The sequence below is a fragment of the Geothrix sp. PMB-07 genome, from assembly GCF_030758935.1.
In the GTDB taxonomy this organism is placed as follows: domain Bacteria; phylum Acidobacteriota; class Holophagae; order Holophagales; family Holophagaceae; genus Geothrix.
Window position 1 is genome coordinate 2788740 of sequence record NZ_CP132333.1, and the last position, 922746, is coordinate 3711485.

Annotated in this window: 765 protein-coding genes, 8 tRNA genes, 5 pseudogenes and 4 riboswitches (2 of these 782 running past the window's edge); of the genes and pseudogenes, 385 read left to right on the forward strand and 393 right to left on the reverse strand. The window is 64.0% G+C overall.

Translation table 11 applies throughout. The annotated features are described in order from the left end of the window. A protein-coding gene (locus Q9293_RS12305; RefSeq protein ID WP_306246887.1) for a hybrid sensor histidine kinase/response regulator crosses the window boundary here: on the reverse strand, positions 1–550 show its 5' portion. 3341 nt of this gene lie to the left of the window's left edge; 550 of the gene's 3891 nt are visible here — the first part of the coding sequence; the start codon lies at positions 548–550; its stop codon lies beyond the left edge, outside the window. Positions 551–930: 380 nt separating this feature from the next. Between Q9293_RS12305 and Q9293_RS12310 the strand changes: the two genes are divergently transcribed. Beyond that, positions 931–2970, forward strand: a complete 2040-nt coding sequence (locus tag Q9293_RS12310) for a TonB-dependent siderophore receptor (protein WP_306246889.1) — start codon at positions 931–933, stop codon at positions 2968–2970. A 32-nt stretch (positions 2971–3002) separates the two neighbouring features. Here Q9293_RS12310 and Q9293_RS12315 read toward each other — a convergent pair whose 3' ends face one another. From Q9293_RS12315 to Q9293_RS12325, 3 genes are all read right to left on the reverse strand, one after another. Continuing rightward, on the reverse strand, positions 3003–3683 hold the full coding sequence (locus tag Q9293_RS12315; RefSeq protein WP_306246891.1) for a flagellar motor protein MotB: 681 nt from the start codon (positions 3681–3683) through the stop codon (positions 3003–3005). Next, on the reverse strand, positions 3676–4440 hold the full coding sequence (locus tag Q9293_RS12320) for a motility protein A (RefSeq protein WP_306246893.1): 765 nt from the start codon (positions 4438–4440) through the stop codon (positions 3676–3678). Before Q9293_RS12320 ends, Q9293_RS12315 begins: the two co-directional genes overlap by 8 nt. Before the next feature lie 68 nt (positions 4441–4508). Continuing rightward, on the reverse strand, positions 4509–5369 hold the full coding sequence (locus Q9293_RS12325) for a methyltransferase (protein WP_306246895.1): 861 nt from the start codon (positions 5367–5369) through the stop codon (positions 4509–4511). Between the two features lie 234 nt (positions 5370–5603). Here Q9293_RS12325 and Q9293_RS12330 point away from each other — a divergent pair, with 234 nt between their 5' ends. The 3 genes from Q9293_RS12330 (at position 5604) to Q9293_RS12340 (ending at position 9806) form a co-directional block, all read left to right on the forward strand. Further along, positions 5604–7829 carry a bifunctional (p)ppGpp synthetase/guanosine-3',5'-bis(diphosphate) 3'-pyrophosphohydrolase gene (locus tag Q9293_RS12330; RefSeq protein ID WP_306246897.1) on the forward strand — a complete coding sequence of 742 codons (2226 nt, stop codon included), beginning with the start codon at positions 5604–5606 and terminating at the stop codon, positions 7827–7829. A gap of 112 nt (positions 7830–7941) precedes the next feature. Beyond that, positions 7942–8577: a CoA pyrophosphatase gene (locus Q9293_RS12335; RefSeq protein ID WP_306246899.1), complete on the forward strand. Its 636-nt coding sequence runs from the start codon at positions 7942–7944 to the stop codon at positions 8575–8577. Between the two features lie 83 nt (positions 8578–8660). Further along, positions 8661–9806 (forward strand): hypothetical protein, encoded by a 1146-nt coding sequence (locus Q9293_RS12340; protein ID WP_306246901.1) that lies wholly within the window; start codon positions 8661–8663, stop codon positions 9804–9806. A 67-nt stretch (positions 9807–9873) separates the two neighbouring features. On the opposite strand, the gene Q9293_RS12345 is transcribed toward Q9293_RS12340, so the two are convergent. The 6 genes from Q9293_RS12345 to Q9293_RS12370 all read right to left on the reverse strand — a co-directional run bounded on the left by Q9293_RS12345 (position 9874) and on the right by Q9293_RS12370 (position 17003). Continuing rightward, positions 9874–10113 carry a hypothetical protein gene (locus Q9293_RS12345; protein ID WP_306246903.1) on the reverse strand — a complete coding sequence of 80 codons (240 nt, stop codon included), beginning with the start codon at positions 10111–10113 and terminating at the stop codon, positions 9874–9876. Between the two features lie 77 nt (positions 10114–10190). After that, entirely contained in the window at positions 10191–10424 is a 234-nt protein-coding gene (locus Q9293_RS12350; RefSeq protein WP_306246905.1) for a hypothetical protein, read from the reverse strand. Positions 10425–10453: 29 nt separating this feature from the next. After that, a complete protein-coding gene (locus tag Q9293_RS12355; RefSeq protein WP_372342210.1) occupies positions 10454–13720 on the reverse strand; it encodes an efflux RND transporter permease subunit in 3267 nt (1088 codons plus the stop codon). Positions 13721–13769: 49 nt separating this feature from the next. Then, positions 13770–15125 carry an efflux RND transporter periplasmic adaptor subunit gene (locus Q9293_RS12360; RefSeq protein WP_306246910.1) on the reverse strand — a complete coding sequence of 452 codons (1356 nt, stop codon included), beginning with the start codon at positions 15123–15125 and terminating at the stop codon, positions 13770–13772. 8 nt (positions 15126–15133) lie between these two features. Next, positions 15134–16522 (reverse strand): TolC family protein, encoded by a 1389-nt coding sequence (locus Q9293_RS12365; protein ID WP_306246912.1) that lies wholly within the window; start codon positions 16520–16522, stop codon positions 15134–15136. An 85-nt stretch (positions 16523–16607) separates the two neighbouring features. After that, a complete protein-coding gene (locus tag Q9293_RS12370; RefSeq protein WP_306246914.1) occupies positions 16608–17003 on the reverse strand; it encodes a hypothetical protein in 396 nt (131 codons plus the stop codon). A 136-nt stretch (positions 17004–17139) separates the two neighbouring features. Here Q9293_RS12370 and Q9293_RS12375 point away from each other — a divergent pair, with 136 nt between their 5' ends. Beyond that, entirely contained in the window at positions 17140–18207 is a 1068-nt protein-coding gene (locus tag Q9293_RS12375) for an FAD-binding oxidoreductase (RefSeq protein ID WP_306246916.1), read from the forward strand. A 253-nt stretch (positions 18208–18460) separates the two neighbouring features. Here Q9293_RS12375 and dctA read toward each other — a convergent pair whose 3' ends face one another. The 3 genes from dctA to dcuS form a co-directional block, all read right to left on the reverse strand. Beyond that, positions 18461–19768 (reverse strand): C4-dicarboxylate transporter DctA, encoded by a 1308-nt coding sequence (gene dctA, locus Q9293_RS12380; RefSeq protein ID WP_306246918.1) that lies wholly within the window; start codon positions 19766–19768, stop codon positions 18461–18463. Between the two features lie 202 nt (positions 19769–19970). Beyond that, on the reverse strand, positions 19971–20687 hold the full coding sequence (locus Q9293_RS12385; protein WP_306246921.1) for a response regulator: 717 nt from the start codon (positions 20685–20687) through the stop codon (positions 19971–19973). Then, a complete protein-coding gene (dcuS, locus tag Q9293_RS12390) occupies positions 20684–22294 on the reverse strand; it encodes a DcuS/MalK family sensor histidine kinase (RefSeq protein ID WP_306246923.1) in 1611 nt (536 codons plus the stop codon). Before dcuS ends, Q9293_RS12385 begins: the two co-directional genes overlap by 4 nt. Before the next feature lie 209 nt (positions 22295–22503). On the opposite strand from dcuS, the gene Q9293_RS12395 reads away from it, so the two are divergent. Next, positions 22504–23334 carry a nitrilase-related carbon-nitrogen hydrolase gene (locus Q9293_RS12395; RefSeq protein WP_306246925.1) on the forward strand — a complete coding sequence of 277 codons (831 nt, stop codon included), beginning with the start codon at positions 22504–22506 and terminating at the stop codon, positions 23332–23334. Here Q9293_RS12395 and Q9293_RS12400 read toward each other — a convergent pair. The 5 genes from Q9293_RS12400 to Q9293_RS12420 form a co-directional block, all read right to left on the reverse strand. Further along, positions 23331–23822 carry a hypothetical protein gene (locus Q9293_RS12400; RefSeq protein WP_306246927.1) on the reverse strand — a complete coding sequence of 164 codons (492 nt, stop codon included), beginning with the start codon at positions 23820–23822 and terminating at the stop codon, positions 23331–23333. The two genes, Q9293_RS12395 and Q9293_RS12400, sit on opposite strands and share 4 nt — an antisense overlap. A 61-nt stretch (positions 23823–23883) precedes the next feature. Further along, positions 23884–25491 carry a M1 family metallopeptidase gene (locus Q9293_RS12405; protein WP_306246929.1) on the reverse strand — a complete coding sequence of 536 codons (1608 nt, stop codon included), beginning with the start codon at positions 25489–25491 and terminating at the stop codon, positions 23884–23886. A gap of 42 nt (positions 25492–25533) precedes the next feature. Continuing rightward, positions 25534–25866, reverse strand: a complete 333-nt coding sequence (locus Q9293_RS12410) for a hypothetical protein (RefSeq protein ID WP_306246931.1) — start codon at positions 25864–25866, stop codon at positions 25534–25536. Continuing rightward, complete coding sequence (locus Q9293_RS12415) at positions 25848–26402, reverse strand: hypothetical protein (protein ID WP_306246934.1); 555 nt, start codon at positions 26400–26402, stop codon at positions 25848–25850. Before Q9293_RS12415 ends, Q9293_RS12410 begins: the two co-directional genes overlap by 19 nt. After that, complete coding sequence (locus tag Q9293_RS12420) at positions 26362–26874, reverse strand: aldo/keto reductase (protein WP_306246936.1); 513 nt, start codon at positions 26872–26874, stop codon at positions 26362–26364. The genes Q9293_RS12415 and Q9293_RS12420 overlap by 41 nt, the downstream gene beginning before the upstream one ends. 99 nt (positions 26875–26973) lie before the next feature. Between Q9293_RS12420 and Q9293_RS12425 the strand changes: the two genes are divergently transcribed. Together Q9293_RS12425 and Q9293_RS12430 are read left to right on the forward strand one after the other, a co-directional pair. Further along, complete coding sequence (locus tag Q9293_RS12425; protein WP_306246938.1) at positions 26974–27615, forward strand: MarC family protein; 642 nt, start codon at positions 26974–26976, stop codon at positions 27613–27615. Between the two features lie 118 nt (positions 27616–27733). After that, a protein-coding gene (locus Q9293_RS12430; protein WP_372342157.1) for an IS5 family transposase occupies positions 27734–28488 on the forward strand; the annotation gives its coding sequence in 2 pieces (ribosomal slippage) (positions 27734–28070 and positions 28070–28488; 756 coding nt in all). Between the two features lie 176 nt (positions 28489–28664). Here Q9293_RS12430 and Q9293_RS12435 read toward each other — a convergent pair. From Q9293_RS12435 to Q9293_RS12450, 4 genes are all read right to left on the reverse strand, one after another. Then, entirely contained in the window at positions 28665–29096 is a 432-nt protein-coding gene (locus tag Q9293_RS12435; protein ID WP_306246940.1) for a nucleoside 2-deoxyribosyltransferase, read from the reverse strand. A gap of 1 nt (position 29097) precedes the next feature. Then, complete coding sequence (locus Q9293_RS12440) at positions 29098–31167, reverse strand: S46 family peptidase (RefSeq protein WP_306246942.1); 2070 nt, start codon at positions 31165–31167, stop codon at positions 29098–29100. 104 nt (positions 31168–31271) lie between these two features. Continuing rightward, positions 31272–33329, reverse strand: a complete 2058-nt coding sequence (locus Q9293_RS12445; RefSeq protein WP_306246944.1) for a S46 family peptidase — start codon at positions 33327–33329, stop codon at positions 31272–31274. 111 nt (positions 33330–33440) lie between these two features. After that, a complete protein-coding gene (locus Q9293_RS12450; protein ID WP_306246946.1) occupies positions 33441–35522 on the reverse strand; it encodes a S46 family peptidase in 2082 nt (693 codons plus the stop codon). 201 nt (positions 35523–35723) lie between these two features. Here Q9293_RS12450 and Q9293_RS12455 point away from each other — a divergent pair, with 201 nt between their 5' ends. The 4 genes from Q9293_RS12455 to Q9293_RS12470 all read left to right on the forward strand — a co-directional run bounded on the left by Q9293_RS12455 (position 35724) and on the right by Q9293_RS12470 (position 42462). Continuing rightward, a complete protein-coding gene (locus tag Q9293_RS12455; RefSeq protein WP_306246947.1) occupies positions 35724–36593 on the forward strand; it encodes a transporter in 870 nt (289 codons plus the stop codon). Positions 36594–36934: 341 nt separating this feature from the next. Further along, positions 36935–38029, forward strand: coding sequence for an efflux RND transporter periplasmic adaptor subunit (locus tag Q9293_RS12460; RefSeq protein WP_306246950.1), 1095 nt, complete (start codon positions 36935–36937; stop codon positions 38027–38029). 4 nt (positions 38030–38033) lie between these two features. After that, entirely contained in the window at positions 38034–41348 is a 3315-nt protein-coding gene (locus Q9293_RS12465; RefSeq protein ID WP_306246952.1) for an efflux RND transporter permease subunit, read from the forward strand. Positions 41349–41352: 4 nt separating this feature from the next. After that, positions 41353–42462, forward strand: a complete 1110-nt coding sequence (locus Q9293_RS12470) for a TolC family protein (RefSeq protein WP_306246954.1) — start codon at positions 41353–41355, stop codon at positions 42460–42462. Here the strand turns inward: Q9293_RS12470 and Q9293_RS12475 are convergent. Both Q9293_RS12475 and Q9293_RS12480 read right to left on the reverse strand, forming a co-directional pair. After that, complete coding sequence (locus Q9293_RS12475; protein WP_306246956.1) at positions 42459–43571, reverse strand: VIT1/CCC1 family protein; 1113 nt, start codon at positions 43569–43571, stop codon at positions 42459–42461. The two genes, Q9293_RS12470 and Q9293_RS12475, sit on opposite strands and share 4 nt — an antisense overlap. A gap of 268 nt (positions 43572–43839) precedes the next feature. Further along, positions 43840–46218, reverse strand: coding sequence for a TonB-dependent receptor (locus Q9293_RS12480; protein WP_306246958.1), 2379 nt, complete (start codon positions 46216–46218; stop codon positions 43840–43842). Between the two features lie 161 nt (positions 46219–46379). Here Q9293_RS12480 and Q9293_RS12485 point away from each other — a divergent pair, with 161 nt between their 5' ends. The 5 genes from Q9293_RS12485 (at position 46380) to Q9293_RS12505 (ending at position 52488) form a co-directional block, all read left to right on the forward strand. Continuing rightward, the gene (locus Q9293_RS12485; protein ID WP_306246960.1) at positions 46380–47600 is read left to right on the forward strand and encodes an efflux RND transporter periplasmic adaptor subunit; all 1221 of its coding nucleotides are present in this window, start codon (positions 46380–46382) and stop codon (positions 47598–47600) included. 4 nt (positions 47601–47604) lie between these two features. Continuing rightward, complete coding sequence (locus tag Q9293_RS12490; protein WP_306246962.1) at positions 47605–48834, forward strand: ABC transporter permease; 1230 nt, start codon at positions 47605–47607, stop codon at positions 48832–48834. Between the two features lie 8 nt (positions 48835–48842). Beyond that, complete coding sequence (locus Q9293_RS12495) at positions 48843–50141, forward strand: ABC transporter permease (RefSeq protein WP_306246964.1); 1299 nt, start codon at positions 48843–48845, stop codon at positions 50139–50141. A 98-nt stretch (positions 50142–50239) separates the two neighbouring features. Next, complete coding sequence (locus Q9293_RS12500) at positions 50240–51058, forward strand: carbonic anhydrase (protein ID WP_306246966.1); 819 nt, start codon at positions 50240–50242, stop codon at positions 51056–51058. 17 nt (positions 51059–51075) lie between these two features. After that, positions 51076–52488, forward strand: coding sequence for a pyridoxal-dependent decarboxylase (locus Q9293_RS12505; protein WP_306246969.1), 1413 nt, complete (start codon positions 51076–51078; stop codon positions 52486–52488). Positions 52489–52492: 4 nt separating this feature from the next. On the opposite strand, the gene Q9293_RS12510 is transcribed toward Q9293_RS12505, so the two are convergent. Then, a complete protein-coding gene (locus tag Q9293_RS12510) occupies positions 52493–54073 on the reverse strand; it encodes a glycosyltransferase family 39 protein (RefSeq protein ID WP_306246970.1) in 1581 nt (526 codons plus the stop codon). A 319-nt stretch (positions 54074–54392) separates the two neighbouring features. Here Q9293_RS12510 and proB point away from each other — a divergent pair, with 319 nt between their 5' ends. The 4 genes from proB to Q9293_RS12530 all read left to right on the forward strand — a co-directional run bounded on the left by proB (position 54393) and on the right by Q9293_RS12530 (position 61108). Further along, positions 54393–55280 carry a glutamate 5-kinase gene (gene proB / locus Q9293_RS12515; RefSeq protein WP_306246973.1) on the forward strand — a complete coding sequence of 296 codons (888 nt, stop codon included), beginning with the start codon at positions 54393–54395 and terminating at the stop codon, positions 55278–55280. Continuing rightward, a complete protein-coding gene (locus tag Q9293_RS12520; protein ID WP_306246975.1) occupies positions 55277–56602 on the forward strand; it encodes a glutamate-5-semialdehyde dehydrogenase in 1326 nt (441 codons plus the stop codon). Before proB ends, Q9293_RS12520 begins: the two co-directional genes overlap by 4 nt. Before the next feature lie 248 nt (positions 56603–56850). After that, the gene (locus Q9293_RS12525) at positions 56851–58161 is read left to right on the forward strand and encodes a pyridoxal phosphate-dependent aminotransferase (RefSeq protein ID WP_306246977.1); all 1311 of its coding nucleotides are present in this window, start codon (positions 56851–56853) and stop codon (positions 58159–58161) included. A 130-nt stretch (positions 58162–58291) separates the two neighbouring features. Beyond that, a complete protein-coding gene (locus Q9293_RS12530) occupies positions 58292–61108 on the forward strand; it encodes a M20 family metallopeptidase (RefSeq protein ID WP_306246979.1) in 2817 nt (938 codons plus the stop codon). 372 nt (positions 61109–61480) lie between these two features. Here the strand turns inward: Q9293_RS12530 and Q9293_RS12535 are convergent, their stop codons facing one another. From Q9293_RS12535 to Q9293_RS12545, 3 genes are all read right to left on the reverse strand, one after another. After that, on the reverse strand, positions 61481–63355 hold the full coding sequence (locus Q9293_RS12535) for a hypothetical protein (protein ID WP_306246981.1): 1875 nt from the start codon (positions 63353–63355) through the stop codon (positions 61481–61483). Between the two features lie 43 nt (positions 63356–63398). Continuing rightward, positions 63399–64550 (reverse strand): glycerate kinase, encoded by a 1152-nt coding sequence (locus Q9293_RS12540; RefSeq protein WP_306246983.1) that lies wholly within the window; start codon positions 64548–64550, stop codon positions 63399–63401. A gap of 300 nt (positions 64551–64850) precedes the next feature. Then, positions 64851–66437 carry a methyl-accepting chemotaxis protein gene (locus Q9293_RS12545; RefSeq protein ID WP_306246984.1) on the reverse strand — a complete coding sequence of 529 codons (1587 nt, stop codon included), beginning with the start codon at positions 66435–66437 and terminating at the stop codon, positions 64851–64853. Between the two features lie 130 nt (positions 66438–66567). On the opposite strand from Q9293_RS12545, the gene Q9293_RS12550 reads away from it, so the two are divergent. The 3 genes from Q9293_RS12550 (at position 66568) to Q9293_RS12560 (ending at position 71533) form a co-directional block, all read left to right on the forward strand. Continuing rightward, positions 66568–67353: a hypothetical protein gene (locus Q9293_RS12550; RefSeq protein WP_306246985.1), complete on the forward strand. Its 786-nt coding sequence runs from the start codon at positions 66568–66570 to the stop codon at positions 67351–67353. After that, entirely contained in the window at positions 67350–68669 is a 1320-nt protein-coding gene (gene xseA / locus Q9293_RS12555; RefSeq protein ID WP_306246986.1) for an exodeoxyribonuclease VII large subunit, read from the forward strand. The genes Q9293_RS12550 and xseA overlap by 4 nt, the downstream gene beginning before the upstream one ends. Positions 68670–68737: 68 nt before the next feature. Further along, positions 68738–71533 (forward strand): protein kinase, encoded by a 2796-nt coding sequence (locus Q9293_RS12560; RefSeq protein ID WP_306246989.1) that lies wholly within the window; start codon positions 68738–68740, stop codon positions 71531–71533. Here the strand turns inward: Q9293_RS12560 and Q9293_RS12565 are convergent. Continuing rightward, positions 71525–73474, reverse strand: coding sequence for a PP2C family protein-serine/threonine phosphatase (locus Q9293_RS12565; protein WP_306246992.1), 1950 nt, complete (start codon positions 73472–73474; stop codon positions 71525–71527). The genes Q9293_RS12560 and Q9293_RS12565 overlap by 9 nt on opposite strands. Next, positions 73474–74220, reverse strand: coding sequence for a 3-oxoacyl-[acyl-carrier-protein] reductase (gene fabG, locus Q9293_RS12570; RefSeq protein ID WP_306246994.1), 747 nt, complete (start codon positions 74218–74220; stop codon positions 73474–73476). Before fabG ends, Q9293_RS12565 begins: the two co-directional genes overlap by 1 nt. Before the next feature lie 243 nt (positions 74221–74463). Here fabG and Q9293_RS12575 point away from each other — a divergent pair, with 243 nt between their 5' ends. Then, positions 74464–74892: a hypothetical protein gene (locus Q9293_RS12575; RefSeq protein ID WP_306246996.1), complete on the forward strand. Its 429-nt coding sequence runs from the start codon at positions 74464–74466 to the stop codon at positions 74890–74892. A gap of 144 nt (positions 74893–75036) precedes the next feature. Here Q9293_RS12575 and Q9293_RS12580 read toward each other — a convergent pair whose 3' ends face one another. From Q9293_RS12580 to Q9293_RS12590, 3 genes are read right to left on the reverse strand one after another with little or no spacing between them, the layout of a single operon-like run. Then, entirely contained in the window at positions 75037–76404 is a 1368-nt protein-coding gene (locus tag Q9293_RS12580; protein ID WP_306246998.1) for an alpha/beta hydrolase, read from the reverse strand. After that, positions 76401–77138: an SdpI family protein gene (locus tag Q9293_RS12585; RefSeq protein ID WP_306247000.1), complete on the reverse strand. Its 738-nt coding sequence runs from the start codon at positions 77136–77138 to the stop codon at positions 76401–76403. The genes Q9293_RS12580 and Q9293_RS12585 overlap by 4 nt, the downstream gene beginning before the upstream one ends. Beyond that, positions 77114–77371 carry an autorepressor SdpR family transcription factor gene (locus tag Q9293_RS12590; RefSeq protein WP_372342211.1) on the reverse strand — a complete coding sequence of 86 codons (258 nt, stop codon included), beginning with the start codon at positions 77369–77371 and terminating at the stop codon, positions 77114–77116. The genes Q9293_RS12585 and Q9293_RS12590 overlap by 25 nt, the downstream gene beginning before the upstream one ends. Positions 77372–77556: 185 nt before the next feature. On the opposite strand from Q9293_RS12590, the gene Q9293_RS12595 reads away from it, so the two are divergent. The 5 genes from Q9293_RS12595 (at position 77557) to Q9293_RS12615 (ending at position 82940) form a co-directional block, all read left to right on the forward strand. Continuing rightward, positions 77557–78060 (forward strand): MarR family winged helix-turn-helix transcriptional regulator, encoded by a 504-nt coding sequence (locus Q9293_RS12595; protein ID WP_306247004.1) that lies wholly within the window; start codon positions 77557–77559, stop codon positions 78058–78060. A gap of 80 nt (positions 78061–78140) precedes the next feature. Then, positions 78141–79517, forward strand: coding sequence for a TolC family protein (locus tag Q9293_RS12600; RefSeq protein ID WP_306247006.1), 1377 nt, complete (start codon positions 78141–78143; stop codon positions 79515–79517). A gap of 71 nt (positions 79518–79588) precedes the next feature. Further along, the gene (locus tag Q9293_RS12605) at positions 79589–80716 is read left to right on the forward strand and encodes an HlyD family secretion protein (RefSeq protein WP_306247008.1); all 1128 of its coding nucleotides are present in this window, start codon (positions 79589–79591) and stop codon (positions 80714–80716) included. A gap of 130 nt (positions 80717–80846) precedes the next feature. After that, the gene (locus Q9293_RS12610; protein WP_306247010.1) at positions 80847–82406 is read left to right on the forward strand and encodes a DHA2 family efflux MFS transporter permease subunit; all 1560 of its coding nucleotides are present in this window, start codon (positions 80847–80849) and stop codon (positions 82404–82406) included. Positions 82407–82568: 162 nt separating this feature from the next. Next, complete coding sequence (locus tag Q9293_RS12615) at positions 82569–82940, forward strand: hypothetical protein (protein ID WP_306247012.1); 372 nt, start codon at positions 82569–82571, stop codon at positions 82938–82940. 68 nt (positions 82941–83008) lie between these two features. Here Q9293_RS12615 and Q9293_RS12620 read toward each other — a convergent pair whose 3' ends face one another. The 9 genes from Q9293_RS12620 to Q9293_RS12660 form a co-directional block, all read right to left on the reverse strand. Continuing rightward, complete coding sequence (locus Q9293_RS12620) at positions 83009–83533, reverse strand: ferritin family protein (protein ID WP_306247014.1); 525 nt, start codon at positions 83531–83533, stop codon at positions 83009–83011. An 8-nt stretch (positions 83534–83541) separates the two neighbouring features. Continuing rightward, positions 83542–84420: a 2-oxoacid:ferredoxin oxidoreductase subunit beta gene (locus tag Q9293_RS12625; protein ID WP_306247016.1), complete on the reverse strand. Its 879-nt coding sequence runs from the start codon at positions 84418–84420 to the stop codon at positions 83542–83544. A gap of 8 nt (positions 84421–84428) precedes the next feature. After that, positions 84429–86219 carry a 2-oxoacid:acceptor oxidoreductase subunit alpha gene (locus Q9293_RS12630; protein WP_306247018.1) on the reverse strand — a complete coding sequence of 597 codons (1791 nt, stop codon included), beginning with the start codon at positions 86217–86219 and terminating at the stop codon, positions 84429–84431. Between the two features lie 250 nt (positions 86220–86469). Then, positions 86470–87408 (reverse strand): ACP S-malonyltransferase, encoded by a 939-nt coding sequence (gene fabD / locus Q9293_RS12635; protein WP_306247020.1) that lies wholly within the window; start codon positions 87406–87408, stop codon positions 86470–86472. Between the two features lie 91 nt (positions 87409–87499). Next, positions 87500–88528, reverse strand: coding sequence for a phosphate acyltransferase PlsX (plsX, locus tag Q9293_RS12640; protein ID WP_306247022.1), 1029 nt, complete (start codon positions 88526–88528; stop codon positions 87500–87502). 11 nt (positions 88529–88539) lie between these two features. After that, the gene (gene rpmF, locus Q9293_RS12645; RefSeq protein ID WP_306247025.1) at positions 88540–88725 is read right to left on the reverse strand and encodes a 50S ribosomal protein L32; all 186 of its coding nucleotides are present in this window, start codon (positions 88723–88725) and stop codon (positions 88540–88542) included. Positions 88726–88778: 53 nt separating this feature from the next. Then, positions 88779–89312, reverse strand: a complete 534-nt coding sequence (locus Q9293_RS12650) for a DUF177 domain-containing protein (RefSeq protein WP_306247027.1) — start codon at positions 89310–89312, stop codon at positions 88779–88781. Further along, entirely contained in the window at positions 89309–89779 is a 471-nt protein-coding gene (locus Q9293_RS12655; RefSeq protein ID WP_306247028.1) for a type II secretion system protein, read from the reverse strand. Before Q9293_RS12655 ends, Q9293_RS12650 begins: the two co-directional genes overlap by 4 nt. An 89-nt stretch (positions 89780–89868) precedes the next feature. Further along, a complete protein-coding gene (locus tag Q9293_RS12660; protein ID WP_306247030.1) occupies positions 89869–91323 on the reverse strand; it encodes a sigma-54 dependent transcriptional regulator in 1455 nt (484 codons plus the stop codon). Positions 91324–91402: 79 nt separating this feature from the next. Between Q9293_RS12660 and Q9293_RS12665 the strand changes: the two genes are divergently transcribed. From Q9293_RS12665 to rfaD, 5 genes are all read left to right on the forward strand, one after another. Then, positions 91403–92386 carry a glycosyltransferase family 9 protein gene (locus Q9293_RS12665; RefSeq protein WP_306247032.1) on the forward strand — a complete coding sequence of 328 codons (984 nt, stop codon included), beginning with the start codon at positions 91403–91405 and terminating at the stop codon, positions 92384–92386. Then, complete coding sequence (locus Q9293_RS12670) at positions 92383–93351, forward strand: glycosyltransferase family 9 protein (protein ID WP_306247034.1); 969 nt, start codon at positions 92383–92385, stop codon at positions 93349–93351. The genes Q9293_RS12665 and Q9293_RS12670 overlap by 4 nt, the downstream gene beginning before the upstream one ends. 25 nt (positions 93352–93376) lie before the next feature. Further along, positions 93377–94339 carry a DUF1573 domain-containing protein gene (locus tag Q9293_RS12675; protein ID WP_306247036.1) on the forward strand — a complete coding sequence of 321 codons (963 nt, stop codon included), beginning with the start codon at positions 93377–93379 and terminating at the stop codon, positions 94337–94339. A 65-nt stretch (positions 94340–94404) separates the two neighbouring features. Then, a complete protein-coding gene (locus Q9293_RS12680; protein ID WP_306247037.1) occupies positions 94405–95355 on the forward strand; it encodes a DMT family transporter in 951 nt (316 codons plus the stop codon). A gap of 30 nt (positions 95356–95385) precedes the next feature. Next, the gene (gene rfaD, locus Q9293_RS12685; RefSeq protein ID WP_306247039.1) at positions 95386–96324 is read left to right on the forward strand and encodes an ADP-glyceromanno-heptose 6-epimerase; all 939 of its coding nucleotides are present in this window, start codon (positions 95386–95388) and stop codon (positions 96322–96324) included. A 140-nt stretch (positions 96325–96464) separates the two neighbouring features. Here the strand turns inward: rfaD and Q9293_RS12690 are convergent, their stop codons facing one another. The 18 genes from Q9293_RS12690 to Q9293_RS12775 all read right to left on the reverse strand — a co-directional run bounded on the left by Q9293_RS12690 (position 96465) and on the right by Q9293_RS12775 (position 112238). After that, positions 96465–97631: a PP2C family protein-serine/threonine phosphatase gene (locus Q9293_RS12690; protein ID WP_306247041.1), complete on the reverse strand. Its 1167-nt coding sequence runs from the start codon at positions 97629–97631 to the stop codon at positions 96465–96467. A 15-nt stretch (positions 97632–97646) separates the two neighbouring features. Then, on the reverse strand, positions 97647–97985 hold the full coding sequence (locus tag Q9293_RS12695; protein ID WP_306247044.1) for an anti-sigma factor antagonist: 339 nt from the start codon (positions 97983–97985) through the stop codon (positions 97647–97649). Beyond that, positions 97979–99163: a TIGR04552 family protein gene (locus tag Q9293_RS12700; protein ID WP_306247046.1), complete on the reverse strand. Its 1185-nt coding sequence runs from the start codon at positions 99161–99163 to the stop codon at positions 97979–97981. Before Q9293_RS12700 ends, Q9293_RS12695 begins: the two co-directional genes overlap by 7 nt. Before the next feature lie 77 nt (positions 99164–99240). Then, positions 99241–99537, reverse strand: a complete 297-nt coding sequence (locus Q9293_RS12705; RefSeq protein WP_306247048.1) for an ATP synthase F0 subunit C — start codon at positions 99535–99537, stop codon at positions 99241–99243. 108 nt (positions 99538–99645) lie between these two features. Next, the gene (gene atpB / locus Q9293_RS12710; RefSeq protein WP_306247050.1) at positions 99646–100377 is read right to left on the reverse strand and encodes a F0F1 ATP synthase subunit A; all 732 of its coding nucleotides are present in this window, start codon (positions 100375–100377) and stop codon (positions 99646–99648) included. A 12-nt stretch (positions 100378–100389) separates the two neighbouring features. After that, positions 100390–100827 carry a hypothetical protein gene (locus tag Q9293_RS12715; protein ID WP_306247052.1) on the reverse strand — a complete coding sequence of 146 codons (438 nt, stop codon included), beginning with the start codon at positions 100825–100827 and terminating at the stop codon, positions 100390–100392. After that, positions 100814–101101 (reverse strand): AtpZ/AtpI family protein, encoded by a 288-nt coding sequence (locus Q9293_RS12720; RefSeq protein WP_306247054.1) that lies wholly within the window; start codon positions 101099–101101, stop codon positions 100814–100816. The genes Q9293_RS12715 and Q9293_RS12720 overlap by 14 nt, the downstream gene beginning before the upstream one ends. Before the next feature lie 185 nt (positions 101102–101286). Then, positions 101287–102750, reverse strand: coding sequence for an NADH-quinone oxidoreductase subunit N (locus tag Q9293_RS12725; protein WP_306247056.1), 1464 nt, complete (start codon positions 102748–102750; stop codon positions 101287–101289). Further along, positions 102750–104453: a NuoM family protein gene (locus Q9293_RS12730; RefSeq protein ID WP_306247058.1), complete on the reverse strand. Its 1704-nt coding sequence runs from the start codon at positions 104451–104453 to the stop codon at positions 102750–102752. Before Q9293_RS12730 ends, Q9293_RS12725 begins: the two co-directional genes overlap by 1 nt. Positions 104454–104475: 22 nt before the next feature. Next, the gene (gene nuoL, locus Q9293_RS12735) at positions 104476–106779 is read right to left on the reverse strand and encodes an NADH-quinone oxidoreductase subunit L (RefSeq protein ID WP_306247061.1); all 2304 of its coding nucleotides are present in this window, start codon (positions 106777–106779) and stop codon (positions 104476–104478) included. Positions 106780–106799: 20 nt separating this feature from the next. Beyond that, complete coding sequence (gene nuoK / locus Q9293_RS12740; protein WP_306247063.1) at positions 106800–107102, reverse strand: NADH-quinone oxidoreductase subunit NuoK; 303 nt, start codon at positions 107100–107102, stop codon at positions 106800–106802. Further along, positions 107102–107653 (reverse strand): NADH-quinone oxidoreductase subunit J, encoded by a 552-nt coding sequence (locus tag Q9293_RS12745; protein WP_306247065.1) that lies wholly within the window; start codon positions 107651–107653, stop codon positions 107102–107104. The genes nuoK and Q9293_RS12745 overlap by 1 nt, the downstream gene beginning before the upstream one ends. A gap of 32 nt (positions 107654–107685) precedes the next feature. After that, on the reverse strand, positions 107686–108189 hold the full coding sequence (locus Q9293_RS12750; RefSeq protein ID WP_306247067.1) for an NADH-quinone oxidoreductase subunit I: 504 nt from the start codon (positions 108187–108189) through the stop codon (positions 107686–107688). Positions 108190–108198: 9 nt separating this feature from the next. After that, positions 108199–109365, reverse strand: a complete 1167-nt coding sequence (locus Q9293_RS12755) for an NADH-quinone oxidoreductase subunit H (protein ID WP_306247069.1) — start codon at positions 109363–109365, stop codon at positions 108199–108201. Between the two features lie 19 nt (positions 109366–109384). Next, entirely contained in the window at positions 109385–110485 is a 1101-nt protein-coding gene (locus Q9293_RS12760; protein WP_306247071.1) for an NADH-quinone oxidoreductase subunit D, read from the reverse strand. 9 nt (positions 110486–110494) lie between these two features. Then, on the reverse strand, positions 110495–111385 hold the full coding sequence (locus Q9293_RS12765) for an NADH-quinone oxidoreductase subunit C (protein WP_306247074.1): 891 nt from the start codon (positions 111383–111385) through the stop codon (positions 110495–110497). Continuing rightward, positions 111385–111894: an NADH-quinone oxidoreductase subunit B gene (locus Q9293_RS12770; protein ID WP_306247075.1), complete on the reverse strand. Its 510-nt coding sequence runs from the start codon at positions 111892–111894 to the stop codon at positions 111385–111387. The genes Q9293_RS12765 and Q9293_RS12770 overlap by 1 nt, the downstream gene beginning before the upstream one ends. Beyond that, positions 111885–112238: an NADH-quinone oxidoreductase subunit A gene (locus Q9293_RS12775; RefSeq protein WP_306247076.1), complete on the reverse strand. Its 354-nt coding sequence runs from the start codon at positions 112236–112238 to the stop codon at positions 111885–111887. Before Q9293_RS12775 ends, Q9293_RS12770 begins: the two co-directional genes overlap by 10 nt. Positions 112239–112372: 134 nt before the next feature. On the opposite strand from Q9293_RS12775, the gene Q9293_RS12780 reads away from it, so the two are divergent. Further along, entirely contained in the window at positions 112373–114004 is a 1632-nt protein-coding gene (locus tag Q9293_RS12780) for a GspE/PulE family protein (RefSeq protein WP_306247077.1), read from the forward strand. A 1-nt stretch (position 114005) separates the two neighbouring features. Here Q9293_RS12780 and Q9293_RS12785 read toward each other — a convergent pair whose 3' ends face one another. Then, positions 114006–115712: an ABC transporter ATP-binding protein gene (locus Q9293_RS12785; protein WP_306247079.1), complete on the reverse strand. Its 1707-nt coding sequence runs from the start codon at positions 115710–115712 to the stop codon at positions 114006–114008. A gap of 157 nt (positions 115713–115869) precedes the next feature. Here Q9293_RS12785 and Q9293_RS12790 point away from each other — a divergent pair, with 157 nt between their 5' ends. From Q9293_RS12790 to Q9293_RS12800, 3 genes are read left to right on the forward strand one after another with little or no spacing between them, the layout of a single operon-like run. Continuing rightward, the gene (locus Q9293_RS12790; RefSeq protein ID WP_306247081.1) at positions 115870–117237 is read left to right on the forward strand and encodes an ABC transporter substrate-binding protein; all 1368 of its coding nucleotides are present in this window, start codon (positions 115870–115872) and stop codon (positions 117235–117237) included. Next, a complete protein-coding gene (locus Q9293_RS12795; protein WP_306247083.1) occupies positions 117219–117899 on the forward strand; it encodes a hypothetical protein in 681 nt (226 codons plus the stop codon). Before Q9293_RS12790 ends, Q9293_RS12795 begins: the two co-directional genes overlap by 19 nt. Then, the gene (locus Q9293_RS12800; RefSeq protein ID WP_306252460.1) at positions 117896–118600 is read left to right on the forward strand and encodes a hypothetical protein; all 705 of its coding nucleotides are present in this window, start codon (positions 117896–117898) and stop codon (positions 118598–118600) included. The genes Q9293_RS12795 and Q9293_RS12800 overlap by 4 nt, the downstream gene beginning before the upstream one ends. On the opposite strand, the gene Q9293_RS12805 is transcribed toward Q9293_RS12800, so the two are convergent. Then, on the reverse strand, positions 118601–119905 hold the full coding sequence (locus tag Q9293_RS12805; RefSeq protein WP_306247085.1) for an L-serine ammonia-lyase, iron-sulfur-dependent, subunit alpha: 1305 nt from the start codon (positions 119903–119905) through the stop codon (positions 118601–118603). It abuts the gene before it with no gap. A 71-nt stretch (positions 119906–119976) separates the two neighbouring features. Between Q9293_RS12805 and Q9293_RS12810 the strand changes: the two genes are divergently transcribed. After that, positions 119977–120450, forward strand: a complete 474-nt coding sequence (locus Q9293_RS12810) for a peroxiredoxin (protein WP_306247087.1) — start codon at positions 119977–119979, stop codon at positions 120448–120450. A 113-nt stretch (positions 120451–120563) separates the two neighbouring features. On the opposite strand, the gene Q9293_RS12815 is transcribed toward Q9293_RS12810, so the two are convergent. Continuing rightward, complete coding sequence (locus Q9293_RS12815) at positions 120564–121343, reverse strand: enoyl-ACP reductase (protein WP_306247090.1); 780 nt, start codon at positions 121341–121343, stop codon at positions 120564–120566. Positions 121344–121546: 203 nt separating this feature from the next. Between Q9293_RS12815 and Q9293_RS12820 the strand changes: the two genes are divergently transcribed. The 3 genes from Q9293_RS12820 to Q9293_RS12830 all read left to right on the forward strand — a co-directional run bounded on the left by Q9293_RS12820 (position 121547) and on the right by Q9293_RS12830 (position 123997). Further along, the gene (locus Q9293_RS12820; protein ID WP_306247092.1) at positions 121547–122629 is read left to right on the forward strand and encodes a lipopolysaccharide assembly protein LapB; all 1083 of its coding nucleotides are present in this window, start codon (positions 121547–121549) and stop codon (positions 122627–122629) included. Positions 122630–122796: 167 nt separating this feature from the next. Continuing rightward, on the forward strand, positions 122797–123321 hold the full coding sequence (locus tag Q9293_RS12825; RefSeq protein ID WP_306247094.1) for a type II secretion system protein: 525 nt from the start codon (positions 122797–122799) through the stop codon (positions 123319–123321). Between the two features lie 151 nt (positions 123322–123472). Further along, entirely contained in the window at positions 123473–123997 is a 525-nt protein-coding gene (locus Q9293_RS12830) for a type II secretion system protein (RefSeq protein ID WP_306247096.1), read from the forward strand. A 243-nt stretch (positions 123998–124240) separates the two neighbouring features. Here the strand turns inward: Q9293_RS12830 and Q9293_RS12835 are convergent. The 8 genes and pseudogenes from Q9293_RS12835 to Q9293_RS12870 all read right to left on the reverse strand — a co-directional run. After that, a pseudogene (locus tag Q9293_RS12835) lies at positions 124241–125297 on the reverse strand (IS3 family transposase); the annotation flags it as partial. A 305-nt stretch (positions 125298–125602) separates the two neighbouring features. Next, positions 125603–127384, reverse strand: a complete 1782-nt coding sequence (locus Q9293_RS12840) for a hypothetical protein (protein ID WP_306247098.1) — start codon at positions 127382–127384, stop codon at positions 125603–125605. Between the two features lie 290 nt (positions 127385–127674). Then, entirely contained in the window at positions 127675–129702 is a 2028-nt protein-coding gene (locus Q9293_RS12845) for a glycosyltransferase family 39 protein (protein ID WP_306247100.1), read from the reverse strand. Continuing rightward, a complete protein-coding gene (locus Q9293_RS12850) occupies positions 129699–130472 on the reverse strand; it encodes a glycosyltransferase family 2 protein (RefSeq protein ID WP_306247102.1) in 774 nt (257 codons plus the stop codon). Before Q9293_RS12850 ends, Q9293_RS12845 begins: the two co-directional genes overlap by 4 nt. Positions 130473–130657: 185 nt before the next feature. Beyond that, positions 130658–131089 carry a type IV pilin protein gene (locus Q9293_RS12855; protein ID WP_306247104.1) on the reverse strand — a complete coding sequence of 144 codons (432 nt, stop codon included), beginning with the start codon at positions 131087–131089 and terminating at the stop codon, positions 130658–130660. A 44-nt stretch (positions 131090–131133) separates the two neighbouring features. After that, complete coding sequence (locus tag Q9293_RS12860) at positions 131134–132336, reverse strand: type II secretion system F family protein (protein WP_306247106.1); 1203 nt, start codon at positions 132334–132336, stop codon at positions 131134–131136. A 70-nt stretch (positions 132337–132406) separates the two neighbouring features. Next, complete coding sequence (locus tag Q9293_RS12865) at positions 132407–133534, reverse strand: type IV pilus twitching motility protein PilT (RefSeq protein WP_372342212.1); 1128 nt, start codon at positions 133532–133534, stop codon at positions 132407–132409. A 65-nt stretch (positions 133535–133599) separates the two neighbouring features. Beyond that, positions 133600–135453, reverse strand: coding sequence for a GspE/PulE family protein (locus Q9293_RS12870; protein ID WP_306247109.1), 1854 nt, complete (start codon positions 135451–135453; stop codon positions 133600–133602). Positions 135454–135533: 80 nt separating this feature from the next. On the opposite strand from Q9293_RS12870, the gene Q9293_RS12875 reads away from it, so the two are divergent. Together Q9293_RS12875 and Q9293_RS12880 are read left to right on the forward strand one after the other, a co-directional pair. After that, positions 135534–137492, forward strand: a complete 1959-nt coding sequence (locus Q9293_RS12875; protein WP_306247111.1) for a hypothetical protein — start codon at positions 135534–135536, stop codon at positions 137490–137492. A gap of 45 nt (positions 137493–137537) precedes the next feature. Beyond that, a complete protein-coding gene (locus tag Q9293_RS12880; RefSeq protein WP_306247113.1) occupies positions 137538–138695 on the forward strand; it encodes a GGDEF domain-containing protein in 1158 nt (385 codons plus the stop codon). Between the two features lie 6 nt (positions 138696–138701). On the opposite strand, the gene dnaJ is transcribed toward Q9293_RS12880, so the two are convergent. The 4 genes from dnaJ to hrcA form a co-directional block, all read right to left on the reverse strand. Continuing rightward, complete coding sequence (gene dnaJ, locus Q9293_RS12885; protein WP_306247115.1) at positions 138702–139868, reverse strand: molecular chaperone DnaJ; 1167 nt, start codon at positions 139866–139868, stop codon at positions 138702–138704. Positions 139869–139905: 37 nt separating this feature from the next. After that, on the reverse strand, positions 139906–141771 hold the full coding sequence (gene dnaK / locus Q9293_RS12890; protein WP_306247117.1) for a molecular chaperone DnaK: 1866 nt from the start codon (positions 141769–141771) through the stop codon (positions 139906–139908). 86 nt (positions 141772–141857) lie between these two features. After that, the gene (locus Q9293_RS12895; protein WP_306247119.1) at positions 141858–142487 is read right to left on the reverse strand and encodes a nucleotide exchange factor GrpE; all 630 of its coding nucleotides are present in this window, start codon (positions 142485–142487) and stop codon (positions 141858–141860) included. A 153-nt stretch (positions 142488–142640) separates the two neighbouring features. Beyond that, on the reverse strand, positions 142641–143702 hold the full coding sequence (gene hrcA / locus Q9293_RS12900) for a heat-inducible transcriptional repressor HrcA (protein WP_306247121.1): 1062 nt from the start codon (positions 143700–143702) through the stop codon (positions 142641–142643). Between the two features lie 61 nt (positions 143703–143763). Between hrcA and Q9293_RS12905 the strand changes: the two genes are divergently transcribed. Beyond that, positions 143764–144606 carry a hypothetical protein gene (locus tag Q9293_RS12905; RefSeq protein WP_306247123.1) on the forward strand — a complete coding sequence of 281 codons (843 nt, stop codon included), beginning with the start codon at positions 143764–143766 and terminating at the stop codon, positions 144604–144606. A 90-nt stretch (positions 144607–144696) separates the two neighbouring features. Here the strand turns inward: Q9293_RS12905 and prfA are convergent, their stop codons facing one another. The 18 genes from prfA to Q9293_RS12995 all read right to left on the reverse strand — a co-directional run bounded on the left by prfA (position 144697) and on the right by Q9293_RS12995 (position 161067). After that, on the reverse strand, positions 144697–145770 hold the full coding sequence (gene prfA / locus Q9293_RS12910; protein WP_306247124.1) for a peptide chain release factor 1: 1074 nt from the start codon (positions 145768–145770) through the stop codon (positions 144697–144699). 168 nt (positions 145771–145938) lie between these two features. Continuing rightward, positions 145939–146190 (reverse strand): 50S ribosomal protein L31, encoded by a 252-nt coding sequence (gene rpmE, locus Q9293_RS12915; RefSeq protein WP_306247126.1) that lies wholly within the window; start codon positions 146188–146190, stop codon positions 145939–145941. Between the two features lie 112 nt (positions 146191–146302). Next, entirely contained in the window at positions 146303–147070 is a 768-nt protein-coding gene (locus Q9293_RS12920) for a hypothetical protein (protein WP_306247128.1), read from the reverse strand. Between the two features lie 12 nt (positions 147071–147082). After that, a complete protein-coding gene (locus Q9293_RS12925) occupies positions 147083–147409 on the reverse strand; it encodes a PadR family transcriptional regulator (protein WP_306247130.1) in 327 nt (108 codons plus the stop codon). Positions 147410–147519: 110 nt separating this feature from the next. Next, positions 147520–148746 carry an ABC transporter permease gene (locus tag Q9293_RS12930; protein WP_306247132.1) on the reverse strand — a complete coding sequence of 409 codons (1227 nt, stop codon included), beginning with the start codon at positions 148744–148746 and terminating at the stop codon, positions 147520–147522. After that, the gene (locus tag Q9293_RS12935; protein WP_306252442.1) at positions 148746–149912 is read right to left on the reverse strand and encodes an ABC transporter permease; all 1167 of its coding nucleotides are present in this window, start codon (positions 149910–149912) and stop codon (positions 148746–148748) included. Before Q9293_RS12935 ends, Q9293_RS12930 begins: the two co-directional genes overlap by 1 nt. A 231-nt stretch (positions 149913–150143) precedes the next feature. Further along, a complete protein-coding gene (locus Q9293_RS12940) occupies positions 150144–150866 on the reverse strand; it encodes an ABC transporter ATP-binding protein (protein WP_306247134.1) in 723 nt (240 codons plus the stop codon). Beyond that, the gene (locus tag Q9293_RS12945) at positions 150866–151966 is read right to left on the reverse strand and encodes an efflux RND transporter periplasmic adaptor subunit (RefSeq protein WP_306247136.1); all 1101 of its coding nucleotides are present in this window, start codon (positions 151964–151966) and stop codon (positions 150866–150868) included. Before Q9293_RS12945 ends, Q9293_RS12940 begins: the two co-directional genes overlap by 1 nt. Before the next feature lie 44 nt (positions 151967–152010). Next, positions 152011–153033, reverse strand: a complete 1023-nt coding sequence (locus Q9293_RS12950) for a cyclopropane-fatty-acyl-phospholipid synthase family protein (protein ID WP_306247138.1) — start codon at positions 153031–153033, stop codon at positions 152011–152013. Further along, positions 153030–153809 (reverse strand): DUF1295 domain-containing protein, encoded by a 780-nt coding sequence (locus Q9293_RS12955; RefSeq protein ID WP_372342213.1) that lies wholly within the window; start codon positions 153807–153809, stop codon positions 153030–153032. The genes Q9293_RS12950 and Q9293_RS12955 overlap by 4 nt, the downstream gene beginning before the upstream one ends. Continuing rightward, positions 153809–154282 (reverse strand): DUF2062 domain-containing protein, encoded by a 474-nt coding sequence (locus tag Q9293_RS12960; protein WP_306247142.1) that lies wholly within the window; start codon positions 154280–154282, stop codon positions 153809–153811. Before Q9293_RS12960 ends, Q9293_RS12955 begins: the two co-directional genes overlap by 1 nt. Then, complete coding sequence (locus Q9293_RS12965) at positions 154279–154611, reverse strand: DUF1475 family protein (RefSeq protein WP_306252444.1); 333 nt, start codon at positions 154609–154611, stop codon at positions 154279–154281. The genes Q9293_RS12960 and Q9293_RS12965 overlap by 4 nt, the downstream gene beginning before the upstream one ends. Continuing rightward, positions 154611–155879 (reverse strand): cyclopropane-fatty-acyl-phospholipid synthase family protein, encoded by a 1269-nt coding sequence (locus Q9293_RS12970; protein WP_306247144.1) that lies wholly within the window; start codon positions 155877–155879, stop codon positions 154611–154613. Before Q9293_RS12970 ends, Q9293_RS12965 begins: the two co-directional genes overlap by 1 nt. Continuing rightward, on the reverse strand, positions 155792–156595 hold the full coding sequence (locus Q9293_RS12975) for a DUF1365 domain-containing protein (protein ID WP_306247146.1): 804 nt from the start codon (positions 156593–156595) through the stop codon (positions 155792–155794). The genes Q9293_RS12970 and Q9293_RS12975 overlap by 88 nt, the downstream gene beginning before the upstream one ends. A gap of 207 nt (positions 156596–156802) precedes the next feature. Beyond that, the gene (locus tag Q9293_RS12980) at positions 156803–158056 is read right to left on the reverse strand and encodes an NAD(P)/FAD-dependent oxidoreductase (protein WP_306247149.1); all 1254 of its coding nucleotides are present in this window, start codon (positions 158054–158056) and stop codon (positions 156803–156805) included. Then, on the reverse strand, positions 158053–158886 hold the full coding sequence (locus Q9293_RS12985) for a fatty acid desaturase (protein WP_306247151.1): 834 nt from the start codon (positions 158884–158886) through the stop codon (positions 158053–158055). Before Q9293_RS12985 ends, Q9293_RS12980 begins: the two co-directional genes overlap by 4 nt. A 136-nt stretch (positions 158887–159022) precedes the next feature. Continuing rightward, a complete protein-coding gene (locus Q9293_RS12990) occupies positions 159023–160411 on the reverse strand; it encodes an ATP-binding protein (protein WP_306247153.1) in 1389 nt (462 codons plus the stop codon). Beyond that, positions 160408–161067 carry a winged helix-turn-helix domain-containing protein gene (locus Q9293_RS12995; protein ID WP_372342214.1) on the reverse strand — a complete coding sequence of 220 codons (660 nt, stop codon included), beginning with the start codon at positions 161065–161067 and terminating at the stop codon, positions 160408–160410. The genes Q9293_RS12990 and Q9293_RS12995 overlap by 4 nt, the downstream gene beginning before the upstream one ends. A gap of 323 nt (positions 161068–161390) precedes the next feature. On the opposite strand from Q9293_RS12995, the gene Q9293_RS13000 reads away from it, so the two are divergent. Further along, positions 161391–163877: a hypothetical protein gene (locus Q9293_RS13000; RefSeq protein WP_306247157.1), complete on the forward strand. Its 2487-nt coding sequence runs from the start codon at positions 161391–161393 to the stop codon at positions 163875–163877. Positions 163878–164189: 312 nt separating this feature from the next. On the opposite strand, the gene Q9293_RS13005 is transcribed toward Q9293_RS13000, so the two are convergent. From Q9293_RS13005 to Q9293_RS13015, 3 genes are all read right to left on the reverse strand, one after another. After that, on the reverse strand, positions 164190–164912 hold the full coding sequence (locus Q9293_RS13005) for a hypothetical protein (RefSeq protein WP_306247159.1): 723 nt from the start codon (positions 164910–164912) through the stop codon (positions 164190–164192). A 203-nt stretch (positions 164913–165115) separates the two neighbouring features. After that, complete coding sequence (locus Q9293_RS13010; RefSeq protein WP_306247161.1) at positions 165116–165409, reverse strand: hypothetical protein; 294 nt, start codon at positions 165407–165409, stop codon at positions 165116–165118. Beyond that, complete coding sequence (locus Q9293_RS13015; RefSeq protein ID WP_306247163.1) at positions 165406–166065, reverse strand: ParA family protein; 660 nt, start codon at positions 166063–166065, stop codon at positions 165406–165408. The genes Q9293_RS13010 and Q9293_RS13015 overlap by 4 nt, the downstream gene beginning before the upstream one ends. Positions 166066–166335: 270 nt before the next feature. Between Q9293_RS13015 and Q9293_RS13020 the strand changes: the two genes are divergently transcribed. The 3 genes from Q9293_RS13020 (at position 166336) to Q9293_RS13030 (ending at position 168597) form a co-directional block, all read left to right on the forward strand. Further along, on the forward strand, positions 166336–166812 hold the full coding sequence (locus Q9293_RS13020; protein ID WP_306247166.1) for a hypothetical protein: 477 nt from the start codon (positions 166336–166338) through the stop codon (positions 166810–166812). Between the two features lie 171 nt (positions 166813–166983). Beyond that, entirely contained in the window at positions 166984–168069 is a 1086-nt protein-coding gene (locus tag Q9293_RS13025; protein ID WP_306247168.1) for a hypothetical protein, read from the forward strand. 174 nt (positions 168070–168243) lie between these two features. After that, positions 168244–168597, forward strand: a complete 354-nt coding sequence (locus Q9293_RS13030) for a hypothetical protein (protein WP_306247170.1) — start codon at positions 168244–168246, stop codon at positions 168595–168597. A 68-nt stretch (positions 168598–168665) separates the two neighbouring features. On the opposite strand, the gene Q9293_RS13035 is transcribed toward Q9293_RS13030, so the two are convergent. Then, on the reverse strand, positions 168666–168914 hold the full coding sequence (locus tag Q9293_RS13035) for a hypothetical protein (protein WP_306247173.1): 249 nt from the start codon (positions 168912–168914) through the stop codon (positions 168666–168668). A gap of 49 nt (positions 168915–168963) precedes the next feature. Then, entirely contained in the window at positions 168964–169230 is a 267-nt protein-coding gene (locus tag Q9293_RS13040) for a hypothetical protein (RefSeq protein ID WP_306247174.1), read from the reverse strand. Between the two features lie 1191 nt (positions 169231–170421). Here Q9293_RS13040 and Q9293_RS13045 point away from each other — a divergent pair. From Q9293_RS13045 to Q9293_RS13055, 3 genes are all read left to right on the forward strand, one after another. Next, positions 170422–171018: a hypothetical protein gene (locus Q9293_RS13045; RefSeq protein ID WP_306247175.1), complete on the forward strand. Its 597-nt coding sequence runs from the start codon at positions 170422–170424 to the stop codon at positions 171016–171018. A 309-nt stretch (positions 171019–171327) separates the two neighbouring features. Beyond that, the gene (locus tag Q9293_RS13050) at positions 171328–172605 is read left to right on the forward strand and encodes an AAA family ATPase (protein ID WP_306247177.1); all 1278 of its coding nucleotides are present in this window, start codon (positions 171328–171330) and stop codon (positions 172603–172605) included. Then, entirely contained in the window at positions 172602–173285 is a 684-nt protein-coding gene (locus tag Q9293_RS13055; RefSeq protein WP_306247179.1) for a DUF4276 family protein, read from the forward strand. Before Q9293_RS13050 ends, Q9293_RS13055 begins: the two co-directional genes overlap by 4 nt. A 332-nt stretch (positions 173286–173617) precedes the next feature. Here the strand turns inward: Q9293_RS13055 and Q9293_RS13060 are convergent, their stop codons facing one another. Both Q9293_RS13060 and Q9293_RS13065 read right to left on the reverse strand, forming a co-directional pair. After that, positions 173618–173848 (reverse strand): ArdC family protein, encoded by a 231-nt coding sequence (locus Q9293_RS13060; protein WP_306247182.1) that lies wholly within the window; start codon positions 173846–173848, stop codon positions 173618–173620. 66 nt (positions 173849–173914) lie between these two features. After that, a complete protein-coding gene (locus tag Q9293_RS13065) occupies positions 173915–174175 on the reverse strand; it encodes a single-stranded DNA-binding protein (RefSeq protein WP_306247183.1) in 261 nt (86 codons plus the stop codon). A gap of 15 nt (positions 174176–174190) precedes the next feature. On the opposite strand from Q9293_RS13065, the gene Q9293_RS13070 reads away from it, so the two are divergent. Further along, positions 174191–174397 (forward strand): BsuBI/PstI family type II restriction endonuclease, encoded by a 207-nt coding sequence (locus tag Q9293_RS13070; protein WP_306247185.1) that lies wholly within the window; start codon positions 174191–174193, stop codon positions 174395–174397. A gap of 25 nt (positions 174398–174422) precedes the next feature. Continuing rightward, positions 174423–174686 (forward strand): hypothetical protein, encoded by a 264-nt coding sequence (locus tag Q9293_RS13075; protein ID WP_306247187.1) that lies wholly within the window; start codon positions 174423–174425, stop codon positions 174684–174686. 132 nt (positions 174687–174818) lie between these two features. Here the strand turns inward: Q9293_RS13075 and Q9293_RS13080 are convergent, their stop codons facing one another. Then, complete coding sequence (locus Q9293_RS13080; protein ID WP_306247189.1) at positions 174819–175469, reverse strand: RadC family protein; 651 nt, start codon at positions 175467–175469, stop codon at positions 174819–174821. Positions 175470–176428: 959 nt separating this feature from the next. Here Q9293_RS13080 and Q9293_RS13085 point away from each other — a divergent pair. From Q9293_RS13085 to Q9293_RS13110, 6 genes are all read left to right on the forward strand, one after another. Then, positions 176429–178087 carry a hypothetical protein gene (locus Q9293_RS13085; RefSeq protein WP_306247191.1) on the forward strand — a complete coding sequence of 553 codons (1659 nt, stop codon included), beginning with the start codon at positions 176429–176431 and terminating at the stop codon, positions 178085–178087. Continuing rightward, a complete protein-coding gene (locus Q9293_RS13090) occupies positions 178087–179406 on the forward strand; it encodes a hypothetical protein (RefSeq protein WP_306247193.1) in 1320 nt (439 codons plus the stop codon). The genes Q9293_RS13085 and Q9293_RS13090 overlap by 1 nt, the downstream gene beginning before the upstream one ends. A 201-nt stretch (positions 179407–179607) precedes the next feature. Next, entirely contained in the window at positions 179608–180279 is a 672-nt protein-coding gene (locus tag Q9293_RS13095; protein ID WP_306247194.1) for a hypothetical protein, read from the forward strand. A gap of 157 nt (positions 180280–180436) precedes the next feature. Further along, entirely contained in the window at positions 180437–181450 is a 1014-nt protein-coding gene (locus tag Q9293_RS13100) for a hypothetical protein (RefSeq protein WP_306247196.1), read from the forward strand. Positions 181451–181514: 64 nt separating this feature from the next. Next, complete coding sequence (locus tag Q9293_RS13105; protein ID WP_306247198.1) at positions 181515–181922, forward strand: hypothetical protein; 408 nt, start codon at positions 181515–181517, stop codon at positions 181920–181922. Between the two features lie 5 nt (positions 181923–181927). After that, a complete protein-coding gene (locus tag Q9293_RS13110) occupies positions 181928–183013 on the forward strand; it encodes a hypothetical protein (RefSeq protein WP_306247200.1) in 1086 nt (361 codons plus the stop codon). 259 nt (positions 183014–183272) lie between these two features. Here the strand turns inward: Q9293_RS13110 and Q9293_RS13115 are convergent, their stop codons facing one another. The 3 genes from Q9293_RS13115 to Q9293_RS13125 are packed head-to-tail and all read right to left on the reverse strand — an operon-like array spanning position 183273 to position 186912. After that, positions 183273–185162, reverse strand: a complete 1890-nt coding sequence (locus Q9293_RS13115) for a type IV secretory system conjugative DNA transfer family protein (RefSeq protein WP_306247202.1) — start codon at positions 185160–185162, stop codon at positions 183273–183275. A gap of 15 nt (positions 185163–185177) precedes the next feature. Then, the gene (locus Q9293_RS13120) at positions 185178–186476 is read right to left on the reverse strand and encodes a hypothetical protein (RefSeq protein WP_306247204.1); all 1299 of its coding nucleotides are present in this window, start codon (positions 186474–186476) and stop codon (positions 185178–185180) included. After that, positions 186454–186912 (reverse strand): hypothetical protein, encoded by a 459-nt coding sequence (locus Q9293_RS13125; RefSeq protein WP_306247207.1) that lies wholly within the window; start codon positions 186910–186912, stop codon positions 186454–186456. The genes Q9293_RS13120 and Q9293_RS13125 overlap by 23 nt, the downstream gene beginning before the upstream one ends. A 328-nt stretch (positions 186913–187240) precedes the next feature. On the opposite strand from Q9293_RS13125, the gene Q9293_RS13130 reads away from it, so the two are divergent. The 4 genes from Q9293_RS13130 (at position 187241) to Q9293_RS13145 (ending at position 189655) form a co-directional block, all read left to right on the forward strand. Next, positions 187241–187603 carry a hypothetical protein gene (locus Q9293_RS13130; RefSeq protein ID WP_306247208.1) on the forward strand — a complete coding sequence of 121 codons (363 nt, stop codon included), beginning with the start codon at positions 187241–187243 and terminating at the stop codon, positions 187601–187603. A 119-nt stretch (positions 187604–187722) separates the two neighbouring features. Further along, a complete protein-coding gene (locus Q9293_RS13135; protein WP_306247210.1) occupies positions 187723–188262 on the forward strand; it encodes a hypothetical protein in 540 nt (179 codons plus the stop codon). Then, positions 188259–188828 carry a hypothetical protein gene (locus Q9293_RS13140; RefSeq protein WP_306247212.1) on the forward strand — a complete coding sequence of 190 codons (570 nt, stop codon included), beginning with the start codon at positions 188259–188261 and terminating at the stop codon, positions 188826–188828. The genes Q9293_RS13135 and Q9293_RS13140 overlap by 4 nt, the downstream gene beginning before the upstream one ends. Positions 188829–189268: 440 nt before the next feature. Then, the gene (locus Q9293_RS13145) at positions 189269–189655 is read left to right on the forward strand and encodes a hypothetical protein (protein ID WP_306247215.1); all 387 of its coding nucleotides are present in this window, start codon (positions 189269–189271) and stop codon (positions 189653–189655) included. Positions 189656–190671: 1016 nt separating this feature from the next. Here the strand turns inward: Q9293_RS13145 and tnpA (Q9293_RS13150) are convergent. After that, positions 190672–191103, reverse strand: a complete 432-nt coding sequence (gene tnpA / locus Q9293_RS13150) for an IS200/IS605 family transposase (protein ID WP_306246724.1) — start codon at positions 191101–191103, stop codon at positions 190672–190674. 209 nt (positions 191104–191312) lie between these two features. Between tnpA (Q9293_RS13150) and Q9293_RS13155 the strand changes: the two genes are divergently transcribed. After that, positions 191313–196769, forward strand: a complete 5457-nt coding sequence (locus Q9293_RS13155; protein WP_306247217.1) for an RHS repeat-associated core domain-containing protein — start codon at positions 191313–191315, stop codon at positions 196767–196769. Positions 196770–196841: 72 nt separating this feature from the next. After that, on the forward strand, positions 196842–197327 hold the full coding sequence (locus Q9293_RS13160) for a hypothetical protein (RefSeq protein ID WP_306247219.1): 486 nt from the start codon (positions 196842–196844) through the stop codon (positions 197325–197327). Positions 197328–197990: 663 nt separating this feature from the next. Here the strand turns inward: Q9293_RS13160 and Q9293_RS13165 are convergent. The 3 genes from Q9293_RS13165 to Q9293_RS13175 form a co-directional block, all read right to left on the reverse strand. Next, positions 197991–198191 (reverse strand): hypothetical protein, encoded by a 201-nt coding sequence (locus Q9293_RS13165; RefSeq protein WP_306247221.1) that lies wholly within the window; start codon positions 198189–198191, stop codon positions 197991–197993. Between the two features lie 106 nt (positions 198192–198297). Continuing rightward, positions 198298–198597: a hypothetical protein gene (locus Q9293_RS13170; protein WP_306247223.1), complete on the reverse strand. Its 300-nt coding sequence runs from the start codon at positions 198595–198597 to the stop codon at positions 198298–198300. Positions 198598–198611: 14 nt separating this feature from the next. After that, a complete protein-coding gene (locus tag Q9293_RS13175; protein ID WP_306247225.1) occupies positions 198612–199883 on the reverse strand; it encodes a DnaA N-terminal domain-containing protein in 1272 nt (423 codons plus the stop codon). Positions 199884–200404: 521 nt separating this feature from the next. Between Q9293_RS13175 and Q9293_RS18690 the strand changes: the two genes are divergently transcribed. The 3 genes from Q9293_RS18690 to Q9293_RS13185 all read left to right on the forward strand — a co-directional run bounded on the left by Q9293_RS18690 (position 200405) and on the right by Q9293_RS13185 (position 202323). After that, positions 200405–201103: a helix-turn-helix domain-containing protein gene (locus Q9293_RS18690; protein ID WP_372342159.1), complete on the forward strand. Its 699-nt coding sequence runs from the start codon at positions 200405–200407 to the stop codon at positions 201101–201103. Further along, positions 201100–202230, forward strand: coding sequence for a tyrosine-type recombinase/integrase (locus Q9293_RS13180; RefSeq protein WP_306247228.1), 1131 nt, complete (start codon positions 201100–201102; stop codon positions 202228–202230). The genes Q9293_RS18690 and Q9293_RS13180 overlap by 4 nt, the downstream gene beginning before the upstream one ends. Positions 202231–202246: 16 nt before the next feature. Further along, positions 202247–202323: transfer RNA gene (locus tag Q9293_RS13185), tRNA-Arg, on the forward strand. A gap of 490 nt (positions 202324–202813) precedes the next feature. Here Q9293_RS13185 and Q9293_RS13190 read toward each other — a convergent pair. The 7 genes from Q9293_RS13190 to Q9293_RS13220 all read right to left on the reverse strand — a co-directional run bounded on the left by Q9293_RS13190 (position 202814) and on the right by Q9293_RS13220 (position 212456). Next, positions 202814–203200 carry a response regulator gene (locus tag Q9293_RS13190; protein ID WP_306247230.1) on the reverse strand — a complete coding sequence of 129 codons (387 nt, stop codon included), beginning with the start codon at positions 203198–203200 and terminating at the stop codon, positions 202814–202816. Between the two features lie 93 nt (positions 203201–203293). Continuing rightward, a complete protein-coding gene (locus Q9293_RS13195; RefSeq protein WP_306247232.1) occupies positions 203294–205120 on the reverse strand; it encodes a beta-galactosidase family protein in 1827 nt (608 codons plus the stop codon). Between the two features lie 34 nt (positions 205121–205154). Continuing rightward, on the reverse strand, positions 205155–206867 hold the full coding sequence (locus Q9293_RS13200) for a beta-N-acetylhexosaminidase (RefSeq protein ID WP_306247234.1): 1713 nt from the start codon (positions 206865–206867) through the stop codon (positions 205155–205157). A gap of 37 nt (positions 206868–206904) precedes the next feature. Further along, positions 206905–209427, reverse strand: a complete 2523-nt coding sequence (locus Q9293_RS13205) for a bifunctional YncE family protein/alkaline phosphatase family protein (protein WP_306247236.1) — start codon at positions 209425–209427, stop codon at positions 206905–206907. 62 nt (positions 209428–209489) lie between these two features. Beyond that, the gene (locus tag Q9293_RS13210) at positions 209490–210599 is read right to left on the reverse strand and encodes a phosphotransferase enzyme family protein (protein WP_306247238.1); all 1110 of its coding nucleotides are present in this window, start codon (positions 210597–210599) and stop codon (positions 209490–209492) included. Continuing rightward, positions 210589–211530: an NTP transferase domain-containing protein gene (locus Q9293_RS13215; RefSeq protein ID WP_306247240.1), complete on the reverse strand. Its 942-nt coding sequence runs from the start codon at positions 211528–211530 to the stop codon at positions 210589–210591. The genes Q9293_RS13210 and Q9293_RS13215 overlap by 11 nt, the downstream gene beginning before the upstream one ends. Continuing rightward, positions 211527–212456 carry an NAD-dependent epimerase/dehydratase family protein gene (locus Q9293_RS13220; protein ID WP_306247242.1) on the reverse strand — a complete coding sequence of 310 codons (930 nt, stop codon included), beginning with the start codon at positions 212454–212456 and terminating at the stop codon, positions 211527–211529. The genes Q9293_RS13215 and Q9293_RS13220 overlap by 4 nt, the downstream gene beginning before the upstream one ends. A 306-nt stretch (positions 212457–212762) precedes the next feature. Between Q9293_RS13220 and Q9293_RS13225 the strand changes: the two genes are divergently transcribed. The 6 genes from Q9293_RS13225 (at position 212763) to Q9293_RS13250 (ending at position 221182) form a co-directional block, all read left to right on the forward strand. Beyond that, a complete protein-coding gene (locus Q9293_RS13225) occupies positions 212763–213539 on the forward strand; it encodes a hypothetical protein (RefSeq protein ID WP_306247244.1) in 777 nt (258 codons plus the stop codon). Positions 213540–213584: 45 nt separating this feature from the next. Then, the gene (locus tag Q9293_RS13230) at positions 213585–216761 is read left to right on the forward strand and encodes a TonB-dependent receptor (protein ID WP_306247246.1); all 3177 of its coding nucleotides are present in this window, start codon (positions 213585–213587) and stop codon (positions 216759–216761) included. Positions 216762–216778: 17 nt separating this feature from the next. Further along, positions 216779–217363, forward strand: a complete 585-nt coding sequence (locus tag Q9293_RS13235; protein ID WP_306247248.1) for an outer membrane beta-barrel protein — start codon at positions 216779–216781, stop codon at positions 217361–217363. A gap of 103 nt (positions 217364–217466) precedes the next feature. Continuing rightward, on the forward strand, positions 217467–218834 hold the full coding sequence (locus Q9293_RS13240) for a Gfo/Idh/MocA family oxidoreductase (RefSeq protein WP_306247250.1): 1368 nt from the start codon (positions 217467–217469) through the stop codon (positions 218832–218834). Further along, the gene (locus Q9293_RS13245; protein ID WP_306247252.1) at positions 218831–219706 is read left to right on the forward strand and encodes a DUF3472 domain-containing protein; all 876 of its coding nucleotides are present in this window, start codon (positions 218831–218833) and stop codon (positions 219704–219706) included. The genes Q9293_RS13240 and Q9293_RS13245 overlap by 4 nt, the downstream gene beginning before the upstream one ends. Before the next feature lie 213 nt (positions 219707–219919). After that, positions 219920–221182, forward strand: coding sequence for an ROK family transcriptional regulator (locus tag Q9293_RS13250; protein ID WP_306247254.1), 1263 nt, complete (start codon positions 219920–219922; stop codon positions 221180–221182). 87 nt (positions 221183–221269) lie between these two features. Here the strand turns inward: Q9293_RS13250 and Q9293_RS13255 are convergent, their stop codons facing one another. Then, positions 221270–222073: an N-acetylmuramoyl-L-alanine amidase gene (locus tag Q9293_RS13255; RefSeq protein WP_306247257.1), complete on the reverse strand. Its 804-nt coding sequence runs from the start codon at positions 222071–222073 to the stop codon at positions 221270–221272. Here Q9293_RS13255 and hisS point away from each other — a divergent pair. From hisS to Q9293_RS13310, 11 genes are all read left to right on the forward strand, one after another. Beyond that, positions 222072–223331, forward strand: a complete 1260-nt coding sequence (gene hisS, locus Q9293_RS13260; protein WP_306247259.1) for a histidine--tRNA ligase — start codon at positions 222072–222074, stop codon at positions 223329–223331. The genes Q9293_RS13255 and hisS overlap by 2 nt on opposite strands. Positions 223332–223632: 301 nt before the next feature. Beyond that, positions 223633–224931 (forward strand): DEAD/DEAH box helicase, encoded by a 1299-nt coding sequence (locus tag Q9293_RS13265; protein WP_306247261.1) that lies wholly within the window; start codon positions 223633–223635, stop codon positions 224929–224931. 65 nt (positions 224932–224996) lie between these two features. Beyond that, on the forward strand, positions 224997–225476 hold the full coding sequence (locus Q9293_RS13270) for a MarR family winged helix-turn-helix transcriptional regulator (RefSeq protein WP_306247263.1): 480 nt from the start codon (positions 224997–224999) through the stop codon (positions 225474–225476). 37 nt (positions 225477–225513) lie between these two features. Then, a complete protein-coding gene (locus tag Q9293_RS13275; protein ID WP_306247266.1) occupies positions 225514–226443 on the forward strand; it encodes an MBL fold metallo-hydrolase in 930 nt (309 codons plus the stop codon). A 61-nt stretch (positions 226444–226504) separates the two neighbouring features. After that, positions 226505–227692 (forward strand): MdtA/MuxA family multidrug efflux RND transporter periplasmic adaptor subunit, encoded by a 1188-nt coding sequence (locus tag Q9293_RS13280; RefSeq protein WP_306247268.1) that lies wholly within the window; start codon positions 226505–226507, stop codon positions 227690–227692. Between the two features lie 78 nt (positions 227693–227770). Then, entirely contained in the window at positions 227771–230860 is a 3090-nt protein-coding gene (locus Q9293_RS13285) for an MdtB/MuxB family multidrug efflux RND transporter permease subunit (RefSeq protein ID WP_306247270.1), read from the forward strand. After that, complete coding sequence (locus tag Q9293_RS13290) at positions 230857–233919, forward strand: multidrug efflux RND transporter permease subunit (RefSeq protein ID WP_306247272.1); 3063 nt, start codon at positions 230857–230859, stop codon at positions 233917–233919. The genes Q9293_RS13285 and Q9293_RS13290 overlap by 4 nt, the downstream gene beginning before the upstream one ends. 155 nt (positions 233920–234074) lie before the next feature. Continuing rightward, positions 234075–235451, forward strand: coding sequence for an APC family permease (locus tag Q9293_RS13295; protein ID WP_306247275.1), 1377 nt, complete (start codon positions 234075–234077; stop codon positions 235449–235451). 154 nt (positions 235452–235605) lie between these two features. Further along, positions 235606–237576, forward strand: a complete 1971-nt coding sequence (aspS, locus tag Q9293_RS13300; RefSeq protein ID WP_306247277.1) for an aspartate--tRNA ligase — start codon at positions 235606–235608, stop codon at positions 237574–237576. Between the two features lie 134 nt (positions 237577–237710). After that, entirely contained in the window at positions 237711–239093 is a 1383-nt protein-coding gene (locus Q9293_RS13305; protein ID WP_306247278.1) for an immunoglobulin domain-containing protein, read from the forward strand. Positions 239094–239184: 91 nt separating this feature from the next. Beyond that, positions 239185–239751 (forward strand): hypothetical protein, encoded by a 567-nt coding sequence (locus Q9293_RS13310; RefSeq protein WP_306247280.1) that lies wholly within the window; start codon positions 239185–239187, stop codon positions 239749–239751. A gap of 72 nt (positions 239752–239823) precedes the next feature. On the opposite strand, the gene Q9293_RS13315 is transcribed toward Q9293_RS13310, so the two are convergent. The 3 genes from Q9293_RS13315 to Q9293_RS13325 are packed head-to-tail and all read right to left on the reverse strand — an operon-like array spanning position 239824 to position 242389. Then, entirely contained in the window at positions 239824–240165 is a 342-nt protein-coding gene (locus Q9293_RS13315) for a hypothetical protein (RefSeq protein ID WP_306247282.1), read from the reverse strand. A 22-nt stretch (positions 240166–240187) separates the two neighbouring features. Continuing rightward, the gene (locus Q9293_RS13320) at positions 240188–241687 is read right to left on the reverse strand and encodes an alpha/beta hydrolase (RefSeq protein ID WP_306247284.1); all 1500 of its coding nucleotides are present in this window, start codon (positions 241685–241687) and stop codon (positions 240188–240190) included. A gap of 3 nt (positions 241688–241690) precedes the next feature. Next, complete coding sequence (locus Q9293_RS13325) at positions 241691–242389, reverse strand: hypothetical protein (protein WP_306247286.1); 699 nt, start codon at positions 242387–242389, stop codon at positions 241691–241693. A 308-nt stretch (positions 242390–242697) separates the two neighbouring features. On the opposite strand from Q9293_RS13325, the gene Q9293_RS13330 reads away from it, so the two are divergent. Continuing rightward, positions 242698–243093: a hypothetical protein gene (locus tag Q9293_RS13330; RefSeq protein ID WP_306247288.1), complete on the forward strand. Its 396-nt coding sequence runs from the start codon at positions 242698–242700 to the stop codon at positions 243091–243093. A gap of 29 nt (positions 243094–243122) precedes the next feature. Here the strand turns inward: Q9293_RS13330 and Q9293_RS13335 are convergent, their stop codons facing one another. Next, on the reverse strand, positions 243123–243722 hold the full coding sequence (locus Q9293_RS13335; protein ID WP_306247290.1) for a Crp/Fnr family transcriptional regulator: 600 nt from the start codon (positions 243720–243722) through the stop codon (positions 243123–243125). Positions 243723–243807: 85 nt separating this feature from the next. Here Q9293_RS13335 and Q9293_RS13340 point away from each other — a divergent pair, with 85 nt between their 5' ends. Beyond that, positions 243808–244137 (forward strand): darcynin family protein, encoded by a 330-nt coding sequence (locus tag Q9293_RS13340; protein ID WP_306247292.1) that lies wholly within the window; start codon positions 243808–243810, stop codon positions 244135–244137. 62 nt (positions 244138–244199) lie between these two features. Further along, positions 244200–245696 carry an HAD-IG family 5'-nucleotidase gene (locus tag Q9293_RS13345; protein ID WP_306247294.1) on the forward strand — a complete coding sequence of 499 codons (1497 nt, stop codon included), beginning with the start codon at positions 244200–244202 and terminating at the stop codon, positions 245694–245696. On the opposite strand, the gene Q9293_RS13350 is transcribed toward Q9293_RS13345, so the two are convergent. The 3 genes from Q9293_RS13350 to Q9293_RS13360 all read right to left on the reverse strand — a co-directional run bounded on the left by Q9293_RS13350 (position 245674) and on the right by Q9293_RS13360 (position 250346). Then, positions 245674–247458 (reverse strand): response regulator, encoded by a 1785-nt coding sequence (locus Q9293_RS13350; protein WP_306247296.1) that lies wholly within the window; start codon positions 247456–247458, stop codon positions 245674–245676. The two genes, Q9293_RS13345 and Q9293_RS13350, sit on opposite strands and share 23 nt — an antisense overlap. A gap of 126 nt (positions 247459–247584) precedes the next feature. Continuing rightward, positions 247585–248793: a DegT/DnrJ/EryC1/StrS aminotransferase family protein gene (locus Q9293_RS13355; protein ID WP_306247298.1), complete on the reverse strand. Its 1209-nt coding sequence runs from the start codon at positions 248791–248793 to the stop codon at positions 247585–247587. A gap of 77 nt (positions 248794–248870) precedes the next feature. Then, complete coding sequence (locus tag Q9293_RS13360; RefSeq protein WP_306247300.1) at positions 248871–250346, reverse strand: cell wall metabolism sensor histidine kinase WalK; 1476 nt, start codon at positions 250344–250346, stop codon at positions 248871–248873. A gap of 97 nt (positions 250347–250443) precedes the next feature. Here Q9293_RS13360 and Q9293_RS13365 point away from each other — a divergent pair, with 97 nt between their 5' ends. From Q9293_RS13365 to Q9293_RS13420, 12 genes are all read left to right on the forward strand, one after another. Next, positions 250444–251703, forward strand: coding sequence for a cell wall metabolism sensor histidine kinase WalK (locus tag Q9293_RS13365; RefSeq protein ID WP_306247302.1), 1260 nt, complete (start codon positions 250444–250446; stop codon positions 251701–251703). Next, positions 251696–252316 (forward strand): RNA polymerase sigma factor, encoded by a 621-nt coding sequence (locus Q9293_RS13370; protein WP_306247304.1) that lies wholly within the window; start codon positions 251696–251698, stop codon positions 252314–252316. The genes Q9293_RS13365 and Q9293_RS13370 overlap by 8 nt, the downstream gene beginning before the upstream one ends. After that, positions 252313–253101 (forward strand): cupin domain-containing protein, encoded by a 789-nt coding sequence (locus tag Q9293_RS13375; RefSeq protein ID WP_306247306.1) that lies wholly within the window; start codon positions 252313–252315, stop codon positions 253099–253101. The genes Q9293_RS13370 and Q9293_RS13375 overlap by 4 nt, the downstream gene beginning before the upstream one ends. A gap of 47 nt (positions 253102–253148) precedes the next feature. Then, entirely contained in the window at positions 253149–254030 is an 882-nt protein-coding gene (locus Q9293_RS13380) for a DMT family transporter (RefSeq protein WP_306247308.1), read from the forward strand. Positions 254031–254112: 82 nt separating this feature from the next. Further along, complete coding sequence (hydG, locus tag Q9293_RS13385) at positions 254113–255507, forward strand: [FeFe] hydrogenase H-cluster radical SAM maturase HydG (RefSeq protein ID WP_306247310.1); 1395 nt, start codon at positions 254113–254115, stop codon at positions 255505–255507. A 1-nt stretch (position 255508) separates the two neighbouring features. Continuing rightward, positions 255509–256726, forward strand: coding sequence for a [FeFe] hydrogenase H-cluster maturation GTPase HydF (gene hydF / locus Q9293_RS13390; RefSeq protein ID WP_372342215.1), 1218 nt, complete (start codon positions 255509–255511; stop codon positions 256724–256726). Continuing rightward, a complete protein-coding gene (gene hydE, locus Q9293_RS13395; RefSeq protein WP_306247314.1) occupies positions 256710–257822 on the forward strand; it encodes a [FeFe] hydrogenase H-cluster radical SAM maturase HydE in 1113 nt (370 codons plus the stop codon). The genes hydF and hydE overlap by 17 nt, the downstream gene beginning before the upstream one ends. Positions 257823–257963: 141 nt before the next feature. Beyond that, positions 257964–260144, forward strand: a complete 2181-nt coding sequence (locus tag Q9293_RS13400) for an NADH-ubiquinone oxidoreductase-F iron-sulfur binding region domain-containing protein (RefSeq protein ID WP_306247316.1) — start codon at positions 257964–257966, stop codon at positions 260142–260144. Between the two features lie 9 nt (positions 260145–260153). Beyond that, a complete protein-coding gene (locus tag Q9293_RS13405; RefSeq protein WP_306247318.1) occupies positions 260154–261917 on the forward strand; it encodes an NADH-dependent [FeFe] hydrogenase, group A6 in 1764 nt (587 codons plus the stop codon). Next, positions 261914–262480, forward strand: coding sequence for an NADH-quinone oxidoreductase subunit NuoE (gene nuoE, locus Q9293_RS13410; protein ID WP_306247323.1), 567 nt, complete (start codon positions 261914–261916; stop codon positions 262478–262480). Before Q9293_RS13405 ends, nuoE begins: the two co-directional genes overlap by 4 nt. A 9-nt stretch (positions 262481–262489) precedes the next feature. After that, complete coding sequence (locus Q9293_RS13415) at positions 262490–262915, forward strand: nuclear transport factor 2 family protein (protein WP_306247325.1); 426 nt, start codon at positions 262490–262492, stop codon at positions 262913–262915. Between the two features lie 169 nt (positions 262916–263084). Next, positions 263085–265580: a hypothetical protein gene (locus tag Q9293_RS13420; RefSeq protein WP_306247328.1), complete on the forward strand. Its 2496-nt coding sequence runs from the start codon at positions 263085–263087 to the stop codon at positions 265578–265580. Positions 265581–265592: 12 nt separating this feature from the next. Here the strand turns inward: Q9293_RS13420 and rsmI are convergent, their stop codons facing one another. The 3 genes from rsmI to Q9293_RS13435 all read right to left on the reverse strand — a co-directional run bounded on the left by rsmI (position 265593) and on the right by Q9293_RS13435 (position 268042). Continuing rightward, on the reverse strand, positions 265593–266444 hold the full coding sequence (rsmI, locus tag Q9293_RS13425; protein WP_306247330.1) for a 16S rRNA (cytidine(1402)-2'-O)-methyltransferase: 852 nt from the start codon (positions 266442–266444) through the stop codon (positions 265593–265595). 53 nt (positions 266445–266497) lie between these two features. Next, entirely contained in the window at positions 266498–267601 is a 1104-nt protein-coding gene (locus Q9293_RS13430; protein ID WP_306247332.1) for a hypothetical protein, read from the reverse strand. Positions 267602–267685: 84 nt separating this feature from the next. Next, entirely contained in the window at positions 267686–268042 is a 357-nt protein-coding gene (locus tag Q9293_RS13435; RefSeq protein WP_306247334.1) for a helix-turn-helix domain-containing protein, read from the reverse strand. An 81-nt stretch (positions 268043–268123) separates the two neighbouring features. Between Q9293_RS13435 and Q9293_RS13440 the strand changes: the two genes are divergently transcribed. Continuing rightward, entirely contained in the window at positions 268124–268483 is a 360-nt protein-coding gene (locus tag Q9293_RS13440) for a YciI family protein (RefSeq protein WP_306247336.1), read from the forward strand. Here the strand turns inward: Q9293_RS13440 and Q9293_RS13445 are convergent. Beyond that, complete coding sequence (locus Q9293_RS13445; RefSeq protein WP_306247338.1) at positions 268480–269175, reverse strand: YdcF family protein; 696 nt, start codon at positions 269173–269175, stop codon at positions 268480–268482. The two genes, Q9293_RS13440 and Q9293_RS13445, sit on opposite strands and share 4 nt — an antisense overlap. 109 nt (positions 269176–269284) lie before the next feature. Further along, positions 269285–271111 (reverse strand): translational GTPase TypA, encoded by a 1827-nt coding sequence (gene typA / locus Q9293_RS13450; protein WP_306247340.1) that lies wholly within the window; start codon positions 271109–271111, stop codon positions 269285–269287. Between the two features lie 144 nt (positions 271112–271255). Here typA and Q9293_RS13455 point away from each other — a divergent pair, with 144 nt between their 5' ends. From Q9293_RS13455 to Q9293_RS13465, 3 genes are read left to right on the forward strand one after another with little or no spacing between them, the layout of a single operon-like run. Further along, positions 271256–272494, forward strand: a complete 1239-nt coding sequence (locus tag Q9293_RS13455; protein WP_306247342.1) for a type IV pilus twitching motility protein PilT — start codon at positions 271256–271258, stop codon at positions 272492–272494. A gap of 49 nt (positions 272495–272543) precedes the next feature. Continuing rightward, positions 272544–272819 (forward strand): HU family DNA-binding protein, encoded by a 276-nt coding sequence (locus tag Q9293_RS13460; RefSeq protein ID WP_306247344.1) that lies wholly within the window; start codon positions 272544–272546, stop codon positions 272817–272819. 56 nt (positions 272820–272875) lie between these two features. Further along, complete coding sequence (locus Q9293_RS13465; RefSeq protein WP_306247346.1) at positions 272876–273145, forward strand: DUF493 family protein; 270 nt, start codon at positions 272876–272878, stop codon at positions 273143–273145. 111 nt (positions 273146–273256) lie between these two features. On the opposite strand, the gene asnS is transcribed toward Q9293_RS13465, so the two are convergent. The 7 genes from asnS to Q9293_RS13500 form a co-directional block, all read right to left on the reverse strand. After that, positions 273257–274558, reverse strand: coding sequence for an asparagine--tRNA ligase (gene asnS / locus Q9293_RS13470; protein ID WP_306247348.1), 1302 nt, complete (start codon positions 274556–274558; stop codon positions 273257–273259). A 61-nt stretch (positions 274559–274619) separates the two neighbouring features. Beyond that, positions 274620–275552, reverse strand: coding sequence for a chemotaxis protein CheW (locus Q9293_RS13475; protein WP_306247350.1), 933 nt, complete (start codon positions 275550–275552; stop codon positions 274620–274622). Then, on the reverse strand, positions 275549–277666 hold the full coding sequence (locus tag Q9293_RS13480; protein WP_306247352.1) for a chemotaxis protein CheA: 2118 nt from the start codon (positions 277664–277666) through the stop codon (positions 275549–275551). Before Q9293_RS13480 ends, Q9293_RS13475 begins: the two co-directional genes overlap by 4 nt. Next, positions 277663–279186: a chemotaxis protein CheW gene (locus Q9293_RS13485; protein ID WP_306247354.1), complete on the reverse strand. Its 1524-nt coding sequence runs from the start codon at positions 279184–279186 to the stop codon at positions 277663–277665. Before Q9293_RS13485 ends, Q9293_RS13480 begins: the two co-directional genes overlap by 4 nt. Positions 279187–279189: 3 nt before the next feature. Continuing rightward, positions 279190–279798 carry a hypothetical protein gene (locus Q9293_RS13490; RefSeq protein ID WP_306247356.1) on the reverse strand — a complete coding sequence of 203 codons (609 nt, stop codon included), beginning with the start codon at positions 279796–279798 and terminating at the stop codon, positions 279190–279192. A 10-nt stretch (positions 279799–279808) separates the two neighbouring features. Next, positions 279809–280165, reverse strand: coding sequence for a response regulator (locus Q9293_RS13495; protein ID WP_306247357.1), 357 nt, complete (start codon positions 280163–280165; stop codon positions 279809–279811). 32 nt (positions 280166–280197) lie between these two features. Continuing rightward, the gene (locus Q9293_RS13500; protein WP_306247359.1) at positions 280198–280593 is read right to left on the reverse strand and encodes a PilZ domain-containing protein; all 396 of its coding nucleotides are present in this window, start codon (positions 280591–280593) and stop codon (positions 280198–280200) included. A 168-nt stretch (positions 280594–280761) separates the two neighbouring features. On the opposite strand from Q9293_RS13500, the gene pyrR reads away from it, so the two are divergent. From pyrR to Q9293_RS13550, 10 genes are all read left to right on the forward strand, one after another. Then, entirely contained in the window at positions 280762–281304 is a 543-nt protein-coding gene (pyrR, locus tag Q9293_RS13505; protein ID WP_306247361.1) for a bifunctional pyr operon transcriptional regulator/uracil phosphoribosyltransferase PyrR, read from the forward strand. Beyond that, a complete protein-coding gene (locus Q9293_RS13510; protein WP_306247363.1) occupies positions 281304–282263 on the forward strand; it encodes an aspartate carbamoyltransferase catalytic subunit in 960 nt (319 codons plus the stop codon). The genes pyrR and Q9293_RS13510 overlap by 1 nt, the downstream gene beginning before the upstream one ends. Next, complete coding sequence (locus tag Q9293_RS13515; protein WP_306247365.1) at positions 282260–282751, forward strand: hypothetical protein; 492 nt, start codon at positions 282260–282262, stop codon at positions 282749–282751. Before Q9293_RS13510 ends, Q9293_RS13515 begins: the two co-directional genes overlap by 4 nt. Before the next feature lie 7 nt (positions 282752–282758). Beyond that, positions 282759–284288, forward strand: a complete 1530-nt coding sequence (gene gpmI / locus Q9293_RS13520) for a 2,3-bisphosphoglycerate-independent phosphoglycerate mutase (RefSeq protein WP_306247367.1) — start codon at positions 282759–282761, stop codon at positions 284286–284288. A gap of 76 nt (positions 284289–284364) precedes the next feature. Continuing rightward, complete coding sequence (locus Q9293_RS13525; RefSeq protein ID WP_306247369.1) at positions 284365–285603, forward strand: hypothetical protein; 1239 nt, start codon at positions 284365–284367, stop codon at positions 285601–285603. A 163-nt stretch (positions 285604–285766) separates the two neighbouring features. Next, positions 285767–285979 (forward strand): hypothetical protein, encoded by a 213-nt coding sequence (locus tag Q9293_RS13530; RefSeq protein WP_306247371.1) that lies wholly within the window; start codon positions 285767–285769, stop codon positions 285977–285979. Positions 285980–286105: 126 nt separating this feature from the next. Then, complete coding sequence (locus Q9293_RS13535; protein ID WP_306247373.1) at positions 286106–286654, forward strand: ATP-binding protein; 549 nt, start codon at positions 286106–286108, stop codon at positions 286652–286654. Between the two features lie 102 nt (positions 286655–286756). Then, complete coding sequence (locus Q9293_RS13540; protein WP_306247375.1) at positions 286757–288511, forward strand: acyl-CoA dehydrogenase family protein; 1755 nt, start codon at positions 286757–286759, stop codon at positions 288509–288511. Between the two features lie 64 nt (positions 288512–288575). Continuing rightward, positions 288576–289097 carry a PAS domain-containing protein gene (locus Q9293_RS13545; RefSeq protein WP_306247377.1) on the forward strand — a complete coding sequence of 174 codons (522 nt, stop codon included), beginning with the start codon at positions 288576–288578 and terminating at the stop codon, positions 289095–289097. Further along, positions 289072–290529, forward strand: a complete 1458-nt coding sequence (locus tag Q9293_RS13550) for a methyl-accepting chemotaxis protein (protein WP_306247378.1) — start codon at positions 289072–289074, stop codon at positions 290527–290529. Before Q9293_RS13545 ends, Q9293_RS13550 begins: the two co-directional genes overlap by 26 nt. A gap of 102 nt (positions 290530–290631) precedes the next feature. Here Q9293_RS13550 and Q9293_RS13555 read toward each other — a convergent pair whose 3' ends face one another. Continuing rightward, on the reverse strand, positions 290632–291327 hold the full coding sequence (locus Q9293_RS13555; protein WP_306247380.1) for a class I SAM-dependent methyltransferase: 696 nt from the start codon (positions 291325–291327) through the stop codon (positions 290632–290634). A gap of 137 nt (positions 291328–291464) precedes the next feature. On the opposite strand from Q9293_RS13555, the gene Q9293_RS13560 reads away from it, so the two are divergent. Continuing rightward, positions 291465–293249 carry an acyl-CoA dehydrogenase family protein gene (locus tag Q9293_RS13560; RefSeq protein ID WP_306247382.1) on the forward strand — a complete coding sequence of 595 codons (1785 nt, stop codon included), beginning with the start codon at positions 291465–291467 and terminating at the stop codon, positions 293247–293249. Positions 293250–293326: 77 nt separating this feature from the next. Here Q9293_RS13560 and Q9293_RS13565 read toward each other — a convergent pair whose 3' ends face one another. The 3 genes from Q9293_RS13565 to Q9293_RS13575 form a co-directional block, all read right to left on the reverse strand. After that, complete coding sequence (locus tag Q9293_RS13565; RefSeq protein WP_306247384.1) at positions 293327–295297, reverse strand: DUF6600 domain-containing protein; 1971 nt, start codon at positions 295295–295297, stop codon at positions 293327–293329. A 91-nt stretch (positions 295298–295388) separates the two neighbouring features. Beyond that, complete coding sequence (locus Q9293_RS13570) at positions 295389–296054, reverse strand: hypothetical protein (RefSeq protein ID WP_306247386.1); 666 nt, start codon at positions 296052–296054, stop codon at positions 295389–295391. After that, entirely contained in the window at positions 296030–296809 is a 780-nt protein-coding gene (locus Q9293_RS13575; RefSeq protein WP_306247388.1) for a TatD family hydrolase, read from the reverse strand. The genes Q9293_RS13570 and Q9293_RS13575 overlap by 25 nt, the downstream gene beginning before the upstream one ends. A gap of 144 nt (positions 296810–296953) precedes the next feature. On the opposite strand from Q9293_RS13575, the gene Q9293_RS13580 reads away from it, so the two are divergent. Beyond that, positions 296954–298006, forward strand: coding sequence for a GTP 3',8-cyclase MoaA (locus tag Q9293_RS13580; RefSeq protein WP_306247390.1), 1053 nt, complete (start codon positions 296954–296956; stop codon positions 298004–298006). 17 nt (positions 298007–298023) lie between these two features. On the opposite strand, the gene Q9293_RS13585 is transcribed toward Q9293_RS13580, so the two are convergent. Then, on the reverse strand, positions 298024–298401 hold the full coding sequence (locus Q9293_RS13585) for a ferredoxin (protein WP_306247392.1): 378 nt from the start codon (positions 298399–298401) through the stop codon (positions 298024–298026). Positions 298402–298623: 222 nt separating this feature from the next. On the opposite strand from Q9293_RS13585, the gene Q9293_RS13590 reads away from it, so the two are divergent. From Q9293_RS13590 to Q9293_RS13605, 4 genes are all read left to right on the forward strand, one after another. Then, on the forward strand, positions 298624–299808 hold the full coding sequence (locus Q9293_RS13590) for a PLP-dependent aspartate aminotransferase family protein (protein ID WP_306247394.1): 1185 nt from the start codon (positions 298624–298626) through the stop codon (positions 299806–299808). A gap of 86 nt (positions 299809–299894) precedes the next feature. Further along, a complete protein-coding gene (locus tag Q9293_RS13595; protein WP_306247395.1) occupies positions 299895–301274 on the forward strand; it encodes a sigma-54 dependent transcriptional regulator in 1380 nt (459 codons plus the stop codon). An 11-nt stretch (positions 301275–301285) separates the two neighbouring features. After that, positions 301286–301687, forward strand: a complete 402-nt coding sequence (locus Q9293_RS13600) for a MerR family transcriptional regulator (RefSeq protein ID WP_306247397.1) — start codon at positions 301286–301288, stop codon at positions 301685–301687. Positions 301688–301722: 35 nt separating this feature from the next. Next, positions 301723–301799: transfer RNA gene (locus Q9293_RS13605), tRNA-Pro, on the forward strand. Between the two features lie 311 nt (positions 301800–302110). Here the strand turns inward: Q9293_RS13605 and Q9293_RS18695 are convergent. Continuing rightward, positions 302111–302842: a helix-turn-helix transcriptional regulator gene (locus Q9293_RS18695; RefSeq protein WP_372342160.1), complete on the reverse strand. Its 732-nt coding sequence runs from the start codon at positions 302840–302842 to the stop codon at positions 302111–302113. Between the two features lie 101 nt (positions 302843–302943). On the opposite strand from Q9293_RS18695, the gene Q9293_RS13610 reads away from it, so the two are divergent. The 18 genes from Q9293_RS13610 (at position 302944) to Q9293_RS13695 (ending at position 320249) form a co-directional block, all read left to right on the forward strand. After that, the gene (locus Q9293_RS13610) at positions 302944–303276 is read left to right on the forward strand and encodes a helix-turn-helix domain-containing protein (protein ID WP_306247399.1); all 333 of its coding nucleotides are present in this window, start codon (positions 302944–302946) and stop codon (positions 303274–303276) included. A gap of 10 nt (positions 303277–303286) precedes the next feature. After that, complete coding sequence (locus Q9293_RS13615) at positions 303287–303634, forward strand: helix-turn-helix transcriptional regulator (protein ID WP_306247401.1); 348 nt, start codon at positions 303287–303289, stop codon at positions 303632–303634. Then, positions 303631–305859 carry a transposase family protein gene (locus tag Q9293_RS13620; RefSeq protein ID WP_306247403.1) on the forward strand — a complete coding sequence of 743 codons (2229 nt, stop codon included), beginning with the start codon at positions 303631–303633 and terminating at the stop codon, positions 305857–305859. The genes Q9293_RS13615 and Q9293_RS13620 overlap by 4 nt, the downstream gene beginning before the upstream one ends. 29 nt (positions 305860–305888) lie before the next feature. Then, positions 305889–306632 carry an AAA family ATPase gene (locus tag Q9293_RS13625; RefSeq protein ID WP_306247406.1) on the forward strand — a complete coding sequence of 248 codons (744 nt, stop codon included), beginning with the start codon at positions 305889–305891 and terminating at the stop codon, positions 306630–306632. Next, positions 306629–307195, forward strand: a complete 567-nt coding sequence (locus Q9293_RS13630; RefSeq protein ID WP_306247408.1) for a hypothetical protein — start codon at positions 306629–306631, stop codon at positions 307193–307195. The genes Q9293_RS13625 and Q9293_RS13630 overlap by 4 nt, the downstream gene beginning before the upstream one ends. Next, a complete protein-coding gene (locus Q9293_RS13635; protein ID WP_306247410.1) occupies positions 307185–307505 on the forward strand; it encodes a hypothetical protein in 321 nt (106 codons plus the stop codon). The genes Q9293_RS13630 and Q9293_RS13635 overlap by 11 nt, the downstream gene beginning before the upstream one ends. Beyond that, the gene (locus Q9293_RS13640; RefSeq protein WP_306247412.1) at positions 307498–307938 is read left to right on the forward strand and encodes a hypothetical protein; all 441 of its coding nucleotides are present in this window, start codon (positions 307498–307500) and stop codon (positions 307936–307938) included. Before Q9293_RS13635 ends, Q9293_RS13640 begins: the two co-directional genes overlap by 8 nt. Positions 307939–308395: 457 nt before the next feature. Further along, entirely contained in the window at positions 308396–308542 is a 147-nt protein-coding gene (locus tag Q9293_RS13645) for a hypothetical protein (RefSeq protein ID WP_306247413.1), read from the forward strand. Positions 308543–308664: 122 nt separating this feature from the next. Next, a complete protein-coding gene (locus Q9293_RS13650; protein ID WP_306247415.1) occupies positions 308665–309282 on the forward strand; it encodes a DUF3164 family protein in 618 nt (205 codons plus the stop codon). 2 nt (positions 309283–309284) lie between these two features. Next, on the forward strand, positions 309285–309677 hold the full coding sequence (locus Q9293_RS13655; protein ID WP_306247417.1) for a DUF4406 domain-containing protein: 393 nt from the start codon (positions 309285–309287) through the stop codon (positions 309675–309677). Further along, the gene (locus Q9293_RS13660) at positions 309677–310615 is read left to right on the forward strand and encodes a sigma factor (protein WP_306247419.1); all 939 of its coding nucleotides are present in this window, start codon (positions 309677–309679) and stop codon (positions 310613–310615) included. Before Q9293_RS13655 ends, Q9293_RS13660 begins: the two co-directional genes overlap by 1 nt. Beyond that, on the forward strand, positions 310612–311436 hold the full coding sequence (locus Q9293_RS13665; RefSeq protein ID WP_306247421.1) for a phage BR0599 family protein: 825 nt from the start codon (positions 310612–310614) through the stop codon (positions 311434–311436). Before Q9293_RS13660 ends, Q9293_RS13665 begins: the two co-directional genes overlap by 4 nt. Positions 311437–311489: 53 nt before the next feature. Beyond that, complete coding sequence (locus tag Q9293_RS13670; RefSeq protein ID WP_306247423.1) at positions 311490–313568, forward strand: phage tail protein; 2079 nt, start codon at positions 311490–311492, stop codon at positions 313566–313568. After that, positions 313513–314663 (forward strand): IS3 family transposase gene (locus Q9293_RS13675; RefSeq protein WP_306247425.1). Its coding sequence is split into 2 segments (ribosomal slippage): positions 313513–313765 and positions 313765–314663, totalling 1152 coding nucleotides; the frame shifts between segments, so codons are not numbered across the junction. The genes Q9293_RS13670 and Q9293_RS13675 overlap by 56 nt, the downstream gene beginning before the upstream one ends. A gap of 233 nt (positions 314664–314896) precedes the next feature. Continuing rightward, a complete protein-coding gene (locus Q9293_RS13680) occupies positions 314897–315238 on the forward strand; it encodes a hypothetical protein (RefSeq protein ID WP_306247427.1) in 342 nt (113 codons plus the stop codon). Then, complete coding sequence (locus Q9293_RS13685; RefSeq protein WP_306247429.1) at positions 315239–316336, forward strand: hypothetical protein; 1098 nt, start codon at positions 315239–315241, stop codon at positions 316334–316336. Positions 316337–316588: 252 nt separating this feature from the next. Then, complete coding sequence (locus Q9293_RS13690) at positions 316589–318031, forward strand: hypothetical protein (protein WP_306247431.1); 1443 nt, start codon at positions 316589–316591, stop codon at positions 318029–318031. A 496-nt stretch (positions 318032–318527) separates the two neighbouring features. Beyond that, complete coding sequence (locus Q9293_RS13695; RefSeq protein ID WP_306247432.1) at positions 318528–320249, forward strand: sensor histidine kinase; 1722 nt, start codon at positions 318528–318530, stop codon at positions 320247–320249. Between the two features lie 20 nt (positions 320250–320269). Here Q9293_RS13695 and Q9293_RS13700 read toward each other — a convergent pair whose 3' ends face one another. Both Q9293_RS13700 and Q9293_RS13705 read right to left on the reverse strand, forming a co-directional pair. Further along, a complete protein-coding gene (locus Q9293_RS13700) occupies positions 320270–320962 on the reverse strand; it encodes a protein-L-isoaspartate(D-aspartate) O-methyltransferase (protein ID WP_306247434.1) in 693 nt (230 codons plus the stop codon). A gap of 118 nt (positions 320963–321080) precedes the next feature. Continuing rightward, positions 321081–323480 carry a VIT and VWA domain-containing protein gene (locus Q9293_RS13705; protein ID WP_306247436.1) on the reverse strand — a complete coding sequence of 800 codons (2400 nt, stop codon included), beginning with the start codon at positions 323478–323480 and terminating at the stop codon, positions 321081–321083. A gap of 173 nt (positions 323481–323653) precedes the next feature. Between Q9293_RS13705 and Q9293_RS13710 the strand changes: the two genes are divergently transcribed. After that, on the forward strand, positions 323654–324877 hold the full coding sequence (locus Q9293_RS13710) for a putative glycoside hydrolase (RefSeq protein WP_306247439.1): 1224 nt from the start codon (positions 323654–323656) through the stop codon (positions 324875–324877). Positions 324878–324888: 11 nt separating this feature from the next. Here Q9293_RS13710 and Q9293_RS13715 read toward each other — a convergent pair whose 3' ends face one another. Together Q9293_RS13715 and Q9293_RS13720 are read right to left on the reverse strand one after the other, a co-directional pair. Beyond that, positions 324889–326055, reverse strand: coding sequence for a hypothetical protein (locus Q9293_RS13715; RefSeq protein ID WP_306247442.1), 1167 nt, complete (start codon positions 326053–326055; stop codon positions 324889–324891). Next, positions 326052–326633: an RNA polymerase sigma factor gene (locus Q9293_RS13720; protein WP_306247444.1), complete on the reverse strand. Its 582-nt coding sequence runs from the start codon at positions 326631–326633 to the stop codon at positions 326052–326054. Before Q9293_RS13720 ends, Q9293_RS13715 begins: the two co-directional genes overlap by 4 nt. A 66-nt stretch (positions 326634–326699) precedes the next feature. Here Q9293_RS13720 and surE point away from each other — a divergent pair, with 66 nt between their 5' ends. Together surE and Q9293_RS13730 are read left to right on the forward strand one after the other, a co-directional pair. After that, a complete protein-coding gene (surE, locus tag Q9293_RS13725; protein ID WP_306247446.1) occupies positions 326700–327449 on the forward strand; it encodes a 5'/3'-nucleotidase SurE in 750 nt (249 codons plus the stop codon). Positions 327450–327548: 99 nt separating this feature from the next. Then, entirely contained in the window at positions 327549–328073 is a 525-nt protein-coding gene (locus Q9293_RS13730; RefSeq protein ID WP_306247449.1) for an adenine phosphoribosyltransferase, read from the forward strand. A gap of 130 nt (positions 328074–328203) precedes the next feature. Here the strand turns inward: Q9293_RS13730 and Q9293_RS13735 are convergent, their stop codons facing one another. Next, complete coding sequence (locus Q9293_RS13735) at positions 328204–329112, reverse strand: NAD-dependent epimerase/dehydratase family protein (RefSeq protein ID WP_306247451.1); 909 nt, start codon at positions 329110–329112, stop codon at positions 328204–328206. Positions 329113–329428: 316 nt separating this feature from the next. Here Q9293_RS13735 and Q9293_RS13740 point away from each other — a divergent pair, with 316 nt between their 5' ends. Further along, the gene (locus Q9293_RS13740) at positions 329429–331324 is read left to right on the forward strand and encodes a PKD domain-containing protein (protein WP_306247453.1); all 1896 of its coding nucleotides are present in this window, start codon (positions 329429–329431) and stop codon (positions 331322–331324) included. Between the two features lie 22 nt (positions 331325–331346). On the opposite strand, the gene Q9293_RS13745 is transcribed toward Q9293_RS13740, so the two are convergent. After that, entirely contained in the window at positions 331347–333422 is a 2076-nt protein-coding gene (locus Q9293_RS13745; protein ID WP_306247455.1) for an ATP-binding protein, read from the reverse strand. Positions 333423–333667: 245 nt separating this feature from the next. On the opposite strand from Q9293_RS13745, the gene Q9293_RS13750 reads away from it, so the two are divergent. Then, complete coding sequence (locus Q9293_RS13750) at positions 333668–334918, forward strand: DNA methyltransferase (RefSeq protein ID WP_306247457.1); 1251 nt, start codon at positions 333668–333670, stop codon at positions 334916–334918. Here Q9293_RS13750 and Q9293_RS13755 read toward each other — a convergent pair. After that, positions 334911–335594, reverse strand: coding sequence for a hypothetical protein (locus Q9293_RS13755; RefSeq protein WP_306247459.1), 684 nt, complete (start codon positions 335592–335594; stop codon positions 334911–334913). The two genes, Q9293_RS13750 and Q9293_RS13755, sit on opposite strands and share 8 nt — an antisense overlap. Positions 335595–335927: 333 nt before the next feature. Between Q9293_RS13755 and Q9293_RS13760 the strand changes: the two genes are divergently transcribed. Further along, entirely contained in the window at positions 335928–336329 is a 402-nt protein-coding gene (locus Q9293_RS13760) for a hypothetical protein (protein ID WP_306247461.1), read from the forward strand. Between the two features lie 287 nt (positions 336330–336616). Here the strand turns inward: Q9293_RS13760 and Q9293_RS13765 are convergent, their stop codons facing one another. The 7 genes from Q9293_RS13765 to rpmB form a co-directional block, all read right to left on the reverse strand. Beyond that, complete coding sequence (locus Q9293_RS13765; RefSeq protein ID WP_306247463.1) at positions 336617–337228, reverse strand: OmpW family protein; 612 nt, start codon at positions 337226–337228, stop codon at positions 336617–336619. A gap of 178 nt (positions 337229–337406) precedes the next feature. Then, positions 337407–337889, reverse strand: a complete 483-nt coding sequence (locus Q9293_RS13770; protein WP_306247465.1) for an Rrf2 family transcriptional regulator — start codon at positions 337887–337889, stop codon at positions 337407–337409. Between the two features lie 113 nt (positions 337890–338002). Continuing rightward, complete coding sequence (locus tag Q9293_RS13775; RefSeq protein ID WP_306247467.1) at positions 338003–338500, reverse strand: Rrf2 family transcriptional regulator; 498 nt, start codon at positions 338498–338500, stop codon at positions 338003–338005. Positions 338501–338591: 91 nt separating this feature from the next. Continuing rightward, entirely contained in the window at positions 338592–339020 is a 429-nt protein-coding gene (locus Q9293_RS13780; protein ID WP_306247469.1) for an N-acetyltransferase, read from the reverse strand. Beyond that, positions 339017–339748, reverse strand: coding sequence for a tRNA (adenosine(37)-N6)-threonylcarbamoyltransferase complex dimerization subunit type 1 TsaB (gene tsaB, locus Q9293_RS13785; RefSeq protein WP_306247471.1), 732 nt, complete (start codon positions 339746–339748; stop codon positions 339017–339019). The genes Q9293_RS13780 and tsaB overlap by 4 nt, the downstream gene beginning before the upstream one ends. 26 nt (positions 339749–339774) lie before the next feature. Next, a complete protein-coding gene (locus tag Q9293_RS13790) occupies positions 339775–340176 on the reverse strand; it encodes a bacteriohemerythrin (RefSeq protein ID WP_306247473.1) in 402 nt (133 codons plus the stop codon). Between the two features lie 137 nt (positions 340177–340313). Then, complete coding sequence (rpmB, locus tag Q9293_RS13795; RefSeq protein ID WP_286353895.1) at positions 340314–340505, reverse strand: 50S ribosomal protein L28; 192 nt, start codon at positions 340503–340505, stop codon at positions 340314–340316. A gap of 134 nt (positions 340506–340639) precedes the next feature. Here rpmB and Q9293_RS13800 point away from each other — a divergent pair, with 134 nt between their 5' ends. From Q9293_RS13800 to Q9293_RS13815, 4 genes are all read left to right on the forward strand, one after another. Further along, positions 340640–341506, forward strand: coding sequence for a DNA-processing protein DprA (locus tag Q9293_RS13800; protein ID WP_306247478.1), 867 nt, complete (start codon positions 340640–340642; stop codon positions 341504–341506). Positions 341507–341537: 31 nt separating this feature from the next. Beyond that, positions 341538–344012 (forward strand): type I DNA topoisomerase, encoded by a 2475-nt coding sequence (gene topA / locus Q9293_RS13805; RefSeq protein WP_306247479.1) that lies wholly within the window; start codon positions 341538–341540, stop codon positions 344010–344012. A 106-nt stretch (positions 344013–344118) separates the two neighbouring features. Beyond that, positions 344119–346476 (forward strand): P-loop ATPase, Sll1717 family, encoded by a 2358-nt coding sequence (locus Q9293_RS13810; RefSeq protein WP_306247480.1) that lies wholly within the window; start codon positions 344119–344121, stop codon positions 346474–346476. A gap of 103 nt (positions 346477–346579) precedes the next feature. Further along, the gene (locus tag Q9293_RS13815; protein WP_306247481.1) at positions 346580–347158 is read left to right on the forward strand and encodes a DinB family protein; all 579 of its coding nucleotides are present in this window, start codon (positions 346580–346582) and stop codon (positions 347156–347158) included. Positions 347159–347340: 182 nt separating this feature from the next. On the opposite strand, the gene Q9293_RS13820 is transcribed toward Q9293_RS13815, so the two are convergent. The 3 genes from Q9293_RS13820 to Q9293_RS13830 form a co-directional block, all read right to left on the reverse strand. After that, the gene (locus tag Q9293_RS13820) at positions 347341–347793 is read right to left on the reverse strand and encodes a cache domain-containing protein (RefSeq protein ID WP_306247482.1); all 453 of its coding nucleotides are present in this window, start codon (positions 347791–347793) and stop codon (positions 347341–347343) included. A 243-nt stretch (positions 347794–348036) separates the two neighbouring features. Next, a complete protein-coding gene (locus tag Q9293_RS13825) occupies positions 348037–349536 on the reverse strand; it encodes an acetyl-CoA hydrolase/transferase family protein (RefSeq protein ID WP_306247483.1) in 1500 nt (499 codons plus the stop codon). Between the two features lie 215 nt (positions 349537–349751). After that, complete coding sequence (locus tag Q9293_RS13830; protein WP_306247484.1) at positions 349752–350189, reverse strand: Lrp/AsnC family transcriptional regulator; 438 nt, start codon at positions 350187–350189, stop codon at positions 349752–349754. 94 nt (positions 350190–350283) lie between these two features. Between Q9293_RS13830 and Q9293_RS13835 the strand changes: the two genes are divergently transcribed. The 3 genes from Q9293_RS13835 to Q9293_RS13845 all read left to right on the forward strand — a co-directional run bounded on the left by Q9293_RS13835 (position 350284) and on the right by Q9293_RS13845 (position 354651). Continuing rightward, positions 350284–351363, forward strand: coding sequence for a S41 family peptidase (locus Q9293_RS13835; protein WP_306247485.1), 1080 nt, complete (start codon positions 350284–350286; stop codon positions 351361–351363). A 517-nt stretch (positions 351364–351880) separates the two neighbouring features. After that, positions 351881–352459 carry a flavodoxin family protein gene (locus Q9293_RS18700; protein ID WP_372342216.1) on the forward strand — a complete coding sequence of 193 codons (579 nt, stop codon included), beginning with the start codon at positions 351881–351883 and terminating at the stop codon, positions 352457–352459. Between the two features lie 1262 nt (positions 352460–353721). After that, positions 353722–354651 (forward strand): hypothetical protein, encoded by a 930-nt coding sequence (locus Q9293_RS13845; RefSeq protein ID WP_306247488.1) that lies wholly within the window; start codon positions 353722–353724, stop codon positions 354649–354651. 257 nt (positions 354652–354908) lie between these two features. On the opposite strand, the gene Q9293_RS13850 is transcribed toward Q9293_RS13845, so the two are convergent. Both Q9293_RS13850 and Q9293_RS13855 read right to left on the reverse strand, forming a co-directional pair. Continuing rightward, the gene (locus Q9293_RS13850) at positions 354909–358214 is read right to left on the reverse strand and encodes a S41 family peptidase (protein ID WP_306247490.1); all 3306 of its coding nucleotides are present in this window, start codon (positions 358212–358214) and stop codon (positions 354909–354911) included. A gap of 187 nt (positions 358215–358401) precedes the next feature. Then, positions 358402–359793, reverse strand: a complete 1392-nt coding sequence (locus tag Q9293_RS13855) for a tyrosine phenol-lyase (RefSeq protein WP_306247492.1) — start codon at positions 359791–359793, stop codon at positions 358402–358404. Between the two features lie 133 nt (positions 359794–359926). Here Q9293_RS13855 and Q9293_RS13860 point away from each other — a divergent pair, with 133 nt between their 5' ends. After that, positions 359927–360430, forward strand: a complete 504-nt coding sequence (locus tag Q9293_RS13860) for an Lrp/AsnC family transcriptional regulator (protein ID WP_306247494.1) — start codon at positions 359927–359929, stop codon at positions 360428–360430. A gap of 95 nt (positions 360431–360525) precedes the next feature. Next, a complete protein-coding gene (locus tag Q9293_RS13865; protein WP_306247496.1) occupies positions 360526–360864 on the forward strand; it encodes a hypothetical protein in 339 nt (112 codons plus the stop codon). A gap of 7 nt (positions 360865–360871) precedes the next feature. Here Q9293_RS13865 and Q9293_RS13870 read toward each other — a convergent pair whose 3' ends face one another. Continuing rightward, a complete protein-coding gene (locus Q9293_RS13870) occupies positions 360872–362098 on the reverse strand; it encodes an MFS transporter (protein ID WP_306247498.1) in 1227 nt (408 codons plus the stop codon). A gap of 25 nt (positions 362099–362123) precedes the next feature. After that, positions 362124–364769: a PAS domain-containing sensor histidine kinase gene (locus Q9293_RS13875; RefSeq protein WP_306247500.1), complete on the reverse strand. Its 2646-nt coding sequence runs from the start codon at positions 364767–364769 to the stop codon at positions 362124–362126. A 132-nt stretch (positions 364770–364901) separates the two neighbouring features. On the opposite strand from Q9293_RS13875, the gene Q9293_RS13880 reads away from it, so the two are divergent. Continuing rightward, a complete protein-coding gene (locus Q9293_RS13880) occupies positions 364902–365477 on the forward strand; it encodes a hypothetical protein (RefSeq protein WP_306247502.1) in 576 nt (191 codons plus the stop codon). A 27-nt stretch (positions 365478–365504) separates the two neighbouring features. Here Q9293_RS13880 and Q9293_RS13885 read toward each other — a convergent pair whose 3' ends face one another. Continuing rightward, entirely contained in the window at positions 365505–366044 is a 540-nt protein-coding gene (locus Q9293_RS13885) for a hypothetical protein (protein WP_306247504.1), read from the reverse strand. Between the two features lie 126 nt (positions 366045–366170). On the opposite strand from Q9293_RS13885, the gene Q9293_RS13890 reads away from it, so the two are divergent. The 4 genes from Q9293_RS13890 to Q9293_RS13905 all read left to right on the forward strand — a co-directional run bounded on the left by Q9293_RS13890 (position 366171) and on the right by Q9293_RS13905 (position 368926). Then, positions 366171–366458 carry a DUF2164 domain-containing protein gene (locus tag Q9293_RS13890; RefSeq protein ID WP_306247506.1) on the forward strand — a complete coding sequence of 96 codons (288 nt, stop codon included), beginning with the start codon at positions 366171–366173 and terminating at the stop codon, positions 366456–366458. Between the two features lie 201 nt (positions 366459–366659). Further along, positions 366660–366866, forward strand: a complete 207-nt coding sequence (locus tag Q9293_RS13895; protein WP_306247508.1) for a hypothetical protein — start codon at positions 366660–366662, stop codon at positions 366864–366866. Positions 366867–366899: 33 nt separating this feature from the next. Further along, positions 366900–368432 (forward strand): M14 family metallopeptidase, encoded by a 1533-nt coding sequence (locus tag Q9293_RS13900; RefSeq protein WP_306247510.1) that lies wholly within the window; start codon positions 366900–366902, stop codon positions 368430–368432. A gap of 227 nt (positions 368433–368659) precedes the next feature. Then, on the forward strand, positions 368660–368926 hold the full coding sequence (locus Q9293_RS13905) for a DUF4342 domain-containing protein (protein ID WP_306247512.1): 267 nt from the start codon (positions 368660–368662) through the stop codon (positions 368924–368926). Here the strand turns inward: Q9293_RS13905 and Q9293_RS13910 are convergent. After that, positions 368917–369861, reverse strand: a complete 945-nt coding sequence (locus Q9293_RS13910; protein WP_306247514.1) for a GlxA family transcriptional regulator — start codon at positions 369859–369861, stop codon at positions 368917–368919. The two genes, Q9293_RS13905 and Q9293_RS13910, sit on opposite strands and share 10 nt — an antisense overlap. 114 nt (positions 369862–369975) lie before the next feature. Between Q9293_RS13910 and Q9293_RS13915 the strand changes: the two genes are divergently transcribed. The 3 genes from Q9293_RS13915 (at position 369976) to Q9293_RS13925 (ending at position 372970) form a co-directional block, all read left to right on the forward strand. Further along, positions 369976–370497: a cysteine hydrolase family protein gene (locus tag Q9293_RS13915; protein WP_306247517.1), complete on the forward strand. Its 522-nt coding sequence runs from the start codon at positions 369976–369978 to the stop codon at positions 370495–370497. A 76-nt stretch (positions 370498–370573) separates the two neighbouring features. Then, on the forward strand, positions 370574–371332 hold the full coding sequence (locus Q9293_RS13920; protein ID WP_306247519.1) for a sulfite exporter TauE/SafE family protein: 759 nt from the start codon (positions 370574–370576) through the stop codon (positions 371330–371332). A gap of 201 nt (positions 371333–371533) precedes the next feature. Next, positions 371534–372970 carry a glutamine synthetase family protein gene (locus Q9293_RS13925; protein WP_306247521.1) on the forward strand — a complete coding sequence of 479 codons (1437 nt, stop codon included), beginning with the start codon at positions 371534–371536 and terminating at the stop codon, positions 372968–372970. Between the two features lie 48 nt (positions 372971–373018). On the opposite strand, the gene Q9293_RS13930 is transcribed toward Q9293_RS13925, so the two are convergent. From Q9293_RS13930 to Q9293_RS13995, 14 genes are all read right to left on the reverse strand, one after another. After that, a complete protein-coding gene (locus Q9293_RS13930) occupies positions 373019–373489 on the reverse strand; it encodes a hypothetical protein (protein ID WP_306247523.1) in 471 nt (156 codons plus the stop codon). A 92-nt stretch (positions 373490–373581) separates the two neighbouring features. Next, positions 373582–373935: a YbjQ family protein gene (locus Q9293_RS13935; protein WP_306247525.1), complete on the reverse strand. Its 354-nt coding sequence runs from the start codon at positions 373933–373935 to the stop codon at positions 373582–373584. Between the two features lie 63 nt (positions 373936–373998). Next, positions 373999–376119, reverse strand: a complete 2121-nt coding sequence (locus Q9293_RS13940; protein WP_372342217.1) for a heavy metal translocating P-type ATPase — start codon at positions 376117–376119, stop codon at positions 373999–374001. 284 nt (positions 376120–376403) lie between these two features. Next, on the reverse strand, positions 376404–376565 hold the full coding sequence (locus tag Q9293_RS13945) for a hypothetical protein (protein WP_306247529.1): 162 nt from the start codon (positions 376563–376565) through the stop codon (positions 376404–376406). A 3-nt stretch (positions 376566–376568) separates the two neighbouring features. After that, positions 376569–377906 carry a 4Fe-4S binding protein gene (locus Q9293_RS13950; protein WP_306247531.1) on the reverse strand — a complete coding sequence of 446 codons (1338 nt, stop codon included), beginning with the start codon at positions 377904–377906 and terminating at the stop codon, positions 376569–376571. Further along, positions 377907–379841, reverse strand: a complete 1935-nt coding sequence (locus Q9293_RS13955) for an FAD-dependent oxidoreductase (RefSeq protein ID WP_306247533.1) — start codon at positions 379839–379841, stop codon at positions 377907–377909. It lies immediately after the preceding gene. Between the two features lie 4 nt (positions 379842–379845). Continuing rightward, positions 379846–380154, reverse strand: a complete 309-nt coding sequence (locus Q9293_RS13960; RefSeq protein ID WP_306247535.1) for a hypothetical protein — start codon at positions 380152–380154, stop codon at positions 379846–379848. Continuing rightward, a complete protein-coding gene (locus Q9293_RS13965; RefSeq protein WP_306247536.1) occupies positions 380151–380333 on the reverse strand; it encodes a hypothetical protein in 183 nt (60 codons plus the stop codon). Before Q9293_RS13965 ends, Q9293_RS13960 begins: the two co-directional genes overlap by 4 nt. 4 nt (positions 380334–380337) lie before the next feature. Next, positions 380338–380907, reverse strand: a complete 570-nt coding sequence (locus Q9293_RS13970) for a cbb3-type cytochrome c oxidase subunit II (protein WP_306247538.1) — start codon at positions 380905–380907, stop codon at positions 380338–380340. Positions 380908–380928: 21 nt separating this feature from the next. Then, a complete protein-coding gene (locus Q9293_RS13975) occupies positions 380929–382323 on the reverse strand; it encodes a cbb3-type cytochrome c oxidase subunit I (protein WP_306247541.1) in 1395 nt (464 codons plus the stop codon). Next, on the reverse strand, positions 382304–384118 hold the full coding sequence (locus Q9293_RS13980; RefSeq protein ID WP_306247544.1) for a c-type cytochrome: 1815 nt from the start codon (positions 384116–384118) through the stop codon (positions 382304–382306). Before Q9293_RS13980 ends, Q9293_RS13975 begins: the two co-directional genes overlap by 20 nt. A gap of 10 nt (positions 384119–384128) precedes the next feature. Beyond that, positions 384129–385421 carry a cytochrome b N-terminal domain-containing protein gene (locus tag Q9293_RS13985; protein ID WP_306247546.1) on the reverse strand — a complete coding sequence of 431 codons (1293 nt, stop codon included), beginning with the start codon at positions 385419–385421 and terminating at the stop codon, positions 384129–384131. Next, complete coding sequence (locus Q9293_RS13990; RefSeq protein ID WP_306247548.1) at positions 385418–385843, reverse strand: ubiquinol-cytochrome c reductase iron-sulfur subunit; 426 nt, start codon at positions 385841–385843, stop codon at positions 385418–385420. Before Q9293_RS13990 ends, Q9293_RS13985 begins: the two co-directional genes overlap by 4 nt. 40 nt (positions 385844–385883) lie before the next feature. Continuing rightward, on the reverse strand, positions 385884–386099 hold the full coding sequence (locus Q9293_RS13995) for a hypothetical protein (protein ID WP_306247550.1): 216 nt from the start codon (positions 386097–386099) through the stop codon (positions 385884–385886). A gap of 515 nt (positions 386100–386614) precedes the next feature. Between Q9293_RS13995 and Q9293_RS14000 the strand changes: the two genes are divergently transcribed. Next, on the forward strand, positions 386615–388585 hold the full coding sequence (locus Q9293_RS14000; RefSeq protein ID WP_372342218.1) for an FAD-dependent oxidoreductase: 1971 nt from the start codon (positions 386615–386617) through the stop codon (positions 388583–388585). A 9-nt stretch (positions 388586–388594) separates the two neighbouring features. Here the strand turns inward: Q9293_RS14000 and Q9293_RS14005 are convergent, their stop codons facing one another. Next, positions 388595–390283, reverse strand: coding sequence for a serine hydrolase (locus Q9293_RS14005; protein WP_306247552.1), 1689 nt, complete (start codon positions 390281–390283; stop codon positions 388595–388597). Between the two features lie 76 nt (positions 390284–390359). On the opposite strand from Q9293_RS14005, the gene Q9293_RS14010 reads away from it, so the two are divergent. The 8 genes from Q9293_RS14010 (at position 390360) to Q9293_RS14045 (ending at position 402063) form a co-directional block, all read left to right on the forward strand. Beyond that, positions 390360–391553, forward strand: coding sequence for a winged helix-turn-helix domain-containing protein (locus Q9293_RS14010; RefSeq protein WP_306247554.1), 1194 nt, complete (start codon positions 390360–390362; stop codon positions 391551–391553). A 19-nt stretch (positions 391554–391572) separates the two neighbouring features. Further along, complete coding sequence (locus Q9293_RS14015; protein ID WP_306247556.1) at positions 391573–392415, forward strand: MurR/RpiR family transcriptional regulator; 843 nt, start codon at positions 391573–391575, stop codon at positions 392413–392415. 139 nt (positions 392416–392554) lie between these two features. Continuing rightward, entirely contained in the window at positions 392555–395326 is a 2772-nt protein-coding gene (locus tag Q9293_RS14020; protein ID WP_306247558.1) for a TonB-dependent receptor, read from the forward strand. 83 nt (positions 395327–395409) lie between these two features. After that, positions 395410–396246 (forward strand): cyanophycinase, encoded by an 837-nt coding sequence (locus Q9293_RS14025; protein ID WP_306247560.1) that lies wholly within the window; start codon positions 395410–395412, stop codon positions 396244–396246. A gap of 179 nt (positions 396247–396425) precedes the next feature. Then, a complete protein-coding gene (locus tag Q9293_RS14030; RefSeq protein ID WP_306247562.1) occupies positions 396426–397826 on the forward strand; it encodes a M14 family zinc carboxypeptidase in 1401 nt (466 codons plus the stop codon). A gap of 36 nt (positions 397827–397862) precedes the next feature. Continuing rightward, complete coding sequence (iadA, locus tag Q9293_RS14035) at positions 397863–399029, forward strand: beta-aspartyl-peptidase (protein WP_306247565.1); 1167 nt, start codon at positions 397863–397865, stop codon at positions 399027–399029. Beyond that, positions 399026–400507 (forward strand): YfcC family protein, encoded by a 1482-nt coding sequence (locus Q9293_RS14040; RefSeq protein ID WP_306247567.1) that lies wholly within the window; start codon positions 399026–399028, stop codon positions 400505–400507. The genes iadA and Q9293_RS14040 overlap by 4 nt, the downstream gene beginning before the upstream one ends. A gap of 44 nt (positions 400508–400551) precedes the next feature. Then, entirely contained in the window at positions 400552–402063 is a 1512-nt protein-coding gene (locus Q9293_RS14045; protein ID WP_306247570.1) for a M20/M25/M40 family metallo-hydrolase, read from the forward strand. Positions 402064–402164: 101 nt separating this feature from the next. On the opposite strand, the gene Q9293_RS14050 is transcribed toward Q9293_RS14045, so the two are convergent. Beyond that, positions 402165–403505 (reverse strand): CapA family protein, encoded by a 1341-nt coding sequence (locus Q9293_RS14050; RefSeq protein WP_306247572.1) that lies wholly within the window; start codon positions 403503–403505, stop codon positions 402165–402167. 114 nt (positions 403506–403619) lie between these two features. Between Q9293_RS14050 and Q9293_RS14055 the strand changes: the two genes are divergently transcribed. After that, a complete protein-coding gene (locus tag Q9293_RS14055) occupies positions 403620–404210 on the forward strand; it encodes a methyltransferase domain-containing protein (RefSeq protein ID WP_306247574.1) in 591 nt (196 codons plus the stop codon). A gap of 11 nt (positions 404211–404221) precedes the next feature. On the opposite strand, the gene Q9293_RS14060 is transcribed toward Q9293_RS14055, so the two are convergent. Beyond that, positions 404222–404830 carry a lysophospholipid acyltransferase family protein gene (locus Q9293_RS14060; protein ID WP_306247576.1) on the reverse strand — a complete coding sequence of 203 codons (609 nt, stop codon included), beginning with the start codon at positions 404828–404830 and terminating at the stop codon, positions 404222–404224. A 138-nt stretch (positions 404831–404968) separates the two neighbouring features. On the opposite strand from Q9293_RS14060, the gene Q9293_RS14065 reads away from it, so the two are divergent. Genes Q9293_RS14065 through Q9293_RS14075 form a run of 3 tightly spaced genes read left to right on the forward strand, consistent with a single transcriptional unit; the run spans position 404969 to position 407537 of the window. Continuing rightward, positions 404969–405931, forward strand: coding sequence for an ABC transporter substrate-binding protein (locus tag Q9293_RS14065; RefSeq protein WP_306247577.1), 963 nt, complete (start codon positions 404969–404971; stop codon positions 405929–405931). Next, entirely contained in the window at positions 405931–406749 is an 819-nt protein-coding gene (locus tag Q9293_RS14070; protein ID WP_306247579.1) for an ABC transporter permease, read from the forward strand. Before Q9293_RS14065 ends, Q9293_RS14070 begins: the two co-directional genes overlap by 1 nt. Then, entirely contained in the window at positions 406746–407537 is a 792-nt protein-coding gene (locus Q9293_RS14075) for an ABC transporter ATP-binding protein (protein ID WP_306247581.1), read from the forward strand. The genes Q9293_RS14070 and Q9293_RS14075 overlap by 4 nt, the downstream gene beginning before the upstream one ends. Positions 407538–407554: 17 nt before the next feature. On the opposite strand, the gene Q9293_RS14080 is transcribed toward Q9293_RS14075, so the two are convergent. From Q9293_RS14080 to Q9293_RS14100, 5 genes are all read right to left on the reverse strand, one after another. Then, positions 407555–407947 (reverse strand): VOC family protein, encoded by a 393-nt coding sequence (locus Q9293_RS14080; protein WP_306247582.1) that lies wholly within the window; start codon positions 407945–407947, stop codon positions 407555–407557. Continuing rightward, positions 407944–408267, reverse strand: coding sequence for a hypothetical protein (locus tag Q9293_RS14085; protein ID WP_306247584.1), 324 nt, complete (start codon positions 408265–408267; stop codon positions 407944–407946). The genes Q9293_RS14080 and Q9293_RS14085 overlap by 4 nt, the downstream gene beginning before the upstream one ends. Positions 408268–408342: 75 nt before the next feature. Then, positions 408343–410865, reverse strand: coding sequence for a DNA mismatch repair protein MutS (mutS, locus tag Q9293_RS14090; RefSeq protein ID WP_306247586.1), 2523 nt, complete (start codon positions 410863–410865; stop codon positions 408343–408345). 27 nt (positions 410866–410892) lie between these two features. Continuing rightward, on the reverse strand, positions 410893–411525 hold the full coding sequence (locus Q9293_RS14095; RefSeq protein WP_306247588.1) for a GxxExxY protein: 633 nt from the start codon (positions 411523–411525) through the stop codon (positions 410893–410895). After that, positions 411407–411814 carry a VOC family protein gene (locus Q9293_RS14100; RefSeq protein ID WP_306247590.1) on the reverse strand — a complete coding sequence of 136 codons (408 nt, stop codon included), beginning with the start codon at positions 411812–411814 and terminating at the stop codon, positions 411407–411409. The genes Q9293_RS14095 and Q9293_RS14100 overlap by 119 nt, the downstream gene beginning before the upstream one ends. On the opposite strand from Q9293_RS14100, the gene Q9293_RS14105 reads away from it, so the two are divergent. Next, positions 411813–412922 (forward strand): NAD(P)/FAD-dependent oxidoreductase, encoded by a 1110-nt coding sequence (locus Q9293_RS14105; RefSeq protein ID WP_306247593.1) that lies wholly within the window; start codon positions 411813–411815, stop codon positions 412920–412922. The two genes, Q9293_RS14100 and Q9293_RS14105, sit on opposite strands and share 2 nt — an antisense overlap. Positions 412923–412932: 10 nt before the next feature. Here Q9293_RS14105 and Q9293_RS14110 read toward each other — a convergent pair whose 3' ends face one another. Next, positions 412933–414270: a DmsC/YnfH family molybdoenzyme membrane anchor subunit gene (locus Q9293_RS14110; RefSeq protein ID WP_306247595.1), complete on the reverse strand. Its 1338-nt coding sequence runs from the start codon at positions 414268–414270 to the stop codon at positions 412933–412935. Continuing rightward, complete coding sequence (locus Q9293_RS14115) at positions 414270–416306, reverse strand: molybdopterin-dependent oxidoreductase (RefSeq protein WP_306247597.1); 2037 nt, start codon at positions 416304–416306, stop codon at positions 414270–414272. The genes Q9293_RS14110 and Q9293_RS14115 overlap by 1 nt, the downstream gene beginning before the upstream one ends. Positions 416307–416412: 106 nt before the next feature. Between Q9293_RS14115 and Q9293_RS14120 the strand changes: the two genes are divergently transcribed. The 9 genes from Q9293_RS14120 (at position 416413) to Q9293_RS14160 (ending at position 429962) form a co-directional block, all read left to right on the forward strand. Further along, positions 416413–417672: a threonine/serine exporter ThrE family protein gene (locus tag Q9293_RS14120; protein ID WP_306247599.1), complete on the forward strand. Its 1260-nt coding sequence runs from the start codon at positions 416413–416415 to the stop codon at positions 417670–417672. Between the two features lie 73 nt (positions 417673–417745). After that, the gene (locus Q9293_RS14125) at positions 417746–418906 is read left to right on the forward strand and encodes a TlpA disulfide reductase family protein (RefSeq protein ID WP_306247601.1); all 1161 of its coding nucleotides are present in this window, start codon (positions 417746–417748) and stop codon (positions 418904–418906) included. Positions 418907–419201: 295 nt separating this feature from the next. Next, the gene (locus tag Q9293_RS14130) at positions 419202–421628 is read left to right on the forward strand and encodes a hypothetical protein (protein WP_306247604.1); all 2427 of its coding nucleotides are present in this window, start codon (positions 419202–419204) and stop codon (positions 421626–421628) included. Positions 421629–421781: 153 nt separating this feature from the next. Then, positions 421782–422972: an acyltransferase family protein gene (locus Q9293_RS14135; protein ID WP_306247606.1), complete on the forward strand. Its 1191-nt coding sequence runs from the start codon at positions 421782–421784 to the stop codon at positions 422970–422972. A 77-nt stretch (positions 422973–423049) separates the two neighbouring features. Further along, positions 423050–425623: an ATP-dependent Clp protease ATP-binding subunit gene (locus tag Q9293_RS14140; RefSeq protein ID WP_306247607.1), complete on the forward strand. Its 2574-nt coding sequence runs from the start codon at positions 423050–423052 to the stop codon at positions 425621–425623. A gap of 143 nt (positions 425624–425766) precedes the next feature. Next, positions 425767–427197, forward strand: coding sequence for an HD domain-containing phosphohydrolase (locus Q9293_RS14145; RefSeq protein WP_306247608.1), 1431 nt, complete (start codon positions 425767–425769; stop codon positions 427195–427197). Next, positions 427194–428024 (forward strand): response regulator, encoded by an 831-nt coding sequence (locus Q9293_RS14150; RefSeq protein WP_306247610.1) that lies wholly within the window; start codon positions 427194–427196, stop codon positions 428022–428024. The genes Q9293_RS14145 and Q9293_RS14150 overlap by 4 nt, the downstream gene beginning before the upstream one ends. Positions 428025–428028: 4 nt before the next feature. Further along, complete coding sequence (locus Q9293_RS14155) at positions 428029–429039, forward strand: glycoside hydrolase family 3 N-terminal domain-containing protein (RefSeq protein ID WP_306247611.1); 1011 nt, start codon at positions 428029–428031, stop codon at positions 429037–429039. After that, on the forward strand, positions 429039–429962 hold the full coding sequence (locus Q9293_RS14160; RefSeq protein ID WP_306247613.1) for a diguanylate cyclase: 924 nt from the start codon (positions 429039–429041) through the stop codon (positions 429960–429962). The genes Q9293_RS14155 and Q9293_RS14160 overlap by 1 nt, the downstream gene beginning before the upstream one ends. A 59-nt stretch (positions 429963–430021) precedes the next feature. Here Q9293_RS14160 and metK read toward each other — a convergent pair whose 3' ends face one another. Further along, positions 430022–431164 carry a methionine adenosyltransferase gene (gene metK, locus Q9293_RS14165; protein ID WP_306247615.1) on the reverse strand — a complete coding sequence of 381 codons (1143 nt, stop codon included), beginning with the start codon at positions 431162–431164 and terminating at the stop codon, positions 430022–430024. Between the two features lie 168 nt (positions 431165–431332). On the opposite strand from metK, the gene Q9293_RS14170 reads away from it, so the two are divergent. Then, positions 431333–432466 (forward strand): hypothetical protein, encoded by a 1134-nt coding sequence (locus Q9293_RS14170; protein ID WP_306247617.1) that lies wholly within the window; start codon positions 431333–431335, stop codon positions 432464–432466. 164 nt (positions 432467–432630) lie between these two features. Beyond that, positions 432631–435213 (forward strand): hypothetical protein, encoded by a 2583-nt coding sequence (locus Q9293_RS14175; protein WP_306247619.1) that lies wholly within the window; start codon positions 432631–432633, stop codon positions 435211–435213. A gap of 48 nt (positions 435214–435261) precedes the next feature. Here Q9293_RS14175 and Q9293_RS14180 read toward each other — a convergent pair whose 3' ends face one another. From Q9293_RS14180 to Q9293_RS14200, 5 genes are read right to left on the reverse strand one after another with little or no spacing between them, the layout of a single operon-like run. After that, positions 435262–436518 carry a 1-acyl-sn-glycerol-3-phosphate acyltransferase gene (locus Q9293_RS14180; protein WP_306247621.1) on the reverse strand — a complete coding sequence of 419 codons (1257 nt, stop codon included), beginning with the start codon at positions 436516–436518 and terminating at the stop codon, positions 435262–435264. Continuing rightward, on the reverse strand, positions 436518–437768 hold the full coding sequence (locus tag Q9293_RS14185) for an MFS transporter (protein ID WP_306247624.1): 1251 nt from the start codon (positions 437766–437768) through the stop codon (positions 436518–436520). The genes Q9293_RS14180 and Q9293_RS14185 overlap by 1 nt, the downstream gene beginning before the upstream one ends. Before the next feature lie 25 nt (positions 437769–437793). After that, positions 437794–438384, reverse strand: a complete 591-nt coding sequence (locus tag Q9293_RS14190) for an OmpH family outer membrane protein (RefSeq protein ID WP_306247626.1) — start codon at positions 438382–438384, stop codon at positions 437794–437796. Between the two features lie 38 nt (positions 438385–438422). Next, complete coding sequence (bamA, locus tag Q9293_RS14195; RefSeq protein ID WP_306247628.1) at positions 438423–441002, reverse strand: outer membrane protein assembly factor BamA; 2580 nt, start codon at positions 441000–441002, stop codon at positions 438423–438425. Further along, positions 440999–443473 (reverse strand): ATP-dependent Clp protease ATP-binding subunit, encoded by a 2475-nt coding sequence (locus tag Q9293_RS14200; protein WP_306247630.1) that lies wholly within the window; start codon positions 443471–443473, stop codon positions 440999–441001. The genes bamA and Q9293_RS14200 overlap by 4 nt, the downstream gene beginning before the upstream one ends. 144 nt (positions 443474–443617) lie before the next feature. On the opposite strand from Q9293_RS14200, the gene Q9293_RS14205 reads away from it, so the two are divergent. The 3 genes from Q9293_RS14205 to Q9293_RS14215 all read left to right on the forward strand — a co-directional run bounded on the left by Q9293_RS14205 (position 443618) and on the right by Q9293_RS14215 (position 445201). Next, entirely contained in the window at positions 443618–444934 is a 1317-nt protein-coding gene (locus Q9293_RS14205) for an adenylosuccinate synthase (protein WP_306247633.1), read from the forward strand. A gap of 104 nt (positions 444935–445038) precedes the next feature. Beyond that, a tRNA-Lys gene (locus Q9293_RS14210) sits at positions 445039–445113 on the forward strand. 13 nt (positions 445114–445126) lie between these two features. Beyond that, positions 445127–445201, forward strand: a tRNA-Glu gene (locus Q9293_RS14215). Positions 445202–445327: 126 nt separating this feature from the next. Here the strand turns inward: Q9293_RS14215 and Q9293_RS14220 are convergent. From Q9293_RS14220 to Q9293_RS14285, 14 genes are all read right to left on the reverse strand, one after another. Continuing rightward, positions 445328–447811, reverse strand: coding sequence for a hypothetical protein (locus Q9293_RS14220; RefSeq protein WP_306247635.1), 2484 nt, complete (start codon positions 447809–447811; stop codon positions 445328–445330). Positions 447812–447897: 86 nt separating this feature from the next. Next, positions 447898–448266 (reverse strand): helix-turn-helix domain-containing protein, encoded by a 369-nt coding sequence (locus Q9293_RS14225; protein WP_306247637.1) that lies wholly within the window; start codon positions 448264–448266, stop codon positions 447898–447900. 488 nt (positions 448267–448754) lie between these two features. After that, a complete protein-coding gene (locus tag Q9293_RS14230) occupies positions 448755–449618 on the reverse strand; it encodes a hypothetical protein (protein ID WP_306247640.1) in 864 nt (287 codons plus the stop codon). 144 nt (positions 449619–449762) lie between these two features. Next, the gene (locus tag Q9293_RS14235) at positions 449763–450479 is read right to left on the reverse strand and encodes a M48 family metallopeptidase (protein WP_306247642.1); all 717 of its coding nucleotides are present in this window, start codon (positions 450477–450479) and stop codon (positions 449763–449765) included. Then, positions 450479–453577 (reverse strand): type I restriction endonuclease subunit R, encoded by a 3099-nt coding sequence (locus tag Q9293_RS14240; protein WP_306247644.1) that lies wholly within the window; start codon positions 453575–453577, stop codon positions 450479–450481. The genes Q9293_RS14235 and Q9293_RS14240 overlap by 1 nt, the downstream gene beginning before the upstream one ends. After that, on the reverse strand, positions 453577–454458 hold the full coding sequence (locus tag Q9293_RS14245; protein WP_306247646.1) for a hypothetical protein: 882 nt from the start codon (positions 454456–454458) through the stop codon (positions 453577–453579). The genes Q9293_RS14240 and Q9293_RS14245 overlap by 1 nt, the downstream gene beginning before the upstream one ends. Beyond that, a complete protein-coding gene (locus Q9293_RS14250; RefSeq protein WP_306247648.1) occupies positions 454451–454987 on the reverse strand; it encodes a hypothetical protein in 537 nt (178 codons plus the stop codon). The genes Q9293_RS14245 and Q9293_RS14250 overlap by 8 nt, the downstream gene beginning before the upstream one ends. 4 nt (positions 454988–454991) lie before the next feature. Continuing rightward, the gene (locus Q9293_RS14255; RefSeq protein ID WP_306247650.1) at positions 454992–456881 is read right to left on the reverse strand and encodes a restriction endonuclease subunit S; all 1890 of its coding nucleotides are present in this window, start codon (positions 456879–456881) and stop codon (positions 454992–454994) included. Further along, entirely contained in the window at positions 456872–459373 is a 2502-nt protein-coding gene (locus tag Q9293_RS14260) for an N-6 DNA methylase (RefSeq protein WP_306247652.1), read from the reverse strand. Before Q9293_RS14260 ends, Q9293_RS14255 begins: the two co-directional genes overlap by 10 nt. Before the next feature lie 98 nt (positions 459374–459471). Then, a complete protein-coding gene (locus Q9293_RS14265) occupies positions 459472–460170 on the reverse strand; it encodes a RadC family protein (protein WP_306247654.1) in 699 nt (232 codons plus the stop codon). Between the two features lie 260 nt (positions 460171–460430). Then, a complete protein-coding gene (locus tag Q9293_RS14270; protein ID WP_306247656.1) occupies positions 460431–460898 on the reverse strand; it encodes a hypothetical protein in 468 nt (155 codons plus the stop codon). Then, on the reverse strand, positions 460895–462751 hold the full coding sequence (locus Q9293_RS14275; protein ID WP_306247659.1) for a type IV secretory system conjugative DNA transfer family protein: 1857 nt from the start codon (positions 462749–462751) through the stop codon (positions 460895–460897). Before Q9293_RS14275 ends, Q9293_RS14270 begins: the two co-directional genes overlap by 4 nt. Further along, positions 462748–464301 (reverse strand): hypothetical protein, encoded by a 1554-nt coding sequence (locus tag Q9293_RS14280; protein ID WP_306247661.1) that lies wholly within the window; start codon positions 464299–464301, stop codon positions 462748–462750. The genes Q9293_RS14275 and Q9293_RS14280 overlap by 4 nt, the downstream gene beginning before the upstream one ends. Position 464302: 1 nt before the next feature. After that, positions 464303–464767, reverse strand: a complete 465-nt coding sequence (locus tag Q9293_RS14285) for a hypothetical protein (protein WP_306247663.1) — start codon at positions 464765–464767, stop codon at positions 464303–464305. Between Q9293_RS14285 and Q9293_RS14290 the strand changes: the two genes are divergently transcribed. Then, the gene (locus Q9293_RS14290) at positions 464766–465143 is read left to right on the forward strand and encodes a hypothetical protein (protein ID WP_306247665.1); all 378 of its coding nucleotides are present in this window, start codon (positions 464766–464768) and stop codon (positions 465141–465143) included. The two genes, Q9293_RS14285 and Q9293_RS14290, sit on opposite strands and share 2 nt — an antisense overlap. Here the strand turns inward: Q9293_RS14290 and Q9293_RS18705 are convergent. Beyond that, positions 465054–465362: a helix-turn-helix domain-containing protein gene (locus Q9293_RS18705; protein ID WP_372342161.1), complete on the reverse strand. Its 309-nt coding sequence runs from the start codon at positions 465360–465362 to the stop codon at positions 465054–465056. The two genes, Q9293_RS14290 and Q9293_RS18705, sit on opposite strands and share 90 nt — an antisense overlap. 332 nt (positions 465363–465694) lie before the next feature. Between Q9293_RS18705 and Q9293_RS14295 the strand changes: the two genes are divergently transcribed. After that, positions 465695–466885, forward strand: a complete 1191-nt coding sequence (locus tag Q9293_RS14295; protein WP_306247667.1) for a restriction endonuclease — start codon at positions 465695–465697, stop codon at positions 466883–466885. 176 nt (positions 466886–467061) lie between these two features. On the opposite strand, the gene Q9293_RS14300 is transcribed toward Q9293_RS14295, so the two are convergent. Beyond that, positions 467062–468537 carry a DUF559 domain-containing protein gene (locus Q9293_RS14300; RefSeq protein ID WP_306247669.1) on the reverse strand — a complete coding sequence of 492 codons (1476 nt, stop codon included), beginning with the start codon at positions 468535–468537 and terminating at the stop codon, positions 467062–467064. 335 nt (positions 468538–468872) lie between these two features. Here Q9293_RS14300 and Q9293_RS14305 point away from each other — a divergent pair, with 335 nt between their 5' ends. The 3 genes from Q9293_RS14305 to Q9293_RS14315 are packed head-to-tail and all read left to right on the forward strand — an operon-like array spanning position 468873 to position 471214. Continuing rightward, positions 468873–469883 (forward strand): type IV toxin-antitoxin system AbiEi family antitoxin, encoded by a 1011-nt coding sequence (locus tag Q9293_RS14305; RefSeq protein ID WP_306247671.1) that lies wholly within the window; start codon positions 468873–468875, stop codon positions 469881–469883. Next, a complete protein-coding gene (locus Q9293_RS14310) occupies positions 469864–470736 on the forward strand; it encodes a nucleotidyl transferase AbiEii/AbiGii toxin family protein (protein WP_306247673.1) in 873 nt (290 codons plus the stop codon). The genes Q9293_RS14305 and Q9293_RS14310 overlap by 20 nt, the downstream gene beginning before the upstream one ends. Positions 470737–470794: 58 nt before the next feature. Next, positions 470795–471214, forward strand: coding sequence for a hypothetical protein (locus Q9293_RS14315; protein ID WP_306247675.1), 420 nt, complete (start codon positions 470795–470797; stop codon positions 471212–471214). Positions 471215–471267: 53 nt separating this feature from the next. Here the strand turns inward: Q9293_RS14315 and Q9293_RS14320 are convergent, their stop codons facing one another. Beyond that, positions 471268–472554, reverse strand: a complete 1287-nt coding sequence (locus tag Q9293_RS14320) for a site-specific integrase (RefSeq protein WP_306247677.1) — start codon at positions 472552–472554, stop codon at positions 471268–471270. A gap of 875 nt (positions 472555–473429) precedes the next feature. Further along, positions 473430–473816: a LysR family transcriptional regulator gene (locus Q9293_RS14325; protein ID WP_306247679.1), complete on the reverse strand. Its 387-nt coding sequence runs from the start codon at positions 473814–473816 to the stop codon at positions 473430–473432. Between the two features lie 87 nt (positions 473817–473903). Here Q9293_RS14325 and map point away from each other — a divergent pair, with 87 nt between their 5' ends. Then, the gene (gene map / locus Q9293_RS14330) at positions 473904–474680 is read left to right on the forward strand and encodes a type I methionyl aminopeptidase (RefSeq protein WP_306247681.1); all 777 of its coding nucleotides are present in this window, start codon (positions 473904–473906) and stop codon (positions 474678–474680) included. A gap of 106 nt (positions 474681–474786) precedes the next feature. On the opposite strand, the gene Q9293_RS14335 is transcribed toward map, so the two are convergent. From Q9293_RS14335 to Q9293_RS14345, 3 genes are all read right to left on the reverse strand, one after another. Further along, positions 474787–475599: a DNA adenine methylase gene (locus Q9293_RS14335; RefSeq protein ID WP_306247684.1), complete on the reverse strand. Its 813-nt coding sequence runs from the start codon at positions 475597–475599 to the stop codon at positions 474787–474789. 134 nt (positions 475600–475733) lie between these two features. Further along, the gene (locus Q9293_RS14340) at positions 475734–477107 is read right to left on the reverse strand and encodes a ParB/Srx family N-terminal domain-containing protein (protein WP_306247686.1); all 1374 of its coding nucleotides are present in this window, start codon (positions 477105–477107) and stop codon (positions 475734–475736) included. Positions 477108–477632: 525 nt separating this feature from the next. Continuing rightward, positions 477633–478094, reverse strand: a complete 462-nt coding sequence (locus Q9293_RS14345; RefSeq protein WP_306247688.1) for a helix-turn-helix transcriptional regulator — start codon at positions 478092–478094, stop codon at positions 477633–477635. 225 nt (positions 478095–478319) lie between these two features. Here Q9293_RS14345 and Q9293_RS14350 point away from each other — a divergent pair, with 225 nt between their 5' ends. After that, positions 478320–479339, forward strand: coding sequence for a restriction endonuclease (locus tag Q9293_RS14350; RefSeq protein WP_306247691.1), 1020 nt, complete (start codon positions 478320–478322; stop codon positions 479337–479339). Positions 479340–479875: 536 nt separating this feature from the next. On the opposite strand, the gene Q9293_RS14355 is transcribed toward Q9293_RS14350, so the two are convergent. Together Q9293_RS14355 and Q9293_RS14360 are read right to left on the reverse strand one after the other, a co-directional pair. Next, complete coding sequence (locus Q9293_RS14355; RefSeq protein ID WP_306247693.1) at positions 479876–480766, reverse strand: IS481 family transposase; 891 nt, start codon at positions 480764–480766, stop codon at positions 479876–479878. Positions 480767–481466: 700 nt separating this feature from the next. Further along, entirely contained in the window at positions 481467–482066 is a 600-nt protein-coding gene (locus Q9293_RS14360) for a hypothetical protein (RefSeq protein WP_306247695.1), read from the reverse strand. A gap of 283 nt (positions 482067–482349) precedes the next feature. On the opposite strand from Q9293_RS14360, the gene Q9293_RS14365 reads away from it, so the two are divergent. Next, on the forward strand, positions 482350–482790 hold the full coding sequence (locus Q9293_RS14365) for a DNA-binding transcriptional regulator (protein WP_306247697.1): 441 nt from the start codon (positions 482350–482352) through the stop codon (positions 482788–482790). Between the two features lie 123 nt (positions 482791–482913). Here Q9293_RS14365 and Q9293_RS14370 read toward each other — a convergent pair whose 3' ends face one another. From Q9293_RS14370 to Q9293_RS14380, 3 genes are read right to left on the reverse strand one after another with little or no spacing between them, the layout of a single operon-like run. Beyond that, positions 482914–483339 (reverse strand): hypothetical protein, encoded by a 426-nt coding sequence (locus Q9293_RS14370; RefSeq protein WP_306247699.1) that lies wholly within the window; start codon positions 483337–483339, stop codon positions 482914–482916. Then, positions 483336–484646, reverse strand: coding sequence for a recombinase family protein (locus tag Q9293_RS14375; protein WP_306247701.1), 1311 nt, complete (start codon positions 484644–484646; stop codon positions 483336–483338). Before Q9293_RS14375 ends, Q9293_RS14370 begins: the two co-directional genes overlap by 4 nt. Beyond that, the gene (locus Q9293_RS14380) at positions 484630–485184 is read right to left on the reverse strand and encodes a DUF2924 domain-containing protein (RefSeq protein WP_306247702.1); all 555 of its coding nucleotides are present in this window, start codon (positions 485182–485184) and stop codon (positions 484630–484632) included. Before Q9293_RS14380 ends, Q9293_RS14375 begins: the two co-directional genes overlap by 17 nt. An 872-nt stretch (positions 485185–486056) precedes the next feature. Here Q9293_RS14380 and Q9293_RS18710 point away from each other — a divergent pair. Both Q9293_RS18710 and Q9293_RS14390 read left to right on the forward strand, forming a co-directional pair. Further along, a protein-coding gene (locus tag Q9293_RS18710) for an IS5 family transposase (protein ID WP_372342162.1) occupies positions 486057–486811 on the forward strand; the annotation gives its coding sequence in 2 pieces (ribosomal slippage) (positions 486057–486393 and positions 486393–486811; 756 coding nt in all). A gap of 395 nt (positions 486812–487206) precedes the next feature. After that, positions 487207–487416: a hypothetical protein gene (locus tag Q9293_RS14390; protein WP_306247706.1), complete on the forward strand. Its 210-nt coding sequence runs from the start codon at positions 487207–487209 to the stop codon at positions 487414–487416. Positions 487417–487456: 40 nt separating this feature from the next. Here Q9293_RS14390 and Q9293_RS14395 read toward each other — a convergent pair whose 3' ends face one another. The 3 genes from Q9293_RS14395 to Q9293_RS14405 all read right to left on the reverse strand — a co-directional run bounded on the left by Q9293_RS14395 (position 487457) and on the right by Q9293_RS14405 (position 495129). Then, complete coding sequence (locus Q9293_RS14395; RefSeq protein ID WP_306247708.1) at positions 487457–488860, reverse strand: glycoside hydrolase family 30 beta sandwich domain-containing protein; 1404 nt, start codon at positions 488858–488860, stop codon at positions 487457–487459. Further along, positions 488857–492237, reverse strand: a complete 3381-nt coding sequence (locus Q9293_RS14400; protein WP_306247710.1) for a discoidin domain-containing protein — start codon at positions 492235–492237, stop codon at positions 488857–488859. Before Q9293_RS14400 ends, Q9293_RS14395 begins: the two co-directional genes overlap by 4 nt. A gap of 168 nt (positions 492238–492405) precedes the next feature. Continuing rightward, complete coding sequence (locus Q9293_RS14405) at positions 492406–495129, reverse strand: sugar-binding domain-containing protein (protein WP_306247712.1); 2724 nt, start codon at positions 495127–495129, stop codon at positions 492406–492408. A gap of 100 nt (positions 495130–495229) precedes the next feature. Here Q9293_RS14405 and Q9293_RS14410 point away from each other — a divergent pair, with 100 nt between their 5' ends. The 4 genes and pseudogenes from Q9293_RS14410 to Q9293_RS14425 all read left to right on the forward strand — a co-directional run. After that, positions 495230–496354 (forward strand): sugar MFS transporter, encoded by a 1125-nt coding sequence (locus tag Q9293_RS14410; RefSeq protein WP_306247714.1) that lies wholly within the window; start codon positions 495230–495232, stop codon positions 496352–496354. Between the two features lie 6 nt (positions 496355–496360). Continuing rightward, positions 496361–497491 carry an ROK family protein gene (locus Q9293_RS14415; protein ID WP_306247716.1) on the forward strand — a complete coding sequence of 377 codons (1131 nt, stop codon included), beginning with the start codon at positions 496361–496363 and terminating at the stop codon, positions 497489–497491. 315 nt (positions 497492–497806) lie between these two features. Beyond that, positions 497807–498697: an IS481 family transposase gene (locus tag Q9293_RS14420; RefSeq protein WP_306247717.1), complete on the forward strand. Its 891-nt coding sequence runs from the start codon at positions 497807–497809 to the stop codon at positions 498695–498697. A gap of 141 nt (positions 498698–498838) precedes the next feature. Continuing rightward, positions 498839–499401: pseudogene (locus Q9293_RS14425) on the forward strand (transposase); the annotation flags it as partial. A 152-nt stretch (positions 499402–499553) separates the two neighbouring features. Here the strand turns inward: Q9293_RS14425 and Q9293_RS14430 are convergent. Further along, a protein-coding gene (locus Q9293_RS14430) for an IS3 family transposase (RefSeq protein WP_306247719.1) occupies positions 499554–500713 on the reverse strand; the annotation gives its coding sequence in 2 pieces (ribosomal slippage) (positions 499554–500449 and positions 500449–500713; 1161 coding nt in all). 96 nt (positions 500714–500809) lie between these two features. On the opposite strand from Q9293_RS14430, the pseudogene tnpA (Q9293_RS14435) reads away from it, so the two are divergent. Beyond that, positions 500810–501112, forward strand: a pseudogene (tnpA, locus tag Q9293_RS14435) (IS200/IS605 family transposase); the annotation flags it as partial. 788 nt (positions 501113–501900) lie between these two features. Here tnpA (Q9293_RS14435) and Q9293_RS14440 read toward each other — a convergent pair. From Q9293_RS14440 to Q9293_RS14450, 3 genes are read right to left on the reverse strand one after another with little or no spacing between them, the layout of a single operon-like run. Next, positions 501901–502578 (reverse strand): hypothetical protein, encoded by a 678-nt coding sequence (locus Q9293_RS14440; protein WP_306247722.1) that lies wholly within the window; start codon positions 502576–502578, stop codon positions 501901–501903. 19 nt (positions 502579–502597) lie between these two features. Then, on the reverse strand, positions 502598–505738 hold the full coding sequence (locus tag Q9293_RS14445; RefSeq protein ID WP_306247725.1) for a TonB-dependent receptor: 3141 nt from the start codon (positions 505736–505738) through the stop codon (positions 502598–502600). 30 nt (positions 505739–505768) lie between these two features. Then, on the reverse strand, positions 505769–506494 hold the full coding sequence (locus Q9293_RS14450) for a hypothetical protein (RefSeq protein ID WP_306247727.1): 726 nt from the start codon (positions 506492–506494) through the stop codon (positions 505769–505771). Positions 506495–506907: 413 nt separating this feature from the next. On the opposite strand from Q9293_RS14450, the gene Q9293_RS14455 reads away from it, so the two are divergent. Then, positions 506908–507630, forward strand: a complete 723-nt coding sequence (locus Q9293_RS14455; RefSeq protein ID WP_306247729.1) for a GntR family transcriptional regulator — start codon at positions 506908–506910, stop codon at positions 507628–507630. Positions 507631–507928: 298 nt separating this feature from the next. Beyond that, the gene (locus Q9293_RS14460) at positions 507929–508654 is read left to right on the forward strand and encodes an IS5 family transposase (RefSeq protein ID WP_306247731.1); all 726 of its coding nucleotides are present in this window, start codon (positions 507929–507931) and stop codon (positions 508652–508654) included. Positions 508655–509163: 509 nt separating this feature from the next. Here Q9293_RS14460 and Q9293_RS14465 read toward each other — a convergent pair. The 4 genes from Q9293_RS14465 to Q9293_RS14480 all read right to left on the reverse strand — a co-directional run bounded on the left by Q9293_RS14465 (position 509164) and on the right by Q9293_RS14480 (position 516079). Beyond that, a complete protein-coding gene (locus Q9293_RS14465) occupies positions 509164–509457 on the reverse strand; it encodes a HAMP domain-containing sensor histidine kinase (RefSeq protein ID WP_306247733.1) in 294 nt (97 codons plus the stop codon). A 36-nt stretch (positions 509458–509493) separates the two neighbouring features. Next, positions 509494–510248, reverse strand: a protein-coding gene (locus Q9293_RS14470) for an IS5 family transposase (protein ID WP_372342157.1) whose coding sequence is annotated in 2 segments (ribosomal slippage) — positions 509494–509912 and positions 509912–510248 — 756 coding nt in all. Because the reading frame shifts where the segments join, the coding sequence is not laid out codon by codon here. Positions 510249–510305: 57 nt separating this feature from the next. Continuing rightward, the gene (locus Q9293_RS14475; RefSeq protein ID WP_306247734.1) at positions 510306–511490 is read right to left on the reverse strand and encodes a HAMP domain-containing sensor histidine kinase; all 1185 of its coding nucleotides are present in this window, start codon (positions 511488–511490) and stop codon (positions 510306–510308) included. Positions 511491–511981: 491 nt separating this feature from the next. Next, entirely contained in the window at positions 511982–516079 is a 4098-nt protein-coding gene (locus Q9293_RS14480; protein WP_306247736.1) for a hypothetical protein, read from the reverse strand. 487 nt (positions 516080–516566) lie between these two features. On the opposite strand from Q9293_RS14480, the gene Q9293_RS14485 reads away from it, so the two are divergent. The 6 genes from Q9293_RS14485 to Q9293_RS14505 all read left to right on the forward strand — a co-directional run bounded on the left by Q9293_RS14485 (position 516567) and on the right by Q9293_RS14505 (position 522229). Next, positions 516567–517616, forward strand: a complete 1050-nt coding sequence (locus tag Q9293_RS14485) for a hypothetical protein (protein WP_306247738.1) — start codon at positions 516567–516569, stop codon at positions 517614–517616. Continuing rightward, positions 517613–518686 (forward strand): sensor histidine kinase, encoded by a 1074-nt coding sequence (locus Q9293_RS14490; protein ID WP_306247740.1) that lies wholly within the window; start codon positions 517613–517615, stop codon positions 518684–518686. The genes Q9293_RS14485 and Q9293_RS14490 overlap by 4 nt, the downstream gene beginning before the upstream one ends. Further along, the gene (locus tag Q9293_RS14495; protein ID WP_306247742.1) at positions 518687–519424 is read left to right on the forward strand and encodes a LytTR family DNA-binding domain-containing protein; all 738 of its coding nucleotides are present in this window, start codon (positions 518687–518689) and stop codon (positions 519422–519424) included. A 402-nt stretch (positions 519425–519826) separates the two neighbouring features. Then, entirely contained in the window at positions 519827–520186 is a 360-nt protein-coding gene (locus tag Q9293_RS18715) for an IS5 family transposase (RefSeq protein WP_372342219.1), read from the forward strand. Beyond that, positions 520186–520566 (forward strand): transposase, encoded by a 381-nt coding sequence (locus Q9293_RS14500; protein WP_372342220.1) that lies wholly within the window; start codon positions 520186–520188, stop codon positions 520564–520566. Before Q9293_RS18715 ends, Q9293_RS14500 begins: the two co-directional genes overlap by 1 nt. A gap of 82 nt (positions 520567–520648) precedes the next feature. Further along, positions 520649–522229: a methyl-accepting chemotaxis protein gene (locus Q9293_RS14505; protein ID WP_306247747.1), complete on the forward strand. Its 1581-nt coding sequence runs from the start codon at positions 520649–520651 to the stop codon at positions 522227–522229. Between the two features lie 444 nt (positions 522230–522673). On the opposite strand, the gene Q9293_RS18720 is transcribed toward Q9293_RS14505, so the two are convergent. Beyond that, complete coding sequence (locus Q9293_RS18720) at positions 522674–522973, reverse strand: multiprotein-bridging factor 1 family protein (protein WP_372342163.1); 300 nt, start codon at positions 522971–522973, stop codon at positions 522674–522676. 98 nt (positions 522974–523071) lie between these two features. Here Q9293_RS18720 and Q9293_RS14510 point away from each other — a divergent pair, with 98 nt between their 5' ends. From Q9293_RS14510 to Q9293_RS14530, 6 genes and pseudogenes are all read left to right on the forward strand, one after another. Further along, entirely contained in the window at positions 523072–523812 is a 741-nt protein-coding gene (locus Q9293_RS14510) for a hypothetical protein (RefSeq protein WP_306247749.1), read from the forward strand. A 94-nt stretch (positions 523813–523906) separates the two neighbouring features. After that, positions 523907–524251 (forward strand): hypothetical protein, encoded by a 345-nt coding sequence (locus Q9293_RS14515; RefSeq protein ID WP_306247751.1) that lies wholly within the window; start codon positions 523907–523909, stop codon positions 524249–524251. A 188-nt stretch (positions 524252–524439) separates the two neighbouring features. Beyond that, positions 524440–525450 carry a PfkB family carbohydrate kinase gene (locus Q9293_RS14520; RefSeq protein ID WP_306247753.1) on the forward strand — a complete coding sequence of 337 codons (1011 nt, stop codon included), beginning with the start codon at positions 524440–524442 and terminating at the stop codon, positions 525448–525450. A 1-nt stretch (position 525451) separates the two neighbouring features. Continuing rightward, a pseudogene (locus Q9293_RS18725) lies at positions 525452–525823 on the forward strand (7-cyano-7-deazaguanine synthase); the annotation flags it as partial. Positions 525824–525950: 127 nt separating this feature from the next. Continuing rightward, positions 525951–526217, forward strand: a complete 267-nt coding sequence (locus tag Q9293_RS14525) for a transposase (protein ID WP_306246057.1) — start codon at positions 525951–525953, stop codon at positions 526215–526217. After that, a complete protein-coding gene (locus Q9293_RS14530) occupies positions 526214–527176 on the forward strand; it encodes an IS3 family transposase (protein WP_306247755.1) in 963 nt (320 codons plus the stop codon). Before Q9293_RS14525 ends, Q9293_RS14530 begins: the two co-directional genes overlap by 4 nt. Positions 527177–527182: 6 nt before the next feature. Here the strand turns inward: Q9293_RS14530 and Q9293_RS14535 are convergent. From Q9293_RS14535 to Q9293_RS14560, 7 genes are all read right to left on the reverse strand, one after another. After that, positions 527183–528333 (reverse strand): IS3 family transposase gene (locus tag Q9293_RS14535; protein WP_306247757.1). Its coding sequence is split into 2 segments (ribosomal slippage): positions 527183–528081 and positions 528081–528333, totalling 1152 coding nucleotides; the frame shifts between segments, so codons are not numbered across the junction. After that, a complete protein-coding gene (locus tag Q9293_RS18730; protein WP_372342164.1) occupies positions 528278–529360 on the reverse strand; it encodes a transposase in 1083 nt (360 codons plus the stop codon). The genes Q9293_RS14535 and Q9293_RS18730 overlap by 56 nt, the downstream gene beginning before the upstream one ends. Positions 529361–529807: 447 nt before the next feature. After that, entirely contained in the window at positions 529808–530404 is a 597-nt protein-coding gene (locus tag Q9293_RS14540; RefSeq protein WP_306247758.1) for a DUF6036 family nucleotidyltransferase, read from the reverse strand. Continuing rightward, the gene (locus Q9293_RS14545; RefSeq protein ID WP_306247760.1) at positions 530391–531176 is read right to left on the reverse strand and encodes a helix-turn-helix domain-containing protein; all 786 of its coding nucleotides are present in this window, start codon (positions 531174–531176) and stop codon (positions 530391–530393) included. The genes Q9293_RS14540 and Q9293_RS14545 overlap by 14 nt, the downstream gene beginning before the upstream one ends. A 370-nt stretch (positions 531177–531546) precedes the next feature. Then, a complete protein-coding gene (locus tag Q9293_RS14550; RefSeq protein WP_306247762.1) occupies positions 531547–533178 on the reverse strand; it encodes a M61 family metallopeptidase in 1632 nt (543 codons plus the stop codon). Positions 533179–533271: 93 nt separating this feature from the next. Further along, the gene (tkt, locus tag Q9293_RS14555) at positions 533272–535251 is read right to left on the reverse strand and encodes a transketolase (RefSeq protein ID WP_306247764.1); all 1980 of its coding nucleotides are present in this window, start codon (positions 535249–535251) and stop codon (positions 533272–533274) included. Between the two features lie 420 nt (positions 535252–535671). Beyond that, a complete protein-coding gene (locus Q9293_RS14560; protein WP_306247766.1) occupies positions 535672–536421 on the reverse strand; it encodes an AraC family transcriptional regulator in 750 nt (249 codons plus the stop codon). Positions 536422–536530: 109 nt separating this feature from the next. Here Q9293_RS14560 and Q9293_RS14565 point away from each other — a divergent pair, with 109 nt between their 5' ends. From Q9293_RS14565 to Q9293_RS14700, 28 genes are all read left to right on the forward strand, one after another. Further along, the gene (locus Q9293_RS14565) at positions 536531–537484 is read left to right on the forward strand and encodes a proline racemase family protein (RefSeq protein ID WP_306247768.1); all 954 of its coding nucleotides are present in this window, start codon (positions 536531–536533) and stop codon (positions 537482–537484) included. After that, positions 537474–538592: an FAD-binding oxidoreductase gene (locus Q9293_RS14570; protein ID WP_306247771.1), complete on the forward strand. Its 1119-nt coding sequence runs from the start codon at positions 537474–537476 to the stop codon at positions 538590–538592. The genes Q9293_RS14565 and Q9293_RS14570 overlap by 11 nt, the downstream gene beginning before the upstream one ends. Continuing rightward, positions 538585–538812: a 2Fe-2S iron-sulfur cluster-binding protein gene (locus Q9293_RS14575; RefSeq protein WP_306247774.1), complete on the forward strand. Its 228-nt coding sequence runs from the start codon at positions 538585–538587 to the stop codon at positions 538810–538812. Before Q9293_RS14570 ends, Q9293_RS14575 begins: the two co-directional genes overlap by 8 nt. Next, positions 538805–540055: an FAD/NAD(P)-binding oxidoreductase gene (locus Q9293_RS14580; protein ID WP_306247777.1), complete on the forward strand. Its 1251-nt coding sequence runs from the start codon at positions 538805–538807 to the stop codon at positions 540053–540055. The genes Q9293_RS14575 and Q9293_RS14580 overlap by 8 nt, the downstream gene beginning before the upstream one ends. Then, positions 540052–540939, forward strand: coding sequence for a dihydrodipicolinate synthase family protein (locus tag Q9293_RS14585; protein WP_306247779.1), 888 nt, complete (start codon positions 540052–540054; stop codon positions 540937–540939). Before Q9293_RS14580 ends, Q9293_RS14585 begins: the two co-directional genes overlap by 4 nt. A gap of 66 nt (positions 540940–541005) precedes the next feature. Then, a complete protein-coding gene (locus tag Q9293_RS14590) occupies positions 541006–542577 on the forward strand; it encodes an aldehyde dehydrogenase (NADP(+)) (RefSeq protein WP_306247782.1) in 1572 nt (523 codons plus the stop codon). A gap of 82 nt (positions 542578–542659) precedes the next feature. Then, positions 542660–542917, forward strand: a complete 258-nt coding sequence (locus Q9293_RS14595; RefSeq protein ID WP_306247783.1) for a SemiSWEET transporter — start codon at positions 542660–542662, stop codon at positions 542915–542917. A 253-nt stretch (positions 542918–543170) separates the two neighbouring features. Next, positions 543171–543866: an L-ribulose-5-phosphate 4-epimerase AraD gene (araD, locus tag Q9293_RS14600; protein ID WP_306247784.1), complete on the forward strand. Its 696-nt coding sequence runs from the start codon at positions 543171–543173 to the stop codon at positions 543864–543866. A gap of 7 nt (positions 543867–543873) precedes the next feature. Continuing rightward, entirely contained in the window at positions 543874–545571 is a 1698-nt protein-coding gene (locus Q9293_RS14605) for a ribulokinase (RefSeq protein ID WP_306247785.1), read from the forward strand. Continuing rightward, positions 545568–547061, forward strand: a complete 1494-nt coding sequence (gene araA / locus Q9293_RS14610) for an L-arabinose isomerase (RefSeq protein WP_306247786.1) — start codon at positions 545568–545570, stop codon at positions 547059–547061. Before Q9293_RS14605 ends, araA begins: the two co-directional genes overlap by 4 nt. A gap of 48 nt (positions 547062–547109) precedes the next feature. After that, entirely contained in the window at positions 547110–548942 is a 1833-nt protein-coding gene (locus Q9293_RS14615; protein WP_306247787.1) for a sodium:solute symporter, read from the forward strand. 26 nt (positions 548943–548968) lie between these two features. Further along, a complete protein-coding gene (locus tag Q9293_RS14620) occupies positions 548969–549655 on the forward strand; it encodes an HAD family hydrolase (RefSeq protein WP_306247788.1) in 687 nt (228 codons plus the stop codon). 25 nt (positions 549656–549680) lie between these two features. Further along, on the forward strand, positions 549681–550328 hold the full coding sequence (gene fsa / locus Q9293_RS14625; RefSeq protein ID WP_306247789.1) for a fructose-6-phosphate aldolase: 648 nt from the start codon (positions 549681–549683) through the stop codon (positions 550326–550328). A 385-nt stretch (positions 550329–550713) separates the two neighbouring features. Continuing rightward, on the forward strand, positions 550714–551538 hold the full coding sequence (locus Q9293_RS14630) for a hypothetical protein (protein ID WP_306247790.1): 825 nt from the start codon (positions 550714–550716) through the stop codon (positions 551536–551538). 38 nt (positions 551539–551576) lie between these two features. Next, positions 551577–555002: a TonB-dependent receptor gene (locus tag Q9293_RS14635; RefSeq protein WP_306247792.1), complete on the forward strand. Its 3426-nt coding sequence runs from the start codon at positions 551577–551579 to the stop codon at positions 555000–555002. A 17-nt stretch (positions 555003–555019) separates the two neighbouring features. Next, positions 555020–555712, forward strand: coding sequence for a hypothetical protein (locus tag Q9293_RS14640; RefSeq protein WP_306247794.1), 693 nt, complete (start codon positions 555020–555022; stop codon positions 555710–555712). Positions 555713–555800: 88 nt separating this feature from the next. Then, entirely contained in the window at positions 555801–557810 is a 2010-nt protein-coding gene (locus Q9293_RS14645; RefSeq protein ID WP_306247796.1) for an alpha-L-arabinofuranosidase C-terminal domain-containing protein, read from the forward strand. Further along, the gene (locus Q9293_RS14650) at positions 557807–560155 is read left to right on the forward strand and encodes a glycoside hydrolase family 127 protein (protein WP_306247798.1); all 2349 of its coding nucleotides are present in this window, start codon (positions 557807–557809) and stop codon (positions 560153–560155) included. The genes Q9293_RS14645 and Q9293_RS14650 overlap by 4 nt, the downstream gene beginning before the upstream one ends. Positions 560156–560188: 33 nt before the next feature. Then, on the forward strand, positions 560189–562660 hold the full coding sequence (locus Q9293_RS14655) for a glycoside hydrolase family 127 protein (RefSeq protein WP_306247801.1): 2472 nt from the start codon (positions 560189–560191) through the stop codon (positions 562658–562660). Positions 562661–562694: 34 nt separating this feature from the next. Beyond that, the gene (locus tag Q9293_RS14660; RefSeq protein ID WP_306247803.1) at positions 562695–564272 is read left to right on the forward strand and encodes a hypothetical protein; all 1578 of its coding nucleotides are present in this window, start codon (positions 562695–562697) and stop codon (positions 564270–564272) included. 3 nt (positions 564273–564275) lie between these two features. Next, a complete protein-coding gene (locus Q9293_RS14665; protein ID WP_306247805.1) occupies positions 564276–566789 on the forward strand; it encodes an NPCBM/NEW2 domain-containing protein in 2514 nt (837 codons plus the stop codon). Positions 566790–566822: 33 nt separating this feature from the next. After that, positions 566823–566972, forward strand: coding sequence for a hypothetical protein (locus Q9293_RS14670; protein ID WP_306247807.1), 150 nt, complete (start codon positions 566823–566825; stop codon positions 566970–566972). 53 nt (positions 566973–567025) lie between these two features. Beyond that, positions 567026–569689, forward strand: a complete 2664-nt coding sequence (locus Q9293_RS14675) for a DUF5695 domain-containing protein (protein WP_306247809.1) — start codon at positions 567026–567028, stop codon at positions 569687–569689. A gap of 193 nt (positions 569690–569882) precedes the next feature. Next, positions 569883–570974, forward strand: a complete 1092-nt coding sequence (locus Q9293_RS14680; RefSeq protein ID WP_372342221.1) for an aldose epimerase family protein — start codon at positions 569883–569885, stop codon at positions 570972–570974. A 92-nt stretch (positions 570975–571066) separates the two neighbouring features. Continuing rightward, a complete protein-coding gene (locus tag Q9293_RS14685) occupies positions 571067–572092 on the forward strand; it encodes a LacI family DNA-binding transcriptional regulator (RefSeq protein WP_306247812.1) in 1026 nt (341 codons plus the stop codon). Positions 572093–572181: 89 nt separating this feature from the next. After that, positions 572182–573456 (forward strand): peptide MFS transporter, encoded by a 1275-nt coding sequence (locus Q9293_RS14690; protein ID WP_306247814.1) that lies wholly within the window; start codon positions 572182–572184, stop codon positions 573454–573456. Positions 573457–573468: 12 nt separating this feature from the next. Then, positions 573469–574659, forward strand: a complete 1191-nt coding sequence (locus Q9293_RS14695; RefSeq protein ID WP_306247817.1) for a Xaa-Pro peptidase family protein — start codon at positions 573469–573471, stop codon at positions 574657–574659. Between the two features lie 48 nt (positions 574660–574707). Then, a complete protein-coding gene (locus tag Q9293_RS14700) occupies positions 574708–576948 on the forward strand; it encodes a S9 family peptidase (protein WP_306247818.1) in 2241 nt (746 codons plus the stop codon). Positions 576949–577189: 241 nt separating this feature from the next. On the opposite strand, the gene Q9293_RS14705 is transcribed toward Q9293_RS14700, so the two are convergent. The 12 genes from Q9293_RS14705 to Q9293_RS14760 form a co-directional block, all read right to left on the reverse strand. Next, positions 577190–577795 carry a MarC family protein gene (locus Q9293_RS14705; RefSeq protein ID WP_306247820.1) on the reverse strand — a complete coding sequence of 202 codons (606 nt, stop codon included), beginning with the start codon at positions 577793–577795 and terminating at the stop codon, positions 577190–577192. Positions 577796–577812: 17 nt separating this feature from the next. Then, the gene (locus tag Q9293_RS14710) at positions 577813–578772 is read right to left on the reverse strand and encodes a ribonucleotide-diphosphate reductase subunit beta (protein WP_372342222.1); all 960 of its coding nucleotides are present in this window, start codon (positions 578770–578772) and stop codon (positions 577813–577815) included. 74 nt (positions 578773–578846) lie between these two features. Continuing rightward, complete coding sequence (locus tag Q9293_RS14715) at positions 578847–579536, reverse strand: anaerobic ribonucleoside-triphosphate reductase activating protein (RefSeq protein ID WP_306247824.1); 690 nt, start codon at positions 579534–579536, stop codon at positions 578847–578849. Beyond that, the gene (gene nrdD, locus Q9293_RS14720) at positions 579529–579699 is read right to left on the reverse strand and encodes an anaerobic ribonucleoside-triphosphate reductase (RefSeq protein WP_306247826.1); all 171 of its coding nucleotides are present in this window, start codon (positions 579697–579699) and stop codon (positions 579529–579531) included. The genes Q9293_RS14715 and nrdD overlap by 8 nt, the downstream gene beginning before the upstream one ends. 26 nt (positions 579700–579725) lie before the next feature. Beyond that, a complete protein-coding gene (locus tag Q9293_RS14725) occupies positions 579726–581774 on the reverse strand; it encodes a ribonucleoside triphosphate reductase (protein ID WP_306247828.1) in 2049 nt (682 codons plus the stop codon). Then, positions 581771–584137 (reverse strand): ribonucleoside-diphosphate reductase subunit alpha, encoded by a 2367-nt coding sequence (locus Q9293_RS14730; RefSeq protein WP_306247830.1) that lies wholly within the window; start codon positions 584135–584137, stop codon positions 581771–581773. Before Q9293_RS14730 ends, Q9293_RS14725 begins: the two co-directional genes overlap by 4 nt. 132 nt (positions 584138–584269) lie before the next feature. Further along, a riboswitch (cobalamin riboswitch) is annotated at positions 584270–584474 on the reverse strand. Between the two features lie 84 nt (positions 584475–584558). After that, positions 584559–584990: a hypothetical protein gene (locus Q9293_RS14735; RefSeq protein WP_306247832.1), complete on the reverse strand. Its 432-nt coding sequence runs from the start codon at positions 584988–584990 to the stop codon at positions 584559–584561. After that, the gene (locus Q9293_RS14740) at positions 584987–585697 is read right to left on the reverse strand and encodes an FAD:protein FMN transferase (RefSeq protein WP_306247833.1); all 711 of its coding nucleotides are present in this window, start codon (positions 585695–585697) and stop codon (positions 584987–584989) included. The genes Q9293_RS14735 and Q9293_RS14740 overlap by 4 nt, the downstream gene beginning before the upstream one ends. Further along, positions 585694–586224, reverse strand: coding sequence for an FMN-binding protein (locus Q9293_RS14745; RefSeq protein ID WP_306247836.1), 531 nt, complete (start codon positions 586222–586224; stop codon positions 585694–585696). The genes Q9293_RS14740 and Q9293_RS14745 overlap by 4 nt, the downstream gene beginning before the upstream one ends. After that, positions 586224–587456: a hypothetical protein gene (locus Q9293_RS14750; protein WP_306247837.1), complete on the reverse strand. Its 1233-nt coding sequence runs from the start codon at positions 587454–587456 to the stop codon at positions 586224–586226. Before Q9293_RS14750 ends, Q9293_RS14745 begins: the two co-directional genes overlap by 1 nt. A gap of 20 nt (positions 587457–587476) precedes the next feature. After that, positions 587477–588661, reverse strand: coding sequence for a cytochrome-c peroxidase (locus Q9293_RS14755; RefSeq protein WP_306247840.1), 1185 nt, complete (start codon positions 588659–588661; stop codon positions 587477–587479). A gap of 308 nt (positions 588662–588969) precedes the next feature. After that, on the reverse strand, positions 588970–590901 hold the full coding sequence (locus Q9293_RS14760; protein WP_306247843.1) for a transglycosylase domain-containing protein: 1932 nt from the start codon (positions 590899–590901) through the stop codon (positions 588970–588972). A gap of 319 nt (positions 590902–591220) precedes the next feature. On the opposite strand from Q9293_RS14760, the gene mobB reads away from it, so the two are divergent. After that, positions 591221–591733, forward strand: coding sequence for a molybdopterin-guanine dinucleotide biosynthesis protein B (mobB, locus tag Q9293_RS14765; protein ID WP_306247846.1), 513 nt, complete (start codon positions 591221–591223; stop codon positions 591731–591733). Further along, positions 591730–592299 (forward strand): molybdenum cofactor guanylyltransferase, encoded by a 570-nt coding sequence (locus tag Q9293_RS14770; protein WP_306247849.1) that lies wholly within the window; start codon positions 591730–591732, stop codon positions 592297–592299. The genes mobB and Q9293_RS14770 overlap by 4 nt, the downstream gene beginning before the upstream one ends. A gap of 126 nt (positions 592300–592425) precedes the next feature. On the opposite strand, the gene Q9293_RS14775 is transcribed toward Q9293_RS14770, so the two are convergent. Together Q9293_RS14775 and Q9293_RS14780 are read right to left on the reverse strand one after the other, a co-directional pair. Continuing rightward, a complete protein-coding gene (locus Q9293_RS14775) occupies positions 592426–593202 on the reverse strand; it encodes a hypothetical protein (protein WP_306247851.1) in 777 nt (258 codons plus the stop codon). Positions 593203–593316: 114 nt separating this feature from the next. Then, positions 593317–594543, reverse strand: a complete 1227-nt coding sequence (locus tag Q9293_RS14780; RefSeq protein ID WP_306247853.1) for a hypothetical protein — start codon at positions 594541–594543, stop codon at positions 593317–593319. A 62-nt stretch (positions 594544–594605) separates the two neighbouring features. Between Q9293_RS14780 and Q9293_RS14785 the strand changes: the two genes are divergently transcribed. The 10 genes from Q9293_RS14785 (at position 594606) to Q9293_RS14830 (ending at position 612603) form a co-directional block, all read left to right on the forward strand. Continuing rightward, positions 594606–595346 (forward strand): hypothetical protein, encoded by a 741-nt coding sequence (locus Q9293_RS14785; RefSeq protein ID WP_306247854.1) that lies wholly within the window; start codon positions 594606–594608, stop codon positions 595344–595346. A 186-nt stretch (positions 595347–595532) separates the two neighbouring features. Next, the gene (locus Q9293_RS14790; RefSeq protein WP_306247856.1) at positions 595533–596174 is read left to right on the forward strand and encodes a TetR/AcrR family transcriptional regulator; all 642 of its coding nucleotides are present in this window, start codon (positions 595533–595535) and stop codon (positions 596172–596174) included. Positions 596175–596243: 69 nt separating this feature from the next. Continuing rightward, positions 596244–597371 (forward strand): ABC transporter permease, encoded by a 1128-nt coding sequence (locus tag Q9293_RS14795; protein ID WP_306247858.1) that lies wholly within the window; start codon positions 596244–596246, stop codon positions 597369–597371. A gap of 2 nt (positions 597372–597373) precedes the next feature. Next, the gene (locus Q9293_RS14800; RefSeq protein WP_306247860.1) at positions 597374–598045 is read left to right on the forward strand and encodes an ABC transporter ATP-binding protein; all 672 of its coding nucleotides are present in this window, start codon (positions 597374–597376) and stop codon (positions 598043–598045) included. A gap of 38 nt (positions 598046–598083) precedes the next feature. Next, complete coding sequence (locus tag Q9293_RS14805) at positions 598084–598950, forward strand: efflux RND transporter periplasmic adaptor subunit (protein WP_306247862.1); 867 nt, start codon at positions 598084–598086, stop codon at positions 598948–598950. A 53-nt stretch (positions 598951–599003) separates the two neighbouring features. Continuing rightward, complete coding sequence (locus tag Q9293_RS14810) at positions 599004–600287, forward strand: TolC family protein (RefSeq protein WP_306247864.1); 1284 nt, start codon at positions 599004–599006, stop codon at positions 600285–600287. A 58-nt stretch (positions 600288–600345) separates the two neighbouring features. Further along, positions 600346–603792: an exodeoxyribonuclease V subunit gamma gene (locus tag Q9293_RS14815; RefSeq protein ID WP_306247866.1), complete on the forward strand. Its 3447-nt coding sequence runs from the start codon at positions 600346–600348 to the stop codon at positions 603790–603792. Next, positions 603789–607184, forward strand: a complete 3396-nt coding sequence (locus Q9293_RS14820) for an exodeoxyribonuclease V subunit beta (RefSeq protein ID WP_306247868.1) — start codon at positions 603789–603791, stop codon at positions 607182–607184. The genes Q9293_RS14815 and Q9293_RS14820 overlap by 4 nt, the downstream gene beginning before the upstream one ends. Further along, positions 607177–609093: an ATP-dependent RecD-like DNA helicase gene (locus Q9293_RS14825; RefSeq protein WP_306247870.1), complete on the forward strand. Its 1917-nt coding sequence runs from the start codon at positions 607177–607179 to the stop codon at positions 609091–609093. The genes Q9293_RS14820 and Q9293_RS14825 overlap by 8 nt, the downstream gene beginning before the upstream one ends. A gap of 483 nt (positions 609094–609576) precedes the next feature. Then, complete coding sequence (locus tag Q9293_RS14830; RefSeq protein WP_306247871.1) at positions 609577–612603, forward strand: ATP-binding protein; 3027 nt, start codon at positions 609577–609579, stop codon at positions 612601–612603. An 11-nt stretch (positions 612604–612614) separates the two neighbouring features. Here Q9293_RS14830 and Q9293_RS14835 read toward each other — a convergent pair whose 3' ends face one another. The 4 genes from Q9293_RS14835 to Q9293_RS14850 all read right to left on the reverse strand — a co-directional run bounded on the left by Q9293_RS14835 (position 612615) and on the right by Q9293_RS14850 (position 621320). Then, positions 612615–613031, reverse strand: a complete 417-nt coding sequence (locus Q9293_RS14835; RefSeq protein ID WP_306247873.1) for an ester cyclase — start codon at positions 613029–613031, stop codon at positions 612615–612617. Between the two features lie 52 nt (positions 613032–613083). After that, positions 613084–613938, reverse strand: coding sequence for an alpha/beta fold hydrolase (locus tag Q9293_RS14840; protein ID WP_306247875.1), 855 nt, complete (start codon positions 613936–613938; stop codon positions 613084–613086). A 432-nt stretch (positions 613939–614370) separates the two neighbouring features. Continuing rightward, positions 614371–617220 carry a fibronectin type III domain-containing protein gene (locus Q9293_RS14845; protein WP_306247877.1) on the reverse strand — a complete coding sequence of 950 codons (2850 nt, stop codon included), beginning with the start codon at positions 617218–617220 and terminating at the stop codon, positions 614371–614373. Between the two features lie 278 nt (positions 617221–617498). After that, positions 617499–621320, reverse strand: coding sequence for a glycosyl hydrolase family 18 protein (locus Q9293_RS14850; RefSeq protein WP_306247879.1), 3822 nt, complete (start codon positions 621318–621320; stop codon positions 617499–617501). On the opposite strand from Q9293_RS14850, the gene Q9293_RS14855 reads away from it, so the two are divergent. Then, positions 621313–621681, forward strand: coding sequence for a hypothetical protein (locus Q9293_RS14855; protein ID WP_306247881.1), 369 nt, complete (start codon positions 621313–621315; stop codon positions 621679–621681). The genes Q9293_RS14850 and Q9293_RS14855 overlap by 8 nt on opposite strands. Before the next feature lie 241 nt (positions 621682–621922). Here the strand turns inward: Q9293_RS14855 and Q9293_RS14860 are convergent, their stop codons facing one another. The 3 genes from Q9293_RS14860 to Q9293_RS14870 form a co-directional block, all read right to left on the reverse strand. Beyond that, positions 621923–622438 (reverse strand): hypothetical protein, encoded by a 516-nt coding sequence (locus Q9293_RS14860; protein ID WP_306247882.1) that lies wholly within the window; start codon positions 622436–622438, stop codon positions 621923–621925. A 37-nt stretch (positions 622439–622475) separates the two neighbouring features. Next, complete coding sequence (locus tag Q9293_RS14865) at positions 622476–624122, reverse strand: hypothetical protein (protein ID WP_306247883.1); 1647 nt, start codon at positions 624120–624122, stop codon at positions 622476–622478. A gap of 216 nt (positions 624123–624338) precedes the next feature. Then, on the reverse strand, positions 624339–625760 hold the full coding sequence (locus Q9293_RS14870; protein ID WP_306247886.1) for a tail fiber domain-containing protein: 1422 nt from the start codon (positions 625758–625760) through the stop codon (positions 624339–624341). Between the two features lie 610 nt (positions 625761–626370). On the opposite strand from Q9293_RS14870, the gene Q9293_RS14875 reads away from it, so the two are divergent. The 3 genes from Q9293_RS14875 to Q9293_RS14885 all read left to right on the forward strand — a co-directional run bounded on the left by Q9293_RS14875 (position 626371) and on the right by Q9293_RS14885 (position 633326). Continuing rightward, entirely contained in the window at positions 626371–627762 is a 1392-nt protein-coding gene (locus tag Q9293_RS14875) for a PLP-dependent aminotransferase family protein (protein ID WP_306247887.1), read from the forward strand. 10 nt (positions 627763–627772) lie between these two features. Beyond that, a complete protein-coding gene (locus tag Q9293_RS14880) occupies positions 627773–630796 on the forward strand; it encodes a serine/threonine-protein kinase (RefSeq protein ID WP_306247889.1) in 3024 nt (1007 codons plus the stop codon). 178 nt (positions 630797–630974) lie between these two features. Further along, a complete protein-coding gene (locus tag Q9293_RS14885; RefSeq protein WP_306247891.1) occupies positions 630975–633326 on the forward strand; it encodes a hypothetical protein in 2352 nt (783 codons plus the stop codon). Positions 633327–633398: 72 nt separating this feature from the next. Here the strand turns inward: Q9293_RS14885 and Q9293_RS14890 are convergent, their stop codons facing one another. Continuing rightward, positions 633399–634001, reverse strand: coding sequence for a hypothetical protein (locus Q9293_RS14890; protein WP_306247893.1), 603 nt, complete (start codon positions 633999–634001; stop codon positions 633399–633401). 253 nt (positions 634002–634254) lie between these two features. Here Q9293_RS14890 and Q9293_RS14895 point away from each other — a divergent pair, with 253 nt between their 5' ends. Together Q9293_RS14895 and Q9293_RS14900 are read left to right on the forward strand one after the other, a co-directional pair. Then, a complete protein-coding gene (locus Q9293_RS14895; protein ID WP_306247895.1) occupies positions 634255–635616 on the forward strand; it encodes a pitrilysin family protein in 1362 nt (453 codons plus the stop codon). A 10-nt stretch (positions 635617–635626) separates the two neighbouring features. Then, on the forward strand, positions 635627–637042 hold the full coding sequence (locus tag Q9293_RS14900; RefSeq protein WP_306247898.1) for a pitrilysin family protein: 1416 nt from the start codon (positions 635627–635629) through the stop codon (positions 637040–637042). A gap of 57 nt (positions 637043–637099) precedes the next feature. Here Q9293_RS14900 and Q9293_RS14905 read toward each other — a convergent pair whose 3' ends face one another. The 3 genes from Q9293_RS14905 to Q9293_RS14915 form a co-directional block, all read right to left on the reverse strand. Beyond that, complete coding sequence (locus Q9293_RS14905) at positions 637100–638887, reverse strand: serine hydrolase (RefSeq protein WP_306247899.1); 1788 nt, start codon at positions 638885–638887, stop codon at positions 637100–637102. Between the two features lie 188 nt (positions 638888–639075). Beyond that, positions 639076–639459 carry a VOC family protein gene (locus Q9293_RS14910; protein WP_306247901.1) on the reverse strand — a complete coding sequence of 128 codons (384 nt, stop codon included), beginning with the start codon at positions 639457–639459 and terminating at the stop codon, positions 639076–639078. Between the two features lie 324 nt (positions 639460–639783). Then, a complete protein-coding gene (locus tag Q9293_RS14915; protein WP_306247903.1) occupies positions 639784–641859 on the reverse strand; it encodes a M13 family metallopeptidase in 2076 nt (691 codons plus the stop codon). Positions 641860–642190: 331 nt separating this feature from the next. Between Q9293_RS14915 and Q9293_RS14920 the strand changes: the two genes are divergently transcribed. Further along, positions 642191–643057, forward strand: coding sequence for a PIG-L deacetylase family protein (locus tag Q9293_RS14920; RefSeq protein WP_306247905.1), 867 nt, complete (start codon positions 642191–642193; stop codon positions 643055–643057). A gap of 100 nt (positions 643058–643157) precedes the next feature. On the opposite strand, the gene nagB is transcribed toward Q9293_RS14920, so the two are convergent. The 7 genes from nagB to Q9293_RS14955 are packed head-to-tail and all read right to left on the reverse strand — an operon-like array spanning position 643158 to position 653721. Beyond that, complete coding sequence (nagB, locus tag Q9293_RS14925) at positions 643158–643955, reverse strand: glucosamine-6-phosphate deaminase (RefSeq protein WP_306247907.1); 798 nt, start codon at positions 643953–643955, stop codon at positions 643158–643160. Positions 643956–643994: 39 nt separating this feature from the next. Beyond that, positions 643995–645779, reverse strand: a complete 1785-nt coding sequence (locus Q9293_RS14930; protein WP_306247909.1) for an MFS transporter — start codon at positions 645777–645779, stop codon at positions 643995–643997. A 22-nt stretch (positions 645780–645801) separates the two neighbouring features. Then, a complete protein-coding gene (locus Q9293_RS14935) occupies positions 645802–646683 on the reverse strand; it encodes an ROK family protein (RefSeq protein WP_306247911.1) in 882 nt (293 codons plus the stop codon). Positions 646684–646690: 7 nt separating this feature from the next. Next, positions 646691–647956, reverse strand: coding sequence for an MFS transporter (locus Q9293_RS14940; RefSeq protein WP_306247913.1), 1266 nt, complete (start codon positions 647954–647956; stop codon positions 646691–646693). Between the two features lie 10 nt (positions 647957–647966). Further along, positions 647967–650567 (reverse strand): glycoside hydrolase family 2 TIM barrel-domain containing protein, encoded by a 2601-nt coding sequence (locus tag Q9293_RS14945; protein WP_306247914.1) that lies wholly within the window; start codon positions 650565–650567, stop codon positions 647967–647969. A 36-nt stretch (positions 650568–650603) separates the two neighbouring features. Then, positions 650604–652019 carry a hypothetical protein gene (locus Q9293_RS14950; RefSeq protein ID WP_306247916.1) on the reverse strand — a complete coding sequence of 472 codons (1416 nt, stop codon included), beginning with the start codon at positions 652017–652019 and terminating at the stop codon, positions 650604–650606. A gap of 7 nt (positions 652020–652026) precedes the next feature. After that, on the reverse strand, positions 652027–653721 hold the full coding sequence (locus Q9293_RS14955; RefSeq protein WP_372342165.1) for a beta-N-acetylhexosaminidase: 1695 nt from the start codon (positions 653719–653721) through the stop codon (positions 652027–652029). A 208-nt stretch (positions 653722–653929) separates the two neighbouring features. Between Q9293_RS14955 and Q9293_RS14960 the strand changes: the two genes are divergently transcribed. The 6 genes from Q9293_RS14960 to Q9293_RS14985 all read left to right on the forward strand — a co-directional run bounded on the left by Q9293_RS14960 (position 653930) and on the right by Q9293_RS14985 (position 662298). Beyond that, positions 653930–655114, forward strand: a complete 1185-nt coding sequence (locus Q9293_RS14960) for an ROK family transcriptional regulator (protein WP_306247920.1) — start codon at positions 653930–653932, stop codon at positions 655112–655114. 244 nt (positions 655115–655358) lie between these two features. Beyond that, a complete protein-coding gene (locus Q9293_RS14965) occupies positions 655359–656072 on the forward strand; it encodes a hypothetical protein (protein WP_306247922.1) in 714 nt (237 codons plus the stop codon). A 24-nt stretch (positions 656073–656096) separates the two neighbouring features. Then, on the forward strand, positions 656097–659366 hold the full coding sequence (locus Q9293_RS14970) for a TonB-dependent receptor (protein WP_306247924.1): 3270 nt from the start codon (positions 656097–656099) through the stop codon (positions 659364–659366). A gap of 17 nt (positions 659367–659383) precedes the next feature. Further along, on the forward strand, positions 659384–659935 hold the full coding sequence (locus Q9293_RS14975) for a hypothetical protein (protein WP_306247925.1): 552 nt from the start codon (positions 659384–659386) through the stop codon (positions 659933–659935). 112 nt (positions 659936–660047) lie between these two features. Then, positions 660048–660920 carry an aldo/keto reductase family oxidoreductase gene (locus Q9293_RS14980; protein WP_306247927.1) on the forward strand — a complete coding sequence of 291 codons (873 nt, stop codon included), beginning with the start codon at positions 660048–660050 and terminating at the stop codon, positions 660918–660920. A gap of 193 nt (positions 660921–661113) precedes the next feature. Next, positions 661114–662298, forward strand: coding sequence for an ROK family transcriptional regulator (locus Q9293_RS14985; RefSeq protein ID WP_306247929.1), 1185 nt, complete (start codon positions 661114–661116; stop codon positions 662296–662298). 9 nt (positions 662299–662307) lie between these two features. Here Q9293_RS14985 and Q9293_RS14990 read toward each other — a convergent pair whose 3' ends face one another. Together Q9293_RS14990 and Q9293_RS14995 are read right to left on the reverse strand one after the other, a co-directional pair. Further along, entirely contained in the window at positions 662308–663435 is a 1128-nt protein-coding gene (locus tag Q9293_RS14990) for a hypothetical protein (protein WP_306247930.1), read from the reverse strand. Next, positions 663432–664211 carry a bifunctional 2-polyprenyl-6-hydroxyphenol methylase/3-demethylubiquinol 3-O-methyltransferase UbiG gene (locus Q9293_RS14995; protein ID WP_306247932.1) on the reverse strand — a complete coding sequence of 260 codons (780 nt, stop codon included), beginning with the start codon at positions 664209–664211 and terminating at the stop codon, positions 663432–663434. The genes Q9293_RS14990 and Q9293_RS14995 overlap by 4 nt, the downstream gene beginning before the upstream one ends. Positions 664212–664264: 53 nt before the next feature. Here Q9293_RS14995 and Q9293_RS15000 point away from each other — a divergent pair, with 53 nt between their 5' ends. After that, positions 664265–665071, forward strand: a complete 807-nt coding sequence (locus tag Q9293_RS15000; RefSeq protein WP_306247934.1) for an alpha/beta hydrolase — start codon at positions 664265–664267, stop codon at positions 665069–665071. Positions 665072–665074: 3 nt separating this feature from the next. Here the strand turns inward: Q9293_RS15000 and Q9293_RS15005 are convergent, their stop codons facing one another. The 3 genes from Q9293_RS15005 to Q9293_RS15015 form a co-directional block, all read right to left on the reverse strand. Then, a complete protein-coding gene (locus Q9293_RS15005; protein WP_306247935.1) occupies positions 665075–665641 on the reverse strand; it encodes a hypothetical protein in 567 nt (188 codons plus the stop codon). Between the two features lie 69 nt (positions 665642–665710). After that, positions 665711–666244 (reverse strand): tRNA (N6-threonylcarbamoyladenosine(37)-N6)-methyltransferase TrmO, encoded by a 534-nt coding sequence (tsaA, locus tag Q9293_RS15010; protein WP_306247937.1) that lies wholly within the window; start codon positions 666242–666244, stop codon positions 665711–665713. A gap of 42 nt (positions 666245–666286) precedes the next feature. Beyond that, positions 666287–667708, reverse strand: a complete 1422-nt coding sequence (locus Q9293_RS15015; RefSeq protein ID WP_306247940.1) for a serine/threonine-protein kinase — start codon at positions 667706–667708, stop codon at positions 666287–666289. 162 nt (positions 667709–667870) lie between these two features. On the opposite strand from Q9293_RS15015, the gene Q9293_RS15020 reads away from it, so the two are divergent. The 4 genes from Q9293_RS15020 (at position 667871) to Q9293_RS15035 (ending at position 673765) form a co-directional block, all read left to right on the forward strand. After that, positions 667871–668647, forward strand: coding sequence for a FecR domain-containing protein (locus tag Q9293_RS15020; RefSeq protein ID WP_306247942.1), 777 nt, complete (start codon positions 667871–667873; stop codon positions 668645–668647). Continuing rightward, the gene (locus tag Q9293_RS15025) at positions 668644–669516 is read left to right on the forward strand and encodes a DUF3365 domain-containing protein (RefSeq protein ID WP_306247944.1); all 873 of its coding nucleotides are present in this window, start codon (positions 668644–668646) and stop codon (positions 669514–669516) included. Before Q9293_RS15020 ends, Q9293_RS15025 begins: the two co-directional genes overlap by 4 nt. Positions 669517–669717: 201 nt before the next feature. After that, entirely contained in the window at positions 669718–671571 is a 1854-nt protein-coding gene (locus tag Q9293_RS15030) for a protease pro-enzyme activation domain-containing protein (protein ID WP_306247947.1), read from the forward strand. Between the two features lie 238 nt (positions 671572–671809). Further along, complete coding sequence (locus tag Q9293_RS15035; protein ID WP_306247949.1) at positions 671810–673765, forward strand: TonB-dependent siderophore receptor; 1956 nt, start codon at positions 671810–671812, stop codon at positions 673763–673765. Positions 673766–673775: 10 nt separating this feature from the next. Here the strand turns inward: Q9293_RS15035 and Q9293_RS15040 are convergent, their stop codons facing one another. Both Q9293_RS15040 and Q9293_RS15045 read right to left on the reverse strand, forming a co-directional pair. Further along, the gene (locus tag Q9293_RS15040; RefSeq protein ID WP_306247951.1) at positions 673776–674975 is read right to left on the reverse strand and encodes a PP2C family protein-serine/threonine phosphatase; all 1200 of its coding nucleotides are present in this window, start codon (positions 674973–674975) and stop codon (positions 673776–673778) included. Continuing rightward, entirely contained in the window at positions 674965–676749 is a 1785-nt protein-coding gene (locus tag Q9293_RS15045) for a [Fe-Fe] hydrogenase large subunit C-terminal domain-containing protein (protein ID WP_306247953.1), read from the reverse strand. The genes Q9293_RS15040 and Q9293_RS15045 overlap by 11 nt, the downstream gene beginning before the upstream one ends. Before the next feature lie 363 nt (positions 676750–677112). On the opposite strand from Q9293_RS15045, the gene rsmH reads away from it, so the two are divergent. Next, positions 677113–678147: a 16S rRNA (cytosine(1402)-N(4))-methyltransferase RsmH gene (rsmH, locus tag Q9293_RS15050; RefSeq protein WP_306247956.1), complete on the forward strand. Its 1035-nt coding sequence runs from the start codon at positions 677113–677115 to the stop codon at positions 678145–678147. Between the two features lie 36 nt (positions 678148–678183). Continuing rightward, a complete protein-coding gene (locus Q9293_RS15055) occupies positions 678184–679068 on the forward strand; it encodes a hypothetical protein (protein WP_306247958.1) in 885 nt (294 codons plus the stop codon). Between the two features lie 176 nt (positions 679069–679244). On the opposite strand, the gene Q9293_RS15060 is transcribed toward Q9293_RS15055, so the two are convergent. From Q9293_RS15060 to Q9293_RS15100, 9 genes are all read right to left on the reverse strand, one after another. Then, positions 679245–683609: a putative Ig domain-containing protein gene (locus tag Q9293_RS15060; RefSeq protein WP_306252446.1), complete on the reverse strand. Its 4365-nt coding sequence runs from the start codon at positions 683607–683609 to the stop codon at positions 679245–679247. A gap of 129 nt (positions 683610–683738) precedes the next feature. Then, positions 683739–685283, reverse strand: a complete 1545-nt coding sequence (locus Q9293_RS15065) for a M28 family peptidase (RefSeq protein WP_306247960.1) — start codon at positions 685281–685283, stop codon at positions 683739–683741. 50 nt (positions 685284–685333) lie between these two features. Beyond that, positions 685334–686113: a twin-arginine translocase subunit TatC gene (tatC, locus tag Q9293_RS15070; RefSeq protein ID WP_306247962.1), complete on the reverse strand. Its 780-nt coding sequence runs from the start codon at positions 686111–686113 to the stop codon at positions 685334–685336. Between the two features lie 51 nt (positions 686114–686164). Then, entirely contained in the window at positions 686165–686323 is a 159-nt protein-coding gene (gene tatA, locus Q9293_RS15075) for a twin-arginine translocase TatA/TatE family subunit (RefSeq protein ID WP_306247965.1), read from the reverse strand. A gap of 46 nt (positions 686324–686369) precedes the next feature. Beyond that, complete coding sequence (locus tag Q9293_RS15080) at positions 686370–686753, reverse strand: cytochrome c3 family protein (RefSeq protein ID WP_306247967.1); 384 nt, start codon at positions 686751–686753, stop codon at positions 686370–686372. 48 nt (positions 686754–686801) lie between these two features. Beyond that, on the reverse strand, positions 686802–688496 hold the full coding sequence (locus tag Q9293_RS15085) for an FAD-dependent oxidoreductase (RefSeq protein WP_306247969.1): 1695 nt from the start codon (positions 688494–688496) through the stop codon (positions 686802–686804). An 80-nt stretch (positions 688497–688576) separates the two neighbouring features. Then, complete coding sequence (locus tag Q9293_RS15090) at positions 688577–688762, reverse strand: twin-arginine translocase TatA/TatE family subunit (RefSeq protein WP_306247971.1); 186 nt, start codon at positions 688760–688762, stop codon at positions 688577–688579. A gap of 84 nt (positions 688763–688846) precedes the next feature. Beyond that, a complete protein-coding gene (locus Q9293_RS15095; protein ID WP_306247973.1) occupies positions 688847–690106 on the reverse strand; it encodes a porin in 1260 nt (419 codons plus the stop codon). Between the two features lie 185 nt (positions 690107–690291). Beyond that, complete coding sequence (locus tag Q9293_RS15100; protein WP_306247975.1) at positions 690292–691134, reverse strand: AraC family transcriptional regulator; 843 nt, start codon at positions 691132–691134, stop codon at positions 690292–690294. Positions 691135–691273: 139 nt separating this feature from the next. Between Q9293_RS15100 and Q9293_RS15105 the strand changes: the two genes are divergently transcribed. Next, on the forward strand, positions 691274–694555 hold the full coding sequence (locus Q9293_RS15105; RefSeq protein WP_306247976.1) for a S41 family peptidase: 3282 nt from the start codon (positions 691274–691276) through the stop codon (positions 694553–694555). 269 nt (positions 694556–694824) lie between these two features. Here the strand turns inward: Q9293_RS15105 and Q9293_RS15110 are convergent, their stop codons facing one another. Further along, positions 694825–695583, reverse strand: a complete 759-nt coding sequence (locus Q9293_RS15110; RefSeq protein WP_306247978.1) for a dienelactone hydrolase family protein — start codon at positions 695581–695583, stop codon at positions 694825–694827. Between the two features lie 61 nt (positions 695584–695644). Continuing rightward, the gene (dut, locus tag Q9293_RS15115; protein WP_306247980.1) at positions 695645–696100 is read right to left on the reverse strand and encodes a dUTP diphosphatase; all 456 of its coding nucleotides are present in this window, start codon (positions 696098–696100) and stop codon (positions 695645–695647) included. A 172-nt stretch (positions 696101–696272) separates the two neighbouring features. On the opposite strand from dut, the gene Q9293_RS15120 reads away from it, so the two are divergent. The 3 genes from Q9293_RS15120 to Q9293_RS15130 all read left to right on the forward strand — a co-directional run bounded on the left by Q9293_RS15120 (position 696273) and on the right by Q9293_RS15130 (position 699925). Continuing rightward, positions 696273–698009: a methyl-accepting chemotaxis protein gene (locus tag Q9293_RS15120; RefSeq protein WP_306247981.1), complete on the forward strand. Its 1737-nt coding sequence runs from the start codon at positions 696273–696275 to the stop codon at positions 698007–698009. 92 nt (positions 698010–698101) lie between these two features. Then, on the forward strand, positions 698102–699250 hold the full coding sequence (locus tag Q9293_RS15125; protein ID WP_306247983.1) for a hypothetical protein: 1149 nt from the start codon (positions 698102–698104) through the stop codon (positions 699248–699250). 24 nt (positions 699251–699274) lie between these two features. After that, positions 699275–699925 (forward strand): metal-dependent hydrolase, encoded by a 651-nt coding sequence (locus tag Q9293_RS15130; RefSeq protein ID WP_306247985.1) that lies wholly within the window; start codon positions 699275–699277, stop codon positions 699923–699925. 9 nt (positions 699926–699934) lie between these two features. Here the strand turns inward: Q9293_RS15130 and rlmN are convergent, their stop codons facing one another. The 4 genes from rlmN to Q9293_RS15150 are packed head-to-tail and all read right to left on the reverse strand — an operon-like array spanning position 699935 to position 702926. Beyond that, positions 699935–701029 carry a 23S rRNA (adenine(2503)-C(2))-methyltransferase RlmN gene (gene rlmN, locus Q9293_RS15135; RefSeq protein ID WP_306247987.1) on the reverse strand — a complete coding sequence of 365 codons (1095 nt, stop codon included), beginning with the start codon at positions 701027–701029 and terminating at the stop codon, positions 699935–699937. Positions 701030–701051: 22 nt separating this feature from the next. After that, a complete protein-coding gene (locus tag Q9293_RS15140) occupies positions 701052–701960 on the reverse strand; it encodes a DMT family transporter (protein WP_306247990.1) in 909 nt (302 codons plus the stop codon). Positions 701961–702018: 58 nt separating this feature from the next. Beyond that, positions 702019–702480 carry a GNAT family N-acetyltransferase gene (locus Q9293_RS15145; RefSeq protein ID WP_306247992.1) on the reverse strand — a complete coding sequence of 154 codons (462 nt, stop codon included), beginning with the start codon at positions 702478–702480 and terminating at the stop codon, positions 702019–702021. Continuing rightward, positions 702477–702926 carry a carboxymuconolactone decarboxylase family protein gene (locus tag Q9293_RS15150; RefSeq protein ID WP_306247994.1) on the reverse strand — a complete coding sequence of 150 codons (450 nt, stop codon included), beginning with the start codon at positions 702924–702926 and terminating at the stop codon, positions 702477–702479. The genes Q9293_RS15145 and Q9293_RS15150 overlap by 4 nt, the downstream gene beginning before the upstream one ends. Positions 702927–703011: 85 nt before the next feature. On the opposite strand from Q9293_RS15150, the gene Q9293_RS15155 reads away from it, so the two are divergent. Then, complete coding sequence (locus tag Q9293_RS15155) at positions 703012–704466, forward strand: PLP-dependent aminotransferase family protein (protein WP_306247996.1); 1455 nt, start codon at positions 703012–703014, stop codon at positions 704464–704466. A 4-nt stretch (positions 704467–704470) separates the two neighbouring features. Here the strand turns inward: Q9293_RS15155 and Q9293_RS15160 are convergent, their stop codons facing one another. From Q9293_RS15160 to Q9293_RS15185, 6 genes are all read right to left on the reverse strand, one after another. Next, positions 704471–705742: a pitrilysin family protein gene (locus tag Q9293_RS15160; protein ID WP_306247998.1), complete on the reverse strand. Its 1272-nt coding sequence runs from the start codon at positions 705740–705742 to the stop codon at positions 704471–704473. A 44-nt stretch (positions 705743–705786) separates the two neighbouring features. Next, positions 705787–707067: an immunoglobulin domain-containing protein gene (locus Q9293_RS15165; protein ID WP_306248000.1), complete on the reverse strand. Its 1281-nt coding sequence runs from the start codon at positions 707065–707067 to the stop codon at positions 705787–705789. A 132-nt stretch (positions 707068–707199) separates the two neighbouring features. Next, positions 707200–708000 (reverse strand): hypothetical protein, encoded by an 801-nt coding sequence (locus Q9293_RS15170; protein WP_306248002.1) that lies wholly within the window; start codon positions 707998–708000, stop codon positions 707200–707202. Positions 708001–708199: 199 nt separating this feature from the next. After that, positions 708200–709120 (reverse strand): ABC transporter ATP-binding protein, encoded by a 921-nt coding sequence (locus Q9293_RS15175; protein WP_306248004.1) that lies wholly within the window; start codon positions 709118–709120, stop codon positions 708200–708202. Continuing rightward, positions 709120–709980, reverse strand: coding sequence for a hypothetical protein (locus Q9293_RS15180; protein WP_306248005.1), 861 nt, complete (start codon positions 709978–709980; stop codon positions 709120–709122). The genes Q9293_RS15175 and Q9293_RS15180 overlap by 1 nt, the downstream gene beginning before the upstream one ends. A gap of 4 nt (positions 709981–709984) precedes the next feature. After that, positions 709985–710929, reverse strand: a complete 945-nt coding sequence (locus Q9293_RS15185; protein WP_306248007.1) for an ABC transporter ATP-binding protein — start codon at positions 710927–710929, stop codon at positions 709985–709987. A gap of 112 nt (positions 710930–711041) precedes the next feature. Here Q9293_RS15185 and Q9293_RS15190 point away from each other — a divergent pair, with 112 nt between their 5' ends. From Q9293_RS15190 to Q9293_RS15205, 4 genes are all read left to right on the forward strand, one after another. Further along, the gene (locus Q9293_RS15190) at positions 711042–712256 is read left to right on the forward strand and encodes a 7TM diverse intracellular signaling domain-containing protein (RefSeq protein WP_306248010.1); all 1215 of its coding nucleotides are present in this window, start codon (positions 711042–711044) and stop codon (positions 712254–712256) included. A 71-nt stretch (positions 712257–712327) separates the two neighbouring features. Then, positions 712328–715954 (forward strand): DNA polymerase III subunit alpha, encoded by a 3627-nt coding sequence (dnaE, locus tag Q9293_RS15195; protein WP_306248012.1) that lies wholly within the window; start codon positions 712328–712330, stop codon positions 715952–715954. Positions 715955–715980: 26 nt separating this feature from the next. After that, positions 715981–716877, forward strand: a complete 897-nt coding sequence (locus Q9293_RS15200; RefSeq protein WP_306248014.1) for a serine O-acetyltransferase — start codon at positions 715981–715983, stop codon at positions 716875–716877. Further along, positions 716874–717275, forward strand: coding sequence for a phage holin family protein (locus tag Q9293_RS15205; RefSeq protein WP_306248017.1), 402 nt, complete (start codon positions 716874–716876; stop codon positions 717273–717275). The genes Q9293_RS15200 and Q9293_RS15205 overlap by 4 nt, the downstream gene beginning before the upstream one ends. On the opposite strand, the gene Q9293_RS15210 is transcribed toward Q9293_RS15205, so the two are convergent. Together Q9293_RS15210 and Q9293_RS15215 are read right to left on the reverse strand one after the other, a co-directional pair. Then, positions 717259–717993, reverse strand: coding sequence for a 1-acyl-sn-glycerol-3-phosphate acyltransferase (locus Q9293_RS15210; RefSeq protein WP_306248019.1), 735 nt, complete (start codon positions 717991–717993; stop codon positions 717259–717261). The two genes, Q9293_RS15205 and Q9293_RS15210, sit on opposite strands and share 17 nt — an antisense overlap. A gap of 5 nt (positions 717994–717998) precedes the next feature. Then, on the reverse strand, positions 717999–718634 hold the full coding sequence (locus tag Q9293_RS15215) for a peptidylprolyl isomerase (protein ID WP_306248021.1): 636 nt from the start codon (positions 718632–718634) through the stop codon (positions 717999–718001). A gap of 97 nt (positions 718635–718731) precedes the next feature. Here Q9293_RS15215 and Q9293_RS15220 point away from each other — a divergent pair, with 97 nt between their 5' ends. Next, positions 718732–719646: an A24 family peptidase gene (locus Q9293_RS15220; protein WP_306248023.1), complete on the forward strand. Its 915-nt coding sequence runs from the start codon at positions 718732–718734 to the stop codon at positions 719644–719646. 9 nt (positions 719647–719655) lie between these two features. Here Q9293_RS15220 and Q9293_RS15225 read toward each other — a convergent pair whose 3' ends face one another. The 6 genes from Q9293_RS15225 to tmk all read right to left on the reverse strand — a co-directional run bounded on the left by Q9293_RS15225 (position 719656) and on the right by tmk (position 723591). Continuing rightward, entirely contained in the window at positions 719656–720462 is an 807-nt protein-coding gene (locus tag Q9293_RS15225) for a dienelactone hydrolase family protein (RefSeq protein ID WP_306248024.1), read from the reverse strand. Positions 720463–720568: 106 nt separating this feature from the next. Further along, the gene (locus Q9293_RS15230) at positions 720569–721075 is read right to left on the reverse strand and encodes a GreA/GreB family elongation factor (RefSeq protein ID WP_306248026.1); all 507 of its coding nucleotides are present in this window, start codon (positions 721073–721075) and stop codon (positions 720569–720571) included. Between the two features lie 24 nt (positions 721076–721099). Next, the gene (gene mce, locus Q9293_RS15235) at positions 721100–721525 is read right to left on the reverse strand and encodes a methylmalonyl-CoA epimerase (protein WP_306248028.1); all 426 of its coding nucleotides are present in this window, start codon (positions 721523–721525) and stop codon (positions 721100–721102) included. 71 nt (positions 721526–721596) lie between these two features. Beyond that, a complete protein-coding gene (locus Q9293_RS15240; protein ID WP_306248030.1) occupies positions 721597–721839 on the reverse strand; it encodes a DUF2492 family protein in 243 nt (80 codons plus the stop codon). Positions 721840–721915: 76 nt separating this feature from the next. Continuing rightward, a complete protein-coding gene (locus tag Q9293_RS15245; protein ID WP_306248032.1) occupies positions 721916–722926 on the reverse strand; it encodes a hypothetical protein in 1011 nt (336 codons plus the stop codon). Next, positions 722926–723591 (reverse strand): dTMP kinase, encoded by a 666-nt coding sequence (gene tmk / locus Q9293_RS15250; RefSeq protein ID WP_306248034.1) that lies wholly within the window; start codon positions 723589–723591, stop codon positions 722926–722928. The genes Q9293_RS15245 and tmk overlap by 1 nt, the downstream gene beginning before the upstream one ends. Before the next feature lie 86 nt (positions 723592–723677). Here tmk and Q9293_RS15255 point away from each other — a divergent pair, with 86 nt between their 5' ends. Both Q9293_RS15255 and Q9293_RS15260 read left to right on the forward strand, forming a co-directional pair. Continuing rightward, positions 723678–724811, forward strand: a complete 1134-nt coding sequence (locus Q9293_RS15255) for a zinc-ribbon domain-containing protein (RefSeq protein WP_306248036.1) — start codon at positions 723678–723680, stop codon at positions 724809–724811. Position 724812: 1 nt separating this feature from the next. Next, positions 724813–725385, forward strand: coding sequence for a hypothetical protein (locus Q9293_RS15260; protein ID WP_306248037.1), 573 nt, complete (start codon positions 724813–724815; stop codon positions 725383–725385). A gap of 6 nt (positions 725386–725391) precedes the next feature. On the opposite strand, the gene rfaE1 is transcribed toward Q9293_RS15260, so the two are convergent. The 3 genes from rfaE1 to Q9293_RS15275 all read right to left on the reverse strand — a co-directional run bounded on the left by rfaE1 (position 725392) and on the right by Q9293_RS15275 (position 728974). Next, positions 725392–726396, reverse strand: coding sequence for a D-glycero-beta-D-manno-heptose-7-phosphate kinase (rfaE1, locus tag Q9293_RS15265; protein ID WP_306248038.1), 1005 nt, complete (start codon positions 726394–726396; stop codon positions 725392–725394). Beyond that, entirely contained in the window at positions 726393–726560 is a 168-nt protein-coding gene (locus tag Q9293_RS15270) for a Trm112 family protein (protein WP_306248039.1), read from the reverse strand. The genes rfaE1 and Q9293_RS15270 overlap by 4 nt, the downstream gene beginning before the upstream one ends. A 71-nt stretch (positions 726561–726631) precedes the next feature. After that, positions 726632–728974: a GH92 family glycosyl hydrolase gene (locus tag Q9293_RS15275; protein ID WP_306248041.1), complete on the reverse strand. Its 2343-nt coding sequence runs from the start codon at positions 728972–728974 to the stop codon at positions 726632–726634. 118 nt (positions 728975–729092) lie between these two features. Here Q9293_RS15275 and Q9293_RS15280 point away from each other — a divergent pair, with 118 nt between their 5' ends. Both Q9293_RS15280 and Q9293_RS15285 read left to right on the forward strand, forming a co-directional pair. After that, positions 729093–731183, forward strand: a complete 2091-nt coding sequence (locus Q9293_RS15280) for a hypothetical protein (RefSeq protein WP_306248042.1) — start codon at positions 729093–729095, stop codon at positions 731181–731183. Between the two features lie 24 nt (positions 731184–731207). Then, positions 731208–732617, forward strand: a complete 1410-nt coding sequence (locus Q9293_RS15285) for a glycoside hydrolase family 125 protein (protein WP_306248044.1) — start codon at positions 731208–731210, stop codon at positions 732615–732617. Positions 732618–732630: 13 nt separating this feature from the next. On the opposite strand, the gene Q9293_RS15290 is transcribed toward Q9293_RS15285, so the two are convergent. From Q9293_RS15290 to Q9293_RS15330, 9 genes are all read right to left on the reverse strand, one after another. Continuing rightward, the gene (locus Q9293_RS15290) at positions 732631–733539 is read right to left on the reverse strand and encodes a TorF family putative porin (RefSeq protein WP_306248045.1); all 909 of its coding nucleotides are present in this window, start codon (positions 733537–733539) and stop codon (positions 732631–732633) included. Between the two features lie 145 nt (positions 733540–733684). Then, the gene (locus Q9293_RS15295) at positions 733685–734038 is read right to left on the reverse strand and encodes a P-II family nitrogen regulator (RefSeq protein WP_306248047.1); all 354 of its coding nucleotides are present in this window, start codon (positions 734036–734038) and stop codon (positions 733685–733687) included. A gap of 36 nt (positions 734039–734074) precedes the next feature. After that, a complete protein-coding gene (locus Q9293_RS15300; RefSeq protein WP_306248049.1) occupies positions 734075–735751 on the reverse strand; it encodes an ammonium transporter in 1677 nt (558 codons plus the stop codon). A gap of 398 nt (positions 735752–736149) precedes the next feature. Then, positions 736150–737688, reverse strand: a complete 1539-nt coding sequence (locus tag Q9293_RS15305; RefSeq protein ID WP_306248051.1) for a sigma-54-dependent Fis family transcriptional regulator — start codon at positions 737686–737688, stop codon at positions 736150–736152. Positions 737689–737771: 83 nt separating this feature from the next. Continuing rightward, complete coding sequence (locus Q9293_RS15310; protein ID WP_306248053.1) at positions 737772–738989, reverse strand: amidohydrolase family protein; 1218 nt, start codon at positions 738987–738989, stop codon at positions 737772–737774. Continuing rightward, positions 738986–740314 carry an amidohydrolase family protein gene (locus tag Q9293_RS15315; RefSeq protein WP_306248054.1) on the reverse strand — a complete coding sequence of 443 codons (1329 nt, stop codon included), beginning with the start codon at positions 740312–740314 and terminating at the stop codon, positions 738986–738988. The genes Q9293_RS15310 and Q9293_RS15315 overlap by 4 nt, the downstream gene beginning before the upstream one ends. A 46-nt stretch (positions 740315–740360) precedes the next feature. Then, the gene (locus Q9293_RS15320; protein ID WP_306248055.1) at positions 740361–741473 is read right to left on the reverse strand and encodes a hypothetical protein; all 1113 of its coding nucleotides are present in this window, start codon (positions 741471–741473) and stop codon (positions 740361–740363) included. A gap of 69 nt (positions 741474–741542) precedes the next feature. Then, the gene (locus Q9293_RS15325; protein ID WP_306248056.1) at positions 741543–742277 is read right to left on the reverse strand and encodes a tetratricopeptide repeat protein; all 735 of its coding nucleotides are present in this window, start codon (positions 742275–742277) and stop codon (positions 741543–741545) included. Between the two features lie 259 nt (positions 742278–742536). Continuing rightward, positions 742537–744573, reverse strand: coding sequence for a (Fe-S)-binding protein (locus tag Q9293_RS15330; protein ID WP_306248057.1), 2037 nt, complete (start codon positions 744571–744573; stop codon positions 742537–742539). 151 nt (positions 744574–744724) lie between these two features. Between Q9293_RS15330 and Q9293_RS15335 the strand changes: the two genes are divergently transcribed. From Q9293_RS15335 to Q9293_RS15355, 5 genes are all read left to right on the forward strand, one after another. Beyond that, the gene (locus Q9293_RS15335; protein WP_306248058.1) at positions 744725–745078 is read left to right on the forward strand and encodes a 6-carboxytetrahydropterin synthase; all 354 of its coding nucleotides are present in this window, start codon (positions 744725–744727) and stop codon (positions 745076–745078) included. Positions 745079–745082: 4 nt separating this feature from the next. Then, positions 745083–745529, forward strand: a complete 447-nt coding sequence (gene lepB, locus Q9293_RS15340; protein ID WP_306248059.1) for a signal peptidase I — start codon at positions 745083–745085, stop codon at positions 745527–745529. Positions 745530–745602: 73 nt separating this feature from the next. Next, complete coding sequence (locus Q9293_RS15345; RefSeq protein ID WP_306248060.1) at positions 745603–746739, forward strand: PilZ domain-containing protein; 1137 nt, start codon at positions 745603–745605, stop codon at positions 746737–746739. Positions 746740–746965: 226 nt separating this feature from the next. Next, positions 746966–749329: a TonB-dependent siderophore receptor gene (locus Q9293_RS15350; RefSeq protein ID WP_306248062.1), complete on the forward strand. Its 2364-nt coding sequence runs from the start codon at positions 746966–746968 to the stop codon at positions 749327–749329. 26 nt (positions 749330–749355) lie between these two features. Beyond that, positions 749356–750561 carry a PepSY domain-containing protein gene (locus tag Q9293_RS15355; RefSeq protein ID WP_306248063.1) on the forward strand — a complete coding sequence of 402 codons (1206 nt, stop codon included), beginning with the start codon at positions 749356–749358 and terminating at the stop codon, positions 750559–750561. Positions 750562–750620: 59 nt separating this feature from the next. On the opposite strand, the gene Q9293_RS15360 is transcribed toward Q9293_RS15355, so the two are convergent. Together Q9293_RS15360 and Q9293_RS15365 are read right to left on the reverse strand one after the other, a co-directional pair. Next, complete coding sequence (locus Q9293_RS15360; RefSeq protein WP_306248065.1) at positions 750621–752684, reverse strand: alkaline phosphatase; 2064 nt, start codon at positions 752682–752684, stop codon at positions 750621–750623. Next, a complete protein-coding gene (locus tag Q9293_RS15365) occupies positions 752681–753241 on the reverse strand; it encodes a hypothetical protein (RefSeq protein WP_306248066.1) in 561 nt (186 codons plus the stop codon). The genes Q9293_RS15360 and Q9293_RS15365 overlap by 4 nt, the downstream gene beginning before the upstream one ends. A 369-nt stretch (positions 753242–753610) precedes the next feature. Here Q9293_RS15365 and murA point away from each other — a divergent pair, with 369 nt between their 5' ends. The 5 genes from murA (at position 753611) to Q9293_RS15390 (ending at position 758521) form a co-directional block, all read left to right on the forward strand. Continuing rightward, complete coding sequence (gene murA / locus Q9293_RS15370; protein ID WP_306248067.1) at positions 753611–754912, forward strand: UDP-N-acetylglucosamine 1-carboxyvinyltransferase; 1302 nt, start codon at positions 753611–753613, stop codon at positions 754910–754912. An 18-nt stretch (positions 754913–754930) separates the two neighbouring features. Beyond that, a complete protein-coding gene (locus tag Q9293_RS15375) occupies positions 754931–755617 on the forward strand; it encodes a YafY family protein (protein WP_306248068.1) in 687 nt (228 codons plus the stop codon). A gap of 148 nt (positions 755618–755765) precedes the next feature. Then, positions 755766–756269, forward strand: coding sequence for a DinB family protein (locus tag Q9293_RS15380; protein WP_306248069.1), 504 nt, complete (start codon positions 755766–755768; stop codon positions 756267–756269). Positions 756270–756413: 144 nt separating this feature from the next. Beyond that, a complete protein-coding gene (locus Q9293_RS15385) occupies positions 756414–757361 on the forward strand; it encodes a ribose-phosphate pyrophosphokinase (RefSeq protein WP_306248070.1) in 948 nt (315 codons plus the stop codon). Beyond that, positions 757361–758521, forward strand: coding sequence for a class I SAM-dependent methyltransferase (locus tag Q9293_RS15390; protein WP_306248072.1), 1161 nt, complete (start codon positions 757361–757363; stop codon positions 758519–758521). Before Q9293_RS15385 ends, Q9293_RS15390 begins: the two co-directional genes overlap by 1 nt. 64 nt (positions 758522–758585) lie before the next feature. Here Q9293_RS15390 and Q9293_RS15395 read toward each other — a convergent pair whose 3' ends face one another. After that, on the reverse strand, positions 758586–760244 hold the full coding sequence (locus Q9293_RS15395) for a DUF4382 domain-containing protein (RefSeq protein ID WP_306248073.1): 1659 nt from the start codon (positions 760242–760244) through the stop codon (positions 758586–758588). A gap of 143 nt (positions 760245–760387) precedes the next feature. Between Q9293_RS15395 and Q9293_RS15400 the strand changes: the two genes are divergently transcribed. The 7 genes from Q9293_RS15400 to Q9293_RS15430 all read left to right on the forward strand — a co-directional run bounded on the left by Q9293_RS15400 (position 760388) and on the right by Q9293_RS15430 (position 768059). Continuing rightward, a complete protein-coding gene (locus tag Q9293_RS15400; RefSeq protein WP_306248075.1) occupies positions 760388–761008 on the forward strand; it encodes a hypothetical protein in 621 nt (206 codons plus the stop codon). Continuing rightward, positions 761001–762149 carry a chromate efflux transporter gene (gene chrA / locus Q9293_RS15405; RefSeq protein WP_306248077.1) on the forward strand — a complete coding sequence of 383 codons (1149 nt, stop codon included), beginning with the start codon at positions 761001–761003 and terminating at the stop codon, positions 762147–762149. The genes Q9293_RS15400 and chrA overlap by 8 nt, the downstream gene beginning before the upstream one ends. Positions 762150–762175: 26 nt before the next feature. Then, positions 762176–762853, forward strand: a complete 678-nt coding sequence (locus Q9293_RS15410) for a hypothetical protein (protein WP_306248079.1) — start codon at positions 762176–762178, stop codon at positions 762851–762853. Between the two features lie 64 nt (positions 762854–762917). Then, entirely contained in the window at positions 762918–763976 is a 1059-nt protein-coding gene (locus Q9293_RS15415) for a YafY family protein (protein WP_306248081.1), read from the forward strand. Between the two features lie 134 nt (positions 763977–764110). Beyond that, complete coding sequence (locus Q9293_RS15420; protein ID WP_306248083.1) at positions 764111–764779, forward strand: hypothetical protein; 669 nt, start codon at positions 764111–764113, stop codon at positions 764777–764779. Next, positions 764776–765555, forward strand: a complete 780-nt coding sequence (locus Q9293_RS15425) for a 1-acyl-sn-glycerol-3-phosphate acyltransferase (RefSeq protein WP_306248085.1) — start codon at positions 764776–764778, stop codon at positions 765553–765555. The genes Q9293_RS15420 and Q9293_RS15425 overlap by 4 nt, the downstream gene beginning before the upstream one ends. Next, complete coding sequence (locus tag Q9293_RS15430; protein ID WP_306248086.1) at positions 765549–768059, forward strand: MMPL family transporter; 2511 nt, start codon at positions 765549–765551, stop codon at positions 768057–768059. Before Q9293_RS15425 ends, Q9293_RS15430 begins: the two co-directional genes overlap by 7 nt. On the opposite strand, the gene Q9293_RS15435 is transcribed toward Q9293_RS15430, so the two are convergent. From Q9293_RS15435 to Q9293_RS15455, 5 genes are all read right to left on the reverse strand, one after another. Then, positions 768005–768457 carry a nitrate reductase cytochrome c-type subunit gene (locus Q9293_RS15435; RefSeq protein WP_306248089.1) on the reverse strand — a complete coding sequence of 151 codons (453 nt, stop codon included), beginning with the start codon at positions 768455–768457 and terminating at the stop codon, positions 768005–768007. The two genes, Q9293_RS15430 and Q9293_RS15435, sit on opposite strands and share 55 nt — an antisense overlap. A gap of 9 nt (positions 768458–768466) precedes the next feature. Continuing rightward, a complete protein-coding gene (gene napA / locus Q9293_RS15440) occupies positions 768467–771208 on the reverse strand; it encodes a nitrate reductase catalytic subunit NapA (protein ID WP_306248091.1) in 2742 nt (913 codons plus the stop codon). A 54-nt stretch (positions 771209–771262) separates the two neighbouring features. Then, the gene (locus Q9293_RS15445; RefSeq protein ID WP_306248093.1) at positions 771263–772753 is read right to left on the reverse strand and encodes an ammonia-forming cytochrome c nitrite reductase subunit c552; all 1491 of its coding nucleotides are present in this window, start codon (positions 772751–772753) and stop codon (positions 771263–771265) included. A gap of 77 nt (positions 772754–772830) precedes the next feature. Then, a complete protein-coding gene (nrfH, locus tag Q9293_RS15450; RefSeq protein WP_306248095.1) occupies positions 772831–773328 on the reverse strand; it encodes a cytochrome c nitrite reductase small subunit in 498 nt (165 codons plus the stop codon). A gap of 155 nt (positions 773329–773483) precedes the next feature. Further along, on the reverse strand, positions 773484–774296 hold the full coding sequence (locus tag Q9293_RS15455) for a DUF4097 family beta strand repeat-containing protein (RefSeq protein ID WP_306248097.1): 813 nt from the start codon (positions 774294–774296) through the stop codon (positions 773484–773486). A 102-nt stretch (positions 774297–774398) separates the two neighbouring features. Here Q9293_RS15455 and Q9293_RS15460 point away from each other — a divergent pair, with 102 nt between their 5' ends. Both Q9293_RS15460 and Q9293_RS15465 read left to right on the forward strand, forming a co-directional pair. Beyond that, on the forward strand, positions 774399–774659 hold the full coding sequence (locus Q9293_RS15460; protein ID WP_306248099.1) for a hypothetical protein: 261 nt from the start codon (positions 774399–774401) through the stop codon (positions 774657–774659). A gap of 13 nt (positions 774660–774672) precedes the next feature. After that, positions 774673–775197, forward strand: a complete 525-nt coding sequence (locus Q9293_RS15465; RefSeq protein WP_306248101.1) for a hypothetical protein — start codon at positions 774673–774675, stop codon at positions 775195–775197. Positions 775198–775204: 7 nt separating this feature from the next. On the opposite strand, the gene Q9293_RS15470 is transcribed toward Q9293_RS15465, so the two are convergent. The 6 genes from Q9293_RS15470 to Q9293_RS15495 are packed head-to-tail and all read right to left on the reverse strand — an operon-like array spanning position 775205 to position 780417. Beyond that, a complete protein-coding gene (locus Q9293_RS15470) occupies positions 775205–775672 on the reverse strand; it encodes a DMT family transporter (protein WP_306248103.1) in 468 nt (155 codons plus the stop codon). Positions 775673–775710: 38 nt separating this feature from the next. Then, on the reverse strand, positions 775711–777129 hold the full coding sequence (locus Q9293_RS15475) for a serine/threonine-protein kinase (RefSeq protein ID WP_306248105.1): 1419 nt from the start codon (positions 777127–777129) through the stop codon (positions 775711–775713). Then, positions 777126–778058: a GGDEF domain-containing protein gene (locus Q9293_RS15480; protein ID WP_306248107.1), complete on the reverse strand. Its 933-nt coding sequence runs from the start codon at positions 778056–778058 to the stop codon at positions 777126–777128. Before Q9293_RS15480 ends, Q9293_RS15475 begins: the two co-directional genes overlap by 4 nt. Positions 778059–778088: 30 nt before the next feature. After that, positions 778089–779087 carry a GGDEF domain-containing protein gene (locus Q9293_RS15485; protein WP_306248110.1) on the reverse strand — a complete coding sequence of 333 codons (999 nt, stop codon included), beginning with the start codon at positions 779085–779087 and terminating at the stop codon, positions 778089–778091. Further along, positions 779084–779869: a hypothetical protein gene (locus tag Q9293_RS15490; RefSeq protein WP_306248112.1), complete on the reverse strand. Its 786-nt coding sequence runs from the start codon at positions 779867–779869 to the stop codon at positions 779084–779086. The genes Q9293_RS15485 and Q9293_RS15490 overlap by 4 nt, the downstream gene beginning before the upstream one ends. Continuing rightward, positions 779869–780417 (reverse strand): hypothetical protein, encoded by a 549-nt coding sequence (locus tag Q9293_RS15495; RefSeq protein ID WP_306248114.1) that lies wholly within the window; start codon positions 780415–780417, stop codon positions 779869–779871. Before Q9293_RS15495 ends, Q9293_RS15490 begins: the two co-directional genes overlap by 1 nt. Positions 780418–780511: 94 nt before the next feature. Between Q9293_RS15495 and Q9293_RS15500 the strand changes: the two genes are divergently transcribed. Both Q9293_RS15500 and Q9293_RS15505 read left to right on the forward strand, forming a co-directional pair. Beyond that, a tRNA-Gln gene (locus tag Q9293_RS15500) sits at positions 780512–780586 on the forward strand. A gap of 17 nt (positions 780587–780603) precedes the next feature. Beyond that, positions 780604–780678, forward strand: a tRNA-Glu gene (locus tag Q9293_RS15505). 136 nt (positions 780679–780814) lie between these two features. On the opposite strand, the gene Q9293_RS18735 is transcribed toward Q9293_RS15505, so the two are convergent. From Q9293_RS18735 to Q9293_RS15545, 9 genes are all read right to left on the reverse strand, one after another. Next, the gene (locus Q9293_RS18735; RefSeq protein ID WP_372342166.1) at positions 780815–781141 is read right to left on the reverse strand and encodes a helix-turn-helix domain-containing protein; all 327 of its coding nucleotides are present in this window, start codon (positions 781139–781141) and stop codon (positions 780815–780817) included. A 2-nt stretch (positions 781142–781143) separates the two neighbouring features. Then, positions 781144–781353, reverse strand: a complete 210-nt coding sequence (locus Q9293_RS15510; RefSeq protein ID WP_306248116.1) for a hypothetical protein — start codon at positions 781351–781353, stop codon at positions 781144–781146. Further along, positions 781334–781957 (reverse strand): hypothetical protein, encoded by a 624-nt coding sequence (locus Q9293_RS15515; protein WP_306248118.1) that lies wholly within the window; start codon positions 781955–781957, stop codon positions 781334–781336. The genes Q9293_RS15510 and Q9293_RS15515 overlap by 20 nt, the downstream gene beginning before the upstream one ends. After that, positions 781954–782274: a hypothetical protein gene (locus tag Q9293_RS15520; protein WP_306248119.1), complete on the reverse strand. Its 321-nt coding sequence runs from the start codon at positions 782272–782274 to the stop codon at positions 781954–781956. The genes Q9293_RS15515 and Q9293_RS15520 overlap by 4 nt, the downstream gene beginning before the upstream one ends. A 153-nt stretch (positions 782275–782427) precedes the next feature. After that, positions 782428–784356: a DUF927 domain-containing protein gene (locus Q9293_RS15525; protein WP_306248121.1), complete on the reverse strand. Its 1929-nt coding sequence runs from the start codon at positions 784354–784356 to the stop codon at positions 782428–782430. After that, complete coding sequence (locus Q9293_RS15530; RefSeq protein WP_306248123.1) at positions 784353–785420, reverse strand: hypothetical protein; 1068 nt, start codon at positions 785418–785420, stop codon at positions 784353–784355. The genes Q9293_RS15525 and Q9293_RS15530 overlap by 4 nt, the downstream gene beginning before the upstream one ends. Next, entirely contained in the window at positions 785417–785689 is a 273-nt protein-coding gene (locus tag Q9293_RS15535) for a hypothetical protein (protein ID WP_306248125.1), read from the reverse strand. Before Q9293_RS15535 ends, Q9293_RS15530 begins: the two co-directional genes overlap by 4 nt. After that, positions 785686–785901, reverse strand: a complete 216-nt coding sequence (locus Q9293_RS15540; protein ID WP_306248128.1) for a helix-turn-helix domain-containing protein — start codon at positions 785899–785901, stop codon at positions 785686–785688. The genes Q9293_RS15535 and Q9293_RS15540 overlap by 4 nt, the downstream gene beginning before the upstream one ends. Positions 785902–785956: 55 nt before the next feature. Then, on the reverse strand, positions 785957–787009 hold the full coding sequence (locus tag Q9293_RS15545; protein ID WP_306248130.1) for a hypothetical protein: 1053 nt from the start codon (positions 787007–787009) through the stop codon (positions 785957–785959). 237 nt (positions 787010–787246) lie between these two features. On the opposite strand from Q9293_RS15545, the gene Q9293_RS15550 reads away from it, so the two are divergent. From Q9293_RS15550 to Q9293_RS15565, 4 genes are all read left to right on the forward strand, one after another. Then, the gene (locus Q9293_RS15550) at positions 787247–787432 is read left to right on the forward strand and encodes a hypothetical protein (RefSeq protein WP_306248132.1); all 186 of its coding nucleotides are present in this window, start codon (positions 787247–787249) and stop codon (positions 787430–787432) included. Between the two features lie 82 nt (positions 787433–787514). After that, positions 787515–787781 (forward strand): transposase, encoded by a 267-nt coding sequence (locus Q9293_RS15555; protein ID WP_306246057.1) that lies wholly within the window; start codon positions 787515–787517, stop codon positions 787779–787781. After that, complete coding sequence (locus Q9293_RS15560; protein ID WP_306246055.1) at positions 787778–788827, forward strand: IS3 family transposase; 1050 nt, start codon at positions 787778–787780, stop codon at positions 788825–788827. The genes Q9293_RS15555 and Q9293_RS15560 overlap by 4 nt, the downstream gene beginning before the upstream one ends. Before the next feature lie 176 nt (positions 788828–789003). Continuing rightward, a complete protein-coding gene (locus Q9293_RS15565) occupies positions 789004–789258 on the forward strand; it encodes a hypothetical protein (protein ID WP_306248134.1) in 255 nt (84 codons plus the stop codon). Positions 789259–789643: 385 nt separating this feature from the next. On the opposite strand, the gene Q9293_RS15570 is transcribed toward Q9293_RS15565, so the two are convergent. Both Q9293_RS15570 and Q9293_RS15575 read right to left on the reverse strand, forming a co-directional pair. Beyond that, a complete protein-coding gene (locus tag Q9293_RS15570) occupies positions 789644–790312 on the reverse strand; it encodes an SOS response-associated peptidase (RefSeq protein ID WP_306248136.1) in 669 nt (222 codons plus the stop codon). 162 nt (positions 790313–790474) lie between these two features. Continuing rightward, complete coding sequence (locus tag Q9293_RS15575; protein WP_306248138.1) at positions 790475–791734, reverse strand: site-specific integrase; 1260 nt, start codon at positions 791732–791734, stop codon at positions 790475–790477. A 718-nt stretch (positions 791735–792452) separates the two neighbouring features. Between Q9293_RS15575 and Q9293_RS15580 the strand changes: the two genes are divergently transcribed. From Q9293_RS15580 to Q9293_RS15590, 3 genes are all read left to right on the forward strand, one after another. Continuing rightward, positions 792453–794252, forward strand: a complete 1800-nt coding sequence (locus Q9293_RS15580) for an ATP-binding protein (RefSeq protein ID WP_306248140.1) — start codon at positions 792453–792455, stop codon at positions 794250–794252. Between the two features lie 497 nt (positions 794253–794749). After that, the gene (locus Q9293_RS15585; protein WP_306248142.1) at positions 794750–794923 is read left to right on the forward strand and encodes a hypothetical protein; all 174 of its coding nucleotides are present in this window, start codon (positions 794750–794752) and stop codon (positions 794921–794923) included. 141 nt (positions 794924–795064) lie between these two features. After that, positions 795065–795334 (forward strand): hypothetical protein, encoded by a 270-nt coding sequence (locus tag Q9293_RS15590; protein WP_306248143.1) that lies wholly within the window; start codon positions 795065–795067, stop codon positions 795332–795334. 54 nt (positions 795335–795388) lie between these two features. Here Q9293_RS15590 and Q9293_RS15595 read toward each other — a convergent pair whose 3' ends face one another. The 9 genes from Q9293_RS15595 to Q9293_RS15635 all read right to left on the reverse strand — a co-directional run bounded on the left by Q9293_RS15595 (position 795389) and on the right by Q9293_RS15635 (position 805087). Next, positions 795389–796051 carry a 3-oxoacid CoA-transferase subunit B gene (locus Q9293_RS15595; RefSeq protein ID WP_306248144.1) on the reverse strand — a complete coding sequence of 221 codons (663 nt, stop codon included), beginning with the start codon at positions 796049–796051 and terminating at the stop codon, positions 795389–795391. A gap of 8 nt (positions 796052–796059) precedes the next feature. Further along, complete coding sequence (locus tag Q9293_RS15600) at positions 796060–796746, reverse strand: CoA transferase subunit A (protein ID WP_306248145.1); 687 nt, start codon at positions 796744–796746, stop codon at positions 796060–796062. A 106-nt stretch (positions 796747–796852) separates the two neighbouring features. Then, positions 796853–797590 (reverse strand): OAM dimerization domain-containing protein, encoded by a 738-nt coding sequence (locus Q9293_RS15605; RefSeq protein ID WP_306248147.1) that lies wholly within the window; start codon positions 797588–797590, stop codon positions 796853–796855. A gap of 113 nt (positions 797591–797703) precedes the next feature. Then, positions 797704–799263: a lysine 5,6-aminomutase subunit alpha gene (locus tag Q9293_RS15610; protein ID WP_306248149.1), complete on the reverse strand. Its 1560-nt coding sequence runs from the start codon at positions 799261–799263 to the stop codon at positions 797704–797706. Between the two features lie 2 nt (positions 799264–799265). Next, positions 799266–800879: a hypothetical protein gene (locus Q9293_RS15615; protein ID WP_306248151.1), complete on the reverse strand. Its 1614-nt coding sequence runs from the start codon at positions 800877–800879 to the stop codon at positions 799266–799268. Beyond that, positions 800879–801733 carry a hypothetical protein gene (locus Q9293_RS15620; protein WP_306248153.1) on the reverse strand — a complete coding sequence of 285 codons (855 nt, stop codon included), beginning with the start codon at positions 801731–801733 and terminating at the stop codon, positions 800879–800881. Before Q9293_RS15620 ends, Q9293_RS15615 begins: the two co-directional genes overlap by 1 nt. A 175-nt stretch (positions 801734–801908) precedes the next feature. Beyond that, on the reverse strand, positions 801909–803177 hold the full coding sequence (gene ablA, locus Q9293_RS15625; protein WP_306248155.1) for a lysine 2,3-aminomutase: 1269 nt from the start codon (positions 803175–803177) through the stop codon (positions 801909–801911). Positions 803178–803209: 32 nt separating this feature from the next. After that, positions 803210–804034, reverse strand: a complete 825-nt coding sequence (locus tag Q9293_RS15630; RefSeq protein ID WP_306248156.1) for a 3-keto-5-aminohexanoate cleavage protein — start codon at positions 804032–804034, stop codon at positions 803210–803212. 15 nt (positions 804035–804049) lie between these two features. Then, positions 804050–805087, reverse strand: a complete 1038-nt coding sequence (locus Q9293_RS15635; RefSeq protein ID WP_306248157.1) for an L-erythro-3,5-diaminohexanoate dehydrogenase — start codon at positions 805085–805087, stop codon at positions 804050–804052. Between the two features lie 583 nt (positions 805088–805670). On the opposite strand from Q9293_RS15635, the gene Q9293_RS15640 reads away from it, so the two are divergent. Beyond that, a complete protein-coding gene (locus tag Q9293_RS15640; protein WP_306248158.1) occupies positions 805671–806084 on the forward strand; it encodes a hotdog domain-containing protein in 414 nt (137 codons plus the stop codon). 3 nt (positions 806085–806087) lie between these two features. After that, the gene (gene rarD, locus Q9293_RS15645) at positions 806088–806996 is read left to right on the forward strand and encodes an EamA family transporter RarD (RefSeq protein WP_306248159.1); all 909 of its coding nucleotides are present in this window, start codon (positions 806088–806090) and stop codon (positions 806994–806996) included. 4 nt (positions 806997–807000) lie between these two features. On the opposite strand, the gene Q9293_RS15650 is transcribed toward rarD, so the two are convergent. Continuing rightward, complete coding sequence (locus Q9293_RS15650; RefSeq protein ID WP_306248160.1) at positions 807001–807750, reverse strand: YdcF family protein; 750 nt, start codon at positions 807748–807750, stop codon at positions 807001–807003. Positions 807751–807822: 72 nt separating this feature from the next. Here Q9293_RS15650 and Q9293_RS15655 point away from each other — a divergent pair, with 72 nt between their 5' ends. Beyond that, positions 807823–808893 (forward strand): VanZ family protein, encoded by a 1071-nt coding sequence (locus Q9293_RS15655; RefSeq protein WP_306248161.1) that lies wholly within the window; start codon positions 807823–807825, stop codon positions 808891–808893. On the opposite strand, the gene yihA is transcribed toward Q9293_RS15655, so the two are convergent. Continuing rightward, positions 808890–809477, reverse strand: coding sequence for a ribosome biogenesis GTP-binding protein YihA/YsxC (yihA, locus tag Q9293_RS15660; RefSeq protein ID WP_306248162.1), 588 nt, complete (start codon positions 809475–809477; stop codon positions 808890–808892). The two genes, Q9293_RS15655 and yihA, sit on opposite strands and share 4 nt — an antisense overlap. Positions 809478–809511: 34 nt before the next feature. Beyond that, positions 809512–810198, reverse strand: a complete 687-nt coding sequence (ftsE, locus tag Q9293_RS15665; RefSeq protein ID WP_306248163.1) for a cell division ATP-binding protein FtsE — start codon at positions 810196–810198, stop codon at positions 809512–809514. A gap of 126 nt (positions 810199–810324) precedes the next feature. On the opposite strand from ftsE, the gene purU reads away from it, so the two are divergent. After that, positions 810325–811179, forward strand: coding sequence for a formyltetrahydrofolate deformylase (purU, locus tag Q9293_RS15670; protein ID WP_306248165.1), 855 nt, complete (start codon positions 810325–810327; stop codon positions 811177–811179). Between the two features lie 4 nt (positions 811180–811183). Here the strand turns inward: purU and Q9293_RS15675 are convergent, their stop codons facing one another. Continuing rightward, positions 811184–812356 (reverse strand): acetyl-CoA C-acetyltransferase, encoded by a 1173-nt coding sequence (locus tag Q9293_RS15675; protein ID WP_306248167.1) that lies wholly within the window; start codon positions 812354–812356, stop codon positions 811184–811186. Between the two features lie 109 nt (positions 812357–812465). Here Q9293_RS15675 and Q9293_RS15680 point away from each other — a divergent pair, with 109 nt between their 5' ends. Genes Q9293_RS15680 through Q9293_RS15690 form a run of 3 tightly spaced genes read left to right on the forward strand, consistent with a single transcriptional unit; the run spans position 812466 to position 816307 of the window. Then, positions 812466–813389: a DUF4097 family beta strand repeat-containing protein gene (locus Q9293_RS15680; protein ID WP_306248168.1), complete on the forward strand. Its 924-nt coding sequence runs from the start codon at positions 812466–812468 to the stop codon at positions 813387–813389. Positions 813390–813407: 18 nt separating this feature from the next. Beyond that, positions 813408–815069 carry a pitrilysin family protein gene (locus Q9293_RS15685; protein WP_306248169.1) on the forward strand — a complete coding sequence of 554 codons (1662 nt, stop codon included), beginning with the start codon at positions 813408–813410 and terminating at the stop codon, positions 815067–815069. Next, positions 815066–816307 carry a pitrilysin family protein gene (locus Q9293_RS15690; RefSeq protein WP_306248171.1) on the forward strand — a complete coding sequence of 414 codons (1242 nt, stop codon included), beginning with the start codon at positions 815066–815068 and terminating at the stop codon, positions 816305–816307. Before Q9293_RS15685 ends, Q9293_RS15690 begins: the two co-directional genes overlap by 4 nt. A 1-nt stretch (position 816308) precedes the next feature. Here the strand turns inward: Q9293_RS15690 and Q9293_RS15695 are convergent, their stop codons facing one another. Both Q9293_RS15695 and Q9293_RS15700 read right to left on the reverse strand, forming a co-directional pair. Beyond that, positions 816309–817187: a phosphoribosylaminoimidazolesuccinocarboxamide synthase gene (locus tag Q9293_RS15695; RefSeq protein WP_306248172.1), complete on the reverse strand. Its 879-nt coding sequence runs from the start codon at positions 817185–817187 to the stop codon at positions 816309–816311. Between the two features lie 65 nt (positions 817188–817252). Then, positions 817253–818296 carry a tetratricopeptide repeat protein gene (locus tag Q9293_RS15700; RefSeq protein ID WP_306248173.1) on the reverse strand — a complete coding sequence of 348 codons (1044 nt, stop codon included), beginning with the start codon at positions 818294–818296 and terminating at the stop codon, positions 817253–817255. Between the two features lie 95 nt (positions 818297–818391). Here Q9293_RS15700 and Q9293_RS15705 point away from each other — a divergent pair, with 95 nt between their 5' ends. Both Q9293_RS15705 and Q9293_RS15710 read left to right on the forward strand, forming a co-directional pair. Next, positions 818392–818970, forward strand: coding sequence for a hypothetical protein (locus Q9293_RS15705; protein WP_306248174.1), 579 nt, complete (start codon positions 818392–818394; stop codon positions 818968–818970). A 76-nt stretch (positions 818971–819046) separates the two neighbouring features. After that, the gene (locus Q9293_RS15710) at positions 819047–819808 is read left to right on the forward strand and encodes an MBL fold metallo-hydrolase (protein WP_306248176.1); all 762 of its coding nucleotides are present in this window, start codon (positions 819047–819049) and stop codon (positions 819806–819808) included. Positions 819809–819847: 39 nt separating this feature from the next. Here Q9293_RS15710 and Q9293_RS15715 read toward each other — a convergent pair whose 3' ends face one another. The 8 genes from Q9293_RS15715 to Q9293_RS15750 all read right to left on the reverse strand — a co-directional run bounded on the left by Q9293_RS15715 (position 819848) and on the right by Q9293_RS15750 (position 826669). Then, complete coding sequence (locus Q9293_RS15715) at positions 819848–820225, reverse strand: Hpt domain-containing protein (RefSeq protein ID WP_306248177.1); 378 nt, start codon at positions 820223–820225, stop codon at positions 819848–819850. 64 nt (positions 820226–820289) lie between these two features. Then, positions 820290–820712: a F0F1 ATP synthase subunit epsilon gene (locus tag Q9293_RS15720; RefSeq protein ID WP_306248178.1), complete on the reverse strand. Its 423-nt coding sequence runs from the start codon at positions 820710–820712 to the stop codon at positions 820290–820292. Between the two features lie 62 nt (positions 820713–820774). Continuing rightward, positions 820775–822196 carry a F0F1 ATP synthase subunit beta gene (gene atpD / locus Q9293_RS15725; protein ID WP_306248180.1) on the reverse strand — a complete coding sequence of 474 codons (1422 nt, stop codon included), beginning with the start codon at positions 822194–822196 and terminating at the stop codon, positions 820775–820777. Between the two features lie 34 nt (positions 822197–822230). Further along, positions 822231–823112, reverse strand: coding sequence for an ATP synthase F1 subunit gamma (atpG, locus tag Q9293_RS15730; protein ID WP_306248181.1), 882 nt, complete (start codon positions 823110–823112; stop codon positions 822231–822233). 123 nt (positions 823113–823235) lie between these two features. Then, positions 823236–824804, reverse strand: coding sequence for a F0F1 ATP synthase subunit alpha (gene atpA / locus Q9293_RS15735; RefSeq protein ID WP_306248182.1), 1569 nt, complete (start codon positions 824802–824804; stop codon positions 823236–823238). Positions 824805–824847: 43 nt separating this feature from the next. Next, entirely contained in the window at positions 824848–825390 is a 543-nt protein-coding gene (gene atpH / locus Q9293_RS15740) for an ATP synthase F1 subunit delta (protein ID WP_306248183.1), read from the reverse strand. Continuing rightward, positions 825387–826154, reverse strand: coding sequence for an ATP synthase F0 subunit B (locus Q9293_RS15745; protein ID WP_306248184.1), 768 nt, complete (start codon positions 826152–826154; stop codon positions 825387–825389). Before Q9293_RS15745 ends, atpH begins: the two co-directional genes overlap by 4 nt. Positions 826155–826156: 2 nt before the next feature. Then, positions 826157–826669, reverse strand: coding sequence for a hypothetical protein (locus Q9293_RS15750; RefSeq protein ID WP_306248185.1), 513 nt, complete (start codon positions 826667–826669; stop codon positions 826157–826159). 193 nt (positions 826670–826862) lie between these two features. Here Q9293_RS15750 and Q9293_RS15755 point away from each other — a divergent pair. The 5 genes from Q9293_RS15755 (at position 826863) to Q9293_RS15775 (ending at position 828677) form a co-directional block, all read left to right on the forward strand. Beyond that, positions 826863–826938: transfer RNA gene (locus Q9293_RS15755), tRNA-Val, on the forward strand. Between the two features lie 28 nt (positions 826939–826966). Continuing rightward, positions 826967–827043: transfer RNA gene (locus Q9293_RS15760), tRNA-Asp, on the forward strand. A gap of 298 nt (positions 827044–827341) precedes the next feature. Continuing rightward, positions 827342–827788, forward strand: coding sequence for an SRPBCC family protein (locus Q9293_RS15765; RefSeq protein WP_372342223.1), 447 nt, complete (start codon positions 827342–827344; stop codon positions 827786–827788). Then, positions 827775–828119, forward strand: coding sequence for a helix-turn-helix transcriptional regulator (locus Q9293_RS15770; protein WP_306248187.1), 345 nt, complete (start codon positions 827775–827777; stop codon positions 828117–828119). Before Q9293_RS15765 ends, Q9293_RS15770 begins: the two co-directional genes overlap by 14 nt. A 27-nt stretch (positions 828120–828146) precedes the next feature. Further along, entirely contained in the window at positions 828147–828677 is a 531-nt protein-coding gene (locus Q9293_RS15775) for an SRPBCC domain-containing protein (RefSeq protein WP_306248188.1), read from the forward strand. Between the two features lie 2 nt (positions 828678–828679). Here the strand turns inward: Q9293_RS15775 and Q9293_RS15780 are convergent, their stop codons facing one another. Next, a complete protein-coding gene (locus Q9293_RS15780; protein ID WP_306248189.1) occupies positions 828680–829084 on the reverse strand; it encodes a nuclear transport factor 2 family protein in 405 nt (134 codons plus the stop codon). Between the two features lie 100 nt (positions 829085–829184). Here Q9293_RS15780 and der point away from each other — a divergent pair, with 100 nt between their 5' ends. Together der and Q9293_RS15790 are read left to right on the forward strand one after the other, a co-directional pair. Continuing rightward, positions 829185–830765, forward strand: coding sequence for a ribosome biogenesis GTPase Der (der, locus tag Q9293_RS15785; protein ID WP_306248190.1), 1581 nt, complete (start codon positions 829185–829187; stop codon positions 830763–830765). Positions 830766–831192: 427 nt separating this feature from the next. Then, positions 831193–833535, forward strand: a complete 2343-nt coding sequence (locus Q9293_RS15790; protein WP_306248191.1) for a M4 family metallopeptidase — start codon at positions 831193–831195, stop codon at positions 833533–833535. Between the two features lie 49 nt (positions 833536–833584). On the opposite strand, the gene Q9293_RS15795 is transcribed toward Q9293_RS15790, so the two are convergent. Both Q9293_RS15795 and Q9293_RS15800 read right to left on the reverse strand, forming a co-directional pair. Further along, complete coding sequence (locus Q9293_RS15795; RefSeq protein ID WP_306248192.1) at positions 833585–835276, reverse strand: DNA repair protein RecN; 1692 nt, start codon at positions 835274–835276, stop codon at positions 833585–833587. Positions 835277–835324: 48 nt separating this feature from the next. Then, positions 835325–836296 carry a right-handed parallel beta-helix repeat-containing protein gene (locus tag Q9293_RS15800; protein WP_306248193.1) on the reverse strand — a complete coding sequence of 324 codons (972 nt, stop codon included), beginning with the start codon at positions 836294–836296 and terminating at the stop codon, positions 835325–835327. Between the two features lie 64 nt (positions 836297–836360). On the opposite strand from Q9293_RS15800, the gene Q9293_RS15805 reads away from it, so the two are divergent. Continuing rightward, a protein-coding gene (locus Q9293_RS15805) for an IS3 family transposase (protein ID WP_306247757.1) occupies positions 836361–837511 on the forward strand; the annotation gives its coding sequence in 2 pieces (ribosomal slippage) (positions 836361–836613 and positions 836613–837511; 1152 coding nt in all). Positions 837512–837534: 23 nt separating this feature from the next. Here Q9293_RS15805 and Q9293_RS15810 read toward each other — a convergent pair. After that, a complete protein-coding gene (locus Q9293_RS15810) occupies positions 837535–838848 on the reverse strand; it encodes a glycosyl hydrolase family 28-related protein (RefSeq protein WP_306248194.1) in 1314 nt (437 codons plus the stop codon). A 162-nt stretch (positions 838849–839010) separates the two neighbouring features. Between Q9293_RS15810 and Q9293_RS15815 the strand changes: the two genes are divergently transcribed. The 5 genes from Q9293_RS15815 to metH all read left to right on the forward strand — a co-directional run bounded on the left by Q9293_RS15815 (position 839011) and on the right by metH (position 847098). Next, a complete protein-coding gene (locus Q9293_RS15815; protein WP_306248195.1) occupies positions 839011–840009 on the forward strand; it encodes a PLP-dependent cysteine synthase family protein in 999 nt (332 codons plus the stop codon). A 130-nt stretch (positions 840010–840139) separates the two neighbouring features. Then, positions 840140–841102 (forward strand): alpha-ketoacid dehydrogenase subunit beta, encoded by a 963-nt coding sequence (locus Q9293_RS15820; protein ID WP_306248196.1) that lies wholly within the window; start codon positions 840140–840142, stop codon positions 841100–841102. A 123-nt stretch (positions 841103–841225) separates the two neighbouring features. Then, positions 841226–841329: riboswitch (SAM riboswitch) on the forward strand. Positions 841330–841394: 65 nt separating this feature from the next. Continuing rightward, positions 841395–843263 (forward strand): bifunctional homocysteine S-methyltransferase/methylenetetrahydrofolate reductase, encoded by a 1869-nt coding sequence (locus Q9293_RS15825; RefSeq protein ID WP_306248197.1) that lies wholly within the window; start codon positions 841395–841397, stop codon positions 843261–843263. Next, positions 843257–843541 carry a 2Fe-2S iron-sulfur cluster-binding protein gene (locus tag Q9293_RS15830; protein WP_306248198.1) on the forward strand — a complete coding sequence of 95 codons (285 nt, stop codon included), beginning with the start codon at positions 843257–843259 and terminating at the stop codon, positions 843539–843541. The genes Q9293_RS15825 and Q9293_RS15830 overlap by 7 nt, the downstream gene beginning before the upstream one ends. A 134-nt stretch (positions 843542–843675) precedes the next feature. Beyond that, the gene (metH, locus tag Q9293_RS15835; protein WP_306248199.1) at positions 843676–847098 is read left to right on the forward strand and encodes a methionine synthase; all 3423 of its coding nucleotides are present in this window, start codon (positions 843676–843678) and stop codon (positions 847096–847098) included. Positions 847099–847108: 10 nt separating this feature from the next. Here metH and Q9293_RS15840 read toward each other — a convergent pair whose 3' ends face one another. The 3 genes from Q9293_RS15840 to Q9293_RS15850 are packed head-to-tail and all read right to left on the reverse strand — an operon-like array spanning position 847109 to position 849597. Continuing rightward, positions 847109–848374: an RNA polymerase sigma factor gene (locus tag Q9293_RS15840; protein WP_306248200.1), complete on the reverse strand. Its 1266-nt coding sequence runs from the start codon at positions 848372–848374 to the stop codon at positions 847109–847111. 6 nt (positions 848375–848380) lie between these two features. After that, positions 848381–849235: an SDR family oxidoreductase gene (locus Q9293_RS15845; protein WP_306248201.1), complete on the reverse strand. Its 855-nt coding sequence runs from the start codon at positions 849233–849235 to the stop codon at positions 848381–848383. 8 nt (positions 849236–849243) lie between these two features. Continuing rightward, a complete protein-coding gene (locus Q9293_RS15850) occupies positions 849244–849597 on the reverse strand; it encodes a YciI family protein (RefSeq protein WP_306248203.1) in 354 nt (117 codons plus the stop codon). A 408-nt stretch (positions 849598–850005) separates the two neighbouring features. Here Q9293_RS15850 and Q9293_RS15855 point away from each other — a divergent pair, with 408 nt between their 5' ends. The 13 genes and pseudogenes from Q9293_RS15855 (at position 850006) to Q9293_RS18745 (ending at position 863277) form a co-directional block, all read left to right on the forward strand. Next, a complete protein-coding gene (locus Q9293_RS15855; protein ID WP_306248204.1) occupies positions 850006–851979 on the forward strand; it encodes a right-handed parallel beta-helix repeat-containing protein in 1974 nt (657 codons plus the stop codon). Between the two features lie 199 nt (positions 851980–852178). Next, positions 852179–852859: a DUF2911 domain-containing protein gene (locus Q9293_RS15860; RefSeq protein WP_306248205.1), complete on the forward strand. Its 681-nt coding sequence runs from the start codon at positions 852179–852181 to the stop codon at positions 852857–852859. Positions 852860–853147: 288 nt separating this feature from the next. Then, positions 853148–853252: riboswitch (SAM riboswitch) on the forward strand. A 118-nt stretch (positions 853253–853370) separates the two neighbouring features. After that, on the forward strand, positions 853371–854228 hold the full coding sequence (gene cobA / locus Q9293_RS15865; RefSeq protein ID WP_306248206.1) for a uroporphyrinogen-III C-methyltransferase: 858 nt from the start codon (positions 853371–853373) through the stop codon (positions 854226–854228). Further along, positions 854149–854745 carry a bifunctional precorrin-2 dehydrogenase/sirohydrochlorin ferrochelatase gene (locus Q9293_RS15870; protein WP_306248207.1) on the forward strand — a complete coding sequence of 199 codons (597 nt, stop codon included), beginning with the start codon at positions 854149–854151 and terminating at the stop codon, positions 854743–854745. The genes cobA and Q9293_RS15870 overlap by 80 nt, the downstream gene beginning before the upstream one ends. Continuing rightward, a complete protein-coding gene (locus tag Q9293_RS15875) occupies positions 854742–856403 on the forward strand; it encodes an NADPH-dependent assimilatory sulfite reductase hemoprotein subunit (protein WP_306248208.1) in 1662 nt (553 codons plus the stop codon). Before Q9293_RS15870 ends, Q9293_RS15875 begins: the two co-directional genes overlap by 4 nt. A gap of 44 nt (positions 856404–856447) precedes the next feature. After that, positions 856448–857170 (forward strand): phosphoadenylyl-sulfate reductase, encoded by a 723-nt coding sequence (locus tag Q9293_RS15880; RefSeq protein WP_372342224.1) that lies wholly within the window; start codon positions 856448–856450, stop codon positions 857168–857170. Beyond that, positions 857167–858093, forward strand: coding sequence for a sulfate adenylyltransferase subunit CysD (cysD, locus tag Q9293_RS15885; RefSeq protein WP_306248210.1), 927 nt, complete (start codon positions 857167–857169; stop codon positions 858091–858093). The genes Q9293_RS15880 and cysD overlap by 4 nt, the downstream gene beginning before the upstream one ends. Beyond that, positions 858093–859385 carry a sulfate adenylyltransferase subunit 1 gene (locus Q9293_RS15890; RefSeq protein WP_306248211.1) on the forward strand — a complete coding sequence of 431 codons (1293 nt, stop codon included), beginning with the start codon at positions 858093–858095 and terminating at the stop codon, positions 859383–859385. The genes cysD and Q9293_RS15890 overlap by 1 nt, the downstream gene beginning before the upstream one ends. Positions 859386–859505: 120 nt before the next feature. After that, positions 859506–860504: a sulfate ABC transporter substrate-binding protein gene (locus Q9293_RS15895; RefSeq protein WP_306248213.1), complete on the forward strand. Its 999-nt coding sequence runs from the start codon at positions 859506–859508 to the stop codon at positions 860502–860504. Positions 860505–860511: 7 nt separating this feature from the next. Beyond that, positions 860512–861345 (forward strand): sulfate ABC transporter permease subunit CysT, encoded by an 834-nt coding sequence (gene cysT / locus Q9293_RS15900; RefSeq protein ID WP_306248214.1) that lies wholly within the window; start codon positions 860512–860514, stop codon positions 861343–861345. Further along, a complete protein-coding gene (gene cysW, locus Q9293_RS15905) occupies positions 861338–862195 on the forward strand; it encodes a sulfate ABC transporter permease subunit CysW (RefSeq protein ID WP_306248216.1) in 858 nt (285 codons plus the stop codon). Before cysT ends, cysW begins: the two co-directional genes overlap by 8 nt. Then, positions 862192–862854, forward strand: a pseudogene (locus Q9293_RS18740) (sulfate/molybdate ABC transporter ATP-binding protein); the annotation flags it as partial. The gene cysW and the pseudogene Q9293_RS18740, both read left to right, overlap by 4 nt. Before the next feature lie 114 nt (positions 862855–862968). Then, a complete protein-coding gene (locus Q9293_RS18745) occupies positions 862969–863277 on the forward strand; it encodes a TOBE-like domain-containing protein (RefSeq protein WP_372342225.1) in 309 nt (102 codons plus the stop codon). A 361-nt stretch (positions 863278–863638) separates the two neighbouring features. On the opposite strand, the gene Q9293_RS15915 is transcribed toward Q9293_RS18745, so the two are convergent. Continuing rightward, the gene (locus tag Q9293_RS15915; protein WP_306248220.1) at positions 863639–865645 is read right to left on the reverse strand and encodes a molybdopterin oxidoreductase family protein; all 2007 of its coding nucleotides are present in this window, start codon (positions 865643–865645) and stop codon (positions 863639–863641) included. A gap of 92 nt (positions 865646–865737) precedes the next feature. After that, a riboswitch (SAM riboswitch) is annotated at positions 865738–865842 on the forward strand. Positions 865843–865969: 127 nt separating this feature from the next. Between Q9293_RS15915 and Q9293_RS15920 the strand changes: the two genes are divergently transcribed. From Q9293_RS15920 to Q9293_RS15935, 4 genes are read left to right on the forward strand one after another with little or no spacing between them, the layout of a single operon-like run. Beyond that, a complete protein-coding gene (locus Q9293_RS15920) occupies positions 865970–867256 on the forward strand; it encodes an O-acetylhomoserine aminocarboxypropyltransferase/cysteine synthase family protein (RefSeq protein ID WP_306248221.1) in 1287 nt (428 codons plus the stop codon). Between the two features lie 7 nt (positions 867257–867263). Continuing rightward, a complete protein-coding gene (gene metA, locus Q9293_RS15925) occupies positions 867264–868199 on the forward strand; it encodes a homoserine O-succinyltransferase (RefSeq protein WP_306248222.1) in 936 nt (311 codons plus the stop codon). Then, on the forward strand, positions 868196–869668 hold the full coding sequence (locus tag Q9293_RS15930) for an aspartate kinase (RefSeq protein ID WP_306248223.1): 1473 nt from the start codon (positions 868196–868198) through the stop codon (positions 869666–869668). Before metA ends, Q9293_RS15930 begins: the two co-directional genes overlap by 4 nt. Then, positions 869665–870429 (forward strand): SDR family NAD(P)-dependent oxidoreductase, encoded by a 765-nt coding sequence (locus tag Q9293_RS15935; RefSeq protein WP_306248225.1) that lies wholly within the window; start codon positions 869665–869667, stop codon positions 870427–870429. The genes Q9293_RS15930 and Q9293_RS15935 overlap by 4 nt, the downstream gene beginning before the upstream one ends. 28 nt (positions 870430–870457) lie before the next feature. On the opposite strand, the gene Q9293_RS15940 is transcribed toward Q9293_RS15935, so the two are convergent. After that, positions 870458–870688, reverse strand: a complete 231-nt coding sequence (locus Q9293_RS15940; protein WP_306248227.1) for a hypothetical protein — start codon at positions 870686–870688, stop codon at positions 870458–870460. A 110-nt stretch (positions 870689–870798) separates the two neighbouring features. On the opposite strand from Q9293_RS15940, the gene Q9293_RS15945 reads away from it, so the two are divergent. The 4 genes from Q9293_RS15945 to Q9293_RS15960 are packed head-to-tail and all read left to right on the forward strand — an operon-like array spanning position 870799 to position 875217. Further along, positions 870799–871551 (forward strand): SDR family NAD(P)-dependent oxidoreductase, encoded by a 753-nt coding sequence (locus Q9293_RS15945; protein ID WP_306248229.1) that lies wholly within the window; start codon positions 870799–870801, stop codon positions 871549–871551. Positions 871552–871553: 2 nt separating this feature from the next. Continuing rightward, positions 871554–872507, forward strand: a complete 954-nt coding sequence (locus Q9293_RS15950; RefSeq protein ID WP_306248231.1) for a DUF4126 domain-containing protein — start codon at positions 871554–871556, stop codon at positions 872505–872507. Between the two features lie 56 nt (positions 872508–872563). After that, positions 872564–874621, forward strand: a complete 2058-nt coding sequence (locus tag Q9293_RS15955; RefSeq protein ID WP_306248233.1) for a M13 family metallopeptidase — start codon at positions 872564–872566, stop codon at positions 874619–874621. Positions 874622–874629: 8 nt separating this feature from the next. Continuing rightward, the gene (locus Q9293_RS15960; RefSeq protein WP_306248234.1) at positions 874630–875217 is read left to right on the forward strand and encodes an isochorismatase family protein; all 588 of its coding nucleotides are present in this window, start codon (positions 874630–874632) and stop codon (positions 875215–875217) included. Between the two features lie 7 nt (positions 875218–875224). Here Q9293_RS15960 and Q9293_RS15965 read toward each other — a convergent pair whose 3' ends face one another. Then, complete coding sequence (locus tag Q9293_RS15965) at positions 875225–877342, reverse strand: ATP-binding protein (protein ID WP_306248236.1); 2118 nt, start codon at positions 877340–877342, stop codon at positions 875225–875227. Positions 877343–877470: 128 nt separating this feature from the next. Here Q9293_RS15965 and Q9293_RS15970 point away from each other — a divergent pair, with 128 nt between their 5' ends. From Q9293_RS15970 to Q9293_RS15990, 5 genes are all read left to right on the forward strand, one after another. Then, positions 877471–878124, forward strand: a complete 654-nt coding sequence (locus tag Q9293_RS15970; RefSeq protein ID WP_306248238.1) for a uracil-DNA glycosylase family protein — start codon at positions 877471–877473, stop codon at positions 878122–878124. 210 nt (positions 878125–878334) lie between these two features. After that, complete coding sequence (locus Q9293_RS15975) at positions 878335–881178, forward strand: pitrilysin family protein (protein WP_306248239.1); 2844 nt, start codon at positions 878335–878337, stop codon at positions 881176–881178. 133 nt (positions 881179–881311) lie between these two features. Continuing rightward, positions 881312–883288, forward strand: coding sequence for an RluA family pseudouridine synthase (locus Q9293_RS15980; RefSeq protein ID WP_306248241.1), 1977 nt, complete (start codon positions 881312–881314; stop codon positions 883286–883288). A gap of 107 nt (positions 883289–883395) precedes the next feature. Next, complete coding sequence (locus tag Q9293_RS15985; protein WP_306248242.1) at positions 883396–883848, forward strand: hypothetical protein; 453 nt, start codon at positions 883396–883398, stop codon at positions 883846–883848. A gap of 43 nt (positions 883849–883891) precedes the next feature. Beyond that, complete coding sequence (locus Q9293_RS15990) at positions 883892–884374, forward strand: hypothetical protein (protein ID WP_306248243.1); 483 nt, start codon at positions 883892–883894, stop codon at positions 884372–884374. Here the strand turns inward: Q9293_RS15990 and Q9293_RS15995 are convergent. Then, positions 884365–884673 (reverse strand): 4a-hydroxytetrahydrobiopterin dehydratase, encoded by a 309-nt coding sequence (locus Q9293_RS15995; RefSeq protein ID WP_306248245.1) that lies wholly within the window; start codon positions 884671–884673, stop codon positions 884365–884367. The genes Q9293_RS15990 and Q9293_RS15995 overlap by 10 nt on opposite strands. Before the next feature lie 46 nt (positions 884674–884719). Between Q9293_RS15995 and Q9293_RS16000 the strand changes: the two genes are divergently transcribed. After that, complete coding sequence (locus Q9293_RS16000) at positions 884720–885478, forward strand: SDR family NAD(P)-dependent oxidoreductase (RefSeq protein ID WP_306248246.1); 759 nt, start codon at positions 884720–884722, stop codon at positions 885476–885478. Positions 885479–885483: 5 nt separating this feature from the next. Here Q9293_RS16000 and Q9293_RS16005 read toward each other — a convergent pair whose 3' ends face one another. The 4 genes from Q9293_RS16005 to Q9293_RS16020 are packed head-to-tail and all read right to left on the reverse strand — an operon-like array spanning position 885484 to position 889953. After that, positions 885484–886680 (reverse strand): hybrid sensor histidine kinase/response regulator, encoded by a 1197-nt coding sequence (locus Q9293_RS16005; RefSeq protein WP_306248247.1) that lies wholly within the window; start codon positions 886678–886680, stop codon positions 885484–885486. Beyond that, positions 886677–887054 (reverse strand): response regulator, encoded by a 378-nt coding sequence (locus tag Q9293_RS16010; RefSeq protein WP_306248249.1) that lies wholly within the window; start codon positions 887052–887054, stop codon positions 886677–886679. Before Q9293_RS16010 ends, Q9293_RS16005 begins: the two co-directional genes overlap by 4 nt. Next, positions 887051–889417: a response regulator gene (locus Q9293_RS16015; protein ID WP_306248250.1), complete on the reverse strand. Its 2367-nt coding sequence runs from the start codon at positions 889415–889417 to the stop codon at positions 887051–887053. Before Q9293_RS16015 ends, Q9293_RS16010 begins: the two co-directional genes overlap by 4 nt. Beyond that, complete coding sequence (locus Q9293_RS16020) at positions 889414–889953, reverse strand: YfiR family protein (protein ID WP_306248252.1); 540 nt, start codon at positions 889951–889953, stop codon at positions 889414–889416. The genes Q9293_RS16015 and Q9293_RS16020 overlap by 4 nt, the downstream gene beginning before the upstream one ends. Before the next feature lie 431 nt (positions 889954–890384). On the opposite strand from Q9293_RS16020, the gene Q9293_RS16025 reads away from it, so the two are divergent. After that, a complete protein-coding gene (locus Q9293_RS16025; protein WP_306248254.1) occupies positions 890385–891275 on the forward strand; it encodes an IS481 family transposase in 891 nt (296 codons plus the stop codon). Here Q9293_RS16025 and folD read toward each other — a convergent pair. Beyond that, the gene (gene folD / locus Q9293_RS16030) at positions 891272–892186 is read right to left on the reverse strand and encodes a bifunctional methylenetetrahydrofolate dehydrogenase/methenyltetrahydrofolate cyclohydrolase FolD (protein WP_306248255.1); all 915 of its coding nucleotides are present in this window, start codon (positions 892184–892186) and stop codon (positions 891272–891274) included. The two genes, Q9293_RS16025 and folD, sit on opposite strands and share 4 nt — an antisense overlap. 314 nt (positions 892187–892500) lie before the next feature. On the opposite strand from folD, the gene rimP reads away from it, so the two are divergent. From rimP to hppD, 4 genes are all read left to right on the forward strand, one after another. Continuing rightward, positions 892501–893070: a ribosome maturation factor RimP gene (gene rimP / locus Q9293_RS16035; RefSeq protein ID WP_306248257.1), complete on the forward strand. Its 570-nt coding sequence runs from the start codon at positions 892501–892503 to the stop codon at positions 893068–893070. A gap of 1 nt (position 893071) precedes the next feature. Continuing rightward, the gene (gene nusA, locus Q9293_RS16040) at positions 893072–894400 is read left to right on the forward strand and encodes a transcription termination factor NusA (RefSeq protein ID WP_306248258.1); all 1329 of its coding nucleotides are present in this window, start codon (positions 893072–893074) and stop codon (positions 894398–894400) included. Positions 894401–894458: 58 nt separating this feature from the next. Further along, positions 894459–897569 (forward strand): translation initiation factor IF-2, encoded by a 3111-nt coding sequence (gene infB / locus Q9293_RS16045; RefSeq protein WP_306248259.1) that lies wholly within the window; start codon positions 894459–894461, stop codon positions 897567–897569. A 179-nt stretch (positions 897570–897748) separates the two neighbouring features. Then, entirely contained in the window at positions 897749–898858 is a 1110-nt protein-coding gene (gene hppD, locus Q9293_RS16050; protein WP_306248260.1) for a 4-hydroxyphenylpyruvate dioxygenase, read from the forward strand. A 262-nt stretch (positions 898859–899120) separates the two neighbouring features. On the opposite strand, the gene Q9293_RS16055 is transcribed toward hppD, so the two are convergent. After that, on the reverse strand, positions 899121–899843 hold the full coding sequence (locus Q9293_RS16055) for a helix-turn-helix transcriptional regulator (RefSeq protein ID WP_306248262.1): 723 nt from the start codon (positions 899841–899843) through the stop codon (positions 899121–899123). 135 nt (positions 899844–899978) lie between these two features. Between Q9293_RS16055 and Q9293_RS16060 the strand changes: the two genes are divergently transcribed. The 3 genes from Q9293_RS16060 to Q9293_RS16070 all read left to right on the forward strand — a co-directional run bounded on the left by Q9293_RS16060 (position 899979) and on the right by Q9293_RS16070 (position 901559). Further along, complete coding sequence (locus Q9293_RS16060; RefSeq protein ID WP_306248264.1) at positions 899979–900530, forward strand: hypothetical protein; 552 nt, start codon at positions 899979–899981, stop codon at positions 900528–900530. A 73-nt stretch (positions 900531–900603) separates the two neighbouring features. Beyond that, on the forward strand, positions 900604–901005 hold the full coding sequence (locus tag Q9293_RS16065) for a type II secretion system protein (protein WP_306248266.1): 402 nt from the start codon (positions 900604–900606) through the stop codon (positions 901003–901005). 26 nt (positions 901006–901031) lie between these two features. Beyond that, positions 901032–901559, forward strand: coding sequence for a DUF4149 domain-containing protein (locus Q9293_RS16070; RefSeq protein WP_306248268.1), 528 nt, complete (start codon positions 901032–901034; stop codon positions 901557–901559). On the opposite strand, the gene Q9293_RS16075 is transcribed toward Q9293_RS16070, so the two are convergent. The 4 genes from Q9293_RS16075 to hflX form a co-directional block, all read right to left on the reverse strand. Then, positions 901541–902644 (reverse strand): efflux RND transporter periplasmic adaptor subunit, encoded by a 1104-nt coding sequence (locus Q9293_RS16075; RefSeq protein WP_306248270.1) that lies wholly within the window; start codon positions 902642–902644, stop codon positions 901541–901543. The two genes, Q9293_RS16070 and Q9293_RS16075, sit on opposite strands and share 19 nt — an antisense overlap. Beyond that, complete coding sequence (locus tag Q9293_RS16080; RefSeq protein ID WP_306248272.1) at positions 902641–905865, reverse strand: efflux RND transporter permease subunit; 3225 nt, start codon at positions 905863–905865, stop codon at positions 902641–902643. Before Q9293_RS16080 ends, Q9293_RS16075 begins: the two co-directional genes overlap by 4 nt. Positions 905866–905877: 12 nt before the next feature. Then, the gene (locus tag Q9293_RS16085; protein ID WP_306248274.1) at positions 905878–906354 is read right to left on the reverse strand and encodes a MarR family winged helix-turn-helix transcriptional regulator; all 477 of its coding nucleotides are present in this window, start codon (positions 906352–906354) and stop codon (positions 905878–905880) included. 64 nt (positions 906355–906418) lie between these two features. Further along, positions 906419–907609 (reverse strand): GTPase HflX, encoded by a 1191-nt coding sequence (gene hflX, locus Q9293_RS16090; protein ID WP_306248277.1) that lies wholly within the window; start codon positions 907607–907609, stop codon positions 906419–906421. Between the two features lie 81 nt (positions 907610–907690). On the opposite strand from hflX, the gene Q9293_RS16095 reads away from it, so the two are divergent. The 6 genes from Q9293_RS16095 (at position 907691) to Q9293_RS16120 (ending at position 913618) form a co-directional block, all read left to right on the forward strand. Further along, positions 907691–909022 carry a PilZ domain-containing protein gene (locus tag Q9293_RS16095; RefSeq protein WP_306248279.1) on the forward strand — a complete coding sequence of 444 codons (1332 nt, stop codon included), beginning with the start codon at positions 907691–907693 and terminating at the stop codon, positions 909020–909022. Positions 909023–909045: 23 nt separating this feature from the next. Beyond that, the gene (locus tag Q9293_RS16100) at positions 909046–910272 is read left to right on the forward strand and encodes an ABC transporter permease (protein WP_306248281.1); all 1227 of its coding nucleotides are present in this window, start codon (positions 909046–909048) and stop codon (positions 910270–910272) included. Next, positions 910269–910919, forward strand: a complete 651-nt coding sequence (locus Q9293_RS16105) for an ABC transporter ATP-binding protein (RefSeq protein ID WP_306248284.1) — start codon at positions 910269–910271, stop codon at positions 910917–910919. The genes Q9293_RS16100 and Q9293_RS16105 overlap by 4 nt, the downstream gene beginning before the upstream one ends. Before the next feature lie 64 nt (positions 910920–910983). Beyond that, on the forward strand, positions 910984–911535 hold the full coding sequence (locus Q9293_RS16110; RefSeq protein ID WP_306248286.1) for an RNA polymerase sigma factor: 552 nt from the start codon (positions 910984–910986) through the stop codon (positions 911533–911535). An 8-nt stretch (positions 911536–911543) separates the two neighbouring features. After that, positions 911544–912488: a hypothetical protein gene (locus Q9293_RS16115; protein ID WP_306248288.1), complete on the forward strand. Its 945-nt coding sequence runs from the start codon at positions 911544–911546 to the stop codon at positions 912486–912488. Further along, positions 912485–913618, forward strand: a complete 1134-nt coding sequence (locus Q9293_RS16120) for a hypothetical protein (protein ID WP_306248290.1) — start codon at positions 912485–912487, stop codon at positions 913616–913618. Before Q9293_RS16115 ends, Q9293_RS16120 begins: the two co-directional genes overlap by 4 nt. Before the next feature lie 114 nt (positions 913619–913732). Here Q9293_RS16120 and Q9293_RS16125 read toward each other — a convergent pair whose 3' ends face one another. The 5 genes from Q9293_RS16125 to Q9293_RS16145 all read right to left on the reverse strand — a co-directional run. Next, entirely contained in the window at positions 913733–916567 is a 2835-nt protein-coding gene (locus Q9293_RS16125; RefSeq protein ID WP_306248293.1) for a glycosyl hydrolase family 18 protein, read from the reverse strand. Positions 916568–916580: 13 nt separating this feature from the next. Further along, positions 916581–917807 carry a DUF5009 domain-containing protein gene (locus tag Q9293_RS16130; protein WP_306248295.1) on the reverse strand — a complete coding sequence of 409 codons (1227 nt, stop codon included), beginning with the start codon at positions 917805–917807 and terminating at the stop codon, positions 916581–916583. A gap of 275 nt (positions 917808–918082) precedes the next feature. Further along, positions 918083–920725, reverse strand: coding sequence for a PAS domain S-box protein (locus Q9293_RS16135; protein WP_306248297.1), 2643 nt, complete (start codon positions 920723–920725; stop codon positions 918083–918085). After that, positions 920722–921171 carry a response regulator gene (locus tag Q9293_RS16140; RefSeq protein ID WP_306248299.1) on the reverse strand — a complete coding sequence of 150 codons (450 nt, stop codon included), beginning with the start codon at positions 921169–921171 and terminating at the stop codon, positions 920722–920724. The genes Q9293_RS16135 and Q9293_RS16140 overlap by 4 nt, the downstream gene beginning before the upstream one ends. Continuing rightward, positions 921168–922746 carry the 3' portion of a PAS domain S-box protein gene (locus Q9293_RS16145; RefSeq protein WP_306248301.1) on the reverse strand. 608 nt of this gene lie beyond the right edge of the window, so the window shows 1579 of its 2187 coding nt (coding positions 609–2187); the start codon falls outside the window, past its right edge — the gene reads right to left on this strand; the stop codon is at positions 921168–921170. The genes Q9293_RS16140 and Q9293_RS16145 overlap by 4 nt, the downstream gene beginning before the upstream one ends.

A 922746-nucleotide genomic window follows, 5' to 3' on the forward strand; every position in this document is an offset into this window, starting at 1 on the left:
CGGGTGGAAGGCTTTGCGCGTGCCAGCGCCCCTCCTCGAGGTAGACGAGGGCACCTTCCATCCCGACCCACAAACGGGGCCGGCCTTGCCAACGCCCATGAAGCAGGGCCCAGACAATGCCGCCCCCCGCGCCTTCAGGCGTGGCCACCGGAGAGAACTGTCCTTCCTGGTAGCGCCAGAGCCCCCTCCCATGGGTGCCGATCCAGACGCCCTCCTCGCCGGCGCTGGCAAGGACCTGGTTCACCCGCTCCACCGGCAGCCGTCCTGCCCCCAGGAACGACTCCCAGCGCTGGTTCTGGAAGCGGAACAACCCATCGCCGTTGGTGCCAGCCCACAGCGCGCCACTGCCATCGAAGGCCAGGGTCCGCACGTAGTTCGCCACCTGCCGGTTGGGCAGAGAGATCGGGTGCCACTGCTGGCCATTGAAGTGGGCCAGGCCATCCTGCGTGGCCACCCACAGGCGCCCCGTGGCTGGCTCCACCGCCGAGGCGTGGATGGTGTTCTGGGGCAGCCCGTCCTTGATGGAATACACCTGATGGGCGGGACGCATGAGGTTCTCAAGCCCGCCGGAAAGACAGGATGGAACCAGGGCCAAGACAAGGCACCCCGTGCGGAAGAGCAGGCCCATTCGGATCACATCGCGTCCCTACGGGATCCTCTACGACATCCAGTGCCAGCTCTTAAGCCTGGCACCGCGACGGATCACATCGATTCCTCTCTGAGCCGGGGGGCAGCTGGTCTCAGCGAGACCATCCGCATCCCGGGAATCAGGTGTCATTCACCGATTTAGAGATTCAAACTCATTTATTACAGTTTTCGATTCAAGGTGTTTTTTGCAGGGCTTAATTAGCCTTGCATATGAAATTTATCGAACAATCAGCGTCCCCGAAAAGGGCTTTAACAACCCAACCACCACTAAGGGGATCGAATATGAGAAAAAGAACCCTCCCGTACCTCACCGTTCTGTTGGCCCTTCCAACGATAGGGTGGGCCCAGGAAAAGCCGCTTTCCATCGAAGATGAATTGCTGGCCTTGCTCAACGCCAAGGTGGTCGTCGCCTCCAAGAGCGCCGAATCTGTGTCTGATGCACCAGGGCTCATCACCGCCTACCAGGCCAAGCAGCTGGACATGCTGGGCGCGTGGACCCTTGCCGACCTCGCCAACCTCACGCCGGGCTACAGCAGCTACAGGATCTACGGCGAGCAGGTGCTGGAAACCCGTGGACAGAAGGCGGGAAGCTTCAACAACAACAAGCATTTCATGATGATCGACGGCATCCCCGTGGAGCATGCGCGGGCCTACAAGGTGCCCATCGATGACCAGCTGCCCTTGTTCTTCGCCGACCGAGTCGAGTTCCTGCGGGGCCCCGCCTCGGCCCTCTACGGAGTCGGCGCCTTCTACGGCGTGATCAACATCCAGCCCAAGGCCAGCCGGGAAGGCGGCACCCGCGCGGAATCCATGTTCGCTCTGGGCGACGATGGGGCCAGCCGCCAGTTCAACTCCACCTTCACGGCCTCCCGGCCGCAAAGCGACAGCCACCTGAGCGTGAGCGCGAGCCACAAGCAGGACAGCCTCGACTACGTGGGCACGGTGAACTCGCCCAACAACCTGTTCCGCGACGGCCACACCAGCCTCTTCATGTACGCCTCGCACAAACTGACCGCAGGCCCCCTGGAGGGGCTGGGATTGGGTGTGATCTACCAGTACAAACGCGGAGGTCTCGGCGAGTACTGGAATGAAGCGGCCTTCACCTCTCCCCTGAACGACCTCACGTGGAGCACGCTGATCCCCTACGTGAAATACGACACGGCGATCAATGACCGCCTGCACTTCTCCAGCTACCTCAAATTCAACGAAAGCCAGGAGAAGGGCGTTGATTCGCCGTTCGGCAGCACGGACTACACCACCTACAACGGCACTGGAAGGCCCCTCAACATCTACGATGTCCGCATCGCGGATGTGGCCGCCCTGGCCGAACTGCGCTGGAAGGCCTCAGACCGGGTCGACGTGATCGGCGGCGTCAACCGCGACACCCGCTGGCAGCGGGGCCTGCACTATTCGTCCAGTTACGATGTCAGCGCGGACCCCGGCCTGCCTTACCCCGGCGGGGATCTGCCCAAGACCGGCGACTATACGACCACCTCGGCCTACCTCCAGGGGCGCATCGGCTTCGACGTGCTCGCCGGCCTGAACATGGTGCTGGGCGTGCGGAGCGACAACGGATCCGCCCCGGGCAACACCTACCACCAGCTGTCGCCGCGGCTGGGCCTGGTCCAGAAGCTCGACGAGAACTGGGTGGTCAAGGTGCTCCACGGCTCCGCCCTGCGGGCCCCGGGCATCAAGGAAGTGGAACTCAACAAGGAATCCTCTGCGGCGCACTCAGGCCTGAACCTGCCCAGCCTGAGCGCCGAACAGTTCGCCACCGATGAAGTGGCCGTGGCCTACCACCGCAGCGGGTGGGGAGGCACCCTGGCCTATTTCTCCAACAAGACCACCGATGCCCTGGACGGGGCCAGTGTGAGCGGTGTGAACGTGTTCCAGAACAGCAACGGCACCACCAAGGCGAAGGGCGTGGAGTTGGAACTTCAGGCCACCGCGGGTTCATGGGCCTCCTGGTTCAACTACAGCGTGGCCAAAGCGGAAACGCCCACCGGCGGCGAGGTAGAAGACGTGCCCACCCAGAAGGCCAATTTCATCCTCAACCGCCAGTTCGAGTGGGGCGTCCCCCTGCAGGCCACGCTCATGGCGCATTGGGTCAAGGACTGGACCCAGGCCGATCCCGCCAAGCCGCGGGTGGAGGGCTTCACCACGCTGGACGCCCGGTTCGGAATGCCCCACACCCAGGGCCTCAGTCTCACGCTGCAGGTTCGCAACCTCACCGACAAGCGATACAAACTCCCCAAACACGGGGTGCCCGATGTCCCCATGCCCGGTCGCACGCTGGTCGTGGATCTCGGGATGCGTTTCTAGCCGACACAGACACCAACTTCCGGTTCCAGAGGTCAGCGTTCAGCCACCCTCTGGAACCGGAAGGTCACGCGCCGCTCCAGGGCCCGGCCCTCGGGGCTGGCGCCGTCCCCTTCGGGCTGGCTGTCACCACGGGCTTCAGAAGTGAGGCGCGCCGGGCTCAGGCCGATGCCAATCAGGTAGCGCTGGGCCGCCATGGCCCGTTGGGAGCTGAGTTCCAGGGCGTCCATGCCCCGGCCCTTCTCCCCTTGGGCGGCATGGCCTTCGCACACGAGGGTGAAACCCTGGTAGCGCAGGGCCAGTTCCGACAGGCGGGTGAGCAGGACATCACTCCCCGTGGTCAGCGTGGCACTGCCTTCCTCAAAGATGAGCGAGCCCCGGAAGGAAACGATGCGCAGGCGGGAGCCCACATCGGGTCCCTCGCTCACCAGCGCCGTGCTGAGCTGCTTCTCAAGATCCTCGGCCTTGGCAGGATCGAGGCCCTGGGAGCCCGGGAGGATGCCGTCGCCCACGACCGCCATCTGACCCTTCACGCCCAGCGCCTTCTGAATGGAGGTCAGGGCCTGCTGGAGTTTGGTCTGGTCCGAGACGGAAAACGAGTAGAGCAGCGCGAAGAAGGCCATGAGCTGCACCATCAGGTCCGCGAAGGTGACCAGCCACAGCGATTCAAGATCCGCTTTGCGCCGGGCGAAACGAACAGGCGTGATGTTAACCACGGCGGCGGTCCTGGCCCCGCTCCTTGGGCGCGAGGAAGGCGTTCAGCTGGGCCTCCAGGGCCATCGGGTGCATTTCCGCCTGAATGCCCAGGATGCCCTCCATCATGATGTGCTTGAGCTGCAGTTCCTCCTTGCTGCGCAGCTCCAGTTTCCCGGCAATGGGGATGGCCAGCAGGTAGGCGATGACCGCGCCATAGAGCGTGGACAGCAGGCACAGGGCCATGGCGCCGCCCACGCTGGACGGATCCTTGAGGCTGGCGAAGAGCTGCACCATGCCGATGAGGGTTCCCACCATGCCGAACGAGGGCGCGCTGAGCGCGATGAACCGGAAGATCTCCTGGCCCTGCAGGTGCCGCTCCTGGGTGGCCCGCAGCTCCGCCGCCAGCACGCCGTGGATGTGCTCGCGGCTTGCCTGGTCCACCACCATGCGCAGCCCCTTGGACAGGAAACCCTCCACATCCATGGCCTTCTCCATGTTCAGAAGGCCTTCACGGCGCGCCCGTTGGGACAGGCCCACGATCTGGGATACGAGGGCCTGGGTGCCCGGCGCCCGGGTGAAGAAGGCGCGGCTGGCGATGGTGAAGGCGTAACTCACGTGCTCGAGCGTGAAACGGATCATGGTCGCGGCGATGACGCCGCCCACCACCACCACGGTGCTGGCCGGATGAAAGAAGATGCGCGGATTGGGTCCCAGCCCGATGGCCACCGCCAGCAGCGCGAAGCCCAGCAAGACACCCAGGAAACTGCCTCGATCCATGGAACCACCCTCCCCCAACCTTCCCCGCCGCTATCGGCAGAACCGGCCAGGCACCCCAGCATTGACCATTAAAGGCCAGGCGGGAAGCCCAGGGCAAGGCGCACACGGGCGATGCCCGGGTCCACACTCCCATCCGCGCGGCGAATGAGGATGGGCGTTTCGGCCTCGGGGCATTCGGCGCGCGTTTCAAAATCTTCCGGATAGTCCTGCCGACGACCGGCGGCGAAGACATCCAAACCGTAGGGCTCGCCATCCTTGAAGATGATCTCCCGGCGGTGGAGGCAGAGCAGGCCCGCCTCCCGCAGGGCCGCCAGGGCCCGCTCCCGCTGGTCGTTGGGAAACACACAGGCGAAGAGGCCGCCGGGTGCCAGCAGGCGGGCCGCCGCCCGGGCGTAATCCGCGATGCTGCCGCGCACCTCCAGCCGCGCCGGCACCGACTGCGCATGGGCCGCGGGCAGACGGTCGCCCTCGGGCCAGTAGGGTGGTGTGCCCGTCACCAGGTCGAACGGGGCCTCCCCGGCGAAGAGGGCCTCGTCCCTGAGATCGCCGAGACGGGGGAACATCCGGTGGTCCTGGCCGTTGTAGCGGATGCTCTTCTGAGCCAGGCGCAGGCTCTGCTCCTGGGCCTCCACGGTATGCACCACGGCTCCCGGGCAGCGCCAGGCGGACAGCAGGGCCACGCTGCCGATGCCCGAGCCCAGGTCGGCGATGCGGCCTGCCCGGGGGCACCAGGTGGTGCCGTACCAAGCCGTCACCAGATCATCCACACTGAAGCGGTTGCCCTTCGCCAGCTGGAAGATGCGCCAGTGGCCGCAGAGACCGTCCAGGGTTTCGCCCTCCTCCAGGTCCACCCCACCGGGCGGCACCGGGCCAGGGCGGGTCCACCCCTTGAAGCTGGGGCCATCCATGGGGGCAGAGCGGCGCGACATCCACCGAGTGTCCGATGAATCCGACCTGAAAAGCAAAATCGGAAACACCGATGAATCCCGAGAACTGAATGATGAACACCGGAAAAACACAGCTGGGCGTTATCGGTGTTTTTCAGCTTTTATCGGTGTTCATCGGTGTTCAAGCTCGATCACCCTGCATTTCCATCCCCAGCATCTTCTGTGGCTCCCGTATTTCCGTCTGGCATCCGGGGTTGGCCTGCGCGACACTCACACATGGCCGTGTCTGGGAAAGCCCCGGAACCGATCCTCCGCGAGGGGGAAGGGTCTGCCTGCGATGGCGACGGTTGCCTGACCCTCGAGGGCGCCTTCGAGCGGGTGAAAGCGGCCTTCCTCCAGCACCACCCGAATGGGGATATCGCGCTGCTGCACCGGGCCTTCACCGTGGGCCGGGACATGCACGCCACCCAGATCCGCAAGAGCGGTGAGCCCTACTTCTTCCATCCCCTTTCGGTGGCCCAGAGCCTGGCCGACTGGCGCCTGGATGCCGTGAGCGTGGCCTGCGCCATGCTGCACGACGTGGTGGAAGACACCCTGATGACCCTGCCCCAGGTGAAGGCCCAGTTCGGCGAGGAGATCGCCGAGATCGTGGATGGCCTCACCAAGATGAGCAAGCTGGCCTTCACGGACAAGCACCTGCTGAATGCCGAGAACGTCCGCAAGCTGCTGGTGGCCATGGGCAAGGATGTGCGGGTGCTGCTGGTGAAACTGGCGGACCGGCTGCACAACATGAAGACCCTGGGCGTCATGGAAGAGGAGAAGCGCCGCCGCATCTCCCGCGAAACGCTGGAGCTCTACGCGCCCCTGGCCAACCGCCTGGGTATGGGCGTGGTGCGCCTCGAGCTGGAGGACCTGGCCTTCCGTCAGCTCGAGCCCAATCAGTACGAAAGCCTGCGCAATGCCGTGGAGGCGAAGCGGGCGAAGCTCTCAGGCACCATCCAGGAGATCCACGGCTCCATGCAGGCCATCCTGCGCCAGCAGGGCATCGCCGCCCACGTCTACGGCCGCATCAAGCATCTCTATGGTATCTGGAAGAAGATGGGCACTCAGGCCAAGGGCTTCGAGGACATCCACGACTGGCTGGCCTACCGCATCATCTGCCCCGATCGCGCCAGCTGTTACACGGCCCTGGGCTTGGTGCACGGCCTGTTCAAGCCCGTGCCCGGCAAGTTCAAGGACTACATCAGCCTGCCCAAGGAGAACGGCTACCAGAGCATTCACACCACCGTGCTCATGGGCTCGGGCGACCTCTTCGAGGTGCAGATCCGCACCGAAGAGATGCACGTGCACGCCGAGGCCGGCATCGCCAGCCACTGGACCTACAAAGATGGCCGCATCGCCAACCGCTCCGAGATCAACCAGGTCTCCTTCCTCCGCCGCATGGTGGAGCTGCACCAGGACGCCCAGGACAGCCGCGACCTCGTGGCCAACCTCCGCGGTGAGCTGACCTTCAACCGCATCCAGGTGTTCACGCCCAAAGGGGATTTGCGCAGCCTGGTGGAGAACAGCACGCCGGTGGATTTCGCCTACGCCATCCACACCCAGGTGGGCCACCGCTGCGTGGGTGCCAAGGTGAATGGCCGCATCGTGCCCCTCAAGCACACGCTGCAGAACGGCGACCGCGTGGAGATCCTCACGCGGCCCGACCACAAGCCCAGCCGCGACTGGCTGGGCTTCGTCAAGTCCGCGGGCGCCAAGAGCCGCATCCAGGCCTTCATCCGCGAAGAAGAGCGGGCCCACGCCATCGTCCAGGGCAAGGAGCGCCTCGAGCGCGAGGCCCGCAGCATGGGCGTGCGGCTGGATGAACCCGAGGCCCAGGCCAAACTGGAGGCACGGATCGCCGAACTGAAGCTGGCCAACTGGGAAGCAGCCTATGCCGCTCTGGGCTTTGGCCGCCTCACGGTGCACAAGCTCATCGAGCCCCTGGTGCCCGAACCCGAGCGGGCCAAACCGAAAGCCAACACCTCGAATCTGCTGGATTCCGTGGTGGTGGGCGACACCACGGGCATCCTCTACGCGCTGGCGGCCTGCTGCAAACCCATCTGGGGCGACGAAGTGGTGGGCTACATCACCCGCACCCGGGGCACGGCCATCCACCGCGCGGACTGCCCCCAGCTCAACACCGCCACCCTGCACCCGGAACGCCGCGTGAACGTGGCCTGGGGCAAGCACGGCACCGAACTCTACGACACCGAGATCGCCCTCACCACCGAAGATCGCCCGGGCATGGTCGCCGCCATCTCCGAAGGCATCCAGCGCGTGGGCATCAATGTGCAGCGCTTTCACGGCTCGGCCACGGAGGAAGGCGCGGGCCTCTTCCACATCGCCCTGCGGGTGCGGGACCGCGCCCACCTGGTGGAACTCATGGCCAGCCTCCGCCGCATCCGCGGCGTTTACACCGTGGAGCGGGTGAAGGGATCGGTCTTCGGGAAGGTGAAGTAACGATGCACCACGGAGGCACGGAGACCACGGAGAAGAGCACGCGGAGGACCGCCTGCTTGGACTTCGACAGGTCTTGGTTCGCGCTGCACTTGGCCTTGGGACAGGCCTTTCCATGAGTGTCTGGCGCCCCCCGGAGGAAACCCCGGTGGTGCCCTGGGCGCGCATCGCCGAAAGCCTGCGCCGGGCCCAGCTGGGCCCCAGTCCCCACAAGATCAGCGCCCGCATACCCGACGATCCCCGCCGGGCCGCCGTGGGCGTCCTCCTTTGGGGCGATGCCGAAGGTGCAAAAAAGATCGTGCTGGTGCAGCGGGGTTTCGGCGCCCCCCACCATCCCGGCGAGCTGGCCCTGCCCGGCGGCATGGTGGAGCCCCGGGACCGGGATCTGCCCGCCACGGCCCGCCGGGAGGTGGCCGAGGAAATCGGCGTGTCCGACGGCCTCTGGGAGCTGGGCTGCTTCCCGGATGGCGTGGCCAAGGCCCGCGTCCGGTTCACCCCGGTTTTCTTCCGCTGGGAGGCCCCCGAACCCCGCTTCCGGCTGGACCGGGAACTGGAACAGGTGCTCCTGCTGCCCCTGGCGCCCCTGATGGACGCCCCCTGGACCACGGAATTCCTGGAGCGCCGGGGCCTCGCCCTGGAGGTGCCCCGGCTGGAACTGCCGCAGGCCCCCCTGTGGGGCGCCACGGCCTTTGTCCTCAAGGCCTGGCTGGATCTGTTAAAGCGCACCGGCGCCAATCAAACGCACGACTAGACTGGGCACCCGGCTAGACTGTTACCGCTTCCCCACGCCTTCATCCCTGGGCCGCAAGGCCCGCGCCTTACCAGGAGCTGTCCATGAGATTCCTGCGTCCCCTCACCCTTGGCGCCACGCTGGCCCTGTTGCCCCTGGGCCTCTCATTGGCCCTAACCCTGGGCTGTGATCACAAATCCAGCGCCGAAGCCGAATCCAAGGACCTCACCAAGAAAGTGGCCGAGGCCGAAAGCGCCACCGGCAAGGCTCAGGAAGCCACCAAGGCCCAGAGCCAGGCCCTGGCCAAGGCCGGTTTGCAGCCCAATCCCGACAACGTGCAGCTGACCGAGGCCCAACGCGCCCTGCTGGAGAAGCGCGTCAAGGATGAGAAGAACAACGGCGTGGCCTCCCTGCTGCAGGAGATTCTCGACCGGGACAAGCAGATCGCCGATCTCACCGCCAAGGCCGCCAAGCTGCGGGCCGACCTGCCAAAGCCCCAGATCGCCGGCGACAAGGACAATCACTTCGCCATGGCCGTGCGCTTCCTCAAGAGCAAGGGCCTTTCCGAAGAGAAGGCCAAAACCCTGGCGGCCCGCGCCAACCTCATGGAAGAGCTGCAGCCCGGCTGGCAGGTCTACCAGCAGTACGTGGACGGCGTGTACCTCACCACCGTCACCCAGGGCAAGGCCACCATCGGCCCCTCGGAGTATGTGCGCAGCCAGCGCGCCGCCCTCCAGCGGGACTACGACGACACCATGCTCATCGCCCACGGTCTGGCCGACGAGGTGCAGAGCCTGGTGGCCCAGCGCCAGAAGGTGCAGGAGGAAGTGGACACCCTGCAATCTGAAAAGACGTCGCTGCTCTCCCAGGTCAACGAACTGTCCACCCTCAGCCAGTCCCAGAAGGCGAAGCTCAACGCCATGCACTACCTGGTGGGGCGGCGGAAGCAGCTGGAAGAGGATGGCGTCATCGTGGTGCCCGTCTTCGCCAAGGACCGCATGGGACCCAAGGCCCTGGCCGCCAAATTCGACAAGGATCTGGCCCTGGATGGCCCCAGCCCCGAGCTCACCATCAAGGCCGCGGACCTGGGCCTGAAGACCCTCAGCAAGGTGAGCGTCATTCCGGGCTCTCTGGAAAAGGACCGCCACTACACAGTGACCCTCTCGGAAGATCGCACCAGCGCCAAGGTGCGCATCCTGGATCCCGAGCGCCTGCGCAACGACCGCGTGGTCTTCGCGGTGGCGGACTGAAACAGCTGAACCCGGCAAGGAAAAGCGCCCGTCACTGGGCGCTTTTCCTTTGGGCCGACTGAAGGACCTACTTCTTCTTTTCAGCCTTCACGCTGCCATCCTTCTCCAGGAACTTGTCCGGATCCTTCTGCAGAGCCTCGCCGCAGTGCTTGTTGCACACGCGATAGGACTGGCCCCGCACCACCACAGTGGCGGATTTGGCAGTCACATCCATCTTGCAGACGGGATCCTTCACATTGGTGGCGGGCTTCGCCTGATCCGCGGGCGCGGCCAGGACGGCGAGGGTGAACAGGGCGGCGTGCAGCATGGATCCTCCGGGTGGGCTGGAACCAGTGTAGCGGACCGCCCTGCGACAACTTGACGCAGGGCGGCTGGGTCCGTTGCCTACTTCTTGGCGTTCTTGGGTGTGCCATCCTTCTCCAGGAATTTGTCCGGGTCCTTCAGCAGCTTGGCGTCACAGCCCGCGCAGCAGATGCGGTACTCGTGGCCGCGCACCGTGACCGTCTTAGATTTTTCGGTCACCTTGCCGCCGAGCACGGGACAGGCCGTGTTGGTGGCTGGAGCGGGTTTGGCGCCGGGTGCAGCCAGAAGGGAGAGGGCGAGGAGGGGTGCGAGCATGGGAGCTCCTTTCAGTGGGGCGGTTGAGCTCAGGCTTCGACAGGAACCGGAGCGGGGTTAAGGGAACGTTTTTTCCAGAGGTAGTAGATGGCCGGGTAGACGAGCAGCTCCAGAAGGAAGCTGGTGGCCAAGCCGCCCACCATGGGGGCGGCGATGCGCTTCATCACGTCGGCGCCGGTGCCCGTGCTCCACATGATGGGCAGCAGGCCCATGAAGGCCGCGAACACGGTCATGGCCTTGGGCCGCACGCGCTTTACAGCACCGTGGATGATGGCTTCCACCAGGTCATCGGACGTCTTCAGGCGCCCCTCCCGCTGGGCCTCTTCGTAGCTGAGATCCAGGAAAAGCAGCATGAACACGCCGGTCTCGGCATCCAGACCCATGAGGGCGATGAGGCCCACCCACACGGCGATGCTCATGTTGTAACCCAGCGTCCAGAGGAACCAGAAGGCGCCGATGGCGCTGAAGGGCACCGCCAGCATGACGATGGAGGCTTTGAAGGCGCTCTTGGTATTGGCATAGAGCAGGCCGAAGATCAGCACCAGGGTGATGGGCAGGATGAGCTTGAGGCGCTCCTTCACCCGGATCATGTTTTCGTACTGCCCCGACCAGGTGAGGCTGTAGCCTGCGGGCAGCTTCAGTTCCCGTTCCACCGCGGCCTTGGCGTGATGCACGTAGGAGCCCACGTCGATCTTCGAGGTGTCGAAGTCCACCAGTACGTAGCCATTCATCTGGCCGTTCTCGTCGCGGATCATGGCCGGGCCGTTGGCCCACTTCAGGTCGGCGATCTCTTCCATGGGGATCATGGCCCCGCCCGGCGCGGGGATCAGCACCCGCTTCAGGGCTTCGGGATCCTCCCGGTAGTCCCGGGCATAGCGCACGTTGATGGGATACCGCTCCCGCCCCGCGTAGACCGTGCTCTGGTTGTCGCCGCCGATGGCGGTCATCACCAGCATGTTGGCCTGCTCCACACTGAGGCCGTAGCGGGCTAGCTGATCGCGCTTCAGGACGAAATCCAGGAAGTAGCCCTGGGCGGTGCGCTCCGCGAAGGCACTGCGGGTGCCCGGCACGCCCTGGAGGATGCGCTCAGCCTCGATGGACACCTGCTGGATGACCTCCAGGTCGGCGCCATTGATCTTGAGGCCCACGGGCGTGCGAATGCCCGTGCTGAGCATGTCCAGCCGCGCCTTGATGGGCATGGTCCAGGCATTGGGAATGGCCGGGAGTTTCACCACGCGGTCCAGCTCGGCGACGATCTCCTCCTGGGTGATGCGATCGCGCCAGATGGGCCGGAGCACCGCCTTGAGGAAGTCCGGCGCCCAGGAGCTGTACCAGCGGGGCTTCTCCCGCCACTGGTCCTCGGGCTTCAGGTTGATCACCGTCTCCATCATGGAGAAGGGCGCCGGGTCCGTGGAGGTGTCGGCCCGGCCTGCCTTGCCGAACACGCGGTCCACTTCGGGCACGGTGCGGATGAGCCGATCCTGCACCTGGAGGATGCGCTGGGCCTCGGTCTGGCTGAGGCCCGGCAATGTCGAGGGCATGTAGAGCAGCGTGCCTTCATTGAGAGGAGGCATGAACTCGCTGCCCAGACTCAGGAAGGCCGGGATGGTGGCAGCCACCAGCAGCACCGCCACGGCGATGGTCGCCTTGGCGTGCTTTACCACGAAGCGGCAGGGGCCTTCGTAGATGCGGTGAAGGAAGACGCTGATGGGGTGCTTTTCTTCGGCGTAGTACTTGCCGACGACCATCTGGGTCGCCGTCCAGGCCAGCCAGCGGGGCTTGAAGCTGAAGGGCTCCACCCGGGCGAAGAGCATGCGCATGGCCGGGTCGAGGGTGAGCGCCAGCAGGGCCGCGATGGCCATGGCGAAGTTCTTGGAGAAGGCCAGCGGCTTGAAAAGGCGCCCTTCCTGATCCATCAGCGTGAAGATGGGCAGGAAGCTCACCGCCACCACCAGCAGCGAGAAGAAGACCGAGGGTCCCACTTCCATGAGGGCCTCCAGGCGCACCTGATAGAAGCTCCCGGGCTTGCCGGCCTCAATCCACTTCTCGATTTTCTTGTAGGCGTTCTCCACTTCGACGATGGCTCCGTCCACCAGCACGCCGATGGAGATGGCGATGCCCGCCAGGCTCATCAGGTTGGCGTTCTGCCCCACGCCGAACATCGGCAGGAACGCCAGCGCCACACTGACGGGGATGGTAACGATGGGCACGATGGCCGATGGGATGTGCCAAAGGAAGATGAGGATGATGATGGAGACGACGATCATCTCCTCGATGAGCTTGTGCTTCACCGTCTTGATGGCGTTGTGGATCAGCTCGGAGCGGTCGTAGACCGTCACCACCTCCACCCCTTCGGGCAGGCCCTGCTTCAGCTCCTTGATCCTGGTTTTGACGGCGTCGATGACGTTCAGGGCGTTCTCGCCCTGGCGCATGATGACGATGCCGCCCACGGCATCGCCCTGGCCATCCAGGTCCGCGAGACCCCGGCGCATCTCCGGCCCCAGGGTGACGGTGGCCACCTCGCCGATGCGCACCGGGGTGCCATTCTCCGCGCGCAGGACCGCTTGTTCGAGATCCTTGGTGGTTTTCACGTAGCCACGGCCGCGAACCATGTATTCTCGGCCCCCGTATTCGACCAGGCGCCCGCCCACCTCTGAGTTGGCGGACTTTACGGCGCCGATCACCGATTCGATGGGAATCCGATAGGCGGCCAGCTTGTGCGGATCCACCTGCACCTGGAACTGCCGGGCCTGCCCCCCAACCGTGGCCACTTCGGACACGCCGGGCGTGCTCTGGAGGCCGAAGCGGAGGAACCAGTCCTGGAGGGATCGCAACTCATCGGTGCTGCGCTTGCCGCTGCGATCCGCCAGGGCGTACTGGTACACCCAACCCACGGAGGTGGCATCGGGGCCCAGCGAAGGCTGCACGCCCGGAGGCAGGCTGGTGGTGATCTTGCTGAGGTACTCGAGGGTGCGGGACCGCGCCCAGTAGATGTCGGTGCCGTCCTCGTAGATCACGTACACGTACGAGAAACCGAAATCCGAAAGGGCGCGGACGGCCTTCACCTTCGGCGCGCCCAGCAGGGCGGTGACGATGGGGTAGGTCACCTGGTCTTCCACGATGTCCGGGCTGCGGTCCCACTTGGTGTAGACGATCACCTGGGTGTCGCTGAGATCCGGTAGGGCGTCCATGGGGATGTGGCGCATGGTCCAGAAGGACAGGGCGATGAGCACCGCCGAGGCGGCCATCACCAACCAGCGGTTCTCCGCCGAGAAGCGGATGATGCGCTGGAGAATCGTCGGGTGTTCGGGGTCGTAGCTGGCGTGTCCGCTCATGGTCGCCCCCTCAATGCCGATGCTCGCCCGCAGGGGCAGGAGTGGGTGTGGAAGGCCCGGCCTGCCGGCTCAGATGGGCCAGGGCCGCCTTCAGGCGGGATTCAGAATCCACCAGGAAGTTGGCACGCACGACCACTTCCTCACCAGCCCGGAGGCCGGAGCGGATCTCGACCTTCTCGCCCAGCCCGGTGCCGGTGCTGACGGCGCGGGGCTCGAACCGGCCCTCTCCCAGCGACACGAACACCACCTTGGTGGTGCCCGCATCCAGCACCGCATCCAGGGGCACGATGAGCCCCTTGCGACCCTGGGCCATGAGGCGGACGTCGCCGAACATCTCAGGTTTCAGCTCGCCGTGCGGATTGGCGAACTCCAGCCGGGCCCTGGCCGTGCGGGTCTTGGGATCCATGCTGGGATCGATGAAGGCCACGCGGCCCTTGAAGGTCTTCCCTGCCGACGAGGCCACCGTGAGCTCTGCGGGCATGCCTACCTTCACGCGCCCCAGCTCGGCCTCGTAGATGTCCGCCTGCACCCAGACATGGCCCAGGTCGGTGATTTCCAGGGGGATGTCAGCGGAGGTGATGCGGGCCCCTTCCACCACGTTCTTGGCCGTCACCACGCCCGAGATGGGGCTGCGCAGCGTGAGCGCACGCTGCACCTCGCCGGTCTTTTCGAGGCGATCCAAAGCCTCCTGGGGGACGTCCCAGAGCTGCAACCTTCGGCGGGCGGCCTCCAGCAACTCGCCTCCGCTGCCCTGCAGGCTTCCGCCCGCCAGGGCCTTCTGGGTTTTCTGGGCCAGCAGGAATTCGCGCTGGGCGCTGACAAAGTCGGGGCTGTAGAGGCTGAACAGGGGCTGGCCTTTGGCCACGGGCTTGCCCACGAAATCCACGAAGAGCTTCTCCACGAAGCCCTCGACCTTCACGTTCACCTTGCGGACGCGGGTCTCATCCACCACCACACGGCCCACTGTGCGCAGTTCGCCCCCGACCTCGCCCTCGACCGCCTTTTCGGTGCGCAGGCCGATGAGCTGCTGGCGCTCATGGTCGATGACCACCGCCGCGTGGGTGTCCGTTCCGGTTCCCTCTTTCCCGTGCTCGCCCGGATGGGCCAGAGCGCCCCCTTCCATGGGCACCAGGTCCATGCCGCAGATGGGGCAGGTGCCCGCATGATCCTGGATGATCTGCGGGTGCATGGGGCATTGGTACATCTGCTTCTTGGCTGCGACCTGACTGACGGCTGACGCCGCCGGGTTGCGGAAGAGCAACATGCCGCCGGCACCCACCACGAGACCAAGGGCCGTAAAAGCGATGGCGCGGATGGAGAAGGTTTTGCGGGCAGAGGGATCGAAGGAAGGCTTCTCGAGGCTCATGGAATCTCCTACATCTTGGTCATGGCGGGGCCGGCGTCCTGAGCGCCGCCTGCGGCGGCACCCGGGGTCCTGGCGGATGTCGTCGGCGCGGCGGAAGCCCCAGAACCCATGGCGGCGGAACCCAGGGAGCCGCCCGCTACAGAGGCCGTGGCGCCCAAGGCCGCCTCGCGCAGAGCGATGTGCTGGGCCTGCAGTTGGGCGAGGGTCTGCAGGAAGGCGCCCTGATCACTCACCCAGCCGTTGAGGGCGTCCAGCGTGCTCAGGAAGGGAGCCCGGCCCGCCTCGTACTGGGCCAGAGCCGACTTGAAGCTGGCCTCGCTCTGCACCAGCAGGCCCTGGCGGTAGAGCTCGCGCGTGCGGCGCAGGGCCTGGATCTGGAGGCTGCGCTCCTCGGTGCGCTGCCGCAGCAGCGAGCGCACGGAATCGACTTCGGCGCCCTGCCCCTGGCGGTGGTGCTCGTGCTCGGCCACGGCCCGCTGCTGCTTGTGGCGGCCGTAGATGGGCAGCGACATGCTGACGCCCACCTGCCACATGGGATCGAGGCTGCCCCGAGGCATCAGCCCCGCGGTCACGGCGAAATCCGGCCGACGGTCCAGCTTCGCCAGATCCAGCTGGCGCTCGGTCTGCCGCACGGTGGCCCGGGCACCGGCCAGTTCGGGACTGATGGCCTCCACCGCCTCGGGCCCCAGCAAGTCGGGCTCCGGCAGATCCGCCAGACTGGCAGAGGTGTCGATGGAATCCGCTGGCTCGTGCTGACGCAGGCGGTTGAGCCCGGCCACCGCGGACTTCTCCTCAGCCTCCAGCGCCCAGGTGGCCACCTGCAGGCGGGTGCGCTCCAGCTGCGCCCTCAGCAGATCGCCCTGGCTGCCCTGCCCCACCTCGTAGCGGGTGCGGGCCAGCTGTTCGGCCTGCTCGAGGAAGGTCCGCTGCTCCGCCTGCAGGGCCTTCTGGCCGCGGATCAGCAGCAGGTTCGTGTAGCCCCGGCGCACGTCGGCCTCCAGGCCCAGGCGCACCCGCGACCGCGCGGCCTCGGACACTTCCACGCCGATCGCGGCAACCTCCTTGCGCAGGCCGCGCTTGCCGGGCCAGGGGAAGGGCTGGGTGAAGGCGACGCTGTAGAAGCTGGTCTCCATGCGGCCCACCTCCAGCCGCTTGAAGCCGTCGTTCTGGAGGCCCAGCGACAGGGAGGGATCGGGCAGCACACCCGCCTGGGGCACGCGCTCCTGATCCATGCGGACGGCGGCGGCCGCCTTCTGCAGATCCGGATGCGAGTCCAGCGCCTCGCGCAGCAGGGCCGACAACACGGGATCGGCAGATGGAGATTCGGTGGGAGGGACCTGGGCCAGGCCCGGCGCGAGAAGCACCAGGGCCGGCCACAGGCGCGAGGGCCTGGACATGGAAACTCCGGGAAAGATCAACAGGACAAGGGGCCCGAGCCGCATCGATTCGCGGCGTTCAGGCAGAGCTCCGCTCAGTCCCTGATCAAATCCGGAAGGTGCTCAACCCAGCCAAGTGGCGGCCCAGGTCGGGCGCGCGCCCCCGGAGGCTGCTCCCCACAACAGGGGTTTCACCCTCAGCATTGAAGGTCGCCCAAGTGGCGGGCTCGGGCCTGGCCTCCACACGCCGCTGCGCCTGGGTCCGGCGGGTGGCCGGCGCGGCCACGACAGCCGTGCGTTCGCTGCAGGCGTTCTGGGAAGGGCCACGGTTCCCTTCGGGCTTGGGGCAGGGGCAGGCATCCTCCATGCCCGTGGGTTCGCCACAGCAGCAGGACTCATGCGTCAATGCCGCCGCGGAACCAAGCGGCTCAGCGGTCCAATCCCCCAGCCCGCCGCCCAGGAGCAGCGCGAGCATCAGGATGGCGCGCAGAACCGTCCGCACGGGAAAACCTCCGAAGATCTCATGATAGGACCTCCACCCATGTGGCAACACGGAATCCTTGACGGGGGTCACAGGCCGGGAGGTCAGAACGGCCCCGGAACCGGGCTGGCACCGGCTTAGGCGCTAGGATGATTCCATGGGCAAGGTTGAGACGGCAGAGGTGGCGATCATCGGCGGGGGCATCGCGGGATTAAGCCTCGCCTACCACCTCGCTCGGGCAGGCCAGGGCGGCATCGTCCTGCTGGAGCGGGAGGATCAGCCCGGCACCTACGCCAGCGGCCACAACGCCGCCGTGGCCCGTTCCCTCACGGGCCGCGACGAGCACACAGCGCTCACGGTGGAAGGGCGGCGGCGCCTCGCCGAGGCCGACCTCCTGAGCCCGGGCGGCGGCCTGCTGGCCAGCGCCGAACCCGGCCCCCTGGATGCCTTCGAGGCCGAGGCGGCCCGCCACGGCGTGGAGGTGCAGCGCGGGCCCGGCATCCCCCTGCCCGGCCTCCGGGCCGTCGAGCACCTGGCCATTCCGGGCGATGGTGTCATCGACATCGCGGGCCTGCTGCGCGCCTGCGCCGAGGGCGCACGGGCAGGAGGCGCCGACCTGCGCTTCGGCTGCGCCCTCCAAGGCCTGAAGGCCGATGCGACAGGTTTCGACCTGGATACCGATCAGGGGCCCCTGCGGGCGGCCACCCTGGCCATCGCCGCCGGTGCATGGGCCGGAGAGCTGGGGCGGTTGGCTGGTTCCAACATTCTCTTCACGCCGCTGCGGCGTTCTCTCGTGTGGAGCGGCGCGGCGCATCCCCAGAACGAACCCTGGGCCTGGTGGGTGGATCGCCCCTTCTACCTGCGCCCCGAGAGTGGCGGCCTGCTCATGTGCCCCTGCGAAGAAGCCGCCGTGGCCCTACCTCCGCGCGGCCGTCAGCCGGAGACTGATGCCGCCGTGCTCGAGGGCCTCTACGGCAGCCTGCGGGAACTGGCGCCGCACCTGGCGGAGCGGCCGGTCACCCGTTACTGGACGGGCATCCGCACCTTCGCCCCGGACCGGCGCTTCGTCCTCGGCTGGGATCCCTGGAACCCGCGCTTGTTCTGGTCCGCGGGTCTGGGTGGCCACGGCATGACCAGCGGCTTGGCCGTGGGAGCCCACGCGGCGGATCAATTCCTCCGGCGTCAGCCCCAGGGCCCCCTCGACCCGGCCCGATTCCGCGCCTGATACCGGGTTGCCGCAGCTTCCTTTGGAAAAGCTTTTTTGTAAGCGGAGGAGAACGGAGGGGCTGAGGAAAGCGGAGAAAGAAAAGGCATTTGGCTTTACTTTCTCCGCTTTCCTCGGCCCTTCCGCAAACCTCCGCTTCCAATATTTCTTTCTTGGGCCACCGATACCCACGGGTGACCACGGATGAAGGTCTGATCGATCTCCATCCGTGGTCAAAACCTTATTTCCATCCGCTCGCTCTAGGTTGGAAGCGTCACTCCACGCCGGCGGCCAGAACGGGTGCTTTCACCGCGGGTTCTGACGCCTGCTTCCGCCCAAGGGTGGCGTGGAAGGTGTCCCAGTCCAATTCCTTCTCCCAGCTGGCCATGACCACGGCGGCGATGCAGTTGCCGATGTGGTTGGTGATGGCGCGGGCTTCGGACATGAACTTGTCGATGCCGAGGATGAGCGCCATGCCGGCCACGGGAATGCCCGGCACCACCGCCAGGGTGGCCGCCAGGGTGATGAAGCCCGAGCCGGTGACGCCAGCCGCGCCCTTGCTGGTGATCATCGCCACTACCAGGATCGCCATCTGCTGCCCCAGGGTGAGCTGGATGCCCAGGGCCTGGGCGATGAAGATCGAGGCCAGGGTCATGTAGATGTTGGTGCCATCCAGATTGAAGGAATAGCCCGTTGGAATGACCAGGCCCACCACGGATTTCGAGAGGCCCAGCTTTTCCATTTTCTCCATGAGCGGGATCAGGGCCGACTCGGAGGAGCTGGTGGCCAGCACCAGCAGCAGCTCGCTCTTGATGTAGCCCACCACCTTGAAGATGTTGAAGCCCGCCAGCCGCGCGATGAAGCCCAGCACGAGGAAGACGAAGATGGCGCAGGTGGCGTAGAAGAGCAGGATGAGCTGCGCCATGGGCACCAGCGACTTCAGCCCGAACTTGCCGATGGTGAAGGCGATGGCCGCTCCAGCGCCGAGGGGAGCCAGGTAGAGGATCTGGTTCATGACGCCGAAGAACATCTTGCTGAGGTTCTCCAGGAAGCCGATGAGCGACGCCTTGTATTTGTCATTCATGGCGGCCACGGAGAAGCCGAAGAGCACCGAAATGAGCAGCACCTGCAGCACGTCCCCTTCCGTGAACGCGCTGAACACCGTCTTGGGAATCATCTTCAGCAGGTGGTCCGTCACCGTCAGGTGCTGGGCCTGGGCCACGTAACCCGCCACCAGTTTCGGATCCAACTTGGAGGGATCCGCGTGGAAGCTGCGCCCGGGGCCGAACACGTTGGCCATGACCAGGCCGATCACCAGGGCCAAGGTGCTCACCACCTCGAAGTAGAGGATGGCCTTCCCGCCCACACGGCCAGCCTTCTTGATGCTGCCGGACCCGGCGATGCCCAGCACCACGCTGCAGAGAATCACCGGCGGAATGAGCATCTTGATGAGGCCGATGAAACCATCGGCGAGGGGCTGCATCTTCACGGCGATGATGGGATAGAAGTGGCCCAGCAGCGCGCCGAGGATGATGGCCACTGCGACCCAGTTGTACAGCTTCGAGGCGAATTTCTTCATCATGTCGGTCTCCCTTTCAGGCTTTGGATGGGAATGGAGTGGCGTGAACCGGCGCGTGCGGCACAGGTTCAGGGGCCAGCCGGAAAGGCAGCCAAAGGAACTGCGGCAGCAGTGGGAAAATTCACATGACCTCCGGGTGGTTAACCCATGCTGCGCCACCGGCAGGTCTTCTGCGGATTTCGGAAGTTGATTCGGGCTTTTGGAACTAAAGGAAGCGGCGCAACGCTTCCATCCGGGCCTTCAGCAGGCGGTACCGATGCACCGGGCGTCCCATGCCGCCGTAACCGGGCTCCATCTTCAGGACCTTCAGACCGCAGAGGTACTCCAGGTATTTCCGCACGGAGACACGGCTGATGCCGACAAGCCCCGCCTGCTCCTCAGAGGTGAACCAGGGCGAATCCCCGGGCAGGTCGAGGATGGATTGGCAGACCCGCGTGAGCGTGGCCCGATCCAGCCCCTTGGGCAGATCCACCTCGCCTGCGGTGTCCCGGGGGCGCCGGCTGAGGGCCGCGTCCAGCTCGCTCTGGCTGAGGGCCTGCTCCGTTCGCACCAGGCGCAGGGTCTCGCGGTAGCCCTCCAGGGCCTGCTGCAACCGCTCGAACTCGAAGGGCTTGATCAGGTAGTCCACCGCGCCGAGCTTGAGGGCCTTGCCGATGGTCCGAGCATCCCGGGCGGCGGTCACGAAGATCACGTCCACATCCAGGCCCAGGCTGCGGATGTCGGCCATCAGGTCCAGCCCCGTCTGCCCGGCCATGAAGATGTCCAGCAGCAGCAGCTCCACGGGCTGCTCCCGGAGAAGCGCCAGTCCCTCTGCCGCGGTGCGAACCGAAGCCACCACCTGGAAGCCGCCCACGCGGTCCACATAAATGCGGTTCAGCTCCGCCACCATGGGATCGTCTTCCACCAGCAGCACACGGATCACGGAAACGCCTCCCCGGGGAACAAACGGATCGAGGCCTCGAAGACCGCGCCTCCGCCTTCGCGGGCATGCGCCACCAGGCGACCTCCTCGGGCCTCCACGGTGCGGGCCGCATGCCACAAGCCGAAACCACGGTTATCGCCCTTGGTGGAGAAACCCCGCTCGAACAGCCGCTCGGCACTCCCTTCAGGCAGGCCCGGCCCGCTGTCCTCCACCCGCAGGCGGAGCCAGTCCTCTTCCTGCCACAGGCCCAGCACGATCTCCCGCCGGGGCGCCCCCTGCAGGGCCTCCACGGCGTTCTCCAGCAGGTTCCCCACGATGGTCACGATGTCGTGGGCTTCCGATTCGCCCGGGCAACGGGGCACGGAGGTGGCGTCATCCAGGGTCAGCAGAATGGCCTGCTCCCGGGCTGCCGCGAAACGCGCCAGGAGGAACCCTGCCACCACCGGATCCTTGACCCGCTGCAGCACGTAGCCCACCTCATCATCCAGGCGGCCGGCAATGCCCGCCACGTAGGCTTTCAGCCGCTCCTGTTCGCCGAGCTTCACCAGGCCCAGGATCACGTGCAGCTTGTTCATGAACTCGTGGGTCTGGGCCCTCAGGGCATCTGCGAAATGGCGCACTCCCGTGAGCTGCTCGGCCAGGCGGCTCACTTCGGTCTTGTCGCGGAAGGTGGCCACGGCCCCGGCGATGCGCCCATCCACCAGCACCGGCACCCGGTTGCTGAGGATCTTCAGTCCATTGATGTCGCCTTCCTGGTCGTACTGAGGCTCGCCGGTTTCCACCACCGTGCGCATGCCCTTCACCGGGATCGCCTCCTCGTGCCGGCGGCCGACCAGATCCCCGTGAATGCCCGCCAGCGCGAAAAGCCGCGTCGCCTCCTCGTTGACCAGGGTGATGGTCATGTCACGGTCCACCGCCACCACGCCTTCCCGCACGGACTGGAGCAGGGCGCTGCGCTGCTGCAGCAAAGTGGCGATCTCCGCGGGCTCCATGCCCAGCAGGATCTGTTTGATGCGACCGGCCACGATCATCGCCCCCGCGATGCCCGCGCAGAAGCCGATGAAGACGCCCAGGGCCACCCGCTTCCGCAGGCTGAGAACGGTGCGGTCCAGTTCCGTCACCAGAAGCCCCACGGCCACCGCGCCGATCTGGCGACCGTTTTCGGGATCCACTACCGGCGTGAAGGCCCTCAGCGAAAGCCCCAGGGTTCCCCGTGCGGCGGACACGTAGGAGCGCCCCTTGAACACCTCCGCCTCGTCGCCTCCCGCAAAGCGGGCGCCGACCTGGGCCGGGGTGGGATGGGTGAGCCGGATCCCGTTCATGTCCATGACGGTGATGTAGTCCACCTTTGCATCCAGACGCAGGCGTTTGGCGTAGGCCTGCAATTTGGCCGCAGGCCACTGGCCGCTGAGCCCCTTGATCACCGCATCGGATTCCGCCGCGGCCCGGGACAGCAGCACCAACCTTTCAGTGAGGGATTCCCGGGTTTGCCGCTCGATCTTCCAGTTCACCATGAAGCCCGTGGTCACCAGCACCAGGGCCAGCACCGTGGCCACCAGGAGGGTGATCCTGGCCCGGAGCCGCAAGATGGGCCGCTTCCTCGACATGATGGAACGCCTTCCGGAAGTGAATGGGAAATGCCTGCGCAAAGCCTCGGGAAGGCTGGATCCGCCCATGGAATCCGCGCCATCCCGGTAGGCCTCTCTGCTGGGAACTGTGTGGGGAAAAGAACTGCTGACATTCAACCACACAACCAACGGCTGCGATTGATCCGGCTGGGCTCCCCCCCGGCGCCTCCGGGCGGTAGGATCAACCCATGGCCGCATCCTCCCTTCGCATCGCCCTGATCCAACAAGACACCGTCTGGCAGGACCCGGAGGCGAACCTGGCGCGGGCCCGCGTCTTCGTGCAGGCAGCCGCCAAGGCTGGGGCCCGGGTGGCGGTGTTCCCAGAACTCTTCACGCTGGGCTTCACCATGGCGCCGGAACCCTTCGCAGAAAGCCTTCCGGGGCAGACCAGCGACGCCCTGTCGGCGCTGTCGCGGGAATTCAACCTCTACCTCATCGGCACCGCCGTGGAGGCCAACGCGCCCCATCCGCGCAATGCAGCCTTCGTCACCGGCCCCGATGGTACGCTGATCGCGACCTACCGCAAGATCCACCCCTTCTCCTACGGCGAGGAGAACCGCCACTACAGCGGCGGCACCGAGTGCCCGCTTTTCAAGATCGACGGCATCCCCTGCGGTCTGCAGATCTGCTATGACCTGCGCTTCCCCGAGCCCTTCCGCAGTCTGGCGGGCCGGGGCGCGGAAGTCGTCTTCATCCCCGCCAATTGGCCCCAGCGGCGCATCTCGGCGTGGTCCACCCTGCTGGCGGCCCGGGCCATCGAGAACCAGATGGCCGTGTGCGGCGTGAACCGCGTGGGCCGCGATCCCCATCTGGAATACCCCGGCTGTTCTGCCATCCACGATGGGTTTGGCGAGATCATCGCGGCTGGCGATGCCAGCGAAGGCCTGGTGGTCGGCGACCTCGACCTCCTGAAACTGCGGGCCTGGCGCGAACGGTTTCCCGCCCTGCGTGACCGTCGGCCCGAGGTCTACGCGGACCTGGCGCTTCCCGATGGACCAACGAAAACCGGCGGATTTTAGCTCTTGGCCTTCCACACCCGCAGCAGCGGGTAGTGGCGGGTGCCATCAGGATCATAGGTCTCGCCGCGCAGCTCGCAGCGGGGGGTGTTGTTGTGGGCGGGCACAGCCAAGCCCATGTGGACGCAGCCGCGCTCGATGATCAGCTGATCCACCGTGGCCATGAAAGTGGGATGGTCGGCCAGCTTGTTGAAAGCCTCCTCCACGCTCATGCCGTGAGGCAGCATGTCCACGCCCAAGGCCAGCACGTGGGCGGACGTGTCGCTGGATTTCAGCGCGCGGTTGACCTCCAGGGGGCGCCAGCAGCAGGAATTGCTGAGGCCCACGTTGAGGATGGCCCGGGCCTCCTCCTCCTTGGCGTTCACCTTGCGGATGTTCTCGAGGATGTCCGCCGGTGGATTGGAGAGATCCACGCCCAGCTTGGCGGCGCTATCCGAATGGAGGTAATCGAACCACACGAAGTGTTCGCTGATGGGATCAGACAGATTCATGGGAGATCCTGGGGTTTTGACCCAAGATGCGCCGAGGCCTCCCCTTGGTCAAGCGCTGGTTCTAGGGTGCGCTCCGCTCCAACCGGCTGGGCGCATCCACCAGCGCCACGGTGCGGGGGTCCAGCTCGATGAAGGAGGGCGCAGCCTCGGCGGGGAACGTGAACCGGTGCTGTTTCTGGGACAGCTCCACGGTTTCCTTCTGTCCCCCCAGATCCAGCCCCAGCGGGAACTGGAAGGCCTCTGACGCCTGCGTCTGCTGCAGGTCCAGGATCACCTGTTTGGCCACCGAGTCGTAGGTCCAGCGGCCTGCCAACTTCGGCACGCCAGGGCGGGTCAGCCACTGCCGGAAGAAGGCCTCCAGGTTCCGGCCGCTGGCCTCCTCCATGGCATGGCGGAAATCCTGGGTGGTGGCGTTGCCGTGCCGGTGGCGCAGGAAGTAGATCCGCAGGCCCTTCCAGAAGGCATCGTCCCCCACCTGGCTGCGCAGCATGTGCAGCACCCATCCTGCCTTCTCGTAGACGAAGGGGTTCAGCACCTTCTCCATGTCGGCCAGGTTGCGGTGGATGATGGGCGTATCCGGCATCCTCACTTCCGCCGCGATGACATCCTTCCGTTCCCGTTTCAGCGAGGCGACAAAGGCTTCCCGCCCCTGCGCGTGCTCCTGGAAGCAATTGGCGAGGTAGGTGGCGAAGCCTTCGCTCAGCCAGACATCATCCCAGTCGGCCTCGGTGACGGCGTCGCCGAACCACTGATGGGCCACCTCATGGGCCACCAGGAAGGTGAGAGGCATGCCGCGAAAGGAGGACTCACCATAGGAAATGGCCGTGGCGGATTCCATGCCGCCGTGGATGCCCGCGGCCTCCACATTGGCCAGCTTGTCGTAGGGAAAGGGGGCAATGCGGGCGCTGTAGAAGCCCACCACCTGCCGCGCCGGTTCCTCCAGGGCCTGCCAGGCGCTGTCGCGCTCCTGGGGGAACACCCAGCTTTCGAGGGCCAGCGATCCGATGGGCGCCGCGTGGTGGACCGCGAAGGATCCAAGGCCCAGGGTGTACAGCCAGACCGGCAGGGGCTGGTCCTGCTTCCAGTGGGTGCGCCGCTTGGCGCCAGGCAGATCCGTGGTCTCCACCAGCAGGCCGTTGGACACCACCTGGTGCTGGGCGGGGGCAGTGACGATCATCTCGGCGGTGGCCTTGTCCGACGGATGATCCACCACGGGCAGCCACTGGTGGGCCTGGTTCGGCCAGCTCTCGCTGAAGACGCAGCGCTCCCCGTGCTTGTTGGTGAGGAACTTCAGCCCCGCCGCAGGACGGCCGCTGTAGCGGACCTCCACGGAGAGCACCTCCCCGGCCTTCCGATCTGGGCCCAGGGGGACATGGAGGCGGTCGCTCTCATGGCGGAAGGTCACGGGCTTGCCCTCCACGGTCACGGCCGAGACGGTCATGCCCTTACCGTCCTTGGCAGAGGCCAGGTCGAGGATCAGCTCCGACACCCCATCCTGGCGCAGCCCCGCCACGGCGGTGGTCTGCCCCAGGATGCTGTCGGCATCAGCACTCAGCTCGAGGCGGAACACGTAGTGCTGGAGGTCGATGCCGGGCTGGCGGGGATAGGTATCGGCCCCGAGGGGCGACAGGGTCAGAAGGCTCGCGAGAACCAGGAATGCCACACGCATGGATGCCTCGGGGTTGGCCTCCAGTCTAGCGGCCTTCAGCCCTCACTTCGGCGGATTGGCCGGAGCATCCCGCTTGTACCAGGAGGCCTGCCCATAGACGGGCTTCACCTTCTGCTCCAAAGCTTCCAACTGCGCGGGGCTGGCCGGCAGGAAGGAACGGGCGATGGCCACGTTCTCCTCCAGTTGGGCGACGGTGTCCACGCCGATGATGACCGTGCTCACGGGATGGCTGAGGGTGTAGCGCATGGCCTCCCGCATGGTGAGGGTGCCGGGGCGATCATGCTTGGCGGTGCCGCGCTGCTGCTCCGGCGGCGGGGGCTGGACGCCCTCGAGGATGCGGCCCCGGGCGGGGATCTTCATGCCGATGATGCCCATCTCCTTCTCGACGGCCAGGGGCAGCAGCGTCTTCTTGAAGGGCAGGTGCCAGGTGTCGGCGGCGTGAGGGCTGCTGACAAAACCCCACGGAGCCGCGCGAGGGTCGCCGGGCGAGCGAGGCGAGGAACGCGAGTCGAAGCGTAGCAGGTACTACGCGCGACGAGCGTGACGCGGCATCGCGACGCCCGCCGCCCCTCGCCCGAAGGGATGAAGCCAGGCAGGCGCTCCGCGGCGTCAGGCCCCTTGAACAACGAGTCACGTTGCCCTGCGGGCCCTTCCTTGCGGTGCATCCTGCCTGGCTTCATCGCGGCGTCGTCGGGTTTTGTCAGCAGCCCTTCGGCCATGAGCACCGTATCGAAGGGGAAGCGGCGGATGGCCTCGGCCAGAATGTCGGGATCCGTGTGGCCGCTGAGGCCCAGGAAGCGGACCAGCTTTTGATCCCGGGCCTTCTGGAAGGCTTCCAGGGCGCCGCCCTTGGCGCAGACGCACTCGACGTCATCCATGGTGCTCATGGCATGGAGCTGCCAGAGGTCCACGTGATCCGTCTGCAGCAGCTTCAGGGAAGTCTCCAGCAGCCGCAGGGAACCGTCCGCCGTGCGGTCGTGGGTCTTGGTGGCGAAAGGCCTCCTTGCGCCGGCGCTTCATCACCTGGCCGAAGTAATGCTCACTCCAGCGGGCCTCGCCGCCGTAGCGGGCGGAGGTGTCCAGGTAGTTCACGCCCAGATCCAGGGCCCGTTCGATGAGAGGAATGGCCACCTTTTCGTTGTCGGACTTTTCGATGGCCGCCTGCCCGCCGAGGCTGAAGAGGCCCACCAGGTGCCCGGTGCGGCCCAGGTTGCGGGTGGGCATGGCGGCGGCGGTGGCGGGGTTGAAGGGGCCCTCGGGCAGACGCTTGGCCGCTGGTGGATCCTCCGCGGAGGTGGCGCCCAGCCTCGTGGCAATCAGGCCCGCGGCTGTGGCGGCGCCCAACTTGAACAAGTCGCGGCGAGTGGTTCCGGTATCCGGCACGGCCCCCTCCTGGATCGGAAAGGCCTAGTATCGCGCCATATGGTCCTCATAGGTCAGGAATGGGTAGGATCATCTCAGCGTGTGAGCTCGGAGTCTGACTTGACCTTTTTCCTGAACACCATGTTGTTTGCGTTCCTGGCGCTGTTTCCCATCCTGAACCCGCCGGCCATGGCGCCGGTCTTCCTGCAGCTCACGGGCGGTGTAAAGGAATCCCAGCGCAATCACCTGGCAGCCCTCATCGGCTTCTACACCTGGGTATTCCTCACCACCCTCCTGGTGGTGGGTGGCTGGATGCTCAAGCTCTTGGGCATCTCCATTCCCGTCATCGCCATCGCCGGGGGACTGCTGCTCTTCCACAGCGCCTGGCACATGCTGAACCGCGATCCCAAACTGAGCGAATCCGACAAGGCCGAGTTGCAGACCTACCTGCTGGACCAGGCCTTCTTCCCCCTCACCATGCCCGTGACGGCGGGCCCCGGCGCCATGGCCGTCACCCTCAGCCTGGTGCCCCGCGGTCCCATCTGGCATCCCCAGACGCTCATGAGTTTCCTGGGCACCACCTGCGGCATCGGCCTGGCCGCGCTCACCGTGTTCCTCTTCTACCGCTACGGCACCAAGGTGATCCGCAAACTCGGAGCCACCGGCGAAGCCACCATCACCCAGATCTCGGCGTTCGTGCTGCTGGCCATCGGCGTGCAGATCGTCTGGGGAGGCTTGCGGGAACTGATCCGCGGAATTTAATACCAGCTCGCCGTCAGCGCTAGGGCCTGTTTTCAAAGTCAAGAAAGGCAAATGGACGTAAGGGGTTGTACAAATTGCCTAACTGCGGTACCTCATGGGTATGACGTTGAGGTAGAGCGTGGCGAGAACTTTTCTGACTGAACGAATGTGGGCCAGGCTAGAGCCTCTGCTGCCGAGCGAGCAGGGTGGAATGGGGCGCCCTCGCCTGGACAATCGCCCCATCGTTGAAGCGATCCTCTGGAAGCACAGAACGGGAGCGCCCTGGAGAGATTTGCCTGAATCCTTCGGACCTTGGAACACGGTCTTCACGCGCTTCAATCGGTGGAATCGGAGCGGAGTCTGGCAGCGGGTCCTCGAAGCCCTTCGAGGTGAAGCGGATTGCGAATGGGTCATGGTCGACGGAACCGTTATCCGCGCCCATCAGCATGCGGCTGGTGCAAAAGGGGGACCTACATCCAAGGGCTTGGCCGCTCGCGCGGCGGTTTCTCGACCAAAGTCCACCTGATCGGGGATGCCCACGGCAACCCCGTCGATTTCGTGCTGACACCAGGCCAGTCGCACGAGAGCAAGCAACTCGGAAGCCTATTAATGGGCCGGGAGGCCGGGGCTGTTCTCGGTGATCGTGCCTACGACGGAAAGTCCTGCCGGGATCAGATCGCGTCTATTGGAGCAGAGGCAGTTGTTCCACCTCATCCATGCAGGAAGGATCCAGCCGCCTTCGATAAGCATTTCTACAAGGCCCGCCACGCCGTCGAGAACCTGTTCGCGAAGCTCAAACAATACCGAAGCCTCGCTACCCGTTACGACAAAACCATGCGCAACTACAGCGCCATGGTCGCCATTGCCTGTGTCCTTACCTGGCTCCGACTTTGAAAACACATCCTAGAGATCCACCACGGAGCCACAGAGCCCACAGAGACGGCACGGAGGCCTCTTTGTTCCTCCCCATAGGCAGGCCAAAGGCCACTTCCGGCCAGGCCGGAAGCCTTCGCAGGCGCAGTGCCTCCGCGATGGATCCTTGACGGTTGCTGGCGGAACAGTACGAGGCGCTACCAGGTCATGCGCCCGGCCTCGGTGAGGAAGGCCTCCATCTGCCCGCAGGCTTCCTCCATGGTCCCGTAGGTTCGGAACACGAATCCGGGATGCTGAATGCCCGTAAGCATCTTGCTGACCCGGACACCCGCCCGGGCCAGACAGAGGATGGGTCGCCCCCGGCCCAGGGCTGAGGCAATCTCGAAGCCCACGCCGTGGGAGGGCGTGGACACTTCGGCGATGAGGGCCTCGCAGGTCCACAGCCAGGCCATGTCGCGTTCGTAGATCTCCTTGGGCGAAACCTTCCCCTCCTGGCCCTCGATGGCCGGAGACGCGAGATGCTCCGTCAACACCCGGTGGCCGAGCGCCTTGAGGTGGGCCACCAGAGCCGCGTAGGCCGGCTGATCCTGGCGGCCCCCGGTGAGGGAGCAGGAGAAATAGAGATCCACGTTATTTCCCTGCGATTTCATCCGCAAGATGGTCCGCGTCCATGATCTTGCGCAGGGCTTCGAGGATCGCGCGCGCATCGGTGGCCACGGCCCGCTTGGTGTCGGCGTCGTAGACGTAGTAGCCGCCCTGCCCTTCGTAGACGCTGTCGAAGTTGATGCCCACGAATTCACCCTTCACGTTCACCACGGGGCTGCCGCTGTTGCCCCCCACGGTGTCGCAGGCGTAGATGAAATTGAAGGGCGTTGTGAGGTCGAGCTTGGCCTGCCGGTCCAGCCAGCGCTGAGGCAGCGTCCAGGCGCCTTCCTCCGCAGCCGCGGCATTGCCGCCCCAGCCCAGGTGCCGGTCGTACATGCCCATGTAGGTCGTGAAGGGCTGGGCCAGGGTGCCGGTGCCGTTGTGGTAGGTGGCGACGGGACCATAGCCCAGGCGCAGGGTGAAGGTGGCGTCGGGGTAGAGCGCCTTCCCGAAGGCCTTGAAGCGCGCTTCCGCGATGCGGCCCCCATGCTCGGTGAACACGCTGGTGACCTCGTCCTCCACCTGCTTGCGGATGGCGCGGTTGAAGGGATCCAGTTTCTTCGCCAGCTGGATCATGGGATCGGTGCTGGCTTCCAGGGCGGCCTTGCCGCCCTCGGCCAGTTGCTTGCGCACGGTCGCATCCTCGAGGCGGCTGCCGTCCACCGCGGCCTTGGCCACGGCCTCGGGGCTCTGGCCGCCCAGCATGGCCACGACGAAAGGATGGTTCGCGCCCAGCTCATCCTTGGCTTCCTGCAGGCTGGCCGCCAGCAGCGCGGTATCCACGGCTTTCTGGACCGGGCGGGGGGACACCAACCGGGCCTTGGTGGCCTTGAGGTTGCCCTCGCTGAATTCCGTGAGCCGCTGGGCGGTGGGCTTGGCCTCCTCTTCTGCGAGACGCACCAGGGTGAGCGCGTGGCCCAGCAGGGTGACGCGGCCGGTGCCCGTGAAGGCAGATTCCTTCAGGAGAGCCTTCTGCCGCTCCACCGCCAGGGAGACACGATCCCAGCTGCCGCCGATGCGGGCCATGAGGGCGGGATCCTTGGCCACGGCGGCCTTGAGGGAGGCCTCGGCCTCGGCCACCTTCTTGAGGTTCTCGGGCTTGGCCAGGCCCAGCAGCTGGCCGCTGAGGCGCTTGTAGCCGTTCTCGATGCCGTAGATCACCTCGGCGGCCACGCGGCGGGCTTCGGGAGACGTGGCCGAAAGGGCCTGGAGCGCGGCCTTCTGCCGGTTCAGGGATTTCAGCTGGAAGGGAATCCCGATGTCGCGGGCGTAGACCATCTGGGCGTGGGTCTGCTGGCGAAACGTGGTGCCGGGATGGCCGGAAATGAAGGTCAGCTCGCCCATGGCCACGCCCTTGGGCGCGAAGGGCAGGATGGCCTCGGGCCGGTAGGGCTGGTTGTTCTCGTAGACGCGGAAGAGCGAGAAATCCAGGTTGTGGCGCGGGTAGGTGTAGTTGTCGGGATCACCGCCGAAGGCGGCCACCTGCAGCTCGGGCGCCGCGGCGAGGCGAACGTCCGTGAACTTCTTGTAGCGGTAGAGCCAGTACTCGCCGCCTTGGTACAGCGTGACCGGCTCGCAGGTGAGGCCGGTGCGTGCCTCCTCCTGCTTGCGGAGGTCGGCCAGGGCGTTGCGCCGGGCCGTGAGGGCATCCTTCTCGGCGGTGCCCGACTTCACGGCCCCGTTCACTTGCGCCGTCACGTTCTCCATGGAGACGAGCATCATCAGTTCCAGGCCCGGCACCTTGATCTCGTCGGCGCGGGTGGCGGCGGTGAAGCCATCGCGCACGAAATCCGCCTTGGCGCTGGACACCTGGGCGATGGCGCCCCGGCCCACATGGTGATTCGTCACCACCAACCCATCCTTGCTCACGAACGCGCCCGTGCCGCCAGGGAAACGCACCGTGGCCAGCTGCAGGTTCTTCAGCCAGGCTGCCTCAAGGCTCACGCCGTAATTCGCCTTGATCTTCTGCACGGGGATGTTGTCGAAGGTCCACATGCCCTCATCGGCGCGGAGCGCGGGCAGAGCGAGCAGAAGGGCGAGGGCAGTGAGGCGCATGAAGGCTCCCAAGAAAAATCGGTCCACAGATTCCACGGATTTCACAGATTTCAAAGAGGCATGAATCTGTGTGAATCTGCGAAATCTGTGGATAAAGGTCTTTGCTACTTGCCGGTCAGCTCGGCCACCAGGTGCTTGGCGTCGTAGACCTTGGCGAGGGCCTCGACGATGGCGCGGGCATCGACGGAGAGGCAGCGGTTCACGCGGGAATCGAAGTAATAGCGGCCCGCATTGCTTTCGATGTTGCCGTCGAAGGCCAGGCCCACCAGCTCACCGCGCTTATCCACCACGGGGCTGCCGGAGTTGCCGCCGATGATGTCGTTGGACGAAATGAAGTTGTAGGGCGTGAACAGATTCAGCTTGTCGCGGCGCTCAATCCAGCGCGGGGGCAGTTCCCAGGATCCCTCCTCAGCCTTGGGCCCCCAGGCCGCCGCGCGGTCGTACAGGCCCGCGAAGGTGGTGAAGGGCTGGGCCAGGGTGCCGGCACTGGGATAGGTGGCAACCGCGCCGTAGGACAGGCGCAGGGTGAAGGTGGCGTCGGGATAGGTGGTGGTGCCATAGACGGCGAAGCGGGCCTTGGCGATCTTCGTGAGGTGCTCGGAGATCACCGCTTGCAGGGCCTGCTGCTTCTTCTGCGTCGCCTCCAACCGGGGCGCCAGCTGCCGGGCCAGGGTCAAGGCGGGATCGGCGCTCTCCAGGATGGCCTTGGGATCGCCGTCGATGAGGGCGGCCCGCGTGGCCGGATCCAACAGCTTGGTGCCAGCCACCAGGGCCTTGGCCGCGGCCTCGGGCGTCTTGCCACCCAGGAGGACCTGCACCACGGGGTGATCCGCGGGCAGTTCCTGCTGCGCGGAGGCCAGGGTGCCCTGCAGGGCCAGCTGTTCCTGCTCCGCCTGTGGGGGCTCATCCCCCTTCAGGCGCTGCTTCATGGCCGCAATGCCCTTCTCATCTCGATACTGGGGCAGACGCTGGTCGGCGGGTTTCTGCATCTCGGTGGCGTACCGGGTGAGGGCGATGGCGGTGCCCATCACCTCGTCGCGGAAGGCGCCTGCCAGGAAGGTCTCCCGGGCCAGGGCTTTCTGCTGGGCCACGGCCTCTTCGATCCTCGTCCAGCTGTCGCCTGCCAGGGCCTTCAGCTTGGGATCCGCGGCCACCTTGGCGCGCAGTTCGGCCTCGGCGGCGGCAACCTTGGCCATGGCTTCCTTGTCCTTCAGGCCATCGGTCTCGCCCACGACGACCTTGTAGCCATTCTCAATGCCCATGATCTGGGCCGAGACTTGGCGCGCCTGTTCCTCGCCCTTGGCCGCATAAGCGTGAAGCGCCGCACGGCCCCGATCCAGCGAGCGGATGGTCATGGGATTGGTCACATCCCGCTTGGCCTCCATCTGGGCCAGGGTCTCCAACCGAGAGGTGCGGCCGGGATGCCCCACGGTGAACGTGAGATCCCCAAACGCGATGCCCTTGGCAGTCCAGGTGAGGTGGTGCGCAGGGGCGTAGGGCTTGCCGTTCTCGTAGACACGGAAGAGGCTGAAATCCAGATCGTGGCGGGGCCAGCTGAAGTTGTCCCAATCCTTGCCGAAGGCGGCCACGCCGTACTCGGGGGACATGACCAGCCGCACATCGGTGTGCTTCTTGTAGCGGTAGATCCAGACCTGGCCACCCTGATAGAGGGAGACCGGCTGGCAGTCCAGGCCCGTCTTGGCGCTCTGCTCTTTCACCAGGGCCGCCAGGGCCGCGGCCTTGGCCTTGGCCGCCGCCTGCTCGTCGGCGCCAGCGGGCACGGCCTTTTCAACCTGCTCGGTGACGTTCTCCATCTCCAGCAGGGTGAAGAGGGCCAGGCCCGGCACCTTGATCTCCTGCTCGCGGTTCATGGCCACGAACCCATTCTTCACGTAGTCGTGCTTGGCGTCGGAGACGGACTGCGTCCAGCCATGGCCCACATGATGGTTGGTGAGTACCAGCCCATCCTTGCTGACGAAGGAGCCGGAGCCGCCGGGGAAGCGCACCGCCGACAGCCGCACGTGATCCAGCCAGGCCTGATCGGGCGCCCAGCCGTACTGGGCCTGGATCTTCTTGGTGGGCAGGTTGTCAAAGGTCCACATGCCCTCGTCGGCGCGAAGCGCAGGCAGGGCGAGCAGAAGGGCCAGGGCGGTGAGGCGCATGGGAACTCCAGGAGGAAAAGATTGATCCACAGATTCCACCGATGACACAGATTGAATAAGGGCATTGAATCTGTGTGAATCTGCGGAATCTGTGGATGAAAATGCTTTGAACTACTTGCCCGTCAGCTCGGCGGCCAGGGCGGTGGCGCCATAGACCTTGTCGAGGGCGTGCACAATGGCGCGGGCATCCACGGAGACGCCGCGGTTCACGGCCTCGTCGTAGAAGTAGTTGCCGGGCAGGCTCTCGATGTTGCCATCGAAGATGAGGCCCACCAGTTCGCCCTTCTTGTCGACCACGGGCGAGCCGGAGTTGCCGCCGATGATGTCGACCTTGTGGACGAAGTTGAAGGGCAGGGAGGGATTCAGGTCGGCGCGCTTGTCCAGCCAGCGCTGGGGCAGGGTCCAGGCGCCGCCGTGGACCTTGGCCTCATTGCCGCCCCAGGCGTCGTAGCGGTCGAAGAGGCCGCCGAACGTGGTGAAGGGCTGGATGAGGGTGCCGTTGCCCTTGTACTCGGCCACGGGGCCGTAGGAGAGGCGCAGGGTGAAGGTGGCATCCGGATAGGTGTTCTTGCCGTAGACGGCGAAACGGGCCTTGGCGATGCGGGTGCCGTGCTCGGTGATGACGCTGGCCACCAGGTCTTCCTGCTTCTTGCGCAGTTCGCGGCTGATGGGATCCAGCTTCTTGGCGAGGAGAATCATGGGATCCGTGCTCTCGGCGATGGCCTTCTTGCCGCCAGCCAGCAGGGCCTTGCGGGCTTCGGGATCAGCCAGCTTGGAACCTTCCACGGCGGCCTTGGCCACCTCGGCGGGCGTCTTGCCACCCAGCATCGCCTTCACGAAACGGTGCTGCGGGCCCAGTTCCTTGGCGGCTTCTTCAAGCCCGCGGGTGAACAGGAAGACTTCCTGCTCCTGGTAGTAGGGGCTGGGGATGCCGATGCGGGCCTTGGCGGACTTCAGGTTGGCATCGCTGAACTCGGGCAGGCGCTTCTCGCTGGGCTTGGTTTCCTCATCGGCGATGCGCACCAGGGCCAGACCGTAGCCCAGCAGGGTGGAGCCAGCGGTGCCGACATTGAGGCTCTCCTTGGCCATGCCCTTCGCCACCGCAGTGGCCTGTTCGATCTTGGTCCAGCTCTGCCCCGCAGAGGCGGTCAGCTTGGGATCCTTGGCCACCTTGGCGCGGAGATCCTTCTCGGCCTCCGCGATGCGGGCCATGGCCTCCTTGTCCTTCAGGCCCGACCAGTAGCCAGTGGTGGCCTTGATGCTGTTCTCGATGCCGAAGATCTGCGTGTTGACCTGGCGAGCGCCCTCGGGCGAGGTCTTCGCATAGGCCACGAGGGCATCTTTGCGGCGCTCCATGGCCTTCAGGCGCATGGGGATGGCGAAGTCACGGGAGTAGATCATCTGGGCCAGGGTGTCCTGGCGGCTGGTGCGACCGGGGTGGCCGGTCACGAAGGTCAGATCACCGGCCTTCACGCCCGTCTGGGTCCAGTGCAGGAAATCCTTGGGCTGGTAGGGCTGGCCGTTCTCGTAGACGCGGAAGATGGAGAAATCCAGGTTGTGGCGGGGGAAGGTGAAGTTGTCGGGGTCGCCGCCGAAGAAGGCGATCTGCTGCTCGGGCGCGAAGACCAAACGCACATCGGTGTGCTTCTTGTAGCTGTAGATCCAGTTCTCGCCACCCTGGTAGAGGGTCACGTGTTCGCAGGTGAGGCCGCTCTTCTCCTGCATCTCCTTTTTGATCTTCTCGATCTCCGCCTCACGGGCCTTCAGGGCTTCCTTCTCAGGCAGGTTGGCCTTGACGGCCTTGGCCAGGCGCTCCGTGATGTTGTCCATGGCCATGAGGGTCATCACCTCGAGGCCCGGCACCTTGATCTCCTGCTCGCGGGTGGCGGCGGAGAAGCCGTTCTTCACGTAGTCGGCCTCCTTGCTGCTGACGCGCTGGATCCAGCCGCGGCCCACATGGTGGTTGGTGAGCACCAGGCCATCCTTGCTCACGAAGGAGCCGGAGCCGCCGGGGAAGCGCAGGGCGGACAGGCGGACGTGGTCCAGCCAGGCCTGATCAGGCGCCCAGCCATATTTTTCGGAGATCTTCTTCGTCGGCAGATTGTCGAAGGTCCACATCCCTTCCTCAGCTCGAAGGGAAGCGCCGACCAGGGACAAGGCCAGAAGGGAAAGGACGAGAGAACGCGACTTCATGGTGTCTCCTTACTAGGGGGTATGACGGAACATCGTATCACTAAGTATCGACTCCCCCTTTTCACGCACGGGGTCGCCTTTGTCAGAATCAAGCGGAAATCTCCAGGCACGATAAGCGATTGTGCGGGTCTTCGTCGCCAGCATTTCATGACCCAGTGATCAAGATCACTTGTTTACCCTGACATCTTGAATGGAGATCAAATGAGACTCAATATCATATTCATGACGAACCCACCCCCCTCTCCCCTCGCCCGCCTGCTGCCCGCCTTCCTCCTGGCCATGACCCTCGCCGCCCAGGAAAAGACCGCGGAAAAGAAGGAGGGCCCCATCCAGGACAACTCCTTCCTCGTGGAGGAGGCCTACAACCAGGAAGCAGGTGTGGTGCAGCACATCAGCACCTTCACGCGCTACCAGGAAACCAAGGACTGGCTCTACACCTTCACCCAGGAATGGCCCATCGGCGGCATCACCCATCAGCTGAGCTACACCCTGCCCTGGCAGCGCCTAGGCGCCTCCCTGGATGGCAAGCAGGCCTTCGGTGATGTGGCCCTCAACTACCGTTACCAGCTGCTGGGTGACGGCGATGCGAAGGTGGCTGTCGCGCCGCGTCTCTCGGTGCTGCTGCCCACCGGCGACGAAAAGAAGGGGTACGGGCGGGGTGCCACGGGCGTTCAGGTCATGCTTCCCGTGAGCTGGGTGCTGACGGACTCCCTGGTTTCCCACTGGAACATCGGTGCCACCCGCACGCCCAACGCCAAGAATACGGATGGAGAGAAGGCCACCACCCAGGATCTCGCCTTCGGCCAGAGCTTCATCTGGCTGGCGAACCCACGCTTCAACGTGATGCTGGAGTATGTCCACACGCGCAACCAGGCGGTGGTGGGCCCGGGTCGCACGGAACTGCAGACGGCCACCTACCTCAGCCCCGGCATCCGCTGGGCCTACAACTTCCCCAGCGGCCTCCAGATCGTGCCAGGCATCGCCGTTCCCATCGGCGTGGGGGCCAGCCGCGGCGAGAAGGCCATCTTCCTCTACCTGAGTTTCGAGCATCCCTTCCTCAAGGGGAAATAACCCTCAGACGCTGTCATCCGACCTTTCGAGAACCCGCGAGCCCCGCCCTTGGCGTGGGCTCGCGGTGTTTTCATAGAATCCTTTCCTGCGCCACCCCGGTGTGGCCTCAGGCAACCCGGAACCAAGGCCGAGGAGCGTTCCTACAAATTCTCACGGCACGGTTTAACTTTTGAACCAGCCGGGTCGAAGTGGCTATAAAGATCCATCCCATGTCCAAGGTTTTGTTCTTTCTTTGTGGACCGGCGATGACGGTCAGGGCCTGACAATCCTCAATCAGACGCATCCCGCATCCGCCACGCCCGAACCATGCGTAAGCGCAGCGCACCTGCGAAGGAGTGCCCATGAAAGCCATCGGCGTTTTGCTCCCCATCACCCTGATATTCCTGTCCGGGTGCGGAAAAACCGACTCCACCGCACCGGCGCCAGTCCCCGTCCAGGTGCGGCAACCGGCGGTGACGAACCAACCCGACAGTGTGAATGTGAGCGGTTCCCTGCTGCCCGAGAACGGCCTGGTGATGGTTTCCTTCCTGGTGCCCGGCCGGGTGCTCAGTGTGGCCCACCGGGAAGGCGATTTCGTGCGCAAGGGCGCGGTCCTGGCCGTGCTGGATTCCATCTCGCTCAAGGCCGCGGCCGATGCCGCGGCGGCCCAGGCGGCGGCGGCCCAGGTGGCCGCGGACCGGGCCGACGATGAGTGGCACCGCATGCAGCAGCTCTACGAATCCAGCAGCCTGGCGCCCAACGACTACCAGAAGTTCAAGGCGGGCCGCGAGGCCACGCAGGAGCAGCTGCGCCAGGCCCAGGCCGCGCAGGCCGCCGCCCGCAAGAACCTGACCGAGACCACCCTGGTGGCGCCTGTGGACGGCTACATCTCCCGCCGGCTCATCGAACCCGGAGCCATGGCCGGCGCGGGCCAGCCCGTCTTCGAGCTGGGCGCCCTGGATCGCCTCGAGGTCTCCGTGGGGGTGCCGGAGGCCGACATCCCCCAGGTGCGCGTGGGACAAAAGGCGCTCGTCCGCATTCCCACCCTGCCCGGCCGCTCCTTTGAAGGCGTGACGAAGGTGGTGGGCGTCTCCGCCGATCCCGGCACCCGCACCTACCTGGTGCGCGTGGGCGTGCCGAACCCCGAGCACGTGCTGCGCCTGGGCATGGTGGCTGAGGTGAGCATCCTGGGGGACAAGGCCCGCGAAGTGGTCACCATTCCCGTGGAGGCCGTGGTCCGCGACACCCGCGGCGTCACCCAGGTCTACCAGTACTTCCCCGACAAGAAGCGTGTCTTCGCCCGGCGCGTGGAGCTGGGGGCCACCTCCGGCACCGAGGTGACCGTCAAGTCCGGTCTGGCCAAGAGTGACTGGCTGGTGACCGCGGGCCAGGAGCGCCTGTGGGAGGGCGCCGCCGTGGAACCAGCCACCACGCCTGCTGCTGCCGGCCGGAGGTAGGCCCATGACCACGCCCATCAAGGCGGCCCTGCGCCATCCGGCCGTCACGATCATCCTCATCGCCATGGCCGTGGCGCTGGGCATCCACGCCTTCCGCAACATGCCGCGCATGGAGGATCCCAGCATCACCATCCGCACGGGCCTGGTCTTCGCCGCCTACCCGGGCGCCACGTCGGAGCAGGTGGAGCAGCAGGTCACCAAGACGCTGGAGGCCCACCTCTTCCGCTATCCGGAGATCCGCAAGGACAAGACCTTCTCCACCAGCCGCCCCGGCCTCTGCATCATCAACATGGAGCTGGAGGACAGCGTCAAGCAGGCCGATGTCTTCTGGGCCAAGCTGCGCCAGAACCTGGATCTGGCCAAGGCCACCGAGCTGCCCCGCGAAGTGATGGGGCCCATCATCAACTCCGACTTCGGCGACACCGTGGCCCTGCTCATCGCCATCCGGGGCCAGCGCTACGGCTACCGGGAACTCACCGATTACGTGGACCGCATCAAGGACGAGGTGCGGCAGGTGCGCGAGGTGGGCAAGCTGGCCACGTACGGCGGGCAGAACGAACAGATCCGCATCTCCGCCAGCCTGGACCGCCTCTCCCAGTACTTCGCCAACCCCATGGACACCATCCAGGCCCTGCAGCAGCGCAACATCATCCTGCGCTCCGGCAACCTGGAAGTGGGCGCCTCCAAGGTGCCCATGCGCACCACCGGCGCCTTCACCGCTGAGGAGGAGGTCCGCAAGGTGATGGTGGGCCTCTCCCGCACGGGCCAGCCGGTCTACATCCAGGACTTCGCCCAGGTGGAACGCTTGTACTCGGATCCCACCTTCCTGGTGCGCTACGACGGCGACCCATGCGTGCTGCTGGCCGTGGAGATGCAGAAGGGCAAGAACATCGTCCAGATGGGCGAGAAGCTCTCCGCCGTCTTCCAGCGCATGGAGCGCACCCTGCCGCCGGACCTCAAGATGGACTTCATCGCCAACCAGCCCCAGGTGGTGGAGGAGCGCATCTCCGGGCTCACCCACGAGTTCCTGCTGGCCATCGGCTCAGTGATCCTGGTGACCATCCTGCTGCTGCCCATCCGCGTGGCGCTCATCGCGGCCCTGGCCATCCCCATCACCATGCTGGCCACCCTGGGCGCCATGAATGGCCTGGGCGTGGAGCTGCACCAGGTCTCCATCGCGGCGCTCATCGTGGTGCTGGGCATCGTGGTGGACGATGCCATCGTCATCGCCGACAACTACATTGAGCTGCTCGACCACCAGGTGCCCCGGGCCGAGGCCGCCTGGCGCTGCGCCACGGAGGTGGTGGTGCCCGTCACCACCGCCACACTGACCATCATCTCGTCCTTTCTGCCCCTGCTGATCCTGGCGGGCAGCTCCGGCGAGTTCATCTTCGCCCTGCCCATCACCGTGGCCGTGGCGCTGGTGGTCTCCTTCTGCGTGGCCATCTTCCTCACGCCCCTGCTCTCCCACACCTTCATCAAGCAGGGCCTCCATGCGGAAGAAGGCCAGAAGGCCGGCGGCTTCGACATGCTGGGCCGCCTTCAGGCCGTCTACAACCGCGCCATCGCCCACTTCATGGCCCACCACAAGCAGGCCATCCTGCTCGGCGTCGCCGCCTTCCTGCTGGGCCTGGGCCTCATGAAGGTCATCCCGCAGCAGTTCTTCCCCGCGGCGGAGCGCGACCAGTTCGTGATTGACGTGTGGATGCCCGCGGGCACCCGCATCGCCAGCACAGACCAGGTCATGCGGCGCATCGAGGGCCACCTGGCCAAGGAGGGCCGCGTGGCCCACATGGCCAGCTTCGTGGGCCAGAGCGCCCCGCGCTTCTACTACAACGTGAACCCCCAGCAGCCCGATGAATCCTACGGCCAGTTCATCATCCAGTCCAAGTCCGCCAAGGCCACGCCTGGCCTCGTGGCGGATCTGCAGAAGGGCCTGGGCCAGCTGGTGCCCGAGGCCATGGTGCTGGTGAAGGAGCTGCAGCAGGGCTCCCAGCAGGAGGCGCCGGTGGAGGTGCGCATCTCGGGACCTGAGCTCGGTGAGCTGCGCCGCCTGGGCGACCAGGTGCAGGGCTTCATGCGCGAGGCCTCCTTCTCCCGCTTCATCCACACGGACGGCCGCAACGACTCCATGCTGCTGGACGTGGACGTGAACCAGGAGCTGGTGAACCGCCTGGGGCTCAGCAATGCGCTGGTGTCGGGCACCCTGGCAGGCGCCTTCGACGGCGCGCCCGTGAGCACCTTCTGGGAGGGCGACCGGGCCGTGGCCATCACCCTGCGCCTGGCCCCCGAGAACCGCAACAGCTTCGGCGATGTGAAGGACGCCTACATCACCTCGCCCCTGACGCGCACCAGCGCCCCGGTGCGCGCGGTGGCGACCCTGAAGCCCGAGTGGCAGAACAGCCGCATCGTCCACCGCAACGGCGTGCGCACCCTCACGGTGCGGGCCTTCACCGAGCGCGGCCACTACGGCTCGGAGCTGCTGCGCGCCATTGATCCCAAGGTCAAGGGTCTGCAGCTGCCCACGGGCTACCGCATCGCCTACGGCGGCGAGATCGCCAACCAGAACGAGACCTTCCCCCAGATGGTGCTGGCCCTCTGCATCAGCCTGGTGGGCATCTTCCTCATCCTGCTCATCCAGTTCCGCACCATCTCCGATCCGCTGGTGGTGATGTCCTCCATCCCCCTGGCCCTCTTCGGCGCCATGGCCGGGCTGCTGCTCACGGGCAACCCCTTCGGACTCACGGCCTTCATCGGCCTCATCAGCCTCTGCGGCATCGTGGTGCGCAACGGCATCATCCTCGTGGACTACATCAAGGAGAAGGTGGCCGAAGGGCACAGCCTGGAGCAGGCGGCCATGGAGGCCGGCGAGCGGCGCCTTCGCCCCATTTTCCTTACCACCATGGCCGCGGCCGTGGGCGTCACGCCCATGATCCTGTCGCGCTCGGCCATGTGGAGCCCCCTGGCCAGCGTCATCGCCGTGGGCCTCATCTTCTCCATGTTCTTCACGCTGCTGGTGGTGCCGGTGCTCTACGTGATGGTGGAATCCAAGGTGGAGCAGCGCCATCACGGCGGCGCCAATGCCACTTCCCAGGCCACCGGTCTGGCGCTGCTGCTGGCCTGCCTCGCCCTGCCCCTGCAGGCGCAGGAAACCCAGCCGCCCGCCCCCCGAAAGGTCACAGTGAATGAGGCCATCCAGCTGGCCCTGACCCAGAGTTCCGCCGTGAAGATCGCGCGGGCCGCTGTGCAGGAGAACCGCGCCAAGGTCACCGCCGCCACCGGCGACTACTTCCCGCAGTTGTCGCTGGACGCCACCTAACCTGGTGCTGGACAAACCGCAGGGCGTGACCTTCCCGGCGGGGAGCTTCGGCACCATCCCCGGCCTCGGCCCCTTCCCCACCCAGCCCATGACGATCAACCAGGGCTCGAACCACCTCACCCTGGCCAACGCCACCCTGGCCCAGCCCCTGACCCAGCTCTTCAAGGTGCGGCAGGGGGATCACGTGGCCACCTCCGATCACCAGGTCGCGGACGCGGAGCTGAAGAAGACCGAGGCCACCGTGGCCTTCGGCGTGCGGCAGCTCTGCTACGGCATCCTTGTGGCAAGCCGACAGTGCGAGGCGGGCAAGGCGGGCGTCGAGGCCTCAGAGCTGGCCCTGCGCGACAGCGAGAAGGCCCAACAGGCCGGGAACGTGCTCAGCGTGGTGGTCACCGGCGCCAAGGCCGCCTGGCTTCAGAGTCGGCAGAGCCTGCTGGCCGCCGAGAACCAGCTGGCGGACCTCCAAGGCGACCTGGTGGACCTCCTGGGCCTGCCCACGGGCACGCCGCTGGAGCTGGTCGACACCGAGACTTCCAGCCCCGAGCCGGAGCGGTCGGCTCTCCTTCAGGCCGCCCAGGCCCGCAACCCCGAGCTGCTGGCCGCCCGCCAGACCCTGGCCAAGGCCCAGGCAGGGCACCGTGCCGCCCAGCTGGACTACATCCCCAACATCGGCGCCTTCGCCCGCTACACCCAGCAGAGCGGTGTCCCCTTCATCGCCGACCACGGCTTCACCTACGGGCTGCAGGCCAGCTGGACCCTCTTCGACTGGGGCAAGCGCCGGGGGCTGGTGGGCCAGCGCTCCGCCCAGGTGCTCCAGGCCGAAGAGAACCTGCGCCGCCTGGAGAACAAGGTGGCCCTCGACGTCGAGAAGGGCCTCCGCAAACTGGGCCAGGCCAAACTGACGGAGGAGATGGCCCAGGAAGCCCTGGCGCTCCGCACCGAGTCGGATCGCCTGGCGGCCAACCAGCTCAAGGCGGGGGTCATCGCCCCCGCCAAGCGCGCCGAGGCCGTCGCCGCCGCCCGCAAGGCCGAGGCCGACCACCTGCAGGCCCGCCTGGGCGTGCGGCTGGCCCTGGCGGAGCTGGACCGGCTCTCAGGCAAGGCCCTGCCCTAGCTCAGCTGGGCCCCGAACAATCGGCCCAACCCGAAGGTCGCCGCGGCGCAGGCCCCGGCCGTCAACAGCTGCCGCAGGGCCGAGAAGGAGGCCGACCGCCCGTTGAACAGCGAGGTCACCATGCCCACCAGCAGCAGGGCCAGGGCGCTCAGCAGCACGCTGCCGACCATGGCGACGCGCCCCTGCAAGAACAGGAAGGGCAGCAGGGGCATGAGGGCGCCCAGGGCGAAGAGCACGAAGGAGGTCGCCGCCGCCCGCCAGGGATTGCCGCCCAGCTCCTTCGGATCGAGGCCCAGCTCCTCCCGGGCCAGGGCATCCAGGGCGGTGGCCGGGTCCGCCATGAGGTGGCCCGCCACGCGCTCGGCATCCTCCTGGGACATGCCCTTGGCGCGGTAGATGAGCACCAGCTCCTGCTGCTCGGCTTCGGGCGTCTCCTCCAGCTCCTGGGCCTCCCGGGCCAGCTGCGAGCCAGCCAACTCACGGGCGTTGGTCACTGACAGCCACTCGCCCAGGGCCATCGACATGGCCCCCGCCAGCAGGCCCGCCACACCCGTGAGCAGCACCGTCCGGGGCTCGGCGCCCGCGCCGGCCACGCCCAGGATGAGGCAGAGGTTGGACACCAGCCCATCGTTGGCCCCTAGGACGGCCGCGCGCAGATCATTGCCGCTGGCCACGCCCTGGTGCCAGGGCTCGGCCTCGGCGATGGTGGGGCCGCCCACAGGACCCCGGGCGATGGCCTGCACGATGGCGGCGTGCCCGCGTTCCTCGCCTGACAGGGCCGCAGCATCCGCCTGTCCGGCGTACTTGTTGCGATCCGCGAACTCGGCGGCGGCCACGGTGGTGATGACGAAGCCCGGTCCGAACCAGCGGATGAGGCGGCGCATGAGGCGGGTCTTCAGCTCCGGCCGAAAGCGCGGCGCGGGCACGCCTGCAGCCTCGAGCTTGGCCAGCCAGACCTTCGCGTGGCGGCGCTCGGACTCCGCCAGCTGGCGGAAGATGTCCTTGCGGGTGGGCTCGGGCTCCGCCTGGGACAGGGCGTCATAGATGGCCGCGCCGTTCATCTCGTCCCGCCAGTTGTCCAGGTGGCGCTGGGTCTTGGCGTGGGTCATGGCGGCTCCGGGTGCGAGGGGGACGGTTCTGTCCATACTGCCCGGTCTCTGGCGGGCTCACCCGCTGCATGTCTGCGAAAACCATCCGGAAAAGCCGGGCCCCGCCAACCCTGGCCGAGATCTCCCTCAAACGCCAGCTGACCTTTTCACCGGCCATCACTGTTGGATGCTTGCTTCTGATGAGATGTCCCGCACCGCCTCAGATCTCGCCCGCATCGCCGAGCAGCTCTCTTCGCTCATGAGGCAGTTCAAGATCTGAACGCCCGCTTCAGAAAGTCCATTTCACCCGGGCGGCCAGGGTGCGCGGAGGAATCACGTGCGTCCCGCCGAAGGTGCTGAGGAAGTTGTAGAGCCCCTTTTCGTCGGTGGCATTGAGGAGATCGACCCCCACCGTGAGTCGCTTGCCGGTGGCCAGCTTCCAAGCCTGGCTCAGGCTCAGATCCCAGGTGGTCCTGGGCTTGATGCGCCAAGTGCCTTCGGAATCCTGATGCACGTAGGCGGCGCCGAAGGCGTAGTCGGGGTTGCCCCTGACCTCGCCCGGATCGCTGGCAACCAGGCCCGAATCGTAGCGACCGATCACCTGGGCCGTGAAGCCTTCGTGCTCGTAGGCGATGCCCACCTGGACGCTGAGCTTTTGATCGTGATCGATGAGGAAACGCTCCCCCGGCGCGGCCTCAGGCGCCTCCAGCTGCAGGCCGCCGACGAGCGGCGCCTGGAAGATGGCGCGGGTCTTCCCCAGGCTTGCGTAGCCCGACCATCCGTTCACGGGCACCAGGTCCACCCGCAGGTTCATGCCCCGGAAGAGGCCGCGGTCCGCGCCCACTGGGAACAGCACACCGGTGTTGAGGAATTGGGCATTGTCACCGGCATTCCGGCTGTGTTTCTCCCAGTACTCCACCATCACCCGCCCGGCCCTGCCGAGCTGCTGCTCCACGCCGTAGCTGAAGGAATCCTGGTGTTCCGGGCGCAGGGGCTGGCGGGGCGTGCCCGCCTGGGGGCCCAGGTCCCAGGCCTGCTGCGAAAGCGAGAGCGCGAGGTTCTCGTGCTCCCGGAGGATCATGAGCCGGTCGTAGCTGGCGCGCAGGACGGTTCCCGTGGCATCCACCCGGTAGCTGAGCCCGATCCGGGGCTGCAGCTGGTTGTCCGAGATCTCGGCCACGGTGTAGGCGTCGTGGCGCAGCCCCAGGGCGAGGAAGAAGGCACCCAGGTGGATGTCATTCTGCACGAAGGCCGACGTGAGGGTGGGACGCAGACCCGCATCGAAGTGGAAGATGTGGCCCCCGCCCGAAGGGGTGTAAGGATGCATGCGATCCGTCGGATCGGGGAAGACCGTGTCATCGGTGATCGCAAAATCAAAGCGCTCCTGCAGCGGGAAGGCGATGTGCTGGACACCGACCTTCAACAGGTTTTCCTTGCCCCAGCGTTGGGTAAAGGAGGCCATCAGCCCCAGGTTGTCCAGGCTGCGATCCTGCCGGGCCCAGTAGGGGAAATCGGGATGTCCGGAATCGGTGAACCCTTCTGCCAGGGCCGTCGTGGGCTTCAGCTCCGCCCGCGAGGTCCGGTAGAACAGTGAAGCATCCAGGCTCTGAGCCGCACTGAAGAGGTGCGTCCAGGCGAGGCTGGCATTCGCATCCGAGGTGCTGGCCCGCTGATCCTGTCCCTGGGCCTGCTGAGAGGTCAGGTTCGCCACCTGCCGGTCGGTACGACCACCGGACACCGAGAAGCGAAGCGTGTCCGCGCTTCCAAGGATCCAGTCGAAGCGGGAGAAGGCCCGGCCCGTCTTCCCGTGGTTGTGCAGGTTCTCGAAGTTGACAGGATCCAGGAAGCGGTCGCTCTCGCTGGCCGCGCCGCTCACGAACCAGCCGAACGAGGCAGACCCGCCACGGGCATTGAACCCAGCCTCGAAGGTCTGGAACCGGGCGGCCCCGAAGGAGGCCTCCCCTTCAAAACCGTTGGCCGCGCCAAGACCGGACTTCGTGGTGAGGTTCACCACCACCACCGGCTTGCCGCCGTACTCGGCGGAGATGCCGCCGGTGATGACCTCCATGCTCTCCACCTGGGAGGGGTCCATGCTGTTGCTGAAGGTGGCGTGCATCTGGTCCGACACCGGAATGCCATCCACCACGTAGGTCATCTGGCCATGGCTGCCCCGGAAATGGAAACGGCCATTCTCATCGGCGATGAAACCGGGCGTGGCCAGGAGAATGCTTTCCATCGCCCGGCTCTGGACCGCCGCAGGGGTGCGCTCGATGGCGCTCTTGTCGATGTCCAGGTGGGTGGAGGGGTGATCCTCCACCAACCGGAGATTCTCCTCCACGGCCACCACGGCGCCCTCGGGTTTGAGCGCAACGGCCACCACCAGGGGCAGCTGGCTGTGGACGTCCACGTCGAGGTGACCCGGCAACAGGCCCGCGGCCCTGGTGTCCAGGTGATAGGTGTTGAAGGGCACATTCTGAAAGGTGAAGCCCCCTTTGGCATCGCTCCGGACCCGCTGCCGGTAGCCAGACACGGGATTCGACAGGATGAGGGTGGCGCCGCCCACCGGCCGCCCCTGATCATCGGCCACCTGGCCTGAAACCACCCCGCTGCTCGCGGAGGCCGCCATGGCGGAACCCGCAGCCAGCGTGCAAACCAGGGATGTGCGCATCAAGGATCGAAGCATCGGAATCACCACCAGATGAAATCATTTTCTATTAGCGCGTGAACGTCAATGAAAATTATTTCCATTTACGATCTCGACGTTCACTAAACCACTTGCTCTGCCGGGCGAAGCATATGCATCTTTAGCCCCTTGGGGAGGCCTTTGACATGAAGCGCAAGCAACTATGGATTCTGGGCGGTGGTCTGGCCGTGGTCCTCATTGGCGGACTGAGTGTCGCCGGCATGCAGGACAAGGGCCAGGCGGTGCAGATCGCCACTGTCGGGCGGGAGAGCCTCCAATCGAAGGTGAGCGCCAACGGCAAGGTGCAGGCGGTCACCAAAGCCGACATCTCCGCCAACGTCATGGGCCAGGTCACGCGGCTGGCGGTCAAGGAGGGCGACCGGGTCAGCAAGGGCCAGTTCCTGATGGAAATCGATCCCCGCAGCGCGCGGGCCAACGCCGATGCCATGCAGGCGAGCCTCCAGGCCGCGCAGTCCGATCTCACCTCCGCCACGGCGAACCTGGCCCAGGCCAAGGCGGATTTCGAGCGCGCCAAGGCCAACCGTGCGGCGGGCATCATCGCCGCGGCGGATTTCGAGCGCGCCAAGACCGCCTATGACACGGCGCAGGCCGCGCAGGAGACCTCCCGCCGCCGGGCCGACCAGGCCAAGGCCACCTTGGCCCAGTCCCATGTGGGCCTGGGATACGCCACCATTTCCGCGCCCATGGATGGCGTCGTCACCGCCCGCCGCATCGAGCTGGGCGAGACGGCGGTTCCCGGCATCCAGAACCAGGCGGGCACGGTGCTTGTCACCATCTCCGACATGAGCAAAGTGGAAGCCGAGATGGAAGTGGACGAAGCCTCCATCCCCACCGTGAAGCTGGCCCAAAAGGCCCAGGTGCGCATCGACGCCTATCCCAATCAGACCTTCGATGGCGAAGTCACCGAGGTGGGCGGCAGCCCCATCCTGAAGGCCAATGCGAATGAGGCCATCAAATTCAAGGTGAAGGTCTGGATCAAGAACCCGCCGCTCACCATCAAGCCCGGCCTCTCGGCCCAGGCGGACATTTTCACCGGCAGCCGCGATCAGGTGCTCGCCATTCCCATCCAGTCCCTGGTCACCCGCGAGATCAAGGCCAAGCCCGGCGAGACCCTCAAGCCCGGCGCGCCCCGGGATGAGGAAGGCGTGTGGCTCTTCGACAACGGGAAAGCCAAGTTTGTGCCCGTGAAGACTGGCCTGCTGGGCGATCTGAATGTGGAAGTGCTGGATGGCCTGAAGGGCGGTGAAACCGTGATCACGGGCCCCTTCCGCATCCTGCGCGACCTCAAGGGCGGCGAGCTGGTGCGGGAAGACAAGAGCAAGAAGAAGGACGAGAAGAAGGGCTAGCCCCATGAACTATCAAGAGCTGTTCCGGGTGGCCCTGCGGGCCATCCGGGCCCACAAGCTGCGCAGCTTCCTCACGCTGCTGGGCATCATCATCGGGGTGACGACCATCGTGGGCGTGGTGGGCATCATCACGGGTCTGAACCGCTACGTCCAGGAGAAGGTCATCGTCCTCGCGCCGGACATGTACGTGGTCACGCGCTTCGGCATCATCCGCAGCCGCGAGGAATTCCTGCAAGCCGTGAAGCGCCCTCAGCTCACCTGGGAGGAGTACCAGCGCATCAGCAGCGGCGTGCTCAGCCACGCCCAGCTGACGGCCACCCGCTCCTTCAAGACCCTGCCCGTCAGTTACGGCACCCACCGCTTGGCGGATACCTTCGTCGTGGGCAGCACCGCCAACTTCCCGCGCATCCTGAACCTGGATACCGGCGGCAACGGCCGCTTCTTCACCGAGGGCGAGGACGAGTCGGCTCAGAACGTGGCCGTCATCGGCGCTGACATCAAGGAAGAGCTCTTCCCCAGCCAGGATCCCATCGGCCGCACCATTCTCGTCCGCGGCCAGCCCTTCCGGGTCATCGGCCACATGCTCAAGGAGGGCAAGGGTCTCGGCATCAACCGTGACCAGCTCGTGGTCATCCCCTTCCAGGTCTACCGCAAGAACTTCTTCGCCCCCAACGACCCCCTCGACTACTTCATCAAGGCCCGGGGCGGCGTGGAGGGCCTGAGCGACTCCATCGACGAGACCCGCGCCTTCCTCCGCGCCCTGCGCCACACCTCCTGGCGCGATCCCGACCCGGTGGGCTTCCTGACTCAGGACCAGTTGCAAGAACTCTGGCGCCAGATCAGCACGGCCACCTTTGTGCTGCTCACCCTCATCGCTTCGGTGTCCCTGGGCGTGGGCGGCATCGTCATCATGAACATCATGCTGGTGAGCGTGGCCGAGCGCACCCAAGAGATCGGCCTGCGCATGGCCATGGGCGCCTTCAAGCGCGACATTCGGCGGCAGTTCCTCCTCGAAGCGGCCCTGCTCTCCATGGCCGGCGGCATCATCGGGGTTCTGCTCGGCGGCAGCATCGCCCTGCTGGTGAAGGCCGCCACAGGCTTTCCGGCCCAGATCACCGTGGGCATCGTCTTCATGGGTGTGGGCCTCTCCACCGCGGTGGGGCTTCTGGCCGGATTCCTGCCTGCCAGGCGGGCGGCCAACCTGCCTGTCATTGATGCCCTCCGGGCGGAATAGGAGCTGACATGGCCTCGGCCCAAACCCGCTCCGCCCTGCGCAACATCGGCATCGAGAATGTCCGGTTCGCCTTCCGGTCCATCAAGGTGCAGCGGTTGCGCAGTTTCCTGACCCTGCTGGGCATCGTGTCCGGTGTGGCCACGGTCATCGCCATGGTGAGCTTCGTGGCCGGCTTCAACGATGCCATCACCGGCGCCTTCTCCAGCTTCGGCACCACCCTGGTGCAGTACCAGAAATACGAGCCCCGCTTCGGCGGCGGCCCCACGGGACCGCCCGAAGAGCAGCGCAAGCGCCGTGATCTCACCTGGGAGGATGCCCAGGCCCTCAAGCGGTTCAACACCCTGGCCATGGCCGTGAGCCCCGAGCGGTACCTGAACCTGCCCGCCCTCGCGGCCTCCGCCACCTTCAAGAACATCAAGGGGAAGGAGGCCAACGGTCCCACCCTGGCTGGCGTGGTGCCTGACTACGCACCCGCCAACAATGCGGCGATCGCCGACGGGCGCTTCTTCGTGGATGCTGACATCTCCCACGCCGCGCGGACCACCGTCATCGGCCCGGATGTGGCCGAGGCCCTTTGGTTCCACCGCGATCCCATCAACCAGGAGCTGCTCATCAACGGCGTGGCTTTCAGAGTGGTGGGCCTCCTGGAGAAGCGCGGCTCCTTCCTCGGCGGCAGCGCCGACAACATCGTGCTCATCCCCTTCAGCACCTTCGACGAGATGTTCCCGGATGTGAAGAACAGCAATGGCGACACCATCCACATCGCCACCGTGCCCCGTAACCCCAACGAGATGCAGGCCATGACCGACCAGGGCGTCACCATCCTGCGCGGACGCCGCGGCCTGAAGGCGAAGGATCCCAATGATTTCGCCATCTTCACCAGCGAGGGCCAGATGGAGACGTTCCGTGCCATCACCGGCGGCATCGCCGGGGCCATGATCCTCATCGCCAGCATCGCGCTGCTGGTGGGCGGCGTGGGCGTCATGAACATCATGCTGGTGAGCGTCACCGAACGCACCCGCGAGATCGGCGTGCGCAAGGCCCTGGGCGCCACCCGCAAGGACATCGCCATGCAGTTCCTGGTGGAGGCCGTCACCCTCACGGGCGTGGGCGGCGCCATCGGCATCGCCACGGGCCTGGGCATCGCCATGCTGGTGCGCCTGGCCTTCGATTTCCCCGCCGCGGCGCCGCTCTGGAGCATCGTCCTCGGCTTCGGCGTCAGCACGGCCGTGGGGCTGATCTTCGGGCTGTGGCCCGCCATGAAGGCCGCAAAGCAGGATCCCATCGAGGCCCTTCGCTACGAATAACCATCATCCAGGATCCAGGGCCGACATGCGGGAGGTGACCAGATTCAGCTCCCGCGCCGGGGCACCCGATCTGTTGGACAGTCCATGCCGGAGCGTCCATGCGCGTACTGCCCCTTCTTGCCCTGACCGCAGCCCTGTCCCTCCAAGGTCAGGAACACGAGCCCGCCGCAGCCACCAAGGCGAAGCCCAAGGCCAAGCCGGAGGCCCACGCCGCAGCACCCGCCGGCCAGGTTGCCACCCCGGCGGCCCATGGCCCCGCACCCTCAGCCGACACCCCGGATAGCCCCAGCGCGGCGCTTACGGAGCTGGCCACGGGCAATGCCCGTTTCGTGGCAGGCAAGCGTGTCCGCACCCTCGATACGGGGCACGATGTGGCCATGCGCGCGGCCCTGGTGGGTGGCCAGTCGCCCTTCGCCATCGTCATCACCTGCTCAGACAGCCGCGTACCGGACGCGCTGGTGTTCGATCAGGAGGCCGGGCGCCTCTTCACCATCCGCGAAGCGGGCAACGCGCCGGATCTTCAGGGCATCGCCTCCGCCGAGTACGCCGCCGACCACCTGGGCTCGAAGCTCATCGTCGTCATGGGCCACACCAGCTGCGGCGCCGTGAAAGCCATCCGTGAAGCCAACGGCAAACCCTTGCCGGGCAACCTCTGGGCCCTCCAGGCGGGCATGTCGGGCCTGCTGGAAAGCACACCTCACGATCCCAACGAGGAAGCCAAGGCCCACCTGAGCCGCCTGGAAGAGGCCAACGCCAAGCGGCAGGCCCAGGCCATCCTGGACCGCTCCTCCCTGCTGCATGAGAAGGTCGCCGCTGAGCAGCTTTGGGTGGTACCCGCCCTCTATCATCTGGACACCGGCAAGGTGCAGTTCTTCAAGCCGCTTTCCCTGGCTCCGGCTGCGTCGGCCCACCACTGATCTGCCACACTGGGGGCATGGACGCCCAAGAATTCCGCCGCCTCGGTTACCAGCTCGTGGATTGGATCGCGGACTACCGCGAGGGGTTGGAGCGCCTGCCCGTCATGAGCCGGGTGCAGCCCGGAGACATCCGGGCGGCCTTCCCGGACCATCCGCCGCTCAAGGGCGGCCGCATGGATGCCGCCCTGGCGGCCCTGGAACGGGACGTGATGCCGGGCATCACCCACTGGAACCATCCCTCCTTCTTCGCCTACTTCCCCAGCAACACCAGCTACGCCTCGATCCTCGGGGATCTGGCGGCCTCAGGCATCGGCGCCCAGGGCATGAGCTGGCAGACCAGCCCCGCCGCCACCGAAGTCGAAGAAGTGGTCATGGATTGGCTGCGGCAGATGGTGGGCCTCAGCCCCGCGTTCACGGGCGTCATCCACGACACCGCCAGCACCGCCACCTTCACGGCCCTGCTCTGCGCCCGGGAGAAAGCCTCCGGCTACGCCCAGAACGAGGAGGGGCTCCAGAGCGGCGAGGCGCCCCTGGTGGTCTACGCCTCGGACCAGGGGCATAGCTCCATCGAGAAGGCCGCGCTGCTGGCGGGCTTCGGCCGCAGCTTCCTGCGCCTCATTCCCACCGATGAGAACCACGCCATCCGCCTGGACCTGCTGAAGGCGGCTATCGAGAAGGATCTCGAGATCGGCCTGCGTCCTTGCGCGCTGGTGGCTGCGGTGGGCACCACCGGCACCACGGCCGTGGATCCCGTCGCGGCCATGGCCGACCTTGCCGAACAGCACGGTCTCTGGCTCCACGTCGATGCGGCCCTGGCGGGCACGGCCATGGTACTGCCCGAGTGCCGCTGGATGTGGGAGGGCGTGGAGCGGGCCGACAGCCTGATCTTCAACCCCCATAAATGGATGGGCGTAGGCTTCGATTTCAGCGCCTACTACGTGCGCGATCCCCAACACCTCATCCGCGTCATGAGCACCAACCCCAGCTACCTGCGCACGGCGCAGGATGGTCAGGTGAGCAACTTCCGCGACTGGCACATCCAGCTGGGCCGCCGCTTTCGGGCCCTCAAGCTGTGGTTCTACCTCATGGACGTGGGCGTGGAGGGCCTGCAGGCGCGCCTGCGCCGCGACCTGGAGAACGCCCAGTGGCTGAAGGCCCAGGTGGACGGAGCTTCGGATTGGGAACGGCTGGCGCCCGTGCCCCTGCAGACCGTGTGCATCCGGCACCTGAAGCCCGGCCTGGATGAAGCGGCCCTCGCCGCCCACAACCTGGAGCTGGCCCGCCGTTTGAACGACAGCGGCAAGGCCTACCTGACGCCTTCGATGCTCAAGGGCAAGCAGATGCTGCGCGTGAGCATCGGCGCTGAAACCACCGAACGGTCGCATGTGCAGGCCCTGTGGGAAGCTCTGAACGCAGCAGCCCAGGCCTGATAGCTCAGTCCCAGTGCTTCAGTTCAGGCCACATGGCCCGGATGTTCCGCTTGGGGCCGCGGCACAGGTAGATGGGCCGGTTCTCCTCCGCCATGCCCCAGGGATGGTGGTGGACAGCCGCGACCTGGACCGATTCGAACACCCGTGAAAGCCCCTCGTCACACCCCAAGCAGATGAAGGTCGTGTAGTCGCGGTCGGGGGCTGGCCAGAATGAGTGGGCCTGGTGGGCACAGAGGGCTGATGGCAGGCCCCGCGCTGGTCCCAGATGGTTGATGGCACCGGCCTCGCCATAGCTGGCGGCGTAGATGGCCGTATGTGCCTGCTCCTCAGGTGTCAGCGAGTGGTAGATCCGCGCCACCTCATCGGTCATCTCGGGCCACCCGAACTGATCGCCCAGGCGCTGATCCAACGGACCGTCATGACGCACCTCCAGCTTGGCGGGCCGGATTCCCAGCGCGCGCTGGTAGGCCAGCAGCCGGGGAGGAGAGAGGAAGGGCAGCAGCGCAGGAATGAGCAGGGCCGTGACAGCACCGATGCCCGAGAGCAGAACCACCTTGGGCCAAAGGCGGCCGCGGCTCCAGTCCCGCCCGGCCAGCCAGGCCTCAGTGGCCACGGCGCCCGCGGCGAAGAGCATCGGGTAGATGGCGGCCAGGTAGTAGTCCTTGGCCTGGAGGGCGATCATCAGTGCGAGCATGCCCAGGTAGAGGAGTCCCAGCACCCGCAGCCGGGAGAGGCGCCCGAACAGCAGCGAGCAGAGCCCCGAAAACCAGATGGGAAACAGCAGGGGGTTCAGGAATCCGATCTGCTGCTTCACGAAGGTCCAGGGCCCCAGCACCACGTTCTTTCCCATGCGCCGGATGTTGGCCATGTCCTCCAGCAGGGGATACCCGTGGCGGATCTGCCACAGCAGGGTGGGCAGGAAGATCAGCAGCGCCAGCAGCCCAGCCGCCCAGATCCAGGGCCTGCGCAGATCGCGCCGGAGCGGCGACAGCAGGATGGCCACCAGTGCCGCCAGGCCGAAGACCAGCATGGCGTACTTGGTTTCCAGCCCCAGTCCCGCCAGCAGGCCGAACCAAAGCCACAGCCGGTCGTTGCCCGTGCGCACGAGTTCGATGAGCATGGCCGCGCAGCCCATCCAGAGCAGCGGCTCGAAGGCGCCCACACACAGAATGCTGTCCGTGCCGAGGAAGACGGGCACCCCGAGCAGGCAGAGCCCCGTCAATCCCTGCGCGAATCGTCCCCCACCCATTTGCCGCGCCAGCCCCATGCCCAGGGCCACCTTGGCGGCCCCGGCCAGGGCGGGCAGCAGCCGCACCGCTGGCAGGGAACCCCCCAGGCCCAGGGACACCTTGGCGAGGAGGGCGATCATCGGCGCATCGTCCACGTAGCCCCAACCCAGGTGGCGCGCACAGTCCAGGAAGTACAGCTCGTCGCGGAAGAAGCCATAGGCCTGGCTGGACAGGAGGTGGACCAGCAGTTTGAGCCCCGCCAGCAGAGCCACCAGGCGCCAGTCCATGGGACCGATGCTCCATTCCACGATGGAATGGGCGCCGCTTTCTCCGCCTGGTTTCCAAGTGCTCTTCAACCCTGACTCCTTGCCCTGACGGTTTGTGCGACAGCCCGGAGGTTTCGTTCCAGCCTGCTCATGAGGTTAGTGGACCTTCGATGCTTGCGGCGGATTTGCAGCCAGAACAGAGAAGAAAGCCCCTCTGTCTGAACAGCCACTTGTGCCGAGAACCGACACCCCCCACACTGACAGCATCGTGACCGGCCACCTGACCCCCAACCCTCGCCCTAGCCACAGCCAGTCGGTGGCCGGAGGGAGCGTCTGATCTAGCAGCAGCCAACCCTGTTTCCCGCCCCCGACCCACACCCGGATCGGGGGTTTTTCTTTGGAGGCATCCGTGACGTCGCCCTCATCTGCCCTCGGCGCCATCGCCATGAATCCGCGCGCCAGCGTCCCTGCCGCCCGACGCATCATCGTGAAACTGGGCACCCAGGTGGTGGTGGACACCGACGGCCGCCCTGCCCTCAGCCGCCTCTACGGCCTCATGGAAAGCGTGGCCGCCCTGCGACAGCGCGGCGCCCAGCCCTTGCTCGTTTCTTCGGGAGCCGTGGGGCTGGGGGCCCGTCAGCTGGGCCTCCAACCCCGAGACCGGCCCCTGGCGCTGGCTCAGAAGCAGGCCTGCGCCGCCGTGGGTCAGGGCCAACTCATGGCCCTCTACCAGGAGGGATTCGCGCGGCTGGGGCTTTGCGCCGCCCAGGTGCTGCTCACCGAGGATGACTTCTCCGACCCCCTGCGCCACCTCAATCTGCGACACACGCTGGAAACGCTGCTGGAGCTGGGGGCCATTCCCGTGCTCAACGAGAACGACACCGTTTCCACCCTGGAGCTGGAGCGCCCGGACCCGGGACCCGATCCCGGCCCACGCCCCATCTTCAGCGACAACGACCACCTCTCCGCCCTGGTGGCCGCGCACCTGGAGGCCGACCTGCTCATTCTGCTTTCGGATGTGAGCGCCCTCCACACGGAGGATCCGGGTCAGAATCCCAGCGCCGCACCCTTGGCCTGGGTGCCCTTCGGCGCCGATCTGCCGGTGAACCTGGCGGGCACCTCTCCAGGAGGACGCGGGGGCATGGCCAGCAAGGTGGCGGCGGCTCGGCAAGCTGCCCAGGCCGGAGTGCCCGTGGCGCTGGCCTCGGGGCTGGTCCCCCGCATCCTCGATCAGATCCTTGCGGGAGAGGCCGTGGGCACCTTCTTCCAATGCGCCGAGAAAGGAGTTCTTTCATGACCGCCACCACGAATTCCGCCGCCAAGGCCGAAATCCAAGTCTGGGCCGAAGCCTCCCGGCAGGCCTCCCGCCGCCTGGCCACCACCTCTTCCACACAGCGAAACGCCGCGCTGCACCACCTGGCCGACCTCCTGCAAGGGCAGACGGCATCGCTGCTCGCAGCCAATGCCGAAGATGTCCGTGCGGCCAGCGCCTCGCTGGAGGCCGCCACTCTGCAGAGGCTCCGCCTGGATCCCGCCAAGGTGGTGGCCATGGTGGAAGGCGTCCGCGCCGTGGCCGCCCTGCCCGATCCCCTGCAGCAGGTGCAGCTGCGCCGGGAGCTGGATGAAGGCCTCGAACTCACACGCGTCAGCTGCCCCCTGGGGGTGCTCTGCGTGATCTTCGAGGCCCGACCCGATGCCCTCATCCAGATCAGCGCCCTGGCCCTCAAGAGCGGCAATGCGGTGCTGCTCAAGGGGGGCAGCGAGGCACAGCGCTCCCATGCGGTTCTCACGGCCTTGATTCAGGAAGCCCTGCGCCAAGCGGATCTGCCTGAAGCCGCTGTCCAGAGCCTGCCGGATCGCGAGGCCATTCACGCCCTGCTGCAGCGGCCCGATCTGGTGGATCTCGTCATCCCCCGAGGCTCCAAGGCGCTGGTGCAGGCCATCCAGTCCGCCACCCGCATTCCCGTGCTGGGCCATGCCGACGGCGTGTGCCACATGGTCCTTGATGAGGCCGCCGACACGGCCATGGCGCTGGCGTTGGTGCGGGATGCGAAGCTGCAGTACCCCGCCGCCTGCAACGCGGTGGAGACGGTGCTCATCCACCAGGGGGCCGCGGTCCGCCTGCTGCCGCCCTTGGTGGCAAACCTGCGCCAACACGGCGCGGAGCTGCGCGGCTGCGCGTCCTGCCGCACGCTCGTCCCCGATCTTCTCCCCGCCACTGAGGCCGATTGGGATGCCGAGTACGGCGCACCGATCCTGGCGCTGAAAATCGTGGCGGATCTCGATGAAGCTCTGGCGCATATCCGCGCTCACGGCAGCGGGCACACGGAAGCCATCGTCACCGAGGATGCATCTGCCGCGACGCGCTTTCTGGCGGACGTCGATGCAGCGGGCGTCTTCCACAATGCGTCCACCCGCTTCGCCGACGGCTACCGCTACGGCTTCGGCGCCGAGGTGGGCATCAGCACCGGCCGCATCCATGCGCGGGGTCCCGTGGGCCTGGAAGGCCTGCTCAGCCACCGCTACCTGCTGCGCGGAAACGGCCACCAAGTGGCCGATTACACCGGCCAGGGTGCCCGACTTTTCCGACACAAAGACAAGGAGATCGGCCAGGCATAAGGATCATTTATAAACAGATAAAAAGGGCTTTTATCGTGCCACAGCGGATCTGAACCGCACATGATCGGTTCATCGCCAATTGAACGATTTGTCAGGTTTTTATCCTTTGGAATTGCCTTCATCAAATTCTCAGTCTTGGCCCAGGCCCATCCACTGCTATTCTTGGACTGAGTTTGTCGTCCTTGCGGTTCCGCAGGGGCGACCTTTTCATATCGGCCCACCTGCGTCCCCCCGCACCTGGAGGATCCGTGTCCCACCTGCTCTCTCCCGAGACCCCAGCCTTCGCCGTACCTCAGGCGAACCTCGTCCCCGTGAGCGATCACCTGGGTCATATGGCGCCCATTCCGGCGTCCCGGATGTTCCTCATCAACAAATCGCTGAAAGTGTTCCAGGAGAAGCAGCCGGGTGTGCCGGTCTTCGACGCCAGCCAGGGCGATGGCGGTGCCTCGCTGCCCGGCGTGCCCGAAGCCCTATTGGATCGCGCCTTCGACCTGCAGAAGCAGCACGGCACCGCCTACGACATGCCCTTCGGCACCGAGGCCTACCGCAAGATCGTGGCCGAGTCCTACTGGAAGCTGGCGCCGGACACTGGCTGGGGCACAGCGAACGTCATCGGCACCCAGGGTGGCCGCGACGGTCTGCAGAAGGCCTACCAGGCCATGCTGGCCCTGGGCCACGGCCGCCAGGGCGATGTGATCGTGGTCAGCCGCGTGCCCTGGATCAGCTACAACTGGGGGCCGTATGGCATCGGCGCCAACGTGATGTGGGCTCCGGGTCGCGCCGAAGAAGGCTGGGCTTATTCCGAAGACGGCATCCGCGCCTGCGTCACGGAGGCCGCCAAGACGGGCCGCAAGGTGGCGGGCCTCGTCATCACCAGCCCTGACAATCCCACGGGCCAGACGCTCACCCTGCAGCGCCAGATCGAGCTCGCCCGGGCGGCGCTGGAGGCGGGCATCGCCTTCGTGCTCTTCGACTGGATGTACCACGCCGTGGGCGACGATGAGCCCTACGATGTGAACGTGCTGCTGCGCGCCTTCGAGCCGGAGCTGCGCAAGCGCCTCATGGTGCTCGACGGCATCACCAAGAGCCTGGGCGGCTCCAACATCCGCAATTGCCACCTGCTGGCCGATGCGGAGGTCACCAAGACCATCGTGGCCCAGGCTTCGCACACGGTGATCCCCTCCTTCTTCAGCCTGGCCGTGGCCATGGCGGCCTACGAGAAGGGTCTGCAGGTCGCCGCCGCGCCCATCGTCGGGCCCTGCCGCACCAGCCGCGCCTGGATCCGCGAGTTCCTGAAGACCCAGGGCCGCACCCACATCATCGGCCAGGGCTACTACGCCTTCATCAAGGTGGCCGATGCGCTGCAGGCCAAGGGCTGGGCCGACTCCGAGCCCCTGGGTCAGCACCTGGCCGAGAACCATGGCGTGGCGGTGGTGCCCGGCGCCTTCTTCAGCCCCTATGGCGCGGAGTGGATCCGCTTCTCCTATGCGACGCCCGTGGAACGCACCCAGGGCGCGGCGACTCGGCTGATCGATGCGTTGAAGGCCCTTCAGCAATAAATGACAAAAGGATTCACCACCAAGACACGAAGACACCAAGAACTGATGAAAACAGTCTTTTGGTTTTTCTTGGTGCCTTGGTGTCTTGGTGGTGATCAGTTGCAGTTCCCATGATGAGCACGGAGTTTCGATGTTCGATCTGAATGCCTTCGTCGAGAAGTTCCAGCTGGCCCGCCAGACCGCGCTGGAGACCCGCCCCTCCGGCGGTCTCTGCGGCCTGGAGCTGGAGTGGAACCTCATGGATCCCCAGTTCCGCCCCCTGCTCACGGTGGGCACGGGGCCAGACCGCATGTCCTTCGTGGACCACCTGCGTGCCAAGGTGCTCGCGCCCTGGACCGAGGAATACCACCAGCTCGAAGTCTTCCACTGGATGATCGAGTTCGTCACCAAGCCCTACCACACGCCCAGGGGCGCCGTGTACGAGGGCCGCCTGCTGGAAGGCGCGCTCATCAACGCCCTGGCCAAGGCGGGCCGCGCCTTCGGCGAGCCGCTCCACTACTGGCACGGCAACCTGCTCGTGCTGCCCAAGATCGGGCCCGACTGTGTGCCCGAGTCCTGGCACCTGGCCAAGCGCCGCTACCTGCAGCGCTGCGTGGACATGTACGGGACGGAGCTGGCCACGGCCGGCACCCACTCCAACCTGAGTCTGCCGGAGCCCATGCTGGCCTGGGACTTCATGCACCTGAGCGCCGCCGAGCGGGGCGACATCCACCTGGACGACTACAAGAACCAGGTCTACATCACGGGCACGCGGCTCATGCGCGCCTTTGCGGCCGTGTTCATCGCCGCCAGCGCCAGCACGCCCCTGCAGGCCTCCGAAGAGGACGGCAAGCCTGTCGTGCGCCTCACGCCCTTTGAATCCGTGCGCAACCTCACCTTCCCCAACCCGCCCGCGCTGGATGTGCCGGACCTCAACCGCAGCCACCCGGATTACCTGCGCCTGTCCTACGAGCTGGTGCGCAGCGGCGTGCGCTTCGGCAACAACAACTGGATCCCGGTTCGCGCCCGCTCCCAGGCCGAGCCCGTGGAGCGCCTCATCCAGGTCACCAGCGACCAGCTGCATGACATCTACGCCCGCGGCCTCTTCGCCGCCGGCGAGACGCGCAACGTGGAGGACATGGCCGCCCAGATCGAGCGGCAGAACCTCTTCGCCCGCATCGACCTGCCCATGGCCCGCGTGGAAGTGCGCACGGACGACCCCTGCCACGACCTGGCCCTCGATGTGGCCAACCTCACGCTGAAGCACCTGCTCCTGCTCCGCTTCTACGCCGATCCCGACTTCGCCCGTGGCTTCCGCTACGACGCCGAGGACATCAAGCGGGCCCGCCGCAACGAGAACCTGGCGGCCAAGGAAGGTCTGCGCGCGATCATCGAGGATCCCCTCACCGCCAAGCCCATCGCCTTGTCGGCGTTCCTCGACTGGACGCTGCAGCAGATGCGGCCGATGGCCGAGGCACTGGGCCTCTGGGACGACCTGCAGCCCCTGCGCGACCTCGCCGCGGGCGCGCCCAGCACCGCCGAGAAAATCCGCCAACGCCTGAAGGCCAAGCTCGGCAGCTCGGACATCGTGCCGGCCGACCTGCTGGTGGACCTGGCCGAGGCCCGCAAGGAGCAGGTGCGCAGCGATGTGGAAACCATCACCGCCCACCTGTCAGACCTGGGCGGAGAACAAGGCAAGCTGCGCGACTTCGTGGAGCATGCGCGGGATGAGGTGCACCTCGATCCCCAGGCGCCGGTGCGCTTCCAGCCCCGGCCCGAGGCCCTGGTGGAAACGGAATACGCCGACAAAACGGCCGAAGTGCTGGATCTCTCCCAGCGTCTGGTGCGCATCCCCAGCGTCACCGCCTGCCCCCAGGAGCGGCTGCCCGAGGTGCACCGCGCCGCCACCTTCGTCTACGACTACCTCCGCAACCACGGCGTGCCCGTGCGCACCTTTGACGCGGGCCCCTTCCCGGCCGTGTTCGCCCATTTCCCCGGCGGCGAGCACGCCCCCGCCATGCTCTGCGGCCACTTCGATGTGGTGGAACCCGAGCCCGATGACAGCCAGTTCGAACCCAAGATCGAGGGCGACTACCTCTGGGGCCGCGGTGCCGCGGACATGAAGACGGTGGTGTCCACCTATCTGGTGTGGATGAAGGACACGCTGAAGAAGGGCGCCCCCTACCCGCCCGTGAACCTGCTGCTGCTCGGCAACGAGGAGAACGGCGAGCAGGAGCCCATGGGCACGCCCCACGTACTGAAGGTGCTCAAGGAAGAAGGCCACGGCTACGAGCCCTCCTTCCTCATCGCGGGCGAACGCACCGGCGAAAAGGGCACCGAGCTCTGGGGCGAGGTCTGCACCCAGAACCGCGGCGTGCTGCGCTTCGAGCTGGTGGCCCACGGCACCCGGGGCCACAGCGGCCTGGTGGGCGGCGCCGATCTCACGGAGCGGCTGCTGAGCGCCCGCGAGGCCCTGCGTGAGCTCTTCGCCAAGCACCTCACCCTGAAATCGGCGGACGGCTGGCAGTCCCTGGCCCGTTTCGCATACATCCAGGTGGGCACGCCCGGCGTGTTCAACATCACGGCGGATCGCGGTGCCCTGGGCGTGGAAATCCGTCCCATCCCGCAAGATGACGTGTCGAAGCTGCGGGCCGAGATCGAAGCCCTCGTGGCCGAGCGCCAGCTGGAGTTCATCCCTTCCGCCTGGGAACCCGGCGTGGCCTGTGATCCCGAGAACCCCTACCTGAAAGCCTTGCTGGCAGGCATCACCGCCGCCGGTGGGGATGTGCGCATCGGCCGCAAGGGCGCCGGCACCTCCGCGCGTTTCGCGCCGGGTGGGCAGGCCGTGGTCTGGGGCCAGACCGGCATCGGCCCTCACGCCGCCGGCGAGCGCCACTACATCCCCAGCGTCGATCCCTACTACCGGGCCTTGAACGCCTTCGCGGCGCAGCTTCTCAGCACAAAATAGGCCCTTCTCACCCCTTGGATGGGCTCGCCTTGCCTGCGTCCCGCCTTGCCAATGTCCCACGAATGTTGCACCATTTTGCCTGTGGAATCGTGGACGCCATGCCTCGAACCCCAGGCAGTATTCCTGGGTTCGGAGACGGAGCCTGGGCTGGCTGCGCGCCCCCGGCCTGAAAGAACAAACCCGCGCCTGTCGCGCATCAGCATGGCCTCAGTCTGCAGTTGGTGCCATCGCACTCGTGACCGCCGAGGCGTCTGGGCTCCGGCCCACCGGCTTCTCTTCGATCACCCAGAACTCGCACAGACCCATGGCGTCTGTCCGGAGTGCATCAAGACCCACTTCCCCAACCGGATCTCCGTGGCCTGAGGCCTGTCTTCAGAAATCCAGGTTCTCGGTCAGCCGGGTGCCATCCTTCTTGAAGGCCGCCAGGAAGCGGGTGATGCGCCGCTCGGCTTCGCCGAGGCTTTCCACGCCCAGGTTGAGGTTCAGCAGGTCCACATACCAGGGGGCCTTGAGGTCGCTCTGCACGTAGGTCTGCACGATGGCGCGGGCGATGGGCAGGGTGGTGTCCTTGGAATCGTCATGCACGTCGCGATTGCTGGCCTTGCGGAGCTTGGCGTATTCCTCTTCCAACAGCCGAGCAAACAGGGCCGGAGTGAAGGCGTCCCCGGCGGCACAGCCGGTCTCGGCATCGGCCTCGGTCAGCACCGCGCCCTTGTGGATCCATTCCCACAGGATGGAGAGGCGGATCTCGCCGGTGGCCATGTCCTCCATGAGGTAGAGCACATCGTCGTTACCGAAGAAGTCCGCGGGCTTGAGGGCTGCCGCCTGAAAGCCGCGCAGGAAGGCGTTGCCGTACTGCAGGGCCACGGAAAGCAGGTCGCGGGCGCCCGCGATGGTGCGCGGCGCGGGCTCCAGCTGCATGAGGCCCGCCGCGTCCTCCGCGGTGTAGGTGAGGGCCGGGAAAGCCCGCCCGGCCTGGTTGTCCTGGCCCACCTGCTCCCACACGGGACGGACGATGTGGACCATTTTCCAGTGGGCCACCCACTTGCCCGAAGCCCCCTCGCGCTGCTCGCGCTCGGCGCCCGCCACCGCCTTCTTCATGCTGGCGGAAACCCCGGCTTCGGAACCCACGGGAATGTTGGGCTCCATGCCACCCTGCCAGAGGGCGAAGCGGCCATTGCGGTCGGGCGTGTTCATGGCCCGGCGCACGCGGTCCTCATAGACCCGCATGTAGCCGTAGGTCATGGTGATCGAGGTGATGTTGGGATTCACGAAGGCCTGGTCCCAGGCCAGAGCATCCGAGACGCTGTTGATGTAGTCCCAGCGGCCGGTGTTGAAACCCACGAAGTGCGGCGACAGCGCGGCACGGATCTCCATGAGCTGGAAGCACTGCTCGATCTGCTCCACCAGCACGTAGCACTTGATGGCGCCCACAGGCAGGCCCAGGTGGTTTTCCAAAGCCAGGATGAAGCTGTTGAAGCAGGCGGCATCCTCGGCGGTTTGCGTCTTGGGCAGGTAGAGGACGATGCTGCGGCCCGCGGCGCGCAGGCGCTCCTGGTTGTTCACCACGTAGAGCACCATGTCGGCGATGGAGGCGGAGAAGCCGTGGCCATCCAGGCGGATGTGGCGGTCCTCCAGATGCAGGCCCCGCACCCGGTAGATGATCGTGGTGAAGTCCAATTGCTGCCGCCAGTCGGCGATGATGGGATGACCGAAGAAGCCCTGGGCCCATTGGTTCATCTCGCGGGAGACGTCTTCCGCCACCTCCAGGAAGAGCGGGCTGCGCGCGATGGCGAGCTTGAGGTTGCGGTGGTTGTCCAGGGACATGGTATCCACCTGGCCCAGGGCATCCTCGCCGTCGAACATCCAGCCGTCGGCGCCGGAGAGCAGCGCGTAGGCCGCGTTGCGGATGCCGGAGCGTACGTCAGAACGCGGCTTGGTGGCCGGGCCTGTGCCCTGGATCCACTGCCGCTGAAGGTCGGCCGGGATTATGGCCCCGTCGAAGTTGCCGGCGCGGGCGTCGGCGACGGTGATCTGGGTACCGGGAATGAGCGAGGCAGGGTCCAGGAAGGCGATGCGCTCGCCGTTGTCCGCGCGGCGTTTCCGCCGGGCCGTGCGCTGGGCCATCAGCTCGCGCCGCCGCGCATCCAGGGGCGCCAGGGCCTCCAGAGCGCGGAGCACCTCGGGCGTGTAGACGTCGGCGTAATCCTCCAGAATCCCCGAACGGAATTCGAGGTCGATGCTCATGACAGCCTCCCTATGGAGCCAATGGAATGGGTGTTCCCATTGTTCACTGAAATGACTGTAGGAACATGCCTACCTTCAGTAGACGGCAGACCCGCGACGCGGCGGCCTCCACCAGGGCACTGCCCTGGGCCATGCAGGCCTCCAGCGCCATGGGCCGGGGCACCACGCTGGCGAGGGCATCGATGCCCTGCGCCAACACCTCATCCGCACCATCCCCCAGGCCGCCCGACAGGCAGATCACCGGCACGCCATAGTGCTTGGCCACCTCGGCCACGCCCACGGGGGCCTTCCCCATGGCTGTCTGCGCATCCGTGCGCCCTTCGCCGGTCATGACCAGATCCGCGGCCTGGAGGAGGGCGTCGAATCCGGTGGTTTCCAGAACGATGGACACACCCGGTCGCAGCTTCGCAGCCGTGAAAAAGAGCAACCCTGCACCCAGGCCTCCGGCCGCTCCGGCACCGGGCCGCAGGGCCACCTCGCGGTAGGTGGCGGCGGCGGCCACGCGGGCGAAGACCGCCAGGGCTGCATCCAATTCGGCCACCATCTCGGGCGTGGCGCCCTTCTGCGGGCCGTACACGGCGGAGGCGCCCCGCGGGCCACAGAGCGGATTGTCCACGTCGCAGGCCACCAGGATGGAGGCTTCCTGCAGGCGGGGATCCAGGCCGCTGACATCGATCCGGGCAAGGCGTGCGAGGGCCGCGCCACCCTCGGGCAGATCCCGGCCCTCGGCATCCAGGAAGCGGGCGCCCAGAGCCCGCGCCATGCCCGTGCCGCCATCGTTGGTGGCGCTGCCGCCGATGCCCACCACCAGCCGGGCCAGCCCCGCATCCATGGCCGCCTTCATGAGCTGGCCTGTGCCGTAGGTGCTGGTGATCCTGGGATCGCGAGATTCCTTCGGCACCAGGGGAAGGCCCGAGGCCGAGGCCATTTCAATGAAGGCCGTGGTGCCATCGCCGGAGATGCCCCAGTGGGCGCGCACCGGCTCACCGAGGGGCCCGCGCACCTCCGTGTGCATGAGCCGCCCTCCCGTGGCGGCCACCAGGGCTTCGACGGTACCCTCGCCCCCATCGGCGATGGGCACCTTGACGACTTCGGCATCGGCGAACACCGCGAGGATGCCCCGCTCCATGGCCTCGGCCACGCCCAGGGCCGACACACTGCCTTTGAACGAATCCGGAGCCACGATGATGCGCATGGGTTCAGGTCTCCATTGCCTTAAAAGATTTCACCACCCTATTTCATCTTGTCTCGCGTATCGGCATGGCCGATACCGAGAAGGCACCAGGGCACCAAGAATCACCCAAAAATCCGTTCGCTTTTCTTGGTGGCTTGGTGCCTTGGTGGTTTGCATTTCATGACCAGACGAAGATCAGGGTACCAATCCCGGGAACAGGAACGCGAAGCCCCAGGCCATGAAGGCCAGCAGGATCACTTGGGGGATCGTGGACTTGATGGTCTGCCACAGGATGAGGCCTTCCTTTCCGGCCGCCGTGACCTACAGGTGGAAGCCCCTGACCACGCCCATAAGACCCTCGGCCACATGGGCCAGCTCCTCGGAGGTCCTGGTGACCTCGCGGACGGTAGCTGCGAGTTGCTGGGTGGCCGCGGCATTCTGGGTCAACTGCCCAGCGGTGCGGTCCATGAGCGCTTCCACGGTGGCCCCGGTCTGGGCCTCCTGGTGGTCCAGCTTGTCCACTTCCTGAATGTTGGCCGCGATGGCGCCGATCTGGCTCCGGATGGATTCCAGGTTGCGCAGCGTCTCGGCCACACGATCAGTCCCCTGCGAAACCGTTCCCTGCGCCTGCTGGATGAGTTGTTCGATATCCTTGGCCGCCTCGGCGCAGCGCTCTGCCAATTTGCGGACTTCCTCCGCGACCACGGAGAAGCCCTTGCCCTGTTCGCCCGCCTTGGCAGCTTCGATGGCGGCATTCAGGCTCAGGAGGTTGGTCTGATTGGCGATTTCCTGGATGACCTGGACGGCCTGGAAGATGTCTCCGGTTACCCGCTGGATGTTGCCCATCCCCTCCGAGGCGGCCTGCCCAGACAGCGTGCCCCTCTCGGTTTCCGCCACGGCCAGGCTGCTGCGCTCACCCACCTGCTGAGTCTGCGTGCTCACCTCAGCCAGATTCCGGCTCAGCCCCTTCATGGCCTGCACCACCTGATCGCCTGAAGACTGCAGCGTCTCGCCGACCCGGGCGATTTCCTCCACCGAGCGCGCCATCTGTTCTGACGAGGCGGACAGTTCGGTGCTGCCAGAAGCCACCCGCTCCGCCAGCTGCTTCACCTCCAGCACCGTAGTGCGCAAGCCCGCATTGTAGGCGTTGAAGGCACGGGCCGCGGCCCCCACCTCATCCTCGGATTCGATGGCCAGTTCCCGGGACAGATCGCTGTTCAGCAGCCCATCCACCAGCCGCCCAAGGGGCCGGGTGATCTTCTTGGCGAACTGAAGCGAAAGGATGAACACCGCTCCGGACAGCAGCAGGGTGGCCCCCAGCATCCAGAAAAAGGTGACCGTCACATCCCTTCGCACGTCATCCGTATACACCCCGGTGCCCAGGGTCCAGCCCCAGTCCTTGTACCGCTTCACGTAGGAGACCTTCGGAACCAATCCCGACTCGCCGGGGCGGGGCCATTCATACTCCAGGAATCCGCCCTCGGCGGCATCGGCCAGCCGATCGAAGTCCCGGAACAGCTTCGCCTGGCGCGGCTCCAGCGAATCCGTGGCCTTGCCCACCAAGGTGGCCATGGGGTGCTGGATGATGCGCGGGCCTTCGCCCTGGATCCACAGGTAGTTCTTGCCATCGAAATGGAGGTTGGAGATGAGCTCCTTGGCCCGGGTCTCCGCGTACTGGCGCGTGCGGCGCCCTGCCCGGACCTCCACCTCCTGGTTCTCCAGGATGCCCATGGCCAATTCCACGAGGTTCCGGAGCCCCGCCTTTTTCGTGGCCATGGCCGATCGCTCGAGCCGGGGCAGGAACACGGCAAAGAGCAGCACCAGGAAGAGCCCCAGCGGAAGGAGGCTGTGCAGGACGATCCGGCCCGAAAGCCCGCGGGACCAATTCCGGATATCCATCAAGGACATGGTTCCCCTCCTGGCCTTCGAGGTGTCGACCTTCCTGTCATCGGCTCCCATGGACGCCATCATGAAAAAACTGCGATCCAAGATAAGACGCAAGCCCCCACTGCCCGAAGGATCCGCTAGCCTGGAGCCCATGAAGATTCCTGTGGCTCTCTTTCTGGTTTTTTCCTTCGCCCTCCGGGCCGAGGATCCCGACATCGAGGTGAACCCCAACCGGCCCACCTTCGCCAATCCGGCCCTCACCACCCAGGCCGGCGTGGCCGAACTGGAGTGGGGACTCCAGCGGAGCGCCTTCCGCGAGGACGGCCCCAGCTTCGGAACCCCCACCCTCCTCAAGCTGGGCCTGAGCAAAGATCTGGAACTCCGGATCGCCTCCCCCGGCTACCTGCGCTTGGCACCTGCAGGCGAGGCAACGGTCTCAGGCTTGGGCGATCTCAACCTCGCCGTTCAATGGTGCTATCTCCACGATGGCCTGTTCGGCATGGATCAAGCGATCCAGGTGGCCCATACCTTCCCCACGGCGCCTTCCGCGCAGGGCCTGGGCAATGGCGCTCCCATCGATGCGCTCACCCTGTTGTTCAGCCGCGACGCGGGCCCCTACCACGTGGATGTGAACCTCCTGGAGTCCTGGATCGGGCAGGGCGCCGATGCCGGAGGTGGCCGGGTGCGCCAAGCCGCCGGAACGGTTTCCATCACCCGGAACCTCAGCGACGTCTGGTCGCTCACCGGGGAGCTCTATGCCATCCAGGGCACTGCCGTGAATGAGCGCATCGTGTCCAACCTTTGGTGCGTGGCCTACAAGGTGTCCAAGCGGCTGGTGCTGGATGGGGGCATCGATGTGGGACTCACCCAGGGAGCGCCACGGTACACGCTATTCGCAGGGCTCACGGTGGGCCTCGGACGGTTCCACAAGCGATGACCGAAACCGCGCCCCTTTCCGTCAAGCGCCTGCTGGAGCAGATCAAGACGCGCCTGGAACCAGCCTTCGCCGCCGTGTGCGTGGTGGGCGAGGTCTCCAACTTCCGCGGGTCGGGCAAGCACTGGTACTTCACCCTGAAAGAAGAAGGCGCCGCCCTGTCCTGCGCGGTGTGGGCCAGCCAGCAGCGCTTCATCCAGCACCGGCCCGCCGATGGGCAGCGCGTGGTGCTGAAGGGCAGCCTGAACCTCTACGTGGCGGGCGGCACCCTCACCCTGGCCGTGACCCACTGCGAGCCCGCGGGCGTGGGCGATCTGCAGGCGCGCCTCCGTCAGTTGGAAGCGGAACTGCGGGCCCGCGGCCTCTTCGACCGTCCCAAGCGTCCCCTGCCCCGCTTCCCCAAGCGGCTCGGCATCGTGGCCGCCCTCGGCGGCGCCGCATTGAGGGATGTCCTGGAGGTGACCTCACACCGAGCCCCGGGCATCGATCTGCTCATCGCCCCCGCCGCCGCCCAGGGCGACCGCTGCGTACCCGAAACCCTGCTGGCCATTCAGGAAGTCCAGGACGCGCACTGGGGCTGCGAGGCCCTGCTGCTCGTGCGGGGCGGCGGCAGCCTGGAGGACTTGTGGGCCTTCAACGATCCCGAACTGGTGCGGGCCGTGGCGGAATGCCGGATCCCCGTCATCACTGGTGTGGGTCATGAGATCGACACCACCCTGGTGGACCTCGCCGCGGATCGCCGCGCCGCCACCCCCAGCCAGGCCGCGGAATTGGCGACGCCGGACCGCGCCGCCCTCACCTCAGAACTGCACCGCCGCGTGGAGGCGCTCACGGCCAAAACCCTCTGGCGCCTTCGGGGTCTGGAGACCCACCTGAACCTGCTCACCGACCGCGGCCTCCTGCGTGCCGAGCCTGTGGCGCCCCTCGCCGCTCGCTTCACTGCGCTGGCGCAACGGCTGGCCTTGGCTCACCCCAGCCGCGGGCTGGACGGCGCCGCAGGCCGCCTGGCCCTCCTGCGCCAGCGGCTCCGCCATGCCGGCCCCTTGGCCGCCGGTGAGCTGGATCTGCCAAGGGTTCGGGAAGCCCAGCGGAGGTTGACGCCCGCCCTGCAGCGCCTGCTGCAGCGGCGTGAGCAGCGGCTGGCCGTGCTGGCGGAACGCTTGCAGGGCCTGGATCCCACAGGCCCGCTGCAGCGGGGCTTCGTGCTGGCGCTCGGGCCTGAGGGCCGACCCGTCACGGAATCCGCCCAGCTCCCTGCGGGGGCCAGGCTGCGCCTCCGCTGGAAGGATGGCGAACGAAAGGCCACGCTGGACGACTGATTCACCCAGAGAGAAGAGAGAACCTGGCCTGCAGCGATGTGTTACGTTTAACGCGACCCCGGTGCGCCATGTCCAACGACCCACAGCCTGCGTCTGCCCTTCCATCCGAGAGGCGGCTCCTGGAGCCCGGCGACCAGGTGGGCCGGTTCCAGGTGGAATGGATGCTGGGCTCGGGTGGCATGGGCGAGGTGTATCGCGCCTGGGATCCCACCCTGGAACGCAGCGTGGCCCTGAAGGCCCTGCGCACCAGTGAAGAGCGCGAACACGGCGCCCCGGAACGCTTTCGCCGCGAGGCCCTGGCTTTGGCGCAGCTCAACCATCCCAATGTCTGCCAGGTACACGACTGGGTGAACGGCCCCGGTGGCACCTTCATCGCCATGGAGCTGCTGGAGGGGCAGACGCTGGACTTGGTCGCTCCCGAGCTCAAGCTCCAGGACAAGCTCCAGGTGATCCGCAGCGTGGCTCTGGCCCTGGAAGCCGCGCATGCCAAGGGGTTGGTCCACCGGGACCTGAAACCCAGCAACATCATGGTGGCCCTCGGCAAAGGGGAGCATCAGACGCCCCTGGTGAAGGTGCTGGATTTCGGCCTGGCTCGGCTCATGGATCCCCACGCTCCCGGTGAAACCCAGATCACGCCCAGCCCCGTGCCCAACCTCGCCCTGCTCCAAGCCCTGGAAGAGGCGGAGCGAAAGCAGGAAGCAGAGCAGGGAGAAGCCACGCTGCGCCGTGCAGAGGGAGACCGACGCACGCCGTCCGGGCCCCACAGTTGGGAACAGCTCACGCTGGCTGGCACCTTCATGGGCAGCCCCAGCTATGCCTCTCCGGAACAGATCCAGGGCCAGGCTGCGGGCCCTTCCAGCGATGTGTTCTCCCTGGGCATCGTGGCCTGGGAACTGCTGGCAGGCGAGCATCCCTTCCCCGGTGAAGGCAAGGCGAGAATGCGCGCGATCATCGAGGGTTCGCGCCGCGAACTGAAGGTGCGCGGCCTTCCTTCGGGCGCAGCCGACCTGCTGCGCGCCATGCTGGATGCCCACCCCTTCAAGCGGCCCACGGCCGCGCGGGTGGCGCAGGCGCTTGGTCACCTGCTGCGGCCCCGCAGCGTCTTGCGTTGGACCGCCATCGCCGTGGCCACCGCGGCCCTACTGGCCGTCGGCGCGAACTGGTTCATGGGCCGCGGCATCATCGCGGATCTGGTACGCCAGCGTCCCGCCCGTCTGGCGGTGCTTCCCTTCCAGAACCTGACTGGGGATCCGACGCTGGACCCGATTCTGCGCCACCTCCTGCCGGAGATGCTGGAAGCGGGTTTGCGGGAACACCCCAAACTGGCGCCCCTCGACCTGGAAAGCGTGGTACGGGCCCAGAACACCCTGCACCTGTCGGAAGGTTCCCTCAGCACCATTGACCTGAAACGCCTCGCCTCCGCGCTCGGCGCTCCACTCTTGCTGCGGGGGGGCTTGAGGACGGATGCCGATGGGACCTACCTTCTGGACTACGAGCTCTTGGATGCCAGCGGCGCCATCCGCCAATCCGGCCGAGCCCAGCTCGGAGGGAAATTGACTGCGGGCCCCGCCTCCATCCCCCTGGCACGCAAAGTGGTCGGGGACCTTTTCAAGGCTGTGGATCCCTTCGCCGCCTCCCATGCCCGCAACCCGGTTCCAGAGTTGCCCGCCAAGGCCCTGGAAGCTTATATCCGCGGGGCTGCCCTGATCGACAAGGGTGATTTCAAAGAAGCTGTTCCGGCCTTCAAGGAAGCCACGCGACTGGCGCCTGACTACCCAGCGGCCGTGCTGTGGTATGCCCGTGGGCTCAGCCGGGTGAGCGACACGCCGCCCGAGCCGGTGTTCCAGTGGGCCCGCTGGGCTGCGCGCGCGCAGGGCAACCGGGTGATGGAAATGAAGGCACTGCACGAACTCGCAGTCCGATACAGCGACACCGGGCAATGGGAGGCCTCGGATCAAACGTGCCAGGAGGTGCTGGCCCTCGCCCGCTCCATGGGTCAGCTGGATTACGAAGCCGGGGCCCACACCACCCTGGGCGTGACCCTGCAGCGCCAGCACAAGGCCGCGGAGGCGGAGAGCGCCTACCAGCAGTCCCTGGCCCTGTACCAGGCCGTGGGGGACAAACTGAGCGCCACGCGGGTGCTCAACAATTTGGGTGTTATCGAGAAGGAGCGCGGCAACCTCAAAGGCGCCGAAGCCCGGTACACCGGTGCCCTGGAAACCGTGAAAAGCTACGGTGACCGCTGGGGGGAAGCGATCCTCACCAACAACCTCGGCGACCTTGCCCTGGCCCAGGAGGGCGGGCTGGATCGCGCGGAATCCTTCTTCCGAAGGGCGCAATCCCTGCGGGAAGCCCTCGGTGACCAGAACGGCCTGGTCTACTCGCTGATGGGACTGGCCAGTGTGTCCCAGGCTCGGGGCGATCTGGACCGCGCCGAGGGTCTGGTGCGGCAGTTTCTGGAGCTGGCCCGCAAGACCGACCTGCGCCCCATGGAGGCCCTGGCGGTCTACAACCTGGGCGAGCTCAACCGCACAGCCGGCCGCTACGAAGCCGCCCGCGGGTTCTACCGCGAATCCCTGGCGCTCCACGAAGTGCTCAAGGATGCGGTCATGGAGGCGCACTGCCTGGCCGGCGAGGCAGAATGCCTGGCCCGCGATGGGCATCGCGGGATGGCCAAGGCCCTGCTCGAGCGCAGCCGCATTCTCTCCACCGAGGAAACGCCCTACATCCTGCGCTCTCTGGCCTGCCTGGCCCGGGCCGAGGGCCGCGCGGACGAAGCCAAGGTGCTCTTTGCCAAAGCCCTCACCGGCGCGCGCAGCCAGGCACCGGAAATCGTGCGGGAACTGAAAGACCTCTCACGCTGAGCCGCGGCTCAGGATGAGCAGGGTCAGGTCATCGGCCAGGGGTCGGCCCTGGGCGAAAGTGGCCACATCGGCAAGGATGGCGTTCTGCAGATCCTCCGTGGGACGGGCCAGCAGAGCCTCCAGCCGATCTTCTCCGTAGAAGCTGTCGTCCGGAGCCTGGGCCTCGGACAGACCATCCGTGTAGAAGATGAGGCTGCCGCCGGGTTCCAGGATGCCTTCGTGCAGCTCCAACGCCTCGCGGAAACGGTTGGCGCTGAGGCCCACACCGAGGCCCCGAGGGTGCAGGCGAGACACGCGGCCATCGCCGTGGCGCAGGAAAGCCGAAGGGTGACCCGCCCGCACGAACTGGTAGCGGCCCGAATGCGGATGGAAGGTGCCGTAGGCCAGCGTGAGGAAGAGGCGGCGGTCGTGGCCCTGGCACCAGATGGCGTTCAGGCGGTCGGCCACATCCACGGGGCCGAGGGCCTGCTTGTCCAGGGCCGACAGCACGCCCTTGGTTTCTGCGGCGTAGAAAGCCGCGCTGGTGCCCTTGCCACTGACATCGAGAATCAGGAAGGCCAGGCTGCCATCCAACAGGGGGAACAGGTCGTAGTAGTCGCCGGCCACTTCGCGCGCAGGCAGAATGGTGGCGCGCACTGAGGGCATGCGCAGGGCTTCCAGGTCCGGCAGCAGGCGCATCTGCACTTCCCGGGCCACGCGCAGCTCCTCTTCCATGCGGAGCCGTTCCTCCCGCTCGGAGGCGGCGGTCTGGAGCCGCGCGGCCATGTCGTTGAAGGCCGCGGAAAGCTGGGCCACCTGATCGCGACCGCGCAGCCGGATGCGGGTGGAGAAATCGCCCAGGCTGAGGCGGTTCACGCCGCCATGAAGGTCATTCACCGCGCGGCCCAGGGACCAGGCCAGCACCAGGCCCAGCACGGCCGCCAAGGCCTGCGCAGAAGCCAGGGCCACCAGCACCAGGCTGACCACCACGATGGCCTTCACGGTATCCGCGGAAAGCGACTGTTTTTCGCCCGAGCGAAAACCGGCAAAGAGCGCGTAGAGGTTCGTCTCCGGCGTGGCCGTGAGCACCAGGGCTTCGCCGCTGGACCAGTCCGTGATGGTGAAGGCCAGAGGCGGCAGGTGGAAGGGTGCGAAGAGGCCGCTGCCATGGAGGGCCTGCCCCTTGGTCCAACTGGCCACGTTTCCGCCCTCGCCCACCAGGATCGGTGCTGGTTTGCTGGCCTCCCTGCCACCAGCCTTGAAGGTGATGGTGTCCTCCCCGTCGCGGCGGAGTTTGCGCGAGACCAGCGTGAAAGACACCTCGCCGCCGGCCATGGCCTGCGCCCGGTCACCGAGCACACCGAGGTTGAGGGAAAGGATGCGATATCCACCGGGTTCCTTGCGCACCGCCCGGAGGTAGGTGTCCTTCCGGGTGCCCTGTGGATCGGCATCGGAGCCCGCGTCGCGGCTGTCGGCCCACACCATGCCGACGAAGGTTTCCGGAACGCCCTCCGGCAGGGCGCGGGTCCGCTCGATCCAGGCGCCGCCGTAGGTGCGCAGCGCCTGCAGGGCTGCGGCATCCGAGGGCTCGCGGTTGGCCGTCTTCAGCGCCTCCTCCCAGGCCACCAGGGTCTGCTGGGTCGATCGGCTCACCTGGGCGCCGAGCCCCAGCCACCCGAGGGCCATGAGCATGACCACCATGGCCAGCATGGGCAGCACGGACATCAGGGCCAGAATCACCCAAAGCCGTCGGGACACGCGGAACAGCAGCTTGACCCAGATCCAGCGCAGCCCGCGAAAGAACAGCACCAGACCGCCCAGCCAACCTAGGGCCTGCGCGCAGCCGTTTTCCGTCGGTGGCAGGCCCAGCAGCAGGCCCACCGCCAGCAGGAGCCATGGCCAATGGCGCCGGAAGCGGAAGGCGGCCCAGCCGCGGCGAATCGGATCGAGCAGGTCGCGCATCAGACCATCAGCATGCCGCCATTGACGCTCAGCACCTGGCCCGTGATGTAGCTTGCCTCATCGCTGGCGAGGAAGACCACGGCCGAGGCGATGTCGGTGGCGGTGCCCATGCGGCCCAAGGGGATCTGCTTGGTGAATTCGGCTTTCACATCCTCAGGCAGGTTCGAAGTCATGGCGGTCTCGATGTAGCCGGGGGTGACCGCGTTGGCGGTGACGTTGCGGCTGGCCAGCTCGCGCGCCACGGACTTGGTGAGGCCGATGAGGCCCGCCTTGGCCGCCACATAGTTGGCCTGGCCCGCATTGCCCATCTGGCCCACCACCGAGGCGATGTTGATGATGCGGCCCCAGCGCTGCTTCATCATGGGCTTGGTGGCCGCCTGGATGGCCGTCCAGGCACCCTTCAGATTGGTGTCCACCACCGCATCCCAATCCTCCTCCTTCATCTGGATGAGGAGCTTGTCGCGGGTGATGCCCGCGTTGTTCACCAGGATGTGCAGGGCGCCATGACGCTCGATCGTGGTGGCGATGGCTGAACGCACAGACGCGCCGTCGCTGAGATCGGCCTCGATCACGTCGGACGTTCCGCCCGCGGCACGAATGGCGTCGGCCACGGCCTGCAGTTTGGTCAACGTCCGGGCGGCGCACACCACCGTGGCGCCCTGGGCGGCCAGCTGCTTGGCGATGGCTTCGCCGATGCCCTGGCTGGCGCCGGTGACGAGGGCGATCTTGCCGTCGAGACGGAACATGGAACCTCCGAAAGGATGAAGATCCAGTCTAGCCGCCCAGGGCGCACCGCGCCGCGCAGCCGCTCCAGCACCGGGCCCGGGCCCGGAACGGCGACCACCACGGCGACTGCGTGCGCAAGGATCACACGGAAGGTTCCGGGACCCTTTTTGGTGAACCTTGATCTGGCCACCTTCCCTTCGTGCGCCGCGCTTGCCATTCTCCTTATGCGGGCCTACTTTGAAGGTCTTTTCCAAGGAGCAATCATGATATTGCTTGCCTGCCTGTTATGCCTCCAAGCTCCCACACCCCAGGCGCCCGCCTGGTCCGCCACCACCCTGGAGGCCGCGGCCACCGAGGCGAACAAAAAGGTGCTCGCCGATGCCAAGCCCCTCACCCTCACGGGTGAGGTGGTGGATGTCTCCTGCTACACCCAGCTCGGCAAGCGCGGCGAAGCCCACAAGGCCTGCGGCGCCAGCTGCGTCGCCTCCGGTTCGCCCGCGGGCCTGCTCACGGCGGACGGCACGCTCTACATCCTCATGCCCGAACCGCACCATCCCCGGCGCGATGGCAAAGCCAGCCTGGCCGCCTACCTCAGCGAACGGATGGCCCAGACGCTCACACTCACTGGCATGGCCTCCCACCACGGCGGCATCCACACCTTGTTCATCGCACCGCCCACCAAGGAGAAGTAATCCCTTCATGGAAAACAGGAACGCAGAGGACGCAGAGCGCCACCGAGGACACAGAGAACGAAAAGCCTCATGGCCTGCTTTGGCCTCTGTGTCTTCTTTGGGATTTCTGTGCCCTCCGTGCTCCTCTTTTCAGCCTTGAACTCCCTATCGCAGCTCCTTCAGCCACTGAGCCAAGGGCGTGAGGTCCGCCAGGGGTGTGCTGTCGCCGTAGGTACTCATGGCTTCGGCCCCTGAAAGGCCCGCTTTCGCGCGGGTTTCCCGCTTGAAGAGGTGGTTCGCGCCTGGGATCTCAATCACGGCGCCTTTGAAATCCGCAGGCAGGATGTCGGGTTTCCAGGTCTGCACATCCCGGTCGCCCCAGGCCACGGCACAGGGGATGGGCAGGCGCTGGGCGGCGCCCCAGGGATCCAGGTCAAGCAGGTCGCGCACGAAGCCGCGGCTTTCGGGGCGGGCCAGCCCCTTGGCCAGGCTCACCACGCCGGGGGCGATGCCCGTGGCGTCGCGGTCCAACTCCTGGTTCTTGCGGATGGCGTCCAGCGCCGCCTCCAGATAGGCCAGGTTCGAGGCGGTGACATCAGTGGGCGCCTGCGCTGCCGCCAACTGTCCTTTCACTTGGGCCACGATGAGCCTGCCCATGCTGAGGCCCGGCAAGGCCAGCAGCAGGGCCGCATCGGCCTCGCTGGCCGCCAGCAGCGACAACAGCGCGCCCTCGCTGTGGCCCAGCAGCAGCAGCTTCTTGCCCTTGGCCTCGGGGAGGGTTCGGGCCGCCTTCAAGGCCGCGCGAATGTCCCCCACCTGGGCGTCGAGCGAGATGTCGAGCTTGGGATCCTTGGCGCCGATGAAACGCTTGTCGTAACGGAGGCTGCCCAGGCCCTGGGCCTGCAGCCAAACGGCCAGGTCGCGGCCACCATGGCTGGGCATGGGAATCAGGGGATTGGACCAGTCGCGGTCCGTGGGGCCTGATCCCGCCACCATCACCGCGAAGTAGCCGTGGGCGCCTCCGGCGAGGACGGTGCCGTTCAAGGGAAAGCCGTTGAAGCCGGGGAAGTGCAGCACCCGTTCGCCGCTGCGCAGTGCCGCGGGCCCCCTGGCTCCGGCGGATGCGCGGGCTTCTGCAGGCGAGTCGCCGGTGCGTCGCAGGCTCAGAGGCAGCTGGGCGCCCCCTTGGGCGAAGGTTCCACTCGCCGTGGCCCCATCCGGGCCCAGCACCCCATCGAAGCAAGGTTCGCCGGGGATGCCGGCAAGGGTGAAGCTCAGCCGACCTCCCTCCACGCCAACCTTGGCGAGCGCGTGCAGCTTCAGTCCCTGAGCCGGCACGGAGATGACGCCTTGCCAGGCATCGCCAACGTTCCAGAGATCTACGATCAGATTGAGGTTCCCACCGGGCAGTTGGAGCGCGCCTTCCCAGCGGCCCGCCTGAACGGCCACAGCTGGGGCTTGGACTGGCTTCTGGGCTTGGGCGGTCAGGGCAGGCAGGGAAAGCAACGTGAGCAGGCAGGCGGCTCGGTTCATCGGGGCTCCTGAGGGGGCGTGGCGTCCTGATCAACAAGCTGATCCAAACGGTGACGCAGCCAGTAGGCATAGATCATCGCCACCAGCACTGGAAGAAGCATGAGGAGAAGGCTCAAAAGGTTCGCGTAGGGTTCGGGCAGGAAGCTGATGGGTATGCCCAAGAGCCCGGCGGCCATGAACCAGTGACCGCCCAACCGGTGAGTGCGCTTCCAGACTTCCCGGTTCTCCAGGGTGGGCGGAATGCGGATGCCCGCCCAGGCATTGGGTTCCAGCCGAGGCATGAGGTTGCCGAAGAAGATGAAGAACAGAAAGATCACCAGCAGGATCCAGCCCGAGCGCAGCATGCCTCCGCTTAGTGATGCGCGGAGGATGAGACCCTGGAGGCCGGCCATGAGCAGCAGCACGAGGAGGCGGATCTGGCGGGTGGTGGCCGCCGACATGGCTCGCGCCGCCTTGAAGTCCATGCGCCCCCAGTCATAGGCCAGGATGATCAGGTAGGTCAGGGTCGCGATGAGTGGCAGCATCAGCGCAGCCATCAGAGGAGAGCCCCAACCGTCGATTTCGCCATGGAGGTTCCAGTGGATGGGTGTGCGCGCAGGCAGGCGGCCCATGGCCCAGAGGCTGAACCCCCAAAGTCCCCCGAGCAGCACCCAGGACGGCCATTCCCGCCAAACCTCGCGGCGCCCTTCGGAGGAGGGATCCTCCGCCGTCACTTTGAAAACGCCAGCAGCCATTGGAGGGCCTCCTGGAATACCGTGGTGTGGAGCGTGTAGATCTGCTGCTGCCCCTGCCGGCGGCAGCGCACCAGCCCCGCGTGCTTGAGCAGGTTCAGGTGGTGCGAGATGCTCGCCTTGCCGATCTCGTAGGCTTCGGCGATTTCCCCCGCACTCAAATCGCCCTCGCGCAACCGGTCGAGGATGCTCCGACGGGTGGGGTCGGCCAGGGCCTTGAACACCAGGGAGCGCATCTCCATCGCAGGTCTCCGGTTTCAAGATAAGACATTTTGAAAATTTTCAAAATATTAAATCAAAGAACCTCCGACTTCGACCCTTCCAGGGCGCCTCGCGCCGCTGCTTGACAGGCATCGATCCTGCCCTTTAATATTGCTGTCACGGCAGTGATTGCTTAGGCATTTAACTTGAAAGTCTCAACATGACCACGCAGCCCCAGGAAGGCGAGCCGCTCTACACCTCCGAAAACTACAACCAGGAGGACAGCATCGGGCGCCTCATTGCCGAGGTGTCGGGGCGGCTGCTGGCGGCCTTCGACGACGAGATGACCGGCATGGGCATCACCGGCGCCCAGTGGGTCATCCTCATGCGCATCGCCCGCGGTTGCGGTTCCACCGCCGCCGAACTCTGCCGCTTCAGCCGCTACGACACCGGCTCCATGACCCGCATGCTGGACCGCCTGGAGGAGAAGGGCCTGATCCGCCGGGTCCGGAGTTGCAAGGATCGCCGCCTCATCCACCTGGAGCTCACGGAAGCCGGCCAGGAGTTGCACCCCCAATTGCCTCCGGTGGCGGTGAAAGTCCTGAACGCGCACCTTCAGGGATTCAGCCACCAGGAATTGGACCTCTTCAAGGATTTCCTCAACCGGATGCGGGCCAACAGCGAGCAGCTTTCCCAGGCCCCCGGCGGCTGCGGTTCCTCCTGAGCCTGCAGCCCCGAGCCGATTTCACCCAGACGCAGCACCTTCATTCATCCCGCGCAGAACCCCGTCCTAGGAAGGCCCCCATGCTTCGTCAGTCGCCCCTGGCCCTCGCTGCCCCCCTCTTCGCCCTTCTCTGCCCTTGCCCGGTGCAAGCGCAAGCCCCCAGCACGGCGCCGGCCCCGGCCCGCACGGTGTCGTTGAGCCTGGCCCAGGCCATCCGCACCGCTCTGGAGCAGAACCCCCGCGTGCATCAGTCGCTGCTGGCCATCGCGGAAAGCGGCGATGACCGCCGCTTCGCCGCGGCTGCCCTCATGCCCACCGTCGCCGCCGAGGCCCTGGGGCAGCGGAACAAATACAACCTGGAAGCCCAGATGGGCATGTCCGTTCCCGGCTTCCCCCAGGAAGTGGGCCCCTACAACTGGAGCCGGATGGGACTGGAGGCTCAAGTCTCCCTCTTCGACCTGAGCCTCTGGAAGAAGTGGCGGGCTTCGCAGCACGGCGAGGCTTCGGCCCAGGCCCAGGGCCGCGCCGTCCGGGAAGAAGTCGCCGCCATCGTGGTGGGCCAGTATCTGCGCGCCCTGCGCGCTGCCGCCTCGGTACAGGCCGGTGAATCCCGCGTGGAACTGGCCGAAGCCCTGGCCAAGCTCGCGGAAAACCAGCAGAAGCAGGGCGTGGGCACCAAGCTCGACACCCTGCGCTCCCAGGTGCAGTTGCAAACAGAGCGGCAGCGGCTCATTCAGGCGCAAACCCAGCGCGCCACCGCCCTGGCGGGCCTGGGACGGGCCCTGAGCCTGGAACCCGGCACCCGCATCGAGCTGTCGGACTCCCTGGCCGCGCCCACTTTGCCGGTGGCGGGCTTCCAGGAGAGCTTCACCGCCAGCCTGGCCCAGCGCCCGGAACTGGCGGCGCTGGAGGCCCGGGAGAAAGCCGCCGTGAACATGCGCGAAGCCGCCCAGGCCCTGCGGCTGCCCACCCTGGTGGCCTCCGGCTTCTATGGCTCCGCGGGCCTGGAATCCCATCCCTCCACCCACACCTACCAGGTCACCCTGGGCCTGCGGGTGCCGCTCTTCACCGGGGGCCTGGTGTCCGCTCAGGTCTCCAGGGCCAAGTCCGAGCAGAGCCGGGTGCAGGAAGCCCGCCGCGAAGTCCGCTCCCAGGTGGGCTACGAGATCCAGGTGGCCCAGGCGGAACTGGATGCCGCTGCGCACGAGGTGGACGTGGCCAACCTGGCCGTGACTCTCTCCACGGAGGCCCTGAGCCAGGCCCGGCATCGCTTCGAGGCGGGCGTCAGCAACAACATCGAAGTGATCAACGCCCAGGATGAGCTGGCCAAGGCCAATGACAACCAGATCAGCGCCCTCTACCGCCTGAACCAGTCCCGCGCGGATCTGGCGCGGGCCACGGGCCAGCTCGAAGGCATGTATCTGCTCCAAGGCAACCAACCGGCTCCTGCCAACTGAGCCTGATCCGGCCCACTTCCGCTGTACCCAATCCACGACCCAGAACCTTTTTCGCCCCGTTGGAGACTCCGATGAATCAAGAAGCCCCAGAAACACAAGAAGCCGTTGGTCAGCCCGTCCCTTCCACCTCCGGCGCCCCCGAATCCGGCAAGGCCATGCTGGCCCTGAAGATCGGCGCACCCGTCGTGCTGCTCATCGCCGCGGGCATGTGGTTCCACTCCCGCAACCGCATGAGCACGGACGATGCCCAGGTGGACGGCCATCTGGTGCCTGTGTCCTGCCGCGTCTACGGCACCGTGGAAAAGGTGCTGGTGGAAGACAACCAGACCGTGAAGGCCGGTGACCCCCTCGTTGCGGTGGACCCCCGCGACATCCAGGCCCGGCTTGACCAGACCAAGGGCTCCTACGCCCAGGCTCTGGCCCAGGTGGAAGGCGCGCGCGCCGATCTGGAACGCGCCCAGGTGGCCTACCAACAGGCCCGCAATTCGGACATCGAGACCGCCAAGGCCAACGTGGATGCCAAGAAGGCCAGCCTCGACAAGGCCAAGACCGACTTGCAGCGCATGAAGCCCCTGGCCGAGCGGGAAGAGATCTCCGCCCTGCAGTTCGACGGCTTCCGCACCCAAGCCGAGGTCGCTGACAGTGAGTGGCGTGCCGCCCAGCAGCGCCTGGCCTCCCTCCAGCGCGAGGCCGACATCCGCAAGGTCGCCGTGGGTGCCGCCGAAGCCCGGCTGGCCGCAGCCAAGGCCCAGGTGGACACCGCCCGCGCCAGCCAGAGCGGCCTCGACCTCCAGCTGGGCTACACCAGCATCGTGGCCCCCGTGGATGGCGTGGTCACCCGCAAGCTCGTGGAGGCGGGCCAGACCATCCAGCCCGGCCAGGGCCTGCTCACCATCATTCCCCTGCACCGCACCTGGGTGACCGCCAACTTCAAGGAAACCCAGCTGGCGCGCATGAAGCCCGGCCAGGAAGCCGAGATCAAGGTCGACATGAACGGCCTGGTGCTCAAGGGCCACGTGGATTCCATTTCCGGCTCCACAGGCTCGCGCATGAGCCTCATGCCCCCCGAAAACGCCGTGGGCAACTTCGTGAAGGTGGTGCAGCGCATCCCCGTGAAGATCCGCATCGATGAAGAGGAAGCCAAAAAAGTCATCCTCCGCCCCGGCATGAACGTCGAAGCCACGGTCATCGTCGAATGAACGAGAAAAGCTTGATCCACAGATTGCGCAGATTTACACAGATTCCAAGGATGGGTATCGGGGGTGGGAGGAACAAAGTGTTTTCTGAATCTGTGACATCTGTGGAATCTGTGGACCAGGTCTTCTTGCCATGACCCACCGTCATATCAACCCCTGGGTCATCGCGCTCACGGTGATGATCGCGACCTTCATGGAGGTCCTCGACACCAGCGTGGCCAATGTGGCCCTGCCCCACATCGCGGGCCACCTCTCGGCCACGGTGGAGGAGACCACCTGGGTGCTCACCTCGTATCTGGTGGCCAATGCCGTGGTGCTGCCTCTGGGCGGCTACTTCTCCAGCCTCATGGGCCGGAAGCGGTTCTACCTCACCTGCGTGACCATCTTCACGGTGGCTTCGTTCCTCTGCGGCATCGCGCCCAGCTTGGGCTGGCTGATCTTCTTCCGCGTGCTCCAGGGCCTCGGTGGCGGCGGCCTCCAACCCATCTCGCAGGCCATCCTGGTGGAGACCTTCCCCGCGGCCAAGCGCGGTGCCGCCATGGCCGTCTACGGCATGGGCGTGGTGCTGGCCCCCATCATCGGCCCCGTGCTGGGCGGTTGGATCACGGACAACTTCAGCTGGAATTGGATCTTCCTCATCAACATCCCCGTGGGCTTCCTGTCCTTCTCCCTCACCAGCGCGCTGGTGCAGGATCCGCCCACCTTCCACCGCATCTCCCTCAAGGAGGGCGCCCGTTTCGACTACCTGGGCATCGGCGTCATCACCCTGGGCCTGGCGGCCCTGGAGATCGTGCTCGACGAAGGCCAACGCAAGGACTGGTTCAGCTCGAACTTCATCGTCTTCTTCGCCGTGGTGGCCGTGCTGGCCCTGGGCTATGCCATCTACCACGAACTCCAGAAGAGCCGTCCCATCGTCGACCTTCGCCTCTTGAAGGACCGCACCTTCGCGGTGGCCATTCTCATGCTCTTCGTGCTGGGCTTCGTGCTTTACGGCAGTCTGGCCCTGCTGCCCATCTTTCTGCAGACCCTGCTGGGCTACACGGCCCTGCTCAGCGGCTGGGTGCTGAGCCCAGGCGGCCTGGCCATCATGTTCATGATGCCGGTGGTGGCCATGCTGCTGAAAAAGACCGACACCCGCTGGCTCATCGGCGTGGGCTTCTTCTTCTGCGGCCTGGGGCTGATACAGATGGCCGGCTTCAACCTGCAGGTGGATTTCCAGACGGCCATGTGGTCCCGCGTGGTGCAGAGTCTGGGCTTCGCCTTCCTGTTCATTCCCATCAACGTGTCCGCCTTCCAGCACATTCCCCACGAGAAGACGGCCTACGCCGCGGGCCTCATGAACCTGGTGCGCAACATCGGCGGCAGCACGGGCATCGCCCTCGCCACCACCATGCTGGCCCGGCGTTCCCAGTTCCATCAGGCCAATCTGGTGGGGCACCTCACCCCGGGAGATCCGGCCTACCAGGGCTTCCTGGACCGGGCCACCCAGCTGGGCGTGGTGCGCGGAGGCCTGTCGCCCACGGATGCGGGCCACCTGGCCCAGGGCGCGGCCTACGGCACCGTGGTGAAGCAATCCAGCATGATGGCCTTCGCGGATACCTTCTGGTTCATGGGCGTGCTCTGCTTCACCCTCTTCCCCCTGATCTTCCTCATGCGGAAGAGCCGCGCCACCGGACCCATCGCCATCGATTAGGGCCAAGCACCGGGTCTCAGAAACCGAGTGGACCATCGGTAAAAGTCACAAAGTGGATCTTATCTTTGGAGCCCCGGCGGCCGAAGATGGGGGTATTCGGGGTGCCCACCCCCCTGGCAGCGCCTCACCCCACCCCTGAAAGCGACCTCCCCGATGCCTCGCATGTCCATTCTCGCTGTCGCATTGCTGCTGGCTCTGCCCGTAGGTGCCCAAACCCTCGCCACCACGGGGCTGCCATCCAGCGCGCCAGTTCCGGAGCCCTTTCCACAACAGAATCTGGTTCGGCTTGAATGGCGGGACTTTCGTCCCTTTCTGGCAGGGGAGACATCTCCTTCGGCTGAGCCCTCCCTTCGTTTCTCCAATCGCTTGGTCTACAAGGGCATTGAATGGCGCCTGGATACCTGCGCCTTCCTCAGCAACGAAGTCCCCGAGAACATTCATGGCCTCCGAATCACGCACCGAGCGGGAAACCCTGTTCCGGATGCCATCGGGAAGGACTTGCGCCTGTTCATTGGCACCGGCATCTCCTTTTAACGAAGGCACTACCAAAGAAAGGCGCCTCCCAAGCGAGGCGCCTTTCTTTGATGCTGCTTGCTCAAAAACTACTGCGCTGCGGGCTCGTCCACGAAGTCTTCGTCGGAGAGACCCGTTTCGGGGCGCAGCTTGTACAGTTCCGCCTGGACCAGCTGCTGGTGCTCCAACTCCTCGTCGCGCAGATCCTCGAAGAGGGCGCGGACTTCGGGGTCCTTCAGTGTGGCCAGGGAGGACACGAAGAAGGCGTGGGCCTTCAGCTCAGAGGCCAGGGCGGCTTCCATGGCCTTGCGCGGGCTCATGAAGGCGCGGGCAGCATCGTAGTCCGGCGCCTCCACATCGAAGATCATGGCGCGGGTGACGGTGCGGGGTGCGTCTCCAAAGCGGTGGACGCGGCGGGCCGTCAGCTCGCGGGCGTGCTTGGCCTCGTTCTCCACCATGTAGCGGAAGAACCTGGCGGCCTCTGGCGTGCGGTGCTGCTCCATCTGCGCGGCGAATTCCTCGTAGCGCTCCTGGGCCTCATCCTCGATCAGGATGGCCAGATCGAGGGCATCCTGAAGGGAAAGGTTGGCGAAATCGATGCCGTGGATGGCCATGGGACCTCCTACTTTTTGATGAAGAGGTCCAGGATGCGCTCCTTGGGGAGGGCATCCTTGGACAGCGCGGCCTGGCGTTCCTTCACCAGATCACCGTAAGTGGGCGGCGGTTCGGGGTTCCGGTAGAACACGCCCAAATGCATTTTTTCGCCGTACTGCTGAGCGAGGTCCATGGCCGCCAGGCGGTCTGCGGGGTTGTGCCCCAGGCTGGCCAGGGATTCCTGGATGGCCTTCAACCCCTTGATCTGCTGTCCTTCCTCGCCGTAGGTGACGCAGGGGGACTGGATGTTCACAAAGGCGAAGCCGGGGTAGCGGATGGCCTCCTCGATGACAGCAGCCATGCCCGCCAGGTCCGTGGGCGAGGCCTGGGCCACGAAGCCCGCGCCGTAGGCCAGCACGTAGAGCAGCGGATTCACAGGCTCTTCCAGGCTGCCGTACTTCGACGTGCAGGTGATGCGCCCCTTCTGGGAGGTGGGCGAGAGCTGGCCCTTGGTGAGGCCATAGATCTGGTTGTCCATCACGATGTAGGTGATGTCCATGTTGCGGCGGATGAGGTGGGCGATGTGGCCACCGCCGATGGAGAAGCCATCGCCGTCGCCGCCCGCCGCCAGCACCAGCAGGTCGGGGTTGGCCAGCTTGATGCCCTGGGCGATGGGAAGGGCGCGGCCGTGGACGCTGTTGAAGCCGTAGGCCGTGGTGTAACCGGGGATGCGGCTGGAGCAGCCGATGCCCGAGACGAAGGCGATCTCATGGGGCGGACGGCCCACGGCAGCCAGGGCGCGGTAGATGCCCTGCACCACGGAGAAGTCGCCGCATCCGGGGCACCAGATGGGCTTGAGGTCGCTCTTGTAGTCCTTCGCTTGGTATTCGCAGGTGCCGGTGCTCATGGTCGACCTCACTCCTGGGGCTGAAGGTTGCCCTCGTGGCTGCGCTGCAGCTCTGCGAGGAGATTCTGGAGGGCGGCGACGATCTCGCCGGGCAGGAAGGGATTGGCGCCGCTGCGGGCCAGGGGCTTCACGCCCTTGGGCAGGTCGATGTGCATGCGGAGCAGCTTGAAGGTCTGCGCCAGGTGCGTCTGCTCGATGACCAGGCCCTTCTGGACCGAGTGGAAGAACTCGTTGTAGACGCCTTCAGCCACCGGATAGAGCAGGTAGGGCACCAGCAACTTGACGTTGAGCCCCTTGGCCTGGGCCATGGCGAGGGCCTCGCGGCAGATGCCCGCGACGCTGCCCCAGGCCACCATGGCGATGGGCGCATCAGGGTTGCCCAACACCTCGAAAAGGTCGCGGCGGTCCTTCAGCGGATCGAATTTCCGGGTGCGCTTGTCGTTCATGCGCTGGTGGACGGAGCCGCTGTTGGTGGGCGCGCCGGATTCAACATGCTCGATGCCCGAAGCCAGGTAGGTGCCGCCCAGCATGCCCGGATGGCTGATGGGGCTGATGTTGTTCTCGGTCTGCTTGAAGCGCTTGTAGTCCTGCAGATCGGTGGCCGTGGGGCGCTGGCGGTCGATGATCTTGAACTGGCTGGTGTCGATGGGATCAAGCGTTTCCTTGCGAGCGGCGATCTCCTGATCGGACAGCACGATCACCGGCGTCTGGTAGTACTCGGCGATGTTGAAGGCTTCGACCGTGATGCGGAAGATGTCGGCCACCGAGGTGGGCGCCAGCACCGGGCGAATCACGTCGCCGTGCGCGGAGAAGGCCGCGGCGAAGAGATCGGACTGTTCGGTCTTGGTGGGGAGGCCCGTGGAGGGACCGCCGCGCTGCACATCCACGATGACCAGGGGCAGTTCAGCGATGCTGGCCAGGCCCATCATCTCGGACTTCAGGGAGAGGCCGGGGCCGCTGGTGGCGGTCATGGATTTCTTGCCGGCGAAAGATGCGCCGACGGCCGCGCCAATGCCCGCGATCTCATCTTCGGCCTGCAGCACCGCGCCGCCGTACTTCCAGACCTGATCCGTGAAGAACTGCATGATCTCGGTGGAGGGCGTGATGGGGTAGCCGCCGAAGAACTGGCACCCGGCGAAGATGGCGGCTGCGGCGCACATGTCGTTGCCATCGGTGATCAGCTTCACCTGGCCCTTGGTCTCCGAGGGTTCCACCGCCATGCTCACCTTGAGCGGGTGTTCCATCGCGAAGGCCCGGCCCGCGTCGAAGGCGCGCTGGTTGGCTTCCACCAGCTCCTCACCTTTCTTGGCCAGTTTCTTCCGGATGCCCTTCATCACCGCCACGGCCCCGATACCGAACCAGCCGGCGATGAGGCCCAGCACCACCGTGTTCTTGGCGCGCTCGGTGCCCGCCGTTTCCTTGGCCATGGCGGCGATGGGCACCGCGATGACCTGCAGGGGCGTCACGCCCACGAGGGGAATCTGCTCCACCGGGATGTTGGTGGCGGCCTCGTAGATCACCACGGTGTTGCCGCTGACGGGCAGCTCGGCGCCGAACTTGAGGAAGTCCTCCCAGTTCAGGGCCACGGCCACATCCAGGTTGCCGCCGGGGTTGAGGATCGGCGAGGTGCTGATGCGCACGCGGCAGGAGGATTCACCGCCGCGGATCTGCGAGCCGAAGCTCTTGGTCATGACGCCGTGATACCCCTCGGCGGCAGCGGCCTGGAGCAGCGAGTCACCGGCGGAAACGATGCCGTCTCCTCCTGAACCTGCCATTCCAAAGACGAGATCCTTGCGCATGAGGCACCTCCGGAAGGGAGTGGATGAGGGGCGGCCGGACTGCGACTCAGCCCGATCTCCCGCACACGGGACCGCACACAGAAACAGGTCGTGGCGATCTGTTTACCCTAGCCGACCCGAAGGTTGGCATTCATCACACTTTGCCCAGTGCAGGCCCGTGCGAGTGGGCTCTGGGCGTGCATCTGCCGCTTTCTTGCCATGCCCTGGCTGGGCTTTCGATGAAGCCCCCTTCCATGGCATTCAGATCAAATCAGCCCAGCTGAGCCAAGTCCTCTGGCGTGCCGAAGCTGAGTGCCGTCACCTCGAGGCCCCGCTCCTTGGCCTGCCGCTTCACAAGGCCCGCCAGCACCTTGCCGGGGCCCAACTCCAGGAAGGTGGTGACCCCTTCGTCCAGCAGCAGATCCAAAGTGGCCTGCCAGCGGACCGCGCCGGGGATCTGCCTTACCAGGCCATCGCGCAGGGCCTCGGGATCAGAAACAGCCTGGGCGTCCACGTTGTTCACCAGGGGACAGATGGGGGCACGGAAGGCCAGCTCGCGCAGGATCGGTTCCATGTGCGTCTTGGCGGGTTCCATGAGGGGCGAATGGAAGGGGGCGCTCACAGGCAGCTTCAGGGCCTTGCGGCCGCCGCGCGTCTTGGCCGCTTCCAGCGCGGCCTCCACGGCCTCGGTGTGGCCCGCAATGACAATCTGGCCAGGGCCGTTGAAGTTGGCGGGGACGACGATCCTGCCCGTGCTCGCAGCCGCTTCCGCGCAGCTGGCTTCCACATCGGCCAGGCTCATGCCCAGCAGAGCGGCCATGGCGCCCACCCCCACGGGCACGGCCACCTGCATGGCCCGGCCGCGCTCGCGCACGGTGCGCACCGCATCGGTAAAGTCGAGAACACCCAGGGCCACCAGGGCGCTGTACTCACCGAGGGAATGCCCCGCGGCGAAGTCGGGCTTGGGCAGGCGCTGCGCATAGGCCCGCACCACCATGAGGCTGTGGGTGAGGATGGCGGGCTGGGTGTGCTCAGTCAGCTTGAGGGTCTCTTCGGGCCCCTCGGCCATGAGCTGCGAGAGGGAGAAGCCCAGCGCCGCGTCGGCCTCCTTGAGCACCACCTGGGCCGCAGGCTCAGCCTGCGCCAGCGCCACCCCCATGCCCACCGCCTGCGAACCCTGACCCGGGAATAGCCACGCCACTTTGCTCATAAACACCTCAAAAAAGGTAGCCACAGATGAACACGGATGAACTCAGATCAAACCGCATCCGTGTTCATCCGTGTTCATCCGTGGCTGAAAATCAATCTTGCGGGAGCAGCAGCGCCACTCGCTCCTGGATGCGCTCGTTCAGCCGGTGTTCGGCGGCCCGCAAGGCAGCGCGGATGGCGTTGCGAACGGCTTTGGCATCGCTGCGGCCGTGGCCGATGATGCTCACCCCCTTGACGCCCAGCAGGGGTGCCCCGCCGTACTCTGCGTAGTCGAGCTTCTTCTTGAAGCGCTTCATGGCTGGCTTGGCGAGCAGGCCGGCAAACTTGGTGATGGCGCTTTCCATGAAGCTGTCGCGCAGGCCGGAGAGGATGCCCTCCGCCAGCGCTTCGCTGGATTTGAGCACCACGTTGCCCACGAAGCCGTCGCAGGCGATGACGTCGAAGTTACCGTTCCAGATGTCCCGGCCTTCGGCATTGCCCTCGAAGCGGATTTCCAGCTGGCGGAGCATGGCCGATGCTTCCTTGGTCACGTCCGTGCCTTTACCGTCCTCTTCGCCCACACTGAGGATGCCGACGCGGGGCCGTTCGAGGCCCAGCACCTGCTCGGCGTAGACGGAGCCCATGACCGCGAACTGGGCGATGTGCTCGGCCCGGCAATCCACGTTGGCACCCACATCCAGCAGGACGGTGGGGCGGCCCTTCATGTTGGGCAGCACACTGGCAAGGGCCGGACGATCTACGCCATCCAGCTTGCCGATGACCAGGCTCGAGGCCACCATGGCGGCCCCCGTGTGCCCCATGGACACCACGCCGTGGGCCTGCCCCTCTCGCACGAGCTGGGCGGCGACGCGGATGGAACTGTCCTTCTTTTCCTTCAGGATGCTGGTGGCCTTGTCCTCCATGACCACGGTCTGCGAGGCATGCACCACGCCAGCCCGGGCCAGCAGCCCGGCCGTAAAGCCATATTTGGTCAGCAGGGGCGAAATGACCGCCTCGTCGCCCACCAGGTACAGGTAGAGCCCGGGCCAGGCCTCAAGGGCCTCCCGGGCACCCTGCAAGGTGGCATGGGGGGCATGGTCGCCCCCCATGACATCCAGTGCGATGTGATGGTGGATATCCACCCTCAAAGGCCCTAGGCGGTCGCGGAAACGCGGACGGCCAGCTTGCCGCGGTAGAAACCGCAGCTGGGGCAGACGCGGTGCGGCAGCTTGGGGGTCTGGCAGTTGGGGCAGGTGCTGGCGCTCATGACTTCCAGCGAATCATGGGTGCGCCGGCGGTCGCGGCGGGCCTTGGAATGGCGGCGCTTGGGATTCGGCATGGCTTGCTCCTAGGAGTAAAAACGAAAGAACACAATGTTCCAGGTTAAAGGGTTCAGGATTCCGGGTCCAGCTTGATTCCTGCCAGGGCCTTGGTGAGGGCCCGATTGAGTGCCGATGGAATCTGATCGGCTTCGGGGCGGCAGTGGCAGAGTCCCTTGTTCCAGTTCTTGCCACAGTTGGGGCAAAGCCCCTTGCAGTCCTCCGCACACAGCGGGTGCATGGGAGCCTGCAATTCAAACTGCTCGCGCACCAGCTCGGCCTCGTCGAGGCTGTCCTCGGGCAGGAATACCACGTCGAGATCCTGCGATCCCAGCGCGTGGGAGCCGCGACCCACCAGGTCAGCGTCCTTGCTGCCCAGGAACTGGCTTTCGACCAGCAGGGGACGGTCCAGGGGCGCGAGGCAGCGGCTGCAGCAGCCCTGCCAGAGGGCCTGGCCCTTCACTTCGAGGAAGATGTCGCCGTCTGAAGGCAGCACGAACACGGACCAGGCCAGGTCGCGGAGGGACACATCCCCCTCCAGTTCCAGCTTCTCAGTGGTGCCAGTCTGACGGATGCCCTCGGGGGGCAGCTTGTGGAGATCGATCACTTCTTGGCTCCGGCGTCCCCGGCAGGCTCACCCTTGGGGGCGGTGTTCGTGATGAAGCCGGTGGGGTTGCGCACGATCGGCCCCGCGTCATCGGGGTTGGAGGGGTCCCCTGCGCAGCGCAGCTCGTAGGTGTTGCGGGAGGAACGCCCCTCATAGGGCTGCTTGAAAGGGTCCGTGGCGGACATGCCCACCTTGATGAGGTTCTCTTTCACCAGGGGGGAATTGGCCTCGATCATGGCGTCATAGCTGCCGAAATCCGGGTAGGCGTTGTGCTTGAGGTAGTACTGGTCGAGCCCCTCGCCCACGATCTTGAGGTCGTCCTGGGCCTTGAGGTAGTTGGCCTGGGCAGAATGTTTACGATACTGGCTGAAGCCCAGGGTGGCGATCACGGCAATGATCATCATGGCCACCAGCAATTCCAGCAGCGAGAAGCCTTGGGTCTTGCGTCGGGCGGCGGTCGGGGTCATGGGAGGGGTCCGGGATGAGGGCTCGGAGGGGTCGCATCCGAGCGGATCAGTGTGCCAGAAATGGCCGGAAAAGCAAGCATTCATGGGCATCATGCCTCCTTGGGCCCTTCGGTTCCCCCGCTTTCGTCCACCACCGGAGCGGGGAAATCTGCCGGCCAGGGGAAATCAGCCTGCAGGGCCTCCAGGCCGCCCAGTTCGGCCAGCCAGTAGCGGTAGGCCCGGAAGCTCATGCCGAGGCGCTTGCCTGCCTTGGTCTTGACGCCGCCCACCTCGTCCAGGGCCTTGCGCAGGAAATGCCCCTTGAGCGCCTGGATCCAGGCTTCCAGATCAAAGCCTTCGGCGGGGATCCCTAGGGGCGCAGGCGGGGGCCCGCCTTCCGGGGTGCTGCTCTGGCCAAAGCCCTCGGGCAGCAGGTCCCGGGTGATGGGGCCGCCAGGATTGAGCGCCACACAGCGCTCCATGAGGTTCTCCAGCTCCCGCACGTTGCCGGGGAAGCGGTAGGTGAGCAGCTGGGCCATGGTTTCCGGGTGCAGCTGCATGGGCGGTTTGCCCAGCTTGTGACAGGAACGGCGGATGAAGTGCTCCGCCAGCACCGGCAGGTCCTCGGGCCGTTCTCGCAACGGCGGCATCTCGATCTGGAGGATGTTGATGCGGTAGTAGAGATCCTCCCGGAAGGCCCCGGATTCGGCTCGGGCCCGCAGGTCGCGGTTGGTGGCGGCGATGACGCGCACATCCATGGGCCGTTCCTCGGTGGCGCCCAGGCGCCGCACCCGGCGCTCCTGCAGCACCCGCAGCAGCTTCACCTGGAGGGCCAGGGGCATTTCGCCGATCTCGTCGAGGAAGAGGATGCCGCCACCAGCCTCTTCAAACAGGCCCCGCTTCATCGCCGTGGCACCCGTGAAAGCGCCCTTCTCGAAACCGAACAGCTCACTTTCCAGCAGGGCCTCTGGCAGCGCCCCGCAGTTCACGGCCACAAAGGGGCCCTTGGCGCGGTCCGAATGACGGTGGATGAGCCGGGCCACCACTTCCTTGCCCGTGCCGCTTTCCCCCATGAGCAACACCGTGGTGTCAGCCCGGGACACCTTGCCGATGAGGGCGTTGATCTTCCGCATGATGTGCCCCACGCCCACCAGCTCGCCCAGATCCGGCGGCGGCGTGGACTCGGGCCCGGCCGTAGCCAGCAGGCCCTTGAGGGAGGCGATGAGGTCGTCGTGCTTGAAGGGCTTGGTGATGAAATCCACCGCGCCCTGGTTGAGGGCCTGCACCGTGGTTTCCGTGGTGGCGTAGGCGGTCATGATGACCACCGGCGTCTCCAGGCCCTGCTCCTTCATCCAGGTGAGCAGCTCGATGCCGGAACCATCCTTGAGCTTCAAGTCGGAGAGCACCCCGTCGAAGGTGGCTTCTCGCAGGGCCTGCAGGCCCTCCTCCAGGCCGGACGCGGCTTCACAGCAGAAGCCCGCCCCTTCCAGGGCCAGGGTCAGAACCTCCCGAAGGCCCGGTTCATCCTCCACCAGCAAGATCCGTTGGGTCGTGGCAAGGGGCATGGCAACCTGTGAATGTGACGCCCGGGGAGTGTGACGCATCGAGTCACTCATCCTATCCTGAACCCTTTCCTGGAGTCCCGTGAAGCACCTCCTGCCCGGCCAATCCAAGCTGTCCTTCGGAGGAGGGGAGCGCGTGCTCCTGGCCCGCACCGATGCCCTGGGCGATCTGATGGTGTCCCTGCCCCTCCAGCAGCGGCTGCTCGCCCACCATCCGGGGCTGGAGATCCACTGGCTGGTGCGGCCTTATCCTGCGCCCCTGCTGCGGGAACATCCGGATGTCGCCGGTGTCCACCTGCGCAGCGAGAACTCGGATCTCGCCAGCGTCTTCGCAGAGGTGAAGCCCCACGCCGTGCTGAACCTGGGCCACCGGGACAAGGCCGTCATCGTCGCCGCCCAGCAGGCCGGGGTTCCCGTCCGGGTGGCCCGGGCCCGGGGTCTGCCGCAGATCCTCGCCGCCACGCACCTCCTTTGGAAGGGGCGGTACGGCAGCGGCCGCCACGAGGCCATGAACGTCCTGGATTTCCTGAGCCCCTGGGGCCTGGCCGGCGGCGCCCCCGAGGCACCTCGGCTCTTCCTCACTGAGGCCGAACGGGCCCAGGGCGAGCGCGACCTGCAGACCTTCCCCCGGCCCCGCCTGGGCCTCTTCTTCCAGGGCAGCGGCGCCGGGGCCAGCCCCAGCCAGGCCTGGTGGAAGACCGCCCTGCCGGTATTCGCCAGCGCGGGCTGGGCCCCCATTCCCCTGGGGCCCCCCGAGCTTTCGGAGCTGCCGGCCACGGATCTGCGCGGGTTGCTGGCCCGCCTGGCGGCCTGCGATGCCATCCTCAGCCCCTCCTCGGGCCCCGCCCACATGGCCGCAGCCCTGAGCCGTCCCCTGCTCTGCCTCATGGGCCTGCGCCCCAACCACAGCCCCGACCGCTGGGCGCCCCTGGGATCCAGCGTGCAGGTGCTTCAGTACCCCGGCCCCGAGGCGGATCTGGCCGGCGGCATGGATCGGCTCAACCCCGCGGACCTGCTGCCCCATCTGGACCGCCTCCGCGCCCGCGTGCGGCTCGGGCAGTCATGAGCACCGTCATCCCGAGCCAGGCCACCTGGGTGCGGTTTCCGCGCTTTGTGGGGGACGCGGCCATGCAGCTTCCCGTGCTGCGCCTGCTGCGGGAGATCAAGGTCGGCCCCCTGGTGGTCTGGGGGCCGAAGACCACCGTGGGCCTGGTCCAAGGCACCTGGTTCTGCGACGCCGTGCTGCCCGACGAGGGCAAGCCGGGCCCTTTCGCCCTGGCCCGCATCCTTCGGCAGCATCAGGCCGCCCGCAGCATCCACTTCCCCAAATCCCTCCGCCCGGCCCTGGCGGCGTGGCTGGCAAGGGTGCCCGAGCGCATCGGGGTGGATGAAAGCCTGGCGGGCTGGTTCAACACGCACAGTGGGCCCTTTTGGGACGCTGAAGGCCCCTTCCTGCTCCGCTACCACGCCGTGCTGGCCCGACGCTGGCCGGATCTGCCGCCCATGCCTTACGCGGATTTCGATCCGGGCGTGGCCATCCCGGCCCCGACCGAGCGGTACCTCTGCCTCATGCCCGGCTCCACCTGGCCCTCCAAGGCCTGGCCCGTGGCGCACTACCGGGCGCTGCTGCTGAAGGCCCGCGCCGAGGGTTTCGCCGTGGCGGTACTGGGTTCACCGAATGAGGCTGACACCTGTGAGGCAGTGGCTGGAACTGAAGGGATCAACCTCTGCGGGAAGACGACGCTCAAGGAGGCCGCCGCCTGGATGCGCGGAGCCGCAGCGGTGCTGGGCAACGACTCGGGGCTCAGCCACCTGGCCGCGGCCTGCGGGGCTCCCGCCCTGGCCCTCTACGGCGCCACGGATCCGGGCGGTTCCACCCCCTGGGGCCCGCGAAGCCAGGGGCTGCGCAAGGAGGGCATTCCCTGCGCCCCCTGCTTCAAGCCTGAATGTTTTACACCGGGCCATCCCTGTCTGGCCGGAATCAGCCCCGAGGAAGTCTGGACTCAGCTCCTCGCCTGGATCCCCGTATAGAATCAAACGTCCCCCGAGGTTTCGCATGCTCCGTCCCCTTCTCTTCGTCGGCGCCGCCATCACCCTCATGGCCCAGGCCCCGGTCATCACGTTCGACAAGACCCACCACGATTTCGGCCGCATCACGCCGGATCGAAAAGTGGCCGCGAAGTACAAGGTGACCAACACGGGCAATGCGTTCCTCAGCATCACGCAGGTGCGCCCCAGCTGCGGCTGCACCTACACCATGCTGGGCAAGTGGTCCCTGGCGCCGGGCGAATCCACCGAGATCGAGGCCACCTTCGACCCCCGGGGCGTGAAGGGCATCGTCCGCAAGTCCATCGAGGTGGTCTGCAACGATCCCAAGACCCCCAACCTCAGCCTCACCCTGGAAGCCGAAGTCGTGCAGGAAATCATGCCCTCGGTGGAAGCCGTCTACTTCCATCAGGCGATCAAGTCCGGCACCAGCCGCAGTCAGATCCGCTACGCCAGCGGCAATGGCGAAGCCGTGCAGATCGTGGACGTGAAGGCCCCGGGCGCCCCCTTCCTCACGTTCGCCTACCGCACCGAGGGCAAGGACCAGGTCCTCGAAGTGGCGTTCAACGGCACCAAGGTGCCCGCGGGACAGTTCCGGGGCGTGGAGCAGGCCACCGTGCGCTTCAGCAACCCCCGCATGAGCCAGCTGCCCCTGAACATCCAGTGGGATCTGAAGCCTTCCATCCAGGCCAGCCCCGTGGAGTTGGTGTTCCAGGACACCGCCGGCAAGGAACTGCGCCAGAAGCTCACCCTCAAACAGGCTGATGGCAAGGCTTTCAAGGTCACAGGCACCCGCCCCTCACTCCAGGGCATGAAGGTGGAGGGCCTGAACCAGAAGGGCAGCCAGCTGGATCTCACGGTGGTGCTGCCCGCTTCCGTGAAGGCGGGCCGCTACAGCGAGGTGCTGGTGCTCACCACCGACGATCCGGACCAGCCGGAGTTGACGGTTCGCGTGGCCGCGCTGCTGAAATAGGCCTCCCCGCAGCCCCCACGTAAGTTCCCCTCGGAGCCTCTCGCCTCGGGCGATAGCCTGGAGGGATGCCGAAGTCCCGCCCTTCACACCTCTTTGCAGTTTGCGCCCTGGCCTCCATTTCCCTGGTCTGGGCCGGAGGCTTTCCTGCCGCCAAATTTTCGTTGCAGGCGGGCCTCTCCGTGGGCGCCCTGCTGAGCCTGCGCTTCGCCATCGGCACGGCCGGGCTCGGCCTCCTCATGCTGCTGCTGAAGGTGCCCATGCGCCGCCGGGACGCCCTGGATGGCCTGTGGCTGGGCCTGGTGCTGGCCACGCTGTTCTGGCTGCAGACCGATGGCCTGCGCTTCACCACCACCTCGAAGTCCGGCTTCATTACGGGGCTCTACGTCATCTTCACGCCCATGGTGGCCCTGCTCTTCGGCGACCGTCTGCGTCCTTCCCATGCCCTGGGGGCCCTGGTGGCAGCCACGGGGCTGGCCCTGCTGGTGCGCGAGCCCGGCACCGCGTGGGGGGGCTGGAATCGCGGCGACTCAGAAACCCTGCTGGCCGCAGTGCTCTGCGGGTTCCACATCGTGATGACCTCCCACTTCTCCCGGCGCTCCTCAGGCTGGGTGCTGGCCTTCATGCAGGTGGCCGTCACCTGCGGCATCTCCCTGGTGGTGACGCTGTGCTTGCCCGCGCCATTCGGATTCCAGGGCGCCGGTGCGGCCCTGGCGAAAAGCGGCACCTGGGTGGCCCTGCTCTTCATGGGCCTCCTGGCCACCACGCTGGCCTTCTACGTGCAGAGCACTTACCAGGCCCGCCTCGGGGCCACGGAAAGCGCCATCATCTTCTCCTCGGAACCCGTGTGGACCGCCGCCCTGGCCATGAGCGGCTGGGTGCCCGGCATCCGCGAACACCTGAGCCCCATTCAACTCGCGGGCGGCGGCCTCATCCTCGCGGCCACCCTGGTGGCCGAACTGGGCCCGCGGCTGTTGAAGCGGCTGTCACCCGCGGAATCAGAAGAAGCGATTGGTTAGGCGCTATTCTGGAATCCAAGAGGAGCGAGCATGTTCATCGTCACAGGCGGCGCGGGATTCGTGGGCAGCAACCTGGTTCGGGAGCTGAACCGGCGGGGGCATACCGACATCCTCGTGGTGGACAACCTCGGCCGGGCTGAGAAGGCCCGGAACCTCGCCGATCTCACTCTGTCGGACTACATGGACAAGCGCGAGTTCCGGGCCCGCCTCGACGCAGGCACCCTCGACCTGCAGCCGGAGGCCGTGTTCCACAACGGGGCCTGCTCCGACACCATGGAATCCGACGGCCGCTACATGATGGAGAACAACTACGCCGACTCCAAGGCCCTGCTCCACTGGTGCCTGGCCCGCAAGGCTCCCCTGGTCTACGCCAGCAGCGCCGCCACCTACGGCGCCAGCACCTCCTTCGAGCCCGTGGCCGCCAACGAGGGCCCGCTCAACGTCTACGGCTACTCCAAGCTGGCCTTCGACCAGCATGTGCGCAGCCTCATGCCCGCCATCCAGAGCCCCGTGGTGGGCCTGCGCTACTTCAATGTCTTCGGCCCCCGGGAGCACCACAAGGGCCGCATGATGTCCGTGCTGCACCAGCTCCTGCGCCAGTTGAAGGAAACCGGCGTCTGCCGCCTCTTCGAAGGCACCGATGGGTTCGGCCCCGGTGAGCAGCAGCGCGATTTCATCTACGTGGGCGACATCGTGGCCATCAACCTGCACTTCGGCGGCTCGGGCATGGTGAAGGCCATCGTCAACGCGGGCACCGGCCAGGCCCGCAGCTTCAACGACATCGCCAAGACCCTCATCACCCACCTGGGCCAGGGCCGCATCGAGTACATCCCCTTCCCCGAATCGCTGATCGGCAAGTATCAGAGCTTCACCCAAGCCGATGTGCGCAGCCTCCGCGCCGCGGGCTTCAGCGCCCCCTTCACCCCCCTGGAAGACGGCATCGCCGCCACCCTGGCGGAGATCCAGTAGCCCTCCTTTAAAGATTCACCACGGAGACACAGAGGGCACAGAGGAAAGCACGGAGGGTAAAAGAACAGCTGCCATTCCGCTTCCTCCTCCGTGATCCCTCCGTGTGCTCCGTGTCTCCGTGGTGGATCGGTTTCCGGGAGTCAGGCCATCCGGTCCAGCACCACCAGGGTGACATCGTCCACGAACGGGGCGGGCTGGTTGAAGGCGCGGGCCTGGGCGATGACGGCATCAGCGGCAGCTTCGGCCCCTACGGGCAGTTCTGCGCAGATGCGGCGCAAGCCAGCTTCCTCGAGCATCGTGCGGTCGGGGCGTTCCACTTCCACCAGGCCATCGGTGTAGAGCACCAGCCGGTCCCCGGGCAGGAACTCCGCCTCCTGCTCCATGAAGGGCAGCTGCTCATCGAGGCCCAGCATGAAGCCTTTGCCGCGCATCACCTCTGAGCGCTGCAGCCCGCCCTTGGAGCCGCCCACGATGCGCAGGGGGGCGCAGTGGCCCGCCACCACGTAGCGGATGCGGTTGGTGACGGGGTCCAGGCGGCCCAGCCAAGCCGTGGCGAATTGCTCTGCCAGGGTGGAACGGCAGAGATCCTCATTCATGCCCTGGGCCCAGGACAACGGCTCACCACCGAGGCGCACCTGGTTCTCGAAGGAGGTCTTCACCATGGCCGAGATGAGGGCCGCAGTCACTCCGTGGCCGCTCACGTCCGCGATCATCATGGCCGTGCAGCCGTCCGGCAGGGGCAGGATGGCGTAGATGTCGCCGCCGATGCCCTCGGCGGGCAGGTAGCGGTGCGTGTAGCGGCAGCCCGGTGCCTCGCCCGGCAGCTTGGGCAGCAGGCCCATCTGCAGCGCCGCAGCCAGCGACATCTCCTCCTGCACCCGCTGCTGGAAAGCCGTCAGCTCCTTGTTCTGGCGCTTGATCTCCTTCTGCATCTCGATGAGACGGAAGGTGGAATCCACCTTCGCCAGCACCTCCTGCGCATGGAAGGGCTTGGGGATCATGTCGTCCGCGCCCAGGGACAAACCGCCGATGCGCGAGGCGGTGCCATCCAGGGCCGAGAGGATGATGAAGTAGATGTCGCGCGTGCCGGGATCGCTCTTCACCCGCTTGCACAGCTCATCGCCGGGCATCTCGGGCATGCGCAGGTCCGAGATGATGAGATCCGGCCGCGAGCGGTCCATTTCCGCCAGGGCTTCTGCGCCGTTGGACGCAGTCAGAACCTGGTAGCCCGCCCGCTTGAGGTAGAAGCTGAGAATGTCCCTGATGGGTGCTTCGTCATCCACCACCAGGACCGCGCCTTTGGCCATGCTTCAGTGCCTGGATCAGGCGCCGCGAAGCGCGTCCTGCTCCGTGGCGAAGATGGAGAAGTAGTTGGTGAGGTTGGTCTGATCGAAGGTCTTCTTCACGGGCGCGGGCAGGCAGGCGAGGTGCAGCTTGCCACCGGACTTATCCACGCTGTTGCGGGCCGCGACCAGCAGGCCAAGGCCTGAGGAATCAATGAAGCTCACCCCTTCCAGGTTCACCACGAGAAGCTTCGGCTGAGCGGTGGCCACCGTCTCGCGGATGACATCCCGCAGCTGGGCGGTCACTTCGAAGTTGACCTTGCCTTGGATGGACACCACCGAAGCGGTGCCTTCTTGGCGGGTCTGGATGTTCAGCATGGTTCCTCCTGAAGGATTCCCTGTAGCACTCTCCGCCGGGCGGCGTCCCGCTGGCGCTGTTTGTATTCGGTGTGGGATGCCGGACCAGATCGTGAGCTTTGAAACCCCGATTGTTCCATCACTTGGACTTCATGTGCGAAGAAGAAAGTAAACTCCTCCTGATCCTGGATCAACTCCGGAATCCGGGCAAGGTCCGATAACTCGGTATCGCCCATGGTCTGAAGCCGCTCCTGGAGGGTCTCCAGGGCCTTGGTGGCAGGGCTCGGCAAGCGCACCAGGGTGCGCGCCGTGAACTGGATGGCCGAGTAATCCTTGCTGGAAAAGGGGTTCTGCTCCTTCCCTGGAGCGGCCTTCAAAGCCAGGGTCCCGCTCAGGGTCCTGCGTTCTTCCGGGCCCAGGTCCTGGATCCGGAAAAAGGGGGGCGCGGTTTCGCTCCAGGCGGCCAGGGCCTCCATGTCGATCATCAGGTTCCGGCTGCGGCTGGGCTTGATGTGGGTGGGCATCAGCACGTGGTGGTCCAGCAGGAAGCGGATGACCATGAGCACACCCAGCTGATCCTCGGCCACGAACCGGATGCCGATCTGGTCGTAGATGGTCTCGGCCACGTTCTCGGGCTTGTGCAGCATCTTTAGGAGCATGGACACCCGATCCTTGTTCTCCTTGCGCTCCACGGCCACCAGGGGCACCTCGTAGGCCCCCCGCAGGAACCACTGGCCGTCCTCCTGTACCAGGTACTGATCGTAACGGTGGAAGACCTGGCGCTGGATCTCGGGCAGGAAGCGGAGGTTCACGTTGTGATCCACGTGGAAGAGCGTGTGCATCACCCGCAGGATGGCGCAGGACCATCGCCCCCGCAGATTCCGGGGCCGGTCCGAGGCCCAGACCAGCAGTTCGAGGGGATCGTGGAGGTCGCGCACCTCGAAGGGCACGTGAAGGCTGGTGCCATCCAGCACCACCGCCTCGAGGAAATCCACCGCATCCTCGTACACGCGCATCACGGCCGCACGCTGAACCGGCACATCCATGTCATAGCCGTAGTTCAGGGCGAAATTGCGGGCCTCGCCCGGCGAGTGGATCCGCAGCGAATCCAGGTCGATGGGAGAGCCACCCCCCAGGATCACCTGGGTGACTTCCGGCGGCATGGGGAACAGCGAGTGGGGCGTCATGGTGTCAAACATCTACATCGGCCAGTCGAGGGAAAGATAAAAAAACGGGGCGTCCCTATCATGGACGCCCCGCCGGAATTCCGCCAAGCCTACTTGATGGCGAAGGCGGCCACGAGCACGTAGATCACCAGGGCCTCGATGAGGGCCAGACCGATGATCATGGTCGTGCGGATGTTGCCAGCGGCCTGGGGATTGCGGGCCACGCCTTCGCAGGCGGCGACCACGGCCTTGCCCTGGGCCAGACCGCAACCGGCGGCGGCGATGGCGAGGGCGATGTGGGCGGTGAACTGACCTTCGAAGAGGCTCTTGCCGGCAGCAGGGGCGGCCTGCGCGAAGGCGAAGGAAGCCAGGGTGAAGAGAAAGGCGGTGGTGAGGAACTTCTTCATGGTGGTACTCCTAGGTGGTGCCCTTGGGGTTCGGAATCCCGCAGGCGGGTTGAATCTTTTTCATACGCAGAAAGCGAAGCTTTCTGCGCGAGGCTTAATGCTCGTGACTCAATGCTCGTGACTGACCGCGCCGCTCAGATAGATCGTGGCCAGCATCGTGAACACGAAGGTCTGGATGAGGCCGAAGAAGAGACCCAGGAACATCATGGGCACCGGTAGCAGGATGGGCATCAGGCCGAAGAAGATGCCCGCCACCACGTGCTCGCCAGCGATGTTGCCGAAGAGACGCAGGGAGTGGCTGAGAATTCGGCTGAGCAGGCCCAGGATTTCCAGGGGGAACATGAGCGGGGCCAACCACCAGATAGGGCCCGCGAAGTGAGCCCAGTACTTCACGAAGCCCTGCTCACGCATGCCGTGGAAGTTGTAGTAGCCGAACACCACCAGGGCCGCGCCCAGGGTGACATTCCAGTTGCTGGTACCGGGGCTGAGGGCGGGCAGCAGGCCGAAGAGGTTGTTGAAGAACACGAACAGGGCCATGGTGCCGATGAAGGGCAGGTATTTCTCGCCGTGGTGGGCGATGTTGTCGTTGATCATGTCCTTGAGGCCGCCCACGACGCCCTCAAAGATCTGCTGCAAGGGGCCAGGGATGCGGGTGAGGTTCTTGCGCACCAGCGTGGTGATCGCCATGGCCAGCAGGGCCGCCAGGGCCGCATTCAGCAGATGGTCGTAGCGCTCCAGCACGGACAGCGGCGTGCCGTGAGAGAAGCCGGGCCAGGGGTGCTGGGCCAGTCCCAGGACGTGGGTGAGCCACTGGGCAAGCAACGAAGCGTGGTGTTCCATGTCGGTCAGACCTCAAGCAGGCGGGGCGGATTCGGGTTTCTGGAAGGCCAATCGCAGCGCTTCCAGAAGGATGCCGACCACGAAGAGGAGCACTCCCAGGGCCAGCGGCAAAGCTTCCGCCGGGTATCTTCCCATCATCCCACGCAGCACCAAGGCGATCAACGCCAGTTTGCCCAGGGACAGGAAGCCGTAGAGCCAGCGGCGGCGCACCGAGGGCGTCAGCATGCGGCCCGTGAAGACCCGGTGCATGGTCCAGAAGCCCAGGCTGGCCAGGGCCCCCACTCCAAAGGCCAGGGCCGCCGTCCAGGAGCGGAGGAAGCCCCACAGAGGAATGCCCAGGGCCGCCAGAAGGAGCATGGCCCCCGTCACCCGCCTCAGGTGTCCGTCGCCCTCGTCCGCCGGCTTTTCCGCCCCCTCTGCCGGGATCCGCACGTTCTCAGACTCGGTCATCCGGCCCCTGCCCTTCCTGTTGGCGCTTCAGCTCTGCCTCATCCCGCCGGTTCATGCGGCTGCTGACCTTGTAGAGCTCCCAGAAGGCCGCGGCGATGCCCCAGACCAGGCCCGCCCACTGGCCCTCCTTCGCATGGCCGAACCAGCCCCCGATCCAGCGACCCAGGAAGAAGCCCAGCACGATGCAAAGGGGAAACGTGAAGCCCAGGGACATGAGGTCGCCCCAAAGGGCCCGCTCCCCCGGATCCGCCCCTTCCGTTTTCTTGAAGAGCACAGCCACCCCAAACAAAGGCGCGGGCAACCCCGCGCCTTCCAGTGTATGCCAAGCCTATGGATGAGTCTGATCGGGTGGCGCGACCCCATGGCGGATCAAAGAACAAGCCCGGCTTCGCCGGGCTTGTTCGCGGGGGTCCGGGGGTGTTCGCGCAGCGAAGCGGAGCGTGGAACCCCCGGATAACATCAAACCCAGAAGATCTCACCCGCCCACTTGAGCAGCCAGGGGCCGAAGGCCGTGCCCACCAGCACCAGGATGCAGGCCAGGGAGACAATGAAGACCTGGGCGGCACCCATGGGGGCAGCCTCGCCCTCGGGCTCCTTGAAATACATCTCCTTCACCACGCCCAGGTAGTAGTAGGCGCTCACAGTGCTGGTCAGCAGCGCGATGACGGTGAGGGTGACATACCCCTGCTCGATGGCCAGCTTGAAGAGGTAGAACTTGCCAAAGAAGCCCACCAGGGGTGGAATGCCCGCCAGGCTCAGCAGGAAGATCATCATGGCGAAGGCCAGCACCGGATGCTTACGACCCAGGCCCTTGAAATCCTCGATGCGCTCCCCTTCGTTCTTGGCCTGCAGGTAGATCACCACGGCAAAGGCGCCGGTGTTCATCACGATGTAGATGAGCATGTAGAGCCAGACGGCCTGGGCGCCCGCCTTCGGATCACCCGACAGCACGCCCAGCAGCATGTAGCCCACATGGGCGATGCTGGAATAGGCCAGCAGACGCTTCATGCTTTCCTGTCGCACCGCGGCCACGTTGCCGAGGATCATGCTGGCGCCGGCGATGTAGGTCAGGGGTAGCACCCAGTCGCTGGACACGCCGTGGAAGCCGGTACCGAAGACCCGCAGGAAGGCGGCGAGCGCCGCCGCCTTGGGGGCGGTGGCCATGAAGGCGGTGATGGGCGTGGGGGCCCCTTCATAGGCGTCGGGCGCCCACATGTGGAAGGGCACCGCCGCCACCTTGAAGGCCATGCCCACCAGCACCATGAGCACGCCCGCGTAGACCAGCAGGCTGCTGGTGGTGGGGGTCAGGGCCAGGGCGCGGTTCAGATCCTCCAGATTCGTGGTGATGCCACCGCCAGCCCCGTAGAGCAGGCTGATGCCATAGACCAGGATGCCGCTGGAGAAGGCGCCCAGCAGGAAGTACTTCATGCCCGCTTCCACGCTGGTGGCGCGGTCGCGCAGGTAGGCCACCAGGATGTAGATGCTGATGGCCATGAGCTCGATGCTGAAGTAGACCGAGATCAAATCCGAGGCGCCGCAAAGGAACAGCATGCCCGCAAGCGAGAACAGGATCAGGGCGTAGTACTCCACCGTCTGCTGCTTGAGGCTGTCCAGCAGCTTCACGCTGAGGGCCACCGTGCCAGCGGCAGCCAGCACGCAGAGCATCTGGAAGCCACGGGTGAGGCCATCCACCCGGAACATGCGGGAGAAGCCTTCGCCATCCGCGGTCTTGGTGATGAGCACCGCGGTAACGGCCAGGATCAAGAGGGTGATGGGCGCCCACTTGTGCTTCTCATTGCGGTTGAAGAAGAGGTCGCCCGGCCAGAGCATGAGCGTGGCCACGGCCATGAGGAAGAGTTGGGGGACGATCAGATGCGTGTCCCGAAGGAGCGCATCCAGCAGTCCCTGCGCGAAGCCGGTCATCAGTGGCCTCCGCCGTGGGCTGAGGTTTCATGGGCAGGGGTTTCGTGGGCGGGAGCCTCGTGGGCGGCATGACCTTCCGCGGCGGCTCCATGGCCTTCTTCATGGCCAGCGGCGGCTTCGTGATGCGGCGCGGCCATGCCCTGCATGCCCAGTTTGGCGGCTTCGGCCTGCTTGGCGGCCAGGGCCTCGGCCTGGAAGAAGTCAGGGTTCACCTGGGTGACCAGCTTGCGCACCGGAGCATCCATGACGTCCATGATGGGCTTGGGATAGAGGCCGATCCAGAAGGCGGCGGCTACCAGGGGCGCGAAGTAGAGGATCTCGCGCAGGCTCAGGTCGTCCATCTTCTCGTTAACAGCGGTGATGGGTCCAAACATGACGCGCTGGAACATCCACAGCATGTAGGCCGCGCCGAGGATGATGCCCAGCGTGGCGACCACGGCGGCCCAGGGGAAGGCCTGGAAGGAGCCCATGAGGATCACGCCCTCACCGATGAAGCCGTTCAGCAGGGGCAGGCCGATGCTGCTCATGGTCATGATCATGAAGATGGTGGCGTAGACGGGCATGGTCTTCGAGAGGCCGCCGAAGTCGGCGATCATGCGGGTGTGCCGACGCTCGTAGACGATGCCCACCGCGAGGAACAAGCCGCTGGTGCTGATGCCGTGGTTGATCATCTGGAAGAGGCCACCCTTGATGCCGTAGGGATTCAAGGCGAAGAGGCCCAGCATGCAAAGGCCCAGGTGGCTGACAGAGGAGTAGGCCACCAGTTTCTTCATGTCCTTCTGGATCATGGCCACCAGCGCGCCATAGATGATGCCGATGAGGGCCAGGGCGATGAACCAGGGCATCAGTTCCTTGGTGGCCGTGGGCAGGATGGGCAGCAGGAAGCGGACGAAGCCGTAGGTGCCCATCTTCAGCAGGATGGCGGCGAGGATTACGGAGCCGGCGGTGGGCGCCTGCACGTGGGCGTCCGGCAGCCAGGTGTGGAAGGGGAACATCGGCACCTTGATGGCGAAGCCAACGAAGAAAGCGAGGGCCATCAGGTGCTGGTAGGTCTTGCTCTGCTGGGCGATGATCGGCGCCATCTGCTGGAAGGAGGCCAGCGAGAAGTTGTAGCTGCCGGTGGCCTTGTGCTGCAGGAAGTAGATGGCGAGGATGGCCACCAGCATGAGCACGGAACCGGCCAGGGTGTAGAGGAAGAGCTTGATGGCGGCGTAGAGCTTCTGCGGGCCGCCCCAGATGCCGATGAGGAAATACATGGGCACCAGCATCACTTCCCAGAAGAGGTAGAAGAGGAACATGTCCTGGGTGATGAACACGCCGAGCATGGCGGTCTGGAGCACCAGCATCCAGATGTAGTACTCCTTGTGGCGCTCCTCGATGGACTTGAACGAACAAGCCACCGCGATGGGCCCGATGAAGGTGGTCAGCAGCCAGAGCAGGAGGCTGATGCCGTCCATGCCCACCGCGAACTTCACGCCCAGGGCGGGAATCCAGTCCACGGCCATGAACCACTGGACCGCGTCGCTGGAGCGGTCATAGCCGAACCAGAAGGGGAGGCTCAGCAGCAGACTGGCGATCATCAGCAGCAGGGAGCCAATTTCGAAGGTGCGGCGCTGATCCTTGGGGACGAGGAGGAGGACCAGCGCGCCCAGAACGGGCAGGAAGGTCGCCACCAGCATCAGTGTCGTGTTTGCGGTGAACATGTGAACTCCAACCAGGATGGGGCTAGGCCAGGAATTTCAAAATGGCGAAGACGAGGAAGCCAATGAGCATGACGAAGGCGTAGTTCTGGACGCGGCCGGTCTGCAGGCCGCGGAACACGCCGCTGGTCTCCTGCACGAAGTACTCGACGAGGTCGACCGCGCCGTCCACCACGTGCTCATCCAGCCAGTTCATGAAGGCGGCCCAGACGAGGGTGAAGCGGGCCGCGCCATTCACGATGCCATCCACCACCCAGGTGTCGAAGCTCCAGAGCTGGGCCGAGAAGCGCTTGATGGGCTCGATGATGGCCGCCTCGTAGAACTCGTCCACGTAGTACTTGGCGTTCACCCAGCGGAAGAGGTTGGGGAAGCGCGTCACGAAGGCCTTGGCGCGGCTCCAGCTTGGATCCTTCTTGTAGATGACCCAGGCCAGCAGCATGGCGCCGGGGGCCCAGATGAAGGTCGCCCAGGCCATGAGGCCGTACTCGATGGCCGGAGGCACGTGTTCGCCGTGGTGGGCGGGCGCCGCCTGGTAGAGCAGCGGCTCGATCCACTTGCTGAAGAGCTCAGCAGGCACGATGGGCGCCACACGGTGCAGGCTTTCGGGGTAGTTCAGGAAACCACCCACCACCGCCAGGCCAGCAAGGATGGCGACGGGCAGCCACATGTTCCAGACCACTTCCGTGGGGCCATGGCCGTGTGAGCCGTGGTCATCATGACCGTGAGAGGCGCCATGAGAGGCATGGGCGTCATGCCCGTGATCCGCATGGGCGTGAGCATGGGCATCGTGGCCGTGGTCATCATGCCCGTGGGCATCGCCGTGGCCATGGGCTTCGGACGGCACGCTCAGGTGGTGGGGATCATCCCCGGCCCCGCGGTAATCGCCATAGAAGGTCATGACGATGAGGCGGGTCATGTAGAAGGCGGTGCAGAAGGCGCCCAGCATGCCCAGGATCCAGGCCACCAGGTTGAGCGTGGGGCCCGTGTAGTGGCCGTGCTGATACCAGCCCTCGAAGACCTTCCAGAGGATCTCATCCTTCGAGAAGAATCCGCTGAAGGGGAAGATGCCGTTGATGGCCAGCGTGGCCAGGCCCATGGACATGAAGGTGATGGGCATGACCTTGCGCAGGCCGCCCATGTTCCGCATGTCCTGCTCGTGGTGGCAGGCGGCGATGACCGCGCCGGATCCGAGGAAGAGGCTGGCCTTGAAGAAGGCGTGGGTGAACACGTGGAACATGCCGGCGGTGAAGGCGCCCGCGCCCATGCCCATGAACATGAAGCCCAGCTGGGACACGGTGGAGTAGGCCAGCACCTTCTTGATGTCGTACTGGGCCAGGCCCATGGTGGCGGCCACGAAGGCCGTCAGCGAACCGAAGGCCAGCACCACCGAAAGAGCCACGGGAGCGCTCACGTAGATGAAGTTCAGGCGGGTGATCATGTAGAGGCCGCTGGTCACCATGGTCGCGGCGTGGATCAAGGCGGACACCGGGGTTGGGCCTGCCATGGCATCCGGCAACCACACATACAAGGGGATCTGCGCGGACTTGCCCATGGCACCCACGAAGAGGCAGCAGCCGATGAGGTTGAACCACCAGGTCGGCGTGTGGGTGAGGCCGTAGAGGGTGATGGACGGCAGGTTCACGATGCCGCGCACCGAGCCCATGAGCGTGTCGTAGTCCAGGCTGCCGAAGATCTGGAAGATCAAGAAGAAGCCCAGCATGAAGCCGAAATCGCCGATGCGGTTGGTGACGAAGGCCTTCTTGCCCGCGATGGCGGCGGATTCCTTGTCGAAGTAGAAGCCGATGAGCAGGTAGGAGCAGAGGCCCACACCCTCCCAGCCCAGGAACATCATCATGATGTTGGCGCCCAGCACCAGGTTCAGCATGCTGAACACGAAGAGGTTCAGGTAGGCCATGAAGCGGTAGTAGCGGCCGTCGTTGCGCTCTTCAGCCATGTAGCCGGTGCTGAACAAATGAATCAGGAACCCCGCGCCAGTGACGAGCAGAGCCATGCAGCCGCTGAGCACGTCGAACTTATAGGCCCACTGGATCTTGTAGGTGCTGAGGCCACCCAGGACGCGGGCGCCGCCCACATCGAACCAGGTCCAGAGGCTCTGGTGGATGGACCGGCCCTCGGCAGGAAGGCCGATGAGCGTGATGAAGTGTGCCAGCGTGAGGATGAAGGCGACGCCCACGCTGCCCAGGGCGAAGAAGTCCACCACCTTGGTGTTCCGCAGCTTCTTGCCGCTGAGGCCGTTGATGAGGAACCCGAAGAGGGGCAGGAAGGGGATGAGCCAGAGGTAGCTGCTGGCCTGGGAGGCGGCGGTCATTGCGTGTTCCATGGTCGTCGTCATCCCTTCAGCAGGTTGATGTCGTCCACCTGGACGGTGTCCCGCTTGCGGTAGAGGGCCACCACCAGGGCGAGGCCCACGGCCACTTCCGCCGCGGCGAAGCCCATCACCAGGAGGGCGAAGGCCTGGCCGGAAACGGAGCCGCTGTGGCGCGCGAAGGCGATGAAGTTCAGGTTGGCGGCGTTGAGCATGAGCTCCACGCACATGAGGATCACCAGGGCGTTCCGGCGGATCAGCACGCCGATGATGCCAATGGAGAACAGCAGAAAGGAGATGAGGAGGACCGCGTTCAGGCTCACCATCACACACGCTCCGTTTTCGCCAGCACCACGGCGCCCACGAGGGCCACCAGCAGGATCACGCTGAGGATCTCGAAGGGCAGGAGGTAGTCGGCGTAGAGCCCGCGGCTGACCGCCTGGGCGTTCTGCTTGGCCACATCCAGACCCGCGGCCAACTCAGGGCGCAGCACCAGGGCCTCGGGCGAGGCGGCGCCGAAGAGCACCTTCCGGAACATGCCCAGGAAGGCGGCAGCGCCGATGAGCACCGTGACAATGGCGTAGCGTGACTGGAGCTGGAAGACCGCCTTCTCCTTCTTTTTGCTCATTTCCACAAGCATGACCACGAAGAGGAAGAGCACCACGATGCCGCCGGCGTAGACCAGGATCTGGGCCATGCCGAGGAATTCCGCTTCCAGGGAGAGGTAGCAGCCCGCCATGCAGAGCATCGCGAAGAGGAAGCCGAGCACGCTGTGCACGGCGCTCCGCGAGCCGACCATGAAGGCCGCGCCGCCCAGGGCCATGACGCCGAAGATGGCGAACATGTTCCGGCCGATCGTTTCGATGAAGTGTTCCATGGGCGTCCTCGGGAATGCGCGAAGGGTGAAGGTCAGTCCTCGGCCACGCTGAACTTGCCCACCGGAGAGGGCTCGTACATGTTCTGGGCCAGGCCTTCCATGCCGATGGAGAAATCCTCCCGGTTGTAGGCGGCCAACTCGAACTGGTGGTTCAGGATGATGGAATCGAAGCCGCAGCTCTCCACGCAGAATTCGCAGAAGATGCAGCGCTCCATCTCGAAGTCGTAGCGCACGGGGAAGGGCATCTTGCGGCCTTCCTTCTTGCCTTTCTCGATGGTGATCACCTGGGTGGGGCAGATCTTTTCGCAGGCCAGGCAGCACACGCACTTGATTTCGCCCTGCTCATCCTTCAGCAGGGTGAGGCGACCGCGGTACCGAGGCTGAACCTTGGCGGGCACCTCGGGGTATTCGGACGTGATGTGGAAGGGCACCTTGCGGCGGTTGGCCGAGAAGAACACCTTGGCGAAGTGCTTGCCCGTGATGGACAGGCCTTTGGCAATGTCGAAGGGGATCAGGGTCCTCAGTAGCTTGTTCATGGCAGTCCCCTAGACGGCGAAGCAGCGGACGACAGCCGCCAGCAAGAGGTTGACCAGGGCCACGGGGATCAGATACTTCCACGCCACGCTCATGACCTGGTCATAGCGGTAGCGGGGGATCGTGCCGCGCACCCAGATGTAGGTGAAGAGGATGAAGATGATCTTCACCACGAAGAAGATGGCGTGGGGTTCGCCGAACCAGGACAGAACGGCCGGAAGATGCGGGTTCAGCAAGCCCTGCAGGCCGAAGGGCAGCAGCCAGGGGCCGCCCAGGAAGAAGCCCGAAGCCAGCGCCGCCACCACGGTCATGTTGATGTACTCGGCCAGGTAGAAGAAACCGAACTTCATGCCCGAATACTCGGTGTGGAAGCCCGCCACCAGTTCGTTTTCCGCTTCCGGCATGTCGAAGGGGAGGCGGTTGGTTTCGGCGAAGCCGCAGGTGAGGTAGAGCAGGAAACCCAGAATCTGCGGAATCAGCGCCCAGGCGGGCATGCCCGTGGCCATGCGGGCGGACATCTCGCCGAAGTTGAGGCTGGCGGAGAGCACCACCGGGGCCAGCAGGCTCAGGGCCAGGGGCACTTCGTAGCTGACCATCTGGGCCGCGCTGCGCAGCCCGCCCAGCAGGGGATACTTCGAGTTGGAGGCCCAACCGGCCAGCACAATGCCGTAGACGCCCACACTGGCGACGCCCAGGATCCAGAGCAGGCCGACATTGATGTCAGCGATACCGCCGGAGACCGGCAGGCCGCCCAGGTAGGGGAACCACTTGGGGAAGGTAAAGAAGACGCCAGGCACGAAGGAGACAGCGGCGAACACCACCACCGCGGCCACCATGCTGAGGGCCGGGGCGATGAAGAACACGAACTTGTCGGCCTTGGCGGGGAGGATGTCCTCTTTGAGGATGAGCTTCAGCACGTCGGCCACGAGGCCGGGGATGCCGCGCCAGTAGGAAAGCACGGGGACACGTCCCCATTTCCACATGCCGCGGTTCATCCAGCCGGTGATGGCCACATGGCCGCTGGCCACGCGGGTCGATCCCAGGCGCTGCTGGAGGTAGCCCAGCACCTTGCGCTCGGCGAACACGGTGAGGGGCACGACGACGAAGACGAAGATCACCACCAGCAGACACTGGATGAGCGTGATCACGATGGACTGAGTGAGGGTCGGAATCGGCATGGGTGGGAATCCTCGTCGACTAGCGGTCGATCTCGCCGAGCACGATGTCCAGGGTGCCGATGGCCGCCACGATGTCGGCGATCAGCGCACCCTCGGCCATCTTGGGCAGGGCTTGGAGGTTGATGAATCCGGGGGCCCGCACATGGAAGCGGTAGGGATTGCCGCTGCCCTTCTCGCCCACGAGGTAGTAGCCGATCTCGCCCTTGGGGGCTTCGGTGGCGTGGTAGACCTCGTTGACTTCGGCCTTGAGGATCTTGGGCAGCTTGGCCATGACGGGCCCTTCGGGCATGCCGTCCATGCACTGCTGGATGATGCGGGCACTCTGCCGCATTTCCGCCATGCGCACCAGGTACCGCGCGTAGGTGTCGGCCTCGGTGCGGGTGGGCACCTCGAAATCCATCTCCGCGTAGGCGGCATAGGGGAAGGCCTTGCGGATGTCGTAGGGCACACCGGCGGCGCGCAGCACAGGCCCGGTGACACCCAGACCAATGGCATCCTCGGCACTGAGCTTGGCCACGCCCACGGTGCGCTTCTTCCAGATGCGGTTCTCGCTGAGCAGGTTTTCGTACTCCTCGAGGCAGGTCTCGAACTTGGCCAGGAACTTCTGGACCATCTTCTCGAAGCCGGGGGGCAGGTCCTCGCGCAGGCCGCCAATGCGGAAAGCCGTGGTGGTCAGGCGGGAGCCGCAGAACGCCTCGTTCATGTCGAGGATGTCTTCGCGCTCGCGGAAGGCGTAGAGGAAAACCGTCATGGCGCCAATGTCGAGCGCGTGGGTCGCGAGCCAGATCAGGTGCGAGGCCAGGCGGTTGAACTCATTGAGCATGGTGCGGATGTACTGGGCGCGCCGGGGCACCGTGATGCCGAAGAGCTTCTCATTGGCTTCCGCCCAGCCCAGGTTGTTGGCCACGGCGGAGCAGTAGTCCATGCGGTCGGTCCACACCTGGCCCTGAAAGAAGGTCTGGTTTTCGCAGATCTTCTCCACGCCGCGGTGCAGGTAGCCAATCATGGGCCGACAGTGGGTGATGGTCTCACCATCCAGCCGCAGCTTCACCCGGAGCACACCGTGTGTGGACGGGTGCTGCGGGCCCAGGTTGATCTCCATTTCCTCGTTCTTGAACACCGTCCGCTCCTAGTCCGCCTTGGGTTGCTTCAGGTTGATGCCCAGCTGACCGGCCTTTTGCATGGCGATGCGCTCAAGCATGCCCCCGCGGTCCTCACGGAACGAAATGTCGCGCTGGCCCCATCCCACCACGGGGTAGTCCTTGCGCAACGGATAGCCTTCCCAATCCTCGGGGCAGAGGATGCGGGTCATGTCGGGGTGGTTCGCGAAGCGGATGCCCAGCATGTCGTAGATCTCCCGCTCCATCCAGTTGGCGCTGGGATACACCGCGCAGGCGCTTTCGGGCTGGAAGCCTTCGGGCACCAGGATGCGCAGGCGCAGGCGCTTGCGGCGGCTGATGCTGGTCAGGTGGTAGACCACGCTGAAGGCGAAATCCTTGGCGGCGGGATAGTGCGTGGCGGATTGGTCCGCCAGCATCTCGTAATTCAGGGCCGCATCCTGGCGACAGAGCTGCAGCACCTCAAGAATCGATTCCTTGGCCACCTGGCAAGTCAGCTCACCAGCCTGCTCGAAGATCTCCTCGACCTTGGCGCCCAGCACTTCCTGGAGGTGCAGCAGGTCGGCATCCTTCGCCTCCTGGGGCCAGGGGGTCTTGAGGTCGTTGTCATCCTTGCGGGGCACGGCGCGCACCGGGGGCTTGGGCGCGTCCTTGCCCTCGGCTTCGGCCTTGGCCTTGGCCACCTCGAAGTCCGCCAGCTGTTTCTGCCACTTCGCTTCATCAGCGGCAGCGGCGGCGGCGACTTCGGCCTGATAGGTCTTCAGGCTGGGCACGGGCACCGTCTTCGGCAGCACGATCTGGCGCTGAGGTGAGGCCGCGTAGTCGTAGACGTAGGGCCCGGCGGGGGCTTCCGGAATGTTCGGCGTCTGGGCCGGCGTCTGGGGGAGGGTTTCGTCCGACATCAGCCGACCTCCTCGAAGATGTCCTTGTACCGATCAGCCAGGCTGCTGGTCATGATCTTGTCCTGCAACTTCATGAAGCCGTAGATGAGCGACTCGGGCCGGGGCGGGCAGCCGGGGATGAACACGTCCACCGGAATGACCTTATCGACGCCCTGGATGGTGTGGTACGAATCGAAGGGCCCGCCAGCGGTGGCGCAGGAGCCCATGGCGATCACCCACTTGGGCTCGGGCATCTGGTCGTAGAGGGTCTTGATGATCGGGGCCATCTTGTAGGTCACCGTGCCCGCGATGATCATCAAATCGGCCTGACGGGGCGTGGCGCGGAAGATGCCAGCGCCAAAGCGGTCGAAGTCGAAGCGGCTGGCGCCGGCGGCCATCATCTCGATGGCGCAGCAGGCCAGACCGAAGGTCACGGGCCACACGCTGGTGGCGCGGGACCAGTTCATGACCTTCTCGACCTTGGTGGTGATGAGGATGTTCTCAAGGGCGGTGGGCTGATTCATTCCCATGTGAGGGCTCCCTTGGACCAGATGTAGCCGTAGCCAAACAGCAGCAGGAAGAGGAAGAGGCCCAGCTCGATGGCGCCGAAGACGGCCAGTTCCTTCATCTGGATGGCCCAGGGCATGAGGAAGACCGTTTCCACGTCGAACACGAGGAACATGACCGCCACCAGGTAGTAGCGCACGGAGAATTTCTCGCGAGCCTCGCCGCGCGCGGTGATGCCGCATTCGTACGACGCGTACTTCGCGGCGCTGGGCCAACTCGGGCGCAGCAACCACGACAAATTCCAAATGATGATCGGCAGGGCCACTGCTACCAGGATCAGTAGCAGGAGGGACGCGTACCCACGCATGGAGCCTCCAGGACAGATCATTGTGGAGTGCCGGTCCAGCGCAGGTCAACGTTCGAAGCTAACCCTTCCATCCTTTGTGACTCAGGTCCAATTCTGCCGATCAGACATCCATGGCCTTCCGATAGGATGCTTCCATGTCCACCACACCTCAGCAGGTCCCCACGGATACCGTTGCCCCCGGCGACAAGACGCTGACCGATTTCCGCCCGGTCCGCGATCTTTACCCGACCCTGGACCTCACCCGGGAGCCGGTGGATTTCGCCCTGTTCCAGGCCCTGCCCCTCGATTTGATGCTCAAACACCATTTCGTACCCGTGCAGGAGCGCGAAGGTGTGCTTTGGCTGGCCATGGCCGATCCTTTGGACATCCCCACCCAGGACATGCTGCGCCTGCGGCTCAAGCGCCCCCTCCGCTTTGCGGGCGCCCCCCTGGCCCAGATCCAGGAAGTGCTCAAGAAATCCGAAAGCGGCCAGAAGGTCATGGATGAAGCTGGCGAAGCCCTGAAGATTCAAGTGCTGCACGAGGAAGACCTGGACGACGAGGTGCTGGATCTGGAGCGCCTTACGGACAAGGATGAGGCGCCCATCGTGCGCCTGGTGGACACCACCATCTTCAACGCCCTGCAGCGGCGCGCCTCCGACATCCACCTGGAGACCACCTCCACGGGCTTTCAGATCAAGTACCGCATTGATGGCAGCCTTTACCCCGCCGCCGAGCCCATCGACCGGCGTTTTGCTTCGCCCATCATCAGCCGCGTAAAGGTGATGTCTGAACTCGACATCGCCGAGAAGCGCAAGCCGCAGGACGGCCGATTCAAACTCAAGGTGCGCGGCCGGGCCATCGACTTCCGCGTGAGCATCATGCCCACCATCCACGGCGAAGACGCCGTCATCCGCATCCTGGACAAGGAGAACCTCACGGAGGAATTCCAGGCCCTCAGCCTGGAGATCCTCGGCTTCTCCGACCACGAGCTCAAGCGCCTGCGCCGCTTCGCCCACGAGCCCTACGGCATGTTCCTGGTAACGGGCCCCACGGGATCGGGCAAGACCACCACCCTTTACGCCGTGCTCAGCGAAATCAAGGCGCCGGAAGACAAGATCATCACCATCGAGGATCCGGTCGAATACCAGCTCGAAGGCGTCACCCAGATCCCCGTGAATGAGAAGAAGGGCCTCACCTTCGCCCTGGGCCTGCGCTCCATCCTCCGCCACGACCCCGACAAGATCCTCGTGGGTGAGATCCGCGACCCCGAGACCGCCCAGATCGCCATCCAGTCGGCCCTCACGGGCCACCTGGTCTTCACCACCGTCCACGCCAACAACGTGCTGGACGTGCTGGGCCGCTTCCAGCACATGGGCGTCGAAGTCTACAACTTCGTGTCGTCACTCAACTGCATCCTGGCTCAGCGCCTGGTGCGCGTGCTCTGCCCCAAGTGCAAGCGCCCGGCGCCGAAACCCACCCCCCAGGAACTGGAGGAGAACGGCGTCGACGAAGCCTGGCTGCGCACCGCCACCCTCTTCGACCGCGTGGGTTGCGTGGACTGCCACGGCACCGGCTTCCGGGGCCGCCAGGCCATCATCGAGTTCATGGGCCTCAACGATGAGATCCGCGAGCTGCTCATCCAGCGTGCCCCCGTGCGCGAGGTGAAGGCCGCCGCCCGCCGCCATGGCATGCAATTCCTGCGGGAAAGCGCCATCGAGAAGGTGCGCATGGGCATCACCACCTTTGCCGAGATCAACAAGGTGACCTTCCGCGAAGGGGCCTAGGTCAGGCTCCCCGCACCAGCTCCCGCTCCAGGCTCTGAAGGCGCTTGAGCCGGGCGAAGAGACTGGCTTGCGCGGCCAGTTCTTCCGGTGTGCCGAGTTGGATGGGGAGCCCTTCTTCCAGCACCAGCACCCGGGCGCAGGTTTCGGCCACGAACACGCGATGGGTCGCCAGCACCAGGGTAGAGGTGCCCAGGAAGCCCCGCAGGTTCTCCAGGATGCGGCTTTCGGTTTCGGCATCCACCGCAGACAGCGCATCGTCCAGCAGCAGCAGACGCGGACGGCGCAGCAGGGCGCGCGCCAGGGCCGTGCGCTGGCGTTCGCCGCCACTGAGGATCACGCCCCGCTCTCCCACGATGGTGTCCAACCCCTCGGGCAGGCGGCGGATCAATTCGTCCATGGCCACCACCCGGGCGATCTCCCAGATTTCCTCTTCGGTGGCCTCGGGCCGGCCCATGGCCAGATTCGTCCGCAGCGTGTCCGAGAACAGGAAGGCTTCCTGCGGCACCCAGCCCAGCCCCGCCCAGTGGCGGCGGATGGTCTTCTCCGACAGGGACTCGCCATCCACCAGCATGCGCCCCGCCTGGGGCTCACGCAGGCCCGCCAGCACCTGCAGGAGCAAGGTCTTGCCCGAACCAATGCCGCCCACCACCGCCAGGCTGTCGCCAGGCGCCAGGCTGAGATCCAGGGGCCCCAGGCCGCGGCCGGTTTCAAAACGGTGGCTCAGTTGCTCCAGCCTCAGGGCGGCGGGAACCTCTGGCAAGGTAATGCTCTCAGCGGGTGGCAATGAGGGCTCTGGGCTGTTCAGCAACTGATCCAGGCGCTCCTGCCCGGCCTTGGCGCGCTGGAACAGGTTGGCGGACCACCCCATGCTCATCATGGGCCAGGCCAGGGCCACCAGAAAGCCGGTGAAGGCCGTGAGATCGCCCAGGGTCAGGGCATGGCGCACCACCAGGCTGCCGCCATAGGCCACCAGCACCAGCAGGGACACGCCGCTGATGAGCGCCGAGAGCGGGGCGTAGGCGCTGAAGATCACCGACTGTTTCATGCTGAGCATGGCGTGGCGGCGGCTCAGGGCGCCGAACTGCGCCACGCGGGCCGCCTCCAGCCCGAAGGCCTGCACCACCCGCTCACCGCTGATGGTCTCGTGGCTGAAGGTGGTCAGGGCCGAGAAGGCTAGCTGCAGCTTCTGCTGCACCATGTGGCTCCACTTGCCGATGATGTAGAAACCCAGGGCCAGAAAACAGAAGGGCAGCATCACCGCCAAGGTGAGGCGCCAGCTGGTGTGGAACATGAGGCCGAGCGTCACGGGCAGGATGGACAGCACCTGCAGGAAGCTCATGAGGCCGGGGCCGGTGGCCATGCGCACGGTGCCGACATCATCGCCCAGGCGAGACATGAGGTCGCCCACCCGCTGCCGCTCGTAGAAGGCGAACGGGCGGCCCAACAGAAAGCTGTAGAGGGATTCGCGCTGCTCCCGTTCCACCTCCCGGCTGAGGCCGATGAGGGTGTTCCGCATGAGGTAGCGCCCGATGCCCGCCGCCAGCGTAAAGCCCAGCATCCAGGCCAGGAAGACCCTCGAGCCATGCCAATCCTGTCGCTCCAGGGCGTTCACGGCCCGGCCTGACCAGTAGGGCACCACCGAAGCCGCCACGCTGCACCAGATGGTGGCCGCCAGCCCCCAGTACAAGGTCCGCCGGTGGCGGGCCATGAGGGGCCACCACCACCAAAGCTTCGAGTGTGAAAGATCCGCCAACCGGGCCTCCAGGCATTTAGAGTAGCAACACCAATCGACCCGCCGGAGGTCAGGAAGCATCTTTCTCTGGAGGCCCGTCCGGCGCATCCTAGAGGAAATCCCCGGATCCCCCATGCGCCGCTTGCTTCTGCTTCTGGGCCTCGCCTGCCTGGCCGCCCTGCCCCTCCCCCTGACCGCCCAAATGGTGGAGGAATCCATTTCCCGCGATCCAGGCCCCCTGGACTTCATCCAGGGCGATAGCTACGAGCAGTGGATCCTGCAATCCCTGGCCGGGGATGCACTGGTTGGGCTGTCCCCCACGGGGAAAGTGGTGCCCCGTCTGGCTGCCACTTGGAAGGCGCAGAAGAACGGAACCCTGGTGTTCACGCTGCGGTCGGACGCCCGCTACACCGACGGCAGCCCGGTGCGCGCCGAGGATGTGGTGTGGACCTTCCAGGAGCTGCTGCAGAATTCCAAGGCCAGTCCCACGAAGCGGGCCATTCTGGAGGGCGCGCAGGTGGGCATGGACCAGGGCCATCCCTGGATCCGCTCCTCCAAACCCGCAGGCCGCCTGCTCATGGAGCTGGCACGCGTCCCCATCGCGCAGGAGGCCCACCCCGAACGAGGTTCCGGCCCCTTCGCGTTCCGGAAAGAACCCGGTGCCTGGGTGTTCACCCGGCGCGATCACTTTCTCAAACCCCGCATCGAAGGCATCCGCTTCCGCCTGCTGCCTGATGCTGCTGGAGTCATGGCCGCCCTCCAGAAAGGCTGGCTGACCATCGGCGCTCCAGCCCAGCGGCGGCAAACGGAAGTGCCTCCGACCCACCGCCTGGTGACCCAACCCATGCACGCCCAGCTGGTGACCTGGAGCCGGATGGGTGTGGGTGCGCTGCAGCTGCTGGAGCGATGGCGGCAGGAGGCCTTCCCGCCCCAATTGCTGGCCCTCAACGCCCGACCCAGCAAGGGCCTGTGGCCCGAAACGCTGGGCTTCGACAGCCAGGAGATCACCGCGGGCACCGCCCCGCCCAAGGGTCCAGGCGTGCTCCACCTGCTGTACCCCGCCGGGGACGAATCCGTGGAAAAGCTGCTCCTGGCCCTGCGAGAGCGGGCCCGAAAAGACAGCTTTGACCTGCAGCTGACGCCGGTCGAACAGGGACTCCTTGCGGATCGCCTTCAGAAGGGGGATTTCCAGCTGGCCTGCTCCATGGTGGTGTTCGATCCCCACCCCTGGGCAGTGCTGGAATACCTGGAGCCGCAGGGCCCCATGAACTTCACCGGGTGGAAGCACCCGCGGCTGGGGGCTCTGCTCCCCAGGCTGCAGCAACCCGGCGATGCGGCCTGGAACGACCTTCAAGCTCTCTGGGCCAAGGCGCCAGCGGCCCTGCCCCTGCTGGATTTCCAGAGCGTCATCTGGGTGGATCGCCGCCTCCAGGTGGAGCCCAGCCCTATGGGCCTGTACCTGCACACCCCAGGAGCCGCCGGGTGGCGTTGGGTTCAGTAGCGCGTCATCTGGCTTCCCGGTTGGCCATCTGGGCGCCGGGCCTGGCCGTGTGGGTGCTGGCCTTCGGCCTCGCCTTGGGTCTGCCGGGCGCCACCTGGAAGGCCGCAGCCCCACCGATCTTCCCCTGGGAGGCCCTGGGGCCTGCCCTCTTGGCCATCGCGGTGCTTTCCCTGCTGACGCCTTGGCTGGCCTGGCTCCAGGGCCCAACCCTGGCCACCCGACCTTCCCTGGCCCTGCTGGAGGCGCCGCCGGATTTGCTGTGGGGCGCGCTCCTGCTGGCATTGTGGCCTGCGGCCTGGGGGCCTCCGGGCCTCACGGGCTGGCTGCTCGCCTTCCTGGCCGCGGCCCTGCCCAGCGAAGCCCGCTGGCTGGCCCAGGCCATGCCCTCGGAGCATCCCTTTCCCCAGGCCCTGGGCCGCCAGGCGGTAAGCCGGGTGCGACGCCTGGTGCTGGCTCGCCTCTGGGGGCGGTGGATGGCGGCCCGTCTGCCCGTGTGGCTGACGGCCACCCTGGTGCTGGAGCGCGTGCTCGGCGTGCCCGGCCTGGGCACCGACTGGATGACGCGGGTGGCGCTACGCGACCGCGCGGGTTTGGCGGCTTGGGTGGTGGCGCTGGCCCTGCTCTGGGCCCTCTCCCAATTCCTGGACCACGAACCCGCATGAGGTGGCGCCTGGCCTTCTTGGGGGCCCTTCTCCTCCCGGACCTGCCCCTGGATCCCTTCCGCGGCGGCCTCGCGGCCTCGCTGCGACACCCCTTGGGCACCGATGACCTGGGCCGGGATGCCCTCCTGCGGCTGCTGCTGGCCTCGGCCCGCAGCTTGGGATTTGCCAGCGCCTGCGCCCTGCTGGGCCTGGCCTTGGGCTTCCTGTTGGCGTGGCGTGGGAATCGGCTTCGCGGAGCCTGGTCGGCCTTGCGCAGCCTTCCGCCCCTGCTCTTCCTGATTCCCCTGGCCGCAAACCTCGGCGGCCTTTCTTCCCTGCCGCTGGGCCTGCTGCTGGGCGGCCTCCTGGCACCGCATCTGGAACCCGCCCTGCGGGTGCGGCTGGATCCCCTCCGGCATTCTCCGGCTTGGTCCGGGGAGCGCTTGTTAGGCGCCCCTTGGCCCTCCACCCTGCGGCGCTGGGCTCCCTGGGGTTGGCAGCAGGCCGCCGCCCTCCTTCCCAGCGCCTGGCTGGGCGCCCTTTGGGGCGAGGCGACCCTCTCGGCCCTGGGCCTTGGTCCCGGCCCGGGCCATGACAGCCTGGGCCGTCTGCTGGCGGAGGAACTGCCCCGCCTCGGGTCGGATCCGTCCCTCCTGGGCTGGGGGGCTATGGCTGCAGTGCTGCTGCTGGCCTGGGTTTCCGTGGAGTCGCGAAGGGCCTGATCAGGCCGGGCCCAGCTTGGCCTGCATGATGTCGAGAATCTCCGTATCGACGCCCACCATGCCGTGCTGGGCGAGGCGGCCAAGGTTGGCCAGGGAGGATTCGCCGCTGTGGCCGACGATGCCATCGGTCTCGGGAATCCCGAAGCCAGCCAGGGCCAGGGTGGCCGAGCGGAATGCGGCCTCCACGCCGGTCATGGCCTTCATGGCGCAACCGATCTTGGCGCCGTCACAGATGAGGCCCGCCAGGTTGCCCACCATGTTGTGGATGGCCAAGTCCATCTGGGCTGGCGTGCCGCCACCGAGGTGGACGAGCCCCGCCGCGATGCCGATGCCCGCGGCATTGGAGGCGCCGCAGATGGCCGACAGGGTGCCCAGGCGATGAGTGGTGGCCGAGGTCAGCAGGCAGGCCAGCGCCAGGGCTTCCTCCAGGCGGGCCTGGGAATGCCCGGCCCGCTGGCCCCCTTGGGCCCCTTGGGCCCCCTGGGCCTGGGCCCACAGGCTCATGGCCACCGCCACGGTGATGCCCTTGTTGCCCGAGCCCGCCAGGGACATCACGGTCATGGCCTCCCCAGACATGCGGCCTAAAACTCCCGCGCTCACCAGACGGGGAATGCGCAGCCAGGGATCGGCCTCCGCCCCCGGCACGAAGCCTTCTGGCAGCAGACCGATGCAGTGCTCGGCCAGGGCCAGGTTGAGGGCCACGCCTTCGCGCAGGCGGGCGCGATCCGCTTCGGTCAACGTCCCCGCCAACGAGACCAGTTCCACCAGGGAAAGGGCCCCCACCTGTTCGCGAATCCCCGTCTTGGCGGCAGGTCCGGCCTGCGTGGCGGGCAGCGGAACCGGCACCCCATCCACCTCCAGGCGCACCAGGCGGGTGTGTTCCCTTTCCATCACGGCCCGCCCCACGCCCCCTTCGGACGCCACGGTGCAGTCGATGTGGAGCTCGGTGCGCGAGGCATCCACCTCCACATGAACGGCCCCGCGCTCCAGCAACCGGGCCGCTTTGGCTAGGCTTTCGGGGGTGACCAATTCAAAAATCTGCAAGCCCAGCTTCGCATCCTTGAGCACGGCGCCCAGAGCCAGGGCCCAGAGGACCCCCGTCTTGCGGCCGCTGTTGGGAATGCCCACCGCATGGCAGTTCTTGTAGGTGCGGGCGTCGACCACCAGCCGGGCCATGCGCGGCTCGCCCTGATCCTGGCCCTGACCTTGCCCCGCCGCCAGGCAGGCCGCCAGGGCCACAGCCGCCGGTTCAGTGCAGCCCAGGGCCGGTTTCCATTCCGCCGCGAGGTACTCGGTCAGGTTCATAGTGCCCCCGCCTCATTCTGTCTGGATTCAGCCATGCCCCCGGTCACAGGAGCCGCGCTACCCTATGGCCCATGAGCCCCCTTCTCGGACACCCCTTCCCCGCCTTCTCCCTGCAGGACGACCAGGGCACCACCGTCACGGCCAAGGATTTCAAAGGCCATTGGACTGTCCTCTACGCCTATCCCAAGGACAGCACCCCCGGCTGCACCACCGAGGCCTGCGACTTCCGCGACAACCTGGCCCGTGTGCAATCCCTGGGCGCCCAGGTCTACGGCATCAGCCGCGACAGCCTCAAGAGCCACCAGAACTTCATCGCCAAGCAGAGCCTGCCTTTCCGCCTGCTCTCCGACCCCGAGACGGCCCTGCTCAAGGCCCTGGGCGCCTTCGGGAAGAAGATGATGTACGGCAAGGAAGTGGAAGGCATCATCCGCAGCACTTTCCTCATCGATCCCAAGGGCATCATCCGCCACGTCTGGCCCAAGGTCAGCGTGAAGGGCCACGTGGCGGAAGTGATCGAGGTGTTGGCGGGCCTTCAGAAGGACTAAGGCACGTGGTCACGAGAGAAGGGCCACGGTGCTGCACGCGCCGTGGCCCTTCGGGTTTCATTTCCGCTTGGATGCCAAGACAAAGGCCAAGCGGTGCCTCGAAGAGAGACTCCTCATCCAGCCATGATGCTGAAGCCGCCATCCACGTAGAGCACCTGGCCCGTGACGCCGCGGCCCATGTCGCTCAGTAGGAAGACGCCCGCATCGCCCACCTCCAGCTGATCGGTGTCCTTCTGCAGCGGTGTGTGGGACCGGTGCTGCTTGAGCTTGGTGCCGATGCCAGGAATGGCCGAAGCGGCCAGGGTTTTGATCGGGCCCGCGGACACGGCGTTCACGCGGATGCCCATGGGGCCCAGGTCGGCCGCCAGGTAGCGCACCGTGGCCTCCAGGCTGGCCTTGGCCACGCCCATGACGTTGTAGCCCGGCACCACGCGCTCAGCACCGAGGTAGCTGAGGGTGATGATGGAACCGCCCTCGGTCATGAGGGGCTGGGCCGCATGGCTGACGGCGGCCAGGGAGTAGGCGCTGATGTCGTGGGCCACGCGGAAATCCTCGCGGCTGGTGTCCATGAAGCGGCCTTCCAGGGCCCCGCGCGGCGCGTAGGCCACGGCATGCACCACGAAGTCGAGCTTGCCCCACTTCTTGCGGATCTCGTCAAAGGCCATGACGATCTGACTGTCGCTGCCCACATCCATCATCTGCAGGAGGGGGTTCTTCAATTCGGCGGCCAGCTCGCGGACATTCTCGCCCAGACGCTCATTCTGGTAGGTCAGGCACAGATGGGCCCCGGCTTCCTGGGCCCGCTGGGCGATGCCCCAGGCGATGGACCGCTTGTTCGCCACGCCGATGATCAGTCCCCGTTTGCCTTCCAGCAACCCGCCTTTGGCCACCATGCGATCTCCTAGAGTCGTGTCCATACAAGCACTTAGCATACCGCAGAACCGCTTTTTAGCGCCATACCCGAGGTCAGAGCATGCGCTTCACCTTGGAATAGCTACCGACATCTGATCCCTGGGCAGTCCCCCCGGCGGCCATCCCGTGCCGCATTCCAGCCGACTCGGTGCATTCTGAATCCCAGCATGTTGCCGAGGCCCTCGTGACCACCTTCATCCCCACGGCCCTTTTCGCATTGATCCAGGCCTCGGCCCCAACCTTCCGTGCCGACCTCAATGCAGGCCGCTATCTGAAAGTGATGTCCGAAGCCGAACAACGGCTTCGTCAGGATCCGAACGATGCCCTCGCCTGGGCGGCCAAATCCCAGGCGCTCTCAAGCCTCTTGCGCTTCAACGAAGCCCGCGCCGCCGCAGACCGCGCCATCGCCGCGAAACCCGGCTTGGCCGACGCGCTGCTGGCCCGCGGCCTGGCCAGAGCCGGCGAAGCCATTCGGGAGCGGAACCTGGGCAGCCTCCGGAGCGCCCTGGGCGCCATGGATGATCTGCGCGCCGCCACCGAAGCCGATCCCACCCTTGAATCGGCCTGGACCAGCCTGGGCTTGGCCTACGAGATGCTGCCGGGATTGTTGGGCGGCTCCACCCGGAAAGCCCTGCAATGTGCCGACCGCCTGCGGATGGTTTCACCTGCCCGGGGCGACCTGCTGCAGGCCCTCATCCTGCTGGAGGAGGACCGCTGGCACGAGGCCGAAACCTGTTTTGCCCGCGCCCTGACCCGGGCACCGCAGGATCCTGAAATCGTGGGCCAGTGGCTGGATGCCCTGGACGAGCGCCCCGCCAAGAAGGCCCTCGGCGAGGCCGGAAAGAATGCCCGGCTGCTGGCAGAAGCCACCCGTCTGCTCCCCAGCGTGCGCGGCCGGGCCCGGGGGCTCATGGCCGTGAGCGACGCCTACCTGCACGCAGGCCAGCCCGAAACCGCCTGGAAAGTGATCCAGGATCACCTCACCCAGGCCGACGCCCCCAGCCTGATGCGCCTGCAGCTGGGCAAGGTGGCCGCCTCCAGCGGCCTGCATCTGCCCGAAGGTTTGGCCGCCCTGGATCAGGTGCTGAGGGAGCCCCTGGAAGGCGGATCCTCCGGCTACCCCGGCGCCTGGTGGCGGAAAGGGCAGATCCTGAAGGCGATGGGGCGAAGGGATGAAGCTCGGAGGGCGGCGGGAGAGGCGCTGAAGCTGGACCCGAAACATCGGGGGGCGCTGGGGCTCGTTGACGCATTAGGGCCACCCAACTGACCCCACGCGTCAAGTCGTTGAGCCCAGTCGGGTGCCTACCTCCGAACTGCTTCAAGTTTTGCATACCGCAATGCTCAATAATCCTCGATCCGTTCAATCATTACTGGCGCCTTGGCATGGGGATTGATATCTTTCTCTTCGCGGCGCCCGCCCATTAGGAGATTCCCATGAAGAGCCAGAAGGGCTTCACCCTCATCGAATTGCTGCTGGTGCTCGCCATCATCGGCATCATCAGTGCCATTGCCCTGCCGGCGCTGCTGGGACAGCGCGCTCGCGCCCGCGACAAGACGGCCATTCAGGGCAGCATCGGCCGCATCGGCGACCTTGTGGGGCAGTACGACAAGGCCAAGGAAATGATTGCCAATGGTGACACCGGCACCGTCAAGAGCATCATGGACGCCTACCTGTCGACGGCTGTTAGTTCCAAGGACCTGAATCCTTGGGGGACGGCCTCTTCTGATCTAATTTTCGTGAAGGCCATCGACACCGCGACCATTAGTGGTGCCACGGATAAGACGGCATTTGACGCCTCGCTCGCTTCAAACGTTGGCTCTGTTATCGGGCAGGGTTATGCTTTCCTGCAACCCCCTACGTCAGCTCTGCCTGGATTCGTTGGTGTTGCCGTAAAGTTGAACGGCAAGGACTCTGCGGGCAAGAACCTAGTGCAAATCAAGTCCGTTGCCGTTGAATAAATGATACAAGTGGGTTTAAAGGGGAGAGGTCTATGACCTCTCCCCTTTTCTATCCACCCCAAGCCCTATATCTAAACAGATCAATAGTTCACAATTTTTGGCACGATAATTGATCTTTTTTCATGCGGCATTTGCCCAGAAGGAGACTCATATGAAAATTCAAAAGGGCTTTACCCTCATCGAACTGCTGCTTGTGCTGGCCATTATAGGCATTATTAGCGCCATCGCTTTGCCAGCACTACTGGGGCAGCGTGCCCGTGCGCGCGACAAGACGGCCATTCAGGGATCCATTGGCCGCATCGGCGATCTGGTGGGGCAGTACGACAAGGCCAAAGAAATGATTGCTAATGGCGACACTGGAACCATTAAGACCATTATGGATTCCTACCTATCCACTGCTGTCAGTTCCAAGGACTTGAACCCTTGGGGAACTGCCTCCTCAGATCTGATCTTCGTAAAGGCCATCGACACCGCAACCATTTCTGGTGCCTCGGATAAAACGGCCTTCGATGCCTCGCTTGCTTCAAACGTGGGCTCTGTCATCGGCCAGGGCTATGCTTTCCTGCAGCCGCCTACCTCGGCTCTGCCTGGATTCGTGGGTGTTGCAGTCAAGCTAAACGGCAAGGACTCTGCTGGCGCAAATATCGTGCAGATCAAATCAGTGGCCGTCGAATAGCCCCAAAATACATACAAAGTTAAGGAGAGGCAACAAGCCCTTTGATCCGCCCCTGTTTTCTATCGCAGGTTCAATGTAGAAGATCGGACCTCTGAGGGGCCCCTTCGCCAGTGTTTTTGCCCTTGGGAGCGGGTTGATCGAATCAGGATACACCCTCACACAAACCGGGTGAATCAGGCAGGAGAAGGCCCGCCCCGAGGGGCGGGCCTTCTCCTGCGGTCGCTGGGCTCCGGACTGCGAATGGGCCGGAGTCTGGTCATTCAAGGCACTGCGTGGCCTGCGGTGGTTGTAGTCATAGCGCATGCGACCAGCTTGCCCCTGACTTCTGCCATGGACCGGAATATCTCCGTGTTCAGGCACTCATCCCTCAGCCTGCCGTTGAAGCTCTCAATGAAGGCGCTCTCCGTGGGCTTCCCTGGCCGGATGAAGGCCAGGTGCACCGAACGGGCATCTGCCCAGGCATCCATCACCTTCCCTGCGAACTCGCTGCGGTTGTCCACGGTGATCGACTTGGGCTTGCCGCGTTCCCGGAGCGCCAGGTCCAGGGCCTCCGCCACATCGCTACCGTTCAGCCTCGCCTTGCCCCTAATCGCCCCACATTCCCTCGTGAACTGGTCCACCACCGTCAGGATCCGGAAGGGTCTCCCGTCATCAAGTCGGGCCGCCACAAAGTCCATGCTCCAGCGCTGATTCGGGGCCTTGGCCTGCTCTACGATGAGTGGCCTTCTCCGTGCGATCTTCTTCCGCAGCTTCGTCCGAATCATCAGCCCCTCCTCCATGTAGATCCGATAGACGCGCTTCGCGTTCACATGCCACCCCTCACGCCTCAGCAATACCTTCAGGCGCCGATAACCGAACCGCACCCGCGCTGCCGCTAATGCCTTCAGCCGCATTCGCAAGGGAATCTAGGAGTCCCGCCGATGCCGGTAGCGTACGCTCGCCCGACAGATGCACACCAGGCCGCAGGCACGACGCTCGCTGAATCGATAGCCCTTCTGGATCCACTCCACCAGCGAACGTCGCACCGCGGCCTTCAGACTTTTTTTGAAAGCACTTCCTTCAAGATGTGCTTGTCCAGGCTCAGGTCTGCCACCAGGCGTTTCAGGCGGGCGTTCTCGTCCCGAAGCTGCCGGAGTTCCCGCAGCTCAGAGACCCCGAGCCCCTCGAACTGGTGCTTCCACCGGTAGAAGGTCTGGTCCGAGATCCCCAGCTTCCGGCAGATGTCAGGGATCTTTGCCCCATTCTCCGCCTGCTTCAACGCGAAGACGATCTGCTCCTCGCTATGTCCCTTCCTTGGCATCTCTGCCTCCTTGGCTGGGCTCCCCTAAGGATGCCCTCCAAGGCCTGAATTCCACATCATCCCTGGTCTATTTTTCGGGGTTTGGGTCAAGTCGCTCGATTTCCGAACGCCCCATCAGGCGTTCCTAAACCCCAAACCCACAGCCTGATAACACTCAAATTTGTCCAACAACCAGGGGAACACTACATTCATTCGTACACCAGAAATTGCAGGGGTACACCTCACTTTCTGCTGTACCAGATGCGCCCTAGATTTCCATAAATTATTGCCAAATCTACATCTGTGACTCATTTAGGATTGACCATCTAGCGCAGGATAAAATAACTCACATAACTCGCAGCCACAAAAGTTGCCAAGAAGCCATGGACAATAGAGCGAATCCAGGGACTAGTCGGCAAGCCCTCCAATCCACGAGCCATAAGAATGACAAGACAAGGCGTCAGACCAAGTAAATAGGTCGCTTTGAGTGTGGCATAGCTGGGGATCGTCGAGATGTAGATATGAAGGATGGCAGCCACGTAGACCAGTAGAGCGATTAGACAAAGACGGACTTCCTTGTTGGCTCTGCCACGAACGATTCCAATAATCATAAGCACCATTGGTAAGATGGCCAGCAGTGCACAAGACAACATGAAGTCATAGTTCCACGGAGGCCGGAATTCCGACTGGATCACGCCGCTTAGTGATGCGTCAGTCCAGAGGGTTGCATAAAGCCCATCCCATGGGCCTGCCGTTTGAGCAAAAATAGGATGATTCAGAGCCTCACCAAACGTATGCAGGAAAGAAACGGGGACATATCCATGATCTTGCCAATAGGGGGTTCCTCGAGAAGGATCCCAACCTGCAACCCATGGTTTCCCGAGTAATATCCAATTGCGGATGTAATACCAACCTGCTACCCCTGAGATTGAAACGAACCCACTGGCTATAAAACGCCACGAATTCCTGAAAAGGCTCCGACCACTATCGAATTTTCCTTCTGCCCATAAACAAAAAAGTAAAAGGAGAGGGATTAAAAGTAAGACCGTCGTTTTGGCAAGAAGCCCGAGGCCAAGAACAAGTCCTAATCTTAGTCCGAACTTCGCATCTAAAAGATCTTTCCTACTTGCGAATCGCCTGATAACCAAAAGGATAGCGACTGAAGACAGTGCCGCAGCGAGTGGCTCATTTCCTATAACTTGACACAGGTATATATTCATAGGCAGGAAACCGCCCAAAGCCGTTCCTACCACTTGAATATCTTCTCTTTGTGGAAACAACGCCTTTAAGACACAGTACGAACACTCGAGCTGAGCAATCCCGCACAGCACCGGCAAGAGGCGCAGAACGTGTTGACAAGTCTGCTCACCCAGAAAATGAAATACATTATATATTGCAGCATAGAGTATATATGCCAGCGGGGCCTGAAACATTTGCCATCCTTCGGTCGCTAATGGGATCCGCCCGTTCAGAGCAACCGCTTTGATATATTCAAGGTGGCCTGCAGAATCCATTCCTATGCCAAGGGGAATTCGGAATATATTGTTGGCCGCGAGCAGGACCCACAAGATCAGCAATGCCCACCGGAAAGTGGAAGCCGCGGGCATCCACACATTCTTCTTCAGGCGCAGGAGAGACCAACCAACAGTCACGGAAAAAACTAACATCAGCCATGGTGCAACCTGCTGGAGTGCTTGAATACTCGTAGGAAAGGCAAAGGAAATCTCCGGTCTATGAGGAGATCTAGCCAACATGGCCGGCCGCCAGGTTCGCCCACCATCCTTGGTCGTTTCCCAGTCAGGTCCCGTTTGGATCTTGAGAGTTTTACAGTAGGCCAGAACCGCAGGATGCGAGTCAGCACTTTGGACAGCCAGAATAAGCCGATGGGTGCCTGGTGAAAGTGTTGGAAGGGTGACGAACCTCTGATCCCTCCAAGGGTCCCCGTGAGCAAGATCATTTACAAGTTCAAATCCATCGAGAAATACGGCCACACCTCTCATTGCACGAACAGTAAGCACCTGAGGAGACGTAACTTGTGGAACAGAAAAAGTGCCCCGGAACACCGCGCCACGCTCCTGAACTACAACCCCTTGCAAAATGACGGGCATATCGACTCGAATCCAATCTGCCCCGCCCTCCGGAAACAACACGAACGAGGACCCGGAATGAATCCAAGACCTGGTAAGTAATAGGAACAGTAGCAAGGAAATGAAACCCATTACGGGTTTGAACGTTACATGATGTAAAAACCCCTTCTGCACATACCCCCCAAACACTCAGCCCCCTCAATGCCCTAATGTAAAGGCACTCAATTTACGCGTTCCCACACGTAAACAGGCAATGCTGACAGTAGACTAAGGTTGAATAAGTCATAGTATTCATACTAGTTCAAGGGTAATCAGTTGAGATGCCTTGCCTTTTCCAGCTCCAAAAAGGCTTGCTCAAGCAAGGGTGATTGCGGGTTAACTTCCTTAAGGTGGTTAAAAGCCCTTTCCGCCTCATCAACACGTTTCATGCTGAGAAATGCCAGCCCCAGGCGGAAGAGCAATTCGGGATCTCGACCTGTTAACGCAGGAGCGCTCTCCAATTGCTTTAGAGCTTCCATCTGGTAGCCAGACTCACTCAAAAGGCGACTGAGCACTAATCGTGCTTCAAAGGAATCCGGAGCCCTCTTCAGCACACCCTGGAGAATCGCCATTGCTTCCGGTCGATGATCGCGAGACCTCAAAATCATGGCCCAGTCAATTTGAGAAGTAACGGGGTTAACCGGATCTGACCCCGTCCCACCAACATCGGGCAGGTGTAAAATCCTTTCCACAAAAGGAGCGGCCTCTTCGTACCGCCCCATACGAGTCAACAGATGTCCGTGTTTTTGGCAAGCGCCCATAAAATCGGGTTTTAAACGGCTTGCATTGTTATAGTAATATAAAGCATCGTCATTGCGCCCAAGGAGATCCAGCGCATACCCCACCCTATAATGGGATAGATAGAGCGTCGGTGAAAACTTGAGCGCTTTAATGTAAGCTGCATATGCGTTCTGAACTTGATCCCTTTTAAGATATTCATCACCGATATTGATCAAGGCTACGGGATTGTCAACATCCATGCTTAGTGCATTTTTGAAAAGAGTTACATTGTCACGCCATACAGCCGTTTGGGCAGCAGTCAGCGTGAGCATAGTTCCCATGAATGCCGCTCCAGTTGCTAAAGTCAATAATCTGGGAATCTTCAAACGTTCTATGGATTCTTCCACCAGCCAACAGATCATGATAAACACACCAATGAGGGGGATGTATGTGTAACGATCTGCATGGGCCTGCCCCCCCACTTGAACAATACCTACAACGGGTAAGAGGGTAATTAGGTACCAGAGCCATCCCACAATGAGGTAAGGCCTCCGTCGGAACTGAAAAATGGATATCAGGGTAACGATAAGGAGAAAAGAAACAACTCCCGCCACACGCCAAGCAGGAATATTCGCCAGTGACATAGGATAAAAGGCGCTCAGATTCCACGGCCATACCATTTGGGTCAAATATTTGAAAATCGTCATAACAGCGTTAAAGAGTCTCGCGCGAAGCGACCAGCCGCCAAACTCAACCATGGCCCCAATACGCCTTTGGATAACAAAAGTAACCAATGCCGTTATGCAAGAGAGAATCATCAGAGGAATTTTTTCTAAAACCAATTTATAAAACACCTTAGATTTCATTATGGGCCTAAAACCCGCCCATTCAATCCGGCCAAGAGGCCAGGCATCAAATAGCAACAAGGTCAGTGGAAGGGTAACCAGCATGCTTTTGGAGAGCAGCCCAAGCACAAATAGAATCAACACTAAACCATATCGCCTCCAGTTGGCATGGTCCGTATAACGCAGGTAGGCCCAAGAAGTCAGGATCCAAAAAAAGGTACTGAGCACATCCTTGCGCTCGGATACCCAAGCCACACTCTCAACGTGCAGAGGATGAAGGGCAAATAGAAATGCCACACCCGCACTAGGCCATTGCGACTTCGTAAGCCGCCTCAAAAACCCGAATAGGAGAATGCTATTCGCCACATGAAGCAGCAGGCTCACCAAATGGTGACCTCCGGCCCACATCTTGAATACCGAGAAACAGGTCGCGTGAGATAGCCAAACCAGGGGCAAATAGCTTCCGTCATCTCCGGAAGTAAATGCATACTTGATACTTTTCCAACTCAATCCCGACTGGATTGAGGTGTTGCGAGTCACGTAAACCGGGTCATCGAAGGTGACAAAATCGAATTTCACCACTTGAATATAAGCAGCAATCGTAAGGACCACAATTGCCAGCGTAATCAAGATTGCAGGAGATAAATATATCACTCTACCAACAGAATGGTGTTGTTTACAAACGGACTGACTTGGCTCAGTGATCATGTCGCCTTTAGGGTTTTCAAGCATCATTGACGGTCCCCGTCAGAAACATGGGTTGCTGGAAATAAAGGATCCCCCGGGAAACCCAGGCGAGCCCACCGGAATCTTAGGGCCGTTGCCAAACATCCGAACCCATACTGCACACTTCTCCTGAAATTAATGGAGGAAGCCTCTGCGAAATACTTGGTGGGGCAAGTAATCTCAGCAATAGTATACCGCCGCCAAATAATCTGTGCCAGGATTTGATTATCGAACATAAAATCATCACTACATGAACCCAAATTAATACATTTCAACAATTCGGACGAGTACGCACGGTATCCCGTGTGGTATTCAGACAACTTGGCGCCAATAATTACATTTTCAATAAAGGTCAGAGCCCGGTTTGAGACATATTTCCAAAGTGGCATCCCATTCCTCAAAGCATAACCGCCAAGAACCCTTGATCCTAGCACGCAAGGATAGAGGCCTTGAGCGATGATGGAAGCCATGGATGGAATGAGCTTCGGCGTGTACTGATAATCTGGATGAACCATAATAACAACATCTGCCCCCTCTTGTATTGCCAGTCGGTAGCAGGACTTTTGATTGCCACCATAACCACAATTCTGGGCATGAACATGCACTAGTGTTGACGGAAGTGAACGAGCAATTAGGACAGTCTCATCACGACTCGAATCATCAACAAGGATGACTAAATCCACTATTCCATGAGACATTACTTCATCATATGTTTTTTTTAAGGTTCGGGCTGCATTGTAGGCCGGCATGACAACAACGATTTTTTTTCCATCAAGCATACTAATTCCCCATTCACCTAACAAATAATTCAAGGCCAAGACAGAACTTAACTTATATTTTTATTAACCGCAAACAAGCGACGCATTATTGAGGTCGGATGCGAGCTATATACACGCAATATCCTAAACAAACAAGGACATTGTGAACAACTCTTACATGTAAGGAAACAGCACTAAACTTGAATTTATTTATTGTACACCGTGTTTAGAGCAATAGCCCCACTTTGATTTGCAGTCAATACAGAAGCATCGTTCAGAATTGGATCCGTAACAGACAAATCGTAGGAAATACCGTCCGCCTTCACTGTCACACTATAATTCATCTGGCTGGAACCTTTAGGGATAAAGGTAGGGGCCAAATCAGTAGACGGGCGGCTACCATCTGCCTTCCACGTATAGACACCAGCAATGCCATATGTCCCCAGATCAGCTTTCCGAGACTCCAGTGCCATAATCAGCACATATGCATTACTTCGAGCATCCCCGATGACCCGGGCCCGCCGACGCTGGCCGAGGAAACTCGGAATCGCAATGGCACTGATGATCCCGAGAATTGCCAGAACCAAAAGTACTTCAATAAGTGTAAAGCCGCGAGCACGGTTGGATGGGAGCAGCATGCACACCTCCGAGGGTTTGGAGGAGTGTAGCAAGAATTGTGCGGTCAGTCCTTCCCCATCACATTGGCCATGTTGAAGATTGGCATGTACATGGCCACCACAATAAAGCCAATGATGCCACCTAACATTCCAATCATGGCCGGCTCCATCAAGCTTGTGAGATTGGCCACCGCATTATCAACTTCATCCTCATAGAAATCAGCCACCTTGGCCAGCATCGCATCCAAGGCGCCGGTGGCTTCGCCCACCCCCACCATCTGCACCACCATGGGAGGAAACACCTTGGTTTCAGAGAGTGGAGCACTAATATTGCGTCCTTGTTCCACTGCGTCCTTTGATTTAAGGATTGCATTTTGAATGACCATATTACCAGCAGTGCGCGCTGTAATATCCATGCCTTCAAGAATGGGTACTCCGGAACTGATCAGAGTCCCAAGCGTTCGGCAGAAACGAGCTACCGCGACTTTGCGAAGCACATCGCCAAGGATAGGTAGTTTCAGAAGAATGCCATCGATCTGAAGTTGGCCCGCCGGTGTTTTGTAATACTGACGAAGGCCAACAACGATGAGAGCAACCACGATAACAATAAGCCAACTGTAGTTGATTAGAGCATTGGAAATGCCCATACAAATGAGGGTCGGGTATGGCAATTTCGCGCCCATTCCTTCATACATGGCGGAAAATACAGGAATTACCTTTACCATGATAATAACCACAACCGTGATAGCAATAGTAATGACAGCTATTGGGTAAGTCATGGCTCCCTTGACCTTGGCTGTAAGTTTTACCGCCTTTTCAATATACCCTGAGAGCCTCTGAAGAATGATATCCAAAATGCCACCGGACTCGCCTGCGCCCACCATGTTCACGTAGAGGTCGTTGAAAGCCTTCGGGTGCTTAGAGAGGGCCGTCTGAAGGGTAGATCCTTTCTCAACATCATCTCTCACAGATTCGATGATCCGCTGGAACCCTTTGTGGTCCTGCTGCCCGCCTAAGATTTCCAGACATTGAACCAGGGGTAGGCCAGCATCAATCATTACACTGAACTGCCGCGTGAAGATGGCCAGAGCTTTTGCTGGCACCTTGCCAAAGGATTTCCCCCCTTCCGCGGCCAGGATTCTGATGTTCACGACTTCAATGCCATTGCGTTTCAATGTCGCCGCTGCAGCATCACGTGAATCGGAAACCAGGACACCTTCCTGGACCTCCCCCATTCGATTCTTGCCTTTCCAAGCATAAGCGGGCATGCGGACCTCGGCGAGCAGCTGACTACAAGTGTGCCATCAGAATAGGCAGGAAAGGATCTGCGGAGAAGTCCTAGGTGTATTTGATGTTGGGATTTCGCCCACCCAGGATGGAACTGGTGGGTTGAGCGGGCGTATTTGCTCGCCCCCCTGCGGATCCGAGGCCAACGCCCCGGTTGATGAGTTCACGCAACTCATCGGTATTGGATGAGTATTCGAAGGCCTGCTCTTGGGTGATCTCCTTGCGCATGACCAGATCTGCGAGGCTCTGGTTGAAGGTCTGCATGCCGTATTTTTGTTGGCCGGCCTGCATGGTGCCGTAGATCTGGTGGATCTTATCCTCGCGAATGAGGTTCCGGATGGCCGAGTTGGGGATCATGATTTCCAGGGCCAAAGCCCGGCCTTTGCCACTGGCCTTGGGAATGAGGCTTTGGCAGACGACCCCTTCCAGCACCAGGGAAAGCTGGGCTCGGACTTGAGGTTGCTGGTGGCTGGGGAACACGTCGATGATGCGGTTGATGGTCTGCACGGTGCTGTTGGTGTGCAGCGTGCCGAAGGTGAGGTGGCCAGTTTCGGCGATCGTCAGGGCTGATTCGATGGTCTCCAGATCGCGCAGCTCACCCACCAGCACCACATCGGGATCCTGGCGAAGGGCCGATCGCAGGGCCTTCTTGAAGCTGTGGGTATCTGCGTGGATCTCCCGCTGATTCACCAGAGCCCGCTTGTGCTTGTGGACGTATTCCACCGGATCTTCAATGGTGAGGATGTGAAGCGGTTCCTCTGCATTGATCTTGTCCACCATGGCCGCCAGGGTGGTGGACTTGCCTGACCCCGTCACCCCCGTGACCAGCACCAGGCCTCGGGGCTTGTCGCAGAGGGCCTGGATGGAGGGCGGCAGGCCCAGCTGGTCGAAGCTGCGGATCTGTTCGGGAATCGTGCGAAACACACCGGCGGTGGCACCCCGCTGGTTGAACACATTGGCGCGGAAGCGGGCCACGCCCTGGAGACCGAAGGAGAAGTCCACTTCCAGATCCTCTTCCAGGCGGTGTTTCTGCTGGTCGGTCATGACGCCGTAGCAGAGCCAGCGCGTCTGGGCGGCATCCAGGGGAGGCAGCTTGAGCGGCACCATGCGGCCGTCGATGCGAATCTGGGGGGCCGTTTCCGTGGTGATGTGCAGATCCGTCCCCCCGTACTCCACCATGGTCTTGAGCAGCTGCTGGAGGGGGGCAACGTAGTTGGCGCCGATATCGCTCACGCAGAACCTCTTTAGAGAACCGTCTCGCGGATGATTTCTTCGATGGTGGTGACACCATCCAGCACCTTGCGGCAGCCTGAACGGCGGAGGGTGATCATGCCCTCCTTCTGCCCCTGCTCCCGAATCTCAATGGCCGAGGCGCCGGTGAGGATCATGTCCTTGAGGGTCTCCGACATCTCCAGCACCTCATAGAGCCCCACACGACCTTTGTAGCCACGCTTGTTGCAGGTCTCGCAGCCCACGGGCTTGTAGAAGGTGATGCCGGCCGCAACCTCCTCAGGCGTGAAGCCCACCTTGTAGAGGGCCTCCTCCGGCTGGTGATGAGTATCCACAGCCTTGCAGCTGGCGCAGAGCCTTCGCACCAGACGCTGGGCGCAGATGATGTTCACCGAGGTGGCCACCAGGAAGGGTTCCACGCCCATGTTCATGAGGCGGTTGATGGTGCTGGGAGCGTCGTTGGTGTGCAGGGTCGAGAGCACCAGGTGGCCCGTGAGTGAAGCCTTGATGGCGATCTCGGCCGTCTCGAAGTCCCGGATCTCGCCCACCAGGATGATGTTGGGATCTTGTCGCAGAAAGGAGCGCAGCGCCGCGGCGAAATTGAGGCCGATCTGCTCCTTCATCTGCACCTGGTTGATGCCGGGGAAGTTGAACTCGACCGGATCCTCGGCCGTCATGATGTTGGTGTCCACCGTGTTCAGCTTGGCGATGGAGGAATACAACGTGTTCGTCTTGCCCGAACCCGTCGGGCCCGTCACCAGCACCATGCCGTAGGGCTTGGAGATCTGGCGGTCCCAGCGCTCGAGGCTCTCGGGTTCGAAGCCCAGCTTGGTGAGGTCGAGCATGAGCTTGTCGCTGTCCAGCAGCCGCAGCACGATCTTTTCGCCGAAAAGGGTGGGCAGGATGCTGACACGGTAGTCGATGACCTTCTGCCGACCAGCCATGTTGACGCGCAGCTTGATGCGACCGTCCTGGGGCAAGCGCCGCTCGGCGATGTTGAGCTTGGCCAGGATCTTCACACGGGAGGTCAGCGGATCCTTCAACTTCAGGTTGGGCCGCATGACCTCCATGAGGATGCCGTCGATGCGGAACCGGATGCGGTAGTTCTTCTCGTAGGGCTCGATGTGGATGTCCGAGGCGCCCCGCTTGATGGCGTCGATGAGCACCATGTTCACGAGCTTCACCACCGGGGCGTCCTCGCTGCCCCGCTTGAGGTTGCCGACATTGACGCTGTCTTCATCATCGTCCGCGGCGTCGAATTCGGCATCCGCATCCAACTCCTGCTCCAGTTCGGACAGGTCGAAATGCTCGTCTTCTTCATTGAAAGGCAGGGCGGCTTCCATGGAGCTGGTCCCAGTAGCCATGGGTCCGCCCCCCCCTCCGTGGCTGGTTTGTGCGCTACGCGGGCTGGCAGTGCCGTCGGCCAGGCGCACGGCGCTGTTGCCGCCATAGTATTTCTCCACGGCCCGAGCCAGGCCCATCTCGCTCGACACGACGGGATCCACGTTGTAGCCCGTGTGGAACCTCACGTCATCCATGGCGAAGATGTCCGTGGGATCGGACATGGCCAGGGTCAAGACATTGCCAGTGCGCTGGAGGGGCAGAACCTTGTGGCGCTGGGCGAGATCCCTGGGGATCAGAGCGATGACACTGGAATCGATGGGAGGCCATTGTTCCAAATCAGCTGCCGGAACGCCGTACTGCATGCCAAGGAAGCTCACGATGTCCTGATCCGAGCAGAAACCGGACCGGGCCACGATGCTTCCGAGCTTTCCGCCTTCTCTCCGCTGGATTTTCATCACCTCGTCCAGCTGGGCTTCGGTGATGAGTTGGGCCTTGACGAGCATTTCCCCGAGCTTGCTGACCACGTGCTGCCTCCAGATTTGGGGTGAAGCGATGGTAACACCTGCGAAGGCCGACGAAGGCCTAACCATTGTATGCTTTTGCCATGTCATCTCCAGGCACCCAGCCCCAGCGACTGCTGCTGGCCCGGCAGTTGGTCCGGGACAAGGGCCTGTCGCGGACCGACCTGGCCTTGCTTGAAGACATCCTCCGCGAGGGCGCACGGGATCTGGAGCCGCTCATCGAGGCCACCCCGCAGCGGGAGGCGCTGGCCGAGGAATCTCCGGCCCAGGCCGCGCTCCGCCGGAACCTGGGGTTCTTCCTGGCCTTCCTCCATGGGTTCTCGCCCCGAAGGCTGGGTGAAGCGCGCAACGCCATGGGCCTGGTCATGCTGCACAGCCTGGGGCGCCTGGGCGACCAGGCCGAGGCCGCCCACCGCGAACTGCTCGCGGAACTGAAACAGCCGGAATGGGTGACCCAGCTGCTGGACCTGCTCGCTTCCCTGCGGGCCATGTCGCTGGCCCCTTCCGAGGATCAAAACAACCTGCGGCTTCTCTGGTCCGCCTTCCTGGCCGACCACCGCGACGCCTTCCGTGACATTCTCGCGGCCCTGCAGGCCAGCGAACCCGGCGCCGCCAGCGTCGCCCGCCTCAATGCCCAGATGAAGGCCGTGAACCGGGCCATCCAGGGGCAGGGCCGACTGGAGGAAGCACTCACTCGCCTGGCGGAACACCTGGAATCCTGCATTCCTGCTGAGATCCATTCCCGCGTGGAGCCCCTCCTCCTGCTCGAGCACGTGGTGTCGCACTTGCGTCTCAGCCTGGTGCGGCCCTTGGACCGGGGCATCCATTGGCCCGCCGTGGAACAGGTGCGCGGGAGTCTGCGCTGGCTCTGGGACCACCTGGGCTGGTCCCTGCCCCGCATGGACGCCGAACTGTTCCGGGACAGCATGCCGCCCGAGCTGCGGCGCCTCCTCCAGCAGCTGCGCCGGAGTGATCGGCCCGCCTTCTCCCTGGTGGCGCGTGCGCTGGCCAGCCACATTTCCCTGCTGGGTCTCCTGGAATCACTGGAGCCCGCCACCAGTGCGGGCCTGCGGGATCGCTACGCCGCCGTCCCCACCTTCCTGGTGCTGGAATCAGAACTGAGCCGCCTGGCGGAACGGTCCTACGACCCAGCCCGGGGCGAATCGCTGAACCCCTCCAGGCCCGAAACGCATCGCCTGCGCGCCTTCCTTCGCCAGGCCGTGCTCAGCCTCCAGCAGGACCAGAGCACCCTGAGAGGCCTCCTGCAGCAGGCCTTGGCCGGACAGGATGCCGATCAGTTGGCCCTGACCCTGGACAACCTGCGGGCCCTCTTGATGAACCACCAGAAGCAGCTCATGGGCGAACTCGTGGGGATCTTCTCACCTGATGTGCAGAACCGCCTCTTCCCGGAATCCCCCAGCATGATGGAGGAGGGCGAGCGCCTGCGGGTTCGGCTTCAGCGCCTCTGGGAGCAGGTGCCGCCCCTCCAGGGCCAGCTGCTCCTGCACCTCGAACTGCAGGACTGGCCGCGTCTGGCCCTGGGCCTATCGCACACCTTTCGCCACCTCCTGGCCTTCCGGCGGAGCCCCGAATTCCCGCTCATGCGCCGCCCTGACCGTGAAGAGGCCGAGCGCCTCATCGAGGAGATGGGGCAGTTGCTCGAATCCCCCCAGGATGTGCCCCAGGCCCTGCGCGAGGGCATGGATCTGTTGGGTGAACTGCTTCGCTTCCTCGAACTCTTCCTGCTGCGCATCAATGCCCGGGTGCCCCTCATCCGCCAGGATCTGGAGGTGGCCCAGGAAGCCCTGCGGCTCATTTCCGAGCTGCAGAATCATCCTTCCGGCGCAGAGCGCACCCGCCTCTCCCACATGTTGATCCAGACCTCCAAGCGTCTCGGCGTGCGCGATCCCCAGGCCCTGGCTCTGCTCAAACGCTGGATCCGCATCGAGCGCAGTCAGAAGGAAGGCCCGATGCCCTCGCTGGATCAACTGGCGAGCCACCTCCGGCACCTCGCCCTCCGCCTCGAAGCGGCCCTGGGTTAAGCGGGACCACACTCCCTGCCGAAGAGCAGGTCATCAGGGAGCCCCATGCCCCGCATTCACTGGCTGGACGTCCACCCCTCCGTCGCGGGGGAAAACCTGCGTGCAGCCTTCCTGAAGTGGGGCTTCGACCTCGCCCCAGGCCCCGGACCCGGCTCCATCGTGCTGGTGGCCGAACACCCGGATGCTCGGCTGGTGCCCGCCGAAGGCACGGAAATCCTTTGGTGGGTGGAGCAGGCGGATCCCGAAGAAGTGAGCGCGGTATTGAATCTCCGCCCGGGCTGGGTGCTGCTGCAGGATCGGCCCCTCGAGGCCGCCCGCGAGGCCCTGCAGCACATCCGCCAGCGCGATCTGGGCAGCGAGGGTTGGCTGCGCCAGATGATGCACTTGGCCTCCATGGATGATCTGTTGCGGCTGGTGCTGGGCCGCGCCGTGCGGCTCTCCGGTGCCCAGGGTGGCGCCATCTGGCTGCGCAAGGACGATACGTTCTACCAACGGGCCGGCGATGGCATCTTCCCGGAAGCCCCCCTGCCCCGCCAGGAAGCGGCCGAACTGGTGCGACGGGGCGAAGCCTTCCTGCTGGCCCCCTCGGAACAGCTTGGCATCCTGCGGCTGGCAGAGCCCAAGGAGATGTCGGAGCTGTTCCTCCACGGCTTCGACGACATGGAACCGCTGCTGCTCAACGCCTGGCGCCTGGAGGAAAGCCGCGCCCTGTCCTTCAAAGACGATCTCACGGTGGCCCAGAACCGGCGCTGCCTGGAGGCGGAACTGCCCCAGTCTGTGCGTTCCGCCGCCACCAAGTCCGAGCCCCTGGCCCTCCTCTTCATCGACGTGGACGATCTGAAGCGCGTCAACACCCACCATGGCCACCCCGCCGGCAGCCTGTTGCTGGAAACCGTGGCCCGCACCGCCCAGCGGCTCTGCCGCGCCCATGATCGCCTCTACCGCTATGGAGGCGACGAGTTCTGCATCCTCATGCCCGGCACCACCTCCACGGGTGCCCTCAAGCTGGGCGAGCGCCTGCTCCAAACCGTCCGGGAGCAGCCCCTGATGTTCGGAGAAGAATCCCTCCAGGTATCCCTCAGCGCCGGGGTGGCGGCCTTCCCGGAACACGCGGATGGCGCGGGACACCTCATCGAACAGGCCGACCACGCCCTGCTGCGGGCCAAGCGCGAAGGCAAGGGCCGCGTGATCGTCGCGGGTTGAGAAGGTCTACTTCCGCTTTTTCTTCTTGGCCTTTTCGGAACCGAACACCTTGGCCAGGAACCCTTCTTCCTCGCCTTCGGCGGTCTCGCCTTCCAGACTGCGGCGCAGCTGTTCCACCAGTTCTTTCTGCTCCGCCGTGAGGGACTTCGGCACCGCCACCCGGAGGTGGAGGTAGAGGTCACCGCGGCCGCTGCTCTGCAGACGCGGGACGCCCGCGTTCACCAGCTTCACCACGTGGTCGGCGGGGGTGCCCGGGGCCAGCTTCACTTTGTCTGAGCCGTAGGGCGTCTCCACTTCAAGGGTGCCGCCGGTCACCAGCAGGGGCCAGTGCACCTCGAGGCGGCGGTGCAGATCGCTGCCGTCCCGCTCATAGCGCGCATCGGGTTCCACGTCGAACACCACATACAAGTCACCGGTGCGCCCGCCGGAGCGGCCCGCCTCACCCTGGTTCTGCAACCGCAACCGGGTGCCACGGTCCACGCCGGCAGGGACCTTGAAGCTGACCTTGGCCTTCTTGTGAACCCGCCCCTCGCCGTGGCAGCTGCGGCAGGGCTTGGGAATGATGCGACCGCGCCCTTCGCAGCGCGGGCACTGGGCCAGCATCTGGAAGAACCCCTGGCGCACGGCCACCTGGCCCGCGCCCCGGCACTGGGGGCATGTTTCCGCCCGCGTCCCCGCCTCGCAGCCGGAGCCGTGGCAGGTCTCGCAGGCTTCGAGCCGGGGAATGGAGAGCTCCACCGCCTCCTTGCCGAAGATGGCGTCCTGGAAGCTGAGCTTCAGGTTGTACTGCAGATCCGAGCCCCGCTCCTCGCCATTGGCACGGCGCCGGCCGCCACCGCCGAAGAGATCCCCGAAGAGGCCCCCTCCGAAGAAGCTGCCCAGGATGTCCTCGAAATCCGCGAACTGGTTCGGATCGAACTGGAACTGCTGGCCGCCGCCACCGGCGCCGCCCAGCCCCGCATGGCCGAACTGATCGTAGACCTTCCGCTTCTCGGCGTCCGACAGCACGCTGTAGGCCTCGGCCGCCTCTTTGAACTTCTCCTCCGCCTCCTTGTTGCCCGGATTGCGGTCGGGGTGCAGTTCCATGGCCAGCTTGCGGTAGGCCTTCTTCAGTTCATCCGCCCCGGCCTCCTTGGAGACACCGAGCACTTCGTAGTAGTCGCGTTTCATCATCCCATCCTGAACTTCCAGGATAGCCGATGCGGGCCCTCTAGTTGGGCGGAACGGCGCCTTCGTCCTCGCCATCCAGGCTGGCCATCATGGCTTCGCTGGCAGCCAGAACCGCCTCGGTGAGCAGGTTCTGGGCCTCCAGCAGCTGGGTCTCGCAGGCCCGGAGCGCATCGGAGTCCTGGGAGGCCACGGCCAGGCGCGCCCGGGAGAGCACGTCCCGCACCTGGGACTGCTGCGCATCCGTGAGGTACTTGCCGCATTCGATGAAGCTCTTGTCGCAGGAGAAGATGAGGCCTTCTGCCGAAGCGATGTATTTCATCGCATCCCGCTTCTTCACATCGGTCTCGGCATTGGCCAGGGCCTCGCGGATCATCCGCTGAATCTCCAGCTCGGAGAGACCGGAACTGGGCCGGATGCTCATGCTCTGTTCGAGGCCGGTCATCAAATCCCGGGCGGACACGGTCACGATGCCGTTGGAATCGATGTCAAAGGCCACCTCGATCTGCGGCACACCTTTGGGGAGGGGTGGCAGGTTGATGAGGTCGAACCGGCCCAGGCTCTTGTTGTGCTCGGAGAGCTCACGCTCGCCCTGCAGGACATGGATCTCCACCCGGCTCTGGTTGTCAGTGACCGTGGTGAAGGTACGGGCATCCCGCATGGGGATGGTGGCGTTGCGCGGAATGATCTTCACGAAACCGCCGCCCTGGGTTTCGATGCCCAAAGAAAGGGGTGTGACGTCCAGCAGCACCAGATCCTTGATGTCGCCCTTGAGCACGGCGCCCTGGATGGAGGCGCCCAGGGCCACCACTTCATCTGGGTTGATGCTGCGGTTGGGCTCCTTGCCGAAGAAATCGCGCACCAGGCGCTGCACCAGGGGCATGCGGGTTTGCCCGCCCACCAGGATGACCTCATCCAGCTGCTTGGGCGTCTTGCCGCCCTGCTCCAGGGCGTCCTGGATGGGCACGAGGGTCTGCTCGACGAGATCTTTAACCATGTCCTCGAGCTGTTCGCGGGTGAGCGCCGCTTCGAGGTGCTGGGGCCCCGTGGGCCCCTGCGCGATGAAGGGCAGGCGGATTTCCACCCGGTCCAGGGTGGACAGCTCGCACTTGGCCTTTTCGCTGGCTTCCTTGAGGCGCTGGAGCGCCATGCGGTCACCGGAGAGGTCGATGTTGGTCTTCTCGCGGAACTGCTGCACGAGCCAGTTCTGGATGACCTGATCGATGTCTTCGCCACCGAGGAAGGTGTCGCCGCTGGTGGCCAGCACCTCGAACACACCGTCGTTCATCTCCATGAGCGTGAAATCGATGGTGCCGCCGCCAAAGTCGTAGATGCCCAGGATCTGCTTCACGTTCTTCTTGTTGAAGCCGTAGGCCAAGGCAGCCGCCGTGGGCTCGTTGATGATGCGCTGAACATTCAATCCGGCGATCTTGCCGGCATCCTTGGTGGCCTGGCGCTGGGCGTCGTCGAAGTAGGCGGGAACCGTGATGACGGCATCCGTGACTTCTTCGTGAAGGAAGGCCTCGGCCGCCTGCTTCAGGGAGCGCAGCACGATGGCCGAGACTTCAGGAGGCGCGTAGTCGCGCTCGCCCACGCGCAGCCAGGCGTCGCCGTTGGGCGCCGCAACCACAGGAAAGGGCAGGCGGGAAATGGCGCTCTGCACCTTGGGGGACTGGAACCGCTGACCGATGAGACGCTTGACCGCGAAGAGGGTGCGCTGAGGGTTGGTGACAGCCTGGCGCTTGGCGATGTGCCCGACCAGGACATCGCCCTTGTCGGTGAAAGCCACCACGGACGGGGTTGTTCGGCTTCCCTCGCGGTTGGGAATCACCCGGGAATCGCCGCCTTCCATGACGCAAACGCAGCTATTGGTCGTGCCCAAGTCAATGCCGATCAGTTTACCTGCCATGGGTCGAACTCCAGGGGTCGCGTCCAATTATCGTATGACATATCAGTGGAGCATCCAGCACTTGCCTTCAACTTAACCAGTTTTTTTCACGCATCATGGATGCGGTTCACCACCACCCGGGCAGCTCGCAGGAGCTGCCCCTTGAGGTTGAAGCCCCTTTCGTAGATGGCCGCCACCGCGCCATCGGGAAGGTTGGGATCGGAGAAGGTGGTGAGGGCTTCGGCATTGAGGGCATCGAAAGGATCGCCCACCTGGAGGGGCAGCGGCTCCACATGCACCTTGCGCATGGCTTCCAGGAACTGCTTGCGGATGAGCTCCACACCAGAACGGAAGGATTCCACATCCTGGTAGGTGGCACTCATGCCCCGCTCGAAATTGTCAAAAACGGGAAGCATTTCCAGGAGGATCTTCCGTTCCGCCTGCTCCACGGCCAGGGCGATGTCGCGCTGGGCCCGGTTGCGGAAGTTGTTGAAGTCCGCCGCGAGGCGGCGCTGCTGATCCATCAGCTCCGCTTCGCGCCGGAGCAGATCCTCCATCTGACGCTCAGCCTCAGTCAGCGCGGACTCAAGATCGACCCGCGATTCCGGTTCAGCCGCAGGCTGAATCAGTTCGGGGAGATCCATCTCGGGAACCACCTGGGTGTGGTATTCCGAGGCGACTTCATCGGCGACTGCCTGGAGATCGGCATCTGGGCTGTCATCCAGATTGAGGTCCACCAGGTCTTCCGGTTCACCGGAATGGGAGGCTGGAACGGATTCGGACGGCTTGGGAACATCGTTTGGCATCGCAGCAGTATAAGCAGTTCCCGCAAGGGCCGGGAATGCTTTAGGGCTCGCCCAGGCGCGTGGGCCAGGCCGGAAAACCAAGAATCAGGCCTGCCCGCGCCGCCTCTGCACTTGCCGCGACCACCACTGCAGGCCACCCATGACCCGCCCGTAATCCATGCGGAGCGGCCCCACCAGCGCGAAGGTGACGAATCCAGAGGGCCCCAGAGCTACCGTTCGGACGGCGGTGGCCAGTGGCCAGGTTTCGAAGTACGGGTTCTCGGTACCCAGCAGGAACTGAACATCCTCGGAGGCCCGGCCCGCAAACGCATTCAGCAGTTTGGCCAACCGGCCGTGCTCCTCAAAGGCGGCCACCAGGTCACGGAACCGCGGCAGATCCTCGAATTCAGGCAACTCGCCCAGACGGCCCAGGCCCGACACCAGAACCGGGGGATCCGTTTCATGCGAGCCCTCAGGCCAGCGAGCGGCCAGCTCTTGAAGGCGGCCGCGGATGCTCTCGCCTTCCTGCACGCCCGCCCGGAGGGCCTCCAGAAGGCGCGACCGCATCTCTCCGAGGGTCAGCCCCGAGAAGTGCGCCGTCGCGTAGTTCCCCAGCTCCGTCAGCACCGCTTCAGAGTGGTTCCAAGGATTCTCCATGAGGCGGTGCTCCACCTCGCCCAGGCTGCCCACCCATACCGCCACCAGCCGTCCCGGTGGGACGGGGATGAACTCCAGTCGCACCAGGCGGCTCTGGGTGAGCGGCAGCGGCAGGGCCACGCAAACACCGCCCATGACCTCCGCCAGGGTGCGGCTCGCATGCCGGGCCCAGGCCTCTGGATCGGTGTCCAGGCCCTCCAAAGTCGACGACAACCGCCCTTCCAACTCAGGCCCCAGGGGACGGGAGGTCATCCACCGGTCCAGGTAGTACCGGTAGGCCCGCTCCGTGGGGATCCGTCCCGCGGAGGTGTGCGGTTGCGCCACCATGGATTCATCTTCGAGATCCGACAGCACGTTGCGGATGGTGGCGCTGGAGAGGGGTTCCGGGTACCGCTTGGCCAGCAGCCGCGAGCCCACGGGCTCGCCCTCTTCGAGGTAGGTCTCGATGAGGGTGCGCAGCACAGATTCGCCGCGAAGGTTGAGGTGGGGGTCGGTTTTGGGTCGGGCCATCGGAGGATCCCTGTCGGGATGCCATACTATACGGCACCCCCCACCTTCCCATGGAGGCTCCATGCGTTTCCCCCTGCCCCACCTGGCCATCGCCGCCGCGCTGGTTCTCACGTCCGCCTGCAACCACAAGAGCCAGGCGGCCATTCAAGCCGAAGAAGCGGCCAAGGCCGCCGAAACCAAGGTGGCCCTGCTGGAACAGCAGCTGGCCGAGGCCAAGTCCGGCAAGACGGTCGGCGGAGAGGCCGACACGGTCCAGCACCTCACCAAATCCCAGGTGAAGGCCCTGGAGCGCCAGGTCGCCGACGCGAAGAAGCGTGCCGAGATCAAGAAGCAGGAGGCCCTCACCCTGGCCCAGGCACCCGCGCCCCGCGAAGATCCTAAGCCCATCGTGGTGGAGGTGCCCACCGGCACGAAGCTGGAAATCAGCCTCGCCCGCGAACTCAGCACTGAGAAGGATCAGGCCGGGGATGCCTGGGAAGGCGCGCTCGCCGCCGACATCGTCCAGGATGGCAAGCTGGTGTGGAGCGCTGGCAGCCCCGCCCGCGGTGTCATCACCCAGAGCGCCGCGGCCGGACGCCTCAGCAATGGCCAGGGAGCCCTGGGCATTCGCCTGACGGAAATCGCCGGGGTCGGCATCGACACCGACACCCACGTGGTGGTCGCCACCGCCAAGGGCGAGCGCAACGCCAAGTACATCGGCGGCGGTGCGGCCCTGGGCGCCCTGATCGGCATTCTCTCGGACAAGAACCACAAGAACGACCACGCCCTGGGGGGAGCGGCCCTGGGCGCCGCCGCCGGCACGGCCCTGGCCGCCGGCACCGCGGACACCGTCATCCGCATCCCCAATACCAAGCCCGTCTCCTTCAGCCTCACCACCCCGGAGCGGGTCACGCTGAAGAAGTAGCCGCTTCCGTCTTGCGGTCGGCAGTCAACAAAATCGGGAGGCATGGCCTCCCGATTTTGCATGTCACGGCACAAAAGGAGACTCGCCCCTTCAGGCCTCCAGCGCCTGGAGCCGCTCGGCTTCGAACGCGGAGCGCAGGGGTTCGAGGATGGGCTCGATCTGGCCACCCATGAAGCTGTCGATCTGGTGGATGGTCACGCCGATGCGGTGATCGGTCACGCGGCCCTGGGGAAAGTTGTAGGTGCGGATCTTCTCGCTGCGGTCGCCACTGCCCACCTGGGACTTGCGCATGGCCGAGTGGATGGCGTCGGCCTCGTCCTGGGCCTTCTGGAGCAGGCGGCTGCGGAGCACGGTCATGGCCTTGGCCATGTTCTTGATCTGGCTGCGCTCGTCCTGGCACTGCACCACCGTGTTGGTGGGGAGGTGGGTGAGGCGCACGGCCGAGTAGGTGGTGTTCACGCTCTGACCGCCCTTGCCACCCGAACAGAACGTGTCGATGCGCAGGTCCTTCTGATGGATCTCGATGTCCACCTCTTCGGCCTCGGGCATGACCGCCACGGTGCAGGCTGAGGTGTGGATGCGGCCCTGGGTTTCGGTCTTGGGCACCCGCTGGACACGGTGCACGCCGCTCTCGAACCGGAACAGGCTGTAGGCCCCCTCGCCCTGGATCTCGGCGGTGGCATCCTTGAGCCCGCCCGCATCGGCATCGCTTTCATCGAGCACGGAAACCTTGAAGCCCCGGCGCTCGGCAAAGCGGATGTACATGCGGAAGATCTCCGCCGCGAAGAGCGCCGCTTCTTCGCCGCCGGTGCCAGCCCGTACTTCGAGGATCACGTTTTTCGAGTCGGCAGGGTCCTTGGGAACCAGCAGGCGGCGGATCTCGGTCTCACCCGCGGCGATGGCCGTTTTCAGGTCGGGGATCTCCATCTCAGCCATCTCGCGGAGATCCGCATCCATGGACTTGTCGCCCAGGATGGCCTCGGCCTCCTCCAGCTGTTTGAGCAGGTTGCGCTGCCCCTGAAAGGCCAGCACCACAGGCTCCAGTTCCGCACGGAGCTTGGACAGCTCCCGCAGGCGCTTGGGATCCGACACCACGGCCGAATCCTGCAGCTGCGCCTCCACTTCCTGGAAGCGGGCTTCAACGGCTTCAAGTTGGTCGAGCATGATCCACCTCCCAGTTCATGCGGCACTCCCTGGGGAGAGCACCAGCCCTGGACCGGCTTTGCCGGGGCGGGGCGCGGGGGTCCGGGGGTGTTCGCGAAGCGAGGAACCCCCGGAGAATATAAACAAAGAACGGGCCGATCACTCGGCCCGTTCTTTGGAACAAGGTAGCTAGGCTTCGGTGGTCGCAGGGGCCTCGGGCGCCGCTTCGACGACCGCGACTTCCTTCTTCGCATACTTCTTGTTGAACTTCTCCACACGGCCTTCGGTGTCCATCAGGCGCTGCTTGCCCGTGAAGTAGGGGTGGCAGTTCGAGCAGATTTCCACGCGCAGCTCCTTCTTGGTGGAGCGCGTCATGAACTCGTTGCCGCAGGCGCAGTGAACCTTCACTTCGTGAAGTTCGGGATGCATGTTCTCTTTCATCTCTTCCTCCTGGGACCGACCGGATGCCCCCATGGGCGGGGTATCTGCACGCGGCTTGTCCACGCAAGACAGCCAGTCTACCGCCGGAGCCCTTCTGACTCAAGGGGGATTCCTAGAGTGAGCCCCCCTGCTCCTGGGGCGTCAACACCCGACGCTCGGCCAGCATGCGCTTGAACCGGTTGGCCAGCATCACGCTCAGCAGCAGGGTGGCGTTGAAGCTCAACTCCAAAGGCACCTTCCACCACTGGAACCGGATGCGGCCGAGAATACCCGCCTCGAGGATGAACATGAGGGCCGTGAACAGGGCCGGTTCCAGCAGGGTTTCCCAGAGGGGGCGCTCCTGGCTGTGACGCTCCAGCAGGTAACCGGTGAAGGCCCCGTACAGCAGGCGGGTGGGCTTGAAGCCATGATGGGTGGTGAAGCCCAAGGGAATTGACAGCAGCGACGTGATCAACACGGCCACCAGGGTGCGGGCCCATGGATTGAGGCGCAGCCAGTGACGGCGCACCCAGAAATACCCGGCACCCACCGCCAGGCCCTGTGCGGCGGCGAAAGCCAGGCAGATGTACCAGCGCCACCCCTCGAACCACATGTGGCCGCCGGTGGCGAGGCCGATGATCATGCCTGCGGCCAGGGCCGTGCCGCCTCTGTGGGTGGCGTCCTGCCCCTCCCCTGCGCTGAGCTCTTCGGCCAGCAAACTGGGGTGTTCTTTCTCTGAAAGCATGGCCGACATGGCCGATTCGGAGTCGATGCCCCGCGCTTCTGCTTCATCCTGCAGGTGGGCTTCCAGCTCGCGGATCAGGGTCAGCCGCCGCCGCCTGGAGAGGCCCCGGAAACCGGAGTCCACCTGAGCGAGATAGGCATTCAGCGCCCGGGACACGGCTGGTCCAGCCTAGACCTTGGGTCCCACAAAGGCCTGGACCATGTCCACGAACTGATTCCACTCCTGCTTCTTGGCCTCCAGGAAGGAGAGGCCCGCAGGCTGGATGGCGTAGTAGCGGCGCTCCCGGCCATTTTCCTGGGTCTCCCAGTAGGAGGCGATGAACTCGGTGGCTTCCAGCTTGTGGAGCGCCGGGTACAGGGCCCCTTCCTTCAGCGTGTAGCTCCCTCCCGTGCGCTGACGGACCGTCTCGATGATCTGATAGCCGTACATGGGCCCCTCGCAGAGCAAGGACAACAGCAGCAACGGGGTGCTGCCCTTCAGCAGTTCACGGTCCACAAGGGCCTCCGGGTTAGGAGAAAAATCGCACCTTTAATGTGCATCGCAAAGTGATGGCCGTCAAGGCTGCAGCCTTTACCTGTTCCCTTTTGAATGCTTTAGCTGCGACTTCACCCTCCCTTCATGGCCTCGGTCAACGGAATGCGGCTGGCCCGCCAGGCCGGCAAAAAGCCCCCCAGCAGCCCCATCACCAGGCTGAAGGCCACGCCCTGGGCCATGAGCCCAGGAGTGATCGTGAAGGCGAAGCTCACGTCGCTGAAGGTCTCGAAGCTGGTGGTGCCGGTCTGGATGCCATTGGCGAAGAGGGCCAGGCCTGAGCCCAGAAGCCCGCCTGCCAGACAGAGGAAGATGCTCTCCCACTGGAAGCTGGCCAGGATCTCCCGCTGGCGGAAGCCCAGGGCCCGCAGGGTGCCGATCTCCTTCGTGCGCCCGGCCACAGCCGCGTACATGGTGTTCATGGCCGCAAAGATCGCTGCTCCCGTGAGGATGAGCGTGATGAGGTTGCCGAGAATCTTGATGGGGTCGCCCGCCTTGGTGAGTTCCTTGAAGTAGTCCGTCTCCCGAACCGTCTCAAGCTGCAGCCGCTTGTCGGCCTCCACCGCCTTCGCGAAACCCTCCAGGCGCGAGGCATTCTCAAGCCGAGCCAGCATGGCCGAGTAGGAATCCCGGCGGAAGGCCTGCATCACATCGTTCACATCCGACCAGACTTCGCTCTCGTAGCTGGCGCCGCCCGCCTCGAAGGCGCCGACAATCTGCCAGTCCCGGCCGCCCATGCGAAGGCTCCTGCCCACCTCCATGCCCGGGAAGCGGCCCTGCATCTTGCGGGGCACCACCACCTCGCTGAGTCCGGGGCGGAACCACCGGCCCTGGATCAAGTGGACCTGAGGCCGCATGGCGATGCCCATGCCTTCGAGCCCCCGGATGGTCACGTTCGTATCTGTGCCGTCGGCCATGGGGAAGAGCTTCACCACCACCACCTCGGCGCTGGCCATGGGCTCGCTGCCCAAGCGCTTGAGCAGGGGGTGCACCTTGAGGATGCGCATGCGGTCCCGCTCGATGGAGCTGTTGAGTTCGAAGCGGGCATTGGGCCGCAGCACCAGGGCCTGATCAGGCCGACCGCTGCTGACGAAGGCCTGGGAAAGCCCTTGGGCAAGGCTCAGCACCACCACGAAGATGCCCACCACCAGGGCGATGGCAGCGGCCGTGCTGAAGCTGGAGAGCTTGCGCTGCCACAGGGAGCGCAGGTTGTAGCCCAGGGGAATCGGGTAGGCCACGAGCGCCCAGACCAGCCAGGCCAGGTAGGCCAGGAAGGGCGCGGCGAGCAGGAATCCCAGCATCAGCCCACCGCCTTCAGGCCCTCGGTGATGGGGCGCCGCGTGGCCGAGTAGGCCGGGATGAAGGTGGCCAGCACGCCGATGGCCAGAGCGCCGCCCATGCAGGCCGCCACAGTGTCAGGCAGGATGGCGAAGTCAGCGAAGAAGGGCATGGCCGCGCCCAGGGAGGCCCGCACGCCGCCCGCGGCCAGGTTGGCCAGCAGCACGCCCAGGAAGCCGCCCACGCCCACCAGCAGCACGCCTTCCGCCAGCAGCAGGCTCAGCACGCGCCCCGATGAGAAGCCCATGGCCCGGAACACGGCGATCTCCGTGGTGCGCTCGCGGATGGCCGTGGCCATGGTGTTGCCCGTGACGATGAGGATGGCCACCACCACTGCTGCGGTGATGCCCTGGATGATGGCGCCGATGTTGCCGAGCATCTTCACGAAGGCCAGATTGAAGGCGTTCTCCGTTTCCGTGAGCGCCTCGTAGGCACTGTTGGCATAGTGGCGGTCCACGCGCTCGATAAGCCGGGGAATGTCCTCGGGCCGCCGGGCCCGCACCCAGAAGGAGCCGCAGAGCCCCTTCATGTAGGGCACGCCCTCCTCCAGCACCTTGTAGTGGAAATGCAGGGCGTTCTCATCCGAGGCCTTGGGGCTCTTGAAGATGAGACGGATGGTGAGGCGTGGGTTGATGGGAAAAATGGTACCCGTGAGCGGCACCACATCGCCCACCTTCCAGCCGTTCTTCTTGGCCAGGCTTTCACCGACAATGCAGCCTGCGCCATCCCGCAGGTAGTCCTTCATCTGGGCTTCGGTGATGCCGGAGGCGCCGAACTCCTCCCGGAAGATCTGGAAGATCGTGGTTTCGTCACTGGCGAAGTTCGCGAAGAAGTTGCGGGGGTCCTGATAGTAGCCGCCGAACCATTGCAGCGCGCAAACCGTCTCCACCTCCGGTTGCTGGCGGAGGTAGGCCTCGTAGCTGCGGGGCAGCATCTGCGTGAGGCCGCTCTTGTGGCGCACCACCAGCCGGTTGCTGGAATTGGGGTTGTTGGTGATCGAATCCAGGGTGGTGAGCAGGCTTTGCAGGACCGCCACCGTAAACACGGACAGGATGAGGCTGCCCACGATGAGCAGGGTGCGCCGCTTGGAGCGCATGAGGCTCTTCCAGATGAGCGCCAGCCAGCGCATCACGCGGCCCGTCCTAGGCCGCGCCCTATCCGGGCGGTCCTGCGGACCGTGGCCCTCCGCTCCTGCTCCGGCCTCACCGGTTCACCTCCACCGTGCGGTCGAGCACGCCTTTCTCGAGGTGGATCTGATGCCCTCCACCTATCGCAGAGCGCCCCGCGCTCTGCTCCCGCTCGCCGCTCCGCGGCTCGGCGGAGGTGGAGCCTCCGTGATGCTCACGCGCGGCACGAGGACTCACCGGTTCACCTCCACAGCCTTGTCGAGCACGCCCTTCTCCAGGTGGATCTGGTGCCGCGCGTGATGCGCGGCTTTCGGATCGTGGGTCACCATGACGATGGTCTTGCCCAGTTCTGCATTGAGCTGCTCCATGAGGGCCAGCACTTCCTCCGCGTTTTTCGCATCCAGGGCGCCGGTGGGCTCGTCGGCCACCAGCAGATCAGGGTCGGTGACGATGGCCCGGGCAATGGCCACCCGCTGTTCCTGGCCGCCGCTGAGCTGGCGCGGATAGTTGCGCATCCGGTCCGTGAGGTTCACCAGCGTCAGCGCCTGCTCCACCCGGTCGCGGCGTTCGCCGCGCCCTGCGCCCGTGATCAGCAGGGGCAGCTCCACGTTTTCAAAGGCGTTCAGCACCGGCACCAGGTTGTAGTTCTGAAAGATGAAACCCACGTGGAGGTTCCGCCAGGAGGCCAGTTGATCGTCATCCAGATTGTTCAACTCATGACCGCAGACTTCCAGTGAACCGCCCGTGGGCCGGTCGATGCCTGCGATGAGGTTGAGCAGGGTGGTCTTCCCGCTGCCCGAGGGCCCCATCAGGGCCACGTAGGCACCTGCGGGGATCTCCAGATCGATGCCCTGCAGCACCGGGATTTCCAGATCCTCCCGCCAATAACTCTTGGCGATGTCTCGCAGGGTGATGATGGGCTCGCCTCCGCCCAGATCGAAGCGGTCGCTGTTCATCAGCCCTTGACCTTCACCTTGGCGCCGGGCTTCAGGGAGTCCGGCGGTGCCACGATGAGCTGTGCATCTTTGGCCAGTCCGCTCACTTCGAGACCGATGGGATTCTCCGCCTTCACCGTGACGAATTTCTGCACGGCCAGGCCATTCTCCACCACCCAGGCGAAGGTCTTGCCCTCGTACTTCTTGACCTGCTCCCGGCCCAGCACCACCACCTCCTGAGCAAAGGCATCGCCCAGGAAGGTGACCTTGGCGCCCATGTCGGGCACCAGCAGCGGATCCTTGTCCACGAAGGCCACGCGCACGATGACCACGGCTTTCTGGCGGTTGGAGCTGGGGTAGATTTCGCGCAACCGGCCCTTCAGAACGGAGCGGGGCCCCTGCCCATCCAAGGCATCCACACGGACTTCCGCGGGCATGCCCTTGCTGAGCTTGGCGATGGAGGCCTCATTCACTTCCACTTCCACCTCCAGCGTGTCGAAGTCGGCCATGACCAGGATGGCGTTGATGGCGTTGGCACCGCCGGCGCTGCCGGGGGCCACGGTCTCACCGACCTCCGAGAGTTTCTGGGTGACGACGCCACTGAAGGGGGCCTTCAGTTCCATGCTGTCCAGCAGTGCGTTCTGGTAGGCCAGCTGAGCTTCCAAGGTGAGCTTCTGACTCCGCAGCCTGTCCACGGTAGCGACATCCTGGATGCCCTGGGCTTGCAGCTTCACGGCACGATCCAGATCCACCTTGGCCTGGTCGAGCTGCGCCTTCACCTGATCGCGGGCAGCGGCCAGATCCGGTGATTCGAGGCGAGCCAACACCTGCCCCTTGACCACGCGGCTGCCTTCCTGGACGCCCAGCCAGCTCACGCGGCCGAGGACCTTGCTCGACAGGGTCGCCCGGGTGCGGGCCACCAGGTAGCCCGAGGCGGTGACCAGCGGGTTGCGCTCCCCGGCCTTGAACACCGTGGATGAGGACACCGCCACGGTCATGGGCGCTCCCTTGGCCGCAAGCATGGCCACCGCCACGCCGACGCCGATGATGCCCAGGATCAGCCAGCCCCAGGGAAAACGCTTCTTGATCACCGAGGGCTTGCGGGCGGGGGACTCGCTCATGCGCCGATCTCCAAATATCCAGGTGACGACAGGCTATCCTGGCTTCAGCGGAGACGGAAGCGGTAGTGGCTGACGAACCATTCCGTGCCCCCACGGAAGCCCCACAACTCTGCGCAGGCCATGAAGAAGATGCGCCACTGCGCAAAGCGCCAGCGGGCCTCTTCGCCATACACCGAGCGGAACAGTCCCAGGATCTCGTTGCGATGGCTGTCCTGGTTGCGCAGCCAAGCTTCCGCCGTGGCCTGGTAGTGAGTGCCCGACACGCGCCAGTGGTCCTCCAGGCGGAGCTGCTCCTGGAACCGGATGAGGTAGCCGTCCGCGGGCATGATGCCGCCGGTGAAGAAGTACTTGGCCATCCAGTCGGAATCGTCGCGGACCTCGAAGGGATAGGTGAACTCCCGATGGGTGAAGATGTGGACGAACAGTGCGCCCCGGGGCCGCAGCCACCGCGCGATCCGACCCATGAGCTCGCCGTGGTTGCGCAAGTGCTCGAACATCTCGACACTCACCACGCGATCAAAGGTGCCCGGGGCCTCAAAGGTGTTCATGTCCGCCGTGAGGATCTCCACATTGGTGAGTCCCCGCGCCGCGGCCCGCGCGAGGATGAAGGCCCGCTGGTCCTTCGAGTTCGACACGCCGATGATGCGGCTGTTGGGATACCGCTCCGCCATCCACAGAGTGAGGCTGCCCCAGCCACAGCCCAGCTCCAGCACATCCTGGCCCTCCGCCAACTGGGCCCGCTCACAGGTGAGGGCCAGCATGGCCTCCTCTGCCTCGCCCAGGCCCGTGACCCCAGGGCCAAAGAGCGCGGAACTGTACTTCAGCCGGGGGCCAAGAGCCAGCTCGAAAAACCGCGGCGGCACCTCGTAGTGCTGCTCGTTGGCGTCCTGGGTGTTCACCGCGATGGGGCCTGCGGCCCAGGCGCTTAGGTATTGACGCAGCCGCTCATGCGCCGCCTCGAGGCCCCCCGCCGATTCCTCCTCCAGGCGCTGACGGAGCAGCTGCCGGATGCGCAGGCGGATGAGGGCGTCGGGCACGAGGCCGGAGGCGAGCAGGGCATCGATCATGTGCCGACCTTTGGAAACCACGGGATGAAGGGCGAGGTCTCGCGCTGGTAGCGGGCGTAGTCCTCCGGGCGGCTGCGCAGGCTCTGGGCCTCGGTGTAAGGGATGCCGGTCACGCGCAGCAGGAAGTGGAGCATGAGGGCCGGGGCCACCACAGCAGTCCAGCCCCAGGGCGCGGTCAGGGCCAGCAGGAGGTAGGCCACCCACACCAGCCACTCGAAGAAGTAGTTGGGGTGCCGGGAGTAGCGCCACAGGCCTTCGCGGCAGGTGCGACCCGTTGCTTCGGGCCGGGCCTTGAAGCGGCGCAGCTGGCCATCGGCCAGGGACTCGCCCACCCAGGCCACCAGCCAGAGCAGCGCGGCTGCCCACTCCAGGGGATGCAGGCTGGGCCGGGGGTTCCAGGCGGCCAGCAGGAAGGGCCAACCCAAGGCCACATCCAGCAGGGCCTGCACCTGGAAGAATGCGAAGAACTTCACCTGGAGACCCGGCTGCCAGGCCACCCGGAGGGCCTGGTAGCGGCCATCTTCATGGGCGTCCGTGGCCACGCGATGCCAGAGGTGAAGGCCCAGCCGCAGCCCGTGGAGCCCACCCATGAGGCCCACCAGCAGCCGTCGTTGCATAGGCGCCGGTCCCAGGGACGCGGCCACCAGGGCCATCACGGCCAAGCCGAAGGCCCAGCCCACATCCACCCAGCTGGCGTTGCGGGTACGCAGCTGCCAGAGCCAGAGGCCCAGCTGCAGCGTGCACAGAAATCCCGCGCCCCAGAGCGCCGCCGCGATCACGCGGGGTTCCGCTGAAGGCGGCGGGCCGTGGCGCGGAAGATCGGCGTCAGGAGACCCGCCAGCAAAGCCGCCCCCAGCGGAGCGGTGATGAGCCAGGCCACGCCCGCGTGCCAGAGGCTGGTCCAGAAGGTCTGCATGGCCAGTCGGGGGTTGGCGCGGAGAGCGGCGGAGAGCACGTCCACCGACAGGGTCAGGCGCGGGGCGCTGAAAAGCACCTCGCCCAGGCGGATGAAAGGGATGAGCAGGGCCAGCTGCAGCGGGTAGGCCAGGTAGTTGGCGACCTGCATGACCACTTGGTTCAGACGGAACACGAAGGCCAGGGCAATGCAGAGGCCCGTGCTGGTGCCCACCAGCGGGGAGACGCCCGCGCCCAGGCCCAGCGATAGGCTCCAGGCCATGCCCCGGGGGCTGAGGCCTTGGCGCAGCTGTGCCAAGAGGGGTTCCCAGAGGCGTTGACGAATCCAATTCATGAAGGCTTCCGCAGCAGCAGGGCCTCGACGCCGTCGCCCCGTTTCAGGCGGGCCAGCTGGACCATCACATAGGCTGCCATGGCCAGGTTGCCCAGGGCGAACAGCAGCAGCAGCCAGAGCAGGCTCCGCCCCAGATGGCCTTCCTTGTAGAGGATCCAGAGCCAGAACCAGAGAAAGCCGAAGTAGGCGTCGAATAGCGTGGCCACCCCCCAGCGGTCCGCCAGCAGCCGCTGGAAGCCCACCAGCACGTTGGCCTCCAGGCTGGCCCAGGTGGTGACGGCCACCATGGCGGCAAAGACCACGCCTGCGAAGATCCAGAGCGGCCGCATCACCAGGGCTCGTTGAAGTGCGTCGCCTGGCCATCCGGCTTGGCCAGCAGAAGCTGGGCGTCGCCGATGTACCGCTCGGCGAAGGCGCCCTCGCAGTAGGCCAGGTAGTAGTCCCACATGCGGATGAAGGTCTCATCAAAGCCCTGGCCGCGCACCTCGTCCAGCCGCGCCCGGAAGGCCTCCCGCCAGGCATGCAGGGTGTGGGCGTAATGCAGGCCGATGTCCTCGAGGTGATGGAGGTTCATGCGGGTGCAGCGCCCGATGGACGCCACCACGCGCGACACGGAGGCCAGCTCGGCGCCGGGGAAAATGTATTTCTGGATCCAGTCGCTCTGCCGGCTGTAGTCGGCGAAGCGCTGCTCGTTCATGGTGATGGTCTGCAGCAGGAAGCGCCCGCCGGGCTTCAGCAGGCGATCCACCGTGCTGAAGTAGGTGTCATAGAACTCCAGGCCCACGGCCTCGAACATCTCGATGCTCACGGCCTTGTCGAACTGCCCTTCCAGATGCCGGTAGTCCTCCAGCCGCAGGTCGATGCGGTCCGTCATCCCCTCACGCTGGAAGAGGTCGCGGGCGTACTCGAACTGCTGGCGGCTGATGGTGGTGGTGGTCACCCGGCAGCCAGAGGTGCGAGCTGCGTGCAGAGCGAAGCCACCCCAGCCCGTGCCGATTTCCAGCAGGTGGTCCTCCGGCCCCAGGTTCAGCTTCCGGCAGATGAGATCGAACTTGGCCCGCTGGGCCTCCTCCAAGCTCTGGTCCGCCCGCTCAAACACAGCGCAGGAATAGGCCAGGGTGGGGTCCAGCCAGAGGCGGTAGAAATCATTGCCCAGGTCGTAGTGGTGGCCGATGTTCCGCCGAGAGCCTTCCACGTGGTTGCGCCGACGCCGGTGCAGCAGGCGGTTCGCCGCCTTGCCCAGGGACGCGAGGAAGCCCCCGCCCTGGTCGAAGGCCGCCATGTTCCGCACCGCGATGCGCACCACCGACACCAGGTCATCCGTCTCCCACCAGCCCGCCATGAAGGCCTCGCCCAGACCGATCTCCCCGTGGAGGAGCCCGGCCCGGAAGGCGCGGGCATCGCGGATGTGCACCCGGGCGCGAAGCGCCGAGTCGGGATCGCCCAACAGCAGCACCCGTCCATTCACCTCCAGATCCAAACGGCCCGCCTGAATGCCGGAAAGGCCCTTCAGGAGGAGGCGCTGGGCGAAGCTGGGGGCTGCGTCGGGGGCGTCGAAGGGCCGGGATGGGTGAACACCGGCACGCGCTTGATCCATAACCAGAGGGCCTCCCAATGAATGGCAGCCAGAACCTTGAGGGTCATCCAGGGGAACCGGATGAGGGTCTTCCTTAGGATGCCGGCGGTCCAGGGTTGTCGCTGGAGATGGAGACTAGCGTCAAAAAATAAATCTCGACAATTAAATTCCGCGATGTGGACCCTCAACGTCTCCCCAGGGGGCGTGAACGCCCAGCGGTAGTGGCAGTCCATGGGCATGAAGGGGCTCACATGGAAGGCTTTGGGCACCTCGAAGCTGACCCCGCCCTCGCGCTGGTGCCCCTCAGCCACGGGCATCCAGTAGGTGTGCCGCTCGCGCCAGGGGGTGTTGGTCACCTGGGCCATGATCAGGGCCAGGCGCCCTTCCCGATCATGGCAGTAGAAGTAGCTCACCGGGTTGAAGCAGATCCCCAGGTAGCGCAGGTGGGTGAGCAGGTAGATGGGGCCGTCGGGCAAGGCATGACCCTTGGTCTCGGCATCCAGGCGCAGGCGCTCACGCAGCGGCAGCGTGGGATCGCCGAACTGATCTTCCTCGTGGAAGGCGGCCCAATTCCAGCCGCCGTAGCTGAGGAAGGGCGACACCTTGCACAGCTCCGGAATGCGGTCGATGTCCAGGAAGGCCATGAACAGCGGGTACGTGAAGGCATGCACCTTGGGCTTCAGGCGGCGGTGGCGCACCTCGCCCACATAGAGCGCGGGTTCGGGGGCGCTCACCATGCGACACACAGGTCGCGCGCCACCCTGACTCCTGAACGAACGCCGTCCACTCGGCATCCGCTACGCGGATGCGCGAGACCTCCCGTCCTGTGGCGCCCGCTCACCATGGGACACCGAGGTCACGTGCGACCTTGATCCCAGAACGAACGCCGTCCACTCGGCATCCACTACGCGGATGCGCGAGACCTCCCGCCCTGTGGCGCCCGCTCACCACGGAACACCCAGGTCACGCGCGACCCTGATCCCAGAACGAACGCCGTCCTCATGAAAGCCGTAGCCCCAGTAGGCGCCGGCGTAGTGGGTGCGACCGTGCACCGAGGCGGCACCACTCACCTCTGACCACCGCGCTTGGGCGCGGATGGCGGCCTGGGTGTAACGGGGGTGCTCGTAGTCGTAGCGACCGGCGACGGTGGCGGAATCCACCAGGTCATCCGCGTGGAGGCTGACGAACCAGTCCTGTCGAGTGGGCAGGGGCTGGAGCCGGTTCATGTGGTAGGTCAGCACCAGGCGGTGGGCCTCGGGGTGGGTGCGGAAGTTCCAGGAGGCCCAGCCCCGGCGCTGCTTCGGAAGCAGGGAGGCATCACGGTGCAGGATGGTGGGGCTCCGGTTGCTGGTGAAGGCGCCGAAGACCTCCCGCTCCTGAGGGCTGGCGTCCGCCAGGAGAGGCAGCACCTGGTCGCCATGGCAGGCCAGCACGGCGTGGTCGAAGGTCAGGGGCTCCTGGCCCTCCAGGTGGAGGTGGACGCCGTTGTCCGAACGGCGCAGGCTGATGATCCCTGCACCGGTCACCAGCCGTTCCCGGAAGGCTGCCGTCAGTGACGCGAGGTAGGTCGCGGTGCCGCCGGGGATGGTGCGCCAGGGATGGTGCGTGGTGACGCCGAGGAAGCCGTGGTTGTGGAAGAACCGCACCAGGGTGGCGGCGGGGAAGGCCTCCATGTCCACCAGGCTGGTGGACCAGACCGCGCCAGCCATGGGGAACAGATACTCGGTTTTGAAGCGGTCGGAGAACCGGTGCTGCTGCAGGTACTCGCCCAGGGTCGGGCCCTCGCCATCGGGCAGCTGAAGGAGGCCCCTGGCCACCCGGTTGAAGCGCAGCACCTCCCACCACAGGCCGCAGAACGCGGGATCCAGCAGGTGCCGCCGCTCCGTGAAAAGGCCGTTCAGACCTCGGCTGCACCAGGGGTGGGCGTTGCCGCTGGCGGCGAAGCTCATGTCGCTGGGGCAGGTGGCCACGCCCAGTTCCTCCATGAGCCGGATGAAATTCGGGTAGTTCACCCGGTTGTGGACGATGAAGCCGGTGTCCACCGCCACCGGCCCTTCGGGCGCCGACACGGTCACCGTGTGGGTATGCCCGCCGATGCGATCTGCCTTCTCGAAGACCCAGACCTCATGCTCCCGGCTGAGCAGCCAGGCCGCGGAAAGCCCTGCGATGCCCGAGCCGAGGACGGCGACGCGGCTCATGGGCGGGTGGCGCCCGAGGCAGGCCTGGGGAAAGGTCGGATGTCGCGCACGATGCCCACCCAGCTCAATGCCTTCAGCGTGTAGTAGGTGGGATCAACCTCCCACCAGCGGATGCCCTGGCGGCAGCTGGCCTGGTAGTGGTGGTGGTTGTTGTGCCAGCCCTCGCCCAGCGTGATGAGCGCCAGCACGAAGTTGTTGCGGCTCTGGTCGCTGGTCTCGAAGCGCCGCGTGCCCCAGACATGCGTGAGGGAGTTGATGCAGAAGGTCCCGTGCCACAGCAGCACGGTGGAGATCACGAACCCCCAGACCAGGGCTTCCCAGGCGCCGATGCCCGTCCAGGCGCCGAAGGCGAAGGTGGCGGTGCCTAGCAGCCAGGGGCAGAGCCAGTGGTAGGCGTCCAGGAAGCGCAGCTCAGGGAAGCGGCCGAAATCCTCGATGGACTTGGCATCGTAGTGGTCATGGGCGTCAGAAAGGATCCAGCCCACGTGGGACCACCAGAAGCCATCCGTCACCGGGGAATGGAGATCCCGCCCTGTGTCCGAGAAGCGGTGGTGGTGCCGGTGGTGGGCCGCCCACCAGAGCACACCCTTCTGGGCCGAGGTCTGCGCCACGAAGGCCAACGCGAACTGCGGCACCCGGCCCAGCTTGTAGCTGCGGTGGCTGAAGTAGCGGTGGTAGCCCGCCGTCACGGCGAACATGCGGATGAGGTAGAGGGCCGCGCAGAGCGCCACCAGCTTCCAGGAGAAGGTCAGCCAGATCGCCGCCAGGCAGGCCAGATGAAGCAGAACGAAGGAAACCGAGGTGACGGTCACGGAGAAGGGCTTGCGCATCGAAGGTCCGCCGGAAGAGCCCCCAGGGTAGCCTGGGATGCCTTCCCCCACGGGTGGTGTCCAGAAAGTTTCACGGTGGTGATCCTTTGGAAACCCTTCAGCCCAGCGCCCTGCCCACCGAGTGAGGCTTTGATCATCAGCGCGTGGGTTGAGGCGGCGCGGGCAGCTCAATCCGCACCCGCAGCCCAGACGGTCCCGCCGTCGGAAGGAAGGCCACGTTGCCCCTGTGCAGTTCCACGGCACGCTGGACGATGGCCAGACCGAGCCCCGCGCCGACCGCGTGGGAGCCCAGTTCCCGCGAGAACCGCTCGAAGGCCCGCGCTTTGAAGGCCTCGCTCATGCCGGGCCCGTCATCTTCCACCTCGAAGCAGGGCCGCCCCTCCTCCCGCCCGAAGCGGAGGGTGACTGTGCCTCCCTCAGGCGTGTAGCGGATGGCGTTCTCCAGCAGGTTGTCCATGGCCATGCCCAACACACTGCCATCACCCCGCACCTCCAGCCGCTCTGGGCCTTCCACGCCCAGGTCTTGTTTCTTCGCAAGGGCCAGGGGCAGGATGTGCGAAGTCCGATCCCGGGCCAGGGCTGCCAGATCCACCACCTCTTCGGAAAGTTCGGGCCCCGCCGCCTCCAGGCGGGCCACGGCCAGCAGCTGCCGCACCAGCCCTGTGGCCCGCTCAATGCCGCGCTGCAGATCCAGGCCGATGGCCTCCCGCTGGGCCGCATCCTCTTCACGGATGAGTGTGTGGGCCTGCGTGCCCACCACCGCCAGCGGCGTGCGCAGCTCGTGGGCAGCGTCTGCCACGAAGCGCCGCTGCGCCTGGAGGAGTTCGGAAACCCGCGACAGCAGCCCATTCAAGGAGGCCACCAGGGGGCGGGTCTCTTTGAGATCCACCGCCGGGTGGAGCGGGCTCAGGTCGCCAGGCTTGCGGCGCTCGACGCTTTCAGCCAGCAGGCGCAAGGGCCTCAGGGCACGGCGGCTGAGGAGCCAGGTGCAGACTGCGATGATGAGGAAGATAAGCGGGAAGGCCACAGGCGTGGACCGGAGGAAACGCCAGCCCAACCGTTTCCGCATGCTCAGGGATTCCGCCACCGCCACCCGGTAGCGGCCTGAAGGGTCATCCTGCACGAACACCCGGTACGACTCCCCCTGCACATCCACCCGGTGGAAGCCGGTCCCCTGCTCCGCAAGGGAGCCCACCGGAGCCGAGGGGGACAGATAGAGCAGGTGTCCATCCCGATCGAAGATCTGGTAGCGGGCGTGGTATTCCCCGGTTTTAAAGGTGTCTTCAGAGGTGAAGGTTTCATCCAGCACACGGATGCGTTCCGCTTGCTGGCGAATGCGTTCCGGCTGGTTCTCATCCTGAAGGAAGGCCACCAGGGCCGCAGCGCACATCCTCAAGGTCGAATCAAAAGCCCAGCTGCTGTCCCGGTAGGCAGGGATGAGGGTGATGGCCACCTGCAGGACCCATAGCAGCCCGATGCTGATGCCCTGGGCCCAGATCATGCGGCGCAGCAGGGAGGTCTTCACGTGTTCTCCAGCAGGTAGCCCAGGCCGCGGATGGTGCGGATGCGGCGGTGGCCGAGCTTCCTGCGCAGGCGGTGGATGTGCACTTCGATGGTGTTGCTTTCCGGTTCTTCACCCAGATCGAAGATGTCCTCCTCCAGCTGGGTGCGGCTCACCACGCGCCCCGCCGACCGCGCCAAAAGAAGCAGCACCTGGTACTCGCGCGGGCCCAGCTCCAGGGCCTCTCCCTTCAGCGTGACGACGCGGTTTTCGGGCTCCAGGACCAGGTCCCCCAACACCCAGCGCCGGGCGGCGAAGCCCGAGCTGCGGCGCACCAGGGCCCGGATGCGTGACAGCAGCTCCGGAACCGCGAAGGGCTTCACCAGGTAGTCGTCGGCGCCCTCATCCAGGCCCAGCACGCGATCCTCAAGGCCGTCCCGCGCGGTGAGAATGAGCACAGGGGTGCGGTCATCGCGCAGGCGCAGGGCCTTGAGCACGTCCATGCCCGAGCCGTCGGGAAGGCCCAGGTCCAGCAGCAGCGCTCCGTAGGATTGGGTGCGCAGGTGGAGGTCGCCATCCTGCGCGCCCCGCACCCACGTCGCGTCGAAGCCCGCCTGCACAAGCGCCCGCAGCAGGGCGGCGCCCAATTGGGCATCATCCTCCACCAGAAGGATCCGGATTTCTGCGCTCATGGCTGGCATCTTCCTCTCAACCCTATGGTGCGTGACCATCCTTATCGAATGCTTACAGGCCAGGGCGTTCGGTTCGGTGCCGCCCCTGCCTGTAAGGTTGCCTTAAGGCAGGCCTCGGATGCTTGGAAGATCCCGAAGGAACTTCTGACTCCCTCGGACGCATCCAAGAAGCCGATAACCCAATCCAGCCGCCGATCCGTATCGGTTGGGTTCCAAGAGATCGGCCGGCGGACTGCAGGAATGATTCAAACGTAGGCTGCCGCTTTTTGAAAAACACCCGCGAAATTTCCGCGTGGACCGAAGGAGACCTGGTGAAACGTCTGGTTCAAACCCTCCCGTGCCTGTCCGTGGCCCTCGTGGCTTCCGCCCAGACAGCGCCTCTCCAGGTGCCACCCATCCAGGTTTCCCTGCCGGAGCCCCAGACCCTCGACCTCCGTCAGGTGCAGGCTACCGCCTTGCTGCCGGGTGAACACCGCGATCCGGCCCGCCTCGAAGCGGTGCAGAAAGCCTGGGAACCACTGCTGCGCCAGGTCGATGGGGCCGCGGGCGTGCGCCTGCTTCTGCCCGCGGGGCCAGAGCGTTTGCAGCTGCTGCTGGCGGCCAGCCAGGCCCTGCGCGCCCGCAACCCGAAGCTGCGCCTCTACGTCGCCTACCAGCCCGAGCTGAGCCCGCTCATGGACGAGTTGGCCTGGGGCGCTGTGGATGGCGGCGCACTGCTCGCCGCAGATCTCGGAGCCGATGCTGAGCGGTGGCGGAACCTGCTGACGCAGGCCCAGAACACCTTCCCCGGTCGGCCCTGGTTCCTGTGGGTGCCGACGGATCCCGGCGCCCGCGCAGCACAGCTTCTGGGCGATGGCGGCCGCTTGGTGCTGCCCACGGGCGGGCCCGGCGCCAAGCTGGCGCAGGAGCTGCCCCCGGGCTACACCGAGGTGGAGGGTGGCCTTGGCGACCTGACCCTGCGCAAGCGCAGCACGGGCGAGGCTTTCCGCCGCATCTTCCAGAATGGGCAGTGGATCTCCGCGCCCCTGCCCAAGGATCGGCACGAGGTGCAGGTGCAGGATCAGGAGCAGTACGACCTGGGCGCCCTGCTGGCCCGCGTGCGCGCCACACACCTGCGCGACAAGTCCGCGCTCCGCACCGTGCGCGCCCTGGTGGACGTGAACATCCACGTGCAGGCAGAAGGCGGTGGCGGCGATCTCGGCTTCCGCTTTCAGGGCTTTGAAAAGCAAGGTGAGCCCGAGGAACTCCTGCGAAAAGAGGTTCGATTCAACGGCGTGAAGGCCAACCTCTCGGAATCCGCCCAGCTGCCCATCCTCGAATCCCGCACCAGCGCCGCGGCCCCCGTGGCGCTCACCCTCACGGAACGCTACCGCTACTCGGATGGCGGCCCTGCGGGCCCCGGCAAGCGGCTGCTGCGCTTCGAGCCCGTGGACAACGACCCGCTGCTGTTTGAAGGCGAACTCACGGTGGACGAGGCCTCGGGCCGCATCCTGCGGGAGCAGAGCCACCGCTCGAACCTGCCAGGGCTGGTGCGCAGCGAGCGCCGCGATCTCACCTACGGCGAGCCCCTGCCCGGCCACTGGCGCGTGATGCGCATCCACACCGCCGAGCGCTGGATTGGCACCGGCGGCACCGCCCAGGTGCTGCGCGATCTCGACTACAGCGATTTCCGCATCAACGACCCTGGCTATGACGAAGCCCTGAGCGCCGCCCGGGCCAGCAGCGCCAGCATCCTGCAGAACACCCCCGATGGTTACCGCTACTCGGTGAAACAGGCCGATGGCAGCCGCAAGCTGGAAACCAAGGCCACCAGCCGCATCCGCGCCGTGGGCGGTGTGCTGCTGGTCCAGCCCGGCAGCGACTTGCCCATCGCACCCCTGGCCGGCTACCTGATCTCCGATTTCAACGCCCTCGACAAGGGCATCCAGTACAACTTCCTCACGGCGGTGGTCTTCAACGCGGGTTCCGTGATGGTGCCCCGGGCCTTCCTGGGCTTGGATTTCTCCGCCTCCGGGGCCCTCTCCATCTTCGGGGGCACGGATCGCCCGGTGAAAGACGGCAAACAGCTGGACAAGGATGGCGTCCAGCGCCGCTCCCAGAACCTGGAACTGGGCCTGGGCCGCGACCTGGGCGCGGGCTTCCGCCTGGATTTGAAAGGCCAGTTCCAACACAACGCCTTCTCCGATCCCAAGGAGGACAAGTACAAAACACCGGGTTTCCTGAACCCGCCTTCAGGCTGGACTCGCCTGGGCGGGGCCGGACTCACCTGGCAGTTCGAGGGCTTCCACCTGCAGGGCACCTACCTGAAGGGCCTGCGGCCCGATGGCAGCTACGGAGCCCCCGGCGATGTGCAGGCCGTGCCCGACCAGGGCCGCCTCGTGCGCTGGGATACCGGCGCCATGTTTGACCACGAACTGGCCAAGGGCGTCTGGTTCACGGCCAATGTGGGCCATGCAGGTGGCGAGGGCTTTGACCGCTTCCAGCCCCTCAGCTTCGACGGCCGCGTCTCCGGCATCAAGCCCTACGCCGTGGTGGCGGATCGCATGACCTATGGCGGCTTCAACATCGCCTTCCCCACCGGCCCCAACCTTCGCCTCACCTTGGGCCTCGATCACGGTCAGGCCCACAGCCTCACCGACCAGAAAACCTACGGCTTCACCGGTCTGAAAGTCGCCGGCGACCTGCCCGGCTTCTGGTGGTTCACCACCATCCGGGTGGACTTGGGCGCCGGCCTGCAGAGCGACGTGAAGGGCGTCAAGACCGTGAATGGCATGATCTCCTTCCTGCACCTGTTCTAGCCAACCTTGAACCAAACCCCATTCAGCGCCATGATGGAAGGTCGCAGTACCCGTAGCTCAGTTGGATAGAGCGTTGGCCTCCGAAGCCACGAGTCCTTCTTTGACGACTCATTGATCTTCAACCAAAAATGTTGTATTTAGACGACTTATCAGATTGCATCGCCTGTTAAGGGAATTTTAAAAGCCCTAATAGGCGTTATTTGAAACCTAAATACAACCCATATCCTGGCAAATCCTGGCAAAAATCCTGGCAAAAGATCACAAAAATATGGCCCCAAATCGGGGCCGTATTTGTAGTGAATTTTGCATCGATTAGTCGTCGTCATCCGGAGCATTAAGGGGCGAAACGCGGAGAGTCTTCCAATTGACCTTGTAACCCTTCTTGCGGAGGTAATCCTCTTGAAGAGCCTTCGACTCTGCAGGGCTGGCGGTTTTCAGCGCCCGTCGAAGTTCGCGTTGCGCATCAGCGTCCTGTGCCCTTTTGTCGTCTTGGGCCTTGCTCGCGAGCATCTGCTCAAGCTGGAGATGCTGAACTACTCTGGCTTTCCCGACAATCCAGGCATTCCGTCCGCCGTCTGGTCCGAGCTGTTGGAACCACCCCGCTTTGTAAGCCACGGCGTTCGTGAACGCCTGATCATATACATCTTGGAGAGGACGGTCGCACCCAACGGGTGCCGACACGAGACCGTCGTTGATGAGCATCCCACCCACGGTCAGCCGCGTGGACGGCCTCCAACCATCGCTCACGCGGCGGACCACCCATAGGTCTGCGTAGCCACTATCCACATCAGGATCGTTTGTGAGGGCGACCTCCCAGGAACTGCTGCAGAAACGATCCAGTGAAGCCTGGGCCATGGCCTGCGCTTGGGCAGTCGGTGGCTGAGAAAGAGGCAGTGCCACACGGAATCGTTCTGGCAGGTTTGGGGCGTCTGCCAGCCCCACAACGAGGCCGGGGTGGGACCCAGCAACATAGTAGTGCTGGGCTGATAAAGCCACCGAGACCAGGGAGAAAACCAAGAGGAGGAGTGAGCGCATAATCTAGCCTTTCCGCCGCGGTGCGTGGCTCTTGGTATCGCGGTATCCGAAGTAATCGACCTCGTCGGGAGGCCATGAAACGACTGGCGCAGTGGACCCCAACCTCTCGTTTTTCCATGCCTCGAAACGCTTCAGCTCAGCCTCAACAGTGAGACCACGCCGAGGTCCGCGAGCGCTCACTGGGGTTCGAGCGGTGCGAGTCATCACAGCTCCTCCTTTTTGGGAGTGAACCGCTCAATGAACTGAGGACTGGCCAATGCCAGGCGGAGGGCCTCACCGACAAGGACGCCGAGCGGCACCTTGGTATCGAGCTGGAATATGCGAAGTTCCCGCGCAGCATCAGCGGCAATTCGGCAATTGATGCGCTCGACTCCTTCGGTGTGGGTGCGAGGCCTACCACCAACATTGATGGTAGGAGCCTTGGCCTCCACCTTCTGAAGGTGCTCCGGGCGCGCCTTGGCGCCGCCCTGGAGCCAGGCTTTCGGATCTGCACTCACAGGACCTCCTTTACGGCAAATGGGATGTCGAGGCCAAGGATCTCGGCGACACGGACCATGGCCTCGCGAACCTCAACGCCCGCGGCGTTGGGTTGCTGGCAGGCGGCAATGCCGCGGCCAAAAGCGTCGACGAGGCCCTGGCGTTCCTGGACCAGACCAGCGAAGTGGATGTCCTCCTCAGGGCTGGCCGACGCCTCCAGGGCTCCTGCCCAATTCCTCCACCAGCCAGTGTTCGCCCGGTAATTGGTCCCAAGGATGGCGACGCGCATCTCGGGGTTGGCCCCTGCCTTCGCGGCGCGGACAAGATCCAGGGTTCGCCCAAGGCCACGCAGATCCTGTGGACTTGGACCAACAGGCACCAGAATCCCTGCCGAATAAGCCAAGGCCGTGCGGGTCTCCTCGCCCTCCCACGGTGGGCAATCGGCCACGAAGATCTGTTTGCCCTTAGCGGCCTGCTCAAGCAGGCCGAGGTCTGTTGGGTAGAGGCTGCGACACGGAACTGCCGCCAGCTCGGCCCAAGCCCTGAAATCGCCATTCTCGGGGTTCAGATCCAGACCCTTGGCCAGCAGACCGTATTCAGCCAATAGTGATGCCAACTCCTTGGAATAAGTGGTCTTACCTGATCCACCTTTGAGGTTGATGAGGCTAATGAGCATGTTCCCTCCTGGAAGCGTCATCGGCATTTTATGAACGTTCTAAAGCCCTAAAGTCAAGAACGTTGAAAGTTTTGAACGCTCGACGTTTTGGCGTCGCAAACCTCAAAACCCCAAAACGTTCAAATTTCTATTGTCGAAATATTAAGGCATTTCGACGTTCTTACGCTTATACGTTACGAAGCCAATAACATCGAAACGCCGAAAGTTTTGGCGTTTTTAACGTAATGTTTAAATCGCCAAAGGCCGATAAAACCAATAGAAGGAGACCCCATGAAGCCACTTATCCTCGGCCTCACGCTTGCGCTCACCACCCTCGCCCAGGCCAGCGACTACCCGCGTACCCTCCCGCGGGAGTATTACCTTGAGACCGCCAGGCGTGGCACCAACAAGAATTGCTATTTCTGGGTGGCCCCAGGCTTCGACCGCTCTCGTGGCATCACCTGGAGTGGCGAGGTTGAATGGGCCGCCAAGGAGCGTTCGGTCGAGTTCCTCAAGACCCTAAAGCAGGGCCTGAAAGACATCACCACCGCACATGGCGCCTATAGCCTCAAGGTGGCCGTGGTGCTCGTGGAGACCGATTTCTGGGCCACCGGAGACGCCCGAATTGAGGTCGAGATCCGCGACGAGGCAGGTCGAATCATGGCACTCGGTTCCGATTGGGCCATGACTGCGATGGGCGGTGCGAATGGCCAGAGGGCCCTAGCCGATAGCGTCGTTGGAAGCCTTGAAGCCGACCTGTTTAAGTAGCCCCCCCAAAAACAACTTTGGTCACATTTGTACCATCAGACATTCAGCGGCGAGTCCATGCGGTCGAAATGTGACCTGAAGACGTATGCACCGCCATTACCCTGTCGAAGCTTGGCGATTCATAGCTGAGATAGTGATTCCAAATATTGAGACAATCTCTGGGATGAGATCGTGCTGATTGAGAAAATTCGTTCGTTCTTCTCGCCCTGGTGGTCCAGACCGCTTTTCGCTCTTAGTGTTGGCGCTTGCCTCACCACCCTGTTGCTGGGTGGCTTCCCTGAAGCAATGAAAGCCGCTTCCAAGGGAATCTCAGACCAAATTCAAAGCGCAATCGGACCTACCGAACAGCAGATCCGTGCCCAGGAATTGAGCGAAGAGTTACGAAGACAGTCTCAAGAATCTCAAGAACGAATGGCAAAGCTCCGGGAAACGCCACCGCCCACCAGAGGGAAGAAAAAGCGCGCCCAGGACAAAGCCAACGAGGCAGATGAAGTGAAGGCTCTAGCTCCCATGCATGCCAAGCGAGAAACTTTAATCGACATTTCCGCTAAACAACTAGTACTGACGCTGAGCGTGGTGGTGGTGATCAGTCTCTGGCTCGCGTTATCTGCGTTCGCGGGAAGAATTTATCGAAAACGGATGGAGCGGATCCTATTCCTGGCCCGAGATGCTGAGAGGCGACGTCGGGAATCTGTCATTCGCCACAATGAGCGAATCGACTACTACCGGCAGTTTCCGTTAGCCGACCACACCCTCTGTTCAACATGTGGCTGGATTGGCCTCTTTCGAAGCAATGCACCTACTTATGATGGGGCGAAAGCCATTGGTACTGCTGCGGCTGTCGGCGGAACAGGCCTGGCTGCCGCAGGATGCGGTGGATCCGCTCTAGGGATCATCTTGATCCTGATCGGACTGCCTCTTCTTTTCCTTTTTTGCATCGGCGTCATCCCAATCGGCATTGGAATCTTCTTAATCATTGCTGGTGGAACCGCAACCACCGCTGGGGCCACCGTTGCGGCCTCAGGTGCCTCCTCCGCTGCTGGTGCCACTCAAGCCGCGCAACGTGCTGCCGCAGCACCAAACCAATGCCCACAATGTAAGAACGTCGGCCTGATCCCGGCGTTATCACCAATGGGCGTTCATCAAATCGAAAACACACCCACTGTTGCTGCGGCAGCTCAGGCCGAATCCATCCGCGTCATCGAGGGTCTTCCTAGCGTTATCGACATTGAACTCCTTCCAACCCTAGAGGGCTGACATCCAAAGCATTAAATGTTTGGTGGTATAAACTCCTAAAGCAGGAGGGCCACCATGGGCCGACCCCCAAAGCCAGGTGAAAAGAAGGAGCGAACCCACCCCCAGGGGCGTGTGGCTGGTCCGTTCCAGAAGCCACTTAGCCTAAGGCTTACGCTTCGGGGTTGGGAAACTCTGGTGGCCGAGCGCAAGGCCCTCCAGGATCTGGTAGACCGCGGCGAAATATCCCAGGCGGAATGCTCCTATAGCTACATCCTGGAGAGGGCTCTGACTCAGCACGCCGCTCGTGCCAACACGGCGGAAGGCAAGGCCGCCGACCTGGCGTTTTTGGCGGATCTCCGGAAGCGCTGGCAGACCGAAAGCCCCAAACCAATGCCCCTGGCATCCTCCATGGGCACCGCAGACATCAAGGCGCTCGTTCGGCAGGAATTGGCCTCGGCTCTCCAAAGCGAACTACCGGGCATCCTTCAGGCCATCGCTGACGGGGCCGGAAAAGCCGCTAAGGCACCAGCCAAAAAGCCTAAAAGGTAAGGCCCCTACCCCAAATCCTCGGCGCTGTGCGCCTGCGGGGATTTAACGCTTTTGGCCAGAGATCCTAGTCACGGCCTCCATTTCTTGGCGTCGGCGGGGTCACCTTTTTCTCTTGCACGAGATTCCCACTGATCAGTGCCCGCGTCCAAGATGAAACCCATCCCGACGCCAGGTTCCCCAACGATCAAAGTGTGCTGATGAACTCGATCAATTCGCATGAGGGTATCGCGTCGGCCAGAGCCCTTGGAAAGCTTCGGCTTGATGGTGAGGGCCTCAGCAAAGCACTCAACGAAGGAGTTCCAACGAGTGACCAGCATGTTCGCCTCCTGGCGGGTGATGTCCCAATGGATAAATTGTTTTCGTTTGCTACCAACGAACCAGCCGATGGCCGAAGGCGTCGTAGGCCAATCCAATGACGCTGCGCCTGGCGCGGACAGTGTTGAGCTGGCCGAAAGGATGGTTCGATTCGTAGCTTTCAAAGCTCTCGCCGAGGGCCCACAACCCCCACGTCGCCCACGACAGAATGAGGAATTCGCTATCGCAGCCGAGGTCTACAAGCATTGAAAGAATGAGCATCAGGGTTGCACCAACACAGATGCCCAACGCAAGCCGGTAGGGTGTGGATTCGCTCATCCCCGCACCTCCATAGCGGCAAAGGCCTCCGGCGGGAGGTCTTCGCCGCGGCGACGAAGCTCTTTGCGCAGGACGCGAAGTGTCCCCTGAGCCTGTTGGAGGCGACCGAAGTTACTCCCCCGAGAATAGGCCTTGCTGGTCCACTCGGTCTGCGTATCGGCCTTCCGAGCACAGGCTTCAGTGTGGCCGAGAAGGGCTTCGTCAACATCCCGGACCAGCCGTTCGATAAGCATCCTTTCAGTCCGGCTAAGGCCACTGATCAATTGGGTCTGCATTCCATCTCTCCCCTCAAGGCCTTATCGGCAACGCCTATTGAGCTTTAACTATTTATCCCAAACTAGAGGCATCTCTTCCGCCTTCCAACCCCGCCTTTGCCTTAACCTACGAGGCCCAAACCATCCCGGCCAACCGCGGCGCGAGGACTTCAACCAACGGCGTCCGACCCTCCAAGGCAACACGATGCCGCAGCGCCTCTCGCGTCATCGAAGTGAGCCGCTCTTCGAGTCGGTCAGCGGCTTCTAGGAGGCAGAGACGATTTAGCAAGGCGATGTCACCAAGCAACGCATCCATCTCCTGTTCGAGGCGTGCAAGCCGAGCCTGTAGGACCCGCCGACGGAAAGATTCCTGCCGGGCTTCGCTATAGGCCGTAATTGAGGTTTTGTTTCGCATGTCCGCTCTTTTTGGTTTGTGGTGACCGCCGCGCACTCCCAACGGGAGGCCGGGGGCCTTACCCGGCCTTCCACAGGCGAAGCCCCAGGGACGAAGGAGCCCGAAGCGCAGGGGGAAAATCGGAGGGACCCGCTCGCGGGAGACCGGGGCCGGAGGCCCGCCCGAAGGGCGTTTTCTCCTTGCGCGTAGGGACCGCGAAGCGGCGGGTTTGGGGGGACCCGGCGAGGAACCAGGCCAGCGCAGGAGGGCGCACTTCCCGACGAGCAGGACTGGCAGCCGGGGCACCACGAACCCGTCCTGACGGACCACCCCCTGGAGCGGCGGTCATTCGATCCAGGGCTCAATCTTTCGTTGGTTTCATGGAGGTCCGGGGTTCCCCCCCGGCAGATGGGGAAGGAGAGACCGCTCGCGGGCTCGACTGGGGGAAGGGGCTCCGGCCCTTCCCCCGACCTTAGCTGTTGCGCAAATTAAGCCCAGGTTTATTGCTACCCTGACGTTTCTACCACCAGACAAAGGTGTTCAATGAACCCCAAAGACCCTGATTACGACGAATGGCTCCAGTGCATGAATGGGATTTCCAGCCTCGACGATTACGCCTATGTCGTTTTGAAATTCATCGCTGACACAGCCAATTTCGTTGTCTCAAGCTGCAATTTGGCCTCCCGGCATTCGACCGGGTCCAGCATCTCCGAGCAAGAACACCTCATTGCCGAGAGGACCTTCGCTTTATTTGCTCACCTATTCAATAGGGGCTGGATGGCACATGGCTGTTCAACCTGTCACTTAGCATCAATCCAGGAGTCGATCTGGCCAAAATTGGCACGCCTGGCTGTCATCAATCACTATGGCGAGCGCCCAGATGAAATCCTGGAGCACGAAATGGACAAGGTCCTCCACCGGTTCAACAGCGCCGAGATTCTGTACTCGAAGTGCACGGAACTAGTCAGCAAAGAGAACCCCTTTTCGCCCACTTCACTCTTCGGGCTCTTTAGCCACCAGGTCGCGAAAGTACTCGGATGCGAATCAGACCCTTACGAGCTTTTCGCCATCCACCACGCCGCTGCCCAGCTCTTCACCGACCTCGATGAGCTGGCTAAGCACGCAAAGCACGTCACCTAGTGCAGCACAAAGCACGCCTAGACATAGTCCAGTAAGACGACAATCGCCTCTGAATTGAGGAGCATTATAGAGGTATGGTGACCCCCCTGTGGGAGACTGCCGAACCAGACCGAGGCCACCAGTCCAGCACAAGGCCGACTCTGACGGGACCACAACAATGGGCTCGGGTAGGTCAGATAGGCAGAAAGGCATTTGCCTGAGCCAGAGGAATCACTGGCAGGAGGGCAGGATGCGATCTCCTCTCTTCAGTGCTGTAACCCTGGAAAACAAGCTGGCCTTCCGCTATGCTCGGCGCTTCAGAGGGTGGCGATGGCGCGTCTTCTTGGTATTCGAATCAAAAACTACAAATCGTTCGCCGATATTAAACTCGGCCAAACAGATTATGGAAAAGGTGAGCCACTTCCTAGTTTCGTCTGCTTCATTGGACCGAATGGTTCTGGGAAATCGACACTCCTAGATGCGTTTGGATTCGTTTCGGACTGCTTACTCGAAGGTGTCGAAGGGGCTTGCGACAAACCTGCCCGTGGCGGGTTTGAGCGCCTTCGAACCCAGGGATCGACAGGACCAATTACTTTTGAAATTTTCTTCGAGCATGATGACCCGGATCGACCAATTGTCTACAAACTCCAAATTGATCTAATCGACGGTGTCCCTTCGGCCGTCAAAGAGACTCTTCGGCAACGCCGTAGAGGTGAAACACGCGGTCAGCCTTACTACTTCCTAAATCTCACCCGTGGGCGAGGAAGGGTATGGGCAGGCGATCGCGTCGGGGCAGCTAAGGACGTGAAGGCCTCTAAATCAGTTCGATTGGCAGACTTGAATCAGCTTGGCCTAGCAACACTTGGTAACCTTGCTGATCATCCGCGAATCGTCGCTCTTCGTAGTTACGTCGAGCAGTGGTACCTATCATATTTTGTTCCTGATGCAGCGCGCGAGCTACCGCCGTCAGGAGCACAGAAATGGCTTGATCGTAAGGGTTCAAACGTTGGAAACGTTCTTCAGTATCTTGAACGGACATACTCAAAACCCAACTTTCAAAAGATCATCGACCGAGTGACGCGCGCCATCCCGGGGCTAAAGAACATCAAGTGTGAACCGAGTGCAGACAAGCGACTGCTCATCCGTTTCGATGAAGCAGGTTATATGGACCCCTTCTACCAACAAAGTATGTCCGACGGTACGTTAAAGATGCTTGCCTATGCAGTGTTATTGTCTGATCCGCAACCTCGCCCATTCATCGGAATCGAGGAACCTGAGAATGGACTTTACATCGACTTGATTGAGCACCTAGCCCGCCAGTTTGTATCCCATTCATCAAACAAAGATAGGCCTACCCAGATTCTTGTAACCACCCATTCGTCCTACTTTGTGGATGCACTTGGTCCCGATCAGGTTTGGATCATTCGGAAGGGAATTGATGGCCATGCGGCTGCAACGCGGGTGGCTGACCTTCCGAATGTGCGTGAGCTGACATTCCAGGGCGTACCACTGGGCGCCCAGTGGTACAGCGACCATTTTGGAACCGAGGAAATTCCTTCTCTCGAACAACTTGAGAACCCCAAAACGACTAGGGCGTCAGCGCAATGAAGGTTCATGTACTTGTAGAGGGAAAATCTGATAAAGCATTTATTGATGGTTGGGCCCCTCGGGCTTTCAGAGGCCACTCATTCCAGACCCACGCGCACCAGGGGAAAGGGACCCTACCACGAGATCCTTCTGCACCCCCGCTGCCGAGGCGTCAAGGCCTTCTTGATCTGCTTCCTGCTAAATTGCGCGCCTTCGCTGCGGTTGCTTCCGAAAACGACCATGCCGTCCTTGTTCTTGTCGATGCTGACGATGAAAATTGCGAGATTCTCAAGCAGAATCTTGTCGAGATATCGAATAGTCAGGCTCCGAGCCTAAACGTAGTTTTCCGGATTGCAGTCGAGGAAAGTGAAGCGTTCTACCTTGGCGACCTTCGAGCACTCAAGCTAGCCTTCCCCCAAGCAGACATGCAGAAAGCACAAGCATACAGACCTGATTCCGTTTGTGGGACTGCCGAACTATTCTGCGAAATCGTGGGAGACGGAACGATGGACAAGGTTTCTTGGGCCGAGAAAATGGGGCCTCGTATGACGATTCTTCCTGAGCAGAGTCGCTCGCCTTCATTTCGTGCACTTCATGCAGGAATAGAGAAACTCACCACTCAAACTGTCACCGAACCAAAATCAGAGAAGCGGAAATACCGTCACCTGCCCCGAACATCGCCCATTCGGCGCCAACGATAATCCCCAAGCCACCTGATGGCGATTGGTAGACCTTGCGGTAGAGAGTAGAGGTCGCCTAAGCGGCCTCTGCTGGTTTCTCTATCGCATTCCGACGAAGGATGAAATCGGCAGCTTTCTGGGAGTGTTCCGCGGCCGTACCCAACCTAGAGATTCGACGCATACTGTCCAACCCAATGCCCCAGTCTCAGGCTAGGAGCAACCATGTGCCTTGGACCGGAGTTCTTCGACCAACGTGAGGAGATGATCCGAACCCGTGAGGCCAAAGGCATCTTGGAGGTCGAACACTTCATCCGGTCTAAGCGGCTGTGCCTCAACACGCTTGTCGAGCTAGGTTATTTCGAGTGCAACATGGAGCCACCCAACACGGCCGAGGTCTTCCTCGAAAGGGTTTCAAAGGTGCCCAGCAGGAACCAATTGGCGCCTCGGTAGAGGTTTCCTGCCACGTTGCGGGGTCGCGTGTTTCCCGAAGCCCTCAGGGCGCACCAGGGGCGACGCCAGGGGATCTTCCCGCCAGCCAGCATGGCGGCGATCTTTTCGGTGACGACTTCATAGGTTTTGCTCATGGCGATCAGCAAGGAATCGAGGGGATAAAGAAGGGGCCGCCGAAACTACCGGCGGCCCCTGGTTGGCTAGGCCTGCACCTTCACCGGGCGGGCCAGCAAGTAGAAGTTCTGCGCGGCGAACTCAGTGGCGACGCAGCTGTTCTCGTCCTTGTCGGTGTAGGGGCGTTCGGCTTCCTGGCCGTGGACGAGGACCTTGGCACCCTTGTAGAGCAGGTTGGCGGCACGTTCGGCTCGCTTGCCCCAGCGGGAAACCCGGTGCCAGACGGTGCTCTTCTTGCCCTGGGCGTCGCGCACTTCGGTGGCGATGCTGGCCCGATCAACCGTCAACGCAAAGAAAGCCTCATGCAGCTTGCCAATGGGGCGGGTTTCGATGAGAACCAGACGGCCTTCGTGACGGCTTTCCTGGATCGAAGTAGTAGCACCTTCAAGAAAGCCATTGTTGAAATTGCTTGGGGGTCCTTTGTCTGGCTTGTCTCTGAGCCAGACAATCTGATCGATATGCGTGATGGTCGGGCAACCACCCTCCACACCCTAAAGGCTCAAGGCTGATTGAACACGTACTGCCGGAGCAATCATGAAGATTCAAGACGAACACCTTGAAGCAATCATCGTTTCCATGCTCGCTGTTAAAAATTTCAGCTTGGAACGAGCCTATGGGTTGCTTCCTGCCATGAGGAAATCCGGTCTAACTTGCCCGAAATCTGTGATCGACACTCCGCCAGACACGATTAAGGCTGAACTGGCCAATGCAGGCTATCAGCGTGGCCACCTCACAAAAATGTTCGCCGAACGTCTGATTTCTCTTATGAAAGTGGTCGATGCGGGGAAATTAGACTGAATTGGCTCCTTGGTATCGAAAAGAAAGGAGGACGAAGCGCAGGAAGCACTCTGTATGGTTCCGGGAATAGGGCCAAAAGTTGTTGCGCACGCATGGCTTTTGATGACGACCTAGCCAGGGAACAGGGACTCCTCACCGGTCCCACCCCTCAGCAGCCCTGAAGCTGTGCCAGGTTTCGCCGATGATGATGTGGTCGGCGAGCGGAACCCCGAGGGCATCGCCCGAGGTTCGGAGGCGTTTCGTGAGGGCTGCGTCCTCACGAGAGGGCGTGGGGTCGCCGCTGGGATGGTTATGCCAGGCGAGGGCTGTGGTCGCTCCGAATCGGAGCGCCTCACGGAAGAACTCCCGAGGAGAGACCATGCAGGCTGTGGCCGTTCCGCGAGCGATAATGCGGTCTGCCAGCACTCCTCCCTTGGCATTGAGGGCCACCAGCCCAAAAACTTCCTCCGTGAGGCCCTGGGCCTTCGGCAGGAGGTAGGCTCCGGCCGCACGCGGGCTACATATCTTCTCGCCAGGCTTGCGGGTGCTGCGCCGCTGCACCTCGACGAGGACAGAGATCCGAGCGGCCTCCGACTCAGTTAGACCGATTTCGGTTAGCTCAGCAGGTCCCATGGCAAGGAGTGGGCGGAACCCGCCGACGATTACCATGAACTCGGCGGCCCGCGGCAGGGACGGCGTGTCGAGCATCGCCTCGATGATCTGTTCATCGGTCAGGGCTTCGGGTCCGTAGACGGCCACCGTCTCGGCTGCACTCAAGATGTCGCTAAACAGTCTGCGTTTCATGGGACCTCCTCATGCCGCTTTGGGCACCAAGAGGCCGGACGCCAAGCTCCCCAGGAGTGAACCGGGAAAGAACCGAGAATTGGGCAAAGAGCGGGCAACGACGCCGCGGCGCAAAAGCGTCTCAGGCCAGTGCCGAAGAAGGCTGGGTGGTCCTTTCCGCAATCAATGTCGACATCGGGCAACAGAAATGGATGACGGCCTTGCCAGAAAGGCCTCTATCCACTGCACTCGAAATACAGCATCTCCTCGGCCCTTGGCGCCTGCGGTGATTTACCGCCAGGGTCAGAGATTCACGAAAAAGAGCCCCGCGGATACGGGGCTCAGGGGTTGGGGATCCGACGATCTCCGGCGACCGTCGACGCTCGGGTCGCATCCCTGCGTTGCCCTGTCTTCCGACGGATATGGCACAAATCGGCCTCGAATGCCTAATCATTTAGGGCTTTTTTGCTTTAACGCTTCATATTTGTTCACACCATGTCGAATAGCTATAGAGCGGAAAGGATTCTCCGATGAAGACATCCACCTCAACTTGCCTTCTGGAACGAAATGGCGACGTTGCCATGCTCGCCTATGGACCAACGCCAGTCCTGGATTTGTTGACCAGAATTGGCTATCGAACCTCGAATGGACAAGGCTCAAGAGGACGCGGGGTTTGGCTTCGCGGAACAAGCATCGATGCTGGTTTCGAGGTGATTAGCCAGGCGGTTGCCCGCGGCAAAATGTGGATTCATCCACCCATTGGAGAGCCTGTGGTGGTGAGGCTTTGCGAGGTATTGGCGACTAATTCGGTCGGGGAGGAATAACTTGGGGATTATTTTTCACGGCCTCAGCTTCGTGGCGATGGCCCAGGCACCGGCAGCCACGGCATCACTCCTTACTGGCGGCCTTCTTGGCTTGTGGAGCGCCTGGAAAATGGTTAGCGCCTCGGCTGAATTGTTTATTTATTTGAGGAGGCTCTAATGGGGTTGATCCATGAAATCGCCTACCTGGTGGTATCGGCCGTGTTCCCATGCCTTACGGCCGAGACGTTTGCGTCCTGGCGACTTGGGCGAAGGCTCACAAGCGGTGCTCTTGCCGGACTGTTGATCATGGGGGCCATGCCCGCCAAGGCACAAACGACTGACGTTCCAGCCTTCTGGCAGCGAGCCGCGGAATACATGAAAACCGCATATCGAGAGGTGAAATCAGACCTCCAGTGGGTGGAATCCAAAGCAACCACTGACTACTGGGCTGTTCGTCAGGCCATGGCCACATACGAGGACTATCAAAACGGCGTACGTCTTTACCAGCGCGTTACCAACCCGAACACATCAATCAACCTGATTCAGGGCATGCCAATGCTGGAGGCATTCGCTAGCCAAACCGATGGAGCCGAGGATCACTGGGTGTTGCGTCCAGTTTTGCGCCCTCAGCAGAGGCTGAACTCGCCCCATCTTCCCGGAATGAATTTCGGCGGCTTTGAAGACATCTACTCCGGTCTTAAGACCGGCAACCTGAATTTTGATCTCGACCATTTTACGATTGTGAGGCGTGCTGATGACGCAAACCTATCCCCTGCCGAGTTGCAAAAGCGTGCCACAGAAGACGCGTGGGGCAATTGGCGCAGTGCGCAGAAAATCAACGAGGTCGAGGAGGCTTATTACGATGTTCCGTTCGACGCTAGTACCTATATCGGCCTCAAGCAGGAGACACAGGCCTATTTTCGTAAGCGTCGTGAAACACTTCAACGATCAGCAGAATTTCTCTCGGCACGCGGCCAGGACGACCCGACTTATCAAGCGGCACTGAAACTCCTCTCTGACCTAAACGATGCGCTTGCCAAAGGTGAGGACACTCAGGCCGCTGAAAACACAGCAAATCGCCTGCTCAAAATCGATGGCCAGGCGGCGGAGGTGGTTGCTATTGTCGCGCGGTTGCGAGTGGCGGTCGGAGAAGTGGCGAAAAGACAAAGCACGAAGCACGACAACATCCAGGAGCTAAAAAGCCAGTACAAGCCTCCCGCAGAGGGGGTTCTTTCATTTACGAGTTGGTTCAACAAACTGGGCGACAACAACGGGAAAACCGCCAACAAGGAGCAGCTTTCAGCGGCGATGCTAGCCAACGCCCATGCGGAGGCAAGCGGCACAAATGTTGAGGAGCAGCTCAAGCACAATCTGCTGACCCAAATCCAGGACCAGAACGACAAACTTCGAGATTTTGCTTCCCAGAAGGCTCGCGCCTTCCAGGACATGCGCGGAATCATGGGCGATCAATGGTATGCAGAGCAAATGGGACTGCTGAATCTACAGATTCAACAGGACACGACGATGGCTCGGCTGCGACTGATCCTCGCGAAACTTCCCAGTCCGACGATGATTCCGGTTCGCGTTCCCGACCAGCTTGCTACGCTGCCAGGAACCATTCCTGCATCATCCGCTCAACAGGTTAAAAACCCGGCCGAGGCGATCGCGGCAGACCTCCCTGCGAAACTCGCGAGCCGGTTGAGTGATGTAACGGGATACGTGAAATCCAGCAAAACCATGAGCCTTGGCGCACTCCAGCCTGTACTCGAGGGCCTGGATGCTGGAGCCAGGGCTGTCTTTGGAAAAAGCTTCAACCTGTCGAGCTGGGGGTCGTGATGGACAACCACCTGATTCAGAACATCGCAAATTTCTATTACATCATCGTCAAAGGCTTGCTCGACGCGTCGTCGAGCATGGTGATTGGGGTTGTTTCCACGGTGGTATGGGCCGCGGCTGGAGCCATCTATTTATTGAACCAGTACCTGAACTGGGTGGGCGACAGCACCGACGCAGCTAAGAGCCTAAAGTTTTTCGCCAAAGCTCACGCAAAGTTGTTCGTCGTTTGGTTTTTAGTGATGGGAGCTTCTCCAATTTTCGGGACGATGGCGAGCTGGGCTGGCACCCGCGTCATTGAGGCAGCCAATGGTCCGATGGTCGATGCCACTCAGAAGCTGTTCAGCCAGGTGTTGGATACAACCATTTCCATGGTGGAACTGGAGGGCGCCTACGCGAACGCCATGTTCGAAGCGACGCCCGTCCTGAACAAGCTTTCGGGTTACCGTCTGGAAGACCTCAGCGGAATGACTGACGCGCAGGCTTCGGCAACGCTCGCCAATGCGGTAAACAACCAGGAAATGGCCATGCGAGATCTTCAGGCCCAGCTCGCCGCAGCACGAAAAATGGCTACAAGTGATAATCCTGATCGGGCCAGACTCGGAAACGAATCTGTGGCATCCATCCGCGAAAGGATCGATTCGACGACAGCTACGATCAATGATCTGAAGGCGAAGGCCAAAGCCCAGAAACCAGTCCCACCACCCAAGGAGGACGGCTGGTTCGCAAAGCTGACTTCCATCGCTCAGATGGGAGTTCAGGTTTTCGTCGGGTTCGTGTCGAGCGCTATTTCTGCCCCGTGGCTTGCCCTTTGCCATCTCAGTGCGACCATAACGCTCCTTCCTGGCATTCTGTTAGGGCTTTGGGGATCGTGGAAACTCATTGGCGCTGCAGTGGAACTGTTCAGCTACCTGTTTTCGTTCGCGGCCAAAGTTATCGTCGCCTCCATGATTAGTGTGGGCTTTGCACCCCTGAGCATGATTTCCTTCCTGTTCCCGTCCACGCAGCAATATGGGAAGAATTTTTGTTTGTGGTGGGCGCAGGCAATCGTGGCGTCCATATCGCTCGGCATTGTCGTTCAGCTCGGGGCATATGGCGTTGGCGCTATCACGGACTCCGTCGGTGGCCTTAGCGTCGAACTCACTCGGATCCTACTTGGTGGCCTGAGTGGAACCGCCAGCACTGGAATGGCTCTCACGGAATCCATCGGAGCCGGGACAGCACTTCTCAGTGTTGGGTATTCGATGTCGTTCCTCACGCAACTGGTAAAGGGCTCGATCTCAGCGAGCGCTGGCCTTGTTTCCGGCCATTTCCATGCCTAAACGTGGTCGACCCACCTCCCCAGTCCGGCGCCACCCAGTCGGCCTTACCCTCTCCGAGGAGTTGCTCCACATCGTGGATGAGGAGGTCCTCCGTCGTCGTAGCCTAGCCATCCAGGGGAAGGTCCACGCGTCGCGGGCGACACGAACCGCGGTGCTCACGGAGGCTCTTGAAGCCAAGTTCCGACTGAAATTGAGGGCACTATGAGCAGCCAACTCAACACTCCCGAACTGGCAGAACTGCTCCAACAGGCCAAGGCTGGCCTGTCCACTCAAAAGGGCCAGGTTGTCATCCAGCAAATTCACCTCCACCAAAACCCTACCGAGCCACAGGGGCTCATGAAGGCAACCTTCCGCGGAACGATGCGCTGGGTCTTTCGGCCCATAGGGGAGGTCGCGAAGTGGCTCTTTACTCCAATTTGGTGGCCGCTTGGGATGCTGGTTCGTGATGTTGTGGCGACGCCCAAGCGCGTTTGGAAAGCTTTCGCGGAGCCCTGGCAACAGGAAGTGCTCGCACTGAAGGAGGACCACGTGGCCTGGGCGCAAGCGTCGCCAGAGGCCCGACGCGCCATGGAGCTGCAGGCAAAGGGTTGGCTCGGAATCAGTTTTCCGTTTATCGTCTGGATTTTTGCCATTGAGGGAAATTGGAAGTGGATCCCCATCCTGCTGTTTCTCGGCCTGACGGCCGCCCGGCGGGGATGGTGTCCAGTTCGCTGTTACCTGGGCCTTCCCCAGGGGGGGTGGCCTGAAATGATCGGCTACTGGAAGGAGTCCCTTCCTGTTGTTATGCGGGGTGGCGTAATTCCACACCAGGCCAAATCGGCAGCCCAGGCACTGGCAGCGCCGGTGTCCGATGAGCCCCCCGACTTGGGGTAGGCCCGAAGCCGGGATGACGCTCCTTCCCCAGGGCAAAGTAGCGCAGCTGAAGAACGCCCCCCCCAGGGGAGGCTTCCGGTCTTGATTACTTGATTTTTGACCGCATAAATTCGAGTATTTTGCTATCCTTGCCCAGTTTTAACAACATGGAGATTTTATGTATCAGTGCATTACCTCAAGGGGGGTCATACCGTCCCTGCGGTTTGTATCCCTGATTGCGTTTCTCTGCGCGGCAGCTCCCCTCGCCTTCGCCCAAACGCCGCCCGCGAAGGACCAAAAGCCCCAGAAAGACGTCCAGAAGAAGGACGGAGAGGGGACCAAGACTGAGAAGACGCAGGAGGAGAATGACAAGAGTGCCATGCAGGATGCCCTCAACGCGCTCGACCTTCCTGGGGTCAGCGTCTACCTTGTGTCCGGTACGACCAATGTGGGGCGTAATCCTGCTGCCCAGAACAACTCCCCACGAACGGACGGAATCTTGGCTGAGTTCGGTTCATGGAAGCCGAGCCCCAAGTTTATGGGCTACTGGCTAGTGACCGGCCGCGTGAACTTCTATTCTTCTGACCCAACGGTGGTCTCAAGTACCAAGGATTCCGCCGCGGCACCAGGCACGCCGTACGTGAACACCCTTCTAGCCATCAACAAGAGCATCGAGGCCGAGTACCGGGGCATGAAGTTCACCAACAGCGCGAAGGACCAGGGCGTTGGCCTCATCCTGGCAGTAGGCCGCAGCGAATACGAGCAATCCACCGAGACCATCGTGGAACAAAGCGGCTCCAAAACGATCACGCCTGGCCCCACCGAGAACAGCCAGTACACGAGTTGGCGTCTCGCTGGGCGCTATGAATGGCTCCCACGACCGCGCACGGCTGTCGGAGGACTCGACATTGGGGGCTCCTTCTTTGAGGCGGGTTTCCTGAGGGATCCGTTCTACAAGATGAACCTCGACGGCATGGGGGTATCCAAGCAGGATCGGTTCTATCTCATGGGACGACTGCAAGTGCCGTTTGGGCAATCCAGCCACGGGTTCTTGGAAGGAAAGTTCATCACTGGGTATGGCCAGCGGGACACCTGGGGCTGGGCCTTCGGCGTGAAGGTGCCCTTGGGCGCCCTCATCTCGCTGGCAGGCGCACCGCCCACTGCAGCCCAGGCCGCGCCTCATGCCCAATAGGACCCTCAAGAGAATGAGGTTCACTTTGTCCCCAATCCTCCACATTTATAGATAGGGAGAGAGCGTGAAAACCACTTCCAAGATCGCAATCGCCCTGGTGGCGGCTGGACCTCTATTGTCCTATGAGGGGCCCGAACATCGGTGGCTATCGCAGACCGCGTTCACCCTCGCATTAAAAATTGCTCGCCAGGAAATTAAAACCAAGAAACTCCGAGATGGCCGGTCTCTACCTGACACATTTGGCCTCCTTGAAGACTCCAACCCATCGGCAAAAAAAAGCTTTGGGAGGATTACTGTACTTGTCGATGATGTGCTCTATCCGAACCAGATGTTTGGGAGGCAAGGAAAAAACGGCCCTACCCTGAAAGTCTTGATGACCTTCATCAAGACGTATTCAGTCGGGAAGTCCCAAGTGATGGCAAGGCCAGGGCGGCACACGTCAACGATGCCCACTTCCAAGATGGAGCTTTAAGGGAGATGGCCAATTGGGATAGCCAGGCAAGGAGTCAGGCGCGTCAGGGCAATCTATTCGGCGCTCTTGTCTGCTCTGCGATATCCGCACATTACCTTCAAGATGTATTAGCGGCGGGTCACATGGCCACCGCGAGAAAGGGCCTTCACGATGCGTTCGCACTTGCAATTCACGATGAAGCCAATTCGTTTGGCGCGAGGTTCGTGTTAGAAAGTTCCTTCTGGACTACCGACAGGGATAACATCCTACGCGAGATGAACGGCATCGATGGAATTACCCCAAACTCACTTGAGTTACTTAGAAAAAGCTATAACGTTCGTCTTCACGGGGATAGCTTCTTGGATAGGAATGCTGAAGCAAAGGCCTTGATTCTTCTGATTCAGACGAACGCCATTCTAAATGTATTTAGAACTTACTACTCGCTTGATGAACCCACCGCAATCCTACAGAAATACACCTGGGAGTCATCCCGCTTATGCAAGGGGGTATTCACTGGGCCTAATGCGGGCATTGATGGCATTGGGAGGTATGTGATCCCAGTTTCTTTAACCAAAGAACCCGCTCCAGTTGCCGGGATTTCTTTTCTCTCAGAAAGTAGTACTGCCGCGTCCTATCCAACTCGCCTTGGTATAGGTGGAGAGTTTGGGGTTTCTGGATTCCCTGCGGGTGGAAATTTCGCTCGGGACTGTCAAGATGGGTCAGTCATTAAGTGGTGGGAAAATATAGAATTAGCTTTAGGTGCGCGATGGACCCAAAATCACAATGATGGCTCATTAAAATATTCTGCCCGTTTCATCAAAGCCTTTCCATTCACTGAGTCGTCGATTTCGGCGTATTTCTTTCGGGATCGCCATGACTTTCGAGGTGGAAGTATTAAGGATCAGGAGTGGCGAAGCGAGTGGGGCCTTCGAGGGGATCTTGGGTTTAGCGTTGCAACAGGGTTTGTAGAGGTTGGGCGAGGACATGGATTCAACGCAACTGGGAGTTTCGTGGCTCAGTGGGAGGTCAACACCGGAATCACTTTTATCTTCCCAATGAGTAGAATCCCGAGGATCGGAGGTTGGTTTACCCGCAATCCACCGAAAGAATAATTCACAAAAGAATGGCAGGTTCTCCCTTGAACTAAACCGCTAGGCAGGGGGCATAAGCGCATCTGGCAACTTGGGAAGACGAGAGGTTAAAGCTGTGATGGTGAGGCTCGCCACTTGTGTTACCAACTGAGTTTAATCAAACCACAAAGCAATAGACCTAAATAGCAATATTTATTTATTTGCAATCGAATATGTTAATCACCCCAAAGAAGAAGCCCCCTTTCGGGGGCTTCTTCTTTGGGGTGCTCCCTCCCTATATCTAGTCGATCTCCCACCCAGCGGTATGTTCCAGCTGCGCAGCGGCAGCCAGCGCGGCCTTGATCTCATCCTCATGGATGACCTTGGTTGTGGACTGGTTGACCAATTCAGGCGTGGGGTAAAACGCATTCTCAGTACTGGAGATGGCTGTGGCTTCCTGAACCTCCGCCTCAATGTCCTCAGCCTTCGGGCGCTTCGCGAAGCCGGCACCAACCATCTGGCCGAGAATTCGGGCTCCAGACTTGGTGGCGCCAACAGCGGAGACCACAGCCCACCAGCGCTCATATTGATTGGCGCGACGCGCCAAATCGTCCTTGGTCAAGAGGTCGGCCAGGTGGTGCCCAGCCCTCCCGTCAGGCCCCTTCTCCTGCACCAGGCGCTGTCCAAGAACCCTACGGAGGCGCTCTTGGTCGTTTGTGGACAAGCCATTGAGCAACCAGATTCGAGATGCGAAGCCGCTAATCAAGGCCTCGGCTTCGTCTCCATACTCGCGACGGACGCCGTCCTCGTGCTGCACGCCGAAAACCACCCCGATGCCCTTCGAGCGAGCAGTTTCTAGCACGACATTGATGTTTTCGATGCGTCCTACAGCCAAGGCCTCATCGAAAAGCAGAGTCATCGGCCGAATTCGATTCGATGTCGTGATGTCGCGGATAATGAACCGCCAAAACATGGTGAGTGGCACGCGCCGAGACATATCGAACTCGGCGGACAGGACATAGCCTCCACGCTCCATCATGTCGGCAATGGAGAATTCGTGATGTGAGGTGACGGTTCGCCCCCAACCAGAACCGAAAGCCGCCAGCGCAGAAAAAATCGTAGTTCCGAGGTACTCCTTGACGTTCTTCCCTTCAAGGGCAGCCAGAAGACCGGTGGGCACGCCTGACTTATCCAGTACGGAAGCCACGCCAGCCTGAACCAGATTGTCGTACACGTCCCCCAGTGTCGTGTACCCACCGTGAGCGAGAATCCAACCTAAGATCGGCCTGGCGAGCTGCGATACCCAGTCGTCGGCGCCCCGGCTGGGCACGAGGGTCGCAGCCAAAAAGTGGATCGCATTCATGTTTCCCTTGCACTCCTCCAGGGGATTCCACCCCATGGAGGGGAGTCCATCGTCTGCCGCGGCACCCCATCGGATTGGCTCCGTACCAGTGCGTTCTCTCAGGATTTCGTAGCCGGGCATCTCAGCCTTGAAGTCCTGGTAGATGAAAGGAACACGACTGCTAGAGATGATGGGATTGAAGATCCCGAATCCCTTGGCGGCACCCGACTGACCCACGAGGAAGACGTGGCGCACAGCCGTATTCGCAGGAAGGGCCACCAACGTGCGGCCCGCTCCACGTTTCCACTCCTCGGATTGCCCGCGGTAATGCACCCAGATGGGCAGCACCCAGCGGTGGTCGTTGGCGAATTTGACCTCGCCCCATGCAGCCCAATGAGCTTTCCCGCGGGATGTTTCAATGATCTTTTCCCGCGAAAGTCGCTTGGCGGCCTCCACGACTCCGAGCAAACCAACTGCCGCCATGGGGAGGGTCACGCTTGCCACCCAACCTGGACTTAAGGTGCCAATGTATACGAACCATTCTGGGCGGAGATCCGCCATTCCGCTCGCGAAACCCGGTAGAAGGGCCGAGGCGCCGAACGCCGCCGATGCCGCGGCCAAAGGCCCCACGTACGGCCCGTTCAGCGCCTTGTAGGTGCGAGGCGCTTCCCACGCGAGCTTTTGCCCGCGGCGCGTCATCCGGTAGATGGACGCACCGATCAGGGCCGCACCACCAACGAGGGAGACGACAGCCCAGGGCAGCACTTCAGGGTGCTTGAGGTAGAGCAGTGAGGCATACCAGGATGTAAATTTGGAACTAATCTGGATGTAGCCGTTAGGGTCATGCATGGGTTCTCCTCTGATTTAGCGGTCGATTTCGATGTCCTTGGTTTTCGGATTTTCCCGGGGCATTTCAGGGGTGGCGGCTGCCGCGGCCTTCAGCACATTTCCTTCCGCCATGGACTGGAATATGGTTCGAGCAGTCTTTGTGATTGCTTGAACCACTTCCTCAGCACCCCGAGGTGATGCCGCCTCCACCGCGCGCAAAAGACTTCTACCCAGGGACGCCTCAATCGGTTTTGAGGCGATACCACTGAGCAACTGACCATCCTTCCCGCGCCCAAGAAAATCCATCGTGACGTTCTTCACGGCCCCAAAAGTGGAAGTGGCCAGTTCTGCCGCGGCGCGTTCGACCTGGCGTTGGTGCGCCTCAGCCTCGCGCCCGGCGCGTGTTTTTCGATGGTCCTTCTCAGCACCCTTTTCGATAGCCGACGCCTCGGCTCCGGCAGTTCGAGCGGCGCTCCGCGCCTGTCGATTCGCGGAAGTGATTGACCGGCCTTGGCGAAACTTCTCGTCCTTCGACCGGAGATAATTTTCGCGACGTCCGATTCGGTCGTGAGAACCCGACCTGCGGTTCTCGGCCTTTTTCAGCTCCGAGGCATGGTGGGCGGTTCCAACCATTTCTCTGCTTGAATACCGCGCGTCGATGGCCGCGATTTCGAGCTTATGCCGCTTTTCGATGAGCGAACGCTCCCTTGCGTCGAACGACGCGCGAATTGCTTCTCGCTCCTCGCCCGTCTTTCCCTTCAGGGCGTGGAACCGATCCTTACCAAGTTTGCGTAGCTCGGCGCGGACTTGATCGCCCTCCTTCTTCAGTCGTTGATATTCGCGGTGCTCGGACCAATTCCGGATTTTTTTCTTCTCCGTCGCCTCCCACTCTATGTCCCAGGCGCGCTGGATGGTGCCGCTTTCACCGTAGAGGAACGTCTTCGGCAGCTCCTTGCCGCTGATGTGGTAGTGCCACTTGGGTGGCACTTCGCTGTCCCAATGGATAGCCACCATGGGGCGCTCTGATTTATTCAGCGCGCCGATTCGCTCAGACAAAAACCGCCCGTGTTCACGAGCGGCCTTCTCATGGTCACCCCCGTAGCGTGCGACAAGGGCCTCGCACTCTTCTTCCGATGGACAGGCGAGGCCATCCCAGTAAGTGGCATCCTCGCCACCAATATTGGCGATCATCTCGGTTGCGGTAATGTCGCGGCCGAATCCATCCATGAGAACGATCCGTTCGCGCGATTCTCGGTCATCGGCTAGGTATTTGGCCCAATCACCAGCCGCAGGCCTCTTGCCGCCTCTGTGCTCAGGCTTCGGGCAAACGGCCATGCTGAGCCTCCTGTAACAGTCGGGTGATCTCGGCCTCAATGTCTGGCCGAGATTTCAGAGTGTTCACCATGGCCCTAAGCAGGAGCGCGGCGGTTCCGGCGTGCGACCGAGCTTCACCCGCGACCCCCTTCAGGACACTCTCCACGCCACGAACAACCTCAATGGAGTTATTCACTCGGCTCTTAGTGGCGGCCAGATCGGCAGAGAGTTCCGTGGCTCGGTCCAAGATCAATTGCGTTTTTTCGACAAGGTAATCGATCTTCGTGCCCATCAATTCTTGGACCTGACGCTCGTACGTCAGCTCCACCGCCCGGCGAATTGCATCTGATTTGGTTGTGCCAAAAGTTGCGGCAAGGTGGGCGAGCCGCTCTAGGTCGGCCTGTCCAAAAATCAGGTTGAATTGTCCGGGTCTTGCCCGTGGCTTCTTGGGTTCCATGGAGATCCTCCTGATTTTCTATCGACATTACTAGTTTAGGACTTTATATATATACATATATCTATGAAACAAAGCTCAAGTTTTCCGGTCTTTTTTAGGCGAAGCCTACAGTTATGCCTATGGCACCATCTGGCCCCACAAAAGTGGGGTCTCCCTTCCCTTAAGCATGAAAGGCCCCATCGAATAGAAACCATCTCATCTGGAGGGGCAAACAATCAGAACGAGGCCTAGTGGAGCAGCTAGTGATCGAGTGTTTTACATTTAAGGCCTTTGTCGATTTATCCGATAAATATTTCATCGCGGCGACCCGTGACCAACAAGGAGCCCCATGGCCACCACCGAAATCTTCAAGGCAAAGCCCATCCCCCAGGCCCGAGAACAGAGGAAGTTTTCCATCACCGAAAGCCACAACTTCTGGCTGGTATCGCGGGCGAAGGAAAAGGAGATCACCACCAGCGAGGCCTTGGAACAGCTCATTGATTTTGGGTCTGCTGCTGAACAGGGAATCCTCTTTGCCCCAAGCAAGGCCGAAGTCCTGGCACTTACTGAGTGGGCCTCGTCACTCGGCCAATCCCCTGAGGTCCTGTTTACAGAGGCTTTGAAAACGCACAAGGCTTACCTCGACAAGGCCAGCAAGAAGGCCAGCAAGAAGTTCGAGAAGGGCAAGCAGGATGCCGAGGCCAGCCTCTAATGGCCTCCAGCTCCGGTCCGATGGCCTGGCTGTCAGGAAAGGGCAGCCGGGCCAAGGCCTTCTTGAATTGGCTGCCGGAGAGACTCTCTCCCTCTGCCCAGGATGAACTGCTCCGGCGCATGCGGTGGGGCCTCTACTTGACAAGCGGCTTTGCCGCTGCCGCGTGGGGTGTTGTCGGGCTCACGACCCCCGGCGCACGAGCCAAGGCCCTGCGAATCACCTACGAGCGCCAATACGTGATGGCAGATCTCGGCGCAGAGTACTACCTCCGAGGGGCAAAGCAGGTGGCCAATCAGTCCAACATGGTGGCTAGGGCGGAAGGCATTTCGCCCGGGGAACGGTCGGCACGCTTGAACGATTATCAACGCGTTGCCCTGAATCTTGGCGGGCACTACGTCGGCTGGCAGCGGATGGTGTCCAGGCTGGATACGGCTCGACTATCCATCCCCGTCAGGATCTGGCCAAAGACCGAAGTCATCGACGCATCGACAGGACTCAGGGTATGGACTGGTGCCTCCGAGCAGCAACTCGTGGAGCACGATCTCAAGTGGTTGCGAGCCGATCCGCGGAACCAACAACTAATAAAGGTGGCCACACACTGGGCTGCGCCGGGTGCCCCACTCATGCCCAGCCCAGACCTAGGGATGGAGTTCGAATGAAGCCACTCACGCGCTTCAAAATCCAATTTACCGCTCTAGGTGTTCTGACGTTGGGATCGCTCGCCATCCTCGGCTGGGGAGTCTCGCGCGTCATGAGGACGGAACCTGTAGCCCAGGAATGGGCTGGGGAACTGCTGGACCGGATGGCTGCCAGCTATGCCATTGCTCGGCGCAATCTGGCCAACGAACAGATTCAGCAATTGTCGATTGTTGCCGCCGTCACCCAGGAGGCCGGAGGTGACGACCTGGATACCCGGATGGCCAATCTCCAGAAATTCTTTGGGCTAGTCCAGGCCCAGCGCCGAGTCGCCGAGGAAGCCAACCGTCTCCCAGCAAAGTGGTCCCCGGTAACTTGGTGGACCAACCCCCTCACCGGTAAGCGAACGGCCCTAAATGCCACAACGGATGGGCGTCTTGACCCGGTTGCCGTTGCTTTCGTGAAGGCCTCGATTGACCTCGATGTGGTAGCTGCTTTGGCGCGGGAGCGGGCCGCCCAGGATGCGCCACTCAGCCCTCGGGAGCGTGTCGACCGCGATCTGGCGGCCTTACACGGAAGGCCTCAATGATATCGACCGATTTCATATTTCAGGTCGGCTTGCCCGTCGGTGTACCACCAATCGACACGAGAGCGTTAAGGATTCTCATGCGTCGGAGGGCCTGGATGTGTCTTCGTCCCCACACACCAAGTGGGTGGAAGGCGCTGGACGAGGCACACCTAGCGGACTACTTCGCAAAGCCCTATTGGACGACCATCGGTCACGAAGACCCTTGGCTCGCAGATCTGGCCAGCGAAATCTTTATGGTATGCCGTGTCGCTACTGGGCACTTCTGGAAGCCATCCCCTTTCCTCCTGGCGAAAAACCGTTGGTTCCTGCTGACTGTTCTACGCGCTGGAGAGAGGCAGTGATCCGTCGAATCCTGACCTATGTCCTAGCTGGCCTGGCCCTTTGGGGCGCCAAAGCCCTCATCCGCAATTACACGAAATCGACCCGACAGGAGTCCTACCATGGCCCAACCCATCCCACCCCACGTGACTAGGCGCCACATCAAATGGCATCGTTTTCGGCTCTATCTTATCGCAGGGCTCACCGCTGCCATGTTCCTTGGCTCATGGATCGTAGTGGCCCGCCGCCAGGCCAAGGCACAATCTGAGGCGGAGCGCGCTGAGGCAGTGCGCCAGGCCGAGGCAGTGACCAAGCTAAGCGGCGAAGCATACACGATGAAGGCCGAGGGAGACGAGTTTGCACACCGAATCGCACCATTCGCCCTGGCCTCCCAAGAGGTCCGTCGGCTGGAGGCGATGCACCCGGTGAACCACAAGGCCCTTGCCGCGGCGAAGGCCCACCAATACGAAGTCATGCAGGGGGTCTTTAAGTCACCACAGGGGAAGTGACGGCCTTCCGCTTATCCACAGCCCGCTTCTTGGCGGGCATTTTTTTGCCGAGAGACGTCCTCCATGCCATGGCCGTAGCCTTGAGGCCTGCCTGCTCGGCGGCCTCGGCATAGGCGAGGATCGCGGCCCGCACCTTTGATTCAGGTCGGCCACGCTCGACTGCTGTGCGGGCAACGGCGTGAAGCTCCTCAAGACGATTCATGCCCCCATGGTGGGGGCATGAGAGGCTGCCTTCAAGTCCTCGGCGTCTTCGCGCCTGCGGGGATTTACCGCCTCCCGCCAGAGATCATAGGAGGCAAACATCAAGACCAAGGGATAGCGCTCCGGCCGCTGCTGCAACCCGAATCGTGGCGATGCGGTTCACCTGACGCCCGATGGTCGCGGATACCCTACCCAGAAAGAGAATACTGGATGGGGAGTGCCCTCTGACTCAACCCACACAACTACCCCGCATTCCAATTCTCTCCTTTTTCCCTGATTCGATATATCGAACGGGGCAAAGCCCTCAATACCGGGCGGGCCTTAATCCTTCCTTTGGTAAACCGCACGCAGCGAAACCATCAATTGCCTCATTGGACCTAACGACATGTGCCAACTGGGGAAGACCTAACGATTGGAAATGGGCATTGCAGGCACTGGCTTTTGGTTGTGGGCCCTCTCCGTTTCTAATTCTTGATCGCATGATGGATTATTGAGGTTGTGTCTCTATATTGGTTTGGAGCCTACCGTTTAGCGGTGCTTTCGACACCGTTCGGAGGTTCTGGTTCCAATCGAGGCTAGGCTGACTCATAGTCTCACTTGTTTGTTTTGCTGACTGGGCCATCAGTAATTCCGGCTCAGTATAGTGCCCACCCCCCCCCGCATTCCAAATCCCAGGATTATTCAGGCGACTGATCACACTTGCTGGTAACGATCCCCCGGCAAAGCCGGGGGCCTTATTATGTGAGCCGCTCAAAGCGGCTAAACGGGGTCGCTAACGCGGCCCCGAAGGTTGGAGCCACCTACTCGGTGGCCTCCTAGCGCCAAAGCTCCAGCTTCTCCAATCGTTCTTCCTCGCGTTCCTGGTTCTGGATGTACTGCCGTATCTGATGCTCGTCCTTCCCTACCGTCGACACCAGAAATCCTCTCGCCCAGAAATGCTGACCCGTGAAGTTCCTCTTCGTTTCTCCATATACACGGGCCAGATAAATCGCGCTCTTACCCTTCATAAACCCCACTACCTGCGATACGGCATACTTCGGCGGAATCGCCAACAACATATGTACGTGATCTGCCAGCAAGTGCCCTTCCAGCACTTTGCTTTCTTTCTGCCCAGCCAGCTGCCTGAACACTTCACCCAATCGCTCTCTCACCCTCCCATACATCACCTTCCTTCTTCGTTTTGGCACGAACACTACGTGATACTTACATTCCCACCTTGTGTGACTTAAACTTTCAAACAAGTCCATCTCAGTTCTCCTCAAGTGTGCTTGGCGGCTCACCTGATCAGTTCAGCGATGGACTCCCGTAGCTGTCAAACTCCGACTGTCGCCCCCGCATAGCGGGGGGCCTACCTTATGTTTTGGTTAACCGAGCAAGTTGTGAGCCCTTCCTACGCGCCTTACGGCGACTAGAGAACAACGGTCTGACAAGAACTCGGGACCTTAGAGGAGTCGACATGAGCATTGGCCGTATCCTTCGATTCGCGTTGGGCGCGATTTTGGCAGTATGTAGCCTGCGGGCCCAAATCACCGCCAATGCCCGCATGCCGCCCGTGGTAGACATGACCCGAAATGGTTGGGATGTCTCCCTCCAGAACGGGAACCTGACTTTCGCCATCCCCTTGACCGTGGTGCCTGGCGAGGTGCCGGTACCTGTGGCCTTTGGAATGAATGGGACCTTTCTCTCGCAGGTTGTGGCAGGTCCATGGCGATATATCTACCGGCCAGATGGAACCATTGTCAGAAGAATCAGCACGTCTGATGAGTTACTCCGTCCGGTCGTTGGCGCCATTCATTTCGGTTACATATCCAGTCCAACCACGGTGGGCGCCACCGCAGGCAACGAGGAAGACGGCCCATTTCTGGGACATGAGATTGAAGGCATCACAGTTCTCGAAGACGGCTCTCAAATCCCAGATCGCGACTGGACGCCTTTCTCCACCCATTCAGAACTGGGTACGACCTTGAACCTTCCACAGGCCTATGGATTTAGGGCCGTAAGCACCTCCACCGCCTTGGTGGACCCAACAGCGCGCTACCTATCCTACTCCACCACGGTCGATGGTCTTGGAGCGACCTATCAATCGATTGTTCAAGGGCTCTCGATCTCAGGGTTTGGAGATCCCAACCCAGCTTACAAAGTGGTCATGGATAAGAATCGGGCGAGGGTTTATGCCTTCGCCACCGCCCTTGCCACATGGGTTCCTGTGCTATGGGCGGACCGTTTTGGCCACTATGTGACCTTCTCTTGGGGTCGCACCACCTCTGGCTTTCCGGCTGGGAGTCCCAGCACTCTGACTGCGATCTCGAGTGTGACGGCGACCAATCAGCGCTCAAAGGGGGTAGTCCTTCGCTGGGCCGAGCATTCGTCAACGACATCCGTGGTGGATATTTTGCGGCTGGATTATCTGGGGCTGGATGCGCCGAGTCTGCTGGTTCGGGGCTACCCAGGACCGTCATCCGCAAGCCCAGCAAACGCCCTCTCGCAAATTGCTTCCCGAAGATTTTTGCTTGTTCCAAGTTTGGTTGGAGCTTTCTGCAGGCCGACGTCAATCCAGGTGGGTCCTACGGCCGTCGTCCCCCAACCGATTTGGACCAGCCCCAGTGGGCCAGGAAAGCAAGTTCCGCCCAATTCACCACAGGCGGATATACAGGCTCCCACCCAATCCTGGACCTTCAGCTATGACAGCGCCTCGGCGGAATTGGCTTCCTGCACCGACCCCATGAGCGTGACCACCCAGTTCACCTATGCGAACTATGCCCCCAGCACCAGGGGAGTCACCCAGGTTGATTCTGTCGACGGGAACCAAATCGCGCGCTCAATGCGTTGGACGAGAACCTTCGGAAACCCTTCCACCGTCAAGCTCGAGGGTTGGTGGGATCCCAGTCAGATGACGAACCCAGATCGCTACCACCTGTATACCTTCCCCACGAATAGCCTGAACAATGGCAATGGGGTTTATCAAACCGATGCTTTGATGGATACCACTGGGAAAACATGGAGCACCACCACCTACAGCTATTCCGCACAAGGTGCGGGCTTGAATGCCGGGCTGTCGGGTGTGGAGTCCATTGCAATCAGCAGGAATGGCGCTCCCACCCTTACCACCACCCTTGGCTATGCGAACAACAGCTCAAAATTGCAAATCACTTCGCAGGCAGTGACTGCGACAGATGTCAGCGGGAAGGCTTACAAGGTTTCGGAGACCGTGAATACCTACGGAACACGTTGGGACATGCTGGAGGGGAGGCAACTGACCCAATCCGTAACCGGACGCTACAAACCCGATGGGGTGACGGCTCTGCCAACGGTCACCCAGAAGCAAGTGTGGGATACTCCGACTTCGGGCCCGGCCTTGCTCCAATTGCAAAAGAGCTACCTCGACGCGGGGGCCACGGGTCGGCACGGCTCCACCTATGCCTACGACACCCAGGGGCGCCCCTCCAGTGTCGATGTCTACCACCTTGAAGGCACCACCGAGGTTGTCAGTCCGAACACCCAAACCATGGCCTATGATGCCGTGAGTGGCGCGCAGGCTTCTGTGACGACCACCGACAACACTGTTTCCCCCGGGACCTCCATCAGCCAATCGATGGGCGGGTTCGATAGCTGGGGCCGGGCCACCACCCAGACCGATGCGGCCGGAGTGACCACTACCTTCGCCTTTGATGACCGGGGACGGGTCACCTCGAAGGCGCGTCCAGGATCGCCCACCATCAGCTACGCCTACCCCGATGAGCTGACCACGACGGTGACGGTCAATGGATTGGAAACCAAGTATGTCTACGACGGATTCCATCGGCTTCAGAAGCTGACCAAGCCCAATGGGAGCGGACGCAGCATTGTCCAAACCTCAACCTATGATGTCTACGGACGTCTGGTCAGCCTGCGTGAAACCACCTCGGCAGGTACAACTCGAAACGAAAGCTGGGCCTACGATGCTCTTGATCGGCCCACCAGCCATACCCCGGTGGCAGGAACCGCCATCGCCACCTCATACGACGTTTCAGGAATCAACTCCCAGGTGACCACCACCTTGTCGAACGGGTCGGCAACCACCGTCCTAACCGATCCCTTTGGCCAAACCGTCAAGGTCACCTCGCCCGATGGCACCCAGACCACCTCCACCTATGATCAGTTCGGAAACCGGACGAACCTTAGCGTGGTGCCTACGACGGGCGGCAGCCAGGTACGGAGCTGGGCCTTCGACGCCCTTGGGCGCCTGACTTCCAAGATCGAGCCCGAGACCAATACCCAGCTCTACCAAAATTTCAATGCACTGAATCAGCCCACCAGCATCACAGAAGCCTATGGCACCAGTGACGCTCGCAGTCGAATCCTGTCCTTTGATGGATTTGGCCGGGTCCTGACCATGGGGAACCTGGAAACAAGCCTGTCCAACACCTACATTGGTGTGAACTTGACCTCCAGCTCCCGCGGCATGCGGGGTGGTGCTACGGTTCAGCAAATTTTCACCTACGGGGGGGTGGGTGGCCGCCTGAGTTCGGAAAGCACCATTCAGCCGGGCCTCACCACCACCATTGGCTACGACTACGATGCCAGCACGGGCAGCCTAACGGCCTTAACCTATCCCAGCGGACGGGTAGTGGGCTATGGGTACGATGGCCTGGGCCGGGTGATCAGCATCTCAAACAACGGCACACCGTTGGTGAACAACATCAACTTCGATGAATGGGGAAATCGGTACCAGACCCAATTTGCTTCAGGGGCTCAGGACCAATGGGATGCCGATCTCACTGGGGCAAGGTTGAAGTCCTGGAATATCGGCTATGTCGGAGGCGGGCCCGATGGCCGCAGCTACGCCTACGACGACGCCACGAACATCCTGAAGACGGCTGGGGAATGGAGTCTGACCCACGACAACGCGGGCCGTGTGACCGAGGCCGATGGCTTCGGCATCAAGACTGCTCATACCTATGATGGCTACGGGAATGCCACCTCTCACCTCGCCACCTCCAATGGCGCGCCCGTTCCGCCGACCTTCAACAATTTCAACTTCAACCCCTTGGCCAATAATCAAATTCCAGGGATGGAAAGCAATGGGGCCCTGACAGGGTGGAACACCAACCTGCGAGGAGAAGCCACCCAAGTTGGCACGGCCACCTCAAGCGGCACCGCTCTGGGCCTTGGCTGGGATGGCTTGGGTTCGCTGTCCTCCGTGGTTTGGGGTGGAGGGAACCAGAGCTACCTGTACGCGCCTTCGGGCATGCGGGTGAGCCTTGCTGATTCGTTGAACAACGGGGACAATCGTAAATATGCATATACCCAGACAGGTTTACTTGTTGGTGAGTTGAAACCTGGTAATGGTTTGGGCGGAGGCGGGACTTCCGTGCAAGCCGACGGCGGAATCGCTGGTCCAACCGCCACGGCTCACAGTGGGAAGAAGGCAGTTCGGGTTTGGCATAAAACCGGAACGCTCTCCGCAATTGCTCGATCTGTTGGCAGCTTCGATGCTGGGGATACAGTTAGTGCAACGGTGTGGTTCAATGCGCGGCCAGGCGTTTCAGGAGTGATGTTCCTTGGTAATACGGGTGGAACAAATGCCTATGACAATTACGTGCAGCAAGCTGTTGTTGGCAACGGGAATTGGCAGTCCATCACACTGACCCACACACTTACTCGAGCAATGACGGCCTCAGATGGAATGGCGTTATTTATCTATGGAGATAATTTTTCGAGCACAACTGGCGAAGTGACCAATGCAGATAGCGTGATCTACGACGATGTCATGGTGGTGTCCACTCAGAGGGGGGTGATTCTTCAGGAAGGTTTTGAGAATGGTTTGGCCAACTGGTCAACCTCTGGTCAGCCAAATGATGTTCTCAACGCCTACACATCAGCCGGAGCCTGGCGTGAGGCCATCTACCTCGGCTCCCAAGCCATTGCTGAAATCGATGCCACTGGTGTGCACGAACTCCACAGTGACCATCTGGGTAGCCCACGATTGATCACGCGAGGAAACGGCACCTGGGATGCGGGACTCATCGGAACGGTGGAGGCCACGCAGGCCTATGGGCCCTACGGCGAGCTGCTTTCGCGCACGGGCAGCTACGTGCCCCTCACGGGCTACACCGGCCACATCCAAACCGATGCCTCAGGCCTCATCTACATGCGCGGACGCTACTACAGCCCCGCCTGGCACGCCTTCGTGAACAGCGACCAAGGCGTGGACCCTAGCACTTGGAATCAGAGGGCGTATTTGGGTGGGAGTCCGTTCATGGGGACGGATCCGAGTGGGGATTCTGGTTTTTTTTTAAGAATTTGGAATCAGCTATTTGGGCGCAGTGGGGGAGATGACATGCCAGGTACCATTGTCGAGGTGATCGACAAGATGCCCGGAGACACACCTACCGTTAATATCCCTCCTGCGGGTTGGTATCCGGACCCCGGAGCTTCCAATCCAAGCAGGGGAGGAGGGCAAGGTGGTCAGCAGCAATCTTCGAAACCGAATGACTGTCAACCAAGCGGCACTACAGACAATAGTCTGATCACCGGTTCTGGATTCTTCTACGGAGGTGCCGCTGAGTTGTCCATCGTTGCTCCAATAGGTGCAGGCTCCTTCAGTAACGGGATTGGCGCCGTGAGTGGGGAACGGCTTACTTTCAGTAGTTCAGGCAGCACTACAGCTGTAGATGCTCAAAGCCGTGGAGATTGGGGGTGGGGTGCAAATGCTGGGGTAGGCGGTGGGCTTTGGTTTACAAATGCTAAAGGTGCCAATCCGTTGAATGGTCCGAGTAGAACCACCGATGTTGCTATAGGTCCCCTCGGGTTCTCATTCTCCCGAAACACAGATGGTTCATGGGTATTTCAATACGGAATGGCGAACAGAGGAGTCGGTTTTGGTGTTCATCACTACACAACCACCACTTCAGTAACACGGCGGTGTAAATAGATCTCTTAATCAGCGCTCTACTTCAAGAGTTAAGTGAGATCCTTGTTCGATAGCAAGGTATTGGAGGCATGCTTGGAATACAAAGTGGTGTTCGATGTAGCGCAAGCAGGCTATCAACAATGGGGATATGCCCGCGCTGGGCTCCTCTCAACGCTGCTTGCTGTAGCAATACTAGTTGTTGCAATGATGCTTAAAAAAAAGCCTTTTAGACTGAATTGGTATGATTGGTTGCTGTTTGTTGTTATTGCATTCGGTATCTATTGGACATCTCTAGCATGGCGTGACACACACAGCGCTTACGCAACATTGCGGGAAGACCTGATCTCGGGAAGATGCCAGGTAGTGGAGGGCGTTGTTGAAGGCTTTCATCCCGTCACGCCAGGCGAGATTTACCACGAATACTTCTATGTCAATGGCGTGAAGTTCGACTACTCGGATTACATCGAAAGCCCTGGATTTCATCAGACCCAGAAGCAGGGTGGTCCGATTCGAACTGGTCTGAAGGTGAAGATTCACCATAAGGATGGTGTCATTGCGAGGCTCGAAATCAGGGAGTAGCGCCCGCTGTTCGTCGAAAATAAGCAATCGAAGAGCCCCTCCACGCGAGGGGCTTTTTCGTGGTCACGCCCGTGAGTGCGTTCCCCCACGAATGGTGAAGGCTTGTGCTTCGGCGAGTGGGGGTGAGGGGACCTTCATCGACGCGCCTCGTTGCGACTGGTTTGGCAGGAATATAGACCGAGATCGTGCCTGGCCTCCTTCGGTGGGGAGAATGCAACTAGCCCAAGAGACGCCGCCCCGACCACAACAGCAAGGCGAAGGGTTGCCTGTAGATCAAGCCCTAGCCGCCTTCCAAGGCTCTCGGTATGCCGTGGGAGATCGATGTCACAGGACATGTTCCAGCCGGGGGTCTGGAGGCGCACCCTCCCGGCCAACCAGGCAAAACGGGTAAGGGTAATCACCCCGACACTGGCCAGATAGTCGAGGGACTCGCCAGGGCTGGCTGGGGCTAAACGTAAGGCGCCAGCGACCACCTCTGTAGGGATGGCAACCATCACGACCTCACCCGCGGCGGGATGCGCTGGACGACGAGAATCTCGCCGGATGGAGTCTCTCCCTCTCGGCACAACGTATCCCAGCGGATCTGAATTTTTGAACCATCAGCGGCGACACCCCACGATGACGATGGGCGGCCTGCTTCATCCGGGTTTTTCATCCCCACCCCTACGACGCAAGATCGGGATAACCCGCGAGTTTCACCACCCAGGCCCATCGCCCGGTGACACGCGAGACCAGGTCTGGCCGCTCGGCCACAAGGCTCGCCATGTGGCTTCGCACGCGGGTCGGGGAGACATTGACCCCTTCGTCATCGAGCAATTCGGACAGGTCGAACGCAGTGAGCACCGCGACATCGAGGTTTCGCACCAGGAGGTACTCCTGACAAGCCCGAAGCGCGGTGCGGTGCGGTGGACTCTCTCACTGGTTTCCAGCGGCACAACGTTGTTTACAAGGAACATCCGGGCTCCTTAGGTTAGGCGACGAAGAGTGAGTGATGGCGGGTCTCCTGGACAACCCTGGCCGTAATCAACTCATCGGCACGCCGAACCCAATGAAGCGCAATTATTGTCATATCTGGTCGTAAAATTTTAGGTACGCGAACGATGCGAATGCCCGTCATGGTTAGCTCTTCGCGCAATTCGGCGGTTACTCTTTCGGCTTCGCCTGGAGTCATTCCTCGTGAGATACGGAAAACTGAAATCTCGATGTCACCACGATGCTTCTTCGAAGGCTTGTCTTTCCGCTCGATTCTTGATGGTTTAGATACGCGCATCTTCGTCTCCGTCCCTAAAGCGCTACGTTTCGCGATATTTCGTTTTCATCGATCTCAATGTCAATGCGCAGCCCAGGCACTCCTGCAGCCGCAATGGCCGCGTTCCACTCGTCTGTGAGGGAGCATTCAATCCAATTGCGGTGGTATCCGTTCACGGTGCCAACCACCAGGACGGGCGTATTGACACACTCCCGGAAGCCCAGTGGTTTGAGGGGGGCGATCCAGGTGTTGAAGCTGTCCTCGTACATGAGGTCGGTAAGGGCCTCTCGGACGCCTTCCCAGGCCCTCTGGGCCTCCCTGTCAGCCGTAGGAGTCACGGGGGGGCCAATGGACACCCGCGGGGTGAAAGGCACCACCTTGGGCTCCTGTGGTTGATCGGGTGCAAGCTTTGGCAACCTCGACAGCATTCCGACAACGGTTCCCACCTTGATTCGGTGAGCGAGCACCTGCTCTGGATACAGGAACCCTTCTTTGTCGTTCGCAACCACCCGGAGGAGGTCCTCGAATCGGTTTGCGACCCACCGCAGGGTCTCTCCCCGACCAGCCAGCTTGCCCTGAACAGCAGCCTCTGCCTTGGGACTAGGGCAATCGGCCGCACTCAGCAGCGCCAGAAGGGAAATCTGTTCCTCTGAAAACCCACCTTCCTTACCCACCTGGGTAGGTGGGGTGGGTACGTACGATTGGGTTTGAGTACTGAAATAAGGGTGGTGGGCCTCAGGCTCGTTTTCGTCCGCAGAACAAGCCTGAGGCTCGTTTTCTTGCGCACTAAAACGGGTCTTGGGCTCGTTTTCACTCCGTGGCAAACGGGCGTCAGGCTTGTTTTCTCGCTCACCAAAACATGCCTCGGGCCTGTTTTGCATGATCGGCGGCAGGGGGGTCAGAGCACGCGCCTCCACCTCGCCCTGCAACCGACGCCCCTTCTTTCCACGGGTGACCAAGGACAGGCCCTCCGCGAGGGGGAGCGGCAAAGGCAGCATGCCTGGTGCCACCTCGTATTCGTCGGCTAACTCCCTGACCTTCGTTCGCACCGCCTTCCGAATCGCGTCTGCCTCTTGTCCGGCCGCTTCGGCCATCTGTGAGATCCCCAAACGGAAGGTCGTCTCTGCGCCCTTCGCCTTCCGGGCGAGCCCCGCCGATACGCCCAGCGCAAGGGCGGGGCTATCCAGCCGCTGCATCCACGCGACAACTTCGGCGATAGCCCACACCGCCCCGGCCTCGAAAATGTCCCACTTGGTATTGCCCTCGCCGCTGTCGGCCTCGGCGTCTATACTCTTCTGGTGGCCCATGGCCATGTCCTCGGGTTCGCAACGGTTTCGCGGGGGCGCCCAATTCGCTGCAAACGGGTTGGGCACACAGTTCAAAATCACAGCCCTGGCAAACGCCGGGGCTGTTCGCTAGGCCGAAAGGACCAACTTTTTGGGGCGTCCCCGTTGGCGATGCAAGCTCTCTCCAGGCTGCGGCGCCAGTGGAAGCGGCGATTCGACCGCAGGAAACCTAATCTGCGACTTCAGCCATGTGACCACGACGCCCAGGTCGTAGAGTCGCCAGGCTCGGCCTGGCACCTCGATGTACGGGCATCGCTTCACGATCTCGGCGAAAGTCGCGTGGCCAACCCCTCCGGGGTATTCAGTCTGAATGGCAACGAAGAGCTGGGCACGGGTCAAGCCAATCATGATCCCTCCATGCCTAAATATAACCCAAAAGAACAACAAGATGAGTGATTATTGTCACTCATGCCTTTTAAACACCTAAATAGAGCTTTTGCACGGATTGGGCTTTATACCAGCTTACAAGGTTATAATTAGGCATGCGAACTGCTGCCGCACGAGAACCAGGTCTCCCCACCCGCATCCAGATCCTCGTGGATTTAGCTGGTGGTTTCGCCCGCCTAGCGTCCCTGTCTGGGCTCAGCCACAAGGCCCTCTCCGACTGGGCCAGGAGCATTCGAGAACCTCATCCCGCCCAAGTAGTGCGGCTGGCAGAAGGTTGTGGCGTTGACCCCACCTGGCTCAGAACAGGAGACGGGGACGCGCCGAAACGCGTTGGCCCGGTGGTCCAGGTGTCATCACCAGCAGGGCCTCCACGCGCCTCCGAATTGGCCGAAGCAATTGACCTAGCGGTAGAAGATGTCCCACCTACTGCGGTAGTTCTCACCGCCCTGGGGGCCGGCACAGTGCTCTCTGTCGACCCCGACTGGGCCAATTCGATTGGCCTCGGCGGAGGTGGAATTTCTTGGGTCTGCACCGATCGAACGGCTTCGCCAATTGTTCAAGTCGGGCAGCCCGTTCTTGCGGCGCCTGTTTACGAGCCCGAAACAGCGTTGGCATTGAATCCTGATTCAGTCTGGGTTGTGAGTAGTGCGGGCAGAATTCTCCTGCGTCGAATCCAGGCGACAGATTCAGGAGTCGTTCTCTCCACGATTGGTGCTGAACCACGCAACGAAATCACAACTCCAGATGCATTCCGTATCCTCGGGCGGGCCGAGTGGTCAGGGGTTCGTCTGTGAGTGGGTATGTAGATGGGCTAAGGCTCCACAAGAACAAAGATGGCGAGATTTGGTACTACAAGTTCGAATTCAAAAGCGAGACGTATCACGGCTCAACGAGGTGCACTTCATGGCGCGACGCGAAGGCGTTTCTTGAGGCACTGAAAACCGACCTTCGCGACAAGGCAAAACGTGGTGCACTTTCACCCCTTTCCCTACCCTCTCTCGATCAGATCCATGACGACTGGCTTGAGTCCGTAAAGCCAATCTTTTCTGAGAGACATCTAAAGAGCTTCGACTCGTGGTGGCGGCTTCACATCCAGCCCCAACTAGGAAAACTTCCTCTAAACAAACTCACCACAGATGTCGTGGAAAAAGTGAGGGCGAAATACATCACAGACGGGGGCTCGAAGGGCGGCTCCAACAGCCTGCTCAAGGTGCTCAAGACCATCGTACGCCACGCCATCAAGCGGCGAATAATCGTGGCCCTGCCCTACGAAGTCGAAGCGCTTCAGGTTCAGCGCAATCCCCGACCAGTTTTGCCCGCGGAAATCATTGGCAAATTTCTGTCCGAAATCGACCGCTCCAGGAACCCGAATGTCTGCGGAATCATTCGGCTGATGGTCGGCCTTGGCCTTCGCGAAAGCGAGGCCCTGGCGGCGCGCTGGGAGCACCTGGATTTACGCGCGCAGACCTACCGTCCAGCGAAGACCAAATCAGGCAAGTCGCCCGTGCTCCCTGTTCCCGATTGGTTGGCGGCATATTTGAAGCCACTGAAGGCCAAGAAGATCGAGGGCTGGATGTTCCCCTCGGAGGACGGAGAACCCCACAGGTTCGGCTATACGCGGAAGGCCATCGATAGAGCTGGCCGGAAGGTCGGAATCGCGGACCTGAGCCCCCATCGTTTGAGGGCTACGTTTGCGACACTTCACGTAGAAGCGGGCACCGCACTTCCCAAGGTTCAGCGAATGCTCGGCCACTCCGACATCAAAACCACCATGATCTACGTGGAAGACAGCTTGGTGGGCCTGCGCGAGGCCGCTGCCGCGGTGGCGAAAAGCATGGGCTTCGAGGTAGACTCGAAGAGCAGGGCAGTCAGGAAAGGGAAACCGAAACCTGGCAAAAGTCCTGGCAAAGACAAGAAGTGAACACCTAAGTCCAATAGTACCCGTAGCTCAGTTGGATAGAGCGTTGGCCTCCGAAGCCAAAGGTCGCTGGTTCGATTCCAGTCGGGTGCACCAACCACGAACATCGGAGCCGGAATCTAAAAACCGGCCCCGATGTTCGTTATTGCCCGGAATCGAACCAGCCCCCGCAACGCATGCGTTGCGGGGATCTAAGGACGAGTGGGATCGCGAAGGCCCTCCGGGGGAGGGCCGGGAGCGAGACCGGGGACGGCAAAGCCGGACCAGTTCGATTCATCCTGAGTTTCGTCCAATTCAATCGAAAATGACCTTCACCACCAAGACACCAAGGCACCAAGAACCGCATGAATAGCGGCTCTGGTTTTTCTTGGTGTCTTGGCGCCTTGGTGGTGTTCCTTATCTTTTGAATTCAAATCCTCACCACCACCACCACCACCAACAACAACAACCACCCACCCGCCCCCGCAACGCATGCGTTGCGGGGATCTCAGAACGAAATAGGACCGGGCACGGCTCGACCGCGCCTGGTCCCAATCCGCCCGTGCATCTCTGCGCGATACCACGTCGTTTCAGGCTGTCGCCCTCGTCAGGCCCCCACCTCTTCCGCGCTCCGCTCCAGCACCTCCTGAATCGCCTGATTCAGCTGCTCAGGGGTGATGGGTTTATGCAGGACGGCTCGCGCCCCCAGCCTCAAGAGGTTGGCCTCCATGTCCTCATCGGTGAAGGCGGTGAGCACCACCACGGGCAGGTCAGGAGCCGCCTTATGCGCCATGCGGGCCACGGTGGCGCCGTTGCAGCCTGTCATGGCGTAGTCGGTCAGGACGAGATCGGGCGCTGTGTCCCGGAGGCGGTCAGGGATTTCCATGGCCGAAAGCGGCATCCAATCCTCTACCTCGTAGCCGCCCTTCTCAAGGCAGCGGCGGAGGTAGAGGCGCATCATCTGGCTGTCATCAATGATCAAGACTTTCGTCATACCCAACTTTATCGTCGTCAGATGGCGACACTTGAACCGATCGTTAATTTCAAAGCCGCCTTCTTTCCTTCAATGCCTGGCTCGGATCACGAACTACCGCCCAAGCCCCTGACTGAGCACCGGGTTTTTAAGCCCCCGGATCTCACGCTGAGAGGCGGGTTCCAGCTCGAGCACGATCACTTCGTTGCGACCCGCCTGCAGGTAGGTGGCAGGGCAGTAGAGGGTGTCCATGGGCCCCAGGTTCCAATGGCGGCCCAGGTTCCGGCCATTGACGAAGACCTGCCCCTTGCCCCAGCCGCGCAGATCCAGGAAGGTATCACCCACATTGGTCAGGTCGAAGGTGGCCCGGTGGAAAGCGGGCGCGGTCACTTCACCAGCCTGGAAGCGAAGGCCACTGAGATCTGACAGAGGCAGGCTGTAGCAGTCCCACCCCTTCAGCGCCTTGCCGCCCAGCGTCACGGCCCCCAGAATGCCCTTGCGCTCCTCCAGCATGGCCTTGTCGAAGTTGATGCGCCCGGTGTTCTCCACCAGGATGTCCAGCGTTTCACCAGCCTTCACATCCACATCCAGGCAGCTCTGCCGCAGGCGCCTGTCCAGGCTGCCGATGCGCCGAGCGCCCTGCAGCACCACCGCGTAATCGCGGACATCCTTCACCTCCAGTACTTCGCGAGAGGTCTCGGACACCGCGTGACGGTAGAGCACATACCCGTAGCTTTGCCCCAGGGCTTCCATCGCCAAAGGCGCTTCGGCGTGCACCGGTGCCTTGAGCAGCTGGGAAAGCGCCGCACTCTCGGTGAATCGGATGGCGGGTATCTCGATCAGAGGCTGTGGTGCGGGCAGCTCCGGCAGCTTTTCGCCCTTGGCCAGGAAGGGCTGGATGGCCTCGCGGTAGGCGAAGAATTTGGGCGTGGGTCGGCCTGCCTCGTCCAGCATCACGTCGTAGTCGTAGCTGGTGGTGTCGGGGGCGTAGCGGCCCGTCCAGTTGGCACCGTTCATGAAGCCGAAATTCGTGCCGCCGTGGAACATGTAGAGGTTGAAGCTGATGCCCCGCTGCAGCATCCAGGTGACGCCCTCGGCGCCCTCCTTGGGGTCGGTGGTGTGATGGGCCTTGCCGTAGTGGTCGAACCACCCGGCCCAGTATTCACCGCACATCTTGGGAATGCCCTTGCGGAACTTGTCCAGCTCCGCGAAGGCTTCGGCGCATTCGGGACCGGCCCCGAAGTTCACCGTGGGCAGCAGGTCCGGGAAGGTGCCGCCCGCCAGCATGTCCTGGCCAGGGCCGTCACTGGTGTAGAACTGCGCACGGAAGCCCGCGTCCACCATGGCCTGGCGGATGGCCTGCTTGTAGGCCATGTCCTTGCCGAAGGAGCCGTACTCGTTTTCCACCTGCACCATGACGATGGGGCCGCCGCGATCCGCCTGGAGCGCGTCCACTTCCTGGCCCACGCGCTTGAGGTATTTGGCGGCTGCGGCCAGGAAACGGGGATCCGCCGTGCGGACCTTCATGTCCGCCTCCTTCACCAGCCAGCCAGGCAGGCCGCCGAACTCCCACTCGGTGCAGATGTACGGCCCGGGCCGGAGGATCACCTTCAGACCCTCCTCCTGCGCCGTGCGCAGGTAGGCTGCCAGGTCGAGGTCGCCGCTGAAATCGAAGCGGCCCGGCTCGGGCTCGTGCAGGTTCCAGAAGACGTAGGTGCAGAGCGTGTTCAGCCCCATGGCCCGCATCTTCTTCATGCGGTCACGCCAGAAGGCGCGAGGCACGCGGGGGTAGTGCATCTCCCCGCTGCGCACGATGAAGGGCTTGCCGTCGACCAGGAACCGTTCCCCCTGGATCGCAAAGGGCGCAGCCTTGGGCGCCTTCGCGGAACCAGGTCCAGCCGCAAGCACCAGGGTGCAGAGAAGGGTGAGAAGGCGTTTCATGAATACCTCGGAAAGAAGCCCACAGAAGAATGGTTCAACGGGGAAGCGACTTGGCCCCGTCCAGGGGGCGGTAGTTGACGGTCAGGACATCCAGGCGTTTCAGGTGGGTCTTGAGGCGCCCCTGGAATTCGCGGAAATCGCGCTTTTCCCGGGGGCTCCAGCCCACTTCCGCCAGGGCTGCCAGGCGGGGCCAGGCCATGTACTCCACCTTGGCCGGCGTGGCGATGAATTCGGTCCACAGCTGCCCCTGCACACCGAGGATGTGGCTCTGCTGGGCGGCGTTCAGGCCCGTCGGCATGGGGTCGTACCCGTAGGCCTTTTCAAGGGGCGTGAACCCCCCGATGGCCATGGGCTCGTTCCCTTTGGACTGGTAGTAGTCGAAGTACGTGTGGCTTTCAGGTGCCATCACCACGTCATGCCCCGCCTTGGCGCCTTCGATGCCCGCATCCTCGCCCAGCCAGCTCATCACGGCGGCGTTTGGCGCCAGGCCTCCTTCCAAAATCTCGGACCAGCCCATGAGCCTTCGGCCCTTGGAGGCCAGGTAGCTGTCGAATTGCCGAATGAACCAGGCCTGGAGTTTGTGGAGGGCGGGATGCTCAGCGGGCTCACCCTTCTCGTTGCGGTAATTCTGAAGGTCGGTCAGCGTGGTGGCGGTCGGCACGATGCCTTCCCGCTTCATCCGGGCCAACGCCCGCTCGCTCTTGGCCCATTCGGATTTGGGACACTCATCGCCTCCGATGTGGATGGTGGCAGAAGGAAAGATCGCCATCACTTCATCAAGCACATCCTTCAAGAACTGGATGTTGGAATCCTCCACCCCATAGGTCGAACGGAAGACGCCCCAGGCGGTTCCGACCTCCACCTTGTGGTCGGGGAAGTTCCCCAGCTCTGGATAGGCGGCGATGGCCGCGGTGCTATGCCCGGGCATCTCGATCTCGGGAACCACCGTGATGAACCGATCCGCCGCGTAGGCGACGATTTCCTTCACATCTTCCTGGGTGTAGAAACCACCGTGCGGCAGGCCGTCGAACAGCCGCTGGCTGGGGAAATCGGCCCGCGCATAAATGGGCAGGACCGTTTCCTTGCGCCAGGCGCCCACTTCGGTGAGCTTCGGGTATTTCTTGATCTCCAGACGCCAGCCCTGGTCCTCGGTGAGGTGCCAGTGGAAGACGTTGAGCTTGTGCAGGGCCATGAGGTCCAGGTGCTTCTTGATGAAATCCTTGGGCAGGAAATGGCGGCCCACATCGAGGTGGCTGCCGCGCCAAGAGAACCGGGGCCGGTCCTCGATCACACAGGCGGGAACAGACCAGGACACACCGGCGACCCTGGCCTGCCGGAACGCGTCACTGCCGAGCAGTTGGCGCAGGGTCTGAATGCCGTAGAAGAGACCTGCTGGTTTGTAGGCGCGGATGTCGATGCGGTCACCGGCCGCCTCCAGGCGGTAGCCCTCAGCGCCGAGGGCCTCGGCCTTGGGATCCAAGGTCAGCAGGATGGCATCGTGACGGCCTTGTTCTTGAATGGCGAGCGGCAGGCCAGTGGCGGGCTCCAGGTAGGCCCGGAGCCGCTCCGCCACGGGGCGCGCAGCCCCAGTGGCCACCAGCCGGGTGGCAGGCCCCAGAGCCACGCGTCCGCCGGAGACCTTCATCTGGGAAGGCAGCGGGATGAGATCCTGGGCCGCCAGGAACGCAGGGGCGAACGTGAGCAAAGCCAGTGGAAGGGCGAAGCGGAGCGGAATCTTCAGGCACATCTTGGTCGACTCCTCGAAAAGGGTGAGCACTGCAGTGTCAGTCGTCGTCTTCGGTCGCCGACTGGGTATCCAATTTCAGGCCCAGGCGTTTCAGCCCCTTCCCATGGCCTCCAGCGAGGTGGGCCGGGTAGGGCGCGGCGCCCTTCTCCGCCATCCAAAGCACGCGATTCAGGGCGTTGTCGTCGATGCGGTCAGGTCGGCTGAAATCCATGGAGATGGCCGGCCCGCTGGGATTCTTTTCTTCCAGCGGAACCCGATTGGGAAGGGCCTGGAAGGGGCGGAAATCCGGCTTGGCGGTGAAACAGGCCTGCATGGCTGGAGCGGCCCCATCCAACTGGTTCATGGGCGGCAGGCCCAGCATGAGCTCCATCGTGTGGAGGACGGAGGTCTGGTTGTAGAAGCGCGATACCACCTTGCCCCGCTTGGTGTAGGGACTGATCACCAGGCATAGGGAGCGGTGGCCGTCCACGTGATCGAAGCCATCCTGGGGGTCATCCTCGTTCACGAAGATGCAGGTGTCCTTCCAGAAGCGGCTCTTGGAAATGGCCTCGACCAGGCGGCCCAAAGCCAGATCGTTGTCGGCCAAGTGGGCGCGGGGAGTGGGTGCCCCGGGCGCAGTACCGCGGGTGTGATCCTGGGGCAGATAGACAAAGATGAGGTTCGGCCACTGGCCGCTGGCCTCGGCCTCGCGGAATTCCTTCAGGAAGGCATCCACCCGCACCTGATCGGGAATCCGCATTTCCCACCCGGGGAACGTGGGCGATGTGTAGGGACGAAGGGCCTCGAGGGAGATGCTCTGCTGGAAAGTCGCCCCTGCCCCGCTCTGCCGGAAATCATCCCAGGTGACCTTCGGGGAAGCCGTGGGGAAATCGAATTCTCCGTAGTTACGGAAGCTGAGGCCCCGCAGAAGCGCCTGGTCCCACAGAAAGGGCGTGGGCGCGAAGGCCAGGGGATCGGTGCCGAAATCGTAGCTGCGCGCCCACTCCCCGAAGGCCTTCTCCTGGTAGTCGCTGGTGATGCCCTGGGTGGCCCACTGGTGGCCATCTGCGGAGACGATGCCGTTGCAGTAGTAGTTGTCCAGCAGCACAAACCCCTCGGCCAGGGCATGGTGGTTGGGCGTGATGTCCCGGCCGTAGATGCAAAGATCGGGATCGCCGTTGGCCTGCTTCAAATCTCCGAACACCTGGTCATAGGTGCGGTTCTCCTTCAGCACGTAGACCACATGCTTGAACACCGAGGGCTCACCCACCCGCGCAGGCACCGGCCGGGGCTTCAGGCCCCGCCGCCCCCGCTCCAGGCTGCGCAGGGCCTGGGGTTCCAGGCTGAGGGCAGCAGCATCCGCCGAATATGCCTTCAATTCGGCCGGGGTGGGCAGGGCCACCTTCTGAAGGCTGCCGCGCTGCAATCCCACGGCCCACTTGCGGTGGCCGGGTTCACCTTGCCGGGAACCATCCCCCTTGGCATTGGCAATGAAGAGGGCCTTGCCATCGGTGGCCACCGCCGCCGGGAACCAGCCTGTGGGGATGAATCCGGCCACCATCGCCGCCTTGGCCAGCTCCACCACGGCCACGGCGTTGTTGCCGCCATTGGCAACCAGGAGTTTCTGACCATCCGGCGTCAGAGCCATGGCATTGGGCAGACTGCCGAACGGCAAGGCCGGGTCGGGGCGGAGAGAGACGGTTTCCCGCACCTTGACATCCGCCATGCCCAGAATGGACACGCTGTCTGAATTGGCATTGGCCACGAAGATGCGGCCCCGCGCCTCATCCAGGAGGATCTGCGCAGGATGCAGGCCCACCTCGACTTCAGCCACCACCTTGCCCGCGGCGACGTCCACCTGGCTCACGGTGCCGCTGGCGGGAAGGCCGCCGCCATCCACCAGCACCGGCGTTCCGGAGGAGGCCATGCTCCGCTCTCCGGCTCGTGGCAACCGGCCTCCCCAGTTGGAGACGTAGGCCCTGGCTCCATCTGCGCTCAGGGCCACGGCGTAGGGCGCCACGCCCACGGAGATCTGCGATTGCAGGCGACCCTCGACCAGATCCACCACCGCCAGCGCGTTGGCGCGTGAAAGGGCGACATAGGCCATGCGTCCATCGGCGCTCAGGGCCAATCCGCAGGGATAGGCGGATCCCTTGTCCTTGGAAGGCAAGCCGATGCGGCGGCCCCAAGACCAGACCTGGCCCCTGAGCCGAAGCTCGGCCAGGAAGCCGTTGCCGGTGCTGACCCAGGCGCTGCGGCCATCGGGCGCCAGGGCCAAGCCATGCATGGAGGCACTGTCCTTGGGCGCGTAGGGCAGGCTTTGACGCAGGGTCCAGGCTCCCGGATCCAGCACCAGAACACCTTCATCGGTCTTTGCCAGCAGGGTCGATCCATCCTGCGCCAGCGCCAGATCCAGTGGACGCCCCGGGAAAGCCAGCACCTTCCCCGCTGGGCGCACCCGCTGACCGGTGGCCACCAGCGTGGCTCCCTCCGAAGCCGTTCCCACCCGGTCCTGCCCCTGGGCGCTCAGTGTCAGAGCCAACACGGCCATGAAGGGAAGGAATGGGCGGAAGCGGGTCATCGTCGTCCTCAAAAGGGGCAGCCAGGCATCAGCCATGATCTGGCGATGGGGAAAGCCGCAGGTTAGACGAGATTCCGGATGCGATCCATGAAGGTGTTCTCCTGCTGTTCCAGACTGCGGACCAGGGCGAACTGATTGCGGGCACGATCCAGGTTCTGGCCGGGCCGATGCGTGCGGAAATAGGTGTCACCCAGCAGGAAATCCGTGAGGAAGCGGATGCCACACTCGTAAGTGAGCAGTTCGCCCGCCACCACCAGGTTCTCCCGCTCCACGGGCAGCAGTGCGCCTTCTGTGCCCTGCAAGTAGCCACAGGCCAGCGCCTCGAACATGTCGCCCCGGGCCACCATCTTGCGCGTGTCGGCATCATCCTCTGCCAAGGGATTGCAGGCCGTGCGCACCATGTCGCCGAAATCACAGAGGGAGAGGCCCGGCATCACCGTATCCAAGTCGATGACGCAAACGCCCGTGCCTGTGGCGTCATCCAGCATCACGTTGTTCAACTTGGTGTCATTGTGCGTGATGCGGGTGGGAATGGCCCCCTGCGTCTGGAGATCCACCAGGCGGTGCGCAAGCGGCTCACGCTCCAGAGCGAACAGGATGTCCACCTCGCAATCCTTGGCCCGGCCCAGGGGATCCTGGGCCACGGCAGCCTTCAGCGCCTCCAGGCGCCGGGGCGTGTGGTGGAAGTCAGGAATGGTCTCCTGCAGTTCGGGCCCCTGGTAGTCCGCCAGCAGGCTCTGGAAGGCGCCGAAGGCCTTGGCCGCTTCAAAAGCCTGCTCGGTGCGCTCCACCACATCGTAGGTGCGCGCCCCCTCGATGAAGAGGTAGCAGCGCCAGAAGCCCAGGTCGGGATCATCCAGAAAGAAGGCTCCGGTCTCCCGCACCGGCAGCAGCGTCAGCACCCGGCGGGTGAAGGGCAGACCCCGCGCTTCCAGCTTGGCGCGGATATGCCCAGTCACTTCCTGGATGTTGTTCATGAGCCCGCGGGGCGTCTTGAAGACGTTGGTGTTCAGGCGCTGGAGAAGGTAGCGCACAGGTTCGCCGGCCTGGTCGCAGGTCACGGCATAGGTGTGGTTGATGTGGCCGGTGCCGTAGGGCTCAGCCGAAAGCACGTCGCCCAGCAACTGGAAGCGGCGCGCGACTTCAACGGGGAGGTTCCGGTCAGCGGTCATGGTCATTCCACAGGCTGGCGGGATAGGCACCCGCATCGATGAGGGCCCGGATCCGCTGCTGGACCAGCGCCTTGTCTTCCTTGTAGGTGACGCCGAACCAGGGATCCGGCGTGTTCAGAACCGTTACCTGAGCCTGCCCTTCCTGGATCATTTGATCCACCACGGAGGGCAGGAAATACTCCGCCTTGGGATGCCCACCCCAGGTTTCCAGGAAAGCCCTGAAGCGGCGCCCCAATTCCGGGAAGAAGGCGGGCCGGAACCCCCAGAAGTTCATGGAGACGGGCTCCTGGCCGCTGAAGTGGAGCAGGCCCCCATCAGGTCCCTCTTCCACCGCGCCGGGCCCCTCAGGGTTCCGGCGAAGGCCCGCGTGTTCCACCACCCGGGAGAGCTGCCCGCTGGGAGTGACTTCACAGAGGCCACGCGCCACAGAACCATTCTCGGAAAGGGTGTTCTCGAGGCGGAACGCCACCATGGCGAAGGCGCAGGCTTCCTCAGGCACAGGCTGGGACAGCCACTGAACGAGACTGCGGAAGGCTTCCGCGCCGTAAAAATCGTCGGCGTTGATCACCAGGAAGGGTGACTTCACCTCATGCCGGGCCGCCAGCACCGCATGGCCGGTGCCCCATGGCTTGGACCGCCCCTCGGGCACCGCGTGGCCTTCAGGCAGATCCTCCATCTCCTGAAAGGCGTAGGCCACCTCCATCCACCGCTCGTAGCGCTGGCCCACCTGGGCGCGGAAAGCGGCCTCGATATCCTTGCGGATGACGAAGACCACCCGCTTCACGCCCGCGCGGCGGGCATCGTACAGCGCGTAGTCCATGACCGTTTCGCCATCGGGGCCCACAGGCTCCAGCTGCTTCAAACCGCCGAAGCGGCTGCCCATGCCCGCGGCCATCACCACCAGTTCCGGCACCACCCGTTCGGGGCTCATCGGACCTCCCGGTTCTGCTCGAACCAGCGGTAGGTATCCCCCATGCCCACAGAGAGTGGCGTCGCCGACTTCCAGCCCAGTTCCCGCTCGGCCTTGGAAGCGTCCAGCACTGAACGCCGCTGCTCACCCTGAATTGCGGGAGCGTGCTGGATGTCGGCGAAATCAACGCCCGCATGGATGCAGAGCGAACGGGCCACATCCAGGATGGAGGTTTCCCGTCCCGTGGAGAGGTTGTAGACACCTGTGGCCCGCTGCGCCAACACCTTGGAGGCAGCGTCCGCCAGATCGGGCGCATAGACGAAATCCCGCGTCTGCAGGCCATCGCCGTTCACCAAGGGGGCATGGCCGTCACGCAGCCGTTTGCAGAACACGGCAATGACGCCCGCCTCGCCCTTGGCGCCCTGGCGTGGACCGTAGACGTTGGAGAAGCGAAGGCTGCAGCTGGCCAGGCCCCGCTGCACCGCGTAGGCGTGAAGATACTTGTCCACAGCCAGCTTGGCCACGCCGTAGGGGTTGATGGGCACCTCGGGATGGGCCTCGGATTGGGGGCCCGCGGCCTCGCCGTAGATGGCTCCGCCGCTGCTGGCGAAGACAAAATGCTTCAGGCCGTTGGCCAGGCCCGCCTCGACGAGCCGCAAGGTGGCCAGGATGTTTTCCTCCGCATCGAAGATCGGATCCTTGCAGCTGATGCGCACATCGATCTGGGCGGCGAAGTGGAGAATGGCTTCGGGCCGGAACTTCGCCATGGCGCTTTCCAGCCGCGCATCCCGGGTGTCCATCTCGATGAACTCCGCACGGGCATCCACCTGGCTCCGCGAACCGCTCCTGAGGTTATCCAGGACGGCCACTTCGTGCCCATCCCGCAGACACCGATCCGCCGCGTGGCTACCAATGAAACCGGCCCCGCCGGTGACCAGGACTCGCATTACTCCTCCCATAAGGCTTGCGCCCGGGACATCCAGATGAGTCTGTCGAGGCAATCCACATCCGGAATCAAGATAAACGATGGAAAAACCGCCAGTCGTTGCACTTATCTCATGAAAATATAACGAGTACTCGATTTATTTTCACGAAGCCGTAACATTCTGCTTGACGAGGTGTCACAGCCTCCATACGCTACGGAAAATTCTTTGGTCATGCAATTGTTTTGTTCACTCAAAAAATTACGCAACACTGCTCCACGGAAGTTCTTCCCGAGTTCACCCCCAAACCCACCCAACGGAGGACGATCCATGACGATCATCCGCAACCTGAAACGCTCGACCTTTCTCCTCGCCCTGCTGGGAGCGATTCCCCTCTGTGCGCAGAGCCCCTACTCCTTCGACCTGAAGATCCACGGCGGCGTCACCGGCGGCTCTCTCCACACCGATCTGGCCGACAACAAGACCTTTGGATTCGGTGTCGAAGGCCGGTATTCCCTCGGTGGCACGAAGGCCCTCACGGCCGAACTCAGCTATGACGCCTTCGGATCCAGGTGGCGTGATGTGCCCCCTCCCAGCGCGACAATCTACGCCCTTCCCGCTGGTGGTGCTCCCGTCACGACTTGGAATGGCGGACCGCTGGTGCTGACCAACGCCAACTCCATGGATCTCCGCAAGGAATCCGTGCAGGGCTTCAGCCTCCGGGGCGGCTATACCGATGCCCTGCCCTGGATCCAAGGGCTCACCTGGAAGGCGGGCCTCAGCCTCGACACCTACAAGGTCATTTCCGAATTCACGGGCACCCTCATTCCCTCGGATGCCAATGGCAACGCCTTTGACGATGGCTCGGGCAAGGACTACTACGAAGGTTGGGCCATCTCGAAATCCAAGGTCAAGGTCGGCCTGGGCGCCTACGTGGGTGTGGGCATGCCCCTGAACGAGGATCTCCGGATCGAGTTCAACCTGCGCAGCGTCGCCACCGGCCATTCCAACTACCACCCCTTCACCTACACCGGCAAGCCCGCCTCGATGGAAGACAAGAGTCGTCAGTCCGTCGTGTTCGAAATCGCCCTGGCCCTGAAGCTCTAGTTCAGGGAACGGACCTCAATCGCTGATTCCAAAGGAGACGTTCCCATGCAGAACCGTTCCAGGTTCACCCCCATCCTTCTTTCCCTGGTCGCCGCATCCCTGATGGCCCAGGAAACCACAGGCAGCGTCACTGGCCGAGTGACAAGCAAAGCCGGCCAGCCTCTGCCGGGCACGGTGATCCGCATCACCTCCCCCAACCTGCTCGGCGACCGGACCACCGTGGCAGATTCCAACGGCCAGTTCCGCATCCCCATCCTTCCTGGCGGACAGTACACCCTCACCGCCACCCTCAAGGACTACGCGACCAGCAAGGGTACCTTCCAGATCCTGGCCGGCCAGACCTCGAAGGCCGATGCGGTCCTGACCCCCGTGTCGGACATCCTCAAAGTCCAGCAGGCCACCGTCGAAGTGATCTCGGCGGCCACCCAGGTCGACAAGACCGAAACGGTCACCCAGACCAACATGGCCATCGAAGAGATCAACCAGCTCATGTCGAACAACCTCCAGGCCGTGACCTACCTGGCGCCTGGCATCGCCAACGCGGGCGGGTCACCGCGCATCCGCGGCGGATCTGGCAACGGCACCAAATGGCTGCTGAACGGCGCCATGGTCAATGACCAGGCCTGGGGCTATGATCTCGGCGACGTCACCATTCAGGACATGGTCGAATCCGTGGCCGTCATCCAGTCGCCGCTCAACGCGCGCTACGGCAATACGGACAGCGGCCTCATCTCCATGACCACGGTCAAGGGCACCAACACCTTCTCGGGCAGCCTCCGCGCCAAGTACCGGTTGGGCGATTCGGATGGCAACAATTCCTTGAACGCCACCCCCGTGGCCTACCCCAACCGCCTGGGCCAATCCTCGGCCCCCGTGCCCATCGCGGATGCGGCCTTCCGCACCTACGACATCGTGTTCCGCGGCCCCATCTGGAAGGATCACATCACCTTCGCCTTTGGCGGGACCTACACACCCACCAGCCCCTCCACCTCCCGCATGGACCGCCTGATCAGCGATCCGGCGCTCTCGACGGACAAAGCGGGCACCTACTTCAAGCTACCCAATGGCTCCGTGCTCCGCCGGGCGAACACCTACAACCAGGCGGGCCTCGAGCCGGTGACCAGCAAGAGCACCTACAACCAGTTCGTGCTCTTCTACCAGATCACGGCCAATCACCAGCTTGAGTGGAACTACACCCAGAACGATTCCCGCAACACCTGGTACGGCTATAACCCCATCTCCCCCGCAGGCGGCGGCCCTGACGGTCTCACCACCCGGGTTTGGGATCTGGCCTACAAAGGCATCATTGGAAACAGCGGCGTCCTCGAAGCCCGCTTCGGCCGCACCATGCGCTGGTGGCCCCATCCCGTGACCTCCACGGATCCCATTCAGATCCAGTACGGCGAGACGTCGATCCCCCGGCCCAACGGCACCTTTGTCGCCAATTCCATCTATGACCTGTCCAAGGGACACATCGCCAAATGGACCAACGGCGCCACCTCGGACCGCGGCGATGTCTTCTACGACGATACGCTCGTCATCAACTACGAGCATGTCCTGAACATCAACGGGAGTTCGCACCTCATTGATGTGGGCTTGGAGAAGCAGAAGTTCCAGTGGCAGACCCAGACCCTGACCCAGATGCCGCCCAGGAACTACTACGTGCCTGGTCAGCTTGCCACGGACTATACCCAGGCCGAGGTTGGCGCAGGCTACACCCCGGGAGACGTGAACGGGAAATACATCGTCATGAACTGGCAGGCGACCAATGCTGACGCCGGGGGCGTGGGGAATACGACCCTCTGGAACAGCGGGAAGGCCTACCTGATCCCCACCTTCCGCGAGTTCACGGGCCAGGCCGAAGGCACCTACTACCAGCCCACCACCAGCCTCTACATCAACGATCAGTGGACCATCAACCAGAACCACAGCGTCATGCTCGGTGTCCGTGGGGATCGGATGCAGGTCCAGGATAGCCGGGGCACGATCTTCAGCTACAACCAGATCACCCCGCGCTTCGAGTACAAGTGGGACGTCTTCGGCGATCAGAGCCGCGTGATGAACGTCTCCTACGGCCAGTTCCACAACCGCGTGCCCGGCGGCCAGTTCCAGAAATACGTGCTGACCCGCTTGCCCTACGACACCACCTACTACTGGACAGGCACCAACCCCAACCCTGCGACACCCAACGCGCCCTATCTGGTCGACAAGAGCGCCCTCCTGAACCCGGCCAATTACACGCATGTGGCCGCGTTCTCCGGCCCGGGCACCTTCGCCCTGGATCCCAGTTGGAAAGCCCCAGTCGCCACGGAATACACCGTGGGCCTGCGCCGGAGCTATGCCAGCGGCATGTCCTGGCGCACGTCGGCGATCTACAAGACGTGGAAGAATCTCTACGACGCCTTCCCCGAGTACACCACCTCGCAGCTCACTCAGCCTGGTACTTCCCTGTCCAAGCCCATCTACCGGCGCATCACCAGGAACGATCCCGATGCCGTGAAGACCTACAAAGGCGTCGAGATGGAGTGGAGCATCCCCTTCACTCAGAAGCTGCGCTTCGCGGGCAACTACACCTACGCCCGCACCATGACCAACGCCTCCACCCTGAACGACAGCCCCAGCTCCAACCGGAGCCCGGTGGGCAACTTCCGCAACTACTTCGACACCCTGTACGCCCGGGATATGTACCAGCCCATCAAGCTGCAGGATCCGGAACACAACGCCAAGGCCTGGTTCGTCTACGATCTGAGCCGCCCCAAGGTGAAATCCAGCATCAGCTTCCGGGCCAACTACACCAGCGGCACACCGGATTACCGCACGACCACCATGGAAGTGGGCGCCCCCAACAGCTACTACGGCGCCACCGTGCCTCCCGGCCTGCCTCACACGGTCGGCCTCATCACCCCAGGGTTCACCACGGAAGCCGTCTACACCACCTCTCTGAAATACGACGTCGAGGTGGAACTCAAGCGAGGCATCCGGATGTTCGCCTCCATCGAAGTCAACAACCCCTTCAACGTGCGCATGAGCGGCACCAGCGATCCGAACGTCGCGGGCGGCTGGAACGGGGTGAGCGCCTATGGCGACAACACCGAGGTTAAGGGCTCGCCGAACTACCTGACCCACGGATGGCGCGCCAATTCGGACCTCTCGGATTCTGGGGTCGGGAGCTCCCGCAACCTCCCCCGCTCGTTCACGCTTGAAGCCGGTCTTCGATTCTAAGGTCTGGAGGATTCATCATGATGAAAGCACTCAACAGTCTTGCCGCGGCCCTTCTGCTGGTTTCAGCCGCCTCCCTCACAGCCCAGGAGAAGGAGGGCATTGTCCTCTCTGCGGGCATTCTTTCCCCCCACGGCGACGCCCTCGATCTCACCGGGCAATCCATGCGGGGCTACGGATTCCAGGTCGGCTACCTGGCAAGCCCGGCGGGCTACGGTGTTTCCTTCTTCCCCTACTTTGGGCACCAGATCATGCAGGGGAAGGACAAGCCTGACCAGACCACCTACAACCTGGCCTCCAATGCCCTTGGGATCGACCTTGTCTACAAGATCGAAGGCACTCCCGTGAACCTCTTCACCGGCCCCTCGTTCCACCAGTGGCAGGTGGAGCGCCGCGGTGGCAACCCCGTCACCGCCAACCAGGGTGACCAGAATTGGAAGCTCGGCTGGCGCCTCGGTTGCAAATACCTCATCAACGAAGACTGGTCCCTGTCGGCTTCATTCACTCAAACGCAGTGGCGGAGCCGGGCCGATGAAGATTATGTCCCCGGCCTGAACCCCAGCCGACCCGCCTACTGGAGCCTGCAAGTGAACTACCGCTTCTAAGCGGATTGCCACCATCCATCGCGGATCCAGGGATAGCCGCACCATCAAGCCATCCCTGGATCCCTGCGATGGGTTCAGCAGCACCGAGCATCTTGAGGTCCCGATGAGCCAGACTCCCATTTCCCGCCGATTTTTCCTGCAGGCCAGTGCCCTGGCGGGCGCTTCGGCGACCCTAGGCGCAGCCAGCGGGTCACAGGGTGCCACGCCTCCCAAGGAGGCCCTTGAGACCATGATGGGGGTGCCCTTCCCCAAGCACGACAAGGTGCGCATCGGCGTCATCGGCGCAGGGCGCCGCGGACAGAGCGTCATGAGCGATTTGCTCAACGTACCCAAGGTGGAGATCCGGGCCGTCTGCGACATTGATCCCCGGCAGATCGAGCAAACGAAGAAGCGCTTCGCCCGCAAGGGCCTGCCCGAGCCCCGCCTCTACACCAAGGATGGCCGCGACTACGAAAACCTCTGCAAGCAGGACGATCTGGATTTCATCTTCATCGCCACGCCCTGGGAATGGCACACGGAGATGGCGTTATGCGCCATGAACCAGGGCAAGCATGTGGGCGTGGAAGTGCCTGCTGGCGTGACCCTGCCCCAGCTGTGGGAGCTGGTGCGCACCAGCGAACGCACCCGCAAGCACTGCATGATGATGGAGAACTGCTGCTACGGCGACAACGAGATGATGGTGCTGGCCATGGCGCGCCAAGGCCTCTTCGGCACCATCACCCACGGGGAAGCCGCCTACATCCACGACCTGCGCATGGTCATGAACGAGAAGGATCCCGAGGGCCGCTACGTCAGCGAAGCCACCTGGCGCAGGGCCTGGCATACGCGGGAGAACGGCAACCTCTACCCCACCCACGGGCTGGGCCCCGTCTGCTGGTACATGGGCATCCATCAGGGTGATCGCCTCGACAGCCTGGTCTCCATGTCCAGCCTGGAGGCCTCCCTCAGCGAGGATCAGGCCACGCGCTTCAAGGGTCGCGGTGAAACCTTCGTCTGCGGCGACATCAACACCAGCATCCTGCGCACGGTGAAGGGCCGCACCATCCTGCTGCAGCACGACACGGTGTCGCCCCGTCCCTACACCCGGCACAACCTGATCCAGGGCACCAAGGGCGCCTTCGCGGACTACCCGGAACGGCTCTACCTGGATGACGTGGCCAAGAAGACCAAGAAGCACGAGTGGATCGAGGGCGAAGAGGCCCTGAAGCCCTACCGCGAGCAGTACGTGCACGAGCTGTGGAAGCGCGTGGGCGAGCTGGCCCGCAAGAACGGCGGCCACGGCGGCATGGACTACATCATGTGCTACCGCGTGGTGGAGTGCATGCTGGAGGGCCTCGCGCCCGATTTCAACGTCTACGATGCGGCCGCATGGAGCGCGCCCTTCCCGCTTTCCGTCGCCAGTGTGAAGGGCGGCGGCAGCCTGCAGAAGGTCCCCGATTTCACCAACGGTCACTGGGACCGCAAGGCATGAACCGGTCAAGCGTCATCGGCCTCTCAGCATCCGCAGGTTCGGCGGCCCTGCTCATCCTGACCGCGTCACCCTGTGTCCACGCGGACGAGCGCCTGAAGGACATCGCCTGTCGTTCGGTGCATCTGGGCTACCAGGCGCCAGAAAGCCTGGCCTTCTACAACGAGGTCAAGGTCGAGCAGAGCGCCCCGGGCACCTTTTTCATGGTGTGCGGCTGGAAGGATGGCTATTTCGGCATCCAGGAAGGCGAAGACGGTCATCGCCAGATCATCTTCTCGGTGTGGGATGCCTACAAAGGCGATGATCCAGGCGCCGTGCCGGACGGCCAGCAGGTGATCCTGCGTCACCAGGACCCGGGCGTGCGCGTGGGCCGCTTCGGCGGCGAGGGCACCGGCGGCCAGAGCTTCCTGCCCTTTCCCTGGAAAGCGGGCGAGACCTACCGTTTTCTGGTCACCGCCAAGCCTGTGGCCCGGCGCACCGAGTTCAGCGGCTGGGTCTTCGAGCCGAAATCAAAGGCCTGGCGGAAGCTGATCACCTTCAGCACCGTCACCGAAGGCCGCGCCCTCAAGGATTGCTATTCCTTCATCGAGGATTTCAAGCGAGACCGCGTTTCCACAAAACGGGTCCGGAAGGCGGCCTTCGGCCACGGCTGGGCGCTGGGAGTGGACAATCAGTGGCGGTTCCTGGACCGGGCGAAGTTCACGGCGGACCGCAACCCCGTGCTGAACATCGACGCGGGCCAGCAGCAGGGCTGGTACTTCCTCTGCACCGGCGGGAACACCCGAAACCAGGGCACGCCCCTTTGGGACACCATGACCTTGCCCGTCGAAGGGCGGCCCACCCGGCCCAGCGACCTTCCCGACGTCCATGAGTGACCTTCGCAAGACACAGTCCTATCGCACCGGGAGCGGGAATGTTACAGGTTCCTGTTTGAATCAAATGTCGACTTCCCCGGATCCGTCTGGGGATGGCAGCCGTCCGCTGGTGCCGGGGGGACACCGGGACGGCTGCCTTATTGAATCAAGATCCGGTTTCGCCCATTGATTCAGCGGTGAGGAGCAGGGCCGAAACCGGGTATGGTTACGGGCATGAGAGGAAAGAAGAAAAAGGAGTTGCCGGCCTACATCCGGGAACGCATCAGCCTGGATGAGCTGCTGGCCTCCCGGCGGGTGCTGCAGCTCGTCTACGAAAAGGGCCCCATTACCCAGGGCGAGGCCAGCGAAGCGCTGGACCTGTCCCAGGGCGCCTGCAACCTCCACTTCCAACGCCTGGAGTATGAGGGCCTGCTGCGGGCCCATCGCATCGTGCCGGAAGGCCGAGGCCCAGGTCGGCCCAGCAACCACTGGGAAATCGCCAGGGAGCAGAACGCCGCCCTGGGCCTCGTCTTCGATCCCCCAAACGTCTACGTGCAGCTGGAGGATTTCACCGCCGCGATTCTCTTCAGCCAAGGCGCCAGCCTGCGTGCCTGCCGCCGCAGCGAGAAGATCGCCGAAAAGGTATCCGACCTGGTGGTGAAGGCCATGGACGAGGTCCGGGCCAGGAAGCTGATCCTCCGCCACGCCTTCGCCGCCCTGCCCGGCGTGCTGGAACCCGCCACCGGCGCGGTGAAGCGGGCTGTGAACTTCCCCGCCCTGGAAGGGCTGGATGTGTCCGACCTGATGCAGCGCACCTTCAAGGTGCCCACCCTGGCCAACTCCCTGGGCGCGGCCTACTACTACGGCGAGGCGGCCACCATTCCTGCCAACAACACGGCCCTGGTGATGTACTGGGATCTCGGCCTGGGCTTCGCCTTCGGGCGCAACCGCCAACTGCTGACCGTGCACGGGGGCGAGGAGGGCGGCCGCATGATCTCCGAGCTGGGCCACATCAGCATTGATGCCCAGGGCCCCCGCTGCCACTGCGGCGAACGGGGCTGCATCGAGGCCTATGCCGGCGGCTGGGTGCTCCTCCAGCAATTCGCAGGCAAGGGCATCACCACGCTCGACCACCTCGTGCGCCTCGCCGATTCGGGCGATGCCAGTTTCCGCCAGGCCCTGCGGGACATCTCCAAGCTCCTCGGGCGCCACCTGGCCGGGGCCATCCAGATGCTGGGCGTATCTGAAGTGCGTATCACCGGGCCCCTGGCCCCGCTCTTCCACCACGGCCGGGCGGATTTCTTCACGGGCCTGGCGGAAATCATCGGCATCCACCGGTCCTCCGCCATCCAGGTGCAAGTCACCGAGGATTTCAAGGGCCAACTGCTGGCCGGCGCCACCCGCGCCGCCCGCCGGGTCTACCTCTACCCCGACGAATTCAGCCAGCTGTCTCGCCTTTCCACCACCCTTCAGGGCCAGCGCATGGCGGGCAGCTAGGGCCGTGGGCAAGGAAAAGCATGAACCGCGAATGACACGGATGGGCGCGAAGAGGGGTTTCCCTGCCCAATCGGTGGACGCGGTTCCTCAGCGCTGGTCTGCGACGGGGCCAGCCACCATGCGGCGCCGCACGCCGCCGTTGGCTTCGGCGAAGTAGCGCCGCACGCCCAGGGTGATGGCATCGGCCACCTTGGCCTGGAAGGCCGCATCCTTCAGCTTTTCCTCTTCCTTGGGATTGGAGATGAAGGCCACCTCCACCAGCACCGCGGGCATGGCGGCGCCCCGCAGGACCACGAAGGGGGCCTGCTTCACGCCCCGCTCCTTGATGCCCGCCAAGCGGTTGAGCTGGCCCTGGATGGCCACGGCCAGGCGCTCCGAATCCTGCAGGAAGGCCTTCTGGGCCAAGTCGTCCAGGATGCTCGCCACCACACTGTCGTCGCTTCCGGGCGGTGCGCCAGCCCCGGCGTTTTCGGCGGCCACCACATCCTCGTCATCGCCCTTGCCCAGGCTGAGGAAGTAGACCTCCGAACCCCGGGCGGCCTTGGCCTTCGCCGCGTTCATGTGCAGGCTGATGAAGAGGTCGGCCCCCTGGGCGTTGGCGGCCTTGGCCCGGTCCCAGAGGGGAATGAACGTGTCGTCCTCCCGGGTGAAGACCGGCTCGAAGCCCGCGGCCTTCAGCTTCTCGGCCACGGCCTTGCCGATGTCCAGGGCGGCGGCCTTCTCCTTCAGGCCCTTCGGGCCCTTGGCACCGCCGTCAAGGCCGCCGTGGCCGGGGTCCACCATGACCTTCAGGCGCGCGGGAACCGGCGACGGGGAACCGGCGGGTTTGGGAGTCTGGCCCCAAGACAGTAGGCTGAAGGTGGCAAGCAGGACGCTTGGGAGTCGGATCATGGCCCAGTCAGTGAAAGGTATGCGGGATCTCTTCGGGGCGGAGCTGCGTTGGTTCCAGCATATCGAGGAAACGGCCCGCCGCGTATTCGGACGCCACGGCTATGGCGAAATCCGCACCCCCATCCTGGAAGAGCTGGACGTCTTCAAGCGCAGCGTGGGCGAGAGCTCCGACATCGTGAACAAGGAGATGTATCAGTTCACGGACAAGGGTGGCCGCGAGGTGGTGATGCGGCCCGAGAACACCGCGGGTGTGGTGCGGGCCGCCATCCAGCACAAGCTGCTGCTCAACAACGATCCCGTGCTGTTCTACTACATCGGCCAGCAGTTCCGATACGAGCGCATGCAGACAGGCCGCTACCGCCAGTTCTGGCAGATCGGCGCCGAAAGCTTCGGTGTGGCCACCCCTGAGAGCGAGGCGGAATCACTGCTCATGCTCCACAGCTTCCTCACCGAACTGGGCCTCAAATCCCTCGTGTTCTCCATCAACAGCGTGGGCACGCCGGAATCCCGGCCCGCCTTCCACGCGGCCTTCCGCGTTTTCTTCGCCCAGCGCGCCGATCAGTTCTGCGAGGATTGCCACCGCCGCATCGAGACGAACCCCTTGCGCGTGCTGGACTGCAAGAACGAGCGCTGCCAGGCCGCCCTGGAAGGGCACCCCGTTATCACCGACCACCTGGACGAGGCCTCGGCCAAGCACCACGCCCGCCTCAAGCTGCTGCTCACGGAACTGGGCATTCCCTTCGAGGAGAACCCGCGCCTGGTGCGGGGCCTCGACTACTACACCCGCACCGCCTTCGAGGTGCTCAGCTCCGATCTGGGCGCCCAGAGCGCCCTGCTGGGCGGCGGCCGCTACGATCTGCTGGTCAAGCACCTGGGCGGCCCCGACGTGCCCGCCTTTGGCTGGGCCATCGGCCTGGATCGCCTGGCCATGGTGCTCCAGCAGGTGCGCGGCCAGGCGCCCATCTCCACTCCCGCCTTGCTCATTCCCCTGGGTGAGCAGGCCACCCTCGAAGCCCTCAAGCTGGCGCGCACCCTCTGGGACGCAGGCGTGGCCCTGCAGCTGGAGACCCGCGGCGGCGCGCTGAAAAAGGCCATGGCCTCCGCCAACCGCCTGGGCCTCCAGACCGTGCTCATCCTGGGCGATGGCGAACTGGAGGGCGGCACCGTGACCGTGAAGCACATGGCCACCGGCGAGCAGGAGAGCTGGCCCCTGGACGAGGTAGCCGCACGGCTCTCCACCCCGATCACCAGGGCCTGAAGCTCCCGAGCAGTGGGCTTCTTGGCTGAAGGGGCCGAGGGCAAGAAAGGTCGGGGTTACGGGTGATCGTAGCAGTTCGCGAAGGTCTGGCTGCCCGTTGGAGGCGTCAAACCCCGATTGGCAGGGTGGTTGTCCGAGCCTGGGGGTTCCACCCCCATGCCAAACCCGACAAGTGTGATAACCTATTTTCTTCGTGATCGCAGGCGACCCCCGGTCTCCGCCTCTTCTCAGTCCGAACATCCCTTTTCGCCCTGACCGGGCCCCCGGAATCCTCCGCGGGCGGGCCCCTTCAGGAGCGACCATGTCCTTCGATTCCCTCGGGCTGATGCCCGAGCTTCTGCGCGCCGTACGCGAGCAGGGCTACGAAACCCCCACCCCCATCCAGGCCCAGGCCATCCCCCTGGTGCTGGAGAAGCGCGATCTGCTGGCCCGGGCCCAGACGGGCACCGGCAAGACCGCTGGTTTCACCCTGCCCCTGCTGCAGCTGCTGGCCCCGCACGCCAGCACCTCAGCTTCGCCTGCGCGCCACCCGATCCGCGCCCTCATCCTCACCCCCACCCGCGAGCTGGCCATGCAGGTGGAGGAGAGCGTCCGCACCTACGGGAAATACATCCCCCTGCGCTCGGCCACCATCTTCGGCGGCGTGAACATCAATCCCCAGACCAAGGCCCTGCGCGCCGGCGTCGAGATCCTCGTGGCCACGCCCGGCCGCCTGTTGGATCATCACCAGCAGGGCAACCTGAACTTCAGCCAGCTCGAGATCCTCGTGCTGGACGAAGCTGACCGCATGCTGGACATGGGCTTCATCCGCGACATCCAGAAGATCATCGCCCTGCTGCCCAAGAGCCGGCAGACCCTGCTCTTCTCGGCCACCTTCACGGATGAGATCAAGCAGCTGGCCGCCCAGTTCCTGAAGACGCCCGCCTCGGTGCAGATCACGCCCCAGAACACGGCGGCCGAGCTGGTGCGCCAGGTCGTCCATCCCGTGGACCGCGAGCGCAAGCGCGCCCTGCTGGCCCACATCATCCACACCCGCAAGCTGGAGCAGGTGCTGGTGTTCACCCGCACCAAGCACGGCGCCAACCGGCTGTCCGAGCAGCTCGACAAGGATGGCATCAGCTCCATGGCCATCCACGGCAACAAGAGCCAGCCCCAGCGCATCAAGGCCCTCGATGATTTCAAGAAGGGCGCTGTCCGCGTGCTCGTGGCCACCGATATCGCTGCCCGGGGCCTGGACATCGACATGCTCCCCCACGTGGTGAACTACGAGCTGCCCCAGGTGCCCGAGGATTACATCCACCGCATCGGCCGCACTGGCCGCGCCGGCAGCGAGGGCGAAGCCCTCTCCCTGGTCTGCGTGGACGAGCACAAGCTACTCAAGGACATCGAGAAGCTGCTCCGCAAGGAACTGCCCAAGGACGTGGTGACTGGCTATGCACCCGATCCCAGCATCCCCGCCGAGCCCATCCAGACCGGGCGGCAGGGCGGCGGTGGCGGTCGTGGCCGGGGGTCTGCCCGTCCGGCGCGGCCTTCCACGGGCTCCGCTCCCCGCGGCGAACGGGGCCGGCACCCGGCCCGCCCCAGTTCCCGGGGCAAGTGAGCGCGCCTTATACCCCTTGACACGAGGCTCGTTGGGCTCCAGGATTCTTGCTTATGCAAGAACCCATGCCCGACTCCCTCACCCAAGCTGGCCTCGGCACCCTGGCCTCCGCCGTCCGGCGGCGGCTGAAGCACGTGGTTGGCGCTCGATTGGCCCCCTACGACCTCACCATCCAGCAGTTCTGGGTCATGCTCGTGCTGCTGGAGCAGGGGGCCTCCTCCCTGCATCCCCTGGCCCAGCAGGTCTGGATGGACGACCCCACCGCCAGCCGGGTGGTCAAGGCCATGGTGGAGCGTGGCCTGCTGCGCACCGAAGCCGACCCCAAACACGGCCGGCGCATCCTCATCAGCCTGACCCCCAGCGCCCTGCCCCTGGCCCAGGAACTCAAGGCCCTGGCCACAGGCATCAAGACGGGCCTGGTCGCAGGGCTTGATGCGGATCAGCAGGCCCTCATGCGGGCCGGCATGATGGCCATGATCACCAACCTGGATGGCATGTTGGCGGGCCTGCCCGCTGCGATTCAAGATGAGGCTGCCGCCTCCTGACCGCCCCGGCGTTCCCGTTCCCGATCAAGGAGGTGCCATGCGAATCCTGACTGCCCTCGGCTTCGCCGCAGCCCTGGCCTCGGCCCTGCCCCTGGCGGCCCACGCCAAGCACCAGGCGAAGGAATCAACCGCGCCCAAGATCCACAAAATCGAAAAGGTGGCGGAGAACGTCTACTGCATCTTCGGCCAGGGCGGAAACGTCGGCCTCATTGTCACTGCCAATCACGCCATCCTCATCGATGACCAGTTCGAGCGGCTGGTGCCAGGCCTCGTGGAAGCCGTCCGCTCAGTCACCCCCAAGCCCATCAAATACCTCATCAACACCCATGGCCATGGCGATCACGTGGGCGGCAACGTGGTGCTGGAGAAGCAGGTCATGGCCATCGTGGCCCACGCCAACGTGCGGAAGGCCATGATCAAGGAGCAGGCCAAGCTCGAACCCGCCAAAAGGGGCGGCCTGCCGGAGCTGGCCCTGGGCTCCGAGGATGCCAAGGAGCGGGCCCGCCTGGACATCCACCTGGATGGCACCGACCTTCACCTGCTGCACCTGGGGCCCGGCCACACCGATGGCGACATCATCGTGGGCCTGCCGGCCGTGCCCGTGCTGCACATGGGCGATCTCTTCTTCCTGGGCATGTTGCCCTACATCGACGTGGAAGGCGGCGGCAGCTTCGACGGCCTGGCCTCCCAAATCGCCGCCGTGGCCTCCTGGGTTCCCGATAACACGCGCATCATCCCCGGCCACGGGCCTGTCTGCGGCAAGCCCGAGCTGCTCCGCTACCGCGACCTGCTGCTGGCCATCCAGGCCCACGTGAAGGCGAACCCCGCAAAGGATGGCCCAGCCCTGGCCGCCTCCTTCGACACGGCGACCTGGCCGGAATGGAAGCCGCGGCCGGAATTCGTCACCTGGGAAACCCTCTTCTCAGTGGCTTCGGGCAAAGGCCCTGGCCGAGTCAGCCGCCCCTGAACCATCACCCACCCCATCGCCCACCCCCTCGCCCGCCATCGATCAACTGCCTGGATTCTGCATGGACGCCCTCGACAACACCTTCACTGAACCGAACAAAGGCGCCAGCCCCGCCTTCCTGCGGGGCTGGCGCCTTTGGGCCATCGGCGGAGCCGCCCTCCTGCTGGTGTGGTTCCTCTTCTTCCGGGGCGGAAAGAAGGATGCGGGTGTGAACCCCGCCGGGCGCCCCGTGCCCGTGGCCGTGGCCCAGGCCCGGAAGGGCGACATGGCCGTGCACCTGACTGGCCTGGGCACTGTCACGGCCCTGAACAATGTCACGGTGCGCAGCCGCGTCGATGGCCAGCTGGTGCACATCGCCTTCACCGAGGGCCAGATGGTCCGAGAAGGCGACCTCCTCGCCGAGATCGATCCGCGTCCCTTCCGGGTTCAACTCATGCAGGCCGAAGGCCAGTTCGCCAAGGACCAGGCCGCCGCCCAAAACGCCCAGGCAGACCTGCGGCGCCTCGAGGGCCTGGTGAAACAGGGCATCATCTCCCGGCAGCAGCTGGACACCCAGACCAGCACCGTCGCCCAGTTCGAAGCCGCCCTCAAATCCGATCAGGCCCAGGTGGAAAGCGCCAAGTTGAACCTCGCCTACAGCCGCATCACCGCGCCCATTTCCGGCCGCGTGGGCCTGCGGCTGGTGGACATGGGCAACATGGTGCGCGCCACGGATGCCAACGGTCTGGCCACCATCGCTCCCGTCCAGCCCATCAACGTCGTCTTCGCCATTCCCGCGGACAACATCCAAAAAGTGCTCAGCCAAAGCGCCAAGGGCACCAAGCTGCCGGTGGAGGCCTGGGACCGCGACCTCAAGGCCCGCCTCGCTCTGGGCTCCCTGGCCGCCATCGACAACCAGGTGGACACCACCACCGGCACCGTGCGCCTCAAGGCCCTCTTCGCCAATGAGGACCGAGTGCTCTTCCCCAACCAGTTCGTGAACGCCCAGCTGCTGGTGGACACCCTGAAAGGCGTGGTGATCATCCCCACCGCGGCCATCCAGCGCGGCCCCCAGGGCGCCTTCGTCTACGCGGTGAAGCCCGATGCCACCGTGGAACTCCGCATCATCGAATCGCAGGGCACCGATGGCGACAACACCGCCGTCACCAAGGGCCTGAGCGGCGGCGAGACCATTGTCATCGATGGCCTCGAGAAATTGCGGCCAGGCAGCAAGGTGGCTCTCCCGAAGGCAACCGGCGGAAAGGGTTGAGCCGGTGAGCGCGCAGCAGGAGCGGAGCGCCACTTTGACGCAGGCGAAGCCCGCAGGGCAGCGCACAGGAGGTGCGCTGTGAACCCCTCCAAACCCTTCATCCTCCGCCCCATCGCCACCTCGCTGCTGATGGTGGGGCTGCTGCTGGTGGGCCTCCTGGCCTTCCGCCAGCTGCCGGTCTCGGCCCTGCCCCAAGTGGACTACCCCACCATCCAGGTGGTCACCTTCTACCCAGGCGCCAGCCCCGATGTCATGGCCTCGGCCATCACCGCGCCGCTGGAGCGCCAGTTCGGCCAGCTGCCGGGCCTCAACCGCATGTCTTCCACCAGCTCGGGCGGCAGTTCCGTCATCACCCTGCAGTTCGTGCTGGATCTGAACATCGACGTGGCCGAACAGCAGGTGCAGGCCGCCGTGAACGCCGCGGGCACCTACCTGCCCGCGAACCTGCCCAATCCGCCCATCTACAGCAAGATCAACCCGGCCGACGCGCCCATCCTCACCCTGGCGCTCACGTCGAAAACCCTGCCGCTGTCCAAGGTGGAGGATTTCGCCGACACGCGCCTGGCCCAGAAGATTTCCCAGCTGCCCGGCGTGGGCCTCGTCAGCATCAGCGGCGGCCAGAAGCCCGCCGTGCGCATTCAGGCGAATCCCACGGCCCTGGCCGCCAACGGCCTCACCCTGGGCGACGTGCGCACCGCCGTGGCCGCCAGCAACGTGAACCAGGCCAAGGGCAGCTTCGATGGCCTGCGCCAGGCCTATGCCATCGGCGCCAATGACCAGCTGCTGAGCAGCGAGGACTACCGCCCCCTGGTGGTGGCCTACAAGAATGGCGCCCCAGTCACGCTGTCCGATGTGGCCCTGGTCAGCGACGACGTGGAGAATGCCCGCCTCGCCGCCTGGAAGAACACCACCCCCGCCGTCATCCTCAACATCCAGCGCCAGCCCGGCGCCAACATCATCGCCGTGGTGGACCGGGTGAAGGACCTCATGCCCCAGCTGCGGGCCTCCCTGCCCGCCGCCGTCGAGCTGAACATCCTCACCGATCGCACCGTCACCATCCGCGCCTCGGTGGAAGACGTGGAGTTCGAGCTGATGCTCACCATCGCCCTGGTGGTCATGGTGATCTTCCTCTTCCTCCGCACCTTCGCCGCCACCGTGATTCCCAGCGTGGCCGTGCCGCTCTCGCTCATCGGCACCTTCGGGGTGATGTACCTGCTGGGCTACAGCCTGAACAACCTCACGCTCATGGCGCTCACCATCTCCACGGGCTTTGTGGTGGATGATGCCATCGTGATGATCGAGAACATCATGCGCTACATCGAGGAGGGCGACTCTCCCCTCCAGGCGGCGCTCAAGGGTTCCGAGCAGATCGGCTTCACCATTCTCTCTCTGACCGTCTCCCTCATTGCCGTGCTCATCCCGCTGCTCTTCATGGGCGACATCGTGGGCCGCCTGTTCCGTGAATTCGCCGTCACCCTCAGCGTCACCATCCTGGTGTCCGCCGTGGTGTCGCTCACGCTCACGCCCATGATGTGCGCCAAGCTGCTGAAGCACACGCCGCCAGAGGAACAGGGCCGTTTCTACCAGTCCTCGGAGCGAATCTTCCAGCGCATCATCGACTTCTACGGGCGCACCTTGGCCTGGGTGCTGAAGCACCAAACCGGCACCCTGGTGGTGGCCGTGGCCACCCTGGCCTCGACCATCCTGCTCTACATCGCCGTGCCCAAGGGCTTCTTCCCCGTGCAGGATACGGGCGTGATCCTGGGCATCTCCGAAGGCCCCCAGACCGTCTCGTTTACCGCCATGGCCGAACGGCAGCAGGCCCTGTCCACGGAAATCCTCAAAGACCCCGCGGTGGAAAGCTTGTCCTCGTTCATCGGCATCGATGGCACCAACACGACCCTCAACAGCGGCCGCATCCAGATCAACCTCAAGCCTCTGGAAGAGCGCAAGCTCAGCGCCAGTGAGGTCATCCACCGCCTCCAGCCCCAGCTGGCCAAGGTGGAGGGCATCCGCCTCTACCTGCAGCCCGTGCAGGATCTCACCGTGGAAGACCGCGTCAGCCGAACCCAGTATCAATACACGCTGGAAGACGCCGACGCCAAGGAGCTGAGCGAGTGGGTGCCCCGCTTCGTGGACCGGCTGTCGGCCATTCCCGAGCTGCGGGATGTCGCCAGCGATGCCCAGAACGCGGGCCTCCAGGTGCGCCTCACCCTCGACCGCACCACCGCCTCGCGCTTGGGCATCACGCCCCAGATGCTCGACGACGCCCTGTATGACGCCTTCGGCCAGCGCCAGATTTCGACCATGTTCACCCAGCTGAACCAGTACCGTGTGGTGCTGGAGGCCCGTCCCGGCCAGTATCAGCGGCCCGAGGATCTGCAGAGCATCTACGTGCGGTCCGGGTCCGGCGGGTCCGTGCCCCTCAGCGCCTTCACCCGCATGGAGACCATCCCGGCGCCCCTGGCCGTGAACCACCAGGGCCAGTTCCCCACGGCCACGCTGTCCTTCAACCTGGCGCCCGGTGCTTCCCTGGGCGATGCGGTAAAGGCCATCCAGAAAGCCCGCCAGGAACTGGATGCTCCCGCCAGCCTGAAGACGGGTTTCCAGGGCACCGCCCAGGCCTTCGGCGCGTCGCTGACCAACACGCCCCTGCTCATCCTTGCCGCGGTGCTGACGGTCTACATCCTGCTGGGCGTGCTCTACGAGAGCTACATCCACCCGGTCACGATCCTCTCGACCCTGCCTTCCGCGGGCGTCGGCGCCCTGCTCTCGCTCATGCTCTGCCGCACGGATTTCAGCGTCATCGCCCTCATCGGCATCATCCTGCTCATCGGCATCGTCGAAAAGAACGCCATCATGATGATCGACTTCGCCCTGGAGGCCGAGCGCAAGGATGGTCTGCCCCCCCAGGAGGCCATCTACCAGGCTTCGCTGCTGCGCTTCCGGCCCATCATCATGACCACCATGGCGGCCCTGCTGGGCGGCGTGCCTCTCGCCCTGGGATCGGGCGTGGGAGCTGAATTGCGCCGCCCCCTGGGCATCGTCATCGTCGGCGGCCTCATCTTCAGCCAGGTGCTGACCCTCTATACCACACCGGTCATCTACCTCGCCTTCGACCGCCTCGCACGCCGCTTCCGCGGCCTGCGCAAAGCCCCGACGAAATGAGCATTTCAACCCCCTTCATCCGCAGGCCGGTGGCCACGACGCTGCTGACCATCGCCCTGGCGCTGCTGGGAGCCATCGCCTACCAGTTCCTGCCGGTCTCGCCCCTGCCCCAGGTGGAGTTCCCCACCATCCAGGTGCAGGCGGGCCTGCCTGGCGCCAGCCCCGAGACCATGGCCTCCTCCGTGGCCACGCCGCTGGAGCGTCAGTTCGGCCGCATCGCCGGCATCACGGAAATGACCTCCGCCAGTTCGCTGGGCGGCACCAGCATCACCCTGCAGTTCGACCTCAGCCGCAACATCGATGCGGCGGGCCGCGATGTGCAGGCCGCCATCAACGCCGCCCGCGGCGACCTGCCCGCCAACCTGCCGAACAACCCCTCGTACCGCAAGGTGAATCCGGCGGATTCGCCCATCCTGCTGCTGGCGCTCACCTCGAACATCATTCCCCGGGAGCGCATGTATGACATCGCCTCCTCGGTGCTGCAGCAGAAGCTTTCCCAGATCCAGGGCGTCGGCCAGGTCTTCGTCTGGGGCGGCGCCCTGCCCGCGGTCCGCGTGGACGTGAACCCGGCCCTGCTCAACGCCCAGGGGCTCGCCCTGGATGATGTCCGCCTGGCCATCACCGCCGCCAACCTGAACCGGCCCAAGGGCGATCTCTCCAACGCCAAGACCACCTGGTCCATCGCCACCACCGACCAGATGATGACGGCCGCCGACTACCAGCCCCTCATCCTCCGCTACCAGCGTGGCAACGCGGTCCGCTTGGCGGATGTGGCCACCGTGACCGATTCTGTGGAGAACGTCCGCAACGGGGGGCTGTCCAACGGCGTACCGGCCATCATGGTGCCCATCTTCCGCCAGCCGGACGCCAACATCATCGAGACCGTGGACCGCGTGCGGGCCATCCTGCCCCAGTTGCAGGCCTCGCTGCCGCCCACCATGGAACTGAAGGTGCTCATCGATGCCACCCGCACCATCCGGGCCTCGGTGAAGGATGTGCAGCTGGCGCTCTCCATCTCCATCGCCCTGGTCATCCTGGTCGTCTTCGTGTTCCTGCGGAGCGTGCGGTCCACCCTCATCCCCAGCGTGGCGGTGCCCATTTCGCTCATCGGCACCTTCGGCGCCATGTACCTGCTGGGCTACACCATCGACAACCTGTCGCTCATGGCCCTTACTGTGGCCACGGGCTTCGTGGTGGACGATGCCATCGTGGTGGTGGAGAACATCACGCGGCATCTGGAAAACGGCATGCAGCCCATGGAGGCGGCCCTGCATGGCGCCAAGGAGATCGGCTTCACCGTCATCTCCATCAGCATCTCGCTCATCGCGGTGTTCATCCCCATCCTCATGATGGGCGGCATCGTGGGCCGTCTCTTCCGGGAATTCGCCGTCACGCTGTCCGTGGCCATCGTCATCTCCATGGTGGTCTCGCTCACCACCACGCCCATGATGTGTTCGCTCCTGCTGCGCCCCCACTCGGAGGAAAAGCACGGCAAGGTTTTCCAAGCCAGTGAGCGCATCTTCCAGTGGATCATGGGCCACTACGAATCCTCCCTGGGCTGGGTGCTGCGCCACCAACGCTTCACGCTGCTGGTGGCCCTGGGCACCATGGTGGCCACCGTGGGCCTCTACATCGCCATCCCCAAGGGCTTCTTCCCCCAGCAGGACACGGGCCGCATCAATGGTTCCATCGTGGCCGCCCAGGACATCTCCTTCGCGGGCATGGAACGGCTGATGACCGAGTACGTGGCCATCGTGCAGAAGGATCCCGACATCGAGAATGTCACCGCCTTCATTGGCGGCGGCAACACAGGCCGCCTCTTCGCCTCCCTCAAGCCCAACGAGCAACGCAAGTCGAACGCGGATCAGATCATCGCCCGCCTGCGCGGCAAGACCGCCCACCTGCCAGGGGGAACCCTCTACATGCAGCCGGTGCAGGATCTCCGCCTGGGCGGCCGCCCCTCCAGCACCCAGTACCAGTACACCCTCCAGGGCGATGATGCCCGCGAACTCTTTGACTGGGCGCCGCGTGTGCTGGAAAAGCTCAAGACCGTGAAGCAGCTGGCGGACGTGAATTCCGACCTGCAGAACAAGGGCCTGGAGGCCTCCCTGGTCATCGACCGGGCCACGGCTTCGCGCCTGGGCGTCACACCCCAGGCCATCGACAGCACGCTCTACGACGCCTTCGGCCAGCGCTTCGTCTCCACCATCTACACAGCCCTGAATCAGTACCATGTGGTGATGGAAGTGGACAGTCCCTTCATGCAGACGCCGGACGGCCTCCGCCACACCTACGTGCGCTCCGTCACGGGGAACCTGGTGCCCCTGAGTGCCTTCACCACCCTGGAGCGGCGGAACACACCTCTTTCCGTAAATCATCAGGGCCAGCAGCCATCGGTCACCCTCTCCTTCAATCTGCCCGTGGGCGTGGCCCTGGGCGATGCGGTGGCGGCCATCGACAAGGCCCAGCAGGACATCCACATGCCGGGCACCCTGCGGGGCAGTTTCATGGGCACGGCCCAGGCCTTCAAGGCTTCGCTTTCCAACCAGCCCCTGCTGGTGGCCGCGGCCCTCTTCGTGGTCTACATCGTTCTGGGCATGCTCTACGAAAGCCTCATCCATCCGCTCACCATCCTCTCCACCCTTCCTTCGGCGGGCGTAGGGGCGCTGCTGGCCCTGCTGGCCTGCCGCACTGAGCTGAGCGTCATCGCCTTCATCGGCATCATCCTGCTCATCGGCATCGTGAAGAAGAACGCCATCCTCATGATCGACTTCGCCATCGAAGTGGAGCGGCGCGAAGGCGTCACCCCTGAGCGGGCCATCTTCCAGGCCTGCCTGCTGCGCTTCCGGCCCATCACCATGACCACCATGGCGGCCCTGCTGGGCGGTCTGCCCCTGGCCATCGGCATGGGCACCGGCGCCGAACTGCGCCGCCCCCTGGGCATCGCCATCGTGGGCGGGCTTCTCTTCAGCCAGCTGCTGACGCTCTACACCACGCCCGTCATCTACCTCTACATGGACCGGGCCCGACTGCGCTGGGAGCGGTGGCGGAGGAGATAAAACAGATCCACCGCGGAGACGCGGAATCCACGGAGGCATCACGGAGGATGGACCGGTCATGGGCGGGCGAACGCGCCTCGATGCGATTCTCCGTGTGCTTGTCCCGGTGAACTCCGTGCCTCCGTGGTGAATCTGTTCTGCGCGATGATGGGGCCATGCTCCCCCAGCCCAGCCTGCGCCGGACCCTCTCGTCCCTCGAGTACTTCGCCTTCGGATTCGGTTCCATGGTGGGCGTGGGCTGGGTGGTGCTCATCGACGACTGGCTGGCCCGGGGCGGCCCTGCGGGCGGCATGCTGGCCTTCCTGCTGGGCGGTCTCGCGCTGCTGCCCACCGCCCTCACCTACGGGCGCATGGCCCGCGAGATGCCTGATGCCGGCGCCGAAGTGGCCTACACCGAGGGGGTGTTTCCCGAGGTGCTGAGCTACGCTACGGGCTGGGTGATGGTGCTCGCCTATTTCATCGTCTGCCCCTGGGAGGCCGTGGCCATCGGCAACCTGCTGGCCCGGGCCCTGCCTGCCGTGAATCAGCTGCCTCTCTACAGCGTCGGCGGGAAGGCCATCTACCTGCCGCGCCTGCTGGCGGGGCTGGCCCTGGTGGCCCTCATCGGCACCCTGAATTACCGCGGCATGCAGCTCAGCTCGCGCCTGCAGAAGACTGCCACCTTCGGCATGCTGCTCCTGTTCCTGGGCTTCACCACCCTGGGTTTGGCCAAGGGTCAGGCCCTGAACCTGCGGCCCCTGTTCGCCCATCCCGGCGTGGCGGGGGCCGGGCTGTCCGTCCTGCTCATGCTCCAGGTGATGCCCTACTTCATGACCGGCTTTGAATCGGTGGTCAAAGGCTCGGAGGAGGCCGAAGCGGGCTTCGATCCCAGAGGCTTCGGCCGCGCCATGGTCTCCGCCCTGCTGGCGGGCAGCCTGTTCTATGTGTTGGTGATCTTGGTGGTGGCCTACATCGCCCCCTGGAAAGGGCTGGTGGCCGGCAAGTTCGGCACCGAACAGGCCTTTGAACGGGCCTTCGGCTCCCATTTCATCGCCCAGCTCATTCTTTTCGCGGCCCTGCTCTCCCTGCTGAAGGTCTTCAACGCCATGTTCGTGGCCGCCACCCGCCTGCTCTACGCCCTTGGCCGGCGAGGCCTGATCCACCCGGCCATGGGCACCGTCCATCCCCGCTTCCAGACCCCCGGCGGCGCCGTGCTGCTGCTGGCGGGCCTCACCGCCGCGGTGAGCTTCCTGGGAGACGCGGCCCTCCTTCCCATCACGGATGTGGGCTCCCTGGCCGTGGGCTTGGGCTGGCTGGCTACGTCCCTGGCCGCCCTGAGGCACCTCAAGCGGGCCCCCCAGCCCGATCCGGCAGGCCTCGCCCTGGCGGCCCTGAGCGCCGTGGTCAGCCTGGCCCTCATCGCCATGAAGGCCCTGCCCAGCGTCCCTGGCAGCTTCACCCACACCGAATGGACCGCCTTCGGCGTCTGGGTGGCCCTGGGCGCCCTGCTTTGGACCGGCTGGCGGCGCCCTTCGGAGCGGAAAAGCAACTGATCACCACCAAGACTCTAAGCCACCAAGAAAGGCAGAAATGCCCTTTTCCCTTGGTTCTTGGTGCCTTGGTGTCTTGGTGGTGAATCCCTTTGAATGGTGGTTTCAAACCATCCCGGCTTGAGCCAAGTCCCTCCGAGTGCGATCCTGGAAGGCTATGAAACTCGATCGGCTTGGCGACTTCTCACGCTCCCACCGCAACGGCGACTTGCGTCTCGATCACGCGGGCCAGACGGTGCGCCTGCTCGGCTGGTGCCGCCGGGTGCGCAACCTGGGCTCGCTGGTGTTCCTGGATCTCCGCGACCGCTGGGGCCTGGTGCAGCTGGTGGCCAACGAGGAGACCGCCGATCCCGAGCTGCTGGCCAAGCTCAAGGCCGTGCGCAGCGAGTTCGTGCTGGCGGCAGAAGGCGTGGTGGCCGAACGCGAGAGCAAGAACCCCAACATGGCCACGGGTGACATCGAGATCCGCCTCACGGGCCTGAAGATCCTCAACACCGCCGCGCCGCTGCCCTTTCCCCTGGAAGACGAGCACGTGGGCGAGGATCTGCGCCTCACCTACCGTTTCCTGGATCTGCGCCGCGAGCAGCTGCAGCGCAACATGATCCTGCGCAGCGAGGCCTCCAACATCATCCGGAACTACTTCCGGAAGAACGATTTCGTCGAGTTCGAGACGCCCATCCTCGGCAAGTCCACCCCCGAGGGAGCTCGCGATTACCTGGTGCCCAGCCGGGTCCACGCCGGGCAGTTCTTCGCCCTGCCCCAGAGCCCCCAGCTCTACAAGCAGATGCTGCAGGTCTCGGGCTTCGAGCGCTACGTGCAGATCTGCCGCTGCTTCCGGGACGAGGATCTGCGCGCCGACCGCCAGCCCGAGTTCACCCAGGTGGACGTGGAAATGAGCTTCGTCCGCCAGGAGGACATCCAGGCCCTCATCGAAGGCCTGATGGTGGAGCTCTGTCCCCTGGTGGGCCAGAAGGCCGTCGCCCCCTTCCAGCGTCTGCCCTACAAAGACGCCATGGAGTGGTACGGCTCCGACAAGCCCGACCTCCGCTGCAAGCTCAAGATCCAGGACGTGACGAACCTCTTTGCCCAAAGCGAGTTCAACCTGTTCCGTGCCGCCTCCGACTCCCAGGGGCAGCGCCGTGTGCGTGGCCTCTTCTTCCCTGGCGAGGCTGCCGGTGCGTACAGCCGCAAGCAGCTGGACGAACTGCAGGAGACGGCCAAGCAGCTGGGCGCGGGAGGCCTGCCCTACGTCAAATGGGGCAAGGATGGCCTGGCCTCCAGCTTCAAGAAGTTCCTCACGCCCGAACTCGAAGCTGCGCTGAAGGCCACCCTAAGCATCGGCGGCGAAGGCCTCGCCATCTTCGCCGTGGGCACCGATGACCAGACCTCCCGGGTGCTGGGCGACCTGCGTCTGAGGCTGGCCAAGGCCTTGGGTCTCCTGGATGAATCCGCCTTCGAGTTCCTGTGGGTGGTGGATTTCCCCCTCTTTCAATGGGATGAGGATGATCAGCGCTTCGTGGCCTGCCACCACCCCTTCACCAGCCCCCATCCCGAAGACCTCGACCTGCTCCAGTCCAATCCCGGCGCCTGCCGCGCCGTGGCCTACGACCTGGTGCTCAACGGCTATGAGCTGGGCGGCGGCAGCATCCGCATTCACGATGCCGAAACCCAAAGCCTCATGTTCCGCACCATCGGCATCAGCGACGCGGAGGCCCGGGCGAAATTCGGTTACCTGCTGGATGCCCTGTCCTTCGGCGCTCCGCCCCATGGCGGCCTCGCCCTGGGCCTCGACCGCCTGGTCATGCTGCTGGCGGGCGAGGACAACATCCGTGAGGTCATCGCCTTCCCCAAGACCGCCCAGGCCCGCTGCCTCATGACCGATGCCCCCAGCCCCGTGGATGAGCGGCAGCTGCGGGATCTGCACCTCCTGACTGACGCCAAGCAGACCTACCGGGTGGGCGCCGTGTTCTTCGAGAGTGCCGAGGGCGGGAATGCCGAGCTGCGGGGCCAGGCCCTGCAACAGATCACCCAGCTGACCCCCCGCCAGGCCCAGGGCCTGGTCACCCTGGACGCCCAGGGCCAGATCCTCGACGCCCAAACCCTCAGTGGCCCCACTTTTGAGTTCTGAGGCCTTCCCTGGCAACGGCGGAACCTTCGCCGCTGAGCCTCCACCCATGAAGGGACCCTCCCTTGGGGGGAACGACCCGATTCCCGCGTAAACTGTAGGCTTGGCCCTTCGGGGTGATTTGTCTTGGAGGCTCCATGTTCCTGAAGGTCCCCGGTCCAGGGGAAGCGGCCATCGCCCCGATGCGTCCTGCGATGGCATCCCCGGGCGGATTCCTGCGCCGCCTGCGGATCCTCGGCGTGGCCCTCCTGCCCCTGCTGCTCGTTCTGGCCTGCTCCAAGCACAAGGACACGGCCTCCGACCCCGGCAAGCCGCCGGCCATCACCACCGCCCCCGCGGATGCCAGCACCGTGACCGGCCGGAGCGTCAGTTTCTCGGTGACCGCCACCGGCGAGATCACCCTCCGCTACCAGTGGAACAAGGATGGCGTCGACATCCTGGGCGCCATCGGCTCCACCTACACGATCTTCAGTCCCAAGATGCAAGACGCTGGCAAGTACGCGGTGACGATCACCAACCCCAACGGCAAGATCACCAGCACTGCGGCCACCCTGACCGTGGCACAGGCCCTGATCTTCAGCGCCCCCATGGGCCTCGCCACCGATGCCACAGGCAACACCTACGTCTCCGACATGGATGACCACACCATCTGGAAGGTGAGCGCCACCAATCAGAAGACCCTGCTCGCTGGGGCCTCGGGCCTGCCCGGCGCCGTGGACGCCAAGGGCGGCGCGGCGCGCTTCAACACCCCCGGCGGCTTGGCCCTGGATGCCTCCGGCAACCTGCTGGTGGCCGACACGGGCAACCACACCATCCGCAGCATCGCCCCCGATGGCACGGTGACCACCCTGGCCGGCAGCGCCGGACAGGTGGGATCCGACGATGGCAACGGCCCCGCAGCCCGCTTCAACAGCCCCTTCGGCCTGGCGGTGGGCAGCGGCGGGAGCGTCTACATTTCTGACACCCAGAACCACACCATCCGCTTGCTGGCCCCCAATGGCGATGTCACCACCTTTGCGGGCCTGGCCGGCAAACCCGGACAGGTGGACGGCCCCCGGGCCAGCGCCCAGTTCAACCAGCCCAATGGTTTGGCCTTGGCATCCAACGGCACCCTCTACGTGGCCGACTACGGCAATTCCGTGATTCGCGCCATCTCCGCCAGCGGCACGGTGTCATTGCTGGCAGGCCAGTACGCCGCCCATGGTCTCGCCGATGGCACGGGCACCGGAGCCCTTCTCTATCAGCCACTGGGTATCTCGCTGGACGCCTCCGGCAACCTCTACGTGGCCGATTCCGCCAACCACACCATCCGCCGGGTCACCAGCGCCGGTGCGGTCTCGGTGGTGGCCGGTTCCGCCACCCTCGGCAACGCGGACAGCACTGGCGCTTCCGCCCAGTTCTTCCTGCCCTGCGGCGTCGCTGTCAATGCGGCGGGCAACGTGGTGGTGGCCGATACCAACAACCACATGCTGCGCAGCCTGACCCCCGCAGGCGTGGTGACGACGCCCACCGCCCCTTGAGCCATCGGTTGCACTCGCTGCACAGGCCCGCCATTGGCGGGCCTGCTCATGCCACAATCAATGTTCACGACGACGAGAGCCGAGGATCCCGATGGTTGAATCGCCAGGCAAAGCCCCCAAAAAGGTGAAGGAGAAGCGGCAGACGCCTGAGGAGCGTCAGGCTCTGATGCGTTACAACCACATGATGTACGGCCCCACGGCTGGTGAGTTCAGGCCCGCCCCCAAGAAGGTGAACCTCGGCAGCGCCTACCTCAACCATCCCAAGTTCCAGGCCCTCATGACTGCCTTCAAGAAGGGCACCGCCTACCAGTTCGACGTCACCGACAAGGCCAAGGTCTACACCATCGCCACCGACGGCACCCAGATCCTCTTCGATGGGAAGACCCTCTATTATTCCCGGCCCTCCAACCGCTACGAAGACCACCTGCTGCTGGATCGCAGCGTCGCGGTGGCCTATCAGGCCATTGACGCCCTGGTGCACCTGGCCGTGGCCGTGCTGCGCAGCCTGCCCGACCTGGGCACCCCCCAGCTGAGCTACCTGAACCACGAGTTCATCTACGGTGCAGAGCCCCTCGAAACCGGCATCGCCACCTCCGGCCCCAACCTCCTCATCGGCTCCTTCAAGCACAGCAAGGTGCAGGAGAAGGCGAGGAAGTAGGGCAGCCGCGCGCCTTGTTGCCCCCTTCCACCTGGTGGTCGGGGGGCATTTCCTCGCCCTAAATGCTTCCCGCTACAATGCGGGCACTGCCAAGGCCAGACCTGTCGCCTTCGACAGGGCATCCCAGAGGATGCCTACCACCGCATTCAGGACTTTCTCGATGGTGACCATCAGGATCCCGTGCAAGGTCATCACGAAACTCTTGACCATGTCCTGGAGCCCATCCAGGAAAAACTGGCGGGTGTCGTCCGTTATCTGGCCCGTGGCGATTCCTCCCGCAACGAGGTCCGCCTGCTGCGCGATGGCCAGGAGTTGCCTTTCCGAAAACCCGCTGAGGGTCGTGACATCCGCTTTCAGGATCCCGCTGGCCGCATCCTTCATGCTCTGGACCAATACCTTTAAATCGAGGGCCATCTCCGCCTCCAAATAGATAGAGCTAGCGTTTCAGGAAATTCTCATAGCTGATTGCCTGATCGAAATAGATCGATACCTGCCCTTTGAAAGCAGCAGCGACGGTCGGATTGATTCCATGGGCCTGATCCGTTTCTTTCATCTTCTGGAATGCGATGGAAACCTGCTGAACGGAATGCACGCTCGGGGCGATGTTTGGATCCTCTTCAAGCGGCTTGGAACCCCTCTGGATCAGTAATTTATTGATGTCGTCCGTCACCTTGTTTTTCGGCACGGGACGGGCTCCAATGGCCAGCGCGAGGGCATCCAGTTTCCCAATGATGGAATTGTATTTGTCCTCTCGGCTCGGAAACGTTTCCCGCGCCACGCCACCGGACACCGCGGCGATCAGGGTCATGGAATCGGTGCTGGCCTGGGTCAAGCCCTGGACGACCGCTTGGTCATAGGCCGGTGCCAATTGAACCTTGCAGCCCATGCTTGCAAGGACGCCCCCCAGAAAGAGCGTCCTCGCCCAGAGGGTGAATGCATGGTGTTTGCGCGTGTGAGCAGGCTCCATGGGAGCTCCTTGAAAGGGTTGAGGATGTGCCCAGAACGGCGCGGGCCTTTGGGTTAGGGCAAGGACCAGCGAGTTGCGAAGAAATCCGCCGACCAGCAGGGTTTCCAGGCTTTGGTGTTGGTGAGCGTGAGCGGCGCGGGCGGAACGACCGGCGCGTCCAGGTTGAATTCCGGCGAATCCGCCGGAGGGATTGTGATGGTCCCCGGGAAGCCCCCCAAGGACGCCGCTGGTGGTCAGGTAATCGCTATGCCCGTAATCCCAGCCATCCGGCAGCCTTCCATTCCGGATGACGTTTTCAGGGACCGTGGACGATGGTCCGCTGCGCCCCAGCGCCGATTTCAGGTTGGGATCCCCCCGTTCGAGCAGCCCCCCCACGAGATTGCCTGCTGGGTAGGCCAAGGCCAGCACATGGTCCTTCATGGAGTAGAGAACGGAAACATGCTTGATCTTTTTGGCGGCGTCCTGGAACTCCCTGTTCAGCGTGTCGTCTTCGATGGCAGGGGCCATCAGGTAGAGGTGGCGCACCGTTTTCCCCTCCGCCAATTGGCGGATGGCCTGCAACATCACTCGCACGCCCAGTGAGTGGGACCCGAAGGAAATGGATGCGGTGTCCTGGAAGTGCTGGTCCAGGAAGCGGCCTAGGAGGGTGCCGCTTTTCTGGGCCTCCCCACCTTCCCAAATGTAGTCCAGCGCCATGGGAATGATGCAGTCACCGGGCCAAAGCACTCCGATGTAGAGCGGCATGGGTTCCAACTTCAGGTGCTTCTTCCACTCATTCAACTTGGCGGTGCCATCGGGCCGGTTGTTTTCAAATCCATGTGTCATCAGGAGCACATCGCGTCCAGACACGGCTTGAACCAATAAGGCCGGATCCAGGACGGTCCCATCGCCGTCAGTGACCTTCAGCGTGCCGATGGGGCCACCGTGGGACCAGGCCCTCAGATCAATGAACCAGTTCGCATCGCTCATGGCCTACCTTTTGACGGCCTGCAAGGCCTTGGCGGCCGTGGTGAGGCTGCCCGCAAGATCCTTTGCCATGGGCGCCAAGGGCGTGGCCAACAGGCCCGTGATCAATGCCAGCACATAGTGCTTCGAACCATTTTTATCGAAGACCGGTCCTGATAAAGAGACCGCGGCGGCCTCGGCCAGGATGACGGCCGCCAGACAGGCGTAGACTTTGCACGCGTTGCGGTAGCGCTGATCGGCGCGTTGGTAGGCGCGATCAATCAGGCTCGAAAGAAGCAGGTCAAAGCGACCGTAAACATTGAGTTCGTCGGGCGTCAGGGCCTTGCCCTTGTTGAGGCTGTCGGCAACCGACTCCATCACCTCTGGATCTACACCCGTCACGCGAGCCAGGCCCGCTGCCGTCTTCACGTTCAAGCGGAGCTTGATGAGGGACTTTGCGACGCTTTTTTGATCGGCCACAGGCGCACCGTTCAGCCAGTTCGAGCGGAGGGTGTCGGAAATGGCGGTTCGAGAAATGGCGGAGTCCGCGGGAATTCCCTCTTCGTTGGGCGCCAGCTGGCTGAGCAAGGCGGCAATGAACGCGAAGCCCGAATTGGATATACCACCTCCGAAAGCCTTGGTGGCATCCACGAGGCCGAACGCCGCCGTGCCGAGTGCACCAATGGCGGTAATGGCAGTGGCAAGGTAGGTCGGGGTTATGTCCATGCTGCGCTCCTTTGGCTGGTTGGGCATTAGGGTGAGTTAGAGCGTGACGCGGAGGAATGGCCGCTTTGCTCCATTGGCCAGGTCAGGGCGGATCCCAACCACGAAGCCTAAGGAGATGGGCTTTTCGGAGGCATATATGAATTTCAGGGCGGATGTTATCGCCATGATCAACCCTTTTCCCCGGGTTACCGCCGAACGGTGCATTTCCCATCCTCAACGGGAATCCGGGGTCAAATCACAGGCGGGAAACCAGCTGAAGCGAGCCGGGCCGTGACTCATCCCGGCTCAATTCAGCTCAGAATCAAGGCATGACCCTCACCCTCCGTCACCGCACCCAGGCCATCCTCCAACAGGCGGGCTGGGACTTGGCTCCACCGCCTGTGGTCTGGTCGCCGCGCATGGCGCGCTGCGCGGGGCTCTTCGTGGTGGAGAAGGATGCGCGCGGCAAGTGGCATCCGGAGATCCGCCTGTCGATTCCGCTGCTGCGCCGCCGGGACTGGCCCTGGCCGCAGCAGGTGTGCGGGATGAACTGCCATGCGCCGGAGGAAGTGCAGCAGCGGATCCTGGAGCACGAACTCATCCACTACAAGCTCTGGATGGATCGGGAGAAGGATTGGGGGCACAGCGAACGCTTCCGGCAGTTGGCTTGGGAGGTATTCGGGCATCAGGCGATCACTCACGGCATCGGCTCGGAGGAAGGCTGACCGATCAGCTGTGATCGGCCGCCGAGGTGTCACCCTTGGGTGGCCCGGTTCAGCCTCGCGCGGATGCGGCTGAGGGAGACGGCGGTGATGCCCAGGTAGCTGGCGAGATCCTTGAGGGGGACGCGGCGGGCCAGGTCCGGATGGGCTGCGAGAAAGGTTTGATAGCGTTCCAGGGGTTTGAGGATCAGCAGGTCGCGCTCGCGGATTTCCTTGCGCAGGGCGTAGCGCTTCACAGCGCCGGTGAGGCAGCGCTGCCAGGCCAGGTGCCGCTGGCCCAGCTGCTCCAGGCAGGCAAGCTCCACCCGTTCCAATTCACTGGCCTCGAGGGCCACCACCGCGAAGCTGGTGAGGCCGCCGGGTTCCAGTGCGGCCATGCTGGCGAAGAGGCCGCCCGCCTCGCCGAAGGATTTGATGCGCTCGGTGCCATCGGGCAGCCAGTAACACAGCTTCACCAGCCCCTTGCGAACCACATAGATGTAGGGATGCGTCTCGCCTGCCTGGAACACCGTCTCTCCAGCAGCCACCCGCACCATCTTCAGGTGCTGCAGGCAGTGTTCCTGTTCAGGCAGAGGGCAACCCGCGAGTTGTTCAAAGAGCTGCAGGGCTGAGCTGACGGCTGGCTTAACCATCGTTAAGGACGCGCCGATCCAGGCGTCAGATCATCAGGGCAGCCGGACATGCGATCAGTCTGGCACGACCCGCGGGAGCCCAGCCATGAACACCTGTTTCCTCCTCGTCAACGCCCTGCCCGCCTGGTTGCGGCTTTCCCGGGCCGAGCGCCAGCGGCTGTTCGAGTCGGAGTTGCTCAGTCTGGTGCCCAAGCATCCCGGCCTGACGCTGCGGTTCTTCGATGCGGAGGCCTATTCCGCCGTGTGCAGCGACATTCTGATGATTCAGCCGCCCGATGCCCGCGCCTTGCACTTCTTCATGGAGGGCCTGCGGGATTCCGCCCTGCTCACCGAGCCCTACTTCGAGGTGCGACACATCATTCCCTGCCTTGAGAATGGCTTTCAGGAATACGAAAAAGCCTTGGCCGGTGTCTGAATGGGGTGGGTGAATCCGACCATGACGGATCGCTGACGGCATGGCCGGGGTACACTCCAGCCATGAACGCCTGGGATCCCGCCTTCCTCGCCGCCCCGCCCCTGACCGAAGCCGAGGACCGGCTGGCTCCGGCCCACAAGATCTACGCCCTGCGCACCTTGCCCCTGGGCGACATCAGGGCCGTGGGCTTCGACATGGACCACACCCTGGCCCGCTACCGGTCGCCGGAGATCGATGATCTGGCCTTCAAGAAGGCCGCACGACTGCTCGTGCGTGAGCGCGGCTACTCGCCCTGGCTGCTGGAGATTGACTACAACCCGTCCTTCGCCGTGCGCGGTCTGGTGCTGGACGGCCTGAGGGGCAACCTGCTGAAGCTCAACCGGGAACGCCAGGTGGTGCGGGCCGGCCACGGCAGCCTGGCCATGACCCGGGCCGATATGGAGACGGTGTACGGCCGTCGCCGCCTGTCCACGGCGGCCAAGGGTTTTCGCAGCATCGACACGCTGTTCGAGATTCCCGAAAGCCACCTGTATGCCCAGATGGTGGATGGCTTTGACCGAGGTCTGTTGAAGGCCGAGAACTACCTTCAGCTGTTTCACGACGTGCGCTGGGCCATCGACACCGCCCACCGCAACGGCGAAATGAAGGCGGAGATCCTTCAGCACAAGGATTTCTTCATTCCCCATGATCCCCAGCTGGCTCTTGCCCTGGGGCGCCTGAAGCGGGCGGGGAAGAAGCTCTTCCTGCTCACCAACAGCGAATGGAGCTTCACGGATGGCGTGCTCAGCCACCTGCTCAACGGCCAGGACGAAGCCCACCCAGCCTGGACCGATTATTTCGATCTCGTGGTGGTCAGCAGCCGCAAACCCGGATTCTTCCTCGATGCCCCGGAGGCCCTGCCACTGGAAGGTCATCCCCGCTGCTTCATCGGCGGCCACACGGCCTGGCTGGAGGGTGCGCTGGACGCCCGGGGCGAACAGGTGCTCTACGTGGGCGATCACATCTACGGCGACGTACTGCGCTCCAAGAAGAACGCCTCCTGGCGCACCCTGTTGCTGGTGCCGGAGCTGGAGCAGGAGCTAAAGCTCCTGGAGGCCAAGGCCGACGATCTGCGGGAACTGCTCCGTCTCGAGACCGCCCGGCGGCGCACCCTGCGCCGGGCTTCGGTGCTGCAGGATCAGCTGAAGCGCAACCGTGTGCGCCGCCATGTGCTGGGACAGCGGCTCAGTGCCGATGCCACCGCGGCGCTGGATCATGAGGCGACCCAGCTGGCCACCAGCGCCGAGGCCCTCCGGCACCGCGCCGAGGTGCAGGGCCTCGAACTCCAGGGCCTCTCCGCCGCCGTGGAAGCGACGTTCAATCCCACCTGGGGCCCCATGTTCCGCGATCGCGACGAACTGACCCGCTTCGCCGACCAGCTGCAGCAGTTCGCCTGCGCCTACACGGGCAAGGTGGGGAACCTCTACATGTACGATCCGCTGGCGACGGTCTATGGGCCCATTCCCACCCTGCCCCACGAGCGGGCAGGCGGCCTTCTCACTTCGCTTTCGCGCCCATAGCCCGGTCGATGAGGGGCTCGAGTTCGGCACTCGTGAAGGGCTTCTTGAGGAAATCCACGAAGCCCTGGGCCAGGGCCTGCTCCCGCGACACGGGCAGCGCGTAGCCGCTGGAGAGAATTCCGGGAAGGTGGGGCCTGAGGGCGCGCATGGCCTGGAAGGCCTCGACCCCGCCCATGCGGGGCATGGTGGCGTCGAGAATCACCAGATCGAAGGCCTCGGGCCGCTGGCGGAACAACTCCAGCGCCTCCAGGCCATCCAGGGCCGTCACCACCTCCAGGCCGAACCAGTCCCGCAGCATCTCGGCCAGCACCTCGCAGAGATCCGCCTCGTCATCGGCCAGCAGCACGAGGTTGCGGCCAAGGCGGTGCTCCTCCGCTGGAACCAAGGATGGGGCCTGCCCTTCCGGGCAAGGAAGGTGGATGCGGAATACGCTGCCCACCCCCGGAATGCTCTCCACCTGGATGCCGCCCCGGTGGCCGCGGATGATGCCCAGGGCCGCCGCCAGGCCCAGGCCGCGGCCCAGATCCCGCGTCGAGAAGAAGGGATCGAAGATCTTCGGCAGGGTATTGGGCTCGATGCCGTGCCCCTGGTCGGAGACTTCCAGCACCACGTAGGGCCCCGGTTCCAGGGGATCGGGCCAGTGCCCCAGGGCCAGATCCTGGGCATCGACGTGGCGCACATAGGTCCGCACCCGAATGCCACCGGCCGTGGCACTGGCATCCTCAGCATTGGCAAGGAGCCCCTCCACCACCCGCCCCAGGAGCACGGGATCCACCAGCACCTTGGGCAGGTCCTTCGCGAGATCGCGGATCACCGGCACACCGATGCGATCCAGGCATTCGCTGACGAGGGCGCTCAGTTCGCGGGGTTCCGGGCGCCGGAGGTCGCCGCCGGAGCAATGCAGGATGTCCCGGCTCAGGCCCGTGGCGCGGTCGAGGCCGCCCTTCAGCCGCTGGAGATACATCAGGGTGCGTGAATGCGCCGGGGCGGCGGCGGCGGCCATCTCCAGATTCGCCACCATCATCTGGAAGATGTTGTTGAAATCGTGGGCCAGCCCCCCGGCCAGCATGCCGAGGCTTTCCATTTTCTGGGACTTGGCGAGGGCTTCTTCCGCGTGGCGCATCTCGGTGACATCCACCAGGCAGCACACGGCTCCATGGACGCGCCCATTGCGATCCCGCAGGGGTGTGGCATAGGCCATCACATGGCGGAGCGAACCATCCTCGAACACCAGGTCCAGGGCCTGGCCGCGCACTTCACCGCCCTGGATCGCCGCCCGCTGGATGGGGTGATCCTCCCGCCGGAGTTCCGTCCCCGCCCGCTGCAAGGCCGCATGGGCAGGCCATATAAAGGGGGCCGAAGGGCCCTGATCGTCAGGCTCCGGCATGCGCAACAGGGCCCAGGCCGCCGGGTTGCCCTGAATCAAGCGGCAGTCCTGCCCCTCGGCGATCCACAGGGGAACGGGCGTGGCCGTCATCACCGCGCCCAGTTTGTCCGCTTCCGCCCTGGCCTCGGCCCGAGCCTCCTCCAGGCGCGCAGCCTGCACCTCCTTGGAGCGGAAAATGCCCTGGATGAGCAGCACCCCAGACAGCATGAGGGCAGAGATCAGCAGGCCCAGCACCTCGTTGGGCAGCATCGGGGCAGAGATGCCCTTCTCCAGCAGGTCCACCAGCACGAACAGGCGGCGGACGGCCATCAGCACCAAGGCCATGGCCAACAGGAACCACGCCAGGGGCCGACCGGCTGTCCGGCTGATGCGCATTCCAAAACCCGCCGCCGTGATCTGCAGCAGGATCGAGAGGAGGATAACCGTCAGATTCAGCACCGGAGAACGCGCCCGAAATGGCTTATCGGCAGCTGAATCGAACTGGGTGAATGCCGAGGTAACCTACCCTCGAACCCCCACTTTCGCCTGGGCGATCACCTGCCGGATGGCCGCGACCACCTGGTCCTGGTCCGCCTCGCTGAGACCGGGCCAAAGCGGCAGGCTCAGCAGCCGCTCGCCGCTCCACTCGCTGTGGGGCAGGCCCTCCTTGGGCAAGTGCTGCGGGTTGGCCGCGTAGAAATCCCGGTACCAGGGATGCACGTGGGCCGGGCGGTAGTGAATGCCCGTGCCGATGTTCTCCTCCTTGAGGGCGGCCACGAAGGCGTCGCGGTCCAGGCCCAGCTTCTCGGGGTGGATGCGCAGCACGAAGAGGTGGAAGCAGTGGCCCAGGTTGTCATCGCCGGGCCAGGGCAGCATGACTTCCTCGATGTCCTTCATCAAATCAAGGTAGCGGTGGAAGAGCACGCCGCGCCGGGCGTTGAAGCCATCCAGCTTGCCGATCTGGTGCAGGCCCATGGCCGCTTGCAGATCCATGAAGTTGGCCTTGCGGGCAGGCTCGAAGACCTCGGTGTGGGGGCTGCCTTCCTTGGCGAAGCGCTTCCAGGCATCGCGGTCGATGCCGTGGAAACGGAGGCGCTTGATGCGGCTTTCGTACTCATCGTTGAAGAAGGCGATGGCGCCGCCTTCGCCGGTGGTCATGTTCTTGTTGGGGTGGAAGCTGTAGACCGTCATGATCGAGCGCGGATCGCCGCCGATCTTGGTGCCGCGGTGGTGGGCGCCCATGGCCTGGGCGGCATCCTCGATCACCCAGAGGCCGTGCTTTTCGGCGATCTGCCAGATGGCGGCCATGTCGCAGGGCAGGCCCGTGAGGTGCACGGGGATGATGCCCTTGGTGCGCGGCGTGATGGCCGCCTCGATCTTGGCGGGATCGAGGTTCATGGTGACGGGATCGATGTCGACCAGCACGGGCACACCGCCCTGCAGCACCACGGTGCTGAGGGTGCTCACCCAGGTCAGCGACGTGGTGATGACTTCATCGCCCGGCTGCAGGTTCAGCACCTGCATGGTGATTTCCTGGGCCGTGGTGGCGCTGTTCATGGCCAGGCAGTGGGGCACCCCGTTGTAGGCCTTCAGAAGCTCTTCAAACTTGGCCGACTTGGGCCCCGTGGTGATCCACCCGCTGTGGATGGTGTCGATGATTTCCGCGATTTCCTCTTCGCCCACCATGGGACGGGTGAAGGGGAGGAATTCCTGGCGGCGTTGGTAGGACATGCGCACTCCGTCGAAGGAAGCTGCCATTGTCCCACAGCCGCCCCCGTCAGACAGAGCGGCGGTCTACGGTATGAATGCTAGGCGATGCTCACCGTGATGCTCAGGGTGCTGCCCTTGCCCAGCCCCTCGCTGCTCAGGCTGATGGTGCCGCCCATCATTTCCATGAGGTGTTTGCAGATCACCAGGCCAAGGCCGGTGCCGCCGTACTCGCGGCTGTGGCCGCCTTCCGCCTGGGCGAATTTCTGGAAGAGCCGGGCCTGGGCCTCTTGGCTCACACCGATGCCCGTATCCACCACCAGCAGCGCGATGACGCCGGGATGGCGCTCCACCTGGATGGAGACGCTGCCCTCCTTGGTGAACTTCAGGGCGTTGGACAGCAGGTTCAGCAGGACCTGCTTCAGCCGGTTGGGGTCCACCATCACGTCGGGAATGTCGAGGTTCTCGGGCCAGATCAGCTCCACCCCGGCCTTGCGGGGATAGGCCTCGGCGATGGGCCGCACTTCGTCGATGAGAACCGCGAGGGAGAAGGGCTCTGGATGCACTTCCAGCTTGCCGGATTCAATCTTGGCCAGATCCAGGATGTCGTTGAGGAGGCCCAGCAGGTGCTGCCCCGAGGAGTAGCTGTCCTGCAGCATGGAGCGCATCTCTTCGGCATCGTCGTAGAGGCCATCCATGACCAGGCGGGTGAAGCCCAGGATGCCTGTGAGCGGCGTGCGCAGCTCGTGGCTGGTGAGGGCCAGGAACTCGCTTTTCAGCTGATCCGCTTCGCGGAGGGCGTCGTTGACCCGCTCCAGTTCCAAGGCCTGGCGCTGGAGGGCGTCGCGCTGCTCGGAGAGATCCCGGAACAGCCAAGCGTTGTAGAGGGAGACGGCTGCCTGCCGCTGCAGAATGGTGATGGAATCGAGATCATCCTCTTCCCATTTCCGGTCGCCAGGCATGGCCAGGATGGCGAAGCCAAGCAGCAGCAGCTGGTGCTCAAACGGAATGAAGAAGAGGTGGGCGCCATCCGTGCCGCGCAGGGCGCCCAGCGCCTCGTCGTCGCCGATGGAATCCAGCCATTGGCTTTGGAAAAGCACCAGGGGCGTGGCCGGGAAGGGGTTGGGGGCCGGCAGGCGCAGGGCGGACCATTCGGCCCGGGACAGGCCGTTGCCATCCTTGGGCACGTAGCCCACTCCACCGTCTTCGAGTGTCCAGACCACGGCCCGGCGGCAGTGGAATTCCTGAGCCAGCACATCGAGCACCACGCTGACCACCTGGCCGCCCTTGGAGGTGGCCGCCAGGATTTCCGACACCTGCTGGAGCACCTGCATCTGGTGGGAGCGCCGACTCAGCTTGGCCCGCAGATCCCGCGTCTCATGCATCGTCTGGGTAAGTTGCCGCTGGGTCTGCAGGAGCTCGGCCAGCATTTCCGACCCTTGGGGGCGCGGCGTGACCGGCACCTGCTTTGGCCCCGAGGAGGACTGGACGCCCGCCGGATTCACCTTGGGCCCTGAACTGGGCTGGGATGGCTGCGAGGGTGGCTTGGGGCCAGATGGAGGATTGGCGGCGTTCATGTGCCTCCAGCATGGCCCCGGGAGAGAAACCTGCCAAGGGGCCTGTCGCTTCAACCTCAGGACACCCAACCGGCCAGGATTGTCCCAAGATGGAACCATGGCGAATCGCGCCCCCACCTTCTCCCTCCAGCGCATCATCTTCCTGGCCGTATCGCTGGTGGTGTGCGTGCAGGTGGGCTGGTGGATCAACGTGCAGATCCGCGAATCCCGGCGCCTCCTGGAGGCCCGCACCGAGGCGCTCTCCGCCAGCCGGGCCGAGGCCTGGCAGATGGACAGTCTGAGCATCCTCGCTTTCATCCACGCCAACCCCGATCCCTCCTCCCGCTCCGGGGCCATCGAAGGCCGCTACATCCCCCTGCCCGACCTTCGCCAGCGGCGCGACGCCATCCATCGCCGCTTCCCCCATGTGGCCGTGGTGCTGGCCCCGGTCACCCCCCAGGACCTGCCCCTCCTGGATGGCCGGGCCTTCCTCACCCTGCGCCCCGAACCCTTGATCGAACTGCAGAATCAGCGTTGGCACTCGGTGTTCCGTGCCGCCTCCGAGGGCGCCTTCATGGTGGCGGCGGTGCTGCTGGGGTTTGTCGTCATCTACCGGAAGCTGGAGGAGGAGCTGGATCTGAAGCTCCGCCAGCGCAATTTCACCTCGGCAGTGACCCACGAACTGAAAACGCCCATCGCATCCCTGCGGGTGTGGACCGAAACCCTCTTCACGCGCTCCCTCGGCGAGGAACAGCGGCTGCGGATCCGCGGCCTCATGGAGAAGGATCTGGACCGCCTCCAGGAACTGGTGGGCAACCTGCTGGACGTGGCGCGCGCCGAATCCGGCAGCCTGGTGCTGCACCTGGCGCCGCTGGAGCTGGAGCCTTGGCTGCGGGGTGTCTGCGAGGGCATGGATGAGCGCCTGGGCCCCGGCCAGCTGGGCCTCAAGCTGGAATTCGGTTCGGAGCCCCTCTGGGTGAACGCCGATTCCAAGGCCCTGGGCACGGTGGTGGAGAACCTGCTCTCCAACGCCTTCAAGTACGCCGCCGAGCCGCGCCAGACCACGGTCACCCTCGACGGCGATGGGGAGGATGCCCTCATTGTGGTGAGTGATCTGGGCCACGGCCTGGCCTCCAAGGATCTGCCCCGGGTCTTCCACCGCTTCTTCCGTGTGGGCGACGAAATGACCCGCCAGGTCACAGGCACCGGCCTGGGCCTGTTCCTGGTGAAGGAGATCGTCACCCGGCACAACGGCGACGTGCGGGCCTCCAGCCGGGGCGCAGGGCTGGGCTCGGCCTTCACCATCCGCCTGCCGCGCATTCCCAAGCCAGAAGAGGGGCCGGCTGATGAGCCCGCGGACGAGCCCGCAGATGCCTGAGCCGGTCGGCGCCCGCCCGGAGGCGGGCCTGGTCCAGGCCGCCGCCCAGGGGGACGCGGAGGCCTTCGAGGCCCTGGTGCGCCCCCACCTCGGCATGCTGTTCCGGGTCATTGAGCGCATCCTGGGCAATGAGGCCGAAAGCCAGGATGCCCTCCAGGACGCCCTGCTCACGCTGCACCGGGAGCTGCCGGGCTTCCAGGGGGCCAGCAAGTTCAGCACCTGGGCCTACCGGATCTGCGTCAACCAGGCACTCATGGCCCGACGGAAGCGGGTCCGCCGCCGGGAGGATGCCATCGAAGATCTGATGCCACGTTTCGGTGACGAAGGGCATCACATGGACGTCGACACGCTCGTTGATTGGAGCGAAGACGCGGAGGCGCTCATGAGAGTCGAGCAGGCGGAGCTGAAGGCCAGGGTCCAGGCGGGCCTGGACCGCCTGTCCGACGACCAGCGCGCCGTCTTCGTCCTGCGTGATCTCGAAGGCTGGAACACCGAGGAGATCGCCCGGCACCTGGGCATCACCCGCGAGCTGGTGCGCCAGCGGGTGCACCGGGCCCGCCTCGCGCTGCGGGCCATGCTGCCCGAATTTGCCCCCGCCCAGGAGGGTCGATGACCATCCTCCTCCCCACCTGTGAACGCGTCACGAGCCTCCTCACGGCCTACGAGGAGGGCGCCCTCGGCCCCTTCGACTGGCTGGGCGTGAAGCTCCACCTGGCCCTATGTCCGCCCTGCAAGACCTTTCACGACACCTTCGACCGCACCCCGGCCCTGCTCCGCCAAGCCTGGCAACACTGGGAGGACGAACCCATCCCGGTGGCCGAGCATGCCCTTTCCGGGGCCCTGGCCGCGCTTCGTGAAGGCCGTGTGCCCACGGGCCCCCAACACCACCCCGAGCCCGAGCTGTGGGCGGCCCTGGCCCCCGGAGGCGATCCCCTGCTGGCGCTCCTGCTGCGCCTCCACCTCGGGCGCTGCGCCAGCTGCCGTGACATCCATGGTGAGCACGAGGCCATTTCCATCACCGGGGACCCCCTGGCGGCCCTCCGTCCCCACCTCCCCCCCGAAAGCCAGTGGCGCTGGATCAAGCGGGGCCTGGGCGGCGGCCAGGTGGCCATCGTCATGGAGGATGCCGCCACCGGCGCCACCCTTCACCTGGCCTGCCTGCCCGGGGGCAAGCGCAGCCCCGTGCACAGCCATCAGGGGCTGGAATGCGCCCTGGTGCTCTGCGGCGCCCTGCAGGATGGCCCGGCCCACTTGAGGGCCGGCGATTGGATCACCCACGCCAGCGGCCATCTGCACGGTCCCACCGCCGATGATGGCTGTGAATGCTGGGCCCTGGTGGCCCTGGAGCGGCCGGTGAAGTTCCTGGGCTGGCGCGGGGCGCTGAACCTGTTCCAGTAGGCCTCGGCCAGGGAGCGGGTTCAGACGGGCTGTGCTCCAATAGCCTGATGAGCCGTTCCAGCGATACCACCCGGGGCGTGGGCCTCGTGGCCTTGGCGGCCCTGCTGTGGAGCTCCAGCGGCCTCTTCATCAAGCTCCTGCCCCTGGGCGCCCTGCAGATCTGCTGCGTCCGCAGCCTGATCGCCGCGTTGACCATCGCCGCCGTCGTGAAACGGCGGGGCGGCAGCCCATTTCCCCGCCCCGATGCCCTCTCCCTGGCCTGCGCGGCCAGCTACGCCGGGGTACTGGTGTTTTTCGTGGCCGCCACCAAGCTGACCACCGCCGCCAACGCGATCTTCCTGCAGTTCTCCGCGCCCATCTACCTGGTGTTCCTGGAGCCCCGGGTGACGGGCCGGGCCGTGCAGCGGCGCGATCTGACGGCGGTGGCCCTCTGCCTGGGCGCCATGACCCTCTTCTTCGTGGGCCGCCTGGGCGCGGGCACCCTGCTGGGCAACCTCCTGGGTGTGGCCACGGGCCTCTGTCTGGCCCTCTTCTCTTTGAGCCTGAAGGTGCAGCGGGAGCGCCGCCCGGGTGCAGATCCCATCGCCGCCATCATCCTGGGCAACCTACTGGTGGCCGCCCTCACCGCGCCCTTCGCCCTGCCGGGGCTGCACCCCACGCTGCCCCAGACAGCCATCCTCCTCTACCTCGGGGTCTTCCAGATCGGCCTGGGCTTCCTGCTCTTCAATGCGGGCATGCGCCACCTCACCGCCACGGCCGCCGTGGTGACCGGTACCCTGGAGGCCGTGCTGAACCCCCTGTGGGTGTTCCTGGGCCTCGGGGAGCGCCCCTCGGCCTGGGCTCTGGCAGGAGGCCTCGTCATTCTAGGGACCATCGGCTGGTACAGCCTGGGTTCCAGGGCACTTAATCGGCGCACGTCCCTGTTGTGACGCAGGTCCGGCACCGGGGGCTGGTTTAAAAACTACCTCGGGGTTATGTTTTGCCTGCGGCTCCCCCGCGGAGGTTCTTTCCATGCGCGGACCCTCAGAATCCTTCCCCCTGGACGAGGCCTCCATCCACTCGGCCCTGGCGGCGGCGCCGAAGGATGATCCGGTCCGCGTGCGGGAGATCCTGGCCAAGGCCCGGGAGATGAAGGGCCTGGCGGATCAGGACCTGCCTCCCCTCATGGCCGCCCAGGACCCGGCGCTGCTGCAGGAGATCTTCAATACCGCCCGCTGGGTGAAGGATCAGATCTACGGCAACCGCATCGTGATGTTCGCGCCGCTCTACGTGTCGAACCTCTGCGCCAACGAATGCCTCTACTGCGCCTTCCGCGCCTCCAACCGCGAGCTGAAGCGCCGCGCACTCACCCAGGCCGAGATCGCCGCCGAGGTGGACTGCCTGCTCTCCCAGGGCCACAAGCGGCTGGTGCTCGTGGCGGGCGAGGCGTATCCGAAAGAGGGCCTCGACTACATCCTGTCGGCCATCCGCACGGTCTACTCCGTGCGCCGCGGCGATGAGAACATCCGCCGCGTGAACGTCAACATCGCCCCCCTGGATGTGCCGGACTTCAAGCGGCTGAAGGACACCGAGATCGGCACCTACCAGCTCTTCCAGGAGACCTACCACCGCGAGACCTATGCCCAGATGCACCAGCGCGGCGTCAAGGCGGACTTCGACTGGCGGCTGGGCTGCATGGACCGCGCGATGCAGGCGGGCATCGACGATGTGGGCATCGGCGCCCTCTTCGGCCTCTACGACTGGCGCTTCGAGCTGCTGGCCACCCTGCACCACGCCCGCCACTTGGAGGATCGCTTCGGCTGCGGCCCCCACACCATCAGCGTGCCCCGCATCGAACCCGCGGAGGGTTCCGAAACCAGCGAACACCCGCCTCACGCCGTGAAAGACGAGGATTTCTGGAAGCTCATCGCCATCCTGCGCCTAGCCGTGCCCTACACAGGCCTCATCCTCAGCACCCGGGAGCGGCCCGAAGTGCGCAGCATCGCCTTGCAGCTGGGCATCAGCCAGATCAGCGCCGGCAGCCGCACCAATCCCGGCGGCTATGAAGAAGATATCGAGGGCGGCGCCCAGTTCTCCCTGGGCGACCATCGCAGCCTCGACGAAGTGGTGCGCGATCTGGCCGAGACCGGCTTCATCCCCAGCTTCTGCACCAGCTGCTACCGCATGGGCCGCACCGGCGTGGATTTCATGGATCTGGCCAAACCCGGCGAGATCAAGGCCCACTGCCACCCCAACGCCCTCTCCACCCTGCAGGAATTCGTCGAGGACCACGCCAGCCCCGAGACCCGCCTCGCGGCGGAGCGCCTCATCGCCGCGGACCTGGCGCAGCTGGATCCCCGGATCCGCGCCCAGTCGGAGCGCATGGTGGCCCAGGTGAAGGAAGGAGCCCGCGATGTGTTCTGCTGAGATGCAACCCGCTTCCCGCAGCATGCGGCTCCACATCGGCCTCTTCGGCCGTCGCAACGTGGGGAAATCCTCCCTGCTCAACGCCCTCACGCGGCAACAGGTCTCCATCGTCTCGGCCCAGGCGGGCACCACCACGGATCCCGTGGAAAAACCCATGGAGCTGCTGCCCTTCGGTCCCGTGCTCTTCGTGGATACGGCCGGATTGGATGATGAAGGTTTGCTGGGAGAAGTCCGCTCGGGCCGTTCCCGCGCCGTTCTCGACCGGGTGGACCTGGGCATCCTCGTGGCCGAGCGCGGTACCTGGGGGCTTTTCGAGGAGAGCCTGCTGGCGGACCTGAAAGCCCGGAACATCCCCACCGTGGTGGCCTTCAACAAGCACGACCTGCATGCGGAGGCGGACCTTCCCAGCCTGGACAGCGTCGAGGTGGTCGCCGTGTCCGCCCTGGATGGCCACGGCGTGGACGCCCTCCGCGAGGCCCTGCTGCGGGCCGCTCCCGCGGACCACTTCGATACCCGACACCTGCTGTCCGATCTGGTGCCACCCGGAGAAGTGGCGGTGCTGGTCATGCCCATCGACGCTTCGGCGCCCAAGGGTCGGCTGATCCTGCCCCAGGTCATGGCCGTGCGCGATGTGCTGGATGGCGCGGGGCTGGCCCTGGTGGTGCAGGCGCGTGAACTCTCCCGGGCCCTGTCCTCGCTGAAGGGCCTGCCGGCGCTGGTGGTGACGGATTCCCAGGCCTTCCACTCCGTGGCGCGGGACGTGCCGGATTCGGTGCCCATGACCTCGTTCAGCATCCTCATGAGCCGCTTCCACGGCAGCCTCGCCGCCCAGGTGCGCGGCACCTTCGCCATCGAGGATCTGCGCGGCGGTGACCGGGTACTGGTGGCCGAGGGTTGCACGCATCACCCCACCGAGGAGGACATCGGCCGGGTGAAGCTGCCCCGGTGGCTGACGCAGAAGGTTGGGGAGCCGCTGCGCTTCGACACCGTGCAGGGCCGTGATTTCCCGGCGGATCTCTCCCCCTACAAGCTGGTGGTGCATTGCGGCAACTGCATGGGCAACCGCCGTGAAATGCTCGCCCGCATCCACCGCTGCGATGCCGCCGGTGTGCCCATCACCAACTACGGCCTGGCCATCGCGTATTCCCTTGGCATCTTTGACCGCGCCCTGCGCCCCTTCCCCGAAGTCCAGGAGTTCCTCCATGCCCTTCGCGCTTGAGACCGACACCAGCCTTTGCCTCGACCAGGCGGGCCTTCGCGCCTGGTTGCAGGAGACCGATCCCGTCGCTCTGGAGCGACTGTGGGCCGAGGCCGACCAGGTGCGGGCCGCCCATGTCGGCGACGCCGTGCACCTGCGCGGCCTCATCGAAGCCTCCAGCCACTGCATCCAGCACTGCCTCTACTGTGGCCTGCGGGCACATTCAGAAGGGCTGGACCGCTACCGCATGGACGTCGGCGAGATCCTCACCTGCGCCCTGGAGGCGCGGCGCCTGGGCTATGGCAGCGTGGTCATCCAGGCGGGCGAGGATCCGGGCCTCACCCGGGAACACATCGCCAGCGCCGTGCGCGTCATCAAGCAACACACGCCCCTGGCCGTGACCCTCTCCCTGGGCGAACGCTGCGACGACGATCTGCGCGCCTGGCGCGAGGCAGGCGCCGACCGCTACCTGCTGCGGTTCGAGACCAGCGACCCCGATCTGTACCGCCGCATCCATCCCGGACTGCCCGGCATTGTCAGTGACCGGCTCGCGCAGCTTGAGCGCCTCCGTGCCATGGGTTACGAGATCGGCAGCGGCGTCATGGTGGGCATCCCCGGCCAGACCTGGGACATCCTCGCCGCAGACATTCTCCGCTTCCGCGATCTCGACATGGACATGGTCGGCGTGGGCCCCTTCCTCCCCAGCCCCCGCACGCCCCTGGGCCGCCCTGAGGCTGCGGCGCTCCGCGCTGATCCTGAAAATCAGGTGCCCAACGACGAGCTCACCACGCTCAAGGTGGTGGCCCTCACACGCCTGGTCTGTCCCGACGCCAACATCCCCAGCACCACGGCCCTGGCCACGCTGGACCGTGCCCATGGGCGGGAACTGGCGCTCCTGCGCGGGGCCAACGTGATCATGCCCAATGTGACTCCGGTGGAGTACCGCGCCCGGTACGAGATCTACCCTGGCAAGGCCTGCATCCATGAGACCGCCAATGCCTGTCAGGGCTGCCTGCAGGGGCGCATCCAGGCCCTGGGAAGGCGCCTGGGCAAAGGACCTGGAGGGCGGCAGAAAACGGACCTCAAAAGCTCCGCTTCAAGTGACCTCCATCACTGACCTTTCGGTCGCCAATAAGCACACTCCCAGTGCAAGCAGGCACCCGGCGGGCGGTGACCCACCCCCCTAGACCGCCCGTCGGCCCCGCCCTCGAACCCGCCCAGCTACCCGAATAAATCCCACCGGAAGCCAGGAGATCCCATGTCTCTTTCCGTGCCCGATTTCTACAGGTCCTTGGCGGATCGTGTCGCCACCACCCTGGCGGACAAGGACCTGGACCACAAGATCCTCATCCAGGTGGGTTCAGCCACCTGCGAGCATGCCGCCGGATCCCAGGTGGTGGCCGAGGAGTTCGCGCGGCACATCCGCGCTTCGGGCCGCAAGGACATCGTCGTTCACCGCACGGGTTGCACGGGGCGCTGCTCCCGGGAACCCATCGTGGGCATCCAGGTGCCGGACCAGATCCCTGTGAAATACGAACGGGTGAACCGCGACCTGGTGCACCGCATCTTCACCGAGCACATCCAGAGCCAGGCGCCGGTGGTGAAGCACATCCTCGACCACACCGGCGAGGCCCTACCCGAACGCGAGTTCATGTTCTGCGAAGGCAGCCGCTGCAAGGGTCCTGGCGCCGGGCTACGCGAGCGCTTCCAGGCCTTGCTGGAGACCCGTGGCATCGAGCCCAGCCGCGTACGCGTGGCCGCCGCCAGCTGTTTTGGCGCCTGCGGATTGTCCGAGGGAGTCCCTGCCGCGTTCGTCCTGGCCCGACCCGAGAAGGTGCTCTACCAGATCGCGACCGAGGAGGATCTGACCGCCCTGCTCGAGAGCCACATCCTCGAAGGCAAGGTGGTGGAGCGCCTGAAGGCCAAGCAGGAGCCCATCGCCCTGGAGTTCCTGGAACGCTATGGCGATGTCGCCTTCTTCAACCGCCAGAGCCGCATCGCCCTGCGCAACGCGGGCGTGGTGGATCCCGAAAGCCTGGAGGAATACGTCGGCTTCGACGGGTTCAAGGCCCTCGCCGAGGTGCTCACCCGCCAGAGCCCGGACTGGGTCATCTCCGAGCTGACCAAGGCCCGGCTGCGGGGCCGCGGCGGAGGCGGCTTCACCACGGGCGCCAAGTGGGCCCTGGCCCGCAAACAGGCGGACACCACCCGCTACATCATCTGCAACGGTGACGAGGGCGACCCCGGCGCGTTCATGGACCGCTCCATGTTGGAGAGCGATCCCTTCAACATCGTCGAGGGCATGATCATCGGTGGCCACACCATCGGCGCCCAGAAGGGCTTCTTCTACATCCGGGCCGAATACCCGCTGGCCATCAAGCGCATCCAGCTGGCCATCGACATCTGCCGGCAGAACGGCCTGCTGGGCACCAACATCATGGGCTCGGGCTTCGACTTCGACCTGGAGATCCGCCTGGGTGCTGGGGCCTTTGTCTGCGGCGAGGAGACGGCCCTCATCCGCTCCATCGAGGGCGAGCGTGGCCAGCCCAAGGTGCGGCCCCCCTACCCCACCGACCGCGGTCTATGGGGCCATCCCACCGTCATCAACAACGTGGAGACCTTCGCCAACATCTCGGCCATCCTGCGCTTCAGTGGCGACTGGTATGCCCGCATCGGCACCGAGAAGAGCGGCGGCACCAAAGTCTTCGCCCTGGCCGGCAAGGTCAAGCACACGGGCCTGGTGGAAGTGCCCCTGGGCACCACGCTCTCCCGCGTGGTCAACGAGATCGGCGGCGGCGTCTCCGGCGGCAAGGCCCTCAAGGCCATCCAGACCGGCGGCCCTGCGGGCGGCTTCATTCCCGCCTCCATGCAGGACATGGAAGTGGACTTCGAGCCCCTGCAGAAGGCGGGCTCGATCATGGGCTCGGGCGGCATGATCGTCCTCAGCGAGGACGACTGCATGGTCGACATCGCCAAGTTCTACATGGCCTTCAGCCAGGAGGAGAGCTGCGGCAAGTGCACGCCCTGCCGCGAGGGCACCACGCGCATCCTGGAGATCCTGGAGCGCATCACCCAGGGCAAGGGCGAGCTGGAGGACCTGGACAAGCTGCACCGCCTGTCCCGGCTCTGCCAGCGCACCAGCCTCTGCGGCCTGGGCCGCGCCGCACCGAATCCGGTGCTCAGCAGCCTCAAGCACTTCCGTGAGGAGTTCCTGGCCCACATCCAGGACAAGCACTGTCCGGCGAAGAAGTGTGTGGCCCTGATCCGCTACGAGATCAACGCGGAGAAGTGCATCGGCTGCACCATCTGCGGCCGCAACTGCCCGGTGGAGTGCATCAGCGGCGCCCGCAAAGAGGCCCATGTCATCAACCAGGACGTGTGCATCAAGTGCGGGAACTGTTTCGACGTCTGCAAGTTCGCTGCGATTGATCGGGTGTAGGAGCTTGCCATGTCCCAGATGATCAGCCTCAAGATCGACGGCGAAACCATCCTGGTGCCCGAGGGCACCACCGTCATGGATGCCGCTGAGCAGATCGGCATCCACATCCCCCGCCTCTGCTACCACCCGGACCTCAGCCTGGAAGGCAACTGCCGAGTGTGCGTGGTCGCGGTGGAAGGCTTCGACCATGGCCTGGCCTCCTGCGCCACCAAGGCCTGGGAAGGCATGGAAGTGCAGACCAACAGCCCCATGATCCGCCAGGCCCGCCGCGACATCGTGGAGCTGCTGCTGGACAACCACCCGAAGGATTGCCAGACCTGCGACCGCGACGGCAACTGTGAGCTGCAGAACCTCTCGTACCGCATGGGGGTGCGCGAGCGCCACTTCGAGGGCAAGCGCAAGCAGTTCCCCATCGACAACACCAGCGCCTCCGTGGTGCGGAACGCCGAGAAATGCATCCTTTGCGGCCGCTGCATCCGCGTGTGCGGCGAGGTGCAGGGCGTGTTCAACCTGAGCCAGCACGGCCGCGGATTCCACACGGTGGTGGGCCCGGCCAACCTGGCCCCCATGGATGAGAGCACCTGCATCCAGTGCGGCCAGTGTGTGAGCGTCTGCCCCACGGCCGCCTTCATCGAAAAGGACGGCACCGAGAAGGTGTGGAAGGCCCTGGGCTACCGGCGCAGTGAAAAGCACGTGGTGGTCACCACCGCCCCAGCCATCCGCGCGGCCCTGGGCGAGGCCTTCGGCCTGCCTGTGGGCACGCCGGTCACCGGCAAGATGGTCACGGCCCTGCGCCGCATGGGCTTCGACGCCATCTTCGATGTGAACTTCAGCGCCGACCTCACCATCATGGAAGAGGCCCACGAGCTGTTGCACCGCCTGGAGAATGGCGGCCCCCTGCCCCTGCTGACCTCCTGCAGCCCCGGCTGGGTGAGTTTCCTGGAGAAGTTCTATCCAGAACTCATCCCCCACATGTCGAGCTGCAAGAGCCCGATGCAGATGCAGTCGACGCTCATCAAGACCTACTACGCCCAGCAGAAGGGCATCGACCCCAAGGACATCTACGTCGTCTCCGTCATGCCCTGCGTGGCCAAGAAATTCGAGGCTGCGCGGCCTGAACACGTGGTGGATGGCTTGCCCACCACGGATGCGGTCATCACCACCCGCGAGCTGGCGCAGATGATCAAATCCTACGGCATCGATTTCCTCAAGCTGCCCGACAGCGAGTTCGACCACCCGCTGGGCGCCTCCAGCGGTGCCGCCGACATCTTCGGCGCCACGGGCGGCGTGATGGAGGCGGCCCTGCGCACGGCGGCCTTCAAACTCACGGGCCAGAACCTGGGCAACCTCGATCTCACCATGGTGCGCAGCGCCAACGGCCAGATCCGCGAGGCCTCCATCCACCTGGCTGGCAAGACCATCAACGTGGCCGTGGCCGATGGCCTCCAGAACGGCAAGATCCTGCTGGACGCCGTGAAGCGCGGCGAGAAGGATTACCACCTCATCGAAATCATGGCCTGCCCGGGCGGCTGCATCTGCGGCGGTGGCCAGCCGTACCCGCGCATGGGCACCTACACCCTGGATCGCGGCCTGCGCGCCGCCCGCGCCAAGGCCCTCTACGACATCGACGCGGCCAAGACCATCCGCTGCAGCCACGACAACCCCGATATCCAGAAGCTCTACGCCGATTTCCTCGGCGAGCCCCTGGGCCACAAGGCCCATGAGCTGCTCCACACGCACTACACCGCCCGCACGCCCCGGGGGATCCGATGAGCGACTGCAGCCACTGCCACACCGACAACTGGGAAGAACTCGAGCGCAGCTACCGCGCCATGCTGCCCGAGGATGTCCTCGCCTTCATCGATGCCAACCGCACCAAGGAGCACAGCGAGAGCATGCTCATCGCCACGCTCCACATGGTGCAGGGGCACTTCGGGCACCTCGGCCCTGGCCATCTGGAGGCCGTCGCCCAGCTCATGCAAGTGCCCCTCGCCAAGGTGACGGGCGTGGCCACCTTCTACCACTACTTCCGCCTGCAGCCCCGGGGCAGGTACCTCATCAACGTCTGCCTGGGCACCGCCTGCTACGTGAAGGGCGCCGAGAAAGTGGCCCAGAAGCTCATGGAAGAACTGGGCATCCACTTCGGCGAGACCAGCAAGGACGGCATCTTCAGCCTCGAGAGCACCCGCTGCGTCGGCACCTGCGGCCTCGCCCCCGTCGTGATGATCGGCGACGAGGTGCATGGGCCGCTCACCCCGAGCCAGGTGCCTAACCTGCTGGAGAGCTACCTGGCCCGCGCTGCGGAAGACCTCGTGGCCGATCACACCGATCGCTGAAGGCGGGCCATGGAAAACCCTCTTCGCGACGCCCAGATCGTCCGCGCGTTCCTCGACGCGACCATGGTTCCCGACCCCGTGGCGGCCTCGGCGTTCCTCGCGCCAGGGGCTTCCATCACCTTCACGGGAGGGCGTGCCTTCGAGCATGCGGCCGACATCGCCTCCTTCAATGCCCAGCGGTACCGATGGGTGAAGAAGCGTCAAACCCGCACGGACGTGGCGCCGGGCCAAGACACCACTGTGGTTTACAACACCGGCACCCTTTACGGCGAATGGCCCGACGGCACGCCCTTCGAGGGCAACCGCTACATCGACCGGTTCGAAGTCCGGGACGGACTCATCATCAGCATGGAAGTCTGGAACGACAGCGCGGAGCGGCTGTTGACCCTGCACCGCATCCAGGCCTGTTCCGCAGCATCTGGCAAGGGGTTCTAAACTTCTGAGGCCAACCGGTAGCTCCGACCCGGATTCCAAAACGCATCTTGTTTTATACAATTGCTGTAAATAGGATGGTAATAAAACTTGGCAAGGCTCTTCAAATGAATAACCCTGTTAGCTGATGCCCTTGGCCGTGGGTGGCTGCGCATCACAAGCGGGAGTGTTCATGAAGCGCTTCACCCCTTCCCTGCTCCTGGCAGCGCTCCTTGGAGGCTCGCCGCTTCCGGGGCAAACCGCCCGCGCACTCTCCACTGGAGGAAAACCCCAAGCTCCGCCGGAAGTGACGGATGAGGCCGGAAAAGCCATCCAGCAGGAGTTGTCCGAACCCTTCTGTTATTTCATGGTCCCCACGGATCAGCTGGGTTTCAAGAACGCGCCCAAGGCGACCATCGTGACCCACGATGGGGCCTTCGTCAGCCCCTACGGACAGCTGTCCTTCTTGGTCGGCGCGCCTGGCTCGGCACGGCCCGTCAACAAGCGGGTCAAGACGCTCCTGGACGGGCATCTCCCGGTGATCCAGTTCAGCTTCGATCGCGATGGGCTGCATTACGCCTTCGAGGCCTTCGCCACACCGGTCTCCCTGGATCCCAAGAACAACCTCATCACCTTCATCGCGTGCACCGTCAGCAATCCCGGCCCTAAGGCCCAAAAGGGGGTCATCCGCGCCCAGTTCGGAGACATCGCGCCGGAGATCTCGGTGGATCCCTTCTATGGCTGGGCGCGAGCCTATCGCCAGAACCTCAAGCAGGCGCTGGAGGCCCAGCGTTCCACCCGATGGCACACCAAGCGGTTCATGGATGAGGAAGCCTTCACCGCCGGACTCCAGAAGGCCGAATGGACCGAGGGCCGAGGCCTGCTGGGTGGGCACCTGGTCTTCTCCGGCCCCGCCGTCGGCGCCCATCCCCACCGGTCCGACGGGGCCATCCAGCGGGCGGCGGTGGACTACACCTTCGAGCTCCCAGCCAAAGGGACTCGGACCTGGCGATTCAAGATGCCCGCGGTGCCCGTGTCGCTGGCCAAGGCCGGAGCCGTGCGGGAGGTCATGGAAGCTAGCCACGACGATTACCGGGCCCGCACGTTGGCCTACTGGAAGCGGGAGATCGCCCAGGCGGACCGCTTCATGGTGGCCGATCCCAAGGTCATGGACACCTTGAAAACCAGTCTCGTCAACGATCTGATCGCCAGCGAGCTCTCCGAGGAGGGCCACGTCTACCAGCGGGTCAACAAGCTGCACTACAACTATTTCTGGATTCGCGACGCCAGCTATTTCGTGCGCACCTACGACATGCTGGGCATGCCCCTCATGGCCCGCCAGATGCTCGATTCATTCCTGGTCTGGCGGGATGGCAAGCCCGTGGCGTTCTTCGCCCCGGGGTCTCCCCAGCCGACGGGGGCCCGCCTCTCTGTCCAGGATGATTACTGGGGACAGGTGCTCTGGGCCTTCGGCGCGCACCTGCGGACCCAGCACGACCAGGCCCTGCTCGAACAGATCTACCCGCTGCTCGGCCCACACATCGAGGCCTTCGTCGCCAAGTGCGCGAAGGACCCCAGAGGACTATGGCCCGTGGCCGGTCCCTATGACAACGAGGCCATCAACGGCCACTACACCGGACACAGCTTCTGGGCTCTGCTGGGACTGAAATACGCGGTGTCCATGGCGCAGTCCATGGGCCGCGCTGACGATGCGGCCAAGTGGCAGAAGGTCCATGACGATTACTCCGCCAACTTCCTCAAGCAACTCCGGGAACTGGCCTCCCAGTCCGAGGGTTACATCCCGCCGGGCATGGATAAGGCCACCGACGGAAGCGACTGGGACAACGCCAGCGCCGGCCTCTACCCCTTCGAGGCCCTCGCCAAGGACGATCCCCTTGTCCGCAAGACCCTCGACATGGTCCGCGACTTCAACTACCGGGAAGGCGTCATCACCTACGGCGGCAACGCCTGGGTGGCCAAGCAGCGCAAGCGGGAGGGCAAGAAGGCCGCTGAAGGCACCCTGCACCACTACGAGATCTTCTCGGTCACCGAAGGCAACACCATCCTGGGCGAGCAGCGGAAGGTCGTGGAGGATCTCTATTCGATCCTGGCCCACACCGGAAGCACCCACAGCGGTTTCGAATACGGCATTCCCGCCTGGACCACCCGCGATCCAGGCGACAACTTCACCCCCCACGGGTGGTTCGCGGCCCGGTACCTGGCCCAGGTCCGGAACATGCTGGTTCGCGAGGAAGGACGACAGGTCCACCTCGCCTCGGTGCTGGCCCCCAAGTGGGCGCAGCCCGGCCAGCAAGTCCGGGTCAGCGAAGCTCCCACCTTTTTCGGCCGCGTGTCCTACACCCTGGACTGCCGCGCGGACGGCGCCACGCTGACCCTGGACAACCATTGGAAGCCCGGCGCCGGTCCGGAATCCCTGGTCCTTCACCTGCCCTGGTTCGCCAGGGTCACCTCCGCCACCATTGACGGGGTGCCGACTTCCCCTGCCTCGGGGGCGCTCGTCCTTCCGGCCGGGGTGCGCCAGGTGCAAATGACCTGGAGCCAGGCTGAGAAACCCAACCTCAGCTATGAGGAAGCCGTCCGCCTCTACCTGGAGAAGTACTACCGCCAGCCCGCGGGCGCCAACTACGACTTCCTGTTCCCGCAGCCCCAACCTGTTCCCACACCGTGATCGCCACTGGTCTCAGATTTCTGAGGCCAGCCGGTAGATCTCGGAGGCGGAAACCCCCAGGTGCTTGGCCAGGGGTTTCACCGCCTCCCGCTGAGTCATGCCCCCTTCGCGGGCGGCCAGCAGGAAGGCCTTGGCCCAGTCCGGAAGCTCGAAGCCGTCGAAGTCCGCCTCCACTTCCGTGACGATCCGCTTGGCGCTGGCCCCGGCCAGCACCAGCACCATTTCACCGCGATCCTCGCGGCCCAGCTGCACCTTCACCTGGGCGGGCGTGCCGCGGTACCAGGTTTCATGCAGTTTGGTCAGCTCCCGCCCCAGAGCGATCTCGCGGTCCGGCAGCAGATCTTCCAGATCCGACAGGGTTTCATGGATGCGATGAGGCGTCTCGAAGACCACCACCGTTTCCTCCTCGGCACCCAGCTTCTTCAGCATGGTCTTCCGTGGTTCGCTGCGGTTGGGCAGGTAGCCCCAGAAGCTGAAGGCATGGCTGGGCAGGCCCGAAGCCACCACGGCCAGCAGCACCGCCGAAGCGCCGGGCAGCACGGTCACCTTGGCGCCCGCGGCGCGGGCCGCCCGGGCGATCTCGAACCCGGGATCGTTGATGCCCGGCATGCCCGCATCGCTGCAGTAGGCCACGGTGCGCCCCGACAGCAGCTCCAGTCCCAGGCGCTCGAAGGCGGCGGCGCTGGCGTGGTCATCGAAGCGCAGCAGGGGCTTGTCGATGCCCAGGTGCTTGAGCAGCCCGCCGGTGCGGCGGGTGTCCTCGCAGGCCACCAGATCGGCCGCGGCGAGGGCCTCCTTCGCGCGATCCGTGAGGTCGCCTAAATTGCCGATGGGGGTGGGGACGAGAATGAGATGGCCAGTCATGATCCCCCCAGTCTGGCAGCCCTTGGTCGAACGCGGCATTCAGCGCACGAGACTCAGACCTTCCTCAGCATCAGCGGCTCCCAGCGCTGCGGCGCCGGGGTACGGGGACTGCTGGGTCGCTGTGGCGGCGGTTCCGGGGCCACCCCTTCCGGCAGGTGCCACACCAGGCCCGGCTGCTCCATGGCACGGCTTTCCGCCAGGGCCGCGTCCAGCCGGGGCTGGCAGGATTCCAGGCCCAGCCCCTCGCGCCCCGGCACCCACAGGGTGGCGCCCATGGGGGCCCCCTCCATCTGCATGCGCAGGCGCAGCAGCAGGATGTGGGCGATGCTGCGGGGCGTGTGCTGGAAGATGATTTGGATCCGCCCCGGCGCAACCCGCACCATGAGATCCCCGGCCCGAATGCCTTCGGCGGCCTTGCGGATGCGGGCCGCATCCTTGCGTCCCTTGGCCACCAGGTGGCACTCGGCCACCACGAGGCTGTCCGGCCGGTGCTCCGAACTGAGCATGGCCTTCTCCCAGATGTCGAGGTAGCGGCGGTTGGGGAGATCCGTCTCGGGATCCCGGGTGGAACTGTCCTCCATAACCGCTTGGGTGATGGCCAGGGCGTCTTCCAGGCGGTTGAGCGATTGTTTCAGATCTTCGATTTCCAGGATGCGCCCCATGAACCCGGCCACAGCCTCGAGCAACGCGAAATCCGCGCGTGAGAAGGCCCTGGGTTGCTCGAAGAAGGCGAACACCAGGGAGCGCACACCATCTCCCTGACGCAGGGCGCATCCCAGGGCGGCGCCGTAGGGAACGGAGGCGGGATCGACGAGAAAGGGCACATGGGGGCCTGACGCCATGTCCCGGACCACCAGGGTGCGCTCGGGGTGCTCCAGCAGCCACTCGCAGAAGGAGGGGATGGGCGCGGGTGGAGCCTCATCCTCCGCTTCAGGGAACCACCAGCGGGTTTCCACGGAGGTCCCGGAAACCATCACCAGGGTGGCCAGGGAGGCGCCCAGGTGCTTCACCATCAATTCGAGGCTGCGGGCCAGAAAGAAGGGATCGCCGGTGCTTCCGGCATGCAGCAGCGCATGGATGGCGTGGACCAGGGCTTCCAGGGAGGCGGCCGGCCGGAGACGCCTCGCGTAGCGCTTGAGCAGCCGTTGATCAGGCACACCATCCCCCTGCCCCTCTTTCGGCCGAATCGACCACCAGGATGAAGGTGGAGCGGCCGAGAAGCGCAGGCCGCTCCCGATGCCTCAGGGCCTCATCCGCATGAACCGGATGGGGGCTTTCCCCACCTCCGGAAAGTGCCGGTTCCCCCAGCCGCACAGCGCCTGCAGCACTGGCAGCAGATCCCGCCCCCGGGGCGTCAAGCTGTACTCGAAGCGCACCGGGTTCGTCTGGTAGGGGGCTTTTTCGACAAGACCCGCTTCCTCCAGATCCGTGAGCCGGTCCGTGAGGACGCTGGCAGTGATGCCCTCGGACGAGGCCAGGAAATCACCAAAGCGCTGCTTGCCCATGAGCATGTCGCGGACGAGGACCAGGCTCCAGCGGTCGCCGAACAGGTCGAGGGCGTGGGCGATGGGACAGCGGGTTCGCGGTTTGGTTTTCACGGTTCGCCCCATGTGACTTGCCATTTGCTATTCACAATTCTATCTTAACCGTCCACCCCCACTCAACCACAGGAGAACACCATGAAGGTTCTGCTCATCGCCTACGAATCGCAGGCGGATTTCCGGGCCCGGGGCGCTGAAGACGCCGATCTCCGCAGCCGCTACTGGGCCGGTTGGCAGCAATACGGCCAGGCCCTCAAGGAGGCCGGTGTCTGCCTCGAGATGCACGGGCTGCAAGGCCCAGAAACCGCCTCGACGGTGCGCGGCTCCGAATCGAAGCGCCAGGTGACCGCCCACGCCTACACGGATACCCCCGATCAGATCGGAGGCTATTTCGTCCTGGAAGTGGGCAGTCAGGAAGAAGCGCTCCAGTGGGCAGCGCGCTGCCCTGCCGCCGAGCGGGGCGCCGTGGAAATCCGACCGCTGCTGGAGCGCCCCTAAGTCACCCGCTCCAATTGCCGCTGGCTGCGGATGAGCCGACTGTAGAGCATGCCGGTGTGGTACCAGTGCAGCAGGAAGGCCTCGGAGGCCGCGCGGCGCCACCAGCCTGCAGACCCGCGCGCCGGCGGCGCTTCCAGGGCCGGGCTGCAGCGCACCGCCAAACCCAGCCCCTGGGCCGTGGCCTGGGCCCGGGCCAAGTGCAGGGAATCGGAAACCATCAAGAGCGTCGACCAGCCCGCGTCACGCATCTCGGCCCGGACATTGAACAGGTTCTCCAGGGTGTGCTGGCTTCGTCCCTCCAAAAGGATGGCCTCCAGCGGAACCCCCCGGGCCACCAGCCAGTCGCGGCCAGCTTCTGCTTCGCTGCGAACCGAGGCTCCCGTGGCGCCGCCCGCCACGAAGATCCGGGGGGCCAGGCCCGAGCGCCACAGCCGCTCTGCGTGGGCCAGGCGGGCCAGGAACACCCGCGTGGGCTGGTCGGCCTCCAGCCGTCTCCCCAGCACCAGGATGGCGTCCGCGGGAGCAGCCTCATCTCCAGAGGCGCCTCGAAGCACCTGGGCCAACCGGTAAGCCCAGGGCAGACCCACCAAACCGAAGCAGCTGAGCAGCGCCAGCCCCAACGAAGCCGCCCCGCCCGGTCCCAGCTTCTGCAGGAAGCTGGCATGGGGCGGGGCGTGGAAGGGCTTCGACATGTGCCGGAAGACTAGGAGTCGGACCGCTTTTCTGACTTCTTCTTCGCATCCTGCGGATGCGAAGACGCCGGACTCAACCAGGCGCGGAAGCCCATACCGAGAACTCGGCTCAACCTTCCGACCGCTTTTCTGACTTCTTACGCTCGTTGGTATCCAGCACACGCTTGCGCATGCGGATGAAGTTGGGGGTCACTTCCACCAGTTCATCGGCTTCGATGTATTCGAGGGCCTGCTCCAGGGTGTGCTCCCGGGGCGGGGTGAGACGCGTGGCCTCGTCGCTGCCGCTGGCGCGCATGTTGGACAGCTTCTTGCCCTTGGCCACGTTCACCACCAGATCATTCTCACGGGCGTGCTCGCCCACGATCATGCCTTCATAGCACTTGGTCTGGGGGTGGATGAAAATGATGCCCCGCTCTTCCAGGTTCATGAGCGCGAAGCCCACGGACTCGCACTGCTCCATGCTGATGAGCACGCCGTTCTTGCGGCCCGGCAGGTCGCCCTTGTGCGGGCCGTAATGGCTGAAGAGGCTGTGGAGGATGCCCTCGCCGCGGGTGTCGGTCATGAACTCGCTGCGGAAGCCGATGAGGCCGCGACTGGGGATCTTGAAGTGCAGACGCAGGCGGCCGCCCTCGTTGCCCATGTCCTGCATCTCGGCCTTGCGGTTGCCCATGTGCTCCATGGTGACGCCCATGAACGCCTCGGGGATGTCGATGGTGACATCCTCATAGGGCTCCATCTTCTCGCCGGTCACGGGGTCGATGTGGAGGATCACCTCGGGCCGGCTCACGCAGAGCTCGAAGCCCTCGCGGCGCATGGTCTCGATGAGCACGGACAGGTGCAGTTCGCCACGGCCGCTCACCTTGAAGGAATCGGGGGTATCCGTATCCTCCACGCGCAAAGCCACGTTGTGCTGCAGTTCCTTGGTCAGGCGCTCGCGGATGCGGCGGCTCTGGACGTGCTTGCCGTCCTGCCCGGCGAAGGGCCCGTTGTTCACCATGAACATCATGGAGATGGTGGGCTCGTCGATGTCGACGTATTCCAGGGCGCGGGGATCGGCCGCATCGGCGATGGTCTCGCCCACGCGGATGTCGGAGATGCCGGCGATGGCGATGATCTCCCCGGCGCTGGCCTCCTGCAGGTTCACCCGGCTCAGCCCCTCAAAGCCGTAGAGCTGGGTGATCTTCTGGGGTTGAATGGTGCCGTCGCGTTTCACCAGCGCGACACTGTCGCCCACCTTCACCCGGCCGTTCACGATGCGGCCGATGCCGATCTGGCCCACGAAGTCGCTCCAGTCCATGAGCGTGACCAGCATCTGAAGGGGGGCATCGGGGCTGCCCGTGGGATGAGGGCAGTTCTTCACGATGCTGTCGAAGAGGGGGTCGAGGTTTTCACTGGCATCGTTCATGTCCAGCATGGCGTAGCCCATCTTGGCGCTGGCGAAGACGCAGGGGAAATCCAGCTGCTCCTCGGTGGCACCCAGCTCGATGAGGAGGTCGAAAACCTGATCCTGGGCCCAGACGGGGCGGGCCCCGGGACGATCCACCTTGTTGATGACGACAATCGGCCTCAAACCGAGCGCCAGGGCCTTGCGGGTGACGAACTTGGTCTGGGGCATGGGGCCGTCGAAGGCATCCACCACCAGCAGCACGGAGTCGACCATGCTCAGCACGCGCTCCACCTCGCCGCCGAAATCGGCGTGGCCGGGGGTGTCCACAATGTTGAAGCGGTAGCCGCCCCAGTGCAGGGAGGTCGTCTTGGCCAGGATGGTGATGCCGCGCTCCCGCTCCTGGTCGTTGCTGTCCATGGCGCGCTCCTGCACCCGCTGGTTGTCGCGGAACATGTGCGCGCCCTTGAACAGAGCGTCGACGAGCGTGGTCTTGCCGTGGTCGACGTGGGCGATGATGGCAAGGTTGCGGATCTTTTCGAGGGGGGTCATCAGATTCCCAGGTGTGGCCAGGCAAAGGCCGGGCAGAACCCTCGATTTTACCAGAGCCGGGCCCATTTTCCGAGCGGGATTCGCAACCCCTTCCATTGTTCCCGCAGGGGTCTAAGATAAGCGGACCCCCCTCGGGAGAACTCCATGCATATCAACGAACTGCTCACCGTGGTCTGCGAGCAGGGCGCCAGCGACCTCCACCTGAAGGTCGGCAACCACCCCATCGCCCGCATCCGGGGCAAGCTCACGCCCATGACCCAGTTCAAGCGGCTGGTGCAGGAAGACACCATCGCCATGGCCTACGCCATCATGGCCAGCGACAAGCAAAAGGCCAAATTCAAAGACAGCCTCGACCTCGACATCGCCTACTCCGTCCCCAGTCTGGGCCGTTTCCGCTGCAACATCTTCAACCAGCGCGGCACGGTGGGCCTGGTGCTCCGCGTCATCCCCCGGAAAATCTACACCATTGACGACCTCATGCTGCCCAAGGTGCTCAAGACCATCTGCCAGGAGCAGCGCGGGCTGGTGCTGGTCACCGGCACCACGGGTTCGGGCAAATCCACCACCCTGGCGGCCATGATCGATCTCATCAACGCCACCCGCACCGAGCATATCCTCACCATCGAGGATCCCATCGAGTACCTGCACCGGGACAACCTCAGCATCGTGAACCAACGCGAGGTGGAAGCCGACTGTAAGACCTTCTCCTCTGCCCTGCGCGCCGCCCTGCGCCAGGATCCCGACGTCATCCTCGTGGGTGAAATGCGCGACCTGGAGACCATCGAAACGGCCCTCCATGCCGCCGAGACGGGCCACCTCGTCTTCAGCACCCTCCACACCCTGGACGCCACGGAAACCATCAACCGCGTCATCTCGGTCTTCCCGCCCCACCACCAGAAGCAGATCCGGCTCCAGATGGCCGCGGTGCTCAAGGGCATCATCTCCCAGCGCCTGGTGCCCCGGGCGGACGGCCAGGGCCGCGTGCCCGCCGTGGAGGTCATGGTCACCACCGAAACGGTCCGCACCTGCATCGAGGACAAGGACAAGACCAAGATGCTGAAGGATGTCATCGCCGCCGGCACCGCCCAGTACGGCATGCAGACCTTCGACCAGAGCCTGTACTTCCTCCTTCGCCAGGGCCTCATCACCGAAGAGGAGGCCCTGCTCCGGGCCACGAATGTGGGCGAATTCAAGCTCCGGCTGGAAGGCGTCATGGCCACTGCCGACATGGCCAAGGCCAACATGGAACGGGGCATGTCCATCGCCCAGGGCGGCGGCCGGGAATCCGGCGCCCCGCCCGCTCCGCCGGTGCTGCCCAAGGCCCCTGGCGCCCCCATGGCCATGCCCCCAGTCCCGGATGTGAAAATCACCCTGGCACGCTAGGCGGCCTTCCCCTATTCTGGCTCTCCCACTCCATGGCCCGAGGTTGCAGATGATCAAGATCGACATCGCCAATTCGTTGATGAAGGTGCATCCCTGCTCCCGCGCCACCGCCCTCCAGGTGGTGGATCTCCTCACAGAGCGATTGAAGGACGCCCTGCTCAACGGCCACCGCATCGAGATCCGCGGCTTCGGCGTCTTTGAGCCCCGCCCCCGCAAGCGGGGCATGGGCCGGAACATCAAGACCGGCGCCAGTGTTCAGATCCCCAAGGGCAAGAGCATCCGCTTCAAGCCGGGCAAAGATCTGCGCGAGATCGAAGTGGAGTAGCCGCGGCTTTCAACCCTCGCGTTGAGCCTTGGAAGAAAGACTGGGAAGATGGCGGAATGGAAGAGCCCCGCCGTCCCGAGATCACCTACCCCACCCGCATCCCCATGAAGATCATCGGGCGCCAGGAAGAACTGCGCCCCGACATGGTCATGGAGCTGATCCTCGCCCACCTCGGGCCCCAAGCCGAAGGCGACGAGCGGCACCAGGCCAACTGCAAGGGCGCCTTCATCAGCTATACCTTCTGGGTCACCTTGCCCGATGAGAGCGTGGAAACCCCACTGCGAGAAGCCATTCAGAAGCTACCTGGCGTGGTGATGCAGCTCTGAGCGTTCCGGAAGGAAAAGCTCACCACCAAGACACCAAGGACCAAGAAAAGTCCTTTTGCAGTTCTTAGTGTCTTGGTGGTGAATCTTCTTCTCCGATGCCCTGATCGAGCCCTACGGCCGTAGCGTCCCCATCATGCGGGGATACGGAATGGTCTCGCGCACGTGCGGCAGCTTGCAGATCCAGGCCACGGCCCGCTCCAGGCCCATGCCGAAGCCCGCGTGGGGCACGCTGCCGTACTTGCGGACATCCAGGTACCACTCATAGTCGGCGCGGTTCAGCTCGTGGTGGACAATCTGCTCCAGCAGGTACTGCAGGCTGGAGGCGCGCTCGCCGCCGCCGATGACCTCGCCGTAGCCCTCGGGGGCCAGCAGGTCGGCGCCCAGGGCCAGCCGCGGGTCGATGGGATCGGGCTCCATGTAGAAGGCCTTGAACGCCTTCGGGAAGCGGTGCACCCACAGGGGCCGGTCCGTGGCGTTCATGAGGATGGTCTCGTCATCGTTGCCGAAATCCTCACCCCAGTTGATGTCGCTGCCCAGCGTCTTCAGCTTGTCCACGGCCTCGGTGTAGGTCATCCGGTCAAAGCTGTTGTTGAGGGCGATCTCCAGCGGGGCCTGATCGCGTTCGAGGATCTTCAGCTCCTCCTGGCGGCCTTCCAGCACGCACTGGATGAGGAACTTGGTCATGCGCTCGCCCAGCACCATCACGTCATCCAGGTGGGCGAAGGCCACCTCGGGCTCCACCATCCAGAATTCCGTGAGGTGGCGGCGCGTCTTGCTCTTCTCGGCGCGGAAGGTGGGGCCGAAACAGTAGGTCTTGCCAAAAGCAGCGATGCCCGGCTCCTGGTAGAGCTGGCCGGACTGGCTGAGGAAGGCCATGCCCTCATGGAAGTACTCGGTGCCGAACAGGGTGCTGGTGCCTTCGCAGGCGCTGGGCGTGAGGATGGGGGCATCCAGCAGCGTGAAGCCGTCGCTGTCGAAGAAGTCGCGGATGCCCTTCACCAGGGTGTGGCGGATGCGGAGGATGGCCCACTGGCGGCGGCTGCGCAGCCAGAGGTGGCGGTTCTCCATGAGGAACTCGGTGCCGTGCTCCTTGGGGGTGATGGGGAAGTCCGTGCTGCCGCCGATGAGTTCCAACGCCTTCACCAGCAACTCCGGCTGGCCAGTCTTGGGGTGCTGCTGCACCACGCCTGTGACCGCGACGGCGGCCTCCTGGGTGAGCTTCCCCGCCAGCTCGTAGCTTTCGGGGTCGGCCTCGGCCGCGCCCACCACGCACTGCACGAAGCCCGAGCCATCGCGCAGCTCGATGAAGCGTGTCTTGCTGGTGCGGGCATTGCGGACCCAACCCCGCAGCCGGACGGTCTCGCCGACCTGGTCGGCGAGGAATCGGACTTCGGTGAAGGGCAGGCTGCTCACGGGGACTCCAGGGCCAAACCCCTATTGTGCCCGGGGAATGGCGCTGGCTCCAGAGTGGACGCTATTCGGCCTGCTTGGTGGCCCGGAACTTCCCGGAGATGGCCACCTGCATGCCCTTCAGGTGGGCCATGACCCGCTCCAATTTCTGGCGGGCGATGTCCTGGAACTGCATCTGCTGGATGAGGGCAAAGACGGTGTCCTGCATCTCCTGGTTGATGCGGTCCAGCTCGGCGATGTCGCGCTCGTGACCCTTGAGCCGGCCCAGGCCAGCCTCCTGCTTGAGGTAGCCCAGCCCCTGGAAGAATTTGTCCGTGCTGGCCAGCATGCCTTCCACCCGTTCCATCACCTTGCCCATCTCCTGCTCGGTGTAGGAAATGGAGGATTCGATCTGCGGGAGAACCCGGTGCTCGCCCTGCTCTTTGGGAGGCGCCATCTCGATGAGCCGACGCAGCCCGTCGTCCAGGCGCTCTTCCAGACCGATGTCCTTGAGGATCTCCTTGCCGTGGGCCCGCCCGATGCCGTGGTTGGCCACCAGCGCCGCATCCAGCAGGGTCACCACCTTCTCGCCCTGGACGATAAAGCCTTCCACCCAGGCCCCATCGAGGCCAGCCAGCAGGGGACTGGCGGGGACCATATCCGATTCGGGGATGTTCACCACCGCGTCCACGGCATCCACCAGCAGGCCCGTGGCAGTGCCCGCCAGATCGAGCACCAGGATGGTGCCGATTCGGCCCTCCTCCAGGGGCGGCATGGACATGCGCAGCCGCAGGTTCACCACGGGCACCACGCGCCCGCGCAGGTCGAGGATGCCCTCCACCGCGCGAGGCATGTGGGGCAGCTTGTTCAGATCCCGAAAGGGGGTGATCTCCGCCACGTGATGCAGAGGCAAACCGTAGGTCCGGTCATTGAGGAAGAAGGTCATGAACCGGTGGTGGACGGACGAATCCCGGCCCTGGACCTGGGCCGGGGCCGAGGACGCGGCGCCAAGGCTCACACAGCCTCCTGGACAGCCAGCTGCAGCAGTTCGGCGGGATCGAGAATCAGCACCACACCGCCGTCGCCCATGATGGAGGCGCCGCTGATGCCAGGCAGGCTGGCGAGGTAGGGCGCCAGGGGCTTGATGACCACTTCCTGGCGGCGCACGAAGCTGTCCACGATGATGCCCATGCGGCGGCCTGCGGCGGAAACCACCACCACAGACAGGCCATCGATTTCATCGGCTGCGTTATCCGGCGAGGCGGATTTCAGCAGGTGCTTGAGACGGCATACGCCCAGTACTTCGCCCCGCAGGTTGATGGCCTGCCGGCTGGTGAGGTGGGACACGCTTTCGGGCGGCACGATGAGGGTTTCCTCCACCGAGGTCCCTGGCAGGGCAAAGACCTGGTTGCCGCTCTTCACCAGCAAGGCATCGATGATGGCCAGGGTGAGGGGCAGCTTGATGGTGAACACCGAACCCTTGCCCACCGTAGAGCGAACGCCCACACGTCCATTGAGTTTGCGAACATTGGAGCGCACCACGTCCATGCCCACGCCCCGGCCTGAAATATCCGTGACCTTGGCGGCGGTGCTGAAGCCTGGGGCGAAAATCAATTCGATGACTTCGTCGTCGGGCATGGCATCGGCGCGGTCCTGGCTCATGAGGCCCTTTTCCACCGCCTTGGCGCGGATGACAGTGGGATCGATGCCCTTGCCGTCGTCCTCGATCTCCACCACCACGCTGTCGCCTTCGTGACGGGCCCGCAGGATCACCGTGCCCACCTCGGACTTCCCAGATTTCACGCGGGCTTCCGGCAGCTCGATGCCGTGGTCGGCGCTGTTGCGGATGAGGTGGATCATCGGGTCGCCCAGCTCCTCGATGATGCTCTTATCGATTTCCGTGTCCTCGCCCACCATCTGCAGGTCGATCTTCTTCCCGCTGTTCTTGGCCAGATCGCGAAGCATGCGGGGGAACTTGGAGAAGATGGTCTTCACGGGCACCATGCGGATGCCCAGCACCGAAGCCTGGATCTCCTTGCTCACATGATCGAGGTAGACGGAGGCATGGGCCAGCTCCTTGGCCACCGCCGCAGCAGGATGACCATTGACCTGGGGCATCAGCCGCTCGACAAGATGGCTGATCATGGTCTTGCTGATGATGAGCTCGGCCACGATGTTCATGAACTGCTCGAGCTTGGCCTGGCTCACACGGATGGTGTCGGAGGCACCCTTATCCTCGCCGCGGCGTCCGCTCTTGCGGCGGTCCTCGGCGACGGGCAGACCGTCCCCGGCGCCCTCTCCGGCGGCCGCCGATTCGGAGGCGGCCTCCAGGGTCAGGGGATGGAAGGTGATGGTCGCATTGGCCACCGCGCCGAAGACCTTGCGCACTTCTTCGATGGGTTCCGTCGCCTCGATGAGCATGACCAGATCGAGGTGGAAGGCCCGGTCCTCGAAGCTCTCCAAGTCCACCTGGGGTTCCCGGGGAATCATTTGCTTGTGGAGCAGCTTGCCCACCAGCTCCACCATCTGGAACATGGAAAAGGGATTGAAGGCTGTGCCATAAATGGCGCCCGCAAGCTCCACATGGATGCCCAGCACGGTCTTGCCTTCGGCCAGGGCGGCCGCTGCCGCTTGCCGCCCGGCTTCATTCACGCGGCCCAGGGCCGGGGGCAGATTCAGGTGGCCCGTCACGGCGGCGCCACTGGTCTCGACGCTGGCCTCGCCCCCCTTCTTCAGGGCCTCCAGGTTGCGGATCAGCTCGCTGGGATCCGGGTCTTCGGCCTCGCCCTGCTTGCGCACCTGGACGCGCACATCGTCGACCAGGACTTTGAGCATGTCCACGGTCTCGAAGAGCAGCTCCATCACCCGCTCGGTGAGTTCCATGCGGGATTTGCGCAGGTCATCCAGCACGTTCTCGCCGATGTGGGCGAGGGAGAGCACCTTCTGCAGGCCCAGAAATCCTGCGGCCCCCTTGATGGTGTGCACACTGCGGAAGATGGCGTTGAGCAGGTCGAGATCCCCTGGCGACTCTTCCAAGGCCAGGAAGTTGGTCTCGATCTGCTCGAAATGCTCCTGGGCTTCGACGAGGAAATCCTCGTAGAAGCTGGGATCGTCGAGGGCGAAATCGCTCATGGCTCACCCGTCCTGTTGCGGCGCCCCTGGAGGCCCTGGAGTTGCTCGGTCTCCGCGTCGGTCAAAAGCTGCTGAAGTTCCAGAAGGAAGATCATGCCGTTGTCCAGGCGGGCCACCTTCTCGATGTAGCGGTTGGCGCCCACGGCCGTCACGGCTGGTGGCGGCCCGAAGCGGTGCAGATCCACCGGCCGCACTTCGTCCACGGCATCCACCACCAGCCCGGTGTAGACCCCGCCAATGCTGGTGATGAGAATGCGGGAAATGGTCGTGGCTTCCACGCGATCCAGCCCGAAACGGGTGCGGAGATCCACCACGGGCATGACTTCGCCGCGCAGGTTCAGCACGCCATCCACGAACTGAGGCGCGCGCGGCACCGGCGTGATCTGGCCCACCATGATGATTTCGCGGACTTCGTGCAGGCGCAGGCCGTAGCTCTCGGGCCCGAGCCGGAAGACCACCAGCTCGAGGCTGGGCACGGTTTCCTGGACACGGGTGTCATTGAGGCCCAGGCCCTGGCCCATGGCCGCGATCTTCTCCTGGTCGTCGCCGGTGATGATCTTGAGGACGTTGATGAGACTCACCATGCGGCCCGGCAGCAGGAGAATGCCCTCCAGATGCTCGCGCTCGGCCTCCGAAAGGGTCTGGGGCGGCGGCAGGGTCTGGCCGTCCTGAACGCGGAGAATCTCCTGGATCTCGTCCACCACCACGCCGATGCGGGCGGAGCCGAAGGAGAGCAGGACCACCATGTCCCGCTTGCGCTCACTGGCGCCCTGTTCGATGGAGAGGATCTCCGACAGGTCCACCAGGGGCATGACCTGATCCCGCAGACAGATGACGCCCAGCACGTAGTCAGGCGCATCCGGAACCTTGGTCACCGGCGGCAGCTCGACGATCTCTTCAACCTCGTGGAGGGCGATGCCGAAGGATTCGGAGCCCAGCCGGAAGGTCACAAAGGGACGGCCATCTTCCTCGATCTCTTCCCCGCCCTCCTCGCCGGAACCGGCGAAGGTGTCGGCCATGCCGAGATCTTCAAACTCGGAGCGGCGCGTCAGCTCGCTGCTATCCAGCAGCTTCTCCAGGTGGATCAGGGTGATCAGCCGGGTGCCCACGGTGACCATGCCCGCCAGGTACTCGGCCCGGATGCCCGCCACCAGGGGCGGCGTTTCGCGGACGGTGTGATCCTCCAGCCGCACCACTTCGGCCACGGAATCCACTTGCAGCCCCGTGGCGCCACTGCCGAGGCGCAGCACGATGATGCGGGTTTTCGAGGTGGGTTCCTGAGGGGCCAGGTGGAAGCGGTTCCGGCTGTCGATGACCGGGATGATGAGCCCGCGGAGGTTGATGACCCCCAGAATGAAGCTGGGGCTGCCGGGCACCGGGGTGACATCGCTGCGGTGGGTGATCTCCTGCACACGGTCGATGTCCAGGCCGAATTCCACCCCATCCAGGGTGAAGGTCACCAGCTGGCCCGAGGGCACCAGCTCCGTGGCGAGGTGGGCCTGGGTGGACTCGGCGGCCATGGCTTACCCCTTCTTCTGGGTTTTGAAGGCCTCGATTACCGCGTCGGCGTGGGCCTTGTTCTCGTCGGGCGTGGTTCCCGTCTGGGCGATGGTGTGGCTGATGGAGGGGCGCTCCGTGTCGCTCTTCAGGCCCGTGCCCAGCAGGTCCACGATGTAGTCATGGATCTGGCGCAGGTGATGGACGATGCGCTCCAGCTTCTGCCGGGTGATGTCCTGGAACTGCATGAGGTCCATGGCCTCGAAGACCTTGTCCTGGATCTCCTTGCTGGCGCTCATCACCTCGTGGATGGCCTTCTGCACGCCCTGGGACTGGGCGCCCTCGTGGCGCATCATGTCCGTGATGAGCTGCTGCTGGCGCGACACCAGACGGCTGATCTGGTCCAGCTGATCCATCACCTTGTTGGACTCGCGCTCGGTCACAGAGGTGACCGTATCCAGCTCGGAGATCACGTGCCCGCTGCCATCCTTGTGCGGCTCGGCATGGGCCGATGGCGCAGGCGGTGGGGGCGGAGCGGGAGCGTGATCCGCTTCCGGCGCCTTGGGGGCCGCCTTGGCCTTCTTGGCAGGTTTTCCGCCTCCGGCGAGGAGGGCGTCGATTTCAGACTGGTCCATGGCGCACTCCCTACCCGAGGAGGGATTCGATCTTTTCCTTGAGGGTCTCCGGGGTGAACGGCTTCACCACGTAGTTGTTCACGCCGGCCTGGAGGGCCTCGACGATGTCCTCCTTGGCGGCATTGGTGGTCACCATGAGGATGGGGATGCCCGCGTTCTGGCCGCGCACCGTCTTGACGAACTCAAGGCCATCCATCTCAGGCATGTTCCAGTCGGTGATGATCATTTCCACCCCGCCCTGGCCGAGCTTTTCCAGCCCGTTCTTGCCGTTTTCACCCTCGACCACATCGGTATAGCCGATGCGCGACAGGGTGTTGATGATGATGCGCCGCATCGTCGAGGAATCGTCCACGATGAGGATCTTCACGGGGGCCTCCTGGAAAGGATGGTGGAACGTAATCAGAGAGAGGACGAAGGCGCGTGCGCCTCCAGGAACTTCACGAGGGCTTCGAGATCATCAGGGTAGACGTTTTGGAACTTGATACCCAACTCGTAGCCCCCGGCATCGAGCTGCTCGACCCGGACAACCATGCCCAGGGCCACCAGGGGGCGGACATCCGCATCCTGCACTGGGCCGAAGTGGTTCTGGTAGCGGCCCCAGCCGGGCACGCGCAGCTCCAGCTTGAGCAGGGTCCCCAGGGGGTAGGCCCGGGGCGAATCGATCAGCAGCCCGCCAGCGGACACATCCTTGTAACTGCTCGTGGAGGGGGCATCCCCCTTGTGGAAACTCAATTCCTGGAACCCCAGAGTCGCCTCCAGGGGGATCCGTTGGTATTTTCGCCGTTCCTGACTCATGGGCTTCCTCACAATGGGGCATCGGAGGGGTGGCTTTCCGACTTGAATCCTGCAAAAGCTGCCCCGATTGGGCCCCGAACGTTCCCGAGTGACCCCGGGCACGGGCCTGGGTGGGCTAGACTGGAAACACGCTGAGCGCGCCCGTTGGGAGCGCCCCCCGGAGGATCCATGCCCACTGCCCAAGGCCCCTGCCCCATGGACCCCGGCCAGATGGAGACCACCCTCCAGCGCCTGGCCTCCGATCTGCTGGCCCGGGTAAAACCCGAGGAAGAATTGGTTCTGCTGGGCATCCGCTCCCGGGGCCTGCCCCTGGCCGAGCGCCTGGCCACCCTGCTCCGGGCCAGCACCGGCGCCCCGGTGCCAGTCGGCGCCCTGGACATCACCCTTTATCGGGATGACCTCACGGAGATGGTGGGCAGCCCCATCGTCCGCCCCACGGAAATTCCCTTCACCCTGACCGGGCGCACGGTTGTCCTGGTCGACGATGTGCTTTATACAGGCCGGACGGTCCGGGCCGCCCTGGATGCCCTGCTGGACCACGGACGGCCCCGGCGGGTCATGCTTCTGGTCATGGCGGACCGCAGCGGCCGGGAACTCCCCATCCAGGCGGATCTGGTCGGCGTCCGGGTGGAAATCCCCCCAGGGCACCGCGTCGCAGTGCGCGTGAAAGAAATCGACGGCGCGGACGGCGTCACCGTGGAGGCCTGCTGATGACTTCCGAGCGCTACATCTTCCCGCATAAGCACCTGTTGGGCATCGAGCCCCTCAGCCCCCGGGACATCACCGCCCTGCTGGACCAGGCCCTGGCCTTTGAAGAAGTCTGCGAGCGCCCCAGCATCAAGATCGTGCCGGCCCTGCGCAAGAAGCTCGTGGTGAACCTCTTCTTCGAGAACAGCACCCGCACCCGCAACAGCTTCGAGATTGCCGAGAAGCGGCTCTCCGCGGAAATCATCAACTTCGATGCGGACACCAGCAGCCTCAGCAAAGGCGAGACCCTCGTCGACACGGCCATGAACCTGGAGGCCATGCACCCCGACCTCATCGTCATGCGCCACAGCGCCCCGGGGGCTCACGCTTTGCTGGCCCGGCACATGAAGGCCAGCATCGTCAACGCCGGCGACGGCGCCCACGAGCACCCCACCCAGGCCCTGCTGGACGCCTACACCCTCCGCAAGCACTTCGGAAAGCTGGACGGCCTCCGGGTCGCCATCGTGGGCGATATCCGCAACAGCCGCGTGGTGCGCTCCAACCTCTGGCTGCTCACCAAGATGGGCGCCAAGGTCACCCTGGTCGGCCCACCCACCCTGGTGCCCCAGGAGATGAAGGCCACCTGGACCAGCATCGAGATCAGCCACGACTTCGACGCCGTCATCCCCCAGCAGGACGCCATCATGATGCTGCGCGCCCAGTTCGAGCGCGGCACCGGGGCTTTCATTCCCGGACAGGGCGAATACAGCCGCTTCTTCCAGTTGAACCCCGCGCGCATGAAGCAGGCGAAGAAGGACGTGGTGGTGCTGCATCCCGGCCCCATCAACCGCGGCCTGGAGATCACCAGTGATGTGGTCGATGGCCCCAACAACCTCATCCTCGACCAGGTGACCAACGGGGTGCCCGTGCGCATGGCCGTCCTCTACCTGCTGTCCAACCCCCATGGCGAGCAGGTGCCGTGAGCGCACCCGTCGAAGTCCTGTCCCGTCTGCTCTGGCTCAGAGACACCGCCGCCCTTCCGGACAAGGCCCTGGCCGATCAGCTGGGCCTGGAGCCCACAGCCCTGGCGGCCCTGGTGCGTTCCCATCCCGAGCGCTTCCACGAATCCCTGGTCTTCCCCCTCACAGCCGAAGAACGCCAGAAGATTCCCGATGCCCCCGTGCTGGCCTTCACGGAGGCTGGTGCCGCCCTGCTCACGGGCCTGCTGCCGGAGAAGGAGCCCGTCCTGCTGGGCCTTCTGCCCGCTTTCGCCGAGGCGCGGCACGTGCTCACCTCCCAGGCCGAGCTCTCCGCCCGGCTCGCAGCCCTGGAACAGAAGCTGGAGCTGGTCATCCAGGCACTCCAGGGCGAAGCCGAAGAGGGCGCCCACCCCGAACACCGCATCGGCTTCGTGGTCGAAGATCTCCCCAAGGGCCTGAAGGCCAAACAGCGCAACGATAGAAAGGGATGAAGCACCCATGATCCAAGGCCCCGTCACCCTCCTCATCCTCGATGGCTTCGGCGATGGGCCGCGCAATCCCTTCGACGCCACCTTCGTGGCGAAGATGCCCCGGTTCAATGAGCTGCGCCGCACCTTCGCCACCACCCAACTGCTCACCAGCGGCGAGGCCGTGGGCCTTCCCGACGGCCAGTTCGGCAATTCCGAAGTGGGCCATATGAACCTGGGCGCAGGCCGCGTGGTGTGGCAGGAGCTCACCCGCATCGATGCCGCCATCCGCAAGGGCACCTTCCGCGAGAACCCCGCGATGGCCAAGCTCATGGCCGACCTCAAGGCCACCGGGAAGCGCCTGCACCTGCTGGGACTGGTGAGCGACGGCGGCGTGCACAGCCACCAGAACCACCTGGTGGCCCTGGCCCAGTGGGCCCAGGCCGAGGGCGTGGCCACCACCATCCACGCCATTACCGATGGCCGCGACACCGGCCAGAAGAGCGCCGACGGCTTCCTCCAATGGCTCTGCTTCCAGCTGCGGGCCTGCCCCCTCATCACCCTCGGCTCCGTCTGCGGCCGCTACACGGCCATGGACCGGGACAAGCGCTGGGAGCGCACCGAACAGGCCTGGAAGCTCTATGTGGATGGGGACGCGCCCCAGTCGGCGCCGGATGCGCTGGCCGCCATTGCCTCCGCCTATGATCGAGGCGAAACCGACGAGTTCGTGGCCCCCACCAAACTGCCCGGGTTCCAGCCCTTCACCGATGGCGACGGTGTGCTGTTCTTCAACTTCCGCGCGGACCGCGCCCGGCAGCTCTGCCACGCCCTGGTGCATCCGGCCTTCATTGGCTTCACTCCGAAAAAACGTCCCAAGGTGAACCTCGTGACGTTCACCGCCTACGATGCGGAGCTCGAGCCCTACCTCTCCGTGGCCTACCCACCCCAGAGCCTCGACCTCATCCTTGGCGAGCTCATCAGCGCCCAGGGCTGGAAGCAGTTCCGTACGGCCGAGACGGAGAAATACGCCCACGTCACCTACTTCTTCAACGGTGGCCGGGAAGTGCCCTTCGACCACGAAGAGCGGCGCCTGGTGCCCTCCCCCAAGGTGGCCACCTACGACCTGCAGCCCGAGATGAGCCTCGCGGATGTGAGCCGGGGGCTGGAAGCCGCCATCCGCACGGGCGACTACCGCCTGCTGGTCTGCAACCTGGCCAACCCCGACATGATCGGCCACACGGGCGATCTCGCGGCGGCCATCACCGCCTGCGAGGCCGTGGATGCCGCCGTAGGACGCATCGCCGATGCCACCCTGGCCATGGGCGGCGCGCTGTTCATCACCGCCGACCACGGCAACTGCGAGTGCATGCGGGACGAGGGCGGCCAGCCCCATACGGCCCACACCCTCAATCCCGTGCCCGCCGTGCTGGTGGCGAAAGGATTAGAGGCCCGCCAGCTCCGAACGGGCGGCGCCCTCAGCGATGTGGCGCCCACCCTGCTGCAGCTGTTCGGCCTGCCCCAGCCCGAGGTCATGGACGGCAAAAGCCTTATTTGTGACTGACAAGACTTCAACCTCTCCACGGCTGAACCGATAGGGAGCCAGCATCTCTCTCTGGCGTCCCTCATCTGGAGTCTCAATGCCCTTGCCTTCCCCTGGAGCGCCCAGACCGGGCCGAGCCATGGCCCGGAGGCTCACCTGGGGTGTGGCGATCTTCAACCTGCTCATCGTGGCGCTCGGAGCCGGAACCCTCATCTGGAGCCGGAGCCAGTACCTTGACCGCGCCGAGACCGCCACCCACAACCTGGCCCAGGTGCTGGAACAGAACATGCTGGGCATGGTCAACCAGATCGACCTGGTCCAACTCGCTGTCAAAGATCACGTGGAAGGTCGGCAGCCGACGCTGCCCGATCAGGAGGTCCAGGCTCTCCTGCAGACTCAGGTCTCGCGAGCCCGCATTCTCCATGCCCTGCGCGTCGCCGATGCCACGGGGCTCATTAAGCAAGGGACTCAGATTCCCGAACACCAGTCCCTGACCGTGGACGACCGGGACTACTTCCAGCACCTCAAGGCCCACCCCGATACAGGCCTCTTCATCTCAAGGCCCATTCAGGGCCGCATCAGCGGCATGTGGGTGGTGATCTTCGCCCGCAGGCTGAACCAGCGGAACGGCCAGTTCGCAGGCGTGGTCTACGGCACCATCACCATCGACCGGCTGGTGAGTTCCCTTTCGGAATTGGACGTGGGTCCCCACGGTTCCGTTTCACTGCGAGGCAGCAACCTCGAATTGCTGGCGCGGTTCCCCAAGCTCCCAAACGCAGAACGCTACATCGGTGACGCCAAGGTCGAAGGCGAGTATCTGAGGGCCGTGCAGTCCGGCCGCCACATCAGCCACTTCACGGTCCCTTCGGTGATCGATGGGCAACCTCGCACCTACACCTTGCGGCGCCTCTCGAACCCCACCTTCTTCATCCTGGTTGGTCTGGCCCAGGAGGATTATCTGCAGGCCTGGCGGCGAGAAGCCTACCTCTCAGGCACCGCAGTACTGGGCATCCTCATTCTTTCCTTTGTCATTGCCCGAATGGCGCGCAGCGCCTGGAACCGCCAGCTGGCTTCCCAGGCCGAGCGCGATCAGCTCATCGAGGATCTGACCCTGGCCCTGGCCGAAGTCAAACACCTCAAGGGCATGCTGCCCATCTGCGGCCAGTGCAAAAAAATACGGGACAGCCAGGGCCGCTGGATCGACCTGGAGTCCTACATCTCTGATCACAGCGACGCCACGTTCAGTCACGGCGTCTGCCCGGATTGTGTGAAGGATCTGCGTGAGGAGATGCGGGCCCGCCGGGTGGAACGTGATCAGGATCCGGATCCGGGCTAAGGCCGACGCAAGAACGCCCGCAGGGCGCCGCTATCCGCCTTGATCGACAGCCCCTCCCGGCTGGCCTTCTGCGCCAACGCCCGATGAGATGCCGCATCGGCGCCGCCCTGGGCCGCCTTCAGGCTTTCCGCTTTGGCCAGAATGAGGAAGAAGCGGTGGTCGCGTGGGTTGGAGGCCAGCCCCTCCTGTACCGCCAGGCGGCAGCCAGTCCGTGAAAGGCGTGAAGCTGGGGTTCCGGGTGGACCTGGAATACAAGGTGACAAACCACCTGGCAGCCGTGGCCACCTTCCAGGCCGTTGAATTGGGGGTAGACGCCCCGGGCACCGGCAGCCTGAACCCCAGCTGGTTCCAGGCCGGCGCCCGCTGGCGGTTCTGAGGCTCAGCCCCGTTCACCGGGAAGGCTGACGCCCTTCGCGCCTGCTACGCTTTGACACGCGATCCACGCCCCGCCCTGCCCGGCTTTTCCCGCGCGGCGAGGCGGGGCCGCGCGGAGCACCCAGGCATGAAGATCGCTTTCATCGGCACCCATGGCGTCGGAAAGACCACCCTTTGCTATGAGCTGGCCGCGGCCCTCAAGCGCGAGGGCGTGCATGTGGACATCGTCAAGGAAGTCGCCCGCCTCTCCCCGCTGCCCATCAATCAGAAGACGTCCCTGGAGGCGCAGACCTGGATCTTCTTCACGCAGATGGCGGAAGAGATCCGCTCCGGCAGCCAGCACGATGTCCTCGTCTGCGACCGCAGCGTGCTGGACAACTACGCCTACATGATGCTGGCCTTTGGCCGCCAACTGCCCATCGAGCGGTTCATGCACCACTGGATGAAGAGCTACGACCTGCTCTTCAAGGTGCCCTTCAGCGGCCAATTGGCGGCGGATGGCGTGCGGGACACCGACACCTTCTTCGCCGAGGCGGTGGATCAGCTGGTGGACAAGCTGCTCGCCGAGCGCAGCATCCCCCACGAGCGGCTGGAACCTGGCGTCCGTCCCTCGTGGATCGAGCGGGTGAAGCAGGTGGCGCTGCACCACCCCAAGGGGCAGAAGCGGTTGCTCTGAGCCGCGGATAGACGCCGCCGCCATCGTTTGTGACCCATATCTCCTCAATACTGCTGGAGAGCCTCCTACCCCAGGTAGATCATGGAATCGATGGAGGCTTTCATGGCTCAGGATCTGACCCAGCTGGTGCGCGGCGGCAGCTTCATGTTCCACCCCGCGGGTTCACTGCCGCAGTTCATCGCCGAGGAGAACAGCGAAGACGCCCTGGCCATCGCTGAAGCCGCCCGCGATTTCGTGAATGGCGAGGTGCTCCCCCGCGACGAAGCCATCGACAAGCTCGACCTGGAACTCACCCGCGAGCTGCTGGCCAAGGTCGGTGACCTCGGCTTCCTGGGCATGGAAATCCCCGAAGCCTATGGTGGCCTGGACCTCGACAAGAAGACCGCCCTGCTGGTACTGGAAGAAATGGCCAAGCAGGCCAGTTTCTCCACCAGCTACACCGCGCATACCAGCATCGGCACCATGCCCATCGTCTACTTCGGCAACCCTGAGCAGAAGGCGAAGTACCTGCCCAAGCTGGCCACTGGAGAGTGGTGCGCGGCCTACGCCCTGACCGAAGCGGGCAGCGGCTCCGACGCCCTGGGCGCCAAGGCCACTGCCGTGCTGCAGGATGGCCACTGGGTGCTGAACGGCACCAAGGCCTGGATCACCAACGCCGGCTTCGCCGATGTCTTCGTGATCTTCGCCAAGATCAACGGCAGCCACCTCAGCGCCTTCATCGTCGAGAAGACCGACCCCGGCATCAGCACCGGCGCTGAAGAGAAGAAGATGGGCATCAAGGGCAGCTCCACCCGCACCGTCATCCTGGAGAACTGCCGCATTCCCGAAGACCGCCTCCTGGGCGGCAAGGGCAAGGGCGCTCGCATCGCGCTCGGCATCCTCAACGTGGGCCGCTTCAAGCTTGGCGCCAGCTCCGTGGGCGCGGGCAAGCGCGTGCTGGACTACACCCTGAAATATGCCGGGGAGCGTACCCAGTTCGGCAAGCCACTGACCGCCTTCGGCCTCATCCAGCAGAAGCTCGCCAACATGGCCATGCGCATTTTTGTGGGCGAGAGCATGAGCTTCCGCACCATCGGCTACCTGGACGAAGCCCTGGCCCAGACCAGTTGGGAAAGCGAAACCGGCGGCGCCGACAAGATGAAGGCCATCGACGAGTACGCCGTGGAAGCCTCCATGTCCAAGGTGTGGGGCAGCGAGGCCCTGTTTGCCACCGCAGACGACGCCGTGCAGACCTTCGGCGGCGCGGGTTTCAGCGCCGAGTACCCGGCCGAAAAGATCTACCGGGATTGCCGCATCAACCGCATTTTTGAAGGCACCAACGAGATCAACCGCATGCTCGTGGCGGGCACCTTCCTGAAGCGCTGCGGTGGCACCGACGGCTTGCCCCTGGCTGAAAGCGTCGGTGGCTCTCAGGAACTGCCCCAGGATGAGCTGCTCCGCACGGTGGCCCTGGCCAAAGCGCGCGCCCTGAAAGTGATCGCCCGCGCCCAGGCCGACCACGGGCCGAAAATCCTGGAAAACCAGGAGGCCTCCGCCCATATCAGCAACCTGCTGATCGAGATCTACGCCATGGAATCCGCCGTGGTCCGGGCCCAGAAACTGGCCGCGACCAGCCACCGCTGGGCCAGTCTCGCCCGTGATCTGGCCACGGTGTACGCCCAGGAGGCCTGGAACCGGGTGCAAGCCGAGGCCCGGATGCTGGCCGGCGAACTGGCCGAAGGGGAAGCCCTCGACGCGTTGATGGCCGAGCTTCTGGCCATGCAGGCCCCCGCCCCGGTGCCCATGTCCACCCTGCGCCAGCGCATTGCCCAGGCCCTCGTGGAACAGGGCGGCTACCCGCTTTCCACAGGAAAGTGACGCCTCTCAGAACTCATGTTGCCGGGCACGATTGACCGATACATTTTGGGTGGAGACCCCGCCCATGACCATCCGCCCTCAGCCAACGCAGAACGAGAAGGTTCTGCGTGAAGATGATTTCATCGTTTCCAAGACCGACCTGAAGGGCTTGATCACCTACGGGAATCGCATATTCATTGAGGTATCGGGCTACTCCGAACAGGAGCTGCTGGGGGCCCCCCACAGCATCCTGCGGCATCCGGACATGCCCCGCGCCGTCTTCAAGTTGCTCTGGGACACCATCCAGGCCAAACGCGAGATCTGCGCCTACGTGAAGAACCTCGCCAAGGACGGCAGTTTTTACTGGGTGTTTGCCAACATTACGCCCTCCTTCGACCGCCACGGCAACCTCATCGGCTACTACTCCGTGCGACGGAAACCCCGGGCCGAGGCCGTCCAGACCATGAGCGGCCTCTACCGGGCCATGCTGGATGCAGAGCGCCGGGCGGGTGATGGCCAGGCTGGCATGAAGGCCTCCACCGCGCTCCTCCATCAGACCCTCGCGCAGAAGGACATGAGCTATGAAGAATTTGTCTTTGGGCTCTAGGGTCCAGTACCTGGTCGGAACCACCTTCGCGCTGGTGCTGATCTTCGGTGTCATGGCCGCCGGCAAGGGACCGATGCCGACGGCGGGTTGGGTGGTCTTCGGCCTGGCGACCCTGCTGCTGGGCCTGACCCTCTACACCGTCCATCGCATCCTGAAGGCCATCGCCAACCTCACCGTGAACCTGAAGGCCGCCGCTGGGGGCGATCTCGACCAGCGCATCACCCGCATCAAGAAAGGCGGCGCCACGGAGGAGTTGTCCTGGGCCCTCAATGATGTCCTGGACCAGCAGGAGGCCTACTTCCGCGAAGTCTTCTCCGCCTTCGACCACGCCAGCCAGGGCAAGACCTTCCGGCTCGCCATGGATCAGGGCCTTCACGGCGCCTTCAAGGACGCCATGACCCGGGTGAACGTGTCCGTGGAAAGCCTGGGCAAGGTGCAGCAAATGGCCATCAAGGAGAAGCTCATCGCCCGCATCACGAACCTCAACTCCGGCAACCTCATCGGGAACCTGAAGTCCATCCAGGAATACCTGATGAACATGACGCAGGAGCTGAGCATTGTGGGCCAGATCTCCAAGGAGACCGCGCAGGAGGCTGAAGACAGCCGTGCCACCATCGAAAGCCTGGTGACCAACCTCAACCGCGTGGCCGAGATGATCGCCCAGACCAACGCCCAGACCACCCTGCTCCACCAGAAGGGCGAGGAGATCAACCAGATCGTCCAGGTGATCACGGATGTCGCTGACCGCACCAACCTGCTGGCCCTGAACGCCGCCATCGAGGCGGCCCACGCCGGGGAGATCGGCAAGGGCTTCGCCGTGGTGGCCGAAGAGGTACGCACCCTTTCTGAGAACACCAAGGACGCGGCAGCCTCCATCGCGGCCACCATCGAATCCTTCGGCGAGGCCACCAGCCGCATGATTCGCGATTCAGAGCAGGTAAAGGAGATTGCCGAAGGCAGCCGGAGCGCTGTCACGGCCTTCCGGTCCCAAGTGCTGAAATTCGCCGACTCCGCCAAGACCTCCCTCACTCAGGTCAGCAAGGCCCAGGATTTCAGCTTCGCCTCCCTCGTCAAGGTGGATCACTTCCTCTACAAGCAGAATGGCTACCGCGTGCTGCACCAGGGCGCCAATTCACCCGAGGCCCGCGCCATCCAGACCACCCACCGGACCTGCCGCCTGGGCACCTGGTACTACGAGGGCCAGGGCGCCGAGATGTTCTATCGCACCCCTTCCTTCAGCCGTCTGGAATCACCCCACGCCAACGTGCACCAGAGTGTGCAAGAGGCCGTCAACCTGCTCACAACCCATTGGGACCGGGATGAGGCCATCCAGGAACAGATCTTCGACCACTTCGAAGCCGCAGAGCGGGCCAGTGAAGAGGTGGTTCAGGTCATCGACCGCATGGTCGATGAACGCCACCGGATGATCTGATACCAGCCCACCTTCCGTCAAAAAGGATCCACCACGGAGGCACGGAGCACGGAGGCCTCCGTGACTCTGTGGTGGATCTCTATCATTGACGGCGGAGGGGTATCACCGCTTCACCGCCATGTGCAGGGCGGCGATGCCCCCCGTGAGGTTCGTCCAGCGGACCTCGCGGAAGCCCGCCCCTTCCAGCTCCGTGGCCAGGGCCCGCTGGTGGGGGAAGGTCCGGATGCTTTCCGGCAGGTAGGTGTAGGCCGAGGCGTCGCCGCTGATCCAGGCGCCGATCTTCGGAAGCACCCGCAGGCTGTACCAGTCGTAGAGGGCCTTCAGGCCAGGCACCACCGGCGTGCTGAACTCCAGGATGGTGAGTCGGCCCCCGGGCCGCAGCACCCGCAGGAATTCCGCATAAGCCCGCGCCCGGTTCTCCACGTTGCGGATGCCGTAGCAGATCGTGATGCCGTCGAAGCTGGCATCCCGGAAAGGCAGGCACTGGGCATCGGCATCGCTGGAAGCCCAGATCAGCTTGGCGAACCCCTTCCGTGCGAACTTGGCCGGCCCCAAACGCAGCATGGCGTGGGTGAAATCGGTGCTGACCACCTCGGCGCCCCGCCGGGCCAGGGCCAGGCTGGAATCCCCCGTGCCCGCCGCCACATCCAGAAAGCGTTTGCCGGGCCCGGCGCCGCTGGCCCGCGCCATGCGCCACCACCACCAGAAATCCACGCCACCGGACAGGACATGGTTCAGAACGTCGTACTTCCCGGCGATGGCCGAAAACATCTGCTGCACTTGCCTGCCTTCCGGCATCCAACCTCCACGGGAACTTCCATTGAACCAGAGGAGGCCGCCTACCCGAAGTATCCAGGCCGTTGACCGGAGGTAGAGGCTAGCCAAGGGGCAGCGGGCCTTGCATCGTGAACCCAACCCCAATTCGGAGGATCGAGATGAACACCACGGCTGCAGAAGCGGTCAAGGGAGGCAGTTTCCTGCTGACCCCCATCGGGGCCCTGCCCCAGTTCACCCCGGAGGAATTCGGCGACGAGGCCAAGGAATTCGCCCGGGCCGCCAAGGACTTCATCCAGGGCGAAGTGCTGCCCCAGGATGAGGCCATCGACAAGCTGGACCTGCCTCTGACGGTGGCGCTCATGAAGAAGGCGGGCGAGCTGGGCCTGCTGGGCCTGGAGATTCCCGAAGCCTACGAGGGCATGGACGTCGACAAGCGCACCGCCATGCTTGTGCTCGAGGAGATGAGCAAGCAGGGCAGCTTCGCCGTCACCTACAGCGCCAACACGGGCATCGGCACGTTGCCCATCGTCTACTTCGGCACCGAAGCCCAGAAGCGCACCTACCTGCCCAAGCTGGCCACGGGCGAGTGGCTGGCGGCCTACGCACTGACCGAGGCTGGCAGCGGTTCTGATGCCCTCGGAGCGAAGGCCACGGCCGTCCTCGATGGCGACCACTGGGTGCTGAACGGCACCAAGATGTGGATCACCAACGCGGGCTTCGCCGATGTCTTCGTGATCTTCGCGAAGATCGACGGCCAGCACTTCAGCGCCTTCATCGTCGAAAGGACCGATCCCGGCATCAGCACCGGCGCCGAAGAGAAGAAGCTGGGCATCAAGGGCAGCTCCACCCGCACTGTCATCCTCGAAAACTGCCGCATCCCCAAGGACCGGCTGCTGGGCGAGATCGGCAAGGGCCACAAGATCGCCTTCGGCATCCTCAACATCGGCCGCTTCAAGCTGGGGCTGGGCAGCCAGGGCGGCATGAAGCGCATCCTCGAGTACGCCATCCGCTACACCACCGAGCGGCAGCAGTTCGGCAAAGCCATCAACAGCTTCGGCATGATCCAGCAGAAGCTGGCGGACATGGCCACCAAGATCTTCGTGCTCGAGTCGCTGAATTTCCGCACCATCGGCTACCTCGACGAGGCTCTGCACGCCACCAGCTGGGACAGCCCCACCGCCGGTGCCGACAAGATGGCCGCCATCGACGAATACGCCATCGAGTGCAGCATCTCCAAGGTCTGGGGCAGCGAGGCCCTCTTCTTCGTGGCCGACGAGGCCGTGCAGGCCTATGGCGGCTACGGTTTCAGCGCCGAATACCCCCCCGAGAAGGCCCTGCGGGACTGCCGCATCAATCGCATCTTCGAGGGCACCAACGAGATCAACCGCCTCCTCATCGCGGGCACCCTGCTGAAGCGCGCCATGAAGGGCGAGCTGCCCCTCATGCAGTTCGGCCAGCAGGTGGCCAAGGAGATCTCCAACCCGCCCAAGGCCGACGGCTTCACCGGCCCCCTGGCGCGCCTCAAGCACGGCGTGGAGCTGAGCAAGCGCCAGTGCATGCTGGCGGCGGGACTGGCGGTGCAGGTGCTGGGCCAGAAGCTGGTGGACAACCAGGAGGTCATGGCCCGCATGAGCGACATGCTCATGGAGATCTACGCCATGGAGAGCGCCGTGGTCCGGGCCGAGCGCATGGTGGAATCCGGCCACCGCTGGGCCCAGATCGCCCGGGACATGACCGAGCTCTTTGTCAACGAGAGCTGGCACAAGGTTCACGGCAACGCCCGCATGCTCTGCGCCGATGTGGTCGAAGGCGAGGCCCTGCGCCACGCCCTGGCCGGAGTGAAGGCCTTCGCGGAGTTCCACCCCACCAGCAGCGCCCGCCTGCGGGGCCGCATCGCCAGCGAGCTCATCCAGAAAGGGATCTACCCCATCGAAGTGTTCTGAACCAGGCACCACAGCATCCCTTCAAAGAGAAAGGCCCCGATGATCGGGGCCTTCTCATTCCTGTCGCGGTGATTCCTTCAGCGCCTGAACTCGTGGCTGAACACGGACTTCTTTTCTTCCCTGGGTTTTTCGCGCGCAGGTTCGGGCCTGGGGGCGGGACGGCTCTCCCGGGCCGGTTCCGGCCTGGATTCGGGCCGGGGCGCGGGGCGGCTTTCGCGGGCCGGTTCGGAACGCGGAGGGTCGGGGCGGCGTTCTTCACGAGGGGCCCGGAAATTGAATTCCGGGGCACGCTCGCGGGGGGCGGGTTCGGGGCGCGGCGCTTCCGTCGGACGGGGCCGGTCCTCCATGCGTTCCCGGGCAGGAGGCGTGTCCGGGCGCCGATCCTGCATCCGGGGGCGGTCCTCCGGGCGCTGGATGGGCGGCGCGCCTTCCGGACGGCGCTCGGGCAGAGCCCTGGAGCGGTCGTCGGGCCTCTGAACAGGCTGCGGCGTTTCCAGGCGGCGATCATCCGGGCGGCGCACCTCGGGCTGACGGTCCCGGCCCGTCGGCGCGTCGGGCCGTCGGGACTCAATGGGACGCACCTCCTGGCCCCGGGGCGCCTCGACTCGCCCGCGTCGATCCTCGAAGGGGATGCGCTGGGAGCCAGGATTGGCCGCTCCGCCGGGGACGATCCGGCTGGGGCTCAGATCGCGCTGGATCACTCGTCCTGTGCTCATCTGGGCCTGCCGTTCATAGGCCTGCATGCGATCCCGGTTCACATCCCGCCGGAACACGGTTTCCATCTGGCTGGGATTGCGGAATTCCGCATGGGAAACCATGAGGGGGCTGCGCTGCCAGGGGGTGCCCAGGTCACGGCTGCCGCTGCGCCAGGTGGTGCCGCCGTTGCCGCCGCCGAAGGTGCGCAGGACGGTCGCATCCGAATAGATGTGTCGGTTCACGTTGATGATGTTGATGTTCGTCACGGCCACCACGTTCCAGGCATAGCCGCCGCCCCAGGCCCCATAGCCCCAGTGGCAGGGCGTGTTGTAGTAGCCCAGGGGCGCCCAGCCGTAGTATCCGGGCGTGTGATGCCAGGCCACCCAGGCGGGACTGTAGTAGACGCCGGGGATCCAGCACCAGCCGATGCCCACACTCCAGTGCCAGCGGCCGTGGTGGTAGGCCACATAGGCCCAGGGCTCGTCGGAAACCCAGGTCATGCCGCCGGAATAGGGGGCCCAGCGGCCCTGGTAATAGGGGCGCCAATCCTCGGCCACCCCGTTGGGCTGCCACACCCAGCCAAACTCATCGGAATGGACCCAGCGTCCATGGTTGTCCAGTTCGTCGGCGTAGTAGCGGATTTCGGCGGGCACGCGGTCCCAGCTCTCGCCCCGCTGCACGATGACAGCGCGGTCGCTCCAGCGGTCGAAGTCGTCGCCGTCGTAGGTGTTGAAGCTGCGCACGCGGTCGAGCCCATCCTGCGGGCTGTAGACCGTCAGCCGCTCTCCGGCGGTGATGCGCGCCTCGTCGCGCTCATTGCTGAAGGTTACGCGGCCGCTGTGAACCTTCAGGCGCACCACTTTGTCGCGTTCAGCCTCGATGGTGAAACCGCCCTTGTCAAAGCAGGTGGCCGTGCCGGAAGGCGTGTCCACCCGGAAGCGGGCATCCGACTGGCCGCCCAGCAACACCCGGAGACGGCCGCTGTCGAGGCGGAGCAGCACCTGTTTCTCGCCCTTCTTGTCCGTGAACAAAGCCGCCACCGTGAACCGGGTGGCACCGGCGAAGGCCACGCGCGTGCCATCCCCCAGTTGCAGAACGCCACGGCCGCGGCTTTCCACGACATCGCCTTCGGCGATGGGCGTCCCGCGCGTCAGGGTTTCATCCAGATCCCCCTTGCGGATGTGAACCTCGCCTTCCAGGGCCCGCACCATGGCGTAGCGTTCAGGCGCCTCGCCCTGGTAGGACTCGTCGGCGTCCGGGGCATCGGCGGGGGGCGCCTGCGGGCCCGCCATCAGAACGGCTGCGGGTACCAGCAGGGCGGCCAGTCGGGAGTGGGTCAAGGTCGAGATCATGGGCCCTCCGTGGATGTGGATGCCGTGTCCCAGGGGATCGGTTCCTGAAGGGGAGACAGCCAGGGTCGTGCCAACTCGGACTTTACCCGGATCACCCCTGGGGGAAGGGCGCCAGTGCCGTACCGGCCTTGCTGGGATCTCGCCGGATGCCCAGGGGCGCCAGCCTCGGCAGCAGCGCGATCCAGGGAATGGACCACTGCGCTGGAGAGCCCCGGTCCACGGTACCGGCCACCACTTCCAGGCGGTCAGGAAGGAAGCGAAGCCGCAGGTCCCGCCCTGCGGGCAAGGGCAGGTGCACGATTTCCGCTGTGGCGGGATGCACCACGGAAAGAAAGCCCTCCCCATCCTCGAGCACCCAGAGGAGGCCCCTCAGAAAGGGGCGGAAGTCCTCCGCCGCCCACTGGAGCCCTCCCAGCCCTTGGCTGAGCGGAGAATCCACGGGGAAGCCCCAGTTTCCAGTCGGCACGGGCAAGGGGATGCCGCCATCCCTCCAGGCCCGGAGGGGGCGCCCAGGCAACCCCGTTTTCAAGCGGATGATGCCTCGGACATCCCGAAGGGTCAGGGTACCGTCCCCGCTGAGCCTGGCCTCAAGAGGTCCATTGGATCGCTGCACCGCCACGGGCGCATCCGCCTGAGGCCGGTCGCCACTTTGCCATTCCAAAGGCGGCAGTCCCTCCCAGGCGAGGCGCGGGCGCCCCTGGGCCGAAAGGGTGGGCGCCAGCAGCGCCGTGCTCAGGAGGAGGGTGCCCAGCCGCACAGGGCCTCCAGATTCTGGGTGGTGAGTTGCGCCAGCTTGGCGGATGGAATGCCGCGAAGCCCGGCCACGGCTTCGGCGGTGAAGCGCACGAAGCCAGGCTCATTGGTCTTTCCCCGATAGGGCACCGGCGCCAGGAAGGGGGCGTCTGTTTCCACGAGGATGCGATCGGCGGGGGCCCAGGCGGCCACGTCGCGGATGGCGGCCGCGTTCTTGAAAGTGGTGATGCCGGAGAAACTCAGATAGAACCCCAGATCCAGGGCCCGCGCTGCAAAGGCCCGGTCCTCGCTGAAACAGTGGATCATGCCGCGGACGCCATCGGCCCCCTCCTCTTCCAGCACCTGGAGTGTCGCTTCCGGGGCGGACCGGGTGTGGATCATAAGCGGCTTGCCCACAGCTTTGGCCAGACGGATCTGCGCCCGGAAGACCTCCTCCTGGATCTCTCTCGGGCTCAGGTCGTAATGCCAGTCGAGGCCAGTCTCCCCCACGAAACGCACGGCGGGGTCCCGCAGCAGGGCTTCGAGGGCCTCCCCCGTTTCCGGAGTCCAGCTTTTCGCGTCGTGCGGGTGCACCCCAAGGCTGGCCTGGACACCGGGGATCCGGTGCGCCATGGCCAGCACGGTCCGGGAATCGTCGAGATCCGTTCCCACCGCGATGAACCCGCTGACCCCCTCCGCCTTCGCCCGTACCAGGGTGGCCTCCACCTGGTCAGGGGCCAGGTAGGAACCGGTGAGGTGGCAGTGGGCGTCCACGAGCATGGCCCCATGGTCCCACGAACCCTCACGACCTTTGAAATCGCCTGTCAGAACGCCTTCGCCAAGAGGCCGTCCCTGTGACCTCGGGCACGAACCCCCGCGGATGGAGGGGAATCCCCTTCATTCTGAATGGGATCGGAGCGTTCTGTGCCCCCCCCCTTCACCCCTCCACCCCCAAACCACCGGCCCCGCATGCTGAGGGTGCGGGATGGACTGCGGGATGGATTGGGCGGCGACGTGACCTACCTAAGGGTGTCGCTCACACGCCAGAGCAACCTGGCCCGCATCCGGGGCCACGTCGAAGGCGCTGAAGCCTCCCCCATCAAACCCATGAACCGGAACGAGACGGTGCACCTGGTCAAGGTGTTCACCAGCCTTGGCGTCCGCAAAGTCCGTCTCACCGGCGGCGAGCCCCTGCTGCGCCGGGATCTGGAAACCATCGTGGCGGGCATCAGCCCGGAAGTCGAAGGGCGCGTCCACCTCACCACCAATGGCACCCTCCTGCCCCGCCGAGCCCGCGCCCTGGCGGATGCGGGGCTGCTGGGCGTAAACCTCAACCTGGATGCGGCGGACCGGGCCGCCTACAAGCGGATTACGGGCAAGGATGCCCTCGGCAAGGCGCTGGCGGGCCTGGATGCCGCGCGGAACGCTGGGCTCCAGGTGAAACTGAACGCCACGGTGGTGCGCGGGTGGAACGAGGATCAGATCCTCCCCTTGGTCCATCTCGCCCAGCGGGAAGGCCTCGACCTCCGCTTCATCGAGTGCATGCCCCGCCGGGGCGAAACCTGGGAACTGGATCGGTTCGTGGCCGCCGCGGAAATCCTGAGGATCATCCGCGAGGGCTTGGACATCGATCTCATCGAAGAAACGGCCCGCCACGCCGAGGATGGCCCCGCCCGGGTGTACCGCCTCTCCGGCCCCAACGTCATGGCCAGCGGCAAGGTGGGCATCATCTCCGCACAGCATTCCAATGCCTGCGACCGTTGCAACCGTGTGCGGCTCACCAGCCGCGGCGAGCTCAAGATCTGCCGCTTCGGGCAGCCGCAGGTGGATCTCCTGAAGCCCCTCCGCCAGCAGGCTCCCCAGGAGGTGCTCGTGCGGCTCATCCGCCAGGGCCTCTACGCCAAGCGCCCCTGCCACCCGCTGCAGCGGGACGGAAAACTGGAAGTGGTCCAGGGGCTGTGGCAGCTCGGAGGCTGATCCGCCGCTGAGCGCCCTCAGCCCAGCTGCTTCCGCACCAGCCGCGCCACAGGCACCCCGCCCTTCAGATGGCTTTCCACGATCTCGGGCACATCCTCGGGCCTGACATGGGCGTACCACACGCCATCGGGGTACACGAGCACCGCAGGCCCGATGGCGCAGAAACCCACCGATCCGCAGGTGATGCACTGGATCGCGCCCTCGCGGTTGCCCTTGAAGAAGAGCAGCTGTTCTTCCGTCAGCCGGGCCTTGAAGGCCTCCAGCACGGCTTCGGAGCCATTGGCCGCGCAGCTCTTGGCGGTGCAGACCAGCACCTGCCGTTGCAGGGGATGGCGGATGATGGGAGACAGGGAAGCGTCCTCGTCCGGCGCGGGAAGCGGGCGGTGCTCATCCATGGCGTCCTCCAGGGAACCCACCCTATCAGACCAGCCTCCATTGGACTGCACGGCTCGAAATTCATGCCAGGCAAAGGGCCGTTTGAATCTAAGAATCAGTCGACTTATGCCGTTGAGGTCGAGATCAGTGACCCTTTTGACGCCTGAGTGTGGTCAGCTTGAAGGCATGGGTCCCGGTTCCGGGGCCCGACCTTTTTTGCGCCACCTCCCACCGGAGCTTCCATGAGCCATGACCAGGCAGGTTTCAACACACGACTCGTCCATGCGGGCATTCCCAAGGATGCCTACGGCAGCGTGGTGACGCCCATCTACCAGACCTCCACCTTCGCCTTCCGCAATGCCCAGGAGGGCGCCGACCGGTTCGCCGGCGCCGCCGACGGCTACATCTACACCCGCATCGGCAACCCCACCACTGTGGCCCTGGAAGAGAACGTGGCCTCCCTCGAGAACGGCTTCGGCGCCACGGCCATGGCCAGCGGCATGGGCGCGGTCACCACGATCTACCTGGCCCTGCTCAGCAGCGGCGACCACATGGTCAGCACCGACTCGGTCTACGGCCCCAGCCGGGGGCTCATGGAGAAGCACATGAGCCGCTTCGGGGTGGAATCCACCTATGTGGATACCTCCGACCTCGCCAACCTGCGGGCCGCCCTGAGGCCCAATACCAAGCTGATCTACATCGAAAGCCCCTCCAACCCCGCCATGTCTGTGACCGACATCGCCGCAGCCGCCGAGATCGCCCACGCCCACGGCGCCCTGCTGGTGGTGGACAACACCTTCGCCAGCCCCCACCTGCAGAAGCCCCTCGATCTGGGCGCGGACCTGGTGCTCCACTCCGTCACCAAGTTCATCAATGGCCACGCCGACATCGTGGGCGGCGTGGTGGTCTCCAAGACCGAAGCCCTGCACAAGCAGATCCGGGCCATGCTGGTGAACATCGGCGCCAACATGGATCCCCACCAGGCCTGGCTGGTGAGCCGCGGCCTGAAGACGCTGGCGCTCCGCGTGGAGCGGGCCGAGGAGAACACCCGCAAAGTGGCCCCCTGGCTGGAGGCCCATCCGAAGGTGGCCTGGGTGCGCTACATCGGCCTGCCCAGCCATCCCCAGCATGAGCTCTGCAAGCGGCAGATGACCGGCTTCGGCTCCATGATCTCCTTCGAGCTGAAGGGCGGCATGGAAGCCGGCCGCATCGCCATGGACCATGTGAAGCTGGCCGGACTGGCCGTGTCCCTGGGCGGCGTGGAAACCCTCGTCAGCCACCCCGCCTCCATGACCCACGCCAGCATGGGCCGCGAGGCGCGCCTGGCGGCGGGCATCACCGACGGCCTCGTGCGCCTCTCGGTGGGCATCGAGGACGTGGAAGACATCATCGCGGATCTGGATCAGGCCCTGGCCCAGATCCCCTGATCTCCAGCAGACAGCCATAGGGTGGTGGCGGAAATCCCGCCAACCACCTGCTGGACAAAGGCTTGTCCCGCGACCAGCATGGAGCCATGCGTACCCCCATCACCATCCTCCTGGTGGATGACGAACCGGGCATCCGGCGGTCCCTGGGCGAAGCCCTGAAGGATGAGGGCTATCACGTGGTGAAGGCCGAGCGGGGTGAGCAGGCCATCGACCTGCTGCACAACCCCGACGGCGAGGGCATCCAGCTCGTGCTGCTGGACGTGTGGCTGCCGGGCATCGACGGCCTGGAAACCCTGAAGCAGGCCAAGCAGCTCCGGCCAGAGCTGCCGGTGGTGATGATCTCTGGCCACGCCAACATCGACACGGCCCTGCAGGCCACCAAGCTGGGCGCCTTTGATTTCCTTGAAAAGCCCATCGACCTGGACCGGCTGCTGCTGGTGGTGGGCAATGCCCTGCGCCAGTCCCGCCTGGAGCAGGAGAACCAGCGCCTGCTGGCCGAGGTGGAGGGCGGCCGCTTCTTCCTGGCCGACAGCCCCGCCATGAAACGGCTCATGGCCGACGTGGCCCTGGTGGCGCCCACGGAAGGCCGCGTGCTGCTCACCGGCGAGAACGGCAGCGGCAAGGAGGAGGTGGCCCGCCTCATCCATCTGCAGAGCCCCCGGAAGGAAGCCCCCTTCGTCGAAGTGAACTGCGCCGCCATCCCCGAAGAACTCATCGAGAGCGAACTGTTCGGCCACCAGAAGGGCGCCTTCACCGGGGCCGTGCGCGACCAGAAGGGCAAGTTCCGCGAGGCCGACGGCGGCACCCTGTTCCTTGATGAAGTGGGCGACATGTCGCTGAAAACCCAGGCCAAGGTACTGCGGGCCCTGCAGGAGGGCCGCGTGGAGCCCGTGGGCGGCGGCGGCGCCGTGGGCGTGGATGTGCGCGTCATCGCCGCCACCAACAAGGATCTTCCGGCCGAGATCACCAAGGGCCGCTTCCGCGAGGATCTCTTCTTCCGCCTGGCCGTGGTGCCCCTGCGCCTGCCCGCCCTGCGCGAAAGGCCCGAGGACATCCTGCCCCTGGCCGAAGCCTTCATCACCCGCATCGCCAAGCAGTACGGCCGTCCGCCGCGGCATCTGGGCCCGGAGGCCAAGGACACCCTGCTGCGCCACGATTGGCCGGGCAACGTCCGTGAGCTGAAGAACCTCATGGAGCGCGCCGTCATTCTGGGCCGCAGCAGTGAGATTGGCCCCCGCGACCTGGGCCCCCTGGCCGCCCGCCACCTGGCCGAGCAGGATCCCTTCTCCTTCCCCGAATTCACCAACCTGAAAGACGCGAAGGACTGGTTTGAAAGCCAGTATCTGCAGCGCGAGATGAAGCTCCAGAACGGCAACATGACCCGCGTCGCCGAGCGCGTGGGCATGGACCGCTCCAACCTCTACAAGCGCCTCAAGACCCTGGGCATCGAGCCCAGGGAGAACTAGGCGGTGGCGCCTTGAGTGAAAAGAAGTGGTTCAAGATCGGGGAGGCCGCCGCGTTGATCGGCGTGGGGCCCAAGGATCTGCGCTACTGGGAGGATGTCATCCCCGACATCAAACCCCGGCGCAGCAAGGGCAACCTCCGCTACTACCACGTGGACGAGCTGCCGCGCCTGCGCCGCATCAAGGCTTGGCTGGCCGAAGGCCTCACCGTCGCCGACTGCGAAGAACTGCTGGCCCATGGCCACCTGGTGCAGCGCCTGGACCTCGGCCTCGAAGCCGAAGAACTGCCCGCGGCACCGGCCCAGAAGCCCAAGCCCACCATCCCCAGACTGCTGCGCACCAGCTCGGACCTGCAGCCCATTCTCAAATCCGTCCGCGCCCTCTACGAGCGCCTGTGCGCCGAACCCAAACCTTGACCTAGAGCCCAACCCGGTCTACAGTCAAAGGTTCACGGCGCGTGGCGCAGCCTGGTAGCGCACTACCTTGGGGTGGTAGGGGTCGGAGGTTCGAATCCTCTCGCGCCGACCAAACATTCACCCCACACGAAAAGGACCCTTCACCGGGTCCTTTTCCTTACCTCCATCGAAGCCATGCGAGAGGCTTCGAGCCTCCGAGTGGGATCGCGGAGACAGCGCGGGGCGCTGTCAGTGTGGGGAGGCGACTGCTTTGTCACTGGCACCTGAATTGGCGCCAAAGCTTAGATCCATATTTGGCGCGGATTTGGAAGCGGCGAGAACCCCCAGGGGACTTGCACTTGGTTTGGCGCAGTTTTGCGGTTAGTTGCAAAACGTGGCGCCATCTTGCACCTGGTTTGGCGTCAATCTGGCGCTGGGCGTGGGTTACCTGCGTTTGGGTTTAGAGGGTAGGTCGCCAAGGATGCGTTCATACCAACAAACGCGGCCTATGACGAGATCCTGCACGGGCACACCATCCAGCGGAACCGGCTCTAGCGGATATGCCGCCTCGTTTTCTGAGATCAAGTTCATGTAACGCCCATCAGGTGATATGTGGACCCGCTTGATTCGGGCCTCCTGAGTGTCTGGGGTGGTACGCACAAGATGCAAGGCCCCTTTGCGTGGCTCCACGCGCAATGGAAGCGCCGTATTCACCAGCACCATGTCTCCAGGCTGGATGGTCGGACTCATAGAGTCACCCTGAACGCGGGCGGCGAATAAGGTGGACTCAGACCCAGCCCCGCACTGGCGAAGCACTTCCTGGATTAAGCCGCGCCGGAAAGGCTGGCGGTCGGCATTCGGGGCAAGGTCATGGATTTCCCCCGAAGGCCCACATGAGGGCAACCCATCAAGGACAGGGAGCATGAGTGCGGAGCCCGAGCCAGTGTTCTGCAGCTGCGCCTGCATTGGTTCCTCTCCCAACATCAACCATGCAAAGCGAATCCCATATACATACTCAATCGCCATGGCGGCTAAAGGGGTGACCTCGGCGGATCCGGTTTCCCATCGAGAAATCGCAGCCTTGGAAACCCCAATCCGCAAGCCGAAGTCCTCTTGTTGGAGCCCAGTTGCCGCCCGGACGTGGCGCAACCGCCCTGCAGGTGTGGATGGGAGCATCGAAGTCTCGATCGGAGAAAAAAATAGGGTTGACTGTTCTCGATTCGGGAATCAGTATTTCTCCTGTTCTCGCTTAGAGAACCAAGCAGCGGAGAAGAAAGATGCTACCCGAAAAACCCTCACGCAAGCGGGTCGCCTACGGCCTGTCTGCCAATGCAAAGTCGGTGGTAGAAACGGCCTCAAGTATCCAGGGCCTGATGGCTGACGGGATTAATTTGGACGGCAGCCTGAAGCCAGCAGCCATTCGGGCACTTCTGAAGCTGAAAGGCCAGGGCATCAGAGTTCTAGCCGAGAGCAATGGTTATAGCGATGCCTACTTCCACCAGGTGATCGAGCGAATTCGTCGAGATGTAGACGTGGAAGACATCTTGGCGAGATGCATCGGTCTCGAAGCTGACCGCATTTGGGGTCGCCAGTCTTCGAACGTGGCCTGAGGTGGCGGCCATGATCGACACTTCCGCCGCGAAACGATTCTGTGACATCCGGTCTGAACTCGGGAAAAGCGCCCGCCAGATCAGTCGTGAGCTTGGTATCGGAGGCTCCGTCTATAGCAACTGGGAAAGTGGCCAGGCCCCGCCACGCAAACCCAATGCCCTGGCCATCCAGGCTCTGTATGGCTATCGCTGGGAATGGGTGATGACGGGACAGGAGCCCAAGTGGGTTGAAGGGGCAGCGCCCATTTCCCTTGCTATGAAAGCCGTCACCACCAAGCTAAACACCCTCATCGGCACCCTAGGAGCCCTGTCGGGCCAGATGTGCGCATTGGCAGCGCAGATCAAGGAGCTGAAATGACCCGGAAGCGGCGGCTTAACCCAGTTGTCGCGATCCCGGAGGTTGCACCGCTGGTTGTCGCGACTGAAGGCGAATCGCGGCAACCCAAAATCCAGGCGCGACAACCCAAAGAAACCAGCACAGACGGCGACTATTCCAGGACGGGAATACCTAGCCAAGTTGTTGCGATTGTCGCGAGTCCCGCGTGCTTCACGGTGGCTGAGGCCGCCGAACTGGCTGGAGTTTCTAAACAGGCTGCACTGAAGCGCCTATCGAGCCTCGGCTTGCTTCAGGACCGCATTTCTGAATCTGGCCCAAACAAAGGACGCAAGGAGAAGGTTGTCGCATACAGCGCTCTCTTCGGGCCCTATCCAGATGCTGCCCGAGTGTTGGCCGCCCGCGAGAAGGCCGCGGCTGCACTGTCTTTGCCGCCCGCGCCCACCATAGCTCCGGCATCCGATCTCGCCGCTATCTCCAGCATGAAGAGCTGGCAACGGCAACGAATGGATGCTCGCTTGGCCATTCTTCGCTATGTGGACCACCTGGTTGAAGAGAGCCGGGTCAGCCGAGATAGGGCGCTGAATCGCCTCTTTGGCGAAGTCGAGTCAGGGGCTCTTCCAGAGAACCTGAAAGCCCTCCTTCCCTTGGCCAATGCACGTTCTGGCCAGTCGGGTGATCGAACACTTTCACGCAGAACGTTCCAGCGCTGGGCTGCTGATGCCAAACAGGGCATGGATCGGCTGGCACCGAAGGCCTGCGACCGCTCGATGCCAGCCTGGCTTCCACAACTACTGGAGATCTACCGCCAGCCCCAGAAACCATCCCTAAGCTGGGCGGTCCAAACGCTGGTCGGACAACTGCCAGCTGGAGCCTTGGTGCCCAGCTATGACAGCGCCCGCAGGTGGCTCCTCAAGGTCGGCGCGGTAGACCGTGAACGCGGCAGGATGCTGCCCCGCGAACTTAAGACCATCAAGCCCTTCCGGCGCCGCGAGAAGCCGGAATTCCCGTTCGACGTGTTGACCGCCGATGGCCATACGTTTGATGCGGAAATCGCCCATCCCGAGCACGGACGTCCCTTCCGGCCCGAACTGACGATGGTTGCCGACGTTGCGACCAATCGCATCGTCGGGTGGTCGGCCTGGGAGAAGGAAAGCACCTGGTCGGTCATGGATGCATTCCGCATGGCCGTGCTCACGGGCGGTGTCCCGCTGATCTTCTATACGGATAACGGCCCAGGCTACCGCAATGAACGCCTGGAGGCTTTGAAGGCCCGCCTGGGCTATGAACACCACTTCAGCATTCCCTACAACTCGCAGGCGCGGGGCGTGATCGAACACCTTCAGAAGACGGTCTGGGTGGATCTGGCCGCCAAAGCGTTTGCAACCTATGTCGGTGCCTCCATGGATCGCCAGGCCCGACAAATCGTCTTCAAGGCCACCCGTCAGGGCCAGCCGGTTCTGCCCTCTTGGCAGGCCTTTGTGGCGTTTGTTGAGCAGGCCGTGGCTGCACATAACCAGAGGGCTAGCAAGGCCTGCCCAAAGGCGCTTGATTCCGAAACCGGGCGCCAGCGAAGGCTGAGCCCTGACCAAACGTGGGCCAAGGCGCAGGAATTGGGTTGGAAGCCAGAGGGCCTGCCAATCAGCTTGGATGAGTTCCGGCCAGAGGAACTGCGCCAGGTCAGGCGTGGGGAAATCCAACTCTTCGGCAATACCTACTTCAACCGAGAGCTAGCCGAGCTGCATGGAGAAGAAGTCTGTGTGGCCTTCGACATCCACGATGCCTCACGAGTCTGGGTCAGCCGAAAGGATGGAACCTTCATCTGCGAGGCCGGCTTCGAGTCCAACAAGGCAGCGTATTTCCCGAAGCCCTACGTGGATAGCCTGCGTGAAAAGCGCCAAGAAGGACAGCGCCAGCGCCTGGAGCAAAGGGCCCAGCGGGTGCTTGGCGATGCGGCCCCTGAACCTCTGGCCATCCAGGCCCTGACTCCCGAGATGGTGGCGGCCTCTGATGCCCAGCTGCGCAAGCTAGGGCTGCCTGAAGATCCCGTGGGCACTGAGTCTCAGACCGAAGAGTCCACTGGTGAAGCTCGGCGCCCAGCCTTCAAGTCAGACCGCGACTACTACTGCTGGATCCTCGATAACCCCGACCTGGCCGACGCAGACGAAACCGCAATGGTTCAGCGCCGCCTGCGTCAAGACCCCTTGTTCTCAACCCTGCTGGGCCGCGATGACGCGGCTTCGGCGTGATCAACCTCATCCCCCCTTTTGGAGGCATCGTGAAACGGCAATTCGTCAAAACCAGCAATCTCCGGTTGTTCCTGGCCGGGCTGGACATCCTTGAGCGGCGGGCCGCACCGGAGGCCAGCATCATGGTGGTCACCAGCGAACCGGGCTTTGGGAAAACCCGGACGCTGCAGTGGTATTCGACTCAGAACGCAGAGGCTCTATATATCCGGGCCAAGAGCGGCTACACCCGCCATTGGTTCCTGGTTGAACTGATCAAGGAACTTCGCGGCATCCCTGGGCGCAGCGAAGAGATGTTCCGCGATGCCATCAAGCGCATGCAGGGGCGGCCCTATGTCCTCATCGTGGATGAGGTTGAGCATCTGCTGGCGGACACGCGGGTGCTGGAGGTTCTGCGGGACATCAGCGACCTGCTGGAAACGCCTGTGGTGCTGGTGGGCATGGAGCAGGCCCAGGCGAAGATCGCCCGGCATCCCCAGATCAGCAGCCGAGTGGCCCACGTCGTCCAGTTCCAGCCCGCAAGCCTGGAGGACATCGAGCTGACGGCCAAGACGCTCCTGGATGACATCACCCTGTCGCCGGACCTCCTAGCGGAGATCCAGCGCCAAACCAAGGGCCGCATGCGCGAGATCATGAACGCCTTGGCAACCTGCGAATCCATCGCGAAACAGCGGAAGGTCAAGACTCTGTCCCTGTCTGACCTCGAAGGCCAGCAGCTAACCTATGACTGGCAGTCGCGCCGTCCCCGCATCATGCCGTCAGCGGTGAAGCCGTGAACGCCAGCCAGACCGTGCTAACCGCAATGGCGGCGCATCTCGGCAAGGTCTCTGCCAGGGATCTTGCCCAGGAAACAGGTCTGGGCCTGGATAACGTCTACAGCGCCTTCGCTGTGCTAACCAAGCATGGCTACATCCAGAAGCGGGGCGAAGGCTTCGCGAAGCTCACCGCGACAGGCCTGAAGCTGCTGCAGGCGGGGAAGACGATTCAATCCGGGCCGAAGGGACCACGGCCTATGGAGCAAGACGGGACCAGCCTGCGCTCTAGGCTCTGGCGGGCGTTGCGTCTCCTCCATAAGGCCACCATCAAAGACCTCCTGGAGCTGGCTGAGCGTGGCGACGAAGGCAACGCCTCCATGAATGCCAAGGACTATCTGAACGCCCTGGTGCGAAGTGGCCATCTGGCCCGCATGACGAGGCCTGGGCAGCCAGACCGCCAGGCGATCACGCCACCAAGCCGGTATTGCATGGTCCGAGATACCGGCCCACTGCCACCGCAATGGAATAAGCGCCAGAAACGGATCTTCGACCCCAACACAGAGGAGAGCTTCGATGTGGCTTGAGATTCTCCGAGCCCAGGTGGCGGCGCGTGGACTCGGCGCGGTAGCGAAGGGGATCGACTACTCCAAGACCACGATTTCCCTTGTCCTGAACGGGAAATACAACTCCGACACCTCCCACCTGGAAACAGCCGTGCTGAAGGCCTACGGCACGGTCCTGTGTCCCTTTGAAGAGCGGAGCCTGTCTGCTTCTGACTGCCAGAACTGGCAGAGCAGCGAGGCGCCAACTTCCTCCGCCTGGTCCTTGCGGCATTGGGCCGCCTGTCAATCCTGCATTCACAACACGAACCCTAAAGGAGCCAACCGTGTTTGATCTCCCGAAAGCGATCTGGCGCCGCATCTCGGCCCAGAGCACCGCCACACCTGCGCCGTCTCCCCTTCGCGTCGAGAAGGGCTATGCCACCGGAGGCCTGGTCTCCCAGAGACCGGCCGCTCTTGCCCCAGCCTCATCGCCAGTGGCGCCCGCCTTCGCCTATCCAGGCTACGGCTACGTCGCCATGGCCATCACCTGCATGGAGGCCATCGGGCTCATGACTGACATCACCAGCATGGAGACCGCCTCACTCGCCATCACTGAGCTGGTGCGCCGTGGCATCCAGCTCGAACCAATCGACTGGGCGCTGATCGAACACTGCAAGGGCTCCAAGGGAGAACCAATCCCAACTCTGGCGCAGATCCATGCCGCGTTTCGAGAGCGCCTGGTTGTCCTGCGCTTCACGGCCGTCCATCAAGCATCTGTCGCGTAGATCCCCCTCCGGAGGTCCAAGATGCCTTCCTCAATCTATCTAGTGACCGGAGCACACGATTACGAGGGCTCCAGTGCACTACGGGCATTCCGAAAGGAGGACCAAGCCGAAGGATTCGCCGAAAAGCTAAGGATCCACGCTGGGAAGCAACCAAGGCTAGACCCCAACGGTGATGTCGAAGTGGATTGGGATGCTTACGAGGCTGCCATGGAGCGCTGGCGTAAGAGGTGCCCAGGCGGAAGCTTCAGTGCTGGATTCGACTCCTACATCGTTCATTCCATCACCTTCGTTGAAGGCTGATGGCAATGCCTCACTTGTCGGGCGGCATGAAAAAAGCACTCCCCCCGAAAGGCGACTCCGCGACGTGCCCGAACACGCTGGGCAGGGTGTGGATCCGACAAGTTTCCATCAACGAAGTTTAGACGCGGGGATGCCCCGCATGGTTATGGAGCCTCACTTGAAAACGATCACTGTCTACATCGAAGTCCCGGAAGAACGTGCATTGGAAGGCTTCCACGAAGTGGTTGAGGCCTGTGCGGATGACCTCATTAACGCAGACGAAGCGACCCTGACGGTCCGCCTCAGGGAACGCGAACAGAAGTGAGTTTTTCATGAGCACTGTCCTGGCCTGGATCATCTCCCCCCTTTGGTTGCCCGTTCTGGGCGCCCTTCACCTGCGGGACGCCCAGAGGCGCCGCCGCTTCACCCGTCACTAGGAGCAAGAGCATGACCAAGAACCCCAAGATCCCTGAGGGCTACCGAGCGAACGCCAATGGCGACCTGGTCCTCATCGAGAACATTAAAGAGATCGACCTGCTGCGAGATGAACTCGTGGTGAGCATCGCCGCCAGGGCCCGCGAGCGGTCGGGTGAGTTGGCCGAATTCAAGAGCACCGTCCAGAGTGAGATCGATGAATTTGTGCTTACAAGCGCCGCTCGCTTCAAGGCCAAGCTCGGGGGCGCAAAGGGCAACCTGACCCTGCTGTCGTTCGATGGCCGATTCAAGGTGATCCAGGCGAACCAGGACAACATCGCCTTCGATGAGCGCCTCCAGGTTGCCAAGGCCATCATCGACAAGTGCATCAAGCGCTGGAGCGATGGGGCTGACGCAAAGCTCATGGCCTTGGTCAACGATGCCTTCCAGGTCGACAAGGCCGGGAATGTGAGCATCCGCCGCGTCCTGGGCCTGCGCAAGCTGGAGATTGATGACAAGGATTGGAAGAGGGCCATGGACGCCATCTCCGAATCAGTCCAAGTCGTCAGCAGCAAGAGCTACTTGCGCGTCTACGAACGTGACGAAGCGGGCGAATACAAGCCCATCTCTCTCGACATGGCGGGGGTGTAGCCATGGAGCAGCTGCACAAGGACCTCAATTCGCCACGTCTCCCCATGGGCTATCTCAGTGGCCCTATGAGCGCGGAGGATGCCTTGACCCGCAACCGCCATCGGTTTGCCGCCCTTGAGGCTTCCACGTTGCTCTGGGAGGCCGAAGTCCTGCACTACTGCCCCCACGCCAATAGCCCCATCATCGGAAACTCGGATGTGGGCTATGAGAGTTGGATGGCCATGGATCTGGAGGTCATCCGCAGGTGCGACTACCTGCTGATGATTGATGGCTGGAACAACAGCCCAGGCTGCCTCCGAGAGATGAATGTGGCGCTGAACCTTCATCTGCCGGTCGTTTACAGCGTCGAGGCGGCTATCGAGTTAGACCGTCAGTTGAAGGCGAAGGTGGCCTGATGCGCGAATCCTCCGCCGCAGAGATCCTGCCGGTCGCGGTCACCGTGAACGGCCAGGTCTTCTGGTGGACCCCTACCAACGGCCTTGACGCTTCCGTTGTGGCCCAGGTGGAGGGTTGGATCCAGCGGCGGGCGGAGAGCTACCTTCCGGCCGCCATCATGCGCGGCCTGGACCGGGACGATCTTCTTCAGGAGGGCCGTTCCGGAGCCCTGAAGGCCGCCAGGGACTACGATCCGGCTTTCGGGGCAGGTTACCTGTCCTACGCCGACCATTGGATCAGGCAGGCCATGCGGGCCGCCCTGGGTCGATCCCACGATGTCTACCTTGCCAAACGAGCCCGCCAACAGGCAGTGAAGGATGGCGAGCTGCCCCTTGTCCTGCGTCTCGATGCCCACCTCCGAGACGAAGACGCCGCTTTGAGTGATCTGCTCCCAGCTGCTCAGCCTGACCCACAGGACCAGGCTGAGCAGGCGGAGCGGGAATCCGCCCTCCGGCGGGCCTTGAATCGCCTTGAAGCGATTGCCCGTTTCATGGGGTTCATTGATGCGCGGCGGGGCCGCTGCATCCCTTTCTGGCTTCCGACATATTCGCGAGACATGGAGCAGTCCCAGGACGCATCGGCCTCCGACCTGTCGGTCCGCATCCGGAATGTGCTTTACAGCACCCATATAGTTCAACACCACAACCGCTGTGATCTGGCCTTCTACCCCCTTGCAGGTGCGCCAATCTTTCGGCGGATCACGGGTAGTGCACCCGGCGGAATGGACCATGAATGGATCACGCTCGATCAGTCTTTTGGGCAGGCCCGCGCTACCTCTGACTGGCGCTGCATCAGCTATCTTTCCTTCGTTCGGTTGGACCAAGACAGCCTCCGCATGGTCTGGGAGACGGACGACCTCCTACGGGCTAGTTTCCGGGTGAAGGAGGTTTTACTTTGACGTTGGCCAGCCGCGAAAACTCTGTCCATGATGGCGCCCCCGTTGAGTTCTACCTCTTCGTCAGGGGGGGCAACCGGTGGCTTTATACGAGCGATGCGGAGCCTGTCACAACTGTTGATGGCACTTTCCAGCCCGCGACCATTCGCCGCAATGCTCCGAGCCTTGGGAAGGAGGAAAAGCATTCGACCCTCCAGCTTGAGGTGGCTCGTGATTTCCCGGTTGCCATGTTGTTCCGTGGGGGCGCCCCTGGAAGTTCTATCTGGGTGTCTGTGGGGCGCCTTCATCGCGGTGAGACCGAGACGGAATGGATATGGCAGGGAAAGGTCCGAGGGGTGTCGTGGACGGGCTCGCGGGCTCAGATTCAATGCGATCCGACGGACAAGGCCCTCGGCCGGGCTACGCTGCGCCTTTCCTATGGATACAGCTGCGGGCGACGGCTCTACAGCTGTGGTGTCTCGGAGGCCGAGTGGACCCGTGATGCGGTCATAACCTCCATCAGTTCGGATGGGATGACTCTGGTTGCGGATCTCTTCGGGACACAGGCGGACGGCTGGTGGGTGCGGGGAGAGGCCTACCACCTGGACCTTGACGCCCGTCAGGAGATCATCAGCCATGTTGGCAATTCAGTCGGCTTGCGATTTCCGCTGGTTGGTGCGAAGGCTGGAGATGCTCTGAAGGTCGTTCGCGGGTGCGATCACCTCTGGAAACGAGCCGATGGCTCATGGGGAGATTGTCACAGCGTCTTCAATAACGCTGCGAATTACGGCGGTGAGCCGTTTGTTGGCGATAAGAACCCCTTCAAGACTGGGCTGGACGGCTGATGCCGTGGCCAGTGATGTTCTTCCTCTGGGTCGCCTCCATGGTGGTGGGCGAGATGCTGCGCCCCAAGCCAAAGGTGGAGAACGCGAAGGCCGCTGGCACCGCCGACTTCGACTTCCCGACGGCCACTGAGGATCGGCGGAAAGCGTTCGTATTCGGAACGGTCAAGCTGGACAGTCCCAATGTGACCTGGTGGGGGGACATCGCCAATCGCCCAATCAGGCAGAAGGCCGGTAAGGGCGGCTTCATGGGTACGGGAAGCACGTTATGGCAAACGGTAGGCTATCGCTACTACGTGGGGATGAAGCTTAGCCTTTGCCTTGGGCCTGTGGAGCTGCTTGAGCTGCAGGCGGACGGCAAGACCTTCTGGACTGGCGTGAGCACTGGTGGACTGATCCATGTCAGTTCGGAAGGGCTATTCGGTGGAGAGACTGGCGGCGGTGGCTTGGCTGGAACCTTCAACTTCCTGCCCGGGACCATGTCTCAGCCCGTTGATGACTACCTTGTTGACGTGCTTGGGGCGCCCCTTCCTGCGTGGCGTGGTGTCGCTACGCTGGTGTGGCAGGGACCCAGCGCTGGTGGAGATAACGGCTACCTCGGGACCTCTCCTCGAATTCCGCCCATCAGCGCGGTTGTGCGTCGGCTCCCATCGAATCTCGGGTTTGGCTCATCGACGACGAATTTGAATGGCGATGCCAACGCCGCCGAGGTCATCTACGAGGTGCTGACCTCGCAGGAATGTGGCATGGCGCAGCCAGTTGATCTCGTGGATATCCCTAGCTTCCAGGCAGCAGCGCAGCAGCTCGCGAGCGAAGGGTTTGGGATTAGTGGTATCTGGGAGAGCGGGGATGCACGCTCCTTCATTGAGGAAATCCTGCGGACCATTGACGGCTGCAACTTTTTAGACTTCTCAACAGGGAAATGGCGGATCACGTTAGCCCGTGGCGGCTATAACGTCGCCACGCTTCCAGTGTTGGATGGCCATTCGTCCATCCAGGCGCTTGAGGGTTACAGCGAGGTCGCGCTGGACGAATCAACCAACCAGGTTCAAGTGTCCTACACGAGCCGGGCATCTAATTTCTCAACCAAACAAGTCCAGGCGCAGGCCTTCGCGAATATCCGCTATCAAGATGCGGTGGTCAATGCGAGCCTGAGCTACCCGATGATTTCCAAGGCTAGCCTGGCTGCAAAGGTGGCGGATCGGGATCTCAGGGCCTACAGCACCCCATTGGCCAAAGGTGATCTGATCTGCACCCGGGTCGCCCGCACTCTTAGGCCTGGCGACCTTTTTGTTCTGCGATGGGCCCCCCTGGGAATCGACCAGGTGGTCTGCCGCGTGTTGAAGATTTCCAGGGGTGACTTGCAGTCCTCTGGCATTCGGATCTCTTTCCTGAAGGATGTATTCAGCCTCGGGTCTGCCTTGTATGGCGCTCCGGCGTCATCTGGTTGGGTCGATCCCGGCGTTACGCCTCAACCCTGCGAGGCCCAGGCGCTGATGGAAGCGCCTTACTGGGCAGTGGGGGCATCTCGCCAGGTCTTCGCCATTGGATCGCGAGCCGACCAGGTCACTCTGGATGCAGAGATCTGGACCAATGAGGGTGCTGGGTATCTTCAGACGGGGAACCTGCCATCACTGACTCCGACCGGCTTACTCACGAGTGCATACGGATGCAAGACGGCCGCGCTTGATCCAGTTGGCTTCACCGTATCTGGTGGCTCCGACCTGGCCCAGTTGCCGGGGTTCAGCACCAATTCGGATGGTCGCGCCCGTGGCGCAAACCTAGCTTATTTCCCTGCGACTGGGGAGCTGGTGTCTTGGACCACGGCTGTAGCGAATGTTGACGGCAGTTTCACTGTGTCTGCGGTGCTTCGCGGCGTTATCGACACAGTCCCCTCAGACAACGCAGCGGGTGATCGCGTTTGGTTTTTCAGCGTCGGCGCCGCCGAGGTGCGTTCATCCGATGGCAGCGGCGGCGGTGGTGCTGTCGCAGGCCCATCAACACCTGGCATCAACGTGACGTGCCCCCGAGAAATAGGTCCAGCGAGAATGAGACTGCCCCTGTCCAAAGGAGGACAAGTTGCAGGCCAAACAATTTTCAGAGGAACAGATCATCCGAGCATTGAAACGGCATGAGGCTGGAGAGAAGGTTCCGGATTTATGCCGTGATTTGGGGATTTCCAAACAAACATTCCACCGATGGAAGGCGAAGTTTGGGGGGATGGAGGTCTCTGACGCTCGTCGGCTGAAGCAACTGGAGCAGGAGAATGCGCAGCTGCTGCGGCTCTTGGGAAAGCGGGAGTTGGAGATTGAGGGGATGAAGCACCTTCTATCAAAAAAATGGTGAGGTCCGGCGCACGAAAGCAGGCCGTTCGAGAGCTGGTGCAAGGCCAGTTCGTGAGCGAGCGCCGGGCCTGCATCCTGCTCGGGGTGACGAGATCGGCTTACCGCCGACCGAGCACCCGCGTGGATTGGACGGAGCTACGCAAGCGGTTGATAGAGCTGGCTGGGGAACGGAAGCGGTTCGGCTATCGGCGGCTGCATATGCTGCTTCGCCGGGAGGCCTTCCCCGTGAATGTGAAGCGGATCTACCGGCTCTACAAGGAGGAGGGCCTGTCGGTTCGGAAACGAATTCGAAAGCGGCTAAAGGGGGGAATGCGGAGAGAACTGCGAGTTCCGACCCGGCCGAATGAGCAATGGGCCATGGACTTCACCTCGGATGCCCTGGCCGATGGCCGTTCGATCCGGACACTGAACGTTGTGGATACCTTCACGCGGGGATGCCTGGCCATTGAAGTGGACACAAGTCTTCCCAGCCTTCGGGTGGCTCGAGTGCTGGAACGGATCATTGATGAGCGGGGCCGCCCAGAGATCCTTGTAACGGACAATGGTCCCGAGTTCACCAGTCGAATCTTCGATCAGTGGCGCCACCAACAAGGCATCGAGCACCATCTCATCCAACCCGGAAAGCCGATGCAAAACGGGACCTGCGAGAGTTTTAACGGACGGTTCAGAGACGAATGCCTCAATGAGCATTGGTTCGCCAGCCTGCGAGAAGTTCGAATCATCACGGAAGACTGGCGTCATGATTACAATCACTACAGGCCCCATGGCCCTCTGGGCGGAATAACTCCCATCGAAGCAGCGCGTCGTTGGGATTCACTCCAGTCGCCTACGGCTCCTTCCGCGAATCCCAACGAGATCCTTTTCAACCCAGTAGGCTCATCCTGATTGGACCTAATCTCGGGGGCACGTCAAACGGACGCACCATCCTCTACGGGACCATCGACCCGACCTCAGATATCGGTTCGGATGGTGATAGCTACATCAACCTGACTTCTCATTTCATTTTCGGGCCAAAGGCAGGTGGGGCTTGGCCGGTCGGGACCTCTCTCGTTGGCCCGGCCGGAATGAATGGAACCAATGGCCGCCCCTCCCGAGCCTCAGCGAACTGGACGACCGGCGTGTTGGCCGCTGGGGCTGTCGAAACGCAGGACATCGACTTCGTTAAGACAGGAAAGCTCTACAAGCTCACAACCACACAGGCGGCGCGAGTCCGCCTGTATTCGACGGCTGCACGTCGCTCCACAGACGCTGCCCGGCCTTCAACCCAAAAGCTCACGGACCCTTCGGATTGTGAGCTGGATGTGGTCACTGACGCCGCCCACCTGTCCTTCGCATTGAAAGAAGCGACCTTCTCGAACCAGGATGACCCTGTCACCGGCAAGGCCTATTTGAGCGTCACGAACCTGGGCGCAAGCGCGGCGGTCGGCGTAACTGTTGTATTCACCGATTTGGAGTCTTGAATGGCAAAGGCCTTCGCATCCAATGTCTCCTTCCTTGCCAGCACGAGTCTCTCTGCAACGAATGTCGCAGTCACTGCAGCCACCAAAACCTTCACTCGGAGTGGCGGATCCTTTCTCACAGACAATTTTGTCCTTGGTCAGAATGTCAACTGGACTGGATTCAGTGCGTCAGGAAACAACGTATCCGGGCCTATTACCTCCCTGTCCTCTTCCCAAATGGTCCTTGGCGGAGCCACAACTCTGGTTGATGAAGCATCTGCGTCCGGTCGAAACTGCTACACCTATGGGGGAATTCGCGATTGGGCAGGGCGGCTTGAGGCCTTGTTGACTGCCAGTGGTTGGATCCAGACAAGTGATGCTGGGCAAACAGCCGCATCGGCGCTCGTGAATGCCACAGCGAGCGGCCAGTTACTTGGGTATCAAATCTGGAGGATGAATGATGCGCTTCAAGCCTCCGCGCCATTATTTATAAAAATAGAGTTCCTCAGCACAGGCTCGATCACGAATCCAGGAATGGCTTTCACGATTGGGACTGGATCCAGTGGTGGAGGCGTCATCACTGGTGTAATGGTTGCTCGAACCGCGCCAGTTAATATGGGCGCAGGAACTGCAGCCTTTTTCATTGGATCCGGTGACACCAATCGGCTGTGCTTTTTCCTCGCGGGGAACACCCTTTCTGCGAGCTTGCTGTTTTCAATTGAGCGCACACCTGATAGCGCGGGTGCCGACACCTCTGATGGCTTTTTATTGCTCATTCATGAGAACTCCAGCTCCAGCGCCGTATATGTGGTGAATCAGCTGATCCGCCCCAGCCTTTTGCATCAGGCTACCTCAACAGCCTTGGGTGCCTTTGCGCCGTCGGGATCCAACTGGGCCCTTGGAGGGAATATCGGTGTTTGCCCGATTCGGTTTTTCGATGGCGCGCCTTCAAATCCTTGCCGAAACCTGCTGCTCTACCTGGACTCCGACCTTGTTCGTAGGGGGACTGCGGACGTAGCTCTCTATGGGACGACACGGAAATACATGGCCATTGGGTCTGACTCAATCAGCAGTGTGGTCGCAAATGGCAGTTCCTCTCTTCTCATCCGGTATGAGTGATGTCACATGGCGATTCAAGCAAATCACCCTTCTGGAACCACCCACAACACGCGGGTGGTCAAAGTCTTCAATGCCAACGTCCCAGCTCCGAATACAGGCGGAGGGGGCGATCCTCTTCCTTCTGTGGGCCAGCTCCATCCACGTCCCATTCGCTAGGTTGATCTGATGCCCTACGCGACTGATCTACTCATAAAAACCAAGCTCCTAACTCGGACGCCTCGGGGGATTCTGCCCCTGAGTGGTGCCGTTGAAATGCAGCTCAACACCGCCTCCCGCGCCTGGAAACCGCTGCCTCCGGGCAACGTCACGCTCAACGGCGTCCCCTACGAGTCGTGGCCGTCGAATATTTCAGGGGATGCGACCCTTTCCTGGTCTCATCGAAATCGCGTCACCCAAGGGCCGGGTACGCTGCTGGTCCCTCAGGATGTGGCCGGGGCCTATGCGCTGGAGGGATCGGTCACCGTCGAAGTGCTCGTTGGCGGGGTAATGAAGCGCTCATGGCCTGGCCTGACAAGCACTTCAAAGATCTATACCGAGGCTCAGCGAAGGATAGATGATGCCGACCCTACCAAGCCTGTGCAGTTCCGCATCAAGCCAGTGAACGGGACCTTCACAGGAACGGTCCGCACTACGCCGGAATTCACAATGGTGTTGAGCCAGGCGTTCGGTGCCCCTGACGTTGACTACCCGCCGATTCACTTGCCCGCTGGCGTTGCGAATCTGAATGGCTTGGCCATGATGGACACCAACACGTTTGTGGTGGTCACGAGCCAGCGCCACGACACCCTGAACCTTATGGGCACCACCCAGCAAAGGCCTCCCTCCAGGCTGATCACTGTTACGTCTGCTGGTATTTCAAACCTCTCCGGCAGTTCTTCTCTGACAGGGTTGGTCAATGGCGATGCGGGGGCATCTCGTTTCCTGAATTCCATGTCATGCGTGGTGGATTCGTCAGGCAACTTCTTCGTAATCGATAACGACTCTGCCCTGCGACGGATCGATTCATCTGGTAATGCCACCACCTGGCTCGATCTGAGCGCCTACGCGGGCGATTTCAGCAGAGGATATGGGCACCTACAGGGTGCGATAGGGAGCCTCACCATTGATGCTTCCGACAATCTCTATGTGTTTACCAACTACACGAGGCAGATCCTCAAGATCACCCCGGCCAAGGCTATATCGATCCTTGCCGGTGGCTGGGCTGTTGGCGAAGGCAACGGCACCCTGGTCGACGGGACCGGGACCAGCGCCAGGTTTTCATTTGGCTGCCAACTGGCTGCAGATGCTGTTGGGAACCTCTTTGTCCAGGAACTGGTTGGTGGTGGTGTCTTCGATGGGACCTTGCGCTACTGCACGGCCGCTGGGGTTGTAACCACCCTCAAGGACCGCTCCGGTGAAGGAATTGGCCAGATGGCCGTCATTGGCTCTGATGTCTATTATTCGGGCTACTTTGATCGGTATTTTGGCGATGGCCATCTAGGCGTGAATAAATGCACCCCCGCTGGTGTCGTCTCCACATTGGTTCGCTGGGTCCCAACCATGGGCGCTCCTGGTGCGGTCCTTGGAATCGCACACTTGTCAAAGGATCCCGGGGGGTTCCTGGCCTTCTGTGGTTATGGCCCTACCCAGGGCAACCCACTGGTCGGAAAGATCTCCTCAGGCGGGGTTATCTCCCAGGTCTGGGCAGGCTCTTGATCGCACTACGGCTTACGCTGTGTCGCGCCAAACCAAGCGCAAATGTCGCGCCAAACCGGCCGCCGCGTTACAGGACGGCGCAGCCGGACCCGTTCGAATCCTCTCGCGCCGACCAAACAACACCCCACACGAAAAGGACCCTTCGCCGGGTCCTTTTCCTTGCCCCCATCGAAGTCGGCGAGAGGCTTCGAGCCTCAGGCCGGGGGCTGCCCGGTTCGGCAGGCGACATTCAGTCGCCTGCACTCACCACCCCTCTGGCCTTCGGCCGAGTGGGATCGCGGAGACAGCGCGGGGCGCTGTCGGGAGCGAGACCGGCGGCTGGCACAGCCACACGTGTTCGAATCCCGTCCGGCCGTGCCAAAGCCAAACCCTGGCGCTGTCAAACGCGCTCGAATCCTGTCCCAGGCCCCAACTCTCCATTCATTCAAATTTTAGTCTCTTTGCCCTGGTGCCGATGCAAAGCAGGACGGGCCGTTGTCCGTAAGTTCAGGATGCCATGGCCTCCCTACACCCATCCCAAGCTCGCCTGGGCGCGGGTTCCGTTCTTCCGGCATTGTTGGCCATCCTGCTTGCCTACGGGGTTCTCCTTTCGCGGCTGCCCCAGGATCAGGTCAGTGCAGCCTTCGGCCTGGGACTGCTCCTGGCCAACGGAGCGGCCCTTATCCTGCTCGCCTTCCGAAGCCGCGAGCCGGGCCCTGAGCAGAGGGGCTGGCGGCTGTTGGCGGCCAGTGCGTTGGTACTCGTGGCCAGCAACCTCGCCTTGGCCTTCACCGGGGCCCTGGCGCACCTGGGCCCCGTGGAGGGAATCCACCTGTTCCTGCAACTCGCTGCGGCCCTTCTGCAGGCCTGGGCACTGCTCTCCTGGCCGTTCCGTTCCTCGACTCAGGCCTTCCGGCGGCCCTTGAATCTGATCGGCAGTCTCCTTTGCTCCCTTGCCATCCTGCTGCTCCTCTGGGGCGCGCTTCTCTACAACCCACCCGACCAGGGCCAGGAGGTGGTGTATCTGCGGATGATGGCCCTGTCCGCCCGGGTGGCCGTCGTCGCCGGCATCACGGTCTACTTCCTGGCTGAAGACCCCCGTCGGGTGCGAGGCCCCCTTGGGTGGTTCATGTTCGGCTCGCTGGCCTGGGGCGCCACCATTGTGCTGGCCCAGCCCACCGCCTATGGCTCGAATGCCACCCTGCAACCGTCGGCCCTGCTTGGGCTCACGCTCATGGCGCCATTCACGCTCATCCTGGTGGCCCAATCACGCCAGCCCGTGGAAGTCGATGGACAGGCCGCCCCGGTTGGCTTCGAGTTCGTCGAATGGCTGATCTACCTCCCTTTCCTGGCGGCAAGCCTCCTGCTGGTGCTCTTCACCTTGGGCCGGAATCCACACCTGCTCCTCTTCACCACAGGCTTTCTGGGCATCTGCGCCCTTTCCCTGGCCCGCCATGGCTTCCTGCTCAGGGAGGCCCGCGTGGCCAGGGAGGAACTTGAGGACCGGGTCCGGGCCCGAACCCATGATTTGGAAACGCTACAGGCCACGTTGCGGCGCACGGAGCGCATGAACGCCATCGCCACCCTGGGCGCGGGCCTGGCCCACGACCTCAACAACGCTCTGAGCGTGGTTCTGTCCTCGGCTGAGCTGTCCCGGGCAAAACTGGTGAAAGGAGAGCCCCCCAATCCCTCGGACATGGATCGCATCATCGTAGCGGCCGACCAATCCGCCGCCCTGACCCGACGCCTCATGACCTTCGCCCGCACCGACCAGAAACCGCCGGGCCTCATCGACCTCCACCATGCCACGGCCGACCTCGAGTCGCTGCTGAGGATGCTGCTGCCAAGGGATGTCACGCTGCAGCTGGTGTTCAGGGATCCGATCACGCCCATCCTGGGATCGAGGGATCGCATCGAGCAGATGCTGGTGAACCTGGTGAGCAACGCACGGGATGCCATGCCCCAGGGCGGCCACATCGAAGTGCAGCTTGATCGCGAGTCCGATTCGCCTCAGTCGCGGATCTTCCTGCGGGTCACGGACGACGGCCCTGGCATGCCGCCCGATCTGCTGGAGAGCATCTTCAAGCCCTTCTTCACCACCAAGCCCCTCGGTCAGGGCACCGGCCTGGGTCTCGCTTCCGTGCGGTACACCATGGAGGAACTGGGCGGCTCTGTGGAGGTCGACTCCAAACTCGGAGTCGGCACCACGTTCACCCTGTGGTTCCCGCCTCCCGCCTGAGGCTGCCCCAGGATCGGCGTCTACAACCCCTTGACCATCGGCACGAAGCGCACCGGCAACACGGCCTTGGTCTCCATGCCCGCCTTGTGCTTGCGCAGCAGATAGAGTTCCTGGTCCCCATTCTGGGGGCCCACGGGGATGATCATCTTTCCGCCCACCTTCAGCTGCTGCACCAGGGCTTCGGGCACCCGCTCGGGCGCACAGGTGACGATGATCGCATCGAAGGGCGCGGCCTCGGGCCAGCCCAGGTAGCCATCCCCAACGCGCACCTTCACGCGCCCATAGCCCAGGCGTTTGAGATCGCCCTCGGCGCGCCAGGCAAGGCCCTCCACATTCTCAATGGTGAACACCTCGGCCGCCAGCTCAGCCAGCACCGCCGCCTGGTAGCCAGAGCCTGTGCCAATTTCCAGTACCCGGTCCGTGGGCTTCAGCTCCAGGGCTGCGCTCATGAAGGCCACGATGTACGGCTGGGACATGGTCTGCCCCTCGCCGATGGGCACGGGGCCATCCTCGTAGGCCCTGAGCCTCTGACTGGAAGGGAGGAATTCGTGGCGCGGCACCCGCCCCAGGGCTTCCAGCACTCGGACATCCTTGATGCCGCGCGCCGCGATCTGCTCGCGCACCATGCGGGCCCGGGCTGCCACTGTGGCTTCGGCTTCCACCGGAGCCGCCTGCGGAACACCATCCGGCTGGGCACTCCCGAGCACCGCCATGAGAACCACTCCCAACCACCCGATCATGGCTATGAACATAGGTCGTTCTCCGCCCCATGCCAGCGCGCCTCCCCCCCAAGAGAGAGAGGAGAGGCGCGCATCAAAAGCAGGAAGGCCATCAGCCCAGGGTCAGTTCCAGGTTGCCGGCCAGGCCACCGGTCCAGCTGCGCAGCTTCCAGGTGGCTAGCAGGGATTTGGCTTGGATCGAGCCTGCGAAGGCGTGGTCAAAGGTGACGCCCAGCACCTGGCCCGAGGGATCCACCTTCAACACCACTCGGGTGCCCGCAGGAAGCGCTGCCAAAGCCGAGGCCAGAGCCGGATCCATGAGCCGCGCCTGAATCTCCTGGCGCAGAGCCTGGGGATTCGTGGTTCCCGTGAGACCGGAGCAGGAAAGCACACGCAGGCCGCGGAATGCCTTCCCCTTGTCCCGCCGTGCCCTGGCATCCTCCGCCACCACTTCCATCACCGCCGGCGCCGATTCCGCCTTTTTCATCATCATCGAGGCTGGGGCACAGGCCACACTGGCGGCCAATCCACCCACCATGCCGCGAGAAACGTTTCCCACGGCGGCATCGGACACGCCCTCGGGCAGCGGCAGGGGTTGTGTCACGGTGCTGGTGTGACCGCTCGCGTTGCGCACCTGGGTATCCACGGCCACGAACGAGGTGTGGGCCGTGAGCAGGTGGTAGGCGAGGCCCAGGCGCGTCACCTCGGCCTTGCGGCCTTCATCCTGGCCGAACTGGTCGTAGTCCGACAGCATCTGAATGCGCTGGCGGGCCCAGAGCTGGCGCAGGGCGCCGTGCTGGCGGTCCCGCACCTGGCCCACCTCGAAGGTCTGGCTCCAGGGCCCCACGCCACTGATGCCCGAGAGGGTGACGGTGCCCCTGGCCTCGCCTGTCCACTTGCCGAGGCAGATGACGGGACGGTCCGCCAGCACATCGGGCAGCTGCATGGGCTCCAGATCCTGGATGTGGAAGCCGTGGGTGGTGAGCTTGAGGTTGGTGAGCACCGGCGATGACACGTACGCGCGGAATTTTTCGGCCTCGGCGGCAGCCTGTTCGGGCCTGGTGATGACGAAGGCCTCGCCCTGTCCGGCGTGGGCCATGCCTTCGATGAGGTGGCGGTTCACGGAGCTGCCGATGCCGAAGGCGAAGAGGTTGGCCGAGCCCAGGTTCTTGCGGATGATGTCGAAGATCTGGCCATCGGCGCTGATGTAGCCATCGGTGGACACCACGAAGGTGCGGGAGATTCCTGGCACGCGGGGCAGGCCCAGGGCCCGCCGCATGGCGCTGCCCAGCTCCGTGCCGCCACCGCCATTCTGGGAGCGCACGAAGGCCAGGGCCTGCTGCGCGTTCTCCGGGGTGGCGTGCTGCGAGGCGGGCGACCACAAGGCCGAACTGCCCTCGAACACCATCACGTTGAAGAGATCCTGGGGACGCAGCCCCTGGATCATCTCCTTCATGAGCACCTTGGACACCTCGATGGGAAAGCCCATCTGGCTGCCGCTGACATCCATGATGAAGACGTATTCCCGGGGCGGCAGATCCTTGGGCGCGACCCGTTTGGGCGGCTGAGCCATGAGCAGGAAGGTGTTCTCCTCCCGTCCCTGATCCAGCAGCAGACCGGACTGTACGGCGCCGCCCGCCAGCTGGTACTTCACGATCACATCGCGGTTGCCGCCCTGGGCCTCGCTGGGATCCAGGCGCAGCGTGGCGTCGGCCTTGCCGTCGAAGGCGATGGAGGTCTTGTGGGTATCACAGCTCATGCGCTGGATGGGCATGCCCGCCGCCAGCTTCACCTCCAGATCGAAGGTGGTGGCGGGCTTCTCGCCTGCATGGGTGTACGGATTGGCCACCCAGGCCTCGCCCGTGCTGGATTCCGTGCCGGCGCGGCCGGTGAGACCCGCGTAGCGCGGCCCCACCACCGTGGGATAGACGAAGGCGTACGTGCCCTCCGTGGGCACCAGCAACTCGGTGTAGGACAGCTCAACCTTGATCTCGTCGCCGGGAAGGATGTTTGCCACGTTCATCTGGAAGACGTTGGGGCGATGTTGCTCTAAAAGAGAGGCGCTGCGCCCCTGGGCTTTCGCCTGCTCGTAGTCGGTCCGGGCCTGGCCCCGCTCCTTGATCTGCGCCTTCAGCACCCGCTCGCCGATGGTCATGGTCATGCCGTAGACCGCCGAGCGCGTGGAGCCCGGAAACACATAGATCGCCTCCAGGGGCTGGCTGCCCGTATTGCGGTAGACCTGGGTGACTTTCACATCGGCGATGACGCCGGAAATGGCCACCTTCGCCGAGGTGGCTTTCAAGGGCAGCTGATCCACGGCGCTGTCCCCACCCTTCACGAAGAAGTAGGGCGAGAGCGTCGCCTCGCCGGTTTCCCCCGTAGACGCGGCCTGCGCGCGGGTTGCCATGGAAGCGGTTTTGGGGCGGATGTGAGCCTGGGCGTCGCCCTGGGTGCTCAGAGCCAGCCCGGCGCAGCAGGCGAACAGGGTGGTGGTGGACCGGCGCAGCGACATGGGTTCCTCCGATGGGCCGCACCTCCATGGCGCGGTTCAGGGGGGAATGCCGCGAGGCGAGGGTCCCTTTCAGGGATTTCTTCGCGGTGCCCGTTGATGGCAACTTCAGCGCACGCCTGGTGGAGAGCTGCATACAATACCCAAAACTCAGCATTCCCTCCGGGAGGTTGCAGATGTCGATGCCATCCAGGGCCATCATCAAGAACGGGTGGGGCCTCGTCCTGGCCATGACCCTTACTGGAATGGGCGGCTCCCTCGAAGCGGGAAACCCCGCGCAACAGCCTGCATCGGTTTCCCCGCGCATCCATGGCGTGAAGCTGTACCTCAATCAGGATGAGCTGCAGGCGAAGTACCCGGATGACGGGAAATTGTTGGAAGAGCTGAAGCAGAGCGGTGTGAATGCCGTGTTCACCACCTTCTATGAAGGCCGGACCGCCTTCTACCCCAGCCGGATCCTGCCCCAGCGGGACGCCACCATCGATCTGGCCAGGTTCAGAGCCGAGGCGAAACGGAACCACATCGCGGTGGGCGCCATCTGCCACATCTTCTACGATGCCGACACCGTGGAGCGCCGCAAGGATCTGATCCCCGTGGATCAGCATGGCGATTCCCGATTCGTGAACTGGCAGAAGTTCGTCTGCCCTTCTGACAAGGCCTACCAGGCCTACAAGCTTTCCATCGTGAAGGAAATCGCCCGAACCCTCCGGCCCGACATTCTCAGTCTCAATTTCATGCGCTTCCCCACCACCTGGGAGATCATTCCCGCGGATGCCAAGCCGGACGATCTCCGGAATTTCTGTTTCTGCGACCGCTGCCTGGCCCAGTTCCAGAAAGCAGCCGGACTTCGGATTCCCAAACAGCTGACCACCACCGCACAGAAGGCCGAGTGGATTCTGAAGGGCCATGCCGAGGCCTGGGAGCGCTGGAAGACCGGCACCATTACCGGGTTTGTGGCAACCGCCAGCCGCGCCGTGCGGGCCATCGATCCCAGCATCAAGGTCTCCGTTCACGTGGTGCCTTGGACCGAAGCCACCTTCGAGCGCGGCCTCACGCGCATCGCCGGGCAGGATGTGAAAGCGCTGGGGGCGCACGTGGACTACCTGTCACCCATGCTGTACCACAAGCTCATCGGCCACCCGCCGGAGTACATCCACACCCTCACCGCCGAGCTGCAGCGGAATTCCGGCCGGGGCATCATGCCCAGCCTCCAGTTCGCCCAGGTGGAAACGGAGGGACAGGTCTCCCCAGCCGAATTCAAGGAGGCGCTTGGTCATGCCCTCCAGGAGCCCTCCACCGGCGTGCTGCTCTACCACTGGGCGGAGCTGAGGCCCGATGCCACCTTCCCTGCGATCCAGCGGGAGAAACGAGCCATCTTCCAGGCCGCCGCGCCGAAATAGCCAGGTTCATTTCAGCGGCTGGCGCCCTTTTCGGTGGGGTGGATGCGGGCCCGGAAACCATCCACCGGCCCCGTCTCGGGCAGCTTCTTGGGATCGGCCGCGGGGTGGTTCAGCCGGTAGAGATCCAGGGCCTCTCCGGCCTCCAGCCGAACCTCGCCGTGCCAGAGAATCGCGTTGCTGGAAGCCTCTGCCGGGGCCTTTGGCAGGAGGGTGATCACAGCCGCCTCGCCGGTGCCGCGCTTGAGCAACACCAGGTGGGCTTCCCGTGGCGCCCACACCTCCACAACCGTGCTCCCATCGGGCTGGGGCCTGAGGCTCCAGCGGAGGGGGGCCGAGTCGCGGGAAATGGCATCGGCCATCCGGTGATCGGCTTTGGCCTTGGCCATCGGAGCAGGCGCCGGGGCCACGGCCCCGCGGGCAAGACCAGCGACACCGCCCACAGCGCGCGCCGGGGGAAGGTCCGCGAGCCGGGTGACCGGGGCCTGGTTCGCCGACTGAGGCGCCTCCTCCTTGGCGGCGGCCACCACTTCCATGACGGCCGCGGCGGCGGGTTTCGGGGCCTCGGCCTTCTTGGCCTCCCGGGCCCCGGGTTGTTCCTTGCGGCGCGCCGAATCTTCACGGTGATCCGTGGCCGAAACGGGCGCGGCCATCGCCGGTGCGGCCATCAACGGTGCCTCCGGCGGCGGCGGGGCGGCCTTGGCCAAGTCTTGCTTCTGGCCCTTATCCTGCGGCTTGCCCCGGTCCTCCTCCGCGCGTTTCCGCGCCAAGGGGAGAGGCGCCTGATCTGAAGCCACCTGGCCCGGCGTTTCCGCTGCTTTCAGGGCCGGAGCCTTCCTGTCCTCCAGCGGAGGTGGCACCTTTTCGGGGCTGCGCAGGTAGGCCAGGCCCGCCGTGGCGGCCACCAGCAGGCTGGCGGCGGCGCCCAATACGCCCGTGCGCCGCCAGAAAGGCACCACCTTTGGCGCTGCGAATTCAGTGGATGCCGGGCTCAGCGCCGCAAGCAGCTGGGCCCGGGCCGCGGGGTCCGCCAGCAGGTCCCGCAGGACCTCCTCGTCGGCCAGGGCATCGAAGACTTCCTGGTGCTCGAGGGCCGCCGAGAAAAGGCCCTGGCGCTCGGTCTCGGTGAGGGTTCCGGCGGCATAGCCGCCCAGCAGCTTTTCGGCATCGGCAGGCTTCATGTCTCCCCCCTTCCGCCGGTTCCGGCCCAGGTCCCACCCAGCGTTTCCAACAGCTGTTTTCGGCAGCGGTGATCCCAGGTGTACACGGTGTTGAGGCTGGCAGCGCCCAACAGGCTCTGGATCTCGGGAAAGGTCCTGCCCTGCAGCTTCAGGCGGAACAACTCGCGGCAGCGTTCCCCCATGGCGGCGATGCCGCCCATGAGCTTCGCCAGCAGTTCCTTGCGTTCCAGCACGGTGGCAGGATCCGGCGCATCCGAGGCGGGCGGGCAGACATCCACATCCACCGCATCGTACTCGCCCCGGCGGGCGGCCTTGCGGCGGTGGGCCGCCAGTTTGAAGCGCAGGATCTGGAAGGCCAACGGCAGCAGGTCCTCCAGGCGGTCGAGGTGGCCGTACTTTTCGTGGATGAGCACCAGCACCTCCTGCGCCAGGTCTTCCGCATGGGCGCCTGCACCACGGGATGCCGCGAAGGCCACGATCCTTTCACGGATGCGGGAGAGGATGGCCGTCCGGGCGGGCGCAGCCGGTCCCAGCCCCTCGGGGCGGGCGGCGGCGGTGGCGGGGGCGTCAGGGGTCATGTAAACGCTGGGAGAAATCCATCCTCTCATCGAATGGGGGAACCACCCACCGGGTAGACTGGTGCCATGTCCGAACGCCTCATCCTGCTCACCAACGACGATGGCCTCTGGGCCCCCGGCCTGGCCGCCCTGGCCCGAGCCGCCGCCCCCTTCGGCCGCGTGGTCACCGTGGCCCCCGACCGCAACCGCTCGGCGATCTCTTCGGCCCTGAGCCTGCACAACATCCTGCGCCTGAACGAGGTGGGCCCCGACCGCTTCGCCTGCGACGGCACCCCCGTGGACTGCGTGCTGCTCGGCGTCTGCGAGGTGCTGAAGCGCAAACCCGACTGGGTGCTCTCCGGCGTGAACCACGGCTTCAACCTGGGGGAGGATGTCTTCTATTCCGGCACCGTGGGCGCGGCCTTCGAGGGCCGCCTGCAGGGCGCCAAGGCCGCGGCCTTCTCCATGCACCCCGGCGGTTCGCTGGAGCAGGCAGAGCCCTGGATCACCCGCTTCCTGAGCCGCTGGGAGACCATGGAGCTGCCGCCCAACCGCATCTGGAACGTGAACCTGCCCAAGGGCGAACCCAAGGGCTTCCACCTCACGGGCCAGGACAGCCGCGCCTACCACGACCTGGTGGAGCGCCGGGTGGATCCCCGCAACACGCCCTACTTCTGGATCGGCGGCGATGCGGGCCCCACCTACGCCAAGGCCCCGGGCAGCGACGCCGAGGCGGTGTTCCACGGCTTCGCCAGCGTCACCCCGCTGCGCCTGGATCTGGGCTGTCCGGAGACGCTGGCCCGGCAGACGGACTTCGATTCGGCCTTCAACGGGTAGCGGCGACCCGGCGGACCCCTTGGGAGTCCCGGCTGGACGTCCGGCCCCGGACATGCGATCCTCGCATCCCCCCAAACCGTTCCAGCCCGGCAGGTTGCCATGACTCTGACCACCCAGTTCAGCCCCTTCGTCCGCGATGTGCCGGACTTCCCGAAAGAGGGCATCCTCTTCCGGGACATCACGCCCCTGCTGGCCAACGCCGAGGCCTTCGGCGAGGCCGTGGCCGCCATGGCCCAGCCGGTGCTCACCCTCCAGCCCACCCACGTGCTCGGCCTGGAATCCCGGGGTTTCATCTTCGGCAGCGCCCTGGCCCAGAAGCTGGGCGTGGGCTTCGTGCCCGCCCGCAAGCCCGGCAAGCTGCCCATGGCCACCTACTCGGAGGCTTATGGCCTGGAGTACGGCACGGACGCGCTGGAGATCCACACGGATGCCTTCAAGCCCGGCGACCGGGTGCTCATCGTGGATGACGTCATGGCCACCGGCGGCACCGCCGCCGCTGCCCAGCGCCTCGTGCAGCGCACCGGCGCCCAGCCCGTGGCCCTCACGGTGTTCATCGAACTGACCTCCCTGCCCGGCCGCGAAAAGGTCGAGGGCCTGCCCGTCTTCAGCGTCCTGCGCTACTGAACGGCATTCAGCGGGCCACGGATTTCCTCATCTGTGTGAATCCGTGCTCATCCGCGGCCAACCCTTTTCAGTGACCAACACCGCCATGAAGAGCCATGGAAGCCACGGATTCACACAGATGAACACAGATTCATGGCTCTGACATCCAGCCCATCTCGGTGAGGCTGGCGCGGATGCCGTCCTCCGGGTTGGCGTATGTGGGCGACCAGCCCAGCTCCTCCCGGCGTCGGCTGGTGACGAGGCGGGATTCCCGCAGGAAGGCCAGCAGGCCGGGGCTCAGCTGCGTCTGGGCCTCAGCCCAGGAAACCTGCCGTGGCGGTGGCAACCCGGCCAGGGCGGCCACACGACGGCTGAAGGCGGCCATGCTTTCCGGGGCTCCATCCGTGAGGTTGAAGGCGCCCGCCGCGGGCCGCTCCAGGGCCGCCACGCAGGCCTCGACCAGGTCGTCCACGTGGATGCGGTTGCCGGGGCCGGAATCGGCCTCGCGCAGCACGGGTTCGCCCCGCTGCAGGCGCTCCAGGGGCAGTCGATGGGGGCCGTAGATGGCGGGCACCCGCAACACCACGGCACGCGCCCCCCGGGCCTCGCACCAACAAGCCACCTGCTGTTCGGCGTCCAGGCGCTGGCGGGAGCGGTCCTCGCGCGGCACCGTCGGGCTCGCCTCGTCCACGGCCGCGCCGCCGGTATCACCGTAGACGCCCGTGGTGCTGATGTACACAAAGGCCCTGGGAGCGGCCTCTGCCGTGGCTTCGAGAAACGCGACCAGGCGCAGGTCTTCGGCCCCGGGCCCGCCGGGTGGAACCAGGTACACCACGGCCCGCAGATCGGAGGGAAGGCTCAGCGAAACCGCCGCGGCCTCCCGCGCCACATCCATCGCCACGGCAGGAATGCCCTGGCCCAGCAGCGTCTCTGCGGCGGCGTGCCGGCGCACCAGGGCCAACAGGGGGCCCTCTCCCATCAAACGCCGGGCCAGCCGCGTGCCCACGTAGCCGCAGCCCACGATGAGGAGGGTGCCCTGGTTTGCCGCGCGCGTCTGCATGGGCCCAGCATACGCGCAGCCGTGAGAGGCTGGAGCCGGGCCCTGGCCCCCACCTTGCCCTTGATCGGAGCGCCCTTGTCCCCCCTGTTCAAACTGGTGCTGCTGGCCTGGCTGGTGCTCGGGCCCCTGGGGATCTGGCTGCGACGACGGCGGCGCCGGTCTTCGCTTTGAAGGGCTTGGACGGCCCCGCAAAACCACGGTGCTTGCAGCAGCGGAGGGGACGGGCCTGATCCTGGACGGCACGAGTTGCCGAGCCCAAATACGCGTGGTAGCTTGGCTCCGAACTGACCGCAGCAGATCCATGAGGTGGCCGGGTATGAAAGCGTTTCTTTGGGGAGCAGCCCTCTCGCTTGTGTTCGTCTGTGCCCTGGGCTGTTCGTCCGGCGGCGCCTCCTCCAAGACGGATCCGGCGCCGCCGGTCCAGGACACCTCGATCACGGTGACCACCAGCCTGCAGCGGGGCGTGGCGCCCCTGTCGGTGTTCTTCGATGTGACCGGCTCACCGCGGTTCGCCGACGGCTCCTACGTGAACGCCACCTGCCTCTGGGACTTCGGCGAGGCCCCCGCCGACGCCGACGTGAAATACCCCACCGGCAACGGCTTCGTGGCGGCCCACGTCTTCCGCAAACCGGGCACCTATACCGTGAAGCTCCGAGTCTTCGATGCGGCCACGGGGTCGACGCCCATCTCCAAGGAGGTGGTCATCCAGATCGATCCCTTCGTCCCCGACCCCGCCATCCCGCAGTCCGGCACCTACTGCATCTCCACCTCGGGAGATGACGCCAACCCCGGCACCCAGGACCGCCCCTTCAAGACCGTGGCCAAGGCCATGACCCGCCTGAACAAGGCCCCCCTGAAGAACCACGTGCAGCTGCTGTTCAAGGCAGGGGAGACCTTTCCCGTGACGTCCACCGTGCTGTTCGACGAGGTCTCCGGCTACGTGCTGATCGGACGCTATGGCGACCCCACGGCACCGAACCCCGTGTGGCAGTCGTCGATGCCCGAGGACTTCGTGCTGCGCGTCAACCAGGGGACCGGCTGGCGGATCACCAACCTGCACGTGCGCGGCACCAGCCGCGACTGGAAGAAGGTGGGCAACAACGAAATCGTGTCCGCAGGGATTTTCCTCAACGGGGATGGCAACCTGTGGGACCGGGTCGAAACAGAGAACGTGGGCCAAGGGGCCCTCGGGGTGGGTGGGCACGACAACACCCAGTCGGAGTGCTGGGTCCACAACTTCAACGGAGGGGGCTGGTCCTCCGGTTCCGACGGGGCCGCCTACATCGGGAACACCGAGGAGGACAACGGCGGGATGAACCCCCAGCACGGGCTGCGGATCCAGTCGGGCTCCCGGATCTATCTGGCTGACAACCGGTTCCACGACAATGGACACAACTTCGACAACGTGACCGTGCGCGGCGACACGGACCGGGTGGTGCTGTGGCGCAACTCCATCCACGGGCTGCTGTCGATCATTCCCCAGAACCGGAACGGATCGCCCAAGGAGTTCCAGCATGGGGTCCTGGTGGATTCGAACCAGTTCCTGGCGCAGGACCACGCGAACACGGCCCTGGCTCTGGAGCTCATGGGCCAGGACATCACCGTCCGCAACAACCGGTTTCTCGACTACAACCGGGCGGTGCTGGTGGCCGGTGGCGCACTCTCCGGCCCGGCGGCGCGGATCAACCTCCTCCACAACACCATCATGGGGGGATCGACGCCGGCCACCTCGCGGGAGTATCTGGATGTGGCCTACTTCGACGCAAGCTGCTCAGGCATCCGCGTACTGAACAACCTCTTCGTGGACAACACTGTCGAGGGGATCGCCCCCTGGTGGGAAGCCTGGAAGGGCTACAAGTACCACACGTTCTGCCAGGGCAGCGGGAAAGCCCTGGCCGAATCGGACCACAACCGGATCTTCGGCCGAGCGCTGGACAAGAACACGGGCCTCGATTTCCTCTTTCCCCAGTCCAGCCGCACAGGGGATCCCGCGACCGGCACGCTGGAGGGCTGGCGATTGGACACGGGCTTCGACCAGCACACGGTCGTCGCCGACCCCCAGCTGCTCTCCCTCGATCCCGCCAACGCTGATTTCGGAAAGCCGGGAGACCGGAACCTCCGGTCGGGCCAGGCGGTGCCGGTGTTCGTCGACGCCCGGGGCAACCCCCGGGATGCCAAGACGCCCACGGTGGGCGCGCTGGAACTGCCCTGACCCCCCGCGTTGGCCGCGACGACTAGCCTTTCCCCGCCTTGGGCAGAATCAGGCTGAAGCGGCTGCCCCGCTCCAGGGCTTCATAGCGGGCATCGCCGCCGTGATCCTGGGCGATGCGGCGCACGATGGCGAGACCCAGGCCGGTGCCTTTGCGCTTGGTGGAGAAGTAGGGCTCGAAGAGGCGTTCGCGGTCCGCTTCCGGCACCCCAGCCCCATCATCGGCCACGTCGAAGCGCAGGTCGGCGCCTTCGGCCCCCAGGGAAAGGGCCACGGTGCCCTTGCCCTCCAGGGCCGCCACGGCGTTGTCCACCAGGTTGATGAGGCCGCGCTTCACCATGTCGCCGTCCCACAGGGCCGATACAGGACCTTCAGGCAGACGCAGCTCCCAGCGGATGTCGGGATGGTTGGGGCCGTAGAGGGCCGCCACCTGGCGCAGCAGGTCCGCGGGATCACACGGTGAGAACTGGGGTACGGGCAGGCGGGCGAAGCGGCTGAAGCTGTCCACCAGCCGCGACAGGCTGGCCACTTCGGCCAGGATGGTCTCGGCCCCTTCCTGCACGGATTCGCCATCCAGGCGCCCCTCCCGGTGCTTGCGCAGCAGGCGCTGGGCCGTGAGCTGGATGGGCGTGAGGGGGTTCTTCACTTCGTGGGCCATGCGCCGCGCCACCTCCTGCCAGGCGGCGCGCTTTTCCGCCTGGGCCAGCAGGGACAGATCCTCCAGCACCGCCAGCACGCCACCGCCCTGCAGGGGTTCCAGGATGGCCCGCACGGGCCGCCCTTCGCCCTCGCCGCCGAGCCGGAATTCCTCCTGCACGCCCCGCTTGGAATCCCGTACGGCCCTCAGCAGTTCCGGCAGGCGGCCCAAGCGCGGCGAGGAGGCCACGGCGGCCCAGGTGGATTCCGCGGGGTCGAAGGACTCCAGGCCCAGCCAGGCCTGGGCCGCCGCGTTGAAGGTGCGCAGTTCGCCATCGGCCCGCCAGCTCATGACACCCACGGGCAGGGCCGCCAGCAGCTGATCCAGGTAGGCCCGCTGCTGTTCCAGGCGGCTGGCCTGAGCCTCGATGGCGGCGCGGTTGGTCTTCAGATCGCGGGTCATGGCGTTGAAGGTGCGGGCCAGGAAGGCCAGTTCGTCTTCGCCCAGTTCGGGCAGCTGCACGTCCAGATCGCCGCTGCCCACGCGCTGCGCGGCCTTGGCCAGGGCGCGGATGGGCTCGCTGAGGGATTTGGCCAGGGCCAGGCCCGACCAAACAGCGAAAAACAGCGTAAGCATGGTGAGGAACAGGAAGGTGTTCTGGGGCAGGGTCTCCAGGGTCTGCTTGTTGGCGCGGATCTGCTGGCTCTCCCGGTAGCGCTGCTCCAGCGCCAGCACCCGGTCCAGGGTTTCCCGCGGCATGAAGATGCCCACCACCCAGCCGCCGTCGCCCCGGGCCACGGTGCGGAGCATCCACAGGCCCTCTTTGGATTCCTGGAGGCTGTCGCCGCTGAGTACCGCCAGGTCTGGCGGCGGCAGGCCCGGCGCCAGGTCCAGGGACCGCACGGCACCCTCACCGCGCGGGCCGAGAGCGGCCACCAAGTCCAGGCCTGAGGCGGCGCGGATGACCGGGGGCTCCGCCGAGGCGGAGGCCAGCAGGCGGCCCTCGCCGAACTCCAGCCGCCCCCGTGCCGCGGCGCGGAGATCCTCCGCCATCTTCTGCCCGTCGCGGATGGTGATCTCGGTCTGGGGGCTGAACCAGCGCTCCACATTCTTGCTGATGAAATCGCGGCCCACCATGTAGAGGATCAGACTCGGCACGATGCCCACGATGAAAAGCGTCAGCACCATGCGGGTGCGCAGCCGCGAGCCCAGGATGCCACTCTTGCGCTCGAAGTAGAGCTTGGCCGCGCTGCGGGCCACGATGAACAGCAGGGTGCCGATGGCCAGGGCGTTGAGCACCCCCACGGCCACCAGGCTCCAGCGGGTGGGCGCATCCAGGCCGCCCTCGGCCACGCGGTTGCCCAGGGCCTTGTAGCCCAGGATGATCACCAGGATGGTCGCCACCAGGCCCGCGGCCACATAGAGGCGCGTGAGCTCGGGATGGCGTTTGGGCGCGGGGTTCATGATGAGCAGGCTATCCTGAGAAAGCCACATAAGTACATGCGTTGTAAGCTGAGTCTGTATTCCGACATCAGCCTTTATCTCTGCCTCAATCCTTGCATTCGTGGAAAATGAGACAATACCTGTCTGGTTCGGCACTCTACAATTCGACTAGGTAGCTTGCCTCCGCGGCAGCCGAAGCTATGGCCTTGCACTACCGGCTAAATATTCAAAATTTAGCCCTGTAGCACTACCCCAAAGGAACTCTCATGGGAAAACGAGTAACAAAGGTGTCTAGTTACAACGAGCATGAAAATAGACTTCTAGAAATCACAGAACCCGAGGCTCCATTTTCAATTAGCTCCACCACAATCAATAATAGCAAGATTCCAATTTTAACAAGAGAGCTGTGGACATCGAGACAACGGCAGGCACACAGTCTGCATGAGATCAGCTATAGAGCTTGTTTTAAACCACAGCTACCTCGATTCTTTATTTCAAGACTCACAGAAGAAACCCAAATTGTGTACGACCCTTTTGCTGGAAGAGGAACAACGGCTCTTGAAAGTGCATTTATGGGACGTCAAGTAATTTCAAATGATATAAACCCGCTATCGAAAATAATAATTGAACCAAGATTAAACCCACCCAATATCACAACAGTTTCAGATCGATTCAGATTAATCCCCAAAAAGCCAAGACAAAAAATACAGAATCATCTCTCAATGTTTTTCAATGACTCCACCTTTGATGAAATTGTTGCGCTAAGAGAATACTTTTTCGAACGTCAGATAGATAACAAACTTGACTCATGTGATGCATGGATTCGCATGGTGGCCACCAATCGACTAACTGGCCACAGCAGTGGTTTTTTTAGTGTCTACACGTTACCGCCCAACCAAGCGGCGTCTATTGATAGTCAAGTTAAAATCAACATAAAATACAATCAAGCGCCTGAATATAGAGACACTCAAGCAATAATAATCAAAAAAACGAGAACACTCTTATCGGACATCCGTGATGAAGAGCGGGCTATACTCCACAAGGCCGGCTCAACCGCAATGTTCCTCAACTGTGATGCAAGGTCTACTCCGGACATCCCAGATGAGAGCGTAGCTTTGACTGTCACCTCACCACCATTTCTCGACATTGTTCAGTATGCAGAGGATAATTGGCTTAGATGTTGGTTCAATGGCCTGGATGTTAAAGAAATCGAAAAAGGTATTTCTACTCCATCCAATGTAGAGGCCTGGAAGTCCATAATGCAAGATGTTTTTATAGAACTATATAGAATCACAGCACTTGGTGGACATGTTGCCTTCGAGGTTGGTGAAATAAGAAGAGGCAAGATTAAGATGGAGGATCTCGTCATTCCTCTCGCAATGAACGCAGGTTTTTCTCCTGTCGGAGTACTATTAAATGAACAGGTATTTACAAAAACCTCTCATATATGGGGGGTCCAAAATAATTCGGGTGGCACAAATACTAACCGCATTATTTTATTAAAAAAAATCAAGTAAAATGTTTCCCAAATATTTTATTAAATCGAGATTGAAATCCTCCCTTTTTAGGGTCTGATTTGTATTTTAGTATTCTTTCTATGTCATGGTTGCTAAGCTCTATTTCTCTCGTATTTTTCTTAACTCGAACTTGAAGCTCTCTAATAAAACGCTGAAATCCTCCATTCAAATTCACAGTCTTATTGAGATACAAAAATTCCTCTTTGCTTAGTTTAATTTTGGATCCGCGAAATTCATAGCCTGTATATAACGATGGGTTATTCGTCAAGGCCTTTTTCAACATGCTTATAGACTCACCAAGTGAACACAAATTAAATTCAAATTTTACGGGGCCAATGCCCAGACGTTGCTTTCCTCCAGAAAAAACAGCTGCGACAGAAAGCAATATAATGCTGCCACTAATTGCTATCTCAATAGGGCTATTTTGATTAATTGAGGTTATTTCAGGATCTGAATTTAAACTATCCTCTAACAAACACCGTTTTATATCATCGTAATTTAGGCGACTAAATAGCCCATCGACAGGCACCTCATATTCAGGCGATTCAATAGGAGAACGTCTGGATACCCCTTCTAATGCTCGATATGTTGTTACATATAATTGAAGAAATTGTGACAGTTGAAGTGGAGATATACTCTCGCTTGTCGCAAATTTCAGGTAAACCTGATTCGACATAGAAATCTCCTTTTCTTGGAATCTGCCTCAGTTTACTGCCTTCCAGGTGGGCTGTGACACAGCCTTTACCTCACGGGCCACAGCCCCGGCTTCTTCTCCGTCTACACCCTGCCCCCCAATCAGGCCCTCAGCGCCGAGAAGCAGCGGCAGATCAACGCCCAGCGCGGCCAGACGCCCACCTACCGCGACACCCACCTGCTGATCCTGAAGAAGACGAAGCAGCTGCTCAAGGGCCTGGAGCCCAGCCAGCGCAGGCACCTGCGCTTCGCCGCCCAGGATGCGCGCTTCCTCACGGGCGATGCCCGGGAGACGGGCACCCTCATGGACGGCTGCATGAGCCTGACGGTCACCTCGCCGCCCTTCCTCGACGTGGTGGACTACGCGGGCGACAACTGGCTGCGCTGCTGGTTCACGGGCCTCGACGCCGAGGCCATCGGCCGCGGCATCAGCACGCCCCGCACCGTGGAAGCCTGGTCCGAGACCATGGCCGCCGTGTTCGCCGAGCTGCACCGCCTCACCCGGAGGGGCGGCTTCGTGGCCTTTGAGGTGGGCGAGGTGCGCCGCGGCAAGCTGCGTCTCGACGAGGTGGTGCTGCCCCTGGGCCTGCGCGCGGGCTTCAAGGCCCACGGCGTTCTCGTGAACAGCCAGACCTTCACCAAGACCGCCCACATCTGGGGCGTGGGCAACAACGACAAGGGCACCAACAGCAACCGGGTGGTGCTGTTTCAGCGATAACCTCCGGGGGTTCCGCGCTGCGCGCACACCCCCGGACCCCCGCGCACTGGCGCGGCTTCGCCGTGCCAGTGCTTTGTCTCAAACTCCGGGGGTTCCGTCCTGCGCGCACACCCCCGGGCCCCCGCGCACTGGCGCGGCTTCGCCGTGCCAGTGCTTTGTCTCAAACTCCGGGGGTTCCGCGCTGCGCGCACACCCCGGGGCCCCCGCGCACTGGCGCGGCTTCGCCGTGCCAGTGCTTGGTCTCAAACTCCGGGGGTTCCACGCTGCGCGCACACCCCCGGTGAACGCTAGAACCGGTAGCCGACGCCCACGCCGTAGAGGAACGGATCCACTTTCACAGTGCTCACCTTGGCGCCGGTGGCGGTGGCCTTCACGTCGGTCTTCAGCTGCACGTACTTCACGTCGAGGTTGATGTAGCAGTTGGAGGCCACCTTGAAATCCACGCCCGCCTGGGCGGCCAGGCCGAGGCTGCTCTTGTCCAGATCCAGCGCGCCGTTGGCCAGCTTCACATCGGAGATGAGCGTGAAGTTGAGGCCCGCGCCCACGTAGGGGTTCACGGTCTCGCCCGGGAGGAAGTGCCACTGGGCCGTGAGGGTGGGCGGCAGGTGCTTGAAGGTGCCGATCTTCGTGCCGGCCACGGTCACGTCGTGCTCCTGGGGCACCGTGAGGATCAGCTCCGCGGCGAAGTTCGGATTGAAGAAGTAGCTGAAATCCACTTCGGGGATGGTCTTGTTGCTCACGTGGATGGCATCGGCGGGAATGCCAGGGGCCGCCTCCGACTTGTTGGCGGGCTGGATCTGCACGGCCCGCAGGCGGACCATCCAGGGGCCTTCTTCGGCGCGGAGGCCGGAGCCCGCGAGGGCGGCGGCCAGCAGGGTGAGGGTGGCAAAGGTCTTCATGGCACACATCCAGAAAAGGCCCCCGGAACAGCCCGGGAGCGGGTGGGAGGGCGGAGCTTCCCCGACCGGGTGAAAACCGGTGGGCCGGGAGGATGGAGAAGGCAGAGGTCGGCCCACCGCGGCGAGGCGGGAATGGGCGGGACCATGAACGTATTGAGAGGGAGACCGGCGAGGCCGGTCAGGACACGAGGGGTTGGCTGCGGAGGGTCTTGTGGCCCTCGGCGGCCCGGTCAAGGTGGGCCATCTGGTGCTCCGGCGAGTCTTCGACCAGGGTGTCGAAGGTGACGGTGGCCAGATGGCGTTGCAGCAGATCCGTGGCCTGCCCCCAGGCGCGCTGCACGCGGCAGCCCTGGCTGAACACGCAGGGCTTGCCGCCTTCCAGGCAGGCATTCAGCACCACGCCCCCTTCCACTGCGTCGAGGATGTCGAGCAGCGAAATGGCCGAGGCCGGCCGGGCGAGGTTGATTCCGCCGCCGGTGCCGCGGGCGGTCTGGAGGATGCCCGCCTTCACCAGGTCGGCCACGATGCGGCGCGTGTAGGGCGCAGGCAGCAGCCGGATCTTGGAGATCTCGGGAATGGTCACCCGGGTCCCCGCGGGCAGGCAGGCCAGGTGCAACACCAGACGCGCTGCGTAATCCGACTGCCGGGAAATGCCGATCATGGTGCCTCGGAAGGGGGTCTGCGCTCCAAGATGACCCTTTGGGTAACCTTGGTCAATACCCATAGGTCATGAATTTAATGGACCCATTGGGGATATAAGCCCCCCCTCAACGTTCAGGCCAGGGCGCCCTTGGGCTCCGCACAGCGATGCGCGCCGCGCACGCGGCCGATGGCCTGCACGCGCAGATGGGCGGGCTGGTGGGCCTCGCTGCGCTGGGCCAGGGCGTCGAAGCGCACCGAGGCCAGGTAGCTGTCCAGCACGTGGGTGGCCTCCACCCAGATGGACTGCACCGGGCAGGCCGCCGCCAGGGGGCACACCCGCCGGTCGCTCACGCAGTGGTTCAGGGCCACGCCGCCCTCCATGGCGTGCACCACCTCGCCCAGGGAGATGTCCGCCGCGGGCCGGGCCAGGCGCACGCCGCCGCCGGAGCCCCGCGAGGTGGCGAGGATGCCCGCCTTCACCAGGTCGCCCACGATGCGCCGCACGAACTCCAGGGGCAGCATGCGGTGCTTGGCGATGTCGGCGATGGGCACCTTGGCGTCAGGCGCCAGACAGGCCAGATGCAGGACCACCCGGGCCGCGTAGTCGGTCTGTCGCGAGATGCCGAGCATGGGTCACCGCCTTGGAAGGCAAATATGAGCGGCGCGGTCCCATTGGTCAAGATGACCGGGTCACCTATGCCTCGGGGGGATTGCCTGGCCCTCAGCCCTGGAAATGGAAGAGGGAGGCGTCCTCCCCGTCCGAGTAGTAGCCGCCCCGGTGGCCGCAGGGCTTCCAGCCGCAGGAGCGGTAGAGGCGGATGGCCGAGGCGTTGGACACCCGCACTTCCAGAAACAGGTGGTCGATGCCCGCATCCACCAGCTCCTGCTGGCAGACCTCCAGCAGTTGGCGCCCCAGGCCCTGGCCCCGGTGGGCCGGGTCCACGGCGATGCGCAGCAGATCGGCCTCGCCGGCCACCTGCACGCAGGACCAGCGGGCAAAGGCCAGCTCGGGGATGACCCACAAGCGCTCGTGAAGCGCAGGCGTCTTCCAGGCATCGCCGAAGGCCGTGCGGTCCAGCCGGGCCACCCACTCCGGGAAGGGATCCCCCACCTCCAGCCGCCAGACGCCGCTGTCCCCGCAGGCCCTCATCGCGGCAGGCCCTTCCGGAGCGCCTCGGGCAGGTGCGCGGCGGCCTGGGGGAAGTTCACCTCGGCATCGGTCTCCCGGAGGTAGAAGGGCACCAGGGGCGCTTCCGGCGGCCCCTGGGAAACTCGCCGCGCCAGGGCCACCAGGCCCGCCAGGGTGGCCTCTCCTTCGTCGGCCAGGGTGATGCGCCCCCCGGACAGCGACTCGGACAGCAGGGCCTCCACCTTGGGCGCAAAGGCCTCGGGGGCCCACCAGGCTTCGGTCCCCAGGCGCGCAGGCAGGTCGGCCAGGGGATGCTTGGCCGCGGGCTCCGTAGGGCCGTCCTCCCAGCGCTGGTGGAAGGCCTCGCCGCGCTGGCCATCCAGCAGGATCCAGAAGGGCCCCTGCGCGCCCGCCTGGCCCCTGGCTTGACGCAGCGCCTCGGCCCGCAGCGCGAAGGCGGAGAAGCCCCAGGTGGGCAGGCCTGTGAGGCCGAAGCCCTCGGTCGTGGCCACGCCGATGCGCAGGCTGGTAAAGCCGCCGGGGCCCAGGCAGGCGGCCACGCCGGAAAGGTCCGCCGACCCGGCGCCAGCCTCGGCCATGAGCTCGTTCAGCGTGGGCAGCAGCCGCTCGCTGTGGCCCCGCCCCACGCCCGCGGGCACCCGCCGCGCGAAGACACGCTCACCTTCGCGCCCATGTTGGAGCAGCGCCAGATGGAGGATTTCCGTCGTGGTGTCGAGGGCCAGCAGCATGGGGTCAGTGTAGCGGGGGCCTGGAGCTAGTCCCGGCCCTGCAGGTAGGCGCCCAGATCGCGGTCCCGGCCCTGGATGTGGTTCATCAGCCAGGTTTCGAGGAAGCCCAGCATCACGTCCACGCCCACGATGTTGCCCGTGCGGTAGTCCGCGATGAAATCGCTCACCTGCAGGATCAGCTCCGCGTGGGCGGCGAAGTGATCCGAGGCCGCCGGATAGTTGTGGCGGATCATCAGGGTCTCTTCCGTGGCGAAGTGGGTCACCGTGTAGTCGCGGAGGAAGTTGAGGATCTTGGCGATCTCCTCCTTGTCCTGGCCCTGGTGGGCCGCCTCGTACAGCTGGTTCATGGCCCCCACGAGGGCCTGGTGGTCGCTGTCGATCCTGCTGTGGCCCACTTCAAACGCGGGCTGCCATTCCAAGTGGGCCATGGGGTCTCCTGCCGGATCGTACACCCGCGGCGCCCACCCGATGCGAGGCCGCGGGAAAGTGTGAGAAAGGCCATCCAGGGAAGGCGCCAACGGAAAAGGCGGCCCCGGGGGCCGCCTTTTCGACGCTGGGCTGAAGCCTAGCAGGCCTTGAGAACCTTGCCGGCCTGGATGCAGGAGGTGCAGACGCGCAGGCGCTTGGGGGCGCCGCCCACCAGGGCGCGCACGCGCTGGATGTTCGGGTTCCAGCGGCGCTTGGTCACGTTGTTGGAATGGGAGACGTTGTTCCCGAACTGGGGCTTCTTACCGCAAATTTCGCACTGACGGGACATGGGAACCTCACGAGCCAAAGGTGAAAACAGCCAAGAGAACCAGTGTAGCCACCCGAGGCCGGAACGCAAGCACAAAGCCCTTGTGCAACGCCGCTTCTCCTGGCCAGCATAGCCTCCTTCCCCATGGAACCGCCGTGCACCGACCCGCCGTGGACTTTCGCCTCTGGGCCCTCGCCTTCACCGTGCTGGACTGGCCCGAGCGCCAGAAGGCCCAGGCCTGGGAAGCCCTGCAGGCGGGTGCGCACCCCCCCCTGACCGAGGCTCAGGCCGCGGCCCTGGCCCAGCTGGAGGCCGACCTGCCCCGCCGCCAGCAGGAGGCCCGTGATCGCGGCGCCCGCCTGCTGCTGCCCGGTGATGAAGATGTGGATGCGCTGCTGGCGCCCCTGCCCTACCCCGTGGCCCTGTGGGTGCGGGGGACGCTGCCGCCCCCCGATGCCAGCCGCGGCCCGCGCCTCGCCATGGTGGGCAGCCGCCAGGCCAGCGCGCGAGGCAAGGCCCGGGCCCGGGCGTGGGCCAAGGCGCTCACGGAAGCGGGCGTGGCCGTGCTGTCGGGCCTGGCCCGGGGCATCGACGGCGCCGCCCACGCCGGGGCCCTTGAGGCAGGCCCGACCTGGGGCATCATGGGCTCGGGCCTGGATCACCCCTACCCGCCCGAACACGGCGCCCTCATGGACCGCATGGTGGCCGCCGGGGGTGGCGTGATCACACCCTTCCCGCCCGAGGCCCCGCCCCGCAAATGGCACTTCCCCCGCCGCAACTGGCTGCTGGCGGCCTGGACCGAGGGCGTGCTGGTGGTGGAGGCCCAGCTGAAATCCGGTTCCCTGGTCACCGCCCGCCTGGCCCTGGACCTGGGCAAGGAGCTTTGGGTGTGCCCGGGGGCGCCGGAGGATCCTTCGGCCGAGGGGCCGAACATTTTATTAAGAGAGGGCGCTGCAAGGGTTTGCCTATCCCCATCCCAGCTCCTGGAGGATCTGGATCCCTTGACAAACCTCCGCCCCTAGGTTCCATCCTTAGGCCCTTAGGAGATGTCCAGTGACCAAGCTCGTGATCGTCGAAAGCCCATCGAAGGCGAAGACCATCACCAAGTACCTCGGCAAGGGGTACAAGGTCATGGCATCCGTGGGACACATCCGGGATCTGCCGCGCAAGCTGGGCGTCGACATCGAGAATGGGTTCCAAGAGGAATACGAGATCAGCCCCGCCAAGGAGAAGGTGGTCAAGGAGCTGAAAGCCGCCGCGAAAACCGCCGACGAACTGATTCTCGCAACCGACCCTGATCGCGAGGGGGAGGCCATCAGCTGGCACCTGCTGGAGGCCATCAAGCCGCCCAAGAGCCTGCCCGTAAGCCGCGTGCTCTTCAACGAGATCACCCCCGCCGGCATCCAGAAGGCCATGGCCGCGCCCACCACCATTAATAAGAAGCTGGTGGATGCCCAGCGGGCCCGCCGCGTGCTGGATCGCCTCGTGGGCTACAAGGTCAGCCAGGTGCTCTGGGACAAGGTGCGCCGCGGCCTCAGCGCGGGCCGCGTGCAGAGCGTGGCCGTGCGCATCATCGTCGACCGCGAGAAGGAGATCCTGGCCTTCAACCCCGTCGAATACTGGGTGCTGAAGGGCAAGTTCAGCGCCAAGCTGCCGCCCGCTTTCTGGATGAAGCTGGTGAAGCTGGGGGGCCAGCCCCTGCAGCTGGGCAACAAGGAGACCAAGCGCCGCGTGGCCGATGCCGCCCAGGCCGCCGATCTGAAAACCAAGCTGGAGAAGGCCGCCTACAAGGTGACCGGCCTGGAAACCAAGGAGAAGAAGCGCAACCCCGCCGCGCCCTTCACCACCGCCAAGCTGCAGCAGGAATCGGCCCAGAAGCTGAAGATGAGCGTGAGCCGCACCATGCAGAACGCCCAGCGGCTCTATGAAGGTGTCGACTTCGGCGAAGGCCCCGTGGGCCTCATCACCTACATGAGAACCGACTCGCCCCGCATGGCCCCCGAGGCCGTGGAGGCCACCCGCGCCTTCATCGCCGACAAGTACGGCAAGGACTACCTGCCCGCCAAGGCCCGCATCTACACCGGCAAGTCCGGCGCGCAGGATGCGCACGAGGCCATCCGCCCCACGGACATCACCCGCACGCCCGAATCGCTGCGCGGCAACCTGGAGCCCGATCAGTTCCGCCTCTACGCCCTCATCTGGCGGCGCACCATGGCCTCGCAGATGGAGGCCGCGCGCTTCGATGAGACGGTGGTCCAGACCGAGGCCGAAGTCGGCAAGGACACGGCCACCTTCGAGGCCAAGGGCGAGATCGAGCGTTTCCCCGGCTGGCTGGCGGTCTACCGCGCCGACAAGACCGAAGTCGATGCCGAAGGCATCGCCGACGCCACCAAGGGCCCCGAGGAAGAAGACGAAGATGATGCGTTGCTGCCCGCCCTGAAGCTGGGCGAGGCCCTCAAGCTCGACCAGCTCGACACCGACCAGCAGTTCACCAAGCCGCCCGCCCGCTTCAACGAAGCCACGCTGGTGAAAGAGCTGGAAGAGGATGGCATCGGCCGCCCCTCCACCTACGCCAGCATCATCAGCACCATCCAGGACCGCGACTACGTCAAGAAGCACGAAGGCCGCTTCAAGCCCACCGACCTGGGCATCACCGTCACCGATCTGCTGCTGCAGGGCTTCGTGGATCTCATGGACCCCAAGTACACCGGCGCCATGGAGGGCAACCTCGACCGCATCGAAGAGGGCAAGCTCACCTTCAAGAAGGCCATGACGGACTTCTACGGCCCCTTCGAGCAGAGCCTGGCCGCCGCCGGCAAGGACATGCAGAACCTCAAGGCCGGCGTGCCCACGGGGGAGAAGTGCCCCAAGTGCGGCGACCGGAAGAAGCACCCGGGCACCCTGCTCAAGCGCATCGGCCGCAATGGCCTCTTCGTGGGCTGCACCAACTACAGCGCCGAAGCCGAAAAGGACAAGTGCGATTACACGGCGGATCTGGAAAAGATGGAGGAGCCCGAAGACGCGCCCGAGTGCCCGCTCTGCGGCACCACGCCCATGAACCTGCGCAAGGGCCAGTGGGGCCCCTTCTGGGCCTGCCCCAACTACCCCAAGTGCAAGGGCATCGTGAAGGCCGATCCCAAGGGCATCCCCGTGCCCCCGGACGAGCCCACCGGCGAGACCTGCCCCAACTGCGGCAAGGGCTTCGTGAAGCGGCACGGCCGCTACGGCGAGTTCGTCTGCTGCGTGGACTACCCCACCTGCAAGACCGTGAAGAAGGAAATCCTGGCCGTGCCCTGCCCCAAGTGCGGCGGCGGCCTCAGCCCCCGCAAGACGCGCTTCGGCAAGGTCTTCTACGGCTGCACCAACTACCCCAAGTGCGACTACACCGCCTGGGACAAGCCCGTGCCCGTCACCTGCCCCGCGTGCAAGAACCCCACCATGGGCGAAAAGACCAAGAAGCCCCGCGGCAAGGACCCCATCCAGGTGCTCGTCTGCCCCAACTGCAAGCATGAAGAGCCGATGGGATAATTTTTGATACTGGTTTGGATTGTTTTGTATTAATTGGGTGCATTTAACACCCACTGAAACCAGACTAGGGTAACCTGGGAATCATCTAGACCCAGGGGGGACAGATATGCCCATCCAACCAGCTAACGGGCACTTAAAGGGTTTTTTTGCATACCCTTCCTTCCCTCGAGATTTGGGTCTAACGATCAAGGCATCCATTGATGAGTTAAGAAAATACACATCAAACCCTGAGATAGAATCCTGGGAAGAGATGGACATTTATGGCAAATTCATAGCAAAAAATGTCAGAGAAGATATTTCTAATTCAGATTTCTTCATTGCAGATATCACCGAAACCAACTTAAATGTTACATTTGAAATTGGATATGCACTTGGACTTGGGAAGAAAATCCTCTTAACCAAGAACAACTCCATCCGCGAAACTCATAAAATCGAATCACTTGGTCTTTTCGATACAATAGGATATAAAACATACCAAAACTCAAAAGAGCTCTTTCAATGGATTAGAAGTGTTAAAGATTTAGAACCAACTGTGAATGCAAGCCAGATTCCGAAGACTGATAGCCCAATTTATTTAATTGAACCAAAATATAAAACCGATCAAATCATTCATACCATTTCACGAATCAAAAAAACTGGTCTTAAATTTAGAAGCTTTGACCCTCAAGAGAGAGCTCGACTTTCAGCTTACGAAGCAATAGAAGAAGTTAGCAAATCTTTTGGTGTATTTTTGTATTTTATTTCAGAATCACAGGATGATTATATTTTTCACAATCAAAGGGTTGCCTTTCTGGCCGGTCTTTCAGAAGGGCTTGGCAAAGAATTGATGGTCCTTCAATTTGATGACATTCAGATTCCGATTGATCTCCGTGATTCCGTATTTTCCGTCCGGCACCCACGAGACATCGAAGATAAAATTCATGAATTTGCCTCAAAAGTAACCGAGTTGCTTCAACAAAAGAAACCGTATATTTTCACGAAATCAGCAAACCCACTTAGTAAAATACATTTAGGGTCCTCCTCGGCAGAGAATGAGTTGACTGAATTAAAAAATTATTACCTCGAGACTGACGAGTTTAAACGTACAAAACGAGGTGAAGTTCGCATCGTTGTGGGAAGAAAAGGTTCTGGGAAAACCGCGATTTTTGCTCAAACAAAAGAGCACGCAAAAAAATCAACCAAAAACCTAGTGCTAGATTTAAAACCAGATGGCTACAAATTGTTAAAATTTAAGGAATCAATCCTTGACCTTTTAAAAACCGGAACCCTTGAACACACATTGATGGCCTTTTGGGAATACTTACTTTTATTGGAAATATGCCATAAAATCATAGAAACTGACCGCACTAGTCATTTGAGAAATCCTGATTTATTTGATTCATATAATCAGATTTTAAATTTATACAATGCAGACAATTACGACTCCGATGGGGATTTCTCGGAGCGACTATCACATTTGCTTGAACGAATCCGAAGCGACTACATGGCAAAATTTCCCGGCACTTCAGAGCGCGAACTATCGAATGCTGAAGTAACTGGGTTAATCTACAATCATGATGTTAAAAACTTGCGACTACAAGTTGAGATGTATCTAAAAAACAAAGAAGAGGTTTGGATATTATTCGACAATCTCGATAAAGGCTGGCCTAGTCATGGCGTTCAACCCGAGGATATTACAATCATTAAAACCTTAATTGAAGCACTAAGAAAACTGGAACGGCAGCTTCAAAGACATTCTATTGATACTCACTCAGTAATCTTTTTAAGAAATGATGTTTATGAGCTTTTGATTTCAGAAACCTCTGATCGAGGGAAGGAAGCAAAGGCCATTATCGATTGGAAGGATCCAGAGTTATTAAAAGAATTAATTCGAAGGAGATTACTAAACAATGATGAATTTTCCACACTTCATGATCAACCCTTTCTGCATCTTTGGTCACAAATATTTTCGCCTTTATACCGTGGCGAAGAAACATCCAATTATTTAATTGAAAGATCGCTATTACGTCCACGATATTTATTAGACCTAATTAATAAATGCAAAGGGATAGCCGTCAACCTTAATCATCCTAAAATTACTGAATCAGACATTGAAAAGGGATTATACGACTACTCTAGTGAATTGGTTACACACATAAATCTTGAAATTCAGGACGTTCATCCATCTAGTGAAAATATCTTGTATACGCTTATAGAATCAAATGCAAAAACATCAATTTACAATATTGAGCAGTCATTACTTTCATATCAAATCGATTTAGCAAAAATTCCAGAAATAATTGATATTCTACTATGGCACGCTGTACTAGGGATTTCTTCAAATCCAGATGAAATTAAATATATATATAATTTCAATTATGATTTCATACTTATGAAGGCCTTTATGAAAAAAAAGCAGGGCGAAATATCTTGTATAATAAACCCCGCCTTCTGGCCAGCGCTCGCAATTAAAAACAATCTATAGCCCAACAATGGTGAACATCATCTAATTCGATCTTTAACCTCAAGTTAATTCGATTACTCAATCATCGTTATAGAATTGTTTCAAATCGCATTTTGGTCACCCCGTGCTTCAAGACTCGCCATCCTTCCTCGCCTACTGGCGCAATGCCCGGTCCCGCACGGTGCGGGTGCTCGACGCGCTGAGGCCCGAGGACCTGGAATGGGCGCCGACTCCGGGAGCGCTTAGCTTCGGCGACCTGTTTCGCCACCTCGCGGGGCTGGAGCGCTTCATGTACGCGGAGAATGTGCAGGGCCGCCCCAGCATCTACCCGGGCCACGGCGTGGCGCTGGCCGCGGGCCTCGACGGCGTGCGCGCCTACCTGGACCGCTGCCACGCCGAAGCCCTGGCCCTCTTCGCCCAGCTGAGCGACGCCGACCTGCTGGCCCCCTGCGTCCTCCGCCTGACGTGCCCTCCCCCGGAGGGCACTCCTGCTTCTTCGTCGCAGAGTCGGAGCCTCCCGGCGGGCGCCTCCATGGCGACTTGGAAGTGGTTACGGGCCATGGCCGAACACGAAGCCCACCACCGCGGCCAGCTGTACCTCATGGCCAGCCTCCGCGGCCGCCCCGTCGCCCCCCTCTTCGGCCTCACCGAGCAGGAGCTGGCGGCGAAATCCGAACCCAAACACGGTCAGAGCCACAGATGAACACGGATGCACACAGATGAGGACCCAGCGGTTCTTCATCCGTGTGGATCCGTGTTCATCCGTGGCCGATCCGTTCTTCCCAAGTCATGCCTGAGGAGGTAGCCGCCCGGCCCCGTACGCGCCGATCCCGACGGGCCGGTGGGCCGCGTCGGGATCCGTCGGGTAAGGTCAGGCGTCGGGCCCTACTGGTAGATGCCGCAGAACACCACCACCCCGTTCTCGGCCAGGCAGTACGAGGTCTTCGCCTCGATCTTGCGGGTTTCGGGGTTCAGGCGCTTGAAGTTCACCCAGCCGCCGCCCTTCTGCTGGCCCGCGGCGATCTGCAGCTTGATGTACTGCACGCCATCGGGATCCTTCACGTTCAAGCGGTTGAGGCCCTTCAGCGCGGCATCGGCGCCGTGGGCCAGCACCGTGCCGTTCAGATCGTAAGCGGCCAGGTACAGCGTGCTGCCGGGCTTCACGTGGAACTTGCCCGAGCCTTTCTGGATTTCGTCCAGCAACTTCTCTTTGCCGTTGGCCTTCATGAAGGCGAGGCCTTCCTTCACAAGGGCTTCGGCCTTGGGGCGGTCTGCCGCCTGGGCCCCCAAGGGCAACGCCATGACACAGGTCAGCACGGGAATCAGAAACGAACGCATGAGAAGCTCCAAACGGGCCTGCGGCCCCTCTCTTGTTTTCGGCAACACGCGGCGCCCCCTGAAATACCGGGTCATCCGGACCCACCCCGGGGAAGCACCCCACCGGCTGGTTTTCCGCGTGTCTCCGTTTCCTATTTTTTTCTTTGGCCACAGATACACACAGATTCACACGGATGAAGAACCGCTGGGCCCTCATCCGTGTGAATCCGTGTCCATCCGTGGCTAAAAGGCTGATTCAAAAACCTACTGGTACGCCGCCCAGTCGGTCTTGCGCATGTCTCCGCTGGCCAAGAATTCGCGGTGCATGGCGAGGCTGAGGGAGAGCGACAACGGCGCGTGGCCCTTGCTCGTGAGCTTGAGGTAGTCGCGCAGCTGTTCGCGATAGGCCGGGTGGGCGCAGTTCTCGATGATGAGGTGGGCGCGCTCGTGGGGATCCTTGCCCCGCAGGTCGGCCACGCCCTGCTCGGTGACGATGATCTGCACGGAGTGCTCGCTGTGATCCATGTGGCTCACCATGGGCACGATGGCGGAGATCATGCCGCCCTTGGCGGTCGAGGGGCAGGAGAAGATGGACAGGTAGGCGTTGCGGGTGAAATCGCCCGAGCCGCCGATGCCGTTCATCATGGTGCTGCCCATGACGTGGGTGCTGTTCACGTTGCCGCCCAGATCCACCTCGATGGCGGTGTTCATGGACACGATGCCGATGCGCCGCACGATCTCGGGGTGGTTGCTGATCTCCTGGGGACGCAGCAGCACGCGCTGCTTGAAGTAGTCGAGGTTGCCCAGGATCTTGGCCCGGGCTTCCAGCGACAGGGTGAGGGCGCAGGTGGAGGCGAAGGTGCAGCGGCCGTTCTCCAACAAAGGCACCACGGAATCCTGCACCACCTCGGTGTACATCTCGAAGGGCGGGATCTCCTTGCTTTCGCCCAGGGCCGCCAGCACGGCGTTGGCGATGTTGCCCACGCCCGACTGCAGGGGCAGGAAGCTGGCGGGGATGCGCCCGGCCTTCATTTCCGCCACCAGGAAGCTCGCCACGTGCTGGCCGATCTGATCGGTCACCGCCGTGGGCTGATCGAAGGCGCCGGTTTCATCAGGCCGGTTGGTGCGCACCACGGCCACGATCTTGCGGGGATCCACGGTGCAGATGGGGGAACCGATGCGATCGGACACGCCGAAGACGGGGATCTCGGCGCGGGTGGGGGGATCCTGGGGCTCGAAGAGGTCGTGCATGCCCAGCATGGTGGGCGGCAGGCTTTCGTTGAGTTCGATGATGATCTTGTCGGCCAGGCGCAGATAAGTGTTGGAGGCGCCCACGGAGGTGCTGAGCACGATGCCGCCGCCGGGGGTGATGTCGCAGGCTTCCACCACGGCGAAGTGGATGGGGCCCAGGAAGCCGTAGCGGGCGTTCTGGGGCACCACGGAGAGGTGCATGTCCACGAAGCGCACCTGACCCGAGTTGATCTGCTTGCGCAGCGTGGCGTTGGATTGGTAGGGGGCGCGGAAGCTGATGGCCTCGGCCTCGGCGAGGGCGCCGTCCAGGCTGGCGCCGGTGGAGGCGCCGGTGAGCACGCCCACCTTGAAGGGGCGGCCCGCGGCGTGTTCGCGCTTGGCCTTCTCGGCCAGGGCCGCGGGCACATCCTTGGCCGCGCCCGCGGCGGTGAAGCCGCTGAAGCCAATGGTCTGGCCGTGGCCGATGAGTTCCGCGGCCTCGGCGGCGGTCATGACGGGAAAAGGAATGGACATGGGAATCCCCTGCGTGGGTGGTGAGGGTCCGCGCCCGCGTGGAACGGCAAGCGAAGGCCCCGGTTCCGGGGCCCCGGAACCGGGGCGACAAGGCCCAGTTTAGCGGGTTTCAGGCGTTCATGACCAGAAGATCACGAATGAAATCCGGCCCAGGCGCCCCAGGCCGCTCAAGTGGCTGCTCCTCGGGCTGCTCAACGGGCCGCTCAACGGGGCGCTCAGCGGTGGAAGTGCGACACCATGACCAGCAGGGTCTCGGTGGCATCCACCTGGGGCAGGCGGCCCACCAGGTCGCGGAAGCGGCTCAGGGCCTCCACGCTTTCCACCTGCACCTGCAGCACCACGTCGGTGCCCCCGGCCACGCTGTCCATGCCGACCACCTCGGGATGGGCCTTCAGCGCCTGGGCCAGGCGCTCGTGATCGGGGGCGTGATCCTTCACCAGCAGGTAGGCCCGCACGCCGGGGTGGCGGCGCTCCCGCAGGCGCACTGTGTAGCCCTGGATGACGCCCTCGCGCTCCAGGCGTTTCATGCGCTCCTGAATGGCCGTGCGCGAGAGGCCCAGCCGGGCCGCGAGGGCCACCTGGGTCAGCCGCGCGTCCGCCGTCAGCTCGGCGAGAAGGCGCTGATCGAGATCATCCAGCTGGGGGCCATTCATGCGGAGACTCTAGCATTCTGCCACCCATCGGGCACCTTGCCAGCTGCCCACAGGCAGGCGCTTTCCCATACTGGCTGCTTTCCCCGGGAGCCCCATGCGCCACGCCCTGCCCCGCCTCTGCGTGTCTCTGCTCAGCGTCCTCCTGGCCCTGCCCCTTGCGGCCACCCGTCCGGCCCTGAAGGAGGCGGCGCGTCAGCAGGTGCTGGCCACGTTGCAGCGGGACATCCGCGCCAACTACATCCTGCCGGAGGTGGGCGAGAAGACCCTCGCGGCCATCCAGGCCCGGGAGGCTCAGGGCGCCTACGCCGCCCTGCCCACGCTGGAGGCCTTCGCCGAGGCTCTGCAGAAGGATCTCATCGCGGCCAGCAAGGATGTGCACTTCAGCGTGACCGTGGAACCGGACTTCAAGCCGGAGCCTGAGAACCACATCGCCACCGCCGAAGAGATCGAGGCTTCGCGGAAACACTACCTGGGTTACGGCTACGGCATCTTCAACGTGGATCGGCTGCCGGGCCGCGTGGGCTACCTCGACCTCCGCGGCTTCGGCCCTTCGGAGTTCATGCGGCGCGGCTACGAGGCGGCCTTCACCCTGCTGGAAGGCACCCACGCGCTCATTCTCGACCTGCGGGAACACACCGGCGGCGATCCCGAGAGCATGACCTATTTCGTGAGCCACTTTTTCGCCGAGGGCGATACCCGCCAGCTGGTGAGCCTGCACTACCGGGCCAAGAACGAGACGCGCCAGTACTGGACCACCGCCACCACCACGCGCTACACGCGGCCGGTCTACGTGCTCATCTCGCCCAAGACGCTCTCGGGGGGCGAGGCCTGCGCCTACGAGCTGCAGGCCCAGCGCCGCGCCAAGCTGGTGGGCGAGGTGACCAACGGCGGCGCGAATCCCTGCGATCCCTTCCCCATGGGCTACGATCTGGTGGCCTACATCCCCACGGGCCAGGCCATCCACCCCATTACCCACACCAGCTGGGAGCAGGTGGGCGTGAAGCCCGACGTCCAGGCCCCGGCCGCGGATGCCTTAAAAGTGGCGCACGCAGCCATCCTGCGCGATCTCATCGCCCAGGCCACCGACCCCGAGCGGCGCAAAGAGCTGCAGGAAAGCCTCGACCGGGTGAACCGCGGCGAGGGCAGGCCGAAGGATTATTCGCGGAAGTTCTAGGGCCTGTTTTCAAAGTGGGGTGTGGCCGCGCAAGGGGCGCCCCCCAAGCGAGACCAGGAAAGCGACGAAGGCGATAGAGGTGCTATCGACGAGGAGCTTGACGCAGCATCGCGCCGGGCGCCGCCCCTTGCCCTCCGGGACGTCGCCCAGCCGCACCCCTGGCTGCGTTGGCGGCCTCGAACGATGTCCCGCATCGCCCTTCGGCCCCCGCCTTGCCATGCGCGCGGCTGGACGGCGTCGCGGCTCGCATCCACTTTGAAAACAGGCCCTAGCGACCCGCGAGCGGTTCGGACCGCCAGCACCAAGATCGTTGGGGCCTTGTGTTGCTCTGCCGACCCGAATACATTGGCAACAGTCGCGAAAAGCGGGCACCTCTTCAAAGGTGATCGAGTACACGTCAACGGCACCTTGTGTGAGTTGGCCAGCGCATCCGAAACCAGTCGCCTGATGAACGTCAGGCGTGCGCAACCATCCGCGTCTAGGCACGTCTGGTGATTGCGATGATGGGAGCGCCATGATGCGACAGCCCCCCGTAAACGTCGTTGGATTTTCCGCAAGCCCGCGTGCGAAGGGCAGCACGGCCTGGGTGGTTGAAACCATCCTGGAAGGAGCCCGGGATCAAGGCATGCCAGCACGCTACTGGAGCGCCGCTGACCTTGACCTTCAGCCTTGCCGGGCCTGCTTCGCCTGCAGGACGAAGGACCGTCGCTGCGTCATCCAGGACGATATGGCCCCGGTGCACGCCTCGATCCTGGAGGCCCAGGCCCTCGTGCTCGGCGCGCCCATCTTCATGGGCCAGATGAGCGCCCAGGCCAAGATCTTCCTCGACCGTCTCCACCCCTTCTTCGCGCCCCGCTTTTCCCCCACGTTTCAGGAGGAACATGCAGGAAAGGCCCTGGTCCTGGCTTTCGTCCAGGGGAACCCCGATCCAGGGTTGTTCCAAACCTATGTCGACTACACCCGGCACCTGTTCATGACGCTGGAATTCGATGTGCGGGAATGCGTGGTGGTCGCCGGCACGCGAAGCGGGGAGGCTCCGGACCAGGCCGACCTGCGTGCAAGGCTGAAGGGAATCGGCGCCTCCCTGGCGACCTGATTCCCCGGCCAACTGATTCCAGGCGGCCTGGGCCGGATTCCCATGGGCGCTCCTGGACAGCGTCGCGGCTCGCATCCACGTTGAGAACAGGGCTAGCTCCTGGGCCCAGGCCGACAGCCAGTTCCAGCCGGGTTGATTCCCGCGCAGCCACTTGGAGATGCGTACGTTGAGGAAAGTCTCCATGGTGGCCTGCTGATCCAGATTCTGAAGCAGGCCGCGGATATCGACGCCCTCATCGAAGGCGCTCACCTTGAGATACCGACACACGATGGTCTGGGCCAGCTCCTGCTTGGTGCTCATGGACCGCTCCGGAATCGTCTGGTGCAGCATGCTGCAGGAGATGGAGTCTTGGCGAGGCCGCTGAATGACCGGACCCCGGTTTCGGTGGCAGATGCGGAAGGCGACCCCAACCGCAGGCAGCCGGTGCTTCGCATCGCCTTAAATGTCCCGAAAACCAAAACACGATCTGGGCTTGCGGGCCCAACTACCGTTCGGAGTCGGAAAACGACCGTTCGCGGAAATCCATTGAATACATGCTGGTGAAATTCAACCATTAAGCCGTCGATTCACACAGTTCTAATCTCTTTTTCATGCGCCACAAGGTTACGACATTAAATAACACTCAAAACACATCAGTTATAATTTTTATTATATATTCAATAATAACATATAAATAGTATTAAAATAATAGAATTAATAGCATAAATTATATATAAATTTATCGAGGATGGAAAGATGAAATGGCGATGCCAAAATAGAGCTCCTCCGCACCAATTACCATAGCATATTAATTAAAACTCCATGTTGCATCCTAAGGATATTACATCATGAAGATAATTAGAATTTTTATACTATTTACGATCATGGCTTGGCTGACCTCAGCAACAGTCAATGCCCAGACGCTTGGAGGCCTTATAACACGTACAGAAACAATAACATATGCAGAAGACCCTGATTTTCCAGATGAGATCTGGCCAACCAGCAGCACCTGTTCAAACTGGCAGTGGACGGATGCAAATGGAGTTGTTCACCATTTTAATGGCACCACCGAAACATATTACAAATATATATTTTACCCTAATGGCGGAAGGAAGTTGACCGGATCGTGGAGTACAGCATTAACAAATGTTCAGGCAACAGATGGTTCCAATTATTATCTAACGGCTAAGGGCGGTACAGGTTACGTCAATGGAACAGGGAACCTGTACCCCAAGTACCAAGTGCTTTCCGTGATTTACGCGGCGCCCGGAAGTGGAAGTCGCGTGGACTACACCTCCACTTCGGTCGCGGGCAATTCCACAAATGTGTCCAGCTCCTTCGCCAACGGCATGCAGTTCTCCGCAACGGTCGGCGGGAGCCTCTTCTTTGCGGGAGGAACCAGTACGTACAGCGCCGGATGGACCTCGACCAAGACGAGTTCGAACACGATCTCCGTGTCGAAGACGGTCGGCTATGGCATCACCAGCAATGGCCAAACCAATCCGCCCTACGGAGTCGATCACGATTTCGATCAAGTCATCATTTGCTTGAATCCCGCGCTCTCCTTTGTGGCATCCACCTCCGCTGCCATCGCCAATGTTCCGCAGTGGACCATCGGCTGCGATACCAGAGATCCCAATGCCGGCAGCGGGCCCGATATTGTTTCTCTCACCGTCGCGGAACTGAAAAACCCTTCGCTGATCACCAACCCGGACCTGCTGGACCGGCTGAACCGCAGCTGGGCCGGATTCGGCCAGGGGCTGACCATCAGCGACTATCAGGCCATCCTGGGCCGTAACCCCTTCGCGAACGATGGCACCAACGGCTCCAGGCCGGCCTTCAATTCACTCGTGAGCAATAACAGGTTCCGCCAAGTCGGCTCGATCTACTACGCGCCTCTGGCGCCGGGGCAGGGCCCCCAGACCACGACTGGATGGATCAACTATTCAAGTTCAGATAGCACCACGTCCAGCGCCCAAGACACCTATTCCGTTTCCACCAGCACCCAGGGGGATGTCGACTTCTTCGTCAAAATCCACATCAACAATTCGTCGAACTACACCTGGACCAATACGACATCCCAAACCATCTCCTCGGGAACGACGCAGCAATCGAGCTATTCGGTCCCCCGCCCCCCCAACGGCTGGGGGGGATCAACCGAAATCCTGGTGTGGCAGGACATGGTTTATGGAACGTTCTTCTTCTCCTACTGATGCAGCCATGCCGGGCCAAGGCGGCCGCTTGATGAGCCTACGGAATCGTGGTGCATCCGTGGCTGAAACCAGCCTTGCAATCACACCCACAATAAAAGAGTGACTTAAGCGGAGAAAAACGGAGGGGCGAGGAGAGCGGAGAACGGCATTCAGCCTTCCTCCGCATCCCTCCGCCCTTCCGCTTACCTCTGCTTCCAACAGTCCTTTGCTTGGACCACGGATGAATACCGTCTTTTACGACGGCCGGTGTTCGAGCGCTATTCGGCTCCGGAGTTCAGCGCGGGAATGCCCTTGGGCTTCAGGGGTGCGACGGGTTCCTTGGCCAGCTTGTCCTGCAGCAGCTTGAGGGCGGTTTCCAGCTGGCGGTCACGGCCTTCGTAAGTCTCCTTGGGCGGGTTCACCACCTCGATGTCGGGGGCCACGCCCACACCCTCGATGATCCAGGCGCCATCCTTGGTGTGGTACTGGGGCCACTCGGCGGCCCGCACCTGGCCGCGATCCACCAGGGTGTTGGAATCCGTCAACCAGGCGCCGGCGCCCGCGGTGCGGCGGCCCACCAGGGGTCCCAGGCCCAGGGCCTTGATGCCCGCGGCGAAGGTTTCGCCATCGCTGTAGGTGAACTCATCCACCAGCACCACCAGATGGCCGCGGAAGGTCTGCTGCATGTTGGTGCCATTGTATTTGCCCTGGCCATCGGTCCAGAAGGCCCAGGCCCGGCGCAGCAGCTTCTCGATGACCCAGCTGTCGATGTTGCCGCCGTTGTTGCGGCGCACGTCGAGGATGAGGCCCTCGCGATCCACCTGGCCGTAGAAGTCGCGGGCGAAGGTGTTGATGTCGCCGCCGCCCATGGCCCGCAGGTGCAGGTAGCCGATCTTGCCGTGGCTGGCCTGATCCACCTGGTGGCGCAGCCCCTCTTCCCAATCGCTGTAGCGCAGGTTCGCCTGGCGCATGCCATCGATGGCCTGCACCACCACGGGCTTGAGGGTTTCCGTGCCGCGCTGGAAGGCCAGCAGCACCTGCTGCCCCGCTTTGTTGCGCAGCAGCTCGGCGAGATCGTGCACTTCCAGCACCGGGCGGCCGTTCACGGCCGTCAGCACATCGCCCTCCTTCAGGCCCAGCCCCGCCTTGGCCAGGGGCGCGGCCTCGGAGGGCAGCTCCGCCTCGGTGCGGTAGATGTGATCCAGCCGGTAGCCCGTGGCCACGCGGCTGAATACGCCGCCCAGGTAGGCCTGGGCGGAGCCATCCTGCGCGAAGCGCTGGTCGCCGGGGCGGGTTTGGGAATGCAGCGCCCCCAGCTCGCCCACCATCTGGCCCAGCAGGTCGTTCAGCTCGGCGCGGTCGGTGATGCGGGCCACCAGGGGTTCATACTTCCGGCGCACGGCCTCCCAATCCAGGCCGCGTAGCCTGCTGTCGAAGAAGTGGCCGCGGTGCATGCGCCAGGCATCCTCGAACATCTGCTTCCATTCGGTCTGCGGCACCACGGGGAAGGCCCAGTCGCCCAGCTTCACTTCAGCCTTCGACAGATCCGATGGGGCCTTGGGGCCGGCCTCCACGATGTAGAAGGTTTCGGAACCGGGATTGAAGGGGCCGCCGGGGCCGCGCTTGGTGAGCAATAGCTTCTTGCCGTCCGCGGACAGGTCGAAGCCCGCCACATCCGCGGCGAAGACTTCGGCGGGGGGCCCGCTGTTGCCGATCTCCAGCGTCTTCACGCTGGTCACCCGGCCGTCCCGCTCGCTGAAATAGAGGCGCTTGCCATCGGTTTGCAGCCGTCCGTAGTTGCCCGCGGCCAGGGGCACCTCGAAGAGGCGCTCGGCCAAGCCTTCCCACTGGATGGCCGGACGCTCGGGCTTGGCCTCCTTCGCCTCCTTGCCGTCCTTGCCTTCCTTGCCTTCCTTTGATGCCTTGGCGTCCTTGCCCTCCTTGGCGTCGGTATCCAATTCCGTCTTGGGCTCGAAGGGGAAGTGCAGGCCCTCCTGCAGGGCAATGGCGTAGATCTTGGTGCGGCGGTCGAAGTAGGGGCCCATGTTGCGGTCGCCCCAGGGCGACCCGTTCACCACCTGGAAGCTGCGCTCGGAAAGGAAGTAGAGCCACTTGCCATCGGGGCTGAAGGCGGGGGAATGGGATTCGTACTTGTCGCTGGTGAGCACGGTCTGCTTGCCGTCGGCCACGCGGTGCAGCAGGATCTGGCCCAGGTGGTGAGTGCTGTTGGAGCGAAGAATGGCCAGCGTCTTGCCGTCCTGGGCCCACACCACGTCCTGGGCGCCGCCGTAGGGGTTCGTGTCGATGAGCTTGTTCTCGCCCGAAGCGGGATTCAGCAGCCAGAGGTGGCCTTCGCGATCGGTGTGGGCCAGGCTGGAGCCGTCCGGCGCGGGGAAGAGGCCCACGCGGGTGAGCCCCTTTTCGGAGGTGAGGGCCTTGCCGCCCGGGGCGCCGTCAGCGGGAAAGCGCCAGAGCTGCTGCTCACCCGTGGCATCGCTGAAGGCGAAGACCGTCTTGCCATCGAAGCTGAGGGTGGCTTCCCGGGCCCGGCTGCCCGCAGGCAGGGCCACATCCACCCGGCGCAGGCCGTTCAGGCCCGCCACGGCCACCTGGCCCCGGGCCGTGAGCACCACCCGCTCGCCGCTGAGGGCGAAGGCGGTGTTCTCCAGAAACTCCAGCGGCTTTTTGATGAGACGCTCGCGGCGCTGATCGAAATCCGACGTGAGGCTCACATCCACCACCCGGTCCTTCCCCGTGGCCAGGTCGAACACGCGCAGGTCGGCGCCCTGCTGGTAGGCCACACGGCCATCGCCCAGGCTGGCGGCGCGCACATCCCAGGCCTTGTGGTGGGTGAGCTGCTTCTCGTCACTGCCATCGAATTTCATCGACCACAGGTTGTCGCAGCCATCCTTGTCGCTCACGACGATGAGGCGATCCTTCCACACCATGGGCCGCTTGATGGGGGCGCTGAAGGGCACCTTCACGGCTTCCTTGCCGCCCGCGAGGTCGTAGCGCCACACTTCGGCCGCCGCGCCGCCACGGTAGTTGCGCACGTTGTCGCCGGTCATGTGGATGCCCAGGCGCGTGAAGAAGAGCACCTTGCCCGAGTCATCCACGCAGGCCTCGTTCGCATCGGCCAGGGGCAGCGTGGTGCGCGTCAAAGTCGCCGGGTCCACCATGGCCACCACCGTGGCGCGACTGGGGCCCACCTCGGCCTGGGTGGAGAAGAGCACCTGGCCCTGGGGCGTCCAGCCCAGCACAAAGCAGCCCAGGCCCTGGAAGGTGAGGCGCCGGGGTTGGCCGCCCTCCACCGGCATCACGTAGACTTCCTGCGGCCCCTCATAGGAGCCGGAGAAGGCCAGCCACTTGCCATCTGGCGAGACCGCTGGGCGGATCTCCTGACTGGCGTGGGTGGTCAGCCGCACGGCCTTGCCCCCGGCCAGCGGGGCGCGCCACAGGTCGCCTTCGGAGGTGAAGAACACCTGGTCGCCCTTGGTGGCGGGGAAGCGGACGTAGGCATCGCCTCCGATCGCGGGAGCGCCCAGAACGAGGGCCAGGGCCAGGGAGGAAAGCATCACGCGCATGGGGGCTCCGGGGGTTTAGGCATCGCATGACGAGGTTACTCCCGATGCTCCGCCAGCGGAATGCCACACCTGGCCCGGACTCGCCCCAAAAAATCAACGCAAGGCCGCCTGGGGGGGCCGGACCGCCGCTCGAAGCGGAACCGGTCCGGAACAGGCATCCTTGCGTTGAAGGGGTGGCGCGGCCGGCTTAGGCCATCGCGGGTTCCAGCTCCTCGAAGCGGGCCTGGAAGAAGCGCAGGCTGTCGGGCTCGTAGGTCATGGTCAGGCCTTTGATCTTGTGGCGGTTTTCATACAGCTCGATGCAGCTCTCGGCGACCACATCCATGTGCAGGTTGGTGTAGACGCGGCGGGGAATGGTGAGGCGCACCAGTTCGAGCTTGGGGCGGTTGTTCTCGCCGGTCTTGGGATCGCGGCCAGCGGACACCATGCCCCGTTCCATGGCGCGCACGCCGCTGTCGACGTAGAGCGCCGCGGCGAGGGTCTGGGCCGGGAAGTTGTCCTGGGGGATGTGGGGCAGGAAGTTGGTGGCGTCGAGGAACACGGCGTGGCCGCCGATGGGCAGCATGATGGGCACGCCCGCGTCGATGAGCTTCTGGCCGAGGTATTCCACCTGGCGCACGCGGCTGGCGATGTAGGCATCCTCCACCATTTCGCGCATGCCCTGGGCCAGGGCTTCCAGATCGCGGCCAGCGAGACCGCCGTAGGTGGGCATGCCCTCGAAGACCACCACCAGTTCCTTGGCGCGGCGGGCGAAGCCGTCATCGTTGGTGGCCAGGAAGCCGCCGATGTTCACGAGGTTGTCCTTCTTGGACGACACGGTGCAGCCGTCGGCCAGGCTCATGAGTTCGCGGAAGATCTCCTTGATGGTCTTGTCCTGGTAGCCCGCCTCGCGCTGCTGGATGAAGTAGGCGTTCTCCACGGCGCGGGTGGCATCGTAGATGACGGCGATGCCGTACTTGTCGGCGAAGGCGCGCACCTCGCGCATGTTGGCCATGGACACCGGCTGGCCGCCGGCCATGTTCACGCAGGGGGCGATGTTGAGGTAGGCGATCTGCTCGGGACCCACTTCATCGACCAGCTTCTGCAGCTTGGCCATGTCCACATTGCCCTTGAAGGGGTGGATGACCTTGGTGTCCTTGGCCTCGTCGATGATGCAGTCGAAGAAGATGCCGCCCACGCGCTCCACATGGGCGCGGGTGGTGGTGAAGTACATGTTCATGGGCACGTACTGGCCGGGCTGGATGCGGATGAGGCTGGTGAGGTGCTCGGCGGCGCGGCCCTGGTGGGTGGGGATCAGGTGTTTGAAGCCGTAGATCTCGTGCATGGCCGCTTCCAGCGTGTAGAAGCTGCGGGCGCCGGCGTAGGATTCGTCGCCGATCATCATCTTCGACCACTGCACATCGGACATGGCCGTGGTGCCGGAATCCGTGAGCAGATCGATGTAGACATCATCGCTCTTGAGCAGGAAGGTGTTGTAGCCCGCTTCCTTGATGGCGGCCAGGCGCTGCTCGCGCGTGGTGGTCTTGAGCGACTCGACCATTTTGATCTTGTAGGGTTCGGCGATGGTGCGCGTCTTCATGGGGTCTCCTGGGCGGATCGAATCGATCGACCCCCTCATGCTACGAAGATGACCTCGCAATAAGCTTTCAAAGGTTGCTTAAAATTCCACACTTCAAGCAATAATATTGCTTTGATGTCGTCAGAGGTGATGAATGAAAGCCGTAGAGCTGGATGCCATCGACCACAAGATCCTGGACATCCTCCAGCGGGAGGGACGGCTTTCCAACCAGGATCTGGCGGAGCGCGTGGCCCTCTCGCCCGCCCCCTGCCTCCGCCGCGTGCGGGCCCTGGAGAAGGCGGGCGTCATCCGCCAGTACGCGGCCCTGCTGGACCCCCGCAAGGTGGGTCTGGGCCTCACGGCCCTCATCACCGTGAAGCTGGAGAAGCGTGGCGCCATGCCCTCCGAGGCCTTCGCCAAGGCCGTGCGCGGCTGGCCCGAGGTGGTGAGCTGCTACTCCATGACCGGCGACACGGACTACCTGCTGTGGACCGTGGTGGAGGACCTGGACCATTACAACCGCTTCCTCACGGGCCAGCTGCTGAAGCTGCCCTACGTGGTGGACGTGAAATCCAACCTGGCGCTCGAGGCCATCAAGCTCACCACGTCCCTTCCCTTGAACCACCTGGGATTGGACCCCCGCAAGGGAAGGGGCTGAGGTCAAAACCTCTTCAACCGCTGTTCGCATCGCCGGGTCTCAAGGGCAGACCCGCCTCTGGATGAGAACCAGGCGGCTGTTCTGGAGCTTCCCCCATGTCACTGAAACCCTTCTTCCTCCTGACGCCCCTGGCGGCGCTCAGCCTGGCCTGCGTGGTCACACCCCGCGGCCGGGTGGCCGTGGTGGCGCCCGTGCCCGTGGTGCACACCGTGTACGTGGAGCGTGAACCGCCGCCGGTGCGCTACGAGCGCATCCCCGAACCGCCCTCCCGGGAGCACCACTGGGTGGCGGGCCACTGGCAGTGGGATGGGCGGGAATATGTCTGGGTGCCCGGCCACTATCAGGTTCGGCCCCACCCCGAAGCGGTCTGGGTGGCAGGCCACTGGGAACGCCATGAGCGGGGCTGGTTCTGGATCGAGGGACGCTGGCGCTGAGCGCGCCTCAGCCCCCGGCGTCCGAGGCCTTGAAACTGCGGTACAGCAGCAGGTCGTAGAGGATCTTCAGGCCACCGGCCAGGAAGAAGATGCTCCCGGCCAGGGCGGGCACCGCCAACAGCGGCCCTGCCAACACCGGCGAAATGGCCGCGCCCGTGGTGCGTGCGATGCCGGTGACGCCCGCGGCGGCAGAGCGTTCATCCGGCGCCACCACCACCATGGTGTAGGCCTGGCGCGTGGGCACATCCATCTGGGAGATGCTGAAGCGCAGCAGCAGCACGGCGATGGCCAGGGGCAGGTTGGGCATGAGGGGCACGAGGATGAGCAGCACATTCGAAGGAATATGCGTCACCACCATGGTGCGGACGAGGCCGATGCGCTTGGCCAGCCGCACCGCGTAGAGGGCCGAGAGGCCTGCCAGGAGGTTGGCCACGAAGAAGATGGAGCCCAGTGCCCCCGGTGCCAGGCCGAACTTCTGGTGGAACCAGTAGGCCACCAGGCTCTGGATGACGAAGCCCCCGGCGAAAGCATCCAGTGAAAAGAGGGCTGACAGCCGCAGGACCACCCCCTTCGAGGCATGCAGGCCCAGGCGACCCGCGGCCGCGGCAGAAGGTGGCGCCTCGATCGCCGCGGAGAGTTTGGCGAAGAGCATCAGCAACAGCACACCCGCCCCGGCATAGCCGAACACCAGCGCCCGGTAGCTGGCCACGGGGCTGAAGCCTGATGCTTGCAGGGCCTGCGCGCTCCAGCCACCGGCCAGGGCGCCCAGGGCCGTGGCGAAAGAACCCGCGAGGTTGTACCAGGCGAAAACACCTGTGCGGCGATCCTCCGGCAGCACCTGGGAGAGAGCCGCCTGCTCGATGGCCAGGAAGGGCCCCACCTCATTGCCCGAGGGGCTGATCACCCCAAAGGTGGCCGCCAGCACCAGCACCGTGAAATCACCGCTGAGGGCGAAGGGCACACCCGCCAGCACCATGAGCACCGCGCCCAGCACCAGCATGGACTTACGGCCGACGCGGTCGGCGTTCAGCGTGATCCACAACGAGATGAGGGTGTCACCCGCCAGCGTCAGCGTCAGCAGCAACCCGATGCGCGCCTCGCTGAAGCCGAGCCCCGAAAGGTACAGCACCAGCACCACGGAGAGAAACCCGTACGAGAACATCCGCACCGCACGGGTGAGGAAGAGGAGACGGCCATCCAGACCAAGGGCTGAAGCGCTGGCGGGGGATCGCATGGGAATCCATGCTACCCGCGCCGGTTCACCCTGGCTGGAAGGGCGCCAGGCTCGCTTCCAGATCTTTCATGCCGAAGGGTTTGGCCAACAGGGATACGAAGGGGTGGGCCTCTACCAGGTCCAGCGCGGCCTGGTCGGCCCTTCCCGTGGCCAACAGCACGGGCACGGTCGGCAGCAGGGCCCGCAGCCGCGGCAACGTACCCGCGCCCCCCAGGCCAGGCATGTTCATGTCGAGAATCACCACGTCGGGGCGCAACCCGGCCTCGATGCGACTCAGGGCCTCCTCCCCCGCGGGAGCGACGCTGGGCTCGTGACCCAGCAACTCCAGCAGCCCCATCATGGCCGTCTGGATCAGTTCGTCGTCATCGACCAGCAGCACCTTTAACGAACGGGCGGCAGGTTTGAGGCGATGGGCGCCCGAGGCTTCCGTGGCCGCCTGAGCCGCGCCACAGGCGGGGAAACGCATGGTCACGCAGGTGCCGCGGCCCGGTTCGCTCCACAGTTCCATCTGGCCCTGGTGGGCCTTCACGGTGCTGTAGACGATGGACAACCCCAAGCCCGTGCCCTTTCCCACTTCCTTTGTGGTGAAGAAGGGATCCAGAGCCTTCTCCAGGACTTCCTTCGGCATGCCGGAGCCTGTGTCCTCCACCTGCGCCTCCACCCAATCCGTGCCAAGGTTCCGGGTGCGGAAGGTGAGCGTGCCGTTGTCGGGCATGGCGTCCACCGCGTTGACGCAGAGGTTCATGAGCGCGTGGGTGAGGGCGCCTGCATCGCCCTGGATCGGGTGCAGGTCCGGGGCCAGTTGCAGGACCAGACGCACCTTCGCCAGGGTGGTGCGCTCCAGCAGGCGCACTTCTTCGCGGAGGATGGTGTTCAAGTCGAGTTGCCGCTTTTCAGCGGTGTTCTGGCGGGCGAAGCTGAGCAGGCTCTTCAGCATGATGCCCCCACGCTCCGCGGCCTTGATGATGGTGCCGAAGGCCCGGTGGGCCGGGCTGCCCGCGGGCAGGGAATCCATGTGGGCGGAGGCCAACCCCAGGATGGCGCCCAGCACGTTGTTCATGTCGTGAGCCACGCCACCTGCCAGGCTGCCCAGGCTTTCCATCTTCTGGGCCTGATGGAGCTGGGCCTGCAGGTTTTGCTGCTCCTCCTCCGCCTGCCGCCGCTGGGTGATGTCGGTGACGATCCCCAACAGGGCCCGGAGGCTGCCATCGTGGTGCTGCAGGCGGCGCCCCGAGAGATGCCCCCAGAATTCCGTTCCATCCGCGCGGAGGTATTTCCGCTCCACCGCCACGGAGGGAATGCCCCCCTCCATGAGCAGACGCATCCGGTGGTCGCTCTGCTCCAATTCCGAGGGATGCAGGTGACTGAGGTAGCTGCTGCCGATCAAGCCATCGAGGGTGGTTCCGAACAGTTCGGCCATCTTGCGGTTGGCGAAGTCGATGCGGCCCTCCGGTGACACCAGGATGATCCCGGCTTCCGAGGCCTCGAAGATGGTGCGCAACTGCTCTTCACTTTCCCGCAGGGCCTCTTCCACCCGCTTCCGCTCGGTGATGTCGCGGTGGAACACCAGAATCCTGGGCTCCCCCGCCTCGGTGATGAGGCTGGCCGAAACCTCCAGGGGGAAGGTATGGCCATCCTTGTGCTGGTGTTCCACCTCGTAGGTGAGGGCCTCGCCCGCCAGAATGCGCCGCAGGCGCTTCCCCGTCAGATCGGCTGCCTGCGGGGCGCACAGCTCCACCAGCTTCAGCCCCCGCATCTCGGCGGGAAGGCAGCCGTGCATGCGCGCCGAAGACTGGTTGACCTCGAGGATCTGCCCCTCGGGCGATAGCGTGTAGATGCCCTCGCTGGCCAGATTGAACTGATCGCGGTACCGGGCCTCGCTTTCCCGAAGGCGGGCCTCGATGGCCTTCTGATCGGTGATATCACGAAAGACCCCGATGATCTGCTGGCGCCCCTCCCCCTGCTTTGAACGCGGCGTGGCTGTCACGAGGATGGTCCGGGGGGTGCCGTCCTCCCGGCGGATCCGGAGTTCGTAGGTGCTGGGAATGCCCTCCGCCCGCAGCTGGGTCTCATGGCGCACCTGGGCTTGCTGTTCGGGTTCGAGGAATTCCAGCAGGGAGCGCCCCAGCAGCCGCCCCGGCGCCACCCCGAAGATCTGCTCAGCCACGGGGTTCACCACCTGGAAACGCTCCTCGGCATCCACCATGCCGAAGCCATCGCCTTGGCGTTCCAACAGCTCGCGGTACATGGCTTCAGAGGTCTGCAGCGCCTCCTCGGTGCGGCGTTGTTCGGTCAGGTCCGTCAAGGTGACCAGCAGGCAGTCGGCCAGAGGGGCGATGGCGATCCGCACGAACCGCGTGGAGCCGTCCTTGCAGGTGACGTTGGCAGAGAGCGGCTCCGCGAACACCGCTGGATCCCCCTGGATCCGGGCCCTCCATTCCGCCAGGGTGGCGGATCGGTACACCGGATCCGGGTAGGCCCGCCTCCGCCATTCAGCCACCGTCGGCAGATCTTCCGGGGCATAGCCAAACAACTCTGTGAAGGCCGGGTTCAGTTGCAGCACCCGTCCTTCCAAACCCTCCAGCACCGCCATGGCCAAGGGCAGGCTCTGCACCATCGCAGCAAGGGAAGGTCCCGCTGGGGGTGGCTGAAACTTGTCGGAAAGCGACATGGTGTAAACCGGGTGGTGGCGACTTCCCCTTTTCGACGCGCCATCTCGGGAACTGGAATCCGGCATAGGCGCCGCCCGGATGCCTTGAGTGGACGGGTGTCCCCGGGGGCCCAGATCAGCGATACTCGCCCCATGTCCCCCCTCGCCCGTCCCGCCGTCCGCTGGTCCACCCTCATCGCCCTCTGGGCCCTGGTGGGGGCGGTGCTCTGGATCGTCCTGGTCCAGAGTTTCCTTCTGGCCCTGAATCCCTTCTGCCACCTTCAGCGCCCAAGCATCGCCCGGGTCCAGGTCAAGAGCGTGGACCGGGATCCGGATAGCCAGATCACCGACTTCGTATCGGTCCGGCAGGGCGACTCTGACCGGGTGCTGCGGCTGCTCAAGGCTGAAGCGGCGGAACTGCACGAATATGACGAGGTGTGGATCCTCGGGGCCTGGTACGCCGACGGCCTGCGCCCCACGGAATACCGGGTCTCGCTCCAGCGGGTGCTCCTGGAATACCCCGTGCTGCTTCTGCTGCCCGCGGCCTGGCTGCTGTGGCGGGTGCGAAAGGCCCGCCAGGTGGCCGAAGCGGCCCCGCCACCCCCGGTGCGCCGCACCTTCACCGACGACTTCCACATGAAGGCGCAGCGCTTTGCCAAGGGCACGGAAGCCCCGGATGGCAGCGCGCCTCCGGAACCCTCACCCACCTCAGACAAAAATTCAAACTGAGGCCGGACTCGGCGTTGGCCGAAATGCTCAGTCCTTCTTTTCGGGGACCTCAGGCTTGGGAGCTTCGGCTTTAGGGGTTTCAGGCTTTGATGCTTCGGCCTTGGGAGTTTCTGTGGGTTTGACGGGAGCCTTGGCCTTGGGGGCCTCGGCAGGGCGGGTGGCGGCCTGATAGGCCTTCCAGGATTCCTCGGCCTTGCGGCGGATCTCTTCGGCGTGCTTGCGGTGGGCTTCGGCCTTCTTCTGAAGGGCCTCGGCCTGGCGCTTGGCCTGGTCGGACTTCTTCAGGGCCTCGCTTTCCGCCCGCTTGTAGCTGGCCTGCCGGGCTTTCTCCTGGGCCGCCTGGGCTTTCTGCTGGCGGGCCTCCTTGGCCACTTTGTCCGCCTGGGCCTGGTGCTTGTCCAGCTCCTCGGCCCGCCGGGCGGCCTTGGTTTGTCCGGCCTTATCCGCAGCCTTGAAGGGGGCCTTTGTGGCGGCCTTGGGGGCCGGTTCCGCGGGCTTGGCCGCGGGAGCGGGTTCCTGGGCGCCCAGGAACACCGGAAGAAGGAGGGTGCAGGCCAACAGCTTCATGGAAACCTCTGGGATGGGGGGATCTCCATTGTGCCCCTCTCCCCGTCAACCGCCACCGCTTTGCACACCGTTTCGCCGCCCCGTCAACCGCAGCCACACTGAAGGCCACAGACACCGCGAGGCCCCATGGACATCAAACTCTCCCCCGACACCGTGAAGCGCCTGCAGGGACCCATCCAGCGTTTCGTTTCCGAAGAATACGGCGAGAATCTGGGCCAACTGGGGGCCGACACCTTCCTGACCTTCTGCCTGAAAGAGATCGGCCCGGCCATCTACAACCAGGCCATCGCCGATGCCCAGAGCTGCATGCAGGAGCGGGTCACCGACCTGGAGAACATCTGTTTCGCCGAGGAGACCAGCTACTGGGGGGGCACCAAGAAAGGGATGCAGCGCAAGCCCGACCTTCGGCGGTAGCATCCCGTACCCCCACCCTGGATGTGCAGGTCCTGGCGGGCGCACGGATGAGGAGAAAGCCCGGCTCAGCGACCTGCTGCTGCCGCTGCGGGTGGAAGCCTTCCCCGAAACCCATCGCCGCATGACGTTCAGCCTCACGGTCCAGATCTCGGACTTCCACCGCTCCAGCTACCGTCGGCACATGAATGACTAGGAACCGCCATGACTGAACCCATCACCGCCCGCCAGCTCACCATCCTTCAAGTGGTCGCCAAGCACCCGGACGTGGCCCGGGATCACCTCGTGAAGGCAGGGGCCACCGATGCGGATCTGGCCTACCTGGAGCGCCATGACCTCATCCGCGAGCGGGCCATCGGCCGCTACCGGGTGACCCACATGGGCCAAGCGGCGCTGAAGCGAAGCCTGTAAACTCAGGCACCCGTCCCGCCCCTGGAGGAGCCCATGTCTCTGCTGACCCGCGCCGAGGCCACCCGCTACGAGGAGACCAGCCGCCACGCGGACGTGATGGCCTTCCTAGCCGGGCTTCAGGCCAAAGGCGACAAGCGCCTGCACGTCACCAGCTTCGGCACGAGCCCCCAGGGCCGCGACCTGCCCCTGCTGGTGCTCTCCGCCCACGGCGTGAAGACCCCGGAGGAAGCCCGCAGCCTGGGGCGGCCCGTGGTGCTCATCATCAGCGGCATCCACGCGGGCGAAGTGGAGGGCAAGGAAGGCTGCCTCATGCTCGTGCGTGACCTGCTGGAGGATAAGCCCGGCCTCAACGCCGGTGCCCTCCTCGCCGATCTCACCCTGGTGGTGGTGCCCCTCTTCAACCCCGATGGCAACGATGCCATCGACCCCGGCAACCGCAAGCTGCACCTGCCCAAGCTCACGGGCCAGCTGGGCCCGGACAGCGGCGTGGGCACGCGCGTGAATGCCGCCAAGATCAACCTGAACCGCGACTACCTGCGCATGGAAGGCGCCGAGATGCGCCTGCTCCAGCAGCGCGTCTGCCAGCTGTGGGAGCCCGACCTCACCATCGACAACCACGCCACCAACGGCTCGGTGCACCGGTTCTCCATGACCTACGACATCCCCCACACTGTGGAGAGCGGACGGGGCGAACCCATCGCCTACATGCGCGAACGCCTGCTGCCGCCGGTGACCGCCGCCCTGAAGGCCAACCACGGCATCGATGCGGGCTGGTACGGCAACTTCGTGGAAGACGAACGGGCCATGGACGCCGATGTGGAGGCCCAGCCCGGCGCCCCCGTGCGGGAAGGCTGGATGACCTACCCGCATCACCCCCGCTTCGGCAGCAATTACCGCGGCCTCACCAGCCGCATGGACCTGCTGCTGGAGTGCTACTCCTACATCACCTTCGCCGAGCGGGTGCGCACGGCCTACGCCTTCATGCTGGAGACGCTGACCTACGTGGCCGCCCACCGTGACGAGGTGGTGCAGACCGTGGCCACCAGCCGAACCCCGCGCGAGCGCATCGCCGTGCGCTATGGCCTGGAGCGCTTCGACCAACCCATCGAGATCCTCACCCGCACGCCCCGCACCCTGGAGGGTGCCCCCAGCACCGTGACCATCCCCCACCTCGGCCGCTTCGTGGGCACCACCGTGGTGGATCGTCCCGACGCCTACCTGGTGCCCGCCCCCGTGGCCGCCCACCTGCGTTTGCACGGCCTCACCCTGCGGGAAGCCGTGGGCACCTTCGACGTGGCGGTGCCCGTCACCGAAGGCCTGGGTTCTGAAGGCGGGCGCGCCATTCTCGAGGCTGCGGCCGTGGGCGAACTGTCCGTCTCCTGGCGCCACGAGCACCGGGCCGTGCCGCCGGGCTGGGCCCTGGTGCCCACGGATCAGCCCCTGGGCGCCATCGCCGTCTACCTTTGCGAACCCGAGAGCGACGACGGCGCCGTGGAGAACGGCCTGCTGCCCGTGCCCGCCCTGGGCGAAGAGCTGGCGCTCTGGCGGGTGCCGGCCCTGGGCTGAGCGATTCCGTGGGTTCACCGATCAACGAAAGCCATTCGCCGGTTCCCGCCTGAACCGAATCGCCCTCCTCCGTAGCTTGAGACATCCACGGAGGTTCCATGTCCGATCACGCAGCCCTCCTCGCGCCGCCCCATCCTGGCCCTGCTGCTGGGCCGCTTCCAGCTCTGGCTCGCCCAGCACCTGCTCGTGCAGGCCTGAGCCCCCACCCTCATCCCGAAAGGACAGCCATGACCACCGACACGCAGGACCGCACCCGCACCGAGGAGTTCAAGGTCGAAGGCGGCAAGGTGCTGGACATGATCAAGGACCTCATCCACCAGGGCAACATCCGGCGGATCATCCTCAAAAACGAAAGCGGCAAAACCCTCATCGAAATCCCGCTGACCCTGGGCCTGGTGGGCGCAGCCCTGCTGCCGATCTTCGCCGCCGTGGGCGCCCTGGCCGCCGTGGCCACCCGCATGGTCATCGTGGTGGAAAAGGTGGATCAGGCCTGACGCATCACGGCGAAGCGACGCCGGTACTCGCCCGGCGACAGCCCCATGACTTTGTGGAAGACCCTGCGGAAGGCGCTGGGATCCTCGTAGCCCACCTGCCAGGCCACCTCGTCGATGGCCGCGTCGGATTGCTCGAGCAGATCCCGCGCCTTCCCCACCCGCAGGCGCTGTAGGTACTGTCCCGGGTTGAGGCCAGTGGCCCTCTGAAAGCGCCGCAGAAAGGTGCGGTCACCCAGCTTCGCCCGCGCCGCCAGCTGCGGCACGCTGACCTTGTCGCCGCTGTGCGCCTGCAGCCAGTGCTGGACCTTCAGAATGGCAGCGTCGCCGTGGGTGAGTGGGGGGACGAAGCTGCTGTAGAAGCGCTGTTCTCGCCCGCCTGGATCCACCAGGAAATACCGGGCCGTGGCGAGCAGCGCCGCCGAGCCGAGGTAGCGGTCCACCAGGCGCAGGCCCAGGTCCACCCAGGCCATGAGCCCGCCCGCCGTGATCAGATCGCCGTCATCGATGAGCAGCCTGTCGGCGTCCAGGGCCACGCCGGGGAACCGCCCGGCGAAGCGCTCCGCCAAAGCCCAGTGGGTGGTAGCCGGTCGGCCTTCGAGCAGGCCCGTCTCCGCCAGCAGGAAGGCCCCGGCACACACGGAGCAGAGCACGGTGCCCTCCGCATGCCGCGCCGACAGCCAGTCTGTCCGCGCGGCGCTGGGCTCCGGGAGGGCTCCGCCCGTGAGGCTGGGGGGCAGGAGGAGCGCCGTCCAAGGTGTGGTTGGGGCCTCCAGCGGGCCCTCCAGCACCTGGACAAGGAAGGAGACGCAGGACCCCGCCTGCTGCGCCCGCAAACGGCTCGCGGCCTCAAGCAGGTCCTTCAGGCCATGCACTGCAGCCAGCTGCGCGCCGGGATAGGCGAGGATGCCGAGGGTGTGGGTGGTGTTCCTGGCCATGTGTCATTTTTAGCCTGTTCTTTGTCATTTTCGCCAATCCCGAGTGCCAGGCCGAGCCAGCAAGCTGGCCGTGGCCCCCACCCCTCTACCCCCGGGGAGCCCCCTGGAGCTGCCATGAGCCGACGCGCCCTTCTCGTCATCGACCTTCAGAACGACTACTTCCCCGGCGGGAAGTTCCCCCTCTGGAATCCTGATGTCACCCTGGAGCGCACCCTCCAGGCCATCGGCCGCGCCCAGGTGCAGGGGATCCCGGTGATCCTCGTCCAGCATGTGGCCGACTCACGCCGAGGGCCTGCGCCCTTCTTTGCCGAGGGCAGCGAAGGCGTGCAGCTCCACTCCCGCCTACGGGCCGCGGTGCCGGATGCTCCCGTGGTGGTGAAGGCTTACGCTGACAGCTTTCATGAGACGAAGCTGGAGGAGACGCTGGCCGCCATGGGCATCACCGAGCTGCTGGTCTGCGGCATGATGACCCAGAACTGCGTCACCCACACCGCCATCTCGAAATCCGCGGAAAAGTACCGCGTGTCGGTCCTCGGCGACTGCTGCACGACCGTCAGCGAGCCGCTGCACCTCATCGCACTGAACGCGGTCTCGACCCGGCTGTCGGTCCTCTCGGCCACGGAAGCCCTGGGCTGACCCTGCGACAAAGCGTCGCAGGCGTTGGTGACCCGCATCCCTTGCGGGCTCCGCCGCCTTCAGTGGACCATGGGCCATGCTCGAACACTGGCTGAACCATCCCCACGCCGCGCCCTGGCTGCTGGTCATGTGGATCGCGGGGCTGCTGGGCTCCCTGGGCCACTGCGCGGGCATGTGCGGGCCCATCGTGGCGGCCTTCGGCCTGAGCCAGGCCAAACACGGTGGACGCAGCTGGACACGCCACCTGCGCTTCCAGCTGGGCCGCATCACCACCTACACCCTCCTCGGCGCCCTCATCGGTTTCCTGGGTGGCTTTGCCCGCCTGCAGACCCTCCAGGACATGCACGCCTGCTGCCGCCCTGAGGGCGCCGCCCTCATCGCGGCCCAGGCCTGGCCCTGGCAGGTCTGGGTGAAGCTGGGCATCGGCGCGCTGATGCTGCTCATGGGCGCGGCCATGGCCCTGGGCGGCCGCGCCGACGCGCTCATGGAATTCAAGCTGCCCGCCCCCTTGCAGAAGCTGATGGGCAAAGGCCTCGCGCTGGGCAGCCTGCCCTATGCACTGGGTATGCTTTGGGGCCTCATCCCCTGCGGCCTCGTCTACATGATGCTGCTGCGCACGCTCGACGCCGGAGACTGGAGGATGGGCGCGGCCGGCATGACCGCCTTCGGCCTGGGCAACGCGCCCCTGCTGCTGGGCCTGGGCCTGGCCAGCACCCGCCTCAGCCAGGCCTGGAAGGCGCGCCTGCTGCGGCTGGGCGGCCTGCTGGTGGCGGGCATGGGGTGCACCATCCTCTGGCAGGCCCTGACCCTCCTGCGGCTCCAGGCCGCAGGCTAGCTGGGCCTCGGGCACCCTTCGCCCATCCCGCGCTTCCCACGGTGAGGCGGAGGCGATCCGGCGTGGCCCCAAGATCATCGAAATTTCAAAATTAGTATTAGTTTTTAAATTTTTAATCTAAATTTCTTGAAATTTATTCTTAATACACCAAACTCGAGGTCATTGAGCACCTGTTGTGCTCTGTTCTCGGGAGGCGGTCACATGGCGATCAACGGACTTCGGGACTTTCTGGAAATCCCCTACGACGAACTGGAGCAGCTGAACCTCCAGGCCAAGCAGCAGCGCCTGGACCGTGTCTCCCCCGACAAGGTGCGCGAGGAGCGCATGAAGTACCTCGAGGGCGAGAAGCGCATCAAGGCCGTCACCGTGTGCTTCACGGACATCGAGGGCCGCCTGCACATGCTGGACTACGACAAGAAATTCCTGCTCAAGTCGTACGACAACCTCACCTTCGACGGCTCCTCCATCCGTGGTTTCTCGGCCCAGGCCGAGAGCGATCTGCGCCTCGTCATCGACTGGCCCGCCTTCTACTGGCTGCCCAGCGACGTGTTCGGACCCGGCAAGGTGCTGGTCTTCGGCAACGTGCTGAACCAGGATGGCTCACCCTTCGTGGCCGACATGCGCGCCCGCCTGAAGGCCTACACCGAGAAGCTCTTCAAGGAGAACGGCACCATCCTGAACGCGGCCAATGAAGTGGAAGGCTTCCTCTTCAAGGGCCTTGACGCCGAGCGCCACTTCCACGAGACCGGCACCTTTGAATACGTCTCCACGGGCGGCTACTACCACAGCCTCCCCGGCGATCCCCTCCGCCAGTTCATCGACAGCGCCGCCGAAGTGCAGCGCGCCATGGGCTTCGGCAACGAGAAGGACCACCCCGAAGTGGCCCCCTCCCAGTTCGAGATGAACTACACCTATGCGGAAGTGAACATCGCCGCCGACCAGGTGCAGCTCTACAAGCTGCTCTCCCGCCAGGTGGCCGCCCGCATGGGCATGACCGCCAGCTTCCTGCCCAAGCCCGTCGTGGGCGTGAATGGCAACGGCATGCACACGAACATCTCCCTGGCCAAGGCCGGCAAGAACCTCTTCTACAAGAAGGGCGGGAAGGACGGCCTCTCCGACGCAGCTTGGGATTTCACCAACCGCATCCTGGCCAATGCCACGGACCTCTGCCTGATCCTCAACCCCAGCGTGAACGCCTACCGCCGCCTGGATCCCCACTTCGAGGCGCCCAACCAGATCAAGGTGAGCCCCACCGACCGCGGCTCCATGATCCGCATCCCCACCGGCAACGAGAAGTCCACCCGCATCGAGGTGCGCTCCGTGGGCCCCGACGCCAACCCCTACATGACCTACTACGCCCTGCTGCGCACCGGCATGGAAGGCCCCGCACTCGAGGTGGACGAGGCCAAGCGCGCCCGTACGCGCTTCCTCCCCGACAACATCTTCGATGCCATCCGCCTCTTCAAGGGCAGCAAGTTCATGTCTGAGCTGCTGGGTGAAACGGTCCATGAGAAGTTCGCCGACATCAAGGCCGCCCAGGCCGAGCGCTGCCCCAAGGCCCTGGGAACCCGCGTGAAGGAAGGCGAGATCATGTTCCACCACGAAGTGACCAACCAGTACCTCTGGAACCAGTTCTAGATCCCGTCGTACCTTTGCAAAGCCGGGGTTCGCCCCGGCTTTGCTGCGTCAGCGTTTCATGGCTTCATCCAGCCAGCGCGAACTCAAACGCTGGAAGGCCCGTTCCCGTTTCCGGATGGGCGCCAGGCCCGGGCACGAGAAGCCCGGAGGGCCCATCGGACACCCGACACAGGGCGCCCGATCCGGTCCCCGCCTGCGGTAGGCGCGCACGCCCAAAGCCAGGCCCAGCAGGCTGCCTCCCGCCAGCACCAGGGCCGGAAGGGAAGGTCCCCGCAGCGCCTGCACCCAGACAAAGGCCAGCAGCGCCGCGGGAATCAGCCGGGTGACGCCCTTCCCGACTCGCCAGCCCAGCAGGGAGCCCAGCCCCAGCAGGCCCGCCACGACGCAACCACCGCCGAGTAGAGGCCAGGCCAAGGGCTGGAAGAAGAAACCCCCACCAGCCCCGAGCAGGCCGCCCAGCGCGGCGAGGCTGCAGCCGCGGCAGAGACGGCAGCGGCCAAAGGCAATCACCTCCCCCATGTAGGGCTCACACAAGGGATGATGCGCGTACCGGTGAAACCGGTGGGCCCGCCTTGACAGCCGATCCATGCGCCGGGCCAGGCCCCGCGGAATCACGGAGTCTTGCGAACCCGCACAGCGGTGCCGTAGGCGATGATCTCGTTGGTGTTCTGCATGAGTTCACCGGAATCGAAGCGCATGGCCAGCACGGCGTTGGCGCCCATCTGGATGGCATGCGCCTCCAGGCGGTTCATGGCCTCGTTGCGGGAATCGTTGGCCAGCTCCGTGAGCATGGTGATCTCACCGCCGAACAGCTGCTGGCAGCCGGCGCAGGCGGTGCCTACCACACTGCGGCTGCGCACCGTGATGCCCCAGCAGGGCCCCACGATGGCCTCCACCTCGAAGCCGGGCGGGGGCTCGAAGGTGGTGAGGATGGGAATCTTGTGGGGGGCGATGTCCATGGACATGGAATCCTCGGGCGTGGAGAAGCTGATTCTATCCGGCTCGGCCCCCCCGTGAGGCCGCTTTCCTCAGCCCTGCTCCCGTCCCAGCCGCATGGAGTTGCCGATGACGGAAAGGCTGGAGAGCACCATGGCGCCCGCCGCGAGGATGGGGTTCAGCACGCCGGTCATGGCCAGGGAGATGCCCACGGTGTTGTAGAAGAAGGCCCAGAACAGGTTCTGCTTGAGCACGCGCAGTGTGAAGGTGGCCAGGCGGAACACGCGGGTGATGCGGGTGAGCGAATCGCGCATGAGCACCACGGGCGCGGCGTGCATGGCCAGATCCGCGCCCGAGCCCATGGCGATGCCCAGATCCGCCGCCGCCAGGGCCGGGGCGTCGTTGATGCCATCGCCCACCATGGCCACCACCTTGCCTTCGCCCTGGAACCGCTTCACCGCCTCGGCCTTTTCCGAAGGCGAGACTTCGCCAAGGAAATCATCCACACCCACGGCCTTGGCGATGCGTTCCGTGGTGGCCCTGGCATCGCCGGAGAGCAGCACCACCCGGACGCCGCGCTCCCGCAATTCAGCGATGACAGCCGCGGCCTCGGCCCGGGGCCGGTCACCGAAGGCCAGAACGCCGCAGCAGGCGCCATCCACGACAGCGAAAGCCACGGTGAGCCCCTCGGCTTCCCAGGCAGCGGCGCGGGCTTCGAGCTCAGCAGAAAGGGCGCTGCCGACCTCCGCCATCAGCTTCCGATTCCCCACGGCCACGCAATGGCCCGCCACGTCGCCGAGCAATCCCTGCCCCGCCTTGATCTCGATGCCACAAGCATCGAGCAGTGCCACGCCCTGTTCAGAGGCGTACCGCTTCACGGCGTGGGCCAGGGGATGCTCGGAATAGGATTCCAGGGAGGCCACCCAATCGAGGTGTTCCAATTCGGCGTGGCGCACCCGGAAGTCGCCCTCGGTCACCGTGCCGGTCTTGTCGAGGAGCAGCAGGTCCACCTTGCGGAAGGTCTCCAGCACGCGCACATCGCGGATGATGATGCCCTGGCGGGAGGCCGCGCCAATGGCGGCCGTCGTGGCCAGTGGCGTGGCGATGCCCAGGGCGCAGGGGCAGGCGATGACCAGCACCGCGATGCCCCGCAGCATCGCCTCCGTGCCCGTGTGGCCACGGCCCAGGCACACCACCACCGTGAGCGCCGCCAGCCCCAACACCGCCGGAATGAAGAGGCGGGAAACCCGGTCCACCAGGCACTCGAGGGGGCTCTTGCTGGCCAGGGCGGACTGCACGGAGGCCACGATCTGCGCCAAGGTCGAATCCGCACCGCAGCGGGTGACGCGGATTTCCAGTACGCCTGCGGTGTTCAGGCTGCCGCAGATGACCGTGTCCCCCGGGGCTTTGGCGCAGGGGTCGGATTCGCCCGTGACCACGGATTCATCCGCCGCGGATTGCCCCTCCACCACCAACCCGTCGGCGGGAATGCGCTCGCCGGGTTTCACCAGGATCACCGTGCCCGGTTCCAGGGCCTCGATGGCCACGAAACGTTCCTGGCCGTCGATGCGCAGGCGGGCCTTCTTGGGCAACAGGCGGTGCAGCATGGCGATGGCGCGGGCGCTGCGGTCCTTGGCGTTGCGCTCCAGGGCCTTGCCCGTGAGCACCAGGGTGACGATGGCGCAGGCGGTGTCGAAGTAGTAGTGCTGGCCCTCCAGGAAGGCCTGGGCGGCACTGTAGGTGAAGGCCGCCAGCACCCCGGTGGAGATGAGGGCCTCCATGCGCAGGTGGCCGGTCTTGAGGCCGTACCAGGCGATGCGATGGATGGGCCAGGCCGAATAGAGCACCACCGGCAGTGTCAGGGCCATGAGGATGAATGGCACCGCGCGATGGGCCCAGCCCGCGATGCTTTCCCAGTAGCTGGCGTAGATGACCAGGCTGAAGAGCATCACGTTCATCCACAGGCCACCGGCGATGCCCAGGCGCAACACCATGTCCTGCCATTCGCGGCGGTCGGTTTCCCGCTCGGCGCCGAATTCCACGGCCCGGTAGCCCAGCGAGCGGACCCGGTCCGGCACTGTCGCCGGCGGCACCAGCTGGGGACAGTAGGTGACCTTCAGCAGGTCGGACGTGAACAGCACCTCGGCGGAAACGATGCCGCGCTCTCGGCGCAGCGCATGCTCCACCACCCAGCCACAGGCCGCACACCACATGCCGGAGAGCTGGTAGAGCGCCTCCTTGGTCTCGGCGCCTTCGGGGAGGGTGAAGTCATCCCCTTCCTCCACCCGGCCCAGCAGCCCCAGTCGCTGGCTCTCCTGGAAGAGATCGGTCTGGCGAAGATCCACGCCGGAATCGATGGCCCCGCTCTCCAGCAGGATGGCGTAGACATTCAGACAGCCGGTGCAGCAGAAGCGTCGCTCCTGCTCCCGGAAGATCTGGAACTGCGGATGCTTCGTCGCTGAGGCCCCACAAAGCTCGCAGGTGGGCGTGCCCGTGCTCATGAGTGCTGGGTCGGTTGGGGCTTCCCCTGGTCGTCGAGCATCACGGGATTGGCCTGCTTCGTCAGACGGTAGGCCACCACAAGGATGGTGATGAACAGCAGGCCGATGAGGCCGAACATCACGAGGTAGCGGCCACCGCCCTTCTTGCCTTCAGTCATGGGTCAGTTCCTCTTCAGGGGGGTGATGAAGGTGAGCTCCTCGGCGTCCGCCTTGCGGGCGCCTTCGGCCTGGGCCAGGATGCGGATGTGGTGAACGTCCTGTCCATCCTGAACGAAGGGCGCGCGGAGTTCCACTGTGCCCGCATAGACCTCCCCCGGCTTGAGCACCACCGGATTGGCGGGAAGGGCCAGATCGGCGCCGGGCAACCCCTCCACCCAGAGACGAACCTGGCTGGTCCTGCCCGTACGGTTGGCCAGCTTCAAACGGATGAGGTTGGCCGCGCGGCCATCCTCCAGCACCTTGAACAGCGTGGAGCGATCGGGGTTGATCTCCACCAGCACCGGCCGCCGGAACGAAAGAGCCAGGGCGAGTCCCACCAGGTAGAAGGTCATGATGAGGAGGATCACCACCCGCTTGGCGTCACGGAAGCCCCAACGCAGGTACCAGGCCTCCTTCACGGCGGCCTTGGGCGCATCGCCCCAGGCGTAGTGGATGAGCCCCGGCTTCCCGACCTTGCGGAGGATGTCCTCGCAGGCGTCGATGCAGTCGCCGCAGTGCACGCATTCGATCTGGTAGGGCGACTGGCGGATGTCGATGCCCATCTCGCAGACTCGAACGCATTTCTTACACTCGATGCAGTCCTTGGTCTCACCGACTCCATCCTGGTAGGCCACCAACAGCGTGTGCTTGTCCTGAAGCATGCCCTGGATGTAGCCGTAGGGGCACACCGTGGTGCAGAACTTCTGCCGCACCAGGGTGAAGTCCAGAAAGGTGATGACCGTGACCACCGCGCCGGTGATGCCACCCACGGTGACCAGATCGAAGTGCAGGAGGCGGCCCAGCAGATCCCGCGGTTCCACGAAGTACGAGGTAAAGACGAAGGCCAGGAACACCGACGCGACCAGCAAGACCGTGTAGAAGAGCCCCCTGGACGCGAGGTTTTTGATCCGGGCGCTGGCAGCCTTGAGCTGCTGCTGGGCCAGACGTTTGGCCCAGCGTTCCACGCCCTGGCTCCACTCGCTGAAGATCATCTGCGGACAGGCGTAGCTGCAATAGATGCGGCCATGGATGATGGCCGAGGCCGCGATGACGAACATCAGGAACATCAGCGCGAAGAAGATGATGGCGAATTCACTGATCCAGAGCTCCTGCCCCGCGAAATAGAAGCGCTGGCGCGGAATGTCGAAGCGCATCAGGTTCGTGAAGGGGGCCGCCACGAAGCACAGGAAGAAAGCCAGATGAAAACGCTTCCGTGTGGGCTTGTAGACCTTGTCTGGCGGCGGCAGCGGTGGAAGCCGCTCGGTCCGGGCTTTGGGGGCAGTATCTTCTTGTATGCTCATTTAGGAATGATACTGGATCTTCGGATTCGGCGAGGGGATGGATACGCATTCCGTCGTGTGGTCGAAGCGCTTCATCTGGATGGCATGGGTGGGGCAGCGCGAGGCGCACATGGCGCAGCGGATGCATGTGCTCTCATCCTTGAGCATGACCCCGCCCAGCTCATCCTTGTCCTGGGCACTGAGGGCTTGGTATTCAGGCAGGGAGATCTCCGCCCCCGCCTGGACCAGCCGTTCATGGGCGTCGTAGTCAGACAGGGTGCTGACGCCCACCAGCTTGATGAGATTCTCCGGACACACGTCCACACAGCCGTTGCAGGCGATGCAGTGATCCGTCTCGAACACCGTGTTCACATTGCAGCGCAGGCAGCGGGAGCCCTGACGACGGGCCATCTCCTCGGGGTAGCTCAGCTCGACGATGTCCACCGAGGCGGCCCGGGCCGTGCTTTCCAGCACCGGTGCGTTGGTCCGCTCTTCCCGGTGCCAGCCTTCGGCCATGGTGTAGGCGGCGGGCAGCCAGCGCTTGCGCACCACCACATCCGTGCGCGTCCCCCGCAGGAAATCATGCATGGAGCGGGCGGCGGTATGGGCCGAGGCAATGGCGTCGATGAACAGCCGGGCACCATGCGCGACGTCGCCGCAGGCGAAGATGTCGGGCGCGGTGGTCTGGTAGGTGGCAGGATCCACCTTCACGAGACCGCGCTGGATCTCGACGCCATCCTCGGGCTTCAGGAAGCTGAGGTCGGCCGTCTGGCCGATGGCGAACACCACGGAATCGGCATGGATGTCCGTGAGATCACCTTCGTCGAACTTGGGGTTGAAGCGCCGCTCCTCATCGAAGACCGACAGGCACTTCACCACGCGCAGGCCTTTGCACTTGCCGTTCTCAACGATGATTTCCTTGGGCCCCACGCGGTTGTGGAGGTGGATGCCCTCCTCCTCGCCCTCATGGATTTCCACCTTGTCAGCGGGCATTTCCTCGAGTGACTCGAGGCAGACCACGTGGATCTCCTTGTCGCCACTCAGGCGCAGGGCGGAGCGGGCGACGTCATAGGCGACTTTCTCGCCATGGCCCATCTCCTGCAACGCGTCCTCCTGGTTCAGCGCCTCGAAGGGGCGCAGGGCCGAGCGGGCCACATCGTAGGCCACGTTGCCGCCACCCACCACCACCACGCGCCGCCCCAGAGGCAGGGGCTTGCCTTCGTTGAAGGCCCGCAGGAATTCCATGCCGTCATACACGCCCTCGGTCTCGCCGCCGGGCAGGGAGAGCTTGCGGCCATTGGGCAGGCCGACGCCTAGGAAAATGGCCTTGTAGCCCTGGGCCCGGAGATCGGCGACGGTGAAATCGCGGCCGAGCTTCATGTTGCATTTGAGCTCGACCCCCAGCGACACGATGGCATTGATCTCATGGCGCACGAGCTCCCGAGGCAGGCGAAACACAGGTACGCCCGCCGTGAGCATGCCCCCGGGTTCGGCGGTGGCTTCGAAGACGGTGACCTTGTAGCCGATCTGCACCAGGTCGTGGGCCACGGTCATGCCCGCGACGCCGGCGCCGATGACGGCCACCTTCTCGTAGTCCCCACGGTTGGGCGGCAGCATGCGCTGGTTCGCCCCCTCGCGGTAGGCGGCGTAATCCCCCGTTTCGGGCCCGAACTTGTCCGTGACGAAGCGCTTGAGAGCGCGGATCGCCACGGGCTCGTCCAGGGAGCCGCGCCGGCAGTTGGCTTCACAGGGGGCCCCGCAGACCCGCCCGCAGATGGAGGCGAAGGGGTTGGTGGCGCGGGCAATGCGGTAGGCATCGTCGTACCGCCCTTCGGCGATGGCCGTCACGTACCCGCACGCATCCGTGTGCACCGGACAGGCATGCTGACACTTGACCATCTCGACCCAGTACTGCGAGTCGTCGGGAACCCTGAACTGCCAGCTGGCGTTATCCACAGCTTTAATCCTCGTGGGGCTTGCGGAAGGCGAAGATCGCGATGGTGACCACATAGATCAGGGCCAACAGGGCGACGGTGTAGCTCAGAGCGGGGCTGGTTTTCGACACCAGGTTGAACTGCTCAACGAACTTTCCGCGGGTCGCGTGGTGCACATCCCCGTACATCTGCACCACCAGGTAGGCGGTGCAGCCAAGGCCGATGACCGGAATGGCCAGCTTGAGGAAACCCGGAACATCGGTGCCCTTGCGCTCCGTCATCCAGCCGTCGGCGTAATCCTTGAGTTCTTCCTTGCCCTTCTTGTCTTCACTCATGGGGTCCTCCTGGGAGTGTCGTCATCCTCGAACATCTGGAATTTGGGTTCCTCGCCCTTGTCGCCCCAATAGCCTTCCCGTCTGGATTTCACGAAGAAGTAGACGGCCAATCCGAACATCAGGGCGAAGAACAGGTAGGCGAAGTAGACGCTGGGATAGGTGTAGTCCGTGGCGGGCATGCGGCTACTTCTCGTAGTCGTTGGCCGGACGCCAGTCCTTGCCACGGCCCAGGCTCTGCAGGTAGGCCACCAGGGCGTTGAACTCTTCCGGATTGTTCACGATCCAGGGGTAGGGCGGCATGATGGAGCCCTTCACGAGGTCGCGGGGGTTGCGGAAGTGGGTGCGGTGCCACTGGGTGTCGTACTTGCCGCCCACGCGGGCGAGATCGGGGCCCGTGCGCTTGGTGCCGAACATGTGGGGATCGTCGTAGACGAACTCATCGGGCGTGGAGATGGGCGCATCGACCCCGCGCCACCCATAGCGCTTGGTGTCGGCCAGGAGGGTTCGGATCTGCTGGGTGTGGCAGTACCAGCAGCCCTCGCGCACATAGATGGCGCGGCCCTTCTTCTGGAGGTCGTTCAGGGGCACCACCTTGCCGGTCATGCCCTTGGCGGGATCGTGGTTCTCGAAGGGCTTGGCCCAGCTGGTATCCACCAGGGGCGGCACCACCGTGGTGAGAATGCCGCCGATGAAGAACAGGGCGAGGGAGATTCCAATGGCCCAGAGGGCGTTGTTGTCGGCTTTTTTGAACATGATCGCGCTCCTTTCAGCGGCCTAGGCGGCCGCCTCCTCGTTGGCCCCGAGGACGGTGGCCATGATGTTGTAGGCGAACATCACGATGCCGATGAACATCAGGATTCCCGACAGGAAGCGGACGATCCAGATGGGCTTGAGGGCGATGACGGTGTCGATGAAGGGGATGTTCCAGTTGTTCCACTGCCAGCCCTGCCAGAAGCCGCCCAGCCAGAGGGTGGTGAAGAAGCCCAGGCCGCCGATCATCAGCATCCAGTAGCTCCAGTTGGCCAGCACATCGGAATGCAGCGCCTTGTTCCACATGCGGGGCACGGTGTAGTAGGTGCCGGCGATGGCCAGGAAGCTGAAGCAGCCCAGTACGGCCATGTGGGCGTGGCCGGGAATCCAGTCCGTCTTGGAGACGATGGCGTTCACCGTGCGCAGGCTGTGCATGGGCCCCTGGAAACAGGTGAGCAGGTAGAACACGATGCCGGACATGAGGAACTTGAGGGGCACGCTCTCGCGCAGCTGGTGCCACTGGCCCTTCATGGTGGCGAAGAGGTTGTAGACCACGGCCCACACGGGGATGAGCAGCATCACGGAGAAGGCGATGGCGATGGTCTGCAGCCACTGGGAGATGGGCCCGTGGATCATGTGGTGGGCGCCGGTCCAGACATAGACGAAGGCCAGGGACCAGAAGCCCACCATGGACAGCTTGTGGCTGAAGAGGGGCGTGTTCGAGGCACGGGGGATGAAGTAGTAGGCAATGCCCAGGCCGATGGGGGTGAAGATCAGACCCACGGCGTTGTGCACATACATCCAGTTCAGGTTGGCCTGGTTGGTGCCCGTGGTGAACAGGGTGGCGAAGTTGCCCGTCAGATAGACGAAGGCCGTCCACAGCACGCAGCCCATGGTGTACCAGATGGTCACGTACATCGCCTGGTGCTTGCGGGTGGCCACGGTCATGAGGAGGTTCAGGCCGAACATGATCCAGGCCACGACCACCAGGATGTCGAGGTACCAGGGCAGCTCCGCGTATTCCCAGCCCTGGTTCTGGCCCGCCAGCAGGGTGACGACGGCACCCAGGATGATGACGTTCCAGAGCACGGCGGTGGCCACGCCCAGCTTCTCGCTCCAGAGCTTTACGCCGCAGAGCCGAGGAATGATGTAGTAGGCCAGGCCCATGTCGGCGGCCAGCAGCCAGCCGAAGAGCATGCCGTTCACGTGGAGGGGGCGCAGGCGGCCGTAGGTGAGCCAGGACATGGTGCCCATGAGGTCGGGCCACACGAACTTGGCGGCGATGATCACGGCGATGATGCCGACGATGAAGAAATAGGCCACCGAGCTGACCAGGAACCACTTGGCCGTGGAATCGTCGTGGACCAGGGCTCCTTCCGGCGTTTTCGGCGCCTCTGCCTTACTGAACTGGGGCTGCATGCTGGCCTCCCTTCTCTTTCTGGTTGATGCTTCGGATGAAGTTGACGAGGTCGCCCACGTCGTTGTTCGTCAAGCCGTAATCGATCCAGGGCGGCATGGCGGTGCCCTGGACACCGTAGAGGATGGATTCGAAGAGCCGCTTGTCGTCGACGCTGTTCACGAAGAAGCTGTTCCGGAGGTTGCGGGGCTTGGGCAGGATGTCCAGCGAGTTGGGACCCTTGCCGTCGCCCTTCTTGCCATGGCAACCCGCGCAGCGGTTCACGAAGAGTTCTTCGCCGCGGGCCACGGATTCCTTGCCCATGGCGACGGGGTTCTTCTCGGGCACGGCACGGGCCTTCAGTTCGCGGCGGGGTTCCTTGGTAAAGGTGGTCTGGATGTAGCCCAGCACTGCCTTGGCCTGTTCCTCGCTCAGCAGCTTGCCCCAGGCCGGCATGGAGGTGCCTGCCACGCCGTTGCAAACCGAAGCCACCAGGCGGGCTTCAGGCTTGGAGTTCATGAAGCCGTCCTTGGTGAGGTCGCGGGGATAGGGGTCCAGATGCTCGGCAATGGGACCGTGGCCGTCGCCCTTCTCGCCGTGGCAGCGCAGGCAGAGCGCCTTGTAGATGCCCTCGCCGTTGGCGGCCACCGGCGCCCCCTTGAGGGTCACCAGGTAGGCGGTCATGGCCTTGAACTCGTCATCCGTGAAGCGGAAGGCCGGCATGATCGAATCGGGCATGGTGGACTTGGGGTTCTTGAAGTGGTCGTAGATCCAGGTGCCGTCCTTGATGAGGCCTTCCTGGCTGAGATCGGGCGCGATGCCGCCATCCCGGTCGCCCAGCTTGTGGCAGGCGGTGCAGGCGCGATCAATCACCAGCTTCTCGCCCTGCTTGACCATCTCGGAGGCGTTGATCTGCACGGGCTTGATGGTCTGCTGGACCAGTTCGGCGCCACCGGTGAGCTTGACCTTGAAGCGCTGGATCTCGGTCTCGGCGAAGTTGCGCCCCTTGCGGCTCTTGAGGAAGACCACCAGGGCCTTGATGTCCTCATCCTTCAGGTTGAACTTGGGCATGATCGAGGTGGCCAGGATGCTCTTGGGATCGGTGATGCGGCCCCAGAGGTAGTCCAGCTTCCACTTCTTGCCCACATCGGAGAGGTCGGGGCCGATGGTGCCGTCCGAAAGGCCCTCGATGCGGTGGCAGCCGTAACAGTTGGAGCCGAAGAACAGCTCGCGGCCCTTGGTGACCAGCGCCGTGCCAGGGAAGGCAATGTCCGTGTGGCACTGGGCGCAGTTGGCCTGCATGTAGTCCTTGCCCTTGAGTTTCGGGGCGAAGTCCTTCCGCCAGTGAGCCTGGGTGGTGTAGCCCAGCAGGGGATCCGGCCAGTATTCATCGGCACCGTGGGCGTACTCGGGTTCCAGCCCGCGGCCCTGGCCGTCATGGCAGACCGTGCAGCCAAACTCGGAGAACTTGTGGCGCCGTTCCCACTTTCCGTTCTTCTGCACATCGCCCATGGCCGTGGAATAGGGATGGGACTTCAGCGGTTCGGCGTAGGTGGCGAAACGGGGATCGTCCGAGGCGATGTGGCAGGTGGTGCAGCGGTCCACGCGCGTCTCGCCGAAATTGCTGACGACGATCTGCTCGATGCGGGGCTTGCGGTTGGCCAGCGTGGCGCGCTCGGTGTCGGTCTTGGCCAGGGAGCGGGCCTGGTCGAAGTAGGCGTGCTGGTTGCGCTCCCACTGGTGGAAGAACTGGTTGTAGAAGACCACCCCGTGGATGACCAGGATGAAGAAGGTGCCGATGGCGAGTGCCAGTCTCATGTCGCGCTCCTCACCAGGGGGACACGAAGGCCCAGTTGGCCCCGCGGAAGAAGGTTCCGATGATCACGAAGATGATGTTCGCCACCACGAAGGTGATGAAGATCGTGTTCGCCAGCAGCCGCTCCCGGGAGAACCACTTGCCCACGCCCTTGGGGCCGCGATCCAGATAGGGTGCGCCCAGCAGCAGCAGCACGAAGATGGTGGGCACACCAATGCCGCCCCAGAAGGCCGAGTAGCTGACCATTTCCTGCAGGCCCAGGAAGTACCAGGGCGCTTTCGCTGGATTGGGCGGATGCAGGGCGTTGACCGGCTCTTCCAGCGGCGCGTTGAAGAGCAGCGAGAGGATCAGGATGGCCGAGAGCGTCACCACGAAGGTGAACAGCTCGGCCAGGAAGAGGTTGGGCCAGGAGAACACGGTGTTGTCGGGTACCTGCCCGACCTTGGTGAGGGGACCGCGGACGAGGCCCTGGAAACCATAGACCTTCTTGGGCTCCAGCACGGAGGCCTTGGGCGCGGCGCCCTGCTCCATGGGTTCAAGCGTGATCTTGGGATCCGCATCCTCTGGGCGGGAGAGGCCGCCGTCCTTGCGGATGCGCCAGAAGTGGATGGCGATCATGAGCGTGAGGATGGCGGGCAGCACGGCCACGTGCAGCACGTAGAAGCGCAGCAGGGCTTCCTGACCGACGCTGGTGCCGCCCATGAGCAGGAACTGGATGTCCTTGCCCACGATGGGCGCGTAGCCGGCAATGGCGGTGCCCACGGTGATGGCCCAGAAGGCCAGCTGGTCCCAGGGCAGCAGGTAGCCGGTGAAGCTCATGAAGAGGGTGAGCAGGAAGAGGATGACACCCACCACCCAGTTGAACTCGCGGGGCTTCTTGTACGAGCCCGTCAGGAAGACGCGGCACAGGTGCAGGAACACCATGGCGACCATGCCGTGGGCGGACCAGCGGTGCATGTTGCGCAGCAGGGTGCCAAAGGCCACAGAGCCTCGGAGATCGAGCATGCGGTCATAGGCCTGAGTCGTGGAGGGCACGTAGTAGAACATCAGCAGGATGCCCGTCACGATCAGGATCACGAACAGGAAGAATGAAATCAGGCCCAAACCAAAGGTGTAGGTGGGCCGCAGCGAATTCTTGTGCACCTTCACCGGATGGATGTGCAGGAAGAAGTTCGTGAAGCTGGTCGATGACCGTTCCAGATCATTGGACGGCAGCGGATTGCGGAAGATGGAGCTCCACACGTTCTTGGGGAGGCCCATCAGCGCAGCGAGGAGGGAGGATTTGGGCGGGGTGGCGGGGCTCATAGCGTCAGGTAGCTCCCAGGAGTGACTTCGATGTCCTTATCCACTTCGATCTCGCCATTGGGCGCGAGGGTGATCTGGAACCAGGGCAAGGGCCGGGGCGCGGGTCCGCCCGTGACATTGCCGTCCTGATCGAAGCGGGAACCATGGCAGGGGCAGGCGAAACCGGTATCTGCCGCCCCCACCGTGCAACCCAGGTGGGTGCAGGTGATGGAAATGGCCGCGATCTTCGAGCCCTCCCGCACGATGCAGATGCCACGCGGCGCCAGGATGGCGCGGGTGCCAGAGGGGTAATCCTCAGGCTTGCCCACGCTGAAGCGCTGGGGCTGTCCATAGGTGGCCCGCGGCTTGATGAAGACGAAGTTGGATACGGCGCTGAGGCCTGCCGAACCGAACAACCCGGCCCCGGTCAGCCAACCGAGCATCCTCCGGCGGGAGGTCTTGCCCCCATCGGAATCCTCCCCGCTACTTCGCTTGAGATTGACTGCCATCGGCCGTCTCCTGAGTGGGTTTCACCCGTTTCATGTCTTGCTTGCGGTCCTGCGCGTCGGTCCAGAAAACCTGGTATTTGGCATCCTCGATGTTCTTCATCCAGTCGCGCTTGACCGCGAAGATGAAGAGGAACGCGGCCCCAGAGCCCATCGCCAGGCTGGCGGCGATCGCGATCCAGGTGAGTTCCATGGGAGGCCCTTGCAATCGGCGGAGCGGAGCTCCGCGGAGGTGGTGAAAATTGGTCGCCAGTTTTCTTGTCTTGAGGATCTATGGGTCGAGTTTCAATGAATCGGTTTACCAGCAGGTTGGGTGTGACGAGGAGCACAATTTATAAACATTGATATATATAAATTTATATAAAACATCTCTTAAACTAAGCCCTAAAATATGTCCATTATTGGATTCAATTTTTTAATATAAAATATTTATTATCAATACTTAATACACGAATAAATGTATATATATTATGCGTTTCATATACAGTGAACTAAAAAACATATATTGAATAAAAGATGTCATAACGTTTTATTTATATATAAAAATAATTAATCTTATGTAAACACTTAATATCCACCCAACAGCAGCTTTCCTCACCCGTCACAGCTTGACGCCAGATTGGCGGGCGCCGTCCTACACTGGCCGAACCCCCCGGAGCCCACGTGTCCTACCCCCACCTGCTGGCCCCCCTCAATCTTGGGTTCACCATGCTGCGCAACCGCGTGCTCATGGGCTCTATGCACACCAACCTCGAGGAAGCCAAGGATGGGTTCTCGAAGATGGCGGCCTTCTACGCCGAGCGAGCCCGCGGCGGCGTGGGCCTCATGGTCACCGGCGGCATCGCCCCCAACCTGCGAGGGCGGCTCACGCCTTTCGGCGCGCAACTCTCCTGGCCCTGGCAGGTGCCCAAGCACCGGAAGGTGACCGCTGCCGTCCATGCCGCCGGCGGGAAGATCGCCCTGCAAATTCTCCACGGGGGGCGCTACAGCTACCACCCCCTGAGCGTGGCGCCCTCCGCCCTGAAAAGCCCCATTACGCCCTTCAAGCCCCGGGAACTGAGCCCCCGGGCCATCCGCGCCACCATCCGCGACTACGCCCGCTGCGCGGCCCTGGCCCAGCGGGCAGGCTACGACGGCGTGGAGATCATGGGCAGCGAGGGCTATCTCATCAACCAGTTCATCGCCGCCCGCACCAACCGGCGCACGGATGCCTGGGGCGGCAGCTATGACAACCGCATGCGCTTTCCCCTTGAGATCGTGAAGGCGGTCCGCGAAGCCGTGGGGGCGGAATTCATCATCATCTTCCGCCTGTCGATGCTGGATCTGGTGCCCGATGGCAGCACCTGGGAGGAGGTGGTGCAGCTGGCCAAGGCCCTCGAGGCCGCAGGCGTGACGATCCTCAACACCGGCATCGGCTGGCACGAGGCCCGGGTCCCCACCATCGGCGCCATGGTGCCCCGGGGCGCCTACGCCTGGGTGACGAGGAAACTCAAGGGCGAAGTGGGCATCCCCCTCATCACCACCAACCGCATCAATGCCCCCGAGGTGGCGGAGGAAATCCTCGCCGACGGCTGCGCCGACATGGTGAGCATGGCGCGGCCCCTGTTGGCCGATCCCGACTTCGTGAACAAGGCCGCCGAGGGCCGCGCCCTCGACATCAACACCTGCATCGCCTGCAACCAGGCCTGCCTCGATCATGTCTTCCAGCAGAAGCGCGCAACCTGCCTGGTGAACCCCCGCGCCTGCTTCGAGACAGAGCTGGTCTTCGAGCCCGTCATCGCCCCCAAGCGCCTGGCCGTGGTGGGCGGCGGGGCCGCGGGCCTGAGCTTCGCCTGCCACGCCGCCGAGCGCGGCCATGTGGTCACCCTTTTCGAGGCGGCCTCGGAACTGGGTGGTCAGCTCAACCTGGCCAAGCGAGTGCCCGGGAAGGAGGAGTTCTTCGAGACGCTCCGTTATTTCGGGCGGCGCCTGGCCACCGCCGGCGTGACCCTGCGCCTGGGCGAGCAGGCCACACCTGACGTTCTGCGCGAATTCGAGGAGGTCATCCTCGCCACGGGCGTGAAGGCCCGCATCCCCGCCATTCCGGGCATCGACCATCCGAAGGTCATCAGCTACCCGGATCTGCTCTCAGGGCGAAAGGTCGCCGGACAGACGGTCGCCATCATCGGCGCCGGGGGCATTGGCTTCGACGTGGCGGAATTCCTCGTGCACGAGCCACACAAACCAGAGGTGCAGGGTTACCTCGACCTCTGGGGTGTTGATGGTGCCCATGCCCACCGCGGTGGGCTTCTCCCGGCCCCACGGCCCGGGGAACCGCGCCGCAAGGTGTTCCTTCTCCAACGCAAAACCGACCGCATGGGAGCCGACCTGGGGAAGACCACGGGATGGATCCACCGCGCCATCCTCAAGGCCATGAAGGTGAAGATGCAGGGCGGCATCGCCTACGAACGCATCGACGATGAAGGCCTCTGGATCCGCGATGGCAAGGACGCCGGCTCGAAGTGCCTGGCCGTGGATAGCATCATCCTTTGCGCAGGCCAGGTTTCTGAACGCAGCCTGGCGGAGCCCCTGGAAGCCCTGGGGAAACCCGTGCACTTCATCGGCGGCGCGGATGTCGCGGCCGAACTGGACGCCCAGCGGGCCATCCGCCAGGGCGCCGAGCTGGCCGCGAGAATCTGACGTGCAGCCCTACTTCACCCGCTTCCCGGGCATCTTCCTGCCCCCCTGGGTGAGGATCAGCGATTCGGCCTTGCCATCCGGACCTTTGACGAAATCCAGCTGAGCCTCCACCACCTTCAGGAAGTAGTGGGTGTCCGACTCGGCGAAAATCTCCAGGGGCCCCTGGCCAGTGGCCTGGGCAAAGAAACGACCGCCCTCCTGCCACACCCGGATCTCGAAGGAGGGCGCCAGCTGGTAGGTTCCCGCCAGCGCCTCAAACCGGGTGGCATCGACCTTGGCCACGGGACCTGCCTCGGCGACCACCTTCTTCGCGAGATCCCCCTCGGGTTCGCCCTCAGCCTGACGCCGAACCCCGAGCACCTCGTTGCCGGACAGCTCGAAGCGCAAGCGCAGATCGGTGCCCTTGAGCTGGAAGGTCAGCTCCGTGAGGGGAATCAGGTCCACGGCCTCGCCACCGGCCGCCTGGCTGGTGAGGCGCCCCTTGTCGAAGCCGATGGTCCGCTGGAACCCCTCGTGCTGGTAGGTTCCAGCCAACCGGGCCAGCTTCTCCGGGGCCACGGGGATCGCCGTGGGCTCCACGATGGGCGTGCCCGCCGCCAGGGCCAGCAGGCGGCGGCTGAGGTATTCAGGATTCACCTTGGGGCCATCCGTGTTGCAGAGCACCACCGCCACCGCGCGGGTCGCGGGGTCCGCCTCCAGGAAGCACACATAGCCGTTGATCCCGCCGCCGTGGCCCACCAGGCGATGGCCCTGGGATTGGCGGAAGGAAAGACCGAAGCCATAGGGATGTTCCTTGCCGTCGGTTGTCTTCACGGGTGTGGTCATGAGCTTCAGGCTTTCAGGCTTCACCACCTTGCCGGCGTGCAGGGCCAGGGTCCACCGGGCCAAGTCCTCCGCGGTGCTCACCAGCGAGCCCGCCGCATAGGGCTGCCCCATGCTCAGGTAGGGCGCCGGCTTGCCATCGGAATAGCCCGGGGCCATGCCGGGGATCAGTTCCGTCTCGGTGCCGTAGCGGGTGTGGGTCAAGCCCAAGGGCCCAAAGAAACGGGCGTTCAAATACTCCGCATAGGATTTGCCGCTGGCCTTCTCAACGATCAGGCCCAGCAGGTAGTACCCGGAGTTGTTGTACTTCCATGTGGTGCCTGGCGCGAAATCCATGGGCTTGGTCCACACCAAGGTCTCCAGCAGTTTCAGGCCCGGCAGATCCTCGCGCATGTGGGCGCCGTATTCAGGGCCATTCGTGTAGCTGGGGATGCCGCTGGTGTGGGTGAGCAGCTGCTGCACAGTCACCGGGCGCCACGCCTCTGGAAGCCCGTCCAGATACCGGGACACAGGGGCATCCAGGGCAACTTTCCCATCCTCGACCAGAGTCATGATCGCGGCGGCTGTGAACTGCTTGGTGACCGAGCCGATGCGGTAGACCAGGGCGGGATCGTTGGGCACCTTCAATTCGAGGCTCGCCAGCCCAAAACCCTTGGCATAGAGCTTTTTCCCATCTTTCATCACCAGCACCGAGGCCCCCGCCTCGTCTGCCTTGAAGTGGGGCGACAGCAGTGAATCAAAGGCAGCGGTGGAAGGCTGCTCCGCCATCCGGACCGGAACCTCCTTGGCCATGAGCGGGAGGGGGTTTCCCGTCAAAAGGGTCAGCAACGTGGATGCAACCAGCGCAGGGATCAGGGGCCGTTTGGACAAACGCATCTCGCACTCCTTGGGGGGTGATCCATCTACGTGGCCATGCGGCCCCAGCTTAGGGGGTTTCTGGCACCCTGGAACCATGCCAACCCCCCGCATCATCTCTGCTACACAGGCCCAGCGCCTGTTCCTGGGCGCCCAGGGCCTGCTGGACAATCCCACGCGGCGGGTGACAGTGGCCTCCCTGCAGACCCTCATCGAGCGTCTGGGCTTTGTTCAGGTGGATACCATCAACGTGGTGGCGCGGGCCCACGACCTGACCCTCTTCAGTCGCCTGGACGGCTACCGGCCCGAGCTGTTGAAGCGCTTGCATGAGGAGAAGCGGAACCTCTTCGAGGGCTTCACCCACGATGCCTCGGTGATTCCCACCGCCTTCTTCCCCCACTGGAAGCCGCGCTTCCTGCGCGACCGCGCGCGCATCCAGGCCCACGCCTGGTGGCAGCACCACTTTCGGGAGACCGACGGCGACCAGGTGGTGCGGGATGTGAAGGCCCGCATCGAGAAGGAGGGCCCACTGAAGTCCTCGGACTTCGAACATCCAGAGAAACGCGGCCCCTGGTGGGGCTGGAAGCCCCAGAAGGCGGCCCTGGATTTCCTGTGGCGCAGCGGCGAACTGATGATTCCCCGCCGCGAGGGATTCCAGAAGCTCTACGACCTCACCGAGCGCGTGCTCCCAGATCACCATGCCCTGCCCTGCCCGGAGCCCTCGGAGCATCTGGCCTGGGCCTGCGGCGAAGCCGCGGAACGCCTCTGGGTCTTCACCCCCAAGGAACTATCCGAGTTCTGGAACAGCATCGAGGCCGTAGAGGCCAAGGGCTGGTGCGCCTCAGCCCTGAAGGCGGGACATCTCGTGGCCGTGGAAGTGGAAGACACCGAGGGTCAGACTCGCCCCGCCTTCGCTCTGGCGGACTGGGAAACGCGTCTGGCCAAACTGCCTGAACCGCCGGAACGCACCCGCCTGCTCTGCCCCTTCGACCCCATCCTGCGGGACCGCACCCGTGCACTGCGTCGCTTCGGCTTCGACTACCGGTTCGAGGCCTTCGTGCCCGAACCCAAGCGCCAGTACGGCTACTTCGTGCTGCCCATCCTCGAAGGTGATCGGCTGGTGGGCCGCCTGGATCCCAAGCTGCACCGGGACCGCGGCCTGCTGGAGATCAAGGGCCTCTGGTGGGAGCCCGGCATCCGCCCCACCAAGGCCCGGAAACGTGCCCTGGACGAGGCTTTGCAGCGATTGGCCGGCTTCGTGGGGGCTGAGGACATCCAGTTGCCCGCCTGACCGCGCTATCCTGGGCCCCATGTCTGCGTCGAAGAATCCCCTTCTGAACCGCCTGCACAGTGCCCAGGGGCTGTCCCCCAGCCAGCGGCAGATCGCGGACTGCCTCATCGCCAACATGAACGAGGCGCCGCTCTGGGGCGTGGAGGAGTTGGCGGACAAATCCCAGACCTGCGTGGCCACGGTGGTGCGCTTCGCCAAGAAGCTGGAGTATTCCGGCTACCTGGAGATGCGCAAAGCCATGGTCAGCGCCGCCAAGAAGCACTATGGCCGCGGCGAGCAGCTGCTGCAGGCGCCGGTGCGCGCTTCGGCCACCCTGCTGGAAGTGGCGCGGCGGGATATGCGCAACATTGAAACGCTGGTGCAGGCGGTCAACGAAGACCTGCTTCAGAAAGTGGTCAAGCAGTTGAAGGGTGCGAGGCTGCGCCTGGCCATCGGCGACGGCGTGTCGGCCCTCATGGCGCGGCAGCTGGCCTACCTCCTCATCAACACCGGCCTGCCTGTGATGGAAGGCAACCCCGCCGACTTCGCCACCCAGGTGGGCATGCTGGACAGCAAGGATCTGCTCATCGCCTTCAGCATCAATCCCTACACGCAGGAAACGCTGGACGCCGCCGCCTACGCCCGCAAGCGGGGTGTGCCCGTGCTGGCCTTCACCGACACCCTGAACTCGCCCCTGGCCAAATCCGCCACCCTGACGCTGCCCATCCCCGGCGAGAACCTGCTCTTCTCCCACAGCGTCACGGCTTTTGGCGTGCTGGCCCATGCCATTGCCACCTCCATCGCCAGCCAGGCCCCCCAGGTGGCCCTGAACAAGCTGCGCGAGGTGGAGCGCGTGGCGCGCCAGAAATTCGCGCGGACATAGGCCCTGCTGCAATCGACGAGAGCCTTTCATTGAAAGGCTTTTTGAGTTCTATGAACATTGATGAAAAAAAACTTGACTCGCTTTTGACAGAAGCATTACTTTTTGGTCACCAATTTCAATAACCCCTTTCGGAGGCGTGATGGCTAGAAACACTGGCAATTCCAGATTCAGTGCGCTCGCGCTGGCGCTCGTGGCGGCCCCGGCGGTCTTGATGGCGCAGAGCAGCACGACCTCCGCCCTGACTGGCGTGGTGAAGGACCCCAAGGGCAAGCCGCTTGCCGATGCAAAGATCAGCGCCACCTCTGAGAGCCTCATTGGCGGGGCTCGCGTGGTGGTCAGCGGATCCCAGGGTGCGTTTCGCATCTCGGCGCTGCCGCCAGGGAATTATGTCATCACGGTTGAAGCCGCTGGCTATCCGACCATCAAGCAGACGGTCCAACTCAGCCTTGGCTCAACTTCCAACCTGCCCATCCAGTTGCAGGCTCAGGCCTCTGCCACGGTGGAAGTGATTGACCGCTCCAATGCCGTCGAGCCCACTCCCACTGGACTCGGCAAGGCCTATTCCCTGGATGAACTGGAGTCGCTGCCTTACAAGCGGGATCTGAGTTCCATCGCAGACCTGACCCCTGGTGTGAATGGCGGCATCGCCTGGGGCGGTGACCGACGCAATGCGAACGCCTACCTCCTTGATGGCATGAACATCGGCGACCCGAGCACTGGCACTCCGTGGATCTACTCCAATCCTGAATGGTTCCAGGAAGTCCAGGTGGGCGGCATCGGGGCCTCGGCCGAGTTCGGCGGATTCACAGGTGGTTTCATCAACGCGATCATCAAGCGGGGCAGCAACAAAACCGAGGGTGCCTTCAACAGCTATTACAACACCTCGGACTGGCAGGCCAAGACCAGCAACCGCGCACCAGGCATTGACCGAACGGTTCAGAAGGCCCACAGCTCTGACCTCTCCCTGAGTGTGGGGGGACCGATCATCAAGGACAAACTCTGGTATTTCGTGTCGGCAGAACAAATCGTCGACCAGCAGACCCCCATTGGTGCCCCGGTGCCCGTGGAACTCACCAACCCTCGATACCTCCTGAAAGTCACCTGGCAGGCCACCCCCAACGGGACCCTGGAGGCCTTTGGAGAATACGACAAGGTGTCCAGAGAGCACCGCGGCATCAGCAACCAGACCTCCATTGAGGCTTCCTGGAGGCAGGAGGCCCCCAACCACAGTTACGGCCTCACCTGGACCCAAGTCTTCGGTTCTTCGGCCGTCCTGACTTTGCGGGCGACCTCCTTTGGCGGTCGAGATGACGCGCTTGCCTATCACGGGGAAAACCCCTCGCTCTACATCGCCTCAGGCTACAACCCCAATGACCCATCCAGTTCCACGGGACTCCTCTACACCTTCAACAACACCTATACCGTCGACAGCGTTTACAAGTCCCGCGGCAGCATCGCCGCCACCCTCGACCTCTTCAAGACTGGCCTATTTAGTTCCACTGATGCCCATGCATTCAAGTTTGGCATCGAGCGCGAGCAGTCGGGTGATGAGGAGCTGGAGCGCTTCCCCGGCGGCGTCAGTTACAACGCAGACTCAGATTCCGGAGGAGTCTACACCGACTTCGTCCAGGTGGGCGGCGGCTACAACATCCGCGCTCGCATGGACCGGCTGGCCGCCTTCGCCCAGGACTCCTGGACGGTCAACAACAGGCTCACCCTTCGTCCGGGCCTGCGCTTCGAGCAATTCAAGGGCCGGGGCTATGGCGGTTCCAGCTCCATCTGGAACACCAGCACATTGGCTCCTCGGTTTGGCCTGACGTTCGCCCTCACCGAGGATCAGAGAAGCCTCCTGAAAGCCAGTTGGGGACGCTTCTTCGACGGCGTGGGTACAGCCTATTTCGACCGCGCCATCCCTGGAGCCTATAGGCCTGAAACCCGGCATACCTGGGGCAGCAACGACTACTTCACCGATTTCAACCACCTCTCGGCGATTCCTTACAATCCCGTTCCCTACACCACCATCAGTGATGTGACCGCCATCGATCCCAACATCAAGCACCCATACATGGACGAGGCGACGCTATCCATCGAACAGAAGCTAGGCGACCTCTGGTCCATGACATTCACAGCCGTGCACAGGCAGTCGAAGGACCTCATCATCCGCGTGAACCGGGCGCTCCGCGAGGATACAGATCCGGCCAATAGCCTGGATGCCTACAACCTGATCACTGGAAAGGTCATGCACCTCTTCAATGCGCTGGACGACGCGCAGGACTACTACATCACCAACAGCGACAAGGCGAAGCGCGCCTACCAAGCGCTCAGCCTCAGCGCAGAGCGCCGCTACGCGGACCATTGGAGTCTGTTCACCAGCTACACTCGCGCCATGCGGCACGGCAATCTGAACCGATCGAACGGGTACGACGATGCGTTCGCGAGCCCGAACTCTCAGATCAACTTCGACGGGCCCCTCCCCTATTTCAGCGATGACGAAATCAAAGTCCGTTTCTCATACGAAACGCCTTGGAAGACTCGTTTGAGCGCCAGCTTCACCTACCTTTCGGGTGAACATTGGACCCCCACCATCAGCACTTTCCGAGACAACAACTCCTCTCGCTGGAGCATCCTCGCCCAGCCCAGGGGGTCAGAACGATATCCCGCCCGCCGTCTTCTGGATCTCCGGGCAAGCCAGATGATCGTGAAGAACAAGGGACTGAGTGCTGAGATATTCCTCGATATTTTCAACGCCCTGAACTCGGGCTCCGCCCTGGGTTGGAACACCCGCGTCAATGCGGTCCGCACCGATTCGGCCACCGCAACCGGCGCCAACGACATCTACAGCGACTACAAGAGCCCCACCAGCGCCGAAACGCCCCGGAACCTCCGTCTCGGGTTGAGAGTCACGTTCTAGCGTCAGTCGACTTCACCAGCAGGGCACCCACGGGCCGAATTGTCGGCCCGTGGATGTGCCAAGCTCCGCCTGAAAGGCCTTCCATGCAGCGGCTTCTTGTGGGCGTAGCCCTTCTTTTCACATCCATGTTCGCAGCTTCCCAGATACCCCCCAAAGGCACCCTGGTCATCGTGGGCGGCGGAGGATTCCCTGCGGATGTTCAGGCGGCCTTCTTCCAGGCCTGCGGCGGACGCGGCGGTGTGGTGGGCATCATCCCCACGTCCACCAGCGATCCCGAAGGGGCGCTCAAGGAGTGGAAGGCTGATCTCGACCAGGTGGGCATGGTCTGTGTGCCCTTGGATGTGAGACGCCGCGAAGACGCCTCCAACCCCGAGCTGCTGAAAGCGGCGGCGCGATGCACCGGGTTCTGGTTTTCGGGGGGAGACCAGAACCTGGTGGGGGACAAGATCGTGGGCACACCGTTGCAGAAGCTCATCCTTGATCGCTATGCCGCAGGCGCGGGCGTGGGAGGCACCAGTGCGGGCGCAGCCATCATGTCCAAGGTGATGCTCACCGGCGACGACCGCCACGGCAAGGAAGCCCTCTCTGAATTCGGCCCAGGCGCCTACCAGACCCGCGAAGGCATGGGCTTCCTGCCCGCGGGCGTGGTGATCGATCAGCACTTCCTGCGGCGTGGCCGGGAGAACCGCCTCTTCAGCGTCCTGATGGAACGCCCGGACCACCTGGGCCTGGGCATCGACGAAGCCACCGCCCTGGTGGTGAAAGATGGCCGGGCCACGGTGGTGGGGCAGCGCTCCGTCATGGTCTTCGATCCGGCGGGCATGGCGCTCAAGGGCGAGACCTTCCGCGACCTCCGCATCCACCTGCTGAAGACCGGCCAGTCCATCGATCTGGCCACCCGCAAGATCAGCCAGCCATGAAGGCCTGGGCGGGCCTGAGGTGCCCTTCCCACTCCTCCCTGCTTTGTCCCTGGTGTTCTCTGCAGAAGGCCGTCAGATCAATCCGCGTTGGTCGATCCCGTGGACTGGCCCTGACCTTTGCCTCCGCGGTCGGTTTCGCGGCGGGCCCGAAGGTCCCCTTCCCGGCGGATCACCGCGCCATGAAGCAGACGGTGTCCTATGAGCAGATGTCGACCTTCCTGGAATCCGTGGCGCGGCCGGGGCTCATCACCGTCACCGAAGAAGGCCGCAGCACCCAGGGCCGCAAACTCTACCTGGTGCATCTGAACCGGGGCGGCGCCAAAGCTCAGTCTGGGGCCCGCTTCAAGGTCTTCTACTATGCCCAGCAGCATGGCGATGAAGTGGCGGGCAAGGACGCGCAGCTGACCCTCATCCGCGACATCGCCGAGCATCCGGAACAGCTGCCCGAGGACGTGGACCTCTACCTCATGCCGATGGTCAACCCCGATGGCGCGGAGGCCCACCAGCGTTTCAACGGCGTGGGCGCCGACCTCAACCGCGACCACCTGCTGCTGGCCCAGCCTGAAACGCAGACGCTGCACCGCGTGGCCCGCCGCATCCGTCCCCATCTGGCGGTGGACAGCCATGAGTTCGGCCGCGATGGGGAGGACTACACCAAACACGGCTGGGAGGCCTGGCCCGTCATCACCATGGATGCCTGCAACCACCCGCTCATCCCCGACTACCTGAAGGTCGCTGCCCTGGAGGCCGTCGGTACCGCTGCGCCCCTGCAGCAGAAGGCCGGCCACGCCTACCGCCGCTACAGCGTAGGGGGGCCGCCGCCGGATGAGGAGATCCGCCCCTCCACCTCTGAAGTGGATGATGGCCGCAATGGCATGGGCACCCTGGGCGCGCTCTCCTTCATCATCGAATCCGGCGTGCGCCACCGCTCCGCCGACCCCCAGGCGGACCTGGGCGAGCGGGTGGACGGCTACCGCATCCTCTACCGGCACCTGCTGGGGGACCGCGCCTGGCGCCAGCGCATCCAGCGCCTGGCCGAGCGCGCCCGTCGTGAGCCGCTGCCACCCTTCATCGCCACGAACACCTTCTGGGCGAACCTGGGAGGCAAGGTCAGCGCCGTGAAAGTGCGCGAGGTGGCCACGGGGAAAACCATTGAAGTGCCCACCGCCAATGCCATGACGGATCTGGTGGTAAAGGGCAGCGTGCCCACGCCCCGGGCCTATGTCATCGATGCTGCCGCCGCGGCCCGCTTCGTGCCGGTGCTGCAGGCCCAGGGCCTCGGTTTTGAGACCCTCGCAGCGCCTCGGCGAGCGCGGGTCGAACGGGTGAAGCTGCTCCGCCTCGAAGAACCCTACGATGAGCTGTACCAACGCTACAAGGATCGCCAGATCGTGGCACGGGAACCCCAGGCCGAGGTGGACCTGCCCGCGGGAACCCTCATCGTGTCCCTCGACCAGGATCTGGCCCGCCGGGCCATCCAGGTGCTGGAACCCTGCCTGCTCTACGGCCTCTATGGCTACCCTGGTTTCCGCGAGTTGGCCCGCCCTGGCGCCGACCTGCCCGTGTCCCGCCTCTTCTGAACGCGCACCGGGCCCCGCGGTCCGGCAGGAGTCCCCATGATGTTCCTGATCAAGAATGCCGATGTGTACAGCCCCGAACCCGGCGGCCGCTGCGACCTGCTGATCGGCGGCGGCAAGATCCTCCGCATGGAGCCCGACATCCGCATCTCCCGCAAGTACTGCGAGGTGGTCGATGCCCGCAATCTGCGCGCCGTGCCTGGCTTCATCGATGGCCACGTCCACATCATGGGCGGTGGAGGCGAGGGCGGCTTCGCCACGCGCACTCCGGACCTGCCCCTGACCGATGCCATCACCGGCGGCGTCACCACCGTGGTGGGCTGCCTGGGTACCGATGGCTATACCCGCACCATGGCCGGGTTGCTGGCCAAGGCCAAGGGCCTCGATGAAGAGGGCATCAGCACCTACGTGTATTCGGGCTCCTACGGCGTGCCCCTGCGCACCCTCATGCCCAGCCTCGAAGAGGATCTGCTCTTCATCGACAAGGTCATCGGCGCGGGCGAAGTGGCCCTGTCCGACCACCGCTCCAGCCAACCCACCTTCGAGGCCTTCGCCCAGGTGGTGGCCACGGCGCGGCGCGGCGGCATGCTGTCCGGCAAGGCCGGCATCGTGAACGTGCACCTGGGCGACGGCCCGCGGGGCCTGGAGTTCCTCCGTCGCATCATCAACGAAACTGAACTTTCTCCCCAGCAGATGCTCCCCACCCACATCAACCGCAACCCTCAGCTGTTCGAGGAAGGCATCGCCTACGCCAAGGGCGGCGGCTTCGTGGATTTCACCACCTCGACCCTGGCTTCATACCTGGATGACGGCGAAATCCCCTGCGCCCGGGCCCTGCGCCTCATGCTGGAGGCGGGCGTGGATCCAGGCCAGATCACCTTCACCTCCGATGGCCAGGGCAGCCTCCCCGACTGGGACCGCCATGGCCGCCTGCAAGGCATCTCCGTGGGCCGCGTGCTGTCGCTGTACCAGGCCGTGCGCCAGGCCGTGCTGCAAGAGGGCCTGCCCCTCGAAACCGCGCTGCGCGTCATCACCTCGAACCCGGCCCGCATCCTCAAGCTGAAGGGCAAGGGTCGCCTGGAGCCGGGCATGGACGCCGACATCGTGCTGCTGGATCCGAAGGATCTGGAAGTGCGCACGGTCATGGCCAAGGGCCGCCTCCTGATGAAATCCGGCAAACTGCTGGCGAAGGGATTGTTCCAGTGAATGCTCGCGAACGCGCCTACCAGGCCGCCCGGCAGGGCAAGGTCCCCACTCCACCACCACCGCCGCCACCGACATCCTCCAGCCTGAAGATGCCCCACACCCTGGTCATCGTGGCGGCCCTCATCCTGCTGGTGCTCATCCTTTCCTGGCTGGTGCCCTCCGGGGAATTCCAGCGCATGGAAAAGCTGCTGCCCGATGGCAGCCGCCTGAAGGTGCCCGTGGATGGCACCTACCATCAGCTGACCAAGACCTACCTGGGCCTGCAGACCCTCTTCCTGTCGCCCATCAAGGGGTTCCTGGACGGCGCGGGCCTCATCTCCTTCCTCCTCATCATCGGCGGCAGCTTCGGCATCTTCCAGGAGACCGGCGCGGTGGAGCAGGGCATCAAGCGGCTCACGGTGCATGTGCGCCGCCACCCCTGGCTGGAGACGCTGTTCATTCCGGTGCTCATGGCCGTGTTCTCCCTGGCTGGCGCCGTGTTCGGCATGGCCGAGGAGCTCATCCCGCTCGTCATGATCTTCATCGCCCTGTCCCGGGCCCTGGGCTACGACTCCATCGTGGGCACGGCCATCCCCTTCCTGGGCGCCGCCGCGGGATTTGCCTGCGCCTTCTTCAACCCCTTCACCGTGGGCGTGGCCCAGGGCATCGCCGGAGTTCCGATCTACTCGGGCCTGGCCTACCGCGTGTGCGCCTGGGTGGTCGCCACGGGCGTGGTCATCGCCTACGTGATGATCTATGCCGCGAAAATCAAAAAGAACCCCGAGCTGAGCCCCGTGCGCGACATCGACCTGGCCCGGGAAAGCCAGGCCAGCGGTGCGGGCGATTCCTGGAACGCCAAGCACATCCTGGCCCTCCTCACCTTCCTGGGTGCCCTCATCCTGCTGGTCTACGGCGTGCTGAAGCACCACTGGTATCTGGAACCCATCGCAGCTCTTTTCCTGGGCATGGGCATCCTCATCGGCCTCATCAGCCGCATGGCCCCCAGCACCATCGCCAAGCACTTCGTGGCTGGCGCCAAGGACATGGTGGGCGTGGTGTTCATCGTGGCCTGCGCCCGGGCCCTGCTGGTCATCGCCAACGATGCACGCATCATGGACACGCTGCTGCTGTGCGGATCGTCGGCCATCAAGGTGCTGCCCAAGGCCATGACCGCCCAGGTGATGTTCCTGCTGCAGTGCGGCATCAACTTCTTCATCCACTCGGGCACCTCCCAGGCCGCGCTCACCATGCCCGTGCTGGCGCCGCTCTCGGACCTGGTGGGCATCACGCGCCAGACCTGCGTCTACAGCTTCGCGCTGTCGGAACTCATCAACCCCATCCTGCCCACCAGCGCCGTCACCATGGGCGTACTGGGCGCGGCCAAGATCCCCTGGGAGCGGTGGGCGAAGTGGTTCCTGCCCCTCATGCTCATCCTCGTGGTGCTGGCCTTCCTGCTGCTGGTGCCGCCCACGCTGTTCTTCCATTGGGGCCCGGTGTGATGGGGGGCGGAAGGCTACGCACGGCCCTCCTCCTCGGCTTGACGGTGTTTGCATCTGCCCAGGAACCCGCAGCCGATTTCATCCGCGTCACCCGAACCGAGGCGCTGCCTGCCCCCCTGGCCGCCGCCCTGGAAGACCTCGATACCAAGCGCATCTCCAGCCACCTGGCCTTCCTCACGGATCCCCGCCAGCAGGGCCGTGGCCTGGGCACCCGCGGCCTGGACACCACCGCCCGCTACCTGGCGGACCACCTGAAGCAGGCCGGGATTCCCGCCCTGAGTCCCTCCTACGTTCAGGCCGTGCCCCTGCGTGAGGTTCGGCCTCGCCAAGGGCACGTGAACCTGCGCACCGCGCAGGGGGTCATCCGCTTCCTGGCCGGACGGAACGCCGTGCTGCCCAGCGTCGCGCCGGGCGCCCTCTCCGGACCAGCGGTGTTCGTGGGCCATGGCATTCAGGAACCGGCCCTGAATCACGACGATTTCCGCGGCGTGGACGTGCGTGGCAAGGTGGTGGTCTTCCTCGATGGCCTGCCCTCGGGCGAGGCCTGGCGGAAGCCGGAGCTCCAGGAGAAATACGCCTCCCCCCGCCCCGCGGATCGCTACGACACGCGACTGGCCCTGCTGGAAAAGCTGGGGGCCAAGGCCGCCATCGCGGTGGAAGAGGGCCTCGCCCAGCGCATCACCGAGGGCAAGGAAAAGGCCCTGCCCTACTTCCTGGCCGCCCCCCGCGTTCCCGGTTCCGGCGAGCCGCCCCTGGCCCGCGTGGCCCCCACCGAACCCCTGCGGGCCTGGATGGCCTCTGGAGGCGCAGCCGCTGCCGAGTTGTCGATTCGTGGTGAAGTGCACCCCCTGCAAAGCCGCAATGTCCTCGGGATGCTGAAGGGCTCCGATCCGGCCCTGGCCCAGGAGGCCGTCCTCATCGGCGCCCACATGGACCATCTGGGGCTGCCCAACGGCGTGCTGCACCCAGGCGCCGATGACAACGCCTCCGGGGTGTCGGCCCTGCTGGAGATCCTGCGCACCCTCGCCGCCAGTCCGGAGCGCCCGCGCCGGACGATCCTCATCGCCTTCTGGACCGGCGAGGAGGAGGGCAAGTTCGGCTCGGGCCACTACACGCGCCATCCCCGCTGGCCCCTGGCGAAAACCCGGGCCTACCTCAACCTCGACATGATCGGCCACCCCTGGCTGCCCGCAGATCTGAACACTCTGCTCACCGACTCGGGCATGAAGGATCCGAAGGCATTCCTCGAAGGCCTCGATCCCGCCACCTTCGCTGAGCCAGGCCTTGCCGCAGACAGCCGGGAGCTCGGGCCCATCCTCGCCCAGGCCGGCCGCGGCACGGGCATGTCCCTGCACCTGGACTGGACCGATGGCCGCAACGGCGGCAGCGACTACCGCGACTTCGCGCGGCTGAAGGTGCCCTTCGTGCGCTTCTTCGGCAGCTACTTCCCCGAGTATCACCAGCCTGGCGACACCGCCGATAAGCTCGACCCCAACCAGGTGAAGCGCATGGCCCGCCTGGTGCTCGCCACCGCCTGGCTGCTGGCAGAGCGCTGAAAGGATTGCGTGCTTAGCCACGGATGAACACGGATGAACGCAGATAAAGACAGCATCTGTGTTCATCCGTGTTCATCTGTGGCCCGTTCCTCCGGCCTGCCCTACCTGAGCTCCACCTCGGCGTACCAGCCCTTGCTCACGATCTTGGTGCCGTAGGGCGCGGAGAGCTTTTGCATCAGGGCGATGATCTCGGCCCCGCGCTTGGTGCTGGCCAGGCGGGGCACGCCGAAGAGGGGGCCCTCATCGTCGATGGTGATGGGCAGCAGCTGGATGCGCTTGAGCTTGCCCTGGTTCATCACCATGCGCACCATCACCGTTTCCATGACCTCGCGGGAATCGCGGCGATCCCACACCGATTCATTGAGCCGCTTCGGCATCTCGATGTCGCGCTGGTTCAGCAGGTCGGCGTGGATCTTGTCCGGCGTGCGGTACTGGTAGATGAAATCGCCCAGGCTGTAGAAGATGGGCCGGCCCTTGTAGATCTCGATGCCCCGCAGCACATGGGGGCCGGTGCCGATCACCATGTCTGCCCCGGCCTCGATGGCCCGGCGGTACATGATCTCCTCGTTGGGCGGCGTGGTGTCCTGGATGCCGTAGGCGCGGTGGTGGGTCACGTCGTGGTTGTGCAGGGACACCAGCAGCAGGTCTGTCTTGCGGCGCGCCAGGAGGATGTCCTCCTCCATGGTGGCCACATCGGATTCCAGCGGGCCCTCCACCTTCTCCACCTTGCCGTCCCGCATGGCCAGGACCACCGCGGGGTCGATGGTGGCCAGGGAGGGCGCATCGGGATTCTTGCTGCGGTATTTGGCCGTCCAGTAGCGCATGTAGGAGAGCAGGCCGACCGTGCTCTTGTGACCTGCCAGCTCCGTCTTCCCCAGAGCGTGGGCTTCGGCCAGCGTCGTGCCCGCACCGGCGTGGGTGATGTTGGCGTGATCCAGGGCCTCCAGGCATTCCTTGAGCCCCTCGGGGCCGAAATCCATGGCGTGGTTGTTGGCCTGGCTCACCAGGGTGATGCCGGTGCGGGCCAACTCCCACCGGAAAGCCCTGGGCGCGCGGAAATTGTAGAAGGGCCGCTGCAGCTCGGGCCGGTCGTTGAGGGAGAACTCCATGTTGCCGTAGGCCACATCCGCCTCCTGCATGAGGCGGAAGAGGCCTGCCCGCTCGGGCTCCTGCAGCTGGGTGATGGGCTGGTTGAAGATCATGTCGCCCACGGCGGTGAGGGTGAGATCGCCCGGCTCCTCCTTGAGCAGCTCCGCGATGCGGCCCGCCCAGTCGATGCGCTCGGCGGGCTCGACCGGATGAACCCGCCGCTGGTACACGGAGCGGGGATCATCCTTCAGGAGGTCCGGGGCTGCCTGGGCCTGCGCAGGGAGCGCCACCAAGGCCGCGGCGAGTGAAAGGAGGAAGGGTTGCATCCGGCGCGTGCGAAAGTTCCCAGCCATGGGCGGCTCCTCAGATTGCAGAATCGGGCATGCACAATTTTGTTTCATTTTTGGCAATCAGGCAAAGATTTTCGAGCATGCCTCCTGGGTCGCACGGCGTTCTATGCTGGTGGAATGACGACGCGGCCCGACTACTGGAACCAGATCTACGAAGATGAAGGCCGCCCCGGCTGGGACATGAACAAGGCCACGCCCCTGGTGCGGGAACTGCTCGACCTGGCCCATCCCCTGGGCCTGCGCGCTGGCAGCGAGCTGGCGGTGCCGGGCTGTGGCTACGGACATGACGCCGCCGAACTGGCCGACCTGGACTTCACGGTGACCGGCCTGGATTTCGCGCCCCTGGCCATCGAGGGCGCCGTGGCTCGGCATGGAAACAAGGTGGCCTGGGCCCAGGTGGACTGGTTCACCACTGAGTTGGGCCCCTGGGACGCCCTCTTCGACCACACCTGCTTCGTGGCCATGGATCCGCCGCGCCGCGCTGAGTACGTGGCGGCCTGCGCCGACCATCTGCGCCCCGGCGGTCTCTGGCTGGCCGTGCTCTTCCACGACACCAAGGGCCAGGCGGGCCCGCCCCACGCCATCTCCATGACCGAGATGCGCGCCTTGGCCGAGGCCCGCTTCGACGTCCTGCACCTGGGCGCCGCCACCCAGAGTCACCCCCGCCGGGCAGGCCGGGAATTCCTGCTGGTGGCCCGCAAGCGCTGAGCGAAGCCGCCTCAGTCCTCCAGTTGAATGGCGGCCAAGGCCTCCATCACCCGATCCGCGCAGGCCTGGTAGCGCTCCCGCCCTGTCAGATCCGCAGGCAGGTCGGAGAAATCCACGGCGGGGCCAGCCACCACGGTGATGCGCCCGGGCCGAGGCCACTTGGCCTTGCGAGGCCAGCATTCGTGGGCGCCGAAGAGGCGCAGGGGCACCACCGGCACCTCGCCCTTGGCGATGAGGAATCCAATGCCGGCCTCGGCGGGCTGCAGGGTGCCATCGGGCGAGCGGGTGCCCTCGGGAAAGATGAGCACGCGGTTCCCCTCCTTCAGCAGCCTCAGGATGCGCTTCATGCTGCTCAGGTCGCCCTTGCCCAGATCCACGGGGAACACCTGGATGCGCGGCAGCAGCCACCCCAGGAAACCCTTGAAGAGGGATTTGCGGGCCAGGTAGTGGATGGGGTTGCGGAAGCTCGCGCCCACCATGGAGGGATCCAGGTAGCTCACATGGTTGGCCACCAGAAGCGCGCCCCCACTTTCCGGAAGGAGCTCGGGATGGACGACGCGATGCCGGAAGAACGTGAGGCCGACGATGCGCATGAGGGTGTGGGCGAAGCGGTAGATCATGGGGGCAGCCAAGAAGAAGGGCAGGTCAGGAATCCAGTCTAGGGCCTGATCTCAAAACATTTACCGGCGACAAACGGACAATGCTCTGATGCGCAGGGGCGGATCGCCTAGAATGGCCTGAATCCCCTGGAGTCAACCATGCGCGTGAAGGCCCTGCTTTCGCTATTCGTCTCGTCCGCCCTGAGCCTGTGCGCCCAGGACGTGGTGCGCCTGGGCAACCTCAAGTTCGCCCACTACGGCGCCGTGTCCTACATGAAGGAACTGGCCCCGAAATACAGGCTGAAGATCGAAGAACGCATGTTCGCCAAGGGCATCGACATCAACCCGGCCATTGTGGCCGGCGAGATCGATGCCAGCGCCGCAGCCCTGGACGCGGCCATCGCGGGCCGAGCGGCGGGCGTGCCCATCGTCGTGGTGGCGGGCTTCGCCCGGGGCGGCGCGCGCCTGGTGGTGCGTCCCGATGCGGGCATCCGAGCCTTGAAGGATCTCAAGGGCAAGAAAGTGGGTGTGGCCCGGGGCGGGGCCCAGGAACTGCTGCTGCTGGCCGAGCTGGCCAAGGCCGGTCTCAGCTGGTCAGACAAGCCCGGCAAGGATGTGCTGGTGCTCTACCTCCCCTTTGCCGACCTGAACCAGGCCCTCATGGCCAAGAACATCGACGCCATGTGCCAGAGCGAGCCCTACAGCTCACAGGCCATCAACAAGAAGTTCGGCGTGGAGCTGCTGAAGCCCTACGACACGCCCATCGGCGAACCCATCCGCGCCCTGGTCATCACCGAGAAGCTCTACAAGGAGCGTCGCGATGTGGCCCAGCGCTTCCTGAACTGTTTTGTGGAAGCCACCAAGAAATTCATCGACGAGCCCAAGACCGCGGAGAAATTCGTCCGCGAAGTGATGTTCAAGAACCAGATCAGCGCCGAGGACTACCAGGACGCCATCGGCAACTCGCCCTTCAGCTACGACATCACCCTGCAGCACGTGCAGATCACCACGGATCTCATGGCCAAGTACGGCGTGGGCAAGATGGCCAATCCGCCCAAGGCCGGCGACTGGGTGAAGCTGGACCTCCTCACCGAGGCCAAGAAGCAGCTGAAGGTGAAGTAGTGAAGGCATTCAAGCACGCGGCCTCCGGCATCCTCGTCCCGCTGGCGGCCCTGGCCCTCTGGCAGCTGCTTTCCAGCAAGGGCTGGGTGAACGCCACCATCCTGCCCTCGCCCTGGCAGGTGCTGGTGAAGTGGTGGGCCTACCTGAAGCCCCTGGAGGCCTTCGATCCCGCCCAGGGCTCGTACCTGAAATGGTGCCTGAGCGGCGAGCTCATCCAGGACGCCGCCGGCAGCCTCTACCGCGTGTTGCTGGGCTTCGCCATCGGCGGCGGCCTGGCCCTGCCCCTGGGCCTCGCCATGGGCTACAGCCGGTTGGCCTACGGCCTCTTCAACCCGCTCATCCAGGTGCTGCGCCCCATTCCCCCCATCGCCTACATCCCCCTCTCGATCCTCTGGTTCGGCCTGGGCAACCCACCCGCCATTTTTCTCATCAGCATCGGCGCCTTCTTCCCGGTGCTCATGAACACGGTGACGGGCGTGCAGACCGTAGACAGCATCTACCTGCGCGTGGGCCGCAACCTGGGCGCCTCGCGGTGGACGCAGTTCACCCGCATCATCCTGCCCGCCGCCACGCCCTACATCTTCACGGGCGCGCGCATCGGGATGGGCACGGCCTTCATTGTGGTGATCGTCTCCGAGATGATCGCCGTGAACAACGGCCTGGGCTACCGCATCCTCGAAGCCCGCGAGTACCTGTGGTCGGACAAGATCATCGCCGGCATGTTCACCATCGGCCTGCTGGGCCTGGGCATCGACACGCTCATGAGCCGCCTCAGCTCGCGCCTGCTGACTTGGCACCGGGGACTGGAGCAGTCATGAGCCACATCTCCATGCAAGGCGTGCACAAGGTCTTCCAGAGCGGCGGCCAGGACGTGCAGGCCCTCCAGGCCATCGACCTGGACATCCCCCAGGGTCAGTTCGTCTGCCTCCTGGGCCCCTCGGGCTGCGGCAAATCCACCCTGCTAAACGCCGTGGCGGGCTTCAGCCTGCCCTCTGCCGGTGTCATCACCGTGGAGGGACGGACCATCTCAGAACCGGGCCCGGACCGCGGCATGGTGTTCCAGGAATACGCACTCTTCCCCTGGATGACGGTGGAGCAGAACATCGCTTTCGGCCTGCAGATCAAGAAGATGGCCAAGCCCGTCATCCAGACGAAGGTGGACGAACTGCTGGGGCTCCTCCATCTCCGGGATTTCCGCAAGCGCTACCCCAAGGATCTCAGCGGCGGCATGCGCCAGCGCGTGGCCATCGCCCGGGTGCTGGCCATCGATTCCCCCATCATGCTCATGGACGAGCCCTTCGGCGCCCTCGACGCCCTCACGCGCCGTACGCTGCAAGACGAACTGCTGCGCCTGTGGGTGGAGCTGAAGAAGACCATTCTCTTCGTCACCCACAGCATCGAGGAGGCCCTCTACCTGGCGGATCGCACCATCGTCATGACCTACCGGCCCGGCACCATCAAACGCGACCTGGCCATCGACCTGCCCCGTCCCCGCGATGTGGCCAGCCCCGCCTTCAACGCGCTGAAGAAGGAGCTGAGCCAACTGCTCATGGAGGAGCAGGACCGGCACACCCAGGCTGAGTTCCGGGGCGCGGCGGTGGATTAGCGGCCTTCCGAATGGTCCTAGGGCTCCACGGCCGGCTGATACAGCTCCACCTTGCGGCCCTCGGGATCACGGATCCAGGCGAAGCCGCCGTACTCGGACTCCTCCCGCTTCTCAATGGCGACACCATTGGCTTCCAGCGCCCGGCAGAAGGCCTCCAGATCGGCCACGCGCCAGTTCACCACGCACTCGGGGCGGCCTTCGCCCAAGGGAGCCTTGGCCTTCATGAGGGAGAAAATCGTGGAGGCCTTGGTTCCATCGGGATCGGTATGGGGAAACTCCAGGCCGTAGCAAGCCCCGGGTTCCCATTCCATGAAGGAGAGCCCGAAGTGCTTGGCGTACCAATCCGCCAGGGCCTTTGGATTCTCGGCATAGAGGAACACACCGCCGATGCCTATCACAGATTGGTTCATGAGATCACCTTCGGAGGCAGGGGCAGGTCCACGCCGCCCCGGCCCCGCGTGGCCAGGGCCACGGCCAGGGTCCAGAGCGGAGCCAGGTTGAGGTAAGGAATCCATTCCGTGAGGAAGGAGGGCAGAAAGGCCCAGTGGAAGCCCAGCAGGGCCCAGAGGACCACCATGGTGAGGAGGTCCAGTCCCACATCCAGGAACCAGCCCAGGGGGCCCGCCGCCGCGGCCGGAATCTGGATGGCATCCACGGCCAAGGCGATGGCCCAGGCCACGCGGATGCGCGTGAGGCTGAGGGGGGGCTTGGCGCCAGGCTCGGGAGGCATGCGGGCAGTCTAGCGGATCACCGACCACCTGGCGCCATCTGAAAGAACATGAAAGAACTAGAAGGTGTCTGCGCGTCAGCGCCCCTGTTTCAGGGCCAGCCAGTTCAGCGCTTCCAGAGGAGTCATGCGGCTGAGATCGAGGGCGTCCAGTTCCTCCCGCAGCGGGTCGGGTTCCGTTTCGAACATCGGAAGGGCGGGCTGGCTGGGCATGGGCGCGCGGGGCGGCGCTTCGGGGGCCTGGGCCAGCAGCCGCTGGGCCTTCTGGATGACGGTCTTGGGCAGCCCCGCCAGCCGTGCCACCTGGATGCCGTAGCTGCGATCGGCGGGACCTGGCGCCACGCGGTGGAGGAAGTGGAGCTGTTCCTCCCACTCCTGCACCTCCACATGGAGGTTCTGGATGCGGCTGTCGTCGGCCAGCTTGGTCATCTCGAAATAGTGCGTGGCAAAGAGCGTGCGCGGGGCGCCGCCCTTCAAATCACGCAAAAACAGGGCGATGGCCTCGGCCAGAGCGAGGCCATCCCGCGTGGAGGTGCCGCGGCCGATCTCATCCAGGATCACCAGGCTGGCCGCCGTGGTCTGGTTGAGGATGCGCGCCGTCTCCGTCATCTCCACCATGAAGGTGGACTGGCCCTTGGCCAGCTGATCCGAGGCGCCGATGCGCGTGAAGATGCGGTCCACCAGCCCGAAGCGCATGAGCTCGGCGGGAACAAAGGAGCCCGTCTGCGCCAGCACCACCAGCAGGGCCGCCGTGCGCAGAAAGGTGGATTTGCCACCCATGTTCGGGCCCGTCACCACGGCCATGGGCTGCACGGCCGAGAACTGCAGGTCATTGGGAATGCACTCGCGGCCCATCCGAGCTTCCAGCATCGGGTGGCGGGCCGTAGCCAGCACCAACTCGCGTTCCTCGCCCAGCTCCGGCCGGGTCCAACCCGACAGCCGCGCCCGTTCCGCCAGAGCCGCCAGCACATCCAGCGCGGCCACGGCCCGCGCCAGCTGCGTGAGGTCGGCGCGGTGCTCCAGCACCAGTGCCAGCAGCCGCTGCAGCTGCACGGCCTCCAGCTTCACCTGGTCGCTCTCGGCGCTCAGCAGTTTCTGCTCGAAGGCCACCAGCTTCTCGGTGGTGAAGCGCTCGGCGTTGGCCAGGGTCTGTTTGCGAAGGAAATGCGCAGGCACGGCGCCGAGGTTGGCCTTGGTGATCTCGAAGTAGTAGCCGAACACCCGGTTGTATTTGATCTTCAGGCTGTTGATGCCCGAGGCGGCGCGTTCCTCCTCCTCCAGTTCCAGCATCACCTGCTTGGCGTCGCGGGCCAGGCGGCGCACGGCGTCGAGTTCCCCATCCACGCCCTCGCGGATGACGCCGCCCTTCTCCAGATCCAGCGGCGGCGCCTCGGCCAGGCAGCGCTGCAGCTCCACCAGCAACGGCGTACAGAGCGGCGTGGCCTCAGGCCACAGGCCCAGCTCCGCCACCTCAGGAGCCCAACCTTCATCCTGGATTTTCGCAGGCAGTTTCTGGAGGACAGCCAAGCCCTCACGGAGCTGCGCCAGTTCGGGCGGCGTGGCGAGACCAAGGGCCACGCGACCCAGCAGACGATCCAAATCGGGCACCTGCGCCAGCAGCGTCTGGATGGGACCGCGGCGGCGATCCTCCGTGAGCCAGGCCACCTGCGACCAGCGCCGCTCCAGCGCAGGCCGATCCCGCAGCGGCTGCTCCAGCCAAGCCTTCAGCAACCGGGTGCCGAGGCGGGTGCGGCACTGATCCAGCAGGGCCAGCAAAGATCCAGCGCGTCCCCCGTCCAGGCCATTGGTCAGGACTTCCAGGTGCCTGGCGCTGGTGGCATCCACGAGGGGACCGGCGGCCCCGAGCTCGAGCGACACGCCCTGCAGGTGCGCGGGGCGCCCCTTCTGGGTGGTTTCCACATGATCGAGCAGCGCGGCCAGGGCGCCCAGGGCCGCGGGGTAGGGATCGAGGCCCACGCCTTCCAGATGCTGCCAGCCGAAGAAGGCCAGCACCTGTTGCTTGGCGCGAGAGGCCTCGAAGCGCCAGGCGGGCAGGCGTGTGCGAGCGGCCTCCAGATCGGCCATGTCTTCAGCGCCCTCGGCCAGAATCAGCTCCTGGGGATTCAGGCGGTCCAGCGTGGCCCGCAGCGCATCCGGTCCCTCGCCCGGCAGCACGCGCAGGGCGCCCGAGGCCAGCTGCAGCAGGGCCAGGCCCCAGGTGCTTCCGACACGATGCAGGGCGCAAAGCCAGCGGGCATCGTCATCCAGCCAGGTGCCCGGCGTGATGATGCGCTTGATGGCGCGAGGCAGCAGGCCCTTCACCTCCTCGGGCTTGGCCGTGGGCTCGGCGATGGCCGCGGAAAAGCCCGCCGCCAGCAGCTTGGGCAGGTAGGATTCCAGAGCGAAATGCGGCACGCCGCACATGGGCGTTTCCGATTCGCTGCCCTTGCCCCGCAGGGTCAGCGCGATCTCCAACACCGGCGCCGCCCGCACCGCATCCTCGCCCAGGATCTCGTAGAAATCGCCCATGCGCGTCAGCAGCACGGCGTCGCCCGCCTCGCGTTTGAGGGCGGCGATCTGCTGCAGCATGGGCGTGGACATGGGTTCCCCGGGTATTGAAACTGCGAATTAAGCGGAGGTTTGCGGAGGGGCAGAGGAGAGCGGAGGAACTCGCGCGTTTAGAATTCGCTTGATACCACCCTCTTTGAGAGGCCATCGCCAGAAATTCAGGAGGAAGCCCAGCCTCTTGGCGGAAAAACGAAGGTAGGTGAGGAGTTGGGCTTCATGGGCATCCGTGAGCCGCTCCACGGTCTTCAGTTCCAGGACAATATGATCTTCCACCAGAAGGTCCAGGCGGTAGGCCGCAGGGATCTGGATTCCTTCGTAGATGATGTCGAGCGAAACCTGGCGCTGAACGCGCAATCCCGCCTTCTCTAATTCGAAGGCCAGACAGGCTTCATAGGCACTTTCAAGAAGGCCTGGACCCATGCGCGTTGGACCTTGATCGCGCATCCGAGGATCACCTCCGTGAGTCCTTCCAGTTCCAGTCCTCCGCTTTCCTCCGCCACTCCGCTCTTCTCCGCTTCCAGATTTCATTTCGCAGGGTGCTCCAGAGATCCATGAGCTTCTGATCTTCCCACACTCAGCCCAGGGGCACGGAGAGCTCGATGAGGTTCTCGTCGGGGTCGTAGCAGTAGATGGACCGGATGGGCCCGGTGGCGCCGGTGCGGGTGATGGGGCCCGTGATGATCGCCACACCATGATTGGCCAGCCGCGCCATCCAGGCTTCCAGCGGGCCCTCCGCGAGGAAGCAGAGGTCGGCGCTGCCGGGCGTCGCATGGCGGACGTTGGCATCCACGGGACGCTCCAGCAGGTGCAGGTTCAGCTTCTGGGCCCCGAAGCGCAGGGCGTGGCGGCCTTCTCCGAAGGACTCATGGACCATGCCGAGGCAGCCCTCGTAGAAGGCCCGGGTGTGATCCAGGTCGCGGATGGTGAGCACCGGGTGGTCTAGGCCGAGTACGCGCATGGGGAAAGGATAGGATGGGGCCATGGAACGGGTGGGCTGCATCCTCATCGGCGCGGGCGTGGTGGGCCTGGCCCTGGCCCGGCGCCTGGCCCAGACGGGCCGGGAGGTGCTGGTGCTCGAGGCCGCCGAGCGCATCGGCACGGGCGTGAGCTCCCGCAACAGCGAGGTGATCCACGCTGGCATCTACTACCCCGCGGGCTCCTGGAAGGCCAAGCTCTGCGTGGCGGGCAACCGCGCCCTCTACGCCTACTGCGCGGCGAAGGGCATCGCGCACCGCCGCTGCGGCAAGCTCATCGTGGCCACCACCCAGGCGGAAGTCGCCACCCTGCGGAATCTCCAGGCCCGGGCTACGGCCAACGGCACCGTGCCGCTGCAATGGCTGAGCCAGGCCGAGGCCCAGGCCCTGGAGCCTCAGCTGCGCTGCACCGCCGCCCTGCTTTCCCCCAGCACCGGCATCGTGGACAGTCACGGCCTCATGCGCGCCCTGGCCCTGGATGCGGAAGCCGCTGGAGCCCAGATTGTGTGCCACAGCCCCGTGCTGGGCGGGCGGTCCACCCCTGAGGGCTTGCTGCTTCAAGTGGGCGGCCCCGAGCCCATGGAGCTGCTGGCGGAGCAGGTCATCAACAGCGCGGGCCTGGGCGCCATCGACCTGGCCTGGGCCGTGGCGGGCGCGCGGCCTGAATCCCTGCCGCCCAAGCCCAAGCTATGGGCCCGGGGCAACTACTTCGCCCTGGCGGGCCCCGCGCCCTTTTCGCACCTGGTCTACCCCGTGCCCGTGCCCGGCGCCCTGGGCGTGCACCTGACGCTGGACCTGGCGGGCCAAGCCCGCTTCGGACCCGACCTGGAGTGGATCGACCACCTGGACTACGACGTGAACCCCGCCCGGTCCGAAGGCTTCTACGCCGAGGTGCGGCGCTACTGGCCAGGCCTTCCCGAGGGCGCCCTCCAGCCCGCCTACACGGGCATCCGCCCCAAGCTGCACGGGCCGGGAGAAGCTTCGCCCGACTTCCTCATCCAGGGCGAGGCCCAACACGGCGTGCCAGGGCTCCTGAACCTGCTGGGCATCGAATCGCCGGGGCTCACGGCGGCCCTGGCCCTGGCCGAGGCCGTGGCCACAGCCCCTTCCCGTTAGGCCTGACCCCCTAGGAAATCCGGAAGAGGCCGATTTCCTTCCACATCCTTTGTACCAGGTCCGACTGAGGCGTAGGGATGGCGAGCTCGTCGTAGTACTCGCCGCGATCCAGCAGATCCCCCAGCACGGCCAGCATCGCAGCGAGCAGGGGATGCGAGGCCGCGAGCCAGAGGGGCCCCAGGAACCCCAGCCCCAGGCGGAGGGCCGATAGCCCGGGGCGGAGGGGCGTGCCGATGCGGGCGAAGTGCTGCTTGCGATGCAGGTACAGCGCAGCTTTGAACGTGCCCATGATCGCCGCCAGCACAGGAATCCGCGCCAGCAGGCCCAGCAGGAAGAGGCCGTTGAACAGCGTGTGGGCGCTGTGAAGGTTCCAGGGCCCCACCCGGAGGGCCACGCCATAGAGCCGGTCGACGGTGAAGAGCGCCAGGAACCCCACCCCCGCCGCCACGGGCGCCAGCGCGGGTTGTCGGAACGCTGCAGCGGCGCCGAGCCCCAGGAAGAGCGACACAGCGGCCACTTCCCGCGAGAGCCAGCTGGTGCGCAGGTGCAGCAGCGCGCGCCAGGCGCGCTCGGGCCGCCCCAGGTGGGCGGTGCTCAGTCCCAGCACCGCTCCGCCCAACAGCAGGAAAGTCCAGCCATGAACAGCGGGTCCGCCAAGGCAGGACGCCCCCATCCAGGCCACGAGCACGCTGATGACCGTGGTGAACAGCAGCAGGGTCCACTCGCCCCGCAGCGTGATCTTCGTGTGGGGTACCACGAGCCAGCCCTGCAGGAAGGCCCGCATGGCGTCATCCGGAGGCCGGTGACCCAGTTCGGGTGGCTCGGCGTGGCGCAGCGGCGCGATGCGGATGCCGGGGGCCGTGGCCGAGGGCGGCAATCCGGGCATGTCCGTCAGGGGACGATCAGCCTCCAATGGAGAGATGCCAAGGGCCTCCATGGGGCAGCGGGCCACGCAGGCGGGCTCCAACCCCTGCGCCGTGCGCTCGGGGCACAGGGTGCACTTCTCGATGGTGCCCTGTGTCTGGTTGAACTTCGGAGCATCGTGGGGGCAGGCCCAGGTGCAGTAGCGGCAGCCCATGCAGCGATCCGCGTGAATGGTCACGACGCCGTTCTGCGGATCCTTGGTGTAGGCCTCGGCCGGGCAGTGTTCCAGACAGGCAGGCGCTTCGCAGTGATGGCACGCGAAGGACAGGTGGAAGATCGGCAGGTCTGGATGCCCGCAGGCATTGAAGGTGTGGACCGCACGCCAGGGCCGCGATTGGACGTCCCGATTCTCCATCCAGCAGGCCAGCACGCAGGCCTGGCAGCCCGTGCAGCGGTTGGGGTCGAAGGTGAACTGGGTGGCCATCAGGCGCGCTCCACGTCGACCAGGTTGTCGTGGAAGCCCGCGCCAAACCCCATGTCCGTTTCGCGCCCCAGGGAGAGCTGGTTCACGGAGCCGCCATCCTCACGCCCGAATCCGTTGAAGGCGACCACGGTGCCGGGCCTCAGGCTGAGGCTGATGCGCAGGGGCAGCTCCAGGCGGCCGCGGTCATTGAAGACCCGCACGCGATCCCCATCTTTCAACCCGCGGAGGTGGGCATCCTCGGGGCCCATCTCCAGGCTGGGCCCGGGCATCAGTTGGCGGATCACCTTCAGGGGCAGGAATTGGCTGTGGATGCCGCTCTTGGTGTTGGGCGTGAGGAGTTGCAGCGGGTAGCGCCCTCCCAGGAGTGGGGCTTCCGTGGGTGGGCCATACTCGGGCAGCGCAGCCACGCCCCAACGTGATGCCGCCTCAGCGCTGAGCAGCTCCACCTTGCCTGAAGGCGTGGTGAAGCGCAGGTCGGAGAAGGCCACGGCTTCAGCGCCGGGCGCCAGCAGGGGTCCCTCGCGCAGCTGGTCGAGGCTCAGGCCATGGGGGGCGAGCCGGGCCTCAAGCCAGGCTTCCACACCCGCGTCGCCGGGTTCGGGCAGGCAGGCCGCCAGCTGATCCAGCGTCATGCCCAGCCGCTGCCCAAGGGCCCGGTAGATGTCCGTTTCGGGCCGCACTTCGCCCGGCGGTTCCACCACCTTCTGCCGGATCTGCAGGTAGGCGTGCCAGTAGGCGCCGATGACATCGGTCTGCTCGAAGAGGCTCTTACTGGGCAGGATCAGGTGGGCTTCCCGGGCGGTGTCTGTGAACCGCTCGTCCACCACCACGAGGAACTCCAGGCTGCGCAAAGCGGCCAGCACCGAAGCCGTATCCGGGTTCTGGGTGGCGGGGTTGCCGCGCTCCACCCAGCCCACTTTGAGGGGTGGTTCCTGCTGGGCGGCCATGTCAGTTCCCAGGCGCGCGGTGCTGACGGACACGCGCACCACGCCGTCGGGCTGCTCGGGCGGATAGAAATCCAGCGGATCCTTCAGGTGACCGAAGATCTGCGTGGCGAGGTTGGCGTAGACCCAGCCTGCGCCGGGCTTGCCGAGGTTCCCTGTGAGGGGCAGCAGGGCCTGGATGGCCCGCATGGTCTGCCCGCTGTTGGTGTAGCGCTGCATGCCGAAACCCGCGCAGAGGCTCATGGGGGACACCTCGCCCATGAGATCGGCCAGGGCCAGCAGCTGCGCCTCGGGCACGCCGCACACCTGGGCGGTTCGCACGGGCGTCCAGGCTTTCACCAGCTCGGCGAAGGCCTCGTAACCCAGCACGTGGTCCCGGATGAACGCGGTGTCCACCTGCCCCGCCTCGATGAGCAGGTGCGCCAGCCCCAGGGCCAGGGCCCCGTCGGTGCCGGGCCGAGGCTGCACCAGCAGATGGGCCCGATCGGAGGTTGGCGTGCGGCGGGGATCGATCACCACCAGCTTGGCGCCCTGCTCCAGAGCCTGGTAAATGAAGCGCATCTGGTGCAGGTTGGTTTCCGCGGCGTTCTTGCCCCACATCACGATGAGCCGGGCCTGGGCGATGTCTTCCGGCGCGCTCTGCCGGTTGTCCCCGAAGGTGAGGCGCGTGGCCTCCAGCCCGGCGGGCCAGCAGAGATCGCCGTAGGTGGTGGTGCAGCCGCCGAACTGCCGCCAGAAGGCCAGGCCGCAGCTGTTCAGCAAGCCCTTCGTTCCGCTGGCGGCGTAGTAGAACAGGGACTGCGGTCCATGCACGCGCCGGGCTTCCAGCAGGTTCCGGGCGATGAGGTCGAGGGCCTCGTCCCAGCTCACCCGCTCGAAGGTTCCTGAAGCGGTGCGTCGCATGGGATGCAGGATCCGCTCGGGACTGTTGACCCGCTCCAGGTAGCTCAGGCCTTTGAGGCACGGCCCCTCGGCCGTGGCCAGGTTGCCCTCGTGGGGATCAATGGCCGTGATCTGGCCGTGTTCCACCGTCACCCGCATGGCGCAGGTGCTGTAGCAGTTCCGGGGACAGGCGGTGGTGTGGACGACCATGGCTTCTTCAGCATAGGGAGCGCGGCCCTGGCGCACCGGGGTCCCATCGGGCCTTGTGACCAAGATCCGCCGGACCGTCCCCCCGCCGAGGCAGCTACCCTGAGGCATGTCCGCGTCCGACCTGTCCCATGCCTCTGCACCGCCGCCGACGGATCCCGCCCCGGGAACGCCTCCTGAAATCGCGCTCTGCCTGGAACTGGGCCGAGCCTACCAGTCCTACGGCATTCCGGCCCACCGCTTCGAGGATGCCCTCACGCGCATCTCGGCGAAGCTGGGCCTGGAGGGTCAGTACTTCGCGCTGCCCACGGCCTTCTTCGCCTCCCTGGGCAAGGGCGATCACCACTGGACCTTCATCCAGCGCAGCCCGCCGGGAGAAACGAACCTCGAGAAGCTGGCGGACCTGCAAGAGACTTCGGACGCCCTCATCGAAGGCCGCCTGTCCACAGCCGACGCGCGGCAGCGCGTGCGCGACATCGTCGCGGCCCCGGATCGCTGGGGGCCCCTGGTCACGGTGCTCTGTTTCGGCCTGGGCTCGGCACCCTCCGCCACCTTCTTCGGCGGCGGCTGGCGCGAGATGCTGCTCACCTGCCTCATGGGCGCCATGGTGGGCCTGACGGCGGTGCTGCTGGGCCGCAAGGCGGGCCTGGCCCGGCTGGTCTATCCGGTGGCGGGCACGCTGGTAGGCTTTCTCGCCCTGGCGGCCGCGTACCGCTTCCCCCACGTGTCACCCCAGGTGCTGACCCTCGCGGGCCTCATCGTGCTGCTGCCGGGACTGCGTCTGGTCGTGTCCATGAACGAGCTCGCCACGGGCAACCTGGTGGCGGGCACGGCCCGGCTGGTGGACACGGCCATGACCTTCCTCTCTCTCGGTTTTGGCGTGGCGCTGGGCCAGCGCCTGGCCTCCTCCCTGCTGGACAGAGCCCTCCTGGGCGCGCCCGTGGTGCTGCCCGCCTGGACCATCCTGCCCACCCTGCTGCTGGCGGCGGTGGCCTTCGTGGTGATCTTCAAGGCGCGGCCCTCGGACCTGCCCTGGATCTTCGCCGCCTGCCTCCTCGGCTTCTACGGCACCCGCCACGGCGCCGCCTGGCTGGGGCCCCAGTTCGGCGTGGGCCTGGGCGCCTTCGCCCTGGGCCTGGGCAGCAACCTCTACACGCGCATCCAACATCGGCCCTCGGTGGTGACGCTGCTGCCAGGCCTCATGGTGCTGGTGCCCGGAGGCCTCGGCTTCAAGGGCCTGGAATTCATCATCCAGAAGCAGCTGGTGGTGGGTCTCGACACCGCCTTCCAGGCCGTCTTCGTGGCCATCGCGCTGCTGACAGGGCTGCTGCTGGCCCAGGTGGCCGTGCAGCCGAGAACCGCCCTGTAGATGAACGCCCACGCTTGATACCCTGCTTCTTTGGCGTCATCCCCCTTTGAATCCCAGATCTTTCGGAGCCTCCATGACCCGCCGCCTCCCCGCCGCCCTCGCCTTGCTTGCCGCGCCCGTCGTGATGGCCGCCCCGCAAGCCCCCGCGCCGTCCCCCCTTCCGGGCAAGCTCACCGTGGGCGATCCCGCTCCGGCTCTGAAGGCCTCGCGCTGGGTGAAGGGCACGCCCGTGGCCGGTTTCGAGAAGGGCCGAATCTACGTGGTGGAATTCTGGGCCACCTGGTGCGGGCCCTGCAGGCAGAGCATTCCCCACCTGACGGAGATGGCCAAGCAGTTCGAGGGCAAGGCCACGTTCATCGGCATGAGCGTCTGGGAGCGAGGAGAGGCCCCGGAGAAAGTCGAAGCCAACGTGGATGCCTTCGTGAAGGAGATGGGCGACAAGATGGCCTATCACGTGGCCCGCGATACCGGCGATGCCTTCATGGCCCAGGCCTGGATGCAGGCCGCCTCGCAGAAGGGCATTCCTGCGGCATTCATCGTGAACGGCGATGGGCAGATCGCCTGGATCGGCCACCCCATGGACGGCCTGGACAAGGTGTTGGCCAATGTCGTGGCGGAGAAGCATGATCTCGCCGCGGCCAAGGCCGACGCCGAGAAGGCCGCCGCGGCAGAGGCGCGCCGTTCCCAGGCCATCGCGGAGTTTGGCAAGCCCCTGCAGGCCGCACAGGTGGCCAAGGACTATCCCAAGCTGCTGAGCCTCGCCAAGGAAGCCGCAGCCAAATACCCCGATCAGGCGGAGCTCTTCGATCGCCCCCGCTTCACCGCATCGCTCCATGTGGATGAGGCTCAGGCCGCCGCCATGATCGAGGCCGAAAAGGCCAAGGCCGAACCGGACATGGGCATCTTCGGCTACCTCATCGCCAGCGAGCCCGGCCTCAGCAAGGACTGGTACGCCAAGGCCGTGACCATCCTGGAAGCCACCCTGAAGGAACCCGAGGCCAGCCCGGCCCTGCGGCCCTACCTCGCCAAGGCGCTGCACCTGGCAGGCCGCAGCAAGGAGGCGGCCGCCATCCAGGAAGCCTTCGTCAGCGAGGCCCGCGGCAAGGCGCCCGAAGCTCGACTCAAGCAGTTCGAAGCCGACCTGAAGACCTACCAGGACGCAGCCAAGGCGGAAGCAGAGACCGCGCCCGCCGCCAAGAAACCGGTCAAGAAGAAGCCCGCAACCAAGGGTTGATCCAACGCGACCATGAAATGACCCGGGAGGCTGCTCGCCTCCCGGGTCATTTCATGTCACCCGCAGAGTCGCATGAGTGCTCACTGAGCGGGCCTTCTAAACCCAACGCAGGAGCCCGTTCTAGATCGAAAGGCAGCGAAATTCTGGAATGTCATTCCTCCGGGGATGAAGGTGCCGAATTGTCACGCGGAGCATCCCATTCCATTTGTATGATTCCTCCGCAAGCCAATGACGCTGGCCCTCTACAGGCCCATGCATCGCGTTCCAGCGCATCGCCATCCCGCCAGGAGGTTTCATGACCGCCCGCCCGCGTTCCCAGACTTTGGTCAGCTTTGCGCTCAGTGCCCTGCTGGTGTTCGCGCTGTCGGCCTGTGGTGGCGGCTCCAAGGGCGGCGGCACCGCCAACAACGGCAGCACCCCAGGCACCACACCTCCCCCGGCTGCGATCCCCGCGCCCACGGGATTGCAGGCCGTTGCCGCCGACAAACAGGTGTCCCTGTTCTGGGCAGCCAGCGCCGGGGCCACCAGCTACAATGTGTGGGTGGCCACCCAGAGCGGTGGTACACCTGCTTTGCTGGGCAAAGGCACCGCGACGCAGTACCTGGACACGGGCCTCACGAATGGGACGGCCCGCTACTACCGCGTGAGCGTGGTGACCAGTGCGGGGGAAAGCGCGCCCTCGTCTGAAGTGGCGGCGACCCCCAGCGCGGACGCGAACCCTCTGCCGGTGCCGGAGGATCCCACCAAGAACCAGGTCGGGCTCGGCGTGTGGTTCAACACCGACTGGGATGGCGCCTCCGCTTTCGCCGATGTCTTCAAGCAGTCGCGCCCCTGGCTGAACGCCGCCTGGAGCGCGCCTGCGCCTGTGGATGCGCAGGGCTGGCCCACGTCGGATGCCTCCACCGTGCTGTTCACCAATCCGGCCTCGGTGGTCGACGGTACCTACAAGCTGGTCTTCACCGGCCAGGCCAAGGTGGCGGGCATGTGGTGCGGGGCGGTCATCGCGAACCAGACCTATAACGCGGCCACCAACACCACCACGGCGGATGTGACCCTCACCAAGCAGGGTGCCGATTCCTGTGGCCTGGTCTTCACCAACACCCAGCGCACGGCCAGCAGCGCCGTGGGAACGGGCTTCACCAACGCCCGATTCTACCGGCCCGGCTACCCCGCTGACGGCAGCAAGGTCTTCACCGATCCCTTCCTCAACGCGTTCCGTGCCGCGAACGCCCGGGCGGTACGCATGATGGATTGGGGCGGTGGCAGTTCCGATATCGTCCAGCACTGGGCCGACCGCGTGACGCCCAACAGCGCCACCCAAGGCGGGCTGCCCGCGCCGCCCTACACGGCCCCCGATGGCACGGTGTACAAGGGCACGCTGGGCGTGGCGCTGGAACACCGGATCCAGCTCAGCAATGCCCTGATGATCGACTGCTGGATCAACATCCCGCCCGTGGCCGACGACGACTTCGTGCTGAGGACCGCCCAGGCCCTGCGCTTCGGCACGGATGGCACCAATCCCTACACGTCACCCCAGGCGAATCCCGTGTTTCCGCCGCTGCATCCCAGCCTGCGGGTCTACCTGGAATACGCCAATGAGAACTGGAACAGCGCGGGCGGTTTCTACGCCTTTCACATCCAGCAGGCCATCTGCTCACACCTTCCCGCCGGGCACCCGCTGCTGGTGAACCCCGCCACCGACAGCATCTGGACCACCATGTGGCGCTACCCCGCCTGGCGCATGGCCGCCATCAGCGAAACCTTCCGGGGCGTCTTCGGCGATGCGGCCATGATGACCCGCGTGCGACCCCTGCTGGAAACCCAGCAGGGTGATGCGCAGGCCACCCTCAGCACCGCCCTGCGCTGGCTGGAGCCCTACGCCAAGACCTTGTCCAAGCCCCGCGCCATCTCCGATCTCCTCTATGGTGTCGGAGGCTCTGCCTACTACGGCGTGAATGCAGGCACCAGCGCCGACCCCAACACATTCTTCGCCGCGGGCAACTATCCTGCGAAGGAGAACGTGGCTGGCTGGGCCATCGATTCCATGTGGGCCTACAACTATGGCGTCAAGCATGTGGCCTACGAGGGCGGTCCCAGCATGGATGCCTTCAGCGAAGCGGACAACCAGCGCCTCAACGCCGATCCTCGCATGCAGACCCTTGTGCAGGCCACCCATGATGCCTGGTCTTCCGTGGGCGGCGACCTCGCCACCTACTACTGCCTCACGGGCCCCCCCACCTGGGAATTCACACCCGACATCACCAAGACCGACAGCCCCAAGCTCAAGGCCCTGCAAGCCATCATGGCCACACCCCGGGCCCCTGTGACACTGGGCGCCGCCCTGCCCGGCAGCATCGTGGCCACGAATGCCGATATCGCCAAGGTGCGCATCCGCGCCGGATACGGCTACCCCTACACCATCGACAACCTCCCCTGCGAGGCCGGCTTCAACCTGGGTGATTGGGTGGCCTTGCCGGGCCATTCGTCGAAGGCCCTCACCGGCACCCTCACCGTCAAAGGCAATGTCAGCGCCGCCGCCCAGTTGGCGGTATGGGTCAATGGCGTCCAGCAGGGCACCGTGTCCTTCCCGGCCCCCAGTGGTGGAACCCAGCATCTGGTGGACAGCACGCCGCTGCAGGTGAACCTCCCGGCCGGCTTGACGGTGCTGCGCCTCAGCGCCGTCTCGGGTGGTTTCACGCTCTACAGCGTGGACATCAAGTAGCCGCAAGGTCCATTGAAAAGTCAACGTCACTCGCCATTCGAGATGACGAGGTAGCGATACACTGGGCCGTCCCCCCGGCTCCACCCCCCTTGCCCTCGATCCTCAGGGCGGCGGCGTCGGCCTACTCATTTCTCACGAGACGAGGTTGCCGCCATGTCTGATTCCGCCACCGAGCGAGCCGGGCGCGTTCCACCCCAGGAGCGCCTGCTCTCCCTGGATCTCTACCGTGGCCTGTGCGTCCTCGGCATGATGATGGTCGACTGGCCCGCCGACTGGGATGCGCGCTTCAACCTCTTCAACCACGCGGAGTGGACCGGCATCACGGCGCCGGATTTCATCTTCCCTGGCTTCATGTTCATCGCGGGCGTGGCCATCCCCTTCGCCCTCCAGACGAAGAAGGCGGCTGGCGTATCCGCAGGCAGCCTCTATGGCGGCATCTTCCGCCGCAGCCTGCTGCTCTTCGCGCTGGGCTACTTCCTGAACTACTGCTGGTACTCCGGGCCCCATGGCGAATTCTCCATTTTCAGCCTGCGGCTCATGGGCGTCCTCCAGCGCTATGCGCTGGTCTATCCCATCGTCGCCATCGCCTACCTCCACCTGGATGTGAAGCGGCTGCTCTGGGGCGCGGCGGCGCTGTTGCTGGGTTACTGGGCGCTGATGGCCCTGGTGCCCGTGCCGGGCTTCGGCAAGCCTGATCTGATGCGCCTACCCCAGGGTTTGGTGACGCCCAACCTCGCCACCTGGCTCGACCTGAAGGTGCTGCGCGGCGTCATCGGCGCGGATTCACCCTACGATCCCGAAGGCCTGCTCAGCACCCTGCCTTCCATCGCAACCACGATCATTGGCGTGGCCGCGGGCCAGTGGATCCGCCGCACCGAGCTAACCAAAGAGGATCGCGCCAACAGCCTTTTCGTCTGGGGCGTGGTGCTGGCGATGCTGGGCTACCTCTGGGGCCTGAGCTTCCCGCTGTCCAAGAAGCTGTGGTCCAGCTCCTTCGTCCTGCTCATGGGCGGCTGGAGCCTCCTTTTCTTTGCGGGGTTGTTCTGGGCCGTGGACATCAAGTCCAAGACCAGCCGCCTGCTGGCGCTGCCCCGGTGGTACGGCATGAACGCCGTGGCCGCCATCGTGACCTTCACCGCGCTCGAAGCCGTGCTCAGCCGCCTCCCCGTGGGGCACAAGGCCAACGGCACCGCACTGGTGCTGAAGGAATTCCTGAACGACCACCTGCTGAAATCCTGGATGCCGGACAAGCACGCCTCGTGGGTCTACTCCGTGGTCATGATCCTGCTGCTGAGCCTGTTCTTCCGCTGGCTGGACCAACGCAAGCTCTACCTGCGGGTCTGAGGAGCCGAATTTAAATTTAGAAGAAAATTTTAGTGCAATTCAATCAGATTTGACACACCCTATAGCTGAGGTGTGCCATGTCCCTCCTTCCCTTCACCCAAAAAGCCAATGACGCCCTGGTGGCCGCTCAGCAGCGCGCCTCCCAGGACCATCACCCCGAACTGGTGCCCCAGCACCTCTTCTGGGCCCTGCTCTCCCAGGATGCGGGGTTGTGGCCCCTATTGGAGCGGGCGGGCCAAACCCAGGAATCCATTCAGGCCCTGGCGGATGCGGCGGAAGCTCTGGTGGCCAAGCTGCCCCGGGCCGTGGGCGGCGCCGAACCCCAGGTGGGCGCCGCCTTCCGCCACTTCCTGGAGGTGGCCAGCGACACGGGCCGCGGCCTGAGTGATCGGTTTCTCGCCACGGACGCCCTGCTGCTGGCCCTGACCAACGCCCATACCGATGCCAAACACGTGCTGGAGCGGTTCGGCCTGGATCGCAAAACCCTGGACGCTGCCATTCGCGAGGGGCGCAAGGGCTCCCGGGTGGAGGACGAAAAGGCCGAGGAGAAGTTCGCCGCGCTGGAGAAGTATTCCAAGGACTACACCGCCCTCGCCGCCGCCGGAAAGCTGGATCCCGTCATCGGCCGCGACGAGGAGATTCGCCGTGTGTTGCAGGTGCTGTCGCGGCGCACGAAGAACAACCCCGTGCTCATCGGCGAGCCCGGTGTGGGCAAGACCGCCATCGTCGAGGGCCTGGCCCAGCGCATCCACAAACGGGATGTGCCCGAAGGCCTGAAAGGCCTGCGCGTCATGGGGCTGGACATGGGCGCGCTGGTGGCCGGAACCCAGTACCGGGGCCAGTTTGAGGAACGCCTCAAGGGCGTCATCCAGGAAGTGGAAAAGGCCGATGGCCAGATCGTGCCCTTCATCGACGAGCTGCATCTTCTGGTCGGCGCGGGGGCGGTGTCAGGCGGCATGGACGCCGCCAACCTGCTGAAACCCGCCCTGGCCCGCGGCGAGCTGCGCTGCATCGGCGCCACCACCCTCGACGAGTACCGCAAACACATCGAAAAGGATTCGGCCCTGGAGCGCCGCTTCCAGCCCGTTTTCGTGGAAGAACCCGGTGTGGAGGATGCCATCTCCATCCTGCGCGGCCTGAAAGAGCGCTACGAGCTGCACCACGGCGTGCGCATCCAGGACGGAGCCCTGGTGGCGGCAGCCCAGCTGAGCCACCGCTACATCGCCGATCGTTTCCTGCCTGACAAGGCCGTGGACCTCATGGACGAGGCCGCCAGCGCCGTGCGCATTCAGCTCGACAGCCGCCCCGCAGAGATCGACGTGCGCGAACGCCGCGAGCTGCAGCTGCAGCTGGAAAGACATTCGCTCACGAAGGAGAAGGATGCCGCCAGCCGCGCACGGCTTGGAGACATTGAAAAGGAGCTGGCCGAGCTCAACGAGGAGCTGGGCCGCCTCCGCGCCCAGTGGGAAAACGAAAAAAAGATCATCGAGGGCACCCGCAGCCTCCAGAAGCGCCTCGACGACCTGCGCATCGAGCTGGAGCAGGCCAAGGTGAAGGGCGAATACGAACGAGCCTCCCGCCTGGAATACGGCGATATCCCGGCCCTGGAAAAGCAGCTGACGGCGGCCTCCCCCAAGGAAACCGCCATGCTGCGCCTGGAAGTGGGACAGGCCGACATCGCGTCCATTGTGAGCCGCTGGACCGGCATTCCCGTCAGCCGCATCCTCGAAGGCGAGGTGGAGAAACTGCTCAAGATGGAAACCCGCCTCCAGGAGCGGGTGGTGGGACAGGACCCGGCCCTGACCGCCATCGCCGATGCTCTGCGCCGCAACCGTGCGGGCCTGGGCGATCCCAAGCGGCCCATCGGCAGCTTCCTCTTCCTGGGCCCCACGGGCGTGGGCAAGACCGAAGTGGCCCGGGCCCTGGCGGAGTTCCTGTTCGACGACGAGAACGCCCTGGTGCGCATCGACATGAGCGAGTTCACCCATGAAGCCGACGCCACGCGCCTCATCGGGGCCGCGCCCGGCTACGTCGGCTATGAAGAAGGGGGCCGCCTCACCGAGGCCATCCGCCGCCGCCCCTATGCTGTGATCCTGCTCGACGAAATGGAAAAGGCCCACCCGCGCACCTTCGACCTCTTCCTTCAGGTGCTCGAAGATGGCCGGCTCACGGACGGCCAGGGCCGCACCGTGGATTTCCGCAACACCGTTGTGCTCATGACCACCAACCTGGGCAGCCAGGCCATCTTCGACGCCGGGGGCGATCCCACCAAGGCCGAGGCCGCGGTGCAGGAGGCCCTCCACGCCCACTTCCGGCCCGAATTCCTGAACCGGCTCGACGAGGTGGTGATCTTCCGCTCCCTCAGCCGCGACGACATGAAGGCCGTGGCCCGCATCCAGCTGAGGCGCGTCGAGTCATTGCTCCAGGCCCAGCGGCTGGAGCTGGAGGTTCCCGAGACGGTCCTGGATTGGCTGGCCGCCGAGGGCTTCGATCCCCTCTACGGGGCTCGCCCCCTCAAGCGTCTCATCCAGCAGGTGGTCGTGAACCCTCTGTCCCGGCTGGTCCTGCAGGGCCAACTGCAACCCGGCGGCCTGGCCCGGCTGGTGGTGCGGGACGGGGAGCTCACCGTCGAAGCAGAGGCGGTGCAATAGGCCTGCTTTTCAATCAAATGACTCATATAAAAAGACGTGCCTGATCAGGGTTGCCCTCGGCGCACCAGGAAGTGCCTGCAGGTGTCCCGAAACTTGTCCTGGGCGGACGCTGGTCCGATGAGGTCGGCGTACCCGGAGTCTGCGTGCCCCTCAAGTCCCCCATTCCGATCCTCATCGTGGATGATGAGGCTGATCTCCGTAACCTGCTGGTGGAGGCCCTCCAGGATCAGGGTTACGCGGCGGTGGGTGCCGACGGCGGAGCCCAGGCCCTGGCCCGGGTGCAGGAACAGCATTTCCCCGTGATCTTCACGGATCTGAACATGCCCGGCGGCCTGTCCGGGCTGGAGTTGTTGCGGGCGGTCCACGACCGGGATCCCCAGGCCATGGGCATCCTCATGACCGGCTATGCCACCACGGAATCGGCCATCCAGGCCCTCAAACGCGGAGCCTACGACTTCATCCAGAAGCCCTTCAAGCTGGCCGAGATCGAAGCCAGCCTGGAGCGGGCGCTGGAGCACTACCGCCTGCTGCGGGAGAACGAGGAATACCAGCAGAACCTCGAACGCATGGTGGAAGCCCGCACCCAGGAGATCCTGGGCCTGAAGAACGACATCGAGCGGCTGTTCGAGGGCTTCGTGAACGCCTCCGTGACGGCCATTGAAGCCCGCGACCCCAGCACCTCCGGCCATTCCAGCCGGGTGGCAGACCTGACCGTGGGCCTGGCCGAGGCGGTCAACGACACGCCCAACGGCCCCTACGGCGGCCTCTACTTCAACCCCTTGCAGATCCGCGAAATCCGCTACGCCAGTCTGTTGCATGACTTCGGCAAGGTGGGCGTCCGCGAGCAGGTGCTCGTGAAGGCCAAGAAAATCGAGGGCGAGCGCCTGGAGAGCATCTTCCAGCGCCTGCACCAGCGCACCCTCGAGGGCATGCGCGACCGCATGCTCGAGGCCTGGAGCAAGGGCAGCGCCTTCGACCACGTGGCCATGGGCCTCCTCCTGAATCAGCAGGAAGAGGAAACCCGCCGACTCATGGAACTGGTGCGCAAGAGCAACGAGCCCACCGTGCTGCCCGAGGCCGTGGCCGAAGAACTGAACCTGCTGGGAGACCTCACCTACCAGCACTGGACCGGCGACCACCGCACCCTCATCGACACCCAGGATCTCAACCTGCTGAAGATCCCCAAGGGCAGCCTCTCGGAAGAAGAGCGCAACGAGATCCAGAACCACGTCACCTACACCTACCGCTTCCTCAGCCAGATCCCCTGGACCTCGGAACTGGCGGGCGTCCCTGAGATCGCCTGGGCGCACCACGAGCGCCTAAACGGCAAGGGCTATCCCCGCCAGCTCAAGGAGCCCGACATCCCTGTGCAGAGCAAGCTCATGGCCGTCTCCGACGTCTACGACGCCCTCACGGCGGCGGATCGCCCCTACAAGGCCGCCGTCAGCGTGGAGCGCAGCCTGCAGATCCTGGAGCAGGAAGCCAAAGTGAACCTGTTGGATGCGGAAGTGCTCAAGATCTTCCTCGAGGCCAAGATCTACGAGCGGACGGTGGCGACAGGGCGAACGCCATGATCCAGGATCCCATCCTCATCGTGGACGACGAAGTGGAGGTGCGCTCGGCGCTGCTGGAGGCCCTCACCAGCCACGGATACTCTGCCGAAGCGGTGGCCAGCAGTGAAGCCGCCCTGGTTCGTCTGGCGGAGCGCCGGTTTCCGGTCGTACTGACCGACTTCCACATGCCCGGCGGCCGGTCAGGCCTCGACCTCATCAACGAGGTGCGGCTGCGGTTTCCCGACACCCTCTGCATCCTCATCACCGCCTACGCGACGCTGGATACCAGCATCGAGGCCATGAAACGCGGGGCCTACGATCTGGTCCAGAAGCCCTTCCGCCTGGCCGAAGTGGAGATGGTGCTGGACCGGGCGTTGGACCATGCGGCCCTGCTCCAGAAAGTCCGCCTCTATCAAACCGAGCTGGAGGATCGCATCCTCAGCCGCACCCGGGCCCTTCAGGAGGCCCATCACGAGGCGCTCGCCCTCTGCGACCTCAGCCTGCAGGCACTGGACGCCCCGGGGCTTCCCGAGGGCCTGAATCCGCTGCTGGACCGGATTGCCTCCCGCTGGCAGCCCGCTGGCCTCGGCTGCTACCGGCGCGGTGAGCAGGGCAACCTGGTGTGCCTCGCGACCCGCGGCCCGGTGCCCCTGCCCCCTTCGCTGGACCGCCCCCTGCCCGGGCCCCTGAAGGCCCCTGACCTGGGCTATGCGGAAAACCACTTCCTGCCCCTGGGAAATGCGGGTTGGCTGTACCTGGGGTTCCCCGAGCGCTCCGCCTTCTCGGAAAGCGACCCGGCTTTCCTGTTGCTCGCCCGTCACCTGGAGCTGCTCCTCCGGGTAATGTGAGGGGATGACGCACGCGCACCAGCTCCTCTGGACCGGTTTCCGAGGCCTCGACCCAACCGGTGTGGACCTGCCCTTCCAGCCTGGGGGCGTGGTCCTGTTCGGCCGGAACCTCGATCCTGATCCAGAGCTCGGCCCCGCCCGCTGCCGTGCCCTCATCGATGGCCTTCAGGCACGCTTTGGCGCCGAGCTGCCGCTGGCCGTGGCCGTGGATCAGGAGGGAGGTCCCGTGAGCCGCCTCCGCCTCTGGACCGGCCCCACACCTGCGCTCCGCCAGCTTTGGACCTCCGGCGGCGCGCCCGCCTGCGCCCGGTGGGGACGCCTCTGGGGCGAAGGGTTGCGCCTGCTGGGATTCAACGTGGACTTCGCGCCGGTGGTGGACCTCTGGGATGGTCATGTCGGCACGGGCATTGGAGATCGGGCTGCCAGCGACAAGTCGGCTGAGGCCGCCGCCGCCGCCGGCGCCTTCCTGCACGGGCTGGAATCCACCGGAATGCGCGGCTGCCTCAAGCACCTCCCGGGTCTGGGCGGCACCACGCTGGACAGCCACCAGGGCCTGCCAGCCTTGACTGATGAGGCTCAGGTGAACCACAACGCCGGGGCATTCATACCCTTGGCCCACGCCGATCGGCTGATCATGGTCGCCCATCTGCGCACGCCCGCCAGCGGCCCGCTGCCTGCGAGCCTCCACCGCGGTTCCGTGGCGGACAATCCCTGGCGCTTGCAGGGCCGATTCCTTCCGGACGACATGGAAATGGGCGGTTGCGCGGACTGGACCTGGGACGACCGGGTGCGCTTGGCCCTGGAAGCGGGCCACCAGTGGCTGCTGGTCTGCCAGACACCCGAAGGATGGACGGCCTGCGCGGAGGCCGCGGCGCACCTTCCTGAGCCGAGTTGGGCCCCCGCCCTGCAGGCTTCTCAAACCATGCGCCGGAACCTTCCGGCACCCCTTCCCTTCGATCCCCGGTCCTGGAAGGACTGGCTGGCGCGGCTGCAAGCGGCCGCGAAGGAGCATTGATGGCGGGCCGCATTCTCATCGTCGACGACAACGCGATGATTCGCAGCGAGATCAAAGCCGTGCTCATGAAGGACGGCGGTTTCACGCATTTCCTGGAGGCTTCCGACGGCCTCACCGCCTTCAAGATCATCATGGAGAATCCGCCGGATCTGGTGCTCTGCGATCTGGTGATGCCCGGCTTCGATGGATTGAAATTCCTGGGCCTCAAGGCCAGCCGCAAGGAATTGGAACAAATCCCCGTCATCATCCTCACCGCCGAGGACGACCTGGACCGCAAGGCGGAAATCCTCGAACGGGGCGCCTCCGACTACGTCACCAAGCCCTTCCATGAGAAGGAGCTGCTGGCCCGGGTGCGCATCCACACCAAGCTGAAATTGCTGCAGGACGAGCTGCGGGAAAAGAACCTCCAGCTTGAGGATCTTTCCGTGACCGATCCACTCACGGGCCTGGCCAACCGGCGCCGGCTCATGACGCGCCTCGAGGAGGAAGTCCACCGGGCCCGCCGCCTGAAGACGCCCCTGTCCGTCGTGATGATCGACATCGATCACTTCAAGCAGGTGAACGACGCCCATGGCCACGCCATGGGCGACGAAGTGCTGCGCAACATCGGCGGCATGCTGAAAGGCAGTGTGCGGGCCACGGATCTGGCCGCCCGCTACGGGGGCGAGGAGTTGACCCTCGTCTTGCCGCACACGGACCTGCCCGCGGCCCGGCAGGTGGCCGAGAACCTCCGTCAGAAGTTCGCGGAGCTGGACCACAGCCTGGATGGCGTGTCCATCCGCAAGACTGCCAGCATGGGCGTAGCCACCCGGGAGGGGCAGGCCGATTCTCCCGATGCTGAGAACCTGCTGAAGAAGGCCGATGAGGCCCTTTATCGCGCCAAGCAAGGCGGCCGCAACCGGGTGGAAGCATCGGGGGAATAGGCAACCGGACATAAGAACGCGGCCCCTGAGGCCGCGTCCTTATGAAGCGAGTTTGCGTTCTACTTCGCGGCCTGGCGCAGAGCCTCGATCTTGTCCGTCTTTTCCCAGCTGAATTCAGGACGGCCGAAGTGACCATAGGCGGAGGTGGCTCGGTAGATGGGCTTGCGCAGGTCCAGGGCCTCGATCATGGCCTTGGGCGTGCAGCTGAAGACGCTGCGCACCGCGCGGACGATGGCTTCATCGGACACCTGCCCGGTGTCGAAGGTGTCCACGGCAATCGAAACAGGCTCAGCCACGCCGATGGCGTAGGCCAACTGGATCTCGCAGCGGCTGGCCAGGCCCGCGGCCACGATGTTCTTGGCGATGTAACGGCCCATGTAGGCAGCGCTACGATCCACCTTGCTGGGATCCTTGCCGGAGAACGCGCCGCCGCCGTGATGGCCGCTGCCGCCATAGGTGTCCACGATGATCTTCCGGCCCGTGAGGCCCGTGTCGCCCATGGGCCCGCCCACCACGAAGCGCCCGGTGGGGTTCACGTGGTAGATGGTCTGGGCGTCCAGCAGGTCGGCGGGCAGTGAGGCCTTGATGACATCCTGGAGGATGCTGTCGCGGATGTTGTTCTGGGTGACGTGCTCGTCGTGCTGGGTGGAGATCACCACCGTGTGGATGCGCTTCACCGTGTCGCCATCGAATTCGACGGTGACCTGCGATTTGCCGTCGGGCCGCAGCCAGGGCAGCTGGCCGTTCTTGCGCACCGCTGACAGCTTGCGGGTCAGCAGGTGGCTGAAGTGGATGGGCGCGGGCATCAACTCGGGCGTGTCGCTGCAGGCATAGCCGAACATCAGGCCCTGGTCGCCAGCGCCGCCGGTGTCCACGCCCATGGCGATGTCGGGGCTCTGCTGATCGATGGTCACCATCACGGCGCAGGTGTTGTAGTCGAAGCCCTTGATGTGGTGGTCGTAACCAATGTCCTTGACCACGTCCCGCACCAGGGAGGCCACGGGAATGTAGGTTTCGGTGGTAATTTCTCCGGCCACCAGCACGAGGCCCGTGGTCAGCAGGGTTTCACAGGCCACGCGGCTGCGGGGATCATCCTTCAGGGCAGCGTCGAGCACCGCATCGGAGATCTGATCCGCCATCTTGTCTGGATGGCCTTCAGTGACGCTTTCGGACGTGAACAGGTGCCGCCCCTGGGTGGCCATGCGTGACTCCTAGATGAAGCCCCTCAAACATCAGGTTGGGGGAACAATGACTATAACCCAGATACACCTTTCGGATGACGCAGGAAACCTTGCCTTGCCTTAACCTTAAAGACTAAGGTTGGAAGATCCCGTTTTTTGGCGCACAGACCGTGCCCCGTGGAGGAACCCATGAATCCATTCCGCCGTCCGACGCTGGCGCTGGCCCTGATGGCCGCGTCCATCTTGATGGTCTCGACCGCCTGCAAACGCGAAGATCCCCAGATCCGGGAGCTGACCCAGAAGGCCGCGGAAGCCGACAAGGCCAACCAGCAGCTGAACCAGGCAGGCGCCGAGCAGCAGAAAAAGCTGGCGCAGGCCGGGGTGAACGATGTGAAGCCCAATGCCGAGACCCTGCAGCTGACGGACGAGCAGAAGAAAGCCCTGGAAGAGCGCATCAAGAACGAGAAGAACAGTTCTTACCAGGCCCTGCTCCAGGAGGTGCTGGACAAGGACAAGGAGATCAAGGAAATCAACACCAAGCTCGCCAAGCTCAAGGCCGATCTGCCCAAGCCGGACGTGGCCAAGCAGAACGACAGCCACTACGGCATGGCCATGAAATTCCTCAAGAAGAAAGGCGTGCCTGAGGCTGAAGCCAAGAAGCTGGTGAGCCGCGTGACCATCCTGGAAAAGCTGGCACCGGGCTTCGAGGTCTACCACTTCTACGCCAACGGCACCTACGGCACCTGGGTGTCCCAGGGCAAGGCCAAGATCACGCCCAACGACCTGATGCGGCAGGAGCGCGAAAAGATCGAAGGGGAGCGGGATGAGGCCGTGGCCGCCAACGAAAAGCTGCAGGAAGAAGTGGTGGATCTCGAAGGCCAGAAGAAGAAGATCGAGGAGGAGATCGCCGGCCTCCGCTCCGAGCGCACCAACCTCATCGAAGAGCGTGCCAAGCTTCAGGCTGACAACGCCGCTCAGGTTTCCAAACTGAACTCCCTGCACTACGTCATCGGCACCCGCGACAAACTGAAGGCCGACGGCGTCATCGAGATCCCCGTCTTCGCCAAGGACCGCGCGGGCAAGAACTGGCGCGACGAAGTCTTCACCCAGAGCCTCGACCTGCGCTCCGCCAAAACCATCACCATCAAGGCGGCCGATCTTGGCCTCAAGAAGATTGGCAAGGTGAACGTGGTACCCGGGTCCTACATCAAGGATGAGCACTACAAGCTGACCATCAGCGAGGACAAGCTCAGCGCCACCGTGGAACTCATCACCGTGAGCCGTTTTAAGAATGACAAGGTCGTCTTTGCAGTGACAGACTGAGCCTACCCTGAGTCAGCCAAAGGCCCCTTCGGGGGCCTTTGTTTTGTCTGGCATTTCACCTGCGGGCGAACTATTGTCGGAAAACCAATTCTCCGTCCTCTTCAACTCCACCCATGAGGTGTGCGATGCATCGACGCTTAAACCAAGCGGCTCTCGGAACCGTGTTGCTGACGTTGCTGGCCTGCAACGGCGGCGGCGATTCCAAAGCCCCCATTGCCGGAACGTCGACGGGGCAGACGCCGAGCAGCACCATGGCGGCCTTCGTGCTCGACAAGGATGTGACGAAAGTGACCATCCCCCATCCCAACATTCTGGCAACAGCCACCGCGGGCGATCCGTTGGCCTCGCGTGCGCCGGCCACGCCCATGACGCCCCCTGAAGCCCTCGCCTATGTGAACCTGCACGAAATGGGCGGCACCAATGCGGTGGCCGGCATCAACGCCCCGATCTACATCCAGTTCACCGCCCCGGTGGATAAAGCGACCGTGACCCCGGCCAACATCAAGGTGTTTGAAGTCACGCCGGATGCCACGACCGGCTATGAGAACGCAGCCCTGGGCTTCACCGATATCTCCGCCACCTTCAGCTACCGCTACACGGCGGGCAGCACCGATCTCTTCCTCTTCCCGGAATTCCCCCTGCAGCCGGGCAAGCGCTACCTCTACGTGGTCACCAACCGCGTGATGGATGCCGCCACCCCCAGCAAGCCCATTTCCGCTTCTCCACAATTTGAAGCGCTGAAATCCACCACGACCCTGGCAGGCCCCCTGGCGGATCTGGAAGCCGTGCGCCGGGATAAGCTCTACGACGACACCAAGGCCCAGAACAACACCACGAACCCCCGTCTCCTGTCGGGCTACGCAAAGGTGATGGACGATCTCATTGCCGCCAGCGCCACCACCACCGTGGCCAGCCGCAGTGACATCGCGCTGCTGGGGCGGTTCATCACCACCGGCGCCGGTGCCATCTCCCTGACCACCGCCAGCCCCTCTGCCACCGGAGCCCGCCTGCTCCCGATGGAAAGCGCCCTGCGCGCCTTCGCCTTCGGCTCCGCCAATGGCCTGGGTGGCCTGTTGGCTGGTAAGACCTGGACCAACACCATCACCGTCCCGGCCAACGATGCCAGCCACATCTACACCTTCGTGGCGGGCACTGCCGCCAGCCCCGACCTCTACTGGGCCGCGGTGCTCACTGCCGGTGGGCACACCGTCACCGCCGCGCCGACCACCGTGGGAACCGTGGTGCTGGGTTCTTTCAGCAGCGCCGACCTGTCCATTGATCCCGTGGTGGCCCAGGCCAGTGCCAACGTGGCCAACTTGAACCTGACCGGCGTCACCGGCGCCTACAACCCGGCCGCAGGCGTCACCCAGGCCTTCCGCGTGAGCAACAACCTGGTGGGCTTCTACCACACGGATCGCACGGTGCCCTTCGTCTACATCGCGCCCAACCCCGCCGTCGTCGGCCCGGCCCCCGCAGGCGGCTGGCCCGTGGTCATCTATCAGCACGGCATCACCTCCCAGAAAGAATCCGTCATCGCCGTCGCCCAATCCCTGACCGCCATCGGCCGGGCCGTGGTGGCCATCGACATGCCCCTCCACGGCGCGCTCGCCGTGCCCACGCACACCACCGGCGCCTCCTGGGGCCAGGATTTCATGGCCGTGGGCGCCCCCCTGGCCACCCGCAGCAACATCCAGCAGGGTGCCTTCAACCTCGACCGCCTGGAATTCGTCCTCCGCGCAGGAGCCTTCGCGGGCCTCGGTGCCGCGGCACCTGCCACGGATGCCACGAAGTACAAATTCCTCGGCCACAGCCTGGGCTCCATCGTCGGCGCCTACTACCTGGCCGGAAACACCTCCTTCACCTACCCGGCCGGCCCCTCCGGGCCGCCTTACATCCAGAGCACCCTCAACGGCGACATGAAGGGTTACCTTGCCGTCCCCGGCGGGCGCACGGCCTACGTCATCCAGAACAGCCCTGCCTTCAACGGGCCCAACGCCGACCCGGCCAAGGCCTATCCCATCGATCAGGGCCTGGCCGCCAAGGGTGTCGCCACGGGCAGCCCCTCCTATCACATCTTCTTCCAGATGACCCAAAGCGTGGTCGACCCGGCCGATCCGGCCAGCATGACCACGCCCCTGGCCGCGGGCCTGCCCAGCCGCCTCTCAGGCCGCGTCGCCATTCAGGAATCCACCAGTTCCACCTACAGCACGACCCTGGTGGGCAAGGATCTGCTCCCCATGCCCGTAAACGGGGACACGGTCATCACCAACGCCTACACCCGCTACTTTGCCAATGCCCTGGGTGGGCGCGAAGTGCTGGGAACCACCCCCACCAATGCCGCCATCGTCAATGTCATCGCCCCGGGCTTCAAGCAGCTCGCCTATACCGCCGGCGGAACCCCTGCCCATGCGGCCGGGGTGGTGGGCACGCCCTTCCTGCGCACCTTGACTGCGGGCGCCCTGGCCAACAAGGTGGCCGATGCGGCCACTTCCGCCGCCGCCGCCAGCCCCACGGAAGGCTTCTTCCAGTTTGACCAGAACGCCATCGGCCACAGCTCCCTGCTGGATCCCACCCTTGATGCCACCTCCGGACCCATCAACACCGGCTTGCTGCAGAAGCAGATGCGCTACTTCCTGCTCCTCGGCATCGTCTCGGATCCCACTCAGGGCGCACCGGCACTGCCCTTGACCGTGGTCCCGGTAAAGGGTGTGCAGGCGCCCGAGTCTTACACCATCCTCGGCTACTAGCACCATCGGCACTGGCACAGGAAAGCGGGGCTTCGGCCCCGCTTTTCGTTAGCCCCGAGCCAGGACCGGAAAGGCCTTGAGCAGTTGTTCTCGGGCCTCAAGAAGCTCTGGCACGGCTGGATCACGTCGGCGAAGAAAACCCCGAATGGCCTGAAGGTCTTCACCCGCCCGTTCCAGGAGGGGCTGCCCGAGAACGACCATGCCCAGCGCCAGCCAGGGGAGGAGTGCCGCCCAGCCTCCCCACGGCCAAGCCACGGCGCCAGCCAGGAGCAAAGCCCAGAGCGGCAGCAGCAGCAGACCACCCAGCAGCTTGAGGGTGGCGGTCAGATCCCCCTCATCCGTGAAGCGGGCGGCGATCCACCCGGCCAATCGGTAGGGCGGCCAGAACAGAAGCCAGGGCACCGCCAGGACCACCGCCAGAGACAACCGCAGCATCGCGCCCGGAAACCAGCGGCGCACTTCAGCCCCAGGATAGGGATGGCCCACCTGATCGGGGCGCAGGCCCCGCTCCCGCAGCCAGGCCTGCACCTCCTGCACACGGGTTTCCAAGCTGGCGAAGGTGGCTTCCGGAAGTGCGGCCAGATGGGGCAGCAGGCCCTGGACCCGTCGCCGCAGGGCTTCCAGATCCACGCGGCTGCCCGGGGCCTCCGCCATAAGCCAAGCCACCTGCTGGGCCAGGGCCAGGCTGCGTTCGTCGGCGCCATGCAATGTGAGCGGCTTGAGGGCCTCACGGATGCGGCCCGTCAGTTCGGCCACGGTCTCGGGTCCGGTGCCGCGGGCCACCAAATCCGCAAAAGGAACGGGTTCACCCAGCCGCAACAGCACGCTGTGACGAAAGCGCCCCCGGTCCCCATAAACCAGTCCCGCCGGAACCACCGCCAGGGGCACCGGACAGCTGAGGGCAATCCGGGCAGCACCGGTTTTCAGGGGTTCCAGGTCTGCATGGGTGTGGCTCACGCCTTCGGGGAACATGGCCACGGACCCGCCCTGGGCCAGCACCTCATGGACCTTCCGGAAGCTCTCCAGGATCGAGGCCCTGGTGGCCCCGCCGTCCTTGGGCCGGGTCACGGGAATGGCCCGGAAGGCCGTCAGGAAGGGCCGGAGCAGAGCGATCTTCCAGAGCGTGGCCTTGGCCAGCCAACCCGCCCGGCGATCCAGCAGGGCCGCCGCAGCCAGGGGATCCAGCAAACCGTTGAGATGGTTCAGAAGGATGAGGCAGGGCCCGCTGGGAAGATCCGGTCCTTCCCTTTGCAGGCCCCGGAACCAGATCCGGGCCAGGAGCCGCGCGGTCCGGCTGGCGGCCATCAGGCCTGTCCCGGCTTGGCTTCGGCAGAGCGGCGGTGTCGGGCCCACCACAGGGCCAAACCGCTGATCAGGATGGCGGGCAGCACCATGGCCATGGCTCGGCCCAGGGCCTCACCACCAGCCAGGCCAGACGCATGAAGCGCATCGGCACGGCGCCCCACCAATTCTGGGCTGATGGCGTCCCCCAACAAGTGGATGAGCAGCACATTCAAGCCCACGCCCGTGGCGCGCACGCTGGCGGGCAGGCAGCTCACCGTCAGGGCATTCACCGGACTGGTGTTCACGAACAGGAGCAGCATGCCTGCGAAGAACAGGGCGTAGACGGCCCCCAGACTTCCAGCGCCCAACGCCAGGGCCACCATGGGTGTGGCGGCCAGGAGGGTGAGGCCTGAAATGCCCACGCCCGCATCAGGCCAGCGCTTCTGCCAGCGGTCCGTGAGCCAGCCGCCCAGGAAGGTGCCCAGGATGCCGGTGATGACGGCCAGGGCCCCGAACACCAGCCCCGCCTTGGCGGTGCTCACCGCGAACCGGCGCTGCAGCAGGGTGGGCCCCCACATGCTGAGCGCCCCCATGGCGAAGGTATAGGCCACATAGCTGGCGGTGCAGGCCAGCCAGATGCGGTTGAAGAACACGTGGCGCAGCCGTTTGATGTAGGGCAGCGAAGCATCCGTATCCACATCAGCATCCATGCCCCCGCGAACCGGATCCAATTGGAAGGCCATCCATGCCGCGAAGGCCAACCCCGGCAGGCCTGCCACCAGGAATGAGGCCCGCCAGCCCCAGGCTCCTGCCACCAGGCCACCCAGGCCATACCCAAAAGCGCTGCCCACGGGAATGGCCAGGTAGAACCACGTGAACTTCTTGGCCCGCTCGGCTTCGGGAAAACCATCGGCCATCATGGCCGGGCCCAACGTGGCGTAGGCAGCCTCGCCCACGCCTACCAGGGAGCGCATGATCAGCAGCGCGGAGTAGCTGTGGATGAAGGCCGCGCCCACCGTGGCGAGACTCCACAGAGCGACGCCGCCCGCCACCAGACGGGGACGGTGGAACCGGTCTGCCAGGTAGCCGAACAGCGGCGCCGAGCACATGTAGACCAGGATGAACACCAGGGTCAGGCGGCCCAGCTGGGCATCCGTGAGATGGAGTTCCTTCCCCAGCGGTTCGAGAACCGCCGCGACGACGTACCGATCCAGGTAGTTCACCAGGTTGATCCCGGTGAGCAGCAGGAGCAGCCGTCGCGCGGCGGTCATCGTCGCGGTCGTCTGGGTGGCTGGACTACTTCTTGGGAGCCGCAGACTTCGGCGCAGCGGGCTTCGGCGTGGCGGCAGGGGCCGCCGGGGCGGCCTCGCTGGCATCCAGGCGCTTGGCCACTTCCGTGGTGAAGGCCTTCATCCAGTCCTGGTCAGCCCAGGATAGGATCTGCACGGCCTGATCCGAAAGCACCAGCTGGAGCTTCTGTTCCTTGGCCAGACCTTCAACGATGGGAGCAGCCAGCTTGGTGATGGCATCGCCCACCTTCTTCTCCACGCGCTGGTATTCCTGCTGGCTGTCCTCCTGCATCTTCTTGGCCTCAAATTCCGCATCCCGGAATTTCTTGGCCAGCGCATCCTTCTTTTCAGGATCCAGGCTGGGGGAATTCAGCTGCTGCTGCATGGTCTGAAGCTCCTGGCCCTTGGCGGCCAGCTTCTCCTGCAGGTTCTTGCCGGTGATCTCCAGTTCCGAGAAGATGGCTCCCGCCTTCTTCGAGGTGCGCACGAGCTGGTTGATGCTGAAGAAGGCGAAGCGGGGCGTCTCCTGCGCGGCGACGGGCACGGCGAGGGCCGCGGACAGGCAGAGGGCAGCCAGGGAAGGGGCGAAGAGGCGCATGAACAGCTCCAGGGGGTATCGGCTATTGTAGCCAGGAATTAGAAAGTGGTTCCGATGGAGAATTGGAAGTCCGTCTTGCCTTCCGTATCGAAGGGGTAGGGATTCAGCTTCCGCGCCCAGATCAGGCGCAGCGGCGCCGGACTGATGGGCAGGAAGAAGCGGAATTCCACGCCCGTGGACCGGATCAGGGTTGGGTTTCGGAAGGTGTATTCATTATTGTTGTTGTCTTTGTACGTCACGCTGTCGTGACTGAAGACTTTGGTGCCAGCACCCCAGGCATTTCCCGCGTCGTAGAAGAAGACCAGGCGGAACTGGTCGGCGATCTTGAATTGGTACTCGGCGTTGGCCACGAACTGTTTGTTGCCGCCCACGACCACCGCGCGCTGGTTGTTGTCGAGGAGGACCGAACCCACCTGGCCATACCGGTACCCGCGGATGCTGTTCTCGCCGCCGGGTCGATAGAGATCGTAAAGGGGCAGGTCTTCCTTGCCCAGGTTCTGCAGGTAGCCATAGCTCGCGTTGAAGGCGAAGATGTGGCGGTCCGCCACGTTCGTGAACTTGGCGAATTCCCAGGTGGCCCGCAGGAATGGCCGGTCCCCGCCGAACTGCCAACCACCATACTCCAGGCCGAAGGACACGCGCGTGCCGTTGGTCGGCTTGAACTGGTGGTTCACGGTGCTGTAGGCCAGGCTCTGGCTGAAGGTGGACGTGAGTTGGTTCGGGGTGTCCCGGAAATAGAAATTCTGGCCACCCTCGATGCGGATCAAGCGGAAGCTGTAGCCCGTGGAGTAGGTGGTAAAGAAGGCCCAGGGCTCATTGGGCAACCAGTTGCTGAGGCGCGCGCCCACAGAAGCACCGAAGCTGCGGGTGAACTGCTTGTAGGCATTCGCAATGCCCACGCGGGAGGCATCGTAATCGGCGGATCCGTTGGAGACCGAGGTCGAGAAGGAATAGGGCAGGTCGAAGACGAAGGGCTCGGTGAAACCCAGCGAAATGTTCTTCGAGAACTTACCCCCGTTGTAGCTGAGCGAAAGCGTTTCGCCGCCGCCGCCCAGGTTCCGGGTGGAGAAGCTCACACCTAGGGAGAATCCAAACAGGGATCCGTAGCCACCCTGGAAGAGCACCTCGTTGACACCGGCCTCTTCACCCTTGATCGTGACATCCACCTGGGGCTTGTCGGCCACCAGATCCACCTTGGGATCGCTGCCCTTCACATCGAAGAAGCTGAGCTGGCTGATGCTGAGGATGGAATCCTTGAAGCGGTCGGTCTGGAAGGGATCGCCTTCGCGCATGAGCATGCTGCGCCGCAGAACCTTGTCCTTGGTGGTGAGGTTGCCCTCGAACTCGATGCGCCGCACCGTGTAGGGCTCGCCCTCATCGAGTTTCAGAGTGGTGTCCACCTTCTTGACGCCGTCCTCTTCCCGCACGTCATATTTCCGCTCGGTGCGGAACATGATGTAGGCCTGATTGGAGTAGGCCTCCTTCAGCTTGTCCACCGTCTGGTTCACGGCATCCAGATCGAAGGGCACGGGTTTGGTACCGGGCTTCGGGGCCTCCAGGCTTGGCTTGATGTTGAAGAATTTCCGCAGGAAGGACTGATTGTCCCGCTTCACTTCCGCGTACTTCTCCTTGTAGAAAGTCTCGCGGAAGAGCTTGCCACCCTCGGCCTTGAACGTGCCCTCGTAGAACTGCTCACCTTCCAGGATCGGGATGGTGAGCGTAGCCCGCAGATCGTACTTGGGGGACTTGGCCTCCGCGATGCGCTTCTCATTCTTCTTCTTCTGTTTGGGCGTGGTGCGATCCTCGACCTCGATGATCGGCTTGCCCACGAAGACATCCTTGTAGCCGCGCCTCCAGTAGGCCTTTTTCAGGTTTTCGAGATCCTCGTCCAGGTTCTTGTCCACCAGCAGGTCGTGGGTGGTGAGCCAGCTGAACATCCAATGCTGGCGGGTCTTCTTCATGGCCGACCGCAATTCCGAACTGCTGAACACCTTGTTGCCGCGGAAGGCCACTTTGTAGATGCGGGCCTTGCCGCCCTCCTTGATGTCGAAGACCAGGCGCGCCACGCCGCCCGCCATGGGCTCCAGCGTGATGTCCACCACGGGATTGCGGAACCCCTTCTCGCCGGCCTGGTCGACGATCATGTCCTTGACCTTGCGGGCCGTCTCCGGGTCGTAGACCGTGTCCGGGTTGATGGTGAGCTTCTTCTCCTTCACCTTGTCCTTGATGTTGGTGAGGCCCACCTCGGTGCCGCCGCGGAAATCCACTTCCTTGATGAGCGGCCTTTCCTTGATGCGGATGATCAGCTTCTTGCCGCCAGGGGCCTCCGCCAATTCGAGCTTGATGTCATCGAAGGAGCCGCTGGCCCAGAGCTTCTCCAGAACGGCAGTGAAATCCAGGCTGCGCAGGTCGTCGCCCACCTTCACGCCCGACTTGAAGATCACGGTCTCCGAAGTCTGTTTCTGGGCGCCGATCACCTCGATGCTGACGAGGGGCTCGAGATCCTGCGCGGCCAGAGGAAGCGCCGTGCCCGCCACAAGAGCGACGAAGGTCAAAGGCAGCATGCCCTTCCACCACCGGGGAGAGACCCGGTTCCAAACCATGTTTCGCTGCGTCATTCAGGCGCTCCGACCAGATGGGTTTCCTGGCCAGCGGCCACGTCTCCAGTATCAGACAGGGTGGGGACGAGTTTCTCGTCCACCAGATCGAAGTCCACCAGGCCCGAGGGCACCGTGTCCTGGCCCACCATGAGCTCGGCGAGGGGATCCTCCACCTGCTTCTGGATGGCCCGGCGCAGCGGGCGGGCGCCATAGGCCCGATCCCTCAGGGTGGTCTTCACCAGCCAGTCGCAGGCCGCGTCCGTCAGGGTGACGGTGAGCTTGTGCTTCTGCAGGGTGACGTTGAGATCCTCCACCAGCAGACGGACGATCTTGCGCAGCTCGTCATCGCCCAGGCGGTTGAACACCACGATCTCATCGATGCGGTTGAGGAACTCGGGCGGGAACGTGCGCTTGAGCACCTTCATCGCATCGCCGCTCTTGGCATCGGGACGGCCATCCTGCTCGACGAAGCCGAGGTTCTTCTCCGCCAGCAGCTCCCGGCTGCCCACATTGGACGTCATGATGATGATGGTGTTCTTGAAGTCCACCAGGTTCCCGAAGGCATCCGAAGCCTGCCCATCGTCGAAGATGGAGAGCAGGATGTTGATCAAGTCGGGGTGGGCCTTTTCGATCTCGTCGAAGAGGAGCACGCAGTAGGGGTTTCGCCGGATACGATCCGTGAGCATGCCCCCTTCCTCGTAGCCCACGTACCCCGGAGGGGCGCCGAGCAGCTTGGAGACCTCGTGCTTTTCCATGTACTCGGACATGTCGAAGCGGATCATCTTCTTGGAATCGCCAAAGAGGAAGGCGGCGAGGGTCTTGGCCAGCTCCGTCTTGCCCACACCCGTGGGGCCAAGGAAGAGGAAGGAGCCCATGGGGCGATTGGGGTTCTTGAGGCCCGTGCGGGCCCGGCGCACGGCCCGCACCACGGCGCTTACGGCCTCGGGCTGCCCGATGACGCGCTCGTTGAGTTTGGGTTCCATGTTCACCAGGTTGGTCTTCTCGTCGCCCTTGAGGGCCTTCACGGGAATGCCGGTCCAGCTGGCCACCACATCCTCGATGTCCTGCTCCGTGACCTCGGGGAACCGGGCGTAGTCCTCGTCCGTCAGCTCCGAGCGGTTCTTCTGGATTTCGTCGCGCAGCTGCAGCTCCTTCTGCCGAAGCAGCACGGCCTTTTCGAAATCCCGGCTGAGCACGGCCTCGTTCATCTCGTTGATGACGCGGTGCAGCTCTTCCTCGTGGGTCTGACCTTCCGGGGTCGCGCCGCCGGGCCCCACGCGCAGCTTCACCCGGGCACCAGCCTCGTCCAGCAGATCGATGGCCTTGTCGGGAAGGAAGCGGTCTGTGATGTAGCGGTTCGACAGGTAGACCGAGGCCTCCATGGTCTTCGGGGTGTAGCGCACCCGGTGGAACAGCTCGTACCGGCTGCGGATGCCTTCGATGATGCGCAGGCTTTCGGCCTCATCCGGGGGATTCACCGTGACGGGTTGGAAGCGGCGCACCAGGCTGCGGTCCTTGTCGATGTACTTGGCGTATTCCTTGTGCGTGGTGGCGCCGATGCACTGGATCTCGCCGCGGCTCAGGGCCGGCTTCAGGATGTTGGCCGCGTCCAGGCTGCCCTCGGCGGCGCCGGTGCCGATGAGGCTGTGGATCTCATCGATGAACAGCACCACACTGGGATCCTTGCTGGCTTCCGCGATGATGGATTTGAGGCGCTCCTCGAACTGGCCGCGGTACTTGGTGCCCGCCACCACCAGGCTGAGATCCAGCGCGTAGATGCGCTTGTCGGCCAGGCTCGGGGGCACCAGACCCTCGTGGATCTTCTGGGCCAAGCCCTCCACGATGGCGGTTTTGCCCACACCGGCTTCACCCAGAAGGATGGGATTGTTCTTCCGGCGGCGGCTGAGGATCTGAATGATGCGTTCGACTTCGGCATCGCGACCGATGAGGTTGTCGAAGATGCCGCGCTCCGCCATCTCGGAGAGGTTGCGGGCAAATTCCGAGAGGAGCGGATGCTCCTTCTTCTTCTTGGCGATTTTTTCTTCCTTGCTGCTCTCCAGCAGGATCTCCTTGGCGGCAATGAGGTCGGCGCCGGCTTCCTTGAGCAATCGGCCCGCCAGGCAGCCCTCCTCGCGCAGCATGCCCAGCAGCAGGTGCTCGGCGCCCACGTGCTTGTGGTTCAGCTTGGTGCTTTCGGCGGTGGCGTGCTGGAGGATGCGCTTGACCTCCTCCTCCATGGGGATGTCGATGCTGGTGCTGCTGGGGGTGATCTTCCGGTCCTTGGGGGTCAGGGAGGCCACCAGGCGCTCCCGCAGGCTGCTCGCCTGCACGCCCATGCGTTCCAGCAGCTGGGTGCTGGTTTTCTCCGACTCCCGGAGAAGCCCCAGAAGCAGATGGCCGCTCTGGATGCTTTCCGCACCAAACTGGCTCGCCTCATAGCGGGCGAAGAACATCACACGTCGGGCTTTTTCAGTGAATTTTTCGAACACGGGACACCCTTCCGGGTTAAGGATGGCGCCGGGGCCGGGATGGTTCCGGAGCGGTCTAACAGGGTAGCGCCTTCTGCCACCCCTGTCCCCTTTCGACTGGGAAGGAAGAGCTTGCGGCGGTATCCTGGAAGGCTGGGAGGGCACATGAGCCTGGCTAGGACCAATCTGGCGATCCTTGGCCTGCAGTGGGGCGATGAGGGCAAGGGCAAGGTCGTTGACCTGCTCAGCCCCAAATTCCGCCAAGTGGTCCGCTTTCAGGGCGGCAACAATGCCGGCCATACCGTGGTGGTGGATGGCGTCAGCATCGCCCTGCACCAGGTCCCCAGTGGCGCCCTGCACCCGGGCTGCTTCCTGGTGGTGGGCAACGGCGTGGTGCTGAACCTCGAAGTCTTCCAGCAGGAGTTGGACCGGCTCAAGGCCCGCGGCTTTGATCTCACCGGCCGCCTCATGCTTTCCGAGAAGGCCCACATCATCCTGCCCCACCACATCGCCCTCGATCAGTGGCGTGAGATCCGCGCCGACAAGGTGGGCGCCAAGATCGGCACCACCGGCCGCGGCATCGGCCCCGCCTACGAGATGAAGGCCGCCCGCATGGGCATCCGCCTGGGTGACCTGCGCCACCCCGAAGCCCTGGCGGCGCGCATCGCCCCCGGTTATGAGGAGGTGCAGATCCGCCTGGGCCAGGACAGCCCCCTGCCCTCCCTCCAGGCCATCGTCGACGGCCTGCTGAAGACCGCCGAGCCGTTCCTCCAGTTCATTGGCGACACCCAAAGTCACCTGATCGAAGCCTGGGGACGGGGCGACAGCATTCTCTTCGAAGGTGCTCAGGCCACCCTGCTCGACATCGATCACGGTACCTACCCCTTCGTCACCTCCAGCAACTGCAGCCTGGGCGGCCTCTTCACAGGCACGGGCCTGCCGCCCAAGGCCGTGGGCCAGATCCTGGGCATCGCCAAGGCCTACACCACTCGAGTGGGGGCAGGCCCCTTCCCTGCTGAGCTGCTGGATGCCACCGGCGATCGCATTCGCGAAGTGGGCCGAGAGTTCGGCACCACCACAGGACGGCCGCGCCGCTGCGGCTGGTTTGACGCCCCCATCACCGCCCATGCCTGCCGCACCAACGGCGTGGACGGCCTCGCCATCATGAAGCTCGATGTGCTGGACGGCATGGAGGACGTGGGCCTCATCGTGGGCTACCGCACCGGCGAAGGCACCGTGACCACCAAGCTGCCCAGCTGCGCCTCCGAGTGGCGCGACATCCAGCCCGTGGTGAAGACATTCAAGGGCTGGGACAGCACCCGCGGCATCACCGACCACCGGAATCTGCCATCGCAGGCCCAGGCCTACCTTGAATCTCTGGCGGAATCCGTGGAAGTGCCCATCACCTACCTCAGCACCGGGCCGGATCGCGCCGAGGGCTGCATCTACCCCGGGACCTTCCTCGAACCGCTGCTGGGTTGACGTTCCGCCCCTTCGCTGGCACACTGATCCTCCTGCCCAACCAGGCACCGCACGCTCGCGTGCACCGCGCGCTCGAGGGTTCGCGGGTCTGGCACCACCGGCAAGGGCCCTTAGCTCAGCGGTAGAGCAGCGGCCTTTTAAGCCGTTGGCCGCGGGTTCAAATCCCGCAGGGCCCACCAAGTTCCACCCCATGGGGCTATCGTCTAGGGGTCAGGACACCGCCCTTTCACGGCGGTAACACGGGTTCAAATCCCGTTAGCCCTACCAGCAAAAAGCGCCTGAAAAATCAGGCGCTTTTTTGTATCTAATCGGCAGACCCGATCAATCAATTCCAAACTTACTGCAAGATTTACTGCAAAGCACCTCAGGAACCTTCCAGAACCTTCGGGGCCATTACGAGCTGGCCATCTCCGCATGAAGGGGGGCGGTGTCCTCACTCGCAAGGGCGAAGGCAGAACCCCTGATTCCCGCGAAACCCTTTCCCGACGTCGGCTCGCCCGCCCTCCGAAGGATCCAGACGCAGGACCCGGCCCGCTTGGTGTCCTGGAGGTCAAGGCGCCACCCGCCATGAACCGCGCCGATAGCACGCAGCAGCAGGCGTCCCAGACTGCGACTGGTGAGTCCCTTGGGATTCACGTTCAGCTCCTCGATGGCCTCGTTCAGAGCGCTGTGGCGGGCTTCCTGGGCCACGAACAGGTTCCACACCTGTTCCGTGGTGAACGGGGTGGCGCCAAAGACATCCGCCAGCCCAAGCACCAGGGCACCCTGGGCCGCCCGTGTGGAATCGGCCCGGATCGCTAGAGCTTCCCGCGTGTCGCAGTCCACGCCCAGCACCCAATACACCGCGTTTCGCACTAGATCGCTCCACTCCTCGAAGGAGCCCCAACTCTTGAGTCCGAAGGTGGGCCGCCCTGCAAGACAGTAGGCCCGGAGGATCGTCAGCGCGTCCCTGACGAACTCGGAGTGATGCTTGCGGATGTAGGCCACCAGGTTGGGAATTTTGAACCCCGTCCGTTCCTCAGGCCGCTCCACCTGGGGTTCCAGACGGATATGCAGGCAGCGGCGAACACCTTCGGCAGAGAGTGCCACGTTGTTTCCGGTGGTGACCCACACCGCAAGCTGGGGCACCTGGATCGTGGTGGACTGCCCCAAGAGTCGCCCCTCGAACGTCGGATACGCCGTCACCAGCGCGTTCCATTGCCTGGAGCCGAAGGGAGAAGGAGCTTCGTCGAGCAACACCATCCGCACGCCATCCCTCAAGGTCGCCAGAGCCATCTTCTGAAGTTCGCCCCCCTCTCTCGGCGCCACGCCCACAGGCAACGCCCGGCCCAGAGCAAGCTGTCCCGTGACCTGGGCCAGCAGACCTTTGCCCGAGCCCTGGCCGTTGGCTTCAATGAACACGAAGGGGACCGGGCCAGGGATGGCATAACGAGTGAAGGGCGTGAGGGTGAACGCCAGCCAGGCGGCGGTGTGGGCAGCGGGGCTCGGGCGCTCCGCGAACGGAAACTCGGCTACGAGGGACAGAAGGCGCCCTGCGGCCAGAATGGCATCCTCATGCCCCGGCTCCTCAGGCATGGGCGGGAACGGGTGCAGCGGTGCGTAGAAGACTCCGCTAGCTGGATCGAGGCCTGGCTCCTCCAGGATGGTTCCATCCGGCAGGAGCACCGGAACTTCGACGAGTGCCTTGAGCACCGGCAACATTTGGAGCTTGCTGCTGCTGAGAACCATGGGCGACAGCCATTCCGGCACCAGGCAATCGCGGGTGAGTCCCTCGGCATTCTCCTTCACGAACCTCACATGACGACTGAGTTGCTCACGCAGCCAGTGAGGCGTGGCTTCGCAGATCAGGGGACTTCCCTGCGGCAGCTTCAGACCAGATCGGTCTTTCGTGCCCCGATGCCTCCATACAAAAACGAAACGTTTGCCGCTGAGGTAGTACCCGCCTTTCTGCTCCAGCACCTCAACAGCCGCTCGCACCACCTCGTGTTCCGGCGGACAGACCACGATCTCGCGCCGCCCCAGTGGATCAGCCCCCAGCTTCCTCCTATCCCACTCCTGGAGCCCTTCTTCCACCGCAGTGAGCAGGGCGGACCAGCGCAGATCAGGGTCGGCTTCCCGATAGTCCTTGGGGCCCTTGCCATCCGCACCGTTGAGCCCCGGCAACACCACCGCTGGGAAGACCTTCCGCAGGCGCGCCATGGCCTGCACCCCTGGACGGTCGCGGTCGAGCACGAGGACCACTGGAATCGAGGGGTAATACCGTTGGAGAGCCTTTCGGATGACATCCGCGCTCGTGTTCGCAGTCACCCCGCCGAAGACGAACTCGCTACTCTCGCGCTCGTAAGCATCCCAGCGCGCCGTCGCGGCGTCCCACACGCCCTCAAATACCACGATGACCCTTGGGCTTGCAAAGGGGTCCGTGAGGTAGAGTCCGCGAGCCCCCATGGTGCGGAGCATCCGCCCCGGCCCGCGAGGCGCGGATTCACCCGGGCGCAGGGATGCAACTGGCGCAAAGTGGCGCACCTCGACCCCGACCAGGCCAGAATCTCCGTACAGGGGTGCCATCAGTACCGGCCAGTCCTCACGTTCCGCCGCAGCAAGCACAGCCGGTTTTGGCAGCAAGGGCACTAGGTCCGGATCGGCGACCAAGCGGTTCGCGAGATTCCGCGTGATGCCGCGAATCCCGCAAAATTCGTCCAGGAAGGTCCCCGCGAAGCGGCGCCCCTCCTCCTGGATGTCGAGAGGCACGCCAGAGGCGTAAATGACCTCCCAGTGTCGCCGCTGCACCTTGCGCGCCAGCTCCCCCGTGTCAGCGAAATAGGTCACGGGCTGCGGCCCGAGCCCCGCACGGGCGTGAGCCTCGGCATGGGGGCACATGGCCGTGGGCCTGCCCTCCACGTGATACCTCGGGTGACTGGAATGGATCACTTCCTCGGAATGACAGACAGGACAGGGGTGCATGGCTACTTCCCCTCGACCCGGTCCACGCCATCCGCGAGGTCATCGAGCGTAAGCTGCGAGCCCGCCGGCGGGAGACTGGCCAAGTAGGCCATGGCAGCCTCATGGGAGATCACAACCCGCCGCCCTCGTTTCTGGGCCTTCAGCCGTTTGTCATCAATTTCCCGCTTGATGGTGCTGACGCTCACATCCGACATAAGCGCGAGAGACTTAATAGAATAAAAACGCAACGGGGCCTCATAGGTTTCCGGCAGCACTTCGGCGAGGGGGATCACCTGGGTCCCGAAGGCCGTGGTCCTCAGGGGAAGGGGTTTACCCAGCGTGATGGCCCCATGGACGGCCACAAGGAACATGCGCGGTGCAGTGTGGTTCATGAATCACCTCGGACACTGGCCCTAAGGGCAGGAAGGTGGAGCTTGCCTAGGCCTTCGGCAATGCCGAGAATGGCAATGCCTTGGGCTTTAGAAGCTCCGGGTCGTGCCTGTGGGTTGGTCGGGTTCCAATCGCACTAGCCCATGGGCGCGGTTGAGGAACCAGGTTGATTGGCAGCCGCCGATCTCCCTGGAGTGAAGGGGCGCCATCACGTTTTGGGGAAATCGCCGAACGCTCTATCGAAATTCGTTCTTATCCGCACAAATCCGCGATGTATTTCCTTTCGGCCTATTACACCTCCCTTCTCTCTCTCCACATGCTTGATTGGGATGATCTTTTCACTCCGGTTGCTAAAACAGTCGTCAGACGACAAAAAAAGGAGAACCAGATAAATGGCCACAAAATCTCTTACCCAGATCATTTCAGAGGGTAAACTTCAGCTACAAACAAGAAAGGTATATATTTGTTTTGATTATTTTTTATAAATAAATTAACTCAAAATACTGATTAAATTCTTTGGTTGTTTTTGCCACCAGATCTGACAAAGCCTTATTGGTTTTACACCAAATGCCAGAACCAGTAACCAATGGTTAGCTCGGAAAATATTTTGAATATTTCTCGGCCCTTGCTCATCTCTTTCCGCAAGTATCAAACCCATCGTTAGATGGATATTGTGACTGTATAATTCATCTAATATTATTGGCAAACAGCGCGGTGGGTCACAGAGTGGCAATGGCCCAAAACATGACTGCGCCCACGCTCTGATGGTGTTAACCGTCTGCCATACGATTGAAATATCGGTTAGATCAACATCAATTTTCGTCGCAGGTCTCAACCCGTAGTCGATCAATTCCGTCGACGAGAATGGATAGTATGTTGACGAAGTTGTTACTGCCTTTCGGACTTCCATGTAGACAGTGTCAAAATCCTTGGGGCGTAAAGGCTGTGTGTCCCACCACTGCAATAGTACTTCTGCTGTTTGAATGGGTGTCATGGAAATGAGGGATGGGAGTTCCACCTCTGGTCGAAAATGATCAGCATGTGGGTGTTCAATCAGATCAACGCGACGCAGGCAAGCCAACAACGGAAGTGCCTGTTCGATGACCTCTGGCATGCGTTCCTTGATCAATTTTTCGTATAGCTTTGCAAGCTCAAGTCTTGTCTTGTGCTTAACCCACCCGACTCCTCCCCCTTCTGCCCGGTATAGGGTCGCTCCAGAAATACTCATCCCTTTGGGGGGGCGTGCGATTTCGACAACTTCTAACCGCGAGAGTCCCAGTAGATTGCGTAATCCCCGACTGGCCGCGGCTTGTTCTTCGGCGAGTGGGTATTGGTGAGCTCGTGCGGGCATCATTCAACCTCTCACCAGAGCATAGTAAACCGTCTGAATCTTGCAATATGCGTTCGTTTTTGCTACATTTCTGACGCATTCTCGCATTACAAGACTGCGGAAGGGGTTGACCGTCACACAGCTCAATTGACTGACGACACCGAGAATCTACGCCCTCCACCCCTCTGCCCCGAGCGGGAGTTCATTGAGTTCTACCCTCGCCTCTCGCCATATCGGGAAATGCTCTGAGAGCAGCACCAGGAATCGCTCACTGTGGGTGGGTTCGATCAGGTGGATCATCTCGTGAACGATGACGTACTCAAGCAGATCCTTCGGCTTCTTCACCAGCTCCGTGTTCAGGCGGATGTGGCGAGCCTTGGGATTGCAGCTTCCCCACTTGGTCTTCATGCGCTGAAGGAAGTAGGCGCCTACGCTTATGCCTAGCCGCTTCTCCCATTTCCGGATGATAACGGGTACCAGGTCATGCAGGAGCGCTTTGTGCCACTCGTGCATGATTTCGGCCCGCTTTGCCTGTGAACTGCCCGGGCGGACACTCAGGGTGACCCGTCGGTGATCCAGGGAGACTCTGGGCTTGGCGTCCACCTCCTGCACACTCAGCAGGTAACGGCGGCCCCACAAATAGTGGGTTTCCCGCGTGACGAACCGGCGTGGGGTCTCCCGCTCCTGGTTGCGGAGCTTCTCCTGCTGGACCCGGATCCAGGCCAGTTTGGAAGCGGCGTACGCCCGTGCCACTTCGAGACGCGTGGCCAGGGGCGCCACCAGCGTGACCCGGCCGTTGGGTGGGTGCACTGAGAGGTGAACGTGCTTCACATCCTTCCGAGTCACCGCGATGGCGATCTCGCCAATCCGAATGGTCTCGGTCATCAGTACCCCGGTTGATGTTTAACGATCTCGAACATCGCTTTCGTGGCAGCCCGGTCGCGGCCGAGGATCGGGTACAGAGCGTTCAGCACCTGGGCTTCCCGCGCCTCGTCCCCCTTCCATCCGGCGGGTGCATGCTCGCGCATGGCCAAGTCAAGCTGGAGCGCCAGTGCGGCTCTGGCCTCATCCTCCTCAGGGCATTGGAAGGTATCTCCGGGCAGGTCGGGCAGGTTGCTGTAGAGCACGATGGCCTCCCGTGCCCCGTGTAGGGAGGCCGGAAGACCGTCGTAGGGGCGATTGTTGGCCAGCATTCGGGCCAGTTCTTCCGCCTTCTTGAGGAATGCCTCGTAATTGTCCGAATCGTCGCGGCTCTGCTGGATCAGATCATCCAGGAGCTTGGACATCTCCTTGTAGAACTTCGGATCCGTAAGTTGCTCCCGGATGATGGTCTTCCTAACGTTGTTGATGATTCCTTCCGCGATAGCGTTCTTAGTCAGCTTGCCTTTCTGGTTCAGCTTGCGCGCGATGGCGTCGTGGATGCCGGTCTCGATGATCAGTTCCGTGAGGGATAAGGCCCCCAGATCGCCCAGGTTGTCCGAAGGATCCGCCTGGATGTAGGTGTTGATGAGGTGGCGCATGTCAGCCTCGAAGGGCTTGATGTCCAGCTCTTCGCCCGAATGCTTCTTGATGGCGTTGCGAAATTCACAGTGGCCTTCAACGTCCTGGCGGATGGCTTCGGCCTCCGTGGTGGAGTACCCGGCGTCGTCCAGATGCTGAACCAGCTCCGAGAAGGCGCGGGCGAGGCTGGCGACAGCCTTGTAATAGGTCACGCGCAGAGGCTCCGCCTCGCTCAGTGCGCTGGGGTCTTCTGCCGAACCGCAGAAGTAATGAAGATACTGCTCCACCTCCTTGGGCTGTGCCACGGGTTCGCACAGGTATCGCAAGGCCTCCCGCGCCGCATCGAGCTGCCGCTTGCCTTCCTTGAGCCAATCCTTCAGCTCGATGTTGTTGCTACCGCCGCTGCCCTCGTCGATGTCCAGCTCGTCCGAGTTGTAGACCGCGATGGCCTGTTGCACGTCACCGAACAGCTCCTTGTAGTCCACGATGTGGCCGTAGTCCTTGTCGTCCCCATCCAGCCGGTTCGTGCGGCAGATGGCTTGGAAGAGATCGTGGTCGTGGAGCGCATTGTCCAGATAGATGTAAGTGCAGCTCGGGGCATCGAAACCAGTCAGCAGCTTGCTCACCACGATCAGGAGCTTCAGGTTGGCGGGCTCCTCGATGAAGCGCCGCTTGGTGTCGTCTTCATAGCCCTTGGTGCTCTGGCCCTTCTTCAGCACGAGCTTGGTGTAGGTATCGAACTTGTAACGTTCGTCGCTGTTGAGAGGCTCCTTGGAGATGGCATTCGGGTTCGGCTCAAATGATGTGATGAGGCCACAGTAGGGCCCGAAGTTCGTGTTGTGGAGGATCCGGAAGTAGTGGCACGCATCATAAATGGAAGCCGCCACCAGAATGGCCGTGCCCCGGTCGCTGCTGAGACGCGGCTTCAGACTGAAGTCTTCGATGATGTCCGCCACAATGCGCTGCTTGCGCTCGCCCGCGCTCATCAGCTCTTCCAGCGTGGCCCATCGCTTGCGAAGCGCGGCCTTCTGGAAATTGTTAAGCCCGGTGGTTTTCTTCTCGAACCACTCGTCGATCTTTTTCGGCGCCGTCAGGTTCTGCGGGACATGGCGGGCCTCGTACTTCAGGTCTAGCACCACCTTATCCGCCACGGCTTCGTGGAATTTGTAGGTGTGAATGTAGGTCCCGAACACGTCGCGGGTCAGTGTCCGGTCCTTGCGGAGCAGCGGCGTACCCGTGAAGCCAACGAAGAGGGCGCCCTCCAACCAGCGCTTCATCTGCCTGTTCATGTCGCCACCCTGGGTGCGGTGGCATTCGTCCACGAACACATAGAAGCGGCCATGGATGGGGGGTGGATCTCCCTTAAGATCCGAGGGATCGAACTTGTGTATCAGGGCGCAGAGCAACCGGGGCGTGGAGGCCCCCAGCTTCTGCACCAGCTCGGCCCGTTTCGTGATGCGCGGCGAAGGTGAATCTTCTCCCACCAACCCGGCATTCTTCATCACCCCTTCGATCTGTTTGTCCAGTTCGTCGCGGTCCGTGATGATCAATACCCGGCCCTCGGGATCCCACTCCAGCACCCATTTGGCCAGAAGCACCATCAGGATGCTTTTACCGCTGCCCTGGGTGTGCCAGATGACGCCCCCCTCGCGGCGTTGAAGGCGCACCTGAGCCTTCTTCAGTCCAATAAACTGATGTTGTCGGGGCACCTTCTTCTGGCCTGCATCGAAGATGATGAAGTTGCGGATGAGGTCAAGCAGGCGCGCCTTCTCGCAGAGATGACCCAGGGGGCCGTCCAGCAGGGCGCCGGTCGCCGGGACATCCCCAAGATTCGCTGTCCCATGCTTCCACTCCACAAAGAACTTTTCGGGCGTGCCCATGGTGCCATAGCGCAGGCCCTGGGAATCGTTGCCGGCGAGCACGAGCTGCACTGTGCTGAAGAAGCCCTTGTTGAAGATCTCTTCCTGATTGGTGATGAGCTGGCGAATACCGTCCACCACATCCACTGAACTTCGCTTCAGCTCGATCACGCCCACGGCCAGGCCATTCAGGTAAAGCACCAAGTCGGGGCGCCGCTCAAAACCGCCCTTGAGGGTCACCTCTTCGGCCAGGGCGAAATCATTTGCTTCCGGGTGCCCCCAGTCGATCAAATGCACCTTGTCGTGAGGCTGACCGGCCGCTACCTGGATATCCACCCCATAGCGGAGCAACTGATAGGTGCGTAGATTCGCCTGGTAGAGGGTGATGCCAGTGGCATCGGCAGTGGTCTCCAGCTTTTGCAGGGCGGCGGAGATGTGTGCCTCTGAATACCCGCGAGTCTCCAGATTCGCCCGCAGGAATTCAGTTTCAATGGGCCGGTTATTTTCCCGCTTATGCCAATCGCCCAGGTAGCGGTAGCCCAGGTTGTCCGGGCGCTTAGGATCAGTAAATAGTGCAATGACGCGATCCTGGGTGTTGCGCTCGGAGCGGGGGAGGCGAGACATCAGTCAGCCTCTCGCTTCGAGTTGGTTTCGTACAGCTTCTCGGTGATCGCTCCTCTGTACAGCTCTTCATTCAAGAACTGCAGCAGCTTTTTGGCTGCCTGGCGGTCTGATGGGAAGACGATTTTGCCTCCCGAAATATGAACTTCAACATCGAATCCCTTTGAGCGCGCTTGGATCTGCTTCGGGGAATAGGCATCGAGGACACCGGAATCCCGCAACATCGCGAAGCGCTTTCGGAACCACTGGTTGGATTCCGTGGCCAGCGAATCTACATTCTCCGGTGCGAGGCACCTATGGGCCAACACCTTTCGGATCTGCTGTTCCGAGGCTTCTTCGTAGAAATCGGCAAGGGGAAGGAAGGTATTTACGGTCCGAAAGTTGCGGAATCTGAGCTTTTTCTCGGACGGAACGAAGGTGGCGCTCAGCTTGTTTTCCAGCGTTAGGCCTGGACCTTCCGTTGTCACATAGGTGTCCTTCTGAAGGAAAATAAAATGCCCAGGCTTAATCACATGAGAACGGCTGAAATTCTGGAAGAGCACGAGCTCCGTTCCTTGCTCGTCCTGCGCGAAGCCCACAATCCCGCGGATGGAGTCGATGGTGGCCTCACTTTGGCTAATAGCGTCCAGCCTGCTGGCCGTCAGGCTTGTCGTTTTTGCAAGCCATTCTGGTAGCCCAAAATTCGAAAGCGCAAAGCATTCGTGCTCTTCCGGCTGATAGCCTGCATTGAATGGGATCTCTTGCATGTCTTCCGAAAAGCTCATCTGCTGATCGCTCCAGTCCCTTGCTAAGGAGTCCTGCAACGCCTTATGCAAAGGAACACACAAAAGAAGCGTTTTAGAACCTTGTTTGACAATCGCCGCGAGCTGAAAATTCTTAAGCATCGTTCTCTCCAATTCGTAAGTAGATACTGTGATCAAGGTGAACGGTTTGAATGTCCACACCCGTGCGGCACAGTTTGGTCTTACTGATCAATAGATGAGAAACACCATCTTCGCTCTTGACCGAATAGAAGTGGAAGCCAAGCATCCCCATCACGGGGTTGAAATGAAACGCATCCGCGTGGGCGATCACCAGGAAGATAATCAGAAGGACATAGGTGCCCGTCAGCCAATCCCCTGTGAAACCCAACTTTTCCGTTGAAAGGAATGGCAGGAGGTAAGTCACCAAGAACGCCAGAACCTCCTTGTCATTACGTTCAAACTCCTTGATGCGGTAGATCTGACCCTGAGCATTTTTCTCCGAATAGCGAAGCAATCCCCAGCATAGAAACACGAGGAGCAGCGCCACTGCCAGCCAAGGGCACCAATGCAATGCAGATTCTCCTCGCGCCAGCTTGTTCACAGCAACAGCACCAAGCAGCGGTGACAATGAGGTTGAAACAAGGAGGAATTTCGCAAAGGTGTTCAGCATGTATCTATGCGCCTTCCTTGGGAACGAATCCCCGACTGCGCATCCATCCAAGTGCCTTCAGCCAGCGATCTTTGGGAATTCTCTCTTTTGATTTATGCCAGTTGTTCAGGACTTCGTGCACGATTCGTTCGTCGGAGACAGGGCCTTCGGTTTGAAGCAGATCGCTCCAAGCCGACAATAACGTCGCCACGATCTCGCATCGCTCCGTTTCGAGCGTCTTGAATGTTTGAAGAACGTTTTCGAAGGTATCGGTGATGTCTGCAAAATACCTCTCGAAATAGTGTTTGTGTCCACCCCAATGCGCCATGGGCAGGTATCGATACCGCTCACCTTCCTTGCGGCAATCGAACCACTGCTGCTTCCGCAACTGGCTGTCGATGGAGCGGAGGGCACGGTTGTCGTACGGCCCGGCGGCCTTCCGAAGGTAGGTGGAACCCGTATCAACCGCGCACAGATGCTCGACCAGGAACATCACCTTCTCGAATTTGACATGACCGAAGGTCGGCTCTGCATGCAATCGATCAATGATCTCGGCAGCCAGAACACTTCTCTTGAAATGGATATTGGCTTGCTGTCCATCGGCCTGGGATGCCGGTTGCTCGCTTGCCCCGGTGACAGACTCGACGAGCCGGATCCGCCCGGTCAACAGCTCCTGCATCATGCCCAGCTTGAGGGCGCGGGTCTTGTCGCGGCGGGCCTCCAGGGCAACCAGCTCAGAATCCATGTCAGAGAGGACAGCAGCGATGGCTTCTTGTTCGGCGACATCGGGCAACCGCATTTCGACGCTTGCGATATGTGCACGGTTTGTCGCAAGGACCTTGGTCCCTGCTGCATGGCGCCGAAGGTGCGATGCGAATGTAGGACAGTATTGGAGGAAGCCCTTGAATCCATCGGCGAGCACGGTCTTGTCGAATCTCGCCGCGATTGTGTGCAACCCAGAGACGACTTCAATATCGCGGGTATCACGTAGCTCCACCGACTTACAGACTCCCGCAATGTCCTCCGATGCGTCAGCGAAGATTAGGTCGCCGTCACGCAATCGATCGAGTCGTGTGGCCTTTGCATCTGGGAGGCTTGGAAGGGCTTGCGGCGAGAGAATGGAGCCAGTAGAGGCGTGAATATCGCCGTAATGAAGGTACTTCACTTGACCCTCTGGCCGAAGCTCAGCTCGGGAGTTCACACCATTCCGGAGAAAGGTCACGTGGTCTCCCAATAGCTTCACCTCCCACTGCCCGCTGAATCCCGGCAGGCGGGTCTGGCCGGTGAGAAGCTGTTGCATGGCGGCCTGCTTGAGGTCGCGCTTCTTGGCAATGAGCCTATCTAGCCCCTCTAGTAGCGCATCCATATCGCTCAATGCCGTCGCGATAGACTGTTGCTCCGTGGGATGAGGCAGGGGTATCCGAAACTTTTCAATGTCCGAACAGTTCAAGCCGGGCTGAGCAGCACCCTTTAGGTAATTCGCGACTTGCTTTGCTCCAAGTGAACTGGCAAGGACATAACTGCAGTAAACTGCATTGATTTGTTCTCTGCGCAGCGCTACACGAGCGGTGGTCTGCGTGAGGTTTGCCCCATCCAGCCAATCGGGCACGATTGCGATACGACCAGTGCTTGCTCCGACAATGGTGATCAGCACATCACCAGTTATTACACGCGCGTTTTCAAATGGTTTCTCAACGGTTGGGCTGACCCTGAAGAGCTCAGAAGGTTCAACCCATCCCCTTGAGTAGTCTTGGCCCCGAATCATGAAACGACCTTGGGGGTCAAATTTCCCGGGTTGAACAATGCCGTATCGAATGGTTCGGTTTGGATCGACAAGATCCTTAAGAGAACCTTCGTTCCAGTCTTTGGGAAAGACTCCCATCTCTGTCTGCTTGCCCCCCGGCCTCACTTCCATGCCGCCCCCATCCGCTTGAGGTGATCCTTCACGCGGGTGGAAAGCATCTCTACCTCAGCCAGCAACTCCGGCAGAGGTGTGGCGTAACGCTGGGCCAACTCTCGGATCCGGCCCGTGAGGGTTTGAGAAACGCGATCCAACTCCCCCTGCACAGCGGCGGCAAGGTATGCCAACCACTTGTCTTCCACCACCAGGGTCTTGATCTCGGCCTCGGTGAGCTTGGGGTACCTTGCATCGATCTTCCGGTCCAGTTCCACCTGTGCGCCCTTGCGCTGTTCCTTGGTGTCCTTCTGCTTTTCCAGAAGGTCGGCGTAGGTCTTCAGGACTTCGCGCTCCTCGCGGTAGAGCGGATCTCTGCCGATCTCCTTCAAGCGATCCTTGACAGCCTTGGCCGTGATCTTCTGCTTGTCCCCTTCGCCTTCGATCACTTCCGCCAGCATCCCCTCTTCGCCGCTGTGCTCCTCCTTCAGTTCGTCGAGCTGCTGTTCCAGAGCGGCCAGCTCGTTATCCAGGGCTTCGATCGCGTCTCGCTCGGCCGCGAAGTACCGGGCCACCAGGATCGAAGCCGGGATGAGGTCGGACTTGAAGCGCCGCCGACCTTTGAGGAAGTCGTGGGCATCGGGCCAGACCAGCTTGCCGTCCTTGTTCTTGATCTGGATGATCTCCCGGGGCTGGGCGCCCTCCACCCATCCTTCGCCACTGATGAGGTAGGCGTCGTCCTGCATCGTTTCCGCCCAGTAGTCCATCATGTGCTGGTAAAGGTCGTAGGCATCCAGCAGAGGGTCCTTCCGGAAGGTGGCCAGCAGATCTTCGGACAGGGTTTCGATGAGGGCCTTGGGGTGGCTCTCCTTTTCGAATTCTGTGAGGTGGGGCCTATTGGCCGCGCGCCACTGGCCGAAGCGATCCAGCGCCTGCTGCTGGAAGGCCACGAATTCGGGATGACCCAGGATGGCCGCTTTTACCTCGGCTATCGGGAGCTTCAGACGGGCGTAGCCCGCCCTCCCGGCCGAGTTGAAGAGGAAATCCCGCAACCCCGGCAGCACCTTCCAGTAGGGGGCTAGGGCGCTCTCGGGGGCATCCAGGTCGCGCTCGGGAATGCCGCCCCGCAGGTGACCGTCGATGTCCTGAAGATCCTCGGGATCGCTGCTATCGATGTAGCGTGGCAGATTGAGGTTGAAGTCGTTCTTGGGATCAGCGATCTCGCTGAAGGGCACCATGCGGGCATAGCGGGGATCGCTTGTATCCTGCTTCGTGAAGGTGTCCACGATCTTGTGGATGTCCTGTTCCCGCAGGCGGTTCTTGGCGCCGTCCTTCTTGAATCCTTTGCTGGCGTCGATCATGAACACGCCCTTGCGGGCAGCGGCGTTCTCTTTGTCCAGCACCAGGATGCAGGCCGGGATACCTGTGCCGAAAAAGAGGTTGGCGGGCAGGCCGATGATCCCCTTGAGGTAACCCGAGCGCACGAGCTGCTCTCGAATGACGGCCTCGGCATTACCCCGGAAGAGCACGCCGTGGGGCAAGATGCAGGCGCCTTTGCCGGTGCCCTTCAGGCTGCGGAGAATGTGCAGCAGGTAGGCGTAATCCCCCTGCTTGGCGGGCGGCTCACCCCAGGCAAAGCGCTGATAGGGATCGGCGGAAGGCGAAAGGCCATTGCTCCAGGTCTTGTCGGAAAAGGGAGGATTGGCCACCACGTAGTCGTAGGTGCGGAGCTGCTGGCCGTTTAGATTCAAGAACTTGGGCGAGGCTAGCGTGTTGCCCGACAGGATATTGGCCGTGGGGAAATCGTGCAGGATCATGTTCATGCGGGCGAGGCCGGCGGTGGTCACGTCCTTTTCCTGCCCTTCCAGGGTGATGTGCTTGCCCGCCTCGGTGGCCACCTTGAGGAGCAGGGATCCCGATCCGCAGGTGGGGTCGTAGGCCGTGGTGGAGGCCCTGGTGTTCTCGGGCGAGATGGCGATGACCTTGGCGATCACCCGACTGACTTCGGAGGGGGTGTAGAACTGCCCCTTGCTCTTGCCGCTTTCTGTGGCGAAGTGACGCATCAGGTACTCGTAGGCATCGCCCAGGATGTCGTCGTGCTCGGCGCGATTCTTCGAGAAATCCAGCGCAGGGTTCTCAAAGATGGCGATCAGGTTGGAGAGCTTCTCCACCCGCTCCTTGCCCTCCCCCAGCTTGTTGGGGTCGTTGAAATCGGGAAAATCGCTTCGAGCCAATCGGCTATTGGCGTCAATGAGCGGCTGGATGACTTGTGTGTTGATCCGGTCCCCGATGTCGCTCTTGCCCTTGAGGGCCACCATGTCCTTGAAGCTCGCGCCCTTAGGAATGGCGATGGGAGGGGCGAAGGCCTCGCTGTTCCCATATTTGTCGGAGACATACTTGACGAACAGCATGAATAGGACGTAATCCTTGTACTGGCTGGCGTCCATGCCCCCGCGCAGCTCGTCGCACGAGGCCCAGAGGGAGGAGTAGAGGTCGGATTTCTTGACGGCCATGAAGTTCCTTGATTTATAGGCCATTGTAGAAGGGCAGGCCTTCGGAAGGCCCGCCCTTTCTGCAATGTGACCAGTGTCGAGGAGACCAGGATCTCCTCTCAGTGGGAATCCCACCCCTCCGACGCCCGGAAGCTGTGCCAGCGGTCGCTGCCCAAGACCACATGGTCCGCCAGAGGCACGCCCAGACTCTCACCGGCAGAGCGCAGACGGGTCGTGAGGGCCAAGTCCTCGCGGGAGGGGGTAGGATCCCCCGAGGGGTGGTTGTGCCAAGCCAAGGCCGTGGTGGCACCGAACCGGAGCGCTTCACGGAAGAACTCCCGGGGGCTGATGAGGGTCGCAGTGGCGGTGCCCTGGCTCAGGATGCGGTCAGCGAGCAGTTCGCCCTTGGCGTTGAGGGCCAGCATCCCGAAGCGTTCCTCAGTCCAGCCCTGGACCTTGGGCAGCAGGTAGCTTCCGGCGGCCCTGGGGGAGGAAATGCGGGGGCGTTCGAGGCTCCGAGTGGAGCGGCGCTGCACCTCCTGGAGGACCGCGAAGCGAGCCATCTCGCCCTTCGTGAGCCCAAGGGCCTGTAGTTCAGCAGGTCCCAGGGCTACCAGACGCCCCAGGTTCTCGACCTGGCGGAGGATCTCTTCGGCCCGCCCAGGACGGACGCGATTCAGCATGGCTTCGATGATCTGCGCATCCGAGAGGGATTCCGGCCCGTAGAGGGCGACGGTTTCGGAGACGGGGAAACTACGGATCTGCGCGGGAACGGTGGCGTTCGATTGATCGAAGAGGGGAAGGGTGGAAGATGTCATGGCGTTTCTCCGTGCCCGCCGGATCGGGGCACGAAACCGCCGGGGCCCCCCGCTCCCCAGGGCCGGACCGGGAACGAACCGGGCAGCGCAGCGAACCGGGCAGAGAGCGGGTAGGGTCGCCGCGGCGCGGGATTAGGACATCCGGCAGTGCCCGCTCCGGCATGGGCAGGGACGCCACACCTCGCCCACCTTCTCCCACGAGAAAAGGCGCACGGAAGATCGCCTCCCGCGCGCCCTGACGCCATGTGCCCCTTCGAAACCTAGGCCGGAGCCTCCTCCAAGGCTCCCGTTCCATCATCCCGGCTGATCTCCGGAAAGAAGTAGCCGATCACCTCCCAGGCCTCGGCCTCGTTGGAGTCTTCAGGGCCCTCCAGCAGTGCGGCTTGCACCACGGGGAGTGGCGATTCCTCACCCATGAGCGGTAGCACCACCCGCAGCACATCCGGCGAGATCATCCCAGTGGACATGAGCGCGTGAGCCACATCTCCCCAAGGAGCGGCCACCTCCTCCCGGAGATGCAGCACGATCTCCTCGTAGGGGAAACCATGCTGCTTCCATTCCTGGGCCTCCTCGGCCCAGGCCTGACGTTCGCGCAGCACCTCGGCGATCACCTCCTCCCCGATCCCCTCGCCCTGGAGGTCCACGACAATGTCGGCCCACCCCTCACCGTGGGCTCGACTGTCCTCGACCTGCTCCCGCGCATAGTCCATCCACCCCTGACCGCTCACAGCCACTCCTCCCCCGCCGGGACTACGAGCGCCTCGACGGAAGCGTGGGAGGTCACCAGCTCTCCCGGAACCGGAAGCGGTTCGGGCTTCCAGTCCTCCGGCGTCACCTCCTGGAGGGCCTCCATCGCCAGCGCCTCGGCCTCCTCCCAGGGATCCGCCGCCACCACCGGCTTACCAAGGGGCGTGTCCGGGATTTCGATGGGCACCGGGAACCAGTAGGTGTAGCCGTGAAGCCTCCCCAGGGCCACCCGAAGCTCTGACCACTGAGCCCAGGCATCCAGGGGCATGAGATCGGCTTCCTTGTCGGTCTCATTGGCGTTCTTGTTGGCCGGAGGAATACGGCGGGTGTACTTGCCGATGCCCGTAGAAAGCTGCTGACGAAGCTCATCCTCCAGGTTCCTGGCCAGCCAGACCCGGGTACCGAACCCCTTCATCACGGCCTTCCACTCATGGGGATAGACATTCTGGAGCAGGCCAAGGTTCTGGATCGCCGCCAGGATGGCCACCCCCCGAGTCCTCAGGAGCACGAGGGACTTCTGGATATTGGGAATGCGCCCGCAGTCCCCGAACTCGTCCATCAGGAGAAGGATCTTCGAGGAGCCCTGTGGCCGGTTGCGCAGCCGACCGAGCAGCATGGCCCAGAAGACATGGACAGGCACCTTCAGGGCGTCGCTGTCCTCGCAGTTCATGATGTAGCCGCCCCTGGCGATGAAGTCGTCCAGGGTGGCGGTGCTCCGACCTTCCGTGATGCTGCGGACCCGCTCCGTCTCCCACCGGCTCAACGTCACCACCAGGTCCTGAAGCACGGGAACTTGGCTCTTGGGTTCCTTCATTGTGTCCAGGTAGATGGGATCGAGCATGGCCAGGAAGGGCTCCAGCCGGGTCTTCCGGAGCGTCCGCGAGATCTCCTGGATGCTGTCCCAGCGATTCGAGCGCAGCACCGCCCCGAAGATCACGCGGGCCATATCCCGGACCCAGGCGTTCGGATCGTTGGGATTCTTCGGGAAGAGGTAATCCACCAGCAGGTCGAAATCCTCGGTGCTGCGGATCTCCTCCAGAGGGTTCCAGACAAGACTGCGGGTGGCATACCCCCGCACATCGAGGCCGAACACAGGCCTGTCCTTGAAGGATTCGCGGAAGGGTAGTTCGGCCTTGCTGTCCTGGTAGATCCAGGGTACGAGGGACGAATACATGATGGGCGCATAGAAGCTCGCGGTCTTGCCCGAACCCTGGGGGCCCACCACGAGCATGTGCTGGCTGAGGATGTCCCACCGGAGGGACAAGAGGGTGAGGTCCCCCTCCCGATGCTGGCTGCCCCCCACCAGGCGACAGGCCAGCCTGGAAGGGCTGCGATAGACCAGGATTTCCGCGGTAGGGCGAGGATCGAGGTAGGTCTTATCTCCCTCAACCCTGCGAATGCCCCAATCCTCGGGCACATCTCGGAACCTCGTGTCCGCAAGACCGACGCCCTTCTTCACATGCTTGGGCTCGCGGTCCCAGGTGACCCAGACCGCCACGGCGAGCATGGCCAGGGCGGCATGAATGGCCAGAAAGAGAAAGCCGTTCTCGTAGGCCCAGAGGACGAAGGTCCGCTGGCCGATGCCCCAGAACATGCCCGTGCCGAGGCCAAGAAGAGCCAGGCTCAGCGGAAGCACCTTCGGGGACCGCCGATGCTGGAGCAGCCAGCGAGTGGGCCACTCGAAGCGGCGGTGAAGGAGTGCCAGCGGATTCTCGTGCTCCACGAAGTACCAGCGAATGAACACCCAGAGGAGCCCAAGGAGACCGAGGGGCATGAGCAGCCTGGCTCCCCAGGTCTTCCAGGCGAAAAGGAATTGGTAAACAACATCCGTCATCGTTCAACCTCCACGCCGCGAGATGCGGCATTAGCGACGGTTTGCGTGGTTTCGGCCGCCACCTCGGCGACCTTCGAGACGCTCCCCACGATGGGAAGCCATCCGATCACTTGCAGGGCCCGGCGCACGGGCTCGGGGAGTTTGGCTGTCAGGCCAGCATTCCGAGCCGCCGTGGCGCCCAGGTCCGTGGCCCCTCCCGCCAGGGTTCTGCCCAGCGAAAGGGGAGAGAGGGTGACGAGATCCTTGGTGGCGCCTGCCGCCGTCCGGGCTGTCGTTGCGGCCATCTGGACTCCCGCCTGGACCTCCTGGGGCAGCAGCTCACGGCTGCCTGCGGCCACAGCACGGCCAGCTCCCTTGCCCAGTTCGGCTCCAGTTCGAGCCGCACCGTGGCCAGCTTCCTTGCCGGCCTGGATCAGGTCCCGGCCAGCTTCTTTTCCGGCCACCTTCAGGGAGGCTCCAGCGGTCGGAAGGGCCGCCACCAGACCCGTGGCCAGCTTGACGGAGGCCTGACCCACATGGATCCCGCTCCGGGCTGCGGCTTTGGCCGCCTCCATGGAGGCCCGGAGCGTGGCCTGGGTCGCCTCCTGGGCAAGTACCAGACCCGCACGACTCACTTTGCGGAGTGGGGCAGGAACCCCGAGTTCCTTCATGGCCTTGTCCAGGGCCATCCGTCCGACACGACCAGCCACTCGGGCCCCACGCTGCACCACGCGACCGCCCTGATCCACGGCCCGGCTGAAACGAGCCTTGGCCACGCCAAGCTCCCGGGAGGTCTCCCGCTTTTCCAGCCGACGCACGGCCCCCGTGCGGCGATGCTCCGCCTGCTCCAGCTCCGCCTGGTGCCGCGGGCTGCCGAGCATTCCCCGGGACTCGTAGCGGGCCCGCAGCGCGGCCGTCTCCGTCAGGAAGCGCCGCTCGATGAGGAGCCGAGCCTTCCGCTCGAAGGGCCGGGCAGCTTCGGCCTTGCGCCCGGGTGCGGCCCGTTTCACGGCCTCCCGGCGCTGGCGTTCGTTCTCCCTCTGCTCCCGGACGACCTCCTGGAGCCGGACCTTCTCCGCCTTGAACCGCTGATGGGCATCCCAGTCCTGGATCCTCGGTTCGTCCCCGAACAGCTCTCGATCCCAGTGCTTCTGCATGGACCCGTGGCGCCCCAGGGCCTGCTCGGGCATGCTCCCGCGCACGGCAATGTGAAAGTGGAAGCGCCCATCCTGCTCGTGGATGGCGAGAAGGTAGGGGCGGCCCTCGGCGTAGGCCTTGGCCAGGCGCTGGCCAGCCTCTTCTGCCGCCCTCGAAGGATCGGAAGGATTCCGCCCAAGGATCGTCCGACACTCCGCCTCAGAGGGGGCCACGATGATCTCGTGGTACGGTGCCGACTTCCCACCCATGGCCTCGATGCCTTGGGTCGGGGTGAGTTCGTGTCCCTCCATGCCCAGGAGCCGCGCCGAATCTCGCCCCTGCTGGGCTGCCAGGTAATGGGCTCGTCGGCTCAGACTGGGTGGAGTCGTGCGGCCCCGGAACCCAGGTTGAAAGCCGGGCTTGATGATGGCCATCTCAACCCTCCCCGCGAAGGGTCTGGAGCTTGGCCTTACCGGAGGCGGTGATGTCCCCCGCCCGTGGGCTCGACTCCACTACGCCCATCAGGTAGGCGTAGGTGTGCTGGCAGAGGCTCACCGTCACCGCCAGCGTCTGGAGGATCTGCGCCTCTCGCTCGGCTTGGCCCTCCTCCACCTTGCGGATGATCGCCACCAGGGCCTCGATACGGGTGGCATGGCGAGCCTGTTGCTCGATGACTCCAGTGAGAGTCCGAGCGAGGGCATCAAGCCGCGGCCCAAAGGCCTCTTCCGCCATGCGCTCTCGTGCGTCGCCCAGAAGGTTCTTCAGCGCCTGCGTGCGGCTTACCCCCTGCCGCCGCGCAAGCTCCTCCAGCACGCCACTGTTCTCGGCACCCACTCGTGCATGCACCACATTGCTGGCATCGCTTCCACCCAGCACTGATCGGCTTTTCCGTTCGTTCATGTTGCAGCTCCTGTTGCGTTCACTGCATCGCGCCACGCGAATGCACCACTCCCAACCTGTCGAAAGACAGGGCGTTGCCCATCGGGCGCCACAGTCACGCGCCACGCCGAACTTGCCACCCAAAGGGTTCGATCTTTCAATCGCCTTGCATCACCCTTCGTGCAAGCTCAGGGTAAGAGTTCGTCGCTTCTGGTCAATCAGCCAAAAGCAATTGAACCAACCAGATACAACAAGAACCAACAGGACCCATCTGGAATTCGGCTGGCAGGAGCCTCCTGATCGTCTACTACCCGCGATTCTTCTCGACAAAGGCTCGCAGCTCACTCTCAGTGAAGAGAAGGCGCCGTCCAATGCGAACTGGGGTGAGCAAACCTGATTTCAGAAGGACATAGACGGAGGACCGTGAAATCCCCAGAATCCTTCCGGCATCCCTCACTCCATAGACCATGGGCTGAATACCGTCCAAGAGCTTCGTTCCAGTGGGTTCTGGTTTTGGCTTCTCTACAGGTTTTTCGACGGGCTTCTCGACAGCCCTCGCAGTCCGACTTCCCTGAACTTCTTCGATATCAATTGTCATCGTCACCAGGTAACGCATAGGGCATCCTCCTCGTTCCCCAGGAGTCCCACTGAAGTGTTCCTGGTGGCGAGTCAAGGTAGACCAACATCGGTTGGGTTTCAGGGGAAATGCGGGGATCTCGGCCTTCCTCCCAGCCAAATTCTCCCCCCTCCATTCAGCCTCGCCTCATTTCCGTCATGGCAGAGCAAGAGCGGTCGCTGGAAGAGGGACGCAAAGCGAAACGGCCTCCAAGGGGAAGGGTTCCCTCCGAGAGGCCGCCTTGGGTAATCCAACCAATCAATAGGTCATAATCACAGGCACCCGGTCCACAGCCAACCAAGAGACCGCCCCCAGTAGAGCCGGAGAGCAGCATGGCTGAGCCCAAAGAGTATGTCGTCCGAACTCCCCTCTTCCCGAGCTACTCGGATGTATACAAGTTGATGGACATCATGGCCGGTGCTACCACGAAGGCAGATTTCCTCGACTTTCTGAATACCATCTGGGATCAAACCGGCACACCACAGAACCCCGTTGACTGGAGCAACCCGGATGAGTGGATCGGCGAACGGCTTACCGGGTCAGCCCGGAAACTGGCACAGCGAATCTGGGATGAAAGCTCTAATACTGTGAATCCGCGCCATGTGTATGGCGCTTATCTCTTCATCAATACCTATGACCTGCTCAGTCCAGACACAAGCGGGATTTATCGGCTTTCCAAGATTGGGGCCGCATTTAAGGCGAATGATCCTACTGTCGTTCGAAAATTGGACGAGGCAGAGGGCCTCCCCAAACTCCTAACCATCCTGGCCGCTCATTCACCAGCCAAGCGTGGGGACTTGCTCGATGAATGGGGCGAGTTCCTGCTTGCAAACTCTAAATTCGGGACACCCTCGACCATAAAAGACACCCTGCGCCGAAGAATCCAGAACCTAGTCAAGCGTGGCTACATTAGTCGCGAAGGCAATACCTACACGATCACTGATAAGGGCATAGCCTACGCCACCGACACCACTACCCCTGCCGCCCAACAACCTCACCATCTGGTGCTGAGCTCGATAAAGCAATATAACGACGCGCAGAGCAAGGCCCTGCGTGAACGGCTCGGCAAGATGAACCCCTACCGTTTCGAGGGTCTAATCAAGGATCTGCTGGAGGCGATGGACTACGAAGATGTGGTGGTCACAAAGCAGAGTGGTGACAAGGGTATTGACGTGGTGGCGCACTTCCAGTTCGGCATCACCCAGATCAAGGAGGTGGTACAGGTCAAACGCCAGCAGGGTTCGATCACCCGCCCTATCATCGACCAGCTGCGCGGCGCTTTGCCCTATCACCAGGCCATCCGCGGCACCGTCATAACCCTGGGACGTTTTGCCAAGGGCTGCGAGGATGCAGCCCTATTCCCTGGCGCCGCACCAATCACTCTTATTGATGGCGACAAGCTCATGGAGTTGCTTCTGAAGCATGGCGTCGGCGTGAAGAAGCGGCCCCAAACGTTGATCGAAATTGATGAAACCTATTTCGCCGCCATTGAGAACGAGGCGGATATCGACGCCGCCGAGTAGCCTAGCCCCTTCATCCCGGGATTTTGGTGAGAGTGGGGGGGTTCAGGCCTTCCTGAAAGTGCGTTTCCCCTCCCCCCATAGGCTGTCTTCAGCCCTGCCCCATACCTTCCTGCTGAGGGGCAAGAGTGCTCATGTGGTCATCACCATTTCTCTTGGTAAGCCACTCCATAGACTCTTCAGGACCCTGCTAAGGCCTCATTCTGGTCATGCGTTTCTCTCTCCTCATCAGGAAGGGTTCGCAGGTGTTTTTTCAATGAGGCGGAGGCTCTCAGAAATACCATTGCGAGCCTCTCAGGATCTTTGGTCGTTCGTAGACACCGAAGCAGGATTTCGTTCTCCGCCTTGGTCCAGGGTTCCCAGGCTCTTCGATAACTCTTACGTACTGTCCTCTGTTCCTCCTTTAATACAGTATCAGGTCTCATTAGTGGGCAGTTCACGAACCCCTTGCGCGTCTCTTCCAAAAGCGTCTCCCCTTCAATCCGATCGGGCACGGCAGGGACAATTCGCACTGAAGCCCACGACTCGAAGTCAGGGTTCAACATGTCCGCAAGCAGGTCTGGAGCAGGCTTCATGTCTGTGCTTGCTAAGGACCCAAACAATTCATACTCTCGGACGCTTGCAGGCCAACCTTCCACGAATACGCCCAGAAGTACACATGCCCCGGATTTTGGAGTGACCGAGATCCCTAGCTCCATCAGACGATCGAACATTCGCATCCGATCATCGTTACGGGAGATTGGCTCCATCTCCGTTAGTAGCTTAGATGAGGGCGGATGGGTGAGGAATGGAACGATCAGAAATTTTAACTGCTTTCGGAGGAGCTTTGGAAACCGCGATTTTGAAAGTATTCCGAAGCAGGAGAGCTGCTCGGAGATCCTTCGAACCCGGGTTAGTTGTGTGCCCTGGAGGACGCGGGCTACAAACGTATACGTCGGGTAAGGCAGGATGGTCCTGATTTCGGCAATGTAGGCTCCCATCTTTTCTGGGGTAAGCAGCGCCTCTAATTCCGGTTCGACCAGGTCTTCCAATGAGCCATTTCGATTGAGCGCATCGGATGAATCGCTGGTTACGCCGACCTCAATCTCGCATTCCTCTAATTCCGTGTCCTCACCAATAGCTTCTGCGGATTCTGGGGCTCCATTGATCAATTCGATAGCCAGCTCTCGAAGGTTCTCTGGCAAATCTAGATTTCGGAACTCCGGCCAAGCGGTGATGGCGTCTACAAGCTCCAACCCAGCTTCCCAGGGGTCTCGGAATAGCTCCGTTGCGCTGAATCGATAGATTCGATAGCCCAATCGTTGGAGTTCTCGTTCCCGTCTTCGCTCATATTCAAATTGTTTCGAATTACGATCGTGATAGCTGAATCCATCGCATTCGATAATGACTTTGGCACCGGTTTCTTTTTGAATCACCACGAAATCCGGTTTGTATTTTACAGACCCACAGACTCGCTCAACTTCGATGGGCTGCTGTTGCAAGATCTGGAGATTGCCATGGAAGACCTCCTTCCAGAGGAGGATCCGAATCACAAAGGCCAGGAGTTCTTCGGGCGGCGAATCCCCCGTTGCGAATTCTTCAAAAATTCGAGGAAGCCAAAATCGAGAAAAGAACTGGGCCCCTTGGTCGAATAGGTCCTTCTTCAGGACCTCCAATCGGGTCCCAGAACCAGCTATATTGCTCACCGAAACCCCTAAATCGTTCCTATCGATTTATTTGAAGCTGAAGATGAGTGCACATCATCACGACTTCCTAAGCACTTGCGACATATGGAGCCCACTCCGAGATGTGGGGTTTGGTTGGTATTTAGGGTTATTTGATGCTCCTTTCGCTCAATGTTTCGCCCTTTCAAGACCGTTCATTAATTATATATGTTCACAATTCGTGAACATATATTTTTTTTGAACAAACCCTTGACCAATTCCCGTTTCAACGCGATGTTCATTATTGAATTACGTTCACGGATCAAGGACATCGCAAGGGATTGAACATGATCATTCATCGAGAAGTTGAGCTGATAGATGCCGCCCTGGCGCGATTCGAGGCTCAGACCGGACTCCAGGCCATCCGTGAACCGATTGAAGACCACCTAGGCCCGGATGGGCGAGTCAGGATCATCGACGGTCCTCGCCAATGGGTCTTCGACGTGGAGTGCAAGAACCGGGTGGACCGACTGGCCATGCTCCACGGCGTACAAGCTCAAATCCAGGGATTCGCGAACGCGGGCCTGCTCATGGTTCCTTACCTGGCCCCCGAGTTGGCCCGGCAGTGCCAGAGCATCGGGTTGCCCTTCATGGACGCCGCCGGGAATGCCTTCCTCAAAAGGGAGGGCCTCTACGCCCTGGTGACAGGACAAAAACCCGACAAGGCGCTGCTGCGGCCCGAGAAGCCCATGCGCGCTTTCGATCGGACTGGCCTTAGGGTGGTCTTCGCTCTCCTGGCAGCCCCCAAGCTAGTGCAAGCCCCCTATCGAGACCTGGCCAAAGCGGCGGGCGTGGCGCTGGGAACGGTGGGCTGGATCCTGACGGATCTCCGGGAACATGGCTTCCTGGTGGACATCGTGGGCGAGCGCCGCTGGATCGACCGTCAGCGCGTCATCCAAGCCTGGACGACCAACTACCCCCTTCGCCTGCGCGAACGCCTGCGCGTTCGCCGCTTTGCAGCCAAGGACGACACCTGGTGGGAGAACGCAAACCCAGGGGCCTTCGGTGGCTTCTGGGGAGGGGAGATAGCCGCGGCCAAGCTGCATGGCGATCTGATCCCCAAGACCGTCACGATCTACCTTCCCGAGGACCGGAAGGATTTCCTGGCGAAACATCGGCTCCGAGCGGATCCCCAGGGTCTCATCGAAGTGCTGGATGTCTTCTGGGACTTCCCCCCTGCACCGGAAATCCCCGAAGGCATCGCGCCCCCGCTATTGGTCTATACGGACCTCCTGACCATCGGAGATCCTCGCACCCTGGAGGAAGCCCGGAGGATCCATGACCACTACCTGGCTTGACCTCAAGCGCCCCTTGGACCTGCGTCTGGACCGATTGCTGCGGGACCTGGACGATCTCTTCCGGAGCCGAGGTATCGACTACCTGCTCACGGGCGGAATGGCCCGCGAGATCCTGTTGTATTACGGCCACGGCTGCGCGACGGGCCGCGCCACCAAAGACGTGGACTTCGGCGTCACCCTGTCCTCCTGGGAAGACTACGAGACCTTGCGCTCAGCCCTGGTGGGCACAGGAACCTTCCGGCCCGACCCCAAAGAAACCCAGCGAATGATCCATCGGGATCCCGGTACGGGACTCGAAACCAAAGTGGATCTCGTGCCCTTCGGCGCCATCGCCGGACCCGATGGAGCCCTGGCTTGGCCTCCTGATGGCAGCCATTTGATGCGCGTCCTGGGCTACCCCCAGGCACTCGCATCCGCCATTCATCTTCGTCTGGACGAAACAAAATGGGTGCCCCTGGCCTCAGGTCCAGGGCTGGCCTGCATGAAGCTGGTCGCCTGGATGGACCGGGGCGACGCCAGGTTGGGCCGCGATGCTGTGGACTTCATGGAACTCCTCCACCAGTATTCCCACGTGCTCACCGACCAGGAACTGTACGACAGCCATCCGGATGCCATGGATCGCTATGATTTCAGGGCAGAACCCGCCGCCGCCTTCATCCTTGGCAAGCAGGTGGCACATCTCGCAGACGACCGGCTGCGCGACGTGATCAGCGAAGCGCTGGAACCGCCGTCCATGCAGAAGATGCTGGACTACTTCCTGCGGGAACGAGACTCCCAGGATTCCAGTGCCCGTCTGGAAGAAGCCGCACGCCTACTAGAGGCCTTCAAGACTGGATGGAAAAGCATAGAATAGACTCCTCCAGATCGATCCCAACCTCATCCTTCTCATGTTTTCCAACCTAGGAGCCACAATGCAGGAACCTTTTGGTATCGACAAAAGCATCAGCTTTAATGATTTCCAAATAGCAGCTACGACCTTGCAGAAGGATCTTGTATCGGGGCGGGAACTACAAATCGAAACTCTTTGGCTCTTCGCCAGTGCATTGGCCAAGCACGGTCTTACGAGCCCTGCAGGTTGGCTCGATCTAGGCCATCAAATCCTCACAGAGTTTGGCTGGCCCAACGCCGGGATCATCCTTCAGGGAATCATGGAATCTGGCGATCCGGACTTCTTCCGCAACGCAATTTCAACCCTGAAGAAAAAAGGAACTCCTTTCATCTCGGAATACATCGGTCGACAGCGTGTCTCTGAACTTCACGCCCAAAATAAGATCACTGATACGATCCAAGATTTGTACAACCAAGCGGGTCGTGGCATTGAATGGGCATAGTCCATCTAAGCACCAGTCCTTCGGAGTCGTTCAGAATAGCCCTTGGGACTGACTCATTCTGACAAACGCAACAGCGGCGATAGCTGGCGGATCGTGTCCGTGACGTACTTCTTCGCCAAGTGGCCGTAGTGCTTGTCCACCATACGCGTACCCTTGTGGCCAAGCTGCTCAGCCACCACGGCCAACGGCACGCCAGCCATGATCAGCGTTGAAGCATAGGTATGCCTCAGTTCGTGGAAGGAGAGACCGTCTTCGATCCCAGCGTCCTTAACCGCCTGGTTCATTGGTCGAACCTGGTGGCCGCGCTTCCATTCCTCGCCCCCTTCCGTCAGGAACATGCGCTCGGACTTCTTCCGGCCTTCCACGATGTCCTTGAAAAAGGCAATGCCCTCATCGCTGAGCGCAATGTAGCGACTCTCTTCTGACTTCGTTTCGGAAGTCACGAAAACCTGCCCGGTGCGCTCATGGAAATCTCGAACATGCATGAGTCGGGACAACTCGCCGTAGCGCGCCCCTGTGAACAGCGCCGCCTGGACAAGTTTCTTGAAATAAGGCGGGCAGACGTTCACCAGCGTCTTCTGGTCATCGACAGACAGGAACCGAAGCCGGGCGCTATCGGCCTTCCTGAACGGTTTGACCATCCGCCAAGCCGTATTCGGACAACTCACTCTCTCCATTTCCAAGGCCTTGTTCAGAGCCGCTTTCAACACTGTCAGGATTCGGTTGGCGGTACTTCTCCGGCGGCGCTTGGCCTCAAAATCGTCAGGCAATTCCCGGAACCGCTGCTCAGCGCTTTTGGCGGTGCGCAGTCTCGCGGGCGTATCTGCGAGATCCTCGAACCACTCCTGGATTAGTGACCTTGTAAGCTTCTCAACCAAGTGGTCGCCGAAAGCGGGAAGGATGTGGGCATTGATCACGCGGAGCGTGTCCTTGCTGGCACGGCCACCGGCCTTCTCGTAGCTGCTCATGTAGTCCGCCATGCATTTGCGCACGGTGTACGGCTCTTTCGGAGCCCCTGAGGCTGGAGCAGCAAGCGCCTCTGCCTCGGCCTTACGCCATGCCAAAGCAGCTTCCTTCGCCTCGCCGTAGGTCAGGGTCTTGATATGTGCCGGAGCCCCGCTGTCATCGGCAAAGCCGATGTCCTTCTGCTTCCGGGGTGGCTTGGCCTCGGGGAGGTAGTACTTGGCGTACCAAACCCCACCGCGCTTTCCCCGGCGATACCCAAGGGCGCATCCCTCCTCGATCACCTCCCAGTAGGGCTCATGGCGCGGCTTGCAGTTCTTTGCCCGAGCCGTGGGGGTGTCCATCTTGGGGGTGGCTTGTCTCTTGGCCATGGTCATCCTCTGGGTGACCATCCTGCCAGAGAATTTACTGCAAACTTACTGCAAACCGATATTGAGCCTTCAGGGGCCGCCCAGAACCATCCTGATTATTTGTTTCTTGTTTTTCATATATTTACAAAATTGCTCACAAATCCAGGAAGGGTCAGAAAGGGTCATACACCGCCCTTTCACGGCGGTAACACGGGTTCAAATCCCGTTAGCCCTACCAAACACGCGCCTGACTTCAGTCAGGCGCTTTTTTTGATAATGCTCGGGTTACCCAGCAAGGCACTTTGGTCCAATGATCCCAATCTTTTGGACAAGCAAACGCGCTCTTCACCTATTCTCAGAATTTCCTAGCGCCATCTGAGATTACCGGCCTGACCTTGGAGTTCTCTGGTTCTCGACCCCCGCTGGGGCGCGAAGAGTGGCCCCGGTGTTACCAATCAGCCACTCCGAGCCCGATTTGATCTCGGTCAGAAGCGGCCGTTTTAGGGTCGTCATGACCGGTAACACATCTTGTATTTATGCGACTTTTCTCACGCCCCAAAAAAGTCCGCAGAAACAGAGAACGCCATCTGGGCTCCCAGGCGACCGCAAGGGAGGTCCAGAATCACCGTCTCGTGGACCCTGGCCCAAGTCGAGAGGGATAGCTCTGGGGCAACCATCGGAGTTCGACCCACTCCAGAGGGATTGTTGCAGGCGCCTCAGGATCGCACTGGAGATCGAGGCAGCATGGGTCTGCTGAGCAACGTATTTGGCCGCAAGGAGTCCCGTCGGCATCCAGCACCTGAGCCCCCTGCACCCTCGACGCCAGCAGATCCGTCCAGAGATCCCAACCTCATCCGAGTCCATGGTGCTTATGGCCGTGAATCCAATGGATTCACCGGATTCTACTCGGCGCTGGGGGTCAGCCCCATGGAAAGGCCGCCCGCTTCAGAAACCGTCCCGCGAGGTTGTTGTGCAGGGAGCGCCGGGTCCGCGCAGGATCGCTGTCCTGCCTGGCGGTCACTCGGGGCGGGATGCTGGGAGAGGCACGCCTCCCGCGCATCCTCGATGGCGCTGAGGATCCGGCGGGCATGGGGCATGAACCGAACGCCCGCATCGGACAGCAACATGCCTTTGGCGTTGCGGTGAAAGAGCAAGATTCCGAGCTCGTCCTCCAGGCTCGCCAGGCGGCGTGTCAGAGGAGGCTGAGTGGTATGCAGGCGCTCGGCGGCGCGGCGTAGGCTGCCGGTTTCTGCGACAGCCAGGACGGTGTGGATCTGCTCAAGGCTCATGGGACCTTATGGTAATGGCGATCCGCAGGGGGGGCGATACCGAATCGGTATTGGCGAAGCTTTGCGTACACGAACTACCGTTGCTCCATGTCGATCGAGCTCTATTCCTCCGGTGATCTGGCCGCCCTGAGAAGGGCTGGGGCAGTGGCCGCGGCCACGCTGGCCTATGTCGGGGACCAGCTTTGCTCCGGGATGTGCACCGCTGAGATCGATCGCCTGGTTCGCGAGGATACGCGGCGCCGGGGGGGACGTCCCAGCCAGCTTGGGTTTCAAGGCTTCCCAGCCGCGGTCTGCACCAGCCGCAATGACGTCGTGTGTCACGGCATCCCCTCGTCAGAGGAATGGCTGGAAGAGGGGGATATCCTCAACGTGGATGTAACCACGTGCCTCCAGGGCTTTCATGGCGACACCTCCCGCACTTTCTTCATCGGCCCCCCAGGCCCTGAGGCCCGCCATGTGGTTGAAACCGCGGAGCAGTGTTTGATGGCGGGGATCAACGCAATTCGGCCCGGTGCCCAGCTCGGAGATATCGGTTGGGCAATCCAGCGCACCGCCGACGCGGCAGGTTGCACCGTGGTGCGGGACTATTGTGGGCACGGCATCGGGCGGCACATGCACCAGCCCCCGGAGGTCCCTCCAACAGGGCGCCCCGGCACCGGCCTGATCCTGCGCCCTGGCATGGCTTTCACTGTGGAGCCGATGGTGAACCAGGGACGGGCCCAAACGCGTTTGGACCGGGATGGTTGGCGTGTGGTAACGGTGGATGGCAGCCTTTCAGCTCAGTTCGAGCACACCGTCATCGTGACGGCCGATGGCCATGAGGTTCTGACCCTGGCCCCTGAGCCTCCGCGGCCCCATTCTTGACGTTGGAAATCCCTGGAATTGATCCTGTCGAGGCCGAAGGTAGTTGGCGGTGCACCCAGGATGGCTCTGCGTGATGCGTCGCACAATCAGATCCAGCAAATTTGTCTTAGGAAGCGATTAAATGAATTGGTGCATTCAGTGGCATGTCTGGGATTTCGAGCTCATTCGAGAAAAACATCACCTCGCTGCCTTTGTACCGATCCATGGCGCTATAGCTTAGGGCATATCTAATGCTCCGGAAGTCTCCATAGAGATCTCTGATTTCTGGGACGTCATCATAGGAAACGATCCAGTTGACAGCCTTAAGGCTAGGAACCAGTTTCGCAATCCCCGCATGGTCTTTTGAAGAGTAAAAACTATCGTACAATCTGCGCCCCTTAACAAAATAAGGTGGGTCGAGATAGATCAATGATTTTGGCGGGGCCTTGCATTTCCAACCCGCCAAGAAATCCACTGCATCTAAGTTTGAAAGAGTAATTCGCCCACGAAATCGACCAACTTGTTGGATCCGCCTTATGAGAGCCTCCCGGTTGTACCGGGCATCCAGTTTCCATTTTCCCGTCTGATCTTTCCCCCCAATTACTCCGCCACCGATAATTCCTGATCGGTTGCACCTGTTAAGGAAAAAGGTCGAGAATCCGAGGTCTAGCTCTGAATGAATCGCCGGTTCCACCTGAATCAACTTCTGCTTGTGCCAGGTTTTCATATTTACTGGTGTCTTCATGATCCGGTCACAAAGTTCATCCGTACGATTAAGAACCGAGGACCAGAACGCATGAACTGATGCGTTTAAATCGTTGATGTAGATGCTCGAGACATGATCGAGAAGCAACAATTCCAACGCTACGGCGGCGCCACCGGCATATGGCTCTACATAGCAACCATCCTGAAGTCCGTTAACATTGATCACGGCCTTCACGTACTCCGCAAGTTTCCCTTTCCCCCCGGGGTAACGTAGGGGGCTGTAGTAAAGCGGAGATGGCATGGGCGCCTCGGTTGGTTACCCAAGTCTACAGGCTGAGATGCTTCGTGGCCACCATTAATGGCCCAGTTCTACATGCGGTCCCATAAGGCCAAGAAAAAACCTTCGCAAGAGTCCCAGGCTCGAATCAGGCCGACAGCATCGGGATGGAAATGCGCGTTGTGAACAACCATATGCAACTGACCGATTGAAAAAGGAGAATCCGTAGAAGTGAACTTCGTGAATGCCGAGTTGATTACAGTTTTTTCAGCACCCTTGGCTAGTAGATCAGTTCGAACACATTCAACCTTGTGTCTCAGTGTTGGATCCTGCTTCCCTGCAACCGCAGCCAATGCACCTTTGAGTTTATGTTTCTGGATAAACAGATCGAGACTTATTTCGAGGAACACTCTGGCCATCACTGCAACAGAAAATGGGTACAAGCGAATATCGAGCTTCCGGAGTTCGCGGTAGATATCATTCGCCTTCGTGGCGTCCACGGGGAATGTTGTTGCCCTAGGAATTAGGTGATTCCGAGTTTTGGAAGAGGGCAAGGACCCCTTCTTCCCTGAAGCCGATTTGGCTGTGGAAGCCGGTGAATTCGGTGAAGATTCAGCATTTCCCCTTCCTTCAATTTTCCAAGATTCCTTAGTTGGAGTTCCCGATGTCAACTGAGGTTTGATCTTTGCCAGATATGCCTTTCGGTCGTCCTTTGTGTAGACGTGCCCTACGGTGACATCTGGCTGTTGGAGATCCTGCATGACTACATAAAGATTTTTGGCAGTGGTTTGGGGATCAATCGTCGAGGTTAGCTGTCCGCCTTTAAGCTCTAGACCCATCGATTTTCTAAATGCTGGGTCTCCTAACAATCGCTCCAAGTTGGTCACCGGGAATCGGTCAAGGACTTCCGCGTCACATGCACCTGCGAGCTTAATTCGAACAAATTCAAGTGCATCATAGCCAGGACTATTCCCACGGAATCGAGCTGTTGAAGCACCATCCCAACTAACAACACCCGCCCCCTTGTTCTCTCCTGTGTGCCGTAGCTGGATCCAGTGTTTTGCATCCTCGACCGACGCAGCTAGGACGCATTTCACCTCGTCTTGGTGTTTAACTTTGAACGCCTCTGCGAGACGTTTCAATCTTTTCTTGAGAGGTTCTGCCAAAGGTGCTTCGTCGATCCGTGTAGGTTGGGCCAATAGCTTTAGTGCAGCGACCCTTCGATTGCCCTCGACCACGGTATAACGACTGTGTCCATCAATCTGTACCACCATCGGAATATCGATGGGGCTGAGACCTGAGTGGACGATATCCTCCGCCAATTGAATAAGCTTTGAGCCCTGGTCAATACAAACAGCATGTAAGGCCGAGCGCTGATCTTCGACAGGATCAAATCTCGGATTGGCGACATAGAGATCAATGGATTCAATTGGTGTAATAACTTCTGTATATTTGGGATCCATCATGACCTCGACTGTAGATTGCGTTGAGAATCAGTAATTTCATGGGATTGATCAAGAAAAAAATATGGTCGTCTTCTGGCGATCCGGTTCGCCGTCTTCTCTTCCATCACCACGCGAACCGGGAACCTGCGTAAGAGTTCCGGCCCGACAGAAGGCTAGCACTTGCTGGTAGTCAGAAAGTGTATTTCGGCCGAGCGGTAGCATCTCCCCTGCTGAACGGGCATCTACCTGGCTCCTAATCACTCCAAAGATCCAACCGAGTACGATAATATTTGCAGGCTCCCGGACAAGGCGCCTGAACCCAAGAGAGCTGTCCAGCCCGAAGACCCTTCTACACCCCAGGGAACTAACGTAAGGTTCGCGCACGATGCATTTAGATAGTGCGCGTGGCAAACCTTTTGTCATCTTTCATTGAAACATGTCAGTTGGCATTGCGGAGGTCACCACAGCATTACGCGAAAGATGATGAAATCGATCATCGCCTCCTCCTACACCTTGACGTGAACTTAACCCACGCGCCGAGCTTGACTACCCGACCACGACCCAAACAGGGCGGCCTTCCTCATGAGCCCTCCGGATAGCCTCACTGGCCTTCCTGGCAGTGATTGCCTCGGCACTGTCGTCCTCGCGGTGAACCAGCAATAGCCCCCCTACTGCAAGACTTGGGAGCCTGATCAGATCCGCGGCGTAGGCCTCAGCCACAAGCAGGGGGCCCAATTGCCTTGGCTGGGCCGGCACTTTGAAGCCTTTGCCAGAGCGCAAAGCCTGGATCGTCAGGCCGAAAAGCCCTGCAAGCGCACCGAGGGCAGGTTCTCCCGGCTCCTGCTTGTCCAGCTCCCAGCGGGAGAGGCTCTTCTGGTTCGTATGAATAGCGTCGGCCAGCTGCGCCTGACTCCATTTCCAAGCCAGCCAGATGCGCTTGATTCGCTTCCCGATGGTGTCCGGATGAGCAGGGGGCGTTCCGTAGCCGCCGCGCAAAGGACGACTCACTGCATCTCCCCAGTTCCGGATACCCTGGGCTTTATACTCATAATGGGTATTTCAAAGCACCCACCCGTCCCGCTCCAGGAAACGGAGCGAGAGAGGTGGCGTGGCACCATGTCCCAACTGTAGCGGGAATTGGCAGCCAAACAGACAGCCATTCAGCAGTTGTGGTGTCGTCTCGAGGGAGTCAAAATACTCATAACGAGACTTTAGAGAATGGGAGGGTGCGCCATGACAGCGACTTTGTGGGGGATCCATGGAGGCCGGGATGGCTCGGCCGATCCTCTTTTCCGAGAAAAGAGCCTGCTCGCTCTGGGCTGGACGGCCCTAGGAGACCTGAGCCAGCTTGAAGCGGACCGTGGGGCATTCAGGGCGGCCCTGGTCGAGGCCTATCCAGAGACCTTGGCCGGGGCAGTGCCCGTCGAGGCTGGTGTCCTATTTCGGTTCGTCCACGAAATGGCCATAGGTGATCTGGTGGCCTACCCAAGCCGGGAAGACCGCTGCATTCACCTCTTCGAAGTAAAAGGCCCGTATCAATATGACGCCACCGCGGGAGCGGAGTTCCCACATCGTCGTCCCGCAAAACTTGTGAAGAGCCTTCCCCGTGGCAATTTCAGCCAACCAGCTTTGAATGAGATTGGCGCCGCCATCACTCTGTTCAAGATCAAAACCAATGCAGCAGAATTCCTGACGAAGCTGGCGGATCAGTCCCTTGATATTTCGAAGCCCATAGCGGCAGATCTCGAACCCGAAACTTCGAGCAGCGGGCCCGATTTCTCAGAAAGCACCCAGGACTTCGTAATCGGGCGGCTTGGGCTTCATCTCAAAGGACACCCCTTCGCCCACTTCGTAGGGCACCTGCTGAACCTGCTGGGATACCGCACCCAGATCTCTCCTCCCGGGCGCGATGGTGGCATCGACATCCTGGTCCACAACGACCCTCTGGGTATGCAGGGGGCGGTCATGAAAGTCCAGGTAAAGTCCTCAGAGGCCCAAGTTGGAGAGAAGGACCTGCGAGACCTAACAGGGCTGCTCCACGAGGATGAGCGAGGACTGTTCGTCACTTTGGGCACCTACAACCTGGATGCCCGCAAGGTCGCAAGGGGCCCGAAAGGCATTCGCCTAATCGATGGGCCGGAGCTTGTTAATTTGATCTGCGAACACTACGACCAAATCGACCATCGTTATCGATCGTTGTTGCCCCTACGAAGAATTTGGGTCCCCGACTTGCCTGGCAATACGGGGGAATGAGGCTCTGTCTGAAGAAATAACCCATTCAGGCAACTATTCACTTCCCATATTTGAAAGCTGACCCAATGATCTACTGCCCTACGAAAGGAGGCTTGCTTGAAACACCTCAGAAATCTCGCAATTGCAGCGCCATTGCTGATCTTGGCCTGTTCGACAGTGCCAGATGGGTACACCCCAGAAGCATGGGAAAGATATCAACGAGAGAATCCGAATGGAGCTCAGCTAGAGCGATGGATCCATGAGGATCCAGCCAGGCGGGACCTTCGCAGAACCTGCCTCTCGGCAAGCCAAGCTGTTATCGGCAAACAGGATTACGCCCGTGTCTGGTTCTTGATGAACGCCGAGATTGCCATGATCAATGGATTGGACTTGAAGCAATTCCTAGTGAAGGACCTTCAAAGCTCGATCGAATCAAGGGAACGGAAGATCACCAGCAGGCGGGAAGCACATGCTCAATTGGGTTGGCCAAGCCCAGACACCTCAGGGGACGATCTCATACTTCGATCTGACAAAGCCATCTTGGCGGCGATCACTCGCTAGATGTCGTTGCCAACGAGGTTGTTCAGCCTTGTGACCGGGGGCTGACCTCCTAAGGCCGAATGTGGCCTGTGGTGATTGTAGAAGTGGAGCCAGGCGCCGAGCGCCTGGTTTCTTTCGTCTGAGTTCTGCCAGGTGGGACCGTAGGCCCACTCTCGCAGGGCCGTCTGGATGAGGCGCTCGGCCTTGCCGTTGGTCCGTGGGCGGTAGGGGCGGGTGCGGCTGTGCGTGAGGCCGAAGGCTTCGCGCATGGCCTTGAACGCCTTGGACCGGTAGGGCGAGCCGTTGTCGGTCAGCAGCTTGCGGGCGGTGCCGCCCCGGGCCTGGAAGTGCAACAGCGCCCTCTGGAGGAATGAGGCAGTGGTCTCCTTCTTCTCGTCCGGAAGCACTTCCATGTAGCAGGCCCGCGAGTGGTCGTCCGAGCAGACATGGAGCACCTGGTAGCCCGCATCGCGGTTCTTGTGGTGGCGGATGCCTGTGGCGCGGTGGCCCACTTCGTGGAAGTTGGCGAGCTTCTTGGTGTCCAGGTGGAGGAGGTCGCCGGGGGCCGCGTGTTCGTAGCGGTTGTCGGGTTCCTTGGGCTGGAGGTCCGAAGCCTTGGAGATGCGCGCCTTGCGGAGCCAGAAGCCCACGGTGGAACGGGGCACGCCCAGTTCCGAGGCAATCCGGATCGCCGCCTGGCCCCGCCGCCTTCGACCTACGGCCTCGACGACGAGGCCAAGCTCGTGGCTTCGCGCCAGGCGATGCGGCTGGCTGGAGCGATCCAGGAGTCCGGCCGGACCCTCTGTTTTGAACCGAGCGAGCCATCGGTAGGCCCTGCGCGTGCTGATTCCTATGGATTCAGCCGCATCCCGGACCGTCCAGTCCTCCTCCAGAACGCGCTTCACCATTAATGCTCGACTGGCGGGGCAAGACTTTGCTGAACTGTGGAGGTTCACCCGAGGCTCCGAGAAAGCTGTTTGTTGGCGCTTTCAGCTTCCCAGATCTCGGGTGAACAACCTGATTGGCACTTACAGCTAGATGTCCTTCACCAGGACCAACGCCCGAGGGCATGACTCGGGGTTCCGACTCCAAGCGTTGACGGTCCCCTCCAAAAAATCATCCCGCAACTGAAACCAGTCGCTTCAACCCTTTGATCAGGAGCCTCGACCCATGCCCCAAATGATCTGCCGAAATTGCGGCACCGTCTCTCAACCAATCAACACGGATCCACGGGGCGGAAGTATCGGGATTGTCTTTATCGCAATTGGAAGCATCGCGTTCTTTGCTGTAGTTGTTGCCTGGGGGCTTGGGTGTGGGTTGGGCTGTTTCGGCCTTCCGGTTTCGGTTGGATGCCTTGCTCTGGGTTGGTGGCTGAAATATCGGAAACCAGCACTCCGGTGCACTCTCTGCCACACAACCGGAAGCATGCTCCCCCTGGAGTCACCCATGGGCCAGGAGCTGGCCCAAAGATTCCACCCAAACCCGTCCAGCACCAAATAAGGCCCTGCCCTCCCCATTCCTACCAGAAGACCTCCCGGCAAGGCCGACAGGTCTTCTGCGTTGTTGTCGGCAAGGCATGGCCAGGGCTTGAACCACGATGACGGCTAGCTAAGGCTGGGACCCCAGGTATTCCTCCACCACCCTTCTCAGGGCAGCTTCGCAGCTGTCTCTCGCCGCGCGGGCGAGCAAGTCGGGCTCCATCTCGTAAGATGCCCCAGAGTCCCGAAGGTCCTCCGAAAGGATCCGTTCAGTAGACCGAAGCGCGTCGTGCAGCGCTTGCTCGGCAAGCGCCCGTAAGGTCACCTCCGGGAACGCTGTATTGGAGGCCTGGAGGGCCATTCCCAGGCTCCTGGTTGCATCCGTGCGCATGCCCTGAAAGCCCCTGATCGATCGATCCCAGGTCTCGACCATGCTGAATAAGCTCGCCAGACACATCAGGGCCTCGATGACCCTCCTCCAAGCCTCTTGTTCAACCAGGCAGTCATCCGTAACCCCGCGTGACCGGAGATCCTCAATGCCCTCCCTCACCGTGGAAGCACTTTCCGGATGGTTCCGAGCGATCAGCTCACAACTCTTCCGGCACACCCGCTCTGCCCTGTCCCACTGCTTTCGGTCAAACGATCGATAGAACTCCTGGAGGTACCCTCCGGCCACGGCGATCTCAAGGCGCCAGGCCAGAAGTTGGTTTGCGAGAGGGGTCGACACCATTTACCTTGTTGTTTTAAATAAATATATATTTAATCTAATGGCGCACTGATCGATCGGCCAAGTGGATTTCACACGAAGCAGACGTTGAAAAGCTTGGAATTCCTTTTCCCGCCGAATAAGCAACGGTGGCGCCTCTGGTGCGTTTAGCCTTGGCGGCATAATGCGCTTAGGTCAAAGTTTATGCCTGAGCGGCTTGGGTTCATCTCCGAATCGTTCCCAAAACCGGATCGCCGAGGCTTCGCATCGCCCACGAAATGCATCATCACTAGCGAATGGAGATCCAGTGCCCAACATCGCCTCCACTCTGAAAAGCGAAATCCTTCGCTTGGCACGAAAAGAAGTCCGACAGGAAGTGGAAGGACTGAAAAAGGCCTCAGCGCAGTACCGATCTGACATCGCGGCGTTGAAGCGGCGTGTGGAGGCACTGGAAAAAGTGCGCGCCCGTGCAGAGAAGCATGCCGTTCGATCAGCCTCCAAATCGATTGTGACCGAGGGGAAAACGACCGTTCGCTTCAGCGCCAAGGGCCTCGCCTCCAAGCGGCGCAAGCTCGGATTATCCGCCGCGGAGGTGGGAGTCATTCTTGGAGTGTCGGCACAAACCGTCTACAACTGGGAGGCTGGCAAATCCAAACCACAGGCACGGCAGTTGGAAGCCATCGCCGCCCTGCGCAACATGGGAAAAAGGGAGATTGCCGCCAAACTCGCCGATTCACCCAGCGAGTAGACGGAGGTTGAACCACCTCAATCAAGGGCTGCGCCGCGTCCACCTACTGGGCTCCTTCAATCCAGCTGGGCCCATACCTCGTTTTCAACACCCCCTTCAGTGAGAAGGCCCCACCCTCGGGAGTTATCGCCCGCCCGAACGTGATGCCTTTGCCGGCCTGCCCTCACGAATATGGGAAGCCCAAATCCTGCGCTGGTCCTGCCATAGAGGAACTCGAGCGATCCGCAACAAGGCATGGAAGTTCACCCGGCTGGCCTCCGCCCTTGCCAGAAGCACCGCCTCCTGGAGGTCTGGAGCCAGGTAGACCAGCGCATGAAGCTGAGCCACACGAGGTTGGCTGACCCCAAACTTTTTTGCCAGAATCTGCGAATACCCTGGGCCAAACGCCTCGATGCCACGCGCGAGCACATGGGCTTTCGCCAGGCACAGGGCCAGGCGGGGAGGCCGACCCATCGGTTCATCTCTCTCCCCTGGCTTCTGAAAGGTCACCTGGAGCCCTCGGCGCACCCGCATGAAGGGCACCTCCACTGTCAGTTCATCGACCTTCATGCTGAGATCCTCGATTCAGCGAGGTCGAGGCGCTCCAGATTTCGCAACCGGATGCGCAGGGTCCCCTGAGCCTCCTCGACCACCACTTCATCCACCAGCAGGCGGATGAGCCGCTGGCGGTTCCGAAGGTTCAGCGCTGCCCAGATCTCCTCAAATCCAGGAAATGTCCTGGGCAACCACCCCAACCCCTGGATGAGGTAATGATCCAAGGCCGCCCGTCTTGCTTCGTTCTGAAAGGCCTCCTTGAGCTGGTCCACCACGAAGGCCTCGATGGCCTCCGCCGGAAGCTGCTTCATGGCGCAGACCTTCTTCCCCCATTTGTCCCGCGTGGTGCAACGGTAGTAGCGAAATACCCGACCATTTCGACGGGTGGATGCGCTGGTCATGAGCCCCTGGCAAACCCCGCAACGCAATGTGCCCCTGACCAGGTAGTCTGGGTTTTGGATCAGCACGCCGGGTTGGTGGTGCCTGGGTTTCATGAGGCGCTGGGTCTGATCGAACACCTCTCGCTTGATCAGAGGAGGGTGCTCCGCCGTCACGAACTCTCCGAGACAAGATATTTCTCCGATATAGAGGCGGTTCCTCAGAATCCGGAGCACATGATCCTTGTTCCAGGGATGTGGCCGCGGCTTCTGCATGGCCCGCAAGGGGACATCCGCATCATTAAGGCATTGGCTAATCTCCAGGGCACTCTTGCCCTCCAGATACCACTGAAAGGTCTGAATCACCCACGGAGCCTCTGCTTCGGCCACCACGAGCCGGCTCTTTTCGGACCTATACCCAAGGGAGGTGACACCCCCCGTCCATTTCCCCTTCCGTCGAGCTCCGGCCACCTTGTCTCGAATGCGATCTGCGATCATCTCCCGCTCGAACTCCGCAAAGCTCATCAGCATGTTCAGCGTGAGCCGACCCACAGGATCAGCCGTGGAGAAGTTCTGGGTGATGCTCACAAAGGCGACCCGGTGCCGGTTGAAGTGTTCCATCACCCGGGCGAAATCCACCAGAGAGCGGGAGAGCCGGTCCACCTTGTAGATCACCACGACATCGATCATTCCTTGCCTGATGTGATCCAGGAGCTTTTGAAATCCGGGCCTCTCGATGTTGGCCCCTGTGAACCCCCCGTCATCATAGGGTTCATCGAGAGCGACCCAACCTCGGCTAGCCTGGCTCGAGATGTAGTTCAGGCAGGCCTCACGCTGGGCGTCCAAGGAGTTGAAATCCTTCTCCAGACCCGCGGCCGTGGATTTGCGGGTGTAGACCGCACACCGGACTGCGGGTGGCAGGCCCAAATCAGGATTGGCGGCCATTGCCCCCTCCCCTGTTGATCAGCCCAAAGAACAAGAATCCATTCCAGGGTGTTCCGGTAATCTCCTTAGCGATGGCAGAGAGGCTACGGTAAGCCCGACCGCGATAGACGAACTCACGCTCCTGCACCCGAACTTCATGAATGAAGCCTCTGAATTCACGGCTGACCAAGCTTCCAGCCTTTGGCAGCCGCGGGTCCCTGGCCTCCTGCCGATTCGTGGACGCGGGCTTGGGCGCTTTTGGCAAAGGCTCTCGCACGTCCTGCTGGGCCGTAGGGGGCACCTCCATGGAAGAGAGCTCCTCGATGCGAGCCTTGGCTTCACCCGAGAGTCCGCCTTCCATTTGCTCCTGGATGCGGTAGGCGATCCTTTTCCGGAGGTAGGGGAGGTTCTTGGACCGAGACTCCTCCCCATATACCTCTAGATATCGCGCCCTGAGCGCTGCCAACCCCAGGCCTTGAAGCGCCCCAATATCCTTTGCCAGGGACCGCATCACGGCGGCCTCTCGGGATAGAGCTTCGCCCTTGATCTTTGAAACCATACAACACCTCCTGGAGGCCCCGTCTCTCGGGGTGTCGTATGTCCGCTCTGAAGGGCGAAACGGTCAATAGAAATCTCAAGGGTTTGGCCATTTGGGGGCCATAACGACATCGAGGGCAGCCGACTACGCACTCCAACCATGCCGGGTTGGAAGGATCACCTTCCGGCTATCCGACGATCACCCACACAGTCTTTCCGGCTTTCCGCGCCTGTCGAATGGCATCATCGACATTTTGCAGGGACAGCTCCGAGGTTTCTCCGCTCTCGCGCTGGAGCAGCAGGATACCGCTGACTCCTTGGACCGGGAGCCTTAGTTCCGGCGCTTCATTTGCTGGCAGCTTCTCAATCTCTGACCGGGCTTTGCCCGAACTCCTGCGAACCATGCGACACCTCGAATGCCCCTGCTTCCGGGTGCTGCATGTCCGCTCTCTTTGACGGGTTATTCAAGTCCTTTTTGGGTCCTCCAAAACTTACTTTCGTCAAACGGCATAACCTTGATCCTGATTTGCCTCGATGCGAAATCCTGAATTCACCTCGAATAACATAGGGCCACCGGACAATCGGCTCACGTGCCTTCCACCTTCACTCCCTTCACCTTCAATCCACTGGCCGATAACCAATCGGCTGGAACGGTCCTTCAGATCTTTGAGTTCAAGGCTCCGGTCATTCCCCGATGAACGGCCTTGGCCTTAAGAGAACCTCCATGGACATGGACGCTCTCGTTTGCCCACCCACCAAGTCCTTTGAGACGGTATCTGGCCAGGTTTGGTGACACTAGGGCCTGTTTTCAAAGTCAAGAAAGGCAAATGGACGTAAGGGGTTGTACAAATTGCCTAACTGCGGTACCTCATGGGTATGACGTTGAGGTAGAGCGTGGCGAGAACTTTTCTGACTGAACGAATGTGGGCCAGGCTAGAGCCTCTGCTGCCGAGCGAGCAGGGTGGAATGGGGCGCCCTCGCCTGGACAATCGCCCCATCGTTGAAGCGATCCTCTGGAAGCACAGAACGGGAGCGCCCTGGAGAGATTTGCCTGAATCCTTCGGACCTTGGAACACGGTCTTCACGCGCTTCAATCGGTGGAATCGGAGCGGAGTCTGGCAGCGGGTCCTCGAAGCCCTTCGAGGTGAAGCGGATTGCGAATGGGTCATGGTCGACGGAACCGTTATCCGCGCCCATCAGCATGCGGCTGGTGCAAAAGGGGGACCTACATCCAAGGGCTTGGCCGCTCGCGCGGCGGTTTCTCGACCAAAGTCCACCTGATCGGGGATGCCCACGGCAACCCCGTCGATTTCGTGCTGACACCAGGCCAGTCGCACGAGAGCAAGCAACTCGGAAGCCTATTAATGGGCCGGGAGGCCGGGGCTGTTCTCGGTGATCGTGCCTACGACGGAAAGTCCTGCTGGGATCAGATCGCGTCTATTGGAGCAGAGGCAGTTGTTCCACCTCATCCATGCAGGAAGGATCCAGCCGCCTTCGATAAGCATTTCTACAAGGCCCGCCACGCCGTCGAGAACCTGTTCGCGAAGCTCAAACAATACCGAAGCCTCGCTACCCGTTACGACAAAACCATGCGCAACTACAGCGCCATGGTCGCCATTGCCTGTGTCCTTACCTGGCTCCGACTTTGAAAACACACCCTAGGTCCTCAAACAATTCAGCTCTCTGGTTCCCGCAGCAATAGGGCCGATAACGATCCCCCACCAAAGGTGGGGGTCTTCCCGTTGCTGGCCCCTCAAAGGGGCCTTTTCGCAACGGCCGGCTCAACCAACCTCCGTTCCCACTCCAAACGTCATCCCACGCTAAGAACCACAACCACTCGCCGGTCCACGCACACGCATCGTGGCCACTTTTGCGAAAGCGTTACGATGCCAACCCATAGCCTCCTATGCTTATTCTCTCCGTGACACAATTCACGCCTCACCCCTCCTTATCGCCCTACCCTTCCCGTAATTGTCAAACTTCTACTGTCACCCCCGCAAAGCGGGGGGCCTACCCCACTTGGTTACGGGAAGCAATTGCAGACATGGGTGCGGAGGAAGTGATTCCGCCACACCCATGCCGCAAGAACCCTGCGAGCTACGATCGCAATCTCTACAAGGCTCGCCACGCCATCGAGAACCTGTTCCCGAAGCTCAAGCAACACAGCAGCCTCGCCATCCGCTACGACATGAGCATGCGCAATTACAGCGCCATGGTCGCCATCGCCTGTCTCCTCACTTGGCTCCGATTTTGAAAACACACCCTAGGACGCACATTCGCCTGCCGAGCATGGGCTACTTCGGAAGGACCAGGGTACTGAAGCTGTGGGCCGGCAGCACGAGCGCCAGATCTCTACCTTTGACACGAGCCTTCAGACTCCGGGCCTCATCGCTGGTGTTACCCAGGACCATAACCGTCCCGCCATCTGCGTTGCGGAATGCCAAAACTTCTCTGTCCTCACCTGTGGTCGCGAGACGTCGGGCCCCGGGCAAAACGAATGCTGAGAAGTGGCGGAAGAGATGGTATTCAGGGTTCCATGTGACAGTTCCAGCCGCCTTGTCTATGGTGATGAGTGCGTTCTGGACCCACCCCCAGCGGCTGACGCCACCCTTCTCCAGCACCATGTTCCAGGCCATGTGTGCTTCAGCGCCATGCCCCAAGTAATGTCGGATAAGGCGGAAGGTGTATTCCGCGTCCGTCCAGCTGTTGGCGCCTTCTCCACACTCGGTTTCGGTCTGCACGAGGGGTAGCTTCGGATACTGGCGGTGGACGAGGGCGATGCCATCCTTCCCGGCCCACTGGAAGCCCACCCCACGTAGGATGTGCTTTGTCGCGGGGTCCTCGATGATGGTTCGAATGCGCTCGAAATGAGGCCTCTCCACAGTGCCGAGCCAAATCTCTGTGGGTAAGGCCTCCATCTCGAACCTCGGACCCAAGTACCCACCAATGAAAGTGGCCAGGTCCTTTGGTTCCCAGACACAGCTGGGGAAAACCTGACAGGAGTTGAATTCGTTTTGCACATGCAGTGCCTTGATGGGAAGGCCCTCTGCCTCATATGCACGTACGAACCTTGCTAGGTAGGCGGCATAGCACTTCAGATACGGTGGTTCCATGCGGAACTGAGTGCGCATTTCGCCCCCGCGTCCTTCAGGCTTCAGGTCGTTGAACTGAGGGCTGGGCTTGCAGGCATAGTGGTTGTTCGTTTTCATCCAGCTCGGCGGGCACCAAGGAGAGGCCCATAGTGTGAGGCTTGGCTCCAGCGTCTTCGCCGACTTGAGGTACGGGAGAAGGCGCAAGCGGTCCCGTTGGATGCTGAAATGCTTCAGTTCGAAGTCCTCCTTCGTTTCGTCGTGGCTGTACCAATCTGCCGAATAGTCATTTGCACCTACCGGGACCCGCCCCAAGGTGAACCTGAGGCCTGTCGGTCCGTAGAGGCTTGCCAAGACCTCCGCCCGTTTCCCTTCGGGGAGCGCCTCCATGGCGGCCCAGCCCAGCTCATTGAAGCAGCCACCCCAGCCCCGTATGGTCTGCTCTTCGATATCCGTGACTTCGAGCTGGAAGGAAGGTTGAGGGGGAAGCATAGCGGGGGGGGCAACCTCGACCCACGTCGCGATTACGGTACTGACAAGGAGGGAGGGCTGCGGGGTTTGTGCGGCCAAAATGAGGCCCAGCATGGGGAGAAAGACAAGTCGAATCATGGATGCTGCGTCCTCAATAAGTTGAAGCCCCGAAGGCGAAGGATAGGAGACTCGCCCCGACAGTCCTCGTGGCGGACCTCCACGCAGACTTCCCGACTTTCTCCCGGAAGCAGGGTGAGGAAGTTGTCAGTGAACAGGGCCGGCAGAATACGGTCATCACTTCTGTCGCGATGTACTGACAGCATTAGGCCCAGAGCGATGGTCGCTGAGCTATTGCGAAGCTCACCTTTCAGGATCCATTTGTCTCCTGATTGCGTGCGAGACTGTCTAAGGTCTACCAGGGCCGATGGAAGACTATTGATGGCCTGTGTGTCCGTGCTTTCTCTGCCACGCAAATAGTCGTTCCTGGACAACGTCGTCCCACCTCCCTCTAAGGTCAGCCTGAGGAGGTAGGCAGGAGTCAGGGGCAGAGGGCGCTCCACTGCGAAGAGGTCCTGTGTACTGTCCTCCGTGCTGTCCACGTGGGCCATTTTCTCCCACACCAGGGTACCGTCGAAGCGGTATAACTGGGCTCGGGCTGAAAGTCCTTTATGGTCGTTCGCTCCAGTATTTACCACCTGGATACGATCAGAGGATTCGTGCCATTGAATATGCAATGGCTCGCAGGCCTTCTTTGCGCCGAAATAGGCTGCCGTGGGCTCAAGGTAGTAATCGTATGTCTGCCAGACCAGGCTCGGCCAGGCGGGGTGGCTCATCCAGATGAGCAGCCCCATGCGCTTCTGATTCTGGCCCTCAAACATGGCCCGGTACCCGTCGTAGCAGAGGAATTGCGCCTGTTGAATCCATTCCTCTACCGAACCTGCGTGGCCGTATGAGCGCCGTAGCTGGTCGAGGAAGGAGGTACCACCCTGGGCACCTGCCAGAGTGAAATCATGCAGACCCCAGAGGCGGCCCGGGGGCCAGAGATCGGCCTCCGGCATCATGAGGCGCAGGCTCTCCAAGCTGGGAATACTGGGCATTCCCATCTCACTGTGGAGCTTGGCACGGGCTAGGGTGGTTCCGTAGGTTTCCAGTGGGTACACATGGTAAGGGCCATAACCACCCACCACTCCATCCGCGGAATTAGGTACAAAGATGGCGCCGGGGTGTTCCCTGGCCAACAATGACCGAATCCCTTGTTCGATGGGCAGGGGCGGATACCCTTCATTACGCCCGCAGTAGAGGCCAAGGGAGGCATGGGTCCGAACTCTGTTGACCAACTCGGCGGCATTGGCCAGGAATAATGTGGTACTCGCTGGGTCATCTCCGTCCCAGGGATTTGCGAGCCAGAAGTCCTGCCAGATCACGATTCCATTGCGGTCACAGGCCTCGTAGAAGGCATCCTGGCCCACCATGCCAAGCCAGTTCCGCACCATGTTGAAGTGCATGTCCCGGTGGTACGCCAGCGCCGCGTCGAATTCTCGCTCCCGGTAGCGGAGCAGGGATTCGGAGAAGCCCCAATTGCCACCTTTAGGTATGAACCGACGGCCGTTGACCCACAGGCGGAGGCTGTTTCCATCGTCCGAGGCCTTAAATTGCCGAACCCCTGCCTGGAAGCAGCACGTATCGCTGGGACGGGTAGCACCTTCCGGAATGAAGCTCAGCTCCACACCGTACAATTCCGGCTTGCCATAGCCATTGGGCCACCAGAGACGGGGGTTCTGCAGCCGCAAGCTGGGATTGGTAGCGGGATCTAAGTGGAGAGTTATCCGTTCCCGAGCGCCCAAGGATACCGCTTGTTCAAACACTACTTCGCCAAAGTGGCCTACAAGGCGACCCATGACAGGCCCATCCACGCCTGAAACTACGGTGATGGCAAGGGCGACATCGGCGGTAGAGGTGTCCGGAAGAGGCAGCCGGATCGTCACCTCGGGCCGTTCCAGGGTCACCGGTCCGGTAGACAGAAGGCGGACGCGATCCCATATCCCGGTATTGCGTCCGCGGATGCTGGGAATCCAATCCCAGCCAATGGAAGCATGAAAGGTAGGGTTGTCGCATCCCAGCACGCCGCCGTTCTCCCCAGGCTCCTCAAAGGTCTTCTCCTTCACCGAACCGGGATGGTCGTTCTTCACAATCCTCACCGCCAGGGCGTTGAGATGCCCAGGGATGAGCTGGTCGGTCACATCGAAGCGCTTACGAGAGAAGGCACCTTCGATGCGGCCAATATCCACCCCGTTGAGGTAGACCTCCGCCTTCCAGTTGATGCCATCGAAGCAGAGCCATCGCCTCTGCCCGGCGGAAAGGACTGGAACGGTGAAGGTGTTGCGGTACCAGAAGTCGGCGTAAAAATAGGAATCCGAAACTGCCAACTGCTGGTCTCCATAGGTCGGATCGGCAACGGCCCCCGCCGCCACATAGCTGGCGAGGACGGTCCCGGGAACCGTGGCAGGCAGCCAAGCATCATCACAGAACCCTGGCTGCGACACCTGGGCTCCGCTGCCCTGAACCTGGGATTCGCGGGCCAGACGCCAGGCACCCATGGTGAGTTCCAGGTTGCCATTCGGGCTAGGGGTCGGCTGGGGTCGAGAGATAGGCACAAGCCCACCAGTGCCCCATATCTCACATTCTGAAAGGATATAACCATCCTCAGTGGCAGCTTTGGCCATCCAAATCCTTACATGGCGCGCCCTTTTGGGGTGGAATCGGAGGTCGTCCCTTTCACCAGATGAGGGCAGGACCATGGCCGTATTCCAGTGGATTCCGTCCTGGCTTAATTCCACCCGGCCCTCCAAAGGGCGGCGGATCCAATGAAGGGTGACTTGGTCTACGCGAGCTGGGGCTCCCAAGTCCACGGATACCCATTCCTCGCCTCTCCCAGCGGATTTCCAGGCACTGCAGAATCGCTGCGGGCCGCCCACTGGAATCTCTTGCCCTTGGCGGGTAAGGTTCCATTCCTGAAGGATCCATTGCCGTGCGCGTGGATCTCGGAGGTGGATTCGATAGGCTTGGCACCTAGCCATGGAAGGGAATGCAATCGTCGCCGTGAAGTTACCACCAAGACGCGTCTTGCCACTCGCTTCCCCGAGGGTGCGCCATGCGTTTCCATCATCGGTGCCTTGAAGCAGGCAGCCCCAGGTTTCTGGATCATTCCCTGAACCCTTCACTACACCGGTTAGCTGCATGGCATCGACTTCAGGCAGAGCCCCGCCAAAATCCAGGCGGATCCATGGTGCGGAGGCATCCACGGGGAGCAAGGCCGAGCCCTTGAGCTCCACTTCGGTCACCCAGTTTCCATCGAAAAGGCGTTCTCGTTGGTGTTTCTTGAAGGTGCCTCGTTCCGAGCTGGCGAAGCTGAACCATGTGGGAGGGGTGTTCGTGATGATGCCGTCGGTGACGAGCTGGGCCGTCAGGTTGTAATCCCAGGCGCTCGATTGCAGAGCCGGTCGGTGCAGGGCCAAGTTCCTCCGAGCAGCCGGGGCCGGTAGGAGTAACGGAGCTGCGCTTTCAGAGGCGCGACCGGGATAGCATCCCGTCCCCAAGGTGGGCTTGGTGGATGCAGCAAATAGGGGCGCAAGGACACAAAGCAGAGCTAGGATGCGCAATGGACTCTCCATGGCGGAGATGAATTACCGGAACTGGAGTTTCAGGCTGGCCAAGCCATTCCATGCCTGAACCTTGAGGATGACAGGCTTGAGTGGCTCACTACGTTTAGGGGCCACTTTCACGATGATTGTGCGGCTTTCGCCTGGCAGGAGGCTTACATAGTTATCGCTGTAGGTTGCGGTGAGAACTTCGTCCTCACCCTCCAGGCGGAGCCGTGCATCAAACAGTAAGGCAGAACCAGGGTTCGAGAGGGTGACTCGGAACACGCTGGGTCGTCCAGGCATCGTCTCCGCCGTGAGAGTGGGTGAGACGATGGGCAACTTCTGAAGCTCATCCAGAGCGTTTTCAAAATGCCTAAACTTGTTGAAGCCGCGGTCCTTGGCTTGCTCGGACGTGGGTACAACCGGTGTGGTGGTGCGCACCGCCATGGGATAGTGCAGGTCGCTGATCATCCGGCCGCTGGCATCCTTTAAGCGCACCGCCAGTAGGAAGGTGCGACCTTCGAAATCCATGGGAATGGCCCAGCGGTGGGTGAGTACGGCCCGGGAGGTATTGGCCGCGATGTCCGCAACGACCTCTTGGTGGTCCAGCACCCGGCCTTGAACGCTCAGCAGTGTGGATTCCACTTTGAGGTTCTGCTGGGCCTGATCGAGATCGTTTAGCAGGCTTAGTTCTGTCCGAAACGTCTGTTCGGGCTTCCAGAGATAGGTTTCAAAATCCGCTGCCACGTGGACAGGGCGGCTGGCGCGGCGGGATGCGTAATAACCGCTTTTCGGTGTACCATACCAGTCGACCATCGACCAGGATGCGCAGGGGTAGGCATCGTTGAACTGCCAAATGAGCACGCCGCTGTTCTGAAATTTCTTCGACCGGCAGAACTCAATGTTGAAGCTATTAGCGAGCGCCTGGGCGAGTTGTGAGTGGCGGATGTATTGATCAATGCTGCTGGAGGGCCCGAATTCATTCGCGTAACGGTCTTGTTTGGGCATATGGCTGAAATTCACTTGATAGGATCCACGGAATTCCAACCAGTGCTTGTCCATGGGCCAGAGCTTGTCGGGTGGCGTGAACTTCCTGTAATTCTCCACCACGGGCATCGCGTTCAGGCCCGCCTCGCTCCGGAAAGGACGGACCCGACGGTAGTCGGTATATGGGGCGAAGCGGTGCCACACACCCCAGAAATGGTCATCGCCCATGTAGGGCGATGCCCGGTGGAATTCACGGTCGGGATCCTCCTCCTGGACAACGCGGCCGAGGCGATCAATGAGATCCTTGATGCCAGAGGCATCGGGGTCGAATTCATTCCCGCCACAGTAATAGGTTAAGCTGGGGTGGTTTCGGATCCGGCGGAGGGTGGCGCGGGATGCGCGAGTGAAAATGTCGCGGTCCAGTTTAGAAAAGTCACTGCTGGAGAGAAACTCGAACCAATTGAGAATGCCCTTTTCATCACAGAGCTCGTAGAAATCCTCGGTCTCGAATAGGCCACCGCCCCACACTCGGAGCAGGTTAAAATGAGCATCCTTGGCCAAGGTGAGCAGGTGGTCGTAGCGGGCCCTGTCGAGCCGCAGCATCTGGTCAATCGGGACCCAATTACTGCCCTTGGCGAACATCTTCCTGCCATTGACTTGGAAGGTCCAAGGATAGGCCCCCACCACTTTCCCCTGGCTCTGCACGGCGATGAGGTCATTGGTCAACGCGACCGGCTTGGCAATGGACTCCTTCATGGCTTTGAGGAACTCGTCTGTGTTTTCGTTGGGGATGATTTTGAGCTCGCGGATGCCAAATGACGTGCTTGCCTGATCCGAGATACCCATGCTGGACATTACCTTGACATCGAAGGTGTAGAGGTTCTGATCCCCCATGCCGTTGGGCCACCAGAGCCTGACATCCTTCAGGTCGATGGTGAAATGCGAGGTGGTGGAGCCCTTGGCGGCCACAGAAAAGTGCTTTTCCACTCTGACGGGATCACCTTTGAAGTTTTTGGGCCGGATGTTTCCCACCAGCGTGGATTCAGCAGTCTGAGCAGAGAGGTTCGTGGTTTCGACCTGGACATCCAGGCGAGCTCCGCCTTCAGGCCGCAGTGTTGTCCGCACCCAGGGCTGATCCACCCGCAGGAAATTGGTCACCCGGAGCTTCACCGGGCGCCAGATCCCCGTCACGACCATGTGGGGCGCCCAATCCCAGCAATAGAGGCTCTGGCTGATGGCATGGAGCTGGGGTCGCTCTGGGGTCAGGTCGTACTGATAACCAAACGATAGGTTTCTTTGCACGGCGTCCTTGGGCGCCTCCAGCCGCACGGCGATGACATTCTTTCCGCCATAGTTCAGATCTGAAGACACAGGGAACGCGAATGGATTGAACATGCCTTCCATGGCGCCCAGAGCTTTTCCATTGAGCCAAACTTCTCCCTTGTAGACGATCCCCTCGAAGATCAGGTCGATGGTCTTGCCCTTGTGGGTCGCGTCCAAGGTGAATTCCTTGACGAACCACCACTCCTTCTCCTCAGTCCAGAGGGTGTCGAGGGCATTGGTGCCCACGTATGGATCGAGGATTTCACCAGCTTTGAGCAGAGCTGCGCGTTCAGTAGTTGGGACAGTGACAGGCATGAAACCAAGACGTGACCCTTTAGGCAGGTGAATTCCCAAATGAACGCCTACCCCCTTAGAAAAATCCTTCATCCGCCATAGGCCGGTCAGGGGCACATCGTTCGCCCGTAGGAGCAAAGAGGTGAAGAGCAGGCTGAACATAACAAGCAGGCTCCGTTGCATTCCAGATCTCCCATCTGATATCCAGAGTATGATATACCAGATGTCTGAAAAAAGACCAACCCTTCTCCATGAGGTCACCATGAACTTCCGGGCAGTACCCGTCTTTCTTGTCTTCCTCTTGATGGGTGTGGCTGACGCGATGGCGCCCTTGTCAAGTCAAGTGTCGCAAAACCTAAAAATGGCTGCGCTAATGCCATTCTTTGTTTTCACTGCCTTCGCCGTATTCAGTGTTCCAGGGGGTGTAATGTCCGCGCGCCTTGGGAAAAAGAGGACACTCCTGTTCGGCTTGACTCTTTGCACTGCGGGTGTGGCCGTGCCGACATTCTTTCGTCCACCCCTTCCTCTTTTGTTGATATCTATTACGTTATTGGGAGCAGGAACGACGCTCCTTCAAGTGGCAGGAAATCCCATCATGCGCGATGTGAGCCCTGCGGGAGCATACAGTCGCAATCTTGCCTTGGCCCAGGGCATCAAGGGTGTAGGATCGACAGCAAGTGCTTTTCTTGTAACTGCAGTGACATCTATTACAGTTTTTTCAACCATGGGCTGGCGAGGCGCTTTTCCCATTTTTTTTGCCTTAATGGTTTTGGCGCTGATTTTGGTGGCAACCCTGAAGATACAGGAAACGAAGGCTGAGGCACCCTCAAGTATCTCTAGTTCCCTGACCCTGTTAAGAGAGCCGATCTTCGCTCAAGCGGTAATGGGCATATTTTTGTATGTTGGCGCCGAAGTCTGCATGGCGACCTATTTAAAACCGTTCATGGCGCGATTTGGAATGGGTGAAAGGGTTGCAGCGCTGACTGGTCCAACGGTGTTTTTCGCGTGCCTCACATTGGGGCGCCTAGTGGCTGCCGGTCTAAAAATTCCCGCGAGCTATTTTTTTCGAGTTAGTACCGGGCTTGGATTGGCTGGGCTATTGTGCTTAACGATTGGCGCGAAGCCCTTGGCGCTCCCTGGGGTCATCCTCAGTGGGTTGGGTTTCGCGAATATTTGGCCCATGCTCTTTAGTCTTACGGTGGAGACAAAGCCTGAATGCGCTAGTCAACTTTCTGGACTTATGTGCATGGCCATCAGTGGTGGTGCCTTACTTCCTCTTGTAATGGGACAACTGGGAGGCGGGGAGCTTTCGATTTCATTCTGTGTTCCATTGGCCTGCTTTGTATATCTCTCTGCTTTAAGCCTGATGGACTGGAATGTGAGGTGATTTGACATGGCAGATTCACGCACAATTCTGACCCTGGACGCTGGCGGAACTACATTTAGTTTTCATGCCATTCGTAATCAGCAGGAAGCATCAGCCCCTCTTGTTCTCCCAAGCCATGCTGATGACCTCGGGGCCTGCCTGTCCACGCTTGTAGATGGATTCAATCGTCAGAAACAAATTGTAGGCGGCCCAATAGCGGCGATCAGCTTTGCATTTCCTGGGCCAGCTGACTATGCTCGCGGCATCATTGGTGATCTTCAAAACCTCCCTGCCTTTAGAGGTGGGGTGGCTGTTGGCCCCTTTTTGGAAGACGCTTTTGGTGTGCCAGTTTACATTAATAATGATGGAGATCTCTTCACATACGGGGAAGCCCTCTTCGGAATATTGCCGAAAATTAATGAATTGTTGGCTAGCTCTGGGAGTCCAAAGTGTTTCCGTAATCTGTTGGGTCTTACGCTCGGCACAGGATTCGGAGCCGGCGTGGTAACCGAAGGACACTTGCTTCGTGGCGATAATAGTGCGGCGGCAGAAATCTGGTGCCTCCGGAATAAATTGGATCGAAATTCTTATGCGGAGGAAGGGGTATCCATTCGTGCCATCCGGCAGGCCTACGCAGTTGCGAGTGGCATGAATTACGAACAGGCCCCCGATCCACGGGAGATCGCAGAAATTGCCGCTGGGACGAGACCCGGAAATGTTGGTGCAGCAAAGGACGCCTATACCCGTATGGGTGAAGTGGCTGGAGATGCAGCAGCGAATGCCGTGACAATGGTAGATGGGATAGTCGTTATCGGAGGTGGATTGGCCGGAGCATCTGAATTCTTTCTCCAATCCATGGTAGAGGAAATGAATCGCGACTTGGCAAGCGTCACAGGCAGGGGAAATGTTCCAAGAATGGAGCTTAAGGTATTCAACCTAGAGGAGCCTACTCAACTTCAAACCTTTTTAAAAGGCCAGGTCACAACCATTCTCGTCCCAGGGGCACACAGACGACACATTGCTTACGACCCCATGAAGCGAATCGGCGTCGCCGTGACTCGTCTCGGAACAGCGCGGGCTGTAGCTCTAGGTGCCTATGCCTATGCAATTGCAGAACTGGACCGGCAAAATGTTTGCCCCGCACAGATTATTAGCTGAGGGCAGATAATGGAATTCTAAATTCCTGACGTCCTTATTCTAAGTATTTGAGTCGGCAGTTCCAATATCCATGGACCTTCTCATCGTTCTTATCGTTTTGACTGAGGGGATGATGTTACGTAGTCGGCCCTGAATAATCGCAGACGTAGATTTGGCAGGGATTTGAGGTAACTTCTGGCATATATCTAGTTGTAAGTGCCAATCAGGTTGTTCACCCGAGATCTGGGAAGCTGAAAGCGCCAACAAACAGCTTTCTCGGAGCCTCGGGTGAACCTCCACAGTTCAGCAAAGTCTTGCCCCGCCAGTCGAGCATTAATGGTGAAGCGCGTTCTGGAGGAGGACTGGACGGTCCGGGATGCGGCTGAATCCATAGGAATCAGCACGCGCAGGGCCTACCGATGGCTCGCTCGGTTCAAAACAGAGGGTCCGGCCGGACTCCTGGATCGCTCCAGCCAGCCGCATCGCCTGGCGCGAAGCCACGAGCTTGGCCTCGTCGTCGAGGCCGTAGGTCGAAGGCGGCGGGGCCAGGCGGCGATCCGGATTGCCTCGGAACTGGGCGTGCCCCGTTCCACCGTGGGCTTCTGGCTCCGCAAGGCGCGCATCTCCAAGGCTTCGGACCTCCAGCCCAAGGAACCCGACAACCGCTACGAACACGCGGCCCCCGGCGACCTCCTCCACCTGGACACCAAGAAGCTCGCCAACTTCCACGAAGTGGGCCACCGCGCCACAGGCATCCGCCACCACAAGAACCGCGATGCGGGCTACCAGGTGCTCCATGTCTGCTCGGACGACCACTCGCGGGCCTGCTACATGGAAGTGCTCCCGGACGAGAAGAAGGAGACCACTGCCTCATTCCTCCAGAGGGCGCTGTTGCACTTCCAGGCCCGGGGCGTCACCGCCCGCAAGCTGCTGACCGACAACGGCTCGCCCTACCGGTCCAAGGCGTTCAAGGCCATGCGCGAAGCCTTCGGCCTCACGCACAGCCGCACCCGCCCCTACCGCCCACGGACCAACGGCAAGGCCGAGCGGTTCATCCAGACGGCCCTGCGAGAGTGGGCCTACGGTCCCACCTGGCAGAACTCAGACGAAAGAAACCAGGCGCTCGGCGCCTGGCTCCACTTCTACAATCACCACAGGCCCCACAAGGCCTTAGGTGGTCAGCCCCCGGTTACCCGGCTGGTCAACCTCGTTGGCACCGACATCTAGTACACCAGGATGGGAGGGGTGCCTCCCACTTTTCCGGGGCACAAATGAAGCCTGACCCAAACCCCGAAAAATGGACCAGGGATGATGTGAAATTCGGGCCTTGGAGGGCACCCTAGAGGGAGCCCAGCCAAGGAGGCAGAGATGCCAAGGAAGGGACACAGCGAGGAGCAGATCGTCTTCGCCTTGAAGCAGGCAGAGAACGGGGCAAAGATCCCGGATATCTGCAGGAAGTTGGGGATCTCGGATCAGACCTTCTACCGGTGGAAGCACCAGTTCGAGGGGCTCGGGGTCTCTGAGCTTCGAGAACTTCGGCAGCTTCGGGATGAGAACGCCCGGCTGAAGCGCTTGGTGGCAGACCTGAGCCTGGACAAGCACATCTTGCAGGAAGTGCTTTCAAAAAAAGTCTGAAGGCCGCGGTGCGACGTTCGCTGGTGGACTGGATCCAAAAGGGCTATGGGTTCAGTGAGCGTCGCGCCTGCGGCCTTGTGAGCATCTGCCGGACAAGCGTCCGGTATAGGCACAGGCGGGACTCGCAAATCCCTTTACGAATGCGGTTGAAGGAACTGGCGGCAGCCCGAGTGCGGTTCGGCTATCGGCGTCTGACGGTGTTACTACGGCGGGAGGGGTGGCACGTGAATGCGAAACGGGTCTATCGGATCTACAAGGAGGAGGGGCTGATGATCCGCACCAAACTGCGGAAGAAAATCGCACGGAGAAGGCCACTCATCGTAGAACGGGCCAAGGCCCCGAATCAGCTGATCCGCCCCGGTTTTCTAGCGCAGGTTCAATGTGGAAGATCGGACCTCTGAGAGTCCCCTTGGCCAGTGTTTTAGGCCTTGGGAGCGGGTTGGTCGAATCAGGATACGCCCTCACACAAACCAGGTGAATCAGGCAGGAGAAGGCCCGCCCCTCGGGGCGGGCCTTCTCCTGCGGGCGCGGGATTCTGGGCTGCGAACTGGGCCGGTGTCTGGTCGTCCAGTGCGCTGTGTGGCCTGCGGTGGTTGTAGTCGTAGCGCCAGGCGGCCAGCTTGCCCCTGATTTCTGCCATGGACCGGAATATCTCCGTGTTCAGGCACTCATCCCTCAACCTGCCGTTGAAGCTCTCAATGAAGGCGTTCTCCGTGGGCTTCCCTGGCCGGATGAAGGCCAGGTGCACGCCCCTGGCATCTGCCCAGGCGTCCATCACCTTCCCAGCGAATTCGCTTCCGTTGTCCACAGTGATCGATGTGGGCTTGCCCCGCTCCCGAACCGCCAAGTCCAGGACATCAGCCACATCGCTGCCATTCAACCTGGGCTTGCCCCGGATCGCCACGCATTCCCTCGTGAACTGGTCGACTACCGTCAGGATCCGGAAGGGTCTCCCATCATCAAGTCGGGCCGCCACGAAATCCATACTCCAGCGCTGATTCGGGGCCTTGGCCCGTTCTACGATGAGTGGCCTTCTCCGTGCGATTTTCTTCCGCAGTTTGGTGCGGATCATCAGCCCCTCCTCCTTGTAGATCCGATAGACCCGTTTCGCATTCACGTGCCACCCCTCCCGCCGCAGTAACACCGTCAGACGCCGATAGCCGAACCGCACTCGGGCTGCCGCCAGTTCCTTCAACCGCATTCGTAAAGGGATTTGCGAGTCCCGCCTGTGCCTATACCGGACGCTTGTCCGGCAGATGCTCACAAGGCCGCAGGCGCGACGCTCACTGAACCCATAGCCCTTTTGGATCCAGTCCACCAGCGAACGTCGCACCGCGGCCTTCAGACTTTTTTTGAAAGCACTTCCTGCAGGATGTGCTTGTCCAGGCTCAGGTCCGCGACCAGGCGCTTCAGCCGGGCATTCTCGTCCCGAAGCTGCCGGAGTTCCCGCAGCTCAGAGACCCCGAGCCCCTCGAACTGGTGCTTCCACCGGTAGAAGGTCTGGTCTGAAATTCCCAACTTCCGGCAGATGTCAGGGATCTTTGCCCCGTTCTCCGCCTGCTTCAACGCGAAGACGATCTGCTCCTCGCTATGTCCCTTCCTTGGCATCTCTGCCTCCTTGGCTGGGCTCCCTCTAGGGTGCCCTCCAAGGCCCGAATTTCACATAATCCCTGGTCTGGTTTTCGGGTTTTGGGTCACAAGCGGCTGGCAGCGCAGAAAGAGAGCACAGCCCTGGAAGGGCACCTGATGTCCGACCATGTTCATATGCGAATCGCAATTCCACCAAAGTATGCAGTAGCGCAGGTGGTGGGATTCATCAAAGGGAAGAGCGCGATTCACTTGGCGCGGGTATACGGTGAGGCGCAGCTAAATTTCACAGAGCAGCATTTCAGGGCACGCGGATACTTGGTGTCGACAGTCGGACGAGATGAGCAGCAGATCAGGGCGTATATCCGAAACCAGGAAAAGGAGGAGGAACGCTTGGAAAAGCTGGAACTTTGGCGCTGAAGCCACCGTATAGGTGACTCCGATCAACTGGGGCCGCGTTAGCGACAGGTTCCCCGGGGCAACCATTACAAATGGAAGCAGGGGGATTTCACCCCCCTGCCCCTTTTATAAAACTCCAGTTTTAGCCATAATTTTTTAGTTCCGGCTGAACATTCCTTGTTACGGGTTGACTTTCTTCTTGCGGTTGGCAATTGTCAAGAACCAAAAAGAGAAGGCCCTTGATCGGTGTTCAGCCTACCTCCGGGTTCTGACAATAGCTATCTTATATGGAATTCCAATATCACCTGAAACCACTAGAATGAGTGGTAATGGCTCCTTTTGCTCGTTGGTGAAGGTGAGGGCTTTATTCCTGGCAGAAATCGGCCAAGCGACCATACGTGCAATCTGAGAGCGGGCATTCAAGCTAGGAACTGGAGCGCCCGGGGCTTTGACAGTTCGGAGGCTTTGAACTAGCTGCCCGGACTGAAAGGATAATTTCCAGGAGATTGTTTCTCCCGGGCTTGCTATGAATCGGTATAGGCGTTGCCCGGCCCCTCCGGGATCGTTTGGAGAAATGATCAATGTGGCCTCTTCAAGGAGGTTCGCATCATCAGGTACAGCAACGGCGGTCTCGCTGGAACCCAGCTCAGCCTTAGGATCCCTGATGTGTGTGTCGGAAGGTACCCCTTGTGAAAACAGAAGATCGCCCATCAGCAATAGCCCAAATATGGGAATGCGCACGATAACCTCCATTGGCGCTGAACATAAAGAACACAGGGGACCTCCCCCTGTGTTCTTTATAAAAACTTCTAGAACCGATACGTGATGCCAAAGTCGATCCAAGCTGGGTTGACCTTCTCATCAATGCGGACAACTCCAGGCTTAGTCAACTTGCGGTCATCCAAAGCATAAGTGCTACCTAGAGATACAAATTGGTACCTTATCAGCAAGGTGACGCACTCATTCACCTCATAAGCGATGCCTGTGCGAAATCCAAATTTGATTTCTGCACCGTTCGAATGGGACGCCATTGAATTTGCGTTCGGATCAGAGTCATGTCCCAAGGTTAGCCATGGGTTACTGGTATGCCACTTGTTCAGTGAGAAGCCGGAAACGATCTTTAGAGCTTTGATTGGAGTGGGCACATAGATATCTCCAGCCAACTGAAAGCTCGACAAACTGGTGTCGACCCCAGATACCTTCGTGTCCTTGGTGGTGAACGGATCATCAGATACGAAGTGCCTCACGTTAGTAGTGGCTGCCCCCGGGAAATGGTGGTACGCGATCGAGGCACGGAAGGGGATCTCCGTGCCTCCTAATATGCCCTGGTAGCCCAGGTCGAGAGAAAAGGCGACTGGCCGATCTGTGACTTTAGTCAAGCCATCAAGCCCCTTGATCACATTAAGACCGATTGAGAAAGGTGATTGGGCCAAAGCGGCGCTGGAGAGCGCGGCAAGAACCAGGATTGTGCGGGAAAAGGTGCGCATGAAGGTCTCCATTGATCGATCAGAACTTCAGGCCAATGCTGAAGCTCAAGGAGCGGGGAGAATCGTAGAAGTAGCTACCCTGGGCCTTAGGCGCTGACCCGAAACGAGTATCGCTCAGCCATAGGGTACTGTTGCCGTTATCTCCATTGTTAAAGCCATGGTAATAGCCATAGCGCACCTGTCGGTTTGTAACGTTGTCCACCATCAAATCACCAATGAAACGGGTGGTCTTGATGGAAATGGGAACTTCCCAGGAGATCTTTAGGTCCAAGCGGTAGTAATCGTTCTCGCGGTAGGCCCCACGGTCGGACCAGTACTGGGTGTAGGTCTTTTCATTGGTGGTTGCGACAGCAGGCGTGAAAGTAGCCTTACTCCAGTCGTAGGGAGCGGCAGCAGCAGCCGACCAATTGCTACCACTGTTGTATTTCAATGCTAATGCGTAGGTTATCCGACCAATCCCCATGGGCTGGATCGCCAGAAGCACTAGACGGGCTCGATGCTCAACGTTGTTGAGCAGTGGGCCAGTAGGGGAGTAATCCTGAGGGGTAAGACCCATGTCGCGTTTGATGCTACGGTTGTAGAGCAGGCCCTGGGCGCTATTATCCATGTATGTACCGCCGGATGAGTCACCGCCGTCATTGTTGCCGACAAGACGACTCCAGCCGTAGTTGCCCTGGAAGGTGAGGACACTGTTTAAGCGTTTCTCCCATTCAACCTCAATACCGTGGTAGACTCTTTTGAATATGTCGGTATTGTAGATATAGGTCTGAACTTGGCGAGAAGCAGGTCCAGCAGGATTAAGTGGGTTGGGTAGATCAATGTAGTTGGTGTCGTTGAGGTCGTGATCGATTGCCCAGAAATTACGGTAATCCCGGTAGACTAAGCCCAACCTGAACCAACTTCGGTCATCGAATGATCGCCGGTAGCCCAATTCAAGCTGGTAGACATAAGGGGCTGTTAAAGTGCCTCGAATTTGGTTTTGGCGCGAGTTATCACTGACACTATAGGCTGGGCCATAGTTGGAAGGGTCTACAAGTGCTGAAGTCGGCACCCAGGCCGCGGCTTGGTTAAGCAAACTAGGATCACCACTCAGTCCTGGCAACCCCACAGATTGCTTGTTCCAACCTCGCAGCACAGACAGAGCATTGGCCTTTTTAATGAAAAAGTCTGTGAATCCAATGTTGATGTCGCTATTGAAGCGGGCGAAACTCATGTCGAGCAGGTGAAGGGAATCCCCCTTGACATCCCAGCGAATCTGGATTCGCGGGCTGGGTGCAGAAGATCTAGCAAGTTGTGCACCGTCTGTGTCGATCACCTTGAACATGTCATGGCGCCAACTTAAGAAGAGGTTCAGCTTGGGGCTGATTGTCCATTGGTCTGCCAAGTAAATAGCACTGTTCTGATTGGTTGAGACACCGTCTTTCCCGACCCATTGGAAAATCACAGGTGCGATGCCACTGTTTCCTGAGTTGCTTTGGCCATAGCCTTTAGCTCCTTGCCAATTCACGGCGGCAAAAAGCCACTCACCTGTGACCGGGTTGCGGAAACCGCCCCCAACACTGTTGACAAGCAGATTTCTTCCCCCGCCCTGATCACCCGTAAAGCGGCGCGCCCTATAGTAGTCGATGCCAAGATCCACATCGTGGGTACCAGAAAACTCGAAAATACGCTTCAATTCAATGCGGCCATTTGATGACCCACGTTCTTCAGGGATGGGGTTGTAGCCCGTACCCATGGTGGCGTAGCGCTGATAGGAAATCAGGGGACCCGCGGGCTTGTCGAAGACCATATATACCGCTTCGCCCGTTCCACCCCCACCAGTGTCACCTAATGGCCACGCAATGACGGAATTCTGGGACTCATAGGTGACCTGAAGGGATGTATTACTTCCAAAGAATCCGCGGTAGTTAATACCCCTGGCCTTCCAGGTATCCATCTGGTCCCCCAATTGCCGAAGGGCCAGCACGTAATTGGGCCTTCCAACTGTATTGGTAAAGCTCTCGCGATCATCAGTAACGTTCACTTCCACTGTGTGGTCAGCATGGGGACTGTACGTCAATTTGTACTCGAGGTATCTTTGATCAGCAGTCCCTACATACGGCGCGCCCTGTGTGATCCCACCGGACCGCGGATCGCCCGCCCAGTAGAAGCCATTGCCCGGGCCGGCCAGGATCCACTGATCGAGGACGGGAATGGTCGACCGAGCTGGCCGACTATAGGTGTTAAGGTTTAATCCTTGGTCAGGGACGGTTCCTGGGAACCTGTCTAAGGGTTTGAAAATGCTGGCTACATTGAACCAGAGCATGTCCTTGATGATTGGCCCGCCAATAACGACCTGATAATTCCTGTTGAGGTTTTCCACTGAGCCGAACTGTTCATTCACGTTCCGCGCACTCCATGCGCTGGACCACAGACTGCTGCGAACGCTGCCTGTAAATGTGTTGCCTCCACTCTTGGTTGTCACATTGATCGAGCCACCAAGCGCCCTACCGTTTCGAGGGTGAAGGGGAGAGAGCACGACCTGAAGATCCTCGATGTTATCTGGAACCACTGTGGTTAGAGAGACCGAGTTCGAGACAGGATCGACAACATCTACTCCATTTTTTCGGAAGTTGGTGCTGTTGGTGGTACCGCCGCGGACCGAGTATCCGCCACCTCGCCCCGACACGATGCCCACCGACATGTCGGCTACACCACCATAGTCACGGTTCCCGGTGGGAAGAGCGATCAGGCGATCGCTGCCGATGCTGGTACCGGTGGTCGTTTCGCTCTTGGCAATCACGCCTGGAGCAGTGCCTTCAACGGCGACTAGAGCTTGTGCCTCAGGGATCTTCTTGAGTGTGATGTTTTGAACCAGAGTCGAATCCTGGCCGATCCTTAAGTTTGTGGCACCTATGGTCAGGTAGTCGGTCCTATTGAATACCAAGGAATAATTCCCTGGTGGTAGGAGCGGTATGCGGTATTGGCCCTTTGAATCGGACACAACGGTGCGCGACGCGATTAAGGTTGAGCTGGAGATCCGAATCGTGACCCCGGAAATTGGACGGTTCTGTTCATCCACAACGGTCCCAGAAATGGCACCTGACATAACCTGAGCGGAGAGTGAGGCACCTCCTGCCAACAGCATGGCAAGGCCGCTTAAAAATCGCTTGGTATTCATGGTTAACCTCATGTTCATCAGCTATCGGGATTAGAAACGGAAGATGTAGGCCAAATCGAGGTGCAAGATCGAGTGCTTCTGTTCAACCAGCCCGTCCCCCTGAAAGAACGGCTTTCTGGCTGACCCGGCACCCAGAACCAATGGCGCGCCCGGGGTATGAACAAACTTCAGCGAGGTATAGCTCTGAGCCAGAACATTGAACTCGAGGCCGGAATCGCGTGAAACATCCCAGCGCACTCCAACGAAGGGGCTAATTCCATACGCACTCTTGGTGGGAGTTCCATTGAAGGAGTCGTCATACCTCCCGGACACCGTATCCTGCCACTCGCCAACGTATTCGTGGGTGAACCTGGCGCCTCCCGCCTGAAGTCCGCCCTGTAAATACAGGCCATCCGAGAACACGGGATGCGCATAACCTAGCCGGAAAACAACGCCGCTAAGGCTGTTTCGGCGGCTGTCAGCCCCATAGTCTGGCGACCTCTCCCCAGGGAAAGGGGAGCCTGCGCTGACCTGATACTGATTGCCCGACTTCCATTGATAGCCAAGCTCCGCGCTGATGCGGCCCGATCCTAATGAGTGGAAGGCGCCCACTGTAACAGCTGCCAACGCGCCACCGAGACGATCCGGATCTGAGAGCCCGTAACCCGCACGTAGTTTGAACTCGGCACCATAAGGCAGAGTTTCATGCTCTGCACCATAGAGGGCGCCTAAAGCCATCATGGCAAAGGCCGCGCAACGTGAAAAATGGGTGGACATTTAACCTCCTTGGATAGTGGAAGTGGGTATTTGGTTCCTGCAGGACTGGAAGATAAGCGAACCTCGATTTGGTTTTAAAACGTGATACATTACATTCATTAAATATTCAGGAAATACATGATGCTACTTGCATTGTTTTGTTTCAAAGGATCAATTGTCCGTGTGGCCTGGGTGATTCCGCCCAGTGATGAACAAGTTTCAAGAAAAATCTTATGAAAATCTGATGCATCACATGCCGTGCGTCAATACTTTTTTTGTTTTCCCTTCCCGTTAACCTGGGAGGTCCCCATGCGACCACCCTCTAATGGGGTGTAAGTCGGTGACGTGCAGCCAGTGCGGATGGGGTAGCCTGGGCTTTGGAATTCCCTTGCCGGGATTTGTCGCCCGTTGTCGATGCAGAGGTCACATCAGCCATGCGAATGAAAAAAGCCCCTCAGCCCGGAAACCCGTCCACCTTCATGGAGGCACCGATCCTGCAGACCCAGTCGCTGAGAGAGCAGGTGTATGACTACCTCCGCACTGAGCTCAACCAGGGGCGACTTCAACCGGGGGCCTTCTTCGACACGGGAGCTTTAAGCCAGCAGCTAGGAGTCAGCCGCACACCATTGAGGGATGCCTTGTTGCAACTCGAAGCCGAGGGCCTCGTGGAAATCCTGCCGCGTCGCGGCTTCCGGGTGAAGACTCTTACATTGGAGGAGATCCGCCACATTTACCAGGTGGTGGGGGCTCTGGAGTCCGCAGCCATAGCCTCCACGGGTGCCGCGTTCACCAAGGCTGATCTCGCCAAGATGAAGGCTTCGAACAAGGTGATGATCCAGGCAATCAAATCGGAGGACTACGCCCTTTACTACGACCATAACACTGCTTTCCACAGTGTTTTCCTGGACCGCTGCGCCAACCCGCACCTCACCGCACTGGTGCAGTCTTACAAGCACCGGCTTTATTACTGGCCACTTCGAAAGGTGTTCCTTAAGGCCTGGGAGGAGCGCTCCGTAAAAGAACACGAGCAGTTGATAACGCTGCTGGAAGCCGGTGACGTGCAGGAGGCGGTGGCATACCACAGGGATGTGCACTGGTCCTTTGAAAACCAGGAAGCCTTCATCCGCATTTACTATTTCACGGATCGACCAGATTGACCGGATGGGCGTGCCGTCTCGGGTTCGCCTCGCAGGCACCTGATTCCAGCCACGGAGGATCAGGAACGGGATCGCACTGCCCCCGTATTAGCATTAAAGTAGGTGGAGAATGAGGCAATACCTCCTGGCACCCTCCCAGAGATTAGGGTATTTCCTGTCAGACAATCTACCGGTGGAAGCGCTAGGTAGTCGGCCCTGAACAAGTCACAGGTTTAGATTCGGCAAGGATTTAAGGGAACTTAAGGCATATCTGGTACACCAGAAAGTGAGGGGAGACCCCCGATTTTCCGGTGTACGGATGAAGCCAAAACCGAGGCGTACGACGAGCGAGCAGCCGGTGATCGGCTGGAAGCTGGACTTGGCGCTGGACCCGAACCACGAGTTGGTGCGGCTGGCGGCGGTAATTCCCTGGGAGGACCTGACGGCGGAATTCGGCCGCCTGTATGTGCCGGACCTCGGGCGTCCTGGCATTCCGGTCCGGTTGATGGCGGGCCTGCACCTGCTGAAGCACACCTACGGGCTGTCGGATGAGCAGGTGGTGAAGGGGTGGGTGGAGAACCCCTACTGGCAGCATTTCTGTGGCGAGGAGTTCTTCCAGCACCACTTCCCGATCCATCCCTCGCAGATGACGCGCTGGCGGGGCCGCATCGGCGAGAAGGGGGTGGAGGAGCTGCTTCAGGCCACGATCAGCGCTGGGAAAGCCACGGGCACCATCACGGAGCGGAGCTTCGAAAAGGTCATCGTGGACACGACGGTGCAGCCGAAGGCGATCCAGCACCCGACAGACGCGAGACTGTATCGGAAGGTCGATGCCGCCATGCTGAGGATCGCGGAAGCCGAGGGCATCAGGCTCCGCCAGAGCTACCGCAAGCTCATGGAGTGGGGTTTCCGAAAGCACGAAGGGCATGCGAAGGCCCGGCAGTTCAAGCGGGCCAGGAAGGTGCTCCGCAGTCTGAAGACCATAGCCGGAAGGGTGCAGCGGGATGTGGAGCGGAAGCTCATGTCAGGCGACATCAGAAACTGACCCCCTGGCGACACGAAATCTGACCCCCTAAGGAAGGGGGTAAGTGATGGAAGTGGAGAGGCAGGATCCTGGCAACCGGGGACCGGAGGCCACGATGCTGGGTGAGGGGGCAGTGGCGCAGGTATTCGCGTTGAGGGCCTTGGGGTGGGGAGCAAAGCGGATCTCCCTGGAGATGGGCGTGTCCCGGAATGCGGTCCGGGATTGGCTGAGGGCGGGCGAAGGCCGCCGGTATCCGTCTGATCTGGCCCCAATGTGTTTCTCAGGGCCGACTACAATCACCACCAGCCTCATTCGGCCATAGGAGGTCAGCCCACCAGTCACACGGCTGAACACCCCCATTGGCAACGACAGGGAGCGAATGCCACGAACCCTCTTCAATGGGCGAGGAAGGCCGAATCTTCAGAACCGCCCCTTCGTTTATGCCATCCTTTGGAAGCACCCTGAATTGACCAACCCTCTTCCAAGGCCAGATCGTCCAAATCCGAACTGCATAAGAAATCCGGGCCAGGTCAAGGTATGGGGATTATCACTCGGAAAGCTGTTCCGAATCCAGGCTGACTGTCCACTTCAATATTCCCAGAATGTTGATCGACAAGTCCCTTGACAATACTCAAACCAAGGCCCCAGCCCTCAATCAAATCCCCGGCTTGAGCCTGAGTAAAGGCCTGAAAAATGGTGGCAATTTCTTCAGGTTTCATACCTCGCCCGGTGTCACGGGTTTCTAGGATCCATTTACCATCCCGTTCCCAGGAATGCACCTCAATGGAACCTTCCTTTGTGAATTTTAATGCATTTCCGACCAAATTCAGAAGAATCTGCTGAAGGGCTAGGGTGTGTTTTCAAAGTCGGAGCCAGGTAAGGACACAGGCAATGGCGACCATGGCGCTGTAGTTGCGCATGGTTTTGTCGTAACGGGTAGCGAGGCTTCGGTATTGTTTGAGCTTCGCGAACAGGTTCTCGACGGCGTGGCGGGCCTTGTAGAAATGCTTATCGAAGGCGGCTGGATCCTTCCTGCATGGATGAGGTGGAACAACTGCCTCTGCTCCAATAGACGCGATCTGATCCCGGCAGGACTTTCCGTCGTAGGCACGATCACCGAGAACAGCCCCGGCCTCCCGGCCCATTAATAGGCTTCCGAGTTGCTTGCTCTCGTGCGACTGGCCTGGTGTCAGCACGAAATCGACGGGGTTGCCGTGGGCATCCCCGATCAGGTGGACTTTGGTCGAGAAACCGCCGCGCGAGCGGCCAAGCCCTTGGATGTAGGTCCCCCTTTTGCACCAGCCGCATGCTGATGGGCGCGGATAACGGTTCCGTCGACCATGACCCATTCGCAATCCGCTTCACCTCGAAGGGCTTCGAGGACCCGCTGCCAGACTCCGCTCCGATTCCACCGATTGAAGCGCGTGAAGACCGTGTTCCAAGGTCCGAAGGATTCAGGCAAATCTCTCCAGGGCGCTCCCGTTCTGTGCTTCCAGAGGATCGCTTCAACGATGGGGCGATTGTCCAGGCGAGGGCGCCCCATTCCACCCTGCTCGCTCGGCAGCAGAGGCTCTAGCCTGGCCCACATTCGTTCAGTCAGAAAAGTTCTCGCCACGCTCTACCTCAACGTCATACCCATGAGGTACCGCAGTTAGGCAATTTGTACAACCCCTTACGTCCATTTGCCTTTCTTGACTTTGAAAACAGGCCCTAGTGGGTCACCCAATATGCGAACATCCCTAGACGAAGGTGTTTCTTGATAGTGAAAACGTATCCCAACTGCTTCTGCCCGAATTTTAAAACCATCAACTAATCCCTCGATAGCTTGTGAAGGCACTATAAGGCGTAACCTCGAGGCTGGTAATACATGCTGTAATCTCGAAGCATCAAGGAGTCGACCCGCCAACTGTTCCAAACGTTTCGCCTCCATTTTGATAATACCAAGCATACGATCATTAAATACAACAGTCTCACCATCTATGCTTTGTACAATTAGCGAAATTGAAGTAAGAGGTCCACGTAGATCATGGACAATCCCAAGTGTATGTTGAATTCGTGCCTCAAGTGTTTTTCGGATTTGTGTGTGCGCGTCTTCTATTTCCCTGTTTTTTTGAAGCAAGCGTTCAGTACGACGGCCAACCTCAATCTCAAGAGAGTGGTTCCTCTTCTGAAGAATCGTAATTCTCCACCGCCATACAACAATCAAAGTGGCAAGAACTGATATCACTCCTAGTGCTTGTAATGCGAGCCGGTTGTATGACTTCTGTTGTAATCGTGACGCGAATGAATGTCCACTGATTCCATCCATGGTCAAACAGGCTAAAAAGCGGTACCCGCTCATTTGCAAATTCATTATATTAGGCATATTGCCGATAATCATCTCAGTTGACTGGCTGCCAATTCCCTTAACAATATATTGAACACGAGGGCTAAAAATACGCAGTGGCATGAGCATGCCTTGGAGGAAGTTTAAATTCTCGAGGTGAGCAAAAACATCTACTGCTGGCAGCGACAGAACCACTGAATAAGGAGAGGGTGATGAAATCAGTTCAGTAAGGTCATTTAGGCGGTAGAGTCCGTTAGTAAACCCAATCCAAAGTCTCTGAATTCTGTTAGCGAATTCATTATAATGATTCACGGATCGCCAAAAATGATCCACAACAGCCTCAAAGCCCGCTCTCTCCCGAGCCGTAATGCCCATTAGGAAATGAATATTCTTAATGATCAGCATACCGTGAATATACCGGAAAGTATCGTCCCTAAAGGCGTGCAAATTCCTCAAATTAAGGTTACGCAGCCATATGTTTTCAAATAAGTTATAGACCGCCGGAGTATACGGAACCGAGAACACACTCATGTCCTCCAACCGGTGAATTACTATGTCAGCACTATTAAATAGTGGGGAATGAAATGCGCTGTAATTGTCATTAACATTCATCGTCAAAAATTCATTTACTTTAGTAGGGAACAGTTTTTCACTCCAAACCACTATTGCATATGCGCAATAATTCCAACAATTATAATCATCGACAAGTTCAGGATATAATCGTGTTGAAACCAATGATATTCTCGGGGTGGCGGCGAAATCAATTCGCCGCCATCTAGGTTTAAAATTGAAAATAATATCATTATTATAAATTTTAACACACCTAATCGGTCCATACTTGTATCGGCAAGGGCCCCATAAGATGCAACATAAAAATCCACTTATCAAAATTTTTACAATCCCTACAAACATGCCAAATTCTCCGACGTGGACTAAAGTCTGTGGAATCTCCCCCTATATCACTCCCAAATTCATCTTGTTATCAATTAGTGCCAATTTCTAAACACCTAATCCTATCGTTACTATTTGATGGCAGAATCCAATGGAACTACAACTAATTCTGATGATAAACCGTCCCATAACGTGATTTCCAATCGATCCGTATCAGCATATTGATTATTTAGCAGGAATTCCCAGTTATTACTAGTGATTTCTAATGCCAATATTCGCCGTCTTCCACCTTGACACAACTCTATTGATGCCGCCTTAATACAATTGGACCAACTCAAAACAAGTCGGTCATTTATAATTTTCCAACTCAAGGCCAATCGTCTATTATTAGCACCAACCGCAGAATCTCCCATGGTCGAATCCCGAATAGCAGATGGAGAGAACCTGACGCCACCATAACCACTAGACCAAACCCCATCCTTGGCCGTAAGTCGGTGATCTCCGCTCCAGATATCGATTGACTCGGGTAATGCTGTCTCCAAGAATTGCTCAAAAAAATGAATTTCAGAGGGTTGACAGTCTGGAATATTACTACCCTTAATTATCCTTTTCACAACGGAACCATCTAAGAATTTCACAACCATAGTATATTTAGACTCAGCCACTTTTTTCTGCTTTGAGGTTGACTCAGAAGATAGAAATTTATGAATATTAAGCACCCTATAGCTATCGTCATCAATGTTTATAATACCAGCGATCATCAATGTAGCTGCCACGCGCTCGCCGGAGTCGGGAATCGCACTTAAGCTATGGCCCACACCTGCTGCAGGGTGAGTTTTCCACCCTTGTGGATAGGTTTCCTCTAAGTACTGTCGAGATTTATTCCAACTAAAATCCGACAAAAAGAGTCTTGGGCTGCAATATGACATATAATCATCTGCGAGCAATGTACTGGCTATCGGCACGACATTACCGTCAAAAGGGTTCCTAAAAATAGGTGCCGCCGGATCCAAAAAATCATAAAGCCTTCCATTATAGGCCGTGGGGTAATCACTCATGATACTGAGTGGCAGACTACAAGCAGATGCACCTCTGACATGGCCCAAATTAAAGTTATGGCTCAATTCGTGCATCATTACACCAGCGCAACTATAATCACCGCGAGGGCTCAGATTAAATATTCCACCATAGTCACCAGAAATGTTGGCGCTACCAGGTGAATAGCCAATACCCCCTCCGTCTGGAGAATAATAGACACCGCTATATATAACCCCCTCTCCGGGGGCCTCAATCTCTTTCACCAGCGCCATGTCGTATAGCGCCGCTCCATTTGCAGAGAATGGAATTAATATTGTATTTTGACCATTAGCACTCCCGACCTGTAATGGTTCAGGTCTTACCGAAATACGGATATCATCAGCTACTACAGGGATTGTCATTCTAATCGATTCACGATATTGTTCAATTGTTGGCATAGATGGAACCAAGGTTTTTGACTGAGTCCTTAAATCTACCAACACGATATCAGGCGGATCGACCGGCAGACCTACAGTGGGTGTCACCTCCATTTGACTACTCTTACCAGTATTCAAAGAGTCGGGGTCAGTAACCACGACTACCCGAAGCCCTTGGTTCACCCATTCCTTAGGTATTATGGCTGAAAAAGCATTTCCATGTATGCTTCTTGTGTCATACGATAACGTAGCATTATTCGCAAGTTGCGGCAGAAGAGTTGGGCCTCCTGTCAACGGAAGGTCGCCCTTAAAAGTTAAGCCGTTAAATATCTTGGCTAATAGAACCTTCGGAGGAGTTACACCTGCTTGTGTTGAAACTAGATATGCGCGCACAACTGCGTCTATTCCAGGAACCAATCTTTGGTAAGGAGATCCTACTTGGGTGTGCATTATTCTTTGTCCAACATCAACTCCGGCGATACGGGCATCTCCGCACCCATCGCGAGCCACATAACCGACAACAGTCCATCCCTGATAAGGCGTCAGGACCTTTATTTGTCCTCCACAACCAATTCCTGGCGGGACCTGAAAGGAAAGCAGATTCGAATAGCCTCCGTCCGGGATTGATACCGAGTTCCCTGCAATCTGAAGGCCAGTTATCAACCCCAGATTCTTGCCGGGAACTTCTACATTTTGTCCGATGCCGCTACGATAAACTCGACTTGGGTCACTCGCGGTTGCCCTTTCTTTGACTATCAGACTGGGCATCGGTCCAGTGGCCACATCGTCAGGACCACGATCACCAAGGATCACGATAGTGCCAGTTGAAGCATTCTGAGGCACCAAAAAGGGTAAATTTTGCCCAATTTTTGACAAATCGATTGGATCAACCACAACCTCTACACCATTAGCAAACCTAATTTTAAGGTTAGTCGTAAAGGCCAAAAAATTAGCCAGATACGGCCTTTCCCCCCATGCAATTGCCCCCGAATAAAGTCCACCAATTGAACCGTTATTGGGGTCTGTAAATATCATTTTGTGAACAACCTTCCATGATTGCGTCGTTTCCATTTGATGCCCATTTGAATGCACAAGAACAATCGGTTTATTCACATAGCCCCTTCCTCCCTGCCAATAATACGGCAAAGCAAAGGTTACTGATGTCTCAGTTCTTGAAGTAATGGTCAATGGCTTACCATTGTGGGATGCTGATACAAGGTCCCTGAAACCACTTCCGACCAAGGTTATCACAGCTGGCTGATCCTGAGCATGCCAACTGTGATAACTCCATTCATTTGAAAAACTATCTACCCTGAATAAGGGAGTAATACTCAATACTTGATCAGATAAAACCACGGTTTTACTTGAAGCAAACTCAATTTTTGATGAAATTGTAGATGGAGGTACTGTGAATGATATTTGGTCATCCCCCCCTCCTTTTTGAGTTACAACATCAATACCTGCAATCATAATTTTGGTAACCGAGGTCAACCCTATCCCACGCACTGTGACAATATCGCCTTGCCTTGCCGAAAGAGGTGAAATGGAATCGATCCGAAATGGTGCAACCCTGACAAATACCACCTCACTATCGATTGAACCAAATGTGTTTGATACCTTTACCCATATCAGGCCATCTGATTTTTTTATTAGATCTTCACCTTGCAATGTCAATTGAGGTGATGTGGCACCAGGAATTGCGGTTGGTTCCACATCAAATGAGTCAGGCCTGTAATACCATTGATAGGAAAGCTCTGGAGCACCCACTGCTAAAATAGAAAGAGTTGCCCTCCCACCGTAAGGAGCCGTTACCGGTGCGGGTTGTGCAGTGATGCTCGGTGCCCCCAATGCACTTGTAACAGTAAGTACCGCCGCGTTGCTCGTGACACTCCCTATGCTGTTGCTCACTGTCACCGTGAAACTGGCACCATTGTCAGCGCTCGTTGTCACAGCCATGGTGTAGTTGGCCGAGGTCGCCCCGCTGATAATTGTTCCATTGCGCTTCCACTGGTAGCTCAGGGGCGCAGTGCCACTCGCCACCACGCTGAGGTTTCCAGGCTGACCTGACGTAACGATCTGATCTCGAGGTTGTGTAGTGATGCTCGGCGCCTCCGATGTACTTGTAACGGTAAGTACCGCCGCGTTGCTCGTGACACTCCCTATGCTGTTGCTCACTGTCACCGTGAAACTGGCACCATGGTCAGCGCTCGTTGTCACAGCCATGGTGTAGTTGGCCGAGGTCGCCCCGCTGATAATTGTTCCATTGCGCTTCCACTGGTAGCTCAGGGGCGCAGTGCCACTCGCCACCACGCTGAAGTTTCCAGGCTGACCTGACGTAACGATCTGATCTCGAGGTTGTGTAGTGATGCTCGGTGCCTCCGATGCGCTTGTAACGGTAAGTCCCGCCGCGTTGCTCGTGACACTCCCTATGCTGTTGCTCACTGTCACCGTGAAACTGGCACCATTGTCAGCGCTCGTTGTCACAGCCATGGCGTAGTTGGCCGAGGTCGCCCCGCTGATAATTGTTCCATTGCGCTTCCACTGGTAGCTCAGGGGCGCAGTGCCACTCGCCACCACGCTGAAATTTCCAGGCTGACCTAAGGTAACGATCTGATCCCGAGGTTGTGTAGTGATGATCGGTGCTACCGTGCTGGGCATTCCACTTTTGCTGGCAGTGCCCCCCCCACCACAATCAACCGACACAAATGCCGTTGACAGGATGGCCAGCACAAGGAATGCAATGGACCTCGAATTGAAACCGACTGTTTTATTCATACAATCTTAGATTCCTTATTATAGAGACCATAATCACGGTCATCACATTTCATTAGGTCTAAAACTGCCCAACTCTGATCGTATTCAAGAAACCAAGAGGATCGACGAGAGGGTTGAAAGGAGGCGGCCGAAATGACATAATTCAAGGCCAAAGTGGTCATATTCGCACGGCAACCGAACTATAGGATGCATCAAGGATTACCGGAAAGTTGCCTTAATCTCACAAATATTCCCCCAAATAACAACTTAAGTTGGCACATTTAAATCCTCATCAAAATTCACCGCAGAATTTAACCACTTGGCCGACCCAATTCGCCATTTCACCAGAAAAACAATCTAACATTGCCGACATTCAGGATAGTAACCTTTAGGCGTTATCTTAAGGTGCGCCAACAAGTCAAAACTGAAGAATCAATTCTGATAAACATCAATCAATTCATTGCAGCTTTCATCAATTTGCAATATAACTTAGTGAACAGGGATCAGTATGTTGCAACCTACTCAGCAAAACACAATTATTAAAAAAACTAAACCAACCGATGATTTGCAAGATTTCATAGTAAAAAGAGCAATCTCCCTCAACCGATGGGGATTTTTGGGAATCATAACCATCATATACTGTGGATTTCATTATATCTTTTTAGAGTGCCTACCAGATATTGAATCTATAATAATTGTTTTTTCATTGTTATTATTATCAATATTTGCCTCGACCATACCATGGCAGGGCCACAAATCGAGTAACGTATTCAAATCAATAAGGACCATTAGTGGAAAGATATTGTTATATGCCAGTATTTACACTATCCCTGTCACGATTGCTGAATACCTAGGCTCAAGGCTCTCAAACGGCGATCCAGACAGTATAAATACAATGTTGTTTGGTAATTTTTTTTCATCGATTTTAGTATTTCTAACGATTGGTTATTGCATAGCATTTTTCGAGAATGAATCAAATAAAATGTCCTCCAGTACTAACGAAACAAGGGCGTTCGAATGGGCAAATCATGGTAAAAATCTCCCTCCCGGCATGTTAATAGACGTCATCGAACGCCAACTTAATGAAAGAAACCACAGACATACAAAAGACGCCCTAATTACGATTTCAAATCTTTATACATCATGGCTACTAAATTTCAATTCTCCTCTTATAACTGTTGACGAAGAATTTGAATTCTTAAAAAAATATCTTACCATAGTCAGAAAATTTTTCAACAAAACAATCAATATTCAATGGGTCATTGAAGAGGGAGCTTTATGCCACCGAATTCCGCCACTTATTTTACATCCAATTATTGAGACACTCATAGACTCAGGCTATACTTCCCTTGAAATACATCTTAAAATAGAAGCCTATCATACTGGTGGCCTGCTTGAAATTTGGACACCTAAAAGCGGGAAAATAATTATCAGCCACCCAATTTGGGTTGATACAACAAAGCGACTTCAAGCAGTATTTGGGAAATCCGATTATATCCTTTTAGGAGATACAATCAATGACAAGTTTATCATATCGATAGGAACTATTTCAAGATGACTACACCTGACATAACTACAATATTTATAGAAAGAAGCAGGCAGCCAATCGTTTTGGGGATTACAATTTTAATTACATTTGTAATTTTTTATTTTGAATTGAAAACAAGTTCATTTAATTATAGGTTTTTATTCAAATTTATAATAAGGTTCTTATTATTGATATTTCACATACATGCGTTAGCTTTATTTTCCCCCCTCCCATGGCTTTGGAGCGGGGACAGTTCTTTACGCCCCAGTCTACTCAAAGGCTTCACACAAAGTTTAATTTTTTCATCAGCAATTTTTCTTATAAACCTACTTCGCAGTTATACCTCAATAAAAGAACTTACAATTATCATCCAAACATACTCAAAATCCAATACACAAGCGAAGGCAACAGCTATTTCAATATGTATATCAATACTCATGATTTTAGTATATTGTGCGATCGGCTATATTTTGGCACGTTTCGAACTATTAAGACTGCTAAAAAACAAAGCCCATGCTCAGGCCAGCGAAGTGGCATGGGCCCCACTAAATGCTCAGGTTACACCTCATATGTTACTAAACTGCCTTAATGGGATAATCGAATTAATGAATTCGAGCCCAATCGACGGTTATGAGGCTATGATAAAATTAGTTGAGTTCCATCGTCTTTTTGAAAAATTAAGCACTCGCAGACGCATACCGATTTCGCTAGAGTACGAGCTACTACTTAAATATATTGAAGTCGAAAAAATTCGTTACAAATCGAATTTAAATATTGAAATAGCGATTGATCCAGCAACACGTGAGATTCAAATTCCACCTTTGATTATTCAACAACTACTGGAAAATGCAATCAAGCACGGAGATTTCGATAGACATGGAATTAAACAGATAAAAGTATCCATTATATACAGAGAATCGCAAATAACGAGTGAAATTATCAATCTCTCCCTAGCCCCTTTTGGTTCGCATGGAAATGGAATCGGGCTCATGAACATTAAAGGTAGACTTCAAATAGCTTATGAGGGTCTTGCAAATTTTAAAATTGAACACCTAGACGGCTGGGTCTATGCTAAAATTTCGTTTCCGAGGACAATCTGAATGTCACTCAAAGCTCTAATTGCCGACGATGAGCCCATTGCAAGACAACGACTAGTACGATTGCTAATGGAGGCCGATTGCGAAGTAATCGGTGAAGTAAAAAGTGGCTATGAACTAATCACCTGGGCCCCAAAAATGTCAGAAATAGATGCATTATTTTTAGATGTTCAAATGCCCGGCTTAACTTCATTCGAGGCCCTTGCAGAGCTACCAAATTTCCCTCGCGTTGTTTTTATAACAGCATATACGCATTACACATTGCAGGCCTTTGAGCTCGCGGCCATCGATTACATTATTAAACCGGTCACAGCCGAGCGCCTCTCAAAAACCCTAGTCAGGCTATCTAAACTAAACCATAACAAACCAGAAACCAACATTCAAAGCAATGACACTAAAATTTCACCTCTTCGGGAGCACAAAATTGCTATCAAGGCTGGTAGTGGATTGCTGTTTGTCGATATAAAACGAGTTTCATATTTTGAAGTAGATTCTGACACCGTTTATGCGATAACTACAGACAAATTCCGAACCACGTGGAGAACTCTCAAAGAGGTAGAACTTTCCCTTCCCGAGGAGAAGCTTATTCGAATTCATCGCCATTTATTGATAAGGCCCAATATGATTATTGGCTTCCGACTTGGAATCGGAGGGCGTGGAAAAATCAAGATGGTGGGAGGTTCCGAGTTACTGGTAAGTCGAAAGTCATTACCGCTTATTAAATCCGCTTTAGGACTATAGTTTATTCTTCACTCATTAGTCGGCCCTGAGAAACACATTGGGGCCAGCCTGATGTTTGAGGGAGGCGATCAGAGCCCTGACCACCCGCCTCGCCTCGCCTGTGAGCAGACGCAAAAGAACCCTGAGGTAGGCCAGGATCTTCCGTGATCCAAAACCCGAAAACCAGACCAGGGATGATGTGAAATTCGGGCCTTGGAGGGCATCCTTAGGGGAGCCCAGCCAAGGAGGCAGAGATGCCGAGGAAGGGACGCAACGAGGAGCATATCCACCTATCTTCTAGGGCTTGTTTTCAAAGTCAAGAAAGGCAAATGGACGTAAGGGGTTGTACAAATAGCCTAACTGCGGTACCTCATGGGTATGACGTCGAGGTAGAGCGTGGCGAGAACTTTTCTGACTGAACGAATGTGGGCCAGGCTAGAGCCTCTGCTGCCGAGCGAGCAGGGTGGAATGGGGCGCCCTCGCCTGGACAATCGCCCCATCGTTGAAGCGATCCTCTGGAAGCACAGAACGGGAGCGCCCTGGAGAGATTTGCCTGAATCCTTCGGACCTTGGAACACGGTCTTCACGCGCTTCAATTGGTGGAATCGGAGCGGAGTCTGGCAGCGGGTCCTCGAAGCCCTTCGAGGTGAAGCGGATTGCGAATGGGTCATGGTCGACGGAACCGTTATCCGCGCCCATCAGCATGCGGCTGGTGCAAAAGGGGGACCTACATCCAAGGGCTTGGCCGCTCGCGCGGCGGTTTCTCGACCAAAGTCCACCTGATCGGGGATGCCCACGGCAACCCCGTCGATTTCGTGCTGACACCAGGCCAGTCGCACGAGAGCAAGCAACTCGGAAGCCTATTAATGGGCCGGGAGGCCGGGGCTGTTCTCGGTGATCGTGCCTACGACGGAAAGTCCTGCTGGGATCAGATCGCGTCTATTGGAGCAGAGGCAGTTGTTCCACCTCATCCATGCAGGAAGGATCCAGCCGCCTTCGATAAGCATTTCTACAAGGCCCGCCACGCCGTCGAGAACCTGTTCGCGAAGCTCAACAATACCGAAGCCTCGCTACCCGTTACGACAAAACCATGCGCAACTACAGCGCCATGGTCGCCATTGCCTGTGTCCTTACCTGGCTCCGACTTTGAAAACACACCCTAGTCCGTGGAGTTCATGTGATTGACAATATTCAAGACATCCTGAAGAAGGTCGAAAGGGAAATACTTTCCGAGGAGATATTTGCATGCTGGCAAACCTTAGGCTTGGGCGTCGCCTTGGACTCGCTTTTAGCTTGTTGTTGCTCCTCCTTGCCCTTAGTTCAGGGTTTGCCATTTTTGAGTTCAATAGCTTGGGAGGGACCTTTAACAAGGTGGTGAATTTGTACGGCAAAGAGGATGACCTTGCCAGCAATATCGAGATTGAGGTTCAGAACATCCAGCTAGCCATTCGGACATTGCTCGTGGCCGAGAGCGCTGCCGACATCGCTTCAAGCAAAGCCCAAATTAACCAGTCTCGTCAGGTGTATGCAGAGGCAATCGCAACGCTTGAAAAGATCGTTCTATCCCCTGAGGCCAAGGAACGCTTAAAAAAAATCGAAATGGGAGCCATCAGCGCGCGCCAGTGGAACAACAAGGTTCTGGCGTTAATCGAACAAGGGAATCGGAAGGAGGCCATCGCTCTCCTCATGGGCGACGCTAAACAAGCCAACCAGGCTTGGATGCAAGACCTTCAGCAACTGCGTGAGTTCACGGGCGCCCAGATGAAAAAGCGCTACGAGGAGGGTGAAGCCGCTCGCCAGTTCAGCCTCATGGCTCTGATAATCATCGCCCTCACGGCGATCGCTTTCGGCATAGTAGCTTCGGTCTTTATTTCAAGAAGCATCACCAAACCCGTGGATCGCTTCATGTCTGCACTGTATGAGGTCTCAAATGGAGACCTCTCTGTGGAGGTCTCTATTGAATCCAAGGACGAGATTGGCCAGTTGGGGGATTTGCTTAACCAAACGATTTCCAAGCTTCGCGCCACTATCAGATCGGTAGCGGACAGCGCCGTCTCTGTCGCCAGTGGAGCTACGGAGCTATCAGCATCCTCCGATCAACTAGCAGCGACCACGGAGGAGATTGCCCGGAGCGGGGAGGTCATCCACGGGGCGACCGAGTCTGTGGCGGCAGCCGTCACTGAGTTCTCAGCAAGCGTCCAGCAGGTTGCAGCAAACGTCCGAGTATCCATTGGCCATTCAGAAAAAGCCGTGGAGGCAACCAGTGCCGGCGCAAGAACGGGCGAGTCCATGGCCCAGGGTATGACTCGAATCCAACAAACCACTCTGAACATCGCAAAAGCTGTGCAGGTGATTCAAGATATCGCCCGGCAAACAAACTTACTAAGTCTTAATGCCGCGATTGAGGCTGCAAAGGCTGGGGCAATGGGAAAGGGATTCTCTGTCGTCGCTGAGGAGGTTCGGAAGCTGGCTGAACGAAGCCGGCAGGCAGCCATCGAGATCGAAGGCCTGCTCGGGGAGAGCCAGTCAGCGGTGGCGGAAGGACACGAGGCAGTCATGGATACAAAAGAGCGCCTTGTCAGTATTCAGCAGGCGATTGGGGCCATGGCAAGCATGGTCCTGGAGATTGGATCGGCCACAGATGAGCAGGCACGAACCTCTGGCGAAGTGGCGCGCCGCGTCGATGACGTGACACGTGAGATAGGCCAAAACGCCGCAGCCAGCCACGAAATGTCTGCGTCAGTCCAAGAGATCGCCCGAACAGCCCAGGATCTTGCTTCGGTGTCGGAAAGCCTATCCCAAATTCTGAGGGGGTTTAAAGTTTAGATGTCGCGGCCAAAGTGACTATTCAGCCTGAGGGTGGTGATCCGCCCCGGTTTTCTATCGCAGGTTCAATGTGGAAGATCGGACCTCTGAGGGTCCCCTTGGCCAGTGTTTTAGGCCTTGGGAGCGGGTTGGTCGAATCAGGATACGCCCTCACACAAACCGGGTGAATCAGGCAGGAGAAGGCCCGCCCCGAGGGGCGGGCCTTCTCCTCTGGGCGTTGGCGGTTTAACATATAAACGCTGATCTAACAGCTCTTGCTCGCCCATTGCTTCTCAGTCGAGGCCCTTGGAGAGGGATCAAGGCAAGCGTGCGACCTCCGGGCCAGCCGGAGCGAATTGCATCTAGCACTTCGAGAGTCCAAAAGTAGCTCCGGGGTGTCCGATTGGTGGACCTTTTGTAGACCAGCCCCAACAGTTGGGCCGGGCACGTAAGAATTATTGAGATTTAACGAGTGAATCGAAGAATCAGCTCCTTCAGTATTGTCCGAAGCTGAGCAGCTGATTGGGCCTCCAGATGTCGATCAATGATTTCTGTGAGGGGAGGGCTCGGAGCCTTCGTTGCTCCTTTTGTCTCCAGCAGCTTCATACAACTGATGAGAACGTCCCCAGGCGGGACGACTTGTCCCCGCTCGTATTTCGAGATGAGGCTCTGGCCGCGCCCCAACTCCGCAGCAAGTTCCTGCTGCGTCCATCCATGTTTCTTTCTGGCTCTGCGGACGAGTGAGGCAATGGTCTGAGGGTTCATGTGTCGTCGCAGTCTCCATGGGAATTCAGGTCGAAATCATTCTTGACACGACTTTTTTAAAAATCTAGTCTTAAAATGACTAAACTAGGGAGCGGAACATGCAGAGAATTTCCGCATCAGTGAATGGAGAGAGGCTGGAGAAATGGCTTCCCGACGCAGACGAAGAGGTGATGCCTGGGGTGCCTTGGGGCCAGAGCCACGTCCTCTTTACACCGGCCTTCTGGGCCGCTTGTGCTTGGCAGCAAAAATCTAGACCAAGCCATCCGCCCAACTATCGGACTGGCGAGACCCTTTTGGAAGAGGTTGTCTTTTGTCTCCTCAGTGGCCACGGCGTCTCTGCCGAAATGGCCCGCGCGGCTTTTGATCACCTTAAGCAGCACGGTGTGTTCCATATGACCCCAACGGAAGAGGAGGTCTCAGACCTCTTGAGGCAGCGCCATTCGTGCGGTGATCGAAAGATGCGATACCGGTTCCCCAATAGGCGAGGGGCCTATATCGCTGAAGCCATTCGGGCCATTCATCAGAAGATGCCCCTTCCAATCGGCGGACATGAGCTTCGCGACTGGCTCATGACCCTGCCGGGAGTTGGCCCAAAGACCGCGAGTTTCATCGTGAGGAACTGGTGTGACTGCGATGACGTTGCGGTAATTGACATTCACATCCAACGAGCCGGTGTCGCAGCAGGAGTTTTTGAAAAGAATATGCTCCCAGAGCGGCACTATTTCGCGATGGAGCGAAGGTTTCTGGCGTTTGCAACCGCACTTGGCGAAAAGGCCTCCTTACTCGACCTGTTGATGTGGTCCTGCATGAGAAGTGCGGGGACGCTGGCATTTCTCTAAGCACGACCGCTGCGTAAGAGGAATTTGATTAACCTATTTTTTGATTGACGATGCAATCTGGCGCGAGCACCCTCGTCCCATCTGGAGGTTCACGATGGGCAAAGGGGAGTATTCCTCTCCGAGTTATTCATTAACTGGTGGCGGGGGAGTGCACTCTGGGGGCGGAGATAGTTGCGATTTGGAGTGCGTGGTCACTATCCAAAATCCAAACCTGTCCGTGCTTTCGGGCGTTAGCAAAGGCTCAATCCTTCAAGTAAAGCTGAAAACCCAGGACAAGCAGACGATTATATCGGTGGAATTCCTCGGCCGCCTGGCCGGTGCCATCGTTCCTGATCCACTTCCAGACTTCCTTCGCTGCCTTCAAAAGGGGGTGGCTTACAAAGCCATTGTATTGGTGAAAGATGGCGAGTTCGTCGAAGTGAAGATTCAGAGGGCATAATGATTCATGTCGCTGGCGGATTGTATATTGAGACATGTATGGATCCGTCAACTCGGGGGGTATTTGGGTCTGGAGGGCGAGCTGCTGCGGCCCTCGTAAGCCAGGCGGGCCCGGTGATTTTGCACTCCTATATATCTACGCCTGCACTTCCACATGCTCAAGCTCTAGCGGGTTCTTTCGGATTTGAGTTGAGGCGGACAGATTGTTCAATCGCTATTCAGTTCGACTATCTACATAGCCTGGCGACTCCAAGAGTAAACCCACCTCTCCACAAAATCACCTTGCACACTCCATTAATCGTCGATGGAGAAGTCATCCTGCGCTTCGGATTTCTTGAGGGATCCGCAATAGTTCAAGGGAAGCGGGTGGTCTATGATCCACAGTCACCTTTTAACGCAGAGCCGTTCTGGAACAATGGCTCTGTGGCTGAGAGCCTCGTCATCGTGGCGAATGAATCCGAGACCATACAACTCGGTCATGAACCTGATGCCCTCTCATCTGCAAGAAAAATCACGCGTGAGCACAGCAATACAGCTGTCATCGTCAAGATGGGAAGTCGAGGGTGCTACGTCGTTACGAAATCCGATGAGACTCTTATCCCTGCCTACCAGACGGGAAGAGTCTATGGCATTGGGTCTGGGGACATTTTTAGTACTGCGATCGCCTTATGTTGGGGACGTGATGAAAAGGATCTCGTTGATGCTGCGACATTCGCATCGATGGCTGCCGCTCGTTACTGCCATACTCGATCCCTTTCTTTGATTCAGCACGCGGAACTACTTAAAACTGGACTGAGCCCCGTACTTCCCATCGATCCAGGTCATAAGGTTTATCTAGCTGGCCCCTTCTTCAACATTGCACAGCGCTGGCTTGTAGAAGAGACACGCGATCAGCTGATGAAACAGGGACTGAATGTATTCTCTCCTCTTCATGATGTAGGAATTGGCCCTGGATTGGACATAGCAGAGAAGGATCTTCGTGGCCTGGAGGAATGTGATCGAGTTCTCGCCTTGTTAGACGGCGCAGATCTAGGAACCGTATTTGAGATTGGTTATGCACGGAAGCTGGGGATCCCCGTCATTGCCTTGGTTCAACAACTTACTGATGAGCAACTCAAAATGGTTCTCGGGAGTGGCTGTGAAATTGCCCCCGATCTAGCCACGGCCATCTATCGGACAGCATGGAGTAAGAAGGGCTAATTTGAACAGAGCGCTCTTACTATCGGGTGGCCATGATTCGATCGCGATTGCTTATCGGGATCGCCCGGAATGGGCTGTGACCATCGATTACGGTCAGATCCCGGCCGAGGCAGAAATCCATGCTTCGTCTGCTTTGTGCAAAGAGTTGAAGATTCCTCACGTAATTCTCAAGGTTGATTGCCAAGCTCTAGGAGTCGGTGATCTGGCTGGGACGCCTCCCTTGTCGATCTCACCAATGGATGCGTGGTGGCCATTTCGAAATCAATTGCTCGTCACTCTTGCTGCGTCAAGAATGTTGAGAGAGGGTGTTCATGAAATCCTGATAGGCACTGTTCGAGAAGATCACTGCTTTGCTGATGGTCGCGCGGAATTTGTTCGGGCCATGAATCTGCTTCTTTCGATGCAGGAAGGGGGCATAACACTCACTGCCCCCGGTGGCCTGTCCCCTCCAAATAGAGCCAAGCTAAATGTTAAGGTCCACTCCAAAGGAGTCGGATCCAATGAGGACAAGCAAGTTCACCGAGGAGCAGATCGTGGGGCTTCTCAGAGAGGCGGAGAAGGGGGAGCAGACGGTCGATGCCCTCTGCCGGGCCCGTGGGATCACGGCGCAGACCTTCTATCGATGGCGAAAGAAGTATGGCGGAGTCGAGGTTTCCGATGTCCGGCACATGCGGCAGCTTGAGAAGGAGAACGCCCAGCTCAAGCGCCTTCTGGCAGAACGGGAGCTGGATATCGCAGCCCTGAAAACGGTTCTCCGAAAAAAATGAGTGGCGCGTCGCAGCGAAAGGAGGGGGCGGCATACCTGACGGCCACCGGCTTCTCCCAGCGGCGCGCTGCCCGGGCCATGGGCCTGAGCCGTTCCTATGTCCGGTATTCACGCCGGGTGAAACTGGATGGGCTGGACGAGCGGATCGTCCAGCTTGCCCATGCCAACCCCCGCTATGGCCACCGGCGCGTCTGGGCCCTCCTGAGGCGGCTCCAGCTCCGGGTGAACCTGAAACGGGTCCACCGGGTTTTCAAAGCCCATGGCCTCCAGGTCCGGCGGCGTCCCAAAAAGCACCTCCGGACCGGCCAGCATGTGCCGATGAAATCCGGGTATCCCAACCAGGTCTGGTCCTACGACTTCGTCCACGACAGCTGCCTGAACGGCGAGGTCGTGAAGTGCCTGACGCTCACCGACGAGTTTACGAAGGAGGCGTTGGTCATCGAAGTGGCCTCCTCCTTCAAGGCCGAGGAGGTCATGCAGGTCCTCAAACGCTTGTTCCAGACCCGGGGATGGCCCGCATTCCTGCGCAGTGACAACGGCCCCGAGTTCATCGCCCATGACCTCCAGGTCTGGCTGATGGCCACCGGTGCCCAGACCTTCTACATCCCCCCGGGCTCGCCCTGGGCCAACGGCGTGGCCGAGAGCTTCAACAGCAAGTTCCGGGACGAATGCCTGAACATGGAGGCCTTCTCCAGCCTGGCTGAGGCCAAGGTCATCGTCGAAGCCTGGCGCCGTCGCTACAACGAGGAGCGCCCGCACAGCAGCCTGGGCTACCTCACCCCAACCGAGTTCCGCTGCACCATTGAACTGGCTCAGCTCGGTCTCCCTGCGACGGGGGCTCTGCCCCCGGACCCCCGGGATTTATCGCTTTGGGCACCCCCGGTGGAGGCCAACGCCCTGACAGAAAAGGCCAGGGCGTTTCCCCTGGCCAACACCGTCCTGACGTGCCCCCGAGATTAGGTCCAATCAGGATGAGCCTACTGGGTTGAAAAGGATCTCGTTGGGATTCGCGGAAGGAGCCGTAGGCGACTGGAGTGAATCCCAACGACGCGCTGCTTCGATGGGAGTTATTCCGCCCAGAGGGCCATGGGGCCTGTAGTGATTGTAATCATGACGCCAGTCTTCCGTGATGATTCGAACTTCTCGCAGGCTGGCGAACCAATGCTCATTGAGGCATTCGTCTCTGAACCGTCCGTTAAAACTCTCGCAGGTCCCGTTTTGCATCGGCTTTCCGGGTTGGATGAGATGGTGCTCGATGCCTTGTTGGTGGCGCCACTGATCGAAGATTCGACTGGTGAACTCGGGACCATTGTCCGTTACAAGGATCTCTGGGCGGCCCCGCTCATCAATGATCCGTTCCAGCACTCGAGCCACCCGAAGGCTGGGAAGACTTGTGTCCACTTCAATGGCCAGGCATTCCCGCGTGAAGGTATCCACAACGTTCAGTGTCCGGATCGAACGGCCATCGGCCAGGGCATCCGAGGTGAAGTCCATGGCCCATTGCTCATTCGGCCGGGTCGGAACTCGCAGTTCTCTCCGCATTCCCCCCTTTAGCCGCTTTCGAATTCGTTTCCGAACCGACAGGCCCTCCTCCTTGTAGAGCCGGTAGATCCGCTTCACATTCACGGGGAAGGCCTCCCGGCGAAGCAGCATATGCAGCCGCCGATAGCCGAACCGCTTCCGTTCCCCAGCCAGCTCTATCAACCGCTTGCGTAGCTCCGTCCAATCCACGCGGGTGCTCGGTCGGCGGTAAGCCGATCTCGTCACCCCGAGCAGGATGCAGGCCCGGCGCTCGCTCACGAACTGGCCTTGCACCAGCTCTCGAACGGCCTGCTTTCGTGCGCCGGACCTCACCATTTTTTTGATAGAAGGTGCTTCATCCCCTCAATCTCCAACTCCCGCTTTCCCAAGAGCCGCAGCAGCTGCGCATTCTCCTGCTCCAGTTGCTTCAGCCGACGAGCGTCAGAGACCTCCATCCCCCCAAACTTCGCCTTCCATCGGTGGAATGTTTGTTTGGAAATCCCCAAATCACGGCATAAATCCGGAACCTTCTCTCCAGCCTCATGCCGTTTCAATGCTCGGATGATCTGTTCCTCTGAAAATTGTTTGGCCTGCAACTTGTCCTCCTTTGGACAGGGGCAGTCTCATTCTCGCTGGACCTATTTCTCGGGGGCACGTCAACAACCGACTGCCCCTACCTCTCGTGCCGGATCCGGCAGAACAGCAATTCTCAAGCTCCGTGAATTCGCCGGACCTTGTCGGCCCAATGAGCACAGGGAGTTTTGTGCCGAAGGGGCGCTTGAATACCCGATAACACCGATTCAGAGTTTTGGCCGCCATCAGGTTCTTCAGGGGGGTGACCTCTCCTGAATGGCTCCTGACGATATCCATCACTTTCTTCAGGCCAAGCGCTGCGGCGGTTATGGTGGTCGAATCCAACCTGGCCAATGTTTTATGAATCTCTTCCTCGATCTCGAATGCTCGGATCTGGGACAGGAGCCTTTCGCGGCGCTCGACCCAGTGTTCTCGGTCAGCAATCACTTGGATGCCTGCCGGTAGGACCCCAAGAGCCTGTGCAACTTCCTCAATGGAGGGACGGAGGATCTCTCTTCCCCCACCATCTCGTCTTGGGATCCCTAAGAAATAATAGGACTTGGCGCTTTCATAAGAGACCAGACCTGGCAAGTCAGGGTCCGGCAATGGACATGAAGCTTCAACCAGTGGGCACCCCCGTCGCACCCACTCCTTTCGGGCTTGCTGGGATCCGAGCCCCCATCGGTTGAGGTATTTCTGGACGGTCGGCGAACTGATCCTGACTCCCAATTCGGTGAGTTGTTTCGCCAGCGACAGGCAGCCCGCCTGTGGATCCCTCCTCACATGCTCGATGAGGGCCGACCTGATGGCGGCATTGACTTTTGGTGGCCGGCCGGGTGATGGCTTGCGAGGACAATCCTCTAGCCCCAACATCCCCGAAGCGGCATATCGTTTCTTCCACAGATAGAAGGTCGGCCGTGTAACTCCAGCACGCTGACAGACCTCCGTCACAGACCCGATCACGTCTGCCTCCTGAAGCACGCGGTGGCGCTCGAGAGATCGAGGGGTGGGATCTGTTCCGAGGAGGTTGCGTTGGTGCTTAGGGAGCATGAGAGTGAAGCAAGAATGTAAAATTATATTATTTAACAGCCACGATTAATTTATATTTTTTTAACTATTTTAATTTTCAATATTTAAATGTAAAATCAAGCCTCAATCAGAAAGGCCACGCGAGGTCTTTTGGCTGAAACAGAGCCAATTTGCTTCGCCAGTGCCTCAGTGCTCTCCACTGCTCTGGTGGTGTCTATGTCTGAATTCCTACCAGCAAAACGCCTTGAAAAATCAAGGCGTTTCTTGTTTTTTATCGACTCATAATTTCAAACAGTTGCTCACTTACTCCGAATTCAGGCATTGCCACCTATAGACGAGCATGTACTTCCTATAGTCCATCGCCCGATGGATTTTTTGGTCTGGAGGTCTTCCCCTCTGGTCTTCCAGGTGTCCCACCTGTGAGGGCTGCCACTCAATGTTTGGTGGCCCGCGTCCTCTCCTCGCCGTTCAGTCCGCCCAATCCGGCAGGTCGAATTCCGTCTCATCCACAAAGAGAAAATCCCGTTGGACCTGTCTGAAGTTCGCCACAAAGCGACCATAGTCGTCGGACATGGCACTCATGCTGTTGGCATCGAGAGCAAGCCGGAACCGCTCAAGTAGCCGTTTCGGGTCCACGAGCCCCCGACTTGCCATCGCCTCGATGTCGGCCACATCGTTGGCCTTGAACCGCTTCAGCTTGCTCACGACCACATCCACGATATCGAGAATTTCGACATAGAAGTATTTCAGCTTCGCATTCAGGTCGTCGGCTGGATGGTAGATGGCGGGTTTCGGCAGGAACGGAATGCCAGAGCGCACGATGTCCAAATAGACTCGGTGTCGAATTGCCAGCGGGGTCCCCTCGCCACCGAGCTTCTGCAATCGCCTCTGGACTTCCTCAGAAAGGGCGGCGATCTCCAGCACATCACCGTCCTTCGTGGCTCGCGCATAGTCCGACTGAAGCATGAGTGCCACAGACCCGATGACCCTGAGAGTAATCCGGTCCCCCTCGGGGCCCTTCCATGCCCTATCCAGGTCCAGGAAAAGAGCTTCAACGGGCGACATCGGCAGCCTTCAGGGCTTCAAGAAAATCGGTCGGTTGGAGATTGGAGATGATGTGCCATCGCTTGGAGATCTCCGAGGAATGCTTTCTGATGTTGGCCTTGGTCTGCTCGCTGAGATTCCTAGATCCGATCAGGTCCTCGTAGTAGCTGTCGAGGGTACGATGACGATGCGACTCAACCCAGGACAGAAAATCCGTGAGTGAACGCTCCGCACTTCGAAGCGCCAGGGTCTCCTGTCGCGAAAGATCCCCCTTTAGCGACTCCTGCACCGCAGCGAGTGTATTTTCGGCCAGCCAGCCCAGACGGGCCTCTAGGCCGACATTTGAGAGGTGTACCCACAGCCGGGTCCACCCCAACCACTTTGAAGATCGGACCACCACAGGGGCCAGAGCCGCCAGGTGCCGTGGCACATCCCCACTCACCAAGACCTCGCGGATCAACTGATCCACCTTCTCCAAATCCTCGCTTGGGAACACCCCTTCATTCGGGGCGAGATGAGTCGCTCCCAGCCGGAGCAATGCGTTCTGAAGCTCGTCTACAACGTCGCCCTTCTTCTGCACGAAGGCAGAGGCCGGGACATTGAAGATCCTGAGGATCTCCAGGAACTGCTCCGCGGTGAACGAACCCTTCCCGTTCTCAATCTCGGAATATCGCCCCTGTGAGAGGCCTAAACGCTTCGCCAGCTCGCTCTGGGTAAGCCGCCGTTCCTTTCGGAGCTCAGCGACTTTATCCGATATGTATTTCCTGCTTTTACTTGTTTTATTGTTTTCCATATTTGCCTTCCGATATTTTTATCGGAATGGCTATAACTTGTGTCCGTTTCATTGTTTTGTCAATGGTTATTTATTTTTTGATCATCAGGCATGCAGACTGAACCAGTCTACCAAGCCAACACCCCTGCAACCCGATTTCACCTGAACTCTCGAGCCCTTCCCAGCAGTCCGCCCAGTTTTGCAACTTCAGACCCCCTTCCTTCCGGTTCTTCCGTCTCCCCCCTTCCGCCCGGAAATCGCTTCAATTCCGGAGATTTGACCCGATCCGGAAGTCACTGCTACTTCCGGCCGGAAGAGCTGTGGGGAAGGCTCTGGGCGGCGATCAGGCCGACTTCGGACAGATTCAATTCCCGTAGCCAACCCCTCTTTCTCAGGTCAGTGAGAGTTTTGTCCCATGGGCCTTTCGGATTTGACGCATCTGGCCAAACCTCGGAAGCGGCGGCCTTTTGGTCCATCTTGGGTCATCTCCATGTTTCGCCAAGAGATCGGCCAAGCGAGCCTTTTGCCGCGGGCTCGCATCCGGATCCACTTCCAGAGCCCAATTGGGTTGACCTGGAGTGACTGGAGGCACGAAGCGGAGCCCAAAGCAGGCCAGGGCCTCGGAGTAATCCAGTTCCACTGTGGATGCCAGGTGCTTCCGGAACCAGTCTTGAAGGTTTGAACCCGCCACTTCCTCAGCGGCGGCGCGAAACTGGATTTCCGTGAAGCCATGCCTCCCGCTGAATCGGTGAAAGGCCAGCCGCATGAGATCGTCCAGGCTCCGCTTGCCCCTGCTGGCCATCCGGATGCGTGCATCGAGCAGGAAGCCCACCACTGGCCCCTTCACATAATAGCTGACGCCTTTGTTCGGATCTCCGCCGACACCGGAGCCGCCCTCCTCCCAGACGTCGAGCGAGGCCTGCTCCAGAGTCTGTTTGAGGCGGCCTGGCGTCTGCTGCAGGCGCCGGATCGCGCCACTGAGCTCTGCGAGGAAGTCATCCCGAGTTCCCAACCCTGCGCGGACAGCCATCACCGGCCCGTAATACGTGGTCAGTCCCTCGGCCACCCAGAGCCCCGCGGTCCTTGGCGGATGCTCGTAGTCGAAGGGACCCAGTTCCAGGGGCCGCAGGCGCTTGACGTTGTAGCCATGGAAGAATTCATGGCTGACATACGAATACCAGTGGAAATCGGCCCCGGTCGCGCCAGGGGGCGGCGGCATGGAGCTGAGCATCGCCGAGTTCTGATGTTCCAATCCCCCGGCGCCGGGACCGAAGACATTGAGAAACACGTATTTTCGATATGGAAGCAATCCCCAAAACTGAAGGTTCTCCTTCACCAGGGCGACGAGTTTCTCACTGGCCCGAGCACCATCCCACGTGCCAAAGGCGCCGATGTCCACCAACTCATGAGGGATCCCCGCCACCTTGAAAGCATGCGTGGAGAAGGTCCCCGCAACCAAGGGGCAATCGAGCAGGGTGTCGTAGTCCGGCGCTGTGAAATGGCCGGGTCTTCCGTCCTGCGCGGCATCCAGACCCGTGGCGCATTGCGTCCACCCTGCGGGAAGATCCAGCCACACGTCATAGTGCCGGTTCGTAAAGGGGAGCGGTGTGATGAAGGTGGCAGGGCCACTCAGAATGGCCAAATGTTCGGTCACCAGGTTTGTGGTGACGAAATGGGAGGGGCAATCCAACCGGTAGAACAACTCTATCTCGCGGGCATCCCCTGCATGCACGCGCCACCGGTTCGGGGCTGGATGCTCCACCAGCATTGGCTTGCCCGCCAACCCCGTGGCGGAGAGACCCTGCACCCGTGCCGCCAAATCCTGGAGCGCATAGTAGCCGGGCGACCACCGGGGCATCATCAAATCGACGACCTCCTGGCCTTCCGTGGGAATGCGGACATTCACCTCGGCCTTGTGATCCTTCGGATTGGGAATCCGGATCGTATAGGTGATTCCATCCCGGGCCCAGGCCATGACCGAGCCGAGCAGAACAAGCCAGATGAGCCGTCGAATGACGCGCATTGGGCCTCCGATTTCAATCTCTCAACACCAGAAAAATCATGTCCAGCGCGGTGTTCCTTTGCAGGCATTCAGAAAGATGCCGCGCGGTTCTGATCAGCCGAGCACAGTCTTTGCGACCTGCACCACCTGGTTCACCGTGAGGCCGAACTGCTCGAAGAGGATGTCTGCCGGGGCGCTGGCTCCGAAATGGTCCAGGCCAATGCAGGCGCCCCTGTTTCCGGTGTACCTCTGCCATCCGGTGGTGACGCCCGCCTCGATGGAAACCCTCGCAGTGACAGCATCCGGAAGCACCTCTGCCTTGTATGCGGGGCTCTGGGCTTCGAACAGTTCCCAGCAGGGCATGGACACCACCCGGGTGGGCACACCCTCCGCTTCAAGAACCTTGCGAGCTTGAACCGCCAAGTGGACTTCCGAACCCGAGGCCAGGAGCAGGACCCGGGGAGCGGCGCTGGCCTCCTCCAGAACATAGGCGCCCTTGGCAGCGCCCTTGGCCCTTTCCGCATCCAATGTGGGCAGTTTCTGGCGGGTGAGCGCCAGCCCCACGGGGCCATCGCCTTTCGACATCGCAATGGCCCAGGCCTGGGCTGTCTCGTTGGCATCGGCGGGACGAATCATGGTGAAGCCCGGGATGAGGCGCATGCTCATCATTTGTTCAATGGGCTGATGGGTAGGGCCATCTTCGCCCACCCCGATGGAATCATGCGTCCACACGTAGGTGACCGGGATCTTCATGAGCGAGGCCAAGCGTGCGGTGGGGCGCATATAGTCGCAGAAGATGAAGAAGGTGGCACCGAAGGCCTTCACGCCGCCGTGGAGGCTCATGCCATTCAGCACTGCGCCCATGGCGTGTTCGCGAATGCCGAAGTGGAAGTTCCGCCCGCTCTCTCGCGGGCCGAAATCGCCGCCGTCCTTCAGGTGCGTGTTGTTGGAGGGGGCCAGATCGGCGCTGCCGCCGATGAGATTGGGGATGGCCGCCGCCAGTGCATTGAGGACCTTGCCACTGGCCTCGCGCGTGGCAATGGCGTCGTTTGTGGAGAAGCTGGGCAGGGCCTTCTGCCACTGCGTAGGCAGCTCTCCATTCAGGAACGCCTCATACTCGGCGGCAAGCTCCGGGAAGGCTTTCCGGTAGGCCTCGAAGCGGGCTTCCCAATCGCTTTCGGCCTCGGCGCCCCGGGGGCCGCACTGGCCGCGCCAATGGGCGAGGGCCTCGGCTGGAACAGGGAACTGAATCTCGGGATCGAAGCCCAGAATCGTCTTGGTGGCGCGGATTTCCCCATCCCCCAACGGAGCGCCGTGAGCGTGGTGAGTGTCCTTCTTGCTGGGGGCGGGGAACCCGATGACTGTGGTGCAATCGATGAGGGTTGGTCGGCCGCAGGCGGGTTCCTGGAAGGCCTTCACCAGTGCCTCCACATCTTCGCCGTCAGCCACTTTCAGCACCCGCCAGCCCATGGCTTCGAAGCGAGCGGGAACGTTTTCGCTCCAGGCCAAGTCTGTGCGGCCCTCGATGGTGATCCGGTTGTTGTCCCAAAGCACAGTGAGCTTTTCGAGGCCCAGATGCCCCGCAAGGCTGGCGGCCTCGTAGGCAACGCCTTCCATCAGGCAACCGTCGCCGGCAAAGGCGAAGGTGCGATGGTTCACGACATCATGGCCGGGGCGGTTGAAGCGGTCGGCCAGCCAGCGTTCGGCGATGGCCATGCCCACCGCGTTGCCGATGCCCTGACCCAGGGGACCGGTGGTGGTTTCGATGCCCACGGTGTGGCCGAACTCCGGATGGCCGGGAGTCTTGGAGTCCCACTGGCGGAAGGCTTTCAGATCATCCAGCTCCAGTCCATAGCCCGCGAGGTAGAGCAGGCTGTAGATGAGCATGGAGGCATGGCCGCAGGACAGTACGAAGCGATCACGATCGGGCCACTTGGGGTTGGCGGGGTTGTGCTTCATGACCTTTGCCCACAGGGCATAGGCCGCAGGCGCCTGGGCCATGGGTGTGCCGGGATGGCCGCTGTTCGCCTTCTGCACGCCATCCATGGCGAGGCAGCGGATCGTGTCGATGCAGCGTTTGTCGAGGTTGGTCATCAACGACTCCTGGAGGAGAGTAGGAAGGCTGGAACCGGAGAAGGGCCGGACAGGGCATTCACTGCCTTCGTAGCGGGCTGGCCAGGCGGGAAGCGCAGTCCGTTCATGCCAGGAACGCCTCCGTCAGCGAACAAGGAGCTACGATCCGTCTGCCCCACCCCACCAAGAACGTCATGCAATATCCTGATGGTTGGCGAGCGCCTTGAGGCCCCGCTGAGAGCCCTGGGTTCGAAGGATCGTTGCAGGGTGTCGCACGCCTGACGCCGATGGTGATGAGGCCAGGCCCCTGAACAGCCCCACCAGCATCAGGGAGTGGCCAGTTCGTGTCCAGCAAAATGATACCGATTTCTGAAATCGGTTTCTGAAACCAAATTCATCTCCGTCTTCAGCCCGCCACCGTCGCGATGACCCCCTGGACATTCAACTGCGGGCCCACTTCCGGTAGGCAGCCGGGCTTAAGCCGGTGACCTGCTTGAACTGGCGAGTGAGCGCCGCCTGATCGCAGAAGCCTGTGTCCACGGCGATGGCGGAGATCGGAAGGTCCGTATCCGACAGGGCCTCTGCCGCAGCCTGGATGCGAACTTTCATGACGTACTGGCCGGGGCTGAGGTGGAAGACCTTCCTGATGCGCCGCTCAAACTGAACCGCGGAGAGCCCGGCCATGGCCGCCAACTGTTCGAGCCTGAGCCCTTCGGCGAAGTGGCCGTGGATGTGATCCACCGCCGCCGCGAAAGGGGCATCAATGAGACCGGTCCGGCTAGGTTCGGGCAGGTCCGTGCTGAGGCAGGCCAGGGCGATCACGCTGCCGCTGTGATCTCTGATGGGCACCTTCTGGGTAAGGCACCAGCCAGGGCGACGGTTCGGATAGAGGGTGAGGTCCAACGCATCCACGATGGGGCCTCCGGTCCGCAGCAGCCTCGCATCCTGGTCCGCATAGCGCCGGGCCATCTCCGGAGGCCAGAGGTCAAACACCGTCTTTCCCATGGCCGCCTGCTTCGAGGGCAGGCCGCAGCGCTCGACGCCGCTCTGGCTCATGGCCAAGTAGCGCCCTGCGGTGTCCTTCACAGTGAAGACAGCCTGGTTCAGCCGGTCGAAGAGCGCCTCCACGAAATCGAGGCTCCCCACCTGGCTCAGCAAGGCATCCAGGCTCGATTCGCGAAAGGGTGGCATGTCCGTAGTCTAGCCGCGGCCTTGTGATCTTTCGCCGCGCGCAGGGGGGGAATCGCACAAGACCGGCACGGCAACCGGGCAGAAGATTGTGTTCAAACAAGGAACCCCATTGGAACCTGCGACTCGCATCCACGTTTTCGATAGCCATACGGGAGGCGAACCCACCCGTGTGGTCCTGGAGGGTGGCCCCGATCTCGGCTCCGGCCCCCTGAGTGAACGACAAACAAAGCTTCAAAGGGACCACGCGGCCTGGCGTCGGGCCCTGGTTTGCGAACCCCGGGCCTCGGAGGTGCTGGTGGGCGCCCTGGTGGTGCCACCCCATGTGCCGGACTGCAATCTTGGCGTGATCTTCTTCAACAACGTGGGGGTTCTTGGCATGTGCGGCCACGGCACCATGGGGGTGGTGGAGACCCTGCGGCATGCTGGAAAGCTCCAGCCGGGGCGCCTGCGCATCGACACGCCCGTGGGTGTGGTAGAGGCGGAGCTTCTCGAAGATGGAAGCGTCCTGGTGATCAACGTGCCGGCCCGTCGCTGCCTCCGGCAGGTTCCCCTGCAGGTGCCGGGCCTGGGCCTCGTGCACGGTGACGTGGCCTGGGGCGGAAATGGGTTCTTCCTCGTGGATGACCACGGCCTCGACCTGCGGAGGGAACAGCTGCCAGCCCTGATGGGGGCCGCATCGGCGATCCTCCAGGAACTGGAGCGTCAGGGGCTGAGCCACCAGGTGGGCTTCGAGGTCAACCACGTGGAACTCACGGGCCCGGCCGCGGATCCCGCCAACCATGGCCGGAATTTCGTCCTATGTCCTGGGCTGGAGTGGGATCGCAGCCCGTGCGGCACAGGAACCTCTGCCAAGCTCGCCTGCCTCCTGGATGAAGGCAAACTGGCGGAGGGCCAGATCTGGCGCCAGGAGAGCCTCATCGGCTCCGTCTTCAAGGGGTGGATGGCCCGACGGGATGGCCTTTTGCTGCCGCACATCCAGGGACGGGCGCACATGACCGCGGAAGCCACCCTGATCCTCGATCCCAGTGATCCCTTCGTAGCGGGCTTCTCCCGTGGCGCCTGATGTCGTGATCGTGGGCGGAGGCATCGTGGGCTGCGCCTGTGCGCTGGCCCTCGCGCAAAAAGGTTGCCGCGTGACCCTGCTGGAGGCCGAAGGATGGGGCCATGGCGCCACCGGCGCAGCCATGGGACATCTGGTGATCCTGGACGGCTCACCGGAGGAGCTGGCCCTTTGCCGCCTCGGTCAGGAACGCTGGAAGGAGCTGGCTCCCGGACTGGGAACCCCCCTTGAGATGGACGTTTGCGGCACCCTCTGGGTAGCCGCCGACGATGAAGAGATGGAGCTGGTCCGACCGCGGTGCGAGGCTTACCGGGCGGCTGGGATTCAGGCGGAACTGCTGGATGCGGCTGCGCTCCGCGAACTCGAGCCCTGCCTCGCATCCAACCTGGCCGGAGGCATGCTTGTGCCCGGGGATGCCGTGATCTACCCGCCCGCCGGGGCCCGGCTGCTGGCAGAGGCTGCGGCCTTTGCCGGGGCCGACCTGCAGCGCGGTCATCGCGTGGTGGGTCTCGAACGCGGCGGCCTTCGACTGGAGGATGGCACCCGGCTGCCTTCCGGCTGCGTGGTGCTTGCCGCGGGGAGCGACTCCACGCGCCTGCTGCCCGACCTGCCGCTGGTGAAACGGAAGGGGCACCTGGCCATCACAGACCGCCGTCCCGGCTTCCTAAAGCATCAGTTGGTGGAACTGGGCTACCTGAAATCCGCCCACGCTTCTCAGGAAGACAGTGTGGCTTTCAACCTGCAGCCCCGCCCCAACGGCCAGCTCCTGCTGGGCTCCAGCCGCCAGTTCGGGGATGAATCGCCTGATCTCCGCCCCCAGCTTTTCCAGCGCATGATCCACAGGGCCCTGAGCTATGTTCCCGGCCTGGCGGAAGTGCCCGTGCTGCGAACCTGGACGGGCTTCCGTCCCACAACGCCGGATCACCGTCCCCTGATCGGCCCCTGGCCCCATCACCGGGGCGTGCTCCTCGCCTGTGGCCATGAGGGGTTGGGCATCACCACCGCCCCGGCCACGGCGGAGCTGGTCGTGGCCCAGGTCCTGGGACTGGAGCCGCCCCTTGATCCGACGCCCTACCTGCCCAGCCGCTTTGCGGAGGCGACCCATGCCTAGGCTGTGGGTGGATGGCCTGCCCGTTCAAGTGGCCGAAGGAGCTCGAATCACTTCAGCCTTGGGCCTGCCGCCCGTGGCTTGCCGGGATCTCTCCGGCGCCCCCCGAGGGCCTTTGTGCGGCATCGGGCAATGCTTTGAGTGCCGCCTGCAGGTGGATGGACGCGACGTCCTGGCCTGCCTGCTTGTGGCGCAGGAAGGCATGCAGGTGCGCCGTGGCTGAGCGCCTCCTTGTCGTAGGCGCAGGCCCGGCCGGCATCGCGGCCGCCGTCAGTGCCGCGAAGACCGGCATGGCCGTGACGTTGGTCGATGCCCAGCCTGAACCCGGCGGCCAGATCTGGCGCGGGCAGTGGGGCAACCCCGTGTATCCCTCCGCGCGGTTCTGGCTCGCCGCCCTCCGCAGCAGCAGTGTCTGTCTTCGGATGTCCCGCCGGGTCGTCGCGGCTCCCGCATCCGGTTGGCTCGGCTTGACGGGTCCGACGGGTGCCGAAAGATTCGGCTACGACAAGCTGATTCTGGCCACTGGTGCCCGCGACCGCTTCCTGCCCTTCCCGGGTTGGACCCTGCCGGGCGTCTGCGGGGCCGGTGGCTTGCAGGCCCTGGAGAAGGGAGGGCTCGATGTGCGCGGGAAACGGATCGTCGTGGGTGGCAGCGGCCCTCTGCTCCTGGCTGTGGCCACGCATCTGCGCCGCCGGGGCGCCCACATCCTTGCGGTGGCTGAGCAGGCCTCGGCGGCCTCGCTGCGCGGCCTGTTCCCGGAACTGCTGCGGCGCCCTCGCCTGCTGCTACAGGGGCTCCCGGCCTTGAGCCTGCCTCTGCAATCGGGTGCCTGGGTCACCCGGGCCGCAGGGAAGCATCAGCTCCGGGAGGTTCATCTCCAGACTCCACGAGGTCTCCGGGTCCTAGAGGCCGATTTTCTGGCCGTCGGATATGGGCTGGTTCCCGACCTCGAGCTGCCACGTTTGCTGGGCTGCGACACCACACCCAATGGCGTCTGCGTGGATGAAGGACAGCGAACCTCGGTGCCGGGTGTTTTCGCGGCGGGCGAACCGACAGGCATCGGCGGCGTGGATAAGGCTTTGGCGGAGGGCCGCGCCGCTGGACTCTGGGCCGCCGGTCTTGAAGCAGAGGCCAGGCTGCTGGCGAGGGATATCCGCAAAGGGAGGGCCTGGGCCACCGCCCTCGCCTCGGCCTTCGCCCTTCGCCCCGAACTGCGACGGCTCGCCACTCCCGAGACCCTCCTCTGCCGCTGCGAGGATGTGCCCATGGGCGACCTCCTGCCCTTCACGCAAGGGCGCGATGCCCGCCTGCACGCCCGCTGCGGCATGGGCCGATGCCAGGGACGGATCTGCGGGCCCGCCGCGGAATTCCTCTTCGGCTGGTGCCCAGGCGGCCCCCGCCAACCCCTCTCCCCCACGACCTTCGCCGACCTCGTCGGCCTTCTTTCACCACCGGAGCAACCATGAATCCCTTCCAGGGCGTCCTGCCCGCCATCACCACCCCTTTCCACACTGATGGATCTGTGGACCACGAAGCCCTCGAGGCTCATGCCCGCTGGATGCTGAGCCAGGGTTGCGGCGGCCTCGTTCCCTGCGGATCGCTGGGCGAGGGCGCCACGCTGGATTTCGAGGAAAAGGTGGCCGTCCTCCGGACCTGTGTGAAGGCCGCCGAAGGCAGGCCCGTGATTCCCGGCATCGCGGCGCTGTCCACCGCCGAGGCGGTGCGCCTGGCCCAGGCGGCCGAGGCTGCGGGGGCGAAAGGGTTGATGGTGCTACCGCCCTATGTCTACGTGGGCGACTGGACAGAGATGCGCGCCCACATGAGCGCGGTCATCCGCGCGACGCCCCTGCCCTGCCTGCTCTACAACAATCCGGTGGCCTACAAGGTGGACTTCGTACCTGAGCACATCGCCGAACTGGCGGCCCTGCATCCCAACCTGCTGGGGGTGAAGGAGAGCAGCACCGACGCCCGCCGCATCGCCGGCATCCTCGCCCTCATTGGTGACCGCCTCGCTCTGGGAGTCGGCGTCGATGACTGCCTCATGGAAGGCGTGGCCATGGGCGCCTCTTTCTGGATCGCGGGTCTGGTGAACGCCTTCCCCAAAGAGAGCGTGGAGCTCCTGAACCTCGCCCTGGCTGGAAAGCGCGACGAGGCCTTCCGCCTCTATGCCTGGTTCCTGCCTCTGCTCCGCATGGATACGGTGCCGAAGTTCGTGCAGCTCATCAAGCTCGTGCAGCAGGAGATGGGTTGGGGCAGCGAACGCATGCGGGCGCCTCGGGCGATTTTGGCAGGGGCCGAGCGTGAGACAGCACTGGCCGAGCTTGCTCAGGCGTTGGCCCATCGCCCCTGAAGATCCTTCCTACCCCGAACGCTACGTTCCATATCCCGCTTTTCTCAACGTCCAGGGGGTTCTCCCATGATTCACGGCTTCTCCCTCATCGGCTCCGCTTCTGGAGGAGCCAACGGCACCACCTTCCAGGCGCAGAACCCGGCCTCTGGCGAACGGCTGGATCCGCCCTTCCATTCCGCCTCCGATGCCGAGGTGGACCGCGCCGTGGAACTGGCCAGAGCAGCGGGCCCCGTCTTGGAGGCCGCTCCCAGGGAAGCGCGTTCGGCCCTTCTGCGGCGCATCGCCGAAGGCCTGGAAGAAGCTGCTGGCGAGCTGGTGCCCAGGGTGATGGCCGAGACCGCCCTGCCTGAACCCCGGGTGCGGGGCGAGCTGGCCCGCACCTGCGGCCAACTGCGCCTCTTCGCCGATGTCGCCGCAGAGGGCTCCTGGGTGGAGGCGCGCCTCGACTCGGGGAACCCTGACCGGACACCGCTGCCCAAGCCGGATCTGCGCTCCATGCTGCAACCTCTGGGTCCAGTGGCTGTCTTCGGCGCTTCCAACTTCCCCCTGGCCTTTGGCGCCGTGGGAGGGGACACCGCCTCGGCCTTCGCCGCCGGATGCCCGGTGGTGGCCAAGGCCCACCCGTTGAATCCTGGCACCAGCGAACTGGTGGCCCAGGTGGTACAGGCCGCCTTGCTCGGCGTCGGCCTTCCCGCCGGAGCCTTCAGCCTGCTCTTCGATGCGGGCCATGGGGTGGCCCGGCGCCTGGTCGAACACCCAGCCATCCGCGCCGTGGGTTTCACGGGTTCCTTCCATGGTGGGATGGCCCTTCTGGAATTGGCCCGGAATCGGCCCGATCCCATCCCCGTCTTCGCGGAGATGGGAGCAGCCAACCCCGTGGTGGCGCTTCCGGGAGCCCTGGCGGCTCGAGGTGCCGCCCTGGGCCAGACACTGGCGGCTTCGGTGCTCAACGGTGTGGGCCAGTTCTGCACCTGTCCGGGGATCATCCTCGCGGTCCAAGGCCCCGGTTTCCAGGCTCTGCGTAGCAGTCTGGCGGAAGCAATGGCCGCCGCCGCCCCCGCTCCCATGCTGGGTGAAGGCCTCGCCCGCTCCTACCGCCTGGGACTGGAACGGCACCTGTCTGCGGGCGCTGTGCCTGTCTTTTCGTCGCAACCATCCCAGGGCTGCTTCGGCGCGCCGGCGCTCATGGAAACATCTGGCCAGGAACTGCTCAGGCTTCCGGGTCTGACGGAAGAGGTCTTCGGCCCCACCGCATTGCTCGTGGCCTGTGCAGACGAGACCGAGCGGGAGCGCGCGATCGCGGCCTTGCCCGCCCAGCTCACGGCCACCCTGTGGATGGAACCCGAAGACGAGGCGCTGGCAGTGCGGCTGCTTCCCTCCCTGCGCCGTCTTGCGGGACGGGTGCTTTTCAACGGCGTTCCCACAGGAGTGGAGGTCGGACATGCCATGGTGCATGGGGGCCCCTGGCCCGCCACCAGCGCGCAGCAGGCCACCAGCGTGGGCACCCGCGCCATCACCCGCTGGACCCGTCCCATCTGCTACCAGGACGCGCCTGAAACCCTGCTGCCCCTGGAGCTGCAAGCGGGCAATCCCCTTGGCATATGGAGGCTTTACGACGGGGTGTTCGGTCGCCGCTGAGGGATTCTCCCGTGGAGCATTCGGGGTAAGAAAGGCGAAGCGATCCTGCCGTTCGTGTATGGTCGACGAAATGGAGGCTGGATTGTCACACGTCGAAAACCTGCTGGGCTCCGCAGCTGCATTGTGCACCACCCTGAGCTTTGTCCCCCAGACCATCAAGATTATTCGAGAGCGCCAAACGGCAGGTATCTCCCTGGTGATGTATTCCCTGTTCACCCTGGGCATTCTCCTCTGGACCATCTATGGCGTCCTCATCCATAGCGCCCCGGTCTACCTCGCCAATGGCGCCACCCTGCTCCTCGCTGGCACCATCCTCGCCATGAAGATCAAGTTCGGGTAAACAGCCCGCCGAAGCCGACCGGGCGCAGTCCCGAAGGCCTTCTCTAGATGAGTCTTGGCCAGAAGCCGCAAGCCTGCGCGGTTTCTGGCCATCCGAATATTTTCAACAGGATGCTTGACCCCTCTGCGGTGGATCAGTAGATTGGTATCGGTTTCTGAAACCGATTTCATTCATAATTCGAACCTGCTCCACCCACCTGGTTTTAGGTGGGATTTTCTCTGTTTTTCCGGCCCTTCGCCGGTAAGAGGCAAGCATGAGTGCGTACAAAGACCTGAAGATCGCCGCATGGAACGCCAACATGCAGCTCAAGCATGACGGCCTCGCCATACAGACCTTCGGGAATGTCAGCGCCTTCGACCCGACCGCCGGGGTTTTCGCCATCAAGCCGAGTGGTGTTCCCTACGCTCAGATGCGGCCCGCCGACATGGTCGTGGTGGATCTGGATGGCCGGGTGGTGGAAGGCAGCCTGCGCCCCTCTTCCGACACCAAGACCCATGCGGTCCTATTCAGGAACATTCCCAACATCCGGGGGGTCGCGCACACGCATTCCACCCACGCCGTGGCCTGGGCCCAGGCCCAGCGCGCCATCCCACTCCTCGGAACCACGCACGCGGACCAGTTTCCGGCGCCAGTCCCCGTGACCCCCCTCCTTTCGGATGCAGCCATCCAGGGCGATTACGAGGAGGAGACCGGCAAGCTCATCCTCGAAACCCTGGCTGCTCTGCCAGGGCCGCATCCCGAAATGATCCTGGTGGGTGGGCACGGCCCCTTCACCTGGGGATCCACCCCCATGCAGGCCGTCCAAAACAGCGGCGTGCTGGAGGAGATCGCCCGAATGGCCCTGCTGACGATGCAGATCAACCCGAACATCGCGCCCCTGAAAGCAACCCTCGTGCAGAAGCATTTCCAGCGGAAGCACGGCAAGAACGCCTATTACGGCCAGGAATGAGACACCCATGACCATCTACGCAATCGGATTGGATTTTGGCACCAACAGCTGCCGCGCCTTGCTGGTGGACCTCCACACAGGGGAAGAGAAGGCCACCGAGGTATTCAACTACCCCTCGGGACACGCCGGTATCATCACCCATCCCAAGGATCCGCATCTCGCCAGGCAGAATGCCTCGGACTACCTGCTGGGAATCGAAACGACCGTGCGCTCCGTGCTGGCCCAGGCCCAGGACAGCGACCCCGCCTTCGATCCGGAATACGTCGTGGGGCTCGGCATCGACACCACGGGCAGCAGTCCCATGCCCATCGATGAACAGGGGAATCCCCTCAGCCTCGACCCGCGATTCAAGGAAGATCCCGCCGCCTACGTCTGGCTCTGGCGCGACCACACCTCCTTCGAGGAAGCCGGTCAGATCACGGAACTCGCAGCCAGGATCCGCCCGCAGTACCTCGCGCAGGTCGGCGGAACCTACAGCTCAGAGTGGTTCTGGAGCAAGATTCTGCACTGCCGCCGCACGGCGCCTGATGTGTTCGAGGCCGCCGCCACCTGGGTGGAGATCTGCGACTGGCTTCCGGCCGTACTCACGGGAAACCAGAAGCCAACCCAGATCGTGCGGGGCATCTGCTCCGCAGGCCACAAGGCCATGTTCAACCCAAAGTGGGGCGGCCTGCCCGATGCGGATTTCCTCGGCCAGCTTGACCCGGCGCTGGCCAGCCTGCGCGCTCGCCTGTTCACGGAGGCGCACCCTGCCGATCACCAAGCGGGCGGACTCTGTCCGGAATGGGCTGCGCGCCTGGGCCTCCGGGCTGGCGTTGCCGTGGCGGTTGGCGCCTTCGATGCCCACATGGGAGCGGTGGGCGCGGGCGTGACCGAGGGCAGTCTCGTGAAGATCATGGGAACCTCCACCTGCGACATCATGGTTTGGCCCAATGGAATGCCCCTGGCCAACATTCCCGGCGTCTGCGGCATCGTGGACGGTTCGGTGGTACCCGGCTACTTCGGCATCGAAGCCGGCCAATCCGCGGTGGGCGACCTGTTCCTGTGGTTCGTGCGCAACCTCGTCCCCGACAGCCTGGGCGCCGGTCTCGACGAGAAATTCAAAACCCTTGGTGAATTGGCCTCCCAGCAAACGCCAGGCGAAAGCGGCCTCCTGGCCCTGGATTGGAACAACGGGAACCGCACCGTCCTCGTGGATGCCCGTCTGACCGGACTCCTCCTGGGACAGACCCTCCACACGCAGCCCCATGAAATCTACCGGGCCCTCATCGAAGCCACCGCTTTCGGAGCCCTCACCATCATCGAGCGCATCGAGGATTACGGTGTGCCCATCCGGGAAGTGGTGAACTGCGGTGGGCTGGCGGCCAAGAACGCCTTCCTCATGCAGACCTATGCGGACATCACCGGACGGCCCATGAAGATCGCGCGCAGCGAACAGACGCCCGCACTCGGTGCCGCCTTGTTCGGAGCCATGGCCGCCGGCGCCTTCCCCTCCATCCGAAAGGCCCAGGAATGCCTGTGTGGAATCCGCAAGGTCTACCAGCCCAATCCGGAGGCCCACGCCGTCTACCGTGACCTTTACCAGCTCTACCGCCAACTCCATGACGGTTTCGGGACTCCATCCTGGAACGGCTCCATGGCCAACGTCATGAAAGAACTCCTCACCATCCGTGACCAGCAGTGCCAACGCCAGGAGCAAGCATGATCGACTTGAAACAGCAGGAAATCTGGTTCGTCACCGGAAGCCAGCACCTCTATGGACCGAGCACCCTGGAGAAGGTGGCCTCCAACTCCCAGGAAATCGCCCAGGCCCTGGACGCCTCACCGAGCATCCCCGCCAAGGTGGTTTTCAAATCGGTGCTCACCACGCCCGACGCCATCACAGCCCTGTGCGAGGAGGCCAATTGCACCCCGGCCTGTGTGGGTCTGGTGCTTTGGATGCACACCTTCTCTCCAGCGAAGATGTGGATCCGCGGGCTGTCCGTGCTGAGGAAACCCTTCCTGCACCTGCACACCCAGCACAACCGTGATGTGCCTTGGGCCACCATCGACATGGATTTCATGAACCTGAACCAGGCCGCCCACGGCGATCGGGAATTTGGTTTCATCGCCACCCGCATGCGCAAGGAGCGGAAGGTGGTGGTGGGCCATTGGACGGAAGCTGCGGTCCAGGAAGAAGTCGGCGTCTGGGCCCGGGCTGCCTGTGCCTGGCAAGATGCGCAGGGCGCCCGAATCGTCCGGTTCGGCGACAACATGCGCGAAGTGGCGGTGACCGAAGGCGACAAAGTGGAGGCTCAGATCCGGCTCGGCTACTCCGTGACGGCCCACGCCATGGGCAGCCTTTCGGCCGCAGTCAAATCCGTGAGTGACGCCGAAGTGGAGCGTCTCTGCCGCGAATTCGACGGCCAGTACGAGCTCATGCCCTGCCTTCGACCCGGTGGCGAACGGCGGGCCTCGCTTCAAGAATCCGCCCGCATTGAGCTGGGCCTGCGCGGCTTCCTGGTCGCGGGCGGCTTCAAGGGCTTCACCACCAATTTCGAGGACCTGCATGGCCTCAGTCAGCTGCCGGGGCTGGCCGTGCAGCGCCTTATGGCGGACGGCTACGGCTTCGGCGCCGAAGGCGATTGGAAGACGGCCGCCCTGGTCCGGGCCATGAAGGTCATGGGTTCCGGCCTGCCCGGAGGCACCTCCTTCATGGAGGACTACACCTATCACCTCGATCCTTCGGCCCCTCAAGTGCTCGGCGCCCATATGCTAGAGGTCTGCGCTTCCATCGCAGACACGCCTCGTCCCTCCCTGGAAATCCACCGCCTGGGCATCGGCGGCAAGGATGATCCGCCGCGCCTCGTCTTTGGCACTCCATCGGGTCCCGCTGTGAACGCTTCTCTCATCGACATGGGCAACCGCTTTCGCATGATCGTCAGCATCCTGGATGTGGTGAAGCCCCAGCATGCCCTGCCCCACCTTCCGGTGGCCCGCGCCCTGTGGGTGCCCCGGCCAAGCCTGAAGGTGGCGGCTGCTGCCTGGATCTACGCCGGCGGCGCCCACCACGCAGCCTTCAGCCAGGCCGCCCTCGCCCCCCACATCGAAGACTTCACCGCCATGGCAGGCATCGAGTACCTCTGCATCGACGAGAACACGCGCATTCCCGACTTCAAGAACCAGCTCCGCTGGAACGAGGCTTCCTACCGCTAACTGGCTTCCACCTTCCCCCCACCCCGGCCCCCATCGAAGGGATCCACCATGTTCCTCACCCTCCTCACCGGCGATCCGACCCAGGCCCTGCCTCAGTCGCGGTCTGCCTTACAGACTTTTGACTGGCTGGTGATCGGCCTCTACTTCAGCGTCCTCCTCGCCGTGTCCTGGTGGGTGATTCGGAAAAACCGCGAGACCACGGATGACTACTTCCTGGCGGGCAGGAACCTCAGCTGGTGGATCATCGGCGCCTCCATTTTCGCTTCCAACATCGGATCCGAGCACGTCGTGGGCCTGGCAGGCTCTGGGGCCACAGATGGCGTGGCGATGGCCCACTACGAGCTGCACGCCTGGTGCCTCTTGGTTCTGGCCTGGGTGATGGTTCCCTTCTACATGCGGAGCCGGGTCTACACCATGCCGGAATTTTTGGAGAAGCGCTTCTCACCGGCTTCGCGCTGGATGCTTTCCATCGTCTCCCTGGTCCTGTACGTGCTCTCCAAGGTGGCGGTCGGCATCTTCGCCGGGGGCGTGGTCTTCGGCTTCCTGCTTCCAGAGATGCACCTGAACCTCGGCTTCATCTACCTGGACAGCTTCTGGGTGGGCTGCCTCACTCTCCTGCTGCTCACCGGCATCTACACCGTCATCGGCGGCATGCGTGCCGTGGCCTACACCGAGACCATCCAGGTGGTGGTGCTCATCCTCGGCTCCCTGCTCGTCACGGTGCTGGGGCTTCACAAACTAGGTGGCTGGCAGGCGCTCCACAACGCCCTTCCCGCGGACATGTTCAACCTCTGGAAGCCCATGGTGCCCCACGGGGTCCAAAGCACCTGGGCGCCGGTCATCGAGGCCAACCAGTCGGGCGTGGTCACTCGCATGGCCTGGTATTTCAATGGGCACTACCCCTGGCTGGGCATGATCGTCTGCGCCCCGGTCATCGGCCTGTGGTACTGGTGCACCTGCCAGTACATCGTCCAGCGCACCCTTGGCGCCAAGAATGAACAGCACGCCCGTCGTGGCTCCATTTTCGCCGCCCTGCTCAAGCTTCTTCCGGTGTTCATCTTCATCATCCCCGGCATGATCTGCTTCGCCCTCGCCAAGAGCGGCACCGTCCCGGCCCTCAACGGCATGATCGACGCTTCTGGACAGCCCGTGCGCTCGCAACTGCAATACGCCTTCCCCTCCATGGTCGCCCACGTGCTTCCTGTCGGCGTCCGGGGCCTGGTGGTCGCGGGCCTCATCGCCGCCTTGATGAGCTCCCTGGCTGGCGTCTTCAATGCCAGCTCCACCCTGTTCACCCTCGACTGCTACGCGAAGATGCGGCCCCAGGCCGGTCAGGTTTCCCTGGTGCGCATGGGCCGGATCGCCACCATGGTCATGGTTCTCATCGGTATCCTCTGGATTCCCGTCATCAAGGGCTCCCATGGGCTCTACGACTACCTGCAATCGGTCCAGGGCTATCTGGCGCCTCCCATCTTCGTGGTGTTCTTCCTGGGCATCTACTGGAAGCGACTCAACGCGAAGGGTTGCCTGGCGGCGCTCACGGTGGGCTTCATTCTTGGCTTGTTCCGGCTCGCCGTGGACACTCCCGGCGCCCTGATCCACGGTTTCACTTATACGCCGGGCTCCTGGCTTTGGATCATCAATCACATCTACTTCCAGTATTTCAGCATGATCATCCTCGTGGTCAGTGCCCTCGCCATGGTGGTGGTCAGCTACCTCACCAAAGCACCGGATGAAGCGCAGCTCGTGGGCCTCACCTTCAGCACCATCACGAGCGAGCAGGGGGCTGAAAGCCGCAGTTCCTGGAGCCGCCGCGATGTGGCGGTCTCTGTCCTGGTCGTGGCGCTGATCGCCGCCGCCTACCTGTATTTCCGAGGCTGATCCTCCTCCTCCCCCACGGAGCCCCTTTGAGCCCTCTCGGCCCCATCGATGCGGTGATGTTCGATCACGACGGCACCCTTGTCGACTCCATTCCTGCCGTGATTTCGGCCTCCAACGGGGTTCTGTGGGAGAGGGGCCTGGACAAGGCGACCCCCGACCAGATTGTCGCGGGCATGGTCCATCCCACAGCCAAACGGCTGGGCCTGCTCACAGGCATAGACAGTCCCGCAGCCCAGGAGAACATGGCCCACCGCTACAGCCAATTGGCCCTGCACCATTCGGATCTGGCGGACCTCTATCCGGGCGTAAGGCAGGCAGTGGAGGCCCTTGCGAATCGGGGCTTGCTCCTCGGGGTGGTCAGCAACAGCCGCGGAGCCTTTATCCGCGCCATTCTCCATCGTCTTGGTGTGGCGGACTGCTTCACGGCGATGATCGGCGAGGATGACATGCCTGCGCCAAAGCCCGATCCAAGGGGGCTCCTTGCCGCCCTGGGCGCCATTCCCCCGGGCCGGGCGATCTATGTGGGTGACAGTTCCGCCGATCTGCAGACGGCCCGGAACGCCGGGGTTCGCGCCATCGGCGTGACCTGGGGCACCCACTCACGTTCTGAATTGGAACCTCTGGGCTTCGACGCCCTGGTGGATTCTCCCCAAGCCTTGGCCGACCTGATTCCAGACCGGCCCTCCCTCCATCTCCCCGAGCCTCTGCCCTGAGGCTGGTCCTGCCCAGGAACCGAATATGAAATTTTTCATCGATACCGCCAATGTCGCCGAGATCCAACGGATCAGCGCCTGGAGCATCCTTGACGGCGTCACCACCAATCCCAGCCTCATCGCCAAGGAATCCGGCCGCCCCTTCGAGGCGATCATCGAGGAGATCTGCGGCATTGTGGATGGCCCCATTTCCGCCGAAGTGATTGCCCTGGATGCCCCTGGAATGATCGAAGAGGGCCGGAAGCTGGCGAAGATCCATCGGAACATCGTGGTGAAGGTTCCCTTGACTGCCGAAGGGCTCAAGGCCACGCACGCTTTCAAAAGTGAGGGCATCAAGACCAACGTGACCCTCTGCTTCAGCGCGACCCAGGGCCTGATGGCCGCCAAGGCCGGAGCCACCTATGTTTCACCCTTCATCGGCCGACTGGATGACATCAACCTGCCGGGGATGGAGCTCATCTCGGAATTGACCGCCATCTTCGCCACCCACGGCCTGCCCACCCATGTTCTGGCAGCCTCCATCCGCAGCCCCAGGCACGTGACGGATGCCGCCCTGGCCGGTGCCCAAGTGGCGACGATCCCCACCAAAGTGTTCGACCAGATGCTGTTCCATCCCCTGACCGAGAAGGGCATCGAAGGCTTTCTCGCGGACTGGAAGAAAAGCGGAAGGTGATGCCCTGAACACCGCCTGTTCCGAACCATGACGGAGAATTCTGCAAGCAGGAATCACGGCGTGGGAACTTAAGGGAAACCGAAAACAACACCGGCCAAAAAAATATGTAAAAAGCCTATTGACCAGGCGACATGTTCGAGCGCAATAATGTAACCGATTTCAGAAACCGATTGCAGCTTGCGAGATCCTTTCCAGCCGAATACCTCTGGCGCTTCATCCCCTGCGGATAAAGCGCCACGAGATCTTGCGTCTTGTCATTGCGAATTCCAGTGGGTGTCCAGCCCACTGCTTGCGCGAGTCCCGACCAACTCCAGTCCTGATGGCGGCCACCCAAACGGTCCCGTTGTCCCCTTCTCCTCCACCCCACCCACTTCGGAGGTACCACATGACCACCCGCGTTCGAACCGCGGCTATCTGCCTTGCGCTGGCGGCAGGCATGGCCCTGCCCATCAAGGCGCAAACCATGCCTGATCTTTCCTTCAAGATCCGGGCAGGCAATCTCTCGGGCCCCGTTGCCAAAGACTCATTGGGCAACCGGACCATGGGCTTCGGCTTAGAAGCCGCCTTTCCCCTCAGCAAGGGGCGCCTGACCACAGAACTGACCTACGACGTGTTCAACGGCTACCGTCGCGACACCACGCAGTACGGCCCTGCCTACTACACACCCAACCAGGATCCATGGAATCCCAGCAGTGTCTCACAGACCTATTTCGACGGAACCAACACCCATCCCGTCGTAATCAACCCCGATTTCTCCCTGCAAGGCGAGTCGATGACCTTCAAGGGCCTTGGGCTGAAGGTGGGCTATCAGGCTGCGCTTCCTTTCTCCTGGGCCGAGGGCTGGGACTGGCAGGCAGGCTTGAGCCTCGACTACCGGCAGACCCACCACGAAATCTTCATGACGTTGACGCCGGGCTACTACGACTCGGCCCACACCTTCCAAGTGATTCCCCGCATCAGCGGCTACGGTGACTGGAACTACTACGAAGGCGCCAACTACTCGAAGGACGTGAAGAAGGTTCAGCCGGGCGCCTTTGCCGGTGTGAGCACGACCTTCTCCGACATCTTCCGGCTGGAGTTGAACCTCAGAGAGACCACCTTCAACGGCATCTACTACCACCCCTTCTCCACGACCGGCGCGGCGCCCAAGTACACCGAGTCCAGCAAGACCGGACTTGTGCTTGAAGTCGCCTTGGGCGTCCGGCTCTGACCCGCGGCCACCCGGATCCCAACCAAGGAGACATCCCCATGCGCCCATTCACTCGTTTCTCAACCCTCACCCTCGCCCTTGTCGGCGTCACCTCCCTGATGGCCCAGGAAACCGTCGGGACCCTTGTCGGCTCTATCACGGACCAGAAGACGGGCAAACCCCTCCAAGGTGTCCGTCTCATCCTGCGGTCCCCCAAGATCCTCAGCGACCGGACGGTCATCAGCGATGCCGATGGAAACTACCGCATCCCCCTCCTGCCGAACGGCGAATACGCCCTGAGTTGTTCCAAGGACGGTTACGTATCCGGCACGGTCAAATGCTTTGTCAGCCCGGGCCAGACCATCCGTCAGAACATGCGCGTTGCGCCTATCCAAACAGAAGTCCAGGGCGCCGTGGTGCAGGTGATTGCCGCGGCCTCCCAGATCGACAAGACCGAGACCAGTACCCAGTCCGTCTATTCCATGGACACTCTCACGGCCCTGCTTCCGGCATCGGATCTCCTTTCCATAACCTCAATCGCTCCAGGTGTGGTGACAGATGGCAACGACCAAGGCACCACGGTGCACATCCGCGGCGGCAATACGGTGGGTGGCAAGTTCCTGGTAAACGGCATGTCCGCCGGCGACGCCGGATGGGGCAACTTCAAAGGCAACCAGCTGATGGTCACGGACATGATCGAGTCCGTGTCCCTCATCCAATCGCCCCTTAATGCCCGCTATGGCAACACCGAAAGCGGCATGATTTCCTACGTCACCACCCGCGGGACCAATGAGTTCAAAGGCAGCGTGCGCGCGAACTACGGGCGCTCGACCCTAGGCGCCACGGGAGATCCGGGCTACCCCGGTCGCCAGGTGGCCCGGTTCGGAAGCGACTGGAACACCCACCAGATTTCCCCGACCGATGACGCCATCGACCGCTCCTACGAAGCCACACTGAGCGGCCCACTCTGGAAGGATCACATCACCTTCGCCTGGGGCGGCCGATTCAAGCCCACCAAGAGCAGTCAAAATTTCGTGCCCCGCTGGTGGTCGGACTACAACGGCGGCAGCAGCTCCATCAGCCACGATTATGCCAATTCAACGGACGGCACCCTGTTCGTCACTCCTGGCGGCGCCCAGATCCGCAAGGCGAATCTCTGGGACCAGGGCAAAACCTACAAGACAAGCCAGGAAGATACGTTCAACCAGTACTCCGTGTTCTACCAGATCACGCAGGATCAGACCCTGGAATGGTCCTACTCCCAGGCGAGAAGTGCCCTCACGGACATGTACAACCGTGACTGGAATGCTTCCATCAGCTCTGGCCTTTACGGGAACACCGGTGAAGCCAACCGGGTCTGGAACCTCGGCTACAAAGGCGTCTTTGGTACCCACCTGGTGGAAGCTCGTCTGGCGCGCCATACCAGCGAAACCATCGTCCCGCCTAGCAGCGGCTACCTGATCACTTCGGGATCGAACCGCACCTGGGAGAATGGCAACTATAGCAACGGCGCCAGTAGCATTCCCGGTGCCTTCCTTCACCCAGGCAGCGCCAGCGCGCCAGGCGCGTGGTATCCCTACACCAACCTCTTGGAAGCCCGGAAGAGGCAGGGCTGGACGCGGGATGAGGCTGTGGCCGGCAGCCCTTATGACCAGGGCGACAAGAAATCCAATACCACCTTCTATGTCAACGTTCAGTCCTTGCTCGGCGACCATCAGATCGACTGGGGTCTTAACTACGAACGCACGGATTGGGACACCTCCACCGGCGCGGCTCCCCGTCAGTTCTATACCCCGGGCGGCCAGATCTCTCCGGACCTGACGGCGACCGACATCCTCTATCCCACAGGTTATACGGGGGCCTTGTTGGACCCTTCAGCCTATGCCGGCAAGTGGGTCATGTGGGCAGCCCATGCCAACCTGACCAGTCTCTGGCCCGGAACCACGGATGCCGTGTCAGCGAGCCGCCCCTATGCCTACCAGTGGTACGGGGGCGCCAGCATGCGGAACTTCATGGGCCCGGAAAGTGGCAGCTTCAACCAACCCACCACCAGCCTCTATGTCAATGATCGCTGGACCTTGAACTCCAACTTCTCCGTCATGGGCGGCCTGCGCTTTGATCGGTTCCAGCTGGGTGACGACAAGGGCAGCGTCCTGGCCTACAACATCCTCACGCCCCGCTTCGAGTTCAAATGGGACCTCGGCGGCGATCAGAAGCGACTCCTCAGCTATTCCTTCGGCCGCTTCCACAACCGCATTCCGGCGGCGATGTACATGGCCTTCGTCCACCGCCGGAAACCCTACATCGCCAATTACAGCTGGGACCCCACCACCAATGGGCTGCCCTACGACGGCTCCAACCTGGCCAACAATGGCTTTACGCTGGCCAGCACCCAGGAACTGCTGAATCCCGCCAACTACACTTACTTCCGAAGCCTCTGGTCGCCGGATTTCATCAAGCTCGACCCCAACTTCAAAGCGGAATACTCCGACGAGCACAGCATCTCCTTCCGTCGCGCCTACGACAACGGGTCCAACATCCGGTTCACCCTGGTGCGGCGTGACTGGAAAAACAACTACCAATGGCTGGCGGACCCCTACCAGTACTCCGTCAACAACGCCTACACCAATGGAACCACTGTCACCAGCTACCGCAACCTGCTGGCCAACGATCCGGGCCTGTACCACGACTACACGGCGGCGGAGATCGAGTGGGACTTCAAGCTCTCGCCGCGCCTGACCTTTGGCGGCAACTACAACTACAGCCGCAACCACCAGAACCTGCAGTACTGGTCCGCCCAGTCCAACCTGCGGGTGGACAACATCGGAACCAACCACTGGGTATGGGGCCTGCGGTGGGAAGACCTCTGGAAGCGCTTCGGGTACAGCACCGAAGACATCACCGAACCGAGCCTCACCATCAATCAGGTGACCAATTTCTGGCTCACCTACGACCTCAGCCACGGCGCCGTGAAATCCTCACTCGTGCTCCGAGGCAAATACACCGCCGGAAGCACCTGGACCCAGCAGGAGCAGTGGGACCTGAATCCCTACTCTGCCGAATACCAGGCCGTGATGGCTCATGCCCCCGCCAATTACGCCACCACCAACATGATCAATGGTGGCGCGGGAACCTACATCTTCAAAGCCCAGCGCGGCACATCGGTCGGTGGCTTCCAGTACCCCGACGCCTTTGAACTGAATCTCCGTTACAACCTGGAAATCCCCATCGGCCCCCTGGTCCGCTGGTGGATGGGGGTGGAAGTCTCCAATCCCTTCAACCACGTCTACACCCAGAACCAGGTGGGTAACAACGACGCGACCTTGCACATGGGCCAGAACCTCGCCGATGGAAGCCAGGCCACGAATTTCTACGGCAAGAACGGCTACTTCATGGATCCATCGACCATGCAATACCGGGGGCCCTACTACGCCGGGATGCCCGGAGGACGCTACTTCACGGTTGAAACCGGAATCAAGTTCTGAGGCATGAGGAGACTCACATGAAACGAACCACCATCATGATTGCGGGGCTGGCATTGTCCGCCGCCGCGACTCCCCTCTTGGCAGGGGAACCGCTCAACCTCTACGTGAAGGGCGGCCTGGTCAGCAGCCAAGGCGACACCCGGGATATGACCAACAAGGGCCATGGCTACACCCTCGAGCTCGGCTACATGGGGGCACCTGCCTCCTGGGATGGCTTGCAATACCGCGTCTACGGCGGCATGGTGACCATTCCTGGCGATTCCGGCTTCAGCCCCTGGCTGCGGGTTGACCGCGGCAATGGCAGCGAGACCATTCCCTACTCCACCTACCAGGCTCTGACGCCCAGCCAGCAGAGCGGCATGACCGTCTTCGAGCGGAAGTTCTCCTACGATGTGCGGGGCAATTTCTTTGGCTTCGACATGATCCACTCAGTCAAGGTCGGAAACATCCCCTTCAACGTCTTCCTCGGCCCTTCGCTGCACCAGTGGTTCGTGACGCGCGTGAATCCGAATGAGGCGCAGGGGGACCGGAACTGGCGCGCCGGGTGGCGCGTGGGCCTCGGCTATCCCGTCGCCAAGAACGTCGAGGTGAACCTGACCTATGTCTTCACCGAGTGGCGCTCCAAGGATGCCGCCACCATGCCCTACGAAAAAGGTGGTAACCCCAGCCGTCCTGCCTACCTGACGCTGGCGGGCGCCTACCGCTTCTAACTGGCCTCAAAATGACGGGGAGGGCCTTCCGCCCTTCCCGTCAGCTCTCTTTGAACTGGCCTCCTTTGGCCGGATGACAAGGCTGCCTGTGAGACTCATCCGATTCGCCTCCCTCCTTGCCGTGGTGGCCAGCATTCCCTGGCTGGGCGCCCAACTCCCGGACAAAGGCCAGCGCGTTCCCACGGCCACCCTCACCGTGGACGCTCGAAATCCCGGTGCAGCCATCAACCCCGCCATGTGGGGTGTTTTTTTTGAAGACATCAATTTCGCAGCGGATGGGGGGCTCTGGGCGGAGTTGGTGAAGAACCGCTCCTTCGAGTTTCCCAATCGTCTCCAAGGTTGGTACGAAGTCCGCCGCAAGCAGGCGCGCGGCACCATGACCATCCTGGATGAGAAACCAGCCATTCCGGAGAATCCCCACTTCCTCCGGCTGCAGTCCCAGGACCCCGGCGAAGGCTACGGCGTCGGCAACGAGGGCTTCCGAGGGATGGGAATCAAGGCCGGAGAGGCTTTGCGTTTGACCCTTTGGGCCCGGCGGGGGGCGGGTGCACCGGTGAACCTCCGTGCAACCCTTCGAGGGGCTGAAAACCGCATCCTGGCCGGGGGGCAGGTGCGGGTCGACAGTCCCGTCTGGGCCCATTTTGATTTGCTGCTCTCTCCTGCGAACACCGATCCGGGGGGTCGCCTGGAGCTGACCCTGGAAGGCCCTGGCCAGGTGGATCTCGACGCCGTCTCCCTGATGCCCATGGCGGCAACGCATGGCTTCCGCCCCGACCTGATGCGCCTTCTGGCCGACCTGAAACCCGGCTTCGTGCGCTTTCCCGGAGGCTGCGTGGTGGAAGGGCACGACCTCGCCAACCGGTATCAATGGAAGCGCACGGTGGGACCGGTCGACGCCCGACGTCCCATGCCCAACCGCTGGCTTGACAACCTGGCGGGCGAGGGCCGCTTCGCCGCGGACTACCAGCAGTCCTTCCAGCTTGGCTTCTTCGAGTTCTTCCAGCTCTGTGCCGATCTGGGCGCAGAGCCGCTGCCAGTGCTCAGCTGCGGCATGGCCTGCCAGTTCGAGACGAGCGAGATGACGCCCCTCGACCAGCTGGAACCCTTCATCCAGGATGCCCTCGACCTCATCGAGTTCGCCAACGGCGCTCCCACCACCCCCTGGGGCAAGGTGCGGAGGGACATGGGCCATGAAGCCCCCTTCGGCCTGAAGTTCCTCGCCGTGGGGAACGAGCAATCAGGACCGGAATACCTGGATCGCTTCAGCCGCTTTGAGCAGGCCATCAAGGCGAAGCATCCGCAGATCCAGATCATCGGCAGCGCCGGACCGTGGATGGGCGGGGAGGATTTCGACACCCTCTGGGCCGGTCTCCGGGCCCGGAAGGCCGACCTGGTGGACGAGCACTACTACGCGCCTCCATCCTGGTTCTTCAACAACGCCCATCGCTACGACAGCTACCCGCGCACCGGCCCCAAGGTGTTCGCGGGAGAATACGCCGCCCACCCCGAGCGGCCTGCACCGGGGGCGCCAAGGCCCAATTCCTGGGAAGCCGCTTTGTCCGAGGCCGCCTTCATGACCGGCCTCGAGCGCAACGCCGACGTGGTGCGCCTGGCCTCGTACGCGCCGCTCCTCGCCTGCGTGGATGCCTGGCAATGGTCCCCGAACCTCATCTGGTTCGACAGCCTCCAGTCCTCACCGACACCTTCGTATTGGGTGCAGCAGCTCTTCTCCCGGAACAGGGCCAGCCGGGTGCTGCCAGTGGAGCTGACACTCACCTCCTCCGCCACTGCCACCGCAGGCCTCTACACCACTGCCGCGCTGGACGAAACCACCCACGAGGTGGTCCTCAAAGTGGTCAATGCCGGCCGACGCCCCGCGGAGCTTGCGCTGCGGGTCCGGGGAGCCCAGCCTCTGACTGGAAAGGGTCGGCTCACAGTGCTCAGCGCCGGCCTGGCCGATGAAAACCTCGTCGGCGCGCCGCCCAAGGTCACACCTGCCACCACCGACATCGACATTCCAGGGCCTGAGTTCACCCGGGCCTTCCCTGCCCAATCCTTGACCATCCTGCGCCTTCCCCTCGTGAAAGAGACCCCGTGAAAGCCATCATTCCCTTCTGCCTGTTCACCATCCTGGCCCCAGCCCAGGTGGCCCGGCCCATCCAGCCGGTCATCGCCGATGTGGCGCGGCCCCTGCCGCTCCAGTCGGTCCGTCTCACCGGCGGCCCGCTCAAGCATGCCCAAGACCTGGACGCCGTGTACCTGCTCAGCCTGGAACCGGACCGCATGCTGGCGAACTTCCGCAAGCGCGCCGGTCTTCCGCCCAAGGCCGAGCCCTATGGTGGCTGGGACGGCGACGGCAAGAACCTCTCCGGCCACATCCTGGGCCACTACCTGTCCGCCATCAGCCTGATGGGCAGCGCCACCGGCGACGCCCGGTTCAAAGCCCGGGTGGACTACATCCTGTCCGAGCTCAAGGTGGTCCAGGATAAGCAGGGCGATGGCTACCTGGGCGCCCTGGAGCAGGGCAAGGAGCGCTTCGAGGAGGTGGCCCGCGGCGACATCCGATCCGGGGGCTTCGACCTCAATGGCCTCTGGTCGCCGTGGTACGTCCAGCACAAGATCTACGCCGGATTGAGGGATGCCTATCGCTGCACCGGGAACCCCCTGGCGCTCGCCATCGAGATCAAGTTCGCCGCCTGGGCGGAGCGCACCCTCGCTGGGTTGAACGACGCCCAGCTCCAGAAAATGCTCAATACGGAGTTCGGCGCCATGAACGAGGTGCTGGCGGATCTCTACGCCGATACCGGCGATCGGCGGTGGCTGGATCTCTCCTACAGATTCGAGCACACCGCGGTGCTGGAGCCCCTGAAGCGGCATCAGGACAAGCTCAGCGGGCTGCACGGCAACACGCAGGTGCCCAAGCTCATGGGCAACCTGGCCCGCTATGCCTACACCGGGGATTCCGGAGACGGCTTCGCGGCTTCATTTTTCTGGGATCGCGTGGTGCAGCATCACACCTTCGCCACCGGAGGGCACGGCAAGAACGAATACTTCTTCGACGCCGACCACATGTCCGACAGCGTCGATGGCCGCACGGCGGAGACCTGCAACGTCTACAACATGATCAAGATGGCCAGGAAGCTCTTCGCCCTCCGCCCCGATCCCTTCTACGCGGAGTTTCACGAACGGGCCCTGTTCAACCACATCCTCGCCTCGATGGATCCCCAGGACGGCCGCACCTGCTACATGGTGCCCGTGGGCCGTGGCGTGCAGCATGAATACCAGGATATGGAGCACGACTTCACCTGCTGCGTGGGCTCCGGCATGGAGAGCCATGCCCTGCACGCCTTCGGCATCTACTACGAGGCTGGAAACCGGCTCTGGGTCAACCTCTACACACCCACCACGGCGAATTGGGAATCGGCCGGCGTGTCGGTGGCCACGGCCACCGATCTGCCTCTGGGCGACCAGGCCACCCTGACCTTCACCGTGAAGAGCCCCAAGGCCTTCACCCTGAACCTGCGCCGCCCCGCCTGGGCCCAGGAAGGCTTCCAGGTGGAGGTCAACGGAGAAAAGCTGCCATCGTTGGCCAAGGCCGGGGCCTACGTGGAGATCACCCGCACCTGGAAGAGCGGCGATGTGGTTCGCCTGCTCATGCCCAAAAAACTGCGGCTCGAGGCCCTGCCGGACAATCCACGTCGGGCCGCCATCCTCTGGGGCCCTCTGGTGCTGGCCGGGAACCTTGGGCCCGAGGAGAACTTCGAGACCTGGAAGGAAGGCAATGTACCGGTCCTGGTGGCTGCGGAGCGGCCCCTCGACCAATGGATCAAACCTGTTCCCGGGAAGCTCGGCCAGTTCCGCACGGAGGGCGCAGGCAATCCCCACGAGGTGGACCTGGTTCCCTTCTTCCAGCTGCACCGCCGCTCCTACGCCGTGTATTTCGACCTGTTCACGCCCAAGGAATGGCAGGCGCGGTCCGCTGAGTATGCCGCGGCCGCAGAACGCCAAAGGCGGCTCCAGCTGGCCACCGTGGCCTACGCGCAACCCGGAGAGATGCAGCCGGAACGGGATTTCAACTTCAAGGGCGAGGGTCTGATTCTCGAGGAGATGCGCCGAATCCAGGGCCGCCCCTTCCGCCATGCGAAGCAGTGGTTCTCCTTCGACCTGCCCGTGGACGCGACCCATCCCACCGCGGTCGTCCTGACCTATTTCCAGGATGAATGGCGCAAGCGCACGTTCCGCATCCTGGTGGACGGCCAGAAGGTGGCCGACGAGGTCATCGAGCGGGGCGGCATTCCGCACTTCTTCGATCGGGAATACGCCGTGCCCCAGGCCCTGGTCCAGGGCAAGAAATCGGTCACCGTCCGCATCGAGGCGACCCCTGACAGTGAAACGCCCGCCATCTTCGGCGTCAGGACCATCCGCGCGGATGCCCAACGCTGAGTTCTGATTCCCTCCCCGTTCTGGAGCAGCCCCATGCTTTTCACCAAGCCCCACAACCTGCCTTCCCCCTGGAGGGTCCTGGGCCCCGCCCTGGTCCTCTGCACCACCTTCGCCCTCGCCGCGGACTACCCGGTCAAGCCCGTGCCCTTCACCTCCGTGCGCATCACGGGAGGCTTCTGGCAGCCCCGCCAGGAGGTGAACCGAAAAGTGACCCTGCCCTTCGCCTTCGAGCAATGCGAGGCCACCGGGCGCATCAAGAACTTCGACCAGGCCGCCGAGGTGCTGCGGCGCCGGGCCGCCGGGGAGAAGGACTTCCAGATGCAGCCCCTCACCGAGTACACCTTCGACGACTCGGACGCCTACAAGAGCATCGAGGGCGCCGCCTACGCCCTGAGCCTCCAGCGGGACCCCGCGCTCGAGGCCCTCTGCGACGGCATCATCACCCGCATCGCCGCGGCCCAGGAGCCGGACGGCTACCTGTACACCTGGCGCACCATGCACCCGGATTCACCGGCCCATCCCTGGATCCACGAGAAGCGCTGGCTCAATGACCCCGACCTCAGCCACGAGCTGTACAACCTGGGCCATCTCTACGAGGCAGGCACGGCCTACTATCAGGCCACGGGCAAGCGGGCCCTGCTGGATGTCTGCCTGAAGAGCGCCGAGCTCCTCTGGAAAAATTTCGGCAAGGGCGACCTCAAGATCGCCCCCGGCCACCAGGTGGTGGAGATGGGCCTGGCCAAGCTCTACCGGATCACGGGTGACGAGCGCTGGATCAAGCTCGCCAAGTTCTTCCTGGACGTGCGCGGCCCCGGTGGCGACACCTATGCCCAGATGCACAAGCGGGTGGTGGACCAGGACGAGGCCGTGGGCCACGCCGTGCGGGCCGGCTACATGTACTCAGGCATGGCCGACGTGGCCGCCCTCACCGGCGATCCCAGCTACATGAAGGCCATCACCCGGATCTGGGACAACGTGGTGGGCCGCAAGCTCTACATCACCGGCGGCATCGGCGCCCGGGGGTCGGGCGAGGCCTTCGGCGATGACTACGAACTGCCCCAGCGCGCCTACAACGAGACCTGCGCCGCCATCGCCAACCTCATGTGGAACCACCGCATGTTCCTCATGACCGGCGAATCCAAGTTCATGGACGTCTTCGAGCGCACCCTCTACAACGGCTTCCTCAGCGGCGTCTCCCTCAGCGGCGACCGCTTCTTCTATCCCAATCCGCTGGTCTACGACGGCAAGAGCCGGAACAACCATGGGCACGCAGGTCGGGCCCCCTGGTTCGGCTGCGCCTGCTGCCCTCCCAACGTTCTGCGCACCCTGGCGGCCCTGTCGGGCTACATGTACGCCGTGAAGGACGACCGCCTCTTCGTGAACCTCTACGCCCAGAGCCAGGCCACCACGGAGGTGGCAGGCACCTCCGTGACCCTGAGCCAGACCACGGATTATCCGTGGTCTGGGCGCATCCGCATGGGCGTGGATCCGGCGAAGCCCGGCGCCTTCAGCCTCTGCATCCGCATTCCCGGCTGGACCCAGGGCCAGCCCCTGCCCAGCGACCTCTACGCCTACCGGGATGCCAAGACGGGCCTCGGTCCCTGGACTGTCTCCGTCAACGGCAAGGCGGTCCCCGCCGAACTGCGCGATGGCTACGCCATCCTGACGCGCACGTGGCGCCAGGGTGACCGGGTGGACGTGGATCTGCCCATGCCCGTGCGGACGGTCGTGGGCAACGCGCATGTGGCGGCCACCCGGGGCCGTGTCGCCCTGGAGCGGGGCCCGATGGTCTACTGCCTGGAAGGCAGCGACAACGGCGGCGACATCTTCGATGTGGCGGTGCCCGCCCTCCAGAACGTGAAGCCCGTGAGCCGACCCGGTTTCCTGGGCGGTGTGACCGTGCTGGACATCCAGGGCGCCCACCGCGTCTCCCGACTCAAGGAGGGCGGCACCACCTCCACCCGCGCCACCGTGACCGCCATTCCCTACTTCGCCTGGGCCAACCGCGGGCCCTCGCCCATGCAGGTCTGGCTGCCCACCGAGGAAAAGGATGTGCCCCTGCCGCCCAAGCCGACGCTGGCTTCTGAAAGCAAGGTGAGCGTCTCCTTCATGCGGCAGGGCATGGGCACCGAAGCGCTGAGCGATCAGCTCATACCCCAGAACGCCACCGACGGCTTCGCTCCCCACTTCGACTTCTGGCCCCACAATGGCGGCGTGGAGTGGGTGGACTACCAGTTCAAGGCCCCCGCCACCGTGTCCCAGGTGTCCGTGTGCTGGTTCGACGACCAGCCTTCCGGTGGCGGCTGCGCCGTGCCCGAATCCTGGCGCCTGCTCTACCGCACGAAGGAGGGGGCTTGGCAGCCCGTCACCGGCGCCTCCTACCCCACCACCCGCGGCGCCCTGCTGAACACCACCTTCACCCCCGTGACCACCACCGGCCTCCGCCTCGAAGTGCACCTCCAGCCGGGCCTCTCCGCGGGCCTCTACGAATGGGCTGTGCAGTAGCCGATCCCGGCGCATCCACCCCTGGAGATCTGGCGTGACCATCCATCGATTCCTGCCCTCGGCCTTGCTCGCCCTTGGCCTTCCCCTCCTGGCCCAGGCCGGGCCACCTGTGGTGCCACCTTCCGAGAAAATGCTCGGCACCTTCGAGGCCAAGCACCGGGAAGTCGCCCGCACCTTCTACCGCAAGAGCCTCGACATCCAGGGCATGCCAGTGCTGGCTGGAGAGGCCGTGGCCGACGAGGCCCTGCACCGCACCTATGACATCGTCACCCACGTGCTGGCCGGGCGACCCGACATCATTCGGGCCATGGCCGCCTTCGGCACGCGGCTGGTGATCATCGGCAAGGATCAGGTCTACACGGATCTCCCCGACTACCGGGACACGCCCGATCCGGCCTTCTGGAACGAGCGGGTGCGTGGCACCGGCGGCGATGACGTCACCAGCTTCGGCGAAGAGAACCTCCTGAACCTCGCCAACGACCGCTACGACGACATGAGCGTGGGCCTCCACGAATTCGCCCACACCATCGACGCCACCTTGGCGCGCATGGACCCCCGGTGGCAGAAGGATCTCGAGGCCTTGTACCGCAGGGCCGTCTCCCAGGGGCTGTTCCGCAACACCTATGCAGGATCCAGCGCCACGGAGTACTGGGCGGAACTGGTCACCATGTACTTCGACTGTGAGCGGGGCAACAACTGGAACCACGGCCCCGTGACCACCCGGGAGGGCCTCAAGCGTTACCAGCCTGAGGCCTACGCCTTCGTCCACCGGGTCTTCCGGCTCAGCCCCGCCCAGGATTGGCGGCTGCGCCCCTTGCGCCGCCAGCCCTCGGTCATCGCTCCACCGCCCGCCCTTGGGGCCTCGCCCATCTACACAAAGTTCACCTATGCCCGGGAGTTCCCGGTGCTGGGAACGGCCAAGGTGAGTGAGCGGGCGCTGCTGAAGGCCAACGACACCATCCGCAAGCTGTTCGCCTACCGGCACGACCTCCTGAAGGTGCTCATCCACAAGGGGGCCCGGCTGGTGGTGCTGGGCCGCGGTGAGAACCTGAGCGACCTTCCGGAACTCAAGGCCGACAAGGCCAACCATGGCTTCGAGGAGCTCCGCTTCCTGGACTACACCCCGGAACTGAAGCTGATGGTGGTGCCTGAGGAGAATGTGCTCAACCTCTCCGGCGATCCCTTTGCCGGGGAATGCATGACCCTCAGCGTCTTCGCGAAGGCCGTCTACCGCGCTGCCGGTCTGCGCCCGGTGGATGCCGCGTTCGAGCGGAAAGGGGCCGAGCGGCAGCAATACGAGCTGCGCGTCCAGCGCATGGATGTTCGCTTCGACGCGCAGGTGCGGGCCGCCTTCGCGCACGCCACCCGCCTGGGGCTTTGGCGTGGCACACCCGCCGCCCAGGATCGCTTCGCCTACTGGACCGCCGGTGTGTCCGCCTATTTCGACGCTGCCGGGGACGGCTACCCACCCCTGAAGGCCGAGCGCCCCATCACCACCCGCGAAGCCCTCAGGGCCCACGATCCCGGCCTCTACCGCCTCGTGGACAAGACCATGGCCTACCGGGAGCACGTGGACTGGCGCTTCCAGCCCTGCCCCCGGAATCAGGAGTAGCTCATGCCCCGCCCCTCCCATCCAGCGCTCCTGCTGGCCTTGACCTGCATGCTGGCCGCAGGCCAGCCCAAACCAGGAGCCTCAGCCAAGGCCCCAACTCCGGCAAAGGGTTGGCCCTACCCCATTCCTGCGCGCGTGAAGGACAGCGCCAACGGCGATCTGTTCGTCATGACCCTCGGCGAGGTGAAGACCAGCCTGGCCCAGGGCACCTACGACCCTGCCAAGGACGAGCTCACCTTGCAGGATGGCCGCCGACTGCCGCACTACTACCGTGACACCCTGAAGCTGAAGTTCTTCAAAGCCATGGACAAGTCGATCTTCCCGGTGGCCCCATCGGGTTTCTGCACCTGGTACTACTACTACCAGGATCTCGATGAGCAGGAGGTGCGGCGCAACACCGATTGGATTGCGCAGAACCTCAAGGATTACGGCGCCCAGATCATCCAGATCGACGACGCCTGGCAGGCGGAGAAGGCCGACGGCAAGCATGGCTCCAGGGACTGGAGCGCCGTGGACCGCCACTTCCCCAGCGGCATGGCCGACCTCGCCCGTTACATCAAGGGCAAGGGCTTCACCCCAGGCCTCTGGATCGCCCCCCACGGCCAATCCAACGACCAGGTGGTCCAGGCTTCGCCGGGCGTGTTCCTGCGCAAGCCGGATGGCACGTCACCCTCGGATACCTGGGAAGGCAAGTGGCTGGTGGATCCCTCCACGGAGGCCTCCCAGACCTACCTGAAGGGCCTCTTCTCCCGGCTCGCCGGCTGGGGTTATGACTACCTGAAGATCGACGGGCAGCCCATCGTGGTGGAGGAGTACGGCAAGACCCAGGCCTTCATGCAGAAGCCCGGCGCGCCGGATCAGCTCTACCGCCACACCCTGGACGCCATCCGCGCGGGGCTCGGGCCGAACCGCTACCTCCTGGGCTGCTGGGGCCTTCCCGTGGAAGGCATGGGCCTCATGAACGGCTCTCGCACCGGCGGCGACGTGGTGCTGGGTTGGGAGGGCTTCCTCACGGCCCTGGCGCCCACGCTGCAGTCCTACTACCAGCACAACATCGCCTGGTACACCGACCCGGACGTGATGCTGCTGCGGGCCCCGCTCACCCTGGATCAGGCCCGGGTGTGGGCCTCACTCCAGGGCCTCACCGGCCAGGCCCTATTCTCCAGCGACCGCCTGCCGGACCTGTCGCAGGAGCGCGTGAACATCCTCCGCAAGGTCTTCCCCGCAACCGACATCCGCCCCCTGGACCTCTTCCCCGCCACGCGGAACAAGCGCATCTGGGATCTCAAGGTGCAGCACCTGGGCCGCGGCTACGACGTGGTGGGCGCCTTCAACTTCCGCCAGGACCGCCCCGATCAGCTCTACCTGGGCTGGAAGGATCTGGGGCTGGCCGCCGACAGGCCCGTCCATGTCTTCGATTTCTGGAACCAGGAATACCTGGGCGCCTGGGACGTTGGCATGGCCCTGGATCTCGCACCGACCAGCTGTCGCGTGCTCAGCCTGGTGCCCAGCGATGGGCAGATCCAGCTGGTGTCGACCAACCGCCACCTCACCCAGGGCTGGGTGGACCTGCAGGAGCTTCGGCGCACGGCCAGCGGCTTCTCGGGGAAGAGCAAGCTCATCGAGAACGATCCCTACGAGCTGCACTTCGCGTTCCCGCGCGGGCAGAACTTCGAGATCAGCCAGGCCTCGGCGCACTCCGCCTCTGGGGCGCTGCCCATACAGATCACTCAGCACCAAGGCTGGGCCACGCTCCGCATCACCTCGAAGCAGACCCAGGAGATCCGCTGGAAAGTGGCCTTCAAGCCAACCGGGTATTACCACTACCCCACCCAGGCCCCGGTCGGGTTGCAGGTGGAGCCCATGGGCCTCGATGGCGCTGACCTGAAGTGGAAAGATCAGTACTACCTAAACGCCGGCTATCAGGTGTATCTCGACGGCCAGCTTCAAGGGCAGACGGCCACACCCCACTTCCCCTTGCGTGGGCTGGATCCCACCCGGAGCTACACGGTTGAAGTCCGCAGTGTCTGGGAGGACGGCGTGGAAAGCAAAGGCCCGAAGAAGGCGGAACTGGCCTTCACCCTCGGCGCCCTGCTGCCCGAGATGGCCAAGCTCACCGAGCTCGATCCCATCCGGAGTGAGGGCCGTGGCGCTGAGCCCCGCACCTTCACGGTGACCACCCGGCACCGGGCCGGCCTTTCCGCCCATGCTGGCTCCGAAGTGGAATTCGATCTCAAGGGGCTCTTCACCACCTTCACGGGCCAGGCGGCCTTCGACGATTCCGATCGCGAAAAAACGCCCGTGACATTCACCGTCTTGGCGGATGGCCGAGAGCTCTGGACCAGTGGCCCCCTGGCCAAGGCCGCGGGTCCGAAGCCCTTCAGCCTCGATGTTCGCGGCGTCAAGCACCTGGTGCTGCGCACCAGCGCCCAGGAGGCCGCTCCCGAAGATGACGACTGGCTGAACGCCCCGCACGCGGCCTGGCTGGATCCCGTTCTGGCCAAGATCGCCCAATGACAACACGCCTCCGCATCCTCTACAGGAGCTGACATGGGAAACCTAGGTTGCATGGAACTGATCCTCATCCTCGTGGCCTTCGTGCCCGGGTGTGCCCTCGTCGGAGGCGGCATTCTTGGCTTCCTCGCCTTCCGGAAGGTCCGGGAGCTGGAGGCACAGCTCAAAGCCAAGAACCTCATCTAGCCATTCGCCTCCGCCCCTGCCCATTAGCCGTTTCATCCTTGGTGGTGATGCTTATGTTGAGAGATCTTCCCTTCGTCCGCGCCATCGCGCGCGCGGCCCTGACGCTGCTGTTGGCCGTCGGCAGCGTGGCCGCCATGGCCGGATCAGCCATGGATGTGAAAACCGAGGGCGGCTTCCTCATCAGCCTCAAGGGCCCGAAGACCCACCGAGGAATGGAATACATCACCCCAGGGAAGCGGCTTGGAGACGTGCACCTGCGCTACCGGGCCGCTGGGGAGGACTGGTGTGAAGCCACGAATGCTGGTCCCGGGTTGTTCGTCAACAGTCGATTTGAAGCCAGGGGTGGCGCACTCATCTGGACGATCACGCTCAGGAACCCCACGAGCAAAACCCTGGAGGTGGGGGACCTGTCCCTGCCCCTGCCCATCCAGACGGATTTCAGCCGTCACGGCTCTGACAAGACCTCCGTGCTCAAACACAGCTTCATCTCAGGGTCAGGTTCCTTCCTGTTCTGGATGCGGCCGGACAGCGCCAAACCCTTCCTGACCATGACCGCCCTGGGCGACACCAGCCTGGAGTATTGGGAGGCAGAGGGAGGCTACCGCGTGTACCTGCATGCCAAGCACGCCCTTGAAGCCCTCAAGGGCGAGGGGACTTGGCGCCAACCGGGTACGAGTTTATTCCTCACCCCCTCAGGCTCCGCGGGTGACTCCCACACCTACGGATTCAAGTTCCAGTGGGCGGATGGCTACGAGGGGGTCCGGAACATCCTCGTGAACGAAGGTCATGTCGACACCCAGGTCGTACCAGGCATGACCTTGCCCAGCGATCTGACGGCCACCGTGGCCCTGCGTTCCAAGGTCCCCATCCAGGCATTGGAGGCCGAATTCCCCGCGGATACGGTCATCCAGGAACTGGATGAGCGCAAGGACGGCACCCGCCTCTTCCAGGTCCGCTTCGCCCGACTGGGTGAGAACCGCCTGCTCGTGCGGTACGGGAACGGGCGGCACATCTATCTGGAATTTTTCAGCACCGAACCCGTGGAAACCCTGATCAAGAAACGGGGCAGCTTCATCGCTCGCCACCAGCACCAGGACCCCACCAAGTGGTACCGCGGTCTCCTGGCCGAATGGAACATGGAGAACCACACGCTGTTGGGCCCCGACAACTACGATCAGATCAAGGGCTGGCGAATCTACGAGGTCACCTGCGATGATCCCGGGCTCAGCAAACCCGCGTTTCTGGCCACCAAGTTGGCGGAATACCCTGTGCAATCCGAAGTCGATGCGCTGGACGAGTACCTTCAGCACTTCGTCTGGGGCGGCCTCCAGCAGACCGATGCGGAACCCTTCCCCTACGGCGTTTACGGCATCCCGGACTGGAAGCAGAACCGCGAAAGCCCCGATCCCGGCCCTAAGGGTCGGCAGCACCTGTGGCGGGTCTATGATTATCCGCACATCGTGGCCACCTATCTGGGCATGTACCGCGTGGCACGGCACCATCCGGAGATCCATACCGCCCTGAGCGCCGAGGTCTACCTTCGGCGCGCCTACGGAACCGCCCTGGCGATGTTCACGGTTCCCATGGCCATCGCCCAGTGGTCCCCCTATGAGACCGGGTACTACAATGAGATCGTCATCCCCCACCTGATGGATTGCCTGAAGGGGGAAGGGTTGAAGGCGGAGAGCCAGGCCCTCGCTCAGCATTGGGACAAGAAGGCCCAGTTCTTCGTCAACGACCAGCCCGACTTGTTCGGGTCGGAGTATCCCTTTGATTCCACCGGATTCGAATCCACCCACGCCTTGGCCACCTACGCCCTCAAGGCCCCGACCATCCGTCGCGCCCGCGCCAAGGCCTTTCTGGAACGCCAACTGAAGGCCAACCTCTTCTGCCGTGGGTGGATCGAGCCCGCCTACTACCTGTTGGGAAGCGACTATCGAGGCAGCGGCGGAGACGCGTTCACACTCTCCTACATGTCGCCCATGGGCGGAGGCGCCATCCTCGACTACGGCCTGAACCATGCCGAAAAGCCAGCGCCCTTCCTCCGCCTGGGCTATGCCTCCATCCTGAGCGCCTGGGCCCTCATGAACACCGGCACGCCAGAATCCGGTTTCGGTTACTGGTTCCCCGGACAGGACAATGATGGCGGCGTTGGCGGCGGCTTCGAGCCTGCAGCGAAGGGGCGGACCTGGCTTGAACAACCCCATCACCGGGGCCCTTGGTTCTACAGCTCTGAGTCGGACCTTGGATTCTGTGGAGCACTCCGGAACGCCTCGACCATTCTCACGGACGACCCCCTGTTCGGCCGCATCTGCTACGGCGGCACCTGGAAGCCGATGGCGGGCTTCCTGGAGGTGGCGCCGAAGGATGGCGTAAGAAGACGCTTCCACGCCCTCCTGGGCAACCGGAAGCTGCATCTTCACCTAACTCGCGACCGATTCGCGGGGTCCAACCCCATTCAAGTGAAGGAGGATCTTTCGTCGATCCGGTTCCACCTCGAATCCGACACCCCTGGCAGCCACAACATCGAGTTGGGATTCGCAGGGGAGCCGGGCCAGTACCGCATCGAGAACCCCGATGGAACCACGGCGCTACTTAAGCTCGGTGCAGGCAACGAGACTCCGGTCACCCTGCCCGTGGGCCCCGGCTTGAGTGGACCCTACATCATCACGCGGCTGCCCAGCAACCAAGGGCGCACCAAGAAGAGCAGAAGCTGATTGCAGCGTGCTCAGATGAACACTGAAACGATTTCATTTTCTGACATTTTGCGCCATCATGGCCGCTGGATTGCCGTTCCCAGGATCGCAAGCCGCGTTCGATTGGAGAATCCCAATGAGCCCCACTGATTTGGCCCCCACCCGCCGCACCGCGATGACCACCGCCCTGACGGGCCTCTGCGCCGCCTTCGCCATGGCCTCGTCGCCAGCCCCCCGCCCCTTCGGAACCACCAAGGATGGGGCGGCGGTGCAGCTCTACACGCTCACCAACCGCAATGGCATGAAGGCCGAGATCACCAACTACGGTGCCACCGTGGTGCGCCTGCTCGTCCCCGACCGGGCTGGGAAGCTGGATGACGTCGTGCTGGGCTTCCCCAGTCTGGATGGCTACACCAGCGATGCCTTCCGCAAAAGCAATCCCTACTTTGGAGCCATCGTCGGCCGCTTTGGCAACCGCATCGCCCATGCCGCTTTCACCCTTCAGGGAAAGACCTATCAGCTGGCCGCCAACAATACGCCCGGCGACTTGCCCTGCTCCCTTCATGGCGGGCTGAAGGGATTTGATCAGGTGGTCTGGGAGGCGAAGCAGGTCAAGCGCAATGGTGCGGATTGCCTGCAGATGCGCTACGTCTCCAAGAGCGGGGAGGAGGGCTACCCCGGAAACCTGCGTGTGACGGTGTCGTTCTCGCTTACGCCCGACAATGGCCTGAAAATCCATTACAGCGCCACCACGGACCAGGCCACTCCCGTGAACCTGACCCATCACGGTTACTTCAACCTCAAAGGTGAAGGAAACGGAGACATCCTCGGGCACCAGCTCACCCTCCAGGCAAGCCGCTTCACGCCTGTGGACAAAGGGCTCATCCCCACCGGCGAGCTCCGTCCTGTGAAGGGTGGCCCTTTCGATTTCCTGGCGGCCCACACCATCGGCGAGCGGATCTTGGCCCAAGATGAACAGCTCGGCTTCGGTCAGGGGTACGACCACAACTGGGTGCTGGATCGAAAGAAAAGGGGACTCACCCTGGCTGCAACGGTGGAGGAGCCAACCTCGGGCCGCCGCATGGAAGTGTTCACCACCGAGCCCGGCATCCAATTTTACGCGGGCAACTTCCTGGACGGGACGCTGGTCGGAAAGGCGGGACAGGCCTACCCAAGGCGCAGCGGCTTCTGCCTGGAGACGCAGCACTACCCGGATTCCCCCAACCAGCCCCAGTTCCCCTCCACCATCCTGTGGCCAGGTCGCGTCTACCGAACCACGACGGTCTATCGCTTCAGCGCAAAGTAGCGAGAATGTCCTTAGGCTAAGTCGTCGAACAGCGCATCAAGAGCCACGAAGGAAGGGGCAGTGAATTGAAACACCCAGTCCGCCCGATCAAGATGTCCACGATCACGGATGTGGCCGAAGAGGCCGGCGTATCCAGGGCTACGGTAAGCCGGGTCCTTTCCGGAAGCGATGCACCGATCCGGCCCGAGACGCGCGAGAAGGTGCTGGCCGTGGTGGCGAAACTGGGCTTCCGGCCCAATGCCGTGGCCCGCAGCTTGTCCGGCAAGCGCACCTTCACGGTGGGTGTGCTGGTGTCTGACATCGGAAACCCTTTCTATGCCGATGTGATCAAGGGCGTCGAGGATGCAGGCCTTCCCGAGGGTTACAACCTCTTCCTGGGAAACACCAACTTCGATCTTGATCGCGGCACCACCCTGATCCACTCGCTCATTGACCGCCGAGTGGATGGCGTGATCATCCTGTTCAGCCGCACCTCCCAGGACTGGCTCACCACCCTCGCCGGCCACAACATCCCCGTCACGGTGGTGGACCGCGATCCTTCCATGCCCGCCCTGGAATCCGTCTCCATCAACGTGGATTTCCGCCCCGGCATCCGGGCGGCCGTGGAACACCTGGTAAGCCTGGGGCACCGGCGCTTCGCCCATGTCAGCGGCCCCCTGGATCTTCAAACCAGCCTGCGCCGCCGGGACATGTTCCTGGAAGAGCTGGCGGCCCATGGCATCAAGCCGAGCCAAATCCAGTGCGAAGAGGGTGACTTCCACATCGACGGTGGACGGGAAGCGGCCCGGCGGATCTTCGACAAGAACAAGACCTGGCCAACCGCCATTTTCGCCGCCAACGATCTCATGGCCCTTGGTGTCATGGGCGAGGCCCGTGCGCGCGACCTGCGTGTGCCCCAGGATCTGTCCGTCATTGGCCTGGATGACATCTGGCCTGCAGCGCACTCGACTCCCCCTCTCACCACCGTGGCCATGCCTCGCTACAAGATCGGCTTTCAGGCCATGAGTCGGCTCATGAAGCACCTGAAGGAGGCCAAACCCAGTCGCAAGACCCCCCAGGAGATCATCCTCGCCACCCAACTAGTGACCCGGGAATCCACCGCCCCTCCCCGCCGCTGAACCAAGGCGACCCTCTGCAGGCGAACCACCTCCGCGAACCCGCGGGGGATGGTCTTCTGCGGCCCCGCATCCACTGACGGAGTACCCTGATGTCTCCAGACACCCACCGTCACCCGGCAGGCCTCAGCACCCTGTTTCTCACGGAGGTCTGGGAGCGCCTCGGCTTCTACATCCTCATGGCGGTGCTCACCCTGCACATGGATAAGGAAATGGGTTGGAGCGATGGGACCAAGGGCATGGTCTACGGCCTCTTCCTGGCCGGTTGCTATTTCTTCCCCTTGCTGGGGGGGTGGCTGGGCGACAGGCTCCTCGGCCAGGTCACCACCGTGCGCCTTGGTGCCGCGCTCATGACCCTGGGCTACATCGCCCTCGGTCTGTCTTCCCGCAACCAGGTGGCGCTATTTGCCATAGGGCTATGCCTGATCGCTCTGGGCACCGGCATCCTCAAGGTGAATGTCTCCGTGCTGGTCGGTAACCTGTACGCTGACCGGCTGCACCTGCGCGATGCGGGTTTCAATATCTACTACATGGGCGTGAACATTGGCGCGGCAGCTGCGCCCATTGCGGCCACAGCCCTGGGGTTCCGGTTCGGCAGCTATCGGGCGTCCTTCTGGGTCGGAGCCGTGGGCATGATCCTGGCTCAGGTGGTCTTCTACCGCGGCCGGGCGCGGCTCATTGAAACCGACAACCCCGCCGCGATGGAGTCAGACACGGCGCGCGCCATGCTTCCCCGTGAGTCGAGGCAGCGGGTGCTCGTCCTGCTCGGTCTGTTCGTGGTGGCGGCCCTCTTCTGGACCGGCTTCTACCAGAACGGTTTCGCCATGACCCTCTTCGCCGAACGCTCCACCCGAGCCGTGCCCCTCATGCGTCCGGAAACCTACCAGTTCTTCCAGCCGGCCTTCATCCTGGTCCTCACGCCGGTGCTCCTGGGCCTCTTCACGCTCCTCCGGGCCCGCCACGCCGAACCATCCACCCCTCGGAAGATTCTGCTGGGCATGCTGGTGATGGGCCTGGCCATGCTGGTCATGAGCTGGGCCAGTTATCGCGGGGGCAACCTCGACCGGCCCCTCATGTCCCCGATCTGGCTCATTGGCGCTTACGGCATCATCACCGCGGCCGAAATCCTGATCTCTCCACTCGGCCAGTCTTTCGTCACCAAGGTGGCGCCACCGAACCTTCGCGGCCGGATGATGGGCGGCTGGTTCGCGGCAACCGCCACAGGCGGCTATGCGTCTGGGCTCATCGGCAGCTTTTACGGACGCATGCCCCATCACCAGTATTACCTGTTCCTGGTCGGCCTGCTGGTCTGTTCGGCCCTGCTCGTCCTCATCCAGCTATCACGCCTGGAACGCTACGCCGTCTAAGGGAGCCTCCCCATGCTGATCAAGGAAAAAATCCATCAGGCCGCGCAGGCACTCACGGACTGCGGCCTCGACTGCTGGATCACCTTCACCCGGGAAACCGAGATCAACGGCGACTCCATCCTGCCCTTCCTGGTGCCTGGCCCACTCACATGGCACTCCGCCTTCATCATCACGCCCGATGGCCGGGCCCGCGCCATCGTGGGCCGCTACGACCGTGCCGCGGTCGAAGAAACGGGTGCCTACGACGAGGTCTACGATTTCGTCACCAGCTTCAGGGAACCCTTCCTGGCCTGCCTCCGCGCCATCGACCCGGCCCGCATCGCCGTGAACTACTCCGAGGACAGCGAAATCTGTGATGGCCTTACCCACGGCATGTTCCTCACGCTCCAGGGGCTGCTGGGAGAGCTGGGCATGGCCGACCGGCTGGTGTCCGCCGAGTTCATCGTCGCTGCCCTTCGGGAGCGGAAATCCGCCGGCGAGCTCGCCTCCATGCGCGAAGCCATCCGCCAGGCCCAAGAGGTTTTCCAGCTTGTCCAAGGCCAGCTTGTTCCGGGGCGCACCGAGCAGGAGATCGCGGCCTTCATGCAGGCCGAAGTGCGTCGCCGCGGCCTGGCCTTCGCCTGGCATCCCGACACCTGCCCTTCCGTTTTTACAGGCCCCGATACCGCGGAGGCCCACTACAGCCCCACGGCCCGTGCCGTGGAGCCAGGTCATCTGGTGACCATGGATTTCGGTGTCCGCGTCGATGGCTATTGTTCGGATCTCCAGCGGACCTTCTATGTGGCTCGGCCTGGCGAGACCGCGCTTCCCGAAGCCGTCCGCCATGGCTTCGACACCCTGCGCCAGGCCATCGAAGCCGCCAAGGCCACCCTGAAGCCGGGCGTGCGGGGGTTGGATGCCGATACCGCCGCCCGCCAGACGATCCTGGCCGCGGGCTATGAGGAATACCCCTTCGGCCTGGGTCACCAGGTGGGCCGCTTTGCCCACGATGGCACCGCCCTGCTGGGGCCCGCCTGGGCCAAGTACGCAAGCAAGCCTTTCAAGCCCCTGGAAGGGGGCATGGTCTTCACCATCGAGCCGCGGCTCAGCGTTCCGGGCCATGGCATCGTGTCCATCGAAGAGATGGTGGTGATCACGGCCACTGGCGCGGAGTGGCTCAGCGATCCCCAACTGGAATTGCCCCTCCTGGCCAGTGTCGTCTGAACCCCGGCGATCCGTTCAGCCCGTGAACCCGCTTTTTTGGGAGCCCCCATGTCCTCCAAAGCCATCGCCCTCGCCCTCTGCCTCGGCAGCATCCTCAGCGCCCAGGGCACCCGCGCGGATTATCAGCGCGCCACCCGCATGCGGGAGCTGGTCACAGAGGAAAACCGGCGGATGGCCGTCGATCCCACCTGGGCCGAAGATGGCGCCTCCTTCTGGTACCGCAGGAGCCTTTCGCAAGGAGGCCAGGAATGGCTGCGCGTCCAGGCCCAGACGGGCCGGAAGTCGCCCGCCTTCGATCACACCAAGCTGGCTTCCGGCTTGACCAAGGTCCTGGGCCGAACCATCGATCCTGCGAAGCTGCCCATTGAAGGCCTGTCCTTCCCGGGCGACGTGAGCCACCTCCTGTTCCGCACCGAGGAGGGCTGGTGGCGGTTCAACCTGAAGACCGCCGCGCTCACAGCGGGCACCCCACCCAAATCCGGGCCCCAACCCCCTCCTACCGATGGCGATGACGAGCCGTCCCAACGCACCACAGGTCTTGTCATCAGCCCCAATGGCCGCTGGTCAGCCCAGCTGCAGGATTCCAACGTGGTGGTCCGCTCCGCGGGTGGCAAGGAAATCTACCGCACCACCGATGGCACCACGAATGATGCCTACACCGGCTCCTTCCTCTGGAGCCCCGATGGCCAGAAGCTCGTGGCCCAACGTTCGAGCCAGGTCCCCATCCACAAGGTGACCCTGGTGGAATCCTCCCCCAAAGACCAGCTCGAACCCAAGACCCATGTGCTCGATTACGCCAAGCCCGGTGACCCTCTGCCGGTGGTGCGGCCCGTCTTGATCAACCCCGCCACGCGCACCCAGACCGCCGCCGACCCGGCCCTGGCTCCGAACCCCTACTTCGGCTACGGCGAAGATCTGCGGGTCATCTGGGCCAAGGATTCCAGCCGCTACTTCTATGTGCATAACCAACGGGGCCATCAGGTGCTTCGAGTGATTGCCGTCGATGCTGCGACAGGAGCCTCCCGCGTCATCGTGGATGAGCGCAGCGCCACCTTCATCGACTATTCCGGCAAGCAATTCCTAGAAGTGCTCGGCGACACCGATGAGCTGGTCTGGATGAGTGAGCGCGATGGCTGGAACCACCTCTACCTGGTGGATAGCCGCATGGGCGTGGTGAAGAACCAGATCACCCGCGGCCAATGGGTGGTGCGCAGCGTGGTGAACGTGGATCCAAAGCGTCGCGAAATCCTCTTCCTGGCCGGCGGGATCGTCCCGGGCCAGGATCCCTACTACCTCCATCTCGCCAAGATCCGCTTCGACGGCACCGGGCTGAAGGTCCTCACCTCGGGAGATGGCACCCACTCCGTCACCATGAACAAGGATCACTCGGCCTTCGTGGACGTGTGGTCCAGGGTGGATCAACCACCCGTGGCGGAACTGCGCCGCGCCTCGGACGGCAGCCTCATCACCGAATTGGAGCGGTTCGACGCCAAAACCCTGACCGCCGCCGGGTGGCGAGCGCCACAGCGCTTCGTGGCCAAGGGCCGCGATGGGCAGACCGACATCCACGGCGTGATCTACCGGCCCAGCACCTACGATCCCGCGAAAAAGTACCCGGTCATCGAGTACATCTACGCCGGCCCCCAGGATTCCTTCGCGCCCAAGGCCTTCCGGCGCCAGCCCATGCACTGGGACATGGTGGAACTCGACTTCATCCTGGTCTCCATCGATGGCATGGGCACCAGCAACCGCTCCAAAGCCTTCCACGATGTCTGCTGGAAGAATCTCGGTGATGCAGGCTTCCCCGACCGCATCCTTTGGATGAAGGCCGCCGCCGCCCAGGACCCGGCCATGGATCTCTCCAGGGTGGGCATTTTCGGTGGGAGTGCGGGGGGACAGGACAGCCTGCGCGGCCTGCTGGCCTTTGGCGACTTCTACAAGGCCGGGGTCTCCGACTGCGGCTGCCATGACAACCGCATGGACAAGGTGTGGTGGAACGAACAGTGGATGGGCTGGCCCATCGGCCCCCACTACGCTGAACAGAGCAATGTGACCAATGCGAGTCGGCTCCAGGGCGCACTGCTGCTCCTGGTCGGCGAGCTGGACAGCAACGTGGATCCGTCCTCCACCCTGCAGGTGGTCAACGCCCTGGTGAAGGCCGACAAGGATTTCGAGATGCTGGTCGTGCCAGGCTCCAACCACGGAACCATGCGCATCCCCCATGTGGAGCGGCGGGTGAAGGATTTCTTCGTCCGCCACTTGCTGGGTGCGAGCCCACGAGCAAACTAGGTTTTCGTTGCATTCAATTTGCCACGGCCAGATGGACTCTGTGGATGCACAGGGACCCTGTGACCCAAAACCCGAGAACCAAACCAGGGTTTTCGTGGAATCTTGGAATTGGCAGCGGCCAGACCCATCGCCTTTCCAAGAAGGTCCGTAAACTCACCCTGACTAAAGCTCTCCAGAGGCCATCGCGAAGTCTCTGTGAGATGAATGTTCCCAATGCGGCTCCAACTCCAGTCATAGGCCCCTAGGTCTGGAGGGCTTTCACATAGGCGGCGACGCCATGCAGAAGCATCTCGATGGAAATGGCCGTCAGGATGAGCCCCATCAATCGCTCCATGGCAGTGATCACCTGCTCTCCCAGGCGCTTCTGCAGCCAGGTGCTGAGCCGGAACACCACGAAGGTGACCGAGATGGACAGCGCGAGGGCGGCGATCCACTCGGGCATGCGCCTCGGATTGCTCCCGGCGATCAGCATGGCAGTCGCCATGGCCGAGGGGCCTGAGATCAGGGGAATCGCGATGGGGACGATGAAGGGTTCGACGGCCTCATCCTCTTCCTTGGCGGGCCCTGAAGCCTCCGGGAACACCATCTTCAAGGCGATGAGAAAGAGGATGACGCCGCCTGCCACCCGCAGGATGTCATCGGTCAGGTTCATGACGGCCAGGATGCGCCGCCCAAACACCATGAAGGCGAGCATCACGCTGAAGGAGATCAGACACTCCCGGAGGATGACCCGGGAATGCCGATCGGGCCGCACCCGCCGCAGAGCGGCGATGAACAAGGGAATGTTGCCCAGCGGATCGGTGATGAGGATGAGCAGGATGGTGGCCGAGAGAAAGGTGGGTTCCATGGCTTGATCTGACGGGTTCAGAAGGCCGCGTCGAGTTCCACCTCGCCCACCACACCGGTCTGGTAGGCCGAAACGCGGCGCTCGAAGAAGTTCGCCAGCTCCTGAACGTCCTGAAGATCCATGAAGGGGAATGGATTCCGGCTCCCGAAACGGATGGGAATGCCCAGGAGGGAAAGGCGCTGATCCGCCACGAATTGCAGGTACTGCCGCATGTCCGCGAGCGAAAGTCCGGCCACGCCGTGCTGGAGCAGGTCCTCCGCGAAGCTGACTTCGGCCTCGACGGCCTCCACAATCATCTCGACCACTCGGGCCTTGAAGCCCTCGTCGAAGAGATCGGGTTCTTCCGCCCGGATCTGCTCCACGGCCCGGAAGGCGAAGGCCATGTGCAGGCTTTCGTCGCGGAACACCCAGTTGGTTCCGGCGGCCAATCCATTGAGCAGCCCCCGGGACCGGAGGAAGAACACGTAGGCGAAGGCCCCGAAGAAGAAGATGCCTTCGATGCAGGCAGCAAAGCCGATGAGGTTCAGGAGGAAATGCTGCCGCTGGGCCGCCGTTTCAAGGCGGTCGAGGGTCTGCACGCTGTCGATCCAGCGCTGGCAGAAGGCTGCCTTGGCGCGGATGCTCGGGATCTCCTCCACAGCCCGGAAGGCCTGCTCCCGCTCCTGGATGTCCGGCATATAGGTGTCGAGCAGGGTGAGGTAGAACTGGACGTGCAGCGCCTCCTCGTAGAGCTGGCGGCTCAGAAAGAGCCGCGCCTCAGGGGCGTTCAGGTGCTTGTAGAGGTTGAGCACGAGGTTGTTTGCCACGATGCTGTCACCCGTGGCGAAGAAGGCGACCAGACGTCGGATGAGGTGGCGCTCGGCGGGTCCCATGCGGGTGTCCAGATCCCGCATGTCTGTGGAGAAATCCACTTCTTCCACCGTCCAGGTGTTCTTGATGGCCGAGCGATACATGTCATAGAAATCGGGGTACCGCATGGGCCGCAGGGTGAGGTTAAAGCCGGGATCAAGCAGAAGGGAGGACACAGGCGCTCCAAAGGGGTCGGACGAGTTCAAGCGGTGCGAAGTTCCAGGCCGGGGAAAACGGCCAAGGCTGGTGCCGTGAGGGCCGCAGGAATGGTGCAGGCGCACCCATGGGTTCGGCGTGGCTGAAGGACGAATCTGGAAATCCCGAAAGCCTGCAATTGCGAGGTCATCTGGAGCAGATCATCCGCATCCAGCAGATCGGGATCGAGGGTGCAACGAACCTCGTAGGGTTTGCCGGAAGCCGTCACCAAGGCGAGTGAGGCCCGGGCCGCTTCATCCCCGCCCACTCCCGTGATCCGGGCGTAGCTTCCGAACGGAGCCTTCAGATCGAGTCCCACCCATGTCAGGTCCGGCAGGATGGTCTCCAGCCGATCCGGGAAGATGCCCGCCGTGTGAAGGCCCACCGCAAATCCTGCCTGGCGGGCCTCCCGGATGGCCGCTGGCAGTGCCGGTTGCAGCAGGGGTTCACCGCCACTGAACGCCACCCCATCCAGCAGGCCGTGTCGGGTGCGGAGCCAGGACAACACGCCATCCCATGCCAAGCTTTCGGTAGCGGCAGCGATGCCAGACTGGCCGCCCTGGAGGTGCGGGTTGTGGCAATAGCCGCACCGCCACGGGCAGCCCTGGCAGAAGACCACCGCCGCGAGGTGGCCCGGGAAATCCACGGTCGTGAACCGGGTCAGCCCCCCGATCCGGAGCGCCTCCACTTCAGGCATGGTCCAGCTTGGCGCAGGAAGGTTCGATGAAGGTCAGGCGCTCCTGGTGCTCTCCCTGCTTGCCGGGGTTGAATTCGGACACGGGCCGGTGGTAGCCCATGACGCGGGTCCACACTTCGCAGCGCTGGCGCTCGTGGTCCTGGAGGGCGATGGAGTTGCTCATGACGGGCTCCTGAAATGGAGGTGGATTCAATGGCCCTTCTGGGCGAGGCGTTCCTCGTCGCAGCGGGGGCAGAACTCGTGCTCGCCCGCGAGGTAGCCGTGGGTCGGGCAGATCGAGAAGGTGGGCGTGAGCGTGAGGTAGGGCAGGCGGTAGCGCGTCAGGGCGGTCTTCACCAGCTTCCGGCAGGCTTCGGTGGAGGAGACGCGCTCGCGCAGGTAGAGGTGCAACACGGTTCCGCCCGTGTAGCGCGTCTGCAGGTCGTCCTGGAGGGTCAGCGCTTCGAAGGGATCGTCGGTGTGGCCCACAGGAAGCTGGGAGGAGTTGGTGTAGTAGGGCTTGTCCGGCGTGCCCGCCTGGAGGATGCCCTTGAAGCGCTTCCGGTCCTCCTTGGCGAACCGGTAGGTCGTGCCCTCGGCGGGCGTCGCCTCCAGGTTGTAGAGGTTCCCGGTTTCCTCCTGGCACTCGCGGATGCGGGCCCGAAGGCGGTCGAGCAGGCGGACAGCCAGCGCGTGCCCCTCGGTGGTGGTGATGTCCTGGGCCCCGTCTGTGAAGTTCCGGATCATCTCGTTGATGCCGTTCACGCCGATGGTGGAGAAGTGGTTCCTCAGGGTGCCGAGGTAGCGGCGGGTGTAGGGAAACAGGCCATCGTCCATCAGCCGCTGGATGACCTTGCGCTTGACCTCCAGGCTCTCCTTGGCGAGGGTGCAGAGCTCATCCATGCGGGCCATGAGCCCGGCCTCGTCCCCCCGGAAGAGGTAGCCCTGGCGGGCGCAGTTGAGGGTCACCACCCCGAGCGACCCAGTCTGCTCGGCGGATCCGAACAGCCCATTGCCGCGCTTGAGCAGTTCCCGCAAATCCAACTGCAGGCGGCAGCACATGGAACGGACATGATTGGGCCGCATGTCGGAATTGACGAAGTTCTGGAAGTAGGGGAGGCCGTACTTGGCCGTCATCTCGAAGAGGCGCTCGGCGTTCTCGGATTCCCAGGGGAAGTCCGGCGTGATGTTGTAGGTGGGGATGGGGAAGGTGAACACCCGGCCTCGGCGGTCGCCGGCGCACATCACTTCGATGTAGGCGCGGTTGATGAGGTCCATCTCTGGCTGGAGTTCCTCATAGGTGAAGGGCATCGTCTCGCCGCCGATGACGGGAACCTGCTCCCGCAGGTCCTCCGGACACACCCAGTCGAAGGTGAGGTTCGTGAAGGGCGTCTGGGTGCCCCAGCGGGAGGGCACGTTCAGGTTGTAGATGAACTCCTGGAGACCCTGGCGCACCTCGTCGTAGCTGAGGCCATCCTTCCGGAGGTAGGGGGCCAGATAGGTATCGAAGGAGCTGAAAGCCTGGGCCCCGGCCCACTCGTTCTGGAGGGTGCCGAGGAAGTTCACCATCTGGCCCAGGGCGCTGGAGAAGTGACGCGGCGGATCCGCCTCCGGCTTGCCGGGGATGCCGTTGAAACCCTCGTGCAGCACCTGCCGCAGGGACCAGCCCGCGCAGTAGCCCGACAGCATGTCCAGGTCATGGATGTGGACATCCGCCTCGCGGTGGGCCCGCGCGATCTCGGGCGAGTACACATGGGACAGCCAGTAGTTGGCCACCACCTTGCCGGAGACGTTCAGCACCAGGCCGCCGAGGGAGTAGCCCTGGTTGGCATTGGCCTTCACTCGCCAATCGGAACGATGCACGTATTCATCGATGGTAGAACCCACATCCAGCAGGGTTCTCCGGTCTTCCCGAAGGCGCCGGTGCTGATCCCGGTAGGCCACGAAGGCCCGGAAGGAGCGGAGGTGGTTCGCATCCACCAGCACCTGCTCCAGGGTGTCCTGGATCTGTTCGATGTCGGGGGACTGATCGGCATGGCGATGCCGGATCACCTTGGCGGCTCTGGCCGTCAGGAGGTCGGCCTCCTCCTTGTCGAACTCCCCCGAGGAGGCCCCGGCCCGGGCCAGGGCCGAAGTGATCCGGCGGAGGTCGAAGGCTTCACTATGGCCATCCCGCTTGATCACATGGGTGGGGAGGGGAAGCGCATGTTGAGCAGAAACCGGCTCGACGGCGTCGGGTGTGACCAGGGTGGCGCTCATTGGCAGGCCTCGCAGGCTTCGGGGTTTTCGAGCGAGCAGGCGATGCCTTCGGCCTCCGTGAAGGCCGCCACGGTGGTCTTCGCGATGCGCGTGGCCGGTCGGCTCCGCAGGTAATAGGTGGTCTTCAGGCCTTGCTTCCAGGCATGGAAATACATGCTGCTGAGCTTGGGGATGCTGGGGCTCTCGACGAACAGGTTCAGGCTCTGGCTCTGATCGATGAAAGGCATTCGAGCTGCCGCCAGGTCGATGAGGGCCCGCATGGGCAGCTCCCACGCCGTGCGGTAGAGCGTTTGCAGATCAGCCGGAATCCCCTCGATGCCCTGCACGCTGCCTTCGTTCTGCTTCAGTCGGTTCCGGAAGGCCTCGGTCCACAGCCCCCGCTCCTGGAGGGCCTTCACGAGGTGGCGGTTCACCTGGATGAAGTCGCCGCTGAGGGTCTCGCGCTTGTAGAGGTTGCTCACCTGCGGTTCGATGCATTCGCCGCAGCCCACGATGGAAGCGATGGTGGCCGTCGGCGCGATGGCGATCATGAGGCTGTTGCGCACCCCATGCTGGAGGATCCTCGCCCTCAGGGCTTCCCACCGCTCGGGCTCCGACACCGTTGCCCCGAAGCCCTCATGGTGGAAGGCCCCCTTCGAGAGGCGGGTTTCCGCAAAGGCTGGGTGCGCCCCGTGCTGCTCCGCCAGCGTGCAGCTCGCCTCCAGCGCCGCCAACTGGATCGTCTCGGCAATCCGGGTCGAAAGGGCCTGGGCCTCTGGAGCGTCGAAGGGCAGGCCCAGGGTGAAGAAGACATCCTGAAGCCCCATGAATCCCAGGCCGATGGGCCTCCAGCGGTGGTTTGAAGCCGCCGTTCCGGGAATGGGGTAGAGGTTCAAGTCGATCACCCGGTCCAGGCTTGGAACCACCTGGGCGACGGTGGCCGCCAGGCGCTCGAAGTCGAAGCCTTCAGGCGTGACATGGCGGGCCAGGTTGATGGAACCGAGGTTGCAGACGGCGGTCTCGGCGCCATCGGTCACCTCCAGGATTTCCGTGCACAGGTTCGACAGGTGCACGGTGCCCCCGCCCGCGGTCTGGTTGCAGTTCCGGTTGCTCGCATCCTTGAAGCACATCCAGCCATTTCCGGTCTGGGCCAGGGTGCGCATCATGCGGGCATAGAGATCCCGCGCCTTCACCTGCCGCTGGAACAGGCCTTCCTTTTCGGCGGCTTCGTAGGCCTGCTCGAAGGCCTCGCCCCAGAGGTCGCACAGGTGCGGCACCACCTTGGGATCGAAGAGGGACCACGCCCCGTCGGCTTCCACGCGGCGCATGAAGAGGTCCGGAATCCAATGGGCCAGGTTCAGGTTGTGGGTGCGCTGGGCCTCGTCGCCCGTGTTGTCCCGCAGTTCCAGGAAGGCCTCCACGTCGGCGTGCCAAGGCTCCAGGTAGATGCAGGCGGCCCCCTTGCGCTTGCCGCCCTGGTTGACGGCAGCGACGGAGGCATCCAGCGTTTTTAGCCAGGGCACGATGCCGTTGCTGTGGCCATTGGTGCCCTGGATGAGGGAGCCCCTGGAGCGGATCCGGTGGAACGCGAGGCCGATGCCGCCGCTCCACTTGGACAGGAGCGCCACATCCTTGTAGCGGTCGTAGATGGCGGCCAGGTCGTCCGCCGGAGAATCCAGCAGGAAGCAGGAGCTGAGCTGCTCGCGGCACGTCCCGGCGTTGAAGAGGGTCGGAGAGCTGGGCAGGTACTCCAGTCGGGAAAGCAGGCCATAGAGCGTGAGCGCCTCGTGGATGCTGGCCGCCAGGGCGCAGGCGATGCGCAGAAAGAAGTATTGCGGCGTCTCGATCACCGCGCGGGCTTCCGGGTGCTTCAGCAGGTAACGGTCGTAGAGGGTGCGAAGGCCGAAGTACTCGAAGGCATCGGTCCGCTCTGGATCCACGGCATCGTCCAGCTTGCGGCGGTGGGCCTCTGTGAAAGCCAGCAGCCGATCGCCCACAAGCCCAAGGTCGTAACCCGCGCGGATGCTTTGGCTGAAGCTGTGGATGCCCTGGTTCTCCACTTCCTTGTCGATGCAGGTGGCCAACAGCCGGGCGGCCAGTTGCGAATACTGGGGTTCTTCCGTGGTGAGGCTTGAGGCGGTTTGGATGCTGAGGGCATCCAGTTCCTTGGTGGTGGCGCCATCGAACAGCCCGCTGATGGTGCGAGTGGCCACACGGATGGCATCCACATGCGGCAGGTCATGGCAGCTGCGGCCAATGGCGCGGACGATCTTGTTCAGATCCACCGGCTCCAGGTCCCCATTGCGCTTGCGGACCTTCATCGTCGTGGGGGCAGACGCGTCTCTGGAGGCCGCCGGGGCCTCCCGTTCCAGGAGCCTGTCCATGGATTCCTCCGAAGGCCCCCAGAGGTGGGAGCCGACATGGTGTGGGATGGGATGGAACGGGCTTGCACCCTCGAAAGGGGGGACAGGCTCGGATTCCATGGCGGGTGGCTTTCCCTCGAAGCAACACGCACCGCCTTGCGGCGGATCCATGGCAGGTCTTCGGACTTGTGGGCGCTCTGGAGATCCAGGTTCCTCGGGTCCAGCTTCCCGGCTTTCGCGAAGCCAGTGCTGTTGAACCCTTGTTCCCACTTACCGCTGCGGGGCAGTGCCGGAGTCGCACCGGCTTCCCTTTTCAAGCCCGGGTCGCCCCGGACTCACCAATGGATGAACCCCAAGATGTGGCATGCGGCGGCAACGGTCAACACCAAATGCAGTGGCCCACTCCGCCTTCCATCCAATCGTCCAGCCTCAGATGAATGGGTCAGGGCCTCAGGCTTCTCCGCCGGTGCCAGACGAGCCAGCCCACCAAGACGATGCCAAGCCCCGAATGCACCAAGCCCGCGGGAGGGCGGGCTTCCGGCGAAAGGAGATAGGCCATGCAGAAGCCAAGGGCGGCGCAGAGAGCCGCCAGGACCACCAACCCGAGGCCACTGGCGCGACGGGTTCCCACCACCCACCCGCGGCCCATATGAGCGGCCGCAAGGGCGCCAAAGCTGAACAGCAGGCCCCAGGCTGCCAGGCCGTGCAGGCGCATCAGCCGGGCCTCCCAGGGGCTGGGGAGACCCAGTTCGCCCACGGGCCCCCGCAGGTAGTGCTGGCCCAGCCACGTCAGCCCTGTGGCCAAAGCCCCGCCCAGAGCCGTGAGCAGAGTGGCCCGCAGCCAGAACGGCAGTGGGTTGGCGCTCGCGGTCACTCGTGGATCCATGCCTGGGCCTCGTACTGATCCAGCAGGGTACCAGCCGTCATTCCGGTGAGGGCGATCACCTTGGTGAGAGCATCTGCCGGTGCGCAGCGCGGCGCGGCCACCGTGACATGACGGGCGGCGGGCTGGCCGCAAAGTCGGCCCGGATCGTCGACCGGAAAACGACTGGTGGCCAGGGCACCCTCACTGATGAGAGCCCAGGGGCGCAGGCCGCCTTCCCGCTCATCCCGCAGCCCCACTGGCAGTTCCAGGCCCTGCACGCGCAGATCACCCCCGGCATTCACCCACCCGGCCGACGCCCCAGCTTCAAGCAGGGCTTCCAGCCCGCGGTCCACGGCTTCACCTTTGGCAATGCCACCGAGGTCGATCTGCGCCCCGGCGTCCATCTTCAGCAGGCCATCCTCCACCAAGCTCCAGCGGCCCGTGCCCTGAGTGATGTCGAAGCGTCCCTCGCTGGCGGCCGCCAGATCGCGAGCCAGGGCAAGCACGCGGAAGGTCCAGGGATGGATCCTGAGGTGTGATCCGGCACGAGCGGCATTGAATCGCCCGACATCGCTCGCCGCCAGATGCTTCGACATGAGGCGCTCGATCTGAGCTACCGCCTGAAAGGCCGCCTCGATCGCCCCCTCGCATCCGGCTGGCGCACCCACCTCCACGAGGGTGCCCAGATGCGGGCGGGCCCGCCGCAGCCAGGTCACGGAATCAGACCTGATCGGCGGGCCCCATCCACCAGCAGCACGGCGCGCTTCACGCCCTCCGTGACATGGGTGCAGGAGAGGGTCGCCCCGCTGATGTTGGCGATGTCCTGGCCCACCTTCAGCGTCGCGCTGGCCCCGCGCCCCTTGAACTGGCGACGCCAGGCTGGCATGCGCACCTCATGTCCGTGACTCTCACGGTAGGCGAGGATCTCGACCTGAGTAATGGCACCCTTGGCGTCCATGCCGACGGCGAAGGTGATGCGCTCGAACTTTCCGATGACCTCATCCACCACCAGAAACCCCTGGCAGGCATTGCCCACGTAGGCCACTTCCAGGCTGCCGCGAAAGGGTCCGGTTTTCTGTTGGAGCGCCTCCAACCATGGTGCGCGGGCATCCAAGGTCTTCGGTTCGGCCCGCGCCCCGGGAAACAGGAGGGCGCGGACCTGATCATGGCTCAGGTAGTCCGTGGCGAACAAAGAGGCCGGCACCAGCGCGCCTGCCACCGCCGGAACCAGAACCACCCGCATCAGAACGACCAGCCCAGGCCCAGGCTTACGCGGTTCTGGGCGGTGTCCTCGGTGTAGCGGCGCACATCGGCCTTCACGACCACATGCTCGTTGAGGCTGAAGTTGAGGCCAGCAGTCCAGACTTTGTCGGTCTTCCGGGCCTCGGGGGTCAGGCCGGGGCCCAGGTCTTCAAAGGTCTTCGCCGTGTTGACGGACTCATACCGCACGAAGGGCGCCAGGGTGTAGGTGCCTCCCAGCGGCAGGCGGTAGGCCGCCTGGAGGTAGCCACCCTCGAACTGCTTGGGCACCAGGTAGGGGTTTCCCACGCGGGGTGTGTTGAAGGCCTTGGTGTCCTGGATGCGACCCTGGGCGAAGAGCGCGGTGAGATCGAAGGCGCCTGGGTTCCAACGGGCGTGCACATCCCACAGGCTCACGCCGAGATCCGGGGTGCCCGCCTGTCCCTGGCCGCCTTTGCCAGTGAAGAAGGATCCCCCCAGCAGGAAGCCGGGAATGCCTCGCCAGTTCAGGGCGCCGAACACTGCGAGGTCATGAGACTTGGCCTGAGCCATCTCCTGATGCACGGAGCCGAGGGGGGATTCCACGGATTCAGCCGAGGTGGCATCCCACTTAGTGACGTTGAAACCCGTACTCACCCCGCCCTGCAGGGTGAGGCCATTGTCGAACACGGCGTAGAGCTGCACCCCGCCTTCCCGCCAGGTGGTCGGGATGATGGCGGTCTCCACCAGGTTCCGCTCCACCCCGTAGTAGGCGGTGGGCTCGTGGTTCTCGTTCAGGAAGCCCACGGGCATGAGGAACAGACCCGCGCGGAAACCCCAGGTGTTGCCGATCTGGTGCTCGATGAAGGCCTGCTCGACCTCCACCTCACCCGGATCGTCGGCCGAACTCACGGCGTGCTCCACCTCCAGCTCGGTGACCAGTTTCGTGCGCTCGTCAAAGCGGTGGGTGATCCCCAGCACGAGTCGGCGGATATCCGCCGTGTCCTGGGTGCTGTCCTTGGAGAAGTGGTTGAAGACGATCTCCCCGTAGCCCCCCACGGTGGTGGCCGAGGCCTCCTTCGGCACGAAGCCTGGACCGGCCTTCACCGTGGCCAGCTCACCCTTGACCTGGGCCAGCTCGCGGCTGAGGGCATCGAGACGCTTGGCCAGGTCTTCCGAACTGGGCTGCGACTGGGCGAAAAGGGATCCGCCCGTCAGGGCGAGGACTGCGCAAAGGGTGGTGCGGTAGTTGGTCATGGGGTCTCTCTGCAGGTGGGTCAGGGACGGTAGCCGTCCGTGAGCGTGTTCAGGAAGGCGATGAGGTCGTCGATCTCTTCATCCGTCAGGGCCGGCGAATCCCCCGGCTGGCGGTTGTACGGCACTTCCGTAACGTTGACATTGGCGTGGTAGGCCGCAGGCAGATCGTTGAACTTGTGGACGGTGCCATCAGGGTTGCGGGGGTAGAACTTCTCCGGGTTGGTATCCCGCTGCACGTAGAAGGCGATGGCCTCCTTCAGGGTTTTGAAATACCCGTTGTGGAAGTAGGCTTTGCGGATGGCCACGTTGCGCAGCGTGGGCACCTTGAAGGCGCCGTAGAGCTCCTTGCGATCCGCCAGATCGCCAGCCGCGCGCGCGGCCAGGCCCAGGTCGTAGTAGGAGGGATCGGCGTTGTCCTTCAGCTCGGGATTTCGAGGAACGCCCAGCACGTCGTAGGTGAAGTCGGTGAACATCGGCGGCGCACCGTCGGCCCCTTTGGCCGAGGGATGGCAGGCCGCACAGTTCCCCTTCGTCGGACTGTTGAAGAGGGCCAGGCCCCGCTTCTCCTGCGCGCTGAACTCAGCCTTGCCCGCCAGGAAGGCGTCGTACTTGCTGTCAAAGGGATGGAAGTCCGCATCCTCCAGCTCGTAGCGCTGGATGGCCAGCGTCATGCAGAGGTAGGCGCGCTCCACATCGCTGAAGATGTCGGCACCGAAGGCGCGCTTGAAATCAGCCGCATAGGGAGCGGCAGCCAACCGGGCCACCACCGAAGCCTTGTCGGGCATGGCCATCTCGCGGGGATTCAGGAAGGGCCCTGCAGCCTGCTCCGCCAAGGAACCGGCCCGGCCATCCCAGAAGAAGCCACCCGTCGGGGTGCCGTCCTTGTCGAACCGGAAGGGCTTGTTGACGGCCAGGTAGCGGATGGTTGGCGACAGCCGGTTCCCTTGGACATCCATGTTCGGACCGCCGAGCTGCGCCGGCAGGGCATTGGGAGACCCATGGGCGAAGGCCTTGTCATGGCAGGTGGCGCAGGACTGCAGTCCCGAGGCCGACAGCGAGGTGTCCTTGAAGATCAGCTCGCCCAACTGGGCCTGGGCCGAAAGGCCTTGCGTTGACGGATCCACAGCATCCTTGCCGCCCCCGCAGCCGAGAAAGCCCAGGGCGAGAAGCGTCGGAAGGATGAGCGCGTGTTTTCCACTAAACATTTCAACTCCAGTGATTGCGCGATAAACCGGACATGGCCCTACCCCTCTGTGGAACCCCGGGAAGCCCCGTGTCTCTGGCCCCGGGCGTGGTCTCATTGATTTTGAAAAATAATTCAATGAGACTAAGTCTCATTATCACCACATCCCTAGACCAAGTCAATCATCGCCCTGGCCCTCCTCCCGAAGGATTCACGGCACGACCAGTTTGAAACCCGTGCCCATTGCGGGTTTTTTGGATTCGAGCGTGATGCGGGAAGCGATCAAGCACACCTTGGCCGACAGACCTGCGGCCTGGTGTTTGGATCGGTTCAATCGGGGTCTTCGGATTCGGGGGGCTCGGTGTCTGCTGCCTCTGGCGGAACGGGCTCCGCGCCCGGGTTGGTGCGGAAGGCCAGGGTCTCGGCCTGGGCAGCTCGGTAGGCCTCATCGTCGAGGGCGCCGGTGAGGTGCAGTTTTTCCAGCAGGCCCGCCACCCGCAGCTCCCAGGCGGGCGTGAGGGCACCTCGCCGCCGGTACATGTCATAGCGCACGGGGTTGGGAATGACGGTGGCGAGCATCACCGCTTCCTTGGGGCTGAGGCTCCGGGCGTCCTTGCCGAACCAGTGCCGGGCGGCCTCACCGATGCCGTAGACGCCATCGCCCCACTCCACCAGGTTGAAGTAGATTTCGAGGATCCTGCGCTTGCCCACCGCCACCTCGAGCGCCACGGTCGCCAGGGCCTCGCGGATCTTGCGGGAGAGGGTGCGGTCGCGCGACAGGAAGAGGTTCTTGGCGAGTTGTTGACTCAGAGTGGAGGCTCCGCGCAGCCGCCCGCCGTCGGCCAGGGCTTCCTGGACTTCGGACAGGTCGAACCCTTTGTGGCCATAGAAGCCCGCATCCTCGCTTTCCAGCACCGCGCGCACCAGATGGTTCGGTAGTTCACCCAGCGGCACGAAGGCGGGGTTCTCCGGGCCGATGACCACCGACCGTGTGCCGCCACGGGTGAGGCGCGCCGTGTGGACGAAAGGTCGCCCCAGATCAGGACCGCCGCTGGAGGGAACGGCCTTGAGATGGCTTGGGTCCACCTCCCCCTTGAGCTGCCATCCCGAGGACAGGCGGAAGGGGCCCGCCACATGGAGGGAACCCGCAAGGGCACCCACAAGGGCCGGGGCTCCCCGCGGGGGGGCGAGCGCCGGGGGAAGGGCCCCGGTGAGAGCGGCCCAATCCAAGGCCATGGCGCGAAGGTCGAGGGTGAAGCGGGGTTCGGGGCGTACCGCCACCGACAGGGCCAGGTCCAACGCCGCGCGCCCGGCATCGTCCAGCGCCGCCTTCGCTTCCACCAGGGCCGCGGTCTGCGCGGCGGCGTCCCAGCCCAGGCGCCCCGCGAGGTGGAGCGAAAGGGGCCCCACCGGCCCGGGGTCGAGGCGCGGGGCGAAGAGCGAGAGGTTCCGCGCCCTGAGCGTGAGTCGACCCTCCCCCCGGGACGGGCCGTCCAGCCGCGTGGCCTCGAAGCTCAGATCCACCGCGCCGCCTCGGACTTCGAAGGGCAGGGACCTGCGCAGGCCGTCGGGAATGGCCTCGGCGCCCACGCCCTGCATCCGTATTTGCAGGGTTCCGGGGCCGCCACCCCAGGCGGCTTCCAGGCTGCCCGCGGCGCGCCCGGGCCCCACGGTCGCAAGCGTGGCGAGGGTGCGCTCGCCTTGGCGATCAACCTGAAGACGGCCCTCCAGCGGGCCGAACACCACGGGCGTCGGGCCCGTGGGAGCCCCCTCGAGCCGCACCTCCAGTCCAGAGAAGGCCAGCACCGGTGGGGCGGGCACCCGGCGCCCCGCTCCCGAACGTGCCGCCGGCGGCCTTCCGGTGCGAAGGGCCCGGGCCAGGTCCGCCAATCCCTCCCCCCGCCGTCCGCCCTGCACGTGCACCCCCCGCAGGATCACCTTTCCGACCTCCAGGCGCCCCAGGAAGAGGGCCCAGAGACGCGGCTGCACGGTGATCCGGTCCACCACCAGGAGGGGGGTCTTCCCTTCGGGGGGCGCCAACACCACCGGCCCCATCACGGGGCGGAGCGCCGCATCGACGCTGACCGGCCCGTCGAGGCGCGCTGCCGGTAGCCGGGCGGCCAGTTCGGCAACCGCCCGCTCACGAAGGGCGCGCAGCACCGGTGTGGAGCGCAGCACCCCCAGAAGCACGAGGTACACGAGGGTTCCAGCGCCCAGCACCATCCCCAGGGCCTTCCAGCGCCTCCGAGTTTGAATGCCCATCGGCTGCAGCGGCCCATTGGGCTTACGCCAAGGCCAGAAGGGCCGGAGGATGTGGATCGGCCCGAGGGGGATCCGGCTGAAGGGGTTTAGGGGCACGGAAGTCTGCGACTGAAGGACCAGCGGTCCGCCGGACGGAGGAACCGGCCGGGACTGGCCAGCGCTCCTCCTTCATGATGCCGAAAAGCCTCGCCCTGGGAGGTCACAGTCTGACTGACCCAGGCCGAGCGCGACTGGGCAAGGAAGATATGGCTCGAACGGGCTCCGCTTCCACCCCGGCCCGGCCCGTGCCTGAATGGTGGGGCGGGAATGCGGAGGGGCCATGAAGGTCATGGGCATTGTGGGTTGGAGTGGCAGCGGGAAGACCAGCCTGGTGGTGGAGATCCTGCCCCTCCTCCGGGAGCGCGGCCTCAAGGTGTCGACCATGAAACATGCGCACCACCGTTTCGATGTGGACAAGCCTGGCAAGGATTCCTTCCGGCACCGGGAGGCCGGCGCCTCCGAGGTGCTGGTGGTCACCTCCTCGCGCTGGGTGCTGATGCATGAATCCCGCGAAGAACCCGAGCCCAGCATCGAATCCCTCATCGAGCGCATGACGCCTGTGGATCTGCTGCTCATTGAAGGATTCAAGACCCACCACCACCCCAAGATCGAGATCCATCGCGAATCTGAAGGGAAACCCCTCCTGTGCTTGGATGATCCCGAAATCGTCGCGGTGGCCAGCGACGTTCCCCTATCAGATGTGAAGATCCCCAGGCTGGATCTGAACGACCCGCGTGCTGTGGCCGATTTCATCCTGACTTTCAACGCGAAGATCTGGATAGGGCAAGCATGAAGGTCGGCCTGCTGCTTCTCACGGGAGGCCAGGGCTCGCGCCTGGGCGTCCCCAAACACAGCCTCGCCCATCCCGCCGGACCCTCCTGGGGAGGGCACCTGGTCGCGGTGTTCCGAGTGGTCTTCCCCGAAGGGCCCATCCAGATTTTGGGTGAGCCCCTGAGCGATCACCCCGAACTCCAGGTGGTGGCGGATCCACGCCAGGGACCTGCCGTGGCGCTGGCCCACTGGGCGACGCTCCCTGTCCCCGCCGTCGACCTCTGGTGGGTGGTGGCCTGCGATCAGGTGCGCTGGAAGGCGGAGGAGCTGCAGGCCTGGGTGACGCAAGCCCAACAAGCCGATCCTGCTTGCGGCCGCTGGGTGCTGGGCAGGTCCGAAGGCCGTCTCCAACCGCTGGGCGGCCTGCTGCCCCACGGTCTGCGATCCGCCCTCGCAGCGTCCAAGCTCCGCTCACTGTGGGCCCTAGCGGAATCCCTGCCGCACTGCATCCTCGACAACAACCTGCCGGGCTGGCGGGATGTGGATACGCCGGAAGAGAAAAGGTGCTTCGAGGAAGAATCGCTTTGACCAGCGACCTGAAACACATGGACGTTCAAAAAGAAAAGGAACACCACCAAGGCACGATGACATCAAGAAGAGCCAAAAAAGGCTCGAAGGTCATTGGCGAGAGTTCGTAATGGGCCTCTCGCGCCCTTAGGGCCTCGCCCGGCGCCCCGGATCAGGGCGGTTCTTCCAGCTTTGGTAGGCGGCCTGGAAGCGGGCCTGTTGGGGATGTTGATCGCCGGTGGCCCATTCGTGGATCAACGTGGCGATGCCCACCGTGTGCAGCACGGGCCGGGCCTTCTTCTTGATCAGTTCGGCGAGGTTGAACACCAGGGCGTCCTTCTCGTCAAAAGGTGGGCGGGCCTCATCCCGACGGGCCTGGGGCTGCTCCTGAAGACCGCGGTAGATGCCGGACAACCGGTGCATGAGGTTCGTCAGGTGCCGCAATTCCTCCTGGCGGTTTTCAGGCCCCCTTCCGCTGACTCCAGCCACGGGCTCACCTTCACAGGAGGAAGGGGTCAGAAACCACTCGGCGGCGTGGCCATCCTGCCAGAGCTGCCGAATGGCGTTGTTGGCATCCACGGTGCGACGGCTGCCGTCCAAGGTCCAGGCGGAATGGCCGTGCTCATAGGTGTCGAGCACCAGCCTCAGGCCTCGGGGCTGATCCTGGAGGCAGTCCAGCAGCTGGTCCATGGCCTGGGCCACGCGCCCGAAATACGCCTCGATGTCCTGGTAGGCCCTGGCATCCAACCCCAGGCGCCGCGAGCCCAGGTACGTCTTGTAGTGCAGAGCCAGGGCCTTCAGTTCGCCGCCGCAGACCGTCGCAGTCTTCGCCTCACCCTGACCCAGCCGCACGAAGTGCCGGGTCTCCAGGCGCTGGATCTCATTCAGATTGTGGATCAGCCTGCGCGAGGGAATTGCCACCATTCCGACCGACTCCGGATTGAAGCGTCACTGGGTGCCTAGGGGGGCTCCCAGTGTACTCCCTTCCCGACCCAGCCCCTCTTGTTTTTCCGATAGAACCCATGCCACCTGCTTGAATCAGAGCCCCAGGCCCTTGGGCAGCCTCGGACTGGAGATGAGATCCACGAAGACTTCCCAGCGCCGCGTGGGCTGTTCGATGGTGCCACCCTGGCGGTTCACCCAGTCCCTCACCAGCTGCTCCCCCAGGTTGTAGTTGATGACGTAGCTCCGGTAGGTATCGATGAACCGCAGTCGCTGAGCGGCCTGGGCCTCGGTGCGCAGGGAATACTTCACCAGGAAGGCCTCGGCCTGGGCACGATCCAGCTGACCGTCCAGGTAGCCGCGGGCGGCCTCGTTGTCGGCAAAAGCCAGCGTCTTCATCTCCGTCTGCACCCTGGCCCAGCGCTCGGCTTCCGCTGGATCGAGCCCTGCCAGGGGGAAGAGCACATCCCGCTCAAAGGCCAGTCGTTCAGCGCCTGGGAAGGCCACCTCGATGCCGAAGTTGGCGGTGCCCTCGGCAATGAGCGACTGGGGCGAAAACAGCGGATACACCGTGAATTCCACCCAGCCCCTGCCCTCGGGCTCGGGCCGGGCGAAGCGCTGCTCCAGCAGGGCGTTGTAGACGTGGTGGCCGGGATAGCCTTCGTGGGCCGCCAAGTCGAGGGCCCGGTCCATGGCGATGGGCAGGTCCAGGTTCACCTGGATCACCGAGCTGCCGCCGCCCTGGTACCAGTTGTAGGCCGACCAGGATTTGCCGGTGACGTATTCCACGCGGAAGTGGTCGGTGGTGGGCAGGGTCGCATGCCGACGCGTGCGCTCGCGGGCCTCCGCAATGGCCGCCTGGAACACGGCATCCACGCGGTCCACAGGCACCAGCACCTTCTCCCGCGCCTGCTGGTAGCGCGCCTGGACGGAACCACTCCCGGGCAGGATCTGATCGAGCCGGGCCAGGGCCGCGTCGAAGGTCGCCTCGGGAACAACCGGCGGGCGCACCTGATAAAGGGCTTCGGCCTCGTCCGCGAAGCTGAACACATGGCCCTGCAGGCGGGCGATGTGGGCTTCCACGGCGCCGAGCTGACCCAGCAGGTAGTCGCGCCGGATGGCTTCACCATCGGAGATGGTGGCCAGGCCTTCGAGCAAGCGCTGGGCCTCGGTCCGCAGCGCCGCGAGGGGTCGCGGCTCTCCAGCCTCGGCCACGGCCTTCCAGGCTTCGGGGCCGTAGTAGGCATCCACGAAGTTGGCATCGTGGCGCCCCACCGCCAGCACCAGGTTCACATAGTCGATGGCCCCATCCCCAAGCGTCATTTCGGCTCCTCCGACCTTGGACTGTACATGGATTGGGCTGGGGGTACACTCCTCGGATGTTCGTGGCGGTGGGTCGGATTCCTGAACAGGCAGAGGCCCTGGCCACGGCGGCCCGGCTGGGGAATCTGGCCCTGCCCGATGCCGGGCGCCTGCTGGCGGGAACCCTGCCACGCATCCTGGTGCGCGCCTCGCCCGAGGCGGAGGCCCTTGCCGCGGCGCTCGGCGCCGCAGGTTTTGTGGCCTGGACCGGAGAACCGGCAGACGTGCCCACCGACGAGCAGCGCATCGTGGTTCGCAGCCTGGCCTGGGAACCCGGCGGCTTCCGGGCCACGGACAGTCTGGGGGTTCAGCACCCCTGCCCCGCGGCCTCCGTGCGCCTGCTGCAGCGCGGCGCGCGCAGCCACCAGGCCACGGACATCACCCAGACCAAGGAAACCAAGTTCAATCTGGGCCGGGCCGTGCTCAGCGGGGGCCTGCTGCTCACGAAGACCACCGCCCGGGTGAAGGAGACCACCACCCACACCAAGGAACCGTTTCTGCTGCTGCAGCGCGGCGACGGGCAGCCCGATCTCCTGATCTCCGAGCACCGCGTGAACTACGCCTGCCTGGGGGCAGAGATGAAGCACGCCACCCTGGCGAATTTCAACCTCCTCTGCCAGCGCCTCCAGGCCCTGTGTGCGGCGGCCCCCTTGGATGACCGGGTGGCAAGGCCCGGCTTCGTGGCGGGCCAGCCCCACCTATCCGTGGATGCGCTGGACCTGGCCCTGCACCTGGTTTCCGAGGCCCGCCGCCGGAGCTGCTGACGCGGAGCGCGGGTTCGGGCCTCCGAGCCAGGGGTCTCTGTATTTTTTTTGAACGCTGTTGATTTTTTTGAACAACGTTCTATTATTGAACATCGTTCGGAGTTTGTATGGACAACCAGCGGGTTCGCCCCCCTCCCTTCGCTCCCACCAGCGCCACCGTTATGCTGGAAGGTTCCAAGGAGCCCCATGTCCCCCGAATCCATGCCGCGCCTGTCCCGCCGGGAGCAAACCCGTCAGGCCGCCCGCCAACGGATCATGGATGAAGGCCGCAAGCTCTTCGCGGAAAAGGGATATGACGCCGCCACCATGAGGGATGTGGCCAAGGCCACCCAGTACACTCCCTCGGCCCTGTACTACCACTTCAAGGACAAGGCCGAACTCATGCACGCGATCTGCACCGAGGACTTCCTGGGCCTGACCCACCGGTTTCAGGCGGTCATGACCAGCGCCAACCCCTTGGATAACGTCAAGAACCTGGGCCGTGCCTACGCCGAATTCGCCCTGGACTATCCCAACCATTACCGACTCATGTTCATGACCCGCCACCCTCTTGGCCCCACGCCCAAGGACCAGTCCCGGATGGGTGATCCCGAGCAGGATGCCTACGCCCTGCTCCACCGCCTGGTGGCCCTGGCCATGGAACAAGACCTGCTGCGCCCGGACCTCACCGATGCCCACCTGGTGGCCCAGACCTTCTGGGGCGGGGTCCACGGCCTGATCACCCTCCAGTTAGATAAGGGCTGCGACCACTGGGTGCCCTGGACCGACATCCACGCCCGCATCGACCTCATGTGCGACGTGCTGAGCCGGGGCGTCGAACGCGCCTGATCTGAATCGCCACCCATCGACTTGACCCGGGCCCCGGCCCAGCCGGAGGCCTGCCCCCCAGGAGCTCCCATGGTGGATCTCGCCCTGCGCATGCTGCTGCACGACCGCCTGCGCTTCGTCATCACGGTGAGCGGCGTGGCCTTCGCCGTCACCCTCATCCTCTCCCAGGTGGGCCTCTTCTTCGGACTGCTGAGCAACTCCTCCGTGATCGTGCGACACCTGCCCGCCGAACTCTGGGTGACGTCCAGGAACACGCCGAACGTGGATTTCGCCCAGCCCTTTCCGGAAGCCTACGTCAACCGCGTGCGCTCGATCCCAGGCGTGCAGCGGGCGGACAACCTCATCGTCACCTTCCTCAACCTCACCCTTCCCAATGGCGCCACCGAGGGCACCGTCACCTATGCGGTGGAGGATTTCGAGGCCTGGCACCTGCCCTGGCGAATGGAAAGCGGCGACATCCGCGACCTGCGCAGAGGCAACTTCATGTTTACAGATGCCTCCGCCGTGCGCCGCATCGGCGCCTTCCGGACCGGCGACTACCGCCAGGTCTCCGGCGTGCGCATGCGCTACGCGGGCCGCTCCGAAGGCGCCACCTCCTTCACCACCACGCCCGTTTCCTTTCTGGACTACCGCCTCGCCCAGCGCATGAACAGCAACCTGCTGGAGGGCAACACAACCTACATCCTGGTGAAGGCCGAACCCGGCGCCGACCTGGGCGCGCTCAAGGCCGAGATCCAGCGCCGCCTCCCCCACAACGATGTCTACACGCGGGAAGAGTGGGCGAAGCGCAGCGACGACTACTGGATCAAGAACACCGGCCTGGGCCTGAATGCCTACATCACCGTGTTCCTCGGCATTCTCGTGGGTGTGGTCATCGTGGCGCAGACGCTCTACACCTCCACCATGGAGCACATCAAGGAATTCGGCACCGTGAAGGCCATCGGCGGCTCCAATGCCGATATCTACCGCATCCTCGGGCGCCAGGCCCTGGTGGCCGCGGTGATCGGCTTCGCCATCGGCGCCCTGCTCACCCTGGCCATGAAGCCGGGCATCTCCGCCATCGGGCTTCGCCTCATCCTCCCGGCGCCGGTGTGGATCACCGTGGGCATCGGAACCCTTTTCATGTGCCTTCTCTCCGCCGGCGTGAGCTTCCGCAAGGTCGCCAACATCGATCCCGGCCTCGTGTTCAGGAGCTGACCATGGCTGTCCTCGAAGCCCGCGACATCGTCAAGGAATACCAGGAAGGCCGGGAACGCACGCGCATCCTGCACGGCGTCAGCCTCAGCGTGGAGCCTGGCGAAGTGGTGGCCCTGGAAGGCCCCTCGGGGTCGGGCAAGACCACCCTGTTGCAGATCCTCGGCTGCATCCTCAGCGCCACCGAAGGCGAGGTGAGGGTCAACGGGGTGCCCGTGCAGCGAGACCAGGGCCCGGCCCAGGCCGAGCTCCGCAAGCGGCACATCGGGTTCGTCTTCCAGCAGTTCAACCTCTTCCCTTCGCTCACCGCCCTCGAGAACGTGCAGTACGCCCTGCAGGTGAAGGGGCACAGAGGGCCCGGCCTCCGGGAGGAGGCCCGCCGCTGGATCGACGAGATGGGCCTCGGCGAGCGCGCCCACTACCTGCCGCGCGACCTTTCCGGCGGCCAGAAACAGCGGGTGGCCATCGCCCGGGCGGTGGCCGGGCAACCGGCCGCGCTGCTGGCGGACGAGCCCACCGCCAACCTCGACACCCACGTGGGCCAGCAAGTCCTTCAACTCTTCCGCCAGCTCGCCACCGAACACCGGCGCGGCGTCCTCATCGTCACCCACGATCCCAAAGTCCGCGAGATCGCCGACCGGGTCCTCACCATCCGCGACGGCCTCATCCACGCCTGAACGCATCCAGACCTGACCCCATCCACCCAGGAGCCGCCATGAACCTTCGCACCGCCTTGACCTATGCCGTCCCCACCCTTGTTCTGACCGGCGCCGCCCTCCTTTGGAGCAGGCCCACGCCGAAGGCCCCACCCAGCAGCGATGCGGCGATCCGGCGCCCCCGCCAGATCCGCTGCGAAGGCCGCGTCACCACGTACCCAGGGGCAGACATCATCCTGGCCCCGGAATACGGCGGACGGCTGGACACCCTCGCCGTGCAGGAACTGGATCGGGTGAAGCCTGGGCAACTGCTGGCCCAGCTGGATGCACGCGAACAGACCGCCGCCCTGACCGCGGCCCGGGCCCACATTGCCGAGCTGGAAGCAGAACTTCGTTTTCTGGCTCTCGAGCAAACCCGGCAGGCCCGCCTCTTGAAGGAGGGTGCCGTGGGCCAGCGCGCTTTTGATGATTCCGACTCACGCCTCAAGCTCACCCTGGCCCGGGTTGAGGCCGCGCGGGCCCAGGTGGCCCAGCAGGAGGCCCTGCTGTCCAAACTCACGGTGCGGGCGCCCTTCGGAGGCACCGTGGTGGAGCGCATGGCCCATGCGGGCGAGCTGCTGCCCGCGGGCGCCAAGCTATTACGGTTGGCCGACCTCGACCGCATCCGGGTGGAGGCGGAGGTCGATGAATACGACCTGTCCCGCCTCCAGGTGGGCAGCCCCGTCACCGTTGAAGCGGAAGGCCTCACGGGCACCTGGGCGGGCAAGGTGGAGGAAATCCCCGAAGCCGTCACCCAGCGCCGCCTGAAGGCTCTGGATCCCTCGCGCCCCACGGATATCCGCGTGGCCATCGTGAAGGTGGCCCTGGCCGGCCACACGCCCCTGAAGCTGGGTCAGCGCGTGGAATTGAGCATCCAGGCCCACTGATCCACCCGCACCGCAACCCGCCATCCCTCCCGCGCAGCCCCCCAGGAGATTCCATGCGACGCCTCGCCCTCCCCCTGCTGGCCCTCGGCCTATCCGCCCTCCATGCCGAAGAGCTGCATCCCACCGATGCCGTCCGGGCGGCCTTGGCCTCCCATCCCCGCCTCGAGGCCGCGCGGGCCCGCCGCGAGTCCGCCAGCGCCCAGGCCCGCCAAGCCCAGTGGGACCAACTGGGGCGCCTGGATCTGGGCCTCCAGTGGAACCCCAGCTACCAGAACCGGGAGGTCACACTGCCCTCGGTGCCGCCGACCAGCTTCTCCCTGGGGCCTTACGCCCGGCACCAGATCGAGGCCAGTCTCACTCAGCCCCTCTGGACCTGGGGCGCCCTCACGGGCCGCAGCCAGGCGGCCTCCTTCCGCGAAGAGGCCGGACTTCAGGCGGAATCCCGAGAGGCCCAGATGGTGGCTTTCGAGGCCACCCGGGCCTTCCTGTTCGCGCGCCAGGCCCAGGAATCCGTGCTCGTGGCGGAGCAGAGCGTGGCCCAGCAGCAGGCCTTCCTCCTCACGGCCCGGGCCCGGGTGGCTGAAGGCGCCGCCCCCAGGCTGGATGTGCTCAAGGCCGAGCTGTCCCTGAGCGAAGCCGAATCGAAACGCATCACTGCTCGCAACGAGGAGCGATCCACCCGAGAAGAACTGGTGACGGTCACCGGGCAGGCCCGCTTCCGATCCGCGACACTCCGCAGCGGAGACACGCCCCTTCAGGACCTGCCTTCCGAAGACGCCGCCCTCACCCGGGCCCTCAGCCAGCGCGCCGATCTGAAGGGCGCTGCCCGGCTCGCCCAGGCGCTGCGCACCGGCGCTGCCGCAGAACGGGCCGCAGGGCTGCCCAGCCTCAGCCTGCGCACGGTGCTGTCCCAAAGCAGCGACGCCGCCAGCGGCCTGCACCAGTCCGCCAACCGCACCTACGCCCTGGGGTTGGCGGTGCAGTGGGAGGCCTTCGCCTCGAAGCGGTCTCAGCTGCGCTTCGCGGATCTCAGCGCCCAGGCCCGAACCCAGGAAGCCCAGACCCGGAACCTGGAAGACCAGCTGAAACTGGAGATCCGCACCGCCCGCTGGAAGGTGGAGAACGCGCGGGCCCAGGAAGGGGTGGCCCAGCGCGCCCTGGCCCAGGCTGAAGAGCAGGCCCGCGTGTCGCGGGTGGCCTATCAGGAGGGCATCCGCACCGCCGTGGAGCGGCAGCTGGACGAAGTGGCCCTCAGCGGGGCCCAGGACCGGCTGCTTCAGGCCCAAACAGATCTTGAGCTGGCCTGGGCCGCCCTGCGCCTGGCCCTCGGCGACTAGACCCAACTCCGACCAGCCACGACAGGCATTGTCCATCCGCTTCTTCTAGAGTGGAGGCATGGCCTCACTGCCTCCCGGGCTTCACGTCTTCTACGCCAACCAGGTCGAACGCCTGGTGGCGCAGCTGGCGCTGGACCTGGCCCTGTTCCGGGGGGCGGAGGGCGTCTGGAAACCCGCCACCATCGTGGTGCCCAATCCCAACGTGAAGGACTTCCTGCGGGCCTCCTTCGCCGAGGCCTTCGGCGCCGTGGCCAACCTGCACTTCAGCTACCTGGAAGGCTTCTGGGGCCGCCACGCCAACCGGCCGTTGCTGGATCGCAGTACCCTGACCGGTTCCATCCTCTCCGTGCTGCAGGATGCCGACACCGCGCGGGATGCGGGCCTGCAGCCCCTGACCAGCTACCTGGAAGGCGAGCCCGTCGATCTCAAGACCGTGCAATTGGGCCAGCGCCTTTCCCATCACCTGGAGCGCCTGCTGCTGCAGCGACCGGACTGGATCCGCGGCTGGGACCGCGGGCTCCCCGCGCGTGGCGCGGAGCCGGTTGCCCTCGAAGCCTGGCAGCGCGCCCTGTGGCGCCGCCTGCGCCGCGCCTGGAAAGGGTCGAAGGAGCCGCCCCTGCCCCTCATCGACTGGCTGGAGGATGCCAGCTTCGCCCAGGCCCCCTTTCCCGAGGCGGTGTTCCTCTTCGGCATGAGCCACATGGCGCCGGTCTTCCACCACGCCCTGGCCCAGGTGGGCACTCGCGCCTCGGTACGCCTCTACCTGGTGAACCCCTGTGAAGAGCCCTGGGATCTGGATGCCCGAGCAAAGCCCACGTACAGCGGCGACGACTTGCCAGAAGGCCTCGAAGGCGAAGATCCCTTCGCCCTGCACTCAGACCGCGCCGAGGTCATCCTGCAGCGCTGGGCCCGGCCCGCGCGGGAACAGCTGCGCCTGCTGGCGGGCCTGGCCCAGGGCGACTTCCTGGGCCGCTTCGAGGCGCCTGATGGAGCAGGCCTGCTGCCGCATCTGCAGCGCCGGATCCTGGCTTCCTCCAGTGATCGGGAACCCTGGGAGAGTTCCGATCCCAACGACGATTCCCTGGGGATCATCCCCTGCCCCTCGCCCCGTCGCGAAGCGGAAACCGTCGCCAACCTCATCTGGGATCTGGTGCAGCGCAGCGGGGGGGATCTGCACTTCGGCGACATCGGCGTGCTGGTGCCCGCCTCGGAGCAGGAGGCCTACCAGGAGCATCTGGCCGCGGCCTTCCGCAGCGCCCATCAGATTCCCTGGGCCCGGGCCTTCGGCGCCTCCCGTGCCCTGCACGATCTGGTGGAGGCCTGCGAGCTGCTGCTGGATCTCGCCGGAGGCGATCTCAGCCGGGCCAGCTTGCTGCGGGCCGCCAGCCATCCCTTCATTCAGGCGCGCCTTGGCACCACGCCGGAGACCTGGGCTCAGCTCTGCGAACAGGCGGGCATCGTGGCCCGGTTGGATGCCGCGGAAACCGAAGGCACCTATGTGGAGGGCGGGCGCTGGACCTGGGATGAGGGCCTCACGCGCCTGGCCCTGGGCCGCTTCATGAAGGACGACGCGGCCGTGGAGGAGCTGGGCGCCATGGGACATCCGCTGGGCCGCGCGGAATCCCCCGCGCTGGTGGCCCTTCTGGGGCCGCTCACAGCCGACCTGCGGGCCCTGGGCCAGGGCCGCTTTCCCCTCGCGATTTGGCAGGAACGTCTGGAAACATTCCTCAGCACCTACCTGGGGCCCGAGGCGGAATCGACCAGCGAAGGAGAGGCCGAAGCCTTCGAGAAGGTGCGCAAGGCCCTGCAAAAGGTCACTCAGCTTCAGGTGCCGGGACTGCCCTGGGTGACCCTGGATTTCCAGGCCCTGCGCAGCCTCGTGAAGGGCGCCCTGGAGGCGCTGATGACCGACAGTGCCCTGCCGCCGGGCCGCGGCGTGCAGGTGAGCTGCTACACCCCCCTGCGCGCCATTCCCTTCAAGGTGCTCTTCCTCATGGGCCTGGGCGAGGGTCTCTTCCCAAACATGGAAAGGCCCGACCCCCTCGACCTGGTGGCCTCCAGCCCGCGCCGCGCCGGGGATGTGTCCCGCCCCGAGCAGGACCGGCAGCTCTTCCTGGAGGCCCTGCTCTGCACGCGCCAGCACCTGGTCTGCACCTACCCCAGCCGCGCGGCCATCACCGGTGAACCATTGCAGCCCTCGCCCCTATTGCAGGATCTGGCCGAAACCCTGGGCGAGGAACGTTGGTCGGCGGCCTGCCTGCCCGAGCAGCCCCTCCACCGCCACGACCTCTCCCAATTCCCGGATCTGCAGGCTCCGACACCGGGCGCCCCTCAACCCTTGCCCTGTCACAACCCCGCGGCACGGCGCGAAGCCGAGGCCCGGTGGCTGGGCCAGCGGTTGCGGCAGGAGATCGGCCAGCGGGACCTGCCGCGCCACCTGCCTTCCGCCGGTGGCAGCCCCGCCCTGCAAGCGGTCCTGGAGACGCGGGTGGCAGGCTGCGGCCCCATCGCTGAGGTTGAAGCGCCCCTGCCCAGCCGCCTGCGCCTCACCCTCAAAGACCTGCGGCGCTGGCTGGAATGCCCCGTGCAAGGCGGCGTGGTGCTGCGCCTGGGCGTGCGCAGTCAGGACGAGGATGATCCCTCCGACGTGGAAGAGGTCCCCGTGGATTCCGGTCCTCTGGATCAGTGGTGGCTGCTGCGCCGCAGCTTCTGGCACGCCGCCGCCACCCACACCCACCTCGCCACCGCCTACGCGCAGACGCGCCACGATCTCGAAGGCCAGGCCAAGGTGCCCATCGGTCCGCTCGGTGAAGGCGAAGGTCAGCGCCACCTGAACACCCTGAAAACCTGGTGCGAGTTGGTGGGCGAGGTTCGCGAGGCGAGGCTCCATCGCTTCGGTGCGGGCCTGCCCTTTGAAACCCAGGGCCTGCCCCTGGAGGATCACGGCGCGCTGCTGTTCGACCTGCCCCATCCCCAAGGTCTCAGCGCCATTCAGCTCGAGGGCCTCACGGAACCCCTTTGCGGCGATGCCTTCCTGCTGCTGTCCACCACCGAGTGCGGGAAGGAGGGCCCCAAGGAGCGGGATCGCCTGGCCTCGCTGCGGGCCTGGCTCAGCCACGTGGCCCTCTGCGCGGCCGGCGCGAGCGTTCCCCGTTCCGCCCGGCTGCACAGCGCCCCGCGGGAAGCCAACCCGGCGGTCTGGCAGCTCCCGCTGCCCGCCATTCCCCAGCCGGAGGCCCAGTCTCTGTTGGAAGGCTGGTGCCGCGAGATTCTGGCCGACGATGCCCCCAGGCTCCTGCCCATCGAAGCCCTGCTGGCCTCCCGGCCCGTCACCGATCTGGCGGATTGGATCCAGGATCAGAGCGACCAGGAGGATCGCGCCACCCTCACCAGCTTCCGTGGCCCCGTGCCCCGGGTGAAGGATCTGGAGGTGGAGGATCTCGAAGTAGGCCGACGCAGGCTCGCGCCCTTCCTCGCGCTCCAGTCCCAGTGGGAGCGCCCATGAACGCGCGCCTTGGCAGCGTCCGTGTCAGCAAGCCCGCCCTGCTCGACGGGCTGCGGCCGGGCCACGAGGTCATCGAAGCCAGCGCCGGCACGGGGAAGACCTACACCCTGCAGCGCCTGGTGGCGGACCAGGTGATCCGGGGGCTTTCCACCATCGATCGCATCCTGGTGGTGACCTTCACGGAGAAGGCCACCCAGGAGCTGCGCACCCGCATCCGCACCTACCTGCAGGACGTCCACGATCAGGTGGAGGACAATGACCAGGGGCCCTTCTGGGAGATTAACGCGGAGGCCCGCGAACGCCTGGCCGCAGCGCTGCGGGCCTTTGAGCAGGCTCCGGTGTCCACCATCCATGGCTTCTGTCGCCAGGTGCTGCAGGAGGCCGCCCTGGAGGGCCGCACCCTCTTCGACCGCGAACTGGCGGACGAGCGGGCCCTCTTCGGTCGCGCCTTCCGCGAGGCCCTGAACCGCGTCTTCACCCAGCAGCCCGAACCCCGCACCATGCTGAAAGCCAGCCTGGCCGTGGGACGCAGCATCGAGGCCCTGGAGCAGGAACTTTGGAACGTCCATGCGGATGGCGGTCAGCTGTGGCCCGCCTGGGAAGCCTGGCGCGCCTGGATGGAGGCCCTCGAGCCCGCCTGGTTCACCGAGTGCAATGCGCTGGCGCTGGATTGGAAAACCGCCAAGGTGCACCACAGCACCCTGGCCTCGGCGGGCAAGGCCCTGACCGCCCTCGCCGCGAACCTGCCCCAAGCCACCACGGATTTCCAGCGGGCGCAGGTCTTCGACCGCCTCAGCCTGGGCTCGCTGTGGAAAGCCACCGCCGCGCTCAACGGCGATCACGGCCAGCTTCACGCCTGGCTGCAGCGCGGCGAAGCGAGCCTGCTCAGCCCCGAGGCCCTCCTGGCCCACCGGTTCCTGCCCGAGATCCAGCGCACGCAGCAGCACCTCGCGCAGACCGAAGGCCTCTTCACGTTCCAGGGCATGATCCACGGCGTGGTGGAGGCTCTGGAAGGGCCCGATGGCGAGGCCCTGGCCCAGCGCCTGCGGCAGCGCTACGACCTCGCCCTGGTGGACGAATTCCAGGACACCGACCCCCTGCAGTGGCAGGTGTTCCGCCGCATCTTCCTGCGGGAGGACCGCCGCCTCATCCTCATCGGCGATCCCAAGCAGGCCATCTACGGGTTCCGCGGCGGCGACCTGCCCACCTACCAGGCGGCCTGCGCCGAGCTTCTCCAGGGCCCCGAATCGCAGGCTGATGCAGGGCCTCAGCGCCTGGAGCGGAACTTCCGTTCCACCGCCTCTGTCATCGAGGCCTACAATCACATCCTCGGCGGTGGCGCGGACGGCTATTTTGGCGATCCCACGCTCTATCCCCGACCCGTGGCTTGTGGCCTCGAACACCTGCAGGCCACCGTGCAGGGAAGCCCGCTGCCGCCCGTGGATGTGCTGGTGCTCGACACGGCCCAGGGCGGCCAGAGCCTCTGGCGGCGCCTGGCACGCCAACTGGCGCTGCGGGTGCGGGATCTGGTGGCCGCAGGCATCCAGTTCGGAGAACCCGGGAAAGTGCGCGTGCTGGGCTACGGCGATGTCCAGATCCTCGTGGGGAAGGCCTCCGAAGGCGAACTCATGGCCAGGGCCCTGCGCGCCGAAGGCATCCCCTGCGCCTTCTACAAGCAGAAGGGCCTCTTCCAAACCCGGGAGGCGGAGGAGTGGCTGGATGCCTTGCGCGCCGTGGCCGATCCCCGGAACCCTTCGGCCCAGCTGCGCGCTTTCATGAGCGCCTTCTTCGGCTACAACCTCACCGACCTGCGCGACTTGGCCAGCCTGCGCGAGGATCATCCCGCCCTGCAGCGCCTGCTGGCCTGGGGCGCCCTGGCCCAGCAGCAGCGCTTCGGCGACCTGCTGGAGGCCATGCAGGAGGAGAGCGGCCTGATCCGTCGCCTGCTGCTGACGGAGGCGGGCCACCGCGCCCTGGTGAACGTCCGCCACATCGCCGAAGCGTTGCTGGGTGTCGCCTCCCAACGCCGGATGACGCTGGAGGATCTCATCCGGCAGCTGGACCGCTGGCGCCGCGGCGTCGAGAAGCCCTCGGCGGAAGAAGGCGACCTGCAACGCCTCGAGGGCGACCGGGAGGCGGTGCAGATCCTCACCCTGCACGCCGCCAAGGGCCTGGAGGCCCCCATCGTGGCCCTCTTCGCCTACGGCAAGGGCCGCGGTTCCAGCCTCACCCGCTTCCACCACCTCGGGCAGCGGGCCCTGTCCCTGGGCAGCGTGCCCGAAGCCATCAAGCAGCGGGCCGCCCAGGAGGCACGCGAGGAAAGCGAACGGCTGCTCTACGTGGGCATGACCCGCGCCCAGGCCAAGCTCATCCTCTGCGCCTTCACCGAAACGAACGACAAGGGCGACCTGAAGAAGCTTCAGAACGCCTACGATCCCCTGAACGCCCGGCTGGTGAAGCTGTTGGATCAGCGCGGTGACCTCTTCCGCTGGGAACGGCTCACGGCCCTGGGCACTTCCCCGGCAGATGCAAACCCCGTGGGCCTGCCTGCGGATTTCATTCCGCCTCCGGTACCAGCCGCGCCCCCGTTGGATTACGGCCCCTTGGCCCGGGCCGCCCGCCCCTTCATCACCACCTCCTTCACCGCGCTCCAGCACCGCCTCGACCTGGCAGAAGCGCCCCTGCGCGGCGACCGGGATCAGCCCGGGGCGCGGCCCTCGCCTGGCGAGTTGCCCATGGGCACGGCCACGGGCCAAGCCCTGCACGAGCTGCTGGAGTGGGCGGATCCCGCCGCCATGGATTCGCTCGCCGCCTGGTCGAAGCGACCCGAGGTGCAGGCCCAGATCCAGGCCACCCTCGACGTGCACGGCCTGCCCCGAAGCTGCGCGGCGAAGGTGGCGGAAACGGTCTTCGCGGGGCTGCGCTCGGACCTGCCCCTGGCCTGGGGCGGCGCCATCCAGATTGCTCGGTGCCCGCGGCTGCTGCGGGAGGTGGATTTCTTCTCGCGCTTCGTGGACGCCCGCCGCTTCCCGCAGGACAAGGATCTGCTCAAGGGCTCCATCGACGCGCTCTGCGAACAGGACGGCCGCGTCTACCTGCTGGACTGGAAGAGCAACCTGCTGCCCGACTATGCGCCGGAGACGCTGCACGCCACGGTGATGGCGCACTACCTGCTGCAGGCCCAGGTCTACCTGCAAGCCTGTCTCGCCTTCCTCGACATCCGCGACGAGGCCGCCTACGAGGCCCGCTTCGGCGGCATCCTCTACGTCTTTCTCCGGGGCCTGCCAGGCCAGGGCACCTGGTCCCTTCGGCCCAGCTGGGCGGAATGCCTGGCCTGGCAGCGGGAGCTGGAGCGGGTTCATCGAGCGGTGATCGAGGTGACCCATGGCTGAAGGGCGCGTGCTGTCCCCCGTGGGCTGCTTCGGGCCGCGCCCCTGGCAGGAGTTGCTGGAACGCGCCCAGGTGCTGCTGAAGGAGCTTGGCCTGGAGCCGACACTGGCCACCCTGGCCCACCGTGTGGCGCGGCTGGCGCCAACGCCTGAAGCCCGCCACCAAGCCTTCTGGCTGCTGCTGGGCGTGCTGATCTCTGAGAGCCAGGGCCACAGCCGGGTGAATCTGGAACAGCCCGACTGGCCTGCTCCCCTCGCCGCCGCCATGGGCCCGTGGGAACCGCTGCGACAGGCCCTTGAGAGCGCGGAGCTGGAGGGCTTGGTGGGTACGGCGCAGAAGGCGGGGCGCCCCCTCATCCGCGATGGCCGCTGGCTCTCCTCCCAGCGGTTGCGGGCTTCGGAAACGCGGGTGGCCGAGGCCCTGCGCACCCGGTTGCAGCGGCCCGCCGCCGAAGGAAGGGTGGCTGAATCGGTGTTGAGCCACCCCGTGGCGCTCAACGCGGGGCAGTGCCACGCCGTGGCCTTGGCCCTGACGTCACCACTCACCCTCATCACCGGCCGTCCCGGCACGGGGAAAACTTCCATCCTCGTGGCCCTGCTGCGTTCCCTGCAGCGCCAGGCGGAACCCCTGCCCCTGGATCGCATCCTCCTGGCAGCCCCCACGGGCAAGGCCGCCCAGCGCATGGGCGAGGCGCTGCGGCAGGGCTGGGACGCCATTCCGGAACCCGATGCGCTCGACCTCAGGCTGCGCGAGGAAGGTCCCGAACCGCGCACCCTGCACCGCGCCCTGGGCTACCACGCAGGCACCGGCGGCTTCCGCCACCATGCGGAGCACCCGCTCCCCGCCGAGTTGGTCATCGTCGACGAAACCTCCATGATCGGCCTGGAACTGCTGGAGGCCCTGCTCGCGGCCCTGGCTCCCGAGGCGCGTCTGGTACTGCTGGGCGATGCGGACCAGCTGCCCTCGGTGGAAGCCGGGGCCGCGTTCCGCGAGTTGGTGGCCAGCCTGCCCCAGGCCACGGCAACCCTGCGCCAGAGCTACCGCATGGATCCCCGCAACCCCAAGGGCCGCCACATTCTGCTGCAGGCGGAACGCATTCAGGAGCCCGCTCGCGCCGCCGAATTGTGGGGCGAGGATGGCCTCCGCCGAGGTTCGGTGGAGGAGGCCGCAACGGCGGGCGGGGTCTGGCTGGTGGAGCCGCTGCCACCCAAAGGACGCTGGATGGCCGCCTTCCTCCAGAGCTGGCTGCAGGAGCGCATCTGGGCCGGCGCGGGACCCGCGGCCTGGCGGGCCAAGGTGCTGCCGCCGCTTCATCACGATCAGCAGACATGGGCCCAGATCGATCTCGACCGCGCCCGCGACCTGCTGGCCCACTTCGATGGTTTCCGGCTGCTCTGCCCCGTGAACGAAGGGAACGATCTGGGCGGGGTCGATCCCATGAACCGGCATCTGCATGCGCTGGCCCTGGAGGCGTCTGCCGACCGGCTGGAATGGCAGCCCCGCTTCGTGGCGGGAGAACCCGTCCTGGTGCTCCGCAACGATGCGCAGCGCGGCCTCTTCAACGGTGATCAGGGCGTGGTGCTGCCTGTGAAACGCGGCCGCGGCGAGCCCCACCTGGAGGCCCTGTTCCCCCGGGGCAGTGGCCTGGTGGGCTTCCCGCTACCGTCCATCCAGGACAGCCTGGATCACGCCTATGCCATGACCGTGCACAAATCACAGGGATCGGAGTTCAGGCATCTGGCCCTGGTGCTGCCTCCGGCCGAACATCCAGCCCTCACGCGCGAGGTGCTCTACACCGCCCTCACCCGCGCCAAGGAAAGCGTGCTGCTGCTGGGCACCCAGGAGGCGGTGCAGGCAGCCTGTGCGCGCAGTGTGGCGCGGCGCTCGGGGCTGAGCGGGCAGTTGGGCTAGGGTCTGTTTTCAAAGTGGATGCGGGCCGCGACGGTAGCCAGCCGCGCACATGGCAAGGCAGCGGCCGCAGGGCGATGCGGGACATCGTTCAAGGCCGATAACGCAGCCAGGGGTGCGGCTGGCCACCGTCCCCCTCTCCCTATCGCAGGCCCCGCATGGGGCCTGCTCCTGCCCTGCGTCCCGCCGGGCAGAGGGCGGAACCGGGCAAGGGGCGGCGCCCGGCGTGATACAGCGTCAAGCTCCTCGTCGATAGTGCCACTATCGCCTTCGTCGCTTTCCTTGTCTCCCTTGGGCGGCGCCCCTTGCGCGGCCACACCCCACTTTGAAAACAGACCCTAAGGCATATTTGCAACCGGCAAAGCAGGCCACGAGAACCAGCTTTGTGCTCGCAAGGGCCCCTGCCCGAGCAGGCAATATTGGCTGCTTGCCGCGACAATACTCAGTCTGCGAAGAATGAGGCCGATGGCTGCTCAAGGCCCCTCCATGTTCCGTCCCCTCTGCCTGACCCTGTGCTGTTTGTGCTCTGCCCTCCTGGGCCAGGGCGAAGGTCGGCCCCCCTTCCGCACCTTCGGGCCCGAGCAGGGACTGAAGGGCACCTGGACATTGGCTCTGGAGCAGGATGAACAAGGCTTCATCTGGGCCGGGGCTGACACGGGGCTGTTTCGGGGCGACGGCGAACGCTTCTCCAGCCTGCCTGCCCCGACGTCCATGGGCAGTGTGCTCGCCATCGCCTGCCGCCCAGGCGGTGGCCTGCTCGCCGCGACGAAGGGCGGTCTCGCCTTGCTGGACGGTCAGAACCTGAGGTTGGCCACGCCTGCAGATGGGCTCCCAGCCGGAACCGCCACAGCCGTGAGCCTGGATCGCCTGGGCCGGGCCTGGGTGCTCATCGAGGGCCGACCCTATCGGGAAAGCAGTCCCGGGCATTTCATCGCCGCGCCGGGTTGGCCCGAGGGCCAGCGCGCCCAGGATCTTCGCGCCAGGAGCAACTCCGGCACGGTGCTGGCCGTGGTCGAGGATCGCCTGTGGCTGGGCACGGTGGAAGGTGGCACCTGGGAATCCATGGCCGGGCCCGGCGGCGCGCTGGCGCAGGCGGCCCAGGATGCCGACGGGCGGCTGTGGGTGCGCAATGACCGCCAGGTGTGGGGCGCGACGCCCAGCGGAGCGTGGGAATCGCTGCGGGACCACCTGCCCATCGTGGAGGCCTACAACCTGGAATTGCGGCGGGATGGGCGCGTCTGGGCGTCCACCAACCTCGGCCCCCTGGGTTTACGAGGCGCCACGCGCATCCAGGTGCCCACGAACCCGCTCTTCCCCTATGTGAATTTGCGCTCGGTCCTCGTGGATCACGAAAACGGCCTCTGGCTGTCCTGCCTGGGCGTGCAGCGAATCCTGGGGCGCAACCTCGTCCGCCAGTACGGCAGCAGTGAAGGGCTGGAGGGCTACACCACCTGGTCGCTGCGACGGGATCACCAGGGCCGCCTATGGGTGGGCAACCGCGCGGGGCTGGCCCTGGGCACGCCCGCGGGCTTCCGCATGGTGGTGCGGGGCCTCTTCCTCAACCAGGTGGACATCGCCCCGGACGGCGGCATCTGGTCTGGCGGCGGCGATGTGCAGCGGGCGGTCTACCGCGTGGATCCCAACACCCTGAAGGCCGAGCGCATCGAGACCAGCCGGTTCCAGGAAGGGCGATTCTCCAAAGGTTTCGCCTTCGTGGGAGGCGAGGTGTGGGCCGCCAGCATGGAGCAGGGCATCTGGAGCCTGGTGCCCCGTCCTCCAGGCTGGGCCTGGTCTCCCGTGCCCATGCCCGAAGGGGCCGGCACCCTCCAGTTCCTCCGGCAGGATCGCGAAGGGCGCATCTGGCTGGGCACGGAACGCGGTCTGTACTGGCGCAAGGGGCGAGGATGGGAGCAGCTCGACAGCTTCACCGGCGCGCCGCCCCACAGCTTCGCCCTGGGCCCGGGAGGCCACATCGAAGTGGGCCTGCTCGGCCCCCCCGCTTTCCGCAGGTACCAGATCCTGGGCGACCAGGTGCAGCCCCAGGGCGCCTGGAATCCCCTGCCCTGGAATCCGGCCGCCCAGGTGTTTGCGGCCACCCTCGACGGGCAGGGCCGCCTCTGGCTGGGCACCTCCCAGGGCGCCTACCGGGTGGATCCCCGGGGCCGGGAGCACCCCGTCTACCTCAGTCGCCAGGAAGGCCTGCCTGGCAACGACTGCGACCAGGACGGCCTCCTGGTCGAACCCTCCCAGGATGTCTGGATCTCCACCAGCGCCGGGCTGGCCCGGTACCTGGGCTCGCAGGAAACCCGGCTGCCCGCCATGGAGGCCCCCATCGTGACGCGGCTCACCGAACAGGGCCGCCCCCTCCCCTGGCACACACCCCTCACTCTGAAGGGCAACCTCCGCGAAGTGGAGCTGGGCTTCCAGGTGCTCTCCTTCGACCGCCAACCGCGTCTCACCTTCGAGGCGTGGATCGAGGGCCGCGAAGCCCGGTGGCTGCCCCTCAATGGGCCGCGCCTGAGCCTGGCAGGCCTCGACCCCGGCCATCATCTGCTGAAGATTCGCGCCGTGGATGAGGACGGCACCTATTCCCCCCAGCTGGAACTTCCCCTCATCCTCCTGCCGGCCTGGTGGCAGACGTGGTGGGCGCGCTTGCTGGGACTGCTGGCCCTGGGCGCACTGATCACCTTGCTGGTGCGGTGGCGCAATGCCCATTTGCGGCTCAGAAACCTGAAGCTGAAAACCGAGGTGGCCGCCCGAACGCTGGAGCTGCAGGAAGCCAATGTACGCCTCGCCAAGGCCTCTGAGGAAAAGACCAAGTACCTCGCGGGCATGAGCCACGAGCTTCGCACCCCTTTGAACGCCATCCTGCTCTACAGCGAACTCATCAGCGACCGCGCCGTGGAGCAGGAAGACCACCAGCTCAAGGAGGACGCCACCCGCGTGAACGCCTCGGGCCGACACCTGCTCCAGCTCATCAATGGCGTCCTCGACCTGGCCAAGATCGAGGCGGGCATGATGGAACTGGCTCCAGAACCCGCCGAGGCCCAGGCTCTGGCCCAGGAGGCCCTCGCCAACGTGGAGCTGCTGGCCCGGGCCCGGCGGAACATCCTCCGGCTCGATGCCGATCAGCGCCCCATCCCCTGCGAGGTGGACGCGGGAAAGCTGAGGCAGATCCTCATCAACCTGCTCGGCAACTCCGTGAAGTTCACGGAAGACGGGCTCATCACCCTCCGCGTCCGCGAGGATGGCTCATCGATCATCTTCGAGGTGGAAGACACCGGCATCGGCATGACTGCCGATCAGATGGGCCGGGTGTTCCGGGCCTTCGAGCAGGCTGAGGGCGCGCATACGCAGCAGAGGTACGGAGGCTCAGGCCTCGGGCTCAGCCTCTCCCTGCGGCTCGCCGAACTCATGGGCGGCAGCCTGAGCGGCCGGAGCGTGGCTGGAGCAGGCTGCTGCTTCATTCTCAGCGTTCCCCGAACACTCGCAGTGGAACGACGTCAAGCCTGAATGAGGTTCCCTCAGGGCTCGGCCTCGATCTGCTGGAGGGCGCCATGAAGGTCCGCGCTGCCCCAGTGCTCGCAATACCGTCCCTCGCGAATGACCACGATGTCCGTCACCCGGATGCGAATGCGCCTGCCTGTGGCGGCCCGGCCCAGGAATGAGCCGGTGTGGAGACCTTCGATGGTTTTCCGTGTGGCCACCTTGTCCCCCTCTCCCACCTGATCGTGGATGTGCACCCGGATTTCGGTAAAGGCCGTGCGGAGAAGCCCGGTGAAGAAGGCGGCGAAACCATCCCGCCCCGCCGGTGTGCCCGGAACGGCCGTGTGGTTGATGAAATCCGGGGCCACCAGTTCCGCGAAAACGGCCATGTTGCCCTCCTCGATCACCTCACGGTTGAAGCGCCTCACGATGGCCTTGACGGAAGAATCGGACATGGGTCTTCCTTATGGGTAGGCAGGAACCACGCACCCTGATGGCAGGGGCTGCTCAGGTCAATTCAGGCAGCAGGAAAGTCTCCCACAACGCCTTCTTCAACCGCGCGTGGAAGAAGCCGAAGTGGCCAACGCGCTGAGTGCCGAGGTCTTTGGGGGAGAGCCGCTTCATGGTTCGAGGGGCGTTCTCGAACCAGCCGTGCAGGGCTTCAGTGCTGCGTGCGGACGTGCGTTCGTCATCCGTGAAGGAAAACGAGGTGATGGGCACCTGCACTGCGGCGAAGGATTCCCTGGCGGCCGGACCTTCGACCCCCACGGCCGAATCGGGGTGCAGGCACCATCGCCGCCATTGCTTCATGACCCCGGGCGGCAGGTCGCCCACCCTCCCCAGCCGACTGCCCGGAAAGTAGCCGCATATGCCCGTCACGAGGGGCGCCATGAAATACCAAAGCCACCACACCCTCCAGCGAAGGCCCGGGGCGCGATCCTGCCAATACCCCGTGCCCGTGGCGATGGTCACGGCCTTGCGGATGCGTTCGGGGCCCGGCAGCAGACCGAGAATCTCACCTCCCAGGCTGTGCCCCAGCCAATAGAGCGGTTTGCCCGGAACCTCCTCTGCCAGGGCCGACACCATGGCATCGCAGTCGCCACTGGCCCAATCCGAGATGGTGATGCGGAGCTTTCGCACATCGGCCAGACAGGACATCCCCGTGCCTGCGTAATCGAAGGTCGCCGCGAAATAGCCCTGCTCGGCCAGCCAGGAAGCAAGTGGCGCGTAGTGCCTTTGCAGCGCGCCCAGCCCGGGGACGATCAGCACCGCCCCCTTGATGGGCCCATCGGGCCGGTAATAGGACGCCCAGACCGGGTGACCATGTTCCGTAAATATGGGTTGGGGTCTGCCCCAGATCATCGTCGCTCCCGGCGTTCGGTCCATGGGTTAGGAGATGGCAAACCCAGGAGGCGCCTCCCTGGTTCGCGCGGCCTTCACTGAGTTCGGAGGGGCCCAACGAAGAACCTCACGTTGGCGGGGATCCCAGAATGAGCAGGACAGGCGTGGCGGCGGGGTGGAAGGCGGAGTGGCCATCTCTGAGGTTTTTCCCGCCTCCGCAATGGATCAGTGTGGAAAGGCCCAGCAGGCTTGCAGCCACGAGCGACAAGGTTCGGGTCAAGGGAACTCCCAGGGATGCCGCAAGGCATCCACGCATGAATCCATCATTTCCAATGGACTCCGCCGGCATAGATCCACTTCGGAGAAATCGCACTGGTCCACCAGAGCGCCCGCCACCGGGAAATGCGGGGCACTTCAGAGAAGGCCGTGGAGCGGATTTCCTCCCCCAAGGCCTCAGGGCCCCGTCGACACCGGATCCATGGAGGCAATGGGACTGGCTTTCCCCGCGCTGTCCACGGCAACCACCTTGTAGTTGTAGCTGGTGGAGGCCTTCAACCCGGTATTCTTGAAGGAAGTGGCCGTGCCTGCTACCGTCCCCACCGGCACGGGAATCACGTCATCTCGGTAGATGACATAGCTGGCGATGGCGCGTTTGCTGGCGGGGGCTGCCCAGGTCAGTGTGATGCTGGTGGCAGTGGCGGCGCCCTTGGCCAGGTTGAGCGGTGCCGGGGGAATGTCATCCGCATCCAGAACCATCAAGCTGTACTCGCCGCCCGCATCCTTGCTGTCCACCACGATGTGGTAGGTGCCCGCGCCAAGGCTTTTCAGGATTTCACCGTCCACCGCGACCCCAGTCCCGCCCTCGCTGGCCAGGCAGCCCGCAGGTGTGCAGGTGCTGTCCAGCAGAAACACGCGGAGGATTTTCGCGCCGCGGTCGGCCATGACGATGCGGACCTGGGTGGGTCGGCTGAGTGTCAGCCGGTAGACGACTTCCTTCCCTGGCACCTCCGTGGTGGACCCGGCGTAGTGATCCAGGGCCTGGGAGCTGGCGTTCTGCGTGTTCCGGGTATCCGCATAGGGCAGGGATGGAATCAGGTAGGGGCTGGTCGGCGTGCCCGCCCCAGCCAAGTGGACCGCCCCGGCGTCCGGCGCCGCGGAGCCGTCATGAACGACAGCCTTCGCCCGCGTGAGGCCCGTCAGAGTCACCAGATTGCGCATGGCGTAGCCGTAGTGCAATCCCACCGCGCTGAGATCGCCCGGCGCATCGTTGGTGGGATGCAAGTTGTCGGCGCCGATTCCCCAGTGATAGTCCGGCCCGATGGCCAGCATGGCCTGGTTGTAGTCGATGAAGGGAATGCCCCGGGACTGGGCGATGGATCGCTCCAGGGCCACGAAGGAGGGCACCTCGATGGCATCTTCCGGATGCGGCGGCATCGAGGTGAGGATGGGAATGACCCCCTTGGCCAGCAGGTTGTCCACGATGTCCATCATGCCGATTTGATGGCCTGTGGCCATGAAGGCGTAGGGATAGGGGGGGGCGTTGTACCAGTGGACCTCGTTCGATCCGAACATCAACACGGCGTACTGGGGCATGGCCACCTGATACTCTGCATCAAGCGCAGAAGGGTTCCCCGTCACCGTATCCCTGGCATTGGCGTTCTCTTCTGCCGCGATGCTTAGCCGGGTGAGGCTGTTGGTGGAGGCTTCCAAAGGCACCTTCGCATTGCGGAAGAACTGCGCCGTGGGTTGCAGATCCCCATGAGTGCCGTAATTGACGTTGGCGCCATCGAAGGGGCCCAGCGTATCGAGGCTCCAGGTGAGCACATCCCCCACCCGCATGAAGGCATCAGGGCGCAATCCCACGCCCCGGGCCGAGATGGCCTTGAGGTTCGCCGCGACGGCCTCGTCGATGGGCGATTGAATGAGACTGGGATCGTAGTAGGTCATGCTGGGCGGAACCTGCGGCGCCACGCGCACGGTGACCTGCTGCTTGCTGATCACGCCGGTGCTGCCTGCGAGGGTGATGGTGTAGGTGGTGGTGGCAGTGGGGTGAACCACCCGGGTTTGTTCGGCGTTGATGGCCACAGGCGCGGTGGCGCCGTCATCCAAGGTGAGGCTCTGCGTGCCATAGGCGAAGCCCCAGGCCAGGGTGCTGGCGCCGCCAGAGGGGATGTTGGCAGGGTTGGCCACGAAGTAGGCCAGGCTGGGACTCCCCGGAGGATCCGGCGCATAAGTTGCCTTGGCGGTCGTGGCTCCCTTCCCGTTGGTGGCGGTCAGCGTGTAGGTGGTGGTGGCGTCTGGACGTCCCAGGAAGACTTCGCCGCTGGCATCGCTGATGGGTTGCACGCCTTGATCAATGCTGAGCTTGTCGGCCCCGCTCACATACCAGACCAAATCGAAGCCGCCGGCCATGGGCTTGATGAAAAAGAACCGGATGATGGGTTTCCCATCGGCGGATTGCACCACCACTGTGGCCTCGGCGGTGGTGGTGGCGCCTCCGTTGGAGGCGGTCAGGGTGTAGGTGGTGGTGGTGGCGGGCGTCACCGTGGCAGCCGATTTTCCCGTCACATCGCCGAGGCCACCGATGGTGAGGCTGGTGGCGCCCGTCACGGTCCAGGACAGGCTGCTGCTGGCCCCAGGAGCGACCGATGCGGGCGTGGCCGTGAAAGCGGTGATGACAGGCGCAGGCACGGCCGAAGTCACCGTTACGGTGGCAGTGGCTGATTTGGCGGTATCCGCCACGCTTGTGGCCTTCACTTGGAAGGTGCCGGCGGTATCGGGGGCGGTATAGAGGCCACCAGAGCTTATGGAGCCCGCCTGGCTGCCCACGACACTCCAGGTCACGGCGGTGTTCGTGGAACCTGCCACCGTGGCAGTGAAGGCCTGGGTTTTACCGGCCTGCACGGTGATGGCGACGGGGCTGATGGCCACGGACACCGCCATGGTCAAGGGGGCGACAGTCACCTGTGCCTTGGCCGTGGCCGTGCCAGCGCTGTTCGTGGCCGTGAGTGTATAGGTGGTGGTTGCGGCGGGACTCACGGACACGCTGCCGCTGGCGCCACTGGCCGCGGGCGCTCCCTGGTCGATACTCAGGCTGGTGGCGCCACTGACATTCCAGGCCAGGGTGCTGCTGGCACCAACGCTGATGGTGGCTGGCATGGCCGTAAAAGCACTGATGACCGGCACAGCCATGGGCTGTGCCGGGGTCGAGGTCGATGCCGTGGATGTACCGCCTCCTCCGCAGTGGAAAAGGCTGAGAGTTCCCAGCAGACAGAGGAATAGGCTGCGATGCGCGCGGTTCATGAAACTCCCAGGATCGGGGAAGCCACCCTGGATTCATCTTTCCTGACGCAAATCCAAATTCTTGATCCGCTTTTACGAAATATGGACTGGTCCACTTCGTCCGCCTCGGGCATTCCTCCCGCGACGCATATGATCGACACCGCCACGATATGACGCGCCGAGGCAGAGTCAAAACCAGCGGGGCCACCGGATGGCGGAGGCGGCCATGCAGCCACCTTGATCCACCCTCCGGTTGCGCGCTGGAGGAAGTCCAGGCCGGGAGCCCCTGGCCGTTACAGCTAGGGTTTGAAATGCTCCGCCTTGATGGCCTTCATCAGAGGATCCTTCTCACCGCTGGTCTGCCACTCCAAGTAGCCTTCGCTGATCGTCCAGATGATCATCCCGCCCAGACCATTGGTTTTGTAGTACTGGACCTTCGCCGTCAGCGATTGCTCATTGTCGTAGGGCACATAGGTGGTCTTGATGGGGTTGCTGGCATCTGGGCTGGCCGCGGCATCCAGGGTGGGCGGTGCCGCCGCCGTGAGGTAGGCGCTCTGGGCCACCGCGTCATAGGTCTGGGTCATCATGGGGAAGTAGTAGTGGGCCAGTTTTGAATAACTGGCATCGTTGTCACTGTAGCGAGGCTCGAAACCGTCCGGCGAATCACCGTTGGGATTGGAGCCGGTCGATTGCCGGGGGCCTGTGAGGTAGGGGCCTCCGCCGGTGTAGGGAACGAAATTCTTGGCATTCCCCCACTGTCCATTCATGCCCTTTTCGTAAGGCCATCCGAAAAAGCCCACCCCGATGCAGATCTTCTCCTTCGGGACCCCGGTTTTGATGAGCGTTTGAACGGAATCATCAATCGTCAAGGGATGCGAAGGGGCGAAGTCGTGGAGGGCTGACGGGAACCAGCTGTCCCAACCGGACTGCGCTTGCAAGAGGTAGCTCATGAGATCGAGGCGGTCCACATAACGGGCCAGCTGAGCGTAGTAGGCCTCGCTCAGATCCGCTCCCATGTGGTTCACCCCGATGGGCGTGATGAGAACCTTGTCCGGCATGGCGGAGCGGATGGCCTTGAGCAGGGCCAACAGGGTGGGGCGGTCCACACTGCTTTCCCAATTCAGATCGATGCCGTCAAACCCGTAGTCCGTCATGATCTGCTTCAGGTTTTGAACAAAGGTCGCGCGAATGGCAGGATCAGACGTGGCCGTGAAGCCCGTGGCCCCGGCGCCGCCGACATGCACGATCACCTTGGTGCCCGCGGCGTGGGCCAACTGGACGGTCTGTTTCGCCCAGGCGGGTCCGTTGGTGGGATCGATCCAGAAGGTGGTGTCAAAGGTTCCGCTGGCCGAAGGGAGGATGCTGCCCACGCCGACATGGGTCATCGACGTGTAGTCCACCTGATTGGGCGCCTGGAGCCCCCGATGGTAGCCCATGTAGTAGCCCACCACCCAGGTGGCGGGCACGTTCCCGCCCACCACGTTCACCGTGACCGTTTCCACCGCGGTGCCGCCGGCGTTGGTCGCGGTGAGCACGTAGGTGGTGGTTCCAGCCGGCGTCACGGTGACCTGGCTGCCCGTCACGGTGCCCGGCGCCGGGCCGACGGTCAGGGTCGGATTGCCGGTGACCGCCCAGGAGAGCGTCACGCTCCCGCCGGCGGCGATGCTGGCCGATGAAGCCGAAAAGGAGGTAATGGAAGGCGCAGCGGGAACCACCGTCACCGTGGCTTCCGCCCATTTGGTGGCATCCGCATGGCTGGTGGCGCGGACATGATAGGTGCCAGCGGTGCTTGGGGCTGTGTAGGTTCCGGAAGCTGAAACTGTGCCCCCCGTGGCGCCCTCCTTGACCGTCCAAACCGCCTGCGTGTCCTGGTTGTGCAGCACCTGGGCCGTGAAGGCCTGGGTGGCGCCGAAAGCCAGCGTCACGCTGGCGGGAGCCACTTGGACTTCCGTGGGCAGGCTGCCGGTGGCATTCCCCCCAAGCACCTGACTGCCGCTCCAGGTGCGGTTGAGGGTCAACCACAGGCGGTGCTGGGCAGCATCATAGGACGCGAAGTAATCCTGGTCCGCCACCAGGGTGGTGCCCCCCAGCGTGATCTGGCTGGGCACACCGGCGACATCCCTCACGATGAAGAGGGGGTTCTTGAGGTCCCCCGCTCCGGCATTGAGGGTGGCCTGGAAGGCGCCGGTGGCGTCGGCGATGAGTTCAAAGGCGCCATAGGTGGCGTTGTATCCCGCCTTGGCATAGGTGACCGAATCCGTGCGGCCCGCGCCGCCGGGCCCCTGCGCGGCCACCGTCCCTTTGCTCGCCGTCAGGGTGGCCCCCAGCTTCCGCTCCATCTGGGTGACATGGGAAGCGACCGCGGCATCCGAATGTCGTCCCAGCACCATGTAGACGGAGTAGCTCTGATAGGGAAAGCCCGAGCTCTTGGTTTGATAACCGTAGTTGTCGAAGGAAGCCTGGCCCACGGCGCCGTACATGAGCCCCCAGGCCACGCGCTTGCTGGCCGTCGGCCCAGAATCCCCCAGCTCGTACTGGTTCAGCTGGTACGGCCAGTTCCAATTGGCGGGCATGAGCCACGTGCCGAAATTGCCCTTGGTCACCACCCGGTTTTCGGACGTGTGGCCCCAGTTGTCGCTGAGCCAGGTTCCACCGGTGCTGTGCTGCAGCCAGCTAAGGGTCTGCACCGAGCCCATTTCGGCATCGGGATTCTTGATGTACTCAAGCACGTAGGGAACGGTATTCGTCTGCGTGTAGTCCCACTTGCTTTGGGCCGTGTAGGGCTCATCCCGGGTGAAGAACTTGTAGTTGTCGCCCCAGGCCACGCCATCGACGTTGGGGTTGCTACCATCGCCTCCGAACTGCATGTCGCCGTAGGGTGATCGGCTGTCGATGAGGTGGTTGCTGTCGAACCCCGAGGCGCCCGCTGCCGACGTGTCGTAGGTGATCGCATAGATGGGATGATCCTGGCCCGTGGCCATGAACCAATGCACGGTGGCCTTCACGGGCGCCCCCTGCATGTTGTAGGTCCACGTGAATTCATGGATGGCGTGGTGCGGTCCCGTGAACACCTGCCGGTACTGCCCCGTGTTGTCCGCCGAGGTCGCGCCCCACACGGAGCCGCCATCCCCGAAATGGTTCACCAGGTAGCCCCACCCGTTCCAGGAGCCGCTGGCGCCGGTACCGGTCACCACGCGCTCTGCGCCGTTGGCGAAATAGCGGTACTGCCGCAGCATGCCTCCGTGGGACCCGCCGGGGTCGGCGGCGTCGTTGCGCGTCAGCACGGCGGTGCGCTGCTGCTTCGTGGAATCCAGCCAGCGGTAGACATCGGAGTTGTAGCTTCCGGGCTTTTCATTGGCCACGCTCAGGAAGGCCCAGGCGCCCGCCTGCTGCGTCTGCACCGTCACCGCTGCCGTGGCGGACTGGGTGCCATCTGCCGCGCTGGTGGCCGTGACGGTATAGGAGCCCGCGGTGGCGGGCGCGGTGTAAAGACCGTTGGCCGAAATCGTTCCGCTGGAAGCCGTCCACGTGACGGCAGTGTTACTGGCGCCCGTGACGGTCGCCGTGAACTGCTGAGTCTGGCCCGTCTTCAGGGTGATCGCCGAGGGTGCGATGGTGACCCCCACTCCCTGGGCTGAGACTTTCACCGTCGCCGTCGCCGACTTGCTCACATCCGCGGCGCTGGTGGCCACCACGTGGTAGGTTCCAGCCGCGGCAGGAGCGGTGTAGAGGCCACCGACGACGGTGCCGCCACCCGATTCCTGCACGGTCCAGGTCACAGCGGTGTTGCTCGATCCGGTCACAGTGGCGCTGAACTGCTGCGTTTTGGAAGCCTGAAGAGAAACAGTCGCAGGGCTGATGCTGACGGACACCGCTGGGGGCGTGGTGGTCACGGTCACCGCGGCGGTGGCTGATTTCGTGGCATCCGCCACACTGGTGGCAATCACATGGTAAGTGCCCGCCGTGGCTGGTGCGGTATAGAGGCCCGTAGCATCCATCGCTCCACCGGCTGTTTCCTGGACGCTCCAGGTCACGGCGGTGTTGCTTGCGCCTGTCACGGTGGCTGTGAACTGCTGGGTTTTGGTGGTTTGGACCGCCGCCGCCGTCGGATTGATGATCACGACCACCCCAGTTGGCGGGGGCGTGGTCGTCACCGTCACCGTGGCGGTGCTGGTCGTGCTTCCGTTCGCATTGGTGGCGGTGAGCATGTATGTGGTCGTCGCCGCTGGCGCCACGGTCACCGACCCGGTCGCTCCGCTGGCGGCGGGTGCCCCATGGTCGATGGCCAAGGTCGTGGCCCCGGACACGGACCACGACAAAACGCTGCTGGCACCGGGCGCGATGCTGGCGGGACTGCTTGAGAAGCTGGTGATGACCGGAAGGGCTGACGGAGGCGCCGGGGTGGAATTCCCGGATGATTTCCCGCCACCCCCGCAAGCCGTCAGAACGAGCATTCCCAGCAGACCCATGACAAGGCTGTGAACCAGGCGTTTCATGACCGACTCCCAAGAGCGCCCGGAGGCACACGAGGGTTATCATTCCCTAGGGATTTCCTTTGGGTTGATCCGCTTCTGAGATATTTCACTGGTCCACTTAGGGGTCGGCCATCCCTGCTTCATCGCCTTGATGTCTTCCAGAAGCTGGACTCGGCCAGGGGGGCGGGCATGGCAACCTTTCCACCCCATTAATCGCATGGACTGGGGCGGCAAATCCCGCGTCCCACCTATGGCTTTAGCAGCTCCACGGGGATGGGATGTTCTTTGGTCTCCGACTGCCATGTGACGCTGGCGATCCACCAGCGTCGGCCATCGTGGTAGAGCTGCAGGCTGTTCACACCGCGGGAAAGCGTGTGTTCGGGCCCTGACTCCGTTTCATAGGTAGAGAGCACCGTGGCAATGTTGCCGTAGCGGTGAGTCACTCGGTGGATCTCGCGCTCGCGGAAGCCCGCCCGGACCATGGGTTCGGTTTCATCCACCAGGCGCTGGTGATCCCAGATGTCCACCTCGTGGCCAATGCCCACGAAGCGGATCCACGGGCTGTACAGCGTGCGGTCCCGGCCCCACTGCCTGGGCCCGTCCGGCGCCACATTCACCACGTCATAGAAGGCCTTCATGATGCCGTCCAGATCGACCACATCTTCGCGGAGAGGTGCTTGAGTCGGCACGGGCACATGGGCCGGTCCGCGCAGGCAGGCGAGGTTCAGGAGGATGAAGCAGGCCGTACCCAGGCATCGAATCATGGATTACCTCATTCGCTGGTCGTGTTCATGGACTGGCTCAACGGGCGATGGCAAGACCTCCGCTCTTAAGGAAGGCCCCCGCATGGGTCTTCATGAAGGGCTGGCCATCGGTGTAGGTGTCGTTCTGGTACATGGACTGGCCATCCGCCCCCGCGCCGAAGAGGAGGGCGATGACGCCCGCATCGGCGAACTTCCTGAGGTGGGCATCATCGCCAGCGAAGAAATACTCGGGCCGGTTGTCCTTGTAGCCTTCCCGGTCTTTCCAGGTGTTCGGCACATTCAAATGGTTGCTGTTGCCCAGGGGAATCTGCCAGAGCACCCAGCGTTTCTGCGCCTTGAGGTTCCACAGACGCAGCCACTCGGCGTAGCGGTTGAAGCTCTTGCTCGTGATGGGCGCGCTGTCGCTGGCATCCCACCAGCGATCTTCGCCAGCCGTGAGCCGGTAATAGTCCGAATCGCGATCCAGCGGGTCGCCCACCAGCACGTCGAAGGTCTGACCGGTGACGTTTGCAGCCAGGCCCAGCTTCGACAGGAATGCATAGGCCTTGTCCACTTCGGGCTGGAGGGGCAGGGTCACACTGAAGTAGGAGATGTCCTGCAGAGTGGCCCAGGCGGAAATGTGCATGCCCAGCACCACGTTGGTGGCGCCCACGGCCTTGCGCAGTTGCAAGAAGGCCAGGCCCCAACCGGCGGCGGTGTTGGGCAGGTCCTTCAGTTCAGGCATGCCGGTGCTGGCGATGGCCGCGGGCGCATCCGGGTTGCCCCCGCTCTGGATCTCCATGTAGGCGTAGCCATCCCCCTCCATGAGCACCAGCACCGGTTTTCCGAACTCCTTGCAGCGCTGCATCAGCACTTTGAAATCGTCAAAATAGGAGGCCATGGTGGCGGCGTTCTGGGTCTTGCTGTAGAACTGCCCCTCGCCGCCGCCGGGCTCGTCGTTCATGCAGTAGTACTGCACCACGGGAATGGCGCCCATGGCATCGCACTCCTTCATGAAGTTCAAGCCCCACTGGCCTGAATTCGTGGGGTCATTATTCCAATTGTTCCGCCACCCCAGCGTGAAGTAGTGGTACCGCATGTCCCAGGGCACGCCGCTGGCCTTCATCCAGGTCTTGCCCGGGTCCTCCACCAGCCCCACGGAAAGGCGCGCAGGCAGCTGAGTGGGCACTGAACCCGCCGCAAGGCTCCCAGCCACGGCGGAATCACTGACCGTGATGGTGGCGGTGGCGGATTTGGAGGTGTCGGCCACGCTGGTGGCCTTGAGGTGGTAAACGCCGTTGGTGGCGGGCGCCGTATAGAGACCAGAGGCATTCACCGCGCCGCCGTTGGCCTCCTGAACCTGCCAGGTGACGGCGGTGGTGGTGGTGGTGCCTGTCACCACCGCCGTGAAAGCCTGGGTGCCGCTGGGCTTCACCCGGGCGCTGGGAGGAGTGACGGATACCGTCACCCCAGGGGCACCCACCGTCACCGTGGCCGTGGCTGTGGTGCTGCCGCTTTCGTTGGTGGCCGTCAGGGTATAGAGCGTGGTGGCGGCTGGACTCACAGCCACGCTGCCCGAGGCGCCGCTGGTGGCCGGGGCGCCGTGGTCGATGCCCAGGCTGGTGGCGCCGGTGACGTTCCAGGACAGGCTGCTGCTGGCCCCCGGGGCGATGGTGGCCGGACTGGCGATGAAGCTCGTGATCACCGGAACCGCTTTCGGTGGGGGCGGGCTTCCACTTCCGGACGATTTCCCTCCCCCGCCGCAATGAAGAACAGCGAGCATTCCCCATAAACCCATGATGAGGTTTTGAATCAGGCGTTTCATGGATCGTCCTCCGAAATCCTTCGGGATTCATTCTTGAGCATGCCCTTTCGATGCGTCTTCCCGCTGGTCCGCTCCATGGGAAATGCCAGTGGTCCACTACTTTCTGGAACCCGCCAGCACCTGTTCCAGTTGCCGCTTGAGGGCGGCCAATTCGGCCTGGGCGGCCTGGAGTTCCCGCTTCTGCTTCTGAAGCTCATTCAGCAGCATCGGTGCCAGCTCGTGGTAAACCACGGTCTCCACCTGGCCTTCCTTGTCCTTCACCACCAGCTCCGGCAGCACCTTCTCCACTTCTTCGGCGATGAGCCCGAAGTGCTCGCCGTCCTCCGGCTGGCTCTTGTAGCGGAAGGTCACGGGGCGCAGGTCAAACAAGCGGCTCGTCCGGTCGCCCATGTCGTTCACATCCTGCTTGAAGCGGATGGAGGAGGACACGGTGCCCAATTGCCCGTTGGCATCGATGACCACCGGGATGGCGGCGCCTCCCGTGGTGCGGCCCCGCACGCCCGCCAGGAAGGCGCGGGTCTGGGAACTCCCGATGCGGATGGTGTCGGCCTCTCCGCCCGCTCCCACGTTACCGATGGCGATGTTGTTGCTGCCGGTCAGATTGCGGCCTGCTTCGTAGCCCAAGGCGATGTTGTCGGAGGCCGTGACATTGGCTTCCAGCGCCCGCACGCCGAGGGCCACGTTGCGGCTGGCCGTCGTGCTGTTCCGCAGCGAGTAGTGCCCAACCACGGTGTTCTGGGAGCCCGTCGTGCTGACAGCGAGCCCATCGTTGCCCACGGCGATGTTTTCCGTGGCGTCGATGTTCTTAGCAAGGGCCCAGGTGCCGATGGCGATGTTGACGGATCCGGTGTTGTATTCCAGGGCGGATTTGCCGATGGCCGTGTTCCAATTCCCGGTTTGGTTGTTCCGGAGCGCATCCGCGCCCATGGCCGTGTTGAACCCGCCTGTGTTGTTGCTGATCAAGGCGTTGCTTCCCGTGGCTGCGTTGTAGCCGCCGGTTGTGTTGGAAGTCAGGGCATTGATTCCAATGGCAGTGTTGTACACCCCGGTGGCGTTGTGCATGAGCGCCGCCCCCCCGAGAGCGGTATTCCAGCTTCCCGTGGTGTTGTCATTAAGCGACCCAGAACCAATCGCCGTATTGAAGTCGCCGGTCGTGTTGTTGAGCAAGGCATAGGTCCCCAGCGCGGAGTTGTGGCCCCCGGTGGTGTTCCAGTTGAGCGCATTGGTTCCCACCGCCGTGTTTTCATGCCCTAGGGTGTTGTGGTACAGCGCATTGGCGCCCAGCGCCGTATTTAGATTTCCACTGATGTTGCTGATGAGGGCATAAGTGCCCAAGGCATTGTTCTGGTTTCCTGTGGTGTTGTGTTGGAGTGCAGATACGCCCAGGGCGGTATTGGAGCCCCCTGTGGTGTTCGAGGCGAGCGCCTGAGTGCCCAAGGCCAGGTTGCTGCTCTGGGCCTGAGCGCCTGCAGCCAATGCCAGCGCGAGGGCGGTGGTGACAAACGCTTTCCGGTTCATGGTGTCACTCCTTTTGGGGAAGGGCAGCTCGATGCATGCCCGGGGGCTGAAAGGGGTCTTGCCGCGCCAAGGGTGATTTCAACCAACGAGTCGAGCGTGACGCCTCCTCTTCCGGCACTTAGACCAAAGGGCCGAAGCACCGCAGGGGAACCAAAAGCAGGCATGATCGCCGTTGGATCAGACCGAGGAGGAGGGGGACCTCCCCAGGTCGATCATCTGGATCCGCCGGACGGAAACAATGATCCACCCTCAAGAAATGAGGCTGGTCCACTCACGGCACCCTCGATTCACAAGGGAAATGCCCTGGTCCGCTTTATAAAAAAATCCCTGGTCCATTCGGCCTCTGCCGGATTAACGTCATAGCAGAGTTCTTTTTCATTGGATCAAAGCCCCGCGGCTCCCAAATTCTTCCCATTCATGGGCGATCGGTTTGACTTCCCTACCGGCCGCTTCCGATGACCCCGCCCATGAATGGAAGGTTTGGCTTGACCCCCCAAATTCTCCCGCCCGCCTCGAGGGGCATCTTCCTTGCGGATCCGCACCGATGAGAATCCCGGATCTACCCATCCACATCTCACACACCTCACCTCAGCCGCTGGTGATGCAGATCGTGGACGCACTGATCCTGGCCATGCGCAGCGGCCTCCTGCCTCCGGGCTCTCCCATCCCCGGCACACGTAAACTGGCGGATCAGCTGCAGGTGAGCCGGGGAACCGTGGTGGCGGCCTTTGAAGAGCTCCAGGCCAAGGGCTGGATCGACGCCAGCAGCGGCAGCGGCAGCCGGGTGTCCGACCCCCTTCCCCGCCCGCTGAGCCTGCGGCCCGGGCAGACGCCACCGGTGCTCTCCCCCCAGGCCTTCGACCTGCCCACCCGTCCGGAGCTGGCCACGGACCATACCAGTCGGCTCTTCAAATTGTCTTACGGCGTGACGGATGCGCGACTGATGTCTGCCGAGATCCTGGGCCGGGCCTACAGCCGCGCCATGCGGCGCCGGGCCAGCGATGTGCTGAATTTCGGCGATCCCCTCGGAGAGATGGATCTGCGGCAGGAGCTGGTGAACTACCTGCGGGAGCGGCGCGCCATCCAGACCGATGAGATGGGCATCCTGGTGACCCGCGGCTCGCATCAGGCCCTCCGGTTGATCGCCCTGGGCCTCCTGAAGGCCGGTGACCGTGTGGCGGTGGAGAACCCCGGCAACCCCTCGGCCCGGGATGCCTTCCTGCAGCAGCAGACCCAGCTGGTTCCCATTCCGGTGGACGATCAAGGGCTGGATGTGGAAGCCCTGGAACGGGCCCTGGCCGAGGGCCCCATCCGTCTCCTCTACCTGACACCGCGGTTCCAGGTGCCCACCACCGTCACCCAGAGCGCACCCCGGCGCCAGCGTCTGTTGGAACTGGCCAAGCACCACCGCTTCGGCATCGTGGAGGACGATCCCGAAGCCGATTACACCCTCGAAGGCCCCACCGAGGCTCCACTGGCAGCCTTCGGCACCTCCGGTTCGGTGCTGTACCTCTTCTCCTTCTCCCGCCTCCTGGCCCCTGGCCTCCGCCTGGGGCTCATCGCGGGCCCCAAGGATGCCATCGCGCGTCTCGCCAAGGCCCGCCTCCACACCGACACCCTGGGGGACATGGCCCTGGAACGGGCCTTCGCCTCCATGCTGCAGGAGGGCGAGATCCGCCGCCACGTCCACCGGGTGCAGCGCATCTACCGGGAACGCCGGGACCACCTGGTCTACCGGCTCAAGGATCTCTTCGAGGGCGACTTCACCTTCACCCTTCCCCCGGGGGGACTCTCCCTCTGGATCCGCACCCGGCCCGACCTGGACCTGGAGTCCTGGCAGAGGGGCTGCATGGACCGCGGGGTTCAGTTCCAGCTGGGTCAGTCCTATTTTATCAACCACACGCCGGTTCCAGGTTTTCCATTCGCCTTCGGCTCTTTCGAACCCGAAGAAATGGATCAGATTTTGCTGAGAATGCATCACGCGCTGACCCAACACCGCTGATGACGATTCCATGAGTGATCTCGAAACCCGCATTCTCGACCTCGCCGTGCGGCGCGGCCTTCTCGATTCCGCCGACTTGGACGCCCTCACCCTTGAGGAGGACACCCTCGGCTCCCAACAATGGGGGCCGCGCATCACGTCGCTCCTGCGCTCGGGCCGCCTCGATCAGCAGGGCCTCCAGGCCCTCATGGGCGATCTCTTCCATGGCTCCACCGAATCCCGTGCGCCCGAGGGATCCGACGACACCCTCATCCTGCCCCAGGGACTGACCTGGCAGGGCTATCAGGATCTCCAGCTCATCGGCGTCGGCGGCCAGGCCCTCATCTACAAGGCCAGGGACATGCAGCTGGATCGCTGGGTGGCCCTGAAGTTTCCCATCCACGACCGGCCCCAGCGGGTGGCCCACATGCTGCGCGAGGCCCGAGCCCAGGCTCAGCTGGATCATCCCAATGTCCTGAAAGTGCTGGAAGTGGGCGAGCATCAGGGCAAGCCCTTCATCGCCATGCACTATGTCGAGGGCGGCAACCTCGCAGAGAACTACGTCCGCTTCTCCATTGAAACCCGTGTGCGCCTGATGAAGGCCGTTGCCGAAGGCCTTCAGGAGGCCCACAGCCATGGCCTGCTGCACCTGGACCTCAAGCCCGGCAACATCCTGGTCGACACGACGCACCCTGAGGAGCCCTGGCCCTACTTGACGGATTTCGGCCTGGTGCGGCTGGAGGATTACGGGGGCCGGGTGCTGGCCGAACGCCTGCCAGCTTTCGGGACGGCCCCCTTCTCCAGTCCTGAGCAGATGGCGCGAGACTTGGCCCACCTGGATCGCCGGAGCGACATCTATTCCCTGGGGGCCACCCTGTATTCCGTGCTCTCGGGGCACACGCCCTTCGATTCAAGGGATCCCCTGGACATCCTCGGGATGGATCCCGTGCCCTTGCGGGCCCGGGATCCCATGCTTCCCAAGGATCTGGAGGCCATCGTCGCCAAATGCCTGCGGTCCGCCCCGGAGGAACGGTACGGCACCGCCAAAGCCGTGGCCGATGACCTGCAGCGCTTCCTGGATGGTGTCCCCGTGCATGCCCGTCGGCCCTCCCCCGCCTACCGCCTGGCCAAGTGGGTGCGGCGGAACCGCAGCCTTGCGGCAATGACGGTCATCGCCATCCTCTTGTTCACCGGATTCGGCACCTGGGCCATCCTGGCCGCGCGGCGGCAGGCACTCCAGGTGCGGCTGGCCAACAAGTACGGGCGGGATGTCCAGAGCATGGAGCAGCTCCTCCGGCTGGCCCACCTGTCCCGCAAGCACAACCGGCGTCCGGCCGTAACAAACGCCCGGGAGACCATGGCCGCCATCGAACAGGAAATGAAGGCCCTGGGACCTGGCGCCATGGGGCCTGGGTCCTACGCCCTGGGCATGGGCCACCTCGCCCTCAGCGACTGGGACGCGGCGCGGCGGCATCTGGAAACCGCCTGGCAGGCGGGCTTCCATTCTCCCGCCTGCGCTCAGGCCCGCGGTGAAGTACTGACCCATTTCTTCATGAAAGCCAATCCGCGGCTCAACCTCATCGCCGACCCGGCGCAGCGGGAAGTGGAGCGGAAGCGCCTCGAAAGCACCCTGCGCGAACCGGCCCTCGCCTGTTTCGAAATCGCCCGGGCAGCGGGCCTGGAAACGGCCTACCAGGAAGCCATGGAGGCCTACCTCGCCAGGGACATCGAGCGGGCACTGCGCTGCGCCCAGACCGCCTTCGAGCAGACCCGCTGGCGCTATGAAGCGCGCTTCCTGACCGCCGACCTGCTGATGGAACAGGCCATACCCCTTCGCGCTGCGGGCGACATCGCAGGCGCCCAGCGGAAATGCGACGAGTCGCTGAAGGTGCTGGAACCTGTGACCGATATTGCTCCCAGCGATCCCGCCAGCTGGATCAAGATCGGCCTGCTCTACTTCAACATGGCCTTTGACCGGCGGCAGGAACCGCAATGGCTGGAGCGGGCCCTGGCCAGCTTCGCCACGGCAGTGGAAGTCGATCCCGGCTTCGGAGAGAGCTACGGCTACCTCTCCATGGCCCAGGGCGCGGCTGCGGATGCGGTGGAGGTGCAGGGCGGGGACCCCATGCCTCTGCTAAACCTTTGCGTGGCCAATGGCGAGATGAGCCAATCCCTCACGCCTCCGGGCCAGGTGAACACCCATCTGGGCGAAGCCTATGGCTGGCGCGCAGGCGCCCTTCTGAAACGCGGGCTGGATGCCATTCCCGACCTGGACCGAGCCATCGCGAACCTGCGCCAGGCCATCGACCTTGGAAACCACGAGCACGTCACCTATACCCTCCTGCTGACGGTCTCCAAATGGCGAGGCGAAGCGGCCTTCCAGGTTGGAGCGGACCCCGTCCCGTACCTTGAACAAGCCATCGGATGGGCCCGAAAAAACACCCAGTTCGATGCCTCCAACCTGCAACGGCAGAAGGTCTTCATGGAGCGGCGCCTCGACCTTCTGGACATGCAGTTCCGCCTGAAACAGACGCCGAAAGCGGGTGTGATCGAGGCCCTGGTTCAGGAAGCTCAAGCGATCCTGGAACGCACGGCCAAGGAGAACCGCTTCAAAGCCGAACTCCGGGTGGTGCTCGGTCGCGCCCTGCGCCTCCGCGCCCGCGAAGCCTTCCATACCGGGAAGCCCTTTGAAGCTGATTTCGAACAGGCCCTCCAACTCACCCGGAAAGCCGTCGAGCAGGATCCCAAAGAACCCGCCTTCCAGGCCGAACTGGCCAAGGCCTGCCTGGAGGCCGGTGGCTGCCAGTTCCAACTCAACCTGCCCTGCGATGCCATCCTTAAACGCGGCCTGGCAGAGGCCCGGAAATACCAGCGCATGGTACCCGGTCGGGCGGATGCCGCCGGGATGCCCTTGGTGGCCGAGTCCTTCTTGGCCCGGGCCCAGCGTCAGCCCCAGGATGTGGCCAGGTCTGAGGCCCGCTTGAAGCAACGCCTGGCTGAGCATCCCCGCGAGGCTGCTCCTCTCAAAGCCCTTCTCGCCCTCCAGGGAGACTGAGCCGGGTGTCCCCGAAGTGGACCAGCGGTTTTTCTCAATAGTGGATCTAGGCCGGGAGTCCCTCCTGCGGAATGCTGGTTCAGCCGGGTGATGCCCGGCCTATGAAGCGATTTCACCCCCCACCGCTTCACCACAGGAGGTTGCCTTGTTCTTGCACCTGACCCCAAGGTCGGGCCGCATGCGTATGCTTCGGCAGGCGTTCGGCCCCGTGTCCCTGGCCATGGCCTTCGCCCTGGCTTTCACCGCCTGCGGCGGCGGCGGAGGTTCCTCCTCGGGAACCCCCGTTTCCTCAGCACTCGCCATCGGCACCCAACCCGCCAATGCCACCGCCGCAGTGGGCGCCACGGCCACGTTCAACGTGGTGGCCTCCGGTGGAGCCGCACCCTACACCTACCAGTGGAGCAAGACCCCCAAGGGTGGCACCGCCGCCGCCATCCCCGGCGCCACCTCGGCCGCGTACACCACGCCCGCTCTCGTGGCCGGTGATGATGGCGCCACCTTCACGGTGACCGTCAAGGATGCCGCCAACGCCAGTGTCACCAGCAATGCCGCCACGTTGACGATCGGCACCGTTCCCGGCGCCCTGGCGGTCACCCTGGCCGATCAGAGCGTGGCCTCCGGCACCCCCGCCACCTTCACCCCCACGGTGACCGGCGGCAAGTCCCCCTTCACCTACGCCTGGAAGAAGGCTGGCGCCACCATCACCGGCGCCACCGGCGCCACCTACACCACCCCCGCCACGAGCAGCGCCGATGACGGCGTGCAGTACTTCGTGAGCGTGACGGATTCCGCCACCCCCGCCGCCACGGCCACCGCCTCGGCCATCCTGCATGTGACCAATCCGCCCCTGACCACCCTGTTCGACACCAAGCTCAGCGCGGTTCCCGCGGTGACCTTCCTGCTCAAGAAGTCCGATGGCACTGCCCTCGGATCCAGTGTCAAAGTGGATCAGCGGATCACGGTCCCTGGCGGGTACACCGTCGCCAGCACGGACTCAGTGGCCGATGGCGCCACGGGCCACTTCCGCGCCCGCACCTACCCCATCCGTCTGGTGGGCGATACGAGCAAGAACGTGGGCGACCACCTGGAAAGCCTCACCGTGAGCCAGGATGCCACCCTCACCTACCAGGCCTCCAGGCAGAACTGGACCGTCGTGCTCAACGGATACGCCTCCTCGCCAGTATCCCCCGCTTCCTTCACGCCCCTTACCAGCTACGCCGTGGACATCTACCAGTGCGACAGCCAGGGCGTGGTCGCCTGGGGCCCCACTCAAACCGGCTTTGAAGATCCCCGCGTCCTGACCGTAACCGGCACGGTCGCTGCCAACGCCAACACCGTCACCTTCAACACCGAGCTGTTCAAGGGCACCTACCGGGCCGTCTTCATTCCCAAGGCCGGTTCCGATTTCGCCGCGGGCGTTCCCCTCTACCTTTCCGATGTCATCACCGTGGCCGGTGGCGGCGTCACCAACGAGAACCAGAGCCTGACCCTGCCGGGCCCCAGTGATGCGAAGCGCTTCACCCTCAAGCTCAGTCCCAAGACCGGAGCACCGGCCTTCGCCGCCAATGATTTCTCCGTGGAATTGCGAGACAAGACCTCCCTGCTGCGGGTCGCCTACGGGAAGATCAAGGCCGACGGCACCGTCTCCTTCCCCACCAACCTGACCGATGTCATCGCTGCCGTCACCGACCTCCGCGCGGGACCGGCTCAGAACAAGGTCGTGGCGGTTAAAACCTTCACCGGCCTCACCACGAGCACCCCCACCGCCACCCTCACCCAGTACAACGTGAAGGGCAGCGTAACGGCTCCAGTGCCCATTCCTGCCACGGCCAAGGTGACTGTGGGCCTCAAATCAGGCCTCACCGGCGCCAATTGGGACCGCGATCTGGGCTCCCTCGTCTTCCCCGTCACTCTCGCCACACCCTCATTCGACCTGAACCTCTTTGAGGGCGATTGGGCTGTCAGCGCCGATGCCGCCAGCATCCCCCAATGCCCAGATGGCCCCACGGTCGCCTTCACCCTGACCGCCGACAAGGCCGATGCCAACGTGGCCATTCCGACCGGCGGCATCATCACCGGCACCCTGCAGACCAAATCCAACATCACCCTGCCAAACATCCAGATCGACTTGGTTGACCCCAACACCGCCCGGGTTGTGAAGTCCACCACCAGCGGGGTCGGCGGCAAATACATCTTCTACGTGCCCTATGGCACCACCTACAACTTGGTAGTGGACTCCGACGCCTATGTGACCACTGGCTTCACCGCCTCCGCCAGCAGTCCGACCGTGACTCGGGACCTGGTGCAGTATCCGGTCAACGGCCGCATCACTGATGGCTCCGTGGGCATTCCCGCCCGCGCCTACGCCGGTGCTGCCAACAATCCCATCACTGCCGCCGCCGACGGCACCTTCACCCTGAAGCTGTTTGAGGGCCAGAACTACGTCTGGATCAATCCCCCCGCAGGCCCGAGCAACCTGGGCCCGGCCGTTTTCACCAATGTCGTGGTCAACAGCACCACCGCACCGTAACCCCCGGGGGCAACCCCACGCGAGCGAATGCCCGGCCTCGGCCGGGCATTTGTCGTTCCAGACGCGCCTGCCTCAGGGCTTTGAAGTTGCATGGGGAGGAAGTCGTGGGGCCACGGACAGCCTGGATGGGCCGGGACCCGCCGCATGCGTTCCGGGGCTGGCGACGCGCATCCATCCCCATGCGAGGGCCCCGCCCAGCAGCACCCAGCCCACGGGCGAGCGCGCGGCGATGCGCACATCGGCCCAGGAGGGAAGCGCCGCGAAGAGCAGGTTCGCGGCGAGAAAAACAAACCCAAGCTCGGCCCACCCAAAGACGGGTTGGCTGCGCAGTCGCCAGAGCAGCAACAGGGCGGCAAGGGGCACCAGCAGCAACGGCGCCATGCCGACGAAGAAGGCGTTGTACCAACGCAGGTTCCTCAGGGCCACGGAACCCAGCACGAATCCATGGCCTTCCCGTCGAGGCAACACCGTGAAGCGCGCCGGATCACCATTGAGCAGCTTGCCCACCAGCCAATGGCAGGCCTCATGGCAGAGGGTGCCCGGCAGGGCCAGCAGGGCGCATAGCCAGAAGGAACGCCGCGCCCGGTTCAGCAGCCAGAGCATGATGGCCATGGCCAAGGGGTACAGCAGAGGCAGGGTTGCGCGACCCGCTCCCCACCGCCAGATCTGTGACACCGCCGCTCCGTGCATGGGGTCATTGGAGCATCCCGCGGATCCCGGATCCACTCCGGCCGCCATGTTGATCGAGAGTCGATGGGCATAAGGGTGGCTTCTGGCCTGAGAGCCCTTTGGGAAGACGCAGGTCGACCTTCCAGGGACCTAGCGGGGATTTGATCTGTCTCGATACCTCGCCCGGGATGCGACTATCGTGGAAACCACCCCAGCCTTTTCCGACGGGCCCAGCCCGTTTCTTTCTCAGGAGCCATGCATGCGCCTCAGGTCCTTGACCCCCTTCCTGGTGGGAGCCGCCCTCGTGGCTGGCCCTGATCCATCGGCCAAACGCCCGGTGTGGCGGGTGCCCGTGGAGGTGAAAACCCTCGCCAACGGCCTGACCGTGGTGGTTTCCGAGGACCACGCCATGCCCACGGTGGGGGTGAGCATGGTCTACCGCGTGGGCATGCGGCTGGAACCCAAGGGCCGCACAGGCTTCGCGCACCTCTTTGAGCACATGATGTTCGAGGGCACCCCCGTGGCGAAGAAGGGCGTGTTCGACCGCGTCATCCAGGGCGGTGGCGGCCTGAACAACGGCTCCACCCGCTATGACTTCACGAACTACATCGAGTCGGCGCCCGCTTCGGCCCTGGAGCCCATTCTTTGGCTGGAAGCCGACCGGCTCAAGGCCCTGGATTTTTCCCCCCAGAACCTCAAGAACCAGCAGGAAGTGGTGAAGGAGGAGATCCGCGTCAACGTGAAGAACCAGCCCTACGGCTCGTTCTGGCTGGACCTTCCCGCCGCGGCCTACGCGAAATGGGAAAACAACCACGACGGTTACGGGTCCTTCGAGGATCTGGACCGCGCCGACCTGAAGGACGTGCAAACCTTCCACAGCACCTACTACACCCCCAGCAATGCCGTGCTCGGCATCGCCGGAGACGTGAAGGCGGCGGAGGTCTTCGCGCTCGTTGAAAAACACTTCGGCCACATTCCCAGCGGGCCCAAACCCGCCCTGCCCGATCTCAAGGAGCCCCTGAACACCCAGGAAGTGCGTCTGGTGAAGACGGACCCCCTGGCCCGGGTGCCCGCCATCGTGATGGGCTGGAAGATGCCTGAGCGCGGCAGCAAGGATCATGCGGCCGCCGCCGTGCTGTCCGAGCTGCTGGTGGGCGGCGAAGCCTCCCGCGTCTACCTCGGGCTGGTGAAGGGCAAGGAGCTGCTGCTGAACGCCAGCGGCGGCCTCAACTCCGCCCTGGGCGGCCCCTGGGATTTCGACGGCCAGACCCTGTTCAGCCTCTTCGCCCTCTACAAGCCCAATGCGGACGCCGACAAGATCCTCGCTGCGGTGGACGAGATTATCGCCTCGGTCGGCAAACAGGGTGTCTCCGCCGCCGAGTTGGAGCGTACCAAAACCAAGATGCTGTCCGACTACTACTCCGAGGTGGAAATCCCCCTGTCGCGTGCGGATGTCCTCGCGAAGATGCAGGCCCTCTGGGGCAGCGCAGCCCAGATCAATGAGATCCCCAAGCTCATCGAAGGTGTGACGGCCGAAGACCTCAAACGCGTGGCCGCCACCTACCTGACCCGGCCCAACCGCACCGTCATCGACTACCACACCGCCCCGGCGAAGAACTGAGGAGATGGACATGAAGCTCACCCGCCACGCCCTGGTTCTGATGCTCGCCTCCTGCGGGCTCGGCCTCTTCGCCGGCCACGAGGAAGCGCCCCTGCCCAAGGACCTGCCGCCCTACGGCGCCGAACGCCCGATCCCGCCCCTGGCCATCACGCAGCGCACCCTGCCCAATGGGCTCACGGTCTGGCTCCTGAACCGCCCGGGTTTCCCCAAGGTCGCCGCCACCCTCGCCGTGCGCGGCGGCAACGCCCATGATGCCCCCACAGCCCAGGGCCTGAGCGGCCTCATGGCGGGCCTGCTGACGGAGGGCACCGCCCGGCGCAGCTCCAAACAGATCGCCGAGGAACTCCAAACCATCGGCGGCGACCTGGGCGGGTACGCGGGCCCCGACGCCGTCTTCATCCAAGCTTCGAGCCTGAGCCACGGGCTGCCCACCCTGCTTGATCTCCTGGCGGACGTGGCCCGGCACCCCGCCTTCCCCGCCAACGAGGTGGAGCTCGCCAAGGCGAACACCCTGCAGGGCCTGCAGGCCCAGGAAGCCAGCCCCGCCTTCAAGGCCGGCAAGGCCTTCAACGCGGCCATCTTCGGCGACCATCCCTATGCCTTCTTCTCCGTCAGCCCCGAGGTGCTGAAGGCCGCCACGCCCGAAACCCTGCGCGCCCTCCACCAGGGCCGGTTCCAGCCCAGCCAGGCCGCGCTCGTCATCAGCGGCGACCTGCAGGTGGACAGCACCCTCAAGCTGATCACCGCCGCCTTCGGCGACTGGAAGGATGCCGGGGCCGCACTCAAGCCCCTGCCCCAGGCACCCGCCACTTCAGCCCACCAATTCCAGCTGCTGCCCCGGCCCGGTTCGGTGCAGTCCACCCTGCGCGTGGGGCGCCCCGCCGTGCCGGTCACCCACCCGGACTACATCCCGCTGCAGCTGGCCAACGTGATCCTGGGCGGTTCCTTCGACAGCCGCATCACCAAGAACATCCGAGAGGACAAGGGCTACACCTACTCGCCCGGCGCCCGCGCCGCAGGCATGCAGGCGGGCGGAAGCTACACCGTGCGCGCCGATGTGCGCACCGAGGTGACCGCGGCCAGCCTGATGGAGATCTTCTACGAGATGGACCGCATGGGCACCACCACCGTCGGGGAAGATGAGCTGCTGCGCGCCAAGCGCTACATGGGCGGCACCACCCTCTTCCAGAACCAGATGCTCCGGGCCCTCACGGGCACCCTGGCCCTCTACTGGGTGAACGGCCAGAAACCCGAAGCCCTCTCCGAGTTCATCCCCAAGGTGAACGCGGTCTCCGCGGCGGAAGTGCGCCGCATCGGCCGCGCCTACTTCGCCTCCAAGGACCAGTCCGTGGTGGTGGTGGGGGATGAGGCGAAGGCCAAGGCTGAGCTCGAACACTTCGGCCCGGTACAAATCCTGAAGAACTGAGCCGCCATTCACTTGCCTAAAGGGGCCGCCCGTGGGCGGCCCCTTTCATGTTCAACCCTACTTGCGGGTGAGCAGGCTTTCCCCGCTGGGGTCGATCTGTTTGAGGGAGGTCACCTGGCCGTTCACCAGCACGAACTCAAAGATGAGATCAGAAAATTCAGGACTGCGGAATTTCAGACCGCGGTAGGGCAGGAGCTTCGTCTGAGGCTGCCCTGGGGCGACGATCGCCAAGCCGGCCCCCTCTTTGAATTGAACCTGCACCTTGTAGCCCGTGGCGGTCTCGTAAGTACCCACCAGCTTTCCGGCCATGGCCGGATCCAGGGCCGGGGCCCGGCGCACAAAGGTGGCTTCGGATTCATCCAGGCTCATGACAGCCCTGTCCACGTCGCCCTGGGGGCTGGTCTGGAAATTCACGGACCACTTGCCGTCTTCCTCGTCATCGGCCGTGTCGAACCGATCGTAATGGAAGTGGCTCAGCGCGAATTTCATCTTGTGGAAGTCGAACTGCAACTGGTCGCCCACCTTGCCGATGGTGAGAATCCCGTAGGCGGGATGCTCGAATTCACCGGTGAAATCATCCAATGGGTGGGAGGGATGGGTACCCTTCACCTGATCCGCGCCGGCCTTGGCACGGGAAGCGGTGCCCTCCTTCTTGCCCTTGAGACGGATGTCCAGCATGCGGGCCGGCCAGGGCGTTTGATCGAGGCCCAGCAAGAATTCGTACACGTTGTAGGAGATCGGGTTGTAGAGCATCGCATCGTGGTTGCCGAGCACGAACACGATGACGCCCAGCTTCTCCTTGGGCATGAAGGACACCTGGGAATGGAAGCCTGGCAGATCGCCCCCATGGAAGGTCAGCAGGTGGCCACAGTAGGTGGCCATCTCCCGCGCCATGCCATAGGCGGGATTCAGCACTTCCCACCAGCCGCGGGATTCGGGATTGGGATTGCTGAGGCCGATGGCGGGCTCCAGGGTCGCCTTCAGCACCGCCGATGGCAGCACCTGCTGGCCCTTGTACTTTCCGTCATTCATGAGCGCCGCCAGCCAGTGCGACATGTCCTCCAGGCTGGAGATGATGGCACCGCAGGGCGCCATGCCGGCCGTATCCTCGTAGTAGGGCGCCTGGTACAGCTCGAAGCTGTCGCGCTTCTCTGTGAAGCCCACGCCGAAATCGGGCTGCTTCACCATGTCCGCCACGCTGTAGAGGCTCTGGTTCATCTCCAGCGGCTGGAAGATGCGCTGGCGGACGAACTCCTCCCAGGTCTTGCCCGACTTGAGCTCGATGACCTGCCCCACCGCCGCGTACATCATGTTGTTGTAGAGGAAGAGCTGGCGCATGGGCTCCTTGGGTTCCATGTACTGGAGCTTCTGGAACAGCAATGCGCGGGAATCTGGAGACTTGTACCAGATCGTGTCGTGGCGGGTGATGCCCGTGCGGTGGGCCAGCATGTCGCGCAGGGTCACCCGCGCGTTGAGGTTCTCGTCGTAGAAGCGGATGGACGGCACCGATTCCTTGATGGGCTGGTCCCAGCTGAGCTTGCCCTCCTCCACCAGCATGCCCGCCGACACCGCCGTGAACAGTTTGGAGTTCGACGCGATCTGGAAGAGGGTCTTCGAGGTGAAGGGCAGCTTCTTGCCGTAGTCCCGGTAGCCATAGCCCTTGGCGAAGACCAGCTGATCGCCCGACACCACGGCGATGCCGATGCCCGGGCTGTTGAAATCCTTCATGACCTTGGCCATGTAGGCATCCAGCGGTTTCAGCCGCGCAGCCACTTCGGGCGCGGACGTTTGGGCCATGGCCACGGCAGCCACGGCAGAGAGAAAGAGGCGGGGAAGCCACCGCATGGGCACACTCCTTTTTGGGATCGACCTCCACACGGTCACAGGTCCCTCTCCATAGGGGAAGCAAATACCGCGAGGTGGCCTCTTCCACCCAATCACACCAAAGCCTCCACGCCACCTTCATGGACCGGGTGGCTCAGCGGTGGACTTCCGTCGGTGATAGATGGACTGAAAGCGCCGGCCCCCTGATGTCACATGGACTGAATCAGTGCAAAAAAGTTGCCCTGGGGGTCCTTGCATAGGATGTGCAGGCCAAAACCGGGGATGGCCTGTCTTTCCGTAACCAGCGCTCCCCCCTCCTGCAGCACTTTGGCACAGGTTTCATCCAGCGATTCAACTTGGATGGTGACAGAGACGCGGGGAGCGCCTGACTTCGATTGGACGATGCCCCCGGTGATTCCCTCTTTGGCGTTTCCCGCGGCCTTGATCTGCCAATACCGGACAGGATCCGGCAATTTCTGGATGGACCACCCGAAGACCTGAGCATAGAACCTTCCGGCTTGTTCCGGATCCGGCACAGTGAACTCGAAATGGACCACATGAGGCAGAGAAGGGGAGGCGGGTTTCTGGGTCATGGGATAGGAGGCTCCTTCCTCGGGGACGACCCCTTTGCTGCCACGGGGAGGTTTGGAGGTGGCGTCGGGCCCGTTTTGGGCCTGGGATGGGCAAACAGGAAAAGCGACCAGGCCAAGCGCAAGTAGAATCGCGTGCATTCGTCTCATGTCGGCTCCGGAAGATGCATCATAAAAGCGGCCCCGGCATTCTTGAGCCGTTCCGCCAAACCGATGCCCTTCATCGGCGATTGGTTGTCCTGTGGCGCTGATCCGCGCCAGGTGGACAGGCCCGCCGTCAAAAAGGGCCGCCCTAAGGCGGCCCTTTCCCAATGAATCCGTGCAGGATTACCAGACCTTGATGCGGTCTTCCGGCGCCAGATAGAGGCCCTGACCCGGCTTCACGCTGAAGGCCGGGTACCAGCCATCCAGGTTACGCACCACGTTGGGGCGGAGGTGGCCAGGGGTGTGCTCGTTGGTGACCAGCTGCTGGAGCAGGGACTCATCCCGGTACTTCTGGCGCCACACCTGGGCGAAGCCCAGGAAGAAGCGCTGGTCGCCTGTGAAGCCGCCCAGAACCTTGGCCGGCTTGCCCTGCAGCGACTTGTGGTAGGCATCGTAGGCCACGTTGGCACCGGCCAAATCGGCCATGTTCTCGCCGAGGGTCAGCTCGCCGTTCACGTGGGTGCCCGGCAGCGGCTCATAGGCCGCGTACTGCTTGACCACCTTGTCCGTGAGGGCTGTGAAACGCTTCACATCTTCGGCGGTCCACCAGTCGGAGAGTTTGCCCTCCTTGTCGAACTTGCGGCCCTGATCGTCGAAGTGGTGGCTGATCTCATGGCCAATGACCACGCCGATGGCGCCGTAGTTCACTGCCGGATCAGCGTGCGCATCGAAGAAGGGCGGCTGCAGGATGGCCGCAGGGAACACGATCTCGTTCCAGAGCGGATTGGCATAGGCGTTCACCGTCATGGGCGTCATGCCCCATTCCGAGCGGTCGATGGGCTTGCCGATCTTGTCCAGCGACCGCTGGTACTCGAACGCGGCCGCACGCATGGCGTTACCCAGCGCATCACCGCGGCGGATCTCCAGCTTCGAGTAGTCCCGCCAGTGGCTGGGATAGCCGATCTTCGGCGTGAACTTGGCCAGCTTGGCGCGGGCTTCGATCTTGGTCTTGGGGTCCATCCAGGTCAGGTTGGACAGGCGCACATCCATGGCGGCAATGATGTTCTTCACGAGCAGATCCATCTGGCGCTTGGCTTCGGGCGGGAAATACTTCGCCACGTACAGCTTCCCTACCGCTTCGCCCAGGGCAGAGGTGGCAGCATCCACGCCGCGCTTCCAGCGCGGCTGGTTCTCGGGCTGGCCCGACAGAACCGTGCCGTAGAAGGCAAAGTTCTCATCCACGAAGGCCTTGGGCAGGCAGGTGGCCGCGCGGCTGAGGGTGTGGAAGCGGAGGTAGTCCTTCCAGGTATCGAGGGGCAGGCTGGTCAGCAGGGCGCCCGTACCCTTGATGGCGCTGGGATGGGAGATGATCAGTTCTTTCTGATCCTGAACCCCGGCGGCACTCAGTAGCGCCACCCAATCCACGCCCGGGAAGGCAGCGGCCAGATCCGCTGCCTTGTAGGGATTGTAGAGTTTCTCGATCTGACGCTCTTCCACCTTCGACCAGTGCACTTCCGCCAGTTTCGTCTCCAGCGCAAAGATGCCCTGGGCGCGGGCCTCAGGGTTGTCGATGCCCGCCAGTTTCAGCATGGCCGCGATGTGGGCCACGTACTTGCCGCGGATGTCGGCGAACTTCGGGTTCTTCGCATCCAGGTAGTAGTCGCGGTCAGGCAGACCAAGGCCACCCTGCCCCACGTAGACCGCGTAGACATCGGGGTTTTTCAAATCCTGCTCGGGCCCCACGCCCACGGGCGTGGACACGCCCAGGCGCGCCGCCATGCCAAAGGCCTTGGCCAGCTGGGTGGTGTTGCTGATGGAGGAAATGCCATCAAGATGGGGCCGAATAGGCGCCAAGCCCTTCGCTTCGATGGTGGCCTCGTCCAGGAAGCTGGCGTAGAAATCGCCCACCTTCTGGGCCTCGGAGCCGGGCTTTGCGCCCTTCTGCGCCGCAGCGGCCTCCACGATGACCCGGGTCCGGTCCTGGCTCAGATCGCGGAGCTTGGTAAACATGCCGTAATTGGAGCGGTCCGCCGGAATGACCAGGTTCTTCAGGTAGGTCCCGCTGGCGAACCGGCCGAAATCATCGCCGGGAGCGACCGTGCGATCCATGCCCGCCACATCGAAGCCGAAAGTGCCGTACTGGGGCTTGGCTGCTTTCGCCGCACTGGCGCCTGTCTTTGCAGCGCCCTGGGCGCTCAGGGGCGAGGCCAGAGCCAGCAACCCAAGGGCGGCTCCCGTCAAAAGGCTGGAGGTTTTCATGGTTTCTCCAAAAAGGTGAGACTACTCGCTTCTGAATAAACCCAGGCAATGGATTTGATCACAGTGCTGTCAGTTTTGCCCGCCCGCGATTCTGCTCCAAGCTCCTTGCGGTCGCCGGTAGCCCAAGCCGGCCACTCCTCCGGGTCGGCGGTGCGTGGAGGACAGGCAAAGATGCCATGCCCGGAGTGGGCCCATTTTACGGCCCACGAAAATCACGTTCGAGATGGCGGATCCCTCGATCCTCTTTCATGGAAGGGTGATAAAATTCGGGGTGGATTTCAGTGGCTTTCCGTCGACCAAAACAGCCACTCCAACATGAGGAGCAACTCCCGTGGGTCAGCCTTATCGCTCTTATGTCAATGGCATTGCGCGCCTCATGGAAGAGGCCCGTACGGCGCCCCTGGGAGACCTTCCTCCTGCTCCGGCGCCCGCCCTTCCGAGCGATGCGCCCCGGGTTCTCGTGTTCTCCCCGCATCCCGACGATGAATCCATCATCGGTGCCCTGCCCTTGCGCCTGCGTCGAGAGCTCAAATACAACGTGCAGGTGGTGGCCGTCACCCAGGGCAGCCGCGCGGATCGCCAGAGCGCGCGCTTCAAGGAAATGACCGGCGCCTGCCAGTTCCTGAGCTGGGGTCTCATCCAGACCAGCCCTACCGGACTGCTGAACATCAACCCCAAGGGCCGCGAGGGCAACCCCACCGAATGGGCCGCTGCCGTGAGCGTCATCGCCAAGATCATCTCCGAGCAGCGCCCCTCGATCATCTTCTTCCCCCACGATCAGGACTGGAACAGCACGCACATCGGCACCCATCTCCTGGTGACCGATGCCCTCAAGACTTTCGGCCCCGACTACAAGTGCATGATCGTGGAAACCGAGTTCTGGCGCGCCATGACCGCGCCCAATGTGATGGTGCAGTCCACCCCCGACGAGGTGGCCGATCTGGTGGCAGCCATTTCCTTCCACAAGGGGGAAGTCGCAAGGAACCCCTACCACCTCACGTTGCCCGGCTGGATGTCCGACAATGTCCGCCGCGGCGGTGAGATTGTCGGTGGCCAGGGCGGCACCGCCCCCACCTTCCCCTACGCCACCCTCTACCGCATCCGCGACTGGGCCAATGGCGGGTTCGTGGATTCCGGCCGCACGGGCCAGATCATCACGACGGATGGGGATCTCGCGGGCACGTTCAAGGTTTCCTAGCAGCAACTGATTTTCAAAGAGGCACCCATCCTTCTGAATGGGTGCCTCTTTTTGTGAAACGGTGGTTCGACAAGTTTTGCCAGGCTGAGCGCCCGATACCTCAGCGCAGGTACTGGAATTCCGCCCACTCCGGTTCGTTGGCGAAGACCCAGCGGTGATAGTCAATCTCCTTCAGCTCCGATGCGGCTTCCTCATCGACGATCACCTGGCAGCGGGGATGCAGCTGCAGCGCGGTGGCCGTGACCATGGCGGTGATGGGACCTTCCACTGCCTTGGCCAGGATGGAGGCCTTGGACTTGCCCGTCACCAGCATGAGGCAGCGGCGGGAATCCAGAATGGTGCCCACCCCCATGGTGATGGCGCGGCGGGGGACGTTGGCCGGATCGCCACCGAACATGGGAGCGTTCTGCTCCAGGGTGGCGGGCGTGAGCGCCTTCTCTCTCGTGCGGGAGCGCAGAGAAGAAGAGGGTTCATTGAAACCGATGTGCCCATCGCTGCCGATGCCCACCAGCTGCAGATCGATGCCGCCCGCCTGGGCAATGGCACCCTCGTAGCGAATGCACTCGGCGGCCAGGTCGGTGGCCATGCCATCCGGCAGGTGGGTGTTGGCCTTGGTGATGTTCACCTGGTTGAACAGCAGTTCGTTCATGTAGTGGCGGTACGAGCAGGGATGGTCGGCCGGAATGCCGATGTATTCATCGAGGTTGAAGGTGGAGCACTGTGAGAAATCCAGCCCCGCCTGCCGGTGGAGATCCACCAGCAGGCTGTAGACCGGTTCCATGGTGCGGCCCGTGGCGAGCCCCAGTACCAGCTTGGGATGGGCTTTCATCTCCTTGGCGAAGATCTGTGCCACGAGATGGGCGGCCTTTTGCTGGGTGGGGAGAATGATGACTTCCATGAGGGTTCCTTAGGAGATGGATGCCAGGCAGGGCCGAGGCTACTTCTTGCCGACGAAATGGGCTTCGATTTCTTCCAGCGTCTTGCCCTTGGTTTCCGGCAGGAAGAAGAAAGCCGTGATGAAGTAGACGACTGTGCAGCCTGCGAACAGGAAGAACATGGTGCCGTAACCGTACTTGCCCACCGTGGGCAGGAACACGGCGGCGATGGTGGTGGAGACCGCCTGGTTGATGAGCAGGGCCACACTCATGCCGTTGGATCGGATGCGGGTGGGCATGAGCTCCGAAAGCGCCAGCCACACGCAGACGCCGGGGCCCATGGCGAAGAAGGCGATGAAGGCGAAGGTGCAGATGGCGATCACCCAGCCATTGGCGGCGCTGGGCACCGGCGTGATGAGGGCGGCCTCCACCTTGAGGGGCGCCGTCCGGGCCGCATCCGCATCTCCCGCCGGGTTCGTCAGCTTGGCGGCCAGGGCGCTCGCCTTGTCCTTGGGCACACAGGAATCGCGGGTGATGGCGATCTCATTGAGCGTGTCCGTGGAGCGCACCACCTTGGTGGACGCGCGGAAATCGCCGTAGCTGTAGATCACGATCATGGTGGTGGGCGCACCCTGGATGGCTCGGCCCTTCTCGCCCGCGGTGGACAGCAGCTGGTCCGCGGCGGCGGGATCAAATTTCAGCTTTACGCTCTGCTCGGCATCCACCCGGGACTGCACGGCGGCGGACACATCCACGCGGTGCTGCTCCGTGCGACGGAAGATGAAGCCCGTCACCAGGAGCGAGGCGATGATGCCGGCACTGCCCACAGACAGCAGGAACTTGCGCCCCTTCTTATCCACGAGCGCGACGGCCACCATGGTCATCAGGAAGTTCACCAGGGTGAAGATCACGTAGCCGAGGTGCGCGGAGTTGTCGCCCAGACCAGCCTGGATGAGGATGGTGGCGTTGTAGCCGATGATCGAGTTCACGCCCGTGGCCTGATTGCAGGCCAGGATGACGCAGGCCAGCAGGAAGGGGATGACGTACTTTCGGCTGAGCAGGCTGTCCTTGACCTTCTCGCCCAGGGTCTTCTCGGGAGCCGCCTCGGCCATCTCCTTCAGCTCGAGTTCCGCTTCGGCCTCGGAGCGGGTCCTGAGCAGGGCGGCGCGGGCCTCATCGACCAGGCCCTTCTTGTAAAGCCAACGCGGACTCTCGCTCACGAAGAAGGCGCCCACCACGAAGAGCAGCCCGGGCAGGATGCTCACCCAGAAGATGCTGCGCCAGGCGAAATCCTTGAAGGCAAAGAGGGCCCGGGCGTCGCCGGCCACGTCGAGGGCATGGACCTTGAAGCTGAAGCCGTAGGCGATGAGCGCGGCGGCGAAGATGCCCAGGGTCAGCAGCCACTGGAAGACGCCCGTGCCCTTCCCCCGGTTGGAGGCATCGAGGCTCTCCGCGAGATACAGAGGCACCGCCACCCCCACCAGGCCCGCGCTCACACCCTGCAGCAGACGGCCCAGCACCAGCGGACCGAAGCCATGCGCCAGGGCGATCATGGGGATGCTGGCCACGAAGGTGATGCCACTGACGATCATCAGCTTCTTGCGGCCCATGAGATCCGCCAAAGCACCTGCAAAAAGCGTGGAGATGACGCTGCCCAGCAGCACCGCTGCCACGATGATGGAGAGCTGGTTGCTGGTGAGGCCGGAGGTGGCCTCCAGGTAGGGCAGCGCACCGGCGATGATGCCCACATCGATGCCGTAGAGGAGCCCCCCGAGGCCCGCGATGAAAAGCAGGTAACGGAGGTTCCGGAGCAGGGCCGGAGAGGTGTCAGGGGCGGATGGGGTCATGGGGTCACCTCGGTTGGACTAATTATAATGATGCATCAATATTAACCCTGGCGGTGGCCAAGGCATCCAAACATAGGGCGGCGGCGCCCAGAACAGCGATCTGAGGTTCCTCACTCACCTCGATGGCCAGGCGTTTCAGAGACTGTTGGAAGATGAACCCCTTGAGCTCCTCCAGCATGGCCTCCCGGTAGAAACCATAAGCCTTGGACACTGAGCCACCCAGGATGATGCGGTCGGGGTCGAAGGCGTAGAGGGCGAGGGCGATGACTTTGCCGAAATCCCGGCCAAAGGTTCGGAAGGCCTTCAAGGCTTCCTCATCGCCGCGCAGGGCGCAGGCGTGCAGATCGCCGCCATTCTTTCCGAACTCGCGCTGGAAGCGCTGCCCGCAGACGTAGTACTCGTAGGTATGGTCCCGAAAGGGGATGTTGCCGATTTCCCCGGCGCCGCAGTTGACGCCGGAATAGAGGCGGCCATTGAGGATGAGCCCCGCTCCCAGGCCCGTGCCCACCACGAGGCCCAGCATGCCCTTGGCGCCGCGGCCCTTGCCGAAGTGGTACTCACCCAGGGCGAAGCAGTTCGCGTCATTGTTCACATGGACCGGCACCCGGAAATGATCCTCCAGAGCCCGTTTCAGATGAACTTCCTTCCAGGAGGCGATGTTCTCCACGTTATAGACGATGCCCTGTTCCACATCCACCACGCTGGGCACGCCAATGCCGATGCCCGAGGTGGCGGAGTTGAACACGGAGCTGATGGTGGCGATGAGATCATCCACCACCACCTGCGCTTCGGCGCTGGCCGGGGTGCGACGGGAGGCCAGGTCCACGAGGTTCTGGTTCTCCACGCGGCCCGCCCGCATGTGAGTGCCGCCCAGATCCACGCCGATGAGGTTCTTCGTATCCATGGTTTCCTCAGGCCTGCCCAGCCTGGGGCTCGCTCTTCCCCAGCGTGGCGTTCGAGATGATGGGATTGGCCCAGAAGCCGATCAGGAGCAGGTAGGCGAAGGTGCCAAGAACGGCCAGCAGCCCGTAGCGCAGCCCCATGGGACCGGCGTGATCCGCGATCACGCCCACGAGGGGGGGCAGGATGGCACCGCCGAGGATGCCCGTGCAGAGGATGCCCGCGAAGGTGCCATGGTGCTTGTCCACCGAGTTGAGCGCCAGGGCGAACACCAGCGGCCAGCCCACGGAACACCAGAAGCCCATCATGGGCAGGGCTACCAGCGCCGTGGTGCGATTGCCGAAGAGCGCCGCCAGCAGGGTGAGGATGCCGCCCGCCATGAAGACCACCAGGATCTTCTTGGCATCGAAGAGTTTCAGCAACACTAGGCCCACGGCACAGCCCAGTGTCATGGCGCCCCAGAAGCCCGACACCGCCACGCGATTGGCCAGATCCGGGTCCACCTGATGGCAGTTCATGAGGAAGGGCTTGATCTTCGTGGCGATGCCCTGTTCGGTGCCCACGTAGCAGACGATGCCCACGAAATAGGCCCACACTGTCTTGCTTTTCAGAAGGTGCAGAATGGTGGAGAAAGAACCCACCTTTTCATCTTCGGCCAAGGCCACCTTCGGCAGGCGGACCAGGGCGATCACCACCAACATGGTGCCGAGGATCGCGGCGAACACCCAATAGAGGGCTACCCACGACATGTTCCCCGGCACCAACCTGGTCAGGGCACCGATGAGCCCCCCCTTCTTCCCCTCATGGATGCCACTGACCAGGTACACGTAAAGATGAGGGCTCACCGTCGAGCCCAGCGCAAAGATCATCTGGGACAGGTTGCCGAAGAAGGCGTAGTGTTCTTCTCCCCCGGAAACCCGCAGCAGCGGGTTGATGACCACCTGCAGCATGGCGAAGCCCACGCCGATGACAAACAGCGCGGGAATGGCCACCGCAAAGGAGGGCCGGGCCGCAAAAGCCAGCGCGCCCGCCGCCGAAAAGGCGAAGGCCACCAGCAGCACGGCCTTGGCCGAAAACTTTTCGACGAGGATGCCCGCTGGAATGGACATCACGGCGTAGGCGATAAAGAGGGCCGAGGCCAGGTAGCCCACCTGGGCCTCCGTGAGCCGGAAGGAGGCCTGCACATCCGTGCCCATGGGATCGAGAATGTTCGTCACGAAGGAAATCACGACGAAGATCAGCATGATCAGGCCGACCTTGAAGAGGCTTCGGTGCATGTCTGGCTCCTCAGTCCTGCGCGGGGATGTTCCAACCCGCGAGACGGACGCGCGGCGTCTGGCCCCTCAGGTCGGCGGGATCGAAGCGCACGCGCACGGTCCTCGATTCATGGGGCGGGATGGACAGGTAGTTGTCATCCCAGAGCGCCGAACGGACCTCGCCCTTGCCAGGCCCCTGGACCAGGCCCAGCTCCAAGAAGAAGGCCAGGTGATCGCTGGCGTTGGTCAGCGTGATGGTGCCGATGCCTTTCTGGAATTGGGAGGCCACCTTCACCTGGGCCTGGGGCAGGGTGCTCAGGCCCTTGAAGTCGGCGAAGGCGGTGTTCGGCGTCATGAACCAGGTGGCGTGGGCATCGTCCAGGGTGTCCGGTGAGGTGGACAGCCAGTAGAAGTTGTCCGCCACGGGCGCGCCGTTCTCTGAAAGCTGCAGGTCAAGGAAGTAGAGAGGCGACCCTGCATCCACTGCCTTGAGGTCCAGCACCTGCGCCGAGGCCCCAGGTTCGCAGGCGACCGCTACCTCCTTCTCGAAGACCTTTGCCGAGGTGGCATTGAACATCCGCGCCTTCACCTTGAGGCCCGCGATGGGTGTGCGGGTGTCATTCACCACGTGCACCGTTTTCGCGGCGCGGTTGTAGACGACGTTGCGCGGCTGGCAGCCCTTGAGGGCACCGAAGTAGGCGCCGTTGGGCGTCAGGTAGTAGTCGTAGAGCTGCCAGTAGAGCTTGGGCCAGGAGGCGTTCAACATCCACTGCACCACGCCGGTGGCCTTGGGCTGGTTGACACCGAAGGCCTCGAACATGGCGCGCATGCCTTCGTAGTTGGCGGCCTGGGCCTTGAAGGCGAATTCCTCCACCGAGGCGGCCTCGCCATAGCGGTGGCTGTAGGCGTTCAGATAGCGGTCCAGCGTGTTGAACTCGTGGCGCCCGCAGTGGAACTCCCAGGTCTTGTTCAGGGGCCACAGGTCCTTGGCCGGGATCATCTGCTTGAGTGAGGCGAGCGGCGGAATCTGCGGGCCTGGGCCCGTTTCGGTGTTGAAGCCATAGGCGCCACCGCGGGTGGTGTCCTCGAACCAGTAGTTGGGGGTCACGTAGTCGTAGGGCCCCAGCATCTTCACGCCGGTGGGTCCACTGAGGGCGCTGGTCCAGCTCTTGGTGGCGGCCAGGTAGGGCCGCGCCGGATCCAGTTCCTTCAGATCTGCGGCGTACTGTTTCTCGGCCTCGGGCCAGGGCAGTTTGTCACTGCCCAGCACCCACACCAGAATGCTGGGATGGTTGCGGAGCCAGCGCACCTGATCCCGCAGGTAGCTGGCGATGAGGCGGATTTCGTCAGGGGTTTTGGCAGCACCGAAGGTTTCGTCCTCCTGGGGTTTGCCCAGGTACTCGATCCACTCCCACTGGCAGCTCACGCCCACCATCACCAGCAGGCCCATGCGGTCCGCCAGGTTGTAGAGCTTCTGGCTGCTGCCCCAGAAGCCTTCGAGGCGCACCGTGTTGAGGTTCATGTGCTTGATGTGGCGGAACTGGGCTTCCAGGTTCTTCTCGTCTTCCCGCAGGAAGAGGTCGTCCACCCAACCACCGCCGCGGATGAGCACTTTGCGGCCATTGACGATGAAGCCCCGGTGGCCCTGCTCGTTCAGATAAGTGCCCACCTGGCGGATGCCGAAGCGTGTGCTGAAGGCGTCACTGCTGCTCTGGCTGGCCCCCTGCCCTGTCCGGACGGCGAGGTTCAACGTGTAGAGCTCGGGCTGCCCCAGGTTCACGGGCCACCACAAGCGCGGGTTCTGGATGCGAAGAACGGGCTGCGTTTCCGGCGAGAAGGTGAGGGCCTTCCTTTCCTTGGGCCCCAAGCTGTAGGACACCTTGAAATGGATGGCGCCGATGTCTCCAGTGATGTCGCCGGAAACCGTTCGGGCTTCATGGTTCACCAGGTCGGAGGTGATGGTGAGGCGGGATTCCTTCAGGGTGGCGAGATCCACCTCGCTGCGGACATAGACGTTCTCGAGAGAAACAGCGCCCGAGCGGCGGAGCTTCACCTCGCGGAAGAGGCCCATGTTGCGATCCTGGGGTTCAGGATTCCAATCCACGAAGCCCATGAAGAAATCGCCCTTCTCCGGCGGATGCACCTGGATGGCCAGAGCGTTCGCGCCTTCCTTGAGGTGGGCGGTGATGTCGAGATCAAAGGTGCGAAAGGTTCCGTAGACCGCATCCCTGCCCGCGATCTGCTGACCATTGAGCCAGACATCGGCGCGGTAGTTGACGCCATCCAGAAGCAGCCTCGTGTGCAACCGTTTCTGGGCCGCCGCCACCATGAACTCGGTGCGGTACCACCAAGCCTCCTGGAAAGGCAATGCAGAGATGGCCTCCAGGTTCTTCCCCATGTAGGGATCCCGGTACACGCCCGCATCCACCAGCGCACCCATGACCGTGGCGGGAACCCTGGCCTTGATCCAACCGGCGGGCTTGAAACCCGCGACGGAAAGCCCCGTGGCCGGGCCAGCCTTGGAGGCGGCCTGGATGGACCAACCTCCACTCAGCACCGACGTCCCGGTGTCAGGGACGCCGCCGAACAGCAGCGTCCCGAACAGCCACAGGGCCAACCATCGCTTGAACATCCTGTCTCCTTGCTTTCGACAGCGTCAGATCTGCCTTCAGGCGAGGGCCGGAAGGCTGGCGGCGGCCACGGCCTGGCCCACGCGACGGCTCTTTTCGTCGGGCAGGAAGATGGAGATGGCCTTGGCGACCTCCGGGAATTCCGCCGCCAGAATCTCCTTGGCCTTGGCGAGGATGATCTCGCCGCCCTCGCCGGAGGTGACGCGGCCCAGGATCATGGCGTGCTCCATGTCGTAGAACTCGGCATACCAGGGCAGCGTGTAGCCCAGGTAGGTGCCGATGGTCTCGAAGATGGCGCGGGCCGCGGAGTCACCCTTGGCCATGAGGGCCTGCACTTCCTTCAGGCGCTCGGGCAGGCCCATGTCCGCGGGGAAGCTGAGGCCCGCGGGGCCCGCCAGCTTGTCCACGGCCTGCTGGGAGAAGTAGGCGGCGCCCACGCCGGGGTTGCCGGACCAGTCGTCCGTGCCTGCGGTGGGATTGGCGTCCACGGTGCTGAAGGCCAGCTCGTTCAGCCAGCCCGTGATCTTGCCGTTGCGATCGAGGAAGCCCACGGCCTCGCTCGATCCCAGCGCAATGCCCAGGATGCCGTTCTTCTCCAGCGAGAGGCCGCCGGCCAGGGCCGTGACATCGCCATCGTTGATGACTTCGAGGGGCACCTTCCACTCCTCGCGCAGCTTCAGGAAGATGGGGCTCACGTCCTGCAGGAAGCGCTCCTTGGGCACGGCGCGGAAGAGCGAGGCCACCATCACCTGGTTGTCCACCAGGATGCCCGCGGAGGAGCCACCGATGGCGTCCAGGCGCGGCATGTGGGAGGCGGCGAGCTTGAAGCCGTCGTTGATGCACTTGTAGTGGTAGGCGGGGTCAGCTTCGGTCTTGGGCGTCCAGGGAATCTCGGTGCTGAAGACCACTTCGCCATCCACCACCGCGGCCACCTTGTAGTCGCTGGCGCCCAGATCGAAGCCGATGCGGCAGCCCTTCAGGTTGCCGCCCAGGGTCAGGGCTCCCTTCCCAGCAGGGGCGATGTCGGCGGGGTTCTTCACCACCACTTCAAAAGGGCGGTTGAAGGCCTGGCCCATGATCTCCCGCTCGAACTTCCACGGGCCGTCCACGCTGTACTCGGCCACGATGGCGTCGCAGAGCGCCTTGGGGCCGCCCACGGACACGCGCCAGCCACCACACACCCAGAGCAGGCCATTGACCATCCAGGACACGTAGCGAAGGTTGTCCACGTCCCGCCCAGCAGCCAAGGGGAAGACTTTCAATTCGAGCCGGGCCACGCTGCCCGAGTTCTGCTCAAGCCCCACCACCAGGGTTTCGTGGCTGCCGTGGGCGGCCAGGGCCTTGCGGTAGTTCTTCACACCCAGCGCCAGGGGCCGATAGTCGGGATCCAGCGCCAGGGGCTTGGCCAGGGGCACATTGAAGAGACTGCTGGGGAAGGTTTCGTGGTGGAACATGGCTACCTCATTGGGCATGGAGGGTGGTGATGGGTCGGGCATGCAGGTCATAGCCCTTGGGACCGGATAGGGGACGGAAGGTCACATCCAGCGCCTCCAGGCGTCGGAGATCCTCCCGCAGGCGGGGCAGGAACGCCTCCAGGCTGCGGCCTTCCCGAGGGGACCAGAGTACCTCCGCGAGCGCGGCCAGACGTGGCCAAAGCATGTATTCCACATGCCGCGGCGTGGGCTGGTACTCGGTCCAGATCTGGGCCTGGGCGCCAAGGATGTGGTGCCGGGCGGCCTCGTCGAGACCGGCGGGAACCGGTTCATAGGCGTAGACCTGCTCCAGGGTGAGCAACCCACCGATGGTGTAGGGCTCGGGCCCCTTGCTCTGGTAGTGGTCGAAGTAGGTCTGATCGATGGGGGTCGCCACCACGTCATGGCCTTCCCGCGCGGCCTTGGCCACCAGGTCGCCCCGGTTCCAGGCCATGATCGCCGCCTCCCGGTCGATGCCGCCTTCCATGATCTCGTCCCAGCCGATGATGGCCCGTCCCTTGGCGGCCAGATGCAGGACCACCTGCCGAATGAACCAGCTCTGGAGCTTGAGCAGGGCGGGATGGTCTGCAGCTTCGCCCTTTTCATTGCGGTAACCCTGAAGGTCCTCCAGGGTGGCCTTGGCTTCCAGCAGCCCGAGGGCCTTCATCCGCGCCAGGGCCGCCTCGCTCTGAGCCCACTCACCCTTGGGGCATTCGTCCCCGCCAATATGGATGTAGTGGGAGGGGAACAGCGCCACCACCTCGTCCAACACATCCCTGAGAAAGGCCTGAGTCTTGTCGCTCACGTTGAAGGTGCTGGGAAACACGCCAAAGTTGCCAACCACCTCCACCTTCCGCTCGGGGAAGTTGCCCAGGTCGGGATAGGCCGCCACGGCGGCGCTGCTGTGGCCGGGCATCTCGATCTCGGGAACGATGGTGATGAAGCGGTCCGCGGCGTACTGCACGATCTCGCGAACATCCTCCTGGGTATAGAACCCACCGTGCGGCACATTGTCGTAGGGGAGAATCACCTGGTGGTCGTCCCGGTTGGCGTAGGGGATTACGGTGGCCTTGCGCCAGGCACCGACCTCCGTCAGGCGGGGGTATTTCTTGATTTCGAGGCGCCAGCCCTGGTCGTCCGTCAGATGCCAGTGGAAGACATTGAGCTTATGCAGGGCCATCAGATCCAGGTGCTTTTTGATGAAGGCCTTGGGCATGAAGTGGCGGGAGACATCCATATGGTTGCCGCGCCAGGCGAAACGGGGGCTGTCCTCAATGATCTGGGCTGGAACCTGCCAAGCCACCCCCGTCACCCGGGCTTCGCGGAACACCTGGGGCGGAAGCAACTGCCGAAAGGTCTGGAGACCATAGAAGAGACCTGCCGGTTTTGAGGCCTCGATCCGTACCCGCTCAGGCCTGACCTCCAGGCGGTAGCCTTCATCTCCCAGGGCAGACCGGGAGGGATCCAGCACCAGCGCGATGGTTCCCACGTCTTCTTTGGGCACCAGGGCCAGATCCAACCCGGTGGCTGGATGAAGGTACTGCCGCAGTTGCTCGGCCAACCCCTTTGTCTGGTTTCCAGCGCAAATCCGGGTCTGGGCCCCCAGGTTGAAAGTGCCCGCCAAGGGGGTGCGAACCCGGGGTTTCGGAAGAATTTCCTGGGCTTCCAGGTTCGATGCGATCAAAAAAGCGGTTGGAACAATAAAAAATAAACCCTTTATTAACTTTTGCTTGAAAGCAATTAGCCAAAAGTTCCGGAAATTTTTCATCTTCCACCTTTTTTCTTTGACTTGCCTCACCCTGCCTATAAGATGGTTTTCACTTCAAAGTTACCCGATTAATAAGTTCAATGCACTAACAAAGCAGTGAAAAATCTTCGGCGCCCTGAGGCCCATGAAAAAAGCCACGCACCAAGCCACCAAGGAACACAACACGACCCTCGTGTTGAAGACCATCTACCACGACGATCAGATCAGCCGCGCCGACATCGCCCGCACCACCAGCCTCACCCGCACCACCGTCTCCGAAATCGTCACCGAGCTGATCGGAACCGGCCTGGTCAAAGAGACCGGCATCGCCCCCTCCACCATCGGAAAACCCGCCATCTACGTCGATTTCGACGCTCACGCCCGCCAGCTCATCTGTGTCGATCTCAGCGGCGACGAGTTCCAAGGCGCCCTGGTCAATCTCAAGGGCGATGTGCTTCTCCGCCATGCCCTGCCCGTGGAGGGCCGCAAAGGCGAGGCCGCCTTGCAACTGGCCCACCGCCTGGTCGAAGGGCTGTGGGCCGAGGCAACGGTCCCCGTCCTCGGCATCGGCATCGGAACGCCCGGCCCTGTGGATACGGAAAAGGGCATCATCCGCCAGGCCGTGAACCTCGGCTGGACGAACCTGGATCTGCGCGAAAGCCTAGGCGGGCGCTACAACGTGCCCATCCACATCGCCAACGACAGCCACGTGGCTGCCCTGGCGGAATGCGCCTACGGCGGCCACGGGCGCACCCCCAGCCTGGTGCTCATCAAGGTGGGCGAGGGCATCGGCTCGGGCATCGTCCTGAACGGCAACCTCCACACCGGCGATGGCTTCAGTGCCGGTGAGGTGGGACATCTCTGCGTCGTGTGCGAGGGGCGCCCCTGCCGCTGCGGCAACCTCGGCTGCCTCGAAACCGTGGCCAGCACCCCTTCCGTGCTTCAGCTCCTCAAGGAGCAGGCCCAGCGCGACCCCGCTGCGCCCTTGGGCCGGGCCCAGGCCTCCCGGGGGCTTTCCCTCGACCTGCTTCGGGAGGGCTCCGACGGCGGTGATTCGCAGGCCCGTGGCCTGGTGCGCGACCTGGGCACCCACCTGGGTGTCGTGGCCGCCAGCCTCGCCGGCGTGCTCAACGTCCACAAGATCATCCTCTCCGGCATGCCCAGCCTCTTTGGCGAACCTCTGCTGGAGGCCATGCGCGCCGAAATCCGCGCCCGCATCCTCCCCGAACAGGCCATGGAGACCCAGGTCTGCTTCTCCTCCATCGGCTCCGACATCGTCATCCAGGGCGCCTGCGCCCTCGTTCTCCGCAAAGAACTCAACCTTCCATGAGCGTTTTCCCCCCCTCCCTTTCCGGAGGCCCAGCCTCCCCCCACAAAGGAGAAACCATGAAGCTAACCCCCGGTCCAGCGCCCTTGGGTCTGACCGCACGCGCTTTTCGCTGCACCCCGACGCAGGAGGGCCGCGCCCTCCCATGTCCCCCCCCTCGGAGCTCGAACCCCTAGGGTCCTGCCCGAACCGATCCATTTTTATCCTTTCCCTTTTGGGCCTAAGCGCCCGTCGCAAGGAGGAATTCATGAAGGCATTCGCTCATATGAGCCGATGGTTCCTGGTCCTGGGAGCCGCCAGCTCCGTAGGCCTGATGGCCCAGGCTCCGGACAACGGCATTTCCACCGCGTTCAAGCTCCGTGCCGGCTACCAGGTCGCCTCGGCCAAGGATGGCCTCGCCCAGCACCTGATGGGCTTCGGCCTTGAGGCCGGTTTCGGCCTCGGCTCTGGCCGCTTCACCACCGAACTGGGCTACATGATCAAGCCCGGCAACGAGTACCGGGTGGACCCCACCACCATTCCCCACGAGGCCGGCTTCACGCTGGATCCCTCCAATTCCGTGGAATCGCGCAAGAACAAGGTGGATGGCCTCACCCTGCGCCTGGGCTACGAAGGCGCCCTCGATGCCGACTGGAGCTGGCGCGCCGGCATCCAGCTGGGCGGCTCCAAGTTCACCCACCAGGTGATCGGACAGACCGGCTGGCTGGTGGGCACCACCAGCCAAGGCGCGGCCTATTACACCGTGTCGGCCAAGAACGCCCTGGCCCCCAGCCCCTTCGCGGGCATGACCTACAACCTGAGCCCTTCGAGCGCGGTGGAATTCGGCGTGCTGCTGCAGTCCTTCACCGCCCTGGACTACCAGCATGTGGCCGGTTCCACCCCCGCCAACTCCAAGGACCAGATCGTGGAGCGCGGAAGGATGCTGCCCCACTTCGAAGCTGCCTACGTCTTCCGTTTCTAACCAGGTCCTAGGAGCCCTTACATCATGCGAAACTTGACCCGGTTTTCTTCCCTTGCCCTGAGCCTGGCGGTCGGCCCCGTGCTGCTGGCCCAGTCCTCCACGGGTTCCATCGTGGGCGTGGTCAAAGACCACGCCGGCGCACCCCTGGCCAACGCCAAGATCACCTTGGCCTCCCCCGCCCTCTTCGCCCCCCGCGTGGTCGTCACCGACGCCAAGGGCGAGTGGCGGGCCTTCCTGCTTCCCGCCGGCGTCTACCGCCTGACGGCCACCGCCGACGGGTACGTCTCGTCCGGCGCCGATGATGTCCGCGTGGGCCTCGGCAGCGCCCTCCGCCAGGATCTCTCCCTGAAGAAGATCTCGGAAGCCAGCGCGGTCGTCGAAGTCGTCAGCTCCTCCGTGGGCGTCGACAAGAGCGACACCAAGACCTCCGTCAACTTCAATGCCGCGCAGCTGGAAGCCATCCCCACGGGCGCCGGCGGCGACCGCGCCTTCAAGGGCGCCCTCTCCCTCACCCCCGGTGTCGTCACCGAAACCCCCTCCGGCCGCGTCAGCATGCGCGGCAGCACGGTGCAGGGCGTCCAGTACCGCGTGAATGGCGCTGACGTGAAGAACGACTACAGCGGCGAAATGGGCGAGGACGGCAAAGAGCGCTGGGTGGTCGAAGACAACATCGAAGACATCCAGGTGGTGCTCTCCCCCCTGCACGCCCGCTACGGCCGCAACATGGGCGGTCAGGTGAACGTGGTCACCAAGAGCGGCAGCAATGACTTCCGCGGATCTGTGCGCGCGACCTTCAGCCGTGATTCCTGGCGCGCCCTCGGCCCCAACGATGAAGCTGGCAACGCCGCCAACCGCGCCGATCATCTCAACACCGATTACCAGGTCACCCTGGGCGGCCCCATCATCAAGGACCGCCTCTGGTTCAGCCTGGCCACGATTCTCACGCCTTCCTCCTCGGTGCAGAACCAGTTCGGCTGGTTCGGCCCCGCCGGCTGGCAGCGCCCCACCTGGGCTCCCTTCGCCACGGGCAACGCGAACATCGACCACGTGACGGGCGCCTTCAACGGCGGGCACTTCACCGATCCCAACCCGGCGGTGGGCGCTGGCGTTCCCGCCGGCTACACCTACAACCGCGGCGATGGCAACACGCCCTTCAACCAGAACACCAAGAGCAGCTACCTGGAAGCCAAGCTCTCCGGCGCCATCAACCAGGATCACATCGTCGAATTCGCCTTCATGAACGCCAGCGAAGAGAAGACGAACACCGATGCCAATGACGACGTGTGGCACACCACCCGTATCGCCGCTCTGGGCACCCTCAAGACCGACCGCTACAACTACGCCGTGAACTACCGCGGGTCCCTCAGCTCGACCCTGTACCTCGAAGCGATGTACGCCACCAATGGCCGCAACGTGGACCGGCCCAAGGGCGACGAGAAGTACGGCGGCGGCCAGGAGGCCATCTACGCCTACGGCTCAGGCCACCAGGATGTGGTGAATGGCGGCCCCTACCCCAACTGGCGCCACGGCATGCCCTTCGGCGTGTGGAGCGGCCCCGGCACGGTGAAGAGTAAGTCCACCACCTACAACGTGAACCTGAAGTGGCTGGCGGATGACCACCAGTTCGACTTCGGTCTGGATGGTTTCAAGAGCGACTACATGACCGACTCTTATCTGAACCTCACCCAGATCGGAGCCAACAACCGCCAGTTCAACATCGGCGGCCAGTTCTCCAACGCCGCTGGCAACTTCCTCTTCCCGGTCATCAAGTTCACCGGGCTCGGCAACTTCCAGTCCAAGTGGGACGGCTACTTCCCCTGGGATGCGGGCCTCGCTCCCACCATGGTCCAGTACCTCGGGCCCAAGAACGCCCACGTCATCAGCGACAACCAGAGTGTCTACGCCAATGACATGTGGACGCTGAACGCCCACTGGAACGTGATGCTGGGCCTCCGCTTCGACAGCCAGAAGCTGTCCGACGCCACTGGCAAGGACCTGGCCAAGACCACGGACATCAGCCCCCGCCTGCAGGTGCGTTACGACATCCACGGCGACAGCCGCCAGCTCATCACCTTCACGGCCGCCCAGTACACCGGCGACTTCTCCCAGTCCTTCGCGTCGGCCTTCGCCGCCAACGCCCAGTCCAAGGCCGCCTACTACGGCATGACCCACACCAACGGCGGCACGGTGGCCCTCCCCACCCCCGGCGTGGCGGGCGATCCCGTGGCCGGCGTCGACATGTATGGCGTCCGCTTCGTGGATTACGCCACCCTGGTGGACCCACGGAACTACAAGGCCATCTACAAGTTCGCCGACAACTCCACCCAGAACGTGCTGGACGGCAGCATCAAGCCGCCCGTCATCGACGAAGTGTCCCTGGGCTACAACCACGCCTTCACCGACGGCTCCAACGTTCGCTTCACCTACGTGCGGCGCGAATGGAAGCGCCAGTGGGCCATTTCCGAAGACTACGCCGTGGATCAGCAGGTCCTCCTGACGGATCCCACCGGGTCCGGCCTGCCTCCCCTCTACGGTCAGGTTCGCCACTACTTCAACAGCGACGACCTGAAGCGCGAGTACAACGCGCTGGAAACCGAGTTCAACGTCAAGACCAAGGGCATCTGGTCCTGGGGCGGCAGCTGGACCTACAGCCGCCTCACGGGCAACGATGAGGGTGGTGATGACATCGCCTCCAAGTCGGCCCTGCGCGACAACACCCCCAGCCAGTATTTCCTGGACCGTCGCTGGCTCCTGGCCCACGGCGTGCCTGAGTCCTCCTTCGCCCCCTACGGCCGCCTCGGCAACGATGCCACTCACCGCATCCGCCTCTACACCACCGCCACCATTCCCTTCGGCAAGGGCGGAGAGATCAGCTTCTCCTGGATGGGCAGCGGCATCCTCGGCACCCCCTGGGGCGTGTCAAACCAGGTCTCCCTGGGCATGACCAACCTCGGCGCCGATTCCCACGGCGTGGCCTACACCCAGGGCGATGGCCGCCAATACGCCAGCTACATGGGCGGACGTCGGCCCTTCGAGCAGAACGACATCTACCGCGTCGACTTCCGCATGGCCTTCAAGGTGCCACTCTCTCTCTGGCGCGTGAACCTTTTCGGCGATGTCATGGTCAACAACTTCTTCAACACCATCCGTCAGGGCCAGTACGTCCAGAACGTCAGTGGCAGCGCCGCTGGCATCGCGAGTGCCGGTGCGGACATGGGCAATCCCAACTGGACCGACAACCGCATGTGGACCCAGCCCCGCTCCGTCACCGCCAGCCTTGGCCTGCGTTTCTAAGATCGAGAGGTTAACCCATGAATCGACTGATCTCATCCACATTCCTGGCCCTGGCACTGCTCGCGGGGACCTCGGCCTTCGCGCAGGAACAGGGCGGCTCCGTTGGAGCGGCCTACCTGGGCGACTACCAGAACCAGACCTGGGGCCTGGGCCTCGATCTCGCCTACACGGGCAAGATGGATAGCGCCGACCTGCCCTACCGCGTCAGCCTGGGCTACCTGAAGTTCCTCGCCGACATCGACCCGGCCACCAAGTCCCGCCTGGCCGACATCCAGGTCGCTGGCGACGTCTTCCTCACGAAGCCCAACAGCAAGCTGGGCGCCTTCGTGGGCCTCAGCGCCAACAACTGGACGGTGTCCTCGGATGCCTCCAATGCCGGCAGCAAGGGCGTCAAGCTGGGCTTCCGGGCCGGCGTGGAGTACAACTTCAGCCCCTCCGCCGCCGTCACCGCGATGTACCAGCTCACCGAGATGGGCACCGACGGCCAGTTCAAGAACAAGGAGGCCCTCACGGGCAGCCGTGGCATCAATCCCTCCTGGATCCAGGTGGGCGTCCGCTTCCACTTCTAGGAAGCCATGCATTGGAAAAGGGCCCGAGCCATCGGGCCCTTTTTTTGTTCCCTGGAAGCCGCCAGGATGGTGGCTCTGGCTCGCGTCATTCCTCCCATGCGAAAGGGCCCCCATGAACGGCCACGACACCTCACTCATCCAGGGCCTCTGGCGCATCGGCGCGTGGGGCCTCAGTTCCACCGAGCTGGCCCGCCTGGTGGAGGGCTGCCTCGACCTGGGCATCGACACCTTCGATCTCGCCGACATCTACCATGGCTACCAGTGCGAGGCCCTGTTCGGCGAAGCGCTGAAGGCGGCCCCTTCCCTGAAAGCCCGCATCCGGGTGATCTCCAAGTGCGGCATCGCCCTCGTCAAACCCGCGCGCCCACACCACCGCGTGCAGCACTACAACACCAGCCACGCCCACATCGTGGCTTCGGTGGAGCAGTCCCTGGCGGCCATGGGTCTTGAGCAGCTGGACCTGCTGCTCATCCATCGCCCAGACCCCCTGATGGATGCCGATGAGGTCGCCCGGGCCTTCGGTGACCTCCACCGTGCGGGCAAGGTGGCGGCCTTCGGCGTCTCCAATTTCCTGCCCCACCAGTTCGAACTGCTGCAAAGCCGCCTGGAGCAGCCCCTGGCCACCAATCAGGTGGAGGTATCCCTGCTGCGCACGGATTCGCTCTTCGACGGAACCCTCGACCAGGCCCAGCGGCTGCGCGTCCGGCCCCAGGCCTGGTCCCCCCTGGGGGGCGGACGGTTGAGCCGGGAACCTGTGGAAAGCGCCCTGGGCCAAGCCCTGGCTCAGGTGGGGCGCGAACTGGATGCCACCCCCGAACAGCTGGCCCTCGCCTGGCTGCTGCACCATCCGGCAGGCATCCAGCCTGTGCTCGGTTCGGGAAAATTGGAGCGCATTCGCGTCATGGCCCGGGCCCGGGATCTCAACCTGGATCGCCAGCAGTGGTTCCAGCTGCTGGAGGCGGCCCGGGGCTTTCCCGTGCCCTGAACCCGCTCGGCCTTCTGAACGATCTGGCAATCTGGCGCAGAGAATGGCCTGCGAGAAGGTTCTTCGCGAGGATTTGGGCTCGACGTGAAGACCGGCTCTTGCTCGACTGGAAGGGCCCGCTCTGGTTCGAGGGCCCTGCTGGCCTCTGCCTCGCCCCCCCTGCGAAGCCCCAGTGGCACGTTCCCGGATGCCCATGAAAAAAGCCACGCACCAAGCCACCAAGGAACACAACACGACCCTCGTGTTGAAGACCATCTACCACGACGATCAGATCAGCCGCGCCGACATCGCCCGCACCACCAGCCTCACCCGCACCACCGTCTCCGAAATCGTCACCGAGCTGATCGGAACCGGCCTGGTCAAAGAGACCGGCATCGCCCCCTCCACCATCGGAAAACCCGCCATCTACGTCGATTTCGACGCTCACGCCCGCCAGCTCATCTGTGTCGATCTCAGCGGCGACGAGTTCCAAGGCGCCCTGGTCAATCTCAAGGGCGATGTCCTCCTGCGCCACGCCCTGCCCGTGGGCGAGCGCAAAGGCGAGGCCGCCTTGCAACTGGCCCATCGCCTCATCGAAGGGCTCTGGGCCCAAACCTCCGCACCCATCCTCGGCATCGGCATCGGCACCCCCGGTCCCGTGGACACGGAGAAGGGCATCATCCGCCAGGCCGTGAACCTGGGCTGGGCCAACCTGGATCTGCGCGAGAACCTCGCCGGGCGCTACAACGTGCCCATCCACATCGCCAACGACAGCCACGTGGCTGCCCTGGCGGAATGCGCCTACGGCGGCCACGGGCGCACCCCCAGCCTGGTGCTCATCAAGGTGGGCGAGGGCATCGGCTCAGGCATCGTCCTGAACGGCAATCTCCACACCGGCGATGGCTTCAGCGCCGGTGAGGTGGGGCACCTCTGCGTCGTTCGGGGGGGCGCCCCCTGCACCTGTGGGAACCTGGGCTGCCTGGAAACCGTGGCCAGCACCCCTTCCGTGCTGGCGTTCCTCCGCGAAACGGCCCTGCACACACCAGAGACGCCCCTGGGCCGGGCCCTGGCTTCCCGCGAGGCCACCCTCGACCTCCTGCGCGCATTCAATGACGGCGGCGATCCCCAGGCACGGGCCCTGGTGAGGAATCTGGGCGCCCATCTGGGCGTCGTGGCTGCAAGCCTCGCCGGGGTGCTCAACGTCCATAAAATCGTCCTCTCCGGCATGCCCAGCCTCTTTGGTGAACCCCTCCTTGAGGCCATGCGCGCCGAAATCCGCGCCCGCATCCTCCCCGAACAGGCCATGGAGACCCAGGTCTGCTTCTCCTCCATCGGCTCCGACATCGTCATCCAGGGCGCCTGCGCCCTCGTTCTCCGCAAAGAACTCAACCTTCCTTGAGGCGGCGCGCTACTGCAGCGTCGAATTGACGATTTCCAGCTTGGAACTGGCATCCATGGACAGGCCGGGCTTGGCGTACCAGGAGCCGCCGATGTTCTTGCGGAGCACGGAATCCTCGAGGTGCACCCGGCCTGTGCCATTGTTGCTCACGAAGAAGATGGCGGAGCCGAAGGCGTTCACCTGGTTCTGCTCGATGAGGCTGCCATAGAGCGCCAGCGTCATGGTGTTGCCGTCGTTGTAGATGGCACCGCCGCTGCCGCCGCCGGGCGTGCCTGCGGTGGCGGGGTTGCCGCCATTGCCCAGGGCGCGGTTGTAGGAGAACAGGCTGTTGTAGATGGACCAGGACACGCCGATGCTGCTGAGGGCGCCGCCATTGGCGCCGCGATTGCCATAGCCATCGGCCCCGCCGAAGGTGCTGTGCACCACGTAGACGGGAAGCCCCTGGTACTGCTGGAAGACTCGGAGGGCACCGCCGCCCACATCGGGCCCAAGACTGGCGCACACATTGTTGAAGAAGCGGCAGTTGATGACCTTGAAGCGCCCCCCGCTGGCGTAGATGGCCCCGCCCCCTCCGCCCTCACCCGCATTGCTTTCATTCGAGGCGTTGCCATCCACGAAGGTGAGGTTCTGCACCGTAAGCTGCGGGTGTTCCTGGTTGTCGCAGTGGCTCGTGGTCCACACCTGGTTCTGATCGCAGGTGTTCATGTAGAGGATGCGCGTGGTGCCGCCGCCGCTGAGCGTCACCAGACCGCCCCCATCGATCACCACGTCGGGCTTGTCGTTGAAGACTTTCGCCGGGCGGCTGAGGGTGAGGGTGAACGGCTTCGCCCCGCCGTTGAAGGTGATCTTCCCGCCCTGCGCCACCGCGGCGATGAAGGCCTCGGCCGTGCAGCTCTCCGGGGTGCCCGTGCCGATCACATGGTCGGGGTGCGACACATCGGCCACCAGGCCTTCCGGGGGCACCAGGGCCTTCCCATCCGGGTTACCGGCAGGAGGGCCACTGAGCGGGACCGTGGGCGGATAGGCCGGAACCGTTCCGCCGCCACCGGCGGAAGGACCCGAGCCCTTCCCCCCTCCGCAGGCAAGGAGGAGCGCAAAGGTGGACGCCAGCGCGGGGAGAAGCGCGCGTTGCCTCATGATGGCGACCTCCGTTCCATCCACAGTACCAGGTCGGACGCCATGGGACTCCAGGCCTCACCGGTCATGGAGCCGAAGGCCTCCCGCACCTGCAGCCCAGTGCCCTCGGCCAGCGCCTCCAGTTCGGCGCGGCGCCAACCGCGCAGATTCACCGTTTCGGCAGCGATCAATGCCAGGGGATCAGCCGTTCCGGGGCGGTAGCTCAGCCGCGCGGGGGTGAAGGTGATCCGTCCCTGGCCGTGGTGGGTCATGAGACGCAGGAAGACCGTGTCCTCCGCTTCGTGTGCGCCGGGGCGCAGCAGCACGGGGAACGTCCTTTCACCCCGATCGAGGATGCGGTCGTAGTTCAACAGCTGAAGCAGGAAAGGCGCACCGGGCAGCAGACAGCGGGCCAGCCCCGAGAAGAAGGCGCGGACTTCGGCCTCTTCGCAGAGGTGCGGCAGGGTGTTCCCCAGGCAGAGGGCGCCGCCTTGGCCAGGTTCCACCACACCCTCCAACTCCACGAGTCCCGCTTCGACGTAGTGGCCCGCGGGATCGGCCTCCCGGGCCGCCTGCACCTGGCTGGCCGAGGCATCCACGCCGGTGACCTCGAAGCCCAGCGACTGCGGGAAGCGGCTGTGCTCGCCGCTGCCGCAGCCCAGGTCGAGGATGCGCTTCGAGGGCGCACTTCCCAGCACGCGCTGAAGCAGGGGCGCCTCGCGCTGCAGGCGCTCCGGCCAGGCGATGAGCCCCCGGTAGTCCAGCCGTCCATAGGAGTCGGAAGTTTCCTTGCCCATGGCCTGAGTCTACCCTTGGTGCTGCCGCCTGGCCCTTCCGGGAGCTCCCTCTGATGCTCAGCCTGCCCGTCTTCCTTCTCCCGGCCCTGACGCTGCTTACCTTCGCGCAGCCCCCCGCCCGGCCCATCCAGCGGGAGTTGCTGCAGGTGCCTTCCCGGCAGGGGGTGTCTCAGCCCTGCCTGCTGATCTCCGAGGGCCCGACCCCCAAGGCGGTGGCGATCATGTTCCCCGGCGGCAGCGGCATCATCGGGTTGGGCCGGAAATCCCTGGAAGCGGTGTTCAAACCGGAGGGCAATTTCCTGATCCGCGCCGCGGACCGTTTCCTGAGCCCCGACTTGGCCGTCCTGCTCATGGACTGCCCTTCGGACCGGCCCACGGGCCTGGACGATGGTTTCCGGGCCAGCGAGGACCACGCAGCCGACGTGAGGGCCGTGGCGAACGTTTTGCGCACGCGCTTCCCCGGGGCGAAGCTCTACCTGGTGGGCACCAGCCGAGGCACGGTATCCGCGGCCTATGCAGCGGAACATCTGGGCGCAGCGGTGGATGGCCTGGTGCTCTCTTCCTCCGTATTTCTGGCCAACCAGCGCAACGTGGGCCTCAGCCTCTTCCATTTTGACCGGGTGAAGGTGCCGATGCTGTTCGTCCACCACGCCGAGGATGGCTGCCCGGTTTGCCCCTACTCCCAGGCCATGAAGCTCGCCGGGAAAACCGCTCTGATCACCGTTCGCGGAGGCGCGGAACCGATCTCAGGCCCTTGCGACCCCCTCTCCCATCACGGCTATTTCGGGCGGGAAAGCCAAGTGGCCCAGGCCATTCGCGGATGGATCCTGGGCCAGCCTTATGAACGGGAGATTCCCTGAGACCTAGCGCGGCCAGAGCCAGCCGAAGACGCCGCCGCTGAGCAGACCGTAGATCAGCGAATCGGCCAGATCCTTGATGGCGCTGCTCCAGGGCTTGCCCATCCAGATGGCCTGGGGGATGCTGCCGAACCCGTAGGCCAGGAACGAAGTGGTACCGACCACACGGAACACCTGGAGGTAGTGGGTGCCCGGGGACAGCGTGCGGCTGGCCAGGTAGGCGGCGGTGAAGGCCACCAGCACCGAAAAGACGAACCATTTGCCCAGGGCGGCGCCAACGGCTGGCGCGCCATTGGGGGCCACCACCACGAAGGCCACCGGGCCCTCCTCGTACTTCGCCCGCATCTCGGGCTTCTCCATATCCTTCATGTCGGCGCAGCGCGGCAGCACGTACTGGCCAGGGGCCGGACTGCCCTTGCGGATGGCGGCGCGGACTTCGTCCTCATTGGACAGGCCGTTGTAATCCGAGGCGTGCCATTTCACCACCATGTGGATGAGGCTGCTGGCGGCGAAGACGCACACCGCCGAGAGGAGGATGGGAATCCAAAGATGCAGCAGGGAAACCTGGACCATGACGACTCCTGGGTGTCGGGACATCCGTTGCGGGGGATGGTCGAAAGGTGCGCCTCCGCTGGCCCTGCGTCAAGAGGATTCCGCTGGCCTCCTCGGCTTTCGGGGACCCGGCGCGGAGTGCGCCCCCGTGGCCGCATCGACCGCGTCGATCCACCCGGCGGCAATCCCCGGAAAGGCATCCGCGTAGGGCACGTAGGGTTTGAGATCGAGCACCGGCGTGCCATCCAGCAGATCCACGCCCCGCAACCGCAGGGTTCGACCCTCCACCGCCACCAGCTCTACGGCGGAAAGGCCGATGGCATTGGGCCGGTGGGGCGATCGGGTGGCGAGCACGCCCCGCTTGGCCTTCGGGCCCCGCGGCGGCTGCACCAGGGGCGCCCAGCCCTCGCTGAGGTGGAAGGCGAAGATGAGCCAGATGCGGGCGAAGCCCTCGAGATCACGCAGCACCGTTTCCGGCAGGGCGTCATCCAGTTCCAGGGTGGCCTCGGCCGGGCTGCCGGTCTCGGTGCCTTCCACCACCGTGGGCTGATGGGGGGCGTCGATGCGCCGCGCATAGGGGGTGCGGACAAAACCGATGGGGTGGTACGTGAAGAAGGCATCCATGGGTGAAGCGTAGCCGCCCAGATCGCTCTGAAGCCAGACCGCTCAGGAGGAGGTATGCCGCCCGGATGTGGCCAGCGCGCGTTTCAGGAAGGCCCGGCGTTCCCCGGGGTCTTCGATCTTCTCGGCCACCAGGAGGCGCAGTTCCTGCTCGTCCCGGGCCTGCCGGGCCGCCCGCCGGACCACCACCTGGGCCACCACGCCGATGTGGTGGGTCAGCAGGGTTTCCAGGCGCTCCAGCAGCATCCCATCGAAGGACACGGGGCCTGATTGACCACCGCCGGGCTGGCCAGATGGCGAGGACGGTGGCGAAGAGGGGGGTGTGGAAGGCGGCTGGGTGCTGCCCCGCACTTTCCGGAGGAAGCCAGATCGCTCCGTTTCGTCCTGGATCTCCGTGGCCACGGCCTCCAGCAGCGCATCGAAGGTGGTGTGCTTTTTGGTGGCCTTCTTCACCAGGAGCGAAGCAAGGGGGCCGATGTGCCGGGCCAGCTCGCTTTCGAGATCTCTCAGATGCTCCGCGCTCACTGGCGTGGAGTCCGGATGGGGACTGGGGATGAAGGTGGGAATGTCCCGGCTGGTGACGGCCGATGTGGCAGAGGGCACAGGCTCCGACAGCCCATCGAGACGGGCCATCAGCGCTCCGGCGGACTGGGGCCGCTGACGCTCGTCCATCATCAGCATCCAATCGATGAGGGCGAGGAATTCGGGCGAATAGGCCGACCGGTCGCCCGCCTGAAGCGCAGGCACATGCGGATCATCGCGGACACGCGCAGTGGCATCGACCGGGCGCTTCCCCGTCAGCAACCAGTACATGACACCGCCCAGCGCATAGAGATCGGTCCAGGGCCCCTGCACGCTGGATTCGCTGTACTGCTCGATGGGCGCATACCCGAAGCTGAGAATGGCCGTGTGCCCCTTCCCACCCGCGGTGGAGCGCGCGGCGCCGAAATCCAGCAACACGGGGCTGTCGTCCTTCCGGAGGTAGATGTTGCAGGGCTTGATGTCGCGGTGCAGATAGCCGCCCCGGTGGATGGCATCCAACCCTTCGGCCAGGGCGCGGAGCAACTTCACCATCCCGGCCTGGGGCAAGGGGCGCCGCTGCAGCAGCCAATCCGGAAGCGGCGCCCCGTCCACGAATTCCATCACCATGTAGGCAGTGGCATGGGCCTGGAAGTAGCGCATGACGCGGACGATGTGCGGATGGTGGAAGGCCGCCAGGGTGCGGGCCTCATCCAGGAAGCGGGCCAGCCCCCAGTCGAAGGTGGGCCTGTCTTCTTCCTTCATGGGATGCACGGCCAGCTCTGCATCCCGGTGGGCGATGCTGGAAGGCAGGTATTCCTTGATGGCCACCGGCAGGTGGAGGTTCAGATCGGTGGCGAGATACGTGAATCCGAAGCCCCCGACACCCAGCAGCTTGTCGAAGCGGTACTCGTGGAGGGTGTGCCCGGGAGGAAGGCTGGGAAGCATGGACGGCCGGGCTCCTTTCGCTGGGCTTTGGTGACACCCGACTCTAGCAGAGGATGTCTCCGGCAACGGGTTCGCGGGTGCGGCAGACCCGCGCCGTGGATGGCCTTCAGGCGGGTTCGAGGGTAAGGTTGTAACGACAACCTCCCCCCGGTATCCGACCCCATGCGCAGCTTGCTTCCCTTGACCGTCTTCGCGATCGGCCTCCTGGCTCTGCAGGCGCGCGCGGGCGAGCCCGCAGGGATCGCCACCATCGTGGATGGCAAGGCCTGGTTGGTACGAGGCGCAAACCTCCATCCTCTGAAAGAGGGCATGGCCCTGGCCGCTGCCGACATTCTGGAGACCGAAGCCCGCACCCATGTGCAGATCGAGTTCCCGGATGGCTCCGCCCTGGGGCTGGGACCCGCCACCTCCACCTATCTGTCGGCGCGCCCCCAAGGTGCCGGGAAACCCGGAGAGCTCCTGCTCCATTTGGGCTGGGTGAAAGTGTCCGGGCCCGCCAGTGCGGGCCTGCTCCGGGTGCTGAGCTCCTCTCTCTCCCTCCACCCAAAGAGCGGCGCCTTCGTGTTGCGGCGCGAGGATTCCGCCACAGAATGCTTCGTGGAAGCCGGAGAGCTGATTCCCTCCGCTGGGGGAAGATCAGGCCTTCGTTGGGAGCCGCGAAAGGCTGGCGAATTCGCGGAATTCAAGGCCGACCATACGCTGAACATTCTCAACCGGCCTACAGCGACCTTCCGGGCCGCGATTCCTCGGCCCTTTCTGGACACGCTGCCTTCGCGCTTCGGGAAATTCAGCGGCAAGAAGGTGGAGCCCGAAGGCGAGCGGCCCCTGAGTTCCGAAGAGGCTGATCGCTGGGTCCGTGCCTTTCCAAGTGAGCGCGGCGCCCTGCTCCGCCGCTTTGCCAACCGTCTGAAAGATCGCGCCACCAAGGGAAGCTCATGAAGCTCATCGTCAAGTTCAACCTCATCTTCCTGGCGGTCTTCGTGCTCGGGTTCGCCGCGGCGGCCTACGCTTCGCGCGCCTTGTTGCAACGGAACGCCCAGGACGAGATCGTGCAGAATGCCCGCCTGATCATGGAGGCCTCACTGGCCTCGCGCGCCTACACCACCAATCAGGTGGCGCCGCTGCTGCAGACTCAGATGAAGTACGAATTCCTGCCCCAATCGGTGCCGGCCTATGGCGCGGCAGAGCAGTTCAACGCCATGCGGGCGAAGTTCCCGGATTTCGCCTACAAGGAAGCCACCCTGAACCCCACCAACCTGCGGAATCGCGCCAACGACTGGGAAGCCGACCTGGTGAACCGCTTCCGCCAATACCCCGACCAGAGCGAGATCATCGGCGAACGCGATACACCCACGGGCCGCTCCCTCTACCTGGCCCACCCCATTCAAATCAAGAGCGCCGCCTGCCTCGCCTGCCACAGCACCGTGGATGCCGCTCCCAAAACGCTGCTGGAGAAATACGGAAGCGCCAACGGCTTCGGGTGGAAGCTCAACGAGATCATCGGCGCCCAGGTGGTGTCGGTGCCCACGGCCCTGCCTTTGAAGAAGGCCGACCAGGCCTTCCGCACCTTCATGCTGTCGCTGGGCGCCGTGTTTCTTCTCATCTTCACAGCCCTCAACCTGATGCTCTGGTACATGGTGGTCCGTCCCGTGACCCAGCTGGCCCTCATCGCCGAGGAGGTCAGCATGGGCAAGATGGATGACACCGAATTCCCGGCCTTCGGCAGCGACGAAATCGGGCGCCTGAGCCAGGCCTTCACCCGCATGAAGAAGAGCCTCACCCAGGCCATGAAGATGCTGGACGAATAATCGCCCCTAGTCGACTTCGGGGCGAGGGAGAAAAGCGATGCCCCTATCCGGTAAGTTATCGCTCCAGTCCCGCAATCTTAATGTTTTTTAACATCTGAAAGCGTTGACGGAAATGCGCGGATCGTGAAAAGTGGGTCTAGCCCCCCTTACACCTCAAGGCGTCGATGGCTCGGCAACCGAGCCCAACCAAAGGAGTTCGCCATGCGTTCTCGTCACCCCCTGTTCGCAGCGGGCCTCACCCTTTCCCTGCTCGCCGCCGGGGGCCTGCCCCTTCTGGCCCAGGCCGCTCCAACCACCGCTGTGGCCGCGGAAGTGCCCCAGACCGTTTCCCTCATCTTCAAGCTGCGGAACACCCAGGATCTGGAACGCTTCATCGCCCGGAGCGTGGATCCCCACAGCTGGCGCTACCGCGAATTCCTGTCCACTCGCGAGTTCGCAGAGGCCTTCGGACCGCGGGATTGGGAACTGGGCACGGTGCTGCATTTCATGCGGAAGAACGGCATCACGGTCAACGAAGTCTATGACAGCCACATGGTCATCCGCGCCACGGGCACCACGTCGCAGTTCAACGCCCTGCTGAATACGGAGATCCGCTCCTACCGCGATGAGCGCGGCCACTGGTTCCAGGAGGCCTCCCGCAAGCCTTGCGTACCCAAGGAAATCAAAGACATCGTGCTCATGGTGACGGGCCTGAACACCGCCCCGGCTCTGGTTCCCCACTCCCGCCGCACCCCCCAGGTGGAAAACCCCTCTCTGGGCGAACCGGCACCAGACGTGATCCTGCCCAATGGGGCGGTCGCCACCGGCGTCCCCGGCAACTTCACCGTGGGCGATGCCGCCAACCTCTACAACATCAACCCGCTCTACAAGCGCAACATCACCGGCCGCGGCAAGACGCTGGGCATCGCCACCCTGGCGACCTTCGATCAGGCCGATGCCTACGCCTACTGGAAGGCCGTGGGCCTAGACGTGGCCCAGGATCGCATCAAGGAGATCCCCGTGGATGGCGGCGCCGGCACCAAGGGCGCGGACGAAACCACCCTGGACGTGGAACAGGCTGGCGGCATCGCCCCCAAGGCCAAGATCCTCGTCTATGAAGCGCCCAACACCGAATCCGGCTTCCTGGATCTCTTCTACAAGGCCATCTCCGACAACAAGGTGGACACCCTCTCCTGCAGCTGGGGCACCGATGAGCTTTTCCTCGATGGCGACACCCTCACGGCCTATCAGCAGGTCTTCATGCAGGCCGCGGCCCAGGGCATTCCCGTCTTCGCCTCGTCGGGCGATTCCGGCGCCTTCGACATCAACCGCTCCCTGCAGACACCTGAATACTCGGCGCTGAATTCCGCGAACCATCCCGCGGCCGACCCCTACGTCACCGCCGCCGGCGGCACCACCCTGCCCTTCACGCTGAAGCTCCGCCACGGCAACATCGTCGTGCCGCAGGAACGGCCCTGGGGCTGGGACTACTTCAAGGATTACTACGTCACCTACTACGGTCAGTACACCTACGACCACTACCTCTTCCCTGTGGGCGGCGGCGGCGGCGTGAGCCTCAACTTCCCCGCCCCCTCCTGGCAGATGGGCGTCGCGGGACGCCGCACCAGCACCGCCGACTTCTCCACCCTGTATTTCTACCCGAATTACACCCCGACCACCCCTGACACCAGCGGCGCCGAAGTACTGGTGGCCCTGCCCGCGGGCTACGTGGGCCGCAATGTGCCCGACGTGTCCCTGAACGCAGATCCCGAAACAGGCTACCTGACCTATTTCCAGGGCGCCTTCTCGGCGGGCGGCGGCGGCACCAGCTTCGTGGCCCCGCAGCTCAATGGCATCGCCGCCCTGCTCAGCCAGTCCGCGGGCGGCCGTCTGGGCTTCCTGAATCCGCAGCTCTACGCCATCTTCGCGAAGCGCGGCTACGGCCCCAAGAGCCCCTTCAATGCCATCACCACCGGCACCAACCTCTACTGGGAGGCCGGCCCGAACTACAATCCCGCCTCCGGCCTGGGCACCCTCGACGTGACCAAGCTGGAAAAGGAACTCTGCGGGCACTGATCGCTCGGATCACCACAAGCGGAGGCCCTGGCTCAGCCAGGGCCTTTTTTTGGCTGCCTGTTCATGACTCTGGAATCGATTTGAATCCATCAAATCGGGAAAGGCGTGTCTGGATTTGAGTTGGCGGAGCCTGGGACCGATAGGCTGCTCAGACACAGACGCATCACACAGATTCGACTCAAGGACCCGCGTGGCAGACATGCTCACGCGATAGGTGCATTCATTTCCAGGAGTCATCATGAAACCTTCGCGGCTTTCCCTCCTTCTTGCCCTCGGGCTTCCCCTCGGCGCCCAATCCCCCACAGATCAGCAGAAGATCGATCAGGAGCTGCTGGATCTGCTCAATACCCCCGTCAGTGTCGCCTCGAAGAAGGCGGAATCTGTCGCCCAGGCCCCGGGCATCGTCACCGTCATCAGCCGTGCGGAGCTGGAGGGCTTTGCCGCCAAGAGCCTGGGTGAGGTCATGAGCCGGGTGGTGGGCACGGCTTTCCTGTCACCCGACGTGTTCAGCAATCAGAGTGTGGTCGTGCGCGGCCAGGAGAATACCCCCTACAACAACCACATCCTGGTGCTGCTCAACGGACGGCCCCTGCGGGATCCCATTTCCGGCGGCCTGAACGGCGCCATCTGGAATGCCGTGCCCCTGGCGGCTTTGGATCACCTCGAGATCATCCGGGGCCCTGGCTCGGTGCTCTATGGTTCCTGCGCCTATTCGGCCGTGGTGAACCTCGTCACCCGCAACACCAAGGAAAGCGGGTTGGGCGGTTCCGTGACCCTGAGTGGCGGCGCCTATGGCGGCCTCGGGCAGCAGGATCATGTGACGTTCCGGGATGGCGGTTTCCAGGGCATGGTCTCCGCCAGCACCTACCGGGACAAGGGCCCTGAGTACGCCTTCACCGACTACGACGGCCACCACAACGAGCATCCCTTCGATCGCCGCACCACCGGCGTTCTCACCAACCTTTCCTACCAGGGCTTCACCCTCAACGCCTACCAGGGCTCCTTTCAGACCTACGCCCTGAATGGCGGCTCCGAGGATTGGGATCCCGCCAACTACCAGCGGCAGGTCTTGTCCCAGATGGATCTGGGCTACTCCAAGGAGCTGAACAGCCTCGTCACCCTGGGTGCGAATGTCACCTACAACAAGATGAACTGGTCCACGGAGCCCGTGACCAATCCCGTGGAAACCAGCGCCAATGCGCTGTTGTACGAGGGCACCCTCCAGGTGCGGCCCTTCGAGGGGTTCAACATCGTGTTCGGTGCCGGCGGTGAGAAGGCCAGCTGGAATGGCACGGGCCTGCTGGTGCTGGGCGATCAGACCTCCAGCTTCCTCTACACCCAGCTGGACTACCGCATCAAAGCCGTGAAACTGATTGGCGGCGTGCAGTACAACAAGCTGGAGAACATCCATGGCAAAGCCTCGCCGCGCCTGGGCGTGGTGGTGGACTTCACGCCCGAGTTCGGCGGGAAGGCGCTCTACAGCACCGCCTTCCGCAAGGGCTACCCGCTGGAGACCGGCTTCAACCACCCGCTCTTCCGCGGCAACCTTGAGTTGAAGCCCGAACTCATCAGCACCACCGAAGTTCAGGTGTTCTACCAGGGCAAGACCGCGGGCCTCACCCTCACCTATTACTCCAGCAAGACGGACGACACCATCATCCGCAAGGTGCTGCCCTTTGCCACGCCCCCGCCGGGGCTGCCGCCCATCTACCTCAAGTACTTCAACGGCGATTCATGGAAATACAGCGGCTTCGAGCTGGAAGGGAAACTGAGCCTCTCGCGGGGTTTCATGGTCACCGGCTCCGCCAGCTATCAGACCAACGAGAATCCCGCCGGTCTGAAGGACGCGGCGCTGCACCCCAACACCATGGTCAAGCTCGGCGCCATCTACCAGAGCGAGGATTGGAGTCTGGGCATTTTCGACAACTATTCCGGGGCTCCCAAACCCACCACGCTGGTGAATCCTGGCAGCCTCAACGTGAACCATGCCGCCGAGGCCTTCCAGTGGATCACCGCCCGGCTCAGCTGGACGCCCTGGACCATCGGAAAGAACGCCATCAAGTTGACCCTGGATGCCGACAACCTGCTGGGTTCCGCCATCTACTACCCGGATTATCCGAACAAGACCGTGAACACGCTGATCCCGCTGTCCGCAGGACGCTCCTTCACCCTTGGCGCGGGCTTCACCTTCTGAGCCAATTCGCTCAAAGGAAACTCACCCGAACTTCCTTCAGATAGGTCTCCTGAAGCACCCTCTGAAGCCGCTGGAGCAAGTTGCGACGGATGTCCAGCTCCAGCGGCAAGGTGGGATCCTGCATGGCCTCATTGATGCGGGTTCCCGCCAGAACGTGGATGACATCGCTGTCCACCAGGGCCTCCGCAAGGCGCGTGGCGGGGCTGGGCTGGAACCGCTCAGGAACTTCCTGTGCTTCCAGCAGGCGGATGACCGCGGCCAGGGTGAGGGCGCCTTCGGTCACCAGGTCGAAGCCCTGCATCTGCGATTCCGGTGGCAGGGTTCCCCCCAGTTGCCCCGGTCGGCTCAGCAAGGACAGCCCCAGCTCACGGCTGAGGATCCGGGCGGTGGTGCCCCCGCAAATGATCTTCCGGCCTTGGAAGGCACGGGCCCGCTGGGCCAACATCGCGTCCCTGGCGGTGTCCACCGGCGCCCCCGTGAGCACCAGCACCTCCCGGGGCACACGCAGGTAGATCACCCCGCAGGTGATGTCGTCCTTGGCCCTCTGACCATCCAGCGCCAGGGCTTTCACCACCACCTGCCGCGCCAGCTGCCGGGCGGAGAGCCCTGGACTGCCCTGGAGCAGCTCCTTCAGGTAGGCGGATAGGGCCTGCTGCCCCCAGCCCAGCCTCGAAGGCCCACTGCCCGAAATTCCCGCCCTGGCCTGGGTCACACCATCTGAGCAGATCACGATGCGGTCCCCCGGCTGGGCCGTGAAGCGTGCCTCGCGCAGGAGCGCCTCCCGCCCATCCGCCGTGGGCAGCCGCCGCTCCTCCTTGGGCACGGCCACCACCTCTCCGCCCCGGATCAACAGGAAGGGTGGATTGTCGTACTCCACCACGCGGGTCTCCCCGCGTGCTTCCACATCCACGATGGTAAAGGTGGAATAGGCGATTTGGCGCTCGCTGCACACCGGCAGCGTTTCGAGGATGGTGGCCGCAGCACGGGTGATGTCGGCGTTCTCGGCGGCGTAGCGGGCGGCCATGGTGGCCGTGAGCTGGGCCAGCACCGAAGCCTTGATGCCACTGCCCAGACCATCGGCCAGCACGGAGACCACCCGATCGCCTTCCTCCAGCTTCTGAGAAAGGAACACATCGCCGCAGGCGGCCTGGGAGGCCTTCCGCTCCTGGGCGTGGTCCACCTCGATGAAGCAGGAACGGCTAGTTCCCACGGCGGGCATCCTCGGAGGACGCTGGTCCGCCCAGGGGGGAGGGTGTGTTTCGGAACGACGACGATAGCGATTCCAGCATCATCTCCGTTTCCGCGGCGTTCTCGCCCAGCAGGAAGGCGATCTTCTGCACCGTGGCCACGTTCTTCCGGATGACCTCCTGAGCCTGCTGGAGCACCTGCTCCCGCTGCACGGCGGGCTCGGTGATGTCCTGCAGCACGCCACCCACCAGGCGCCCCGCCTCGATGGTGAACACCGTGAGGCGGAGAATGCGGTCGCCCACCTGCACCTCGCGCCGCAGGGCCGACACCTCCTTTTCGAGGCCCCGGGCGAAGAAGCCCTTGAGCTCCGGCGCCAGGCGGCCCAGGTCGGCACCGCCCAGGCCCGGCTTCACGTCAAAGACATCCGGCGTGTCGCCGCCCAGGGTTTCCGCAAATCGCCGGTTGCACTCGATGACGTGCAGGTTTTCGTCCACCAGCACGACTCCCGCGGGCATGGAGCGGATCAATGTGTTGGCCTTGTTCATGGCGAGCTTGCGCATGTAGGACACGCACATGTTGGGCTCGGCCCGCTCCTCCAGCAGGGCCTCGGCCAGATTGCGGCAGGTGTCGTAGCCGCAGCCGCCGCAGTTGAGCTCATCCTCGGGCAGCGTCTTGCCTACCCGCCGCAGAGCGCCCTGGATGCGCTCGGCATCGTAGGCCACGTGCACCACGGGATCGGCGGTGGCCTCGGCGCGAAGGTCCAGCTCCAGCGCTGGCACTGCTGTTGGCACTGATTCACCAGTGCCCGCGGCATAGCCCATCACCTGCATCCACTTCAGGGCTGTGCCGCAGGTGCGCCGCACCTGCGGGCCATTGACGCAGCCCCCTTCGCAGGCCAGCAGTTCCAGGAAGAGCTTCTGATCCGGGATCTCCTTCAAACCCGCCAGGGCCCCCTGCAAGGAGTGGATGCCAGAGAAGGCCATGAAGGTGACGCCCTCGGGTCGGCCCCGCTGCGCGATGCTGCGGGTCATGCCACCATCGGCCGGATAGAGCGCCCCATCCCGGGCCAGCGTGGGTTGGAAGCGATCCAGCTCCGTGGGTTCACAGGCTGCGGGATCAACGCCTTCCTCCTCCAACCAGCGGTGCAGGTCGGCGAAGGTGAGGGCCAGGTTCAGCAGATCGGGTCGGCCGTCCGCCTCCAGCTTCTTGGCGATGCAGGGGCCCACGAACACGATGCCGATGTCCTCGCCGTACTCCTGGCGCAGCAGCTTGCAGTGCGCCAGCAGCGGTGAGAGCAGAGGCGTGAGCAGGGGCAGCTGCTCCACGTGGTAGCGGCGGATCAGCTCCACCACCGTGGGGCAGGCCGTGGACACATGGACGCCAGGTCCGCCCTTTTCCAGGGCCAAGGCGCAGGCCGAGGACACCGCCTGGGCGCCCAGGGCCGTTTCCGACACAGCCCAGAAACCAAGATTCCGGAGGGCATGGATGAGTTGGCGCGGTTCCAGGCCCGGGAACTCCGTCACGAAGGAGGGCGCCAGGCTCAGCACCACCCGCTCCTTGCGCCGCAGCAGGCGCCGGGCCAGCTCCAGATCATCGCGGACTTTCTTGGCGCCCACAGGGCAGACATTCACGCAGGTGCCGCAGTACACGCACCGCTCCGCCATCACCGTGGCGCTGTCCTCCACCACCTTGATGGCCTTGACCGGGCAGGCCCGCACACACTTGTAGCAGTCCTGGCAGCGGGCCTTCTCGGTGTAGATGGGCGTGCGAAAGAGCGGAATCAGCGGATCGTCCACAAGGAACCCCAGGCCTACCGTACTGAGTTCCCGCCCCTCCCGACCATGATGGAAGTCACGAGTGGCGCGGAAATTTAAGGATCTCAGGGGAATTCGAGGGGACGAGAAGCGGAACGCAGAAGACACAGAGCACAGCAGAGAACACAGAGGAGCAGCTTGACCGCACTCGGTTTAGAACCTCAGCCCCATCCACTGAGAAGGTGCCATCTCCCCGAACAGCATGCCCAGGCCGTTCTCTGCGTCCTCCAGAATCTCTGTGACCTCTGCGTTCCAGGTTTTTGAAACCCAGAACCCATTGGAGGAAGGGAAACGCCCGCAACCAAGCTGGGAGGTCAACGGGCAGGGAAAGCCTTACCATGCGGTATGAGCCAAGACGATCCCCCCCGCCAGCGCCGGGTCCGCTACAAGGGCACGCACCCCCGCCGCTTCGAGGAGAAGTACAAGGAACTGGCCCCCACCCAGCATGCCGATGAGCTGGCAAAGGTCATGGCCCGAGGTCACACGCCCGCAGGCACGCACCGCTCCATCTGCGTGGCCGAAATCCTGGAAGTGCTGAACCCGCAGCCCGGCGACGTGGCCCTGGATGCCACCCTGGGCTACGGTGGCCACACCCGCGAAATCCTGCCCCGCCTCCTGCCCGGCGGGCGCCTCTTCGGCGTGGATGTGGATCCGCTGGAGCTGCCCCGCACCGAGGCGCGCTTGCGCGATCTGGGCTACGGCGAGGACGTGTTCATCACCCGTCGCATGAATTTCGCCGGGCTGCCGCGCCTGCGGGCGGAATCCGGCGGCTTCGATCTGGTGCTGGCGGATCTGGGCGTCTCCTCCATGCAGATCGACAACCCCGCCCGGGGCTTCACCTGGAAAGCCAATGGCCCCCTGGATCTGCGCCTCAACCCCCAGCGCGGGAAATCCGCCGCCGACCTGCTGACGACACTGGACGAGGCCGCGCTGGCGGAGCTGCTGGTGGAGAACGCCGATGAACCTCACGCCGCGGCCATCGCCCGGTCCGTGCACGGCCAACCCATCCGCACGACGCGCGATCTTGCCGATCGCGTGAAGGCGGCGCTCCGCGTCGACGGCTGGGGGGACGATGACATCAAGCGATCCCTGCAGCGCACCTTCCAGGCCCTGCGCATTGCCGTGAACGACGAGTTCACGGTGCTGGACCAGTTCCTGTCCCTCCTGCCTGGCTGCCTGAAACCCGGCGGCCGGGTGGCCATCCTCACTTTCCATTCCGGCGAAGATCGGCGCGTGAAGAAGGCCTTTCTCCAGGGCCTTCGAGATGGGATCTACGCAGACGCGGCGCCAGAGCCCATCCGCGCCTCGCCGGAAGAACGCCGCGCCAATCCCCGCTCCACCAGTGCCAAGCTGCGCTGGGCTAGGCTTCCCAAGGATTGAAAGTCAGCCTCTGAAATCACGATAAAGTAATCAGATATGCCCACATCAGCCCCGTCCTCCCCGTTTCGTGCGGCCCTGCTCTGGCTGCTGGCCGCGCTGCTCATGGCCGCCACGGTCATCTACCAGCGGCGAACCGGGCCCACTCATCCCCTGCGGGGCACGGTGAGCATCCAGCAGAAAACCATCGCCTATCGCCTGATCCGCAGTGAGGAGACTGTGCGGGAGGCCCGCGTGGCCCTGCCCGATCCCGGCGTGCCCGGAACCCTGGTGTGGCGCCGCTTTCCCACCCAGGAACCCTGGACCCGACAGTCCATGGTGCATGAAACCAAGGATGGCAAGGCGGAGCTGGCAGGCTACCTGCCGAAGCAACCCCCGGCGGGCAAGGTGGAATACGCGGTGGAACTGGGCGCATCCGGCTCAGCGCAGCGCATCCCCGCCGGCGATCCCATCGTGCTGCGCTACAAGGGGCCCGTGTCCACGGCGCTTCTCATATCGCATGTCTCCATGATGTTCCTCGCGGTGTTCATCGGCCTGCGGGCGGGCCTCGGCGCCCTCTTCGGCACCACGGCGCCGCGTCGGCTCATGTGGATCACCCTGGGCTGTCTGACGCTGGGCGGTCTGATCCTGGGGCCCTTCGTGCAGAAGGCCACCTTCGGCGCCTACTGGACGGGCTTCCCCTGGGGCTACGACCTGACGGACAACAAGACCCTGCTCATGTGGCTGGCCTGGGCGCTGGCCGCCCTCGTTGCGGGCCTGCGCCCCCAAGCCCGCGACGGCCGGGGCCGCCTCGCCGTGCTGGCCGCCACCCTGGCCATGGCCGTGGTCTACCTCATCCCCCACAGCATGCGCGGCAGCCAGTTGGACTACAGCAAGGTGAAGGCCGGAACCAACGCCACCGACGCGGTCGTCACGGGACGCTGACCGAGGAAACAACTGAGCCCGCTCATACCAAATTGAGCTCAATCCAACTAGAAAAGGACTTCCACCACCAAGACACCAAGGCACCAAGAACTGCATGAATTGAAGCTCTGGTTTTCTTGGTGTCTTGGCTCTTGGCGTCTTGGTGGTGGTCCTTATCTGTTGAATTACAATCCGCATCATGGGAAGTGCGCCGCCGCGTAGCCGATGTAGGCTCCAGCTGGACTCGCATAGTCCCAGATGTTGACCGTCTCGTCTGAACCGAAGCGGCTGCGCCAGGTGGCGGAATCGATGAGCAGCAGCAGGCTGGGGGACGACGAGGCCCGCACATTCTGGTTGTAGGGATCGTCAGCGTGATCGAGGTAGAGATCCTCGCTGAGGAAGTGGATGAGCTCGTGGCCGCAGATCCAGATGGGTTGGGTGGGAATGTTCAGCACCCGCAGGCTGGCGTTCAGGAAACCGGTGCTGCCGTGGCAGCCCTCGGTGTAGTGCTGGGTTCCCTGGGCCGGATAACGGGTGTCCACGGTGCCCAGGACGATCTGGGACACCGGCGAGTAGCCGCGGTACCGCCAGATGGCGAAGTCCGATCCAAACGTGTCGGCACCGCCGTTCACGTGGTAGAGGTTCTGCCGCATGTAGTCGAGGAAGCCGCCGATGGTGGCCAGCCGAGAACCGCCGAGGATGCCCGTCTGCCTGAGCCAGGCGTAGGTCCAACGCGGATCGGCGAAGCCCGTGCGGGGCCGGTTGTTATTCCGCAGCGTGGGTTGGTTGGCGCCCGGGTAGGTTCCCAAGCCCACATTCCCATTGGGCAGCAGCCACCCCATGGTGGAGCTGTCGAGAAGCCAGCGCAGCCCATCGGTGTCGTAGTCCGTGAGGGACCAGGGCAGCTGATGGGAGGTCTCCAGCATCAGGGAGAAGGCCACATGGCTGGTGTAGAGCGTCCAGAAGTAGGCCGGGGTCACCTGCAGCATGGTCGAGTTTGAATCGATGCCGACCTGTGCATAGACGTTGGTGGGCCGGTCTGTCAGCGCCAAATCGCCGGGCGCAGAACCCGCCACCATGGTCACAGGCGCGGCCCCGGCGTTGAACCAGGCCACATGATCGAGGTAAGCCTGGTTCAGATCCGCCTGCTGGGAGCCGGACCAGGCGGGCCACGCCACCTTCTGCGCATCCCCCGGCGCGATGTAGTAGTTGAAGGGATCGCCGCTCTGGATCTGCCAGCGGACGGCAGCGGCAACCACAGGATGAGCCGCCAGCCAACCTCCGAGATCCTGGAAGGCGGACACCACAGCGGCCGCGCTGGTGACGCTTCCGCCTGCGCCTCCAGTGACCACCACCGTGAACGCGGTGCCATCATCCATGGCCGCGAAGGCCGGTGCCGTGTAGGTGCTGTTCGTGGCGCCGCCAATGGGAACGCCGTTCCGGCACCACTGGTACGAGAGGCCGCCCGAGCCCGTGGCTGTCACGCTGAAGCTGGGGATGTCGCCCGGGGACAGGATGAGTCCGTGCGGCTGCGCTGTGATCACCGGCGGCTTCACCACCACCGCGAGGCTCGGGCTGGTGGCGCCCGTACCGCCGGCATTGGTGGCGCTGATGGTGTAGCTGGCCGCAGGACTGGCCACCGTGGGGGTTCCGGAGATCTGCCCGGTGCTGGGATCAAGGTTCAGCCCTGCCGGCAGCGCGGGGTTGACGCTCCAGGCGGAGGAGGGCCCGCCCGAATTGACGGGCACCAGCGGGGTGATGGCGACGTCTTTGAAGAAGGTGTAGCTCCCGCTGGCATAGGCGATGTGCGGGGCGTTCTGGCTCACGGTCAGGCTGAAGCTGGGCGCGCTGGTGCCACCGGAATTGGTGGCCGTCACGGTGTAGGTGGCCGCTGCCGAAATGGCCGTGGGCGTGCCGCTGATCTGCCCCGTCACGGTGTTGAAACTGAGCCCTGCCGGCAGGGTGGGAAGGATGCTCCAAGCGGCCACCGGTCCCCCGCTGTTGACCGGCGAGATGGTCACCGGCGTGCCCAGATCCAGCGCATAGGACGCGTTGGAATAGGTCACGGAGGGCGGGGTTTCCACCACACCGATGGTGAGGGTGACCTGGGACATGCCGTAGGCGTTGGAGCCACGGATGACGTAGGTGTTGGTGCTCATGACTTCCGTGGGCGTGCCGGAAATGACTCCGGTCGCTGGATCCAGACTCAAGCCAAGAGAGGGCAGCGCGGGAAGGGAGACGTAGGACGTGATGGGACCACCGCTGGCGGTGGGCACGTTCGGCGTAATGGGCACGTTGCGCAGATAGGTGGCCGCCAAAGTCGGGTAGCTGAGGCCCACCGGCGGCCCCGAGGACACGGTGATCGAGGCGTAGGCGTGGGCGTTGTAGTCATTGCTGGCGGTGAGCCGATACGTGGTCGATCCCGTGGCTGGTACCACGTCCGCCGTGGTGGCCGTGGTCGCACCCACCACAGTGACGGGCCCCACGATGTTCTCCACCAGGTAGCTGGTGGCGCCGGTGGCGGACCAGGCTAGGTGCACCGTGCCTCCCGCCGCCACGGCCTGGGGCGCGGCCGTGAAGGATTGAATGGTCGGCGGCGGCACCACGGTGACGGTGAAGGCGCGGGTGATGCTGCCCACGGCATTCGTGGCCGTCAGGGTGTAGGTGGTGGTCGCGGTGGGATAGGCGACGGCCATGCCGCTGGTGGCGGCAACGGCCCCCACGCCGTTGTCGATGCTGGCACTGGTGTAGAAATTCAGGCCGGTCCAATTCAGCACGGCGGCCTGCCCCTTGCCGATGGTGCTGGCGGTGGGATAGAAGCTCGCCACCGCGGGCAGGCGGCCGAAGGTGGCCGTGATGGCCATGTCCGAGGTGACCTGGGTGACCGTAAGCGGATTGGCGGTCGTGGCGCTGAAGCCGCCCGTGCCCGTCCAGCCCACCAGGGCGTAGCCCGCATTGGGATTCGCTGTCACGGCACTGCAGTCCCCCCCGGCCAGAACGCTTTGGCTCGTGGCCCCTGAGAGGGAACCGTTGGCCCCGGCACTGAACGTCACCGCATGCAGCGCACCGAAGGTCGCGGTAAGCGTGAGATCCGAAGTCACACCGGAGACCACCAGAGGATTGCTGGTGCTGGTGCTGAAACCAGCACCAGCCCAATTGACGAAGCCATTGCCAGGGCTGGGCACCGCCATCACTGCGCTGGTAGACGCGCCGTAGGCCACAGTCTGCGTGGTGTTTCCCGACAGGCTTCCTCCGCTCCCAGCCTGGAAGTTCACCGTGAAGGTCTGAGGTGCGAAATTCGCCGTGAGCGTGAGGTTAGAGGTAACGCCGGGTATCACGAGCGGGTTCGCCGTACTGGCAGTGAAGCCCGGGCCCGTCCAGTTGAGAAAGGTGTAGCCCAGGGCGGGAACCGCCGTCACCGAGCTGGTGGAGGCGCCGTAGGCCAAGGTCTGCGTGGGGCTGCCCGTCAGGCTGCCGCCCGTTCCGGCGGCAAAGTTCAAAGTGAAAGTCTGTGGCGCAAAGTTCGCCGTGAGGGTGAGGTTGGACGTAACGCCGGAGATCACCAGCGGGTTCGCCGTGCTGGCAGTGAAGCCCGGGCCTGTCCAATTGGTGAAGGTGTAGCCCAGGGCGGGCACCGCCGTCACCGAGCTGGTGGAGGCGCCGTAGGCCAAGGTCTGCGTGGGGCTGCCCGTCAGGCTGCCGCCCGTTCCGGCGGCAAAGTTCAAAATGAAAGTCTGTGGCGCGAAATTCGCCGTGAGGGTGAGGTTGGACGTGACGCCGGAAACCACCAGCGGGTTCGCCGTGCTGGCCGTGAAGCCCGGACCCGTCCAGTTGAGGAAGGTGTAGCCCGGGGCGGGCACCGCCGTCACCGAGCTGGTGGAGGCGCCGTAGGCCAAGGTCTGCGTGGGGCTGCCTGACAGGCTGCCGCCCGTTCCGGCGGCAAAGTTCAAAATGAAAGTCTGTGGCGCAAAGTTCGCCGTGAGGGTGAGGTTGGACGTGACGCCGGAGACCACCAGCGGGTTCGCCGTGCTGGCAGTGAAGCCCGTGCCCGTCCAGTTGGTGAAGGTGTAGCCCGGGGCGGGCACCGCCGTCACCGCACTGGTGGAGGCGCCGTAGGCCACGGTCTGCGTGGGGCTACCCGACAGGCTCCCTCCGCTCCCAGCCTGGAAGTTCACCGTCAAGGTCTGTGGCGCGAAATTCGCCGTGAGCGTGAGATTCGACGTGACGCCGGTAACCACCAGCGGGTTCGCCGTACTGGCAGTGAAGCCCGTGCCCGTCCAATTGGTGAAGCCATACCCCGCACTCGGCACCGCCGTGACCGCGCTGGTGGAGGCGCCGGAAACGGGGTTCTGCGTGGTGGCCCCCAGCAGCGAACCACCATCGCCCGCGAGAAAAGTCACCGCATAGACTGTGGGCACCGGTGAGGTGGAACCACCGCTGGTGCTTCCACCGCCGCCTCCGCCGCCACAGGCGGTCCAGGTGAGGAGTGCCAGCAAGCAGAGCAGCCAGCGCAAACGGGTCCAGGCCCCGAGGGGCTCTGCTCCCGTCTGCACCGGCTTCATCACGCGAAGGCTCCTGCGGCCCTGAGGCCTTGAGTCTTCTTTTCGGTCAGGCGGAGCCCGCCCTGGATCGGTATGGACTGCCCATCACTCGGTCCCGGAACCTGTGCATTCGGGAACAGGAACGCGCCCCTAGCGGGGGTTCGGCACCGTGCCCGCCAGCCGCCCCAGTTCCAGGGCGAAGCGCACCTGCTGCATCAGGCCTTCCAGGTTCCACTCGGGGTGGTAGCGGTCCGTGGGCCGGTGGTAGTGGTTCAGGAAATCCGAGGCCTTGGCCTGGGCCGCAGCCTTGTCGCCCAGGTAGTCCCAGCCGCCATCCAGGGAGAAGCCTGGTGACAGCGCAGGCACCCCGGCCTTGGCGAAGGGGAAGTGGTCCGAGCGGAAGCAAAGCCCCGCGGGATCGGCCTTGGCTGGCGTGATGACGAGGCCCGTGGCGGCGGCAGCCTGGGCGCAGAGGGCCCGCATGCGCGGCTCGCTGGAACCCAGCAGGCCGATGTCGCGGGTGGGCCCCACCACGTTGAGGCTCTCCAGGTTGATGTCCAGCACCGTGCGCTCCAGGGGCCAGAGGGGCGCCGCCACGTAAGCCGAAGAACCGATGAGGCCCTGCTCTTCCGCGCAGGGGAAGAAGAACATCACGCTGCGTTCCAGTGGTTCATGGACCAGGGTCTGGGCCAGGGCCAGCACCGCAGCGCAGCCGGTGGCATTGTCCACAGCACCGGCATAGATGGCGCCATCGGCACCCTTGCCGAAGTGATCCCAGTGTGCCGAATAGATCACCACCTCTTTGCGAAGGTCTGGATGTTTGCCCGGTAGGAAACCAGCCACATTCCACTGTTCGAGGGAACGCACGGTGGAGCGGACCTGCCCTTTGGCCTGGATGGGCAACACCACGGGCTGGAAGGTCATCGCATCGGCCCCCTGCGCCAGGGCCTTGAAATCCTGGCCTCCGAGGGCAAAAAGCTTGATCGCGGTGGCCTCGGTGATCCAGCCCTGCACGGCTCCGGGCTGGCCTGAGCCTTCCCGCTGGAAGCGCTCCTGCGTCCAGCCATTGCGCACCACCGGCCAGCCATAACCGGCTGAGGCATCGGTGTGCACCAGCAGCGCCCCCGCCGCGCCTCGACGGCGGGCCTCCTCGAACTTGTAGGTCCACCTCCCGTAGAAGTTCTCGGGCTGGCAGCAGAGGGGCATGGGCGGGCCGCTGTGCCGATCCCCCACCAGCATCACCAGGATGCGGCCCTTCACATCCACGCCCTTGTAGTCATCGCGACTGCCATCGGACGCTGCGATGCCATGGCCCACGAAGACGAGGGGCGCATCCACCGCCAGGGAGGTCTCCGCAGCGGCGGCGCCCAGAACCAACTCACTGCCCAGGGTCGGAGCCAAGGTTCCCTTGAGCCCCTCGAAGCGCAGACCGCTGCCTTCTTCCTGAAGGCGCATGCCGGAAAGTTTGACGGTCTGCCGATAGCTGGGCCCGTTGGCCGGGGCCAGGCCCAGCACCTGAAGTTGCGTTTCCAAGTAGCGGACTGCCAGTTCGCCACCCCGCTGGCCCGTGCCACGGCCTTCCAGCACATCGTCTGCCAGGAAGGCCAGATGGGCCCGCAGCGCCGATTCATCCACCTTGGGCCCTTGGGCCCACAGAGCCATGCCCATCAGGGCAGCACAGATAACAGGTCGCACGGCGGCCTCCATGCCTCTCACTATAGTTGGCCTGGTCGGCCATGAGGGGCTCAGCGCGGTTCAGCCAGCCAGGCCACGATGACGGAAATGAAGTAGAGGCCCAGCAGCACCACGCTGAAGAAGATGGTGGTCACCACCACGTCGCCCGGCGTGAAGAAGGCGCTGAAGATGAGGATGGCCATGGTGGCGTGGCGCCAGTACTTCAGCATCAGCTTGGCGGTCACGATGCGGAAGCGCGCCAGGAAGAAGAACAGCACCGGCAGCTCGAACATCACCCCGGTGATGAGGGTGGTGGAGATGAACAGATCGAGGTAGTCCGAGGCGTGCAGGTTGGCCCGCAGCCCCGCCGAGGCCGCCTCCTGGAAGAGGATGTCGCCGAGGAACTTGAAGGCCTGCTTGTAGGCGAAGGCGGCACCCGCCAGGAAGCAGCCGGAGGTCACCACCACGAAGGGGATGACGAGGCGGCGCTCCTTGGGCATGAGGCCAGGCCGGATGAAGGCCCAGAGCTGATAGAAGAGGAAGGGCGCCGACAGGAAGCCCGCCGCCCAGAGGGACAGCCGCATCATGCTGAAGAAGGGCTCGGTGAGATCTGTGAAGGCGAAGGGATCGAGGGCAGCGACGGCCTTGCCCGTCTGGCGCGCCATGGCCTCCAGGAAGGGCTTCTGGGCCCAGGCCCAGAGTTTGAACCGGAAGGCGTAGGTAACCGTGAACACCACCGCCACGGCCAGCAGCGAGCGCACAATCCGCACCCGCAATTCCTGCAGGTGCTCCCAGAAGCTCATCTTGTCAGGCGGTGCTTCAGGCAGGGGCATGTTCAAGGTCACCGTCATGAAAAGCCCGGCCCCGATGGGGCCGGGCGGGAGATACGGGCTGGTGGCGCCTCAGTCCTTCACGGGGTCCGTGAGTTCCTTGGCAGCCTTCTTGAATTCCTGGATGCCCTTCCCCAGGCCCTTGCCGAGTTCTGGCAGGCGCGAGGGGCCGAAAAAGATCAGCAGGGCGATGCCGATCAGCAGGATTTCCATCATTCCAAGGTTGCCCATGGTGCACTCCGAAAAACAGGTCAGTGAAGGTGAGTCCGTTAACCGATCAAGGCACCTTGAACGGGAACTTGTGGCAGGGAAGGCAGAGGTTTTCCGAAGCCACATGCTCGTGGTGGCAGCGGTTGCAGTCGGCCTCCGTTCCGAAATGCCGGTTCTCATGGGGATTCGTCGGCTTGACCTGGGCCGTCCGGGCGGCCAGATCCTTCGTGTCCCCATGGCAGCTGAGACACTTCTGCATGGGGACCGCCACCTTCTGCGCAGCCTTGCCATGGCATTGGATGCAGGTCACACCATTGTCGGCATGCTTGGACGGACGGGCGGCCTTCCCTTTCGCGGTCGCCCCGGCAGCGGCGAGGTCGCCTCCGCAGAGCAGCATCGTGAGCAGGACCAGCGACGCCGCTGCAAGTCTTGGAACAGTCGTGCGGTTCATATCGTCTCCAATCGAATGGGTGAGTTGGACCGGGCCTGGCCCCGGGGCTCAGAGCTTCGCAACATGCCTTCCCGTGAGGTAGCCGAAGGTGTAGCAGCGCCCCAGCGAGAGGCCGAAGACCGTGAGCGGATAGTCCACCCCTCCGTAGAATCCGCCGCCCAGGTTGCCGATGAGGAAGAGCCCCTTGATGGGCTTGCCGTCGGCGTTGAGGGCCTGGTGGTTCTCGTCCACGAGCATGCCGGAGCAGATGGCCGAAACCCGCACGCGGCGGTGGATGCCGTAGAAGGGAGCTTTGATCACGGGGATCAGGCGGTCCGCGGGCTTGCCGAAGTCGCTGTCCTTGCCGGAGGCCACCAGATCGTTGTAGCGCTTGACCGTGGCCACCAGGGTGGCCGGATCCGCCTCGATCTTCCGGGCGAGCTCCTCGATGGTATCGGCCACGTGCGTGTTCACCTGGGACTCGAACACACCCTTCTTGGGACCGGGATCCTCGGGCATGTAGTGCTTCAGGCCTTCGGGCGGCACCAGCTTGCCCGGCCAAGTGGCGGCCTGCGTCATGTAGTTCGAATCGAAGATCTGCGAGTAGTGGCCGGCGTTCTCCGCATCCTTCAGGTAGTTGTTCAGCAGCGACATCTCGACGGTCTCGTTCACGAACCGCCGCCCCTTGCGGTCCACCGCCAGGAAGGGCATGTCGCACATGGAGGCGGGGCCCGCATCGAAGTCGTGCAGCATCTTGGTGTGGCCGATGGGCTCGAAGACGCCGCCCGCCCAATAGGCCATGGCGAAACCATCGCCGGTCTTGTCGAGCTGCTTGCGGCCCAGGTGCTTCACATCGGGGACGAAATAGTCGGACATGGCCTTGTTATTCTGGTAGTCGCCCGTGGCGAGAATCACCCCCTTCCTTGCCAGGAATTTCGTGTACTTGCCGCTCGCATTCCGGGCGATCACGCCGAGGACCTCCCCTGCCTTGTTCTGCACCAGCTGGACCGCAGGCATGCTGAAGAAGAAGCGGACTCCGGCCTTCTCGGCGGTCTTTGCGAGGTGGCGCATGCCATCACCCGTGGTGTAGGGCTTGGGGCCGAAGAAGGAGGTGACATAGCCCAGGCCATAGCCGTTGACCTTGAGGATGGCCCGCTGAGCGGGACTGCCTTGGTCCACCACGGGAGACCCACCCTGGCGGGCGCGGTCGATGACCCACTTGACCGCTTCGCCCGAGTTGTAGGCCCACTGCCGAACGAGCTTGGGGTTGCAGCGGTGGTTGCTGTCGGCGATGAGCCGCGCCACCAGGGCCTCGATCCCGGCCTTCTCGCTCACCGCCAAATCAATGCCGGCCCCGGTGTTGCCCTGGGAGAGGGCGAAAGGCGCCTTCTGCACCACCGCCACCTTGGCTCCGTTTTCAGCGGCGGAGAGCGCCGCCGGAACGCCCGAGGCACCGGCTCCGACCACCACGACATCGAAGGTCAAGGTCTCGCTGATCTCCCGGTCACGGATGGGTTTCGGCTTGGGCAGGAAGGTGAGGGTGGCACCGCCATCCGAACTCTTCGCATAGTCCAAGCCCTTGGTATCCGGAATTCCTACGGCGGCTGCGGCCGAGGCTGGCAGGCCCGAGAGGCCGAAGAGGCCCGCAGCGGCCGCGCCACCAGCCGCCCGCGACAGGAAGCTGCGGCGCGACAAGCCGTTCTCAAGTGCCTGTCGGGTGTAGGGGTCGGGTTCTTGTTCGTCTCTGAGATGATCCTGGCTCATGCTTCATTCCTCCTGAATGGATGGGTTCCCGTCGCGGGTCGGGCAGGCGGGCCGGAAGGGCCGCCTGCCCGGTGGCCTGGCTACCTGGTCTTCTCCCCGGATGCGCCCAGCTCGCTGGCCGAATCGGTGAGCTCGCGACCAGCCTTCTTGAATTCCTGGATGCTCTTGCCCAGCGACTTGCCCAGTTCAGGCAACCGCGAGGGCCCGAAGAAGACCAGCAAGGCCGCGCCGATCAAGAGGATTTCCGTCATACCGAGATTGCCCATGCGGCGCTCCGTAGGTGGTGGGGTCGGGTGGGGGGCTGGAGCGCGGGTTCTGGCGGTCCGCCATGGAACCCGCGCTTCCGCCTGCTAGAAGGTGTAGAGAATGCCGAGGCCGAATCCGGTGGTCGAGGCGCCGGGCGCCACCTTGCCCACGGGCGGGAACAGGGCGTAGCTGGCCGAGCGGTCGTTGTTCATCCCATAGGCCGACACATACAGATCCGCGGTCTTGGTGAGGCTGTAGACATAGCCCGCACTCCACTGCGTACCCCCGAGACCGTTCGTGGTGGCGGGTCCTCCGCCGAGCACCGTGACGCTGCCGGCATTGGCCTTGCCGTAGGCGCCGAACAGCTGGTGGGTGCCCCACCGCTGCTGGACCAGGAGGTACCAGGCGTCGCGCTCGTAGTGGTTCACCTTGCCCGCCACGGTCTCATCCGTGTCGTAGGTCAGCCGCTCGGCGATGGCCGAAACCTTGGTGCCAGTGCTGAAGGCGTAGGCCGCCACCAGCTCATGGCCCACATCCTTCGAGGAGGCGTTGGTGGCCGTCGCCCCCGTGCTCCCGCCCAGTTGGGACAGGCCGAAGTAGTTGTTGTGCTGCTCGAAGCCGTAGCTGATGTTGAAGGCCCCCTGCTTGTAGGTCAGCAGGGCCGACCACAGATCCGGACTCACCGACGGCACCGTGGTGGTCGCCGTGGTCTTGCCTTCATTCACGGAATAGGCCACCCGACCCGAGAAGCCGTTCATCTCAGGTGTCCAGTACTGCACGCTGTTGCCCTGGCGGCGGTTGAAGGCCGCATCAGCCGAGGTGTTCGCCCGGCCATTCTGGGTGGTGGTGCCCGGCACATTGAAGCCGGGATTCGCGGTCAGCGCGTTGTCGAAGGGATTGAGGCCCCGCAGCGCGCCCACGAACAGGAGCGGAACCTTGTAGGGCGTGTCCCAATTGCCGTAGAAGACACGGCCCCAGCTACCTTCCAGGCCCAGGCAGCTGTTGCGGCTGGTCAGGCTGTTGGGCGCGTCACCATCCGGGCTGATGGCGCTTTCGATCTGCCAGATGATTTTCAGATCGTCGTTCACCCTGTAGCTGCCCCTGAAGCCCAGGTTCGACGTTCCCGAGGTCATGCGGTTGCGCGCGGGCAGGTTGCCCAGGTCGCCCGTGTAGGCCGTGGCCGCCACCTGGGTCGCGCCGCCTGTGGCCGGGGAAAGCCCGGGCGCCGTGGCACCACTGGTTTTGATGTGGTCCATGAAGGGCAAGAGCGTGCCATAGATCTGCACGTCGCTGGCCTGCGCCGATGCGCTGAACGGAAGGGCACACGCTCCTGCCAAGGTGAGGATCAGGTTCCTGGATTTCACGACAGACCTCCGGATGGTTGCTTAGTCGCAACTTTTTTGTATTTAGACCACTGTTTACCCATGGGTGTTCAATAACCAAGGGCATGGGCAAGCGTAGTCCGAGGCCGTTCGATTCTCCTGGTACGCAGCTGCCGAATTCTGGTAAATCCAGGATCAGAGTGACCGGCCCGGGAACTTCGCCCTGTTCAGCTCACCCGGGAGGCCGCGGGCACGCTGAGGCTCCTGGATTTCCGATAGCCCGAGGGCGTCTCCCCGGTGGCCTTCCGGAAGGCCTTGGTGAAGTTGGATTGGTCCTCACTGCCCAGTTCCGCGGCGATCTGCTGGACGCTCAGGTCCGAGTTCAGCAACAACCGTTTGGCCTCAAGCATGCAGCGCTCGATGATGAGGTTCTGCGGCGTCTTTCCCAGCACCAGCTTGCAGACCGCACCGAGTCGCCGCGTGGTGCAGCGCAGCTTCCGGGCGTAGAACTCCACATCCTTCTCGGTTCCGAAGTGGCTGTCCAGCTGCTGCAGAAAGGCCTGGAAGAGCTTGAACTCAGAGGACAGGTGGGCCTGGTTCTGGGCGCCCCGCTCCCGAATCCGGGACTGGAGGAGGTGCAGGAACGCCGACAGCAGGTGCCGCAAAACCGGTCGGGCTTCGTCAGACTTGATCTTGCCGATGTCCCACATGAGCCGGGCCAGGGTCGCCGCCTGCTGGCAGAGGTCATCTTTGGGAAGGGGCAGGTTGGGCGAGGCCAGAAAGTCCGAGAACACCCAGGAGGCACCCTGGTCCAGGAAATCCTCCCCGAAGTCGAACATCCAGCCTTCGTCCTGCGTGTCCGGCAGATACAAATGTTTCTTCCCCTTGGCCACCAGCATCACCCAGGGCCCGTGGATGCGCGTCTCCTCCCCATCCACCCAGTGGGACCCCGAGCCACGAAGAATGAAGAAGACCTGATGGAAGGGGTGACAGTGAGGCCCAGGCTCACCCATGCGCCAGTTCAGATTGCTGCGCTCATCGAGGGGCCACACACTGAACAACGTATCCATGGTCGAATTCCAGATGGTTTGATCGCCAAGGTTGCGATTATTAGCCGACTTGTTGATTCTCGCAAGAACTCGGGAGAACTCAACCAAGCAGCCCCCTTCACGTAAGACACGTGGACCCCTCATGAGCCCAGGAGTGTGCATGCGCCTGCTTCCCCTTTTCTCGACTGCCCTCGTGGTGGCCGCCTCAGTCAGCGCCTCGGCGCAGATCGATGCCCGGCTCATGCGGTATCCCGATGTGTCGGCCACACAGATCGCCTTCACCTATGCCAACGACCTCTGGCTCGTGCCCAAGACCGGCGGCGTGGCCCAGCGTCTCTCCACCCCCAAGGGGGAGGAATCCTTCGCCCGGTTTTCACCCGATGGAAAGGAACTGGCATTCAGCGGCAACTACGATGGCAACCTCGATGTGTACACCCTGCCCGTCACCGGTGGTGTGCCGACACGGGTGACCCACCATCCCCTGCCCGACCGCCTCGTGGATTGGACACCGGATGGCAAGGCTCTGCTGATCGCCTCGCCCATGGAATCGGGCAAGGATCGCTTCAACAAGTTCTTCCTCGTGCCCAAGGGCGGCGGCCTGCCGCAGCCCCTGCCCCTGCCCTACGCCGAATTCGGCGCCTTGTCGCCGGATGGCAAAGTGCTCGCCTACCAGCCCATCAGCACCGATTTCCGCACCTGGAAGCGCTACCGCGGCGGCATGGCCTCGGAGATCTGGTTCTACAACCTGGAAAAGAAAACCGCAGAGCGTCTGCCCAGCCTCAATGGCTCCAACGACTCCATGCCCATGTGGCACGGCGGGAAGCTCTACTTCCTCTCCGACCGCGATGGCGTGAAGCGCAGCAACATCTGGTCCTATGATCTGGCCACGAAAGCGTTCAAGCAGATCACCTTCTTCAAGGAATACGATGCCCACTTCCCCGCCATCGGGCCTGAGGACATCGTGCTCGAGGCCGGAGGCCGCCTGCACCGCATCGAGTTGCCCTCTGAAAAAGTGGTGGAGGTCAAAGTTGAGGTGGTGACCGATCAGGCCACCCTGAAACCCCGCAGCGAAAACGCCGCCAAGCTGCTGCGGAATCCCGATCTCAGCGCCCAGGGCAAGCGTGCCGTCTTCGAGGCCCGCGGTGAGATCTTCTCCGTGCCTGCGGAAAAAGGCTACGTCGTCAACCTCACGCGCACACCCGGCGTGGCCGAGCGCCACCCTGCACTGTCTCCTGACGGCCAGCAGGTGGCCTACTTCAGCGACCGCAGCGGCGAGTACGAGTTGTGCGTCCGGCCGGCAGACGGCACGGGCGAGGAACGCCAGGTCACCCACATGGGCCCCGGCTTCCGCTACCACATCAGCTGGTCGCCCGATGGCAAGCGCGTGGTCTTCGCCGATCAGGCCATGCGCATCAACCTCTGCGATCTCGACACCGGCAAAGTCCAGGTGGTGGACAAGGGCCACTTCATGTTCGAAGATCCGCTGGAGGCCTTCCGCGCCAACTGGTCCGCGGACAGCCGCTGGTTCGCCTATCCCATCGACACCCCCAACCAGAACAGTGTGGTGGTGGTCTACGACACCAAGACGGGTCAGCGCCATCCGGTGACCTCACCCTTCTACAATGCCGGCGATCCCACCTTCGATCCCGAAGGCAACTACCTGTTCCTGTCCACGGGCCAGCAGTTCAGCCCCACCTACAGCGATCTGGATGCCACCTGGGTCTACACCGCCACCACCCGCCTGGCCGCCCTGCCCCTGCGCAAGGACGTGGCTTCCCCCCTGGCGCCCAAGAACGATCTGGATGCGCCCAAGGATGAGAAAGACAAGGACGACAAGAAGGCCAGTGGCAAGAAGGACGGCGACAAAAAGGACAACGCAGACAAGAAGGACACACCTAAAGCCGTCGACATCGACCTGGAGGGCATCGAGTCCCGCATGGTGCTGTTGCCCCCTGCGGCAGGCTACTACTCGGATGTGGCCGCAGCCAAAGGGAAACTGGCCTACCGCCGGGCCGCCCAGCAGAACCCCAACGGCGAGACCAAGACCACGCTCTACGTCTACGACTTCGAAGAACGCGAGGAGAAGGCCGTGCTGGCCGATGTGGAGGGCGCCCTCCTCAGCAGCGATGGCAGCAAGGTGCTGGTGAACCGCAAACAGGACTACGCCCTCATCGACCTCAAGCCCGATCAGAAATTCGAGAAGAAGCTGCCCACGGGCGAACTGATGATGACGGTGGATCCCAAGGCCGAGTGGCAGCAGATCTTCAACGATGCCTGGCGCCTGGAGCGCGACATGTTCTACGATCCCGGCCTCCATGGCGTGGACTGGAAGACCATGCGCGCCCGCTACAGCAAGCTCATCCAGGACTGCGTCACCCGCGAGGACGTGAACTTCGTCATCGGCGAACTCATCTCCGAATTGAACGCCTCCCACACCTACCGCGGCGGCGGCGATGTCGAACAGCCCGCCCGCATGAACACGGGCCTGCTGGGCGCGGACTTCGCCCTCGAGAATGGGCATTTCCGAATCAAGAAGATCCTGCGCGGCGCGGACTGGGATGCCCAGGTGCGCGGTCCCCTGGCCCAGCCGGGTCTCAGGGTGAAGGAGGGCGACTACCTCCTGGCCGTGAACCGCATTCCCCTGGATGCGGCCAAGGATCCCTGGGCCGCTTTCCAGGGCCTGGCGGGCAAGACGGTGCTGCTCACCGTCAACGACAAGCCCACCACCACCGGCGCCCATGATGTGATCGTGGAAACCGTGGCCAACGACTACCAGCTGCGCTACTGGGACTGGATCGAGGCCAAGCGGCGGTATGTCGAGAAGACCACGAACGGCCGCCTGGGCTACATCTACGTGCCCGATACCGGCATCGGTGGACAGAACGACCTCGTGCGGCAGTTCCGCGGCCAATGGGACAAGGCGGGACTCATCATCGACGAGCGCTTCAACAGCGGCGGCCAGATCCCGGATCGCTTCGTGGAGCTGCTGAGCCGGAAGACCTTCAACTACTATGGCGTGCGCGACGGCAAGGACTGGCAGTGGCCCGCCGTGGCCCATGACGGGCCCATGGCCATGCTCATCAACGGCTGGAGCGGATCAGGCGGCGATTGCTTCCCCTTCCTCTTCAAGAAGTCGGGCCTGGGCCCTCTCATCGGCCGCCGCACCTGGGGCGGGCTCATCGGCATCAGCGGCGCGCCCGGCCTCATCGATGGCGGCAATGTGACCGTGCCCACCTTCGGCATCTTCTCGAAGGAAGGCCAGTGGATCGTGGAAAGCTACGGCGTCGATCCCGACATCGAAGTGATCGACGACCCCGCGCTCATGGCCCAGGGCAAGGATCCCCAGCTGGACCGCGCCATCCAGGAAGTGGAAGCGGCCATCAAGAAGAACCCCCCCGTGCCTACGCCCAAGCCCCCCTATCCCAACCGCGCGGGCTACTGAGGAGAGATCCCTGCTGCGCCTTCCCCTTCTGGCAGCCCGCTGCCTCGGCCTGCTTCAGGCCGAGGCTCCCACGAAGGGGGAGGTGCACCTCAAAAATTTCCGTTTTCGCTCCGGCGGCTAGGCGTGAGTTCCGCAGACGATCTCATCAATCCACCCGAGACAGGGCATCCTCGTGCATGAAATCATGCGCGAAGCCACGGCAGCCACAGCATGGCGGCGCTTTAGAAGGACCTGCTTCTCGAGTTGTTGAAACAGTCCGAACCGAAGCCTTAGAAGATCTCTTTGAAGAAATCTTTCATATGCTGCCAGCTTCGGCGGTGCGCGGCTTCGTTGTAGGCACCCCCCTTGTTGTTGTCGTTCCCCGCTTCCTTCTGGGTGAAGCTGTGGACGGCGCCCGCATAGGCCACAAACACGTAGTCCGCCTTGGACTGGCGCATCTCCTCCTGGAAGGCGGCCACATCCTTGGCGGGCACGAAGGGATCGTCGGCCCCATGGCAGACCAGCACTTTGGCGGCAACGGCGGCTGGCGCGTAGCCCTCGGGCACATCCAGGCCACCGTGGAAGGAGACCACGCCCTTCACCGGCAGGCCACCCCGGGCGGCTTCCAGGGCGCCGGTGCCGCCAAAGCAGAAACCGATGACGGCGATGCGCGAGGCATCCACGCCCTTCTGGGCCTTGAGGGTGTCGATGGCCGCGGCGATGCGGCGGCGGTACAGGGCCCGGTCGCCCTTGAACGCCCCCGCAAGCTTGCCCGCCTCGGCCGCGTTGGCGGGGTGCACGCCGTCGCCATAAATGTCCGCCGCCAGGGCCATGTAGCCCAGCTTGGCCAGATCATCCGAGACCTTGCGTTCATGCGCCGTGACGCCCATCCACTGGTGCACCACCACCACGCCGGGCACCTTGCCCTTCACCGCTGCGGGCCGGGCCACATAGCCAGTCAGCTTGGTGGCCCCCTCGGAATAGGCCAGAGGCTGCCCCGCGAAGGCGGGCATGACGCCGAGAGAAAGAGCCAGGGCAAGGACACGCATGGGACCTCCGGGGTGGGAGTCCGATGCTATGGCTGTTTGAACGGGCATTCCAGCAAAATCACTAGCGCCCTGTACTGCCGTAGCCGCCGCTCCCGCGCGCTGTGTCGCCCAGGGCCTCCACGCTGGCTTCCGGTATCCAGGTCCAGCTTTCCACCGGCGCCACCAGCAGCTGGGCGATGCGTTCACCGCGCCGCAGATCGAAGGGCGCTTCCCCGTGGTTGATGAGCAGCACCTGCACCTCGCCCCGGTAGTCCGCGTCGATGGTGCCGGGCGCGTTGAGCACCGTGAGCCCGTGCTTGAGGGCCAGCCCGGAGCGGGGCCGCACCTGTCCCTCGAAACCCGGCGGCAGGGCCATGACCAGGCCCGTGGGGACGAGACGCCGCTGCCCCGGGGCCAGCGTCCAGGTTTCACCATCGGGAAGGGCCGCCCGCAGATCCATGCCGGCCGCATGGGGTGTGGCCGCCGTGGGCAGATCGAGGCCCTGGCCGTGGGGAAGCTGGTGAACGGGGATGCGCATGCTTCGACCTTCCCATACATCCGGGGAGCGCAGCCAGCCCCCATGGATGGTCGTCGCTTTTTGCCCACTTCAGGCCAGGAATCCCCCAAAAAATCATCCCCCGCGACTCGAAGGCCGATCTCGATTCATGCCGCACCGGGCATCCCGATCCTGGCGCGAGGGAGGCTGTCCCATGAGTCGACTCCGGCAGGCCTACAAACTTCAGACCATGGTCATCGGTCTGGTCTCCCTGGTCATCGTGATCGCCTTCACCGTGGTGGCCACCCTGGTGCGCAGCGAGATGAGGGCTAAGGCCATCGACGCGGAACTGGTGAAGGCCCGCACGATCACCCTGCAGGCGGAATCCACCCGGGATTACATGGCCAAGATGCGGGCCAGCGGCGTCTATGACGACGCCAAACTGGCGAAGGATGTGAACCTGCTGATCCAGGCCGTGCCCATCGTCACGGCCATGAAGACCGCAGGCGAAAAAGCCAAAGAGGCGGGCTTCGAGTTCCGCGTTCCCAAAGAGTTCCCCCGCAATGCCAAGAACCAGCCCGATGCCAAAGAACTGGACGTGCTGAGGAAGCTGGCCGCGCGCCAGGGCGAGGAAGGCACCCCGGACAGCTGGTTCGAGGACACCACGATGAATGCCGTGCGCTTCTTCCGCGGCATCCGTCTCACCCAGGATTGCCTGGCCTGCCACGGCGATCCCGCCACCAGCAAGGCCCTGTGGGGCCGGCAGGATGGCACCGATCCCACCGGCGCGCGCATGGAGGGCTGGAAGACCGGTGAGATCCACGGCGCCTTCGAGGTGATTTCCTCCCTGGAGGCCCTGGACCGCGACATGGCCCGCGTCACCGGATGGATCGTGGCCCTGGGCGCCATCGTCTGCACCCTCAGCATCCTGGCCATCACCTGGTTCCTCAAGCGGCGCATCTTCAGCCGCCTCGCCTCCGCCACCGCCCTGATGCGCCAGGTGGCCGAGGGGGATCTCACCGCCCACATCGAAGATCACCGGAACGATGAACTGGCCGAGAACTTCGACGCCTTCAACACCATGGCGAAGAGCCTCAAGGAGATTGTGCTCCGCATCCAGGACAGCGCCGAGGCCATCCAATCCGCCTCCGGCGAGATCGCCGCCGGCAACCTCGACCTGAGCCGCCGCACCGAAGCCCAGGCCGCAGGTCTGGAGGAAACCGCCAGCTCCATGGAGGAAATCACCGCCAACATCAACATGACCGCCGAGAATGCCCGGGGAGCCGATGACCGCGCCGTCCAGGCCCGCAACGTGGCCGCTGAAGGCGGCACCGCCATGGGCCAGGTGGCCGAAGCCATGGGCGAGATCGACACCAGTGCCAGCCGCATCCAGGAAATCATCACCGTGGTGGAGGAGATTGCCTTCCAGACCAACCTGCTGGCCCTCAATGCCGCCGTGGAGGCGGCCCGGGCCGGCGAGATGGGCCGCGGCTTCGCCGTGGTGGCTGCGGAAGTGCGCAACCTCGCCAAGCGCTCCAGCGACGCTGCCAAGGAGATCAAAGGGCTCATTCACGATTCCGTGGCCAAGGCCAAGGAGGGCTCCAGCATCGCCTCCCGCGCCGGGCGAACCATCCAGGAAGTGGTGGAGAACGTGGAACGCGTCACCGAACTCATCTCCGACATCGCCCGGGCCACGGGCGAACAGAGCCTCGGTCTGAATGAGGTGAACAAGGCCGTGTCGCAGATGGACGAGGCCACCCAGGAGAACGCCGCCCTGGTGGAGGAAGCCAGCGCCGCTGCGGAATCCCTCAACCGCCAGGCCCAGGAACTGGCGGCCATGGTGGCCCATTTCCAGACTGGCGCCTCGGCCCGTTCCCACGCCATCGCGCCAAACCCGGGCCGCGCCCTTGCCGGTCAGCGCCCAGCCCTGAGAAACCGCACCACCCGCTAAACACGGGCCAGTCATCGCGCCAGGAAGCCGCCCCGCATACCCTGGAGGCACAGGCGGGGCGGTTCCCCGTCCCAGCTGGAGAAGGAAGGCTCATGGCCCGAAAGGACCCGCGGTCACAGGAGGCGCTTCGCAGATCCACCCTGTCGCTGGCCTTCCTCCTGGTGGGAGTTGGCCTGGCCTGCAAGCGGGAGGATCCCCAGATCCGCACCCTCACCGAGCAGGCCGCCCACGCTGACGAGGCGGCCCAGCAGTTGCGCCAAGCCTGGAGCGATCAGTTCAGGCGCCTGACACGGGCCAGGGTCGGCCCGCTGCCGCCCGAGGCCAACCTTCTGCTGCTCACCCCCGAGCAGAAACAAGCGTTGGAAGCCCGCGTCCGCATGGAGAAGGACAGCTCCCGGAAGGGCCTCCTGCGGGAAATCCTGGAGAAGGATGCCGAGCTTCAGACCCTGAACGGCCAGCTGGCATCCCTGCGGGCGGCCCTGCCCGAGCCCGAGCCCGTGCGTCCCAACGACAGCCACTACGGCATGGCCCTGCGCTTCCTTCGCGCCCAGGGGCAGTCCGAGGCCGAGGCCCGACAGACCCTGAGCCGCGTGCCCATCTTCGAGCGGCTGCTGCCGGGATTCGAGGTCTACCACTTCTTCCACCAAGGTGAGTACGGCACCTGGGTGTCCCGGGGCCGAGCGGCCATCTCGCCGAAGGATTACGCCCGCCTGGACCCCGATCTGCCCATCAACGAACGGGACGCCGCCCGAGCCGTGGGACAGCGGCTGCGGCGGGAATTGGCCGCCCTCGAAGCGGAGCGGCGGACGGTGGAGCAGGAGGTCGCGGCCCTGCAGGCGGAACAGGCCCGTTACATCGAGGGGCGGACCGCGCTCCAGTCCGAGAATGCCCGCGACCTGGCCCGCCTGAACTCCCTGCACTACCTCGTGGGCGTGCGGGACCAGCTGGAGGCCGCCGGCATCATCGCCATCCCCCTCTTCGGCAAGGACCACTCGGGGCCCACCTGGAACGACTCGGCGTTCACGCAGCACCTGGACCTCCGCACGGGCAGCACATTGACCCTCCGGGCCCAGGACCTGGGCCTGAAGGAAATCGGCCAGGTGAGCGTCGTGCCGGGCTCCTACACAGCCGGAGAGCACTACCGCCTGAGCCTCAGCGCTGATCGCCAAGTGGCCACCATCGAACTGCTGGCCCTGCCCCGCTTCAAGAACGACAAAGTGGTATTCGCCCTCGCGGAGTGAGGGCGCGAGCGGCGCCATGGTACGATGCTGGATCCGTCCGGCGCCGCCCAGGGCCCCCCGCCTGCGCCGACGGCCACGCCACCCTCCGCCGGGATCGCCATGTCCTCCCTCTTCGGCCACGCACTCGCGGGCCTCGCCATCAGCGCCGCCTGCACCCGGAGCCGCCCGCCGCGCCGGGTCTGGGCCTTCGCCGTGGCCTGCGCCGTGGCGCCGGATCTGGACTGGTTCATGGAGTTCTTCCAGCTTTCCCAGAGAGCCAGCCTGGCCCACCGGGGGATCAGCCACTCCCTGCTGGCCGCCCTGCTCATCGCGGTGGCCGCCATGCTCATTGGCTTCAGGCCCCAGCTGCGCAGCGCCCGCCTCTGGACCTGCATGCTGGCCGCGTCCTTCTCCCACGGCCTGCTGGATGCCTGCACCTTTGGTGGCACCGGTGTGGCCTTCCTGCTGCCCTTTTCCAATGCGCGATTCGTGGGCGCCTGGCAGCCCATTTTCGTGTCGCCCATCCCTCTCTCGGGCAAGCTGCTCGACTGGCTGCTGTTCTCCCTGGGCACCGAGATCGTGTGGATCGGCCTTCCCGCCGCCGTGGTGTTCTTCGCCCCCCAGACCATGCAGCGGCTGCGCCTGTCCATGCAGAGGCTGCGCCTGCGCTGGAAGCAGTCCGAAGAATCCAGCTAACAGTCGCGGTTACGGTTTTTCGCCGGATCCCCGCGCCTTCACCAGCTGCCCGCAGGCGCCCTGCACGTCGCGGCCCCGGCTGCGGCGCACGGTGACGAAGCAGCCGCGATCCTTCAGCCAGCCGGCGAACTGCTGCACACGATCTTCACCGGGCTCGCGGAAGCCGCTGGCCGCATGCTCATTCATGGGAATCAGGTTCAGGTTGTGGCCGCGGCGCAGGTCCCCCAACCAATCGGCCAGTCGCTGGGCATCGGCCTCGGTGTCGTTCTCGCCCGCCAGCAGCACGTACTCGAAACAGAACTTCTCGCCGCGCGCAGGCCCCCAGGCGTCCAGCGCCTGCCGGAGCCTCGCCAGGTTCCAGACGCGGTTCACGGGCATGGTGCGGCTTCGGGCTTCGTCCGTGGTGGCGTTCAGGCTCAGGGCCAGCAGCGGGCGCGGTTCCATCCGCGCCAGTTTCTCGATGCCGCTCACCAGGCCCGAGGTGCTCACGGTGATGCGGTTCTTCCCCAGGCCCAGGCCCGCGGGATGGCACATGAGGCGGATGGCGCGATGCAGGTGGTCGAGGTTGTGCAAAGGCTCACCCATGCCCATGAACACCAGGGTGACGAGGTGGCCGCGGTCGGGACCGAGCTGGGCCATGAGGGCCAGCACCTGGCCCAGGATTTCGCCGGGCTGCAGGTTGCGCAGGATGCCCATGCTGCCCGTGGCGCAGAAGGTGCAGCCCATGGCACAGCCCACCTGGCTGGAGATGCAGTAGGTCACGCGCGGGTGGCGCACCCGGCGCGGCATGTGGACCGCCTCGATGCGCTTGCCATCGGCCAGCTCCAGGGCCAGCTTGGTGGAGCCATCCCCAGAGGGCTGCTGCTCCACGAGGCGCGGCAGATCCAGGTCGGCCACGCCTTCCAGCCAACGGCGGATGCCCACGCCCAGATCCGGCGCACCCTCCTCCCAGGTCCAGGGGCGATGCAGCCGCTTGAAGGTTTCGAGGGCGCTGCCCGGACAGCCCAGAGCCTCAAGATCCTCTGGAAACAGGCCCCAGGCCGAAGGCAGGCCACCTCGCTCGGGGGCGGGCACATCCCAGGGCATGGCTGTGGCCTTCGTCATCCCGCCATTCTATCGGCCCCGCTCAGATGGCGCTTTCCGCAGTCCCGCCTTTCGCCGTCTGTGGCGCCCGGGGCAGTATCAGGACATTACCCAGCAGGCACAGCAGCACACCAACCAACAGCCAACCATGCCATCGGAGCCCTTCGAGGGCGGTGGAAAGGACCAGCGCCACGACAGGGATCGCCACCATGGCGTAGCCCGCCCGGCCTGCCCCGATGCGGCCGACCAGGGTGAGGTAGGCGCCGAACGCCAGGATGGAACCGAAGACGGCCAGGAACGCCAGGGAGCCCATGTACCGCAGAGAGCTGTCGAAGACGAAGGGACGCCCCGCCGCCCATGCGTAAAGCGCCACAAAGAGGGCGCCGTAGCCCATGCTCACCGCGTTGCCCTGCACCACAGGTATGCCCTGGCGCTGGTTCCGCTGGGAAACCAGGTTGCTGAGGCTCGCCGCCACCGTCCCCCCTACGGCCAACGCCAGGCCCGCCCGCAGGCCGTGTCCCGGCATCGTGGTCCCGGCTCCGGGGAGGCAGATGAATCCAACCCCGGTCACCCCGAGGGCGGTACCCCAGAGGGCTTTCCCCGGCACCGGCGTGCCGAAGAACACTCTTGCGCCCAGCAGGTTCAGGATCGCCATCAGGGAAAAGATCACGGCCATGAGACCCGACGGAATGCGCTGTTCCGCCAGGTACACGCAGACGTAGTTCAATCCGAACATCAGCGCCCCCTGGAGCGCCATCCACCCATGCTCCCTCAGGGTGAAACGCAGCTTCAGGCGGCGGAGGAGGGACCAGCCCGCGAGCAGGCCCGCCGCCAAGGCGAACCGGTAGGCCACCGAGACCTCCGGCGCCACACGACCGTACTGGAAGGTGATGGCGATCCAGGTGGATCCCCAGATCAGCACCGAGACGAGGTAGAGGGTGAGGTTGTTCATCGCACTCCAGGTTCGCAGCTGCGCGGCCCGCGGTCGTTAAGTCGTTGCCACCCGGCCATCAAGCCTTTGCCGCCAGGTCGGTGTGCTCGGTCTGGAAGGCCTTGATGGAGGGCATGCTCCAGCCTCCGCGGGACAGGCGCCACCCGTTCTCCACCTTCTCCCAGCCCACATGAGCGTAGTAGTCCTTGGCGATGGGCGAGGCCAGCAACACCCACTGCACACCCTTACTCAGGCCCTGTGCAAGATCCAGCAGGCGCCGCCCCACGCCTCGATGCTGGTAGGCGGGGTGGATGGCCAGGTCGCAGACATAACCATCGAAAGCGAAATCCGTCCAGCCCCGCAGCAGGCCCACCAGGCGCTCGCCGTCATAGGCCGAGATCACGACGTTGGAGCCCTCGAACATCCGGCGGATCCGCTCGGGGTCGTGGATGGGACGGCGCAGGGGCGCTGCGGCGTAGAGGGCTCGGATGGCCTCCACCTCGGGGCGGCGGTCCAGGTGGAAGGTCAGTCCGGCGCTCATGCGGACTCCCCCGGAAGGTCTGGCTGGAAGGCCACGCCCAGGCGGTTCCATGCGTTGATGAGGGCGATGGCGTAGGTGAGGTCCACCAGCTCCTGCTCGGTGAAATACTGCGCTGTTTCCCGGTAGAGGGCTTCGTCCACCTCATGGCGGCTGAGGAGCGTCAGGGCCTCGGCCCAGGCCAGCGCCGCCCGCTCCCGGGGCGTGAAGAGGGGCGCCTCGTGCCAGGCCGCCAAGACATTCAGCCGACGCTGGGATTCGCCGCCCTTCAGGGCGTCCGTGGCATGCATGTCCATGCAGAAGGCACAGCCATTGAGTTGCGACACCCGCACCTGCACCAGTTCTCGGAGGCTGGACTCCAGTCCTGAGGCTCGCAGGTGTTTCGAGACCTGCAGCAGGCCCTGGAAGGCGGCTGGGGCCAACTCGCCGTGGTAGATCGAGGTGCGCATGTGAACTCCGCGGCCAAAAAGCCATCTCCAGAATCGGCTTGCATGGCCTATTGAAAAGATCCATTTTTGAAATTTGGACTAGACCATGCGCCCCTGGACCTTCCCCATCGCCCTCCAAGGCCCTTCCGAAGCTGGCGCCCGGGATCCCCTCTTCCAGCAGATCGCCCAGGCCATCCGCAGCGACATCCGGCGGGGCCGCCTGAAGCCGGGCGATGCCCTGCCCGGTTCGCGCAGCCTCGCCCAGACCCTGGGCGTCCATCGGAACACCGTGCTGGCCGCCTACCGGGAGCTGGAGGCCGAAGGCTGGACCACTACCGGGCAAAGGGCCACGCACGTGGCCGCCGACCTGCCCGAAGCGCCCGCGCGCAGGGGCCGCCGTGAGCAGGGTCCCGGCTACGACCTGGAGATGCCTCACCCCGCGCCAGCCCGGCTCAGCCTGCGCGACGCCCCGCCGCATCGCCTGCTGTTCGGTGGAGGGCTGCCGGACCTGCGCCTGGTACCAACGGATCTGCTGGCCCGAGCCTATCGCCGGGCCCTGAAGGTGCCCTCATTGCTCGGCTACGGTGATGCCCGGGGCGAGCCGCGCCTGCGCACCGCCCTCGCACACCTGCTATCGGAGACGCGCGGCCTTTCGGTGAGCGCCGAGCAGGTGCTGGTCGCCTCCGGCAGCCAGGGTGCGCTGGATCTCGTGGCCCGGAACCTCCTGAAGCCCGGTGACCGGGTGGCCGTGGAGGATCCTGGCTATCCCGCCGCCTGGGCCACCTTGCGGGCCTCGGGAGCGACCCTGCTGCCCCTGCCCGTGGACGCCGCGGGTCTCCGGGTCGAGGCCCTGGAAGCCGCGCTGAGGGAAGGCCCGGTGCGGGCCATCTACCTCACGCCCCACCACCAGTTCCCCACCACGGTCACCATGAACGCCGCCCGCCGCCTGCGGCTGCTGGAGGTGGCCCGTCGGCATCGCATCGCCCTGCTGGAAGACGACTACGACAACGAGTTTCATTATGAGGGCCGGCCGGTGCTGCCCCTGGCCAGCAACGATCCCGGCGGCGTGGTGATCTACCTGGGCACCCTGTCGAAGATCCTGGCCCCGGGGCTGCGCATCGGCTTCCTCACAGGTCCGCAGGCACTCATCAACGCCCTGGGCGCCCGTCGCGCCGCCTCTGAAGGCCAGGGGGACCACGCCATCCAGCGGGTGGCGGCCGAGCTGCTGGAGGATGGCCTGCTCCAGCGCCATGCCCGGAAAATGCGGCGGACCTACCTCGCGCGGCGCGGCACCCTGGCCGCTTCGCTGGAAAAGCACCTCCACGGCGTGGTGCACTTCGAAGTGCCTCCAGGGGGCATGAGCCTCTGGCTCCAGGTGGATCCCGGGCTGGATGCGGACCGCTGGGCCGAACGGGCGGAGCGGCAGGGCGTCACCATCTACACGGGCCGCCGCTTCGACTTTCGCGGCCAGGCACGGCCGAACCTGCGCCTGGGCTTCTCATCGCTGAATGAGCGGGAGCTGGAGGAGGCCGTGGGCCGCCTGGCCAGGGCGCTGCCCTGAAGGCTCAGGCCACCAGATCCTTCGGTCGGATGTCCGCGCCGCGCCTTGTGCCCAGGGCGCTGACGCCGAGCTGGGCGGGATCGAGCAGTTCCCGGGCCACCCGCAGCACATCGGCGGTGGTCACCGCGGCGATCTCGGCCATCTGCTGATCGAGGCTGCGCAGTTCCCCCAGGTGAATGGCCTGGTGGGCCAGGCTGAACATGCGGCTGCTGCTGCTCTCCTGGCTGAAGACCAGGCTGGTGCGGGCTTGGAGCTTGGCGCGCTCCAGCTCGTCATCCGCCACGCCCGCCTCGCGGATGCGGGCGCACTCTGCAACGGTGCGCTGCACCAGCTCGCGCAGCTGGGCGGGAGCGCAGCTGGCGCTGATCTGCAGGGCGCCGGTGTCGGCGTAGGGGCTCATGTAGCTGCCCACCTGGTAGCAGAGGCCCCGGCGCTCACGCAGCTCCATGAAGAGGCGCGAGGCCATGCCGCCGCCCAGCACGTGGCTGAGCAGGTGTGCCGCGGCGCGGTCCGGCGAGTGATGCCCCGGCGCCGGGAAGCCCAGGACCAGGTTGGCCTGCTGCAGATCCTTGCGGGGCACGTTGAGCAGGAAGGGGCGGGTGCTGGCCTGGGCTTCCGGGGTGTGGGCAGTGCCCTTGGGCAGGCGATCCAGGATGGGCTTCAGCAGCTCGAGGAAGGGCCCCGGTTCGATGGCGCCGGCGGCGGCGATCACCAGGTTGGGCGCCCGGTAGGTGTGCTCGAAGAAGGCGCGGGCCTCCGCGGGGCCATAGCCCGACACCTGGTCCCGGAGCCCCAGGATGGGATGGGCCAGGGGGGTGCCTTCCCAGAAACCGCCATAGAACAGTTCGCTCACCCAGTCGTCGGGCTGGTCTTCGCTCTGGGCGATCTCCTCCAGGATGACGCCCCGCTCGCGGACCAGCTCCTCCGGCTCGAAGCGGGGGGCGGTCACCAGGTCGCCCAGCAGGTGGATCAGCTCAGGCAGCTGGTCGGCCAGCACCTTGCCGTAGAAGCAGGCCACCTCCTTGCCGGTGAAGGCGTCCACATGGCCACCCAGGCGATCCGTGGCCGCGGCCAGCTCATCAGGCGTGGCATAGGCTTCCGTGCCCTTGAAGACCGTGTGCTCCAGGAAGTGGGCCAGGCCCTCCTCCGCGGGCCCCTCGTGGCGGGACCCCCGCCGCACCCAGAATCCCACCGCGCAGCTGCGCACATGGGGCAGCGGCTCGATCAGGATCTCGGTGCCCTCGGGCGTCAGGGTTTGGAACGGGGTTTCGGCCATCCCATCAGTTTACAGGGGGTGGTTCATGAACCTGAGTTGGAAGCTCACCAAAGGGAACCCACGGCCTCCACCTGGAGGGTCACCGGCGGTCCGTCTTGGCCAAACGGAATGCCGCCCTTATTGGAAAAGCGCAGGGCGCCGAGATACGGTTTGGCCGCCGGATCCACCCGAACGGTGATGGAGCCGCCCAGGCCGCCAGGCCCGTCACTCCCACCGGGGCCGTCGGACCCGGACTGGCCATTGCTTCCATCCGGACACCCATGCCCGCCCGAACCACCGGAGCCGCCCCGTCCGCCCCGGCCGCCGGGCCCCCCTCGCCCGCCATCGGCGATGAGCAGGAGGCTGCCGCCGTCCGGATCCACGAGGAAATACCGGGTCTGGCCTGGGCTCACGGCCTTCACCTGCAGCAGGGGATGGGCGCCAGGTCGCAGTCCCACCCACACCTGGAGATCGGGCCCAGGGGCGCCGGGGCCGCCGTCCCAGCCGGGGCCCCCGGACCAGCCATCGGAGCCGTTGCCCCCGGCCTGGGGATGGTCTGGGTCACAGGATCCGATGCTCCCCGACAAACCGGACGTGCCATCGTACCCATCAGTCCCGGGAGCGCCGGGATTCCCAGAATGATCGCTGATGAAGGCCCCGTTGTAGCGGACCGGAACATCCAGGTCGGCGGTGAGATCTCCCCGACCCACTGTTGCGGCATGAAGATGCGGAAGCATTCCGTCACTGCTGCGCGGATCCTCCGGCAGGGATACGCTTCCGAAAGCATCCACTTGAACCCCAGTGGCCTGGAAGGTGAAGTTGTCCCATCCCACCTGCCCTCCGCCCCGCCCTTCCGTCAGCAGAACCGGCCCCGCAGGCTGAGTGGCCGAAATCACCAGCGGCAGGCTGTGGCCCGGCAGGAGGGCGGGCCCCTCGGGAAGTCGGGCCTGAAGGCCGCTGATCGCCACGTTGGCCAGCCAGATGCGCACGTGCAGCGTCGCGGGGTAGCTCCAGACCGTGCCATGGCCGTTGGTCACGGAGGCCCGGAATCGGGCCCCGTCTTCGTCCAGGCTGGCGGCAGACACCGTGTATTGCAGAGTTTGTGCGCCTGGGATGGGCACATCATTCCGGTACCACTGGTAGATCAAACCACCTGCGCCCGTGGCAAGGCAGGTGAAGGTGACCGATTCCCCCACCTTCACCTTCTGATCCAAGGGTGAAACCAGAAAGATGGGACCTTCCTGGATGGGGCTGGACGGCTGCACGGGTGAGACCGTGCGGCGGCCCATGCAGCCCAAGAACAACAGCCCCAGAACCCCAATCAGGACAGCAGGCGTGCGACTCATGGCGTCTCCGAGGCACCGGGCATCCGGTATCAGAGGTGAATCTGCCTCTTTCCCAAGCCAAGGCCATCGGCCGAAAGTCCTGATGTTCACGTTCCCGACTTAAGTCGTGCCTGGGCGGAAAGCCTGACCGACCTACCCCTCCGCCTCGCTGCCCGCCAACCCGAGTGGCGTGCGTTGAAGCTTCCAGCCGGCCAGGCCCCAACAGAGGGCGCCGAAGGCGAGAAGCGCGAGACAGGCCAGCACGGGATGGGTGCTCACCTGCTCCTGGGCCAGCAGCTGGCTGGTGCGCACCTCGGCGGCGCGGCTGCCCGCCAGGCTTTCGATGTGATGGGTGAAGGTGAGGCGCTGCAGGATGGGCGGGAAGATCCGCACCAGCGGTTCCCAAAGGAAGAAGTAGAGGGCGCCCCAGAGCGTTCCCCGCTTGAAGAGCAGGCCCACCAGGGTCATGAGAGCCAATTCACCCCACCAGGCGCCCACCAGCGCCACCAGACGGCCAGGCAGCAGGGTGGGATCCCCGCCGATGATCTGAAGACCCAGGGTACCGAGGATGAGCCAGGCGGCGCCCCAGAAGAACCAGGGCAGTCCCTTGCCCAGGGGCAGAGCCCAGGCTGGAGCGGGACGCACCAGCATGAGCGGCAGGGTGCGCTGTTCCATGTCCTCGCGAATCCCCGCTGGAGCCGCCACCAGGGCCATGATGGGCAGCATCATCTTCACCAGCACTTCATGGAAGATCTTGAGCACCTCACCCGAATGGGGTGCGCTGTCCCCCGGGCCCTTGATCTGGATCGCGGTGTAGATGAGGAGGCTGAGCCCCACGGGCACCATGACCAGGGCGGCCAGCACCCAGCCGCGACCTTGGAACACGCGGGGCAGGTAACCCCGCGCCGTGGCACGGATCGTCGCCAGGGGAGAAGGTGCGGCAAGGGTCGTCATGATGTCCACCTAGACTGTCGGAGATCGAAAATCACAGAGAGGAGCGTGCGGGTGAGGGCTTTGCCCGCGCAGCACGCGGGGGCCCGGGGATGTTCACGCAGCGTGGAACCCCCGGAGAAGGAAAGCCCGAAGCGGGCTCCGCCCGATCCGGGCGCGGGGGCCCGGGGGTGTTCGCGCAGCGAGGAACCCCCGGAGAACATCAGGCGTGATCCTTCGTGAGGTACTGGAAGACCGCATCGAGGTTGAGGTCCAGGGGGTCCAGCGCCCGCAGCGGAATGCCGCCCTCGGCCGCCGCCTTCTGCAGGCGGGGCAGGATGTCCCGGGGCGAGCGCACGGAAATCACGACGGCGCCATCCTCCACGCGCAGGGCCGCCAGTTCCGGCTGCTCCACCGCCCAGCGGGCCAGCACCTGGGCCTCGCCCGTGAGGCGCAGCTCCACGGGGTGCCGGTCCAGCAGCTGGCGGATTTCCGTGACCGAGCCTTCTGCCAGGAGCCGCCCGCGGAACAGCAACAGGATGCGGTCCGTGAGCTGGGCGATCTCACCCAGGATGTGGCTGGAAACGAGGATGCGGGTGCCGTTCTCCGCCAGGCTGCGCAGCAGGGCCATGAGCGTGAGCCGCGCCTCGGGATCCAGCCCGTTGAAGGGTTCGTCGAGGATGAGCAGTTCCGGCCCGTGCATGAGCGCCTGCGCCAGGCGGATGCGCTGGCGCATGCCCTTGGACATGCGCGTGAAGGTGAGGTGCGCGCGGTCTGCCATGCCCACCGTGGCCAGGGCGCTGGCCACGGCCGCATTCAAAGCGTCACCCGACAGACCCGACAACTCGCCCATCATGCGCAGCCACCGGTCGGCACGCAGGCCCGTGGGCAGGCGGTCGCCCTCGGGAACCAGGCCAATCCGCGCCAGCACGGCGGGGTTGCGGAAGGGGGCCTGGCCGAAGACCTTCACATCGCCGCCCGAAGGGGGCAGCAGGCCCGAGAGCAGCTGCAGCAGCGAGGATTTCCCCGCGCCGTTGGGCCCCAGCAGGCCCGTGATGCCGCCGCCATCAGGCAACTCAAAACTGGTGGGGCTGAGGCCCAGGATGGGGCCGTAACGCAGGGAGGCGCGGTCGAGGCTGATCATCAAATCACCGCTTCAGAGGGCCGCGTGCGCCGGGCGGCCACGAAGGTCCAGAGAGAAATGTGGAAAGCCGTGCCCAGAATCGCAGGCAGCCAGGCCACCAGTGGATGCTCCATGCCCACCAGGAGCTGGGGCCAGGCCTCCGCCAGCATGATGGGGTTCAGGGCGTCCACCGCGGCGAGGCCCGTGAGGCCGTGGATCATCGAGGCCAGCGTGCTCGATCCCAGCACCAGGCCCAGCACCCAGCCGATGCCTGCGCGGGGCGTTGACGCCATGCTGGAAGCCCCTATGGCCAACGAGCCCATGAGCACCGAGCTGATGGCCATGGCGGGCAGGAGGTGCAGCGGCGCCGTCGCCCACACGGGGCCGTGGAGGCCCGCCAGCAGCAGGGACAGGAGCCAGGGCAGGATGGCGAAGGGCAGCAGGACAAGGAAGGGCAGCAGAGAGGCGAAACCCAGTTTGGCGAGCAGGTAGTCCTTGGGCGAGACAGGGTGGGCATACATGAGCGGCCGCACGCGGTAGAGCGTGTCCCGGGCCACCAGGCCGCCCCCCACCAGGGCCACCAGGAACCAGAGCAGGTAAGTGGCGGGATCGAGCAGCTTGGCCTGGAATTCCGGCCCCTGGCTGATCACGGTGCGGGCCAGTTCCTCCACACCCTTGAGGGCAGGGTTCGTCTGCAGGAGGAATTTCACGTAGATCCACCCCACCTTCACCAGGAGAAGGAGCAGGAACCCGAAGCTGAAGAAGCGGCCGATCTTCTGCCGCCAGAGGCGGGTGAAATCGAAGCGCATGAGGACCAGGAAGGGCGGCTGGCCCTGGTGGAGATCCGGCGCCGGCGGAAGCGTGGGGGCGTAGATGGGCATGGGTTCAGGCTCCCTGGCTCGAAACCGTGGCGGCGCCGTTTCCGTGAAGGGCCCGCAGCAGCACTTCGTCCAACCGGTCGTGCCTGGGCGTCACCTGGACCAGGGTGGCACCCCGGGCCTGAGCCCAGCGGAAGGTGCACGCAGGATCGGCTTCGATTAGCTCCAGATCGTAGAGGCCGTTCCGGGCCTCCAGCACCTCGCCCAGGTCGGCCAGCGCTGCTTCCTGGGCCGCGTTCAGGGGATCGAGGAAACGCAGCTCCACCCGCTTGGCCAGAGCTTTGCGCAGGCCCGCCATGGAGCCCGCAGCCTTGATCTGGCCCTGGTCCAGGATCACCAGCTGGTCCGCCACGCGCTCCACGTCGCCCAGCAGGTGAGAGGCCAGGATGACGCCCGTGCCCAGCTCTGCATGGACGCGCAGCACCAGGTCCAGCATGCGGCGGCGGCCATCGGGATCGAGGCCGTTGGTGGGCTCGTCCAGGAAGATCAGCTCAGGGCTGTGGACCAGGGCCTGGGCCAGCTTCACCCGCTGGCGCATGCCCGTGGAGTAACCGCTCACGGGCCGGTACCGGGATTCGTCCAGCCCCACGAAATACAGCACCTCGTGAGCGCGGTCCCGGGCCGATTCCGGGGCGAGGCCGCTGAGCTCGCCCCAGAAGGCCACCTGCTCGTAGGCAGAGGCATCTTCGATGAGGGCGTCGTACTCGGGCATGTAGCCGATGCGGGAGCGCAGCTTCGCGGATTCGGCGCCGCCCAGGGGCACATCCAACACCAGGCCCGAACCCCGGGAAGGCGTCAGCAGGCCCAGCAGGGCCTTCAGAAGGGTGGATTTCCCGGCGCCGTTGGGCCCCAGCAGCCCCACGATGCCCCGCTCCAGCGACAGGGTCAGCCCCTTCAAGGCAGGGGTTGCCGTGGCGGCATAGCGTACTTCCAGGTTCTCGAAGGCGATCAACAGAGCCTCCAGGTCATATTCACGGCAACTCCAGGATGAAGGCGGCTACGAGGCGGCCCCCGAATGGATTAGGCTGTACGGCATCATCCTCCCACCCTCCTGAAAGTTCCGCATGCAACTCCTGGACTGGCCCTTCCTCGATGCCTTGCAGACCGGGGCCCTGGCGGCCCTGTTCGTCAGCTTCGGCAGCGATGCCCTCACGCGGCGGGACAAGATGATGGGCTGGCTTTCCATCACCAGCTTCCTGGTGGGACTCCGCCACGCCACCCTGGCCATCGGCACGCTGCCCACCATGAACCCTGATTTGGTGGACCGGGTGCAGAGCCTCCTGGTGGCCTTTGGCTTCATCGCGCTCTGCCTGGCCCTCACCAGCCTCTTTCCCAGGCACGTGCCACCGGCCTTCCCCGCATGGATGGCACTGGGCATGGTGCCGAATTTCATCCGGAACCTGGTGCTGGCCCACCCGGGCTTCTGGGATTCCGTCCTGCACAATGCCGCCAACCTGACCTACCTCCTCGGCTGCGGCCTGATGATCGTCTGGACCCTGAAGGCCAGGCAGGACAAGGATCCCATGGGCCGCAGACTGTTCCTGGGCTTCCTGGGCCTCACCCTGCCCGTGGTGGTGGAGATCGTGGCCCTGAGCCTCTTCGATCTCAAAATCCGCCTCTCGGGTTTCAGCCTCATGATCCTGGCCATGGCCATCGGTACCTCCTGGCAGTGGCTGGCTGTGAACAGCATGGAATCCCGTATCCAAACCGTGGAATCCGAAGTGGAGGTTTGGCGCAGTCTGGTGCCGGGGCACGCCTTTCGCACCGACCGGCCCTCGGCGTCCATGACCACCCTGTTCGGCCCCAGCTGGGCGGATCGCATCAAAGCCGCGCCGGAAGCCCACCTGCTTGGCAGCGACGGCGCCACCTACCGAGTCAGCAGCCGCCCCCTGCCGCAGGGAGAGCGCCTCGGCTGGTACCTCCGCCAGGAGGATACGCAGCCCGGCCACCATGGCTTCCTCTCTGGCTGGACTGTGGGTCTGGGGCTGGACGATCCCGAAGAGCACACCCGGATCCACGACCTCCTCAAGGGCTGGGGCGCCGATGTGCATGTATGGGGCACGGTGCCGCCCCGGGAGGGCCCCTATCCCAGTGTGCTGATCTGGGCCCGGGAACCGAGCATCCTCGCCGTGTGGCGGGAGGATGACTTGCTGCGGCGGCGCACGCGCTGGATTCAGATCGGGGGCCCCAACACCAAGGGTCCCCATGCGCGGCTGGAGCCGGGAGCCGCCCAGGAAGTCATCCAGCTCACCCTGGAGCAGCTGCTCTCCCGGCGCTGACCGCCTTCCGTTTCTGGCGCTGAGGTTGGTGGACTTGCCCGAAAGCGGCCCATCCATCGGAGAATGGATGGATGAGCTTCGCCCATCTCCACCTGCACACCGAGCATTCCCTTCTCGACGGCCTCACGCGCATTCCCGATCTCGTGAAGAAGTGCCGCAACTCCGGCATGCCCGCCGTGGCCGTCACCGACCACGGCAACATGTTCGGGATGATGAAGCTCTTCGACGCCTGCGAAAAAACCAAGGATGCCGAAGGCAACTGGGCTGTGAAGCCCATCCTGGGCTGCGAAGTGTACGTGGCCCCCAAGACCCGCTTCGACCGCAAGCTGGAGGCCAAGAACACCACGGGTGAAGAGGGCCTGGAAGACTGCGTGGATCCCAGTGGCAGCCGCGACGCAGGCTACCACCTGGTGCTGCTGGCCAAGAATCCCGTGGGGTTCGCCAACCTGTCCAAGCTCGTCTCTGCGGGCTTCACGGAAGGTTTCTACTACAAGCCGCGCATCGACAAGGACATTCTCCGCGAACACAGCGAGGGCCTCATCGCCCTCTCCGCCTGCCTCGGCGGCGAAGTGCAGGCCCGCATCCTCCAGAACCGGCTGGATCAGGCCGAACGCGTGGCCCGCGACTTCCGTGACCTATTCGGCGACGACTTCTACCTGGAGATCCAGGACCAGGGCTTCGAGAAGGAAAAGGAGATCATCCCCTTCCAGCAGCAGCTCGCAGAGCGGCTGGGCATCCCGCTGGTGGGCACCAATGACGCCCACTACCTCAACCACGAAGACGCGGACCTGCACGACACGCTGCTCTGCATCGGCACCAAAACCACCAAGGCCAAGGAGCGGCGCATGCGCTTCTCCACCGACCAGTTCTTCGTGAAGACGCCTGAGGAAATGCGGGCGGTGTTCCCGGATCACCCCGAGTATCTGGAGCGCACGCTGGAGATCGCCGCGAAGGTGGATCTCTTTCCCATCACGCGCAAGCCCGTGACGCCGCGCTTCCCCGTGCCTGAGGGCTACGACCTGGAATCCTACTTCGTGCACGTGGCCAAGGAGACCTTCGAGCAGCGGCTGGCCGAATGCAGGCCTCTGTGGCAGCTGGGGGCCCTGAAGCACGCGGAGGAGAAATACCGCGAACGCCTGGCCTTCGAGCTGGACATGATCCTCAAGATGGGATTCCCCGGCTACTTCCTGCTGGTCTGGGATTTCATCCGGAAGGCCCGCGAGATGGGCGTGCCGGTGGGCCCGGGTCGCGGCTCGGCGGCGGGCAGCATCGTGGCCTGGTCCATGAAGATCACCGACATCGATCCCATGCAGTACGACCTGCTCTTCGAGCGCTTCCTCAACCCCGAGCGCGTGTCCATGCCCGACGTGGACATCGACTTCTGCCGCGATGGGCGCCAGCGTGTCATCGACTACGTGACGGAAAAGTACGGCCAGGACAAGGTCAGCAGCATCGTCACCATCAATCAGCTCAAGACCAAGGCCGTCATCAAGGACGTGGCCCGCGTCTTCGAGAAGGATTTCGCCTTCGCCAACAACCTCACCAAGCTGGTGCCCCAGGAGCCCGGCAAGCCCATCACCGTGGGCGAGGCGCTGGAGAAGAGCGACAAGCTGCGCGAGCTGTACGAGAGCGATCCCGAGGTGAAGAACATTCTCGACATCTCCGCACGCCTCGAGGGCCTGGCCCGCAACACCGGCGTGCACGCGGCGGGCGTCATCATCGCCCCGGACGAGCTCACCCAGTTCGCCCCGTTGAGCATGGATAAAGATAAGAAGGTGATGGTGCAGTACACCATGGTGGAGGCCGAGCGGGCGGGCCTGCTGAAGATGGACTTCCTGGGCCTGGAGACGCTCACGCAGATCGCCAAGACGCAGGAGGTGATCACCCGCCGCCATGGCAAGCCCATGGACATGACGACCATCCGCACCTTCGACGACAAGAAGACCTTTGAGCTCTTCGCGGCGGGCGATACCGATGGCGTCTTCCAGTTCGAGTCCGGCGGCATGAAGCAGCTGCTGCGCCAGTTGGGGCCGGATCGCTTCGACGACCTCATCGCGCTCAACGCCCTCTTCCGCCCGGGCCCCCTGGGCGCGGGCATGGGCACCACCTATGTGGAACGCCGCCACGGCCGCGAACCCGTGACCTACATGTTCCCGGATCTGGAGCCCATCCTCGCCCCCACCTACGGCGTGATCCTCTACCAGGAACAGGTCATGCAGATCGCCAGCCTCATCGCCGGGTACTCCCTGGGCGAGGCGGACATGCTGCGCCGCGCCATGGGCAAGAAGGACAAGGAGAAGATGGCGAAAGAGAAGACCAAGTTCATCGAGCGGGGCGCCGAGCGGAAGTACGACAAGACCAAGGTGGCCGAGCTGTTCGACTTGATCGAGTACTTCGCAGGCTACGGCTTCAACAAGAGCCACAGCGCCGCCTACGCCATGGTCGCCTACGAGACCGGCTACCTGAAGGCCAACTTCAAAGTGGAGTTCATGGCCGGACTGCTCTCCACCAAATCCGGCCGCACCGACGACGTGGCCAAGTACGTGCAGAACTGCCGCGAAGGCGGCATCGAGGTGCTGGGCCCCGACATCAACGAATCGGCTCTGGACTTCACCGCCACGGGGGACCGGCAGATCCGCTTCGGCTTTGCCGCGGTGAAGGGTCTGGGCGATGCCGCGCTGCAGGCCATCATGGAAGCCCGCCAGGCAGAGGGGCGCTTCAAGGACCTCTTCCACGCCCTCAAGAGCACCGACCTGTCCAAGGCCAACCGCAAGGTCTGGGAATGCCTCATCAAGGCCGGGGCCTTCGACAGCCTGGAACCCAACCGCGCCGCCCTGCTGCAGGGTCTCCCCGACGCCGTCTCCGCGGCGTCCCGCGGCAGCGACGACAGCGGCATGACCAGCCTCTTCGACGATGCGGAGATGGCCACCCTTCAGGACGACTGGCGCGTACCCGAGAACATCGAGCCCTGGGACCGCAAGACCCGCCTGGCCGCCGAGCGAGAAGTACTGGGCCTCTTCGTGAGCGGTCATCCCCTGGAAGAATTCGCCGACGCCATCCAGGTGCACACCCACGGCACCCTGGCCAAGGTGCTCGAAGACGCCACCTCCGGTCGCCTGCGGGATCGCCAGGAGGTGACCATCGGCGCCATGGTGTCCACCGTGGCCTTCAAGACCAACCAGAAGGGGGAACCCTGGGCCATCCTCGTGGTGGAAGACCTCGCGGGGAAAATGGAAGTCCTCCTCATGGCCAGCAAGTGGGACCCCGTCACCAAGAAGCCTGGCGGCCGGCCCTTCGAGAAGTTCCGCCACCTGGCCGTGCCCGAGGCCATGCTGCGCATCACCGGCGAACTGCGCGTGGAGACGATCCAAGGCAACGGCAACGGCGCCGAGGGCGAAGAAGAGGAAGAGCAGACCGTGGTAAAGATCTTCGCCACGCTCCTGGAACCCTTGGAGGGCTTCCAGGGCCTGGGCTTCACCGGCGCCCTGGTGCGCCTGCCCCCGGGCGAGTGCCCGCCTCGCATGGCGACGATCCTCGCCGGCCATAAGGGGGACCTGCCCGTGACCTTCGAGTACCGCTCGAAGGAAGGGCTCGTGGCCCGTGTGAAAGCCAGTCATGATCTGCGCCTGAAGCACGATCCTGATTTGGCGGAGAAACTGGCCAAGGAAACCGGCTGCGCCCTCACCTGGACCTACTGAGCCGACACCGGAGTATTCTCTCTCCCATGTCGAAACCCTGTTCCGAATCCCCCGCGGACCTGCAGGTCATTGTCGAAGCCTTGACCGAGGCCTCGGCAGCCTTGTCCGAAATGCCCCTGGGGCGGCGCAAATTCCCCTCCCGCACGGTACTGGAAACCCTGGTGGAGGAGCTGCGGGCCCTGCTCTTCCCAGGCTATTTCGGGGCCTCGGAGTTGAAGGCGGAAACCCTGCCCTACCACCTGGGGGCCCAGTTGGAACGGGTGCGCCACGGCCTTTCGGATCAGATCCAGCGCGGCCTCATGGCCTCCGATCCCGCCTGCGGCGACTGCGGGGCGCGCTCCCTCGAACTGGCCAGCGCCTTCCTCGCCCGCCTGCCGGAGGTGCGCCGCCTGCTGGGCACCGACATCGAGGCCGGTTTCGAGGGTGATCCCGCCGCCGTGAGCCCCGAGGAAGTGCTCTTCTCCTACCCTGGCCTGCTGGCCATCACCAGCCAGCGCCTGGCCCACGAGCTGCTGAAACTGGGGGTGCCCCTGCTGCCCCGCATGATCACCGAGCAGGCCCACAGCCTCACGGGCATCGACATCCACCCCGGCGCCCAGCTGGGCGAACGCTTCTTCATCGACCACGGCACGGGCGTGGTCATCGGCGAGACCTGCGTCATCGGCCGCAATGTGCGCCTGTACCAAGGCGTGACGCTGGGCGCCAAGAGCTTCCCCCTGGATGCGGAGGGCCACCCCACCAAGGGCGTGCCGCGTCACCCGGTGGTGGAGGATGACGTCATCATCTACTCCAACGCCACCATCCTGGGCCGGGTCACGCTGGGCCGGGGCTCGGCCATCGGCGGCAACGTTTGGCTCACCCACAGCGTGCCCCCCGGCAGCGTCATCACCCAGGCCAACGAAAAGGACGGCATGCCCGCATGAACACCGTGTTGCGATTCCTCTTTTCCGCCATCGGCCTGCTGGTGGCCTGCACCTTCGTCCGCGGCCTGGGCCACGGCACCTTCCTTGATCTGTTGGTGGTGGCCGTCATCCTCGCGGCCTTGAACACCACCCTCGGCAGCCTCCTCAAACTCATCGCCTTCGTGCCCATGGCCTGTTCCTTCGGCTGCTTCAGCCTGGTCATCAACGGCCTGGTCTTCTGGCTGGCGGGATCGCTCTCCAGCCGCTTGGGCCTGAACTTCACGGTGAGCGGCTTCTGGGCGGGGTTCTTCGGCGCCCTGGTCTCCAGCGTGGTGGCCTCCATCCTGGGCGCGATTTTCATCCCCAAGGACCGGCAGCGGCCGCAAGGGCCCGCACCCCGCATCAAGGTCGTGAACTAGCCATCAGGCTGGCCACGGCGCCCTCGGCGGCCTTCAGCAGCGCATCGCGATCAGCGTAGCGGCTGGGGTCCAGCGGCTCGCCCACCCGGATGCGGTAGGGCCCTCCAGACACGCGCCACGTGTGCTTCGGCAGGATGTCCAGGCCGCCTTCGATGGCGAAGGGCACCACGGGAACCTCGGTGGCGAGCACCAGGTTGAAGACGCCTTTCTTGAAGGGCAGCAGCTTCCCATCGCGGCTGCGGGTGCCTTCAGGGAAGGCCACGATGCTCTGCCCTTCGCGGATGCGGGCCGCCGCTTTTTCCAGGCTGTGTTTCGCCGCGCCACGCTGATCGCGGTCGATGAAGATGAAATCCGCCAGCCAGATCACCCAGCCCAGGAAAGGCACCCGCGCCAGCTCCCGCTTGGCGATGAACACAGGACGACATGGCAGCGTGGAGATCATCAGGGGCGGATCAAAGAGCGAGGCGTGGTTGCCGATGAACAGGGCCGCCTGGGAACCGTCCCGGATGGCCTCGGGCAGCGCCTCCCACCCCTCCAGCTCCCGGCGGATGCCAAAGGCCCAGGCCGTGAGCCGGATGTAGCGCGGAGCCACCAGCCAGAAGGCCCGGCGGCCGCCCATGAAGGGCGTGAGCAGAAAGCACAGGCTCACCGCCAGGGCCAGGGCCAGGCCCCCCAGGATCCAGATCAGCAAGGGCCTCAGCCAGGGACGATGGGGCATGGCCGCTACTGGGCCGACAGCAGCACTGCATCCTTGATGAACACGGCGAACTGCGGAATGTCGCCCATGCCCCTGCGCCATTCGGTGCGCACCTTGCCGATCTTATCCACGGCCTCCATGCCCGACACCACGCGGCCGAAGGCGCAGTAGCCATAGCCTGCCGCGCCGGCGCCTTCCCGGGGATCCAGGCTGGGGTTGTCCGCCAGGTTGATGTAGAACTGCGACGAGGCGCTGTGTGGGTTCTCAGTGCGGGCCATGGCGATGGTGCCGCGGCTGTTCTTGAGGCCGGCCTTGAAGGTCAGGGGCGCCTCATTGAAGAGGGCCGCGTGGGTGGGCTTCTCGTCCAGGTTTTCGGTCATGCCGCCACCTTGGATCATGAAGCCGTCAATCACGCGGTGGAAGATGGTGCGCTTGTAGAAGCCCTCCTGCACGTACTGGAGGAAGTTCGCCACGGTCTTGGGCGCCAGTTCCGGTTCCAGCTCCACCACCACCGGGCCGTAACTGGTCAGGATCTGCACGCGGGGCTTGGCCACCGGAGCAGGCGTGGCCTCAGGCGCAGGTGCCTGATTGGGAGTGGCAGCCGGGGCTTGGGCCACCGCAGGGAAGGCCAGGGCCAGGGTGCAAATCAAGGTGCGGATCACGGACACTCCAGGGAAGGACACTCCATTCTGACGTGTTCGGATCCGTCCGGGGGTTCCTCGCTGCGCGAATCCCCCCAGACCTCGCTATCGTGGTGCCATGGCCTTGTTCGACCTGCCCCCCTGGATGGTTTCTCTGCTGCTGGCCCCCTTCGGGCTGGTGCTGGGCTCTTTCGGCAATGTGTTGATCCACCGCCTGCCCCAAGAGGAACCCGCCGACCGCAACGTCATCACCAAGGCCAGCCACTGCCCCGGCTGCAAGGCGAAGATCAAGCCCTGGCACAATGTCCCGCTCTTTGGCTGGCTGTGGCTGCGGGGCAAATGCGCGGCCTGCGGCTGGAAGATCCCCTTCCGCTACCCCCTGGTGGAGCTGCTCACGGGGCTGCTCTTCGCGGCCTCCCCCTGGGTATTTCCCTTCGGTACGCTCATCTGGTTCAAGGGTCTCGTTTGCGGCTTCGCCCTCATCGTGCTGTTCTTCACGGATTTCACGGAAATGATGCTGCCGGATGTGCTCCAGTTCCCCCTGATGGTCCTGGGGGTGCTGCTGACCCTCCCGCAGATCTTCCGGCCCGAGGCCTTGGTAAACGTTTGGTCTGGCCAGAACACCCTCCTTCAAACCCTGACCTTCCACAACGGCCTGCAGCCCGCCCCGGCCTACCATGGCTTCGAGCCCGCGGTCACTTGGCAGGCCAGCCTCATCGGGATGACCGTGGGCTACGGCGTGCCGGCCCTCGTCAACCAGCTCTACAAGTGGATCCGCAAGGCCGACGGCCTGGGCATGGGCGATTTCAAGATGCTGGCCTGGCTGGGCGCCTTCTGGGGCTGGGCCCCCATGCTGGGCATCCTCTTCGTCGGAGCGGCCCTGGGCGCCGCCGTGGGTGTCCCCCTCATGCTGCTGCGCCGCTCCAACGGCCAGACCATGCTGCCCTTCGGCTGCTTCCTGGCGGTGGCCACCCCGGTGATCGTCTTCTTCGGCCGGGCCCTGTGGCTGGGCTACCTGGGCTGGATGGCCTGAGGCGTTCGTTCAGGGCCGCTTCTGCGCGAAGAGCCACTGGATGAAGGCAGCGGAACCATAGGTCGCATCCCAGGCGTTGTGGCCAACGCCCGGGTACTCCGTGTACTGCACCGGAGCGCCAATGGCCCGCAACGCCTCGGCCGCTTCCCGCGAGGCACCGACCGGCACAAGGGGATCCTGGTCGCCGTGGAAGATCCAGACCGGCGTCTTGGCCAACCGCAGCGCCATGGTGGGCAAGGCCGTGCCTTGGTCGAAGGGCACCGCCGGGGCCCCCAGGGGCGAACCCGGGCGGCCCTTGATCCAGCCGCAGATGGGCGCCACCGCCGCAAACCGCTTGGTTTCCCGGTAGGCGAGGTGCCAGGTGCCATGGCCCCCCATGGACATCCCCGTAAGGTAAATGCGGTTGGGATCGCCGCGGTACTCACCGAGGGTTTTGTCGAGAGCGGCCAGGGCCAGATCCGCCTCCGCCCCCACCCACTGGGTGTCCGGGCGGGCCTGGGGAAACACCACGATGGCGGGAAAGCGGGCGGGGTTCTTCCGGATGGCCGGTCCTAAGCCCACAGCGCTCTGCTCACGACCATCCTCCCCGCGCTCTCCGGCCCCATGGAGGAAGAGGATCACGGGCCAGGCCTTGTCCGCCGAATAATCGGCGGGCACGTAGATCTGGTAGCGACGCTCACGGCCCTCGGCAGTGATGGTGCGGTCGAGGAATCCCGTCTGCACAGGTTGGGCCTGGAGTGCGCCCACTCCCAGCGTCATGCCCAGCGTCAGGCCCAGCGCTGGGCTCAGCCATCGGGTTGCAATCAGGTGGCGCATGGAGGTCCTCCGAAGGGCCGGGTGCCGTGGCCTACAAGGGTATCGGATCTCCCGGGAAAACCGCGTTGCCGTGGGCCGCTGCCAGCCAACGCGGCGAGGCAGCCGGTCACTCCGCCGGGCCGGGCCGAATGCCGATCACCTCCAGCCGCTTCTGGCCGGCTGGCCTCCGCCACACCACCTCGTCGCCAACCTCGGCGTGCCGGAGGGCCTCTGCCAGGGGCGAGACCCAGCTGATCTTCCCCAGCGCGGGGGCGGCCTCATCCTCACCCACGATGCAGTAGGTCTCAATCCGGCCCGCCTCGTCCTGGACCACCACGATCATCCCAAAGCCGACCCGCTCGGGCGACTGGGCAGCGGGCTCCACCCGGATGGCCCGCTGGAGCCGCCCCTCCACCCAGCGCAGGTCCCGCTGCACCGTCGCCAACGCCTGCGGATCGGCGAGCTTCCCATCCTCGCGCAGGCGGTCGCGGCGAGCGGAAAGGTCCGCGGCCAGCAGCTCCAGCTGCCTGAGCCCAGTCGGCGTCACATAGTTCGGGTGGGGACTCTGCGGGCGTTCAGGCACCTCTTCCGGTCGCCCCGCGTCGTCCGGATCCTTCATGAAGGCCCGGTTCAACAGGGGCTCCCGGGCCGGTGGGCTTCACCCATGGGCAGGCGTGGTCCCGGATCCCTGACTCAGTTCCATCAGCACACCACCGGTTTCCGCTGGGTGGATGAAGGCCACGCGGCAGCCATGGGCGCCGCTCCTCGGGGCCTGGTCGATCATGCGCACCCCCTTGGCCAGCAAGCCCGCCACGGCGGTGTCGATGTCATCCACCTCGAAGCAGACATGGTGGATGCCGGGGCCGCGCTTCGCGAGGAACTTGCCCACGGGGCCTTCAGGGTCCGTGCTCTCCAGGTATTCCAAGGTGCTTTCGCCCACGGGGAAGAAGGCCGTCTTCACCTTTTGCTCGGGCACGTCTTCGGTGTGATCGGGGGCCATGTCGAAGAGCTTCGCCATGCGGGCCATGGCCTCGTCGAGGCCGCTGGCGGCGATGCCCAGGTGGTTGATGCGCAGCAGTTTCATCTCATCAGTCTAGGCCATCGGCCGACCCCTGCGCAGACCCTGCTCACTGGCCGGGCTCAATGCTGGCAGCCTCAGTGCTGACAGGCCGGAGCCATGCCCAGGCTCACCGTGCCATCCGCCACGCGGACTTTGCCCTTGCTGCCCAGGAAGGCGATGACGCCATCGAAGTCGAAGCTGTCGCCGTGGCAGTTGCAGTAGATGGCCGCAGGGCCATGGGCGGCGACCGACAGGGTCCGCAGCTCATCCAAGGCGCAGGTCCCACCCTTCTCCACCAGCAGGCTCAGCAGGTCGTGGCCGTAGAGAGGTTCAGACATGGTGATCTCCGGTTTAGGAGTCAAAACTCCTGAACCCATTCTAGCCCGGGGCCCAGGCCCCGATGGGTGATGGCCGTCACGATCCGAGGGCCAGAGCCACTTCCCGCAGCAGCGGCTCGGGGCTGAGGTTTCTCGGCAGGTGCCGCAGGGCCTGCAGCACCGCTTCCTGCGGCGCCTTCAGATCCCGGCCGGGCGTGGCCAAGGGCGTCAGCTCCTCGCGCCAGGGCGCCAGGGCTGGGCTTTCGCCCGCCCGCAGCCGAGCCAGGTCCGCCAGCAGGCGCAGCAGCAGCTCCAGGGGCTGGCGCAACTGCTCGCCCTGGGCCAGGGGGGAATCCTTTTCAGGCAGCAGAGGCTCGGCCCACTCAGCAAAGGGACGGCCGCTCAGCAGGGCGATCCAGGCCTCCACCTGGGCTTCAGCGCGACGGAAGGCAGCTTCGTCGAGAAAGCGCAGGCTGCCCTCACCCAGGGCGGTCCAGCGGTCATGATCCTCGTCCTGCCAGCCCTGCCGCTGGGCCACGGCCCAGGCTTCCCGAGGGGCCAGGGGCGCGAAGGGGATGCGCTCACAGCGGCTGCGGATGGTCTGCAGCAGGGCTTCGGGCCGGTGGGTGACCAGGATGAAGTGGGTGTCCGCCGGGGGCTCCTCCAGCGTCTTCAGCAGGATGTTGCCGCTGGATTCGTTGAGCCGGTGGGCTTCCTCCACCAGGATCCAGCGGTGGCAGCCCAAAGCCGGCGCCAGGGCCGCCCACTCGATGACACCTCGGCTGAAGCGCGGCTGGTTGTTGGAATCGAGCCCTTCGCGGATCTGATCGATGCGGATGACGCCGGCCTTGCCCTCCGGCGTGATGCGCAGCAGGTTCGGCAACTCGAAGGGCAGATCCTCCCCCGTGAACAACCGGCAGCCTTCGCATTGCCCGCAGGCGCTGCGTCGCAGGCAGATCTCCCGCTGGGCCAGCTCCAGCGCCACGCGGCGCTTGCCGATGCCCTCGGGCCCCGTGAACAGCAGGGAACCGCGGATGCGGCCGCCGTTCAGGCGATCCAGCAGGCGCTCACGGATGGCCTGGTGGCCCGCGATGTCGGGTGAGTACATCAGTCGACCCCGAAGCCAGCGCTGCGCAGGAGCGGCGCCACCCGCTGCCAGATGACGGCTTCCACCTGGTCCACGGGATCCCGGGCGGGGATGAGGGCCACGCGGTTGGGGTGGTTCTGGGCGATGGCCAGGAAGCGGTTGCGCACCCGCCGGTGGAATTCCAGCTCGGCTTCATCAAAGCGCGTTTCCGCGAATTCGGCGCCCAGGGCCAGGTTGCGCACTTCCACGCGCTGCAGCGAGGCCTCGGGATCCATGTCCAGCATCACGGTGAGGTGGGGCCGCAGGCCGCGCAGCACCAGCTCATTGAGGCGATCCATGGAGGATTCAGCCACGCCGCTGGCGCCCTGGTAGGCCCGGGTGGAATCCTCAAAGCGATCCACCAGAACGATTTTCCCTTCTGCCAGGGCCGGCCGGATGGTGGTTTCAAGATGCTGGGCGCGGTCCGCGTAGAAAAGCAGCAGTTCCGCCTCGGGACACCAGGTTTCGCCGCTGGCGTGGCGCTCCAACAGCAGGCGTCGCAGTTCGCGGCCCAGTGCGGTGCCGCCGGGCTCTTTCGACACCACCACGGGCAGTTCCAAATGCCGCAAGCGCTCGGAGAGACGAAGCAACTGGGTGGACTTGCCCGACCCCTCCACGCCCTCGATGGTGATGAACACGCCCTGCACGGAACCTCCCTGGGTTTGAGGATACCCGGCCCGGAGGACAGACCCCGGGCACAGTGCTATCCTGCTCGAAACACCAGGAGTTCCAGGTGGCCGAAGCGATCCATTGCCCGAGCTGCACCACGCGCTACCGCCTCAGCCCCGAGCGGCTGAAGCCGGTCATCCGCCGTGCCAAATGCTTCCAGTGCGGGGGCGTGTTCCCGGTCGGAGATGTCGTGCAGCGGCTGCTGGCGCCTGCGTCCCAGTCCGTTCCCCAGCCCGCGCCTCTGCACAGCGGCACGGCGGGTTTCACCTTGGATGATGTGGCCGCGGCCCACGCCTATGTGCCGGAACCCAGCCCACAGCCCCAGCTTCAGCCCGACCCCGACAAGGTGCCCACCCTGGAGTTGAGTGACCTGGATGTGGCCGATGCCGAGATCCTCGAAAAAACCCTCGTGGAGTCGCCCGGAACCTTGCCCGAGACCAAGGCCGGGGTGGCCGGAGGCCCCATTCCCTTCCCCCCGGAAATCACGGAGACCACCCTCTCCGGCTATACCTCCGCCCGGGATGCCATCGAGAAGCTCTTCGGCAATGTGCCCGCTGCCGCCTCCGCCCTGAAGGTGAATCGGGAACCCGGCACCATGGACATGGAAGCCACCATGTCCGCCCTGGACACCACCCTGGGCGCACCCACACCCCCCTCGGCCCGTGGCGCCGAATCCCCGGGTGATGGCCCCACCGCCTCAGGCCTGACGGAAGAAGATCTGGCCGGGCCGTCCAGTTCCACCATGCGCCTCTCCCAGGAAGACCTCCAGGCCATCGTGGACGCCGCTCCGCCCGCCACGGCCAAGCCAGCTGAACCCACTGTGGCGTTGCGGGCTTCGGACCTTCTTGCCGCCAAGGGATCTCCCGCCGGGACGCAGGCCCCCACCTTCGCCCCCCTCAACGAATCCCAGGAGACCGGCGCGGAGCTGCTGCGCCTCAAGATCGGCGAGGACATCTACGGCGGCCTCACCATGCCCCAGATCATCGCCTGGGTGGAGGAGGGCCGCATCCTCGAGAACCACCTTGTGGCCCGGCAGCAGAGCGAGAACTGGCTGGAAGCCCACAAGGTGCCCGGCCTGCGGCCCGTCTTCGAGCGGCTCCGCCGGGAACGCAGCGGCGGCGCGCCCAGCCTGAACCCCGGCATCGGCGAGATCGCCCCCAAGAAGAGCCTCTTCGGCGGCCTGTTCGGAAAGAACTGACATGCAGACCCTCCTTCTCGCGGCCCTCCTCGGTCTCCCCCAGGAACCGCCCATGCAGATCCCGCCGCCGCCCCAGGAGGCCCCGGCCCCCAAGGAGGAGAAGGCAGCACCCAGCGCGCCCCAGACCGCAGGGCCTGCACCGGCCAAGCCCGCCGCGCCGGTGGCCCAGGCCCCGGCCAGCAACGCCCCGCTCTCCTACTTCTCTGAGAGCTACAGCTACGCCTGGGATCGCATCATCCCGCTCTCCATCAATCTGGACGGCCTCAAGGTCAGCAAGATCTTCTTCAACAAGCGGGTGGTCGAGCCAGGCTTCTTCAACATCCTCAAGGGCGCCGAGTTCGGCACCCGGGCCCAGGTGGAAGTCACGAACACCGGCCGCTACCCCAAGATTCCCGGCTTTGCCGTGGCCGTGGTGGACAAGGAGGGCCGCCTGCTGGGAGTGGCCTCCGGCGGCACCAAGGTCGGCACCGTCAAGCCCGGCGAGACTGAGACCTTCGATCTGAACTTCAGCCAGGTCAAAGAACGCCTCGCCTCCGGCGACAAGTTCTACCTGGCCATCGAACTGCGGAACTGAGCGGCCCTAATTCGCTTCCTGCTCGCGGTAATGCTCCAGCAATTCGGCAGGGGTGACGGTGGCGGTGCCGACCTTGGCCACCACCACGCCTGCGGCGGCATTGGCCAGCATGGCGGCCTCGCGCCAGTCGGCGCCAGCGGCGATGGCGGCACTGAAAGCGGCGATGACGGTATCCCCGGCACCGCTCACATCGAAGACTTCGCGGGCCTCCGTGGGGATCATCCAGGGCGCGGCGTGCTCGGCATCGGGCGAGAAGAGCGCCATGCCCCGCTCACTGCGGGTGACCAGCAGGCCCCTGAGTTCCAGCTCCGCCATGAGGGCACGTCCCGCGACGGTCACCTCCATGTCAGAGCGGGCAGGTCGCGCCGTCAGCTCCGAGGTTTCCTTGGTGTTGGGCGTCATCAGGGTGGCCCCACGGTAGAGGGCCTTGTTTCCGGGTTTGGGATCCACGATCCAGGGCAGGTTCCGCTCGGCGCAGAGTGAGCGGACCGCTTCCATCACGGGTGCGTTGACGGCGCCCTTGTTGTAGTCCGAAACGATGAGTGCCGAGGCTGAAGCCAGGGCCCGCTCCAGGCGGTCCTTCAGGCCCAGCAGCACTGCGGCCTCAGGCATGCCCGGATCCTCGCGGTCAATGCGCAGCATCTGCTGCTGCTGGCCGATGACGCGGGTCTTGATGATGGTGGGGCGGGAGGCATCCAGCACCAGGCCCGAGATGGAGATGCCCAAGTCGGTCAACAGGCCCAACAAACGGTCCCCGGCCACATCCTTCTGCAGGGTGCCGATCAAGAGGGGCTCGGTGCCCAGGGCTTTGAGGTTGGCCGCCACGTTCGCGGCGCCGCCCAGAACAGAGCGCTCCTTCAGCACCCGCACGATGGGCACCGGCGCCTCGGGGGAAATGCGGTTCACCTCGCCGAAGAGGTACTCATCCAGCATCACATCGCCCAGCACGGCCACCTTGCGGCCTTCCATGCGCTGGAGCAGGGTTTCGGCCTGGCTCCGGTCGAGTCTCACAAGGCCACCTTCTTGGCAGAGTCGATCAGCATCACGGGGATGCCGTCCTCGATGGGATAAAGCAACCCACAGCTCTGGCAGTGCAGTCCCTCGGCCCGCTCCAGCAGGTCACCGTGGCAGGCCGGACAGCAGAGGATCTCGAGGAGGCGGGGATCGAGCGGCATGGGGCTAGCTTAGCGGAAATGAGGGGATTCACCACGGAGGCACGGAGCCCACGGAGGTGGCGCGGAAGGTTTCAGGGGCGCTGTGCCATGGGCAGGGCATAGGGCCTTGCCGCGGGAGCCGTGCCCCAGGCTTTGTTGGGCTTCGGGCCCATGTGGTAGACGATCTCACCGCCCTTCACCAGGTCCTCATGGCGGAAGTAGGCCTTGTCCCAGGGGCGGCCGTTCAGGGTGATGCCTTGCACGTAGGTGTTTTTCGCGTCCAGCTTGGGCGCACGCAGCACCAGGCGGCGGCCATCCTCGAAGGCAATGGCCATCTCGCGGCTGGCGGGAGCGCCGATCACGTACTCGTTGCTGCCGGGGGCCACGGGGTAGAACCCCAGGGCACCGAAGAGGTACCAGGCCGACATCTGACCCACATCGTCGTTCCCGCAGAGGCCATCGGGGCGGTTCTGGTACATCTGCTCCAGAATGGCCCGCACCTTCTCCTGGGTTTTCCAGGGCTGGCCCGCCCACACATACAGGTAGGGCACGTGGTGACTGGGCTCGTTGCCGTGGGCATAGTTGCCCATCATGGATTCGCGGCCAAGGTCCTCCGTTTCCGCGAAGAACTTGTCGTCCAGGTGCATGGTGAACAGCTCATCCAGGTGCTTGGCGAAGGCTTCGCCACCGCCGGATTGCGCCACCAGCCAGGCCGCGTCATGGGGCATGTAGAGGCTGTAGTTCCAGGCATTCCCTTCGATGTAGCCCTGGTCGTGGGTCTGCATGGGATCGAAGGGTTCACGCCACTGCCCGTCGCGGCGGCGGGCCCGCATGAAGCCCGTCTTCGGATCCCAGAGGTTCCGGCTGGAGAAGGCCCGCTTCGTGAAGGCGGCCTCGTCCTCCTTGCGGCCCAGGTCACGGGCCATCTGCGCGATGGCCCAGTCATCGTAGGCGTACTCCAGCGTCTTGGAGGCGCTGGAGCTGTGGCCGTCATCGGGCACCCACCCCAGCTTCATGTAGTCGCCCAGGCCGTCATAACCCAACGCGGTGGCCGTGGCTTTCATGGCCTCGAAGGCCCGGTTGCCGTCAAAGCCGCGGATGCCCTTCAGCCAGGCGTCGGCGATGACGCTCACAGCGTGGTAACCGATCATGCACCAGTTCTCCTGCCCGTGATGGCTCCAGATGGGCAGCATCTTCCAGGGGGATTGGTCGTAGTGGGCGAGCATGGACTGCACCATGTCCCCGGCCCGCTTGGGCTCGATGAGCGTGTAGAGCGGGTGCAGGGCCCGGTGGGTGTCCCAGAGGCTGAAGACCGTGTGATTGGTGAACCCCTTGGCCTCATCGATCAGCCCATCGACGCCGCGGTAGTGGCCATCCACATCCTGGAATTCCACGGGCCCCAACAGGCTGTGGTAGAAGGCGGTGTAGAAGCTCCGGCGCTGGCTTTCCGTTCCGGCGAAATCGATGCGGGCGAGTTCCCGCTCCCAGGCATCAGCCGCCTCATGACGCACCCGGTCAAAGTCCCAGTGGGGAGTTTCGGCCCGCAAGTTGGCCAGGGCGCCCGCCTCGCTCACGGCGGAGAGGGCCACCTTCACCTGGATGGCCTCGCCCGCCTCGGTGTCGAAGTCGAAGTGGAGCTTCAGTGCCTTCCCAGCCATCTCCGGAAAGTTCGACGTCTGGTCCCACTTCCGCCAGAAGCCCTGGTAGACCGAGCGGGGCTCCTGATTCTGCTGGCCGTAGGCCTTGAAGGGCTTGCTGAAGGCCATGGCGAAGTAGAGGTGGCGATCCCGCGCCCAGCCCCGCACATGGCGGTACCCCGTGACCAGATCCGGCCCCTGCACCTGCACGCGGGACCAGAGCACCTTGCCTTCGTAGTTGTAGATGGCATGCACCAGGTCCAGCACGATGCGGCTGTCGGCGCTCTTGGGGAAGGTGTAGCGGTGGAAGCCCACACGGCTGGTGGCGGTGAGCTCGGCCTTCACGCCGGGGTCCGTCAGCTCCACGCCGTAGTAGCCAGGCTTGGCCACTTCGCCGCGGTAGCGGGAGCGGTACCCGCTGCCTGGCTGCTCCACAGTGCCGGGATCCAGCTTCAAGGCGCCCACGGTGGGCATCACCAGCAGGTCGCCCAGATCCGAGTGCCCCGTGCCATGCAAGTGGGTGTGGCTGAAGCCCACGATGGTCGGGTCACCGAACTGGTAACCCGCGCAGTAGCGATAGACATCCTTGTTGTAGGTCTTGCCATCCAGGGAGTAGGTGGCCGTATCGGTGTCGGGGCTCAGCTGCACGAAGCCGAAGGGAACAGTGGCACCCGGGTAGGCGTGGCCCATGCCCTGGGTGCCGATGAAGGGATCCACACTATCTACGCGTCGCGGGCCCTGGGCCAGGAGGGCCGTGGCCCCGAGGCACAGCATCGAAGTGAAGAGCAGAGGCTTCATGTCGGATCCTTGCGAGGTTGGGGCGTCCCCCAACTGTACCGGATGAAACGGTCAGTTTTCTCCAGCGAGGCGTTCTCGACCACCCGGTAAACTGGAATACCCGTCAACGAGGAAGCCCATGAGACCCATCGGAACCGCCGCCCTTCTCATCGCCGCCCTGGCCAGCCCCATGGCGGGCGCCCAGGCCACCGCCCCGGCCGGCGCGGTCCAGTCGGGCCTGGATGCAGCCTCCGCGGCCCTGACCCGGGACCTGCTGGCCCAGCACGGGGAGGGCCAGCGCGCGCGCATCGAACGCGGCGTGAGGCAGGCCCGGGCTTTCTGGCGGGCGGAAGATGGCGATGACAAGGCCTTTGCGGCCTTCGCGCGAGCCCAGTTCGCCGGGGATCCGAAGGCCCTGGATGCCCTGTTCGGCCGCCTGGAATTCGTGCTGGAAAGCTATTTCGGCCACGCCCTGGAAGTGGGCCGCGACTTCAAGTGGCACACGGAGCTGGACCTGGGCCCCGTGCTGCCCGTGGATGAGATTCTCTCAGGCTTCGACCCTGGCGCCCACTTCATCGACGATGCCTTCGCCAACAAGCTGGCCTTCGTGGTGCTGCTGAACTTCCCCCTCTCGAACCTGGAGGAGCGCCTGAAGGGGGGCGACACCTGGACCCGCCGCCAGTGGGCCGAGGCCCGGCTGACGGATCTGTTCGCCCGCCGGGTGCCCGCGGAGGTGAACCAGGCGGCTGCCGAAGCCAGCGGCCAGGCCGAGCGCTACATCGCCTCCTACAACATCTGGATGCACCACCTGGTTGACGCCAAGGGCCAGCGCCTCTTCGAGCCCAAGAAGCGGCTGCTGACCCACTGGAACCTGCGCGACGAGCTGAAGAGCCGCTATGCCCAGGGACCTGCGGGCCTCGCACACCAGCGCAGCATCCAGAAGGTGATGGAGCGCATCGTCACCCAGACCATCCCCGCCGATGTCATCGACAATCCCACGGTGGATTGGAACCCCTACACCAACGAGGTCAGGCCAGCCGCGGTGAGCGACAGCGACCGCAAGGCCCCCGCGGGCTTCAAGCCCACCGCCGCCCCCGAACCTGACACCCGCTACAAGGTGCTGCTGGACTGCTTCCTGGCCATGAAGAAGGCCGATCCCTACAGCCCCACGGCCCCCACCCACATTGCCCGCAGCTACGAGGAGGGCCGCCAGCTGCCCGAGGCGCGCGTGAAGCAGATGCTGGAGACGGTCTGCTCCAGCCCGCTCCTGAAGCAGGTGGCCCAGGTCATGGAGCACCGGCTCGGCCGCAAGCTCGAGCCCTTCGACATCTGGTACAACGGCTTCCGCCCGGGCGCGAACCTGGACGAAGCCAAGCTTGATGCCATCCTGAAGGCCAAGTACCCCACCGCCGCCGCCTACAAGGCCGACATGCCCAACCTGCTCAAGGGCCTCGGCTTCAGCCCCGAGCGGGCCGCCTGGCTGGCCAGCCGCATCGAGGTCGATCCAGCCCGCGGTTCGGGCCACGCCATGGGCGCCCAGCGCCGCGCGGACAACGCCCACCTGCGCACCCGCGTGGGCGCCGACGGCATGGACTACAAGGGTTTCAACATCGCCGTCCACGAGATGGGCCACAACGTCGAGCAGACCTTCTCGCTCGTGAACGTGGACCACTGGCTGCTGAACGGCGTGCCCAACACCGCCTTCACCGAGGCCCTGGCCTTCGTGTTCCAGGCCCAGGACCTCAAGCTGCTGGGCCAGCCCGCACCCGATGCCAAGGCCCTGGCCGAGAAGACCCTCAACGACTTCTGGGCCACCTACGAGATCGCGGGCGTGGGCCTGGTGGACACCGCCGTGTGGCACTGGATGTACGAACATCCCAGCGCCACACCCGGCCAGCTGAAAGAGGCCGTGCTGGCCATCTCGAAGGAGGTCTGGAACCGCTACTACGCACCGGTGCTGGGTCAGAAGGATTGCGTGCTGCTTGGCATCTACAGCCACATGATCAGCAGCTTCCTCTACCTGCCGGACTACCCCATCGGCCACATGATCGCCTTCCAGATCGAGCACGAGATCGAGAAGACCGGCAAGCTCGGCGAGACCTTTGAGCGCATGGCCACCCAGGGCCGCCTGACGCCGGACCTCTGGATGAGGAAGGCCACCGGACGTCCCGTGGGGCCCGAGGCCTTGCTGGAGGCGACGGAAAAGGCCCTGAAAGTGATTGGCAAGTAGGAATTCCAGACTTAGGAGATGCCCATGCTCACAGGCCGTCCCCGCAGCGCTCTCACCACCGGGTTGCTCGCAGCCCTTGTTGCCATGAGCCCTGCGGTCCGGGCGGCGTCCGGGCCCCAGGGGCGCCCGGACGCCGCGGCACGCCGATTCAGCAGCGAGGCCGTGGAAGCCACCATCCGGGAGGTGACCTCCGCCTGCAACCCAGAGCTCGCACGCCTCTTCGAAAACTGCTTTCCGAACACGCTGGACACCACGGTCACCCACCGCCTGAAGGCCGGGGGGCCCGACACGTTCATCATCACGGGGGACATCCCGGCCATGTGGCTGCGGGACAGTACCGCACAGGTCTGGCCTTACCTCAGCCTGGCTCCCAAGGATCCCAAACTGAAAGCCATTATGGCCGGGCTCATCCATCGCCAGACCGCCTGCATCCGCCTCGATCCCTATGCCAATGCCTTCAACGACGGCCCAGGTGAAAGCCCCTGGGCCAAGGACCACACGGCCATGAAGCCTGAGCTGCATGAGCGCAAGTGGGAGGTGGACAGCCTCTGCTGGCCCATTCGACTGGCCCATGGCTATGTGAAGACCACCGGCGACACCTCGGTGATCGATGACGCCTGGAAGGAAGCCATGGGCCTGGTCCTGAAGACCTTCCGCGAGCAGCAGCGCAAGGTCGGACCGGGGCCCTACCGCTTCACCCGCACCACCTCCTGGCAGCACGACACCCAGGCCCAAGGCGGCTGGGGCAACCCGTGGAAACCCTGCGGCCTCATCGCCAGCGCCTTCAGGCCTTCGGATGATGCCACGGTGTTCCTGTTCCTGGTCCCGTCCAACCACTTCGCCGTGGTGAGCCTGCGCCAGATGGCCGACCTCGCGGAGGGGCCGGGCCATGATCCGGCCTTGGCCCAATCAGCCCGGGCCCTGGCCGATGAAGTCGCCGCCGCCCTGCAGCAGCATGCGCTGGTGCAACACCCCAAGTACGGCCGCATCTGGGCCTTCGAGGTCGATGGCTTCGGCAATGCCCTGATGATGGACGATTCCAACGCACCCAGCCTGCTCACCCTGCCCTACCTCGGCGCCTGCCGCCTGGATGATCCCATCTACCAGGCCACGCGCCGGTTCGTGCTGAGCGAAGACAACCCGTATTTCGCCAAGGGCAAGGTCGCGGCTGGCATCAGCAGCCCCCACGCCGAGAGCTTCCGGATCTGGCACCTGGCTCTCATCGCCCAGGCCCTCACGGCCCAGAGCGATGCGGAGCTGAGCGCCTGCCTGCGCACCCTGCAGGGCACGCACGCGGGCACCTACTTCATGCACGAGGCCTTTCACAAGGACGATGCCAGGGACTTCACACGTCCCTGGTTCGCCTGGGCCAACTCCTTTTTTGGGGAGTTGATCCTGCAGACCTACCGCACAAAACCCCACCTGCTGAAGTGAGGCGGGGCGCCAACTAGAAGGCTTTGGCCAGGGTGAAGGTCAGCCGGCTGCCACCGATGTTGCGGCCCATGACGTTGAGGTAGACCGGGGTCTGGCCATCAGCCGCCGCGTCCTTGCCGTTGGCACCAGTGGCCGCCAGCGTGAAGGTGTAGCCGCTGATCTCCTTGGCCACGCCCACCCGATAATCGGTGTAACTGAACACCGAGTTGTCGTCGAACTTCCGGGTTCCCGCGTAGAAGAGGGCGTTGTCGTTGGCCGCATAGGTGGTGCGCCCGCCGTGGGCCAGCAGGGTGAAGCCGCTGTCGCCGAGGGGGATGGCCAGGGACAGGTCCACATAGGTGGTGCCCTTGGCGTTGGCCGTGCCGAAGGTGGTCGCGCTGAGGACCTGCGAGCACTTCAGGCTGGCCCAGCTGTACGTGAGGCCCAGGTAGGCCTCGGTGGTGGCTGGATTCCGGAACAGGCCCAGGTTGTTGTAGGTGCCTGGGTAGAGGTAGCGGTAGAGGCCCACATCCAGCGTCCAGTCCTTGGCGAAGCCCCACTTGTAGCCACCGAAGAGATCCAGTTCCACACTGGCGGAGTTGGTCTTGTCCGGGAAGTACGGCGCGCCTCCGGGGCCGGGGGCGCCCAGGGACACCGGGGCATTCACGTAGCCCGAGTTCTGGTCGGTGTACCACGAAATGTTGCTCAGGCTGGTGCTGAGGTAGAACCCCGAAGGATGCACCAAGTCCAGCTCGCCCTGGATGGTGGGCTTGCCATCGGTCTGCGTCAGGCCACGGAAGATGTACTGGGAGCCGATGGTCGCGGAGCCGCTCACCGCAAAGCCCAGGAGGGTCGGCGGCGCGGGGGGCGCGGCCGCAGGACTCTGGGCGGCCAGGTTCACGGACAGGACTCCGAGGATCGGCAGGAGGTTGAGCAGGCGCATGACGAACTCCGGAATAGGGTGCACGACGGTTCTAGGACAGCGGACTCGCACCATTTTCGGGAGCTGCGGGCAGACTTCCGTCACATTCCCTGAGTCCGGGCCTCTTTTTGACGCAATGGCGCCTTGTCGTTGCAGAACCGGTGGCTCATGGCCCGATGGCGGCACTGCCGGTTTCGCCCGTCCGCACCCGGAAGCAGTCCTCCAGGTTCAGGACGAAAACCTTGCCGTCGCCCAGGTGGCTGGGCTCTGACTTGGCCGCGGCCATGATGGCCTCCACCGCGGGTTTGACGAACTCCTCATTCACGGCGATCTCAAGCTTGACCTTGGGCAGCAGGCGGACCAGCCCGATCTTGTTGCCCCGGAACTGCTCGGCAAACCCCTTCTGGGTGCCGCAGCCGCGGACATCGGACACCGTCATGAGGTAGATGTCCTTGGCTACCAGGGCAGCCTGCACAGCCTCGAATTTATCGGGGCGGATGATGGCGATGATCATTTTCATGGATGGCTCCTCAGCTCAGGCACAGGGGGATTCTGCTCACTCTTCCGCATGGGCATGCACCCGGATGGGGGCTCCCGCCGGCGAAGCCAGCGCCGAAATCACATATTCGGGATAGGCAGAGATGCCGTGTTCGTGCAGGTCCAGACCGTCATGCTCACCTTCCTCGGAGAGCCGCAGGAGCCCCTTGGCATCGATGGCAACCATGACAGCGAAGGACACAGCCAGGGTGGCCCCAGTGACAATGCCGCTGCCGATGGCCTGGGCGATCAGCACCTTGGCGCCGCCACCATAGAACAGGCCCGTGAGCTTGGCGGAGAGGTCAGGTGCGATGGGATCACTGCCCGCCGCGGCATACTGCCCGCTGGCGAAGAGGCCCAGGGCCAGGGTGCCCCAGATGCCGTTGACCATATGCACGGGCACGGCGCCGATGGGATCGTCGATGCGCAGGTACTCCATCAGGTCCACCGCGAGGATCACGAGCACCCCTGCGATGGCCCCGATCACCACAGAACCCAAAGGGCTCACCCAGTAGCAGGGCGCCGTGATGGCCACCAGGCCCGCGAGGAAGCCATTGGTGATGGCACCCGGATCCCATTTGTCCGTGCGGAAGTAGATGTAGAACACGGCGGTGAGCCCGGCGGCACAGGCCGCGAGCGTGGTGTTGGCGGCCACCCGGCCGATCCCCTCGAAATCCATGGCCGACAGGGTGCTGCCGGGGTTGAAGCCGTACCATCCAAACCAGAGCAGCAGGCCGCCGCACACGGCGATGGTGAGGTCGTGGGGCGTCATGGGGCCGCCGCCATCCCGCTTGAACTTGCGGCCCAGGCGCGGGCCAAGCACCACTGAACCCGCCAGCGCCACGGCGCCGCCGATGGTGTGGACGACGGTGGAGCCAGCGAAGTCATGGAAGTTCATGCCAAGCGAGGGAAGGAACTTGCCCGCACTGCCCATGGTGGCCAGGAAGCCGTCGGGGCCCCAGGCCCAGTGGCCGATGATGGGGTAGATGAAGCCGGATACGGCGAAACTGTAGAGGATGTCGCCTATGAAATCCGTGCGGCCGATCATGGCCCCAGAGGTGATGGTCGAACAGGTGTCGGCAAAGGCGAACTGGAAGAGCCAGTGGGCCATCAGGGCCACGCCCGTGGTGCCATAGGTCACCGGTGCGCCCTTCAGGAAGAACCAGTGGTACCCGATGAAGCCGTTGCCTTCACTGAACATGAACGCATAACCGAAGGCCCAGAACAGAATGCCGCAGAGGCACGTGTCGAAGACGCACTCCACCAGCACGTTCACTGTTTCGCGGGAGCGGCAGAAACCCGCTTCCAGCATGACGAAGCCCGCCTGCATGGCGAACACGAGGAAGGCCGCCACCAGCGTCCACAGCGTGTTGAGCGGGTTGATGATGTCCTTGGCGACCACCGCTGGAGGCGGAGGAGCAGGGGCTGGTGCTGGGGCCTGGGCGGTCAAAGAAGGAGCGGCCGAGACAACACCGGGCGCTGGGGCTGTGGCCGGAGTATCAGCCCGGGCGGAGGTGCCGGTCAGGACCATCGGAATGAGGATCATCATCCCGATCACCACGATCAGGCCCAGCAGTTTGCCGGAGGCCAAGGTGAAGCCGTAGCGCCGCCATTCAGGGTCCCTCAGCCGCTGGTTCAACCGGGCGACTTTCGCTTGAAGGGAGAGCCGTCCTTCAGGGGGGGTGGTTCGTGCCATCTCGGGCTCCTTGAATGCAGGGGTCGATGCTTCGTGCGCTTCGTCCGTCCGTAGGAAGTAAGGGGCGGGCCACCGGCGGGGTTCGCCGGTTCAGTGGGCGTTTTCCCGCATGGTTGGCGGTGGATGGGATCGGCGTGGCCTGCGCCGTGGGAATCCGGTGAAGGCAGGTCACGCTCTGGTTTGCTCCGATCCCATCCCCCAGATCCAGGGGCCGACCATCGGTCCCCATGCCCTGAATCCAGAGCAGGGACCGTGCCTAGGGGCAGCACGGATAATTTTTTGTTTTTAAATATTAAAAATAAATACTTTAACTACATTTTGAACAACAAAACACGCCATCAAACCATGAACAGAAATGTCATATAAACGCTTATTTTCTACATTTTTGTAACTTGCGATTACGCCGAGCGGAACCGCTCCGGCTCCAGGCCGTACTTCTGCACCTTGTAGTTCAGGATCCGCTCGGTGGTCTGCAGCAGCCGGGCAGCTCTGGAACGGTTGCCGCGGGCGGATTTCAGGGCATCCTGCAACAGGTCCCGCTCGAAGGCCGCCACGGCATCAGCCAGCCCGGCTCCGGGCAGGGTGTCGGACACTTCGGCGGTCTGCAGCGAGGGCGGCAGGTGGTGGGCATGGATGACGCCCCCCTCGGCCACGAGGATGGCCCGCTCGATGCAGTTCTCCAGTTCGCGCACATTGCCAGGCCAGTGGTAGGCGACCAGCATGTCGATGGCTGATGTGGAAATGCGCCGCACATCCTTGCCCTGGGCGGCGGCGATCTTTTCCACAAAGTGGTCCGCCAGCAGCACGATGTCCGCCTGCCGCTCTCGGAGCGGGGGCATGAACAGCTCGAAGACATGCAGGCGGTAGTAAAGATCCTCTCGAAAGGTCCCGGCCCGCACGGCCGCCTCCAGGTCGCGGTGGGTGGCGGCGACAAGGCGCACATCCACCTTCACGGGGCTCACACCGCCCAAGCGCTCGAACTCCCGCTCCTGCAGCACCCGCAGCAACTTCACCTGGGTGGCCGGAGACAGCTCGCCCACCTCGTCCAGAAACAGGGTGCCCCCGTTTGCCAGCTCGAAGCGGCCCTTCTTCTGATGCCGGGCATCCGTGAAGGCCCCGGGCTCGTAGCCGAACAGCTCCGACTCGATGAGGTTCTCCGGCAGGGCGCCGCAGCTCACCTTGATGAAGGGCTTGTCAGCCCTGGGCGAATTGTAGTGGAGGGCGTGGGCCGCCAATTCCTTGCCCGTGCCGGACTCGCCGCGGATGAGCACGGTGGTACTGCTGGGCGCTGCCTGGGCCACGGCCTCGTAAACCCGCTGCATGGCGTGGCTGTGGCCGATGAGATGACGCAGGTCGTAGCGCTCCCGCAGATCCAGCCGCAGCTGCTGGTTCTCCTCGACGAGGCGCTGGCGATCCGCCGCCACCAGCCGCGCCACCTTCATGGCCAGGCCCACCATGGAAGCGGCAATCTGCAGCACCTTGGAGTCCCGCTCGTAGTCACGCCGGGGATCGTGGCGCACCGTGAGACAGAGGGTGCCCGCCGTGCGCTGATCCAGGAAGACCGGCACGCAGAAAAAGGACAGCTCCACCTTCTTGCGCTTCTGCTCCTTCAACACGCCAGTGCGGTCCAGGAACAGCGGTTCCTGGCTGGCCCGGGGCAACACCACGGCCTTCCCACTGGCCAGGACTCGGCCATTGATGCCCTCGCCCGACTTGTAATGGGCCCGCTCCGTGGCCTGCCGGGAGAGCCCCCGCGCGGCCTCGATGCGCAGTCCCTTCCCTTCCTCATCCGCCAGCAGAATGGCGCCGTTGATGGCGCCAAAGGCTTCGGAAAGGATCTCCAGCGCCCTGGGCAGGGCCACCCGAAGATCTGCGACAGCCAGGGCCTGACTCACCTCCAGGAGGGGCGAAAGGCGATGGACCTCGGAGGAGACCATGGGCACTCCAAAAGTTGGCCTACAAAATTGTAGTTCAATTTACGAGAATCGACAATTTTGTAGGCTCACCCTCTGGAGCACGTTTAACGGGTCTCTTCCCCCGCGCTGACCAGCACACCGTTGATGACGGTGCCCACGCAGTGGGTGGTGTACTCGAAGGGATCGCCATCGAACAGGGCCACATCGCCATCCTTGCCCGCCTCCAGGCTGCCCACGCGATCGGCGACACCGAGCAGCTTGGCGGGGGCCAGGGTCAGGGCCCGCAGCGTGTCCTCGAAGCCGAGGCCGTTGGCGGCAGCCATGGCGGCTTCCCAGAGCACCACGCGGGTCTTGGGCACATAGCCCTCGAAGCCGCTCTGGAACGAGAAGGGGATGCCTGCGGCCTGCAGCTTGGCGGCGGTCTCCAGGCTGAGGTTCTCCATGTCGCCAAAAGCGCGGGACATGGTGGGATGGAGAATCACGGGCACCCTGGCGGCCTTGAGCTCGTCCAGCACCAGGTAGGCCTCCGCGCCGCCATCCAGCACGATGTCCAGGTCGAACTCCTTGGCGAGGCGCAGCAGGGACAGGATGTCCTGGGCGCGGTGGGCGGTCACCAGCAGGGGCACCTCCTTCTGCAGCACCTGGGCCATGACCTCTTTGCGGAGGTCCCGGGCGGGCTCCTTGCCCTTATCGCTGTCCTTCAGCTTCTTCGCGTATTCCTGAGCCGCCACCAGCTCGCCCCTCAGCATGGCGATCTGCTTGGCGCGGGTGCCCGGGGCCTTGCTCGCCTCCCGGGCCCGGGCTCCGTCTCCCAGGGTGGCCGCGACCATGGCCTGGGGCTTCAGCACGCCGCGGGTCACCTCGGTGGCGTCGGTCTTCACCACGAAGGTCTGGCCGCTGATGAGAGCGCCGGGGCCATGGCCCGTGTGCACGGTGGTGACGCCCAGGCTGCGCACGTAGCTCACCAGGGGATCGCGGCCGTTGTAGGCGTCCATGGCCCGCAGCTCAGGCTGCATCGGTGCCGAGGTCTCCAGCTGGTCCTGGTCGTGGGGCTGGTTCAGCAGGCCGGAAAGCCCCACGGTGCTGCGGCCATCCACGATGCCGGGGATGGCCACCTTGACGCGCTTCACCGTAAGCCCCGAAGGCACCTTGACGTCCGAGGCTTTGCCCACGGCGGTGATCTTGCCGTTCTGGATGAGCACCACGCCATCGGTGATCACAGGCCCTGCGGCCGTGTGCAGGGCTTCGGCCCGCACGGCCAGGGACTGGGCCTGGAGCGCGGCGGAGAGGGTGAAGCAGAGGATAAGGGCGAGGCGGCTCACTGGTAGGTCTCCTCGGCTTCCAGAGCCAAGAGGTGCGTGAGGTCGGCGGTGTCGTGGGTGGCCCCGGGCCCGCCCACGGCGTAGAGGCGGTGCTTGGGATTGGCGCGGTCGAAGACCTTGACCCCCTCCACCCAGGTTTCCTCCACATGGCTGTAGACGCTGAGGGGATCAGCGCTGAGCAGCAGGAAATCCGCATCCTTGCCCGGTTTCAGCGAGCCGATGCGGGCCTGCAGGTCCAACAGCTTGGCGCCGTTGAGGGTCATGGCCTCCAGGGCCGCCTTGCGGGTCATGCCCGCACGCACCGACAGCCCGGCCTCGCGGACGAACCAGCGGGAATCGGTGATGGGATCGTCCGTGTGGAAACCCGCCACCACGCCGGCCTTCTCCAGGGCGGCGCCGTTGGTCATGCGCAGGTCCTTGGTCTCCAGCTTGCCGCCGGGGCTGTCCAGCGCGATGAAGGAGGCTCCCACCCCTGCCTTCGCGATCTCATCAGCCACCATCCAGGCATCGCTCACGTGGTGCAGCACCACCTTGAAGCCGAACTCCTTCTGCAGGCGCAGCACCGTGAAGATGTCATCGTGACGGTGGGTGTGGTGGTGGACCACGCGCTTGCCCTCCAGCACCTCCACCAGGGCTTCCATGGCCAGGTCGCGGGCGGGCTTCTTCTTGGGATCGTCGCCAGCCTCTTTCAGCTTGCGCTGGTAATCCTGGGCCTTCACGAACTGCTCCCGCACCAGCGCGGCGCTCTTCGCCCGCGTGCCCGGGAAAGGGCCCGTGGTGCGCCGGGGATTCGTCCCGTTGGCCATCTTCATGCCGCCGAGATAACTTCCGTTGGGCAGCTTGCCCATGGCCAGCGCGTCGATGGTCTGCCCTTCGCGCAGCTTGAGGTACATGGTCTGGCCGCTGAGCAGGTGACCCGATCCGGGCATCACGTTCACGGAGGTAATGCCACCCGCGCGGGCGCGCATCACCGTGGCGCTGGCCAGGTTCAGGCTATCGGATACACGCACATCGGGCTGGATGGGCGCGGTGCCGTCGGCCCCCTCGGCGCTGCCGATGTGGCTGTGGGTGTCCACGAAACCGGGCATGATGACCTTGCCCTTGGCATCGTGGCGAACGGCATCGGCGGGAATGCTCGTGCCGGGGCCACCCAGGGCGAGGATCTTCCCCCCCTGGACCACGAGCACGCCATTGTCGATGTCGAGGCCTTCCACGGGGATGATCCGGGCGCCAAGGAATGCCTGGGGCTTGTCCTGGGCCGCGAGGGGCAGAAGCGCGAGGTTCCATGCCAGGGCATGGGCCAGCGCGGAATGCAGTGGTTTCATGGGGGGGCTCCGCCCCCGATTCTAGCCATCACCTTGTGAGGTTCAATCAGAATCCCGTGTCCCCACAAGATTCCTGCGGAACAGCCAAGGGTCGCCCCATGAACAGCGTGCCCTGCGCGATGCCCCGCAGGGTGTTCACCAGGATGTAGGCCCAAAGGGCGATGAGCAGCAGTGTGAGGAAGATCGCGTAGCCCTGGGTGAGGGCCGATGGGAACCGCGCCGCCACCTTCTGGCTGCCGATGGTATAGGCCGCCAGGGGGAACACGAAGGCCCACCAGCCCAGTCCGAAGGGGATGCCGCCACGGCGCAGCTGGTAGAGGCAGATGAGCGCGATGAGGGCCAGAATCCACATGCCGAAGCCCCAGACCGTGGCTGCGGCGATGGCGAAGAGGCCGGTTTCCGTCACCAGGCCCAGGGTCTTCGCGTGGCCTCCCAGATCCAGCAGCCCGCTCATGGCGAGGCCCGCGGCGCTGAGAAAGATGCCGAAGGTGGGCGTGGTTTCCGCCGGGGGCAGCGGGTGCTGGGCCAAGCGCACGAAGATGATGGCGCCCACGAAGAGAAGCAAGAAGAAGCCGATGCCGAACATGGCGGCGTTCATGGCGAAGACCGTCAAGGCCCAGGCGGGGTGGAGGGAGAGCACGGAACCCAACACCTGGTTGCCGAGCAGGAGCAGAGCCATGTTGGCGATGGGCGCCATGATCCAGGAGAAGTTCATGGTGTCCGGATCCGGCGGCGTCTCCGTGCGGATGAAACGGAAGGTGGTGAAGAGCGTGAACGCGGCCACGCCCACAATGGCCACCGCCCAGCAGCCGAGCATGAGAGCGAAGGTCCATTCCCGTCCCAGGAAGGGGGCCCAGATGAGATGGATGTTGGTGCCGAGGATCACCGTGGCCACAGGCATGGTGACGAAGAAATTCGTGGTGATGGGATGGTGCAGATCCCGCCGCACGTACTCGAAATGCCGGAGCCAGCGCAGCAGCCAGGGGAAGAGCAACACGAGGTAGGTCAGATCCGCCAGGGCCGCGATGGCGAAGCTCCCACGCCAGAGGGACGGGAATTGCCGCTCCCAAAGGAACAGGATGTTCGCCAAGCCGCCGGTGCCCATGACCACGGCAAACCACCCTGGCGCGAAATGCTTGATGGCGTGCTTCTCCTGCATCCTCAACCCCTGCTCGAAATCTAGCAGTGGCTCGCCACCTCACCAAATGGAGCGCCGCAGATCGCAGGCTCAGTTCCCGTTTCGCCTTCCGAGGGCTTCCGCGGCCCGGCGCTTCGCCTCTTCGATCTGGGAGCGAGTCAGGCTCCGCTCCACCACCCGGAGGGATTCCGAAGCCTGCGGATTGCCGCCCTCCTTGGCCCGCAGCAGCCAGGCATAGGCCTGGACGCTGTCCTTGGGTACGCCATCGCCTTCTGCGCACATGAGGCCCAGGCAACCCTGCGCATAGGGCTCGCCCTGCTTCGCGGCGCTGTCGAGCCATTTCAAGGCTTCCCGGGAATCCCGCGGCACCCCTTCGCCCAGGTAGTACATGGCCCCCAGCCGAGCCTGTGCCTCCACTTGCCCCTTCTCGGAAGCCAGGCGGAACCACTTCGCCGCCTCGGCGATGTCCTGGCGTACCTCTTCACCCAGGCAGTAGAGTTCGCCCAAAAGCGTCTGGGCGCGGGCGTCCCCGCCTTCGGCGGCCCGGCGGTACCACTTCAGCCCTTCGGCAGAATCCTTGGGCAGCCCCTCGCCCTGGAAGTACCTCGTCCCCAGTTGAATCTGGGCATCGGCATCACCCTGCTCTGCCGCGCTGCGGCATCGTGTGACCTCCCTGGCCATCTCGCACACCCCATCGGCGGTGGGCCGGAGGACGTCGAGGAGCGAACCGACCGACTGGCCCGTCACTGCCCTCGGGCCTTTCGGCTGGGTATCGGCCAGCACGGGGGCCGTCAAGACAGTGAAGGCCATCAGGTATCGCAGCATCGCCACTCCTTCCCAGCGGAATTCCCAGGCGCATTCAGGGACAGCCCTTCGGCTGGCTTTGGCCTTCAGCCGTTCTGGGCGGCATGACCTGCCCTAACAACTAAGACCCAGCCTTCAGGTGTGCATCACCTGTGCCAACAGACACGCCCTCGCATCGGCATCCACCCCGCCGCGGATGAGTCCCATCAGTCAAAAACATCGAGGGCACCTCCGGAAGTTCCGCAGGTGCCCTCGATTTTCAGCCGGGTGGTTTGCAGGCTTACTTCAGCGACTTCGCCGCCAGTTCCAGGATGTCCGTGGTGGCCACGCCCTCGTGGTTGGTTTCGCCCGCGGCGTTGTTCAGCATGACGTTGCAGAAGGGGCAGCCCACGGCAATGGTGGTGGCCTTTGTCGCCACGGCCTGCTCGAAGCGCTCGTGGTTCACGCGCTTGCCCAGGTGCTCTTCCAGCCAGAAACGGCCGCCGCCCGCGCCGCAGCACATGGTGGCCTCGCCGTGCTTGTCCATCTCCGTGAGCTTCACGCCAGGGATGGCGTCGAGGATGGCGCGGGGCGCTTCCACCTGGCCGTTGTAGCGGCTGAGGTAGCAGGGATCGTGGTAGGTCAGATCCACGTCCACGGTCTGCTCCATCTTCAGCTTGCCCTCGCTGATGAGCTTGGCCACCAGCTCGGTGCCATGCACCACCTCGAACTCGCCCCCGAAAGCGGGGTATTCATTCTTCAGCGTGTTCAGGCAGTGGGGGCAGTTGGTGATGACCTTCTTCACCTCATAGCCCTTGAGCAGCTCGACATTGGTTTCCGTGGCCGTCTGGAAGAGGTACTCATTGCCCAGGCGCCGGGCGGATTCACAGGTGCAGCTTTCTTCCTTGCCCAGGATGGCGAAGGACACATTGGCGGCCTTCAGCAGCTTCACCAGGGCCTGGCTGACCTTCTGGCCCGCGGCATCGTAGCTGCCCGCGCAGCCCACCCAGAAGAGGTATTCGGCCTCGGGGTTGTCGGCGAGGGTGGGGACTTCCAGCCCTTCGGCCCACTTGGCGCGATCCGCCTGGGGCAGGTTCCAGGGGTTGCCCTGGCGCTCCATGCCCTTGAAGGCGGTCTGGGCCTCGTCGGGGAAGTTGCTCTCCTCGAGCGTGAGGTAGCGGCGCATGCCCACCAGCTTGTCCACGAAGCTGATTTCCAGCGGACAGGCCCACTCGCAGTAGCCGCAGCTCGTGCAGGCCCAGATGGTGTCCTGGCTGATCCAGCCTTCGAGCTGCTCCTTGCTCCAGGGGGCGTGCTCCTGCTCGCGGTGCCACACGGCGCCTTCGGGCACGGGGCCGCCGATGAGGGGGCGGTCCTCGGGCGCCGGCTTGTCCTGGCCCATCTGCTCAAGCGGCGTGGCCTTCAGGTAGTCGCGCAGGTCATTGCCGAAATCCTTGGGCCGGAGCGGCTTGCCCGTAAGCGTGGTCGGGCAGTTCTCCAGGCAGCGGCCGCACTCCACACAGGTGTAGAAGTCGAGCATCTGCTTCCAGGTGAAATCCTGGATCTTGTTGATGCCGAAATGCTCGGCCTCCAGATCCATGGGCTTCAGGTTCTTGTTCGGCTCCAGCTCGCGGAAGTAGATGTTGAAGAGCGACGTGAACACGTGGAAGTGCTTGGAGTAGGGCAGGAAGTTGGCGAAGAAATAGAGGATGCCCAGATGCAGCCACCACATGCTCTTGTAGAGCACCAGCAGGCCCGTACCACCCAGGGGACGCAGCAGGTTGGCGATGAAGAGGCTCACGGGCGCCCAGGCCTTCCAGGCTGGGTTGTGCAGCCAGATGTAGGCGCCATCCGCCAGCAGGTCGGTGACCATCAACCCGCCGATGAGGCTCAGGGTGGCCCAGGCATCCCAGGAGTTCTCGAGCCGCCAAGGCTTCACCACCAGGCGACGCCAGGCGGCGAGGCCCAGCCCCAGCACCACCAGGGCCTCGAAGATGTCCTTGGTGGCCTGGTAGCCATATCCAAAAGCGCCCAGGGCCTCCGTCATGTGGAAAGCCGGGAACAGGCCTTCCAGCACCAGGCCGATGCTGCGGAGCGACAGGACGCAGAACCCCCAGAAGATGAGGATGTGGTAGAAGCCTGCGTATTTGTCGCGCACCATGCGCTTCTGCAGGATCGCCAGGGTGAGCACGCCCTTCAGGCGCACCCAGGGCTGATCGAAGCGATTCGCGGGTAGACCCGCCTTGAGCGTGGCCAGTCGCTGACGCATGGTCCAGGCGAAGAAGCCCAGCGCCCCAAGGGTCATGATCCAGAACAACGCGACTTCCAGGGCCTTCATGTGGGTCTCCTTGCGCTCGGGGGTTCGCGGAATGGCAGGACCATCCCCATTCAACAACCCCATAGTCAGGTATGGTGGGCTCGAAGGCAAAGTGTAGCCGTGGCCATGCGAAACTGGAGGCTCGACCTGGAGTCAGTTCCCGGAGTTCCCTTTGGCCCCTGCCCCCGCCCTCCATTTTGAAGCCGCCGTGACCCGGCCCCTTTCCGTGGTGTTCCAGACCGGCGACCGCTGGGAAGGCCACGACTACACCGTGGAGGTGATCACCACCCGCCAGGGCCTCGATGGCTTCGACGTGGTGGTGGATTTCCGCGATCTGGAGGCCGCCCTGGACCGCAGTCTGGCGCCCTTGCAGGGAAGGCTGCTCTCCGAGGTGGGCCTGGCTGGCCCGCTCGCCCTGGCCCAGCGCCTGCTGGCGGAACTCCCCCCCTTCGTGGCCGCCCCAGCACGCCTGCGTGAAGTGGCCCTGACCGATGGGCGGGGTCGACGCCTGGCCGTTCAGGCCTAGGCCCGTGCGGCTCTGGATTCCCTTCGCCGCCGTGGCCCTGGTTCTGTCGCCCCTGCTGGTGGTGCATCCCGTGCGCATCTCTGGCCACAGCATGGAGCCCGCCCTGCATGACGGCGACCTCCACTGGGCCCTCCGGGCCTGGGCCAGCGCCGCGCCGCGCCGCGGAGAGATCTGGGTGATTGAGGGCCCCCAGGGCCCTTCCGTCAAGCGCGTGCTGGGCCTGCCTGGGGAGGTGGTGACCTGGCGCGGCCCCGATGTCTGGGTGGATGGACGGCGCCTCGACGAGCCCTGGGTGGTGCATCCTGAACGCTCCGGCGAAGGCCGACAGGCCTGCGGAAGCGGCTACCTGGCCCTCGGCGACAACCGGCCCGAAAGCCAGGATGGGCGGGGCTGGGGGGCCCTTCCGCCCGACGCCCTGCGAGGCCGGGTCCTCTTCGGATCGCGTCCGTGAAGGACCCCAGCTTAAGTTGCCCTCTGGCTCGCCCGTTGAGTTCACCCATGAGACACCATCTCGGAGCCGCTGCTTGACGCCCTCACGCTCACCCAAAGAGGGGGCAACCCTGCGCGGCCCCATCCTGGAAGAGGCCCTGCAGGAGCTGTGCGCCCGCAAGGCCTTCATGCTGGCGGCCACGCCCTACCTCAGCTTCCACATCCGCCTGCTGGAGCGCCGGAAGGAGGGGCTGATCCTGAAGACCTCCATGACCCAGGATCTGGCCCAGCAGACCTTGGGCCACCAGGATCTCAAGCTGCGGATCCCCTGGGGACTCGGCATGGTGGCCGGAGAAACCCGCTTCCTGGGCTTTGAACAACAACCCGGGGCGCGGCTGCTCCTGCTGCGGACTCCCAATCTGCTCTGGGAGGATGACCATCGCCGTTCCGTGCGGGTGGACGGTCAGGGCCGGGCGGTGCTCAGTCCTGATCAGAGCACCCTTGTCAGGGCCAATCTGGAGGACCTCAGCCTGCACGGAGCGCGGCTCCTCGCCCTGGAACCCCTCTCCGAGGCCTTCGCTCCGAATCACTCTTTGCAGCTGAGCCTGAGCCTGGACCAGGGCCCCAGCTTCACCTGCCGCGCCCTGCTGGTGTCCCAGGAGGGCCAGAGCCTTGGCCTGGCCTTCGATCCGCCCCTGGGCGGCCTGGATCTCGTGGGACTCGAGGCCTGGCTGAAACCGCGGCTCGACGACCTGAAGCGCCGCTGGGAGGATCGCGTGGCCCTCCGGGCCCAGGCCGAGGCTGCGGCCCGCCCCAAGGCCCCGCCCGAAGGGGTGCTGCTGGTCTCGCGGGAGGCCGACCTGGAGCGCCAACTGCGTGAAGCCTGGCCCAGCCACCTTCGACTGAAGAGCACACCTCCCGCCCTCGCTCCACTCAAAACAGCCATGGAGGCGCCGCCCCAATTGGTGCTGCTGCACTGGCCCGGAGGCGGACTGCAGACCCGCTTCCTTTTGAAGAGCCTGGCGGCGACCTTTCCGTCGAACACGCCCGTGATGGTGCTGGGCACCGGGCTAGAAAGCGCCGCAGGCCGGGAGCTGGCCCAGGAGATCAAGGCCTCCACGTACCTCGAATGGAACGCCGCCCAGGCCCTGTTCTTCCATCGCCTGGTGCAGGGACTGCTGCGGAGGCACTGGGGCAGCCCCGGCGGGCCAGAACCTTTGACCGGAGGCTAAGCCCCAGGCAGGGCCATATTCGGGGGCGCCGTGCCGTCAAAATCCAGGCCTGGGGCTCGGCCCCGGCCAATCCTGATTGACGAGTAGCATTTGTATTGAGATTTAGTCTCATTATTGTATTATCGTTTTAGCAGGCGCCCAACCCTGACGCCCGCGCCAATTCTCTCCATCCACCCGGCCCTCATGAGGGGCCCCGGGGATGCTCTGCCTCAAAGGAAGCCCAAACATGCCCTCTGAAACCCCGTCCCTTGTCTCATCCTCCCGCAGGCATTCAGCCCGCCTCAGCGGGTTGGCCTTCACCCTCGCGCTTTCAAGCCTCGTCCCTATCGCAGCCGGAGCCCAGACTCCCCGGTCCCTTTCCGTGGATTTCCAGGTTCAGCCCTTGGATCGGGCCCTGGAAGCCCTGGGGCGCCAGGCCGGGCTGCGCGTTGTGGCCGCACCGGGCCTGCTCTTGGGTCGGATGGCCCCAGCCCTGAAGGCCGTGCTGACGGAGCAGGCCGCCTTCCGGGAGTTGCTGAAGGGGAGCGGCCTGGAAGCGCGCATCGACGGCGGCGTGGCGACCATCCTTCCCGTGGCGGGCGAGGCCGTCCTGGCTGAGGTCAGGGTGAAATCCAACGCCGAGCGGGAAACCGCTGTGACCGCCACCCGGGGCTATCGCCCCAAGCGCACCCTCACGGGCACGAAGACCGACACCCCCCTCTCAGAAACGCCCCAGGCGATCTCCGTGGTCACCCGCGAGCAGATTGAGGATCAGGCGGCCATCAGCGTGGGCGATGTCCTGAACTACGCCTCGGGCGTGCGGTCGAACGCCTACGGCGTGGACAGCCGCGGCGACTGGACGCGGGTGCGCGGCACCGAACCCACCCAGTTCATGGACGGGCTCCTGCAGGTCTACGGCTACAACAACAACGTCCGCCCCGATCCCTACCTCCTGGAGCGCGTCGAGGTGCTTCGCGGGCCCTCCTCCATGTTGTACGGCCAGGGCAGCACCGGCGGCGTCATCAACCTCCAGAGCAAGCGACCCCAATCGGACCGTCAGGCGGAGATCGGCCTCCAGCTCGGCACCTTCAACCGCCGCCAAGTCCAGGGTGACGCCACCGGCGCCCTCAGCGAAGATGGCCACTGGTCCTACCGGGTGGTGGGCCTGGCCCGCAAGAGCGACACCCAGGTGGACTTCGTTCCCGACAACCGCTACGCCATCGCCCCTTCGCTCGCCTGGCGGCCTGACGCCAATACCAGCCTCACCTTCCTGGGTTACTGGCAGAAGGACGAGAGCGGCTCCAGCGCCACCTTCCTGCCTTGGTCCGGCACCGTCCTGCCCAATCCCAACGGACAGATTCCCACCAGCCGCTTCGTCAGTGAGCCCGGCTACGACGACTACACCATGCGCCAGGCCAGCCTGGGCTACGCCTTCGAGCACCGCTTCTCCGGCGCGTGGACGCTGCGCCAGAACGTCCGCTACGCCGCCAACCGGGGCAACTACCAGTCGCTCTACCCCGGCAGCAACTTCGCGGATCCCCTGCATCCCTACCTGGACGCGGATCAGCGAATCATCAGCCGCTCCATCTGGGCCAACAAGCGCGACGGCCACGCCCTGGTGGCGGACCAGTCCCTCGAAGGCAGCCTCAAGACGGGCGCGGTGGAGAACCGGCTGCTCTTCGGCTTCGACCATCTGCGCTACAGCGAAAACGCGGCTTCTGCCTTCGGGTTCAGCCCCACCTTCGACCTCTATCACCCCGTCTACGGGAACTTCACGGCCCCGAGCCTGACGCCCAATCCCTCCACCGAGCTGCGGCAGACCGGCGTCTACCTCCAGGACCAGATCAAAATCGCCTCGCGCTTCTCGATCCTGCTGGGCGCGCGCCGGGACCACGTCACCAACGCCTCCGAGGGATCTCCCACCGACAGCGACGACGCCACGACGCTGCGCGGGGCCTTCATGTTCCTGTCCGATTCGGGCTGGTCGCCCTACCTGAGCTACGCGGAATCCTTCCAGCCCGTGGCCGGCAGCAACTTCTACCACCAGCGCTACAAACCGCTTCGCGGCGAGCAGTGGGAGGCGGGCGTGAAGTTCCAGAGCGCCTCCGGCACCACCACCTTCAACGCCGCCTGCTACGACCTGAAGGAGAAGAACCGCCAGATCCCGGATCCCACCCAGCCCCTCAACAACCTGCAAGCCGGCCAGACCAAGAGCAAGGGCTTCGAGGCCGAGCTGAAGACCCGCCTGGGCCGGGCCTTTGAAGTGGTGGCCAACTTCGATCACATCGATCTGGATGAGCAACTGGAAGGCGTGCCCGCGAACCAGGGCTCCCTCTGGGGCCGCGCACGCTTCTCGCTCGCCGGCCTGGACGGCTGGTCCGCAGGCGTGGGCCTTCGCCACACCAGCGCCTTCCGGAACCCCGGCGCGCCCGAGGTGGCCCAGACCACCCTGCTCGACGCGATGCTGGCCCTGGATACCGGTTCCTGGCGCTGGGCCCTGAACGCCACCAACCTCACCGACAAGATCTACACCGCGACGATCCTGAGCCGGGGCGATGCGTGGTACGGCGCGCGGCGGAACGTCGTCGCCAGCCTCACCTACCGGTTCTAGGCCACTTCTGGAGAAAGGAGGCCGCCGTGCTTCGCCGTGGGTTCGTCAAGCTGCACCGCTGGTTTGGTCTGGGCGCAGCGGCCTTCCTCTTCATCGCCGGCTTCACCGGCGCCATCATCTCCTGGGACCACGAGCTCGACGCCTGGCTCAACCCCAGCTTCTACCAGGCCCGCGGCCAAGGCCCGGCCCGGCCGGCTCTGGTCCTGGCGGCCGCGGTGGAGGCGGCTGAACCCAGGGCCCGAATCCGCTTCATGCCGCTGGAGGCCGAGCCGGGACAGACGCTGTTGATCTCCCTGGAGCCCCGCCTCGACCCCGCCACCGGCCGTCCCCACGACCTGGGCTACAACCAGATCGCCGTGGATCCGGCCACGGGGGACATCCAGGCCCGGCGCGAGTGGGGCCAGACCTCCCTCAGCCGGGAGAATCTGCTGCCCTTTCTCTACAAGCTGCACTACAGCCTGCACCTTCCCAAGGCCTGGGGCCTCGAGCTGGGCGTCCTGCTGATGGGCGTCCTGGCCATCCTCTGGGTATTCGACTGCTTCATCGCCCTGTGGATTTCCTTTCCCTCCCTGGCCACCTGGCGCCAGTCCTTCAGCTTCCGGTGGCGGCAGGGAGGCCCGCGGCTGGTCTTCGACTTGCACCGCTCCGGTGGCGTGTGGGCCTGGTTCCTGCTGCTGATCCTCGCCGTCACCTCGGTGAGCATGAACCTCAACACGCAGGTCATGCGGCCCCTGGTTTCGCGCTTCTCCAGACTGACGCCCTCTCCCTTTGAGCGCCGCGCGGGCCAGGTGATCCCCGCCGAAGACATGGCCGGAGATCCCAGGGTCTCCATGGCCCGCGCCGTGGACCTGGCCCAAGCCGAGGCCCATCGCCGGGGCTGGACGGCCCCGCCCGGAGGCGTCTTCTTCTCCGCGGAAACCGCCCTGTGGGGCGTGGGCTTCTTCAAGGCGGGACAAAGCCACGGCGATGGCGGCCTGGGCAACCCCTGGCTCTACTTCGATGCCCACAGCGGTGAATCCCTTGGGGCCGACGTGCCGGGCACTGGCTCGGCCGGGGACATCTTCCTCCAGGCCATGTTCCCGCTGCATTCCGGGCGCATCCTGGGGCTGCCAGGGCGGATCCTTGTCTCCCTGCTAGGCCTGGCCGTGGCCACACTCAGCGCCACGGGAATTCTGATCTGGTTGCGGCGTCGCCGCTCCGAAGGCCGGGTCCGCTCGCTCCGGAGACCCTGAACAAGGAAGGCGCAGATCCGTGATCCGCGCCTTCCCTTCAGTTGAAGCCATTCAGAGCGCTAGTCTCGCTCCTCCCACTCCCGCTCGGCAGGCTCGTCGCCGGCCAGGGCCGCCTTCATCAGCTTGAAGAAGACATCAGTGTTCTTCTGGGCACCCACGAAGCGCAGCCAGGCCTTGTTGCCCGTGCTGTAGGCGGAGACGGGGATGTCCGCAGCGGTGTGCACGGCCTGGCCTTCGCCATTCAGGTGGCCCCGGATGAAGAAGCCGTTCTTGTCCACGTCGCGCAGCTCGGGGATGGTGGCGTATCCCTTCGCACCCAGAAGGCCCGTGGTGCCCTTGAAGGGGCTGGGCAGCAGGCTGTCGATGACCGGAGTGGGCTTGGACAGCCAGGATTCGTAGCGGTCGCTGTTGGCGCCGAACCCCACCAGCACCTTGTTGTCGATGTCCATGGTGGCCGGGTAGCCATCGGGCAGGATCTTGTAGCTGGGGAATCCGGCGAGATCGTAGGTGCCCACGGCATTCTGATGGGCGGGGACCGTGCCGGGGCTCAGCGTACCGTTTTCGGAAGGCAGGTTCTTGAGCGCCGCGATGCCGCCATTCAGGGAGAGGGCACCGATGAGGCTGAAGCCCGAGCACTCGTGGTCGGCCAGCACCAGAACGGTGGTGTCGCCTAACCGGTCAGCCCACTTGCGGGCCACGCCCACGGCCCGGTCGAACTCCAGGGTCTCGCCGATGGCGCGGTCCGCATCCATGAGGTGGGACTGCTTGTCGATGTGGGCGCCCTCGATCATCAGCACGAAGCCGTCGCGATGGTGGGAGAGCACCTTGAAAGCCGCCTCGGCCATCTCGTCGAGCATGGGCTGGTCGGGCGCCAGGTAGTCGTCCACCACATAGCTGGAGGCCCCCGCGGGCAACTCGCCGCGACGCTTGGCCACCTTGTCCAGCGCCACGTTCATGTTGCCGTAGCCGAAGAGGCCCAGAAGTTTCTGGGGCGCGTGGCCGGACGTCAGGGCGTCCAGTTCCGTGTGGCTGGAGGCGTAGGAGAACCCGGCCGTCTTGAAGTCGTTGATGAGATCGCGGGAGGCGCTGCCCTGCTTGGCGGGGGTGGCGGGCAGGTTCCAGCCGGCAATCAGATCGGCGGGCAGACTGGGATAGCCGGTGCTGTCGGTACGGCTGGAGTAAAGCGTGGTGGCTGGCATGAACCAGCGGCGACCACCGCCGAGCAGCACGCGCAAGCCCGTGCCGAAGGCGCGGCTGTTGCCGGGATCGCTCTCGTCAAGGTACTGGTCCACCACACCGGTGCCGTTGTTGCGGTTGGCCGTGTGCACCGCGTTGGCGGCGGGCGTCGCATCTTCCACATCGGCGGTGCTGACCAGGCCCAGCGCGGTGCCCTTCACCCGGTGGAGGTATTCGGCGAGGTATTCCACCCGCGGCGCATAGAAGGGATTCGTGACATGCGCCGGGTAAACGCCTTCCTGACCGTTGAAGAAGTGGTTGCCCGTGGTGTAGCAGGCCATGCCCGGGGCGGAGTCCGTGATGATGCTGTTCAGCGAGTGCGTGCTCACCAGGCCCGTGCCCGGAAACTGATCCATCTCCAGGCGGCCGTTGGGGTCGCCCGCTGTGACGCCGTAGCGCACGATCCGCGCGGCGGTGCGATGGGCCACGCCCATGCCGTCGCCCAGCATGATGACGATGTTCTTCGTCAGGCGGCGATGGCCCCGAGCCCCTTCAAAGGGATCGACAACTTGGATGCGCGAGGTCACGGTGGTGGTGCCCGTGCCATCCGTGAACTCGGCCGTCAGCGTGTGCCAACCCTTGTGGCCAAGAGAGGTGCCGCGCAGGTTGAAGCCGCCCCAGCCCGCGGCAGAGATGCCATCTGTCGTCGCGGTGCCCTGGGCGCCCGAGGTGAACTTGGCCAGGCGTCCGTCGATCCAGAGCTTGGCGGAATAGGGGCCCGCGCCCTGCCCTTCCACCCGGATGTCAAAGCGCTGGTTGGCGAGGAGGCGGGCACCGTCGGATGGCAGGAGCGCCACATTGGACGGAGCCGCAATGGCCGGGGCGGCCGCGGCGACAGCCAATGTGAGCAGGGCAGCGGCCCTGCGGGACTGTGAGACCAGGGTCATGGGTGGACCTCCTTGGGGGTGGTGGTTGTGGGCTTCTCCGGCACGGCGCCGGGCAGATCCTGAGGACGATCGAGCAGCAGCCGGATGTGGGTCACGCGGTCGTCGGGCTCCACCCGGTAGCCCACTTCCAGCAGGCCCGTCACTTCGAGCGCCTGTGGCGTGTGGGGGATCTCCTTGCCCGCGAAAGAACGCACCAGGACGTACACCGCCTCGGGCGGAAGGTCGGCCGTGCCGCCGCCTTCCTCATCGCAGGAGACGGGCCGGGGGGTCAGGTAGAACGCGCCTTTCGGAGCGACTTCCATCTTCGCCATGAAACCCACCAGCTTCACCCGCTGCCCGGCAAACGCCAGGAGTCGCTCCGAAGGCTTGAGTTCCCCGGCAGCAATGGTGAAGAATTCCGAGAAGGCAAGACAGGGCACCTCAGCGGCCTTGATGACATCTGGTTTGGCGGTGTCCATGCCGTGGGCACCGGGTTCGGCCCCCAGTGCCAGGGCCAAGGCCAGGGGCACGCACCGCAGGAATCGGATCGCTCTGATCGTCAAACTTTTTTCATTCATGGCTGCCTCGCAAACGAGATGAGAAGGCAACCCGAGAACGCCGTCAATGCGGGCAGGAAGTAGGTATTTACAGTTCCACGACCGGCTCGATTGGCAGTAATTCCAAACAGACAAAGTCCTTCTGCTCATTGCTCATCCATGACTCGGAAATGGTTGATGCACGTAAAGTCACTGCAAACTTCCAGGCTGGTTACGCCGCCCTCCGTTCTGGTTCCCTGAGACCTCTGACACCTCATGCGTGCGGCGGTAGCCCTGCTCGCGACTGGAATCCACCCCGGCCGCGTGGAATCCGCCGAAGAAGGCCTGCCTTCAGGGCGCGCCACCACCACTCCACTCGGGGTTGGGCTACGCTGGAAGGCTGGAGTTTCGATGGACCGACTGGTGATCCAAGGTGGACATCCCCTGCGGGGGCGCATCCGGGTATCCGGGGCGAAAAACGCGGCCCTGCCCTGCCTGGCCGCGGCATTGCTCACGAAGGATCCGCTGGTGCTGTCCAACCTGCCCGCCGTGGCGGACATCCGCACCATGGTGAAGGTGCTGCAGGCCCTGGGCACCGAGGCCTCCCTGGAGGCCCATCCTGACGGCTTCGAGCTCACGGCCCGTCTGGCCTGCGCGGGCAGCGACGATCCCAAGGCACCCTACGACCTCGTGAAGACCATGCGGGCCTCCATCCTCGTGCTGGGGCCGCTGCTCGCCCGCTTCGGCAAGGCCACCGTGAGCTTGCCCGGCGGCTGTGCCATCGGCGCCCGGCCCGTGAACCTGCACCTGGAAGCCCTGGAGCGCATGGGCGCCCTCATCGAAATCAGCCACGGCTACATCCACGCTTCTGTGAAAGGCCGCCTGAAGGCCATCGATCACACCTTCGAGAAAGTGAGTGTGGGGGCCACGGAAAACATCCTCATGGCCGCCGCCCTGGCCGAGGGCACGACCGTGCTGCGCAACGCGGCCCTGGAGCCGGAGATCGGCGACCTGGCGCAGCTGCTCGTCGAGATGGGTGCCCAGATCGAAGGCATCGGCACGGGAACGCTCACCATCACGGGCGTGGCACAGCTGCACGGCTGCGAGCACGCCGTCATCGCCGACCGCATCGAGGCGGGCACCTACCTCTGCGCTGTGGCCGCTGCCTGCGGCGACGTGGTGCTGGATCGTTGCGAACCCGAGCATCTGCGCTCCCTGCTGGACCTGCTGGAGCGCAGCGGGTGTGTCATCACCGAGCGGGAAGGCCAGGATGGCCGCCAGCTGCGCATCCAGCGTGAAGAGGGCCAGAAGCTCCGCTCGAAGGATGTCACCACCCTGCCCTTCCCCGGTTTTCCGACGGACCTTCAGGCCCAAGTCATGGCCGTCATGACCCAGGCCTGTGGCATCAGCGTCATCAACGAAGGCATCTTCGAGAACCGCTTCCAGCACGCCATGGAGCTGGAACGCCTCGGCGCCAACCTGCGCACCGATGGCCACACCGCCATCATCGCGGGCCCTGCCGATCTCACCGGCTGCACTGTCATGGCCACGGATCTGCGGGCCAGTGCGGCCCTTGTCATCGCGGGCCTGGTGGCCAGGGGCGAGACCATCGTGGACCGCATCTACCACCTGGATCGCGGCTACTCGGGCCTGGAGAAAAAACTCCAGGGCGTGGGCGCCCGCATCGAACGGGTGGGTGGCGGCAAGGTCTAGCCCCCTCCTTCCACCGCCATGCGCCGCGCGGACCGCCTGTTCCAGATCGTGCAGCTGCTGCGGCGGGATCGCATCAGCACCGCCGCCCGGCTCGCCCGAGAGCTGGGCATCAGCGAGCGCACGCTCTACCGGGACATCGCCGATCTCATGGCCTCGGGCGTGCCCATCGAGAGCGAGGCGGGCGTGGGCTACAGCCTGCCTCGGCACTTCGACCTGCCCCCATTCATGTTCAATGCAGACGAGGCGGAGGCCCTCCTGCTGGGCGCCCGGGTCGTGGCGGCCTGGGGCGATCCCGCGCTGCAGAAGGCCGCGGACAATCTGCTGCGGAAAGTGGAGGCCGTCCTGCCTGCGGGACGGAGAAAGGCGTTGTCGGACCTGCCTTTCCTTGTGCCGGATTTCCATGTGCCCGCTGAAACGGCCCGGTTCCTCGGTGAGCTGCGCCTGGGCCTGCGCGAGCAGCGTCGCGTGCGCATCTCCTATTCCCGAGCCGACGGCACCAGCTCCGAGCGTGTGATTCAGCCCCTGGGTCTGATCTTCTGGGGTTACCGCTGGCACTTGGCCGCCTGGTGCGAACTGCGTGAGGCCCTGCGCACCTTCCGCGTAGACCGGATTCACGCCAGCGAAGTGCTCGACCCCTTTGAAACCCACCCGGGCCGCAGCATGGCGGACTACCTCCAGCTCGCCCAGGCAGGCAAGGGCCGCTGAACCCTCCTGCCACCACGGTGTCAGGAGCCCTGGGTCACCCTGGACCTCCACTCATCACAGGAGGTGCCCGTGCCCTTTGGCTAAACCAGCCTCACGCTGTTCGTTATTTTTACGCAAACACCTCAGCATCCTTCCCGTGGAGCCTCCGATGCCCATCGCTCAAACCCTTCTTCCCGAGTTCACCCACGAAATGGCGGGCCTTCGCCGCGTGATCGAACGTCTGCCCGAAGATCATCTGGCATTCCGACCCCATGCCAAATCCTTCACCCTCGGTGATCTGGCCAACCACTTGGTGACGGTGCCGGGTTGGACGGTTAGCACCATGACCGCCACGGAGCTGGATTTCGGACTGCCCGAAGTGCGCGCCCGGCAGCCCAAACCCAGCAGCACCGTCGAGGGACTCCTTCGCACCCTGGACAAGGGCGTCGAAGAGGCGCTGGAGGCCCTTTCCAAGGCCCCGGATGAAGCCTTCTCCGTCGTCTGGACCCTCAAGAACGAAGGACAGGTGATCCTGGCCATGCCGCGCATCGCCGTTTACCGGGGCTTCGTCATGAACCACCTGATCCACCACCGTGCCCAGCTTGCGGTCTACCTCCGTTTGCTGGACCGGCCGGTGCCCGCGCTTTACGGCCCCAGCGCCGACGAAAATTGAGCAACTGACTCGCCAGCGGCAGATGAAAGCGGGAAGCGGCAAATGGCGTTCCGCTCCCGCCTTCATTTCCCCCGCCTATCCGCATTCCATGTGACGACCTCCTCCCCTCGGGTCGGTTACACTGAATTCACGATCGGGGGATCCATGTTCGGCGAGATGAAGGTGTTTTCCGGGAGCAGCCACCCGGATCTGGCGAGGGGCATCGCTACCCACATGGGCATGCCACTGGGGCGCCTGAAGGTCACCCGGTTTTCCAACGAGAACATCAAGGTGAAGGTCGAGGAGAACGTTCGCGAGGCCGATGTCTTCGTCATCCAGTCCTCCTGTCCGCCCGTCAGCGACAACCTGATGGAACTGCTCATCCTGATCGACGCCCTGAAGTTCGCATCCGCGGCCCGCATCACCGCCGTGCTGCCCTACTTCCCCTACGCCCGCAGCGACAAGAAGGACGAGGCGCGCATTTCCATCACGGCCCGCCTGGTGGCGGATCTGCTGGAGACCGCTGGCGCCGACCGCGTGCTGACCATGACCTTGCACGCGCCGCAGATCCTGGGCTTCTTCCGCAAACCCGCGGACCAGCTGCTGGCCACGCCGATCCTCACCAACTACTTCAAGACCAAGGATCTCTCCAACGCCACCGTGGTGGCCACGGATGCCGGCGCCGCCAAGTTCGCGGGCCACTTCGCCAAGCGGCTGTCGGTGCCCATGGCCATCATCGACAAGCGCCGCTTCGATGATTCCGAGAAGGCCCAGAGCGTGGCCCTCATCGGCGATGTGAAGGGCCGCGACGCCATCATCTACGACGATGAGATCGCCACCGGCGGCTCCATCAAGGAAGCGGCCCGCATTCTCCGCGAGTTCGGCGCCCGCACCGTGCGCGTCGGCGTCACCCACCCGGTGTTCTCGGGCAACGCCCTGGAGACCCTCAACTCCGCCAACCTCGACGAGCTGGTGGTCACGGACAGCATCCCCATTTCGCCCGAGCGCGCCCAGCAGCTGCCCAATCTCAAGGTGCTCTCCACCGCCGCCCTGTTTGGCGATGCGATTCTGCGCATCCACGGCGGCCGGAGCATCAGCGAGATGATGGACTGATGGAAGGCGCCCTCGGCCCCATCGAGGCTCCCAGCCTCGACCTGCTGGGGCCTCTGGGGCCCGACATCGCGCGCCTCTTCACGCGCTCAGTCAGTGTGCTGCACCGGGTGTCCGAGTTGTACACCGCCCGCATCTGCCTGCTTCTGCTGCTGGATCTGGGCTGGGAGGCCCGCCTCCGGGCGGGCACCACGCTTGATGAGCTCTGCGCGGGATTGCCCGATCAGAGCCGCAAACCCCTGGCCTGGATGCTGCCATTTCTGGCCGCGGAAGGGCTGCTCCAGGCACAGGAAGGGCGATACCTGTTGAACGGGGAACCGGATCTCGACCTCGCCGGGCTGCGGGCCTTGGTGGCGCAGGAGGCTCCGGGCCACGATGTCAACTTCGATCTGCTGGACGGGGTCCGCACGCGCATCCAGCCCTTCTTCACAGAGGGCAAGGCCGGCGAAGGCCTGCTCTTCGATCTGAGCCTCTTTCCGCTCTGGCTCTCCTACTTCCGCAACGAGAACCTGGTCTACCTGCCCAACAACCTCCTCACCCTGCTGGCCCTGCGGGAATCTCTGCCAGAGCAGGCCCGGGTGCTGGAACTGGGCGCGGGCGCGGGCTCCTTCGCGCAGCTGGTGGCCCGCCAGGGGGGCGAGGAAGGCTGGCTTTCCCGAATCGCCGAGTACCGCTTCACGGATGTGGCTCCCACCTTCCTCCGGCGCGCCCAGCGGGAACTGAAGGCCGCCGCCCCGGGCCTGCCCCTCCAGTTCCAGATGCTGGATCTCAACCGGCCCCTGGGTGCCCAGGGCATCGAGCCCGCCAGCCTGGATGCCATCGTGGGCATCAACGTGCTTCATGTGGCCCAGGATCTCGAGGGCACCCTGCAGAACCTCCGCACCCACCTGAAGCCCGGTGGCCGCCTGGTGATGGGCGAGTGCGTGAAGCCAGTGCTGGGACAGCCCCTCTACCTGGAATTCTTCTTCACCTTCATCCGCAGCTTCACCGATGTGCAGTTGGATCCAGAGTGGCGGCCCGTGCATGGGTTCCTCACGCCAGAAGCCTGGGAGAAAGCCCTGCGCCATGCGGGTTTCGGTGAGGTGGCATTCCTTCCGCCCCCGCGCCCCCTCATGGACCGGTTCCCCTCCTTCAACGCCTCAGCCATCACCGCCCGGGCCTGAGCGGCGCTCCGCGATCAAAGAACGCGGCGCCTCCGGAGAGGCGCCGCGTCTCATGCCCTCGATCTCAGAAGCCCGTGAACACCACCACCGCATAGGCCGAGAAAGTGCCGTCAGGCTTGGGCACCACGGCCACGCGGGCCTTCGCGGGGCTGACCAGCTTGGTCCCCCAGGCGCTCACGTCGATGGGATTGACCGTCACCACCCCGGCCTGCCTGGCCACTTCCACCACGGCGGGCTGAGCGCCCACGGTGGTGTTGAGGTTGACCGTGATGGCCTGGCTGGCGGCAGAGGAGTTGGTGAAGGTGAAGCCGAGGGCACCATTGCTGTAGGAAGTGCTGATGGTGCCCTGGGGCAGGGCCACCGGCAGGAAGACGGCGGTGCTGGCATCCCAGGCGCTGCTGCCGCTGTTCCACACCAGGTCGCTGACGCCCTGCACGCGCACATCGCCCGCGCCCGTCACGGCCGAGGCGAAATCGCCTGGCAGCGTGGAGGTCACCCCGGGGAAGCCCAGGTACCACCACGTGAAGGGGTTGGCGTAGGCATGATCGCGGTCCCCGGCCCAAGGGTGGTGGTAGGTGAAGGAGGTGGCGGTGGCGGTCTTGATGACGCCGCCATCCACAGCCCGCTGGATGTTCACGGAGCTGGCGTGCATGGGTACCTGCAGAGGATCCTTGACCTCCACCTGCACCTTGAAGCCCGCCCACACATCGCCCAGCACCGACTGGCCGGTGCCCAGGGCCTGGCTTTCGTGGAAGGTGAACGCGGTGTCCGAATCGATGGCGATCACCCGGGGCACACTGCCGTTGGTGGTGACCAGCATCCGGTTGGCGGCCCGGTCCACGCTCAGCACATGGCCCTCGGGCGTCCAGCCCTGCAGGGCGCTGGCGCTGTACCACACGCGCACGGCCCAGAGGCTGCCATCAGGCTGCATGCGCAGCTTCACCAGCGCGTTCTTCCCCGCGGTCAGGCCCGCGAGGCTGCCCACGGCCTTGGCATCCACATCGTAGAACCAGGCCCCGGTATCCACGTTCACGGTGAGATCGTTGCCCGCATCCGTGTGCAGCACGAAGCCCGTGGCACTCACAGAAGCGATGGTGCCCTTGCGGTGACGGAAGGCCAGCTGGGCCAGGCTGCCTACGATGGGCCGGTGCCGGGCCTGCAGGTTCAGGGACCAGTCACCGTTCGGCATCTGCACCAGGAAGAGGGGGTGCCCCAGGTCGAAATCGATCTGCACGGCGTTGCTGCCGGAGGCCGTCACCACCAAATCTGAGCTGAGGGCCACCTGCACCGTCGCCCCCTGCACATGCACTTGGCTGGGGGGCACGGTGGTGCCATCGGACTTCACCAGGTTCACGCTGGCGGGATCGATGGTGATGCGCACCGCGTCATAGGTGCCCGCGGGCAGCTGGGCTGAGGCCAGCAGCTCACCCACGCTATCCAGATCCACCAGATTGATCTTGGAAGAAGTTCCCTGGAAGGCCACCACCTCCTTGGTGTGATCGGCCTTGTTCAGGAGCGTCACCTTGGTGACCACCACCTCGATGGCATTCCACTGATCGGAGGGCGCGTCCGTGAGGATGATGGACGTTGCACCGGTGGCTGGCGCTGCGGGTGCGGTCGCCGTGGGACTGCCCGAGGAACTGCCGCCGCAGGCCAGGGACAGGGCCAAGGCGCTGATCGCGGGCGCCAGCAGGAGGGTGAAGGCTTGGCTGGAAGGGCGCATGAGTTCTCCAAAGAGAAAGAGGAGCGAGGCTCCAGATGAGCGGGTGGGGAATCAGATACCCCACTGACCCGATCCCGTAAAAAACGGTTGACGGAAGAAATTCGATGGGCTGCTTCTGCCCTCCTCTTGCGACACTTCTGCCCATGGCTTCCACCCTGCGGGACCTCCTCATCCAGCGCGCCGCACGGCTGCAGAGCCAGGCGGCCCTCAGCACGCCGGATTGGGGCACCTTGAGTTACGCGCAGCTGCGCAACCGCGTCGAAGGCGTGGCCCTGGGGCTGCTCTCGCGGGAGGTTCCATCTGCATCCTTCAGCAGCACCCATACGCCCTGGGATTGGGCCGCCGAATTGGCCGTGGCGGCCTCCGGCCTGGTATGGGATCCGGCCGGGCAGACCATGCCTTCCGATACTTTCGGAGGAGCCCGATTTAATCACGAGGATGGACGGGGCCCTTACCACGCACGGGAGCAAGTGGTCCAAGCGACCACACCCTTCTCGGCGGGCCTCGATCAGGGCGAACTGATGCTGCGGCTGCGGCGACTCAACACCAAGCTCGGCTGGGATCACACCAGCCGCATCGACCTGCCCCTCGCAAGGCTGGGCGAAGCACCACTGCGCGCAGCTCTTTGGAGTGCTTTGTACGCCGGAGCCCATGCGGTGTTGATTGCGGAAACACCGACAACCGCCAAACGCTTCTTCACCCGCTTCCAATCCGCGCCCCAGGCCTGGGACGCGGAACCCTTCTTGGGTTTCTGGAATGCCTGATCAGCGCGGCCATGAATCCCATCCGCAGGCGCTGCCGCTGAAGCCATTGGCAGGGCTTTTCCTGCGGCTGGGACTCACGGCTTTCGGCGGCCCCGCCGCCCACATCGCCATGATGGAAGACGAAGTGGTTCGCCGGCGGAAGTGGATGGATCACACCTCCTTCCTCGACCTGCTGGGCCTTTGCAACCTGCTGCCCGGGCCCAACTCCACTGAACTGGCCATGGCCATCGGCCGGGCCCAGGCGGGGTGGCGCGGGCTGCTGCTGGCGGGCCTCTGCTTCATCGTGCCCGCCTCGCTGCTGACCCTCGCCCTGGCCGCCGTGTACGTGCATTACGGCCGCCTGCCCGCAGCCCAGGGCTTCCTGCTGGGTCTGAAGCCCGTGGTGCTGGCCATCGTGGCCCAGGCGGTTTGGAATCTCGGGCGTTCCGCTCTGCGCACCTGGCGCAACGTGCTGCTGGGTGTGTCGGTGCTGACCGCCAGCCTCCTCGGCCTTCAGGAGGCCCTGCTCATCCTGGGTGCCGGAGCCCTCTCCCTGTTGCTGGCGCGGCCCAGGACGCAGACATCCGCTTTCAGCCTGATGGTGCTGCCCTCGACGGCCGCGGCCGTCAGCCTGCCCTTCACCCTCAGCGGCCTCTTCTGGGTGTTCCTGAAAGTGGGCGCCACGCTCTTTGGCAGTGGCTACGTGCTGGTGGCCTTCCTCCGCACGGATCTGGTGCATCGCCTGGGCTGGCTTACGGAAACCCAGCTGCTCGATGCGGTGGCCGTGGGCCAGGTGACGCCAGGCCCCGTCTTCACCACCGCCACCTTCATCGGGTTCCTGCTCGGCTCCTGGCGCGGCGCCCTGGTGGCCACCACGGCCATCTTCCTGCCGGCTTTTCTGCTCGTGGCCCTCGGCAGCCTGCTGCTGCCGCGCATCCGCAAATCACCGGCGCTGTCCGCCTTCATGAACGGCGTGAACGCTGCGGCCGTGGGGCTCATGGCCACGGCCCTATGGGACCTGGGCCGAGCCACCCTGGCCTCGCCCTGGACCATCCTTCTGGGTCTGGCCGCGGCCTGGCTGCTCATCCGCCAGCGGATCAACCCCACCTGGGTACTCCTGGGCGGAGGCCTGTCGGGCTACCTGTTTCACTTCAGGGCATAATCACCCACCACCCCAAAGGAGCCTCGATGAGACTGGCCGCCCCGCTCCGTCCATTCACCCTTCTCATGTCGGCACTCCTCCTCGCCGCGCCCACGCCGCCCTCAGCCCGGGCCATGCGGTTGCTGCATGAGGGTCAGCGTGAACTGAAGGCCCTTCGGCAGGGCAGCTATGACCATCGCGTCGCCGTGGATGAAGCAGCAGGGCGTTTTGATTACGACTGTTCGGGCTTCCTCCATTACGCCTTGGGCCGCGTGGATCCCGAGGCCCAGCAACTGCTCCCCATCACCTCCAAATCCAAGAAGCGGCCCCTGGCCCAGGATTTCCACGCTTTCTTCAAAAGCCTGGGCGAGGCGGGACAAGGGCCTTGGAAGCGCGTACTCCACGCCCGCAACCTCAAACCCGGCGACATCGTGGCCTGGCTCAAGGCCCCCGACAGCGATTCCCACAACACCGGCCACGTGATGCTGGTGCGCGAGCACGCGTACCCGAATCCCGACCGCCGCGATGAGATCCTGGTGCCGATCATCGATTCCACCATGAGCGCCCATGCCCAGGACAGCCGTGCCAAGGGCGAAACGGGCCTGGGCCAGGGCCTCATCGGCATCCTGGTGGATGGAGAGGGGCGTCCTCTGGCTTACCGCTGGAAGGGCGGCGAATCCAAACGGGCGGTGGAGACGGACATCGCCTTCGGGCGGCTGGAGTAGCCTTCACCCGAATTCCCCTTGCCACTGGACAATCACTGGCCAATCCTTGGAGCCGGAGGTCGCCATGGCCCGCGCTGCGTCCCGCAAGGTGCTTGAATCCCCCCGCCCGGATGGCGGCCATCTGGTGAAGCCCGAGCGGCTTCAAATCGTGCTGGAGGCCATCCGCGATGCCGGGGAGCGGGGCATCACCAAGGAGGGCCTGGCCCGCAAGCTGGGTGGCGTGGCCATGCGCACCGTGGACCGCGCGGTGCAGCTGCTGGAGGAGCAGGGTGCCCGCTTCGGCAAGGCCCGGGAAGGCCGCCCCGCCATCATCCACTTCACCCTGGAGAAGGCCCCGGATTGGGACAGCCGCATCACGCCCCATGCCCGCATGGCCCTGGAAGTGGCGCTCATGGCCCTGGAAGGCACGGCCACGGAGCTGTGGTTCGATCAGCTGGAGGGCCTGCGCACCCTGGCGGACAGCCACCTCAGCACCCGCGACCGCGACCTCTTCCGCGCCCTGCAGGAACACGTCTGCGTGCGCGGCGGCGCCGACGACCAGCAGGCCCTGGACACCAAAATGCTCACCCAGGTGCTGCTGGCCTTGGGCCATCCCGAGGGCCCGCGCGAACTGGAACTCACCTACGCTGCGGCTTCCACGGGGCGCACCAGCGCCCGCACCGTGGTGCCCTTCACCCTCACCCACGATGTGTTTTCCGGCGGCGCCTTCCTGCTGGCCTGGGATGCCGCCAAGCAGGAGCCCCGGCACTTCCGCCTCGCCCGCATCGAAGAGGCCAAGGCCCTCACGCGGCGGGGGCTGATTCCCGACAAGCGCCCCCTGGAACAGGCCCGGGAGCTGCAGATCGGCGGCTGGTACCGGCAAGCGGAGCCCATGCAGATCCAGGTGCGCGTCTCCGGCACCAACTGGCCCCAGGCCCTGCTGGACGCACCCCCTGCCCTGCCCGGCGTGACCGTGCGGAAGGAGAAGGGCGGCACCGTCCTGCTGGGCTTCCAGGCCACCGAGCTGTCCGGCCCCACGCGCTTCATCCTGCAGTTCGGGGCTGAGGCGGAAGTGCTCGAACCGAAGGTGCTGAGGGAGCACCTGGCCAAGACACTCAAGGCCATGGCCGCCCGGTACCGCTAAGGCCCGACCCAGTTCAGGCAGCATCAGAGTCAACGGATCCCCTTGCCGCTTCGGAGGGGAGCGATGGATTCACAGCCTGAAGGATTCCCTGTCACACGCAGCCCCTAGCCTGGGGCGGTCGGACCGGGGGGCATATGATGGGGACCAGTCACCGCATCCAAGTCGTGAAGGTGCGCACCCAGCGCGATGTCCGCGATGCCGCGCGCGTGCTGGAGGACGTCTTCCAGCGGGAGAAGGGCTGGATTCAATCCGCGGAGCATCAGATCCCCACGGACATCGCCCAGAATCCCAAGGTGTCCTGGTTCCTGGCCCGGGCCGGGGGCCTTCCCGTGGGCTTATTGCGATTGGTGTATGACCCGGCGCTGGAACTTCCGCCGGAGTGCCTTCCCACCTTCGAGGCCGGTGTGGACTTGCAGGCCATGGCCGCCTCGGGTCGCTTCGTGGAAATCGGGCGCTTCATGATCCGCCAGGAGTACCGGCGGGATGTCACCATCGCCCTGCGCCTCATGCGGAAGGCCGCGCGTGAAGTGGTGGAGCGGGACTACACCCACTTCCTCACCGATGTCTTCGAGAACGAGCCCAACAGCCCCTTCCATTTCCACACACGCATCCTGGGTTTCGAGGTGGTGGGCCGCCACGTCCACGGTGAGCTCCACTGCAACTACACGCGCATCATCCTCGTCCTGAACATTCTCAAGGCCTACAAGAAGTTCAGGCAGAGCAAGAGTGCCGTTTACGCCACCATCACCCGCGGCTTCCGGCGGCTCATGAACCGGAAGCTGGCGCTCATGGGCGAGGCGTGAAGCCGCTGGATGCCAAGGACTGCTGGGCCCCCCGTCCTCTGGAAACCCTGCGACGGCCACTCGGCTTCCTGCCAGCCGCGGACCGATGGCTGCTGCGGGCCCTTTTGTGGCTGCTGGGCCCCCTCGTCCGGGTAGAGGCCCCAACGGCCTTGGCCACGCCCGGGCCTGTGATCTTCGCCTTCACGCATTCCACGTTTTTCGAGACCCTCTTCGCCGCCCTGGTGCTCTGCTTCCACCGCCAGGAGCGGGTGGCCTTCCTGGTGGATTGGATGTACGGCCGCCTGCCCGGATTCCGTTGGCTGGTGGCCAAGGTGGATCCCATCTACGTCTGGAACAAGCGTTCCCAGTTTGGCTGGATCAACCGCCACAAGGGCGCCAGGCCACCGCGTACGGCCTGGGAGGAGGCGGCGGAGCGGCTGGCTCTGGGCCGTGCCCTGGCCATTTTCCCCGAAGGGAAGGCCCATCGGGATCCGCAGCAGTTGCGGAAGGGGCGCAGGGGCCTGGGCCACATGGCCCTGACGGCTGCCGCCGTGGTGGTGCCCGTGGGCATCGATTTTCCGCTGCGGCGGACCAAAGGCCGCATTCCCCGTGTCGGACGCCTGCTTTTCCGGGTGGGCCTCCCCATGGCCTTCCCGGCTGAATCCAGCGCCTACCGGTCCTCACAGGATCCCCGCCACCAGGCGCAGCTGGCGGATTCCGCCACCCACGGGGTGATGCTTGAGCTGGCCAGGTTGTCGGGCCGCGCGTATCCCTACCCAGCCATCCACCCATGCTGAAGGGGCTGCTTCGGCATCTGCTGCGGCTGCACCTCCGGCATCCCCGCCCAGTGGCAGGCTGCCTCCTGGCTCTGACGTTGGGGCTGGGCTGGGGGGCCTTCCGGGTGGAGCGGCGCCTGGATATCCGCGGCCTGTTTCCCCAGGATTCGCCGGTGGTGCAGAACAGCCTCCGTGCGGGCGTGGGAAGCGAGGAGTTGGTGTGGCTGGCCGCCGAAGGATCACCCCAGGATCTGGAGACGCGGAAGAAATGGCTGGAGCAGTTGGCGGACCGGCTCTGCACCGAGCAGGTGCCACTGAACGGGCTCACACCAGAGGGCCGCCTGGCCGAAGCGGTGAGCGTCCCCGGACCCGAAGGCGCGGCACTTTGGCCTCCGCTGCTGGCTGCCGGTGCCTTGGCCGCAGGCGATGAGGACCTCCTGAAGGCCCTCGGGCAACGGGCCTACCGCTTGGCGCCTCTGGTGCTGGGGCACCGGCTGGACCCCCTGCTGGAACCCGAAGCCGCCTCCAAAGCCCTGACGCGTTCAGTGGAGGACTTGCGGGGGCTGGATCCGGTCCAGGCCCGCCTCGCCATCCTGGATCCCCTGCGCTTGAGAGAGGGCCTCGACCGACGGCCCTACCAGAAGGCGGCGTCCTCCATGGCCGGGTTCCCCTTCCGCCTGGGCGGCAGCAGCACCCTTGTCTCACGGGACGGGCGTTGGGCCCTGCTGCCCCTGGTGCTGCGATTCCCCACCGATCATGCGAAGGGAACCACCCGCGTGGTGGCCTGGCTGGCCCAGGGCGCCCAGGGCCCGCTGCCCGAGCAGGCTTCCCTCGCCGCCATGAAAGCGGCGCTGGCGCCCGATGGAACGCGGCCCTTCGCCCTGCAGGTGACCGGCGCCCACCCCATCGCCGCCTATGAAAGCAGCCACCTGACGCGGGAAATCGGTCGAAGCCTCGTTCTCTCTTTCCTGCTCATCGGGCTGGTCTATGCCCTTGGGTTCCGCACCCTCTCGGGTTATGGGTTCATCCTCGTGCCCTTGCTGGCGGGCATTCTTTGGGGTCTGGGCATCCTCGGTTTGCTCCTGGGCCGCCTGAACCTCCTCGTCGCGGTGTTTGGCGTGGTGCTCCTGGGAGTGGGCGACGACATCGGCATCCTGCTCTTCAGCCGCTACCTGGAGACGCGCGAAGCCGGACGAACCAAGGCCTCGGCGCTGAAGGCCATGCTGGTGGGCACGGGCCCCGGTGTGCTGGCAGGAGGACTGACCCTCTCCGCGGCCTTCCTCGCCTTTGCCGCCGCCCCCCTGCCCGCCCTACGTGAAGTGGGGCTCACCATCGGGTTGGGCTTCCTGACGTGCCTGGCCGCCAGCTTTCTCGTGATGCCCTCCCTCTTGCTGGCTTTCGACCGCGGGGACCGGCGGCCCAGGCGGTGCGGCGCCCCACGCGCACCGCGGCCCCAGGGCCCGCACTGGCGCCCCTGGGTGGCCGCGGGCCTGGTCGCGCTGGCCATGGCCGGGGCGGCACACCTGCGTTGGGAGCAGGATCTGCGGGCGTTCAGGCGGAATGAGAACCCTGCCATGGCGCTGCAGGAGCGCCTCGGCCAGGCCGTAGGGACGGGACTTCAGGCCCTCGCCCTGCACATCGATCTGGTGCCCCCCGGTGCTCTGCCGGGTACCTGGAACCGCGCGGCGAAAGCCCTTCAGCGCGAAGGCCTCCCCTTTCCAGACTGGCAGCCCTCCCATCCGACAGAGCGGCCCGCACAACTGGAGCGTCTTCTGCCCCAGGCCGTGGCCCTCGGTCTGGATGAAGCCTTTCTCCGGTCGCGCATTGAGGCCCTGACCCTGGGCACGGCGGATCCGGCCGGTGCCCTGGCCACCTTCGCCGCCCGGGGCTCCCATGCCCTGCAGATCCCCCTGCGGCTTGATGAGGCGGCCCAGGAGCGCGTGCAAAACCAGCTTGTGGGAAGCCAGGCCATGCTGGTGGGCACACGCCCTCTGGCCCAGGCCCTGAAGGCGCTGGCCAAGCAGGGCCTCACCCGCGCCATCGTTGCGGCCATCCTGGCCATGGCCTTCATGCTGGCGGCCTTCGGGCGCGATCTTCGCTTTGGCCTCCTGGCCCTGGTGCCCATCCTGGCCAGTGTGGTGGGCGCCCTCGGCGCGATGGGTCTCGCCGGGGTGCCCCTTGGCTTCCTGTCTTTGTGTGCGCTGCCCATCGCCATGGCCGTGAGTGTGGATCTGACCATGAACCTGCTGCACCGGGCCCGCCTGGAGCCCCTGTCTGTCACCGGCCTGGGCCGAGTCAACGCCGTATGCGCGGGCACAACCCTGGCGGGTTTCGGCGGATTTCTCTTCAGCGGCCACGGGGGTCTGCGAGGCCTGGGCCTCGCCGCGGCAGGCGGCACCGCCCTGGCCCTGCTGACAATCCAGTGGCTGCTCCCCCCGTTGCTGGAAAGGTGGCCCCTCGCGCGTCAGGGTCAGGGACGGAAACGGTTGGCCACGAGAGAGGGCGCGTCGGTCCGGGCCACGTGACAGAGGGTGCAGACCATTCGGGAACCCGCCACCTGCTTGGCCTTGTGTTCGGGATCGCGGCGCAGGTCCAGGTAGTGGCTGGCGGGAATCGGCGTGGGCTCGCCCTTTTTCTTGGGGCCGGAAACCGCGTGGCAATCCACGCAGAGATTGGAACTCCGGGTGATGGGGAGGCTGTCGGCGATGCCATGGGGAATGACCGGGGGCGTCTCCGCGTTGATGCGCTTCGGGGCCTTCTTCACGCCGGGCTCGGAGGCCTCGTCCTGGTACCTCGGGGGCGCGAGCACCTCGAACACCGAGCCCTTGGCAAGGCCCAGGTCCCGATCGCGAAGGGGTTTGGCCGGGGAATCCGCCAGCAGCAGGGCCGTGGCGCAAGAGAGCAGCAGGAGGGCGCGGCGCATGGAAACTCCCTAGACAACCTTGGCAATGCGGACGGCGCACTTCTTGAAATCCGTCTCCTTGGAGATGGGACAGGTGGCATCGAGGGTCACCTTGTTGATGAACACGCCTTCGTCGAACCAGGGCACGTAGACGAGGCCCCGGGGCACGCGGTTGCGGCCGCCCACGGTGACCCGGGCCTGAATCTTCCCGCGCCGCGATTCGATCCAGGCGAGGTCGCCCACTTTGAGGCCTCGCTGCTCCGCATCCTTGGCGTGCATGTAGAGCAGCGCCTCGGGCACCGCCGCGTGGAGCTGGGGCACCCGGCGCGTCATGGAGCCGGAGTGCCAGTGTTCCAGCACCCGGCCCGTGCAGAGCCACAGGTCGTAGGTGCCGTTGGGCGATTCCGGCGGCTCCTGCCAGGGCCGGAAGAAGATCTTCGCTTTTCCCGCAAGGGCCACGGGATCTCCCGGCTTCGCGCCGTCCAGATCGCCCATGGGCAGCTTCTTCATGACCTTGCCGTAGAAGTCGATGCCCGCGCCCTTCTTCGCGTAGGGGTCGTACTGATCGTTGAAGCGCCAGAGGGTTTCCTTGCCATCCACCACCGGCCAGCGCAAGCCGGCGACATCGCGCTTGAAATAGAGGTCGAAGGGCGCGAGGTCGTGCCCGTGCCCTAGGCCGAAGCGGCGGTATTCCTCGAACAGCGCCTTCTCGGGGAACCAGGTGATGCCCGCATGAACCACGGTGGAATTGGGTTTGCCGAAGGCCACGGGATCGGGCCAGGCCACCTTCTTGGCGGCTGGCGTGGCGAAGAGCACTTCGTAGAGGGTGGTGTCGGGCTTGTGGCCCAGGGCTTCCGCCGCGGGCAGCACGTTGGGCAGCTTGCCTTTCTCGTAGCCCTCGGCCTCCAGCCCTGGCAGCGTCTGCTCACCCCACACTTCGGCCAGGGTGAAGCGCTTGGAGAACTCCATCATCTGCCACAGGTCTGAGCGGGCCTCGCCGGGCGGCAGCACCACCTGGCGCCAGAGCTGGGTGCGCCGCTCGGCGTTGCCGTAGCCGCCCCACTTCTCGTAGATCATGGCCGAGGGCAGGATGAGGTCGGCCACCTTCGAGGACAGGGTCGGATAGACATCCGAGACGACGATGAAAGTGTCGAGCTTGCGCGCCGCCTCGATCCAATGGTTGGCGTTGGCCGTGGATTGGAAGGGGTTGGTGACCTGGATCCACAGCCAGCGGACTTTGCCGTCTTCCAGATCGCGCATCATCTGCGTGATGTGGCTGCCCACCTTGGGATTCAGGGTGTTGGGGGGCAGGTTCCAGATGCCCTCGGCGATCTTGCGATGGCCCGCATCATCCACGCTCATGTCCGCGGGCAGGCGGTGCGCGAAGGTGCCCACCTCGCGGGCCGTGCCGCAGGCGGAGGGCTGGCCCGTGAGGGAGAAGGCGCCGGCGCCGGGGCGGGCCTGCTTGCCCGTGAGCAGGTGCAGCATGTAGGCCTGCTCGTTCACCCAGGTGCCCCGCGTGTGCTGGTTGAAGCCCATGGTCCAGTAGGAGACCTGCTTGCGGCCTGGGTTCGCATACTCGTCCGCCAGCTGCACCAGCTTGGCCTTGAAGGCCTCCAGGGGCTCGTCGGGATCGCCCTTGGCCAGGGCCGCGACGAAGTCGAGGGTGTAGGGCTCCAGGCCCTTCTGGAAATCCTCGAAGGAGATGAGCCAGTGCTTCTGGGCGCTGCCCGAGGCGGTCTGGGCGCGCTCGTGCCGAGCTTCGGGGTCCAACCCGCGGGCGATGGCCTCCTCCCGGGTGAGCACCACCGTCTTCTGCCGGGCCTGGGTGTCCTTCTCGGCCGCGTAGGCCTTGAGGGAATCCTCCCGCAGGCCGAAGCCGATGTCCGCGGGCCCTGCCGCGAAGACGCAATGCTTCGCCACGAAATCCTTGTCCACGGCGCCGCGCTTCACCACCTCCCGGGCCAGGTAGTTCCAGATGGCCAGATCGGTGTTGGGCTTGAAGACGATCTCGAGATCCGCGCCCTCGGAGGTGGCGTTGGCGTAGGTGGTGAGGTTGATGATGCGGTAGGCAGGCCGCCGCAGCCGCTCGTCGATGATGCGGGCCCAAAGCATGGGATGCATCTCGGCCATGTTGGCGCCCCAGGTCACCACGGTGTCGGTCAGCTCGATGTCGTCGAAGCAGCCTGCGGGTTCATCGGCGCCGAAGGTCTGCATGAAGGCCGTCACCGCCGAGGCCATGCAGTGGCGGGCATTGGGATCGAGGTTGTTGGAGCGCCACCCGGCCTTCACCAGCTTCACGGCGGCGTAGCCTTCCATGATGGTGTACTGGCCCGAGCCCATGACGGCCAGGCCGGTGGGACCGAGCGCCTTGTGGGCCTTGGACCACTGCGCCTTCATGACGTCAAAGGCCTCCTGCCAGGACACCTCCTCGAAGTCACCCTGCTTGTCGAACTGGCCGTTCTTCTTGCGCAGGAGGGGGCGCTTCAGGCGGTCCTCGCCGTAGAGGATCTGGGCGCAGGCGTAGCCCTTGGCGCAGAGCAGTCCCCGGTTCACGGGATTGGCGATATCGCCCTTCACGGCCACCACGCGGCCTTCTTTCGAGGCCACGCGGATGCCGCAGCCGGTACCGCAGAAACGGCAGACGCTCCGCTCCCAGTTCCAGCCCTTGGCCTCGGCGGGGAGCGCTTCCAGGGGAAGCCCGCCCGCGCCGATGGCCGCAGTGGTGAAGCCGGCCTTGAGAAAAGTCCGCCTGTTGAGGGTCAGGGACATGTCGGCCACCTGGGTCTTTCTTGAGGCTGTGTCTTTCTTGAAGCTGGCTCGGGGCTACTTCTTGGCCACCTTGGGGGCGCCGAGGTCACGCAAGGCCACCTGGCCCTGACGCGCGTAGTCGATGGCCTCGCCGAGGATGCGGGCGGCCTCCTGGGGCGCATGGAAGCCCATGGAGTTTTCGGCGTTCACGAAATCCGTGCGCCACTGGGCCTTGCGCTGCAGCTCATAGATGGGCGCCAGCTTGGTGTCATCCAGCCCGGCCTTCTTCGCGGCCTCGATATTGTTGATGAGATCCACCACGGCATCCTCGGCGCGATCCATGAGGGCCTTGGTGCGGTCCTGGATGGCCACGACGCGGGCCTTCAGCTCCTCTTCGGGGAAGCGGTGGCAGGTCTGGCAGGCGCGGGAGACGTCCAGCAGCGGGCTGCGCACCTGGTGATCGCTGATCTTGATGGCGCCTTCGCGCTTGTAGGGCATGTGGCAGTCGGCGCAGGAGACGCCGGAGCGGGCGTGGACACCCTGGCTCCACATCTCGAACTCGGGGTGCTGGGCCTTGAGCACTTCGGCGCCGGTCTTGGCGTGCTTCCAATCGAAGAAGCGATGGCCATCGGGGAACTTGTAGCCATCGTAATAGGCTTCGATCTGCTCAACTTTCAGGCCGTTGTTCCAGGGGAAGAACAGGGTGGTCTTGGGCCCGCAGTAGTACTCCACATGGCACTGGCCGCACACCATGGAGCGCAGCTCCTGGCGGGAGGCGTCATGGTTGGCGTCATAGGGCGTGGCCTTGTCGCCCTTGCGCCACTTCTCGATGGAGGGCAGGTGCGGCACAGGTTCGGCGCTGTTGGCCAGGGCGGCGATGCCGCGGATGAAGCCGGGCTTGGTGACGCGAAGGGCCATGTTCTTGGGATCGTGACAGTCGATGCAGGCCACGGGATGCTTCACGAGCTTGGTGGCTTCGGCGTAGGGCAGCTTGCAGATGTCCTCGAACCCCTTCATGAGCTGGCTCTGGGCGTTGGGGCTGGTGAAATCTTCATTCAGGGTTCCGGGCACCCCGGCCTTCAGGCCGGCCTCGCGGTAGGCCACGGTGTTGGAGGCATGGCAGTGCATGCAGGCGCCGGTCTGGGGCTTGGTGGTCACGCGCTTGGTGGTGCGCTGGTCATCCAGCATGTAGGCATGGCCGCGGCGCTGGTTGAAGTCGATGGCGAAGGCGTAGCCATCGAAGATGGTCACCAAACGGGGATCCTCCTTGATGCGGCTGGTGGGCAGGCCTTCGCTGCCGGCGCCGCCGTACTTGGTGCTGTAGCGATCGGCGGTGCGCTGGTAGGCGTCGAACTGCCGGGGGAAGTTCTTGCCCCAGATGGCCGGATCGACCGTCTTCTCATCGAGGTCCACCAGCTTGAAGCTGGTCTGCCGGGCCTCGGCCTTGCGATTGGAGATGTTGGCGTAGAGGCTCATCACCAGCACCGTGGCCACGGCCGCGCCCACGGCCAGCAGCCCCATGCGGGCCCAGGGGCGGGAGAAGAAGGGGGTGGGTTGGTCGGTCATCGGAGGGATCCTCCCGCGTGGGTGGCACGCATCATCGGGTTGAAGGTCAGAAGTGAAGCGTCATTCGGGTGAAGGGGTTATCTCGTGGGCCCGTGGCCGACGCCCTGGTGGCAGCGGACGCAGCCGTAGAGGTCGGCTTTCTGGGTGGGATCCGTGGGCACGCCCAGGGTGCCGTGGGCAGTGATTTCGTCGGTCAGCTCACCATGGCAGCGCAGGCAGTTGGCCTCCAGCACCTTGGCGTTGCCGGGCTTGATGCGGATGGGTTCGGCGAAATCCTGAAGGGTGAAGGCCTTGGAGTGGTGGTAGCCATTGCTGGCCTTCACGAAGAACTTGCTCACCACGTTGTCGTGGGGCAGGTGACAGTCGTTGCAGGTGGCCACCGCGTGATGGGACCCATGCCGCCAGCCGTCGTAATCCTCGCGCATGATGTGGCAGTTCACGCACACAGCGGGATCGTTGGACAGGTACGAGGTGCCGTGGGCCGACACGAAGGTGTAGGCCCCAGATCCCAGGAACACGCCCAGGAACACACTGGCGGCCAGGCTGAAGAAGATCAATCGGCGCTTTCCGCTCACAGGGGCATCCATTCGGGGAGCCCAGCATCGACCGGGCACCTGGAAAGGGTAATTCGGAATTAGGACTCGTCAATCCTGAAATTACTTGACCCATCTGTGGGCAAAGCAAAGGGGGTCGGCTTTGCCGACCCCCTTTGAATCGATCCTAACGCCTCTCAATCCAGGGTGATGGCCCCATTCACCGTTTCAATCTCGATGCCCTGGTCGCTGCCAGGGAAGACGGCGGTCACGCGGTGTTTCTTCACTTCCACCTGTTCGGCCCCCTTGGCGTTGAAGGAGATGCCGCCGTTCACCGTGTTGGCTCGGAGGCGGCCCTTGATCCCCCCCAGCTGCAGATGAATGGAACCGTTCACGGTCTCGGCCTTGATGCCCTTGCCCTGCCCATCCAGGCCCCAGCCATGGATGGCCCCATTGACCGTCTGCAGAGAGAGGGCGCCCTTCACTTGCTCGATATTGATGCCCCCATTCACGGTCTCGGCCTTGAGGGAATCCACCAGGCCAGCGGCGCGGATGCCGCCGTTCACCGTGGTCACCTCCGCCTTGCCCTGGGTGCCGCTCACGGACACCTCGCCGTTCACCGTCTCCAGGTTGGAGGTCACGCGCCGCGGCACCTTCAGGGTCATCTGACACTGGGGGCCCGAATACCGGCCCCAGCCCGTGTGCTTGGGATATTCACCGCGAATCTCCAGGGAGCCCTTGGAGGCCTCCACCACCACCTTCACCTGCTCATCCTCGCTGCTGGGCTTGAACTCACCCGTGAACTGCACTTCCTCTCGGTCCCAGGCTTCCACTTTGATGAAGCCATTGACGTTCTTCACCTTGAGGTTCGATCCCGAAGCCAGCGTCAGGGTGCGGGTCTCGGTGGTCTTTTCCGCCTTGGCGGGCTGGATCACCTGGGACTGGGCCATCAGCGAGCCGCAGATCAGGAGGGCGGCCACGGCCGCGGAGAAAGGATGGGCGAGGGACATGGAAGCCTCCTGGGATGTCAGAGATCGTGCGGGGGATACGAAGCTTGTCGGAGGAGCGTTTAGCGGCCCGGAAATCCGTATACTGGCCCTGCCGGAGCCCCCATGTCCCAGACCATCGACCACCCTGAACTCAGCGCCGCCGAATGGGCCTTCATCAAGAACCTGCGGGCCCTGCCCGACGAGGCTCTGCGCGGCCGCGTCCACGCCTCGCTGAACGAACTGATCTACTTCTTCCAGAATCCCAAGTGCCAGGGCATCGGCGTTGAAGGCTTCCCCTGCGGCGATCCCCGCTCCTCCTGCGAGGACTGCCACCAGATCTGGGACATGCTCGACAAAGTGGCGGCGCGAACCAAGAAGGGCTGATTCCGGAGGACCCATGAACCCGGATCGCCTGGTGAAGATCCTGTTCGTGGATGAGGATGAATCTGTCTGGATCCGGGCCGGGGCTTTCTTTCGTCATCAGCTGAATCTGGTGGGAGGCGAGGCCCAGCTGCACTTCCGCGCACAGCTACCAGGCCGTGCCGCCGGTTTCGACATGGTGTCGCTGGAAGGCCGGAACCTCATTCCCATGCTGCTGGACCGCCCCGGCCTGCAGGCCGATCTCCGTCAGACCGCCATTCTCAACCTGCATGCCGACGCACCCGGGCCCACCTTCAGCCAGCTCCGCCGACTCCTGGGGCGCTGCAACCATGGCCTCCGCGGCGATGGTCTCTGGGTGTTCCCCCAATCCTGGATGGCCCCCTGGTTTCAGGAGGCCCTGGAATTCCCCGAGTTGGACTTGCGGTTGACCGCGCCACCACCGCGCCCCGTGCCCCTGGCAGTGCCAGCTCGCCCCTGGGAGCGTCACTCGGCCCAGATCATCCAGGGGCTCGCACACCTGCGCTTGGCCCTGGCGCCCTAAGAGGAGTTCAGCCCTTCACGATCCAGCGATCGCCGAAGTTCACGAGGCTGGCCCCGACCAGCAGCAGGATGGCTCCCAGCAGGCGCACCCAGGAGATCTCCCGGACGGGCAGGCCCAGCAGACCGAAGCGGTCGAAGGCCAGGGAGGACACCACCTGCCCCGCGATGATCAGCGAAATCATGGCCGCGAGGCCGATGCGCGGCGCCAGAAGGGTGGAGCCGAACACGAAGAACGCGCCCATGACGCCGCCCAGCCATTGCCACCAGGCGATGCGTGGCAGGCCCGTCAGCGACGCGAAGGGCTGCCCTGTGGCGAGGCTGAAACCCGCCAGAAAGACCGTACCCACGGCGAAGGAGATCAATGCGGCCAACAGAGAGCCGCTGCCCAGGGCATCCCGCAGCGCACTGTTCACCGCCGACTGCAACGGAATGACCAAGCCAATGCCAAAGGCCATGAGCAGCAGGAGCGGGACCATCCATTCACCTCGGGGCAAGTGCCGATGGTAGTCCCAGCTTAGAGAGATTCCCATAGGCTCCGCGCCTGACCGCTGGCATCGGCCGTGGCCGCTTTGGCCCGCGCCCGCAGGCCTTCCGGCAGGCTGCGACAGGCCTCCAGGGATTGCAGGCGGAAGGGTGGCGTGAGCCGGGGCCACTCCACCACCAGGGCCCGCACCCAAGCCTCGTCGCCCAAGGCCGCGCGGGCAGTCCAGCGCCAGGGAGCACCCAGGCCCGCTTCAGACAGGGCTGCCCGGGCGGACTCCAGCTGGCCCGTGCGCAGGGCCACGTCTGCTGCGGCCTCGGCCGCCTCGCGCTGGGCGAACGGATCGGACAGCAGGCCCAAAAGGGGTTGCAGGGCCTCGGCTCCGCCCACCTTGCCCAGGGCCCGGGCCAGCGCGAAGCGCGCCCCCTCCGGCGCCCGCGCCAAGGCCGCTTCCAGCCAGGGGCCATCGCCAGGGCGCACACCGCACACCAGCCCCTCCGCCGCGGCCCGGCGGGCTCCCACGGGCCCCGTACCCAGCGCATCGAGGTACGGCCCGAGGCGGTTCTCCACGCCTTCCTCCCGCCGTGGCCCGGCCACCGTAGCCTGTTCCCGGTCGCGGGCTGCGAACCCCGGCAGAGGCTCCTCACCCCAGCCCACGGCTTCGGCGCTATCCAACCAAGTGGACAGCTCATGTCCAAACGTGTTCATGTCCGCCATGCGCTTGGCGGGGTCGGGCTGCAACGCGCGCATGATGATGCCCGCCAATCGCGGCGGGAAACCTGGGCGCACCGCTGCCGGGGGCAATTGCACCTGCGCGTAGGGCTGTCCCGTGGTGAACTCAAAGAGGATGGCGCCCAGGGCGTAAACATCGCAGCGGCCATCCACTCGGCGGGGATCGCCGTGCTGTTCGGGGGCCATGTACCCCAGAGTGCCCACCACCATCTGGCTGCGGGTGGCGCGCGTCCGGCCCTCCTCCCCTTCCCAGAAGCAGACGCCGAAATCCGTCACCTTGAGGTGGCCATCTCCCGCGAAAAGCATGTTGGATGGCTTCAGGTCCCGATGCACCACGCCCGCCGCGTGAGCCACCGCCAGGGCCCCGCACACCGGTACCAGGCGACGCACCAGGGCCGCGGGCGCTTCGCCCCGGCAATCCTTCAGGCTGCCGCCCGGAAGCAGTTCCATGATCAGGTAGGGCCAGGCGCCACTGGTGCCAAACGAGTGGATCTCCACCAGGCTGGGGTGGGAGAGGCGCGTGAGCACGTCACCTTCCCGCAGGAAGCGGCGCACCAGGTCCGCGTCGCGGTGGACCTCGGGGCGCAGCAGCTTTACGGCGCTCTGGACGCCGGGGCGGAAACGGTCCTCGCCGCGAAAGACCAGGGCCATGCCGCCTTCACCCAGGGGTTCCAGCAACCGCACGCTCCCGATCTGGGCCGGTGGCCTCAGGCCGCTCATGGTGCCGGCTGCGCGCGATCGCGCCCCCCGGCCTTGGCCCCGTAGAGAGCCGCATCGGCCCGGGCCAAAAGGCCCCCGCCATCGCTGTCCCCAGGCTTGAGCTCGGCCACACCGAGGCTGCAGGTGAGCTTGAGGCTTTGCCCATCCTCCAGCACCAGCCTGTGCTCGGTGAGAGCATGGCGCAGGCCCTCGGCAGCGACGAGGGCCTGCGCCGCTGACGATTCCGGCAGCAGGATGAGGAACTCATCGCCACCCAGGCGACCCACGGAGTCGGATCCTCGCAGCCGATGCCGAAGCAAGGCCCCGAAGGCTTCCAGGGCCTGGTCCCCCGCCCGGTGGCCGTGGGAATCGTTCACCTGCTTGAAATGATCCAGGTCCGCCAGGATCACCGACAGGGGCCGCTGATGGCGCCGGGCCAGCCCCACATGGGATTCCAGCTGCTGCAGCACCGTGGTTCGGTTTCCCACTCCGGTGAGCGGATCCAGCGTGGTGCGGGTCGCCATATCCTGGTGGTACCGGCGCTCCAGGGCATCCATGTGCTTCAACTTGAAGGCATGCCCAGCAACCCGCAGCACATCTTCGGCCCGAAGCCGAAAGGGGCCCGGATCCGCAAAAACCCTGCGGCCATTCACGAACAGGCCGTTGGTGGAATGGAGGTCGCGCAGTTCGACGGCATCCAGCGTCGAAGCGATTTCCAAGCGTGCGTGACGACGACTCACCTCGGGTTCGGGCAGGCAGAGTGCGTTCTCAGGCGACCGGCCCACGGTCAGGCCCTCGGCGGGCACGGGGATGTACTGCCCCATGGGCTGGCCCACGTAGCGGATCAGCGCCCACTGCCGCGCATCCACGTCTCCGAGGAGTTCCGCCTCTTCCGGCGAAGCGGCCGGGTCCCACACGGGAAGGTCGGGAGGCGTATGGTCGAAGGGCATCCCGGAAAGTCTAGCGGAGAAACGACTTCCCTACCCTTCGCAGACCTGGTTCCGTCCACCGGCTTTGGCCCGGTACAAGGCCGCATCGGCCCGGGCCAGCAACTGCCCGGCCTCCAGATCCGAAGCGGTGCGCTCGGCAATGCCCAGGCTGCAACTGATGTTCAGGGGGCCCGAGGCCAGGGGAATCGGCGTGCTGGCGATGATCCTCCGCAACCGTTCCGCGAAGGGACGCGCGCCGACCAGATCCGTTTCCGGCAACACCATGAGGAACTCTTCGCCCCCGATGCGCCCAGCCAAGTCCGCTTCGCGCAGCGTGGTCAGCAACCTCTCTCCAAAGGCACGGAGCACAACGTCCCCGGCGCCGTGGCCGAAGGTGTCATTCACCTGCTTGAAGTGGTCCAGATCGCACACCACCACAGAAAGAGGCCGACCGTAGCGGAGGCTCAATCCAAATCGGTTTTGGAACTCGGCCAGGGAACTGCCTCGGTTGGCCAGGCCCGTGAGGGCATCCTTGGTGCTGAGGTCGAGCAGCGTTTCGTGAAAGGCCCGCTCCAGAGAATCGAGGCAGACCACCTTCAGCACATGACCGCCCATGGAAAGACGGTCGCCTGCCTTCAGCTCCAAGGGGCCACGCACCGCTTCCCCGTTCACTCGGGTGCCGTTGGTGGAGCCCAGATCCTCCAGCTGGATCCGATTCTCCTCCACGCGGACCTGCGCGTGGTGGCGGCTCACTTCGCCATCCAGAAGCGTCACGCCCGCATCCGGTGCCCGGCCGATGATCACCGTTCCCGTCGATAGCGGAAAGACGCGTCCCAGGGCGGCTCCGGCGTAGGCCACCAGGGCCCACTCCGGAGGGGCCTGATGAAGTTCCCCTTCAGCTTTGGAGCGCACCACCGTCGCCATTTCGGGAAACCCCGGCAGTGTCTCCAGGGGCACAGGCTTGGCTTCAGGCCCAGGCGCTGCTCCTGCCGCGGGCTTGGGCCGGGACATGCCCCCGGGCTTGGCGTCTGCCGATGGCTTCCGGGTCACGGATCCTCCACGAAACAACTGATCAGGCCACCGTTGTCCTTCCGGCGGGCCAGGATGAACGGGGCGCGCGGCGCCTTGAGCGCCGAGGGTTCCAGCCGCACCAGCAGCCGCCCTTTCGCGGGATCGTGCCGCAGATCCGCCACGCCTTTGCGGGGCACGCGGAACAGCCCGAGCACTTCGAGATTTCTCACATTCTCGCCCGTACCCCGCACCAGCTGCAGGCTGTAGCGCATCCACAGTCCCTTGGGCAGGCCTTGGATGTCCTCGCCCCGGATGGGCACGGCCAGCGAGAGCATGACCTGCATGCCGAACCGGGTGCCCACGGTCCCGAGGCCAGGCGCCAGCTGACGAAGGTTGGGGCGGGCGATGCCTTCCTGCCAGCGCCGCGAGATCGGCCTGGCCGGCGGCTCCAGGCGGCCCAGCACTTCCGCCTTGCGCGGCAGGGGCGGAACCGCCATGCGCGCGGCGGAGCCGCCTTCAAGCGGCGTCATGCGGATCACCTCAGCCTCGGCGCCCCACCGGGCCCATCCCGATTCCGCCTGCAGGTGCGCCTCGAAGGGCTCCAGGGTGCGTCCCTCCACCGCTTCGCGCAGCAGGCGCATCTCCTGGCAGGCCGTGGCGGGAGGTTCCAGGCCCTCGCAGCCCACCGCCGCCAGGGCCACCGAAGCATGGCTGCGGAGCTGAAAGGGCTCGGCCGCCACTTCCACCACCTTCAGCCCGGAGAACGCCTGGCGCAGCGTTTCCGCGGCGTCCGCCATGGCGTTCTTCACTTTGCCGAACATCAGGCTTCCTTCACCACGAGGCTCTGCAGGGCCGCCGTCACGCGCTCCAGAGGCTCCGTCAGATCCATGTGGTAGCCCGCTTCCAGCAGTTTCACCACGGCCTGCTCCTGGGCCGTGGCATCCACCGAAGCCGCGAAGATCACCCGCAGCGGCGCGGCGCCTTCCGCCAGCTGGAGCAGCAGTTCCCGGGGCCCGACGCGGAAGGCCTCGCCCACCTTGCCGAGGGGCGCCTCCTGGCTTTTCTGCACCGCCAGCACCGGGTATTTCGCGTCGCCGGACCAGCCCCCTGCCAACTCCGTCGCACTGAGGATGAACAGGTCCGGCGGCGTCTTCAGCTCTTTCAGCAGCGTCTTCTGGATCACCTCCTCTTTGAGATGCGGCTCCAGCGATTTCCCGTAGAGGATGCTCTGCAGGCGGGTGGGCGTGATGGGCTCGGTGTAGCGGAAATCCAGGGGGATGCCCGAGGTATCCGTCACCAGCAGGCCGCCCAGGTAGCTCGCGCCCTCCTTCACCGCCATGAAATAGGCCAACTTGATGGATTCCGCCATGAAAGCACCTCTGCCCAGAAAGGCTACTCCCCCCATCGGCGGAAGCACCCCTTGCCTTTTGCCCCGTGCGTGGTACAGTGGATCTTCCACTCATTGGGGAGTGGTCTAATGGTAGGACAACGGTTTCTGGTACCGTCAGGTGAGGGTTCAAATCCTTCCTCCCCAACCATTCACAACTTGTTCAGTGGTCCCATCGTATAGCGGTTAGTACACCGCCCTCTCACGGCGGGAACAGGGGTTCGATTCCCCTTGGGACTACCAACAAAGAGCCTAGAGAAATCTAGGCTCTTCTTGTTTTTAAGCGGCATTGGCGATCCCGGATTTTGCCCCGTGTCCAAACGGTGTCCAAAACCTGTTCCCGGATCCCCATGTTCCACGATGCACGCGGGCGCACTCATCACGGCTCGCTATGCCGCCCTTGCCGCCTTCCGTGCCTTCGCCTCATCTCAGCACAGGCATAGGCGATCAAGACTTCATTCATGCCCGTGAGCCACGCTTGCTCCGAAGGCGGCTCATCCCGGATTTGTTCGGAAAACTCGGCTCTGAGCAGCTCGATTGCCGCGTGTTTGATCGTCTTCACCTGCGCCGATAGCCGCTCTGAAATGGTGCTCTTCGCTATCCCCAGTCTCCGGGCCAAGGCAGAAGTGCTCATCCCAAGACAGAGGCAATAGCACACGGCCTCCCATTCTTCCTGGCTCAACTTGGAGGGCCTGCCCCGCCGCATCCTCACCCCTTCAAGACTTCCTTCTGTTCCCTCAAGAGCCTCCCCAGTTCCCGGAGCAGCTCACGGGCATTGCTGCGGCCCTTGAAGGCATTGCGGGATGAAGCCGCCTTGCCCGCTTCCGTCTTCGGCCCCGTGGATCGCTCCCAGGGCTTCCATCGGCGAATGGCTTCTGCCTGCTTCGCCTTACGCTCTTCAGTCCACCCGCTCAGCATCCTGAGCCTCCATTAGTTCGTTCCGCACCTCTTCAACTTTCCCCGCGGGCGCGGACATTGTTCCGTTGTTCACCTGCTGGGGCCCGTTTGCGATATTGGCTTGCCGAGCGAAGATCACGGGCGGGTTCTTCACGGCGGCGAGGGTTTCCAGCGTGGCGCGGCACTGGCTCTGCGCTCTGAGGGCCAGGCGAAGGTAGGAATCCACGGCGCTCGGATAATGGCCGATGTTCATTGCGGCCCGTGAAGCGAGGGTCTGAAAGATAGCCTGGAGCGAGTGTGCCTGCCCAATCAACATCGCCTCACATTCCTTCAGGTCCCCGCCTTGCACCCGCCCAATGGATTTACTCAAGCCAGTGACAAGCGAACCAAGATCAACCTCCCCGGTAGAAAAATCAGGAGTAAAGGTCTTCACGGTGAGGGCGGAGCTGATACACGGGTTGATGGCAAATTCGGCCAAAGCATCAGCGCTGGCCTGTTCTTCAGGGTTCTTCTTTACCGGGAAACACACCGAGGCTTTGAAGCTGGAATTCACAGCGGAACTCTTCTTCACCACCCCCGCGGGCTTCTTCTTCGTGGCTGGTTTCTTCTTCGGATTGGCGCTCATGCGGCCTCCGTCTGTGTACGCGTGATCAGCCCCGCCCGCAGTTCGGCCTCCATGCGGCTCAAGCCCCCTTCAAATTCCAAGACCGCGGCCCGCTCTTCCCTAATGTCCGCGGCCTCCTCGGGATCAACCGCGGCGCACAGGGCCTCCAGGGCTTCGTCCTCGACCAGGTGAATCAATTCCGCCTTGAAGATCAGGGCCCGGGCCAAGTCTTCGGGCCGGAGCTGGGAGGGGGCATGCCAGAACAGGCGCCCCTCTTCGGCAAAGAAAAACACCCTCTGAAGCCCCATGGATGCATGGAATTCACGTGCTTCATCCATAGTGCGCCCCAGAGTCTAGGGGGAGGGGTGTTTCAGAAAGTGGGAAAAATGGGAAAAGTGGGATTCGGTTAGGAATGGCGCGGGTTTCCATTGCCCGGATTGCCAGGGGCGCCCGGGACTGAGATGGGAAAACGGGAAAAAACGGGAACCGGTTCATGCCACCTCCCCAAAGACTCCGCCCTGCCCTTCCTCTTCCGGCCAAAGAGCCGAGGTGTGCAGAGCGATGCCCCGTTGGAACATGCCCCGCCCCGGCGCCTTCTTCGTGAGCCGCTGGGCATCCTCTGTTTCGATCAAGCCCCGCTCACGGAGCCGCTTCCATAGGGTTGCTTTGGACACGGGCAGGGGTTCCCCTTCCTGCCCCGCGAAGGCTTGCACCTCGGCATAACAGGCGCTCGGCTCCAAATAGAGCAGGCCATGGGCGGCATCCTCCCAGCCGATGCACCGGCCCTTCTGTGTCATCTCAAAACCTTCCGATCTTCCCGACACCTTCACCCATCCCAGGCGCTCGGAGTGCTCCGGTTCCAGGGCTTCGGTTCCCTCCAGGTGTGCCCGGCCACTCAGGAACAGGGCGCGGAGCACCTCGATAAACCGGCGAACGGGATCGGAAGCGGCCTGGGCTTCTGCCTGGGCCTCTGCCACTGCCCCAAGGGCGGCACCGAATCGGGCCTGGAGTACCCCGGCCTCCGCGGGCGTGATGGCTCCGGCTTCCTGGGCAAAGCGAAGGAAGTGCTCCCCTCCGGCGAAGAGCTGCACCGCTTGATCCGTGGTGCGCTTGTGTGTGGCCTGGAATGCCCCGCGGAGGGATGCCAGGCGCTCCCCCAGCACCGCGGGCATGGATGCCATGTGAGGGGCAAGCCACCGCACATAACCGGCCATGGCGGCGGCGAGCTGCCCCGCCTTTGCCTGGGCTTGCAGATTTGTCACCCTTTCCCACTTGATCGAATTCGGTTCAGTCTCCAGGATCAGCACGCGGGCGCGGATTGAATGCCCCGCGGGCAAGTCTTCACCCGATGAAACCACCAAGCCCCGCGGCGTGCGCGAAGGGCGGAGGGTTGCCGAATCGTTGCACCGATCCCGGCTCGATCCGTTCCCCACGCTTCGGAAGATATGGGCCATGGTGCCTTGCAGGCGGGCTTGATCCTGTTTCGAGCCATCGGGGGCGAAGTCATCAATGCAGAGCACCGCATCCTTGGCGGCGAAGGTGAGCACCTCAAGAGCTGTCTTCGTGCTCTGCCAGTTCCCCGGTATGGATTGATGATCGAATGCGGCGCCCCAATGGGCTTGGGCGAGGCTTTGAAGCACGCTCTTGCCGTTGCCTGTGCGGCCTGCCAAGTGAAGGCCAAAGGGCGAAGGGCCAAGCGGTGCACGGTAGCAACTGAGGAAGAGGGGCACCGTCACCGCATCCGGGGCCAGAGCGAGCAAGCCCATAGATGCCCGGATGGCTTCCCGCAGTGCCTCACCTTCCGGCGGATCGGGCAGGGTGAAGGCTTGCAGCTTCCCCCCTGGATCAACCTCGATCCCAGTCACCACCCCTTCAGCGCCGATGGCTCCGCCGGTGTGCAGGTAAAGCCAGCGATCCTCGATCTGCCTCCATCCTACATGGGCGAAAACCACCCGGCGGGCAGGCGTTCCACTCAATACCTGGAGGGCGGCGCGAAGATGATCCTTGGTGCCATTCCCGGCATTCACCACGGCACGGGCGCCCCAATGGGCAATGATCCAGTTCAGGCCCCCGAATTGCGCCGATGGCACGTCAATTCGCTCCAGGGCACCCCCGGAGGCGAGCCGCCCTTCAAGGCTGAAATAGGTTTGCTTTTCGGCCCCATCATCCTTCACCAGCTCCCCAACGATGGACGCGGCAAAATTGCAAAGCGGGATGAACACAGGCCCGGAGTCAGTCTGTTTCCGCTGGCAGATCCGGCCTCCGTTCTCCATATAGGGCGAGGGCATGAAAGCGGGGGCCTCATCTTCCGGCACATTCACCCGCGGCTTGGGGCGTGGATTGGTGAAACTTCCCTCTGGAGGTGCGGAGGATTCACCGCCCGGCACAGGCGGGGCGTGGCGTTTCTGGCGGCGGCTCATGGGCGCCCCCAAACCAGCTCGATCAAGTCTTGAAGGCCCAGGTGTGCATGGTGCGAGTGCGAGCAATGGAAGGAAGGCCACTGCCCCGGCGTCTGAATAATCACGGCGCTATCGTCGTCCATCCCGCCTGAATGCTCCTGAGCCAGGGGGCAGGAACATCGCCAGCGTGTGCCGCTCTTGAAGGCCCGCGGCGCACCGGCCCGAATGCCCTTCGCCGTGAGCAGGGAAACCAGATCCAGGGCGCGGAAATCCACCGGGCGGCCTCCCACGCGATAGGGCTTCCACCATCCGTCCCCGGCGTCTTTACGGGCCTTCCGTTCGGCCTGAATGTCAGCTTGCCACGGGGCCACGGGCAGAGGCGGCACTGCTGCGGGCGTGATTCGGGCCAGCGGGATTGCGAGGTGCTCCCCTTGGGTTTCACCTCTGCGAATTGTTCCGGGATCAGGGGCACCGGGCAGGAAGTTTAAACGGGCAGTATCCCGAAGCACCGGCATATCCACCCCGCGGCGAATGACCCCAAAGCCCAGGCGATTGATGGCCCATTCCGAGGCGGCCTCCCACAGCTCCGCGGGCACGGGATGGGCGAGGGGCACAAGCACCCGGAATTTGGGCCACGCGGGGCGGTTGCTCCAGGTGCTCCAGGTGTAGGAATCCACCCCCGCATCCCAAAGGGCCTCTTGCACCTCTTCAAATGTCACCGGCTCCGGGATCATCACCTTTCGCAGCTTGGGGCGATTGCTCGCCATGCCGGTGCGTGGATCGGGCCAGAATTCGCCGGTAGGCTCTTCCTCTGAATTGTCGAAATCGAAGAGCAGCAAGCCCAGCTCCAGGGCGTTCTCTCTTCCTCGCTTGGCGCCTGCCTTGAAGCGAGTGCCACTGATAGCCGGAAGGCTCTTCTTGGCCTCATCCCCTTCCGTGCCACGTCGCGGGGTGTTCGCCGCCTCCAGGCGCTCGCGGAGATGGAGCCAGGTTCCCGTGAAGAGGCGCGGCGAATTGTCCCGGGCCCCGTTGAAGAATGAACATTTGAGGCACCCCGCGGCACCGCCCCGCTTTTCGGTATTCATGCGGCACCCTGCCCTTGATAGACCACAGCATCGGCGAGCCAATACCGCAGCTCTTCAGGGTGAAAGAACACGCCGAAGTCACCTCCGTCCGGGGCTTCCGCCCAGTATCTCGGAGCACCGGCACGGCATAGGGCCTCCAGTTCATCCGACTCAAGGGCGAAGTGCTCAAGGGTGGAAGCAAGGCCCATCAACGCACCCGGATCGAAGCCCCTGATTCGGAGCCTCGCCCAATCGACATCATGAACAAGCATGCAACCAAGCCCGCTCATGCCGCGCCCCCAAGACGGGCGAGGAAGGCTTCACATTCCTTCACGGGCACCACGGTTCGGCGGCCGATCTTCACCGCGCCGAGCTGGCCCTCACGGATCAGGCGGAAGGCGAGGGACCTGCCAATGCCGAGGGCCCGGGCGGCGTCCTCCACAGAGTAGGAAACCGCAGCCACTACGGGCGCGGCCTTGGGTTGGGGTGTCGGGGTGCGCATGTATCCTCCATGGGCCTCTTAGGGCTTATTTGGAGGTTCGATCGGCGCTAATGGCCTAAACAGGCCTAGTTTTTCGATCGGTTTGGGCCACCTTCCGAACGGCCTTCCGGCCCTTATCCTTCGAAGGCCTTCCGTCCATCATTTTCATCATCTCTTTGCCGTGTTCCGCCACCATGACGGCCTGCACCATCTTGAGGACTACTGTTTGCGACTCGCATCCATGGGTATTTGCGAATTCATTACAGGCCTGAGCCAGCTGATCTTCCGGCGAACCATGAAGGCGTGAGCCAAAGGACTCCCGCCCTCCTTTACCTGTGGCATTCCCCAGATGATCGGCGTTGGCCGCTGCCAATTCTGCGAGGGCCTCTAGTCTGACTATCCAAGGGCCCCCGAGGCTCCACTCATAGTCGTGCATTCCATCATCGTCGTTAGCACGATCGGGATCGTAAGGGATAACCCAAGGAAGATTGAAAGCTTCTGCATCTTCGAGAAGGCCTGGTGAAGGTGTAAAAGATAAATCAACCAAACTATCTTTAGATTGTTCTCTAAAAAGATCGCCAAATTCTCGCAATTCTTGCCATTCTGCGATATTAACGGTTCCACTTAGCGGAGCACCATTTGCATCCGTGGGGTCTTTGACGCCCGATCTTGCAACGGGGTATCTATTTCTCGAAAGTATTTCTCTTGCCCCTTCCCTTACTTCCAGCAGTGCAATTGCTAGATTGTATGCCTTTTCCATGATGTTTTGTAAATCAGCTCTAGCTTCCTTAGAGCGTTCTATTTTTCGAATACTGCGTTTAGTGTCGTGATATTTGAAACGACAACGCGACAAGAATAAATTAAGCTCATCAAATTCAATCCCTTTAAAACTAGGCAATAGCTCACACGCCGTTTTAGTTAATTGGTTTTTTGCTGCATTTTCCTTAATCTCATATCTCGCATAATCGTCATCTGTTGAGATAACATCAGCCCCCGATGCGATGCCTTCTTTAATACTTTCAACATCCTCTGGACCGCACATAATTAGACCGAGATCGTTTCTTCGTTTCCACCTGAGTTCCAGAGCAATTTTCAGCAAATTTCGGAGCGTTTTAAGATCCTGAGCCATGCGCGCCCCCACGATGCACCCCCGCAAGGTGGCGCGGCATCCAGAGCGGGGGCCTGGAGTTCGGGAGCTACCCGAGCCGTGCCGAAGTCAGTCTAGGGCGTGAGTTTCAGCCTGCCCAGTTCAGTCATATGGCGCATTGCTTCTTCCGGGGTTCAGGTGCGACCCTTCGGTTCTTCGTCACATCCTAATCGGATTCGAGCTGCGAGTAATTCTGTCCTGGGAGACTAGACGCACCCCATGCGCATCTCCTACTTCATCCCTGATGACCCAAAACGGTCCAAGGTGCTGGCACTGGCAGAGGAACGCCGCCTGCCAGCGCGGCAGGACGGCCAGTGGGTTGTATTCGATGCGGTGAATGATGCTGAACCACTTCAAGCGATGCTGAAGGCTGCCGGGGTTCCAGTTTCTGGTCGGACTCATTGAATTTCACTGTGTCAGGTTGGCCTGTCCCCTCCAAATAGAGCCAAGCTAAATGTTAAGGTCCACTCCAAAGGAGTCGGATCCAATGAGGACAAGCAAGTTCACCGAGGAGCAGATCGTGGGGCTTCTCAGAGAGGCGGAGAAGGGGGAGCAGACGGTCGATGCCCTCTGCCGGGCCCGTGGGATCACGGCGCAGACCTTCTATCGATGGCGAAAGAAGTATGGCGGAGTCGAGGTTTCCGATGTCCGGCACATGCGGCAGCTTGAGAAGGAGAACGCCCAGCTCAAGCGCCTTCTGGCAGAACGGGAGCTGGATATCGCAGCCCTGAAAACGGTTCTCCGAAAAAAATGAGTGGCGCGTCGCAGCGAAAGGAGGGGGCGGCATACCTGACGGCCACCGGCTTCTCCCAGCGGCGCGCTGCCCGGGCCATGGGCCTGAGCCGTTCCTATGTCCGGTATTCACGCCGGGTGAAACTGGATGGGCTGGACGAGCGGATCGTCCAGCTTGCCCATGCCAACCCCCGCTATGGCCACCGGCGCGTCTGGGCCCTCCTGAGGCGGCTCCAGCTCCGGGTGAACCTGAAACGGGTCCACCGGGTTTTCAAAGCCCATGGCCTCCAGGTCCGGCGGCGTCCCAAAAAGCACCTCCGGACCGGCCAGCATGTGCCGATGAAATCCGGGTATCCCAACCAGGTCTGGTCCTACGACTTCGTCCACGACAGCTGCCTGAACGGCGAGGTCGTGAAGTGCCTGACGCTCACCGACGAGTTTACGAAGGAGGCGTTGGTCATCGAAGTGGCCTCCTCCTTCAAGGCCGAGGAGGTCATGCAGGTCCTCAAACGCTTGTTCCAGACCCGGGGATGGCCCGCATTCCTGCGCAGTGACAACGGCCCCGAGTTCATCGCCCATGACCTCCAGGTCTGGCTGATGGCCACCGGTGCCCAGACCTTCTACATCCCCCCGGGCTCGCCCTGGGCCAACGGCGTGGCCGAGAGCTTCAACAGCAAGTTCCGGGACGAATGCCTGAACATGGAGGCCTTCTCCAGCCTGGCTGAGGCCAAGGTCATCGTCGAAGCCTGGCGCCGTCGCTACAACGAGGAGCGCCCGCACAGCAGCCTGGGCTACCTCACCCCAACCGAGTTCCGCTGCACCATTGAACTGGCTCAGCTCGGTCTCCCTGCGACGGGGGCTCTGCCCCCGGACCCCCGGGATTTATCGCTTTGGGCACCCCCGGTGGAGGCCAACGCCCTGACAGAAAAGGCCAGGGCGTTTCCCCTGGCCAACACCGTCCGGTGCATCTCCGAAGCGCTCAAGTCGCTTCCCAGCGTTGCTCTACCCTCTCCGGAGATGGAAGCCAAGCTACCATCTCCTGGAAGCTCCTGGCCAACCGGCCATTAGCTCTCTCTTTTTCAACCCGACCTTCACATTTAGCCCGGACCTAAATCTGGGAACCGGCCAAGGTTGAGCTACTCGATAGGTCAATAATTGGTACCTCGGAGGTTGGGTAAAGGGCAATCCGAACCCGTTGACTTTCGCTTTTTGTTCGCCATCCTGGATAGCCCAGGAGGCACCCCATGGACGTTCAAAAACACACCACTGCAGAGAGCCGCCACGCCCTGAGGGAGTACTTTCGCAACCGCCGCATGACCTCCTCCATTCACCTGAGCATGGCCGCCGTGGCCCTGGAGGAACTTGAGGAGGCGCTGCACCTGTTGCGAGGGATCGAGCACCCCAACGCGACATGGGCCGATGAAGTGGAACGATTCTTGGGCATCCGGGGAAGCTCCCGGCCAACAAACCAGGGGCCCTCACTCCCTGGTTTGTTGTGACCCGTGGTGGTCGTGGCGAATGGATAGGCCTAACCTCCCGCAGAAACCCCCCTCCTGCCGCGACGCCCTGGGGGAAGTTCTGTGAGTTAACCAGGGCCTGGATCAAGGTGGACCGCCCCTGGCAAGGCAACCTAACTGAAACCCTTGAACTGGCTCGCGACGGAATGCACTGGGCGAACTACCAGGCGTCAAGGAAGAGGAAGCCCAAGCCTTGGTCAAACGAAGAGGCTTTTCTAGTTGCATGGGCTAGGAGGCGCAGGTGGCTTGTGGACATCGACACCACTCGTGGCCTCGTCACCATTCGAGTGGACCCGGGTAAACAGTCTCCTGTGATCAAGCCAAAGCGCATGGTCGATGAACAGCCCCCGCTCCCAGGGCTTTTTGATTAGGCCGACACCGGCAGAATCAACCCCGGATGGTCGTTCCGCACGTTTCCGACCTCCGGGCCCACCTCATGGGCGGCCATGAGCTGCTGCGGGTAGGGCACCAAGAGTGGCTTAACCTCTCGCGTCTGCGAGGCAGGGTCCAGCCAGAGGTCCCACGCCGAGCGGGGAAGGATCACTGGCATTCGGTTGTGAATCCCGGCCATAAGTTCGTTGGGATCTGTGGTGATAATGCAGGCACTGATCATCACCTCGCCATTGGGACCCTGCCAGTCCTCCATGAGGCCAGCAAACGCAAAGAATGGCTCCTCGGTGGGGTGAATGTAGAACGGGCGCTTGGCCTTTCCTTCGGCCTTCCACTCGTAGAAGCCGCTGGCGGGGATGATGACTCGCTTGCGCTTGAAGGCAGTGCGGAAGCTAGGCTTCTCTTCGATAGTTTCGGCGCGGGCGTTGATCGGCTTGGAGAACTCGTTAGGGTCTTTCACCCAGCCAGGGATCAGGCCCCAGTAAGCCACATCAGCCACGCGTTGCCCGCTCTCAGGGCGCACAAAGATGATGTAGCGTCCTGGGCCGATGTTATGGCCCCCCTTGATGGAGAATCCGGTGGGGACCAACCCAAACGCCTGTTGGAGCGTGGGGGCGTCAATCTCGAAGGTGTACCGGCCGCACATGGGTACGGATCATAACCTCAGTATCAAGTTCCCGTTTTCCCATTTTGCTTCCCAGGGCAACCCCGAAAACGGGAAGCGAAGAGCCGCACCATTCCTAGCTGTTTCCCGTTTTTCCCATGATTCCCACTTTTCTACACAGGGGGGGCCTATACCCTTTTGGGTTCATTCGGAAGCAACGGCAATTTTCAACGGAGTCACCTTCGGATCGTTCCCAAGGCCCAGCTTCGGGGCAAGGGTTCGGATGGCATCGGCAAGGGCGGTTGGGGCGAGGTGCCCATAGTGCTTCTCTGTCATTCGGGTATCGGTGTGCCCTAGCTGGGCGGCAACATAGGCCATGGGAAGCCCTGCATTCACCAAACCGGAAGCATAGGTATGCCGCAACTCATGGAAGGCGGCTTTGGGCACCTCCGCGGCCTTGCAGGCGAGGGACATAAAGCGGGTTTGATCGGAGGCTCCCCAGCCCCCTGCCAGCTCCGGGCGCTTCCTTCGTTCCACCTCATCCCGAAGGAACATGAGTTCATCGGAGGGGCGCCCGGCGGTAATGCTTGTAAAGAATTCCTGGGCCTCTTCGGTCAAGACGATATGGCGAGATTTACCGCTCTTCGATATGGCAATGAATAGGCTCCCATTGGCGGCGTTGAAGTCTCCCACCACCAAGCGGCACAACTCCCCATACCGGGCGCCGGTGTAGAGGGCACCCTTTACGAGGCGCCGGAAGTCAGCGGGGCAGACGTTCACAAGCCGCACTTGCTCTTCGGCACTCAGGAACCGGATTCGGGCGCTTGTGGTGCCCTTGTAGGGTTTCACAGCCTGCCAGGCTTCCCCGTGTTTCACCCGTCCCCGATCCAAGGCGTGATTCAGTGCGGCTTTGAGCGTGGATAGCACCCGGTTCGCCGTATCCTTCCGGGCACGTTTCTCCTCCTCCGTCTGTGGCGGGGCAGGCTTTGGCTTCGGCGGATCGTCTTTGGATGGCTTCTTCTTGTGGCTCTTCACCCCCGCCTTGCCGGTTCGCTTTCGCTTCGGGGCCTCTGTGAGCCGCTTCTGCCAAGCCTCGATCCGGCGACGCGTCAGCTCTGCCACCTCCAGGGCGCCCAGCTCCGGCACGATCCACAGGGCGGAGCGTTGCTTATCCCGATCCAGCCCCTTCACACCACGGCGCTCGGCATCCTCAAAATAGGCCTCCATGGCATCGGCCACCGTCCAGGGGCCCTTCTTGCGGGGCACTCCCTCACGGGCGAGGATCGCTTCATCGGCCCGCGATTCGAACCATTCTTGGGCCTTGGCCTGGGCCTGGGCGAAGGTGAGCACCGCCACTCCATCGGCATCCGAATAATCGTCAGCCGTGCCGATTCGGGCCTGGGCCTCGCTCTTCGTTTCGGGATCATTCCACCGGGCGAGCCAGGACCCAGCGGCTTTGCTCATGGGCCTCCGGTATGCCAGATATTGCCCCGGAGCGAGGGGGGATTGATGCCGAATCCCTGATTCCAGCTTGAGGCGGGCGCTTCTCGTGTCCAATTTCGAACTACGCTTGGTGCGTGCCATACAGCCCCCACATAGGTTTCCGGGTTTTGGCCGTGTCCAAACCATGTCCAAAACCTGTTCCCAAACCAGCATGCATCACTTGGCACTACAATGCATTAAATTCAATATTATCTTAGTTCACTCCAGTTCGCCGGGGTGCACTAAAGTGTCTTTCCAGGCACTCTCACAGCGGGAACAGGGGTTCGATTCCCCTTGGGACTACCAACAAAGGCCCGGCATTTGCCGGGCCTTTTCATATCCCAAGGGGGATCGAAGTCACGGCTGGCGCGCAGGTAGGGGCCAGGCGGAGGCCCGTGCGCAGCCAGCCGTGCGGCCGGAGCGTCACCCCGGAGGCGCAGCCGCAGGGGGTGACGCGGAGGCCCCCCCTGGGACGACCAACATCGAGGCCAGAGAAATCTAGGCTCTGTTTGTATTTCGACGGCATCTCGGCGAACCTGCCCTCGCCAAGTCAAACAGCAGCTGACTGGGTGACCGGAATACGCTCGAGGCTGAGGTTCCATACAGCTGGCCGGGTTGGCGGCCCCTCCCAGATGATCAATAACTACGCCCTTCGCAGGTTCATTCCGATCCGGTAAAGCAGAAACCTCCAGGATCCAACGTGCCAGCGCCATCCATCTCGCCCTTCCGCCTCCTGGCGGATGCCCTTCGGGGCGATCCGCCTGCGGACCTCGGCTTGGCTGCAGTGCGTCGGTCCATCTTGGACACCAGCCTGCTCGCCCTGGGCCTGCTCATGCTGCCCTCGACGGTGGCCTCCATCATGCGGGCGGTGATGCTGGGCCAGGCCCGCTACGCCATCGCGTACTACGTCATCATCCCTTGGCTGCTGGGCTTGTACGCCTCAAGGGACTGGATACCCGATTCCATCCGTTCCCATGGCCTCGTCCTGCTCTACCTGGGCATCTCCGGCTACACCCTCTGGACCGCTGGACTGTCCCTGCCCGCGAGTCAGAGCCTGAGCATCATGGGGGCCCTGATGGCCACCCTGCTCCTGGGTCTCCGTCCAGGGCTCGGCTATGCCGCCCTGGCGGTACTGATGATTGGGCTCTTTTCCCTCCTCGACACCCTGGGGATTCACCACCCGAGCCTGCCCGTCACCTTGCTCATCGGTCGGCCCTTCCTGGCCTACTGGTTGCCGAATCTGCTTGCGCTACCGGTCTACCTCTTCGTGTTCCTGGCAGGCCTTGCGCGGCTCTTCCAGCACCTCAGTGGGGTGGCCTCCAGCCTGTTGGAGGAACAGGCGCAGCGCCATCGCATGGAACTGGAGCGCCAGCAAATCCTGGTTCGCCTGCACCAGACTCAGCGCCTGGAGAGCCTGGGACGCCTGGCGGGGGGCGTGGCTCACGACCTGAACAACGTCCTGGGAGCCATCCTGGCCCACGCCAACGCTGAGCAGTTGCGAACCCCAGAAACCGGTACGGCGGCCAGCGCCATGGCCACCATCGTCCAGGCCTGTCTAGGAGGCCGTGAGGTGGTGGAAAACCTGCTGCGCTTCGCCCGAAAGGAGGTGGCCGCCAACACCCTGGTGGACCTCAACGAACTCGTCATGGAGATCACCCAACTCCTGGCCCACAGCACCCGCCAGCGCGTGCGCATCGATGTGCGGGCGGGTGCGCTCCCCGGGCCGCTGCTGGGGGACCGCGGCGCCCTCAACACAGTCCTGATGAACCTCTGCGTGAATGCCATGGATGCCATGCCAGCGGGTGGCACCTTGACTCTGACCACGGCCGCCACACCGGAGGGCGGTCTCCAATTGGTCGTCGAGGATGAAGGTGAAGGCATGCCCCCGGAGGTTCTCGCCCACGCCATGGAACCCTTCTTCACCACCAAGCCCGCGGGCCGGGGCACTGGTTTGGGGCTCGCCATGGTCTATGGGACGGTCCTGGCTCATGATGGCACCTTTGAGCTGCAGAGCCGACCCGGCGAAGGAACCCAGGCCTACCTGACCTTCCCGGCTTCCAGGATCGGCTCACCTGAGGTGGAGCAGGCGCCGACCCTCCAGACGGCAGTGCAACCCTCCGCTCTGCGGGTGCTTCTGGTCGACGATGATGAACTGGTGAGGGCCGGCATCCTGGGCCTGCTCCAGGTGCTGGGATGCCAAGTCCAGGACGCGGCCTCGGGGCCAAAAGCGCTGGCCCTGCTGGAGGGTGACCTGGAGGTGGATGTCGTCCTGCTCGACTTCAACATGCCCGGCATGGACGGCCTGGAGACCCTAGGCCGCATTCGAAACCGACGTCCGGAATTGCCTGCCTTGCTCATCACCGGCTACGCCGACGACCAGTGCATTCAAGCCCTCGGGGCATTCCCCAAGGCCCAGATCATCCAGAAACCATTCACCCAAAAGGAAATGCGTCAGTCCCTCGAAGCATTGTTGAGGAAGCCCGCCCAGACCTCGCTTTAGAGAGGCACGAAACCTGGCAGAGGCGCTAATGGTTCGCGTGTTAAATGCCGATGCAGGCCTCGGGATTTTTCGCCATGAGCATCGGAGCCACGACTTCCAGCAGTCCTTTCGCGGTCTCGACGGCCTTGAATGCCTATGCCCCATCTCTGGCCTCCTCCAACGGGTTGACAGCCCAAACACTTCCGGGAGCGAGCGACTCTTTCTCGAGCACATGGCAGGACTCGGCCGCCTTTCAAGACCTCTCCTCGACTCTCGCCAGCCTGCCCACCCTTTATGATTCCACGGGGGCCATCAACCCTTCGGCAGCCAGCCAGTTCCTCTCATCCCTCACGAGCAGCCTTGGTTCCCTTGGCTTGGGCAATGGAGGCACGGCCATCACCCCTGGAGCCTTCGGTGCCTTGGCGACTCCCGGGGGGCTCACTCCTGAAGCCGCCAACTTGCTCTTCGGAAACACCGATTCGAGTGGGAGTTCGGAACTTCCTTCGTCGGTGCTCAATATGGATGCCACCCTGGCCCTGGCGACCTACAACTACCAGCAGAGCCTATCCTCTTCCAACACTGGGGCCGCGACCACCCCGGCAGGGAGTTCACCCGGGGCTGCCACCGTTCAGGCTGCGATTGCCTCGGCACAGTCCACTGCCTTTGCGAGCCTGTTCAACCTGATCGGTTAGGCGCTGCGGGCCAGGACGGACGTGCCTTCCCCATGGGTGGGTCCTTCGCACGTGACTTTCCATGCTTTCAGGTGTCACGTTGAAGGCCCGCTCTGGCGCTACCCTAAGGCCATGGACTATCCGCTCAAAGTTGGCGACCGCGTGCGTCTCACCCCACAGGCGGTGGGTTTCTACGGCGGAGCCTGGCCGCACTTTGTGCCCCAAGCGCAGGGCGGCGGTGCGCCGGGAACGCTGCTGTTCGCCGGGGAGCGGCCCCACAAACCCGGAGCTGCGCCGCGTCCCTACTATGTCCGCTGGGACAATGGCACAGAGAACAGCTACCGGGTCGAGGACCTGGAAGCCGCTTCATCTGCTCAGGAAGCAGATCCCGAAGCACCGAACAATGTGGTGCCCTTTCTTCGGCCCAAATGAGGCCGTGGGGCTGAGCCTTCTCCAGCGGGATTCGGCCCAGCCCCAGTCGGCTTCCTAGAACACCACGGGTCGGCAGTCGTTGGGGATGACGATCTCCGCGTCCGTGCGCCCCTTGATCCACTCGGGGGTGTAAGGCTCAAAGTACTCGCGCAGGAAGAAGCGGTCGCCCATCACCTCGAACACACCGAGATCCGTCACCACCAGGTTCACTTCGCGCACGGCTGTCAGCGGCAGCGTGCAGCGGCGCTTCAGGCGGGAGGCGCCTGAGGGCTCGAAGTGCAGCGTGGCGGCGATGACCACGCGCGAGCCCGTGGTGAGATCCATGGCGCCGCCCATGCCCGGCACCATCTTGCCGGGGATCTTGTAGTTCGCGAGGTTGCCCTCCTGATCCACTTCCAGCACGCCCAGCACGGTGTAGTCCACGTGGCCGCCACGGATGATGCCGAAGCTCATGGCGCTGTCGAAGAAGCAGCCGCCCGGCACCACGGACACCGGCGCGCCACCAGCGTTGGTGAGATCGCGGTTCTCCTCGCCCTTGGCGGGCGCGGGCCCCAAGCCGAGCATGCCATTCTCCGACTGCAGGATGAGGGTGACGCCCTCGGGCACGTAGTTGCCCACCAGCGTGGGCAGGCCGATGCCCAGGTTCACCACATTGCCGGATTTGAAGATCCGGGCGATGCGCTTGGCGATGTTGTCTTTGTTCGCAACGTAGTCCATGTCCGCCCTCACCCATCCAGCCGTTCGGCCTGCACCAGGAAGTCGATGAAAATCCCCGGCGTGTGCACCGCGTTGGGATCAATGTCGCCCACCTCGACGATCTCTTCCGCTTCCGCGATGACCAGCGACGCCGCCATGGCCATCATGGGGTTGAAGTTCCGCGCGGTGTCCGCGTAGACGAGGTTGCCGAAGCGGTCCGCCTTCTTGGCCTTGATGAGCGCCACGTCGGCTTTCAGCGGCAGTTCCAGCAGGAAGAGGCGATCGCCCACGGTGATCACCTGCTTGCCCTGCTCCACCTCGGTGCCCAAGCCCGTGGGGGTGAGAATGCCGCCCAGGCCCACGCCGCCCGCGCGAACGCGCTCGGCCAGCGTGCCCTGGGGCACCAGCGATACCTCGGTCTCGCCATCGTTGATCTGGCGCTGGGTCTCCTGGTTGAGCCCGATATGGCTGGCGATGATCTTCTTGAACTGCCGCTTCACCACGAGGTGTCCGACGCCGGTGACCTTGCCCGACTTGAAGTCGTGAATGCCCGTGTCGTTGCAGATGAGGGTCAGGTTCTTCGCGCCCTTTTCCGTCAGTGCCTCGATGACCGTGTGGGGCGAACCGCAGGCCATGAAGCCGCCCACCATCAGGACATCGCCGTCGCGCACCTTGGCCGCGGCATCCGCCGCGGAAATCACTGGTTTTTGGATCATGAAAAGCCTCCTGCTTGGGACGAATGCAACATCAAACAAGCGATAAAAAGGTCATCAATTTAAACCACCCCGGAGCCACCACCGCACGGCTTCCGGGGACAGGCGACTAGGCCAGGTTCTTGCGCTCGATGAGCCGGTCGATGATGAAGGTGGCCACGTGGTCGGCGTAGCTGCCCTTGCCGAAGCCGCCATCGTAGCCCAGCTCCACCGCCAGTTTGTTGCCGATGCGCGTGCCGCCGGCCACGACGATGAAGCGCTCGCGCAGGCCGCGGGCCTGCAGCAGCTCGATGAACTCCGTCATGTTCTGGATGTGCACATCCTTCTGGGTGACGATCTGGCTCACCAGGATGGCGTCCGCGTTCACCTTCACGGCGTAGTCGATGAGCTTGTCGTTGGGCACCTGGGCGCCGAGGTTGTGCGCCTCGATCTCCTGGTAGCGCTCCAGACCGTAGTGGTGGTTGTAGCCCTTCATGTTCATGATGGCGTCGATGCCCACGGTGTGGGCGTCGAAGCCCGTGCACGCGCCCACGATGACGATTTTCCGGCCCAGCTGCTCGCGGATGACCTCGCAGGACTCGGCCATGGTGTAGACCTTCTCGCCCGTGGCCTCCTCGATGTGGATGGCGTCGAAATCCACCGAGGTTTCCGTGCGGCCATAGGCCACATAGAAGGAGAAACCCTCGGCCATGGCGTGCGAGTGCACGATCTCGGCGTGCTTGAAGCCCAGCTTCTCCACGAAGAGCCGCGCCGCCTCGCGGCCCCGGGGGCCCTCAGGCACCGGCAGCGTGAAAGAGAGCTGAACCGCACCGTCATCCAGCGTGTCGCCATAGGGTCGAACGATCATGTCATCACCTCAACAGTCAAAAGCAAGAAAGAGCCACGGATGAACACGGATGAACTCAGATGAAACGGAAGGGCTTTATCCGTGCTGACCTGTGTTCATCCGTGGCTTCATAGTCAGTTTCCCAGACCCAGCTCAGCCTTCAGGTAGGCCTCGAAGGGGTTGAAGTACTCGGGCCCCTTCTTCACCAGGCCATCGAGGCCCTTACCCATGTCGCGGGGGCGTTTGATGTCGGCGAACTCGCCCTGCGCCATGGCATCCATGAGGCCCGCCTGCTCGATCTTCTCGAGGAAGGCCACGGCCTCGTCCAGCACCTGGTGGGCGCGGGTCTTGATGAGGCCGCCCTCCTTGAATTCGATCTCGCCGCCCAGGTCCGCCATGGTGTTCATCACATACTTGGCGTTCTCCAGGGCCAGCGAACGATCCTGCATGTAGGGCGTGTGGATGGCCTCGGTGAGCATGCCCAGCAGGTGGATGCCCTGGCCCGTGGCCTGGCTCACGAAGTTGAACAGCGCGTTCTGCACCACGCCCTTGAAGATGTCGCCGGTCATGAACTTGGTGGGCGGCATGTACTTCAGCGGGGCCTCGGGGAAGATCTCCCGGGCCATCTGGGCCTGGGCCAGCTCCAATAGGAAGCCGTTCTTGAGCGTGGGATCGATCTCGAAGGCGTGGCCCAGACCCATCTGCCAGGGCTTCAGGCCCGCCACCTGGGCGAAGCGCTCGTTGAGGAACTGGCTGGCCAGCACGGTGTAGGCCTTCTCCACCGCGTCCGAGGTGGTGAGGTAGTTGTCCTCGCCGGTGTTGATGATGACGCCTGCGAAGGCGTTGATCATGCGGCTGAATTTCTGATCCACGAAGGTGCGGTACATGTTGATGTCGCGGAAGAGGATGCCGTACATCGAATCGTTGAGCATCATGTCCAGGCGCTCGAGCGCGCCCATGGCCGCGATCTCAGGCATGCACAGGCCCGACGCATAGTTGGTGAGGTAGATGTAGCGGCCGTGCTTGTCCACGGCTTCATCAAGCGCCGCCCGCATGATGCGGAAGTTCTCCTGGGTGGCGTAGGTGCCGCCGAAGCCCTCGGTGGTGGCGCCGTAGGGCACGTAGTCCAGCAGTGACTGAGCCGTGGTGCGGATCACCGCCACCACGTCGGCGCCCTGCTCCGCCGCCGCCTGAGCCTGCTTCACGTCCTCGAAGATGTTCCCCGTGGCCACGATGAGGTAGAGCATGGGCGAGTGGTTGCGGCCTTCATACGTCTTCAGCTTCGCTTCCCGGTGGGCCCGGTTGCCCTTCACACGGGCCGAGAAGGCCTGCACCAACTCGGCGGCCTTGGCTTCCAGCGCAGTGCGGTCGCCCAGGGGCAGCTCGGCGATGTTCAGACCCGCGGCAATCTTCTGGTTGAGGCCCGCCACTGTCTCACCGGTCTTCACCAGGGCGTTCACATAGCTCAGCAGCGCGCCCTGTTCGAGTCGGCCCTTCAGCTGATCCACGATGAGGTTCGGCACGGGCACGCCGTCGGCATCGGCGCCGTCGGCCCCTGCCAGGCGCAGGGTCGCGCGCTCCACGGTGACCGTGGTGTGCGCATCCACGAAGTCGCCCACGGGCGCCACGATGCGGGCGGCCAGCTCCCGGGCCCGGGCGATCTTCTCTTCTGAAAGGGCCAGCTTGGTTTCCATAGCTACTCCTGAATGGCGCGAGGTCCGTGCGCGAAAAAGTCCGTGGCCCGCCGGGTGATGGCATCATCCAGTCCCAGCAGGCCCGCCACCGCGATGGCATCAGAGGCACCGGGACCGCCGCTGTCGGGCACCAGGTGGTATTCCATGCGCTGATCGATGAGGCGGATGCGTGTGGCCAGGGCTTCGCCCGATGCGAGGTTCAGATCCAGCCCTTCCCGGTTCAGGCCCTTCATGCGCAGGTAACACACGCCAGGCAGGCGCTGGATGCCCCGGAAATGCGTGCTGAAGAGGGCCACCACACCGGGACGGGCGGCCACCCACTCCACCACCGCGGACAGGATGGCCTCGGCCTCCTGCGAGTTGGTGGTGCGGGCGAATTCATCGAAGAGCACCAGGCTCGGCGCGTTGAAATCCTGGGCGGCTTCCACAAAGGAGTGGATCTCGAATCCAAAGCCCGAAAGGCCCTGGGCGGCCTGGCTGGTCTGCCCTTCACCGAGATAGTGGAAATGGTGAAAGAGAACCGTGCTGAAGGCCTGAGCCGGCACGTAGAGGCCCATCTGGGTGCAGAGCTGCAGGAAGGCCAGGGTCTTCAACACCACGGTCTTGCCGCCCATGTTGGAACCGAATATGACCGTGGCCCGCTGATCGAACCGCGCATCCAAGGGCACGTACTCCGTGCCCAGGTCGCGGCAGACCTCCTCGCAAGGCAGGAAGCGGCCACCGGCCACCGTGATGGCGCCCTCCGCCAGCGCAGGCCGCACCAAAGCATGCTCCCGCGCCAGGCGGGCCCGGGCGAAGGCCAGGTCGAAGCGGGTGATGGCTTCCTGGTACTGCTCGAAGCGCGGCAACTCCTGACGCAGGGCCTCGGAGAGGCTTTCCAGCACCGCATCTTCGGCGGCGCGCTCCCGGGCGAGCAGCGCCGAACGGCGCTCCTGCCAGAGGAACTCCTCGGCCGTAGCCTGCACCCGGATGGCCACCTTGGTCTCATCGAAGGGCTCGATGCGCAGCAGGTCGCTGGCTTCCTCGGGGCGGCCCAGTGCCTCGCGGGATACCAACAGAAAGGCCTTGCTGCCGAACTCGAAGCCCCAGCGCGCCTGGATCTCCGCCGCCCGCTGCGCCTGCAGGGCCTGGATCGCCGCATCGGCTTCGCGGATCTCGCGGCGGGCTTCGGCAAGGGCTTCAGAGTAGGCATCGGCCACGTAGAAGGATTCGGCGCTCTGGCGTCCCTGATCCAACAACCGCTCCAACCCCTCTGAGGCGTACTCCACGCCGAAGAGGCCTCGGATGGCCGGATCCAGGAGTTCGACCAGACTCTTGTAGTTGTGGAGGAATTTCTTGAACTGGAAGATCTCCACTTCGTCATAGCAGGGCTTGGCGTCCCTGCAGGTGCGGGGCAGGCGCTTGAGGTGGTGCTGGATCTGGCTCAGGCGGACCGCTTGGCCCTCCAGTTCCCGCAGCAGCCCAAGGGCCGCGTCGGTTTCATTCCAAATGCGCTCCAGCGCGGTGACCTCGCTCAGGAAGCCCAGCCCCTCTTTCGCCGCACGGCCGAAAGGCGTTTCGGGCAGGAAGCGATCCCAGATGAGTCCGAACTGGGCGTAGCTGGCCAGGGCACGCATCAGGAAGCCACTTCATAGGGATTGAAGAGGATGGATGGGCTCAGGGCCTCACCCACGGCCTGGAGGAATTCCGGACGCGCCACATCCCGCAGGGTGATGGCGAAACAGAGCAGGCGGAACTCGCGGCGCACGCTGATCTCCGTGTGCTGGCGCAGGCGGGAGAAGGCGGCGGGCTCCAGAAAGACCTTGGTGAAATCCTCCAGCGACAGACGGCTGACACCTTCGGGCAGCACCTCCACCTGGGTGGGGCCGAGGGGACCTTCCATTCGCAGCACCTCAGCCGGTGGTTCCGGCTCTACGGGCAACGAGGCCAGCTGACCCAAATGCTGGACACGAGCTGCGGCCTTGGCCAGATTGCTGCGGTCGATGCGGGCCGTGAAAACGAAGCCCAGATCACCCAGGGCGGCCACCTGGGTCAGGCGGTTGACTGCGCCATCCACTAGCACGGATGCGGCCCATCCATCCCGCCGGACCTGGGCAATGACCTCCGCCAGCTGGCTCAGGTGCTCGCTGCCCACCAGGGTCACGGTCCCACCCCGCTGGGCGCGACCCAGCAGGAGGTGACCGAGGGAACCGCGCCCTGGGAGCGCTTCCAGGATCTCGAAACGGGCATCGGAGCTGCGCGCAAAGGCCTCGGTGGTCATCACCAGGTCGCCCGGCTCCACTCGAATTTCTGGCGAGGAGCCGGTGGTACGGGCTTTCTGGGCGCCATCCACGCCAATGCTGAAGACAGCCACGGGGCCCGCCTGGCGCGCCAGAGGCAAAGCATGATTCAGGAATGTGGTTTTCCCCGACCCCTTTTCGAGGCCGGTAATCGCGGTCACCGTCCCGGCGGCGCCTTCAAACCACGCCATGCTTCGATCCTTCTTGAGAGAGCGTTTGGATGATTGTTTCAAAGCGGAACACAGAGGGCGCAGAGGTCACACAGAGGGCACAGAGAGACCGGCGAACGATGCCTGGGCAGATTTTCCGCTTTTCTCTGTGCGCCTCTGTGGAAATTCTGTGCCCTCGGTGTCTCGCTTTCCCATGTCAGTGCTTCCCGTTCCGCTGCTTGCGGGAGAGGCCCGCCGGCTCGAGGCAGAGCCTTTCGCCGGAAAGCATGGTGGCCACACCATCCTTGGCCTTGTACACCTTGGAGGTGGGTTCGAGCTTGGCATCGGGCATCGTCGTGGTGTGGACGGGTTCCGTATAGGTGGTGATGACGCCCTCGTAGTTGCGGAGCACCACCTTGTTCTCCCCCTGGGTGATGAGGTAGCTGGGCATGACGGGGATCTTGCCGCCACCGCCGGGCGCGTCCACCACAAAGGTAGGCACCGCCAGGCCCGTGGTGTGGCCGCGCAGGCCCTCGATGATCTCGATGCCCTTGCGCACCGTGGTGCGGAAGTGGGAGATGCCCAGGGAGAGATCGCACTGGTAGATGTAGTAGGGCCGCACCCGGATGGTGAGCAGCTTGTGGAGGAGCTGCTTCATCACTTCGGTCTGGTCGTTGATGCCCCGCAGCAGCACGCTCTGGTTGCCCAGCTGGATGCCAGCATCGGCCAGCTTCGCGCAGGCCTCGCGCGCCTCGGCGGTGATCTCCTTGGCGTGGTTGAAGTGGGTGTTCACGAAAATGGGGTGGTACTTCTTGAGCATGCCCACCAGGGAATCCGTCACGCGCTGAGGCATGACCACGGGCGTGCGGGTGCCGATGCGGATGATCTCCACATGCTCGATGGCGCGGATGCGGCTGATGATGGATTCCAGGCGCTCATCGCTGAGCACGAAGGGATCGCCGCCGGAGATCAGCACATCGCGCACGGCCGGGGTGTTGCGGATGTACTCGATGGCCTTGGCCACGTTGTCGTCGGGCATGTCCAGGTCGTTATCGCCCACCAGGCGGCGACGGGTGCAGTGGCGGCAGTTCATGGAGCAGATGTTGGTCACCAGGAGGAGCACGCGATCTGGGTAGCGGTGCGTGAGGCCGGGGACGGGGCTGTCCACATCCTCGTGCAGCGGGTCGGAGAGGTCGGAGGGATCGTCGTGCAGCTCGGCGAGACGCGGCACGGACTGCATCCGCACCGGGCAGTTGGGGTCTTCACGGTCCATGAGGGCCGCATAGTACGGCGTGATCTCCATGGTGAATTTCTTCAGGCATTCGCGAAGGTGCTCGCGCTCCTGTTCCGTGAGGGTGATGACCTTTTCCAGGGTCGCCACGTCATGGATGCCGTTCCGCAACTGCCAGCGCCAGTCGTTCCACTCTTCGGCGGTCACGTCCTTGAAGAGGTCGATGCTGCGCCAGTCCACTTTCTTGAAGTTCATGGGAATCTCGCTTTGAAAAGTCAGGGTCGGGATCAGGCTTGACGGAGTTTGAGCATCTGGCGGACATCGTCGGGGCGCGCCAGCTCGCGGCCGCAGTCCTTGGCGATGCGGGCTGCGCGCGCCACCAATTCGGCGTTGCTCGTCGCCAGGCGGCCCTTGCTGTAGTAGATGTTGTCCTCGAAGCCCACGCGGACATGGCCGCCCAGGGCGATGGTGGCGTAGATGGAATCCACGTTCGCCTTGCCGCCAATGCCGAAGGCCGTGAAGAAGGCGCCCTTGGGCAGCTTGCGGACCAGGAACTCCATGACATCGGGCTCGTACTTGGCAGCGCCGGGGACGTTGAGCACCAGCCCGTAGTGGTAGGGCTCCTGCAGCAGCCCTTCCTTGATGAGAATGTGGCTGGCGTAGACGTGGCCCAGGTCGAAACATTCGAGGGTGGGCCGAACGCCGTGATCCAGCATGGCCTGGGCGAACTGGCGCATGATGGGCAGGGTGTTAACGATGTACTCGTCGCCGAAATTCACGGTGCCGCAGTCGAGGCTGGCCATCTCGGGGTTGAGGGTCACGGGCTGCAGCCGCTCCTCGGGCGTCATCCAAGCCGCGCCGCCGGTGGTGGTCTCGATGACGATGTCGCAATTGGCGCGGATGAGGTCGATGGCCTTCTTGAAGACAGCCACATCCTGGGTCGGCGTGCCGTCATCCTGGCGCACATGCAGGTGCAGGATGGAGGCGCCAGCCTCCCAGGCCTCGAAGGCACCCTGGGCGATCTCCTCCGGCGTGATGGGCAGCGCCGGATTCATCTCTTTGGTGGTCTCGGCGCCGGTGATGGCGCAGGTGATGATCAGCTTGTTGTCCATGGCTTGCCTCCGCGTTCAGACGTAGCGCTCTTCAAAAAGCTTCCGCAGCTTGGGATTCTCACGCAGCTCCCAGAGGGTGATCTCGGCGTGATCCTTCGTGTAGCCATTGCCCACGATCATGGTCACGTCCTTGCCCACGCCTTCGGCGCCCAGCGCGGCCTTGCCGAAGTGGGTGGCCATGCTGAAGAAGTAGACAGTGCCCTCCTGGCGGCAGGGCAGGATGCTCGACATCTCCGTGTTCTGCACGTTCACGCAGTTCACGACGATGTCGTATTCGCGGCCCCCGTTGGCCTGCAGCACGGCGGCGAGGAAATCCACGGGACGGGTCGCATCGGCCACCACCACCTCGTGGCAGACGCCCAGGTCATCGAGCACCTTCTTGTCGTCGGCCAGATAGACGTTGCCCACCACGCGGCCCGTGGGGCCCACCCGCTTCATGGCCTCATAGGCCACCAACATGCCGGACTTGCCACCGGCGCCCAGGATGAGCACACTCTGGCCGGGCTTCACCAACTTGGCCGCCTGGGCAGGCGCGCCCGCCACATCCAGGGCCGCCAAGGCGAGGCTCTCGGTCATGTCCTCGGGCAGCTTGGCGTAGAGGCCACTCTCGAAAAGGATGGCCTGGCCCTGGATCTCCACCCGGTCGATGTCCGCGTGGATCTTGAGGATCTTCTCGATCCTGAGGGGCGTGAGGCTGAGCGAAACCAGCGAGGCGATCTTGTCGCCGGCCTTGAGACCCCGATCCGCCAGTGCCGCGCCCACCTTGGCCACCCGGCCGATGAACATGCCGCCCGAACCCGTAACGGGGTTCTGCATCTTGCCCTTCTCGCCCACGATGGCGAGGATCTTGGCCTCGATCTTGGCCAGGTCGTGCCCGGCCTCTTCCTCGATCTGGGTGAAGCTGGCGCTGTCGATGTTGAGGGCGATCACGTCCACGAGGATCTCGTTGTCGTAGACCGTCGACATGTCATTGCTGATGCGCGCGGCGGGCTGGGGCAATACGCCCCGGGGCTCCAGCACGCGGTGGGATCCGTATTTGCAGCCCGTCGCCATGGCCTACTCCTTCAATCAATGCGATGCCGCGAGATAGATGCCCTCGACATCGTTTTGAAGCTAGCACGCAGCCTTTCTCGAAGATCGTCACAATCCCAGCCTCATCCAATCGGGTCAGACCCGCCCCAGCCGGGGGTTCCGGGGCCTTCGGACCCGGCCCGCAAGACCTCGGTCTGCCCGCCGCAGGGCCTCTGTTTTTCGCAGAGAAACGGGCGCTTCGGAGCCGCGGGATCCCGTTCTTCAGAACTGTCGAGGGGACACCTACCCTGCGGAAAGCAGGAGGGCAATCCAACGACCCGAAAACGAATTTTGTTTCGGCACACTTTACACTTTGTCATTTCCGGCTCCCACCCAAGCGGCCCTTGGGGAGGCTCATGGCCCCGAACGATTCACCGCGGTGGACCGTCACCGCGACCTTGAAACAGGCAGCCACGGACTGGCTCATCGGCGAAACCGACTCCCGGTCTGAGCCCTGCACGAGCCCGGTCACCCCCGCCATTCCGCTCCTGGTCAGGTGACCCCCAGGTGTCAGGCGGCGTGCCATGATTTGCCATCCGCGACTGGACCTCTGAAAGGTGACCTCATGGGTGACATCAACCTGGACCGCTTCACGAGCCTCATCCGCCTCCGCATCGCCGCGCACGATGCCCACTACGCCGGCAACCTGGTGGATGGCGCCAAGATGCTCCAGCTCTTCGGCGACGTGGCCACCGAGCTGCTCATCCGCAGCGATGGCGACGAGGGCCTTTTCGTGGCCTACGACAACGTCCAGTTCCTTGCCCCCGTGAACGCCGGCGATTACATCGAGGCCACGGGCCGCATCGTGTCCATGGGCCGCACCTCCCGCAAAATGGAGTTCGAGGCGCGCAAGGTGATCGTGCCCGCAGGCATCGCCGGGCAGGTTTCCGCCGCCGATGTGCTGGCCGAGCCCATCGTGGTGTGCAAAGCCTCGGGCACCTGCGTGGTTCCCGCCAACTGCCAGCGGTTCAAGCGCTAGGGCGTGTCCAACACGCCTGACGGGCCCCCGTCGTCGAGCCAGGCCCGGAGCCTCCGCCGAGGCACCCTGGCGGCGTTTGCCGCCTATGGGATGTGGGGGATCCTTCCGCTCTACTGGAAACAACTCTCCAACGTGAACGCCGTGGAGGTGCTCTGCCATCGCGTGCTCTGGTCGGGGCTGTTCCTGGTGGCGGTGCTGCTGGGCAAGGGTCGGCTGGGCGAGGTGCTCCACATCTGGCGCAACCGCGCCAGCGCACTGGCGGTACTGGTCTGTTCGCTCCTCATCACCGTGAACTGGGGGATCTACATCTGGGCGGTGCAGGTGGGCCGCGTGACGGAATCGAGCCTCGGCTACTACATCACGCCCCTGCTCTCGGTGGCCCTGGGCGCCTTCTTCTTCCATGAGCGGCTGGACCGTTGGGCAAAGGTGTCGGTGGGCCTGGCGCTGCTGGGCGTCGCCGTGGCGACCTGGCGCCTGGGCAGCCTGCCCTGGGTGGCCGTGGTGCTCTCCACCAGCTTCGCCCTCTACGGCGCCCTGAAGAAGAAGGCCGGCTTGGACGCGCTGTCGGGCCTCGCCGCCGAAACCCTCATCGCCATGCCCTTGGCCCTGGCCTACCTGGGCTGGATTGGCGGTGGCGCCATCTTCCATGCAGGGCCCAAGGCCACCACCCTGTTGGTGCTGGCGGGCCCGGTGACGGCCCTGCCGCTGCTCACCTTCGCCTACGCTGCCCTGCGGATCCCCCTTCAGCGCCTGGGCTTCATCCAGTATTTCAGCCCCACCTTGCAGTTGGGCATCGGCCTCTTCCTGATGGGTGAACACCTGAGCCCACCGATGGCGCTGGCCTTCGGCGCGGTGGTAGTGGCCGTGCTGCTCTATGCAGCCTCGCGCCCGCGCAACGCCAACATCAGGTAACCCGTTAGCGCCCCATGCTCCGGCCCAGCCATTCCCAGCAGAAGCCCTGAGTGTTGTGCAGGCCTTCCTGTTGGGGCACCAGGTGCCAGAGCTCCCACCGGGGCACCCGTCCGCGGCGGTCACTGGCCACCGGCACCGCCTCAAGCCCGGTCCGCCGCGCCAGGGCCATGGCCCTCGGCAGGTGCCAGGCAGAGCTGAGCAGCCCCACGCGCTGCCAGCCTTCCCTTGCTTTGAGGCGGGTGTAGGCCTGCACCTCGTCGCGGGTGATGACGCAGGGTTCTTCGATCACCCGGATGGCGCTTTCGGGAATGCCCAGGTCCTTCCACAGGGTTCGGGTTTCCTCCCCCAGGTTCCGGCTTCCCGGGCCCGTCCCCTGGGACGCGCCGCTGGCCACCAGCCACCGCACCCGCCCCGCATGCCAGAGGCGGGCGGCTTCCACGATGCGGTCTCCAGAATCCCCAAGCGCTGGCCGCCCCTGCTCATCCACCGCGGAACCACCGCCCAGGACGAAGAGGGCCTCCAGGGGAGCATCTTTGGAAGAGAAGGGCTGAACCTCCGCTTCCAAGCGACCCATGAGGCGGTGTCCCAACTGGACGTTGCCGACGAGCGCGAGACCCACAGCCAGCCCCATCAGGGCAAACCCCAGACCCCTCACCCGGCGCCGGAAGGCCCAATAGGCGCTGCCCCACAGGCCCAGCCAGATCAGGCCCAGAGGCATGAGCAGCATTCCAACGAGCTTGGTGAAGGCGAGCATGGCTCCATTGTGTCGGAAGCGAGGGGCCTGGTGCAGATTCGCATCCAGGGCCCGGCTGTGTTTGGATGGATCATGCGCATGCGATGGCTCTGGACCCTTCCCCTGGCCTTGGCCGCGACCATCGTCTGGCTGAGCGCCCAGTCCCACCTGCCTGCGGGCATCGAGCTGCCCTCGCCCCTGGACAAATTCGCCCACGCCTCGGCCTACGCCGCGCTGGCCTGGACCCTGGATCTGGCCCTGCGCGTCAACCGCCGCGACCTGCCCCTGTACCGCCGCCACCTGTTCATCATCGCCCTGGTGGCCTTCTTCGGCGCCACGGACGAGTGGCACCAGAGCTTCGTTCCAGGTCGCAGCTGCGACGTTCTGGACTGGGTCGCGGATGTCATCGGGGGCGGTCTCGGGCTGTTTGCGGCCTCGGTCCACCTCGTGTTCAGCCGACGTCTCGAGGCCCTGTCCTGGAGACGCGGCGCTGGCCATCGCCTTGATTCGGCTCGCGACCTCATCCTGGTGGCCGATCCCCACTGGGGCGCGGAACTCACGGGGCTGGAGGAAGCCACGGCGAGGTTCCCCAAGGCGGACTGGCTCTTCCTCGGGGATGTCTTCGACGTGTGGGTGGGCCTGCCCGGCATGGAAACCGAAGCCCAGCGCGCCTTCCTCGCCTGGGTGCGGGAGCGCCGCCAGGCCGGGCGCTGGGTGGGCCTCTGGATGGGCAACCGGGAGTATTTTCTCGATCGCCATGCGTCCGCCTTCGATCTCATGGGCGAGGGCATCGGCGGCAGCCTGGAAGGCGAGCGCCTCGTCTGGGAGCACGGCGACCTCATCAACGGGGCGGACCACCAGTACCGTCTTTGGAACCTGCTCTCCCGTTCAGGCCTGCTCTGGCTGCCCTTCTGCCTCATGCCCGGAAGCACGGCCCGCAAAATATCCGCCTGGATGGAACGGAAGCTCCATACCACCAACGCCGCCTACAAACTGGCCTTCCCCCGCGAAGCCTTCCGCGCCGCGGCCCAGGCCCACTCCGAAGCGACCTTCCTCACCGGTCACTTCCACACCCACGAAGTGGAAGCCAACGGCATCGCCCTGCCCTGGGCCCACGAAGGGCGGTTCATGGTGTGGCGGGGCGGAAAGGTGGAGCCCCTCTAGAGGTCCAGCAGGTCGGCCACTTCGCGGCGCAGTTCGGCGATGCCAGTGCCTTTCCCCGCACTCACCCAGGCGATGTCATTGGGCATCAGGTTCAGCTCGGCGGCCACGTCCTTGCGCTGTTTGAGGGCCTTGCTGGGCTTCACCTGGTCGGCCTTGGTGGCGACGATGCGGTGGGGCAGGCCTTCGACGCGCAGCCATTCGATCATCTGGTGGTCCAGCTTGGTGGGACCCACCTCCGCATCCACCAGCACGAACACCATGCGCAGGGTGCTTCGGCCCGTGAGGTAGCCCTCCACCATGGCCTGCCAAGTGGCCCGCTCAGAAGCAGGTCCGGTGGCGAAGCCGTAGCCCGGCAGATCCACAATCCAGCGGTCCGGCCCCGTGAGGAAAACATTGATGAGCCGCGTGCGACCCGGCGTTTTCGAGACGCGGGCCAGCTGCTTCTGGTTGGCCAGGGCGTTCAGCAGCGAGGACTTGCCCACGTTGCTGCGGCCCACGAAGGCCACTTCGGCATGGCAGACGCCAAGTTTGCGCGCATCGGCGGCGGAGGTGACGAACCGGGCATCGGTGAGGGGCTGGGCCATGGGAATCCAATCGACAGCTTCCAGCCTACCGCCTTTAGACGGTGACGAGGCTCGTGGGGGCGGGCTGGTCGAAGGCCACGCGGCCGTGATCGAGGCCGATGACCCGCTTCTTCATGCGCTGGATGAGGCTGCGGTCGTGGGTGGCGACGATGACCGTGGTGCCCTGGCCGTTGATGCGCTCGAACAGGGTCATGATCTCCTGGGCCAGGTCGGGATCCAGATTGCCCGTGGGCTCGTCCGCCAACAGCACCAGGGGATCGTTCACCAGGGCCCGGGCGATGGCCACGCGCTGCTGCTCTCCGCCCGAGAGCTGCAGGGGGTAGCTGCTGAGCTTGTGCTGGAGCCCAACCAGCTTGAGCGCCCGGAAGGTGCGCTGCTTCTGCTCGGCGGCACTCACGCCCAGCACCTTGAGCACAAAGGCCACGTTTTCGAAGATGGTGCGGCTGCGGATGAGCTTGAAATCCTGGAACACCACGCCGAGCTTGCGGCGCAGCTGCGGTATTTCCTTCTCCTGCATGGCCGCCAGGCGGTGCCCCGCCAGCTGGATCTCCCCGCTGCTGGGCACCTGCTCCCGGAAGAGCAGCTTCAGCAGCGTGGACTTGCCCGCGCCGCTGGGCCCCGTGAGGAAGACGAACTCGCCCGCGTCGATGGCGAAGCTCACATCCGCCAGCGCGGTGTGGATGCGGTCGTACTGCTTGCCGACGTGAGTGAGGGTGATCATGCAGGGTTCCGGTGCGCCACTGGGGCTGGACTTCCCCTGATTCTGGAGTGATAACCCCGGAACGACCAGTCCCGGATCGTCTTTCAAAGGTCTTGCGGCCGGGTCACTGGTGAGATGAAATCAGCTATGTTCAATCCCACCGCAATCTTCCTCATCTCCTGCCCGGATCAAAAGGGGATCGTGGCGCGCCTATCCAACTTCGTGTTTCATCACGGTGGAAACATTGTGGATTCGGATCACCACTCCGACCTGCAGGCCGGGCGTTTCCTGGGCCGCATTGAACTGGAGCTGAATGGCCTCGATCTCGACCGGGAGGGCCTCCGGCAGGGATTCGCCGCGATCGCCGCTCCCATGGGCGGTCACTGGGAATTGTATTTCTCGGATGAGATCCCCCGGATCGCCTTATGGTGCAGTCGGCAGGAGCATTGCCTGCTCGACCTCATCTGGCGTCACCAGGCGGGAGAACTGGGAGCCGACATTGCCTTCGTGATGAGCAATCACGACACCCTTCGCCGCCACGTCGAACCGCTGGGTCTCCCCTTCCATGTGGTGCCGATCACCCCCGAAACCAAGAGCATGGCCGAAAGGAAAGCCCTGGCCCTGCTGCGGGCCGAGCGAGTCGATCTCGTAATCCTCGCGAAGTACATGCAGGTGCTGAGCCCGGAGTTCCTGGCGGAATTTCCCGCAGTCATCAACATCCACCACAGTTTCCTGCCCGCCTTCGCCGGGGCCCAGCCCTACCACCAGGCCCATGCGCGTGGCGTCAAGCTCATTGGGGCCACCGCGCATTACGTCACCCCGGATCTCGATTCGGGGCCGATCATCGAGCAGGATGTGGTGCGCGTCAGCCACCGCGACACCACAGATGATCTCGTCCGCAAGGGAAAGGACATGGAGCGCCTGGCCCTTTCCAGGGCCGTGCGCCTTCATCTTCAGCACCGCGTGCTGACCTATGGAAACAAAACGGTCGTGTTTGAGTAGCGGCTTACACCCGTTCCACCAGCATGGCCACGCCCTGACCGCCTCCGATGCAAAGGGCGGCGATGCCCAGCTTCTTGTTCTGGTCCTGCAGCAGGTGCAGGAGGGTCACGAGGATGCGGGTGCCGCTGGCGCCGATGGGGTGGCCGATGGCGATGGCGCCGCCACGCAGGTTCACCTTGGCGGGGTCGATCTCCGGCAGCTCGGCCAGCACGCCCAGGCTCTGGGCGGCGAAGGCTTCGTTGAGCTCGAAGAGGTCGATGTCCGACAGCTTGACGCCGGTCTTCTTGAGCAGCTTCTGAATGGCGGGCACGGGACCCAGGCCCATGGTGGCGGGATCCACGCCAGCCTGGGCGAAGCCCAGGATGCGGGCGATGGGCTTGTGGGCCTTGGCGGCGGCCTCCGAGGCCAGCACCAGGGCCGCGGCGCCATCGTTGATGCCGCTGGCGTTGCCGGCGGTGACCGTGCCGTCCTTCTTGAAGGCGGGCTTGAGCTTGGCCAGGCCCTCGGCGGTGGCATCGGCCTTGATGTACTCATCGCGGTTGAACTGGACGTCGCCCTTCTTGCCGGACAGGGTCACGGTGAAGATTTCCCGGTCGAAGGCGCCCGCGGCCTGGGCGGCCGCGGCCCGCTGCTGGCTGACAAGGGAGGAGGCGTCCTGCGCTTCCCGGGTGATGCCGTGTTTGGCGGCCACATTCTCGGCGGTGATGCCCATGTGGGTATCGCCGTGACCACACCAGAGGCCATCCTGGATCATGCTGTCGATGAGCGGGGCATTGCCCATGCGGGCGCCCCAGCGGGCCGCGGGCAGCAGGTAGGGCGCGTTGGACATGCTCTCGGTGCCCCCGGCCACCACGAAGGCGGCATCGTCCATGAGGATGCTCTGGGCGCCCAGGGCCACCGCCTTGAGGCCGGAGCCGCAGACCTGGTTGGGGGTGTGGGCGGGGGTGCTGTGGAGCAGGCCCGCCTTCAGCGCCGACAACCGGGCCACGTTCTGGCCGCTGCCGGCCTGCAGCACATTGCCCATCACCACATCGCCGACCTCGGAACTTTCCACCCCGCTCCGCACCAGCGCTTCGCGAATGGCCAGTGCCCCCAGATCCACCGCGTTCATGGGCTTGAGGGCTCCCCCGAAGGAGGCGACGGCGGTGCGGGTGGCGGACAGAATGTAAGCAGACATGCGGGCTCCAGAAAGGACCTTCCAGGGTATCGTGACTAAACGCCTCCGGGTCCGGACCGTGAACTCCATCACCAGGCTAGCCCTGTATCTTTCTCCCACGGGAGTTGCCATGACCGTTTCCAGCCGATGGATCCCCATGTTGCTTGTCGGGACAGCGCTGCTGACCGGAGGTGGGTTGCTGGCCCAGGCGCCGCCGCCCCCGCCACCCCCCCCGGCCCCTCCCGCCCCGCCTGCGCCCATGATCGGTGTGGATGTGCCTTCCGGTTCCCGCGTGGAGCAGCGCACGGAGAAGCTGGCCCAGGGTTCCAAACTGTGGGTGAAGAACCGGAACGGCGGCATCCGCGTCACCGGATGGGAGAAGGATGAAGTGGCCCTCACGGCCCAGATCCGCGACAGCGAGAAGCGCCGCGTCGAATTGGTGCTGCAGCGCAAGGGCCAGGATCTCGACATCGAGGCGGTCTTCCAGCAGCCCTCCTGGAGCTTCGGCGTCTACATCAGCCCCCGCTGCGAGATGACCCTGCAGGTGCCCCGCAAAATCATGGGCCACTTCCGCACCACCAATGGAACGGTTTCCGCCGAAAACCTGGAAGGCTATGCCCGCTGCGAAGCCACCAATGGCAGCATCCTCGTCAGCCGCATCCGCGGCGAAGTGCACGTGGATACCACCAACGGTCCCATCGAGGCGCGCAATCTCGCGGCCCGCATCAAGGGCAGCACCACCAATGGCCGCATCGTCCTCGAGGATGTGGAAGGCGGCGTGAACCTGGAGACCACCAACGGTTCGGTGCGCGCCCACAACCTGGACGGCTGGGGCGAGGGCATCCACCTCGAATCCACCAACGGCAGCATCGAGTGCGAACTGGGCAAGGCCACGGGCGAGTTGGTGGCGGAGAACAGCAACGGTTCCCTTGACATCAAAATCACGGGCGCCCAGGTCATTGAAATGAGCAAGCACAACGCCCGGGTGAAAGTGCCTGGACGGAGCCAGACCATCCGCCTGGAAACCACCAACGGCAGCATCCGGGTGAAGTGAGGTAGTACTCTGGGAAGCATGCGTCTGCTGGTTCCCATTCTCGTTGCCGCCCTCGGCCTTCAGGCCCAGGCCCCCCGTCCCTCGGAAGTGCAGGAGCGGCGACTGGCCAATGGCGCCCGCCTGCTCCTGGTGGAGCGCCGGGGCCTGACTGCCTTTCACGCGGCCCTGGTGTTCTCCGGCGGCCGGGCAGAGGAGCCCGCCGCCACCGCGGGTGCGACCGACCTGCTGGCCCGGGCCCTTTACGGCATCACACGGACCGAAGATTTGGAGCAGGGCAAGGGACTGGCGGCCCTTGAGTCACTGCTGAAGCAGGAGGAAGGCCTGCTCGAAGCCATCCGACTGGAGCGCCTTCTGCTGCGGCGGGATGCCGCCGCGGCCTCCCAGCTTCCGGCCTTGGAGGCCAACCTCGAATCCGTACAGTCGCAGCTCCGCGCCCTCACCGCCACGACTCCGCTGGGGGATCTCTACCTCTCCCGGGGCGGACGCCAGTGGGCCGAAGCCAGCACCGATGCCCTCAGCGCCCACACCGAACTGCCTCAGGAAGCCTTCGAGTTCTGGTGCCGCACCGAAGCCCAGCGCCTGCGGAGCCTGACGCTCAGCCGGTTCGCCCAGGCCCGGGCCAGCCTCGCCGCCGAACTTCGCACCAAGGGTGACAAGGGCCCGGCCCTGCTCTACGGTGCTGCGCTTCCGGGGCATCCCTACGGCCGGGACCTCACGGACCACCTGCCCGCATTGGAGGCCCTCCGCTGGTCAGAGCTCCGCTCCTACGCCCACCGTGCCCTGCGACCCGACCGGCTCACCATCATCCTTGTGGGCGGCCTCAGCTTGGAGGCCGCGCTGCCCCTGGTGGAGCGTCATCTGGGGTCGCTTCCCGTGCCTCCGGCCAGCGAAACGAACGTGCTGCCGGAGATCCCGGCAGACCTCGGCGACCGGCGGGTTCAGGCCGCCGCAGGCGAATCCGCGCGCCTTCTCATGGGCTGGCGCATTCCCGCCCGCTCCCATCCGGACCACCTGGCCTTGCGCTTGGCGACTCAGCTGTTGGGTGGCGGCCAGAGCAGCCGCTTGCCATCCCGGCTTCAGCGTCAGAAAGGCCTTGTGACACAGGTGTCCCTGGGCCTGGACCTCCCCGGCGGCCGCCTGCCTGGGCTGTTGGTGGCAGACATGGAGCCCGCGCCTGGCCACAGCCTTGCAGAGGTGGAGGGCGCCCTGCAGGGCGAGATTCTCCGTTTGCAGCAGGATCCCATCCCCCAGGAGGAGTGGCAGCGGGCCCTCGCGCAGCTGGAATCGGACCACCTCCGAAACCAGGATGATCCCGAAGCCTTGGCAAAAACCCTGGGCCAAGCCTGGGCAGAAGGCGGGGATTGGCGGCTGGCGGAGCTGGACCTCCAGCGGCTTCGGGGTTTGGCACCAGAGGCTGTACAGGCCGCGGCGCGCGCCTGGCTGAAACCCACCCACCGCACCACCGTGCTCCTGGAGCCCACCCCCGGAGCCAACCTGGATCCCCTTGATGCGGAACTGTCCCAGGTGCTGCAGGCCCTGGCAACGACCCGCATCCAGGATCCAGCTCAACGGGAACACCTGGTGGCTGAAGGGCTCCGGCAGCTGCGCATGCTGAATTCCGAGGAGCGCCGCCGCACCCTCAAATTGCTGGTGGCCCAGCTGCCCCCGGAGAAGCGATGAGGGCCCTGCTGCTGACGTGCCTGGCCACGGCACTTTCGCTGCAGGCCCAGGCGAAAGTCCAGGCCTTCATCCTGCCGAATGGGCTGCGGGTGCTGCTGCTGGAGGATCATGAGCATCCATTGGTGCGGGTAAAGCTGCACCTGAAGGTCACAGTCCAGGATGTGCCGAGCGGCCGCCAGGGCCTCCCGCAGCTGGCGCTGCGCATGGTCTCCCACTCCGACGCCGGGGGCTTCAAGGCCGATGAGCTGGAGCGGTTCCAGGAAGACGCAGGCATCCAGTTGAAAGCCATGGCAGCCCCCGATGGCCTCGACTGGCAGCTGTCGGTCCGCAGCCGCGACCAGGACCGGGCCCTGGGCCTTCTCGCCGATCGCATCCTCCGCTCTCTCTTCGATCCCGGCATGCTGGAAGAGCAGCGCGAAGCCTGCTGGCACGAGGAAGAAGGGCGCGGAGTTGATCCTCTGCTCCGGCTGCGGCAGAGCCTGAGTCAGGCCCCGGAGAGGAGGCCCACGCTCACCAGCCTGGGCACCATCACCTGGGAGGATCTGCTCACCTTCCGCGCCCGTGTGTTCCGACCCGATCATGCGCTGCTGGTGCTGCACGGGGACCTGGGCCTGGAGCAGGCCAAGCGGCTGGTCCTGCTGAGCCTCGGCAGCTGGACACCGCAGGAGACCCGCTCCGCCCCCCCCTCACCCGACCCTTCAGCGTCAGAGGGTGTGCAGCAAGCCAGCTCCGGCAAACCATGGCCCCTGTGGATCCGCGTTCCGGGAGTCGGAAGCCGCGCCCAGGCCGTGGCGCCCCAACCGACGGAAACCCTTCCAGAATCCGCGGCTTTGCTGAACCTGCTGGTGCCCGGTGAGCCTTCGCTCCTGCCCGCCTGGGCTGCCGCTGAGGCTGGCTGCCTCGTGGCCACGGATGATGCCGAGGTGGATGCCAGCCTCGCCCTGCCCCGCTTGCTGGCGCGGTTGGAGGCGCTGCGGCTGCGGGGCTTCACTCAGGCTGACCTCGACCGCGCCCGCACCGCGTGGAACGCCGGACCCAGCCTGGAGACCCTCCACCCCGAAGCCCAGATGAACCGAGCGCTTCAGGAAGCCCTGGGCCGCGGCGCCGATCCGGACCACATGAAAGCCCTCAGCCTCGAACAGCTGAATGCAGACCTCCGTCGTTGGTTCGATCCAAAGAACCTGCGCACAGGGGGCCTGAAGAAGGCCGACCCCGCAAAGGGCCTGGTGGCCCCTTGATTCAGAGCTTCACACCGAAGCGCGAAGCCAAGTCCAGGTAGCGGGCCCGCACGCCTTCGATGATCTCGGCCGGAAGGTGCGGCGCGGGCGGCTGTTTGTTCCAGCTGGAGAGGGTCTCCAGGTAGTCGCGGAGAAACTGTTTGTCGAGGCTGGGCGGGTTCTTCCCCGGCTGATAGCTGTCGGCCAGCCAGTAACGGCTGCTGTCAGGCGTGAGGGCCTCGTCAATGAGGATGAGCTCGCCTTCGTCGCTGAGGCCGAACTCGAACTTGGTGTCGGCGAGCAGGATGCCGCGCTCAGCCGCCAATTCGGCGCCCCGCCGGTAGAGGGCCAGGCTCAGGTCGCGCAGGCGCAGAGCCAGATCGTGCCCCACGATCTCAGCCATGCGCTCGAAGGAAATGTTCTCGTCATGCCCTTCCTCCTCCTTGGTGGCGGGCGTGAAGATGGGCTCGGGCAGCCGATCTGCGAGGCGCAGCCCCGCGGGCAGGGAGACGCCGCAGATCCTGCCGGTGGCCTGGTATTCCTTCCAGCCGCTGCCGGCGATGTAGCCGCGGACGACGCACTCCACGGGCATGGGGCGGGTTTTCTCCACCACCACCGCCCGGCCTTCCAGCGCGGAGCGGTAGGGTTCGAGGGCCGCGGGCCAGCCCGCGTTGCCCCGGAAATGGTTGGGCACCAGATCTTCCGTGGCGGCGAACCAGAAGTTGGCCACGGCCGTGAGGATGCGCCCCTTGTCGGGAATGCCTTCGGGCATCACACAATCGAAGGCGCTGATGCGATCCGAGGCGACGATCAGCAGCTGCTTGCCGAGATCGTAGACATCCCGCACTTTGCCCCGGCGGAAGACCGGAAAGGGGAGGTCGGTGCTCAGCAGAATGGACATGGAACGCTCCAGGTTCAAACAGCCATCATCGCAGAGAGCCGCGCCGGGACCCAGCCCTGAAGCCTTCAGCTGAGCTCGGGCAAGTGCCGGGGCGTGGGGGCTGACCAGTGCAGACCGCCAGGCAGCAGGGCATAGCGGTTCATGACGCCCACCCAGCGGGCCAGCTCGGCTTCGCGCACCGTGCCATCGGGACCCGCCACAGGAAGGCCCAGGTAGTGGAGGTAGTCCTGCACCTCGGCACCGGAGACCCCCAGCAGGGCGGGCAAATCGTCCAGGTGGTGGTTCCGGTCCCCGGGCGGAGGGGCCAGCAGGTGGTAGTCGAAGGATTCCCGCAGCACGGAGGCGGTGGCGGCCGGATCCAGCTCCTGGGCCGCATCCAGATGAGGGAAGGGGTTGCCCCCGAGCAGGCCCAGAGCCTGGGCCATGCCCAGATGGGCCAGGAGGTGCACCGGGTGCACCTTCAGCACGGCCTCGAAGGCGGCCCGGGCCTCCTGGGCGCGCCCCAGGCGCACCAGGGCCTCCCCGTACCGCAGCTGGGCCTCGAGGCGATCCGGTTCGACCTTGATCCACCGTTCCGCCACGGCAGCCATCTCCTCGGCCATGCCCTGGGCCCGGAAGAAGCCCGCGAGATAGGCCAGGGTGGTCACATCCTTGGGCGCCAGGAGGAGCAGCCGATCCAGGATTTCCGCGGCCCGGAGGGACTGGCCCTCCTGATCCAGGCGGTGAGCCCAATCCCGCAGCACCTCCACCTGGCGGGGCACCGCATGGTTAGGGGTGGACCGGGCGGGGTCTGCCGGGTGCAGCAGCTGGGTGCGCACCCAAAGGTAGCGCAGGGCGTTGCGCCCGTCGGGACCGGCCAGCTCCTCCTCGATGGCGTGGATGATGGTCTTGAGGCCGTGCTCCCAAAGGGGCGGCAGCGGCATTTGCACGTGGGTGCGCAGTTCCCGGCTGAGGGGATCCAGGGGATTCCCAGCGCGCCCCAGGTGCAGCCTCAGGCGCAGCAGCTCCAGGCCGGGTTCGGGCCCGGGCTGGAAAGCCACACGCAGGGCCAGCTCCCCGGTGTCGGGATCGAAATCGTCAAGAATCAGGAAACGCAGGTGGGCCCGCATATGGCTGAGGTTAGCAAGGAATTAGATCCAAAGGAGGTTGACCGGCCTCCATTCAGGCCTGATCATGCACTATTCGTCGGTTTTGGAGGTTCGCAATGCGCAGGTCCGTTCTGTTGATGACGCTGCTATCCGTGTTGCCTGCCACCGCCGGGGAAGTCGGCATTCTGCTCGACAAGCAGGTGGGCAAGGCCCAGGCCCTCGGCACCCAGAAGTTCGATGCCGTGAGCCCCACCGGCCTGGGCATTCGCGCCGGTTTTGATGTGCTCGACTTGAAGGTCGCCGCCCTGCAGCTGAATGCCACCTGGCACAACAAGACCACCGGGGATCTGACCTACGGCGGAACCAAGGTGGGCGAACTGGACAACCAGTACATCGCCGCGGGCGCCATGGTGAACTGGAAACTCCTGGTCAACGTGGGCGCGGGCGTGGAATACCGCTCCGAGAAACTCAGCTTCCGCCCCACTTCCGGCGCTGCCACTGACAGCACCCTGGGACGCCCCTGGGCCCGTGTGAATGTGGGCTTCAGCATCCCCACCCCCGTGGTCAGCCCCTTCTTCCTCTTCGAGGTGGCCGCGCCCCTCTCCAAGAAGGAGAACCCCGGCAGTGCCAAGGATCTCACCGATGCCCTGGCCCCCCAGGTGCAGGTGGGCATCTACGGCGGCATCCGCTTCTGATTTCTGCACATCCAATGGAAAGGGGCGCCCAAGGCGCCCCTTTTCCGTATGATGAAGGCACATTCACCGAGGAGAGATGGAACTCCGGATCCTGGGCTGCAGCGGCGGAGAAGCTGACGGGGAGCGCCTGACAGGCCTGCTCGTCAACGGCTGTGTGGCCATCGATGCCGGTTCCATCACCGCCGCCCTCACGGTGGAGGAGCAGGTGAAGATCCAACATGTCTTCATCAGCCACTCCCACCTGGACCACATCTGCACCCTGCCCTTCTTCACCAAGAACATTTTTGGCCATACCCACGAAGCCGTGGAGATCCACGCCCTTCCGGAAACCCTGGATGTGCTGCGCCGCCACCTCTTCAACGATGAGCTGTGGCCTGACTTCAGTGTGATTCCCAGCCCCAACGATCCCACCATCCGCTACACGGAAGTGGAACCCGAGCAGACCTACGAAGTCTGCGGCCTGCGCATCACCCCCATCCGCGTGAACCATCTGGTGCCCTGCGTGGGTTACAAGGTGGATGACGGCAAGGATGCCTTCATCTTCACCAGCGACACGGCGGAAACCGACCGCATCTGGGAGGTGGCCAACGCCACGCCCAACCTGCGCTTGGTCATCGCGGAGGCCAGCTTCCCCAATGACCAGGCCTGGCTGGCGGAGGCCTCCAAGCACCTCACGCCCGCCAAGCTGGGCGCCGAGCTGAAGAAACTCCAGGGCCAGGTGCCCGTGCGGATCTACCACCTCACGCCTGGAGACAAGGCCATCATGCTGCCCCAGCTGCAGGCCCTGGGGGATCCTCGCCTCAGCCTGCTGGCCCAGGACGAGCGCCTGACCTGGTGATCCACCGCGGTCGTCCCCAGAGAGACCCGCGAAGGGTTCCTAACGCTCCGGGAAAGCTTCGCGGAAAGCCGCCAGGCCTTCATCAAAGGCGGCGGGAAGCGCCGCAATGAGGGCGGGGGATTCCACCAAGTGACCAGCCCGGGCCTCGGCCTCCACCCGGGCGGCCATATGTGCGAAGCGCACCAGCCCCAGGTTGCTGAGGGCGCCCTTCATCTGATGGGCTTCCATGAGCATCCGGGGCAGGTCCCCAGCGGCCAAGCCCTCGCGGAGCGCCACCATGCGCGGCGGCACATCCTCCTGGTAGAGCCCGATGAGCTCCTGCACCAGGCCTTCCTCGGCCCCGAGTTCCAGCAGGTCCCGCAAGGGTTCCGCATCGAGGATGGGCAATTCGCTCACAAAGGCTCCACCAAGGGACATCCACCCTTCCATCGGCAGACCCATCCCTGATCTGAAAGCCTAATCAATCGCAGGAAGGTTCGGATCAGAATCCGTGACCAGCCGGATGCCCGGCCGCCTGCAGACGGATGAGGCTGGCATCGAGCTTGGCCTGGGCCGTGGCCAGATCTGTCTCGGTCTTGGCTTCCTTCAGCAGCTGCAGCGCGCGCTGGCGGGAGGCCTCAGCCCGCTCCAGATCAATCATGTCCACGGTCTCACTCTCGCGGGCCAGGATGGTGACGCGATCAGCGGACACCTCAGCGAAGCCACCGAAGACCGTGAGCCAGTGCTTCTGGCCCTCCTGGATGTAATAGAGCAGGCCGTCGCCCACCTCGGTCATCAGGGGCGTGTGGCCCGGCAGGATGCCGTAGTAGCCGCGGGAAGCCGTGGGGAACTGCACCTCGGCCACTTCGGCTGAGAACACCGGCCGCTCCGGGGTCACCACTTCCAGTTTGATCGATTGAGACATGGCGGGCTCGTTTCAAAGCTCGGAATCCGCTTGCGCGGATTCCGAGTTGGAGAAAGGCGAAACTAAACGGCGGCGAGTTTCTCGGCCTTCTCGACGGCTTCCTCGATGGTGCCGACGAGGTAGAAGGCCTGCTCGGGCAGGTGGTCCCACTTGCCGTCGCAAATCTCGCTGAAGCCCTTGATGCTGTCTTCGAGCTTCACGTACTTGCCGGACATGCCCGTGAACTGCTCGGCCACGAAGAAGGGCTGGCTGAGGAAGCGCTGGATCTTGCGGGCGCGGGCCACGACCAGCTTGTCGTCGTCGCTCAGTTCGTCCATGCCGAGGATGGCGATGATGTCCTGCAGCTCCTTGTACTTCTGCAGAATCGCCTTCACGCGCATGGCGGTGTTGTAGTGCAGATCGCCCAGGATGCGGGGATCCAGCAGGCGGCTGGTGGAGGCCAGGGGATCCACGGCGGGGTAGATGCCCAGCGCCGCGATCTCACGGGAGAGGTTCGTGGTGGCATCCAGGTGGGCGAAAGTCGTGGCGGGCGCGGGATCGGTGTAGTCGTCCGCGGGCACGTACACAGCCTGCACCGAGGTGATGGAGCCCTTCTTGGTGGAGGTGATGCGCTCCTGCAGCTCGCCCATTTCCGTGGCGAGCGTGGGCTGGTAGCCCACGGCGGAAGGCATGCGGCCCAGCAGCGCGGACACTTCGGCGCCGGCCTGGGTGAAGCGGAAGATGTTGTCCACGAAGAGCAGCACGTCCTTGCCTTCCACATCGCGGAAGTACTCGGCGACGGTGAGGCCCGTCAGGGCCACGCGGGCGCGGGCTCCGGGGGGTTCGGTCATCTGGCCGTAAATGAGCGCCACCTTGCTCTTGGAGAGGTCGTCCTTGTTGATGACGCCCGAATCCATCATTTCGTGCCAGAGGTCGTTGCCCTCGCGGGTGCGTTCGCCGACGCCAGCGAACACAGAGTAGCCGCCGTGGCCCTTGGCGATGTTGTTGATGAGCTCCATGATGAGCACGGTCTTGCCCACACCGGCACCGCCGAAGAGACCCGTCTTGCCGCCCTTCGCGTAGGGTTCCAGCAGGTCGATGACCTTGATGCCGGTCTCGAACATCTCGGAGGTGGTGTTCAGCTCTTCGTACTTGGGAGCTTCACGGTGGATGGGCAGGGTCATCTTGTGGCCGATGGGACCGCGCTCGTCCACGGGATCGCCCACCACGTTGATGATGCGGCCCAGGGTTTCGGGGCCCACGGGCACGTTGATCGCCTTGCCGGTGTCGGTCACGAGCTGGCCGCGCACCATGCCCTCGGTGGGCTGCATGGCCACGCAGCGCACGCGGTTCTCGCCCAGGTGCTGCTGCACCTCCAGCGTCACCTGCGCACCACCAATGTCCGTGTGCAGCGCGTTCATGATCTCGGGCAGGTGGTCGCCGAATTCGACGTCCACGGCGGGACCGACAATGGCGATCACGCGGCCTTGAAGGTTGTTTGACATAGGGAACCTCGACGAATGGGAATGGGCGAGTGGATTAGGCGTTGGCGCCGCTGACGATCTCGATGATCTGATTGGTGATGCTGGCCTGGCGGATCTTGTTCATGGTGAGGGTCAGCTTGGCGATCATCTCGCCGGCATTGCTGCTGGCCTTGTCCATGGCGGCCATGCGGGCGCCGTGCTCGGAGGCGCTGCTCTCCAGGAGGTTGCGGAGCAGCTCCGTCTCCACGAAACGGGGCAGCAGGGTCTCCAGCACCGCATTGGGATCGGGTTCGAGCAGGTGCGACACTTCGACGGCATCCCGGCCTTCGGCGCGACGATCCAGATCCATGGGGAAGACCCGGAACACCGTGGGGGTCTGGGCCACGGCACTCTCGAAGTAGTTGTAGATCACGTAGAGCGCGTCAATCTCACCCGCGTGGTACTGCGCGGCGGCGCCATTCGAGATCTCGGTGACCACGCGCTGGAAACCGGCGAGGGGGATGTTGAGATACTCCCCGGCAGGCGTGATCTTCTGCTTTTTCGCCCACTCCGCGGCCCGCTTGCCCACCACGTCCAGGTGGACGATCTCGGAGGAGCACTCGGCCACAAAGGCGTTGGCCGCCTTGAGCACGTTGGCGTTGAAGCCACCGCAGAGGCCCTTGTCGGAGGCCACGAGGACCACGCGGATGCGCTTCTCCTCGCGGGGCGTCAGGAAGGCCTGGGCGGCGGGACCCGGCTGGATCTCGGAATCACCCTTGATGCGACCCACCACGCGCCGGACGACTTCCATCATCTTGCTGGCGTAGGGGCGCAGGGCCACCAGGCGTTCCTGAGACTTCCGCAGCTTGACAGCGGAGATCATCTTCATGGCCTTGGTGACCTGCTGGGTGTTCTTGACGGATCGAATACGACGTCGAATGTCTTGGAGACCGGCCATGGCTAGTTACTCCAACGAATGCGGCGGCGGCGAATGTCTTCTCCGAATGCCCTCTGGGCCTTCGGAGAAAGGTTCGGCACCACCCAGCCGCCCGGTGTGGCGTTATGGAGACCGGCCATGGGACTAGGCTCCCGCGGTCTGGTTCAGGGAGGCCACGAAGGTCTCCTTGAAGGCCGCCACCTGGGTCTTGAGCTGGGCCTTGGCGTCGTCGCTGAGCACCTTGGAGTCGCGGATGCCGCGCAGAATCTCAGGGGCGTTCACATCGAGGAAGGCCATGAATTCGGATTCAAAGCGGCGGACCTGGGGCACCGGCAGATCATCCACATAACCGTTGGTGGCGGCCCAGATGCTGACCACCTGCTTTTCCACGGGCATGGGGCTGTACTGGCCCTGCTTGAGGATTTCCACCAGGCGCTGGCCGCGGTTCAGCTGCGCCAGGGTGGCCTTGTCCAGGTCGGAGCCGAACTGGGCGAAGGCCGCCAGCTCGCGGTACTGGGCCAGGTCGAGCTTGATCGTGCCGGCCACGGACTTCATGGCCTTCACCTGGGCAGAACCACCCACGCGGCTCACAGAGATGCCCACGTTCACGGCCGGACGGACGCCGGCGTTGAACAGATCGGATTCCAGGAAGATCTGACCGTCGGTGATGGAGATGACGTTGGTGGGAATGTAGGCGGACACGTCACCGGCCTGCGTCTCGATGACCGGCAGGGCCGTGAGCGACCCCGCGCCGCGCTCGTCGCTGAGCTTGCACGCGCGTTCCAGCAGGCGGGAGTGGAGGTAGAACACGTCGCCAGGGTAGGCCTCACGTCCGGGAGGACGGCGCACCAGCAGCGAGATTTCGCGGTAGGCCGCAGCCTGCTTGGAGAGATCGTCGTAGATGCAGAGGACGTGGCCGCCGGGGTTCTCCTTGCCCGCAGGGTTTCCATCCTTGCCGTGCCACATGAAGTATTCACCGAGGGCGGCGCCGGTCATGGGGGCCAGGAAGAGCAGCGGGGCGGCTTCGGAGGCGGACGCAGCCACCACGATGGTGTGCTTCATGGCGTCGTATTCTTCCAGCGTCTTCACCACTTGGGCGATGGTGGAGCGCTTCTGGCCGATGGCGACGTAGATGCAGATCACACCGGTGTCGCGCTGGTTGATGATGGTGTCGACGGCCACGGCGGTCTTGCCAGTCTGGCGGTCGCCGATGATCAGCTCACGCTGGCCGCGGCCGATGGGGATCAGGCTGTCGATGGCCTTGAGGCCCGTCTGCATGGGCTCGTGCACGCTCTTGCGATCCACGATGCCGGGGGCGATCTGCTCGATGGGGTTGAACTTGGTGGCCTGGATGGGGCCCTTGCCGTCGATGGGGTTGCCCAGGGCGTCGATGACGCGGCCCACGAAGGCGGGGCCCACGGGCACGGACATGATCTTGCCGGTGCGCTTGACGGTGTCGCCTTCCTTGATGGCGGCGGCATCGCCCAGCAGGATGATGCCGACGTTGTCCTCTTCCAGGTTGAAGGCGAGGCCCATGACGCCGTGGGGCAGTTCCAGCAGCTCGCCGGACATGGCCTTCTCAAGGCCGTAGGCGCGGGCGATGCCGTCACCGACGCTGATGACTGTGCCCACTTCGGCCACGTCCACCTGGGCGTCGAAGCCCTCGATCTGGCTGCGGATGATGCGGGAAATCTCTTCCGCGCGAATGTCCATGAAATCCTCCAAACCTGCGAGTTGAAAGCGAAAGGGAAGAGATTTAGGCCGACAGAAGCTGTGTCTTGAGCTGGCGCAGCTGGCCCTGGAGCGAGGCATCCAGCACAGTGGAGCCCACCTGCACCTTCACGCCCCCAAGAAGGCTTGCGTCCTGGTGCCAGCTGAGGCGGATGGTCTTGCCAGTGCGCACGGCCAGCGAGGCGACGAGGGCCTTCTCCTGGGCTTCCGTGAGGGACTGCGCGCTGCTGACCTTGGCTTCGACGATGCCCGCGCGCTCATCCACCAGATCGGCGAAGGTGCGGCGCAGCTCCGGCAGCAGGTTCAGGCGACCCGCCTCGGCCACCACGCGGAAGAAGTGGCGCAGGGTTTCGCTCACTTTGGCGGCGACCAGGATGGTCTCGAAGACTTCGGCCTTCTTGGTGGGCAGCACCAGAGGCGAAGCAACCAAACGGGAGAGGTCGGCATTGGCGGCCACGGCAGCAGCCACGGATTCCAGTTCCTGCTGCAGCTGGGGCACGTTGCCCTGCTTGTCGCCGATCTGGAGGAGGGCCTTGGCGTAGCGCCGGGCGGTCAGGCGGCTGCTCACTGGGCGCCTCCAATCTGCTGAATGGCACGGTCGATGGCTTTAGCCGAATCAGGTCCCTGCAGCTTGGCCTCCAGACGTTTCGCGGCGCCTTCGACGGCCAGCTCGGCCACCAGGGCCCGCAGTTCCTGCTCGGCCTGGCGCTTCTGGAAGCCGATCTCGGCCTGGGCCTGGGCCAGGATCTGGGTGGCTTCGGCCTTGGCGGCCTCGAGCACACGCTGCTTCTCGGCCTCGGCATCGGTCTCGGCCTTGGCCAGGATGCCCGCCAGCTCGGTTTCGAGCCCGGCCATCTTGGCTTCCATCTCCTTCATCTGGGCCTCGCCCTCGGCCTTGTCCTTCTCGGCCTGGGCCAACAGGGTGACTAGCTCTTCCTTGCGGGCCTTGAACATGGCGGACAGGGCACCCTTCAACAGGAAGAAGAGGCCCGCTCCATAGATGGCGAAATTGAGCAGCTGAACGACGAAGGCGCCCAGGTTGCCATATTCCTTTCCGAAGAGCTTCATGGCGGGGCCGTGATGGGCACCACCATGAGCCTCATGGCCAGCAGCCTCATGCGCGGTGCCTTCGTGGGCGGTCTCGCCGTGAGCATCATGGGCCGCTTCGGCGCTGTGGGCTTCGTGAGTCGCTTCACCGGCCGGAGCCAATTGGCCCGCGGCGGGAGCTTCGTGCTTGTCGGCGGCCGGGGCCGGTTCGTGGGACTGCGCCACCAGCGCCAGGGGGCTGAAGGACAACAGGGCTGCGAGGGAAAGTCGGGTCAGCTGGATCATGCTCAGGCCTGCTTCAGAAGGGTCTGGGCCATGGATTCGGCCAGGGCGTCCACCTGGGACAGGAGGCTCTGCTTGGCCGTGGCCTGCTGGGCCTGGAGGGATTCCACCGCCGCCTGGCGCTCGGCCTGGGCCTGAGCCCGGGCCTCGTCCAGCAGGCGCTGCTTTTCCTTGCCCGCCGCGTCGGCCAATTTCTTCCGGGCCTCGAAGGCCTGGGCGCGGAGTTCCTTCAGGCGGGACTGGTAGTCCTTCTGCCGGGCCTCCAGCAGCGCCGCGGCCTGGGCCTTGGCGTCACCGCCGGCATTCAGGTCGCGGTCCCGATCTTCCATCACTTGGGTGATGGGCTTGAAGAACACCACCCGGAGGTAGAGGTAGAGCACCACGAGCAGCACGATCACGAACAGGATGGCCGGCAGGTCCGGGCGCATGGGATCCGGCATCTGGGCCAGGATTCGCGCAACAGGGCCGTCCCCTTCCGGTGACCGGAGCGTCAGATTTGCCAGTTCCAGCAGCGCCACAGGCCACCCTCCAGAAACATCCCAAGGCCAAGGCCGACAGATCAGCCAGGGTCATACCGACACCAGTGATGGTCCGCGGGAACCTCTGGGACGGAAGTCTTTAAACCTTACCAGACTGGTCTGGTTCCCTCAACGCGGAGCTTTGGACTTGACCCAAGCCCCATCCTGTGTGACGATCAGGGTTCGGCGATTCGGGCGATTAGCTCAGTCGGTAGAGCAGCTGCCTTACACGCAGCATGTCGGCGGTTCGAGCCCGTCATCGCCCACCAGTCACCTGGTGAAGTGCAGTAAAACCTCGGGGTTGTAGCTCAGTCGGTTAGAGTGCCAGCCTGTCACGCTGGAAGTCGCGGGTTCGAGCCCCGTCAGCCCCGCCAAAAAACGCGCCCGCCTGGGCGCGTTTTTTTTGCGGGGCTGACGGGGCTCGAATCCGCGAGTGGACTGGTCACTCCGTCGTGGAGGCCCTCCAGTGGAGGGCCGGAACAGGGGTGGCCTGACCGGCGGATCCGAGCCCGAAGGGCGACGGAGACGCGTTCGAGCCCCCGCTTGAGTGGGACGGTTCAATAGGCGGAGAACGGCCAGTCTCCTGCCTGCGCAGCAAAACCGCAACCCAGGGGTAGCACAATTCCAAAACCGCTCTAACATGCAACCAAGAGGTTGCACATGAAACCATCCATCACCGACCGTATCGAAAAGCAGATCCTGCTCCGCGCCCCGCAATCCCGGGTCTGGCGGGCCCTCACGGATGCCGACGAGTTCGGCACCTGGTTCCGAGTGAAGCTGCATGGCCCATTTGCGCTGGGTCACCGGATCAAGGGCCCGCTCACCTATCCCGGCTTCGAGCACATCGTCATGGAAGTCGAGGTCGAGCAGATGGAGGCCGAGCACCTCTTCTCCTTCCGCTGGCATCCCTACGCCGTCGATCCCGGGGTGGATTACTCGAAGGAGCCCCGCACCCTCGTCGAGTTCCGCCTTGAAACCGTGGGCGAGGGCACCCTGCTCCGCCTGGTGGAATCCGGTTTCGACCGGCTGCCGCCCAGCCGCCGTGAAGAAGCCTTCCGCATGAACGACGGCGGCTGGACCATGCAGATGCAGAACATCGAACACCATGTCGCGCGCTGAGGCCCTCTCCCCCGCCCGCCTGAGGGATGCGGCGCCGCTCTTTGCGGCCCTGGGTGATGCCACCCGACTGGGCCTGCTGGTCTCGCTCTGTTCCAGCGGCCCGCTTTCCGTCACACGCCTGAGCGCCAAATTCGAGGTGTCGCGGCAGGCTCTCACCAAGCACCTCGATGTGCTGGCCGAAGCAGGCCTGGTGCGCAGCAGCCGTGAAGGCCGCGAACGCATCTGGGAGCTGGAGCCCAAGCGCCTCGATGATGCCCATGCCTACCTCGAGCGCCTGTCCCGCCAGTGGGATGACGCACTTGATCGCCTCAAGGCCTTTGTCGAGCGCTGAGCGTCCATCACCTTCCATGGAGGATCCATGAGCACCGATGCCCTGCCCAAGCCAGATTTCCGCGCGCCCAACACCTCGAAGCGCCCGCCTCGGGCCGTGGCCGACGGCCCCGGGGGAATGATCCTCGCGGTGGCGGAAGTGGCCGGTTCACCGGAGGAAGTCTTCCGCGCCCTCACCACGGACGAGATCGAGCGTTGGTGGCGCTGGCCGGGCCTCTACCACCAGAAGGACTGGAAGGCCGAGCTGCGCGTGCAAGGCCCCTGGAGCGTCACTGTCGAACTCGCAGACGGCGGCCAAGTCCGGGCCTGGGGCGAATTCTGCGAAGTCGATGCCCCGAGGAAGCTCGTCATGACCCGCCGCTTCGATGCCCACCCTTTCCTCGGGGATCGCGAAACCACCATCACCTACCACTTCGAGCCAACTCCGACCGGCACCCGCATCACCGTGCGGGATGAAGGATTCATCGGGCGAGCCGAGGCCGCCAACGGCAATGCGGAAATTTGGGAGAAAGTGTTGGGCTGGCTGGATGCCCATCTGGCTTCAGCCCAGACGGCCTGACCTTAGTCGTTCAGCGACCACATCCGCAGGATCTTCCCGGCTTTCACCTGGTAGATCACCACGGCTTCCAGGGGCGGTTTCCCCATCCGCCCCTTGATCCGCTCCTTCTGGATCACGAAGTCGCCCGCGACCATCTGCGCCTCGGCAGAGGCGTGCAGATCCGGATTGGCCTTGAACCGCTCAGCATAGAGATCCCTCAGCTTCGCCTTGCCGAAGGGCGCCGTGGGCCCGGCAGGCACCTCCCCCACCTCCAGTTCTTCAGCGAAGAGGGCTAGGAAGCCCTCCAGATAGTGGGCATTGAACAGCTCGATCTGACGTCCCACCACGCCCGTGGGGCTCAGCACCTTGGGTGTGGGGGCCGCCAGGGCCAGGGCCGGGACCAGCAGCAGGGAAGAAACACGACGCATGGGGGCTCCCGGGGATGAGAGCATCACTCTAGCGGCCCAGCGGAAATCCGTCCGTGCCCTTTCGTCCTATGCCCGATAGACTGAAAGGCTTGGAACTCATATGAAACTGCCTCTCGTCGCCCTCTGCGGACGCCCCAACGTGGGGAAGTCCACCCTCTTCAACCGGCTCACCCGCACCCGGGCGGCGCTGGTCCACGACCTGCCGGGCATGACCCGCGATCGCAGCTACGGGCGCGTCACCTGCCTGGGCGAAGAAGGCGAGGCCGAGGAGGTCTTCGAGCTGGTGGACACCGGCGGCCTGGATTTCGAGGGCGATGATGTCATCACCCAGGGCATCACCCGCATGGCCGAAGCAGCTCTCGCGGAAGCCCACGTGGCCATTCTCTTGGTCGACGGCCATGACGGCCTCACGGCCGGCGATGAGGAGATCGCCTCGCGCCTGCGGCGCCAGGGCAAGCCCATCCTCCTCGTGATCAACAAGCTCGACGGCATGAAGGGCGGTGCCCCGGATGCCGGCTTCTACAGCCTGGGCTTCGACGAGGTGCTGTCCATCTCCGCCGCGCATGGGGCCGGAGTCCCCGAGCTCATGACCGCGCTGCGGGCCCGCCTGCCCTTCCACCGCACGCCTGACGAGGCCGAGACCCACGAGCTGGGCGACGAGCGCCGCTTCGCCCTCATCGGCCGCCCCAACGTCGGCAAGTCCTCGCTGGCCAACCGCCTGCTGGGCTACGAGCGCAGCCTCGTGAGCGATGTCGCCGGCACCACCCGCGACACCGTGGACACCATCCTCCATGTGAAGGACAAGGTCTATCGCCTCATCGACACCGCCGGCATCCGCAAGAAGGGCAAAACCCACGAAGGCGCCGAGAAGCTCAGCATCCTGAAGGCCAAACAGGCCATGGCCCGGGCTGACGTCAGCCTGCTCCTGCTGGATGCCGTCGAAGGCGCCACCCACCAGGATGCCGTCATCGCGGGATATGCCCAGGAGGCAGGCGCCGCCGTGATCCTCGTGGTGAACAAGTGGGATCTGGTGGAGAAGGACACCTACACCATCTACAACGCCGAAGAGGATCTGCGCCGCAGCCTGGGCTTCCTGCACCACGCACCCATGATCTTCCTGTCGGCCCTCACCGGACAGCGCGTGTCCAAGCTGTTCGGCATGATCGACGAGCTCGCGGATGCCCATGCCAAACGCATCCCCACGGGTGAAATGAACCGCTTCCTGCGGGAATCCGTCGGCGCCATGAGCCCCCATGTGGTGGACGGCAAGCTGCCCAAGCTCTACTTCATGACCCAGGTGGGCGTGCGCCCCCCCAGCTTCGTCATCAAGGCCAACACCGATCGTGGCCTCCACTTCAGCTACGTGCGCTACCTGGAAAACCGCCTGCGCGAGCAGTTCGGCCTGGCCGGCGTGCCCTTACGCATCAGCGTGCAGAAGAAGCAGAAGGGCGAGGGCGAAGAGGCCGAAGTGGCCCCCGTGCGCCGCATCCTCGATCCCGGCGAAGGTCTCAAGCCCTCCCGCAGCAATGAGGCCCTAAAGGCCCAGCGGGTGGACAAGGTCAAGCCGCGTCCCCGGCCCAAGAAAAAAGAAGGTCCACGCCCAGCCGACAAGCAGGCTCCGCGCAAAGGGCCCGGTGGACCACCCAAACGGGTGCGCCAGAAGTCCACCAAACGTCCCTGATTCCGCCCGGGAACCAGATCTGTCGCGAAAGCCCAGCTTAAGGACGTGTTTTCATCCATAAAAGGATCTAGATGCGCCAAGACGGGACTTGGGAAACATGCATCAGATGGCGATATTCACATCACACGAGGCAGTTATTCGCCTTGAAATCGCCTCACAAATAAACAATAAACAGCCTCATGGTTGTTTATTAAGATATTTATTTATAGTTTTTATACACAATAAAATCACATAGAAACGATTCTCAAAAAAATTAACAAGCATTAACTTGAGGGAACCCATCTCAGGGCAGAACCTGACTGCCTCACCCCCGTTCTTTTCCTATACCACCCAGGTTGCCGCGGAACCTCCGCAAGGCTCTGGAGCCGGCCAGGCAGGAAGAACCTGGGCGGCGGCAAACCATCTTCCCCCTCCTTAGGAGTTGCCCATGGCGACTTTCAAGGGCCGTATGGCCCTCTCTTTGGTCACCGCGACGCTGGTCGCCGGTTCCCTGCTGGCCAACGCCCCCCAGGAATCCCTGCGGGTCCAGGCTTCCACCAACCAGCTCCTCGCCCAGCGTGCCGTGCTTGGCCTGGACGCCGACCATGACTTCAAGCTCCGCAGCTCACACTCCGACCACCTCGGCCAGACCCATGCCCACTTCGCCCAACATTACAAAGGTGTCCGGGTTTTCGGTGGCGACGCCATCACCCACACCGGCCCCAGCGGCCAGGAACTCCCCCTGACCAACGCCCTGCACAAGGGCATCAACTTGAATGTGGCCCCCTCGATCGCCGGAGCGGAGGCCCTCGCCATCGTCCACCAGCACCTGAATCCCCGGGGTTCCTACACCTACGAACCCACCGCCGAACTGGTCGTCTTCCCCGTCACCGCCACGCGCATCCTGCGTCCCCAGGGCCGCCCCACGTCGGAACTCGACGCCACCATGGTCCACGAGGATGTGGTGGGCTACCACCTGGCCTATCACGTGCAGACCGTGCTGCTGAGCAAGGCTGATGGCTTCTCCAAGTACGATTTCATTGTGGATGCCCACACCGGCGCCATCCTCAAGCAATGGGACAGCCTGGAGACTGCGGCCTCCAGCGGCACGGGCAATTCCCAGTACAACGGCACCGTCACCATCCAGACCAACAGCACGGGCACGACCTACGAGCTGCGGGACATGACCCGCGGCACCGGCGGCCAGTTCGGCGCCAACGCCGTGACCAACATGAACCACACCGGCGACCAGAACACCGGCTCACCCACCCTCATTGGCACCCTCTATACCGATGCCGACAACACCTGGGGTGACGGCGCGAACTACGTCTCCGGGGGCAGCACCACCAACGCGAATGGCGAGACGGCTGCCGTGGACGCCGCCTACGGTGTGGCCCAGACCTGGGACATGTACAAGAACGTCCTTGGCCGCAACGGCATCGACGGCACCGGCAAGGCCACCTTCAGCCGCGTGCACTTCTCCACCAGCTTCGACAACGCCTTCTGGCTGGACCAGTGTTTCTGCATGTCCTACGGCGATGGCAGCTCCTTCAAGGTGCTCACGGCCCTCGATGTGGCCGGCCACGAGCTCAGCCACGGCGTCTGCGCCACCACCGCGAACCTCACCTACTCCGGCGAGTCGGGCGGCCTGAACGAATCCAACTCGGACATCTTCGGAACCATGGTGGAGTTCTATACCCGCAGCGGAGGCGGCACCACCATCGGCAACACCGGAGGCAACTGGACCATCGGCGAGCAGCTGGCCAGCACCCCGCTGCGCTACATGTACAAGCCCAGCCTGGACGGCACCAGCCCCGACGCTTGGTCCTCCAGCATCGGCAACCTCAACGTGCACTACAGCAGCGGCCCCAACAACCGCATGTTCTACTTCCTGAGCCAGGGCGCCACCACCACGGGCAACACCAGCACGACGTACCTGCCCAACGGCATGGCCGGCATCGGCAACGACCACGCTGCCCGCATCTGGTTCCGGGCCCTCACCACGTACATGACCTCCAGCACCAACTACGCGGGCGCCCGCGCCGCCGCCATCAGCGCCGCCAAGGATCTCTACGGCGCGGGCAGCGCCGAAGAACAGGCCGTGTGGAACGCCTTCCACGGCATCAATGTGGGCGCGGCCTGGAGCGGATCCACTGACACCACGCCCCCCACCGCCACGGCCTCCGAATCCGGCACCACGGGCACCATCACCCTGTCCGCCACCGCCTCTGACAACGTCAGCGTCACCAAGGTCGAGTTCTACATCGACGGGGCCCTGGTGGGCACGAGCACCACCTCGCCCTACAGCGTCACCTACAACTCCGCCAACCTGGCCAACGGCACCCACAGCCTGGTGGCCAAGGCCTACGACGCCGCGGGCAATGTCGGCTCCTCCAGCGCCGTCAGCTTCTCCGTCAGCAACACCACCGGCGGCACCACCTACAACGAAGTGGAGAGCAACAACACCCGCGCCACCGCCAATGTCGTCGCCGACAACGTCACCAAGATCGTCGGCTTCATGAGCAGCACCAGCGACATCGACTACTTCAAGCTGAACGTTCAGCCCGGCAAGACCATCACCATCAACATGACCGGCCCCTCGGGCGTGGACTACGACCTCTACTTCCTCAACAGCAGCGGCACCACGCTGAAGAGCAGCCTGGGTTCCACCGCCACCGAGACCATCACCTACACCAACACCTCGGCCACGGCCACGGTGTTCTACATCAAGGTGATCGCCTACGCCGGCTCCAGCACCACCACACCCTACAACCTCGCCCTCACTCGCTGAGGCTTCCTGCTTTGAGAAACGGGGCCGCGCTTGCGGCCCCGTTTCTGATTCAACCTTCCAACAGTACCTTGGCGTGTTCCAAGGCCTCGGCCCGATCAGGATGGCCCGACAGCAGCCGCGCCAATTCGCGAGTGCGGGACTCCCCCGCCACCCAGCTGAGGGCGCTGCGGGTGCGCCCCCCTTCGGTCTCTTTGCTCAGGCGCCCGTGGCGATCCGCCCGGGCCGCCACTTGGGCCAGGTGGGTCACGGCCAGCACCTGATGGGCCTTGCCCAGTTCGGCCACGGCCTTGCCCACGGCCAGGGCCGTCTCACCACCCAGGCCTGAGTCCACCTCGTCCAGCACCAGGGTGAGGCCATCGCGCCGGTCCGCAGCTGGGGAACCCAGCGACAGCCCTGCCCCCACCAGGGCCAGCATGAGGCGGCTCAGCTCACCGCCCGACGCGATCTTGGCCAGGGGCCGGAACCCCTCACCCGGGTTGGGCTCGATCCAGATGGCCAGGGCCGAGAAACCCGTGGCCGTCACGCGAACGGAGCGCCCGCTTTGCTGGACAGGACTGCCCGATTCCTCGGACAGGGACAAACGCAACTGGATGCGCGCCCCCTTCATGCCCAGGCGGCCCAAGCGCTTCTGCACCTCCGCTTCCAGCTTGGGGATGGCATCCGCGCGTCGTCCGTGCAGGGCTTCGGCCTTCGCCCGGTAGGTTTCCGCCACCTTCGCCAGCGCCCGTTCCAAATCCTTGAGGGAGGCCTCGCCCGAAAGCAGCGAGCGCTGTTCCTCGCGCAGAACAACCATGCGACCGGGCAGTTCCTCAGGCTCGCAGCGCTGGCGCCGCGCCAGGCGCTCATAGAGGGCCAGGCGCGCCTCCATGGCCTCAATGCGATCAGCCCCGGCCCCCGCCCAGCGCTGGGCCTGATCTTGGGCCAGGGCCAGCAGATCCTCCAGCTCCAGCACAGCGGAGCGGAGGCGATCCTGCTCGACGGCGGCGTCGGGCCAGTGGGCCACGGCGCGCATGAGGGCCTTGTGGGCCAGTTCCACCTGGGGGACGCCCTCGTGCAAGGCTTCTGCCGCTTCCCGGAAGGCCTGCTCCAGATACACCGCGTGGCGCAGGGGTTCGCGATCTTCCTTGAGCTGGGCCCATTCGCCGGGTTTGGGAGCCAGCTTGTCGAGATCTGCCAGGGCTTCGGCCAGTTGCTCCAGGCGCTGCTCGCGTTCAGCTTCGCTGCGGCGCCGGGCCTTGAGGGCCGCCTCCGCCTCGCGTACGGCGGTGGCTTCACCTTCCAGGGCAGGCTCCAGGCCCAACACCTCATCGATGAGCGCCAGGTGCCGGTCCTCGCCCAGCAGGGACTGATGATCGTGCTGGCTGGTGAGCCGCATCCAGAGCCGACCCGCATCGCGCAGGTCCGCAAGCGAGCAACTCGCACCGTTGATCCAGGCCCGGCTCCGGCCCGAACCCACCTCGCGGCGCAGCACCACGGGCTGCTCTTCGGGCAGGCCCCGGTCGGCCAGGAAGGCCTGCCAGGCCTCGAAGCGGCCCTCCACCACGGCCTCCACCGTGGCCCGGTCCGAACCATGCCGCACCAGTTCCGCATCCCCCCGGGCGCCCACCAGCAGCGAGAGGGCATCCACCAGCAGCGATTTGCCCGCGCCTGTTTCGCCCGTGAGCACCGTGAAGCCCGGCCCCCACTCCAGGGACAGGTCTTCCACCAAGGCCAGATTCTGGATGCGGAGCGAGGCGAGCATCCGACCAGTCTAGCGGGGCCGACAACTGGCATCTCGACAGAGAACGTCCTAGTTGCTGCCGTTCCCGCTCTGCGTGTTGTCGCTGATGGTCACCGTCGAATCCGCCACGATCTGCCAGATGCCAGGACCGACGTTGCCGGTCACCGTGTTCCCGGTGATGGTGGACCCCCCGCAGTCGGAAATGAGGATGCCGATGCCCGTCCAGTATTCCGATCCCGGCACCCGCAGGGTTCCCTTCACCGTATTGCCCTTCACCAGCGTGTGGGTGGCGTGATCGGTCAGGCGAATCGCTTCGCCGGTGTTGTTCAGAACCTGGTTGTTGGTGACCTGAACCCCATCGAAATCCGTGATGTTAATGGCCATTTTGTACCCGCCATCGGCGGGATTGAGCCCGTTTCCGCTCACCAGGTTCTGGTCAAAGATGAGGTTCGTTCCAAAGGCTGATCCCACGAAGGGGGTACCGCACTGAAACGCACCCCCTGCATTGTTCGTGAGGGTGCAGCCGGTGATCGTGACGTTGTTCGCGGTTTCGCCGTCGTTTGGCTCCACATTGATGCCCTTCTCCGGAGGGGTCCCCGTGGTGTTCTTGAAGGTCGATTGCCTCACCACCATGCCATCCACGCTGGTGATCGATATCCCCTGGCGACGGTTGTGATCTGCGGTCACATTGCACAAGGTCACGCGGGTGCTCTTGAGGCCCACATAGAAGCCATCCCCCCAGCAGTCCTGAATGGTGAGTCCGTCCACCACCACCTGGTCGGAACCATTGATGGCAAGACCCATTCCCCACTCGCCGCTTGAACCCTGGTGGGCGCTCCGGTCTCCGAGCAGGGTTCCCCCCACGATGGTCACGCGGTTGGCGTTCCTGACGCTGAGGATTTCATAATTGGCAGAGGCGTTGGGAATGGCCTTGAGGATGGCGCCCGATCCAAGGCGCAAGGTGAGGTTGCTCCCCACCAGGATCCCGGAACTCCCCCGCGCCACCGCGTTGACCATGTAGGTGCCATCCGGGATCAGCACCTGACGTGCCCCCGAGAAATAGGTCCAGCGAGAATGAGACTGCCCCTGTCCAAAGGAGGACAAGTTGCAGGCCAAACAATTTTCAGAGGAACAGATCATCCGAGCATTGAAACGGCATGAGGCTGGAGAGAAGGTTCCGGATTTATGCCGTGATTTGGGGATTTCCAAACAAACATTCCACCGATGGAAGGCGAAGTTTGGGGGGATGGAGGTCTCTGACGCTCGTCGGCTGAAGCAACTGGAGCAGGAGAATGCGCAGCTGCTGCGGCTCTTGGGAAAGCGGGAGTTGGAGATTGAGGGGATGAAGCACCTTCTATCAAAAAAATGGTGAGGTCCGGCGCACGAAAGCAGGCCGTTCGAGAGCTGGTGCAAGGCCAGTTCGTGAGCGAGCGCCGGGCCTGCATCCTGCTCGGGGTGACGAGATCGGCTTACCGCCGACCGAGCACCCGCGTGGATTGGACGGAGCTACGCAAGCGGTTGATAGAGCTGGCTGGGGAACGGAAGCGGTTCGGCTATCGGCGGCTGCATATGCTGCTTCGCCGGGAGGCCTTCCCCGTGAATGTGAAGCGGATCTACCGGCTCTACAAGGAGGAGGGCCTGTCGGTTCGGAAACGAATTCGAAAGCGGCTAAAGGGGGGAATGCGGAGAGAACTGCGAGTTCCGACCCGGCCGAATGAGCAATGGGCCATGGACTTCACCTCGGATGCCCTGGCCGATGGCCGTTCGATCCGGACACTGAACGTTGTGGATACCTTCACGCGGGAATGCCTGGCCATTGAAGTGGACACAAGTCTTCCCAGCCTTCGGGTGGCTCGAGTGCTGGAACGGATCATTGATGAGCGGGGCCGCCCAGAGATCCTTGTAACGGACAATGGTCCCGAGTTCACCAGTCGAATCTTCGATCAGTGGCGCCACCAACAAGGCATCGAGCACCATCTCATCCAACCCGGAAAGCCGATGCAAAACGGGACCTGCGAGAGTTTTAACGGACGGTTCAGAGACGAATGCCTCAATGAGCATTGGTTCGCCAGCCTGCGAGAAGTTCGAATCATCACGGAAGACTGGCGTCATGATTACAATCACTACAGGCCCCATGGCCCTCTGGGCGGAATAACTCCCATCGAAGCAGCGCGTCGTTGGGATTCACTCCAGTCGCCTACGGCTCCTTCCGCGAATCCCAACGAGATCCTTTTCAACCCAGTAGGCTCATCCTGATTGGACCTAATCTCGGGGGCACGTCACACCGTTCCCCCCGAACCCGCCATGGCATTCACCGCCGCCTGGATGGCCGCGGTGTCATCCGTCGATCCATCCCCTTTTGCGCCATAGGGGGCATTCCGTACGTTCACCACCTGGGCGGAAGTGGGCGCAGGAGCACATCCCGTCTGCACGGAGATGGCCGAAACCCCGGATTTCGTGGCATCGGCGCTGCTGGTGGCGGTCACCACATCGCTGCCGATGCTGCCGGGCGCCGTGTAGAGTCCCTTGGTGTCGATGTTTCCACGCTGGGCGGACCACGTGACGCCCGGACTAAAGGCCCCGGTGCCCGTAACCGTGGCCGTGAACGTTTTCTGTTCGCTGGCACCAAGGATCCAGGACGCGGGACTGACCGTCACGCCCGTGATGGTGGGTTTTCCCGGATCAGGCGGCGTGACGGTCACCGCCGCGATGCCCGTCTTGGTGTTGTCTTGCACGCTGGTGGCGGTCACCAGGTCACTGCCACTGGTGCTGGGCGCCGTGTAGACACCCGCGCTGGTGATGCGGCCCCGCAGCGCTGACCAGGTCACCGCGGTGCTGTACGAACCCGTTCCCGAAACAGTGGGCGTGAACTGGCCCTGGGCTCCAGCGGTCAGGCTCAAAGTCCCGGGGCTCACAGACACCCCAGTGACGCTGCTTGAGGTGCCGGTCACCGTGACACTGGCCGTGGCGTTTCTGGAAGGATCCGCGGCACTGGTGGCCTTGATGGTGTGACCGCCAGGGGCCGTCGGTGCCGTGTAGGTGACCGTAGCACCGGTGCCCGCAAGGGTTCCCGCTGAGGCATTGCCTCCAGTGACACCATCCACGCTCCAAGTCACGGCGGCATTGGTGGTGCCACTCACCGTGACGGTAAAGGCCTGGGTGGCTCCAGAAGCAAGGGTGGCCGTCACCGGATTCAAGGACACCTGAACCAGAGAGGCCGTGACGGTCACATCCACTGAAGCGCTTTTGCTGGGGTCCGCCGCGCTCGTGGCCTTGATGGTGTGGGCGCCTGCCGTCGCCGGTGCGGTGTACGTCGCGGTGACGCCCGCTCCGACCAGCGTCCCCACAGTGGTGTTGCCACCGACCACATTGTCCACCGTCCAGGTCACGGCGGTGTTGGCCGAACCGCTCACGGTGGCCGTGAAGGAAACCGAGCCCCCCTGGGTGATCGGGGTCTTCGGATTCGCATCCAGAGTGACACTCACCGAGGCCGCTGAACCTTTGGCCGGAACGCTTTCCCCGCCGCAGCCCAGCCCAAGCACCACAGCAGCCACCAGTCCCCAAATCGGCGTATGGACATTCCTGATGCGCACGGGAGACCTCTTCTGCGGCGGGTAGATCTCTTAGAAAAATAAGTGAAAACATGGATTCATAGAATCTTAATCCAAATTCAACGAATCACCAGTCCAAAGGCCGCTTCCATCGGCCCAGCCTCCCGGCGCACCGCCGGTCATACTGGGTTCTTGGAGGAAGACATGCATTACCGGAAGCCCTGCGGCAGCGTCCTGGAGGCCATCGGCAACACGCCCCTGGTCCGGCTGCGTCGCGTCGTCGAGAACCTGCCGGTGGAGGTCTTCGCCAAACTCGAGTTCATGAACCCCATGGGCAGCAGCAAGGACCGCATCTCCAAGTACATGATCGAGGCCGCCGAACGCGACGGCCGCCTGAAACCCGGCGACATGATCATCGAAAATTCCTCGGGCAACACCGCCATGGGCCTGGCCCTCATGGCCATCCAGAAGGGCTACAAGCTCAAGGTGGTGGTGCGTGACACCATTTCGCAGGAAAAGCTGAACCAGCTGCTGGCCCTCGGCGTGCTGGTGCACAAGGTGGACACCAGCCTGCCGCCCGAGCACCCGGACAGCTACAACAACATCACGCCGCGCCTGGCCCGGGAAACGCCGAACTGCTACTTCCCCGACCAGCACGAGAACCGGGAGAACAACGCCGCCCACTACCACGGCACCGGCCCGGAAATCTGGGAGCAGATGGAGGGCCGCATCGACTACTTCGTGGCGGGCGCGGGCACCGGCGGCACCATTGGCGGCGTGGGACGCTACCTGAAAGAGAAGGATCCGAACATCAAGGTGGTGGCCGTGGACCCCATGGGTTCGGTCTTCTCGCCCCACTTCCGCGGCGAACCGAATCCGAAAGCCGCGCCCTACAAGCTGGAAGGGCTGGGCGACGAATTCCTCATCCACACCATGGACTTCAGCGTGATCGACGCCATGCACCAGGTGACGGACCGGGAGGCCTTCCAGCAGGCGCGGCGCCTGGTGCGGGAAGAGGGCATCCTCGGCGGCGGTTCCAGCGGCGCGGCCCTCTGGGCGGTGCTGCAGGTGGCCAAGACCCTCCCACCGCGCGAGCGGCCCGCCCGCATCGTCACCGTATTCCCCGATGGCACAGGCCGCTACCTCAGCAGCGTCTTCAACGACGAGTGGCTGGCGGAACGCGACCTGCTGGAGGAGAAATGAAGGGCTTTACCACGAAGACACAGAGGGCACTGGGGACCCCGGCCCCGCTGGCCCATGCACGGCGCCTCCGTAACACCGCCGTGGGTTCCGTGCCTCCGTGGTGTGTCTTGCGCCTGAAAGGGCGATCCGCGTGAGCGCCTTCTCTGGCACCTACGTCGAGGCCATCCGCCAAGCCCTCTTCGACGCCATGGAGGCCGATGGGAGGGTGTGCTGCCTCGGCGAAGATATTGGTGTCTACGGCGGCGCCTTCCGCGCCACGGAAGGGCTGCTGGAGCGCTTTGGCCGGGACCGCGTCCTGGACACGCCCATCTCGGAGCAGGCCATCGCAGGCGCCGCCATTGGCGCGGCCCTCATGGGCCAGCGGCCCGTGGCGGAATTCCAGTTCATGGATTTTGCGCTGCTGGGCTCGGATCTCATGGTGAACTTCGCCGCCAAGGCCCATTGGCGTTGGGGTGCCAGCGTGCCGGTGGTGTTCCGCGGCCCCTCGGGCGCAGGCAACGGCGGCGGCCCCTTCCACAGCCAGAACCCCGAGGGGCATTTCCTGGGCAGCCCCGGCCTGAAGGTGGTGGCGCCGGGCACCGTGCGCGATGCCTACGCCCTGTTGCGCGCCGCCATCGACGACCCAGATCCCGTGCTCTTCTTCGAGCACAAGCACCTCTACCGGCGCCTGAAGGATCAGTGGGAGGAAGCGCCCACCGCCCGCCTGGGCGAAGCCGCCCTGCGCAAGGATGGCGCCGCCGCTTGCATCGTCACTTACGGCGCTGCGCAGCACGTGGCCCTGGAGGCTGTGGCCGATCTCGACGTGGCCGTGCTGGACCTGCGCACCCTCTGGCCCCTGGACGACGCGGCCATCGAGGATCTGGCCCGGCGCACCCACCGCGTGGTGGTGCTCACGGAGGCCTCGCGCACCTACGGCCCCGGTGCCGAGCTGGCCGCCCGCATCGGCGAAACCTGCTTCCCCTGGCTGGATGCCCCCGTGCTGCGCCTGGGCGCGGCGGACATCCCCACGCCCGCCAGCCCGCCGCTGGAAGCTGCCTACCTGCCCAGCGCCACTTCAGTGCGCGCCGAGGTGATCCGACTGCTGGCCTGGTAGCCCCTGCTCCCTGGCGGCAGCGGCCGCGGCGAGCCACAGCCAAGCCTTGATTTTGCCAGCGGCGCCTTGACGGCGACCGCCTGCTTCATTCATCCTTGTGGCTTGATCTTTGGCAGTCCAAGAGCGTTATCCAGAAAGGTGGAGGGAAAGGCCCTGTGAAACCTTGGCAACCTGCTTACGCAAGGTGCCAATTCCTGCCCCCGGCATGTCCGGGGGGAAGATACCGAATGTTACAGACTGACCTTAGCCAACCTGGATGCCGATCAACGGACTGCCCTGCATAGGCGCATCCATGACCCATCCCACTTTCAGGCAGGCCCTTGAAGCTGGCGAGTGTTTCCTCTTCGACGGAAGCACGGCCACGGCCCTGCACGACCGCGGCATCACCCTGCAGCGCAGCTTCGAGGAGTGCAACCTCAAGTCGCCGGATCTGCTGCTGGCCATCCATGGCGAATTCCTCGCCGCGGGCGCCACGGTGCTCACCACCAACACCTGGGGCGCGGGCCGCCTGAAGCTGGCCGCCCGGGGCCTGGAGGGCGATCTCGACGCCATCAACCGCGCCGGCGTGGAGCTGGCCAAGCGCGCCATCGCGCAGCAGAACTCCCAGGCCTGGGTGGCGGGCTGCATCGGCCCGCTGGGTGTGCGCATCGAACCCTGGGGGCCCACCTCGTACGACGAGGCCCGCGCCACCTTCCGCGAACAGGCCCTGCCCCTCATCGAAGCGGGCGCGGACCTTCTGGTGCTGGAGGGCTTCGAGGATCTCAACGAGATCCATCAGGCCATCCTCGCCGTGCAGGAACTCAGCGATCTTCCCATCGCTGCACTCATGACCACCAACGAGGATGGCCAGGCTCTCTTCGGTGCCGAACCCGACTGGTTCATCAAGCAGCTTGACGGCTGGGGCGCCGACATGGTCGGCCTCATCGGCGGCAACGGCCCCGCGCCGCACCTGCGCCTGCTGGAACGTCTCAAGGCCGTCACCGCCAAACCCATCGCCCTCATGCCCAACCCGGGCCTGCCTCACATGGTCGACGGCCGCCTCATCTACGGCGCCAGCCCTGAGTATCTCGGCGGCTTCGCGGGACGCGCTCTCGCTGCGGGCGCCCGGGCCGTCGGCGGCTGCAGCGGCACCACGGCGGCGCACATCCGCGCCATGCGCAGCGCCTTCCGCCAGGAGCGCGCCTTCGTGCAGGGCGGTGGCGGCTTCGAGATCAAACCCCACGAACAGCCGCAGCCCGAGGTGCCCTTCCCCTTCCGCAGCCGCTTCAGCCTCAAGCTGGCCCAGAACGAGTTCATCCACACCGTGGAGCTGGTGCCCCCCAAGGGCATGGAGTACGACAAGCTGCTGGCCAAAACGCGCCAGTGCCGCGCCCTGGGTGTGGATGCCATCAACGTGCCGGATGGCCCCCGCGCCATGGCGCGCATGAGTGCGCTGGCCACGGCCCTCATCATCGAGCAGCAGGTGGGGCTGGAGACGATCCTTCATTACGCATGCCGCGACCGGAACCTGCTGGGCATGCAGAGCGATCTGCTGGGCGCTGCGGGCCTGGGTTTGCGCAATCTCCTGGCGGTTACAGGCGATCCACCGAAGCTGGGGCCGTACCCTCAGGCCACGGCTGTCTTCGATGTGGATGCCATCGGCCTGGTGAACATGCTCAAGCGCCTGAACACGGGCCTGGATCTGGGCGGCGCCAGCATCGGCAAGCCCACCTCGTTCAGCGTCGGCGTCGGCGCCAATCCCGTGGCCGCCGACATGGAGCGCGAGAAGGCCCGCTTCCGCTACAAGGTGGAGGCTGGCGCCCAGTGGGCCATCACCCAGCCCGTCTTCGATGCAGAGACCCTCTTCCGCTTCCTCGACTTCACGGAGTCCCTGGACAGCAAGGGCGGCCTGCCCATCATCGCCGGCATCTGGCCCCTCAAGAGCCTGCGCAATGCCGAGTTCATGGCCAACGAGGTGCCCGGCGCCTACGTGCCCAAGTCGGTGCTGGCCCGCATGGCCAAGTGGCCCAGCGGCGAGGATCAGCTGAAAGAAGGTCTCGACATCGCCCGCGAAGTCATCGAGCTCATCCGGCCCCGCGTCCGCGGGCTGCAGCTTTCCGCGCCCTTCGGCCAGGTCGAGCTGGTGGCGCCCCTGCTGCCCAAACTGGAGGCCCCATGGTGAAGGTCCATTTCCTCCTTGAGGACATGCTGGTGGAGGCCCCTGCGGGCACCTCCCTGCAGGCCATCGCCGACGCGGCGGGGGCCGACATCACTTTCGGCTGCCGCACCGGTTCCTGCGGAACCTGCCGTGTGCGGGTCAGCGAGGGGCTTTCCCACTGCAGCGAGGCGGGCCCCGAGGAACGCGATTTCCTGAAAGGCCTGGACGCCCCCGCTGACCAGCGCCTGGCCTGCCAGGTGGCCGTCCACGGCGACATCGCCATCGACTACCTGGGCCTTTAGCCACGGATGAACACAGATGAACACGGATGAACACGGATCGAATAGCGATCAGGCAGACACCCCCACCGACACGAGTGCAGTGCCTTTCATCTGTGTCCATCCGTGTTCATCTGTGGCGAACGAGAGGTTTTTCCATGACCAGCATTGAGACCCTGCTCCGCGACAAAGTACTGCTGCTGGATGGCGGCATGGGCACGCAGATCTTCGCCCGCAAGCCCACCGCCGACGACTACGGCAGCGCCGCCCTGGAAGGCTGCGTGGACCTGCTGGTGGAGCGGCGCCCCCAGTGGATCCGCGAGATCCACGAGAGCTACTTCCGCGCCGGAGCCGACGCGGTGGAGACCAACACCTTCGGCGCGAATCCCCTGGTGCTCAGCGAATTCGGCCTCGCCGACAAGGCCTACGCACTGAACGTGCAGGCCGCGAGCCTCGCCAAGGAAGTCGCCCGCAGCTTCGACCGCCCCCGCTTCGTGGTGGGCTCCGTGGGCCCCGGCACCAAGCTCATCACCCTGGGCCACGTGAGCTACGCCGAGCTGCTGGCTTCGTACCGTGTGCAGATGGACGGCCTGCTGGACGGCGGCGCCGACGCCATCCTCATCGAGACCTGCCAGGACCTGGGCCAGATCAAGGTGGCCGTGCGCGCCGCCAAGGAGGCCATGGCCGCAAAGAAACGCCGCATCCCCCTCTGGGTGCAGGCCACGGTGGAAACCACGGGCACCCTGCTGGTGGGCTCCGACATCTCCGCGGTGCTCACCAGCCTGGAGCCCCTGGGCATCGATGTGCTGGGCCTCAACTGCGCCACGGGCCCCGACGAGATGCACCAGCACCTGCAGACGCTCTGTGAGGCCAGCCCCTTCCGCATCAGCTGCCTGCCCAACGCCGGCCTGCCAGAGAACCGCGGCGGCCAGGTGGTCTACCCTCTCGATCCCGAAGGCTTCGCTCCCAAGGTGCTGCACGCAGCCAAGGAGTTCGGCATCGCCATCCTGGGCGGCTGCTGCGGCACCACGCCGGACCACATCCGCGCCCTGGCGCCGGGCGTGGAAAAGCTCAATGCGCCGAAGCGCACCCCGAAGCTGGAGCGGAGCGCCGCCAGCCTCTACCAGAGCGTGGCCCTCAAGCAGGAACCCGCGCCCCTCATCGTGGGCGAGCGGACCAATGCGAACGGCTCGAAAAAATTCCGCGATCTGCTGGCCGCCGAGGACTGGAATGGCATGATCACCTTGGCCAAAGAGCAGCAGCGTGAAGGCGCGCACCTGCTGGACCTCTGCGTGGCCTACGTGGGCCGCGACGAGGTGCGCGACGCCGACGAGCTGCTGAGCCGTCTCATTTCCCAGATCACCCTGCCGCTCATGATCGACAGTACGGAATTTCCCGTCATCGAGAAGGCCCTGCAGCGCTCACCCGGCAAGTGCGTCATCAACTCCATCAACTTTGAGGATGGCGAAACCAAGGCCAGGGCCATTCTCGATCTGTGCAAGACCTACGGCGCCGCCGTGGTGGCCCTCACCATCGACGAGCGCGGCATGGCCAAGAGCCGCGAACAGAAACTGGAAGTGGCCAAGCGCCTCTACGCCCTCGTCGTGGGCGAGTACGGCCTCGATCCCGGCGATCTCATCATCGACCCGCTGACCTTCACCCTGGGCAGCGGCGATGAAGAGTTCCGGGGCTCCGCCATCGAAACGCTGGAGGCCCTGAAGCTCATCAAGGCCGAGTTGCCCGGCGTCATGACCATCCTCGGCGTGAGCAATGTGAGCTTCGGTCTGAACCCCGCCACCCGCCACATCCTCAACGCGCTGATGCTCTATCACGGCGTGAAGCACGGCCTGGACATGGCCATCTTCAACGCCTCGAAGGTCATCCCCGTGGCCAAGATCGATCCCGACGACCGGAAGATCGTGGAAGACCTGATCTTCGACCGCCGCGCCGAGGGCTACGATCCCCTGAAGGCGCTCATGGCCCGCTTCAGTGACCGCAAGGCCGCCGTGGTGGACGACCACCGCGCCGACCTGCCCGTGCTGGAGCGCCTGCACCGCGGCATCCTGGACGGCGAGAAGCAGGCCATCCTGGCCGACGTGGACGAGGCCCTCAAGGACCACGATCCCCTGAAGCTCATCAACGAAACCCTGCTGGCCGCCATGAAGGTGGTGGGTGAACGGTTCGGCGCCGGCGAGATGCAGCTCCCCTTCGTGCTGGAGAGCGCGGAGGCCATGAAGGCCGCCATCAAGCGCATCGAGCCGCACCTGCCCCGCGAATCCAACTACCAGAAGGGCCGCATCCTGCTGGCCACGGTGAAAGGCGATGTGCATGACATCGGCAAGAACCTGGTGGACATCATCCTCAGCAACAATGGTTTCGAGGTGAAGAACCTGGGCATCAAGCAGCCCATCGAGGCCATCCTGAAGGAGTACGAAACCTGGCCCGCCGATGCCATCGGCCTTTCGGGCCTGCTGGTGAAATCCACCGTGATCATGAAGGAGAACCTCCACTTCATGGAGTCGCTGGATCTCAAGGTGCCGGTCATCCTCGGCGGCGCCGCCCTCACCCGCGACTACGTGGAAGGGGACTGCCGCCGCAGCTACCGGGGCTCCGTCTACTACGCCGAGGATGCCTTCGAGGGCCTGCGCCACATGCAGGCGTTGGCCGCGGGTGACACCGCCGTGCCCGCACCGGTGTCGCCCACCCAGTCAGGCGATGCCATCACGGTCATCCGCCGAGGCAGCGCCTCCGTGCCCCTGACCGAAGCTGGCCAGAGCAGCTGGGTGAGGCATGACGCACACACACCCCATCCCCCCTTCTGGGGAATCCGCGAGTTAGCGGATTCCCCCGTGGACCTCTTCGAGCACCTGGACGACTTCGCCCTCATCCGCAACCGCTGGGGCTTCAGCCAGGGCGCCCAGAGCGACGAGGCCTTCGCCGCCGTGCTGAAGGACAAGGCCGAGCCCCAGCTGGCCTACTGGCGGGATCGCCTGGCCAAGGACCGCCTCTTCCAGCCCCGCGCCCGCTATGGCTACTTCCCCGTGCGCGCCGAGGGCGACGATCTGTGCGTGTTCGATCCGGCCGATCCATCCCGCACCCTCACGCGGCTCCGCTTCCCGCGGCAGGCCGCCGGACGTCGCCTCTGCATCAGCGACTTCTTCCGAGCCGACGCCACCGATGTGCTCGCCGTGCAGCTGGTCACCCTGGGCCAGGCGGCGGCGGATCACGCGGCCAAGCTCTACAAGGAAGACGGCTACGCGGACTACTTCGCCTTCCACGGCTTGGCCACCGAACTCACCGAAGCCTACGCGGAGCGCCTCCACGCCCGCATCCGCGCCGAGCTGGGCATCGCCGCCAAGGACCTGCCGGGCCGCGCCCTCTTCGCCCAGGGCTACCAGGGCTCCCGCTACTCCTACGGCTACCCCGCCTGCCCTGATCTGGAAGGCAACGGTCCCATCCTGGACCTGCTGCGCGGTGCCGAGATCGGCGTGACCCTCAGCGAGAGCCACCAGATGGATCCCGAGTACAGCACCAGCGCCCTGGTGGCCTGGCACCCGCAGGCGAGGTACTTCTCCATCTGAGCCTCCGCCCTCAGATCGCGGCGCAGGCCTCCAGCCGGGCCCCCAGGGAGGCCTGTTCCGCAGGGTTGCGGGTCAGGCTCAGGGCCCGGCTCAGGTGCTCCCGGGCCACGTCCAAGCGCCCCCGCCGCCGCTCCAGCTCCCCCAGGGCGGCGGCATAGAACGGGTACCTGGCCAGCCGCTCCCGCCCTTCCAGCCGATGAAGCGCCTCCAGGCCCGCCTCGGCGCCATCACGCTGCGCAAGGGCGATGGCCCGCTGCAGACCCACCACGGGCGAGGGGCGCAGACTCAGCAGGAGGTCGTAGAGCGCCACGATGGCCGCCCAATCCGTGGCCTCGGGCCCCGGGGCCGAGGCGTGCTGGGCTGCGATGGCCCCCTCCAGGTGGTAGACGCTGAGCTCCGCCCCCTGGGCCGAAAGCCCGAGATGCGTCAGACCCTCCTCCACCTGTGCCGCATGCCAGCGTCCCCGGTCCTGCTGGTCCAGCGCCTGCAGCCGACCGTCCCCACCGAGGCGGCCGGGCTGGCGGGCACTGTTCAGCAACTGAAGGGCCAGCAGCGCGTGGGTGGCTGGGGTGGCCGAGAAGGGATGGTCCAGCAGGCGCCGGGTGAGGCGGATGGCTTCCTGGCAGAGCTCCTCCCGGACCGCGTGCTCGGGGTTCGCTCCGTGGAACCCCTCGTTGAAGAGCAGGTAGAGGGCCCGGTGCACGGCAGGCAGCCGGGCGGCCAGCTGGGCGGGACGCCCCAGGTCGAAGAGCCGCTTTGACGCGGCCAACACCTTCTTGGCCCGGCCCAGCCGCTTCTCCATGGCGGCCGGAGTGGTGAGGAAAGCCTGGGCCAGTTCCGCCACGCTGAAGCCACAGAGGAGGTGGAGCACGAGGGCGACTTGGACCTGCTCCGCCAGGCGCGGGTGGCAGCAGGTGAACATCATTCGCAGGTCGTCGTCCTGGATGGCCTGGGGCTCCAGCAGGGCGTCCACGGCGGGCGCCAGGGTCCACTCGGAGGCGAGCATCCGCGCCAGCTCCGGCGCGAAGGTGCGGGCGGTGCGCTCGCGGCGGAGGGCGTCCAGGGCCTTCCGCTTGGCCGTGGTCATGAGCCAGCCCGCGGGGTTGGGCGGCAGGCCCTGGAGCTTCCAGGTCTCCAGGGCCCGGCAGAAGGCCTCCTGCACCACATCTTCCGCCAGGGCCAGGTTGTGGGGACCGAAGAGCCGCACCAGGGACGCCACCATGCGCCCCGCCTCGTGGCGGAACAGGTGTTCGCTGGGGTCGGCGGCATCAGGCATGGGCGGTCACCGGAAGACCTCCGCATGGTCCCTCAGGTACTGCCGCAGGGGAATGGGGCTTCGCCCCAGGATCCGCCCCACGTCCTCGCTGACCGGGGCGTGGCGACCCCGGGCGAAGTCCTCGCCCAGCAGGGCGAGGTCCCGCGCCAGCCAGGCGGGATAGCCCTGCTGCGCGAGGGCGCTGGACAGCGCATCGCCGGGCAGGTCCTGATAGCCGATGGTTCGGCCCAGAAGGGTGCCGAGGCTGGCCGCCACGTTCTCGAAGCTGAGCGCCTCCGGCCCCGTCAGGTGGTAGGTGGCGCCCGCATGGCCCTCCTCCAGGAGGCAGGCCATGGCCACCGCCGCGATGTCCCGGGCGTCCACCATGGCGATCCGCCCCTGGCCTGCGTTGCCGAAGAGGGCGCCCAGGCTGCGGATGACTCCGGCCTGGGCGGCCAGGTTGTCCATGAAGTAGGCGGGCCGGAGGATCGCATGGCCCAGACCCGACGTCCGGAGGTGGGCCTCGGCCGCGGCGTGGGCGCGGGCTTGCGAGATGGGCGACTCCCCCTCGGCTCCGGCGCCGGAAAGCAGCACCACCTGCGCCACGCCAGCCTTGCGGGCCAGATCGATCACCTCGGCTTTCCGTTCTGCCTCGTCTTCACGCGGAGGTGTGAGCAGGAAGAGGCGGGAGATGCCAGAGAGCGCCTCCCGCAGGGTGGCGGGCCGATCCAGGTCCCCCAGGACGGGGATCGCGCCTTGGCGGGAGACGATTTCGGCGGCTTCGGCGCTGCGCACCGTGGCCCGCACGGGTCGGCCGGAAGCCACCAGCAGGGGAAGGAGGGCCCGGCCGACCTTGCCGGTGCCTCCGAACACGAGCAGCATGGCCGGCCTCAGAGGTTCAGCTGGAGGACCGGCCGCACCTCCACGGCGCCGCCATGCTCCAGGATGGGGCAGCCCTTGGCCAGGGCCGCCGCCCCGGCGATGTCCTCGGCCTCCACCACCAGGTAGCCGCCCACCACATCCTTTTCGGGATAGGGGCCATCGGTGATGCTGCGTTCAGATCCCCTCACCACAGCCCCCTTTCGGTCCAGGGGCTGGCCGGGGTTCCGCAGGTGTCCCTGGGCCCCCAGCTCCTTGATCCAAGTCATCCACTTCTGCAGGGTGGCCTGGGCCTGCTCGGGCGAGCGCCTGGACTGGTTCTGGGCTGCCTCATCGGCGCGGAAGAGAAAGACGAATTCGCTCATGGTGCCTCCATGGCCCGGGTCAGGTGGGCCTTCCTGCTTTCTACGGGCGGCCGGGGTTGCGTCGGACTTTTTTTTCAATGCGATATCAGAGGAAGAACATGTTCGGGCAGCTGCTTCGGCAGATCCGAAACCTGGGCGTGAACTCCGAACAAGCCTTGCGTGAGCGCGGCGCCCCCAGACGAACTGTTTCTCCGCTCATGGCTCCTCAGCTTCCCAAAAAAAGGCATGACCTAGGTAGCAGGGTTCTCCAGATTCCAGAATTCAGATCTGCATTTCAGAATCAGCCAACCCGGTCAAAAGACGCATTAGTATTGTTTGTTTTTAAATAAACGAAATAAACAATTTATTTTGTGACGCTTCACCGACCTCCGCGGCACCTCCGTTGCCTTGACCTCCGCGGAGGTTTTCATGGACGCAGCGAGGAAAGGTACCCGGCTCCACGCCATTCAAGGAATGACCCTGGCTGGAATGATGGTTTTGAGCGCCTGCGGAGGAAGCAGCACGGGCTCCTCTGGGGGAAGCAAGCCGGTTGAGGCGCCGCCTCCGCCGCCCGCCAGCCCGGTGACCGTGACCCTCCAGGGGGCCCCGGCAGACATCAATGTTGGCGAGACGTTGCCGGTCACCGCCCAGGTCCTGGGATCAGCCACCACCGCAGTCAGTTGGACCGTGGACGGCATCCAGAACGGCAATGGCGATGTCGGCACCATCACCGGCAGCGGCAACACGGTCACGTACGTGGCTCCCGCCACAGAGGGCAACCATGTGGTGGCCGCCACCAGCATCGCGGAGCCCAGCAAGTCAGCCCGTGGCCAGGTGGGCATCCACCGCTCCAAGGTCTCCTCGATAACCGTCGGCCCGACCAGCTGGACTCTGGACACGGGCACGCAGAAGCAGTTCACTGCGACCGTCACGGGGACGGGGAACTACGACGCCACCCTCACGTGGTCGGCCAAGCTGGGCACCATTTCCAGCACGGGCCTCTACACCGCCCCAGCGGCCAGCGGCACGGACGTGGTGACCGCCACCAGCGTGCAGGATCCGACCAAGACAGCCGCCGCCAGCGTCACCGTGGCGAGCGTTTCAACCATCAGCGCCGTTTCCGTGAGCCCCGCCTCCCTGACCTTGAACGTGGGTGTCCAGAAGCAATTCACCGCCGCGGTCGCAGGCACCGGGACCTACAACTCCGCGGTCACCTGGTCCTCCCAGCGCGGCAGCATCACCAGCACGGGCCTCTACACCGCTCCGTCCACGGGCGGCGCGGACGTGGTGACGGCCATGAGCGCGCAGGACGGCACCAAGGCCGGAACTGCCAGCATCACGGTAACGGCTTCAGCCTCCACGCCCGCCGGCACGAGCGTCAAGACCTATGGCGCGAAGGGCGACGGACTGACCGATGACACACTGGCCATCCAGAACACGATCCGCGCCATTGCTTCCGGCGGAACAGTGCTCGTGCCCGCCGGCACCTACATGATCAATGCCTCCCGGGACAACGATGCCGGCATCATCCTCAAGAGCAACATGACCCTGTTCCTTGATGCCGGCGCTGTCCTGAAATGCATCACCAACTCTGGCACTCAGGGCGATGTGGTCAGGGTGCGCGGGGTCTCCAACGTCACCATTTCCGGTTCCGGCACCGTGCAGGGCGACCGCGCCACGCACACCGGCCCCGCCTCCGAAGGGTTCATGTGCATCTCCATCAACACGGCCAGCAACATCACCGTGTCCGGCGTGACATGCCGAGACTCCTGGTCGGATGGCATCTACGTGTCCGATGACTGCTCCAACATCACCGTGTCCAGCGTGGTCTGCGACAACAACCGGCGCCAGGGGATGTCAATCACCAGCGTCAAGGGAATGCTGGTTCAGAACTCCACGTTCTCCAACACCCACGGGACCAACCCGCAGTGCGGCATCGACATCGAACCCAATGCCGGGCAGGCCTGCTACGACGTCCACGTCACCGGCTGCACGTTCTTCGGCAACGTCGGCGGCGGATTCCAGCAGGGGGCCAGCGATGCGGACTACACCTACACCTTCACAACCGGAACCATTCTCGAGAACTGCGAGTTCTACGGGAACGGCGGCGCGGGCTACCACGACGGCGGCATTGCGTTCTCGGACTGCGACAACAACATCATCCGGAATAACAACATCCACAACAACCTGGATGGCGGGATCAAGATCTACCAGCACGCGACCAATGTCACCGTCACGGGCAACACCGTTGTCAACAACACGGGCTGGGGAGTCTCCCTTTCCTCCTGCAGCGGTTCGGTGGTCACGGGCAACACCGTGACCGGTAACAGCGGAACCGGCTTCTCCCTCGACAGCTCGCCGGGGACGTACACACCCAACACCGTGAACGGCAACGGGAAGTAGTCCCGAATGTCCTGAACCAACCAGCGTTGAACGGCGAAGGGCGCGGAGCTTTCCGTGCCCTTCGTGCATGGAAAGGCCGAAGCGGCTTTGAATCGCCCTCCCCGACGAGACCAACGGAGGCCGGCGAACCGGAACCTCGTGGGCCTGAAAATCACCAGCCTCTGCTACTGTCGGTCGGAATCCCCAACCCGGAGGCACCATGAAGCCGAACCTTGTTTTACCCTTGCTCGCCCTGGCGGCGATGACCGTCGCGGCCCAGCAGCCCGCTCCCGCCGCGACCGCCGCGCCTGCGGCGACCCCCGCCCCGGCACCCCGCCCTGCCGCCAGCCCCAAGGCCCAGGCCGCCACCCAGGTGGCGGGCAAGTGGGCTGAGCCCAAACCCGGCGCCGCCCCCCGCTATCAGGACGGCAAGTGGATCACCGTGGACTACAGCGCCCCGATCCTGCGTGGTCGGGCCGACATCTTCGGCAAGGGCGCCGAGTACGGCAAGGCCGTGTCCAGCGGCGACCCCGTGTGGCGGGCGGGCGCCAACCAGACCACCCGTTTCAAGACGGAAGTGCCGCTCGTCATCGGGGGCAAGAACGTCGCCGCTGGCGAATACAGCCTCTTCGTCGAGCTGAAGGAAGGGGCCTGGACCTTCATCCTCTCCTCCCAGCCCGCCCTCACCAAGTGGGACGCCAACGAAAAGAAGGCCACCTGGGGCGCCACCAACTACGATCCGAAGTTCGATGTGGTGCGCGTGCCTATGAAGCTGGCCAAGGGGCACCTCTCCCTGGACCAGCTCACCTTCTCCTTCGTGAACATGACCCAGCAGGGCGGCAGCCTGGCCCTGGCCTGGGACACGCAGAACGCCAGCGTCGACTTCAAGGTCGCTCAGTAGCACACGGGGTTCCTGAGTCCCTGGGCTCCGCCCCCGTGGGCGGATGGCAGCCAGGGCCCAGGACCACCCGGCCGAGGCTTCGACTGGCGCCCCACCCTGGGGAGCCGGGCGGAGCCCTGCCCGAAAGGAAGCGGGTTTGGAATTATTACTTAATTGATTTAGTTATAATTTTCCCGCCATCATGATTTTTTCATTCAAAAATAAGCATTGAAAAAGGGCATCAAATTGATTATCTTTTCATCAGACCTCGCGGGGTCGTGACACCGGAATCCTTGCCAGCTCCATAGCGCGCTATCCAGAAAGGTGGAGGGACGGGCCCTGTGAAACCTTGGCAACCTGCGAAAGCAAGGTGCCAATTCCTGCCGACGGTTCCCGCCGTCGGATAGATGCCGAGCTGTCCACATCGACAGACGCACAGAGGGGCCCGAACACATCGGGCCCCTCTGATTTTTGGATCGCGCCGGAGCGTCAAGGCCTCCAGGCCCTGACCCCCTACCACCCAGGAACCTTCATGCCGCACCCATCCGCACCCGAGACCCAGCCCGGCTTCGTCAGCCTGGTAGGAGCCGGTCCCGGCTCGCCGGACCTCATCACCCTGCGCGGCCTCCGGGCCCTGGAAGCGGCTGACGTCATCCTCTTCGACGCCCTGCTGGAGCCGGATTTCAGGGCCTTCTTCCCGGAAAAGGCCCTGGCCATCCCCGCTGGCAAACGCTGCGGCGGCCTGGGCATGACCCAGGAACGCATCCACGAGCTGCTCCTCTGGCACGCCCAGGCGGGCCGTCGCGTGGTGCGGCTCAAGGGCGGCGATCCCTTCATCTTCGGGCGCGGCGGCGAAGAAGCCCGGGCCCTGGCCGAAGCTGGCATCCCCTTCGAGGTGATCCCCGGCGTCAGCGCCCTCCAGGGCGCTGCGGCGGCCTCGGGCATCCCCCTCACCCACCGGGGCGTGTCCCGGGAGATCCGCATCCTCGAAGGCCACCACCTGCTGGAATCCACCACCGATTGGGCCGAGCTGGCCCACACCGAAGCCACCCTGGCCATCTTCATGGGCACGCGATCGCTGCAGGCCGTGGCCCAGCGGCTGCTGGAGCACGGGGCCTCCCCGGACCTGCCCGTCGCCCTGGTGGAACGGGCCTTTTGCGAAGGCCAGAGCACCACCCTCTCCAACCTGCGCCTCGCCGCCGAGGGGCATGTCCGCGCCCACACCAAGGGCCCGGGGCTTGTCTACCTGGGCGCCGCCATCCGGCACCGCGCCCTCTCCCTTCCCGCCGATGCCTTCCACACGGAGACCCATGACCCTGCTGCCGCTCTTTCTCGATCTCAAGGAGAAGCAGGTGCTTCTCGTGGGGGGCGGGAGCGTCGCGCAGGCTAAGCTCCGGTCGCTGTTGCCGACCGGCGTCACCCTCCGTGCCGTGGCCACCCGCTTCTCTGCCGACTTCCGCCTGGAAGCCGAAGGCCACCCCGTGCACCTGCTGGAAAGACCTTTCGAAGCTGGCGATCTGGACGGCACCCACCTCGTGGTATCTGCCACCAACGATCCAGAGGCCAACGCCCGCATCGCCAGCCAGGCCCGCCAGCGGGGCATCTGGATCAACGCCGTGGACGATCCCCCCTCCTGCGATGCCCTCTTCGCCAGCACCCTCCGCCGGGGCCCCTGGACCCTGGCCATCTCCACCGAAGGCGCCTTCGCCGGCCTGTCCCGCGCCCTCCGCCTCGCCCTGGAAGACCTCATCCCCGACGATCCCGACCTGCAAGCTCTCGTCGATCTCCGCCAGCAGGCCCGCCGTCTCCCCCCCGAGGTTCGCAGCCGGGCGCTCCAGAAACTGCTCGCCGATTTCCGCACCGCCTACTTCCCCTCGCCCCGTCCCTCCACCCCGGAGCTGCCATGAGCACCCCGTCTGCCGAGCATCCTGTTGAAGCCCTCAAGCGCGAATCGCGGCACCTGCGTGGCACCCTGGCCGAAGAACTGGCCGGTGAGGCCGAAGGCTTCAGCAAGGATTCGGAAACCCTGCTGAAGTTCCACGGCCTCTACCAGCAGAAGAACCGCGACAAGGCGCCCGAGACTCCCAAGCACCCCGTGCTCATGGTGCGGGGGCGCATCCCCGGCGGCCGTCTGGAGGCATCCCAGTACCTGGCCTGGGATCGCATCGCCGACATCTTCGCCGATGGCAGCCTGCGCATCACGACGCGCCAGAGCCTCGAACTGCATGGCGTGGTGAAGGGCGATGCGAAGGCCGTGTTGCAGGGCCTCCACGCGGCGCTGCAAACCACCCAGGGCGCCTGCGGCGACGTGGTGCGCAACGTCACCCAGGCCCCCAACCCCTGGGGTCGCGCCGATCTGGCCCAGCTCGACGCCGTGGCCCTGCAGCTCTCCAACCATTTCCGGGCCCACGCCAAGGCCTACGCCGAAGTGTGGCTGGATGGCGAAAAGGTGGACACGGCCTCTGAATCCGAGCCCGTGCTGGGCGACACCTACCTGCCCCGCAAGTTCAAGATCTCCGTCACCGCGGCGGGCGAGAACGCGGTGGACGTCTACACCAACGATCTGGCCTTCGCCGCCACGTTCAAGGATGGCGCCGAGGGAACCATCGACGGCTACTTCGTGCTGGCCGGCGGTGGCATGGGCATGACCCACAACGACGCCACCACCTTCCCCCGTCTGGCCGATCTGCTGGGCTGGATTCCCGCGGACGCCGCGTTGAAGGTGGCCGAGGCCGTGGTGGGCGTCCACCGCGATCACGGCAACCGCGGGGATCGGCGCCGGGCACGGCTCAAGTACGTCGTCGCCCAAAAGGGCCTGGCCTGGCTGCGCGCCGAAGTGGAAGCCCGCGCGGGCTTGATCTTCACCGACCGTGACCTGCCACCCTGGCGCACAACCTCCACCCTGGGCTGGCTCCCCCGCACCGATGGAACGTGGGCCCTGGGCCTGCACACCCTCTCGGGCCGCGTGGCCGGGCCGCTCAAGGCCGCGTTGCGGGAGTTGGTCGAGCGCTTCCAGCTGGGCGTGCAGTTCACACCCGATCAGGACGCCATCCTCATCGGCATCCCCGAGGCGGCCAAGGACGAAGTGGCTGCCTTCTTCCAGGCGCGCGGCCTCGGCATCCACAGCCCCGCGCCCCTCTTCGACCGGGCCCTGGCCTGCGTGGCCCTGCCCTACTGCGGCCTGGCCATCACCGAAGCGGAGCGGGCCCTGCCCGAGCTGCTGGAGGTGATCCAAACCCGACTGGAAGATCACGGCCTGGCGGATCGCGCGCCGGTGTTCCGCGTCGCCGGCTGCGCCAACGGCTGCTCCCGGCCCTATGCCGCCGAGTTCGCCCTGGTCGGCCAAACCCCCGGCAAGTACGCCCTCTACCTCGGAGGCCATGTGGAAGGCACTCGGATGGCTCAGGAAGTCCTTCAGAAAGTGTCCATCGAGGCCCTGGGGCCCGTGCTCGACGAGCTCTTCACCCTCTGGAAGGCCGAGGGCCAGGCCGGGGAAAGGCTCGGCGATTTCTCCATCCGCTTCGGGCTCGAGGCCTTGAAGCAAAGGTTGGAGGTGCCGCTTTGAGCGCGAAGCCCGAACCCAGCAAGCGGCTGGCCCTGCACGAGGTCATGGACCTCAACGCCCGGTTCAAGGGCGCCAGCGCGGAACAGGTGCTGGCCTTCGCCGCCGAAACCTTCGGCAATCGCCTGGCCTTTGCCTGCAGCCTGGGCCTGGAGGATGTGGCCGTCGTCGATCTCCTGTCGCGGCTGCCCCGAGCGCCCCGCATCTTCTTCCTGGACACGGGCCGCCTGAACCCCGAAACCTACGACACCCTTTCGGCCCTTCGGCGCCGCTACAGCCTGCCCATCGAAACCTACTTCCCCCGCCACGAGGCCGTGGAAGCCTACGTCAACAGCCACGGCCCCAACGCCTTCTACCAGACGCTGGAGCTGCGGAAGGCCTGCTGCGCCATCCGCAAGCTGGAGCCCCTCTCCCGCGCCCTCACGGGCGCCGATGCCTGGATCACGGGCCTGCGCAGCGACCAGGCGCCCACGCGCACGGGCCTGGAGCGTTTCGAGATCGACAACGCCCACGGCGGCATCCTCAAGATCAACCCCCTGGCCGACTGGAGTCTGGAGCAGACCTGGGCTCATGTGCGCCAACACGAGGTGCCCTACAACCGCCTCCACGACCAGGGCTTCCCCAGCATCGGCTGCGCCCCCTGCACCCGCGCCGTGGGCCCCGGCGAAGACATCCGCGCCGGCCGCTGGTGGTGGGAAACCCCCGAGCACAAGGAATGCGGCCTGCACGCCAAAGATCCCTCACCGAAGACCCCTCAGGAAACCCGATGACCCCCGCCCTTCCGTCTGCCACGCCCACGCTCTCCCACCTCGACTGGCTCGAGGCCGAGGCCATCCACATCCTGCGTGAGGTGGCGGGCCAGTGCGCCAATCCCGTGCTGCTCTTCAGCGGCGGCAAGGACAGCCTCGTGCTGCTGCGCCTGGCGGAGAAGGCCTTCCGGCCCGGCCGCTTCCCGTTTCCGCTGCTGCACATCGACACCGGCCACAACTACGAGGAAGTGATCGCCTTTCGGGACCAGCGCGCCGCCGAGCTGGGCGAACGGCTCCTCGTGCGCAGCCTGGAGGATTCCATCCGCGAAGGCCGCATCGTGCTGAAGTCCCCCCTGGAGGCCCGCAACCGCCACCAGAGCGTCACCCTGCTGGATGCCATCGCCGAGTTCGGCTTTGATGCCTGCATCGGCGGTGCGCGGCGCGACGAGGAAAAGGCCAGGGCCAAGGAGCGCATCTTCTCCTTCCGCGACGCCTTCGGCCAGTGGGATCCCAAGAACCAGCGGCCCGAACTGTGGGATCTCTACAACGCCCGCATCGATCCCGGCGAAAACATCCGCGCCTTTCCCATCTCCAACTGGACGGAGCTGGATGTGTGGCAGTACATCGAGCGGGAGGGGCTGGAACTGCCCAGCATCTACTTCGCCCATGAACGCGAGGTGGTGGTGCGCAAGGATGGCGCGCTGGTGCCCGTCACGCCGCTCACACCCGCGAAGCCGGGCGACGACGTGCAGCACCTCTCCGTGCGCTTCCGCACCGTGGGCGACATCACCTGCACGGCCCCTGTGCGCAGCACGGCCCACACCGTGGCCGACATCCTGCTGGAGACCGCCACCACGGAACTCACCGAGCGGGGCGCCACCCGCCTGGACGACCAGACCAGCGAAGCCTCCATGGAACAGCGCAAGAAGGAGGGCTACTTCTGATGGCCATCTCGACTCCCATCGAACCCCAGGCAGACAGCCAGCCGATCCACGCGGACCTGGGCGTGCTGCGCTTCCTCACCTGCGGCAGCGTGGATGACGGCAAGAGCACGCTCATCGGGCGCCTGCTCTACGACAGCAAGGCCATCCTGGCCGACGCCCTTCAGGCCATCGAACGCACCAGCCAGAAGCGCGGCCATGCGGAAGTGGACTTGAGCCTGCTCACGGACGGCCTCCAGGCCGAGCGGGAACAGGGCATCACCATCGACGTGGCCTACCGCTACTTCAGCACGGGGAAACGCAGCTTCATCATCGCGGACGCGCCGGGCCACGAGCAGTACACGCGCAACATGGTGACCGCCGCCAGCACCGCCGACCTGGCGCTGATCCTGGTGGATGCCCGCAAGGGCGTGCTCACCCAGACCCGCCGCCACCTCACGCTGGCGCATCTCGTGGGCATCCGCCACCTGGTCGTCGTGGTCAACAAGATGGATCTGGTGGGCTACGACCAGGCCGTGTTCGAGCGCATCCGTGCCGATGTGCTTGCCTTCGCGCAGGAACTGGGCGCCGAGGACCTCACCTTCCTGCCCCTGTCCGCCCTCGCCGGAGATCTGGTGGTGGACCGCGGCGACAATTTGCCCTGGTACGAGGGCCCCACCCTCGTCGAGCTGCTGGAATCCGCTGCCCTGGAGGATGGCCGCGAGGAGCTGCCCTTCCGCCTCTCCGTGCAATGGGTGATCCGCCCCCATCAGGACTTCCGCGGCTACGCGGGGCGTGTGGCCTCGGGCCGCGTGAAGGTGGGCGATGCCCTCACGGTGCTGCCCTCGGGCCGCCACAGCCGCGTGAAGGCCATCCACCTCGGCGAGCGGCAGCTGGTCGAGGCCATCGTCGGTCAGAGCGTCACCCTTGAATTGGAGGATGACCTTGACATCTCCCGGGGCGACCTACTGGCCGATGCGGCGCAACCGCCGATCTCGGCCCGCAGCCTGGATGTGGACCTCTGCTGGCTGTCCGAGGCCCCGTCGCGGCCCGGGGGCCGCTACCTGCTGCGCCACGGCAGCCGCGAGACCCGCGCCATCCTCCATGGGACCGCCCAACGGCTGGATCTGAACAGCCTGCAACGGGAACTGGAAACGCGTCTGGCCATGAACGACATCGCGCAGCTCAACCTGAAACTCCAGCAGCCCCTGCCCGTCGACCCCTACCGGGAGAACCGCGCCACCGGCGCCTTCATCCTGGTGGACGAAACCACCCACGCCACCGTGGCCGCCGGCTTCATCCGCGGCGCCGAGTAGGCCCCACGCCAACCCCCAAGCAAGGAGACACCATGCGCTGTCCCTGTCGAAGCCGCATCCACGCCGCCCTTTCCAGACGCCCTTTTCTTCGACCCCACCCTCTTTCCTCGGATTGAACCCATGAATCGCATCACCCGCAGCCTCACCCTCATCGCCACCTTAGCCCTTGGCCTCCAGGCCCAGGAGGTGAAGCTTCTCAACGTGTCCTATGACCCCACCCGCGAGCTGTACCAGGATTTCAACGCCGCCTTCGCCAAGCAGTGGAAGGCCAAGACTGGCCAGACCGTCACCATCAATCAGTCCCACGGTGGCAGCGGCAAGCAGGCCCGCGCCGTCATCGACGGCCTGCAGGCCGACGTGGTGACCCTCGCCCTGGCGGGTGACATCGACGCCCTGGCGGAGAAGGGCGCTCTGCTGCCCGCCGACTGGCAGAAGAAGCTGCCCCAGAACAGCACGCCCTACACCTCCACCATCCTGTTCCTGGTGCGCAAGGGGAATCCCAAGGGCATCAAGGACTGGAACGATCTGGTGCGCCCCGGCATCCAGGTCATCCAGCCCAATCCCAAGACCAGCGGCGGCGCGCGCTGGAACTACCTCGCCGAGTACGGCCAGGCCCTCCGCGCCCCTGGCGGCAACGACGCCAAGGCCAAGGCCTACATCACCGCGGTCTACCGCAACGTGCCCGTGCTGGATTCCGGCGCCCGCGGGAGCACGACCACCTTCATCGAACGCGGCATCGGCGATGTTCTGGTGACCTGGGAGAACGAGGCCTTCCTCGCCCTCGAAGGCGCCACCAAGGACAAGTTCGACATCGTGGTGCCCAGCGTCAGCATCCTGGCCGAGCCGCCCGTGGCCCTGGTGGAAAAAGTGGCCGCCAAGCGCGGCACCACCGCCGTGGCCAAGGCCTACCTGGACTACCTCTACAGCGACGAAGGCCAGCGCATCGTGGCCAAGCACCACTTCCGCCCCCGCAACGAGAAGGCCGCCAGCGCCGCCAGTCACAGCTTTCCCAAGCTGAAGCTCTTCACCATCGATGAGGCCTTTGGCGGCTGGAAGAAGGCCCACGACATCCACTTCAAGGATGGCGGCCTCTTCGATCAGATCTCCGCCGTTCGCTAGGTTCTCCATGGCTTCCTCCACCCGCTCCCTCACGCGCCGCTCTCTCCCTGGTTTTGGCCTCAGCCTGGGCCTCACCCTGGCCTACCTCAGCGCCATCGTGCTGATTCCTCTGGCGGCCCTGGTCGTGAAGGCCAGCGGGGCGACCGTGGCCCAGGTGTGGCACACCGTCTCCGATCCCCGCGTACTGGCCTCCCTGCGGCTGAGCCTCTTGGCCAGCCTCGGAGGGGCCGTGCTGAACCTGGTGTTCGGCGTGCTCGTGGCCTGGGTGCTGGTGCGCTACACCTTCCCGGGCCAGCGGGTGGTGGATGCCATGGTCGACCTGCCCTTCGCCCTGCCCACGGCCGTGGCGGGCATCGCCCTCACCAAGCTCTACGCGCCGGAGGGCTGGCTCGGCCACCTGCTGCCCTTCAAGGTGGCTTATACGCCGCTGGGCGTGCTGGTGGCCCTCACCTTCATCGGCCTGCCCTTCGTGGTGCGCACCGTGCAGCCCGTGCTGGAGGAACTGGACGCCCAGCAGGAGGAGGCCGCCGCCTGCCTGGGTGCCAGCCGCTTCCAGACCCTGCGGCGGGTGGTGCTGCCGCATCTGGCGCCCGCCCTCCTCTCAGGTTTCACGCTGGCCTTCGCCCGGGCCCTGGGCGAGTACGGCTCCGTGGTGTTCATCAGCGGCAACCTGCCCTTCCGCACGGAGATCCCGCCCCTCCTCATCATCAGCAAGCTCGAGCAGTACGACTACATCGGCGCCACGGTGATCGCCACCCTGCTGCTGCTGATCTCCTTCGTGCTGCTCTTTGCCATCAACCGCCTGCAGGCCAGGCTGCACCCGGGGGCCGCCCGTGGCTGACTCACCGCGCATCTCCGTCGCCCGCCGCGAATCCCTGCCCGTCCGCTGGCTGCTCATCTTCGTGGCCCTGGGCTACCTCGCCCTCTTCCTCCTGGTGCCCCTGGCCGCCGTGTTCACCGAGGCCTTCAAGCAGGGCACCACCGCCTACCTCAAGGCCTTCGAGGATGCGGAAACCTGGCACGCCATCCGCCTCTCCCTGCTGGCCACGGGCATCGCCGTGACCCTCAACACGGCCTTCGGCCTCACGGCGGCCTGGCTGCTGGGTAAGTTCGACTTTAGGGGACGGAACCTGCTCACCAGCCTCATCGACCTTCCCTTCGCGGTGTCACCGGTGATCTCGGGCTTGGTCTTCGTGCTGCTCTTCGGCGCGCAGGGCTGGTTCGGACCCTGGCTGGCCGACCATGATGTGCGCCTCATCTTCGCCACGCCCGGCATCGTGCTGGCCACCACCTTCGTGACCTTTCCCTTCGTGGCCCGCGAGCTCACGCCGGTCATGCAGGCCAAGGGCTGCGACCAGGAGGAAGCCGCCCGCATGCTGGGCGCCAGCGGCTGGCAGACCTTCTGGCGGGTGACCGTGCCTTCGGTGAAGTGGGGCCTGCTCTACGGCGTGATTCTGTGCAGCGCGCGCGCCATGGGCGAATTCGGTGCCGTGAGCGTGGTCTCGGGCCACATCCGCGGCGAGACCAACACCCTGCCCCTCCACATCGAGACCCTCTACAACGAGTACCAGTTCGTCGCGGCCTTCGCCTGCGCCTCAGCCCTCAGCCTGCTGGCCCTGGTGACCCTGGCCCTCAAGGCCCTCGCCGAGCGGCGCCGTGATCAAAGCCTGAAACCCGAGACCCTCCCATGAGCATCCACATCGATTCCGTTTCCAAGCGCTTCGGCAGCTTCAATGCCCTGAAGGAGGTGTCCCTGGCCATTCCCGAGGGCCAGCTGGTGGCCCTGCTGGGGCCTTCGGGCTCGGGCAAGACCACCCTGCTGCGCATCATCGCGGGCCTGGAAGCACCCGATGTCGGCGGCGTGCGCATCCATGGCGACGCCAAGCCCTCCATCCACACCAAGCGGAAGGTGGGCTTCGTCTTCCAGCACTACGCCCTCTTCAGCCACATGACGGTCTTCGAGAACGTGGCTTTTGGCCTGCGCGTCCGGCCCCGCTGGGAGCGCCCCTCCAAGGCCGAGATCAAGGAGCGGGTGCAGAAGGTGCTCACCATGGTGCATCTCGATTGGGCCGGCCACCGCATGCCGGATCAGCTGAGCGGCGGCCAGCGCCAGCGCGTGGCCCTGGCCCGGGCCCTGGCCATCGAACCCGAGGTGCTGCTGCTGGACGAGCCCTTCGGCGCCCTCGACGCCCAGGTGCGGGCTGAGCTGCGCCAATGGCTGCGACGCCTCCACGAACAGACCGGCCTCACCTCCGTCTTTGTGACCCATGACCAGGAGGAGGCCATGGAGGTGGCGGATCGCATCGTGGTGCTTCACCAGGGGCGCATCGAGCAGGACGGGACGCCTCAGGAGGTCTACGACAACCCCGCCACGCCCTTCATCTACCAGTTCATCGGCCAGGTGAACCGCTTCCGCGGGCGCATCCGCAACGGCCACTTCCAGGTGGGTGAGGCCTCCGTCTCCGTGGCCGGGCCTGCCCATGAAGAAGGTGCGCGGGTGGAAGGCTACCTGCGCCCCCATGACCTGGACCTCGCCCTGGAAGCGAGTCCCGGTGCCCTGCCCGCCACCATCGTCCGCATCCAGTCCACGGGCCCCCTGGCCCGTGTGCGCCTCTCCGCCGCTCACGATCAGTCCGATCTGGAAGCCCACCTGACCACCGAGGAACTGGGTCAGCTCAACCTCGCCGTGGGCCAGAAGATCTTCGTGAAGCCCCGGCGCCTGGACCTCTTCCCGGACACCTCGCCCGTCACCGCGGAAGACTGGGTGATCTGAGCGGCGGTTCCCTTCTAGGCAACATTCAAAGCAATGCTTTGGCCGCACATGCGCGCGGGATTCAAAGGAATTGGAAACCCGCCATTCATCCGCGTTCATCCCTGTGAAACCGTGGCTGGAATGTTTCATTCGGATCCACCGATGGAAAGGAATGGAATAAGCGGAGGGTGGCAGAGGGGCGGAGGAAAGCGGAGAGCAGCATGTCGTTCTTCTCCGCTTTCCTCCGCACTTCCGCCTTCCTCTGCTTCCAAAATTCCTTTTCTTTTGGCCACAGATGCACACGGATTCACACGGATGAAAAGCCCCGGGTTCTCATCTGTGTTCATCCGTGTTCATCCGCGGCAACCCTGCTTTGCATGGATCAGGCCCGCTTCACCTCGATGCGGTTGTCGTAGAACGTGCTGCCACCGCCCCGATCCGTGAGCCGCTGGCTGGTCAGCGCGTTGACGGTGGCGCGTCCCTTGGAGAAGGCAGACCACGCCACACCTTCCACCACGGCCACGCCCTTGGGCACCCGTTCCGTGACTTCCGCCACCAACCTCACCTCGCCCCGATCATTGAAGGCGATCACCTCATCACCACCCGCGATGGCCCGCGCCTTGGCATCCTCCGGCGAGAGGCGCAGCGTCGAGGCGATCTTCCGCGCGGGCAGGTCTTCGCGTTCCTGGAAGGTGCTGTTCAGGCTGTAGAGGGAAGGCGCTGTCACCAGGGCCAGGGGATGGGGGTCGCCTTCCGAGTGGCTGGGCAGAGGCCTGGGCAGGGGCTCCGGCTCGCGCGGATTCAGAATCTCCACCTTGCCGCTGGGGGTCCCGAAGGGTGGGCGGCGGCCCGGCGGTTGCATGCGCACGACGCGGCCCTCGGCCAGAGCGCTGCGGTCCGCTCCTTCCAGCCAGGGATTCGAACCGGAGAGCAGGGCCTCGATCACCTCGTCCTCGCTCTGCCGAAACAGGGACTCCTCGAAACCCATGCGGGCCGCCAGGGCCTGGAAGGTGGCCCAGTTGGAGCGGCTCTCGCCCACGGGCGAAACCGCGGCGCGCACGCGCTGGAGGCCATAGTGACCGTAGGAGCGGTAGAGGTCCGGATGTTCGAGAGAACTCGTGGCGGGCAGCACAAGATCCGCGTAACGGGCTGTATCCGTGAGGAACCGCTCATGGACGACGGTGAAGAGATCCTCCCGCAGCAGCCCGGCGCGGACCGCACCCTGGTCCGGCGCCACGGCGGCAGGATTGGAATGGTAGACGTAGAGCGATTTCACCGGCCCTTCCGCCGCGGGGTCGAGCGCCGCGCCCAGCTGGTTCATGTTCACCAGCCGGGTGGGCCGGGCCTGGAAATCCTCCCGGATGAGCTGCTGCATGGGAACGGCCCCGCCGGTGGCGGTGCCCAGGAAGGCGCCGCCCGCCGGTTTGAGGTAGGCGCCCTGGAGCGCGGGCAGGCAGAGGATGAGGCGCGTGGTCATGGCGCCGTTGCCGTACCGCGTGATGCCACCTCCCACCTGGATCTGCGGGTTCAAGGCCGCACCGTAGGCCTCCGCGAACGCCCGCAGGGCGGCTTCATCGACGCCAGTCCGGGCCGCCACCACGGCAGGAGGGAACTGGGGAAGCACCTCCCGCGCGAAGGCCTCGAAGCCCACCACGTGCTGTCCAAGGAAGGCCTCGTCGAGGGCGCCGTTCTCCACCATCAGGTGCATCACACCTGCGGCCAGCACGCCGTCGGTGCCGGGACGAACCAGCAGCACATGATCCACCTGATCGGTGGTGGCGGTGCGGTAGGTCTCCACCGCCCACACCTTCGCGCCCCGGCGCCGGGCCTCACGCACGAACTGGAAGCCGTGCAGGTTGGTGGCCAGGGCGTTGATGCCCCAGAGCACCACCAGGTCCGCGCTCAATACCGCCTCGGGCTCCGGAGCGGGCGTGGTGCCCAGCACCGCGGCCTGGCCCGCGGCCTTCGCGGGTGTGCAGATGGTGCGGTCCAGCCGGGAGGCGCCGAGCCGGTGGAAGAAGGGGTGGCCCGCGTTCCGCTGCAGCAGACCCATGGTGCCCGCATAGGAGTAGGGCAGGATGGCTTCGCCGCCCCACTGGGCCAGGATGTCCTTCCAGCGCCGGGCGACCTCCTCCAGGGCCGCGTCCCAACTGATGGGTTCGAAGAGACCCTTGCCCTTGGGGCCCGTTCGCCGCAGCGGCGTCGTCAGGCGTTCGGGGGCATGCACACTGCGTTCGTAGCGGGCCATCTTGGGGCAGAGCGTGCCCTGGTTGTAGAAATGGTCGGGGTCGCCCTTCACGGACAGAGCCCGCCCATCTTCAACTTCCACCAGCATCCCGCAGGCGTCAGGGCAATCGAAGGGACAGACGGAACGGCGCCACTCAGCCATGCGAACACCCTTCAGAAGAACCGGGCCCCTTGACCCGAGATGGGGTTGTGCCACACTTGATGTTCGTACGAGTTCTTTGTCAGTTCCATAGCGAGTTATCCAGAAAGGTGGAGGGACGGGCCCTGTGAAACCTTGGCAACCTGCGAAAGCAAGGTGCCAATTCCTGCCGTGATCAATCGATTGCGGAGAGATGTCGAGCTGTGTCGAGACTGACAACACGCCGAAGGGGCCCGAGCAATCGGGCCCCTTCGGCTTTTTTGACTTTTCCTGGACTTGCTTGGACGACAGAGCCTCGGCTTTCTCACCTTCTTTTCAGGAGCCGCCATGAGCGCCACGCATCCTCAATTTGAAACCATCGCCCTCCACGGCGGCCAGGTCGCCGACAGCGACACCAAGAGCCGCGCCCTGCCCATCTACCAGACCACCAGCTACGTGTTCGATTCCGCCGAACACGGCGCCGCGCTCTTCAACCTGGAAGTGCCGGGTAACATCTACACCCGCATCATGAACCCCACCACGGCCGTGCTGGAAACACGGGTGGCCCAGCTGGAAGGCGGCATCGCGGGCCTGGCCGTGGCTTCAGGCCAGGCGGCCATCACGCTCACCCTCAACACGCTGCTGCGCGGCGGTGATCACATCGTGGCCGGCGACAACCTCTACGGCGGCACCTACAACCTGTTGCACCACACCCTGCCTCGCAACGGCATCACCACCACCTTCGTGGACTCTACGAAGCCCGAGGCCTTCCGCGCCGCGATCAAACCCGAAACCCGCGCCATCTACATCGAGGCCCTGGGCAACCCCAAGCTGGACGTGCCCGAATTCGAAGCCATCGCCGCCATCGCGAAGGCTGCCGGTGTGCCCCTCATCGTGGACAACACCCTGCCCAGCCCCTACCTGCTGAACCCCCTGGCCCTGGGCGCCAACATCGTCGTGCACAGCGCCACGAAATTCCTGGGCGGCCACGGCACCTCCGTGGCAGGCGTCATCGTGGATGGCGGCACCTTCGACTGGAAGAACGGCAAGTTCCCTGAGTTCACGGAACCCTTCGCCGCCTACCACGGCGCGGTGCTGGCCGATCTCGCGGGTCCCGCCGCCTTCATCACCAAGGCCCGCATCGAGGGCCTGCGCGACACCGGCGCCGCCCTCAGCCCCTTCAACGCCTTCCTCATTCTGCAGGGCATCGAGACCCTGCACCTGCGCTTGGAGCGCCACGGCGAAAACGCCCTCGCCATCGCCCAGTGGCTGGAGCAGCACCCCAAGGTGGCCTGGGTGAACTACCCCGGCCTCGCCAGCAACGCCAACCATGCCGCGGCCAGCCGTTACTTCCGCAAGGGCGCGGGCTTCGGCGGCATCCTCACCTTCGGCGTGAAGGGAGGTTTGGAGGCTGGCAAGGCCGTCATCAACGGGGTGGAGCTCTTCTCCCGCCTGGCCAATGTGGGCGACGCCAAGAGCCTGATCATCCATCCCGCCAGCACCACCCACCAGCAGCTGTCGAGCGCCGAGCGCGAAGCCACCGGCGTTACCGAGGATCTCATCCGCCTTTCCGTGGGCCTGGAGAACATCCAGGATCTCATCGCGGATCTGGACCTCGCGCTCTCCAAGGCCTGAGGACGCCATGCCCGTCAAGATCCCCAGCTCCCTGCCCGCCCGGGGCATTCTCGAAGCGGAGAACGTGTTCCTCATCGAGGAGCACCAGGCTCTGCAGCAGGACATCCGTCCCCTGCGCATCGCCATCCTCAACCTGATGCCCACCAAGGTGGCCACGGAAACCCAGTTCCTGCGGCTGCTCGGCAACTCGCCGTTGCAGCTGGAGGTAACGCTGCTGCACATGACCTCCCACACCTCGAAGAACACTTCCGCCGAACACCTGCTGGAGCACTACGTCTCCTTCGAGGAGGTGCGCCACCAGCGCTTCGATGGCCTCATCGTCACGGGGGCGCCCGTGGAGACCCTGCCCTTCGAGGAGGTGGACTACTGGCCGGAGCTGACCCAGGTGCTGGACTGGGCCAAGACCCACGTCTTCTCCTCCTTCTTCATCTGCTGGGGCGCCCAGGCGGCGCTGCATCACTACCATGGCGTGCCCAAGTATCCCCTGCCCGAGAAGACGTTCGGCGTGTTCTCCCACCAGCTGAAGGTGCGCAACGAGCGGCTGGTGCAGGGCTTTGACGACGAGTTCTTCGCGCCCCACTCGCGCCACACGGAAACCCGCCGCGAGGACATCCTGGCGCGGCCGGAACTGGTGCTCCTGGCGGAATCCGACGAGGCTGGCGTGTATCTGGTGCAGTCCGCGGATCGCCGACGGGTCTTCGTCACGGGCCATTCGGAATACGATCCCTGTACCTTGCAGGGCGAGTACGTCCGCGACCTCGGCAAGGGCCTGCCCATCGGCGTTCCCCGCAACTATTTCCCCGGCGACGATCCCAGCCGCGAACCGCTGGTGCGCTGGCGGGGCCACTCCAACCTGCTGTTCTCGAACTGGCTCAACTACTTCGTCTACCAGGAAGCGCCCTTCGACCTGGAACGCCCGGATGGGAAAGGAAAGCAGGCATGACCTTGAAAGTTCTCAAATTCGGCGGCAGCTCCGTGGGCAGTGCCGAAGCCCTCCGCCGCGCCGCGGGCATCGTCCGGGATGAGCTGCCTTCGGGCGGCCTGGTGGTGGTGTCGGCCCTCAAGGGCACCACGGATCAGATCATCGATGCCTGCGCGGCCGCAGGCCGCGGCGACCTGCCCCTGGCCCAATCCATCCTGGCCGCCCTGCAGGCGCGGCACCTCGGCGTGGCCACCGAACTGGGCCACCTGGAAGCCGTGCGCCCCGCCTGGGAGCCCCTCTTCGCGCGCTTGGAGCAGCTGCTCACGGGCATGGCCATGCTGGGCGAGGCCACGGCCCGGGCCCGCGACGCAGCCCTGGCCGTGGGCGAGACGCTGTCCGCGAATCTGGCCGCCTTCTGCTTCGGCGCCACCTTCCAGGATGTGCGCGAGGTCATGAAGACCGACTCCCGCTTCGGCAAGGCCCGTCCCCAGCTGGATGAGTTGCGCACCGCCGCGGCCCCCTGGCGCCAGGCCTTCAGCGATGGCGCTCTTTGGGTGACCCAGGGCTTCCTGGGCGCCTCACCCGAAGGGATCAGCACCACCCTGGGTCGCGGGGGTTCCGACACCAGCGCCACCCTGTTGGGCGAAGCGCTGGATGCCCAGGAAGTGCAGATCTGGACCGATGTCGATGGCGTGCTCACCGCCGACCCCAGCCTGGTGAAGGAAGCCCAGCCCATTCCCCAGATGAGCCTTGGAGAAGCAGAAGCCCTCAGCGCCTTCGGCGCCAAGGTGCTGCATGCGGATTCCCTGGCCCCCGGTGGCCGCGCGGGATTCCGCCTCGTGGTGGCCAACACGCTGCGCCCCGGCGCTTCCCGCACCGTGATCCTGCCCCATCCCCCCAGCCGCCCGGCGGGGGCCGTCACCTCCGTGGCCTACAAGGAGGGCATCAGCCTGCTGCGCTTTCCGGCCTCGGCGGGACTGGAACCGCCCCTGGAAGCGGCCCGCAGCCTGGAGGAAGCCGGCGCCCTGCGCTTCGGCCTCATCGCCAGCCCGGCAGGCACCCTGCTTGCGGTACGCCCAGAAACCCACGCGGCCACGGAGGTGCTGGGCACCCTCGCCAGCACCGGCGCCGCCTCGGGCCTGACCTGTGAATCCGGCTGGGCCGTGGTGGCCCTGGTGGGCGAAGGCCTGCGCGCCGATCCGGTCGCCGCCTTGCGCCATCTGGCCGCCCTGGGCCAGGAGCCCGTGGGCGGTCTGCTCACGGGCAGCAGCACGGTATCCATCGCCTTCCTCGTTCCCGAATCCCGGCTGGGCGATCTCATCCCCCGCCTTCACGACCGCTGTGTGCTCGGCACACAAGATTCCGGTGTGCTCGGCACACAAGATTCCGGTGTGCTCGGCACACAAGACCACCGTGTGCTGGGCACACGAGATCACCGCGTGCCCGGCACGTCAATTCAGGGCGTGCCTGGCACGCCGGAGCAACCATGACCCTCGATCTCTCCCACCACCGCGTCCTCGTCACCGGCGGCAGCCGGGGCATCGGCGCCGCCACCGTGCGCCTGCTCTCGGGCCTGGGCGCCCGCGTGGCCTTCACCTACCTGCGCCATGAGGACGAGGCCCTGCGCCTGCAGACCGAACTCACCGATCAGGGGCGTACCGTCCTGGCCATCCGCGCCGACCAGCGCCGCCGCGACGATGCGCAGGTGGCTGTGGCCACGGTGGAAGCCGCCTGGGGCGGGCTCGATGCCTTCGTGGGCAACGCGGGCATCTGGGCCGCCACCCCGGCGGAGCTGGAGGATGAAAGCGTGCTGCTGGACATCCTGGAAACCAACGTGACCGGCCTTTTCCGATGGCACGCCGAAGTGATCCCGGCCCTCAAGCGCGCCGGGGGCGGCAACCTGGTGCTGCTCTCGAGCACCGCCGGTCAGCGCGGCGAGGCAGGCCATGGGGCCTACGCCGCCAGCAAGGGCGCGGTCATCTCCCTGGTGAAGTCCCTGGCCCCGGAACTGGGCCCCCACGGCATCCGCGTGAACGCCGTGGCCCCCGGCTGGGTGGATACGGACATGAGCGCCTCGGCCCTGCGCACGGATGCCGCCCAGCGGGCCCGCATCGCGGCCAACTTCCCCTTGGGTCGCATTCCCGAAGCAGAGGACCTGGCCGGTCCCCTGGTCTTCCTCCTGAGCCCCTGGGCCGCCGCCATCACCGGCGAAGTGCTCAACGTGAACGGGGGCACCGTCCTCTGCGGCTAGAGGAGAGCCTCATGCTCAGGGACCCTTCTCAGCCCTGGCGCAGCAACCAGGCCGTGAGCCGGGAATGGAAGTCCTGAGGGTCCTCTAAGTCCGAGGGACGCAACCGGGCCGGGTGGGAAGGATCCCCCACCACCAGGGGAGCCGCCTCCAGCAGGTTGGGCAGGCGCTGGCCATCGGGAAGGGACCAAAGGGCCCCCCGGGCGTCGGCATCCCTGGGCTCAGACCCCTGCCGCCGCTCACCCCGAGTCTCACAGACCATTCCATTTCTCCCGTGGAATCTAAAAGATAGGCCTTCCGCCTCCCCGCGCCAGCCTTCCCCTGGCACCCTCTAGGGACGCGTCCAAACCATCAGCTTGGCGGGAGGTCCCCATGGCCCGAACGATCCTCATCACCGGCGGCTCCCGGGGCATCGGCCGGGCCTGCGCCCTGCACCTGGCCCGCACCGAGGCGGCCCATCTGGTCCTCCTGGGCCGGGATGCCGCCGGTTTGGCCGCCACCGCCGAAGCCGTCCACCAGGCCGGAGGCACTGCTGAAACCCATGGCGCCGATGTGACCGACCGGGCCCGGCTGGCGGAGGTGGCCCGTGCCCTGCCGCCTCTGCATGGCCTGGTGGCCGCCGCGGGCATTTCGGGCATGACGCCGGTGGATGGGGATTCGGATGCCTTCTTCGATCAGATCCTGGCGGCAGACCTCACGGGCCCCTGGAACACCGTGCGGGCCTTCCTGCCCCGAATGGGCCACGGGGGCCGCATCGTGCTGGTCTCCAGCGTGCTGGGCCGCTTCGGGGTGCCGGGCTACGGGGCCTACTGCGCCGCCAAGCATGGCCTCATCGGCCTGGCCAAGGCCCTGGCGCTTGAACTCATCGACCGCGGCATTGTGGTGAACGCCGTGGCTCCGGGCTGGGTGGACACGGACATGGCGCAGACCGGCATCCGCCAGATCGCCGCGGCCACGGGTCAGACCGAGGCCGCGTTCCGGGCCCAGGCCGAGGCCGCCGTCCCCGTGAAGCGTTTCTTCCAGCCCGAGGAGATCGCCCATGGCGTCGCCTGGCTGCTGAACCCGGCCAACACCATGCAGGTGGGCCAGTGCCTCAACCTGGATGGCGGGGTCGTACAGGTTTAGAGATGAACCCTCTGCAGACCCTCGTCGCCATCCTGGGCCTCTCGACGGTCTCGGGAATCAACCTCTACCTGACGGTGCTCCTGGTGGGCCTGGGCCAGCGCTTCGGCTGGATCCATGGCCTGCCCCCGGATCTGGCCATCCTCAGCCACCCTCTGGTGCTCGCTGTGGCGGGGCTCCTCTTCCTCCTGGAATTCCTGGCGGACAAGGTGCCCTTCGTGACGCCCCTCTGGGATGGGGTCCACACCTTCATCCGGCCTGTGGGCGGAGCCCTGCTGGCCCTGGGCGCGGCGGCGGACCTGCATCCCGTGGCCAAGGTACTGGCCATGCTGGCCGGCGGCACCATCGCCCTCAGCACCCATGGCAGCAAGATGGGCCTGCGCCTGCTGGCCCATGTGGCGCCCGAGCCCACCAGCCACATCGCCATCAGCGTGGCGGAGGATGTGGGCGTGGTGGCCCTGCTGGCACTGGCCTACAGCCATCCGGCCATCGCCCTGGCCGTGCTGGCCGCGATCCTGCTCGGCACGGCCCTGCTGCTGCCGCTGCTCCGGCGCAGCCTGGTGCTGGCGCTGCACGGCTGCCGCAGCGCGATGCGGGCCCTGGCCGGCATCGACAGCCGCCCTCAGCCCGTCCCCTGGGTGGAACTGGCGGCCCTGGAGCAGGGCATCGCGCCGCCTCCGGAGAACCCTTCCCTGGCCCTGCCCTGTTTCGCCCGCCGGGTGAAGGGGGTGCCCCGCTTTCAGTCGGCCTACCTGACGCGCGTGGACGGGCACTGGCACCTGATCTACCGGCGCTGGTTCCGCACCCGCAGCCTGCCCTTCGAGGGCGGGCCTCTGCGAACGTTCCCGGGCTTTCCCTGGGACCGGGCCCTGTTTCTCCGGGAAGGGAAACCCCAGCTGCTCCTCCTCGGGCGGGAGTGGCGCAGGGTCTTCCAGGCTGAGACCGGCGCGCAACTTTGAACCCCATCTTCCGGAAGCCGACCATCTGATCCACCATGTGGGTCCGAGGTTCTTTCATGCGCCGACTGATCACCCCCCTGGCCCTCTGTTTGACGGTTCCCGCCCTGGTGGCATCCGCCCCTAAACAAGGGGGTGCGGCCTCGCAGGGCCTCGATGTGGCAGGCATGGATCGCCGCGTGGCGCCCGGGGAGGATTTCTACGCCTACGCCAACGGTGCCTGGGTGAAGCGCACGGTGATCCCCGCGGACCGGGGCGCCTTCGGCGTGGGCGACGAGGTGGCGGATCTCACGGACAAGCGCACGGCCGCCCTCATCAAGGCCGCCGCCGCGTCCAAGGCGCCCACGGGCTCGGACCTGCGCAAGATCGGCGACTACTACACCAGCTTCATGGATGAAAAGGGCATCGAAGCCAAGGGCCTGAAGCCCCTCGCTCCGGCCTTCAAGGCCATCGCGGACATCCAGAACCGGCAGCAGCTGGCTCAGTATCTGGGTACCACCCTGCGTGCCGATGTCGATGTGCTGAACGCCACCAACTACTACACGGCGAACCTCTTCGGCCTCTGGGTGGCCCAGGATCTGGATGAGCCCACCCGCTATTCGCCCTTCCTCCTGCAGGGTGGCCTGGGCCTGCCGGAACGCAGCTATTACCTGGATCCCGCTGAGGGCATGGCCAAGGTGCGCACCCAGTATCTGGCCCACGTCACGGCCATGCTGAAGCTGGCGGGCCTCGCCGATCCGGCCACCCGCGCGGCGGCGGTGGTGGCGTTGGAAACCCGCATGGCCAAGGTGCACGCCAGCCGCGAGGAATCCGGCGATGTGCTGAAGGGCAACAACCACTGGAGCCGCGCCGATTTCGCGGCCAAAGCCCCGGGCCTCGATTGGGAGGCCTTCTTCGCCGCGGCCCAGCTCAAGCAGGCCGATACATTCGTGGTCTGGCAGCCTGCGGCCTTCACTGGCCTATCGGCCCTGACCGCCGAGGCTCCCCTCGACACTTGGAAGGACTACCTCACCTTCCACACGCTCCAGAGCCGCGTGCAGGTGCTGCCCAAGGCCGTCGTGAACCAATCCTTCTCCTTCTACGGCAAGGTGCTCAACGGCGCCACCCAGGCGAGGCCCCGCTGGCAGATTGGCGTCGCCGCGACCAACCAGGCCCTGGGCGAGGTGGTGGGCAAGGCCTTCGTCGCAAAGTATTTCCCGCCCGCCGAAAAGGCCCGCGCCGAGCAGATGGTGGCCCACATCATCGAAGCCTTCCGCGCCCGCATCGAACACCTGGATTGGATGTCGCCCGCCACCAAGGCCAAGGCCGTCGCCAAGCTGGCCACCCTCAAGGTGGGCGTGGGCTACCCGGACCGCTGGCAGGACTACAGCGGACTGGAGATCCTGGCCGGTGATGCCTTCGGCAACGCCGAGCGCGCGGGCCGCTTTGAATACCTGCGCAACGTGAAGAAGCTGGGCCAACCCATCGACCGCACCGAATGGGTGATGACGCCGCAGACCGTGAACGCCGTGAACCTGCCGGTGATGAACGCCCTCAACTTCCCCGCGGCCATCCTGCAGCCGCCCTACTTCGATCCCAAGCGCCCCATGGTCATGGACTACGGCTCCATCGGCGCCGTCATCGGCCACGAGATCAGCCACAGCTTCGATGATTCCGGCTCGCTCTTCGATGCCACCGGCAAGCTGAACAACTGGTGGACGCCCGAGGACCTCAAGCACTTCGAAGCCTCCGCCAACCAGCTGGTGAAGCAGTTCGACGCCTACCGCCCCTTCCCGGACATCCACATCAACGGCAAGCAGACGCTGGGCGAGAACATCGCCGATGTGGCAGGCCTGGCCGCCGCCTACGACGCCTACCTCCTCTCCCTGGGCGGCCAGCCCGCGCCGAAGGTGCACGGATTCACCGGCGACCAGCAGTTCTTCATCAGCTACGCCCAGAGCTGGCGCGAGAAGACACGCGAACCGCGGCTCCGCCAGCAGATCCTCACCGATGGCCACGCCCCCGCCGAATACCGGCCCTTCACCGTGCGCAACCTGGACAGCTGGTACACCGCCTTCCAGGTAAAACCGGGACAGGCCCTCTACCTCGAACCCAAAGACCGCGTGAAGGTCTGGTAGGAGTTTTCATGCCGCTTCTTGATGCCTCCCGCAGCATCCTGGTGCTCATCGATTTCCAGGGCAAGCTCGTGCACATGGTGCACCGCCCGGCCATGGTGCTGGAAACGGCGCGACGCCTCATGCGTCTCGCCGACCTCTTCGCCGTGCCCGTGGTGCTGACCGAGCAGTACCCCAAGGGCATCGGCCCCACCGAGGAAGGCTTGCGCGCCCTGTACGACGGCCTCAGCACGCCGAAGTACTTCCTGGAGAAGACCGCCTTCGGCTGCTGTGGCGACGCGGGGTTCGAGAGCCTCCTCCAGCAGGCGCGGCCGGGACTTCCGGCTGGGAAGCGCCAGGTGGTCATCGCGGGCATCGAGGCCCACGTCTGCGTCATGCAGACGGTGCTGGAGCTGCTGGCATCTGGCCATGAGGTGCACCTCTGCTGGGATGGCATCAGCGGCCGGGGCGAGGAATACCGTCGCCACGCCCTCGAGCGCATGGTTGCCGCGGGCGCCACGATCACCAACCATGAGTCCGTGGCCTTCGAGTGGGCCCGCGACAAGAACCATCCGCAGTTCAAGGCGCTCTCAGCGCTCATGAAGGAAGGCCAACCCTAGATCGAACCTACTTGGCGGGTTCCTCCGGGGGTTGCAGCCACTTGTTCAGGGTGGCCACCAGCGCATCGGGACGCAGGGGCTTCGTGAGGTAGTCGTCCATGCCGCACTCCAGGCACTGTTCCCGGTCGCCCACCATGGCGTGGGCGGTGAGCGCCACGATGGGTGTGCGTTGGCGCCCCACCTGGCGCTCACGGATGCGCCGCGTGGCCTCGTAGCCATCCATCTCCGGCATCTGGCAGTCCATGAGGATCAACCCATAGGAATGGGCCATGGCCGCGTTGAGCGCCTCCAGCCCGTTCGAGACGGCATCTACCTCGTAGCCGCATTTCTTGAGCACCGCCAGGGCCAGCCGCTGATTCACCGGGTTGTCCTCGGCCAGCAGCAGTCGGGGCGCACCCAACTCTGCCGCCACCGGGGCCAGCGGGGCACCTTCGGCGGCGCCTTTGCGGCGGGGAGCGCCGCTGAGCAGATCCAGCAACTGGCCACTGCGGACAGGCATGCCGATGAGCTCCTTGAAGCCCGCCTGACGCGCATCCTTCTGCTGGGACGCGGAATAGCGGCTGGTAAGGATGAGGCTGCGCACGGAGCGAGACAGTTTCGGATCTTCCCGAAGTCCCTGGAAGAAGGTTTTGCTGAGGCCGCCACCGCCCTGGCAACCCAGCACCCAGGCCTCGGGCAGGGACTGCAGCAGGTCGAGACTATCGGGTACCGGCGACAGGTGGTCGGCGCGAAGGCCCCAGGCCCCCAACTGCACGCGCAGGCTGCGGTACAGGGCCGGTGGCAGTCCCACCAGGAAGACGGGTGGCATGGTGGCGAGATCGGGCATACCATGGCCTGGCTTCTGACGGGCCACGCGCAGCGTGAAACGGAAGATGCTGCCCCGGCCCAACTGGCTTTCCGCTTCGATGGAACCGCCCATGAGTTCGCACAACCGCCTGCAAATGGCCAACCCCAGCCCGGTGCCGCCGAACTTGCGGGTGGTGGGAGTATCCTCCTGAGAGAAGGACTGGAACAGGCGCGGCAGGGCCTCCGGTTTCATGCCGGGGCCCGTGTCCTCGATCTCGAAGCGCAGCAGCACGTCCTCCTCGCCGTCTTGCGCGAGGCCCACCCGGACTTCCAGGAAGCCCTGGGAGGTGAACTTCAGGCCGTTGTCCACCAGGTTGCTGAGGATCTGGCGCAGGCGGACCGGATCGCCCTTCACCGCGCGCGGCACATTGGGTGCGATGTAGGACACCAGCTCCACGCCCTTGTTGAAGGCATTGGCTCCCAGAATGGACATCAGGTCATCGATCACTTCGAACAGGTCGAAGTCGATGCTTTCGATGCTGAGCTTGCCCGCTTCGATCTTGGAGAAATCCAGGATGTCGTTGAGCAGCGCCAGCAGGCTCTCCCCGCAGCTGCGGATGGTCTCCAGGTACTCGCGCTGCTGCTCCGCCAGCTGGGTGTCGCCCAGCAGTCCCGCCATGCCGATGATGCCATTCATGGGCGTGCGGATCTCGTGGCTCATGTTGGCGAGAAAATCCGATTTGAGGTTCGCCAGATCCACGGCCTTGTCCCGCGAAGCGGCAAGCTCTTCCGCCGCAGCCGCGAAGCGCTGCTCATCGAGCTTGCGAACGGTGATGTCGTGGAACATCCAGAGGTGGCCGAAGCCTTCACCCCCAAGACGGATGGGCACCAGTTCCAGAGACAGTGTGCGGCCATCCCGGAAGCGCAGGTCCGATAAGGTGAACACCGAATCTGTACGGGCGTCGGCATCCGCGACGGTCAGCAGTTGCATGGGATCCAACAGGCACTCGGCACACTGCGCCAGACACTCGATGGCATCCTGCTGCACCAGCGACCAGGATGTGTGTTCCAGCCCGAACATCTGGCAGAACGTCGTATTGGCCAGCGCCACCCGATGATCCGGGCTTTCCACGAGCACCGCCGCCTGCAGGTTTTCCATGAGGGCCACCAGCCGCGTGGTGGTGGCACTGAGTGCCTGGGCGCTCTGGGACTGCCCCGCGGCGGCCGATAACCCCGCCTCGATGTCCTCGAGGAAGGCCTCCCACGCGGGGCCCTCCGGCAGGATCAAACCTTGGGCCCGCATGCGCTCCAGGTGTTCCTTGACCAGCGGATTCTCCATCCGTTCGCTCCAGCCTTCCCTTTCGGCAGGGCCGCAGGAATCTTGCGTCTGGGCCAGGGCCAGCCCCAGGCATTGCCCCTGGGGCTGGCCCCACCACATGATGGAAACCCGACCGCAAGGAAGAACCCATGCCCCGCCCCATTTCACGTCCCCTGCCACAGGCGGAATCGCCCACCGGTTCTCGCATTCAGGGCCACGCTGTACCCGCCCTGTTCCCGGAAAAGGGGTCCGTCTCGGTCATGCTCTTCGGGGAGGCACCCGGTCCCCGAGGCGCCGACCAATCGGGCATTCCCTTCTGGGGCGATGGCGCGGGCATCACGGTGTATCGCGCCCTGGCCACCACCGGGCGGGCCGAGGTGCCAGAGGCTGCGTGGGAGGATTGGAATGGTGGAAGGTTCCGGACTCTGGGCCTGCGGCCCAAGCTGCACGGCACGGCCCTCAGCAATGCCTATCCCGCCTGCCCCACCAAGGATGGGGAGCATTTCCACGCCCCCTCCAACCGCGACCTGCTGGCCCCCGCCAACCTGGCCCGGCTGTCTGAAGAATTGGGCCGGGCCAGGGCAGACCGCAGCTTTCCGCTGCAAGTCATCGCCTTTGGCAAACGCGCCGAGTGGGTGCTGAGCCGTCTGCCCGAGGCCGCCTCCTTCGAGTTGCACGCCCTGCCCCACCCCAGCGCCCAGGGCCTGCTTCAGGGCGCACCCAATCGCGGCAAGGGCTTGAAGCTGGAGGATCTGAGAGAAGCCTGGCAGGCCCGGTTGGTGGCCCTTCTCAGCCTGCGCTGAAAGTGGACCACTGGAAATAATCAAAGAGTGGCCCTGTCCGGCGCCTGGGTTCATCACCAAGCTAAGGGGGATTTTCGGCGCACCTTCGGGGCTGTCGCGTCACGTTAAAGGTTGGGACAGCCCTTAACAATTCTTAACCCTGCGATCCCTTGCTTCTCTCGTAAGCTGAGGGCCACCCCCCAGAGGGATCTTTCACAGCTTGGAGGCACCATGCCCTTCTCCCGTCGATTCACGCTGCCCCTGTGCGGGGCCCTGGCCTTCGTGCTGGTGGCAGGAGATGCCCCCAAGCCTGCAGCACCGGCCGTGAAAGTCGCGGCCAAGGGCAAGGCCGCCAAGCCGGTGGCGCCCGCCATCCTGCCCGCACCCGTGAAGGGCCCCTCGGTGGAAGGCATCACCGAATACCGCCTGGCCAACGGCCTGCGTGTGCTCCTCTTCCCCGATCCCAGCAAGCCCACCATCACCACCAACATCACCTACCTCGTGGGCAGCCGCCACGAGAGCTACGGCGAAACGGGCATGGCCCACCTGCTGGAGCACCTGGTCTTCAAGCCCAGCAAGAACTTCAGCGGCAAGAATGGCCAGCTGAACATCGTGCAGGCCCTGAACAAGGTGGGCGCCCGCTTCAACGGCACCACCTCGCTGGACCGCACCAACTACTTCGTGACCTTCCCCGCCACGGACGAGAACCTGAAGCTCATCCTCGACATGGAAGCGGATCGCATGGTTAATGCCAACATCGACCAGAACGACCTGTGGAATCCCGCCGAGAAGAAGGGCGAGATGACCGTGGTGCGCAACGAAATGGAGGGGGGCGAAAACAACCCCCTCGAGATCACCATGGAGCGCACCGCCGCCTCTGCCTACGAGTGGCACAACTACGGCAAGTCCACCATCGGCGCCCGCACCGACGTGGAGCACGTGAACATCGACCACCTGCGGGCTTTCTACCGCAATTACTACCAGCCGGATAACGCGGTGTTCCTCGTGGCGGGCAAGTTCGACGAGGCCAGCACCCTGGCGTTGATCAACGAGCGCTTCGGCCGCATCCCCAAACCATCACGGGTCATCGAGCCCACCTACACACTGGATCCCACCCAGGACGGTGAACGCTCTGTCATGGTCCGCCGCGTGGGCGATGTGCAGATCCTCATGGCCGCCTACCACATCCCCGCGGGCACGGATGCGGCTTCTCCCGCCCTGGCCATTCTCGGCCAGATCTTGGCCGACACGCCGGCCGGCCGCCTGCACAAGGCCCTGGTGGACACCAAGCGTGCCGCCTTCGTGTTCGCCGACATCCAGGGCAACAAGGAGCCCGGTCTGGCCCTCTTTGCCACCCAGCTCCCGAAGGATTCCAACCTGGAGGAAGCCAAGGCCATCCTGCTCAAAACCATTGAGGAGGCCGCTGCCCAGCCCTTCACCCAGGAGGAGCTGGACCGCGCCAAGCAGCAGATCCTGAAGCAGGTGGACCTCAACCTGAACCAGAGTGACCGCCTGGGCGTGGCCCTGTCGGAGTACATCGCCCAGGGCGACTGGCGCCTCTTCTTCCTGCAGCGCGACCAGATCAAGCAGGTCACCCTCGACCAGGTGCGCGAGGCCGCCGCCAAGTATTTCAAGCGTGAGAACCGCACCCTCGGCCAGTTCATTCCCACGGAGAAGCCCGACCGCGCCGAGATCCCCGCCATCGCCGATGCCGAAGCCCTGGTGAAGAATTACAAGGGACAGGCCGCCGTGGCCAAGGGCGATGCCTTTGACGCCTCGCCCGCCCACATCGATGCCACCACCCAGCGCTTCGTCAGCGCCGCCGGGATGAAGGTGGCCCTGCTGCCCAAGAAGACCCGCGGGGAAAGCGTCAGCCTGCAGCTGAACCTCCACCTGGGCAGCGAAGCCAGCCTGAAGGGCAAGGACATCGCCGGTTCCCTGGCGGCGCAGATGCTCATGCGCGGCAGCGCCAAGCACAGCCGCCAGCAGATCCAAGACGAGCTGGACCACCTGAAGGCGGAGTTGTCCCTGGGTGGTGATGCGGAAACGGTGCGCGCCTCGCTGACCACGGTGCGGGCCCACCTGCCCGCCGTGCTCGACCTGCTTGCGGAACTCCTGAAACAGCCGGCCTACGATCAGGACGAGTTCGCCAAGCTGGTGAATGAATCGTCTGCCTCCATCGAAGCCAGCCGCAAGGAGCCCGGCATGGTGGCCCAGATGGCCCTGCGCACCCACCTGGATCCCTTCCCGCAGGGCCACGTGCGGCACGTCCTCAGCATCGACGAGAGCATCGCGGCCATCAAGGGCGCCAAGCTCGAAGAGGTCAAGGCCTTCCACCAGGCCTTCTACGGCGCCTCGGCCGCCGAGCTGTCCGTGGTCGGCGATTTCGATGCCGCCGCCATCCAGTCCCAGGTGCAGGCTCTGTTCGGCTCCTGGAAGGCGCCCGAAGCCTTCCAGCGCATCCCCGGAAAGTTGAAGACGGATGCGGCCCCCCTGAATGCCCGCCTCGAAACGCCTGAGAAGGCCCAGGCCTTCTTCCTGGCCACCCTGTCCCTCCCCGTGAAGGACAGCGATGCCGATTACCCCGCCCTGGTGCTGGGCAACCACCTTCTGGGCGGCGGCGCCATCAACAGCCGCATCGCCAACCGCCTGCGGCAGAAGGAGGGCCTCTCCTACGGTGCGGGCTCCCAGCTCATGGCCAGTGCGCAGGATCAGGTGGGCCAGTGGCTGGCCTATGCCATCTACGCGCCCGAAAACCTGGAGCGCCTGGAAGCCGCCTTCCGCGAAGAGCTGACCCTGGCTCTGGACAAGGGCTTCACGGCCGAAGAGATCGCCGCCGCCAAGACCAGCTGGCTGCAGGCCCAGGCCACCGGCCGGGCTCAGGATCGTCCCCTCGCTGGTCGGCTCAGCGCCGATCAGTTCAATGGCCGCACCCAGGCCTTCCAGGCCGATCTGGAATCCAAGGTGCAGGCCCTGGGCAATGACCAGATCCTGGCTGCGCTCCGCAAGTATTTCGCCGTGGACAAACTGAACATTGCCCGCGCGGGCGACTTCGCCAAGTCCGCCAAGAAGTAGCCAGAGCCCGGCAAAAAGGGAGCAGCCATTGGCTGCTCCCTTTTTTGGGTTAGGGAATACAAGCATTCCGTGTTCTGCTGGTTGTCCGCTTGGCGTTGCTCAGGGACGCACGGCGATGACGGAGGGCGTTGCCATGGCACGCATCGAACGGGAATGGCAGGCGGAACACGAGAGTGCCGCACTGGCTTCGGAACTGCATCGGGTGATGGTGATCAGCCATCGCCAGGCCAAGGGTTTCATCGATTGCAGCTGCGTCACGGTCAATGGTGAGATTGTGCAGAAGCACGGCCATCGGCTGAAGGCGGGCGATGCCATCAAGGTGGCCTTCGACCCCGAGCAGACCTATGAGGTGCTGCCCCCGGCCCGCAAGCTGCAGGCTGGTCCCTTTGAAACGCTCTGGGAAGACACCCACCTGCTCTTCGTCTTCAAGCCCGCAGGGCTGCTCACGGTGCCCACCGAACAGGCCGGGGAAGCCAGCCTGGCCGAGGCCATCACGGAATCCTACCGGCGGCGCGGCTTCAAGCGGTTCCAGCTCTACATCGTGCACCGCCTGGATCGCTTCACCAGCGGCGTCCTGGTCTTCGCCAAAACGCCCGAGGCCTTGCATGGCCTCAAAAAGCACTTCGAGCTGCACCGCCTCCAGCGTGTGTACTTCGCCGTGCTCGTGGGCGAACTGCCTGAGAACAGCGGCACCCTGGCGGGCCATCTCATCGAGCACGCCAAATCCCTGAAGATGTCCGTGGCCACGGCCCGCAAGGGTCCCGGCGGCGGCAAGCGCATGCCCGCGGGTGCCAAGGAGGCCGTGACCCACTACCGCGTGATCGAACGCCTGCCGGGCCACACCGTGGTGGAAGTCAAACTCGAAACGGGACGCCGCAACCAGATCCGCGTGCAATTCGCGGACCGCGGCTTTCCCCTGCTGGGCGATCAGGTCTACGGCGTGGAGAGCCCCCTGCTCGACCGCCAGGCCTTGCACGCGGAATTGCTGGGCTTCAAGCATCCCATCACCGATGAGCAGGTCACGGTGACGGCCCCCATGCCCGCGGACATGGAGGCGGCTCTCAAGGCCCTCCGCAACCAGGCCCGCATCCAGCGCGCCGCCACCGGCGTCAAGGGCGAGGAGGGCATCTTCCAGCCCACGGAAAGCCGCGACCACAAGCTCAAGCGCGTGGCCCGCGCCAAGCGCTATGAAGACCGGGACGAGGCCCCCGCCCGACCCACCGACCGTCCTGCGGGCCCGCGCCGAGGCGACAGCGACGAGCGGCCCCGACGCAGTTTCGGCAGCGCGGATCGCCCCGCCCGTCCCCGTTCCGAGGGCCCTGACGAGCGGCCCCGCCGCAGCTTCGGCGCTTCGGACCGTCCCGCTCGCCCCCGCCGCGAAGAGGGCGAAGCCCGGCCGCGCACGGCCCACAGCCGCGAGGATCGTCCCGCACGACCCCGTTCCGAGGGCCCTGACGAGCGGCCCCGCCGCAGCTTCGGCGCTTCGGACCGTCCCGCTCGCCCCCGCCGCGAAGAGGGCGAAGCCCGGCCGCGCACGGCCCACAGCCGCGAGGATCGTCCCGCACGACCCCGTTCCGAGGGCCCTGACGAGCGGCCCCGCCGCAGCTTCGGCGCTTCGGACCGTCCCGCTCGCCCCCGCCGCGAAGAGGGCGAAGCCCGGCCGCGCACAGCCCACAGCCGCGAGGATCGTCCCGCACGACCCCGTTCCGAGGGCCCTGACGAGCGGCCCCGCCGCAGCTTCGGCGCTTCGGACCGTCCCGCTCGCCCCCGCCGCGAAGAGGGCGAAGCCCGGCCGCGCACGGCCCGCAGCCGCGAGGATCGTCCTGCCCGACCCCGTTCTGAAGGTCACGACGAACGGCCCCGCCGCAGCTTCGGCGCTTCGGACCGTCCCGCTCGCCCCCGCCGCGAAGAGGGCGAAGCCCGGCCGCGCGCGGCCCACAGCCGCGAGGATCGCCCCGCCCGACCCCGTTCCGAGGGCCCTGACGAACGGCCCCGCCGCAGCTTCGGCGCTTCGGACCGTCCCGCAGGTCCCCGCAGGGAAGGCTCCAGTGGTCGGCCCGCGGGCAAGTTCGCGCCCCGTGCAGGCAAGCCGAAACCCCGGAAACCCTGAGGCACTGCCTCCTTCTGGCGCCAGGCCGACCTCGCAACGGTCTGCAAATCGAGATCCGCACCTCAACTCCAGGAATCTTTCCTAGGCACTTGGGGCATCCTGTTTCCATGGGTGTCTCACTCGGTTTTCTGCTCGCCTCGCTTCTCACCACACAGGTGGAGCCTGTCTTTCAGACCACCCTCGACCTGCGGACGGAACTCGGTTCGGATTCAGCCGCACGGATCCAGCTGGCCCCCCACGGCTGCTTTGAGGGCCTGATTCTGGGCGCAGTGTCGCGCACGGCGCCCACGGCAGCGCGCACAGGCCAGGCCACGGTGGAGGTATGGGATCTCCTGCCCCCCGCCTCGCCTCGCCGCGAAGCCTTCGCCCTCTACCTGGCCACGCTGCGCGAACGGTTATCCAGGGCCTGGCTGGCACCCCCGCCGAGCCATGGGTTCATCGAGTTGGGAGAGTTCATGCTCAGTGACCCCAGCTCACCGCAAACGCTGGATCTCACCAAGGTGAAATCCATGCAGGAGCGCTTCAACCAGCTGCCCCCCAACGGCTCACCGGTGCGGTGAGGGGCGCCGGAACCCCGCCTGCATCCGCGACATCCCTGATCTCATGCGCCCCCTTCCCTGGATCCTGGCCCCGGCCTTCCTGACTGCCCAAGCGCCCGGCGCCATGGAAGCGCCAACCCTGGATGTGCGTCCGCAGCTGGGTATCGACCCTGCCGCGCAAATCCAACTTGTGCCCGCCGGAAGCTGGGCAGGGCTGATGCTGAGCGTGACGACCCAGCCGATCCATCCGCCTGCTTCTCGTCGCCGGCGCGTGGCGGAAGCCACGGTGGAGGTCTGGGATGTGGCGTTCCGGGAAACCCCGCGTCAGGAGACCTTCCGGTTGTTCCGCGAAGCGCTGATCCAGAGCCTCCGGGGCATCTGGCGCTTGGCGCCGCCCTCCCATTCGCGAATCGATGCCAGCATCCGCGCTGGGAATGGCAGCGGGGCCGGTACGGATACCGCCATGGTCCAGTCGCTGCAACAGCGGTTCAATTCGCTGCCACCCAACGGGTCGCCGGTCGCGTCGGGCGGTGGCCGTTACAGGTGATCCACGTAGAGCCGGTCGAGCGCCTCGGCCAGGTCCAGGTCCCGTTGGGTGATGCCCAGGCTCACATGGGTCATGAGCACCGCCACCACCCAGCGGTAGCCCAGGGTGAGGTCGGGATGGTGATTCACCCGCTCGGCATGTTCGGCGGCGGCCACCACGAAACCGAGACCCCGCGGATAGGCGGAAAACACATAGCGCCGCCGCAGCGTCAAGCCATGAGAGTCACCCAGAGCGACCCATTCCGGATGTTTCTCCAGAAAAGCCTCCATGGCCTCAGGGCTGACCAGATCCTTGGACATGCTTTCCCCCCTGGTGCATCCTAGTCTGTTGTCTTCGAGTCGCGCCATGCCCTTCAACCAGCCCCCTTTGCTCGGCCGCATCGCCTTCGTCACCGGCTCCTCCCGTGGCATCGGGCGGGCCATTGCCGTCGAATTGGGCCGCTGGGGCGCCGATGTGGTGGTTCACGCCCAAAAGAACCTGGACTTGGCCGAATCCGTGGCTGAAGAAGTCCGCAGGCTGGGGCGCCGCTCTGTGGCCGTGCTCGCGGATGTGCGCGTGAAGGCCGAGCTGGAAGCCGCGGCAGACCGTGTGAAGGCAGAGCTGGGGCCGGTGGACATCCTGGTGAACAACGTGGGCACCCGGAAAGACGGCCCCTTCATTCTCATGGGTGACGAGAAGTGGGAGGAGGTCATGAACGTGAACCTCCGCGGCACGGTCTACGCCACCAAGGCCTTCGTGCGGGGCATGATGAACCGCAAATGGGGGCGCATCGTCAACATCGTGAGCCCCACCGGCATCATCGGCCAGGCGGGGCAGACCAACTACGGAGCCAGCAAGGGCGCCATCATCGCCCTCACCAAGAGCCTGGCCCGGGAAATGGCCCCCTTCGGCGTGCTGGTGAACGCGGTGAACCCTGGCCTCATCCACACGGAGCTCACCCAGGATGTTCCCGAAGAAAAGCGTCGGGAAATGCTGGCCCCCACCATTCTCAAGCGCGAGGGCGAGCCCGAGGAAGTGGCGGGCGTGGTGGCCTTCCTCTGCTCCGACTGGGCCAGCTACATGAGCGGCCAGATCATCAACGTGGATGGCGGGCTCTGCCCCTAGCAGGCTTACGGCTTTAACGGCATCTCGCTGATGAGGGGGATCTCCACCAGGAAGGTGGCGCCTTGGCCTTGCTGGCTTTCAATCCACACCCAGCCGCCATGGAGTTCCACCATCTGCTTGACGATGGAAAGGCCGAGGCCGGTGCTGTACTCGCCTCCGGTGGGCTGGGCGGAGAGACGCTGAAACGGGCCGAAGGCCCGGGCCATGTCCTCGGCAGAAAGGCCCGGGCCCTGGTCCTGCACTTCGATGTGCACCCGGTCCATGCCATCGACGATGCGAAGCCCCAATTCCACCCGCACCGTGCTTCCAAAAGGCGAGTACTTGACGGCGTTGTTCACCAGATTGTCCATCGCCTGGGAGATCCGCATCTGGTCGAGCATCCCCCAGCATTCGGCGGCGAAGCTTTCCACGTAGACCAGGCGGATGTTCTTGCTCTCGGCGTAGGCCTCGTTCTCGCGAACCACGCCATGAACCAGATCGCCCAGGTTGGTCATCTCCAGGGAGAGGCTCACTTCACCCAGTTCCTGAACCGCCGCGTCCAGCAGGCTGTTGATGATCTGGATCATCTTCTGGACCATGTCGTGGATGCGCGTCGCCTGGCCAAGCGTGGCCTCGCGGACATGGCCGATCTGGGCTTCTTCCCGGATGCGGTCCGCCATGAGCAGGATGCCGCCCAGGGGGTTTTTCAGATCATGGGCGGCCGTGGCCAGGAAACGCGTTTTCATACGGTTGGCCTGGCGAAGCTGCTCATTCATGGCCTGCAGCTGGGCCCCCATGGATTCCACACGCAAGGTGTATTCCCGCTCCAGATCGTGGATCCGCTTCCGCTCCAGGCAGGCTGAGATGCGGGCCTTCAGCAGCTGCTGGTTGATGGGTTTGGGCAGATAGTCCTGGGCCCCGAGCTGGATGCACTTGAGCACCGTATCCTGCTCATTGAGGGCCGAAAGCATGATGACTGGCAGGCGCTTGAGGGCGGGATCAGCGTGCATGGCCTCGATCACCTGGACCCCATCCACGCCGGGCATCATCACATCCAGCAGCACCGTATCGTACGCCGTCTGGTGGATCTTCTCGAGGGCTTCCGCCCCGTCCATGGCGGAATCCACCTGGTAACCCTCGCGTTCGAGGATGCGCGTCAACACTTCCCGGTTGAACTCGGCATCATCCACCACGAGGATGCGGGCGGGCCCAGCCTGGTTCATCGGCCTTCCTCCGGCCCCAGCAGGGCGCGGATCTTGCCGACCAGCCGGGCCAGATCCGCGGGTTTGGTGTCGTAATCGTCGCACCCCGCAGCGAAGGCCGCTTCCTGATCGGAGGTGAGCACACGGGCGGTGAGGGCCACCACGGGAATGCGCGCCGTGGCGGGGTCGGCCTTGATCTGCCGCGTGGCCTCGAAGCCGTCCATGCCCGGAAGGCCGAGATCCATCAGCACCAGATCCGGCAGCTGTTCCCGGCAGATCCGCACGCCCTCTTCGCCATCCACCGCGATGATCACCGTGAAGCCGCGCCGCTCCAGCAGGCGGGAGATCGCATCGCGGTTCATCTCATTGTCTTCCACCAGCAGAAGTGTCGTCATGGGTGGACTCCCTTTCGGTTTCCGGCCAATCCACGCTGAACGGCGCGCCGCACTTCATCGACCAGCTCAACCTTGGTGTACAGGCCTTTTTGGAGCACTGCGGCGACCTGGGCCTGGCGGAGCTGCTCCCGCTCCTTGGCTGTCAGATCACGGGCCGTCACCACGATGACGGGAATCGCGCCCCAGGCCGGATGCTGCTGTTTTTCTGCCAGGAAACTGAAGCCATCCATGCCAGGCATCAACAGGTCCAACAGGATCAGGCTGGGCCTTTCCAGGCGCAGCTGGTCCAGGGCGGCGCGGCCATCCAGGGCCGGCCAGGAATCCCACCCTTCGGCCAGCAGGCTGCGCTGCAGGAGCTGCTGGCTCTCCACATCGTCATCCACCACCAGCACCCGGCCCGGTGCATGCTCCAGCCGGAACCGCTTCAGCGCACCGGACAGGTGGGCATGATCGATGGGCTTGAAGAGGTAGTCCGAGGCACCAAGGGCCAGTCCCTTTTCCACTTCTTCCAGGATGGTCAGCATGACGACGGGGATCTCCGCCAGGGCAGGATCGGCCTTGAGGGCCTTCAGCACCGTCCAGCCATCCACCTGGGGCATCGTGACATCGAGCAGGATCAGGCCAGGGTGAATCTCTGCAGCCAACCGCAGGCCTTCGATCCCGTCATGGGCCGCCACCACCTGGTGGCCATCCAGCATCAGCAGGCGCGTCAAGGCGTTGAGCAGGAAGGGATCGTCATCGATGAGAAGGATGGGCCCCTGATTCGGCAATGGTGCAGCTTTCTCCACCACCGGGGCCGGGGCTTCAGGCGCCGGTTCCTGAAAGGTCAGAGGGAGCACGATGGTAAAAATGGAACCCTGGCCGAGCACGCTGTGGAGACGGATATCGCCACCCAGCAGTTGGCAGAACCGGCGGCTTAGGGCCAGCCCCAGCCCCGTGCCGCCATATTGGCGCGTGGTGTTCTCCTGAGCCTGGATGAACTCATGGAAGATGCGGGTCTGCTGTTCCGGACTGATACCGATGCCGGTGTCCTCCACCGCGATGTGGAGCCATTCATCCTCGTAACCTTCGGCCTTGGCCAGGTAGGCGCGGACCGTGATGCGCCCTTGCTGGGTGAATTTGCAGGCATTGCTCAGCAGGTTGAACAAGGACTGCCGCATCTTGGTGGCATCAGACACCATCGTGCCCAGAGCCGGAGCCGCCTCCAGTTCCAGAGTGTTTCCATTTTGCGCCGCCAGGGGCCCGACCGTACCAAGCACATCCTTGATCAAGGGAAGGATCTCGATGGAATCCCGGTTGAGGGTCATCTTCCCCGCTTCGATCTTGGAGAGGTCCAACACATCATTGATGAGGCTCAGCAGATGGCGGCCCGAGGTTTCGATGCGCTGGGCATCTGCCAAGATGCCTTCGTGGCCCGCCTCTTCAGATTCCTCCCGGATGAGTTCGCTGTACAGCAGGATCGCGTTGAGGGGCGTCCGCAGCTCATGGCTCATGTTGGCCAGGAAGGCGCTCTTGGCCTTGTTCGAGACGTCGGCCCGCTCCTTCGCCACCAGCAGCTCGTTGTTGGCGCTCACCAGTTCCGCGGTGCGGGCTGCCACCTGGCGCTCCAGTTGCCAACGGTGGTCCTCCAGCCGCTCGTCCTGCTCCTGGATGCGCTCCAGCATGCCGTTGAACGCATGCACCAGCACCGCCATCTCATCATTGGACGGGACCGCCCGCGCCCGCAAACTGAAATCCGCGGTTTGGGATACCTCGAAGGCCACGTCGGCCAAATCCCGCACAGGGGCTGTAATGACATGGGCCCAGCGCCGTCCCAGAAACCACACCGGCAGACCCACCAGGGTTAGCACCCCCAGCAGGAACAGGGTCGTGAAAGCCATCTTCTTGCCGCGATCAGCCTGGTCCATCTCCAGAAAAAGGCTGCCGACGATGCGCCCCTCGGGTGTGTAGATGCGCTTGCTGGCACAGATGCGTCCAGCTTCGAACCAGACCCGGTCCTCCTGCCCCACCCGGATCCGGGATGCGGGCGTCGCCAGCGCCGGGTAACTCGTCAGCATGGCGCCCGAGGCGCTGTACACACGCGCCTCGGTGATGTGACCGTGGGCCTTCAGCCCCTTGAGAACCTCCACCGAGGCTCCAGCGTCATCGAATGTGACCGGCAGCGCCAGGTTGACCGAGATGATTTCCGCGAGCGAACTCAGTGCCCGGGCATCGGACTTCCGCGAAGCGAAATCCTCGAAGGTGAGGAAGGCCGTGGCGCCAACCATGAGCGCCATGGCCGTGAGGCCCATCACCAGGAACATCACCTTTTGCCGGAGGGAGGTCTTCGGAGGTACCAGGAGCTTTCGGAACGTGGACCTCATGAGCTCGCCCCAGAAGCGCGGATGGGGCGCGCGAGGGCCATGAGCCGGGAGCCCAGGGTCAAGCCAGATCCCTGGACGGCCTCGGGGTTCGCGGCCAGCCTCACAAAGCCTTCCTCCAGGAGGAGGTTGAGCATGATGCCCCGCTTGGCGAGAGCGGGATCGTCAGACAGGGTCAGCACCTCCCGGCCGCGGGTCCAGGCGAAGATGCCATCCAGGCGCCGCGCCTCGGAGGAACAGACGAAGAGGGCATGACAACCCTCCGCCTCCCGCACCCGGGTGATGTACCGGATCTTGATGGGCCGATGGTGAATGGTGAGGCTGCGGGCGCCTTCATCCAGGTGGTAGCCGAAGGGGGAATCCCCCAGCACCGCGATGACGAAGGGGCCATCCTTCCAGCTGCTCTCGCTGGACCACTGGATGTAGGGAAGCACCATCAGCAAGATCCGGGCCTTGGTCTCGTACTCGGTCGGTGGGGTCGTCACCGGATCGGAAGCCAGGAAGGCCATGAGGCAGAACGTCGGAAAGAATCCGCTCATCGCACCACCCATGCCGACTCACCCCTCTGCTGTAGGGGTGGACCTAAGGGGATGGGCGAGGGCAGGGATCGCATGGGCGCTGGAGGAATCCTTCAGCTCAGGGAATGGAACGGGCCATCAAAGGTTTGCCATAAGGGTCACATGAACTGACGTTTCGGATGGGATGACTTGGCCCATAAGAACTTGCCGAGTCATTCCTGCGCTGCCGGGAAGATTTTGACGCATTCTTCTCCCTGGGCGCGTGACCAGACGCACCCTTTGCCGCCGTTCTCCAAACCCTGACTGGAAACCCAGAGGAGTCCTAGGTGTAAGTGCCAATCAGGTTGTTCACCCGAGATCTGGGAAGCTGAAAGCGCCAACAAACAGCTTTCTCGGAGCCTCGGGTGAACCTCCACAGTTCAGCAAAGTCTTGCCCCGCCAGTCGAGCATTAATGGTGAAGCGCGTTCTGGAGGAGGACTGGACGGTCCGGGATGCGGCTGAATCCATAGGAATCAGCACGCGCAGGGCCTACCGATGGCTCGCTCGGTTCAAAACAGAGGGTCCGGCCGGACTCCTGGATCGCTCCAGCCAGCCGCATCGCCTGGCGCGAAGCCACGAGCTTGGCCTCGTCGTCGAGGCCGTAGGTCGAAGGCGGCGGGGCCAGGCGGCGATCCGGATTGCCTCGGAACTGGGCGTGCCCCGTTCCACCGTGGGCTTCTGGCTCCGCAAGGCGCGCATCTCCAAGGCTTCGGACCTCCAGCCCAAGGAACCCGACAACCGCTACGAACACGCGGCCCCCGGCGACCTCCTCCACCTGGACACCAAGAAGCTCGCCAACTTCCACGAAGTGGGCCACCGCGCCACAGGCATCCGCCACCACAAGAACCGCGATGCGGGCTACCAGGTGCTCCATGTCTGCTCGGACGACCACTCGCGGGCCTGCTACATGGAAGTGCTCCCGGACGAGAAGAAGGAGACCACTGCCTCATTCCTCCAGAGGGCGCTGTTGCACTTCCAGGCCCGGGGCGTCACCGCCCGCAAGCTGCTGACCGACAACGGCTCGCCCTACCGGTCCAAGGCGTTCAAGGCCATGCGCGAAGCCTTCGGCCTCACGCACAGCCGCACCCGCCCCTACCGCCCACGGACCAACGGCAAGGCCGAGCGCCTCATCCAGACGGCCCTGCGAGAGTGGGCCTACGGTCCCACCTGGCAGAGCTCAGACGAAAGAAACCAGGCGCTCGGCGCCTGGCTCCACTTCTACAATCACCACAGGCCCCACAAGGCCTTAGGTGGTCAGCCCCCGGTTACCCGGCTGGTCAACCTCGTTGGCACCGACACCTAGGCCACCCCGTTCGCCGCCGTAAGGGTATTGGTCAGCAGCCCGGCAATGGTCAAAGGCCCCACACCTCCCGGCACGGGGGTGACAGCCGAAGCCACGGCCATCGCCTCGCCGTAGCGTACATCGCCGCACAGCACGCCGCCCTTCGCCCGGAGGGCCTCCAGCTTCTTGGGTTCCTGGGCGAAAATTCGCTCGCCGAGGATCTCATCCTCCACCCGGTTGATCCCCACATCCACCACCACCGCACCGGGCTTGATCCAGGAGCCTTCCACCAGGCCCGGCCTCCCCACGGCCGCCACCAGCAGATCCGCCTCGCGGCAGACCCCCGGCAGGTCCTTGGTCCGGCTGTGGGCGATCGTCACGGTGGCGTGCTGTTCCAGAAGCATCAGGGCCATGGGCTTGCCCACGATCTCGCTGCGCCCCAGGACCACAGCCCGCAGGCCCTTGAGCGCCAGGCCGTGATGGGCCAGCAGGGACATGCAGGCACTGGGGGTGCAGGGCCGCAGGCCCGGCAGGCCCTCCAGCAGCAGGCCCTGATTCACAGGATGAAAGCCGTCCACATCCTTGGCCGGGCTGATGCGGTGCAGGGCCCGCTTGGAATCCAGGCCCTGGGGCAAGGGCAGCTGCACCAGGATGCCATCCACACCGGGATCGGCGTTCAGACGGTCGATGAGGGCATCCAGATCCGCCTGGGCTGTCGCGGCTGGAAGCCGGTGCTCGATGGAGGTGATGCCTACCTTGGCGCAGGCCGCCGATTTGTTGCGCACATAGACCTGGCTGGCCGGATCTTCGCCCACCAGCACCACCGCCAGCCCCGGGGCCCGCAGCCCCTTGGCCAGCCGGGCCTCTACGCCCAGCCGAACCGTCTCCAGCATGCGGTCCGCGTGCGCCTTGCCGTCCAGGATCGTGGCCATGGTTCCCCCTGACTTCCATTGAAGCCCACGGGACCTGTGGATCTCATCAAGAATTAAGGCGAGGTAAGGTTGACCCGCAACGGGCAACCGCGCCCCACATTGGGCAAAGCCTTGGCCCGGCTCCGCCGAGCCAAGGCGTGGGGGCCCGGGGGTGTCCGCGCAGCGGAGGCCCCCCGGACAGCATTAACCTGCCTTGAGATTCCTGGGAAAAGGCGCTAGACTCCAAGCTCAATTCGGCCATGGCTTCCCGTTTCGGGCGCCAAGACTGGGTGGGTTCGACCCACCTTTTTTGTTGTTCTGTCGTCGGAGTGTCAGTGGATTTGAAGAAAGTGCAGGCTCCCCTTGAACGCCAGCTGGCCCTGCTGGGCTACGAGCTGGTGCATCTGGAGACCGTCCGCGAAGGCAAGGACGAGATGCTGCGCCTCTACATCGACCACCTTGATGCCGAAACCAGCCACCGCAAGGTCACGCTGGACGACTGCACCACCGCCCACGAGGGCTTGCTGCTCTGGATGGACGTGGAATTCCCTGACCTGCGGGAACACCTCGGCGTGGAAGTGAGCAGCCCCGGCATGGAACGCCCCTTGGTGAAGGCCGACCACTTCCGCCGGTTCGCAGGACGGCTCTGCCGCGTCCAGACCGCAGCACCCATCAATGGTCAGAAACGCTTCAAAGGCTGGATCGGCCCTGTGGCTGATGGCAGCGTCACCCTTGAAGAAGATGGCGTGCTCAAGACCGTGCCCATCGAGGCCATGCAGAAGGCTCGTTTGGCCCCGTTTGATGAAGACAAGACCCCCCGGCCCAAGCACTTGACGGGCCGGTTCACTGAACTGCCTGATGCCGATGGCGTAGAGACAAGCGCCATCGAGGAAGAGGAGGCCTGAGATGGCAAACGTCGCAACGACCTTTTTCGACAGCGTGAAGATGATCGCCGCTGAAAAGGGCATCCCTGAAGAAGATGTGTTCGCCGCCGTCGAGGAAGCCCTCGCCAAGGCCGCTGACAAATACTTCAATGCCCAGGATTTCTACGGCAACTTCCAGGCCCAGATGGACCGGGAGACCGGCGAGTTCCATGTCTACGCCCTGAAGCAGGTGGTGGCCGAAGTGGAGGAAGAGGACCTGGAGATCAGCCTGGCTGAAGCTCAGGTGCTGAATCCGGATGCTGCCGAGGGCGACACCCTGTGGCTGCCCCAGGACACCAGCCAGCTGGGCCGCATCGCCGCCCAGGCTGCCAAGCAGGTGCTGGTGCAGAAGGTCCGCGAGGCCGAGCGCGAGCGCATCTTCACCGAGTTCGCCGACCGCATCGGTGAGGTGGTGGTGGCCGAGGTCAAGCGCTTCGAGAAGAGCGCCATCATTCTTGAAATCGACCGGGTGGAAGCCATGCTGCGCCGCAGTGAGGCGCTCCGCGGCGACCGCTTCGACAAGGGCCAGCGCATCAAGGTGGTCATCGTCAGCGTCGACCGCAGCGCCAAGGATCCCCAGGTGCAGGTCAGCCGGACCGATCCGCGGCTGCTCATCAAGCTCTTTGAGAACGAAGTGCCTGAAATCCATGACGGCACCGTGGTCATCCGCAACTGCGTGCGCGAAGCGGGCGACCGCGCCAAGGTGGCCGTCCACAGCCTCGATCCGGATGTGGATCCCGTGGGCGCCTGCGTGGGCCTCAAGGGCAGCCGTGTGCAGGCCATCATCCGCGAGCTGAAGAACGAGAAAATCGACATCGTCCGCTACTCCGACGATCCGGCCCAGTTCATCGCCAACGCCCTGAACCCTGCCAAGGCCATCCGCGTGAACCTCGGCGACCCCGAGGGCCGCCGGGTGGAAGTGGTGGTGGATGACGAGCAGCTCAGTGTCGCCATCGGCAAGCGCGGCCAAAACGTGCGCCTCGCCGCCAAGCTCACGGGCTGGAACATCGACGTCCGCAGCGAAGCTGACAAGCGCCGCGAAGCCGAAGTCGCCATGGGCCTGGCCCTCCCCGAGGTCCACGCCGACACTGACGAGGCGGAAGAAGCCGCTTCCCCCGCCTCCAGCCTCCTCGACACGCTCCAGGTCGAGGGTCTGGACGCCGCCCTGGCGGAGCGTCTCGCCAATGCGGGCTATCCTGACGCCAAATCCCTTTACACTGTCACTGCCGAGCAGCTCATGCAGGTTGAGGGCATGGATCAGGATCTGGCCTTCCGTCTCATCGATGCCGTGCAGGCTCACTTCGGGGAGTAGGCTGTAGTCCTGCAGCCCTTCCCGTTCCCCACCCCCCAGGCCGAGGTAGTCCGCTTACATGCTGCGTATCAACCAACTCGCCAAAGAGCTCGGAGTCGCCAATCAGGAGGTCATCGAGGCCTGTGAGAAGCGTCTGGGCCTCCAAGGGAAGAGCCACAGCTCCAACCTTACCGATGACCAGGCGGATCAGCTCCGCCGCGGCTTCCAGGGCAAGGGCAAAGGTGAGGACGAAGCCTCGCCCCTCGCCCTGCACAAGCCTTCCGCCGCCGTGAAGGTGGTCAAGGGCCCCGCCCCTTCCCACCAGCCGGAAGCCAAGCCCGAGCCCAAGCATGAGCCTCAGGTCGAGGCGCCCCGCCCCGCCCCGGCCGTGCTGGTGAAGAAGGCCGAGCCGAAGCCGGAGGCCCGGCCTGAGACCCGGCCCGAGCCCGAGGCACCCAAAGCCGAGGCCCCGGCCCCTTCCGTGACGGCCGTGGCTCCCGCCGCCCCGGTGCCCCAGGCAACCACCCCCGTGCCGGAAAGCCCTGCAGCCGCCCCGGTCCGCCCCGCGGCCCCAGAGGCACCCGTGGAGACCTTCTCCCGGCTGAAGATCTCCACCGCGGCACCCGCCCCGCCCCCGCGCGAGGACAAGCCTGCGCGATACATCCAATTGCCCCCGGCCCGGCCCACGGGCCCCGGTGCCCAGCGTCCCGCCCAGCCCTCGGCCCAGAACCCGGCCTCTGGCAGCGGCCCCCGTCCTGAGGCGGGCGCCCGTCCCATCGTCCAGCGCCCAGGCCAGTCGCCCAGCAATGTCCAGCGTTCGGGCATGCCGCAGAAGGAAAAGGCCGTCCTCCAGATGGCCACCAACACTGGCCGCGGTGAAGTTCGCCATGAGCCCCCCGCCCCGGTGCAGCCTTCGCGACGCCCCTACATTCCGCCCGCCATCACCGAGATGCGCCCGGATCAGGGCTTCAGCCGCATCAAGACTTCAGACACGCCGGCGCCGCCGCCCCGCTCCACGGAGCCCGCCCGTTACATCCAACTGCCCCAGGCACGGCCTGCGCCCGGCAGCCGCCCCAGCGGCCCTGGTGGTCGCCCCGGTGGTCCTGGTGGTCCCGGCAGCCGCGGTCCCGGTGGCCCCGGCGGTCGTCCCGGTGGTCCCGGTGCCCGTCCCGGTGGCCCTGGTGGTCGTCCTGGTGGCCCTGGTGGCCGCCCCGGCGGTCCCGGCCGCGGTCCCTCCATTCCCGCCTCCGGCCCCATCGATCCCAACAGCCAGAAGGGCCCCGGTCGCGGCGCCCATGTGGGCGGCAAGAAGAAGAAGGGCGGCTACGTCCGGAGCAAGGAAGAAGAGCTCGACCTCAAGCTCCGCCAGCCCCGTTCCCGCGCCCAGCAGGTGGCCAGCGAGTACATCGAAGAGGAAATCGGCATCGTCATGCTGTCTGAAGGCGTGACGGTGAAGGAACTGGCGGAGAAGTGCAACCGCCCTGCCAAGGATGTGGTGGCCAAGCTGCTCCACCGCGGCATCTTCGCCACCATCAACCAGCCCCTCGACACCGAGATGGCCAAGGACATCGCCCGCGAATTCGGCTACCTGGCCGACATCGTCTCCTTCGAGGAGGATGTCCAGATCATGGCCGACGAGTCCGCCGAGGTGCAGGGCGAGAAGCGCCCCCGTCCTCCGGTCGTCACCATCATGGGCCACGTCGACCACGGCAAGACCTCGCTGCTGGACGCCATCCGCAAGACCAAGGTGGCCGCGGGCGAAGCCGGTGGCATCACCCAGCACGTGGGTGCCTACCATGTGGATGTGAAGGATCCGAACACTGGCGAACTGCGCCAGGTGGTCTTCCTCGACACCCCGGGTCACGAGGCCTTCACCAAGATGCGCGCCCGCGGCGCCAAGGTCACGGACATCGCCATCCTGGTGGTGGCCGCGGACGACGGCGTCATGCCGCAGACCGTGGAATCCATCAACCACGCCAAGGCTGCGGATGTGCCGCTGGTGGTCGCCGTCAACAAGATCGACAAGCCCGGCGCCAACCCGGACAAGGTCCAGCAGGGCCTGCTCCAGCACAGCGTCCAGACTGAAGCCTACGGCGGCGATGTGCCCGCTGTGCTCGTCAGCGCCAAGACCAAGCAGGGCCTCGACGAACTGCTCGAGACGCTGCTCCTGGTGGCCGATCTCAAGGAACTCAAGGCCGTCTATGACTGCCCTGCCGCCGGTTCCATTATTGAAGGCCGCCTCGACCGGGGCCGCGGCCCCGTGGCCACGGTGCTGGTACAGAACGGCACCCTGAAGGCCGGCGACATCTTCGTGGCCGGTGCCACCATGGGCCGCGTCCGCGCCATGTTCGACGATCTGGGCCGCAAGGTCACGGAAGCTGGTCCTTCAAGCGCCGTGCAGATCCTCGGCTTCGAGGAAGTGCCCAGCGCCGGCGACAACTTCCAGGTGGTGGAAGACGAGGCCAAGGCCCGCACCATCGCCACCTTCCGCCAGGAGAAGGCCAAGCAGGCCGCCCAGCAGAAGCAGCGCGCCACGCTCGAGACCCTCTTCAGTACCATCAAGGACGGTCAGGTCAAAGAGCTGCCTCTCATCATCAAGGCCGACACCCAGGGTTCCGTGGAGTCCCTCGTGGGACAGCTGGAGCGCCTCAGCACCGAAAAGGTCCGCGTGCGCATCATCCACAGCGCCGCTGGCACCGTCACCGAGAACGACGTGCTCCTGGCCGAGGCCTCCAAGGCCACCATCATCGGCTTCCACACCAAGGCCGAGAAGAAGACCGAGGAACTGGCCCGGGAAGAGGGCGTGGATCTGCGTTTCCACGACATCATCTACAAGGTCACCGAGGAGATCGAGCAGGCCATGGTCGGCATGCTGGATGCGACCGAGAAGGAAACCATCCACGGCCAGGCCGAGGTTCGCCAGCTCTTCAAGATCGGCCGCACCGTCATCGCCGGCTCCTTCGTCACCGAAGGCAAGGTGCAGAAGACCTTCAAGGTGCGCGTCAAGCGGGGCGAAGACGTCCTGTTCGAGGGTGGCCTGAAGAACCTGAAGCGTTTCAAGGAAGACGTGACCGAGGTGAAGAACGGCCTCGACTGCGGCATCTCCCTCGACGGCTTCGACGAGCTGAAGGAAGGCGATGTGCTCGAGTTCTACAGCAAGGAAAAGGTCATCGCCACTTCACTAAGTTAAGCTTGATCCGCGCTTCGCGCAGATCGCTAACGGGCCCGCTTTGCGGGCCCGTTTCATTTTCACTCAAAAACGACTCAATGGTATTCAAATATTGTTTTCATTGAACTAATCATAGGCAGTGTGACTCCCGTCACGCCCTTGGCCTCGCACACTGGGAATCCCCCAACCAAGGATCTCCCATGTCCACGCCCAGCTTTGCCCTCAGCGCTCCCACCGAAGCGAAGGCCGCCAGCAATCCCATGGGCCTCAGCCGCATCGACCACTTCCAGCTGACGGGCTCCATCGCCCGGCTGGAGCCCCTCTACCGGAATCTGGGGTTCGCCCGCGTGGCCAGCGGCCAGCAGTCTTGGGGCCGCCTGGTCCACCTCCGCCAGCAGCGCATGGACATCCTCATCTTCGAGGCCGATGCCACCCACCCGGCGGGGCGCTACTTCCAGGCCCACGGCGAAGGCGTGTGCGCCCTGAACTTCCTGGTGGAAGACCTGGATGCCGCCCTGGCCCACGCCCGGTCCAACCGGGCCCGCATCATGCTCGAGCCTGAATCCCACACGCTGGGTGAAGGCACCCTCCGCTTCGCGGCCATCCAGGGCGTGGGCGATGTCTGGAACTTCCTCGTCGAACGGAAGGGCGTGACCGACGCCTTCTGGCCCGGGCTCTCGCCCGATCCCGCCCCAGCCTTCTGCGACCCCGGCCTGGTGCGCGTGGATCACCTCACCAACAACGTGGGCCCCGCCGAGATGGACGCGCTGGTGGATTTCTACGAGCGCCTCTATGGCTTCGGCGTCACCCGGGAGTTCCACATCCGTGGTGCCCTGGGCACGGGGCTGGATTCCAAGGTGGTGCAGAGCGCCAACAACCAGATCATCATCCCCATCAATCAGCCCACGGACGAGAAGAGCCAGGTGCAGGAGTACGTCAACCGGCACAAGGGCCAGGGCGTCCAGCACATCGCCATGTCCACCAACGACATCTTCCACACCCTCCGCACCCTCCAGGCCCAGGGCCTCAAGTTCCTCCGCGTGCCCGACACCTACTACGAACTGCTGCCCGGCCGCATCGCCAAGGGTGGCTACACCGTGCGCGAAGACCTCGACCAGGTGAAGGAGATCGGCGTCCAGATCGACGGCGATGAAACCGGCTACCTGCTGCAGATCTTCACGGAGGATCAGATCGGGCCGCTGTTCTTCGAGATCATCCAGCGGAGGGGGAACATGGGCTTTGGCGAGGGCAACTTCCAGGCCCTGTACGACTCCATTGAGTTGGATCAGAAGAAGCGCGGCGTTCTCTAACGCGCCCATGCTCCCCACGGCCGGGGCCCCTGCCCCTGCCTACCCTGCTCGGGAAGGAGGCTGCACCGCAGCCTCCTTCTTGTCCTCGCGACATGGGCTTTGGCGAGGGCAACCTCTTCGCCCTCCGGGCTCAGACTTCTCCTGGAATGGATACAGCCGCCCGATTCCTCCGTGCTCCTGGTAGGGCTTGTTCACCACCCATCGTCGTTCTCCAGGCCCTGTACGACTCCATTGAGTTGGATCAGAAGAAGCGCGGCGTTCTCTAGGCCCGAAACATCGTCGGCGTCCAGGGGCGCAGCGCTGTGAACACGGTGAGGGTACCCACCACCTCCGGGTCGGCCAGGAGGTCTTCCCGAGACAGGCGGTTGAGGTTCTGGATGAAGCGCTTTTCCATGAGCAGGGCCACCTTTTTGGAACGTTCGGAGAGCACCAGGGACAGAAAGTGGCTGGACTCTCCTGGGCCGTTGAATGGGGCGTCCAGAAAATCCGCTCGCAGGGCTGGACCGTAGCGTTTTGCCAGAGGTCCACCCGATAACCACTGGTAGCGCCGCTCCGCCAGCACCTGCGGGCCGTTCGGCGTGAAACGCGCCAGGCCCAGCCGCACCAGTTGATTCAACAGGAGGTCCACCCGCTCTGCCTCCGGTCCTGAAAGAGACCCGTCCTGGAAGGTCAGGCCTTTGAGGAGCCCGGAAAAGACGCCGAACAGCTCGGTGTCCTTGGCCAGGGCCGCCTCCTGCTCCCAGCTAAGCACGGCCCGAGGCACCTCCACGCCCACGGTCGCCTCGCGCAACACTTCCGCCGGGGTGACGCCCAGCGCCTGGCAGAGCTCATCCACCCGCTGCAACGTGAGGGCTGTATGGCCCGAGAGCAGACGCTTCAAGGTGGCCTCGCTGAGGCCCAGGCGCTGGGCCACCTCCTTGTAGGTGAGCCGCTGCCGCCGCAGCAGAGCCCGCAGGTTGTCCCGAACCTTGGACGCCGTGGCCATGCCCCCTCCTGTAGATCATTTTCTGCTATTCAGTATCATTTTTTGATCCTTCCTCGAGGAGCCCCCTGAAGGCAGGCCCCGTCTGGATTATTCATGGAACCCCGGGCCGAGCCCCGTCCCCCATGGAGATATCCCATGCCCACCCGCTCCCCCCTTCCCCTCCTCTGCCTGGCGACGGTTCTGTCTGCCCAGGCCCCCTCGACCACCACCGAGGCCATGGCCAAGCTCTCATTCATGCGCGGCACCTGGGTGGGCGAGGCCTCCGGGGTTGCCATGGATGGCAGCCGCTACAAGGTCACCCAGACCGAGCGCATGGGCCCCCTGCTGGGCGGCGACATCATCCTCGTCGAGGGCCGCGGCTATAAAGCGGATGGCAGCACCGGCTTCAATGCTTTCGGCGTGGTGTCCTACAGTGCGCAGACGAAAACCTACGAGTTCCGCTCCTACGCCATGGGCTATGCCGGCACCTTCACCCTCACCCCCACCGCCGGGGGCTACACCTGGGACATCCCCATCGGCCCTGGGGTGATCCGCTACACCGCCACGGTGAAAGACGGAGTCTGGCATGAGGTAGGCGACCGCATCTTCCCAGGAGCCGCGCCAGTCCGCACCTTCGAGATGACTCTCAAGCGCACGGGGGATACGGATTGGCCGGGGGCGAATCCGGTGGCCTTCACCGCCAAGTGATTCCGGACCAACAGCGGGGCGCTCCAATAGAACCTGCATAGGCCCCGCCTCATCCCTGCGGTAAGGTGGTTCCATGCACGTCCAGCCCATCCGCCAGCGGGGGTTCACCCTCATCGAGCTCATCGTGGTCATGACCATCCTGGCCTTGCTGGCCACGGTGGGATTGGCTGGGTACCGCCATAAGACGCTGGTGGCCCGGGAATCGGTGCTGCGGGAGAATATCTTCCAGCTGAACCATGCCCTGGAGCAGTACCGGGCGGACCGGGGCAAGTACCCCTCCAGCCTCAACGCCCTGCGCGAACTGGGCTACCTGCGGGACATGCCCTGGGATCCCATGACGCGGTCCCGCGATACCTGGCAGACCGAACTGGAGCCACCGGATCCCGAAAACCCTGATGCAGAACTGGGAATCTGGCGCGTCCGCAGTGGTTCTGCGGATAAGAGCGAGGACGGCATCCCCTACAACGAGTGGTAGAACCCCCCTCCCGCCTTCAGGAAGCCATGAGTCCGCGTTCGCTGCACCGCCTCGATCAAATCACCCAGATCCTTCTTCTCCTGTGGGCGGGCGCCGCCCTGGGCTTCGGCGTGTTCTCCGCCCCCGTCTTCTTCCGGGAACTGCCCAGCCGCGATGTGGCCGGACGCATCGCCGGACTCATCATCGGGCGCCTGGACTGGGCGGCCTGGGCGGTCTTCGCGCTGGCCGGACTCAGCTGGGTCGGCCGCTGGATGGCTGAGGTGAAGGAGGATGTCATCGGCCCCCTTCGCCTCTGGAGTTCCGCCCTGCTGGTGGCCCTGCTCATGTGCCTGGCCAGCAGCTTCGTCATCACGCCCAAGATCCAGGCCATCCGTGCCCGCATCGATGCACCCATCGAGAGTCTGGCGCCGGATCACACGGATCGCGTGGCCTACAACAAGGCCCACGGCACCAGCCGGAACCTCTTCTTCCTGCGCATCCTGCTGGCGGTGGGCCTGGCGGCCACGGTAGGTCTGCTGCCCCTGAAGAACGAGGATCAGGCGCCTGTGGCCTGAACCTTGTCTCCGTCCTTCAGGCCGAAGGGCGGGTTGAGCACCACGGTATCGCCAGGCTGCAGGCCGCCCAGCACGCGGATGCGCTGATCCTCTTCCTCGCCCAGCTGCAGCACCTGAAAGCGAACTCGGCCATCAGCTTGAACCACGGCAGCCAGGGACTTGCCGTCCCTCAGCACCACGGCCTCCGTGGGCACGGCGAAGCGGCTGGAGGCCTTCACCTTCAGACTCACCTGCACGAACCCGCCCGCCAGGAAGGCCCCATCCCGGTTGTCCAGATCGGCCTCCGCCAGCAGGGTTCGGGTACGGGGATCCAGGGCCCCGGCCACGCGGCTCACCGTCACGGGACGGACCAGCTCCGGCCGCTCCGCGGGCCGCACGTCCACCAGGGTGCCCGGCTTCACCAGAGAGGCCACGGAGGCATCCAGATAGAAGGTCACCCGCAGCCGATCCACCTGGGCCAGGGTGACCAGGGGCTGGGCCGAACTGGTGGTGCCCCCGTTCTGCACCAGGGCGCCTGGATCGGCGAAGCGCTGAGTCACCACCCCGCTGAAGGGGGCCCTCACCACCTGGTAGCCCTTGAGGGTGGTCTGGGAGGCCAGCTTTTCCGCCGCCACCTTGGCATCAGCCTCGGCCTGTTCCACATCCCGGGGGCTCAGGAGACCGTCCTTCCCCAGGGCCCGGCTGCGTTCCGCGTTGCGCCGCTTGTTGTCCGCATCAGCCTGGAGGGCCTGGGTGTCGCGGTCCGTTTCGGGAGACTCCACCACGGCCACCACCTGGCCCGCACTCACGGCTGAGCCCTTGTCCACGGGGATGCTGCGCAGGAAGCCGCTCACCTTGGCGTAGAGGGTGGTGCTGGCGAAGGGCAGCGCCTCGCCCTGGAGGCTGAGGTTCCGGTCAGAGGATTGGGCGCCCAGCCGGAGGACGCGCACCCGCGGGCCCGCCTCCACCTCGGCCTTGCGCTGACGGGTCTCCTCCTTCAGGCCGGATTGCTTGGACCATAGGATGACGCCCAGGCCCAGGGCCGCTGCGGCCACCGTGAGGAGGCCCCCCAGCTTGAAGGTCGGGGATTCCGGTCGCTCGCTCATGCTTCACTTCCTTCCTGTTCCCTTTGGAACTTGCTCTCCAGCAGATGCGCCGTGGGCGGCTTCTTCCGCAGCAGGCTGTAGACGACGGGCACGATGAAGAGGGTGACGAAGGTGGCCATGAGCAGGCCGCCGATGACCGCCCGGCCCAGGGGCGCGTTCTGGCTGCCCGCCTCGCCCAGGGCCAAGGCCATGGGCACCATGCCGATGATCATGGCCAGCGCCGTCATGAGCACGGGGCGCAGGCGCACCTTGCCCGCCTCCAGGGCCGCTTCGACGGCGCTGAGCCCGGGGTTCCCCGCGCGCACCTCGTTGGCGAAGCTCACGATGAGGATGGCGTTGGAGGTGGCGATGCCCACGGCCATGATGGCTCCCATGAGCGATTCGACATTGAATGTCGTTCCGGTGAGCGCCAGCATCCACAGGATGCCCACCAGGGCTCCCGGCACCGCCATGATGATGATGAAAGGATCCAGCCAGCTCTGGAACAGCACCACCATGAGCAGGTAGACCAGCGCAATGGCGATGACCAGGCCACCGCCCAGGCTGCGGAAGGATTCGGTCATCACTTCGTTCTGGCCCCGGATGCGGATCTTCATGGGCGGAGGCAGCGGCCCCAGCGCCTTGATCTGGGTTTCGATGTCCCGCACCACGCTGCCCAGGTCGCGGCCTTCGGCGTTGGCCATCACATCGAGCACCCGCTGCACCGTGTAGTGGTTGATCTCGCTGGGAGTGCTGATGCGCTGGATGGAAGCCAGGTTCGACAGCGGCTGGAAGGCGGTCTGGGCGCCGGGCCCGGCAGCTTTGAAGGGATCGGCCTGCAGGAGGTTGGCAGAGCCGGGCAGGCCGAAGGGAGTGCCCATCAGGCGATCCGGCGAATCCAGGCTGGCCAGGGGCGACTTCACCACCACCGTGTAGTTCACGCCGTTGGCCGGGTTGAGGAAATAGGAGGGCGCCAGCTGGCCATTGCCCGACAGCGACACCAGCAGACCATTGGCCACGTCGCGCTGAGCCACGCCCACCCGCGCCGCGCTCAGGCGATCCACCTCCACGCGGTAGGCCGGGGATTCCGTCACCTGCTTGATGCGCACATCCACGGCGCCCGGCACCTGCTGCATGGCGGTTTTCAGGCGCTGGGCCACCTCGGCGCTGGCCTTCAGGTTGGGGCCTTCGATTTGGACATCGATGGGTGCGGCCACGCCGAAATTCAGCACCTGGCTCACGATGTCGGCGGGCTGGAAGTAGAAGCTGAGGCCGGGCAGGCGCTTGGGCAGTTCCGTCCGCAGCTTCGCCATGTGCTCGCGGGTGTGGTGGCCCTCAGGCGCCAGCGAGAGGAAGATGTCCGCATCCTGGCTGGTGACGTTGTCACTGGGCATGTAGGCCATGTTGAAGGCGTTGGCCACCCCGATGTTGCTGTTGACGGAGCGCAGTTCCGAGGCAGGGATGAGCGCACGGATTTCGGTCTCCACCTGGGCCACGAGGCGCTCGGTCTCCTCCAGCCGTGTGCCCACCGGAGCGCGCACGTGCAGCTTCATGAGGCCCACATCCACCGTGGGGAAGAAGTCGCGGCCGATGCCGAAGAGCAGGCCGGAGCTCACCAGCAGGAAGGCGATGGAGATCACGAGCACGAACACACGATGGTGCAGCACCTGGTCCAGGGCCCTGCCGTAGGCCTCCTGAAGGCGGCCCAGCCACTTCTCCCGCCAGGCATTGAAGCGGCCTGTGAGGCTCTCCGGCTCGGGATGATCATGGCCCATGAGCATGCGGGCCATGGTCGGAACCAAGGTGCGCGACAGCACGTAGGAGGCCAGCATCGAGAACACCACGGCCATGGCCAGGGGCGTGAAGAGGTACTTGGCCGGGCCCACCAGCAGCACCACCGGGAAGAACACAATGCAGATGGCCAGCGTGGCCACGATGGCCGGCACGGCGATCTGGCTGGCGCCATCGAGAATGGCCACCGTGAGCGGCTTGCCCATGGCCTGGTTGCGGTGGATATTCTCCACCTCCACCGTGGCATCGTCCACCAGCATGCCGATGGCCAGGCTGAGGCCGCCCAGGGTCATGATGTTGAGCGTCTGGCCCGACAATTTCAGCCCCACCAGGCCCACCAGAATGGCCAGGGGAATGCTGGTGCAGACGATGAGCATGCTGCGCCAGGAGCCCAGGAAGAGCAGGATCATGAGCGAGACGAGCAGCGAGGAGGCCAGGGCCTCCTTGGCCACATCCAGGATGGCTGCCCGCACGAAGTGGCTCTGGTCGAAGTCGAAGTGCAGTTCCATGCCCTTGGGCGCCGCCGCCTGGATGCTGGGCAGCACCTCCTTGGCCGCGTCCACCACCGCCAGCGTGGAGGCATCCGCCTTCTTCAGAATGGCCAGGTAGGTGGCGCGCTGGCCGTTGATGCGCACGATGTTGGTCTGATCGGCAAAACCATCGTAGACCCGCGCCACGTCCCCCAGCAGCACTGGCGCGCCGTTCACCAGCTTCAGAGGAAGCCCCTTGAACTCCTCGATGGAAGCCGGGCTGGAGTTGGTCAGCACGGGGATTTCACGGCTGCCCATGCGGGCGGAACCCGCCGGGGTGATGACGTTCTCCGCCGAGAGCGCGTTCACCACATCCGCCGGGCTGAGGCCACGAGCCGCGAGCTTGGCGGTGTCGATGTCCACGGAGACCTGCCGCTGCTTGCCGCCGTACGGCAGTGGCGTGGACAAGCCAGGGATGGTGAAGAGCCGAAGGCGGATGAAGTTGGAGGCGTAGTCCACGACTTGCTGCTCGGGCAGGGTGTCGCTGCGCGCGGCCAGCTGTACCACGGGCACATTGCTGGCGTTGAACTGGATGACCGCCGGGGCCGTCATGCCCGGCGGCATGATGCGCAGGATGGGGCCGCTGATGGCGGATATCTGGGCGATGGCCGCGCCGATGTCCGTGCCGGGCTGGAAGTACACCCGCAGGAGGCCGATGCCCTGGATGCTCTGCGATTCGATGCGCTCGATGCCGTTCACCGTGGTGGACATGGCCCGTTCGCTGATGGTCACCACCCGGCGTTCCATCTCCTCGGGGGACAGGCCGCCGTACTGCCAGACCACCGCCACCACGGGAATATCAATGCTGGGGAAGATGTCCACGGCCATGCGCTGGATGGAGAGCACGCCCATCATCAGCACCAGCAGGCACATCACGGCCGTCGTATAGGGGCGACGCAGCGCAAGTCGGACGATCCACATGACTGGCGCTCCTTAGGCTTTCTTGGGGGCGGGCTCACTCAGCTCCGCCTCCATGCGATCGAGGTTGTCCATCACCGAACCCAGGAGGGCTCGCAGCTGCTGGCGTTCGGCTGGGCCCAGCCCCTGCTCCATGCCCTCCCGCATGAAGCGGCGGAATTCCAGAAGGGCGTCCACCATGGCCAGCCCCTTCGGCTCCAGACTGAAGAGCACCCGGCGGCGCTGGGTGGGGTCCACCTCGGAGCGCACGAGCCCGCGTTCCTGGAGGATCCGCAGGGTCCGGCTGGCGGTGGGCTTGTCCATCCAGGTGCACTTGGCCAGGTCGCCATGGCAGCGTTGATCCTTTTCAGCCATGGCCATGATGAGCTGGTACTGCTGGGGCGAAATGCCAAAGGGCGCCAGGCCCCGCCAGGCCACTTGCCGCATGCGGCTCTTCACGGCGGTGATGGCGTGGGGCAGGCTCGCGGTGGTCCAGGCGGCAGATCGTTGCATAAGCAACAAACTACGCAACAGAAGTCCCCCTGTCTACCCCAATCCACCTGGAGGGGGGTTTTGTTCAGGGAGCAGGCGTGGCTTCCGGCAACTCCCAGGCTTCCAGTTCCCGGGGCTTGGCGGGCCCGGGAATCAGCTCCCGCAACCACAGCCGGATCTCATCCAGGCCCAGGTTTTCAATGGCACAGGACTGCACGGCGCCAGGGTGGCGTTTCTTCAGATCCAGCTTCTGGGGGCGGTGCAGGCGATCCACCTGGTTGAGCACCAGCAGCCGGGGCTGGGCTTCGATGCCCTCGGGCTCACAGCCGATCTCCCGCAGGGTGGCCCCCACCACCTTGAGGTGATCCTCCAGGTCCGGGTGGGCGGCATCCGCCACCACCAGCAGGGCATCGGCGGTGCGGACCTCTCCCAGGGTGCTACGGAAGGCGGCCACCAGTTGATGGGGCAGCTTGCGGATGAAGCCCACGGTGTCGGCCACGAGGCAGTGCTTGGGCTCCAGGCTGCCCTCCCCGGTCTCCGGGTTGAAGTCCTGGCCCAGCCAGGCCTTGCGGGTGGTGGTGTCCAGGGTGGCGAAGAGCAGGTCGCGGGGTTCCCCCTCGCCCGTCAAAGCCTTCAGAAGGCTGGTTTTGCCCGCGTTGGTGTAGCCCACCAGGGCCACCCGGGGCAGGCCCTTGGGGCGGCCGTCCCGCTGGGTCTTCCGCACCTGCTCCAGGTGGCTGAGCTCCCGTTTGAGCTGGCTGATGCGGGTGCGCACCATGCGGCGGTCGACCTCGATCTGGGTCTCGCCCGGTCCCCCACGCAGGCCCACACCCCCGCCCTGGCGCTCCAAGTGGGTCCAGGCCCCCTTCAGGCGGGGGAGTTCGTATTCACAGCGGGCCAGCTCCACCTGGGCCTTGGCCTCCCGGGTCTGCGCCCGCTGCTCGAAGATGCTGAGGATGAGGCCCGTGCGGTCCAGGCAGATGAGCCCCGTCAGCTTCTCGATGGCGTTCACCTGACTGCCGGTCAGCTCGTCGTCGCAGATCAGGTGGGTCACCCCGTGGCGACCGGCCTCCTGGGCCAGGGCCTCCAGCTGCCCGGAGCCGTAGAAGGTCTTGGGGGCAATCTGAGGGCGCTTCAGGACCCGCCTGGACTGCACCTCGAAGCCGCAGCTGCGGGCCAGCTCGGCCAGTTCCAGCAGGTGGTCCTGGATGCGGTCCTCCCGGTCCTCGGGGCCTTGGCGGGCAATGAGCAGACAGCGGAGGGGCGATGCATCCATATGGCAAAGCTGCCTGTCCGGCCCTCAATAATCAAGCCCCCAGCGCGGGGGACGATGCAGTGAACCTGGAGTCCCTCATTCATGGCCATGTTCGGAACCAAAAAAACCAAGTCCTCGGAAGGTTCCGAGCTGGTCTTGGCCTACTTTGAAGAGGTCCAGCGCCTGCGGGTCTCCCTGAGCATCGTGGATGGCCGGGGCCGCGCCGTTCCGGCGAGCCTGACCAGCGTGTCTGAGGACCGCCTCGCCGTCTCGCCCCAGGGGCCCCTCACCGTGGACAAAGGGGCCTCCGTCGATCTGTTCTTCCTGCTGGATGGCCTCCGGTTCAAGGCCTCGACCAAACTGCTGGAGAACAAGCCAGGCCTGGTGGCCCTGGATCTGCCCTCGGGGATCAGCCTGGCCGAGCGACGAAAGAAGCCCCGCGCCCGCCTGAATGCCCGGGAAGGGGCCACAGCCATCGCCCTCACGGGGCTCTTTGATGGCGTGGGCCTGAACGGCAGCATCGAGAACATCTCCGAGGGCGGCCTCTGCATCCGGGTTGAGAAGGTCATGGAGGTCAAGACCCAGCGCAAGATGCACATGGGCGCCAACGTGCTGGCCGTGGGCCAGCCCCTGATGCTCATCAAGCTCAACAAGCTGCCCAAGTGCGGCCCCATTGAGCTGGCGGGCACCGTGGCCTGGGTGGATGCCAGCCAGGGCCTGCTGGTGGGCATCACCTTCGAGAAAGGCAAGGAATCCCTGCTGGGGCCTGTCCGCAGTCTGGTGTCCAGCCGCACCACGGCCATTCCCACCTCGGTGCCCATGAAGACCCGCCGATCCCAGGAAGCGCCCCCCGAGCCGGAAGAGCCTTATCAGCGCCCGGTCGCCAGGAAGGAACCCGAGCCGGTCTCAGAAACGCCTGTGGCCTCGGCCCCCATCCCGGAACCGCCAGCCCCCGAGCCGCCACCGGCGCCGAAACCAGAGCCGGAACCGGAAGTGGAGTCAAGCCCGACGCCCCCTCCGGATGAGCGCTCCCTGGCCCTCCTGCGCGTCAAGAAACGCTCCCGGGGCATCCTCCTGGCCATGCCCGCCGGTCCCGAACGGGATGCCGTGGCCGGCTTCCTCAGCGAAGACGGTTATGGCCGCGTGCTGCTCACCGACACCCTCACCAACCTGTTGGAGCAGGTGGAGAAGCCGGGCATCCACCTGATCTTCGTGGATGGCGGTGTGGCCGAGCTGCAGGACCTCGCCCTGGCCTCCCTTCTGCGGCACAAATTGGCAGACGCCATGCCGCCGGTGGTGCTGGCGGAGGCCTTTGTGGACGCCGAGCTGGTGCTGGGCGCCCAGGAGACAGGTGTGGCCCAGATCCTGGTGAAGCCCTACGAACTGGACACCGAATTCCAGCGCATGATCGAGGGGCACCTGGGCCTCGGCTAGCCCGCTGCGGCTAACCTGGAGCCATGGCCCTGTTTGAACGCACCATCGCCGACCGCTACCTGAAGACCCACCACAAGGGGGCCTTCGTGCGCATCATGGTTCGCTTCGCCCGGGGCGGCACGGCCCTGGGTGTCTTCGCCATGGTGGTGACCCTGGCCGTGATGAACGGCTTTCGCGAGGAGATCCAGGCCACCCTCTTCAGCGGCACCGCCCACTTCACCGTCTTCCATCTGGCGGGAGACATCCCCGACACCCAGGGCACCCTCCAGGCCATCCGCGCCGTGCCCGGCGTGAAGGCCGCCTCCCCCATCCGCCTGGAGAAGGGATTGCTGCGCCGCACGGACAGCGAAATGCCGCCCGAAGCCGTGGTGGTGAAAGCCGTGGATCCCGCCAGCGCCCATGGCACGTCGAGCATTTTCGACACCCAACAGCCGACTCCCATCGAACAGCTCAAGGAGGGGGAAATCGTGCTGGGCAAGGAACTGGCCCAGCGCCTCGGCCTGCGCATCGGCGATACCGTGGCACTGGTGTTCTTCCGCATGGAACTGGGTCTGGGCGGCCAGCAGCCCAAGGTCGCAGCGTTCAAAGTCGCTGCCACCTTCCACAGCCACAGCTCGGAGTACGACAAGGCCTGGGCCATCATCCACCTGGGTGATGCCATGCGGCTGGCCCGCACCGAGGGCCGCGCCGAGATGATCGAGGTGCGGGCCAAGAGCATCGACGCCATCGCCGAGGTGAAGCCGCGGGTGCTAGAGGCCCTGGGCCCCGCCTACCAGGCCACGGACCTGCGCGATTCCAACAAATCCCTCTTCGCCGCGCTCACGGTGGAAAAATGGGCCTTCGCGGCCATTCTCAGCCTCATCGTGCTGGTGGCCGCCTTCAACATCGTCGCTTCCCTGGTGCTGCTGGTGACCGAGAAGCGCCGCGACCTGGGCGTGCTGCTGGCCCTGGGCGCCACGCCGCGACAGATCCAGCGGCTCTTCGAGCTGCAGGGCCTGCGCATCGGCGCCGTGGGCACGGCCTGGGGGCTGGGTACCAGCGTGCCGCTGTGCCTGATTCTCGATCATTTCAAGCTCCTGAAGCTGCCCGCCGCCGTCTACGACTTCATCACCTACATGCCCTTCCGCCTCAAGCTGCTGGACATCGTGCTGGTGGGCCTCTTCCCCCTGCTGGTGTCCTGGCTCGCGGCGCGGTACCCCGCCAAGAAGGCCGCCTCCCTGGATCCCGTTGACGCGCTGAGGGCGGAATGATCGGACAGCCCCTTTCCATCCAGGACCTGCACAAGACCTATCCCGGCAATGCCCGTCCGGTCTTCGACGGCTTCGCCCTGGAGGTAGAGGCCGGGAGCCTCTGCGCCCTGGTGGGCGTCTCCGGCGTGGGCAAGACCACCTTGCTGAACTGCGTGGCGGGGCTGGATCACTGGGAGGGCGGCACCATCCGCGTGGGCGGCGAGCCCGTACCCGAGGGCGCCGAGGCCCGCTCCCTCTACCGCCGCCGCCGGGTGGGCCTGGCCTTTCAGCAGCCCCACCTGCTGCCCGAGTTCACAGTGCGGGAGAACCTCCGCATGCCTCTGCTCATCGATGGCGATGTTTCAGCGGAAGTCGAGGCCTGGATCGGCCAGCTTCTGGCCACCGTAGGCCTGGGCGATCTCGGCGAGCGGCTGCCCAATCAGCTTTCCGGCGGCCAGGCCGCCCGGGCGGGGCTGGCCCGTGCCCTGGTTCGCAAGCCCGCCCTGTGGCTACTGGATGAACCCACCGGCAACCTCGATCCCGCCACCGCCGAAGAAGTGTTCGGCTTCCTGCTCAGTCTCCACGCCGAGCTGCGCCCCACCACCCTGCTGGTGACGCACAACCCGGGGCTGGCAGAGCGGTGCATGCGCACCGTGCGGCTGGGGTAACCGCGAAAAATCTTTGCTAACCCGCCACCCCGGCCATCGTCTATATGGATGTGGCGGGGTTCCTGTGACATTGCGATCCGACAAGGAGCTGGTGGCGGCTGCCCTGGAGCAGGATCTGGGCGCCTTTGACGAGCTCATGCAGCGGTACGAGCGGCTGGTCTACAAGGTCGCCTTCAACTTCGTGCATGATTCCGAAACCGCTTTCGATGTGTCCCAGACCGTGTTCCTGAAGGCCTTTCAGCGCCTCGCCCAGTTCCGGCACGAAGCCCAAGTGAAGACCTGGCTCATGCGGATCACCCACAACGAAAGCATCGACTGCCTCCGCCACCACCGCGCCCGTGGCGCCGATCTTGACCCTCTGGAGGAGGCCTCCCCCCATCTCGCCATGGAGGCCGCCCAGGAACGGGACCTGCTCCAGCGGGATGACCGGGCCCAGCTTTCCCGCGCCCTGGCGCGCCTCAACGAGCGTCACCGGCTCGCCGTCATCCTGCGCTATTTCCAGGGACTGGGCATCCAGGAGGTCGCCCTGATCCTGGGCTGCAGCGAAGGCGTCACCAAGAACATGCTCTTCCGCAGTGTGCGCACCCTGCGGGAAGCCTTGAGCGGAAGTCTGTGAGGCCCACCATGTCGAACCGCACCTGCGAAGCCGTCCAGCGTTCCCTGTCCGAACGGGATGGAGACATCCCCCCCGAGCTGCGCGACCACCTGCAGCACTGCCGGGAATGCGCCCAAATGCAATCGCTCATGGGACGCCTGCGGAAGACCGACATGCATCCCGAACCCTCCGACGCCGATTTTCTCGCCCTGCGCCGAGGCGTGCTGAGGGACATCCGGCGCCACCAGGACCGGAAACCGGGCTTGTTCAAACGCCTGGCGGCCTCTTTCCGCCGACCCGCCTTCGCCCTTTCCGGCTCAGGCCTGTTGGCGGTGGCGGGCTTCCTGGCAGGGCGACACTCTGGACATCCGGCCACCGTCGCGCCCACTTCCTGGTCCAGTTCTGAAGATGCCATGGTGCGCGAGATCCAGCTGGCAGCTCTCCAGAACCGCGGGCGCCGGGATGTCGACCAGGCCACCTACCGGTACGAGAACGTCTGGATGGAGGATCGCGCCGACGGTCAGGTGGCGCTCCGCTTCGACGTCACCCGGCAAGTGGCCCTGGCTCTCCCCAGGAACAATGCCCTCGTATCCGATGTCCTGGCCCAAGTGCTGGCGAGCACCTCTCCGGTCGGCGAGAAGTTGCGGGCCATCGATTGCGCCGGAACCACCCTCGAACCCGCGGTGCGCCGCGGGCTCATCCAGGTGATGCTGACCGACGCCAACCTGGGCGTGCGTCTCAAGGCCCAGGCAAAACTCATTGAACAGAACGGTGATCCCGAGATCCAGGAGGCCCTGCTCCGCGTGCTGCAGAACGAGGTGTCAGTGCAGATGAGGCTGGTGGCCATCGACCACCTGACCCGCCACCGCATCAACCCGGATGTCCTGAGGCAGGCCCTCGCCCCTGCTGCAAGGCCGGATGCCGTGCACCTGAAGGCGATGACCTACCTGAACGAACAAGGAGGAACCCTATGAATGCCCTCATCAAACACCTCGGCCTGAGCCTGGGCCTGAGCCTCTGCCTGCTGGCCCAGCCCCAAGTACCGGACAAGAAGCTGGAAGCCAGCCCTGGCCAAACCCTCGACGTGAAGCTGGAGACGGGCGGGTCGATCCACATCCGGGGCGGCGCTGAGCATGCCGTCACGGTGAAGACGAAACTCACGGGCCGGGATGCGGATCAGATCCGCGTGAGTGTCGAGCGCAGCAGCGGCGGTGTCAGCATCGTGTCGAAGTACGAAACCAACCGGTCGCGCCAGAGCGGCAGCGCCGATTTGGAAATCACCGTTCCCGGCCGCTTCGACCTGGATCTCAAGAGTGCCGGGGGCGATCTCCGCATCGAGGGCGTCGAAGGCAACCTGCGCGGAAAGACCATGGGTGGTGGCCTGGACCTCAGCCACCTCAAGGGGAAAGTGGCCCTCTCCAGCATGGGCGGCAGCATCAGCCTCGTGTCCTCCCAGGTGGAGGGCAAGGTGAGCACCATGGGCGGAACCGTGACCATCAAGGATGTCGTCGGCGACATCAAAGGGTCCTCCATGGGCGGAAATGTCGTCTATGACAACGTGCAGCGCCCCGGAAAAACGGCGGACGAGAAGGAGGTTGTCATTTCCACCATGGGCGGCGAAATCCGCGTGCCCGCTGCGCCCTCCGGCGCCAACGTGAAGACGATGGGCGGCAGCATCCACATCGGATCGGCCAAGACCTTCGTGAAGGCCACCACCATGGGCGGGAGCATCGACATCAAGGAGCTGGATGGCGGCGCCATCGCGACCACCATGGGCGGCGACATCTCCGTGACCATGGTGGGCGATCCGGCGGTGGGCAACCGCGACGTGCGGCTGGAATCCAAGGGCGGCGAGATCCACCTGACCCTGCCGGCGGGCCTGTCCATGACGGTCGACGTGGAGATCGAGCACACCAAGAACAGCACCCGCACGTTCAAGATCGACAGTGAATTCCCCCTGGCCATCAGTGAAACGCCGGAATGGAGCGAAAGCCGCGGCACCGCCCGCAAGACCCTCAAGGGCACCGCCTCCATCGGCGGGGGCAAGCACAAGATCGTGATCCGCACCATCAACGGCAACGTGGTCATCAAGAAGGGCCGCTGATCCCGTTCCGCCTTCAACCTCGAAGGATCCACCACGGAGGCACGGAGGCCTCTGCGCCAACGCAGTGGCCTCCGTGCCTCCGTGGTGAATCACTATCGCTAAGACGACTTGGAATCAGTGGCTGGGCGCGGCCTTGGGCGCGAAGCCCTTGCGGATGACCTCCAGCAGCCTCCCGTCATCGCCGTGGTATTCCCAGAACATCACACCGCCCAGGCCGCGATCCACGATGTAGCGGCATTTGGCGCCGAGGCTTTCCTCGTCCTCGTAGGTGATCCAGAGGCCCTTGGCAGGGTTGTAGAGGTAGGGCGCCTGGGCCAGATCGTCCCAGAAGCGCTGGAAGCCGTCCTTGTTCTCCAGCTTGTCCTTGAGGTTGGTGAAGGAGGTGAAGAGGTTCAGCTTCGCGGCGCCGCCAGGCTGGTAGAGGCCGTGGGCCTTGTTCCGCACGCCGCCCCAGGGCTTGCCGTAGAAGGGAACGCCCAGCACCAGCTTCCGCTCGGGCACGCCCGCAGCCACGAAGTGATCCACGATGGTGCTCGCCGCATAGCCCTTGGGGTTCGCGGGGTTGGTGAACAAAGGCGCGTGGTGGCCCGTGGTGGCATCGGCCTCGGCCTCGTACTGGTCGTAGGTCATGAGGTTCACGTAGTCGAGGTGGCGGGACATCTGGTCCATTTCGGTGTTGGCCAGGAAGCTGTCCATGGCGCCCGCCGCGATGGTCAGGAGCAGGCGGCGGCCCTTGCGCTCGCCCAGGCGATCCAGACCGGCCCGCAGATCCGCCATCAGCAGGGTGGCGTTGTGCTTGTCCTCGGGCCGGTTCACATTGCCGTAGCCCGGCAGGCCCGGGTATTCCCAGTCCACATCCAGGCCATCGAGGTCGTGCCGGTCCACGTAGGCCATGGCGCTCTCCACGAAGACCTTCCGGGATTCCGCCGTGAGGGAGGCATCCGAGAAACCTCCGGACCAGGTCCAGCCGCCCACGGAAACCAGCACCTTGAGGGCGGGATTCTTCGCCTTGAGGCCGTTGAGCACCCGGTAATTCTCGGTGTCGTGTTTGAAGCCTTCCACCATGCGACCGTTCTTGATGTCGGCGAAGGCGTAGTTGATGTGCGTCAGCCGGGTGGGATCCACCTCCTGGGGGCCCAGGCGGCGATCCTGCGGGAACACATAGGCGATGACTGTTTTCGGCGCCGGGCTGGGCATGGCATGATCGCCCGCAGCCACGGCCAGCAGGTACCAGGCGCCGTGGGGCAGCCACTGCTCGCCCCAGCGCCAGTCGTCATCCTTGCCGGTCACGGAATAGGGCACGTTGAAGGAGATGTCGTGCTCATCCGTCAGGCCCGAGCAGATGCCGTTGACGATGCCGCCCGGAACATTCTGGTACTGCCAGGTGCCCAGCCAGCCGTACTCGGGATTGTTGTGGCCCGTGCCATGCAGCATGGACGCGTCGAAGGGATTGAGGCCCAGGATCCAGTTCAACTGGTCGACCGCATAGCTCCTGAGCTTCACCAGGAAGGGGCTTTCCTCCGCAAAGAGGGGCGCAGCGAGACGCGCCGCCGCCGCCAAGGAGCCCAGGCGCGCGTTCTCGCCCTGCCACCAGGGCGCCGTTTCGGTGTCGTGGGGAAAGAAGAAGGCGGTGCGCCGCTCTCCGGCTTTGTTCTGCACCTTCTGCCGAGCTAGGCCAAAAGGATTTGCCACCTCACCGGTCACCGTCAATTCGTACTGCAGTGATTTGCGCACCACCTCCAGCAGGCGGGGCTGCAGGGCCTTGGGCGCCAGGTCGTGGAAGGCCAGCAGCGCGACGACCGGAAGTCCGGCGTCGGAGGGGTGGAAGAAGGGACGGTCTTTGTCGTCCGCCCGCCAGGAGCCATCAGGCAGCAGCCGCGCCATCAGGCGCTCGGCGCGGGCCGCGGCGGCGGCCAGGTGGCGTGGATTTGAGGTGGTGCGGGCCAGCTCCGTGGCGGCCGTGAGGGCCGTCATGTCGTCCAGGAGGTTTTCTTTGTGATCGTTCAGCAGCTCCGTGTTGTGGGCTTCCAGGTAGTCGAAGGCCGCTTCGGCGGTCTTACGGTAGGTGGCCGGATCAAAATCGCCGCCCTGGGGCAGTCGTGCCGCCATGGCCAACGCCGCGATGGCCATGCCCGCACCACCGCGGTAGCCCACCTGGCTGCCCACGGTCTTGTCGTACTGGGCGATCTGGCGATCCTCGGGTTTCTTGCCCGGGCCCGGGGACATCACGGTCTGGTGGAAGGAGCCCTTGGGATCCCTGATGCGCACTAGGTAGTCGGCTCCGAAGAGGGCCTCGTCCACCAGCCGCCGACGGATCTGCGCATGGTTCACGTCCTGGCGGGCGGCCAGCAGGTCGTGGCTGCGCAGCAGGCTGTAGACCACCAGGGGAATCTGCTGGGTGTTGAAGTAGGTGGCGGAGCTGAGCTGGGAGAAGTGCTTGCCGTAGTCGCCGGTGGCGTCGAACCACCCGCCGCGGGCATCCATGCGCTGGCCGGTTTCCTTCACCATCACGTTGCGATCAGCCTTGTCCAGGAGGCCCGAGCTGCGCTGCCCCTTGAAGTAGGCCAGCACGTTGGAAAGGGTGTGCCGCTCGAGCACCTGGGCCTGCACCTTGAAGGGCAGGGAACGAATCGCCCGGTCCCCATGGTAGGCCACCAGCACGTAGTCGCCTTCCAGCTGCAGGTCCGTGAAGTCCAGGGGCCAGAAGGTCCAGTCGCGCCAGCGGTCCACCGGCGTGCCCACGCCGATGTCGCCCTTGAACACCACCCGGTCCGCGGGCCAGGTGCGGATCTCATAGCGGTCGAAAGTTTCGCCTGCCCCGGCCCGGACGACGGCGTGTTTCGCACCGTAGCGTTCATAGCCCAGGTGGTTGGTGAGCACCAGGGGAACCTCCGCCGCGAGCAGGCTCGCAGCGAACAGACAACAGGCCAGGCGAAGCAGCAGCTTCATGAGCCATCCTCCATCAAAGTTTCAGGGCGAATCCACGGCGCAGGGACACCCCTGCGAGCCAGGTGAAGGCCACGGCCACAACGGCCGCCCGCAGCGCCCCACTCGGAAATCCCGGCGCCAGATGGTTCCAGGTCCAGCCATGACCCACGGAGAGACAGAACAGATCCACGGCCACGAAAACCATGGGCACGATGAGGTAAACCCACAAAGCATTGCCACCCGCAGCGGCCAGCCACTCGGTGCCCTTGCGCCGTCCCGCCACGTCCACCACCAGGTAGATGGCCAGCCAGAGCAGCGCGCTGTAGGCGGCGCTGCGAAGACACCAGGCCGGCGTGCCGAGCACCTTGCTGAGGGTGAAGACCGGGTGCCAGGCGGCAGCCGCGTGGACGCACCAGCTTGCCGCGTAGAGCACGAGCACGAAACCGAGGGTCCAGCGCACCCGCGCACGGGGACTCGGTTCGCCACGCAGGAAGGTGCCCAGTCCCGCGCCCGCCAGGGCGATGGCCGCGTGGGGCGCCATGGCGGGCACCGGGTTCCACGGGCTTCGCCAGAGGAACCAGCCATCCAGCGCCTTGGCTTCCATGGCCAGGATGAACACCAGCCACAGCGCCATGCCCCCGAGGATCACCTCCATCCGTTTCCGCCCCCGGATGTAGACGAGACAGGCGCCCAGGTAGGCCCAGCCGATGAGGCCGATGATCCCCCACCAGGAGGGCGCCAAGGCCGAAAGGCCGGAGCCATGGCGGCCGGGATACCACGTCAGAAGCATGCCGAGCGTCAGCGCGCCCCCAAGCCGGAGCGCACGGACGCGCCTCGGCCGCGTGGCCCGCCAGCCTTCGTACGTGTGCCACACCAGGATGAGGCTGCCGAAGGTGGCCAACTGCCAAAGGCCCACAAGCCATGCGGGTTCAGCGGCGGCGCTTTCTGAGTTCACCATCACGAATCCGATGACCACCAGCCCGGCGGTGCGCGAGGCGACATGGCGCCACACGAGGCCTGCCGGCGCGCCGCCCTCCAGGCGTCGGCCCAGGGCGAAGGGCAGCGCCATGCCCACCATGAAGAGGAAGGCCGGAAACACCAGATCGGTGAAGCTCATGTAGTCAGCCCGGAAGGGCGCGTGGCGCAGCCACCAGGGCACCCCCGGAACGCCCTCCAGGTCGTTCACGAAGAGCATGGCCAGGACGATGGCGCCCCGGAAGACATCCAACGAATGCAGGCGGGCTGGGGCGGCTGGAGCCACGGCGGTTCTCCAGGATGGTGGCTGGGGGTGAGCCGCCCCCCATCTTGCCAGCGCCCACGCCAGCCTCAAGGGAGATTCGCCGGGAGACCCAAAGATGAGTAGAACTACTCAGAGGTCGTAACAAAATCCGACGATGCCGCGCGAGGGATGAAGCCAGGCAAGCGCCCCGCGGCGTCAGGTCCCTTGAACAACGAACCACGTTGCCCTGCGGGCCCTTCCTTGCGGCGTATCCTGCCTGGCTTCATCGCGGCATCGTGGGGTTTTGTTACGACCTCTCAGCGCATCTGGGCCAGCTTCACCCGGAGATCCATGATCGTGAAGGGTTTCGTGATCACGCCCACATCGCTGAAATGCTCGAGGATCCGCTCGTGGCGCTCATCCTTGTAGCCCGTGGCCAGAAGCACCGGCAGGTCGCGCTTCAACCCGCGAAGGCGAGTGAGGGTTTCCTCGCCATCCATGCCGGGCATGCTGAGATCGAGAATCACCAGATCGGGAATGGGGCCCGACTGCACCCGCTGGATGGCCTCGGGTCCGCTGCTCACGGCTTCCACCTCATGCCCGAGGACCTCGAGCATGTCCGGCACCGTGCTCCGGATCAGGTCATCATCGTCCACCAGCAAAATCCGAAGGTGGCTGGCGGGCCCTTCGGCAGGCTGCGGATGGGCCGCGGTCCAGGCTGCGTTGGTGGCCAGGCTCGGGAAAGAAAGGGTGATCTCTGTTCCTTGGCCCGGTGCGCTTTGAATCTCCACGCGACCGGCATGGGCCTTCATGATGCCGTAGACCAGGGCCAGTCCCAGCCCCGTGCCCTTGCCCGTGGGCTTGGTGGTGAAGAAGGGTTCCATGGCCCGCTGCAACACTTCAGGCGGCATGCCGCTGCCGTTGTCTTGCACGGTCAGCGCCACCTGCCCCCCGGGCCCCGCCCAGGTGCGGAGCACCAGTCGCCCACCGCCCGGCATCGCATCCAGCGCGTTCACGCTGAGATTCATCAGCGCGTTCGAGATGGAGCTTTCGTCGCCCAGAACGTAGGGCAGCCCCTCTTCCAGATCCAGTTCCACCTGCACCTTCTGGAGGGTGGTACGCGTGAGCAGCGCGGATTCCTTGCGCACCACCTCGTTGAGGTTCAAGGGCCGCGGCTCCGAGACATCCTTGCGGGCGAAATCCGTAAGGCCCTTCACCAGATCCCGCCCCCGGCCTGCGGCGTGCAGCAGCACATCCATGGATTTGGACAGGGAGGGGTCGTTCTTGTGCTTCTCCTTAAGGGCTGAGCCCAGGGACATGACCGCGCCCAGCACGTTGTTCATGTCATGGGACACACCACCGGCCAGGGCGCCAAGGGATTCCAGCTTCTGCGCGTGAGCCACCTCGGCTTCGAGGCGCCGACGGTCGTCCTCGGCTTTGCGGCGGGCCGTCTCATCCTGGATCAGATTCACCAGGACCCGTTCGCCGCCCAGTTCCACTTGCTCGGTCGACCAGAATACCGAAACCACTTCGCCCGAACGGGTTCTCAGCTCCGCGTCCATGTGGCGTACCCGCCCCGTGTTCTGAAGCTGCCGGATGGCTTCCTCCCGGTCTGCCGGATTCACCCAGAGCCCCAGCTCGATGCTGGAGCGCCCCCGCATCTCGTCCAATCCAAACCCCACCAGCTCCTGAAAGGCCGGGTTGGCGTCGATGATCTGCCCTGTTCCCGGTTGGCTGAGGACGATGCCCGCCGGAGAGGCATTGAACACCGCCTGAAAGCGGGTCTGGCTCGCCTTCAACGCCGCTTCGGCCTCCTTGCGGTCTGTGATGTTGTCGAGCATCACCACGAATTCGCCGGGTGCGGGCCGGTAGGCTGACACGGCCAGCCATCGTCCCTGGTCCGGAATGAAGGTCTCGAACTTGGCAGGAACGCCTGTAGAGGCCACTCCGCCCAGGGTGTCGAACAGCTCGGGGTTGTCCTCACGGAGCCTGGGAATCACTTCGCTGAGCCGCCGCCCCACCACATCCCGGAAGCCTGTCACCTGCTCGTAGGCCGGATTCACCGCAAGGTATTCCCAGTCATCGGGCCCGCCTTCTTCGTGAATCCAGCGGCAGTGGGCAAACCCCTCGGACATGTTCTCGAACAGCGACCGGTAGCGCCCTTCACTCGCCTGCAGTGACCGCTCGGCGGTGCGAAGGGGCGTGATGTCGGAGACCATGCCCAACAGGTAGGCTTCACCGCCCAGCAGGATCCGCTCTCCGGACATGAGCATGTCCCGCAGAGCCCCATCGCGGCCGCGGAACTGGAACTGGAAGTTGCGGACGCGACCGCGTTCCTTCACCTGGGCGATCATCCGGTCGCGGTCCCCGGGATACAGAAAGAGCCCAGCCTCCACCGCAGTCTGTCCGATGAGGTCTTCACGGCTCATCTGAAGCAGCTCGAGCAGAGCCTCGTTCACCTCCACGAACTTGGCATCGGAGAATTTGCTTACGCCGATGCCAAGCGGGTTGGAGCGAAACATGATGGCGAAGCGCGATTCGCTTTCCAGCAGGGCCGCCTCGGCGATGCGCTGAGCCTTCAGCACCTGGGCCGCTTCCAGGCTGTGGTGCAGGGCGCCGGCCAAACGCGTGGGTCGGTCCTTCAGCACGAAATCAGACAGGCCGCTTCGCAGCAAGTCCAGGGCCATCTCCTCCCCAATGCTCCCAGACACCAAGATCACGGGGAGGTCGGGCACGCGCTGTTTGAGAAGGGCCAGGCTGGCACGGAAATCCATGCCCGGCACGTTGTAATCCGAAAGGATGGCGTCCCACCCACCGGCATCCAGGGCCAGTTCCAAGTCCTGGAGGTTGTCCACCCGATGGTAGTCCGCCTCTACGCCGTGTTGCTTCAGGTTGCGCCGCACCAGCAGGAAGTCCGCTTCGGAATCCTCGATGACCAGAAGCCGCATCACAGCCTTCATGGACGTCCTCCCCTGGCCGGCGCCTCGTTGACCGCCATCCAGTAGATGCCCAGGCGGGCCACGGTTTCGGCGAACTGGGCGAAATCCACGGGTTTCCTCACGTAGCTATTGGCGCCGCCCAGATAGCTCTGCAGACGATCCTGCTCTTCATCGGAAGAGGTAAGGATCACCACGGGCAGCAGTCGGGTCCGCTCGTCCTGACGCAGGCGCTTCAGCACATCCAGCCCTCCGATCTTGGGCAGGCCCAAGTCCAACAGCACCACCGCGGGCAGATCCACACCCTCTTGCGCCGCGAACTCGCCTTCGTGGAAGAGGAAGTCGAGGGCCTGCTGCCCGTCTCGAACCACCTCCACCTGGTTGGCGAGGTTCACTTTGCCCAGGGAGCGGAGCGTCAGCATCTCGTCCTGGGGATTGTCTTCAACCAAAAGGATGCGACGAGGTGTCATGGCTCTGGGTCCTTGGGGGGAGCAGAAAGGGTGAAGAGGAAGGTGGCGCCACGGCCCGGTGCAGCTTCGGCGTGAATCTCCCCGCCGTGGCGGTGGACGATGCGCTGGACGGTGGCCAGGCCGATGCCCATGCCCGGGAACTCATCCTGGCGGTGGAGGCGCTGGAAGGGCTGGAACAGCTTGGCTGCATAGGTCATATCAAAACCGGCGCCGTTATCCGCGACGCGGAAGAACCGGCGCCCGTCGCGCTCCACGGAATCGAGACCGATGGCGGGTTCCGGTTGGTTCAGGGTGTATTTCCAGGCATTGCCCAGCAGGTTGCGGAGGACGACCAGAAGCATGCGGGCATCCCCCCAGGCCTCCAGCCCCGGCTCGATGCGCCAGGCCAGCTGCCGATCCGGCTCCCTCATCTCCAGATCCCGCCGCACCTCATCGGCCAAGCCCGACAGGTCCACCATGTGCCGCTCAAGCTGGCCCTGAGTGCTCCGCGACAGGGTCAGCAGGCCATCGATCAGGGAACCCATGCGCTCACTGCCCACCTGGATCTGATCCAGATAAGTCATCGCCTGGGGTGGAAGGCTGGCGCCGAAATCCTCCAGCAGGGCCTGGCTGAAACCGCTCATGGCGCGGAGGGGCGCCCGCAGGTCGTGGGAGACCGCGTAGGCAAATGCCTCCAATTCCGTGTTCGCCGCGCTCAGTTCGGCAGTGCGCTCATCGACTCGCCGCTCCAGAGTGGCATTCAGGGTCTCGATCTCCCCCTGGGCCCGCTTCCTTTCGGTGATGTCCACCAGGGTGGACAAGACATAAGCCTCGCCTTGCACCATCAGGGCTTTCGCGGCCAGTTGCGTCACGAAGGTGCTGCCCTGGCGGTTCCGAAAGGCCTGTTCCCAGTTCCGCAGCACACCGTGCGCCTTCAGGTCGCGCACGAAGCCCGCGGCCTCCTCCGCCGAGGGCCAGATCTCCAGGGACCGGACTGATTGGCCGAGCACTTCATCTCGCCGCCAGCCGGTAAGGGTTTCCCAGGTGTCGTTCACATCGAGCACCAGGCCATCCTCGAGCCTCGTCAAGGCGATGGCGGCGGGGTTTTCGGCAAAAGCCGAAGCGAACATCTCGCGAGACGCGCGCAGCTCCCCCTCGGCCTCCTTGGCCTCGGTGATGTCTTCAGAGAAGACCACGATGCCACCGGTGTCGCCATGACCATCGCGCCAGGGCCGCACCTCCCACCGCAACCACTGCACGCTGCCATCCTGGCGCTGGAAGCGGTCCTCCTCGGAGCGGATGACCTCACCCGCGAGGGCACGGCGATGGATGGCCTTCCAGTCCTCGCTGATCTCGGGGAACACCTCGTAGTGGGATTTCCCGATCAGCTCTGACGGTTCCAGGCCATAGTCCTGCCGCCAGCGCCGGCTCACGGCCAGATAGCGCATGGCCTTATCGAACATGGCCAAGGAAGCAGGTGCGTGATCGATGAAGAGTTGGAGACGGTTTTCGCTTTCCCGCAGGGCGAGTTCCGCGTGCTTCCATGCCGTGATGTCCTGGAAGGCTCCCTGCAAGCGCGCGACTTTCCCGTCGACA

Excerpts from the sequence above, each read along its gene's own strand:
- Q9293_RS15920 (WP_306248221.1), top strand. The coding sequence starts at position 865,970 with ATGAGCGCCACGCATCCTCAATTTGAAACCATCGCCCTCCACGGCGGC.
- Q9293_RS15455 (WP_306248097.1), bottom strand. The coding sequence starts at position 774,296 with ATGTCCCTCGCCCATCCTTTCTCCGCGGCCGTGGCCGCCCTCCTGATC.
- Q9293_RS15110 (WP_306247978.1), bottom strand. The coding sequence starts at position 695,583 with ATGCGTGTCCTTGCCCTGGCTCTTTCTCTCGGCGTCATGCCCGCCTTC.
- Q9293_RS14115 (WP_306247597.1), bottom strand. The coding sequence starts at position 416,306 with ATGGTCGTCCACACCACCGCCTGTCCCCGGAACTGCTACAGCACCTGC.
- Q9293_RS13830 (WP_306247484.1), bottom strand. The coding sequence starts at position 350,189 with ATGAATGGCCCCCAGCTGGATGATCTCGATCAGCGCCTTCTCGCCGAG.
- dctA (WP_306246918.1), bottom strand. The coding sequence starts at position 19,768 with ATGATGAAGAAATTCGCCTCGAAGCTGTACAACTGGGTCGCAGTGGCC.
- Q9293_RS15240 (WP_306248030.1), bottom strand. The coding sequence starts at position 721,839 with ATGTCTGAACCTCTCTACGGCCACGACCTGCTGAGCCTGCTGGTGGAG.
- Q9293_RS15415 (WP_306248081.1), top strand. The coding sequence starts at position 762,918 with ATGGCCCGCGCTGCGTCCCGCAAGGTGCTTGAATCCCCCCGCCCGGAT.
- Q9293_RS15545 (WP_306248130.1), bottom strand. The coding sequence starts at position 787,009 with ATGGCTCAGGATCTTAAAACGCTCCGAAATTTGCTGAAAATTGCTCTG.
- Q9293_RS16070 (WP_306248268.1), top strand. The coding sequence starts at position 901,032 with ATGAGTCCGCGTTCGCTGCACCGCCTCGATCAAATCACCCAGATCCTT.
- Q9293_RS14655 (WP_306247801.1), top strand. The coding sequence starts at position 560,189 with ATGCTTTTCACCAAGCCCCACAACCTGCCTTCCCCCTGGAGGGTCCTG.
- Q9293_RS15870 (WP_306248207.1), top strand. The coding sequence starts at position 854,149 with ATGACCCTGCTGCCGCTCTTTCTCGATCTCAAGGAGAAGCAGGTGCTT.
- Q9293_RS13090 (WP_306247193.1), top strand. The coding sequence starts at position 178,087 with ATGGACAACCACCTGATTCAGAACATCGCAAATTTCTATTACATCATC.
- Q9293_RS13310 (WP_306247280.1), top strand. The coding sequence starts at position 239,185 with ATGGTTGAATCGCCAGGCAAAGCCCCCAAAAAGGTGAAGGAGAAGCGG.
- Q9293_RS13745 (WP_306247455.1), bottom strand. The coding sequence starts at position 333,422 with ATGAACCCCGCGCCCAAACGCCATCCCGAGCTCACGCGCCTCTATGTG.
- nrdD (WP_306247826.1), bottom strand. The coding sequence starts at position 579,699 with ATGAGCAACTCCATCGCCCTCCAGGACCACGAGCGCCAGCGCTGCGAA.
- Q9293_RS14190 (WP_306247626.1), bottom strand. The coding sequence starts at position 438,384 with ATGCGCCTCTTCGCCCCTTCCCTGGCTGCCCTCTGCCTGTCCGCGGCC.
- dcuS (WP_306246923.1), bottom strand. The coding sequence starts at position 22,294 with ATGTCGAGGAAGCGGCCCATCTTGCGGCTCCGGGCCAGGATCACCCTC.
- Q9293_RS15605 (WP_306248147.1), bottom strand. The coding sequence starts at position 797,590 with ATGATCGTTCGACCCTATGGCGACACGCTGGATGACGGTGCGGTTCAG.
- Q9293_RS15470 (WP_306248103.1), bottom strand. The coding sequence starts at position 775,672 with ATGGTCCCGCTCCTGCTGCTCATGGCCTTTGGCATTGGCTTGGTCATT.
- Q9293_RS13365 (WP_306247302.1), top strand. The coding sequence starts at position 250,444 with ATGGCGAATCGCGCCCCCACCTTCTCCCTCCAGCGCATCATCTTCCTG.
- Q9293_RS15495 (WP_306248114.1), bottom strand. The coding sequence starts at position 780,417 with ATGGCGGAATCCATCAAGTTGGCCTATTTCATGGCGGTGAAGGAGGGC.
- Q9293_RS13235 (WP_306247248.1), top strand. The coding sequence starts at position 216,779 with ATGATGAAAGCACTCAACAGTCTTGCCGCGGCCCTTCTGCTGGTTTCA.
- Q9293_RS12545 (WP_306246984.1), bottom strand. The coding sequence starts at position 66,437 with ATGTCCTTGATGGATATCCGGAATTGGTCCCGCGGGCTTTCGGGCCGG.
- Q9293_RS14725 (WP_306247828.1), bottom strand. The coding sequence starts at position 581,774 with ATGAGCGCCACCCTGGTCACACCCGACGCCGTCGAGCCGGTTTCTGCT.
- Q9293_RS14170 (WP_306247617.1), top strand. The coding sequence starts at position 431,333 with ATGAATCCATTCCGCCGTCCGACGCTGGCGCTGGCCCTGATGGCCGCG.
- dut (WP_306247980.1), bottom strand. The coding sequence starts at position 696,100 with ATGCGCATCCCCGTTCACCAGCTTCCCCACGGCCAGGGCCTCGATCTG.
- Q9293_RS13950 (WP_306247531.1), bottom strand. The coding sequence starts at position 377,906 with ATGAGCATACAAGAAGATACTGCCCCCAAAGCCCGGACCGAGCGGCTT.
- Q9293_RS13895 (WP_306247508.1), top strand. The coding sequence starts at position 366,660 with ATGACTGAACCCATCACCGCCCGCCAGCTCACCATCCTTCAAGTGGTC.
- Q9293_RS13205 (WP_306247236.1), bottom strand. The coding sequence starts at position 209,427 with ATGACCCGCTTCCGCCCATTCCTTCCCTTCATGGCCGTGTTGGCTCTG.
- Q9293_RS13880 (WP_306247502.1), top strand. The coding sequence starts at position 364,902 with ATGTCCCCCCTCGCCCGTCCCGCCGTCCGCTGGTCCACCCTCATCGCC.
- Q9293_RS13595 (WP_306247395.1), top strand. The coding sequence starts at position 299,895 with ATGCGTACCCCCATCACCATCCTCCTGGTGGATGACGAACCGGGCATC.
- Q9293_RS13575 (WP_306247388.1), bottom strand. The coding sequence starts at position 296,809 with ATGCTCGTGGACGCCCACTGCCACCTCACCGGTTCCTACCTGGCCCCT.
- Q9293_RS15365 (WP_306248066.1), bottom strand. The coding sequence starts at position 753,241 with ATGAATGAAAAAAGTTTGACGATCAGAGCGATCCGATTCCTGCGGTGC.
- nusA (WP_306248258.1), top strand. The coding sequence starts at position 893,072 with ATGGCAAACGTCGCAACGACCTTTTTCGACAGCGTGAAGATGATCGCC.
- Q9293_RS15130 (WP_306247985.1), top strand. The coding sequence starts at position 699,275 with ATGCTGGATCCGTCCGGCGCCGCCCAGGGCCCCCCGCCTGCGCCGACG.
- Q9293_RS12340 (WP_306246901.1), top strand. The coding sequence starts at position 8,661 with ATGAGATTCCTGCGTCCCCTCACCCTTGGCGCCACGCTGGCCCTGTTG.
- Q9293_RS12350 (WP_306246905.1), bottom strand. The coding sequence starts at position 10,424 with ATGCTCGCACCCCTCCTCGCCCTCTCCCTTCTGGCTGCACCCGGCGCC.
- Q9293_RS13660 (WP_306247419.1), top strand. The coding sequence starts at position 309,677 with ATGCGCGAATCCTCCGCCGCAGAGATCCTGCCGGTCGCGGTCACCGTG.
- Q9293_RS14340 (WP_306247686.1), bottom strand. The coding sequence starts at position 477,107 with ATGATGGATCCCAAATATACAGAAGTTATTACACCAATTGAATCCATT.
- Q9293_RS14350 (WP_306247691.1), top strand. The coding sequence starts at position 478,320 with ATGACAGCGACTTTGTGGGGGATCCATGGAGGCCGGGATGGCTCGGCC.
- atpB (WP_306247050.1), bottom strand. The coding sequence starts at position 100,377 with ATGGAACACCACGCTTCGTTGCTTGCCCAGTGGCTCACCCACGTCCTG.
- Q9293_RS13370 (WP_306247304.1), top strand. The coding sequence starts at position 251,696 with ATGCCTGAGCCGGTCGGCGCCCGCCCGGAGGCGGGCCTGGTCCAGGCC.
- Q9293_RS14180 (WP_306247621.1), bottom strand. The coding sequence starts at position 436,518 with ATGGCCGCCAGCCGGACCGCGCGGCTCCTGGCCCGGATCTGGTTCCGG.
- Q9293_RS15950 (WP_306248231.1), top strand. The coding sequence starts at position 871,554 with ATGAACCCTCTGCAGACCCTCGTCGCCATCCTGGGCCTCTCGACGGTC.
- Q9293_RS12330 (WP_306246897.1), top strand. The coding sequence starts at position 5,604 with ATGGCCGTGTCTGGGAAAGCCCCGGAACCGATCCTCCGCGAGGGGGAA.
- Q9293_RS15360 (WP_306248065.1), bottom strand. The coding sequence starts at position 752,684 with ATGACCCTGGTCTCACAGTCCCGCAGGGCCGCTGCCCTGCTCACATTG.
- Q9293_RS14950 (WP_306247916.1), bottom strand. The coding sequence starts at position 652,019 with ATGTTCCACCACGAAACCTTCCCCAGCAGTCTCTTCAATGTGCCCCTG.
- Q9293_RS15260 (WP_306248037.1), top strand. The coding sequence starts at position 724,813 with ATGCAGACCCTCCTTCTCGCGGCCCTCCTCGGTCTCCCCCAGGAACCG.
- Q9293_RS14060 (WP_306247576.1), bottom strand. The coding sequence starts at position 404,830 with ATGATCTACCGCTTCGCCCACACCCTCATGCGCATCGTCGGCCTCACG.
- pyrR (WP_306247361.1), top strand. The coding sequence starts at position 280,762 with ATGCCCACTGCCCAAGGCCCCTGCCCCATGGACCCCGGCCAGATGGAG.
- Q9293_RS13965 (WP_306247536.1), bottom strand. The coding sequence starts at position 380,333 with ATGCCCGCCACGGACTACACCTATCCCAGCGTCTACTTCGCCTACCTG.
- Q9293_RS15840 (WP_306248200.1), bottom strand. The coding sequence starts at position 848,374 with ATGCCTGATGCCGCCGACCCCAGCGAACACCTGTTCCGCCACGAGGCG.
- Q9293_RS13145 (WP_306247215.1), top strand. The coding sequence starts at position 189,269 with ATGGCCCAACCCATCCCACCCCACGTGACTAGGCGCCACATCAAATGG.
- Q9293_RS12840 (WP_306247098.1), bottom strand. The coding sequence starts at position 127,384 with ATGCCCGTCATTTTGCAAGGGGTTGTAGTTCAGGAGCGTGGCGCGGTG.
- Q9293_RS12775 (WP_306247076.1), bottom strand. The coding sequence starts at position 112,238 with ATGCGTGGGTACGCGTCCCTCCTGCTACTGATCCTGGTAGCAGTGGCC.
- Q9293_RS13355 (WP_306247298.1), bottom strand. The coding sequence starts at position 248,793 with ATGTCCTACCAACGCCGCCAGGAATTCCTCCCCTTCACCCGTCCCATG.
- araA (WP_306247786.1), top strand. The coding sequence starts at position 545,568 with ATGATCGACTTGAAACAGCAGGAAATCTGGTTCGTCACCGGAAGCCAG.
- Q9293_RS12585 (WP_306247000.1), bottom strand. The coding sequence starts at position 77,138 with ATGGCTGCTGGCGTTTTCAAAGTGACGGCGGAGGATCCCTCCTCCGAA.
- Q9293_RS12395 (WP_306246925.1), top strand. The coding sequence starts at position 22,504 with ATGGCCGCATCCTCCCTTCGCATCGCCCTGATCCAACAAGACACCGTC.
- Q9293_RS15090 (WP_306247971.1), bottom strand. The coding sequence starts at position 688,762 with ATGGGCAATCTCGGTATGACGGAAATCCTCTTGATCGGCGCGGCCTTG.
- Q9293_RS14265 (WP_306247654.1), bottom strand. The coding sequence starts at position 460,170 with ATGACATCTTCCACCCTTCCCCTCTTCGATCAATCGAACGCCACCGTT.
- rpmF (WP_306247025.1), bottom strand. The coding sequence starts at position 88,725 with ATGCCGAATCCCAAGCGCCGCCATTCCAAGGCCCGCCGCGACCGCCGG.
- bamA (WP_306247628.1), bottom strand. The coding sequence starts at position 441,002 with ATGACGCAGCGAAACATGGTTTGGAACCGGGTCTCTCCCCGGTGGTGG.
- Q9293_RS14490 (WP_306247740.1), top strand. The coding sequence starts at position 517,613 with ATGACTACACCTGACATAACTACAATATTTATAGAAAGAAGCAGGCAG.
- Q9293_RS14680 (WP_372342221.1), top strand. The coding sequence starts at position 569,883 with ATGGCCTCGTCGCCAGCCCCCCGCCCCTTCGGAACCACCAAGGATGGG.
- Q9293_RS12535 (WP_306246981.1), bottom strand. The coding sequence starts at position 63,355 with ATGAGCATCGACCTCGAATTCCGTTCGGGGATTCTGGAGGATTACGCC.
- yihA (WP_306248162.1), bottom strand. The coding sequence starts at position 809,477 with ATGGCCCAGCCCCTCACCGATGCCCGGTTCGTCACCTCCGCCGCCGAT.
- Q9293_RS15705 (WP_306248174.1), top strand. The coding sequence starts at position 818,392 with ATGCGCAGGTCCGTTCTGTTGATGACGCTGCTATCCGTGTTGCCTGCC.
- Q9293_RS15015 (WP_306247940.1), bottom strand. The coding sequence starts at position 667,708 with ATGCTTCCCAGCCTTCCTCCCGGGCACACCCTCCACGAGTACCGCTTC.
- Q9293_RS12310 (WP_306246889.1), top strand. The coding sequence starts at position 931 with ATGAGAAAAAGAACCCTCCCGTACCTCACCGTTCTGTTGGCCCTTCCA.
- Q9293_RS14945 (WP_306247914.1), bottom strand. The coding sequence starts at position 650,567 with ATGTTCAAGCGATGGTTGGCCCTGTGGCTGTTCGGGACGCTGCTGTTC.
- Q9293_RS13405 (WP_306247318.1), top strand. The coding sequence starts at position 260,154 with ATGTCCCAGATGATCAGCCTCAAGATCGACGGCGAAACCATCCTGGTG.
- Q9293_RS15850 (WP_306248203.1), bottom strand. The coding sequence starts at position 849,597 with ATGAGCGAATTCGTCTTTCTCTTCCGCGCCGATGAGGCAGCCCAGAAC.
- Q9293_RS14605 (WP_306247785.1), top strand. The coding sequence starts at position 543,874 with ATGACCATCTACGCAATCGGATTGGATTTTGGCACCAACAGCTGCCGC.
- Q9293_RS14755 (WP_306247840.1), bottom strand. The coding sequence starts at position 588,661 with ATGTTTAGTGGAAAACACGCGCTCATCCTTCCGACGCTTCTCGCCCTG.
- Q9293_RS15295 (WP_306248047.1), bottom strand. The coding sequence starts at position 734,038 with ATGAAAATGATCATCGCCATCATCCGCCCCGATAAATTCGAGGCTGTG.
- Q9293_RS12945 (WP_306247136.1), bottom strand. The coding sequence starts at position 151,966 with ATGAGCGAGTCCCCCGCCCGCAAGCCCTCGGTGATCAAGAAGCGTTTT.
- Q9293_RS14375 (WP_306247701.1), bottom strand. The coding sequence starts at position 484,646 with ATGGCCGCCAATCCTGATTTGGGCCTGCCACCCGCAGTCCGGTGTGCG.
- Q9293_RS13275 (WP_306247266.1), top strand. The coding sequence starts at position 225,514 with ATGCGAATCCTGACTGCCCTCGGCTTCGCCGCAGCCCTGGCCTCGGCC.
- Q9293_RS16085 (WP_306248274.1), bottom strand. The coding sequence starts at position 906,354 with ATGCAACGATCTGCCGCCTGGACCACCGCGAGCCTGCCCCACGCCATC.
- Q9293_RS13490 (WP_306247356.1), bottom strand. The coding sequence starts at position 279,798 with ATGGACCAGTCTGAAATCGACGCCCTCCTCGCCGGAGGCGGAAAACCT.
- Q9293_RS12675 (WP_306247036.1), top strand. The coding sequence starts at position 93,377 with ATGCTCCGTCCCCTTCTCTTCGTCGGCGCCGCCATCACCCTCATGGCC.
- map (WP_306247681.1), top strand. The coding sequence starts at position 473,904 with ATGTCGATCGAGCTCTATTCCTCCGGTGATCTGGCCGCCCTGAGAAGG.
- Q9293_RS12595 (WP_306247004.1), top strand. The coding sequence starts at position 77,557 with ATGACCACGCAGCCCCAGGAAGGCGAGCCGCTCTACACCTCCGAAAAC.
- Q9293_RS14965 (WP_306247922.1), top strand. The coding sequence starts at position 655,359 with ATGAAGGCATTCGCTCATATGAGCCGATGGTTCCTGGTCCTGGGAGCC.
- hydE (WP_306247314.1), top strand. The coding sequence starts at position 256,710 with ATGCCCTTCGCGCTTGAGACCGACACCAGCCTTTGCCTCGACCAGGCG.
- hisS (WP_306247259.1), top strand. The coding sequence starts at position 222,072 with ATGGCCCAGTCAGTGAAAGGTATGCGGGATCTCTTCGGGGCGGAGCTG.
- Q9293_RS12575 (WP_306246996.1), top strand. The coding sequence starts at position 74,464 with ATGATATTGCTTGCCTGCCTGTTATGCCTCCAAGCTCCCACACCCCAG.
- Q9293_RS14510 (WP_306247749.1), top strand. The coding sequence starts at position 523,072 with ATGCAGAGAATTTCCGCATCAGTGAATGGAGAGAGGCTGGAGAAATGG.
- Q9293_RS15685 (WP_306248169.1), top strand. The coding sequence starts at position 813,408 with ATGCGTCTGCTGGTTCCCATTCTCGTTGCCGCCCTCGGCCTTCAGGCC.
- Q9293_RS13825 (WP_306247483.1), bottom strand. The coding sequence starts at position 349,536 with ATGTCCATTCCTTTTCCCGTCATGACCGCCGCCGAGGCCGCGGAACTC.
- Q9293_RS13445 (WP_306247338.1), bottom strand. The coding sequence starts at position 269,175 with ATGTCGAAGCCCTTCCACGCCCCGCCCCATGCCAGCTTCCTGCAGAAG.
- Q9293_RS14885 (WP_306247891.1), top strand. The coding sequence starts at position 630,975 with ATGCGTATGCTTCGGCAGGCGTTCGGCCCCGTGTCCCTGGCCATGGCC.
- Q9293_RS12485 (WP_306246960.1), top strand. The coding sequence starts at position 46,380 with ATGAAGCGCAAGCAACTATGGATTCTGGGCGGTGGTCTGGCCGTGGTC.
- Q9293_RS12905 (WP_306247123.1), top strand. The coding sequence starts at position 143,764 with ATGCGTTTCCCCCTGCCCCACCTGGCCATCGCCGCCGCGCTGGTTCTC.
- Q9293_RS13005 (WP_306247159.1), bottom strand. The coding sequence starts at position 164,912 with ATGCGCTCACTCCTCCTCTTGGTTTTCTCCCTGGTCTCGGTGGCTTTA.
- Q9293_RS14830 (WP_306247871.1), top strand. The coding sequence starts at position 609,577 with ATGTTCCGTCCCCTCTGCCTGACCCTGTGCTGTTTGTGCTCTGCCCTC.
- Q9293_RS12845 (WP_306247100.1), bottom strand. The coding sequence starts at position 129,702 with ATGATGCTTGAAAACCCTAAAGGCGACATGATCACTGAGCCAAGTCAG.
- cobA (WP_306248206.1), top strand. The coding sequence starts at position 853,371 with ATGCCGCACCCATCCGCACCCGAGACCCAGCCCGGCTTCGTCAGCCTG.
- Q9293_RS12360 (WP_306246910.1), bottom strand. The coding sequence starts at position 15,125 with ATGAGCCTCGAGAAGCCTTCCTTCGATCCCTCTGCCCGCAAAACCTTC.
- Q9293_RS14475 (WP_306247734.1), bottom strand. The coding sequence starts at position 511,490 with ATGAGTGTGTTCTCGGTTCCGTATACTCCGGCGGTCTATAACTTATTT.
- Q9293_RS15280 (WP_306248042.1), top strand. The coding sequence starts at position 729,093 with ATGAGACCCATCGGAACCGCCGCCCTTCTCATCGCCGCCCTGGCCAGC.
- Q9293_RS14815 (WP_306247866.1), top strand. The coding sequence starts at position 600,346 with ATGGCCTCACTGCCTCCCGGGCTTCACGTCTTCTACGCCAACCAGGTC.
- Q9293_RS14360 (WP_306247695.1), bottom strand. The coding sequence starts at position 482,066 with ATGGTGTCGACCCCTCTCGCAAACCAACTTCTGGCCTGGCGCCTTGAG.
- Q9293_RS13870 (WP_306247498.1), bottom strand. The coding sequence starts at position 362,098 with ATGCGATCCCCCGCCAGCGCTTCAGCCCTTGGTCTGGATGGCCGTCTC.
- Q9293_RS15270 (WP_306248039.1), bottom strand. The coding sequence starts at position 726,560 with ATGCCGCTCGATCCCCGCCTCCTCGAGATCCTCTGCTGTCCGGCCTGC.
- Q9293_RS12975 (WP_306247146.1), bottom strand. The coding sequence starts at position 156,595 with ATGGTGAGCGCCCCCGAACCCGCGCTCTATGTGGGCGAGGTGCGCCAC.
- Q9293_RS13905 (WP_306247512.1), top strand. The coding sequence starts at position 368,660 with ATGACCACCGACACGCAGGACCGCACCCGCACCGAGGAGTTCAAGGTC.
- Q9293_RS13095 (WP_306247194.1), top strand. The coding sequence starts at position 179,608 with ATGAGCAGCCAACTCAACACTCCCGAACTGGCAGAACTGCTCCAACAG.
- Q9293_RS16095 (WP_306248279.1), top strand. The coding sequence starts at position 907,691 with ATGGCCATGTTCGGAACCAAAAAAACCAAGTCCTCGGAAGGTTCCGAG.
- Q9293_RS13350 (WP_306247296.1), bottom strand. The coding sequence starts at position 247,458 with ATGCGCATCAGCCGGACAGCCGGTCGGCCCCTGGCGTGGTTCCTGTTG.
- Q9293_RS13270 (WP_306247263.1), top strand. The coding sequence starts at position 224,997 with ATGCCCGACTCCCTCACCCAAGCTGGCCTCGGCACCCTGGCCTCCGCC.
- Q9293_RS14230 (WP_306247640.1), bottom strand. The coding sequence starts at position 449,618 with ATGATGCCCGCACGAGCTCACCAATACCCACTCGCCGAAGAACAAGCC.
- tsaA (WP_306247937.1), bottom strand. The coding sequence starts at position 666,244 with ATGGATGCCTTCTTCACGTACCACCCCATCGGTTTTGTCCGCACCCCC.
- Q9293_RS13070 (WP_306247185.1), top strand. The coding sequence starts at position 174,191 with ATGCAGCTTGCCAATGGGGCGGGTTTCGATGAGAACCAGACGGCCTTC.
- Q9293_RS13535 (WP_306247373.1), top strand. The coding sequence starts at position 286,106 with ATGAAGATCGCTTTCATCGGCACCCATGGCGTCGGAAAGACCACCCTT.
- surE (WP_306247446.1), top strand. The coding sequence starts at position 326,700 with ATGTCCGAACGCCTCATCCTGCTCACCAACGACGATGGCCTCTGGGCC.
- Q9293_RS15125 (WP_306247983.1), top strand. The coding sequence starts at position 698,102 with ATGGCCCGAAAGGACCCGCGGTCACAGGAGGCGCTTCGCAGATCCACC.
- Q9293_RS15380 (WP_306248069.1), top strand. The coding sequence starts at position 755,766 with ATGCCCATCGCTCAAACCCTTCTTCCCGAGTTCACCCACGAAATGGCG.
- Q9293_RS18735 (WP_372342166.1), bottom strand. The coding sequence starts at position 781,141 with ATGCGGCGGGGCAGGCCCTCCAAGTTGAGCCAGGAAGAATGGGAGGCC.
- Q9293_RS13930 (WP_306247523.1), bottom strand. The coding sequence starts at position 373,489 with ATGGGGGAGGTGATTGCCTTTGGCCGCTGCCGTCTCTGCCGCGGCTGC.
- Q9293_RS14480 (WP_306247736.1), bottom strand. The coding sequence starts at position 516,079 with ATGAATAAAACAGTCGGTTTCAATTCGAGGTCCATTGCATTCCTTGTG.
- Q9293_RS14155 (WP_306247611.1), top strand. The coding sequence starts at position 428,029 with ATGACGCACGCGCACCAGCTCCTCTGGACCGGTTTCCGAGGCCTCGAC.
- Q9293_RS16120 (WP_306248290.1), top strand. The coding sequence starts at position 912,485 with ATGAATGCCCTCATCAAACACCTCGGCCTGAGCCTGGGCCTGAGCCTC.
- Q9293_RS13480 (WP_306247352.1), bottom strand. The coding sequence starts at position 277,666 with ATGAGCGATTTCGCCCTCGACGATCCCAGCTTCTACGAGGATTTCCTC.
- Q9293_RS14985 (WP_306247929.1), top strand. The coding sequence starts at position 661,114 with ATGAAAAAAGCCACGCACCAAGCCACCAAGGAACACAACACGACCCTC.
- Q9293_RS13400 (WP_306247316.1), top strand. The coding sequence starts at position 257,964 with ATGTCTCTTTCCGTGCCCGATTTCTACAGGTCCTTGGCGGATCGTGTC.
- Q9293_RS15680 (WP_306248168.1), top strand. The coding sequence starts at position 812,466 with ATGACCGTTTCCAGCCGATGGATCCCCATGTTGCTTGTCGGGACAGCG.
- Q9293_RS13220 (WP_306247242.1), bottom strand. The coding sequence starts at position 212,456 with ATGCGAGTCCTGGTCACCGGCGGGGCCGGTTTCATTGGTAGCCACGCG.
- Q9293_RS14415 (WP_306247716.1), top strand. The coding sequence starts at position 496,361 with ATGGCAGATTCACGCACAATTCTGACCCTGGACGCTGGCGGAACTACA.
- Q9293_RS13730 (WP_306247449.1), top strand. The coding sequence starts at position 327,549 with ATGACTCTGACCACCCAGTTCAGCCCCTTCGTCCGCGATGTGCCGGAC.
- Q9293_RS12745 (WP_306247065.1), bottom strand. The coding sequence starts at position 107,653 with ATGGAACACTTCATCGAAACGATCGGCCGGAACATGTTCGCCATCTTC.
- Q9293_RS16080 (WP_306248272.1), bottom strand. The coding sequence starts at position 905,865 with ATGTGGATCGTCCGACTTGCGCTGCGTCGCCCCTATACGACGGCCGTG.
- Q9293_RS15175 (WP_306248004.1), bottom strand. The coding sequence starts at position 709,120 with ATGATCAGCCTCGACCGCGCCTCCCTGCGTTACGGCCCCATCCTGGGC.
- Q9293_RS16115 (WP_306248288.1), top strand. The coding sequence starts at position 911,544 with ATGTCGAACCGCACCTGCGAAGCCGTCCAGCGTTCCCTGTCCGAACGG.
- Q9293_RS15585 (WP_306248142.1), top strand. The coding sequence starts at position 794,750 with ATGGATGCCACCCTGGCCCTGGCGACCTACAACTACCAGCAGAGCCTA.
- Q9293_RS13860 (WP_306247494.1), top strand. The coding sequence starts at position 359,927 with ATGAAAGCCGTAGAGCTGGATGCCATCGACCACAAGATCCTGGACATC.
- hflX (WP_306248277.1), bottom strand. The coding sequence starts at position 907,609 with ATGGATGCATCGCCCCTCCGCTGTCTGCTCATTGCCCGCCAAGGCCCC.
- dnaE (WP_306248012.1), top strand. The coding sequence starts at position 712,328 with ATGAGCTTCGCCCATCTCCACCTGCACACCGAGCATTCCCTTCTCGAC.
- Q9293_RS15890 (WP_306248211.1), top strand. The coding sequence starts at position 858,093 with ATGGCCATCTCGACTCCCATCGAACCCCAGGCAGACAGCCAGCCGATC.
- Q9293_RS13755 (WP_306247459.1), bottom strand. The coding sequence starts at position 335,594 with ATGTCGAATCAGGTTTACCTGAAATTTGCGACAAGCGAGAGTATATCT.
- Q9293_RS14915 (WP_306247903.1), bottom strand. The coding sequence starts at position 641,859 with ATGAAAACCTCCAGCCTTTTGACGGGAGCCGCCCTTGGGTTGCTGGCT.
- Q9293_RS15005 (WP_306247935.1), bottom strand. The coding sequence starts at position 665,641 with ATGGTCCAGGTTTCCCTGCTGCATCTTTGGATTCCCATCCTCCTCTCG.
- Q9293_RS13935 (WP_306247525.1), bottom strand. The coding sequence starts at position 373,935 with ATGTCCATGGACATCGCCCCCCACAAGATTCCCATCCTCACCACCTTC.
- Q9293_RS12690 (WP_306247041.1), bottom strand. The coding sequence starts at position 97,631 with ATGGCCAAAGGCGCGGTCCTGGTGGTGGATGACGAAGCACCCATCAGG.
- Q9293_RS15120 (WP_306247981.1), top strand. The coding sequence starts at position 696,273 with ATGAGTCGACTCCGGCAGGCCTACAAACTTCAGACCATGGTCATCGGT.
- Q9293_RS14085 (WP_306247584.1), bottom strand. The coding sequence starts at position 408,267 with ATGCCTCCCGAGCCTGGCGCCAAGCCCCCCCTCAGCCTCACGCGCATC.
- Q9293_RS15375 (WP_306248068.1), top strand. The coding sequence starts at position 754,931 with ATGCGCCGCGCGGACCGCCTGTTCCAGATCGTGCAGCTGCTGCGGCGG.
- Q9293_RS15795 (WP_306248192.1), bottom strand. The coding sequence starts at position 835,276 with ATGCTCGCCTCGCTCCGCATCCAGAATCTGGCCTTGGTGGAAGACCTG.
- Q9293_RS13320 (WP_306247284.1), bottom strand. The coding sequence starts at position 241,687 with ATGAGCGATGCGAACTGGTTCATTGATCTGAGGGCCTGGTCCCACGGT.
- Q9293_RS14550 (WP_306247762.1), bottom strand. The coding sequence starts at position 533,178 with ATGCGCGTCATTCGACGGCTCATCTGGCTTGTTCTGCTCGGCTCGGTC.
- Q9293_RS15530 (WP_306248123.1), bottom strand. The coding sequence starts at position 785,420 with ATGAATACCGAAAAGCGGGGCGGTGCCGCGGGGTGCCTCAAATGTTCA.
- Q9293_RS14485 (WP_306247738.1), top strand. The coding sequence starts at position 516,567 with ATGTTGCAACCTACTCAGCAAAACACAATTATTAAAAAAACTAAACCA.
- Q9293_RS14080 (WP_306247582.1), bottom strand. The coding sequence starts at position 407,947 with ATGAACCAATCTGTGATAGGCATCGGCGGTGTGTTCCTCTATGCCGAG.
- Q9293_RS15780 (WP_306248189.1), bottom strand. The coding sequence starts at position 829,084 with ATGCGTCGTGTTTCTTCCCTGCTGCTGGTCCCGGCCCTGGCCCTGGCG.
- metK (WP_306247615.1), bottom strand. The coding sequence starts at position 431,164 with ATGGCCACCCAGGGGCGGCACCTGTTCACGTCCGAAAGCGTCACTGAA.
- Q9293_RS14675 (WP_306247809.1), top strand. The coding sequence starts at position 567,026 with ATGTTGAGAGATCTTCCCTTCGTCCGCGCCATCGCGCGCGCGGCCCTG.
- Q9293_RS13250 (WP_306247254.1), top strand. The coding sequence starts at position 219,920 with ATGAGAGGAAAGAAGAAAAAGGAGTTGCCGGCCTACATCCGGGAACGC.
- Q9293_RS12705 (WP_306247048.1), bottom strand. The coding sequence starts at position 99,537 with ATGAAGAAGTTCCTCACCACCGCCTTTCTCTTCACCCTGGCTTCCTTC.
- Q9293_RS15955 (WP_306248233.1), top strand. The coding sequence starts at position 872,564 with ATGCGCCGACTGATCACCCCCCTGGCCCTCTGTTTGACGGTTCCCGCC.
- Q9293_RS12500 (WP_306246966.1), top strand. The coding sequence starts at position 50,240 with ATGCGCGTACTGCCCCTTCTTGCCCTGACCGCAGCCCTGTCCCTCCAA.
- Q9293_RS15860 (WP_306248205.1), top strand. The coding sequence starts at position 852,179 with ATGAAGCCGAACCTTGTTTTACCCTTGCTCGCCCTGGCGGCGATGACC.
- Q9293_RS14505 (WP_306247747.1), top strand. The coding sequence starts at position 520,649 with ATGCTGGCAAACCTTAGGCTTGGGCGTCGCCTTGGACTCGCTTTTAGC.
- Q9293_RS14970 (WP_306247924.1), top strand. The coding sequence starts at position 656,097 with ATGCGAAACTTGACCCGGTTTTCTTCCCTTGCCCTGAGCCTGGCGGTC.
- Q9293_RS14440 (WP_306247722.1), bottom strand. The coding sequence starts at position 502,578 with ATGCGCACCTTTTCCCGCACAATCCTGGTTCTTGCCGCGCTCTCCAGC.
- cysD (WP_306248210.1), top strand. The coding sequence starts at position 857,167 with ATGACCCCCGCCCTTCCGTCTGCCACGCCCACGCTCTCCCACCTCGAC.
- prfA (WP_306247124.1), bottom strand. The coding sequence starts at position 145,770 with ATGCTCGACCAACTTGAAGCCGTTGAAGCCCGCTTCCAGGAAGTGGAG.
- Q9293_RS14390 (WP_306247706.1), top strand. The coding sequence starts at position 487,207 with ATGGGTGCGGAGGAAGTGATTCCGCCACACCCATGCCGCAAGAACCCT.
- Q9293_RS13510 (WP_306247363.1), top strand. The coding sequence starts at position 281,304 with ATGACTTCCGAGCGCTACATCTTCCCGCATAAGCACCTGTTGGGCATC.
- Q9293_RS12715 (WP_306247052.1), bottom strand. The coding sequence starts at position 100,827 with ATGACCGAGTCTGAGAACGTGCGGATCCCGGCAGAGGGGGCGGAAAAG.
- Q9293_RS12815 (WP_306247090.1), bottom strand. The coding sequence starts at position 121,343 with ATGGTGGCCAAAGGCGGGTTGCTGGAAGGCAAACGGGGACTGATCATC.
- Q9293_RS18705 (WP_372342161.1), bottom strand. The coding sequence starts at position 465,362 with ATGCGTTACCTGGTGACGATGACAATTGATATCGAAGAAGTTCAGGGA.
- araD (WP_306247784.1), top strand. The coding sequence starts at position 543,171 with ATGAGTGCGTACAAAGACCTGAAGATCGCCGCATGGAACGCCAACATG.
- Q9293_RS13820 (WP_306247482.1), bottom strand. The coding sequence starts at position 347,793 with ATGCGTTCGTTTCTGATTCCCGTGCTGACCTGTGTCATGGCGTTGCCC.
- Q9293_RS12805 (WP_306247085.1), bottom strand. The coding sequence starts at position 119,905 with ATGAACCTGACCGAGTACCTCGCGGCGGAATGGAAACCGGCCCTGGGC.
- Q9293_RS14910 (WP_306247901.1), bottom strand. The coding sequence starts at position 639,459 with ATGACCCAGAAACCCGCCTCCCCTTCTCTGCCTCATGTGGTCCATTTC.
- Q9293_RS15595 (WP_306248144.1), bottom strand. The coding sequence starts at position 796,051 with ATGGACTACGTTGCGAACAAAGACAACATCGCCAAGCGCATCGCCCGG.
- ftsE (WP_306248163.1), bottom strand. The coding sequence starts at position 810,198 with ATGATCACCCTCACTCACGTCGGCAAGCAGTACGACCGCATCCACACC.
- Q9293_RS13240 (WP_306247250.1), top strand. The coding sequence starts at position 217,467 with ATGAGCCAGACTCCCATTTCCCGCCGATTTTTCCTGCAGGCCAGTGCC.
- Q9293_RS14125 (WP_306247601.1), top strand. The coding sequence starts at position 417,746 with ATGACCCGCCGCCTCCCCGCCGCCCTCGCCTTGCTTGCCGCGCCCGTC.
- Q9293_RS15400 (WP_306248075.1), top strand. The coding sequence starts at position 760,388 with ATGGCTTCCACCCTGCGGGACCTCCTCATCCAGCGCGCCGCACGGCTG.
- Q9293_RS14515 (WP_306247751.1), top strand. The coding sequence starts at position 523,907 with ATGGGCAAAGGGGAGTATTCCTCTCCGAGTTATTCATTAACTGGTGGC.
- Q9293_RS18700 (WP_372342216.1), top strand. The coding sequence starts at position 351,881 with ATGCGACAGCCCCCCGTAAACGTCGTTGGATTTTCCGCAAGCCCGCGT.
- cysT (WP_306248214.1), top strand. The coding sequence starts at position 860,512 with ATGGCTTCCTCCACCCGCTCCCTCACGCGCCGCTCTCTCCCTGGTTTT.
- xseA (WP_306246986.1), top strand. The coding sequence starts at position 67,350 with ATGACCGAAACCGCGCCCCTTTCCGTCAAGCGCCTGCTGGAGCAGATC.
- Q9293_RS15140 (WP_306247990.1), bottom strand. The coding sequence starts at position 701,960 with ATGAACAACCTCACCCTCTACCTCGTCTCGGTGCTGATCTGGGGATCC.
- Q9293_RS15150 (WP_306247994.1), bottom strand. The coding sequence starts at position 702,926 with ATGCGCACCTCGATCTACCACGGCGAGTTGGCCCCAGCCGCCTTCCAG.
- Q9293_RS14750 (WP_306247837.1), bottom strand. The coding sequence starts at position 587,456 with ATGACCAACTACCGCACCACCCTTTGCGCAGTCCTCGCCCTGACGGGC.
- hrcA (WP_306247121.1), bottom strand. The coding sequence starts at position 143,702 with ATGGCCCGACCCAAAACCGACCCCCACCTCAACCTTCGCGGCGAATCT.
- Q9293_RS13705 (WP_306247436.1), bottom strand. The coding sequence starts at position 323,480 with ATGTCGCTGCGCCGGTCCACCACCACCCTGTTCGCCTGCTGCGCCGGG.
- Q9293_RS13485 (WP_306247354.1), bottom strand. The coding sequence starts at position 279,186 with ATGGCCGCCGAGTCCACCCAGGCCCACCTCGCCACGGAGCTGGTGCCC.
- chrA (WP_306248077.1), top strand. The coding sequence starts at position 761,001 with ATGCCTGATCAGCGCGGCCATGAATCCCATCCGCAGGCGCTGCCGCTG.
- Q9293_RS16010 (WP_306248249.1), bottom strand. The coding sequence starts at position 887,054 with ATGACGACACTTCTGCTGGTGGAAGACAATGAGATGAACCGCGATGCG.
- Q9293_RS14615 (WP_306247787.1), top strand. The coding sequence starts at position 547,110 with ATGTTCCTCACCCTCCTCACCGGCGATCCGACCCAGGCCCTGCCTCAG.
- Q9293_RS14665 (WP_306247805.1), top strand. The coding sequence starts at position 564,276 with ATGCCCCGCCCCTCCCATCCAGCGCTCCTGCTGGCCTTGACCTGCATG.
- Q9293_RS15325 (WP_306248056.1), bottom strand. The coding sequence starts at position 742,277 with ATGCTGCGATACCTGATGGCCTTCACTGTCTTGACGGCCCCCGTGCTG.
- Q9293_RS15980 (WP_306248241.1), top strand. The coding sequence starts at position 881,312 with ATGGCACGCATCGAACGGGAATGGCAGGCGGAACACGAGAGTGCCGCA.
- Q9293_RS12530 (WP_306246979.1), top strand. The coding sequence starts at position 58,292 with ATGTTCGATCTGAATGCCTTCGTCGAGAAGTTCCAGCTGGCCCGCCAG.
- Q9293_RS13775 (WP_306247467.1), bottom strand. The coding sequence starts at position 338,500 with ATGCTCGGCATCTCGCGACAGACCGACTACGCGGCCCGGGTGGTCCTG.
- Q9293_RS16100 (WP_306248281.1), top strand. The coding sequence starts at position 909,046 with ATGGCCCTGTTTGAACGCACCATCGCCGACCGCTACCTGAAGACCCAC.
- Q9293_RS14860 (WP_306247882.1), bottom strand. The coding sequence starts at position 622,438 with ATGATTCGATGCCTGGGTACGGCCTGCTTCATCCTCCTGAACCTCGCC.
- Q9293_RS15640 (WP_306248158.1), top strand. The coding sequence starts at position 805,671 with ATGGGTGACATCAACCTGGACCGCTTCACGAGCCTCATCCGCCTCCGC.
- Q9293_RS12935 (WP_306252442.1), bottom strand. The coding sequence starts at position 149,912 with ATGCGCTGGCTGGCGCTCATCTGGAAGAGCCTCATGCGCTCCAAGCGG.
- dnaK (WP_306247117.1), bottom strand. The coding sequence starts at position 141,771 with ATGGCAGGTAAACTGATCGGCATTGACTTGGGCACGACCAATAGCTGC.
- Q9293_RS13585 (WP_306247392.1), bottom strand. The coding sequence starts at position 298,401 with ATGGATGAGCACCGCCCGCTTCCCGCGCCGGACGAGGACGCTTCCCTG.
- Q9293_RS15165 (WP_306248000.1), bottom strand. The coding sequence starts at position 707,067 with ATGAGTCGCACGCCTGCTGTCCTGATTGGGGTTCTGGGGCTGTTGTTC.
- Q9293_RS15825 (WP_306248197.1), top strand. The coding sequence starts at position 841,395 with ATGACCCATCCCACTTTCAGGCAGGCCCTTGAAGCTGGCGAGTGTTTC.
- Q9293_RS15330 (WP_306248057.1), bottom strand. The coding sequence starts at position 744,573 with ATGAAGGCCCTGGAAGTCGCGTTGTTCTGGATCATGACCCTTGGGGCG.
- Q9293_RS14075 (WP_306247581.1), top strand. The coding sequence starts at position 406,746 with ATGAGCCACATCTCCATGCAAGGCGTGCACAAGGTCTTCCAGAGCGGC.
- Q9293_RS13855 (WP_306247492.1), bottom strand. The coding sequence starts at position 359,793 with ATGAAGACGCGCACCATCGCCGAACCCTACAAGATCAAAATGGTCGAG.
- Q9293_RS15845 (WP_306248201.1), bottom strand. The coding sequence starts at position 849,235 with ATGCTGCTCGTGTTCGGAGGCACCGGCAAGGTCGGCCGGGCCCTCCTT.
- Q9293_RS14460 (WP_306247731.1), top strand. The coding sequence starts at position 507,929 with ATGAAGCCAAAACCGAGGCGTACGACGAGCGAGCAGCCGGTGATCGGC.
- Q9293_RS13045 (WP_306247175.1), top strand. The coding sequence starts at position 170,422 with ATGAACCCCAAAGACCCTGATTACGACGAATGGCTCCAGTGCATGAAT.
- Q9293_RS12850 (WP_306247102.1), bottom strand. The coding sequence starts at position 130,472 with ATGCTTGATGGAAAAAAAATCGTTGTTGTCATGCCGGCCTACAATGCA.
- Q9293_RS14495 (WP_306247742.1), top strand. The coding sequence starts at position 518,687 with ATGTCACTCAAAGCTCTAATTGCCGACGATGAGCCCATTGCAAGACAA.
- Q9293_RS13415 (WP_306247325.1), top strand. The coding sequence starts at position 262,490 with ATGGAAAACCCTCTTCGCGACGCCCAGATCGTCCGCGCGTTCCTCGAC.
- Q9293_RS14585 (WP_306247779.1), top strand. The coding sequence starts at position 540,052 with ATGAATCCCTTCCAGGGCGTCCTGCCCGCCATCACCACCCCTTTCCAC.
- Q9293_RS12325 (WP_306246895.1), bottom strand. The coding sequence starts at position 5,369 with ATGTCGCGCCGCTCTGCCCCCATGGATGGCCCCAGCTTCAAGGGGTGG.
- Q9293_RS15525 (WP_306248121.1), bottom strand. The coding sequence starts at position 784,356 with ATGAGCCGCCGCCAGAAACGCCACGCCCCGCCTGTGCCGGGCGGTGAA.
- Q9293_RS15570 (WP_306248136.1), bottom strand. The coding sequence starts at position 790,312 with ATGTGCGGCCGGTACACCTTCGAGATTGACGCCCCCACGCTCCAACAG.
- Q9293_RS15945 (WP_306248229.1), top strand. The coding sequence starts at position 870,799 with ATGGCCCGAACGATCCTCATCACCGGCGGCTCCCGGGGCATCGGCCGG.
- Q9293_RS13770 (WP_306247465.1), bottom strand. The coding sequence starts at position 337,889 with ATGATCGGCATTTCCCGGCAGTCGGATTACGCAGCGCGTCTGGTGTTG.
- Q9293_RS14840 (WP_306247875.1), bottom strand. The coding sequence starts at position 613,938 with ATGATCTGGGGCAGACCCCAACCCATATTTACGGAACATGGTCACCCG.
- fabG (WP_306246994.1), bottom strand. The coding sequence starts at position 74,220 with ATGTTCCGTCTCGACGGCAAGATCGCCCTCGTCACCGGCGCCAGCCAG.
- Q9293_RS14705 (WP_306247820.1), bottom strand. The coding sequence starts at position 577,795 with ATGGAACCCACCTTTCTCTCGGCCACCATCCTGCTCATCCTCATCACC.
- Q9293_RS12615 (WP_306247012.1), top strand. The coding sequence starts at position 82,569 with ATGTCCATTCTCGCTGTCGCATTGCTGCTGGCTCTGCCCGTAGGTGCC.
- Q9293_RS14930 (WP_306247909.1), bottom strand. The coding sequence starts at position 645,779 with ATGACCCCATCCGCCCCTGACACCTCTCCGGCCCTGCTCCGGAACCTC.
- Q9293_RS15160 (WP_306247998.1), bottom strand. The coding sequence starts at position 705,742 with ATGGCCGAAACCCCGTTCCAAACCCTGACGCCCGAGGGCACCGAGATC.
- Q9293_RS13590 (WP_306247394.1), top strand. The coding sequence starts at position 298,624 with ATGAGCCATGACCAGGCAGGTTTCAACACACGACTCGTCCATGCGGGC.
- Q9293_RS12830 (WP_306247096.1), top strand. The coding sequence starts at position 123,473 with ATGAAAATTCAAAAGGGCTTTACCCTCATCGAACTGCTGCTTGTGCTG.
- Q9293_RS14255 (WP_306247650.1), bottom strand. The coding sequence starts at position 456,881 with ATGGAAGTGAGGCCGGGGGGCAAGCAGACAGAGATGGGAGTCTTTCCC.
- rsmI (WP_306247330.1), bottom strand. The coding sequence starts at position 266,444 with ATGACTGGCCATCTCATTCTCGTCCCCACCCCCATCGGCAATTTAGGC.
- Q9293_RS15210 (WP_306248019.1), bottom strand. The coding sequence starts at position 717,993 with ATGCCCCATCGTCCCTGGCTGAGGCCCTTGCTGATCTGGATCCTGGGG.
- Q9293_RS14205 (WP_306247633.1), top strand. The coding sequence starts at position 443,618 with ATGAGCCTGGCTAGGACCAATCTGGCGATCCTTGGCCTGCAGTGGGGC.
- Q9293_RS13690 (WP_306247431.1), top strand. The coding sequence starts at position 316,589 with ATGCAGCTCAACACCGCCTCCCGCGCCTGGAAACCGCTGCCTCCGGGC.
- Q9293_RS14065 (WP_306247577.1), top strand. The coding sequence starts at position 404,969 with ATGCGCGTGAAGGCCCTGCTTTCGCTATTCGTCTCGTCCGCCCTGAGC.
- Q9293_RS15520 (WP_306248119.1), bottom strand. The coding sequence starts at position 782,274 with ATGGATGAAGCACGTGAATTCCATGCATCCATGGGGCTTCAGAGGGTG.
- Q9293_RS14290 (WP_306247665.1), top strand. The coding sequence starts at position 464,766 with ATGTTGCAGCTCCTGTTGCGTTCACTGCATCGCGCCACGCGAATGCAC.
- Q9293_RS12755 (WP_306247069.1), bottom strand. The coding sequence starts at position 109,365 with ATGCCGATTCCGACCCTCACTCAGTCCATCGTGATCACGCTCATCCAG.
- Q9293_RS14135 (WP_306247606.1), top strand. The coding sequence starts at position 421,782 with ATGTCTGATTCCGCCACCGAGCGAGCCGGGCGCGTTCCACCCCAGGAG.
- Q9293_RS13100 (WP_306247196.1), top strand. The coding sequence starts at position 180,437 with ATGTATCAGTGCATTACCTCAAGGGGGGTCATACCGTCCCTGCGGTTT.
- Q9293_RS13345 (WP_306247294.1), top strand. The coding sequence starts at position 244,200 with ATGAACGCCTGGGATCCCGCCTTCCTCGCCGCCCCGCCCCTGACCGAA.
- Q9293_RS14295 (WP_306247667.1), top strand. The coding sequence starts at position 465,695 with ATGGCTGAGCCCAAAGAGTATGTCGTCCGAACTCCCCTCTTCCCGAGC.
- Q9293_RS14825 (WP_306247870.1), top strand. The coding sequence starts at position 607,177 with ATGGCTGAAGGGCGCGTGCTGTCCCCCGTGGGCTGCTTCGGGCCGCGC.
- Q9293_RS15970 (WP_306248238.1), top strand. The coding sequence starts at position 877,471 with ATGCCCCGCCCCATTTCACGTCCCCTGCCACAGGCGGAATCGCCCACC.
- Q9293_RS14395 (WP_306247708.1), bottom strand. The coding sequence starts at position 488,860 with ATGATTCGACTTGTCTTTCTCCCCATGCTGGGCCTCATTTTGGCCGCA.
- Q9293_RS14995 (WP_306247932.1), bottom strand. The coding sequence starts at position 664,211 with ATGGGCAAGGAAACTTCCGACTCCTATGGACGGCTGGACTACCGGGGG.
- Q9293_RS13760 (WP_306247461.1), top strand. The coding sequence starts at position 335,928 with ATGAGCCTGACGGTCACCTCGCCGCCCTTCCTCGACGTGGTGGACTAC.
- Q9293_RS15560 (WP_306246055.1), top strand. The coding sequence starts at position 787,778 with ATGAGTGGCGCGTCGCAGCGAAAGGAGGGGGCGGCATACCTGACGGCC.
- Q9293_RS15600 (WP_306248145.1), bottom strand. The coding sequence starts at position 796,746 with ATGATCCAAAAACCAGTGATTTCCGCGGCGGATGCCGCGGCCAAGGTG.
- Q9293_RS14855 (WP_306247881.1), top strand. The coding sequence starts at position 621,313 with ATGATCACGACCACCCCAGTTGGCGGGGGCGTGGTCGTCACCGTCACC.
- Q9293_RS12495 (WP_306246964.1), top strand. The coding sequence starts at position 48,843 with ATGGCCTCGGCCCAAACCCGCTCCGCCCTGCGCAACATCGGCATCGAG.
- Q9293_RS15995 (WP_306248245.1), bottom strand. The coding sequence starts at position 884,673 with ATGTCCAAGGATCTGGTCAGCCCTGAGGCCATGGAGGCTTTTCTGGAG.
- Q9293_RS15935 (WP_306248225.1), top strand. The coding sequence starts at position 869,665 with ATGACCCTCGATCTCTCCCACCACCGCGTCCTCGTCACCGGCGGCAGC.
- Q9293_RS15990 (WP_306248243.1), top strand. The coding sequence starts at position 883,892 with ATGCGCCCCCTTCCCTGGATCCTGGCCCCGGCCTTCCTGACTGCCCAA.
- Q9293_RS13455 (WP_306247342.1), top strand. The coding sequence starts at position 271,256 with ATGCATATCAACGAACTGCTCACCGTGGTCTGCGAGCAGGGCGCCAGC.
- Q9293_RS13245 (WP_306247252.1), top strand. The coding sequence starts at position 218,831 with ATGAACCGGTCAAGCGTCATCGGCCTCTCAGCATCCGCAGGTTCGGCG.
- Q9293_RS13670 (WP_306247423.1), top strand. The coding sequence starts at position 311,490 with ATGCTGCGCCCCAAGCCAAAGGTGGAGAACGCGAAGGCCGCTGGCACC.
- rfaD (WP_306247039.1), top strand. The coding sequence starts at position 95,386 with ATGTTCATCGTCACAGGCGGCGCGGGATTCGTGGGCAGCAACCTGGTT.
- Q9293_RS13465 (WP_306247346.1), top strand. The coding sequence starts at position 272,876 with ATGGAAGAGCCCCGCCGTCCCGAGATCACCTACCCCACCCGCATCCCC.
- Q9293_RS13710 (WP_306247439.1), top strand. The coding sequence starts at position 323,654 with ATGTCGATGCCATCCAGGGCCATCATCAAGAACGGGTGGGGCCTCGTC.
- Q9293_RS15715 (WP_306248177.1), bottom strand. The coding sequence starts at position 820,225 with ATGTCCCTTGGTGGAGCCTTTGTGAGCGAATTGCCCATCCTCGATGCG.
- Q9293_RS15465 (WP_306248101.1), top strand. The coding sequence starts at position 774,673 with ATGAACCCGGATCGCCTGGTGAAGATCCTGTTCGTGGATGAGGATGAA.
- Q9293_RS12980 (WP_306247149.1), bottom strand. The coding sequence starts at position 158,056 with ATGAGCCGCGTCGCCGTCCTCGGCTCGGGCATCGCAGGGCTTTCCGCG.
- Q9293_RS13750 (WP_306247457.1), top strand. The coding sequence starts at position 333,668 with ATGGGAAAACGAGTAACAAAGGTGTCTAGTTACAACGAGCATGAAAAT.
- hydG (WP_306247310.1), top strand. The coding sequence starts at position 254,113 with ATGCGCGGACCCTCAGAATCCTTCCCCCTGGACGAGGCCTCCATCCAC.
- Q9293_RS15490 (WP_306248112.1), bottom strand. The coding sequence starts at position 779,869 with ATGTTCGGCAAAGTGAAGAACGCCATGGCGGACGCCGCGGAAACGCTG.
- Q9293_RS18715 (WP_372342219.1), top strand. The coding sequence starts at position 519,827 with ATGTGGGCCAGGCTAGAGCCTCTGCTGCCGAGCGAGCAGGGTGGAATG.
- Q9293_RS15690 (WP_306248171.1), top strand. The coding sequence starts at position 815,066 with ATGAGGGCCCTGCTGCTGACGTGCCTGGCCACGGCACTTTCGCTGCAG.
- Q9293_RS13120 (WP_306247204.1), bottom strand. The coding sequence starts at position 186,476 with ATGGCCGTTTGCCCGAAGCCTGAGCACAGAGGCGGCAAGAGGCCTGCG.
- Q9293_RS15965 (WP_306248236.1), bottom strand. The coding sequence starts at position 877,342 with ATGGAGAATCCGCTGGTCAAGGAACACCTGGAGCGCATGCGGGCCCAA.
- Q9293_RS14810 (WP_306247864.1), top strand. The coding sequence starts at position 599,004 with ATGCGACGCCTCGCCCTCCCCCTGCTGGCCCTCGGCCTATCCGCCCTC.
- Q9293_RS15565 (WP_306248134.1), top strand. The coding sequence starts at position 789,004 with ATGGACGTTCAAAAACACACCACTGCAGAGAGCCGCCACGCCCTGAGG.
- Q9293_RS13125 (WP_306247207.1), bottom strand. The coding sequence starts at position 186,912 with ATGGAACCCAAGAAGCCACGGGCAAGACCCGGACAATTCAACCTGATT.
- Q9293_RS13420 (WP_306247328.1), top strand. The coding sequence starts at position 263,085 with ATGAAGCGCTTCACCCCTTCCCTGCTCCTGGCAGCGCTCCTTGGAGGC.
- Q9293_RS12790 (WP_306247081.1), top strand. The coding sequence starts at position 115,870 with ATGCGCCGCTTGCTTCTGCTTCTGGGCCTCGCCTGCCTGGCCGCCCTG.
- Q9293_RS16105 (WP_306248284.1), top strand. The coding sequence starts at position 910,269 with ATGATCGGACAGCCCCTTTCCATCCAGGACCTGCACAAGACCTATCCC.
- Q9293_RS13040 (WP_306247174.1), bottom strand. The coding sequence starts at position 169,230 with ATGAGCGAATCCACACCCTACCGGCTTGCGTTGGGCATCTGTGTTGGT.
- Q9293_RS13720 (WP_306247444.1), bottom strand. The coding sequence starts at position 326,633 with ATGACCCCTGACGCCCCCGCCACCGCCGCCGCCCGCCCCGAGGGGCTG.
- Q9293_RS13110 (WP_306247200.1), top strand. The coding sequence starts at position 181,928 with ATGGCCAATTGGGATAGCCAGGCAAGGAGTCAGGCGCGTCAGGGCAAT.
- Q9293_RS14530 (WP_306247755.1), top strand. The coding sequence starts at position 526,214 with ATGAGTGGCGCGTCGCAGCGAAAGGAGGGGGCGGCATACCTGACGGCC.
- Q9293_RS13975 (WP_306247541.1), bottom strand. The coding sequence starts at position 382,323 with ATGCAGCCCCAGTTCAGTAAGGCAGAGGCGCCGAAAACGCCGGAAGGA.
- Q9293_RS14540 (WP_306247758.1), bottom strand. The coding sequence starts at position 530,404 with ATGTCGCCCGTTGAAGCTCTTTTCCTGGACCTGGATAGGGCATGGAAG.
- Q9293_RS12780 (WP_306247077.1), top strand. The coding sequence starts at position 112,373 with ATGTCCACCACACCTCAGCAGGTCCCCACGGATACCGTTGCCCCCGGC.
- Q9293_RS12440 (WP_306246942.1), bottom strand. The coding sequence starts at position 31,167 with ATGCGCCTCACTGCCCTCGCCCTTCTGCTCGCTCTGCCCGCGCTCCGC.
- Q9293_RS13620 (WP_306247403.1), top strand. The coding sequence starts at position 303,631 with ATGACCCGGAAGCGGCGGCTTAACCCAGTTGTCGCGATCCCGGAGGTT.
- Q9293_RS14285 (WP_306247663.1), bottom strand. The coding sequence starts at position 464,767 with ATGAACGAACGGAAAAGCCGATCAGTGCTGGGTGGAAGCGATGCCAGC.
- Q9293_RS16075 (WP_306248270.1), bottom strand. The coding sequence starts at position 902,644 with ATGAGCGAGCGACCGGAATCCCCGACCTTCAAGCTGGGGGGCCTCCTC.
- Q9293_RS13035 (WP_306247173.1), bottom strand. The coding sequence starts at position 168,914 with ATGCTGGTCACTCGTTGGAACTCCTTCGTTGAGTGCTTTGCTGAGGCC.
- Q9293_RS15515 (WP_306248118.1), bottom strand. The coding sequence starts at position 781,957 with ATGAGCGCCAATCCGAAGAAGAAACCAGCCACGAAGAAGAAGCCCGCG.
- Q9293_RS15790 (WP_306248191.1), top strand. The coding sequence starts at position 831,193 with ATGGCGACTTTCAAGGGCCGTATGGCCCTCTCTTTGGTCACCGCGACG.
- Q9293_RS12600 (WP_306247006.1), top strand. The coding sequence starts at position 78,141 with ATGCTTCGTCAGTCGCCCCTGGCCCTCGCTGCCCCCCTCTTCGCCCTT.
- Q9293_RS13765 (WP_306247463.1), bottom strand. The coding sequence starts at position 337,228 with ATGAAGACCTTTGCCACCCTCACCCTGCTGGCCGCCGCCCTCGCGGGC.
- Q9293_RS16060 (WP_306248264.1), top strand. The coding sequence starts at position 899,979 with ATGCCCACCCGCTCCCCCCTTCCCCTCCTCTGCCTGGCGACGGTTCTG.
- Q9293_RS12465 (WP_306246952.1), top strand. The coding sequence starts at position 38,034 with ATGACCACGCCCATCAAGGCGGCCCTGCGCCATCCGGCCGTCACGATC.
- Q9293_RS15275 (WP_306248041.1), bottom strand. The coding sequence starts at position 728,974 with ATGAAGCCTCTGCTCTTCACTTCGATGCTGTGCCTCGGGGCCACGGCC.
- Q9293_RS14015 (WP_306247556.1), top strand. The coding sequence starts at position 391,573 with ATGTCTGCGTCGAAGAATCCCCTTCTGAACCGCCTGCACAGTGCCCAG.
- Q9293_RS15085 (WP_306247969.1), bottom strand. The coding sequence starts at position 688,496 with ATGAGCCAGGATCATCTCAGAGACGAACAAGAACCCGACCCCTACACC.
- Q9293_RS12630 (WP_306247018.1), bottom strand. The coding sequence starts at position 86,219 with ATGCGCAAGGATCTCGTCTTTGGAATGGCAGGTTCAGGAGGAGACGGC.
- Q9293_RS12580 (WP_306246998.1), bottom strand. The coding sequence starts at position 76,404 with ATGAACCGAGCCGCCTGCCTGCTCACGTTGCTTTCCCTGCCTGCCCTG.
- Q9293_RS14030 (WP_306247562.1), top strand. The coding sequence starts at position 396,426 with ATGAAGCAGACGGTGTCCTATGAGCAGATGTCGACCTTCCTGGAATCC.
- Q9293_RS14715 (WP_306247824.1), bottom strand. The coding sequence starts at position 579,536 with ATGCCTGAAGTGGAGGCGCTCCGGATCGGGGGGCTGACCCGGTTCACG.
- Q9293_RS14770 (WP_306247849.1), top strand. The coding sequence starts at position 591,730 with ATGAAGGTCGGCCTGCTGCTTCTCACGGGAGGCCAGGGCTCGCGCCTG.
- Q9293_RS15205 (WP_306248017.1), top strand. The coding sequence starts at position 716,874 with ATGAACACCGTGTTGCGATTCCTCTTTTCCGCCATCGGCCTGCTGGTG.
- Q9293_RS15290 (WP_306248045.1), bottom strand. The coding sequence starts at position 733,539 with ATGCGCCTGCTCAACCTCCTGCCGATCCTCGGAGTCCTGTCCGTGAAC.
- Q9293_RS14455 (WP_306247729.1), top strand. The coding sequence starts at position 506,908 with ATGCGAATGAAAAAAGCCCCTCAGCCCGGAAACCCGTCCACCTTCATG.
- ablA (WP_306248155.1), bottom strand. The coding sequence starts at position 803,177 with ATGAACTTCAAGAAAGTGGACTGGCGCAGCATCGACCTCTTCAAGGAC.
- Q9293_RS15320 (WP_306248055.1), bottom strand. The coding sequence starts at position 741,473 with ATGCAGGAGAAGCACGCCATCAAGCATTTCGCGCCAGGGTGGTTTGCC.
- Q9293_RS13295 (WP_306247275.1), top strand. The coding sequence starts at position 234,075 with ATGCTCCCCCAGCCCAGCCTGCGCCGGACCCTCTCGTCCCTCGAGTAC.
- Q9293_RS13075 (WP_306247187.1), top strand. The coding sequence starts at position 174,423 with ATGAAGATTCAAGACGAACACCTTGAAGCAATCATCGTTTCCATGCTC.
- Q9293_RS13945 (WP_306247529.1), bottom strand. The coding sequence starts at position 376,565 with ATGACTGAAGGCAAGAAGGGCGGTGGCCGCTACCTCGTGATGTTCGGC.
- Q9293_RS15815 (WP_306248195.1), top strand. The coding sequence starts at position 839,011 with ATGCATTACCGGAAGCCCTGCGGCAGCGTCCTGGAGGCCATCGGCAAC.
- Q9293_RS14450 (WP_306247727.1), bottom strand. The coding sequence starts at position 506,494 with ATGTCCACCCATTTTTCACGTTGCGCGGCCTTTGCCATGATGGCTTTA.
- hppD (WP_306248260.1), top strand. The coding sequence starts at position 897,749 with ATGTCCACGCCCAGCTTTGCCCTCAGCGCTCCCACCGAAGCGAAGGCC.
- Q9293_RS15305 (WP_306248051.1), bottom strand. The coding sequence starts at position 737,688 with ATGGTCTCCTCCGAGGTCCATCGCCTTTCGCCCCTCCTGGAGGTGAGT.
- Q9293_RS14820 (WP_306247868.1), top strand. The coding sequence starts at position 603,789 with ATGAACGCGCGCCTTGGCAGCGTCCGTGTCAGCAAGCCCGCCCTGCTC.
- Q9293_RS16020 (WP_306248252.1), bottom strand. The coding sequence starts at position 889,953 with ATGAGCGGATTCTTTCCGACGTTCTGCCTCATGGCCTTCCTGGCTTCC.
- fsa (WP_306247789.1), top strand. The coding sequence starts at position 549,681 with ATGAAATTTTTCATCGATACCGCCAATGTCGCCGAGATCCAACGGATC.
- Q9293_RS13190 (WP_306247230.1), bottom strand. The coding sequence starts at position 203,200 with ATGACGAAAGTCTTGATCATTGATGACAGCCAGATGATGCGCCTCTAC.
- Q9293_RS14900 (WP_306247898.1), top strand. The coding sequence starts at position 635,627 with ATGAAGCTCACCCGCCACGCCCTGGTTCTGATGCTCGCCTCCTGCGGG.
- Q9293_RS14310 (WP_306247673.1), top strand. The coding sequence starts at position 469,864 with ATGACCACTACCTGGCTTGACCTCAAGCGCCCCTTGGACCTGCGTCTG.
- tsaB (WP_306247471.1), bottom strand. The coding sequence starts at position 339,748 with ATGCTGCTGGCCCTCGACACCACGACGGAAATCCTCCATCTGGCGCTG.
- Q9293_RS14130 (WP_306247604.1), top strand. The coding sequence starts at position 419,202 with ATGACCGCCCGCCCGCGTTCCCAGACTTTGGTCAGCTTTGCGCTCAGT.
- Q9293_RS14805 (WP_306247862.1), top strand. The coding sequence starts at position 598,084 with ATGAACCTTCGCACCGCCTTGACCTATGCCGTCCCCACCCTTGTTCTG.
- Q9293_RS15105 (WP_306247976.1), top strand. The coding sequence starts at position 691,274 with ATGCGCCTGCTTCCCCTTTTCTCGACTGCCCTCGTGGTGGCCGCCTCA.
- Q9293_RS16125 (WP_306248293.1), bottom strand. The coding sequence starts at position 916,567 with ATGAAGCTGCTGCTTCGCCTGGCCTGTTGTCTGTTCGCTGCGAGCCTG.
- Q9293_RS15620 (WP_306248153.1), bottom strand. The coding sequence starts at position 801,733 with ATGGCGTGGTTTGAAGGCGCCGCCGGGACGGTGACCGCGATTACCGGC.
- Q9293_RS15655 (WP_306248161.1), top strand. The coding sequence starts at position 807,823 with ATGCGCATGCGATGGCTCTGGACCCTTCCCCTGGCCTTGGCCGCGACC.
- Q9293_RS14020 (WP_306247558.1), top strand. The coding sequence starts at position 392,555 with ATGGCTAGAAACACTGGCAATTCCAGATTCAGTGCGCTCGCGCTGGCG.
- Q9293_RS12750 (WP_306247067.1), bottom strand. The coding sequence starts at position 108,189 with ATGAACAAGCTACTGAGGACCCTGATCCCCTTCGACATTGCCAAAGGC.
- Q9293_RS12560 (WP_306246989.1), top strand. The coding sequence starts at position 68,738 with ATGTCCAACGACCCACAGCCTGCGTCTGCCCTTCCATCCGAGAGGCGG.
- Q9293_RS16005 (WP_306248247.1), bottom strand. The coding sequence starts at position 886,680 with ATGAACCAGGCTGGGCCCGCCCGCATCCTCGTGGTGGATGATGCCGAG.
- Q9293_RS13380 (WP_306247308.1), top strand. The coding sequence starts at position 253,149 with ATGAGCCGTTCCAGCGATACCACCCGGGGCGTGGGCCTCGTGGCCTTG.
- Q9293_RS13015 (WP_306247163.1), bottom strand. The coding sequence starts at position 166,065 with ATGCTCATTAGCCTCATCAACCTCAAAGGTGGATCAGGTAAGACCACT.
- Q9293_RS14960 (WP_306247920.1), top strand. The coding sequence starts at position 653,930 with ATGAAAAAAGCCACGCACCAAGCCACCAAGGAACACAACACGACCCTC.
- Q9293_RS14095 (WP_306247588.1), bottom strand. The coding sequence starts at position 411,525 with ATGGTGTGGCGATCATCACGGGCCCCATCACCCGCACCGGCGCCACCG.
- Q9293_RS13900 (WP_306247510.1), top strand. The coding sequence starts at position 366,900 with ATGTCTCTGCTGACCCGCGCCGAGGCCACCCGCTACGAGGAGACCAGC.
- Q9293_RS13135 (WP_306247210.1), top strand. The coding sequence starts at position 187,723 with ATGCGGTGGGGCCTCTACTTGACAAGCGGCTTTGCCGCTGCCGCGTGG.
- Q9293_RS13055 (WP_306247179.1), top strand. The coding sequence starts at position 172,602 with ATGAAGGTTCATGTACTTGTAGAGGGAAAATCTGATAAAGCATTTATT.
- Q9293_RS15875 (WP_306248208.1), top strand. The coding sequence starts at position 854,742 with ATGAGCACCCCGTCTGCCGAGCATCCTGTTGAAGCCCTCAAGCGCGAA.
- Q9293_RS14235 (WP_306247642.1), bottom strand. The coding sequence starts at position 450,479 with ATGACCGAGACCATTCGGATTGGCGAGATCGCCATCGCGGTGACTCGG.
- Q9293_RS14185 (WP_306247624.1), bottom strand. The coding sequence starts at position 437,768 with ATGACCGCCGCGCGACGGCTGCTCCTGCTGCTCACCGGGATCAACCTG.
- Q9293_RS18720 (WP_372342163.1), bottom strand. The coding sequence starts at position 522,973 with ATGAACCCTCAGACCATTGCCTCACTCGTCCGCAGAGCCAGAAAGAAA.
- nuoL (WP_306247061.1), bottom strand. The coding sequence starts at position 106,779 with ATGACCGCCGCCTCCCAGGCCAGCAGCTACCTCTGGCTCATCCCCTTC.
- Q9293_RS12445 (WP_306246944.1), bottom strand. The coding sequence starts at position 33,329 with ATGCGCCTCACCGCCCTGGCCCTTCTGCTCGCCCTGCCTGCGCTTCGC.
- Q9293_RS15610 (WP_306248149.1), bottom strand. The coding sequence starts at position 799,263 with ATGGAAACCAAGCTGGCCCTTTCAGAAGAGAAGATCGCCCGGGCCCGG.
- Q9293_RS12590 (WP_372342211.1), bottom strand. The coding sequence starts at position 77,371 with ATGCGCTCCCTGGTGTTCAAGGCCCTGGCCGACCCCACCCGTCGGAGC.
- Q9293_RS12565 (WP_306246992.1), bottom strand. The coding sequence starts at position 73,474 with ATGCGCGACCTGCTCGATCCGATTCGCCGCGGCTGGGCCGCCTTCCGC.
- Q9293_RS12695 (WP_306247044.1), bottom strand. The coding sequence starts at position 97,985 with ATGCTGAACATCCAGACCCGCCAAGAAGGCACCGCTTCGGTGGTGTCC.
- Q9293_RS14905 (WP_306247899.1), bottom strand. The coding sequence starts at position 638,887 with ATGCGGTGGCTTCCCCGCCTCTTTCTCTCTGCCGTGGCTGCCGTGGCC.
- Q9293_RS14780 (WP_306247853.1), bottom strand. The coding sequence starts at position 594,543 with ATGACGCTTGGGGATGGGGCCATCGACTATGTGAACCTGGTGCTGGCG.
- Q9293_RS14685 (WP_306247812.1), top strand. The coding sequence starts at position 571,067 with ATGTCCACGATCACGGATGTGGCCGAAGAGGCCGGCGTATCCAGGGCT.
- Q9293_RS13970 (WP_306247538.1), bottom strand. The coding sequence starts at position 380,907 with ATGTTCAAAAAAGCCGACAACAACGCCCTCTGGGCCATTGGAATCTCC.
- Q9293_RS14670 (WP_306247807.1), top strand. The coding sequence starts at position 566,823 with ATGGGAAACCTAGGTTGCATGGAACTGATCCTCATCCTCGTGGCCTTC.
- Q9293_RS15225 (WP_306248024.1), bottom strand. The coding sequence starts at position 720,462 with ATGCGCCACCTGATTGCAACCCGATGGCTGAGCCCAGCGCTGGGCCTG.
- Q9293_RS13170 (WP_306247223.1), bottom strand. The coding sequence starts at position 198,597 with ATGCGCGTATCTAAACCATCAAGAATCGAGCGGAAAGACAAGCCTTCG.
- Q9293_RS14935 (WP_306247911.1), bottom strand. The coding sequence starts at position 646,683 with ATGGATACGAAGAACCTCATCGGCGTGGATCTGGGCGGCACTCACATG.
- Q9293_RS13695 (WP_306247432.1), top strand. The coding sequence starts at position 318,528 with ATGGCCTCCCTACACCCATCCCAAGCTCGCCTGGGCGCGGGTTCCGTT.
- Q9293_RS15535 (WP_306248125.1), bottom strand. The coding sequence starts at position 785,689 with ATGAGCGGGCTTGGTTGCATGCTTGTTCATGATGTCGATTGGGCGAGG.
- Q9293_RS14160 (WP_306247613.1), top strand. The coding sequence starts at position 429,039 with ATGGCGGGCCGCATTCTCATCGTCGACGACAACGCGATGATTCGCAGC.
- Q9293_RS15300 (WP_306248049.1), bottom strand. The coding sequence starts at position 735,751 with ATGGCACGAACCACCCCCCCTGAAGGACGGCTCTCCCTTCAAGCGAAA.
- Q9293_RS13340 (WP_306247292.1), top strand. The coding sequence starts at position 243,808 with ATGAACACCTGTTTCCTCCTCGTCAACGCCCTGCCCGCCTGGTTGCGG.
- rsmH (WP_306247956.1), top strand. The coding sequence starts at position 677,113 with ATGAGCCAAGACGATCCCCCCCGCCAGCGCCGGGTCCGCTACAAGGGC.
- Q9293_RS14240 (WP_306247644.1), bottom strand. The coding sequence starts at position 453,577 with ATGTCTCGCCTCCCCCGCTCCGAGCGCAACACCCAGGATCGCGTCATT.
- Q9293_RS13615 (WP_306247401.1), top strand. The coding sequence starts at position 303,287 with ATGATCGACACTTCCGCCGCGAAACGATTCTGTGACATCCGGTCTGAA.
- Q9293_RS13460 (WP_306247344.1), top strand. The coding sequence starts at position 272,544 with ATGATCAAGATCGACATCGCCAATTCGTTGATGAAGGTGCATCCCTGC.
- Q9293_RS15055 (WP_306247958.1), top strand. The coding sequence starts at position 678,184 with ATGCCCACATCAGCCCCGTCCTCCCCGTTTCGTGCGGCCCTGCTCTGG.
- Q9293_RS12725 (WP_306247056.1), bottom strand. The coding sequence starts at position 102,750 with ATGACCGGCTTCGCGCAGGGACTGCTGGATGCGCTCCTTCGGGACACG.
- Q9293_RS15220 (WP_306248023.1), top strand. The coding sequence starts at position 718,732 with ATGGCCTTGTTCGACCTGCCCCCCTGGATGGTTTCTCTGCTGCTGGCC.
- Q9293_RS14150 (WP_306247610.1), top strand. The coding sequence starts at position 427,194 with ATGATCCAGGATCCCATCCTCATCGTGGACGACGAAGTGGAGGTGCGC.
- Q9293_RS14245 (WP_306247646.1), bottom strand. The coding sequence starts at position 454,458 with ATGCTTAAGAATTTTCAGCTCGCGGCGATTGTCAAACAAGGTTCTAAA.
- Q9293_RS13915 (WP_306247517.1), top strand. The coding sequence starts at position 369,976 with ATGAGCCGACGCGCCCTTCTCGTCATCGACCTTCAGAACGACTACTTC.
- Q9293_RS14940 (WP_306247913.1), bottom strand. The coding sequence starts at position 647,956 with ATGCACCGAAGCCTCTTCAAGGTCGGCCTGATCATGCTGATCTTCGTC.
- Q9293_RS15395 (WP_306248073.1), bottom strand. The coding sequence starts at position 760,244 with ATGCGCCCTTCCAGCCAAGCCTTCACCCTCCTGCTGGCGCCCGCGATC.
- Q9293_RS15510 (WP_306248116.1), bottom strand. The coding sequence starts at position 781,353 with ATGCTGAGCGGGTGGACTGAAGAGCGTAAGGCGAAGCAGGCAGAAGCC.
- Q9293_RS14690 (WP_306247814.1), top strand. The coding sequence starts at position 572,182 with ATGTCTCCAGACACCCACCGTCACCCGGCAGGCCTCAGCACCCTGTTT.
- Q9293_RS13140 (WP_306247212.1), top strand. The coding sequence starts at position 188,259 with ATGAAGCCACTCACGCGCTTCAAAATCCAATTTACCGCTCTAGGTGTT.
- Q9293_RS13920 (WP_306247519.1), top strand. The coding sequence starts at position 370,574 with ATGCTCGAACACTGGCTGAACCATCCCCACGCCGCGCCCTGGCTGCTG.
- Q9293_RS15745 (WP_306248184.1), bottom strand. The coding sequence starts at position 826,154 with ATGATCCAGCTGACCCGACTTTCCCTCGCAGCCCTGTTGTCCTTCAGC.
- Q9293_RS13700 (WP_306247434.1), bottom strand. The coding sequence starts at position 320,962 with ATGGCGGTGCTCGGGAGTGCCCAGCCGGATGGTGTTCCGCAGGCGGCT.
- metA (WP_306248222.1), top strand. The coding sequence starts at position 867,264 with ATGCCCGTCAAGATCCCCAGCTCCCTGCCCGCCCGGGGCATTCTCGAA.
- Q9293_RS13540 (WP_306247375.1), top strand. The coding sequence starts at position 286,757 with ATGGCTCAGGATCTGACCCAGCTGGTGCGCGGCGGCAGCTTCATGTTC.
- Q9293_RS13210 (WP_306247238.1), bottom strand. The coding sequence starts at position 210,599 with ATGACCGCTGACCGGAACCTCCCCGTTGAAGTCGCGCGCCGCTTCCAG.
- Q9293_RS12455 (WP_306246947.1), top strand. The coding sequence starts at position 35,724 with ATGAGACTCAATATCATATTCATGACGAACCCACCCCCCTCTCCCCTC.
- Q9293_RS15695 (WP_306248172.1), bottom strand. The coding sequence starts at position 817,187 with ATGTCCATTCTGCTGAGCACCGACCTCCCCTTTCCGGTCTTCCGCCGG.
- Q9293_RS15445 (WP_306248093.1), bottom strand. The coding sequence starts at position 772,753 with ATGACCGACCAACCCACCCCCTTCTTCTCCCGCCCCTGGGCCCGCATG.
- Q9293_RS12660 (WP_306247030.1), bottom strand. The coding sequence starts at position 91,323 with ATGCCCCTTGCCACGACCCAACGGATCTTGCTGGTGGAGGATGAACCG.
- Q9293_RS14050 (WP_306247572.1), bottom strand. The coding sequence starts at position 403,505 with ATGGCTGGGAACTTTCGCACGCGCCGGATGCAACCCTTCCTCCTTTCA.
- nuoK (WP_306247063.1), bottom strand. The coding sequence starts at position 107,102 with ATGGTGAGCCTGAACGCGGTCCTCCTCATCTCCTTTCTGCTGTTCTCC.
- Q9293_RS15480 (WP_306248107.1), bottom strand. The coding sequence starts at position 778,058 with ATGCCCTTCGACCATACGCCTCCCGACCTTCCCGTGTGGGACCCGGCC.
- Q9293_RS13335 (WP_306247290.1), bottom strand. The coding sequence starts at position 243,722 with ATGGTTAAGCCAGCCGTCAGCTCAGCCCTGCAGCTCTTTGAACAACTC.
- Q9293_RS15915 (WP_306248220.1), bottom strand. The coding sequence starts at position 865,645 with ATGGCTGAGTGGCGCCGTTCCGTCTGTCCCTTCGATTGCCCTGACGCC.
- Q9293_RS15200 (WP_306248014.1), top strand. The coding sequence starts at position 715,981 with ATGTCGAAACCCTGTTCCGAATCCCCCGCGGACCTGCAGGTCATTGTC.
- Q9293_RS18730 (WP_372342164.1), bottom strand. The coding sequence starts at position 529,360 with ATGCTCCCTAAGCACCAACGCAACCTCCTCGGAACAGATCCCACCCCT.
- Q9293_RS13525 (WP_306247369.1), top strand. The coding sequence starts at position 284,365 with ATGCCCTTGCCTTCCCCTGGAGCGCCCAGACCGGGCCGAGCCATGGCC.
- Q9293_RS12855 (WP_306247104.1), bottom strand. The coding sequence starts at position 131,089 with ATGCTGCTCCCATCCAACCGTGCTCGCGGCTTTACACTTATTGAAGTA.
- Q9293_RS15700 (WP_306248173.1), bottom strand. The coding sequence starts at position 818,296 with ATGCGGGCCCACCTGCGTTTCCTGATTCTTGACGATTTCGATCCCGAC.
- Q9293_RS14110 (WP_306247595.1), bottom strand. The coding sequence starts at position 414,270 with ATGGCCACCCAGTTCACCTTCGACCCCAACCGCTGCACGGGCTGCCAG.
- Q9293_RS15830 (WP_306248198.1), top strand. The coding sequence starts at position 843,257 with ATGGTGAAGGTCCATTTCCTCCTTGAGGACATGCTGGTGGAGGCCCCT.
- aspS (WP_306247277.1), top strand. The coding sequence starts at position 235,606 with ATGAAACTCGATCGGCTTGGCGACTTCTCACGCTCCCACCGCAACGGC.
- tatA (WP_306247965.1), bottom strand. The coding sequence starts at position 686,323 with ATGGGCAACCTTGGAATGATGGAAATCCTGCTGATCGGCATCGCCCTG.
- tkt (WP_306247764.1), bottom strand. The coding sequence starts at position 535,251 with ATGACCAACCTCGACAAACGCTGCATCGACACGATCCGCTGCCTCGCC.
- Q9293_RS12825 (WP_306247094.1), top strand. The coding sequence starts at position 122,797 with ATGAAGAGCCAGAAGGGCTTCACCCTCATCGAATTGCTGCTGGTGCTC.
- Q9293_RS13780 (WP_306247469.1), bottom strand. The coding sequence starts at position 339,020 with ATGAGGGCCTGCGGGGACAGCGGCGTCTGGCGGCTGGAGGTGGGGGAT.
- Q9293_RS14795 (WP_306247858.1), top strand. The coding sequence starts at position 596,244 with ATGGTGGATCTCGCCCTGCGCATGCTGCTGCACGACCGCCTGCGCTTC.
- mce (WP_306248028.1), bottom strand. The coding sequence starts at position 721,525 with ATGAAACTGCTGCGCATCAACCACCTGGGCATCGCCGCCAGCGGCCTC.
- Q9293_RS13980 (WP_306247544.1), bottom strand. The coding sequence starts at position 384,118 with ATGAGACTGGCACTCGCCATCGGCACCTTCTTCATCCTGGTCATCCAC.
- fabD (WP_306247020.1), bottom strand. The coding sequence starts at position 87,408 with ATGAGCAAAGTGGCGTGGCTATTCCCGGGTCAGGGTTCGCAGGCGGTG.
- Q9293_RS15350 (WP_306248062.1), top strand. The coding sequence starts at position 746,966 with ATGCCCTCTGAAACCCCGTCCCTTGTCTCATCCTCCCGCAGGCATTCA.
- Q9293_RS13330 (WP_306247288.1), top strand. The coding sequence starts at position 242,698 with ATGACCCTCACCCTCCGTCACCGCACCCAGGCCATCCTCCAACAGGCG.
- Q9293_RS15770 (WP_306248187.1), top strand. The coding sequence starts at position 827,775 with ATGTCGCGCGCTGAGGCCCTCTCCCCCGCCCGCCTGAGGGATGCGGCG.
- Q9293_RS12965 (WP_306252444.1), bottom strand. The coding sequence starts at position 154,611 with ATGCGGCCGCTCTGGATCTTCGCAGGCGTGGTCTTTGCCGCCATGGTG.
- Q9293_RS13650 (WP_306247415.1), top strand. The coding sequence starts at position 308,665 with ATGACCAAGAACCCCAAGATCCCTGAGGGCTACCGAGCGAACGCCAAT.
- tnpA (WP_306246724.1), bottom strand. The coding sequence starts at position 191,103 with ATGGACTTGTTTGAAAGTTTAAGTCACACAAGGTGGGAATGTAAGTAT.
- Q9293_RS13885 (WP_306247504.1), bottom strand. The coding sequence starts at position 366,044 with ATGAAGCTGTTGGCCTGCACCCTCCTTCTTCCGGTGTTCCTGGGCGCC.
- Q9293_RS12880 (WP_306247113.1), top strand. The coding sequence starts at position 137,538 with ATGCCCCGCATTCACTGGCTGGACGTCCACCCCTCCGTCGCGGGGGAA.
- Q9293_RS12540 (WP_306246983.1), bottom strand. The coding sequence starts at position 64,550 with ATGCGCATCATCGTGGCTCCGGATTCGTTCAAAGGCAGTGTGTCGGCC.
- Q9293_RS13115 (WP_306247202.1), bottom strand. The coding sequence starts at position 185,162 with ATGCATGACCCTAACGGCTACATCCAGATTAGTTCCAAATTTACATCC.
- Q9293_RS15145 (WP_306247992.1), bottom strand. The coding sequence starts at position 702,480 with ATGAGCGCCGGACTGACCTTCCACCTGGACCGCCGCCCCGAGGTGGAG.
- Q9293_RS15975 (WP_306248239.1), top strand. The coding sequence starts at position 878,335 with ATGCCCTTCTCCCGTCGATTCACGCTGCCCCTGTGCGGGGCCCTGGCC.
- Q9293_RS15390 (WP_306248072.1), top strand. The coding sequence starts at position 757,361 with ATGGAAGGCGCCCTCGGCCCCATCGAGGCTCCCAGCCTCGACCTGCTG.
- Q9293_RS12940 (WP_306247134.1), bottom strand. The coding sequence starts at position 150,866 with ATGAACAGCGACCGCTTCGATCTGGGCGGAGGCGAGCCCATCATCACC.
- Q9293_RS14895 (WP_306247895.1), top strand. The coding sequence starts at position 634,255 with ATGCGCCTCAGGTCCTTGACCCCCTTCCTGGTGGGAGCCGCCCTCGTG.
- Q9293_RS15285 (WP_306248044.1), top strand. The coding sequence starts at position 731,208 with ATGCTCACAGGCCGTCCCCGCAGCGCTCTCACCACCGGGTTGCTCGCA.
- Q9293_RS13635 (WP_306247410.1), top strand. The coding sequence starts at position 307,185 with ATGTGGCTTGAGATTCTCCGAGCCCAGGTGGCGGCGCGTGGACTCGGC.
- rpmB (WP_286353895.1), bottom strand. The coding sequence starts at position 340,505 with ATGTCCCGTCAGTGCGAAATTTGCGGTAAGAAGCCCCAGTTCGGGAAC.
- Q9293_RS12960 (WP_306247142.1), bottom strand. The coding sequence starts at position 154,282 with ATGAATTGGATTCGTCAACGCCTCTGGGAACCCCTCTTGGCACAGCTG.
- Q9293_RS12985 (WP_306247151.1), bottom strand. The coding sequence starts at position 158,886 with ATGCGCAAGCCCTTCTCCGTGACCGTCACCTCGGTTTCCTTCGTTCTG.
- Q9293_RS14775 (WP_306247851.1), bottom strand. The coding sequence starts at position 593,202 with ATGGTGGCAATTCCCTCGCGCAGGCTGATCCACAATCTGAATGAGATC.
- Q9293_RS14410 (WP_306247714.1), top strand. The coding sequence starts at position 495,230 with ATGAACTTCCGGGCAGTACCCGTCTTTCTTGTCTTCCTCTTGATGGGT.
- Q9293_RS14975 (WP_306247925.1), top strand. The coding sequence starts at position 659,384 with ATGAATCGACTGATCTCATCCACATTCCTGGCCCTGGCACTGCTCGCG.
- Q9293_RS13230 (WP_306247246.1), top strand. The coding sequence starts at position 213,585 with ATGCAGAACCGTTCCAGGTTCACCCCCATCCTTCTTTCCCTGGTCGCC.
- Q9293_RS13960 (WP_306247535.1), bottom strand. The coding sequence starts at position 380,154 with ATGAGTGAAGACAAGAAGGGCAAGGAAGAACTCAAGGATTACGCCGAC.
- napA (WP_306248091.1), bottom strand. The coding sequence starts at position 771,208 with ATGTCCCTGACCCTCAACAGGCGGACTTTTCTCAAGGCCGGCTTCACC.
- Q9293_RS15000 (WP_306247934.1), top strand. The coding sequence starts at position 664,265 with ATGCTCAGCCTGCCCGTCTTCCTTCTCCCGGCCCTGACGCTGCTTACC.
- Q9293_RS15025 (WP_306247944.1), top strand. The coding sequence starts at position 668,644 with ATGAAGCTCATCGTCAAGTTCAACCTCATCTTCCTGGCGGTCTTCGTG.
- Q9293_RS14120 (WP_306247599.1), top strand. The coding sequence starts at position 416,413 with ATGTCCGCGTCCGACCTGTCCCATGCCTCTGCACCGCCGCCGACGGAT.
- Q9293_RS15385 (WP_306248070.1), top strand. The coding sequence starts at position 756,414 with ATGTTCGGCGAGATGAAGGTGTTTTCCGGGAGCAGCCACCCGGATCTG.
- Q9293_RS12930 (WP_306247132.1), bottom strand. The coding sequence starts at position 148,746 with ATGCTGGGATTCCTGCTCGCCGCGCCCTTCCTGGCCTACCTGGCCTGG.
- Q9293_RS12365 (WP_306246912.1), bottom strand. The coding sequence starts at position 16,522 with ATGTCCAGGCCCTCGCGCCTGTGGCCGGCCCTGGTGCTTCTCGCGCCG.
- Q9293_RS13655 (WP_306247417.1), top strand. The coding sequence starts at position 309,285 with ATGGAGCAGCTGCACAAGGACCTCAATTCGCCACGTCTCCCCATGGGC.
- Q9293_RS12730 (WP_306247058.1), bottom strand. The coding sequence starts at position 104,453 with ATGTTCACCGCAAACACGACACTGATGCTGGTGGCGACCTTCCTGCCC.
- Q9293_RS12320 (WP_306246893.1), bottom strand. The coding sequence starts at position 4,440 with ATGGATCGAGGCAGTTTCCTGGGTGTCTTGCTGGGCTTCGCGCTGCTG.
- Q9293_RS13225 (WP_306247244.1), top strand. The coding sequence starts at position 212,763 with ATGACGATCATCCGCAACCTGAAACGCTCGACCTTTCTCCTCGCCCTG.
- Q9293_RS15675 (WP_306248167.1), bottom strand. The coding sequence starts at position 812,356 with ATGTCTGCTTACATTCTGTCCGCCACCCGCACCGCCGTCGCCTCCTTC.
- Q9293_RS12520 (WP_306246975.1), top strand. The coding sequence starts at position 55,277 with ATGACCGCCACCACGAATTCCGCCGCCAAGGCCGAAATCCAAGTCTGG.
- Q9293_RS13050 (WP_306247177.1), top strand. The coding sequence starts at position 171,328 with ATGGCGCGTCTTCTTGGTATTCGAATCAAAAACTACAAATCGTTCGCC.
- Q9293_RS14105 (WP_306247593.1), top strand. The coding sequence starts at position 411,813 with ATGGAACGGGTGGGCTGCATCCTCATCGGCGCGGGCGTGGTGGGCCTG.
- Q9293_RS16065 (WP_306248266.1), top strand. The coding sequence starts at position 900,604 with ATGCACGTCCAGCCCATCCGCCAGCGGGGGTTCACCCTCATCGAGCTC.
- rpmE (WP_306247126.1), bottom strand. The coding sequence starts at position 146,190 with ATGAAAGAGAACATGCATCCCGAACTTCACGAAGTGAAGGTTCACTGC.
- Q9293_RS16015 (WP_306248250.1), bottom strand. The coding sequence starts at position 889,417 with ATGAGGTCCACGTTCCGAAAGCTCCTGGTACCTCCGAAGACCTCCCTC.
- hydF (WP_372342215.1), top strand. The coding sequence starts at position 255,509 with ATGCAACCCGCTTCCCGCAGCATGCGGCTCCACATCGGCCTCTTCGGC.
- Q9293_RS13155 (WP_306247217.1), top strand. The coding sequence starts at position 191,313 with ATGAGCATTGGCCGTATCCTTCGATTCGCGTTGGGCGCGATTTTGGCA.
- Q9293_RS13440 (WP_306247336.1), top strand. The coding sequence starts at position 268,124 with ATGAAGGTTCTGCTCATCGCCTACGAATCGCAGGCGGATTTCCGGGCC.
- Q9293_RS15710 (WP_306248176.1), top strand. The coding sequence starts at position 819,047 with ATGGAACTCCGGATCCTGGGCTGCAGCGGCGGAGAAGCTGACGGGGAG.
- iadA (WP_306247565.1), top strand. The coding sequence starts at position 397,863 with ATGATGTTCCTGATCAAGAATGCCGATGTGTACAGCCCCGAACCCGGC.
- Q9293_RS14280 (WP_306247661.1), bottom strand. The coding sequence starts at position 464,301 with ATGGCCATCATCAAGCCCGGCTTTCAACCTGGGTTCCGGGGCCGCACG.
- folD (WP_306248255.1), bottom strand. The coding sequence starts at position 892,186 with ATGGCCACGATCCTGGACGGCAAGGCGCACGCGGACCGCATGCTGGAG.
- Q9293_RS14325 (WP_306247679.1), bottom strand. The coding sequence starts at position 473,816 with ATGAGCCTTGAGCAGATCCACACCGTCCTGGCTGTCGCAGAAACCGGC.
- Q9293_RS15180 (WP_306248005.1), bottom strand. The coding sequence starts at position 709,980 with ATGCCCATCTACGCCCCCACGCTTCCGCCGGCGCCGGATCTCCACCAG.
- Q9293_RS13565 (WP_306247384.1), bottom strand. The coding sequence starts at position 295,297 with ATGATCTCGACCTTGACCCACTCCCGACTGGCCGCCCTGCTGGTACCC.
- Q9293_RS13610 (WP_306247399.1), top strand. The coding sequence starts at position 302,944 with ATGCTACCCGAAAAACCCTCACGCAAGCGGGTCGCCTACGGCCTGTCT.
- Q9293_RS15100 (WP_306247975.1), bottom strand. The coding sequence starts at position 691,134 with ATGGATACGTTGTTCAGTGTGTGGCCCCTCGATGAGCGCAGCAATCTG.
- Q9293_RS12875 (WP_306247111.1), top strand. The coding sequence starts at position 135,534 with ATGTCATCTCCAGGCACCCAGCCCCAGCGACTGCTGCTGGCCCGGCAG.
- Q9293_RS12480 (WP_306246958.1), bottom strand. The coding sequence starts at position 46,218 with ATGCGCACATCCCTGGTTTGCACGCTGGCTGCGGGTTCCGCCATGGCG.
- Q9293_RS15630 (WP_306248156.1), bottom strand. The coding sequence starts at position 804,034 with ATGGACAACAAGCTGATCATCACCTGCGCCATCACCGGCGCCGAGACC.
- Q9293_RS15060 (WP_306252446.1), bottom strand. The coding sequence starts at position 683,609 with ATGAAGCCGGTGCAGACGGGAGCAGAGCCCCTCGGGGCCTGGACCCGT.
- Q9293_RS15720 (WP_306248178.1), bottom strand. The coding sequence starts at position 820,712 with ATGTCTCAATCGATCAAACTGGAAGTGGTGACCCCGGAGCGGCCGGTG.
- Q9293_RS14260 (WP_306247652.1), bottom strand. The coding sequence starts at position 459,373 with ATGGCCGTCAAGAAATCCGACCTCTACTCCTCCCTCTGGGCCTCGTGC.
- Q9293_RS12765 (WP_306247074.1), bottom strand. The coding sequence starts at position 111,385 with ATGTCGGACGAAACCCTCCCCCAGACGCCGGCCCAGACGCCGAACATT.
- Q9293_RS14700 (WP_306247818.1), top strand. The coding sequence starts at position 574,708 with ATGTCCTCCAAAGCCATCGCCCTCGCCCTCTGCCTCGGCAGCATCCTC.
- Q9293_RS13305 (WP_306247278.1), top strand. The coding sequence starts at position 237,711 with ATGTTCCTGAAGGTCCCCGGTCCAGGGGAAGCGGCCATCGCCCCGATG.
- Q9293_RS13685 (WP_306247429.1), top strand. The coding sequence starts at position 315,239 with ATGGCAAAGGCCTTCGCATCCAATGTCTCCTTCCTTGCCAGCACGAGT.
- Q9293_RS12475 (WP_306246956.1), bottom strand. The coding sequence starts at position 43,571 with ATGACCCACGCCAAGACCCAGCGCCACCTGGACAACTGGCGGGACGAG.
- Q9293_RS12865 (WP_372342212.1), bottom strand. The coding sequence starts at position 133,534 with ATGGTGGAGTACGGGGGGACGGATCTGCACATCACCACGGAAACGGCC.
- Q9293_RS12785 (WP_306247079.1), bottom strand. The coding sequence starts at position 115,712 with ATGGCCCGCCACCGGCGGACCTTGTACTGGGGGCTGGCGGCCACCATC.
- purU (WP_306248165.1), top strand. The coding sequence starts at position 810,325 with ATGTTCAATCCCACCGCAATCTTCCTCATCTCCTGCCCGGATCAAAAG.
- Q9293_RS13080 (WP_306247189.1), bottom strand. The coding sequence starts at position 175,469 with ATGAAACGCAGACTGTTTAGCGACATCTTGAGTGCAGCCGAGACGGTG.
- Q9293_RS14560 (WP_306247766.1), bottom strand. The coding sequence starts at position 536,421 with ATGCCACCCTTTCGCGAATCGAGCCTGGATGCCTTGCTGAGCCAGGTG.
- Q9293_RS13940 (WP_372342217.1), bottom strand. The coding sequence starts at position 376,119 with ATGTGGTGTGCGGCCTGTGGCTGGGTGGTGGAGCATGCGCTGCGCCGA.
- Q9293_RS15410 (WP_306248079.1), top strand. The coding sequence starts at position 762,176 with ATGAGACTGGCCGCCCCGCTCCGTCCATTCACCCTTCTCATGTCGGCA.
- Q9293_RS14010 (WP_306247554.1), top strand. The coding sequence starts at position 390,360 with ATGCCAACCCCCCGCATCATCTCTGCTACACAGGCCCAGCGCCTGTTC.
- Q9293_RS14695 (WP_306247817.1), top strand. The coding sequence starts at position 573,469 with ATGCTGATCAAGGAAAAAATCCATCAGGCCGCGCAGGCACTCACGGAC.
- Q9293_RS12345 (WP_306246903.1), bottom strand. The coding sequence starts at position 10,113 with ATGCTGCACGCCGCCCTGTTCACCCTCGCCGTCCTGGCCGCGCCCGCG.
- Q9293_RS15475 (WP_306248105.1), bottom strand. The coding sequence starts at position 777,129 with ATGAGCGGCCTGAGGCCACCGGCCCAGATCGGGAGCGTGCGGTTGCTG.
- Q9293_RS15880 (WP_372342224.1), top strand. The coding sequence starts at position 856,448 with ATGGACCTCAACGCCCGGTTCAAGGGCGCCAGCGCGGAACAGGTGCTG.
- Q9293_RS13175 (WP_306247225.1), bottom strand. The coding sequence starts at position 199,883 with ATGGGCCACCAGAAGAGTATAGACGCCGAGGCCGACAGCGGCGAGGGC.
- Q9293_RS12610 (WP_306247010.1), top strand. The coding sequence starts at position 80,847 with ATGACCCACCGTCATATCAACCCCTGGGTCATCGCGCTCACGGTGATG.
- Q9293_RS12605 (WP_306247008.1), top strand. The coding sequence starts at position 79,589 with ATGAATCAAGAAGCCCCAGAAACACAAGAAGCCGTTGGTCAGCCCGTC.
- Q9293_RS14575 (WP_306247774.1), top strand. The coding sequence starts at position 538,585 with ATGCCTAGGCTGTGGGTGGATGGCCTGCCCGTTCAAGTGGCCGAAGGA.
- Q9293_RS14220 (WP_306247635.1), bottom strand. The coding sequence starts at position 447,811 with ATGTGCCCCCATGCCGAGGCTCACGCCCGTGCGGGGCTCGGGCCGCAG.
- Q9293_RS12625 (WP_306247016.1), bottom strand. The coding sequence starts at position 84,420 with ATGAGCACCGGCACCTGCGAATACCAAGCGAAGGACTACAAGAGCGAC.
- Q9293_RS13835 (WP_306247485.1), top strand. The coding sequence starts at position 350,284 with ATGCGCCACGCCCTGCCCCGCCTCTGCGTGTCTCTGCTCAGCGTCCTC.
- Q9293_RS12970 (WP_306247144.1), bottom strand. The coding sequence starts at position 155,879 with ATGGATCAAGCGCGTGCCGGTGTTCACCCATCCCGGCCCTTCGACGCC.
- Q9293_RS14005 (WP_306247552.1), bottom strand. The coding sequence starts at position 390,283 with ATGCGTTTGTCCAAACGGCCCCTGATCCCTGCGCTGGTTGCATCCACG.
- Q9293_RS12410 (WP_306246931.1), bottom strand. The coding sequence starts at position 25,866 with ATGGGCATCATCGGCATGAAGATCCCCGCCCGGGGCCGCATCCTCGAG.
- Q9293_RS14790 (WP_306247856.1), top strand. The coding sequence starts at position 595,533 with ATGTCCCCCGAATCCATGCCGCGCCTGTCCCGCCGGGAGCAAACCCGT.
- Q9293_RS13325 (WP_306247286.1), bottom strand. The coding sequence starts at position 242,389 with ATGGACATAACCCCGACCTACCTTGCCACTGCCATTACCGCCATTGGT.
- Q9293_RS14730 (WP_306247830.1), bottom strand. The coding sequence starts at position 584,137 with ATGGACAGGCTCCTGGAACGGGAGGCCCCGGCGGCCTCCAGAGACGCG.
- Q9293_RS12620 (WP_306247014.1), bottom strand. The coding sequence starts at position 83,533 with ATGGCCATCCACGGCATCGATTTCGCCAACCTTTCCCTTCAGGATGCC.
- nuoE (WP_306247323.1), top strand. The coding sequence starts at position 261,914 with ATGAGCGACTGCAGCCACTGCCACACCGACAACTGGGAAGAACTCGAG.
- Q9293_RS15435 (WP_306248089.1), bottom strand. The coding sequence starts at position 768,457 with ATGCGCCGCGCCCTCCTGCTGCTCTCTTGCGCCACGGCCCTGCTGCTG.
- Q9293_RS13290 (WP_306247272.1), top strand. The coding sequence starts at position 230,857 with ATGAGCATTTCAACCCCCTTCATCCGCAGGCCGGTGGCCACGACGCTG.
- Q9293_RS13890 (WP_306247506.1), top strand. The coding sequence starts at position 366,171 with ATGGACATCAAACTCTCCCCCGACACCGTGAAGCGCCTGCAGGGACCC.
- Q9293_RS13200 (WP_306247234.1), bottom strand. The coding sequence starts at position 206,867 with ATGTGCCTGAAGATTCCGCTCCGCTTCGCCCTTCCACTGGCTTTGCTC.
- Q9293_RS13790 (WP_306247473.1), bottom strand. The coding sequence starts at position 340,176 with ATGGCCCACTTGGAATGGCAGCCCGCGTTTGAAGTGGGCCACAGCAGG.
- Q9293_RS14140 (WP_306247607.1), top strand. The coding sequence starts at position 423,050 with ATGTCCCTCCTTCCCTTCACCCAAAAAGCCAATGACGCCCTGGTGGCC.
- Q9293_RS13995 (WP_306247550.1), bottom strand. The coding sequence starts at position 386,099 with ATGGAACTCACCTGGATCGCGATCGCCGCCAGCCTGGCGATGGGCTCT.
- atpG (WP_306248181.1), bottom strand. The coding sequence starts at position 823,112 with ATGGCCGGTCTCCAAGACATTCGACGTCGTATTCGATCCGTCAAGAAC.
- Q9293_RS13850 (WP_306247490.1), bottom strand. The coding sequence starts at position 358,214 with ATGCGCGTGATGCTTTCCTCCCTGGCCCTGGCCCTCGTTCTGGGCGCT.
- der (WP_306248190.1), top strand. The coding sequence starts at position 829,185 with ATGAAACTGCCTCTCGTCGCCCTCTGCGGACGCCCCAACGTGGGGAAG.
- tatC (WP_306247962.1), bottom strand. The coding sequence starts at position 686,113 with ATGACGGTGACCTTGAACATGCCCCTGCCTGAAGCACCGCCTGACAAG.
- Q9293_RS12335 (WP_306246899.1), top strand. The coding sequence starts at position 7,942 with ATGAGTGTCTGGCGCCCCCCGGAGGAAACCCCGGTGGTGCCCTGGGCG.
- Q9293_RS15460 (WP_306248099.1), top strand. The coding sequence starts at position 774,399 with ATGTCCCAGACCATCGACCACCCTGAACTCAGCGCCGCCGAATGGGCC.
- Q9293_RS16000 (WP_306248246.1), top strand. The coding sequence starts at position 884,720 with ATGCCCTTCAACCAGCCCCCTTTGCTCGGCCGCATCGCCTTCGTCACC.
- Q9293_RS12400 (WP_306246927.1), bottom strand. The coding sequence starts at position 23,822 with ATGAATCTGTCTGATCCCATCAGCGAACACTTCGTGTGGTTCGATTAC.
- Q9293_RS14835 (WP_306247873.1), bottom strand. The coding sequence starts at position 613,031 with ATGTCCGATTCTTCCGTCAAGGCCATCGTGAGGCGCTTCAACCGTGAG.
- Q9293_RS14025 (WP_306247560.1), top strand. The coding sequence starts at position 395,410 with ATGCAGCGGCTTCTTGTGGGCGTAGCCCTTCTTTTCACATCCATGTTC.
- Q9293_RS13085 (WP_306247191.1), top strand. The coding sequence starts at position 176,429 with ATGGGGTTGATCCATGAAATCGCCTACCTGGTGGTATCGGCCGTGTTC.
- Q9293_RS13735 (WP_306247451.1), bottom strand. The coding sequence starts at position 329,112 with ATGCAGACGCGCGCGGCAAACCAGGGCACCCTCCTCATCGTGGGCTGC.
- Q9293_RS15615 (WP_306248151.1), bottom strand. The coding sequence starts at position 800,879 with ATGCGTGCCCTGGCCAGCTACGCCCAGTTCGGACTCATCTGGGATCGC.
- nagB (WP_306247907.1), bottom strand. The coding sequence starts at position 643,955 with ATGGAAGTCATCATTCTCCCCACCCAGCAAAAGGCCGCCCATCTCGTG.
- Q9293_RS14320 (WP_306247677.1), bottom strand. The coding sequence starts at position 472,554 with ATGACCATGGCCAAGAGACAAGCCACCCCCAAGATGGACACCCCCACG.
- Q9293_RS14990 (WP_306247930.1), bottom strand. The coding sequence starts at position 663,435 with ATGAGGCAACGCGCGCTTCTCCCCGCGCTGGCGTCCACCTTTGCGCTC.
- Q9293_RS16140 (WP_306248299.1), bottom strand. The coding sequence starts at position 921,171 with ATGACACCTCGTCGCATCCTTTTGGTTGAAGACAATCCCCAGGACGAG.
- Q9293_RS14100 (WP_306247590.1), bottom strand. The coding sequence starts at position 411,814 with ATGGCCCCATCCTATCCTTTCCCCATGCGCGTACTCGGCCTAGACCAC.
- Q9293_RS15170 (WP_306248002.1), bottom strand. The coding sequence starts at position 708,000 with ATGACGACCCTTGCCGCACCTTCTCCCCTGGCGACGATCCGTGCCACG.
- Q9293_RS12800 (WP_306252460.1), top strand. The coding sequence starts at position 117,896 with ATGAGGTGGCGCCTGGCCTTCTTGGGGGCCCTTCTCCTCCCGGACCTG.
- Q9293_RS12655 (WP_306247028.1), bottom strand. The coding sequence starts at position 89,779 with ATGACCCCGACCGCCGCCCGACGCAAGACCCAAGGCTTCTCGCTGCTG.
- Q9293_RS13060 (WP_306247182.1), bottom strand. The coding sequence starts at position 173,848 with ATGAGCAAAACCTATGAAGTCGTCACCGAAAAGATCGCCGCCATGCTG.
- Q9293_RS12550 (WP_306246985.1), top strand. The coding sequence starts at position 66,568 with ATGAAGATTCCTGTGGCTCTCTTTCTGGTTTTTTCCTTCGCCCTCCGG.
- Q9293_RS16055 (WP_306248262.1), bottom strand. The coding sequence starts at position 899,843 with ATGGCCACGGCGTCCAAGGTTCGGGACAACCTGCGGGCTCTGCTGCGG.
- Q9293_RS15020 (WP_306247942.1), top strand. The coding sequence starts at position 667,871 with ATGCGCAGCTTGCTTCCCTTGACCGTCTTCGCGATCGGCCTCCTGGCT.
- Q9293_RS12405 (WP_306246929.1), bottom strand. The coding sequence starts at position 25,491 with ATGCGTGTGGCATTCCTGGTTCTCGCGAGCCTTCTGACCCTGTCGCCC.
- Q9293_RS12770 (WP_306247075.1), bottom strand. The coding sequence starts at position 111,894 with ATGGGAATGAATCAGCCCACCGCCCTTGAGAACATCCTCATCACCACC.
- Q9293_RS14250 (WP_306247648.1), bottom strand. The coding sequence starts at position 454,987 with ATGCTGAACACCTTTGCGAAATTCCTCCTTGTTTCAACCTCATTGTCA.
- Q9293_RS12700 (WP_306247046.1), bottom strand. The coding sequence starts at position 99,163 with ATGTTTGACACCATGACGCCCCACTCGCTGTTCCCCATGCCGCCGGAA.
- Q9293_RS12860 (WP_306247106.1), bottom strand. The coding sequence starts at position 132,336 with ATGCCCGCTTATGCTTGGAAAGGCAAGAATCGAATGGGGGAGGTCCAG.
- Q9293_RS14000 (WP_372342218.1), top strand. The coding sequence starts at position 386,615 with ATGCTGCGCAACCGCGTGCTCATGGGCTCTATGCACACCAACCTCGAG.
- Q9293_RS14275 (WP_306247659.1), bottom strand. The coding sequence starts at position 462,751 with ATGACGGATGTTGTTTACCAATTCCTTTTCGCCTGGAAGACCTGGGGA.
- mutS (WP_306247586.1), bottom strand. The coding sequence starts at position 410,865 with ATGTCCACGCCCATGCTGCAGCAGATCGCCGCCCTCAAACGCGAGGCG.
- Q9293_RS13265 (WP_306247261.1), top strand. The coding sequence starts at position 223,633 with ATGTCCTTCGATTCCCTCGGGCTGATGCCCGAGCTTCTGCGCGCCGTA.
- Q9293_RS12950 (WP_306247138.1), bottom strand. The coding sequence starts at position 153,033 with ATGATCGATGCCCTGCTCGCCTCCGGCCTCGTGCCCGACGCCCTCATC.
- Q9293_RS13985 (WP_306247546.1), bottom strand. The coding sequence starts at position 385,421 with ATGAGCCCCGCCACCCCGCCCAAATCCTCCCTCCTCGCTGCGCTGATG.
- typA (WP_306247340.1), bottom strand. The coding sequence starts at position 271,111 with ATGACCCCCCTCGAAAAGATCCGCAACCTTGCCATCATCGCCCACGTC.
- Q9293_RS15930 (WP_306248223.1), top strand. The coding sequence starts at position 868,196 with ATGACCTTGAAAGTTCTCAAATTCGGCGGCAGCTCCGTGGGCAGTGCC.
- Q9293_RS16135 (WP_306248297.1), bottom strand. The coding sequence starts at position 920,725 with ATGAAGGCTGTGATGCGGCTTCTGGTCATCGAGGATTCCGAAGCGGAC.
- Q9293_RS12810 (WP_306247087.1), top strand. The coding sequence starts at position 119,977 with ATGAGCCCCCTTCTCGGACACCCCTTCCCCGCCTTCTCCCTGCAGGAC.
- Q9293_RS14880 (WP_306247889.1), top strand. The coding sequence starts at position 627,773 with ATGAGTGATCTCGAAACCCGCATTCTCGACCTCGCCGTGCGGCGCGGC.
- mobB (WP_306247846.1), top strand. The coding sequence starts at position 591,221 with ATGAAGGTCATGGGCATTGTGGGTTGGAGTGGCAGCGGGAAGACCAGC.
- Q9293_RS15575 (WP_306248138.1), bottom strand. The coding sequence starts at position 791,734 with ATGAGCAAAGCCGCTGGGTCCTGGCTCGCCCGGTGGAATGATCCCGAA.
- Q9293_RS13865 (WP_306247496.1), top strand. The coding sequence starts at position 360,526 with ATGTCACTGAAACCCTTCTTCCTCCTGACGCCCCTGGCGGCGCTCAGC.
- Q9293_RS14545 (WP_306247760.1), bottom strand. The coding sequence starts at position 531,176 with ATGGAAAACAATAAAACAAGTAAAAGCAGGAAATACATATCGGATAAA.
- Q9293_RS14445 (WP_306247725.1), bottom strand. The coding sequence starts at position 505,738 with ATGAATACCAAGCGATTTTTAAGCGGCCTTGCCATGCTGTTGGCAGGA.
- Q9293_RS13990 (WP_306247548.1), bottom strand. The coding sequence starts at position 385,843 with ATGCTCGGTTGGCTGACCGGGGCCGGGTTGTTCGGTTCGGCAGGCCTC.
- Q9293_RS13560 (WP_306247382.1), top strand. The coding sequence starts at position 291,465 with ATGAACACCACGGCTGCAGAAGCGGTCAAGGGAGGCAGTTTCCTGCTG.
- dnaJ (WP_306247115.1), bottom strand. The coding sequence starts at position 139,868 with ATGATGAAACGCGACTACTACGAAGTGCTCGGTGTCTCCAAGGAGGCC.
- Q9293_RS14870 (WP_306247886.1), bottom strand. The coding sequence starts at position 625,760 with ATGAACCGGAAAGCGTTTGTCACCACCGCCCTCGCGCTGGCATTGGCT.
- Q9293_RS13925 (WP_306247521.1), top strand. The coding sequence starts at position 371,534 with ATGGCGATCAACGGACTTCGGGACTTTCTGGAAATCCCCTACGACGAA.
- Q9293_RS15555 (WP_306246057.1), top strand. The coding sequence starts at position 787,515 with ATGAGGACAAGCAAGTTCACCGAGGAGCAGATCGTGGGGCTTCTCAGA.
- Q9293_RS13020 (WP_306247166.1), top strand. The coding sequence starts at position 166,336 with ATGAAGCCACTTATCCTCGGCCTCACGCTTGCGCTCACCACCCTCGCC.
- Q9293_RS14760 (WP_306247843.1), bottom strand. The coding sequence starts at position 590,901 with ATGGGCATTCAAACTCGGAGGCGCTGGAAGGCCCTGGGGATGGTGCTG.
- Q9293_RS15190 (WP_306248010.1), top strand. The coding sequence starts at position 711,042 with ATGCAACTCCTGGACTGGCCCTTCCTCGATGCCTTGCAGACCGGGGCC.
- atpD (WP_306248180.1), bottom strand. The coding sequence starts at position 822,196 with ATGTCAAACAACCTTCAAGGCCGCGTGATCGCCATTGTCGGTCCCGCC.
- Q9293_RS14640 (WP_306247794.1), top strand. The coding sequence starts at position 555,020 with ATGAAACGAACCACCATCATGATTGCGGGGCTGGCATTGTCCGCCGCC.
- Q9293_RS13555 (WP_306247380.1), bottom strand. The coding sequence starts at position 291,327 with ATGCCGGAAGGCAGGCAAGTGCAGCAGATGTTTTCGGCCATCGCCGGG.
- Q9293_RS15940 (WP_306248227.1), bottom strand. The coding sequence starts at position 870,688 with ATGGTCTGTGAGACTCGGGGTGAGCGGCGGCAGGGGTCTGAGCCCAGG.
- Q9293_RS15775 (WP_306248188.1), top strand. The coding sequence starts at position 828,147 with ATGAGCACCGATGCCCTGCCCAAGCCAGATTTCCGCGCGCCCAACACC.
- Q9293_RS14635 (WP_306247792.1), top strand. The coding sequence starts at position 551,577 with ATGCGCCCATTCACTCGTTTCTCAACCCTCACCCTCGCCCTTGTCGGC.
- Q9293_RS15035 (WP_306247949.1), top strand. The coding sequence starts at position 671,810 with ATGAAACCTTCGCGGCTTTCCCTCCTTCTTGCCCTCGGGCTTCCCCTC.
- Q9293_RS13360 (WP_306247300.1), bottom strand. The coding sequence starts at position 250,346 with ATGAACGCCGCCAATCCTCCATCTGGCCCCAAGCCACCCTCGCAGCCA.
- Q9293_RS12450 (WP_306246946.1), bottom strand. The coding sequence starts at position 35,522 with ATGAAGTCGCGTTCTCTCGTCCTTTCCCTTCTGGCCTTGTCCCTGGTC.
- Q9293_RS14710 (WP_372342222.1), bottom strand. The coding sequence starts at position 578,772 with ATGCGGTACCCCGATTTCTATGACATGTATCGCTCGGCCATCAAGAAC.
- Q9293_RS16025 (WP_306248254.1), top strand. The coding sequence starts at position 890,385 with ATGGTGAAGCGCGTTCTGGAGGAGGACTGGACGGTCCGGGATGCGGCT.
- Q9293_RS15030 (WP_306247947.1), top strand. The coding sequence starts at position 669,718 with ATGCGTTCTCGTCACCCCCTGTTCGCAGCGGGCCTCACCCTTTCCCTG.
- Q9293_RS15635 (WP_306248157.1), bottom strand. The coding sequence starts at position 805,087 with ATGGCGACGGGCTGCAAATACGGATCCCACCGCGTGCTGGAGCCCCGG.
- Q9293_RS14800 (WP_306247860.1), top strand. The coding sequence starts at position 597,374 with ATGGCTGTCCTCGAAGCCCGCGACATCGTCAAGGAATACCAGGAAGGC.
- Q9293_RS12490 (WP_306246962.1), top strand. The coding sequence starts at position 47,605 with ATGAACTATCAAGAGCTGTTCCGGGTGGCCCTGCGGGCCATCCGGGCC.
- metH (WP_306248199.1), top strand. The coding sequence starts at position 843,676 with ATGACCAGCATTGAGACCCTGCTCCGCGACAAAGTACTGCTGCTGGAT.
- Q9293_RS13375 (WP_306247306.1), top strand. The coding sequence starts at position 252,313 with ATGACCATCCTCCTCCCCACCTGTGAACGCGTCACGAGCCTCCTCACG.
- Q9293_RS15420 (WP_306248083.1), top strand. The coding sequence starts at position 764,111 with ATGATGGGGACCAGTCACCGCATCCAAGTCGTGAAGGTGCGCACCCAG.
- Q9293_RS18695 (WP_372342160.1), bottom strand. The coding sequence starts at position 302,842 with ATGCTCCCATCCACACCTGCAGGGCGGTTGCGCCACGTCCGGGCGGCA.
- Q9293_RS18690 (WP_372342159.1), top strand. The coding sequence starts at position 200,405 with ATGCGAACTGCTGCCGCACGAGAACCAGGTCTCCCCACCCGCATCCAG.
- Q9293_RS15855 (WP_306248204.1), top strand. The coding sequence starts at position 850,006 with ATGGACGCAGCGAGGAAAGGTACCCGGCTCCACGCCATTCAAGGAATG.
- Q9293_RS12680 (WP_306247037.1), top strand. The coding sequence starts at position 94,405 with ATGCCGAAGTCCCGCCCTTCACACCTCTTTGCAGTTTGCGCCCTGGCC.
- Q9293_RS15315 (WP_306248054.1), bottom strand. The coding sequence starts at position 740,314 with ATGAAACCACTGCATTCCGCGCTGGCCCATGCCCTGGCATGGAACCTC.
- Q9293_RS13280 (WP_306247268.1), top strand. The coding sequence starts at position 226,505 with ATGGACGCCCTCGACAACACCTTCACTGAACCGAACAAAGGCGCCAGC.
- Q9293_RS14845 (WP_306247877.1), bottom strand. The coding sequence starts at position 617,220 with ATGAACCGCGCGCATCGCAGCCTATTCCTCTGTCTGCTGGGAACTCTC.
- Q9293_RS12460 (WP_306246950.1), top strand. The coding sequence starts at position 36,935 with ATGAAAGCCATCGGCGTTTTGCTCCCCATCACCCTGATATTCCTGTCC.
- Q9293_RS13910 (WP_306247514.1), bottom strand. The coding sequence starts at position 369,861 with ATGGCCAGGAACACCACCCACACCCTCGGCATCCTCGCCTATCCCGGC.
- Q9293_RS14745 (WP_306247836.1), bottom strand. The coding sequence starts at position 586,224 with ATGCGGGTGGTTCTGGTTCCGGCGGTGGCAGGCGCGCTGGTGCCGGCC.
- Q9293_RS15245 (WP_306248032.1), bottom strand. The coding sequence starts at position 722,926 with ATGTACTCACCCGACATCGCGGGCCACCAGGCCATCCGTGAGCGCCTG.
- Q9293_RS15550 (WP_306248132.1), top strand. The coding sequence starts at position 787,247 with ATGCGCATCTCCTACTTCATCCCTGATGACCCAAAACGGTCCAAGGTG.
- Q9293_RS13130 (WP_306247208.1), top strand. The coding sequence starts at position 187,241 with ATGGCCACCACCGAAATCTTCAAGGCAAAGCCCATCCCCCAGGCCCGA.
- Q9293_RS13740 (WP_306247453.1), top strand. The coding sequence starts at position 329,429 with ATGAAAGCGTTTCTTTGGGGAGCAGCCCTCTCGCTTGTGTTCGTCTGT.
- Q9293_RS14225 (WP_306247637.1), bottom strand. The coding sequence starts at position 448,266 with ATGAACCACACTGCACCGCGCATGTTCCTTGTGGCCGTCCATGGGGCC.
- gpmI (WP_306247367.1), top strand. The coding sequence starts at position 282,759 with ATGATCCAAGGCCCCGTCACCCTCCTCATCCTCGATGGCTTCGGCGAT.
- Q9293_RS13715 (WP_306247442.1), bottom strand. The coding sequence starts at position 326,055 with ATGAAGCCTGCCGATGCCGAAAAGCTGCTGGGCGGCTATGCCGCCGGA.
- Q9293_RS13255 (WP_306247257.1), bottom strand. The coding sequence starts at position 222,073 with ATGATCCGACTCCCAAGCGTCCTGCTTGCCACCTTCAGCCTACTGTCT.
- Q9293_RS14055 (WP_306247574.1), top strand. The coding sequence starts at position 403,620 with ATGACGACGCGGCCCGACTACTGGAACCAGATCTACGAAGATGAAGGC.
- Q9293_RS15960 (WP_306248234.1), top strand. The coding sequence starts at position 874,630 with ATGCCGCTTCTTGATGCCTCCCGCAGCATCCTGGTGCTCATCGATTTC.
- Q9293_RS14420 (WP_306247717.1), top strand. The coding sequence starts at position 497,807 with ATGGTGAAGCGCGTTCTGGAGGAGGACTGGACGGTCCGGGATGCGGCT.
- Q9293_RS12670 (WP_306247034.1), top strand. The coding sequence starts at position 92,383 with ATGAGCACCGTCATCCCGAGCCAGGCCACCTGGGTGCGGTTTCCGCGC.
- Q9293_RS13215 (WP_306247240.1), bottom strand. The coding sequence starts at position 211,530 with ATGAGCCCCGAACGGGTGGTGCCGGAACTGGTGGTGATGGCCGCGGGC.
- Q9293_RS14630 (WP_306247790.1), top strand. The coding sequence starts at position 550,714 with ATGACCACCCGCGTTCGAACCGCGGCTATCTGCCTTGCGCTGGCGGCA.
- Q9293_RS12375 (WP_306246916.1), top strand. The coding sequence starts at position 17,140 with ATGGGCAAGGTTGAGACGGCAGAGGTGGCGATCATCGGCGGGGGCATC.
- Q9293_RS14405 (WP_306247712.1), bottom strand. The coding sequence starts at position 495,129 with ATGTTCAGCCTGCTCTTCACCTCTTTGCTCCTACGGGCGAACGATGTG.
- Q9293_RS13315 (WP_306247282.1), bottom strand. The coding sequence starts at position 240,165 with ATGGCCCTCGATTTAAAGGTATTGGTCCAGAGCATGAAGGATGCGGCC.
- Q9293_RS15430 (WP_306248086.1), top strand. The coding sequence starts at position 765,549 with ATGCTGAAGGGGCTGCTTCGGCATCTGCTGCGGCTGCACCTCCGGCAT.
- murA (WP_306248067.1), top strand. The coding sequence starts at position 753,611 with ATGGACCGACTGGTGATCCAAGGTGGACATCCCCTGCGGGGGCGCATC.
- Q9293_RS14380 (WP_306247702.1), bottom strand. The coding sequence starts at position 485,184 with ATGGTTTCAAAGATCAAGGGCGAAGCTCTATCCCGAGAGGCCGCCGTG.
- atpA (WP_306248182.1), bottom strand. The coding sequence starts at position 824,804 with ATGGACATTCGCGCGGAAGAGATTTCCCGCATCATCCGCAGCCAGATC.
- Q9293_RS14305 (WP_306247671.1), top strand. The coding sequence starts at position 468,873 with ATGATCATTCATCGAGAAGTTGAGCTGATAGATGCCGCCCTGGCGCGA.
- Q9293_RS15985 (WP_306248242.1), top strand. The coding sequence starts at position 883,396 with ATGGGTGTCTCACTCGGTTTTCTGCTCGCCTCGCTTCTCACCACACAG.
- rlmN (WP_306247987.1), bottom strand. The coding sequence starts at position 701,029 with ATGACGAAGGCCACAGCCATGCCCTGGGATGTGCCCGCCCCCGAGCGA.
- Q9293_RS13875 (WP_306247500.1), bottom strand. The coding sequence starts at position 364,769 with ATGTCGCTTTCCGACAAGTTTCAGCCACCCCCAGCGGGACCTTCCCTT.
- Q9293_RS14525 (WP_306246057.1), top strand. The coding sequence starts at position 525,951 with ATGAGGACAAGCAAGTTCACCGAGGAGCAGATCGTGGGGCTTCTCAGA.
- Q9293_RS14590 (WP_306247782.1), top strand. The coding sequence starts at position 541,006 with ATGATTCACGGCTTCTCCCTCATCGGCTCCGCTTCTGGAGGAGCCAAC.
- Q9293_RS14980 (WP_306247927.1), top strand. The coding sequence starts at position 660,048 with ATGAACGGCCACGACACCTCACTCATCCAGGGCCTCTGGCGCATCGGC.
- Q9293_RS12505 (WP_306246969.1), top strand. The coding sequence starts at position 51,076 with ATGGACGCCCAAGAATTCCGCCGCCTCGGTTACCAGCTCGTGGATTGG.
- infB (WP_306248259.1), top strand. The coding sequence starts at position 894,459 with ATGCTGCGTATCAACCAACTCGCCAAAGAGCTCGGAGTCGCCAATCAG.
- Q9293_RS15895 (WP_306248213.1), top strand. The coding sequence starts at position 859,506 with ATGAATCGCATCACCCGCAGCCTCACCCTCATCGCCACCTTAGCCCTT.
- Q9293_RS14355 (WP_306247693.1), bottom strand. The coding sequence starts at position 480,766 with ATGGTGAAGCGCGTTCTGGAGGAGGACTGGACGGTCCGGGATGCGGCT.
- Q9293_RS15650 (WP_306248160.1), bottom strand. The coding sequence starts at position 807,750 with ATGCTCGCCTTCACCAAGCTCGTTGGAATGCTGCTCATGCCTCTGGGC.
- Q9293_RS15080 (WP_306247967.1), bottom strand. The coding sequence starts at position 686,753 with ATGAACCGCACGACTGTTCCAAGACTTGCAGCGGCGTCGCTGGTCCTG.
- Q9293_RS13195 (WP_306247232.1), bottom strand. The coding sequence starts at position 205,120 with ATGAAACGCCTTCTCACCCTTCTCTGCACCCTGGTGCTTGCGGCTGGA.
- Q9293_RS15155 (WP_306247996.1), top strand. The coding sequence starts at position 703,012 with ATGCGCCCCTGGACCTTCCCCATCGCCCTCCAAGGCCCTTCCGAAGCT.
- Q9293_RS14370 (WP_306247699.1), bottom strand. The coding sequence starts at position 483,339 with ATGAAGGTCGATGAACTGACAGTGGAGGTGCCCTTCATGCGGGTGCGC.
- Q9293_RS15540 (WP_306248128.1), bottom strand. The coding sequence starts at position 785,901 with ATGCGCACCCCGACACCCCAACCCAAGGCCGCGCCCGTAGTGGCTGCG.
- Q9293_RS13500 (WP_306247359.1), bottom strand. The coding sequence starts at position 280,593 with ATGAGTCAGGAACGGCGAAAATACCAACGGATCCCCCTGGAGGCGACT.
- Q9293_RS14315 (WP_306247675.1), top strand. The coding sequence starts at position 470,795 with ATGCAGGAACCTTTTGGTATCGACAAAAGCATCAGCTTTAATGATTTC.
- Q9293_RS13550 (WP_306247378.1), top strand. The coding sequence starts at position 289,072 with ATGAAGAATTTGTCTTTGGGCTCTAGGGTCCAGTACCTGGTCGGAACC.
- Q9293_RS13810 (WP_306247480.1), top strand. The coding sequence starts at position 344,119 with ATGCCCATCCAACCAGCTAACGGGCACTTAAAGGGTTTTTTTGCATAC.
- Q9293_RS13545 (WP_306247377.1), top strand. The coding sequence starts at position 288,576 with ATGACCATCCGCCCTCAGCCAACGCAGAACGAGAAGGTTCTGCGTGAA.